Genomic DNA, 922,746 nt, shown 5'->3' on the forward strand with positions numbered 1-922,746 from the left:
CCTCCTAAGATCTATTGAAAAGTGTTTGTTAAGTGACTTTTCTCCACTACTAATCATACAAGAATATACTTGATAAGTAAATTAGATTAAAATTATTATAAGTCATAACTATTATTAATGACCTTTTATTTTTTCAATAGTCTTTTCTAATTGCTTTGCATGTCTTTTTTCATGTAAACCCGTAAATTCAAACCATTGTATGAGTGGAACTTGTCCAAAAATAGGGTGTTTTAATGATTTTTCTTCTAATACAGTAGAATTGTTCGATTTATAGAGAGTTAGTAGTTCCATTCTCACTTGATGTAGATGCGATTTCATTTCTTCTGTCCTTTTATAGTCACTGGACGGAACTGTATAGGATGGAGCCTTCACTTTTACTATTCTTAATGTAGATAGCTTTATTGGTTTTTTCTTTGCTTTAGGGCTTGTCGGGTTTCCAAGCTCTTGTTGTATGCCTTTAATGATGGTTTGTTCCATTTTCACTAAATGATCGACGATTTCTTTAGGAGACCATGAGTCTTTATCCGGTTTTTCGTTAAATTGCTCGTTTGTTAGTGAATCGATTTGTTTGAATAAGTTCTTTCTAATTTCATTAATTTTTTCTATAAACATATAATTCCTCCACTCCCTGCGTTGTACTTTCTTTATACCCATTATAAGTGACAAACAAGCAACAATCGTCCGTTATTTTCTTTTTCCTTAAAATATGCGACAATACACTATTGAAAGGAAGTTTAAATAATGATTGAAATGAAAACCAAGAAAACAATGAATCCAATGAATGATCCATGGGAAGCATATCGAGACATGGAGCAGTTTGGAAAGCTAACTTTAAGTAATATTGAATTTACGTCAACTACTTTATGTAATATGCGCTGTGCCCATTGCGCAGTAGGATATACATTACAAACGAAAGATCCCGAAGCAATTCCAATAGAACTAATCCTTCAACGTTTAGAAGAAATCCCCCACTTAAAAACGATAAGCATCACTGGTGGAGAACCTATGCTGTCTAAAAAGTCCATTAATAATTATGTCCTTCCTCTATTAAAGTATGCTCATAGTAGAGGCGTTCGAACGCAGATGAATTCAAATCTTACGCTGGAGCCTGAACGATACTTAATGATTGCGCCTTTCTTAGATGTATTACATATTTCTCATAACTGGGGAACCGTAGATGAATTTGTCGAAACGGGATTTGCCATGATGGAGAGAAAACCTTCCTATGAACAGCGAGCTAAACTTTTTCAACGAATGATTGACAATAGTCGTATGCTTTCAGAAGCGGGAGTGATGGTTTCAGCAGAAACGATGTTGAACAAAAAAACTCTTCCCTATCTAGAGCATATACATAAACAAGTAGTAGAAGAGATGAAATGTGCACGGCACGAAATACATCCTATGTACCCATCCGACTTCGCCAGTGCGTTAACTACCTTAACTTTAGAAGAAACGCATGAAGCAATTGAACAGATTTTAGATTTCCGTGATGACAATGTGTGGATGTTATTTGGAACCTTACCATTTTATCCATGTAGCCAAAATGATAAAAGTATTCAGCTTTTAGAGAGACTGCGTCATTCAAAAAATGTTTCCACTAGAAATGATCCTGATGGTCGTTCCCGGTTGAATGTAAGCATATTTACTGGCGAGGTGATAGTCACTGATTTTGGAGACGCACCAGCTTTAGGGAATATTCAAACGGATACGCTTCCTGATATTTTTGAGAAATGGCTTGCTTCACCTCTTTCTAAATCACTTAATTGCCATTGTCCAGCTGTAAAATGCTTAGGGCCAAATATTTTAGTGAAGAATATGTATTATAAAGATGAACAGTTTATGAGTGGATCTGTTAAATAAGAAAATGCCTTGCATGTTTTTCAACATGCAAGGCATTTTTTGATAAATTTAGTTCATACTACTATAGAGTACATTGTAAAGGGCAGCTGCAAACTGCCCTTTACATAAGTTTAATGGATGAAGAAAAAGTCAATTGTTAAGTTTAAAATTATGATTGTATGGAGAATTGCAATGACTACCCCTTGCTTGTTTAATCTTTTGTTTAATCGAATATCCATGATCTCCACTCCTTTTTTACATTATAATGCAAAATCCTTTAGAACGCAAAACATTTTGAAAATTTGAATTACTTTTTTAAAGGACTTAATTTGTAAAAATGTTGAATTTGTAAAAGCGTTACATTCATCTGGATATCTTGATATCACTGACTTTTAAGGCACTTCTAACATCCATATGCAGTATTATAAATAAAAATAATAAACTTAGGTTTATTAGTTGTGTAGGATGGATATATAAAGAGTGTGAAGCAATAATACATTCATAAGGAGATGGAAAAGATGGGATTCATTTTATACTTAATAATCGGTGGTATCATCGGTTGGTTAGCAGGACTTATTTTAGGTAAAGATATACCAGGAGGAATTATTGGTAACATCATCGCAGGTATCATTGGTGCATGGATCGGTGGATTAATATTCCCTGACATGGGTCCAGTTATCTGGGATATGGCAATTATTCCAGCATTAATCGGTGCAATTATTTTAGTACTGATCTTAAGCTTTATTTTAAAAGCTATGCGTAAAGCGTAATAATTCAAAAAAGGAAGTACTCAATTGAGTACTTCCTTTTTTACTGCGAAGAATATGCTGCCGCTTGTAGATCTTTTACTTGACTCTCGTACAAATGATAGAAGTGAAGTACGTCTTCCACATATTTCTCGCTGTGATTATAGTTGAAAACGGCTTTTTCTATCTCCCCATCCGCCGCCCCACTTGCTGCGAGATAATTGGCAGCACTAAATATAGCATCCTCTAGATCATATGGATCTGCTTTCCCATCGTTATTAGCATCTACCCCGTACCCACCGTATTGTTCGATAATCGCTGGACTGATTTTATCTTTTTCCGGGATATCCCCCTTGCCTAGTCCCCCACAGCTTGGATGTGACCAACCAACAAATGTACATGGCATAAATTGCAAATGCCCTTCAGCGCCGGCTGGAGAAAGTAACGGATCCATTGTAGAAAATCTAGTTTCAATCCGATGATGAGCGGCTAATAAAGTCCATGGCACCCCATAATTGTCTTCTGCTTTTTTATACAACTCAATATATTCGGTAGGCACATCCAATTTTGCAGTGCTACTATTAATAATTTCCGCCCATTCTTGTACGACAGGTATTTTCACCAATTGTTGCCATCCTATAATTGCTAGTATATAGATAGTTATCGTAATAGGCAGAAGTAATACGATCATCCAACCCTTTGTTTTATAAGATATTCCTTTTTGTTTCTTCATCTATTTATTCACCTATTCTACTTATATTGCTGTAAAAGACTACTCTAACCATTTTGAAATCAACATTACTTAAAGAGCACATTCATCCAGTATTCCCAACTAACTGATTATTATATAGATTATAACAATAGCACAATATCCCTACAAACAATAGTAAAAATGCGAAGTTTGTCGATATATACAAATAAGAGATTCTTTTGTAGTATGACAATACGGAGGTGAAAAATATGTGGAAAGACTTCAAAGAGTTTGCTTTTAAAGGAAATGTACTAGATTTAGCAATTGCTGTTGTTATTGGAGCAGCATTTGGTAAGATCGTAACATCATTAGTAGAACATATAATTATGCCTACTATTGGTTTATTACTTCCTAGTGGTAAGTTTTCTTCTTTACATTATAAAGAAATTTTATACGGGAATTTCATACAATCCGTTTTTGATTTTATAGTTATTGCTTTTGCTATTTTCATGTTTATTCGATTAATATCTAAATTTAAACGTAAAGAAGATGCTGTAGCTATTACAGAAGAAGCTCCTCCCGTTGACTCGAAAGAGGTATTGTTGGAAGAGATTAGAGATTTGTTAAAAAAGCAAAATAATGCCTAAATAAAAATCAGCCTCTCCATTTGGAAAGGCTGATTTTTATTTTCCATCTTCAATTAATGTTTCCACATCAATGACAATTTCTTCTTTTGGTACATCTGTATTGCCACTATAATTTTTTACGACTATCCCGTTTTGGTCGACTAAATAGAAAGAAGTTCCATGAATAACTTGGTTTGTATTCGGATCATCTCGAACTAAGGTCTTAAAAGAATCTGCTGCAAAGCCACTAATATGCTCTTGCGTATAGCCAGTTAAAAGTTCCCATTTACTTTCATCTATTACATCATAATTTGCGATATATTCTTGGAGCTTTTCGGGTGTATCCACTTCTGGGTCCACACTAAATGCTACAATTTTGTAATCCTCAATACCCTTTTCACTCAACATCGCTTGAATATCGCTCATATTGTATGTCATTGGAGGACATACAGTTTCACAATCTGTGAAAATAAATGTGGATAACCAGACTGTGCCTTTTAAATCCTCTAAAGAAACAGTTTCCCCACGCTGATTATCATAATCGAACTCGGAAACTTCCCAGTTAGTCTGTGCTTCAAAATTGCCGCTGCTACCGCAACCAACAAGAACAATTGCCGAAATACATAATAATATAAATAACTTCTTCATTCCTGAGACCTCGCTTTTCTCTTCATACCCTCATCTTAACGAAACAATTTTATACCTTCAACTACATTGTCTTATTTATTCCAACATTTCTGTGAATAAATGCATTAATTTAACGATAACAGGACGTTTTTAATCTCCTCTAGCTTTGTTTCCACTCTATGCATCAAATAAAATGATACAAAGATGGGAAAGCCAACATCTTGAATTACACTTAGCCACTGCTCCATATTATTCACACCCATCCATTTTATTCTTTTAAAAAGACTCTCCATTTCTGGAGAGTCTTCAAAAGTTAAATAATTTCGGTTACTGTTCGGTCCACTATCTTGGCACTTTTAATAACCGCCAAAGGAGAACCATCCGATTGAAAAGCATTACTTGAAATAATTGTTTCCATACCTGTTTGCATTTCTGCTTCTGTTAGATTACTTCTCGGTTCATCTACTGTTAATGTAACATTTTTTCCACGCGCTGTTTCGAACTGTAGTTGTAGTGTTTTACTCATTTTCTCCAGTCTCCTCTCTTATTATTAGATTACCTGCATAGTTTCTACTTTCTCAGCTCCGATGTATGGTCTTTCGGAAAAGGAACTAAGTGTTAATGCAACAGTATCAAGTTGGTCTGCTGTTACATTTGCTCGAACATTACGATAGGTTTTTGACTTTAAAATCATCTTACCTTCTTCAGTTATTCCTCCTTCAAAAATGAGTCTTAATACTGCATGTTTATACTCTAGGTTTGCCATGTCTATCCCCTCCTTTCAATTAGTAGATAGAACTTTTTTAACAGAAAGGATACATGGAGGATGAAATATTTTACGGAACAACTTATACTGAGTATTAGAGAATGAGGTGAATAGTTTGCTAGAAGGTTGGTTTTTATGGTTTATTCTTTTTTGGGTTGTCCTATTAGTGGTACTTATGGGAATTGGCGGCTTCTTTATGTTCCGCAAGTTTGGTAAGTCACTGCCTAAGCAAGACGGGAAATCAGATTTGGATTGGGAAGAATATTATGTAGATCAAACAATCCATCTTTGGAATAATGAGCAAAAGCATCTGCTCAACGAATTAGTTACACCAGTTCCAGATCTATTCAGACCTGTTGCGAAACAAAAAATAGCAGGGAAAATAGGACAGTTGGCTTTAGAAGAAAAAGCTAAATCCATTACGCAAGAGTTATTAATACGCGGATATATCATTGCAACTCCAAAGAGAGATCATAAATTTCTACGTAAAAAGCTTGCCGAGATGGATATTGATGTAACTCCTTATAACAAGTACTTTGAATTGTCTGCAGACAAGCCTACACAATCAATTAAGAGATAACAAACCTGTAAGTGTCCTTATTGTATAGACATTACTCATATCATTAAATTAGTAGAGAAGAATACGCTCCCAATTAAGGTAGTAATAACCTAGTAAAGTTAGAGCACAAGAAAAGAAACTATTTTGAACAGTATCGTTCAAGATAGTTTCTTTTTATTAACAATAGGTTTAGGACCATTTCTTTGAGCGCTATTTCCCCACCTTCTCCTGGAGGTTCAGTACGTGTTGTAGATTCAAGGAATTTTCCTGTGTCTGAATTGATTTCAGCAGCACTTGTAGAAATTTTGCCAGGAGCTATAAGGGAAATGCATTGGCACCCAAACTCTGACACAGTGGACGGATGGCATTAACTCCTAAAAACATCATGGAAAGTAATTTAAACATAGGGGAAGAGGTTATGAACTCTCTTCGAAAACAAAAGTGGGAAGTAGTAAGGTTTTCAGGCTATGAGTATAAAGATGATTAAGTAGTTCTTAACATCGAATCCTTCTTTGATATAGAGGGGAAACTAGCTTTATATTCTATATACTCAAAAAAGCGAGCATTCCTAAATTACAGGGTGCTCACTTTTTCGGTTTGATTTTGTATTTTTTTAAATTGCAGGTACATGGCAAGTCTCCATGGAACAATCATACCAAAAGCTAATATCCAAAACATACCACTAAGAGCACCAATTTCAATAGTTGAGCTTAATAATACTTTACTAATGATGCGTACGATCAACAAACCAAACAAAATGAATATAAATGCTTTGGATTGTTTTAAATATATTTCTCCGTCTCTTCTTTCAAATTTCGATGTCCAAATTAGAAAAATGGAGAAAAGTAATCCTGCCGCAATTGCTTCCAAAAACTCCATTAAGTTAACACGGAAATAAGGAAACACGAACATCAATGCACCAGTGGACATGAACATTGGCGGTAATAATATCTTTTTCACGCTTGCTGGTTGTTTAGCAGATTTTGCACGAACTGTTGTAACAAGAATTCCCATGCCAATGGCTACTACGGTGGAAGCAATAAGCATCATATTTGGAGATATTTTATCTAACATTTGTAATTCCCCATATCTTTTAGTTGTTTAAAGTGATTCACCCATCAGGGGTACTTCGCTTTACAAGGACGGATGTGTAGACCATAAGGGTTTACACAGGCAGTTCTCCCCTGACTCTCGATATATGTTCTCTTTTTGTCGGTGTATTACAGCCTGTTAAACCGGCATGATGTTACTATATATCCGAAGTAACATTATGTAACACATTCACAATTCGATCTGGATCGAAAGGTTTCGTAATGAAGTCTTTTGCTCCAAGTTCCAAAGCATCAACGATTAGTTTTTGTTGTCCTAACGCGGTTACCATTACTATTTTGGCTGTAGGAAATTCCGCAATAATTTCTTTTACAGCTTCTATACCATTCATACCAGGCATTGTGACATCCATCGTTACGACATCTGGCAGAAGCTGCTTATACAGATTTACAGCTTCCTCTCCATTAGCTGCTTCGCCAACAACCTCAAACTGATGATTTTCTAGCATTCTCTTAATCGTTGTGCGCATAAATACCGCATCATCTACTACTAATACTGTTGGCATTGCATAATTCCTCCTGTTAAAATCCAGTGAAGTCTCCAAAAATTGGACTTAATATACGAATAATATACGTTAATCCATCAAAAAATAAAATCAATCCAAGGGCAATCATAATATAACCGCCAACTTTAACGATTAAATTACTATTTTTACGTATCCAGTTAAGTCGCGTTACAAAGAATGACAATACGAAAAATGGAATTGCGAACCCAAATACATAAGCAAGCATATACCACATACCAGCATCAGGATTGGATCCTGCCATTACGATAACGGCAGCTAATATGGGGCCAGTACATGGTGTCCATCCTGCAGCAAATGCCATTCCGATTAAAATAGTACCTATATAACCAGCCGGACGATTTTTAAAATGAACTTTTTTTTCTTTCATTAAAAACTCTGGCTTAAATACGCCTACAATGATTAATCCGAAGATAACAATGAATATTGCTCCAATTTGACGAAGTAAATCATCATATTGGATGAAAAATGTACCTACCAGAGATGTTGCGAACCCTATCGCAACAAAGATGATAGAAAAACCTAGTAAGAAGAATAACGTATGAAGCATTCCTCTTTTTTGCATTAATTTTTTATCTGTTTTTATTTCTTCTAATGACATTCCTGTAATGTATGATAAAAATGCAGGATACAATGGTAGCGTACAAGGAGATATGAAGCTTAAAAACCCTGCACCAAATGCCAATAGAAGGTTTACGTCTGTACTCACGGCAGTCAACCTTTCCGATTTACTGTACCTATCGTATCAAATTTCCTCCTATTTGACCTCATAATTGCTTGTGACAGCTTTTTGACTCTTTTAAACAGAGAAGCTACAATTCCTCCATAGTGATGAAAATCCATATTTAATATATGCTTTTAAAGATTAGATTATAAGACTTTTTAAGTTTAGCAAATATTCCACCTTTTCGAAAGGCAGGAAAAGTAAAAAATTCATAATAAGGAAAAATGAGAAAAAAACTCAGTCATTAAAAGCCACCTCATTTCAATTTTTAATGAGGTGGCTAATTTTTATATTTAAATGATGTATTCTATAGAGTTATTGTAATTGAATAATATGGTCATTAACAAATGCTTTTATGAAAAATAATTCATTATTATGAAGTGACCCCTAAAAGTTAGACACAGTTATTTCATTAAGCAATTTGGTAAAAATGGGTTCGGTATTGCACCGGACTCATTTTTAATTTTGCCTTCATCCGTTTCGTGTTGTAATAAATAATATACTTTTCTAATTCGATTTTAAAATGCTCCACACTTTCAAAATCCTTTAAGTAGAGGAATTCCGATTTCATAATGCCAAAGAAATTCTCCATCACAGAGTTGTCGTAACAGTTTCCTTTACGGGACATACTTTGTACAATACCCCTACATTCTAACGCGTGACGATATTGCTTCATTTGATAATGCCAACCTTGGTCTGAATGTATCAGTAGTTGGTGGTCATCAGATAAGTGTTCTAAAGCTTTCTCTAACATTTCTGAAACAAGCGAATACGTTGGTCTAGTGTCTATTGTATACGTAATAATTTCTCCGTTAAATAAATCTAAAACAGGAGATAAGTAAAGCTTTTCACCAAGTAACTTAAACTCCGTAATATCGGTTACCCATTTCTGATTGGGGGCATTTGCAATAAAATTACGATCTAAAATATTTGGTGCGATCTTACCAACAGTACCTTTATAAGATCTATATTTTTTCATACGTACAACACACTTTAAACCTAACTCTTTCATAATGCGTTGAACCTTCTTGTGATTTACTTTTTGCCCACGGTTCGCTAACTCATCGCGAATACGACGGTAACCGTAACGACCTTCATGCTCTTCATAAATCACTTTAATCTCAGCTTTTAACTCTGCATCTGAATCTGGACGATTCATTCGCTTCACTAAATCATAATAGGTACTTCGTGGAATACCAGCGAGCTCAACGAGCTCCTTCACCAGATATTTATGCCTTAATTCAAAGACTATTTGTGTTTTGTCTTGTTTGGTGATTTTTCCTTGCTTTGAACTAAGGCATTCAACTTTTTTAAATACTCGTTTTCCATTTCAAGTTGCTTAATACGTGCTTCAAGAGCTTCGAATGATCCTTCAACTTGAATTCGTTTTGACTGTTTATTTGACTCTTTTTTCATGGTTGGACGCCCCTTTTTCATTGATTTCAGAGCGTCAATACCAGTTGAGTTATACAATTTAACCCATTTATGTACCGTTGATGGAGACGGGATGTTAAAAATCGCAGCTGCTTCATTAGGAGTTACTCCAAAATCATTTATATAGTTTAGTACGTCCATTTTAAAGTTCAAATCATAATTTGTATAGGTAGAATTAAAAGCATCTACTCCATTTACTTTATACTGGACTACCCAAACCTTTAATGGGCTTATGCTAATATGAAACTGATCAGCTATTGTTTTAAAGGAAGCTGTTCCTTTTAGATACGTTAAAACTGCCTGTAATTTTAATTCAGAACTATATTTTGTCATAGAAAAACTGCACCTCCAATTGTTAGATTGTGTCTAACAATTGGGGTGCAGTTCATTATTAGGGTCCCTTTTATTTTCTGCCTTAAAACACTCTAAAGCATCTTCTAGTGAGGACGATTTTACAACTTGACTTGATCTTGTTAACTCTCTCCAATATATATCCATTTCAGTAGAATCACAGATTGATTCATGACCAAGTAGAAACATTTCAGCATTATATTTTTGAATATCTTTAATCATTGGTAATAACAATGATTGCTTGAAATGAAATAAAGAATTTGTAGTTGTACCATATGCACAATCACCTAAAAAAACAACTTTTTCATCAGGGATATAAATGACTGTAGAGTCCTCCGAATGAGTACTTTTAATTTTTTCAAGTATGCAAACTTTATTACCCAAATCAATAGTTAATGTTTTTTCAAAGATTACATCTGGAGATTTTAGCTTAAAACTATTCCTGTTTGGCATATCAGTTTGTATAATATTCATACACATAGCACTCATTTGATTAGTATTCACATAGCTCTTGAGAGAACGATCGTCATAAGAAAAACTTTGCCATTCTTTTATGATTTCATTTGTTTGATTATTAACAATAACAGTTGCATCAAATTCATTCATTCCTAAAAAGTGATCCCAATGTGCATGGGTAATAACAACATATTTAACTGGTGGTACATTTAGCTTCTCGATTTCTAGTAAAAAATCTTTAGCATGCTGAGGTGAATTACCTGAATCGATGATTAAACTATAACTATCACCACATACCAATCCTAATGTTGGTCTTTCGTTATTATCTTGATTAGATAAATAATAAATAGTATTACTTAATTTATTTAACATGTTATGTCTCCTCTATTCTAGATATTAATTCCATGAAAGAGAAAATCTACACGTTTATACTAAGGTTAATAAAACATTTTAAGATTTTCTCATTTTATTTTTTTACCATTGGACCTGTACCTCCTTTTACACTACGGAAAATTATAACACAATAAAAACTGTTCTTTATGAAAATTCTGATATTATGAATGTAAATTTTTTTTGTAGTTCTCAGTTCGAACGTAATTTACAATAAAAGAGAAGGTGTTTTACTCCAAGAAAAGCCTTTTTCTCAATGAACTGAAGACACAGATTTAGTTGAAGAAACATAGAAAAGAAAGAGGCATAAAAATGAAATATTTATTATATGAATTGCATGTAGCTCAAAATATGGATGGCACTAATGATGAAGAATTGGTTAAATTAGATTCTCAATGGATAGAAAATGCCAAAAAATACAAAGAGATATTCAATACATTATCTGATAGATTGCCTCAAGATATTTTTAATCGTTTTAACTCTTGGGGTTTTCACGATTATAGACTTATCAAAATAGAAATTGAACATAAAAGTCTCCTTCACTCAAACATACACTTCACTGTTTTAAGTGACGATGATTGGATATTGAGTTTTAACAATGTCTCTTTCTTTCAATTTCAGCATTTGAATTATGAAAATGATAAACCTATTTACAATCGTGAAATAGATGACTGGTTGTATGAAGAGTTTCTATCAATTAACGAATCAACATTATCATTTGAAGTCGTTTTGTCCTCAGGAGGAAATATACTTTTACACTTTCCAGAGAAGTCGGTATCGATGAAAAAGTTAAAAAAAGCCTCTCAAATATCAAGAGGCTATCTATTTAGTTAAGATTATTCAATGCTGTTACAATTGAATGTTCCCCGTTTACTACATTAAAGGAACGATGATATGTTTGTTTATTCTCTAAGGCTGCAATAAGTGTATGTGCTACGTCTTCCCGAGTAATGGTGCTCGGCTTGGCTTCCGCCCCTACCGTAATTTTGCAAATTGCAGGTTCATTCACAAGTCCACCTGGTCGAACTATCGTGTAATTTAAACCGCTCGCTTCGAGCATTCGGTCAGCATAGTGTTTCGCTACATAATAAGGACGCATTCCTTCGTTCCAATTTTGACGTTTATCAGCATCATATGCACTTACCATAATATAACGCTCCACTCCTGCTTGTTTAGCAGCCTCCATCGTTTTTACTGCACCATCTAAATCGATTAATAATGTTTTATCTGGTCCTGTATGTCCACCCGAACCTGCAGTAAAGATGATGGCATCTGCTCCAGTAATTACTTTTTCAAGATCTTCCACAGAGCCTTCTAAGTCCGCTACTATTGCTTGGATATTGCGATCCATAAGCTTTTCCGCTTGCTCTTTTTTTCGGACCACTGCGGTCACCGTATGAGTGTTACTTTGATGCAATTCATTTACTACATGTTGCCCAATTTGTCCGTTTGCTCCAATAACTATTACGTTCATTAGAAACGTCTCCCTTCAAAATTGTTCTCCCTCTATCCTTTCACAAGTTAAAAGTCATTACAATTAATCAGCTTTTTCCCAAACAAGAAATAAACCAGCCAAGAGTTATTACTCTAGCTGGTTTATGTTGGGTAAGAATCAGGCGATATCCTCCACTACATTATTTTGTAGTAGATACATCTTATGATACAAACCTTTTTGGTTTAGGAGCTCCTGATGAGTCCCTCGTTCAACTATTTCCCCATGATGCAGTACAAGAATTAGTTCTGCATCCTGTATAGTACTTAAACGATGGGCAATCGCAATAGTCGTCCGTCCTTTTCTCATTTTTTCTAAACTACTTTGAATTGCAACTTCCGTTTCTGTATCAATGTTCGCAGTTGCTTCATCTAGCACTAAAATCTTAGGATTAGTAGCTATCGTACGAGCAAATGCTACGAGTTGTCTTTGTCCGCTTGAAAAAGTAGAGCCTCGTTCCGTTACTTTTTGTTTATAAGCATTCGGTAGTTTCTCTATAAAATTATTTGCCTGTACAAACTCCGCCGCTTCTTGTACTGCCGAATCCGTCATATCGGATGCATGAAGGCGAATATTACTTTCGATATCCCCATAAAACAGGAACGGATCCTGCAGAACGAGCCCAACCTTATCACGCATCTCTGCTGATTTGAAGTCTTTCACAGAATGTCCATCTATTTTAATATCACCTTGCTCGAATTCATAAAAACGCATCAGCAAGTTAATAATCGAACTTTTCCCACTACCGGTATGTCCGACTAAAGCAACTGTTTGACCAGGTTCAGCCGTAAACGAAATATCCTTTAGCACATCTGTTTTTCCATCATAGGAAAAAGTAATATTTTGGAATTCAATTTTCCCTTGTTCGATTTTCGCCGTTTCTACGTTTTGTTGTTTAGGTGCTAAGTCTGTCTCATCCAATAACTTGAAAACCCTGGATGCTGCGACAATTGCCTGTTGAAAAATAGAAAGCCGCTGCATTACTTGATTGATTGGCTCGAAGAACCGATCGATATAGGTAACAAAAGCATATATAACACCGACTTCTACGATATTACTCATAGAGGTAATCCCGAAGTAGCTAAGTACCATAATAATCGCTAAGGCATAGACCAAATCAATGGCTGGACGAAGTAATAAGCTATCCAGTTTAATATTTCGTCTACCAGCTTTCCAGTGTGAATCATTGATTTCGTTAAATTCATCCTGTAGACGATCTTCCTGTCTAAATGCTTGAATCATCGTCATTCCTTGTAAGGACTCAGCTAGCTTGGCATTTAACTGGCTTAATCGTTCTCTAAGATCTTGATAAACTACCGAACTATATTTTCGATAAGTTAGGATAATTATAGCTAATATTGGCAATAGAATCGTCGTAACTAGTGCTAGTTTCACATTTAATATAAACATGGCGATATATACACCAATTACTAAAAAACCACTTTGTACAAATCCAACCAACACACTAACGAACATATCTTTAATAGCTTCAGTATCATTAGTAACGCGGGATACAATACTACCCGCTGGTGTTTTGTCAAAATAGCGCATTCCTAATTTGTGAACTTTTGAAAATACATCAATTCGCATCTGCTGAATAATTTTCAGCGCTAGCTTTTGGAAAGTTAGTAGCTGAAAATAGCTGACAATTACGTTCCCAACTTGTATAAAAATATATCCAAGTGCAAGGCCTACGAGGGGTCCAGTTGGGAAATATCTAGGGGTCAAAAAGTCATCCATATACGTCTTGATCAAATAAGGCCCAAGAATATCACCTGTCACGGTTAGTATTAGTAATAGTAATGCGATGGCTATTACTTTTTTATGTGGTTTCAAGTAGCCCAGCAAACGTTTGAAAACTACCCACTGGTCTTTACCTGTTAGCTGTGGTTGTTTGTCATTCATTATGCTTCACCCCCCTGTTCCACTAATGACTCTAACTGCTGTAGTTGGTACATTTCATAATAGATTCCTTGCAGTTCCATTAACTCTTCATGCGATCCTTTTTCTACAATTGTCCCATCATTCATCACAATGATCTGATGTGCGTGTTGAATTGCACTCAGTCGATGAGAAGTAATAATAGTAGTTTCATCGCTGCGTTTAGCTTTTAATGCTTCTAGAATCGCTTCCTCGGTTTTAGCATCGACTGCCGATAAAGAGTCATCTAAAATGAGTAACTCAGGTTCCATCATCAGTGCGCGCGCAATAGATATACGTTGTTTTTGCCCGCCAGATAATGATACTCCGCGTTCACCAACAATTGTATTATAGCCATTTGTAAAATGTAAAATATCCTCATGAATATAAGCTAATCTTGCAGCTTCCTGCACTTCTTCTATCGTGGCATTTGCATTGGCAAAAGCTATATTACCAGCAACTGTAGTAGAGAATAAGAAATGATCCTGTGGCACATAACCAATCGCTTCACGTAAACTGCGTTTTTTGTATGTATCAATTGAAAAGTCCCCATACAAAATATTCCCTGTATATCCTTCAAATTCTCGCATTAATAGCTTTAATATAGCTGTTTTCCCCGATCCCGTTTTACCGACAATACCGAGTGTCTCGCCTCGTTTAAGTGTAAAGTCTACATTATGTAATGCGCTGCGATCGTCACCTGGAAATTTGAAGTCCTCAATATGGAAATGTATATCTCCTTCGGGCTTTACATTCACTGCATCTGGAATATCATCTATTTCAATCTTTTCGTCCATTAGATTTTTAATACGGTCATAAGATGCGCGTCCTCGCTCCACAATATTGAACAGCCAACCGAACGCAAGCATTGGCCAAACGAGCAAACCAAGATAAGAAGTAAAAGCAAATAAATCCCCAATCGACATTTCATCGGCAAGTATGTATCTAGTACCAAATACTATAGATAAGAAGAAACACATCCCTACGACTAAAGAAATCGTCGGATCAAATAATGCGTCTACTTTTGCGACCCGTATATTTTTGTCTACTACTTCTTCTGATAATCGAACAAAATCCTTCGTATCTTCTTTCTCCTGCCCAAATGTTTTAATGACTTTTACACCAGAAATACTTTCCTGTGATTTGTCATTTAAGTTGGAAAAAGCTTCTTGTGCGTATCGAAACCGTTGATGTAATAGTTTACCATAATAGCTTGTTAGAATAGCCATTAGAGGTAGTGGTAACAATGCTATCAATGTTAGCTTCCAGTTTATCGTAATCGCCATTGCTGCTATTACGAACCCCCCTGTTGCTAGCGAATCTACAAGTGTCAGCACGCCTGCTCCAGCTGTCTGTTGAACTGCTGATAAGTCATTTGTAGCATGGGCCATTAAATCTCCAACACGCTTTTTCTGATAAAAGGATGGAGACATTTTCGTAAAATGACGAAACAAATTTTCTCTTAGCTGTCTTGCTAAATATATGGACGAACCGAAAATCATAATTCGCCAATAATATCGCAAAACATACATCCCAATCGACGCAAGTGCTAAAACAACTAACCATTTCACCAAAAACTCCGTAGTTAGTGTTTTTTGACTGATTTCATCTACTACATACCCTATTATTTTCGGTGGCAGCAGCTGTAGAAATGCAACGAATAGTAACATTAGAATCCCAATCAAATACTGCTTTTTTCTCTGTTTAAAAAACCATCCTAAATCTAAGAATACTTTCACTTTTCTTCCCCCACTATATGTATTAAGACTTTACCATTTTAGCAAATATTAGAACATTCCGATAGATGAATTAAAGAAATAATTCGGTTTCTGAAATATTCTTATTCGGTAACAAAAATTGAACGTTAACAATTTATTCACTTTTCGAAATTTATCGCAAAATATTTAATGTTTTCATTTAAAAACCGTATATAATAGATAAATATATTGAATTCACTAGAATAGGAGAGTTTATATTGAGCCAATCAAACCAACGTGCGTATAATTTCAATGCAGGTCCATCTGCACTTCCAGTAGAAGTGTTAGAAAAGGCACAACAAGAATTAGTCAATTTCCATGGGACAGGCATGTCTATTATGGAAATGAGTCACCGTAGTTCCACGTTTGAAGAAGTACATAATGAAGCAATTTCTCGTTTACGTAAACTTTTTGATATTCCTGACGATTATGAAGTTCTATTCCTCCAAGGTGGAGCAAGTCTTCAATTTACTATGATTCCGATGAACTTCCTACAGCTTGGAAAAAAGGCAAACTATGTAATGACAGGAGTTTGGTCTGAAAAAGCTTATAAAGAAGCTACACTTTTTGGTGAACCTGTTCAAACTGCTAGTACTAAAGAAAATAAATACCGGAATATCCCTTCTTTAGAAGAAATCGATTTCGGGTCAGATGACGCATATGTTCATCTAACATCCAATAATACAATCTATGGTACACAATGGTCGGAGTTCCCTGATACAGGCGAGGTTCCTTTAATCGCAGATATGTCTAGTGATATCATGTCAAAACCTATAGATATTAGTAGATTTGATCTGATTTATGCAGGAGCACAAAAGAACTTAGGCCCGTCTGGAGTAACTGTTGTTATTGCGCGTAGGGATTTTCTTGCAAAAGCCAATAAAGAAATACCAACAATTCTAAAGTACAGCACACATGTAGAAAGTAATTCCTTATATAACACACCACCAACTTTCGGCATTTATATGCTTGGCGAAGTATTAAAATGGATAGAAAAACAAGGCGGATTAGCTGCTATTGCTAAACAAAATGAGGAAAAAGCAAAACTGATTTATGATGTAATTGATAACAGTAATGGCTTCTATACAGGACATGCTTCAAAAGAAAGCCGTTCTCTCATGAACATTACATTCCGCGTAGCAGACGAGGAATTAGAAAAACAATTTTTAACTGAAGCAAAAGATGCAGGATTTGTGGGCTTAAATGGCCATCGTTCTGTAGGTGGTTGCCGTGCTTCCACTTATAACTCGGTTCCACTTGAAACATGTAAAGCTTTACAAGATTTCATGATTGCATTTCAAAATAAACATAAATAACTTTTTAAAACCCAAGGTTAATTTACCTTGGGTTTTATATGAATTACTCTTCTTTTCATTGATGACATTTAAGAGGGATATTTTTAACATAACTACTGAGGTTCTTCGGACGAATCTATAGACTTAAGAACGATAATTTCATTTATATCCTTTATTTCACTTTGTTTACCGCTTAGGGTGTATTAATAATTTCTATTTGAGTAAATCCAGTTTGATGTAACAGACTCGGCTAATGTAAAAAAGAGCTGTATAAACAGCTCACAGTTTGACGACAAAGGTATTTTTATAAACGGTTATGAATAATAATAAATGGGTTTATTCATCCTATTAAAAGTAAGATATTGAATACTCTATTGGAACTGTTTATAAGGCAAGGTCCACCACGAAGACTCCAGTGGGAAAAGCTTGAGCTGAAGACCCCGCAGGAACGTAGTGACGAGGAGGCTGAAGCCAAGCCCACGGAAAGCGAAGTGGTGGGCCTTGCCGAGTTTAATATTCAACTCTATACACCTAAAATTGAGTTTGTCTACAGTCTGAGAGCTGTATAAACAGCTCATTATGTAAAGCACTATATTATTTTCATTTTTCGATCGCCATCCTCAAGTTCGAGATGACTCCTAGTAACAATATTAATGAACAAATCATTTTCTCAAAAGGTGTTCCTAGCAATTGTTGTACAAAACCAACTGACCAGAGTACTACAAAAAGCCAACATATAACGGTAATTCCTCTTTGGTACTTCTTTAATACATTTTTACTTATAAAAAGCGTAAATCCTATTCCAATAATAGAAATAAAAATATTGATTATAGATACTGGTAACTGAGTAGTGAAGGATTCAGAACGTCCGCCATTAATCCATGTTAACGGAATAATTCCGCTCAGAATAAGAAGATGTAGTAAGATAGTCAAAGAGTAAAAAACAATCCCTAGTATTACAGCAGTTTTCAGATTAATTTCCCTCAGTTTTTCTAACGTATAATCATCTCATTTCTTCCCATTTTATAATAGGTTCTAGTTATGTACTTATTCCTATCCTTTTTGAAGTATGACACTTAACGGCTAAAATATTTTCTTGTTAACTTTCCTGCTAAGTAGTGCATTGCTCTTCAAGTTAAACATCTTCGTACACTTCTCCCACTTTAATCAGTAACTTTAAAATATGTTCTAAACAGCTCTTGTCCCTAAAATAGTATATAAAAAAGGAAAGTATCCTGTATAAGACAGAACACTTTCCTAAGATAGCTTACTTTATTTAATTATTAAAGTTAGTGCTCTATCATTTCGTGTGCAATATCATGTCCGTCCAATTCTGACGAGTAGTAAGTTGGCCAATTTGTTACTTCTTCTAGTAGAGCCGTACGGTCGTCACCCCAATATAAATGGAAGTGGTCAGATTCATTCGGACTAATGCTATGATCACTAAATTGAATAAATTGAGGCAGTCCATCACTCTCTCCTACTAATTTAAATATGTATCGGACCCCTCTGTTTCCAGCTTCATATGTTAGTATTTCATATCCATCATTGATATATTGCCCGGAATACTCTGTTTCTCCTTTGTAGAAAGTAACTTTCTCCCCTTGAATTATAATTCGCTCCACATTCGTCTTATAACCTTTGTCATAATATCCCTTAATCTCTTCGGTTGTCTTAGAATCGTCCAGCTCAGCTTTATATTCGAATACTTCGTCAAGTGTACCGTCTTGAAGATAGGGATAAACGGACTGCCAATCGCCTTCCCAATCCGAAAGGGAACGATTACTTACCTGGCTATCATCGAAAAACCCATCGTAAATTTCTGTCTTTTCATCATGTCCATGACTATGTTCATGATCATGGTCATGGTCATGCTCTTGCTCTTGCTCACTAAAATCTGTTTGACTTTCTGCACTGTTTACTTCTTTTTCAGTGGAGGCCCCATCTGGTTCTGAATTCTGACAACCTACCAATATTGAACTTATGACTACTACACTTAACCCTGTTGCTAATGAAATCTTCATCTTTAAATCTCCTTTTCTTAAATCGTAATGATTACTATTTAGAAGTATATACATGTCTTTATTATACGTCAAGTAAAAATTAACATATGGAGAATAGGACAAATGGGTTGGGAGATTAATGTTATCTAACTAAAGCTCAAGTGGTTAAACAATATGTCATTATGTATAATTAGTTCATCAAGAAATGTCGAGAATTCATAAGGTATTTTCAACTGCTATTAATAACAGTTGAAGAGTCTGCGAAATACGAACACTTTCACCGATTTGGAGGAGCAAACGATGAAATCTAAAATTCAGTTCTTATTATCAATGATAATCTTTGGCACAATCGGTGTGTTTGTTCGATACATTGATTTGTCTTCTAGTGAAATTGCTTTACTACGTGGTTTAATCGGCAGTTTGTTTTTAACAACTGTGATGTTCCTGATGAAAAAGAAAATTTCGTGGGCAATAGTTAAAGTAAATGCGCTTATTTTATTACTATCTAGTATTGCTTTGGGTGGAAATTGGATTTTCCTGTTCCAAGCATTCAAGCATACGACTCTTTCTAATGCGACTTTAAGTTATTATTTTGCACCAGTTATTGTTCTAATTGTTTCGCCACTTGTACTCAAGGAAAAATTATCCGTGAAGAAAATAATTTGTATTGCTGTAGCTATGCTCGGTATGTTGTTCATTGTTGGTAATGGTGGTGTGAATACATCTGGATTGAATGACTTAATTGGCATTGGTTATGGTTTAATGGCAGCTGTGTTATATGCTTCTTTAATGTTGCTAAATAAGTTTATTAAAAACATGGATGGGTTAGAAACTACTGTCCTTCAACTGGGAACAGCCACAATACTTCTCATGCCACATGTTTTCTTTACGGAGGGATTTGGAATTTTAGAAGTATCTAGTTCTTCCATTCCTTTTATATTAATCTTAGGGGTTATACACACGGGTATTGGATTCTTGTTATTCTTCTCGGGTATGCAAAAACTAAAAGGACAAAGCATCGCTGCACTAAGCTATGCAGATCCAATCACCTCATTAGTAATATCTGCGCTTATCTTGCAAGAGCAAATGACTTTTGTGCAAATACTTGGTGGTGCATTACTTTTAGGTGCAACATTTGTTAGTGAAAATAATTCTATTAATCTCCTAAACAGATTAAAAACAACAACTAAATGATTTAACAAAACAGTAGGAATATGAGATTTCTACTGTTTTATCATTTAAAACTAAGATACTACGTATATAAATTGTATTTCTATTCGTATCTTAGCCATACTAATGTATCCTTACTAAAATGGAGAATAGATGTATGAATAAGTTACAATATGTTTTAGCCGTTTGTGCTTTCGTTGTATTTTGTGTTTTATGGATAACTTATGAAACACCATTCATCCAAGCTTTTGATGAGGTTGCTTTTAATACGTTATATGGCAACAGTTTTATTGCAATATTTCATTATTTAGGTGAAACCAAGTTTATTTTTGCGATTATGATACTTGTTCTAATTCTCCTTTGGATTCGAAAACAAGACTACAGGTTAATGGTTTTTGTCCTACTATCCATCGGGGTGGGATATGGTTTATATCAATTTTTAAAACGAATTATTGAACGTCCTCGACCTGAAATTGTAGATCAGTTTTCTACTTTTAGTTTTCCATCTGGACATGCTTTTCATGGGTTAGTTTATTTATTCACAATCTCTTATCTAATTACGCTACATTTTAATTCGAAGAAAATATCGCTAATCCTTTGGATTTCAGCCATTATATTAGCAGTGCTCATTGGATTTTCTCGAATAACAGAAGGACGTCACTTTGCTTCGGATATTGTAGCCGGGTGGCTGCTTGGCTATAGTTGGTTCATCCTTTGCGTATGGTGGTTAAACAGAGAACATCGGAATTTAAGCGATCAAACAAAAAGACTTAAGTCCACTAGAACTTAAGTCTTTTTGGTATTCCTATAAAATGTTCATTAGCTAGTCTTCTTCGGCGTAAACCAAGTAATGATAAACCCTATTATAGAAATTACAAACATATAGAAATACGTGTTACTTGCCGCATTAATATAAGCAGTATTAGACTCTAACGAGACATTCACTAATTGAATCGTATAGATTGTCATTATAACAGCTGTCCCTATTGCTCCCGCGAGCTGGCGAACCGTATTATTAATAGCTGATCCGTGAGAAGCTAATTCTTTTGGTAAGGCATTTAAAGCAGCGGTATTTAACGGCATTGTGATAAATGCTAAACCAATACGCAATAAAATTGTACGAACTAAAATATATATTGTGGTTGTTTCGGGTGATAAATCAATAACCACAAGCATCGATATCGCGATTAATCCTGTTCCTAAGATAAACAAAGGTTTTGCCCCAAATTTATCGAATAACTTCCCAGTTACTGGAGAAAGTATGGCATTAATAATTGCCCCAGGTAATAATAACAATCCTGCAGCGAGTGCAGTAAACCCCCGTCCGTCCTGCAAATAAATCGGCAGCAATATTAAATCAGCATACATTAAAATGGTAATAACAATATTCACAACTGTCGTCATCGTAAACACTTTAAATTTAAAAACACTTAGATTCAATAGAGGCTCCGCAGACTTTATCTGTCGGTAACAGAACAAGATTGTTACGAGCAAACCTCCAACAATGGAAGTAAGGACGACTAAATCATCCCATCCTCGGCTACCAGCACTACTAAAGCCAAAAAGAACAAATCCAAACCCTAAAGTGGAATATATCACACTTACTATGTCGAGTTTTGCTTTGGACGTTTCCACAACATTCACTAAATATTTACTTGCTAGAATGATGATTACTGCTACAAATGGAATCATCATGATAAATAACCATCGCCATGATAAATATTCTAAAATAACCCCTGCTAAAGTTGGTGCAATTGCTGGTGCAAAAATAATGGCAAAACCAATCTTGCCCATAACCGCGCCACGTTTTTCCGCTGGGTATAAGTATACAATTACAGTCATCATTAATGGAATGATAATTCCTGCACCTACTGCTTGAATCATTCTACCTGTTAATAGTACGCCGAAATTATTGGCACATGCTGCAACAATAGAGCCAATCAGTAAGAATAACAAAGAACTAATAAATAACTGACGAGTTGAAAATCGTTTCATTAAGTATGCTGTAATGGGCACTAACATCCCGTTTACAAGCATAAAGCCAGTTGCTAGCCATTGAATCGTCGAGGTATTTACATTAAAAACAATCATTAAATCACTAAGTGCAACATTTAATAGTGTTTGATTTAAGGTAGAAAAGAATGTTCCTGTAATCATAATGATAAGTAGTATTTTTTTGGTAGTACTTGAGATTTCGTTTGGCATATAAAATTCCTTCCCATATAATAAATATTATCGACAAAGTGTCTATGAAATATATTAGCAAAAACAAATTAACATCCGTATACATTCAGATCATTTCTGTCGATTAGTAGATAATTTTATACGAAAAAGGACCGATTCATATGACTTATAAAGAAGATCCTCGTGCTATACGTACACAGGAAATGCTCAAAGAAGCCCTCTTAACACTATTACAAGAAGGTCATTCTCTACACCAAATTTCGATTCAAAAATTGACACAGCGGGCAAACTTGAACCGGACCACCTTCTATTTACATTATCAGAATATTAATGAGCTAAAAGAACATTTAACAAACGACATTTTCCAAGTACTAACAGACAAAATTGAGTATTTAACTTCCACCTTTGACCGAAATCGACAACAGCATTTACTTCAGTTATTAGATTATCTTCTGGAACAAAGAAATCATATATTGGCTTTAGTACAGTTTGAACAAATAGAGAAACACTTACTTTTACTGATGAAAGATTTAATAGTTGTTAGAAGGAGTAATTCTAAGAGTATAGGTAGAAAAGTCTTTGTAGATCCAGATGTCAAAACTGCTTCTATTGTAGGTATCATTATGTGGTGGTTAAAAGATGGCCTACATTTAGATTCAACCTATATTGCCGAGCAAATTAATCTTATGTATCGCTCCTAGTTCACTACAAAAATATGCCAACACATCAATTATTCAATGTGTTGGCATTAATTATTTTTCAATTATTGAACTGTCATATTATCAAATGGAATTGATTCTCCATTTACTAGAACATCTATCATTTCGTGTTCTGGACCTGTTGTTACATAATACGTATTTTGCTTTATGACTTCATCTTTTAGATTGGTTTCATTAAACATAATATTTAACTTATCTCCTTGTGTTTCTAAATATGCTTCTACCTCTCCAGTTGAATGAAATATAATATAATAACCTTTTTCCCCATCATTAATTGATTGAAGCCTTAAACTGGAATTCACATATTCTTGTAAATCTTTAGGAACATTTTCAATTTCTTTAATACTCATTGTGGAAGAATTACATGCTGATAAAATGAAAAGCATTAAAATTCCTAAAACAACTATTTTCTTTAACATTACTACCTCTCCCTATTAATTGGTTCCTATTTAATGTAGTCAATTAAAGTCCAGTGATATGTATGGATAAACCCTTTGTCTTTTTATTTTTTACTGACATCTCTAACCGGATCTATATTTTAATACTTGATGCAATATAAAATTTCCTCTTTTTCCTCTTCCCATTAATCATCCGTGTTATTTATATTTGCATAACTACATAGTTCGATCAAAGTCCCATCAGTTGATGCTGGATTTATATATATGAGTCTTCTTCCACGGATGTTCGTACGTAGTGTGTCCTCTAAAAAACGGACTCCCTTTTTTCTAGCGTCGAGTATGGCTTTGTCCAAATCGTTCACTCGATAAGCGATATGATGTACACCTTTTCCTCGTTGCTTTATAAATCGAGCCATTGGCGAGTTCTTGTTGGTCGGCGCAAGTAATTCAATCATTTTATCACTAGTTCTGACAACTGCGACATGGACTTCTACTCCAGGGGCATCACTCGTATATTGGTCCTCCAGTGTTCCATTTAACACATTCAGGTAAAAGGGAAGTGCATCATCAATACTTCTAACTGCAATTCCGACATGGTCTAAAACATGTTCCAATTTAGTTCCTCCTTGATTTTAGTTTTTAATGGCACGATAAATCCTTTTGATCGTTTCCATATGCAGGGCCTCATGATAGAAACTGAATAGAAAAGTTTCTCCAAGCGTATGAAATGTAATTCCAGCTTTGTTAGTGAAAGGCTCAGGCAATCTATTCTGTAGTTTTCCGGGTAAGTAATCTTCTATTCGTTGTTTTTGTGCAATTAGTTCCTCCGAAATATGTGCTAGAGATGGTGGAGTTCCAATCCAATCAGCGGGTTTCGTACCCGCACTAAAAAATACTTCATATGCTTCCGGAAGATTCATCTTTTCGCTAGAAACACCAAATACAAGCTTTTCCTGTATGTATGCAATATGACCAAAGTTCCAACGAATATTATTCGTAAATCCTGGTGCAATAATATCTGCCAGTTCCTCGGGTATTTGTAGGATAGATTTTTCTGTTATTCCCCTTACTACTTGCATATGCTGAAAAATTGTTTGTTCCAATATTAATCCCCCTCTTTTCTTTTAACACTCCTGCTCTTAAATGTATTCTCTTTGACCACACTAAATCCCTTCCCTTTCTCCTATTAAAAGAGATTCCTCAAGTTTTTTAGAACTCTTTATTGTATTATGTATTCTTTTTTCCTGTTTTCTTCTATGTAATGGTTGTGAAGCGTTTGGCTAATCGCTAACTTACATCATTCTAGGGGGAAAATAAAATGACGATTTATCTAAAGGAATATCAAACTTTTGAAAGTGTTACTGAAATGGATGGACATATTAGATCGCATCTAACGGAGCATTATTACAAGTTGAATGATACGGATCGTACAGTGTTATCCTTCCTTGCACAATATGCTTGTAAGTATCCTGGTGCTGCTCATTTAAAAGTAAAAACAGTTACACAAGTGATTAATAAATCGGATTCAACGGTTCGAAGATCGTTACGTAAGTTAGAAAGTCTTCGTATTATTGAAAGAATCTCTACCATTCGACGTGTAGCAAAAGGTTATGGCGCTAATATTTTAGTCATTTTGCCTTACGTTGACCAATCGGAAATGATCAGTCGTGAGGTATCTCAAACTCTATTAATATCAAGCACTGAAGGGCATTTTACGGAGAAAGAAACCGATTATTCTTTAAGCCCTAAAAAAGAATTATTACATAATACGTATTCTAAAGATACTGCGGATAATTCTTTACATAAAAACTCAAATACATTCTACCAACAGTTTAAATCAACTATTTTCTCGATGCTTGGAAAAGACCAAAGGACAGTAAGTCAATTGTATGGTGTCTACAGAAGCTTAACTCACCGTGTCATTAATTGCTTCCCTCAGTACAAAGATTTCTATGAAAACGTTGGATACCAGGCACTATCAATCTCCTTACATGCTACTAAAAAGAAGAAAATTCATAATCTTGCAGGTTATTACGCAGGTATTTTTGAAAAGATTTGCCAACGAGACTTATTTGAATTCTATGAGGAATTGGAGGAATGATCTCTTGTGAAGCAAATGAAGTTACTGTTTACCACTTTAACATTGGTTTTTAATAGACATTGTTTATTACCTGTCTTATTTCTGTTTTTTTCCTTTAGGAAGGGTTGAATTTGAAATTAAAAACAGCGAGTTTGCAAACGATTTATCGTTCACTTACTCGCTGTGAAATAGCTCTGAGGACTTTACAGTGCTTTTAAAATTACTCAAACAGATTCTATTCTATTTAAGAGGGCATTCCCATAATTGCTTTAGGCTCCAGGAATTCTTCAATTCCATAATCTCCCCATTCGCGACCAATGCCGGATTGCTTAAAGCCACCAAATGGCGCCGATATGTCTGATTTACTATTATTGATTCTTATTTGTCCTGCTCGAATATTTAAAGCCACTTTTTTCAGTTCTTCTTTATCATTTCCGAATACGTAACCAGCAAGGCCATATACGGTATCGTTGGCGATTTTAATAGCTTCGTCAATATTCTTATACGTAATAACGGACATAACGGGGCCAAAAATTTCATCCTGCGCAATTGTCATATCATTTTGCACATTCGTGAAAACAGTTATTTTGGAAAAGAAACCTCTCTCCATTCCATCGGGTTTGCCAGGTCCCCCGATAGCGATAGTGGCTCCCTCTTCCTGTCCTTTTTGGATATAGGATTGAACGGTTTCCCATTGTTCTTTGGAAACCTGCGGCCCCATAAATGTACTTTCTTCCTGTGGATCGCCAACAGGAAACTCCGTTACTAATTCCTTCATTGCTTCTATAAAATCGTCATGCATTTCATCTTGTACTATCACTCGTGTTGCTGCGGAGCATACCTGTCCCGTATTTGTAGCAATTTGAGTTAATGCGGTTTTTGCTGCTTCTTTTACATCAGCATCCTTTAAAATGACTAATGGAGATTTCCCTCCAAGTTCCAATGATACATTTTTAATACCATCTGCAGCATTTTTCATCAAACTACTTCCGACTTCTCCCGAGCCAGTAAAAGATACCAAATCGACATCCGGATGAGAGGAAATTGCCTCCCCTACTATTGAACCGGAACCATTCACTAGGTTAAATACTCCTTTAGGAACACCAACTTTATCAAAAATCTCCGCTAGAATAATAGATGCAAAGGGAGCTTTAGATGCAGGCTTCACTACTAAGGTGCTCCCTGCTGCCAATGCACTAGCGAGTTTTGTAGAAATTTGATTGGTTGGGAAATTCCATGGGGTGATCAGTCCAGCTACACCAATCGCTTCCTTTTGAATATAAGAATTTTCTCTTTCCTCTATGAATTCGAAGGTTTTCAACTCTTCTGCAGCCTGCCTAAAATGTTGAAGGCCCATTTGATAATGGATTTTCTCTGATTTGGTGATTGGAGCACCAAGTTCTTCGGTTATTATTTTTATCAAATCATCTTTCCGATTTTCGTATTCGTTTGCAATATCCTCTAAAAGTTTTATCCGGTCATCCACTGATGTTTTTGAAAAGGTTGGAAACGCGTCTTTTGCAGCCTCCACAGCTCGATCTACGTCATCTTTCGTGCCGCTGCTAATCTTACCAATTACTTTCTCTGTCGCAGGGTTTACTACTTCAATTGTTTCTGAACCAGTAGAGTCCACCCATTCCCCATTGATGTATTGTTTTGTATGATTAAGCATAATAAAACTCCTTTATAAAATTGACTTATTTTATTTGTTCCCTTTTTGGCTGTTCGTAAACAAGTGGATAACAAGGATGGGGGTTACTTCTTTGGTGGAGCAGTAATTCCTATAATAAAAAATGACTCCCGAGTTGAAGTCGGAAGTCATTTTAAAGGTTTACTTATTGTGCGGTATATCCGCCATCCACTGTTAGAACATTTCCAGTCATAAAGGAAGAATCATCTGAAGCCAAGAATAGTACTGCTTTAGCCATTTCTTCTGACTGCCCTAGACGCTGCATTGGGGTCATCGTTTTTAAGACTTCTTTGCTTTCTTCCGGAATAATCGGTGTATCGATGAAACCAGGTGCCAGTGCATTTACACGAATATTTTTGGTTGCATATTCTAATGCCAGTGAGCGAGTTAAGTTAATAACTCCGCCTTTTGCCGCATTATAAGCAGCAGATCCAGGAGAACCTACCCACCCATACATAGATGCAGTGTTGACAATTGTGCCACCACCAGATTTAAGCATTTCACGAATTGCTTCACGCGCAACTAAGAATACGCCGTCTAAATCGACATTCACTGTATTCCGCCATTCTGCATACTCTAACTCTTCTGTAGGAGTAACGCGACCAATTCCAGCATTATTGAAAACTATATCTACTTTACCAAAAGCGGCGATGGTTTCTTTATATATATTTTGAACTTCTTCTTCACTTGTAATATTTGCTTTAACAAATAGTGCATCGGCATTTTGAGCTTTTAGCTCTGCTTCAAACGCTTTGCCTTTTTCTACATTTAAATCTACTAACACAACTTTTGCGCCTTCTTCAACAAAAAGTCTTGCTGTTGCAGCACCAATTCCCGATGCACCACCTGTGATAATAGCTACTTTTCCTTGTAATTTCATTAGAAAATCTCTCCCTATCTAAATAAAATTTAAATATCTAAACTTTATATCTTGAATTGAAGATATTTATATTCTAAATATAGTCTTCTTACTTCCTAAAGTCAAAGTATTAAACTACCTAAGTTTCACTTTTTATGTCCACCGAGTAATCCTGCACGTTTTCTTGCAGTTCCTGCTTCTGTATATGAAACTGCACGTAAAACGGAAGTAGAACCGTATTTACTACGTAAGGCATCCATTGTTTTTCCAAGCTTCCGTTCCTTCCATTTACTTTCTTCGAACAAGCTTAGTTGCATGGAGTATTCTGGTTCTAAATTGGTAATCGAGATGGATAATTTTCGAACAGGACGGCGATCATAAAATTCATCAAAAATTTGCTCACATACTTTATAAATCGTCATGGTGGCATTTGTCGGTTCATCAATAGAACGGGAACGATTAAATCCACCGCCAAATTCCTCTTTACTATACCCAACAGATAGATGTATGGTTCTCCCAACCATTTCCGCTTCACGTGCTCGTCTAGCTACGTCCTCACACATTTCCAAAACGACTGCCATCACTTCTTTTTTACTACGATAATCTCTAAATAATATTTGTCCCTTACCATAACTAATCTGCCCTTCAGCAAGAGGTGCTCCGAGCTCGGATAGATCTACTCCCCAAGCATGATAATACAGTTGGTTGCCCATTACACCAAACTTTTCCTCGAGTAAGGATAATGGGGTATTCGCCAATTGACCCACTTTAAAAATCCCCATATTGTTTAATGTTTTTTGAAGACGTGATCCTATCCCCCACATTTCAGTTAAAGGTGTTACTGGCCACAACTTTTCCTGAATATCTTCATATGCCCATTTAGCAAAGCCACTTTTTTTCGCCTCCAGGTCGAGTGCCAACTTAGCCATAAGCATGTTTGGTCCCATACCCACTGCACATGGCAACTGAAATTGAGCATATAATTCGTCTTGTATACGTTTTATCGTGTTTTCAATAGGTCCCCAAAGCTTTTCTGTTCCGCCAAGATCTACAAAACACTCATCGACACTATACACATGAATGGACTCATGTGGGACAAACTGATGTAAATAGCGTGTAATTTCCATCGATACTCGAACGAAAAACTCCATTTTAGGTTCAATAAGATGTATGGAAGGGTGATCTGGTATTTCAAACAAGCGAGTTCCAGTCTTCACACCAAACTGTTTTTTCATAGGTGGAGATGCAGCAAGCACGATACTTCCTTTTTGCTCCAAATTTCCGATGACTGCAATCGGTGTAGTCGTAACATCCAGGCCAGCATCTGCTGCTGCACAGCTCGCAAAAAAACTTCGTATATCAATACATATAATTTTCCGGTTTTTTAGTCCTTCATACATAATATTCACCACTCTCTTTCGGAACGTATGTTCTTTATAGTATATTACAAACAAACGTTCTTATTCAATGGTAAAAAATTGGGTAGATAGGCAAAAAAACGTTGTATTATTCGCATTCTCCTTTTATTTCTCCTCGTTTAGCTCATTGATTTTTTGAATGGCATCACTGACAGTCTGAACTCCGATAACTTCTATTGGAAGATTTAATGATTCCACTACTTCATTGGCTTCTTCCAAATTTCCAAGAGGGAGAATTATATACGGGAGATTTATTTTATTTGCACTTAGAACTTTTTCTTTTACTTGACCAATTTCTATTACTTCCCCAGTTTTACTGATAGCACCTGTCACACCAATTGTTTTTGCATTTTTAACTTCCTCTTGTTCTATTAGACTGGATAATACGAGAGCCAAACCCGCACTGTTCCCATTTACATTATTTCTAGATAAAAATTCATCAATTGCTATATTACCTGTACTTAAATACGCATTTACATTCATGGACATCTGATGAACATAATCTACTTCTAAATTGATACCAATCAATTGAATAAGTGCTATAGTTTTATTCGCATAGCGATGGATATTAGTAACTTGGTTTATATCAAAAATCATGGAGTGACTGTTAAGCTCTAAAAAATCTTGTTCTTCTAAGCCTTCCTCCAGTAGTACCTCGATCGTATTTACACCCAACACGTAGATTCCAGAGCTTTTTACTAGTTCTTCTGGTGGATGATAAGATGATACGACATACCGGTTCCCTTCCATTGAAATCAGTGGTACTTCATATATCAATAAAAGAAACGAAGCGATAAAGGAAAATAGGAAGATATGTTTTAACATGTTTGTTTTCCTAATTCCTAATAAATAAAATGGCCACAATATAACGAGCAATGCCAGGATGTTGCAAAAGAAAAAACTAGAAATATAATCGAGGAGAAACAAATAGAGCTCCGCATAGTAAACAAAAATTGTCATTACAAACGGAAGTATTTGATGCTTGTTTGTTGATTCAATTATCTTGATCACCGATCCTTCCGATACATACTCTTATACTTATTCGATTAGCTACTAAAAAAAACCTCCCTATTGAATCCACAATTTCTAGGAGTCTTACCAAAGTTAAGTGCGGTGCTTGCGAAACAATCGAAATTTGAAAAATATTGCTGATTCGTTCATCGGAAATTTACATCAAATATCCAGATAACAAAGAAAAGCAAACGCCTATTTAGCTCGTTTGCTTCTTTTTCGATCAAATGGAGTTTTCCATGCCTTCCCTTAAAAGCAGAAACTATCGTTCTATTGTTCGTGCTTGTCTTTGTAGAGTACTGTATACAGTTGCAGAATATTATAACCGTACTTATTCCAACCTGGCATTACATCTTTTCAGGAGCTGGCATACCTAATAAACGTAGGCCTTCCTTTAAAACTATAGATACCGAAAACGCTAATGTTAACTTAGAAGAAGTGGTTTCATCCTTAGCTAAAATTTTGGTATTCGCATAATATTTATTGAACTGGCGCGATAGTAGTAAACAATACTTTGCTATTTGAGATGGATCAGCATGAGCAAACGCTTTTTCTACAACTCGAGGAAAATCCTCGAGTAGTTGGATAATTGGCCATGTTTCATCTCCAAGTGGTGAAAAGTTGAATTCTTCAGCCTTAAAGTTGCCTTTTTGGAGCAACGAACAGATTCTAGCATTAGTATATTGTACATAAGGTCCAGTTTCGCCTTCAAAGTTAAGCATCTGTTCTAACGAAAAATCAATATCATTCATGCGATCATTTTTTAAATCATTGAAAATAACTGCTCCTATACCAACTTGCTTGGCAATTTCCTCTTTATCCTCTAAGGTTGGATTTTTCTCATTAATATTTTGCTTTGCTGTGTGAATGGCATCCTCTATTACGTCAGCCAGCAAGATTATTTTACCTTTACGGGTAGACATTTTTTTGCCGTCTTTCAGCATCATTCCAAATGGAACATGCTCTAGCTGTTTAGCCCATTCATAGCCCATTTTCTCAAGTACCGAAAATAGTTGCTTAAAGTGAAGTGTTTGTTCATTTCCTACAACATAAAACGTCTTAGTCGCTTGATATGTTTGTTGACGATAGATAGCTGCTGCTAGATCACGGGTTGCATAAAGGGTAGCCCCATCTTTCTTTGTAATCAGACTAGGGGGCATATCTTCGAGTTCTACTACAAACGCCCCGTTAGATTCCATTAACAATCCCTTTTCTTTTAAACCGTCTACTACACTAGTCATCTTATCGTTATAAAAAGCTTCTCCAGCATACGAATCAAAGCGAACACCCAAAAGTTCATAGATTTGTTGGAACTCCTTTAAAGATGCATCTTTGAACCAATTCCATAAGTTTAGAGCTTCTTCATCCCCTTCTTCGAGCGATTTAAAGGCTGCACGAGCTTGACCGTTTAACGAGTCATCTTTTTCTGCCATGTCATGAAAATGCACGTAAATCTTTAATAGCTCTGCAATTGGTGCTGCAAGAATTTTGTCTTGGTTTCCCCATAATTTATAAGCGACAATAAGCTTGCCAAACTGCGTGCCCCAATCTCCTAGGTGGTTAATACGAACAGCTTCGTACCCATTTTTCTCTGTAATGTTCGCTAACGAGTTGCCTATTACAGTTGAACGCAAGTGCCCCATTGAAAAAGGCTTTGCTATATTTGGTGAGGAAAAATCAATGATAATTTTTTCATGCTCTTTCTTTTTACTTCCGTACTGCTGTAAATCGGTCGTAATAGCTTGTAAAACTTGGTTAGTAACCAGTTCTTGATGGAGGAAAAGATTCACGTATCCTCCAGCTACTTGTACGTTAGTGATTAAATAATCCTCTAACTTCTTACTTAACTCTAACGCTATTTGCTGCGGAGCTTTACGCATTTTAGGAGCTAATGTAAAACAAGGAAATGCCATATCCCCGTGTTTTGTTTGCTTTGGTTTTTCTAATAATTGTTCCACTTGCTCTACAGTCCATTCATTTTCTAAAGCATTCGAAATGATAGTTGCAATTTGATATGTCAGGCTCATATTTTCTCCTCCAATATAAAAAGCCCTCGTCTCTATATAAGAGACGAGAGCTATATTCCCGTGGTACCACTCTAGTTGCCACAAATGTGACCGCTTTTACGTTTGTAACGAGGTGTCTTCCCCGATTTTCCCTACTCCATTTCAGGACATTTCTCCGAAGTGCGCTTCATCGATCTTCTGTATTAGGCTCCCACCGTCCCTAACTCGCTTCCGCAGTTGTGCATCGATTACTCTCTTCATCAACGAATTTAACTTTATGATTTTACATATAGTACAGTATTTTCAAAATTGCGTCAACACCATCGTTCAAATTTTATAAATACTTATCATGGTCCCGTTGATTGAATCATTGCACAACTTATCCAACTAATACAAGTAATCCAAAATTCCTCAGAAGCAACTAAAAAATTTTCACCAAAAACCACACTATGAATATAATGAGCACAAAAGGTAAGTGTAAATTATTGGAGGTTAACGACTTGGATAAAAATAAAAACTTTTTATTCCATGAAAATCAAAATGGTCAAAACCACCAAACAGATAGCCAAAGCGCTAAACTCGCTGTCATCGCAGGGGCAATCACTACACTTGGCGATGTTCTTGCTACGATGGCATCCGTATTAGCTATAGAAGAGGCACGGCAGGAACAAAGTGAAAATGGCAACAATGGAAATAGTAAAAATATGCAGAAACAGCTTGATTATTTAACATCTGAAATGGAAAAAATAAAAAAACAAATAAATTCCCCGAGGAGATAGTACACTAATTTGCGCTTATTCTTCACAGAAAGGGCTAATATTTAAGTGGAGTTGTCATGATTGTATTAATTAGCTTTATCAAAACAAACAAATGCCACTTAATCCCATGTATAGTTTAATGGATAAAGTGGCATTCAAATTTTCATAACTAGTTGACTCATATTCTACTCGATTGACTTTATATAAAGAGATTTCTTAATTACTTCCGGGTAGTTTGGACAATCTAATTACATCGACGACTAGCTTTAGTTATTTTGCAAGTAATGCTAACTTTCTTTTAGATGGTGTTTCATACTTTACTTTAGCGGACTTTTGAACATAACTTCCATTACCTACACCGTATAAACCACCATGATTGCTCTTATAGCTATAAACTCGGTATTCCTCTCCTTTTTTCATAGGACGTACCGTAGTCAATGATCCGTTATTTTCCATTTTGACCAAGTTTGTATTAGATAAAATAGTAATTTTACCTATTTGCCCCAATTTGAGTTCTGTTTTTCCCCACATCACTCTTACAGCGGATACATCTAATTTCTTTGTAATATACGCAGAGGAGATATAACCTGCTAACTTTTTATCTTCTGTTTTAACTGGGTACCATACAAATTGGTTTAAACTTGTCAAAGATTGATCAAAAATGAAATCACCTTCAATTGTTAAGGTAGAATTCTTTGCTAATTGCTTTTGAATGGATGAAGATCCGGGCTTTAACCTTAACTTTACCTTATCTTCTGTTACTAAAACCTTGTCTCCTTTTTGAAAATGATATGCAGAGGAATGTATTTGATCGTTTAAGGAATACTCCATCTTTTTGAATCTTATATTTTCTAAGCTATTAGGGTCATATTCAAAATCAGCTGCATTAAAAGGAAACTGCCCTAATTTCGTGCCGTATAAGTAACTATCTTTTTCAAGAAGCGAAAAGACTTTTTCTTGATAGGCGGCTTGGTTCTTTAATCCATTTGACTGAATAAGTGGACTGTTAACAGGCTTCGTCCCATTATAGGCCATAATAGGAAAGTACCAGTTTTCGATTATATCTCTTCCTGTCTCTTTTATTTTTGGAAGATCTGTTCGTTTATACATATTGCTAAGAATTTCGACGCCTGCCTGAATATTGTAATTGATATCGTATTTCAATTTTTCTTGATTATAGTCCGATTGATTGGTGATTTGCATAAGACCAATTCCATTGTCTGTTGAGATTATAGGTTGACCTTTCTCATCAAATTGTCTCCAATTACCATTTTCTGTGGAAGCCACTGCTTTCACCACTTCGGGTGGAATCTCTGCTTCCAAAGCAGCATTCGTAAGTAAGCAATTTATGTGCTGAAAAGAGGGATTTTGATTTGGTTTAATTTCTCCATAAGTTGTACATTTAGATGCCCATGTTGACTCAGCTAATGCTTCATCATAGGAAAAACATAGAAGGATTAAACAAGCTAAGAGACCTGCCCATATTTTGATTGATTTCATTTATTCAATCTCCATTCATTTAAATTTTATACTTATCTAGTATATTTTACCATAAAGGATTAATGTTTAATAGCGACTTCTAGGCTATGAAACTGCTGGGAAAGGAAAAGAGCTTTCTAACATAGTTTCTACCTAAGTATAAGTGAATTAAATTTAATATGAATATTGCATACTTAAAGATTATGGCTAAGTCTCATTAAATTACTTCCATTTACATCTGTGGAAAAACCAAATTTTTCGTAGTACGAAACCAATCTATCAGGACAATAAAGTTCAACTCTTTCGACATCTTTAACATGAGAGTGGTTTAGAATACTTTTCATCAAAATAGTACCGATACCATCATTTCTGTAATTCTCTTTCACAATAACATCAAATATGAAAGCTCTATATATACTATCTGAAATCACCCTTGCAAACCCAATTAGTTCTCCTGATTTCTCATGAATCAAACCAATTACAACACTACTGTTTTCTAACAGCTTCCTAGTTTCGGTTATTTGACGCTTCTGCGTCCACCATTCGTTTTTAAATAAGCTATGTAACTCCTCTATTCGTTTCTCATCAAACTTCTCAATAATCTTGAAATTATCCATTACCACACTCTCCTTCAACACCTTTTTCAATATCAACTTGATTATTCGTGACTCACAACCATTTATCCTTCATTAAGAGTACAAATAAAAATAACCATAATGTAATTACAATAAATAATTCTTTTTCTTAAAAATCCCCTTATATTATTACATTATCACTTTCTTTTTTTCATATTCTATATACATGGATGTCCTGGGGAGAGATGCATTTGATAAAAAAAGGCTTGGTTATATTAGTTGGAAGTGTTTTTATAGCATTGGGTATTAATCTTTTTTTAATCCCATATAAAGTGCTAGATGGTGGAATTATCGGGATCGCACTCATTTTAAATTATCTCTGGGGTTTAAAGCCTGGATTAATGATTATATTATTTAGTATTCCGGTTTTTATTATTGCGTGGTTTAATTATCGGGAATATTTCTATAATAGTTTGCATGGGATGATTATCTCTTCTTTTTTGATAGATATTCTACAACCATTGGTAGGGTTTATACATATCGATGCAATTTATAGCTCCATATTAGGTGGAGTTTTTGTTGGAGCAGGAATAGGTTTAATGCTACGCTTTAAGACCAGCACGGGGGGCACCGATTTAGTAGCTCAACTACTCAGTGTGAAAACGGGTGTTAATGTAGGTATACTGATTTTTATTATCGATTCGATTGTGGTGTTATGCGGTGGGCTATTATTATCTGTTGATACATTGCTTCTATCGATAATTACGATATTTTTTGTTGGTGTAACAACGAGTTTTATTACGAGGAAAGTAACGATTTCATAATAAGAGCCGCTAAGGATATAATTCCTTTAGCGGCTTAATGTTATTTTATACGTAGTTCTGTTTCTTTATCAAAGAAATGTGCTTTACTCAGGTCAAATGCTAAGTCGATTGTGTCCCCTGCTGTAATATTGAAACGAGAGTCAATACGAGCGACAAAGCTTTGATTGTTCACTTGTGAATATAGAATGATTTCCGCACCCATTAGTTCCGCAACCTCCACAGATGCATTCACTTTTGTTTCCGGAGAGAAGTCTAGGAATACTTGCTCATCATTAATATCCTCTGGGCGAATACCAAGAATGATATCTTTACCGTCATACCCACGCTCTTTAAGGATCTTCAGTCTGCCGTCAGGAACTAATAACTTTACATCATCCATGATGAAATAATTACCGATCAATTTACCATTCAAGAAGTTCATCGCTGGAGAACCGATAAATCCACCGACAAATACATTGTCTGGCTCATCATACACTTCTTTTGGCGCTCCCACTTGTTGAATGATCCCGTCCTTCATAACTACTAATCTTGTAGCCATTGTCATTGCTTCTGTTTGGTCATGGGTTACATAGATCGTAGTCGTTTGTAGACGGCTATGTAGTTTTTGAATTTCTGCACGCATTTGCACACGAAGTTTTGCATCTAAGTTAGATAACGGCTCATCCATTAAGAAAACTTCTGCATCACGAACGATTGCTCTACCAAGTGCTACACGCTGACGCTGACCACCAGAAAGAGCTTTTGGCTTACGATTCAATAGATTTTCTAATCCTAAAATCTTTGCAGCATTATCCACACGTTTTTTAATCTCATCTTTTTTAAATTTGCGAAGCTTCAACCCAAAAGCCATATTATTGTATACATCCATATGAGGGTAAAGTGCGTAGTTTTGGAATACCATCGCAATATTACGATCTTTCGGTGGCACATCATTTACGCGTTTGTCTCCAATATATAAATCACCAGAAGAAATTTCCTCTAATCCAGCAATCATACGTAATGTTGTTGATTTCCCACAACCAGATGGGCCAACTAGTACTAAGAATTCTTTATCTCTTATTTCTAAGTTGAAGTCTTCTACAGAAACTACTTTATTGTCGTATACCTTTTTAACATTTACTAATTTAAGTTCAGCCATTCTATTTCCCCCTTGAAATTGTAAGTGCTTTCATTAGTAATAGAATACTATATTTCTAATTTTCAAGAAATGGGAATAGTGCACAAAGATGAACCAGATCTTTGTGTATATTTACTAACTATCATTTTCTTGCTAGCAATGCCAAGGATACAGTCATTGCATTATGAAATTGACGAATATCGATTCCCGTCTTATCAACGAAGCGATCTAATCGATATTGCAGGCTATTTCGGTGTAAATGGAGTACTTTTGCTGTTTCGGAAAGGTTCAAGTTACATTCGAAAAAAGTCTCGATCATTTTAATCGTTTCTTCATCGTATATGTACTCATGTAATATAGTTTTAGAAATATCCAGTCTTAATCCTTCATCGGTCTGCTTTGTTAAGATAAAAGGTATAGCATCGACATAAGTCACTACCGATTTGTTCGTATACTGGAATACTTGGTTGGCCACGTTGGTCAAGGATTTATAGTGAAGGGAAAGATCATTAACATCCTTTTTATATGGTCCCACAAAGAAGTTAATTTTCACATAAAGGTCACTCATTAAAATATCGATTATCTGATCGTATGAAATGCTATCCTCATCCACCATTTGCTGCTCGATGATAAAACCTTCGTGTTCATTGTGCCAAAGAATGGACACTTGCTTGTCAAAGAGCGCATCTATGGCATCTTTAAACAAGATAGGTTCTACCTGATCTTTATTAAACGAAAAATATACGAAACGAAAAGGATTACTAGGTTTCCATTCCTTCTCTCCCTCTATTGGTTCGGTAGAGAAAATAAGTTTCCTCCACTTTCCCTCTACATCCGTTGGATTAGGGAATTTCACATTATAGGGGGATAGAAAAGCAGTTAATAATGAGATATCTTTGGAGGTTAGTTCGTCGTTACGGATACCAATTACTTCATGGTTGTCTGTTGTAAACCATTTGTAATCTATGCCTAATTCGTCGGAACTGTCCTTATATACTTGTAGTGTAGAGTAAATTTTTCTTAATTGATCGATCATTATATAAACCTTCTTTCGAAAGAATTACCTTTTTGGCAATCTACAGAAAAGTTTTGACTATTCTACTATTATTGTAGCTTATCATAAACCAACACGCTTTTAATTTTTTGGAAATACAATAAAACCTGTAGGCAACTCATTTTTAGAGTGTCTACAGGTTTTGTTTTTGTTATGCTAGTCGTTTCTTTGCCTCTTCAATTTGTACTTTCACTTGCTCGAAACCAGTACCACCTAAAGAATTTCTTCTTCTAACAGCTGCTAGTGGTGATAGTACATCATAAATATCTGACTCTATCAAGCTACTTGCCTGCTGAAGATCTTCTAGTGGTAAATCGAGTAAGAAGTATCCACGTTGAATACATAGGAAAACTAGTTTTCCAGTTATTTCATGTGCTTCGCGGAATGGAAGTCCTTTTGCAGCTAAATAATCCGCTAGTTCCGTTGCATTGGAGAAATCCTTGTGAACAGTATCATGCAGTCGTTCTGTGTGAACTACCATTGTACGTACCATGCCTTCAAAAATTTTCAATGATCCAACGATTGTATGTACAGTATCGAACATGCCCTCTTTGTCTTCTTGCATATCTTTGTTGTAGGCAAGTGGAAGACCCTTAATGACAGTTAATAAGCCCATAAGATTGCCGTAAACTCTACCAGTTTTCCCACGGATTAACTCGGCCATATCTGGATTTTTCTTTTGAGGCATAATACTAGAGCCAGTTGAAAAAGAATCATCTAATTCGATAAAATTGAATTCAGCACTAGACCATAATATAATTTCTTCCGCAAAACGAGACAAATGGGCCATTAACATAGAAGAATTACTTAGAAATTCTAGGATAAAATCACGGTCACTCACAGCATCCATACTATTTTCATAAACATTTGCAAAACCAAGATATTCAGCAGCTACCTTACGATCAATTGGAAAAGTCGTCCCCGCAAGTGCACCTGCTCCAAGTGGTGAAATATCGATGCGCTTCACAGAATCTTTGAAACGATCCTTATCGCGTTCTAGCATCCAAAAATAAGCCATCAAATGGTGAGCAAATGAAATTGGTTGCGCACGCTGTAAATGCGTATATCCTGGTGCAAGGGTTTCTACATGTGTTTCTGCTTGTGTAACAAGTGTTTGTTGGAAAGTCTCGATTAACTCGATTATTTCAATTACTCTATTCTTCAAGAATAAATGCATATCTGTTGCCACTTGATCGTTACGGCTACGCCCAGTATGCAGCTTTCCACCTACTGGCCCGATTAAATCGATTAGCATTTTTTCTAAATTCAAGTGAATATCTTCATTGGCAACAGAAAACTCTAATTTGTTTTCAACTGCCAGTTTTTTGAGTTGGACGAGACCTCCTAAAATACTTTGGACATCATCACATGGTAGTATATTGCAGTCTCCTAACATTTGAACGTGTGCAATACTGCCATCTAAATCTTCATTCACTAATGTTTGATCGAATCCGATTGATGCTCCAAATTCATCGACCCATTGTTCGGCAGATTTTTGAAATCTGCCGCCCCATAGTTTAGTCATGCCTTCACCTTCTCTGCTCCCTTGTTCACCATAGCGTGAACTTTTGTTGGTAGTCCCCATAGCTCGATAAATCCTACAGCTGATGCATGATTAAACTCATCATCTTTTGTATATGTTGCTAACTTCTCATTGTATAGAGAATTTGGAGATTTACGTCCTTCTACAATTGCATGCCCTTTAAATAATTTAACACGCACTGTTCCGTTTACATATTGTTGCGTTTCTTTTAAGAATGCCTCTAAAGCGGTTCTAAGTGGTGAGAACCAAAGTCCTTCATAAATAAGTTCCGTCAACTTTTTCTCCATTACTGGTTTAAAATGAGCTAATTCTTTTACTAGAGTAATATCTTCTAATTCTTTATGCGCTAGAAGTAAGGTATGTGCGCCAGGAATTTCATACACTTCACGTGATTTTATACCAACTAAACGGTTTTCTACATGATCGATACGACCGACACCATGTTTTCCAGCAATGTCATTTAGTTTTAAGATGAGTTCGTGTAATGGATATGCTTTTCCATCTATGGAAGTAGGAACTCCTTGTAAAAATTCAATTTCAATGACATCCGCAGTATCCGGTGCATTTTCTAGAGAAACAGTTAAATCATAGGCCTCTTCTGGTGGAGCAGCCCACGGATCTTCCAAAATGCCACATTCGTTTGCGCGACCCCATAGGTTTTGATCGATAGAAAATGGGCTGTCTAGGTTAATAGGAATTGGAATATTCTTTTCTTTTGCGTATGCAATTTCTTCTTCACGGCTCCAGCTCCACTCACGTACTGGCGCAATTACTTCTAAATCTGGATTCAATGCTTTAATAGAAACCTCGAAACGCACTTGGTCGTTTCCTTTACCTGTGCAACCATGTGCCACTGCTGTTGCTCCCGTTTGTTCTGCAATTTCTACTAATTTTTTAGAAATCAGTGGACGTGATAAAGCGGAAACTAATGGATATTTGTTTTCATACCATGTATGTGCTTGTAATGAAATTAATGCATATTCATTAGCAAATTCTTCTTTTGCATCGATCATATAACTCTCAATTGCTCCAACTTCTAATGCTTTATTTTTCACGAATGTCAGGTCTTTCCCTTCGCCAACATCCAAACAAACCGCTATAACGTCGTATCCTTCATCTTTTAACCATGTAATTGCGACTGATGTATCTAACCCGCCTGAATATGCTAAAACCACTTTTTTGTTCATTTTTATATTCCTCCATTGCATTTATATACATTGTTTTAGTATTAATATACATAATGTAACATGGAATTTGTATGAATACAACTAATAATTAATAAATATAAGTAATTATTCTTATTTTTGTATATTTATCGATTCTTCCTTTTTTTGTTTTTCTAGTTCAGAAATGAGCGTATATTCAATCCCTCTTATAGCAAACTGGTTCTCTATCTCTCGAATAATATTATGTAGTACGGTTAAGCGAGCATATAATTTGTCATCACCATGGACTATAAACCAAGGTGCATCTGTACGATTCGACTTATCAAACATATCTTCAGCTGCTTCTATATACTGGTCAGATTTTTCCCGATTACGCCAGTCCTCGTCTGTTAGCTTCCAGATTTTATAAGGATCGGTCTTGCGTTCTGTAAAACGTTTCAATTGCTCTTCCTCAGAGACATGTATCCAATGCTTAATAATAATGTAGTTATCATCCGTTAAGGTTTTTTCAAAATGATTTATTTCTTTATAAGCACGTTTCCATTCTTCTTTAGTTGCCAGTTCTTCTACTCGTTCAACTAATACTCTCCCATACCAGGAGCGATCGAAAATCCCTATTTGTCCATACTGTGGAAGTTTTCTCCAAAATTGTTGCAAATAGTGATAACGGAGTTCATGTGGTTGGGGGGCGGAAATAGGATGAACGATGTATCCTCTAGGATCAAGACGCTGTGTTAAACGCTTAATAGCTCCCCCTTTCCCAGCAGCATCCATTCCTTCAAAAACAAGTATGAGACCAATCTTTTTCTCGAGAAGTGTCTTCTGTAAACTTAGTAAATGATATTGTAGCTTCTTTAGTTTCTTTTTGTAGTCCTTTTTAGAATGCTCAAATTGTGTTGCTTCTAAATTACTTAATGATTTTGGCAATGATATCCCTCCTTATTTACTTTTTGTATACCCAACTTTCTATTACAACCCTAAAAACAGTAATTGAATGAATGTTTTGTTTAATAAAAGTAGGCTATGTTAAAATTAATGGTTGATTTTGTCTAGAAAAAATTAGCTTGGAAAACCAATTCCAAGCTCACCTTTTTCTGTCTTATTTTAACTAAAGCACCCGCTAGCTTAATAAGAACTTTTTATATTTTACCTTCTTTTATCCATGTCCAAATTCGGTAACTTCCGTAAACTGATACTAAGAAAAGTAAAAGCATAAATATAACGTAAAGTGATAATCTATTGATTTCTTCTAACCCTTCGCTGTTAGCTACTGTCCAAATGGATAATCCTAATAGCATCAAGTAACAAAATACATTAGGAATAATCCATGCTATTCTTAACTTTGTGTTTTTCAAAAATATTCCCCCTCGGTCTATATACGAAAGTCAGCATGAATAGATTCCACATAAGTATTTCCTTCTTAAAGGTAAAGCGCCCGTAGTTGAAGAAGAAAAGTGGCACTTCTTCAACAATAGCGTCCGATTGTTGTATAAAGGGTTTAAATTTTGTTAATAAGCTGTAGCTATAAACAAAAATTTAATGAAAATTATCGGATAGACGATAATAGTGATTAAAGCCAACCCCTTCCAACACCACTCTAGAGTATTTAGTAACTAATATACGAATTGAATTCCTTATTTGTTTCAATATTTATCCAATTACTATTCTCTGACTCGCGATTATTGAATAAGAGTTAAAGACGATTCTTCTACTAACCTGCCGCTTTAGTTCAATAAGAAAAATGAGCACCTAAGCAGCTCGATGCTCTTCAAGTAAAGCACCCGTAGTTGAACAAGATGAAAAAGCCCTTGGGCTGATTGGTCACATAGCAAAATAAACAAAACAATGCTATGAATCTTAAACAGCCCAAAAGCTTTTATTATTCGTCACCGTATAATCAATCCATTGTAATGAAGAGCCCTATTCGGGGTTCAATTCACTTAATAATAAATCGGTATTTTTTATTTGTCTTTAAATTTCAGCGTATACAAAATAGAAACTTTATTCTACGATAAAATTCTAGGTAATTTTATTTGAGAAATATTATTTCCTTTGTGTATGGATTAAAAACTAACTGGGTTTTTTTTGAATCTTTCATTGCAGTCATACGGTAGATTTCTTTACCAGTTTCTACTTGAGTAGAAGTTGTAGAATGACTGTCTATAACATCTACTTCCTCGTATCTTTGCTCTACTATTGCTTTTGCTTCTGCATAAGTATAACTCGGTTTGACAAATTCATATAACAAAGTGGTACTCCCGATTCCAATAATGAACCAAATGATCATTTTAAAGAGTATCTCTTTATCTTTTTTTTCACCAAAAGCTAAAAACAATATATAGCCACACGTTACTAAAAATAATGTTAGTATCGTTGGTAAAAAGTAGGAAAGGGAATTAATACGTTCGTATTCTTTCGTATCATAAAAAAAGTAGAACAGGCAGATACATGTCACTATGAAATAAATGATAAATGCGATTAAGCTTTTCTTCTCGATTACATTTTCCCCTTTCCTTATTTTATCTTACTGTCATGGTTTCGGAACCATGGATTACCTCTTAATCCTTCAATATATCGATATTGTCGATAAGCCATATCCGCTACTGGAGAAACTCTACGACCATTATACAAATAAGCGTTTTGACAATAGAACTTAAATAACCTTTCCTTATTCAACTAAACTGTCGCGTTAGTTCAAAAAAAGCTTTACTCCTTCTTGAAGTAAAGCAACCGTAAGTTTAATTGTTCAGATGTGCAGTGCCATATTCTACTAACCACTTATCGATAGCATCTTTTGAATAATAAACTTTATCAACAATTTTTATATAGGGAAGTACACTCGTGCTAGTAGGTGGTCCCCCAACAGGACCTAATTTTTTACTTTCCTCAACACTTAAACCTAAATACGATGCTAATTCTTCTTGTGTTAGTAATTTCTTTACCTCTTCTTTAACTTCATTTTCTTCCTGAACAGTTTGACTTGGATAGACATTTTTGTTGGCATTAGCTACTAACCAACTGCCTATTACAATAGATATTGCTAAACTAAAAATAGAAATTGATATTAAATTATTTTTCACTTATATCCCCTCATACTTCCTTGAACATTCTGAATTCTATTTACACAAACCTACCACATTAGTTATAAAAAAGTACCACCTGAAAACTTGAAGTAAAGCACCCCTTGTGTTGAATAATTACAGATATTAACTTATTCAACACAAGCGCAAAAAAAACTTTTTATTGAACTAACCTATGTACGTTACTTCAATCAGAAAACAGCTTTACTCCTTCCTGAAGTAAAGCACCCGTTAGTTGAATAAGGAACTCAATTCAAAGCACTCCGTTAATTTTACTCTCGCGGGTGAAACTACCATCTTTCCGATATATATAGAAAAATAGGAATAAAGTTAAAATAGTGCTAATAACCGTTATAAATGACCAAATTGAATCATGGACCATTATTTCTGTGAACGTATAGGTTAATATAACAGTAATTAGAAGAATTGTGGCTGAGCCTAAGATTGAGTTAATTTTTAATTTCTGAATAAGAAATTTTGAAATAAACCAACTAATACTGAAACAAACTAAAGGTATTATTGAGAAAGAAATAGGTAAAATTGAAGAATACCAAAACGATGAAAAGTTATCATCTTCCATACCAAATCTGTAAATATACTGTAAGTTTAAGATTGATAAGAATATTACGTTAAAAGTTATAATAAAAAAAACAAACTTCTTGAGTGTTTTCATTTTTCCTCCTCCATTTCGGCGAATCCTATGTATTATTCAACTAACCTGCGGCTTTAGTTCAATAAGAAAAAGCTGCCCTCAAAGCAGCCACTGTTTACTAAAGCACCCGTTAGTTTAAGAAAAACAGCGAAGTTTATAAAGTATTTTTAAGACGATGAAAAGATTTTGTTTGAGCAAATGCTTCAAATCCAATAGACTTGTAAAATTCATGTGTTTTAGGGGAAGTACAAACAACAACTGCCGTTTTTGCCCCCTTATCACGCAACGCATTGAGAGCAAGCTTACAGACTGAACTGGCTAACCCCATTCTCCTAAATCTCGGATCCGTTCCAACAGGTTCCAGTAACCCCACCTTGTTATCTTCATCAAACCAAATTAAACAAGATGCTACGAACTCACCATTTGGGGATTCTATTACCCAATCAAGAGAAGAATCATAAGGATAGGTATTCATAACGTTCAAGTAACTTTCTTCTGTGACTCTGGACCCATGAAATGCAGCCTTATGTACTGCCACACGATTTGTTAAATCCTCAGAACCCTTGATATGGCGACCTTTAAACTTATCTGGTAATTGAACAGGGAATGAACAACTATCCAATGAAATTTTTGTGAGGACTTCTGGATTTTCTGCTAATGGGTTGAATAAAGAATCTTCTAAGGCTGAAATAAAATGCGACTCCGTTTCTAGGACAGTCACTTTTTGCTCATTGGTTTTAGTTATTTTATCAAACCAGTCAATGACATCCTTGGCCATCTCAGGAAAATCAGGATCAACTTGACATATTAACTCACCAGGTTTTTGAATCCATCCCCAAGCAACGGGCTTCCCATCTATTTCCCAAATTGCAGTATCCCAATCAACCTCGCGTCCAGCGTGTCGGTGGCGTTGCCAAGCTAGATCGCCTATATGGTAATTAGGTTCCAGTGTCCATATAGCTTGTGTAAGTTTCTGCATTCGTTTTAAATCACTTGAATCTTTATAAGTTCGAATTACAGGTTTACTCATTTATTTAATTTCCTCGATTCTTCTTTGTATTTGTAACCATCTTTTCGATATTATTCCTAAGGCCTACCCCTTATATTTAATCATCTTAAACTAACCGCTATGACTATTCTTTTCCACTAAACTCTAAAATATTTAAACCCTCGGATGCTTCTGGTGCTTCAAAAAATTTAGCAACATGAATAAACGTCTCTTCCGTGTCAAAAGTTGCTCTTTCGGGTTGTTCGTTACGCCTTTGTGCAATTTGACGTAAGCATTGCTCATTATTTAAATTAAGGAAAATTAGTTGATGGTTTGCATTGACCTCTGACGCTATATCCAAAAACCATTTTCGCTGTTTTTGAGTGTTACCTGGAAAATCCATCACTACATTTGTACCAACACTTAATATGTTTTGGACATGCTTTTTCACCATCGGCTTGAGTTGTGCTGAGAATTTTAGGTAGTCCTCAAATGATGTAATCTGATTGGGATAAAGAGATGCAAGCCATTCATCCTCAGATAACAGTACTGCATGTTTTTCTATAGCCAATTGTTTTGATTTAGTTGATTTTCCTGCTCCCATTTTTCCACAGAAAAAGTATAGAGTCCCTATTTTTTTCATATTTTTATCCCCCGAGCTTATTTTATTGGTTATTGCCCCACCTTGTAAAATTATAATTTACAACCTAGATTATTAGTAATAGTAACTATCTTCTTTAAGTATGATTATTCAATATCTAAATTGGGGCTTTTCATTTAATTTATTTTTTTATTTTAGGATATAAAGAACCCCTATGACCTAGCTTATTTTAATCTTTATTCAAGAATATGGCTTGATTGTTGATTAATGAAAGTGCACCCAAAGCGTCGTTTGGTAACATTTCTTTACTTAGCGTTGTAAATCTTACTATAGTCCTTGTTGCACTAAACTGCTGCGTTAGTTCAATAAGAAAAAGCTACCCTTAAAGGCAGCCTCTTGTTCAACTAAAGCACCCGTTAGTTGAACAAAGAGGTCTATACTATCCCTCATTGGTAAAACTTACCCACCGTTCGACTGGTCCATCTATACTGATTACAAATAAACTACCATCTTTCTTATTGAGATAAATATCTTGATTATGTTGTACACCATCGCCTAATTTTGTTTGAGAACCTGTCAATTCAACCATTGACATACCAATCTCATGAATTTCTTGTCGTTGTACTATCCTCGCATTCACTAAACACATTTTTTCCTCCATAAAAAAATAGCCCAGCTTAAAACTGGACTACATTGTATAATATCTATCCTTCCTTCTATTTCTTTTAATCTATTGAATTATTACTTTTAAGTAATGCTAACTTAGCCTTAGAAGGTGTTTCGTACTCCAAAGGACCGTACATATGGACAAACAATCCGCCGCCTAAGCCGTATTCTCCTCCGAAAATATCTTTACGGAATGAATAGACACGGTACTCACCACCCGCTGGTAACACTTTTCCTCTAGAGCCATCTACCTTAAATGTTCCCATATCTCCGTAAAGTGTTACTTTACCAATCTGCCCTGCTTTAAGTTCCGTTTTACCCCACATTACTTTTGTGGATGAAGCTTCTGAAGTGATGCTGAACGTAAACATCGCTACTAAAGTAAATGCAATCGCTATTAACATATTTTTTTTCATTTTCTTACCTCTTTTCCCAATTAATAAATTAATTATAATATAAAAAAACTCTCTTTTATTAACTATTTCGATTCATTTCATATATACCTTCTTTTTAAACTAAACTGCTGCGTTAGTTTAAGTGAACACTTTCACAAGCCCTTAGTTTTAACATAAATATCCAATAAAAATTTATATAGGGAAACCTCTCCTTCGCAGTCATTAACGATTATCAACCTCTTTCTTTAACAGAGCCTAAAAATAAAGGGATCGCAACTGCAATCCCTTTCTCACTATTCACTATTCTTATTGAAGTAAAATATTTAAGGTATTTGTACGTGCTCAAAGTGTTCGACTATAGGAAATGGTTCATAGTAAGGATGAAGTAATTTTCGCCACACTTGATATTCGGTTGATCCTCTAAAGTCTACAGTATGACTTTCTAAGGTTTCCCACCTTACTAGCAACAGATATTTCCCTTTCACCTCCATACAACGCTGTAATTCGTGATTTATATAACCCTGCATAGTAGATATAATTTGAGATGCTTTGCGAAAGTCATCCTCATAGTTTTCTTCTTGTCCTGGTTTAACGTGAATCATTACAGCTTCTAATATCATGTGATCCCACCTTTTTTAATCTTATATAATGCGTTCTAATTTCTTTAATAAACTACTTAAAGAAATTTGTGACATCGATTCTATTCGCTCATCAAAGTCCTCAAATTTCAAATTTTTCGTAACTGCATTTGGAACAATGATACAACGAATTCCTGCTTGCTTAGCCGCACTTAATCCATTTAAGGAATCTTCAAATACAACTGTTTCCTTTGAAGTTAAATCTAAATCTCTAAGTGTTTTGATGTATAATTCTGGATCTGGTTTAATATTTTTTACATCATCTTTAGTATTGATCACTTCAAAGTAATCTATTATGTTAAGTTGTTCCAAGTAGCTTTGAACCCACTGCTTTGAGGAGCTTGAAGCTAATGCTATCTTCAAGTTATATTGTTTGGCCTCCTCTAAATATTCTTTTACACCTTCTCTGAGCACTGGAGCTCTCATCATGCTTGTGTATCTTGCTGCTGCAAGCTCTTCTAACAATTCACATTCAACTGCATCACCTGCAATTTTTCGAAAGTAACTGTATAAAACATCATTTCCAGTGCCTATACATTCGGAATATCCTGCTAAATCTAAGTCTACTTGATAGCGCTCATAAAAAACCTCTCTGAATGCTTCATACCATATAGTTTCCGTATCCACTAGTAACCCATCAAAATCAAATATAACTGCTTTAATCATTCCCAATACTCCTATTCAATCAATTATTTTTTTAAAAAAACTCGTAAAGTCCCCCATCAAAATAATCAAATTCTTCTTTCGATAATCTCAATAATGTATAACCTTTATAGAATGCATTTAAAAATGACTTATCATATATAAAGGAGCGAATGGCAAGTGCCACATCATATCTTGGGTCGCCATAAGCTACTCCGGACAAATCTATAAACGTTTCGACAGAATTGTCTGCGACTAAAACATTATCTATTGTACAATCTCCATGAATAAGCGTTTGAGGTATAGCTCTAGGTTTGTGTTCTAGGAGACTATCTAATAATTGCGGGTTTCCATCCACCTCATAGTGTTGTAAATTGTATGCAGCCTTTTTCAGTTGTATATCTAACCAACTTATCTGATGGTCCCATTCAGGTGGTAGGGAAGTTTCATGCAATTTCTTTAACTTTTCACCAAAGCTTTGAATGAGTTTCACTTGTTCCTCATTTGTTTTAACAGCTAACAATGCCTCTCTTAAAGGAACCCCTTCTTCCATACTCATGAGCAGGTAACTATTACCCACGTCTTCCATATAATCGTAAAAAGTTGGTATAGGTAGGGAAGTATTAGTATTCAGTTCTTTCATAACTTTCGCTTCCTCTAATAGCCATGTCTTATACTGTGGTAAAGAGGAGCGTTTACAAACATATTTCCCTTGATCGGTATGAAGAAAAACTACTTCAGAAGTTGCTCCCTGCCTTGCTGGATAAGAAACTTTTTGAATATTGCCGATGATTGTCTCAAATTGCTTGGGCAATGCTTTATGTATATACTCTTTCAATTTTTGCACCTCCTTTAAACTGTTTCTTTTATATGGATATTCTTCATCCGCACCACAGAATCCTTTTATATACAAATATTATGTAATAATTAGTTGTACATAAAACTTGAAATGTCTACCCAAAAAGTTGAATTGCGACAATAATCATGTCAAAAGTTATATAAATTGTGACATTATTGTGAAATGTATGTTACATTCCGTGTTCCGACAATATTTGCAAATTCTATATTATACAATAAGCAGGTTGCTACATTACCTACTAGATATACACTCATGAAATGAAGCTAAATATACATTACGGAGGAAGAATTATTGTGAACAGTCATTTGCAACAAAAATTATTATTGCTACGAATTGAACAAAAGAAACAGGATATGTATAGAAAGGCAAAGAGTCTTGGATTTACTCATCCTATTGTTGTTACTTGCAGTCAAGAACTTGATGAACTACTAAATAGATATCAACGTAAAGTTTCTTGAATTGTATAAGTTAGGTACCTAACTTAGTTATTTTTGCTGCGATGAAACACACCGCAGCACGAAATGAAAAACCGATTTCTCCATTTTAAGTGGGAAATCGGTTTTTTTTGTTATTTTTTGGTGAAATATTTTTTCCCTACTGTTTCGACAATGGACGGTGCTAAAGCGTACAGTTTACTGGTGAAACTCATGTAAGAGGGAAGATCCACCTCTCTCACAGGTTTTTCAATTACTCGTTCAATAGAAGATACTACCTTGTCCGGAGCTAAAAGGTGTTTTCTCACGCTATTTCTATAATTACCCGTTTTATCTGCCAAATCGAGAAAGGGCGTATCTATAGGTCCAGGATTAATAGTCGTAACTACCACGCCAAATCCCTTCAGTTCCATGCGTACAGCATTTGCAAATCCGATTATAGCATGTTTAGATGCCGCATACACAGATGCTTTAGGAGTTGCTACTTTACCTGCTTGAGATGCAACAAATATAAAGTGTCCACTCCCTCGAAGTTTCATCTTTTCTGCAAAGTATTTTGTTAACTTCATAGGAGCCAATACATTTACCTGCAACATTTTTTCCATTTCTCGTTCATCCATATCCAATAAATATGAAAAAGTACCAATACCAGCACAGTGAATTATGGTGTCGGGGGTCCCCACATCTTGAAAGAGAGAGTCAAATGATTGGTCGACCGTTAAGTCCGCTTCAATTGTATGAATTCCATTTTCAGCTAGATTTTTTAACACGTTGGCATTTCTTCCAGTAGCCCATACTTCATGTCCAGCTTCGTGTAGATTATTAGCTAGCATTAGTCCAACTCCACTTGTAGCTCCAGTTATTAAGATTTTTTTAGCTTTGTTCATATAGCAAAATTCCTTTATCGTTTCGGTTAACAGTTATAAGTTTTTCCTCGATTAAATAATCTATTTGTCCAATCGTCTCGGAAAGCGTTAAACCCAGTTCTTTTTCATATACCTTAGGAAAGAGTTGTTTCGTCAATTCAAAAATGGTTTTTTCACCAGCACTCATCATATCTAGTACTTTAAGTGCTCGTTCTTTTTGTTTTTCGAGTCTATATGCTACAAGCTCCTGAATATTATATACTTCGTTGCCATGACCGCTATATACTTTTTCGATTGGTAGCTGTTGAATTTTTTTCAGCGAGGCATTATATTGTAACATCGATTTTGGACGCTCATCATTTGCATTTAATGGTGGCTCAATTAAAGGATTAGACGAAATTTTCTCGAGAATAAGATCTCCACCTATAAGCACTTTTGTACGTTCAGACCAAAATGCTAAATGACTCTGAGCATGGCCTAACGTTTCCAGCACTTCAATATCTGGATGTCCGGGCAAAATATCTCCCTCATACAAATATGTATCAATTGAACGGCTTCCTAAGAGATTTAATGGTCTCCTCATCTTCTCGACCCATTTAAAATATTCCTCTGGAACTCCTTCTTCTTTTAAGCATTGTAGATAAAAATGATCATGATATTGTAAAAATTCTTCATCTCTTGTCATCCATACTTGGTTGTATTCATGACCTAAAATAGTTGCTTTTTCAAAAGCATCTGTCCATCCCGCATGATCCGGGTGATGATGTGTTAAAACAACCTGTTCAATATCGACCAGTTCATAGCCTGCCTCTTTAATCCCATGTGTTAATGCTATTAATGCTTCTTCTGTTTTTGGTCCAGCGTCAATTAGGGTTAAAACATCCCCTTTAACTAAATATGCGTTTACATCCCCTACCGCAAAAGGTGTAGGAATTATTATTTTATGTATCATCAGAATTCTCCTTAATGAATAGTCATTCATTACATTGTACCTTTATTTGTACAAGTCGTCACGAAAATATGGTTGACTTTATAAGAGAAGATGCATATAATTTCATTAATTCAGAATATAAAAGCTAAGATGAAGATTAGTACATATATGATGGAGTTAAGAGAGTGAAATGTCTGCTGAAAATTTCACCTCCCGCTCGTATATAGAACCTACTTCGGAGCTACTATGTAAACATGGTCGTACCTTCTCGATACGAAGGATTAAGTTGTGCTGAGTATTTACAGCAAATTTAGGTGGTACCGCGGAAAACAAGTGTTTTCGTCCTTATTATATATGGGACGAGAGCGCTTTTTTATTTTGCCTATTGCGTAACATTCAAAGGAAACAGATTTTACAAAAGGGAGGAAATTATATGACGAAGATTGTATTTGTTGGTGCGGGGGCAATGGCAGAAGCCATTATAAATGGTTTAACAAAAAGTAATAAAATTTCACCGACATCCATTCACGTCACGAATAAATCAGATGTAAACCAACTTAACTATTTAAAACAGACGTACAATGTACAGATCTTATGTGAACAGAAAGAAGCGTTAACTAAAGCTAATATTGTTTTTTTAGCGATGAAACCAAAGGATGCACAGGAGGCATTAACTAGTCTGGCACCATATCTCAACAAAGATGCAACGATTATTTCAGTTATTGCTGGGATTAATATTCAAACCATTATAAATGCTTTAGGTAATAGACCAGTTGCACGAGTTATGCCTAATACTTCAGCAGCAGTTGGAATGAGTGCATCTGCTTTATGCTGGAACGAGCTTATAACGGATGAATCTAAATTACTAATAATCGATTTGTTAGAGTCAATTGGTTCGGTAAAAGTCGTAGAAGAGGACGATTTACATGTTGTCACTGCACTTTCTGGTAGTGGTCCAGCTTACTTCTATTACTTTGCTGAACAGTTTGAGTCTGCTGCTGTTCAGCATGGCTTAGATTCAGGCGATGCTCGTCAATTATTTATACAAACAATGGAAGGTGCTGCACAAATGCTCAAAAAAGGTGATGTAGAACCAAGTGAACTACGCAGAAGAGTGACAAGTCCAGGTGGAACGACAGAAGCTGGTCTGGAACAGCTAATGGAGCACAAAGTGAGTGAAGCTATATTTGCTTGTATCCATGCTGCAGAAAACAGATCTCGAGAGATCGGGAAAATATTCGAAACGTAATATACAGGTATAAAGGATGTCGATAACATGGATAATTCATATTTTGTTGGTTGGGGTACTTTAGCTTTTATCAATGCAGGTATTGCCCAAGGTAAAAATAGAAGTGGACTAAACTGGTTCATCTTGTCCTTAATAATTGGACCTATCGCTACAGTAAGTTTAGTTATAATAGAGAAAAAAAGAGATCCTAGTGAATAATTCACATTCGGATTCTCTTTTTTTATTTGCATTTAGTTAATAAACCATTTACGAAACTATATTCAGCAAGGTCTTCAGAAATATAGATTGGAAAAGGATAATGTTTCACTTGAGTAAGCATATTGCTTAAGTCAGAGGACAGGAATCTTGCACTAATATGATTTACGACTAAATTTTTAGCGTCCGCATTCTGACAAACCTCTGCAGCATCAACTATCGTGGAATGACCATAAAGCCTTGCAAGCTCAGCGGTTTCAATGTCGAAAGTTCCTTCATGAACGACAATGTCTGCTTTCTCACTTAACTGTATCGAGTTTTCACAATACTTTGTGTCTCCTAATATTGTGACTTTAAAACCTTCTCTTACTTCTCCTGTTACTTCCTCACTTTTGACTATAGTCCCATTGGAAAGTACTACATCATTTCCCTCTTTTAATTGTCTTAATAATGGACCTCTTGGAACTCCCAAAGCATCTGTTTTCTCTATATAAAGCTCTGGAGCAAGCGCTTTTTGTTTAACAGAATACCCGTAGCAAGGCATTACATGTTCGAGTAGTTTAGCTTCGACAATAAATTGCTCGTCTTCGAAAACGATACCCTCTTCTATTTCAATTATGGTAAGCGGATACTTTACATGCGTTTTAGATACAGCAAGCGTTACGTCAATCCAATTCTTTAACCCTGTAGGTCCATAGATTGTAAGTGGCTCGTCCCCACCCAAAAAAGAACGAGATCCAAGCAAACCAGGAAGCCCATATATATGATCTCCATGTAAATGTGTAATAAATAATTTTTCGAGTTTACGAGGTTTTAGTGTCGTATGCAAAATTTGGTGCTGAGTGGCTTCTCCACAATCGAACATCCAAAAAGTACCTCTCTCCTCTAGTAATTTCAAAACAGTAGATGTCGTATTACGCTGTTTTGACGGCATTCCTGCTCCAGTTCCTAAAAATAACAATTGCATATTTGCTCACTTCCTTAACTATTTTGGACATATTCTAAATTATAGATTCTATATTTATTTTGTTGTGAAAACATCTTAAAATTGACCATTTTTAAGTTTTACTTGTCTACTATAAATGATTAGATTTACTTACGACTAATATTAGACATTAAGTAATTTATATAGTTAGTCTACCTCTAAATTGCATGTATGTAAAAAGCAAAACTGCAAACAATAACTAAACAACTAAAAGGGGCGTCCAAAGCTTATGAAATTAGAGACATTGATAAAGCCATTAGGCATTCACATAAGTCAAGAAGACGAGTCCGTTGAAATACAAGGCTTGGCTTTTAATTCTTCTGAAGTAGAGAAAAATTTTATATTTGTTGCGATACCGGGAACTCAGACAGATGGACATATGTATATCGAAGATGCAATTTTAAATGGGGCATGTGTAGTCATTGGCGAAGAAAATCTTACCTCTGTTGGAGTTCCCTATATTCGAGTGCCCAATGCACGGAAAACACTCGGATTAGTAGCTCAAATCTTTTATGGTAATCCAACTCAACATAAAATTATGATTGGAATTACTGGTACAAATGGAAAAACAACTACATCCTTTATGCTTAAACATATTTTGGAATCAGTAGGAATATCATGTGCATTATTCGGTAGTGTTTCGACAATTATAAATGGAGTTGAGCAGGAGTCCTACCACACAACTACGGATGCAGTTACCCTAAACAAGCTATTAGCTACTTGTCATGACAGTGTTGTCATTATGGAAGTTTCCTCCCACGGTTTGGTCCAATCTCGCGTCGAGGGTCTTCGATTTGATGTTTGTATTTTTACGAATTTAGAACATGAGCATTTAGACTATCATAAAACAATGGAATCCTATTTCGAAGCGAAGCAATCTCTATTTGAATATTTAAAACCAAACGGAATTGCTGTTATTAATTCTAATACTTCCTGGGGTGAACGTCTTTGTTCTTTTGTAAACACTTTAAACAAAGAAGTTATCAAAATAAATGGGACAAATCCCACATACATGGTGAATGAAGAAGAACTGATATCCCTTGACGCTCCAATACAGTCATATTCGCTTAGGAGTCGCATGAAAGGTAAACATAACTTAGAAAATGCTTCGCTTGCTTTTTCAACTGCAATCTCCCTAAATATAGACCCGTTAAATATTGAGCGTGCGTTAGAAAGTTTTGGTGGAGTACCAGGTAGATTTGAGCTATTTGAACATCCAGCTGGGGCAACATGCATTGTAGATTATGCCCACACAACAAATGCCTTTTCTCATATCTTAGAAGCTGCTCGTTTATATAACCCCCAAAGAATTATACATATTTTTGGGTTTAGGGGAGATAGAGACGTACAAAAAAGAAAAAGTATGGTAGAAGTCTCTTTGGAGAAATGTGAAACATGTATTTTAACTTTTGATGATTTGAATGGAGTACCATCAGAACAGATGATTCGAGATTTGAACGCATTAGATCCGATGAATAGATGTATTATTATTCCTGATCGAACTTTAGCAATACAGTATGCTTGGGAAAAAGCTCAAAATAATGACCTTATCGTAATTACCGGGAAAGGCATTGAAAATTATCAGAATAGCTTCAGCTTACCTACTGCTTCAGACATTCACACCTTGCATTATTTGAACGATTCATTGGCTATTCAAAATGAGCATTATCAATCATTATGATCATCTAAGAAGTCTTTGCTGAAACTTGTTTTAGATTCCAGTGAAGGCTTCTTTTTTACTTTCATTCCACGCTTAATACTATCTTCCCCAAACTTACCTTGCAGTTGCTCCACAAGTTTTAAAATTGGCTCTTCTTTAGCATGTTCTTCAAAGTTAAAAATAGAAAGCTGCTCTACAGATTCTCCCTTATCGTATACATTGTTTACAGTTACTCCTAGTAGACGAATAGGATCTCCATTCCAAGAAGCATTGAATAGTTCTAATGCCAATTGGTATATTTCTTGTTCCTTGTATAAGCGACTAGTTAATGTCTTACTTTTAGTTTTGTTTTTCCAATTAGCATCCCGTATATGTATTGTAATAGAACGTCCAGCTAGATTTTTGGCATCAAGCCTCGCAGCCACTTTTTTCGATAATCGTACAAATACCTTTTCCAGTTCTTCTATATTCGATTCATCATAAGGTAATGTTGTTGAATTCCCTACACTCTTCGTGTCATATATAGATTCAGGATCTACTGCCCTGTTATCAATACCATTTGCACGATTTAGTAGTCGAACACCATTTTTTCCGAGTTTTTCTTTTAGTAAATTAGGATTTGCATTAGCTAAATCTCCGATCGATTTAATACCAATCGATTCTAATTTTCTAGCAGTACTCTCCCCTATTCCATGCATATCTATTACCGGTAGGGGCCATAGGATTTCATTTACCTGTCTTTTTCGCAAAACAGTTATACCCATCGGTTTTTTGATATTGGATGCAGTTTTAGCAAGAAATTTGTTAGGAGCAATTCCGATTGAACTAGGTAAATCCAGTTCACGTAATATGCGATCCTGAATAGATTTGGCAAAGCCGATTGCATCATTGTTCATATCCAATTCTGTTACATCCATATACCCTTCATCGATTGATACTGGTTCTACTAAGTGTGTGTAGGATCTTAATATCTCGAACATGGCTTTTGAAGCGATTCGGTAAATTTCAAAATTAGGAGGTAACAAAATTAGTTCTGGACATTTTCGTTTTGCCTCCCAAACGGACATTGTAGTATATACACCTTTTGCCCTTGCCTCATAGGAGCATGTAACAAGTATGCCACGTCTTTCTTTAGGATTACCGGCTATAGCAATAGCCTTTCCTTTTAAAGAGGGGTTATGTGCTTGCTCAACAGAAGCATAAAAGCTATTCATATCTAGGTGAAAGATAATTCTATGTTTTCCGGACAAGTTAGCCCCCCTCCTTCCTTTTTTCTTGTATTAAAGAATAAATTTCATTGCTCTACACACCAGATTTAAGTATAGAAACTAATATACTCTTTAAGGAATGAAGTGTAGAGCGCCGACTTCGGCGGGAAAGCGTCCGTCCGAAACGAAAATTAGAAGTTAGAGGATTCTTCAATCCTCAAAACCCTTAAAACACTGGATTAAATTTTACACTTATACTCTCAAAAAAGGTAGCTATATAAGCTACCTCCCTGAATACAGCATGAAATTATTTAGTAACTGTTACCTCTTTTTTTACTTCTTCTACATACGTTTGAATATCATTAAAACCTTCTAAGGAGCTTACCAAAATAGAAGCATCCACGATTGTAATCATTCGATTCTCTAAGTTAGCAACTGCTGTGAAATAACGTGTTTTCGTATAATTCACCAAACCAATTTGCTTTAGATTTTCTTGCTCAATATCTAAAATCTCTTTCGCTTCTTTCACAAGAAGTCCAACCGTCATATTTTCAGTATGCATCGTAACTACTCTTGCTAGTTCCTGATCGACACCACTGCGATTATACAAAATTTGTTCAAAATCAATAATCGGCACTAGCTCTCCACGAATCTTCATCAAACCTATTAAATAATTTGGTAAGTGTGGAATCGGGTTTACCTGTTCTAACTTTTCAATGGAAACTACATGTTCTATGGATACTGCATAATCTTCATTTCCACATTGAAATACTACTACCTTTTCATTGCTCAACGAAGTCACCTCCTATTTCATTCTGCCGCTACTAGAACGATCTCTACTATTAAATCGGCTAATTTCTCTAATTCTTCAATAGGCATGCGTTCATTTGTTGTATGAATTTCTTCATAACCCACAGACAAGATAACTGTAGGAATCCCAAATCCAGCAATTACATTGGCATCACTACCGCCACCACTAGTTTTAATCTCTGCAGTTCTTCCAATTCGTTCTACTGCACGTTTAGCAACCTGTACAACTGCATGTTCTTCTTCAAAATGAAATCCTGGATACATTAATTGCGTTTCTGTCACTGCTTTACCACCAAACTTTTCAGCAGTTTCAACGAATGTTGCTACCATATGTGCAACTTGGGCATCTAGTTTTTCTTTATTGATCGAGCGAGCCTCAGAAAGTATATGCACTTCATCACAGACGATATTAGTTGCTTGTCCACCTTCAAATCGACCAATATTAGCCGTAGTTTCGGCATCTAATCTACCTAATTTCATCGCAGAAATCGCCTTAGCAGCTAAAGTAATCGCAGAAATACCTTTTTCGGGAGCGACTCCTGCATGCGCAGTTTTTCCAGTAATGGTTGTCCATAGCTTAGATTGGAATGGAGCAGCCGTTACAATTCCACCAACCGTTCCATCGCTATCTATCGCATAGCCATATTTTGCAGTTAGTAAGGAAGCATCTAATTCTTTGGCTCCTACTAATCCACTTTCTTCTCCAGCCGTAATAACGACTTGAATATCGCCGTGTTTAATAGATTGTTCTTTCAAGCGGCGAATAGCTTCAAAAAGAGCAGCGATTCCAGCTTTGTCATCAGCACCTAAAATTGTTGTGCCATCAGAATATATATAACCATCTTCTTTAATAATGGGTTTAATGCCTTTTCCAGGTACAACAGTATCCATATGGACTGTAAAGTATATTGGATCTACATTTGCATTTGAACCCTTTAATGTTGCGATTAAATTGCCAGCTCCGTGTCCTGTTTTAGAAGCAGAATCGTCTTCCACAACAGTAAATCCAAGCTGCTCTAATTTGTCTTTTAAAATTGGTGCAATTACTTCTTCATGCTTTGTTTCTGAATCTATTTGAACTAATTCTAAAAATTCCTCAACTAATCGACTCATTGAAAAGTCTCCTTTTTATAATGGAATATTACCATGTTTTTTGTTTGGTCTAGTTTCTTTTTTATTACGCATCATCTCTAAAGATTGAATAAGTTTAATACGAGTTTCTCTTGGATCAATTACGTCATCTACCATTCCCATTGAAGCGGCTACGTATGGATTCGCAAACTTCTCACGGTACTCTTCAATTTTTTCTGCACGAACTGCTTCTGGATCTTCACTTTGGGCAATTTCACGGGCGAAAATGATATTAGCAGCGCCGTTTGGTCCCATTACAGCTATCTCTGCATTTGGCCATGCGAATACCACATCTGCTCCAATTGACTTGGAATTCAACGCAACATAAGCGCCGCCGTATGCTTTTCGTAAAATAACGGTTATTTTAGGAACGGTTGCTTCAGAATAAGCAAATAGGATTTTGGCACCGTGGCGAATAATTCCACCATGTTCTTGTTTAATACCTGGGAAGAATCCAGTAACATCTTCAAATGTAATGATTGGAATGTTGAAGGCATCACAAAAACGTATAAATCGAGCTGCTTTGTCCGAAGAATCTATATCTAAACCTCCAGCCATTACTTTTGGTTGGTTACAAACTAAACCAACTACTTCTCCTTTAATACGTGCAAGACCAATCACGATATTTTTAGCGAATTCTTTTTGTACTTCTAAGAAAGAACCTGTATCCACTACTTGATCAATAACTTTTCGGATATCGTATGGGCGAATAGCTTCATAAGGTACGACATCTGCTAAGTCAGGACGATTATCATCCTCTTCTGGTACATCAGCGATAGTAGGTTTTTCTTCAAAGCTTTGTGGTAAATAACTTAAAAGTAATCGAACGCTTTCTAATACTTCCTCTTCAGTTTTCCCACGGAAATGTGCATTTCCACTAATTGTGTTATGTACTTTTGAACCACCAAGATCTTCTGCAGAAATCTTCTCCCCGGTAACAGTTTCAATTACCTTCGGACCTGTGATAAACATTTGGCTCGTTTCATCCGTCATAAACACAAAGTCAGTTATAGCTGGCGAATACACTGCGCCACCAGCACATGGTCCTAAAATGACAGAGATTTGAGGAATAACTCCCGAGTAAATAGCATTACGATAAAAAATTTGACCATATCCATCCAGTGATACAACACCTTCTTGAATACGAGCACCACCAGAGTCATTTAACCCTATGAAAGGTGCTCCGTTTTTAGCTGCTAAATCCATGACGTTTGCAATTTTGAGTGCATGCATTTCTCCTAAAGCTCCGCCAAAGACAGTGAAATCTTGTGAAAACAGATAAATGGGACGACCATTTACTTTCCCATACCCAGTAACTACTCCATCACCTGGGCCCTCTTGCTTATCCATACCAAAGTCTACTGTACGATGTTTGATAAAAGGACTTAACTCTACAAATGAATCTTTATCTACTAATAATTCAATTCGTTCCCGGGCAGTCAGCTTCCCTTTTTCATGCTGTTTCTCAATACGTTCATCTCCGCCACCAAGTTCGATTTTACGTTTGCGATCATATAAGTCATTGATTTTTTCATAAATATCCATATTATTTCTCTCCCCCGGTTTTATCGACTAATTCGTAAAGCACTCCACGAGATGCTTTTGGATGTATAAATGCTACCTGAGCACCATGAGCACCTGCTTTTGGAGTTTCCTGTATAAGTCGGACGCCCTTTTCTTTCAGCTCGTCCAAACGCTGTTGTATACTAGTAACTCCAAAAGCTATATGATGAATACCTTCACCCTTTTTTTCAATATACGAATGAATCGTACTTGTTTCATCGATTGGTTGAAGTAATTCTAAATGGACATTCCCGCTATCGATAAACGCTACACGAACTTTTTCTGATGGAACATCTTCAATATGTAATAGTTTTAATCCCAATGTATCTATGTAATAAGGAAGAGAGTCTTCAATACTTTTAACAGCAATCCCGATATGATCAATTTTCTCCATTTTTACACCCCTCTATTAAATAACTATAAAATAATACTATTGGATATTCGTTGCAGTCCGAAGTCGAGCCCGTGTCATTATGACCCTTTTCTCGAATTGACTGCATACGGCAGAAAGCATTCCTACTTTTTAAGTATACTCCTTTGGGGTCCCGACTTTCTCACTAGACTCACCGAAGTTGCCAGCTTTCACTTCTATCAAAAAATGTGTAGTAATAAACTGATAGATTTTGCAAAATTATATTGTCACAATCCGCATGCAGATAATAACAACATTAGAACGTATCTCTATGCAAAGATTCAATCTATGAAAAAGGCTATCTACAATGTCCCTAAGATTCCAATATCAAGTGATTACAGAAAATTTAAAATAACCCTTTTTCTATTGTACCTATTTCAAAAAAAAATCTCTACCTCTTGTGCATTTTTATGTTTTTGTTAAAATAAAGGTACAAGCTAAAGGAGAGAAATTATGCGCAACCAAACTTTTCGTAAAATTATTGTGTATTTAATGATTTTTGTAATGGTAATGTCTACATTACTATTCGGTCTAAGCTTCATCCTTTAATGTCAAAACCTGTTTCTATCGTGTCCAAAGGACTTTGAACAGGCGTTTGCCATTCTATTACCAAGTGAATTTTAGGGATGCTGGTTGGTTGTGACGATGTCATAACCAACCAGCATCTCTTTTTCTTGCAAAATCTTATGATGTTTACCTGTTCATCGCCATAATATATTAAAAAAGTTCAATTTATGGATCTTTGAGAAATGATAAAAACCAGCGAATGCATTTAGATGCTTCCGCTGGTTTTTATTATTTAAACTTCTTCGCAGTATTCTTCAAATAATTCTTGAAGATGTGTAATGACAGATGTAGGTGCATGACCTTCTATTTCGTGACGACCGATTTCTGCTACAGGTTGTCCGTCTTTTAACAGAACAAATGATGGAGAAGAAGGCAAGTGATCATCTCCGAATAGATTACGCGCTTGTTGAGTAGCCAATTTGTCTTGACCAGCAAAAACAGTTACTAAATGGTCTGGACGTTTATCATAATGTACAGAGTTTGCCGCAGCAGGGCGTGCAATTCCTCCAGCACATCCACATACAGAGTTTACCATTACTAAAGTTGTTCCTTGACGAGCAAATGCTGCATCTACTGCCTCAGGTGTTTCAAGTTGCTCATAACCTGCTGCGTCCATTTCTCCACGAGCTTGTACTAGTATATCGTTCATATATAAATTGAAATCCATATTCATTTATGCCACTCTCCTTTTTTTACTATGTTAATCTTATCAGATTATCCGTTTGGATTCGAGGAAAATAGATCGTCCACCGCTTGGGAAACTGTTATTTTTTCATCTCGCACTAAATGTTCTAAAGTTGCCATAGCTTGCTTTTTAATAGTGGATGAAAAAAAGTCATCGTATAATCGATCCACAATCATCGTTTTAAACCATTCAATTGTTTGTTCTCTTCTTCTATGTTGCCAAACCGACTTTTCTTTCATCACTTGCTGGAAGTGTAGTATATTTTCCCATACTACATCTAATCCAATTTTATATAGCGAAGATACTGCAAGTGCTGGAGTTTGCCAATTAGGTGAAGACGGTGCTAAAAAATGGAGGATTTGTTTGTACTCCGCAACCGTTTTTTTAGCTAGCTTTTCATTGGATCCATCTGCTTTATGGACAATAATAGCATCCGCAAGCTCCATGATTCCTTTTTTCATCCCCTGCAATTCATCTCCGGCACCTGTAAGCGCTAATAACAAAAAGAAATCAACCATACCCCTTACTATTGTCTCACTTTGACCGACTCCAACCGTTTCCACTAAAATGACATCGTATCCAGCAGCCTCGCAGAGAAGCATTGTCTCTCGAGATTTTTTATGCACGCCACCAAGTGTCCCAGCAGTAGGCGAAGGTCTGATAAACGCATTCGGGTGCTTAGCAAGCTCTTCCATTCTCGTTTTATCTCCGAGAATACTGCCTCCAGTCAAAGATGAACTAGGATCGATGGCTAATACCGCAACTTTATATCCTTGATCACAAAGCATTTTACCAAATGCCTCGATAAATGTACTTTTTCCTACTCCAGGCACCCCTGTTATTCCAATACGTATACTATTGCCAGTACACGGAAGTAAGTTTTTTAGTAATTGCTGTCCAATTTGCTGTTGATCATTTACTGTACTCTCAATATACGTTATAGCTTTAGCTAAATGCAGCCTGGAGCCACTTTGAATTTGTCGGATATATTCCTCTTCATTAATTTGAAGAGGCTTTCTTTTAGAAAACTTTTTAATAGAAGCTTTCCCCACCCCATCATGTTGCGATTTAATGCCATTCATCACATGCATAGAAGATTCGTTATTATTATCCGTTTTTGACATTAACCTTCTACTTCCTCGTAGCCAAGACGCTTGTATATCTCTTCGATCACTTTTTGTGCAGCAACCGGAATAACTGTTCCTGGTCCGAAAATAGCGGAGGCACCATTTTCACGTAGAAAAGCATAATCCTGAGCTGGAATTACACCACCAACAACAATTAGTATATCCTCTCTACCAAGCTTAGCCAATTCCTCTTTCAATGAAGGAACTAATGTCATATGACCAGCTGCTAAAGAACTTACACCAACAACGTGGACATCATTTTCGACTGCTTGCAGTGCAGTTTCTGCAGGTGTTTGGAATAGCGGGCTAATATCTACGTCAAATCCTAAATCAGCAAATGCAGTTGCAATAACCTTAGCTCCACGGTCATGTCCGTCTTGACCCATTTTGGCGATTAAAATACGTGGACGACGGCCTTCATTTTCACGGAAGTCTTCTGCCATTTGTTTTACTGCATTAATCTCTTCTGCATCATTAAAGTTAGCACTATATATACCACTCACTGAACGGATCACCGCCTTATGTCTTCCAGCCACTACTTCAATAGCATCGGAGATTTCTCCAATAGTAGCACGTTCTCTAGCCGCTATAACAGCAGCTTCTAACAAATTGGTTTCCCCATTTTTTGCGGTTTCTGTTAAATCTGCTAATGCTTTTTGAACTGCTTTTTCATTACGGTTTGCTTTGACTTTGTCTAAGCGCTCCATTTGTTTTTGACGAACGACTGTATTATCTATGTTTAAAATATCTATTGCATCTTCTTGTTCCAAACGATATTTGTTAACCCCAATGATTATTTCTTTCGAAGAGTCGATTTGCGCTTGTTTTTTTGCAGCTGCTTCTTCTATTTTCATCTTAGGCAAGCCCGTTTCAATCGCTTTTGCCATACCGCCTAACTCTTCAATTTCTTCTATCAAAGTCCAAGCTTTTTCCATTAATTCATTTGTTAATGTTTCAACATAATAGGACCCGCCCCATGGATCGATTACTTTCGTCATATTCGTTTCTTCCTGGAGGAATAATTGAGTATTTCGAGCAATTCGGGCAGAGAAATCCGTTGGCAATGCTATCGCTTCATCTAAAGCATTTGTATGAAGTGACTGCGTGTGACCCATTGCAGCAGCATTAGCTTCTACTAAAGTTCTTGTCACATTATTGAATGGATCTTGTTCTGTTAAGCTCCAACCAGATGTTTGTGAGTGCGTACGAAGAGCAAGAGATTTAGGGTTTTTTGGATCAAAGCTTTGCATCATTTGTGCCCATATTCTACGAGCTGCACGCATTTTCGCTATTTCCATGAAATAATTCATGCCGATTGCCCAGAAGAACGAAAGTCTAGGTGCAAAGGCATCAATATCTATTCCAGCTTCTAGACCTGTTCGTACATATTCTAAGCCATCGGCCAACGTATAGGCTAATTCTATATCCGCAGTAGCCCCAGCTTCTTGCATATGGTAGCCAGATATAGAGATAGAGTTAAACTTAGGCATTTTTTTAGCTGTATAAGCAAATATGTCCGCAATAATTTTCATCGACATTTCTGGAGTATATATATACGTATTACGCACCATATATTCTTTTAATATGTCATTTTGTATCGTCCCGGCTAACTGATCCGGAGTTACTCCTTGTTCTTCTGCAGTCACAATATAGAAAGCTAAAATTGGGAGAACTGCTCCGTTCATCGTCATCGACACAGACATTTTATCCAACGGAATCCCATCAAATAAAATCTTCATATCTTCCACCGAATCTATGGCTACTCCTGCTTTCCCAACATCCCCTGTAACACGTTCATGATCGGAGTCATAGCCGCGATGCGTTGCTAAATCGAATGCAACGGACAGGCCTTTTTGACCCATAGCCAAGTTTCTTCTATAGAAAGCGTTACTTTCTTCTGCTGTTGAAAATCCAGCATATTGGCGGACCGTCCAAGGCTTTGCCACATACATCGTCGGATAAGGTCCTCTAGTGTTTGGAGCAATCCCAGGTAAGTCATTTACATGCGGTAAGGTAGATGAATCTTCTCGATTGTATAAGGACTTTAAATGAATTCCTTCATTCGTTAAAAAGGATTCAGTTGCACTAGGTGTTGCGTTACTTTCTTTTTGTAACACCTGTTCAATAGATACTTTATCGTAATTAGGCATGGTCATTTGAATCCTCCTTTTTTGCAAGTGCTAACAGTTCAAAGCCTTTTTCAAAAAGAGATTGCCCTGCAAAAATTCTACCGTTTAATCCAGCTTCTAGCCAATCAGCATACTCTTCAAACTGACCTGCAACATCTAGTGGAATCGATATATTTTCATTTAGGATAGCTGGAACTAATCCAGCTGACTGCTCATCGTTTCCAACAAAGACCCCGTAGTCTATTTCATTTTCGTCAATCCATTTTTGCATCTCAAACGGCTTTAAGTTTTCGGGTGCAACTATTGATTTCAAACCAATAGAACTTAAATACCCACTTACGAAATCCATACGAGCTTTGTACTCTTTTAAAAGGCCATATGGAAAAATAGCAGTTATTAAAGGATTGCTCAAAAATGCTTGTCTCAATTGTTCAAATGGTTCTGCTAATCGTTTATAGCCTGTATCATTCAGCTTGAATATTAAAGAATCATCTGGGTTAGCGTACACATTAGTCCCGATTAAAGATTTTTTGCGAGTAGCAAGTGTTTCCAACTGTTCTACCCATTTGGACTCTGCTCTTTCTTGCAGTTTAACCGTTGCTAATTCGAATGACTTTTCTTTTATCAACTCCAAGAATAATGCCCATGCTTTTTCAACTAATTGTTTCGTCAGTGTCTCAATGTAATAAGAGCCACCTGAAGCGTCCATCACTCGTTGAATATGTGTCTCTTCCTTTAATACTAACTGCATATTCCGTGCAATTCTCTTAGATGTTGGATTTGCACTTGTTAATATGTCATGTGGAAAGCTTGTTACACTGTCCGCACCTCCAAGTACTGCCGCAAGCGTACTATTTGCTGCTCGTAAAATATTCACAGTTGCATCAAGTGCTGAGAATGATCTCAAGGAAGTTTCAGCATGGACAGGAATAGCATTGATATTCTCCTGTCCATGTGCTTCTCCAAATGCTTTCCAAAGTACCCGAAATGCACGGATTTTCGCAATTTCCATAAAGAAATTAGTGTCCACAGAAAATTGAGCGAATGCTTTTTCTGCGATTCTCTCTATACTGCTTTTTTGAGTCATGTAATCTGCCTGTAGTAAGACACTCACTAACTCACTAACAGCGTCGCCTCCTGCTTGGTGAATAGCTGTCCCATCCAAGTAAACAGTTCTTGTATGAGGCATATCCGTATCACTAGATCCTTTAACAGCACCTTTGATTGTTTTGAAACTATGTATGAATGTTGGATCATGAGATATATCAAGCAGTACTGGATGTAGCTCAACCAAAGCAGATAATTCTTCCAATTGGGATTTAGTCCACTGATGATGAGCTTCTAGCTTGTAATGTATTATGTTATTTCCTTTTGCTAAGGAATCTTGTAAATCTATTAATATATCTTCACTGGTATTCCCCGTCGCCTGCTGTGCAATGAGCCAATCAGCAGTTTGTTTAGCGCTTCGTATAGAATTTGTTTGTTGTATAGACATATTTTCCAAATCGGCTAATGAATAAAGCGGTTTCAAAATAATTTCCTCTAAAGTCTTGGTAGAAAGAGATTCTAATGATTTACCCTTAAGTGATTTAACGGCAACTTGCTCCCACTCGGAAAGTGTTGCTTCTTTAAATTCCGTTTGTTTCATATCTTGTATAGTCATAAAATCGCTTTCGCTTCCCCCTCTGGTGTTACTTTAACCTAATGATATTTTACATCAGAAGAGTGTTGGATGAAAGAGCTATTGTATATCAACATTAAATACATTGTTTAAAATGCGCTAATGCTTAAATTTTTTAGAATATATTCATTATTTTGTGAATTTCAATTTAAATCACTATTTTATATGGTAAAATGGAAAAATCTTAATAGAATTGGGGAATGAGAATGGTCACATTTGATAAGCCAGAAGTAGAACAATTTTTTCAGACTTTAACGGTGGAAAACTTCACTGTCAGTCCTGATGAAAAGCAATTAGTAATTAGTTCAAATCTGAATGGTCACTTTAATATTTGGGGAATGGATTTACCAAGCCAATTCCCGTATCCACTAACATTTAATAATCAAAGTGTAGATTTCTTAACATACGCTAAAACTGGTGAATTTATGGTGGCTGGTTTTGATACAGATGGAGATGAGAATACACAAATTTACGCCCTTTCGCCTCAAGGTGGAAAACTTATTTCACTTCGTAGTAATGAAGGCGAACGACATTTCTTCAACTACTTGACGACAGATGGAAAACGTCTTTATTATTCAACAACAACAGGAAATGCTTCCTTCCTTAATAGTCATCTATACGATATAGAAACCGGAGAAGATAAAGTTTTATTGGAAGGAACAATTGCTCCTACTTCTATAGAGGCTGTTTCTCCAGCTGAAAAAACTTTTGTTTCAAGTAAACAATTTGGAAATACATACTCTCTAGCCTATGTTCATATTGGTAATGAGACTTTCCTTATGACGCCTGAGACGAAAGAGCAGCACACAGTATCAGAAGCACTTTACACTTCAGAAACAGAAATCTACTTTTTAACAAATTATAATTCTGATTTAACCTATTTAGCGAAGTTCGACTTAGAAGCGAAGGAATTCAAGAAAGTCTTAGAAATAGAGAAAGAGGATTTTTCTAGTATCCATTTTTCTAAGAAAACAGCGAGCCTCTATCTAGTTGGATCTTATGGAGTAGAAGACCGGCTTTATGAATTCCATTTAACAAGTGAGACACTTAAAGAAGTCAAAGCACCGACTAGTGTCGTAGAAAAAGTAGTCATTATGCCATCAGGTAATCTATATATCCAAGGAAGAACTTCTACAAGACCAAACAATGTCTTTGTATCGAAAGATAACAGCGAATCATGGGAAGAGTTAACTCGTTTTCGAATTCCAGGGGTTCCAGAGGAGATACTAGTAGAACCTACTATTTTAACTTACCCTTCTTTTGATGGTCTAGAAATCGAGGCCCTACTTTTCCAAGCAAAAGAAGAGTATTCCAATGGCCATGTTATTCTGTGGCCACATGGTGGTCCTCAATCCCTGGAGAGAAAATGGTTTCGTTCCATGTTCCAATTCCTTCTAAACAGAGGGTATTCCATTTTCGCACCAAACTTCCGCGGCTCTTCTAACTACGGCTTGAAGTTCATGAAAATGGTAGAAGGTGATTGGGGACATGGACCCCGCCTGGATAATTTGGAAGGATTAGAATGGTTAATAAAAGAAGGATATGTGGAAAGAGATAAGATTCTCCTACTTGGTGGAAGTTATGGTGGTTATATGTCTCTTTTACTACACGGACGCCATGCCGAGTATTTCAAGGCAGTTGTAGATATATTCGGTCCTAGTAATCTATTCTCATTTGTAGATTCCGTACCTGAGTTTTGGAAATCATTTATGATTCAATGGGTAGGTGACCCAGTAAAAGACAAGGAGAAGTTCATAGAGGATTCTCCAATTACTTATTTAGATGGGATGACAAAACCTATGCTAGTTATCCAAGGAGCTAATGATCCTCGTGTTGTCCAAAAAGAATCCGACCAGATTGTCGCTGCATTGAAGGAAAAAGGCAGAGATGTGGAATATATTGTTCTACCGGATGAAGGTCATGGTTTCTCCAAAAAACAAAATGAAATTTTTGTGTATAGTAAAATGTTGGAATTCTTAGATCGGTTTATTTAATCTAAATCTTCCTAAACTACGTAATACTAAAAAGCAGGATAACCATAATAATGGTTAGTCTGCTTTTCTTTTATATTCATTAACCTCGTTGTTGTTCTTTCGTTGGTCCCATAACACCCGGTACAGGAAGTCCTGCTTGACGTAGAAGGACCGTCATTTGACCACGATGATGTGTTTGATGATCAAGAAGTTTGTGTAGCAAAACTCCTCTAGTTGTTTCTCCTGCAAAGCTTTGAATCTTCTCGATCAATCTGTCATCTGTAAGATTAGTTTTCGCTTCCGTTTTAACTGCCTCGACGATTTTTTTATATGTTTCGACAATGTCTTTAACCGTTACTGCTTCTTTGTTTTTATCAACGGCTGCCTCCACATTTAATCCTACTAATCCTGCGAAAAATACGGGACTTGTCGCAAGATGCCACCCTAACCAACCAAGAGTACTATGTCCTTCAACAATCGCTTGATCTAATTTTTCATCAGTTAATGACTGGAGCACGCTTAATGTCCCCTCTGCTGCATCAGACCAATCCGTTATAAAATCATTTACCGTTCTATACAATTATATCGACTCCTATTCGTTCATACTTTCTTTTCCATTGTAAGTAGTCTTCAAGGTTAATTCAACTATAGTAATCCGCGACTATAGAAGTTATAGACATAACTTAGTTTCTAGTATGCATATGATACTTGACGGGTTCCTCTAGCGAAAGGAGTTTTACTTTGGCCGATACTACAAAAAAACATTTATACTGGTGGTTTATATTGATAATCTTCCTCTTAGGAATAGTAACTTTTGCAAATATAATAGACCATACAGAAAAGGAACAAACAGTTAAAGAAGATATTTCTGCCTTGCCATTTTATAAAAAAATGGCAAAAGAAGAGCTAAAAGAAAAAATGGTACAAAGTCATAAAACACCAGAAGTAATTGCAGCAGCATTAATTATGCAAGATTTCGGAATAACCCCGCAAGAAAAAGAAGATGCCGTACTTTCTTCTAGATTTGAAAGTGGTGTAGTCGAAACGATTGCATTAGAGCAAAACTTTAAATCTGCTGAATCCTTAAAGTTGTCCATATTAAACCGTACAGTAGACTTTATGAAGGCGATGAACGCACTTGATGATGTTAGCCAAGCCACATTAATAGTACAAGCGCCCCTAACAGATCGTTATGGCAATGTGGAAAATGGAGATGTAATGGTAGTTCTAATGAGCAAAGAAACGTTAAATAAAATTAACTTTGAAAACTTTAATCCAGAGAATCTCTCTTTCGTGGCAGATAGCTACTGGGAACACCCCGCTTTATCATTACCATAATAAAAATGCCAATACTCTGACTCAAAAAACCCCATTTCAAATAGAAATGGGGTTTTTTGAGTCATATAGAGTTACCGGTCACTTTTCATCAATCGTATAGCCTGTATCGATAGTCTAACGAGTAATACCGCACATAAGAACAGTCCCACATATGCTGCTGTATTCAAGTAGACTGCAAATTCTGCCTCTATAAACTGACCAATTGCAAGGAGGGCAACGGATATAATACCGAAAGTAATGCCTACCATAAGCAAGATGAAGCGAGAAAATAATTGCGTAACAAACATAGAATTACTTTTATCTGAAAAGATATCATGATGTAACGTAATTTTGCCACTTTCCACTCGCTGAATGAGATGATCTACTCTTCTTGGTATTTTACGTAAGGTAGGTAATAGTAATGCGAATTCCTCTTCCAACCGCTCTATTGTCTGCTTTGGTTGTTTAAATGGCTTTTTCCATAACGAAGCCATATATTCAGTAGAATATTCTTTCGCTTCATTAAAAATGTCAAAGTCCCTTTTTATCATGTGTAATGTTCCGTCAAGTGTGATCAGTGCTCTAAGTGCAATTCCTACCGATGGGTAGAAAGATAATCCGAATTTATGGACTACTTCAAAGAAGGCTTGTATCAATTCCTCTGTTGGAATATGAGAAATATAGGAAATCCGCAACAATAATTGCGCCATTGCATGTTCTAACTTCTCTCGCTCAACATGATCTACATCTTCCACTAGTAGTGACAGTGCATCAAAGAGAATATCCGCATCATTGTGTTGAATGCCTAATAAGAATAACTTCATACCTTCCTGCTGAGGTTGTGCCAATCGACCCACAGCTCCAAAGTCTAAGAAAATAGGAGTTCCGTCTACATCATCTATAAAGATATTGCCTGGATGTGGATCTGCATGAAAGATTCCAGAATACAGTAATTGATCAAAAAATGAATATAAGACAGTCCTTGCAAACTGTTCTCTGTCCGCTCCAAGTGATCTAAATAACGTATCTCCATTTGCTACACTCTGTCCATGAATGTATTCAAAAACAATTAAATGATTATTGCTTAGTTCCGTGTATATATGAGGTATTCTCACTTTATACGAACTATCTTGCAAGGCAGTAGTGACTTGGATAGCATTTCGCATTTCAATCTCAAAATTAACTTCTTCTCTTAAATTTTCTGCAAATCCAATTGCAAGCTCGCGAAACCCAAGTTTTTCAGCCCATGTAGATTTGTCAGAGAACCATGAAGCAAAGTCTACTAATATATTTAAATCATCACGCATCATATCTTTTATATCAGGCCGTAAAATTTTCACTACTACTTCTTTATTGTTTTCACGAAGAATAGCTTTATGTACTTGCCCTATAGATGCTGATGCAAGAGGTGTCAAATCGAATTCAATAAACATATCCTCCATATTATATGGTAGATGAGCTGCTAAAATGGAATTGACCTGTTCATTGGTTAAAGGTTTTACATGCTGCTGAAGTAATTCGAGTTCCTTTATGAAAGCAACAGGCAATATATCTCCTCTTGTAGAAAGTACTTGCCCAAACTTCACAAAAATTCCACCAGATTGCTCCAATGTTTGTCTAAAAGCTTTTGCTAGTTCACGTTCGCTTTCTTTAAACTTCGAATATTTTATTGTCCGTGAAATACCATTTTTCATAGCAATTTGGACAACTTGTCTCATTCGCCTCTGACCACGCCACTGTTTTCGTAAACGAATCCAAATGGATTTATTGCCCGATACTCTTTGCCCTTTTTCTCCAATGGCCATTGGATCAAATAATTCAAAGAAAAGATACAGTAACATAGAGATGAGCAACATACTTCCAATCCATATGATTGTGCTGACATCCATGTATGTATAAACAAAACTCTCAGACATGAAATCTGTTCCGCGCAAATAAGCATACCAATATACAAAGGAAGTAAAGAAAACGCTTATTACTACTGCCAAAATACGTTTGATGAAATTAATCTGTGAGCCCATTAAACGCCCACTAACAAAAAAGATGAAGCTTGAGATTACTAAAACTTGAAATAATATCTTCACATAAATCACGAAAAGCACATCCTTTCATTCACTTATTATCTGTTCCCTTTCTTTCATTCTATTAATCTTCAATCGCTTTCACAAATAAATTCCATATTAAATTTAGTGTATAAAGACATTAATGTTACTAATACTACATGAATAACACTGAAATGAGGATGAGGTATGTATTATTACAAAGAAGAATTGATAAGCCAAATTGTTCCAGACCAGCCAGATCCAGCTGCCGCAAAGGTTTTACAAGAAATATTAGGCGGTCATTATGGTGAAATGCGAACGATGATGCAGTACTTTTTCCAAAGTTCCAACTTTAGAGGAAAAGATACGCAATTCCGCGATTTATTGCGTGGTGTATTTCTAGAGGAAATTGCACATGTAGAACTTGTACAAAATACGATCAACCAATTATTAAATGATTCCGGTGAATCTGCTGTTCCTGGCAATGCAGGTGTAGATGGGGCACCACTAAATGATGCCGTCAAACACGCCAATCCACACCACTTTATCATTGGTGCTCAAGCTTCATTGCCAGTAGATGCAGCAGGGAATCCTTGGAATGGATCATGGGTTTACAGTCACGGTAATTTAATCGGAGATTTACTCAACAATCTTGTGCTAGAATCTACGGGTGTGCTACAAAAAACGAGGATATATGAAATGAGCTCTAACAAGGCATTCCGAGAAACGCTTGCGTTCCTTATTGTACGGGATAATTCCCATCAGAATGCATTTGCAAAAGCATTAGAAACGTTAGGAGTACAATGGGGCAAACTCTTCCCTGTCCCGAATTATGATATTAACAAATACCCAGAATGCCGAAAGTATATAGATATGGGTTATCACAATTCCGCATTTAACTTCCGACTAGATCCAAATAGATTGGCTGAAATAATTCAGGGAACTACTCCTAGTCGTAATGGGGGTACTATGATGGTTACTGATCCACCCGCTGGTTTTCCAGTACCATTAATGCCCGAAATGCCAAATGAACATAGTCCAGGTCTAAGTGATATGCAAAATTAACGACGAAAAACTCAAGTAGAATTTTTACTTGAGTTTTTCGCCGTTTATAAATGACTGTTACTCCTCTTGTATGAACTTTACAACATTATATTCACAAGTTGGACAGACCATTAAATGTGGACATATTTGGTCTTTGGCTGTGTTTGGATAGCCATCCCCCATTTTTACCGTCTCCTCGTCATTATAATGACCATACGGATCTAAAAAATCAGATACTTTTCCTGAGTTCTCTAGCGGGGAATTACATGTTGGGCAATCGATATTTAATACTTTTAATGAGTTACATAGAGGACAAACAGCCATTGTATCTCTCCTTTTTGTTTTCTTACTTAGTATCAATCTGTACAAAGAGTTTATACAGATTCATCGAGTAATAATCGAAAGGCAGAAAAGTTTAGTACTGCAGTAATTATGTTAAAAGATTTAATACCGGTGGTAATAACAGTAAAAATATTGCACTTAAAATAAGGTATTTTGATAGTTTCTTCGGGAGTTTTTGTCTCCCTTTCCCTTTATACCAACCACTAAATTGCCACTTATTTCTATAAAGAACAAAAAATAAAACAAAAGCGGCAATAAAACCGAAACCAGCATATTTTTCTGCAGTAATTCCTATTTTCAAGTAAATTGAATTTATTACAAAGGTGATTATGCCAACTACAATAAAAAACAGAAAAATAATTCGGATTAACTCCAGTAATGTTCTCATTTTTATCTCCTGTCGTTGTTGATGATACTTATTACACGTTAAATCTCATATCCTATTTTTTTCGTCCAATTGGTAAAACCAATTTTCAATAACTTCTCAGCCGCTTCAGCTGGACTCATTTGAAAAGAATTTTTTACCCAAATTGTTAAATATCCAATCGTTCCATAACTGGCAAATATGGCATAATCCTGATCTTCGAATACAAGTAGTAAATGAGCCGCCAATCTATTGGACAGTTTTTGAATAGCGTTCGTATCAGAGAATTCTAATTCATAAAACGAACGATATTCAAAAATATGTTCGCATAAGTGAAGAGTCATTGGTTTACCCCATTGGTTGAATTCCATTTCATAAAACGATAGAAAATGGCCATTCAAGGTGCGTCTTACATCCTCCATCAGCTCATATTTATCTGCAAAATGCAGATAAAAAGTAGAGCGAGAAAACCCAGCCTTTTGAATAATTTCTTTTACTGACAACTCTTCAAAGCTTTTTTTGTGTAACAACTGTAAAAATGCTTCAATGATCGTTTCTTTGCCTATTTTCAATTGTGACACCCCTCTGGACATTCTGAGTGAAACTGTCTTGTTACTTCATGGACGAATGCGTTTACAATAATGGTATAACAAGCATAGGAGGAAGTAAACATGACAAAAAACGTTTATGTAATTACAGGTGGTTCAGGTGGAATGGGTAAAGCAACTGCTGAACTAGTGGGTAATAAAGGAACTCTATTATTAGCAGATGTTTCGGAAGAACGATTGATCCTAACGAAAGAAGAACTGGCAGCTAAAGGTATTACTGATGTACACTATCAAACAGTTGATATCACCTCAAAAGAAAATGTTGCTCTCTTAGCCAAAAAAACTTCCCAGTTAGGTACATTGAAAGGTCTTGTTCACACTGCTGGTCTATCACCTACAATGGCAGATTCTAAACGCATTACAGAGGTGAATTTAGTAGGTACAGGAATTATACTAGATGCATTTCTTCCACTAGCAACTTTAGGTACTTCAGTTGTTTGTATCTCCTCTATGAGTGGACACATGGCTCCTCGACAAGGACCTTATACAGAAATCTTAAAAAATCCGTTAGCTGATAATGTAATTGAAACAATGGAACAGTTTTCCCAAGGCGACTCAGGTGCATCATATAGTCTTTCTAAATTAGGAGTGCTTCTAATTGTAGAAGACCAAGCCTGGGCTTGGGGGGAGAAAGGTGCTCGAATTACATCCATTTCACCTGGTACGATAAATACGCCTATGGGTCGCCAAGAAGCTTCCCAACAAGAGCAGATGAAAATGATGCTGGAGATTACGCCTTTACGACGTGAAGGTGAAGCATCTGAAATTGCTACAGCTGTTGAGTTCTTACTTAGCGATGCCGCTTCATACATTACGGGTATTGACTTACGCGTTGATGGTGGCACTATCGCTAATTTAAATCGCGTTCAAGGGTTAAAAAACCAAGAATAATCACAAAAATTATATTTGAAAGTAGATAGAGACTGATTTATTCTATCTACTTTTTTTTGTTGTTAGAAAACTCATAAGTTTAAATCTAGTAAATAGAGGTACATATAAACTAAGCCTACAAATCTTAAATATATACTGGAGGAAGAAAACATGAAAAGAAAAATGATTGCTTTACCATTAGCTTTATCATCTTTATTAATACTTGGTGCTTGTGGAGATGACGAGGATACGGAAATAAAGGATATTGAAGTAAATGACCCAATGTTAGAGGATGATGGAGAAAATGATACAGGCATTGAAAACGAAGCAAATAATGAGGAAGAAAAAATAGAGGACGTAGAAGAAAATGAAGAGCCAGAAACGCAGGATGAAGGTTCTGTAAACGATTCAGTTGATGATGCGAACGACTAAACATTAGCTCAAACGCCTGATGTTGTCACCAATAAAAGCACTATTCACTTTTAGTGAATAGTGCTTTTATTAATGCTTGCAGTACCCGCCATAGACAAAAAAAGAAACGTTTGAGCAACGTTCCCCTTCTTATTTTTTAAATAAAGCTCATAGGAAAACTACGTAAAATCTCTTAAACTTTTAATGTATTCCCATATGGTTCAAAAATCCATGTTTACATACTTTCTAATTCATTGTTCCTTTTTTAGGAATCCAAATATTCTTCTTTTAAGATAGAATAATGTACACTATCTACTAGTTGTCCTTTGATCATTTGGTTTTTACGAAGGATACCCTCACATTTCATACCTAAACGATCCAATACTTTTCCAGAAGCACTATTCTTAACCTCATGTGCTGAAAATACACGCTCTAGCCCCATTACATTAAAAGCTAAACTTAGTATTAGTTTCCCCGCTTCTGTCATGTAGCCTTTACCCCAGTAATGCCTATTTAATGTAAAGCCTAGGTCTCCACTTTTGTTCCAATCATCCACCCTAAACTCGATAGCGCCTACCATTTTGTTGCTTTCTCTCAGTACAATAGCATATTTACCGATAGGCTCTTTCACAAAATAATTTGCAATTAAATTTTTAGTTTGCTCCAAATCTTTATGTTGTTTATAAATAAAACGTGTAGTTTCTTCATCAGATGTATATTCAAACATATCTTCAGCATCATTGAGCGTAATTGGACGTAATAAGAGACGTTCACTTTCCATCTGATTGTGCTTAACTAGTAATAGGTTTAAATTATTCATGTGCTCTCTCCACTTCATTTCTCTGTTTTTCTGCTGTTATATCTACTGGCATTTTTAATTACTTACTTCCGATTAGTCCTCATAAAAATGACTCCCTCGTTTTATAAAGTACGGATATAGTAATCAAAAGTTTCGTTATTGATAGGGACTTTTCACGTTACCTTTTCAGTTCCTAAATTTCTTTATCGCAGTTACTAAAATGGCAATAAGAAAAACAATAATACTGTTTACTATTAGATATTGTCCTAGTTGGAAACCATAAAATATTGCAAAAGCATCACGAATAATAAATACTGCTAATGCCCCACCCATTGTCCCAAATAAAACTGCTAATAACAATATTATAAAGGCAGCAAAATATAGACTTTTCTTTTTTCTGTAATATATAAACCCAATAACATTTGAAATAATGATAAAAAAATACATAAGTATTATAAGAAAGATATCCATAGAATGCCCCTTTGACAAACATATTTTACCGATAAAACTAGAAACCTCTATGAGTAAAGCACTCGTAAGACAAAGAAATTTCAGTTAATTAATCTATTGTATAGTACATGAGTACATTCAAAAATGATAGCAGTTAATAATTTACTCTTTAAAATCAATTATGATGCCATTCTCACTTGTTATATGATCTTGAAATGCCTCTGCATTATAATATTCATCTAACTCGTGTAGAATCATATGCAAGTCATCTAAAATCGGATCTCCTTTTTCTACCTCATTGTCAATAGCTTGCTCAGCTAATTGAACAGCCATTTGAAATTCCTCTATTTTTTCTTCGCCAGGCACAATTTCATTTAAATAAAATAATATACTATCTAGATATCTCTTATAGGTAGAATAATCCATACGACCTGGTAGAAATATAGCATTATCTGTAATAAGTGCAGCTCTTAGGTGAGCGACATAGAGATTGTAGTTTGAGTCCGCATAATCATAATCCTCATGCGTATTAAGTTTCTCAGGATACCAAAAATAATCAAAGTATGCACCAACTTCTAATTCTTCTTTTTCCTTCTCGTCATCTTCAGTTGCTATAACCTCCGTTGGTTCTTCTCCATTTTGATTCAAAATTAATTCACTTTCTGTATTAGAATCAGCAGCATTTTCTTTGGTACCTTCTATATTATTAGAGACAAAATTAAATCCGAAGATTAATAGTCCAACCGAAAATGCTAATGTAAGACCGTTCGCAAAATAGCTGTTTTTCTTTTTGCGTTTCTTTTCTATTTCATCGATTTTTCCTAATACTCTTTTTTTATTTTCTTCTGTAAATGTAGTGTTTATTTTTTCTTCAAAATTAAATTCTTTTAAATGTTTATCCAAGAATGATACCCCCTTCATTTATTAATTCTCTTAATTTACTTCTTGATCGAGACAAACGTGATTGTAATGTCGGTTCCTTCTCGTTTAATATGTAGCTAATCTCTTTGATAGATAATTCTTTGAAGTAATAAAGAATAACGACTTCTCTATATTTAATAGGCAATTCCATTACTTTCTCAAAGAGACCTTCCTTGATAGTGCTTTGTAGGTACTCTTCTGGTACTTCATTTAATTTTGAGGATATTGAATACCTACTAATTCTCTCGATTAATTTACTTTGACGTAAACGATGACCTCTCAAATGATCTTTACACTTATTCGCAGCAATTGCGTAAATCCAGCTTTTAAGTGATGATTTACCTTTATATGTACTTAGTTTCAAATATACAGTCACAAAGACTTCTTGCGTTACATCATCTGTATCCGCTTCATTATGTAAGTAGGTATAAACAAATTTTTTAACATCGTTACCGTATGTATTCATGATAATTTCTACAGCCTTAATCGGATTAGCTTTTAGCACATCTAGGCCATTTAGTCCGTAAGAATTGAAATGAATCGGTAATATTTCCTTACTATCCAACAAAATCTCCCCTTTCCATCTCTCTATATATAAGACGATAGTAATCATGAATATATTGCGTTTTTTCAATAATTAATTAAATTCAGGAAACTAAAATATATATTCGATTAAGCGGAAGGTTGGGGAAACGAATAACCAGAAATACTTTAAAATGTAAGGCTATGCTAAAGATAAAGGTTGATTTTAATATAAATAAAAAAAAGAGCTAGGTATGGGCACCCATTAGTTATATAAAGACTGCATCCTGAGTTCTATAATTATAAATCGAAGAAATGAAAAGAACCTATTAAACAGACAAAAGCTATTATCCATAAAGTCAAATACGTAGGTTTTTTTAGTTCTCTATCTAATGTTGGTATGGATTGAATAGCTTTGACAACAACCCCTGAAAAAATAGCTACCATAAATGCTCCTAACAACGTAGTAATGTCGATTACATATTCATCAATTAGTCTAAACAGAATAACCGCAAACGCTACTGAAGCACCAGAAAGAAAATGCTTTAAATTCATTTGAATCCCCTTTTCTCATTACAATTTACTCTTATTAATCTTCTTAAATAATTCCCCTTACAATAACTGCTTCTACAACCTTCTAAAAATACCTGCTTATTCAATTAACCTGCCGCGTTAGTTCAATAAGAAAAAGGCTTTACCCTTTCTTGAAGTAAAGCACCTGGTAGTTGTCTAATAACCCGTTCAGTTCAATGGTACAAACATTCAAAATAACATTAGAATTAGCAGTATATTTATATGTAAATTATCATCGAAATTAACATATCAATTAGCTTTATTTTTGACGCATAAAATGGCTTAGTTCTCCTTGAGTGAGAACTAAGCCATAACTATTTCGATATCCGAATTTTCCATTAATGCACCCGTTAGCCATCCATGCAGCACAAAAAAATGCTGCACCACAGAGGATGAAAATTGTATCAGAGTGGGTATAGATTAGTATGGCTGGCGAAGAAGGTCGATGAACTATGGTGCCTTAGAGCCCTTCCGTTAGTCTGACTCCAACGACCACGGTGCATCACAGACTGTCGCACTCTATACGAGTAGCACTCATGGGAGATTAATCCTACTCTGGTTATTGCACCAGCCTGCCCTTATTCTAAGATGAATGGAGTTGGTTCCTGATTTACTATTTAACTCCATATAAACATCCTGAAGGCTCAGCCTTTTTTTAAAAAAGCATTTTCTGAGTCTCTTTTGTTATGCAATTTTATAGATTTTAAGCATTTTTTAATTTTCATGGGAGTTGAAGAAGCAAGTTACAAATCGCAACTGTCATCCGTATTATTCCTCTTCTTTTTATCACCAAAATACTTCCAAAGATGGTATGTCGACCAGAATAAAACTATAAATATAAGCATTGAAAATGGTACAAAGTTAGTTTTTTCAAGAATATAATCAGGGGTAAAAACAGCGAACAAGACCAAGATAATTATAGCTGTAATCAAAAGTATCCAGTAACGTTTGTCTTTATAAGTGCTAAAACTCCACATACAATCCTCCCTGTACCAACATGTGATTTTCAAACTAAAGATATCCATTTATTATACAACACACTTAAACTAACCTGCCGCTTTAGTTCAATAAGAAAAAAAGCTCTACACCTTCTTGAAGTAAAGCACCCGTTAGTTTAAGATGAAATATTGGCTTCATGTGTAAAGTTCACACTAGCCCACTCACCCTCGATCTTAAACAATTCATATACAGCTTCGCGGTCCGTAGGTGGTTCATCTATCCAATTTAGCAGGGTTCGAATAATAGATTCTTTATCCGGGAAGTGGTGGATAAAGACTTCAGATTGCTCGTGAAGTCGTGTCGACCAAATCTGAGAACGCACCATCACCATTGAATAGTATGTTCGAATGAGTTTGCGAGCGAAACCTTGTGAAAACTTTTTAAAATCTTCGTCAGAAGCTGTTTCTAACCTTTTTAACGTCCGAGTAAGAGCCTCACAAATATCACCATTGAAGCGAATGGCTATCTCGGATGTAAGTTTATACGGACCAAATCGGTCTCTTAAATCCTCTCCGTAGACACAAACACAGAGTTCTTTAAGAAAGGCATTTTCGTAATAATTTGAGGGGGAAACCGTATAGTCGTAATATGCAACAACTATTCCAACTTCACGAACCAGAGATCGATACTTTTGAGACAGTTCTCCAGCAAGTTTCTTTAAATTCGCTAACTTAACGGAACTCAGTTTGCCATCAAACATAGCAATGAGGTCTAAATCTGATTTTAAAACAACCGCTTCACCTCTGGCTACGCTGCCGTACAAATAAACACTGTGCAATTGATCTTGAAATGAATTTCTAAGACTTTCGACAGAATCTCGAATGCAAGGCACGTAATCATTATCAATATTATCTATGCTTACATCGCTTTCAATAAATCCAGTATGGTCTAGACCATACCCAGCTCTTAAAATCGCCGTATTAATCTCCTACCTTTCCTGCATTCCTCTAATTATATAACTATGATAATGTGGACAAACAATATCTTATTGAACTAACCTGCCGCGTTAATTTAATAAGAAAAGGCTACCGTTACAGGCAGCCTCTTGTTTAACTAAAGCACCCGTTAGCCATCCATGCAGCACAAAAAAATGCTGCACCACAGAGGATGAAAATTGTATCAGAGTGGGTATAGATTAGTATGGCTGGCGAAGAAGGTCGATGAACTATGGTGCCTTAGAGCCCTTCCGTTAGTCTGACTCCAACGACCACGGTGCATCACAGACTGTCGCACTCTATACGAGTAGCACTCATGGGAGATTAATCCTACTCTGGTTATTGCACCAGCCTGCCCTTATTCTAAGATGAATGGAGTTGGTTCCTGATTTACTATTTAACTCCATATAAACATCCTGAAGGCTCAGCCTTTTTTTAAAAAAGCATTTTCTGAGTCTCTTTTGTTATGCAATTTTATAGATTTTAAGCATTTTTTAATTTTCATGGGAGTTGAAGAAGAAAAGGGACTCTATGTGATTAACAGCACTTGAAACTGCTTCGTACCTAATTTCATACGATTAGAGACAAAATTATAAACTTAAAGTAATTCAAAAAAGAATATTCCGAAAGAAAACCCTAATATTAATATAAAAGAATATAACAATTTCATTTTCATTGTTTGGTCATCGAAAACCATTCCTGAATAACGATATACCCAATAAAATATTGGTAAAACTACTATAATACAAAGAATATTTTCAAAGGAAAAACTTAATTGAAAATCTTTATTTATTTCAGTAAGAAAAAAAACCAGACTTCCTAATACAAAACCAATTGTATAACCGCCCATTAAAAAATGTTTTAATTCAACTTTTCCTTCCAGTATTTTCACCTTCTTTAAACTGTTTATTTAAGAATTTCTCTTATTCAATTTAGCATATTTTCTTTAAAATTCGTTCAACAATCTGACACGATTATTGAACGAATTTTACACAACACTATTCAACTAAACTGCTTCGTTAGTTGATTAAGCACCTTTTCTTCTACTTCACACGCTTTAAACCTCTCTTAATCCTTCATCATCACCAATGATTTCGAGTACAGGTTGCTTCAAAGCCTCCTGTATCCCAATTAAAGCATCTTCTAAATCTTCTAGTGATTCTTGTCTTAGAATGTTTTCATCCCATACCCAACCACTTGGTTTATTATCTTTGTAGTAAACCTCGCAAATATCAAATATAACTTCTTCATCACTTACTTTCTTTTTTACAACTCTGTAATTCCAAAGCATTAATAACACCCTTTCTAATACGCATTTTGTGTCAAATACGATTTAAAATTTCTCCTTCTCATATTGAACTAACCTGCTTCTTTAGTTTTAGTGTAACATTTCACATTCTACATAAAAATAGACCATCGAATGATGTCCTTTTTTTACTAAAGCATCCGTTAGTTGAATAACGAGATTCCCAACACACATCAAACAGGTACTTTGGGAATTATTGTATGTAGAATAATAAAGAAATACGTGCCAATATGATATATATATATATATATATAGGAAATTGGAGGTATAAAGATGCTTTGGAAAATTTATTTTTGGGTAATGTTAGTTGGGTTGATAGTATCAATGTTTTTAGAAAATGAATATGGTTGGGGGGAAACTGTATTAAGAATTGTGAGTACGATTATTGCCATTATTAACACAGTTGGATTTTATGGTTATGTATATAAGAAACAATTCTATTCGCAATCTTTTTGGAAAATCATATTCATAGTTACTGTAATTGATGTAATTGTATCTCTACTTTATTACGGATTTCAGGATGCTGAATTAGGAACAGAAGGAAATATTTTTGTCGCTGTTTTTACATTTATTATCATGTTTCCTCTTTTGCTAGGTTTATATAGATATGGATTCCAAAAGCAAAAAATAGCAGAAAAGGGATTGTAATTAACAACCTTAAAAAAGCCGATTTCCAGTATTAAGGAATCGACTTTTTTTATTTATTCATCTACAACTAAAGCACCCGTTAGTGAAAAATCATGGTCTATATAAAAGATTGTCTAAGTATGGATACCATTCCTCATTAACAAATTTAGCTTTTACTGCATCTTCAAGAATAACTGGCGAAACAGACGTAAGAGTAGATAAACATTTCACATCATTTTCTGTCGCAAGTCTTATTATTTTTCCTCCTGCATCTAAAACAACGAACCCATCTAACGTTTCAGCAATATAAATCGGAAGAATTAGAGCTTCAGGAATTTTATTATTCCCGACTACTTTCCATTCAGAATCCTCCAGCTTCGTACCGACTGTATTGACTATTAACAATATTGGACTATTTGTAACATCACTTATTGATTCACCTTGTTTATATACGCAATCATAAATAATGTAAACATCAGAAGTAGTACCTTTATATACGACTTGCCCGATAGTCATCAGTTCCTTGTTAACAGGTATTGTAAATAAATCGCCAATGGACACTTTTATTTTCTTTCTTCGAGCCATAAACATTTCCTCCTTGCAGATACAAGCCATTCTTATTTCCTTCTTAAACTAACCTGCCGCTTTAGTTCAATTAGAAAATTACGATTTTATTTCTTTATCAAGAAGGTACAATAGCTTTCTTCGTGCTTCTTTACTACGAATAAATTTTCTAACACGAATTGTGCTTTGTAAATAACTTCTGACGTGTTTATTCACAAAAAACAAACGGTGATATTCTTCATCCTCGTAAATCTTTTTAAACCAATCGTATTGATTTAACCGTTCAATATTTTGGTCAATTTTTTTCGTATTTAAAGTGTCACTATATCCAACACTGCCGAATAATCCTGCAATTAATTCAAATAAAAAACTGAACATAGTTTACTCCTATCTACTTTTCCTTTTGAGAATTCTCTCCTGATTGTGGCTAATCCTTATTAAACTAACCTGCCCCGTTAGTTGAATATTCGACAACCGAAATTTATTTATCACGTTATATAATCATACTTTTATTTTTTAAAAATTCGAGTATACAAAAATTTAGGAATGTATTTATTGGAATGAAAAACATCAATACACCTATACCTAAACTACTAAATAATCCTTCTGTCTGTTTATGAAATGTTTGAACGTCTAACTTGTAAAGTAGGATTGTTGCTATTGACAGAATAAGTGTATTTATACTAAATGCAACTAACCTTGCTTGCCATTTCTTGTTCTTTATTTTCAATAACCAAATAGAAGTTAGCATTGAAGCGAGTAAAGAAAACACTAAAATAATGATAAACACTATATTCAAAACCATCCCCCTAATTTAAGTAATTGCGTACGTTAAAAGGGTATTTAATTCAGTGAAAATCGCTATATATCAATGAAAAATGGACTGTTAATTATATGTCAATTAACAGCCCACTTATGTGTTTAATCTGAGTTTTGTACCACTCAACTGAACGGGTTAGTTTTCTAAGCACCGTCTCTTTTATTACACATTATCTGCGTGATATAATTTTATAGGTAAGTTCCTACATACAGAAAGGAAGGTTAGATGTCCAAAAATAATAATGTATATATACGACCTCTTATACTCTCAGATGCTGTCGAATTACTAAGTTTAGAAAAGAGAAATCAAGCATTTTTTGAAAACTATTCTATAAATCACCCAGAAAATTACTGGACTTTAGCAACTCAGAAAGAATTAATCGAAAAATGGGAACAAAATACAAAAAAAGAAATAGAATATAGGTTCGGAATTTTTAAAATTAATGATGATATTCTTATAGGTACTATTGGTTTGTTTCAAGTTCTCCGTGGACCTCGTGAAAGTGCACTTTTAGGCTATTCTTTAGACCAAGAACATAATGGCAAAGGTTATACTACGGAAGCTACTAATTTAGTTGTTAATTATGCTTTCGAAATTCTAAAATTACATCGAATTGAAGCTGGAGTTATGCCAGTTAACATTGGTTCCATTCGAGTATTAGAAAAGGCTGGTTTCCATAAAGAAGGAATAGCTAAGAAAAATGTTAAGATTAATGGTTCTTGGGAAGATCATCAAATGCTAGCTATATTAAATCCGAATGACTAACCTTGTAATTCATTCTAATTATTAGACAATCTCTATCTCCACTCATTTAAATTATGAGTGGAAGTGTTATTATTTATTACGTGAAGTCCTGCTTCAACACAGAATGTGGAAGAAAATTACGTTCTACCATGGAAGCCTGCTGTGTTACTTCAATAAGAAAAAAGGCTTCACTCCTTCTTGAAGTAAAGCATCCGCTAGTTTAAGTACATTTGAAACCGACAGTTATCCAAAATAATTATTAAACCACCAAACAACAAGAAATATACCCCCTACTCCCCAAGCAGTGGTACTCCTTATCCACCAAATTACGGATTTAGCTTTTGAGGAATTTTCCTCCTTGTCCATATTTGCTTTTATAAAAGCGACCTTACTTTCCATACCTTTTTTCATAGTAACGAGAACAACTAATCCGATTAGCATGAAACCAGTAGTTATCCAGAGTAATAAGTCCACCTTCTACCCCCCCTTTTTTATGAATTACTTTCCTTTCAATCTTCTTTATTCAACTAACTTGCTGCTTTACTTTAATACGTTTGAAACCAATAGATGTTCCAATTTTATATAAATTTTCCATTTATAATCAGAAAAAAGCTTTATCCCTTGTTGAAGTAAAGCACTCGTTAGTTGAAGAAGCATTTTTTATCCTTCAAGTAAGACTATGTAAACAATTTCTTCCTCTTCCAATTCAATAATCAAATTATAGGTATCATCATCATTGGACTCATATATTTTTGTCCCTACTGGTAATTCAATAGCTGCGCCATCTTTAAATAACCACTTATTACTGGTTTGTCTAGTGATTTCGCCGAGTTCTTGGCCTTTTATAAGTTCTAATTCTTGAACCCTCTCTATGTTGGAAGCATTCAAATAAACTAAACCATTCCATTGAAAGATATCTGCATCTTCATTTTCATTTATTATATCGCTTGCTGTTGGATTACCCACACTTTGTGAACATCCAGTAAGAAAAAATAAGAATATTAGACTAATAGTGATAGTTCTCATAACTAACCCCTATCTGTTGTTCCGTCCTTTGATTTAACTAAACTACTACTTTAGTTCATTAATTTACTCCTTCTTGAAATAAAGCACCAGTTAGCCCTCTATACAGTAAACAACGCAGAGATACAGAGGTTGAAAAGCGTTTTAGCAATTATGAGCTGATACATCTGTAATTAAAGCCTATTATAAACACGACTAAAATCCTGCGGCAAAGTTGCTTTTTCAGTCAAATTTTCTGACTTTTCATTGACCATTAATGACTTTCTTTTTTGTTTTTTTTTAAAATTTTTTTCGAATCTTTGGTAGCGATCCCTTCTGCTAACTTATTAAAACAATAAATTAATAACATAAATACTAAAATAGGAGGAATAATCATCCAATATTGCTTTGTCGTAAATACTTCTCTTGAAATAGAAATCATTCCGGATAGCTCATATATTTCGGGAACTAAACGCCCAGGAGAGTCCGGATAACTTCTTGCACCCCCAACAAAAAGAGATAATATACCTAAATGAACAAACATTTGTAGAACTTGAACCACATGCTGCGTCCAGTACAATAAAAGCTTATTCCATAATTGAGGGTTCAAATGCTTGTTGATAATCCAAATTAGGGAGCCCCCCATCACCACCGAGCTTTGTACATATTCTTTTTTCAGTGCATCATTCATTTCATTTCCAATGAGACTAGTTGTTACCGGTAATACAATAAGGGACATGATCATTATTTGAATAAACAATCTCTCCCCAAGAGTTGTATCCCAAGCTCCTGTAGAAGTGGTCATGACTGGTACAAGTAAAATAAACACTAATAATGTCAAAGGTAAAAAGTGCATACCATCAGCTATAGAGTTGATTATTTTTCTGCCTTTTCTGTTTAAAAAGAAAACATAAATAACCCCAAAGATATATCCAATTACTACACGAATGGTGGCAATAATCAATGTTACGAGAATTGTATACTTAATACCAACTAGTAGCTGTTGGAATATAGAATAGCCATATGGATCTGTACCGAATATCATGCTTGAAGATGGTGGGTGTGGAGCTCTACTCACAATTTTTCCGGCTTCATTATAGACAAAATTAATCTGTTCAATATGATCATCATAAAAAAAGAAATAGCCAAAGCTAATTGCTAACAAGGATAGTAAAATGAACAGCGGAATCTTAAAGATAAAATTATTAAAAGGATTAAGCTTTACCTTGAAACTCTTTATACTTTTCATCAGGAAGATAGATTTCCATTGTTCTTTATCAAATAAAGGCATATGCATTTTTTCAAAAAGAACATTTCGCTCCGTTTCTCCCTTATTTACCATTCTTTCTCCTATTTGATAAAAAATATAAAATGGCGTGAAAATGGAAATTAATATAAAGGTTATGCCCTGTGGACTAAAATCATTGCGTAAATAGTAGAGAATCCTATGAATACCAAAAAGATATTCAATGATTAACAAGGAAGACAATGTAAGCCAGACAATTGATTTTGATTGATGGAAGATACTTTTTAAGACATTCGACGTACAATGTTTAATCAAAATTTGCATTTTCGATAACCCTTTAGATTTTGCAAGATTTACATAGGGATGCTCCATCTCTTCCGCGAACAGGACTACGAAAAGTTTAAAAAATAAAATAGTCGGCACGACAGCTAAGCAGAGAATAGGTGCTGTGTAAACCTTCTCCCCACCTAAACTATAAAAAGATAAAAAACGATAGCCAGTAATTAAATAAACTTGTACAACTGCAATTTGAAAAATATATATGTATGTGATATCAGGAATGGCCGTTAAAAGTTCAGAAACACGTGACATAAGCTTTTTAAAATTTCCTTTGCTACTTGCTGTCATTACAGCAAATAGAAAGGATACGAATAGAGAAAATAATAATGCAAGAACAAGTATTGTCATAGAATAAAGATATGGCCCCTCAAAGTAACTACTTAGAGAAAATGGAATCGTTTCTATTGTTGTTAATGATAAGTTGAATGATTTGTAATTGAGATGCCATTCAGATGGGGTTATCAAAGCTGTACATACACTAATAAACTCTTTAAAAAACAGTTTAAAATTGAAAAGACTTCCTTGAGTAAAGAGAATAGGTACACAACTTAATAAAATAATCCCAACGACACCCAGGATATACTTTTGTATGGACAAACTTAAATTTTTCATAATTCCCCCCTTAATTCTTTATGTAAATTTCTCTGTTTATTTTTTTACGTTAGATTTAGAGAGAAGTTTCATTTTAAATTGAATATTGTGTATAAGTTAATGAAAAGAAGAAATAGAAGTCATTCAGTTGTCAGTCCCCATATCTAATTATAGAACAGATCTATTCACGCATTGATGAAGCCTCATTAACTCGATGTAAACAAACTAAATGAATTAGGAATGGAAGGATGTGAACTTGTTAGGGTTGTTAGTGGAGAATGTATTTTTAAAAAGCTAGTAAAAGAAGAAGTGTTAATAATTTGTAGTAAGTCACCGCTCAAAGATACCGTCGAACCTTACTTAGTATAACTAGAAGAAAAGCATGATGAAAAAGAAAATAGCCACCTAATGGTGACTACTTCTTCATTAGTAAGGCTAATTTTGCTTTAGATGGAGTTTCATATTTATGACCTGCTTCTGGATTCAAGTAGCTCTTCTGTATCACATATAATCCACCACCTAAACCATAGATAGGCGCTTGTCCTTGCTTGTGCTTGGCTGTATAAACTCGATACTCTCCACCTTTAGGCAAAACATACAGTGCAATAAGTTCTTGCCACGTGCCTGATCCTAGTTTGAATACCGTAACATCGTTTGTCGTAGTTGTAATCTTACCAATCTGACCTACCTTTAATTCTGTCTTGCCCCACATAACTTTCGGCGATGCAGCATCAGCAGTAGTGTTGAATGTAAACATTGCTAACAGAGTGAACATAATTGTTATTAACTTAATCATTTTCATTTTATTTCCTCCTCACCTAATTATTGTAAACTATATCATGTGACTAAGAAAAAAACAAAGAAACTATGAATACAAATTTTTTCAACTATGTAAATATTTGAATTTATAGTGTAACATTCAAAGCAGACCAATAATCTTTAACTAAAGAACCCGTTAGTTGAATAAACACCTTCTCATTTATTACACATTATGGTCGGACAGCGACTCGATTATTAATCAAATATTTGAATCTTATGAATTTCAAGTACATATATTAGATAATTAATATTTATCAAGTTGGTGTACTACCGTGTTTAAATAAGAAGTAACTAACAGAGTTATACATATTTTCATCGTGCTAGTAAAAATCTTTGTACTTCTAATCAACCCTTACGGTATATTGATTAAAGTGGTAGGAATCTCTATTTGGTCAGTAATTATTTTATTTGATATATACAAAATTAATAAAATCAAGAAAACGAGAGCTGATTAAATTTGAACGTTTTTTTATTATGCTTTATGTGTCATTTGCAACATAAAAACTCCCATTTTCCTTCTTCAACTAACCTGCCGCGTTAGTTAAAGTATATTCTTTCACAAACTTTTAAAGTAGGTAAAATTCATAATGCTTTTACTAAAAATCAACTTTTACCTTTAACATAGCCAAATGTAAAAAGCATGTTTGTAACATACAGATTATCCAACATTTTTAGGAATCTCCCCATTAGAAATAATAAAGACAAAAAAGAAGATAAACAGGATCGATTACCAATACCTCCTATTCTTATCTTCAATTCCTGAAATACATGTACTTTTAAGTTTCAATTTCCTCTCTCATTTTATCCAATCCTTAATTTAATTAGGAACGAGTAATTTAAATTCAAAAACAACTATTACTGCTATTAAAATTAGAAACATTTCCGATATAGTCAAAATAGATTGTTTCGGATGTTCTGTATATTTCCATTCAAAAAACGCTCTTACTATATAATCCAGTACCATAAAAACAATTAAGGGAATTAATAAAAGGGATATTAATTCTTCATAATAAAACAACAGCACATAAGAGAGAGTGATTAAAGTAACTGCAGAAAAAATTCTTAAACCTTTATCAATTTTTCGATGTGACTTGTTTATGTAATTAAATGAAAAAAACTCCTTTTTCACTTTCTCAATTTGGAGTAGGTTCCTCAGAAAAAGCTTAACTATTGAAATAAGGACAAAAACAATTATTAAAATTAAACATAATTTTATCCAGGACACTAAAATCCTCCTATTCTATTTATCTGAGGCTTTTTAGAGGAGAGAAAGTCTTTACTCCTGCTTGAAGAAAAGGCTCCCGTAGAAAAACACGACTCACTTAATATAGGAATGCTCGTCTCTCGAGGTTAACAAGGAATAGGTAGTACAATTCCAATTTTTTACACCAGTTGTTCTTGTGCCTTTCCAACCCATTTTCCGCAATTCCTTTGCGATTAACATATTAAAAAAACCATGACCAACTAAAACTATTGATTCATGTTCATTGGCGTAATTTATTAGTTGTTGTGAAGCCATGGTTGCTCTCAATTTCGCCTTACTATAAGATTCGCATTCCTTAGAATAGCCACAAAACCATAATATCCTTAAAATTACCGCCCAGTTATTTGGCTTTAATTTCAGATTAAATAATATTGTTGGATGAGGAGGTAATTCTGTTTCTCGAAATAAAGGATCCGAAATTGTTTTGGATACTGGATTTAATAAGCATGCCGAGTCAATAGACCTTTTTAAATCACTGGTAACTACAACCTTTGCAACTGCTACTTTTTCAATAGTGATTTGAGGGAATGTTGATTCTTCAATTACACCGTTAAAGTCATACTTTTCAACCCAATTCTTAAATTCTGCAAAAGTGATTCTATCATTTTCAGTCCATTGTGATTTACCATGCCTAATTAATGAAATCTCCATAGCAAACTCCTTTAATTAAACTCGTTTTCTAAACCATAACTTTTTAAAATTCTGTTCGAATTTGGCTTTAAATATATTATGCAATCTCCATATATTCATTTGCTAAAAATTATTGAATAGAACTAATCCGCTACTATTTCTTCTTCAATCAATTCCACTTCATACGTCCTCAATCTACTATAGAACCTCGATTGCGCTCTTGTATCTAGCACGCCATTTTCAGCTAAACTCCATTTATCTCCATTTTTCGCGGTAAAATAATAAGTTCCATTAACCCCATATACATATACATACTCTACTTTCTCCATGTCTTCCCACGGATAGATACGTGTCTTGTTAAACTTCTGGAGCACCATTTGATCTTCTTGGATAGCTGTGTAACTGAGCGAAGAAGCATATAAAGAAATAAGAGATGCAACCAATAAGGACCCGAAAACCGCGTACATAATCTTGTTTCGTTTCCATGCGAGCAACAATAGACCCGTTAGGAGTAGTGCCAATCCAAATGCAGTGATCCAAAAATTTACCGCTGGAATGAATAAGGCAATGTTTTGCTCTTGCTCATACAAAACGGTAGATATCACTAGTGGCAAGAAAAATACCACAAACGGGGTACAAAGTCCCACAAGCATTGCCCAAATAATAAAGATGGTGCGTAGGGATTGTTTTTCTGTCATACTATCGCCTCCTTCCGTCTTTATATCTATATTATTCGGTAGAAGGATGAAAAAACTAAGGGTGTTATTATTTGTCCCACGTCTCCCGACCACCCTATACAAGTAAACAATTAAACATATCAGTCAAAAGATGATTCCTTCATATCAAAGCCTTTTTGACTGCAAGGAAATGCGACATTAAAGGAATGCCCCTTCTATGAAAAAAACACCTTGATTATCCACTTACCCAACAAAACAAATGGATAAAATAGTATATCTGTTAAGTCAGCAAAGAAATCAACTCTATCCGCCTTCTTATGTCTCATTTCGTATCGGGTTGCTTCATCCTCATTTGTGAATTTCTTATCCCCTACAATAAATACTTCATTCGCTTTCTGCTCATTTTCCATTTGATTATCCCCTTATGAATGTATATTAACTAATCTACAATAAAAGTAACTAATCTTGTTTTTGCTACATTAATTTATTCATCCCAAGTACATCCAATGTTTTCTGTTGCTGAATGTCTTTGATCAATACAGATAGCACAAATAGCATCCCAATAATTACCGAAAAAAAGACGCTGTTAACAATGAATAATTTGGTATCGAACGTTGTTTGGGCAATGGATTTTAAATTCATATAAAAATGGCTTCCTAAATAACAGATGAAACCAATAAATAGAGCTAAACAAAAAATAATACGTAGAGCGTTTCATCCCATTTACTCCTTACATCCGTTACGTTTTATACGAATCAGAAAATTTAAAGTTTCAATTTTCTGATTATTTTTCGTATTCTTTATTGAAGTTAAGTACCGGTTTTGTTGAATTACAAATTCAACCCTTCATTATTTCGTTTTATAAAGTTCCACTAATTTTTTCCCATCGCTTGTTCCGATGATTGTAGTAAGAGGAACGAGATTAATAACCACGTTAAAATAAGAAACAAAAATAAAACTATCTAAGTAGTTTCGAAAAACCCCAAATTCATATCCCATAAACAAATCTAATACAAATGCAGATAGAAAATTAAAGATTACCCCACCCAAGAAAAAGAGTGCTTTCTGTGTTTTACTAAATTCCTCCATATTCTTAGCAACAACTCTTCCACCTACGAAATAAGCTTTCTTAATAACAAAGAACTTCTTCTTCCATAATACTTCTCCATTTCCAATCGTAAATTCACTAATTTCTCCACCAAATAACTTAACAAAAAAAGCGTGCCCTGATTCGTATATTAGTGCAATAAAAGGAAAAATAAACAAAGCAATAATTACGAAATTTATTAAAAAGCCCATCTTTCATCCCCCTTAATAATATCTACGAAAATGGGGGTAGAACGTTTCATATTTATAACTAGCTTTCGTGAAATCATAGTTTAGCCTTACAATTCAGTAGCATTCTTTAAAATCTCAAAGAATTCACTATCATTTTCGATTGTATAGTATTCGTATCCATCAATTAGATTTACTAATTTTTTATCCGTATCCACCCACATTGCATATCCTGTATTAAATGTAATATTTACTCTGTAATCTATATCTAGTGAAACATCTGTTACTCTTTTAAATTTTGCATTTTTAAAAGACTCTATTAGTTCCAGTTGCGTTTCTTCTGGAATTTCAATTGGTGTAAATAGATCCTCTTTTTCTAAATCGTAACTTTGAATATCTACAAATGGTTTTTCTGCATTTAAATCTGCATAATCTCCTAATACGTCTGATGCAGAATAAGTCCTATTAGCGTTAGCAAAGACGGTAACCCACACCATCACGAGCAATAAAACTACAATTCCAATTCCAATGCTTTTGATATTGTGCGATATTAACTCCACATTGCTACCGTCCTATTTTTATTCTTGGACCCAAATTAACTTAGTCATCCAAACACAAAAATCCTTCTATTTTTTTACCTAACGAAAATCCAGAAGATAGGATATTAAGGGGTAAACGCTGGTTTACACGCTAAAGTTTATTAGAAGGAATTACAACAGCGTTACATGCTTTTTCATAAAACTCAATCGGACCTGCCTGTCCAATAATTGCATACTCATAACCAATATCACTCATGTCTTTTAAGCAGTGATGTAGTAAAGAATATCCTATCCCCTTAACTCTGTTTGATAATGCCACGCCCATCGGACCGAAATAACATTTTTTATTCTTATATATATCATAAGCAGCAAACCCTATAATATCTCCGTTATCATCGAAAGCAACATATACCGGTGGCTTATTTAACGAGAATGCTTCTCTTATAGTTTGAGACCACTCATTCGAAAAATTTTTTCCAATAAAATGAACAAGTTCGTTAATATCCTTTTTATTCACTTTACGGATAAGATGTGTGTTAATGATTGGGACTGTATAATTTCCAATATGAGTAATCATATCTCTTGAGGTAGTACCGAGGGATAATATTGTTTTTCGGTTATCATCTGATAAAAAATAGTCTACTACATTAGTTTTTATTAACGCTTTAAGCAAATGACCTTCATTTACATAGATTTGGTTATACTTCTTCATATAAATAATAGCAACTTCCAATACATTTTTTACTTCTTCCGTAACTTGGACGTTGAGAAAAACACTAAATGTCTGATGCTGAATAGAAGTATCCTCCATCACATCTTTCAATAAGCTCTTGTCTAAAGTGATTTTTAGAGATATCTCTCCAAGTACTCCTGTTTTCTCATCTAAACAAGCAGTAAGGAGATGAACAGGTTGTAACACCTTTACTCTTGATGATTGAGCATGGTTTTCTGCTTTCTTCCATATCCTTAGCATTCTATTCGTAAAATTTATATTAGAATTGCTCAGAAACACCCCTCCTATAAAAATTTTTGATAATAAAACCCTTAATGATAAGTACTTCTACCACTTTGTAAAAAAACCTGCTGCATTACAACAAACCGAAAAATAAAATAAAATCTATTCTATTACAACTCTACTTTCACATGTATTCAAAGAAACTGGAACAAGTCAGCAGCAACTTGCTAGTGTGAACTATAGAAATGTAAATTCCAATCCTAAAGTTCTGTTTCTGATAGTTGTGATTCAGCAAATTTATCTATTTCCTTATTGCTTCTGCTAAAATAGTAACTTTTCCATCAGATCTTAAGCTATTCTATATTCTAAAACAGGAGATACAGCAAATACATAAGCTGGATCCCCTGTTTCTTTTTATATTTTCAACACCAAAGTTTTCACAACGGTAAGGTTAATCCCTAAAATTGTTATTGTATTATATCCACCCAAATTTTAATCGCAGTCCCAGCAATCAGTAATGCTAGTAACCATTGTAATATCTTAACATTCATCTTTTGACCAATTTTTGCGCCAAGTGGTGCAGCTATGATACTAGCAATAATCATAATAAATGCTGGCCAATAATCAATTTGACCCGTGATGATTTTGCCGACACTACCACCAATCGCCGAGATAAAAGTGATTGCTAAACTAGTTGCGATTGTCATTCGAGTTGGTATTTTTAAAACGGTTAACATAATCGGTACAAGTAAAAATCCACCGGCTGCACCAACAATACCTGAGCCAATACCGACAATAAGCGCCAGACTACTAGCCACTACCTTGTTAAACGAAATGACCGTTGTATCTTCAACTGTTTTACGCGGGATAAACATCATCACTGCTGCAATCACAGCAAGTATGCCATAAACGACATTGACGGCTTCTTCTGATAAAAACCCTGATCCATAACTACCAATAAAACTTCCGAGTAAAATTGCTCCACCCATGTAAATTATTATTTCTTTATGGAGCAACCCACTTTTTCGGTATGCCCAAACACCGGCAAGTGAAGCAAATAATACTTGAATAGCACTAATACCTGATACCTCATGTGCGGTGAATGCGGCAAGTCCAAATAGTGGGGGGATGTAAAGTAGCAAGGGGTATTTAATAATCGATCCCCCAACCCCTAACATTCCTGATATAAATGATCCTACAAATCCGAGTGCAAAAATAACGACGATAAATGTAATGGATAAATCCATAATGACCCTCCTTTTGGAAAATGAAAACGAGTAGAAATAGCTCTACTCGTTCTATATGCTCTTATGCTTTTTGAATGTAGAAGAAAAATACCCCATTTTCTTCTTTTTGTTCAACAATTTTATGTCCACCCGCTGCAGCCCATGCTGTAAAGTCATTTAAAGCGCCTTTATCTGTTACAAGTACTTCTAGCACTTCACCTGAGTTAATCGTATCTATTGTTTTTTTAGTTCGAACAATTGGCATTGGACAAGCTAAGCCTTTTGCATCTAAAGTTTTTGTAATATTCATGAGTATTTCCTCTTCTCGTAGTTTGTATTTTATAAGAATTTTTTTAACTTAGCGTACTGCACAACGGTTAGGGCCAATTTCCATTTCTGTTTGTTCTTCGTTACTTGGCGTTACTTTCCCCATATTAACGTGGCGAATTTCTTCGTACGAATTTGGCTGAGGCGGTAAGTTATCTGTCACCATTGAGCGGAATACTTCCTCATCTTCTACATTTAAGCCATGATTTTCTACGAATAGATCTCCTAAACGCTTGCCCACTGTCCCGTCTTCATTTAGCTCTTCAATAATCATGAAGTGAGCAGGTAGTACGATTAAATCCTCTGCTAATGAGCGGTAACGACTATATAACGTCTGACGTAAATCTCTTACCCAGTCATCTGCAAGACCAGCTAAGTCAGGACGACCGATGGAATCAATGAATAAAATATCGCCTGTTAATAGGTACTTTTTGTCGATTACAAAAGAAGTGGATCCAATGGTATGACCTGGAGAGTAAAGCGCACCTACTTCAATTTCCGAATTGCCAAGTTTTACTGTTAAGCCATCAGTTAAAGGTGTGAAATCGAATACCACCTCTTCTGCATCCTTTGACGGTAAGTAATACGCGGCACCCGTTTGACTAGCAATATGACGACCTCCTGAAATGTGGTCAGCGTGTAAATGCGTGTCAAATACGTGCTTAATTTGGACACCCTTTTCTTCTGCGAATTTTATAAAAACATCGGTAAAACGTACAGCATCAATAATTGCTGCTTCACCTTCGTTAACTGCCATGTAGGAAAGACAGCCTTTTCCTAAACGGACGAATTGATAAAGCTCACCGCCACCAGAAAGTTCGCCTACTTTAACTGGCTCTATATACATCGACCAAGACTTCATCCCGCCTTCTAAATAGGCCACTTCAAGACCAGCTTCTGCTAGCAGTTCTGCTACCATGATAGATGAGCCTTCCTTTGCACAAACAACCAATATCTCTTTGTCTGTTGGAATTTGTGGTAAGATTTCTTCTACCCCATCTAAAAGTTCGAAATATGGAATGTTTAAGTAATTAAATTTGTGGCCTTCAATTTTCCAATCAGCAAATGCATCTGCATTTCGCACATCTAAAATAAATAATTCTTTGTTATCAATGACTTTGCGTGCTACATCAGCCGCTGTCCAAATGTTTACTGTCATTATTTTACCCCCATAGGTATATTTTCGTTATTTTTTTTGGTTCTGGAAGCGAAGAGCTACCGGAACCAATAGTTAAGAATTAGATATATGGATAGCAGCAGCAACCCGTTAAAACGTTAATGTTGGTGCTGCATCTTTCGCAAATTCCAAGAAAGTAACTGCGCCACCCACTTCGATATCTTCTACTAAATCTGCTTTTGTTAAGCCCATCACGTCCATCGTCATTTGACAAGCGATGAATTTCACGCCCAACTCCTGCGCCATTTCTACTAATTGTGGGATTGAGGGAACTCCAGAATTAGCGAATCCTACTGCAAAGTGTTCCTTGCCTGCTGGCATTTCAAGTCCGTGCATACCTTGCTTATGAATAAGGTTTAACCCTTCAAATGTGAAGAAGATCGCTACCTCTTTTTCAGAAGCTGCTGCCGCTGTTGCAATATTAAATACTTTATAGGCATCAAATAATCCACCATTTGATGCAATAATTGCTACTTTATTGGACATATTATTCTACCTCTTTCTGTAATTCGCCTTCGTACCCTGTCATCCCAGGTAAGACGTTATAAATATTGTTAAAACCTTCTTCAGCTAATTGCTTCGCTGCTAAATCGGAGCGAGTACCTGTCCGGCAAATCACATAGATTGTTTCATCTTTGTTCAATTCAGTTAAGCGTTCAGCTAATTCGCCCATTGGGATTGACTTTGCACCTGGAATATGACCAAATGTATATTCCGCAGCCTCGCGAACATCTAAGATTAAACCTTTACCATTTAAAGCCTCTTCATTTGAAATTGTATGTTCAAATGTTTTTTCAACTGCTTCGCTTACTTCAGGATTGCATTTACGAATATAGTGATAGAACACTCCATTCTCTTCATGTGAACCAATATATTGATGACCAACTGTTTTTGACCAAGCCGCTAAGTCAGCCACTGAGCCTTTATCTGTCGCTTGAATTTCTAATACTTGGCCTTCAGCTACTTCGTTCATTGCCTTTTTAGTTTTTACTATTGGCATTGGACAAGCTAAGCCTTTTGCATCTAACTGTACATCCGATTTAACCATATGAACTCTCCATCCATACCTACTAGGGTATTAATATTTTTAAAAAAATTTATCTTTACTTTACTTCGCCATTCCAAGCGAGCATTCCGCCATCCATGTTCGTTACATCAAAACCATGCGATTGTAAAAGAGCTGTTGCCTTACCACTACGTCCACCCGAACGACATACCATAATATAACCTTCTGATTTATCAAGCTCGTTCATTTTAAACTCCAACAATCCTAGCGGAATATGAATGACACCTGGAATATGTCCTGTTTCCACTTCATCCACTTCACGCACATCTATTAACTTCACCGCTTCTCCAGCCTCTATTTTCGCTTGTACTTCTTCTGGTTGAATTGTTTTCATATTTTTCTCCTCCTAATATGCACTCATGCCACCACGGATATTTGTTACTTTTGTATAGTCTAATTTTTTTAACTGTTTACAAGCCTGATTTGAACGCATACCACTTTGACAAATGACAAGAATTTCTTTATCCTTTGGTAGTTTCGAAAAGTCTGATCCAAGGGGGATATTTTTAAATTGGCGAATGTTGCGTGCTTTATATTCACCGGGTGTTCGTACATCAACAAATACTTTATCATTATCATTAATAATTGTTTTAAGCTCTGCAGTCGATATAGAGTTTACCCCTTTTGTTGGCATTATACGCCAAACAAAAAATGCGACCACAATTGCAATTAAAATAGCTATCTTCATATATGTCACCTCTTATATAAATAAATTCACGGTACCATCTTCTGCATCTGCTAAATATGCTGCAACACCTGCGTACTGAATACCATCTAATAACTCTTCTTTTTGAAGACCCAGTAAATCCATCGTCATTGTGCATGTCACAAGTTTAATATCTTGTTCTTGTGCCAATTCAACAAGCTGTGTAAGCGTTAGAGCATTATGTTTTTTCATTACATGCTTAATCACTTTTGGTCCCATGCCTAGCATCTGCATGGTTGATAAGCCTAACTTTTCCGCACCTCTTGGCATCATTTTCGCAAACATTTTTTCTAAAAATCCTTTTTGCACCGCTACAGATTCTTGTTTACGTAGTGCATTTATACCCCAGAATGTATGGAAGATTGTCACTTCATGATCATACGCAGCTGCTCCATTTGCAATAATGTACGCTGCCATTGCCTTGTCATAATCTCCACTAAATAAAACGATAGTTGTTCTTTTCTTTTCCATATTATCCCCTTACCTGTATAGGTATTTTTTATTTGAAAAATAAAAAGTCTTATCGACTTTTTACTAGTAGATCCACCGCTTGCTTAACTATTGCATTTTTGTCTAAAGTATCTGCATTCTCTTTTGATAAACATTCCACTAAATTATCCGTGACAATAACACCTATTGTACGATCCACTGCAGAACGGACTGCACTTAGTTGTGTAATCACATCTTTACAATCTTTCTCTTCTTCCATCATACGTAATATCCCTCTAAGCTGACCTTCCATCTTTTTCATTCTTGCTGTAACCTTTGCATCGTATTCCAATATCTCACCTCATTTTAATTTATTTCTTCATCTATCTCGCATTTTACTACCCCTTAGGGTATTTGTAAATATTTTAACTTAAGTGCTTTCAAACAATACTTTTAGTTACGAGCGAAATAGATGATTGATAGCAACTGAAATCAATACTACTACCCCTATGGGTATATGTCAACGTATAAGTTTTTTCAAATATTCTCTTTCAACTTCATCTTCCCTTACCATTTTATTTCTCAGGCAATAAATGGAGTTCCGGAAACTGCAACCAAATTTCATAAGAAAAGCTACCCATAAAGGTAGCCAATTGTTTCACTAAAGAACCCCCGTTACCAAGTTATTCTAAGTATAACTTATAGGAGATAGGGACCGTTTTTTAATTTTTTTAAAGGTGAACAAAATACCTCAATAAGTAAGTTTCTTTGACAGATAATACTGTTGATTATCTTTATTAGGATGTTCATCTATTACGCCAACTACTTCATAACCATATCTTTGATAGAAATTTGGGGCCTGAAAGCTAAATGTATCTAGTTGAATGAGGTTGCATCTGTTCTCTCTAGCGATTTCCTCTATATTATGTAATAACTGTCTACCATATCCTTTACCTCTAAGCGATTCATCTACCCATAAAAAATCAATATGTAAGTGATACCAAAAAATCGTTCCTGTAATGCCTCCCAAAATTTTCTCTCTTTCATCTCTAAGGATAAAGCTAATGTTTTTAACTGGGTGTTTTACTTCATCTGGCAGCTTAGAAAGATTGTGTTCAATTACCTTTTTACGAATATAATCACTGTCTTCCTGATTCCACTGCTGAGTTATTTTCATAATTTTTCCTCCATATAAGTTTGTGAATCATTATTTTACAAAAACAAATATTTTGTTTGTATCATTTCATTATAATTCTTTTTGAATTGTTGTAAACGTTGACGGACTAACGATTATTGTTTACTTGCCTACAAAGTAAATAATAAAAATAAACCCATTTATTACTAATGCTGATAAAGGAATTATGACAAAAATTGCGGAGATAACTAATTCTCTTCTGATTCTATTTGAATTAGCTTTAACAATACTAAATAACGAAAATAGTATTAAAACGAATATAGTTAAAGTGCTAACTAACAAGATGCTTTGATTCATTTCCCCAGTTAGCTTTGCTATATCCTCCACCAAAAAAACTGCCAATAACGCAACAATCCCCAATATAAAGGATGCCATGAACCATTTAAGGAATGTATTTATATTGCCCACCTCTTCAATAATTTACATAGATTATCTTATTCAACACAATTGCAAAAATCTGCTGCATAAGTTGAATTAATATAAAGGCACATCAATAGTCATACTCGATTACAATAGGCGTTGAAGAAGTGAATTCAGTTAAACCTAATCATTCAGTACAACTAGAGTGTCTCATCCAATTTCTGAATCTTTGAATCTGAAATTAAATAAACATTGCCTAAAACGTCTATTTTGTCTTCCTTTACACGAACTGCGCAATCTTTGTTCGACGCATAAATGTTAAGTTCTTCCGAAAGGAGAGATAGTTCTTTTTGAACCAGTGCAATGTTATTTTCAAGATCAAAATGAGACAGTATGGAGAAATTGACAAGACCGATCCCATCGTAAACAGAGCTTGCTTCCACTTTATATCCAAAGTTTTTCGAGCATAACCATTTAGCGGACATGTTTATTGCACCAGCGCTTGCCCCCATCACAACGGCGCTGCTTTTTTTAATCGAATCCGATAAATCATATTCCATCAAAAAACCATTCTGTTTAAGAGTATCCCCACCTAACAAAAAGATGACCGATGCATTTTTAATTATCGTTTTGGCCTCTTCCTTCTGTACCCGATAATTAATTAAATGATATTCATCAAACATAATGCCAGCCTGCTCAAGCCACGAGCGTTCCGTAGAACCATCATCTTCATAAATAGATGGATTCGAGCTAATCATAGCCAATGATTTTCTATCAGTTATATCCTCCAGTAGCACCCTACTCAGATTCTCTGGAAAGAAATTGTTAAACCACCCTAAATAATAGTGAGTTTTCATAAGTACCTCCGTAGCAAGTGTAAATAATGCATATTCATTGTGTCACTTACTGTATTTTCTTATTGATTCAAATCCCCTGATTATAAGAAGAAAAATTACTGGTAATTAGGTATGTCGTATCCCATAACTTAATAAGTTTCACTTATACTCCATTTTACTTTAAAGTTGCCTTTTACATCATCGCCTGTTACAACCATTCTATAAACTCCAGCTTTTTGAACCTCCAATTTCAACACTTCCTCACTAACCTCAGTCAATCCTACTAACTTATTTTTTCCGTTTAGCATATAAAACCCATGCCCTCCATCGTTAGTTGGGTTGAAATCATAGGACAAGGTAATAGTTTGATCTGTCTTTGCTAGAATAGGTATTTCATGTTTCCCATTAAAGTGGTCAAAAGTTGCTGTATATGAAGTTTCACTTTTCACTTCAATCCATTGTTCCTTTTCCGTAAAGTCCACATCCATTAGAATGATAATAATTAATGGCACAACGATAGAAAACACATATTTAAAGGACTGGAAACGGAAAGATAATAATATTCCAACATAAAATATTAAAGAACATAACGCTCCGATTGTACCAGCAAATATCATAAAAGAAACATCCAGCGTTATGATAAAAAAACCATAACCTGCTAGAATATATAGTAGGATTTTCACTGTTAAACTGGTGTTTGGAACTTTAAATACCCACAAGTCAATCAATAGCGAACACAAAATGCCATAACCAAAAACGATTATCCAAAGGAACCCGCTAGAAATTCCTTCTACAAATTCGTACATATCTATTCCAAACGAAAGTAAAAGATAAATAGATATAACAAACAATAGGAACCCTGCACCAGCTAATTTTGTAATTATATAAGGAATTGCTTTAATTAAGTTTATTTTTAGCGTCATCCCAATATACTCCTCTAAAAACACAAGTTAAAATGACCATGAGCCCTTTAAATTAACCTGCCACGTTCGTTTAAGTGTAACTTCCCAAATTAACATAAAATAAATCACGTTACCTTCCCTTAAATGCGGACAGAATTGCCCCTATCCATTTTCTATTTTAACAACGTAACAATTACGTTAGATGTTAACTTTTTTTAGTTTTGAAAAATCTAACTATTATTAAGACTATCCCAGTTATGAAGAAAACTAAAGCATTAGCCAAAAGGACCATTGCGATAAATGCAGCTGCGAATGCAGAACCTTCGTGTGTATCAGTGGGATCAACCACTCTGGAAATTTTTAAAAATATTGCCCCTACTGTAAACCCAATAATTGGAACAAGTAAGACCATAATGATCCCAGAAATCCATAAAGACAATTTATTGTTCTTGTGTAAATGGATAGCTGTTCCATCAAAAAGTAATATCAATAACAAAAGAATTAACCAAACTAAACCATCTCCACTCAACTTACCCCACCACTCTCCATACTACTTCAATAAAAGACTAAATTTACAACCCTTTTTGTTTTATGAATCTACCGGACTTGTTCTCCTAAACCACCATCGTCTCGTATTTCAAACTTCCCAATTTTTCCTGGTTCAGCTAGAATTGCGGTACCTTTTACTTCGTGTTTGGAAACTGCTCCAGTATTATTCGTATATTCTACCTTAGCGGTAAAGTCATAAAACTTAGGAGTGTTAATGTTCTCACTTTTTGTTACTTGTATATTACTAACTTTCATCTTATATCTAAGATTTTCGTCAAAGCCTAAATATCCATAATGATATTTAAAAGCTATAACATTCGAAATAAGGGAATCATAAGCATTATCCGTAAAATAAGGTCCATAAGTTTTTTTCACTAAGTCCTCGTATGCACGCCATTCGTCTGATACCCCCGACTCTTCTACTCCATTTACTTCATTTGCTTCAGGTGTGTTGCTACCTATTTCGGTCATTTTTTTATCGATATTTTTGACAATAACCAAATATTCTTCGTTCGGAACTGTAAATTCCGATTCAAGAACAGCTTGGACTGCTATTATATTTTTGTCTTCTGAGGAAACAACCGCTTCTACTTGGGGTTCAGTATTTTCTTTCAGACAGCCCGCAAACAGAAAACACATGCTTATCAAGAATAAGATGCCTCCAATTTTTTTTATTTGTTTAATAGACATATAACTCCCACCACGATTCTTCCAAAGTTAAATTTATATTCTGATGTTAAATGAAATACGTTATAGAATTAGAAAAGTTCCATTTTTCTGTCTTATTATATTTAGATAATACAGAGGCTTAAAACTAGCATTGGTATCTCAACCAATGATATGAAATATAAAAACACCTCTTATTTCAAATCTATGCCAGATTTTCAATAAAGAGGTGCTTAAGTTGTACATTTAATTAGTATTTCCCATTTTTATACTTCATTACAGATCCCATTATCAATTAATTTCCTTTTGAGTGTCGTTAAACGCTATAAAAAAACAAGAAAAAATGCTTACTCCTACTCGAAGTAAAGCACTCATCAATGAAAATGTATTATAAAAATAACTTCACATTTTGAATAAACTCATAAATAAAATATCCTGCAAAACAAATTAATAAAGTCCCTGATACTATTGTTAACCATTTAATCATGTTTCGATTTAGTGCTTTTCGAGTGATGGATATAATGCTGAGTAATCCAATATCATGTAGCAAAATTCCACTTAAAATCCCTAACGCAACAATGAAAAAGTGACTTTCATCGGTTGCATAATTTTTTGCAAGTACTACTCCAAATACATTCACCCAAAAAACTAGATTACCTGGGGAAATAGCCACAAGAAGACCATTCTTGTATGAGCTAAAAAAAGATTTTGTTACTCTCTCACCCGATAAAGTGATATCTTTATCTGCGTTTTTTATTGAATCATAACCCAAGTATAACAAAAACACAGCTCCAATAAGCCACATGGGAATTTGAATGATAGGTAGCGCCAAGATAGAAGCAAGACCTGTTGATAGCAAAATGATTAGTGTAATATCAATTGTCATACCGCCTAATCCAACTGCCCATCCGTGTATAAATCCATTTTTCAACCCTTGTTTTGTCATTTCGACAGTGATTGCACCTACAGGCATTGCGATGGCAAGCCCTACCATTACATAAGCAAAATACAAGCTCAAATAACCACAACTCTCATAAGTAAATATAGCCTCTTCTGTCCGTTTATAAGAATTATTATACAGATGAATATATATTTAATTCAAGCCCTTATTCAACTAAACTGTAACGTTAGTTCATTATAAAAATTCTAAGTAAGCTATTCATATACATTTAAAATTATACTTTGAGAGATAATGCTTACAATTTCAGATATCGATAAAGTCCCGTCAACAATAATGTCGGAATTCGGTTTTATGGTATTAAGCATCTCAAGATAACCCTGTCTGCCTTGTGAAATATAACTATTCATATCCAATAAAATATTCTCAACTGAACTATTCTTAAAATCTCTTGTTACTCTACGTGCCATAGCAATATCCAAAGGAGTATCAATAAACACCATAAAATCAATTAATTTACTTGTTTTAAAGTGTTTATAGGCAAACGGAAAGTCCATTATTATATAATCTAAGGGTTCGGTAAGCAATGACTCTAAATCTGTAATTAGAGGAGCCAAGTTCCAATCATCATAATTAGATCCATTGGCCACCCATTCTAAAATGCTATTAGGGCCTTCGAAATTGTAATCATCAAAATAAAGCGTTTTAGAGTTTTGCAAGATTTCGTTTAAATGTGTTGTTATTGTTGTTTTTCCACCACCAGAAACTGCAGCAACAGCAATAACAAGTGGATGCTTTGCTTTCTTCATAAACTCCCCCATTTTCTAAATTTTACTATTAAACTACCTTGCCGCTTTGAATAAGAAGAAAAAATACTTTACTCCTTTTGGAAATAAAGCACCAGTTTGAGCAACAAGAAATCCTACTAATCTAAACATCCGCAACCCCATGTAGTCCACAACTCTCTAGTTTTGTTATCTGTTAGAATGGACTATATAATCCTTTTGAATTTAAAAATAACTTCTGTAATGAAAAAGCAATGCTGCGGTTGTTATAATGGTGTAGGTCACAGACGTAAGGAAAACAATATTCGGAGAAAACTCAAACTTTTTCTCTTCCATTCTTATACCTGTGGAACCTTGTATACTCATATCCAAACCTCTAGTACTAAAACCATCACCTTTAGAAGTAAAAAACCAAATTACGGCGGTAGCGGCTAAACCAATAAAACATGAATAGTCAATGAATTTTGTATGCGTAAAATATGTAATACCAAAACTCAAACCTATTAAAAATAGAATAGTAATAACACTAGTTAGTAGTTTTCGGATCAAAACGAATTATCCCCTCTCATAAAATTTTATATATCTAAATATTCTTATAATATATACGATTAAGTAATTACTTGGTTTCGTAAATTTTTAAAACTAGTTTTTCTATTAACCTCCATATTTTATTAAAAAAAGCTTTACTCCTTCTTGAAGTAAAGCACTCGTTCATTCATTTAAAGCGTTCCACTATGATTGTCATACCGTCCCACTTCTCGAAGAGCTTCTGCTTCAGCTGAACTCTGGTTTAAAGTCTTTTCCTGTTTATTTAAGTTATATTTCCTTCGAGTCAAAACATCCACTAGATAACTAACTAAAATTAAAGCCACTGCGGAGCCGTAAATAATCCACATCACCCAATGCATACAATTTCCACCTTTCATTCAGTGATCGCTTCCATCGTTCCTCAAAATATTAATATACGTTTTATAGCTATAAATAGTTTAAATTATCGGTATTTTATAATTAATCGTTTCCAATCTATTCCTAGTCAGACTCACTGTGAAAATACTTATGTTATGTTGAACTAAGCTGCTGCGTTAGGTGAATAAGAAAGCTATCATTACAGGCAGCTACTTGTTTAACTAAAGCACATCATTAGGTGAACAATTCAATTAGGATAGCATCAACTCTTATCGTTATCATTTCTTCTTTTATAACTTTCAAGCACATCTTCAACCGTTAATCTTTCTTTTATTCTTTCCCCTTGTTCTTTTTCAAGTAATTTGCCAATAGCTGAATTGTTAATTCCTTTTGTTACTGCTGCTTGAATCACATAATATAATATAAGAAATGCAATAATCATAAAACCAATACTTAAGTATCCTTCCATAATAACTATATCCTCTCAAATAAATATTTTTAGGACGACTCCAACTAATTTGCAGCTTTACTTGAATCCTTTTCAAAGGAATTGAGGTTCCATTTTTAAATGAATTTCACAATTAAATTATCAAAAACCCATTTTGCCTTTATTTAATGATAAAAGTATATCTTCACATACTGGAGAATAAACAATAATTCCCACTTCACCTGACTCTTATTCCATTATTTTTCAAGAACTTTCTCCACTCTCGAACCTATTTTACAATTTTTTCATTTTATTATTCGCTCTGTAAACTTATTGTTCTACTAAACCGCACCTTTAGTTTAAAATGAAAAAAAGGTTTTACCCCTTCTTGAAGTATAGCTCCACTTTAATTCAAGAAGAACATAGGGTTAACGCATGGTCTAAGATTAATTTCGAAAGTTCATGGTCATTAATTACAAATGGTACTTCAGAGGGTTCAACCCAAATTCGAGCAGACGATTCATGTTCTCGGAGAAAAGGTAAACATTCGATAACATCCATTCTAAAAAAAGCTTGATAAGCAATCAAGGGATACTTTCCTCTTGAATCAAAGGATAGGTTTTCTTTATGGCTCACTTCAATTGAACCTATGTACTTAATTGTTCCCTTCACATATCCCTCTTCATATGTTTCGCGTAGTATGGCTTCTTCTATTTTCTCACCAGTCTCCACGTGTCCACCCGGATAATTAAACCCTCGATCTTTTATATGAGCTAGTAGTACTTTCCCATCTTTAATGCATACTGCATGAACACTTGTCACTTTTAAAGACTCAGTTAATTTCTTTTGGGGCATCCAGGTAAGTTTCACATTATTTCCACCCCAATCAACAAAAATAGTCTGCATTAACTATCTCAACTCCCTGTCTTATGTATTAACTAAATTATTCATTAAATCACTCTATATTAACCTGAATAAGAACCTTTTCTTCTAATGTACATTTTGTTCGCAATATACATATGCTGCATTTTATCAAAGGATTCTAGAAATTTTCACCTTTAAATGTTAATCTTAAAAATGAAAAGAGGGAGGCTATAATATGTCACCATTTTTATTTGTCATTATTCTAATCTTGATTGGTATTTTTTTAATTATTCATTCCAATAAGTTACCTCACCCATTAACAACATTTATATGCGTATTTGCTATTATGTGTGTCATTTACGCAATACAATATATCCCAATGTTGATTTCAATTTTCTGATAAAAACCAAATTAAAATTTTCCTTACTAATCTTATTCACCTAAACTCTAAGGTAGTTCAATAAGAAAAAAGCTCTACCCCTTCTTGAAGTAGGTAGCCTTTATTTGAAACAAAAAATAATTAAAGTTTAAAACCGAATTACAAACTTTTCCTAAAGGAATAACACCATTTGTCATAGTTTAGTTTATCTTCATAAAATCGGTGTGCATCAATTCTTTGTAAACCTGACTCTAAAGCTACATACTCTGCCCCATTTTCATTAGCCCAATCGTGTATGTACTGTAACAATTTCTCTCCATAACCAAATGACCGTTGAGACACATCAGTTACTAAATCATAAATAAAAATATGACGCTTATTATAAAAGTTAATTCTCCAACTTAATCCAGCTAATGATACTATTTCATTTTCTACGTACATTGCGTATAGTTTATATCCATCTTTACTCATATCTAGAAGTAATTCTATGTATGTTTCTTCTGTTAAATCAGTTCGCAATTGTTTCATAATAGGAAAAGCTTCTAACCACTGGTTGGTATTTGTTAATTCAGATATAGTTTCTAATATAGAATTCGCCATACTTCAATTCCTCCAATTTTAAAAAATCTCTCAAGTTATACCATCTATTACTGCAGAATTTACTCTTCAACTAAACTGCTGCGTTTGTCAAAATACATCCTAGTCTATAATTCTATTAAATTGGCAATAATCCTTTTAATATTACTATTTTTGTATCGCAGCATAAATTTTTCGAGAAAATTTTTCTACATCATTTGGGAAAGCAACATAATCAATGATCACTTCTTCTATTAAACTGTTTCGTTAGTATTATCGCCTTAAACTAAACTGCGACTTTGGTTTAGTTAGGAAATAGGCTCTACCCAGTGAAGCAGCCGTTAGATAAAGAAAGAATATTACTTGCCTGTTTTAATTGCAGTTTCACTGATAATTAAACTAAGCTGCAATCGACCTAACCATTTTTCAGAATCACTAATAATCCTTGTAATTCCATTCGTTTCTTCGTGGTATTCTAAGCCTTCTACGGAGCGATAGTTTACATCTAATTTCGCGATTCTAAGTGCAATCATTGCCCATTCAGCATCCGTCATTTTTTCTTTTGAATTTCTGTCTATGTATTCAGCACTTTCCCTTGAAAAAGAACAAGAACCAGCTGTGATATCAACTTCTTTACCTAGTTCTAAAGAAAAGATCTTATTTGTAATCTTCTCTGTTTCAATCCATTCTACAGGGTGTGTTTTCATTGCTCTTTCGGTACGACCTAAAATTTGATAATCATGATTTGGTATGTCTAATACTATATTTTTTAATTCATCTAAATGGTTCTTTCCCCAAGTTAATATTCGATCAAAGTCACAATAATGATAAAATTGACTTTTACCAGTGAGACTAAAGTTTAATGCTTTTCTACGTGCCTGTGCTGCACCTTCTTTAGGAATTACTTTAACATTTAACATGCTTCTTTCCATTTCCTTTATTAATTCAATTGACGATTCCTCACTAATTGCAATGAAAATCTCTGAATAAATACCTTCAAATTCCTTTTGTAATTCAGTAAATAGCTTTATATTTTTTCCTTTGGGATCGTGAGTAACTGTCAATAGATCTATTTCGGACACGCTTTACACCTCCAATACCTTCCGAGAATAATTCTCCATTACAGCTTTATTTCCTTTATTCTTCTTGAAGTAAAGCACCCATAGTTGAAGAAGGATTAAAGTTCGTAATTCAATGATCTCTCTTTTTCATTTCCTTATTATTTGTTTATTAATTCGATTTTTGTTCCATGACCAGACCTGGGTAAACTTGCATCCATGGCGTCGTACCAAACTTTTACTTTGTCTCCTACTTCAATACCAGAAATTTCTGTATCAAAGCCAAAGTATGATGCTTGTAACGATTTTGAAATGACCTCTTCTTCAGATAGAATCATTGCATCTTCCTCTAGTTCTTCATAAATAAAGACTTCACGATCGTCTACCTTAGCCACAATGCCTTCCATGACCAGTTCATTATCCTTGCTATCTTCTTCACAACCAAAAATAGTAACAACTCCGAAAACTATCAAAAGGAATAGATATAGTCTTTTCACATTTAGCCCCTCCCACTTTAGTTTGTAAGAAAAAAGGCTTTACTCCTTCTTGAAGTAAAGCCTCCCTTAGGTTAACAACACAATAATCGGCATATAAATGAAGTGACAATAAGTAATTATTTCTTACCTTTTCCTTCTAAAAGTATAGGTGCTATATTTAGTAAGATAGAAACAATTGTCAAAAACCATAATGCCCTTTCCATACCAGGTACTACATCCAATAAAGCTGCCCAATCTTCCACCTTTACTCACTGGGATACAAGACTGTATTCTGAACAAAGTGTTAAGGCTGTAAATGATAAGCCTATCGCCATAGCAAGCTTATAATCCTTTCCTACTGTATACATATAAAGATTTATAAGAGTTGCTACTACTGCAATAGCCCCAAATATTATCCACATAGCTATGCTTCCCCCTTTAATTCTTTTATTTTCTACGATAAGTATTCCATCTTTAACTAAACTGCTTCGTTGGTTTAATAAGAAAAAGCTCTCCAACAGACCGCCACTCGTTCAACTAATATACTTTATAGTTGAACAAATGCTTACTTCATAGAAATTCTTACTTTTCACGATTCATCACTACGCCAGTTTATGAATTTACAGGTTTAAAGGTAGTCACAGCTACGCAACTTATTTCATGAATAACTATATTTCATGTTCTTCTCGATACATCCACCTTTACCAATAACACCTTACTTTTGGTTAGGAATAATTAAAATAAAAGCTATAATTCTATCTCCCATTTTTACCGTCCCCATCAATAGACGGTTAAATTTTCTAATGGTTTCAGAACATTCCATTATTACTTAAAAATATTCCTACATAGCCCCTGCGGTATTCACTTGCTTATTCAACTAATCTGCCACTTTGATTCAATAAGAAGTTACGTAAAATACTATATAAATAACACCGTTCTAGTTATGAACGGTGTTATTTTTTACACTAATCAAGTTTTGATTTAAATTAGCTGAGAACTCTATTACTTGATACTTCTATACCTTTAAAACATTAGTACCCGCTTCTCTAACCATTTTTGGTAGCAATTAAAATAATCTTTAGCTAAATTAGCACCGTTATTTACAGTCACTTAAATTCACCTCTAACAATTGGATACCTCAGTTCCACAACATGATTGTGCAGAATTTTGTGGTACCAAACTAACACTACATACACCAGTTTCCGGTAAATCTAGTTCTACCTTTTTAGCCGATTCAAAATCTCCAGTCAAATGGGCCACAATAGATCTAACTTGTTCATAACCAGTTGCCATCAAGAATGTTGGAGCTCGACCATAACTTTTCATTCCTACTATATAGAAGTCTTTTTCGGGTTGTCTTAATATCTCTTCCCCATGAGGTCGAACAGTACCGCAACTGTGAAGGTTTGGATCAATTAATGGAGCAAGTGCTTCGACGCTTTCTGTAGCAGTATCTATGTTTAGTCTGATTTCTCTTTCAAATGAGAAGTCTGGGCGGCTGCCTGTGTTTGCAATGATTTCATCAAAGGTAGAAAGTGTTTGTTCAACACCTTCTAATTCTCCAGTGATTGCGATTCCATCTTTTGTTTTATTTAATTGATGAATAAAAAATGAGGTATAGATCTTTACTTGACCAGCATCAACTAATTGGTGAATACGACTTCCCAACTCCCCTCTTGCTTCCAGAGCATCTTTGTCTTCTCCACCGTAAGCATCTTCTACTGTTTTCTTTCGCATAATCCACGAAATTTCTACATCATCATCTAACTGTGATAATTCTAAAATCGTGTTTATGGCTGAATGACCTCCACCAACAACAGCAACTCTTTTACCTTTATATTTTCCCTTTTGCTCCCCTTTAATATCTGGAATACCATAATATATATGTTGTTTTAGTTCTTTCTCTTCTTTAGTCCAAACATTATCAGCATTTATCGGATTTGGATGTGACCAAGTTCCCGTAGCATCTATAACTGCCCTTGCTTCCATTCTTTTTGATACTCCATTTTGTTCCAGGTATAAAACAAAGGACGATTTTTCACGATTAGCAGATTTCATTTTATCTAACCCTTTTTTACTGATGAAATCAACTTTTGTATTTAGTAATAGAAAAGGTTTTATTTCAGGTAAATTTGCTAAAGGCATCAAATAATCGTTAACTAATTCACTTCCCAAAGGAAGGTTATCTAAAACAGGTGCTTTCCAAGCATGATCTTCTAGAACTTTTTTAGCTATCTTATCAATATTGTATTGCCATGGCGAGAATAACCGTACATGTCCCCAGTTCAGGATATTACTCCCAACACTATCACCTGACTCGATTAATATAAAACGTTCACCGATGTTAGCTAAATGAGCAGCCGCTGCTAAACCTACAGGACCAGCACCTATAATCGCTATTGGTAATTCCTTGTTTAAAGTTGATGCTACATCTAAATAATTTTTTGTAGCAGGTCCGCAGCATCCACCAGAGGTTACTTGGTTCAGTTCAATGTTTTTCATTCTCCATACCTCCATTAAGTTTTATTAACATGTTCTCATTAATTGTATTTTGCAAGTAATATATATTTTTTAAAGCAATACTTAAATTGCTTATATTAAAGGTGTACAACAAACACTTGATTTGGACATGGCTTGATTAAGTAATTTAATTGAACGAATAACTGTATCCTTCTCAAATTCATTCATATGCGAGAATACTTCCTCTAAGTATTCATTCATTGATACATCAATGGTAGTAGCGACAAATTTACCTTGTACTGTAAGGGATAAAAGATATACCCTTTTGTCTGCAGCAGATGGTGTTTTCTTTACTAAATCCATTTTAATAAGTGTCTGAATTTGCCTACTAAAAGTAGTTATATCCATTGCTATCGTTTCTGCAATTTGTTGCATCGATGGTGTAGTTTGCTTATCTATTTCATAAAGAATGTGACTTTGTACCAGTGATATATCCACGGTTCCAACTGAACAACAATTTTTATTAAGAAGTCCAAATCTGCGAGTAAGTACTTGAAATAGTTCACGTTTGTTTTCCATGTTTTCACCTCTATATAATATATACACCGTTTACTTGCAAAGTGCAAGAATTGACTTTAAGATTTATTAAATACTCAGCTGCTTCATCTTCTCTTGCATGGTTGGCTAGAACCTACCTAGCCAAAAAGAAAAAATGATTCCCATCATCAGTATGATCGGAACCATTTTTATTCGGATTAATTCTACTGTCTATTAGTGAATTCCGTTCCCTCAACGAAGCAGAATGACCAGAAGGAAAACTTTTGCTTCTCGATTTAGCTGGTAAGAAATAGTATATTTCACTCGCCATATTCTTTTATCATGTGGCAATCACCGGATTCTGTTGTTTGATCTCTTTTATGGATAAATGTACAGTATAATTCCCATACTCGAGAATTGTATCCAGAAAAAGATTTAATTGCTCTTGTGAGTTAACTTTTATCTTTACATGATAACAGGCTTCTCCAGATACGCGGTGAACTTCAACTACCTCATTGCGATCATTCATTAATTGTATAAACGAATCATGGTTTGCTGTTTTCATATAAATAATGACAAACGCAGTATAAGTAAGTCCTAATTTCATCTCATCAACTATTAAAGAGTAAGCCTTAATTACACCACTTTCCTCTAGTTTTTTTATACGGTTCCCTACTGCTTGGCCCGTCATATGAATTTGTTCACCTAGGTCTTTCCATTGAATACGTGAATTTTCGGATAATACCCGAAGAATCCGAAAATCAATATTATCAAGTTCCATATTAAATTCCTTTCACCATGAAAATTTTTAAGATAAAAGCATTTCGCCAACATATCGATAATAATCAATATACGTTCTATGATTATAGTGTAACAAAATACTTTAAATGAGGTGTAGAATTATGAGCATAGCTCTAATTATTGTAGATATTCAAAATGACTATTTTCCAAATGGGAATATGGAATTAAGCAACCCTGAAAAAGCAGCCACTAATGCGGCGAAAGTGCTTGAATGGTTTAGACAGAATCACAAAGATAACATTTTCCATGTTCAACATATCGCAGGTGATCCAGCATTAGGATTCTTCCTCCCGGGTACTGTGGGAGCTGAAATACATGAAACTGTTCAACCATTAGAAACTGAAAGCATCATCACCAAACATTTCCCTAATAGCTTTTTAAAGACCGAATTAGAAAGTAAATTAAGAGAAAGTGGCGTAACCAAGGTAGTAGTATTAGGCATGATGACTCATATGTGTATTGATGCAACTGTCCGAGCGGCTGTGGATCTAGGCTTTGAGACGACACTTATTGAAGATGCGTGTGCAACACTAGAATTGTCTTATAATGGTAAGGTTGTTCCAGCTGAACAAGTTCATCATGCGTTTGTCGGTGCGCTTAACGGTATGTATTGCGCTGTAGAATCGACCGAAGATTTCCTGCAAAAAAACTTACAAATCATAAAGAACATTTAAATGTAAAACGCTGTCCAGATGCTATTTTTTTCTGGACAGTTTTTAAACTTGAAAGATAAAATAGATGGATAGTAAGGAATGGATATGAATTTATATATGAAAGGCAAAAGGAAATGATGCTCAAGTAGGTTCCATATCTAAGTTTCTAGCTCTCTGAGAAATAGCATAGTCAATAGTTTCAAGTTTTTTCTTTACCGAAATAAAAAATTGTATATGAAAGATTAGAGTCGATTATCTCGTAATAAGCTTGCCAATTCTCCCCTTCTCCTTGATAGGTCAACACTTTTCCCTTCTCACTAAACGCTACTCAAGATATCAGCCCAAGTGAAATTAAAATTTTATCTATTACTTTCCTTAATGATATTGAACCAAATGTTTGTTCAACTAAATTGCATCATTAGTTAACAAGAAAAAAACTTTACCCATTCTTGAAGTAAAGCTCCCGTGATTTTTAGACGGATAAAAAATCATTTATACACTTTCCATTCTTGATAACACTCAGCATAATAATTAATAATAAGAATGATAGAACATCTATGCAGCTTTTATATCTCTTTAACTAAAGCACTCCGTTTTCCTAATATGTGTTGTATAATAGTGGTAAATATACACCCGGAGGTTTTTATTTGAAAAAGTTATTAGTGTTATTATTATTTTTCGCAACAGTATTTATACTAGCTGGATGTGGTGACGTAAATCATGAACCTACCGCTATTGAATCTACTATTGGATCAATTATCAAAGATGAATATAAAGTATATGAAGATAAAGGTATCTTCTTAGTTAAAATATACGACAAAGATATTAATGAGGGTTCAAAAAATGCTTTGTTAAAGAATACTAAGGAAATGTTAGCAGGCTTATCGAAATTAGATCAAGTGAAAACTGTGGAAATTAAATGGTACTCACCACCATTTACTGACCAATCCGATAAGGAACCTTTTGAAGAAATATTAGCAGTAAGGTTTGAAGCTGATACGTTTGCAAAGGTGAATTGGGGAAATTATACGAAGTTAGATTTAGAATCAATTGCAAACAAATATAAACAGAATGATACATTAAAAGATTAATAAAAAGGCATTGGTAAAGATAAAGTTTGGTTTAAAAATGTTCATAAAAAATGAGCTGGGAATTGTCTTACAACCATAAATGAGAACCAAGATTTAAACTCTCCAACAATTACTAATTGGTGAAGTTCTACTGTTTCCCCTTCATTTAAAGTTGCAAGCTTTTTACCATTATCTAGCGCCTTTGATTTTCCGTCGTTTTTGCGTTAATCCTTCTTTGGATCAATGCCTCGATAGATATAAAGAGTTCTTTCTAATTAATCAAACTAAATTGTTATTCCTAACTAACTTCCCAGCCATTTATTTAATATCTATAATTGTACAACCACTCTTAATCAAAGAAATTGACGATAATTAATGCTACCTTTTCAATCTTAAATTTCTAATTAAGTCTTGAATATTCTCAGCAATATACTCAAAAGTACCTCTTTCAAAATCTTCTAATTGAACTATTCCACTATCGTTCTCGACAACGACTAGTAACCCATTTCCCTCAATTCCAATAGGTATCTTCACTAAACTATCCCCGTGATTATTTTTATATCCTCTCAAAGACTCTCTAAAAGAACTTATTTTTTCATTCGGAAGGACCGGTTCTAATTTTATATAGTGCTCTTTAAAAAAACCATCTAAGTCAGCAAACCAATATGAGTTAAAATAATCAATTATTGATTTATTCAAATTTACTTCAAATTCATCTTCTAATCTTTTATAATCTTGTGAAACATTCATTTCTATAGGTTTCCATGAGATATATTCTTCCTCATCAACTTCACCTTCATAAATTATTAGATTTCCATCATCATTATTTACTGGTGTTTTAAATAAAAAATCTAAACCTTCAGATGCTAACTCTTTCCTCTTCTGAAAATATATATTCATTGCTTCTTTTGTTGACAAATTTATCATCCTTTACTTATTTATAAATTTTTCAAGTAATTCAACGTATTTACTATCATTCCCCCATACACCAGCAGTTTTTTTAACATTATGAATTCCACCTGTTACTGGGTTAGGATCTTAAAAATTGAGGGCTTTTTTACTTCGCAATATGTATCAAATGCGACATAAAAACTCCTATTTTCTTCTTAAAGGGACACCCTACTAATAACTATTTCTCTGTTTACTCTGTGTACTTCTTATGTTCTTCCCTAACAAAGTTAATAGCCTTTTCAACAGTTAATATATTTTCCTTATGCCAATTTTCACCCATTTCTCTTACCAACGGGTGAACCATCCCAATGCTACTAAAAATTGCAACATAATCAAGTAATATATTTATTACGCCATCTTTTAATCCAAAAAACTGCAAATCCTTAACAAGCTTTATATCATCCTCTGTAACAGTACCGTAGCGTTCATTAATAATATCAAAAGGGGTTGTAGTTTTAACCTGTTTTACATACCACTCATCTGGTGTCATTCCTGTTTTGTCTTTAAATTTCACCTCAAGTTTTGCATTCCATTCCTCTATTGTTATTCCGTGTATTTCTTTAAATCGTTCTTCTGGTGTCGTCCCATGTATTACTTTACCTAGTACTTTCCCCATTCGTTTTTTATCTTTCATCTTCCCTGTTTTAGCCTTATTTTTTTCTTCCAGTTTCGCATTCCATTCCTCTGTTGTCATTTCCTTTACTTCTTTATATCGTTCTTCGTCTGCTATTCGATGTATTTTTTTATCTCTTTTTTTATCTTTTTTCATTCCTTTACTCCTCAATCCAGTAGTTTTAAGTTGTATTTTTGCACGTATTTCCTTTCCCGATCTAATCTTCTTACTTTAGTTCAATAAGAAAAAGAGCTTTACTCCTAGTATCTTTAAGTGACACATTACTCATTTCTAGTCCTCCCTAAAACAAATCTTGAATTTTTTACGTTTGGCTCAGTGGAATGTGACTCTCGCCCACCTCCAAATACTCTTAACGTAAAAACTTTCTTATAAGGCTCTTCTAAGCGAAGTAACAATTAGGAAAATGGAAAGTCTCGCCCATTAGAATGAGTAAATCTAATAAAAATATATTTCCAAAGAAGGATGATTGTTAAGGAGTATAGAATATATATAATAATACCAAAAATGGGGGAACTAATTTGAAAAGTGAAGTTTGTGTTATAAGCATTTATGTGCCCAATTTAAACAAAGCAATCGACTTTTATACCAATATTTTAGGTTTTGAATTAAGCAAACAATATAACCCTAAGCTTGCGTCACTTGTTCACGGAGAGTTACCAATTATTTTAGAAGAGAACGATAATGCAACCTATACTCAAGATATATCAGGAGTTGTATTAGGATTGCTAACTGAAGATATTTATGAAAAAGTTAAATTCTTAAAAGAGAGAGAAGTGAATTTTGTTATAGACGAACCAACTAATTGTCCTCCAGGAAAATATATTAGTTTTAGAGACCCTTTCGGAAATGTTTTAGAATATCTTCAATTTGAAAATTTGTAACAAGTATGAAAGTGTTACGGTTGACGGGGATTTTGTGAAATTAATTTCCCCGTTACTTATTTGTGCATTATAAGAGAATTCTATAGTTTATATTGAAAATAACTCTTCTAAAAAACCTTTATATTTTTAATTGGAGGTAACTAATATACCAAGTTTAGATAGTTACAAAAAGGAGGCTATCCTAATGAGTAAAAAAGAAATCTTGCAAAATGGAGTCAACCAAGTTTTTTACGAAGAAGAATGGTACCCACCAATATCAGAAGCGTTAAAGAATCTTACCGCTGTACAAGCATGTTGGAAACCTGTTGGAATGGCCACTAATACAATTTGGGAAAATGTAAACCATTTACTAATCTTTAAAGAGCGTTTACTTTCCCGCTTACTTCAAGATGACACATTTGTTGTTCCACAAAATAATGATGACACATTTGTCCAAGGTGGACCTAATGAGGAAGAGGCTTGGCAAGAGACAGTGAGTCGAACGCTTCACGTCCATGATGCCTTACAATCTTCATTAACATCCCTTCAGGAAGCACAATTAGATCAACAATGTCCTTCTCTGCCAGTTTGGCAACAATATCTAAATATCCTTTTGCATGATGCCTATCATACAGGACAAATTGTACAACTTCGTAAACTACAAGGTTCATGGCCAGCTAGGCGCTCACATTTATAAAAGATACTGCTAGAATTGCTTGAGTTCGTACACAACAAAACGATTGTACATCAAATAAAACCCTGATTTCTCAGTATTAAATTGAGAAATTGGGCTTTTTATTAATCCATAATACCGTCCTTTTATTCATTTCAGTCATTGCTTCCATCGTTCCTTAAAAGATTATTTATGTTTTATAGCTATCATTAGTTTCGCTCGTCAGTATTATTGACTAACCAGCGACTTTCATTCAATAAGAAAAGATATCTTATTCCCTTTCGATAACGTTCGTTAAACAAGATGATACTACCTCTCTAAATTCTCAAGTTCCCAATCTTTTTACATAACTCTTTAGCTCTTTCAGACAAAAAAACCTTCTGATACAAGTATTTGGCTAATTTTGACCTAAGAAATTCATCACTACAGTAGAACAGAAAAGAAGATAAAAGAGAAATAATGAAGTAAAAGTTGAATATTTCGCTACCAGAAAGTAAAGCTGGAGTTACAACAAACAAAGCAGCTAGGAATAAGTGCATAAATAATGCCAAAATTACTCTAGGAAAAGATTTTAGTTTTTTTGTAACGAAATCAGAGAAAACAGATGCTGGTACTCCATAAATTAAAAGAATTGGAAATAGATAAATACCAACTATGATTGCAAGACCTGTCTGTCCTGAGAATGAAAAGTTTACCATAACCAAGACACAAGCCATTACCGCGGAGATAAGCTTTCGAATAATTATGTTACTCACCCCAATCAAAATAATTACCTTTTGAATATACTGATTGGTTATTTCACCAATCGTCCTCAGAATTCCTTCTTAAACTAAACTGCTTACGTTAGCCCATTAAAAAACGGCTTTACCTCTTCTTGAAGTAAAGCCTTTTCGTTTAATAAGAAAAATTATTAGAGTATTTTGGTCATGATCAAGTCCACTTGCTCATCATCGCCCATATAAAAAGAGTGAGCACCCGTTTGCAAAAACCCTTTTTTCTTATAGAACGCAATGGCATTTTCATTTTCTTCCCATACGCCAAGCCAAATTTTCTCTTTCTTCTGTACTTTCGCGATTTCCACTGCTTTATTGAGTAGATGCTTTCCTAACCCATGTTTTTGGAATTTCTTCTTCACATAGATACGCTCGACTTCAAGTGAGTCATCACCCATTGCTTCCGATTGGGCATCACCAGTATTAGTTTTGAGGTATCCAGCGACTTCCTGATTATAATAAACAAAAAAGAATTGTGAAGACTGATTAGTTAATTCTTGTTTTAGTTGGTTCACGTTGTATGCCCTTTCCAAATAGGCATTTAGGTGTTCAGGGGAATTATGGTCCTTAAAAGTCTCAGTAAAGGTTTCCACACTGATGGCTTGGAGGTTAAGTGAATCTTCAAGAGTACATTTCTTTATCGTCATTAAACAAGGCAACTCCTTTAGTATATTAATAGTTTCTTTTGTTTCCCTTTTTAACTAATTCCCAGTCTTTTTCGATATTTTTTCTGATTTGGTGCAAAAAATCGAATGTGGTTTCTGCATCTTTTTCAGAAAATCCTTCTAATGCAACATGGTTGGAGTATTCATTTTCTCTTTTAATGAATGGGTAGACCGTATTCCCTTTCTCCGTTGAATATAGTTTTTTGATCTTTTTATTGTTCGCGGCACCTTTTTTCTCAATAAAGCCGTTCAACTCTAGTTTTTGGATAGCACGAGTTGCCGTAGACCGGTCCACTTTAATCATCTCTACTAACTGTTCCTGGATAATTCCCGGGTTCTCACAAATCCTCACCAGGTACAAGTACTGACCTTTTGTTAGTTCAAACTCTTTGAATTCTATGTTGCTGATGGAATCCAATGCCCTAGCAATCATGCCAATTTCACGCAAAATTTCTTTCATAAATAGCTCCTCCGTAAATATCTTTGTTGTAAATGCAATAATAAGATCTACATTCATCTTAAACTAAAATTATTGCATTTGCAATAAAAATAATGATGTAGAGGTTGATTAATGTGAAGTATATTTATTATATAATAGGAATTTTAATGTTAACTTCCAATCTCATTAACGATACATTAGAATTTTGGAACCTCGCCATTTGAGGCACTTCTAGTAGACTAACTCTAAATACGGAACTTATACTAATACACCAACTAGATGCCATACATCAACAAAAGATACACTACGTTTGCTTCATGAAAAAACCACTTTCCAATAACTTATGGAAAGTGGTTTTTAGCATCTTTGTAGCTTTGAAATAAAGTGTGATTTGTAGGGAACCATTTAGGATTGAGGCAAAATCTCTTAATTTGCACATCAATAGACTAACACTATTATCTTTTTGTGCTTGGATTTTTAACGTATCACTTATGGCATCTCACCTGAATAGAAAGAACTAACTAGTTGCTCTTGACCCTCAATTTAACGGTAGAACATCCTATAGAAAGTATAAAAAGCAATACTTCGATATTAGGATTTATTGAGGAAGATACTTGGTTCTCCATTCTCTATCCTATTGACTTATTTATTCATATAAAGGAACTCGCCATTTGTTATCTGCCTCATAATAGCTAGTTGCAGTAAGAAGGTGTAAAGACATTTCTTCCGGGATGTAATCTAAACCAGTCGTTTTGAAGTAGAGCGTATGGTTGTAATCTTCCATCTCTCCTGTCGTAGTTTCACTATCAAGTCTAAAATACCTTCCAGTATTTTCTTTCAACACCCACTTACCAAATTCCATTTCATTACTTTCTTGATTCACTGCCATTTCAATTTCAAATATACCTGGATCACTTGTATTGGCACTACTTTGTAATTCAGCCTTTTTTATTGTTACTTCTTTTCCCATATATTTAAACGTTACAGGATTCTCTTTTACTTCTTTAGGATTAAACTTAACGGAAAAATTAGTGGGAATTACTTTATAAACACCATCCAATACAAATGTGAGATTGCTGTCATTTTTATCAGGTACAAATACTTCTTTCCAGGCAGCATGCCCTATTTTACCTTTTTCGTTTGCAGAACTAATGATTATTTTATCATCCATAGGTTCGTCCTGAATATATGGAGAAAATTTCATTATGACATTGTTTTCCTTATTTTCTATATGATATTTAATAGATGTTCCATAGGAAGCAAGTTCCCTGGTATCCAATCCGTACTGTTCATTTAAAGCTTTAAAATCATTCTCGATTACTAATTGTTCTGATGCTTCGTATGAAGTTTCATACAGCAAACTATTCGATGTGGGTGCGAATTTTATTTCTTTTAAATTAATTGTTACGCCATTTATCGTCTGTTTTTCTTTATTAAGATTCACACTTTTTTTGATATCTTTGTTCCCTGTTATTTCCACTGGTATTTCTAAGTCCCAGTTTCCCTGTTTGCCATTTAATTCGACCAGATGAAAGTTGATTGTTACTTTCTCTAATCCAGGTTCATCAATAAATACTTGAAAAGAATTATAATCTAATCCTCCATCCAATCTGTAACCCATTGTATAATTGTACTCACCATTAAAACCAGAAACGGAGATTTGGTTACCTTTTATTGAATGATCTATATTTGGCCTTACTACAATACCTTTTTCATCTATGACTTGTAAAGACAATGCTATTCGCGATGAATCTACAATTACGTCCTCCACTTTCAATGTAAGTTGTTGATCTGACACTTCCAAATCAACCCTTTCACCTAGCCCATCAACTGATGCCATATTTAATCCTTCATCGACCTGCTTGGTACTAAACATGCCACTTATTATCTGGGCAAAGGTAGGACTTAATGTTGCAGTTAAAACTACAGCTAACATAATACTTGCAGCCAGTAGAACGATACGTTTCCAAATCATTCTTTTTCTTCGAACATCCTTCTGTTCATAAGGTTCCAGTTGTTCCAATACAAGTGATGCAAAATGATCTGGTAATGTTGGTGATTGTAAATTAATCTTTAAAAATTCCTGTTCCTCTTTAAAAAGTTGAACAATACTCGAACAAGTAACACAAGTGTTTAGATGTATATGTATTTGAGAGTGTTCTTGCTGTGTTAGTAGGTTATCCGCGTACTGGGAAAGTTTATCGGCCTTCGGACAGTTCATAAAAATATCCTCCTTCACGATTTATTGTTTCTCTCATTTTTTTCTTTGCTCGGTGAAGTTTATTTCGAACTCCTGAAAGTGGAACTTCAACCAGTTCACTTATTTCCTCATAACTTAATTCATTCACATATCGTAATAGAATAATCAGTCTTTCATCTTCAGGAAGCGTCGAGATCAATCGTTCTAACTGTCTACTTTTTTCCTTTTTCAATAAAATTATCTCTGGATGATTAGAATCTTCAACTCTTTCTTCGTTTATTTGTACTTGTTTCAATTGGTAGCTTTTCTTTCTAAACTCATCCATACAATGGTTTATAGTCACCCGATAAATCCAACTAGAAAACGATCCCTTATGATCGAACTTTCCTAGTTGGTGATATACCTTTATGAATGCCTCTTGAACTAAGTCTTGAGCAATTTGCGGATTTTTCGTCATCCGTAAAACAGTCGCATATAGCAGGTTTTTGTATTTATCAATAATGTGAGAATACGCCTGCTTATTGCCAGTTAATACCTCTTGAATCCACTTCAACTCTTCTTCCATATGAACCTCCTTCTAAAACAATTTTAGAGATGCCTTGTTTTTCCCCTCTCCTCTTATAACGAGTTATATAGTTAAATAATTTCATTTACTGCCAATTAAATTTTATTCGACATATTGAATAGCTCGAAAAATCGTACATTTTATGTGACCGATTTTATCCTGTTATAGAACGAAACTCTATTAGTTCAATAAAAAAACTTTACCTCTTCTTGAAGTAAAGCTCTCGTTAGTACTTAGAATTTTATTATGTACCTTAAAAGATTATTGTGCTGGCTTCATATAAACTACTTCACCCTCGCTATTGTAAGCAATATACTCAGCATCAAATAATTCATCACTTTTCGTTCTAAACAATGCAAATTTCTTACCTGAATCCTTAGTAAGAAGTTTAAAATTATGAATTGTATCGTCACCTTTGACAATTTGTACGCTATCAATCTCTTTATCGAATACCCTTAGTAAAACAGCATTAAATTCTTCTTCATTGCTAAAAGGAGAACTAAAAAATGAAAGATGGATTGGTTCAGTTATTCCTTCTGGGTTAAAGGAATAGTCACTTTTTTTCTCCCAAGAAAACAACGATTTTTCTAGATACACTTCCATCTCATTACCATCAACAGTTTGGGAAAAAGCAACTGATTTATTGTCATCAATTACTTCAATATGATTTATGTTTGCAACGTTCCAATGATTATTAATTTCACCTGCTATTTGTTCCTTGTCATCTCCTCGTGGCAAGAGCCAAATCATAACGAGAACAATAGCAATGAAAGCCCAAATAACGGCTTGTATATTTTTTTTAAACACCCAAATATACCCCCTATACGTTTTATACCTTCTTATCCTTTATTAACAAACTCATAAATTTTTTGGACTGAATTACTAGATAACGTATAAACCGTATGCGTGTCTTTTGAGTTCATTATTGTCCCAGAATCTTCAGTAATCCAAAGAGAATATGATTCTTCACCGATACTAAAATGATATTGTGGATCTGTCATGTTGACAATACCAGGCTTTTTCATTGAATCACTTACCGCTGTTGTGAAAATTTCTATTTCATCTGTTTCGTTTAGTTCCAAGGAAGTCGCTTTAGTGCTAGTGACTGTTTCAGCACTGCCTTTATTAAGAACTTCAGTTAAATTATTTTCTTGTTTTTGGGAGCAACCAATTAACATAAGTCCAGATGTGATAAATAAAACAAATAGTTTTTTCATCCATATTCCCCCTCTGAAATTATACTATTATTTGGAAATAAGTTACAAGTCCTTGTTGAACTAAGTACGCGTAACCTCAATATGAAGTAGTAGGATAATTTCCCGCTTTTCACCAGTCACAAATGCTCCTTTACCTTCTCTGTTAGTTGATATTAACTACTTCGATATCCCTCCAAATTTACCTGCTTTTTAACTAACCTGAGACTTTACTTGAATAAAGAGAAAGCGATGTTCTTTGGAGAATTACTTCTAATATTATGTAAGTATGAAAATAATAAAAGCTAAGGTCATTCCAATAACAGTGATTAAAGACGCAACCTTTATATAACGAATTGCACCAGCCGATATTTCAGGATCTTCTTGATACATCCACCTTTTTCCCCACAACAAACTTTCTTTCGGGTAGAAAAAACTCCAAATTAATACCCCATATAGGGGAATAATAAATATAAAACCTAAGATATCTCCCACCTTCCCCATCTCCCTAAAAAAATATTAATAATATACGATTTAATTTTTTATCGGTTTCAGAACAGCTTTGGAATAACCTGCCATTTTACCAAAGAAAAAAGCCTTATTCCTTAACTTCAGAAGTAAGATTAATGGATCTCTGGTCATTCTTTGAAAGGTATTTGTTGCTGCCAGGTAGCATTTTAATCCTATTCCATGCTTTAATTGCATCCTCTCGATTTTTCTCCTTGTTTTCTGAATCCGCGAAATAGTCTCTGGTGAACTGATTGTATTCAAATTGTGAACCTATTTGTTTTTTGTAAGAAGGGTCTTTCTTGCGTTCCTCTTCTTCATACCAAGCATTTACAACATCATTATATGTCTTTCCAATATTGTTCTTAATATAGTTTTGAATATAAGTTGAAAAGTGAAACTTAGGATTAATCGCCGTTTTGAAAAAGGCTCTTACTTCTTGACTGCAACGATGATTTTCAGTAATGACAGTATCAAGACTTAAATCTGTTGCTGTTGTTTCTTTCGAAGAGCACTTTACTTTCCTCAGTGGCTTTTGTATTTTCCCTGTTTGAAGAAAAATTGCAATTCTGTCCGATATCTCAATCTTAGAACCAGAAGCACTCATCCCATTCTCTCTGCAAAATGTTTGCAACTCTTCTTTCAACCAATAGAAATTACGAAACTCTTGTACATTTATTTCTTTATCTAATAAAGGTCTCAATTACCTCATCCCCAGTTATGTTTTATATAATATTATATAATACCATCATTTGGATTTCTGTTTTTTAAAGTATCTCTAGATATTCGTAATATATCATGAGATAACCAGAGCAAAAGGAGCCAGAACTCTTGCATTACCGTATGACGGTAGTAAATTAGAAAAAAGAGCTACCTCTGCACCGGCAGGCAACCACTTGTTTAAATAAGCACGTTAGTTTAAGTGTAGACTTTCACAATATTGCAGAACACTAATCATCATATGTCCTTTTTTTGAACAGTCAATAATGTCGGAGCTGGAGAAAAGGGAAAGAATTTTAACATTTCTACTGAAAAATAGTCAGTAGTATCTACTTCAGCTTCAATATATTTTACTCCTTTTTCAAAGGCATAATTTATTTGGGATGCTGTTAAAATTAACATATTTCGAACATCCGTTTTCTTCCTACATCCTCTCCATCCAAATTCAAATTGATTGGGGGTATTCGAATAATGTAACAAGGAATAAGCCTGTATCTCATTATTCTTTAAAATAACAAAACTTCCACTTTTAATTGTATCCTCATTAAAAATTAGCTCTTCCCATTTCTGAAAGCTGTGAACTCCAACAGGATTAACTGAATGAGCTATTTCATAGTTTTCTCTTACAAGGTTTATCAATTTGAATTTTAGTTCTTTGTGATTATCTATCCTATCAAAGTCTTGTATGCACATATCTTGTTCATTAACATCAGGGAAGACTTGTTGGAAATCCATCTTTGAGGTTCTTAACAAAGGCATATATGTCCTTCTAACTTCTAAGAAACCAACTTCTTCATAGAATGTTTTTAGTCCATACGAAGATTCCCAAATAGAAGTTTGTAGTGGTAATTGAATATTTTTAAAGTTGTATAAAGCTTTGATTAAAACAGCTTCAATTTCATTTCCAGTATGTTGTTTTGTAACCATTGAAAAGTATGTACAAGATGGATGAAATTCAGATTTCCAAGCAGTTATTAAACCTACCAACTTTTTATCCTCGTAAGCTTCATATGTACAAATATTATTCTTGATGTGTACACCTCGTAAAAAATAGCGATAAGTGAAATCATCATCCCACGCCCAATTTGATAATATATCTTTGATAACCTCGATATTCGGAGAATTATTACGTTTTATAGCATAGTCACTTCTCAACATTTCCATCACCTCCAATATAGTAATTCTACATTGTTCTTCCACTAACCTGCCCCTCTAGTGGAATAAGGGAAAAAGCTTAACTCCCTCTTGAGGTATAGTACCCCTTAGTGTAAGAAGATAGATTTTCATTCTAATATTGTGTATAATACAAGTTAATTGCATACATTAAATGTTTTCTAGGGTTCCGCAACTATCTATGTTGGTCTGGTCCGAGAGAAAACTCACAGCTATGCTGTGTCACGGAAGGATAAAAGCCTGGGAGAAACTGTTTTCATACAGTTAGCTCTTGGGCTTTTTTTGTTTTTATAGAATATAAAAGGAGGGGTTATTTAAATGAATACAAACTGGGTTAAAGTAGTACTCGCTGCTTTCTTCGAAGTTTTTTGGGTTATTGGATTAAAACATGCAGATGACTTTTGGACTTGGACTGGAACTGTTATTGCTATTATCGTTAGTTTTTATTTAATGATTATGGCTGGCAAAAAACTGCCTGTTGGGACTGTCTATGCGGTTTTTGTAGGACTAGGTACAGCCGGAACAGTTTTTTCGGACATCGTATTTTTTGGTGAACCATTTAAAATAGCAAAAGTTATTTTAATTTTAGTTTTATTGGGAGGGGTAATTGGTTTGAAATTAGTTACTAAAGACATCGATAAAGAAGGAGTTGAATCTTAATGGCGTGGGTTTCTTTGGTTGTTGCAGGCTTATTTGAAATGTTTGGTGTTGGTATGATAAATAAATTGCACAATGACCGTAATTGGCAATCATTAGTTCTATTAATTCTCGCGTTTGGGGCTAGTTTTATATTTCTTGCTTATTCAATGAAAACACTTCCTATGGGAACAGCTTATGCAATTTGGACAGGAATTGGTGCTTCTGGTGGGGCAATTTTAGGTATGCTATTATATGGGGAATCAAAAGATTGGAGAAGACTTGTTTTTATAGGGATGGTCTTAGGTGCTGCAATTGGTCTAAAACTCGTCTCATAAATGAGCTTATAGATTGTCATATGAAGAAGATAATTTGTTTTAAAACAAGCAAATTATCTTCTTTATTTTTATTGAACTAAACTACTGCTTTAGAATTGCTTTTTTAACAATTCTGCTTCTTTAGTTCAATAAGAAAATGCTACTCTTGCTGGCAACCACTTGTTGAAGTAGAGCACCCGTTAGTATAATAATCAAAGCAAATTTGATATCCTAAATAAGCCATATAGCATTAGTAGAAGTCCTAAGTAAAACAAAGCTGTTAATCCTGTAAAAGGGTCTAAAACAAAATCAAAAAACTCACTCCACTTTTCCTTAGTAGAATCAGCTTTCTTTATACTGGGTATGAAAATAAACAACGAAATAACTATACAAATAAATCCTGCAATTAAGGACAAAACACCCATCAGTAAACCACCTTATTTATGTATTTATATCTTTACATTTGGAACTCAATCCAATATAGTTACCAATCGCTTCTTCAACTAAACTGCTGCTTTAGTTCAATAAGAAAAAAGGCTTTACTCCTTCTTGAAGTAAAGCACCTCGTTAGTTTAATTCATTGGTATAAGTTATGCTATTCGATTAACTTCTCTTTTTAAATAATAACAAAATGACATTCCATATCACACCAGTAACAATGCATGTTATTGAAATGAAAAATGTAAGCCAATAAAAGCCTCCTGCAGGAACGGTGAATTCTGCCAAAATAAATAATATGATTCCAAAAAACAAATACATGTGTGGCAATACAAATCTATTCATTGTTCTTGCCCCTTCCTGATTAACTAATCTGAGCAGGTTCTTTATGTTGTCCAATTATAACAGTGTTTTATCATGAAACTAGGTACTAAAACTTATTTAAGTTTTAATGTTATTTGTCTGATTTTGAAAAAACCAAATTGATTATTTCGGAAAGCGAATATTTTACTAACTCACTCGTTTGTTGAATAGTGAAGTTCTATTCAAACAATGGAGTTTTTGGGTCTATCCCATAACAATGAACAAGCATAGAGTGTAATTGCCCTCTGTGATGATAAATATGAGCTACAATCTCTAACAACCATTCATATCGTGAATATGTAACGCCCCAATAAGAACTAATTTCCTCTTGAAGTTCGACCTCTGTAAAATTCATAAATTTATCTTCTAAAAATTGATGATTGTTTATCAATGCTTCTTTTATCTCATTTAGACTTTTATAAGAAATACTTGAATAAAATTTATTCATCTTGTCTTGGGATGCGCCGTCCGATATAAGTGAATCAGCTACACAAATAATAGCTATGTGTTCTAACAGTTCTCCTATGGAATGCTTACTGGGTGTAGGTCTTTTTTGCAAGTCATTTTCTTCTAACTTTTCTATCATCTCAACAATTGTAGTTACAGCGACTTTAATTTGATGTAATGCACTCTTACAATATTTATTCATCTAATCCTCCTCTACATCCTTCTATTAAAATAACCTGTGGCTTTAATTCAATAAGAATAAATCATTACTCCTTCTTGAGGTAAAGCAACCATTTGAAAAAAAATGTAGAAACTGGTTAGCTATTTAATTTACCGATTTCCGATTACGCTTAAATTTATTCCTGTACCAGTTGTAATACCATCTGCACGAAAAGAACCATTAGCATATATAGAAACGATAATGATGACAAATCCAATCCATTCAAAAATCTTATTTTTCGCCATTTCAAATCTCCCTTTATATTCAAATTGTAAAATCATTCAAATTTTTCAAATAGTTATATTTATTAAACCCTTATTCAACTAACCAGCCACGTTAGTTCTAATCGAATTTGATACTTTTACTTTTTTACTTTGTACGTATATCTCATAAATACTAATAAGAATAACAACCCATAGGACTGGATTATTTAAAGAAATTCCGACTTGTGAAATACCACCGAGAACTGTAAATGTAACAACTAACAAAAACAAATACAACATTGAAACCAATTGCCAAAGTAGAATTAATCTCGAGTTACCTTTTTGAAACTTGTTAGATAAAATACTGAAAATAACTATGATTATCAAGAGTGCAACAACAAGTGATTGTGGCAAGTAAATGAAGTCAATTAAATCCGGAAAGAAATCATAAGCTAATAAACAGGTCATTGAAAGTAGCATAAGAACAATAATAAATACATTAACTTTCTTCATTTGGTCACACTTCCTTTAGTCTTTATACGTATGAATAGCTTGAGTAGTTTCGCATTATTCTGTTTTTTCTTATTAAACTAACCTGCGGCGTTACTTCAATATTAAAAATGCTTTACCTCTTCTTGAAGTAAAGCACCTGTGAGCCATCCATGTTGCACAAAACTTGCACAACACCACAGAGAATTAAAATGAGAAAAATGAGTATAGGATACTACGGTTGGCGAAGAAGTTCGATCAACTATATGTCATCGAGCCCATCCGTTAGTCTGACGCACTCTATATGAGTAGGCACCCAATAAATTTTTTAGAGGTAACTAATTATTATGTCGTTTGTTAAATTCAATCGTAATGAACTCCGGCAAATAGCTGGGAGTACATCCTTTTGCTACTATTTCATCTTTGTAAAGACCCGTTCTCTCACCAAGTTTAATACAACGTGCACGATTCTTTTCATCATAAACGCCTATCCAGCCTGCGGTAAAATTCATAGCCCATTGAACTTCCGGTTCTTCCTGCGTAATATTGGCTTCTAATGCAGATAGCAAGTCTGCGGTGTTATCAGGAGGTGTTTGTCCAGTCCATCGTAATCGCCCTTGATAATACCAGAAAGCTCGCCTTTGAAGAGCAGAAGGACTATTTTCCCATGACTCCATCAATACAATATTCTTCTTGTCTTTGGTGAGCTGATTAGCCATTAACCAATCCATTAAGTTATTTCGCTCAACAAAACTGTGAGTCTGCATATCCTTATCAAGCTTATTTAGCACATCTTGTGAAAGAAGTTTTTTGTCCATAATTAAGATTGCTAATAATCTAGGCAAAAACTCTTCGGTTGACCAAAGTTCCATAGCTAGTTCGTGATCTTTTTTAATGTCCTTCGCGATTTTTCGTAAGTCTCCTAGCTTAGTTTTACTATTAATCTGAGGTAAAATGTTTTCTGCTTTTGAAGAGCGTTTTATTTCTGTATCTTTTTTTTCATCCATTTTATATACCTCCTTTATTTAAACACTATTTCCTAATATGATATCAAGAACTTAATTTCGTTAGTTGAACAATGCTTATTTGACTGTCATAGCAATATACATAATATATTCTGCTAAACTCAGCATATCTAAATATCAATTGCCACTATCAAAATCAATAGTATTGTTTTCCAAAAATAAATGTCTTTTTATGTTTTTTCATATACTACCCCTATATAACTAGCTTCGTTAATTCAATAAGAAAAAAAAGCTTTACTCCTTATTGAAGTAAAGCACCCGCTAGTTAAGAAGGGAATATTACTTTATTCTGCCAATTTACTAATATTCTGTAGTTCTAGATTTATCTTCCGTATTTGCTTGTCAATTTCATCAATTTGAAGGTCGTTGGTAACTTGTTTTCTTTTTTCCACTAGCTCAACTCGTAATCTTTGCAAAAAAACCACTCTCCCTAACAACCCCATCTCTTACCCACCTTGACATAGAATTTGTCCATATCTTTGTATTCTAGAAGTCGAGAGGATACTCCTTCTTGAAGTAAAGCATCCGTTAGTTGATAAAGAGTTAATTCACTTCTAAATGAAGGCATAGAATCATCACCATAATCTCAGCTGTTAGCCTTATCGTGGAATTTTGACTGTAATTTGAGCTTCATGATTTAGCGTCATTTTTGGAATATTAATTGTTTTAATAAAGCTATACTCCTTCTTGAAGTAAAGCACCTCGTTAGTGGAAGAAGTTACTTTAGAATATTCCACTTTTCTTTGTATTCATCATAAGCCCCTGTCCAATGGTAAGGTTGAACTTCTGCTAATGATTTAAAAGTTAGTTCTTGACCAGGCAGTGTAACTGCAACTCTTACATTTGGCCCCCAATAAAACAACCTTTCTTGACATATACCACAGGGAGAAAGGACTTTGAATTTAGATTTCTCGTCGTCGCGGACTACACAAAGTGAGTGTGTCACCTTTTTATTCAATTTATGAGCTTCTAAGATAGCACCAGTTTCCATACATACTACAGTTGAATCATTTATAACATTGGGAGCTACACTGGTATGTATAGACCCATCTTCTAAAGCAATCGCCGCAGCTCCACCCCAACCAACGGGGTATCTCTTTTCTATAAGTTCAATAACTGATTCATATAATTTTTGTTCGATTTTCAATCAAATTCCTCCCAATAGTCTAAATAAAATTTATTTATTAAAAACACCACAATGTCTGATTCAACATATAATTCTTTATTACTGCTTCTTAGCTCGATTAGAAAGTGCAACTCATTCATAAAGTAAATCACCCATTAGTTGAGATTTTTTTCTAACTCAAATTATAACATTTGAGCACTAAAATTAGATTAACTTTTTGAAAAAATCAGTTTTTTACTTCAATAAGAAAAGTGCTTCACTTCTTAATGAAGTAAGCACCTCGTTAGTTGAATAATCCTTACATTGTTTGTGTATCGCTTTTACCAAGCTAAATCGTCAGCATGACCTACCTGAATTTTAAAGTAAAGCACCTGTTAGGTGAATAAGAATAGAGTCATTTATTAAACAATAACGCCCGTTTGCATGGTATTAAAGCGAATAGAGCTCTATTATTTTGTCTATGGGTAATTTAATCTGATCACTCATATCTACAAAATAAGGCAACTGCCATTTTTGAGTTTTCAACGCTTGCTCACTAGTCGGGTTATCCCAACTAGAATAAACTCTTATTGCCATTTTCCCCTTTGTTGAACTGGACCTAAGAATATTATGTTTGAAAAGTATTTCTTTTGGAAAAATAAATTGTCCAAACTTACTATCATCTTGAAAAGTAGTTATAACTAATAAATCAGGTGTTTCCTCATATGTAAATGGTTGGTTTTTATTATTTTCGTCTTTTTCCCAAAATGCCACAAACTGTCCTACTTTTGTGGGGGTTATATTTGCAACTCTGAAACGAACTGTTTTCGAAGATAACCGAAATGTACTAGCACCATACTTAGAATTTTGCTTTTCTTCCTGAACAGATTTTACAGTTAAGTCATTTGGCTCGTAAATCATTTTATTTACATAACTTAATGCTGTATAAAAATCATTCATTATTCCACCCCTCCAATTTCTAATAATCGAACCCGATTGTTGAATACAGGTTAAACAACACTCTTAAACTAACCTGCCGCTTAGTTCAATAAAAAAAAGGCTCTACTCCCTTGAACTAAATCACCCGTTAGTAGAAGAAGGTATGCCAATATTAACTAATTTAATTCTTTCCCTTTGGCATTCAATATTTTAATTTCATAAGAATCAATATTAGATATAGAATTTAGTTCCTTAGAATGTAGGATTTCATTCACTGTAGCTTCAATATTCAAGTAGTTCTCCGATGTACTGATGCACCTCATTGTAGGCAATTTGGAGAACCTCAGGATTTAATGAATAGATACGATACTTCCCATCCCAGCTCTCTGAAATAATTTTTTCCTCCAATAAAATATTCAAATGCTTCTTTATTGCTGGTTGAGAAATATCAAATGCTTCGACTAACTCTTTTTGGGTTTTGTTTCCATGTTTAAGCATACTTAATATAACTCGCCGAGTTGAATCACCTAATGCTCGATAAACATCTGCATTATCATCCCCTCACCTTTCACATATAACCAATTAGTTATATGAATTCTAGAAAAAAGGGCAGCTTAAGCTACCCGATGATCTTTAATTGAAGCACCTGTTATTTGATTAAAAAATAATGGTTTTCTTGAGATTATTTATTAGCCTCTTTTAGCAATGCTAATTTAGACTTTGAGGGTGTTTCATAATTAACGGTCTTTTGAAGATAAACATTACTACCATCACTTCTATGGCTGCTAAGATATGCCCATAAATTGTTGCCCAAATCTAAATGAGTTGCGTAAGTTTCTACTTTTATTCCGTAAACTCTAAATACTTCACCTTTTTTAACAACTCTAGCTGGACGAAATTCACCATTTTCATATTTAGATATGGTAAATCCTGATTTTAACATCGTCACCCTACCTATTTGTCCTGTTTTAAGCTCCATGTTATCCCACATAATTTTTGTAGGCGTAGGCATTGCAGCTTCTGTTTTTATAAAAAAAATAGGAAACGCTAAGACTAGCAATAAGACTGAAAGAATTATCTTTTTCATAAGTCCACTCCTTTTTTTTCCAATTATACCATAACATTATTATTAAATCATTTATCTACTTGTATCGTACCCCAATACTGCCTAATACTAATATTTGTTTTTTCGTTCCAAGTGTTTTCAAAAGGCTTTAGTTCAATAGGAGTAATGGTTTTAATTTAATGGTCCATATAAATTTATAAATTCTCCAGTGTATGCGTCCATCACTATAGTTAATTCTTGACCAGTGTATTTAATTGTGACTTCCCACTTCATGTTATTCGTTATTTCATTCCAATACCCTTGCTTTTGTGCGAGATTCACACTAATATTTTCAGGTGGGATTTCCTCTAAATCATTGAAAGATATTGAGTTTTTCCACTCTTCTGGGGGATTTAGAAAATATTTTTCTGCTTTGTTTATAACTTCGCCTGTACTAAGAATTGGCGACTGATAAAAGTATAAAAAAAACATTATCAGAGTAACTACTAAACCTATTATTATTTTCTTCAAATGAGTACCTCCTTAGACTAAATCACCGCTTTATTTACTCTGTGGTCTTTGTTTCATGAGTTGTTAAAGCAATCCACGTTCCGCTAAAGCACCCTTTAGTTAAGTAAAAATTTTCACAAAGATATTTGTAAGCGCACTACTAAAAGAAGTTCATTTGTCGTATGTTTTCTCATTTAAATAAACCTAAATAATGTGACTGTATTTGTTGAGCAACCGCACATATCAAATACAAGTAGGAGTTATCGAATCAACAACTCCTTATTCAATATCATCTGATGAAGTTAATTTTAAAAATTCCTCCACATCTTTCACACACATTTCCATTCCTTTTTCCCAAAATTCCTCCAAAGTAATATCTTCTCCTAAATGTTTCATAACTAAATCTTCTACGGTCATACTTCCTGAATCACGAAGTAAGTTCAGATAATCTTTTTCAAACTCTTTTCCTTTTTCCTTTGCCTTTTCAAAGATACCTAAAGCAAATAAATACCCAAAAGTGTATGGAAAATTATAAAAAGGAGATTTCGTAATATAATAATGTGGTGTCCATACCCAAGAGTAAGTGGAAGGCTGTTCTAAGGATCCGTCATACGCTTCATGTATTGCTTCTTCCATTAACTGAGTTAAACGCTTTGATGAAACAATCCCTTCTTTACGCTCTTCATAAAATCTCTGTTCGAATAAAAATCTCGAATGGATATTCATAAAGTTCATGACACTACGTTTTAATTTTTCATCTAATATAATCAATTTATCTTCTTTTGATTTTGCCTTTTTCATTGCGGCATCAAAAATAATCATTTCTGAAAAGGTTGAAGCTGTTTCTGCGATGCTCATAGGATAACGTTTATTCACCCCATTAACAGACTTCATAGCATAATTATGAAATGCATGACCCAATTCATGAACAAGAGTTAACACATTTAAAAAAGTACCCCCAAAGGTCATAAAAACTCTTGATTCACTAGTAAGCGGAAAACCAGCACAAAATGGGATAGCTGACTTATTGTCGCGGTCTTCAGCTTCTATCCAACCCTCATTAAAAGCATGTTTAACAAAATTTTCTAATTCGGTTCCAAACTGACTAAAATGTTCCGTAATTAGTTCAGCCGCCACGTCGTATTGTATCGTTTGATTACTCTTGGTAAAGGGAGCCCAAAAGTTATAAGCTTTCATGCTAGAATCGCCCATCAGTTCAGCTTTTCGATTCAAGTAATCCGAGAAAGGTTTTTTATATTTACTAATCACTGACCACATGACATTCATTGTTTCTTCCTTCATTCTGTTATCTTTCAAAGGTACTTCTAATACACTTTTTACTCCAGACTTTTTTTGTACTTGTAAACGGAAGCCCGCAATGTGATTTAATATTTTTGCAAATAGCTCTTCTTTTTCTTCCCATATAGATTCTAAAGCATTATGAGATTCCTTTCGCACTTCCTCATTAGGATGAGATCGTAAGTTAATAGCTTGCCCTACTGATAAATACTTTTCTTCTCCATCAACTTGAATATTTAGGTTAATACTACTTACTAATGCATTATAAAAATGACCCCATGAATGATATCCATCAGCCATTAAATCAGATATTAAATTTTGCTCATCATCTGATAAATGCGTATTTGTATTTTCCCTCCATTCATTGAGAACAAATCTATAATCTTCTAATTCTTTAGTTTCAATTAAAAATTCCCATACATCCTGCTCTGTATTTGCTAATATTATTTTCACCTTTGATAATTCTTTTTCAAAAGTGGATTCTATATGACCTACTTTTCCTCGCAAAGTTGCTGCATCTTGATCCTTTGTGTTTTGTGAAAGAAGACAGGTGATAAATGAATTAGCTTGTGACAGGTTGATGCAAATTTCTCCAATATATACCACTAAATTTCCCAAGTTAGCTACTTCATTTCTTGATATTGGAGGATTAAAGGATTTAACACATCTTTCTAAATCGCATACAAGAACTTCCAATTGCTTTACATAATCTAAAAATTGATTTGAATTGCTTCCACCTAGAAAAATCTTATCCAAGTTCCAATTTTTGATATAACTCATTTTCTCCATCGTATTCCTCCTAGAATTATCTATGTTAACTCCAATACGAACATATGTTTTATTCTAGCATATTTTGGAGTATTAGAGGGCAGAAAAGTGAAGTAAATAGTTGTAAGACCCAATAATTAATAGAATGGCACACATTATATAGGTTAAAAAGAAAGGATAGATCAACAGGAGAGTACACCTGTATAGATCTATCCTTTTATACAACATATGATCTCATTTACTTTAACAAAATATTAAGACAGCAATTTCTCCGTATGTTTATTCAACTAAACTGCTTCGTAGTGAAATAAGAAAAAAGAGCTTGTTCAACCTAATAGAAATAATGTGGACGAAAAGAACACCATCGGTTAATAGATATCATTCTTTTCTTATTCAACTAGATAACGAATAGCAAAATATTATTTCTACACCCCTATTCTTCAAAAAGTGATAGCCTTTGTTTAACTAAGCACAGCACCATTTGGTTATATAAGCACTTGTTGACCATCATTTAAACATTCATTCTCTTGTGGAAGTCAGATCATATTCAAATTGACCTCCAACATCTTCATACCCTTTTGCCCTGAATAATAATTTACCATTATTATCAGTCCCAGTTATTTCTATAATTACTACTACCTTACTTGGTTTATTAGATGCTACATAAGCTAGGCTATCAACTTGTTTCTCAAATTTATTAATATGATATTGAAAATATAAACTTCGGTCATTTCCAGTCCCATTTATATGGGGACTATATATACTAGTAGTTTCTCCCGGTTCTAATTTGTCAATATTCCCCAAGTCCTGAAGAACATCATAATTGCTATAAAATGAAAAAAAGAAGTTTAAATCTTTTATTTCTTGTTTACTAGAATTGTAAAGCTCAATTGTCACACCATTATCGTACTGAAAAAACTCACCTTGCCCGACCCTTATTATTAAGTAGTAAAATCCGAGCAAAATCAGAAAAAAAGTAGTAATGCCGATAATTGTGTATTTAAATATTTTTTTCACCAAGACTCCTTTATTCTTATTTTTATTCCACTTATTAAGTATGGAAATAAATACTCCTAAAGTAAGGAAAACGAAACCAATTAATTTTAGTATACTTAGGGTGAGTATAAGTCCCAAGTGTATAAAAAGAGCACCAAGTACAATAAAACCTGTTGTAAAAATAAAATGGTGTGATCTTAACTCATTTATTGCTATTTTTTTATCATTAGTATTCATTTTCAGATACTTTCTAACAATCATGAAAGTAGGTATACCCCACAAAATTATAAAAGAGATAAGAGAATAAGTATCCACTTTCAATATCCATACCTCCTGTCTACAGCTTTTATTCATATTATCCTTATTCAAAACTAATCTGCCGCGTTAGTTCAAGTGTAACATTTACGGGGCAGTTCAAAATGATGGTCTTGCTTAACTAAGCACCAGTTAATTGAATAAGGAAGTATTAATAAAGTGTTCCATTAGTTTGGTTTCTTCATTTAGTAATCGTGAAAGAAATAATAATTGAGGAAATGGTTGTAAGATTAAATTCATATCTAACTCTGTTTTTAGTATAGAAACTCCATCCAGATTATGATAATCACTTAAAGATATTTTATTTTGGCAGATAAGTCGTACATTCTCTGGGGAAAGCAATAATAATCCTTTGGATTCAGAGGATGGAGTTGGCAGAGTTAATGTATTAGATAGATACATTATTGTATAAGAAGATTCTTCATTGCCCTTAATTAGAATAGGTACAATGGGTTCATTTATATTAACTTTAGTCGGTTCCTCGTTCCACTCACTAAGGTAAAATGTTTTATTGGGATTAATGGGAGCAATTTCTACTTGAGCTTCTTCAAAAACCTCACGTTTCGCTGTTTCCAAAGCTGTTTCATTACCTTCTCTATGCCCTCCTAATCTAACCACTCCAAGTTTGTCACCTTCTTTTGTTGGACCAACTTGAAATATAAATAATCCTTTATATAAAACATATGCACCAGAAGTTCGTGCATTATTAGGAATTATCATATTTAACCTCCTTGTTCCTTATTTTCTACTTCAACTAAAGCACCCGTTGTTGAATTATATTTCTTCAAAATATTATTTACTATCTAATTCTTCATGGTTAGTTTCTTCAATAATTTCTTCAGTACCACCTGTTTTAACTATCTTAACTTTCACGTCTTTAATTGGACTAATAGCAAACCAATATCGTTTTTCATCTTCAACGTCAATTATTGTTGCTCTTTCATCCCCCGCATATACTTCAGCAATTGAATAATCATTGATTGCACCAGAGTAAATATAAGGTTCATCATTCATAGAAGACCATTTGACAGGTGAATCCCATTTGGAGCCTCTTGTTTGTTTCCATTCCCATTGATTATCTTCTTTCTCGAAGTATGCTATAAATATCTTTTCCTCTTGATCCTTATGCTCTTTGAACACAGCGATTGCATCGTCTTCATGAACGATATTAAACTGTTTCTCAACAAGTGAATACGAATAATTTTCTTCATCTAAATGCATTTCTAACATTTTTTGTTGAAAATAATCTTCAAATGTTTGTTCGTCTGAACACCCGACTAAATAAACTATGAAAAATAAAAATCCTATACATATATTTCTTTTCAGGTGTATCTCCCCCCTAGTAGTTAATTTCCCGAACTCCTTCTTAAACTAAACTGCGGCTTTAGTTCAATAAGTTTGATAGCACTTGAACATTTTTATTAATATAATTTTTTAGATTAAAAAGTTCCTTTTTCTCAAATTCATAGAGTTCTTTCCCATCCACATAACTATTAATTACTTTTTGAATTGTATATCCCAACTCTTTCGGAAAAGATGATAGCCCCCAGTTACCAGCTTCATGCTTTGATGAAATAACTCCTTCTTTAAGATACCAATACACTCTTATTAAGTTTAATGCACAATAAACGGGGTCTTCTTCAATATTCTCAATACATTCTTGGTAGTCACCCATTATGGAAGATATATAATGCGAACGTGGAACAGAGGGAAATACTTCATCGATAGTAGGTCCTTCTAATCTAACCCCCCGATGATTTAATATAGTAATATGTGCAGCTAAATCCGCGTCATCTCTTACGTCTCCGTTTAAATGATGATATGTATCTTTTGATAAATCATTTTGATACTTACCTCTCCAAAATTCACTATAATGAAAATCGAAAGGGCATGGATGCGTCCAATTTTTTATTTGTTCCATATTCAAGAAACTTATTTCCACGGGGAATGGCTTTTTGGAGAAACTTAATAATAACTCAGCTAACTTTCTTTTAATTCCAACAGTCATTGTTTTATTCGTTATTATCAAAACATCAATATCACTACTTTTAGAATTAAATCCCCCCATCGCCAAAGAACCGTGTAAATAAAAACCAATAAAATCCTCTTTTAAAATTTCTTTAGTTTTATATAAGAGATTATTAACAAAATCTTTTATTTCTAATGAACTTGTTTCCCAACTGCTATCCATATATAAAAATCCTCCATTATTTTTTTGATTTCCTACTTGAGCTAATCAGTCGCTTTAGTTCAATAAGAAAAAAAGGCTTTACTCCTTCTTGAAGTAAAGCACCCGTTAGTGTATGTACAACCCTTTACAATCTCATTCTTACATAAACTCCTTTAACCGTTTATTTATCGAATGAGCCTTCATCTTTAGAAAGAAATAAGCCTTCCCTTAAATCTTGTGCTAATTGATTCAAATATCTACCTGTGTACCGTTTTCAAAAGCTCTTCTGGGTAGTGCTTACTCAAAAAGAGAATAATTAAGTAACAGAAATACTATTGCTACCCCAGTAAAAGCATAATAGGCTATTTTCGTTTTACTCATTTTTGTTCTTTCCGCTTTCATTTCACTAACACCTCATTTTCAATAGTTCTCCCATTTTTGTAATTATATTTTTCACACCCTGGATAATTATGTTAACACAATTATCCAGTAACCCCCTCTTGAAGTAAAGCCCACTGTTAGTGAAAAAGGTATTACTTCTCTATTCGCACCAAAGATTTTTCAAGATAACTATCCGTAATTTCACATAATGCAATTAGCTTCTTTTTTGATTCAGCACATGTTGTTTGATTCATATCTTCTGAAATCTCAATTCCCCAATCACTCGACTTCATATACAATAGGTGTGGTAAATTGATATTTTTGTACATCTTGTTTGTTGTACTTATTTGAAAAACAATCTCCAATGTAAATAAAATTATTTTCTTTATCTTTAGTGAGTGGGACTTCTACGTTACAACCAATATAGCTTGCTAAACTCATATTTAATCACCTACTTTTCTCTATTCCTTATTGAACTAAACTGCTTCTTTACTTGAATGAGAAAAGCTTAAATCCTTGCCAGTAAAGAAACCCATTAGTTGAATAAGGAATTGTTAACTTTGATGAAAACTTGTTTCATCGGGAATTACACTCATGATAAATGCAACATCCCTTTTTAATACATTAGGTACAAAGAATTCCGTCCCCCAGTGTCCCGAATGAAAGACAGACACCATATCCTTGACTAAATTAACGGTGAACCACTTGAATTCTCCTATTTTATTTAAATAGTTATTCAATAAATAATCTGAAAGGGTAGAGTGTATTTGCCCACTAAATATAGTGAGATTTCCCTCTTCAACAATTTCTAATTCATTTTTATAGAGAGATTTAATCTCTGAAATAGTTTCAATCTCTTCGTTCCAACAATGAATTTCAATTGTATTTGAACTTGTTAAAAAATGTTCCAATAATGCAGTCCAATAATCGTAGTTTCCGATATCAGGCTTTGGAAAGGTTGAGTCATCATCTGTATAGGTTGGTATATTGAAAGCTAAATTATTGCACACTATTCCTTCCTCCTTTGCCGTTTTGTAACTAACCACCAATGCTAATTCAATAAGAAAAGAGAATTTCCTAAGCACCATCCATTTTTAACTAAAGCACTCGTTAGTTGAATAAGAAAAGTTACTAAATTTCGAATAATACACCTTTAGACAATAAGTATTCTTCAGCTTCATTTATTCTCTTTCCGTTGTGTCTTACAAAAAGTTCATAACGTCTCTTTAACCACTCAAATGATCTGTCTCGAATATGTGAATCATCAGCCCCTTGTATTAAGGGAACCGTTTTAGTAAATGAGTCAAAACTTAATAAAGCTTCAAAGCACTCCAAATGTTCAATTTTCTTGTTTGTGAGGTTCTGATAAGCATCTAACAAAGGTTCTTTGAAGTCGGGTCCCGAACCACGAATACCCTAAGACAAGTGTATTCGCTATATCATAACGAGGGTCTCCTATAAAAGCTTTTTCCCAATCCAAGATATACAGTGTATTTTCATTAGTTAATATTGTATTACAAAAATGATAATCTCCGTGATTTAAAACTTCAGTAAATGAAACAGTCTTGAACATTTCAGAAATATTTAGAAGGCAATTTATATATACAGAGTCTTCATACTTCGCAACCCTCTTTTTTAAACGCTCTATGTAGAAGTTGATATACTCTTTTTGTCGTAAATCGTTATCAGTAAAAAATTCACGAACCGTATCAGTGCAAATTGAATGAACTTGTGCGAGCGTGTCACCAAAATTTCTAAATGCTGACTGTATATCCTCTGGGTTTGCTAAGTAATATTTGTCCAGAGTAACTCCCTTTACTAGGTCCATCAACATTATTCTCTTTTCTTTATCTTCAAAATAAACAGTCGGAATATTAATGCACGAATGTACATCCTTACTCCTTAGAATATTTAATTCTTTATTAAACTTCACATTTTCACTAAATTCTTTTAAGACAACTTCGATGGAGAATATATCCTCACCTTGAGAGTAAGTAAGATGAAACATTGAAATGTCGTTACTAAATCCATCTTTATTTTTCTGTAAGTTATTTATCGCAATTACAGTCTCTTTTCTTTCTTTTTTCATTAACAGTTGCTCTACAATTTTATAAATTTTTTCGCTCAATATAGTGCCGCCCCAAGCTTTTGCATCCATTTTGTTAACCCATACCTTTTCAAAGATATTCTACAATTTGAAATAAAACCCCTTCTTCAAATAACGTGCTGGGTTAGTTTAGTGTAACATTTCAACAGGGCATACCCGAGATCAACTAAATATTTTGGACATAAACTGTTATTGTTATCTAAATTTTCGATTAATAACGACATATCTTCATGTATATAAGTTGGGTTCGCTAAGGTTATCTGCATATGTCTCCCCCTTATTTTAAGACAAAACTGACTTATATATTTCTCCTATAATACCTTCGAGTTGATGAACACCTAATTCTGTATTTGTCATAATGACCGCACCTCTCTCTAAATAGGGAAACGCCCCCATCATACATTGAAAACCCACTCCCCAACCAAGTGATGTAATTTCTAGTTCTTTTTCAGAGCCTTCAAGAAACATACCTAATCCAGTCAAACTTTTATAACTTTGTGGGGTTATCATTTCTTTTGCTAAACTTTTCGAAATGCCATCCTTGCTTTCACCTTTTACAGCATTCATTAACTCAAGAACTAATTCACCATTTTTTGTTGTGATCACAAGAAAAATTATGTCTATCCACTTCCATTATTGTTGTATTGAAATGGCTATTTGTCATTCCTATTGGTTCAAATATTTGCTCATTCATAACTCTTGATTATACCTTCATAATCTCTTCTCTTTACCGATAAAAATTAAGAATAAGAAGTAAATTATGTTGGGTCATTAGGGGGTCACAATGAAAGAGCGAGATATAAAAGGATTAAGCCAGACAGAGTTGACGTTGATTGAATACTCATATGGTTTGGATTCTTCAATAGATGGAATTGGCATTACAGATGAAGATGGTAAATTTGTATTTGCAAATGAAGCTCATGCCACCATGTATGGATTTACTAAAGAACATCTGTTGAATAACACCTGGCATATTTGTTACGATGAAGAAGCTTTGCAAGGGATTTTGAATTCTTCTGTTATTTCCATCTTAAATGAAAGAGGGCTTTGGAGAGGCGAGACAGTTGGAACCAGAGTAGACGGAACGAAATTTCCTCAAGAGCTTACGCTTTCCAAAGTCGAAGAAACAAACAAGATTGTTTGCGTTGTAAGGGATTTAACCGACATTAAAATTAAGGAACAACATATCGATTTCCTAGCAAATCATAATGAATTAACCAATCTTCCTAACAGAAGAAGTCTTGAAAGAAAACTTGCCGAAATAAAGCATTTAAATACAGTTTCAGTTCTGTTTATGGACATCGACAGGTTGAAGCTGATAAATGATAAGTTTGGACATAGAGTGGGTGATGCGTTGCTAGAAGGAATAGCTGAAACATTAAGATCAATCCAAAATGAATCCATCTCTGTGTTCCATTTAAGCGGCGATGAATTTATCGTATTAATCACCAATAAAAGCCAAGATGTTTCTATTATGATTGCTGAACAGATTATTGAACAAATCAAGATTCCTTATTTCATTGAAGGAAATGAAATATATGTTACTACTAGTATTGGAGTAAGCTATTTCCCTTCTGACAGTACCGAATTAACTGAACTGATAAATCTAGCGGACATGGCTATGTACTCTGCAAAACAAGCAGGCAAAAATAATTTCAAGATGTTTAATAAACGCCTAAAGGAAAAGCAAGACCAAAAAATTAAGATCGAAACAGAACTGCGGAAAGCAATTGAAAATAATGAGTTTCTTCTTCATTATCAGCCTAAGATAGATTTGACCACTTTAGAACTCAATGGGCTGGAAGCACTTATTCGATGGAGAAACCCCGTGCTTGGTAATGTACCTCCTATGGATTTTATTCCAATTGCTGAAGAAACAGGCTTAATAGATGAAATCGGGAAATGGGTTATCAAAGAGGCTTTAAATCAGATCTCCAGATGGGAGGCAAAAGGCTATTCACTTGTTAAAATGTCAGTGAACGTTTCTCCTCATCAGTTTCGATATACCAAATTAACTGAGTATATAGAAATGTGTATGATCGCCACAAAGGTGGAACCTAAATATTTTGAGGTTGAAGTGACAGAAAGTGTTTTTGAAGATTTTGAAATAGTACATCCTATCCTTTCACAATTAAAAAAAATGGGTATTGGCATTTCGATAGACGACTTTGGAACGGGTTACTCTTCTCTAAGTCTATTAACGAAACTACCCGTAGACACGTTGAAAATCGATCAGTCATTTATACGTGGCGGAATGCACGACTCCAAGGATTTGGCTCTTGTTAAATCGATAATTGATATAGGAATAAATTTAAACTTAAATGTCGTTGCTGAAGGAATTGAAACAGACAAGCATGTAAATCTCCTTAGGAAGTTTGGATGTCCTAGTGGCCAAGGATATCTGTTCAACCCTCCTTTAACTGCGGATGAAATTGAAGAAACCTATCTAATTCCATCAGTCCAATAAGAAAAAATTCTATGGCTAACAAAAAAACATCTCAAAACAACCACCTACCAAATTAAAGGTTGGTGGTTTCTCTTTCATCTAGCATGCGACAATTTTCTGCCAGTCTCATCAAAGTATTCATTTCATACAAAAACATCCACATTCACCCAAATGTATTAAATACGATTTAGTCTCAAATTGTTCTTCTTTTTAGATCAATCCAGGTTATTCTTCCACTTCGGAAAAGAACTTCCATTTTTCCCCTATCTTGACTTCGATAGCTACATTTCGTTTAATGACAATTTAAATATATTCTTGTATTTATATCAAAGTCCCAATCATCCAACTTGGGTTTAAGTATTTTCTTTTGATTATCAACATATTTAAGAATAAGGTTCAAATGTTTCAGCAGTATCATAGCTACCCATTGAAACTTTTTTAGACTGCCTCGCTTGCTTATTCAACTAAACTGATGCTTGAGTTCAATAATAAAAAAGGCTTTACTCCTTCTTGAAGTAATGCACCCGTTAGCCATCCATGCAACACAAAAAAATAGCTGCACCAAAGAGAATGAAAATGGTTAGGAAGTGTCAATACTGATACTGATCTTAATCCAGTCAACCGTAATCCATAGACTTATTTACGCTCTCCTCTTTTTTTAACGATTAAGTAGGGTCTTCTTAAGTATTGGCATTTTTCATTTCTTGAAGAAATAATTTTCATGGGAGTTGGACAAGAACATGGCTTTTTATTACACATTATGGTGGCACAGATACCTGATTTTTATTTTAACTGACAAAAAAGGCAGCTCCCTGATGATGGATAGCTACCCTCGTTTAAGATTATTATGAAAAGGTAGGTGCAGGTAATTCATCAATTCTAATACGAAGTAAACTGTATGGTTTTTCCCGCAAGTCTCTTCCATAATGAAATCTCGCCTGCCGATGTAATTGATTCACTATGACATATAAGTATTGATCGGGGCCAATCGAAAAAGTATCTGGCCATAAAATTCTCGGGTCATGTGCGATGGTTTCCATTACGCCATTCGGGAATATCTTCCGGATACTATTGTTTTCATAGTCTCCCGCATAAATGGTTCCTTTTGAACCGGTGATCATTCCATCAGACGCGCCTTTTTCCCCCCAATACTGAACATATTGGGATAAATTAATGTCCTGTATTCTTCTGTCTCTTAGGGTTTCTGTGGAGATCGAGAACAGCTGACGACTGGTTAGGGGAGCATAAAATAAAACCTTTCCATCAGGAGAAATTGCTAAACTATCGGAAGCCAATCTAAACGGGAAAGTCGAGCCGTCCTCGTTTCGATTCATCAAAATTTCACCTTCTACTTTTGGTAAAAAATAGAGGTCAGGTGAAGTTGATATTGCCCCATTTAATCGTCTAAACGCGTTCCCATTTTCTAAGTCTACGACGATAATCCCCCCTGGCCCTCTGGAAGAAGAATCCGTTATATATGCATAACCTGCGCTTCCCACCCGAAAGTCCACACGGACATCATTCAAATAAGTTGTTGGCAAGACAACATCATCTGTAAAGGTATATACTCTCCTTATTGTATTCGTGCTTAAATCAACAGCAACTAGTTTTGCTCCCCCTTGAATAGGTTCAGAAAAATTTGGTGCCCCTGTGTCTAGTACCCAAAGTGTTCCTCTTCCATCAGCAACGATACTTTGAACACTGACGAAAGACATTGTAATATTTCTAGGATTAACCAAATTAGCTTCTAAACTGGGATAAGGCTGCAATTCACCCTCAACAATTTCCACCACAGTAAATTGAACGTTATCTCCCCATTTCGGAAAGCAAACAAAAATACGACCAGTTTCGGAGACGCTGACTCCTGTAGGCATAGCCCCATAAAAAGCGTGCACCAGTTCAAACTGCCCAAAATACTTTTCCATAGGTAATTTAGGTTGCATGTTATCCTCCTCATCAAAATCGAACCCAATATCACCTATATATGTTGAAAATTTTTTTTATTGCCTGGTACTTGATAATTTTTTCTACCGTGATTGGATGGGACAATCCATGTATGTGCATTTTTCTATATAAAGAATACAATTATTAGTCTCTCCAAAATTTAAAAAAGCACCTCATAAGAGATGCTCGAAAACTAACCCGGTATTTACGGTTTTAGTACAACTTTTATACAGTCTTCCATTTTGGTGTCAAATATTTCATAGCCATGCTTAGCTTGATCTAAAGGAAGTACATGAGTGACAATATCACTTGGATCAATCTTACCTTCCGCGATTAAATTATATATATGCGGCATATAGTGAATAACTGGAGCTTGACCTGTCCTAATATTCACATTTCGTTGAAAGATGTCACCTAATGGGAATGCATTATAACGTGCCCCGTATACTCCTGTAATTTGAATTGTTCCACCTTTACGAACTGCTTGACTTGCAATTACTAGAGCTCCCATTGCTCCTCCTTGTAATTTCAGGCCAGATGCAAGAAATTCCAGTGGAGTCATTTTTCCACTCATTCCTACGCAGTCAATGACTACATCTGCTCCACCCTTTGTTATTTCTTTTAAATATTCACCACAATTTTCGTGATCTTCAAAGTTAACAATCTCCACTTTATTCGTACGTTTTGCATGTTTTAAACGATAACCAACGTAATCCACTGCAATAACTCTTTTTGCACCTTTTAACCACGCAAATTTTTGTGCTAACAGACCAACCGGACCGCATCCTAAAATTACGACCGTATCCCCTGCTTTCACTCCCGCATTGTCTACACTCCAAAATGCTGTGGATGCAGCATCTGCAAGTAACACTAAACTTTCATCCGCAACTTCACTGTTTTCTGGAATCTTAAAAGGCGTAAAATTAGCATATGGAACTCGCATAAATTCTGCTTGGCCACCTGGGAACCCTCCCGTCGTGTCTGAGTAGCCAAAATATGCGCCCATTTCTCCATTTTCATTCGCATTGTCGCACTGACTTTCTAATTCATGATTACAGAACCAACATTGACCACACGCTATATTAAATGGGATGATAACGCGATCTCCTTTTTTAACTTTCGTTACATCCTTACCGACTTCTTCTACAATTCCCATAGGTTCATGCCCAATAACATAATCCTCTCCAAGGTTTGGGATCATCCCATGAATTAAGTGTAAGTCTGATCCGCAAATGGCAGTGGTAGTCAGTTTAACTATGATATCATCCGCTTTTTGAATGCTTGGGTCTTTCACATTTTTTACTTGAACATTCTTAACACCTTGAAAAGTCACAGCTTTCATTAGTTAAATCTCCTCTATATTCATTATTTCTTCGGTGGGCTTGGAAACATTCCTTTCCGATTTGTAACGCCCGGAAAGAGATTTAAATTAGCTATATCTACTGCATTTTGAGCGGATTTTATATCCAATTGTTTTTGAAGTTCCAAATCATATGGGTTTAACCATTGTTTTTTCATCATGAGATCTGCTATTTCGAAATATAAGGCAATGGTTACATCAAGTTGTTCCTGTAATAACTTTCTAATTGTAGGTGTTGCTGTTTCTGTCAATGCAATTGAAAGATTTCTAACCCCAGTTTTTGTTGATAACAAAAATTCAAGGGCAATACCTGAATCAGTAAGTTCAGGCATTCCAACAGAATTTATAGGATCTAAATAATCATTCATACAAACCGACCTCCGATTATTTTAACTCAGCATTTGAATATAGTTTTATCATTGCTGTTAAAGCTGGTATAGATTGTTTTACGTCCTTCTCCATTAATGCTTTTAGATCTTGGTCAAAAACGATACCTTGCATCATTTTAGATTTAAGTAAACATACTGTCTTAAAATTTATTACTTCATGAAATTCCAAAGTTTCATGAAGTGCTAATTTCTTTTCAAACATTTCTGCACCTCCAAATCTTTTCATCCAATGAAGATTACCCCAAAAACGAAGTTTATATTCAGAATAACTGAGACCATTTAGTGGTGTTTATGGATAAAAAGGTTATTAATCTTCATGAGAAATCTCCCATTTGATTTTACTATCATGAACAAAATGGGTTGAAAAAGAAAGGTATTTGACCTATGTTTTCATTTTTAAAACGAAAGAGATCTTTAGTAGAGAAAGGTTCTAGTTCATCCTTATTTTCAACGGCAGTATCAACTTTCGAATGCTTATTTAACAGGCTAAATGATACTATTCCCACTAGAAGTATTCCACTAATGATCAATATCCTTTTTAACATATAATCCTTCCAGTTAAGAAGGTAAGGGTGTGCCTCTGCATTTATATTTAGTTTCGTATATTTTGAACTTAAAAAGCTAACAATGAAATTAATACGTAATTTTACTGTTCTTCCAAAAATGCTTTTTTTATAGAGGTGAGGGATGTACATGTTTTGGAAAATACAATCAAATGAAAATAAGCCTGTTTCTCAATCAAACACAGACTCAGAAATATCAATAGAGACACTAAAAAAAGCCCTCGTTCAAATGGATGATGCGGAATTTGTGGAGATCAACATTTCTGAAAATCAAAATGTTGATCTTATCTACATAAGAACCCTGATTGACCAAGAAAGATTAAATGAAAGCATTGTAAAACCTTTATCTAACTGTTCCAAACAATCCATTCAGGAATGTTATGTTCAGTCAACAATAAACTCCATTTCCACTTTTAATGAGGCAAAAAAGCAGCTGTTTAATGGGTCCGTCTTGTTATTTGACTCTTCGTCAGACCTTTGGTTCGCTATCCCTTTAAAAAATCCACTTGGACGTGCAATTGAACCATCCGATACTGAAACCATCCTTTTAGGAGCAAAAGATAGCTTCAGTGAACAGCTAGAACAAAATATTACGCTCATTCGTCGACGTCTTCCAACACATGATCTGAAAACAGAGAAGTTCACCGTTGGTTCTTTAAGTAAAACAAATGTGGTCTTATTGTACATAGAAGGGCTGACCAATCCAGAATTTGTTTCAACCGCCAAAAAGAAAATTACGGAAATTAATTATGATCTCTTCTTTGAGTCTTCTCAAGTAGCTGCATTCATGGAGGAAAATCCAGACAGTATTTTTCCTCAGTTTCAGCAAACTGACCGACCTGATGTTGTTGCTTATTCTCTGGGGTTAGGAAAAATTACCATTCTGGTAGATAATACACCTTTTGCTCTAGTTGCCCCAATTACTATTTTTCATTTGTTCCAATCACCAGAGGATTATATTAATCGATGGGTAGTTGCCAGTTTTTTGCGCATCATCCGATATGTAAGCTTTATTCTATCTATCACATTGATCCCATTCTACGTGGCATTAACAACTCATCACTATCAAATGATTCCTTTACAAACACTTTTCGTCTTGGTGGAGTCAAGGAGCAAGCTTCCGTTCACTCCTTTTTGGGAAGCGTTTATCATGTTGATTTTTATTGAAATTATAAAAGAAGCAAGTTTAAGGATGCCAACAAAGACTGGTCAAACGCTTGGGGTTATTGGGGGCATTGTAATTGGTCAAGCAGCAGTTGAGGCTGGTTTGGCAAGTAAGGTGTTAATTGTTATGGTAGGGATTTCAACTATCGGATCCTTTCTTGTTCCTAATTACCTTGTGACAAAAGCGAATTCATTGATTCAATTCATTCTTCTTGTATTTTCTTCGTTTCTTGGGATAGTAGGGATTGTTCTGGCAATGATTATCATTTTAGCCCACCTTAATGGCTTGTCTTCACTCAAGCAGCCATATTTATCCCCTGTTACCCCTTTCTATGGAAAAGATTGGCTCGACCTATTCATTCGAGGTCCTTTAGTCAAAATGAAGGAGCGTCCAGAACATCTTAAACCACTGAAGAAGAAGAGATATCAAACTAGGAGATGAACTGATGAAAGCCCTTCAATTATTTAATAAGAATGAAACCTATAACGGGTTCTATGTCATGTTGATGGTAAATCGCCTCCAAATGCTTTACTTTTTTTTGATTATGCCAAGATTTTTAATCCATCCATATATGATTTGGGTGATTATAGTGGTCGGCATATTGTCTCAACTAAACATTCTTCTTTTATCCAAATGGTTTATAACCCGGTTTTCTAGCGAGGGTTACAACGGATTTGTCCAATTATTCGGTAAAAAACTTGTACGTCTCCTCTCATTCATCGGTTTATTCTTTATCCTGCTTAAACTTTTCGTGATTATGTTAGGATTCTCGGAAATGATACAAATATTTATGTTTCCAGCTACAGATTCAAATTGGCTTATCTTTTTTATACTGTTGTCTTGTTTGTATGTGGCATGGAAGGGTGTTGAAAAAACTATACGTTTTGTTGTAATTTCATTTTTGTGTACATTTTGGATGTTCTTATTCTTTGCCTATTTCTTCTTTCCTCCAATAGCTCAACTCAGTGATTTGTATCCGATTATTCCAATGGAATTAAGTGGGGATTCCTGGAAAGGAATATTATTAATTTTATCTTCATTTTCAGGGCCTGAATTTCTGGTATTTTTGGGACCGTGGTTTAAAACAAATAATAAAACATTTCGTTATTTGTCTTATGGTAATGCTCTAACCGTTATAGAGTATGTATCCTTATATACGGCGTCCTTATTCTATTTCGGTTCCAGTTATTTAAGCAAAAATCCATTTCCAATTGTCACTATGGCCCGTTATTTTCAAAATCCAGTAATTGAACGTATTGATATGGTCATGCTTTCTTTGGAATTATTTAACATCGTCTTTGCAGGTTCAATTTTTCTTCTGTTGTTTTATGGAGCATCTAAAATAGCTAATGGGAAAGTGGATAAACCATCAAGTCGAATAGGCTTTTTATTCAGTGTATTCATTATTTTAATTGGAATGATTCTTGTGAATGAATGGATTTGGAAGTCAGATGAAAAGCAGGTTATTTTACTTAATCTTCAAATTTTAGCAGGAAGCTTAAGTTATTTAATGGTTCCAATTATTATTATCGTAGCGATGAAGATAAAGGGGGTTAATAAACATGCGACTACGAAAGAAAATGGCTAAAAGTTCTTCAATTATATTTATTGCATTATGGTTAACTGGATGTGCCCCTTTTACTGAAAACAATATTATTGAAGAGCTTGCTCCAGTCACATTTTTATCACTTAGTAAAGGGGATGAAGGTAAAATAAAAATCAGTACGATATTGCCTCCTCTAAGCAAAGAAAAAAAGAGTGTAATGACGCAAGAAGTAAGCTTAATAAAGGAGGGATTAATGGATTTTAATTTAAACTTCTACCAGGAAATGAAATCTGGGCAAATGCGAATGCTGATAATTAATGAAGACCTCGGAAAAGAGGGAATTATGTCCGTTATTAATGTGTTATTGAATGATCCGGATATTTCTTTGAGGATTTATTTAGTTATCGTAAAAGGAAATTTTGAAGAATACTTGGAAAATCAATTGGACAAACAAGAAAATCTTGATTACTCCTTTTATCGAATGCTAAAGCATTATGAGGAAAAAAATCAAGGCGAAATTAGTATTGTTAATCTACATGAATTTAAAAATTTATTCTATACTTCTTATTCAGATCCTTTCTTACCTGTATTCAAAATAGAAAATGACGCTATCAGCTATGAAGGTACAGCCCTGTTTCAAAATGATAAACTAGTTGAAATAATAACAACTTTTGATGATCGCATCTTCCAGCTGTTAAACAACGGTCACTACTTATCAGTTTTACCGATCCCAGAATTAAAAGTTGTTCTAGGTCATGTTAGGTCTAAAACGAAAGTGGATATTAATAAAAGCTTGTCTACAATGACCTATACCGTGAATATAGACTCAAGAATTGAAGAATACCGGGGAGAAAAGCAAATATTTGAACCAAAGGATTTAGAAGACTTGAAAAAAGAAATCCAATCCAATCTTGAAAAACAAACACAAGAACTAGTAAAAAAGATGCAAGAATTGACTGTGGATCCATTACAGCTAGGCATTCATACATTAAAACCATTTTCAAAACCAATGGATGAAAAAAAATGGATTGAACTATTCAAGAAGATGGACATTAAAATTGATTATCAGTTTAATATTGAGCCCTTGACGGATTCAAACGCAAAAAGTTAATTATAATAACAGAAAAAAACGCACTCAGTTGAATGGTAAAGTCTTTTTAAAAAACTACAGATTGCTTATTAGAGAATAAAATTTAAATCCCACAGTAAAATCCAATGAAAATACTATAAGTGAAAAATCATTCTAGGTAAAGATTTGAGAAGGACTTCAACAATAAGATTCCCTTTTACTGCACGTATTTTAAATTCGGCGGAGTTATAAAAGAAATAACGATCAAATAAGTCGCGTCAAATACCTATGTATACATCATAGCTGCTAGTTGTCCTGTCGAGCAAGCTAAGCGCAGTAGGAAAGAAGAACAATATGTAATCTAGGAAAGAGCAATATACGACAACTATCTTGACAAACACCGCGCTATAGTTCCACTATCTCGATTATCTCCGTATAAGTAACAGTGGTATAATTATTTAGTAGCTCACTTTATTCCTCTCCAAGATTTCTTTAAGAATGCAAAATTTCTCTTCTAAACTTTCATAATGAGGTTCTTCACTTTTACTATTTTCTACCGCCAAAATAATCTCCATATTTCCTCGATATAATTCTATTCTATTTCTGAGTATGAACTTCAACTTTTTCAAGCATTATCGTCAATCCATTTAAATAGGTTTGAATACCCATTTCCTCTACATGCTCTGAAAACCAATCTTGCCCTCCACTTTCAAGCTCACAAAAATAATTAAACAAAATTAAAAAATTTTTCCTTTTCTCATCGTCTGTCATAAAAATGTATTCTCCATTGGCTGATAAAACAGCTTTCCAAATGTCATCGTTAGTTTGCAATTCACTGCGATTTACTTTTTCTCTTAAACTAAACTCCATCTTTAGTTGAATAAGAAAAAAGAGCTGTATTATCAGCTCTTTATTTCACTAAAGTACCCGTTACTTTAAGTACAATATTTCACAACCTAATTCGGTCTCTATTTCAATAAACGGTCAAAAGTTACTTTTACAGAGTTTATGAAATAATTACTTTAAATCCTCCCAATAATCCTCCATCAATGAGATTGACCAATCGGGTTGACTCACTTCATTTTTTGGTAGAAATTCTTTCATTACTGGCTTAATGTCAATAATCGGAGTTCCGTCTAATGCATCTAATCCCTTAACTATTAATATACGCTGTTTTTGTTCAACAAGTTCAACAATAGTTACACCTAATTTATTTGGTCTATTTTTTCCTCTTTGAGTAAATATTCCAACCTCGGGATAATCTTTATTGTTTCTTGGATGTCTTGCTTCATACTGAATTTTGTCATCTGATACCTTATCAAAGAAAAAAATGATTTCTAAGTGTGAGAATTCATTAATACCTTTCAATGAAGAATCATTTATATTTTCCGCAAGTTCAATTGTTGATACGATTGAACCCCAATTATCATCCAAAATATCTTTTCTAGTATTATTTACAAAGGCAATTGGTTTGATAGAATACTGCATTTGTTCCATCCCCTCCTACACATACTTCTCTAAGAAATAAGGTTTCGTTTTCATCTTTATCATAACAATCACAATTCTCAAAAGAAAATATATATTAATTATACATATCCATAATTTTATCTTATTGAAATCTCCTACATCGTTAGTTCAATAAGAAAAAGCTGCCGTTGCAGGCAGCCACTTGTTTAACTAAAGCACCCATTAGTTTAAGTACATTGATTTAGGTCGCCAATGGTATGGGACCTTCGTATTATGAGTAATAGTCCATTCTAAAAAATCATTTACGTTATTAACACCAAACTCTAATACTGCTTGATAAATGAAAACAGAAGAGAAATCTTGTTTTTTTTTCATTAACGCTTCTTTGATATCCAAAATAATTTCCCTTGTTTCCATTGTTAAGGTCTCTTTCATAAAAGGAACTATATCTCTTGAAAGTGCACCTTCTCTGGTGTTTGAAAACAGCCACATATCAATAGTCCAATGTACTTCCTGTACCTGATAAACTAACTTAAAATAATGACCGTTAAAATCTGATTTTGAATAATCATAATATTTTAATTCAAGCACATTTGGATTCCCTAGGAGAACAGCTAATTCTTTCATAATTCTTGCAGGGTTTATTTCTTCACAAAATGTTTCTAAATCAATATCAGGTGTAACAATTAAGTCATATGCCGTAGCTCCGACAACAAAACAGTCACCAATTTCATTCCACTTTTCTATTAATTGTAATTCTCTTAATATTTTCTCTGCTTGTTGTTTTTTATGAAAAGCCCTTTTTAAACTATTCATATATTTCCTTCTTTCTAAAATTTGGTGACATTACAGAATACTAAAAATCAAGAAAGAATGCAAATTCGTATTACTAAGATAAACAGAAACGGTGATTATATTAAATAAAAAAGACTAAACTTCATCTCAAGGTATATCTAATTACAGTTCGAGGATCAATTTCTTCTTAAACTAAACTGTAGCGCTAGTTCAATAAGAAAAATGCTTTACCCTTCTTTAAGTAGTCGAGTAGAAGGGAACCTTTCTACCTTTCGGTAGATTGTGTTCCTCCCCCCTCACAGAACCGTGCTTGCGCTATTTACGCACACGACTCTTCCAAATCATCTCAACCATTTGGCTTTCGGCCCGCCACCTAACTGTCTACGCTTAAAGGCTAATTTTACCATTAGCCCTCCAAGACTCGCTACGAGTGAATGGCTAGTCCTTTCTCGACGGGAATCCCATCCGCTATATGATACGACCTAGGCTCGGCCGCACAAGCACCCGTTAGTTTAAGTACATTATTTCACAATCTTACTTGCTAAAATTTATGCAAATTATAATATAGAAAGAAATGGAATAAAAGGAACCTCCAAATTTGCTAGTTGTTCCCTTCTTATACGTTTGATTCCCTAATTATCAATATGTATTTATTTAGGGATTACAGCAACCCAAAGTTCGTTTCTAGGTTTATGCTTTGGTGGATAAAAACATTCTATACAAGGTATATCAGCAAGTTCATATCCAGACGTTGGAACCCACTCTGTGTATAATCGATTCCAAGTATTTTCTATACCTGGAAAAACAGCCCAGGTACTGTGGTTAATAGAGAGCGTTTCCAGTCAGCAGACTCATAACCATATTACGTCTATAATTCGGATGTCACTTTTTTGAATATCAAATGCAGCAAGTGTTAAGCGTCTCCGTCTGATATATTCAGAAAGAGATATTCCCGAAATAGATGAAAACATTCTTGGAAAGTGATACTCGGAACTATGAGCTACTTGTGCAATTTTTTTATAATTTATATCGTCCTCTAGATTGTTTTCAATGTAATCCAAAGCACTATTCATTCTATCTATCCAATCCATTTTTCCTCTCCTTCCACTTATCTAATCTATAGGAAAATGTATTTATTTGTCCGACATTTCAGGCACAAATATGTCGGATTATTCCCTACCACCTGACTTAATTCTATTACCTTTGAGAAATTTCCTTCTTATACTAAACTGCGGCGTTAGTTCTATAAGAAATAAACTAGCCTTACAGGCAGCCACTGTTTACTAAAGCACCCGTTACTTGGAGTCCTTCTGTTTCCATGTCGAAACATTCATAACCTAAATTCCCTTCGATAATTAGTTTTTTATTAAACAATATTGCTCGATTGTTGAACACAAGTTCAACAACACTGAATACGTTTGAAACGAATAAAAGTTCCAACTTTAAATAAATTTCCCATATATAATTATCAAAAGTCCATTTTTTCTTATTGAACTAAACTGCTGCTTTAGTTCAATAAGAAAAAAGGCTTTACTCCTTCTGGAAGTAAAGCACCCGTTAGTTGAATATGATACTCTTTCATACTTTTTTTAGAGCAAGTTTGACCGAAGTATTTATTTGTTCTTTAAACACACCATTTTTATCAATAGCTAATAATTCGTCTTTTAAATGTTTTTCAAATAAATCAACGTTTTTTCCTAGAAACCGTTTAGCACCAAAAGAACTAGAATAGTGATTTCCGATTATAGAGTCCAGTGTCCATATCTGCTCATATGAAGTTAATTGATGAATTTCTAGGTCGAACTTTGATCCTGATATAATTTCCTCATGGCTAACCGTTGGATGACTGTATGTAATATTTCCTGCTCTTCTTTCATTCCCATACCAATGTTTTACAACTTCTTGAACTGTCTGCTGCCAAGGTAGAAGCACTTCATTAGGAGAGTAATTATCTATAATAGCTACCCCGCCACCAACAACTATCATTTCGTATAAACTTTCAAGGACTCGCGGTCTATCCATCCAGTGAAAAGCCTTTGCAATAGTTACAAGTCTAAAGGTCGTATTGTTATTACGTTTATATTTCTCTAAATCGCCAATTAGCCACTCTGTATTTTCAGCTCTAATTTCCTTACTGATTCTTTCAGCCTCTTGAATCATCTCAGGCTCTGTATCCAATCCTACCACTTTTTCAAACCAATCAGAGAACCTTAGTGATAATCGACCATCGCCACAGCCTAAATCCAGCATGTTGCTATTCCCATCTAAAGAAAACTTATTTCTTAAATATCTGATTAAAGAAGAAGAATATAATGGTCTATATTGTGAATAATACCAAGCTGTGCCTTTAAATAAATCGTCCCCATAATCTTTCATTGAATAATCCTCCTTAATTAAGCACTTCAAATCTTATTAAACTAACCTGCTGCTTTAATTTTAATATACTGAAAAAGGCTTTACTCCTTCTGGAAGTAAAGCACCCGTTAGTTTAAGTACAACCCTTCACAATCAATTGAATTTAATCTCATTACTTGGATAAATATCTGCAAACCAATTTAAGGCACTATTATGATGATTTATAATTTGTTGTGCGGTTAACTTATTAGAATCCCAGGTACTATGTGTATCTTCAACTAAAGTCACCTTATATCCCATACTAAATGCCCTTCTACACGTTGTATCTACACAAAGTTCCGTTTGAATCCCAGTAATGTATATATGTTCAATCCCCTTTTTTTTCAACTCTTCATCTAAAGATGTATTAAAAAATGAATCTGGAGTTGCTTTTTGTATTATTATATCTTCATGTTCGGGGGCAATAACAGAATGAATTTTCCACCCCTCTGTTCCCGATTCTAATGGTTTTCCAGCAGGTGCATTATGCTGGATATAAAAAACTGGTGTCTTTGTTAATCGTGCTTCTTTTAATAAATCATTTACTTTTTTTAATAATCTATCACCATTAAAGACAACATTTCCTTCTTGAAACATTCCATTTTGAACATCAATAATAAGTAACGCTTTTTTTGTCATATTCCTCCCCCTAATACAGAATATACGTTTAGGTTTTACTCCTTCTTGAAGTAAACACCCGTTAGTGCAAGAAGACTTTTTGATAAATCCACTACTCAAGTTTAAAATTCATTATGCTTCTTCCCTCAACCACTTCTCCATCTTTCCATATGAATTCGAAAGCATATTGATTTCCAATCATTTCTTCATCAACTGTAATTGTTAACGGTGTATTTTCAGGAGACTTTTGTTTTCTACTCACTTCTTTTGAATCATATTCACCGCTATTATCTACGTGTATAAAATGAATTCCTGTTGGTTGCGGTTTTAACGAACTCCAATCAATTTGAAGTCGATTACCAACTTCAACATCTCCGCTATGGATACTAGGGTAAATGTAATGAATGAATTCATCACAGTTATTCCAACATACTTCTCCATACGAGGAATCAAACAGATATTTCACGTTCCCCTCAGAAGAAAAAAGGGTAATTTCAGGGATGACAAGAGCCTTAAAAGCTGGAAGGAATTTTTCTTCATTTCCAACAGTATTTATTTCAGTCTGTATTTTTTTAGTATTCTCTTTAGATACTTGACTTGTCTCTTCCTTCTTTTGAGACTCTTGGCTATCATTGTTACACGCGATTAAAACTACTGATAATAACAGAAAAATTAATAGTAATAGTGTTTTTTTCATTTCGCACCCCTTCTTGAAGTAAAGCACCCGTTAGTTGAAGAATAAATCAATATTTGAATGAAGGATTTTCACTAATATTTAGAAAGATTTCATTTAAATCCGATGGCTGTAAGTTGGTTGTATTATAGAAAAAGCGTTTATCTATTACTTTAATTTCAAATTCATTCACTAATTCTAAACATCTTACTCCCATTTGATGTTCTTTAATCCTTAAAGCGTCCTTGGGGACAAGTGAATCGAACAGTCCTCCTTTTAGGGGTCACTTCAGCTTCGATTTGGGAACGTTATTTAGATTTATATTGCATAATGTATAAATTTTTATTAAGTATAAACAAAAATTAAAATAAAAATTATCGGATAGACAATAATAGCGATTAAAGCTTTCACTTTTGTATCCCTAATAGCGCTTTCAGTTATTTCAGGTTCTTCTTTGTATATCCCTTGTCTTCCCAATAATAAACTTTTTTTCGGCTCGAAATAAGTCCAAATTATAACCCCATACACTATAAGCAATAACAATATTAAAGCTACCATATCCAACTTCCAACACCACCTAAAGTTTTTAGTAACTAATATACGAATTGAATTTCTTATTTGTTTCAAAATTTATCTAATCACTACTATCTGGTCCGATTATGAAATAACCAAAATGCCCCCAAAGCGTCGTTTGGTAACATTTCTTTATTTATCGTTGTAAATCTGACTATAATCCTTCTTCAACTAACCTGCCGTGTTAGTTTAATAAGAAAAAAGACTTTACTCCTTTGGAAGTAAAGCACCCTTTCTTTTTAGGAGAGTTATTCTTTTGTTTCTTCTTCATCTATTTTAGCATTTGTAAATGCTGGTTTTATAAGTTGAGTTGAGGTTGAATCATTTACTAATGTCGCACCATTTTTTTGTTTAATCTCAAAATATTTATCGACAAGTCTTCGTGCTAATGGCGTAGAAAAATTTGTTTTGTATGATGATTCCAACGAAGCATGCGGGATAACGAGTGCGTATGCTATTTCCGGGTTGTCATATGGTGCAAAACCGACATGGGTTAAGTTTACAGTATTAAATCTTCGCCACAATTTTTCATCATAGTAACTAGATTGAGCAGTGCCTGTTTTTCCTCCCCCAGTAAATGGTGCATTTCCAAAAGCTTTATTCGCCGTTCCTCCTCCACTAAAATATACAAGTCTCATACCCTGACGAACACGTTCGATTTCTTCACGTGTATTATCTACTGTATTTAATATAGTTGGAGTCATTTCTTTTACGATTGTACCTAGCTGAACTCCATCCACAGAAGGCTCTCTAATTTCTTTAACTACATGGGGCTGAATTCTACTCCCTCCATTAGCAAGAGTAGAAGCAAACTGAGCTAGTTGCAATGTGGTGTACGTATCAAATTGGCCAATACTTAAGTCTAGTAGTTTACCATCCTCAAATCCACCAGGGCTTCTGTTCACTTCTCCAGGAAGATCAATTCCTGTTAATGCTCCTAGTCCAAGTTGAGCATAGCCACTTCTCATTTTCAGAAAAGCATCATCGCCAAAGTTAATTGATTGGTTTGGTCTATATGTACTACCGGCGACCCCATATGCTGTTTTAAACATATATACGTTAGAAGAGCGCTCTAGTGCTTGTAGGTCTGTCATTCGTATACTTCCGAATCGGTTAAAAACAGAGCTTTTGGGCTGCGAATCTTTTATACGAATTGGCTCATCTACTAAGGATGTTCCTACCTGTAATACGCCCTCGCGATAACCAGTAAGTATTGTACCTGGCTTTACAGTAGATCCCACTTCATATGCATTAGTAAATGCACCAAATGCGTAGTCTTTGATTTCTTTTACACCTGTCTCTTCATTTTTTCCAATTCGTTTACCAACTAGTGAAAGTACTTCACCCGTATAAGGATCCATCATGGTAAAATAAGCGTTTTGCAAATATTGACCACCACTGTTTTTACTAAACTTAAGTAGTTCTTCTGCTATAATTTCTTCATGCGTTAATTGAATTTCACTGTCCATTGTTAACACTAAATCTTTCCCAGGTTTCCCTTCATAAACTGGCTGAATATCGATAACTCTTCCTTTTCCATCAGTTATATTTTTGACCACACTTTTTTGACCTTGGAGCACTTCCTCATATTGTTGTTCAATATAACTTGTACCTACACGGTCATTTCGAGAATAGTCTCGAGAAAGAAAATAATCTAATCGCTCCTTTGGAATACCTACTTTTGGCAATGTAGTTGAGCCTAATATAGCTAGTGAAGAAGTTTTTACTCTTCTCCAATCTGTAGTCGTATTAACTCCCTCAAATTCACCCAGTCTTTCTGAGACCCGTGCAAATTCTTCAACTGTAACCTCTTCTTTTATGTCATCTCCTTTAATAATTTGTGGAGATAATGCATATCCTGAAGCCATTTCTTTATAAATCGCAATTACTTCCAATTCGTCCTCGGTAAAGGAATTTAATTGTTCTTCTGTTATCCTGCTTCTAGTCAAACGGTCGATTGCTCTATTTCTCTCTGTTTTTTCTATTTCTTCTTCAATTTCTTTACGCTCTTTATCCGTCACCAACTCAAGTGCTTCTTCTGGATATTTTTTTAACCAGAAATCTTGCAAATCACTCTTGGTAATATTGTTTGGCTTCTTTTCAATTAAAACACTTAGTTTTTCTGCAATTATATACATATCATTTGACTTCGTTGTTTGCATTTTTGTATAGGTTATAGCTCGTTGTGGAAGATTATCAACCATTATCCGTCCTTCACTATCGAAAATTCGACCACGGGGTACACTAGTATTTACTGGAACTTCTTCAGCTTGGGCTAATTTGCCCGTATATTCTTCTCCTTTTACGATTTGTAAATAGCCTAATCTTAATATTAACATTGTAAAAAGTATAAATATCGAAAAAAACAATACGTTCATACGAAAAGTAATAGTTGAGCGTTGTTTAACTTTCATACTTTGTACACGTTTATCGGTAATTTTCCGGATGGGAGTACCTCCTATATAAAATAATTTTCTTATGTACAGTGCTGGAGCAATGTTGGACCAATATTACCTCCAAATAAATCCTATTACAGTAAAGCACCCGTTAGCCATCCATGCAGCACAAAAAAATGCTGCACCACAGAGGATGAAAATTGTATCAGAGTGGGTATAGATTAGTATGGCTGGCGAAGAAGGTCGATGAACTATGGTGCCTTAGAGCCCTTCCGTTAGTCTGACTCCAACGACCACGGTGCATCACAGACTGTCGCACTCTATACGAGTAGCACTCATGGGAGATTAATCCTACTCTGGTTATTGCACCAGCCTGCCCTTATTCTAAGATGAATGGAGTTGGTTCCTGATTTACTATTTAACTCCATATAAACATCCTGAAGGCTCAGCCTTTTTTTAAAAAAGCATTTTCTGAGTCTCTTTTGTTATGCAATTTTATAGATTTTAAGCATTTTTTAATTTTCATGGGAGTTGAAGAAGAAAATTGTATGAAGTCAATCATGTTTTATTATAAAGTTGTTTCCTATCTCAAGTTGTTTAGTTGATTTCTCTTCATTTTCACTGTCCAAAATTACTTCAACCGAATATTTTTTAGATTCTACAAAAGAAATGATTTGTCTTCCAAGGGAAACAGTGATTGTACTTTCATTGATTTTATGATTTTGAAATAGTGCTTTTATTATATTTTTGTCTTGTTCTGTCAATGTGCCATAAATCTTTACTTCTAATATTCCATTGATGTTCTTTTCCCTACTATTCGGTACCATATACTTTTGCATAAATGCTTTACTTTTTTCATCATTAAGCTGTTGTAAGAAAAATTGAAAAGGCATTCCTTCAAATTTAGGTAAATATGAATTTTTCCAAGGCATTGTCTTACTTAGTAGTTTAAAGAACCATTTGAATTTTAAAGGTTCTGGCAATGATACTTGAATGTTCTGTCTAATGAGATTCTGATATGTTGCTTCAATATCATCTACTTCTAATGCAAAACCAATAAGTCCTCTATGCCCACTAAGGTAATCTTCAGTCCAACTTTCTATCCAACCCCCACCATCTTTTGATTTGATTTTAATCAATTCAAAATATTCATTTCCAATCCATATGTTCGATACCTTAAATCCTTTTGTACCCTTTCCCCATTTCGGTTCATATGGAAGACCTATAGAGTGAACTTTCTTAATAAAATTTTCATCTTCTTGAGCATAACTATCAACATTTACAACTAAATGGTCAATCTTCAAATAATTCTCCCCCAATAAGAGTTTAGATTTTCATTAACTAATCTTACCTTTACTTGTAATACGTGTGAACCGAATAGAGGTTCCGAATTTTGGGAAATCTTCCATATGAAATTAATAAAAATCCACTTCTGCTTATTGAACTAACCTGCTGCTTTAGTTCAATAAGAAAAAAGCTTTACTCCTTCTTGAAGTAAAGCACCCGTTAGTTCAACAAGAAAAGTAGCTACTTTTAATTGCTTTTACTGAAATTCGCCCATTGTTCAGTAGGTCCTGTGTTATCTATTATGAATAAACTACCGTCTTTCTTATAAAGAAAAATTTCATTCCCAGATTCAGCACCATCTCCTAATGCTGTTAATGTGTTTGTTGAGACAATTTGACTCATATCCACTCCATCTTTTGGAATAATCCTGTTAAAAACATACTTTTCACCACCATAATTTATCCATTGCAGTGGAAGAGGTTCACCGATTATGGGTTCTTCAGTGGTTTCTTTCGCTGATGAATTGTTACTAACAGCTGATGAATCGTTGGTGCAACCAGATAAGAAGGCAATAACTATTAATGAATAGAAAAAGTATTTTATTCTAATACGCTTTCCTCCCTTTTCATAATAAGTCGTTAATTTTCAATTAAAGTTTCATTTACGGTTATTAAACTAACCTGCCGCGTTAGTTCAATAAGAAAAAAGGCTTTAATCCCTTCTTGAAGTAAAGCACCCGTTTAGTGGAATAAGCAAAGAGAACGCTACTTCTTATGTTAAGAAGTAGCGTCTTAGAATACTTTTGCAATGTATCAAATAAATATGAAAAGTTTATGGATTTCAATAAATAATTCCGGAACAGATTTATTTTTAAAGATAAAAATGAAACCGTTATATGGCGAAAATAAGAAGTAATGAGAATATAAAAGGAAAAAAACAGGTTATTTCGTGAGAAATTGAATTATTATCTTTACAATAGAATTATAGCTAAAAGTGGAGGTGACGTGAATTTGAATCTTAAAGACAAATCAAAAAAAATTATATCCACAGCTAGCGACCTGCTGAAAGATGAAAAAAACAAGGAAAAGGCGAAAAGTTTTGTTTCTTCCGCCTTGAATCAAGCAAAAAAATTGAAAAAGAAATAGGAACGATCTAAATAAAGCATGATTCTATAACAGAATCATGCTTTATTTTGTTATGACCCGGATACTACAGAAGCTGCTGCTTTATTTTAACAAGAAAAAATAGTTGCCTAAATAGAGCTTGTTCACCTATTTTTTATACAGAAGTTTTAAAATAGTTTTTGTAAACTCTTCATATGAAGAAGAATTTTTCCCGCGCTGGTTATACCACTTTCGAACCGTTTCTACTAACCAAAACGGAACAGAATTTCCATCTATTAAATGATAGTATTGCTCATATCCTTTTTTTAGATGTTCCCATCGAAAATCATTACCTGGTAGTGTGTATTCAGAGACATCAATTATTTTTGCTCTTCCATTTTGTAGTAAAATATTTTTCAAATGGATATCACGTGGGTTAAGGCCCTTTTTACGAACATATTCTCTTGCATCCTCCACTTCATTTACAACCTGTTCTGGAATGTGAACACCTTGTAGAATACAGTCAAAGAGAGTTTTTCCTTCTTCGTAACTTAAAACGAGGTATTTGTCGTATGAAGCAAAACATGTTGAAAAGAAGGGTGAATCTCCTAATATATGATAAACATTTGCTTCAATTTTTACTTTGCTTACTTTGTCCTTAGCATATAATTTAAATGCATAAGCTGGGGCGGAAAGTGACTGAAAAACGGCCGCATCTGTCCCTACACCTATACACTTCAAATCATCAGCGTGACCACTTATAGATACTGGCTCATTATTTGGATTTGAAAAAACTTTGATTTTGGAAAGAGTGTCAATAGCTTTGTCCCAATCGTTTTCCATATATTCTCTCCCTTTTTTAACGTTTAGGAAAACTACATTATCGCCATTCTCTTCGAAGCACATACACTCCTTATTTTATTTTAATTGTTGTCGAGATATCACCACTAGTATCCACATTTGCATTTCTTCTTATTCAACTAAACTGCTGCGTTAGTTCAATAAGAAAAAGGCTTTACTCCTTCCTGAAGTAAAGCACCCGTGTTAGTGAAAAAACTTAATCCGAAAAATTTTCCCCTTTATCCAAGTTCAAAGTGTGATTGTTAATTATAATAATATGGTTATTTTTCCATTCCACATCAACCTTGTGCATAGGTTCTTCGTAATAAATCCTCTTTTTAAACCAAAGGGGACCATTTACAGTTCCTTCTACACTAATGGAGGTAGCCGCCCCACCGTTTATTGTGTAAAAGTCGATGATGATTTTGGAGTTAGGTGATTGTGCTGATTCAATGGGTTCTCTCGCAAATGCATTTACCGCTACCCCTAAAATAAAAATTGCCGAAAGGGGGAGTGCAATTAGTACCGTAAGCCAACTTCTCCATCTCGCTCGCCTACTACTTTTGTCTTTAAATCCAATAATACCCGTAACAAAAGCAATAACAGTGAGTAACCATAAAGTTAAAGCAGGTGGTGCCACTTGCCAAGTTCGGTAATATGACGCATATAACGATTGTAATGAAAGTACTAATAATAACAAACATAAAATGAATGACCACAAATTATATTTTCTTCCCACTAAATTACCTCCCTAAAAGAAGTTCTGGTGTTCCCCCCAAAAAAATTCTTATTGAACTAAACTGCCACTTTAGTCCAATAAGAAAAAATGCTTTACTCCTTCTTGAAGTAAAGCACGACGTTAGTGAAAGAATGAAATTCATAACTTCATCAATTCTTATATAGTTCTACTAATTGTTTACCATCAGTAGCACCTATGATTGTATTAAGAGGAATTAGATTGATTACAACGAATAAATACGATACAAAAATAAAACTATCCAAATAGTTTCGGAAAACTAGGAATTCATAACCAGTTAATAAGTGAAGTACTAATGCAGAAAGAAAATTAAAGAAAACACCACCTAAGTAAACAAAGATTCTTTGGTTTTTACTTAAAATCTCATGGTTTTCAGAGACAACTCTACCCCCAAAGAAATAGGCTTTCTTTATGAAAAAATTATTCTTACTCCAAAGTATATCACCGTTACCAATAGAAAACTCACTTACTTTCGCACCAAATATTTTCAGAAAAAATGCATGTCCAGATTCGTGAATAAATGCAATAATAGGACAAATAAATAAAGTAATTATTACGAAGTTTATTAAAAAATCCATCTTTTCATCCCCTTTCTACTATCTACGGAAAAGAAAAAAAATGGTTTCAAAACTCTTGTGAATTATGACTAGTAGTGCAATAAAAATTCGTTTTTATACCGTTAAAACTACTTATTTCTTCAAGATACCATGTACATAGTTATTGAACTAACCTGCCGCGTTAGTTTACGTGAAACACTTCACAAACTTTCCTAACGAATGATTTCTGATAGTTCGTTCAACAATCAATTTCGTTGTATTTTGCTCCATTAGTATAATAAATAAGTTCAACAAAAAGAACGTTAATCCCTTCATTCCAGAATAAACGTTCCTGTTTATTGTCCATTCACTCCAAACTCTTTATAGTTCCACTCGTTCAAAAAACAGCTTTCTCTTCCTTTATCCCTTCTTTTTGCTCGAATTTCCGTCTTTTTTGCGTTAATCCTTCTTGTAGCAACCCCACGTAGTTTAAACACCTCATTATATCTACTTAAATAAAATTACACTGACCAAATGGGACAATGCAACAATATCACTCACTTAACCCATGATTCAAATGAAACCAAAATGCAAATTGACATCAATACCTTCAATTGGCTACATTATAGGGGTGCTTATTCCTGTCTCAAAACGATAGTAAGTGTTTATATCCATTCAAGTTCATCTCCTAATATAATCAACACAGTCTATCTATATATCATCTCCACCTTCAGTTAATTTCCAGATCAGAATAACCTGAAGCTATGTATAAAACCTTTTTCTTATTTTCAACATCAACAACTGTTGCAAAAAACTCAATGAATTTATCCATATCTTTTGAAGGGGTAATCACAGGATTAAATTCCATAATATATTGCGAATATCTCCTAAAAAAGTCGTTTTAAAAGTATATTTCAAAAATACCCCTTATGCGAATGCGAAACCATAGGGTTATTAATCATTTATACGAATAGGTTCTATCCTTTGCTTCAACTTGTCCGTTCCCTTAGTTCCATCTACGACATTATCTACCGCTTTTCTCGCATCCCGGAGCTTCCTCTAGTGCGTTACTTCCTTTTACGGCAAGTTTACCACCTATACTAGCAATACCTACAACCCGAATATAGCAGTAATAGAAAGTCCCGCATTTAACATATTCCCTCTTGCCATTTAGATTAGGCCATTTGCTTTGTCTGCTACTTCCCAACAAAGGGTAATGTTTAGGAGAGCCCTTTATACTGCTCAATATCTCGGACTATATTTTGCACGGCTCGTTGCCAAAATTCTGGTTGAGAAAGATCGATTTGGAAATGGTTTTTTACCAACTGTTCCAGTGGCAGTCTTCCCGTTTCACTCAAGAAGCTCTTAAAGTTCCGGTTGAAATGTTCATCTTCTTTCGCTCGTTCCAAAAGACCGATACTAAATAAAAACCCGAACGAATAAGGATAATTGTAAAAAGGAATCGTTGCCTGGTAGAATTGCACGTATTTCGTCCATACATAAGGCTCATATTCACGTAAACTGCTTCCATACGCTTTTTCCTGACATATAAGTGAAAGTTCTTCTATCTGTCGAACATCCAAAGGGCTTTCTTTTCGATATTGATAAAACTCATTTTCAAATAAGTAGGCTCCTCTGATTGACATCAGGTAATTCAGGCTGCGTTCAATCTTCGGTCCCAGAATCGCTTTTTTGACCGAGGCATCATTTGCCTTTTGAAGCATATGATTCGTGAAAACTGTCTCAAAAAAGATGGAAGAAGTTTCCGCCATTGTCATTTCCAATAGATCATCTGTGAATTGTAGCGAAGGGGTATCGTGCATCTGTTTAAAGTGCCAAGCATGACCCAATTCATGTGCAAGCCTTCTGGCACTATCTATGGTGTTGTCATAACTTAATGAAATCCGTGATTCCCCTTCCTGAATAAAAGGTGCACAAAATCCACCGGATGATTTTGTTTTGCGTGGCTCTGCATCTATCCATCCTTTTGTAAGAGCTTCTTTCACGAACTCGCTCATATCGCTGTCAATAGTAGCAAGTGAATTGATGATTTCATCAGCAGCCTGTGAGTACGTTACCGAAAAAGAAACATTTTGAGATGAAGTCATCAACTCATGCCATGACATTTTTTCAGTTCCGACTTCCTTCCTATTAAAATAACTTGAAAGCCCTTTCATATTGTCATCTACTGCATACCACATGGCATCAAGTGTTTGACTTGTTATGCCATTGAATTTGAGGGATTCATCAAGGTAATCTATCTTCTTGAGTTTGTTTTCATGAAGTCTAATCCCGACCATTTGGTTATAAATTGAAGCAAAGATATTCGATTGTGCTTCCAAGGTTCTATTCAGTTCAGTAAACACATGTAGCCGTTCATTCTGCTCTGGATGTACCAAAGCTTGTTCCATCGCTTCGGCAAAAGAGATTTCTTTCTTTACCTGTGCATGACCAATTTCTACTTTTAGGTTGTTCCGGACTTGACTATAAAGGTCTTCAAGACCGCTTAGGGTTTCCCTAGAAAAGTTTGAAATCATCTTTTCCTGCCTACTATTCTTTTTACGATTGTTTACTAATTCTGCAAGTAAACTTATCTGTTTGGTATTGTTTATCCACTGTGTAAGTTGTGTTTCATTCATTTCGTTGACTCGTTCTTCTAAGTTAGTAACAATAGAATAAACTTGTGATTTTAAGGTTGAGATAATTCCGATGACAGAGGTTAATTGGGAAGGCTCAATATCTTCAGTAGTCAAGCAGTAATAAAAAGATTCGGCTGATTCAATATGACTGATTAATTGCGAAAGTTTTAGGACTTCACTATCCCTTAAAACAGCTAAATTTGACTCCTTCTCGATTTCAAGTAACTTTTCCTTAACCATGCCCATCTGATCTTTAAATTTTTTTACGTCAGTTTCATATTGAAGCGAACTTAAATTCCAGCGAGTGATTAAACTAGAAGTCTCCATATCCCTTCCACCCCATGTCTATATTATAAGAAAACTATTGTTTTATCAGATTACCATAAAATTCCGAAAGTTATTATTTAACTATTGACAATTTTAGCACTCTATTACGTGTGTATGAATAAAACGAATTACATTTAAAAACTTTGGATTAAATAGAGCTTTATCTCGTCTCCAAAATGTGGCAAGAGACTATCTAGCTCCCAATCTTCATCTACGAATGATTTGTATTTATCGGCGTTCGCTACTCCAATAAAATTTGTATCACCAAAACTCATACAAAACCTCATTTTCACTTCCCCTCAATAATTTTTAAAAAACCATTTTTTGAATAGAGCTCTTTTGTAGGGTGGGTAATAAGAATAAAAGCAGTTAAAACCTGTTGCTACGAGTTTTCTGAAGGGCATTTAACTTTCTTTATGTATTACAATCCTCTCAATTGTATACTTTAAAAACTTCTGCGTTAGTATTTCTCAATTTTTATTGTTATATCTTCTTCGTTAATTGTTACGTTTTCTGTTTCAGAAACTTTCTTTATAGAATCTTCAACTATTTGTTGAATCAACGTATCATCAACTTTTACATCCTTTAGGAAACCTACTGATACAGAAAGTTCTTTAAGATTTCCTTCTAACATCATTGAATCCGCCTCAATTGCTGTTTGTTCTGTAATAGCTATGGTTATTTCATCTTTTAATTCTGAAAAAAATATATTTTCTGGTGATAAAATTTCCTCATTTTCCATATTTTTTGAATCATCTAAAACTTCCACTTCCGTCTCTCCATTACACCCAACTAATAAAATTGAACTAAATACAACTCCTGAAATTATAGCTTGTTTAATCATTCTAAATTCCCCTTTCAAAAACAAAATGCATATTCCACAACAATTCTCCATACGTCAGTTTGACGGTATATACTGGGGAAAGTTTAAAATTTATTCTACTAATAATTCTGTTATTTTCCCATCTAGATTTTTAATTGCCAACATTGAATTATCCTGAATGATGCCTGTATCTACAAAACCAAATGAATCGTATAATCTTTTAGCTATGACATTACTTGTATGATAAAAGAGGTTTACATATTCTGCTTCCCCATATGGCATAGTTTCAATATCCATCAACATTTTTTCAAAAGCAAGCTTGCCATATCCTTTTCCTTGGTAACTTTTATCAATCATATTATGCCAAATAAAATAACTCTTCTTGCCATAAAAAACTTCATTTTCAAATGATTCATGATCCATCGTATCGTAAATATACATCAAGAATCCAACTATAGTTTCATCAGCATAAATGGCTAGTGGAGTCGCTGGTATACCATCTGCGTTCAACATATGAGCGTCTGCAAAGCATCTGAGGTTGGTAGTTTCTAATACAAATTCTTTCTGTTTTTCTCCAACTTCAAGTGCTATCACATCATCTATGTTATCCCCAGTTATCTTTCGTAATTCAATCATTTTTTTATCACCTCTCCTAAGACAAGCCACTTCCACAATTCTTTTAGCTTTACGCGTTTAAGACCTCTTTCTCTTCCAAATTACTTATTTAATTATTCATTCGGCATCCTACTTAGGAATACCTGCTAGTTAAACTAATCTGCCCCTTTAATTCAATCAGAAAAAAGGCTTTACTCCTTCTTGAAGTAAAGCACCAGTTAGTTTAATATGAATTCCTGTTTAATGCCTTTAATTTGTCTTTTTAACCATCGTCATATATTCTGCAAAATCAGTGCTAAATTCGTCTTTCTTAACAAAACCAAGCTTTTCATATAGATGAATAGCTCTTTGATTGAACTTTGCCACAGTTAATCGAATTGGACTACCTTTATAGTTTTTTTCAATATAACAAAGAATAAAAGAGCAAAATTTACCCGCAAAATAGGATTCATACCTAGACCCATATCAATTGAGTCATCTGAATAAACACCATATTATCATGGGGAAATATGATTACATGACTTCGTCTAATGTAGCGAAAAAATATTTCGATATGATAGAAGCAAATAAAAAGGGATTTATTGCTTTTGAGGAATCAGCTAACTCATTAACTTCAAGTATCCCACCCAATGCATGGAAAGATGGAAATGACAACTATACAACTTAATCGACCTTTTTAGTAAAAGTCCAAATAAGACTAATTATTACTGAGCTAAGTATAGTTGCCATTAATAAGGAAAATAATATTACAAATAAAAAGGAACCATAATCCTCTAATTCTTCGAACGGATTATTTGTAATGTAAGAGTCACTGAAAAGAGATACTAGTAAAGTTGGGATAAAAATAAAGGGAAATAATTTCTTAAAATAGTTGTTGAAATTTGGATATATAGAGTCTTTTGTTTTGCTTATCATATAACCCTCCCATTAAAATCTTTCTTTGATAAACCTGGACATTGGTTCAGAAAAAAGTGCTACCCCAGACTTGAAGTAAAGCACTTGTTAGTTAAAACCGCATATACACATTAAACGAATTTGACTGATTCTGGATCTACTGCCACGAAATGCGACATCCAACAATCAGAACGTTCTGTACCGATTTCATGTTTACTTAAGCAAACCCTATTCATGCCATCACTGCCATCATAACCACAACAACCGTTTAACCTACTTTTATCTGAATGGTAGTTTGAATTGATTAAATCCTTAATGTTTATGATGATAAAACCTTTATGTTGTGGAGTGAAATAATCATCATCATCCGCAACTATATAAAAACCTTCAGGTATTAAATCTTGACCATCAGTTTTGTTCAACAAACTCAAGTCTTTTAACTCTATTACTTGTTTAGAAACATCTAAATTGCATAATTTACAAATTAGTTTCACTTTAAAGTTCCTCCTTGTATGATTTACTAAACTGCTGCGTAAGTTCAGTAAGCAAAAGCTCCCCTTACAAGAAGCCACTTGTTTAACTCAAGCACCCGTTAGCCATCCATGTAGCGCAAAATCAGCGCTACACCACAGAGAATGAAAATGTGAAAACCTGGGTATAGGATACTACGGCTGGGAGAGGAAGGTCGATGAACTATGGTGCCATAGAGCCCATCCGTTAGTCTGACTCCAACGACCACGGTGCATCACAGACTGTCGCTCCCTTACGGGAAGCACTCATGGGAGATTAATCCTACTCTGGTTATTGCACCAGCCTCCAATACTATTTGCCGCAGAAAGGATGATTACAATGGAAGTAATCATTGAACGTGCTTGTGGGATGGATGTCCATAAGGATTCCATTACTGCTTGTATTATTACCCCAAAAGGAAAGGAGATTCAAACGTTTTCCACTAAAACTGTATTTCTATTACAGTTAATTGACTGGATTAAGGGGCATGGTTGTACTCACGTAGCAATGGAGAGTACAGGTGTATTTTGGAAGCCTATTGTTAACTTGCTAGAAGCCGAGAGCATTGAATTTTTAGTAGTGAACGCTCAACATATGAAAGCAGTACCAGGTCGCAAGACCGATGTAAAGGATGCCGAATGGATTGCCAAACTTCTTCGTCATGGTCTACTTAAAGCAAGTTTTATTCCAGACCGAAATCAGCGGGAATTGCGAGAGTTAGTTCGATACCGTCGAAGTATTATTGAAGAGCGTGCGAGACAACATAATCGGATTCAAAAGGTTTTAGAAGGAGCGAATATCAAACTCGGTTCCGTTGTCTCCGACATCATGGGTGTTTCATCGCTTGATATGCTTCGTGCTATCGCCGATGGCGAAAATGATCCTGAGAAATTAGCTAGCTTTGCCCGCCGATCAATGAAGAAGAAAAAGAGTGAACTAGAACTAGCTCTTCGAGGGTATATCAATCCACATCAACGTCTCATGTTGAAAACCATTCTGGTCCATATAGAATTTCTAACTGAGCAGATTGAGCTATTAAACGAAGAGGTGGCTACTAGGTTATCCTCCCATCAAGAAGATATAGAACGATTGGATTCCATTCCTGGCATCGCCACTCGAATGGCTGAACAAATTTTAGCCGAAGTCGGTACAGATGTGGAGAAGCAATTCCCCAGTTCGGCGCACTTATGTTCCTGGGCAGGATTAGTACCTGGACATAATGAAAGTGCGGGCAAGAGGAAATCAACCAACATGAAAAAAGGAAACAAGTACTTGAAATCGGCATTAATTGAAGCAGCTCATTCTGTTAGAGGATCCAAAACCTACTTGGGATCCTTGTATAGGCGTACTGCATCAAGAAAGGGTAAAAAGCGGGCAGGGATATCGGTGGCTCATGCCATTTTAAGAATCAGCTATTATCTCTTAACACGCAAAGAAATGTACGTAGACTTAGGGGAAGATTACTTTGACAAACAAAAAGAACAATCAATTGTACGATATTCTGTTCGAAGACTTGAAAACTTAGGTTACAACGTGACAATCACTGAACCAAACGCCTCCTAGTCCAACCCACAATTTAATTCTCTTTTAGGCGCTGCACTTTTTTTAAAAATTATTGGGCTGCGTCAGATTTCGTATTGCCTTTTTCTCTAAATCGAAGATTTTAATTTTCATGGGAGTTTAAAATGAAAAACGTAATTAAAGCACCCAAAGATTTGCCACGAATGTCCAAGTTAATTCTTCAGGTTTTTATACATCAATACATCATCTATATATTCATTATCATTCAGCTTAGCCTCACCAATTTTTCTTCCTTCTTCGATAAAGCCCATTTTTTTATAAAGAGATATAGCATTAATATTAGTAGAGAATACACCTAAGCTTACTTTCTCAATGTACCGATTTTGTTCTGCCCAATTTAGTAATTCTTGCAATAAAGCTTTCCCAATTCCTTTTCCCCGAAAGGTACTATCAATCATCATGCCAAAGGAACCTGTATGACTCAACCTTTTGCGGTTTGATGATTGAAAGACAAGCCATCCAACAACAACATTTTCTATCTTCGATTGAATCCATGCCTTTTAACCCTCTACGGACTGGTTAAATTCTTCTATGGTCGACAGTAAATATTGTTCTTCTGATAAAACTGCACGCTGAATTTCAAGCATATTCACAGCATCTTTCTGTTCCGCTAGTCTAATTTGTACTTTTTCCATTCTTTTTCACTTCTCCTTCGATACAGTTACTTGAAAAATTTTCATTATTATATTATCTACTTCAATATGCATCCAAATTCTACCTGCTTCTTCAACTAAACTGCTGCTTTAGTTCAATAAGAAAAAGGCTTTACTCCTTCTTGAAGTAAAGCCCCGTTAGTTGAAGAAGAAGGGGTTAATACACCACTTAAACCGAATAAGTACCTCCTGGTAACGTAAATAAATAAAACCCGTTCTCCCCGCTTAACTGCCATCCCTCAAAGTAATTACTGTCGTGAAACAATTCAAGATAAATACTTCCTTCAAACTCCACAACTAAATCAGATATTCCTTCAAAATGTAGGATATTCAATATTCTCTTTCCCAATAGAATACTTTCAACACTTTTATGTGAGTATCTATCCGATGCTTGGATACAGTCTGTATAACCAATTACAACTTCATTAGAAACTTGTAACCTCCATGGGCATTCAATGATTAAACCAGCCGTATCAAAAGTCATCCCTAAAGGCAAGTTCTTTTCTGTGTTTACCTCAGTAACCTTCTGACCAATAAAATATTTAAAATCTAAATTACTTAATTTTTTATACATGCACATTCCTACCTTTATCGAAATTCATCTATTTATAGTGTAATGCAACCCACTTTGTTTAAATACTTTCTTATTCAACTAAACTGCTGCGTTAGTTCAATAAGAAAAAAGTCTTTACTCCTTCTTAAAGTAAAGCACCCGTTAGCCATCCATGTAGCGTAAAATCAGCGCTACACCACAGAGAATGAAAATGTGAAAACCTGGGTATAGGATACTACGGCTGGGAGAGGAAGGTCGATGAACTATGGTGCCATAGAGCCCATCCGTTAGTCTGACTCCAACGACCACGGTGCATCACAGACTGTCGCTCCCTTACGGGAAGCACTCATGGGAGATTAATCCTACTCTGGTTATTGCACCAGCCTCCAATACTATTTGCCGTAGAAAGGATGATTACAATAGAAGTAATCATTGAACGTGCTTGTGGGATGGATGTCCATAAGGATTCCATTACTGCTTGTATTATTACGCCAAAAGGAAAGGAGATTGAAACGTTTTCCACTAAAACTGTATTTCTATTACAGTTAATTGACTGGATTAAGGAGCATGGTTGTACTCATGTAGCAATGGAAAGTACAGGTGTATTTTGGAAGCCTATTGTTAACTTGCTAGAAGCCGAGAGCATTGAATTTTTAGTAGTGAACGCTCAACATATGAAAGCAGTACCAGGTCGCAAGACCGATGTAAAGGATGCCGAATGGATTGCCAAACTTCTTCGTCATGGTCTACTTAAAGCAAGTTTTATTCCAGACCGAAATCAGCGGGAATTGCGAGAGTTAGTTCGATACCGTCGAAGTATTATTGAAGAGCGTGCGAGACAACATAATCGGATTCAAAAGGTTTTAGAAGGAGCGAATATCAAACTCGGTTCCGTTGTCTCCGACATCATGGGTGTTTCATCGCTTGATATGCTTCGTGCTATCGCCGATGGCGAAAATGATCCTGAGAAATTAGCTAGCTTTGCCCGCCGATCAATGAAGAAGAAAAAGAGTGAACTAGAACTAGCTCTTCGAGGGTATATCAATCCACATCAACGTCTCATGTTGAAAACCATTCTGGTCCATATAGAATTTCTAACTGAGCAGATTGAGCTATTAAACGAAGAGGTGGCTACTAGGTTATCCTCCCATCAAGAAGATATAGAACGATTGGATTCCATTCCTGGCATCGCCACTCGAATGGCTGAACAAATTTTAGCCGAAGTCGGTACAGATGTGGAGAAGCAATTCCCCAGTTCGGCGCACTTATGTTCCTGGGCAGGATTAGTACCTGGACATAATGAAAGTGCGGGCAAGAGGAAATCAACCAACATGAAAAAAGGAAACAAGTACTTGAAATCGGCATTAATTGAAGCAGCTCATTCTGTTAGAGGATCCAAGACCTACTTGGGGGCCTTGTATAGGCGTACTGCATCAAGAAAGGGTAAAAAGCGTGCAGGTATATCAGTGGCCCATGCCATTTTAAGAATCAGCTATTATCTCCTAACTCGCAAAGAAATGTACGTAGACTTAGGGGAAGATTACTTTGACAAACAAAAAGAACAATCGATTGTACGATATTCTGTTCGAAGACTTGAAAACTTAGGTTACAACGTGACAATCACTGAACCAAATGCCTCCTAGTTCAACCCACAATTTAATTCACATTTAGGCGCCGCACTTTTTTAAAAAATTATTGAGCTGCGTCAGATTTCGTATTGCCTTTTTCTCTAAATCGAAGATTTTAATTTTCATGGGAGTTCAACAAAAAGACTTTATTCGGAGGTCATGTATTTGAAACAGCTGATACCTTTTTTGTTTCTTTGACTTTTTGGGTACTAAGGACAAAACTAAGAACTGCTGCAATGCTACAAACATACGGAAGGAAAGGGTATCCCCATTTAGTTATGACATAACCACCAATCATTGAACCAATAGTAATACCAATATACAAAGCCGTATTATTCCACGCCATAACAATTCCTCGTTCGTTTGAATATTCGACCGCTAATCTTGCTTGGAATGATGTAAATCCTGCATACCCAACCAAAGCCCATAGGAACAAGAATAAATAAATCCAATCACCAGATGAGAAGAATATACCTAAACAAACAAATATTAGAGTCAAGAACATGAGCGTAACTTTCGATATATTCCTTTCTCCAAATCTATCTGTTAATTGTCCACTTATAAGACTTCCTAAAACAGCTCCGATACCATAAAAAGTTATAGCTAATGCGATTTCTGTTGATGAGAATCTATTTTCAGAATAAAGAGAAGCTCCTAAGTAAACATAAAGAGCATACATTGAAATCGCCCAAAAGGTTGTAACACTTACCGAACCAAGTATTCTTAGCAAATTTCCTTCTAATAGATTCCTTGTTAAATAGATTTTAGAAACATATTTCCAGGTGTTGAAATTTACTACTGCCAATATAGCTCCTATAACAGCCATTATAACAAATACTGAACGCCAACCGAGAAAATGCTCTAATAACATACCGAATGGAGCTCCTGCCCAAAGAGCTGTTAAGTGTCCTGAAACAACAATCGAAAGCCATGTCCCTGTCCGATTTGGTGGTGCAGTATCTCCAATGATTGCGTAAATCAAAGGAGTAATTGAAGCAACGGATAAACCAGCTAAAATACGACTAACAATTAACCAAAAAAATGAAGGAGCAAAAGCAGTTAGTATGTTAGAAATGACGAACAACAATAAGCCAAATGTAATTAATGGTCTCCGTCCATTTTTATCTGAAAGCCATCCAAAGAAAGGAGCGAAAAAAGCATATGTGACTGCAAAAACTGTTACCATCCATCCAGTCATCGCTGAACTAACATTATAGGCTTCCGAAATGAACGGTAGTAAAGGAGATACTACAAATAAGTCAATACCCATTAAAAACAATGTTACCCAACCAACACTTAAACCTACCTTCCCACTAAACTCCATTACATCCCCCATTTATAATTATTGTTACATGTATATTCTTTAAAGCTATAAAAAGGACCTCTTGTTCAACTAAACTGCGGCGTTAGTTCAATAAGAAAAAAAGCTTTACTCCTTCTTGAAGTAAAGCACCCGCTAGTTGAAGAAGGAAAGTGAAGCTAGTTCCACAATCTCGTCCGATTGTTGATTTTTCATTTATTGACAAACAGCTCATCTATTGTAGTGTCCAATACAGAAGCTATACTAAAAGCTAATTGTAAAGTAGGATCATATTTATCATTTTCAATTGCATTTATCGTTTGTCTAGATACCTTACAAAACTTTGCTAGTTCCTCTTGGGATAATTTAGCTGATTTTCTTAATTCTTTAATATGATTTTTCATTTAACCACCATATTTCTTCCTAAAAAACAGTAATGAACTTAAATATATAATGGAAGTTGTTATGAGAAAGATAACTGGATTTATACCCTCATACGAACCATTTTTCCAAATATTTATATATATTTTTTTGAAAAGTTGAATTAAGACGTATCCGATTACTATTGCAAAGGTGAAGGACTGGGCTTTCATTTTAATAAAATTTTTTCTTTCATCACCCAATTGTGGTAAAGATATAAGAGTAACGATAATTAAAATAGCACTAATCCCTAAGATACTAAATAAAACAGCCCAAATAATCCAGTCCATATTTTATTTCCTCCTCGTAATAAATGTAAAAAGAATTTGACATTTTTATTGTATCACTGATTGGTCAAATGTCTTATACTTTTTACATTTCGTCATAAATAGGGAAGAATTCTCTATAAGAAAAAATGCTTTACCCTTCTTGAAGTAAAGCACCCGTTAGTGGAAAAGTAGGAACTCTATTCTTGATTAAAGTGCCACAGTTTTTCTAAAGGAATATCGGAGTCTTTGAAACCGTATTTAGTTAACATAATTCGGTCTATCGCTTTTTCAGGGTTTTCTTGATACATCTTTATAATAACTTCACAATGTGCCAATGCTAAATGTTCTGTAAGCATTCGTGCAAATTCACCGAGTTTTTCTCTATGTTCATCTTTAACAGGTTCATCAGAGAAATATGTAGCTGATACAAAGTTTGCACGTTGTTCATTATCTTCATAAATTAGCTCTGGCATTTCAAAATCTTCAAATGTTGCAGGTCGAAATTCATCTAATATGACTAAAGCATATTGTTGGTCCCTAATTCGAACATCCCAAACTTCAAAGTCTCTTAATCTAATTTTACGTTCAAAATAATCAATCAAACTTATACGTCCCCTTTCAATTCAAATTATTCGACTGCTGATAATCTTTCAAAATTCATTTTCTTAGGGAAGTAAAGCACCCGTTAGTTCAACAAGCTCTACTTAATCAACAACATTGGAGAGTACCTCACAATCACAGAATCCTCCTTGATTATGCATTGCTTTTACGATTTTAGATATTTTACTCTTAGGCATGTTTTCTTCCAGCCATCTCTTTGTAAATTTAAGAGAGTGGTCACAATTATCGGCATTTAACTTTTCATCCAAAAACAAACCGAGAGACTCCAACTGTTCTGCGGATAAGTTTAGCTCATTCCACTTTCCACCATAGTCTTTTAATAGTGCAAGTCTTTTAAGGTGCTTTTGGTTCTTTTTATCCAACTCGATAGCCCTTTCCAGACAATAAATAGCATTGTTATAATTGAGTAAGCATTCTTCGGCTTGCGACAACAAACGCCAAGCAAGAGGATTTGTTCCGTTTTCTATTACATAATCCTTTAACCCTTCCCTTGCTTCTAAAAGAAAAGGAACCGCTTTTTTTGCTGGGGCTCTCCTATCCAACGAACCTTGCATTGATAATTTTTGACCTTCGATTAGAGTTTCTTTTAATAATTCGAGCTTTTCCATAAAAACCTCACCTTTAATTCCCTTTATATTTCGTTTTCTATCATTCATTTTCCTTCTTCAACTAACCTGCAGCTTTAGTTCAATTAGAAAAAGGCTTTACTCCTTCTTGAAGTAAAGCACCCGTAGTTTAAGTGCATTGTTTAAAGAATCTTGTCATAAAGATTGTTGTACAGGAAATGCTTTTCTATCAATTAAAGTATTAAATTGATGTATACAAGCATGATACCTAAGTCTGCAATTACATGGCTAATAATTGGAGCAATAATTGATTTTAATTTATATCTAAAAAAACCCCACATCAACCCTGCTAAAAAGACAGGAAGAACTGCTAAAAGATTAAAAGGAAAACTAAAAATAAAATAAACGGACAGTAAGTGATACAAACTGTAGAAAAATGCAGTAATGGTAATTGAAGTTGTAGCTCCTAATTTACTTTCGAGCTCGCCGTACATAACTTCTCGCCAATATATTTCTTCTAGTATTGGGTTTACGAATATAAGAATGAGAACAAGCCAAAAGACATTAGCACCAGTGAAATTCCACTCAATCAGAAGTTCTCTAAGTTCGGGAAGATTGAAAACAGAGCTTTTTAAGAAATAGACTGTTCCATAAATTGCTGATAAACAAATAAGTCCGCTAATGAATCCAACTAAAATGGACTTGGTATTAACTATGAGTTTCCGCTGATGCCTTTTTCTAAGATTAAATATAGAAAACAATAATAGCCATCCATAGAAAAGTATAAACGTAATTGGAACACTCTTGAAAGTTACTAAGCCCAAAAAAATCATAATTGTTGGACCAAGTAATAGTAGTAGCAGTTTAGACATAACTCCTCCTATGTTTGTATTTTCAAAAAATTATAAATCCATTATAACATTATAGTTATTAACAAATTTGAAAAAGCAGTTTTGAACTTATAATCGATTCAAAACTGCTTTAGATTATCGAATAATAGAGAATTAACTAACCATTAAAAACCATAAGCCTTCTTAAACTAACCTGCCCCTTTAGTTTAACAAGAAAAAGGCTTTACTCCTTCTTGAAGTAAAGCACCCGTTAGTAGAAGAAAAACTAAATGTCACTACTCTTGATTAAAATGCAATAACTTATCTAAGGGTATATCTGATTCTTTGAAACCATATTTCGTTAACATTATTAGTTCTATCGCTTTTTCAGGGTCCTCTTGATAAAACTTTATAATTACTTCACAATGTGCCAATGCTAAGTGTTCTGTAAGCATTCGTGCAAATTCACCCAGTATTTCTCTTAATTTGATTCAAATGATACCCACCTTTTAGTAATCTCAGAAAATTTCTTAGTCGCGGGTGAGGTTGGTTTTCTTATAGCTAATCCAATAGTTCGATAGCTATCACTTTTAAGTGGAATGGCTGTAAAAGAAATTTTTGACTTCGGTATAATCATTTCTGGCAATATACTAATTCCTAGATTATTCTCCACCATGGAGATCACCGAGTATTCATTCATATTTTCGAATCGAATATTTGGGCTAACTTTATTCTCCTTAAATATTTTTTGAATATCATCATAACACTGATATGTTGGCATAATAAAAGGTACATTTTCTATTTGTTGCATTGATACTTGGTTTTCCTTACATAATGGGGATTGGTTAGATACAACACATAAAAGTCGATCCCTCTTCAATTGTACGATTTCAAAGGATTTTTCAAATGATTCAAAGTAAGTATCATTATTAATAAATCCACAATCTAATCTCCCGTTTTGTAACCAGTTCTCAACCTCAGCATAGTTTCCTTCCAGTAATTCGATTTCAATATTTGGAAACTTTTCCTCCATTTTTTTAAGAATACCAGGAATCCAGTTTTTAGAAATACTCGAAAAAACCCCCACTCTTACTATTCCTTTTTGGAACCCATTGATAGCGGCTACTTCCTGCTTCAACAAGTTGTTATAGTATAAAATTTGCCGAACGGTAATTAAAAGCTCCTCTGCATTTTTGGTCAATGTCAAAGTAGAGTGATTGCGATTAAATAAAGGAAAGGAAAACTCTTTTTCCAAACTGCTAATTGCATGACTTACAGCGGATTGGGTGAAACCTAACACTTCTGCAGCTTTTGTAAAACTATTGAGTTCTGCCACTTTGTTAAATATTTCATATTTTGTTAAAGTCACTATGGTCCCCCTTATGAATTTTATTCATGCTTCCATTATATTTCTTCGTTTTATTTAATGCCATAACAAACTTATAATTAGTGCATGCTTTATTATATGACCCTTAATAAGGGATGTATTTTTCATGGAAGGATGAAGTGAAATGCAAAAAATTTTAGTTACAGGTGCTGCAGGTAAGATTGGCCAAGATGTTACAAGGTTCCTAGATAAGCAAGGTAATTACCTGTTACGGCTAGCAGATATTAACTTATCTGCTTTAGAAACTTTTAAAGATACAAATCATGAAATCATATACTTAGATGTTTCTGATTTAGCTGCTTGTCAAGAATTTACGAAAGGTATAGATATAGTTATACACTTGGCAGGTAATCCTTCACCTAATGCTGATTTTTATGGCTCCTTATTAGAAAATCATATAAAGGGAACCTATAATATTTTTAGAGCTGCTAGTGATAATAACGTATCCAAAGTAATAGTTGCTTCAAGTGCTCAAACAATTGAAGGCTATCCTTTGGATTATCAACCACATGCTTATTCCCCCACGAGACCCAAAAATATGTACGGGGTAAGTAAGTGTTTTGTAGAGGCTGTTGCTTCTTATTTTGCTTATGAAGAAGGGTTACAAAGTCTTGCTATTCGTATAGGTGCATATGGTGATTATAATTCATATGGTAAACCACTAACGGCTAGAGATATGAGTGCATACTTAAGCCCAGAAGATTTTATGGACCTTCTCTTAAAGTCGATGACGGCAAAGAACTTACCTCCATTTTCAATTTTACATGGCGTTTCTAACAACAGGTTTAAACGAATTGATATTGAAGGAACAAGAAAGTTAGTTGGTTATAGCCCAAGTTCTGATGCTTTTGTACTAAGTGGTATTAAGTTCTTTGATTCTTGATTATTGATAATGCATATCTAGAAAAGAGATTATATTATTGTTTTTTAGCTTTTGTGTGTTCCATTTTCAATAGCTACAGTTTCTATAATCAATAAATATTCCAATTTCCCCAATAAAGCACACTATTCTTCATTCTCATTTGTGGAACAACTCTATGTTCCACAGATGTTCTTTTCCTTTTCAACATAATAGACACCCCTTTAGACAATCATATCTAAAGGGGTAAAACCAAGCCCTGTTCTGCTAAAGCACTCGTAAGTTGAGTAAGCACTCCTTGATACCCATTAAACAGTTACTCTCTACCGTAGATTTCTGTTCAAATTTATGTTGATTTTTATAAGCTTGTGCACCAATGACTGTCGCTCCCTTACGGGAAGCACACTTAAACCTACACTGATTGTTGCACCCAGCCTCCTATAATAGTAAGAGCCATAGAAAGGTCATTTTCAATGAATGTAGTCATTAAAAGAGCATGTGGTATGATTAAAGGAGCAATTTATCATTATTTTAAAAGTAAAGAAGAAGTATACAATCATACGCTACAGCAACGGAAGATGAGATGATTCAAAAGCTGAAAAATAAATTTTCTACGCTTTACTCTACTACAGAGAAAGTGAATGTGCTTTTTGATATGTATACTTCAGATGAGTGGTTAAAAGAGCCAAAATTAAACAATGTAAGAAATCAACTAGCATTGGACTTCTGGTAGCAGAGCAGAGAATCGAAAAAAATATGAGATTCATAGTGGGCTATTTTACCATTCTTTAAATACCTTTTTACAAGATGGTCAAGAGTGTGGAGAGATCTCAAAAGAATTAAATACTTCCCATGCTGCAAATTTTTTTGGGGGTATGATTGATTGAATTCTTTTTCATGCTTCTATTATGCAACCAGCATTTCCTTTTTCGGAAATAGTGAAGTCATCTAAAGAAATGTATACTACTTTAACAAGGGGTGTTATGAAATGATAACATTTAAGACAATGGAGCATTTAACCTTTAAGGAAGCACACGAACTTTTTACAAGTGGGTTTGAAGGATATTTTACTCCGATGAAGATGCCATTGGATTCTTTTATAGCTCGTTTTGGAAATGATAATTTATCAATAGCAATGTCTGTTGTTATGTTTGATGAGGATAGACCAATAGGATTTGTATTACAAGGCATTCGGGAAGTAAATGGTGAGAAAATTGCTTGGAATGGTGGTACTGGAATTATTCCAGAATACAGAGGAAAGAAACTAGGAACAATCCTAATTGAAAAGGCTCTTGACCTGTTAAATCAGCAAAAAGTAAATATTGCTACATTAGAGGCTCTGTCAATTAATCAACCAGCTATAAAACTATATGAGAAGGTTGGGTATAAAGTAATTGATACGCTGCATTTTTTAGAGGCAGAAGGTGTATTAAGCTATGATGAAAAAATTGCTAGTGAATTTGAATTGAAAAGAATACCTGCACTGCAAGCAGTAAACTCAAGTATTTTCCCAGCTTTAGTACCATGGCAAGTAGACCCTTCTATTACACCAAAGGCCGGTGGAGAGGCAATTATTGCAATGAAGGATAGTGAAGTTCTTGCTGCTTGTTTAGTAAGAGCAAAACAACAATTTGGTAATGAAGCTGAAGGTGTCACATTATTTCAAGCTTTTACTAACAATGAACATACGGATGGAATACGTGCTATTCAAGCTGCACTACAGGAAGGGCTTCATTTTAATCGTTCTATTAAAAGAAATACTTATAATTTGCAAGACAAAATGAAAAATGTCCTCCCGTTTTTAAAAAATAATGGATTTAAAAATACTGATATTTCACAAGTATTTATGACAAAACAATTTATGGATTAACTTGTTGTCTTCCTGTAAAAGATGAGTTAATGCTACTCGGAAACTATATATGTTTCTATTTCTACATGAATACTAGCATGAACATTCTCGCGAATAAATCTTGGATGAAGCCTCCCTAAATTGGACGAACACCCATTAATCGTAAAGAACTATTTAGTCGAGTAGAGATAGCAAGCTCATTATAATCAAATGCTTCTATATCTCTACCTCTCGATGTTCTCCAATATCATTGTTGGTACACAATTTGCAATCAAAAAAGGAAGTATCTTTGTTCGGAACCTATTAATTGACTAATCTGGTCCTTTTCTTTTTTATGTCGCTTTTTGTGTCTAATGCGACATAAAAATGAATGGATTTTTCATTTCTCTTGTTGAACTAAACTGCCGCTTTAGTTCAACAAGAAAAAGCTACCCTTACAGGCAGCCGCTTGTATAATTAAAGCACCCGTTACTTTAATAAGAATGGACTGTTTTTAACTCTCTTCCAATAAAGTTAGCAGGTACAGGGCTTAGTTCTAATTCTCTTGCCCAAACAGAAAGTTGACCAATGTGGTGAATTTCGTGAGTAATTATATGGTGTAATATTTCATCAAAAGTGTATTTATCTTCATCCCAAGAAACACTGACTAATATTTCTTTTAAACCTCCTAAATTTGTTTTTAAAAATTCAGCTATTTCATGTCGTGATTTATCTGAAAGTGATTTAACTTTTTCAAGTGTATTATAATCAGCAAACTGAAATACTACATCTTCTTTGCCTTGAATACCACGAATCCAACTATATTCCACATCAATTATGTGAAAAAGTGTATATAATATATTTTCTACTCCACCCCTACGGTCTTTTAACAAATCTTTAATTGTCAGTTGATTACACCAGTCAAACCATTCATCTCTTACCTGCCAGTTATATTCAAAGAATTTAATCATTGTAAACACTCCAATCTAGCTTATTACATTATATTTCGATGTAAATGCAACTATTTCCTTCTAAACTAATCTGCTTCTTTAGTTCAATAAAAAAAGGCTTTACTCCTTCTTGAAGTAAAGCACCCGTTAGTTGAAGAAGAAAGTTCTAACTTCTGTTTGTATCATCAATTTCAGAGTTTAAAGTACTCTCCCACCAAATATCCTTATTACCGTTTAAATAATTTTTTATCAGATTCCTAAATGGGTAAGGTTGTAAGGTTATAGTATCCAAGTCATCTGCATAGCACCAAAAAAAATTAAGATGAGATTCACTTGATTTTGGGTTAAAACTTGTTGTTAATTCATCGCTTGTAACCTTAAATACTTGATTTATTTCGCAATTTAAAATGCCTTTTTTCTCCCACTTGTGTTCTACTAACCCAAGTAAACTAACCACTGTGCATGATATCCCTAATTCTTCTTCTATCTCTCTTATCAGTGCATCTTTTGCACTTTCGCCAAATTCAATGTGACCACCCGGTAAAAATGTATTTGGATATCCGTTTGCTTGTGCAAGTAAAACCTTATTATCTTTTATAAAGATTCCCCTTGCTAAATGATGAAATGGATTAGGCAAGAAATTCTCCCCCTTACAATATTTTTAGAATTGCATTCGGTACTTATTCTGTATCTCAGTTTAAAAACCTTTAAATTTTGCATGGTTCTTCTTCAACTAACTTGCCGCTTTAGTTCAATAAGAAAAAAGGCTATACTCCTTCTTGAAGTAAAGCACCCGTTAATTGAAGAAGAATAACTCAGTAGCTTGTTAAAAATACCTTCCCTTTGGTTATCTTAGAAGATTCAACAATACCAATAGCCTTTTTTATATCCGACAAGTCATACTTAGAATCTACCATCATCAAGCGTATTTTTTGCTCGTCTATTAGTCTTATTAAATGATTAAAGGTTTCTGACCATTTATTTGCCGAAACACTTTTATTCCAATTCCGCAAATGAAATATATTAGCATTCACTTTTGCTTTATTTACAATATCTGCCCAGTTTACTTGTATCCCTGATAAAAGACCGATGGTTAAAAAGTTCCCATTTGGGTGGACACAAAAAGCCAAGTCATTTCCAGATGAACCTCCAACGGAATCAATAGCAGCATCTGCACCCATTCCATTTGTTAATTCCATAACTGTTTCATAAAGCGAGTCTTTAGAAGTATCTATCACATAAGAAGCACCTAGATGGAGTAAATCTTCTGTATATTTATTATTCCTAGTCACTGCAATCAATCGAAAACCTAAAACCTTCGATAATTGAACAAAAATATGCCCAATAGAAGAACCGCACGCATTAACCAATAAAACATCATTCGGTCTTAATTTTAAAACTTCCGTACAAGTCACCCAGGCTGTAATGGGATTGATATACATCTGTGATGCCGTAAAATCATCAATAGAATCAGGTATAGAAACTGTAAATTCTACTGATGTCTTAACAAATTCTTGCCAAGTGCCTTCCCCACGTAAAGGTAAAACACGTTTACCAATAAGATTAGGGGTAACTAAAGAACCAACATCTTCTACAATTCCAACTCCTTCATAACCGGGGATATTTGGTAATGAAATCCGATGAGAATAAGCCCCTCTAATCGGTATTAAGTCAGAAGGATTGATAGGACATGCTAACATTCGAACAAGGACTTCATTATCTTTTGGCTCCTCAATGCTTTTATCTTCAACTTTTAGAACGTCTTTAGGACTACCGAATTCATAGAATTTAATACATTTCGCATCCAACACTATTAGTCTCCTTAATATAAATCAGATTTATTTAATTATGTCATCTTCAACTAAACTGCACCTTTAGTTGAATAACGTATTACCCACTATGAATTTCAAAGCAAAAACATCCAAATGGTAAATGTTCTTCTTTTAACTCCATTTCTAATTTTGCTATTTTCATCATCCTAGGTAAAATCTCCCTTAAAGAGTCCTTATATTCTTCAAGTGCCTTTTGATATGAAACAATATCGTTATCTTTACATAATGGATATAGTATGGCACCTAGCCTCACATCATTAAGTGCTCTAGGGGTATCTATTGGTTCAAGACAATCTAAGATATGCATCTCTTGGTCTTTCTCATCAAACCAATCTCTACATTCTATATAAAACATGAATTCCTCGAATTCAATTTGCATATCTACTTCCTCATTTTTATAGAATGGTGTAATCCTAATGTATTCGGTAGTTAAATCAGAACTAATAATCTCATCTAATATTCCTTTTAACTCAGTAATGGTTGGGTAAAGTCTATATTTTCCATTGTAGTAAACAGTGTTATTGTAAACTATTTCGTTAATTTCCCCTTCGTCTTTCCCTATCATTTTCATCGCCTCCTTTATTGCATATTTAAGCCCACTTCTTATTGAACTCAACTGCCTCTTTAGTTCAATAAGAAAAATGCTTTACTCCTTCTTGAAGTAAAGCACCTCGTTACTTGAAAAAGCTATTTTGCATTTTCTGCAATCCTTTTTAGTTCTTTTGCACGAGAATTTATAAACCTTGTCATATAATTTTCTAAAAATAATTTGTCAGTAACCCTACCAATAAGACGAAAAGGTGATTTATACTCAAATGTATCAATCATTTGAGTGCCACCTTTTTCTTCTATGAATTGATGTGTATGCGTAAAAGAACTAAATGCCCCTTTTACCATAATATCAACAAACACAGTAGACTTTTTCATATGAGTTACTTTTGCCGTTAGCCTTTGTTTAATACCAAAATGAATAGCTTCCCAAGTAACAGTATCTCCCTCTTCTAATAACCCCTGCGTAACCCCATCCACAGCTTTTTCCATAGTTTTAGCAGTAGTTATAGTGTGTATATCTACGTTTCTTGCAAGGTCAAAGCATACAACCACAGGTGCTTGTATAAATTGCTTGTTCTTAATAATAGGCATTTGCATTCTCCTTTGTAAGAACGTATTTTCATGTTCCTTATTCAACTGCTTTAGTTTAAGTGTAACATTTCACATTGCATATCTGAGATCAATTTAATATTTTGGACATAAAAATAGACCATCAAAATGATGGCCATATTTTGCTAAAGCACCCGTTAGTGCAATAAATTATTCAACTTCGTTTGATTTTCGTTTTAGTAAAACCTCGTTTTCATACGCTTCGCCCCAGTCCCTCATTGAAAAGATAATTGGCTTTAATGTTTCACCAAAATTGGTTAGCGAATATTCCACTTTAGGTGGTATTTCACGGTAAACTTCACGATGAATAATGCCATCTTTTTCTAGTTCTCGAAGCTGTAACGTTAGCATACGTTGCGTTGTTTTCGGTAATAGTCTACCTAATTCATTAAATCGTTTGTGGCCAGAAGTTAAGTGATATAAAATTAGCCCCTTCCATTTTCCTCCTATGACATCGACGGTTACCTCCACTGGGCAAGGGTACGTATCCTCATTGATTTCTTTCTGTATATTGCTCATATCGTCACTCCTATTTTGGTTAGTATAAAAAATGTACTAAGGCACAAAATGTATAGTACCAAACAAAAATGTGCGTACTTTTCAACTTATCATATATAAAGTACCATAGATTTTGCAAGTATTAAAAGTTAATCGAAGAACAACAGAGTAACCAATCGAGGAGCCGAGACATGAGATTGTATCTTATTTCCCTTCGATATCTCTTCAAAATAGAAAGGAAATGATCAAATGAAAGCATGGCAAAAACAAGGTGTCGGATTAGAAAATTTAAAATTAGTTGATATGGAAAAACCAACACCAGGACCAAAACAAATTTTAATTAAGGTAAAGGCAGTATCACTAAATTTTCGTGATAAATCAATTATAGACGGCGATTATTTACCAGATTTAATGAGCAAACCATTTATTCCTGTATCGGATGCAGTTGGTGTTGTCGAGAGCATTGGTGCAGAAGTAACACAGTTTAATGTAGGGGATCGTGTTGTTTCACATCTTTATACGAAATGGGTAGATGGGGCACCAAGTGAAGATTATGCACCAACAGCAGTAGGGGGACCAAATGATGGTGGGCTTTCAGAATATATGCTATTAGAAGAATATGCAGCGGTCATGGCTCCAGCGAATTTAACAGATGAAGAAGCCTCAACACTACCAATTGCTCCATTAACAGTATGGTTTTCATTAGTCGAATACGGCAAAATCAAAGCTGGTGATACAGTACTTGTTTTAGGTACTGGGGGCGTGTCGGTTTTTGCGATTCAAATGGCTTCTGCGTTAGGTGCACGAGTAATTGTGACAACAAGCAGTGATGAAAAAGGTGACCGAGTAAAAAAATTAGGTGCAAAAGAAGTCATCAACTATGTGAAGACACCTGATTGGGAACAAGAAGTATTAAAACTAACAAATGGCAAAGGTGCACAGCATATTTTAGAGGTTGTCGGTGGAGATAGTATTAATCGCTCAATCGAGGCGCTTGCACTTCAAGGACATATTTATATCATTGGGTTCCTGAAAAGCATGATGGCAGAAGTGAATCTATTTAAATTATTAGCCAAACAAGCACAGATTCATGGCATCTATGTAGGTCACCGCAAAGCTTTTAATGACATGAACAAAGCCTTTAATGAACTAAATATTCATCCAGTGATCGATACAGTGTACTCATTCGATGAGGCTATCAAAGCGTACGAGCATCTAGGTCATGGGGCTTTTGGAAAAATTGTCATTAAAGTTTCTGAATAAGTCAAAGGAAAGATAATAACAATCTTTCCTGAGTTGTCATGAAACTCTGATTCATTAACGAAGAATGCTTCCCTTATGATTAAAGATTGGAATTTCGAACTATCTATTGAAATAAAGCAACGATAAAAGTGAAAATGCACTTTTACCGTTGCTTTTTCATTTGTTTAATTTTAGATTGTACACTCGCTTTCTCTGTTCCCAAACGCGTTATATCCTGAACGGTAAGAATAAAGTTGTTTAAGTAAATACTCGACTCTTAAAGTAAACTGCAGCTTTTGAAAGGGTTGCCAAAGCAACCCGGATATTCAACTAAAGCACCCGTTAGTGGAAGAAGAAACAGAAAGGTAATCTTCCATAATCGTGCCCGATTGTGGAATAACTTTATCTACTATACGATGTCCAAATTCTATATATATCTTTACCTTCTACCCCAATCTTATCTCTATGCATTGTAACATTTACTTTCGTGTATCTGGCCCATTGTGGTATTAGTTCCTTTAAACAATCAATTACCTTTACATCAGGAGTTGCATAACCGATATTTTCTTTTCTCAAAAAGCCATTTGAGAAATCTTGATATAATGAGTCCGTCCATTCATAAACTTCAAACTGAGAATCAAAAATCCGTTCATCTTCTTGATATTGTCCGTTAACCCAGTATATTTCCATAACAATGCCTCCTCCTAATGAATGTAGCGTTCCATAACACCATGTCCTATAAAGACAAAGACACTTTCCTAGTTTTCCGGGAAAGCCCGGATTGTGGTTGACTAAAGCACCCGTTAGCTGAAATTATTTATATATTTCTTCTTCTAATTTTTCAATTCTATCTCTCAACTTTTTATTCTCTTTTTTTACTTCATAAGAGTTATAAAACGCCCCCGCGGCAAGGGAAAAAGCAAACCATGCCCATAACCAATCCATTAAAAATCCCCCTCTATATTTTCTGAAAAGTCCATTATCTTATTGTGCTAACCTGCTTCGTTGAAAGAAAAGAGAGGTGTAATAATAGCTCTACATTTCACTAAAGCACCCGTTAGTGAAATAAGCACTTTATCTTTTGTTAAACTTTATGGTCGAATTGAGAAGAAACTCACCCTGTTCACTAGAAGTTATCGATATGAAACTTTTATAACTCTCTTTCGTAAATAAATAGTTAACAACTTCGATGGAGGTAACCTACATGAGAGATATTTTTAAAGGAATACTAGCAGTAATCATAGCCTTAGCTTTATGGGATGGAATTAAATACATATGGAATCTTCTTTTTTAAACACCGAAAAAACAACCTATCTTTGGTTGTTTTTTTTCTGTTTATATAAATGTTATAAGAAAGATCTTTACTCCTTCTTGAAGTAAAGCACCCGTTTGTTGAGTAAGCCGTTTAATCTTAAAATCCAAACTTACCTTACTAACCATTCATAATTTCCATTTATTTTATTTCTAATACGACTTTTTCTGTTTTACCATCCCAGGAAAATTCCGCCACAATAATTTCATCTTCTTGCACCCTTGCTCCGAGTTGAATATTGGTTTCTTCGAGAATTCCTCTATCTTTGAAACTCGCCCCTGTCCCTGTATGTTCACTCCTAGATATGCTAGTAGATACTACGTAGTCGAATGAATTCGGGCTCTCCCCTTCACCGATATAGTCTATAATATAGCACTTGACCAGAATCCCCGTTGTCAACCACTGAATACTTCACTAGCCAATTGTCACTTTCACCTTCAAAATGCAAGGTCCCACCGCCGAAAACGGCACAACCAGCAAGTAGCAAGAACAAGAACAAGAATCCCATCGCAATCTTTTTACTAATATAAATCGCTTTCATAATTCTACCCCCTTTTTTTCTTATAGAACTAATCTGCTGTTTACTTTAATACGAATGAAACAAATAGAGGTTCCAATTTTAAATAAATTTTCCATTTATAATAAGCATAAATCCATTTTTCTTGTTCAACTAACCTGCCGCTTTAGTTCAATAAGAAAAAGACTTTACCCCATCTTGAAGTAAAGCACCCGTTAGCCATCCATGCAGCACAAAAAAATGCTGCACCACAGAAAATGAAAATGGTTAGGAAGTGTTATATACTGATACTAACCTTAATCCAGTCAACCGTATCCATAGACTTATTTACGCTCTCCTCTTTTTTTTAACGATTAAGTAGGGGTCTTCTTAATATTGTCATTTTTCATTTCTTAAAGAACTAATTTTCATGGGAGTTGAATAAGAGCAGAGACGTTTCTTCACCATTCGCGTCCGTTTGAACAAGTACACCTTATAGTTGTGTCAAACTAATTCCTTCTCCATTGTCCAGTAACTCTCATACCAGCCAACATGAACATATCCGAATTGTTCGTAAAAGCGACAAGCTGGATTTCTTGGGTCTACACTTAAACATAATTTCTGATACCCAAATTTTTTTGCTTCCGTTTCGAGCACGCTCAATAAAGCATTTCCAATTCCTTTACCCCGAAATTCTTTAAGGATAGCAATTACGATTTCTGGCGTTTCATCATCACCATAGCCCTTGCGTTCTTTATTAAATAGACGCAACCAAATGGCACCAATCGATTGTTCATCTTTTTCCGCAATCAATCCAATATCACCGCTCTGTTCCCCCCATCCATCCACATATTTTGAGACAGATGGTTCGTCTAATATGGTTCGTGGGAAAGGATTTTGTCCTTCTGGTACAAACGCGGACTCATACACCATATCTCGCAAGAAGGGGATATCGTGACTTTCAAGACTTCTTATTTCGAAATTCATAGGATTTATCACCTGACCTTTGTAGTTTGCCCTCCATTGAAATTTTCTACATCCCTCCTACCAAGATAATTATAAATCAAAATCTGGACTCGATTAAACCAACCTGACCCCGTTAATTTAACAAAAAAATGCTCTACTCCTTCTTAAAGTAAAGCACCCGTTAGTTGAAGAAGAAAAAGTATTAAAAAAAAATTTTCTAACTGTTCAAAACTATTTCCCGCAAAAATAATCAATGTTTGAGTGAACATAATATCCAGACACAAGGGCTTTCCCACCGCTAAAAAAATGGAAAGATTCTGACTCACCATCACTGTTTTCAAATGTACCTCGATGTTCAATTGAGAACTCCATTTCTTGTGTACCTTCTCTTCTTGATTGGTTGATTTCCTTAAGTACCTTATTAATGGTTTTTTGTTCCTCAATCTCAATCGTCTCACCACTTATACATTCAATTGTGAGTTTAACCATTTCACCATCTATTAAGGGTTCGCTGTAATTGTTACAAGCACCCAAGAAAATAATACAAAAACAATATAGTAACCTTCTTTTCATTAATTCACCTCCCATGGTTTACCAGCTTATTGAACTAAACTGCGTTTTAGTTCAATAAGAAAAAAGCTCTACTCCTTCTTGAAGTAAAGCACCCGTTAGCCATCCATGCAGCACAAAAAATGCTGCACCACAGAGAATGAAAATGGTTAACCTTAATCCAGTCAGCCGTAATCCATAGACTTATTTACGCTCTCCTCTTTTTTTAACGATTAAGTGGGGGTGTTCTTAGTATTGTCATTTTTCATTTCTTGAAGAACTAATTTTCATGGGAGTTGAAGAAGGAAATAGTTAATTCCCTAGCTTCACATAGTAGCTTGATTTAGTTTATGTTCTTCTATCAAGTCAATGTTTCTACCGTTATTCGTGTAATCCTGTAAATAAGAACCGATATTAGCATACATTTCAACATTTTGTAACTCTGATATTGGTAGCCATGTAACATCTATTTGATTCGTATCTGGATTTTTTGGAAATTTTGGAGTGGTGTGGTTTTTTATTTTGCATTCAAACATCATAACTAATGTATGAATTTTTCCAAATTTTTCAAGATTTAGATGTGGTGTATATTCATAAACAAAAGCTAAAGGACCTACTTCTACATCTATACAGGCTTCTTCTTTGGCTTCTCTTATAACTGCATCAGTAATAGATTCATTTGGTTCTGTACCACCAGCAGGTAAATCATAGACGATGCCTCTTATCGGGTCATTATATACCGTTAATAATATTTTATTATTTTCTATGATAATTGCACCTGCTCGTACTCTGATATGAAACTGCATTCAATATCACCTCATATAAAAAATTTCAATTTGATAGATTATATCGATGAAAATGCACTCGATTAATTTATTTAATTCTACGTTAAATACTGAAATCCTTTATTTGTTCTTATTCAACTAAACTGCCGCGTTAGTTTAAGTGAAAACCTTCACAATCTTATTCAAATATTAACATAATCATCCAATTTGGTTCCATCTATTTTTAAATAAATTAATAATTACAAGATCGGATCTCCTGATATCCTTTTCTCCAACTCGGTTGAAAACTACCTTTTTTTCCTTTAATTCATCCTATTTGCTCGATATTCCGTCGTTTTTGCGTTAATCCTTCTTGTAGCAACCCCACCGTAGTTTATAAACTCATTATTTCTACATAAATAAAATTGCACTGACCGAATGGGGCAGTGCAACAATATCACTCACGTAATCCATGATTCAAATGAAACCAAAGGAGCCAATCACTGGTTCAATACCGTAAAATGGCTAAATATAGGGGTTTTTATTCCTGTCTCAAAAAGGGTAGTCAGTGCCGCCCGATAACGAAAGGTGTTTTACTTATTTCTTTATATTAGGTTAGTGTTTTTCTTCCTTATTCATCTATTACTTTTTATAAACTGAGATTCCTTTAACATATGTCTCTTCTACATTAATATGTTCAATTTCAACTGGTGAGATTTCCAAAATGTCATTATTGAGAATTATAAAATCTGCTTGATAACCTGATTTTAATTGGCCAATATTTGGAATGCGAGTGATTTGTTGTGCACCACGCGTATATAATTCAATAGCTGTTTCTACATCTATCTTTTCTGATTGGCCTGTATCAGTGCCATCATAGGCAACTCTTGTTACAGCAGATTTAATACCAATAAAAGGATTCACTGGGTCTGCCCATGCAGTAGCTGGTGCATCAGAAGAAAATGCAACTGGTATACCTGCTTCTAGCATTTTATTAATAGGATAGGTTGTTTTTGTACGCTCGATTCCTAAATTCTTCAAATAACTTTCAATTTCTGCATATAGGAATATAGGTTGTGGAACAAAAGCAATTCCCATTTCAGCAGCTCGTTCTATTGCTTGAGCGGTAGGCATGGCTGCATGTTCAATTCGAATGGATGGACCATCTTGTATCCAACTTTCCATTCCATAAAACGTATTTACGATTAAATCTATCGCCTGTTCGCCCATTGCATGCACTACCAATTGAACACCATGTTGTTTAGCATATTCCATAGCTTCCAATAGCTCATCTTCGGAAGTGGTTGCGATTCCGTAGTTATCTTCATCACCTAGAAATGACGGATTGATCCAAGCAGTTCTTCCTGATACACTTCCATCTGCAAATAGTTTCACACCTCCGATATGAATAGGTTGTTCGCGATTAGTGTTTTCCTCATTCAATATAGGATTCACCTTTAAATCATGCCACATATAGTAAAGAACCACGTTATGGCTTAAACCTTTTTCTCTAGCTAGAGTATAGATATCTACATAGTCCATAGGTTTGTTGCTAGCCATCAGATCCGTGATTGCTGTAATACCATGTGCATATAAAGACTTTGTCAGTTCAGCAAGTCTAGTAGCGTTCTCTTCCATAGAAAGCTGAGGCATTTTATCTAGCACTAATAATCTAGCACTCTCTCGTAACACACCCGTTGGTTCGCCGTTCATGTCTCGATCGATTTTACCTCCTGCAGGATCAGATGTATGCTTATTTATTCCTGCGATTGCAAGTGCTTTACTATTCACAGAAATGATATGACCACATGTACGTGTAATAACAATTGGCTTGTCTATAGAAACCTGATCTAAATCATGTCGATTCGGTGTACGTCCCTCTTCCAATTTCCCTTCATCGTAACCCCAACCTTCAATCCATTCTTCGTCAATCATTTTTGCTAATTCTTTTATCATATCCCCTATGGAGTATACTAATGGAGGAGTACATGCAATTTGTTTAGAAGAATTCGCTAGTAAAAGAGGATGCATATGTGCATCGATAATTCCCGGTATAACTCGACGATTTTGTAAATCAATTATCTCCCCTTGAAAATCTACGATTTCATCTTGATCACCACCTATCCACTCAATTATTCCATTATCAATAATCATTGCATTCGCATATTTTTGATTCGTATCAGATGTGAAAATTTTACCATTCTTAAACATTACTTTTGTCATTTCCAAGGTGTAAGTCTCCTTTTTCATGTTAATATATATTATTTTGCCTCTACAGAATGAATCGGATTAGAGGTTTTGCTTTTGTGAACATATTTATATAGAACGCTTCCAAATATAAATCCAAAAATGGCTGGTATTAACCAACTAAAACCATTTGCACTCAACGGAAGTTTTGCGATCATGTTAGTTAAAAATGGAATAGTTAACCCTAAAGAGTTGACCGTTTCAAAAAGACTTACGATGAACGTTAATAAAATGGCTCCTTGATATGATCCTGGGTTTGGAACAAATTTGCGGAAAGTTCCTAAAAATACTAATACAATTGCTACCGGATAGAGTGCAGTAAAGATCGGCATTGTATAAGTGACAATAGCACCAACGCCAGTTGAACCTATTACAATACCAACAATACAAACTATCGCAACCCATAGACGATATCCAAGTTTCTTTTTGGTTAAATCATTCAAAAAATCAGCGATTACAACAATCACTCCTATGGCAGAAGTTAAGCAAGCTAGTGCAATTGCTACCGCCAGAGCAATGGAACCAAAACTACCAAGTGAAATATCTATTAAACTGGATACTAATGCAGTGTCTTCAATACCTGGTTGAAAAAAGCCACTTCCTGAAGCTCCAAGAAATAATAATCCCCCATACACAACTAATAATCCTAAACCAGCGATTAGCGTTCCAGTTAAAGCCATCGAACGGGCTTGCTTTCCTTTATAACCAAAAGCCGCTATTGCTGCTATAAAAATAGGTGCACAAAAAATTCCAGTTACTACATCGCCTGTTTGATAAGCACTAATAAACGCATTAGAGAAAGCATTTTGTATTTCTGTTTTCACCGGTACACCAATTGGATCCAAAATACCTTTTCCAACAATAAACAATAGTATAATTACTAGCAAAGGTGTGAGTATTTTGCCTATTTTATCAATAACATTCGATTTATCCATAGCAAAATAAAAGCTAATAGCAAAAAACACAATAATCGTCAATAAGGAAGGAACCTTTGGAAATAACTGATGAACCCCAAGCTCATGTGTTGTTGCAGACATTCGTGGAATAGTCACGAGCATTCCAATGCCAACCATCAATAACAAGTTAAAGACTTTATAAAACCATGGACTAATGGGTCTCGTTAAATCCTCAAATTTCCCACCTGCATTTAATATGGCAACCACCGCTAAAAGAGGAAAAACAATACCAGTAATACAAAAACCTATTAATGCTAATACCCATTCAGTTCCCGAAACATTTCCAATGGAAGGTGGGAATATTAAATTTCCAGCACCAAAGAAAATGGCAAATAATGCAAACCCTACTATTAGACTGTGTTGAGTAGATTTTTTCATTTCTTTTCCCCTCTTTCTATCTACTATTTATCTTCTTTCGATTTGAAAGCCCTTACAAAAATACTTTCCAATCATTTAGACAAAACATAAATAATATAATATTTTGTTTCTTTTATATTAATTAATATTTCTAAATAAAAAAAGGAGGTAAATTTTTCACCCCCTCGTAAAAATATTTTTACCTCAACTCGTATTTTTCCATTTTATATTTTAATAGTTGTTTCGAGAGACCTAACCTTCTAGCTGTTTCTGCAAGTTTATCTCCAGTATTTTTTAGTTCTCTCACGATTAAACTTTTTTCATATTCTTCTACTTTATCTTTTAGATTGATTTTATGATCCGAAAGAGTTATTTTCTCCATTACACCTAAATAATTCCTTATTTTCACTGGTATATCATCCAATTTAATATCTTTTGAACTTGCATTATTGTACGCAGTTTCTATCGCATTTTTAAGTTCTCTCACATTCCCTGGCCAATTATATTGTTGAAAAGCATGTAGGACCTCATCATCTACCTTGTCAATTTTAATTTGCATGTGACGATTATAAAATTCGATATAATAATAAATAAGTGCCTCGATATCCTCTTTCCGTTCAGACAATGGTGGTAAATCAAATTGAAAAACACTTAACCGATAATACAAGTCTTCACGTAATAATTTGTCTTTCATTAATTTATCTGTATTTTCATTTGTGGCCGCGATTACACGAATATTCAAATGAATATCCTGTTTACCGCCAACTCTTCGAATGAGTTTGTCTTCGATTACTCTCAATAATTTAGCTTGAAGTTTAATATCTAACGCACTAATTTCATCTAAAAAGATAGTTCCACCGTTTGCTTGCTCTAACATTCCAGTAATATTAGGCGTAGTAGATAGATGATCTTTTTCTGTTCCGAATAATATATGTTCCAAAAAAGTTGATGGAATTTCACTAGCATTTATAGAGATAAACGGTTGTGCATAGCGATTACTTAAATTGTGAATAGACTGCGCAACAATTTCCTTACCAGTCCCCGTATCCCCAGTTATCAATATCGTGGAATCAGTACTAGCAACTTTATTAATTTTTCTCTTTATTTCATCCATTACATTGCTTTGCGAAATAAGGTTATCGATTGTATATATGGTGTTGTTTTTTCGATATATTTTATGACTAGCAAATTGCTCAAGTAATTGTATATTTTCTTTCTGATAGTAGTGCTTCGAAAACTCTATAGCTCCTACGATCGAGACTCCATTATGAATAGGGAAGGTAGAACTTCTAGATGTATATGTAAATCCATTATTGGATGTTAGTTCTTGTTCGGTATTCCATATAGGTTCGCCCGTTTTTAAAACAGACATTAAAGTACTTTTTTCAATTGGTAAGTTTTTATAAAAGGACGTTACGCTTTTTCTTAAAAACTCTTCTGGTTTAAGCCCAAGTTGCTTCAAAATATGTAAATCTGCTAAATCGTAGAAAATTGTTATCCCATGTTCATCAACCACTAACACATTATCATACTCAGATAAATGTTCGAGTTCTTTGAATTTCATGTATTCATCGACCCTTTCTTTCTAAAGCAACAAAATTTTAAAATCTAATCCTGAGTTCCATTTTTACTTTTTTCGTTTATAACCATTAAAAACCCCTATTCAAATAGTTTATAATTGCTCAAATATATTGTTCCATTTCTTCTTGTTACTTGAAAATCCAATTTCCAACTTCTTCATATACCGTATCTTTAGAAGTCTATGGAGTAAATGTATATATAACATCCTATTCAGAAAGAGTAGCATCTAATAAATAACGAAATTTACTTATCGCTATTATCTTTAAACAGAAATGCTGCCCTTTTATATTAGTTAATGTTACTTTTCAATTATCATGTATTCTTTAATCCCAACAGTTGAAGATTACTTCACCGATTGAACGGGGTTGCCAATAAGCTGCCTGTCTCAACTCAACTTCTTCTAAATCATGTTTCTTTTTGAAGAATGGTAAATTTAATTCTTTTTTTGTAAGGACAGTATAATATTCATTGAAGCCTTTCGTGAATGCTGGCAAATCCGTAAATTCAATAACAATATGTTCACATTTATTAGCGAAGGCAAGATAGGGGTAGTACTCATTTAAAAGGATATAAAATAACTCTCCCTTTAAACGAATATGAACTTTAAAGTAATTAAGTGGATAGAGAGGAACCTCAAATTTAAGAACTTCTCCTTTATCATCTCTCAATACTTCATAACAAATTTTTTTAAATTGTTGTCCGTCTATCATTTCCTCCGTATTATCGATAAATCCTGTAATGCCTTTCGGGAGTATCAATAAAATCACCTCTTTAGCTATTTTTCCTTCCTCAATTATTGCCTAAGCTTATTAAACAATCACGCCCATTTGTGGAATATCAAGGTATAAAAAAATCTTAACTAAATGTCATCATATCTCGTTCAACCAAGAAAGAAGGTCTTTATGTTTAAATGTATTATCCGCGTCTGAAATAGTCTGAGGAAGAAGAATATCAATGGAATCCGTTAATGAGTTTAGAGCCTGTTGTACAGCACCATTCTCAAAATGATCTAATGGCTCAGGTAACTCATCCTCGTCTAATATAAAGTAGTCCCCATTAGGAAGAACCATAATATCAATAACCAAATCCTCAAAGGATACCGACTTATCTGTTTTATATGTATTTTTCACGATATTAAAATAGGAGCCTAAATAGTTACCTTCATTATCTCTCCATATATATAAATTATATGGACGATCTTCCCAGTAATATGCGATTGTATAACTCCCTTTAGGAATAGTTAATTTTGTTTGGTTTGCTATCATAGTAAAGGTATCTATTATTTTGTGAAAAAGCACGAAATATTGATTTTGTGCTTTTAACAGTGTACAGCTATGTTCTACAACTGTAGTGTCATAACATATTTTTCTTTCTATTATTTTATCCCGTCTTTGAATCATTGATTTACTTAAATTGTCCATCTTTTTATTTTCTCCTTTCTTTCAAACGTTTTCCACATTTAATAAGTGTAACATCTATAAAAGCATAAAATGTTTCTTTATTATTGATCTTAGGGAATCTAAGTTTCCAGAATATAAACCGATTGTTAAAAAAGTTAAAAGATACTTTTCAACTAACCTGCTTCTTTAATTGAAGAAGAAAAAGGCTTTACTCCTTCTTGAAGTAAAGCACCAGTTAGTGCAACAAGAACTCAAATTTATGAAAAGTTATACCAGCCGGAAATTTTCCGACTCAAGTATGTTTAACCAGTTATGAACTAATGCGTTAAATACATCGTTTTGTTCGATTTGTAGGTTGTGACCAGCCATATCAAGCACTGCAAAAGTTGCCCTTGGGTAATCTTCAATCAGTTTCCACGCATCGTGATATCCGACTACATTGTCTTGACGTCCTGTGATAATTAGCGTGGGATACTCAAGTTTAGATGAAATATCGAAGGTTAAGCCATATCCATTTTGACGTATTTGTTTTAAGAATTCATTATTTGCTCGTTTAGAAGGAAGTAAAATTTCATTTCGAAACCTCTCCCATTCAGTTTGACCTTGCACTACCCCCATGGAGCAAAACTCATCAGCATCTTCTGGTGACAAATGCGATATCAAGTTGCTGTCTCTTTTTAGAACGGTCTGCTGTGGTACGATTCTTTCATCGAATTCAGGTATTGTCATTGGTGCCATCAGTAGTAATCCACGAACTGTGTCCTGCCGTGAACGGACTATGCCTCTGGCAATGTACCCGCCATATGAAATACCACAAATAATAAACCGTTGACCAGGGATAATCTCGTCCAAAAGACGCAATATCACTTCTAAAATATCATCAGAGTTCTGAATAGATTGTTGTGACTCGGAATGCCCCATACCTGGTAAGTCTATGTATATTCTCTTCCAACTGCTTCGTTTTTCGAATAACGGTTCCATTGCATGTAACATCACTTGATGGTCAAGTGTCCAACCATGCAACATAATAATGGGATATCCTTCTCCAATTACTTTATGGTAAATAGACATGTATTTGTTTCCCCTTTCCCTTAACAAATCTAAAATATTATTACTAACCCACTACGTTAATCGAACATGAGATGCCCTTTTCCTATTTAAGTAAAGCCCAGTTAGCTTAATAAAAAAACATCTCAAGTTATTTAAAATTACTTGGAATTTTAACGAGAACATAATCTTTAGTCCACATTTGAGTAGTGGCAATTAATCTTTTTCCATCTTTTTCAAAGAACAGACCAGCACCATCTTTTTCTTTATATTCCCAACCATTTGAACCAATCATTTGTTTTATATTTTCATCTGACATCCTACTACTGTATAACATTATTCAATAGTTTATTTTATCTGGTCCATACTGATCCCAACCATTATAACCTCTATATTCATACTTTAAAAACCCATGGGGATTTACTTCATGGATATTTAAAACAATGACAGCTTTTGTAGGTTCTGCAGTATAGAAATAAGCTAAACTATCGACTGCTTTTCCACCATTATCAATGTAATAATGCAAATATAAGCTTGTATCACTCGATTTTATCTCGTTGCTGCTACCAGTTATTTGGATTGTTTCTCCAGCTTTTAGACTTTTTATCGTTCCTACCTCTATAAAATCCGACTGATTGACGCTATATGAAAATATAAGATCAGGTAGACTTTGATTACTCAAATTATTTACCTCAATAGTAACTCCTTTATCATATTTTCTATACTCTCCTTGAGCTTTCATTTCCCAAAAGTAAAAAAACAAATATACACATATTACATTCATAACTATAGCCAATATAATAAGAAGAGCTATATATCTTTTTTTCAAAATAACACCTCTTCCTTATTTAGATTACAACCAAAAACAGCCTAAGCCATTAAATTCAATTTGTTCTTATAAGTAATGCTTAAAATTCATTTGTAAAGTGTATTGCTAAGTCTTTATGCCCCATTATTTCCCAGTCTCTGAACGTCTTTATAATAATAGCTTCTTCAATCAACTCATGATAGTAGCCATATTCATTATATTTAAGGAAATTATTTACCTAGATTTGTTACTTCATCGTTAATTATTTCCTTTATTTCATCGTTCCCAATTGCTCCAATATGAAATGTATTGAAATCACCCCAGTAAAGTAGCCTAAATGAAACACCGTTATTAAGTTCAATCTCTAAAAATAGACGAGTACCTTCTAGCTTTCCTTCATCTATTAATGACTGTACATCCTCTAATTTCAAATCATCAAATGTGGCAAGGAACTTATCCTTAGAAGACTGTGAGAATGTATGCATTCTCTTGCCATCTTCGGTGCTTTGAATATAGATATTCTTCACCAACTTATCCAGAGGGTAAAGTTCTCCTGCCGTTTTCGCCTTTTTATTTGTGTTGGCTACATATACAACATCATTTGCAGCAACTACCAAGGAAGTTGGATATCCTTTTATTTCATAAATGATTGTTCCTTCTTTTAAAAACGCCGCATCACCATTTTGCATCTTGTGATTACTACATGCACTATCAGCCATCTCATATGTCACCTTACCAATTTCTCCGCCTTTTTCAATCGTTATAGGAAGATTTTCATTCGCTGGTTCTGGAAAATGATGCTCGTATTTTATATCATCAATCATCAGCATATCCACCCATTCAATTTCTGCATCAGGACAGCCTTTAAGAGATATGGAGTTACTACAAGCAGATAGCAACATAGCAAATAACTGAAATAAATATCATTTTTTTAAAAATTTTCATCATAACACCTCCTAATTATTAGACCCTTATCTTTAATATAAGTTGCAAAAATTTTTAAATATTTGAATTATACCTTCTTTAACCAACCTGCAGCGATTATAGAGAATTTCAGTTATTCTATAGTTTTCAATAGCTTCATCACCAGTTAGAAAGTGAGTCATATCTTGATAAATACCAATGGAAATAATTTTAGAAAATACTAAAAAACTAAAATACTCAGCAGCCTGGTTCATTAAGAATATAAATAAAAAGTGTTCCAACGTTAGCAATAGTTGGGACACTTTTATTTAGTATATTACTATTCAGTTGCCTCTTCATGAGAGCGTTTATTTCCTTTATAGATAAAATATAAGCTAATAATCATAAACAGTAAAGCTAACAAACGTTTCATATCAAGTGTAATGATTAAACTGTTAAACCAACCAAAATGGTCAATTACAACCCCAATCATTAGTTGTCCTGTGATAACAGTAATACTGGTTGCAATAACTCCTATTTTTTGAACTGCAAAGACATTAAACAAAAGAAATAATACTCCTAAAAATACCGCACTTAATTGCCAAACAGGTGCTTTGAAGATGGCAAATATATCTCCTTGTCCAAAGAAGAGAATAAGGATAGCTAAAAACATAGAACCAGTTAAAAAGGTTAGGAAAGTTGTTTCAATTGTTCCTGCTTTCCGGCTAAATGTACCATTTATAGCTGATTGTGCACTCAATGTGATCCCACCAAGTAAAGTAAAAAGAATCATAAATATACTCAATTTTTAAACCTCCTAGTTAACTAAAATAAGCGCGATAACCATTGATATCACAGCAAATATTTTTTCCTTATTAATTTTGGCTTTCTTACTTCCGAGCCAACCATAATGCTCAATAATCATACTCATTAATAATTGACCTAGAATAACAGCAACCATCGTTATTCCAACACCAACAAACGGAACACTAATGACAATAGCTGTTAAATATACGACTCCTAATGCACCACCAAGTAGAGTCCATTTTGGCGCTTCAACTACATGTGATATTTTACCTTTACCAAAAAATATCCATAGTAGACCAAGAATAATCGAACCCATAAAAAAATTATAAAAACTGGTTTCTAGCTTCCCTATGTTTTTACCTAGCTCAGCATAAATAGCACCTTCAAAGCTAAGGGCTACTCCTGCAAATAACGCAAATATATATGCAATATAACGCATATTTTAACTCCTCCGAACGTTTCGTTGTATTTAGATATCTAGAATTATCGATATTAAAAAGAAAAAAATAACGAAAATCAGATTAACTTAGATTTCCGTTCTAAAATATTCAGCTAACTGACGAATGCCTTCTTCGTCTCTTCTATAATAAGTCCACTGACCATAACGAACAGATTCCAGCAAACCTACTTTCTGCATTAAGTTTAAGTAGTGAGATACCGTAGATTGAGAAACTTTGGCTTTTTCTTGTATGTCCCCTACACATACTCCACCTTTAAAGCTAACCTCCTTTGGTATGTGAGCGCCTTGTTTAGGGAAATGCTTCTCTGGTTCTTTTAACCACTGTAAAATATTAAGACGTGTTTCGTTAGATAATGCTTTAAATACATCAATATAATCCATAAGAAATAGTATATCGATTTTTCTCGATATGTCAAATCACTATGCAAAAATAAAACCGGGAAAATATAGCATGGAAATACTTATCCAAGCTTATTTTCCTATATAATAACTCTTATTAACTTTAACGTACTGTTTGTATTTCTAAGTTATTATAAATCTGTTTTTTCTACATTTCTAATGGATAGCCAACCTATAATTATTCCTAACAAAGCTAGTGAAATGGAAACTGTCATGACTGAAGAGAATGTGAAGTTATTACTTACCGAACTTGTCAATGTCACTAAAAATATGGAAGAGACTATTGTGGCTGATGAAGATTTTCGCAACATCCCAATTAGTAATGGGATAAGACTTAAGCCTGCAGCAGCGAAAGCTATGAAAAAGCTTTTCCACACGCTATTAATGAGCTCTTGTATACTAATATCTCCTGGCAAAATATCAAAAGTGACATCCATTATATAGACAAGTCCATTCAAAAATAGTGTCGAAAACAATACGGTCATAAAAGTAAACACCATTACAATTATTAGTTTTGCGGACAAAATTTTCTTTCTACTGATAGGATACGTAAACATTAAGTCGATTGATTTATTTTTGTATTCATCAATTACTAACTTTGCAAGGATCACCGATGCGAAAATGATGAAAATTGCACTTACAACTGCAGAAATAATAGTTGAAGCCATTTCAAAATTATCAAAAGGTATTTCTTCTTCGACCTTATTCAAAAAATAAACCATACCGATAAATATAATGAACCCCAGATTAGCTACGAGCACACCTTTCCAATATTTCATCAATTTGAACTTCTTTATCTCCAAGTTAATAAGTTTAATCATGGGTTACGCCTCCATTGATCAGCTTTAAAAAATAGTCTTCTAACGTATTGTCATTTTTGTTAATAGATTCTACTAATACACCACTTAACACGAGTTTTTTGGCTATTTCACCTGGGTGTATTTCTAAGTTGTAAATACGTATTGTGGAATCATCTAGTACTTTGAAGTTAGAAATACTCAGATTTTCATTGATTACAAATGCAGCCTTTTTAACATCATTAGTTTTTAGCTCAATATACTCGGTATTTTGAAGTCTAATCTGATCCATTGATACTTCCTCTATAAGCTTTCCATTTTTAATCACCCCTATTGTATTCGCAATCTGCTCAATCTCCCCTAGGATGTGACTGGATATTAACAATGTCATTCCATAATCCTTACTTAACATTTGAAAAAGGTTTCGAAATTCCTTAATACCTTCCGGATCTAGTCCATTTATAGGCTCATCTAAAATTAGAATTTCAGGTTTCGTTACAATAGCTCTAGCTACTCCAAGTCGCTGCTTCATACCTAACGAAAAATCCTTTACGGCCTTTCCTTCATACTCTTTCAGCTTCACTAAATCTAAAGCCGACTTAATGGCATTTTTGTTATAGTAGCCCATATATTCACAGTGTAGCTCTAAATTTTCAACGGCTGTTAACTGATCATAAAAAATAGGATACTCAATAATACTTCCCATTCGTTTTAGTATCTCATAAGATGATGATGTCAATTTTTCATCAAAAATGACTACCTCGCCACTAGTTGGTTTGATCAAATTCATAATCATTCGCATGATGGTCGTTTTACCAGCACCGTTGGGACCTAAGAAGCCATAAATTTCTCCCTTTTTTACATGCAGATTCACATTGGAAACGACTGCTTTGCCTTGAAAATCTTTTGTTAGATGATTTGTTTGAATAATATAGGTCATGTTTCCCCTCCTTCTCTTATTTTCTATTGTAAACATGGAAAATCTCTTTTTTCTTAATCGTTTCTTACAAAAATCTTAAGTTGCTATGTACGGATTCAAACAACCTATTAAAAAGACAATCGTTTTAATTGGATAGTAAAGGTTGTCTGTTGAAATGGGATACTTTTTACAGATATAGTTCCGTTCATTTGTTCCACTAATCTTTTTGTAATCGTCAATCCTATTCCACTACCCTGATAGAGTTTATTTCTAGAATCCTCCATTGTATAAAGTCTTTCAAATACACGATCTTTATCGTGCTCGCTAATCCCTTTACCTTTATCAGAGACTTCTATGTATGCACAATCATCTAAACTTGTAAGTTTAAGACCTATCATCTTACCTTCTGCTCCGTAATTAATCGAATTTGAAATTAAGTTATTAAGTATACGTTCAATTGCCTCTATATTTCCCCAGACATACGTTGACTCTTCAGGGATTTCAACAGACACTTCGAATTCTTTTGTGGTAAGTATTTCATAGTATTCTAGTATTACTTTCCGACAAACCTCATTTAAATCAATTTTGGAGTTTTCATAGTTACTGTCCTCAGATTCAATTTTAACAAGTTCAAAAAATCGAGAAATTAAATCGAGTACTTCCACTGTTTTCAAATTAATTGTTTGGATTAAGGAATTCATTTTTACAGGACTAATTGTTTTATCATTTAATATAATTTCTATATATCCAAGAATAACTGTTAGAGGCGTTTTTAAATCATGAGAAACGTTTGAGAGCATCTTTCTCATCGATCTTTCTACCCCATGAAAATCCGCGACTGTTTTCTGATTATGTTCTAATAGGCTATTTATTTGTATTAATAGAGATTGAATCTGTTTATCACTCGTGTATAGTCTCAGTTTTTCATCGGTTTTGTCAGAAGTAATTTTTTGTAGCTTCTTTTCCATGTAAATGATGTCATTCTTCTTTTTTGAGCGACTTCGCAGGAAGTATATATTAAAAAATATAGAAATTGCTAATAATATTAGTGTTAAATAAGTCATGTTACCTCCCCTAATTTATAACCAATCCCCCATAATGTCTTGATATATTTGGGCTTAGAAGGTTCATCTTCAATTTTTTCTCGAAGGCGTCTTATATGTACATTGATAATATTTTCATCACCGTAATAGTCATCTTGCCAAACTAGGCTATAAACTTGAGCTTTAGTAAAAACTTGGTTAGGTTTGCTTATAAACAGTTTTAAAATACTAAACTCTTTTAAAGTTAGCTTTAAATCGACATTATTTTTTTTTACAGAAAAGTTATTCATATCAACAGTCAAATCGCCAATTGTAATTATTTCATTGCTAGGTTCATTATTTAGATCAGAAACTTTCGTATAGTGAGCTTGTCTTCTAATAATCGCATTGACCCTTGCAACTAACTCAATGATGGAAAACGGTTTTGATATATAATCATCTGCACCAAATCCAAGTCCGAGTGCTTTGTCTACATCCTCGCCCTTTGCAGACATAATTAGAATGGGAACCATACTCTTCGTTCTAATGATTTTCAAACATTCCATTCCATCTATTTTAGGGAGCATCAGATCAAGTATAATTAGAACAAAGTTGTGCGAATCTGATACTTTTAATGCTTCTTCTCCATCAAAAACTGCAGTTACGTTGTAGCCTTGTTTTGTTAAAGTCTCATTAATCATATTGCTGATATAATGATCGTCCTCTACTATCAAAATATTATTATTCAAAAAATACCATCCCCATCGTATATATTTTTTACTATTTACAGAATACCAAATATCGAGTAAATTACTTCCCTTATAGAACAAGAACTACATTAATTATTACATAAAATGCTGTTGCACTTAATAGTACAAATACTAGCTGCAAACGACAGAATGCTTTTATGGTACTTTCATTTTTCATCTCCCCAACTAAATGAGCAACTTTTAAATGGAATGGAATAAAATATAAGGAAAAAAATAAACCTACTGAAATCGTTATACAAACAATATGAATGAAAACAGGAATATTAAACTTAGAAAGTATATTCCCAATTACAAAAACAGGAATTCCTACCCAAAATCCCAATGTGACCACCAACAAGGCAATAGATATGATTAGTAGCATAAAGTTTTTCTTTATAATAAGTCTGAATGCTTTATTATACGTTGTCATTATTAATCCCTCCCACCGTATACTTTCAAAGTCCAAAACTTAAGGGGAACTCATCCTAAATAAATAAGCGTATTAGAGTTGTCTTCTCTAATACGCGCGCGATTCATTTTTTAATCATTATAGATAATATTCTATAGATGATTTCAAAATCCTTTTTGTTTTTATATTCAGTTTTAATGATCTCAATTTAACCTAATTTCTATATGGGACAATTGACACCTTTAAAGTAGATATTGACTGTGGTCATTCCTGTTTTTATTTATCCATATACCTTCATGAGATTTAAGATATGGAAGAGTTTATGAATGATGATTGTTCTTTATCAATTCAAATCTACTCAGATTTTCATAAGTAATGTTTTTATTTTCATCTTCTACTATTGTAACTCGCTCCTCTATAAATAAGACCTGTTGTAGTCCTTCTAAAATACATTTAGCAGCTAATATTAAAATAGTTAATAGAATAATAGGGATTAACGATATCCAAGGATATGAAGTCCATAGAAAACTCCACCACATTCCTAGAGTTCCAGCCCATTCACTTGATGGAGAAACTGGTCGAGATGATCCAAAAAGATCTTCTCTAAACGTAATTCCCCCTATAAATACATTTAATACTCCTAAGTGAGCCATGAGAATAAGTGACTGCATAAACTCCTTTATAAAAATAAGATATAACTTTGGAACTAAAAATGTTTTAATATGCCTAGTTATAATATGCCATGTGTTTGCTCCTAAAGTTAGAGAGCATTCAATAAATTCCATTTTGCTTATAAGTTTGACTTCGTTTGCAATTAATACAGAATTAAAAGGAATAAAAAAAACAGATAGTACTAAAATATAAATACCTATTAATTCCCATAGTGAATAAGTACTCTCTTGCATTAATATCCCTTCAAAACTTATCCAATTCAATATTAAAAATGCAAAAAGTGTCACAGGAAAATAATTAATAGAATCAGCGATATATTTAATCGGTTTCTTGAATCTCCCTAAATAAAAATGAATAAGAAAACCAAATAATATAGAAGGGACAACTCTTATAAGGGTAATAACTATCGCCGCAAATATAGTATACTTCGCACCAATGAACATCACTATGGCAATGTTTCTACCAAAGTTATCTGTACCAAGAGGTGGATAAAGTATTCCACTATAAGGTGCAGGTATTGGTCTCCCATTATTATCAAACAATAATGAAGCGGTAGGAATTCGATCATGAAAGGCAATGAAATATAAAATGCTTGCTAGCAACAAACCACTTATGGTGATAAATCCCAATAGGAATAATTTATTTTGAAAAGTTCTCTTTATCATACTCATTTACTCACCATTCCAATCTTTGCCCTGTTTTTCTATAAATAGATTCAATGAGAAACGTATAGACGATAAAAATCGGCAAATAAATCATAATAAGTGAAAATGCAATGATTTCAGGTTCTGGATAAGAAATGATGAATGTAAATATTCCATTAATATTAAATAGTTTTTCGAATATTACCATGGAAGATAACAAAATTATGATGACAGATTTACTTTGCAAAACAATACTTGGAGTTATATTTCTTAATACATAAGTGAAGAATAATTGTGTTTTATCAAATCCTATACCCCTTGCTAATTGAATATATGATTTTTCCATTTCTTCATTCACCAGGAATAGAACCACTTTATAAATCATTAAAGCAGGAATTAATGTTAAGGCGACAACTGGTAGTAAATAGGACCTATTCTGCGCCGTGGCAATAGTCGAAAACAATTGAATCCCAGTTTGTTTAAAATAGAATAATACTGAAAACTGAATAACGATAATTATGAATAGGTCGGGTAATGATTCTAAGAGCGACGCCATTTTTATAGTAAACAAGTTAATTTTTTTAGGTAATAAAGTAGTTAAATAGGCAACAACGATACCTATCATCATTGAAAAAAACAATGCAGCTAGAAAGATATAGGCAGAATACAAATAAAAATTCCAGAAGTTTGTAAATATAGAATACTCAAATCCAGTTGGCCCTGTAAACTCTAGAAGCTGTGGAAATATCAAAGATTTAATGATGAGAAGAACTATATCTATATAAGATGTTAAGTTCAGTGGTAGTCCATTCGTGAATAGTCCTACAAAGGCACTCAAAAGAATTAAACCAATAACAACACATATAAAACGACAAACATTATCCCATATCACACCGATAGAATCCCCTCAATCTCTAACAAAACCATTATATATAATTTCGATTATAAACTAAAAGACAGTATTTTCAAATAACTAATCCACTTTATTAATTGTCTGTTTATTTTCACACACTAATTCTATTGTTTTATAAAAAGCAGTTAAAAGTTAAGAAGAATAGATTAGTTTTTGAAGACATGCTTTCAGATCAATAGTAATTAAGTATGAAAATTTATTTCTTTTGTTTAATTGAATATGAAATGGGCATATAGATTGTGAGCTCATTTATATGATGCTCAAAAAAATCTTAAGGAGGAATACACAATGGCAAATAACCAAAACAATCGCAACAACAATGGAAATGGAAACATGTCTTACGAAGAAGCGGGACGTAAAGGTGGTCAAGCAACCTCCAATAATCATGATCAAGAATTCTATGAGGAAATTGGCCGTAAAGGCGGAGAAGCTTCAAGTAACCAAGGAAACGGCAATAACGACAATACAAACAATAACAAGATGAGTCGTGAAGAGGCGGGACGCAAGGGCGGAGAAGCTAGCAGCCGTAGTTCCAACAATAATTGACTACTATAAAAAGACTTAATTAGACTACTCAACCATCTGGAAATCACTTTTCGATTTCCAGATGGTTGAGTCATTTATAAAGATTTTTCTCTAATCTTTTGAAAGTGGAAAAAGAAAATGTCTCTCTTAAAACATTTCCTATTCCTTCAATTTCTTTCTGCTTTATTGTTACTTTTTTCACCATTAATAATTCTTACACTGGAAATATATTAAAACCATCTGTTTGAAAAATTCATTCATTTTAATGAATTTTTTATAAAACAGACGGTTTTTTTAATGCCATTAAATTGATTAATACATAATATAAATCTTATATACATGTCTAAATATATTTTATATCATTCTTTTTGACGTATATACATTGCATAATGCTAGTAATTAATGTATGATTATTTTAAATATAAAAGGAGGATAACATCATGGGTCTTTTTAAAAAACCAACTATAGAGGACGAACGTATTAACAATATCAAAAATAAGATCTACGCTGAAATTTATATTTTAGTTATAGTGATAAGCATGATTTCAATTGTTGTAAAGTATTTCATTTATGATTTCGGTATTGAAGGAATAGCTACGGAATTACTTATCTTGTTTTTAAGTGCAGTTTATTATATGTATCGATCAACCAGATTGGGTGTTGTTTCTGCTGAGATTGAAATGCATGATCGCAAAAGTAAATGGTCCCAGCAAAAGAAAAACTTATTCTATGGTATAACCCTAGGTATCGGTATCGCTCTGTTCTTTGGTATCAACAGTGCGGTGCAATATGCGGAGGGTGTTCCTCAGAGTATCAATTACTTTTTTGTGACTGCTCTTGGCTCTTTGATGATCTATATGCCATTTTTTCTTATTATTCTTGTAGTAGGTAATGATGTTCTCAAAAAGAAAAGTGATAAAGCCGTGAACAAAATGCTTGAAGACGATTTTGGTGATTATGATGAAAAATATTAAATTGAAAATGGCTAGGGTAGAACATGACTTATCCCAAGCAGAACTAGCAGACCAAGTAGGCGTCTCTCGTCAAACAATCGGGCTCATTGAATTGGGCAAATATAACCCCACCCTAAATCTGTGCCTAGCAATCTGTCACACACTAGGCAGAACCCTGGATGAATTATTTTGGGAAAAACCAGAATAAACAAAATATTTTTTTGCACTAGCGTGTTAACCACTAAGTAAATATTTCTTTGTGATTTAGGCAAGATACTTATTCCCTCCAAATGCATTAAAGTATACTTCTAGCTAAAATAAAAAGACTCACCCCCAAAATCTTTCTTTTGGGGGTGAGTCTTTTCACAGTAATTTCTATGAAACTGGTAAAATCAATTCGTAAATTCCATAAAAGTAAATCAACGAAAAAACCAATAGATTACAAGGGTCTTAAAGATTCAAGCGAAACTAATCATTGTTTATCCTTATTCCAATTATAAGGTTTTTTAGACCACTCATAAATCATTAAAATCAGAAAGATAATAATACAAATCATAATATTATCTATCCATCTAATTTTACCGTTTACAACTAATTGCCAAAGAGTAGATACTACAAAATACATTAAAGAGTATTCAATACTTTTCTTAAACATAAAGCCACCGCCTACTAGTCTTTTCTTGAATCTCCATCTTGAGTTGAAATATCAACAGCCCTTTTTAATTTGCCCTCACTGTTCTTTGCTAGCCCTTCTATATATCTACTTAGATTATCGATAATGAAAAAGATTGTTGCGTAAACAAATGAGATAAGTATAGCAATAAACAATACTCCTGTAGCTGTTAATGAAAAAAGGAATGCACAAAGTACGGCACATCCTAAATGTATTAAATAAGACAAACCAATATTTTTACTAAAGTTAAATGATTCATATGCTAACGAAGAAAGTATACCCACCACGAAAAGTATCGGTACTGTAACAATGCTCACAGACAATCCTATAACAAAATAAGATTCAGAAGAATAATCGAAAAAGAGCGGCACAATGAAATAGCAAATTACCGAAGTAAAAAATGCAGCAAATAATTTTCTGTCAAGCATATTCACACCACTCACTTTCTACTCTTTTCCTTTAAGAAAGATAATCCAAAGGGTTTTCGATCTTAAAAGCTTCACTTTCTTCCAGGAACTTTGTAATGATAGAGCTATGAGAACTACCAACAATCAATAGTATCCTATCGTCTTCTGAACTTACTAATCTAGTTAAATTAGAATAGATAATTAAATTTCGTTTGTACCACCAACTCAACCATTCCATACCAATATAATTATCGAAGTCTCCTATACGTGACATATTTAAATATACCTTATGTAATTGATTTAACCAGGAAGGTTCATTGAGTTCTCTATAATAATCCAAGACACTTTTATTAGTCGTAAATTCCGGAAAATATAACCCTTCAAATATTTCCTTGTAAAGTTCGGGTTGGTTTTCTTTTAACCACTTCTCCATTTCAACATAACTCAGATCAGCTTTACCCATCCAATCTACTGCATAGAGCTGTTCATGCGCAAATCTTGTAGCTATGCGAAAGCCCACTTGGTATATCTCGTTCATCTCTAGGTTATAATTCCCAAATCTGTACTGTTTATATTTAATATTTAAACTATCGTTCATATCGGCTACCATTTCAACTGCTATTTTAGTTGGTTTGAACTTCACTACTTGATTGATTAGTTCTTCCATTTCCTCTTGTCGTTTATGTGAATGTAGTTCTTCGTATTCACTCATATGAAAAGTTCCAAGCACTAAAACACTTGGCTTATTCTCTTTCACTAATACTACTCCTTTTTGGTTAGGATATTACTTATTAATGTATGTAAAGCAAACTAATCGTTTTTGGGTAAGTTATAAGGTACTGCCATCTCTATAATTTTTTTTATATGGTCTTCATTTTCTTCGATATTAACTTGATTACTTAGATATTTATTTAGTCGAAGGATTTCTGGAACCATACTAACCATTGTTTTCATAATTTGATCCGGATAACGCCCACAATCCCAGTTTTCTAAAAGAGCTAACTGTTTTTCATTTAATTTACTTCTTTTCCCCTCTATTTTTGACCAAACACCGTATGCACTATCTAAATGTTCCTCCGTCTCCAAATACCATCCATAAACAACTAGCCATCGTACTCTATCAAAATTAGATAAAGCGTAATATATTTCTCCCCTCATTACCGATCTGTATATTTCATGTATGAAAGCAAGAAGTTTTCCTCTCCAAAAAATAACTTCGTCAGATGACGGTTTATATACCTCGTATGATGATTCCTTGATGGTTTTGTTAATAATATTATTTGGATCATAGAGAACTTTATACCCTTTTAACCAGATGGAAGCTACAACTTCTGCAGGCGAATGATACCAGCTATCTACTTTTATAAAGGAATCATAATGAGTAACTACTACCGGCGAAGAAGGATTAAAGTCTTCATAAAACAGCACTTCCCCCCATTTTTTTGCTCTATGACGTTTATCCTTTATATAATCGGCTTTCCTCTCAGGGGAAACTATTATATGTATATCAATATCGGAATAATTATCATAGTTTCCCCTAGCCAAAGAACCCGCTAGATAAATAGCCAGCACATTAGAGTCAGATGTTAAATCTTTTAAAGCATTTGCCAGGAGGCTATCACGATGTCTTGGCAATGATAAATCTCTAGCTAAATGTCTACTTATAAATTCCATCCCTAATAAACAGCTCCTATTCCCCTATAAAATATTCAATATATTTAATATTATAAAAATTCGTAAAAACAAAAAAATATTAATCAAATAAGCAGCTACTTTGGTTGAACAGGGCCTAGAAATGTATTAATAGCTCAATATGTAGACTATAAATCATTGCCTTTTAGGTTTTCACAACAACTCTAAATTTATTATGTATTATTCTCATATTTAGCGAAATATGGTATTAATAATGAGCATGCAAAACTAATGCAAATACCTATTAAAACATTTATATATTCATTTTCAGAGGGCGACAAAATTAGACCGAAAATTGGTATTGGAAGTACCATAAAAGATGCTAGAAATCTTGAGGAAAAAGATATCGTATGAGCAGTCCCACATTGTTCACATTGAATTGGCTTGTAAAACCACATGATAGAATTGTAAATTTTGCCCCATTTAAACGGAAAGTTGCAGTTATTACACTTTTGCATAATATAATTCCTTTCTATTATTAACCTATTTTACTCTAGAGTTCCTTAATCAACTTCTTTCCTTTGGTTATCACGGTAAAATCACGCCTTATCCATCAAAAAATCAGAATTCAATTACATATTACTTATTTCAACACACTTTCAATAATCCCTCTTTTAAATGAGCTAATTCATTAGTCCCTTAAGAGTTAGCCATATTCAAACAATATGGGTGTTATACAGTAAAATCATCTATGATTTCAACCACTTCTATTTCTCCGTCTATTAAGAGTTCTGGTAACTCATTGTTCATATTTCCCCTCCAATATTCTCTTGCTTGTTCTATTTTTCGTGAAAAAGGAACTCCATCTTCCTTTGGTAGGAGATTTCCATCACCTTCAAAAGAATTCCCCATAACTCGAAGCTTAACTATCTGCAAAACCTTTCGATCAAAGGAAATAAATAATTCTTTCCATTTCAATACGTCTTCATATTTTTTTGTAGCATATAAACAAGACATTCTAGAAGGGTATTCTGGATATTCTTGAAGTCTTACCATTTCTACTATCACTTCTCTAATAGCTCTTATCGTCTGACCGGCATACTTAATAGCAACATTGGCATCTTCGGTATTCAAAGACATTCCTTCACTTGAATAATGTTCATGTAAGATATGAAAAAAGTCCTCTCCTTTAGAATTTAATTGCTCCTTTTCAAAAAAGAAACTATATAAGGTATTCTTTTGGTTCTTATCAAAGTTAATAATTTGTCCTATACTCATTTTTTTCCTAGTGACAATGTGATAAACATACAGTTCATTCTCTATCATAATCGCACTCCTATCTCTCATCTAAATCAATAAGTATTTTAAGTACCTATCCCTCAATCTATAAAAAAAGAGATGACTTAGAAAACTACTTTGTATTATTAATGAAATATGTATCATACGATTCTTTCAATATGTACCCTAGCTTTTCTGCTAATTTAACTGACTCAGGGTTGGCTCCATCCCAACTAGCATACTTTCCTTTATCTAGGCAATCCAATATCAAGGCGGACGCTACAATAGTCGCTAAACCTTTCTTTCGATAATAAGAATTTGTAGCTATTTCAATCTCTATACCTTCGTCATATATACTAAAAGAAGTTGCTGCCGAAACAATTTTTCCATCATGTAAAATAGCATATCCGATCCCTCTGTCTATAAAATCATCAATAGATTCAAACTGACTCACAAAGTCCTCGGAAACTTCGTGGAAAGTAGGCGCATTTACTATTTTTTTGTCCACTTTCTTTATTTCGTAGCCTTCTGGTAATGTAGACAATAGATTCTGTAAATGTGTCCTATCTAAATGCACTGGGTTCTTTTCAAATCTATACCGATCAAACTTTTCAATTTTTCCTATGTGAACAGTTTCTATACGACTTTTCCACTCTTCCATATCGACAATTACAAGACTGAAATCAGATAGATTATTTAGTAATTCTTCTGCTGCTTCTGTATTAGGGTCTCCTGCAAAGTATACAAAAATACCGACAGTTATCTGCGCAACCGTTGGATTCTCAAGGTCATCAACCCAAGCAGTTCCCATATGTCCTTGGAGATATGAAAGAACAATAGTGCTATCCATATTATTAAACATAGGTAATAACTTTTCCCTTACATAACATCGGCTTCATAAATCATTCAATTTCCCACTTTCTCATATTATATTACTAAAATTTGTGTGACTATATTATGGTGATGTCAGTTTAAGAATAGAGATGCTTAAATTGCTCGATTGTGTATAGTGATTGAATCATATGAGATTACCAATTTTCACAGATTTTCAAATTCCACACAAAATGGATGTTTGCTACTATCAAGACAGTATTCTATTCTTTGTCTAAAATTTTCAATAGTTATCATTTTCAAAGCCTGCTCGATAGGGAAAAACCCCACTTCTAAACTCTCCGGAGAAGTAGTTAAGATGCCACCAGTTGGCTTGGCTAAAAAAAGAGTATTGCAAATGGACTTATTCACATTTTGAAAAACTCCGCAGAATTTTACAACTTCAATATCAATTCCTGACTCCTCTTTAGTTTCCCTTATTGCAGCATCTGTCAGAGACTCACCTTCCTCAACTATTCCACCGGGCATTTCCCAACCCCTTATAGGACCTTTAATAAGCAGAATTTCCTTTTGTTCGTTGAGCACAATAGTTGCTGCTGAAAGAAAATGTTTAGGTGGTGTGTAAACAGACGACGTGTTTTGTTCCAAAGTCATTGCCTCCTATTCTTTGTAAATCCTACATATCATATGAGTGTCGAACATAAGTTAAACACTACTCTTCAACATCCATTTAAGGCACTGATTCAATAAATTTAACCGAGGGAATTCACTTTTACACATCCATTAACCATTTTCGTAATTTCCCTTTCGGATAGTATACTTGGCTATTTATAACAATATGTGGAATATCCGAATGCTCTTGGATTAATGACTTAGCATCTTCTTTCGATATACCCATAAAATAATGCACATCATTTTCTTTAATCAATTCATGTTCATCATCTTCATCTAAGGAATCAATAAAGTTTTTCGCAGGATTTTTAAAGTTCTTTAACCCATCTCCAATAAAATATCCCGCAACAGCAATTCCTGCGGCTAACCAAATAAAAGACCAAGTCATCGTTTCTCCTCCTAAATATAGGTCTAACTTTTAGCTACCTAAATCTATTAATAATGCTTCTGTTTTTCTTACTCTTTTCCACACGTTATGTTCTAAGAACGCAGACTTGCTTTAAATATTGAACCTATATTTTTATGTAGTTTTAGTTATTTTCATAAAAATCTGTGAACATTACAATTGAAAATTTTGTTTTATTAATTGAGCAACTTTTTCCGGACTCAAATCTGTATTATCTATTCTGATATAATTTTCATTTTTGATTTCATCTTTTTTTGAATTCAGTCTACTACTTTCCATAGTCTCTAATAAATGTTGTTCGGATTGTTTAATATTTCTTTTAGTTGGCTTATGTTCAAGCCTATGAGTAGACTGATTTCGTATTAACCTTTCCTCTACTTTAGCTTCTAATTCTACAAAATAAATATAGCTCCCTCTGATGCTACGATTTGACAAATATTTTCTATTTCATCCCAATCTTCTTTTTTATCAAAATACCATATCTTAGTAAAAATCATTCCATAACTATCACTTTTTGAGAATGACTTAAATATTTCCCGCCTAAATAGATGTGTTAATTTCCACATTTCCGGACTAAATCCAAAGAGTGGCTCCAATAAGTCAATTGTCATATGGTTATGAAATAGCTTTAAACCTGTTTCCTTAGCTAATTCTTGACCTACTGACATTTTTCCAACTGCTTGGGGTCCAAATATAAAAACAAACTTTTTCATTTTAATTTCCTCCAAAAGTATTTATCCTTTTCGAATTTTAATCTCTATCGTTATATAAAAGTCATTTTCAATGCATACAAGGAACTGCCAATACTTAATTTTTGGTTAGTTATTATATAGTTGGCACTACACTTAATGTATTCAATAGATTTTTTATTAGTTTGCCTTTAAGTTTTCCTGGTCTGCTTCTTTTAATATCCTTATATATTATTGAAATAAAATAAGATGCTAGCTATTAAACAAAAAACTCCTGTTCCTAAAACAATAGTTCCAGTTGCCAAATTATATCTATTTTTCTTTCTAAGCTTGACCATCATAAGTAGTCCTATGGTTGATGAGATAAGAAAGAGTATAAAAAAACCGATAATCACAATATACATTCACTACCTCCTTTTTTAGAGACTTTTGTTCAACTTAACTGCTCTGCTAGGATAAACAATTCGGTTTACTCCTCCTAAAAGTAAAGTTCATTGTTAATTGCACAAGTAATGAAATTTTTATAAAGACTCAACTCTCTTAAGTACACCTTCATTTTCAAGAAAAATTTGAAAGTTGCGTTCTGTATTCAGATTTTCAAGTTCCTCCTCTGAGTAATCTCTATACATTGTTTCAAAAACAAGAGTATATAAGTAACCATCTCGTGTGTCTGTTATCATTAAGGGTTGTATCGGTCCCAAAGATTCCTTTAGAATAGATGAATCAGTTACGATCTCAAAGTCAAAAGAAATTCTCTCTTCATTTGAAAGTTCTTTTTCAGACATTAATGTTACTTCATACCTTACTCCACTAAGGGGCTTATCAAACGCACTATCATTCAAGTTAACAAAAACACTATTTATTTCATTTATCTTAAATGGTACATTAAAAATTTCCTTTTCCTTCACTTTTTCATGGTCCCTTACCACTTCTACCTCAGTCTTTACTGATTGCTCCTCTTCATTGATTACTTGATCATTGATGCATCCCGATAAAAATAGTAGTCCAAGCAAAGTAAATGAACTAATATAAATCATTTTCATAGTTCTCCTCCTTTCTTTAGCAATATATTTACCCAGATATTAGTCACTTCATATACCTTTCCATTCCAAACAACAAAGGCATAAGCCCAACTTAATACGTGAACTGGGAATGTTCCTAAAAAAATAATTGAGAGAAAAGCAAATGTTATTTTCTTCAAAAATCCCCCACCTATTTTGTTATTTGTAACTCTCTAAAGTACAAGTAACTATTAAAATATTTTAGAATTGAGTTTAGAATTAGGAATTCTATTTACTTAACACAAGAAAAAGCAAGTACAATGGGAATTCGATGCCTTCTCAAAAATTCATCTTCACTACTAAAATCTTCACGCTTAGGTGTACCTTCACGTAAATCTAGAACTGAAAAGCCCGCTTGTTTAAGTGCCATAAAATAATGTTCGATTGTTCGATGATACTTAACTACTATTTGGTCGATCCACGGCTCTTTTCTTTCTCCCTCATGGAAGTAGTCATCGACAACCCAGTTACCGCGTTTATCACCAGATTCCTTACTTGCAAAAGATGACGTTGTAAGTGGATGCTGGATACTAAAAACAAATTTCCCGTTTTCTTTAAGTGTTTTGTGAACTTCTTGGAAAAGCCTATTTATGTCTGAAACGTAATGAATGGCAAATCGAGATGTTACAAGGTCGAATGCCTCTTGTGGATAATTATAAGATTCCATTGTTTCCAAGTGTATGGTCCCGTTTTGTTTCAGTATGTTAGAGCGTGCCACTTCCACCATTTGTTTCGAACCTTCTATTCCTGTGTAGTTTTTTGCTCCTAACTGTAAAAGTTCTTTACCAAAAGATGCATCACCACACCCTAAGTCTAAGATGCTACTATCTTGAAAACTCCCGATTAACTCATACATAATTGGTCCTTCAATAGCATTATTTGGGCTATCGCTTCTGTTTCTTCTAGTCATGTAATTTTTAAAAAAATCTGTTTGATCATATACGCTAGATCCTTTATACTCCATAAAACCTCACCCCTTCTTTTCCAACTTCCCAATAAAATTAACCTTTAGTTGAATTAGCTTTTGAATAAAAATTATATATACTCATCAGATTATTCTTTATACCATTTACACCTTTCCACTCGGTCCATTCTTTTGGTGTAATAAAGCCTGAAACATATGTATCAATTGTATGATTATTTTCTAACGCACTTAGTGAGCTGTTAATTAAAAATAAAATATAACGTTCTAAGGATATCAATTGTTCTCTATTCCCTATATTTCCGTGTCCCGGAACGAAAGTTATGATATCTATTTCTTTCACCTGGTTTAGGATAGATATGTATACATCCGGATTAAAAATCGGTAAGTGTAGATTCTCGGTAACTAAATCTCCCATAAATACAATCTTCTCTTCTGGCAAATACATAAACGTATCGCTTGGGGTATGACCTCCACCTAAACAATGCAATTCGACCTTCCTCTTAGAACCTTCAACAATGAGTCTTTCTTCAAAAATAACGGTAGGTAAAACTAATTTCAATCGAGGTAAGTCAACTAGTACCATTGACATTTCGTTAAACTGATTGGTCGAACTATCTTGTATTATTTGTTCTTTACTATTTTCTATTTGGAATTTAAGATTATTCAGATATTTTTTCGTCTCGTCAATCTCATTTTCTAAATTACCGATCACATTTTTTTCCATAAACAGCTTCTTGGTAAGTGAAGTAGAAATGATAGTAGTGTCTTCAAATGCTTGATTGCCAAAAACATGATCACCATGATAATGACAATTAATTAAATATTTTACCCTTTTTCCTGTAATATTTTCAGCATATCTTCTTAATTCAAATCCAGCTGATGGGGTTGAAAAAGAATCAAAAACTAACACTTCTTCTCCTAAATCAACAAAACCAGCATTACTCTATGCCCCTTTTCCAGGTTTTGCGATAGCTGCATAAACTCCTTCGTTTAAACAATTCAATATAAAAAAATCGGTTTCTGCTACTTTAGTCAAATACTGTTTCCTCCTTAATCTATATTATTCATCTCCATTTGTTTACTGTTGGTTAAAGACCAATGCAGATTATGTATAATTATTGAGTTGTTTCCTATCTCAAGTTATTTAGCTGACATAATTGATTTTCCAATACGTCTTCTATTTCCACTATACTTTCACCCACCACTCCCTTCATTATTTTTCGTTTTGATAAATTGATCATACATAATCTCTTTATAATATTGCTCATAACCTACCATTCCTAGTTCTCTTGCAGCCATAAGCTCTGCTTCTCTGTCATAAGGAACTCGTACAAAATTAATCGAATTAGTTCCATGCGAACCATCAACAATAACATAAGTAGCATCAACTAAATCTAAACCCACACTTCCTACATTACAAAGGGTACCGATTTCATAACTTCTTAATAAAGTTAGATGAATATCTCCATAAAACACAATATCTGGAGTACGCTTCGAATGATGTGAGTTGGTTTCTTCACTATTTTCAAAAAGAGACAAACACTCTGCTAATGAATGATATTCGGGTGCAATTCGTTCAAAAACACTTCTTGGTGATGCATGAAAACAACGTATCATCTTGCCATTTAGCTCAAATTCAAGATGGAAAGGTAAGGAGGCCAAGTAGTTAAAATCCTCTTCTGTTAGCTGACTTTGTGACCATTTAATAATTTCATTATCTGTCTCTTCTCGGATAAACACATCCCAATTCCCATAAATGACTTCATCACAATGCTTTCTAACAAGTTCAATACATTCCGAACCACGCGGACCTTTACCGACCAAGTCTCCTAAACAAAATATTTGATTCACACCACGGTTTTCAATATCCTTTAGCACCGATTCTAACGCAGTTAAATTACCATGAATATCTGAAATAATAGCTATTTTAGACAAACTAATTCCCCCCCTCCATTACAGTCTTATACCGCTGATTAATTTCCAGGTTGATACACAATCTTTTAGATTATTTATATTAACTGCCCTGTACATTTTATATTTTTCTACATATATAAATCATTTCATTACTCTCTCTAATTAGGGGGGAGCCTTCCCAATTTCCATAGGCATGCAATATATCTAATCCGTTTTCGATAAGCAGTCGTTCCATTTCCTTTGGATATGTATACCTCAAGCTAATATTTGTTTTTCTCTCTTCTGCCACATGGTTATCATCCATAAACTTTCTTATGGTTGTATAGTGCTGAATTTGTTCTAGCGGGTCATAATTACTAATTGTATACACATTGACTTTTTTATTTGTCAGGGTATCGGTGTAAGTTTTCCAATACTCTTCTGTAGTTGGTTGCAGTAATTCTTCCGCATTTGGAAATCTCGTTCCAAATATAAAAATGCCTTCTTGTTCTAAAAGATTATGTATAGATTTTAGGACAAGGTTTTGTTGTGCATTTGTATGGAAATGTTGAAATGAGTTCCCCACCATATATATTAATGGACTTTTTTGATCTAATTGAAGCATTGTACAATCTTGCTCCAACCATTCAATTTGTATATTTGCTTGATCTGCTTTTTTCTTCGCAAGTTCAAGCATTCCTGCATGTATGTCTACACCAATCATGTTATGTCCCTTTTGCGCTAAAGGAATCGTTATTCTTCCCGTCCCGCATGCCAAATCTAGTACTGGTCCCCCCTGTTTGATGGCCCATTCCTCAAGCATTTTCAGTTCTCCCGTATAGGTGTCATTTTCTATATCATATGAAATAGGGTCATTGTATTCTTCTAGATTATTCGACATATATATCTTCTCCCTCTTGAGACAGCCACTGTGCTATATTCACTTCAAATCCCGGATCCTTCCAAGCAGTAATAGTAGCTATTTCTCCATGTTTTCCCTTGTATTTTCGAACGAAAAGATCACCTAAAAAATAGGCCAATCTATTATATCCAAATTTTCGACCACCATTAATAGAGAACCATTCATGAAATATTTCTTCTGTAGTCAATACTTTGTAATCTTCGTTAAATGCTTGTTTAATCTTTGTAGTGTTTGCTTGAGCAAAATCATACCAGTCTTTGCCTTCATCATTATAAGAAAAATAGATAGAAGGATGCATAATATCTACTACCTGCCTTGATAAATCCGTTGCAATTCCCTCTCTGTAAAGCCAATTAAGCGGATTTGTCCATTGTACCTTGGACCAATCCATTCCCCGATTATCCGATATAATATTTTGAGCAAGATGCCCAAATTCATGAGCAACAATTACGCGTAAATGCTCTGGGTTGGGGGAAAGTTTTTCTAATGCAAACGTAATATTTGGTATTATCTGTTGATAGGTGTACGCATTCGACCCAAATCCTCCAACGATCAAATTAATATCAACGGGGAATGATATATTATATTTTTTGTTATACGCTTCTGCAATTTCTTGAATAATTGTTTGAATACTTTCATGTACTTCTTTGATCGCATTGAAATGCTGTGGATACTTTTCAATTGATTGCACATGTCTTTCCTCGGTATTTTTACAATGTCTAGTGAAATACTCCTCAAAGATTTCTGGAAATGCGGCAAAGTACTCACGTAAAGATTGGGTTGTAGCTTCATAGTTTGTGAAAAAATAAGGGACAGTATCTATTATTTTCAAACTACGTATCCTCCTCATTTATTAGCTAATAGTTGACTCAAATAATTCCATAAATGATTCTAAATTTTTCAAAACAGTTTCTCCATCTGGAACTTCTTCGAATAGCTCATTTTGTGTATATATTTTCCCTCCTTTTATCACTCTATTAATCTTTTGGGTATACTTTATATTTACTAATGGGTTTTCATCTAATATGACAATGTCTGCAATTGCTCCTTCTTTAATCACCCCGAGTTCTGGACGTTTTAAAGCTTTAGCTGCATTTATAGTTGCCGCACGAAGAGCATCTATTTCGCTCATACCAATCTCTACAAACAGTTCTAATTCACGGTGGAGCGCCATTCCGGGTATCGTGAATATTCCCGCAGGGGTATCAGTTCCAGCAACAATCTGTCCACCTAAGTCAAAGTACACTTTTGCAATCGCTTTATTCATCGTTGCTTGTCTCCCCAGACTTTCCAATGAAGCTGTATGGCTTAAAAAGTATTTCCACTGATTAACCAGTCCATCATTTTCTTCTAGCTTCGTCGTTACTTCATTTTTGGGATACCAGTAGTTCTCTAGAAGTTTCGCTTGATCCAATAACACCATTGTTGGGCAAATAATAACCTTGTTTTCGATAAGTACTTTACATACCTGTTCTATTTTTTCCAGATCGGGTTGTTCCCATTTGATAGAATTCCACACATTGGCATCGGCTTGCATTGTCCATTCTGGATACATATCTTGTAAGATTCCAGAAGCATGTTCATTCCATTGGATGCCCATTTTTGCGGCATCTATTGCCGTAACATCCTTTGAATAGACTAAATCACAGCTCACTTCTTTGTTGTATATTTTGGCTTCCTCAACAACTGCTTCCATCACCTCTTTAGGTAACCAACCATATACTTTGATGAAATCTGCTCCTGCTTCCACTTGTCTTCTTACTTCTTTTTTTGCAGCTTCAGGGCTTTCCGCATTCATACTCCAAGGACTTGTTTCACCCCATAAACCAGGTGGCCCATCAATAATACGATCAGCTGAAATAACTCGGGGGACAGGCGCTTCCATTGAGGCATGAATCATATCCTTTAACTCATGAACATTACCTCCAGTATTCCGCACAGTTGTTACACCAGAAGCAGTGAACAGCGGTGCATACCCTTCTTTTATATGTACATGCATGTCTATAAGTCCTGGTATAACCCATTTCCCTTGGAGATCTAGCACAACAACGTCCGTGTTTAACTTTTCTTCCTGTGCTTTTGTATTTTCTACACTTGCAATTCGGCCATTTTTAATCATGATGTTTTTCAACGTTATATGTCCAGTTTCCACGTCTATTACATTGGCATTTCTCAAAACCATAGTCGTATTAGTCATTCTTCTATTTCTCCCTTTTTGTATTCTTACTAATTACTATACTAATAAAGAGATAGAAAAGTTTCGTTATTCAGTTAATTTTATAGCCAATTAAATTTATACTCTTCACCGTTGTTATTCAATCCACAGTAGTTTTCTCATCTACTAAGTATTTATTAAAGGACATTACAAAAAAACTAATACCAGTTAAAACTAATATAATACTTATAAATATCGGAAAATAGCCTATAGCTGACATAGCTGCTGAAAAGTTCTCATATCCCCCTAATCTAGTGGAATAAATAGCCACTGCAATCCATGTCATCCCAAATAATATGATTCCTGAGAGTAACGTCGTTGCTCCCATTATTAAATATTTCAACATGACTCCCCCTTCCGGTTACACCATATTTATATATTCGCCTTGGCGAAGAGGTTTCCCTCTCTCATCAAAAAAGATGCCGTTCTGTATTTCCAAAACGGCATCTTTCATAAGTTATTTTAATTTTCCTACGTAGATAGATTGTGGTCGAAAAATTGTGTTGTCTTCCAGTTGTTCTATAGCATGTGCAGTCCATCCAACTATTCTTGCAACACTAAATGTTGGAGTGAACAATTCTGAAGGCATATTAATGGATCGCATGATGGCTGCTGCATAATATTCTACATTTGTGTATAATTTTCTACCCGGTTTATATTCGGCAAGTAACTCAATAATTTCTTTTTCGGCGATTGTTGCTATATCTAACCATGGATCTTTACCTTGAAGCTCGCTACATTTCTCTCGCAGTAAAATGGAACGAGGATCCTCTGTTTTATATATTCGATGTCCGAAGCCCATGATCTTTTCGCCATTTTCTATTTTATTTTTTACGATAGTACGGATTTGCGTGGGATCTTTGAATTCGTTTAGCATAGTAATAACTCCGGACGGTGCTCCTCCATGGAGAGGTCCTTTCATCGTCCCAAGTGCTGAAGTTATGGCGGCTGTTAAATCTGACTCAGTTGAAATTGTTACACGAGCCGCAAAGGTCGATGCGTTTAAACCATGCTCCATCGTAAGTTTTAAGTACGTTTCTAACGCTTCCACTTGAACCTCACTTGGTACTTCTCCAGTTAACATCCATAAATAATTTGCTGTGTGTGAAAGATCGTTGTTTGCTTCAATAATCGGTAGCCCTAGTTGGTTTCGGTAATGTCTAGCTACTATCATCGGAAGTCCGGCTGTTAATATAACCGCCTGCTCCTCTATTGGCATTGCTTTAAATGATGGATGTGCAAATGCAGATATAGCTGTTCTCATCGCATCCATTAAAGAAACTTCTTTAGGAAGCACGTCTATTACCGCTTTTATGTGGGAAGGTAGCTCTCTATAATGATTCATCTTAGAGTCTTTCGCAGCATCTATTTCTCCCGTCCATATAAAAGTTGCCAACTCTTCAAATGATTTAGTTGCTACTAATTTGTCTACTAGTATTCCTCTATATCTTAGCTCCCCTATGTCCCCATCCACTGAAGCAATTTTCGTATGAACTGCTACTACATCTTTTAATCCCTTTTGATACATTTATAACTCCTCCTTTTCTTTAGTATATGAGAAAAACTTGATAATAAAAATTAAATATATATAATCGTATTAATTACTATTATTAATCAAAGAAGGTGTTTAGATGGAATACCAGTGGTTAAAAACATTCTGTACCGCTGCAGAAACACTGAACTTTCGAAAAGCCTCTGAGAGGTTATTGATGTCTCAACCAAGTGTGACTGTTCATATCAAGTTACTGGAGGAGCATTTAGGATCCGCTCTTTTTGATAGACAAAATAATCGAGTAACTCTCTCTGAGGCAGGAAAATATTTTCTACCTGAAGCACAAAAGTTAGTAAATAGTACGGAAAATACGATTCACAAGATGCACGCCTTTAAACAAGGTTATCGTCAGACTTGGACGATTGCGATTTCACCTCTCATGGCCGAAACCATCCTTCCCTATTTTTTACGGTCATTTATGAAGCTACAACCTAACTTAGAAATACATATTCGGGTGGAGGAATCCTATCTGATTGAAGAGCTTGTAGATGCTGGCGAAGTCAACATTGGCATTTCGGCACTCGATGCACAAAGAAAAGGAGTAGAATCCATCTCCATCTATGAGGATCCTATATTATTTGTTATGCCAGTAGATACGTATGATGAGGAAAGCGGTCCACCGATTGATATTAAGGAAGTTTTACAGAAAAACTATTTGTTTACACATCATCATCCTGTTTTCTGGGACGATCTTCTTGTGAAGTTACATAAACACATTAGTGGAGTCCGAACGATGAAAGTAACGCAGGCACATATTGCCAAACGTTTTGTACAAGATGATCTAGGTGTCTCCTTTTTACCTCACTCGATTGTTCGACGTGAGCTATTAGAAGGGAAAGTAATGCAGCCCCATTTTGATTTATTTGAATTACCTACTGTTTCCACTTTCATCATTGTTAAAAAGAAAGGAGACCTGGAAAAGTTATTTATTGACCAAATATCGAAATATTATTTTGGTGGAACATCTTAAGAAAAACACGATGGAATTCTTTACCTCGTCCCATTCAGTAGTACAAAATTCAATAGAACACTCTAATTAGGAATGGCTTAGTTCTTTCCCAAGGAGAACTAAGCCATAACTATTTCGATATTCGACTATTTAATAATAGTCCCCTTTACCTTCATTATATTTTTGTCCATTCAGTTCTTAACAATGAAAAAATGTAAGCATCGTGTGATTGATTATTCTGATAGAGGTATCCCCTCAACAAGCCTTCCTTAGTAAAACCTAAACGCTTTAATAATTGTATAGATGGCTCATTTTGCGGATAAGTCACTGCACCAATCCTGATCAGCTCCAAATATTCAAACGAGTATCTTAAAACTTCTTTTACTGCTTCGGAGGTAATTCCATTATTCCAATGAGAAGGGTGCAATTCAAACCCAATCTCAGCTTTCTTACTATAAGTGCTCAGGTTGTTTAAACCTAATGTGCCTACAAAATCACCTGTATCTTTTAATACAATGCCCCACCTGATACCACTTTTACATTCATATGTGCTTTGGAAGGACTCTACTATTTTTCTAGCATCTTCTATACTTTTCAAGCTATCCATACCGTAATATTTAGTCACTTCATCTTTTGACATAATTTCGAAAAAGCTTTCTGTATGTTCCTCTCTTACTTGAACTAAATTCAGTCGATTCGTTTCTAACTCAGGAAATCCCATAAAATCATCCCCTCGATTTATCGTCATTTATTTTAATTACTTTGAAACATAGCAAGCTAAGGTGAGAGAATAGCATTTGAATAACAAAATTTCCCTTTAAGAAAACATTAGTGTCTGTAGCTACAGCTTGTGTGATTCGTTAAAACAGAAAATCATCGCCGTTTTTGTCTTGGATAATTAACTCAAATTTATGATTCTCTGTCTTTGTTTTTACTTCTTCGCTATTTAGGAAATCAGTAATTTCTTTACTTATTTTGATGGTCGTCTGATTATCCTCTGTATCCGATGATTTCATGTTAGTCATGATGGTAATAGATACTTTTTCAGGGTTGTAAGAATATCTAATGTCAGCTACCTCATATTCTTTTTTTAGAAAAAGTTCTTCTTCTATGCTTCTCATAACGGGCATCCATCGACTCTCGATTTCCTCTTCTGAAAGGTCTCGAGTTATAACTTGTACCTGTTTTGGTGTTTCGTTTGCTTTTAATAGTTCAATCGCCGCCTTGTAGATTTCTACTTTCTTAGCTTCATCAGCTATTGGAATGTACACACTGACTACAGGGCCGTATGTGTTAACATTCATAATCGGATATCCTGCTCCCTCCAAGTCTGACATCAACTTCTCACCAAGTTCCTCCCTTTGTTTGTCTATCTCTTTTTGAACGGATGACACCTCATTCTCATTCTTGGCAGAAACCATTAACTCGTAGTTGTCATATCCCCTTTTATCCAAAATTTCATTCAAAAGATTTATAACTTTGCCCTCTTCTTGCTTGACGTATTCTTCCGTTCCATTCAGCTCTATGTCAAAGTATGGCTTCTGTTCCCATTTCCCCATGCCAATAGCTGATAGTTGATACCCTTCTTTCGCCAAATCTTCCCAGATTACTTCATGAATAGGTTTATAAAATATTTGCCCTAAATACGGAATTTTCGATACTACTTCCGCCATGGTTGGACTAAGCAATGCGGAACCTGTTAGGACTACAAAACTGATAACCGCAGCTACTACAAAATGCAGTTTTCTCCTTCCTCTTTTTCTTCCTGTTGACTTTTCAAAGTCTGTTCTATTTTTCGACTCTTTGCTAATATTTTTAGCAAATTCGTATAAGGAAGGTGGTGTCTGGATTTTATCCATCTCTTCTTGAATTTCTTTCTTCACGGATTCATCGATTTTCATTGTGTATTCACCCCTATAAACTGATTTTCGATCAACCTTTTTTTCAGAGCATTCCTTGCCCGGCGAAGATGGGATTTGACCGTAGAGCTTTTCAGTCCCAGCATTTCTGCTATTTCTTGGATTGCTTGCTCTTGGTAATAGTAAAGGATGAGTACGATTTTGTAGTCACTGTTATCGAGGGATGATATGCCCTTTTTAATCTCGTTTTCGGTTTCCTCTTTTAGTAGACATTCCATCACGCTATACTTGTCCGTTACCACATCAACTTCAAGCGGGGATTCTTTCAAGCGTTCATTCTTTCTCCAAGCGTCGATGGATCGGTGAGAAACCAGTTTATAAAACCAAGTGTTGAAATAAGTAATTTCTTTGCCACTCATGATATTTCGATATGCCTCAACCAAAGCATTTTGGACAACTTCTTCTGCCTGTTCCTTCGACTTCAGGATACCGAAACTGGTCCTGTAACCCTTCTCAATCAATGGAGTGACTAGTTCAGCAAATGCTTCGTCCTCCCCTTTCTGAATCCGTGATATCAGTGTTTTCTGTTCCAAGCGTAAACCCCCTTTAATTGTTCCTACCTTTTAGGCGACGGTGAGGCTACTTAGGACGCACAAATATTTTAAAAAAGGAAAAGAAATTGAATTTCTCCTGCTTCTCCTGTATTTTGTTCGCTAATAGTACGTTGATATTAAATAAATAACCAAGTTCAATGAACTTGGTTATTTATGTACAATTTTTGTTTATATCATTCTAATTTATGATTTTTATAGTAAATCAAAAAGTCAGTCCACTGATCATTCTCTAGCGAAAACTCCTTTCTTTCACATTCAAAGATAAATCCAGCTTTTTCAGCGAGACGTATCGAGGGATAATTATCGATATTAATATGTAATTCAATTCGGTGAAAATTCAAAGTGGAAAAGAAAGCTTCAGTAGCTGCTAATACACTTTCCAAACCATACCCATTGTTCCAATACTGATTGTGAATGGAGTAACCCATCATGGCCCACTGGTAATCCATTCGTAAAATAGTTATAAGTTCAACTTTTCCAACGTTTACTCCATCTTCTTTACGGAATATCCCAAGAATGTACATTTCATCTTTTTTAGCTAATTCATTAAAGCCTTCAATCCATTCAACAAACCATTCTTCAGTAGAAGTAGGCATATTTAAAGGGCGACCATCATCATATGTATATTGTGAGGGCATTCTGTTGTCAAACTGCTCGTACCAATTACTATAATCCTCTTTTTGAAAAGGACGTATGATGAACCTTTCCGTTTCTATAACTAACTTTGAAAACTCCATTTCTTCACCTACTCTTGTATTTCTATGTAATTCTTAATATCACTTTTCCTTGTGAAGAATCTTCAAGTAGTTCAACATTAATATCATGAGTTATGTGATTAATATCATGTATCTATCTTTGCAGTCCCTTTCCAGCTAATGGCTTATCATTATACATCTCGGTATTATATGTAGATGACAATTCCACCTGGCAGATGCAAATCATCAAGGTACTCTTTTGCCATTAAAAGCAGTTCATATGTATCGTTCCATTATTTCCTCAGTTCAAATACATTGTTATGATGTGTTATCGGAACTATGACACCACAGCCCATTAATATATCTGGCTCGTTTTTCCACTGAAAAAATAGCTAGTTTCATTTCCAAATACAATATTCTGTTTTAACCTTTGTAAGGATTACAAAACGGACAATTTTCCGTTTTTACCTCCCACCAACTCATCGATTATAGTTGGGATTTCCATTAGATTATCTACAACATACTCTGCTTGAACATCCACATCCTTCCATTGCATATCTTTCTTCCAAATACCCTTCATCCCTACATGTTTAGCCGCTCGCATATCATTATCTGGATGGTCACCGATAAATACGCATTCGTTTGGTTGGAGCCCAAGTTTGTCGGCAGCCCGTAAAAATATTTGGGGATCTGGCTTTTTAACATCCTCCCATTCAGAAATTAAAATTGTTTGGAAATAATCTTCTATTCCTAAAGCCATTATATTGTCCATTTGAAACTGACCGAATCCATTCGTAATCATCCCTATTAACATCTTTCTCTCCTTCAATTTCTCTAGCATTAATAAAAGGTTATCAAAGGGTACACAGCAATACTTAAATTCACTCAAATAATCTTCCAGTAGTTCTTGCCAAGTAATTTTGGTAATTCCAAATTCCTCTGCTAATTGGCTATATACTTTGTCCTTCCAAACATATCCTCGACTGTCTAATTGTATAAGCCTTGCTGTGTACACATCTTTTGTAATAGGACCTATGAGGTGACTAAATCTATCGTATTGCTTATCTGCAAACAACTTTAATGACTCATCTCTATTGAGTAAAGTACCATCTAAATCGAACAGAACTGCTTTTATCATTTTATTCTCCTTTCACTTACTTTAAGTCTTTTGGATTACCTTCTACATCTCCTGGTTCAAATCCTTCTTTTATTTATTCATAAATAAAACATCATCCATGTATAAAGGATGATGCCATTCGTAATTACTATTCCGATAAGGTGACGTCTACGATTTCGTCGATTGATAGTTCAAACGAGCGAAAAGGATCCTCTATTTCAATTGTTCGCTTTCTCAAATCAATCCATTGGATCGTACCGCGGTTATAGATAAACTCTCCCTCTTTCCACCGTTTTATTTTGATTTCGACGTTTCGTTGCATTGCGAGTGCGATTTGATCATGAATAACTTCATAGTCAAACTCATTTAAATCTGGGCGAGGCTCTTTTTTTATCTCTTCTCCATATTCTCGAAGCATCTTCACATGCTCTGGCAACATCATTGCTACCCACTTTTTCGACCCACGATCCTGCAATCGAGATAAATCCAATTGGTTCCAATCTTCTTCAAAGTTAGCCATGTTATCACATCTCTCTTTTTTACTTATCATATCGAACATTTGTTCTTATTTCAAGTGGGAATTAAAGGCCGCTGAAAAAATGATCTTCAAAAGTGTACATAACAATGATGGAGCGATTATGGAAAGTGATTGATCGGTTATTGGTTTCTATTAATCGATTATCGGTATTCGTCGATCGATTATTTGATTCTATCAATCGATTATCACAGATTTCCTAATAAAAAGACACGCTCATAATGAACGTGTCTAATCTTTATTATCTACATCAATTCTTTTGCAAGTAAACGATAGACATTTAAACGTTTTTCTTGCGAATGCGGAATACTACAAATCATGACTTCATCGAAACCATAATTACCTTGTTCTTCCTGTAAAGTCTCTGCTACCTCTTTTGCAGAACCGACTAGATGAATTTTACGATTTTCTTGAATCATCATGCGATCCATTTCCGTCAGCGGATAATCTTGCGCTGCCTCTGGTGTCATTAATGAACGAATTTGCCCTTTCATAAGAGACAAACGTGCAATGTCCTGAGGTAATGCTTCAAATTCAGCCTCTTCTTTGGTTTCTGCAGCCGTTACAAGGTATGTAACATTAATCTCTGGCTTCTCCATTAAAGCAGACGGCGTGAAGTTATTACGATATGTGTCTAATATCGCTGGAGTCATACCACCTTGGAAAAATTGTGCAAACGAATAGCCAAGACCCATTCTTCCAGCCTGTACAGCACTATTACCAGTGGAGCCAAGTAACCAAGCTTCAGGTAATACTATTTTAGAAGGACTGGCAATCGTTCTGTTGTATAAGCTATCCTCTGGAACTTCATCATTGATCAGTTGCAAGGCAATTGCTAACTTTTCATACATATTGTTGACCAATGGAGGGCGACCTTCCGAAAGAGCATACATCGCATGATTATCTCCACCTGGAGCTCTTCCTACACCAAAGTCAATACGACCTGGAGAAAGTGCACTTAAGGTTTTAAAAACCTCCGCTAACTTCAATGGTGAGTAGTGCATCATCATCACGCCACCTGTACCGATACGTAATTTCTTGGTTTTCGCAGCTAAGTGAGCCGCAATTACTTCCGGTGCAGAACTTGAAAATGCATCGGTTCCATGATGCTCGGCCATCCACATACGATGATAGCCTAGTTCATCTGCTAAAATAGCCAATTCTTCTGCTTTTTTTAATGCTCCTGCTGCCGTATTGCCAGATGTGACTGGCGCTTGATCTAATACACTTAGTTTCATCTATATATCTCCCCTTCAACAAATGCTCGTTTAATACGTTTCTTTTCAAATGCTATCGAATTAAAATTAAAAAGTAAACGAAAGGGACTTGATAATAGAAATATTATTGAAGTAAATAGCTAACCTCCTTGGCACTTTAAAATTTCTACTTCTTTTAAATTCTATGAAGACATAAAATCTTAACAGTTCAGTCTAAACGTGAGGAGATGATTTTTTGGTTAGCCTGTTGGAAAATATATTTCAAATCTCGGCAATAATACTACTGCTATGTTCTCTCTATTACTATAGACATTTTAAAAAAACGAAAAGAGAAAGAAAGCTTACTTCCCTTGAATTTTCGATGTTTTTGTTAACAGAAGCAGCAATTTTTCTCTGTGCAGGTAGTTATCTACTTCTTCTCTTGGATAAAGGTTGGATTTAGCTATATAAGCCTAAGGAAATATAGAACCTTGAGGAACTGGTTGTAGTAGTCGTCACAACTAGCTCCTCTTTTTCAGTAATCATATGGCATTTTCGTGTTACAAACTAAATGGATATTTATGTTAAAATACAAATAAGTAAGACGTCAATATTGTGGGTCGTTAAGTTAAGGACGAAACTTCTAGTCGCTGCACAACTAATATTTTGCTTTATTACATATGGAAGTAAAGCCTTTTTTATTGAAATAAGTAATACAAGAATGGATGTGCTTTATGGAAGAAATGATATCACCATTTATTCAACCAAACTTGAGAAAACTTTTATCCTTCGCAACCTCGGAAAGGAATATCGATCGAGAATACGAAATATATATCCACTCACCAGTTAGAGAGTTATATGGATATATCTTTGAAGATGAAGTCGTTGGTTGTATAGGAATAGAAATTTTAGATTTAAAGCGCTGTGAAATTAAACATATTGCAGTATTTCCCAACCATAGAGGAAAAGGTCTAGGAAGTAAAATGATTAGTTTTATTAAAGTTAAACATCCAGTACCTTTTGTTATTGCTGAAACCGATAAAGAAGCTGTAATTTTTTATGAAAATTACGGATTTAAAATAACGAGTTTGGGAGAAAAGTATCCAGGTGTGGAACGCTACCAATGTATCCTGAAAAATAAGTAGACTATTATATTAAGCTAACATCATCGGTTTTATTTCTATCAGAATTAAAGTATTTCTTATTGAACTATAGTAAATAAAGTTGAGTTGCAAAAGGTAGTATATGTCCAAGTATATTAGTATATTTTGCTTAACATTAGTGGCTAGTGTAATTTTATTTTTTCTATTTGCTGGAGTGTTTGATGGTGGTGATTATGCCGAAACAGCCATTTATACAATAGGAACAATAATCATTGTACTTCTATCATTTTTGATATCTCTTATGTACTATTTAATAAATTTATTGCAAAGGAAGATTTAGATCTACTTTTCAATAACGTTGTGCTTTAGTAAAAAGAGGAAATAATAAGATCTAAAGCAGTGCTAAAAAGCTAACGAGTTCGGATGATGGGGAGAAATTATTAAATAGCGTTCAAATTGGAGAAAAAATTCACATATGAGTTGGTGTCTCCTTTTTTGTTGTTACATCAATCTTTAACGGGGTTAACAAATGAAATAGCACATCAATTCACAAGCGAATTGAAATTAAATAAATTATGTGATGTTCGCTAAAAATAGTGGAGTTTTTATGTTAATCTAAATAGAAATTGTGAGAGATTTCACTTAAACTAACGCCGCAAGTTAGCTAAATAAGGGTGTAACATAAATCACTAAAAATACATTTTGAAAGAGGGATATTATGAACCACTACCAAATTGTAAAAGGAGTAATTAATGATTGGGACCCGATGAATTTTTTAAGTTTCTCATCTGAGGATGAATATGATCCAGAAATAAGTCGCATTGTATCGCGATTACCAACTGCATCTGTTGAAAAATTAGCTGTAGTGATACATGAGGTCTTTGATGAAATGTTTTCGAGGAGTAGAAGTAGAATACCTTCAATTAATAATTGTTATCCAAGTGCCTTAAAAATTTGGGACAAAATTTATAATAATAAATTTCCAAACTTAAAAAAACGATATTAATCAAAAGCAATATTATTAAACTAACGGATGCTTTACTTCAAGAAGGAGTAAAGCCTTTAGGGGGTGAAGAGATATGCCAATGGAACAAGAAACAATGGGTATGCTAATAGGTGGATTTTCAATCATAATGAGTATAGCGTTTCTTGTTGTAATACTGCTAATGTTTTCAAAAAAACGAAAGTCATTTAGAGTAGCTTATGGATTAATTATTGGTTTTTTTGTATTTTTTAGTTGGGCAATTAGCCAGGCTTTAAATGCAATTAGTTTTGATGTTAACCATCCAATGGCATCTGAAGAAATTTCTCTACGTCTTGGAATTGCAGGAGTTTTATGGGCAGTTAGTATGTTATTTTTACTATTTGGCTTAATAAATTTTTCATCTATCAGGAAGAATACAGTAGAAACTTAATAAAGATGTAATCCTTCTTCAACTAACGAGGTGATTTAGCTCACAAGTGGCTGCCTATAAGGGTAGCTTTTTCTTATTGAACTAACGGTGCAGTCTAGTTGTGTATTTATCAAAATATAAAGCGTGCAACAAAAATAAGCCACACAAATTTAGATATAAACTTTATGTTAAAATTCTTTAGACCATGTTTCAGCATCATTATCATACATAATATTTACAGATGCATGTTCAATATTCAATTCATGCTGTAGAAAATCAATTAAAGATAGAAACATTTCTTCGTTTATTTCTTCTTTTTTGTTATATAAACTGACATTAAGTGAATGTATGCCTCCTATATCATCCGTGGGTGTAAATTCTATACCTTGTGTTTCTCCGAATTTTTTATTTATATAACTTTTAACCTTCGGTGTTACCTCTTCAATGAATTCTGTTGCTTCTTGAATGGATATATCATCTTCTACTTTTTTGGTAAATCTGTTTTCATAAACCATGAATGACTTTTGTGTTTCTGTATTTAATATTACTGCAGCATAATCGAAATTACCGTAGTTCTCCCCAATATCATAGAGGACATATGAAATTTCGTATTCCATTTTTGGATATTTTGTTACTAGGTATTGTTCTGCTTGATCAATTATCTTTTCTTCTTCTTTTTCATCGGGGATTAATGATTCCTTAAATTCACCGAAAGTCCAGAAAGCTCCAACTACTAATCCAACTACTAGAAACAAAGATATTCCAGTAACTATCACAAAGGTTTTGGGCCAAGTTTTATTTCTTATATTCACCATTTTATCTCCTTATTTTATTTATAAATTCTATAGCTGAATGCTTATTCATTGGAAAGTACCACTTCATTTGTAATAGTTTTTTGTGAAAACTTTCACTTAAATTAAGCTGCTTTACTTTACTAAAAGTAGGAAGTAAAACGCTAATTGATTTATGTAAATTAAAGTTGTTTATAAATATTGAACTAAGAAAGAATAATAATTACAGTTCCACATATCAAATGGAGATAAAATGATGTTTTACAATTTACTTCGGTATTTGAAGATAGAATAAATGATATCCCCAAGAAGATGAAACCTATATCAAAAATGAAAGGAAACAATTCTAAAGAAGATATGAAATGAGAAAGCATCAAACCAACAGCAATGACACTTAACATTAGAGAATAAGAGGCATATTCACTATTTGGTCTTAACAAATTATTTCCTCCAAATTCCAATATCACAAAATTAGCATAAAACAAAGTAAAAATGATTTGCCAATACAGTTATATATTTACTCACTATAGGTATATTTGTAATACGTTCAACAAACCGAAGAGTTTCATTTTTCGTGAGAGAGTTTTGTTTGTGAAATGTTACACTTACATTAACGGGTGCTTTAGTAATATGAGGATAGTAAATATACGTCAAAAAACGCTCAGATTTTTTTCTGAGCGTTTGTACTTGTCATTTATTCGTTAATAGCATTTTTCTCCCCATTAACTGAACCCGTTATTAAAAAGCACTACCTTTTTTAATTATTTATTAATAAACCGATGTATTTTCTTTAGTGATATTTTCTAGAATTTCTTTCACACGTGCTAGGAAACGACCAGCAACTAAACCATCTAGTACACGGTGGTCTAATGAAAGACATAAGTTTACCATATCACGCGCAGCAATCATGCCACCATCCATAATAACTGGACGTTTCACGATAGATTCTACTTGTAAAATCGCTGCTTGTGGGAAGTTGATGATTCCCATTGACTGAACAGAACCGAATGATCCAGTATTGTTTACAGTGAATGTACCACCTTGCATTTCATCTGATTTTAACTTTCCTGAACGGACTTTTGCAGCAAGTTCGTTTACTTCACGACCAATACCTTTAATCGTTTTTTCGTCCGCATTTTTAATAACTGGAACGTATAGCGCGTCTTCTGTTGCTACTGCTATAGAAATATTGATGTCTTTTTTCTGAACGATTTTATCCCCAGCCCACATAGAATTCATCATTGGGAATTCTTTTAATGCTTGCGATACAGCTTTCACGAAGAAAGCAAAGTATGTAACATTAAATCCTTCTTTTTGTTTAAATTCATGCTTGATCGAGTCACGGTATTGAACCATGTTCGTAACGTCTACTTCAATCATTGTCCATGCATGAGGAGCTTCGTGTTTGCTACGTAGCATATTTGCCGCGATTGCTTTCCGAACACCTGTTACAGGAATTTCGATATCTCCCACTGCCACTGGAACATTAGGAACTGCTGTTTTCGGTGATGGAGCTGAAGTAGGTGCAGCTGCTGGTGATGGCGTAGAAACAGCTTGTTGCTCTACTTTTGCTACTGGAATTTCTCCACTTTCAACAATTTTCAGTAGATCCTTACGAGTGATTCGTCCTTCGTTACCTGTACCAGTAACTAAAGAAAGATCGATTCCATGTTCTTGTGAAATTTTCAGCACTGCAGGCGAGTAGCGTGCTTTGGCACCTTTTTCACGTTCTACAGGAGCAGCATGCTTTTGTACTTCCGCAGGTTTTACAGTTTCAGCAGTTGGCTCTTCAGGTGCAGCCTCTTTTACCTCTACTGTTTCTTCAGAAGCTCCACCTTCTGTTTCTATCGTACAAACGATTTCTCCGACAGCTAATGTGTCTCCTTCGTTTGCGATCAACTCTTTAATAATTCCTGTAAAAGAGGACGGTACTTCAGCTGTTACTTTATCTGTATTTACCTCCGCTAGTGCATCATATTTATTTACGTGATCGCCTGGTTTAACTAACCATTTCTCGATTGTTCCTTCTGTTACACTTTCGCCTAGTTGGGGCATTTTGATTTGTTCGATTGCCATTCGAGTTCCTCCTTATCAAATTCGCCTTGGCGTATTTGTGTCCAGATTTTTATCGAGCTTGCTCGATAGATTCCTTAAAAAAATCTGTGACATCCGCCGGAGGCAGTAACTTCATTCGGCAAAGTCTTTTCTTGCTTAATGAAGTTAGTATTCCGCTAGCTCACGCATCGCTTTTTCGACTTTATCTGGATTGATCATGAAGAATTTTTCCATTGTTGGTGCATAAGGCATAGCTGGAATATCAGGACCAGCAAGACGCATAATCGGTGCATCTAGGTCGAATAAGCAGTTTTCTGCAATTATAGCCGCAACTTCCCCGATAATACTACCTTCTTTGTTATCTTCTGTTACTAGCAAAACTTTCCCTGTTTTAGAAGCGGCTTCTATAATTCCTTCTTTGTCTAAAGGATAAATAGTACGTAGATCTAAAACATGTGCAGAAATACCGTCTTTTTCTAAACGTTCGGCAGCTTGTAATGCAAAATGAACAGCAAGACCATACGTTATAACCGTAATATCTTCCCCTTCACGCTTCACATCTGCTTTCCCAATTTCAATAGTGTAATCTTCTTCGGGAACTTCCCCTTTGATAAGGCGATACGCACGTTTATGCTCAAAGAACATGACAGGATCTTCATCGCGAATAGCTGCTTTTAACAAACCTTTAGCATCGTATGGAGTAGATGGAATAACAATTTTCAAGCCTGGTTGGTTAGCAAAAATTGCTTCTACCGATTGAGAATGATAAAGTGCTCCGTGAATTCCCCCACCAAATGGTGCACGGAAAACGATTGGACAAGTCCAGTCATTGTTAGAACGGTAACGAATACGTGACGCTTCGGAAATAATTTGGTTAACAGCAGGCATGATAAAGTCAGCGAACTGCATTTCTGCAATTGGACGTAGTCCGTACATTGCCGCTCCTATACCAACTCCAGCTATCGCAGATTCTGCAAGAGGCGTATCTAATACTCGGTATTCTCCAAACTCATCATAGAGACCGTTTGTCGCTTTGAATACTCCACCCTTACGACCAACGTCTTCCCCTAGAACGAAAACGCGTTCATCACGAGTCATCTCTTCTTTCATTGCAAGTGTGATTGCATCAATATAAGACATGATTGCCATTATGCGTTCCCCCCGTCTTTTTCAGCGTACACATGTAATAGCGCACTTTCTGGTGAAGCATATGGAGCACTTTCTGCGTAATCCGTTGCTTCATTTACTTCTTTCATAATGCGATCATTAATCTCTTTTTCTAATTCTGTTGGTAATATATCTAAATCACGCAAATATTTTGCGAATGTAATAAGTGGATCCAACGCTTTACCTTCTGCAATGTCTTCTGCAGTACGATATTGTCTGTCATCGTCATCTGAAGAGTGAGCTGTTAAGCGATAAGTTACTGCTTCTATTAAGCTCGGGCCACCGCCATTACGCGCACGATCTGCAGCTTCCTTCACCACTCGGTAAACTTCGATTGGATCTTTGCCGTCGACCGTCACACCAGGCATTCCATAACTAGATGCTCGCTCTGCAACCGTTTTACTCGCAACTTGACGCTCAAATGGTACAGAAATAGCATAGTTATTGTTTTCAACCATTGTAATACATGGTAATTGATGAACTCCTGCAAAATTTAGACCTTCATGGAAATCCCCTTGGTTAGAAGAACCTTCTCCTAGTGTTACAAATGTAATGAAGTCTTTTTTCTCAATTTTCGCAGCTAATGCGACTCCCACAGCATGTGGTAATTGAGTAGTAACAGGTGAAGAACCAGTTAGAATTCTATTTTTCTTTTGACCAAAATGTCCTGGCATTTGACGACCACCCGAATTTGGATCTTCCGCTTTTGCAAAAGCGGAAAGCATTAGATCTTGGGCAGTCATTCCAAAGTGTAAAACAACTCCCATATCACGGTAGTAAGGTGCAATATAATCCTTTGTGTTATCTAGCGCAAAAGCAGCTCCTACTTGCGCTGCCTCTTGACCTTGACAAGAAATTACAAAAGGAATTTTTCCAGCACGGTTTAATAACCACATACGCTCATCAATACGGCGTGCCATTAGCATCGTTTCAAACATTGTTAACACATCTTCATTTGTTAAACCTAATTCAGCATGACGATTTGTCATTAGTACTCCCCCTTTATTAATAGACAAGCAGTTTTGTATTTACTTTAATCCTTGTATTATCTAATATTGGACATCTTAAGCGCTTTTCGCTGCTAAACGGCGTCTGCCGCTTTCTAGTTATGAATGGCTTTTCCATCTACTGCTAGTGCTGCTTCTCCCATTACCTCACTTAGAGTTGGGTGTGGGTGAATGGTGTGGGCAATTTCCCATGGTGTTGCGTCAAGAACCATTGCTAAGCCAGCTTCTGAAATAAGGTCAGTAACGTGTGGACCGATCATATGAACGCCTAGAATGTCATTTGTCGCTTTGTCTGCAACGATTTTAACAAAGCCATCTGATTCGCCGTATACTAGTGCTTTTCCAATCGCTTTAAATGAGAATTTACCAACCTTCACATCAAATCCTTGTTCCTTAGCTTGTAGTTCCGTAATACCTACGCTGGAAGCTTCCGGATTTGAATAGATACAACGTGAAACTAATGCATAGTCAATTGGAGTGATCTCTTTACCAGCAATATGTTCCATCGCCGTAATTCCTTCATGACTAGCTACATGTGCCAGTTGAAGTCCACCAATTACATCCCCAATTGCATATATATGAGATTCTTTTGTTTGGAATGTTTCTGATACTTGGATAAATCCTTTTTCTACAACGATATCTGTATTTTCAATGCCAATACCTTCTACATTAGCTTGTCTGCCAACAGAAACTAACATTTTTTGTGCTACAAAGGTTTTTGTTTCACCGTTTATTTCAGCAGAAATTTGCACTTCTTTTTCTTTTGTTTCTAATGTTTCTGGAAGTACTTTTGCGGACGTTACAAATGTTATCCCTTTTTTAGCAAGTAGCTTTTGCATTTCTTTCGAGACATCTTTATCCTCTGTCGGTATGATACGATCTGCATATTCAACGACTGTGACCTCTACCCCAAAATCATTAAGCATCGATGCCCATTCAATTCCAATTACGCCGCCACCTACTATTAGTATAGATTTCGGTAACTCTGTCATAGCAAGTGCTTCATCAGAACTCATCACAAATTCTCCGTCAATCGTTAATCCCGGTAAAGTTCGTGGTCTAGAGCCAGTAGCAATTACTACATTTTTAGGTATAAGCATTTCATTTTCGTCGCCACTGTTCATCTCTACCGATATAGTTCCACCTGGTGAAGGGGAGAAGATTGATGGCCCTAACATTCTTCCAGTACCTTCGTAGACATCTATTTTTCCTTTTTTCATCAAGCCTTGTACGCCTTGATGTAATTGGTTGACGATAGACTCCTTACGCGCCTGTACTCTACTAAAGTCGAGTGTTACCTCTCCCGTATTTACACCAAAATCTGCTGCATGATTTTTAGTAGTTGCATACACTTCGGCACTACGAAGTAATGCTTTACTCGGAATACACCCTTTATGTAAGCAAGTACCACCTAAATTTCCTTTTTCAATGATTGCTGTTGTTAATCCAAGTTGAGCTGAACGTATAGCAGCAACATATCCGCCCGTACCGCCACCGATAATTACTACATCATAATCTTTTGCCAACTGACCCATCTCCTTAAATTTTCATCTAAGAAGGCCGCTTACTTTAAAAGAAAGACGGCCTACTTTAGTTCATTAGATGAAATTAGTTGTTTTCTTAACGTCCGTTTAAGATATGTTTGCCATTTTGAAGGAATTGGCTACGTGATTTACTTACACGTGCAATTCTTTCTTCTGCTAAACGGTCAGCAGCGACATATGATGGCACACCATCGCGTTTGGAAATTTCAAAAATACGCTCAATTTTATCGTAAATAGTAGCAACACGTTTCATCGCACGATCTGCGTTGTATCCATTTAATTCATCTGCTACATTAATAACGCCACCTGAGTTAATAACATAATCTGGTGCATAAACAATGCCCATTTCATGGATTAGATCTCCGTGTGTAGTATCACGTAACTGGTTGTTTGCTGAACCAGCAATTACTTTTGCTTTTAGTTGTGGGATTGTATTGTCATTAATAATTGCACCTAAAGCACATGGAGCAAAGATATCTGCTTCTACTGAGTAAATATCGTTTACATCTACTTGAACTGCACCGAACGCATTTACTGCACGGTCAACTGAAGTTTGGTTAATATCTGCAACGATTAGTTTCGCGCCTTCTTTGTGTAGGTATTCGCAAAGAGTATATGCAACGTTTCCTACACCTTGTACTGCAATCGTTTTACCTTCTAAAGAATCTGAACCGAATGCTTCTTTAGCCGCAGCCTTCATCCCTACATAAACTCCGTAAGCTGTTACTGGTGATGGGTTACCCGATGAACCGAATGCTTCTGAAATACCTGTTACATAATTCGTTTCTTCATGGATTAAGTCCATATCTGCTACAGTTGTTCCAACATCTTCTGCTGTAATATAACGACCATTTAACCCTTGGATGAAGCGACCGAAAGCACGGAACATTTCTTCATTTTTGTCTTTTAATGGATCTCCGATTATTACGGTTTTACCGCCACCGAGATTTAAACCAGCAGCTGCATTTTTATAAGTCATCCCTTTTGCAAGACGCAATGCATCCTCAATAGCTTCTTCTTCCGTAGCATAGTTCCACATACGTGTCCCACCAAGTGCAGGCCCTAAAGTAGTATCGTGAATGGCAATAATTGCTTTTAACCCTGAAGTTTTGTCTTGGCAAAATACCAATTGTTCGTAATCGTAAGTTTCCATATATTTAAAGATTTCCATGTGTAGTTCCTCCTAGTAGTTAAATGGGTCTAACTTATATATTCAATACCCCTATTGTTTGAAGTGATCCCATTTATGCTAAATGATATTTTTCTAACTTGTAATATAATGTACGGAGTGAAATATTAAGTTGTTTGGCAGTTTGTGACTTGTTTCCTCCACAAACTTTTAATGTTTGTGCCAATACTTTCTTTTCCATTTCATCCATTTGCTCCGCTAGCGTACCAAGTGAAGTCTCTCCCTTGTCCTCATTTGGTAAGACTAGCATTGATTTTGGTAAGTGATACTCTTCCACTATTCGATCGTTCGGCTGTAAAAAGATCATCGAACGACTTATAACATTTTCTAGCTCTCGTACATTCCCCGGCCAATCATATAATAGTAAACTTTCCATTGCTTCTTCTGAAAAGCCTTCTATATTGCGACCAAATTCTTGATTTAAACGGACAAGTAAATGTTCCGCGATTGCCGGAATATCCTGCTTACGATTGCGCAAGGAAGGAATATGAATGGGCATTCGATTCAATTGATAATAGAAATCTTCTCTAAAAGTACCTTCTAGCATGGCTTTTTCGAGATTCAAACTACTAGATGCTATAATTCTCACATCCACTGGTATCGATGTCGCACCGTCCACTCGAATGATTGCATTTTCTCTAAGAACACGGAGCAGTTTGGCTTGTGTCTTTTTCGTAAGTTCCCCAACTTCATCCAAGAAAATGGTTCCATTTGTTGCTTGTTCAAAAAAACCATGTTGTATATATCCATCTTTTTCCGAACCAAATAGCTCAGTTTCTAACAAATACTCTTCCAAAGAGCTGCAATTAACACGAAGGAACGGATGATTTGCACGTTCACTTTCACTGTGTATCGAAAGCGCAAATAAATCTTTCCCAGACCCGACCTCTCCCCTTAAGAGAACGGTTATCGGAACATTTGCCGCTAGCTTAGCCTGCTCAATTGTAAAGTTTATCTCGTTTGATGTACCGACGATATCTTCAAAACTATAAGTTGCGCCTAACGTTCTGATGAGTGTCCGTGCATGGTCTAGTTCTTTCATTAAGCCACGCATTTCCGTCATATCGTGAATAACACCTACACTACCTTTTAGTTGTTGGTTAACAATAATAGGTGCGACATTGACGATTACATCTTTTTTCTGTTTTCCTACTCGTAGATTTACACCACGGATAGGTTTACGAGTTTGTAGCACTTTCAAGTGGATACTTTCCCCTTCAGAAATATCTGCCGTTGCGGGTTGCCCAATTACTTCAGCTTCACTAAAGCCAGTTATTCTAGTATAGGCTGGGTTAATAAGAATCCCTTTACCTTCCTCATCCACAACAGAAATAGCGTCATCACTTGAATAAATAATTGCTTCTAGCATTTTTTGAATTTCTGTTAAGTTAGTAATCTCTTCGGCTAGTCGAACTACTTCCGAAATATCCTTAAAAACTGCAATTGCACCAACCTGTTTTCCTGCTTCATCTATCATCGGATAACGCGAGGTAACAATTTTGGTACCGCTTTCAAGAATAAGTTCTTTGTTTAGCTCAACCCTACCTGAATCGAACACTCTTGGTAATTCACTTAATGAGATTACCTCATGCACATGTTTTCCAATGGCATTACCGACTGATATATGCGTCATTTTTTCAGCACTTTTGTTGAATAAATTCACGATACCTTGATCATCAATACCAATCATACCTTCTTCAATTGAATTGAAGATTAACTCTTGCATCATCTTTTTTTGATCAATAATGTTTATATATTTATTTTTTTCTTCTAAAAGTGAAACAATTAAGTTGGCGATTTCGCCTGGTATTAATACCGCAGTGGCAGGTCTATTTGCAAGAAGCTCATGAAATACCTCTTTGTTTCCAGTGACATCAATGATGATCTGAATATCTCCATTTAGGAGAGGTTTCCAATCTGTATATGTAGGAATATTATTCTCTTTTGCAAGTTTTAACCCGGGAGCATTTTCATCAATGTCTACAATAGCTTTTACTTGAAGGTACTCAGCTTGTTGTATTAATTTCAAAAGTGCATATCCTCCATTACCAGCGCCTACTATTATTATGTTTTGCAAGAATATGCACACCCCCATTAATCATCTGCAACTTATTGCACTTCTCATTTATCATAACGCAAGTTTCTTTCGTTGACAATCATATTGTTGATAGTAAAATTAAATTAGTAGGAACAGGAGTGAAAAAAATGGCTCGTTTAGCGGCTTTAATCGTGTTATTAATTCCTGGAATTTTAGCAGCATTTGGGATTAAATTAATGAGAGATACGTTTTTCGGATTACAAATCCTCCCTATTGGTGGCTTGGCCATTCAATTTATAAGCGGATTAATATTTACAGTTCTTGGATTAGGCTTCTTTGCAGGCTTCCTATTGAACCGTGATCGTAAAAATGGGAAAGTAGCTCCACGATTTCAAAAGAAAAAGACGTAGACTATAATAGTCAGCGTCTTTTTTGTTGTTGCAACACTTTTTCAGGATAATCAGTAATCCATCCAATGACAGACTCATGGGGATGTTGAATATACTTCTCGTTCCCCTTAATGTTATAAAAGCGCATCGGATAACCAGCATCCCACACTCTTCTCATCAAATCAGTATCATAAAATTTTTTATTGAAGTGAATAGCATCTATTTCTTTAATGGACAACACATAATCCCAATCAGAATTTTTTTTGCCTATAAAAGCTGTTTGGACATCACTTTTCATCGCATGTATGGTTTGTAGTACACTAAATTCAAAAGAAGAAAAGTGAACATCTGCAATTGGTGATGCCATTTCTACAACTTCTCTAATCTTTTCATTTTTCCCTAGAAAGGATTCTTTCAATTCAACATTTAACTTAATTCCTAAGGGTGTCACAAAACGAATGAATTCATCAAATGTTACAACTCGGGAATAAAGAAATTTACGGTAAAACACTCGACCAAGCTTTAGTTGCAAAATTTCTTCTGCTAGCATATCCGTAATTCTTCGCTTGTTTCCGGCAAGTCGAAAAAAGTCGATATCATGCGTGACAAAGGGTACGCCATCTGCTGAAAGCTGTAAATCTAGTTCAATCCCATCTACCCCAAGTTTCACAGCTCTTTTAAAAGCTTTCATAGAATTTTCTACTGTTTTGACTGCAGCTCCACGGTGAGCATACACAGGTATATTAGACATTTAACTCCCCATTTTCCAATTTGAATTTTCCTTTAGTTTGCTTCGTTAAATAGGAAGACTTGTTTCCAATTTGAATAACAGTTCCAGGATTTGCTTCTCTTTTAATATCGATGAAATAATCCGATGTTTGTCTTAACATTTTCAAGATCCGCTGTATCTCTTCATCTAACTCTTTTACTTTACGCTTGGTTTCATTGTATTTTTGCTTAGTTTGCTCGTATAAGGCTACTTGTTGAACAGACATAGAGCTTTTAAATTGGTTCAATTGACTTAAACTAAAGTTGAGCTTTGTTGTCTCTTCCTGTAGCTTCATCATTTCTTGTGCTTTAGTTTTAGCATTTTCCGTTAAAATTTTACGGTCAATTCCCTGTACAACTAACTCTGTTTTTCTTTCTGAGTTGTTACCAGAATATGCAGTACTAATTGAATTGATAGCAATCGCTTTACCACCAATAATTTTCCCTTTGCGTTCATCTACAACAAGTTTATCACAAAAAATTGTAGCTCCTAGAGAATAAGCTCCTATTTGTATAGTATCTTTTGCCTCTAATGTACATTCATTTGCATGCTTAACAAAAATATTTTGATGGGCTTCGATCGTTGTAATCCCTTTCCCGAAAATCCCACCTTTAATGAACACATCTCCCTCAGTCGATTTTATCAGTTCGGCTGCATGTACACCTTCATTGGAATCAATGGAGATATCCCCTGAAGCTATTATGGAATAACCAGCCATTACCGTTCCTCTAACTTGGATAGATCCATCAAATTTTAAATTTCCTGTTTCCAATCCAACATCGCCATCTATAACTAGATGCTTTTGTACCGTAAGCACTCCGTTAAGTTCTCCTATTACACCTTTTGTTTTAGAACGAAGGACTGTCTTCCCTTCTTCTTCTACTTCATAAGCTGATTTAGTATCATATTTCAACAGCGAATCATCACCCATTATAGGAGGAACTATCTCTCCGAAAATATTCTTACCTGGCACACCTTGCTGAGCAGGGATTTTTTCGCCAAGCCAAGATCCTTCACTAATCTCTACGAGGAAGTTCATATCAAAGTAATCTGCTTTCCCGTCATCATTGATCACTGGTGTTTTTTCGGCTTGTTGTAAATAAGTAATTTTGGCATTGGCACCTTTTTCAGGTGGAAGTCCCTCTGCAATTATGTAGGATTTACCTGTTTTAATCGACATTAAATCTAAAGACCGTTGTCCGAATATAATGCGATTGTCTTGTAGAAGTTTATGTATATTCATTTGAAGATTCTCTAGATTATCTTGTATAAATTTTGGAGATTCATATATAGTGAGAAACGCTTGCATTTTATCACTGCTTATTTCTAATTCCATACTATCTATCCAAGCGCCCAATTCTATTGGCTCATGAGAACCGCTCTCAACTGCTTTTTTTACAGCCATAAAATCTAATATTTTAAGTCTTGGATGATTTCTAGTTAATTCATCCACCTTTTTTAAATTATAGCGTTCCTTTTTTATAGTCATAAATACTCGTCCATTATCTGTAGAAAGTATTATTTCATCATTTTCTATAATTATCATAACTTGCAACACTTCCTCTCAATATTATTATACTCAGTATCGAAAGAGGTGGAATAAATATTTTGATTAAACTAAATATATCGCTATTAATACCTAACAGCTTTTGCTAAAAAAATTGGAACTATAAACTGATACAGATAAATAGTCACACAAATTTCTCGTATAAAGGGTATAAAGTCTTTAACAGTAGATATTTCTTCAACGTAAAAAGTACTTGTACGCACAGTAGGTTTGGACTTCAAAATTTAATATATTAAAAAGCCAGCGAATAAAGAATCCGTTGGCTTTAGAAGGAGTATTTTTGAAGTTAACAATTAAGCATCCAAAACAGTAAAATTTAACTAGCCATATTCTCCATACGAATCTTATCTGCGATCATCGCGATGAACTCGGAATTAGTAGGTTTGGATTTTAGGTGGTGGACGGTGTATCCAAATAATTTAGAAATAGTTTCATAGTTTCCACGGTTCCACGCAACCTCGATTGCATGTCTAATTGCTCGTTCTACACGGGATGGTGTCGTTTGAAACTTTTTAGCTATTTCTGGATATAAGACTTTCGTGATGGAACCTAATAATTCGATATCACTGTAGACCATTTGTATAGCCTCCCGCAGATAGGAATATCCTTTAATATGCGCAGGTACGCCAATTTCTTTAATAACATTGGTAATGATATTGTCAATCATTCGCTTATTTTGTAGAGCTTCTTTTTCAGGGCTATTTTTAACAGGTGTTTCTTGAACAAAGCCTTTTTTGCCTGCTACTTGTTTAATCTGTGTTACTAAGCGTTCGAACTCAAATGGCTTAAGCATAAAATAAGATGCACCCAGGTCAACTGCTTGTTTCATAACATCCTCTTGCCCAAAAGCTGTAAGCATAATTACATGGATATCTTTAAGTTTATTGTCTCTTTGTAGATTATCTAAAACGGCGATTCCGTCTAAATGAGGCATAATAATGTCGAGTAATAACACATCTGGTTGAGTAGACTCCAAAAGCTCTAAACAAAGTTTCCCATTAACAGCTGTCCCAATAATTTCAATTTCCGGATGTTGATCGAAATAAGATTCCATCGTACGAATTAAGTCTTTGTTGTCATCCACAATTGCAATTTTTATCTTTTCCATTTTCTCATCCACCTTTTGTAATTTTTCACTCAGGTATTATTCTCTTTAATACGCCCAAATCCTTTATTGTTGTTAAAAATAAGGCTTTTATAATACAGTTTCGTTACGTTGCGACAAAGTTTTGAATATTATAACATTGATGTCGAATTATCTTTATATCCATATTATACCTAAATGTGTAAAAAGGGTAGACCTAAATTTCGGTCTACCCCTTTATTTATTCATGGACTCTTTTTCATCATTTCCGTAATCGCTAACGCAGCACCATTTTCTGGTCTATCCACATACATATGAGTAATAACACCAATTAGTTTATCTTTTTGCATAATCGGACTCCCACTCATACCTTGTAAGATTCCACCTGTCTTTTCTATGAGCTTTTTGTCCGTTACAGTAAACTGAAATATATGACCTTCTACAGAAGAAATTTCTATTGCGAAATCCTGAACTTTTTTACCATCGATGGAGGTACGCATAACTGCTTTACCTGTCACTATTTCTTCTGGATCTACAATTTCTACCTCTTGCATAGATATATTTTCTAATGCACTATTGTCCAATTTTCCGAAAACACCGTATACATTATTTTCATTTACTCCACCTATCGGTAGCGTATTTGAAGTGTGGGAGGTTATTTTATAGCCAGGATTTCCTGGAGTACTTTTCTTTATCTGCTCTATTGATGATAAATATATTGAACCTTCCGAGAAATTCGGAGTAATTCCAGACTGTTGGTCCACTATTTGATGACCTAAGGCACCAAATTCTTTTGTATTTGGATCAAAATAAGTTAAAGTACCAATGCCTTCTGTTGCATCTCTCAAAAATGGAAGTAATTTCACCATTTGATTTGGAGTAATGCTTTTCGTATACTTTTCTTTTTTATGCTCATACTGGATAATAATTTGTGTACTATCTTTTAAATGACTTTTTACGTCAATTAGATTTGTCACTGGCTTGTTGTTGATCAGATGAATCGAGTCACCCGTGCGCAGCCATTCATCATCTGAAATTAAAACATCATTATTTACAAAAACGGTACCATAATGTAAATCAATTTGAATGGACTGTCCGAGTGGTACTACTGAAGTCTGTTCTGCAAAAGCTGAATTGTTTGCGAAGAATAAAGTAAAGAAGAGTAGTGGCATTAGCGACCATTTTCGATAGTTTTTCTGCATATTTCACCTCCCTATATTGATACTATGTCCTAGAAAATGTCCGCTATGAGAGGTAAATAATTGATAAAAAAAAGACCTTAGTTAAATAAGGTCTTTAGACGTTTCTAATAATTTTTTTTCGATCTTTTGCTAAAGTTAATAGTTCTTTCGAATGCTGTAATGTTGTGTTTGTGATTTCTGCCCCAGACATCATGCGACTAAGTTCTTCCGCTCGTTTATCGTTTTGCACTTCTTCTAAAACAGTAAACGTGCGATTTCCACTTACTTCTTTTTTAATCATTAAATGCTGATCTGCCATTGCAGCAACCTGTGGTAAATGAGATATACAAAGTACTTGAGAATTCGAAGCAATTCCTGCAATTTTTTCTGCAATCGATTGAGCAACTCGTCCACTTACTCCCGTATCAACCTCATCAAAAATGATGGATGTGATACCTTGATGTTTGGAAAAGATACTTTTGAGTGCCAACATCATTCGAGAAAGTTCTCCGCCTGAAGCAATTTTAGTTAATGCTTTCAAAGGTTCCCCTACGTTAGTTGAAATGTAAAATGATAAATCGTCTAATCCATTTTCATTGTAAACTGCCTTCACAGTCTCATGAAACATAACCGAAAAAGTGGCCTTTTCCATATACAATTCTTGTAACTGCTCCATAATAGCAACGCTTAATCGTTTTGCTGCGCTTTTACGTTTATCTGTTAAATCCGTTGCTTCTAGTTCCAAGTCAATTTCAATTTGATGTATTTTTTCAGTCATTTTTTGAATTTGCTCATCACGATTCACTAATTGGTCTAAACTATATTGAATCTGATCTTTGTATGTAAGTATCTCTTCAATAGAGGGACCATATTTTCGTTTTAACGTTTGGATAGTAGCTAAACGTTCATCTACAATTTGTAGCTGGTTATTATCAAATTCCATCTCATCCAACTCATTTTTCAGTTGATAAGCTGCATCCTGTAAAATGTAAAATGCTGACGATACATTTTCACTTAGCTCTTGCATATTCTTATCCATATCTGCGATATCTTGAAGATCTGCCATAGCAGTTCCTATATAATCCAACCCTTTAGATTCATCTAGTATGGCATCATAGGCGCTACTCATCTTATCAAATACTTTATGAAAATTTTGTAATTTCTTTTTCTGTTCCTGTAACTGTTCCTCTTCACCAATAACTAAGTTTGAGTCAGCAATTTCCTCAACCTGAAATGTATACAGATCGATTTTGTGTGCAATCTGTTGTTCATTCTCTGATAGTTTGTCTAGCTCTTTTTTCCATTTTTTATATTGCTTATAAAGTTCTTGATAAGAATCTTTTACTTCTTTTAAGCTTTCTCCTGCAAATTGATCCAATAGATGAATATGTGCCTTATCATCCATCAATTCTTGGCTCTCATGTTGGCCGTGGATATCTATTAAAGAAGCACCAATTTCTCTTAAAATACCGATAGTTACAAGTTTCCCGTTTATTCGACAAACGCTTTTTCCTGAAAGATTGATATCTCTTCGTAAAATAATAGACTCGTCTTCAAAATCTATCCCAATATCCTCTAGTTTTTTAATCACTCCATGGCTAGGATTAGCTATTAAAAACAAACCCTCTAATTCTGCTTTTTTAGCGCCATGTCTGATAAATTCATGTGAGCCTCTACCACCGCATAACAAATGTACCGCATCAATAATTATAGACTTCCCTGCTCCAGTTTCTCCTGTAAGAACAGTAAGCCCTTCTTCAAAACTAACTGTCAATTCATCAATAATGGCAAAGTTTTTTATCGTTAGTTCTTTCAACAATAGTTTTCACCTCATTTTAGAGCATTTCGAGTAAGCGCTCTTTAATAACTAGACTGTCTTGTTCTTCTCTACATAGGATTAAACAAGTGTCATCTCCACAAATAGTTCCCAGAATTTCTGGCCAGTCTAAGTAATCTATTAAGGAGCCTATTGCATGAGCATTACCAGGTAACGTTTTCATCACTAAAAAATGACTTGCACCATCGATACTAACAAATGCATCAGACAGGGCTCTTCTCAATTTTTGAATAGGATTAAAGCGTTGGTCTGCAGGTAAACTATACTTATAATTACCGTTTGGCAACGGTACTTTTACTAAATGAAGTTCTTTAATATCTCTCGAAACAGTAGCTTGCGTGACATTATATCCCGCATTTTTTAGAGAGTCTACTAAATCATCCTGTGTTTCGATTTCGTGTTTTGCAATAATATCTCTTATGCGAATATGTCGTTGTCCCTTGTTCATATGGGGTTCACCTCATTGTATATTTATACTATTTAATTTATACAATAGCATTGGTTTAGAAAAGTAACAAGAAAAAAGCGACTCTTTTACAAGAGCCGCAAGATTATTTAAGGAGTTGATGTGCTTCGCCTACTAGTTTATCGAAATCGATCTGATGCGGAGAGAACTCCTCATCGACAATGTTCGTAAGATGAAATAAAAATTCGATATTTCCTTCTCCACCCGTAATAGGAGAGAAAGAAGCACTTTTTAGCTGAAAGTGCTGACTTTCTGCAAAATTAGCTATATCATTCAAAACATCGATATGCACTGCTTTGTCTCGAATTACACCTTTTTTCCCCACTCGATCTTTGCCTGCCTCAAACTGAGGTTTTACAAGGGCAATAACATCACCATTAGGTACTAAAATTGTTTTTAAAGTTGGAAAAATAAGCTTTAACGAAATAAATGATACATCAATCGATGCAAAGGATGGTAAGCCCTCTAAAAAATCTGCAGGTGTTGAATATCTAAAATTCGTTTTTTCCATAACAGTTACACGATCATCTTGTCTAATTTTCCAAGCTAACTGGTTGCTTCCTACATCTAAAGCATAAGCATGCTTGACTCCATTTTGTAAGCCACAATCTGTAAATCCACCTGTGGAAGAACCGATATCAAGCATGATTTTGTTTTCAATATTCAAGTCAAATTGTTCTAACGCTTTTTCTAGCTTTAATCCACCGCGGCTAACATACTTTAATACCTGACCCTTTATAGTTAAAACAGAGGTGTTTTCCACCTTTTCTCCAGGTTTGTCTATACGCTCTTCGTTTTTATAAATAAGCCCTGCCATAATCGCACGTTTAGCCTTTTCTCTCGTATCAAATAATCCTTGTTCTACTAATAGTACGTCCACGCGCTCTTTCGGAATTTTAGTCATGACGGAATATACCTAGATGGTTCATTCACTTTTTTAGTCACTACTTTGACAATTTCATCCGTAGTCACATGAATTTCTTCCAGTAATTGATTTACTTCGCCATGTTCGATAAAGATATCAGGAATTCCTATACGATGTACATTTACTTGTAGGTTGTTCTCATTATAAACTTCTAGCACCGCACTACCGAAACCACCTTGAAGCGCACTCTCTTCCACTGTAATAATTGGAATATTACGCGCTTGAAGGTCTAGTAGCATTTTTGTATCTAGTGGTTTTATAAAACGAGCATTGATCACTTCAACGGAAATATTATGTTCGGCAAGTACTTCTGCTGCTTTCATAGCCATAGGAATTGTTGTTCCAAATGTTAGGATAGCTGCCTGTGTACCTTCTTTTAGTACTTCCCAAGTACCAATTGGTATTGTTTTCAATTCTTCATCCATTGGTACACCAAGACCATTTCCTCTTGGGTAACGAAGTGCTATTGGTCCATCAGAATATTCGAAGGCAGTTTTAACCATATGCTGTCCTTCATTTTCATCTTTAGGCATCATAATAACCATATTAGGCATATGACGTAAGAAAGAAATATCAAATACCCCTTGATGAGTTTCTCCATCTGCTCCAACCAAACCAGCTCGGTCAATTGCGACTACAACATTTAAGTTTTGACGACAAATATCATGTAGCATCTGATCATAAGCACGTTGAAGGAATGTTGAATAAATAACAAGCATTGGCTTCATACCATCTGCAGCCATCCCAGCAGCCATTGTAGTAGCATGCTGCTCTGCAATACCTACATCGAACATACGAGTTGGAAATTCAGATGCAAATCCTTCTAGTTTAGATCCGACTGGCATTGCTGGAGTAATCGCTACAATACGTTTATCTGTTCTTGCAAGCTTCCTTGCTGTTTCTGCAACAAGTGCACTCCATGAAGGACCTTTGGATGCGGATTTGATCAAATCCCCAGTCTCCATTTTATAAGGTCCTGTTCCATGCCATGTGCCGATTTTATCCAACTCCGCTGGTTTAAAGCCTTTACCTTTTTTCGTAATAACGTGTAAAAGTACCGGTCCTTTCATCTTCTTCGCATATTGTAAGTTTTCTTCTAATGCTTCAAAGTCGTGGCCATCGATTGGTCCAAGGTACGTAAATCCAAGTTCCTCAAAAAACACACCAGAAACTAGTAAATACTTCAGACTATCTTTTACTCGTTCTGCAGTTCCTGCAAGCTTTCCGCCTACCGCTGGAATTTTTTTCAGCAATGATTCTAGTTCATCTTTTGCTTTGTTATAAGTTCCATGAGTACGCAGTCTTCCTAATACATTGTGTAGAGCACCTACATTTGGAGCAATAGACATTTCGTTATCATTTAATATAACGGTAATATCCGTTTGCTCATGCCCGATATGATTTAATGCTTCTAGCGCCATACCACCTGTTAGTGCACCATCACCTATAATTGGCACCACATAGTTTTTCTTGTTTTGTAAATCTCTCGCTTTTGCCATACCCATTGCAGCTGAAAGGGACGTTGAGCTATGTCCTGCTTCCCAAACATCATGTTCACTTTCAATACGCTTTGGAAATCCACATAATCCTTTAAACTGACGTAACGTATCGAATTGATCCGCTCGGCCGGTTAAAATTTTATGGACATATGCTTGATGTCCTACATCCCAAAGAAATTTGTCTTCTGGGCTATTAAATGCTTTATGCAAAGCTATAGTAAGTTCTACAACACCTAAGTTTGGCCCAATATGCCCACCAGTTACGGATAAATTTCCTATTAAAAACGATCGAATATCTTCACTAAGTTCCTTTAATTGTTCATTATCTAAACTTTTTAAAAAGGATGGGCTAGAAATTGAAGTTAAATCCATTGCCATCACACACCTTCTATTAGATTTCCTTCTTTACAACTAGTTAATATCATAGCAATAAACGGCTAAAAAACAAAATTATTAGCTACTATTTGGTTCTTTTCGTAATATAATTGGCGAATTCTACTAGTAAACCATTTTGCATTTGTATACTTTCTAATGCTTGAAAAGCAAGATTATACCGATTTTGAAGCTCTTTTTTTGCACCTTCCATTGTCAAAATTGAAGGATATGTATTTTTTTCGCTTATTAAGTCTTTCCCCGCAGTTTTACCCAATTGCTCTGATGTACCTTCTACGTCAAGAATATCATCTTGAATTTGGAATGCCAGCCCAATATGAAAGGCGTATTCTTCTAATGCACTCATTACTTCCTCGGACACATTGGCAATAATAGCTCCAGCCAAAATACTGTAAGACAATAATGCACCTGTTTTGTTCAAGTGAATCTCTTCCAGTTGTTCTAAAGTTAAAGTTTGACCTTCCCCAAGCATATCTAATACTTGGCCTCCAACCATGCCTTCAGCACCAGCAGCGAAGCTAAACTTATCTATTAAAGCTATTTTTAGTTCAGGTGATATATTTGGAAGTCTCGCAATTATACCGAAAACAAGTGTAATAAGAGCATCTCCCGCTAAAATAGCCAGTGCTTCTCCAAATACAATGTGATTGGTAGGCTTTCCGCGACGTAAATCATCATTGTCCATCGCAGGTAAATCATCATGGATTAACGAGTATGTGTGAATCATTTCAATCGTACTTGCCACAATAATGGCATCCTCATTTTGAACATCCAATTCTTTTAAAACTGCAAGCGTATACAGTGGTCGCACTCTTTTTCCACCTGCTTGAAGTGAATAGAGCATAGCATCTTTTAAAGGCTGAGGTGCCTTTAAATCTTTTATAAGGTCATGTAATGTTTTATCAATAAGGGGCTGATTGGTTTCAATAAATGAAGTTAATAAATTACTCATGGACTCCACCAGCATCTTCTTTGTTTTCATCCATAAATGTCACTAATTGTTTCTCTGCCTTTTGTAATTTGTCACTACAAACTTTAGAAAGCTCCATACCTTTTTGATACAACTCTATAGCACTTTCTAAAGGTACGTCGCCTTGTTCTAACTGACGAACGATATTTTCTAATTGCAGCATTGCTTCGTCGAATAGAATATCCTTTTTAGTCATAAATATTAATCCTCACTTTCTTTCACTTCAACTCGCCTAACGATTGCTTCTAATTGACCATCTTGTAATGTAACAAATATAGAATCATCTTTTTTTACATTTTCCACGGATTTAACTAGTTGACCTTCTTTGTATATAATACTGTATCCACGATCCATAATCTTTAATGGATTTAACGCTTCTAATGTTCGAATAGAACTAACAAATTGCTGACGATGTTTTTCAAATGTGGATAGTGAAGCTTGGTTCAATTGGTTCGTTACAGATTGTACAGATTTATGATGTTGATCGATTACTTTTTTTGGAGATAATTGAGAAAATCTATTTTTAACTTGTAAAAAATCACGTTGTTTGTCTTTAAAGAGAAAACTAGTTTCTCTTTGTAGCTGCTGTTCCGTACGAACGAACCTTTCTATAAAAGGACGATATAATTTCTCTGGGGTTGCCAGTACAGGTGATTCCATAGCCCGGTTATATCTATTTTTTTCATCTGTTATACGTTTCGTAATGAAGTGTAAGCTAGCCGATTGGAATGATAAAATATTTTGCATTAGATTTTCTTTGCTAGGTACTGCCATTTCAGCTGCAGCTGTTGGGGTTGGAGCTCTTAAATCAGAAACGAAATCAGCAATAGTTGTATCTGTTTCATGACCGATTGCGCTGATGATTGGAACCTCGCTGTTAGCAATAGCTCTAGCTACAACTTCCTCGTTAAAAGCCCAGAGATCCTCAATAGAACCTCCCCCTCGTCCTACGATTAAAACGTCTATATCGCCTGTTCGATTGGCTTTTTCAATAGACTTCACAATAGAAGGCGCAGCTTGAGGTCCTTGAACGATACTAGGATATACGATTACTTCAGAAATAGGATAACGGCGTTCCAATGTAGTGAGGATATCTCGTATAGCTGCTCCGGTTTTAGAAGTGACCACACCAATTTTTTTCGGAAATGTTGGTATGGCTTTTTTGCGACTTGGATGGAAGAGTCCTTCTTGTTGCAATTTCTTTTTTAATTGTTCAAAAGCTAAAAAAAGCTCCCCTATACCGTCCGGCTGTATAGTAGCAGCATATAACTGGTATTGTCCAGCTACCTCGAATACATTTATATCTCCTGTTACGAGTACATTCATGCCACTTTCAGGAACAAACTTTAACGTTTTGGCATTCATGGCAAACATAACTGAAGTAATTCGAGCAGCATCGTCTTTAAGCGTAAAATAGATATGTCCGCTAGAATGAACTTTCACATTAGAAAGCTCCCCTTTAACATACACATCTCGCAAATGTGTATCCGCATCAAATTTCCGCTTTATGTATTTCGTTAAGGCTTTAACAGTTAAGTACTTACTCGGCTCTGTAGTCACAAAAACAACTCCATTAGTATAAAAATAAATTTACTTGAGTCAATCTCATAAGACATATGAAACAGTGAAATCCGAACAATGTTGATTATCGCTTCAGGCGACGCTTTCCGTGGGCACGGCTTCAATCACGAAATCCACTTTGTATAAAAGGATAATTAAATAAAATATCACATAAAAACTCGTATTTTATATTAAAATAAGTAATTACGAAACTTACTCACTTACTGAATCATTTATAAAATAACAGATAAAAATAGAGCATTCTCAAATTCAACAGTGATTACAAGACGATTTATCTAGACCTAAATCTTAATCTAATTCTTCTTAGCATAGGCTTTGCAAAATCTTATTGATAGGTACTACTCCCTTAATTGATTGAAGTGAAATGTGGCGACTCCAGCGGGATGAGTGAGACAGATGAGATATCACAACGACGCGTAGCGACGGTGATAGCTCATCGCTCACCCCGCGGAAAGCGTCCACATGTAACGGAAATCAGTAGCATTAACAGATTAGCAGCTCACTGTATTTGTCATTCAATTTAAAAGCTGTCTTTCATAGAAAAACAGCTCCACAATTATTTATTAGTTAATGTATTTTCAGCCGCTAAACAAGTATTTTCCATTAGCATTGCGATTGTCATCGGACCTACCCCACCAGGAACTGGAGTAATTTTAGAAGCTACTTTTTGAGCAGATTCGAAATCCACATCACCACAAAGCTTGTTGTTCTCGTCGCGGTTAATGCCTACGTCAATGACTACAGCACCTTCTTTTATGTAACTTGCATCTATCATTTTAGTTCTACCAGTTGCTACAACTAAAATATCCGCTTGTTTCGTAAAAGAATGTAAATCCTTTGTTCTAGAATGACAGTATGTAACGGTAGCATCCTTTTGTAGCAATAATTGTCCCATTGGTTTACCAACAATGTTACTGCGACCAATAATAACAGCATGTTTACCTGCAATTTCTACATCACTATATTCAAGTAATTTCATTACGCCAAAAGGTGTACATGGAAGGAACGATTGTTGACCAATCATCATTTTTCCCACATTTTCCGGATGGAAACCATCTACATCTTTTTGTGGTGAGATAGCTGCGATTACTCTGTCCTCATTAATTTGAGGAGGCAAAGGCAATTGAACTAAAATACCATGAATTTTGTCATCAACGTTTAGTGCCTCTACATTTTTAAGAAGCTCCACTTCAGAAATATTTTCGTCCAACTCTATTTGTACGGAATACATACCTAAACGTTCACACGTTTTTGCTTTGTTGTTTACATATGTTTGTGAGGCCGGATTATTACCTACTAAAACTACTGCTAATCCTGGAACGACACCTTTAGATTTTAGGTTCTCCACACGTTCTTTCACTTTTTCTGTAACTAAACCTGCAATTTGTTTTCCATCAATTTTTGTAGTAGACACTTCATAAGCTCCTTAAGGCAATGTAGATTATTGCTCAGTATATTTAGATAAAACACCATTTACAAAACGACTTGACTTTTCGTCACCAAATATCTTAGAAATTTCTAATGCTTCATTAATGACAACTTTAGCTGGAGTTTCTTTGTTATAAAGTAATTCAAATACTGCTATTCTTAGCACTGTACGTTCAATCTTCGGAAGTCTGGAAAGCGACCAGTTTTCCAATTTATCTGTTAATGTTGCATCTATTTCCTCTTTGTAATTCACGACTCCAGTTACTACTTGAGTTAGGAAAGGATCTGTCTCTTCCGTCACATGCCCAATAGCTTCTTCTATGGAAATTTCATGATTATCTAATTGAAATAGTGCTTGTAATGCTAATTCTCGAGCTTGTCTTCGTTTCATAATTTAGTTCTCCTTTAAATGTAACTATCTAGACAATCATAGCATATTTTTTTGTAGTATGCGCACTAGAAAGGCAAAAAAAGAAAGAGCTATCTAACTAATAGCTCTTTCTCTTTTATTCTACTGTATCGAATTGTACACCTGTAATATGTACATTCACTTCTTTAGGAGTTAAACTCGTCATATTTTCAATTGCTTGACGAATTTGAGATTGTACTTCTCTAGCAACTTTAGGAACGGAAGAGCCATATTTTACTAGGCAATATACGTCTATAAACAAGCCATCATTGTTTATCTCCGTTTTGATCCCTTTACCATGTACTTTTTTCCCTAGACGTTCCACTACACCTGCAGCAAAGTTGCCTCGTGTACCAGCAATTCCCTCTACTTCGGTTGTAGCAATACCAGCAATTACAGTAATTACTTCGGGAGCTATTTCAATTGTCCCTAGATCTTCTTTTCCTTCAGGAGTCATTTGAACAAACTTTTGTTCAGTAGTTTCTGTCATATCATTCACTCCTTATTATGAATTCATTACATCATATTTTTCTAAGAATTTCGTATCAAAATCTCCTGACTTAAATACTTCATGATTCATGAGCTTCGAATGGAATCCAATAGTAGTTTCGACTCCCTCAATCGCAAATTCACTTAGTGCACGTTTCATTTTAGCAATTGCTTCTTCTCTAGTTGCTGCATGAACAATAAGCTTTGCAACCATTGAATCATAAAACGGGGGAATCGTATAACCTGGGTATACAGCTGAATCTACCCGAACTCCTAATCCACCTGGAGGCAAGTAAAATTCAACTAATCCTGGTGAAGGCATAAAGTTTTTAGAAGGGTTTTCTGCATTGATACGACATTCAATTGCCCATCCATTAAGTTTAATATCTTTTTGTTCGAATGGCAACTTTTCGCCAGATGCCACTAAGAGCATTTGTTTGATAAGATCCACGCCTGTAATCATTTCTGTAACAGGATGCTCCACTTGAATACGTGTGTTCATCTCCATAAAGTAGAATTTTTGAGCTATATGGTCAAAGATAAACTCTACAGTGCCTGCACTTTCATATCCAACAGCAAGTGCGGCTTTTACAGCTGCTTCACCCATCTCTGCACGAAGCGCTTCTGACAACGCAGGAGAAGGGGCTTCTTCCACTAGCTTTTGCATACGACGCTGCACGGTACAATCTCGCTCACCTAAGTGAACTGCATTTCCATGGCCATCTGCTAACACTTGTATTTCTACATGACGGAATATTTCAATGTATTTCTCTAAGTAAACACCAGGATTACCAAATGCCGCGGCTGCTTCTTTTTGAGTTATTTTAATGCCATTTAGAAGATCTTCCTCATCTTTTGCAACACGGATACCTTTACCGCCGCCTCCAGCTGTTGCTTTGATAATTACAGGAAAGCCTATTTCATTTGCAACTTTCAATGCATCTTCATCCGTTTCTACAATACCTTTAGATCCAGGCACTGTTGGAACTCCTGCTTTTTGCATTGTTTCTTTTGCAACGTCTTTAATCCCCATGCTTTTAATGGCAGAGGAAGTTGGTCCGATAAATTTAATATCACATTCTTCACAAAGCTCAGCAAACTCCGCATTTTCTGCTAGGAATCCATAACCAGGATGAATTCCATCACAACCGGTAAGTTTTGCTACAGTAATAATATTAGAGAAATTCAAATAAGAATCCTTCGAGAGTCTTGGTCCTATACAGTAAGCCTCATCAGCAATCTGAACATGAAGCGCTTCCCGATCCGCTTCTGAATATACAGCGACTGTTTCAATATCTAATTCTTTACATGCACGTATTATACGGACAGCTATTTCTCCGCGATTGGCAATTAGTACTTTTTTCATCATCCTAGCTCCCTTCTTAGTTTCCTTTAACGAGGAACAGAGGTTGACCATATTCAACTAATTGTCCATCTTTCACAAGAATTTCTACTACTTGCCCGTCAATTTCAGCTTCAATTTCATTAAACAGCTTCATTGCTTCCACGATACAAACAATCGAATCAGCAGATACTTTCGTACCAACCTCTACGTATGCTGCTGTATCAGGAGATGAAGATTGGTAGAATGTTCCTACCATTGGTGAAATAATCGTATGTAATGAACTATCCACAACACTTTCAGTAGTAGCTTCTTCTACAACTTGTTGCTTTGGTGCTTCTTGAGCGACTGGTGCTTTTACTTCTACTTGTTTTGGTTGTTCGATTATAGATGAGCTCTCAAACGTTTCACTCGTAGAATTTACAAAACCTTTTTCATTCTTTTTCAATTTAATCTTAGTGCCTTCTGATTCGTATAAAAATTCATCTAAAGAAGACTGATCTACTAGTTTAATAATTTCTCTAATTTCTTGTATCTTCATTTTGTTTAATCCCCTTTAATCTACATTATTTATAGCTCCATATTCTATTTTAGACTTTTTTACGCAAATTTGAAATAGATAGAGCTAATTATTCTGAAATAATAAATAAATGATGCCTTATCAATATATTGAAAGTCCTTTGTTAGAGGGTTTCAAAAACATTTTAGTCTTTGCTTATTTTATCAATAACAATAACTTCAAAAGCATATTTATACTATTTTTTCTTCCTTTTGGTTTATATCAAAAAAAAAGCGCCTATTCAGGCACTCTTCAAAATTACTATTTAGATTACTCGCCATCAAAGTTTACTTCAACATTATATGCTTTTGGCCACTCACGTTTCACTGCATAAATAATCTCAGATGCTTTTTTAGTTGATTGTTCGTTAGAAACAACGTCTATTAAAACATCACTCTCTTCGATTCGTACTAATGCATCATCGTAACCTAATGATTTGATGATTAACTCCAGCATCGCTTCTGTAGAATCTATTTTAACTAGCTCTTCAATTTTGTTATATGCCTCGTCTTTTTGTTCTGCTGTGAATTCATTGGAACCTACTTTTGTAGTTAGCTGATCGCGTAATTGACTACGTTTTTCTGTAACTTCCATTCTCATTTCTTCAAATGCATTGCTCTGTGAAACGAATGATTCCTCATTTGTTGATGACGTTTCTACTAGTCCTACCTCATCTATCGTGTCATCGGAAAATAAAGCAATTCCATCGAATGGTGATGGTTGATCCGATACATAAAAAACTGTTACTACTGCAACTAGACTAAATAATGTTAAAAACCATACAGATCTCTTTTTATTCATATTTTTTATCCTCCAATTCCATTTCTTCTATCACAATTCGATGTGGAGATATTTGCAATACAGATGATAGTGTTTTTATCAAACTATTTTGTATACGTTTGTCGTTCGCCCCTTCCGCAACTACTAGTATTCCAATCAAATTCTCCTTGTCCTTTTTAGTCTCACTTGTCCACTGGAAAAATGATAAATCACTTTCCGCATTCTTTTCAGAGCTCTCTTCGTAATGGAAATACACTGCAACTTTGCCCACTCCGTTTATCTTCTCTAAAATCGAAGTTAGGTTTTCTGTAGTTTGGTTGACAGTTTCTTCGGGTTTAACAACTTTCCCCTCATCACGAGTGAGTAAATCAGAAAAAAGAAGACTTATGAAAAGGACAGCTATACAAATAACAACAAAACGAAAAGTGGGTTTTTGTTTTAATGAAATTTGATTCACCCTTCTTTTCATGCTGGATACAATACTTTATGCAAGACAACCTGTTTATATGAAGAGAAAGCTCAGAATCCAATAGATAATTGCAATTTTTACAAGAAATCCATTTCGTTCCGTATCTGTATGCTCCAATAAGATAGAAAGAAACTCACCGACTAGAACAATTATTAAAATACCAAAGAGAAGTGTCGTAACGATGGTTACTATCCTTTCCCGCTTATTAATAGTTTTGCAAATAGCATGGTTAATATAATTGTGAAAAAAAATGTAAACGCGATTAATACCGAAATAATAGATAGTACAAATAGCGTTTTTCCAATGTCATCTAACAATCCACTTATATTACCTTCTACAAACGGTTCCAAAATAGCACTAAGTAAACGATATAGAAAAGCAATGAGAATTGTTTGGATCGTTGGAATAGACACTAACATTAGCACTGATAGAATTACTGCATTTCCGGTTATAACCGAAGCAGATGAGGAGAAATTTTTCATCGTACTAATACTTTCTGTTAGTAAAGATCCAACAAAAGGAATATTATTTTGTATAAGTCTTTTCACAGTCTCATTGACAGTTCCACTTACGGACCATGTTATGACACCATTGACGGACATGAAAATACTATATAACAGTAGAATAATAGAAGTAGATCCAATTAAAGTTAGCCGGATGAGATCAGCCATTTTGGCAAAAGAAGTTGGAGGATGAATTCTACTGATCAAATCAAATATAAACGCAGCCATTATAGCAGGTATTAATATTTTCCCAGCTAACACGGTAGTAAATGAGGCAAATAGCATAACTGCTGGATTCCAAGAGGTTATTAAAAATGCTCCACCAGAAGCTGCAATCCCTAGCGTTAAAATTGGATAAATCCCTAAGAAGAGAGTCACTAATTCTTTTGTCATCGCTTGAATCATCTCTAAAGAGCGGATAGCTGGCTCTAAACAATAGATACATATTATTAACATAAATAACAATTTCAATAATTTCTTGCTGGACGGGATAAACCATTCCAGACAAATAAAGATAAATCCAAATAATAGCATGTACGAAAAAGTTTGTGCTACCTCTTTAACCGGTTGCACTAAAGACATAAGCATCTCTTCCATAGCTGTTCATTCCTTCAAGAGAGTAGTCCCAAAATTGATATAAACTTGTCGTAAAATTGTTGCATATGATTCAACCAGACAATGAGTAAAATAGCTTTGGTCGTAAAAGTAAATAACGATGCCAGGCTTGTATATTCATAGTCCAAAAGCAGGTCTTCAATTATTTGCGAAAGGAACAATAGTACGACTGAGAATGTCAGTAGTTTGAAGACCGGTAATAGATTAGTTGGTAATACGTTGATATACTGGGAGACCAAAGGAATGATAAATACGGTTAAAATATAAGTTAAAAAGAGAAAAATGTAGATTGTATACACAATTGTATGAATGCGAGGGTAAATTTCTTTTATAAGCTGCAATAGCACAAATGCTAGAATGATTGTTATGTAAATGATCATAGGCTAACTCGTCATCATAAGCCATTCTAAAAATGTAGATATTTCGTAAAAGAAAAGTTTTAACAGTCGCAATAATTCAATTGTCATATAGATATAACCAACGAAAAATAAAAAAAACGCAAATTCCTTTTTGCCAGTAGATTCAAAAAACAAGTGAAGAATAGCTATTAAAATACCAATTCCCGCAACTCGAAGTACATCGTGAAGTTCCACAATGCCTCCCCCTTCCATACAAACAACATATGATAGCGTAGAGCGTAATATGAAAGAAAAGTGCATATGAGGATGAATACTTAGATCTATATTCTAGTAAAGAAAGGGTTTTTATTTTCTTAGTCGAATTATTTAAGAGTTATTGATGTTAACTTAAACAAACAAATTCTTAAATTTGGTATGAAGGGGAGAATATATTAGTTGATCATTCGTGCATATAAAGATTCTGATGAAATAGGTTGGATTCGATATAGAGTGCTATCATTTTTGCATACAGCTTATTTTGATAATGTTTTAAACAAAAAGGAAAGCTATGAAAATCCTGCAATCGAATTAGTTGCAGAATTAAACGGACAAATTGTTGGACTCATTGACGTTGAGTATGAAAAAGAAGAAAAGACCGTTTGTTCAAGAGGAGAAGGTTTAGGAGGAATGATTTGGCATATTGCTGTTCATCCAGATTATTATCGACAAGGAATTGGCGAGAAACTACTTCATGCAGCGGAAAAGCAAGCAATTAATATCGGTCTAAATCGTTTTGAAGCTTGGACTAGAGATGACCCTTGGGTACGGAACTGGTATGAAAAAATGTTGTTCCATAAAGTGCATTCATACTACCATATTTACTTGGAAGGAAAAGAAATGAAAAATAAAATTCAAAGTAGCATCCCTAAACTCCATTTAGTCAATGCATTTGCACACTATGTAGGAGACGAAATGGAACAGTTTAAAACATCTAGCCAACGAATTCATGAATGTGTTTGTTATGAAAAATATCTTAAAATTCAATAGTTCCTTGTGCAACTACCGTCCGTGCTTTACTTCAATAAGAAGTAAAGCCTTTTTCTTAGCTCATTTTTATCTATCTTTATTACTATTTTTTTGTAAAAAAAGAGCCTCACAAATGTGAGACCCTTCATCGAATATAGTTTTAAATTATTGTGCTCTTGATACGTATGAACCTTCATCTGTATTGATGATTAGCTTATCGCCAACATTGATAAACAATGGAACCGTTACTACTAAACCAGTTTCAAGACTAGCAGTTTTAGAACCGCCGCCTGACGTATCTCCTTTGATACCTGGCTCTGTTTCCGTTACTTCAAGAACAACTGATTTTGGTAATTCTACTCCTAGTGTTTCCCCTTGGAATTGAATTACATGTATTTCCATGTTTTCGCGTAAGAATTTTAATTCATACTCGATTTGGTTTTCATTTAACTCAATTTGTTCGTAAGACTCAGTATCCATAAATACATGCTGATCACCATTTGCATATAGATATTGCATTTTAAAGTTATCAATTTGTGCTTTTTCCACTTTTTCTCCAGCGCGGAAAGTTTTTTCGTTTACTGCACCGTTACGTAAATTTCTCAACTTAGAACGTACAAATGCTGCGCCTTTACCAGGTTTTACATGTTGGAAATCTAGCACTCGATATAATACACCATCCACTAAAATTGTTAAGCCTGTTTTAAAATCATTTACTGAAATCATTATTTTTCCTCCAAATTAAGATAAGATTAGTAATTCTTTTGTTGAATGCGTTAGCTTCTCTAAACCATTCTCTGTCACAAGAGCGTCATCTTCGATTCTAACTCCACCAATATTCGGCAGATAAATACCAGGTTCAATCGTGATAACCATACCTGGCTCCAAAACGATATCGGAACGGAATGACAATCCAGGACCCTCATGCACTTCTAAACCAATCCCATGACCCAACGAATGACCAAATGCTTCCCCGTAACCTTTTGAAGCAATATAATCTCGAGCGATAGCGTCAGCTTCTTTACCAGTCATTCCTGGTTTAACTTTTTCTAAAGCTAATAGTTGAGAATCAAGGACTACTTGATAGATTTCTTTTAATTGATCACTTGGTTCCCCAACTGCCAACGTACGTGTCGTATCCGAAATATACCCATTGTATAATGCACCGAAGTCTAATGTGACAAAATCTCCATTTTCAATGACTTTATCCGTAGCAACACCGTGCGGAAGTGCTGAACGTGTTCCAGAAGCTACTATTGTATCAAAGGAAGAAGAAGTTGCTCCTTTTTTGCGCATGAAAAATTCTAATTCATTCGATACTTCAAGCTCAGTCATACCTGGTTTTATGTAAGTAACGATATGCTCATATGCTTCATCAGCAATACGACAAGCTGCCTTTATTATACTAATCTCTTCGTCCGTCTTAATCAAGCGAATTTTTTCAACAAGGCCTGAAAGTGGCACTAAATCGACTTGTACAGCTTGCTTGTATAGTTCATAATCGCTATACGTCACATCATTTTTTTCAAATCCTAATGAGTTGATCCCCATATCTGTTACTTGTGTAGCAATTTCTTCCATCATTGTTTTCTTATGTTGTACTATACGAAAATCTTTAATCTGACTCGCGGCTTGCTCTGTGTAACGAAAATCTGTTATAAACACTGCATCTGTTTTAGAAATTATTGTGACACCAGCTGTTCCAGTGAATCCTGTCATGTAGCGGATGCTATGACCATTCGTAATTAACAGAGCGTCTACTCCATTTTCTTCAAGTGCTGCACGTAATTTACTAAGTTTCATTTTTAGCCCTCATCTCATTTTCTATATTACTTCTTTGTATATTTTATCATAGTAAGTGAGGGCGGTAAATTTTTCATTTTTCTAGAGGATTATCTTTGTAGTGAAATATCGCCGATTCCATGATGAAACGAACAGCTACTATAACAATACAGATAAAAGGGATCGATATTTTTTTTATCGTTTTCTCTATTGAATCTGCATCTAAAATAATCCATTCAAGTACAATCGCAATGATGAGGCCTATGGTAAAACTAGTGATGGAAACCGGAATTTTAATAAATAATAATCCTAAATAGTATAGAAGAAAACAAATTCCCCAGATGACTAAAAATAAAATAATCCATTTCAAATATACATTGGTCCCTTTTAAAAAGAGGAAAGTTTTCGTATATCCGATAGGATTCCACTTGATGAATTGAAAATAATCCAACATTTTAAATAGAATGGTCGTTCCCATTGCAGCGACCATACTAGTAATAATCGATAATCCTTTCATGTAAATCTCCTTTGTTTTTCCTATAGTTTAAGCGAAAGAACTAGTAATTAAACATTACAACAAAATAAAAGCACAAGTGATAAGAGAACTTATCAGCTTGTGCTTTAGAATTATTATAGAAAAATATGAGATCCATGGAACGATCATATCTTAGTACACGTGAAATTTGTTAAGGCTTTTGTACTTTACAGCCCACATTTTAGTTGAGCATTGCAATTGGTGCATGTGTTACATCCACCCATTTCTTCCACAGTACCTTTACGACAGACAGGACATGTATTTCCAACTTCTGAACCAATCGTTACATTGGTTGAGCGTAAATCTTGAATCGTATCTATTAAAACTACATGTCTTTTTTCTACTCTTTCTTCTTTTGGATGATCTTCTAATGTGTTTTCCTCTGCTTTTAACGTCAGAACTTGTGAGTCGCGACTTCCATCGACATACACAGTACCACCCTTAGCTCCACCACGATATAAACGCTCGTACACTCCTTCAACCTGTTCAACCGTATATCCACGTGGTGCGTTAACCGTTTTAGAAATAGAACTGTCAATCCAACGTTGAATGATACATTGCACATCTGCATGAGCTTCAGGAGCAAGTTCCATCGCAGTAACAAACCATTCTGGGAGATTTTCTTCTTCAGCAGATTCATTTTGACCTAAATATTCTTGCACAATGTCTGCTTTCACTTCTATAAATTTACCTAAACGACCACTTCTATAGTAAGTGAATGAATAATACGGCTCAAGTCCAGTAGAAACACCAACCATTGTTCCAGTTGAACCTGTAGGTGCGACTGTTAACAAATGAGAATTTCGAACACCATTCTCTAAAATAGAATTTCGAATGTCTTCTGGCATTGAACTCATAAATCCTGTTTCCGTAAATGCCTTACGCAAGCGATTAGTTTCCTCTTCTGTCTCACCAGTTAAGAATGGGAAGCTTCCGCGTTCTACAGCAAGTTCTGCTGATGTTTCATATGCTGCGATCGCAATTGTTTTAAAGATTTCATCTACTAAAACATTACCTTCATCTGAACCATACTCTTTTTCACAATAGATTAACAAGTCGGCAAGACCCATTACACCTAAGCCTATACGTCTTTCACCAAGTGCTTGTACTTTGTTTTCTTCTAAGAAGTATGGAGTTGCATCGATAACGTTATCTTGCATACGTACACCAACACTTACTGTTTCTTTTAACGCTTCATAGTCCACAGTCTTAGTTTCTTTGTTTGCAAATTGTGCTAAATTCACAGCAGCCAAGTTACACACAGAATATGGTGCAAGTGGTTGCTCTCCACAAGGATTAGTAGCGACAACTTTTTGTCCATATGCTGTAGCATTCGTTTTTTCATTTGCATTATCGATGAAGAAAACACCAGGTTCTGCAGAATAAGTAGCACAAATATTGATCAAATTCCAAAGATCTTTCGCTTTTACTGTGCGATAAGTTCGAACCTCATAGCCCATTCTTTCCCACTCACGAACATCGCCAATTTTATGCCAATTTTCGTTGTAGAAATCCATTTCTTCTGGAGAATAAGCTTCAGTTGCCGGGAAACGCAAGTCAAAGTCGCTGTCTTCTTCTACTGCTTTCATAAAGTCATCCGTCAGCGTCACGGAGATATTTGCACCAGTTAAAAACTCAGAATTATGAACGGAATAAGTTCCGCCATCACGTAATTTTGTTTCAGCATCACGAATGATTTCTGCATTAAATCCACCTAGACCTGGAATAGCTTTGTAATTGATAATCCCTTGATACATCGCTTCTTCCTGAACAGTAAGTGGTTTGAATTTAAGCTTGTCCTTCGCGAGTTGTTTGATCGTTTCATCATTTGTGTTTTCAATCAAAAAACGTAAAATACGAGGGTTTTGCATTTTAGAGATTATAAATTCCGCAATATCAGGGTGCCAATCTGCTAGCATGATCATTTGTGCACCTCTACGAGAACCACCTTGTTCGACAAGATGAGTTAGTTTAGCGATATCGTCTAACCATGAAACAGAACCAGATGATTTTCCGTTTACTCCTCGAGCTAACGTATTTCTTGGTCTTAGAGTAGAACCGTTTGTACCAACTCCACCACCACGGCTCATAATTTCCATAACTTGTTTGCGGTGGTCACTAATCCCTTCACGCGAATCTGCAACGAATGGCATCACATAACAGTTAAAATAAGTAACATCCGTTCCCGTTCCTGCACCATATAATACTCGTCCAGCTGGGATGAATTTTAAAGAAACTAGTTGTTGGTAGAATTTCTCAAACCATTCTTCCCGTTTTTCTTCTGTTTTTTCTACAGACGCAAGTCCTGTCGCGTTTCTTTTGGCAATTTGCTCGTAATATACTTCAAGAGGTTTTTCAATCACGCTTAAAGGACGAGTAATAATTCCAGATTCGATCTTGGCAGCATCGTCAATCGCACTTCGGTAATCTTCCTCGATTTGCACTTCAGCTGTTTTCGCTTGTTCGTTAATCGAAACGATATACCCTAGACCACGCGCTGGAAATTTAGGATCTTCTTTAACTGTTAGAACAACAAAGTCTCCTGCTTTTAACGTTTTCTTTTCCGTATCCTTAAAGGAATAACGATCGATCATGACAAGTCTCGACACACCTTTATGTGTAAGTGTCATATCTTCTGTGATCGAATGTACTTGTGGAAATAATTGGATATCTTTGTTTAATGCTTCAACATTTAAAGTAAGGTTCGTTTCATTTTTAGTTGTTACCATTTACTCTTCCTCCATTCTACAAATTGCAATTGACACAACATGTAGTAGTTTCATTTATAATACGACACAATATATTGAAGAGTAAAGCGAAACTAGTCAGGATTAATTAATATAATCCCTAACTCCTAGTTTTCGAATTTACTATAAGACATTGTTACTTTTATTTTTTATAATTCCATTTATCATTAGCATATCTTGTCACTTCTAGTTGTTTTACGTAATTCTTCTGTTCTTGCGTTAAGTTATATTCGACCAATTCTATCTCCAAGGCATCTGCAAATCCTTTTTTAAAAGCAGTTTTACATTCTTCCATTGTTACCGGTTTTGATATTATTTTGTTAATGGAGACAGCTTTTTGAGATAGGCCTTTTCTCACTTTCTCTCTTACCTCTTCTGAAGCGAATTTAAACGTTTGAATTAATTTATCTTCATCAAGATCAAGTAATATTGCACCATGTTGTAGAATAACACCTTTTTGTCTTGTTTGTGCACTACCAGCAACTTTCTTTCCTTCGACGACTAATTCGTACCAGCTCGGTGCATCAAAACAAACTGCTGATTTTGGGTTTTTTAAATTTTCTTTCTGTTCGTCTGTATTCGGAACAGAAAAATAAGCGTTTAAACCAAGATTTTGAAATCCTAGCAGTAAACCCTCACTGATAACACGATAAGCTTCGGTTACAGTTGCTGGCATACTTGGATAACTCTCTGTAACGATTACACTGTATGTAAGTTCATGTTCGTGAAGTACCCCTCTTCCCCCTGTAGGTCTACGCACAAAACCAAGTCCTAATCTTTTCACTGCTTCTATATCAATCTCTTTTTCCACAGTTTGAAAATAACCAATTGATAATGTTGCTGGATTCCATTCGTAAAATCTAATAACCGGGGGAATAAGACCCTCACTATGCCAATCCAGTAAGGCTTCGTCCAACGCCATATTGTATGATGGACTGCAGGGGCCAGAATTTATGAAGTACCATTTTGTCTTTTCCACCTTAATCTCTCCCTTCACAACGTGTATCATTTTATCAAATAGATTGAATTGTATCTAGCACTTCTTTTATAATGAATAGGAAACATAGAGAGGGGAAAGACCGTGTTAGAATTATTGTACTTCGTTATCGCTATACTTGTTGCCTTTTTAGTCTATGCTGGAATCTCGGCATATCGTTTAAAGAAAACTGTAACCAATCTCACGCAAGAACAATTTATTGAGGGTTACCGTAAAGCACAGCTTATTGATGTGCGTGAACCAAAAGAATTTGATGGTGGACATATTTTAGGAGCAAGAAATGTTCCTTCTACTCAATTTCGTCAGCGTTATAAAGAAATTCGTCCAGACAAGCCCGTGTACTTGTATGATCAAAGTGGTGCAAGAAGTGCGCGTGCAGCAATGTTTTTAAAGAAAAAAGGATATACACAGTTATTCCAGCTCCAAGGTGGGTTCAAAGCTTGGACAGGTAAAGTTAAATCTAAGTAATACATAAGGTTCTTCTAAACAGAGGAACCTTTTTTCTTTCATCCACACAATCTGGAGGGTTTAGATGCAAAAACACATTTTGTTTTCTCATTTAGAAGATTTTAGAATCACTCACCCAAATTATGATGATTTTGCTATTGTTTCAAGACGAATTATTGCTACGTTGAATGAACGGGCAACAGGAGATTGGCAAGTAATTGATATTGGCGACTCTATTCTTCAACTGGAGGGAAATTTGTTAGATATGATGGAAAAAGGCTTACTTCCATACGAAGTGCTATGTTCTATTTTCGAAGCAAAGGCTCAGCGTAAGATTTCTAGTAAGTCTCCATTAAGCTTTGAGAATAAATTAGAAGTTGTAGAAACATTTGAAAACAATCTTATTTTCTTTCCACAATATAATGTGGCCTTAACTCTTGCATTTAACTATTCTGGAGGAAATACCTGGCCAGAATATCAGTTTTTTTCAACTTCGGTAGATCAAGCCTTGAGTTTCTTACAAGAAATTAACGAAAAGCTAAGACAATTGTTAATGCAGTCTGTAACTTATCTGGTGGATACAGAAAATGGTGTCCAACGGAGAAATTATGGAGAGCAGGCAGCTGTGAGTAGAGACGATGTCCTTTTAGCAGAAAGTATTAAACAAGATATTTTTCGTTCCATTGATGAATTTTTTAAACAAGATGGGTATTTCTTTAAAGAATATGGACTTCCCTATAAGCGAGGTATTCTTCTTTATGGTTCCCCTGGTAATGGTAAAACAACTTTAGTAAAGTCAATTACTGGATCAACGAAAGCTCCGGTTGTCTATTGGCAGATTACAGAGTTTACGGGTAGTCATTCCATCCAAGAAGTATTTGGTATTGTGACAAGGCTAGCACCTGCTATTTTAGTAATTGAAGATATAGATTCCATGCCAGAATATACCCGTTCAGTCTTTTTAAACACCCTAGACGGTGCCCAATCCAGAGAAGGACTATTTATCATAGGGACAACCAATTACCCTCAAAAAATTGATCCTGCGCTTATTAACCGTGCTGGCCGTTTTGACCGAGCGTATGAAATTCCTTCTCCAACAGCAAAAGTACGACAAGATTATTTACGCAAACTAGATATCAAAGGAATACTCTCTGACGACCAAGTGAACGAGATGGCCAAGCTTTCTAAAGGGCTGTCTATGTCCCAGTTAAACGAACTATATATGTCCGTTGCGCTAAACTGGCACTATGATGGGAACTTGGATTACGAGAAGAGAATAGAAGAACTAACAAAGCAAAATAATCGATCAAATAAAAACAACTGGGAAAATGATGAAAACTCTATTGGATTTAACTACTAATGAAGAACTGAGTGATAAATTTGCATTTTACCAATGAACCGAAAAGGATTTTTTACGTAATTGCGGTTATACTCACTATTGCCCTTGGGTTGAGTAGTAGATATTTTAATACGTTGCCTCCTTTCATCCAAAGTCATGCCGGTGATACAGTATGGGCAATGATGGTGTATTTTCTTTTTCGGTTTTTCTTTGTACACAGAAGTAAGTATGTAGCATTATATCTAAGTGTTATTTTTTGTTTTATAGTTGAATTTAGTCAGCTGTATCAAGCAAATTGGATTAATACAATACGTGATACTTTGCTGGGTGCTCTAATACTCGGTAAAGGTTTTCTTGAAAAAGATCTACTACGGTATTGTATTGGTATTGTTATAGCTTTTGTAGTGGATAAAAGGATTTATCCTATTATTGCTCAAAAACACTAGGTATACCCCGATTAAAGGTGCTGAAAAGTTTTTATGATAACCTAAAAAAAGCTTGCCAATTATTAATTGACAAGCCTTTTTATGATAAATAATATTACCCCTCCAATATAAGTTTGCTTTCGCTTTCTATTAATCCCCCCACGTCGTCTTGTTCTTTGCTCATTTTTATCCAATTTACATATCCGTATATTGAGTTAACTAGAAATGCGGTCCACATCACTAACATCGACCAATCGTTTCCACCTGATTGCAATAATGTAATAGCCCATAATACAATGGATAATCCGTTGACGACAATCCATAGCACCCACTGTTCCGCATATCGTTTAATCATCAAAATTTGAGCAATAATGGATAACACGACAGCAACTGAATCAATTCTTACCTGTTGACCTCCAATTAAATGCAGGAAGTATGCATAAAGAACCGAAGTAATAATAGCAATTACAATTAACTGAATCCACTGTATTTTGGTTAAAGTCTTTACTTTAACATCCTCTCCAGTTGCTGACTGATCAACTTTATTTTTATTCCACAAGTAAATTCCAACAAACTGCAACGGAAAGTAAAACAATCCATTTAACATCGCTTCTCCATATAATCCGTATGTATAGGATATGTATGCATATGTTCCAGTTTGGACAATCCCAAAGTAATAATTACTGATTTTCCCTTTCGCTACTAGAACAACGCACAGCATCCCTGTCAGAGAGCTAATCAAACCCAGCAACGAGTCACCCCATGCAAAAAATAAGTAAATATTTACTAAAGTAAAGACTCCTAGCCAAGCTAGCTCAAATTTCGTCCAGTTTTTCATCGTACCCTCCAAAAAGTTTAAATTTGCCTCTGATACCTACTTGAAAAGTCGTAGAATACTCGGAAGCGAAACTAATCCTTTATAGGATAAAAAGCAAGCATACTCTTCTTTCTCTAGCATTAATCCAATACTAGAACGTAAATAAAAAATAAGAGATACCAACGTCGATTAGGACCAACATGAATATAAACTGAACCCAACTACCCTCAGAAGTTGAGTCTTTTGTTTTTTCTTTCATTATTAATCTAACTCAGTTGTCTTTACACCTGTAAAGTTTTTAGTTTACAGTAATAGTATACGTATATGGATATAAAGTTACAATAAGAATTTTATATTTTAATAGAGTAGTATGTCCTTCAAAGGAATATGTTTACATGCTCGAAAAGAAAAGCCGGACTCAATATAGGTTGGGTGTGATAGTTAGAAACATATTAAGTGTTTTATTAGCAATTGAAAGTACTAATAGATACAACTAAAAGGGTGTGATCCCAGAAGAATCACACCCTTTTTCTTTTATGCTTTTATATATCTTAATACCGGCTTACGCGCAGCTTTTGTTTCATCTAAACGGTTAATAACTGTAGTATGAGGAGCATTTTGCACGATTTCTGGATTTTCTTCTACTTCTTTTGCAATTTGAATCATTGCATCGCAGAATGCATCCAAAGTTTCTTTTGACTCGGTTTCTGTTGGCTCGATCATCATACCCTCTTCTACATTCAATGGGAAGTAGATTGTTGGTGGATGATAACCAAAGTCAAGCAAACGTTTGGCCATATCTAGCGTACGAACGCCCAGTTTCTTTTGGCGACGACCACTTAGTACGAATTCATGCTTACAATGGCGGTTATAAGGAAGATCGAAATGTCCCTCTAATCGTCTCATCATATAGTTTGCATTCAATACAGCGTACTCTGTTACAGCTTTAAGACCATCAGGACCCATTGAACGAATATACGTATAGGCACGAACATTTATACCGAAGTTTCCGTAGAATGGTTTAACTCTTCCAATTGTTTGTGGACGGTTATAGTCAAATGTATATTTGTCATCCTCTTTTACGAGTACCGGGCTTGGTAAGAACGGTATTAAATCAGCCTTAACTCCAACTGGACCTGAACCAGGACCTCCGCCGCCATGTGGACCTGTGAAAGTTTTATGCAAGTTTAAGTGAACACAGTCAAAGCCCATATCTCCAGGACGTGCTTTTGACATAACGGCATTTAAGTTTGCACCGTCATAATACAATTTACCACCCACACCGTGGATAATCTCTGCTAATTCTAATATTGTTTCTTCGAATAAACCTAATGTATTAGGATTAGTTAACATCAACGCAGCAGTATCTGGACCTACTACACGACGTAAATCTTCCAAATCTACTAAGCCTTCCTCATTTGATTTGACGGTAATCGTTTCGAAACCTGCAACTGTTGCGGAAGCAGGATTCGTTCCATGCGCTGAGTCAGGTACAATTACTTTTGTACGCTGGGTATCCCCATTTGCTTCATGGAATGCACGAATCATCATGAGCGCAGTCCATTCTCCATGTGCACCTGCAGCTGGTTGAAGTGTCACTTCATCCATCCCAGTGATTTCGATCAAATGTTCCTGAAGATCGTACATTAACTCCATTGCGCCTTGAACAGAAGCCTCATCTTGTAATGGATGAATATTCGCAAACCCAGGGAAACGTGCAACTGATTCGTTAATTTTTGGATTATACTTCATCGTACAAGAACCAAGCGGATAGAATCCTGTATCCACCCCATGATTTCGGTTAGATAAAGCCGTATAATGACGCATAATATCTAGTTCGGATACTTCCGGCAATTCAGCTTCTTCCACGCGCTGCATACCTTCTGGTAATAGAGTTGATAAATCTACTTCAGGTACATCTAGTTCAGGTAGGTTATAACCTACACGACCCTCTTTCGTAATTTCAAAAATTAGTGGTTGATTATCTTTATGCATGAAGAGCCCCCATTTCTTGCACGAGTGCATCTATTTCTTCTTTCGTACGCTGCTCTGTAACAGCAATTAATACATGGTTTTTAAGATCTGCGTTCACTCGCCCTAGATCAAATCCACCGATCATTCCCTTTTCAAGAAGTACTTTATTTGCATCTGCCACGGAACCATTTACTTTTACAACAATTTCGTTAAAATGTGCACCTTGATACGGCACTTCGAATCCTGCATTTTCAAAGGATTGTTTTGCATAATGTGTTTTTACAATATTTTGAGTTGCCATTTCTTTAACACCTTTTTTACCAAGTGCTGTCATCGCAACGGAAGCTGCAAGTGCGTTTAATGCCTGATTTGAACAAATATTGGATGTAGCTTTATCGCGGCGGATATGCTGTTCGCGGGCCTGTAAAGTTAGTACATAACCACGACGGCCTTCCTCATCTGTTGTTTCACCTACTAAACGACCTGGAACTTTACGCATAAGCTTAGTGCTTACTGCAAAGAACCCACAGTGTGGACCACCAAAAGCTTCGGAAATCCCGAATACTTGCGCATCTCCAACTGTAATATCTGCTCCAAATTTACCCGGGGGTGTTAAGACACCAAGTGCTAACGGATTGGCCGAAACAATGAACAAGGCATTTTGCGCATGGGTTAATTGCTCTACTTTTGCTAAATCCTCTATTTGTCCAAAGAAATTAGGATATTGAACCATTACTCCAGCAGTATCCTCATCTACTAATTCTTCTAATTTCATCAAATCAGTTACTCCATCTTTCATTGGCACTGTAACTACTTCGATATTTTGTCCTTTTGCATATACCTTCACCACATCTATATATTCTGGGTGTGTTGCTTCTGATACGAGTAGCTTTTTGCGACGCGTATGAGCTGCAGCAAGGTTGCCCGCTTCTGCTAGTGCAGTACCACCGTCATACATAGAAGAATTCGCAAGGTCCATTCCTGTTAGTTCACAAATCATCGTTTGAAATTCAAAAATTGCTTGAAGTTCACCTTGAGAGATTTCAGGTTGATACGGAGTATAGGCAGTATAAAACTCTGATCTAGAAATAACATGATCTACAATAATTGGCTTGAAATGATCATAAACACCAGCACCTAAAAAGGAAGCATATTGTTTACTGTCAGCATTTTTTGCAGCAAGCTGGCTCAATTCTTTCAATAGAGCAGATTCTGCTTTTGCAGGTTTAATATTGTACTCACCTTTAAAACGAACTTTTTCAGGAATGTCTGCAAACAATTCATCAATTGCGGAAATGCCAATTACATCTAACATTTCTTTTTGATCTTGCTCAGTCATTGGTAAATAACGATGCTTCATCAATGTACAACCTCTTTCTAAGTCTTATTTTTCTCTTTTATAAAACGGAGTTGCTATTGTAATTGCTTTTAATCGTTTATTTCTTATCTCAATTTCGACCTCTTGCCCAAGTTCAGCAAATGTTGCGTTAATTAAAGCTAAACCAATATTTTTCTTCAATGTAGGTGATTGTGTACCAGATGTTACATGACCAATTTGCTTATTATCTACAAATACTGGATATCCCGTACGAGGAATTCCTTTATCTATCATTTCGATTCCAATACTCTTCCTTTGTACACCGTTCTCTTTTTGCTCAAGCAATATAGATTTACCATTGAAGTCTTGTTCTTTTTTAAGTTTCACAACAAAACCGATATTAGCTTCAAGTGGTGAAATATCTTTTGTCAGTTCTTGACCGTACAGTGGTAAACAGGCTTCAAAACGTAAAGTATCACGCGCACCTAAACCACAGGGTAATATACCTTCTTCGGTTCCAGCATCTAAAATACTACTCCATAGGTCTGTTAAATCTTTTGCAGATGCATATAGTTCAAATCCATCTTCGCCTGTATAGCCAGTTCGAGACACAATTACATCTTTACCCGCGACATCGACATTATTTGCAAAACGGAAGAATCCTATTTCGTCTAAATTTTGAGTAGTCAGCTTTTGTAAAATGCCTTGCGCTGACGGACCTTGTAAAGCAAGTAAACCATAATCTTCTGATTTATTTACTAATGTTACATCACCTGAAGCATTTTCCTGCATCCAGTTAAAATCTTTTTCAATATTGCCAGCATTTACAACTAGAAGATAATGATTGTCATCCATTTTGTAAATTAACAAATCGTCGACTATTCCGCCGTCCTTATAACACATAGCTGTGTATTGAGCCTGGCCTTTAACTAATTTGGAGACATCATTCGTCATAATCTTTTGAAGATATTCTTCACTATCTGTGCCCGTTAAGATGATTTCACCCATATGAGAAACATCAAACAATCCCGCTTTCGTTCTCACTGCCTCGTGCTCCGCCTTAATGCTAGAGAATTGTACTGGTAACTCCCAACCTCCAAAGTCAATCGTCTTTCCTCCGTAATTTGCATATACATCAAATAAAGGTGTTCGTTTCAACTGTTCTGCCAAAATAATCTCCTCCTTCACATTTCCATACAAAAAAGGACAGAAAAACCCCTTTGGAAAAACAAGGGTTCTCTGTCCTGGGACCTGAAAGTTTACCAAAAATGGCTTTCCTCTTTGGTGGCTTTACGTAGGATAAACGAAAGCGCTCTCCAGAGTTGCGTCCTATACGAGTTCTTTTGCCTGAGAGATTCATAATTTTCATTACTTGCTCCTTCGGCGACGCAGCTAGTACGTTCTCTCCCCATATAATCATCCGCGATATCTGTATAACTCACTCTTTGTCTATATCCTAACATTCAAGTAATTCAGAAGCAATACTTTTTGATAAAATTAGTAAAACACGAACATTACAAGGATATTATTACGTTTTCATTCGCCTTTAAGCCTATTCACTTGATATCCTGCATACTCTGTAATTTGTCTAAGAGGTCTATGTTCTGTTCGAATTGAAATATGTGCAGCCTTTTTATAGAACCATCTCCTCGTTCTATACAATCTTTCTAATTCTTCCTTTGTACTGTTTTGCACAATCGGTCTATTTTTGTCGTTTTTAATTCTCATCCAAATATCTTCAAAAGTGGCATCTAAATATAATACAAGCCCAGTTCTTCGCATCACTTCAATATTTTTTTCGCTCATGGCAACGCCACCACCTGTCGAAATGATACAAGATTCGTTTCGGAAATTCTCAAGAAAATCTGTCTCTACTTTTCGAAAGTACGCTTCGCCTTCTTGTTCAAAAATCTCAGGGATTGTTCTATTTTGTAATCTAACAATTTCCTTATCCATATCGTAATAAGGCATTTTTAAGAAAAAGCTCAATCTTCTACCGATTGCACTTTTACCACTTCCCATAAATCCTACTAAATATACCTTATACATGATTCACCAACTCACTAAATTCCAATTTTCTCGGCGCCGCAACACCATCAAGTTATTCTTTATTATAGTGAGTGGCTTTTTTTATTACAACTATAAAAATAGCCCTATGAACAACTAGTGCGAATTTTGTCGATGGAACAGCTCTATTTTTTCGATGGCTGCACCTGTATAAAACATTTCTAAAGCAGTATACGTCTGATATTTGGATTGATAAGCAGCAGTAATAGACAGCAAGAAGATTGTCACAACCATTAAAAGAATAACTACAGCCGGAAAAAATACTCCTCTTTCATTACCTAGCATATGTGACATAAAAAACATGCTCCTTTTCTACATCATTTAAAAAAACCACTCGCATTCGTAGTGAGTTTCCTATCACTTCAACAAAAAAAGATTCTATATTAACTAACATATGCTCGTGACCGTCCATATTTTTTGTTTTGCGAATAACATTTTGATAGGATTCCAATTTGTATTTCATTTCATTTTTTTCAATCGTAATTCCTTTCGAATTATCATGAACAGCGATGGAGTCTACTTCGGTTAAATACGAATCTGCATATTGGATGAACAAAGCCCATTCTGTTTCTGTCGTATCTGTCACATTTGCTTCGGCGTTCGTCATCCACCACATAGTGCCAGCCACTACCTGAGCGAATAGCATAAATACTGCTAAATGGAGAATCCCCTCCAGTAAAGTGTATCCTGACTGATCTCGAATTTTCATTTGATAAGGGAAACACATTTATGTTTCTTTTCCTGCATCCCATCATAATCTATACAAATTGATTCGCTACTAATTTCATATGAATACATAATCTTATTCACTTGCATACCTCCAGTTTTCATATTTTCTACGGTATACATCTTTGAAACTTCATACATAACTAGCGATGAATGATAATCTCTTTTTTTATCTTCTAAATGCACAACCATATAATTTAGAAACGGTAAAATTGTCGTAGTAATGATAAATATGATACTCAAAGATAAAACTGTTTCTGGCCAAGAAAAGCCTTCACTATTTTTCATAATTTATAACACCTCTACCTATATATAGAGTTATTCGCTTCTCCCCTCTTTCTGTTTCAAATAATAAATTTCCAAAATTGTTAAGATTACCATTTGGATGAAAGGAAATCGTTTTGATCGTACTCTCATCTGCTAAATGCATATTCCTCGGTAATTCTTTTTCAAACAATATGACATTAGCCGATCTTGCTTGGTAACTCCTTCGATTGTTAATAAAATAAATATAGGTATATTTGTTTTCTCCTATAGAGATTGCTTGAATTCTCTGGATATCTAAATGCAGTTGCTTATAAAATCTCTCTTCCTCCATTTCCTCCAGCTTAGATGCCGACAATAAAATGACTGATGAAGAAACAACCATAACGATTGATAAAACAAGCAACATCTCGATTATTGTGAATCCCTTCTCGTCAGACTTAAACTTATACTGTACGAAGTTAGCCACTAGTCACTTTCCCTGTTGTGGAATTGATCGTAATGTTGTCCCCATTAGGACATTTTGTGTTTTTGTCTGGTAAATAATCTCCTTCTTCAAGTTCCACTAGTGTAGGTATTTTCTTATGATCCATTTTATATGCCGCAATTTGGCCCTCCAACATTTTGACAAAGGCTTGACAACTTTTTTCATCGATACTTGCAGAGTGCTTTGTTACATTTGGAATAGAAATAAGAATTAATACAGAAATAATCAGCAAAACTATCATCATTTCAACTAAAGTGAAGCCTCTGTTATTTTCCAGTAATTTTCTCATAATATCTCCTTTATACAATATTAATCATGTTATAAATAGGCAATAATATAGCCAAGTAAGCACCAATGATGAATATGGCTAATATTAAAAATAACGTTGGTTGAACTATACTTATATAGCGAGATAGCTTACTTTCTATTTCTTGACTAAGAAACTCACTATAGAGAGATAGTTCTCTTCCTAAATAACCACTATTTTCACCATGTACAACAAAATAAAATAATTCGGTTGTGAATGAATCTAAAAGGAACACGGCCTGTGAGAATGATTCACCATGTACTACCTTGTCTTTCATCTGTTCCCCGATATAGCGAAGAACTTGATGCTCCTTTTGGTAGTTAAGTGCTTCAAATGATTGTTGTAACGACATGCCACTCTCCAATAGTCCACCCATTTCTCTTGCAAATACTCTTGTAAGAAGCAATCGATACCAACTTTTCACTATTGGTAATTTCAAATAAATTTGGAGTTGCTTCTCTAATGAAAGTCTTTGTATGGCAAGATAGGATAAAACAATCAAACTGAATCCAATTATTGCTGCGAAGATAAATATATTTGGCATTTGCAAAAGATAACCTGTCCAAGCTAAAGAATTATCCGAAGACTCATTTCCCCTTGAACCAATCAACGATTCCATATTAGGCATGAAGTAAATTCTAAACATCGTAAACAATAAAAATAGGATCGAAAACAAAAAGATAGGATACATCAATAAGTTATTTAGACGTTTCTTGGCACCTTCAAAAAAGGCAGTATTTATGCTTAATACAGTAATCGTCTGTTGTAATTGTCCATGTACAGAAGCGAGGTTCAATGGCAACAATAATCTATTTGGAAAACCTAATAATTTAAATACATCGACCACATTTAATCCATTTCGTTGTACATCCGTAATTCTTTTACTAACAGTATCTGAGTCTTTCACATGAAAGGGCAACAACATAGTAATGGATTCATGAAAGGTATAACCTTCCTTTAAGAGATCACTTAATCTACTCAAAAAAGAGGAATGCATTTTTGGAGGAATTGTTTGTTGCTTCCTTTCCAAATAAGCTTTAACCTTTTTCAATAACACCTTCTCTAACCCCTCTCTCTATTTGGTAGGATAAAGAAAATTGATAGGGAATATGATAAGTTTTACCAATATACATAGATTGAAATGCTTCCTCTAACAAATCATCAGATAGAATCTCAAAAACTGCGGATAATTCAGATTCACTGCTTTTTGATGCAACGACTAATCTTTGCGTAACAATACCGGTAATTGTTTGCTTTAGCTCTTCTGAGGTTGTTGTCTTCCAACTATGTTGGCACAAAGAACACCGATAACCCTTATGAAACCTGGAATGCATTCCAAGGTCTCTGGCACGAGAAAAATCAAAGTTTGGCACTACACCTAAAATTGAGCAACATGCGCGGCGAGGAAAATTTTATTCCAACTTCATTGGCGATACCCAAATCAAAGTTTGGCACTAAACACGTATTTTCCAACTTCATCAGAGCCACCAGTGTGCACGTTAACTCATTACAATTAGTTTTTGTAGTTAAGTTACTAATACAATAGAAGAAAGGGTATACAATTGATAATTATTGTATTCCCACTCCCAATTACAAATGACATCATTAAAAGTTAGTTATTCTCTTGTCGCCAATAACTAAAAATGAAGTCTGCTCCAATCATCTATGGATTTCGCCAATTACATTTCTTTACCCCGCCATTTTTATATTTCTTTCATTTAGCTTCGGTCGAGGAAGCAGCTTTCATTCTTCAACATAATCCCCATTGAGCTTTACATTTTCTAGGTACGCCATTGCAACCCACCACCCTGTATTTCAAAGCAGATTTCCACCCGTGGAATTTACGGTCAATTAACTTCATATGTTTATTGTACATATGAAGGAGGCAGTAATTTGTTCATTTTTAAAAATAAACATGCCAAAGCCAACAAACAGCACTCAACTAATATAGAAATTAAAAACGACTTCGATAGTATAATGGCATTTTCAAAATCAGTTTTAGACGAGGCATCAGATTTTCAAGGTGAAGCTAGTTCATACGTAGAGGCAGAACATCCTTTGATTGATGTTGTTCGATTAATCGGAAGGCAACTTCAAACGAAGTATCTAACTAGTCTTTTATACCAAAGAGATCAAACACTAATACCTAATTTGCATGCCCAAGAAGTACTCTTCGACCCATTATCAAGCATTTCTAGGGATGGGATTAATTTAGAGGATGTAATGAGAGAGGTAAAAACGGATAAAGTAATTGCATTAAATCGTGACCTAGTTTTACCTTGGTCATGGAAAAAATCGAGATTAATTACTTGCATTGCTCAAATTGGGGAAGGAAGAAAACGGGGGAAATGGAGTCAAGATAACCGTAATCACTTTGTTGATTTATGGTTACCTATGGGAATAGCATGGGTAAATAGTGGAAATCATTCCATATCGACAGGAATCATTCAGGGCAAAGGCAATATTATTCCTGAGAATGTGTATGATATTAGTGATGTGTATGACTATGTGTATTGTGACGGTGTTAATTATTATCGGAAAGAAGATGGCAGTATTATTTCTCCAGTAGTGAATGCTGAATTTGCAGCGATCTTTGAGATAGGTCGTTTAATGACTGACCATTCCATAAGTTATTAGGAGCAAGACTCCACAATTCTAGTTAAATGACTTGCCATTCTTCACCTGTGAAATAATCTAAGATCCTATCATTTAATTCTTAGAATGATAGATTAAATATTAAACTATCGGCTCAAAAAAAAATTCAATTCTCTTTAAACGCCTCTCAATTTCTGGCTCGGTCATACCTTTATATTTTTTCAAATACTCTATGATTTGTTGCTTTTTTATATATTTTACAGGAGTACGTTTACCATAAGTTTCGGTAAAATCTACCCTTAGCACTTCTTCTTCAAAGAATCTATTAATTGTTTTCTGATCTGCTCTGCAAGCTCTTTGAATTTGTTTACCGAAATAACCGATTTCGGCAATTCTTTTATAATACAACTCTTTTACAAGTTTTATAACGTCTTTTTCCAGGATTTTTATCTTATCTATTGGTCTAGCATCCTTATCGTGAAACACTCGTAATCTCCCATCCATGATCAATTGATATACACCTTCAATATTAACCTGACCTAACCTTAGTTTAAAGCACGCTTCTTTAATAGTAATCCCCTCTTCTTCTTTTACGGATGATAGAGGCAGGAATTTACTATTAAGTAATTTCTCAAATCGTAGAATCTCTTTCTTGGAGATATACCAGAGTTCGTAACCATCAACACTTGGACCATGAAGCGGTTTAATTAACTTCACCTCAATTAACGCATGGATATGTCTAAAAGATAACCCCAAGTATTTGATTGCTTGTTCTAAAGAAATGCAACTTTCCTTCATTTTAATGTACTCTTCTACGCTCGCCCGTTCAATCAACATTATTTTTCTCCCATCTTTATGTGTTTCATGAAGCTTAAGTAAGCCGTGGTGACATAAATTCATTATTGTAATAAATTGTGACTTTAATAGTTTAGTAGCTTCATGAATCGGCAAATACTTCCTCCCCGACTCTAGCGGGCGTAAGCCAAATCGTCGATTAATATATTCATCCTTTTTATTATTTAGATAGTCAGTATAAATTTCGTGATAATATGTCCCCTTAGGTTGGTTAAAGAGATTATATAGAATCTTATTTTTCAGATATTTTTCATAAGATATGTAACTTAAACCACTACCTAATTCTGATACTACATCGATGAGACTTATAAAATCCTTGGAAGGATTGAGAGTAAGAAAATGGACCGTATGGACGATTAGATTAGATTTATCTGTATTAATTTTTTTTATAAATGGAGCTTTCATGTTAAACTTTTTCTCAAATTGGAACAGACTTGAAAAGAAGAATTTGTTAGAATCTATTCCATGTACCAACAAACTAAAAGAGTAGAAAAGTTCGAAATAATCTTCTTTCGATATGAATTTTTGGTCACTTCTTGCTATTTTTTTTCGGTCTCCTAAAAGAAAGTCTTGGAAAACACTTTGAACTTCTAATGTTATAGAATTAGTTTCTTTAGCTTTCATTGTAGTAAACCTCTCACCACAGCTACAAGAATCTCTCATTAATTGAGACATTAGAATAAACTTACCACATTTAGTGCAATCGGAAATAAGGTCTATATTGTGTTTTACACAAGTCGTAACATAGCTTACATCCCAGTAAATGCGGTGAAAAAAGTCTTCTTTTAAGCATTCAGGACAAAACTTGGTTGAATATCGATGATAGTATTTTCTGTAACTTGAACGTCGTTTAGACATTCCTTTATCTTCGCGTACAAGAAGGTCATCATATTGGTTTACGATTAAGTGTTGGATATCTATCTTCATTTTGTTTAATAGGTCAGTTATAAAATCGACCCAATATAAGTCGGGATGTATTTCGTTATTATTTTCACCATATGCTGCCCCTCCAAACTCAGTAAACATGGACCCCATGTGATCGTAATGGTTCACAATAGCCAATCGATGTAAAAACGAATAAAGACTTTCCTGTTCTTTCGGCTTTGTTCTATTTAACGGTAACTGTTGATTCATATGTTATACCTCTTTTCTAGGATTCAATAATATAAAATTCGCCTTCTCAAATACATTCAAAAAAAATAGCCCAATATACTTTATTATTGGGCAAAGGCACTTACTTGAATGGATTAGTACCATTCATAATACTGGAGTGTAGTTCAAATGCTCTTGAGAAATGTTCCATCTCTATTTTTTCCTGATCTGCTTTCACAGCATCTGACGCGGCTGTACGAATTATTTTCATGAGTGAATTCATATTTCCATTAGTAGCACCATTGAACTTCTCCCACATTCCATGATCCTTCAAGCCTGCCAAATTTTCAAATGGAAGTCTTTTATCAAGACTATTTAGTAATAATCTAAAATAATCTGTTCTTTCAGCGTTTACACAATTAAAACCACTTAGATGATGTCTAAATGAAAAACGTCTTTTTAATTGTCCATTTGCGCTTAAGACTTTTTCAGAGTCATCCATTCCCAACAATACAACAGGTACCTTGGTAGAATTTATTATTGATTTTAAACAATCTGCTACACTATGATTAATCTTCTCATTTCCCTCTCTGTTAACAAAATGCTGAAATTCATCTAACATTATTAATTCTACTTCTGAATCACTAATAAACTTGATAAGACGATGTTGTTTATTGCCGATAGTTCCTTTAGTAGGGTGTGAATCACCTAGATGATGTAACATGAATTCCAAAAAGGTATTGATGGTGGTGGGGCTAGGGATCTTCCCAGCCAAAATTGCTACTTTGGTTGTTTTCTCTAACACGACAATTTTTTGATGTTTTTTAAGATACATCTCCACAATAGATGATTTTCCTGTGCCATAGTTTCCTGTAATCAATAAGCACTGGGGCTCACTATAATTTAAATGGGTTTCATGACACATGCCGATTAAATCTAGCGCTTTTTTGAATTCAGGGTGAGAAATACGTAATATATCTATTTTTCTCAACTTTTCTTCCTTTGTTAATAGAGAAATGCCATCTTTAGAAATCAACTTCAATCTCCTCCCAATCTATATCAAAATCCAACTCTTTTCTTTCATAATTTTCCGTTTTATCTGGTAACGAGCTGGTATTTTCAGTAATTAAAGCAACAAGTTTCTCTTCAGTTTTTGCTTTTTCTATCTCTTTAGCAACTACCTTTTCTTTCAACAATTCGTTCGAACCTTCGTTAGCCATGCGCGCTTTTTGTTGTCTTTCCTTCTTTTTTAGGACTGAATTTTTTACCTTTTCGTCGGATCTTGCTCTAGCCGCTGCAATCTCACTTATATTGGTACTGCCTTTCACCTCTAGACGAGCATCGGCAATAAACATCCTCTGGGAGTATTCAGTTAGATTAAGTGAGTACTCTTGATCTGTGCACAGTGCCTCAACGTATTCCATTTTCAATTCATCATAAACGTAAATCTTTGAAAGATCGCTAGGATCGTATTTGTATTTAATTTTGTTACCTTTCCCCTTCTTGTACAATCGAATTTTAAGCTCTTTCAAGTCTTCGGATTGGTAAAACAAATAACCCTTTCGAACACCATTCTTTTGAATAGACCCAGTTTCTAATTTCATTAAAGCTACTTTCCAATCTAATTTGGAAGAAGGAATAGAGGGTGTAAACCCGTTCTCTATTGCTTTTTCCCACATCCTTGCAGGAGAAAGTTTTATTCCTCTAGGTTCTTTTGCATATACATCTACTAGAAATATATGGAGATTTTCAAGGAATTCATCAAGAGTTAGTGCCGCTTGCTTTTCTGGATCATAATCTCCCTTTTTAACTACATTTGAAAATGTTGTGCCTGGTAATTGATGGACAAGACCCTCGTTCCAAGTTCTAAAGTGACGTTCTATACTCCCCTTATACCATGGTTTCCTTGGAGGATTGTGATCAAGTTGAATATCTAGTTGGAAACAAGCATCATATAGATGTTTGCTTTTAAATTCTTTTCCTCGATCAGTAACCAATAATTCAGGCAAACCATAAGCAAGCCATTCATTGTGAACACTAGGATAGCGTTCTTTCAGATATGTCTTAGGTGCAAATGCATGTAACAAGCAATACATAACCGCTGTGTATGACGGCGGTTCAAATCCCACATAAAGACCGAGTGGATATCCCGTAAATTTATCTAGTGCACTTGTAACGGTAGGTCTTCCAATAATGTCACCATTTTTATCCAACAAGATTAAATCAAGGTTCGTATGATCTATTTCCACTCTTTGCAGAGGGTGCTTCGGTTTTTCCAACATTTGAACACTTCCATACTTATTTCTAGCTTCTGCATGTCCTAACCTCTCTTTGTCCCTATCATAAGAATCCGATTCCTTAATTCTCCTTCTTATAGTTGAAATGGAAGGATACTTTAGTTTCTCCTCCCCCTCTTTACGTTTAAGATTTTCGAGATCAATTTTGTGTATAACACCATAATGTACTTTCTTTGGATTAGAATGTTCTCTTCTCTTGTAATGCGTGTTCATTACATCATCAATAATGAAATCAACTTCACCTTGAATTAATTTATCTTTTGGACCAGAGTCTTGCGTATAACTTACAAGTGATTCAATACTATCTTCCGATTTCGTATAATTTGATATCCACCGATAAATGGACCTTTCCGAAACCACCTTATAGCCCAGGTCCTTTAGCTTTTTTGAGCGTTCCTCAATATAAGGTTTTAATTTTTCTCCCCTAAACTCTAACAGTGGTTCAATTACGAAATGTCTAAATTTCGCTTCTTCTTGTAGTTTTACGGGCAACATAGAAAAGTCTTGAAAATCAAGTTTATTTTTTTCACCCTTATCATCAAATTGAAATTCCAAAGTCCCTGCTTCAAGGTACTTATATAGTTCAGTTAAAGAAAATTTCTTTGTTTGAGTAAGGAAATCCAAATCCTTAGCTAAGTAAGTATTTTTTTCCGTTTCTTCTACCACTTCAAAAAATCTTTCATTCAATTTGAACTTAGTTCCTATCCCTATATACATCCTCATTATGTTACGACCTCCCTTATATTGACTCACGCTGGTGAAAGTTTCATACATCATCCTCACTCAAGAAAAGACTAGCTTAGTTGCAACTTTTCTGTTTTAGGTAGAAATTGGTTTTAGTGTTTCAATTTCTGTATCTCCTTCTTCTTTTCTAAGCTGCTCCCCACTGAAGCAATTCTATAATCTGCTCCCTTGTAAATATTTTTTCGACCGCAAGAAACTATATCAAAAGAAGACTATCTAGTAGAAATCGAGTTCCAGTCCCGAAAAAAATTTGTTTCATACTATCTCCACCTTCATTCATCTGATATGTTTTGCTAGCCTGCGAGCTTGCTAGCTTGCTAGCTTCTCATAATACTTATGCGCGCAAATGCAACTTTTTAAACATCTTATATGCGCTAATGTAATATTTTTACATACTCGACGCTTAATTAGCCTCTAGTATAAATTGAACAACTCAAATAAATATATAGGTAATTAGATTCATCTATATATTATCATATTGACATTATTAAATTGATAATATAAAATTATTTATCAAAAAAATAATAAAAAGACCATTAATTCAATGGTCTTTTCCGCGTCTGTAAATATACTTTTCAAATTCCCATTTACTAACAATTGTTTTTCTGCAAAAACCAGCTAAATAGTTTTTGAGTGTTCCTCTATAAATAGCATTACCCACAAGTGTTGCAGAAACACCAAATTGTTCCTGGAGTTGTTTGACCGAACAATACGTCATTTTAAACATCTCAATTTGTTGAATTTCGAATCGATAAGCGAATGCCCGACTATTTAAATGTTCAATAGTTGGATTCCCTAACAAACCTGCTTCTACATATTTTAGTACTGTCTTTTCATTACATCTTAATTCATTTGCTACTTGTTTCAAGTTATAACCTCTTGTTACAATACGATCTTCTTTTATTATTTTTGCTAATTCAACAGGATCTAAATACAAATCACTTAATGTGTATGAGACTGTTTGCGTATAAGCTTTCAAACCATTGATTCGAATGAAGAAAATCATTTTGGATAAAGAGAGACCTGACTTTGAATACTTTTCAAAACAACGTGCAAGTGAAATTTTTTCTTCGACCCCCGATATTTTTATTGGGTTTAATGATTGCAACAAGCTTAGTATTTGAGTCTTTGAAAAAAACTTTTCTTTGTATAAATAGGAAGTGTATTCTAAAATATCATTCTTTATTAATTCCATAACGCTACCAACATAAACCCCTAATATCTTTGCAGTTTCTAATGCAGTAACCCGATCGGATTTATACATCAAAAATGGCTGAATTTGCTCCAAGGTTTTTTTCTTTAGGAAATAGGTTGCCTCACCCTTTTTTATATAGCATTCCGCAAAGTAATCTAGTTTCATCAAATAAGCCCATTCACTATCTGTAATGCCAAATTGTATTTTTATTTGTCCTTTCGTAAGGTAGTTTTCTTCAATATACGCTGATAAGTACCCGTTATAACTTTTTGAATTCTTTGGTGCATTCATATCTTGTTCATATAGAGAAATTTTGTAAGTTTGGTAAACATCAGCGATAAAACACAGATTCATAGATGAATTAATTATTTTCTCGAAATTACTTTTTCGGCGTCTATTACCTCTTGTTCCTTCAAGTTGAAAAGAGAGTTGGAGAAGATCTGTAAATCGAATATTGAAATGTTGAAATATCCAATATACATCAGCAAGTAAACAAACTAACCCTTGTTTATTCAAAGGTATTTTGTTCGTAGATTCTATCTTATAAGGGGGCATATCGGATTGAGTGAAACTATCTAACCCATGAAACAATTGCGCAAACCCCAAAAGTACTAGCATAATATCTTCTATATTACTTAATCCTAAATACAGATCCTGTTTTCCTAATAAAAATTCAGTAAGTTCTTTTTGGGATTCGAGTATGAAATCTTCTATCACTTTCTCCGTTTTTAATTTTGAAAGTATTCGACCGCAGCCACCACACTCATTTTTGAATAAGGAATATATTGTCCAAGTGCTGTTACATCCAGGACATTTGTCTAACAAGTAAACACGATGCTCCATACAAACATTTATAAGATTCATTCCCCAAGTAAAATTTTGATGAATTTTATCTTCAAGACATAAAGGACAACATTTCGTCCTTGTTTTTAGAAAGAAAGTGTTCTCCGTACCGCTCCGAACATTCAAACTCTTATATGAATGCTTATAAAGAGTATCTTTACTTACCAATGATAGGAGTTGTCTACAAACATCTTTATTTATTTGATTCGAGATTAACTCATTAGCGGTAATCAGCTCATTAATCAAAGGAAATGGTGTATCATGGTAGTTCCTATTGAAGGTTCGAAAAAGATAACTACTTAGTGTTTCCGACTCCATAATAGGCAATTTATTTAAGAATGGCTTCATCGAAAAAGCCCCCTTTTATCCTAATTATTGCCAGACTTATAAAAATAAATACCAACTTATTGTAAAGAAGCTCTTTTTTACTCAACCGACATTGTTCGGTACAGCGTTTTTCATAATGTCAGATCCCCCTCACCCATCGTTATATACTATGTACTACGTATCTATTAGTTCAATAATTTTTGACCCTTACAATCGGAAGTTTGCGGTTCTTTCACAAGCCATTCTTACCTTATCTGGTTTTAAGCCGCATGAAATATCCTTTGTTATTAAACGACTATGTTAAAGTTGATTTAAAAATACGCATAAAAATTGAGCTGGGAAATGTATCTCCAAGCCCATTATATTTTGATGTCTTTTTTAATAGTCGAGTAGAAGGGAACCTCTCTACCTTACGGTAGATTGTGTTCCTCCCCCTTAAATTCTTTTATTATCTACGATAGGCAATAATTCCTTCTTCCACTAAACACTCCCTTTACTATAAAACGTTTGATACGAATTGATGTTTCAATTTGAAATAAACTTCCCCCTTAAAAATGTCAAAAATCCATTTTTTCTTGTTCAACTAAACTGCCCAGTTAGTTCAATAAGAAAAAGCTTCCCCAAGGTAGCCATTTGTTTAACTACACCCGTTAGTTTAATAAGAATGAATGGATTTAAACTTTCTGCCAATAAAGTTAGCAGGTACAGGGGTGAGTTCTAATTCTCTTGACCAAACAGAGAGTTGACCAATGTGGTGAATCTCATGAGCAATTATATGATGTAATATTTCCTCAACAGTATATTTATCTTCATCCCAAGAGACACATACAACTTTCTCATTTAATTCATCTAAATTTATTTTTAGAAATGCAGCAATTTCATTTCGGAATCTAACTGAAAGAGATTTAACCTTCTCAGACGTATCATAATCAGCAAATTCAACTACTACGTCTTCTTTGCCTTGAATACCACGAAGCCAACTATATTCAACATCAATAATGTGAAAAAGGGTGTATAAAATACTTCCTACTCCTCCAGTTCGGTCTTTTATCAACTCTTCATTTGATAGTTGATTACACCATTCAAACCATTCGTCTCTTACTTTCCAGTTATATTCAAAAAATTTTATCAATGTAAACACTCCCATATGCAATTGTTTATAACAATAAGAATATTTCGTCAATAAAATCCCTATTTTATTGACGTAACCTGTCCCCTTTAGTTGAACAAGAAAAAAGAGCCGTCTAAGCAGCTAAACGATCTTCAAGTAAAGCACCCGTTAGTTGAAGAAGCTCGAGTAGAATTATCATCTTCGTAATTTTAATTAAGCTTTAATGAAATAGAATTTAATTCTTGAGTTACAACAATATCTTGCTGTTCAGAGTTTCCATTTGTATATTTTACAGTTGCGTCGATTATTACGTCATCAACTACTACACCATTACCATCATGAGGAATTGCAAGTGTATATTTATATTTATCCTGTTCATTATACTTAGCTGTATAGGTATTCCCGATTTCCTTTATACCTTGGTATGTATCTGAAACAGGGTTACCATGAATAATATATATCTTTTCTTGCAATAACCAGTCGTTGTCTTGATGCTCTTTATCTGTTAGTGTAACATCTTCTATAAAATTTCCTTTGTTTATTGTATAAGTTATTGTGTCGATATGTTCTCCAGTTATATTTAACATAACATCTGTAAAAATTAAATTAGCCCCATCACCACTTACACTATTTAAACCTCCATCTATTCTATCTTCAGTTGATAGTTCAAAAGTGGATTTTTCTGATGAAAGATTTACTTTAAGCTGATTACCATCATCACTTAATGCATAAGCTGTGATTGCAAAAGGAACACTGAGCTCTCCATTCTTATTAAAAAATGGAATGCTTATCATAATTGACAATAGGATTCCAAATGCACATGCTACTGAAATCCACATTCTATAATGTACTTGTGCCGACTTTTTCTTTTCTAGAATATTGCCATTCTTTTTTACGCGGTTTTTCATAGTTTCTGACATTTCAATAGAATTAACAGCATCTCTAATCTTCTCAAAGTCCATCATTCATTCTCCTTTCGATATCTTTCTCGAATAAGCTCTCTTCCCCGTTGTAATCGCTTTTTTACTGCTGATGTTGTAATGGTAAGTATTTTTGCTATTTCATCTACTTTATAGCCCTCTACATAATAAAGTAATAATAAAATCTTATGTTTATTTGGTAATTTCATAAGATGGTCGAGCAAACCATAGTTTTCTTCTTCCTTACAATATATTTGCAAATCACTGATATCCATATGTTTACGAATAATATTGTACCTTCTCATATTCTTGCAGCGATTAGTGGCAATAGTAATTAACCATGCTTTCTCATGTTCGGAATCGTAAAAAGTCGGAGATTTAGTTAAATATTTAAAACAAGTGTCTTGTACAACATCCTCTGCATCATGTTCGTTGCATAAAATAACAAGACATATTCTAAATAGCATATCGCCATATGTATCAACAATTCGTTCTATATCTAGTTCAGTTGACCAAACTAATTGTTGCAACATTCAACAACTCCTTTCACTTATAACACACTTGAAGATACCTTTTGGTGACTTTCTGTATAAAATAATTTTATGAATTAACCTTTGTACAGTGGGTAATAAGAAAAAAAGCAGTTAAAACTTGTCGCTACGAGGTTTCTGAGGGGCATTTAACTTTCTTTATGCATAACAACCCTAGTCTATTTACCTCTCGACAATAGGAGAAGGGAGGCTAGGGATATAATATTAATATGTATTTCTAAAGGATATGGGAGGTTCAAATGTACATAAAAACTCCCGTTCTCTTCTTCAACTAACCTTCGGCTTTAGTTCAATAAGAAAAAAGGCTTTACTTTTTCTTGAAGTAAAGCACTCGTTAGTTGAACTGGAAAAATTTTTAATTTATTAGATGTAATAAAATTATTACCTTTAAACACTGATTCTAAGTATTCATCAGAGGGTTCTTTCCCATTTAATAACTCCATCTTCATCGAGAGCATGTATTTTTATCGTATTTTCATCCATTGTCGAAGTTTTCTTAAAAATACTGTACCATCCATACATATTATCATCTACTTTAAAAATGTTTGCTTCATAAACTTCTCCATTAAATGATACATGTACATCTTTAATCTCATTATTTGTAATTACACCACCAAAGGAGTGATTCATTATTCCACTATTATCGAACGGATCCTCTCCTATTCCTTTATAATCCAAGGTAATTCCATCAATTGGATCTAATGTAGGTACGCTTAAAAAACTCTCATACCTCGCTTCTTTCGATGCTACATTAAGATGATTACCCTGCACATCCCTAAAAAGGATAACGTACTTTGTATCTTCAATTCCTTTATAAAGTATTTCTGTCTCTGGGAAGTAATCCTTCGCTAGGTTTGAATCAAAGATAAATTTCTTTGATTCAAACAAAGAATCTTCTAACCCTTCAATATCTTGTTTCAATTGATCGATCTCTTTTTCTAAATCAGATACAACATCAAGATCTTTTGAACTGACATCCCCGTTATCAACAGGATCTATAAAAGATAAAACTGCAATCACGAGTACAATTATTGTAACCCCAAAAATTACTTCTTTTCTTTTTTTCACCTTTGTTCCCCCAATTAAATCCAACTTTTCCTACAACCTAAGTAACGCAAAGTCCTTCAAATAAAGTGCCTTCTTATTGAGCTAAACTGCACCTTTAGTTCAAAAAAGGCTTTACTCCTTCTTGAAGTAAAGCACCCGTTAGTGAAACAAGTATCTTGTCATTTACCTAAAAAACCACCATCAGATCTAATGAATTGACCTGTAATCCATTCGGAATCATCGCTAGCTAGAAATCTAATTAGTTTTGCAGCATCAGTAGGAACTCCAATACGTCCCATGGGAAAAAGATTAATAAAATGGTCTTTTAAGTCTTGACCCATCCAACCAGTATCTGTTGGTCCTGGATTCACTGAATTTACTGTTATACCAACAGGGGCGAGTCCAACTGACAATGGTTCAGTAATTGCAATAATAGCACCTTTAGTAGCAATATAAGCTAAATTATTTGGATCTGGACCACCTGAAACTAGATTTATGATTCTTCCACCTTTTCTTTCCGAAAAAGTTCTCTCAAATCTTTTAGCAAATTCTGTACTTAATAAAATCGTTCCACTATTATTAACCTGATAATGTTTAGTAAGAATATCTGTATTTATACTTCGATAATTTGAGGGTGCCTCAAATGTTGCATTGTTAACTAGGATACACGGGCTACCAAGAGCTTTTTCAACTTCATTTAAGAGGTTCGTTGGTGATTCAGGATCTGATAAATCAACCTCGATATGATGGCATCTCACTCCCATATTATTTATCACATCACATAAGATACTTGGAAAATCTCTTTCTGCACCATTACCCTCGTTTTCATCAAAATCACTCCAATGTGTAAAGAAAATATCTGCACCCGCGTCCGCAAGTGCTAAACACACCGATGCTCCAATGCCACTTGCTCGACTAGCTCCAGTTACAATAGCTATTTTACCTTTTTAATAATCTTTCAAAATGTTACCCTCCAATAAGCAGATTTAAAATAAAATAATGAATATTTTCAAACCCTTAGAGAGTTTCCATAAGTAAATTCCCCTTTCTTTTTTAACTCAACTAACCTGCTTCATTGTTTAGTTATACTATTTCACAATCTCAGAGTTTTTCCTCTTTAGAACATTAATAAATAGCGTCAAACCTGCTAGGCTTAACTCTACTATTTATATCTATACTACTTTAAATCCACTCTTTTCCATGTTCACGAATGAATTCAAGTTCCTTTTGATAATGTTCATAATGTCCTTCATCGAACATCTTTTGAAATGCCATATCTCCTTCTTTAGCTTTCCGTTGTATGGTTTTACATAAGCCTTCAACTCGTAGCAATACCATTTCTAAAAAGCCTTTTTCCATTCCCTCAATACCATATGACTCAAAAAACAATTTAACCCTTTGTTTTGTATGTTCAGCATCTTTTGATGGATCATAATAAACAGTCTCATATGTTTCAGTATGCCAATGTCTGCTTAATGGAACGCAAGTATAAAGAGCATAAGCTATATCCCAAAGTCTTGGACCAGGTGCAACTAGATCAAAATCAATAATCCCTACTGGCTTTTCGTGATTAAAAATAATGTTATAGACGGCAAAATCATTGTGACATAGCACCTCAAATGGCTGAGGTGTGTTATCGATTGGTTGCCAATTTTCTTCGATTGGAAAATCACTCACAGCATCATGAAATAAACGAAGCATTTTCGCTATCTCTTTTAAAGCATCATCAGACCACATGTATTGTTTTAAAGGATAGTTACCAGCTTCTCCTTCAATAAATGATAATATCTCTCTATTTTTTTCATCAATACCTAAAAACTTCGGTGCGCAACTGAAATCTTTTTTCTCCAAATGTTTTAATACTTGGCTATGTTAAAGTTATTGGTTGATTTTGAATAAATCGTCCTCTTTTGTAGTATCCTGACTGTATACAATACAAAAGGGGCAATTCAAATGACTTTAACGAACATAATAGCTAATATTTCTTCCTTGAATGATAAGGACAAAGAATACATTTTAGATTATCTAACTCGCCATTTCTCGCCGTCAGCCTCACAACAAGGAGCTTTAATCGGTGAATTGAGAGAGAGAAAGTTTTCTCATGGTTTTCATTGTCGGCATTGTGGAAGTACATCAGTGGTTCGTTACGGGAAACGAGATGGTCGCCAACGTTATAAGTGCAAAGACTGTTATAAATTAAGCAGTGATTTGACAAATTCCCCTATGTATCGCTCGAAAAAGGCAGATAGATGGATTCCATTTATAGAGTGTATGTTGAATGGTCTATCACTTCGTGAAACAGCTTCACAAATTGGCATCACTCACGTAACTGCTTTTTACTGGAGGCATAAAGTGCTGTCTGCTCTCGCAAAAGAAAGTATCGGTATATTTGAAGGACTAGTGGAAGTAGATGAAACATACTTCTTAGAAAGCCATAAAGGACGAAGAGGTATTCCGAATCGCAAACCAAGAAAACGTGGTGGTTCCGCTACCAAAAGAGGTATTTCCAATGAACAAGTCTGTGTATTAGTAGCTAGAGACCGAAACAAAACGACCCTTTCAAAGCGAGTCGGTTCAGGTAGAATTCTAATGGAACAAATTGATAACACCCTTACATCGCATTTTAAGAATGATACGGTGCTTATTTCCGATGCTCACAATTCTTACAAATCTTACACATCTACTAACGATGTGGAGCACATCATCATAAACGGCAGTAAGAAAGAATATGTAAAGAAAGGCATCTACCACCTCAATAATATTAATAACTACCATTCCCGTTTAAAGAAATGGATAAGTCGGTTTAATGGTGTTTCTACGAAGTATTTACAACTTTATTTAGTGTGGTTTCAATTCCTCGACAATAGGAAAATGGAAAGCGATTTGAGCAAGAAAAAGCAAATGCTTATCTTGGCGAGTGTTCACGGGACTTGGGAAACCGCAGATAAGTTAAGGTTGAGAAACCTTGCATTCTGAGGACAAGATTATATATGTTATTTCATAGTAAATAAGAATATACATAAAAATGAGCTGGGGGAAATGTATCTCCAAGCTCATTTAATACCTATCCTATTAGAAGTTCATTGTTATAAAAATCTTTTTAAACACTGAATTATAATATCAGGTCTGTCTAAGTGAACGTCATGGTCACTTCCTTCAGCAATAACTATCTCGCCTTTTTTAGACGAATGAGATAATTCTATCTGCAACTCACGCCAAGTATCTTCATATAAAATTGCTTCTTCCACAGGTATGTCATGTTCAACAAAAGCCTTTACTGATACTGCTTTATCTCTTGCGATTACTATTAGTGGAATGTTAGGAAAATCACCCATTTCTAATATATTTTCGCTACTAATTCCCCAGTTTTCAAATTCTTTGGCAATTGTCTTGAAGAAGAGAGGATTTGTTATCAATTCCTCATAATCTTTTGCTTCGCTGTAAGGTAAAGTATTTTCGTACTCAACAATCATATTCTTGAATTTAATATTCAGTTCCTCTTTTGATTTGTTAGAGTTCTCCATATTGTTTTCTACCATCTTATCTATTGAAATTAAGGAATTCATTACAGGTATATCAAGATTGTATAACTTGTTAAAATTATATGAAGTAGAATCTATAAGGATTACTCCCTTTATTTTGTTAGGGTACATTTTTGAGAACTGCTGTACACATAAGCCTCCAAAAGAATGACCAATTAGAACAAATTTTTCAGTGATACCTATTCTTTCAATAAGTTCATAAAGTTCCTCAGCAATATTTTTAGTTGTTCGAAGTTCTTTTGAAACTGGACTATTTCCATATCCAGCCCTATGGTACATAACAATCGTAAAGTCTTCTTGGATTTCTTGAATAAAAGGATACCAATTATAAAAAGAACCACCTATCCCTGTTTCTAGGATAAGAATAGACTTCCCACTGCCAACTACCTTATATTCCAACTCTATATCTTTCAAAAAATCCCTCCTTTTTAACGAATGCTGATTTACCGCTTCTTCAGCTAATCCCTTCATAAACCTATCCTTATTTTAACATAAATATCCAGTTTAGGTGAAAATCATTAAACCAAATGTAGGGTATAGCATTTTACGATAAATCAACCTTTTCCTTTAACATAGCCTAATACTTTATGAATTTTAGCACTATCTTCCTTTAAGTCTCGACGCACAGTATCTCCCGATCGATATACGTTTGAGACATTCCCACCTGATAGCACTTCTTCGTTTTCATACTGACTTTTCATTAAAATTCCCCCAATATAGGGACTCTATGATTGTGTCAATAGAGATGTATTATTACCCATAAATAAAAGCAGATACAAAGGTATCTGCTTGGCATTGGGAATTAATATTGTCCACACCATGTAGCCCTTGAATGATTTCAGACCAACAAATAAACGTATCCTTAAGACTCAAGGAACGCAATTGTCTGTATCCATTTAACTTATCATTTCAAGTTATTCCACATGTGTAGTATAGATTCCCCTTTATTTACATCTCTATTTTAGATAATACTAAAGATACTGAAATTGTAAAGAGAATTTAATTTATTTGTTAAAGTTTTCTGTCTACTCGCAATACCTCCAAAGTGTCCAACATTTATAATTTAACAACCCCACCAAAAGCTTCTTATTCAACTAAACTGCCACTTTAGTTCAATAAGAAAAAAGGCTTTACTCCTTCTTGAAGTAAAGCACCCGTTAGTTAAATATTCGATTACCGAAATTTATAACGATTAGAAATTACAGATAAGAGCCCCTATAAAAGTATAGACTACTTATTAACTTTTATAGGGCTCTAGTTATTACTTTTTTAAGTCAATGACAATTGGTTCAAGTTTTATTTCGGTTTTAACTTCTCCAAGGGGAGGACCTGCTATTTCTATCGGCTGAATAATCAATTGACTTGCACCTTCTTCGATAGAATCAAACGTGGAGGTTCCTTTAAATGTTTTGTAATCATCTGGTGACATGCCACTTCCACCTCTTCTGAGTTCATACACATTGCCTAGGTCATCTGTAATAATAAAAGATGGCGACACACTTACCGATTCTTTTAGTAGTTCATCTGACACTACTTGTTCATAAGCAATTACTGTTGATACATCAGTGAACTCAACTGAACGTAGTGTGAAGTTAACATCTTTGTGCTGCACTGTTTCATTTATAAGCTGTAAATCCCCGTCTAACCGTTCTAATGCAAATTCAAATGACCAATCTCCTTTAACCTCTAACTCATTTTCCCTATTATAAAATGCTTGTGGTGTCCAAGTAACTTGCAACGATTCTGGATATATATCATCTTTGAATCTTGGGGTAAATGTTGATAAGCCAACATAACGTGTATCACTTATTTTCGTAATATTATGACCACCCCCACTCCCACGTGCACCAACAACATCAAACCAATTTGGTGCACGCATTCGCATCTCTTGTCCAAAATCATAATCCGTTTCTATTGCAAATGAAACTGTTATGTTTGTTCCATCATAAACTGCATTGTCAATCATTACCGTCATGCCATTACTTGTCTGTACAAGACCGATATCAGTAGAGAATGCCTCAAAACTTTTGTGGCGTTGCTCTTCATCATTAAAGTAACTAATGACATTGTCCATAAATGGTATTTGTGATGCAATAGAAGGGAAAGTAAAACCAGTTGCTATCGTAGCACCGACAAGAACTACCGCAGCGACTGCAATATGACGCCAAAACGGTACTTTATTACGCTTCTTAAGTATATGTTGTTTGACGTGTTTTTTTTCTAAATCTGTTACTTCTAGTAATTCAAGGTTATCAATATCGATATTCATCCATTCCTTCATACCCATATAAATCGCTCCCTTAACTTTGTGTTTGCTGCTAATATTTTCTTACCTCGATATAGTCGATTATCAACTGAAGCTTTTGTCAGCCCTAATGTATCGGAAATTTCACCATTCGTTAGGTCCATATAATATTTCATCATAAAAATATCGCGGTCGATTTCTCCTAACTGACTAATAGCCATCAATAATTCATTTTTTTCTTCTCGTTGTAAGATAGATATATCTGGTTGTAAGGTACTTGCCTTTAGTTCAAGTGGTGCATCCGATTGCTCATGTGTAATTTGTTTTTGAGCTTGACGATATCGGTCAATTGCTTTGTATTTCGTGATCATGCCTATCCATTTTTTAAAGTCTTGGGTCTCACCTTGAAACTGATGAGCATTTTGCCAAACAGTTAGAAAAACATCATTGATACATTCATCAATATCTTGCCGTTTCATATTGTTTAAAATTTTTGTGGTAATCGTTTTTACAAGTGGCATATAGGAATCAATGATGTAATCGAGAGCATCTTCTTTTTGTCTTTTTAATCTCACGATAAAGTTAGTCGATGAACTTTTCATTTATTACGCTCCTTATCTTATTGAAAAAGCTTTTTCATAAAGTACAACGAACGGTCTTCCAGTTTATTCTCAAGAAACTTCTGCATTTCTTATAATTTAATTATAAGATTATATCTAAAGGCAATTAATTGTCCAAAAAAAGGGGCATTCCTGTCTTTTGCAGAAATGCCCCTTATATTGAACGCTATGTTAAATAATACTTTTGTTATTTTCAATAATAAAAGTTTCAAAGGTCCTTCTTTACAATTCAATAAGAAAAAAGGCTTTACTCCTTCTTGGAGTAAAGCACCCGTTACTTAAAAAACATCATTCTCTCCATTTAATCTTTTGACCTCTTTTTCTAAATAATTAAGACGTTTATGGATTCTATAAAAAATTAACAGATATGCAATTACGAGTTTAATAAGAATAAAGTTTCTATACCCATTACTACTGAATGAATAAATAATATAGCCATAACAATCCATAAAGTATATTTAGAAAAATACTTAAGTCTATTATTTTCAAATGTTTTATTTAGCAAGTAAAAAAAGCCGATTACCCAAATACCATTTTGAAAAAAAGTAGAAATTATGATTTCTGACGTCGTAAAGAACCTTAAAATATAAAATGAGTCCAATGAAATCCCTCCCATATCTGATAATAAATTACCACAATTAACCAATTTTTTCTTCAACTAACCTGCACCGTTAGCCATCCATGCAGCACAAAAAAATGCTGCACCACAGAGAATGAAAATGGTTAGGAAGTGTCAATACTGATACTGACCTTAATCCAGTCAACCGTAATCCATAGACTTATTTACGCTCTCCTCTTTTTTTTAACGATTAAGTAGGGTCTTTTTAAGTATTGTCATTTTTCATTTCTTGGAGAACTAATTTTCATGGGAGTTCAACAGAGTTACTTACTATTATTATGCAGTTTCAATGTCTCTTCTAAGTCATCCCATTTAACATTCACCAGTATAACTTCATCTTCACCTACTTTTGCTCCGCCTTTTGAACCACCCGAAGACGAAAATGTTAATGTTGATGGGGGTTCCATGAACTCTTCAGTGCTTTTCCCACTACTACTAATAGTTTCATAAGTGTATTCAATTTTTTGTAATGAAGACAACTCTTCCAAGGAACCTTTGTATTTCAATACAAACCGATGTCTATCTTCGTTCGTATAAGTTTTTATTCCATTTTTCTCTTTCCATATTTCTGTTCCATTATAGGTAAATTCAGCTTCCCAGCTTTCACTTTCTCCACTAAATATATAATCATTGTTCGTAATTTCTGAACAACCTGCTAAAAGCACTATGGTAAATAATAAAGTAATTATTTTCTTCAACTTAACTCCCCCCAAAATTTGAATTGAATTATTAATTATTATTCGACACACTTCTAAAAATACCTCGTTCTTAAACTAAACTGCCGCTTTAGTTCAATAAGAAAAGCTACCCTTGAAGGCAGCCACTTGTGAGCTAAAGCACCTAGTTAGCTTAATAACAAGCTAACAATGAATGTATTCCTAAATTAAATGTTATTCAAAAAAGTAAGCACCAATTATAGCTACGCCTGATGAAAATAAATTCCATAGGACATGAAGAGTAATTGGAACTAATAATCTGTTAGTTTGATAATAACTGTAAGTATAAACGATTGATAACCAGAATAATAAAGGAAAACTTGGTAAATCCATATGCCACCCAGCGAAGATTACTGAGGTAAAAAGAATACTTAATAGAATAGTGAATTTCTTTGAAAATGAGGTAAATAAAATTCTTCTGAATATTAATTCCTCTAATATTGGTCCTATAAAAACAAATGGAATAACTATTAAAGGGATAGCTTGTGTCATTTTAGAAGAATTAGATACTTCAGACGTGTAAAATAAAGGTGTTATTGTAACAATAACTATAAAACCAACTATGGCAATAAAAAACCATTTGATAATAGCATATAATGATTGTTTAACCGTTGATTTTCTTTTTTCAAATACCATTAGTTTTATATCGTCTCTCAATAAATATAAAGTTATTAACAATAACAATGGGGAAAGCGTAAAATTAAGTATAATAACTAAACTTCTCGAATTATTAAATATCAAAGTGATGACATCACCTAAAAGTAATACTCCAAAGTAAATTATCAATGCATATACATGATTTTTTTTCATTTATACCTCCACTCAACCATAATAGATATGCTTATAAAAAAAACTCCTGCTTCGTTTAATTCAAGAAAAAAGTGCCACCCTCAGACTTGAAGTAAAGCACCCCTTTTGTTCTATAATTTACATATATTAACTTATTCAACGTAAAGGCAAAAATACCTTCTTATTGAACTAACCTGCCGCGTTAGTTCAAAAAGAAAAAGCTCCCCTTACAGGCAGCCACTTGTTTAACTAAAGCACCCGTTAGCCATCCATGTAGCGCAAAATCAGCGCTACACCACAGAGAATGAAAATGTGAAAACCTGGGTATAGGATACTACGGCTGGGAGAGGAAGGTCGATGAACTATGGTGCCATAGAGCCCATCCGTTAGTCTGACTCCAACGACCACGGTGCATCACAGACTGTCGCTCCCTTACGGGAAGCACTCATGGGAGATTAATCCTACTCTGGTTATTGCACCAGCCTCCAATACTATTTGCCGTAGAAAGGATGATTACCATGGAAGTAATCATTGAACGTGCTTGTGGGATGGATGTCCATAAGGATTCCATTACTGCTTGTATTATTACGCCAAAAGGAAAGGAGATTCAAACGTTTTCCACTAAAACTGTATTTCTATTACAGTTAATTGACTGGATTAAGGAGCATGGTTGTACTCACGTAGCAATGGAGAGTACAGGTGTATTTTGGAAGCCTATTGTTAACTTGCTAGAAGCCGAGAGCATTGAATTTTTAGTAGTGAACGCTCAACATATGAAAGCAGTGCCAGGTCGCAAGACCGATGTAAAGGATGCCGAATGGATTGCCAAACTTCTTCGTCATGGTCTACTTAAAGCAAGTTTTATTCCAGACCGAAATCAGCGGGAATTACGAGAGTTGGTTCGATACCGTCGAAGTATTATTGAAGAGCGTGCGAGACAACATAATCGGATTCAAAAGGTTTTAGAAGGAGCCAATATCAAACTCGGTTCCGTTGTCTCCGACATCATGGGTGTTTCGTCGCTTGATATGCTTCGGGCTATCGCCGATGGCGAAAATGATCCTGAGAAATTAGCAAGCTTTGCCCGCAGATCAATGAAGAAGAAAAAGAGTGAACTAGAACTAGCTCTTCGAGGGTATATCAATCCACATCAACGTCTCATGTTAAAAACCATTCTGGTCCATATAGAATTTCTAACTGAGCAGATTGAGCTATTAAACGAAGAGGTGGCTACTAGGTTATCCTCCCATCAAGAAGATATAGAACGATTGGATTCCATTCCTGGCATCGCCACTCGAATGGCTGAACAAATTTTAGCCGAAGTCGGTACAGATGTGGAGAAGCAATTCCCCAGTTCGGCGCACTTATGTTCCTGGGCAGGATTAGTACCTGGACATAATGAAAGTGCGGGCAAGAGGAAATCAACCAACATGAAAAAAGGAAACAAGTACTTGAAATCGGCGTTAATTGAAGCAGCTCATTCTGTTCGAGGATCCAAGACCTACTTGGGAGCCTTGTATAGGCGCACTGCATCAAGAAAGGGTAAAAAGCGTGCAGGGATATCAGTGGCTCATGCCATTTTAAGAATCAGCTATTATCTCCTAACTCGCAAAGAAATGTACGTAGACTTAGGGGAAGATTACTTTGACAAACAAAAAGAACAATCGATTGTACGATATTCTGTTCGAAGACTTGAAAACTTAGGTTACAACGTGACAATCACTGAACCAAATGCCTCCTAGTCCAACCCACAAATTAATTCACATTTAGGCGCTGCACTTTTTTAAAAAATTATTGAGCTGCGGCAGATTTCGTATTGCCTTTTTCTCTAAATCGAAGATTTTAATTTTCATGGGAGTTCAATAAGAAAAAATGCTTTACCCCTTCTTGAAGTAAAGCACCCGTTAGTTGAACAAGAGAATTACCTTATTCACCTAAATGTTGCGTACAATTGTAAAGCGTACAATCCCACTTACTCTCGTTATTTATAAGAATAGTTAATGATGTATTTTCAATATGTGTATTCGAGAATTTATCTGGTAGTAATCTTTGTAAAGTTAAACCTATTAATGCCCCATGACTTACTACCAATACTCGTTTATCAATATATTTAGTAGGTAATTCTGTTAAAAATTCATAACCTCTTTTAGAGACGTCTTCAAATTTTTCCATCCCAAGTTTCAATTCTCTCCAATTACTACCCCACTTATTTATCCTATCCTCTTCAGTTGTCCCTTCTATTTCTCCACAGTTAATTTCACGTATTCTTTCGTCAAACAAACTGACAGGCAAATTTAATTTAGAAGCAATTATTTGTCCTGTTTCTTTGGCACGTAATAAATCACTTGTCACAATAATATCCCACTTTTCCTCTAAAGAGAGTCTATTGGCTAAAGCAACCGCCTGTTGTTTCCCGAATTCATTTAAAGGGATATCTGATATTCCCTGTGACCTACCAAGTTCATTCCACTCAGTAATTCCATGCCTTATAAGTCCTATTGTAGCCAATTATATTTACCTCCTCGTGTTAAACAAAAGTACCATATTCTACAATGAAAATCTTAAGTGATTAGTTTCTTATTGAACTAAACTGCTGCTTTAGTTCAATAAGAAAAAAGGCTTTACTCCTTCTTGAAGTAAAGCACCCGTTAGCTTAATAAGCTGTTTTGTGTTTTAACAGACCTTTTTATAAAAAATAAGGGTTGTGTTATCGTTTAATTTCTTGCTAATTCCTGTTTTGCTATAACCCATTTTTTCGTATAAATAACAATTTCGTTCTTCCTCTAATATTGTAGCTAATTCCCACGTGGTTGCTTGAGGGAACATACACTCAATTAAATTTATAACCTTCTGAGCTATCCCTTTTCCTTGGTGAGTAGGCAAAATAAACATCGGACTAATCCAAAATTGTACTTCTTCTCTCCAAAAAATACAGATAGCTCCCACAAGGGTATTGTCAGCTAATATCTTATAAAAACTACCATTGTGTTGATTTATTCTCGATATTACTCTTTCGATAGTTTCATTTGCTGGGTTTGTTTCGTAATCCTCATACATATTCAACAAAGGCATAAAGGCTTTAACCTGAATATCAAAAATAGCTTGTGCATCGTTTTCAATTGCTTTTTCCAATCTAAGTTCCATTAATTTCACCCTCTTTATATTTATATTCTGTACTATTCAACAAGAATTAATTTTTTCCTTCTTAAACTAAACTGCTTCGTTAGTTCAATAAGAAAAAGCTACCATTACTGGCAGTGCTTGTTTATTTCAAAAATATATATAATATTGAAAAATAAATTACTTTTTGGGTGATTTGGATGATTGCAAACTATTTGCTAACCAAAAAATAATTGTGAAAACTAGAATTGTAAATATTTTTTATACATCTATCTCTATACCAATCCACAAGGTGTAAAGCAAAACAATTCCATAAAAAATAATTACGCTACTAATGTTATATTCTTCGAAAAACCTAGTATTTTTTTTCATTTCCAACCTCCTCATTTGATATGCTTTAGAACTCTTCTAAAGCACCTCGTTAGTTGAATAAGACAGTTACGTTTTCATAACTTTTTTTAATAAAGTTATATATATCGCCATCATCAAATCCTGTTGACAATACTAGATCTTGTGGAAATTTTGAAGGATTTGCTATTAAATATGTATTTGAAAAATAATTGTTGATGAAATAGTCAAAAATAATCCTAATTCAAGGTTATCTTCCCAAACATTGTACAAGTCATTATAAAGAGTAATATCAGGGTATCTACCTTCAGGGTAATAATCATTGTTACTTGCCCAATCTTCATCATCAAAATCCCACTCTGTGGAACCCGAAATATATAGCTGAATGCCACCTTCACTTTCGTAAAGTCCAAAGTTGAAGGCGATAATGTTGTCTTGTACTTTCTCTTTTTCAAACAACACGTTAAGCCAATTTTCGAATTGCTTATAGCTATTAGCTAAGTTATTCTCTAAACCACTGAGACCAAAGTTGTTATCAAAATTAGTTACATTTTTATTTATTAATTTTTTACTAGTTTCTAAGGTTGGACATTCCTTAATGAATACTTGTAACAATTCATCTACTTTTTCAATATTACTCATAACATTCAAACCTCTATTCTGTATCGTTTCATACTGATTATTCTACATCGTTATTCAACTAACCTGCTGCGTTAGTTGAAGTGTAACATTTCACATTCTACATAAAAATAGACCATCAATTTTTTGATGGTCTTGTTTAACTAAGCACCCGTTAGTTGAAGATGAAAAATGTAATTAAAGCACTCAAAGATTTGCCACTAATGTCCAAGTTAATTCTTTACGTTTTTATACATCAATACATCATCTATATATTCATTATCATTCAGCTTAACCTCACCAATTTTTCTTCCTTCTTCGATAAAGCCCATTTTTTTATAAAGAGATATAGCATTAATATTTGTAGAGAAAACACCTAAGCTTACTTTCTCAATGTACCGATTTTGTTCTGCCCAATTTAGTAATTCTTGCATTAAAGCTTTCCCAATTCCTTTTCCCCGAAAGGTACTATCAATCATCATGCCAAAGGAACCTGTATGACTCAACCTTTTACGGCTTGATGATTGAAAGACAAGCCATCCAACAACAACATTTTCTATCTCTGCTACTAAAATTGTTTCACGTTCATTGTCTATCTTCGATTGAATCCACGCTTTTTGACCCTCTACGGACTGGTTAAATTCTTCTAAGGTCGATAATAAATATTGTTCTTCTGATAAAACTGCACGTTGAATTTCAAGCATATTCACAGCATCTTTCTGTTCCGCTAATCTAATTTGTACTTTTTCCATACTTTTTCTCTTCTCCTTTGATACAGTTACTTGAAAAATTATAATTTTATATTATCTACTTCGATATGCATCCAAATTCTACCTGCTTATTCAACTAAACTGCCGCTTTAGTTAAATAAGAAAAAGGCTTTACTCCTTCTTGAAGTAAAGCACCCGTTAGTTGAATAAGAAAACTCGAACTGTATAAGTCCCCCATGCTGTTTTTTTGTGGGGGTGCCTTTTTTGAACGAAATTTCAGTTTATTTTTTCTTGGTCAATATTATAGACATTAATCTCTACTGTTTGGTTTTCAGTTGTTGATGTTGGAATAATTTCTACTAAAGACTCCCTGGTTACTTTTTCAATTTCTTTTCCTAAATCGATATCAGTTAAATTGTCTTTTTGTATAGATGTATTTATTTCTATAATTAGTTTTTTGGATTGTTTTTTTGTGAGTATATTTACAACCGTTGTATATCCTTTAATTTCGATATTTTTTTGGACTGTTGTGTTTATTTTATTTAATAATTGGTTAATTTCTAATGTTGATTTATTGGAATCGGTTGGAACAATGATTTCCTTATAAACTCCAATTGAATAATCTTTAAAAATTGTTTTTTGTGCTAGTTCATAAACAATTTTTTCAATATCTTTTTCAATGCTTTTTAGATACTGTTGGGTGCCATTTACTCGAATATTGATTTCTTCGTTTTGAAGATGTATTCCAATAAACGTTATAGTAAAGTTTTGTTTTTCTAGTTCATTTTTTATTTTTTTAGTTAGATTATTAGTATTTTCGATTAGTACTTCATTTGAGTATTCTTTTTGGGATTCTATTGCGAATACAATCTCATTATTTGGATAATGAGAGTAGGTCCAAATTCCACTGAGTATTAAAAGAACGAGTGCACTCATTATATTTTTTTTAAGATTAATGATTCTATCTCCTTTCCTAAAAAAAAATATTATTAAGAATTAGTTGTTAGTATTTAAAATTTTTTCAATTCCATACATACATAGTATGTTATTTTGAAGTGTTTAATATGCGAGGTCCTCTAAAAATAGCCTACTACGTGTTAGGAAATATTGTTTTAGTAGAACTTGAAAGGAATACTAGGGAAGTGTTAACGGTAAATCGTAAGACCGTAACGAGAAAAGGAATTGATACGTAAGGGGATTTTCCACCCTTTTGCATATTTCTTCGTACATTCTAATGGTAACCCCTTATTGAACTAAACTGGCAGTTTAGTTCAATAAGAAAAAGAGCTGTTTGAACAGCTCAACGATTTTCACTAAAGCACCCGTTAGTGAAATAAGAACTTCATTACCAATCTGGTCCATCATTACTATCACCGACTTTAAGATTAAATGCATTAGAATCTAGATTATTCTCTTTAACTATCTCAAAGAAAATTGATTTTACCTCTTCTTGTACGGATTCAGTAGCTTCTTTATCGTTTAAGACATATTTCACATGAACATCATCCACAGAATATGCCATAACCATCGTCTGAATTATATAACCTCGTTTTACTAATTCATCACCTACTAGTTTAAGTATTCCACTATCTCCGTAGAGGAAATTTTCAATCTCAGCCGTTTTTTCTGCTTGTTCCTCGGGACTTAACATAGGTGGCACTTCAGATGTATCTCCTTTTGACAAGGTATTATTGATAAATAAAAAGGTAACAAATAAAATTACAATAGTCCCAATTAAAGTGATTTTACTCTTTTTCAGTTAGACACTTCCTTTTTAATTTAAGTATATGCCTGTATAAGTGGTCGAAAACCACTTAATACGAGTTATTGAGTAAAGCACCCGTTAGCTTAATAAAAATAACCCTGTAATTTGGGAACCAACTTTTTATAATCGACAATAAAATCTCTTATTGCAAGCACAGCAAAATAAGATGAGACTTCTGTTTTTGCTAACTGACATTCTTCATAAACCAAGCTAATATTCAATGTTTTTTGAGGTTCTATCTCACTTTTCATTAGGGATATCGCCAATTGATTATATATTTCTTGTACATTATTATCGATAGACCTTTCTACCGATAACTGCCCTGCAATGCTTTCCCACCACACTTGAAAAGACTTGTAGATTTCAGCATATTTCTTTAAGTTTTCTAAATCAATCACGAATAATCTTTGATAAAATAAATCTTTTTCTTCATAAAATATTCTCATGTCGTTACTTTGGGGTTTTGATATGCTTATGCTTTCTGCAATTTCATCCCATAAATCCTTATAATTTAATTCAAAATCTTCATTAAAAGCTATTTTTGATGGGAAAAACGGGTATTTGCATTCTTTTTTACTCTGATTTTGATTAAGATAAATATTTTGTATGTATATCAAAAAATTCAAATTATAAGATGCACTTATTGTTATTAATAGTGAATTTCCCAATTCTTTTCCTCCATTCTTAAAATAATAATAATCGGTCTTCTTAAACTAACCTGCGGCGTTAGTCCACCTTCCGAAAAATCAACCCTTACCTTTAACATAGCATAAATAAAAGAGAGCCAAATTACCTTACCATAATCACCGATTACTTTTTTGATAACTCCCTATACTTTCTTATTATTCTCAACATCTAAGATTTGAAATACGTTTGCTTCCACAACTAAATTAAACTTTGCACCACACTTTTTACAAACTGCTTTAACGTAACCTGTCGCTTCCATTTCTCTTTGCTCTTCTATTCTAGTTCTATTATGGTGTTCAGAGTTACATATCGGACATTTGTATTGTATTTCAGGAAATAAAAGAAAGGATTTATAATTGTAAAAGTACAAAGCAACAAATCCAAAAAATGCTCCAATCATAACCAACAACCCCAAAAGAAAATTAAAGAGAGCAATAAAAGCAACGACAATACCAAATATTATTGAGAAAACTTTCAACGAAACATTTGGATACAGCACATCTTTATCGCTTACGTATACAACCTCTTTTTCCTTATATTCATTATAAATTTGTTGTTTCTGCTCATCAGTTATTTCCTGCAACCTTTGTTTTTCTTTCTGTTCATTTTTTTCCTTTTCTCCTAAGTAAATTTTGTATTTTTCTTCTTTCGTCAATTCCAAGTTAGCACCCCTTTTGTTCAATAATTTACATATCTTAAGCTATTCAACACAATAGCAAAAAAACCTTCTTCTTCAACTAAACTGCCACGTTAGTTTAAGTGTAACATTTCACAATGTATCGCCGAAATCTTCTTGATGTTTTGGACATAAAAATAAACTATAAAAGGTGGTCTTGTTTAACTAAAGCTCCTGTTTGTTGAATAACTATTCGTACCCACCTTTGGACTCTGGGAGTGATTTATATTCACCCTTGCTTTTAATTATATTAAAGACATAATTTCTCAACGCAATTAGTTGTTTTGCATCGTTCGTTGGTTCACAGTATTCCCCTGAAATTAATTTTGTTATCGTTTCACCGTTGATAATAATTACCCACTCATCTTCTCCGTACGATTGTTGCATACAAACCGTTCCGTTTATAGGTTCAGCTGTAAATTCCTTCGTTTCAGTTATATTAATTTCTTTCATTTTCTCATAAATATCTTTCATATCATCTTCTGTTAAGATTAACTCAGTGGTTGCAGTACCATCTGCTATTAAATCCTTAGTCACCGTTCCTTCGAAAGTATTAATCTCATTCTTTTTTTGAACACCAAACTGAATAGAAAAATCAAAATCACTAGGCATATCTATTGGCATATTTTGTGTAGTGGAGTTGGTTACATTTTTAGAAATCTCTTTGTTGAGCCCCTCCTCTTCACCACTTTGTTGACAGCCCAATAACCCTATTGATAAAAATATTAAAGACAAAATTAAGCTAAGTTTTTTCAATATAATCACTCCTTTTATAATTAGACAGAATTTTGTGGTATTCGTTTCAATTAATCTTGTGGTAATTTGTTCAACTAACTTGCTGAGTTAGTTGAAGTGTAACATTTCACATTGTATATCGCCGAAATCTTCTTGATGTTTTGACATAAAAATAGACCATCGAAATGATGGTCCTGTTTAACTTAATCATCCGTTATTAAAAAATTGCTTTAACTAGGAGTACGTTTACAGGAAACTATTCCTCCCCTCGCTCCAATCTTTAATTTCCTATTGATTATGTGGGTAAGTACTAGCCGACTCTTTAAAGTTTTCTTTATAGAGTACTATTTTATTGAATAACACATCACAGTTTTTTATTTATTATTTTTTTGGACATAATACACTTAACATATATAAAAAGGATGTTGTTAATGAGCAAGAAACATAGAGCAAAAGCAACTAAAAGCACTAATAAATCCAATGCATCGTCAATGACCTTACAGACTATGGTCTTATTTTTCATCGGTATGACCGTAGCTGATGAAATCTATGAGATTCAAGAGGATGTGCAATCCTCATTTTTATTATTAGGTATACTCTTCTTCATCAACGTTGGGTTGTTTCGAACTATGGGTCTACATCTAGCATTTAATCGTTCACATCGTGTCCAATATTGGAAATTAAATCAGAAAACCATTTTTGGATTATATCTATTTTTAACTGTATCAATGATCGGAGCAACCTTTCCTTATGGAGAACTTTTGATTTTGTTATTCTTTCTCGTATTAATCTATCTCGGTATAAATTTTGTATGGCAAAGTTTCAAGAAATTAAGTTTTGTACTTCCTCATCAGCGGAATACAAAACTTAACACGACTCGTAATTTTGCTATTGAGGAAATTGATCAAATGGAAGGCAAAGAGTTTGAGGTGTTTCTATCCAAATTATATGACGGCATGGGCTATTATGTGGAGCTTACTCCTCATAAAGACTATGGAATCGATGTAATTACAATCAAAGATAAGATAAAAACAGGAATTCAAGCCAAGTGCTATGGAGAAGGACGAACCATTGGAGTTGAAGCTGTAAATGAAGTCTGTGGTGGAGCGGGAGTTTGGAAAGTTCAAAAGAAGATGGTTATCACGAATCGTTATTTCAGTAAAGAGGCATTGATTTCGGCTAAATCGAATAACATTGAAATGATTGATCGTGATGGCTTACAGCTTTTGATCAATGAGTACAAAGTAATCAAGGAAAAGAGAACTCTTTTCAGTTTCTTTACCATGTTGAATAGAAGTAAAGTATAACGCATCTATTTATAAAATTAACCTACCCATTATTTCACAAGTATAAAAAAGGCAAGGGTGTGTCCCTTGCCCAAAGTAATAAATAATAAATCACCTTGATATCTTTCTTCTGTTAAAGCTTATCAGCTGCTATTCAGAAAGTGTAAAATCAATTTGGTTTTTTAAATCCTTCAAATGCATTTCTTTTGGATTTCACAACAAATACAACTTGTAGAAAGATTGGTATTTTCACTGATACTAATATAGCTTTTCAACGTTATTCCCCCTGTTGTCATTAGTCACATCAAAATCCGCGGACAAAACAAATAATCTCTTTACTTTTTTCATTTCTTTGCCCCCGACTAATTCCCATTATCGACAACCATTCTATACTTTAGTTGAACAAGAACATAAGTACCGCCTAAGTAAATCAACGTTCGCTTTCTCTTACTGTGAATATTACATTTATCTAGGTGAAATAATTGTAGTTGATATAAACTTAGCATCCTATTATCTAGCCACTAGCTTACTCACAGTAAGAGAATGTTTAATTATTTTTTCGTATGGACATATAGTTGAAGTATTTGCGTTATTTCTCTTAGTTCGATTGGTGATATCGCTACTTTCTCCCAACTTATCTGTGTTAGTAGTAATATACACTCTTCTCTATCTAAGTTTTGATCTATTAATAAATTCGCCAACCTTATCGCGGTTGTTCTAGTGAACCCTAAACTGATTAATGATATCGGAGTTTTTTCTGATGCTCCCAATTCTAACCATAAATTTATATCGGTTAAGCTATCCTCCGCAATTAATTGTTGAGATTCCAAAAAATAATTTAATATATCTCGATAGCATGCGAAGTATTTTATGAATTTAAAACGTGCAAATTCTTCAATATCTTTCATTGTTTCTCTAATAATACTTTGTGTAGACTTGTTATTATCACGTTTCTTCCAAAATGTAATATTACGATCAATTATCCTAGATAAGGGATATCCTCTCATCCATTCAAGAATTAAAAGTGAAAAGTGATAATTTTTACCTGGATGTTCACCTGATAATATTTCTTGGATCGTATCTATAATAGTCTTGTAGTATTGTAGAGCATCTCTTTTAGATGGGTGAACAGGAGTATACCAATCTATCACTAATTGTTGGCTTTTAAAGAATTCCAACAATTTTTGTTGAGCAATTGGACTGACACCTGTATGCTTTATCATAATGCTGTGAGGCACTTCTATATCCTTGATGGCAACTTCTATGGACTTCTCTAACTTATTAATTGAATCCGTATTGTACTTTGCTAATGATCTAGAGCCTGTTAATCCATTGTTTCGAATATACTCTCCTGTTAAGTAAGTAAAGCCATATTCTAGTTCTGGTTGTTTTATACTTTGGCTCCTTGGTGCCCCTTCATCAATGTATTTACCTAGGTTATGAGCATCTTCTTCCTTTAACAGAAGATTATCCACAGCTTTTTCAATTACATACTTTTTTCGTATCTCTGGTGGGGAGTTGTTCCAAATTTCTTCTTTACTTGTATCAATACAAATAACGTTACCTTGAAATTCTTTACCTTGTCGACCTGCTCTTCCTGCTAAATTCCAAAAATCCATTTCCCCCATCGGTACTCCACGACCTTTTTGAGGACCTCTAATGAATATATTTTTTGCTGGTAGATTAATTCCTTCAATAAGAGTGGAAGTACAAACAAGAAATTGGATTATTCCCTCTGAAAATAATCTTTCTATCTCGTTTTTTATTATCAAAGGCATATTCCCATAGTGATAACCAATGCCCCTTGACAGAACATTTGCTAGTGTATAATTTGGATTCACTGACTCTTTAATAAGGTCAATGAGCTCCAAGATTTCAGGATGGCTCGAATCATTCTCTGCTTCTTGCAGTTCCCATAATTTTTGAGCACAGTTTTCTGCACTAGAAGGGATATTCGTATATATTAAATTCCCACCGAAAGGGTCAGCTAATATATGGGAAACAAACGCTAATCTTTCTGTATTATTATTAGGTTTTTGATTTAGCGTAATCCCCCCCAGATTAACTTTATTTTCTTCTGTACATAAATACATTTCCCACTCTTTCGGCTTTCTGAATATTTGATTGACCCACAATAAGTTCTGATTAACAGTTACTTGTTCTCTTTCAATAGTTTCTTTACGAGTTTCATGTGTAGATTGCTCTAATAGTATTTCAGGGTTAGAAGTCATTGGACTAGAGAAAATCATCTCTACTTGTGTTGATCTCCGTGACACTTCTTCTATTGTTTGTTGAAGAATGATCCCTCTTGCACCATCACCAATTTTTTGAGCTTCATCAATGATTAATATATCAGGTGAAAATGTCTGATTATCATTTAGAAGCCACTGTAATCTTTCCTGAGTTAAGACAAAAACAATCTTCTGAAAGTTATTAGTTAGGTTATCAATAAATGGGACATTAGTTACTAAAGTGTCTGCAATCCTGTTATCTATACATAGCTTTTTTATATCGCGCTCCACTTGGTGTATAAGTGCCCTTGTCGGAACAACATAGACGATAGTCCCCTTATCGACATTTTCAAAATACATCTTAATTCGCTGCAACAGAATGAATGACTTACCAGCCGATGTTGGAGCAGATATACTAACCCAATCATTTTTTCTAATACCTTCCAATACTTCATATTGAAACATATTGATTGGTATTAGATTCTCATTTTTATCAAAAATAGAATATTTCATTAGTCTATTCATAGAATCTAACTGAAATTCAAATGGGACATCCTCCTTATAATTCCTAGGAATGCGTTCCCTTTCAATTGCAAGTTCGATTGCCCCTTGATTGGTCATTTTATCAAGAATATAAGTTGCAGATACTTTTTGGTTTTCATCTGTCTCGTTATTTTGAATAATGTACTGAGAAATACGAAATGCAGTATCCAGATGTTTAGCATCTGTTGAGTTAGCAAAAATACTGGCACACATAAGTAAATACTTAATATCTATATTAATGCTGGACTCCTGATTTTTCAGTTTGAATTGTTCTTTTACTGATTTATATAACAATGGTTTGTATTTATCCTTGAAACCCGTGAGATTGTAAATGTTTGCAGGTAAATTTGAGTTTATCATTAGGAGATAGCCTCTAAGAACTTATCCCTAAAGTCTTGAACGGATGGGAATGGTATGAGGAAAACCTCTAACGTAAATTTATTTAAATGTTGATGTTTATTAATACCCGTGTTGATTTTCCCCAACCAGCTAGTTAACAATTGCGTAACCTCTTCCATCACAATTTCCTGAGTTTTTTCGAAAGGAACAGAACAGTAATTACCGCTATCAAAACCAATTAAACATGCGCCTCTATATTCTAATGAATTAAAAGAAGGGTGGTTAGGATCTAGATAATTAAGCAATGCCTTTTCAAGATCTGGATTAGCTAAATCCAAATTAGTCATTAATAATTGCATGTCTCGTTCCCTAGGATCATCTATTCCACCTTGACCAATCATATATGGAGCAAGACTTGTAAAGCAGCTTGTAATTGCCTGATCTAATGATTGATATAATTTTGATTCACCCCAATATAATTGTAATTTTTGTGTCTCAGAATCGTAACCCATATGGATAGCATCTGCTCCTTGATAATGAAGTTGACCACTAGTTTTTAAAGACATTTTCGATATTACTTGCGGTAATCTTAAAACGCTTTGTATTAATAAGTAAAGTAACATCTCGCCACCTTCACCAGTTTTCTTTAATTGGGTAAATAGTTTACGAGATTTTCTAACTAAAGCTGATATATGTATAGTTGAATTATCCTCACGATCTAATTCTTTAGCTTTTTCTATTTCAGTTCTTGGAATTGCATAATCTACCATAAAATTTGCTATTCTCAAAGCTAAGTCTTCTACACGTGGCATAGCTTGTCCATTAGATGCCAACATATAGCATCTTGTTGTTGCATTAGTACCAACCACTATTTGAGTTGATTCAACTTGAGTTAAAAATGAATCTAATTCACGACCATTCCCTCTTAAAAGAGAATCTATATAGCGTTCAATAATGTCCTCGTATATCGAAGCTTCCTTAGACAATGACAAATGACCCACCCCTAATTTCAGTGTAAATTTACTAAATTTTATAAATTCTATTATAACAAAATACTTATATTTCCATAAGAGAACTTGAGTTCGATATTATGGCATATCCAACTTTCTTCATTTCTATTATTAAAGTTAGTTCTATAAAAAGCCCTCTAAAATAGTTTCTTGTCCTTAAATTACCAGATCTCAACTGACTATCACCTTTCTTCTAGAGGAATAGATATAGATCCCTCAAAATTTTAAAATTCTTATTGAACTAAACTGCTTTGTTTCTTCAATTAAAAAAAGGCTTTACTCCTTCTTGAAGTAAAGCCCCGTTAGTTAACAAGGAAGGATAACGAATAATCTATCATAGAGTTCGGAATCGGTCAGGTTCCTTCGTATGTTATATTTGATTTCCATAAGTTACCTGGAAAATATTCAGCATATGTTTTATAGGTTTTATCAATTTTTTCAGTAGACCATAGTTCTCCATAATGACTGAACTCTAAAATAATCCCTATATTTTTTATAATTGTGACCCTACCTATTACAATACCTGCCGAAAGAGGGGATTTACCAGTACTCTTATTCTGTTGGTTTTTTTCGATCAATCTTCTTCCCAAGTATTAATATAGCAAGTTAATTCAAGGTTAAATTTTGTTCCCATATTTCTTTTGTGTGAAAGTTAAACTTAAAGTACAACATCCAAGCTAAGGTAATACCCTCTCAATCACCTTTTTGTGTTTACTAAGCATCTCGCAATCTTTTATTCTTTCACTTTATTTATCTATAAAATTATAAATCAATACCATTTCCAGTTAAATCCGAAATTTGTTCAGTTGTTAAAGTAATATTATTATTTTTTATTTGCCAAATTAAACTTTGATACAAGTATTCTAAAGCTTCCATACAGTTACTCCACTGTGAGGTGAAGTCTGCTAAATTAACTTCTAAAGTGTATGGAACTCCACTTAAATCAGATGGATAGCGTAATGCTTGGAATCATCATCCCAGCCAGTCTGACTCTTAATAAACTCTCCAATATTATATAATCCATCTTGTGTTTTAGTATCGAATAAATTATTATTTTTAAGCACTTGCTCGATTAATAATACAAAACCATTCCACAGACTTTCAAGATTATGTCCTTCCACATTTTTTGCTTTTCCACCATTTAGAACCTTTGATATTTTTCGTATCATTTTAAGACGTAATTCAACATAATGTCTTGCAACGTAGATAATGGGAAGAATCTCACTATTATCCAACTTCTTCTCTTTCAACAATTTACTTTCTGCTAACTTTAAGTATTGCATTGCATAATCATTCCACTTATTTGGTAGTAACATCATGAACCTCCAATTTTTGGGTTGTCTGGTAGGAATTTAAAAGATATCAATCAATTTAAATATATCATCAAATAAAAATTGTGTGGAGGTAACTATGTCAAATAGTAAAAAAACAATCAGTAATCTGAAAGTAGGATGTAAAATATATTCCATTAAGAAAGATGAAGTAATTGAAAAAGAAGTAGTTCTGGGTGAAAATAACGACCCAGGATTAGCGTTAAAGGGGTTTATATCAAAAGATGAATTAGACTCAAGTTGGGATTGGGGTAGTAATAATTTTTTAACTAGACGCGAAGCGGAACTTGCACGAGAGAAGCAATTAGAAGAGTGGTCAAGTCAATTTGTATCAAAAAGTTCGATTATTCAATTCTTATTCGATAATACAGCATACTCCCCAATCACCCAAAAGAAAAGGGGAAAATTAGTTGAAGCCATAAAAAAAGAACTAAAAGTAACGATTGACCTTGATAAATTTCACTAGAGCAGGTCTTTTCGGTCAACGATGCTGGTGCTAAAGAGAACACCAATTAATTAAGTGTCAGTAGCGAAAAGTAACGACATGGTTTACTGAATACATAAAGAAAACTTTAAAAGGACCTACCGTTTTCGGCATACATCAATATCCTTGAATATTAGATCAATACATACCTTGGTCAAAAATAAATCAAGTTGAAGTAAATAAATGAAATAAACGTACACTGCCGCGAAAATCAAATGATACGGTTATTCGTCATCCGTATCGGATGTCTTTTTTATTTTGGGCTTACGGTATTCAATTAACGAAATGTTACAAAACCCCATCCATATTTGTAACTTGGATGGGGAAACAGTTATAACCATTTGGATTTTAATCCATATACATTAACTACTACTTGCTTAGGGGTCGAAGTTGGATTTTCAACCATATATAAATCAGAATTAAAAGTCTTTTTGTATTTTTCATTAAAACGTTTGCGACGTTCTTCTTGAATCGAAGGATTTACTGGCACATTGATTGTTTTTTCAACATTAAAAATTGAATGGCGCATTTAAAACACCTCCTAATGATATGATATCATATTTTATGAAATAAAATGAATTTCCGCATCAACTATATCGAGGAATTTTTCCGTGTCTTCTTCAATCTTTTGAATTACTTTTTCTTGAGTCCAGTTTTCATCCGTTTGATGGGCTATCACATATATGAAGTTTTCTCCAAGTTTATTTGTTAATTGTAAGTTAGAATACATTCTTGCTTTTTTTGAATCCGAAGTACCTTTGTAATTGAAAAGATCAAGATTTGCTTTTATTGACATATAATCTTTAAGCAAAAACATTGCTATGTCGATACCCGATTTACGCCCATTTAGTTTTTTTATTTTATCTGAAGGTAATTCGATATTAAAGTTTACATTCATGCTTTTTTCTAATAATGGGTGTAGCAGCTTAACTAATTCAAATTTATATGTATAGTAATTATCAATTTGTTCGGTTGATAGTTTATCCAATTCTTCAAGAAGCTTTAAATAGATATCTTGCAATTCTTCAATGTCATCGTCCCGTTCATTATAAGTTTTAAAACTAACAGTCGCTTTCAAATACGCACTTATAATCGTATTAATTTCATCTAAATCAAATTCAAAATATGCTTGTGAAACGAGGTTTAAATCGTCACCTTCTCTAACAGTAGTATGATCACCATTAATTATTATTTTTAATTTTTTATGATTTTTTAGTACTCGATATCTATATCTTTGTACAGATACCACTGTTGGTGTTGAATTTGTAAAAATTTCAATAGCACTAATTAATGATTTTTGTCTGTAAAATTCATTTAACTCAGCATAGTTTTCCCATAATTTTTTTGTGTCAGAATCTAATTGTTTTTCAAGATACTGAATTCTATCTACCTTTACGTTCATAGCATAGAATGTGATGGCTAAAATAATCAGAAATATGATTAAATATGTTTGTCCATTGTTAGTAATATGAGTATTAATTATACTGACTAGTGATGCATTAATTGTAAATGCTACTGATAAAACTGCCAATAAAACACTTATTATATTTAATAAGGAGTTAGGGCTTATTCCAATAGGTATTTTTTTTAGTTTAATAGAAAGGACCCAACTATGTAATAAGTTTCTAAAGAATAAAAAAACGGAAATTCCAATCAAAATTATTGCTGCTATTTTCCACATATATCCTCCTGGACAAAACTCTTTTTATTTACATTTTAGCAACAAATCCCATTAATAGATATATATATTTTAACTCCCAAAGTAGTTTTCCGATGGTCTAAAACACATTAATGTTGATATAAAAATTGTAATACTTCACAGTGTTTGAATTAGTTCCTTCCTGAACCCGTTGAAGACCAATAATCTTCCAATTATATAAAATGAGACAGAAAACTATTAATTTATCGTAGGGTCTTCTCTGGATGTTCTTGAAATTTGTAAAACATAGCTAACAGCAAAATGAAAAAAATAATTCCAATCAAAAAATTATTTCTCACTTAATCCCCCTTATCTTTATTAATTCTTTGTACTAACAAGCTAACCCGACGCATCAGATGCTCTTGCTTAACTAAAGCACCAGTTAGTTGAAGAAGAATTACTTAAGCTTTTCCCTTTTATTTTCAGGTTGTTTTAACCAATAACGAACTCCTTTACCAGCTAAAGGTTCATCATTATACCTTGGAATAACGTGTAAATGGCTATGAAGAATAGATTGATTTGAAACTTCCCCTACGTTCCAACCAAGTGTGTAACCATCTGGTGAATACTTATCATCGAGATATTTCTTAGCATTTTGTAAAAGTTCATATGTATCATTCCATTCATCTTTTGTTAATTCAAAAGCATTAGCGTGATGTTTTTTTGGAACGATTAAACCACAACCTTCTAATACTTCTTGTTGATTGTTGTGTTGTAAAAAAAAGCATGTTTCATTTTCAAATATTATGTTCTGTTCAACATCTTTTTGTGGATTACAAAATGGACAATTAGCATCGTAAGACATAAATACCTTACCTCCTTATACTTCAACACTTTTTCTTATGATAACAAATCTATAAATTCCCTTATTGAACTAAACTGCTGCGTTAGTTTAAGTAGGAATATTAACAAAATATAGTTTTATTATAATGGACAGAAATCATTAACTATCTTAATAAGACGTTCATTTTTTTCTGATGATACATTTTCAGATAATCTTGCTCCTGCAATGATTGGAGCCCATTGAAAAATGTCATCTTTAGATAAACCACTTTTTTGACAATAAAGACGCAAATACATATCTGCTAATTCAATTGAGAACTGTTCATACAATAGGTACGTTCGATAGACGTCTGCACGTAAATCCCCTGCACTGGAATCCACCCAATCAATAATTGTCACTTGGTTATTATCTGACAGAATTAAATTAAACATATGAAAATCTCCATGACATAACCTTTTCTTATATGTAATCGTATCCATTTTTTGTAGTAAAGCGGACTTATGTCTTTTATCTAACTGTTGTGCTGATTCAATTTGACGGCTTAACTTTAAAGACATTGGTTCAAGAGAATCAGCTACTATCATATGAATTTTTTGTTGTATATCTATGGAGATATTCATGTAATATTCTGCTTGTTCCATGTTTTCGGATAAAGTATCACCTATTGTTTTCCCTTTAACAAACTCCATTATTATGGCTTGTTTCCCATCTATTGTCGTGACATCGAATATTTTTGGTACAGAAAGTCCACATGAATGTGCAAACTTTTGTTTATTTGCTTCATATGAAGATTCCGTATCGGGCAAGAAATCATTGAAAACTTTGACAATCTTGTTTTCGTAGAGATAGATTTGTGCTGTATTTCCAATTGCTATTGGAACTCCTAAATCCATGGGTTTCACTCTCCCCTTTTTTTATTTAATAAGTATTATTAAACATTATTTCAAATGATTTTTCACTGGCTTATTGAACTAACCTGCTGCGTTAGTTCAATAAGAAAAAGCTACCCTTAAAGACTGCTACTTGTACTTGTTTATTAAAGCACCCATTAGTTGGAGAAGTGCGTTTTATCTCTTTCACTTAAACTAATTTAATGATTTTTTCAATAACTGTTTGAACATCAGTTTCATTACTAATAGTGAATAGGCGGTCCACTTCATCTTTATTAGGAGAAATAAATCCCTCATTTTCTGTTTGCTTCAGCTGTATTTCTAATACTTCGTTATAGTTTGAAACATTTCTAAGGGTTGTTATATCACGATGACTATTTATAATACGGTCTTTTAATATATCTATCGGTAAATCGAAATTTACAAGAAGGGTTTGAAAACCTTCTTTTTTAAATTTTTCTATCAAATTTAATCGAGGTTGTTTTTGTCGGTTAGAATTACATAAAATAATATGGTTATCGGTTTTGTGAATAGCAAATTCTACAATTGTTTGCGAAAGAGCAAATTTTAAAATTTTCGGTCCTTTTTCTGGTAATAAGGACGGATAATGTTTCTCTAAAAATTCTCCTTGTACATCTTGGTCAATAACAATTGAATTAATTAATCTTTTTTCTAAAAGCTTAGCGAAAGTAGTTTTTCCACTATGTGTTGTCCCTACTGTCATTATTAGAAATCTCACCCCATGAACCCCTTTGAAGTTTATTTTTTTGTTTAGGTAAACAAACACTTACACCTTCAATGTATTTGAACAATTATGTAATTCTTCATTCTTCTGTAAAAACCCTTCTTCAACTAAACTGCCACTTTAGTTTAATAAGAAAAAAAGCTTTACTCCTTCTTGAAGTAAAGCACCTGTTAGTTTACCAAGTGACTATTATTATTTGTATTTATTTTTCAAGCGACTCGTTATACTTTCTATGTTCTTCCCTCATAAATTCAATAGCTTTTTCAACAGTTAGTATATCGTTCTTCAACCAATTCTTCCCGATTTTCAAAACTAATGACTGAACAAAACCTATACCATTAAAAATCAAAACATATTCCAACAGGACATTTATTACATCATTTTTAAGCCCCAAGGCATGCAAATCCTCCACAAGTGTTTCATCAGCTTTAGATGCAACGTCATATTCATTAATCAAGTCAATTGGTTTTATAGTTTTATATCTATTAAGAACCCATTCATCTGGTGTCATTCCTGTTTTGTCTTTAAATTTCACCTCATGTTTTGCATTCCATTCCTCTATTGTCATTCCATGTATTTCTTCAAATCGTTCTTTAGTTGTAGTCCCATGTATTACTTTACCTTGGATTTTTTTATCTCTTTTTTTATTTGTAGTCATTCCATTCCTCCTTCATCCAGTAGTTTTAAGTTGTATTTTTGCACATCATATTTCATTTCCACATCTAATCTTCTTTTTAAACTAAACTGCCGCGTTAGTTCAATAAGAAAAAAACTTTACTCCTTCTTGAAGTAAAGCACCCGTTAGCCATCCATGTAGCGCAAAATCAGCGCTACACCACAGAGAATGAAAATGTGAAAACCTGGGTATAGGATACTACGGCTGGGAGAGGAAGGTCGATGAACTATGGTGCCATAGAGCCCATCCGTTAGTCTGACTCCAACGACCACGGTGCATCACAGACTGTCGCTCCCTTACGGGAAGCACTCATGGGAGATTAATCCTACTCTGGTTATTGCACCAGCCTCCAATACTATTTGCCGCAGAAAGGATGATTACAATGGAAGTAATCATTGAACGTGCTTGTGGGATGGATGTCCATAAGGATTCCATTACTGCTTGTATTATTACCCCAAAAGGAAAGGAGATTCAAACGTTTTCCACTAAAACTGTATTTCTATTACAGTTAATTGACTGGATTAAGGGGCATGGTTGTACTCACGTAGCAATGGAGAGTACAGGTGTATTTTGGAAGCCTATTGTTAACTTGCTAGAAGCCGAGAGCATTGAATTTTTAGTAGTGAACGCTCAACATATGAAAGCAGTACCAGGTCGCAAGACCGATGTAAAGGATGCCGAATGGATTGCCAAACTTCTTCGTCATGGTCTACTTAAAGCAAGTTTTATTCCAGACCGAAATCAGCGGGAATTGCGAGAGTTAGTTCGATACCGTCGAAGTATTATTGAAGAGCGTGCGAGACAACATAATCGGATTCAAAAGGTTTTAGAAGGAGCGAATATCAAACTCGGTTCCGTTGTCTCCGACATCATGGGTGTTTCATCGCTTGATATGCTTCGTGCTATCGCCGATGGCGAAAATGATCCTGAGAAATTAGCTAGCTTTGCCCGCCGATCAATGAAGAAGAAAAAGAGTGAACTAGAACTAGCTCTTCGAGGGTATATCAATCCACATCAACGTCTCATGTTGAAAACCATTCTGGTCCATATAGAATTTCTAACTGAGCAGATTGAGCTATTAAACGAAGAGGTGGCTACTAGGTTATCCTCCCATCAAGAAGATATAGAACGATTGGATTCCATTCCTGGCATCGCCACTCGAATGGCTGAACAAATTTTAGCCGAAGTCGGTACAGATGTGGAGAAGCAATTCCCCAGTTCGGCGCACTTATGTTCCTGGGCAGGATTAGTACCTGGACATAATGAAAGTGCGGGCAAGAGGAAATCAACCAACATGAAAAAAGGAAACAAGTACTTGAAATCGGCATTAATTGAAGCAGCTCATTCTGTTAGAGGATCCAAAACCTACTTGGGATCCTTGTATAGGCGTACTGCATCAAGAAAGGGTAAAAAGCGGGCAGGGATATCGGTGGCTCATGCCATTTTAAGAATCAGCTATTATCTCTTAACACGCAAAGAAATGTACGTAGACTTAGGGGAAGATTACTTTGACAAACAAAAAGAACAATCAATTGTACGATATTCTGTTCGAAGACTTGAAAACTTAGGTTACAACGTGACAATCACTGAACCAAACGCCTCCTAGTCCAACCCACAATTTAATTCTCTTTTAGGCGCTGCACTTTTTTTAAAAATTATTGGGCTGCGTCAGATTTCGTATTGCCTTTTTCTCTAAATCGAAGATTTTAATTTTCATGGGAGTTGAATATTCCATTTCAATTCTCCTCAGAATATTCTTGTGTGTAATACTCGACACCTTCTGGGTCCTCGATAATTCTTAATCCTACCTTTTCAAACTCTAACTTAATATTTTCGTCAAGAGTTATATAGTATTTAGAACCATCTGTCTTAATCGTGGCGTCTTTATAAACTTTATTAAATTGTTGGGTAAGTGGAATATTTTCTTTTTCAAGAACTTTATCAATACTGCTTTTTCTGTGACTCTTTCCCCACTGAACATGACTACTAATCCTTATTCCCTCTTCTGATAAAACAATGATTTGATTAGACTTATTTATAAACCCTGAGTTTTCAAAATCTGAGACATATGCTTTTAATTCATCATTCTTGGAACTATCAGTACAAGCAACTAAAAGAAAAGCTGAGAAAAACATTAACATTATCTTTTTCATCACAATTCCTCCCTCTAAAATATATACAGATTAAAAAACGGAAAGGTTTCAAAAAATTATGAATTATATGAAATATGTTCTCCAACTAAGAATTATTGTTAAATTTGAAAACTTTCAGAAATACCGCTTATTCAACTAAACTGCTGCTTTAGTTCAATAAGAAAAAAAGGCTTTACTCCTTCTTGAAGTAAAGCACCCGTTAGTTTAAGTACACCACCTTCACATACTCTGTAAATTAAGGGAGTCATTCACCATTTGTATATCTATTATCTCCCATCATATGGTTAGAACTTTCTCCTGGTTTTGCATTTGAATTAATTGGGTTCTGATTATTGTTATTAATTTTCTTATTTCTCCTGTCAACTAGGAAAGCAAAGGCGATAATAATAAAAAGTATAATAAGAATTATTAACCAAATCATATTTACCACTCCTTTATTTACACATTTTCATCAATAAGAACAATATTGGGAAGCTATTCGAACTACTGAATTAAGTAAAATATATTTTCAACAGATGCATCCAATAACGCTTCTTTTAAATCATAAAGTTTAATGACTGTAATATATTTTTCATTATTTACTTCAACAACATATAATCTTATATCCTGAAAGTAGGAACCGAAATAAGAAATAATATGTTTTTCTATATTCTCCGTCCATTTAATAAAAGGAGTAAATATGGAATTAGCTGGTGTACCGTATTTATTCCACAAAAGAGAAGATTTAATTATTAACTGTGAAATGTACAAATCAGGAATCTTCATCTCGTCACTTTCAAAGACAAGCTTTTTCTCCTGAGCAAGTCCGAAAGCAGGACTTCTTTTTACTAGTATTTCTTGGTGGTTAACAAAATGGATAATATGAGTATATGCATCATCCAAAAGATTGTTTTGGTAATAAAAATCAAATTGAACTAAGACTGATTCTTTCAAGTTAAATAACTCTAATGAGAAGTTTTCATCTTCTTGTTTTGTTAAATGTACTTCCTCAAAAATCCCATTGAAATAATTAATATCAACATCATTTACAAGATCTTTTCCGATAAAGTAGTTTATACAAAAATGTTTGTTTTCATCGTAATTATATTTCTGTTGTATAAATAATTCGATTAAATCATTTAGCAATAAAGGCTTATATTTTTTGGATATCATTTATCTACCTCTTTACCAAAAACATAATTAATATCTTTATGCACCATAAAATTTCCCATTACATCGAAATGAAAATACCATAATAATCTCTCCCGAATACTGGTTTTCTAAAGTAATATTCTCTATCCAATCAAAAAGTCCTTCTTAAACTAAACTGCTTCGTTAGTTCAACAAGAAAAATTGCTTTACTCCTTCTTGAAGTAAAGCACCCGTTAGCCATCCATGCAGACCCAAAAAGCTGCACCACAGAGGATGAAAATTGTTGCAGAGTGGGTATAGATTAGTATGGCTGGCGAAGAAGGTCGATGAACTATGGTGCCATAGAGCCCATCCGTTAGTCTGACTCCAACGACCACGGTGCATCACAGACTGTCGCACTCTATACGAGTAGCACTCATGGGAGATTAATCCTACTCTGGTTATTGCACCAGCCTGCCTTTATTCTTACCAGAATGGAGCTGATTCTTGATTTACCTTTTAATTTAATATAAACATTCTGAAGGCTCAGCATTTTTTTAAAAAAGCAATTTCTGGGTTTCTTTTGTTATGCAATTTTATAGATTTTGTACATTTTTTAATTTTCATGGGAGTTTAAGTGAGACGATTCACAAACTTGCTCATTATAAATATTAATTGTGTACAGGTTCTTTTTTAATAAATTTTTAATTATTTGCTTTAATACCTCTGGTTCCCGTAAGTCCTCATTCTCAAATTTTACAAGGTCATTCACCTTAATCCACTTACTGTCTGAAATTTCATCTTCTTCGAGGTTTATAGTACCTCCAGTAATTTCACCAATAAAATGAAATAGAATAACTTGATTATTTGTACTACTGATAAAATTATATACACCAGTGGTCCCAATCAGTTTTATGTCCAAGCCTGTTTCTTCTTTTACTTCCCTCCGAGCGGAACAGAGAATGTCCTCACCATATTCAATACGTCCACTCGGAAAATTCCACTTTTCAACAGCGGAAGGTTTATTCTCTTTTATAATCAAGACTTCAGCTTCATTAAAGATTGTTACGCTTGCTACTAAAATGATTCCATCTTGCGACATCCATTTTTCCTCCTATTTAATAAACCTATTTATTGTGATTGTCCCAGTTTTGCAATCGCACATTTTAAATAAAAATAGGAGTTATCGAATCGACATCTCCTTATTCAATATCATCCGAAGAAGTTAATTTTAGAAATTCCTCCGAATCTTTCACACATATTTCCATTCCTTTTTCCCAGAATTCCTCCAAAGTAATATCTTCTCCTAAATGTTTCATAACCAAATCTTCTGCGGTCGTACTTCCTGAATCACGAAGTAAGTTCAGATAGTCCTTTTCAAACTCTTTTCCTTTCTCCTTTGCCTTTGCATAGATACCTAAAGCAAATAAATAACCAAAAGTATATGGGAAATTATAAAAAGGAGATTGCGTAATATAATAATGTGGTGTCCATACCCAAGAGTATGTGGAAGGCTGTTCTAGTGAACCATCATACGCTTCATGTATTGCATCTCCCATTAACTGAGTTAGACGATCTGATGAAACAATCCCTTCTTTACGTTCTTCATAAAATCTCTGCTCGAATAAAAATCTTGAATGAATATTCATAAAGTTCATGACACTACGTTTTAATTTTTCATCCAATATAATCAACTTATCTTCTTTTGACTTTGCCTTTTTCATAGCAGCATCAAAAACAATCATTTCTGAAAAGGTTGAAGCAGTTTCCGCAATGCTCATTGGATAACGTTTATTCACCCCATTAACAGACTTCATAGCATAATTATGGAAAGCATGACCCAATTCATGAACAAGAGTTAACACATTCAAAAAAGTACCTCCAAATGTCATGAAAACTCTTGATTCACCAGTAAGCGGAAAACCAGCACAAAACGGAACAGCGGACTTATTGGCACGGTCTTCGGCTTCTATCCATGCTTCATGAAAAGCTTGTTTAACAAAACTTTCTAATTCGGTTCCAAACTGACTAAAATGTTCCGTAATTAATTCAGCCGCTTCGTCGTATTGTATCTTTTGATTACTATTGGTAAATGGAGCCCAAAAGTTATAAGCTTTCATGCTAGAATCACCCATAATTTCAGCTTTTCGATTCAAGTAATCCGAGAAAGGTTTTTTATATTTACTAATCACTGACCACATAGCATTCATTGTTTCTTCCTTCATTCTGTTCTCTTTCAAAGGTATTTCTAATACACTTTTTACTCCAGACTTTTTATGTACTTGTAAACGGAATCCAGCAATGTGATTTAATATTTTTGCAAATAGTTCTTCTTTTTCTTCCCATATAGATTCTAAAGCATTATGAGACTCCTTACGCACTACCTCATTAGGATGAGCTCGTAAGTTAATTGCTTGTCCTACTGATAGATTCTTTTCTTCTCCATCAACTTGTACATTTACGTTAATGTTACTTATTAGTGCATTATAAAAATGACCCCATGCATGATAGCCATCAGCCTTTAAGTCAGATATTAAATTTTGCTCTTCATCTGATAGATGCTTATCTGTATTTTCACGCCACTCGTTTAAAATAAATCTATAATCTTCTAATTCTTTAGTTTCAACAAGACTTTCCCATATATCCTGCTTTATATTTGCTAACCCTATTTTCACCTTTGATAATTCTTTTTCAAAATGGGATTCTAATTGAGCTACTTTTCCTCGCAAAGTTGCTGCATCTTGATCCTTTGTGTTTTGTGCAAGAAGACAAGTGATAAACGAATTAGCTTGTGACAAGTTCACACGAATTTCCCCAATAAATTCGACTAATTTTACCAAGTTCGTTACTTCATTTGTTTTTACTGGATCATTAAATGATTTATCACATCTTTCAAAATCATATATCAGAGATTCCAATCGCTTAACATAATCTAGAAATTGAACTGAGTTGCTTCCACCTAAAAAAATCTTATCTAGATTCCATACTTTTTGATAAACCATTTTCTCCATAACTTTCCTCCAAGAATAATGTATTTTGCTCACTATCGAACACATATTCTTATTATAGCAAATTTTCCGAATGTTAGAGGTAAATAATTTCTTCTTACTACAAATACTAATAGATTAGTATCTATGGCAGCTACATACCCTTTTTACTTTCTTTTTTAGTTATCTCTTTAAATGAATACGTTATATTTCTTGTTCAACTAAACTGCACCTTTAGTTCAAGATGAAAGAACGCTTTACTCCTTCCTGAAGTAAAGCACCCGTTTAGTGGAAGAAGTTACTTTAGAATACTCCCCTTTTCTTTGTATTCATCATAAGCCCCTGTCCAATGGTAAGGTTGAACTTCTGATAATGATTTAAAAGTTAGTTCTTGAACAGGCAATGTAACTGCAACTTTTACATTAGGACCCCAATAAAACAACCTTTCTTGACATATCCCACAGGGAGAAAGGACTTTGAATTTAGATTTCTCGTCGTCGCGGACTACACAAAGTGAGTGTGTCACTTTTTTATTCAATTTATGAGCTTCTAAGATAGCACCTGTTTCCATACATACGACAGTTGAATCGTTTATAACATCGGGAGCTACACTGGTATGTATAGACCCATCTTCTAAAGCAATCGCCGCAGCTCCACCCCAACCAACGGGATATCTCTTTTTTATAAGTTCAATAACTGATTCGTATAACTTTTGTTCTATTTTCAACCAAATTCCTCCCAATAGTCTAAACAGGTTATTCGTACCTCTTACCGTTGATAAAAAGTTCATCGTTTTCATAAGCGATTCGGTCAATACCAATAATACGTTTGATATAATTAGCACCTTCTTTTGCTTCAAATACAATCACATTAATTCTTCACATTGCATAGAATAATAAGTGCTTCCAATTAAGGAGGTGAACAATTATTTTAGAAAACAAAGAAATAAAAAAATTCGTAATAAAAGCATTTACATTGATCTTTGAAACAATTCTTCGCTTCATTATTTCTTAAGTAGAAATAGCCAATTCCTGATTGATAGGGTTGGTTATGAGTTAACAAAAGTAAACTATTAATATATCCAATATTAAATACCCTTTTTAATAGTTTAGTAATAACCACTCAATCGGTTGTATTGATTGGCAAAGGACATTTTATAATTAAATTGATAATAATACATAAGCTACACCAATCATGTATTTTACTAAAATCGTTCAATAAAAGTTGGACTGGATTAAAAATATCAATAACGTCCCAATTCACAGTAAGTAGACAAATACTTAATTTTCATTGGAATTATAGCAACTGCTTCTCTTGTTTCCATGTATCTCTTCCTTTACTTGATCCTCCGATGAGATTCAAACGCCATTTATGATGCTTTACAAGGTGGTTAAGCTTATCAGGGTCAACTATTTACACATCAAGCAACATACCTTTAGACGTAAGGTTTGCTTTGAATGCTTATTCATTTTGAATACCAATTATAGCGCAGATATACCATGAAGGATTGAGTCATTTTTCTATTAGATACTAAATTCAAAAAAACGCTAACCTAAAAAAACATCCAAAAGGATGTTTTTTACTCATGATTATTTTGCACATTTCTCACATTACAACAATAGCATTGGACGGTTTACGATGCTCATTGCCTTTGAAGCAATCTTTTTTGTTACTATGGGCTGGTCAGTGTTCAAGCACTAATCAGTCTTTTTTTAATATATCCTTCTTTTGATTCCATTATACATCTAATGGACTTTTTTAAGCGGAGAGCATCGTCAAAAGTGGAATGTCTACTTCACTTACACAATGGGTAATGCATGGAAGCCAATTTCATTCACTTATTTATATTTTACGGTATTCTTATCAACCACTTGAAATTGAGTACCATAGATCGCAATAAGGGAGCTTTTTTCATTCTAAAAGGACATTCTTTGCATAGTAATTTTTAAAAAGTTGTCTCACGCTAAGTGACGGAATCTCACACTACGGGAAAAATCCCGAACTGTTGTTTCAAGAACTTTTCGGGTCCCACGTCATATATATCGTTTTTTAGATCGATAGCAACTGCTTCTCTTGTTTCTTGGTCTCGATGTATCTTTTCCTTTACTGATCCCCTGGTGAGGTTTAAACACCTGGTAAATGTCCATTGGAATAAGCTAACCCGAATAAGAGAGACAATAAAAAACACCTTCCAACTAGCACACTTGCTAAGTACTTAAATCGGTGGGTGTATTTATTAGGTATTCTAGTGAAACTAAAAGGTCTGTTGTGAAAACTTTTTAAATCACACACAAAGTGTTTGGGAACATGTTTGCCTGTGTTGGTTTAAATATATGTCTAAAATCAATGGTTCAGCGATACCACTTTTTGAATTACTTCGGGTCAAATTTATCTTTAGGTAGATCTTCACCACTAATATTTTTATGTTAAAAATTAATTACTGTATATCCTGGAATTCTAAAAGTGATAGTCTCAAAACCATAAGGAGGTAAAATAGCTCTTTCATAAGATACTACTTGGACCGTCATATCGAAATTATCTTCAGCTTCATTTTTTGTAACCTTTGTTATTCTTGGTAAAAAAAATGATCTTGATTCTCCATAATTGTCTTTAATAGCCATATTTATTTCTTTCGACATGGTTCTTAGAAAGGCTTCCTCAATAGTAATTCCTGACTTTTCCCATTTTCCTCATTTAATGTCGCATAACCATTTAAATTAAGAGAAGTACTAAAGCATAATGTCAACAAGAAGAAAAGTATAATTTTTTTCAACATCTAAATAAACCCCTTTTTTATAAGCTTATTTTGACCTAAGTTATATTTTTTATGTACGTGCGATTCTGTCGACTATATACATAGATATTTACTTTGAATTCATATTCATCTTGTATATCAAGTTTAGTGCAATATGTATTTCCTATCTCTTCTCTTCATCAAGCTTTGAATATTTGAATAATTATTGTCTACGATGATATACCAAGACACTATAATCATTCTTCTGTTTGTTATTTGTCATGGTAAAAATATTCTTTACATATTCACTACAAATATCATCCGTAATGTGTTTTAAGGGTTTATAATCGAATTGAATATTTTTAAATATCATAGCGATATTTGTTCGTTTAATCTCACTGTCGCCAAGCATGTTGCTCAATTTTACTTGTAGTGCCAAACTTTGATTCGTGTGGCGCCTAACATGTTGACCGAAACACCCTCCATTGCCAAACATTGAAATGGTGTTTCTTCTTCTACTTTTAGAAAATTATGTCTCGCCAAACTACTTGAAACAGACCCTAGATATACCAAGGGTTTTAAGCTTCGGTCGTGCCAAGCAGTTGAACAAAATGCCAAGCATGTTGACGAAATGCCAAGCATGGTGAAAAACAACAGAGGTTACCCCTAGATCGATAAGACGATAAAGAGATCCCACACCGTCCTTTGCATGAATAGTTGAAACAACAAGATGGCCTGTGAGCGCTGCTTGAATTGCTGCTTTAGCTGTGGACTCGTCTCTAATTTCTCCTATCATAATAACGTCTGGTGAGTGGCGTAATATAGCCTTTAGACCAGTCGAATAAGTCACTCCAGACCGTTCATTCACTTGAATTTGAAGTAAATGGGACTGGCTATTCTCGACTGGGTCTTCTAACGAAATGACATGTCGATTTAAATTTTCTGAACAATATTTGGTGAGTGAATACATAGTGGTGGATTTTCCAGAGCCTGTAGGACCTACAAATAAGATCAAACCTTGACGATTATTGGCAAGTTCTACAATTTTTTCTGTTGCATCTCTAAACAGAGAGAGGGAATGAATAATTTTAGCGTTGTCATGTTGTTGGAGACGAATTACCATACTTTCCTTGCTAAAAATGGAGGGAAGTGTAGACACACGAAATGAGAATTTATGAGAGTTAAATACTTGTTGAAAGGAACCGCTTTGTGGCTTTCTTTTTTCGCTGATATCAAGAGAGGAGAGAAACTTGAAGAATGAGATGATGCGTTCTCCAATGTTCAATGGTAGCTTACCCGCTTCAAACATTTGAGAATTCTTTTTAAAAAAATAAGTATAACTATCTTCGTTAGGAATCATGTGTAAATCGGAAGCACCGAATTTATGAGCTTTTCTAAGTAGTCGAAAGCATTTTTCTTCAATAACATTTTCTACTTGTTGCATAATTTTCCTTTCCCCAGATACAAGTTGTGACCGCAAAACAGCTTGTACCGATTATTATACTGGCTTACATCTAAAATTGGAAGTAGTTTTTTAAATTTTCTGTTATATTATAATTATTTTATTATTCTTATGTGATTGATTATAATAATAACTAATAGAAGAAAGAAGGTAATTGTGTGCCAAATACTTTACAGCTAACTAATGCTTTAGCGGACGAAACTAGGTATTCAATTTATTTGTATATTGTTAAGCAAGTACAATCAGTAAATGTGCAGCAAATTGCAGATCGATTCGGCATACACCCTAATGTTGCAAGATTACATTTAACCAAGCTAAATGAAACTAAATTAATTACCTCGGAGTTACTGTACAACAAAAAAGGCGGTAGACCTGCGCGTATATATACCGTTGCAGATCAACCTATTCAATTAAGTTTTCCAAAACAAGAAAATCAGTTGTTACTAGGCTGGTTATTAGAGTTAGTGGAAACAGTGGGTACAGAAGCGCTCGAAAAAGCCAAAAATATTAGTTATACTTCGGGATACGATTCTATGCAACCGGCCAAAATAAACGATCAAAGCTTCGACCAAAAAATAGAACTACTATCTGCTGCTGCTCTCGCTGTAGGATATATCCCAAACATCGAAAAAAAAGACGATAAACAAATTATTACATTCTCTATTTTTAATTGCCCTTTTAAAGGTCAACTAACTAATCATCCCCATATAATTTGCAGTATTCACGAATCATTTTTAAAAGGCCAGTTTAATGCTTTGTTCCCAAATAACGAATTTATTCAGCTTGAAAGTAAACAAAAACAATGTAGCAATTGCGTATATCAAATAGAAGTCCTATAATGAAAGCATAGATAATACATATTTGTGACAATAGAGAGTATAATGTGTAAAGAAAACTAATAATCAGTTTACATGTACGATCACTTTCATTTATAATAAATATGAGAATTATTTGTATGGTTGTAAAAGGAGGGACTACAAATGGGCAATATGTATAAAGTAATGGCTTTCTGGACAGGGATTTTTGCAGTTATGTTTTATTTAGGTGATATGACAGAAGCTTCTTTACTATTTTTAGCAAATACGGGATTATTCCTTCTTTTAGGGTTTTTAAACCTTTCGGAACGTATGTATATGTACATCTTCGGAGCTTACTTAATGTTCTTCTTCGCAGGTTTTACATATTACACGACATTCATGCACGTACCAGGTGCGGGACATTAATAATTGTTCACCAAAAAGCAGCTCACTTCAATGAGCTGCTTTTTGTGTATTTTCTCCAATTAAAAGGGTAAAACTATGTGAACCTTTTAAAAACCATTTAAGAACGGATTCGATTCCATTTCTGTTTCAATAGTAGTGGATGAACCGTGTCCTGGATAAACTAGAGTGGTTTCAGGTAATGTAAGCAGTTTTGTATGAATAGCCTTCAAAAGTTCGGATTCATTACCCCCTGGAAGGTCTGTCCGACCGATACTATTTTGAAAAAGCGTATCCCCCACAATTGCAAAGTCATCTTCTTTAAAATAATACGTTAAACTACCTGGCGAATGCCCGGGAGTATGTATTAACTTCATATGAAAATCACCAATTTTTAACTCTGACTCCTTATTCAACAATACATCTGCCTCTTTACAAATAATAGATGGGATTTCTGCATATTTGGCTGAACCATTTTTAACAGGATCCACTAACCACTTTTTCTCAGAAGTATGGATATACACCGGGATGTTAAAACTATCTCTCACTTGGTCTACGGCTCCAATATGATCAAAATGTGCATGGGTTAATATAATCGCCAACGGGTTCATCTTTAATCGATGAAGCTCACTAATTAACTTGTCTCCTTCTCCCCCCGGATCAAAAATTAAGCATTGTTTCGTAGCATTTGAAACAATATAACAATTTGTTTGAATATAACCTAACGGATAAGTTCTGATATTACAAGTAGCCATTCTATCACTCTTTTCATTGTTTTATTATATTGTACAGATATTTTTCTTTAAAGACCACTCTATAAATGTGTGGTCTTTCTTCCTATTATATAGTGTTATTTTTGATAACACATATTCCCTACCACAACAACCAATTCTCCAAATTAAAATAATGGCCACTATTATTATCCTGTGGACGTCCCTCTACCTCTTCTAACCAATTATATAACTTAACAGGTTTACTCACACGTGGTTGTTCCTCCACAGTTGAAGAAGTGGATGTCTTCTTATCGGAACGTTCCACCGACTTACTATAAGCTCCTACGAATGCACTTCTTAATGTATTAGTAATCGTTAATGTTCCATCTGCAATATCACTAATTAGCTTGAAAATAACATTCTTCGCTTTAATGAAATCAGATACATCATTTAGATCAGTTGCTAATACTGCTTTATGCAGCTGATCTTTTAATTCATCTTTCATTGGCAAGCTATTCATGAAATCAAATAACATCACCTGGTACTCATTCATATACGCTTTTTTGTTTTCAGCTTGCAATGCTATTTCTTTTGAAATGCTATATATATTTTTTGCTTGTTTAGAACTTAAAAGATTAAAAGATTTAATGCTTAGCTCTTCAAATAGTGGAGGGCAAGCCACGTCGTTACTAGATTCAACTACCTCTACCCGTTGTGTCAAATTCGATGTGTCATCATAAGGTAAAATTTTATAAATGCTTGCTCCTTTGATTCCGTTTAACTTAGTTTGAGTTACTTTTTCGATAATCTTCAACGAGATCAACTTCTTAATTCCTCTCATTACTGTGCTACGAGAAGTATTAGTTTTATCGGCAATTGTTTCTGCTTTTAAATGTGAAGCGCCAGGATACATTAATGAACGTCCAGCAATCATGAAAACAATGGCACGTTCAGATGTAGTTAAATCTAATCTGTATTTATCAATATGCTTTTTTACATTTGAATCCATAACCTCCACAGATTTGAATGTAGAATGTTCTTGTAAATATTCGAATGCCATTGTTTTCACCACACCTTCATTATTTATTCCTTAAATTCATATTATATGATTTAAATTAATAATACAACTATTTTATGAATTTAATTCATATTTTATTTGAATTTGTGATATAATATCTTTAATAAGAATAATTAAGGAGTGAGAGGATGGAATTAACAAAGGAAATAAAGAAGTTATTAGTGGACAAGGAAATTAACGCTACACAACTAGCAGAAAAAATTGGTATGACTCAATCAAACCTATCTAAGAAAATGGCTAGTGGTACATACTCCGTTGCTGATTTAGAAAAGATAGCTGAAGCATTGGATATGCAAATAGAAATTCTATTTAAAAAAACAGATAACTAATTAAAGTTGTCTGTTTTTTGTTATGTACTTTCAATTACAAATCTACTAAGATGAGTAATGAAGGGAGAGAATAAGTATATGAAAAATAAAATAATTTTTAGTGCCGCTGTCATTAGTATGTTGCTACTTGGCGCATGTGGTGATGATGAAAAAACAACCAAAGAAACAGAAGAAGCCACTCCAGTTAATACAAGTGTAGAGGAAAAAGAAACTACTGAAAAAACCACTAGTGATGTTTATTTTAAGGATAATGAAGCTAAATTAGTCGACTTAAAAATAAATATTACTGAAACAAAAGTAATTCAACCAGGTGAGCCAGGAAATGAATATAGTGAAAAACCGGTATTCGCTATTTGGTACGATACAACAAATTTAAGTGACAAAGATATTGACCCAATGACTGCATGGTTCGCTGTATTCACAGTTATCCAAGATAATAATCCTAATTCTATAAACGAATTAGAAGTAGGTTCGCTTCCAGATGAAGCTTTTTTAGACTCTCAAATGGAATCTATAAAAAAGGATGGTACTGTTAAGAATGCAATGGCATATGAATTAGATGACTTAGAAACACCTGTCACATTAGTTGCTAATCAAGATATTGGCGGCGACGAATTAGGCAGACAAGATTTCAATATAAAATAAAAACAACCACCTTCCATTAATCTGGTTGGTGGTTTTATACTAATATTAAGTTCGTTCAATTACCTTCATGTCTTTAATATGAATAATATTAATTGCAACTTCTTCTTCTGTCATAATCATACGTGCGCCATTTATATCAATGGGCTTTAAACTCCGTACATCTGAATTAGTTTCAAAATCATACCTTTGTCCGTTATAAAAAGTAATTTTGACTTCATATTTTTTCACTTAACTCCCCCCTTTGAGTATCTATTCGATAGGGGTAAGGAAAGTCCTTCTATTTAATCCATTATAGTTACATCTACTATTTCATCTAGTTTCAATTGTAGTAAATAAAATGGGTCTTCTAGTTCAATTACTCTTCTTTGTAAGTCTACGCTTTCTACAATCCCTCTCTTGTAAAAAAATGCACCATCTCTCCACAATTTCACCTTAGTATCAGCTTTACTTTTAATGGCCATATCTAAAGTATGTTGTATGGCATCATAATCCCACTCGTCTAATTCTGGTTTAGGTTCTTTTTTAATTTCCTGGTTATATTCTTTCAACATCGTTACATGCTCCGTTAACATCATGCCTTGCCATTTCATCATACCGCGATCTCTAATCAAATTTAACCCTCCTATTCTTTATGGCCACCAACCATTTTCGACCGTTTAACTGCAGTACCGGCAGGAGTGTAAGAAACTGCTCTTAATAGTGCAGCAGATCCATATCGATTTCGAATGTTATCCATTGCTGTAGCTAATTTTCGTATTTTCCAATTCTCCTTTTCGAAAAAGTTAAGCTGCATCGAGTGTTCATCTTCCAACTTTGTTATGGAAATGGATATTTGTCTCACAGGATTTCTATTATAATTTTCTTTTAGTAAATCTAAGCAAACGTTATAGATTTTCATGGTATCGTTCGTAGCTTCATGTACTGTTCTAGACCGTTGAAATCCTCCACCAAAAGCATCTTTGCTATAGCCAATTCCTAATGAAATAGTTCTAGCTGCTTGGAATGTATCTCTTGCTCTTTTTGTTACATCCTCACACATCTCTAAAATGACTGCTTTTACATCTTCGATTTTTGTATAGTCTCTCATGAGGATTTGGCTTTTGCCGAAGCTGATTTGACGGTCCTCTATAGGTGAACCCATATCAGACAAATCAATTCCGTGTGCATGATGAAATAATTGATTACCCATAACACCGAATTTTTCTTCTAATATTTCCAAAGGTGTCCTAGCTATCTGACCGATACTAAAAATCCCCATATTATTTAATGTTTTTTCAGTACCTCTACCAATTCCCCACATTTCTGTTAACGGAGTTACTGGCCATAGTTTTGTTTGAACATCTTCATATGTCCATTTAGCAAAACCTGTTTTCTTTGCATCTAGGTCTAGTGCTAATTTTGCCATTAACATATTTGGACCCATTCCTGCAGTTGAATGCAATTGTAAGGTTTCTAATATTTCTTTTTGTATTTCTTTAATAGTGCGTTCTGGAGGACCCCAAAGTTTTTCAGTACCTGTAAGGTCAATAAATGATTCATCCACGCTGTATACATGAACAGCTTCTGGAGGAACATATTTGTGGAGGATATTAGTAACTGCCATCGACATATCAAGAAAGTATTGCATCTTAGGTTCGAAAATTTTTATATCAGGATGGTTTGGTATTTCATACAAGCGAGTACCAGTCTTAACTCGAAAACGTTTTTTCATTGCAGGAGATGCAGCTAATACTACAGAACCCTTTTGTTCTAGATTCCCCACAACAGCAATTGGAACAGTTCGAACATCTAGGTCGTGTAATACTGCAATACAGGACGCATAAAAACTCATCATATCGATACAAGCAATTGAACGGTTAGGTAGTACGCTGTAATCAATCATCGGATTATTTGTATCGTTCTTGGTCGCATATCAATGAAATCAATATAACCTTTTCTTCTTAACCTATCCAAATGACCATGGACGGTGGATGTGGAAGTTAGACCAACAGCATAAGCAATCTCTCTTATGGTTGGGGAATAACTGTGTTCGGCTAAATAGTATTTTATATACTCATAAATTTCTGTTTGACGATTACCCATTAGACAACATCCCTTTCTTTTTGTATTACTGGAACAAATGCGAGTATATTCTCTATTTTAAAGGTTCTTTTTGTATTTCTTAAGAAGCAATAAGCTTTAAAGGTATTGCCCTCCACACTTAATACTTTTACCTTTCGCTTGCTGATTTCACCATTGTTATTCATGTAAATCATTTCGACTATTTGATTAAGCTGCATGGACTTCAAAATATTTATACGCACATCTGTTCCCTCCTTCTTTTGTTTAGTATACGAACAATCGTTCTATTTTACAACAAGTAAATTTTTCTAATTTCATTCACATCACCTATGTATTGTAATTTTTCTAATTGGAAATAATATATGTTGAGGTGGATGAAGCATTATGAAAACCGTGAAACCAATGCTTTTAAAGTATCAAGATAAGGTTAGTTCAGAAGAAGGTTGGATTTATGAACCTAAATACGATGGAATAAGGCTCTTAGTAGGTAATAACTTCTCGTATACACGTCATGGCACAATTACAACAAATCGATTCCCGGAACTTAAATTTTCAGGTCCTGATGTGTTATTCGATGGTGAGCTAATAGCACCTGGCACTGTAGCACCTGATGATTTCGAAGGGGTTATGTCGCGTTTTAGTGGAAATAAAGAACAAGAAGTAATGTTCATGGCATTTGATATTATTACCTATAAAAATGAATCGGTTACAAGGTATCCTCTCGAAGAAAGAAAGGGAATTCTAACAGAGGCTATATCAAATATTGATGTACCACATATTAATTTAGTACCTTACATATACACCGAAGGCGAATCGGTATTTAATTTAATGAAAGAAAATAAAATGGAGGGCATCGTCGCTAAACGTTTAAAAACACCGTATCTAACAGGTAAACGTTCAGAAAATTGGAGGAAAATTATTAATTGGAGTTATCATGATTGTATTGTTTCGAAGGTTACTTTTAGTCCATTAAATGTTCAGCTAAGAAGTGTGGAAGGAAATTATGTTGGGAGTGTTTCAATCGGATTTACTAAGGAAGTTAGAGAAGAGTTATATACAAGAACTCCTCCTTATAACTGTAAAGTTAAAGCAAGAGGATGGACTAGTAAGGGTATGTTACGAATACCTCTAATAATTTCTATAGAATAAAAAAGCCCCACTCAAATTAATGAGCAGGGCTGTATCATTATTTACTATTTAATTTTGCAAGCATGGCTTTAGATGGTGTTTCATATTTAACGAATCCATCTATCTTAGTAACCCACAGACCGCCACCAACGTTATATTGACCTCTATGATCTTCACGGTAACGATATACACGATATTCTTCATCTGGATTTAGAACGCGAACCATTTGAAGTTTACCATTCGGACCATCTTGCCATAAGTTAATTCGTTTCAGAATAGTAACTTTGCCTATTTGACCTGGCTTTAATTCTGTTTTACCCCACATGATTTTATCATTGGAAACTCCTTCAACTGCTTTAAGTGGAAGAAATACAGGTCTATGTCCAGCCTTTAACTGAGCAATTGTTAAACCTTTGTTGTACTGCAAATGAGGATAGTCCTTAAAACTAGTCCAATCTCCACCCCATTCAAAACCCATTGTTTTAGCAATAGCTGCAACACGTTTCCATTTATCGTTGACCGTCCACAATGATTTATTGCCATCATCACTTACTAAAAAATAATCGATAGCTAGTCCATAATTGTGGATGGACGTTCCTGGAGGTGCATTAGACACGATACTACCTTTTGAACCGTATACTTTACCATTCCAAATATAATTCGGTCTACCTTGTCCATATATATAGGCTTGGTCCTCATTCGAACGGAATCCAGATGATATTTGTACGAAAATACCCTCATTGTAACAACGCTTAATTAACTCAATTGTATATTCCTTCAATGAAGGATGAACAGTACCAAGGCGATTGACTGAACGTCTGATTAGTTCATCAAGTGATACCGTCATCTACTTCAACCCATTTCTTTTTAACACGTTTTCTTGTGCTTTTGCTTTTTTTGTTACAAGGTATTGATTCTTATATATCCCATAAAAAACTAGAACCAGGGGGATAAATGCAATTAGCACACCGATAAACGCTTCAATAGTCACTTCATTAAACCAAGCTATTTCACGATCTACTGAACGGAAAAATAAAAGTAGTGCTCCAAGGACACCACCAACCATTGCTACATATTGTTTTAATTTATCTGTTGTCATTATAAATTCCTCCTATTTTAATAAAAATTCTGTTACAAAGTAATAAAGCAGTCCACCAGATGAAAGTAGCCCCAACAAAGCACCGCTTATCTTCATAGTGATTGTAGCTACAGTGTTCCATTTAAGCATTTTAAATTCATGATTTTGAGTGGATCTAGTGCTTTGAATCCCCATAGCTTTTTCTAAAAGAACATACAATTTTTCTGTTTGTTTTTCCGTTTGTTCCCTCATTACATTTCGTGTCTCTGTTGCTGTTGTGTGAATTGTGTTCTCAAAAATAATGAACTGTTCTTCTAACTTTGTTATTCGTTTTCCGTCAATTTCTCTGGCCGTTTCTAAAACAAATATTCTGTCATCATGGTTATTTAATTGTTCACCTTGTTTTTTTACGGTTTCAAACATAGACGAGTTGCCTCCTTCTGGCATCCTCTCACCCCTTTTTACTAAATAAAAAGAGCACCCTTATGGATGCCCTAAATTAATTGTTCTTTTTTTGTTTATTATAACTAAGATACATCTGCCTTATTTGTTCCATCTCATTTAGTAATGAATTCAAATCTTGATTTGTGGCTTTTTCAATTTCTAGATATTCATTTATTTTAGTGTAAGTCGCAAGATACATATCAAATGGATACAAGTTGGCAGGAGAACCAGTTTCATCCGAAAGCTTTATAGCTGTGTTTGTTCTAAATTCGTATTCCTTATAAGAGGTGTCCAATACAAAGCGTCTAAACTCTTCTTTCTGGTTTAGCTTCAACATATCTATAGAATGTTTGTTGTTTTGTTTATTTGACCATATCGTTCCTATTAGACCGAGAATAGAACCACTTAAACCAATTATTAAACCGATTATTAAATCCCAATTCAAAATTAACCCCTCCCTCTTTCATCCACTATTCGACAAAAGATAAAGGGATTCCTTCCCCACTCTCATTTTTAGTTTTTACATTGCTGGTGCTGTTGCTAATCTAATTCTTTTAATATTTGCCCTTTGAATTATAATATCGCCAATAATGATAAACGAACCGTTAGCAGTATTGGTTTTAGTGGAGATTTCGTTAGCATCGAAGTTTTCTATATCCGTTAGATAGATATCTCCATCTTTTGTATGGACTTCGTAATCTCCAGTTAACTCACCTTCCGGAATGACTATTTTAAATAAATCCTTTGATAAGACTTCTCCACCTAAAGGCAATGTTAATAATGCGTTATTATTCAATTGTTTACAAAAGTCCTCTAAATCAGGGCCACCTTCTATGTTAATTACAGAACCGTCATAAGTGAGTATGTTGAAATTCATATATTTAAATTCCTCCTATTATTTAGTTGCGAAATTTGCAGCTACCCACGCTTGTGTAGCTACTGGTGAACCTTGTATTTGTAAATATGAAGCATTTAATGTTGCGTTTACAGTTACATTCGTATTGAACTGACTAATTCCACCTTCTACACGGAATCCCGCTTGCGCCACAAGTTGTGAGTTAGGTACATACACACCATAATTGCTATTTGTACGAAGACTCATTGAACCGTTCGAAACAATTCCTAATCCAGCTGCATCAATTGACTGAATCATATGGGAACCAGCAACAGCTGTCATAGTGAGTGTTGAACCTGTTCCGCGCCCTACAACAAAAGCTGAACTATAAACATTACTACCATCAATTATGGTAGAACCGGGTGTGCTTAAATTCGATACAGTCACCAAGCCTTGTAGAATTAAATTCTGTGCCATTTGGCTAATTGCAGATGGTGTTTGTACAATTTTAGATGTAATGGTTTGTCCATTAAAATCATATTGACTGACCTTAGATTCTATTTGACCAGCTTGAATGCTTATAGATGATTCAGCACCTTGCATACGAGAATCTAAGTTGGTTACTTTTAAACTAATTTCACTAGCCTTAACATTAATAGCAGCCACTTCATTTGTAATACGATTATTTACTGAAATACTTATGTTGTCCGCTTTAAGTTCTAATGCTGCAATCGATACATCCACTTGTTCGGCATTCAGTTGAATCAATTCATTTGTCTGTAAAAACTTAGTTCGATATTCTTTCCGATTCTCATCAATTTCAACTTTTTGATTAACCAATAAATCAGCATTTTTACGAGGTAATGTTGTACCTAATACGACAGATGAAGTTACAAATTTATTACCTCTTAGAATAGTCTTTTTGGATAACACTCGAGTTTGATATTCAATCCCCATTACGTCATCGATTAACCATACTCGCTCTCCAAGTTCTTTATTAGTAAGCTCTACAGCATCTAATTCGAAATAGGCTTCTGGATAATCAACAAGCTCGCTTTTCAATCTCTCTAGCATTGTGGAGTACTCGGTAATATCCTCATCAGTGATTGGATCAGCAACAATTACTCCGTACTTTTCAGCATTTGGAGAAGTATAAGTTACAACCAATCCATTTGCACCATGACCGGTTATTTGTGTACGCATCTTACTCCAGTCAACACTTTCAACCAACGATTTAATGTTATGCCCTCTTCGATATTGAGCATCGTTATCAGGTCCAATTTTCGGAGCAAAGTGAACATGTTTATTCGGCATGATTTTCATTTCACATTCAAACGCATATAAGAGAGCATCTTTTAAAACAATGACGTTATTCTCACCAAAGTTTGGAATTAATCGATAACCAGGTACACTACTTGAAAATGTCCATCCAGTACCTTGAAAAATAAAAGAAGCAAACTCATTAAGTGTATGAGTACCACCGTATATCGTTTCTTGTCGGTGTCCAACTAAATCATAGAATGTTGAAATAGCAGTAACATCTTTCTTATTGCTGTTTTTCTTTAACTGAGCTAATCGAAATTCGTAGCCTTCCACAGTGAAAATAGGTCTTTCATCAATAAGACTATGACCTCGGTTATTCTCCACAGAAAAAGAAGTAAACTTCACCACTAGGGATCCGTTCACTTCTTCGTCCATTTCAAAGCCTTGTATTTGATTGAGCATTTCTGTTTGATTATTTTCTGTGACGGTTAACACATAACATCACCTACTTTCATAATAAAAAAGAGTTGGCACTCTTTTATGACACATTAGGTTCCAACAAATAGAGAATACCTATTAAGATATCCTCTAATGTTATTTATTTATTTTTGAATTAGTTTTTTTAATTCTTCTATTTCATTTTCCAATGAATCTAATCGATCTTCTTGATCAAGTAAATCATTAAGTTTTTTTCCATTTACATACACGTCGCCATTTAGATATATTCCGCCGTGGTTATCAATAGATACTAATTCTTTAGTATTATCCTGAGAAACGACTCTTAATCCACCTTCTCCAGCACGAAGGGACAACCAATTTTGTTTATCTTCTAATCCATCCCAACGTAAACCACCATAAATTTCTCCTGATTTGCCCTCGTTATACACTATTCCAGTTCCAACTTGTTCTGATTTTAATTGCATTGCACCTTCAGTAAATAAAGATTTTCTAAAGTCTAAGCCTATTTTCGCTTTATCGAAATCAGCTACTATCAATCTTCCGTATTCAGCCATACTATTTTTAAAATACATACCACTTTCAAATAACCCTCTTCTATCTTCTGTGTCTCTTTCAGTATCTTCTGAGGCTACCCAAATTGCGTGTGAGTTAGGATTTCCAAATCCAACAACTTGCAGCCCAGTTTTAGCTTTATTTGGGTAAACGCCAGGTTTCCCTCCATTTAAAACATCTATTTCAAGTCCTACTAACTGCGCATCATAATCTTCTGGATTGTAGTTTAAATTTACACCTTCAGGTATATATTTTTGGAATTCAGGAGTCAAATATCCTAGATAGCCTGAGCGAGCACTTAAAAATCCTCCCCAAGCGTTCGACCCATTTACAACAGCACTCGCATCTCCCCAAAAAGAAATAGCATTAGTGCCTTCAGAAAAGTTAGTTACTTCACTTAAAACATTTTGATAATGGTTGTGAGTACCGTCATAATTCTCGGGTGTCTGTTGAGTTAGATTATGTTGATTAACAATATCACCTTTATAATTAGTAAATTCAGCATCAGGAGTTATTACGTCAGAAAAAACAATATTCTTTCTTAAAGCCGTATTTAGTCCTCCGTATTGATGCCAAATACCATCTGCTCTAGGACTTTCTCCTCTAATATATTCTAGCCCATCTTTATCTACGTCTATTGTTTGTGCCTCGGCACTTGTAGATAAAAGTACTAAAAATGATAGTGATATACCTAGTAAAAACGTTTTAGTTTTTCTCAAAATTAATCCATCCCTTCGTTGAATGTGCTACAAATGTTATTTTAAACATAATAGTGATATATATCTATATTATTATTAATAATTCTAAAAGTAATCTTGTTTCAATACTATTAATTCAATTTGTTCTATGAGATTTACTTATTATTAACTATTGATATAATAAACTATAGTTTAAAAAGGAGGTTATTCTAATTAAAAGTAAAAACATTACATATTTACCTGCACTTGATCACATTCGCGCATATGCTGCGTTATTAATTATTTTATATCATACGCTCAACAACATTTCCTACCAAATACTTTATGAAAAGCCATTCGATTTCGATCATTGGATTTACACGGAAAATCCTATCCATGCATTCATTATCGAAGGGCATACAGCAGTCGCGCTTTTCATGGTATTAAGTGGCTTCATCTTTACTTATGGTGCGATGGGACGACAAATAAACTATTTGGGTTTTGTTAGAAATCGTTTCTTACGAATTTATCCCTTATTTATCTTTCTAATAATTGTAGGAATAAGCGTCTATCCTCAAAACTTTTCATTTAGTTCATTACTTCAAACAGTTTTAGGGTTTTCTAATGTACAAGGTGCTCTTAACTTAGGACCCTTTTCGGCAATGTTTTGGGCAATTTCTGTTGAATTCCAATTTTATTTGATATTTCCATTTCTATTGAAACTAATGGAAACGGATTATAAAAAGATTTTTTATCTTTTAGGTCTAGCAATCATATTCCGAATTTCAGGTTATTTACTAGATGGTAATATACGAGAGATATCATATTGGACTATTTTAGGTCGTATCGACCAATTCATTCTTGGTATGCTTGCAGCTAAATGGTTTAAAGAACTAAATGAAAAAAGAGATAAACTATTTAAATTTATCTTTATCCCAAACATATTATTAATTGTCATTGCGATGTTCGTCTTTAACAAACTTGGTGGATGGGTAGCCGTAGAACCTTGGAAAATCATTTGGCCAACAATTGAAGGTCTACTCTGGTCAGTGTTTATTGTTTCTTATGTGTTGATTTTCAATAAATACACTAATCTTCTTTCAAAATTCATTGCGAAAATAGGAGAATTGTCGTTTTCGATGTACCTAATACACTTTGTTATCATTCAAATAATAATAAATAAAGGTTTATTCATCGTGCTAGATATTAGCCCTTTTAAAAATGCTATTCTGAACTCAGTCGTTATTGTAGTACCTATTACAATTTTAATATCATTGATAACATACAATTTGATTGAAAAGCCATTTTTAAAACTACGAGTGAAATACTTAAAATAAACTTCAAGAGACTCCTAATAGAGTCTCTTTTCTATTACTGTTTACGCTGTAATAGACTAATTGTTCTATTCGTCATTTCTGAGTTATATCTAGACATATCTTTAATGTAGAACTGTTTAACTTTTAATGGACTAGAATCATTATAAGTAATATCCCCATCTTCCAGTACTTCGATACCAATCTCTTTAAAGCTATATAGATTATCCCCATCTCTTAAGTAGTTGTTAAGATACATAAATATAGCTGCGCAGAATAGGTTCCGTTCCTTTCCGTATAATGACTCTAGTGCTGGTACATCTAACGGTGCTTCGATATATGCAATTTCGTCCGTTATGTTAGCCGTTAAAGAAAAAGTTATGAATTTTTTCATATTATCGCTTAAATTTTCGTAAAGTATACGTTGATCTTCTATTCTCCAATAAGTAGCTCTACCATAATCATTGTGCCAAAGACCACCATCGAAGCAAGGTAGCCAATATATATCTAAACCACTTTGCATCACTCGCACAAATGCGTGCCTGTCTAATTCTACGTTGTATTCTGTGAAGTCAGGGTTACTAGCTTCACCTGCGAATACAAAAATTCGACCTGCTTTTTCGTGCATTAGTTGAGGGTTTCTGTTGTACGCTGCGGCTACATCTCGTAAACTGCCTACACATACAATATCAACTTTTTCATCTGATTCAGCTAAATTATTTAATATAGCACGAACTCCTTCTTGATACTGTTCCGGTTGGTTAATACCATCATCATTTATATTCGTTAAAGCATCAGCCAATCCTATCGAAGTAGAGATGTGAGAACCTGTAATGTGCTGCATTTGATTTATTACTTTTTGTCCATCTGAAATAACTTGCCTGTCTCCATCGTCAAGAATAATGTGTTTTATATCTATTTCATCATTAATATGCAAGGAAAAAATAGCCGCTAAGTCAATAGTATCGTCGGGGTCTTGCGGTGCATGGAATAAGTCCGTCAAATAAATAACAGACCTCTTACCCTTTCAAGTCGGGTGAGAGTCACCAAGGAAATTAATTTCTAGGAACGTTTTTGATAAATTACCATCGACTTCGACAATTCCTCCACTATCTTGAAATAAAGCAATACCGATAGTATCATTTACATTTACTTTTACTATTTTAGTAAGAGATAAATAAGTTTGTACCGTAATTGCAGCGTCCCTAGCTTCTTCAAAAATGATACTACCGTTGTAAACTACGCCAAAGAACCTATGACCTGTGCCGTTTTGAGCGAATGCTACTCGAACATTCATCATATATGTTCCCGCTCTTTTGAATTTAACGTTTCCATTAATGTCAATTTCGCTGAAGTCTGCGCCTGTGCTTGCGATTTCGCGATAGGTGAATGGAAGGGTTGTACCTGAACCGTTAGCTATAGGTAGGCTTAATCCTTCACGGTGATACAATTCAAACTGTGAACCTTCGGCAATGTGCGCTGTAACTTCATCGTCTAATGCTTGCAACTCTAATGTTGTCGCTATGCCCTCGACTGGACCAGTTTGACCGTTGACGCTTGATACAGGGCCGTTAGCGATTATACTTGCAACTTCGTCACCTTTAGCTTTTGCATAGTCCCCTTGTGTTGTAGCATATGTTGCTGCAGAATTGGCTAGGTCGGCATTTTCGTCCGCTAAAGTTGCTTTTTCGTTTGCATTAATTGCAGCGGTATTTGCTAAGTTTGCTTTAGTATTTGCGTTTGTAGCCGCAGTATTGGCTAGAGATGCTTTATCGTTAGCATTAGTTGTGGCAGTATTAGCATCTATTGTAGCTTGTTTAGTTGCATCTAATATCGCAGGACCTTCACCTAGCACTAATTCAATTAGTGTTTGCTCATTTGTGGAAGGAATATAACCAGTACCAGGATCTTTCAATACTTTATAAGTAAACGGCATTGTTGTTACTCGACCATCCACATCATAAATTTGAATTGTTGCGTCTACCTTCCCTACCTTTGATATTTCAGTAGAACCTAATGCAAATGTAATTTGATTAGTTCCAGTTACAGTTCCTAAAGTCATAACCGATTGTTTATCTGGTCGCTCGCTTACTAATGTTGAAGTAGAAACTCCTGATAAATCAAATTCCAGTCCATCATCGTATACATTTAGAATGAATGTAACTTCATCATTTTGAGTAACTGTAGGTTCATTAATAATACTTTTATGTTTAAAATCCACATCAAGTGTGAACGTATTTTGTAATGGCATTCAAACAACTCCTTTCTACAAAAAATAAAAGCGTGTGCTAATCGTGAGCTCAAATTCCCCACTTGCACCGCTTACTGTAAATTCATTATTCCCTACTGCGAATGACAGTAGTTTTTTGTTTGTTTGACCAAATATACTAGAACCATTTTTAAAGGCTTGTACACCCTTTAATTTGATAATGTCAGATGCAGTTGTAAAACCGTTATACTTCCACACATCACTAGTAGTGTTATTTGTAATAGTTAAGTTTGTGGAAGCACCTTTAAATGTGATTTCAGTTACCACTTGTTTTGTCATATCAATTAAATGATTGCCACCATTTTTATAATCAAATGATGTGGATGAATATTTCTTTTTGTTTAAATTAATTGATTCAGCTAAACCACTTGTGCAAAACAATGGAATTTCAATTTTTGTTACTCTTCTATTTATTCGCTCTGGATCCCAATCTTCTAATTCAACCTTCCACCACTTACCTGGAACGTTAACCTCACCGATATACAAATCTGAACCATGGCCAAGTAATCCGAATAACTCGTCTCGCAGCTTTAAAGAATCCTTATAGTCATTTGCTTTAGTGATAAACTCAGCAACTAATTGACGTGGATTCAACTGCTTATCTAAAATAATGATTCTACCATTGTCTAATGTTTCTTTTACTAACGTATATGATGGTCCTGGAATACGGAGTTTAAGACCAAATAAGCCGATGGACTCCATATTGATTTTGTTGCATTTTGCATCATAAAGATTTAATCGGCTTATCATAGACTCACTCCTTTTAGTAATGCTGAAATTGATGTGGAATCATATTGCATACCATTGATATATCCAACTTGATTACGCGCTACTTCTTGACCGTCTAAATGGCTAATTACATTGATAACGATTGGTCTATCATTCTGTGGAAGAACACCGGATCTATTACTTCTATTAACTGAAGCGCCATAACTTTGGTCGTCCACAGATGGAGTAGCAAACTGTGCTAATTTACTTGCAGTATTCTCTACCATTGCATTCATTTGCTCCATACCAATGATTAATCCCTCACCGATATGTTTACCAATTCCCATTGTGACACGAGAAGGTGACTTAACTTGTAAAGCGGCTTTCATTGCTGCTTGAATACTATTAGCAATAGATTTAGATTTTGCAATAAGTGCAGGTTCCATAGATGCTAATCCATCAAGTAATCCCTTACCTGCATTAACACCAATTTGTTTAAGTGATAACAATTCACCGTCAGATGCTTTTGTGATTGATTTGATTTTATTAACCCATTCAACACGTAGCTTTTCTAATTCTGTATTAGCTGTTTTTCTCAATTCAGTGATAGTAGCTTCTGTATCCTTTTTCATACCTGACAATTCTTTCTCAGCTTGTGTACGAGCAAGAGCAGTCTTGTCTTTATACAGATTAGAATAAATAGTTAAATGCTCATCTGTTAATGAATTGAGCGCTAATAGTTCTGGTAATGCTTTAGGCCCCATCTCACGAAGTTCTTCAATTAATCCAGAATCAACTCTTTTACTTGCGAACTTGTCCATTTCTGTTTGCCATGTTCTAAATCCTTCAACTTGGCTGCTTAGGTTCATAAGTAATTCAGAACCTGATTTCTCCATGTTGTATGTGAACTCGTCAAACAATCCGGAAAACGATCTAAGAGAACTGATGCGACTATTTAGAGTGGAATTGTACTTGTCCGTTAAATCTTGTTCTGATTTTTGTAAATCATTGTTAATGGCTACCATTTTGTCGCTGTATTCTTTGTTTGTGGATGTGATTTCATCATTAACAGCTATTAATGCTTTCTGATAAGCTTTTTGCGCCTCTACTTTTTCTTTTGTACCATTCTTAAAAGCAGAAACAGACGATTCCCAAATCTTCACTTCATCCACTAATGATAGTTGTTCCATTTGTTTCTTTTCTTCCACAAACAATTTAAGTGCATCTAGTCTTTCTTTGCCTGTTTTCGAATTAATTTTAGCAACATCAGATGCAGCCTTTTCATTAATCTTTTTAACTTTTGCTGATGAATCTTGTTCTAAGCGTTGTATTTTTAAAAGTTCTGCAGAAGTGAGCTTTCGTTTTTTCTCCTTAGCAGTTTTCTTTATTTGATGAATATCTTCATTCGCACGCTTTTCAATTTTCTTAGCTTCTTCGTTTGCTTTTTTATTGATTACTGATATTTCTGCATTGGTTTCTTTAGTCCCTTTAGAAAGTACATTCTTAGCAGATGCAATTAAAGATTTACTAACTTGAGAAGCCCTAGCAATTACTTCGTTTTCCTTATCCTTAATACCAACCGCTAATCCTTCACTTACATTTCTACCTATTGCCATCATGACACGCGAAGGTGATTTAATCTGTAATTCTTTTTTGAATGTTTTAGTTACCCATCCTGCTGTAGTTTTTGCGGATTTAATAATAGAGGCACCCATTGAATCAATACCACTTTTTAAACCGCTCATGAGATCTACACCGATTTGCTTCATATTAGTACCAGTTAAATAAGAAGTGTAACTATTCCATCCTTTTTTCAAATCACCCCATAAAACGCCCCACTTAGACTTGATTTGACCAGTTTCCCAGTCAACTTCTTTAACATGTCCTTGTGCTTGTTTTTTCGCTTCGGACACAACTTCAGCATGCATGCCACTAGCGTGAGCAACTGTAGAATCTCTTGACTTGCCTGCTTCAGCAATCATTTTGTTTGCTTGATCTTTGGATATATCATGTGATTCATCTCTTAAACGTATTATTTGAGCTAAAGTTTGATTGTATTGCTCTTCCGCTGCCTTAACTGTTTTGTCGCGTTGTTCTGCAGAATTTTTTGTAACTTCTGCTGCTTGCCTAGCAGATAAGTCTCCAGCAGTTAATGCCATACGTTCAAGAATAATTTTTTGTTCAATTTCACTGTCGGATAGATTTTTAACTGCAGCGCGGTTCATTTCTTCTTTAATACCGTTAATCGCTGCCTCTTCAACCATAGTCAATTCACGTTTTTCTTTATAAGCAGTTTCAATAATTTCTTTTATTCTATTTTCTCTTTCTTGTTGTTCAGTCTTTTGTTGCTCAGAAGAATTCACTTGGCGTTCTAAAATTCTAGCTTCCATTTCATCAGTAAGTACACTCGAATTAGCAAAGAAATTTCTTGTTGATTCAATTTGTTCAGCATGCCGTTGTTCCATACCAGCTAATATTTGTGTATTCATTTCCTCAAATTGAGCAATCATCGAATTTTTAAGTTCTTCAGTAACGGTTCCTGAAGTTATAGATAGGTTAGCCATTGACTGCGATACACCATCAGATAATTCGAAGTATGATCCTAATGCTTTTTGAGTAGATTCGGAAACACTTTCTCCAAATCTATCAACTTCTGGAATTGCATCTTCTCTTAAGTCTTTAGCTACTAAAGCAACTGCAACACCGAGGCCTGCAACTGCTGCAACTGTTAATCCAATCGGACCTGTGATAACTGCCAATGCACCGCCAAAAGTGGCAGTAGCGCCTCCTGCTACACCTATTGCTCCAGCCATCGCGCCTGCTGCAGTTATAATTGAACCGATCGAACTTACTAATGTCCCCCCTATAACTAACACAGGACCAATTGCCGCCGCTACTCCTGCCATTACAAGAATATTCTTTTGTGCTTCAGGGGAAAGAGCGTTGAACTTATCTACCATTCCTTGAATATATTCTGCGCCTTTTCTTAAGGATGGAATTAATTTGTTTCCTATCGTAATAGCTGCAGTTTCAATAGTTCCGCCTAATTCTTCAAGAGCTCCATTTAAGTTGTCTTTCATTTTAGCTGCAGTTTCAGCAGAAGCTCCACCACTATTTTCGAGTGCTGTAGTCATTTTATCTATTTCTGTTGGACCTGCTTTAATCAGAGCGAGGAATCCACTAACCGCTTCTGTTCCGACTAATTTAGCAAGAGTCGCAACCTTTTGTGCTTCCGTTTCACCTTCAAGTGATTTAGCTAAATCTCCAACTATTCCAGAAAGACTTTTAGCCTCTCCACTACTGTCGGTTAAGGAAAATCCTAGTTGTTTCATTATTTTCTCTTGTGCTTTAGCTGGATTATTTAATGCTAATAAAGATGCACGTAAAGCAGTACCTGCGTTAGAGCCATCTAAACCGGAATCCGTCATAATTCCAATAGCAGCTGCTACTTCTTCAAGTTGAATACCTAAAGCCGCCGCTGGTGCCCCCGCGTATTTAAACGCTAATTGCATATCGTCAATTCCTGCAGCTGAAGTATTAGCTGCCATTGCCAAAACATCCGCAACTCTACTTGCTTCTGATGCCTCAAGTCCCCATACATTTAAAGCGGCCGCCACTGTTTGTGCAGCTAAAGCTAAAGATTCACCTGAAGCTTCAGACGCTGAAATTACACCAGGCATTGCACCCATAATTTCTACTGCATTGAATCCCATAGCCGCCATATCTTCCATAGCAACGGCTACTTCACTTGCAGATTTAGAAGTATCAGCACCTAACCTCAATGCGGATTCATTCAATGCATCCATTTCTCCCGCAGTAGCACCTGCTATTGCTCCAACTCTATCCATTTGTGCTTCAAAATCAGCCGCCATTTTAACCGATGCAGTACCTGCAGCAACAATTGGTGCTGTTATAGCCATGGACATTTTCTTACCAACATTAGTCATACCGTCGCCAATAGCTTTCATTTTGTTGCCGGCTGCTTCCATACGTTCTCCAGCTTGAGTCCATGCAGATGATTGAATTCGTAATTCTTCCGTAACTTCATTTAATTCTGTAGTTAGCCGGTTATATTGGGTTTGTGCTTCATTTACACGTCTAGCTTGACGTTCTAATGTTGCTTCATTTGCTGTACCGCTCGCTACCAGTTCATCATATTTTCGACGTTCTTCGGTTAATTTAACTGAGGAAGTAGCAACTGATCTAGTTAATATTTCTTTTTTAGATGTTAATCCTTCCACAGACTTTCCATAATCTGCACCTAACGCTTTTGCCGCTCTTAATTCAGAACCCATTGAACTGAGGTGTCTATTCATCTGATTGATTGAGCCGTTGAAACTTGAAGCATCCATGGAAAGGGAAACTGCTAAACTACCAATTTCTGTTGTCATATTCTCACCGTCTTTCAGTCACTGTCTTATTTTTGAACACAAAAAATTACAGCCATGGCAATTCATCAGCTGTGACATATTCCATTTCAATCATTCGTAATTCAAAGAAAAATCTAATATCCATTTGATCTATTTCATGTAGTTTATATCCTTCTTGCATTCGCTCACGATACCAACCTTTTATCCATTCATAGGAATCGAAATCTGTTACTTCCCCGTTTCGTTTCCCTCTTCATCACCTGGTTGAGTAACTAATCCACCTAAACCTAATACTTCGTTGAATATACGAGTTGGCTCTGTTTGAATCTGTGTAACACTCAATCCATCCCAAGCTTCTTCTGCAGTGAATTGATTACCAAATGCGAACGCTAGAAAATCAACGAATTCATCATAAAATTCAGCTTCACCAACGTTAGTTGCTTCACGAACTTTTTTGTTCAATTCCAAAGCTTTTCGAAAGACGATTCCTTTTACAAAATCCTCTGTATATGTTCTTTCTTTGCCATCCACACGCAATACTATCTTCATGTATAATTCCTCATTTCATATTTTGATAAATAAAAAAGAGAGGTACTAGACCCCTCTCAAATTATGGTGTTGGTGTTACTACTGGTTTTTTAACAGTTGCAAAGAATGTAGTTGGTGTTTCTGTAACAAGTGGATCAGTAGTTCGTATTGTGTGTTTAAGCGTTCCATCTGCTAACGGAATAACTTCTCCACTGAATCCACTTTGTTTATATGCGATTTCACCTTTTTTCTTCGTAGCATTTGATTCTTCAGTTGGACGAATCTTAGCTTTAAACAACCAAACTAACTTAGATCCTGATTCAAAACCAATTGCTAAGTAATTAGGCGTGTCATTAGTGTTCATAATTACACCTTTATCATCTGATAATTGATGACCATACCAGTCGGCTTGTACTTCTGAAGGTAAATCAGCAACTTGTCCAGCAAGTGTAATCGTATCCAATTGAACTTCATTCGCTACTACTTGATCTCCTGCATCAAATGTACCTTCTGAAAAGTTAGGAGTAAGAGTTAATTCAATAGGCATGTTCATTGTTTTAACTTCTCCGTGCTCCTCTGTTGTTTCATCTGTCATCACCGCGTAATGTAATTTTTTAAGACTAATTTTTTCTACTTTTTCTTGAATAGGCATATTTGTAATTCCTCCTAGTGTTTTTTAATATTCATCAAAAAAAGCGAATCGCAACACTTTGTTATAGTGCGAATCGCCGTCTGTATAAGGTGCATCAAATTCTGATGTTCGTTGAAATCCTGTTTGTTCTAGTACCTTGCGTATGTCCTCCACAAGCTGATAGTAGTTGCCCTTTGACCAAACATTTACTTGTATTAGTCTCTCGGTTTCTATTTCCTTGTCAGCGGCTTCTAATGAAGGATTAGACGTATATTCTAAAAAAGTTACATATTCAGAAGGTAAACCATTTGGACCTGATGGATATGATTGAAAAGCAGATTTAACTCCAATGCTAGTAAGTGTGGAAGACACCAAATCAACTATATCTCTCATAGTCCTAGCGCTACCTGAATTTCTTCGATTATTGCATTCATAGATTCTGATTTACTTTGTTCGTATCCTCGAGAGAAAAATGGATTTGGATTAATTTTACCCCACGTTACTTTTTTTCCGCCTTTGGTTATGGTAGACCCTGCGCTTCGTCCAAACTCAAGTATATGAGAATGATAAGCTCGTCCAGTGTGGATGACAACCTCGCCATTTTTTGGACGCTTTAGTTTGATATTCTCCTTGATTACTCCATCAGAACGATCGCCAAAGTTTGCTTCCGCAATAATTGCAGCTTGTGTAATTTTACCGGCTTTGTTTAATGCTTTGTTTTCTAGTTGCTCCGATATATTTAAGCTACTTAAGTTTTGAAGTGTTTCTTCCAAACCTGTTAGTTGTAATTCCAATCAAAGCACCTCCCGAATAAGAATGGTGAAATATTCATCCTTCTCATCGTCATTTGTCATAGAGGTTATATCGTAATCTTGTCCTTTATGACGGATCCTCATATTGTCACTCACATCATCACGGTATCGAATCCCGAAAGTTTTCATATCTTGCATTTGAACAGCTGCTGCTTCAAATAATCGAGCGCCTTTTAATGTTTTAATTTCAGCCCACACAGTCACATGCTCCGACCATTCTTTGGATGGCCAACCGTTTACTATTTCACCTGGTGGTTTTAGAAAGGTGATTCGATGCCTCATATTCCCTGCATTTGGTTTAGGTTTATATTTAAATTTCTGCATTTACATCACCTTCTAACACAATTTCATCCAAGGCTTTAGAGATTCCTAAACTATTAATCAAGCTTAGAAAATTATCGTTGAAATATTCTAATGAATCGTTAAAAGCATAGCGAGAACGTTCAAAAACAAGCTCTTTAAACGTTTCGTCTGTTTGAATATCATAATCCCCACAAACTCTAATTAAAGCTTGTAGGGACGATAAAAGGATACGTTTTAGGTTGTTATCTTCATCATCGCCTAAACGCATCCTCTCTTTAAATTCTATTAAAATTTCAGGTGTAATACTTGCCTTTGTGATGTTCATTTACATCAATCCTTTGCAGATTGTGTTTTCTTTTTATCTTTTGGTGATTCCTTTTCTTCAAGAAAAGCCACCTTGTATTTCGGATGAACTTTGGATAATTCGTCAATACGTTTTTTGGTAGGCTTATGGTCTCCTTTCGGAAACTCATCACCTACTTTGTAAAGAGTGTTGTTATCCTCTGAATCAATGAATTTATTAATTACTTTGTATGCCATTTTCATCTACTCCTTTCGATTTTATACTTCTGGTGTAGGGTTGAAATTAATATCTAAGTCATAAACTAATGCAGCTTTATTATCTTTTGGTTTACCATTAGCAAACTGTTTGATTGTATAAAGTGTTGCATCTTCAATAGCAAGTGTTTGATCGAATTTTTTCAATTTGTAACCACCTGCGATAGCTGCTAAATAACGACCTTTTACAAAGAACACTGCTTTTCCTACTGGAATTTCTTCGGATTCAACAACTTGAATGTTGTAAGGAAGAGCCATAATCCATTGTCCATTTGCAGTTTGAATAGTATTACGTGCTTGAACTCCAATTGCATCAATTGGATTTACTACCATAACAACTTTATTTAATACTTTAAGAGATTTACCATCAGCATCAGTTGATAGAGCTTTAACAACTCCGTAAAGTTCTCCCGCTACAATTGTTCCTTTGTCTGAAGGTTCGAAAGTTAATGTACCAGAAGATACTTTGTCAGTGACAGCACTTGTTGTAGGGTCAACATTTTTAAGTAAACCTACTGGTTCGTTTACCCCAGGACCTCTACCGTTTACATAACCAAATTCCAATCCTACAGAATAAGATTCAACTAGAAGAGTACGTACAAAACGTTCAATCCAAACTGGACCTAGTTCTAACATATCGTTTGGAATAACCGCAAATGCAGTAAGTTTGAATTGGCTGATTGTTTCTTCACCAAATGCTGCATTAACTTGTCCTTTTATGTCACCGAATAATTTACCCCACGCATATGTTTTTGTAACATCTGCTGTAATGAATCGTGTAACGGCTCCTAGATCTTGTAATCCCAACGCATCAAGTAAAGGATGCTCTTGTACTAAATCCTCAAAAACACGTTCTTGAGTAGTTACAGGAAGGATTGATTCATCAGTAAATCCTCCTTCTAAAACTGCCGCATTAAAGAATTTTGTTTCTTCAGAAGTCAATACATTTTGACCTCGTTGTTGAAGAATTGAACGATCAAGCATTTCATTGTTTACTTCTTTCGTGATTGCAGAAGCTACCTCTGTTTGAAGTGCATCAAAATAATTCTCGTAGGCTTCAGTTGTTTCTTTTTCTGTTACATTTTCCTTTGCTAATACCGCTGTTAGTGCAATTTTAGCATTTTGAAACTTTTCTGATTTATTGAATTTAATTGTCATTATATATTTCCTCCATTTTTTGTGTAATTAAAAAAGCCTTACTGCTCTGTTTTGTTTAACAGGAGTCGGCTTTTCTGGTTCCGTATTTTTTAGTTGTTCTAATTCATTTTGCATAGCTAACATTTGTGCTTTTATTTGAATTAATTCCTCGTTGTCTTCCACAGTTGATGCAGAGGCTGAGATTTTGTTTATTTGGTTGTTGAATTCTTTTGCTTTATTTATAAACAGTTCCGATTCAACTTCTTCAATATCGACCGCATCAATTATTTCGTCGATGAGACCTAATTCTTTTGCTTTTGCTGCAGAAAGATACGTTTCATCATCGAGTAATTTTGTTATTACACTAGCATCAACTCTATGTGTATAAGACGCTAAAACTGATTCGCCGATTGAATCTAAATCATTTGCAGATTTGCGTAATTCTTTAGCATTTCCAGCAACTATAGTCCATGCATTATGAACCATCACTTGTGAATTCGAATAAGCTTTGATTGTATCAGCACCCATACATCCGATAGATGCGGCACTTGCTGCAATACCTGGGATAATAACCGTTACATGTCCTTTATGTGCACGCAGAGTATTACATAGATCAATTCCTAAGAACACGTCGCCACCGTATGAATTGATTTCTAACTCGATGTCTTCATCTTCTTTGATTGTTCTCATTTTGTAATTAAAGTCGTAGATACTTGAATTCCAACTTGTAAAATCGCCTTTGATTTTATGCTTCATTATTCCTTCTCACCCCCTTTAAGTGCTTCTGAACTTTCTTGATAGTTTTTAGTGACAAAGTAAGCGTCCATAATTGGATCATCTACCCTTTCCCATCCTGCTACATCTCTTAATTCATTACTACTAGCAAAACCTGAAGATTTCAATTTATCAATAGAAGTAGCCAAGTCGAAAATATCACGATATGAAGCTTTTCGAATCTCAATACTCTGTCCGGCAAGGTATTCTTTTTGAGTAAAAAACTTTACATTAGCTTCATCTTTTATCTTTTTCAGCAAAGGAGCAATGGTAAAAAACATATAGTTCTTCGTCTGTTTTTCTACATCCGCCATATCTCCTCGCAAAAGACTAATAGGAATACCAAGAGCAAATGCAATTTGATCTAAAAATCCATTTGTCACTTTATTAATTTCATCTACGCTTTGACCAGCTAATCCATTGGATGATACTTCTTCGTATTTAACGCCTTTTTGTTGAGGAACAATTGCAATGTCCTTCTTTTCAAATGCATCGTAAAGCTTATTGATATAGCCTTTTAGTTTTTCACGTTCTTCTTCAGTTTTGGCAGTAGTCATATCCATATCTACGGTTCCGCGAATCTGGTTCTTTCTTTTTTGAGCTTTTAAAACGCTGCCGAACAAATCCCCGTAATCTGTGAATAGACTATCAATTAGTGGAGTTAATTTTTCATTTCCATATCTTAGATGAATAACTTCACTTTGCTTGAAAGTCCTTTTGAATTCGAAATCTTTCACAACAACATTTGAAAATATATCATCAAATACCGCATATTCTTTATGAGTAAAGCTATCCGCTATTAATAGATCACCATCATCTGCTTGAATAATTAAACACTCATTCTCGAAGATATATTTATAAATAAAAGTTTGCCAAAATGTACTAGCCGTTACATTTTTACTGGGACGTACATTTAAACGGTAATACAGTTCATCTTTTATATAGGTATCACCATTTTTCACTCTAAATTCAGATTGACTGATAGTCCTACCGATAAACGATATACACGTTTCTATAGCAAGTTTTTTCATGTGCACTCTCTTAGCTTTATCTTCGAATATTTCCATATCAAACAAAAATTCTAACTCGCTATTTCTTTTAAAAATCGCATCTAAGAATCCCAAATTTTATCACCCCCTTTAGAAATCGATATCACCTATGAAGAAACTGCTGTCTTCCACAATCTCGTCTGCTCTGTATAAGCCATGTACGAATGCTTGGAAACCATCTGTTTTGCGTCGTATCGGCTCTTTTTTCGCATATTCTTTATTTCCTCTTTTGTCTATTAAGACCAAAACGTTATTTGTATACCAACGCATTAAAGGATTGTCACCAAATATAATTTGTTTATTAGCAAATGCCGTTTCAATCCGTGGTGCCAATAAACTGTGGATGGCACGAGGATTTCGAATAATTTCAATTTCAAATCCTTCAGTCTCAAATAATGGTCTCAAAATCTCCATTCGGAAATTATCGGCAATAATTTTTTTAATTGTATAGAATTCACGCATCTGGACGAACCATTGGACAATTGCATTAGGATCTATCGTTTCCCCATCTACAACAGTTAATAGTTGCTGCTCCTCCCATTCCCTAATAGGAGCAAACTTTTTCTTCCCAGCCATTTCAGCATCATGCTTTTTCGAGTAACTATAAAATTTATCAACAAATTCTTTACGAGCAAATGAATGTGATTTAAAAATGTAATCGCCATTCTCTCTAAATAAAAGTCCACAAGCTGCAAAGTCACGAATTGAGGCATAGTCCAAACAACCAATACATTCTTTATAATCAAGGTCTGGGAATGGTCTGTTAGTTGCTTCAATCTCTTCCCATTTAGCTACAGATTTTTCTAAATCGGTAACAGGTAAGTTCATACGTTTAGTCATGAACTCTTCTCGATTGGAAGGATCGTCCTCTAAATCTTCGTACTCTTCAAATATGGTGTCGAATAAACCTTGTGCGTAACCACTACGAGGTTCACATAACATTGGATTAGATTTCTCCCAATTTGAAGCGTCATCGATTTCGTTTTCATCATCCAATTTGCAGATGAAGGGGAACAAGGCATTTGCTCTTGCTTCTCCACGTAATACCTTCAAAGCCTTTTCTTTCAACTTATCTAAGAATCCATCACGCACATATCCATCTGTACCAATATAAAATTCACGTGGATTTGCTTTTTTACCAAGACCACTAACATGAACCCTTACATCTTTGTTTGACTCATATTGATGAATTTCATCAAACACAACCATACCGTCACGTAAACCATCTTTTGTTTCACCATTGGATGTACGGTATTTTAAAACAGATTCTGTTTTCTTATTTGTAATTTTTTCTTTCGTTCGTGCGAACATCGCTTTTAAGGTGCTATTTCGTCCGATTACACCGTATGTTTCATCAAAGGATGTCTTCGCCTGTTCTTCACTGTTCGCGACGATAGAGACGTTATATTCACGTATTCCGTGAAGGGGAGTTGTTAAGAAATGAGTGATTACTGAAATCAAACCATTCTTACCAGCACCACGACCAATCATCCATAAGTGCTTACGGTAAAATACGCGATCGTTCTTAGTGAAAAATAAAAAGACGAATGCTATCAAGAACTTTTGGAATGGCTGCAGTGGAAAATACCACTTCTCACCAAACTTAATACAGTTCTCAATCATTTCGTCATTGAAATACAAATCATTCCGATTCAATACATGCTCTAGCAAATATTCAATCAGTTGGATCCGTTCTTTATTTAGTTTTATCTTCCCAGATTCATAGAGCTGAATATATTCATCTACATACTTATTACTAATCAACTAAATCAGCATCCGTAAATTCTTCTTTTCCTTCCACAGTTGGTGCAGTAGAGGAAGGGGTATCTCCTTCACTTGTAAAGTTGAACGTTTTTTCCAATGCAATCAACTGTGTATTAATTTTCATTTTTTCGGTCATGGCCGGATGCGTCTTAATAAATCGCTGGGTGCCGTTTTCTATAGTAATAGTCGCTCCATCTTTTTTTATTGCAGCATCACAAGCTATGTCCAATTTAATTAACTGGATATAGCGCTTAATCTTTTTTACTTCAATCAAATCATCTTGATCTATTCGACTCATTAATTGGAGTTCTAATTTTTTAATTGTCAAATTACCCCTCCCCCCTCTCGCGTGAATCGTGTTTTACTCTAAAAATCTGGACAGAACAGGCTCCAACCGGTGTAGGGCCAAAAGTTTTTTCTCAAAATATTTTGAGGGGGGGTAATATATTTATTTTTTTTATTTTTAATTTCATGATTCTTACCACCTCTCGTCTGATTCCCATTTGTTTATCTTCTTTTCAAATGAACGATCGTGTTCTTTGTTGTGACAATCAACGCATACTACTTCGAGATTGTTTTCATCGAGTGCAAGCTTAGGATGATTCTCTAGCTCTTTAATGTGATGGACAACGAGTTTTATTTTCTTTCGCTTTGCTTTCTCGCTGTACTCGTTTGTATCAATGGAAACTTTACCATTACGTTTACATTCTTGGCATTCGTTATTGTCACGTTGTTTTATGTGTTTAGATAACTTTCTCCATGCATAACTGTTATAGAACTTTGCTTTTTGTTCTATTGATTTGTATTCAGACAACGTTAGTCACTACCTTTAAGACATAATAAAAAGCACTCACGATATATGAGCACCTTCACTTTCTGCTATCCTTCTATCATTATCCATACTCTGTTTAACTTTAGCTTTAAGTTCATCTACTTCTTCCCAATGTTCATCTAATGCAATCTCATACGCTCTATTAGAAGACTCGTTATTATCATCTGGCAATTTGGGTAGTGACTTCTGCAACTTACGTATTTCACTTTGCAACTTTGCAGTAGCTGGACTTACATAACTTACGATGTATTCTTCTTTACAATGAGGACATCTAAAGTAAGTCTTATCAATACCATTCTTTACTTTTATCTTTCTGGTCTTGGTTATTGTGAATTCCTTTTGACATCCTCTATCACATCTTGTTTGAATTGGTTTAGCTATTGTCATATGTTTGTCCTCCACAATCATATTCACTATTTAACCGATAGCTCGAAGATAGTAGATCACCTAACCTTTCTCGAATTTGACTTAGAGTATTGCAAGAATGACCACCACCTTTTATGTATAATAAAAAGCCACACCTGGTTTAGTGTGACTTAAAACATTTTTTTACTTATCTTCTTCAACACCCACGATTTGATTAGTAAAAATCATTATCTTTGGCTGACTTTACATATTCCTCTTCATGAATTTTCGATAAATTCATTGTAACTCTGAGTTATATATTTTCTTTCATTATCAATTACCTCTAAACACCGGAATATTTCTTCTTGTAAATCTGAATACAACTCGTGATGCTCTGTCACATCTTTTCTGAATACCTCTGACCTTGATTTTACTGTTAATTCCCCAATTATATTTAAAGCATTCGTAACATTTCGACCTAATATAAGGACTTCCAAAGAGGATATTTCTAAGATTAGAGTATGGTGCAACTCTCCCCAAAAAGTTATATTAAACTTAAAGTCTTGATCTTCATAAGGAATTTTTTCAAGTACACTGTATAAATAATCCCTAATTTTATTTATAGCATTTAATTTAGAGGCCAATGATTTTAAATCATCTTTTCTTCTATTTTCGCTTATTGTTTTATTAACTCCAATTAGAGTAATAAAGCCTCCGAAAATAGCTCCAACAAATGCTATTAATCCGGCCGTTATAGTTTCACTGTCAATAAACAACATGTTAATCAACCATGTGTAAAGCAAAGCATTCATTCCGATAATAGATACGATAATCAAAAGTGTAATCTCTTTTTCGTATTTCACTTTCACTCCCCCTCATTTTTTTATTACATTGAGAGAAGAATATTAATAATATTTTTTTAAAAGTGCACCCAAAAGGATGCTTTCTTTTAAGCTATTATTCTATTAATAATTTCTGAAATGATATCATGGCATCTCTCTTTATCTTCTCCTGATCCCGATAAAGATGTTGCGATTTCCATCAATATGTTTTTCGAGTCTTCTTCAGAAAGGTTGCTAACCGCATCTTCCAATACACCTTGAAAACTAGTACTCATTTCAACACCTCCCTCCAAAGCTAATCATAATGTTAAGGGAAAGAATTGTCTGTAGTACAATTTTGATACAATAAAAAGCCGCACCCGAATGGATGTGACCTTTTGTAATATTATTTTTTAGGTAATGATATATATAATTTTTCGACCCATTCATCGAATTTGTTTCTTTTTTCAAAATTCATAACATCATACATTTCAGGGTTTACTATCTGAAACTTCTTTTTAAATAATTCTAAATCGAATTCTTCCATCTTACTCTCTCTTTTTATTCTACTAAAAGTTTTTGTAAAGTCGGAATTTTTATATCCGATATCTTTTTTTCCTAGCCTAATTACTTTTCCGTTCTTAGTAATATTTAGTTTGTTTGCAATTCGACATGCTTCCTCTTTTACAGCAAACACTTTGTCATGAATAGCTAACCTAGTTACTACATCTTTTCTCTGATGGCAATCTATTTCACTGATTCCCTTTAATGCAGCTAGTCTATTTTCCCAAGAGTTTTTGTCGTTTGCCTGTTTAACTAAAGCATCAATATTTGTCGTCAAGTCAATTCCCCTCCCATATACCTAAATCATAGTTCATATGAATTAGGTTTACAATATAAAAAGCACCCGAACAATTAAGTCCAGATGCTTTTTCGAAGGGAGAAAACTTATGAGCCGCTTATCAAAGTAACTCATGCTATTACTTTACGACATTTATTTGTGAACTTCGCTAGTGTTGAGAAGTTCAGTTTATTCTAACGAAATAACTTACATCTGTTTTGTCGAACATTGCAATTACGTCTGAACCGTTTAAGTATTGGTTACATATTTAGATACAATATTTATCGCTTTTCCATTTCTTAAATGAACTTCATATAGATTTCCTGACATTATACCCACCCAATCCTTTCAGCTGTCTTATCTATTAATATATTTCTCTTACGTAAAACCTTGTGTCGAGACATATAAAGTTTATCTGCGATATCTTCCCATTCGTAACATCCATCTGTATCCCAATAACGCATGTCCACAATTGTTTTCATATCGCTATCTAACTTTGCGTACATAGATTCTATGGTATTCACGATATGTTGTAAGTTTTGATAAAGTTTATCTGAAGCAAGTAAGACTGCTTTATTCTCTGTAGGCATGGATATTTTTCCGCTACGTCCACCACCAGTGTTCATTTCCATATCGTTATGAGGATTTAATAATTCCCATTCACGATATTTTAACTGTCTTTTGTTGTCATTATGATTTATCCAGTAGTATTCGATTTTTTGAATATCTAATCGGGAAAGCTTATTCATCTGTTCACACCTACCCTTGTGTAATACCGTCTCTTAAAACCTGTTCAGCAAATGCACTAGCAACAGCAGCAACATGTATTAATTCTTCATATAGGTTATTCGCATCCGTTTCTTTACTTGCGATACTACCTTGTTGCATTGCTTCACATACTTCTCCGAATTCTTCACCAAGAATTGCTAACCATCTACCATTGCTATGATTTTGTTTACCCCATTTAACATTTTGTCTAAAACGTTCCTGGAGTATATGTGTATTTACAGTTACCATTGTTGTTTCGTAAGTCATTGTTTCCCCTCCACAGATAGAGCCTTTTCCATCTGGTTTATTAGTATTGTTGTGTATACAAGAGAATCTAATAATTCCTCTCGATGATGCTTATGCCATTGGAGAACAGAAAGCGAACCTGGTTCAACAGTATGACCATATTTAGCTATTCCTTTAACAGTCTGTAATTCTAGTAAATTACTTACTTCACGCAAGATATCATTTGCTATTATTTCTTCATCTATAGTCACTTCAATGCCTCCAGTCGTTTACGTAATTGCTTTGCTTCTTTTTCCTTTTCTTGTCCCCATTTGACTGCATTCTCAAGACTTTGTGCTTGTTCAGTTAGGAATCGAATATCACTGACTATTGCTTTTTGCGTATCGAGTTCTATTCCTAATGTGTGAATGTTAGGGATTAAATTGTGTTTAATAGAAGCTAATCGTTGTTTGTCAGACATCTACCTTCCTCCTACCTTTGCTATAATTTAATTTTTCTGTAATGGCTCGTTGCTTAGTCCACTTTTGAAAATGAAACCTGTTGTACGCCACTGTCTCAGGCACATTATGTTGTCTCATGATTTTAAGTTCTTCGGTTGTAAATGGAGTTTTCATGGTTTCCCTCCCTCACCGAATGGTCGTACTGTGCATTCATCCATAGATGCCGTTTTAAATACTGGACTAATAATATAATTACTTTTCATAATTACATGATTGTTAAAATTTATAGTCTATTGCCGATATAATCCTCATAAAGCAATAGGAGGAAATTTAGTTGAAAAAATTGTTTGAATACTTTTCTGAGGATAGACCATATCTTATATTGGTAGTAACAACATTTATCGTTAGTGTCCTTGGCTACATTTACGTTCAAAAGTTACCAAAACCAGAAACATTAATTGAACTTGGTAAATACTATTTTGAAAGTCCTGGTGACTACATATTATCAATCATCTTATTTCTCATAATTAGTTTGGCATATGCATTTGCTGCAGCTAGTGGAATTTATAATACATATTTAAATTGGGATGATTTAAGTGCAATTGGAAAGACTTTTTCAATAATGCTTACGGTTATTTTCTTTGTCCTTGCATTTTATTTTGCAGGATATTTCTTATTAACTGTGTTTGTTTTTATTGCGCTAGGTGTTATTGCAATATTTATCATCAAAGCTTTGAATGATTAATAAAACTGATGTCCTAGCTAATAAACTGGCTAGGATTTTTTATTGTTTTCCTCCTAGAAAATCATTTAAGATGGATATTAAATTTTTTCAATTCCCGTTCGTTTGCAAATGAAAAGCCATTCCCATTCACACATTTCTTGATATGTTAGTCTTTTCAAAACTTCACCTACTTCACATTTTTTGTCTACTAGGTAAGTTCTTCTATGATTAAAATTTGTTTCAGTAAGCCATAATAAGATTAAGTAAAATAAAGGAGCGCTACTTATTCTAGTTAATTTTGTCCTAGCTGTTTTATTTGTTATAACTCAAATCTATATTGTTTACAGGATTATTCAGAGTTCTGGCAGTGGCCTCCCTTGGGCTTTCCTTGCCAATGGATCATGGGTTTTGTTTCTCCTCACATTGTTGTATTTAGATCAGTGGACTTAATAGTTTGTGTCAACAGTGCATTTATTTCTCCAATCGTTTCACACGCTTCACTAAATTTATAATTGCAATACTATTAACACTTACTGCAAGTGCTATTACTAGAATGATAATGTTGGTAATCATTTTGATCTCTCCCGCACGATTCGTCTCATAACCGCCCTACACTTTGAAAAACTAACATCGTCACCTTTATATTTATATCTACTTCCACGACCATCGTTATAGTTGAAATTCTTCCCATACGTAACCGATGCAGTATCATCACGTTTAACCACTTCATATCCACGTTCTTCTAAATCAGCAATAGCAGCGTTTAGTTCTTGGATAGATCCACGATTGATTGTTATTTGGTTGTTTTGCATATATCCATATGGTTTAGTTGTCATGTGAACGCTCCTTTAATATTAAAAAGCTCCTGATTTTAAATAATGCTTAGCTTGGTAATAAAAGTGGTGATATATCCAATTTCCACTGAATTTCTTATCCATATAGACAATTTCAAAATTGTATTTAGCTTTGAAAGAATTGAGTCTTCCTAGTAACGCCAAGGGAGAATATTTTGAACGATAATCACCTTTTAACATTTTTTCATATCCGTTCAGGTCCTCCACAATTAAAGTAAAGGGAATGTCTTTCGAACGAATCAATTCATTTTCAAATGCTGTTTGTGTATCTTTTTGTAAGTTGCCTGTGATTTCATCTATATGAGCTTTACGTTCTACTCGACTACTTAGATAGATATCTCGTGTTATTCCTAACTCTTCATTTTTAGAAATCATGCAACCATAATCACCAGTATCTAATTTTTGAATTTTTACTGGTATTTGCTTTTGATTTAAATAATCAAGGATATGGCCATTAACATTTTCACGAGTATCAACAACGATTGTGAGTGTTTTTAATATTTTATTTAATTCGGTGTCTGTGTAATGGTAGGAAATCATTTTGAATCACCTTGATCATAAATATTACTGATAATTTCCATGCGAGCTGTTACGTTCGGTAACATCTGCCCTCTACATTCGCCACCACATAAATTACCGTAAAAGTGCATGCGATTCATTTGGAATCCTACGTGTCTATCAGCGGAATCATTGTCGTGATAAAAGACTTCATAGCCGATAAAATTTTTTTCTTCACTACAATCTTTAGCTGGGAATCTTAAAATATCCCCTTCATAAATTTCCACACCATTTTTATCTTTTAGACCTGTGTATTGTAATAATTCAATTTCTTCAAATGTTCGCCAAGCAGATTCTGTGTTAATCATTTTCTTTTCAAAATCAATATTGTGTACTGGAATTATTTCTTTTAGATTTTTTTCCCACGCACGATACTTAGTTTCTCTCATTGTCATGCCCCTTTCTTCGCATACATCACCGCACGCTTATACAATTCTTGTCCCATTTTTATAGATTCATCATTTGCAAATTGTCGAAAGTCAGCGTAAATATCAATCCAACCATTTTGAGCGAGCGCAATCATCCACTCATTGAACAATTCGAGTGAATCATCTTCAGCAAGTAACCATTCATTCAATTTGGAATTATGCTGCCATCCACAGATTTGATGGACCATTTTCATGAGTGTGATATTTTCAGCAGATTCATTTTTATATGAATGAAACCATTTTTCGATTTTGGGAAAAACACCTTCAGCAGCCTTCATCGTTTCAGCTGGAACTAATTGATGTTTTTTCAATTCGATTTTTCCATCTGTATCTAATTTCATATCAGCACCACTTTTCCAAATGTCTGATAAAACTTTTAAAACTTGCAAACTATCACCACTTTTCCGTTTTTACAATTTGAGTTACTTTTAAATAACTAAATTTATTGGAAAGTTACTTTTTAAAACACGCTTCAGCCTTACTCTCACAAGGGTTTGAAAATAAAGTTACTTAAAGTTACTCATTTTGGGGTATTACAGCCCCTAATAGTACTTATATATATTTTTTATTTTTTTATTAATATACAAAACAAGTAACTAAAGTAACTAAAGTAACTAATAAACTAACTCAAAGTATTGGTATCATTGAATTTCTAAGTGATTTTAAAATAGTTACTTTTTGAAGAAATGTCCTCATTTTGGTCTGAATCTAGTAACTTTTCTTGATAATGGCTAACTTTTCTCTCTTGTAAAGTAACCCCATGGACGAAATACTTGTTACCAGCGCCTCTTTCCTTCTTAAAACCTTGCGTTTCGAGTACTCGATAAAAAGCGCGATTCTTTAAAGCGAACTCTCCATTTTGATAACACCAATTGGAATACACTTCATATAATTCTTTTGCTGATATTTTTTGAGCTTCCTCGACATAGCAACGTTCGAATAAAAATGGACCAATAATATCCATTTCTTCTTTATAGTCGCCGGTTGCTTTCGATACCTTATTAGGTTCGTTCAACCCCATCTTCTGCCACTTCATACATCCTTCAATTGCCCAATTTAATATGCCGGGCATTTCGAGAGATAGTTTTTCGGATAACTTTAAATCTCGTTTTTGTTTTGGTAGTTGTAGATTAAATGGAACTAATTTAATGCGTCTCCATATTCCTTCGTCTGTACCTTTAATAACTGGTTTATGATTAGTTGTGAAGAATACTTTAAACTCCGGTATAAACTCGAAATATTCTTGCCGTAAAAATCTTGCAAGTACCGGTTCCCCACCAGTGATTTGTTTTACAAATGCCTCAGATAACACTTCACCATCTTCACTTTCAATTGCAGAAACAAAACGAGAACCAACTAATCTAGCAATATCGTTATTTGCTCCTGTTTCTTTCTTCTTGATGAAAGTATCTGATTTTGCTTGTTTTCCGTATTCACCCATGAGGTCCTTGATTATATTGATAAATGTAGATTTCCCATTGGATCCACCGCCTATTAAGAAAACCATTATTTGCTCTGTGATTTCACCAGTTAATGAATAACCGATTAAACGTTGCATATATTCGATTAGCTCTTTATCGCCCAAGAATATTTGATCTAGAAAACTTAACCATTCCGGGCATTTAGCTTTTTCATCAAATTCAACATTTGTAATTTTAGTTAGATTCAAGTTACGGTCATGTGCCTGCAGCTTACCTGTTTTCAAATTCACAATTCCGTTTGTAACATTGAACAAATACTTATATTTATCAAATTCTTCTCGTTCTCCTGGAACAAGTGGCATTAAATCTTTTATGCTATTCATTCGTATATTTCTGCGCTCACACATACGAGCCCATTTTGTTTCCATTTCTTCATCTGATTTATATAAACCACGAAGCACTTTATTAGTAATTCGTTCAATTTCTTTTTTCGTATCGATTCTCCATCGCTTGCCGTCCCATATCAGCCACCCCATATCAGAAACATATTTGATTACATGTCCGTATTCATGAGCGATTCGTTCAGCGTTACCAAGCTCCGTCAATCTGAATTTCTTTTTCGGTTTGTCCTCCACAACTTCAGCATCACCATTGTGGAAGTCAAAAGAGAATTCATCGTACTGTTGCTTGTCATCTAATATTGTGGATGTAGTAGAAGAAATAGCTTCGGCTATTGTTCGTTCACCATATGTTTCGTTTGTATCTCTAAAATGGATAACATCCCATTTATCACGCATAAGACCTGTTTCTCTAAACATTGAATCCATTCGAGTTGCACTCTTACCTGTCCAGAATGCAAGATGATTAGATAAGGCTAAATCACTTCCTGAATGATCGTCCTTGAGTAAATTTCCGTTATACAAGCTACGGATTTCATCACCATTTTTACTACGGAACATTTTTTCCCACAATGATTCATTGGAAAGTTTAATTTCATCTTTTTCAAATTCAGCTAAATTCACTCGACCTTCAATGTCGCTATCATCAAAATACTTTTCAAATACTTCAGCAAGTTCATCTGTTCGCTCAATTACCTCATTAGCATTTTCCGTATTTCCTGTAAAGGTAAAGTAACGGCCATGAGCGTAGATTTCTAAACCATGCTGCGTATTTTTTCTGCCCGTTCCAATAACATTTTGCGGAAGATTCCCCTTAATGATTATGTGAATACCTTCACCACTTGGAGAAAACTCTGTATATGAATCAATCATTTCGATTATTTCATTAGCAAAAGTATTGATCTTGCCATCTACAACACACTTGTCTATATCAATTCCGATGTAATTATCTTGACGACTGAATACGAAACCTATTCCGTCATAATCACCATCCAGATAGAATTTAACTGCCGTTGCAAAAGTGGACCAGGTGCTACGATTATTCGCTTGTGCCATAACTCCATCTGTTTGATATGGAACTTTTGTGTATCTTTCACCCTTTTTTTCAGACTTCCACAAAATCCATTGAGGGAGAGCTTTTAATTCAGCTGGGATCTCATTAAAGTTGTATGGATTTTCTTTCATTTATATCCACCATTTTTCTTTTGTAATAGTATCTAGTGCCTGTAAGCAACGCTCACGCTGAAACATTCCGAAATGACACTCATTTTGTGGAATAGCCATCTTTTTCGCTAACAACAAATACAATTTCCCACGACTTTTAACTTTCTCGTATTTCCACAATTTATCGAATATGTCATGACACGCTTTTCGTAGAATCTGAACATCTTTGGTTGCTAATGTGCCTAATGGTTTCCCACTATCATGTGTACCAACATTAGCTTTGCAATCGTGACAGTAATAACATTTTCCATTTCCATATTCACGACCATATATAATAGAATTACTTTCTTTTTTTACATTATGAGAGCCACAATTATGGCAATTTTGAATAGAATTCATGGTTTTTCACCTCATTTTGGGTATAAAAAAGAGAAGTCAGCTAAAAACCGACCTCTCTATTAAGTTTTATTTAGAATGGTAGATCGTCATCACCGACAACTATTGGACCTGCTGATGAAACAGGTGGATTAATAGTCGATACATCATAATATTTCGCTTTAGCAGCAGTACGTTTCTCTTTCTTACCATCTACCTCTTTGTCGTATTCTTCGTGCTTTATAGTGATTTGTAGATTCTTACCGATTAATTGCTTAGCCATATCATCTGCACCCTTGAAATCGTGGCCATGTGAGAACCCACAGGATTTTAATAAAGAGTTTACTATCTTCACCGCTACTTCGTGACTAAATGTGAAGGTGTTATATAAAACCTTTGCACCTTGATGATTTTGAGGAACATCACTACGAATCTCAAAATCTACAGTAATTTTTGGATCTTTGTTTCCTGTTAATCCAGCAACTGCATTAACGATTGTTGCTTCGTATTTTCCTTCTGCTACTAATTCAAACCCCGAGCTTGCGTTTTCTTCATCAAATTTAAAAAATGACATTATTTTTTCTCTCCTTCTGTGATCACTTCATCATTGGATGTTGATAGAAAAATGTCTTCTTGCTTACATCCTTTGCGAGTGTCTAATTGGTTTTTTGCATAAATACTATTTGTGCCCTCTAATATAAATCCTCTTACACCTTCATCTTTAATCATTAATCGACCAACTACATCGCATAAACCTAATACGTTGTTAAGAATTTTCCCGTTAATTTGAGGGTAGCTCCGGTTATATTGTTGGCCATCTGCTGACGTATATAAATCCGTTGTTTCCCAAGCGGTGAATACAATGCGATCCGCTAAGTTTTTCATCCATCTGAAACTATTAACTACTCTGAATTGCATTTTTTGATAATCACCTTGTGCCGGAACTCCTTGATTTTTTCCGATGTATCCGAGGTTTGAAAGTAAGCAGCGTTCCAATTCGGAAACGTTATCAATAGCAATGTTGTCATATTTCCCTTTGATTGATTCAAGGTGAAGTAACAACGCTTGCCAAAAATCCCAAGTGTTCTGATTATCAACATATATGATGTCGATATTTGGATTACCTTTTAGCACATGGCTAGTCCTATCTACATCGAGCACCAATGTTTTACCAGGAAGAAAATTCAACGTGTGAGTTTTTCCTAATCCAGGTGGGCAATATGTTAAATATGTTTTACCAGGTTTATCCGTAATCTTTTCTGCATTGTGAGTGCTGAAATCAAATTGTTGAGTCAATACTTCCACACTCCTTTATTAAAATGGCAATTCATCATCATTTACTGGACCTATGGGTGTTTCTGATTCCTCTTGATCTTCCACAAATTCAATTGCATCGATTTCTTCATCAGACACTTGACCTTCAGGAACATTAATACTGCCATCTTTTTCTTGAATATATTCAACACCTTCATCAATGGTCATTTGTCCTTCTGGTGCATCATCCTGTGGACGACTCTCCATTACTTCTTTAGGAGTTTGATAAGCAAAAGTTAAATCGATTAAGAAATACTGACCAAACTTGTTAAACTTCTCAGAGATTTTGTGCATTTGAAGATTTTCATTTTCTTTAGCAGCTGAAACGATTTCCTCTGCTTGCTCACGAGTACCTGCGTAATGTTGTTCTTTTTGGTTAAGTTGAACTTTTGTCATATTATTTTCCCTCCGTTTGTTCTACAGTATTTTGTAAGTTAATTAGTAACTCTGGGATATTTAAACGCTTCAACATATCCGCATGTAACTGTTGTTGTAAGTTTGCTTCCAGGCTACTAACCAAAGATTTTTCTGCCTTATCTTTTGCTTCACGAATCATACCGGCAACTTTTTCGTTTAGTTCTTTAGCGATATAGTCTTTTGTAAGATAAGTTACAATCGAATGCTTTGCATCGTTTCTGTAATCAGCTTTACCACCAAGTTCAGAAAGTGTTTTTTCAGTAATTGCTTTTTCAAATTCTTTTCCCATGAACTCAGTTAAAGTCACATATTCAACACTAGAACCCCACGAACTAGATTTGACCGGAATTTGAATATCACCAATTTCTTCATTAATTAATTTTGCAATGAATTCTTCAGCAATCGATTCAACTTTTTCGGTAATTTGAACTTCGATTTTACTTTCAAAACGTTTTTCTAACTTTTGCAACAAACGGTCCTGCAACCCTCTAACAACTTGTTCATGAATAGCTTCATCAACAGTTGATTCTTCGCCCAACCAATCTAATTCAACCTCTACAGTGAACTTTGCCATTTGTATAATCTCCTATTCTATTTCTACTTTGAAAGTAGTAGTTTGTGGTTTAACTGTTGCACCTGGAACTGCTTGACCATTTTCATTGATTACAATTTGTACACCGTCTTTTTCAACGACTTGTAACGTTTTCTTCAAGTCACCCCAGGCCAATTCTTTTTTAACCTTCACGAAAGGCAATTCATTTTCTTCCACAAATGCAAGTAGTTTATCAATATCTTCTTTATCAGGTTGAGCCTTACTAGTTGTTGATTTCACTTTTCCATAAGGGGTACTGATTGTTTTAGACTTAGGATCTTCTGCAAGTTGTTTCATGTGATATTGAGCTGCCATCGTTTCGAAAAACTCAATGCTACTTCTCACATGTGATAGTTCGCTTTGTTCCCAAGATGTAATACGAATGCGCTCCTTATCTGCAAGTTGCTTTGTTTCTTTTTCTTTAGACTTTAATGCTGACAATTTACGAAATGCCCAATTTAGGCTATCAATATCAGTTATTTCGAATTTCTGAAATTCCGATTCTGCTGAATCCATATCTTCCAACTCAACTTCTTGAAGTTTGTTCATGTATATTTCCCTCCAATTTGTGTATAATATAAGCAGATGTATCAAGTAAGCGACTGTTCTCAGCAGTCGTTTTTAATTTTGTTCCATTACATTAACCTTTTGTTCTAATTCCTCCACAAATGAACTCATTCTTTCTGCAAGTTCTTCGGATTCCAACTTATCTTCTTTTAAATCGTTGTAACTAGCTTCATCCACAACTACATGAGCATCAGGAACGACCTTTAATGTCACATATGAATTTGATAAATAATTATTTTCTGCGATTTCGAAATCATTTGTATCGAATGAATCTTCTTTTGATTCGACAAGAATTTCTACAATTGCGTCCTTATCATAAGTTTGCAAACTAGCAATTAATTCATGTACTTTCATCTATTTCACCTCCCTTAAAGCTTCAATAATCAATCCTTTAGAAAGCTGAATCTGATTTAAATAGCTTTTTAAGTCATAGACAGCGTTTCTATCAATCAATAAGTCTTTCTTTATAGCGAACTCTAAAGCGTTAGAAATGGTAGGAAAATAGCCTTTAAATCTCCACTTAGTAGATGTTTCTCTACTAATTGGGTTTAACACTTCTTCAAAACATTCAAGAGTGACATTTTGACTGTCGTATTCTTTGACTCGAATGTTTTCGACTGTGACTAAAATCAATTTTTCTTTAACCTCTGCCACTTTCAATCCCCCTTCAATACCTCACACTCAACTCAATAGCATGTCCTTCATTGACCAAATGTTCACCAATACAATGTGTTCCACAAAATAATTGACCGTTATATTCATAACCTTCACCAGAATAGATATCTTCATTACATTTTGCGTTTGTGCAATTGCCTAGAATAATTGACTGGTAAGTATCATTCTGTGGATGACCACCGCTTAATATTGGATTTTCAATATCAGGCATCTAGCTCACCATACTCTGCAAAATACTTAACCTCATACAATATTTCTTGGTATCCATGCACTCTACGAAATTCCGAGATACCTTCTTCAATATTTGGACCTTCTGATATAACTCGCCATTTCTTACCATTGGATGAAGTGATTTCCCATACATATCCGCTTAGTCGATTCATAGTTTTCTCCCCTCGAATTTATTTGAAAACTTTAGATGACTTAATCGCATTGCTAATCAGCACAAGTCGTTGTTCTAATGGAATGGATAACCATTTGTTAAGTCTCAATCGTTACAGCTCCTTCCACATCTTCCGCATGCTCCAATATGCTAATAGACCAAGTGAAACGAAGATTATTAAGTTTGCAATTGGGGTCATTTATTTCTCTCTTTTCTTCTACTCTCTAAAACTCTTTGTATAATCCCTCGTTTAATGAAGAATTCAAGCATTGCTTGTTTAGTTTCTGGTGTCAGATTTTTCACTCCAGTTACATTGCTTATGATAATAATCTCCTCAATTCGTTTGAGTACTATATACTTCACCTTTCGAACTACAGAAATTCTGTAGTTGACCAGCAAAAAAAATTATACTATTAAACGGGACGTTCACATGTTTCATGAATAAGTAAGCTTGATCCATACGAAGAATGCGACGATACTTTTCGTACTGGATATACGTTTTCTCGGACATTTTCATTTTTTTAGACATTTCGAGTTGCGTTAACCCAGCTAATATTCGCGCTTGTTCTAAAGTATAATTCATATCTTTTCACCTCCTGTTATTACAATACTACAGAATTTCTGTAGTTTCAACAAAAAACAACACACTTTCTGTACTTATATATAAAAATGATATAAAAGTTTCAGTTTTACTGTACTTTATTACAGTTGCGATATATAATTAAATATATAATTTAAATTCGGGGTGAATTAACGTGAGTGTTGGAACAAAAATTAAAACTTTAAGGAAAGAACATAAATATACACAAGAAGGTCTTGCTAAAAAATTAGGCGTAGCTCCTACTGCAGTTTCTGCTTGGGAACGTGATGCTAATAAACCTTTAATGGATAAAATTATGTTAATGTCGGAGCTTTTTAATGTTCCATTTACACACTTTTTCGATGTTGAAGAATATAACAATTCAGAAGAAGTACATCTCCCACTTTACGGAAATGTATCTTGTGGAGAAGGTTTAGTTATATACGAAACACCTTTGGAGTATATTGCTACACCTGAAGAATGGTTAAAAAGCGGAGATTATTTTTATGTTCGCGCATGTGGGGATTCAATGACAGGTGCTCGAATATTTGATGGAGATATATTATTCATGAGAAAGCAAGACGAAGTTGAAAACGGAGAGATAGCAGCTGTTTGTATAGAGGATGAAATTGTTTTAAAAAGAATCTTTAGAAGTAATGGTAACTTTATTCTTCAGAGTGAAAATCAAAAATATCCTCCTCGTATTTTCAATCCTAATACGGATAGAAACATAAGAATTATTGGTCGACTAGAAAAATTAATCGTGAATTTTTAATATAGTAGACAAACATATAAAAAATTAAGAGCGGGCAAATTTGTCTGGCTCTTTTCATTTACTCAAGAAGGGATGGTTTCTATGATTGTAGGTATGTATATTCGCGTATCGACGGCTGAACAGGCTGAAGAGGGTTATTCTATATCCGCACAAGAGGAAAAGTTAGAAGCATACTGTAAGGCACAAGGATGGACTAATTATAAAACTTATATTGATGATGGCATCTCAGGTAAGAGTACACAAAGGCCCAAATTACAACTTTTAATGAACGATATTAAACAAGGTAAAATAAATATGATACTTGTTTATCGACTAGATAGATTCACTAGATCAGTTCGAGATCTCCATAATTTATTAGACTATCTAGAAACATATAATTGTAAGTTTAGATCAGCAACCGAAATGTACGATACCTCTACTGCTATGGGAAGGATGTTTATCGGCCTTGTTGCACTCATGGCAGAATGGGAAACGGCAAACATGTCCGAGAGAATTAAATTAGCTCTTGATAAACGTGTGGCTGGTGGTGAACGTGGTGGTGGTAACATCCCCTTCGGTTTTGATGTTATGGAAGGTGTACTTGTTAAAAATGACCAAGGAAAAATACTGATGGGTATATTAGATAAAATAGAAAAAGGTTGGTCAGCTTCAAAAGTTGCAGATTATATTCAAAGTATTGATACTACAAGATCTTGGACTCATCATGCTATTATCCGTATTGTTAGAAATCCAAATTTATATGGCGCTACACGTTGGAAAGAAAAACTATTTGAAAATACACACGAAAGCTATATTACGAAAGAACATTTTGATAAATTACAAAAAATATTGAATGACCATGCGAAATCACCAAGAAAAAATGTAGATAGTATATATTTATTTCAAGGAGTATTAATTTGCCCATCGTGTGGGAATCCTATGTCTGTAAATAGATTTTTTTACAAAGCTAAGAGTGAGGGTATTGTGAAGGAAGGTGTCACTTACCGTTGCAAACCATGTGAAAAAGTTGGTAATGATGTCCCTGGGTTGAATGAATTAAAGTATACAGATGCTCTTATTGACTACATGAAAAAACTGAATTTTGATGAGATTACTCCTCCAGCGGTTGAGGAAGATAATGAATTAATAGTATTGGAAAAGGAATTGGATAAAATACAACGACAACGTAATAAATATCAGAGAGCATGGTCTACTGATTTGATGACTGATGATGAATTTGAATTACGTATGAATGAAACAAAGACAACTTACGAAGATTTACTCCGAAGAATAAGTGAAAGGAAACAAACTGATTCTTTGGATATTGAAGATTTAAAAGATATAGTGGTTTCTTTTAGAGAACTTTTCGAACATCGATTATCACAAGATGAACGTCGTGATTTTATACAACAATTCATAAGAAAAATCGAGTTTGATTTCGTTAAACATGAACCTTCCAAGTTATCGATAAAGCCTAAAAAAGGCCGGTCTACTGTAGTTATCAAAAACATAGAATTTTACTGATTACCGCAATTCGTCTTATCGGTATGTATGGGAACGGATAAGTTCGAACGTTTAACATAAAATCACCTCTTTCTAATCTTATACGATAATTCACCACTTTTCTACTCGACAAAACTTCAAATTAGAATTACAATAGAAGAGAAATATGCAAATGCGACATTCATTTTCTGATGTCGAAAGGAGTGTCTTTTATGAACTTATTAATGGTTATTTTTGGACTAGTTACAATTTTAGCTGTAGTTGGTACTTATCAAGCATTTAAAGAAAAAAATGTTTTAGGTGTTCTATTTAACTTTGGTACATTGGCTGTATTTGGCTTCTTTACTGTCATGACAATTGTGCAACAAGGTTTCCCACCAAGCTTACACTAAAACGTAATTAAAAAAGCTGCTGTACATTTTTTATATGTACAGCAGCTTTTTTCTATTCATTTAAATAAATCCACTTCTCAACTTTTAGCGGCTCTATTTGAATCCAATTATCTTTTGTATAACCACCCAAACAAATATTAGCATTAGGTGAGCACGTAATAGATTGTTCCTCTACTTCACCTAATATATTTTGACCCCCTAAAGAAATCTTCGATAGTATACTTTTTTGACTTGGATCATCCTGATTACGAGATTCTTTAGCGTTTAATAACAGTAATTCTTGTGGAGAAACGATTGAAAAAGAAGGAATAACCCACTCAGAGTAATTAGAGACTGCTGGCGTTGCCCATTTAAATTCTCTTTTACCATTATTCTCTTCCAAACGATATTCAAATTGTTTGTTCTCTTCGTTTATTTGAACATATAGCAGAGCTTCCCCTATATTCGTCACATCCAATATCTTTTCTTCACCAGTACTTTTCAGAGTCCCATCTATGTTCGAGTAAAGGAAAAGTTCACTTCCATCTAAGGCAGAATCCGACCATCTAAATACCATTAAATTCTCTTCATCATACCATTTTACAAACGGATTTTCTATTTCGATAGATGTTAAATCTTGAGTAGCGCCGTCATATACAAACGTATTATAAGTCCAGTCCTCATAAAATGTAGAGAACACAACTAAATTTGGATTAGTGGGATGCCAATCCATATAAATTTCTGCCGATTCAAACGAAAGGCTCTGAATAATATAACCATTTTTATGTAAAAATTGAATTTCTGCAGAGGATGAATCTTTAGAAGTATGTAATAAAATCATTTCTTTTGAAGGATGAATGGTAGCTTGAATAATAGGAGTAGTTGTAGAATAAATCGTTCTCCAACTAGCCGTTGATACAGTATAAGTTCTAATCATCCATTGTCCTTTTTCAACAATAACAAAAACTATTTCATCATTGGACATCCACCCTACCACACTATGGAAGGCATTATTATCCAACAAAATGGAAGGTTTAACTGGATTCGCTAATTTCCCTACTTCATCACTATCTGCTCGTATTTCACTATCAACATCTTGTTTTACTGTATCAATGCCAGATTCCTTCTCACTACAACCTTGCAGGAATCCTATACAAAGTAATAACATCAAAGCTTTTTTCAACCTACTCCCCCCTTCACAACGTATTAGACGAATTTAAATTCATTTTGTTTCAAAGAAAAAGCACAGACAAAAATATGTCTGTGCTTTAGCTTATTTGTCTTCTTTTATTGCTTCATCTAACAATAAGTTTCCAGTTTTCAAATCATAAAAGCGTAATAGATCACCATTAATAATTTGATCGGAATAGCCAAGTTCTTGCGTTGCTCTATCTATATATGGCTGACAGTTATCTATTTCAATCTGTAGCCCTGTCGCATTATCATAGCAAGCATTACCAGCATAAACAAACTTATCTGTTACAAATCCACCATCACGGAACACAACAAATTCTTCATGTTCTTCAGAGAACATATCTGCACCAAGTTGCATATCTTTTGAAGTTTCTACACCTAAAGCATGTAATATCGTAGGTCGTAAATCAATTTGACCAGACGTTTCGGTCATTTCTTTACCCTCGCCACTATTTGGAATGTGAACGAATAGTGGAACACGTTGAAGTTTCGCTGATTCGTATGGTGTAATTTCTTTTTCTAAATATTGCTCCATTGCTTTGTTATGATTTTCAGAAATACCATAATGATCCCCATACATAACAATAATAGAATTATCATATAAACCTTTTTCTTTTAGATCTTCAAAGAACACTTTCAAAGCTTCGTCCATATAACGAACCGATTGGAAATATCTATTAAGTGTATTTGAGTTGGAATCATATTCAGGTATCAACTTATCCTCTTCATCCAGTGTAAATGGATGATGATTTGTTAAGGTGATTAAACGAGAATAAAACGGCTGAGGCATATCTGCCATCAAGTCAACTGATTGTTCTACGAAAGGTATATCCTTCATACCCCAGTTAACTGCATCCTCTTCATTCACAACATAACTTTGTTCATCATAATACTTTTGAATATCCAATGCTCTGTACATTATATCGCGATTCCAGAAACTTTTGTTATTAGGATGTAATACATTTGTATAATATCCTTCTTCGCCTAAGCTTTCCGCCATCGAATGGAATGTATTCCCACTATGAGTAAAGAATACTGCTCCTCCACCAAGTGGATATAGTGAATTTTCTAGTAAGAACTCAGAGTCAGACGTTTTCCCTAAGCCCGTTTGATGATAAAAGTTAGAGAAGTAATATGTGTCTTTATCTTGCGTTAATGAATTTAAGAACGGTGTTACTTCATGACCATTCATATCATTATTAATAACGAAAGATTGTAAGGACTCCATCGAAACAACGATTAAATTACGATCTTTAGCTACTCCGTACATTTTTTCATTTGCATCTACTTGGTTAGAACGAACATAGTTATTTACTTCTACTAATTCACTACCATCAGCGAGCGCTCTTTGCGCATGTGATTTAGATTGGATATAAATATCATATAAATGATAATTATATGGACCAATATTCTTCACAAGCATTTCACGATCAAAACTTCTTGTTAATAATTGTGGTCGTTCAATTTCAGATAAACCTAAGTTTAAAAATAAAATTGCTGCAGTTATAACAAAATATGCTCTTCTAACAGCTGGTTTAACTAGCTTAACCTCTGCTCCGATTTTCAACCACTTCAATGCAATAATGATGATTGCAACATCTGTGAAATAGAAGATATCAGTCAAAAAGATACTTTCAGCTGCAGATGAACCTAAGTCACCAAAATTACTTGTTTGAAATAGTACCGGTATTGTAATGAAGTCCGTGAAAAAACGGTAAAACACCGCATTGGCATATACAATAGCGGAAAGTATTATGCTTGTAATTACTATATATCTATTTCTAGCTTTAGGACTCTTAAAGAACAATGAAATCCCATAGATAAATAGTAAAAAACTAAGCGGGTTTAAAAAGAGTATCACTTGTTGCATCGTATTTTCAATATCCATGTCAAAGCTGGTGTGGTAAACAATATATGTTTTTATCCAAGTTGCCACAATAGCAAGAATTAGAATAGAATGTGTTGGCCAATTTTTTTTCATCATGCCTACACCCTCCCCTTTTTCAATCTATATTTTATAATTATTTCAAAGTAACAGAACTTATCTTAATCCTTTCTTAACAATAAATCAATAAAAAAGAACAATGATTATGATAGAATTGTACAAGTCTTTTATACCATACCCTATATAAGACGGATTCAACCCGTAAAAAGTTTCACTTATTTATAAAAACATAAAACATCAGAGCTTAATCGCCTCTGATGTCCTTTAAATCTTGCTCCTACTTTGCTCTTGTTTCAATAATAATATAGCTATTTGAAAGTCTTTCGACTCAATCATTTGCATTTTATATAGTTCTCTTATTTCATCTTCCATCATTTCTAAATCGGCTAAACGATCTTTCGTGTATACATATATTCCAAATCGTTTTAAAAGTTGCATAACGTCGTATACTGAATTCATACTATTTCATCCTTCTCACGAATCTGTTTGCATTGAAAAATATTCGTTGGTGTAATTATCTTATTAACGGGTAGATCAAATACATCATATTCAACATCATTAACAACTTGTATATCAAATGCCAATGATAGAGTATCTCCCTCAAATTTCGTTAAGAAACGATCATAATAGCCTCCACCATATCCAATGCGGTAGCCTTGTTGACTATAAACTATTCCAGGTACGACGAGTAAATCGATGTTTTGGGATGCAACTGCTTTGGTTTTCAGCGGATTTGGTTCAAGTAAATGCATATAAACTCGTTCTAATTGGTCAAAACTTTGTATTTCATAAAATATCATGGATCTATCTATGGGTGTACATTTAGGTACTACTACTTTTTTTCCTATACTCCATAACTCTTTTATTATACTCCATGTATCCACTTCAGGGAAGCTGGATATTGTTAATCCGATTGTAGTAGTATCTGAATCTGCTATTTGTTGTAAAAACTTTTCTTCAATTTGTTTGGACTGATTATTATATGCTACTTGATCCAAAGAGGTTAATTTTTTTTTCATCGCATTTCTCATAATCTTCTTAGTCATCAATATTCCTCCAAGAAATAGAAAAAAACCAAAACCATAATCGGTTTTGGTTTAGGTTATTATTTAGTTTCTCTATGAGTAGTCATTTTTTTATCACGAGAGCAATATTTTTTAAGTTCAAGACGTTCTGGATTGTTACGCTTGTTTTTCTTAGAAATATAGTTGCGCTCTCCGCAATCTGTACAAGCTAGTGTAATATTAACGCGCATGGTTGTCCCTCCCACTCTTTGTCAGGATTAAATATAAAACTTGAGCATGATTTATACGACTAACCAATTATAGCATACATCAAAATAAAATCTACTATTAATCCAAGAATTTATTCAAAGTTTTTTCGAATATGTTAGTATAAGTGTAGAAATATAACAATAAGAGGTGAGTATTATGGACTTTTCCATCATTATAATGATTATAGGTATTGTACTAATCGCAGTTTCTTTTTTCTTCAAGGATCCCTCCAAAAAAGTGGAGTCGGAGTTAGAGGAATTATCATTCACAGTTTATCAGGAAACAAGTACTATTAAACGTAGACTTAAAGTAATAGAAGAAGAATTACTGATCGAATCTACAAAAGTCTCTACACCAATAAAAAAACAAACTAAGCCCGCTATCCATGATATTATAAAAAACCAAGTCTTAGAGCTACATAAACAAGGTTTTTCGTTAAATGAAATTAGCGTGCGCTCTTCATTAACCATTGATGAAGTTAAATATGTAATTGGTGGTGGTAAGTAATGAATAAAACCATTCGAAATATAGGAATTGGATTATTTCTTGCTGGTGCTGCATTTCAAATAGAAGAACTTGTCGAAAAAGAGAGTATTAGTTCCACTGCTACAACTACAGACGAAGCTTATAAGCAGGCACAACAGGAACTTACTGAAGTAAAAAAACAGTTAGCAGAGCTACAGCTTGATTTAAATGCGGCACAACAAGTACAAACAGTTGCTCCCAATGAAACTGCTGAAACTGAAACACCAGAGGAACAAGCCCCTACAGCTGCATCGATGACTCTTTCTATCGAAGTAGGAATGACATCTTCTGAAATTAGTGAAAAACTAGCAGATGCTGGCATCATTTTAAATAAAGTCGATATGGATAATTATTTGTCTGATCAAGGATTAGCAGGACGCGTCCAAGTTGGAAACTACGAGCTTAATTCCTCCATGTCTTTAAAACAAATTGCTGAAACTATTACACGCTAAAAGGTCAAAACGTGTTTTTATTCGTTTCGAAGGATTTTGGACAGAAGTTTTGCTATACGATTACCGAGAAATTTTTAGGGATGCTGTTTTTTGTGATGGATGTCACAACAAAGTAGCATTCCTTTTTTTCGGTAATCTTAAGGCGTTTGCCTGGCAGTCCTCCTCCTATAACCCTTAGAAATTGGAGAGTGCATTTTGGGTAACTAGAGAAATGATACTAGGAGGCTGAAGCCAAGCCTCCGGAGGCCAACAGGATGTTGGTTACAAAGGTGTTGCCACTGGCCGTGGTGCTCTTAAGCTTTCTTCTCCACCTGAAACGGAAATCAGTAATATCTATTTTATAGATCTTTTTTTAATACCTGGATATCTGAGTCAAATGCTCAAAATTTATTTTATACGTTAAATCTTTAGGCTATGTTAAAGATAAAGGTTGATTTAAAATGCACATAAAAAAGAGCTGGAAAATGTATCTCCCACGCTTATTTTACTTTGGTGTCCGTTTTTTACTAAAGCACCTCGTTAGTTGAATAAGAAAACTCTAACTGTATGAGTCCCCCATGCTGTTTTTTTGTGGGGTGCCTTTTTTGGACGAAATTTCAGTTTATTTTTTCTTGGTAAATATTATAGACATTAATCTCTACTGTTTGGTTTTCAGTTGTTGATGTTGGGATAATTTCTACTAAAGACTCCCTGGTTACTTTTTCAATTTCTTTTCCTAAATCGATATCAGTTAAATTGTCTTTTTGTATAGATGTATTTATTTCTATAATTAGTTTTTTGGATTGTTTTTTTGTGAGTATATTTACAACCGTTGTATATCCTTTAATTTCGAGATTTTTTTGGACTGTTGTGTTTATTTTATTTAATAATTGGTTAATTTCTAATGTTGATTTATTGGAATCGTTTGGAACAGTTATTTCCTTATAAACTCCAATTGAATAATCTTTAAAAATTGTTTTTTGTGCTAGTTCATAAACAATTTCTTCAATATCTTTTTCAATGCTTTTTAGATACTGTTGGGTGCCATTTACTCGAATATTGATTTCTTCGTTTTGAAGATGTATTCCAATAAACGTTATAGTAAAGTTTTGTTTTTCTAGTTCATTTTTTATTTTTTTAGTTAGATTATTAGTATTTTCGATTAGTACTTCATTTGAGTATTCTTTTTGGGATTCTATTGCGAATACACTCTCATTATTTGCATAATGAGAGTAGGTCCAAATTCCAATAAGTATTAAAAGAACGAGTGCACTCATTATATTTTTTTTAAGATTAATGATTCTATCTCCTTTCCTAAAAAAATATTATTAAGAATTAATTGTTAGTATTTAAAGTTTTTTCAATTCCATACATAGTATGTTATTTTGAAGTGTTTAATATGTGAGGTCCTCCAAAAAAAAGCCAACTACGTGTTAGGAGGTATTGTTTTAGTAGAACTTAAAGGAATACTAGGGAAGTGCTAACGGTAAATCGTAAGACTGTAACGAGAATTTAAGGAATTGATACGTAAGGGGATTTTTCACCCTTTGGTATATTTCTTCGTACATTCTAATGGTAACCTCTTGTTCAACTAACCTGCTGCGTTAGTTTAAGTGTAACACTTCACAAACTACGAAAAACCAACCCGCATCTTTAACATAGCCAATCTTTAAAAAACGGTAGACACCATTTAGGTATCTACCGTTTTTTAACAATCACTTATTTAATTATTTAACTCGTAATGTTTCCCTTTTAATAAATATAAAAGGCGTTCTGCAATATTAGTTGCATGGTCTGCTGATCGTTCTAAATAACGACATACAAATGATAATTGAGTAACTTGGCTTAGTTGAGCAGGATTATTAACTCCTGTGTTGAGCAAGGTTCTAATAATATGCCCATACATTTCATCTACTTCATCATCTAGTTTGGCTATAGTTTTAGCTTCTTCCATGTTCTCGTTTGTAAAGGCATCCAGAACTTGTTTAAGCATTTTAATCGTTTTATTGCGCATTTCATCAAGCAAAACAATCGGCTCAATATGCTCGTCTTTTCCTATACGAATTGTTTCCTTCGCAATATTACAAGCATAATCACCTATCCGCTCCATATCAGCTGCAATTTTGACAAGTACCATTAGTCTACGTAAATCAGTAGCTACCGGTTGTTGTTTTGCTATTAATAAAATTACTCGATCATTTATTTCTTCTTCCATACGGTTAATATGCTCATCATTTTCGAGTATAGCTAGAGCACCTTCAATATTTTTCTGAAAAAGAAAATTCATTGAGCTGTCTAAATTATCAATAGCTGCATTACTTAAATCTAGTAACAAAGATTGAACAAAGTTTAAATCTGCATCAAACTTCTCTCTTCCAACCATTTTAAATTACCCCTTTCATCATCCAAAACGCCCAGATATATAATCTTCTGTACGGTTATCTTCAGGCGTTGAAAAAATAACATCTGTCTTATCGAATTCAACCACTTCCCCATTTAAGAAAAATGCTGTTTTATCCGATATACGTGCTGCTTGTTGCATATTATGCGTCACTATAATGATGGAATAGTCTTGCTTCAATTCTTGTATGAGTTCTTCTACTTTAAGTGTAGAAATTGGATCTAGTGCAGATGTTGGTTCATCCATTAGTATAACATCTGGCTCTATTGCAAGACATCTAGCGATACATATGCGTTGCTGCTGACCACCTGATAGGCTATAGGCATTTGTAGTTAATCGGTCTTTAACTTCCTCCCATATGGCAGCACCGCGTAAACTTTTCTCTACAATTTCATCCAAAACCTTTTTGTTTTTTATACCATGAATTCTAGGTCCATACGCAATGTTGTCATAAATGGACTTAGGAAAAGGATTAGGCTTTTGAAATACCATTCCTACTTTTGTACGTAACTCTTCAACTCCATAATTTGCATCAAAGATATTTCGTTCACGATATAGGATTGCTCCGGATGTTTTAACCGTTGGCACTAATTCTACCATACGATTCAACGTTTTAATATATGTTGACTTACCACAACCCGATGGCCCTATTATAGCAGTAACTTCATTTTCCTTAATTTGTAAATCTATATTTTTTAGCGCGTGATGATTCCCGTACCATAAGTTTAACTTTTGCGTATCGTAAACAATGCTAGAAGCTACCATTTGTTTTGCGGACCCTTTTTCCAACGTTTGTACCATCATTTAGTCCCTCCTAATATTCATCGTATTTAATAGCGTTTTTGGAATTTATTTCGAATAAATATAGCAACCGAGTTCATCAGAAGCAAGAATATCATAAGTACGAGAATACCTGCAGATGAAACGTATTGGAAAGCCTCTTGCGGCCTTTTTGCCCAATCATAAATTTGCATTGGCAAAGCTGTAAATTGGCTAAGTAAATTATCGGGTAGAAAGTGAACAATTACCGGGATACCAATTACTACCAAAGGAGCTGTTTCTCCAACAGCACGTGAAAGCGCTAAAATTGCCCCAGTTATTATTCCCGGTATAGCTGAAGGCAATACAATATTAATGATTGTTTGCCATTTTGTAGCTCCCATACCATAGGAAGCTTCACGCACATCTTGTGGAACTGCTCGAATTGCTTCTTGCGACCCCACAATTATTACTGGCAGTATTAATAAGCTCATTGTAAAGCCCGCAGCTAATACACTGTTTCCCAGTGCTAATGCTCGAACAAAAATTGTTAACCCTAGTAAACCGAATACAACAGAAGGAACTCCTGCTAAGTTTGAGATATTCATTCGTATAAAATTATTCAACTTATTTTTTGTAGCGTATTCTTCCAGATAAATAGCTGTCCCAACTCCCAAAATAATAGATACTGGAGCAACTACACACATTAACCATATTGAGCCAACTAGCGCTGCTTTAATACCCGCTTTTTCGGGTACACGAGAGCCAAAGTTTTGGAAGAATTCAGGAGTTAAATAACTTACCCCTTGGGAGATGATGCGGTAGAACAGTACTCCCAAAACTAATAATGCAAATAACGTTGCTGCTAAAAAGATAGCTTTGAATATACCATTTACTATTAATCGTTTATTCATTTTCTTTACTACTGCTTCATGATTCACATATCTCATATTAATATTCCTCCCGATACTTTTTGGAAATAACATGAGCAAGATAGTTCATTAACAAAGTAAAGAGGAATAGCGTAAATCCAACTGCATAGATCGAATAATAAATAGTTGTACCGTAACCTGCGTCACCTGAAGAAACTTGGACAATATACGCTGTCATTGTTTGAATTGATTCTGTAATATTTAAATCGAATTTTGGTGTAGAGCCACCAGCTAAAGAAACAATCATTGTTTCACCTATTGCCCTTGAAACTGCTAAAACTACCGATGCTGTGATGCCTGAAAGTGCAGCTGGTAGAACTACCTTTAATGCTACTTCTAATTTAGTAGAACCTATGGCTAAAGCGCCTTCTCGTATCGAATTCGGTACAGAGGACATTGCATCTTCTGATAAGGATGCGATCATTGGTAAAATCATAACCCCTACAACTATACCGGGGCTTAGCGCATTAAAGATTTTTAAATCCGGTATAAATTGTTGAAGTAAAGGTGTAACAAATGTTAAAGCAAAGAATCCATATACAATAGTTGGAACTCCTGCTAACACTTCTAAAACAGGTTTAATAATTCTTCTACTTTTATCAGTTGCATACTCACTCAAAAATATTGCTGAAGCAATACCAAAGGGTACAGCAACTACAACCGCAATAGCAGTAACTTTTAAAGTTCCCACTATCAGTGGTAGTATTCCAAATAATTGTTCAGTATTTGCAAATGGATACCATTCGGTACCAAATAAGAAGTCAGATATATTTACTTCTTTAAAAAATATGACCGTTTCAACAATTAGTGTTCCAACAATACCAAATGTCGTTAGTACAGATACAGAAGCGATCAATAAAAGGATGATTGGAATCATCTTTTCTATTATTTTTCTCTGCTTTTTACCACTTGAATTTTGAATAAGCTCTTGTACTGAAAGCTTGTCAGCCCTGTGCTTTTGACCCACTGTGAATCCCCCTTTTACCAAAACGCAAGAAATGAGTAGCAGAAGCTACCCATTCCACACCTTTTCCGTTTACCAATTTTCCCGGTATAACAGGCTGTAATAGCACATGCTTCAACCCTTATTAGTAAAGTACATCTCTCACAAATTGAAGTTACAATTTTTACTCGCTTATTTTAAAGCTTCTAGAGTAGATAGACCCTTTTCGTATTCAGTATCTGGAAGACGAACATAGCCAACCGCTTCAGCCATATCTCCAGCATTTTCAAGAGAATATTCCATAAAATCATATAACGCAGCATTTTCAGCTAATGCTTTGTTACTTACATACGTAAATAATGGGCGAGATAATGGAGAATATTCTCCAGATTCAATTGTTTCGTTATTTGGCTCAACACCCTCAATTTTCACTGCTTTTAATGTATCTTGGTTTGCTAGGTAGTAAGCGTAACCGAAGAAGCCGATTGCATTTTTATCCGCTTGAACACCTTGTACTAGAACATTATCATCTTCTGAAAGTGTTGCTGCTTTTACAAGGTCAGCTTCATCCAAAATTACTTCATCAAAATAGTCATATGTGCCTGAATCTGTTCCAGGGGAGTAGAAAATAATTTCTTCATCTGGCCATTCAGCATTAATATCCGACCACTTTTTTGTTGTTCCATCTTCAATCCACATTTTCTTTAAATCTTCCACTGTTACATCTTCAACCCAATCATTATCTTTACTTACAACAACTGTTAAACCGTCGTTTGCAAGTTTAAATTCTGTATACTCAATTCCTGCTGCTTCTAATTCTGCTTTCTCTTCATCTTTAATCGGACGAGATGCATTAGAGAAATCTGTTGTGCCTGCGATGAATTTTTCAAAACCTCCACCAGTTCCCGATACACCCACAGTTACTTTAACTTTTTCTTGTACTGCTGCGTATTCTTCAACAAGTGCTTCCATTATTGGTGCTACAGTACTTGATCCATCACCGGATACTTGTCCTTCTAAAGTTGCTTCATCTTGAGTTTCACCTGTTGCTGCTTCTTCTGTACCAGTTTCATTTTCAACTTCATCTGCAGTTGAATCATCTCCACAAGCTCCTAGTGCCAGTGCCGAACCAACCATTGTTGTCATCATTAAATACTTCCAGCTTTTCATCAGGTAAATCCCCCTATGTGTTGTTTTGTTTTCTTTTACTTACAAGATTTACTTTATAGGTTCTATATTTAGACCGTATGAATGGAGTGTAAAGCTTTTGTAAATAGGGGTGAGAGTAAATTTGAGAGTTCAAAGCAAATGCTTAAGGTAAAAAACTTTTATATAGAAGATAAAAAGATGCTAGACATAAAAAAGCGCCAGAAGATAAATTTCCACCTTCTAGCGCCTAACTTTGTTGGGTTAACAGTTATTTTTTTCTAACAATCACAAATCTTTTATGCTATAAAAAAACCGAGCAAAAAGATGCCCGGTTTTAAATAACAGTAATGTAGATATGCCATTGATTTCCCACTTCAAGAAGAACGCTTTGCTTTTATATACTTTCTTATTCTTATTAAAAAAAGGAAGTGATCTCGTCACTTCCTTTTTTTGTTAAGTAAATTATATTAATCGTTTTCTTCTTCATCAATTTTAGCATTTGTAAATGCCGGCTTTATAAGAGAAGTAGAAGTTGAATCGATTTCGGTTGTCTCTTTATTTTTTTTCTTAATTTCAAAATATTTATCCACAAGCTCTTTTGCTATTGCTGTAGAAAAATTGGTTTTGTATGATGATTCTAAGGAAGCATCTGGGATAACAAGTGCGTATGCAATTTCAGGATTATCATATGGTGCGAAACCAACATGCGTTAAATTTACAGTATTAAATGAATGCCCTGCATCTCGATCATACTCGCTAGCTTGAGCAGTTCCTGTTTTTCCCCCACCTGTAAATGGAGCGTTTGCAAATGCACCTCTAGCGGTTCCTTTGTCACCAAAATAGACACGTTGCATACCTTTACGAACTTGTTCTATTTCTGCACGTGAGTTATCTACAGTATTTAAAATGGTTGGAGTCATTTCTTTTACTACTGACCCTAATTGAACACCATCTTCAGAAGGTTCTCTAATCTCTTTGACTACATGAGGTTGAATTCTGTTTCCTCCGTTTGCTATGGTAGAAACAAATTGCGCAAGCTGCAATGTAGTGTACGTATCATACTGACCAATACTCAGATCAAGTAGCTTACCATCTGCAAATCCACCTGTCTCCCCGTTTACCTCTCCAGGCAGATCAATACCAGTTAATGAACCAAGTCCAAGCTGAGCATAACCACTTCTCATTTTAAGAAAGGCTTCCGTTCCAAAATTGATAGACTGATTAGGCACATAGTTTTTACCAGCTACTCCAAATGCAGTTTTAAACATAAACACATTGGAAGAACGTTCCAACGCTTGTAAATCACTCACTCGAATGCTACCAGATCTATTAAATACGGAACTCTTAGGTGCTGAACCTTTAATCCGGATAGGTTCATCAACTAACGTGGCATTGATGGAATATATACCCTCGCGATAACCTGTAAGTACAGTAGCAGGCTTTACAGTAGATCCCATTTCATATGCATTAGTAAATGCACCAAATGCGTAGTCTTGAATTTCTTTTGCTCCCGTTTTTTCGTTACTCCCGACTTGTTTTCCAACAAGGGAAAGCACCTCACCCGTGTAAGGATCCATCATTATAAAATAAGCATGCTTTAAATACTTACCACCATAGCTATTGCTATATTTAAGTAGTTCTTTTGCAAGAATTTCTTCATGTGCTAATTGAACTTCACTATCCATTGTTAACACTAAATCTTTGCCTGGCTCTCCTTCAAAAACAGTTTGAATATCAATTACTCTTCCTTTTCCATCCGTAATATTTTTTACAACACTTTTTTGACCTTGAAGAACTTCTTCATACTGTTGTTCAATATAACTTGTACCAACCCGATCATTTCGAGAATAATCACGAGCTAGAAAATAATCTAAGCGGTCTTTAGGAATACCTATTTTCGGTAGTGTTGTGGTGCCTAGGATAGCCAGTGATGAATTTTTCACTCGGCGCCAATCTGTCGTGGTGTTTACTCCTTCTAAGTCTCCAAGTCTTTCAGAAACCCGCGCAAATTCTTCCACTGAAACTTCTTCCTTAACGTCATCTCCTTTAATAATTTGAGGAGATAATGCATAACCAGAAGCCATCACTCGATAAATAGCAATGATTTCTAATTGTTCGGGGGTAAATGAATTCAGTTGTTCTTCCGTAATTCTGCTTCTAGTTAAACGATTGATTTCTTTACTTTTCTCTTTTTTGTCTAAGTCTTCATTTGCTTCTATTTTTTTTCTCTCTTTATCACTCACTAACTCGAGAGCTTCCTCTGGATTTTCTTTTAACCAGAAGTCCTGCAAATCACTCTTTGTAATTCCTGCTGGTATTTTTTCTATTAATAGACTTAGTTCTTCTGCAATTTCATACATATCTTCGGATTTTGTTGTTTGCATTTTGGTATATGTAATAGCTCGCTGTGGAAGATTATCAACCATTATACGTCCTTCACTATCGAAAATACGACCACGGGGAACACTAGTGTTTACTGGTACTTCCTCGGTACGGGCTAATTCTCGGGTGTAATCTTCACCTTTAACAATTTGGAGATAGCCTAATCGGAGTATTAGCATAGTAAAGAGGATAAATATCGAGAAAAATAGTATGTTCATACGAAATGTAATATTTGCTCGTTGTTTAGCCTTCATATTTTGTGCACGTTTATTTGGAATTTTTCGCATGAGTTCACCTTCTTTATTAAATAATTTACATATGAACAGTGTAACATAAAAAGCACACACTTTTAGACGAAAAAGTGTGTGCAAAGTTTCAATTATTATAGATGTTACGTTACTTTAGCAAAATTCTTGTATTTCTGTTTTTAAGTTCTTCCCTCCCCCCATTTCCTCACCATTCCTTCTCCACATGCCTTTCACCCTCTTTTCCCCCTTTTTCCTTACCTTTATACTGATATTAAGTTCTTCCCTGTTTAGATCCTTTCAGGCTCATTCCCAGGCTTTTAAACAAGCTTAAAACGTAATGAAGTTGGTACGTAATAGGGATAAGGTTTCAAGGGAAAGGGATGGCTCTCAAGCGTTTTCCCAGGCTTTTCTTCCCTCTTTTTTCTCAGGCTTGAAAGACGACAAAACCTTGTTGCATCAACCTTTTGGGCATAAAAAAAGAACCAGAGTGGCGTACCAACGGTACGCTTCTCTGATTCCATTTCGAACTATTTTTTTATTCTGCTCCTGCTTTTCTTCCTACTCTGCGTACCAACTTAATATCAGCAGGTACGAACTTTGTTACAGAAGGAAGAACTTAAAAACGGGAAGACAATTCTTATTTAGCAGCAGTGAAACGTTTAGATACTTCATCCCAGTTTACTACATTCCAGAAAGAACCGATGTAGTCTGGACGACGGTTTTGATAGTTTAAGTAGTAAGCATGTTCCCAAACATCTAAACCTAATAATGGAGTTTTACCTTCCATAATCGGTGAATCTTGGTTTGCTGTAGAAGAAACTTCTAATTCTCCGTTAGCTACTGATAACCAAGCCCAACCTGAACCAAAACGTGTTGTAGCAGCTTTAGCGAATTCTTCTTTGAATGCGTCGAAGCTACCGAATTTAGCGTCGATTGCTGAAGCTAATTCTCCTGTTGGATTTCCTCCACCGTTTGGAGATAATATTTGCCAGAATAATGAGTGGTTAGCATGTCCGCCACCATTATTGCGAACTGCAGTACGGATTGCTTCTGGAACAGCGTCTAAATTAGCGATTAACTCTTCCACTGATTTGCCTTGTAGATCCGAATGATCTGCAAGTGCGTTATTTACGTTAGTCACGTAAGTATTGTGGTGTTTAGTGTGATGAATATTCATCGTTTCTTTGTCGATATGTGGTTCTAGTGCATCATATGCGTAAGGTAATTCTGGTAATTCATATGCCATTATTGTTTCCTCCTAAAGAATATTTTAGAAAATTCTTTCCATGTATTAGCGTATCAAACTATGAACAATCGTTCAATTAAAATCGACTAAAATAATTATAATCATACTTTTGACTGAAATTACACAAAGAATATAAACACAATAAGCATTATCACTAAAACAATAATCTTTACTAATGAAGAAGTTAAAAATCCTATTAAAGAACCTACTCCCGATTTAATCGCTTGTTTTAAACCGAGCCGTGTCACAATCAGTTCTGCCAAGACAGCACCAATAAAGGGTCCTATTAAAATACCCGCTACAGGAATAACAAATGGGCCAAAAAGGAGCCCAATAGTACTTCCCCACACTCCTGCTTTGGTCCCTCCGAACTTTTTCACTCCAAAAGCATTTGCCACCATATCCGCTCCGAATAGTAATACAACAAAAAGAATTTGAATTACCCAAAACAACCAGGTCAGCTCTGCAAAGGAGAAAAATAATCCATATACAACATATCCCAGTAGCATAAACACAACCGATGGGATTATAGGATAAAACGTGCCGATAAAAGCAACGATAAAACATAAAATGATTAATATCCAACCAATTATATCTATCATATTCTTTTACCTAATACAGTTTCCGCAATATTGGAAGCGTGATCGCCTATACGTTCTAAATTACTTAAAATATCAACAAAAACAATTCCTGCTTGTCCAGAGCAAGTTCCTTGGTTCACACGTAGAATATGATTTTTTCTAAACTGACGTTCCATTTTGTCAATTACATTTTCTTGTTCTGACACTTTTTTCGCCAATTCGACATTGCTCGTATCTAATGCTTCCAATGATATAGAAACAGTTTCTATTGTAAGCTCGAACATTTCCGAAACATCTTTTATAGCATCTTCCGTAAGGAATAAACGATTCACTTCTTTATAATCGACTAATTCTATGATATTTTCAAAATGATCTCCAATTCTTTCTACATCCCGAACTGTGTCCATTAATATATTATGTCTATTAGAATCTTGTACTGATAAAGGTTGTGATGAGATTTTCACTAAATAATCTGTAATTTTTTGATCTAAGTTATTTAATGCATCTTCTATTTGATAACCTAAATCTGCATCTTTTTTAAGGTTTGTTTTTAAATAAGCGTATGTCGTTTCTAGTCCTTGCACACTTAATGCACCCATTCGCAATATTTCTTCTTTTGCTTGACCAATAGCGATAGATGGTGATTGTTCAATAAAGTGAACATCTAAGTGTTTTGGTTTATATTCGATTGAAACATCCTCACCAGGGATAAATTTAGTAACGAGATAAGCCCATGCTCCAATAAGCGGGAATTGAATAATTGTATTGGCTACATTAAATGATCCATGTGCGAATGCTATTTGCATTTTATTTTCCAGATCAAGTACACCGGAAATCCACTCAATGTACATTGTAAAAGGTGTCAACAATATTAAAAATATAATACTACCTACTACATTAAATAATACATGTGTAGCCGCAGCACGCTTAGCTGCAACTGATGCACCTAAAGAAGCAAGTATCGCTGTAATAGTTGTACCAATATTATCTCCAAATAAAACTGGAAGTGATCCTTGTAAAGAAAGAAGGTTTTCCGCATAAAGTCCTTGAAGAATCGCCACAGTTGCACTTGAGCTCTGTACGACCAACGTGAAAATAGTCCCACTTAATACTCCGAGAATAGGGCTATCACTCATGCTAAGTGTAAAATCAGTAAAAGTGCTCAGTTCTCTCAGTGGTTTCATCCCATCGCTCATTAGTTCAAGACCAAGGAACAACCCACCAAATCCAAAAATAACTTCGCCTAGATTCTGCACTTTGTTTTTCTTAAAGAAAAACAATAGAAATGCTCCTACAGCCATTATAGGTAAAGCATAGCCGCCTACATCGAAACCTATGATAAAGGCAGTAATAGTTGTTCCGATATTTGCACCCATGATTACACCGATTGCTTGTCGGAGCTTCATGAATCCAGCACTAACTAAACCAACAGTAATAACTGTTGTACCAGAACTAGATTGAATAAGCACAGTAACAATTATACCTACTAATACACCCATAAACGGGTTAGTCGTATACTTATCTAAAATATCACGAAGTTTATCACCTGCAGCTTTTTGAAGACCATCACCCATAAATTTAATTGCGAACAAGAAAATACCCAGCCCACCAAAAAATTGAAAGAGTATTTCCTGCCAATTTAATTCCACTCTATACTCAACTCCCGTTTTCGACAATTTTCACATACTTCTCTATTATTCAGTAGTCAGTAAGGTATTGTAAATAGATTAAAACATTCTTTACAATTTCTTAACAATGCAAATGCTACTTTATGTTTTTATTTGCTTAATGTTAGAATGAGATTGAAAGGGTGACAACATTTGAGTTTATTTCAATTATTTCAATCTAGCTTACATAGTCCTAAAAAAATGGCCGCTTTTCGACTTATACCGATTGGCAAAGTGATGCAATATATATTTAGTTATATATTTATCATGTCCATTATCTCTTTTATTTATTTCATCAACGGAATTTCTGACCAACAACAATCGATGGAAGGTTTACTAGAATATTTTTCCCAGATTCAATGGCTTTTATATCCATTCTCCTTTATATTTTTATTTGTATTAAACACTTTGTTAATTTTTGTTCGCATAAGTATATTTGCATATATAGGTAGTATTATTCTTCTGCTTAGAAAGAGAAAAGGTGAATTTCGTCATATTTGGAGAACTACTCTCTTTGCAAGTACAATTCCAATGATAATCTCTATTATTTTGGCTATTTTACAAGTTTCAAACAACTATCTTCAATTAGTAATCTATACACTAACTTTGATAATTATCTTTTTAACGACTAAATACTATCCAGTGAAAAGATAATACATAGTACCCCCTTACCTCGCATAGATTAGAGTAAGGGGGTTTTCTTATGAAAATATTTGTAGCAACTATTCTATTACTAGTTTCTTTCTATATTATTAAAGTAGATTTGATCGAAGGAACTATCCCACTAGCCTACTCCTCTCAACCAGTAACATGTGAGAAAGAGTTAGATTATATAACTGTGGAAGTTATGGCTGGAGATACACTACATTCATTATTTGCCCTATATCCTTCTAGTGAAACAATCACCTATACGGAGAGATTTACTGACTTCTACACGCTTAATCCACATTTTATAAATCAGGCGTTTAAAGCAGGCGAAAATGTTCTTTTACCTACCTATACTTCGTCAACTGAATGTAAATAATGTAAAATAGAGCGTTCTTTCTTGTCATTTCATTGGAAAGACTGATAAAATGGTGAATAGTGATGGCATATGCCTCAAGAAGGAGAGAATTTCATGAGCGGATTAATACATCGTTCCAAAACTCGTCCAGTACGAGTTGGAAACTTAACAATAGGTGGAAGCAACGAGCTATTTATACAAAGTATGACAACAACAAAAACACATGATGTAGAAGCAACAGTTGCTGAAATCTTACGTTTAGAAGAAGCAGGCTGTCAAATCGTACGTGTCGCATGTCCAGATGAACGTGCAGCTTACTCGATTGGCGAGATAAAAAAACGCATTAATATTCCTTTAGTAGTAGATATTCACTTTGACTATAAGTTAGCACTTATCGCAATAGAGCAGGGTGCTGATAAAATACGTATAAACCCAGGTAATATTGGCCGTAAAGAAAAAGTGGAAGCAGTTGTAAATGCTGCTAAAGCAAAAGGTATTCCAATTCGTATAGGAGTAAATGCTGGTTCCCTTGAAAGAAAAATTTTAGAAAAGTATGGTTATCCAACTGCAGATGGAATGGTAGAAAGTGCGTTACATCATATTAAAATACTAGAAGATTTAGACTTTCATGATATCATCGTCTCCATGAAAGCATCCGATGTTACATTGGCTGTAGAGGCTTATCGTAAAGCATCCGAAGCATTTGACTACCCTCTTCACTTAGGAATTACAGAATCTGGTACTCTTTTCTCAGGATCAATCAAAAGTGCCGCTGGATTGGGTACACTTTTAAGCATGGGAATCGGTAACACAATGCGTGTTTCCTTAAGTGCAGACCCAGTAGAAGAAATAAAAGTAGCGCGCGAATTACTAAAAGTTTTCGGACTATCTTCTAATTCAGCTACGCTAATTTCTTGTCCTACTTGTGGACGCATTGAAATCGACTTAATAAAAATTGCAAATGAAGTAGAAGAATATATCTCGCACATTAAAGCACCTCTTAAAGTTGCAGTACTTGGCTGCGCAGTTAATGGCCCAGGAGAAGCTCGTGAAGCAGATATAGGGATCGCAGGCGCACGTGGTGAAGGTCTGTTATTCATGAAAGGCAAAACAGTGCGTAAAGTACCTGAAGAAACAATGGTCGAAGAACTTAAAGTAGAAATAGACAAACTTGCAGCAGAATATTTTGCAAACAAAGAGCTAGAAGAGCAGCAAAAGCAAGAAAAAACACAAGTGTAAGGAATGGTGTAATTGACGAATATACGATTTGGTATCGATATAGACGGGACAGTAACATCCCCTACTTCTTTGCTTCCTCATATTAACGAAGCATTTAAATGTAATTTACAGTTAGAAGATATTAAAGAATATGATTTAACGAAGGCATTTCCAGTAAGTCAAAAAGAATTTTACGAATGGTTTAAAAAAGCTGAAGCTACTATTTATGCCACATCCCCTATTCAACCAGATGCACACGCTGTATTATCTGCTTGGAAAGAAAAATACGAGTTATATTTTATCTCTGCTCGTGGTGACAATGTCATGGACATTACACTAGATTGGTTTAAACAACAAGAGTTGTTATACGATCATATTGAACTGATTGGCACACATAACAAAATAGAGACGGCTCGAAGACATGGTGTTCATGCATTTTTTGAAGACAAACACGATAATGCCGTTGAAATTAGTGAGGAACTTGATATTCCCGTAATATTATTTAATACACCTTATAATCAGTTGCCAGTTCCATCTCGTGTTATCCGAGTGAATAATTGGATTGAAGCGAATAACTGGATTGAAAAAGAATTTTCAATGGCTATAAAGTAAAACTTCAGAGTTTCATGTGAATAGTTAGGCTAGCTAAAATAGATAATAGAGTATAAAATCGCTGAGGTTTTATACTCTATTTTTATTAGCTAGAACTTGTTTACTTTTAACATTAAAATAACTAGAGCAATGCTATCTTAAATATGAAGGAGAATAGAGTATGAATATTATTGTATTTGGGGCAAATGGTGGTGTCGGAAAGCATTTTACTAAACTAGCTTTAGATAAAGGACATGAAGTTACCGCTTTTGTGAGGTCTCCTTCGAAATTAGAATTGGTGCATGAACGTTTAACTATTATCCAAGGTGATGCTTTTGATAAAGCGGCCGTTAAAGAAGCTATTGCAGGTAAGGAAGCTGTTATTTCTTGTCTAGGCTCTACAACCGGTATGAAAAAATCTACGCAGTTAGAAGAGATGACAAAGAATGTTGTTGACGGAATGGTCGCTAATAATGTCCAACGCATTGTCTATGTTGCTTCGGCAGGAATAGAAAATGAGATACCAGGTTTAATGGGTAAATTAATGATAAAAATGCTTAAAAATGTGCTAACTGATCATTCAAATGCAGTTAGTTATATAAGAAATAATCATTTAACCTATACAATAGTACGCCCTATGGGTTTGAACGATAAAGAATTTACAGGTGTTTATAAAGAGGCTTTAACGGGTGTGCCTAGCACAGGTAGAACTATTACTAGAGCAAATGTAGCAGATTTTATATATAAGGCTCTTATGAACAAGGAATATGAAAATACATCCGTTGGATTGAGTGATTAAGCAATATACAAAAAAAGTAGCGTAGACCTTATACTGGTCTACGCTACTTTTTATTAATGACAGGATGGGCAATTGCCATAGATTTCGAATTTGTGGTTTTCTATTTCGTAGCCTGGTATAGCATTTTGCAATACTTCCATTGGACAAAATGGAATTTCTTTAATATTGCCACAGGACATACAGATGAAATGATGGTGATGATGATCAGCCTCACATTGCATTCTAAAATGTTTTTCTCCTGTTAACTCGGTTTCTTCTAATATTCCCAGATTTACAAAGGTACTTAAATTTCTATAAATTGTATCATAGCTCATCCCGGGATGTTCTTTTTTCATCACATTCAAAATATCTTTAGCAGTTATATACTTTTCCGTTTCGGTAAAAATGCTTAGTATTTGCTCGCGTTTATCTGTTTTTTTAAATCCTTCATTTTTTAAAATATCCCATGCTTTTTCTATATTCACCCTGAAACAGCTCCCTTGCTCCCTATCTTTTTAGAAAAAATAGTTAGAAGTAAAATGATAATTGAAGTAACAACAATTGTTCCACCTGGCGCTAAATCCAAATAAAATGCACTAACCAATCCAACAATAACAGATAACTCACCGAATATAACGGATAGCAAGATTGCTTGTTTAAAGCTTTTAGATATACGCATAGCAGCAGCAACCGGCAGTGTCATAAGTGAGGAAACAAGTAAGATACCTACAATTCGCATCGACCCTGCAATAACTAATGCCGTCACAATCATAAATAATACATGAATCCATTTAGCAGGAAGTCCTGATGCTTTCGCATATTCCTCATCGAAAGAAAGTACAAATAATTCTTTAAAAAATAAACTTAAAAATACTATGACAATTAATGCAATGCCTATAATAATCCACAAGTCCTGACGACTTACTGCAGATACGGAACCAAATAAATAGCTAAATAGGTCCGAACTAAATCCTTCTGCTAATGAGATGAAAATTGCTCCAAAACCGAGGCCAGCAGACATGATAATAGGTATAGCAAGTTCCTCATAGTGTTTATATAATCTTCTTAATCTCTCGATAAACAACGACCCAGTCACAGATGCGACTATTCCTAAATATAATGGGTTTAATAGGGCCAATGCCCCGACAGACTGACTCAAATATAAGCTACCAGCAATACCAGCCAATGTTACATGACTCAAAGCATCAGCTATCAACGAAAGTCTACGAACAACTATAAAAACCCCTAATAGTGGAGCGATAAAACCGATGATTAGACCTGAGGCAAAAGCATTTTGTAAAAATTCATAGTGAAAAATAGAGTCAATCATGATTTTACCTCACTTTGATGATCGACTTTACGAACTGCGTGTCCATACCAAGCCTCTAATTGTTCATCACTCATCTGGTCCATCTCATTTTTAAAACCATGAAAATGAATTCGCTGGTTCAAACAAGCAACGTGACTTATACTTTTGGATACTGCATCGACATCATGGGTAACTAACACAATGGTAATATTATGTTCCCGATTTAAATGACTTAACATATTATAAAAAGATTTTACATTTTTGCTATCTACTCCAACAGTTGGCTCGTCAAGTATCAATACATTTGGATTACTGATTAACGCTCTAGCGATAAAAACACGCTGTTGCTGTCCTCCAGAAAGATCGCCAATATTTTTCATAGAATATTCATCCATACCGACTGATTTTAACGCTTGTCTTACCTGTTTGTTAACATTTGCAGGATACCGATGAAATAACCCTGTCTTCTTTACTAAACCACTTCTAACTACCTCAGTCACCGTTGCCGGGAATCCCGTATTAAACGAATTGGACTTTTGTGAAACATACCCAATGCGTTCTTTCTCTTTAAACAGATTAACTGGCTTCCCAAAAAGAAGTACTTCACCGCTCGTTGGTTTTAATAATCCTAGTATTATTTTCAATAACGTAGACTTACCAGAACCATTAGGTCCAATAATCGCAAGAAAGTCACCTTCTGCAATAGTAAGATTAATATCGATTAATGCCTTAGTTTGTTCGTATTGGTACGAAATATTATGTAAGTTGATCAATGGGCTTCCCATTATTTTTCCTCGATTCTAATTAAGAATGATTACGATTTACAAAGTATTAGTATAGTCCATATTGCACCATGTGTAAATAAAAATTACTTGGAAGGATGTTATTCTGGATATCCATAAATTTGTTCAACAGTTACAAACATGCTCTATTAAGGAGTTTAAAACAATTGTAAAAGGCTTTGATATAGAAATTTCCGACAAAGAATTAAAAAGTGTCTATCCATTACTAAAAGAAATTTCCCTTTCCTGGCTTTTATTTGGCGTTCCGCTTGCTATCCAACAAAAACTAATTCAAATACTTGGGGAACAACGTGCTATGGAACTTTATAAAGAAATTAAAGAAAAAGCACCTACTTCTTTTGGATGAAAGAAGTTAATACCTGAAAATTTCTTTCTAAAATAGGTAATTGCAATACAATAATACTTACTGATTTCCGATACAAACCAACGCTGTACCGTCCTCGCCTCTTGTGGACCGAAGTTAGTGGGCGACGTATAGAAAAACACCATACACAGATTATAGAAAAAAGAGATGTTGGTTGGTTGTAACATCTCGTTACAACCAACCAACACCCCTATAAATAAGCTCGGTAATCATCTAGAAAACAGCGTTTAATTTGAAAAGAACGTGCTCTTGCATGTTAGCGCAACGCATCTATTGCTTCTGCATTAAACTGTTTTGAGCGAAGCATTTCAATCTCATGCTTGTATGGAGCTTCCTTCGATTTAGCATCTACACCAACAAAAGGCGTTTCTAAAATTTTAGGGATTTCCATCAATTGAGGATGGTGCACAATGTACTGCAAAGCATCAAATCCAATTTCACCAAAACCGATGTTCTCATGTCGATCCTTTGCTGCTCCACATACATTTTTACTATCATTGATATGAAGTACTTTTAAACGATCAATACCGATTATTTTATCGAATTCATTTAAGACTCCATCAAAATCTTCCACGATATTATAACCAGCATCATGAATATGACAAGTATCCATGCAAATGGACAATCGATGATTATTTACAACACCGTCGATAATTTGTGCAAGTTCATCAAAAGTGCGACCACATTCTGAGCCTTTTCCAGCCATCGTCTCTAAAGCTATTTGAACAGGCCAATCGGTTGTCAGCACTTCATTTAAACCTTCAACAATTCTAGCAATACCTGCTTCTACTCCTGCTCCTACGTGAGCTCCTGGATGCAATACAATTTGAGTAGCACCTATATGAGCAGTTCTTTCAATTTCCTTTTGTAAAAACTCTACACCAAGAGCAAAAGTCTCAGGTTTTGTTGTATTACCTAAATTGATGATATAAGGAGCATGCACGACGATATTGGACATCCCATTTTCTTTCATATGAGCGATACCAGCGTCAATATTCAATTCTTCAATTGGTTTTCTTCTAGTATTTTGTGGTGCTCCTGTATATATCATAAAAGTATTTGCACCATATGATGCAGCCTCTTTACTTGAACCCAGTAGCATCTCTTTTCCACTCATCGAAACATGTGAACCTAATAACATGATGACAACTCCTTATTTCTTGCGGTTTTTAATACGTCTTTCTCTTTTCTTCACAATATCCATTTCCCATTTCATATTACGTTTGTAGCCTGGTTTAACCTTTTTAGGCTTACGAACTTGGGCTTTAGCGATTGCATCTATTTCATTTTCATTTTTTGTACGATTTTTACGTGCATGGCGTTCTTTAAGTTCAGACCATTCACCATTAACGACATCCTTATGCTCTAGTGGAATCCCCATTTTTTCAAGGCGCACTAAAGCATCTTCGTCTGATGGTTCATATAATGAAATTGCAATCCCAGTCATGCCAGCACGAGCTGTTCTGCCTACGCGGTGAACGAAGAACTCTAAATCATCTGGAAGTTCATAGTTAATCACATGGCTTACTCCAGGAATATCAATACCACGAGCAGCTAAATCGGTTGCCACGATATATTGGAATTCTAGTTCATGTATTTGTTTCATCACACGTTTACGATCACGAGGTGAAATATCGCCATGAACAACACCAACTTTGACACCATTTCCTTCTAAATAATGCGCTACTTCGTCTGCATGTTGTTTCGTATTTGTAAATATAATGGCTAAGTATGGATTAATACCTTCCATTACATCCAACAAGCGTTTCTTTCTAGATTTGCTTCGAACCGGAGTTACAATAAATTCAATACCCTCTGCTACTCGACGTTTCTCGCCTATTTTTATATGGACTGGTGAATCCATATATTTTTTTAAGAAAGGTTGTAATTTTTCTGGAATTGTAGCAGAAAATACATACATTTCTAATTTATCAGGCATACGAGATGCAAATTGATCAATTTCATTGATAAAGCCAAGATCGAAAGCTAAGTCAGCTTCATCTACAACTAAAACTTTTGCTGTATGAACAAGTAGTGCTTGCTCTACAGTAAGATCACGAAGTCTACCTGGCGTTCCAACTACGATTTGTGGTTGAGTTTTTAATTTTTCGATTGAACGAGCTTTATCCGTTCCACCAATAAATAATTTTGTTTGAATATCTGTGCCTTCTACTAGCTTGTTCAACTCTTTATAAATTTGCGTTGCAAGCTCTCTTGTTGGTGATGTAATAACTGCTTGTACTTCTCTTTTACTAGCATCTATTTTTTCAACAATTGGGATTAAAAAACTATGTGTTTTTCCTGTTCCAGTATGTGCTTGACCAATCGCACTTTTCCCCTTTAATACAAGTGGAATCATTTCTTTTTGAATTGGCGTTGGTTCTTGGAAGCCTAATTTTTCTATTGCATCTAATAAAAAAGGCTGAAAACTATAATCTGTATATTTTGACATTGTACGTCACTCCCTCACATTTCTTTATTGTACCACGATTGTACATAAAACGTACAATTTGCATAGAATATAATAGTCTTTGCTGTTCGAAAGGAGATGAAAAAATGCGTTACCAATCTTTTTATCCGTTTGCCCAAAATCAGGGAAATGACTTTTTTGGCATGTCTAATTCAAGTCCTCAGAATGTTCCAAATAATTCTTTTGATTTTTGGGGAGGGAATCAGGCTGCTCCCCCTCCACCACCACCAACTGCACCTGCAGGTCCGGCTACTAACTTTTTTAGTCAATTTCAGTCTGCTGCTCCCACAGGAGGCTTTCAACAGGGTCAACCAGTATCGAAAACTATGGGTTACCTACAAACAGCCGACAAATTCTTAAATACTGCCCAGCAGCTTACACCAATGGTTAGACAATTTGCTCCTATGATACAAAATGTACCAGCACTGTTAAAGTTATACCGTGGTTTTCAATCTGTACCAGCTGCTACTACTGCCGTTACTGGTAATTTAGGTGCTGCTGCAGCTGCTTCAACAGCTGCGAGAGCAACTAGTACTGCTGCTTCTCTAACAAACGGAGCATCAATACCTAGAATTTTCCAGCCTCCAATTTAAAGTTTTGTAATCGTCTAGCCGCTCCGTTATAATATGAGTATGCTCGTATTGAAGGGAGTTACGTAAATGTTAGTTCAAAAAATTTCGCCTAGAGGATACTGCTATGGTGTAGTGGATGCAATGGTAATTGCTCGAAATGCTGCATTAGATACTTCTCTGCCAAGGCCAATATATATTTTGGGAATGATCGTCCACAACAAACATGTAACAGATGCATTTGAGATGGATGGCATAATTACGTTAGACGGAGAAAATCGCTTAGATATATTATCAAAAGTCGATACAGGTACGGTTATTTTTACCGCACATGGTGTTTCACCAGAAGTGAAAGAGTTAGCTCGTAAAAAGGGCCTTGTTTCAATAGACGCTACATGTCCAGATGTTACAGTTACGCATGATCTCATAAGAGAAAAAACAGCTGAAGGCTATGACATTATTTATATTGGTAAAAAAGGTCATCCAGAGCCAGAAGGTGCAATAGGTGTAGCTCCAGACAAGGTACATCTAGTTCAATCGTTAGAGGACATTGAGAATTTAACTATTAAGACCGATAAATTACTCGTTACCAATCAAACTACAATGTCTCAATGGGATGTTGTGGATTTAATGAAGAAATTAGAAGAGAAGTTCTCTCATATTGAAGTCCATAAAGAAATTTGTTTAGCTACTCAGGTTCGTCAAGAAGCGGTTGCTGAACAAGCTGGAGATGCGGAACTTTTAATAGTAGTTGGAGATCCTATGAGTAACAATTCTAATAGATTGACACAAGTTTCAGAGGAAATCGCTGGAACACCTTCTTACCGAATTGGCGACATTTCCGAACTACAATTGGAATGGTTGGATAATATTTCTCATGTTGCAGTGACAGCAGGTGCTTCCACACCTACTCCAATAGTAAAAGAAGTTATTCAATTCTTAGAAAAGTATGATCCAAACGACCCGGAAACTCACGATACAACGAAAAAAACAATACCATCCAAAATTTTACCTAAAATTAAAGTACCAAAACCAGTAGATCGAATTGAACCTTATCCAGTTAAATAAAAAAAGCTGCTCACTAGAGAGCAGCTTTTTTGTTTATATTCTATTAAATCAATTGAAAGGGTTCCGTTGAAATGTTGGATGGGATGAATTCAACAGCAAGTTTGTGTTGCATACAAACCTTAGTCATATACTCCGCAACACCAATTTTCATAATTTGTTCCACATGATGACCCGGATCTATAACAGCTAAACCTATAGCTTCTGCATCTTGTGCCACATGGAAATATAAATCACCTGTTACAAACACATCCGCTCCAGCTCTTTTAGCGGTCTGTATATATTTATTGCCATCTCCACCAAGAACAGCAACTTTCTTAACTTCCTTCGTCAAATTTCCTACCACTCGAACAAAAGGTACATTCAGTTGTTTTTTAACTACTTCTGCGTAGTCAGCTAATGTTTGGCTTTGCGGCAGTGTTCCAATTCTCCCAAGACCTTTTTCATTGACTTCTATATCTAGCAATATTAAGTCATAAGCAGGTTCTTCATATGGATGACTTGTCAGTAATGCTTTTAACACCTTACTTTTCATAGAAATAGGAAAAACAACCTCTATTTTATCTTCTTCTACTACTGCTAATTCATTCACTTGTCCAATAAAAGGAGTTGCTAAGCTAGACGGTTTGAACCTTCCTTCTCCTTCTGAAGTAAAACTACAATCCGTGTAATCTCCAATTTGACCAGCACCCGCAATTGCTAATGCTGTTCTAACTAGCTCTGTTGATTCCTTAGGAGTAAAGACCGCCAGCTTCATTAGTTGTTCAGAGCTAGTCTGCTCTAGAATATTTATGTTTTCTAGTTGCAAAGCAGTAGCAAGTAAATCATTTACCCCACCTGCAGCAATATCTAAATTGGTATGAGCAGCATATACAGCAATATCATGCTTTATCAATTTCTCTATTAACATGCCCTGAGGTAAATCTGTTCGCATATTTTTCAATCCGCGAAAAATAGGAGGATGATGAGCAATAATCAGCTCACAACCATTTACAATAGCTTCTTCTACTGTTTTTAAATTTACATCTAAAGTAACCAACACTTTAGTTATAGTTTTGTTAAGAGTCCCAATTTGAAGACCTACTGGATCTCCTTCAACTGCCAAAGACTTTGGTGCCCATTGTTCGAAAAGGGAAATAATATATTGCCCATTTGTTTCCTTCATCGCTTATAAAGTCTCCTTTACTAAGGCAATTTTGTTTTCGAGTAATTGTTTCTTTTGCTGTACTTCAGTTCCTTGTAATTTGTTAAGCTCATCTACAATCCGTTGCCATTCATTTACTTCATTGGTCCATTTCTTTAGATATACAGGCGATTTGTCTTTACTCAAAATTGGTCCAACTAATAATTCCTTTTCCGAAAGTTTCATTTGCCCTTTGACTAATACAAGAATTTCATAAATTTTATCGTGTTCTTCTAAAATTACTTCCTGCTCTATCTTCCATTGTTCTTGAATAGCCCACTCTCGTATAGCTTTGGCATGAACATTTGGTTGTAAGATTAATGTATCCACAGTGGTAAGTTTTTCTTTTCCGGTTTCTAGGATAGAAGCTATAAGCGGACCACCCATTCCAGCTATAGTAACCGTTTGGACATTGTCGTTAGCCGTGATGACCTCTAAACCATTCCCGAAACGAACATCAATATTACTTTGAAGTCCTTCACTTATTACTTGTTTTTGAGCAGATTCAAATGGACCTTTGACTACTTCTCCGGCAATAGCTTTAGAAATGACACCTTCATGTACCAAAAAACATGGTAAATAAGCATGATCACTACCGATATCCGCCAAAGTAGTATTTTCTTTTACAAAGGTAGCGACTGTTCTCAGTCTAGTCGACAAATTTTTTGCATTCATTGTTTCAACACCTCTTCATTAACTATTATAGCAAAAAAGAAAAAAGACCTCGATTCTTTTACAGAATCAAAGGTCTTTTAGTTACATACTATTCTAAAGATTTAACCCATGCCGCCATAGCGTCAATGTTTTCTTCAGGTACTAATCCAGCTGGCATTGCACCTTTACCATTTGCTAAAACGTCTTTTACTTCGTCTTCAGACAATGCAGTTCCAACTAAAGCTGGACCCATGCCACCTTCATAACTATTACCATGACAACCGATACATTTCCCTTGAGCTAAAGCTTCTGGATCAAATTCTCCAGCTGAAGCTTCTCCGCCTTCAGTTCCTTCTGCATGCTCTTCAGTTGCAGCAATTTCTTCTTTGTTTCCTACACCATCCATAGACAAGAAGAAAATTAAACCAATACCAAAAGCCATAATTAAGATAAATGGAATTATTGGATTTTTTTGCATAATTAACCCTCCCTTTTAATACAATCTTTTCTAATATAGAATTAGTCAACATTAATATTGTACTGCATTCTTAAGAAAACTAAAAGTCTTAGGAGAGAAGTTTTCTTAGATTGTGACATTTTAGACATAATCTTAGCTCATTTTCTACTATCAACACCCAATATGTCGAGCAATTACCATTCTTTGTACTTCAGAAGTTCCTTCACCAATTTCTAGTAATTTAGCATCTCGCATATAGCGCTCTACTTCGTACTCTTTCATATAGCCATATCCACCATGTATTTGAATAGCTTGATCCGCTACTTCCATTGCTATTTCGGATGCATATAGTTTACACATAGAAGCTTCTTTCCCAAAAGCACGTCCTTGATCTTTCAACCATGCCGCTTTATGGACCATTGTACGTGCTAGCTCAATTTTCATCGCCATATCTGCCAATTTAAATTGCGTTACCTGAAACTCGGAAAGTGTTTTTCCAAATTGCTTACGCTCTTTAGAATAACGTAGCGCTCTGTCGAAAGCTGCTTGTGCAATTCCAACTGCCATTGCTCCAATACCAATTCGGCCACCATCAAGAGTTACAAGGAATTGCTTGAATCCTTGCCCTTTCTCCCCTAGTAGGTTTTCCTTTGGTACTCTTACATTTTCCAATACTAGCTCAGTTGTATTAGATGCATTTAGACCCATCTTCTCGTAATTATCAATTACAGAGAAGCCTTCTGCATCCGTAGGCACAATTATTGCAGAAATTTCTTTTTTACCATCTTTGATATCAGTAATTGCTGTTAATGCTAGGTGTTTTGCATAGCTAGCATTCGTTATAAAAGCTTTGTTTCCATTAATAACATAATCATCGCCATCTTCTTTAGCCGTTGTCTGTGTACCGCCTGCATCTGATCCTGCATTAGGTTCCGTTAAACCAAAAGCCCCGAAGGATTCGCCTGTACATACTGGAACCAAATATTTTTGTTTTTGTTCTTCTGTACCAAATAGATTAAGTGGAGCTCCACCAAGCGATATATGTGCAGAATAAGTGATTCCTGTAGAAGCACATGCTCTACTCAACTCTTCTGTCACGATTGCAAAACTAACTGTATCTGCACCTGCTCCGCCATACTCTTCTGAAAACGGTAAGCCCATCATCCCCATGTCGGCTAACTGTTTAAAGATTTCTTTTGGAAAAGCTTTCGTCTTATCGCGCTCAATCGCTCCTGGCGCTACAACCTCATCCGAAAACTCACGAATAGTTTTGCGGATCATTTTATGCTCCTGTGTTAAATCAAAATTCATTTCTTTCATCCCCTTTGTAAATAAAAACGCTTACATTTCTATTATACTAAAAAAATAAGAAATTCAAAGATATATTATTATAAGGGGACGACAGCTATTTTTGATCAACACTTTTTTCTTAATAATTCCATGGTGTTTGCAGTCCAACCCATATGGCATACAGGTTAGGATTATTTTATAAAAAAAGCGAGAGTCTATTTTTTAGGAGGAACACTTACTAGAAATTATAATTTCTTTACTCTCTATTTTCACTTTTGAGTAAATCTATTAGTTAAACTCTCAGAAAAATTATATAAGTTCTACTTTAGTTCATCAATGTAGAAAACAAAAGCATCTTCCTACACATTTGGATGTGTAGAAAGATGCTCTCTTATTTATACTGAACTGGTTACTGAACGAATTGATAAACCAAAGTCCATATCAGCTGACACATCTGGTAGGTTATAATAACTGCGTAACTTTTCTAAAACTTCAGCAGGTGGTTTTTCATTGAAAAACCCTGTACGGGCCATGGACATTCCACTGATTTTATATAGATCTACCATCGTTTCACACATTTTAATACCTGCCCCAAAGGAATCTATTATCGGCACATTGTCCACATGATGAATACCAAAGTTTGCCAAGAAAATATTCATCGGCCCCTCACCAGGAATAATTACATCCGCACCTTGCGCTATAGCTTGTTGAGCAGCTATTGTAAACTTTTCGATAATCGGTTGTGGATTGTCAAAGCCCTCTAAAATATCATAGAAGCCAATATCCGCCTGGATGATCGGACCTACCTTTTCCCCCAAGCCGTATTGTTGAGCATTGAAACGTAACTGGTCAACAAGTGGAGCAAGAAAATTCACAATACCAATCTTTGTTCCAAGCATCGACGCAATATGCATCGATGCTTGCCCGTAACCTATCACAGGAATATCAACAATTGATCGTGCTTCGATTAACCCTACGTCAGGAATCGTACCAATAAAAACGGCATCATAGCCAGCTTTTTCAGCTATCATTGCATTTCTAATGAATTGTTCCTTATGCAAACTTTGTAAATAATTGTACGTTATAAAATGTCCCGGATATTGCTGGGGATAAGTCTCTTTCGACATACCATGTAACACAACATCTACATCTGGACGTGCGATTTTAGATAAATGATTTACAACGGCATCTCGATAAACTGGAATGTCTTCAATGGATGTTAAACTTTGGTGCCAAATTTTCACACCAACGCCTCCTCTACATTCGATTGTTGGATTGCTTGTTTAGCAGCTATGCGACCAAATATTGCTGCCTTTCCGAGTGAACTACCCGTCATATATCCTGCACCATGGAAGCCCCCTACAACTTCACCTGCCGCAAAAAGACCTGGAATACTTTCATTAAAGGGATTTAACACTTCTGCCTTTTCATTCACTGTTACACCCGCATATGTAGCTAGCATGGCCGTTGAGGTATTCATCGCATAAAAAGGAGCTGTTATAACTTTTGTTGGTTTTCCAAATGTATGCGTAAGTGTTGTTCTACCCAATACGTCATTTCCTGTATCGACCGCTTCGTTATAACTGCTGATCGTTTGTTGTAACGATGAGGGTGGAACTCCAATTATTGTTGCTAATGCTTCGATAGATTCAGAACGTTCCATTAAACCTAGTTCTTCAAGTGATGCAAAATCATACAATGCATCTCCTTTTACACCTTTATCCATTACTGTTTGATCCCAAATTTGAAAAGTACTTTGATCCGACTGTTGTAATGCTGCATCTCCTAGTAATTTATAGGAGATAGATTCATTTACAAAACGGTCGCCCTGCTCATTCACAATAATGCCTCCTTTATAAAAAGTATGAGCTTGGCGTTTATTGTCATTCGTAGAGCTAGGATGGAATCCGTATGTGCCTTTTAAATATGGAGTATCTCGTAACCATGCACCTTGTTCACATGCAAGCCTGATGCCGTCCCCTGTGTTTCCTACTCCACCCAAACGTATTGTATTAGTTAGCCCGGGAGCAAAGTGTTCAAGTAAGTCTTCACTACGGGAAAAACCACCTGAGGCGATAATAATACCTTTACGTGCTTCCACAACATATGAATGACCTCTATATGTTACATGGACTTGCTCAACACGCTCATTTCTTTTTTCTAGACGAGTAACTACAGCATCCGTATATATTTTTGCGCCATGTTCGATTGCTCTACTTTTTAACATATCAATTGCCTGATTGGGGACAATCGTATGCCCACGTGGGTTTGTATGGCCACTCACTGCTTGACAATCTATAAATTGTACACCTTGATTAACAAGCCAATTGTATGTTTCTAACTGGTGCTGTCCATATGTTTCAACGAGAGTACGATCATTTTTATACTGCCCAACTTGCAACATATCTTCTATTAAACTGTCTGCTGAATCAGTAATTCCATGTTGTTTTTGAAATTCTGTTCCTGCAAATGCCATAAAACAACCACTTAATAATGAACTACCACCAATTTGAGGTTGTTTTTCTAAAACTATCACACTCGCTCCCGCAGCAGCGGCTTCCACTGATGCGCAAAGACCGGCCATACCAGCGCCGATAATTACAATATCTACAACTGCTTTCATAGGCTTAAGCTTCCTTTGTTAATACCGCTAGAATCTCTAAGCCTGCTTCGCATACTTGCATGTCATGTGAATAGTGTCCACCACTTACTCCAATTCCACCGACACATTCACCGTTAATTAGAATTGGAAAACCTCCACCAAATATAACTAGACGATTTGTATGCACGAGACCTGTTAATAAAGGTGGATCATCTTTTAAGCGGTCATACCATTCATGTGTTGCACGATTGTATGCTGCGGCTGAGAATGCTTTATTTTGAGCAATTTCTAACGCTAAGACAGGTGCTCCATCCATTGCGTAAAATGCTTTTAAATTCCCTGCTTTATCTACAATCGAAATGGCAAATTTCATACCAAGTTCAATTCCTTTTTTCTCTGCAGCTTCTAGCATTTGTTTTGCCAAATTTAAAGTAATTGTTTGTTGTGTGAAAGTATATGTTTGTTCCATAATTCTCTATCCCCTTTAATTTATTATTTTGTAAGACCTACTGGCATTCCAGTTCCGAACGCTTCAATTGAAGCAGCTGTTATAGCTTTACTATGTGGTAATGCGATATTGACAATAACATTCGCCATATCAATTGGCTGTAACCATCCTGTTTTATCTAAATCCGGTCCTAAATCATCGGTCATTTTCGTATCTACTGGGCCCGGACATACTGCATTAACGCGGATCCCATATGGTTTTAATTCTTCTCCTATTGCCTTTGAAAAACCAATAACTGCGTGTTTTGATGAAATATAAGCACTACGATTTGGTCCACCTTTTGTTCCCCAAATAGATGAAATATTAATAATGGTTCCTTCTTGTTTAGCAATCATATCTGGCACAATTTGAGAACAGAAGTAATAAGGACCATTCACGTTAATATCATGGACACGCAACCATTCCTCTGTCGTTGTATCTACAAAAGGTAACATGCTCATTGTGCCAGCATTATTTATTAATATATCTACTGGGCCAAGTTCTTCTTTTACGAAGGCGCATGCTTTTTTTACTTGGGCTTCGTTCGTTACATCGCAGGGTACTGCAATTGCTCGGACTTTGTATTGCTTATTAATGACATCGACAACCTCTTGACACTCTTCTTCAAAAAGAGAACAGACCGCAATATGTGCTCCATGAGAAGCAAGTAACAAACATGTTTCTCGTCCAATACCTCGACCACCACCTGTAACAAGGGCCACTCTTCCATTCAATAGCATATTAATTCCCCCATTATAAATACGCTTTTTGTTGTGAAGTGATCAGGTTGACGGCATGTTCTCCTGCACGTTTTCCAAATACTAAACAACGTAATACTGATGTGCCTCCTGGATATTTCCCATAATAAAGCCCAGATGTTTCTCCTGCTGCATATAACCCCGGAATTGGATGATTGTCTCCTGATAAGACGCGACCATTTGTATCCGTTGCTAGCCCTCCATTTGTAAATACATTGCAACAAATAATCGGATATGCAATAAATGGACCTTTATTTATAGGAATGGACCAGTTCGATTTTGGCGGTGAGATCTCTGTCGCTGCTAATCCATCTTTTTGGTTAAATAAAAATTCCCCTGTTGGGCAAGCTTCATTAAATCCCTCTACCGTTTTAGATAATTTTTCTATTGGAATGTCTAACGCTTTTGCTAGTTCCTCAATTGTGTCTGCCACAATTGGAGGGACTTCTGTTTGCAATGCTTCTTCATGGCCAGGTATATCGTACATTTTTTGATCCGAAATCATATAAGCAATGTGACCCTCACATTCGTAGAAAATCTTACGAGCAACGGCTTCATATTGTTCATCAATCGTCGTTTCTCCTTCATCGACAAAACGCTCGCCTTGTTGGTTTACTAAAATACCATATGGGTACATCATGACCCCTGCTTCTTCCCTTTTACTACGAGGATCAACAGTTTCCGCATGGAAAGCATCAAATTGTCCTTGCCCTTTTGCACCAATTCGTAATGCCATACGAATGGCCTCACCTTTATTAAATAATCCACCTTCAGCAACGGTAGGAATTTTATGTGCATGACGGCCAATATATTGTGCCATCATCTCATGACTTCCTTGAAAGCCTCCTGCTGCTAATATCACTGCATTAGTCGATATGGTGAGAGTTTCTCCTTCTGCAATACGTACTTTAAGACCTTTTACATTGCCTGAATCGTCGAGTACTAAATCCCATGCAGTCGTTTCATAGATAATTTCTACACCGAGGGCACGAGCACGAAGGCTAAGTGTATCAACAATCGCACGACCACCACCAACAGGTAACAAACGTGGTTTAGAAGCCGTTAAAAACATTGTAGGTAAGAAATCGAAATCTACACCTTTCGACTCTACCCAGCGCAATGTCGAACCTGCATTTTCATGTAATATTCGTATGTACTGCTCATCTGCGTAATAATCCGAAAACTTCAACATATCTTCTATGAAGTTTGGTGCAGGATTATCGATATTTTCCATTCGCATATAAGCAGCAGTCCAACGTGTATTCCCTCCACGTTCCTCAAAAGATGCTCGTTCTAAAATTGCAATTTTAATATCTAGATTTTGTGCTTTTGCTTCTTCTGCGGCTGCTAATGCAGCGGATGTCCCTGCAGCACCGCAACCTACAACAATAATATCGTAATCTACTTTTGTCATACGCTTCCTCACTTTCTACTTACCAGAATATTGAACCTCTAATTGTTGAATTTCCTTTAACTTAAATAGTTGTTGACGTTGTTCCCATGAGCAGATTAAATCATTCATATTTTTTTGGGACTCTTCTTGGTGTAATAATTTCATAGCTTCCACCGCTCCTTTTATTGCCCCACGTAAAGCTGTATTAGCACATAACATAATTTGGAAGCCCATTTCTTGTGCCTCTAGACGAGAAACAAGTGGCGTTTTACCACCCTCGACCAAATTAATAATATGTGGAATACCAGGGACTTCTTTTGGAATCCGTAAAAGTTGTTCCATGTCTGTCGGCGCTTCTACAAAAATTGCATGAGCTCCAGCTTCTTTGTAGGCATTCGCTCGCTCTAATGCTTCTTCAATTCCATATACTCCTACCGCATCGGTTCTGGCGATAATCGCTAATTTATCATCTATTCGTGCATCTAAAGCTGCTTTAATCTTGCCAACCATTTCTTCTTTAGAAATAACCGATTTCCCATTAAAGTGTCCGCATTTTTTGGGCATCACTTGATCCTCAATTTGAATAGCTGCCGCTCCGGCCCGTTCCAACATTTTTACTGTGCGTTGCATATTAATCGCATTACCAAAACCTGTATCTGCATCTACAACAATTGGAATATTCGTCACATCTGCCATCCAGGAAACTACTTGGGCGATTTCCGTTGCAGTAGTCAAACCAACATCCGCCCAACCAAGTTGCGCATTAGAAATGCCTGCACCTGTTGCATAGATTGCTGGAAATCCCGTTTCTTCGATAATACGTGCCGTCATGCCGTCAAAAGCTCCTGGTAATATAAACGTACTTGGATTTTTCAATAATTGTTGAAATTGCTCTGTCTTTTTCAATTGCTTCCCACCCTTTAATTTACTAATTCCTTCATGTAATAAGGATCAGCTTCATAAAATACTATTTTGACTTTGTCACTACTTTGAATATTGACCCCTCTAATGAAATGCTCATCCATCACTTCAATAACGTTTGAATATATATGTTGTGCAGTATGAATCTCTACATTGTAATGTCCTCGTTTTGGTAGTGTAAAATAAGGCTCAATGCCCTCTTGTAAGTCGTATTGAATTGAATATGGTCGGCCACATAGTGCATAAATTTTTTCAACATGACCAGCTTTTAATAAGTTACGACAAAGAGTCGAACTAATTTTTTCACCAGCCATTTCGACTTTTGGAGCAATCACTACTTGGATTTGTTGCTGACTTTGTTCAGCAATCATATGCACTTGTCCTTCACCTTTAAAACCGTATTTATAATCAAAACCAGCGACAGCAACTTTAACACCAAGCTTCATAAGATATTGTTCAACAAATGTCTGAGGGGCTAAAGAGGCAAATTCTTTTGTAAAATGAACGATATAAAGTAAGTCGACGCCCAACTTCTTTAATTGATGGGTTTTTTCTTCTATGGGCATTAAATAATCCACATTGCTATTCGTTATAACCGTTTTTGGGTGAGGAAAAAAACTCATCACAGCCAGTGGCAACTGTTTTTTACATGCGTGTTGTTTGGCAATTTGAATAACGGTTTGATGGCCTTTATGGAGTCCATCAAAAAAACCGAGTGCCATCACGCTCTGTTCACTTTTCCGTTGTACAGCCTCTAAATTTTCTGCATCAATTAAAATGACTTTCATGATGAATCCCCTCCTATTTTCATGTGGTACACACAAAATTGATAGCGTTTACATTTTCATGTTACTAATGGATCTTTTCCGGCTTCTTAATGCAATTCGTAAATGATGGTTTAAGCATATAAAATAAAGTAATGTTCAACTAGAATAGTTTTTTACGATAATCAATTTATTTTCCGTTATATTTTAACGGATTTTAGGTTTAGTGGGTTAGAGGTAGGGGGTTTTAAGTATGTATTTATAACTAATTGTGCCACCTTTTAACTTCATAAGAAAAACCGAGCAAAAAAACGCCCAGTCCTTTAAAAACAAACACGTTGGTATGCCGTTGATTTCCGCTCCGAGCGGCAAGCGTCCGACTGAAACCAAAATCAGTAGTATTATTCATTCTTTAAAGTTTTGTAAAACCAATGTTCATGGCACATTTTTATATACTTCTTATCTATTAAAAAGCTGTACAGATGAGTGTTCCTCTGCACAGCTTCTTGGTTTGTTATTTTGTAGCTCTTATGGATTGTGCAACTTCATAAATCATATCCTCTTGCCCGCCTACCGTTTTTCGGCGACCAAGCTCTACTAAAATGTCTCGCTCATCCACTCCAAACTGCTTTGCGGCTTTTTCAGTATGAAGTAAGAAACTTGAATACACACCAGCATATCCCATCATTAAACTAGACCCACTAATTTCTTGAGGACGTAGCATCATAGGTGCCATGACATCATTAGCAACATCTATAATGTCATATAAATGAACGCCAGTGGCAATATTTAAACGATCTAATACAGCAATGATAGCTTCCGTTTGCGTGTTTCCACTCCCTGCTCCTAGTGCACGTAAAGAACCGTCAATATATGTAGCACCAGCTTCTATCGCCGCTAATGTATTAGCCATCGCAAGCGACAGATTATTATGGGCATGAAAACCAATCTCACAACTAACATGCTCTTTTAAAGCCCGAATCCGCTCTGTTACTTCATGAGGCAATAAATAGCCTGCTGAATCAGTTACATATACGATTTCAGCGCCGTAACTTTCAAATAATTTCGCTTGTTCTACAATCACTTTAGTATCTGCCATATGTGCCATCATTAAAAAGCCTGCTGTTTTCAGACCAAGCTCTCGACTTAGATTAATATGTTGAGCAGCTACATCAGCTTCTGTTACATGTGTCGCCACACGTGCCATTTTAGCACCTACACTTACAGCATTTTGCAAATCACCTTTAACACCAATACCTGGGATTAATAAAACAGCAACTTTTGAAACACTACATTCATCCACTGCTGCCTCAATTAGTTTTAATTCATCCACTGCTGATAGACCGTATTGTAAGCTGGAACCCCCTAAACCATCTCCATGAGAAACTTCAAAGTATTCTATACCCGCCTTATTCAAACCACGAGCAACTGATCGAACTTGCGCTTCTGTATACGAATGTTGCATCGAATGACTACCATCACGCAAAGTAACGTCTAATACATGCACATCTCTCATACACGAATCCCTCCATTTACATGGTTTTTAGCTATCTCATTTGCAACCCGCGCAGCCGCTGCAGTCATAATATCTAAGTTACCAGAGTACTTTGGAAAGAAGTCACCCGCTCCTTCAACTTCTACAAAAATGGATACTTTTTTTCCATCAAAAATGGGTTCGCCTCTTAAACGATAACCCGGAACATATGATTGGACCTCTTTAACCATTTCTTTAACGGACTCAATAATTTCTTGTTCCTTACCTTCTTCGGCTAATAACGCATGCACCGTATCACGCATAATAATAGGTGGTTCCGCTGGATTTAAAATAATGATGGCTTTCCCTTTTTTCGCTCCACCAACTACCTCGATTGCCCGTGCAGTTGTATGGGTAAACTCATCAATATTTGCACGTGTTCCAGGACCTGCACTTTTACTCGCGACAGTTGCTATAATTTCTGCATAGTCAACTTGGGTAATACGATTAATGGCATAAACCATCGGTATTGTAGCTTGTCCACCACATGTCACCATGTTGACATTATCTGCTTCAATATGTTGCGTTAAATTTACTGATGGCACAGTAAATGGACCAATCGCAGCAGGGGTTAAATCAATCATCCTTTTTCCAGCTGCTTTGACTACTGCATAGTTTGCCTCATGTGCATATGCACTTGTTGCGTCAAATACAATATCAACTAATTCCATTTGATCACGCAAGCCTTCAATACCATTTACAATAGTTGTATATCCGCGCTCTTTTGCTCTGCGCAACCCTTCAGAAGCTGAATCGATACCAATCATCACTGACATTTGTAAATAATCACAGCGCTCAACCTTATACATTAAATCCGTCCCAATATTACCTGAACCGATAATTCCTACTTTTAATTTTGACATAATGTCACCTCTTTTATGAAAATGCGACACGGACAGTGCCGTACGTTCCGAAATCTGCTTCAAAAGTATCACCTGATTCAAACGTTACCGCTGCCGTAATGGCTCCCGCTAAAATGAATTGTCCTGCTTTTAATGTAATATCATAATCGCTTAACATATTCGCAAGCCACGCAACAGCTTTTGCTGGATTCCCCATTACTGCACTACTTATACCTTTGTCAAATACTTCACCGTTACGCTTTGCAACCAATTCAATTGTCTCCAACCCTTGTAAATCCACTGCTGTACGCATTTTACCAATAACTGCTCCTGCAGAAGATCCATTATCAGCGACAGTATCTTGAAATTGAAATTGCCAATTTTCTATTCGACTATCAATAATCTCAATTGCGGGTGCAATAGCCTCTGTCGCAGCTATAACATCTTGTTCTGACACATTTGGTCCTTTTAAATCTGCTTTTAAGAAAAAGGCTAGTTCGAATTCAACTTTAGGTTGCAAAAATTGTTGAATATTAATCGGTTCTTCTTCGGTGTACACCATCGTATTTAAAATATGACCAAAATCAGGCGTCGTCACCTTAAACATATCTTGCATTACTTTACTTGTTAACCCAATCTTCATGCCCACAACTTCGGCTCCTGCTTCTGTTTTATATTGAATTTGAAGAAGCTGAATACGATAAGCATCGTCAACTGAAATATCAGTTGACGATGTAAATGGGGCAATCGGTTGCTTATTCATTTCAGCTAATCTTAATAATTGTGCTCCTTGCTGAATATCCACCGATGTTTCCCCTCCTTATACTGGCACTGTCTCTAGTGAGCGATATTTCCCTGCATAGAACAATAATGGCTCTCCATCTTGTACACGAATATCGCGAACTTTACCAATAAATAAGGTATGGTCCCCTTCGATATATTCAGTAACTACATCACAACTTACTTGCGCTAGAGCATTTGGTATTACTGGAATATCTGCTAATGTTTCAAAAGTTACTTCACGATCTTCTTTTATTTGTCCTGCAAAAATCATCGACTGTTCCTGCTGATTTGCAGCTAAAATATTGACGGCGAAAATGCCACTTTCTTTGATCCTCGACAGACAACGTGCGTTTCCTCCGATTGAAATTACCACTAATTTCGGATCAAGCGATACGGACATAAATGCATTCGCTGTCATTCCATGTGGCTGTCCTTCATGTAGCGTTGTAATAACTGTCACACCTGTTGCAAATTTCCCCATCGCATCACGGAATAAACGATCTTCCATTTTCCATTCCTCCTAAGCTTTAATTGTTGGATTATTTTCCGTTTTGGAATCCATTTGGTCGCCCCAATAAGTAAACCCAATATCCATTTCATCTAATGTCCAGCGAATCGGCTCCCAATCTGGTTCGAATATTAAGTAACCATTTGTAAAGATTTCAAGACGAACGCCACTACCTGGGTCAATGGCATAAATATACATAGCTTGAGAAATCCCATGTTTTCCAGGTCCTTTAAAGTAAATGCCGTTTTCTTTTAAAATATCTGCTGCGCGCAACAAATCTTGCGCATTATCTAACCAATATGCAATATGATGCACTTCATGTGTAGATGGTGCGTTCGGGTCAAAGCTGACGGCAATATCATGTACAAGTGGAGTTACACTCATCCATGCTCCTAAGTAGCTACCATCTGGAGCTTCAATATATTCACGTAAATTAAAGCCCATTTGTTCTTGTAAAAAGTCGGCAAACTCTTTAGTAGGTAAGGAAGATAATAAATTTACGTGGTCAATACGTCTTGGTGATACCCCACGATTCCATGAGCGATGCGTTTGGTTTTTTAGTACCGACCGCGTTTCAGCTGATGCTAATGTTTTTTCCATTTCAAAGTAAATTTCGAACGTATGCTGACTCGGTGTTTTGAAGCGGAATGCTTTTCCTTGCCCAGCTTCTGTACCTGGTTCAACCCATTCAATTTCCGTACCGTTAGCTTTTAAAGATTCCGCAAATGCATCAACGTCTTCTTTACGCTTTGTACGCCAGGCAATATGATCTAAGCAAGATTCCTCTCCCACACGAATTGATAATGTATGATGTTCAAAATCTCCCCATGCACGTAGGTAGTGAACCCCGTTTACTACTTCTGTTTCTTCTAAACCAATTACTTCTTTAAAGAACCATAATGATTTTACTAGGTCTGTACTCACTAATCCAAAATGTCCTAGTTTTGAAATTTCTGGTTTCATATGCTATACCTCTCCTTTTAACGTTAGTTATCTTGCTTCGATTGTAATATTATTTAACTCTTTATCTTGCACACTATCGCCCCAATATGTGTTTCCTACAGTTAACTGTTCGTCGCGTGTCCACTCAATTGGCTCCCAATCCGGTTCGAATATTAAATAGCCACCTGTGAACAGTTCTACACGACAACCACTTCCTGGATCCATTACATATAAATAAATTGCTTGCGATATCCCATGTTTACCTGGACCAATAAATGGAATACCTTGCTCTCTTAAAATGTCTGCTGCTCGTAAAATATCTTGTGAATTGTCTAACCAATAAGAAAGATGATGTAGACGTGCTTTTGATGGTAAAGCTGACTTTTGTACTAGTGCAACATCATGCACAAGAGATGTTACACTCATCCAGCCAGCTAAAATGCCTTCATCCCCTTTTACATATTCACGCAAGTTAAAGCCTAGTGTATCTAGTAAAAAATCAAATGTATGATTAGCATTTGTCGATGTATGAATGTTCACATGGTCAATACGACGTGGCGATATACCTTTTCTATGTGCTTGATATACTTGGTTTTTTAAAATAGATTTGTATTCTGATGCAGCTTCAGGTTTATCTACATCATAATAAAACTCAAATGTATGACCGCTTGGCAATTGAAAACGAATCGTATTTCCAATACCAGGTGTTGAACCCATTGGAAATTCTTCCACTACTACGTTTGCTTCTTGCAGAAGTTTCTTAAATCCTAAAACACAATCTTTAGTTTTCGTCCTCCACCCAATCCATTTTACATATGAGTCCTCACCTTGTTCGATGCTTAACGTATGGTGCTGGAAGTCACCCCATGCCCGCAAATAATGTACTCCGTCGATTTCTGTTGTTTCTTCTAAACCAATGACTTCTTTAAAAAACTTTAAGGACTGATCCAAGTCTGTACTAACTAATGCTACATGCCCTAATTTTGCAATTTCCGGTTTCCCCATTCTCAACCCTCCGCTAACTAGCTAATGTCTAACTCTCTGAACTTATATTTATCATATAAAAAGAAAGCGGTTTCAGTTAGAGCTCTTTTTATCTATAAATCCATTTTTTTTAAACAATTTTTATTGAATTTCTTTGCATGACAGGCACTACAAATTGTTCAATACCTACACTATGTATAGGAACTTCTAATAAATAGCCTGCCATAGGCTCATTAGTTGTAGCAGCCTGTGATATTGGATCCCTAGCTGTTGTAATATAAAGCATATCTAAATTCTCCCCACCGATGACGCAAGATGTAACATGCGTAACGGGCAATAGAATTTCATCTAAAATTTGCATCGTTGTTGGATTTAAACAAATTATGCGCGTTGGATTTTTACTTTTTTTAGCGATAAGCCCTCCCTGATACAATGCTATCCATAAGTTACCTTGGGCATCAATCGTCATTCCACCTGGAAACCCTTCTAACATTTCAGATGTGTAGACTACGCGTTGAAATTCTAATATACCTTCCTCCAAAAACTTATATTCAAAAATAGATTGTTTAGCTGAATCGATATGAAAGAATGTATTTGTTTCTGTTTGCCAAGCTAAACCATTTGATGATGCAATATTTTCAAGCAATATTTGTATTTCCCCATTTGGGCTAATACGATATAACTTTGAATTATGAAAGGGATAATCGGACATCGCAGTCGGTGCTGTTTCTCTAAACTTTTTAAAAAATCCATCTGATGAACCAACCCATATGTAACCGTCAGGACCACATTTCGCATCATTTAAATAATGCATTGTACTTAATCCAGTAGGGAAGGTGAAAGGCTTTTTGGTCCCCATTTTAAAGTTAATTTTGTATAAACCATCTTTATACACACCGATAAATTCTCCGTCTTCTATTGGCACGATTGCTGCAATAGGACCCATAGCATCATAAACATGTTCTTCTTCGGATGTAGGATAGTATGTAATAATTTTTTGTGCTCTAATATCTAACCATATGACACCGAACTGCTTATGCCAGATAGGATTAACTGCAAAATCAGCTTCATAATGACCACATCTTTTCATCTTTTTACCTCCTAAAAATGTTGATAAGAAAAACCGGGCAATAAACGCCCGGTCCTTCAATAAAAAAGGCGTAGATTGGCCATTGATTTCCGCTCCAAGCGGATGCTTTCTTATCTTTTTAAAAAAAGAGAAAAGTCTTAAACCTTTTCTCTTCACGTTTAGCTATATTTAATTTTTATGCAAAATACGTATTCGGCTCCAGATCGCAAAGAATTCGTCCATGTGTTTCTAGGAGTGAACTCGGTGTTATAAATGCGTGTAAGTGCATCGTTATGAAGTCTCGGTAGAATGCTTGGAATACATTGTTGTTGTATGCAAACACTGAACCCGCTCCAGCAAGCATCAAATCAAAGGATTCTTTACATAATTGATTGGCAAAACCGAATTCAGCTTTCATACGAATACTTTCTTTTTGACTGAATACTTTTCCTTCACGAGAATATCCGTCGAGTTTATTAAGCACATCGATAAACATTAAACGGGCTGCCTCAATTTTCATTTCCGCTTCTGCAATTTGTAAATGCGTAATTGGTGCCTCGCTCATTTTCTGATAGAAGGTATTGCCAATACCCGCCTTCATGACGCGCTCCATATGTAAATCGAACCCACCTAGAGCAAGCCCTAAAGTTGGTGCTACAATGGATAATGTTAGCGATGGAACAAATGGTGTCCGGTATAGCGGCTCATCTTTTAGTTCATCTATAATATAATGACCTTGGACCGCTAAACGATCTAGTGATACCCGATGGTCTGGGATAAATACATTTTCCATCACAATACTATTACTACCTGAACCTTTTAACCCCACTACATCCCAGTCATCTAAAACAGTGACATCTTGACGTGGAACGATGAAAATAGCCATTTCTTGTCCACCTTTACCATCATCAACAGGTGCACCCGAATAAAACCAGTCTGCGTAAGGAGATCCAGATACGAAGGGCCACTGTGCTTTTTTGACTAAGTAGCCTCCCTCGACACGCTCTAAATCGATATGAACTGGTTTGAAGTTTCCAGCTAGAATCACATCTTTATCGCGATTTTCTCCAAAGATTTCAGTTAAGGCTTTTCGACCGAAAGCGTAAGAAACCATATAGTCTCGAATGTTACTTAAAGATACAAACCACCCAGCTGAACCATTCCCACGTGAAATTTCTGTTACCACTTCAAAATAAGTACGCATATCTGTTTGAAAACCACCGAACATTTTTGGTCGTAATACTTTTAATAATCCTTTATCACGAATCATTTGAACAATTTCATCAGGTATTTTACTCGTTTGATCGATTTCTAAAGTCGCATCTCGTAAAACTTTTTGCATTGATCGTGCATTTTCAATCAGCATTTCGCGTACTTCAGTTTGTTGAACTGTTGTTTGTGTCATAAGTGCCACACTCCTTTTTATTGTGCATCATAGAAGATCAAGTAATCAGCCAAATATTTTTAACATGAATATATTAACTTACGCTTTCACAGGTTCTGATTTTAAGGGAACACTTTTTTGAAAGAAATGTTTTGTTGCATGTAAAAACTCTTCACGTTGTTCAATCATTGCCCAGTGACCACATTTTTTAAATACATGCAATTCACAATTTGGTAAGTGATCTAATGCATACAAACTACTTTGTAACGGAACAAAACGATCAAAATACCCATGAATTAAACAAAATTCATTTTGCATACGTTCGAAGGCTGTTTGAGGAATTAACATATCAGTTAAGCTAGATTTAGTGAAATTTTCCCGATATGAACGATAAATTTCTGGGCGTTGGAACATTTCAAAACGCTCTTCTACCACATCATCAACAAAGTCTTTCATACTCTCAATGTCATACACAAACCACGATAATAAGTTGCGTAAGTTTTCTTTTGTAGGATCTAAATGGAAGTTAGCTAACTTCATTAGCTCAACTGTTGGCTCTTTTAATAACACACCGGCACCCATTAATACATTTTTCGGGAATCGCTCTGGGGCTGCCATATTTAAATACATTGCAATTACGCCACCTAGAGAGTTTCCTACTAAATGAGCTTTTTCAATTTTTAATGTATCCATTAAGTCTAAAACTTGTTTTACACGTTTTGACATCCATTGGACGCCATTTTCTGGATATTCAGTTGGATGATCAGTATCTCCAAACCCTAGTAAATCTGGTGCTACAACATGATAATCTTTCGCGTAATCTTCAATCACATGTTGCCAATTCGCTTTTGCTCCAGCTCCTGGCCCTGACCCATGCAATAAAATCACCGTTTCTTTATTTCCTTTACCAGATTCATAGATAAATGTTCCAAAATCCCCTGTTTGTACTTTATGTGCTTCTATAGCCATACAAATTCCCCCTTATTTCACTTGATATTCTGCTTGAACATATTTCGCTGCTTGGCTGCCGGCAATTTTACCGAATACAGAACCTGATGTAAGGCCAGCACCCCCTGGATAATTGTCATAATATATACCACCTACAATTTCACCAGCTGCATATAAGCCTTCGATTGGAGTTGTATCTTCATGTAATACTTGTGCTTTTTTCGTAATGTGTAGACCCCCGTAGGTAAACGTAATGCCGCAACCAATGGCGTATGCTACAAATGGTCCTTCATTAATCGGGAGGGCCCAGTTTGATTTTGGTACTCTTAAGCCTTCTGTACCTTTACCATCTAACATATTCGGATCAAATGGGACATCCATTACCGCTTTGTTGAAGTTTTCTACTTCTGTCAAAAAGCCCTCGTGGTCTACATCACCCATCAGTTCCACAAGTTCTTCTAATGTGTTGGCTACTACCTTTGAGACAGAGCGACCTTCATATTCTTCTCTTAAAAAGCTTTTGCCTTTTGTATCAAACACTTGCCATGCATATTGCCCAGGTTGCTTTAAAATTTCTTTTCCGGTTTTGGCATACGTATAATTCCGGAAATCCTCACCTTCATCGATAAAGCGTTTACCTTCTTTATTTATAAGAATGCCAAAGGGGTAGCTTAATTTTTGAAAGCCTTCTTTGAAATTCGGCAAATACCGATCGCCACCAACTGCATGTGCACCAGACCAATTGCCAATCGTTCTTGCTCCCACATCGATGGCCATTTTTAAACCTGCTCCTGTATTAAACTTGCACCCGCGCGTATGAACGCTGTCCCAACCAGGTCCTAAGTACTTTGTACGCATTTCTACATTCGCATGAAAGCCACCACTTGCAAGTACAACCGATTTACATTGAATATATGCATCTTGTTTTTGCTCACGAATATAAATTCCCTGAATTCGTTTATTCGCTATATCCAACTTAACGCCAGAGGTATTATATAAAATTCGAACACCCAATCGAATTGCCTCCTGATGAAGGGCATCTACTAGCCCTTTTCCTCCACCAACTGCTTCTAATACCATGCCGCCCCAAAATTTGAATATTCCATCTATTTTAAAGGCTTGACGTCCATAAATAGGAATCCATTTCACTTGGTGAGAGGTTAACCACTGCATTACTTTGTAGCTTTCTTTTGCCAAGATATTAGCTAAATCATAGTCTGTTCGATAATTGGAGAGGCGACTCACATCTTCAAAAAATTGCTCTTTTGTATAATCTCCAAAGTCTGTCATTGAAAATTCCTCATCGGTCATCTCTGGCAAAAGTGCTCTAACTTCTTCACCATTGTTATAAGCAAAACGCATTGAACCATGAGTGTATGTGGTGTTGCCACCTTTTTCCGCCTCTGAGGAAATTTCTAAAACTATGACCTCACTCCCTTGTTCCGCAGCAGCAATGGCTGCGCACATGGCTGCATTGCCTGCACCTACTACGACTACATCTGCTGCCCATGCTTGTGACATCAGGACATCTCCTTTTTGAAAGCGCTTTAAGTTTTAAAGTCTTTATATTAACCTATTGAAAAATTGTTGAATTAAATAATTAAATTCATCTTTTTTCTCAATTTGAGTCCAGTGACCACATCGGCTAAAAACATGTAGCTGTGCATTTCCCAAATGTTCTAATAAATAGTAACTGGATTCAATCGAACATACTTTGTCATCTCGACCATGTACCAGTAAAATTGGATGTTGCAGTCTATTTAATGCGACTGTTGGAATCGGTACCGCTGCCGTAGCAAAAATAGAATTATTCGAACGTTTCACTTCTTCTCTCATTGCATTTTCAAATCTTGGCTTCGTCACTTCATCAATGACTCGTTGCATTGCCTCTTTATCATATACAAACCATCCCATAATCTGCTGGAGGCGTTTTTCAGATGGGCTATCATAAAAGTTTTTAGCACGTGCCAGCTCTAAACTTAACTTTGTATTCGGCGTTCCTCCTGGTCCCATTAGTACAATGCGATCAAAGCGCTCTGGATATTCAACAGCTAATTCTAAAGCGATTGAGCACCCTAATGAGTTGCCAACAATATGAACTTTTTCTAATTTGTAATAATCCATAATTTCTATCACTTGTTCCATCCAACAGTCCATCCATGCTTGACGGTTTTTTAACGGTACGTCTGGATGATCGCTTTGGGCAAAACCATATAGGTCTGGAGCTAAACAATGAAACTGTGACCCACAATCATTTAACGCATATTTCCAGTTTGCAATGGAGGTTACTCCTGGTCCTGATCCATGTAAAAATAAAATTGTTTCTGGATGTTGTTGACCTGATTCATTCATCCATGTGGTGTATTTGCCTGTTGTTATTCTTTGTGATTTAACAGTTACTTCTGTCGTTACTTGCATATATATACCTCCCCTTTATGCTTCAATTGTTGGAAGAATGAGCTCATTCCCTGTAATGCTATCTCCCCAAAATGTATTGCCAAGTTTACGCTCTTCTGGTCTCCATACAACTGTTTCCCAGTCCGGCTCAAAGATTAAATAGCCACCTGTAAAGAGTTCTACACGACATCCACTGCCTGGATCAATGACATATAAATAAGTAGCTTGTGAAATACTATGTTTACCTGGCCCGATAAATTGTAGTTTAGATTCTTTTAGAATATCTGCTGCTCGGAAAATATCTCCTACATCATCTAACCAGTATGAAATATGGTGGAATCTTGCGGTGGTTTCTAACTTTTTATGTGTTACCAAAGCGATATCATGAACAAGTTCCGTTACACTCATCCATCCTGCTAGTAATGCACCATCTTCTTCTTGAATGCATTCATTAATGCGGAATCCTAGTTCATCTACAAAAAATGCATACACGCTTTTTGCATCAGCACTTGTATGAATATTGATGTGATCCAAACGTCTAGGTGAAATTCCCTTGGCCCAAGATTTATATGTTTGATTTTTAAGAACCGATTTGCGGGAATCCTCTACTTGAGGACGCTGGATATCATAATATAATTCTATACGATGACCAGATGGTGCAGTAAATCGAATTGCTTCTCCAATACCAGCTGTTGTCCAAGCAGGTACATTTTCTATTTCATAGCCTTTTGCAGATAACTGCTGTTCGAATAATTCCACGTCTTCTTTTCTTTTTGTGCGTAAACCAAAATGTGTCACCTTTCCAGTCTCACCAGGGCTAAGAACTAAACTGTGATGCTCAAAGTCACCCCAAGCGCGAAAATAATAACTATCGCCGATTTTGTTAGTACATTCCAGTCCTATTACTTCTTGAAAAAAGTTAACGGATGTCTCCATATCTGAGGTTTGCAATGACACATAACCTAACTTCGCAATTTTGGGATTCATTCACTAACTAACTCCTTTCTTTCTTTAATGCTATTTTAATAGAAGTAGATTCTTCAAAAGTATGGAAAAAACAGTTGAAAAACAAATCATTCTTCATTGGTTTTTACTTAATAGCGAATTGCATTTGGCTCTAGCCCTACTAATAGTCGACCATAATTTTCACGTGTTATAACAGGAGATAATGAACGATGAGAATGCATCGTCATAAAATCACGAATTAACCGTTGCATTGGACTTTGGTCGTATACAAAACCTGAACCACTAGCAGCAAGTAACTCATCCATCGCTTCTTTTAATAATTCGTTCGCATAACCGATATCTGTTAGCGCTTTCAAACGAAGCTCTTTTGGCATAATTTCTTGCTTATCTGCCCACTCATCCATACTTTTAGCTAAATTCATTAAGTACATTTCAGCTGTTTCCACTTTTATTGTTGCTGTTGCAAATAACGTATGTGTGCTAGCTGCATCTTTAATCATCTTCACGCCCATATGCACAGCTGTACGATAAGGCAATCCCTTTTTAAAGTTCTCAAGCATTTCTTGCACAACCCCTAATGCCGGTAAGCCTAGCGAAAGAATTAATGCTGGGAATAAAGCGGTACTATATAAAGGAATATCGCGTAAATGTGATGATTTGAAATCTCCGTTTAATACATCGAGATAAGACGTCACACGATTTTCTGGTACAAAGACATTTTTCATACGAACAGCATTACTCCCGGTGCCTCTTAAGCCAAGTGTGTACCAATCATCTTCAATTTCGAGTTCGCTAAATGGGACGGTCATTAACAGTTGCTCCAAAATTTCTCCGTTTTCATCTTTTATATACATGCCAAAGTAACCCCATGTAGCATGCAATGATCCTGAACAAAACATCCAGTGACCTTCTTCGATTAAATAGCCCCCATCTACCTTTTGTACTTTGCATTCTCGAGGCTCGTATACCCCTGCAAAGAGAACATCTTCTGGGTCTTGACCGAAGATTTCTTCATGCGCTTGTTCATTAAATGATTCAGCTACCATTAATTCACGAATGGCACATAATGAAGCAATCCATCCCGTAGAAGCACATGCCTTTGAAATCTCAACAATTACCCTTGCATATGTTTCTACACTTAACTGCAAACCACCATATCGTTTGGGACGTAAGATTTTTATGATACCTGTATCTTTCAATTCTTGAATAGTTTCTTCTGGAATACGTCGTAACTCCTCCGTTATTTTTGCACGCCCACGTATTTTTTCTGCTAGTACTTTTGCTTCATCAATAATCGCAAGCTCATTTTTTGTCAGTACATCTGGCATCGTATTCACTCCTATCTTGTAAGATACGTTAAATGTAACGAAACAAAATTTGGAATTGTACAATGAAAATCGTTGAATTTTAAACTTCAATACCAACAAAAAATACTCAAAATACAGAAATAGTTAATTTTCACTCAATTCGCGCTACCCTTTTCTAAATTTTCTGATAAAATACCCTTAATAACACATTTTTCCCTGTAAAGAATTTACGAAAAGAGGCGAACAAATGACTTTACCAACGTTTGACAAAGAGCTGTATACAACATCAAATTCATTTGGCTTATTACGTAAAGAACTTATCGAGCATTTAGGATATGATCATGCAAAAACCTTTTTATTAAGGTATGGATGGAATTTGGGTGTAGCCCATGCAAAAGAAGTAGACCGCATGCAACTTGGGTTACGTGAAAAGTTAGATTCTGCTTCCTCTTATCACCTAAATACCGGACAAATTACGGATTTAGTAACCGAAAGAGTACTACACTTAGATGACCACGATAATATTAAAGAGATTTATGCAAAAGGAGTTTGGATTAATTCATATGAATCTTCAGAACATTTACAGCATTTCGGAGTGAGTGAACAGGTTGCTTGTCACACATTGGCTGGATATGCAAGCGGTTTCACTTCTTATTTAACAAAAAAAGAGATATATATTATTGAAGTAACGTGTCGAGCACGGGGAGATGCGGAATGTGCGTTTGAAATGAAGGCACTAGAGGATTGGGATAAAGAAACACAATCATATGTAATTAAAATGAATCACTCTCGTATGATTGATGAATTAAATACAACTTATGAACAGCTTTATCAAGAAAAGCGCTTAACGGAACTAGTGTCCATATTTCATAACAATTTAACAAAAGGACTTACACAAGGGATGAAATTAGAGCAATTATTAGAAACGATTTACGAAACGCTCGATACGCCTGTTGTTTTGCAAGACTTAAACTTAAAGCCATATCTTACCGCTGGTATTACTTTAGAAGACCTAGATGGCTTATACGAAGATTTTGCTAAGCAAGTTGGGCAAACCCGATCAGGCAAGCTATTGTTGAAGCCGATAGAACCCGAACATCCATTACAAATAGATGGTCAAAAACATACGAGGCTAGTTTGTCCAATTACAGTCCATCATCAAGTCATTGGTTATATATCATTTATTTATCCCACGCAGACAAAGCAATTAGAATTTGAGCGAGACTTCATCCAACGGGCAGCAACCGTTTGCTCCCTTCATTATTTAAATGAGAAATCGAGTTTAGAGGCTATCGAGAATATGAAAGCTTACTTCTTTGAACAGCTATTGCAAAAACAATATACATCAAAATCGAGTATGAATTATCGTAGCTACTTAATGGAAATAGATTTAAGCCAAGAATTTTTTATAGGAAACGTTAAAATCCTCAAAAATAACATGCAGATTAAAGAGCAACAAATTCTTTCAAAAGTCATTCAAACATTTACGATTTATTTGGAAATGCATAAAATACCTATTTTCATTACCTCATTTCAAGATGAAATTATTTTTTTAATGCAAAAACAGCCAAATACAATGGAAATTGCTGAAAGTATAATAAAGCACTTACAGCGTTCCTTCAAAATTTATGATTTTCGGATTGGTATTAGTCGTACCATCCAAGATATTGAAGATATTCCCGAAGCACATCAGCAATCGATTATTGCTTTAAATATAGATAAAAAGCAATCAATTGTCTTATTTGAAAATACTAGTATCATTAGCTCGATTATCAATTCACATAACAAAGCTTCGATTGTTCAATTAGCAAAGCATGAGTTAAAGGCAATTTTAGAGTTAAAAGAAGCAAAAAAAGTTGAGTTTTTAAAAACACTCTATATATTTTTAAAGAATAATGGTAATTTACAGCAGACGATGTTTGATTTAAGTTTATCTATGAGTGGCTTAGTATATCGCATTCAAAAGCTCGAAGATTTATTAAACAAAAATTTACGGAATTCTAAGGATTCTTTCGAATTAATGTTCTGTATTGAAGCATTAGAAATACTAGGCGAGGTTGAAATCGAATAATTTTTTACAACTTACGCTTTTTAAAGGCGTAGGTTTTTTTTGAGAAAATAATGGTATCTCAATAAATTCTTATGAAAGCAAACGTTGTTTTTAAACAAAGTTTATCTATTTATATCAAAATCAAAAATGCTACGATTTTACTAACTTGAAAGAAAGGGGAATGAAATGAAAACGCTTTCTTAACTAGAGATTTTAGAGATATGTACCACTCTCTAAAGTAAGAAGTGTCCATAAAAATAAGTAATCATTGTTCCATTCTATCCATTTCTGATGCTAGACAGTTTTTCGGAAATTACTACTAATAAGAGGAGGTAACATTATTTTTCCAACAAAGAGCAAAGGCTTTTTAAAGTTTCTGATTGTCATTATCGCATTCCAAGATGTAGCAGCAGGTGTAGCAGGATCTATTATGGCGGATTTAATTGAAGCTTTCCCTGAGTATGCACCATCAACTGTTATGTTAATTGCAACTATTCCTGGACTATTTATGATTTTCCCTTCCTTATTTTACGGTAAACTCTCGACTAAGTTCACATCTCGTAGTTTACTATTTGCTGGTTTAATATTCTTTATGATTGGTGGTATTATGCCATTCTTCCTTGATAATTTATTTTTAATTATTCTTTTCCGAGGATTATTAGGACTTGGTGTAGGGATTACATTACCATTATCGATTGATATTATTACTAGGTTCTTCGAGGATCGTGAGCGCGACTTCTTAATTGGATTCGGTACATCCACGATCGCTTGTGTCGGAGCTATTTTCTTCCAACTTGGTGGTGGTATGTTAGCAGACAACTTTGGTTGGCAATATGGTTTCTTAGTTTATTTATTCCCTATTTGGATTTTAGCAATTACGTTTCTTTATTTACCAGAACCAGCAAAGAAAGTTGCAGTTCATGCTTCTTTGAAAGAGACATTATTCACTGCACCTAAAACGGTATATGGTTTTACTATTGGTCAAGTCTTTTTCTCCATGCTAGTTTTTGGATATGTGACAAACATATCTATTCTTATCCAATCAGAAGGATTAGGAAGTGCCACGGAAGCAGGCCTAGCAATATCCTTATTCACTTTTGGGACATTAATTATTGGTATGTTCTTCTCTAGAATTCGTGCACTCATGCCTACCCAAAACGTACCTCTAGCTATTTTATTAACTGCCGGCGGAATACTTGGGTGTTATTTATCAAATAGCTTAACAATGATATTTGTTGCTAGTTTTATTGGTGGAATCGGCCTAGGATTAGCACTTCCAGGAGTTTTTGCACGAATATCCGAATTATCCAATGAGAAAAAAGGCATTTCATTTGTTGGTTTCATAGTAGCTGCACAAGGTCTTGGCGGTTTATTAAGCCCCCTTTTTTACCAGACCATTTTAAATATTACAGGCTTTGAAGGTGGGCGCACTACATTATTGTTTGCTTCACTCGGTTTGACAGGTTTAGCGATTGTATGGTCAATTATTTTAATAATGAGCAATTCAAAGTCACATGCAAAAGATCCCCATGCTCCTGCCCTATAAAAAAACAATACAACTAAAGGGTGTACAAAAAACTAGGAGTTTTATGCTTCTAGTTTTTTTATTACCTTTTATTATTTACATCGTCTCTAAGATATCTCTTTTTAATTTTCAATGACTTTTAGCAGTTTTCCTTGGAAAATTCAGCAGGCTTTTATTGTATTTTTAGAGTCCACTTTCTTCCTATAATGAAACATACTAAATAAAAGGAGGATTCAAAATGGGGACACGTTTATTACGTTTTGAATATGATCGACAAGAACGTTGGGGAATTTATGAAGAAGATTTACGCCTTATAGAGGGAACGTTTCCAACGCTTCGGAGCATATTAACAGATGGACATTCGCAAATTACAAGGGCTAAAACAGAAGGTATTATTATCTCTATGGAAGAAATCACTCTTTTATCACCTATTACACATGACGGGAATATCTATTGCCAGGGAACAAACTATGCTGAACATCGTGAAGAAGCTGGATTTACTCAACAAAAGCCTGCATATAATTTACTATTTATGAAGTCCCCAAGTACATTAAGTGCAGCTAATACAAATATAATATGTCCGCAAGATGTCCAATTGCTTGATTATGAGATTGAATTAGGACTTGTCCTCAAACAAGATATCACAGAAGAAACCAACATTACCACCCAAAATATTGGTGATTATATCGGTGGATTAGTAATTGCAAACGACGTTTCGGCACGCGATATACAAATTGTAGAACAACAATGGTTTAAAGGGAAAAGTTATCGTACATTTTGTCCTACTGGCCCCTACCTGTATTTATTAGAACAAGATGAAATTCACTATCTGAATGATTTAGAGCTAATATTAAGAGTAAATGACGAAGTTCGGCAACATTCCTTTAGCGATCATTTGTTGTTTAAGCCATCTGATACATTAACGGAAATGTCGACTATTTTTGATTTACGTATTGGCGATTTAATATTAACCGGGACACCCGGTGGAGTCTGTTTACGATTAAATAAAGATATACTTGAAAAAATGATTGATATAAATACAACGTACGAAGAAAAAATTAACTACTTTGTAGAAACCCAAAAAGAAAATGGTTATTTACTACCAGGAGATATAATCGAACTTGAAATTAGAAGCCGTGATCATTATATTGACCTCGGTAAACAAAGATCAACAGTTGTTCAAAGTATATCTGTAAATTCCTAAAAAGAATTACTCGATTATGCCTATTTAGGAAATGGAAGTATCGGTTTACATATAAAAAATGCCTTGCTATACTACTAAAACAGTAGCATCGCAAAGCATTTTTACATGAATTATATAAACAAGCTAAGTAATAATACGACTCCTAATCCTACAATAGAGTTGGTGAATAGAAGAAGTCCCCAAGTTCTGAACGTGTCTTTAATAGATAAATTGAAATACTCCTTAAACAACCAGAAGGATGCATCATTTACATGTGTAATAGTGTTACTTCCAGCTGCAGTTGCTAATACCATTAGAACAGGATTAACATCAAAAGTATGAATAAGCGGTCCTACTATACCTGCTGCAGTAATGGCTGAAACAACGCCTGTCCCAGTCGCAATACGCAGAATAGCTGTAATTAACCATGCCATGATTAGTGGCGATACACTAGTATTTTGCATCATTCCAGCGATAAAGTCACCAATACCAGTATCTAGAATGATCTGTTTGAAGGCCCCACCTGCTCCTACTATAAAGACAATCATTGCAATTCCTTCAATAGCTCCAGAGAAGGAACCCATGACTTCTTTCATCGATCTCCCTCTACTTGTACCGAAGACATAAATCGCTACGAGAACAGCTAGAATCATACTAATCTCAGCACTACCAAAGAAATTAATAATTTGAGAGAAAGTGGTCTCTCTATCTACAAAAATATTGATGATGGTTGCGGCAGTAATAATAATTGCTGGTAGTAAAGGCACTAATAAGCTAACAGCAAATCCAGGCATTTCTTCTTCTGAGAATTGTTTTGATTTCTTCAAAAGAGGTGGAACAGGTAAGTCTAAATTACGTAACATTCTTGGTAAAATAATACCAGCACAAATAACGGATGGAACTACAACAACAATTCCTAAAATATAAACCATACCCATATCTGCACCATAAGCATCTACCAGTGCAGTTGGTCCTGGTTGTGGCGGAAAAATACTATGTGCCATCGTTGCTGCAGCTACCATTGTAATCCCTAGTCTTAAATAAGGAATTTTCGCTTCAATAGCAATACTAATTACAAGAGGTGCAAGAATGATAAATGCTACTTCATAAAAAACAGAAATCCCAAATATTGTCCCGACAATTAGTATTGCCCATTCAATATTCTTTACACCGAATTTATTCAGTAAGGTGGAAGCTACACGTTGAGCAGCTCCAGAGTCTACCATTAATTTCCCTAGTACAGCACCCATACCAATTATGATTGCTAAACTTCCAAGTGTACTACCAAATCCAGTTTTTATAGAGATAACAACTGCATCTAATGTTAAACCATTTAAAATACCTACTAATGTAGCTACAATTAATAGAGCCAATACACTATTAAGTTTCACAACTATATTTAGAAATAATAAAAGTGCTACCCCTAATGCTACCCAAATTATTGGAGCGTATTCGATAAACCAATCCATATTCATTTCCCCTAACCCTTTTCAATTTTCATTGAGATGATTTTATAACATGTTTAGAATATCCTTACCTATAATTCTGTTTAACTTAATAGGATTCTCGTGAATTTAAAGTTGCTTTCAAACGATAAACTCCCGTCTCCCCCAAATCTACCTCATGGTTAATTTGATTTAATAATAGTTTCACTGCTTGATTTGCCATTTCTACGGTAGGTTGAGAAATGGTCGAAATAGTAGGAGTGAAAAAGCCTGCGAATGAAACTTCATCAATTCCAATAACTGCTATGTCATCTGGAATCTTCAAATCATGTTCTTTAATATAATTCAATACACCGATTAACACCCGATCATTCCCTGCAATAATCGCATCAGGCGGTGCATTTAATTGGAACAGTTCACCGATTGCTAAATTTAAATTTTTTACATCCGGAGATTTTATATAATCTGGTACTACTGGCATTTGGAAATCCTCTAATGCCTTCTTATAACCTTGTATCCTTTCCACACGAGGACTTATGTTTCGAATGATTGAAGTAGTAATAATAGAAATACGTTTATAGCCCTTATCCACAAGACTTTGTACTGCTAGCTTTGAAGCATCCATATTATCGAGCATTACAGTTGGTATATCCATTTCATCAATCGTTCTATCCATAAATACTAATGGGATATTTTGGTTAATCATTTCTTTGTATAAATCTACGTTACCGCCTGTTGGAAAGATGATAAAACCGTCGACTTGCTTAGCCATTAGCATTTCAATATAATTTCTTTCCTTTTCTGGTTCATCATCTGCGTTACAAACAATAATATGAAAACCCTTTTGGTGAAAATTATTTTCGATTGCGCGTATAATTTGAGTCGAAAATGTATGTAGAATGTTAGCCACAATGACTCCCACCGTAAAAGTCGACTTTTGCTTTAAGCTTCTAGCAACAACATTAGGTCTATAATTTAGCTCTTTAATTGTTTTCTCAATTTTCTTTCGTGTTGTCTCACTCATATACTCATATCGTTTGTTTAAATATTGGGAAACTGTACTTTTAGAAACTTCTGCATGTCTTGCTACATCGGCAATTGTAATGTTTTTCATCTCTTATACTCCTGAGTAAGCCATAAAACCACCATCAACAGCCATCGTTGTGCCAGTGACAAATGACGAATATGATTCATCTACTAAAAATAACAGCGCTCCTAATAGTTCTTCAGGCTTTCCAAATTTTTTCATCGGAGTGGCTGCCATTATTTTTTGTGAGCGAGCTGTATAGTTGCCATTTTCGTCCAGTAATAAATCTTTATTTTGTTCTGTTACAAAAAATCCAGGTGCAATGGAGTTTACACGTAATCCAGCTTCTGCAAAATGAACAGCCATCCACATTGTAAAATTATTTATAGATGCTTTTGCTGCACTATATGCTGGAATTTTCGTTAATGGTGCATATGCGCTCATCGATGAGATATTAATAATGGTCGGAGATTCCGCTTTTAGTAAATCTTTGCCGAAAACTTGGCTAGGTAGAAAAGTACCTGTGAAATTCAAAGAAAAAACATCTGAGAATCCACTTTCATCCAAATCAAAAAAGGATTTACTCGTCGCATCTTCTTCGTATTTTTCAGGGCCAGTAATCGCATCTGAATGGTTACCACCGGCTCCATTTATCAAAATATCAACTCGACCAAATTGCTCCAAGATAGCTTTTTTTGCACGAACAAGAGACTCACGATCTAAGACATCCGTTTCTATGGCAATTGCTACTCCACCTTTGGAAGTAATCTCGTCTACCACCTTTTGACCTTTTGCGGCAGTTCGATTCAAGATGGCAACTTTTACCCCATGACGTACAAGTTCCACTGCCATTCGGGAGCATAACACACCGCCACCACCTGTAATTACAGCAACCCGACCATCTATATTTTCATGAATAGGAATCATTGCGAAACCTCCTTATTTGTTTCAAAAGCATCCCATAACCCTAGTAAATACATGATGCCTAAAGCTCGGTCATATAAGCCATATCCAGGGCGACAGACCTCTCCCCAAATATGTCGACCGTGATCTGGTCTCACATACCCATCATAATTTTGTTTATTTAACTCTTCTACCACACCTTTTATATCGATAGATCCATCGCTCGTATAATGCGAAGTTTCAGTAAAGTTACCGCTTTCATAAATTTTTATATTTCTAATATGTGAAAATGGAGAGCGTGTTGCATATTTTCTAGCCACTTGGACCATATCGTTTTCAGGATTTGCACCCATTGAGCCAGTACACATGGTAAATCCGTTGGAAGATGAATTCGAAATTGCAATTAGTTTCTCATAGCTTGCTTCGCCAGTAATAATACGTGGCAGACCAAAGATTGAATACGGCGGATCATCAGGATGAATAGCCATTTTAATGCCAGCTTCCTCAGCTACTGGTAAAACTTCATTTAAGAAATAAGCAAGATTAGCCCAAAGCTTAGCTTCATCAACTTCCTTGTATGCTTCGAATAATTCCGCAATATGAGCCATTCTTTCTGGTTCCCATCCTGGTAAGGACAAGTCAGAGGATTCACTTACTGTTTTAACTAATTCTTGTGGATCTATATTATCTACTTTTGACTTTTCGAAAAACAATGCAGTTGATCCATCTTCTAGTGGATGGAACATTTCCGTACGAGTCCAGTCGAATATTGGCATGAAATTATAACAAATTACTTTTACACCGTATTCTCCAAGATTTCGAATTGATTGCTTGTAGTTTTCAATATATTGGTCACGCTCTTCGTTCCCTAATTTAATAGATTCATGGACATTCACACTTTCCACTACATCGGTATGAAAACCGTATGAATGTATATAATCGATTTCCTCTTTAATCTCTTCTTTTCCCCATATTTCCCCTGCAGGCTTTTGATGGAGGGCCCATACGATTCCTTTAACACCTGGTATTTGTTTTATATTTTCGAGTGTTACTGTATCATTGCCTCTTCCGTACCAACGAAAAGTCATATTCATGATATACTCTCTCCTCTCAGTTTTTACTAGCATCTATATACTTTTTACTTGCTTCCACAACTGCGTCATATCCACCAACTTTATACGCTTTGTTCAAATCACTTCCAACACCTACTGCAACTGCGCCAGCTGCTAGCCATTCTTGCATATTATTCGCATTAATGCCACCTGTCGGCATTATTTGAACATGTGGAAGAGGACCTTTAACAGATTTAATAAAAGAAGGATCAAAATTGTTAGCCGGGAATAGTTTCAATATATCGCATCCTGACTCTAACGCTTTTACCATCTCACGAATTGTCATACAGCCTGGTAAATATGGAATTGCATATCTATTACAAACGGTTGCCACTTCCTCACTAAAATGTGGACTAACGACAAACTTTGCACCATTTAGGATTGCATGCCGAGCAGTTTCCGCATCAAGTACTGTACCTGCACCTAAAACTGCATCTATTTCTTGAAGTTCTTCAAATGCTTTCTGGACTTGAGGAGTTGTATAAGTTAACTCAATAATTCGAATTCCACCTTCAACTGCTGCCTTTGTTAATTGAACAGCTTCCTCAGCACTATTTCCTCTAATTACTGCAACGACCTTTGACTCTGTAACTTGTGTCAATGTAGAATACTTTGTCATTTTATATTTCCTCCTTATCGCTCAATAACTTTATCGTTTCGTATAAAAGCTAGTACTTCCGATAGTTCCGGAAGCCCTTCATTATCCCCGGAAACCGTAGTCACAAGTGCACCAACTCCATTAGCAAACTTCAGTCGCTCGTTTGGTTCATATTCATGAAGATATGAATAAATATAGCCGGCATCGAAGCCATCTCCCGCTCCAACTGTATCTATTGGCGTCACTTGAAATGCCTCATGTTTATACCAATTATTATTGGTATAAACTCTTGCACCATTCCCACCATCTTTTATGACTAACTCTGAAATCTTGAAGCGCTTTGCACATTCAACTAAGGCCTGTTCTGTTGAATCACCTAAAATCATCTCGATTTCATCTAACCCAGTAAGCAGTATATCTACATAGGGGAAAATATTCATATATGCTGCGGTTGCTTCTTCAATTGTCCATAACTTCAAACGAATATTTGGATCAAATGATACTGGTATATTTTTTTGATTAGCAAGTATCAATAGTTTTTTAGTTATTTCTATATTTTTTTTATCTATTGCCATAAAAACACCAGTTAGATGAACTAAGTCAATCCCATCTAACATTTGTTCTGTAATATCACTAGGTTCCATCGTTAATATTGGGGACTGGTAACGATAATAAAACGTTTTTCCTGATCCATCTTCTCGAATTTCCTTGAAATTCAAGGATGTAGGATAGCCCTCGACCAGCTTAACCTCAGAAACATCAATACCCTCACCACGTGCAAAGTTATATATTACTCGTCCAAATTCGTCCCCACCTAATCGACTCACCCATTTAGAGTTGAGTCCTAAACGGGCACAACCAATCGCAAAGTTTAACTCTGCTCCCCCTACTTTTCTTGAAAATGTCGGTACATATCTCATTGGTCCAGTTACAGATGGATTAAATGTTATTAAAGCATCTCCTAATGTTAGTACACCAAAATCCGTATCCATTGAACCTAACCCCCTATAACAATATATTCTTTTTCATAAATCGGTTTAGTAAATCGGTTTATAATGATTATATATTGAAAGGGTTTTCAATATCAAGTACTATTTACAATTGTTCGTCAATTAATGCTAGGAAATGCTTCAATAATACACGACTCCCTCGTCTATCTATTCGGTTTAGATACTCACTTTTCCAAATGAATATCATAATTTATCATCTAATAAAAAAATACCAACAATCATTCACATTTCTGAATGTTTGTTGGCATTTGTATTTTTTATTGATGCAAGTGATAAATTTACATGAATATATAATATCCAATTATTAATAAAACTCCTAAAACTCCGGAAATACTAAAATATACTAACTTCATCATTAAGCCGGAAAACAGCCATAATAGACAATTTCCGAAGATTAATCCGATTAACACTAAAGGTTCCTCAACAAAATATATGTCCCATACTTTAAAAGATAAACCTAACAGCAAAAGCGCGGAAAATACGAACAGCAGGGGTGCCATTAGAGATTTATTTTTTACTAGTTTAATAGCTATGTATAAAAAAGAAAGAATTGCAACTGCCACAAGAATAATAGGTATAAAAACAGCAGTCGTCATCACAAATAAGCTCGCTAACAAGATTGCAGTCAACAAACCAACTACTACATACAATATAACTTTATAATTTTGGTTTTTTGCTAATACTGCTTTCGACGCATTCTCCGTTTGCTCTTCTTCCTGATTTTCACCTTGAGCGTATAAAGTGAGAAGGAAATCACAATAATGCTCCGGCAGCAGCTTGTTTTTTTTCCAAAATGAAATTTCATTCATTATTATTTGTTTACGCTGAAGTGACATGTTAGTCCTCTTTTCATCTGGTAAACCAGTATTATCAGATTCATAGAATGTTGAAAAAGACATCCGCAGTGGATGTCTTCATTCTATTCTAAAAAGTCTTTCAGACGCTTGCTTCTAGAAGGGTGACGTAGTTTGCGTAATGCTTTTGCCTCAATTTGACGAATACGCTCACGAGTAACTCCAAAAACTTTACCAACTTCTTCAAGTGTTCTCGTACGTCCGTCATCAAGACCAAAACGTAAACGTAATACATTTTCTTCTCTGTCAGTCAACGTATCTAAAACGTCTTCCAATTGCTCTTTAAGCAGTTCATAAGCTGCATGATCAGATGGTGATTGTGCATCTGCATCTTCTATGAAGTCTCCTAAGTGAGAATCATCCTCTTCCCCAATCGGTGTTTCTAAGGAAACTGGTTCTTGGGCAATCTTCAGAATTTCACGAACTTTTTCTGCTGGTAAGTCCATTTCTTCCCCGATCTCTTCTGGAGATGGTTCACGACCTAAATCTTGCAATAATTGACGTTGAACACGTATTAATTTATTAATTGTTTCTACCATATGCACTGGAATACGAATTGTTCTTGCTTGGTCTGCAATTGCACGTGTGATCGCTTGACGAATCCACCAAGTTGCATACGTACTAAATTTGAATCCTTTACGATGGTCAAACTTTTCAACAGCTTTAATAAGTCCCATATTACCTTCTTGAATAAGGTCTAGGAATAGCATGCCACGTCCAACATAACGTTTCGCGATACTTACTACTAGACGAAGGTTAGCTTCTGCTAAACGTTTTCTTGCTTCTTCATCACCTTGTTCGATACGCTCAGCTAAAGCGATCTCTTCCGAAGCTTTTAGTAGGTCTACTCGTCCAATTTCCTTCAGGTACATACGAACGGGGTCATTGATTTTGACACCTGGTGGAACACTTAAATCATTTAAGTCGAAAGTCTCTTCTTTCCCTTTCATTAAACGATCCAAATCTTCCTCATCGCCATCTTTACGGCTAAGTTCGATATTTCTACCTTCAAGATTATCGATAAATTCTTCAATTTGATCAGATTCAAGCTCAAAATGAGCTAATTTTTCTGCAATATCATGGTACGTTAGTTCACCATTTTTTTTACCTAATTCGATTAATTGTTTTTTTGCCTCTTCTAAAGATAATTCAATTTCTGTTTCTTTTGTGCGTTCGGACTTGTCCGCCATAAGAAATTCCTCCTTTTGCTACCGGATAGTTACTCTAAAGTTTTCAAAGACTTTTTCAACCGTATTGCTTCTTGAGCGAGTTCTAAAGCCTTTGAAATATCACTCATTTTTTCTGCTTCTTTCGCTTCATGTAACTTACGTTTAATACGCAGTTCAATCCGGTATTTTCGTATATGGCGCAAACAGTCCATGACTTCCTCTGTTTCATGCTCTGGATCACGTTCTGAGAGCGCTGCTTCCATTACTATTTTTCTTAACTCAGCATCGTTTAATACTTCTAAAAAACGTTGATAATCTCCATCTGGATACTCTTCATAAAACCCAGTTAAACGAACAAATACTACTTCATAGGCATCTCTGATAAAACATTGATCTTCCAAGTCTCTTCTTGCTATATCAATTACACTAGGATTATGAAGCATATGGGATAATAATATCCGCTCAGCTCTTTCATCTGCGGATATTGCTTTCTTTATCTTCGTCATTTCTGGTTTAATTGTTATAGGGATAGAAGATTCCTGTTTAGATTGTTTTGCTTTTTTTCCTTGAATTTTGCGTAGGTGTTGATAAATTGCTTCTTCTGATACATTCGTTTCTTGTGAAAGCTGACGTATATACAAATCACGTTCAACTGAAGAACTTCTATCACTCAGTATTTCCAATATCTCTTGGATATACTGTAAAGTATCATTTTCATTATTAAAATTTTTGTCCCTTTTTGAAACAATCATCATAAATGATAAATAAGAATGTGGTTTTTCAATAATCTTTGTTCTAAATGCTTCTTCCCCATAGTTTTTAATGTAATCATCCGGATCCATTGCATCCGGAATAATTGCAATCTCCGTTTGTATTTGTTGGGCCTGTAAAGCAGTAGAAGCTTTTTTAGCAGCTTCCATACCTGCTCGGTCCCCATCAAAACACAACGTAACATGAGAAGTGAGTCTATTTAGTTTTGTTATATGAGATGACGTCAAAGCGGTACCCATAGTTGCAATACCGTTCTCAATACCTGCTTTAGAGGCAGCAATTACATCGAGAAAACCTTCAAAAACAATTACATTACGTTGTTTTCGAATATCTAATCTTGCTTTGTCCAAGTTATAAAGCACATGGCTTTTTTGGAATATTGGAGATTCAGGACTATTCATATATTTAGCTTCATTCTCATGCTTTTCGAGTATTCTACCGGAAAAAGCGATAACATGCCCAGTTTCATCAAAAACTGGGAACATAATTCTTCCACGAAATCGATCGAAATACTTTAATTCATTTTCTTTTCGGATAATGAGCCCAGTTTTCTCAATTTCTTGTAAATCCATACCTTTACGTTCAAGTAACGTAGTTAAAGCATCCCATTTCGGTAGGGACCACCCTATTTTATACTTTTCGATAATCTCTTTAGAAAACCCTCTTTCCTCCAGGTAAAGTAATGCATTTTCTCCTTCCTCTGTATGAAGTAGTAAATGATGATAATAATCACTTGCAAACTCATGTGCTTTTTTCATCAGAGTAACCTCTTTAGAAACAGGCGCTTTTGACTCTGTATCACCAGAAGAACGTTCTTCAATAGTCATACCGATTCGACTACCAAGTTTACTAACCGCATCGTGAAAGGAAAGATTTTCAATATCCATTAAAAATGTAATTACATTTCCACCAGCACCACAACCAAAGCAGTGAAAAATTTGCTTTTCCTGTGTTACTGAAAAAGATGGTGTCTGTTCACCATGAAAAGGGCATAAACCGAAATAATTTCGACCTCTTTTTGTAAGTTGAACATATTCACTTATGACGTCGACAATATCATTGTTATTCCTAACTTGTTCGATTACCTCTTCTTCTATACGACCCGACACTTTTTCACCATCTTTACTTGCTCCTTTAATAATTCGTGAAAGGAAAGAAAAATCCTGCAAGAATCGACAAAAAAATCATATAAAATATCTCTTAATAGCTATTTTTCCACAAACTACTATTATAAAACATTTTAGATTATTAATCTATTCTTTATTTATTCGATAAACAATAGAAAAAACCTTTTCACAAACGTGAATCGGTTTAAAAATTCCTAAATTATTTTTGTTGAATATGATTTATTACTAAATTAGCAGTCTCTTCAACAGCTCTATTCGTCACATCAATAACTTTACAGCCTATTTTTTTAGCTATTTTCTCGAAGTGAAGAATTTCCTCGTTGATTCTCTCTATTTTAGCATAACTTGCATCATCATTTAAACCAATTGCTTTCAGTCTTTCTTTTCTAATAGAATTTAATTTTTCTGGTGTGATTACCAAACCCACACATTTAGCTGGATCTACTTGGAAAAGTTGCTCTGGTGGCTCTACTTCTGGGACGAGTGGAACATTCGCCACTTTGAATCTTTTGTTTGCGAGGTATTGCGATAATGGTGTTTTAGAAGTTCTCGAAACCCCTATTAGAATGATATCAGCTTGGAGTAAGCCACGGGGATCTCTTCCATCATCATACTTAACTGCAAATTCAATGGCTTCAATTTTTTTGAAATAGTCTTCATCTAACTTTCTTACTAAACCAGGCTCTTCAAATGGTTTTTCATTTAATTCTTTTTCAAATAGATTAATAACCGGTCCTATTAAATCTACAGATTCCAAATTGTATAAGTTACAGTATTCTACTAATGCTTGACGCATTTTAGTTTGTACCAGTGTATACAAGATTATAGCACCTTGCTCTTTAGCAAGTTCTGTAATTTCTTTAATATGGTCTAAAGAATCAATATGAGTAAATCGCTTAAATTTAGTGTGTTGTAGACCAGGTCTAAACTGACTTACTGCCGCTTTTGCTACTAGTTCGCCCGTTTCTCCAATTGAATCCGAGACTATAAACAGGTTTAGCATTTTCATCGTTTCACTCCTTATAGATCATGGTCATCGGCTAATGATAAAAAGGCACGAGTAATATTAGTTTTTGTAATTCTACCAATTACTTCTAACCCTTCTTTTCCTTCTTTTACAACAGGTAAAGAATCAATTTGACGATTCATTAACTTCTTGGCCACTTCAAAAAGTGTATCCTCTTTCAAACAATATGTTATATTAGGCATTCTTGTCATAATCATATGTACTGGGATTTTGTTCAAATCATGGTTACCAATACTTGTTCGTAAAAAGTCTTTTCTGGAAAGAACTCCTGAAAGCATTGAATTTTTATCTAGTACAAATAATGACCCTACATCCTCTAAAAACATATGGCATATAGCATCATACACCGTCATACTTTCATCAACAACTGCAGGAATTGATTGAAAATCTTTCACCATCATTTGAGCTATATTGTCTGAAATTGCTTGGCTCGTTTTTTTGCCAGAATAAAAGTATCCCACACGTGGTCGAGCATCTAGAAAGCCTGCCATCGTTAATATAGCTAAATCAGGACGTAAAGTGGATCTAGTTAAGCTAAGTCGCTCCGCTATTTGTTCGCCAGTGATAGGACCGTTTCCTTTTACTATGTCCAAAATCTCATTTTGCCGTTTGTTGAGTTCGATTGGATTCACCGCCTCAAAGTGTTATACTTAATACTAAAGTATTGTAGCATATTGAAACCCTACAATCAAAATTAAGAATCCTGGATATACCAATGTTTCAAGGAATTAAGTCATATTTGTGCTTTTCCTTTAACCCAACTAATATTAGTTATTTTTGAGAATTTTTTGGGGAACAAAAAACATAATCTTGACAGGCGTAAGTACAAAAATGGACCATCCTTTCATATTTAAAATAAACCACCTTCCATTACCCTGGTTGGTGGTTTTCAGCTTTTATATTTCTAGTTTTCTACTACTAAGTCACATTTTCAGACCTGTAAAAATACGAAACTATTTACTCAAAGTTTAAGTATAAAGACTAATAAACTTAAAAAGGATGGTTTCAATGGTAATTAATATAGCGTTACGGTTTATTTTAGAAGTATGTGCCCTTGCTTTTTTGGCGTACTGGGGATTTCAAAGTAGTCAAGACCTTCTTATAAGGTTGCTATTGGGCATAGGATTACCGCTGTTTATTGCAATTTTATGGGGTGTTTTTGGATCCCCTGCAGCTCCAATACCTTTCAAAGGATTTCATCGGCTATTGCTAGAACTATTAATATTTGGATTAGCTGCATTAGCATTATTCTTTTCAGGTAAACCAACTTTAGCAATTGTTTACGCAACGACCGTGTTAGTAAATCGTTTTCTAATATACTTATGGGATCAATGAAACTATTTTGTCACCCTGGAGACAAGCCCAACAAATCCTTATCACTTTGTTGTTTGTCTATTCTTTCTAAGTGATTGCGAAGTAAAGTAGCTCGTGATACAATAGCTACAAATAATAAAGCGTTGAAGAGCATTAATAAGTACTACACTAAAGCGAGTGGAGATAGTGAAAGACCACATTGTAGGAAAACGGCAGCTCGGAGCTTATGCTTTTAAAGTGGATTGTTTTTTAGCAATCAATCGGGGTGGAACCGCGGGTTATAAACTCGTCCCCGGGCATTTTTGCCCGGGGACGAGTTTTTTTGTATTCCGGGTTAAAAGAAAAAATTAATGGAGGTTTTTAAATGACAATTACAATGGAAAACGTAGTTAGTTTAGCAAAACAAAGAGGTTTTGTATTTCCTGGATCTGAAATTTATGGCGGTCTAGCAAATACATGGGATTACGGCCCCCTTGGAGTGGAACTAAAAAATAACATCAAAAAAGCTTGGTGGAAAAAATTTGTTCAAGAATCACCTTATAACGTAGGTTTAGACGCAGCAATTTTGATGAATCCAAAAACTTGGGTAGCATCTGGTCATATTGGTAACTTCAATGATCCTATGATTGATTGCAAAAAGTGTAAGTCACGTCACCGCGTTGATAAAATTATTGAAGATGCTTTAGACAAAAAAGGTATTGAGATGGTAATTGACGGACTTTCATTCGAGAAAATGGAAGAAATCATGAAAGAGCACAATGTAGTTTGTCCATCTTGTGGTGCTTTTGATTACACAGAAATCCGCCAATTTAACTTGATGTTCAAAACGTTCCAAGGTGTAACAGAAGCTTCTACTAATGAAATCTTCTTACGTCCTGAAACAGCACAAGGTATATTTGTAAATTATAAAAACGTGCAACGCTCTATGCGTAAAAAAATGCCTTTCGGTATTGCACAAGTAGGTAAAAGTTTCCGTAACGAAATTACACCAGGTAACTTCACGTTCCGCACAAGAGAATTCGAACAAATGGAATTAGAATTCTTCTGTAAACCAGGCGAAGATATGGAATGGTTTGAATTTTGGCGTACCTATTGTAAGGACTGGTTGTTAAACCTTGGAGTGTCTGAGGATAGCATCCGTTTACGTGATCATTCAGAGGATGAACTTTCTCATTACTCAAACGCAACAACAGATATCGAGTATAAATTCCCATTCGGTTGGGGTGAACTATGGGGTATTGCAGATCGTACTGACTTTGATCTAAAACAACATATGGAGCATTCTGGGGAAGATTTCAATTATATTGACCCAATTACGAACGAACGCTATGTACCTTATTGCATCGAACCATCTTTAGGAGCTGACCGTGTAACATTGGCATTCCTATGTGAAGCATTTGATGAGGAAGAATTAGAAGGTGGAGATATTCGTACAGTATTACGCTTCCACCCTGCTTTAGCACCGATCAAAGCAGCAATTTTACCACTGTCTAAAAAACTGTCTGAAGGTGCAACTGCTCTATTCTCAGACTTAAGTAAACATTTCATGGTAGATTTTGATGAATCCCAATCTATCGGTAAACGTTACCGCCGTCAAGATGAAATTGGAACACCTTTCTGTATCACATATGACTTCGATTCAGAAACAGATGGCCAAGTAACTGTCCGCCACCGCGATTCGATGGAACAAACAAGAATGCCAATCGCCGATGTAAAAGCATATATCGAAGATCACTTACAGTTCTAAGTGAAACTTTATTAAAATTAATAACGCAAGAATGATGGTTATCAAGTTAAACCATTATTCTTGCGTTTTTATTAGCAGAGAGATAAGAGCATGCTTCATGAATTTTTGAGAAAGTTCTATTTGTTCTTTGTTAATAGCAAATGGGCCAATAACTGTAGATTCAGAGGATAAATTTAAAATTCTCTGATACTCATTTGATTATTTTTATTCAATTGATTGTAAGCATCAATAAGCTCTTCTACTGGAACATTATCTATTTTCATACCAGACAAATCACTATTTTGTATTTCTACATTTCTTAGATTACTGTTACTAAATTTACTTCCTTCAAGATCACATCTTTCAAATGTGATTGGCATACTTTCATCTCCAAGGTTTGTATCAATAAAATTAACTCCACCTAAAGTGACGAATATCATTTCACTGTTAGAAAGATTTAAATCGGCATAGAGTGAATTTCTAAGATTTAAATTTTGGAACTTTGAGTTGCTGAGATTACAATTGCTTATATGACTATTCATTACATTGCTGTTACTGAATGAACTTCCTTCTAAATTTACACCATAAAACTCCGTTGTTGCCATATCGCAATTCTCGTATTGGGTACTTGAAATGTTTTTATTTTTAACTAAGTTTTCTATTTCCGATGAAGTTTCTATTTGCTTTAGATAACCATATTCCTCTTCGGTTTCAAAGCTTGTTCTATAGCCCATTTTTTCATAAAAGTAATGGTTGTTAATTTGTCTACCTGACGTTTCAAGGTCCCAAGTTCTAACATTAGGAAACTCATCCTCTATTAAATTTATTGCCCTTGAACCAATTCCATTACCTTGGTAGTTAGGGTCAATGAAAATACGGTCAATTCTTCCGTAACTCGCACCAGAAATAGTTATTATTATTCCACCTACAATTTCTATATCCCGCAAGATTTTAAAATACTCCAATTCTCTAATCATATACTTAGTCATCTCAATAGAAGTATATCCTGGTGGCTGAATATTGTAATCAACTACATTTTCTTGATTTGGAAGCCACTTTTTCAATTCTTCATCAAAAGTCCTTTTCTTAATTTCTGTTAGTTTTTCAGCATCCGTAATGGTAGCTTTTGCAATGGTTATAAGTGACATTTAAGTATTCCCCCTTTGTATTTATCCTTATATTACCATGAGGTAGTGGCATTTTTTTCTTCAACTAAACTGCCTCGTTGGTTCAATAAGAAAAAGCACCCCTTACAGGCAGCCACTTGAAGAATATTTTTATTATATTACACTTTTTAAAACTTCTTTAAATTCGAATTCTTCTTCTAAAAATGGATAGTGGTTACTTTGTTCAAAGATATGGAGTGAAGCATTTGGAATTAGTTCACTCATTTCAATTGAAAAATCCACAGGACATTGAACATCATGTCTACCACAAAGAATGATAGTTTTTGCTCTAACTGCTGATAATTGACGAGTAACATCAAAAATCAGTTGTTCTCTACTAAAAAAGTTCAATCTATTTGCAGACAGTTTTTTAGAGATATTTTTCGAGAAGTATTGTTCGAAATTTTCTGGTTCAAACAAAGATAGTTGAGTTCTTTCTTTAGACAATCTATTTCGTTCATCTCCCGTAAGTCTTTGCGGTTTTAGTAGTTCCATCAATTCTTGCATCCGTTTAAATTTAGGATGTCCTTCATTGTAAATACACCTACTTGATGTTGAACTATATTCTCTTGCAGAGGAGCCTACAATAATAAGGGATTTTAAAGAAGATGAAAAATGAATTCCATAAAGAACACCAATCATTCCACCAGTTGAATGTCCAGCAAATGTCCAGGATAGGTATCCATATACTTTTCGAATCTCTTCAAGGTCAAGTACTGCGTCCACCATGCTTAATTCATGTGCATTTCCTGCTTTATCGGAGTTCCCTGCGTCTTTTAAATTAACTAAAAAGACTTTATTATTTTCTATAAATGTTTCCGCAAAGTAGTCTCCAGACTCATTAAATTCCGAATAATGATGAGTTATACAAACAGGTTCACCCTCTCCCTTTACAAACACCTCAAAGCGTCCACGATTAGTTTCAATCAACTCTTTTTTCCACTCCGACATAACAAACTACCTCCTTTAAAATCATCTCTATATTTCTTCTTCAACTGAACTGCGGCGTAGGTTCAATTAGAAAAAAGGCTTTACTCCTCTTAGTAGAACAAGTCGCAGACTTATCTTACTTATTATTTAAACTAATTATGTTTTAACTGGAGCAACACTCCAGTTAATCTTATTAACACCTTTTACATTAATGTTTCCTAAACTCAAAATATGAGGAATATATGCGAACATCCCAAAGTTAACACCTTTTTTATGTTCAACAGTGAAGTAAGCTAATGTGTCCGATGGCAAAGACGAACATTCTTGATATGAAATTATATCAATGATTTGAACTTCCTCATCAGGTATATCTTTAGCTGGACCGTTATAATTTTCTTTATTATAGAAATATATAGCATTTTTATTTTCTATCAATTTATTCGTTGGTATTTCATAAAACACCAAATCTTTTTTAATACTTACTCCAAGAGAATGTAAAGCTTCATAGACATAGTAAGGATGAAGCGGTAGTAAAAAAAATTACATCATTCCATAAACAATTTAATTTGGGAATGCTTTTCAGTAATAAGCTCGCCCTTTCTGGATGGTTAAAATACTTTTTTGAGTAGGTTTCATAAAGCTCGGGATGCAACAATTTTATCTCATTAAGAGAAATAAGAAGTTCCCTCTTCATTTCTTTTGGCACCATATGATAAACATAATCCATCAAAATACCTCCCCAAATAATTTTTATTCCTAAAATGACAATTCCCTATATATTCTTTAATTCCCTTTTCTTCACTCATACTACCTAGGAAACTTGAAGATAAACAGACTGATAATTTATGGAATAATATGCTATAATTGAATTAACTTAAAGACAGGAAACCGCTAGAGAAGAAGTACATTCTCTAGCGGTTTTATATTGTTCTGCCAACTCCCACCTAAAATAACCTACGGCTTTTATATCAATAAGAAAAAAAGCTGCCTTTGGCAACCCATGATTTTTAACTAAAGTACCTCATTAGTTCAAGAACTTGAACTTTCTTTTAAAGTTTCCAGTGAATCGGTCACTGACTTCCATGCCGATGATGACGGATCGATAACCATAAAATGTTCTACTTCTGGAAGTACTACCAAACGAACTTTATCTCCCTGTTCAATAGCCCTACGATGATACTCAATACTCAAATCAACTGGCACATGGAGGTCTAATTCACCATGAATCAAAATTTGCTCGACATTCAAAGGCAACAATTCTATTGGTGAAGCTAACCTATAACGTTCAGATACTTCTTGGGGTGATCCTCCAATAAAAGACGCTACGGGACTATTCATCCCTTTTTCCTCATGGATTTCCCACATCTTCCTCAAATCCAAGACCCCTGCCAAACTTATTACGCTCCGTATAGGTATCAGCAACGTTTTACCGATCTCGTTCGTTTGAAATTTGTTAAATCGGGATGCCAACCAGAGAGCCAAATGTCCCCCTGCTGAATGCCCAAGGATAACTACCCGAGAGAGATCGAGCTGAAAGCGTTCCTTAAGTTGGGTGAGGTGATTTACAGCATCTATAACATCAAAAAATGTTCCCGGCCAACCTCCACCATCTTCTCCGACTCGACGATACTCAATATTCCAAGTAGCATAACCACGACGAGTCAAATCTTCATCAATTGGTGAATTTTCTTCAAGTCCGTATTTCGATTGCCAAAAACCACCATGAATCGTAATAACTACTGGACTTAGTCCAGATAAATCCGGCATACGCAATACACCGAATTGGGACGGGTGATCTCCATATGATATATGAAAAGTTTCTGTCAATATAAAAACCCCTTTCACTATAATAAGTAACTATCTATTTTCTAAACTACGCTACCTCTTTAATTCAACAAGAAAACCCATATCTCCTGTTTTATTGAACTAACCTGCACCTTTAGTTCAATAAAAAAGGCTTTACTCTTCTTAAAGTAAAACACCCGTTAGCTTAACAATATTTAATGTCGTTTTTATTTGTTATGTCGTTTTTTTACATTTGGAAATTCACTGCTGTTAATTTTGTTCCAAATTTTTAATGCACTTGGATAACAATTATTAATCGAATGTTTTTCACTCACCAAAAATATTTTATCGAAGACCTCATGTATCACTATAGCTAATTTTTCAAAAGAGAATTTAATCCTTCTTGAACTAAAACATCCATAAGTTGAATAAGACCTTCTCTTTTATTACCTTATGGCCGTACTGCTTATTAACCAACTTGCTAAGTGTTTTCAGTCATTCTGTGGTACTATCATTTAGTACATATTGAAAGGAATTTTGCCATGAATATTTTAAACAAGTTGATCAGCATACCGAGCTTGTAGGGAGTACCGCTACATTCCTTGATGCTCCTTGCAAGCTCGGGTTTCTCAAGGGAGCTGATTCACATGAAAAACCGTACCAAAGCCTATACTCGTCACCAGCGAGAGCGAATCATTCAAAAAAAGTTGTCGATTTTACACACTGTCTTTCAATTGGAAGACGAGTACTTGCCTATACGCGGTACATTAAGCAAAGGAAAAGTTCACTGTTCTTGTAAGCTGTGCCGATTTGAGCAATATTACGCAATTCCTAAAGCTAAACATAAAGCAAAATTGAAAGCGATGCTAAAAGAAATAGACGATTAAGTCTATTTCCTTTTTTATGTCGTATTATAAGTAAAATGCGACATAGAACTCCCTTTCTCATCTTCAACTAAACAGCGGCGTTACATTGAAGGTATTCAGTTACAATCTTTGCTACTATTTGATTATTTTAAGGATATAATTAGTTTTTTCGTTTCTTATAGAACTTCCCAATAATTTTTATTATTTAAATTTCTAACACACCATTGATAATGACCGTCTTCGCAATTAGGAGAATAAAAATTGGCAGATATATAGCTATATATTAGAACATAGAAATATAATCTCTTTCTAACATCTTCACCTAGTGTTGAGATAATTATGTTTAGATATCTCTCATATATATTTGCATTCAACTCATTATACATATCAAAACATACCCATCCTATTGCTATATCAAATAAGTTGTCCCCGTACATTGTCATTAATCCAAAATCAATTAATCCTGTAACCTTCCCACTCACATTAATCATTACATTCCCAGGAAAAAAATCTCCGTGAATTAAAGAATATTCACCTTCATACCCTAATGACAATATTTCTACTAATTGTTTAACTTTAGCATCATAATTCACAACATCTCTTTTTAAATAAGACTCCAGTTCCTTTTGTTTTCGAAAAATTTCTTCTTTCAATAAATCAAACCAACTATTTATATTTAATGATGAAATCTGCTGATCATTGAATAGGATGTATCCTTCGAGATTAGGTTTTATTTTCACAGATTTCAATTCAATATTTGCATTAAGATAAGTTTCCATCATATTATTTTGTTCTATATAATTCATCTTTGAGAACATACTTTGTAAATTATTACCTTCAATTCGTTTTTCAATAGTTACTAATATGCCGTTTTCCTCAAAGGTATCGTAAATAAAGGGAAGCTCATAGCTCAAAGAACTTGAATCAATCTTGGAGTAAAAACCTTTTAGAATTCTTTGCTTATTTGAATCGGACATATCATTATACAATTTCACAACTTTATTATCGTCATAAGCATAAACCTCGGATTCCATGCCTGAACCTAAAAAATTTGATTTAGAAATACCGAATTTATCCAATATTATTGATTTAGCATTAAATTTTGTCATCTAACACCTCTATATTTTCTTTTAAAAATGATTTTGCTTCCTCTTGAAGTAAAACACTCGTTAGTTTAAGTACATCGTTTCACATTCTTAATTAAATTTCTTCTTTTGTATATGCATTAACTCCACAACTCAATATAACTCCACAACTCTCTGTGTGAAGCATAGCATTAAAATAGCCAATAAAAAAACCAAGTCCAAAGAATTACTCTTCTTCGGGACTTGGTTTTTCTTTTTTAGGTGTGAAAAACTCTGGGGTTTTCTCCATTTGATCCAAGAAGTGTTGGGACTTTAATCGAATTCCGACCTGTTCACTATAAATAGTGCGCACAATCTTTTTGATAAAGCCCTTCGTTTCTTTTTTTAGTGTTAACTTCCCTACTTGATCGATAGGAACTGTATAGAAAGTTCGGATAAGCTTCACTTGGGATGGAGAAAGTCTAATTATATATGGATCAATGGAAAAACAACGATGACAAAGAAATCCGATTTGAGAAAAAGAAAAAGCAAACTCCCCATCTGTTGCACCACAATTGGTACATTGATGAAGCGTTGGATAAATACCAGCTGTCGGGAGAAGCTTCCATTCCACAAACAAACTTATCGCCTCTGGATCATACTCTTCTGAAATTGCATGTAACGCTTGCTGCAAAATATCAAATAGCTGTGGCTTTGGTGCCTCATCATCGATTAATTTATCTACTAACTCCATGATAAAACTTGCATACGCTGTAGTAAAAATATCTTCTCGAATAGACCGCATCGAGTCAATAATTTCACCTTGCTGCAAAGTCCCCATTCCTTTTCCTTGCTGAATCAAAAAATAGCCGTACGTAAAAGGCTGTGAGATCGAAGCTAAACGACTCGTTGGTTTTTTTGCCCCTCGAGCCATCGCTGCTCTCTTCCCTAATTCACGTGAAAAAATGGTAACGATTTTATTCGATTCGCCATAAGGAGAAGTTCGTAAGACAATACCCTCTACTTTTTGTAGCAATTGCCTTCCCTTCTTTCTTAGTACTCATCGTCTCTAAAACCATAATCTTTCAAATGCGCTGATTTATTGCGCCAATCTTTTTGTACTTTAACCCATAATTCTAAGTAAACATTTGTTCCTAACAACATTTCGATATCCTTACGTGCTCTTGTTCCAACTTCTTTCAGTAAAGCACCTTTTTTACCGATGACAATTCCTTTTTGGGAATCTCGTTCTACTATAATTGTTGCAGAAACACGAATCATATCTTTTTCGGTATCTTCTTCTTTTTTGATTTTATCAATTACAACCGCAATTGAATGTGGAATTTCTTCTCTCGTCAAATGCAAAACTTTTTCACGGATTAGTTCAGAAATAATAAACCTTTCTGGGTGATCTGTTACTTGGTCAGCCGGGTAGTATTGTGGTCCTTGTGGTAAATAGGATTGAATCGTTTCTAGTAATTTCTCCACATTATTACCTTGAAGAGCAGAAATTGGTAGAACCTCCGCGAAATTATATTTCTTTGTATAGGACTCAATTATATCTACTAATTTTTCAGGATGAACCTGGTCTATTTTATTGATCACAAGGAATACAGGGGTTTCGTTATTTTCTAACATTTCCATTATATACTCATCAATTTTGCCTCTTGGTTCTACTGCGTTAACCATGAATATAATTACATCTACTTCACGAAGAGTATTTTTGGCAACTTTAAGCATAAAATCGCCAAGTTTGTGTTTCGGAATATGAATTCCTGGTGTGTCGATGAAAATCATTTGACTGTTTTCTAAGGTAAGCACACCTTGTACTTTGTTTCTAGTTGTTTGGGGTTTGTCACTCATTATCGCTATTTTTTGCCCAATTACTCGATTTAAAAATGTAGATTTCCCTACATTTGGTCTACCTATTATTGATATAAATCCTGATTTATAATTCTCATTATTTTGCAGCATAATCCATGTCCTCCGTTTTAAAGGCTCCAGGTAATAATTCTGCTACCGTCGTTTCCGATACATTTCCTTTTAAATTTGTTAAGTAAACAGGCATATCTGGATCACAAAATTCAGCTATAACTTGTCTGCATGCTCCACAAGGAGAAATAGGTCCTTCTGTATCGCCTGAAATAGCAATTGCAGAAAATTCTTTTTTTCCTTCTGACACGGCCTTAAAGATGGCAGTACGCTCTGCGCAATTTGTTAATCCAAACGATGCATTTTCAATATTACAGCCAAGGAATACTTCTCCATCTCTTGTTAAAAGTGCTGCCCCTACTTGAAATTTTGAGTATGGAACATACGCTGTTTCTCTTGCTGTTATGGACGCTTTTAATAACATTTCTTTATTCAAAATAATTCACCTCTATAATATGATTCCCGACCATTTCGGGATAAATATGATTAAACCAACAATTACAGTACAAATAGCATATATTAAGCAGGCTCCAGCAGCTAAGTCTTTTGCTTGTTTAGCTAGTGGGTGTAATTCCGGCGTCACCAAATCGACGACACGTTCTATGGACGCATTTACTAATTCTATCATGAACATGCCAAAAATCGAAATCACAATGATTATCCACTCAAATGCAGATAGACCAGTTGCCGCTGCTGCTATTACAACAACTATTGCTGCTAGTAAATGAAAACGAAAGTTTTGTTCACTTTTAACTACGTGATAAATTCCATTAGCAGCATAGATAAACGACCGAAAAAATTTACGAGGGTTCATGGCCTTCACGTTTTAACCCAAAAGCTTGTAATATAGATTCCTGTAGTCCAAACATCTCTTTTTCTTGCTGTTCAGTCCCATGATCATAACCTAACAAATGTAAGAAGCCATGAACGGCCAAGAAACACAGCTCTCGCTCAAATGAGTGTTGATAAGTTTCTGCTTGTTCCGTTGCACGTTGGACAGATATGATAATGTCCCCTAAAAGGGTTGGAATATCTGCATTTATAATTTCAACTTCCCCTTCTCCCATCTCTTCCATTGCAAAGGAGATTACATCTGTTGCCATATCTTTGTTGCGATATGTTTTATTAATTTCTTGAATTGCCTCATTCGTTACGAAGGTTACACTAACCTCACTGCCCTCTTTTACAGAAAGTTGTTCTCCAGCAGATTGTAATACTTTCCCTACAAGAGCTAATGTTTCTTCGGGTATAGAATTTGTTTCATCCATTAAATCTAGTTCTAGCATATTTTTGGCTCCTCATAAATTATTTTGGATATTCAATCCGAGAGTGAAATGTTCCATTCATCGTAGTACAAAAACTTTCTTCCATTTTCTTTATTTCCTTTAATGATAGATCACATTCATCGAATTGCCCGTCTAGTATTTTTTCTTTAATAATAGACTGTATCAATTTTTTAATTTTATCAGCATTTGGCTCTTTCATCGAGCGAACAGCTGCTTCTACGCTATCTGCAACCGATATGATGGCAATTTCTTTTGTTTGCGGTTTTGGACCTGGATAACGGTATTCGTCTTCTTCCACTTTATCATTAATCTCTTTCTCTTTAAAATAAAAGAATTTCAATAGGCTTGTACCATGATGTTGCGCCGCTACATCTACAATTTCTTTCGGTAATTTATGTTTCCTCAAAATCTTCGCACCATCCACTGCATGTGCAATAATAATATCTCTACTCGCTTCTGGAGATAAAGAATCATGAGGATTATAACCATTGACTTGATTTTCGATGAAAAATCCTGGCCTGTTTGTTTTACCAATATCATGATAGTAACAGCCAACGCGTGCCAATAAACCGTTTGCCCCAACTACTTCACAAGCAGCTTCTGCTAAATTTGCCACCATTAAACTATGATGATATGTACCAGGTGTCTCGGTTAAAATTTTCTTTAACAAAGGATGGTTGGGATTTGATAATTCTATGAGTCTTATGGAAGATAAAATACCAAAGAAAGATTCAAAAAAAGGTAATATCCCAATAGTCATTGCCCCAGATAATATCCCTGAAGCAAGAGCTGCTCCGATGTAAAATAATATATCCGTAATTTCATATGAAGCCTTCGTCATTAACAAATAGAATATAATAAAGACAATATTCACAGAAGATACGATTAGACTAGAGCGCAATATTTGAGAATTAGTTTGCATCCTTTGCATGGCGAAAATTCCTGCAACGCCCCCAAATAATATGTATAAAGAAGCTTCCATTTGAAATACGAGTGTATAGCCTTCTTGAAAGATAATACCTGCATATGCAGCTGATACAAAATTGGAAATATACGCTGCACGTTCATCGACCAATAAATAAACTAGCATTGCAACCATTGCAGTAGGTATTAAAAACGCAATAATTACATCAAAATTAGATGCAACAGATTGAATTACCTTCATCATTAGTACAGATAAAATAACACTGAAGGCAACAACAATTAAATTTTTTGAATTGTTTATCGTTTTTTTCCTTTTACTGATTGTTTGTCCCAATAATACCCACATGGTGAGTGCAACAAATATAGCTACTCCAAGATATGGCTTATAGGATGCCTTATTCGTAAGCATGCCAAGCAATTCCAACTGTCGATAAACATCTCGATCAATAATTTCACCCTTTTGAACGAGAATTTGTCCTTGAAGTATACGAGTAGGTTCAACACTTGCTTTCGCCTGTTCTATTCGTTCTTGTGTTAAAATCTCATTTTCTACTTCCGTTGGCACAATAGAGGTTTTTGCAATATTAATGAGCACATTTCTATAATCCTGTGAATATAAAAAAATGTTATTTACTTGCTGACCAATTTTTTCTCTGGAAATAGATATATTCTCCAGTCTAATTGGTTCACTTAAGTTCTTCTCTACTAGTTCCGATAATTTTGTTTTTGAATCTTCTAAAATACTATTATTTTGGTTAATTAATGTAGCTAACATTTCATCGTTAAGTGGAACATAACTCGCATTCTCTGCCAGCTCTTCCATATCTTTTTTCAGTTTTCCTACTAAAGTTGCTGGGGTATCTTCTTCGGGCTTTGCATTTTCTTTTACGTGTAAAACACTATCAAAAATAGATTTAACTATAGCAGCCTGGTTAGCAGCCGTTTCATCTTGAAATTGATAAACAGCTGGGACTTCTAGCTCTGTTCTTTTACGTTCTTGCTCTGTTTTTTCCGAGTCTTCCATAGTTTTAACTGCTCTGATTGTATCAGGTGAAAGCTGGAATAATTCAAAATCATATTTACTTTCCTTTACATTTCCAATGAGTAAAAAGAACAAACAAATCGCTGTTATAAAAGTAACGATGAAAGGGAGATACCTACTATTTTTCCATTCTCTCCACTTTATAAGGATTTTTTTCATTTCTTCTCATCCCCCCACCAACTAGTTATTCCATTATACCTTATTTTTTTCACAATTCACTAATGTTTCCCAAATAACAAAGAAGCAACCGTCTAAACATAGACAATTGCTTCTTTTAAGAATTGGATATTATAGTTCTTCATATGCTTGTATAATTTTAGCAACTAACGGATGGCGTACTACATCCCCTTGCTCCAAATATTGGAAATGAATTCCCGCCACATTTTTCAATATTTTTTCTGTAACGATTAAACCAGATTCTGCACCTTTTGGTAAGTCAATTTGTGTTTTATCACCAGTGATTACCATTTTAGAACCAAATCCCAGACGTGTTAAGAACATCTTCATTTGAGCTTTTGTTGTATTCTGTGCTTCATCTAAAATAACAAATGCGTCATCTAATGTACGACCTCGCATATAGGCTAAAGGTGCAATTTCAATTGTACCCCGCTCCATAAGTCGATCCGTTTGTTCTGTTCCTAATACATCATGGAGCGCATCGTATAACGGCCGTAAATAAGGGTCTACCTTCTCTTTTAAGTCTCCGGGTAGGAATCCTAGGCTTTCTCCTGCTTCGACTGCTGGGCGTGTTAAAATGATTTTTTTCACATGAGCATTTTTAAGTGCTTGTGTAGCCATTACTACCGCTAAATACGTTTTACCAGTACCTGCAGGCCCAATTCCGAAAGTAAGATCTGTATGTCTAATTCCTTGGATATATTCCCGTTGCCCTATTGTTTTTGCTCTAATCGCTTTACCTTTTGTATTTCGTGCTATTTCTTCGTCATATAAACTTGAAAAATACTCAATTGTACCGTTCAAGCTCATTTCTATTGCGGAAGAGACATCACGCAAATTGATATTGATCCCTTTTCGAATGACTGCTAATAGTTGAATCATAAGCTGTCTAGCATCTTCTACATTCTTTTCTTCACCAATAATCTGAATTTGTTCACCTCTAGTAATAAGTTGAACTTTTAGCTCCGCTTCAATAAGTTTTACATTTTTATCCGAGATGCCAAGCAGCATTACCGCTTCTGCTGGATCTTGCAAATTAATATCTAATTGTTTAGTTTCGCTCATGATTCGTCTCCTTGGGGTATAACATGTGGTATTGCAATATTTTCATTTATCAGTAAAAGTATCTTCCCTTTTACTTTATCATCTTGTATTGATACCTGTAAAACTTTATCTTCTAATAATTGAGTTCCTGTAGGTAATTCTTTCATAATTTTTTGAAAAAGTAATGGTCTTATGAGATGTTCTATGGACTGTTCCGTTAGTGAATAAGTTATATGGTGATTCTTTTGTACATAACCTGCCTGAACGTATTTTTGGATGAAAGCGGGTAACTGTATTTCTTTCCAAAACTTCTGTTTATTATCCACCTTTTTCTGGATGATCAATTCTTTTGAATTCGGATTAGTAACAGCAACTTGCGTTGGCAGTTCAAATGATAGCTCTATCCAATAGCTAGCGTATACCTTTCCTTCTGCACTTGTTAAAATCCTCTTGTTTCCTTGGGTGACAAAACCATTAACTAAGACATCTCCTTTTTTTACAGAGATGTTCTTTTCAACAGCTCTCACCCCTTTTGTTAAGATAAAATCTGTAATGACTCCACTTCTCTTGGCTACAAGATTTACAGCAGGTGCATCCTTTAGCTCTTTTGCCGTTTGAGGTGGCGCCAACATTGGAGCTACTGTAAATATAGACCCGGATTTTGAAAAGTGAACCCATGAATATTCTTTATGCTTTAATAAAATATTTTGGCGTATCTCTTGCTCTGACGGCAACTTTGAGGCAAACATTCTCTCTTTAATACCCATCTCTTTTAACTGCTCAGTTAGTAGAATATTACTTTCCGGTGAATCCGACTCAATATGAACGGTCCATATAAATTGGGCAAATATAATTGGAATTACGATAAAGAAGAAAACTCCCATTATGGACCATGAATAAAAAGAGATGGTACTTTCTTTTAGTTCATCTTCTAATTTAATCGGCATCTTCAGTTTTTTTCTTAATTTCCGAAACGCATTCAAATCTTTTGCTTGAATAGAAAAGTTTATATGAGTATCGTTTGTATGAAGCCGATAAACTTCAATATTTTGTTCCTTTAAAGCCTTATAAAGCGTAAACTGATCTGTAGAAATTGGTGCTTGAATTTTGATAAGACGCTTCATACCGTTTTTTCCTTCCTAGTTATATTAAAGAACTGAAGATTATGCACATGTAGATGTAACTTATCACTGGACATCGATTTTATGTGCAACTTTTCGGCATGAATTTCTAAAAGAAAATGGTCATAGGAACAGACTAAACTATTTTCTTTTAACCGTATTAAGGAAAATTCATAATCCAATACAATATCATCAAAATTATCTAACATAATACTCGCATGGAGTGGAAATAACTGCTTCACAAAAAACACCCCTTTACATGAATTTATGCATGTAAGGGGGTGTTCATGAGTTATCTTTTAGATTTTGGTGGAGCAAGTATTTCGGAAAAAATAATTGCTCTGATCAATTCGTCCTCACTGCTAGGCAGCATAGAGTTTACCGGAGTAGTTTCTGGACGTAGAGGGACAGTTTCCTGATGAGTGCTCAATCTACCAGAAGTTCTTGCCACTCCTTGATTTCGCTTAACCTCTCGCTCCATTTTCTCCACTACAGGCACTTCTCTTACGACAGGAGGTTTTGTTTTTTTCTCCTGCTGTCGTTCATTCGTAAACTGTTTAGCAAAATCACCTAATTCTTTAAAAGGATTTTCTGAAACAGTTTTACGTGAAGGAGTGCTATTTACAGGTTTTTCAACCGTCTTTTTGTCTGGTTCTTTCTTTTTATTAAAGAAAACACTAAAAAGTAATGCGATGATTATAGGAATAAAGGCTTCCAAGGAGATTGCCTCCTTTCTGCTATATTATTTTAGCTCGTCAGTAGAAGGTTTTTCTCCGCCAACTTTACTAATAGAATCTCTCATACCAGTATCAGCTTTAATATTATTGTAATTCATGTAATCCATCACACCAATATTTCCTTCACGTAGCGCTTCAGCCATTGCTAATGGAACAGCAGCTTCCGCTTCTACTACTTTCGAACGCATCTCTACAACTTTTGCTTTCATCTCTTGTTCAGATGCTACAGCCATTGCACGACGTTCCTCAGCTTTTGCTTGGGCAATTTTCTTATCTGCCTCTGCTTGCTCTGTTTGTAGTTCTGCACCAATGTTCTTACCTATATCAACGTCCGCAATATCAATCGATAGAATTTCGAAGGCAGTACCAGAATCTAATCCTTTTGCTAAAACAGTTTGAGAGATTAAATCTGGATTTTCAAGTACGCGTTCATGACTTACACTAGAACCAATTGTTGAAATAATCCCTTCACCAACACGAGCTACGATTGTTTCTTCACCAGCACCACCGACTAGACGGTCAATATTGGCACGAACCGTAATACGCGCTTTTGCTTTAACTTCGATACCGTTCATTGCCACACCTGCGATAAATGGTGTTTCAATAACTTTTGGATTTACGGACATTTGCACCGCTTCCAATACGTCACGACCAGCTAAATCGATCGCTGCAGCTCTTTCAAATGTTAGTTCAATGTTTGCACGATGTGCCGCTATTAAAGCGTTAACCACACGGTCTACGTTACCTCCAGCAAGGTAATGACTTTCCAGCTGATTGATAGAAACTTCAAGACCCGCTTTATGAGCTTTGATCAATGGGTTAACAATACGTGAAGGAATAACACGACGTAACCTCATCCCTACTAATGTAAAGATACTAATTTTTACTCCTGCTGCTAGTGCAGAAATCCATAACGTAATTGGGAAAAATGTGAAAAATACTGATAGTACTACAAATGCTAATACTATAACGATGATTAAAGTAACTGTTGAGCCTGTAATCATTCTGTTACCTCCCCTTCTACTGCTTCTCGAACGACGATACGAGAGCCTTCCACTTTAATAATTTTAACATATTTATCTTTTCCGATAAAACTACCATCTGAAACTGCGTCAATTCTTTCATTATCGATACGTATAGTTCCCGAAGGTCTAAGTGGTGTCATTGTCACTGCAAATTTTCCGACAAGTTCCACTCGATTTTTATTGGAAACATATCCTTTTTCAGTTGTAGTCGCATCCGACAAGATTACTTTATTTAACACTTTTAATTCCCTACCAAAGAATTTCATAATAATCACCATTCCCACTATAGCTACTGTTAATGCAATTATAACGGCGATAATCATTTGCTCAATATCGCCACCAGCTAATACTATACTTATAATAATAGCTGCCGCCCCTAATATACCACTAATTCCTCCGGGCAGGAAGAACTCCGCGACAATAAGTAAAACACCAATCACAAAAATAATGATTGTTTCATAGCCAGCAAGACCTGCAACTAAATGTCCGAAAAAGAACAGAACTAACGAAATTAACCCCATTGTACCAGCGACACCAAAACCTGGAGAATACAATTCGACGATTAAACCTAAACTTGCAATTGATAACAGGATTGGAACGATAATTGGATTGGTTATAAAACGTGCAAGCGATTCCATAAAGGTCTCTTCTGTTTCAATTATTTTCGCTCCTGAAAGCTTAGTAACTTCAAGTAATTCATCAAATGAACTAACGGTTGCTTCTGAATAGCCTACTTCTAATGCTTCCGCTGAAGAAAGTGTCAATAACTTACCGACAGGGGCTCTATATTCAGGTAAGTCTACGGTATCATCTGCCATAGCTTGAGCATATATAGGTTCTTTACCCGTTAACTCAGCAGCGTTTTTCATCTTCGCTTTCCATGCACTATTTGCTTTTTCACCTGCAGTGTTTCCACTACTTTCAATGACTGCTGCTGCACCGATTGTTCCGCTAGGGGACATATAAATTTCATCTGTATGAAGTGCTAAATAAGCACCTGCTGATAATGCTTCAGAGTTAATATACGCAATTTTACGAATCGATGTGGAATCCAATAAATTAGCAATATCTTCTGCCGAATCTACAAAACCTCCAGGTGTATTAATCTCAAAAATAATTGCCTCTGCTCCAGCCTCTTCTGCTTCATGGATTGAACGTTTCAGAAAAGCATATAATCCTTTTTCCACTTCATCGTAAACTGGGACTTTATAAACTTCTGTAGTTTGTGCTGTTATAATAGGAATCATCATTCCAAATGATAAGACTAATAAACAAAGAGAAACGACATAGCGAGTCAATTTCACCACTTAACCTCCTTTCTTCTATATGTATACTCCTATTTACGGATGAACTTTCAAAAAGTTTCATAAAATAAAAATAAACCGAGAAAATAAATTTTCTCGGTTTACATAATTGTAAATTTTAATCATAAAGTACGTGTTTTGAACGTAGGGATGGTTGGGAATAAATACCACTTACGTTAACGTGCAGCTTCTGATTTCTTTTTACGTTTCCGCTCAGGTTTTAGAAACCATAGCTTCGAAGCTTAGTAAATAAAGTAAATTAGAATTTACGTTTACGGGCAGCTTCAGATTTCTTTTTACGCTTTACGCTTGGTTTTTCATAAAACTCGCGCTTTCTAACCTCTTGAATTGTACCACTTTTAGATACAGTACGTTTGAAGCGGCGAAGAGCATCTTCAAGCGATTCGTTTTTACGAACGACAGTTTTTGACATCTCTTTTTCCCTCCCTCCGAACACACGTCAAGCACATAACCTAGTGCTATGTACTAAAAAATTATACCGTATTGTAAAGACTTGGTCAATACTTTGAGATATAATTTTTACTTTATTTAGTTAGAAATTTAATCTAACAACTAATTTAGAGCAATTATGCCAAGTAAAAATTAATAATCAGATTTACTTTCTAATCCTTTTACAATTTCTACTCCAGAACTTGCACCAATTCTTGTTGCTCCAACTTCAACCATTGCTTCAACGTCTGCTAAGTTTCTAACACCACCAGAAGCTTTCACGCCTAAGTCAGGTCCTACAGTTTCGCGCATTAGTTTTACAGCTTCGATTGTTGCTCCTCCAGTAGAAAAACCGGTAGAAGTTTTCACGAAGTCAGCACCTGCCGCTTTAGATAATTCACTTGCTTTCGCAATTTCTTCATTTGTTAATAAACAAGTTTCTAAAATAACTTTTACAATCGCTTTATCTTTTGCAGCATTTACTACAGCTTCGATATCTTTTTGTACTAAGTTATAATCTTGGTCTTTTAACGCACCAACATTTAGTACCATATCAATTTCATCTGCACCATTTTCAATAGCATTAGTAGTTTCGAATGCTTTCACTGCTGAAGTACTTGCGCCTAAAGGGAATCCGATAACAGTACAAACTTTTACTGGACTTTCTTTTAGAAGAGATGCACTTAAATTTACCCATGTAGGATTAACACATACGGATGCAAAATTATATGTTTTAGCTTCCTCACATAATTTTTCAATTTGATTTTTAGTTGCGTCTTGTTTTAGTAAAGTATGATCTATTAATGCTGCAATATTTTCAGTCATTAGTTATTCCCCTTTCAAGATGTACGTACCTCTTAATAATACTCTTAATTGCCGGTAAAGTGCAAGTATAGTGGTTACTTTGCGGGTCAATAGTATTTTTCTCTCTATATGGCTATTTATTCTGGAATTTTTACTTTCTCATGAATTTGTTTTAGTAGCTTTGTTTGGGCCTTGAGTTGCCCTACAATTGTAACCATAAACCAAATAACAAAAATTACGGGAACGAAATAAAATATAAATAGCAAACCTGGTAGTAAAGCGGTCACTTCCAATACAGCACCTCCTAATTTCATATAAAAAAGCCGGTGAAATATTAATCACCGGCTTTATATTTATACTAACTCTGCAACTTCATCTAGAACACGAACGAATTGTCCTTCATTGTAGGGATAACCAGCTTTTGTGATTTTCACACGAACTAATTTCCCTATTAAATCCTCAGATCCAGGAATGACAACCTTTAGGTAGTTATCTGTATAGCCTTCAACCATATTAGCAGCTGAATCTAGTTTATAAGCTTCCTCCGGTATAATTTCAAGTACTTCCCCTTCAAATCTAGAAGCATATTCTACCGCCAATTGATCATTTAATGTGATTAATCGGTGTACTCGTTCATTTTTCACATCTTCATCCACTTGGTTTTCCATTCTTGCGGCAGGCGTTCCTGTACGTTTTGAGTATGGGAAAACATGCAGTTCAGAGAATTTTTGGTCACGTATAAAGTTAAATGTCTCCATGAATTCTTCCTCTGTTTCACCTGGAAAACCAACAATAACATCCGATGTTATCGCAAGATCTGGTAAAGCAACTCTTAAACGATCTAAGCGATTCGCAAAAAATTCCATTGTATATTTTCTACGCATTCTTTTCAATACAGTATCCGAACCAGATTGAATAGGGATATGCAAATGTCTTACCACAATCTTAGAATCTCTTAAAACATCAATTACTTCGTCTGACAATTGACTTGCTTCAATTGAGCTAATACGCAGTCGTTTTAAGCCTTTTACATTGTTTTCAATATCTCTTAAAAGTTGTGCTAAATTATAATCTTTTAGATCTTCCCCGTATCCACCTGTATGAATACCTGTCAGAACTATTTCCATATAACCAGCATCTACTAGTTGTTGCGCTTGTCTCACTACTTCTTGTGGATCTCTTGAACGCATAAGTCCACGAGCCCAAGGGATGATACAAAAAGTACAGAAGTTATTGCAGCCTTCTTGAATTTTCAAGGATGCTCGAGTTCTGTCTGTGAATGATGGCACATCCAATTCTTCATATACTCGATTTTTCATAATGTTCCCTACAGCATTGATAGGTTTACGTTCTGTTTTATATTGTTGAATATAATCCAACATTTTGGTTCTTTCCTGTGTACCTACAACTATATCTACTCCTGGTATTGCCATAATTTCTGCAGGAGAAGTTTGAGCATAACAACCAGTTACACAAATAACAGCATCTGGGTTTTGACGAACAGCACGACGAATAACTTGACGACTTTTTTTGTCTCCCGTATTCGTGACAGTACAGGTATTAATAACATATACATCTGACTGTTTTTCAAACTCAGTCCGGCTATACCCATTTTCCTTAAATAATTGCCAAATGGCTTCAGTTTCATAGTGATTTACTTTACAACCTAACGTATGGAATGCAACGGATGACACGTTCTCACACCTCTTTCATTCAAATTCATAAGAAATTGCTGACAGCGCATATAACGGTGCAGTTTCAGTTCGAAGAATCCTAGGTCCTAGCGCAATTGTCTGAAAATCATTATCTAATAATAGCTTTATTTCTGCTCGATCGAGCCCACCTTCTGGACCAAATACGATGAGTATCGATTGTTTATCATACACGTTTTTTAATTGTTCAGCAAACTTTTGTCGTTCATTAGTTTTGGCGTCTTCCTCATCCGCTACATACTTTACATCGTATGCTTTGGACAATTCAACTAACTCTTTTATAGAGACTGGATTATGTATTTGTGGAATGGTAGAACGATGAGATTGCTCAGCTGCTTCCTTAGCAATTTTTTGCAATCGAGCTACTTTCTTTTCGTTTTTAGACTTATCCCATTTCACGATAGATCTTTTTGCTTCAAATGGATAGAGTTCGTACATTCCCAGTTCTGTTGCTTTTTGCGTGATCAATTCCAGCTTGTCTCCTTTTGGTAGACCGCAAACAATTGACACTTTCTTTGGCATTTCATTGGTGTTGAGTAGAACCTCTTTAACCTTTAAATGGACAGCTTTTGAAGACCCATCTAAAATTTCCATCGTATATGTTTGGTTATTAGCCACAACAAAAACTAGATCACCTGGTGACATGCGCATCACTTGAATCATATGATGCGCATCATCTCCGGTAATTGTCACTGTATTATTCTCACTTATAGGTTCATTTGTAAAATAACGTTGCATGACAATCTCCTTTATTTAACAGGTTTTCTCGAAATAATTGTTACCCAATCTTCCATCATCATGACTTCCTCAATTTCAAATCCTGCATGTTGTAATGATTCTCTTACATCATCTTTTTTCGTAGCAATGATTCCGGAAGTGATGAATAATCCGCCCTCTTTTACAATAGTGAATGCATCATCCGTAAATGTCATGATGATTTCTGCTAATATATTCGCTACGACTATATCTGCTTGTTCGTCCACATTATCTAGAAGATTACCGTGTGTTACACGAACAATATGGTCTACTTTGTTTAAAGCAATATTTTCTATTGCAGATCTAACAGCTACTTCATCCAAATCTAGCGCATGAATTTTAGAAGCTCCTAGTTTTGCTGCTCCGATAGAAAGTACTCCAGATCCAGTTCCTACATCGATTACACTTGAATCTGTTTGAACCGTTTTCTCCAACGCTTGGAGACACATAACTGTTGTCGGATGCGTACCTGTTCCAAAAGCCATTCCAGGATCAAGCTCGATGATTAGTTCATCCGTGTTCACTCGTTCATAGTCTTCCCAAGTCGGTACGATAGTAAATCGATTAGATATTTTCACAGGATGGTAATACTTTTTCCATGCCGTAGCCCAATCCTCTTCGTCTACTTCCTGAACAGAAACAACATTATGTCCTAGATCTATGTCGAAGTTTGTTAAATTGTTGATAGCAAGTTTGATCTCTTCCACTGTTTCTAATAAGAAACTTGTTTCAGCTAAATAAGCCTTCACACGTACACCATCTACCGGAAAGTCATCTGGGTTTAAGCTATAAATTTCACCAAATAAATCTTCTCTTTCTCTTCCTAATTCATCTGAGTCTTCGATAACTACACCACTTGCACCAGCTTCATGCAAAATATTACTTACCGCTTCAACCGCTTCATTTGTAGTATGGATGGATAGTTCAGACCATTTCACTTGCGCCAACTCCTTTATTCGCCTTTTAATGTCTTCTTGATCTTATCAAATAATGAACTGCCTTGCTCTTCTGGAATATCTCCACTGATTTCTGCAAATTCACGTAATAATTGTTTTTGTTTTTCTGTTAACTTTTTCGGCGTAATTACTTTTACTATTACATGTTGATCCCCAACACCGTAGCCATGAACGTTTTTAACACCTTTTCCTTTTAAACGGAAATTGGCTTGTGATTGAGTTCCAGCTGGAATTTTAAGTTTTACTTTTCCTTGGACTGTCGGAACTTCAATTTCATCACCAAGAGCTGCTTGTGCATATGTCAAAGGTAGCTCGTAATAAATATCGTCGCCATCGCGTTCAAAACGTGGATCTGCTTTAACACGGAAAACGATATATAAATCGCCCGCTGGTCCACCATTTGCTCCAGGTTCACCTTGACCACTTACACGAAGCTGCTGCCCATCATCCACACCTGCTGGGATGGTAACTTTAATTTTTTTGCGTTTGTTAACTGCGCCTTTACCATGACATGTAGCACATTTATCTTTAATAATATTCCCTGTTCCTTGACAGTGATTACATGCGCGTTTAGTTTGAACGCGGCCAAATGGCGTATCTTGCGTTACATTTACTTGACCATGACCATTACAGTGTGAACATTTTTCTGGTTTTGTACCAGGTTTTGCACCTGAGCCAGAACATGTTTCACAGTTTTCTTCTTTAGATACTTCTATTTCTCTTTCTTTACCAAATACCGCTTCTTCAAACTCAATAGTCATGGAATATTGAAGATCATTCCCTTTTCTTGGAGCATTGGGATCACGTCTTCTTGAACCTCCGCCACCACCGAAGAATGAACTAAAAATATCTTCAAAACCAAATCCATCAGCACTACCGCCACCAAATCCACCAAATCCTTGGTTTGGACCTGCGTGACCAAATTGGTCGTAAGATGACCGTTTTTGTTCATCACTTAATACTTCGTATGCTTCGGAAATTTCTTTAAATTGGTCTTCCGCTCCAGCATCTTTGTTAATATCTGGGTGGAATTGTTTTGAAAGTTTACGATAAGCTTTTTTTATCTCGTCTTGAGTTGCGCTCTTAGATACACCAAGAACCTCATAATAATCACGTTTATTCATCTTTCACTCTCCTGCTCTGTTAACTTGCACATAGGAATAATTGTACCATGTACAAAATCCTAATAGCAAAACTTTGAAAATTTAATCATTCGGATCATGCCTGTTTCAACCTAAGAATATGACTTTAAAATCATATATGCTTGAATATAAACCAAATGAGAAATAAGACATTCCAGTTTTGCCTATACAGTAAGAAAAGCCAAAGCCGGAACCGGTCTTTGACTTTTTGCTTACCGACACTTCAACAATCTTACTTGTCTTTATCGTCGTTTACTTCTTCAAATTCAGCATCTACAACACCGTCATCAGTTGGACCAGCTTGTTCACCATTAGCTGCAGCATCTGCTTGTGCTTGTTCATACAATTTCATCGTAAGTTGTTGTACAATTTCATTTAATTTATCTTTTTTCGTTTTGATGTCTTCTAAGTTTCCAGCTTCTAAAGCAGCTTTTAACTCTTCTTTAGCATCTTCAGCAGATTTTTTCTCTTCTTCTGACACTTTATCTTCTAAATCTTTCAATGTTTTTTCAGTCATGAACACTAATTGATCCGCTTCGTTTTTCACTTCAGCTTCTTCTTTACGTACTTTATCAGCATCTGCATTTGCTTCAGCTTCTTTTACCATACGCTCGATTTCTTCGTCAGAAAGGGAAGAATTCGATTGAATTGTAATATTTTGTTCTTTTTGAGTACCTAAGTCTTTTGCTTTAACATTTACAATACCATTTTTGTCGATATCGAAAGTTACTTCGATTTGTGGAACTCCACGTGGTGCTGGTGGAATATCTGCTAATTGGAAACGTCCAAGTGTTTTATTATCTGCAGACATTGGGCGTTCACCTTGAAGTACATGAATATCAACGGCAGGTTGGTTATCTGCTGCAGTCGAGAATGTTTGTGATTTTGAAGTAGGGATTGTTGTATTACGTTCGATTAACTTAGTAAATACCCCACCCATTGTTTCAATACCTAAAGAAAGTGGTGTTACGTCAAGTAGTACTACGTCTTTTACATCACCAGTTAAAACTCCACCTTGTACAGCAGCACCCATTGCTACTACTTCATCAGGATTTACGCCTTTATGCGGCTCTTTTCCAGTTTCTTTTTTAATAGCGTCTTGTACAGCAGGAATACGAGTAGATCCACCAACAAGAATAATTTTATCGATTTGAGAAGCAGATAATCCAGCATCTTTCATCGCTTGACGAGTTGGTACCATTGTACGTTCAACTAAATGAGCAGTTAAATCGTCAAATTTCGCACGTGTCATCGTTACTTCTAAGTGAAGCGGTCCAGCTTCTCCTGCAGTGATGAAAGGAAGAGAGATTTGAGTTGATGTTACACCCGATAAATCTTTTTTCGCTTTTTCAGCAGCATCTTTTAGACGTTGTACAGCCATTTTGTCTTTAGACAAGTCGATACCATTATCTTTTTTGAATTCTTGTACTAGGTAATCCATTAATACTTGGTCAAAGTCATCTCCACCAAGACGGTTATCCCCTGCAGTAGCAAGTACTTCGAATACACCATCGCCAAGCTCAAGGATAGATACGTCAAATGTACCGCCACCTAGATCGTATACTAGAATTTTTTCGTCATGATCCATTTTATCTAAACCGTATGCAAGTGCAGCAGCAGTTGGTTCGTTAATAATACGTTCTACTTCCAGTCCAGCAATACGACCAGCGTCTTTAGTTGCTTGGCGCTCTGCATCATTAAAGTAAGCAGGAACTGTAATTACAGCTTTCGTTACTTTTTCACCTAAGTATTCTTCTGCAAATCCTTTTAAATATTGAAGAATCATTGCTGATACTTCTTGTGGAGTGTAATCTTTTCCTTCAGCTGAAACTTTTTCGTTCGTACCCATTAAACGCTTAACTGAAGCGATTGTATTAGGGTTAGTGATAGATTGGCGTTTTGCAACTTCCCCAACTTGTTTTTCACCATTTTTAAAAGCAACAACAGATGGAGTCGTACGGTTACCTTCTGGATTCGGAATTACTTTTGGTTCTCCACCTTCTAATACAGATACACATGAGTTTGTAGTTCCTAAGTCAATACCAATAATTTTAGACATTTAATTTTCCTCCTAATATATAACTAGCTATTCTTTTTTGGGTATTCCAATCAATTTCATAAAAATAAGTAATGATGAAAATGATTTATTCGTTTACTTTGACCATGGAAGGTCTTAATACTCGGTCTTTTAACTTGTACCCTTTTTGCAGCTCTTGAAGCACTACTCCGGATTCTTTTGAATCATCTTGCTCTTGCATAACAGCTTGGTGGAAGTTCGGATCGAATGCTACACCTTCTGCTTCGATTGCTTCCAAACCTTCTTTTTTAACTGCTTCTAGAAGAGTACGGTAAACCATATCTACTCCTTTAACTAAAGAAGCTGCTTCTTCAGAAGTCGTTTCAACTGCAAGTGCACGTTCAAAATTATCAAGCACAGGTAGAATATCCGTTAAAACGGATTGAGCACGGTATTTATAATCCGCTGCTTTGTCTAATTGTACCCGACGCTTGTAATTCTCAAAGTCCGCTCTAAGACGAATAAGCTTATCTTGTTCTTCTTCGATTTGCTGTTTAGCCAGAGTTAGTTCATCTACTTCTTCCACAACTTCTCTCGGCTGTTCAGACTCTTCTTGAATAGTTTCTTTTACTTCTTGCTCTTCTAAGTTTTCATCTTTGATTTCTGACATTGTTCGGAACTCTCCTTATCCTTGATGTCCATGTAATATTTTCGATAATTCTCTAGATAAATCACTACTCATGACATCTAGTAATGACACGACTCTCCTATAATCCATTCGAGTCGGACCAATAATCGCTATCGAACCCACTTGCTCTTCACCAATACCATATGAGGCAGTAATAACACTACATCCCTCCATGGCAAGATCATTGTTTTCTGATCCAATGCGAATTTGAATTCCCTTTTTATCCAAATGGAAAATACCTGGAATTTGGTTTACATGATCCATCCAATTCATAATACTCCGTGCTTTTTCTACATCATTAAATTCTGGTTGGTTCAATATTTGTAACTTCCCACCATAATACACCTTGTCTTCATGCTCAATAGTCATCGCTTGGTTAAGCGATCCAAAAAGATGGTTCAGACGACCGTTATTTTGTTGCAACACATTTAGCGTTACCGCCTCTAGCATTGCAGGGAGTTCATGCAAATATACCCCTACTAGACGTTCGTTGATCAGATTGATCATACGTTCGATATCAGATGCCTGAAAATTTTCAGGGATAGAAAATAGTCGATTCTCTACATGACCACTGTCTGTAACAATTATCGCTACAGCAGAATCACTGGAAAGTGGTACAATCGAAAATCGTTTAACACGATGTTTTCTCACATCTAAGCCTAACATAATAGAGGTATAATTCGTTAGTTCCGATATAATTTCAGCGGATTTGCGAATTATTTGCTCCGTCTCCACCTTTCGTTCCTCAAAGATAGAACGAATTTGTTTTATCTCGCTTTGCGAAATTCTTTGTGGAGTTAACATATTATCGACATAATAACGGTATCCCTTTTGTGAAGGCACACGACCAGACGAAGTATGTGTTTTTTCTAAAAAGCCCATTTCTTCTAAATCTGCCATTTCATTTCGAATAGTAGCAGGACTAAATGGTACTTCCTCCTTTTTCGAAAGCTGACGAGATCCAACTGGTTGAGCGGTATCGATAAAATCATCTACCGTTACTTGCAATATTAATAATTGCCTGTTTGTTAGCATGATTATCACCTCTGTTAGCACTCGTTCAAAGAGAGTGCTAATACTCATATAAAACTTATCAAATCTACAGAAAACTGTCAACGATTTAGCTTTAATTATTTCAAGAAATATTGAAACACTTCATTTCCCATAAATCTTCCACGGGAAGTCAGTCTTACAAAATTATTTTCCAGAACTAATAATTCCCTCTGAAGTAACTCATCTAGTTCTTTTCCGTAAACATCACGAAGGGTTAGACCATATCTTTCCTCAAATTTTGCAAGTGATACACCCTCATTCTTACGTAAACCAAGAAACATTTCTTCTTCCATTTTTTCCACGTTTGTCACTTCTTTTTGCATCATAAGAGGTTGTTCCCCTGTATCGATTGTCTGCATGTATTTTTTTATTGGTCCATGATTGGAGTATCTCTTACCATTCACATATCCATGAGCACCAGCACCTAATCCGATATATTCATCATTATTCCAGTAAAGTAAATTATGTTTTGATTCTTTTCCTACATATGCGAAATTACTTATCTCATATTGAATATAACCATGACTTTTCATTTCCTCTAATAGATAACCATACATCTCCGCTTCTAAGTCTTCTCCTGGAAGAGAGAGTTTCCCTTTGGATAGTAGATTATAAAAGATTGTTTTTGGCTCAACTAACAAGGAATAAGCCGAAATATGTGGAATTTTTAAGCGAAATGCTTCCTGCAAGGATGCTTTCCATTGATCCATCGTTTGGTTTGGAAGTCCATACATCAAATCTATACTTATCGAAGGGAAATCAGTTTGTTTGGCATGATTAATCACTTCATAGACATGATCATTCGAATGGGTTCTTCCTAATACTTTTAGAAGGTCTTGATCAAAGGTTTGGACTCCCATACTTAACCGGTTCACACCGAATTCGCGCATCTTTTGCATTTTATCAAGTGTCAGCTCATCTGGATTAGCTTCCGATGAGAATTCTGTGACATGCTCCATTGGTATATATGTGGTAATCAGCTCTAATAATCGATCTAATTGTTCTACTGATAAAGAAGTTGGAGTACCACCCCCAATAAATATCGTTTCAATTTCTGCTTTTTGTAAATCATTTGCCCACAATGCCATTTCTTTTCCAAGTGATTCAATATATTCATCTACCGGTTGGTTATGAAAGAAAAATTTATTGAAATCACAGTAATTACAAATTTGATGACAGAAAGGAATATGTATATATACGCCTCGTACCATAACTATCCCTACTTTCTTCTTCCATATAGGAAAAAGGAGGCTGCTAGTGCCTCCCCCTTCGTTTTATTATTTATTTGGCTCGTCCATTTTCAGAACAGCCATGAAAGCTTCTTGTGGAACTTCCACAGAACCTACTTGTTTCATCCGTTTTTTACCTTGTTTTTGTTTATCTAGAAGTTTTCGTTTACGAGAGATATCGCCACCGTAACATTTAGCTAAAACGTTTTTACCAATTGACTTAATAGTGGAACGAGCAACAATTTTTTGCCCAACAGCTGCTTGTACTGGAACTTCAAACTGTTGTCTCGGTATTAATGCCTTAAGTTTTTCGACTATTAGCTTACCGCGTTCATAAGAGAAGTCACTATGAACGATAAAACTAAGTGCATCCACTTTTTCGCTGTTTAGTAAAATGTCCATTTTAACTAATTTGGATTCTTTATAGCCTATTAAATCATAGTCAAAAGAAGCATATCCTTTTGTACTTGATTTTAATGCATCAAAGAAGTCATACACAATTTCTGATAGTGGAATTTCATAAATAATATTCACACGAGCTTTAGATAAAAAGTCCATAGTTACAAAGTTCCCACGTTTGCGTTGACACAGTTCCATAACGGAACCAACATATTCTTCTGGGACCATAATAGATGCTTTAACATATGGCTCTTCAATTTTATCTACTTTTTGTGATTCTGGCATCATGGAAGGATTGTCCACTTTTAGGATTTCTCCATTCGTAAGTTTCACATCATAGATAACACTTGGAGCAGTAGTTATTAGATCAATATTGAATTCACGTTCAATACGTTCTTGAATGATTTCCATATGTAGGAGACCTAAGAAACCACAGCGATATCCAAAACCTAATGCTTGGGAAGTCTCTGGCTCAAATTCAAGTGCGGAGTCATTCAATTGTAATTTTTCTAAAGCATCACGTAAGTCAACATATTTTGTATTATCGATTGGATACAACCCACAGAATACCATTGGATTCATCTTTTTATATCCAGCCAAAGCTTCAGTAGCAGGGTTGTCAGCTAATGTAATCGTATCCCCAACACTTGAGTCCCCTACATTTTTCATAGAAGCTGTTAAGAAACCAACATCTCCAACAGTCAGTTCAGAACGTTGTGTTGTTTTAGGTGTAAATACACCCGTTTCTACAACATCAAATTCTTTACCTGATGACATCATTTTAATCTTGTCACCTGGTTTTACTGTTCCATCAATGATACGGATATACACGATAACTCCACGATAAGGATCGAATAAGGAGTCAAATATTAATGCTTTTAATGGTGCATTTGGATCTCCAGTTGGAGCAGGCACTTTTTCTACAATTTGTTCCAGAATTTCTTCAATACCAATTCCTGCTTTTGCGGAAGCTAATACCGCTTCGGAAGCATCCAGACCAATAACATCCTCCACTTCGCCTCTAACACGTTCGGGGTCAGCTGCTGGAAGGTCGATTTTGTTAATAACAGGAAGGATTTCCAGGTCGTTATCTAAAGCCAAATAAACATTTGCAAGTGTTTGCGCTTCAATCCCTTGTGCTGCATCTACAACTAAAATAGCTCCTTCACATGCTGCTAAGCTACGAGACACCTCATAAGTGAAATCGACATGTCCAGGGGTATCAATAAGATGGAAGATATACTCTTCGCCGTCTTTTGCATTATAAGTCAATTGAATAGCATTCAATTTAATGGTAATCCCGCGTTCTCGTTCTAGATCCATTGAATCGAGTAATTGATTTTGCATTTCTCGGGATGTTACAGTTTGTGTTTTTTCTAATATACGATCCGCAAGGGTAGATTTCCCATGATCGATATGCGCTATAATCGAAAAGTTACGTATTTTTTTCTGTCGTGCCAGTCTCTCATCATTATTCATGCTTGTTCACTCCTAATTAAACTATAATGAATTATAGCAGTGAACAAGCGATTCATCAATGTTAGGATGTAATTTGTTGATGAAAAAGATTTGAAACAGCTTTTGCCAAAATAGCAATCGTTCTATTTACTTCCACTTCTGTACTATCGATTCCGCCTAATTCTATTAAAATAGCATTCTTCGATAAATCCTGGTTATATACACCATTTACACCTTTTCCAGATTTCACTACTACACCTCTAGAAATCCCTGGGACTAATTTATTTAATTGGATAGAAAGATTATTAGCTAGCTGTTCATTCCATTTGTGGTTGGCATGTTCTCCACCAACTACAATATATATCTTGGCATAACTCTCATCCCCAACTTGAAGAGTAGCTATGTCTGCCTTAACTGCATCTCTATGAAGGTCTAAGACAATATCATACTCATCATGCGCCAATGCTTCCTGAACAAAAGGCCGTATCGAATTATACTGCCTCGCATCTCCTGTAGTCTCAGGCCCCAATATGTCCGTTTCTAATTGATGAAATGCAAATTGAGAAGTTATCTGCTCTTGAAAAGAAGTAATATTGTTTTCCGGATGATAAGTTGCAATTTTGTCACCTTTAGCAGCTAGCATGGGCTTAAAGGCTTCTTGAGAATGGGTAAAATAGACAAAAGCTTTTTTGGGTTCCAAAATTTCGGAAACAGCAGCAGTTTTTGTATCTAACTGTGCAGCATATACAACCGCTGTCTTACTTTCTTCTTTCGGGGGTGCTTCTTGTTCTGTAGCTGTCTGAAGCTTTTGTTGCGGAAAAAGAGGCGTTTGGACGGTTGCAATAATAATAGGTGCTAAAAATAAAAGTAATAAAATGCTAACTACATTCTTTAAGGACTTAGCCATAATTTCCACTCTCCTCACACAATCGTATGAAGAGAGCAGTAATTTTAGAACAGTTTATCTTGTTGTTATCCAACTTTCTATGCCATTTGAAAGTAAATATGCATAGTGTTCCACCCATGCATCCGTCTCTTTAGGGGTTACGAACAATGATGGATTCTTACCAACAAATACTTCCTCAAATAATTGTCTTTTTTCGTCTGTAGACCACGTAACCCATTCTCCAAAAATCGGCTGTAGTACAGATTTATCTATGGTTGGTTTTTTGCTAGACACCATTGGAGTAACTGCTAATGCAGCAGAGGGACTCCCTTTTTCCTCCACCTTTGAGGCAATATAGTGAATTACCTGCTCCATTGCATCTGCATATAAAACCGGTCCATCTACAACCATTGGAATCCCAATAGCTGTGACAGGAACACCATATACCTCTTCTGAAATCTCTTTTCGTTGGTTACCAACACCTGATCCTGGATGTATCCCTGTATTCGTCAGCTGAATCGTTTTGCATAAGCGTTCGCTATTCCTAGCTGCTAAAGCATCTAATACAATGATTAAATCTGGTTTATATGCTTTACTAATCGCTTCGACAAAATCACTCGTTTCAAATCCGGTTTGTCCTGTTACTCCTGGTGCATACATTACCACCTTTATCTTCTCTGTATTTTGAGTCAAAGAAGAACCTTGCAAATACTCTATTGCCTTCGGACCAATTGCGTCAGGCGTAATAGTTGCATTACCTAGTCCTATGATTAATATCTTGGAATCCTTCGAAAGATTTAAATCTTGATGTATTTCTTTAAGCTTTTGAATAAATATTTTTTCTATTGGCTTGAAGCTATCTTCCTCATCTGGACTCACCGTCAAATCTGTTAAAGTAATGTACTTACCCTTCTTCTTTCCTAGTTTCTTTTCTCCCTCTTCATTTACCTCAATGGATGTAATAAGTACTGCTCCCTCTCGATTTTCGTCGAATGAAATGCCCTCGGAGTTTTTTAATGTGTTTTTTTCGCCACCAGTTCGATGCTTTACCATTTCATCCGATTCGTCTAATAAATCAGTTCTTCCCCACATATAATCACCTCTTTTTTAGTGTGGTCGAAGTGTCAAGTAAATATTCTTTGCATTTATATATTGCAATTTGTTTTTGTGTTTGTTAAAATAATGCTTGTTGTATTAGAAAGAAATGTATCATCTCAGACCTATTTAGGAGGTGAAAGGTATGCCGAACATTAAATCCGCTATTAAACGTGTTAAGACAAATGAGAGATTAAACACTCAAAACGCAAAAGCAAAATCAGCAATGCGTACTGCTGTAAAAAAAGCTGATACTGCTGCTCTTAATAACGAAGAAAACGCACAAGATCTTATTAAAACTGCAATTCAACAACTTGAAAAAGCAGCTTCTAAAGGATTAATTCATAAAAACGTAGCTTCTCGTAAGAAGTCTCAATTAATGAAAAAAGCGTAATAAAAAAAAGACTATCCGATTTTTTTGGATAGTCTTTATTTTTTATTCCAAAGATTTTAATAGAATAAGATCTGATATTGAGAAGTGGGCGATGTTATTCTCCTCCACCGCCACCACAATCCCCTCCACTACCGCTATCTCCGTGAAAACTAGCGCTACTGCCGCTACTAATACCTACATTTCCACAATCCCCATTTCCTCCACCATAGTAACTCCATGCATAGGTGCTTGCTGATACGGTAACAGGTCTCTTATCTCCATAATGAGATTTTGGCTTCATCTTTGTAATTTCAAATAATGAGGGTAAAATACCGCCACCAATTAGTGACGAAATAAGGAAACTTGCTGTACTAAAATCTGTTGCTACTAATATAAATACTGCAAAGGTAGCCATGAGTCCAATGATGAGTATGAATTTAATCACTTCTAAGCTAAAACCGAGTTTAAATACTAAATAGATGAGATGGGCTATTTTATATACAACGGTAATAGCAATACCTGCAAAAATCACCATAAATACAATATTCATCTTTATCCCTCCCAATCGTAAATTTATAAATAATTGTACTAATTTACGTTAGAATATTCAAAAAGTTTCACAATTCCTTTACTATTATAAGTATTTTGCGGATGCTCGTTCTTTTTCATGCTAGAAGGGTGTGTGCTTCATTAATTTTTGACGTAAAAAAAGAAACCATTTTCAAATCCAAATGGTTTCTCATTCTCAAATACAGCTAAACCTACAAATTCATAAGAGGTAGCTTCACTAAAGTATACATATTTTATAGTTTACTTTAGCAACGGTTTGCTTAACAAAGACTTTTTCCAAATAATTGTTGCCATTAGAAGCAAAATACCAACCATTGCTCCAATAAGTTGATCTAATAAAAGTTCTCCAGCTCTAAAATAACAAATTGTAAAAGTGCCTCCAAAAATAACAATAATCGTGCTAGCTAATTGAATAAAATAAGTATTAATTTTCATATTTATTCCTCTTTGAATCCATAACAGGTTTTCTACTTAAACCAAATACGGTGGCAGAAAAGATAAAAATAGCAGTACATAACCACATTGTAATTCCATTCAGTTGTCCATCAAAAAGAGTGATATTCGTCAAAATTATTATTTGCATCAAACATACTGAAATGAATAATACTAAGGTATATTGCATTTATATCCCCTCCTTAACTTTTATACGATTGAAAAGAGAATAAGTTACATTTTTATCTAATTCATCCATTACTTAAATAATTTCCAAACGTCTTCCATACTGTAACAAACTCTCATATGGGTCTCCATCTAAGTCAAAAATTTTACAAAAAGCAGGCTCTGTTTTCATACCTTCTTTTTTTAATCGTATTACTTCAGCTCTTATGTAGGGGAATTGTTGCAATAAAGCATTTTCAATAATCATATGTAGAAAAGCGTACTGTTTTTTTACGGGCTGCGATTGAGCAAATAATTCAAATTCAAACCCGCCAAATACAAATTTTGCTTTAACTACTGGGACCCCTCTGATTATTGGCCTTTTTAAAATGAATTTTTCTTTACCTCCATACAATGTTTCAATCCTTTTCTCATACAGCGATAAATCAGAGACATCCATTATAATATCTAAATCAGAACCTACTATATCAATTCCAATGGGAAATGTACCACAAAGTGTTGGGTTATATTCCCTTAAGTCAGCCATTATTTCTAAATTACTAATAGCATTATAAGCATTAATTTGTTTATCATTTCCTAATTGTAAGTAATCTATTGTATCGAACAATTTAGGTCCCCCAAAAATAATTTTAGAGTCTTTTTTTCCATTAATTCAATAAAAACCCCTGTATGGAAACAAAGAAAATAAATATAGAAACCGCCATGAACATGTACCCTTCAAATCTTTTTCTGTCTTTCTGAAATTCAGATAAACCTGAGAGCAGCATAAACGCACCTAAGAAGAACATCATAAAAGGCAGTGACTCGAAATTTTTACTTAAAAGACTGTAACTTGAAAAAATAATAATAATTAATGCTAATATAAATTTAGTTATTTTCATCAATTACTCCCCCTATTAACAGTTATCGAATCTCTTTCATCTACAAATTTCTCTATTTCAACAAAAACATCTCTAAGATGCGATCACGGTTTATATTGAGTGTCTTTAATTGCAAATCGACTGTTGCTAGATCATTCAGTGTTTGCAATAGTTTTTGTTCATTGTGAAGCATAGGGTGATCTATTAATAACTTAACTCGATATGGATGTACTTTCAACTGATTGGCAATCTGCTGTGCATGATAGCCTTTTTTCTTTAAATGACTAACTTGCACCATTAATCTAACTTGCGTTGCTATTAATGCATTTAGTTTCAATGGGTCTTCTTTTCGCTTTAATAAATCGTGATAAATTTCAATCGCAACACTCTTATTGCCCGAAAGATATGCATTTCCTAGTGTAAAAACATCCTGCTCTAATGTCCGAACTAAAAGCTTCTTGATAGTATCCACATCAATTTCTGGCTCTTCACCAACATATGTAGCTATTTTTGTTAGCTCCGTTTGCAGATGTACAAGATCGGTTCCTCCAAGTTCAATTAGGCAATCTATCGCCCCATCAGACATCGTTTTCCCATGGGAGGAAAGTTCATGTAAAATCCACCCTTTTAAGTCATGAACCTGTAAACTAGCTGACTCTATTACATTTGCCGCTTGCTTCATTGCCTTGGTGATTTTCTTGCGTTCATCTAGTTTCTCATATGGTGCTATAAAAACGGTTATTGCCGATGGTGAAGGTGATTTAAGCCACTCTTCTAGACTCAATGTGTCATGAGCTATTTTTTCTTTTCCTTTTTCCGTTGCTTTTAAGAAGAAAGCATTTTTGGCAATTACAAGTTTCTTATCTGAAAAGAAAGGAATAGTATCCGCCTCATACATCACCTCGTCTACTTTGCTTTCCTCCATATCAAAAGTGATCACTTCTAATTCGCCTTGGTCACTTAATTGTCTTTTAATTCTTTTTAAAGTTTCTTCGATAAAATACGCTTCTATCCCGTATAATAAATACACAGAAGAAATGTTATTATTGGATATTTGCATCCACTTTTCTGAAATCATATTAAGTGCTCCCTGCTATGTATAGTTAAATTTCATTATATCGTAAATACATGGATAAATTGTGACATTATGTGCCTAACTAGAAAAAGAAAAGTTTGTTTATAGATTTTTCATAGGCAATCCTTTATAATAAGGTGGAAATAGGAGGGGTAACAATGAATGAATTTGAACAAAATGTCCAGTCGAAACGTAACGACGCGATCGATTCTGGTGTAGGTTTTGTAGTCTCCTTTGGTTTTTTTGCAATCATGTTTGTTATTGCAACAGTTATTGAGTTCGTAGCTCGATAAAGTAAACTTCAATTAGTGAGATATTCTTCAATCATCCTGATTGAAAATGAAAAGGGTTTTGCCTTGTGAAGGTAAAACCCTTTTTTCGTTTACTTTATGGAATCATAACAGACATGTCTCCACTTTTATTAATTTTGACTTCGATTGTACCGTTCGTTCCCGTCTGTAAATAGGGAATATCTAATTTTCTTAATCGCTCCACTACTTCCGGATGAGGGTGACCATATCGATTCTCAAATCCAGCTTGGATAATCGCTACATCTGGTTGTACTAATGTCAAAAACTGTTCAATACTAGATGTTTTACTGCCGTGATGCCCCACTTTTAAGACATCCATTTGGTGTAATACATTTGAATAATACTCCACCAAATCCAACTCACCTTGTTCCTCTAAATCACCAATGAATAATCCATGAAAGTAATTATTTCTCATAGAAAGCACAAGGGAGTCATTATTTCCTTCATATATTTCATCCATTGGATATAAATATTGAAAGTGAAAATATTCTGAAACGATAATATCTCCTGCTTTCTTTTCGTATACCGGGATTCCTCGTTTCTCAATTTCCATCCACAAATCATTCATCACTTCCTTCTCCCCAGATCCCGGTGTAATATGAATTTCTTTAACTACTACTCCCCTCAATACTTCTTCTGCACCTTCCATATGGTCAGCATCTGCATGCGTAATAATTAACGTATCGATAGTATTGATCCCTTTTCCTTTTAAAAAAGGTAATACAACCTGCCGACCAATTTCATATGGTTCATTTGTTTGCTTCCAACTTTCTAGATCAAACCTTAATAATCCCCCAGTATCAATCATAATTATTTGTTTTCGAAAAGGCATTTCAATGAGTATACAGTCACCTTGTCCGACATTTACAAAAGAGATTCTTGTAGAGGAATCGAAATAAGGTGAAATCTGAATGAATCCTATAACGAATAAGAATAAGATGAAGCTTATAAACCTTCTCTTTTTTCTTTCTAAAGAAACAAGTAAAAAACATACGCTTAAATATGCTATTAATACTATTTCAACAGCAGGTTTAGCCGGATTCCACATCTGGTATGGTAAAGTACCTAACTTCAAAATGAAGATATCTAGCAACCCTCTAACAGGTTCATAGAAAAGAAATAATACTTCTGAGATAGACGGTAAAGTAAAGGTTAGCAATAGAATCATAAGATTGAGGGGTAAAATGACAAAAGAAAATAACGGAACAAAAACTAAATTTGCGAGAAAAGAAGAAATAGAAATTTCATAAAAGTGATAAAGAAGAATGGGATATACGATGAGTTGGCAAACTGCAGTAATTATAAAGGATTGAAATAAATAATAATGACTTGATTTCAATAATATAGAGGAGAAAATAAGGGAAAAAGCGGCTAAATAGGAGAGTTGAAAACCAATTTGGAATATAATCCAAGGTGTTAAAAAAACAAATCCGATAATACTTAGTGAAAAAGCATCTTCAATGGCTATTTTTCTTTGTAAAAGAATTGAAATCAGTACGATTTCTGTCACCGAAACGGATCTCCAAACGGAAGGAGCTCCACCTGCCAGCAAAGCATATAAAGGTAAAGTAATTATAAGCAACCAGTTCGCCGTTTCTCTCCTTACACCCAAACGAATCATCATTTCATAGATTAACCAAACGATTAACGCAACATGGAGACCTGAAATAGCGAATAAATGGGTTATACCGAGCGTCTCATATGCTGTTTGCATATCAGTGGACATCTGCTCCCTACTTCCTATTAGAAGCGCTTCAGCCTCTGCTTGGAGGGATATTGGGAAGTGTTCCTGGATATGTTGCTTCATTTTAAAACGTTGCCCTGCCATAAACGTTATAAAACCCGATTTCTGTTCAAGTAGTTCGTATTGAGATATCTGAAGTTGTCCAACAGAACCATTACTTTTTAAATAACTTTCCATATCAAATGCATATATATGTGCCTTAGGCCTATTAGGAGTTTCTTCTGTCACAACATTCATAGTCAAACCGGCAAGCGAATGTCTTTGGAAGGCTTCCTTATGTTGCTCACTTTCAAGTTTTAATTGAACATACCACTTATCCTTGTTCTCCGATATAGCAAAACCCCTCATAGTGCTCCCATTGATGCGATAAGTATCAGTCCATGTAATTTCAGTGACTCTTTGCTCAGATGGAAGAACAGGCATCCTATCCTCCGTCCAAAAAAAGCAACCGACTCCAACGCTTAAAGCAATGACTATTAGAGATATCGGAAACTGTTTATATAAAAGCAGAAGTAGAATTATAATCAGGAATAAAAGGATAAGGGTAGATTCATATGCAGCTATTACACCGATTATAGCTGTTATTGCAATATATATTAAATTCCCACGGAAGTTGTTAATCCAAATAGGTCAGCCACCTTCTTTTCATATGGTTCCATTTCTTCACTACTGGCTCCTTTTTCTCTTAGCTTTGAAATCAGCTCTGCGTAAAGCGCAACTTTTTCATCACTTAGAAAGTCTATCTTTCTTTCATCAAAAGGCACATAAATAACCTCGACTCCAGCTTTGTTTAATAATTCAATGGCATAGGTGTTGTTTTTATAATCTTGAGCATAGTAGAGACGACTAATACCAGATTGAATAATCGATTTTGTGCATGGAAGACATGGGAAATGAGTGACATATAAGTCTGCGCCACTTACTGTAATCCCATACTTAGCGCATTGTAAAAGAGCATTCATCTCTGCATGTATCGTTCGAACACAATGGTTATCTACAACATAACATCCATGATCAATACAATGGTCGCCACCAGAAATAGATCCATTGTATCCTCCAGCCATAATACGGCGGTCACGAACAATCGTTGCACCAACAGCAAGACGTGTACATGTGCTTCTTAGTGCAAGTAAATGGCTCTGAGCCATGAAAAATTGATCCCAAGTAATTCTCTCCATATAACTACCCCCAAAATAATATTTCTTTAAGTGTAGTAGTTTGTGTAAGAAACATCAATAATGCATTTATTATTTTACCGTTATTAATGGTTCGAGTTTCTCAAATGTCTTTTGTCCAATACCTGTCACTTTCGTCAAATCTTGTTTTTCCTTGAAGGCTCCAGACTGCTCCCGATGAGCAATAATAGCCTCCGCCTTAGCAACGCCAATACCAGGTAAAGTAGTCAGAACTGTGGCATCTGCATTATTTATGTTCACTAATGATGACTGTGAACTGCCGTTAGTAGCTAAAGGTGATTCTTCTACTTCTTCGCCTTCTTTTGGAATATAAATAACCATTTCATCTTTTACACGCTCTGCATGATTGATATGTTTGGAATTACTAGACTCTATGTAACCTCCAGCCATTTCAATCGCCTTTAACACACGGTCTCCTTCAGAAAGCTCATAGACTCCTGGCTTCATCACAGCACCTTTTACTTCTACGAATACTATGGGGTCTTCTACATATTCAATTGTTTCTTCTACAGTAAGATTTTCTTTTAAAGGGATAGTTGGAATGGAATCGGCTTGGGGGGTTGCCGATTTTAAAAAGGATTGAATACTGATAAACAGTATTATTCCTATAACTACTACTGGGAGTAATAGCTTTTTCTTATATTTTTGGATGAATAGTTGGAGCAGATTTATCAGCCTCTTTCATAAGAGGTAATTATATGGAGTTAAGAAGACTATACTAAATTTACTTCTAGTTGAAAAGAGTTATTTTTATGGAAAAAAATAATCGAAATAAAACAATAAAAATAAATAGATATCGAGCGGGTAATCTAGTTGTCCATCAATAATCCACCGCTTATTTCCGTTACATTACACTCTCATGCTTTGGAGGTAGAGCAACGACGCAAAAACAGGTGAATAAAAAAACTGGATAAAAAGACAACCGAACTTCTAAAAATAGAAACGTAGATATGCCGTTGATTTCCTCTCCGAGTGGACGCTTTCCGTGGGCACGGGAGTCGCCGCTCTGCGCTCTAATCAACTAGATCCACTTTATATATATGGATAATTGGATATAAAACCACGTAAATGTAGGTGCATTATATTAAAATAATTAATGATCCGTAGTGACGAGGAGGCTGAAGCCAAGCCCGTGGAAAGTGACCATCTGAGGCCGAAATCAGTAGTATTTCTCTTTCTTTCAAGCTCTATAAAACCAGTGTTTACAAGACGCTTTTATTTATTTCCTTTAAAAAAAGAGCCTGATAAAGGGCTCTTTTTCTTATTTCACAGCGTGGATAAACCATCTATCCACTTCTTCTGAAGGCTTTCCAAAAATATCATCACGCACATTCACGGAAGAAAATCCTACTTTTGCAAGAAGATTAGTAAAAGTTTCTATGGAATACGTTCGTTGATAATGGGATTCTTCAAAGCGTTCATAATAACCTGATTCATCACGAACAAAAAAAGTAATATCATGATAAATAGAATGCTCCTCTACCCCAGGTTCCGTATGCCAAAGATAAGCAACTTCCTCATCTTCGTACGTAAAAGGACCATTTGGGTAAACTACATCCATTTTATAAAGTGAATGGACATCAAAAAACAATTGTCCATTTGGATTTAAAGAAGCAAACAAACGTTTAAATGTCTGTTCCACTTCTTCTAATGTCTCTAAATAATTTAGAGAATCTATAGCAATAACCGCTACATCTACCTCATCTACACCTTCAAGATCAGCCATTGACTGACAGATAAAAGTGATGTCCGTTCCATTTTCAAAGCTTCGATTTTGAGCAACTGTAAGCATAGAATCTGATAAATCTACACCTATAACCTCATATCCTGCTTTAGCAAATTGGATACTAAGAACCCCTGTTCCACAGCCAATATCGACTAATCTTTTGGGTGTATTCAGCGGAGCATTCGATTGTACCCATTCCGCATATTTATTGTACGGAATGTCGGACATTAATGAATCATAAATATAAGCAAATTGTTCATAGGTAGACATTAAGCATCTTGCCCAACTTCGATCATTGGTGCATCTCCCCAAAGTCTTTCTAAATTATAATAAGCACGTTCATCTTTGTGGAATACATGTGCTACAACGTCACCCATATCGACTAAAATCCATCTTGCTTCATCAAAACCTTCTAATCGTTTCACTCTAAATCCTGCTTTGAAAGCTTGGTCCTCTAGTTCTTTTGCTATAGCTTGAACTTGACGATCTGAGTTTGCATGACAGATTAAAAAGTAATCAGCAAGTAAAGAAACTCCTTGCATATTTAATACGACAATATCCTCTGCTCTTTTATCGTCCGCTGCTTTAAAAGCGATTTCTACTAATGAATTTGAAGATGTCATTCTTTCACTTTTCCTCTCTGTTGTATCAAATCATTGTAACAATGAAATGAATCCGGAAATACCGGTTGTTTTTTTTCTATTAAAAATGAAATACTATGCTTTATACAACTGGTCATCGCTTCTTCTAAATCGATCTTTGCTTTTTCCCGTAAAGGTTCGACTCCAGAAAATTTCCGACTAGGCTCTATCATATCTGAAACATAAATTATTTTTTCTAACTTGGACATACCAGCTCGACCTGTTGTGTGGAACTCAATAGCTTTCAATATATCCTCGTCCGCAATTTGAAATTCTGTTTTAGCAACATAACTTCCAACAGGAGCATGCCATAATTCATGATTAAAATCCAATAATACCGGATTCATATTTTGTGAAACAATGATAGACCTCAGCCATTCTTGTTCGGCGTACTTTACACTATCATGTAAAATTCCCGCAATCTCTGCTTTTTCAGGATCTTCCCCATACAACTCGGCTAATTGAATAGCTGTTTCAGCTACACCCCTTGTATGTATAAAACGCTTTTCAGGCATTCGACTTTTCATCTGCTCCAGTAAATATTCATGCTTCATATAACTTCTCCTCTCGGATGTATTCTCGAACAGCATCACTTATAAGAAACTTGGTAGTTTCGCCGTGTGTTATTCGATTTCGTACGGTCGTAGAAGATATATCGATTTGAGGTATCTCTATAGTTACTATAGGATATGCAGTTTCGAGCGATTTATTTGGTCTTGGCACTCCTACTAAATGCACATTTTGAATAAGATCTTCGATTCGATACCACTTAGGTAAATCCTCCACTTGATCTCCACCGATAATAAAATAGAATTCAGTTTCTGGTTCACGTCTTCTAAGAAGTTCCATCGTATCAAAAGTGTAAGATGTACCACCTTGATCGATTTCAATCGTTTCTATTTTTAACTTCGGCACGTCTTGTATTGATAATTCCACCATAGTTCGACGTTGCTCAGCTGTGACTCTATTTTGAATTTCTTTATGAGGAGGGTTAGCATTTGGCATTAAGCACACTTCATCTAGGTTCAACGCGTGGAGTACTTCATTTGCAATGATTAAATGTCCAATATGCGGCGGGTTAAAAGTCCCACCTAAAATCCCTACTTTTTTTCTCATGCACGACTCGCTTTTGGAAGCTCGATTCGTTTGTTATTTTTAGATGGTTTATAAAGCACTACCATTAAACCAATCAGTTGCACTAGCTCTGCTCTAGTACCCTTTGCAAGTGCTTCTGCCACTTCCTGCTTATCTTCTTCACAGTTTTGTAAAATACTAATTTTAACTAATTCACGAACTTCTAGTGCTTCTCCGATTTGTTTAATCATCGCATCGTTCACTCCACCTTTGCCGACTTGGAAAATCGGGGATAGATTGTGTGCTTGACTACGTAAAAATCTTTTTTGTTTACCTGTTAACATAATTTCCTCCTATTTGCTCTATCAATTGTTGGATCATCCCGTCAGTATCAGGCTTGGTTCCATTCCAATATGAGAAGGCCAGTGCTCCTTGATGTACAAGCATTCCTAGACCATTAATTGTTCGAACATTGTTTTTCTTCGCTTCCTCTAGAAAAGGGGTAACTAAAGGATTATATACGATATCTGCAACAATTGCATTCTCTTTTAACCGATTTAGTTGAATTGGTAAGGATGCTTCACTAGTTTTCATGCCTAATGACGTAGTTTGAACAACGATATCAAACGTGTCTAATGTGTTTTCAGCTTCTTCCAGAGTCAACGCCTGTCCGGTCTGTAGTTCTTCCACAAGTACTTTGGCCTTTTCTAACGTTCTATTCGCTATTGTCAGCTGTGTATATCCAAGACTATTGAAAGCATGAGCTATTCCGCGTGCAGCTCCTCCAGCCCCAATCAACAATATATTTTGCTCAGGTAAAATGGATCCGAGGGATTCAACAAAACCTAATCCATCGGTATTAAACCCAACATATTTATTGTCTAATGTTTTCACAACTGTATTTACTGCTCCTATTCCTCTTGCAGAATCATCTATTTCATCCAGAAACGGAATAATTTCTTCTTTAAAAGGAACAGTTACATTCCAACCACTACATCCTAAAAGCTTTAAAGACTTAACTGCTTGCTCTAAATTATTTTGTTCAACATGTATTGGAATATAACTTGCATCTATATCTAGCTGTTTTAACCATGTTTCGTGCATTGTAGGTGAAAAGGAATGTGATATCGGATTTCCTATTACAGCAAACCATCTTTTCAAATCTATCCCTCCTATATTAATGATGGACGAATAGACACTTCAACACCTGCTGGGGCATGTGCAGCTACAATTACTCCACCCCGTTGTACGGTAATCCACCCTAACCCTGAAAATACAATATCAGTTTTGTCGTCTTTAATCTTAAATTCATGACGAACTAATGGAGGTAATAGATCTGCAAACTCCTCACTCGGTGGAGATAATAATTTACCTTTATGCTCTTTATATAAATTATCGGCATTTTCTAATTTAGTACGGTGAATTGGAATATCATTCGCTATATGACAAGTAAATGCTGCACGTTCACCTTTGATAAAGTCAAAACGAGAAAGTCCGCCTAAATATAAGGTTTGTTCGCTATTTAGTTGGAATACTTTTGGTTTGATTTCTTTTTTAGGTGTTATATATTTTAACTCCGATGAGTCTAGGTAATGCGCCATTTGATGGTGATTAATAATACCAGGAGTGTCAAATAATGATTTTTTATCATCTAATGGAATTTCAATCATGTCTAATGTAGTTCCCGGGAAATGCGATGTCGTAATAATCGCATCCTCTCCAGTAGCTTGTTTTATAATGCGGTTAATAAAAGTCGACTTTCCAACATTTGTACAACCAACAACATAAACGTTTTCGCCTTTTCGATAGTGCTCGATAGCTTCCATAGCTTCTGGCATGCCTGTTCCTTTATGCGCACTCACAAATAAAACATCTATTGGAGACAAACCTAATTTTTTAGCTTCGTGTTTCATCCAATTGATGACTTTATTCTTTTTCACTGATTTAGGTAATAGGTCGGCCTTATTAGCGATTAGCAAAATAGGGTTATTTCCAACAAAACGATGCAATCCAGGTAACCAACTACCATTAAAATCAAAAATATCTACAATTTTAACGATTAACCCTTTTTGCGTTCCTAAACTGTTTAAAATTCGAAGAAAATCATCATCTGTTAAAGAAACTGGTTGTAATTCATTGTAATTCTTCAATCGGAAACAACGCTGACATATAATATCTTCTTTTTCTAAAGAAGATATTGGTGCATAACCAGGTTCTCCTAGTTTTTCTGTTTGAATAGTTGTACCGCAACCGATACATTTTGGTGCTTCTGTCACGCTTCTTCCTCCCATGTAACTTGTCCTTTTTTGTCCAAGTAACTAAAAATTCTTCGTTCTACTATGCGGTTAAACTTAGTCACAAATCCATCTGATTTCGCAACCGGAATGACTAATATCGTATGAAGCTTTAATCTGTTGCCACCAAATACATCGGTTAATAACTGATCTCCAATGACTACCACTTCTTCTCGTTTAACTGACATAATACTTAATGCTTTAAGAAATGCTTTTCCAAGTGGTTTACGTGCCTTAAATATGAATGGAATTCCAAGTGGGTCAGCAAAGGATTTAACTCGTAACTCATTGTTATTAGAAACAATCGTTACTTGAATTCCTGCAGCTTTAATACTTGCGAACCATTCGATTAATTTAGGGGTAGCATCAGGTCGATCCCATTCAACTAATGTGTTATCTAGATCTGTAATAATTGCCTTAATCCCTTTTTCTACTAACAATTCAGGGGTAATATGAAAGACACTTCTTACAAATTCACTAGGTATAAGATATGAATACAAAGACGAACACTCCAATTCGAGGCTTTTTCTATTATTTATTATAGCATATTTGCTACATTCTCACCCATCCGGACAAATTTACCTGGATGAACAGCACTTGAGAACTCCACACTACCTTCTTCAAACAGCATAACAACGGTCGATCCAAAGGAAAAGTATCCAATTTCTTCTCCTTTTTTCCATGCATTTGATTTGTTTGTAAGCTCTATAGAATTGACAAACATGGCTCCTACCTTTATATGTATACATTTCTTTTCGTTAGGCATTTCTAACTCCGTTAACATTCGATAGTTACCACTTATCGTTTGTTTCCCAAACTGAAGCCCCCATTTATTGACCGGATACGATTTTTTACCAAGAATATATTGGTTAAGTATTTTACCATCTACTGGAGAATGTATACGGTGATATTCTGCTGGACTTAAATACAAAACAATATATTTTCCATTTTGAAAGGACGAAGCTATTTTTTCCGAACCTAGCATATCCTGTAAGGTGTAAGTTTTCTGTTTTACATAAAAGAGCCCTTTTTCTGTAATATCCCCAAATGTTTCAATAGTGGCATCGACTGGACTAATGATGCTATTCGGCGTTAAATCGATTGGACGACTTTCCTCTTTAACTTTACGAATAAAAAAGTCATGTAAAGTGGTGAAATCTTCCCTCTTTTGTATTGTATCTTGTATGGATATATTAAAAAATTTAATATATGAGGGAATTATACGTTTGCTTGCTTTCGATTGGGTAAACCCTCTGATTAGTGACGAGGACCATTTCCCATTTGTTAATTCAATCATGGTTTGATATAATTTTTCTCTCATTTTTTAACTCCCTTGAAAAAATTAAACTTACTATTTTTACTTAATCGAAGTATAATGAACAAATACGTTACTTGTAAAGGAGTGATTTGCAATGTTTTTACAAAACGCAATGTATCAAACAGTAAAAAAATTGAAATCACATGCGGCGAATATGGTCACCATTGGCAATCTTGCATTTGGTGGAGCAGCCATCATGGCAACGATGAATGAAAATTACACATTCAGTGTATTATTTATATTTATAGCTGGCCTTTTAGACAGATTTGATGGAATAGTAGCAAGAAGATTTCATCTTGAATCCGAATTAGGCAAACAACTAGATTCCATGAGCGATATTATTTCATTCGGGGTAGCTCCTGCATTACTGATTTATTCATTGGTTTTGCAAGAGTTTAGTGTGACCGGCATGATAATAACCGTAATCTATATAGCATGTGGTGCTTTCAGACTTGCACGATTTAATATTTCTGAACCAAATGGTTTTTTCACTGGATTACCAATTACTGTTGCGGGTGTAATTTTAACACTTTCTTATTTTGCGATAGAATATATACCATCTGTATCGTACATGTTCTTATTCATTATTCTCGCATTATTGATGATCAGTACATTTACGCTAAGAAAAGTTTAACGAGAAAAACAGTCCTTTAAGATTCTAACCCGAACAGACTTTTTCAATATATTATTATTGGTTGTTTTTTGAGCTGCTAGCCGTGACTGATGTCACGCTAGGAGCTCTTTTTCTAGATACATATAATTTTCCCTATCCTTCGACCTTCTACTATAACTAGAGAAGATGTTTTGCATCGTAGAGTGCTTACGAAGATGCTATATGAACTTTGACTCCTATGGTCATTAATACGATAACTATTTTAAATCGACATGTGTCTAGTGTTCACTTATTGTTTATACGCCTTTTATTTAAGAAAAGAATCTGTGATTGCGGTCGCTATTTTCATATTTTGTCAGCTTTCGACATATACTGGTCTAACAACTAGATGGAGGTGAACCTCATTACAGGTTTAATGACTGCCTTTATAAGCATCTTTGTAGAATTCCCTCTCGTTCTTGGTTATTTGAAAGGCCAGGCTTTTCATCAACCCTTTACTCCCGAAGAAGAAAAAGTCATGCTTGATCGTTTTTTAGGTGGCGATTTATCTGCTCGTGACGAACTTATCGAAAGGAATATGCGATTGGTTGCCCATGTTGTAAAAAAATTCCACCCAAAACACGAACTACTGGATGACTATATCTCAATAGGGACAATCGGTCTGATGAAGGCTGTTAATAGCTATACTCCTACAAAGAAAACGAAGTTAGCAACATATGCTGCTAGATGTATCGAAAATGAAATATTAATGTATTTGCGATCACTAAAGAAAGTACAAAAGGATGTTTCTCTTCATGAGCCAATTGGTATGGATAAAGATGGACACTCCTTAGAAATTACAGACTTACTCCCAGGTATCGATAAAAGCACCGATGAACAGTTGGTAGAAGAGGAGGATACGAATAGCTTATATCGACATCTGTCTCAACTAGAGAGCAGAGAACTTGAAATTATCATTCGAAGATATGGATTGTTAGGTCATGAACCAATGACTCAAAAAGATATATCGAAACAGCTTAAAATATCGAGAAGTTACGTTTCACGTATTGAAAAACGCGCGCTAGTCAAACTGTATCAATCCTATATACATGAAAAAAACTCCTTTGATGTATCAAACACCAAAAGAGTTTAGTTAAGTTCAATCTTCACTTGTCTCTGCGATAATGATAAATGCTAAAACTGCGGTTATTAAAATTGCCGTCGCCATAAGAAACAACATTCGATTTCCCCCTATAATATTGAAAGCGTTTGATACTGTTATAATAGCACAAAACAGGGGTATTATTAATATGCTTTAAACTACTCTGTATGGCGATTTAATGACAAAGTTATAATTTCCCAATTACTTGCAATACTATTTGTGTCGAATGTTTTGCCGCAACTGGCAAAAATTCATCGAAACTCATGGAAGACTCTTTTCCGGCAATATCAGAAAGTGCACGAATTACAACAAAAGGCACTTCAAACTGATAGCAAACTTGTGCAACAGCAGCAGCTTCCATCTCACAAGCCTTCATTTGTGGAAAATGGATACGAACTTGTTCTACTTTTGCAGGATCATGCATAAAAATATCACCTGTAGCTATTAAGCCCGTTGCAACTTGGTGTTTACCAATTTCATATACAGCTTCTTCAGCTAATTTCATTAATCTTTCATCTGCTTTGAATGCTGCTGGTAGTTGAGGAACTTGCCCAATTTCATAGCCAAAAGCTGTGACATCCACGTCATGATGCCTTACCTCATCCGAAATTACAATAGCCCCTACCTCAAGAGTTGGATCATATCCACCTGCGGAACCTGTATTTATCACATAATCTGGTTTGTATTCATTTAATAAAATGGTGGTAGACATAGCTGCGTTCACTTTTCCAATTCCACTCTTCAATAAAACAACTTCATGATTTTTATATGTACCAAGTGTAAATTCACTGTTTGCTATACTCTTTGTTTCAGGATTTTCAATTTCATTTCTCAGAAGCTCTACTTCTTCTTCCATTGCACCAATTACTGCTATCTTCAACTTAACTGCCCCTCTCTAAAATGCACTTCTTTAAAAATAAGGAAAAAAGCTTCTTAAGTCAAGAAGCTTTTCTTTTTATTCATATAAGACTCTATTTTTTTAATGCTTTAAGTATTTCTTTTTTAGTTGGTTTCCATCCTTCACCATCTACCCATTCGAGAGATATACGATAGATTTCGCTGCCATCCTTAGAAGTAACCGTTCCTATAGATTTTTGGGGGCTTCCACCGTTACCAAGATATTTAACATACATATTGGAAGGATCTAGATTAGCACCGTAGGCCAATGCTTTCACTTTTTCATCCCAGTCCACAGAAGAGCTATTGTAACTAGAAACATGTTCACCTGATTGCTCTGTCCCTATGGGCTGCCATCCTGAATCTATAACAACTGATTCGACATTTGAATCGTTAGAAGGTTCCGTAGTCACAGTACTATCCTCATTACCTTCTGTTTCAGTGTTTTCGTTCTCTTCTGTTTCTGTAGTTGTCTCTTCAGTTGACGAAGAAGAATCAGCAGATTCTGTACTACTTCCCACTACTTCTTCAGATTCCTTTTCTTTTTCTTCATTTTCCGATTCATTCTCCGTACTTTCTTCTACTTGTTCACTTTTTGTTTTAGATGTATTAGCACTATCTTCGTCGTTATCACCTGTAACAATGTTTACAGTTACGATGATAATGAGGAGAATTACTATTCCAATAAGAATATTTAAAATATTATTCTTTTTTCTCTTATGATTTCGTTGATCTAATCGCGAATCAAATTTCGTATTCTTTTCAGGCATGTTGTTTTTCCTCCTTCAATATAAGAGAATATACTACAAATAGACGATAATGATAGAGTTTTGTTTCACTAAGCTCAAAAATAGTCCGATTGATAGTCAGGACGAAATGTAACTAGACCTTTTTTACACAACTGCTAGACATGTTATTTAGGTAAAAGATTCTACTTAGGAAAGTACCTTCTTTTAAGATTAAAAGATGTTTCTATCGTTTTCGAAGGCCTTTGGACAAAGTTTTCCTGTATGATTACCGAGTGATTTTTTAGAGATGCTGGTTGTGACGGTAGTCACAACCAGCATCTCTTTTTTCTGTAATCTTATGGCGTTTGTCTTTCCGTCACCCTCCTGTAACTCTTAGAAACAGGTAAGGTCGTTTGTGGATAACTTGAGAAAAAATTCTTATTCTGGGAGAAAGCTCATGAAGATACAATTTCATGAGCTATTTTGCTTCTTTATTTAAAACTGAGTACTACTTCTCTTTATTTCCACTAGTAATATATAAAATCCATTTTCTTTATACTTACTAATCGAATAGCCTTCTTAATACTACAGATGGTTTTATCCTATTTTTACTTTGTACTACTCTTATAATTTAAGCGAAAAGCTATGCTATATCTTAGAGTTAAGTACTACTCACTTAATTGATTGTAGTGTAAGGTTGCGACTCCAGCGGGAAAGTCGAGACCCCACAGGGAGCGCAGCGAACGAGGAGGCTCGACCTCGACCGCGGAAAGCGTCCACCTGAAATGTAAATCAGTATCATTTATTTATTCTTTCATCCATGAACTCAGTGTACAGGGAGCATCTTCAATATTTTTTTATCAAAAAAGAGGTAAACGATTTCGTTTACCTCTTCATTTTAAGATATAGTTTTTATTTCTACGTCCATTTCTCCACCTGGAGTTAGGATTTTCACTCGATCTCCCGTAGTCTTACCAATTAAACCTTTAGCAATTGGAGAGTCATTGGAAATTAGACCTTCGATTGGATCAGCTTCTGCAGAACCTACGATTGTGTAAGTCTCTTCATCACCATCAGGAATTTCCACAAATGTTACTGTTTTACCAAGCGTAACGATGTCGTTATTTCCTTCTCCTTCGATCATGACCGCATTACGGATCATTGACTCTAGAGTTGAAATTCTACCCTCTACAAAGGCTTGGTCTTCTTTAGCTGAATCATACTCAGAGTTCTCTGATAGATCCCCAAAGCTTCTAGCAATTTTAATACGTTCTACTACCTCTTTACGTTTTACCGTTATTAAATGCGTTAATTCATCTTGTAATTTTTGTTTACCAGCAACGGTCATTGGATACTGTTTCTCTGTTGACACTCCCATACACTCCTTTAAATACACACTCAAAACTTTACCATGTATCATTCATATGCATCTAATCACAATGATATGAATTACATGAAATTATTGTCAATCTCATCATCATATTATACAATAACATTCGTTTCAAGAATAGTTTTAATTTTTGTTACCATTAAATCGATCGCCACTTCATTTTGGCCACCTTCTGGAATAATTACATCTGCATATCTTTTAGTTGGCTCGATGAATTGGTTATGCATCGGACGAACTACATTTAAGTATTGATCTACCACAGAATCTACCGTACGTCCTCTTTCGTTAATATCACGTAAAATACGACGAATAATACGTAAGTCTGCATCTGTATCCACAAATAATTTGATATTCATCATATTCCGAAGTCGTTCATCTTCCAATACTAGAATACCTTCTAAAATAATTACGTCTTTAGGCTCTATTTTAATCGTTTCCGAAGAGCGAGTATGTTTTGCATAATCGTATACTGGCTTTTCAATTGCTTTATTGTCTAACAAATTGTGAATATGTTCAAGCAATAAGTCATTATCAAAAGCTAGAGGATGATCATAATTTGTATTAAGTCTCTCCTCAAACTTCAAGTGACTTTGATCTTTATAATAATAGTCTTGCTGTATTACTACAACTGAATGGTTCTTAAATACTTCACTTATAGCGTTTGTTACACTCGTTTTACCTGATCCTGATCCACCTGTGATCCCAATGATAAGAGGAGTTTTCTTCGTCATTATTTCATCCCTTTTCTCATCATATTATTTGGATATAATTTCTTTGTACATTTAAATCGAACAATCTGTAATGGATGTCTTGCTGCATCTAATAATTGTCCTTTTTCATCTGTAATTTCTTTTATAACCATTTCAACATTATCTATTTCTGGACCAAAAAACTCTACTTTGTCCCCAGGTTTAAAATAATTTCGTTGTTGCAATGTAACTATTTGTGTTTCTTCGTTATACTCTAACACAAGTCCCACAAAATCATAGCCTAATTTTTTGTCGTGTACCCCGTACATTTGTTGTTCAACTCCAGGTTCCGCCTCAAAAAACGCCGTATCAGCTTCCCGATTGGCACATTTTTCTAGTTCTGCGACCCAGCTAGATTCCATTTGGAAGTTTTCAGGATCAGCACAATATGCATCAATTACTTTGCGATAAACACTAACAACAGTAGCAATATAATGAATTGACTTCATACGGCCTTCAACTTTCAAAGAATCGATTCCTAATTCAATTAACCGAGGTATTGATTCCAATAGCTTTAAATCTTTTGGACTCATCGCAAACGGGACTTCATCCTCCGTAAATAACGCTTGCTCTGCTCCGTCAGTTTGCTCATATAAATCATAATCCCAACGGCAGGATTGGCAACATCCGCCTCTATTTGAGTCACGGGCAGTCATATGATTGGAAAGTGTACACCTACCGCTGTATGCAATACACATTGCACCATGGACAAACGTTTCAATTTCGATATCTACTTTCTCTTTCATCAACTGAATTTCGTCTCCACTAGTTTCACGAGCGAGGACAACTCGATCAAGCCCTTCCTCTTTCCAATATTGCACAGCTTTCCAATTGGATAAGGATTGTTGCGTGCTTAAGTGAAGCTCTAGTTTGGGTGCTACATTTCTGCATGTCTCAATTATTAAAGGATCAGCAACAATAATACCTGTTACACCAGTCGATTCCACAGCTTGTAGATATTCTTCTAATCCATCCATATTTTCATTATGAGCAAAGATATTAGTAGTCACATACACTTTGGCATTATAGCGACTAGCAAATTCTACTCCTTCACGCATTTCTTCTATGGAAAAGTTCCCTGCATTTGAGCGAAGTCCAAATTCGCGCCCGCCTATAAACACAGCATCAGCACCATAGTGAACAGCAATTTTCAACTTTTCTAAGCTTCCCGCTGGTGCTAACAATTCAGGTTTTTTCGTAATGACACGTTTACCGTCAATTAGCTCACTTATTTTATCTAATTTTGTATTAAGCAAAGTAAAACCTACCCTTTCCTAACGGATTAATACACAGTTTCTTTAAAGAAAAAGCCAGTATCCAACGGTCTTAATGCTGGTTGGATTTCTTCTATTTTGTTATACAACTCTTTTTTACAAGCTTTATAGGCTGCTTTCGACTCATAATAGGCATCGATTGCTTGCCTGTAATAGCTCGTAACAGCCGTTACATAGGAAGGGTCTTGTAACACTCCATCAATTTTTAAGCTATCTATTTCAGCATCTAATAGCTCATCTAGTTCATCAATCATACACATATCGTTTGGACTGAAAATATGCGTCCCGTTGCTATCTTCATAAATCGGATATTTATTGGAACGTTCTTTGTCATGTAAGAACATATTTTTGTTTTTTGAGCGATTCTCTACTTCCAATGCTTTTTCTTGGAATAAGAAATAATTCCCTAAAAGTGAACGCTTCGATTGAAAAATACAAGTCATTCCATGTACTTGAACTTCTACTTGAACCGTCGCATTTTCTTTTACTTCCACTACCTCATCAAGACTTAGTTCTCTTGCAAGGACGGCTCTAGTAGAACCACGTTTTCCCCAGTAATTCGCTGTAAAATAGTTGGTTGCAGTTTGTTCCGTATTCCAATGTAGGGGAATAGTTACCTCTGCTTCACGTCTAGCGATAATGACAGCCGGATCTCCAAACACAATGCCGTCTACACCAATCTCTTGAAGTCTTTTCATGTAAGGAGCCAGTGCTTCCAGTTTGTCGTTATGGAACAGAGCGTTCATCGCAACATATAACTTTTTGTTTTGTTTGGATGTAAGAACTCTTGCTGTTGCAATTTCTTCTAATGTGAATTCTCCTGGAAGTCTAAGACCAAAAAACTGTTCACCAACTAAGAAAGCATCAGCTCCAGCTACCATTAATTCTTCTATATGACTAATACTTGCAGGTGTAACCAATAATTCTGTTTTGTTCATGTCTTTCACCTCTTAATACTTACTAACATACCATCTCCAACAGGTAGGAATGCTGTATCATAATCTGGATGATTCATTAGCCACTCCATAAATTGATGTTGGTTTCTGACCATTGTTCTTTTTCTTCTAGGCACTTCACTCATTGGTAACTCGGACAAGCCATTTAACAATAAATTATCACAATAAATAACGCCACCATCATTCAAAAATGGGGCATACTTTTCGAAGAAATTTTTGTATTGACCTTTCGCTGCATCAATAAAGATAGCATCAAAAGTTAAATCTCCCAGCTCTGTTGCTGAAATCTCTAACGCATCTCCTATAATTACTTGAATACGATGTTGTAAATCTGCCCGTTGCATATAATCTTTTGCTAGTTCTGCCTTAGCTTCATCTCGCTCAATAGTCACAATTGATGCTTCTTCAAGTTTAGTTGCCATTCGCATGGAAGAATAACCGATAGCAGTTCCAAGTTCTAAAATAGACTTTGGCTGTTGTAAAGAAAGGAGCTGCAATAACGATTCCATACCCATTAGTTGCATGATAGGCACATGATTATCTTTTGCATATTGTTCCATTTCCAAAAAAATAGCGGATCGAGGTTTTATCAGATCCTTTAAAAAATCATCACTAATATTCATCTAGACTAACCCCTTTAGGTCAATAAAATAGTAATCCCTATTATGTAAAAAAACAACTCTTATAATAACATAGCAGGAGAAGGAATGAGACACACTCCCTCTCCTGCACAATTTTTATTTTAAAAATTCGTCGATTTTTTGAAGATGTTCATCGTAGGTTTTAGAAAAGTGATTAGTTCCTTCTTTGTCTGCCAAGAAGTAAAAATAATCAGTATCGCTTGGATCAAGTGTAGCTTCTATAGATGATTTACCGGCATTTGCGATGGGTCCGGGCGGTAATCCTTGGTTTTGATACGTGTTATAAGGATTATCAAACTCTAAGTCTTCAAAAAGCACTCGATCTTTATGTGTCCCTTTAGCGTATAGGACAGTTGGATCTGTTTGTAAAGGCATCCCATCTTCTATACGGTTATAAAAGACACTCGCAATTGTTGCTCGATCTGTTTGGGCTGTAGCCTCTTCCTCTAATAAAGACGCAAAAGTTAATAACCAGTGAACAGATTTTTCCTCTGCTTGTAATATATCTACGTAAGATGTTACTACTTTATCGGTATTAGAGAGCATCATATCTACTATTGTCTCAATAGAAGGGTTTTCCTCAAAAAACGGGTAGGTCGCAGGGAAAAGATATCCTTCTAATGCATAGCGTACATTTTCTCCTTTAATCTCTGGTCCTAGAACGTTTGGATATTTAACCATCATTCGATCCACAAATTCCTCACTTGTTACAAGTGAAAAGAAATCATCTGCAGAATGCTTAGTTTTCTTTTCAATAACTTGTCCAATTTGTTCAAGTGTCAATCCTTCTGGAATTGTCAACGCGAATATTGGTTCTCTGTATACTTTACCAGTTTTTAAGCTTTCAATAATTTCGTCTAAAGTCATTGCTTTTGTTAAACTATACTCCCCAGCCTGAAACTGAGATTCATTGTTAAACTTTGCATAATACTTAAAGATCTTTGCATCTTTTATAATTCCGCTTTTTTCTAATGCACTGGAAATATTATCTAAGCCCGATCCAATTGGAATATCTACGGTTATAGTCTCTTCGGAATTAGGGTCTAAAGGTTGGAGCGCTGATTCTACATAATTATAGATAACTAGACCAGCTATCCCTCCGATGATAATTACAAGGAAAGTTATAATTAGAACAATCTTTCTCACAAGTTTCACTTCTTTTTTCTTACTTTTCATTTTCTTAAACATAATATCTTTTTTTGTTTCATTTTCCACGGGTTCTCCCCCTTTATCCTATCTCATTATACAAGAAAATATATAAAAGAACAAAAGCGCACAAATCATCTACTATAATCTACCGTGTGTAATGAGCTTGACGCTTTTAGAGAATCTTGACATATAGTAGATTTTTTTCTCTTTTATGATAATGGTTACCACTATTCACCACAGGCTAGAATGTGTAAATAGCTAATTATGTACAGAACAATTAAACAAAGAAAAAGGTGAATGAGGCTTCCCTCATCCACCTGAATAGATAGTCTTATTCTTCGTCTTCTTCTTCGTCTTCTTGTTCATCTAAAAATGTACTTAACATTTCTTCGATCATATCCCATTCAGCATCGGACTCGACTGGAAGTAATTCTCCGTCTTCTCCATCTTCATTTGGAGTAAATGATGATGCATGAATTTCGATTTCTTCATTTTCATCTTCTTCTGCACCGATTGGATAATAAAGTACATATGATTTTTCAAATTCATCAGATTCAAATGTAAATAGCACGTTACAAAGTTGTTCATTTCCATTTTCATCTACAATTGTAATATTTTCTTGACCGTGGTCCATTTGTAGTCACCTCATCTATTTTTTCTATCAAGAAAGCCTTGTAAAATCATTACAGCGGCCATCTTGTCGATCACTAACTTACGCTTCTTACGGCTCACATCAGCATCTATTAACATACGTTCTGCAGCCATCGTTGTCAATCGTTCATCCCATAAAGTTACTGGGAAATGATATTTCTCGGTTAATAGCTTAGCATATTGTTCGGATGCCTCAGCACGTGGACCAATAGAATTATTCATGTTTTTTGGAAATCCAACAACAAATTCTGTTACATTATGCTCTTTTACGAGTTCATCAATTCGTTCCAGACCAAACTCTAAGCTTTCTTCATGTATTTTTATTGTTTCTATACCTTGTGCAGTCCAACCAAATGCATCACTGATTGCTACTCCCACAGTACGAGAACCAACATCTAACCCCATAATTCGCATCATTAAGCCTCATTATTTTTCTTAATATAGAACTTTACCAGTTCTTCTAATATTTCATCTCGTTCAAGTTTTCGAATCATATTTCGTGCATCTTGATGGCGAGGAATATAAGCTGGATCACCTGACAATAAATAGCCTACAATTTGATTGATAGAATTATACCCTTTTTCTTCTAGTGCAGAGTGAACTTGTACCATCACATGTTTTACTTCTTGTTCCATCGATTCTTCAGGGAAATTAAATTTCATCGTTTTATCAAATGAGCTCATGATCAGCACCTCGCTTTCTTTTTTAAGTGAGTAAACTAATGTACCTATTGTATTAGTATACCCTATTTTGGAAAAAGTTTAAACAGATTTAATATATTCTACTACAGAACTTAAAGCTGCTTCTAATTTACTTGTATCTTTAGCACCAGCCATTGCGAAGTCCGGACGACCTCCACCTTTACCTCCACATTGCTCTGCCACTAGTTTGACGATATTCCCTGCATGATAGTTACCACCAACTATATCTTTTGTTACGCCTGCTGTAATCATGACTTTATCCCCATCGATTGCACCTAAAACAATTACCGCTTTTTCTAGCTTTTGTTTTAAATCATCCATCATTTGGCGTAATTGATTGTTATCTTTAGCGTCTACTTTTACGGATAATACAGTTATATCATTTACTTTTTGTGCCGAGGACAGAACGGATGAAGCTTGGCTATTGGCAATTTTCGCTGAAAGAGACTCGTTGTCTTTTTGAACATTTTTTAGCTCTTGAAGTGTTTGAGTAACTTTATTCACTAAATCTTTAGGTTGTGCTTTTAGTAAATTTGCTGCTTCATTTAATATTTGCTCTTCTTCTTTTAATATTTCGAAAGCACCTTTACCAGTTACCGCTTCTATACGTCTAGTTCCTGCTCCAATCCCACTTTCAGAAAGGATTTTAAAAATTCCTATTTCAGAGGTGTTCTGGACGTGAATACCACCACATAGTTCTAATGAGAAATCTCCCATTTTCACCACTCTTACTATATCACCATATTTTTCACCGAATAATGCCATTGCACCCATTTGTTTTGCTTCATCAATATTATGGAATCCTGTAACTACCGGGATATTATCCCACACTTTTTCATTTACTATACGTTCTATTTGTTCAATTTCTTCTTTTGTAACTTGTCCAAAATGAGAGAAGTCAAAACGTAAACGATCTGGACCAACATATGAACCTGCTTGGTTTACATGCGTTCCTAATACGTCTTTTAGCGCCTGATGTAAAATATGTGTAGCAGAATGATTTTTAATCGTATGTCCACGAAGTGAATTATCTACAGTTGCCATTACTTCTGCATCTGTAATAATTTCTCCTGATTCAATAACTACTGTGTGGAGATTTTGACCATTAGGAGCTTTTTGCACATCTTTTACGTATCCTTTAAATGTATCATTTTGAATAACTCCATGATCGGCAATTTGCCCGCCACTTTCAGCGTAGAAAGGTGTTTGCGTTAATACTACTTTAACTTCTTCGCCTTCATGAGCTGATTTGACTAATACTTGATCACGAACAATCGAAGTAACTTTAGTAGCAACACTCATCGTATCGTATCCAACAAATTCACTTTCATCACGTAAATTGCTAAACACTTCCGACTGTACCTGCATAGAATCTACATTTTGACGTGCTGCACGAGCTCGAGAACGTTGTGCTTCCATTTCTGATTTGAAGCCTTCGTGGTCGACGGTCATATTCGCCTCTTCTGCATATTCTTCCGTTAATTCAATTGGGAAACCGTACGTGTCGTATAGAGTGAAAGTAGTCGTTCCTGGGATATAAGATTCCCCTTTTGATTGCTGTTCCTCGATAACCTTTTCCAATATAGCTAGGCCGTCATGAAGTGTTTCATGGAATCTTTCTTCTTCATTTTTCATAACACGCATGATGAAATCTTGTTTTTCTGTTACTTCTGGGTAGAAGTCTTGCATAATTTCTCCAACTACTGGAACGAGCTCATGTAGGAATGGTTTTTCAATCCCTAATTGTTTCGCGAAACGAACTGCTCTACGAAGTAATCTTCTAAGGACATAACCTCTACCTTCATTGGATGGTAATGCACCGTCACCAATAGCAAAAGCTACTGTACGAACATGGTCAGCAATTACTTTGAATGCCGTATCATCCACATCATTTGCACGATATGACTTCCCAGAAATCTGTTCAGTTTGACGGATAATTGGCATAAACAAATCAGTATCAAAATTTGTTGGCACATCTTGTACTACGCTTGTAATACGTTCTAGGCCCATACCAGTATCAATATTTTGTTTTGGTAAAGGAGTATACGTATTATCTGGATTGTGATTGAATTCAGAGAACACTAAATTCCAAATCTCTAAATACCGGTCGTTCTCTCCACCTGGATATAATTCAGGATCGTTTAGGTCATTACCATAGCTTTCTCCACGATCATAGAAAATCTCTGAGTTCGGACCACTTGGACCTTCCCCAATATCCCAGAAGTTCCCTTCCAAACGAATAAGTCTCTCTTCCGGAATTCCAATTTCATCCTTCCAAATATTATATGCTTCTTCGTCCTCGGGATGAATCGTAATAGATAATTTTTCTGGTTCAAATGCCATCCACTTTGCATCCGTTAAAAACTCCCATGCATACTGGATCGCTTCTTTTTTAAAGTAGTCTCCAATAGAAAAGTTGCCTAGCATTTCAAAGAAAGTATGATGTCTTGCTGTCTTCCCAACGTTTTCAATATCATTTGTACGAATAGACTTTTGCGCATTTGTAATACGTGGATTTTCAGGTACTACACGTCCATCAAAATACTTTTTAAGTGTTGCTACACCACTATTTATCCATAGTAATGACGGGTCATTGATTGGTACAAGTGGAGCTGATGGTTCCTGGGAATGTCCTTTTTCGATAAAAAAGTCTAAATACATTTGTCTAATTTGAGCACCTGTTAATTGTTTCATGTTTAGTTCCTCCTAATAATTTGTATTAGTAAACTTTAAAGATTTAATTTAATGCTGACATTAAGAGACGGCTACTCTAGAAGGTAGTTTTCGCTCGAGACGAAAAACTGAAAGCATTAAATTTTTTTATAAATCCCTTTTCGCCAGCAAACTATCTTCGACCGCGAGTAATCCCAATCACTTCACAAGTGATATCTAAAAACCAAAACAATAAAAAAAGCCCTCATCCCTAAAAAAGGGACGAAAGCTATTGTTTCGCGGTACCACCCTAGTTACACAGTAGATAATTCTACTTATGTCTCTCAAGAAGCCTTAACGCGGCCATACGACAGGTTTTAACTGCACTCAGGAGTAGCTTTCCTATTTGTTAGGTCAGTGAATTCTTTCAGCCAAGGAATCCATTTCTAGTCAGATAACAATTAGTACTTTCTCCGTCAACATTTTACTATATGCAATTGATTATAAAAAACAAATGGGCTTGTGTCAATTGTCTGTGTCCATAAATTGATACGGAGTAACACCATTCATCCCTATTAGAGGGTCAACTACATGATAATTCTCTGCAGTTAAATAAGTCAAATCTGTTTGATTCGCTCTAGTTTCAGTATCACTTTTTAACCCTTTCTCTTCTGCGGGTTCTGCTTCTTCTGTATGCGTTAAACGATCTTTTAATGTAGTCAATCGCTGAAGATCATCCGTTCGCTCTACTCCAAACTTAAATACTTCTGGGTCTCCACAAAGAATAAGGAAGTTTTTAGCGCGCGTAATTCCTGTATACAGTAAATTTCGTCTTAACATTTTCATATAGCTTCTCGTGATAGGCATAATAACCGTTTGAAATTCACTACCTTGTGACTTATGAACGGAGCAGCAATAAGCAAGTGTCAGCTGATTTAAATCATTTTTTTCATAGGTTACTTCATTACCATCAAATGACACAATTAGCATCTCTTTTTTCTCGACTGTTTCTGCAGCTTTAAAAATACTAATAACTTCTCCCATATCGCCATTAAATACATGACTTTCTGGTTGATTGACGAGTTGAAGTACCTTATCCCCAATACGATAAATAGTTTCCCCAAAAATCATTTCTTTTCGTTTTCCATCCGTATTTGGGTTGACCATTTCTTGAATCATTTTATTAAGCGCATCAATACCTGCAGGACCTCTATACATAGGAGCTAATACTTGCATATCTCGAATGGAAAGTCCTTTGGATAATGCACTTTTCAGTACTTGCTCTACTACTTTTGGGATTTGCTCTGTAGAAGCCTTGATGAACGAACGATCCTTTGTTTTGTCTAATAAGGATGCGGGAACCGTTCCTTGTTTCATCTCATGAGCAAGTTCTATAATCGATGATCCTTCAGCCTGGCGATAAATATCCTTTAGTTCTACAGTAGGGATTCGATTGGAGGCAAGTAAATCCTTTAATACCTGACCTGGTCCTACTGGCGGAAGTTGATCTTGGTCTCCTACAAAAATAACTTGAGCATCTTTTGGAATTGCTTTTAAGAGCTGATGCCCTAACCATGTATCTAACATAGAAGTTTCATCAATAATAATTAGTTTGCCTTCGATTTCTTTTCCTTCCACATCCGAATCCTCTTGACCAGTAAAGCCTAATAGTCGGTGAATAGTCATGGCTGGCAAGTCTGTCGATTCACTTAGACGCTTGGCTGCTCTACCCGTAGGAGCGGCTAATACTACCGGAAATGGTTTCTTGTCTTTCAACCATTCTTTTGGATCCAGAGACAGTCCATGTAGTTCTGCATATAGTTCCACGATTCCTCGAACTACCGTAGTTTTACCCGTACCAGGACCTCCAGTAAGTAAGGTCATACTTGCATTTAATGCCGTTTCAATCGCATTGATCTGTGTTGGAGCATATTGGACACCTAGACGTTCTTCGATACCTCCAAGATGCTTTTTCATCTCTGCTAAAGGAAACTGATGATGTGTATCATTTTCGGCTAGTAGGGTTTCAATTTTGGATCCAATGCCAACTTCTGAATAATATAAAGACGGAATATAAAAACGATTCACTTCTCCGACAATCCGATTTTCTTCTGCAAGTTCAATGCAACATTTAGTAATTGCATCATAAGGAATTTCTTCATGTTGAGCATTTTCTAGTAGTTTTTTAACAGATTCCAATAATTGCTCTGCATAAAGAAATACATGACCTTCCCCTAAGGAAGCTGTTTGAAGCAAATGGTAGATTGCTGCTTTAATACGATCTGGATGGTTTCCTTTAATCCCTAATTTATAGCCGAGCTCATCTGCTCGAACAAAACCTACTCCCTCTACCTCTTCAATTAGACGGAATGGATTCTTCGTAAGCACAGCAAGTGTTTCTTCTCGATACGCTTGATATATTTTCATAGCAATCTGAGGACCAAATCCCCATTCATTGAGTTGAATCATTACTTTTTCCAAGCCTAAATTTTGTTCCAGAACTGCACGTAGCGTCACTTTTTTATCTTCTGAAAGGCGAGGCACTACATCTAAGGCCTGTGGGTCCTCTAATATTTTGTTAATGGCATTTGTGCCTAGCTTTTTCACAATTAGTTCAGCAGTTTTGCGTCCAATCCCTGTGAACATATCACTGGAAAGATAATGAATAATTCCTTGTTCTGTCGCTGGTACTTCTTTTTGGAATGTTTCCACTTGAAATTGCACGCCATATTTCGGATGATTTTTAATATAACCAATGAATTTGTATGGTTCTTCAAGTACTAACGGAGGGAAATAACCAGATACAATTACTTCTTTTTCTGTGTATGTAGTGTTAGTGGATTTTATTTTCAATTTGATGATAGAGAATAAGTTTTGAGGGTTATGAAAAATCGAAACGATAGGACGACCCGTAATAAATTGCTTTTCATTATTTATTTCGTTGGTCATACTACCGCCTCCAGAGTTTCATTAATTTCGTAGGGAAATCATGTCGTACACATAGCGTGCTTGATCATAATTGGGTTGTAAAGTAAAAGCTTCTTTTAAATGAGATAGAGCAGCTTCAGTGTCAGAAGTTGAAACTGCATATAATACACCCAGATTATAGTGAGCATCTGCGTTTTCGGCATCTAACTGCACTATTTCTTTAAAGACAGGTTCCGCTTGTTCGAACATCTCTAAACTAGCAAGGGCAATACCATAAGATAATTTAATTTGTATATCTTTAGGAGCTAGCTCCGAAGCTCTTTGTAAATATGGTAGCGAAAGCTTTGTTAGCCCTTCTTTTTCAAGACTTTTCCCAAGCATATAGTAGGCATCCGGTCCTTCAATTCCAGTCGCAATAGCTTTTTCATATAGCTTTGCAGCTTCCGCAAATCGCTCGGCATTGTAGTAAAGATTTGCAAGACTATAATAGGCTGTTGCTGCACCTTCATCTAAAGTAATTGCTTTTTGGAAAAACTTCTCTGCTCGTTCATCTTCGTTCATAGACGATAAAAGATTTCCAAAGTTAATATAACCAATTGCCTCATTTGGATTTTCTTCAATTGCTTTCGTAAAAAGCTCTACTGCTTTTTCATAATTTTCTTCTTGTATAGCTTGAATTCCTAATTCATTGTAATCCATAATATTACCTCCAGTTATCCGACATAATCCAGTTTAAGACCATCTTTGAATACTTCATCAATTGTAGCTCCACCTAGACATTCATCGCCTTGATAGAACACAACCGCTTGTCCTGGTGTTATTGCACGAACTGGCTCATCAAATATAACGCTCACTCTGTTATTATCTATCAATTCTACAAACACACCTATATCCTCTTGACGATAACGGAATTTCGCAGTTGCTTTAAAAGATTGTGGCTTTTCTAATGTAGTCGTAAAAGATAAATCAGTTGCAGTTAGGCTAGTAGAAAACAATGCGTCATTGTTAATGTTTTGTCCAACTAACAGGACATTTCTGTCCAAATCTTTTCCAATTACAAACCAGGGATCACCCGAACCACCGATTCCAAGACCATGACGTTGTCCAATTGTGTAATACATTAAACCATCATGTTGTCCCATTACTTTTCCATCCATCGTTTCCATAGCACCTTGTTGAGCGGGAAGGTATTGGCTCAAAAATTCTTTGAAATTTCTTTCCCCGATAAAACAAATACCAGTGGAATCTTTTTTAGTCGCAGTAGCAAGGCCTTGCTCTAATGCGATTTCACGGACTTTTTTCTTTTCTAAGTGACCAATTGGGAACATCACTTTTTCTAATTGTTCTTGATTTAATTGATTTAAGAAATAAGTTTGATCTTTATTGTTATCTCTTCCACGTAGCATACGAGTTTGTCCATCACGTACTTCTACTTGTGCATAGTGACCTGTTGCTAAATAATCTGCTCCTAGAGCTAATGCATGCTCTAAGAACGCTTTAAATTTAATTTCTTTATTACACATTACATCTGGGTTGGGAGTTCGACCTGCTTTATATTCTTCTAAGAAGTAAGTGAAAACTTTATCCCAATATTGTTTTTCAAAATTTACTGCATAATAAGGAATACCTATTTGATTGCAAACTTTTATCACGTCTTCATAATCTTCGGTTGCTGTACACATCCCGAATTCGTCGGTGTCATCCCAGTTTTTCATGAAAATGCCGATTACATCATAGCCTTGTTCTTTCAGTAAGTATGCTGCAACAGACGAGTCTACCCCGCCAGACATTCCAACTACTACTCGTGTATCTTCTATTTTTTTCATTGTATTCACTCATTTCGCTAAAATCTTTAACATCATGTAGTAATAGACAAACTCAAACTAAATGAAGTTAAACTTTTAGTTGGGTTTGTTCTATAATACTATCTTGCTTATTTTGTTTGCCGCTTCCAACACTTGTTCTTCCGTATTATTCAATCCAAAGCTAAAACGAACCGAATTTCGTAACTCGGGTGTACTTTCCCCATACATCGCAACTAGTACATGGGATGGATCGATAGAACCTGCTGTACAAGCCGATCCACTTGAAGCATCAATACCAGCTATATCTAATTGCACTAAAAAGGTTTCCACATCTGTATTAGGGATACTAATATTTACCACATGAGGAAGCACTGATTGCTGAGAACCATTAACCTGAAAAGGAACTTTAAGTCTTTCCAATTCAGATAGAAAAACTTGTTTTAACTGATTATATTCTACGTTGCCATCTGTAAAAGTTGTTTGTTTCAATTGAACTGCCTTTGCAAATGCAACAATAGCCGGTACATTTTCGGTACCCGCCCGTTTTTTTCGTTCCTGCTGTCCTCCATAAAAAATAGGTTTTAACAAGATACCTTTTCTTTGATATAGGAAACCTATTCCTTTTGGTCCATTTATCTTATGGCTGGAAACACTCAATAAATCTATATGGGATGTAATCACGTCAATAGATAAACTACCAAATGCTTGAACAGCATCTGTATGGAAATAGGCAGGATGATCTTTCAATAATTCACCAATTTCCACGATTGGTTGAATAACCCCTACCTCATTATTTGCATACATAACGGAAACTAAAATAGTATCTTCTCTTAGTGAATTTTTCAAGTCATTGATACTGATCAATCCATTTTTATCGACTGGAAGATAAGTTACTTCAAAACCATCTTTTTCAAGCTGTTCACAAGCGTGAAGAACCGCATGATGCTCAATTTGAGTTGTAATTATATGCTTACCTTCGTTTTTTCTAGCGTAAGCAGTTCCAAAAACAGCGTAATTATCTGCTTCTGTGCCTCCACTAGTTATGGTAATTTCTGTTTCATGGGCTCCAATACTTTTAGCTAAAATTGTTCTTGCATCATCGACTTTTTTTCTGGCTTTTCTTCCAGTTTGATGAATACTAGAGGGATTACCAAACACTTCTTTCATTTCAGCTGTATAGACTTCGATTACTTCCTCGGCCATTGGTGATGTGGCTGCATGATCCAAATATATTCTAGTCATTATAAACTCCTTATATATAAAACATATATCCAGGGTTCTCTGGATTTTCTTCCGTATATTTTGCTAAATCTTCTATTGTAGTTGTATCTAGTACATTTTTTACAGCGTCTCGAATACGCATCCACAACTCACGCTGTGGCGGGGCTTCCTCTTCAATTCCCTCAACGATTTGAATTGGTCCTTCCAATACGCGAATAACATCTCCTGCAGTTATTTCACTAGGTGTTTTTGAAAGCATATAACCACCGTATGCCCCTCTTACACTCTTCACGATTCCTGCGTTTCTAAGAGGTGATACAATCTGCTCTAAATACGCTTCAGATAAATTATATTCAGCAGCAATTTGTCTAAGTGCAATCGGACCTTCTCCGTACTGCTTTCCTAGAGCTACTATAATTGTTAAACCGTATCTTCCTTTTGTTGAAAATTTCAATATAATTCACCTCATAAGATTAAAAAATTCTTTCCCTAGTATAGCATAATTACACACTATATCGACTTCAAAATGACTTTTTAGACAATCTTCTATATAATAAAAGAACAAACGTACGAAAAAGGAGAGATCATTTTGCAAAATGAACCTTTAGCATATCGGATGAGACCTCAAACTATTGATGAACTAGCTGGACAACAACATGTTATTGGAGAAAACACAGCTTTATATAAAATGATAAAAAACGGACATGTTCCCTCTATGCTTTTATACGGCGATCCTGGAGTTGGCAAAACATCTCTTGCATTTGCTATTGCAGGTACGACAAAATTGCCCTTTGTTGCGTTGAATGCCACTAAAGCTGGAAAAAAAGACGTGGAAGATGTAGTGGCTGATGCACGTATAAGCGGTAAAGTTATTTTGTTCTTAGACGAAATTCATCGTTTTAACAAGTTACAACAGGATACATTGCTTCCCCACGTGGAAAACGGATCGATTATTTTAATCGGTGCAACAACAGAAAATCCCTATCATGATGTAAACCCAGCGATCAGGTCACGTTGTGGAGAGATCAAACAACTCAAAAGACTAACAACCGATGATATAGATTTACTTTTAATGAGAGCTTTGGAAGATAACATAAAAGGACTTGGTCAACAGAACATTCAAATAACAGAACAACAAAGAAAACTAATAGCCGATTCAGCAAACGGAGATGCCAGAAAAGCTTTAACTCTTTTAGAATCTACTATTTTTGCAAGTTTTGAAGAAAATGGTGTAACCATTGTGGAGGATTCCACATTGAAGAGTCTTGTTGATCGTGTAGGAGTTTTTGGGGACAAAAAAGGTTCTCATTTTTACAACCTACTATCAGCTTTACAGAAATCTGTCCGTGGTAGTGATACTGATGCGGCACTATACTACTTAGCCCATCTATTGGAAAATGGTGATTTAGTAGCTGTATCCAGACGTTTACTCGTGATGAGTTATGAAGACATCGGCCTAGCTAATCCATCAGTAGGACCACAAGTATTAGCCGCTATTCAATCCGCTGAACGTTTAGGGTTACCAGAAGCAAGAATACCTTTAGCTAACGCAATAGTACTCATGTGTCTGTCGGAGAAATCCAATTCTGCATATTCTGCTTTAGATGCTGCAATAGCAAGCATTCATCAGGGGAAAACAGGTGATATTCCAAGTCATTTGAAAGATACACATTATGCAGGCGCTGCAGATTTAGGACATGGTGGATATATTTATCCGCATAATTATAAAATCGGGACGTTTGGGGGTTGGGTCAATCAAACCTATTTGCCAGACAATTTAGTAGGAAGTTCTTTCTATAAACCGATCGAGGCTGGTGAAGAAAAACGATTGGCTGCTATTTACAAGCGATTAGAGAATTTTAAAACAGAAAAAAAATGAGATAATCGGGCATAAAGGCGCCCAGTCCTTAAAAAATAAAAGCGTAGATAGGCCATTGATTGGAGCGAAGAGCGGACGCTTTCCGTGGGCACGGCTTCAGCCGCTTCCCTCGCTACGCTCAGTCCAGGGTCTTCAGCTCGCGCTGTTCCCACTGGAGTCGCCACACTGCGCTCCAATCAATTAGATCCACTCAATCTGATCGGATAATTGGATATAAAACCGCCTAAATATATATGTTTCATCTTAAAATAAGTAAGGCTGAAAGGGACTCATATCAAAGGAAATCCATTTTCTACATTCTACGTTACGGAATAATAGCCCAATACTACGCAGACTGTTTAATCCCTAGATTAACTTTTGACTACTCTTTTTATCCAAACGATAAGCTATGCTCTATCTTGTTGTTGAGTACTACCTGCATAATTGATTGAAGTGAAAGGTGGCGACTTCTGCGGGATGAGTGAGACAGATGAGCTATCACAGCGACGCGCTGGCGACGGTGATAGCTCATCGCTCACCCCGCGAAACGCGCCCACCTGTAACGGAAATCACAGCATTCCCAATCTTTTAAGTCCAATTTTATATTCTTTCTTAATCTCTAAAAAATCCAGTCCCCTTAAGAAGGGACTGGATTTTTTATGGATTAAACACCCATTTTGCGTCTTGTATTACTTACCTTTTTAGTTTGTTGGCTTTTCATTTTCTGATTTCCTGTAGAACCGTTAAGGGAAGTTTTACCACCTGCAGCTTGATTCTTTTTGTCTTCAAGTTTTTGCTTTACAGCTTCTTGAAGGGTCATTTTCTTTTTAGGTGTTTCTTGGTTATTTGTTTCAGTCATCGTATTTCCCTCCTTTATATACATTAAGTATAAGTCATCAGGAAAAAACTTCAAGCAATTACTGTACGCGTGTAATATGAATATCTTTTGTAATGTCATTTATAACCCAGCTTGCACATATTAAACCTACTGTAGAAGGAACAAATGCATTGGAAGACGGTGGCATTTTTGCTTTTCTAATAGTAGCTTCTGGCTTACCAACCGTTTCTACTACGTCTTCTCTCACAACAATAGGACTCTCATCCGAAAACACAACTGGTATACCTTTTGTAATGCGGTCTTCTTTGCGTAACTTGGTACGTATCACTTTTGCAAGAGGGTCTGTATGAGTTTTAGAAATATCGACAATTTTAAAACGAGTAGGATCTGTTTTGTTAGCAGCACCCATACTTGAAATAATTTTGATATTACGCTTTAAACATTCTTTCATTAAATGAATTTTATATATAATTGTATCTGACGCATCAATAACATAATCTATATTCATCGCAAAAAATTGTTCAAACGTTTCTTCCGTATAAAACATATGCATATCGATTACTTCACATTCTGGATTAATGTCAGCAATACGCTCTTTCATCACTTCAGATTTTGATCGACCTATTGTCGATATGTAAGCTACTAATTGCCGGTTAATATTAGTAATGTCTACATTATCTTTATCTACTAAAATAATACGACCAACACCACTTCTGGCGCATGCTTCTGCCGCGAAGGATCCAACTCCCCCTACACCTAAGATGGCTACTGTTGTTTCTTTCAGTAATTCCACACCTTGCTTCCCTACCGCAAGTTCATTTCTAGAAAATTGATGTAACATAAAAAACACTCCATATAAATCAGATTAGTAGGATTAAATCCCAAGAAAAAACCTCCAGCAGATGCGCCAGAGGATATTGAAAAAATGATACGAATCCCAATTGTGCCGACAAATAGAGCGTATCGTTTTGAACCCGCAAGATGCAGGTGGGTGTCCTCTTTATTAATCTTGGCGTCCCGATTAAGGGCATGTCATTCATAATAAAAGTTAGACTCCCAACGATAAAATTGTTCGGTCAAAACTGATTGGCAAATTGCGAACACATCAGGATTCGTGTTATTTAGATAATAGCATATGAATTATAAAACTTCAATCATTTTATCACCCTCTTTTCGGACTATTCTGAATAATAGGTAAATAGAATTATTAGTCTATACTTCTCCTCAAATTAAATTTTGCACCTTCAGTCGTAAGGTTAGTCCATCTCGAATATGATGCTTCATATAACAAAAATGGAGGAACATGAATGAATTCCTTAAGTACATATTTCTTATTAGGGATATCCCTGGCAGCACCAATAGGACCTGTTAAAGCTACACTCTTAAATACTGGTATCAAAAACGGCTTTTTTCATGCATGGTTTTTTGGAATTGGTGCCATCATAACCGACATAATTTATATGTTCATGGTTTATTTTGGTATAGGCCAATTTATTGATTCCCCGTATATGCGAATATTTTTATGGAGTTTTGGTTTCTTTGTACTTATGTACACGGGCATCGAAAATTTACTGACTATAAATAATATTTCTATGGATCCTAAATTCCGTAAAATTGTTCGTTTACGCCACTCACTTCTGGCAGGTATACTAATGGCTTTTTTAAATCCGTTGACTATTTTATTTTGGTTAGGTATTTATGGATCTATTTTAGTTAGTGGCGGTGGTGAAATTTCTGGAATCGAAACGATTATTATTAGTATTGCTATCTTGCTTGGTATCGCGCTAGTCGATTTCTTGATGGCCTTCTTTTCAAGTAGTTCACGAAACCTACTTTCCACTTCAGTATTAAAAGCTGTTTCATTCATTTCTTCTTTGTGTATGATAGGCTTCGGTATCTATTTTGGAATCCAAGCATTTCATGCACTATTTTAAAAAACTTTTGACGTATATTGTAACACGCAAAGGAAATCATACCTTAAAGATTATTAGTTGAGGTGTGGTGTGCAAATGATAAAGAATAACAATCAAACTGACAATGTAAGTATATGGTGTGTTATCAGTATGGCCTCTATTCCACTCGTCATGACTCTGGGTAATTCTATGCTCATACCGATTTTGCCTGTTTTAGAAAAGAAAGTAGGTATCAGTTCTTTTCAGTCAAGCATGATTATTACTAGTTATTCCATTGCAGCTATTTTTCTTATACCTGTAGCAGGTTATCTTTCCGATCGTTTTGGAAGAAAAATTGTCATCTTACCTAGCCTTATACTAGCTTTAATCGGGGGGCTTATCGCTGGTTTTGCTTCTTGGAAAATAGATGACCCGTTTTTTTGGATTATTATTGGAAGAATTCTTCAAGGTATAGGTGCGGCAGGTGCAATGCCAATCGTATTGCCACTCGTCGGAGATTTATATAAAGATGATGATGAAAAAACCAGTTCCTGTCTCGGCCTTATTGAAACCTCTAATACTTTCGGCAAAGTTTTAAGCCCAATTCTTGGATCTGTTTTAGCAGCAGTATTATGGTTTTTACCTTTCTTCTCCATTTCGGTCTTTAGTTTAATTTCTATTGTCATGATATTTTTCTTTGTAAAAGTACCAAAGGAAAAAGATGAGCCAGTAAAGTTTAAAGACTTTCTAAGTAATACTAAAAAGACATTCAAGAAGGAAAGTAAATGGCTTTTTACTGTATTTATAAATGGTGCTTTTGTTATGCTTCTATTATTCGCCGTTTTGTTTTTCTTATCCGAAATGCTTGAAAAAACACATGATATAAAAGGAATAAAAAAAGGTTTTGTAATAGCTATTCCACTTCTGATGCTTTGTATTGCATCATATATAACTGGCAGGAACATTAAGGGTAATGTTTCTACTATGAAAAAAATGACAATGATTTGTTTAGTGGTTATGTCAATAAGTGTAGCATTTATAGGATTTACTAAAGACAAACTAATTCTATTATTGATCATTACGAGTATAATGGGTATTGCGATTGGCGCTTTGCTACCAGTGTTAGATGCACTCATAACGGAAAATATAAAAAAAGAAGAGCGTGGTACCATCTCTTCCTTCTATAGCTCAGCAAGATTCATCGGAGTTGCAGCTGGTCCACCAATCATGTCACTAGTTATGAAAAATTATCTCAATATTAGTTATATTATTGCTGGCGCAATAGGAATTGTTCTTTTTTTCATAGCGCTGAAAATGATAAAAGTAGATGAAATTGAAGGAAAAAATCATAAGGCATAAATATAATGGACTGGGAAGCATTAAGCTAACCAGTCCATTTTTTAAATTCAATTTGATTTTAAACTATATAGAATAAGTAATATCCCCGCAAATAAGCAGACCATTCTAGTTAAGGAAATTTTTTCAGATAAGCCTGTTAAACCAATTCCAGTTGTTACGATTAAAACGATCGGTCCTACTAAAGCTAGTAAGGAGTTAATATAAAACGCTTTTTCTAAATCATTAAATTTAATCATAAGCATTGCTGCAGATAACTCAATACTCCCAGAAAGTAACCTAAGTATAATAATAAATAATAATGCCTTCTCAATAATCAGTATCTTCTACTCCTCTTTACTAAAAGAATATGTACTATTGAGATTATATGTATACTGCTTAAATATTATATATATCAACTAAAATATATTCACAAGAAAATCCCAAGAACGCATTAATTTTAAACTTTTCCAGATCTATGATCACCCTCTCTTTTCTCGATACCTAATGGTGTTTGGCTGTGCATCACTAGCCCACAAATTTTAGATGCAGGTTTTAAATGCTCTGTTAAAGGAAAAGTAATTACTCGCTAATAAGTATGTAGAACTTCTCCCCTCTATAAAGGTGCAAGTCATTACTTAGACGAACGAGGCAATTTAGTTACATAATGAAAAGTTGGAAACATCGATGTAAAGATATCTTTACATATATGTTTTTTTATTTTATACTAAAGGTAAAGATATCTTTACATCATTCCAGAGAGGAAGTTAGTTGGATTTGAAAGTAAAAAACAGAATTAAAGAGATACGTCTAGCAAAAGGGATTAGCCAAATTCAAATGGCAGAAGATTTACAAATTACTAGACAAACGATAAACGCGGTAGAGAATCATAAGTATAATCCAAGCTTGGAGCTGGCACTCAAGTTGATAAAATATTTTGATATAACCTTAGATGAAATATTTACTTTAGAGGAGGAATAACATGAAAAAATTGCAAATCATCATAGTCTGTACACTGATTTTTTCAATGAGTATCGGTTTTTACTTGGGTAGTTTGATGGTCCCAGATTTACCTGTTGGAACGATGAGTGCAGGGATTATTGGTTCGGTTGTAGGTGTAGGTATTGTTCTTGGAACGATCAAATTTCGTGAAAGCCGAAAGAAACATAACATACCTGATATTGATGAAAGAACATGGATAAATATTAAAAATTTCTATGCAATATCATTGTATATAGTTCTATTTGGAAGCATGTTAATTGTTTGTTTACTAATTGCTCTTGGAACAGAAACAATTGAATTGGGTGCTTTAAGTATATATTTATTAATCCTATTTTTTTTATTAGTCATTGGAACACTAGTTGTTAGAAGACAATAAATGAGACAAGACCTATACTATGCAGTTTGAGTTTGCTATAGTAAAGAAAATTTGATTTGTGTTGGTTGTGAGTAGAACTGATCTAGTAACTATATTAACGGGTGCCTTACTTCACAAAGGAGTACGCCTTTTTTTCTTATAGAAGTAACGAGCATTTTAGTAATAACAAGAAATGGGTGTTAAACATGAAAATAAAAACTTTGCCATTAAAAGTGGGACTCTTACTCTTGAGTATCTTTCAAGTCTATACAATTTTGACTAGATGGGGCGAGGACATCCAACAAATATTTTTTGCCAGCATGATTTTGGTAGGGTGTATATTATTGCTGATGACAGACAGGTTTTTTAAAAGAGACAATCGAAATAACCATACAAAATAAAAGAATTTTTTTGAATGTATTTAAAATCAACTTTAACGTTAAGTAAATTACTAAAATACAATTAGCTGTAAATAGACTTAAAGAATTTAATTTTCCCAATGAAAAAGGTGAATATTAAATCGAAGTAAATCTCATTTCAAGTATTGGGACGGCTCAATATGTTGGAAATATTCTAGTAGACTAATGGGGTTTCAACAATTGAAGTAATTTTAAAAGGGTGCTTAGTTAAAAAAGGCAAGGAAAAATGAACTTGGAGATAGATTTTCCAGTTCATTTTTTTATGAGCATCTTTAAACAATCCTAAATTTTAACATAGCCAAAATAAAAAAGGATTCCTCATGACTAGTGTCACGAGAAATCCTTTTAAAATTTACTTATTTTTTAATTTTAAGCTCAAGCTTAACTCATCTAACTGAGCCGTTGCTACTGCGCTAGGTGCTGAAGTTAATAAATCACTTGCACTTGCTGTTTTCGGGAATGCAATTGTATCACGTAGATTTGTACTACCAGAAAGAAGCATTACCAATCTATCTAATCCAAATGCAACTCCGCCGTGTGGAGGTGTTCCATATTCGAAAGCATCCATTAGGAAGCCAAATTGAGCTCTAGCTTCTTCTTCTGAAAATCCAAGTATTTCGAACATTTTTTCTTGAACTTCTCTCGAATAAATACGTAGAGATCCTCCGCCCAATTCATAACCATTTAACACTAAGTCATAAGCTTGCGCACGTACCTTACTTGGATCTGTATCCATTAATGCAAGGTCTTCATCAAAAGGTCTTGTGAAAGGATGATGTGCTGCATAGTAACGACCTTCTTTTTCGTCATATTCAAATAATGGCCAGTTCACAACCCATAAGAATTCATAGCGTGACTCATCGATTAAATCAAGTTCTTTTCCGAGTTTTAAACGTAAAGCCCCTAATGCATCTGCCACCACAGATGTTTGGTCTGCGACAAATACTAATAAATCTCCAGTTGTTGCCTCTAATGCTTGGATAAGGCTCGTTGCTGCTTCTCCTTCGAAAAACTTAGCAATAGGACCTTTCAATCCTTCTTCGTCCACTTTCAACCAAGCAAGACCTTTGGCACCGTAAACACCAACAAATTCTCCTAGAGCATCTATATCTTTACGAGAATAATTTGCTGCAGCACCTTTAACATTTATCGCTTTTACTTGTCCTCCTGTTTCCACGGCGGATGAGAACACTTTGAACGAACTATCTTTCACTATTTCCGAAAGATCTACTAGTTCTAGCCCAAAACGAACATCGGGTTTGTCTGATCCAAAGCGATTCATCGCCTCATCATAATTCATCCGATTGAACGGGATAGTAACATCAACCTTTTTAACGTCCTTCATAATTTTTTTCATCATACGTTCGTTCATTTCCAATATTTCATCCATTGATAGGAAACTCATCTCCATATCAATTTGTGTGAATTCTGGTTGACGATCCGCACGTAAATCCTCATCACGGAAACAGCGAGCAATTTGATAGTATTTTTCAAATCCACCAACCATTAATAGCTGTTTAAATAGCTGTGGTGATTGAGGAAGTGCGTAAAATTCTCCATCATGGACACGACTTGGCACTAAATAGTCACGTGCTCCTTCAGGGGTAGATTTAGTTAAAATTGGTGTTTCTACTTCTAAAAATCCTTCTTCGTCTAAGAAGCGTCTTACTGTTTTAGTAATATCTGAGCGCATTTTGAATGTATCGTACATTACTGGTCTTCTTAAGTCTAAGTAGCGATATTTTAAACGGATATCTTCACCGACGTCCGTTTGGTTCTCTATCGCAAAAGGAGGGTTTTTTGATTCATTAATGATGCGAGCTTCCGTTGCATGTACTTCAATTGCCCCGGAAGAAATATTTTTGTTTACTTGATTGGCTGCTCTAGCAACTACTGCACCTGTAATTTCAACGATAAATTCATTACGCAATTTATCTGCAATTTGAATAGCTGATTCGGAAATCTCAGGATTGAAGACCACTTGTACTAGCCCTGTACGATCACGTAGATCCACAAATATTAATCCACCTAAATCTCTTCGTTTTTGTACCCACCCGATTAGTTGGACTGTTTCACCAATTTGTTGTTCGTTTAATTGCCCACTTGTATGTGTTCTTTTCATTATTCCTCTGCCTCCAACTGTATTGAACTAGTTTTGATTTGATCTATTAATGCACTCAAAGGAACTAAGTTTTGAGTGCCAGTTGCCAGATCCTTTAACATAACACTTTCTTTTTCTAATTCATCATCACCAATTACAATTACATATTTTGCTCCTAAGCGATCAGCAGACTTCATTTGTGTTTTCATTTTACGATCTAAATAATCCATCTCAGCTGTGATTTTTTGCTGTCTTAGCTGATAAGTCAATTCGACTGCTTTTTTCTTAGCAGCTTCCCCTAATCCAATCACATATACGTCTAGAGTCGATTGTTCAGACCACTCATTGTTTTCTGCCTCAATAGCTAACAACAGTCTCTCAATACTCATAGCAAATCCGATGCCAGGAGCATTTGGTCCACCTAACTCTTCTACAAGTCCGTTGTATCTTCCGCCACCTGCTAGTGTAGTGATTGCCCCAAATCCTTCGGCCGCGCTCATAATTTCAAATGCCGTGTGGTTATAATAATCCAAACCACGTACCAAGTTAGGATCTATTTCAAATGGGATATTTAAGATTGATAAGTATTCCTTCACTTTATCGAAGTATGCAGCAGATTCTTCATTTAGAAAATCTGCCAAAGAAGGGGCTGTTTCCATTAACGGATGATTTCGATCTACTTTACAATCCAATATTCGAAGTGGATTTTTTTGTAATCTATTTTGACAATCTGAACAAAACTCTGCTATATGTGGCTCGAAGTGACTAACTAGTGCAGTTTTATGTGACACTCTGCTATCTGTATCTCCAAGTGAATTAATCACTAACTTAAGCTTTTTTAAACCTGCCTTTTGATAGACAGACATTGCCAATGAAATAACTTCCGCATCAATTGCAGGATCTGCACTTCCTATTGCTTCTATTCCAAACTGTACAAATTGGCGATATCTTCCTGCCTGTTGTCGTTCATAACGGAACATTGGTCCCATATAGTAAAGTTTCACTGGCTGATCTGCGTAACCAAACATTTTATGTTCTACAAATGCTCTTACCGCAGACGCTGTACCTTCTGGTCGCAATGTAAGTGATCGATTCCCTCTGTCTTGGAATGTATACATTTCTTTTTGAACGATATCCGTTGTATCTCCAACACTTCTAGTAAATAATTCAGTATGTTCAAAAACAGGGGTTCTAATCTCTTTATACTGATACATTCTACATTGTTCTCTAATTAGTTCTTCAACTGCTTGCCACTTGCCTGTTTCTGATGGCAAGATGTCTTGTGTTCCTCTTGGTACTTTAATATCCATGGTAACTGCCCCTTTCAATAACATATAAAAAAGCCCTCATCCCCTGCTAAAAATAGCAAGGGACGAGAGCTTATATAAGCTTCCGCGGTTCCACCCTAGTTGGTCAAAAATATTGACCCTCTCAATTCTGGATAACGACCAGTTCCGTTTCTGCCTACTAAAGAAAAATCTCTTTCGACAAAAATCCTCTCGAATGTTGTTCACTGAATGCGTATGTAGGAAAGATTTCAGCCACGTCTTTCCTTCTCTTGTCATCCGTTTTAGACAGCTACTTTTTCGGTCATCGGTTTGTTTTAGTTTTTGATTATACTTTATCTTAATGACGTACGACAAATAAGTCAACCCTTTTGAAGAAAAGGTAGAATTTTTAGCTAAGACTATTTACAATGGGTATAGAGGTGATCCAATGAACACTAAAATAATACATAGAATAACTGTTATTTTTTTATCTACATTACTACTTCTACCATACGTACAAGCTGATGCACAGGAGAATGAAGTGACTGTTAATGTCGCATCTTTAAAAGTACGAACAGGTCCAGGTCTTACATATGACACTATTGGTACTGTTACAAAAAACGACAAGTTAGACATAATAGGGAAAGAAAATGATTGGCTTCAAATTAATTTTGGAGGCACTACTGGATGGGTTGCTAGTTGGTACACAACGAAAGAATCGCTTAAATTAAGTAATAAGCAGATTGTGTCTAAAGTAAATCAATTGAATGTCCGTACCGAACCTACTACTTCTTCTGCAGTTATTGGTCAATTAAAAGAAGGTGATACTTCAAATGCATATCAATCTCAAGAGGATTGGGTAGAAATAGACTATCAGGGTCAAAAAGGCTGGGTCAATCAATCCTATATTACTGTTACGGAGCAAACGATAAAAGAAGATACGCCCTTGCCTTCTGGCAAAAACATATTTGAGGTTTCAGTCAATACCTTAAACGTTCGTTCAAAAGCAGATTTAACATCAAAAACAATTGGCCAGGTTAATAAAGGAGACCAATTTACAGTTATTAATTCTGATCATAACTGGGTGCAAGTAGAACTGAAAAATGGCGATAAAGGTTGGTTGTATAGTTTTTATGGGACTTTCTCTAGTTCAGCAACAACTGGAACCGAGAAAGAAAATGGCACTATTACTATTCTCTATAACGGGACAAACCTTCGTTCTGATAGTACTACTAGTAGTGAGGTAGTCACCAGGGCCGATGCTGGTACGACATTTCCAGTAGCTGAAAAAACCAATGATTGGTATAAAGTTATGGTAGGTGATCAAACTGCGTATGTTGCAAGCTGGGTAGTTTCAGCGTCATCCACCACATCTAATGTGAAGCAGGATTCCGAAAACAAAGTCAAAACGGATAAAAAGAAAGCTGATCGTAAAAAAGGTACATTAAAAGGTCTGACTATTGTAGTCGATGCTGGCCATGGCGGGAATGATCGCGGGACAACCGGGGCACTTGGAACGGATGAAAAAGATATTACGTTGATGACTTCAGAGTTATTATCATCCAAATTACAAGCAGCTGGCGCTAATGTAATTTTAACAAGAGAATCAGACGAATATGTAGATCTTCGAAAACGAGTATCAATTGGTCATCAAGTAGATGCAGATGCATTTATTAGCTTACACTATGATGCTATCGATAATAGTTCCATTAGGGGCTTCACGACTTATTATATGCATAGTTATCAGAAAGAATTGGCTACGTATGTCCATAATGGACTTGGTAATATGATTTCCTTAAAGGATAGAGGGACCCAGCCGGGTGACTATTTAGTATTACGTGAAAACAAGCAAAAAGCTATATTAATAGAATTAGGTTATTTGAGTAACGCTTCTGAAGAACGGAATGTCACTACACAAAACTATAGAGAACAAGCGACACACGGCATTTATAATGGCATCATTAACTACTTTAATGCTCAGTTGGATTAACTCTTAGGTCATAAACTGTTTCTATCGTTTTAGATGAGCTTTGGACAGACGTTTTGCTATATGATTACCGAGTGATTTTAAAGTGCTATTGGTTGTGACGTTCGTTTGCCACAACCAATAGTACTTTTGTACTGTAATCAGTTGAGCTATCACAACGACGAGTTAGTGACGGCGATAGCTCATCGCTCACCCCAGGAAAGCGTCAACCTTTAACAGTAATCACAATGTTATTCATTATATACTTTCTAATTCTTAAAAAAAGTTGTACAAATTACTCCTAGTTAGAGTAATTTATACAACTTTTTTGTTTTTAAGCTTCTAACATAATCGTTACTGGACCATCATTCGTAAACGTGACGTCCATCATTGCGCCAAATACGCCCGTTTCTACTTTTAGCCCTTTTGCTATTAGTTTGTTATTGAAAAGTTCCCATAATGGTTTTGCAATTTCAGGTCGAGCTGCATCGGTAAAGCTTGGTCTTCTGCCTTTTCTTGTGTCCGCATATAAAGTGAACTGGGAAACTGACAAAATACTTCCTTGTACTTCTTCTATAGAGTGATTCATTTTACCTTCGGCATCCTCAAATAAACGGAGACCTACCACTTTCTCCACTAAATAATTTATTTCTTTTTCAGTGTCTGTTGTAGTAATACCAACTAACAATAAATAACCGTTTTCTATCTTTCCAGTAACTTGTCCATCTACAGTCACACTTGCATTTTTGCAACGCTGCAACAATACCTTCATGAAAATAAACTCCCTTTAATTGATAATTCTTTGCACCGAATATATATCAGGCAATTGTTTTATACGATCGGCTACCCTATTTAAGTGGGCCGTATTGGAAATTAGGATGGTTAAATGAATAATTGCAATATCATTTTCTGATTTACCGTTCACTGCTGCAATATTCGTTTTAGATTCATTTACCACTTGTAATACCTCATTCAACAAGCCTGAGCGGTCGTATGCCGACACTTCTATGTCCACTTGATACTCTTTTTTCATTGGAGAGTCAGATTTTACCCATTCTACTTCAATGATACGGGAAACTGTGTCATCGTTGTGTACATTTGGACAATCCGCACGATGGACCGAAACCCCACGACCTTTCGTGATAAATCCGACGATATCATCACCTGGAACTGGGCTACAGCATCTGGATAAGCGAATGAGCATATTCTCAATTCCCTTAACAATCACACCTGATTCTGTTGTTTTGTTAACCGTTGGTGTTTGCATTTCAGTTGTTATTTTCTCTAAAGCTTCTTCTTGATCACGAATTTTCCGCATTTTTTCTGCTAGACGATTCACCACTTGCTGTGCAGTAATACCATTAAAGCCAACAGCTGCATATAAATCTTCTTCGCCAGCAAATGCGTATTTATCACATACACGCTTTATGTTTTCAGCTGTTAGTACTTCTTTTAGATCAAATTCTTGTGATTTAATCTCTTTCTCTACTTGTTCTTTTCCTTTAATAACATTCTCATCACGCAATTGTTTCTTAAAGAACTGCTTGATCTTATTTTTCGCTTGCGATGATTGAGCAATTTTAATCCAGTCTCTACTTGGACCAAAAGACTGTTTGGAAGTTAGAACTTCGATGATATCGCCTGTTTTTAGTTTCGTGTCTAGTGGCACCATTTTACCATTCACTTTTGCACCAATAGTTTTGTTTCCAACTTCTGAATGCACTCGATAAGCAAAATCTATTGGAACCGAACTAGCCGGAAGCTCTACTACGTCACCTTTTGGTGTGAAAACATAGACCATATCAGAGAATAGGTCAAACTTTAAAGATTCCATAAATTCTTCTGCGTTCGAAGATTCATGTTGATATTCTAAAATTTCTCTAAACCATGTTAATTGTGAATCAATTGTCTTTTTATCAGCTTCTACTTTTTTACCTTCTTTATAAGCCCAGTGAGCAGCCACACCGAATTCTGCAATATTATGCATTTCTTCTGTGCGGATTTGAACTTCTAAAGGCTCTCCGTTCGGGCCAATGACAGTCGTATGTAATGATTGATATAAATTTTGTTTAGGCATAGCAATATAGTCTTTAAAACGACCAGGCATTGGTTTCCACAGCGTATGAATTACTCCTAGAACAGCATAACAATCTTTAATACTATCTACGATAATACGCATAGCAAGTAAATCATATATTTCATTGAATTGTTTGTTTTGAACGACCATTTTCCGATAAATACTATAAATATGCTTTGGACGACCAGAAATATCAGCTTCCACTTCCATTTCAGCTAACTGTTTACTAATATCTTCCATGACATTACTTAAATAGGATTCCCGCTCCGTACGTTTTTTCTTCATAAAATTAACAATACGATAATATTGTTGAGGATTTAAATACCGTAAAGAAGTATCTTCTAGCTCCCATTTCACAGCGGAAATTCCCAATCTGTGCGCTAAAGGTGCAAAAATTTCTAAAGTTTCGTTGGAGATTCTACGTTGTTTTTCTTCTGGGAGATGTTTCAAAGTACGCATATTATGTAAACGATCCGCAAGCTTAATAAGAATAATACGAATGTCCTGTGCCATCGCTATGAACATTTTTCGATGATTTTCAGCTTGTTGTTCTTCTTTGGACATGTACTTAATCTTACCTAATTTAGTAACGCCCTCTACTAACAAAGCGACTTCTTCGTTAAATTGCTCCACAATATCATCACGTGTATATTCTGTATCTTCTACGACATCATGTAAAAAACCAGCAGCAACGGTTTCTGGATCCATTTGAAGATCAGCAAGAATACCAGCTACTTGAATAGGATGCAGAATATATGGTTCACCCGAATTTCGGAATTGTTCTCTATGGGCATGCTCTGCTAATTCGTAAGCTTTCTTTACAAAGTTCACATGCTCTTCATTCATATAAGTAAAGAGTGTTTCAAACACATCTTCTGCTGTCTTCACTTGATCTTTTGCCATGCCAATTCACCTGATTTCGTTTTATATTTCTAAAATAGTTTATAAGCTATATTGTATAAAAAAAAAGAGGGACTTGTAAAGTCCACCCTAAATAAGCTTGCCTGATGCAAACATATATTCACAAAATGATCAATATTGCATCAATGTGCAAATATCATAATTCTCTAATTTGTTGCGACCTTCTAAGTATGTAAGTTCTATTAAAAATGCACAACCTACAACTAAACCGCCTAATTCTTCTACTAATCGAATTGTAGCATCTATTGTACCGCCTGTCGCTAATAAATCATCAACGATTAACACACGTTGTCCTGGTTTTACAGCGTCCTTATGCATAGTTAGAACATCTTTTCCATACTCTAAGCCATATTCTGCACGGATTACTTCACGAGGAAGCTTCCCCTCTTTACGAACAGGTGCAAACCCAACGCCAAGTGCATAAGCAACTGGACAGCCAGTGATAAATCCACGTGCTTCAGGTCCTACGATAACTTCAGCATTCACTTTTTTTGCATATTCAACAATTTGATCCGTTGCGTATTTATATGCCTCTCCATTATCCATAATTGAAGTAATATCTTTAAAACTAATACCTGGCTTCGGCCAATCTTCAACTGTTGTTACATACTGCTTCAAATCCATACTTGCTCCTCCTCAGGAACGGTTTGTACTGCTATTCGCTCTTCAAACCATTGTTTCAGCTCCACATATGGCGCATATAATAATTTTTGTTCTAGATCCATCTGTTTCTCACGCTGTTTGTATGAAGGCGCCTCTGATAAATCCTTTTTCACTGGACTTTCATTGAGCACTATCATCCCATTGTCTATTCTAACAAAACTAAGTTCAAAAAACACCCTCGACATAAAATTAAATGTATTTTGACTCCATCCAGTATGTTTAGACAATTCATGAATATGCTGTTTCAATGCAAATGTTTTTCTTTTTGTAAGGAAAGAAAAATACCATTTAAATTGATCTCTCGTCGGTAAGCCTTCAAAGTAAGAAGACTCGTTCGTAAAGAAGTGTGCATATATTCTTTTCCACGAATGAGATTGGATTAGTTTGACCAGTGATTCTTCCTCTTCCGGTAAATCTAAGAGCACTACATATTTCGCTTGTACCGGCTGCTCCAGTAGTTCACTCATCAGATATAATCTATGATCAATGATTGTACTAAAGTGCTTAATCGTATCCTCATTAAAAGCAACATATACGGTATCCTCTAAAGGAATAAGGGGTTGCCATCGAGTCACCTGGCGAATACCTCTAATATCAAAAAGCTGCCACTCATCTGTTTTTATATCCTGTATCATCAATTGCGCTTTTTTACGTCCATTCCATTCATTGATCTGTAAATCCCCAATAAAAGAAAGTTTAGTCGTTGGAGCTATTTCGTCCGCTAATTGCCCTTTTCCAAATCCAATTGCATCTAAAAGGATAGCCCCTTGTTTTAATTCCATTTTCAAATGATTTTGTGCTGAGCCTATTTTCCGCACAGTTGAAACTTCTACATTTTCTATGCAGTAGACTGGTTTTGCAAAACCCATTCCAAATGGAGCTAGTTTTTTTAGAGACTCAATGGATTCTGTCGATATTTCATCCATTTCTAATGGAACATCAATGGATATAGTTGGTATTAATTGTTCTTCCGATAAACTTACTTTCGCTTGTTCGTTTAATCTTAAACGAAACTCTTCCACATTTTCTAAAGGTAATGTCATACCAGCTGCCATTGGATGTCCACCAAAATGAGAAACAATATCTTGGTTTTTAGCAAGCTCTTTATACATATGGAATCCTTCAATACTGCGTGCTGACCCTTTAGCAATCTTTTTATCTTCATCAAATCCTAGAACTATAGCAGGTCTATAATACTTCTCCACTAATTTGGAAGCAACAATACCTAAGACACCAGGATTCCATCCTATTTTCCCTACTACTATGACACTTGCCCCATCCAGAGGGGGAAATAGTTCAAGTTGCTCCATTGCTTCATCTGTAATTTGCTTGACGATTGCTTGACGTTCTTTATTTTTTTCATTGAGCATATTAGCCATCGCTAGTGCATGATTAGGATTTTCAGTTAAAAACATATCTACACCAGGCGCTGCTTCACCAAGTCGTCCTACTGCATTAATACGTGGCCCAAACATAAATCCTACTGTTTCTTCATCTATTGAACGAAGATCTACTCCACTTACATTTGCCAAAGCTTCAATGGCTACAGAGTCTGTATGTTGCATCTGTTTTAAGCCTTGTTGAACTAAATAACGATTTTCTCCTGTCAATGAAACAAGGTCGGCTATTGTGCCAATGGCTACTAGATAATAGAATTCCTTAGGAATTTCCCCTAGTAAAGCATGAGCTACTTTAAAGGCTACACCTACTCCTGCTAAATGTGGGAAAGGATAGGTTGTCTCCTTTAAACTCGGATGTATTATAATATCTGCTATTGGCAAAATCTCACCAGGTTCATGGTGGTCAGTAACAATAACATCCATCCCTATTCCTTTTGCAAACTCAATAGGTTGTATACCTGAAATACCATTATCGACAGTAATGATTAGTTTTACACCTTCATCATAAGCTTCTTGGAACAAACGCTCACTTGGTCCATAGCCATCTATAAATCTATTTGGAATCTTATAGATGACATCAGCACCTAGTGACTCTAGCGCTTTAACCATGATCGTTGTGCTAGTAATACCGTCCGCATCATAATCACCATAGACCATTATACGTTCTTCTGATTCCACTGATTGATGAACACGTGCTACTAACGCTTCCATGCCTGGAAACAAAAATGGATTGTGTAATTGGTTTTCCGATACTTGTAAAAATGATTTTGCATCTTCTATATTTTCAAACCCTCTAGAGGCTAATACTTTTGCACAAACACTCGGTATAGAAAGCTCTTTTTCTAACATTTCTACTAATTCTATATTAGGCCTTGAAACTTGCCATATTTTCTGAGATTCGATCATATTATTCACTTCCTTATAATCTATTATACCTCATCTGAGGTAGATACGTTGTGAAAAAGGTGTTTGCAAGGATCTAAAGAAAAACCTTCTGACAGATGTCAAAAGGTTTTAGAGTTATATAGTCGAATTTTCATCTTTCACTGTCACTGGCTCTTCAAAAAACTCAACAGGCTTTTCTTTGTAAGCTACTACCTCATTTTGTAAAACACCGATGGTAGCATCTTTCTTTTCAATATCCTTCTCCAAGTGCTTCACTTTCCGCGATAATATGAACGACCGGTAAATGGCAACGGACCCACTGAGTAACGCTCCTAATAATGCTGAGCCTAAAATCACTAGGATAAGTGGCCATTGTGCTGTTCCAAAAACATAGTTGACTGGAACAGTGTCGACATTGTATATAGCAAATAAGGCAATAATAATAGCGAATATTAAACCGAATAATAATGACCATTGAAATTTCATATTGACCCTCCTTTTTTTACTCATTTATAAAAAAATGGAACAGAGTATAGTAAAGTTATACCCTGCTCCATATTATACTAAAACATTAAACGACAGGCTCATCAGAACCCCATTTTTTCTCTTCTTTTTTCACTTCTATGCCGCCATTTTTACGCATTTCTTTCACTTTCAAATCAAACCAAATTTGCGCTGCAATGTAGATAGAAGAATACGTTCCAGCTAGTAAGCCGATTAATAGAGCGATGGAGAAATTACGAATTCCTTCCGCCCCGAATATCAATAGAGCTACTACAACTAAAATTACAGTAAGCACTGTATTTACAGAACGTCCAAGAGTTTGTCGTAGTGATTTATTTACAATCGTTGCAAGTTCGTCTTCTGAAGTAATCGTTTTACTACGATGCAAGTTTTCTCGAATACGGTCAAATGTAACAATCGTATCATTTATTGAATAACCAACAATCGTTAATACCGCTGCGATAAATGTAATATCTACCTCTAATCGAAGGATACTAAATACAGCAACCATTAAGAATGCATCATGGAGCAACGAAACGATTGATGCTAGTCCCATTCTCCATTCGAAGCGGAAAGCAACATAAATAACTATTCCAAGAGCAGCAAACATTAATGCTTTTAATGCATTTTTGACAAGTTCTTGACCAACAGTAGGTGAAACCGTACTCACTGATGGGTCCTTACCAAACTGTTCATTCATCTCTACTTTTAGTGTTTTAATTTCTTCTTGTGTAAAGTCTTCTTTGTATCTTACTACTGCACTATCCCCTTTTTCCCCGGAGATGACAATATCATCTGATGGTAAACCAATGCTTTCAATTTTTTCTTCTACTAGCTCTTGAGTTAAAGGCTGAGTTGACTCAATTTGAACACGAGTACCAGAAGAAAAATCTATACCAAGATTTAACTTGAACACACTCAAAATGATAATACCAGCAATAGTCAATGTTATAGAAGCAATATAGAAGATTTTACGACTATGAACAAAATCAAAACGATCAAATTTTGTTGTTAAGTCAAGTGTATCCACTTCTTCTTCTGGAGCATGCATTCTTCTCTTCGGAATACCAAACCAACCTGGTTTATTATCGAAGTAACCACTATGAACTAATAATCCAAGTAGAATACGGGAAGCCCATACTGCTGTGATGAAAATAACTAAAATACTAATTATTAACAGTGTAGCAAATCCTTTTACAGAACTTGTACCAAAGAAGAATAATACCGCCGCTGCTAATAATGTAGTAATATTGGCATCGAAAATGGCGGTAAAGGATTCTTTTGCTCCCGCATCAAATGCTTTCTTCACTGATTTACCAATACGCAGTTCTTCTCTTACCCGCTCATAGGTTAAGATATTGGCATCTACCGCCATACCTACCCCTAGTACAATTGCCGCGATTCCAGGAAGTGTTAATACACCATTAATCCAGTCAAAAATAACCAGGATTAAGAAAATGTATACTACTAAAGATATAACCGCAACAACACCAGGTAAACGATAATACCCAATCATGAAAATGAAAATTGCCGCAATACCAATAATACTAGCTAATATGGTACTTTTTAATGCTTCTTCCCCGAATTGCGCACCTACTGAAGTAGAGAATATTTCTTCTAATTCAACCGGAAGAGCACCAGCATTTAAAATTCCCGATAAATGTTTTGTTTCATCAACTGTAAAAGCACCTGAAATTTCTACGCTATCTGAGCTGATACGTTGGGATACTCGTGGAGCTGAAGTGAATTTTTGTTCTTCTTCGGGCTTCAATGCTTCCGCTTTGTACGAGTCCACACCTTCTTCAAAGTCTAACCAAATAACTAATACATTATCTGGTGCTGGCTTAGCAGCAATTTCTGAAGTAATTTCTGCAAATTTGTTTGCATCTTTTAATTCTAGTGTAACAATAGGTTGTCCTTGCTGATCAAAAGCTGCCTTTGCTCCGCTTTCTTTCAAGTCCATCCCGTCTAGCATTATATTATCATCTGAATCTCGGAACGTTAAATTCGCTTGTGTAGAAAGTAAATCTCTGGCTGAGTTTTGATCTTCCACCCCAGCAAGCTGGACACGAATTCTGTTGCCATCTTCAATTTGAATACTAGGTTCACTTACACCTAATACATCAATACGACTTGTAAGTGCTGAAGCTGTATCCGCTACAACATCTTCCGTTATTTCTGTCCCGTCTTTTAATTCGTTTACTTGATAAAGAACTTCAAAACCACCCTGAAGATCTAAACCGAGTTTAATATTGTTCAAGACCCCTGTAACTGTTGGACTGATTGTACCTGCAAAAATAACAAGTAGTAATAAAAACGCAACTATGCGTCCTCTAGTTTTCATATGTAAATTTCCTCCTCAAAAAAAAGCAACAACTTTATTATGAAACACGTTGCGCTTACTGTCAAATACCCGTCCATTTACTTTTCTTCAAAATCTGAATTTAATAACATTCGTAATTCATCTTGATTAATCTCAGCAAACCAATTAGAAGTACGTTGATTATCAATTTGTTCAAATGTCATAAACTCTGCCGGAGAAATAGTTAGAATATCATTGATGATCTGATATAAAGGCAATAAAGATATATCCTTCTTCCTCCACTTCTTCGTCACACAATATTTCCAAATATCTTTTTCCGAAACTGTTTCGTATTGATACACGAAAAACTCATTTCTTTTACTTTCTATAGCTGGTAGTACGTGCGCAAATATTTCTTCATAATTATTTTCCATAATATCGCACCTCTTTTATAGAATAATGTACTAAGCAATAAGCATATTGTTATTGTATACGAAGTTCCTGTATTTGAGAAGGAAGTGTTTAATTGTCTACATTTTTAAAAGGTTCAATTTTGCTGATGATTTCCATTTTTTTGTCCAAGTTTTTAGGTTTTATTTATCGTATGCAGTTTGTTCGCTTAACTGGTGAAGAAACAGTTGGTATTTATATGACTGCATATCCAGCTTTTATTTTTTTCCTTTCTTTGGTACAACTTGGTATTCCGATTGCTATGGCTAAAATTATTGCAGAGCTCCGCGCAAGAAATGCCACAAAAGATTATTTCGCCGTTATGCGAACATCTGTTATTGTCACAGTAATTTCCATCTTAATATTCACACCATTATTTATTTTTGTCACTCCTTATATATCGGGTAACTTATTAAAAAATGATGCAATTACTATGACATTATTCGTATCCATCGCAATAGTTCCGATTGCTGCCGCTGGCGGAATATTAAAAGGTTTTTTCCAAGGGATTGCTCGATTAGAAGAAACAGCTGTGGCCCAATTGATGGAGCAAATCGTTCGAATTATTTTAATCAGTTTTGCGCTTCCCTTCTTTTTAACTGCTGCTTCACCACAAGAAGCTTCTGCTTATGCAATGCTCTTAGCTCTAATCGCAGAACTTATCGCACTGCTCTATTTGAAATGGAAATATGACAGATGGAAATCTAAACAAAATACTACGAAATCTTCTAAAACCTATCCATTGTCTCCACTCTTTGCAATTGCCTTACCGTCTTCTGGTAGTCGACTATTCGGATCTTTCACATGGTTTTTAGAGCCAATTATTTTTATCAAAGCTTTAGCTATTACTGGAGTTACAGCAGTAGCCGCCACTACTCTTTACGGTGTCATTTCAGGTGTTTTAGTCCCTTTGCTATTGTTTCCTTCTTTCATCCCGTACGCACTATCTATTGTTCTTATACCAGCTGTTAGTGATGCATTTGCTCGGGGTAATTTTAAACTATTAAAAGAAAGAATTCATCTGTCCTTAAAGTTTTCTACTTTAACTGGCTGTTATGCAGCTACACTATTTTATCTACATGGTGGCGAGCTAGTAGAGGCCCTATTTCATGTTGAAAATGCTACTGTTTATATGAAAATTCTATCTCCAATTTTTTTCTTTTATTATATTCAAAGTCCTTTGTTTTCAATTTTGCAGGCATTAGACAATTCAAAGGCCGCATTTCTCAATTCTCTATATGGTGGTGTAGGGAAACTACTACTACTATTTTTTCTCGCTTCTCAAGTTGCTATTCAAGAAAAAGGCGCGATTGTTGCGATTGGATTTGGAGTATTAATTACTTCCTTTTTACATATCGCTTCTTTAAAAGAAAAAAAAGAAGCACAAATTGGCTTCTCATTTTTTGTCATTCCTTACGCTGTGTTTTTGTTAACGATCATTACCAGACCGTTAATATATTCTATTGGAAGTCGTCCTTTACTTATCGATTGCCTATTTACTATGCTATATTTAACAATCGCTTTAGTACTGTTTAGACAGATAAAACGCAAAGAGTTAAGTGTTATTTTCAAGATTGCCAAAAGTTCTAAAAATAGATTTTGATAAATCGCTATTTAAATGAAGTTTTAAGCTGAATATAGAGCTCTTCGTTTTCATAACTGCAGTAAAATATTTTTTTATAACTCATAATTTGCTTTTGTTCTAGTTGTTGGATTAGCCATTTTTCATTTTTCCCAATATGCTCTAAATGTCTCTGTTGTATTTCGCCATCGATGATGAGAGGAAATACATATTGTTCCCCTTCTTTTTTAAAGACGGATAAGTTCCCTGATGACTCCAGAAATGCATAGGAGACAGACTGAATAGATCCAATTTGTTGTTCTCGTAATTGTTGAAGGAGATCATCCAAATTATAGCGTTGTTTTCTCATTTCTTTTTCAACAATTATTCCCTCTCGTATAAGTATGGAAGGTTCACCTTCCATGACATCACGAAATTTTTTACTTTTTAATGAAAAGTAGGAAACGCCCATCTGGATAAAAAATAGCATAAGCACTGGGACAATTGCATTGATAAAACTACTTTGAGGATCATCCAATGAAAAGCCTGCAACCTCAGCTATTAAAAGAAAAACAACCAAGTCAAAAATACTTAACTCACCCACTTCTCGTTTTCCCATTAAACGAAAAATCAGTAAAATAAACCAGTACAAAACAAATGTCCGAATTATTATTATGAGTATGTCATGCACATAATCACCTCATTATTACCTTGCCCAAAGAAAAAGAACTTACTCATAAAATGAGCAAGTTCTTTTTTTATGTATTTTAGTAAAGATAAGCAATTAAGTATCTAAGCCTAGAATACTGCGAATTTATGTGGTCTGTCCAGGCATTTGAAGCATTTGTTTAGTGCTTCAGGATTTTGAGTAAACATGGTACTCTTTTACTCAAAATCCTTCCAGTGCCTAACATAGACCCGTTCACTTTTTATTATACTTTCGACTCTGAAACTACTCGTCCTACTGCTACGCGCTCAAATTGTAAACGTGTTCCGTCTGCAACTGTAACGAAGATCGTTTGATCATCTACTGCATCAACTTTTGCGTGTAACCCACCTACTGTGATGATATCGTCTCCACGTTTAAGATTGTTTTGCATTTGTGAAGTTGTTTTTTGGCGCTTTTGTGCTGGACGAATGATGAAGAACCACATTACTGCGAACATAGCAATAATTGGCAACAAACCTACTAATGTATCCATGTATTTATTTCCCCCCTTTTAACTCTATCTTCTAGTATACAAGAATCAGAAGTTTTTTGCATTTGGTTTGTTATACCCATATTCTTCAAAAAATTCTTCTTTAAAATCTAGTAGACGATCCTCTCGTATTGCCTGTCTTACATTCTCCATTAATTTCATTAGGAAATGCAGGTTATGATACGATGCTAGACGCAATCCGAATGTTTCATCGGCTTTAAATAAGTGGCGAATATAAGCACGCGAATAATTTTTACATGTGTAGCAATCGCATTTTTCATCAATCGGTCCAAAGTCGCGAGCGAACTTAGCACCTTTAATAACTAAACGACCTTGATGAGTAAAGAATGTACCGTTACGCGCAATACGTGTTGGCAGTACACAATCAAACATATCGACACCACGTATTGCTCCATCTATTAATGAGTCAGGCGAACCAACTCCCATTAAATAACGAGGTTTATTTTCAGGCATCATCGGTGTCGTAAAATCAAGGACACGGTTCATCACATCTTTTGGTTCTCCAACTGATAATCCACCAATTGCATATCCAGGGAAATCAAGAGAAACTAAGTCTTTTGCGGATTGACGACGTAATTCTTCAAATTCTCCACCTTGAATAATTCCAAATAGCCCTTGCTTATCTGTGTTCGTATGCGCAGTTAAACAACGTTCTGCCCAACGTGATGTACGCTCCACAGATGCTTTCATGTATTCAAACGATGCAGGATACGGTGGACATTCATCAAAAGCCATCATAATATCAGAACCTAAATCATTTTGAATTTCCATGGATTTTTCAGGACTCAAGAACAATTTGTCGCCGTTCAGGTGATTGCGGAAATGAACACCTTCCTCTTCAATTTTACGCATATCACTTAAACTAAATACCTGGAATCCACCGGAATCTGTAAGAATTGCACGGTCCCAGTTCATAAATTTGTGAAGTCCGCCTGCCTCACGAATAATTTCGTTTCCTGGACGCAGCCATAGGTGATAGGTGTTACTTAGAATAATTCCAGCATTCATCTCTTTAATCTCTTCTGGAGCCATTGTTTTTACTGTTGCTTGTGTACCCACCGGCATAAATGCAGGAGTCTCAAATGATCCGTGAGGTGTGTGTACGACGCCTAATCTAGCACCTGTTTGTTTGTCTTTTTTTATGAGTTCATACGTAACTGCTGTCATTTAATAATTCCTTCCTTTTATAAACATTGCATCTCCAAAACTGAAAAAGCGATACTTTAAGTCAACGGCTTCTTTATAGGCACTTAACATAAACTCTCTAGAAGTAAGTGCACTAACAAGCATGACTAAAGTAGATTTAGGTAAGTGGAAATTCGTAATCATCCCATCTATACATTTGAAGTCATAACCAGGATAAATGAAAATCGACGTCCAGCCACTATCAGCTTGAAGTTGTCCATCAAATTTAGTTGCTACTGTTTCCAATGTTCTCGTCGAGGTAGTTCCGACTGCTACAATCTTTCCACCTGCGGCTTTTACTTGGTTAATAGTATCTGCTGTTTCTTGAGTAATTCGGTAAAACTCCGAATGCATTTCATGATCATCGATTGAATCTACGCTAACTGGTCGGAAAGTTCCGAGACCAACATGTAATGTCACAAAGGCTATTTTAACACCTTTTGAGCGAATGTCATCCAATAATGCATCGGTAAAATGTAAGCCTGCAGTTGGAGCTGCAGCAGAACCTTGCTCTTTTGCATAGACCGTTTGATATCGATCCTTGTTTTCCAACTTTTCATGAATATACGGGGGAAGCGGCATTTCTCCTAATTGATCTAATACCTCAAAAAACACACCTGTATATTCAAAACGGAAAATTCGGCCACCATGATCTTTTATATCTGTACAAATCGCTTTTAACAATCCGTCACCGAAAGTGATTTCTGTTCCGACTTTTACCCGTTTAGCAGGTTTCACAAGTGTTTCCCAGTGATCGCCTTCTATTTGTGTTAATAATAGTACTTCTATATTGGCACCTGTTTCTTTTTTCATCCCCATCAGACGAGCAGGCATTACCTTCGTGTCATTTAACACTAGGCAATCGCCTTCCTGTAATTCGTCTAATATGTCTTTAAAATGTGTATGTGTATATGACTGTTTTACAAAGTCTGCTATCAATAGCTTGCTACTTGTTCTGTCCAAAAGTGGTGTTTGGGCAATTAATTCTTCGGGCAATTCAAAATCAAAATCTTCTACTCTCATAATTAGGACATCCTTTTTTAGTCTTTTCTTTCTACTGGAAATGGAATTCCAAAATGTTCATAAGCAAGGGCTGTAACAATCCTTCCTCTTGGAGATCGTTGGATAAAGCCAATTTGCAGTAGATATGGTTCATAGACATCTTCAATTGTCGTTGACTCTTCCCCAACACTTGCTGCAATAGTATCTAATCCAACAGGACCACCTCTAAAACGTTCGATCATGGACATAATTAGTTTATGGTCAATATGATCTAATCCACGAGGATCGACTTGTAAAAGCTCTAGAGCTTCTCTAGCTATTTCAAGTGAAATATAGCCATTCCCACGAACCTGTGCATAATCCCGTACTCTTTTTAACAATCGGTTCGCTATTCGCGGAGTTCCTCGAGATCTTCTAGCTATTTCTCCAGCAGACTCATGGTCAATAGAAGCATTAAATAAATCTGCACTGCGAACCACAATAGAGGTCAATGCATCTTCCTCATAATAATCCAGTCGCAGTAATACTCCAAAACGATCGCGTAATGGGGCCGATAATGCACCGGCTCTAGTAGTGGCGCCTATTAATGTAAATGGGGGCAAGTCTAGGCGCACACTTCTTGCAGCTGGTCCTTTTCCTACTACGATATCCAAGCAAAAGTCTTCCATTGCAGGATAAAGGACTTCCTCAATTGAACGATTCAACCGATGAATTTCATCTATAAATAATACATCTCCAGGTTCAAGTGAACTAACAATTGCCGCTAAATCTCCCGGACGCTCGATAGCTGGTCCACTTGTCATTCGAATTTGTACATCCATTTCATTTGCAATTACAGCAGCAAGTGTTGTTTTACCAAGTCCAGGAGGTCCATATAATAGACAGTGATCTAAACTTTCACTTCTCATTTTGGCTGCTTCTATAAATATTTCTAAATTATGCTTAATCTTATCTTGCCCAATATATTGTTTAAGAAACTGAGGACGAAGTGATTGCTCGAAAGGTTCATCAAAATTTGAAATTTCGCTGGAAATAACACGTTCATCCATAGCAAGAACCTCCTTTCTTTTGTTTATTTACCTGAAAATAATAGCTGTAAGGCTTTTTTCATAAATTGATCGGTTGTTTGTAGTTCCGCTTCCGCTTTAAGGAGTGGGCGAATTTTAGCTAACTCTCTTTCGGAATATCCTAATGCTGTTAATGCTAGCATCGCTTCTTCTAGTTCGTGAGCAGCTTCTCCATTATCGAATAAGTTTGGCCCTTCATCCTCGTATTCTAGCTGTTCAAAATCTATTAAATCGTTTAGTTTTCCTTTTAAATCTAATATCATTTGACGAGCAGTTTTCTTTCCTACACCAGGAAATTTCACTAAGAAGGTTTCATCTTCTCGCTCGATTGCTTGAATAACATGAGTTGGCTCCCCACTAGCTAATATAGCCAAGGCACCCTTTGGTCCAATGCCCGAAACTAAAATAAGCTTACGAAATAATTCCCTCTGCGCTAGGCTAGGAAATCCCATTAGCTGTTGTGCATCTTCCCGAACATGAAAATGCGTATATACTTGGACCATTTCCTCACTTTTTCTGAAGGCAAACGGATTGGGAGTAAAGAGTTGGTAACCTATTCCCTGCTGTTCCACTACTACGTATTCTGGAGTAACTCGAGTTACTTGTCCTTTTATGTAATCATACATCCTTAAATCCCTCACAATTCATACTGTCCATTATAGCATAAGATCAAAAGCGTAAGCGCCTATGTCAGCCCTGAAAAGCGCTGGAAGAATTGTAATCAAGGCGCACTTTGCCTTTATTACAATTCTGAAGCGACTCGAAGGGCTAGGCGCTGGAGTCTGGATGGAGAATCACTTGTAAGTAGTTATCAACCTGCCATACAATTTATAATTTCCAAAGGCACAAACAAAGATGGCCGCTCAAATCTCGAGCGACCAACTCCTAAAAAGAACGATTAAAGTTTACTTAAAGTATAGCATAAATTGGGCCATTCTGTTAACGCTTTGTTCGTATAAGGTATTAACTGCTCGATAAATTTCTGTTTTCGCTCTTTCGGCAATGAGTACGCATATAACCACTCACGGTATAGTTCATTTGGATACATCATTGCTTCTTTATAGCGTCGAACTACTTTTTCAAGATGCGGAAATTCATGGATGAGCAACCGAATATCATAATTTATCTCTGGGAGGACCCGGTGCATCCATAGTATGTTTTCCATTTCCCTTGGACCAATCACTGCGAGATCAAAATCAATTATTTTGTAATCTGAGCTGTCTGATAAAAAATTATGATGAACAACATCCCCGTGTAACAAGGTGCGCTTTTCCATATTAAATGGTTTCATATTACGTAAAGCGATATCACCACAAAGCAAAAGAAATTTTGTCTGCTCCCAACCTATATGTGACTCGATGAAAAAGGAGATTTCGTTCATCTTCCATTTCCGATTCTGCCATTTAGAAATAAGGTTAAAAGAATAAAATAGATTACTATCTTCCCAGTCAACCATTTTATTTGTCTCATGAATTTGACTTAGGAGTAAATGGACTGCTTTTCTGTCTTCCTTGAACCGATAGGAAACCGTATGATCCCCTTTATACCAGGGTTGAATAATAAAGTCTTCTTGGGTCGATTCTATAATAGGAAGTATAAAAGGTTTTTCCATGTATTCTAGTTCTTTATGAATTAGGCGAATTTTTTCTGCCTGCTCAACAGTCGGATATTTTTTTACAGAGAATATGCCGTTTTCATTTTTCCATTTCCATACATTTTTCTTGATTTGCCGTATATACGTACTCACGTTTTAATAATGTGGGTAGGGATATGGAGGACATGGATATACAGGAACGTAACATATCTGTACACAAGGATGCCCTCCGTACTCTGCTTGGTGGTGCATGTATGGATATGGCTGTACTGGTGGGCATGGATACATTACCGGGTATGATGGTGATGGTTCGAATGTTGGTGAAGCTTCTTGTGCTATTGGGCTTGTTAGCTGCGGTGTTGGTTGAATAGGTATTGGCTGGACAGGCTGCGGTGTATGTTCTGCTTTTGGTTGTGCTTGCGGTGCTGTTTCCATCTCTATATCAAAATTTTGAATATGGTTGTGTATATGAATAGATGTAGACTCCATTAATCTCCAACCTTGTGGAGACGGTGTCATATCAATATCTGGGACAGGCATCATATGGAATGGGAATGTATAAGCAGGTGGTTGCTGTGGCTGTTGTGGAAGCGGTTGTGGCATTTGTTGCTGCTTTGGTTGTTGTTTGGGTTGCTGCGGCATCTGATACGTAGGTGCAACAGGTTGAGTAGGCATTCTCGGTGGTGCAGGTTGCATTTTCGTTTTGTCCATAGGTTGCTGGATTTTCACTTCCTCCTTTTTCATCATTTCTTTATTCACCATTTCTTGCTTTACTGGTCGATTATCACTGTACGGATGAGTAGTCGATTCCATTTTTTTCGTGTTTGGTATAAATATTTTCATGCCAGGCACTATATATTCGGGATTGGCCAAATGCGCATTTACTTTCTTTAATTCCTCAAAAGAAACACCATAATTTCTGGAGATTTTCCATAGAGTGTCCCCTTTTACAACAATATGAGTTTGCACAGTCTTCCTCCTTCCTTCTCCTTTAAATTATGTCTACCATCTTAAAATGGTCACAGATTTTAAACAAACAACCACCCCTTCATGATAAACTTATGAATAGCAACCAAGTCATTATGCAAGTTTGGAGGAGTTAATCGTGAAAAAGTTAAAAGGCGAGGAACGTAGGAATTGGATTTTCTCCTATTTAAAGGAACAACATGTACCCGTGACTGGCAATCAGTTAGCAAAGCTCGCTAATGTCAGCAGACAGGTTATTGTGAATGATATAACCTTATTAAAGGCAACGAATGCTGCTATTGTCTCTACTAGTCAAGGCTATATAGCTCTTCCGGATAAAGAAAGTACCCCTTATGTTCAGCAACGAGTTGCTTGCAATCATCAATCTAATCATTCCGAGGATGAGCTCTTAGCTTTAGTAGATGCAGGAGTCACTGTAGAGAATGTTACGATTGAACATCCTGTATACGGAGAAATAACGTCATCCATTATGGTTTCCAATCGTCACGACGTTGAAATGTTTTTGAAGAAAGTGCGAGATACAGACGCTCCGTTTTTACTGGAGCTCACTGCGGGAATTCATTTGCATTTGTTATCCGCTCCAACCGAAGAAATTTTAAATAGAGGTATTCATGCAATTAGGGAAAAAGGTTATTTATTAGAAGGATAATTTCAAATATGGGGTTGGGGAAATGATGACATTCCGGTGATTTATCATTACTTTCTGGTGATTCCGGAGCTCATTCAGGTGATCCTTTGAAACATTCGGGTGTTTCTACACTTTTAAACAGTAGACATCAAAAAAACGAAGCGAATCCATTTATGAACGGATCGCTTCGTTTTTTGTTTCGTATGTATAATACGAGCCTAATGATTTTACACCACAGCCTAGTGACTTTAACTCTTCTATAGCACCAATCATCATTGGCTTCTTTTCATTCTCAAGCACATCTATGATAAAGAAATATTGCCCTAAACCTGTTTTTAATGGTCGTGACTCAATTTTACTTAAATTGAGTTGTCTCCATGCAAAGACCGATAACACTTGATGCAATGCACCAGAGCGATCATCTTTAGGTAATGTAATCATAACAGTAGTTTTCACTTGATCGGTATGACCATCTCGGACAATACAATCATTCTTTTTAGAAATCACAAAAAATCTAGTGTGATTAAAATGAAAATCATGTATATTGTGTTCCACAATCTTTAATCCATATTCCGTTGCAGCTGAAGTATTTCCAATCGCAGCAATACATAAATCTTCGTTTTCCGAAACGTATTTAGCTGCTGCTGCAGTTGATGAAGATTGTTCTAATGGAACTTTCCCAAATCGATAATACAAATATTTATGACATTGTGCTAAAGCATGTGGATGGGAGTACACAGTTATCATTTCTTCCCATCGTTCCACATTACTTGGGTGAACCATTAAATGTTGCTCAATCGGAGATATTAGCTCAGCAGTCACGAACAGCTCTGCTTCATGGAACAAATAGTCGATCGTTAACGGAACTGTTCCCTCTAGTGCATTTTCTAGTGGAACGACCGCTATATCCACTTCTCCATTTGCAACTGCTTCAATACACTCGGGTATAGTCCGTATCGGTACTAATACATCCTCTTGAAATAATGATTTAGTTGCTAAATGTGTAAAAGAAGCTTCTGGTCCTAAAAAAGCAATTTGTTTGGTTGTCATTAGAAAAACCTCCTTATAGAGCACCAGAGCTAATCACTTCTGCAGATTCTACAAAATCAAGTCGTTTCATTTCATTCAAAAAGTCTTCTAATTCCTTGTTCATCGCTGTTACATCAAGTGATAATGTTACACTTGCTCTTCCTTGAATCGGTATTGTTTGATGGATGGTCAACACATTACATGCGTAATTAGCCACCAATTGCAATAACCTAGCAAGTGTACCTTCTCTATCTTCTAATTGAAGAAAGACCGTTAAAATCCGTTCTTGAACAATCGAATGGAATGGAAAAACCGCATCACGATATTTATAAAAAGCACTGCGAGATAAATCTACTTCTTTTACGGCATCCCAAATCGAAGATGCCTTTCCAGATTGAAGGAGATGTTTTGCATCCAAGGTTTTTTGCATTGCCTCTGTTAGCACATCCTCCCGTACTAAAAAAAATCTCTGGCTTGTTACATCTTTCATGCGGTTCCCTACTTTCCTCTATTCGATAAATTCAAACTCAAATCTTAGTAATCGTACTATGTCGCCATCTTTAGCTCCGCGCTGACGTAGTGCATCATCAATACCCATCCCACGAAGTTGTCTAGAGAATCTACGAATAGAGTCTTCTCTACTGAAATCAGTCATTTTAAATAATCTTTCCACTGATCCGCCAGCAAGTACAAACGCTCCATCATCATCTCTAGTAACAGTAAAGTCGTCTTCTTTGGCTTGATATTTGTACATTACAGACGTTTCTGTTTCTTCTTCCACCAATTCTTCTAATGGGAATTCTGGTGCAACCTCTAACATGTCTGCTACTGCAAATAATAATTCTTGTAATCCTTGACGAGAAATAGCAGAAACAGGGAATACTTTCATATCTGCTCCAACTTTTTCTTTAAAGACTTTTAAATTATCTTCCGAGTCTGGCATGTCCATTTTATTGGCTACAATAATTTGTGGTCTTTCTGTTAAACGAAGATTGTATTGTTTTAATTCATCATTAATAGTCAAATAATCTTCGTAAGGATCGCGACCTTCCATTCCAGACATATCGATTACATGTACAATTACACGCGTACGTTCGATATGACGTAGGAACTGATGCCCTAGACCTATTCCTTCATGAGCACCTTCAATTAGGCCCGGTAAATCGGCCATTGCAAAGCTGCGGTGATCTTCTGTTTCTACCATTCCTAGGTTCGGTACAATTGTTGTAAAGTGGTATGGAGCAATTTTAGGTTTAGCTGCTGATACAACCGATAATAGTGTAGATTTCCCGACACTTGGGAACCCAACTAAACCAACGTCTGCTAAAACTTTCAACTCTAACTCTACATTTAACTCAAAACCTGGCTCTCCTTTTTCAGAAAGCTCTGGAGCTGGATTTGCAGGTGTTGCAAAGCGAGAGTTACCTCTACCACCACGTCCACCTCTTGCAATTACAGCTTGTTGACCATGCTCTACTAAATCAGCAATTACTTCGCCAGTTTCTTCGTTTTTAACAACAGTACCAGGTGGTACTTTAATGATTAAATCATCTGCATTGGCACCATGCATATTCTTACTACCACCATGAACTCCTCTAGTCGCTTTAAAAATGCGCTTATAGCGGAAATCCATTAATGTACGAAGACCCTCTTCTACTTCGAAGATAACGTCTCCACCATTTCCTCCGTCCCCACCTGCAGGACCTCCTAAAGGAACATACTTCTCACGACGGAATCCAACCATACCATCTCCGCCGTCACCACCCTTGACATAAACTTTCACGTGATCTACAAACATTTACTTCACTCCAATCTTCCACTTGCAATTAGTTTTACTGTTATCGAATTGTTGGTTGCTTCTAATATTTCCAGCTGAAATAAATCTTCAATTAGTTCATCTCGCCATTTATTATTAGACCAATCTCCCCGAATATCTATTAGTATTTCCAAAAATTCATCTGAAATGATATGAAGTTTCAGGAACTGCTCTTGATATCCTCTAAAATGTGGGTATATAGCTTGTACGAATCTACTTAAATAATCTTTTAAGGCTTCATCGTACATACTTGCTTTTCTATTTAGAAGAGATGTTTGAACATCTAAAGTTAATTGATTATATTTAATACTAAATGTTTGTAGCCATTCATTTGTTTTATATAAACCAATATTATTTATATCAAAAAATTGGTTGCATTTTTGGGAATATTTTTTTATTAAAGCCTTAGCTTCCTCTGTTTTACCCATATCTAAGTTCATTTGCAAAAGATGCATATTATTTAAATAATCATGCATTGTATGACGAAGTATTTCATTTAAAGTAATCTCATTATGATCCATGTAAGTTACACATCCCAACATTTGCTATCCTCTACTAGTATAACAGGAATAGTTCTATTATGCTCCCGGAGTATAGCTTACTTACACGAAATTTTTGAAATCAAAAAGGACTGCATAAATGCAGTCCTTTTATTATTCATTAAGCTTCTTGAGCTACAGGATATACACTTACTTTTTTCTTGTCGCGGCCGAAACGCTCAAAGCGCACTACACCGTCAACTTTCGCAAAAAGTGTGTCATCTCCACCACGTCCAACGTTTTCACCTGGATGAATTTTAGTCCCGCGTTGACGGTATAAAATTGATCCACCTGATACGAATTGTCCGTCAGCACGTTTAGCGCCTAGACGTTTCGATTGAGAGTCACGACCGTTACGAGTCGAACCTACTCCCTTTTTGGATGCGAAAAACTGAAGATTTAATTTTAACATATGTTCCACCTCCTACTTTTTGAAGGTTATTTTTATATACTTGGCATAATCTTGCTCAATCGTTTGTAAAGAGACAATCATCGCTTCCAAAATAAGCTGTATTTGAGCAGCTTTTTCTAGATTAGATATGCTTGGAACCTCGACGTATAAATAGCCTCCGTCCCCTTTTTGCGTAATTATAGGTGTGATTCCTGTAAGTGCGATCACCGCATTCACTGCACCAAATGATACAGCAGAAGCTCCTGCACACACTAAATCTTTTCCATGTTCCGCAAAATCAGCATGGCCTTTCATCTCGAAAGAATGTATATGACCGGATTGATCTTTTGTTATAATCACTTTAATCATCTTATAAACTAATAGATTCTACTACTAATTTAGTGTATGGCTGTCTGTGACCTTGTTTTTTGTGATAGTTCTTTTTCGCTTTGTATTTGAAGACTGTAATTTTTTTAGCTTTGCCATTTTTTACAACTTTCGCTGTAACTGTAGCACCTTCCACGAATGGAGCACCAACTTTTACATCTTCTCCACCTACGAATAAAACTTTTTCAAAAGTTACAACTTCATCAGCATTAGCATCTAATTTTTCAATGTAGATTTCTTGCCCTTGTTCAACTTTGATTTGTTTACCACCAGTTTCAATAATTGCGTACATACTTGCACCTCCTCTTAGACTAAGACTCGCCTTCCAAAAGGTGATTCAAAACTCGAATACTTATAACCTTTTCAGAGCGGTTGTAGCAACGGGTGCTGCTACAAATCATAACATTAAAATATTATCACATATATTATTCTTAGTCAAGCGCTTTTCGTTATCCAATCAAATGCAAGCTTATACTTACGAAATCTCCAATAAGAAAGATTTTGAAAAGTAAGAAATAAAAATATAATGGAGATAACCAAAGCCACAGGAAAATAAAACAAACTAACCACAAAAATAATAACACAAATACATCCCGAAAAGCCGATCTGCTCCTCATACAACTTCGGAAAAATAGAATGTATGATTCGCCCACCGTCTAACGGGAATATTGGTAATAGATTTAAGCCGAAAATTGATAATTGAATCATTATAAATATATTCGCTTGAGGAAAGTCTATAAGCATGCCAAATAAGAGCAAGAGAAGCGTACATAATGGTCCACCTAAGATTATACACACCTGTATCCTCTTAGGTTGCTTCGAGAATTGTTCCATCTTTATCTCTCCACCATAGGGCAAAATAGTACAAGATTGAACTTTAGCACCCATCCATATTGCAACTATTAGATGACCTAACTCATGAACCAATAGCGATCCAAACACAAGTGCATACATAGCTATTTCTCCTGATAAATAAAAGAATAGAAAAAAAGGAATCATTATGGGGTGTACACGAAACAGTCGTTTATTCATAGAAGACGGCAAGCCACTCAATGAGCTCTTCGGTATCTAACATCTCTCCATCTTTTTCCACCTGGACATATAGCATGTCATTTTCAACAGAGGCAAATATATCTCCCGCGTTTACAGTCGTATATGGCAATTGATGAAAATCATCTACAAAACCGTATGTAGCAGTTTCTCCCGTATCATATAAAATAGATAACGTTTTACCAGTTTTCTTTCGATGACCAGTATAAATAATAAGACCATCTTCAGATGCATACAGGTCTTGGGATTTATTAATGGACAAAATTGCACCATCTTCTAAAGGCTGAATCGATTTATATTCGATTAAAGGAGGACTAGATACAGGCGCACTTACACTGATTAAGTCATCTGTTCGAGTAATCCAAGCAACTACATCCTCATAAATTTCTGTTGGTTTTTGTGGTTCTAATAGTAGACTGGCATAATTGGTTGAGAGAGTACTATTACCCTCTAACTTTGCTAATAAAATAAATGAAAGTACAAATAGAAATGAAAGAACCCATTTTCTTTTTGAAAGCATAACATTCCCCCTAAGAAGAATATATGAAGGGTGAGGTTATTTAATGAATTAGTTTTTGAATTGTTGTAAGGAGTATAGCTTGCTATCACGGAACCTATTAAGCCTTTTTTAAGTGAAATAAAAATAAACCGACTACCTCAAATCTGGGCAGTCGGTCTTCATTCTTATTTAGAAAAAATAGATTTGATTTTAGAAAAAACGCCAACTTTAGGAAGGTCCATGGACATTAATGGTACCGATTCTCCTAAAATACGTCTCGCAATGTTACGGTATCCAAGGGCCGCTCTGTTAGAAGGATTCATAACAACCGGTTCACCTTTATTAGATGAAGTTATAACACTTTCATCATCCGCGATAATTCCCAACAGATCAATAGATAAGTGAGTGGTAATCTCATTTATATCCAGTGCATCACCTTGGTTCATCAGATGCTGACGAATTCGGTTGATGATTAACTTAGGAGGATCTATTGTGCCTTCTTGCTCTAATAAGCCAATAATACGATCCGCATCTCGTACAGCGGAAATTTCCGGTGTAGTGACTACGATTGCTTTATCTGCACCTGCAATGGCATTTTTATAGCCTTGTTCAATTCCAGCAGGGCAATCAATTAAGACATAATCATATTCGCGTTTTAACTCTAAAACAAGTTCTTTCATTTGTTCAGGATTAACAGCATTTTTGTCTACAGTTTGAGCTGCAGGAAGTAAATACAGTCTATCCTCGAAGCGTTTATCTTTCACAAGCGCTTGATGTATTTTACAACGTCCTTCGATAACATCTACTAAATCGTAGATAATTCTATTTTCCAGACCTAGCACTACATCCAAGTTACGTAAACCAATATCCGTATCCATTAAACAAACTTTTTTCCCTTGCAGGGCCAATGCAGTTCCAAGGTTAGCTGTTGTAGTCGTTTTACCGACCCCACCTTTACCTGAAGTTATAACGATTGCTTCTCCCACATTAGCTTCCTCCTTTAAATGTTGATAAATTTGGTCTTAACAGACGAAGATCTTGTAAACGATCAATTGCGATAGAACCATTTGTATGTAAATAAGCACATTCCATTTCAGGTTGCTCAGAAAGAACGGTCAACTCATCTGTCATCGTTTCAACCACACTATCGATGATTAAATGCGTTGCCTCTAGCCAAGATGCCGCTATAACTGCATCCTTGTTTCCAGATGAACCTGCATGAGCAATACCTTTAAGTCTTCCAAGGACAAAAATATTCCCACCTGCAACTACTCTACCATTGGGATTCACATCGCCAACAACTACTAAATCTCCCAAAGCAGTAATAACTTGTCCTGACCGAACAATACCTACATAAGTCTCTGACTGGTTTTCTAGTAATCTTCTATTACAATCTTCCACCGTCATAACTTCACTTTGAATTTTAGTCACACGCAGATGTTCTGTTTGCTGAACGCAAGAAATAATCTCTTTCGTCTGCTCATCGTTACAGTAACGATAACCTAAATGTAATAATACCTCCGCTTGACCTTCAAAACCTTCATCAGAAACCTTCTTCGCTAATTCATCTAAAAGCTCTGTATATGAACACTGATCGTCTAGGCGTAATACAAGGCCCTCTTTCGTTCCTTTGATAAATATTAACTGCTTCTTTGTCAATCAAGTCACCTCAGATTTACTGTTAAATCAACAAGCTATTTTTGAAGCAATAAAGCTTTTTGATTAAACCGATTTAGAAGAATATATTTAAATGCCCATCCGAACATCAATAAAAATACAGCATTTGCAATCATTGTAGGAATGAGATTATGTTGATAAAAATAAGTAAATGTCATCGTTTTAATACCGATGGACGTATAAAATAAGAATAATAACAACTCTACCCCTGCTACTAGAAGCAAGGTAAGAATAGTAGAAACCAACAGATGTTGGTGAATGTATTTAACTGTAAAGCTTGCGACTAAACACATGAGAGGATAAATAAAAGAATATAATCCAATAATATCAATGAAAAAGACATCATACAAGAGCCCAAAAAACAAACCATAAAGCATCGCTCGTTTTCTGTCATAATAAACGGCTACAAAAATCAGATATATAATGAGAAAACGTGGTACTAGTACATAAAAATCACTATTTAATTCAATTGGCGAAAAAAGACCAAAAATCGGTTCTAAATAGAATAATAGAACCGAAATGGCAATCACTAGAATACGAGTCATGAGCCGTCCCCTGCACCTTCTGTAAGATCAGCATCCGTATTTCCTCCGTCTGTACCATCTACATTAGTAATGGTGCGCTTAGAAACAATTACGTGATCTAAAATAGAGAAACTTGCAGCAGGTTTAACATACGCCAACTTAGTTAAGCCGTAATCATCCGTTGTGACTTCCGTAACTTCACCGATTAATATACCTTTCGGGAAAATTCCGCCTAAACCAGAAGTTGTTACTTTTTGACCTTTTTTCACTTCATACTCAGAATCAATTCTTTTTAGTATTAGTTCTTTACGTTTTTCATCATATCCTTCAATTAATCCAAAAACTTCTTTCCCTTCAGCAATTACAGCCGAAACTCGATAATTTGGATTTTGAGTAGACAAAAGTTCCACAGTAGATGTATAAGGTGTGGTCAAGGTTACTTTTCCAATTAACCCTTGAGCAGTCATCACAGCCATATTTACCTCTATCCCGTGAATCTCCCCTTTATCAATAATAATTTTTTCTTCCCATTGGTCGGGATTTCTAGCAATAACGGTTGCTTGGATAGGATTATACGCGCGAAGATCCTCTTCCTTATCAACAATTTTGCGTAGCTCATCATTTTCAAGACGTAGATCATTTACAGAAGCTTGAAGTGCTACATAATCTTCTAATCTTACTTTTAGTCGTTTATTTTCATCATATGTATTAAGTAAGGATTCTACATTATCAAATACACCCGTTATATATTGGGTCGGTTTGGAAAATATAGATTGTCCAAACCCGACCACATCTTTAATAACCTGTTCAGGTAAGGATGCATGATTTCGATCTCGCAAAGAAAAGCTGATGAGCGCCACAAGAAAAATCATCCCTACAAGCAGCAATATTAATCGCTTATTCGAAAAAAATTGTGGCATATCACACTTCTCCTTAGTGTTTTGTTTGTTGGCGTTTCAGTACATTCATATGATCTAACGCTTTCCCAGTACCAATTGCAACACAATCCAGTGGATTTTCTGCAATAAATACAGGTATATTCGTTTGATCGCTAATAACTTTGTCTAGATTTTTCAATAATGCTCCACCGCCAGTTAACATGATTCCGCGCTCCATTACGTCTGCAGATAATTCAGGTGGAGTTTGTTCTAATGTCTTCTTCACACCATCAATAATAGCGGAAATCGACTCACGTAATGCATTTGAAATTTCTTTAGAAGTAATTTCAATCGTTTTTGGCAGTCCAGTTACTAAATCACGTCCGCGAATATCCATTTTTTCTTCTTCATCGGATACTCTTGCAGAGCCAATTTCAATTTTAATTGCTTCTGCCGTACGTTCACCAATCGTTAAGTTATACGTTTTACGGATATATGCAGTAATGGCATGATCCATAGAATCTCCAGCAACGCGCACTGATTCACTTGTTACAATTCCACCAAGTGATATAACGGCAACCTCTGTCGTACCCCCACCTATATCAACGACCATACTACCAGTAGGTTCCCACACAGGTAAATTTGCTCCAATTGCAGCTGCAAAAGGCTCTTCTATTGTTAAAGCTTCTCGTGCACCAGCCTGCTTCGCAGCATCAATTACAGCACGTTGCTCTACAGAAGTAATACCAAATGGGACACAAATCATGACATTTGGTTTGCTCCATGACATTCCAGAAGCTTTCATCGCATTTTTCAAATAATACTCTATCATTGCAGAAGTTGTATCAAAATCCGCGATAACTCCATCCTTCATAGGACGAATTGCAACGATTGAACCAGGCGTACGACCGATCATATTTTTTGCATCGTTTCCTACTGCCACAATAGCTCCATTTTGTACATTTTTCGCTACAACCGATGGCTCTCTAAGTACAATACCTTTTCCTTTGATGAAAACTAGCGTATTCGCTGTCCCTAAATCTATTCCCAAATCTCTTGATCCAAATCCAAACACTATTATTTACTCCCTTTCTATCTCAAACAAGTTTTACTTCGTTGTCATAAAGTCATAACTCTCATTATAACTGATAGAACGGAAATTGCACAGTGTCACATATACCCTTTTTCTTTTAAGCTTATAAACTGGTGATCACCAATGATCACATGATCCAGGAGTTCAATGCCCATAAGTTGGCCTGCCTCAAATAGTCTTTTCGTCACATCAATATCTTCTGTGGACGGTGCTGTCAAATATCAATAGTAAAGTGGGAGAAATATTATGAAAGCAATCTCTTGGCTTTGACTACATGTCTTCAGAGTTAGCATAACTAAATTATAAAATTACCTTTTTTATGAAAGAATTAGTCAAAAAAGATAAGAAAAACTGTTTAACTTTATGGGGGCACTTCAAATGAGTGGTCGCCTTTTTATTTCGTTTACCCCTGTAAATTTAGTTTTCGGTGGGGATCATGTCGTTTTGCCTTTATTAGAACAGGAACTTGTACCAACTGGATGGATAAACGAAGTCTGGTCGTTCGCTGTAAAGATACTTCGCACTAGGAATTGTTGATTAACTAATTAATTTAGGTATTAACGATAGAAAACTACATTTCTGTATTTTTAACTTAAAATGATTTGTAAATCAAAAGAACTGGAGGTATAATTCGATTATACATATTCAAACATTTGAATATGTATAATCGAATTTGTCAAAGGAGGAAAATTGATTGTGGACAGATATACAACAATTTAAAGCTGATTTTTTTAAAGCCTTGGCACATCCACTAAGAATACGGATTCTTGAATTACTGTCAGAAGGAGAAAAGAGCGTTACAGAAATTCAAAGCACTCTTAATAGTGAAGGTTCCGCAGTTTCCCAACAACTAAGTGTATTACGCTCTAAAAATATTGTAGTTGGTATCAAAAATGGTAAACGAGTTGTTTATTCACTTCGCGACCCATCCATTATAAAACTTTTAATAGTTACACGAGAAATCTTCAATAATCATTTAATTGATACCCTTTCTATGTTAGAAGAATTAGATGAAGAAGATACACTTTCTAAATCATAGAATCGGAGTAATCAATGGAAATTTAAATAGATATAACTCCCTAAACAATCAATAATATACAATCAATTTACTATTTTAATCATTCATAGAAAAAGAAGGGGTATAATGAAAAGCTTTTTTACAGGAAGATTTGATGACTATTCAATACGGCATTTCCAAAAAGATCTTCTTTCAGGCGTTATTGTAGGGGTAATTGCTATACCATTAGCTATGGCATTTGCTATTGCATCAGGTGTGAAACCAGAATACGGGATTTACACAGCATGTATTGCTGGTATCTTAATTTCTTTATTTGGTGGATCGAAATATCAAATTGGAGGACCTACTGGTGCTTTCGTACCTATTCTTTTTGGGATTGTCATAGCTTATGGATATACAGATTTATTACTTGCTGGTTTTTTAGCCGGTATTATCTTGTGTTTAATGGCGATTTTTAAAATAGGTTCTTTGATTAAATTCATCCCTCGTCCTGTCACAATTGGTTTTACTTCAGGGATTGCCATTATTATTTTCACAGGGCAAATTGAAAATTTCTTTGGACTGACAGGGCTTGAAAAACATGAGAAGTTCATTGACAACATGAAGGAAATTATCTTTCATATTGATACAATGAATTTTTATAGTATAGGAATTGCCATATTGTGTCTTTTCGTCATTTTACTCACACCGAAATTATTGCCGAAAGTTCCTGGATCACTAATTGGTTTAATCGTAACAACAATAATAGCAACAGTATTCTTTTCAGGCAATATTTCAACTATAGGCTCCACCTTTGGAGAAATTCCAAGCCAACTCCCTCATTTTCGCTTTCCCGATATAACATGGGAAAGAATACAGCGTTTAATAGTACCTGCATTTGTAATTGCTATATTGGGAGGAATTGAATCTCTCTTATCCGCTGTAGTAGCAGATGGGATGACGAATAGTAAACACAATAGTAATCGTGAATTAATGGGCCAAGGAATTGCAAATATCATTACTCCTTTATTTGGAGGAATTCCAGCTACAGGTGCAATTGCACGAACAGCGACAAATATTAAATCTGGTGCTACTTCTCCTATGTCAGGGATTATTCATGGGATTTTTGTTTTATTAACCCTCTTAATATTAGCACCCTATGCTTCACTTATTCCGTTAGCTAGTATGGCGCCTGTTTTAATGATAGTGGCTTGGAATATGAGTGAAAGAAAACAGTTTCTTCATGTGTTGAAAATGAAAAGTGGCGATTCTCTTATTTTATTGGTTACATTTCTTTTAACTGTCTTCACCAGTATTACGATAGCAGTTATGGTTGGTCTCATCTTAGCTGTCGTTTTATTCGCAAAACGCATGAGTAATATGTTGGTTGTTTCCAAAGTGTTACCAGACCACACTCATAAGAATGAAATTGTTCAATCCCATGTAGTTAACGAAGCTCATAACTGCCCACAAATTAGCATTTATACAATTGAAGGGCCACTTTTTTTTGGTGCTGCACAAGTGTTTGAACAACGCATAATGGATACAATTCATTATGAACCTACTGTCTTGATTTTACGTATGGGGAAAGTACCGTTCATCGATTCGACAGGTGAAGCGAATTTGAAGAATATTGTCAATTATTATAAAAAACAAGGTGGAATTCTTGTGCTTTCAGGTATAGTTGATGATTTGAAAAAGTCATTGAAAAAGTCTGGTCTTTATGATGAAATTGGTGAAAAGTATATATTTAGTCGTACAGGCGAAGCCATTGACTATTCCATCTCAGAAATTAACCATAATAAATGTTTAGGATGTAAGCATTTCGCTTTTCATGAATGCAATCAACTTTCACATACAGGAAATCTCGATAAAAAGGAGTCTAAATTACTAGAAATATAAAAAATAAAAGATAACTAAAAAGGATGGATATAAAATGGGACTAAACAACGCACTCAAATTACATTTTAATATAACACCTAGTCAACTAATAAAAATCGCTATCAAGCGTAAAGAGGTTCAACTTTCTTCTGGTGGCGCGATAGTAGCGAAAACAGGTAAATATACAGGCCGTTCACCTAAAGATAAATTTATTGTTAAAGAACTTGCCTCTGAACTTGCAATTGATTGGAAAACAAATCAACAAATGACGTCAGCAAATTTTGATCTTCTTTTAAAGGATGTTTCTAATTATCTAGAAGAAAAAGAACTATTTGTATTTGATGGGTTCGCTGGAGCCGATCAAGCATATCGTCTACCTATTCGAATCATTAACGAGTATGCTTGGCATAATTTATTTGCTCATCAATTATTTATTCGTCCAACAAAAGAAGAGTTAGCTGTACACAAAGAAGATTTCACTGTAATCTGCGTTCCTAATTTTGAAGCTACACCTTCCATTCATGGAACAAATTCCGAAACTTTTATTGTGATTAATTTCGATAAAAAAATCGTATTGATTGGAGGAACACAGTACGCAGGAGAGATTAAAAAATCGATTTTTACTATAATGAATTATCTTTTACCAATTAATGATGTTCTTTCTATGCATTGTTCTGCAAATAAAGGATTAAATGAAGATGTTGCTTTATTTTTTGGTTTATCAGGTACGGGAAAGACCACTCTCTCAGCAGATGCTAATCGTATGTTAATTGGTGATGATGAACATGGTTGGTCAGACAAAGGTGTATTTAATATTGAAGGTGGTTGTTACGCAAAATGCATCAACTTATCAGAGGAAAAAGAACCAGAAATATTTCGCGCGATTACTTATGGATCTGTTTTAGAAAATGTCATAATCGATCCTCATACACATTTGGCAGATTATAATGATTGTAGTTTAACAGAAAACACACGAGCAGCTTATCCGATCCATAACATTCCGCATGCTCTTAATCCGAGTACGGCAGGACATCCAAATGTTATTTTCTTTTTAACAGCAGATGCGTTCGGTGTTTTACCACCCATTTCTAAATTATCAAAAGAACATGCCATGTATTATTTTCTTTCAGGTTATACCAGTAAATTAGCTGGAACTGAAAGGGGCATAACAGAACCAGAAGCAACATTTTCAACCTGTTTTGGTGCACCATTCTTGCCATTATCACCTAGAGTTTATGCTGAAATGCTTCGAGAGAAAATTCGGAAACATGACGTGGATGTTTATTTAATTAATACAGGTTGGTCAGGAGGCCCTTATGGAATAGGCGAACGTATTTCCCTTTCCCATACTCGAGCGATGGTTACAGCAGCTATTGAAGGTCAATTAGCACATACAGAATTTGAAATGGAACGGAGTTTTGGTCTTAACATACCTAAAAGTTGTCCTAATGTACCATCTGAAATTCTTAACCCCCGCAATACATGGAAAGATAAAGAGGCTTATGATATCCAAGCAACAAAATTAACAAATCTATTTCGGGAAAATTTCGAGAAGTTTTTATAAAAATCATAAAATAAAGGGTAAGTGGAGAAAAACGAGTCGTTTTTCTCCACTTACTTTTGTATATTTTGATTTTTCCCCAAGGGAATGTTATCTATCCAGTAACATTAGCTGTAGTCTAACCATAGAAGATCTTCGGGAATGCCTTGCTCCATATTTAACAGAGTGCTTTTCTTGTTTTAATTTGCAATGTACTATTTTATCTTATTCAACAAGACCTCTAAAACAACTTGCCATGTAATTTTTGAACTTGATCCCTTAATTGTTTGTTTTCTTCTTCTAGTGCCTTTATTCGGATTTTTAATGTCTTAATTAAACTATCTTCTGAACGAAGGTTTTTACTCTGTTTACGGGGAACTAATTCACTTATTTGCATCCCTCTTAATGTCTCTATTCTAGTTCTAATGTCTTTTTGTTTGTACAGCCATGACTTTGAAACACTTGCTTTTTGTGCAACGGAATTAAAATTAATCTTCTCTTTTTTCAGTGCCATCTCTGAAATTGTCTTTTCAACCCTAATTCTTGTCTTCTCCGACTTTTCTTTGGATAGTTGAATTATGGCAGTTGTGTTACTCTTTCTAGTCATCTTAATTCGTCTCCTTTAACGAATGAATAATTTGCTCTAATCTATTTTTAACACGTTCGTTAGTTTCAACCTGACGCTGCCATTGGTTCTGTTTAGCCCTATTTAATATTTCTTTAGTTCGGTCTAAGTGCTCTTCATGTTCATTTAGAAATTGTTTACTTGTACAGAAGTTCGTACAATCTAAACAAGCATTTGCGTGAGGACACGGTCCCGCAATTACTGGTAAACGACAATAGCCATTAGGAAGTGCTTGTGCATTGATATTTTTTTTAAACCATTGAAGATCTGTATTGTCAGCTTCAGTATTTTCTTCGGTTAAATCCAGAATGCTACCGCTATTCGTCACCAAAGTTTCCTTAAACTTTATGAACTCTTTCTTTAGAGTTTCATCAAAAATATGGGCATATCTTGCAGTCATTTCTGGTGATTCATGCCCTAAGAATTTTTGAACAATATGCTGTGGCACTCCGTTGTTTATCATTCTAGTGCCAACTGTATGCCGAAAGGCATGAGCATGAAATCGGAAAATCTCTCCTTTATTATCCTTTATCTTTTCTTCATAAGCTAATTTATTTAATTTAACTCTAAAGGTATCTTGCTTCAATGGAGAACCATCTTTCCGTGGAAATACATATACACATCCATCGTCAAGTTCATAAGCCACTCTTTGCTCTTGAACCAATATCAATGCAGCAATTTCTTTAGAAATAGGAATGGTATGTTCTTTCTTCATTTTCCACTGATAATACTTTAAAAAGCAATCCCCTTCTTTATCTGTTATGACACTCCCTTTTTTCAATGTACAAAGTTCACCGATACGCATTCCGCATTCTTGAAGTACCATAACCATTGCAGCCATATAAGGTTCCAATTTATCCAATTTAACATTTAATTGTTCAAGGACATGTTCATCTATATAACGTGGTTGTGCCTTCGGCACTTTAGGATAATCTTCTCGAAAGATAAGGATTTGGGAAGGCGAATCCTTCCAATCAAACCTTTGAAGTGTAGAGAAAAAAACTTCTAAAGTAGATATTCGTCCAGTCGCAGTACTAGGTTTTAAACCTTTTAAATTAATTTCATTTAAATATTGCTCAACTTCATTCCTAGTTAATTGATGAATCCTTCGTATGCCTTCACAATTTGTATTTATAAAATTAAAAAACTCTCTTAATTTTGACGCCATATCAACTACATGGGAAAAGCTACGTGTATTTAACATTAACTTACAATATCGCTTGACGATTTCTTTAAAATAATCATTTTCAAAACCCTTGAAATTGATTGTATATTCGTAGGACGTTGGATTTATCTTATCTTCCGGCAATGAAAGTTTTCTTAGATCCCAAACATCTTTATCCCATTCTTCACCATCAAAATAGAAATCCTCATAGAACTCCATAAACTGTTTTAAATTAGTAACGTAGTAGGAGTTCGCTTGCACAGAAATTTTATTTTGATTTATATCAAGCTTGTAATTTTTAGTCGTAGATTTTATTCCTTGTTCTACTAAGTAAGTTCGGTATTCCGTCAAAGCTTTTACTATAGGTACTTCAGTTATAGAGGTAATATCGGGATATTTTAAATTTAAAAACCCCAACATTCGACTTATCACTGTTCCTTTTCTAATCCAAACAGTTTTTGCACTCCAAGTTCCATTATTTAAGAGAACATAATAAAAGTATTTTAATTCTGTTTTTAACCAGATGTTTTCTACTTTATCAAAATTTACCCAACGATTTCTTAACGAAGGATTCTTACTTAACTCTATCGCACTAGGATGTGGGCAAATTCTTATATCCCATCTATCTGCTGCCCAAAACCCTTGTAAGACACTAGTCATATCCGCTATTTTTTTATTAATCTCTGTGTTAGTGACGAGCTTTCGATTTGTTGCAACGCTTGGAAATTTCATTTTTTATGTTTCTCTCCCTTGGAGATACGCTTTATATTCATTTTTCATATCTTGATCAGAAAGATGAACGTATGTATCAAGTGTTGTTTGTACATGTGCATGACCTAACCTTTTTTGTACGTAAGCAGCATCCCATCCACTTCTAATGAGTTCTGTGGCATGCGTATGACGCAACATATGGGCAGTGAAGGTAATCCCTGTCCGTTTCACCAATCGCCTTATAAGATCTAATACACTTTGATATTTTAGAGGTTTCCCAAAATAAGATTCTTTGAGATTTATAAATATATAATCATGCTCCAAATCTTCCCCATATTCATGAACTAAATAATCGGTGTATAAAGCCATTAATTCCTTGCTAACATCGATTGTTCGTTCTTTTCTAAGCTTAATATAAGCCCCATTTTCGTTGTGATCTCTTGGCATGATATTAATCTGATTATCCCAAGTAGAAATATCTTCGATACGAAGGGATAATACCTCTCCTACCCGAAGTCCTCCTTCATACATAAGCATAATAAGTAACTTATCCCTTTTTGTATGACACGCATCGATTATTGCTTTAACTTGTTCGTGTTCTAATACTTGTACAAGTTTCTTTTTGACCCTAAGCTTTAAAATATTTTTTTGATAAGATTTACCTTTAGAAATATGGTGAAGAAACCCCTTGAAATTTCTTCCCCTCGCTTCTTTAGTCATATCTATAGCTTTAAAATCTCCTGTACGATTTAAATACTCTAAGAAACTAGTTACAGCATTAAGTATGGCATTAACAGATGTTTCTTCTCTTTTAGCCTTCTTTGGTTGTAAATCTATTACCTTTACCTCCCCCGTTGGATTTCTTAACCATCCCACAAAGTTTGACATTTCCTCGAATTTCAAATCTTCTAATCTAATTCCTCTTTGGCTCATAAATTCATAAAACAGCTTGAGATGATAACAATATGTTTTAATCGTATTTGGCGCTTTCCCCGTATTATCCAAGTACTTTATATATCTCTTAACCGGTTCTACCACTTCAAAATTTTTGTCTAATAGTATGTATAATGGATATGATTTTTCCTCAACAACTACTTTTTGAACTTTCATTTCTCCACCACCTTTAAATACCTTAACTCCTATAAATAATACCTATATTTATTCATTAGTTAAAGTATTGAATTAAAAAAATCCTAAACTTTAAGTACTTAGAGTACTCTAGTTTAGGATACTATGTTTATGGGATTACCAGAGGGATGATTATGTGCGCAAATTATCGAGGCAGCTGAACGTTTTACAGCTTCGCGGAAGATTTCCCTCGGGTGCACAATAGAGGCATTAAGTGAGCCGATAAATATTGTTTGTTTATGAAGGATTTGATTTTTGACATTAAGGAAAAGTGCTACGAAATGCTCTTGGTTCAATGAGGTCATATCTGCCATTAAGTAGGTAGCAGCGTCTTTCGGGGATCGTATAGTAAACTTGTCGTCTGTCTTTTGTTGAGATAGACGTTTACCAAGTTCGACTGCCGCAAGTAGTTGGACAGCTTTAGCTTGGCCAATACCTTTAACAGCAGTTATTTCTTCGATGGAAGCATTTTTTAATTCTTGGATTTGTTCAAAATAATTGAGGACACGATTGGCGAGGTGAAGAACCGATTCCTGCTTCGTTCCGGTACGAAGCAGGATTGCGATCAATTCTTGGTTAGACAAACTGGAAGCGCCTTGTCTAACTAGTCTTTCTCTAGGACGATCAGATACATGAACATCACGTATCATCAAAGAAGGTGGTAATTTAGTATTCATGTATTCACCACACGCTCCACTTCTATCAAGCGTAGTGACAATAACGCTCTAAACAAGCGACTGATCGGAAGTCCAATGACATTATTATAATCTCCCTGGATACTTTCAACGAACAATCCACCCATCGTTTGAATTCCATACCCCCCTGCTTTATCTAAAGAATCTCCCGTTGCCACATAAGCATCTATTTGATCTTCAGAGAGTTCAAAAAACTTTACAGAAGTAGTTTCAGCAAAGCTTACAGAAATATTTCCCCCATAAATAGCAACCCCTGTTGTCACTTGATGGGTATTTCCAGATAGTTTTTGAAGAAAGGTTTTTGCTTCCGCATTATCTTTCGGTTTCATCAAAAACTCATTTTCAAAGCTTACAATTGTATCCGCAGCTATGACAATTGCGCTGGGATTCTCCTTTAGGATTGCAGTTGTTTTGCTAATGGCGATATTCCTAGCCACTTCTTCTACCGAAAGATTTTTTTCCACTATTTCCACCGCTCCTGAAGCTATCACTTCAAATGGAATGCCGAATTTAGCAAAAAGCTCCTTTCTCCTAGGTGACTCACTAGCTAAAATAAAATGGTGATCAGATGTTAGTTTCATTTTATATTCCCCCTTTTCAATAGCATACAAAACTATTGAAAAAATGGAAATTGTGTATAAAAAACAGCAATTCAATTCTTCCCCTAAAAAGGCATTAAAAATTCAATTTTATGCAATTGTTCGTCGAAGCATAATGGGAAAAAACATGCATTCTCAGAATAGATGGAGAGTCCGAAAACGCTGATATAGCTTGCACTATCTCCATTAAATCAGCTGGATAATCTTCTTTTTTAGCAATAGACTCAAAGAAATTTTTAGTCAAATTCTCTTGTTGTATTAAATCTATCACTTTTTTCACTTTAGGATCATCACACGTATTCGTTGAAACATACAAACTTTTCACAAAGGTAGGCAGCACCTCTGCTTCTTGCGTCGGTATCGTCGTAACATACAAATCACTCCACACAAAAAACTCATTCCCTACCTGAAAAACACTTGCTTTAGCAAGAGAGGGCTGAGAACCGATGAAGGACATCGCGCTATCTTTGGAAGTGAACATGCCATATTGTTTCGCTTGAAACGGAAGAGATTTCCCCTCTACTTCACTTGTGGCCTCCACCTTATCTTTCTCATCGGTTGGAGTCGTAATTTTGACTTCTTCACTTTTTACTTTCTTATCATTCGCTAAGTTTAATATTAATCCGAACAATAGTACTCCAACAACGCCAATGATCAACCCTTGCACCCCTGCTAGTATTACTTTTTTTCGCGTATTACTGCGTCTACCAATTGGCATAGAATCACCTCTTTTTCATAACCTTATCACGAAGATTATAAAAAAAGACGAGACCCATGTCGGCTCGTCCAAAAAAGTTATCGAGTTAAAAAAACAAATTCACATACCAATCGACAAGCGACTCACCATAAAAATAAGCAATAATAGCGGCTATCGCTATCGATGGTCCAAATGGAATCGGTGTTTTTCTACCTTGTTTCGTTCGTCTCAAAGAAATAACACCAATAACCGTACCGATAATAGAAGCAAGGAATAGAGTTAGTAAAGTCGGAACCCACCCTAACACCAAACCAATAACAAAGAATAACTTAATATCTCCTCCGCCCATGCCACCTTTAGACACAATCGCAATGAGTAATAAAACCCCAAACCCAACAACCGCACCAACAATACTATCCCACCAAGGACTAAGTGGTTCAAATACTCGCAACACGATTAAAGGAATTAAAAAGAATAATAGAATTTTATCCGGAATAAGCATATACGCAATATCTGACACTGTAATAATAACTAAAAGAGAAATAAATAATAGCGCAACTACTAACTCCAATGTGAAGCCTAGCTGATAATAAGCAAAAGCAAATAATAGTCCAGTGGCTAGTTCCATTACTGGATACACCCAATGTATCTTCGTCCCACACCCGCGGCACTTTCCTTTTAAAAATACATAGGAAAAGACAGGCACCAAGTCTTTAACCGTCAAATTACGATCACAAACCGTACAATGGGAAGGTGGCCGAACAATCGATTCTCCTTTTGGAACGCGTAATCCTACTACGTTAAAGAAAGAACCGAAAACTAGTCCGTATATGAAAAATAAAAAAATATAGATAATTGTCATTGTAATTCCCCATCATTCCAGTTCTTCATGATAAAACGTAGTAAGCTGTATTATAGCTTCCAGGTCATCGGATGCTTCCTTTTCCAATAGTTGATCCTCTCCAGGAGCAGACAAAGTAATCTGATCAACCCGGTATATACGTTGTAAATTTTCGATTTCTTCTACAAATAAAACTAGTTGATCATAGTTTTTAGCCAATATAGATATATTGAATGTTATTAATTTTAAATTTTCCGGTAGACCTACTTCTGAGACAGGAGAAACAGGCGGTTCTTCCGACATTCCATTAGTATCTTCTTCAGTCGTTCTACCTGTTGTTTCTTCAGTTGACTCACCTGTTGTTTCACTACCGCTTTGCGTTTCAGTATCTCCATCTCCTTCAGGAGTTTCAGGTAATAACTGAGCATCTTCAAGTGTCCCATCATAATTATTAAACTCAACAGAAACTATTTTAGAATCACTAATCAATTCTATTTCTTCCATTGAACGAATGAGTTCATTTAATTCCCGAGTCAATGGAACTTGCGTTTTTAAATAGAATGTATTCTCCGTTGCATTATCGTTTAATTGAGTAGAGGAATACTCTTCCTTCAAAGAAGCAACCTCTCCATGTAAAACTTCTACACTTAATTCTTTTGAAACTTTTTCACTTTTTAATGGCTGTAGGATAAAATAGTAAACTGCCCCTAACAGAACTATCACTAGAGTGGTTATTAATATATATGCCGTTTTTTTATCATTAACTAAATCATTCATGGAGTAACACCTCCATTTTCTAAATAAGATTGATCAATATTCAAATTTATGATTGCTGAATAGCGAGGTATAATCTCAAACTTTTTTTCTTCACTCTCCGAAGAATTAGACAAATCAAAATTAGTGACACTTTCCACTTTTACATCTGAAAAATAATTACTTACTAATAATTTATCAACGAATTTAGACAAACTTGTCATTGTTTCAACATCTACTGAAATAAGTATAGTTTGGTTCACAAATTCAAATTGACGTAAGTAAGTATGTTTTTCCAATAACGTATTCACTTCAATCAGTAAAGGACTCACTGGTTTAGATACACTTTCAGCGAAAGTGACAGAAGTCTGCAAATCACCTTGCCCAGACATATTTATCTCATTGACAAGTTGCGTTAAATCTTCTTTCTCTGCAACAGTATAGGTTTCTTCGGCTGTAAGAGTTTCTATATCTCCTTTAACAGAAAAATACTGTATAAATAGCAATAGTATTACTGTAATAAGTAAAACTAAACTAATAGCTAAAATTAAAATAAAATTGGACTTTTGGCGTTCCCTTTTAGGCAATAAATTTATTTCTGGAACCATCATTATGCCTCCCTATATACTAGTCCAATAAGTGGAATATGCTTAGATTTCAAATTAGGATGATATATTTGAACTTGAGAATCATCTATATATCTTACCGGGGTATCAAAATTCGCTTTCATTTCATAAGCGATATAATTCATTTCTGGCGAATCACCCAAAGTAATGATTTCGTCTACCGCTCTTTCACCTTTATATAAAGAGAAACGATAAAAATTCAGAATTCGATCAATCTCAGCAATTTGATCAATCAATTGGGCATGGTACTCTTCCAAGTCCCCATCATACCTAAAAGTAATTTCATCACTGTCATTTTTGCTCTGCCATTTTTCATTAAATGTATCGATAGATTGATAACGAAGAAATTCTACTTTTCCTCCTGTATAAATACTAATAGATACACCAGAAATGGTCCATTCTGAAATTAAATAACTCATTTTTTCTTCTAGACCGATGGTGTTCTCTAAAAAACGAATCGTAGCTAATGATCGAACATCTGCAGTAGTTGGTTCCAAATGCAAATCATCTAATAAACCAGCAATTTTATTTACTTCTTCAGATGGTGCAGCAAAAAGAATCGCTTCTCCGTCATTTGGATTACTATCAAATACATCTATAAGGGGCTGAGAGAAAGGTAAATGAATAGTTTGACCTAACTCCATCTCCACAAACCCTTTTAACTTAGCAGAATTTACATCAGAAGGATGCTCAAATGTTTTCAGCATAACTGTACTGTCTGGAACAAAAAACCGCACATTATAACGCTTAATATCCCATTCTTGTATACATGTCTTCATCATTTCATATAAAGCCATTTCATCTATTAATATATCATTTTCAAAAATACCTTTATTTAAAGGGTACTCGTAAACATCAGCTTGTTCAATATCTGGGCTAGCCATTACTAGTGCTCTTACTATGTATTCATTTAAATCTAAGGCTACGTAGCGCTTTGCTTTCTTTTTAAACATTTCTTCTCCCCCAGCTGTAATTAGTTTTATGGTTCAGGAAATGAAGTACTCATTTACTCAAAGATAAAACTAAGAGACTACAGCAGCGTTGTGCTGCTGTAGTGACTGTAAATATTCTTTTCTAATTTAAGGTTTCGGTATAGTTTTATTACCAGTTTCACTACCCTTTTGTTTATCATCATTAACCATTTTAAGAGTTGAACTACTAAAAGTGACAGTTTTACCATTAGAATAATTAATCGGGGATGTAGTTATAGTACTCGGACTAGCTTTTGCAACTGTAGCAGTCGTCGGTATACTACCAGGTGATTCTAAATAGTTATACTCGACTAGTTTTGCTACAGTGATTGGATTTGGGTCTCCATCTTTAGGTCCGTCGGTATAATATAACTGAGCAGCACTTAAAACATTAGTAGCATCTGCTTTCACTGCATTATATTTGCTGTTTTCAATAATATTCCCAATCGCTGGTACAGCAATAGCAGCTACAATAGCTAAGATTACGATTACAGCTAATAGCTCGATTAGTGTTAGACCTTTTTGATTTTTTAATAATTGCTTCATTTTTTTCATATAATTAGCTCCTTTATTTGTCATTTCATTTAGTTCATTCATTTCGTTCAGCATGAATTTTTTCACCTCCTTCAAGTGGAAATTTATTAAAAACCTATTAAATTTGTTCGTACATACTAAACATTGGTATCATTATCGCCATTACTATCGTTCCTACAATTCCAGCTAAGAACACAATCATCAGCGGCTCGATTAATGATTTGAGCGTATCAACAGTACGATCTACGTCATCCTCGTAAAAGTCAGCTATTTTTTCAAGCATATAGTCAAGTGACCCAGTAGATTCGCCAATTGAAGTCATTTGCGTAACCAAAGGTGGAAAGATCCAACTCTTTGCAAGTGGTGCCGATAATGTGCTCCCTTGTTCAAGACTAGCCCTCGATTCTCTTACTACTTTACCCACGACTGGATTACCAATAACTTTTTCAACAATAGTTAATGCTTGCAAGATAGGTACTGAACTACTGAAAAGAGAGGAAAGAGTTCTGGTCATTCGCGCGATCGCTGACTTTTGAAGCAACTTTCCAAATACGGGTAGCTTCAGCAACAATAAATGGATAGAATAGTTGAATTTCTCATTTCTTTTAAATAAAAAGTTAAAGATAATAGCAACAATTAAGAAGAATGCCAAAAATATATACCAGGATGATTGTAATGATTCACTAATCGCCATTACCATTTTAGTAATAAGAGGTAATTCTGCTCCCATATCATCGAACATGGAAACAAACTGGGGAACAATTGTTAGCATTAAAAATATCGAGACGACCATAGTTAAAAAAAGCAAAACTAATGGATATGCCATAGTAGACTGAACTTTTTTCTGCAAATTAAATTGTTTTTCATAAGAGAATGCTAATCGTTCTAGCGATTCATCTAGATTACCAGTAGCCTCACCAGCACGAATCATATTCACAAATAAAGCAGGGAAAACTTTTGGATTCTTAGATGCTGCATCTGAAAAGGAGACACCTGAACGTACATCCTCCTCTACAGACTGCAGTCCCTTTTTTAAAGGCTTACTAGAAGTCTGCTCAGCTAATATTTTAGTAGATTCTAAAATAGAAACGCCAGCTCTTATAAGAGTAGCAAATTGTCTACTATATATAACAAAATCTTGGTTTCGTACTTTCCCACCAATAGATAACTCTTTGTGAAGAATACTCTTAGACTCTTCTATTTCCCTCGGATTTATGCCTTGTGTACGCAGCCTAGTAATAGCCATCTGTTTGTTCGTAGCATCAACAATACCCTTTTTAACAGTTCCTCTTGATGTTCTACCTATATATTTATAAACCACCATTAGTAGTCACCTACATTCATATATGGTTTAGCAACTTCTAAAGAAATTTTGCCTGTTGTTATTAATTGTTGGATAGATGAATCTAGTGTATGCATACCGAGAGAACGACTAGTTTGCATAACATTTTGGATTTGATGTACCTTTTCATTACGAATAAGATTCGCGACAGATGGTGTTTGCAGAAGAATTTCGGTTGCAGCTACACGACCTGTTTCGTCTTTACTAATGAATAATCGTTGCGAAATGATTCCTTGCAGTACGTTCGCTAGCTGTATCCTTATTTGACCTTGTTGATGTGGGGGAAACACATCAATTATTCTATCTATAGTAGTAGGTGCACTGCTAGTATGGAGAGTTGCCATCACTAAATGCCCTGTCTCTGCAGCAGTAATTGCAGTAGAAATTGTTTCTAAATCCCGCATTTCACCTACTAAAATAACATCAGGGTCTTGTCTTAAAGCAGCTCTTAATCCATTCGAAAAACTTTTGGTATCAGAACCTACTTCCCTCTGATTAACAATTGATTTTTTATGTGTATGTACATATTCAATCGGATCTTCTAACGTAATAATATGCCTAGAAGTAGTTGAATTAATATAATCTATCATTGAAGCTAGCGTAGTAGATTTACCAGAACCAGTCGGGCCTGTTACTAATATAAGCCCTTGGGGTTTGTCCGCAAGTGCATAAAGTACATTAGGCATTCCCAATGCCTCTAAAGATGGAATTCTATATTCGATCATTCTTATAGCAATGGCTACATTGTTTTGTTGCCGGTATGCATTAATGCGGAATCGACATAGTTCAGGTAAAGCATAACTAAAATCAATTTCTCCCTTTAATTCAAACTCTTCCATCTCTTTAGGAGTTAGTAACTCTCCCAACATTCTAATCGTATCCTTTTCTGTTAATATATTAGCTCCATAGGATTTTAGACTTCCATTTATACGAAAAACTGGCGTTATTCCTACTGTTAAATGAAGATCTGAAGCCTTATCATGTAAGGTCTTTTCTAGTAATTGAATGATACTGAATTCCATCTAACTCACCTCATTTAACTGTAGCTACACGAAGGACTTCTTCTGTTGTTGTAAACCCTTGTTTCACCTTCAACAGACCATCTTCTAGTAAACTTAAATACCCCGTATCTTTCATATGATCTTGTAATAGTGAAGGACTTTTTCCAGTAAGGATTATATCTTTAACAAATTCATCAACTTTTAGTACTTCATGGATTGCAAGTCTTCCACGGTATCCTGTATTGTTACAGGCTGGACAACCTCTTCCGCGCCGGACTTTTTCCACTGTCATACCATGTTGAGAAAAGATCTCTATTTCCCGCTCGTTTGGTTTAACATATTCTCCGCAATCCCTACAAACGTTTCTTACTAATCGTTGCGCCACTATGCCTACCAATGATGATGAAAGTAAAAATGGTTCAATCCCCATATCCCTCAATCTAGATACCGACTCCACAGCACTATTAGTATGAAGAGTACTTAATACTAAATGCCCCGTCAAAGAAGCTCTTACAGCAATTTGAGCGGTTTCTAAATCTCGTATTTCTCCTACCATTACTATATCTGGATCTTGCCGCAATATTGAACGAAGCCCTACTGCGAAAGTTAGATCAACCTCTTCTCGTACTTGGATTTGGTTGATGCCTTCCAATTGGTACTCAACAGGATCTTCCACAGTGATGATATTAACATTTTCGTTATTCAGCTTATTTAAAGCTGCATAGAGAGTGGAGGATTTCCCAGATCCCGTCGGTCCTGTTAGTAAGACAATTCCGTTGGGATGTTCAATCATATTAGTAAATGCAGTTAAATTTTTATCATTAAAACCTAATTTACTTAAATCATTTAAAGCATTGCCTATATCAAGAATACGCATAACAACTTTCTCACCATAAATAGTTGGTAAAGTAGAAAGTCTAATATCTATGGCTCTCATATTTACTGTTATTTTAATTCGTCCATCTTGTGGTATTCTACTTTCTGTAATGTTTAGATTACCCATAATTTTAATACGAGCCAATATTACATTTTGCATATATTTGGGAAGAGCCCTCTCCGTTTTTAACATACCGTCTACACGATATCTAACTTTCAACTCAGTCTCTTGCGGATCAAAATGAATATCACTTGAACGTTGTGCCACGCCATTTACAATTATTTGATTTACTAAGCGAACTATCGGTGAATCTTCATCTGTAATTTGATTATCATTTTCTATTTCAGTCGGCGTCATATCTATTAGTGCTTGATCCATTGATTCTTGTAAATCATAGTATTTTGTGATAGTTCGATATAAATCATCTTTTGCAGCGATACTTGTCTCTATTTGACATCCTGTAGCCATACGCACTTCTTCAATAGCAAAATAGTCCATAGGATCTGCCATTGCAATTAATAATCTATTCTTATTTTTTTTCAAAGGCATGATGTTAGTGCGTTTAGCTAACTCTTTAGGGACAAGTTGTATTAACTCTGGATCAATCGAGTGCTGATTGAGATTTACATGGGGAATTCCTAATTGGAATTCCAGGACTTCGATTAATTGTTGCTCAGTTAGTAAATTTTCACTTATTAAATAATCACCCAGTTTTTCACCTCTATTTTTACTATCTAGCGCATGGGTCAGCTGTTCTGTAGAAATAACATTAGATTCTACTAATAAGTCTCCTAATAATTTCCGAGTTTTGTTTCTCATATTCCCACCTCAAAACTTTCACCCTTTTTATTCTGGTACAATTATATTTCCAGCCTTATCATAATAACTTCCAGGAGGAAAACTATCTAAATCCTCGACCTCAGATTTCACCTCATTTGGACTTCCTGATTCAGTATTAACAGAAGGGTCAAGATTATCTTGCTCTGTCTTGTTCATATCAACCAACCCGTCACCATTTAAATCTGTTCCTTCCACTAAATCTGTATCAGATACTTTCGAATACGATTCGAGTGATTTCATCACAATTCTGTGTGTGGGAGGATAATAATCACGGCTAATCTCTTCTCGCTCTTCAAATGGTCCTTTTTTTTCAGAGATAGTTCTAATGACTGTAACTCTCAGGCCAGGCTTACCTTCTTGTATTAGTTCTTCTTGTCCAACTTTCATATCCGCAGAATATCGATATATTGTTCTTGGATTTATAATTTCCTTTTCTACCACTTCATATATTGCTTTTACTTCTGAAGGAATTGAATATAACTCAACTAAAAGATCAGGTCCCTTCATATTCAATTTCATTATTACTGGAGAAACATTGTTATTTAGAAATATAAAATCTTTCGATCCGTCTAATTCTACATTCACCTCAACCCCTGGTTCTAGATAGGTAGGTATAATACCTTGTGAATGCCTTTCAATGATTTGAAAGTTTGTGCTCAACACCGTGCTATATAATGCTGAAGCAATAAAATCAACCGTTTTGTCATTATAGGCTATATTACTGTCGTTCAAAAAATTGTTGAAAGATATCTCTCCTCCAGAATAAAGAACTGTTTCATCCAAAACCTCAATTATTTGAGGCAAACCTATTAAATCTGCTGACGCGGGTACTAAACTAAAAGCCAACCGCTCAGATTCAAGTATTGAAGCATCTAAAATTACAGATTCGATAGGCTCCTTTGATAAGTTCTCAGCAGCTATCTTAATATTATTCAGCGTTTCTTCTAAATTTAAATGAGAACTCTTTTGAAGCTCATGTTTTAAATCTTCCTGTAAATTCACAATCAAAGACATCTGAACTAATGGTTCTGATTCCCAAAAAGCAAACCATGGTTTATTTGTCCGATAAAGATACTCTTCTACCGTGCCTTTCACATCAAACTCAAACCATTCTGATGATAAAATTATATCCGTTCCATTCCCAATAATATGTATTGAATCTTGTTGCCAATTCTCGATTTCTGAATTCAATAAATCTATAATTTCTTCCTTCTTTAAGTCTTCCACTATAATTCCAGCAATACTGGAATTTACATTTTCACTATTGGCGCTCACTTGTTGAAGTGATTGTGTAAGTTGATAAGTCCCTAAATATACTAATACTAGCATTAAAACAACTAGCACAAAAGTCTTATAAATAAATTTCAAATTTTCACTTCCTTAAAATCAATAAATATAATACGTTTCAATTAATTCTAATAATAGTCCTAAATCTCCAAATTTACCTCACAAAAATTATGATAACTTAAAAATAAATATAATGCACAAGACTAAAGTATCATCTTTTAAAATTCAGTTAATATAAAAGTATTATTTGAAAATTTTCTATTGTTTCTATATGATGAATCTAATACTAATCTCATTATAATAAGAGGAGGTAAAAATTTGGAAGATGAGAAAGGATTCTCCTTAGTGGAAGTTCTAGGATCACTTGTTATTATCGCTATAATATTAATATCCTTTTCCCAATTTTTTATAAATTCAAACAAAATCACTAGTAGTAACAATGAAAAATTAGTATTAGTTTATTTAGCTGATGCAGAATTAGAGCGAATAAAACTAAATCCCTTTGAACGCCTGAGTAAAGTAGACTCAAAGTCTTTAGCGTTATATAAAGAAACGAAAAATCATATAGCCCGTATAAATGATAAGGACTACAAGGTAACAATAGATGCATCACAAACAAATAAGGAAAAGGAATTAAAGATGATTAGCGTGATTGTTACAGTTACTTCAAGTACAAATAAGACAAATAGCTCAGTAGAAGGGTACATAACATATGAATAATAACATTCTAAATCAAAAAGGTCTTACGCTTATTGAATTACTTGCCTCTCTTATTATTACAATAACATTGTCTTTCTTTGCTTTCAATCTATTATCGAAAGGTTTAGACCATTATGAAAATATTAAATCTACAAACTCTTTAAGAGACGAAGGCGATTATTTAATGGCTGTGCTAGTAAAAGAAATATACACTACAAAAGAAACTGAAATATCCACCTTCCCAGATAAATACTCGAACCGAAACTATTTCATCGTTACAAATTCCGGTTCAACGTATAAAACTGGATTTGAAAATGGCAGGTTACTTATCCACGGCGATTTATTTAATACGAGCAATAAGAATATAAGTATTTCTAACAATTCAACACTAGAAAAAGTAGATAACGGCCTCTATAAGATTAATTTAATCTTAATAAATAAAAAAAGGAATAATGAAATACAATTTGAAAATGAAATAAGAACAATTAATGACAAGGAGGACAGTTAGATGCCTATTTTAAGTAAACAGCATGGCAACACTTTACTAATCACACTTGTTATCTTAATATTGTTCAGTATTTTAGGTCTTAGTCTGTTATCAATAAGTATTAGCGGTATGTCTAAAAATGAAATAAGAGAAGATAATATACAATCTCAAGATCTTTCTGAAAAAGGAATTGATCGAATTACTCATGAAATTAATTCGGAGCTCACCAAAAAAATAGAAGAAAATAATGGTCTCACTCGCACAAACTTTATTAACTTGTTAAATACTACAGTTAATAAATATAAGTGCACTTCGGGTGGATCTATAGCAGACCCTAACGGGAAGACAGGCAGCTATAACGCTTGTATAAAAGAAATTAAACCTACTTTCGAAAAGAACAAACCCACAATTGAAAATGAACTTAGAAAATCTATTGTATTTGAAAGTAAAGGAAAATCTGGTGATTCTACTAAAATACTTTTGACTGAAATTGAAATTGGTGCAGAATCCGCTCCTGAAACATTGAAATACGCAGTTGGGACAAATATCAATAAAAAAGATGGGATACAAAATGGAGAAGGTAATTTATATTTACATGGCGGTGTCACTGTAAAGGGTGATTTTAAAGTAGATGGGAATATTATTACTAGAAATTATGGTTACGCTTATTTAAATGGAGAACAGTGGATTCCAAGTCTATTACCAGAATCAATCCCTTCTGATGGATCCGTAAATTCAAAAATAGTGTTAGGTAAGGATAGTTATAAGCAGACTTCAAATACCGGCTACAATAACCATATAAATAGGAATGACTTTTCTGGTACAACTTATAATAAAACTTCTGATATGAAAAATTTATTTTCAGGAGAAAAAGTCCCTAAAATTGTACAAAGGGATCCTGTGGTAAGTCCTATTGGAATAACTGATCAAAAAGAAATATTTTATTTAAAATCCGGTGAATATTATTCTACTGGGATAAATAAAGATCCAATTATAAATGTTAACAAAAGTAATTCCAAAATAATTCCTACTTATACTGAAAAGACAAAAGGAGATTGCATACGTTGGTTCCTTGGATGTATTGAATATAAATACAATTATACCGAAAAAGAAAATGGTTCTTTTGAAATGAGTGGTAACAACATTTTTAATCAGTTTTCAACGATTGGAAATCTTGCTATATACAATTCCAACTCTACCTTTACTAAAGGTTTGTATGTAGGCGGCGACCTCCAAATAGGAAATAATAGTACCTCCAATAATCCAAATGCTTACTCAAATATTACATTAGATGGTCCTATATACGTAGAAGGCAACGTAAATATCCAGGGAGCAAATTTAAGAAGCAATGTACTTTTATACGTAGAAGGTGAAGTAAATATAGAGTACTCAACTATTAACGGAAAACCACTAGCAAATGGAAAACAAGGTTCTTTGATAATCTTTTCACAAAAGCAAATTAAAATTTCTAATAACTCGGTCAACCAAGATACACCTAGTCAAATTAAAGGATTTTTCTATTCAGAACAAGACTTAGAGATTTTTGGCGTAGGCTCAAATATAAGAATTGAAGGTGGAATTTCTGCGAGAAGAATCGTTTTAAATGCAATTAGAGGAAGAGCAAGCAGTCAAAATTTCCCAGGCGCAAATTATATTACTACCAGCCGTTATTTCGAAGGTGAAGCCGGTCAAAAAACTAGAGAATCCCGATTACAAATTATTTACGATCAAGAAATAATAGAAACATTCTCAAATCTCAAACAACCAGAACCTATAATCTACAAAGTTGAACCACCACTTGTAAAAGAAAGAAAAATATAAAAATAACCTCACAGTTCAAATTGAACTGTGAGGTTTATTTATTTCACATACTCCGCAACCCGATTCCTACCCGCCTGCTTCGCTCCAATATACAACGCCCTATCGGCATTACGAAGTAGAGACATTCCTTCGTCGCTGTCTTCTGGTGCTGTAGAGACCCCAATACTTGCAGTAATGAATATTATTTCATCTCTTGTTATTTCACCTAAATCGAGTGGTACGATAAATGGCGTTTGTTCGATTTTCCGACGTAGTTGCTCGGCAACATTCATCGCCTGTAATTTCGAATAATTTGGTAAGAGAACTACGAATTCTTCTCCTCCATACCTTCCTACCGTTCCGTTTGAACCTATTTCCTGTTTAATAATATTTGCAAATTCCTGTAGGATAATATTTCCGCTATGATGACCATATGTATCATTAACACCTTTAAACTTATCAATATCCATCATGATTAACGACACGGTCCTATATGCTCCACTATTTAACTTCGATATATCCGATTTTAGTTGTTTATCTAAGTATCTATAATTATAAATCTTCGTTAATTCACAGATTTCACTTTTTTCAACTGCTTCTCTTACATATCTGGCTTTCTCTAAGGAAACGGCAAAATATGAGCACAGCAGGTGAATAATTTTAAGTTGATATGGCTCAAATGCAAACTTGTCCCTAGCAGCTAATATTAGAACTCCCTCAATTTTCTGATTTCTGTAGATAGGTACACACATTACGCTCTCCATATCATCAGCTAAAAAAGGAGGTCGCATATGATTCCACTCAGTCTGTTTGTTATAAAGAATTGGTTCACCCTTTTCATATACTTTACCAGCTAAGCTATATTTTATATCTTCATGCCCATATTCCAATTCTTTGTTTTGTCCATCTTCTCTAGCTCGTAGTATAAAAAAGTTATCTTCTATATTATCTACAATATATCCAGCGTTTAAAGGGAACATATTAGATAATCTTTTCAAGAACATATCTAAAATTTCATTCGTCGTCATGCGATCCGCAAGTTGATGGCCAAACTCACTTGCCTCATTTAAATCGGCATTTACTTTTTCGGAATCACTATACATCCTTATCAACAATGTAATCGATAACAAAGGTAATCCTAATAACCACAAGGCAGTTGTGCCTGTTGTGTTTTCAAACAGATATAAACCTAAACCAAAAGGTAATGTTATAAACAGACATGCAAATTCCCAGTATAAATCCTTCGAGAAAAATACAGGATTCATATCACATAAATATTCTCTCATAAAGAGGAAAAGATGATTAATAATTAAATAAGAGATAGCAAAAATAGATCCATATACAATTACATCTTTTAACATAATACTACCAGTTTCATAGCCTAAATAAATAACTAAAGAACCACTTAAAATAGAAAGAGAAAAGAACATAAACGAATTATAAAAATACTTAAATAAGGTATCTCTAGATATTTTCAAATGATAAACTAATGGAATCATACATATCTGCATAGAAATTAGCTCTGCTAAAATCCCATATTTTAAAAAGATGGCTATTTGAACCCATATTACTAAAATAAATGTAGTTCCTGCTATGAAAAACGGAAAAATACTCGACAATAACGCTAACAGTAAAAAAGCCCCGTAACCTTCCCAATCACCAGGCTTAGTGGGGGAATATAAATACACTAAGAGAGTTCCAGCTGGAACAAATAATAGCCACAAAGCAAACATAATTCTTTGTGCTTTTTTCGAAAAATTCATCTGACTATTAATCTCCTTTCCTACTAAATAACCACTACTAAGTTCTCATTATACTTAAATTATTATATCACTAATTACTCTGAATGTTTCAATTACTAAATTCCTGTTTTTTCTTTTAACTCCGCGATAAAATAAAAAGAACCAGTGACAATTGTAATAGAATCTTCAGAATTCTCATTAAAGTCCACTTCGTACGCATCTTTCTTTATAACTTTTGAACTACTATTACATAAGTTATATAAAACAATTGCATCTAAAGCCCTCTCATGTTGGAAGTTAACGAATTCAAAAGAACTACCAATTTCCTCTAACTTCCTTAACATAACACTATATTCCTTATCTTTCAATATACCTACGATAAAATGGATTTGCATATCTGGAAATCTCTCTTTTAACGTTTCTACTAGAGCATCCACACTTGCCCTATTATGAGCCCCATCCATATAAAGATTATCTCTAATTTTCTCCATTCTGCCTGCCAATCTTGCATTTTTCACAGCTACTTGGACTTGTGATTCTTCTAGATCAAAACCACTTATAAGCAATGATGTTATAGCCAATGCCATATTTGATTGTTGGTGCTCCCCTATCATTTGGGGATTTAAATTTGCAAATGAATATTCTTTATATGTATACCGTTCTTTCACCACTCGAAAATCTTTGTCGTACTCTATTACAGTCGCATTTTTCTCTTCTGCTTCTTTGTACATGATTTTTTTCGCTGGTTCTAATAAGGACCCTATTACTAATTGGCTATCGGCCTTTAATATCCCTGCTTTATGCCAACTAATTTTTTCAATTGTATCTCCCAAGAAATTTGTATGGTCAATGGAAATGCTAGGTATAACAGCTACTGAATTTTTCATGACGTTCGTACTATCCAAACGTCCTCCCATGCCTGCTTCAATGAATAAAACATCTAATTCCATCGTCTCAAATATTAAAAAGGCTGCCACTGTTAGTAATTCAAAATCCGTTAACATACCACTTATCCCTCTTTTTTGCATAAGGGCAAAAGCGTTATCCATTTGTTTTTCTGTAACAGGTATACTGTTTATCTGAATTTGATCATGTACATCGATTATACTTGGGCTTGTAAAGGATCCATAACTCAAGCCATGTTCACTTGCTAAAGCTGTCAAGAAAGCGATCGTAGAGCCTTTTCCATTTGTCCCAGCTACATGAATAACTTTATGCTTATCCTGGGGATTGCCCAGTTTCTGCAGTGCTGACTGAATCATCTCAAGTCCTGGTTTAATAATTGTTTCACTCTCTATATGCCATTTTATTTTATATTTATTAAAATTTTTTATTTCCACGTAGTTCACCCTATTCCGTCTGATTAAATTTCGTGCTAAACTTCTTGTGAACACATTATAACACGTACTAGTGGAGGTCATTCATTATGCAAACATGTTGGATCGTATACAACGGTAGTCTTACACATGATAAATTTATCGATCAAGCTCTTCTGTTAAAGGAAGCGGCGGATAGACATGATATTCATGCCATTTTAGTGAAAAATTATGAAGTGCTGATGAATGTCCAGCAAAGGTTACATGCTAAACCAGATTTTGTCGTGTTTTTAGACAAAGATATTTTGCTTGCCCAGTATTTAAAAAATGAGGGTATTCCAGTATTTAATGATCCAAATGTTATTGAAATTTGTGATAATAAAGCGAGACAATACATGATGTTGGCAAATGCCGGGGTGCCAATGCCAATTACCATCGTAGCACCTAAAGTATATCCAGGATTTTCTATACAAGAATCAGGTTACTTCGAACAGGTGCTACAAGTAATTCCATTACCTATGATTATTAAAGAAGCACATGGCTCATTTGGTATGAAGGTGTATTTAATAGAAACGAGAGAACAATTCTTTGCAAAAATAGAGGAACTTGCAGGAATCGAATATGTCTTTCAACAATTTATCGCAAATAGTAGAGGTAGAGACATCCGTGTAAATGTAGTAGGCGGCCAAGTCGTTGCCTGTATGTTTCGCGAATCTCAAACAGATTTCCGTGCCAATATAACAAACGGCGGCTCCGCCTCCCCTATTATTCTCACGTCCCGACAAATGGAAGTGGCAATCCAAGCTGCAGAAGCTTTAGGTGCAGAGTTCGCAGGGGTAGATTTGTTGTTTGGGGATAATGAAGAACCACTCGTTTGCGAAGTAAATGGCGTTGCACATATTCGTAATATCTTTAATGTGACTGGCATAAATGTTGGGGATGCTATGATCGAATATATTCAATCTAAAATAGGAGCTGCTGTTGTATGAATGGATTGCTCATTTACGAAAAAGCCGAAATAGAACGTAACCGAAGCTTCATTGATCGATTAATAAATGCTTCGAGTCAATATTCATTAACCTTAACAGTAGTAGATGATCAAAGTCCCATCCCAGAAGCAGACTTTATATTCTATCGTTCCAGAAACCCACAACTTGCAAAACAATTAGAACAACGCAATATACCTATGTTTAATCGGGCAGAGGTAAATGTTATTGCCAATGACAAATTAAAAGCAATACAGCTTGTACAGCTTCTTGGTATTGCAACTGTTCCAACTAAAAAAATAGTAACTGATACTGGGATAAATGAATACCCAATTATACTAAAAACAATCGACGGGCACGGCGGGAAGCAAGTGGAATTAGTTAAAACCCAAAAAGATGCCACTTCCTTCCTAAATACGTTTTCCGAAAACACGATTATCTCCCAGCAGTATATTGAAACAAATGCTACTGATATACGCGTTTTCATGCTCGGTGAAGAAGTATTGGGTGCAGTAAAACGTACTGGACCAAAAGATAGTTTTAAATCTAATTTCACACTAGGTGGTACAGTTGAAAAATACATGCTAGACTCACAACAACGTGCAGAAGTAGAGAAAATCGCTAAAGCGCTTAAAAGTGATTATATTGGTATTGATTTTCTTCTGTTACCGGATGGAACGTGGATTTTCAATGAAATCGAAGATCCCGTTGGCGCAAGATCCTATTACGAAACAACTAAAGAAGATATTGCAGAGCCTATAATGGAATACATTCATAAGAAACTCACAACAAAGGAGAGCGACGAGATTTAATCGTCCTCTCTCTTTTTTTGGCGTTTGAATGGAAACACCAGAAAGTAGCGGAGAATCACCTGAATATGATGAAAAATCATTAGAATATTCCCGAGAATCACCCGAATGTCACGAAAAATCACTGGAATCTGGAGAACTCTTCCCCGTAAAAAAGCGTGCACCCAAATCATTGGGTGCACGCTCAAATTTTTATAGATTATTTAATTCTTCCATACGCTTCAATACAGATGCGTGCTTCTCTAGATAGTCAGCTTCTTTTGCACGTTCTTCTGCAACTACTGCCTCTGGTGCTTTGGAAACAAAGCGTTCATTAGATAGTTTCCCTTGAACTAACTTCACTTCTTTAGCCCATTTTTCTAGCTCTTTTGTTAAACGAGCTTTCTCGGCATCAATATCGATTAACCCTTGTAGCGGAAGATATAAAACCGCTCCCGTAACTACAGCAGACATTGATTGACTAGGTGCTTCTAATTCTAATCCTATTACAAGTGGTTCTGGATTACAGAAACGCTCCAAATACTTAGCATTTGCTTCTAGTACGGCTAATGTATTTGCATCCTTCGCGGAAACATATAAAGGAACTTTTTTGCTCATTGGCGTTTGTACTTCTGAACGAATATTACGAACCGAGCGGATAATTTCAGAAAGTAACTTCATATTGTCCGCTTCTTCTTTGTTTGAAAGTGCTTCGTTTACAGTCGGCCAAGCAGCAACTGTAATCGACTCTCCTTCATGCGGAAGGTTTTGCCAAATTTCTTCTGTAATGAATGGCATAAATGGATGTAATAGACGCATAGTATTGTCTAAAACATAAGCTAGTACGGAACGTGTCATTTTTTTCGCTTCTTCATCTTCCCCGTTAAGTGGAAGTTTTGCCATTTCAATATACCAGTCACAGAAATCATCCCAGATGAAGTTATATAGCGCACGACCAACTTCACCAAATTCATAACGATCTGAAAGTCTTGTTACTTGCTCAATCGTTTCATTTAAACGTGTAAGAATCCATGCATCCGCAACCGATTTTTTACCATCTAAATTAATCTCTTCAAATTTCAAGCCATCCATATTCATTAATGCAAAACGAGATGCATTCCAAATTTTGTTGGCAAAGTTCCAAACAGCCTCTACTTTTTCTGTTGAGAAACGTAAATCTTGCCCAGGTGATGATCCAGTACTTAGGAAGTAACGTAGCGAATCTGCTCCGTATTGATCAATAATTTCCATTGGATCAATACCATTTCCTAGCGATTTAGACATCTTACGACCGTCTTCCGCACGTACCAGACCGTGTATTAGAACATCATCAAATGGACGAGTACCAGTAAATTCTATCCCTTGGAAAATCATACGAGAAACCCAGAAGAATATAATATCATAACCAGTTACGAGCGCATTTGTAGGATAATATTTTTTGAACTCTTCGTTTTCTGCATCTGGCCAACCTAATGTAGAAAACGGCCATAATGCCGAGGAGAACCAAGTATCTAAAACATCGTTATCCTGATTCCAGTTTTCTGGATCAGTTGGTGCTTCGTTACCAACATACACTTCTCCAGTTTCTTTATGGTACCAAGCTGGAATACGATGTCCCCACCATAATTGGCGTGATATACACCAGTCATGAATATTTTCCATCCATCGTAAGTACGTTTTTTCAAAACGATCTGGTACAAAATTTACTTTTCCTTCTGCTTCTTGAAGTTTAATAGCTTCTTTCGCAAGTGGTTGCATTTTAACAAACCATTGAGTCGATAGATATGGTTCTACTACTGCTCCACTTCGTTCAGAATGCCCTACTGAATGCGCATGTTCTTCGATTTTGAATAGAATTCCTGCATCTTGTAAATCTTTAACGATTTGTTTACGACATTCAAAACGGTCCATTCCATTATAAGTAGCTGCATTCCCATTCATCGTACCGTCTTCATTCATTACTAAAATACGTTGTAAGTTGTGACGGTTCCCGATTTCAAAATCATTTGGGTCATGTGCAGGTGTAATTTTCACTGCGCCACTTCCAAACTCCATATCAACGTAATCATCTCCAACAATCGGTATTTCGCGACCAATAATCGGAAGTTTTACTGTTTTTCCGATTAAATGCTTATAACGATCATCTTCTGGATGTACTGCTACTGCGGTATCCCCAAGCATTGTTTCTGGTCTAGTAGTAGCAACATCGATTGATCCAGTACCATCTGCAAGTGGGTAATGCATATGATAGAATGCACCCTGTACATCTTTGTGGATTACTTCAATATCGGAAAGTGCCGTTTTAGTTGCTGGATCCCAGTTGATAATGTATTCGCCGCGGTAGATTAAGCCTTTGTTATACAGCTTTACGAATACTTCTTTCACTGCATTTGATAATCCTTCGTCTAAAGTAAAGCGCTCACGAGAATAATCTAAACCAAGTCCAAGTTTCGACCATTGTGCACGGATATGGCCAGCGTATTCTTCTTTCCACTTCCATGTTTCTTCGACAAACTTTTCGCGGCCCAAATCATATCTTGTAATATTATCAGCACGCAGTTTTTCTTCTACTTTCGCTTGTGTTGCGATACCTGCATGGTCCATACCCGGAAGCCATAAAGCATCATATCCTTGCATACGTTTCATACGAACAATAATATCTTGTAATGTAGTATCCCATGCGTGACCTAAATGTAGTTTACCGGTAACATTCGGTGGTGGAATTACGATAGTATAAGGTTCTTTATCGCTTTCTGGATGAGCTTCGAAGTATTTTCCTTCTAACCACCATTCATAGCGCCCTTTTTCAATCGACTGCGGATCATACTTTGTGGACATCGTTGTTTCGTTTGTCATTGTCTGTTCCTCCTAAAAAAGAATATCAATTACGCCTCGGAGTAATTGCGTCCAGATTTTGAATCGAGCTTACTCGATTGACTCCTCTCAAAATCTGCGACATCCGCCGGAGGCTTTATTTTCGTTCAACATTTGAACGAATATAAAAAAACTCCTATCGTCATTAAAGGACGAAGGAGTTTGTTCGCGGTACCACCTTTATTCGCGAATGCTAAAAAACGCATCACGCTCTCAATTCGATAACGGCTTCAAACCGGCATTTGCTACTTACGTTCACAAATACTGCTCGTGGGCTACCTTCAAATGGCGGTTAACAGAAACATTTCAGCAAATTGTTTCCTTTCTTTTGAGAACCAAATCATTCTACTCTTCCCATTCATTGCATCTCTATTCATTTGTTCCATTGTAAAGGATATTATTATATGCCGTCAAGTCTAGTATGGTGAAAGGAGAATTACAATGAGAAAAGGATATAACCCATATTTATTGCCCGATTGGTTACGTAAAACACGTTTCTATTGTAAGCATGTAAGTATTCCCATTTGTACTTTCCAATTAATACGAGTACTAATCGTGCCTACCACATGGGATTTCCTCTTATTGGTACTATTACTACTCATCTGTTTTTTGTTTTACAAGAACATTATTTGATGGGAATGTCAGCTTTGAATATCCATCATCCAAATCTAAAATGAATTGAAGCTCGAACTCCTCGCCTTGCGGTATTTTCACTTCCACTGGTTCAGCAGGGTTTGGTGCTTCTACTTCTGCAACTGGTTTAACTGGAACAGGTACAGGAGCTTCCTCGTATTCACAGTGTACAGTCCACCCAACTTCAATTGCCGCTTGCTCTGTTGGTTTCGAGTTAATATGGTTCACTTGAACTGTTGGCTTGGAACCTTCTTTTAATTTGTCTTTACCGAACTCAATACTCATTGGCACTGCATATTCAAAATAGCCGACCTCACCTTGCAGATCTAAGTCTTCAATCTCGGTGAATTCGCTCGTAGCATGATGCTCCTCTTCACCTTCCTCAAACTTAACGTGGCAGGTGATGTGGTATATACCTACTATTTGAATAATATTCTCCTTCTCAGTGACTTCGCATTGAGGAGTTACTGCAACATTTTTAATTTCTTTCGGAACCCCAAAGCTTGGTGGAAAACGAAATTGTTCTTTTACATCCCAGGTTTTTGTCGTCATAAGTCATCCTCCTTCTATAGGACAACTTATGAATAGAACAAAAGGGATAGAACATATTTCACTTAGAATTACTTTTTGTCGTTGTTTTTATCCACAATCTGCTTTAGTTCTAACCAATTTGTTAACCTTGGAATTGTAAGATGTTGGTTATACGATTGCGTTTTCACATAAACTTGTAATGTATCATCTGTTAATGTGTTTAATACGTCTGGCTTATCGTCGAAATAATAATCCAACTGTAAGTCCCGAATAATATTTACCTTTGCTTGGTCCTTCATGCCACAAAAGAATTTTTCTTCTGTAACTGGAAATCCTTGTTCCATTAACCAATTCATCGTTCTTTCACGATGTTCTGCTGGTCTAGCCGTAATATAGTATACTTCATGTCCCTGTTGTTGTAGATTTACTAACGTTTCTACAGCATCTGGGTATGCCGGACAATTAGTATAATATATTTCTTCCAATGTATCATTCCACATTTTAGAGCCCGCTTCATCGGACATTCCGAATAATTCATGTATTTCAACTCTATCTAACGCATGAAATTTATCTAACTCCACTTGTTGTCCTAACTTTTCGTTATAAATATGAAAAGCATGTTCTCTTAAATTGATCAATGTATCATCAATATCAAATCCAAATTTCATTTAATATGCCACATCCATTACATCTTATTTGTAAGTTGGATAACCAACAAACTTAAAGTCTTTCCCTATTTTTTGAATTTCCGTATCGATTAGCTCAACTGCATCACTCATTAAGTCAATACCGCTACCCTCCATAAAGGTCGGAGCATTTTTACCACCTATTAACTTAGGTGCAATATAAATAACTGCTTTATCAATTAATTTATTTTCCAAAAAAGCTGCATTGATCGTCCCTCCACCTTCAATTAACAAAGAGGAGATAGACTTTTCACCTAATATTTGAACGACTTCTTGTACATCTACATGGGTAGTTCCAGTTGTATGGAACACTTGAACGCCTTGATTGATTAGCTTCTCTTTTTTATCATGGTCATAATTTACACTTGTAAAAATCCACGTCTGCGCTAATTGATCGGTTACTAGCTTGGCATCTAAAGGAATTTTCAATGTTGAGTCTAAAACGATACGAATCGGATTACGACCATTTTCAATTCGAGTAGTTAGTTCGGGATTATCTTCCATAACAGTATTAACCCCGACTAAAATGGCCAAATGCTCATTCCTAAGATGATGAACATCCTCTCGTGCATCTGCAGACGTAATCCATTTACTATGAGCAGAGTGTGTGGCAATTTTACCGTCTAACGTTATCCCCGATTTTAATGTCACAAAAGGCTTCTCTGTTACGATAAACTTGTTGAATACTTCATTCATCTTTTTCGAGGCTTCCTCTTGAATACCGGTAATCACATTTATCCCAGCATCCTCTAGAATTTTGACTCCTCGCCCTGATACGATTGGATTTGGGTCGAGCGTTGCAATGACAACAGTTTTAATACCAGCTGCAACAATTGCTTCAGCACAAGGGCCGGTTCTTCCGTGATGGGAACATGGTTCCAGTGTGACATAAATCGTAGCACCTTTTGCATGCTCTCCTGCCATTCTAATAGCATGAATTTCTGCATGAGGCTCTCCAGGTTTCATATGCGCACCAATACCAACGATACGATTATTATTTACAATCACTGCTCCTACTAATGGATTTGGATCTGTTTGTCCTTTCATTGCTCTCGCATTTTGCAGGGCAAGATCCATATAAAATGCGTGATTAGTCATTTTGAAAAGTACCTTCTTCCTCCATATGACCTGAACGATTTATTTTCGTGTGTAAGTATTTTTCATTGTATTCCGAAACGTCCCCCCATAATGGAGTACGCCCCGCTACAGCCAAACCTGCATCCTTTAATGCTTTTACTTTCTTTGGATTGTTCGTTATCAACGTAACAGGTTTTGAACGCAATACTTTTAAGACTTCGATCGCATCTCCATAATTTCTAGAATCGTCTACAAAGCCTAGTTTTTCATTAGCCTCTACTGTATCCGAACCATTTTCTTGTAGAATATAGGCCATTGCTTTACTAAATAGACCAATGCCTCTACCTTCATGATTAGCTAAATAAAATAAAGCACCAGCTCCGTTGTTAACGATCATTTGCATAGACTGTTTTAATTGGAAACCACAATCACAACGCTTACTCCCAAAAATATCCCCCGTATGGCAGATGGAGTGCATGCGGATTAGTGACTCCTCGGTCTCTTTAAAGTCTCCGTATACTAACACGCTGGACTGTTGGTATTCAGCTAAGTTAGAGGAGGATAAATTACTTATTATTTGATTGATATCTTCTGTGTATTCATCACTATTTAACCAGCTATACCACTGGAATATAACTGTATTACCATTTAAATTTACCGGCAGTCGAATAGGTCCAACTAGATAAATCGAACTTTCATCAGTCTTAATAACTTTAATTTTATCTTTTAATACATTTACTACATCATTAGATATTTCTTTCACATTTGGCATTCTATATCCTCATTTCTCCAAAACATAATAGTATCTCTATAGTATTCTTAGTAGATTACTTTTCGTAAGTAATTATATTTTAGTAATCAATATTTGTCAATTACATTAGACTAAAAGAGCCTTGCAACTAATGCAAGGCTCCAATTGCTATTTAGTTCATCGAAAGTTTTTCAAATACTGTATGGAATGCTTGAATTGTTTTTTCTATATGCTCTACAGTATGTGCACTCGAGAGGAATAATCCTTCAAACTGAGAAGGTGGTAAATAAATTCCTTCTTCTGCCATAAGACGGAAATACTTAGCGAATAATTCTAAATCAGACGTTTTCGCTGTATCAAAGTTTACCACATCTTGATTTGTTAAGAAGAAACCGATCATTGAACCTGCACGATTCACTGTATGCGGAATATTATATTTTGTCGCTGCTTCTCGGAACCCTTTTTCAAGTATATCCCCTAGCTCGATAAAATAATCATATGTTTGTTCATTTAAACGTGTTAATGTCTCGTAACCAGCTGTCATAGCTAAAGGATTACCTGATAATGTACCTGCTTGATAAACTGGCCCAGCTGGTGCAATCATTTCCATGATTTCACGTTTACCGCCAAATGCCCCTACAGGAAGTCCTCCACCTATTACCTTGCCTAAACAAGTTAAATCAGGTGTAATACCATAATAGCCTTGTGCGCAGTTATATCCTACACGGAAACCGGTCATCACTTCATCAAAGATTAATACCGTTCCGTTTTTCTCCGTTAGTTCGCGTAATCCTTCTAAGAATCCTTCTACTGGAGGAACAACACCCATATTACCTGCTACAGGCTCTACGATTACAGCTGCCAAGTCGTCTCCAAAGTTTTCAAAGACATGACGAACGCTTTCTAAATCGTTAAAAGGTACGGCTATTGTATTTTTAGCCACTGACTCCGGAACACCAGGACTATCAGGTAAACCTAGTGTTGCAACACCAGATCCCGCTTTTATCAGTAAGCTATCTCCATGACCATGATAACTACCTTCAAATTTCAAAATTTTGTTACGACCAGTAAAACCTCGTGCTAATCGAAGTGCACTCATCGTTGCTTCCGTACCAGAAGAAACCATTCGAACCATCTCGATGGATGGAACACGATCCATTACTAGTTTAGCTAATTTATTTTCGATTAAGGTAGAAGCACCAAAGCTTGTTCCCGTTTCTGCAACCTGTTGAATTGCTTTCACAACATTTGGTTCCGTATGCCCTAAAATAAGTGGTCCCCATGATAAAACATAGTCTATATATTCATTGCCATCGATATCTTTAATAATTGCACCTTTTCCACTCTCCATGAAAATAGGATCCATATCGACGGATTTAAACGCACGTACGGGGCTATTTACGCCACCGGGCATTAGTTCTTTTGCTTCTGTAAATGCCTGTTTAGACTGCTCATATGATTTTGTCATTATTTCCCCTCCAACCAACGGGCAACATCTTTAGCATGATAGGTTAAGATCATATCTGCTCCTGCACGTTTCATTCCTGTTAGTGTTTCAAGCACTGTTTCTTTTTCGTTGATCCAGCCATTAATTGCCGCTGCTTTTACCATTGCATATTCTCCGGATACATTATAAGCAACAATCGGTGTAGCAAATGTATTTTTTACATCACGAATAATATCTAAGTATGCTAATGCTGGTTTTACAATTAGGAAATCTGCTCCCTCTTGTACGTCGGATGAAGCTTCACGTATTGCTTCCATACGATTAGAATAATCCATTTGATACGTTTTGCGGTCACCGAATCTTGGTGCTCCGTCTGCTGCTTCACGGAAGGGTCCGTAATATGCCGATGCATATTTTACCGCATAAGACATGATTGGTATATCCTTATACCCTGCTTCATCTAAACCAAGGCGAATTGCAGCTACAAAGCCGTCCATCATATTGGATGGAGCAATAATATCTGCACCAGCTTCTGCTTGGCTTATAGCAGTTTTTGCTAACAAATCAAGCGAAGGATCATTTAAAATACGTTCGTTTTCATCTACTACTCCACAATGTCCGTGGTCTGTAAATTCACATAGGCAAGTATCTGCTATTACTATTAATTGCGGATGACGCGCTTTAATTTGACGAATTGCTTCTTGTACAATTCCGTGATTATGATAAGCCCCAGATCCAACTGCATCTTTTTCCGCAGGTAGCCCAAATAAAATAACAGATGGAATTCCTAAGTCTACTACTTCATCTACTTCCTCATTTAAACGGTCAAGAGAGAATTGGAAAACGCCTGGCATTGAAGATACTTCGTTTTTAATATTCTCGCCTTCCATTACGAATATAGGATAGATTAAATCTTCCTTATGTAAATAAGTTTCCTTAACCATTGCTCGAATTCCAGCTGATTGTCTTAAACGACGATGACGTTGAAAAAATAATTCAGTCATTGCACTCTTCCTTTCCATTCCGCTAATTTAACTATTACATCTTTTAAGGTATAAGTTTCTGGCATAACCTGCACAGTTACATTCATAGATTCTAAATAATTCTTGGTAATATGGCCAATTGCACATACAGTTGTATGATTATACCCAAAGGAAGCCCCAATACTGCGATGATACACTTCGGCGGTAGAAGGACTTGTGAAGATAATAGAACATTTTTCGCTGTTCTTTAATAGATTCTCCACTTTTTCTTTGTTTTCCTCTAACTCAACTGTTTCATAAATAGTCCATTCCTGTACATGATTGGACAGACCATTTTTTATTGTATCTTTCGCAAGATTTCCTTTAACAAATAAGCATCGCGCAGTGGAGGATACAACTTCCGGAAACTCCTGCACAAAAACATCTGCACTAAATATAGTAGGAGTAAAATTGACTGAAAGACCTAAGTCTTCAATGGCACTTGCAGTTTTTGTACCAACTACTGCAATTTTAGCTGTAAAAAAACTGGCATCTAGTTGGTATTTTACCATTTTCGAATGAAATGCCTTTACACTACTTTGACTAGTAAAGATAAGCCAATCATATAAGTTACAACTCTGTAAAAGGCTCAAATCATGAGAACTAACTATTTCCTTTGTAGCAATCATCGGAGCAATAACTGCATTCCCACCAAATCTTTTCACAAGATCTGATGCTTCCGTTGATCTAAGAATGCCCGTAAAAATGACATTCTCGCCTATCAAAGGAGTTTTATTAGACATTCAAATCGGCCTTCACTTGTTGGATTAAATCGTATGCTCCTTGTTCGGTCATAATACTTGCAAGTTCTTTCCCAAGTCTAGCTGCATCCATTCCAGTTAATACTTCTTTGAATACAACGGATGCATCCGGCGCTGCAATTAGTCCAGTCATCGTAATTTTACCATCACTAATTGTTGCATGGCCTGCGATTGGCACTTGACATCCACCGTCCATTGCAGATAAAAATGCACGCTCTGCTTCTATTGCAACCCATGTGTCACGGTCAGATAGTTTGCCAAGCTCATCGATTAATTCTTGATCATCTGCGCGACATTCAATACCTAGAGCCCCTTGTCCAACTGCTGGGATGCAATCCTCCGTAGTTAAGTATTCTGTAACGACCTCATCGCTCCAGCCTAAACGTTTTAAACCTGCTGCAGCTAAAATAATCGCATCATACTCGCCATCTTGCAATTTTTTCAAACGTGTCTCTACATTACCACGAATCCATTTAATCTCGATATCTGGTCTTAACAACAATAGCTGAGCACTTCTTCTCAAACTACTTGTTCCTACTACCGCTCCTGTTGGAAGGTCAGCGAATTTCACATGTCCTGTAGATATAAATGCATCCCGTTCATCCACACGTTTTGGAATACATCCCATTACTAAACCTTCAGGTAATTCAGATGGCATATCTTTCATACTATGCACTGCAAAATCGATCTCTTTGTCGTAAAGAGCTTGTTCTATTTCTTTTACAAAAAGTCCCTTACCTCCAACTTTAGAAAGCGTAACATTTAAAATTTGGTCACCCTTTGTCACAATCTCTTTCACTTCAAACTCAAAAGGTGCCCCCATATCTTTCATCTGTTGAATAAACCAATTTGTTTGAGTTAATGCTAACTTACTTCGTCTAGATCCTACAATAATTTTACGCAAAAATGCCGCTTCCCTTCTTTAATACCAAATATGGAATTGTGATAATCGACTACCTAATAAGAAATTTATCAAAACAAATAGAAAGGCATAAATATGTATCCAAGCATAATTTGTCCCTACAATCTTTGCTGACTTTCTTATCAATAAAACAAGAATATAAATCACTAACACTATAAAAGAATTGACTATCTTTATATCATAAAGTGGAAAACCCTCTAATGATATATATGCCCATTCTAACCCAAGAACTAAACTTACAAACAATAATGGAATTCCTGTTAAAATGGACAGACTCATTCCGTTTGCAGCTTGTTGCAGTGAAGGCAATCGTGTGAATTGTTTTGTCCATTTCTTCTGTTTTAGCACTTTATATAAGATTAAGTATAATGTCGAAAAAACAAATGATAAAGCAAAAGCTGTATAAGCTAATAATCCAAACATAATATGGATGAATAATAATTCCGATTTAAGGTTATCTCCTACTAACGATTGAGACATCGGATTTGGTGCAAACGTATGTATCGTCATAAAAATAAACCCAATCAAATTCATAAAGAATGCTGGAAGGTCCAATCTAAATACTAACTGTAAAACAAGCGAAAGCATAATGATGAGCCAAGCATAAAAGTATATCCCTTCAAACAACGAAAGAATTGGAAAACGCTTCATCTCCACCATATACATAACTAAAAATATTGTTTGTAATGTACCAACCGCAAAAAGCAACCATACAGCTAACCGATGTGCTCGTTGATCCTTTTGTAAGTAATCTATAAAGTAAAAGACAAGGCTTATAGCTTGAAGAATGACCATAATCTCATGAAGCCTTGTCATCGTCAGATCAGTCATGTTATTCTCCTTTTACATAGTAAAAAGGCGTTTGTAATATCTATTTGTCTCCATACAGATATTAAAACGCCTCCTTTACTTAGTTATATAATAAATTCTCTTTTAAATTTTGCGAATCCATTAAAGTTTGCTTTAAATTGATTTTCGCTTTTTCTGCTTGCATAGCAACTTCCTTTTGTACATCTTCTTCTATACCAAAGATTTGTTGGAATAGTTGAAGCTGTGCAGCAGGGTCTTTTGCTACTGATAATTCTTTTACTTGTAAAATTGGTTCTTTTAATAACTGATTGACAATTGATTTAGTATGCTTATTTAATATTTTACGTTCACGATCCGTTAAATTAGGCATTTTGTTTTCAATTGACGCCATAGTTTCAGACTGAATCGTATTCGCTTTTTGACGTAAAGCCGAAATAATAGGTACTACTCCAAGCGTCGTTACCCAGTCATTAAACTGTTCAATTTCCGTTTCGATCATGAGATTAATCTGCTGAGCAGCACGTTCTCTTTCAGCTAAGTTAGCTTCCACGATTCCTTGTAAATCATCAATATCATACAAGAACACATTAGCAAGGTCGCCAATACGTGGATCTAAATCACGTGGTACAGCTATATCCACCATGAACAAAGGCTTCCCTTTACGAAGACGCTCTACAAATTGCATTAGTTCAAGATCAATTACAAATTCAGTTGAACCAGTTGAACTGATAAGGATATCAGCTTCTAATAATGCACATTGAAGCTCGTCCATCGGTTTAGCATTGCCGTCAAACTTAGAAGCAAGCTCCTTCGCTTTCTCAAAAGTACGATTAATCACCGTTACCTTTTCAGCTCCGCTACCATGAAGATTTTGGATCGCAAGCTCGCCCATTTTCCCAGCACCTAAAATTACGACGTGCTTATGATTTAGTGAACCAAATATTTTCTTCCCTAGTTCTACTGCTGCATAAGAAACGGAAACAGCGTTTTCTCCAATTGCAGTCTCTGCATGTGCACGTTTGGCAAACGTGACTGCCTGTTTAAATAATTGGTTGAAAACAGTTCCTGTAGTTCCGTTTTCTTGTCCATTTAGGAAGCTTTTCTTCACTTGTCCTAATATTTGTGTTTCCCCAAGTACCATCGAATCGATGCCCGCTGTAACGCGGAACAAATGATTATTCGCTTGGTCATCCTCGTGAACAAATAAATAGGTAGATAAACTTTCTAACGGAATATCAAACCAATTCGCTAAAAATTGCTTTACATAGTATTTACCCGTATGAAGTTGATCTACAGTAGCGTAGATTTCCGTACGGTTACAAGTAGATACGATGACATTTTCTAATATACTTTTTTGGTCTTGTAGTGCCTGCATCGCATTAGGTAACTCCGCTTCTACAAACGACAGTTTCTCCCGAATTTCGACAGGAGCAGTACGATAATTGACACCAACCACGATTGTATGCATGGAATAGGTCTCCCCTTCACGTTCAATTCATTAATCCAATTATATCATAGCTTCACGCTAGTTCCTTGCTTATTTGTGAACAACGTATGAAATCTTATTTAGAATTATTATAAATTAATAATAACAAACAATATTCGTCAATTCAAACATTCTGATTCAAATAATAAAAGTAGGACAATTCAAACAATATAAACGAATGTAAGCTTGGTATTCCCTGAATGGATAGTTTTTAATCTTTCATCTATGTACTTTCATAAAGAACTTAATAAGGTAGAAATTCCAATTAGGTAGATCTATGCCATTTAAGTTCTCTATATTAATGTTAGGTGAAACAACCAAGGTATCTTTTGGTGGCTTTTAATGCCCTTAAAAAAGCAAGTCCTTGATCGACATATATCGCTCAAGAACTCACTCACTAAAATTCAATACTATTATTTATAAAGATAGTTACTATACTATCCATTAACCGGAAGTAGTCTTAGTCTAAAATTCTACTTTCAATCTCAGCCCAAGCTGCATCGAAACCTAAACCAGTGTCAGAAGAAAAAACAATTAATGGATCTGTTTTATCCATTTGCAGTTCATCTTTCACTATCTTTTTATGCTTATCCCATTTCCCTTTAGGAATTTTGTCAGCCTTTGTAGCAATAACAATACAAGGAATATTATAGTGCTTTAGGAAATCATACATCATACAGTCATCACCTGTAGGTGGATGTCTTAAATCCACTATTAAAACAACTGCTTTTAAAATGTTGCGAGAGGTAAAATAAGTTTCAATCATTTTACCCCAAGCAGCACGTTCTGTTTTCGATACTTTAGCATAACCGTAACCAGGTACATCGACAAATATTAAAGACTCTTCCAATTTGTAAAAGTTCAATGTTTGTGTTTTACCTGGTTTAGATGAAATTCGGGCCATACTTTTTCGACCAATCATCTTATTGATAAAAGATGATTTTCCTACATTCGACCGTCCAGCTAAAGCTATTTCAGGTAAATCACCCTCTGGATATTGCGCTGGTCTTACTGCACTGATTAATAATTCTACATTATGAATTTTCATAATTATGCCTCCTCTAGAGCCAGTTGAAGCACCTCTTCAGCATCGGAAACAAAATGGAACGTCAATACTTCGCGAACACTTTCTGGTATATCTTCAATATCGCGCTCGTTGTCTGCCGGACAAATAATAGTCGTCAAACCTGCACGATGTGCACTTAGTGTCTTTTCTTTTAAACCGCCAATCGGTAATACTCTACCTCTAAGCGTTACTTCTCCTGTCATACCTACTTCACGTTTAATAGGTCGCTTAGACAATGCAGAAACAAGAGCTGTTACTATAGTAATTCCAGCTGAAGGTCCATCCTTCGGAACAGCACCCTCCGGAACGTGAATATGGATATCCTTGTTTTTATAAAATGTTGGATCAATTCCAAACTCTTCTGCTTTTGAACGTACATAAGATAACGCAGTCTGCGCAGATTCCTTCATCACATCACCTAGCTTACCAGTCAATTGGAGCTTGCCAGTTCCCGCAGATAACGAAACCTCAATTTGAAGAGTATCACCACCAACAGTAGTGTAAGCTAGCCCTGTTGCTACCCCTATTTGGTTCTCTGTTTCCGCTTGACCATATCTAAATTTGCGTTTACCGATAATGTTTTCAAGATTTTTCGTTGTAATGGAAACTCTCTTTTTATCACCCGAAACAATTTGAAGAGCAGCTTTACGACAGAGATTTGCAAGTACTCGCTCTAAACTACGGACTCCCGCTTCTCTTGTATAATGTCGGACTACATCTAGTAAAGCATCGTCTTTCAGTTGTAGTTGACCTTTTGTTAGACCATGCTCTTTTAACTGTTTAGGCAATAAATGATTCTTTGCGATAGAGAGCTTTTCTAACTCCGTGTAACCAGCAATGGAGATAATCTCCATACGATCACGTAAAGGGCCAGGAATAGTACTTAAATCATTTGCAGTAGCGATGAAAAGAACATTTGAAAGATCGTATGTCTCTTCGATATAATGATCACTAAATGAATTATTTTGTTCAGGATCTAATACTTCTAGCATCGCAGCGGAAGGATCTCCTCGGAAGTCATTCGACATTTTATCGATTTCATCCAGTAAAAACAGCGGGTTAATCGTTCCTGCTTTTTTCATCCCTTGAATAATGCGACCTGGCATTGAGCCTACATAGGTTCTTCGATGTCCACGAATTTCCGATTCATCTCGAACACCACCAAGTGAGATACGCACAAAGTTACGCCCTAAAGACTCCGCAATAGATTTTGCCAAGGAAGTTTTACCAACACCTGGAGGACCTGCTAAACAAAGAATTGGACCTCTTAAAGATTTAGTTAACTGTCTAACAGCCAAATACTCTAACACGCGCTCTTTGACAGATTCTAATCCATCGTGATCTCTATCCAATATTTTTTCAGAACGCTTTATATCTAACTGATCTTCCGTTGATTTAGACCAAGGAATAGAAACGATCCAATCGATATAGTTACGTATAACTCCACTTTCTGGAGCCTGCGTAGGAAGTTTTTCATAGCGATCTAATTCTTTTAACACATTTCTTTTCGTATCATCAGGCAAACCTGCTGCTTCAATACGCTTTTTGAGTTCCGCTACTTCCCCGGTTTTACCTTCTTTATCGCCAAGTTCGGTTTGAATCGCTTTCATCTGTTCACGAAGATAGAACTCTTTTTGTGTTCTTTCCATCGCATTTTTGACTCGTGTATTAATCTTCTTTTCCAAGTCTAATATTTCTTGTTCATTGTATAAACGACTTATTAACCATTCTAAACGTTCTTTTACATCCATTATTTCTAATATTTCTTGTTTACCAGAAATTTTCAATGGCAGATGTGAAGCTACCATATCCGCCAAACGACCTGGTTCTTCAATATCAGTTACTGAATTGAACGTTTCTTCGGAGACACTCTTAGATGATTTTGAATACTTTTCAAAATTATGTACTAGCGTACGCATAAGTGCCTCGTCTTCTTGATCCACTTTTTCTGGCTCAATAAATGCAGTAACTGCAACTTCGTCGAATGTATCAAGATGATTAAAATCATCCCAAATACCACGTTGTAATCCTTCTACTAAAACCCGCATTGTACCGTTTGGCAATTTCACCATTTGTTTTACTTTTGCAATGATACCTACATCATACAGATCTTCCATATCAGGTTTTTCGATGGTCATATCTCTTTGAACAGATAGAAATAACTTTTCCTCTCGAATCATCGCCTCGTTGAGTGCAGCTATAGAACGTTCACGTCCTACGTCTATATGTAAAATCATCGTAGGATAAACAAGTAAGCCTCTAAGAGGCAACACTGGATAAAATACTTTATTTTCTTTAGTCATTTGGGTAGTCACCTCCAACTTATTCTGTCCGTAGTTTCATCAATAATGCTTGTTATAAAAAAAGTTCCTTTGAAGTTGAAAAAGCTGACATCCTTGCATGCGCTAAGCACGCGCAGATGGAAGCCAGCTTTTTCAATGGCTAATTAAGCCGATGTTTTTTCATTATCTTTATCTAATTCTGTACCATCCTCTAATAATAACTTAGGTTTGGCCTTATCTGTAATAGATTCTTTCGTTATGATACATTCGACAATGTCATCTCTAGATGGCAATTCAAACATTACATCTAGCATGATGTTTTCAATGATTGAACGTAGACCACGAGCACCAGTTTTACGTTCAATTGCCTCTTTAGCAATAGCTATTAATGCATCATCTTCAAATGTTAACTTCACATTATCCAACTCAATCATTTTTTGATATTGCTTAGCAAGAGCATTTTTTGGCTCTGTTAGAATTTGAACTAATGCACTCACGTCTAACTGCTCTAAGCTTGCAAGTACTGGCAGACGTCCGATGAATTCTGGTATTAAACCAAATTTCAATAGATCCTCTGGTATTAATTGCGAAAGTACTGAACCTTCAGCAACTTCTACTTTGTTCGGATCAGCTCCGAAACCAATAACTTTTTCACCTAAACGACGTTTGATGATTTGTTCGATGCCGTCAAATGCTCCACCCACAACGAAAAGAATATTCGTTGTATCAATTTGTAAGAACTCTTGGTGCGGATGCTTACGGCCGCCTTGTGGTGGTACACTTGCAACAGTACCCTCTAATATTTTTAGAAGTGCTTGTTGTACACCTTCACCAGAAACGTCTCGTGTAATAGAAGGATTCTCTGATTTACGAGCTACTTTATCAATTTCATCTATATATATAATTCCTTTTTCAGCACGTTCGATATCATAATCAGCTGATTGAATTAGTTTTAAAAGGATATTCTCAACATCTTCCCCTACATATCCTGCTTCTGTTAACGAAGTTGCATCTGCAATTGCAAATGGTACGTTAAGAATTCTAGCAAGTGTTTGGGCTAGCAATGTTTTACCACTACCAGTTGGACCTATTAATACTATATTTGATTTAGCTAATTCTACTTCGTCAATGACACTATTGGAATTAATGCGTTTGTAATGGTTATAAACTGCAACTGCAAGTGATTTTTTTGCTCGTTCTTGTCCAATTACATATTCATCTAATATAGCTAAAATTTCTTTTGGTTTTGGAACTTCTTTAAACTCTACTTCTTCTTCAATTCCTAGCTCTTCTTCTACAATTTCAGAACAAAGGTCGATACATTCATCACAAATATATACGCCTGGTCCTGCTACTAGCTTACGAACTTGTTCTTGTGGTTTACCACAAAAAGAACATTTTAAGTTCCCTTTTTCATCATTGAATTTGAACAAAATATTCACCCCTATTCAAGCAATTATGTTACAAGATTCTCATCAAGTAATCAAATAATACGTTTAAGTATGTTTTTAATATTGAAAAATCTATGTATATGATAGAACAAGGCACAGTTCTGAATGCTGTACCTTGTTCTATTAGTATTAACAACGTATGAATTTAAAATTAAGAAATTTTAGCGTTTTCCACTAAGAATTCAACTGTTTTTTGGAAACGTAAGTCATTTGCAAGAACGTCTGTACCACCAAGTGCACGTTTAATATCTTCAAGCTTCATATTGAACTGTGCGCTCATTTTTTCTAGTTCTGCATCGATATCTTCTTCAGTTGCTTCAATTTTCTCTTCTTTAGCAATTGCTTCAAGTGTTAATGAAACTTTTACGCGACTTTTAGCATCTTCTGTCATTTGAGTACGTAATGCTTCTTCGTCTTGACCAGAGAATTGATAGTAAAGATCTAAGTTCATACCTTGTTGCTCTAAACGTTGACCAAATTCTTGTAACATGCGGTCCGTTTCAGATTTGATCATTGCTTCAGGAATATCAATTGTTGCATTTTCTGCAGCAGCTTCTACTAATGTATCACGTAGTGTTTGAGCAGCTAATTGTTTTTTCTCTTCAGCAGTTGCTTCTTTTAGTTTAGTACGTAAAGCGTCGATACCTTCTACTTCAGCATCTACTTCTTTAGCAAAGTCATCATTAAGTTCAGGTAATTCTTTACCTTTAACTTCTTTAACAGTTACTTTAAATGTAGCAGATTTCCCTGCTAACTCAGCAGCATGGTATTCTTCTGGGAATGTTACTTCAACATCTTTTGCATCTCCAGTTTTAGCACCAACTAATTGTTCTTCGAAACCAGGAATGAAAGAATTAGAACCGATTTCTAGTGGATAATCTGTTCCTGCTCCACCTTCAAAAGCTTCTCCATCAACGAATCCTTCGAAGTCGATTACTGCAGTATCGCCATCAACGATTGCATCTTCTTTTACTACTAATTCAGCTAAACGAGTTTGATTACTTTTTAATTGCTCGTCGATTTCTTCATCAGTAACAGTTTCTTCTAGTTTAGTTACTTCAAGACCTTTATAGTCTCCTAGAGTTACTTCTGGTTTTACAACAACTTTAGCAGTGAATACTAAAGGTTGTCCTTTTTCCATTGTTACGATATCGATTTCTGGTTGGTCTACTGGATCAATTCCAGCATCTTCAACAGCATGGCCATATGCATGTGGCAAGATAATATCTAAAGCTTCTTGGAATAATGATTCCACACCATACATTTTTTCGAACATTTGACGAGGCATTTTCCCTTTACGGAAACCTGGTACGTTAATTTGTTTAACTACTTTTTTAAAGGCTTGATCCAATCCTTTTGATACTTCTTGTGCAGTAACTTCTACAGTTAATAAACCATTATTACCTTCTTGTTTTTCCCATTTTACAGTCTGATCCATTGACATATATTCTACCTCCAAATAATAATTTACAATAATTTAGCACCCTGCATATACTTATACAGCGCAGTTTTTCACTAATTATATTGACAACTTGTATATTATAGCATAGATGAATAGAGTTTCAACATTATTCCTAACTCAAAACTTCTACTGATTTTTCCAGTTCAATGAGTAACTGAAAGAACTCATCAGGCTCCAATTCACTATTCCCAAATAATGCATCTACATATTCCATGTATTTGTTAGCTACTGTTTCATTAGTATATCCTACCCAGTCAAACGGAAACAAGGTATATGCATGGCGATGAACCATTTCCAAGGTCATTTCAAGCTTAGTAGGATCTTTGGATAAGGAGTTCTCTATATATTGTTTGATAGATTCTACTCGATCAACCGCTGTGCTTTCTGGAGGTGCTGTCGGAATTACCGTTTCCTTAAACCCGAACTTTTCTACGGTAACCTCATTTTGTACTCCCGCTGCTCCAAGAAGTAAAAGAGCTAGTGATTTAATAGTAGGAATGATATCAGAGCTTTCGATGATTGTAATGATATCCTTCGATATGACCATTACATCTGTTTGGAATGCCATTTGTAATAATTGTTCTTGTTGTCCATAAGGTAGTTTTTTAAAGTTCACTAATTTAAACTGGTCCTTGTCCATTTGAGTGTGGACCTCTTCATCTACTGAGAAGGATGTGTCTGATAACATCTTGATGCTTAGTTCTTTAAGCTGTTTAAAATTTTTCTTCTGTTGAAAAGTATAGGTAGAATCCTTCATTAATCCATCTAATACTTCGTTTAACTGATTGTATTCTTTTAGGTCAAGTAATATTGTCAAATATAATTCTATAACCTGTTCAAAAAAAGGAGACTTTTTTTCGTAAAGAGTTTCACATATTTTCTTTGCGTCTGTAGCTCTCCCTGTTTCTAGCAAAGATAAAATGTAGACACTTTGGACCATGTCACTCAGTTCCTTATATTTGTTAGCCTCGTCAAAACAAGAGACCGCTTCCATAAAGTTATTCTCTTCCGCAAATTTAAGTCCCTTTTCAACATAGTTTTCGATCATTCCAGGGAATAAAATGACGTTTTCATCCTTCATAATGGGATGATTCTTTTTTTTCATTATAATTCGCCACCTTCACTAGCTTATGTATGTACTCAATTATATACACTATATCATTTATTCTAGATACACCGATACAATCTTATAGAAATTTTGAATAGAACAAAGAAATGCGCCTAATCGGCAAGTGATCAGGAGCATCTCTTTTTAACACCTATATTATCGATGTAAATTACTATCTTCTTGTGTACTAATTGTGTCTTCTTTGTAGTTTCCATCTTCTTGCTTTTCATGTTTTTTTTCTTTTCTTTTATCTATTTCTTCAATTTTGCTTGGCTGTTCTTGAGTAGTGTTTGGATCTTCATCGTTTCGTATTTTACGGTCTTGGTTAGTCATTTTTTATTCTCTCCTTTTTACAAAATTATTAAATGATTATATTTAGTAGATTCCCTGTATTTTGAGTTATAAACTTTTATTTAAATAATTGGCTTGCTAGTCTTTCACAGCTTCTTTGATCAAAATAATCTAAAAACCGTGTCCCCTCTTTGAAGTAGGGATTTGTTGAATGTCCATCTATTAGAATCAGATCCATATATTTTTTAACTTCCTCAGTCGTGTCGGCTTTATAGCCAAATAAGTCCTTGTCTAGATCGATATAAGAACCACGCATGTTCAAATACTCTTTTTGATCAAAAGTAAAAAAGATAATGGGTTTGTTCATATATAAAAAATCCCATGCAATACTAGAATAGTCAGTGAGAAGCATATCGGCTTCTTTCATTTCATTTCCAATGGAAATTTCATCGAAACTATAAAACTTAATATTTGTTGCAGTTGTTTGCATTTTAGTGAAATATTGTTCAAACTTTTTCATAAACGGGTGAAGGACTACTTTCACTTTAACTTGTCGATTTTCGAACAGAGTTAATAAATGATTATCAGAAAGAACTTCCACCGTTTTTTTAAAATAATCACTATTTAAAAAGTCTTCTTCTGAAAGATCGAATAACCATTCCCTCCATGTAAACATGATGAGAACATTTTCCACACGACTCGCTGGGCTATTATATTCATAATTATCAAATCGAGCCATTCCCGTTACTAAGAGTTTCTCCTCTGGTATCCCCCACTCCTTTAACTTAATGCCTTTCTCATACTCTGATACACAATTGAAATAATTGCATCGGGATAGTAAAGGTATATCTTCCTCTTGAATTAGTATTTTCTTAAACCCTTCAATACCATGACTAATATGAGTCATGATTGTTTTTCTGTTGAAAAATATGTATTTATCGATAGATGGGGCAATATCAAATGAAAGTGAATGTCCATGTATCGTATGGTCTGCTCTAAAAAATAGTAAGTAATTTTTTAGAGTTCCTAATTTAACAGCATTGGGTATATTTAGTTTGCGAACGTATGTAGTAGAAGAATCATACATCCAATAAATATCCAACTCCTTTTGATAGTTTTCTACTAGATATCGGTGAAAGACAGAAGCATTGTCTTCATATTTTTCTCCTAAATTTCCTCCTACAAGGACAATTTTTCTGTTAGACTTTTTCCTTATGAATTTAGATAGACCAAATGCAAATACTACTTTTAGAAAAGTAGAGATATTTTCAAATCTTTCTCTCTTCTTAAGCTCCATCAATTATCTCCCCTTATTGTCATCTTTCTTTCTAAATCCCCAAAATATTTCTTTATTAAACAATTTAGATGTTTAAGTTATCTGAAAAAAAGGAATAGTAATCCACTAATCTATTAATTATTTAGTACTAGAAAGAAAGGGGAAATTCTAATGTTAAAAAAAATACTATTTATTTCTGATCACGGAGATCCATTAGCTCCTCTAGGCAGTGAACAAGCGGGAGGACAAAATAATTATGTTAAACAACTAGCATGGGCTCTTGAAAAACTTGGTAACCAAGTAGACGTTATAACACACTGGTCAAATCCAAAAAGTCCTCAAGTAGAGAAGTTTGGCCATTCTAGCAGAGTTATTCGTATTGCGGCAGGTTATCGTAGGTATGTACCTAAAAATGAAATGTTCCAAATACTTCCTTCTTTTTATGAAGAAATAAAAGAGACTATCTCGATTTCTTCTTATGATATTTTACACACCCATTATTGGTTATCAGGTCTCCTAGGTTCTTATATTAAAGCAGAATATAATATCCCTTGGATTCATACAAATCATTCGTTAGGCATTGCTAAACAGCAAGCAACCGGAATTTTAGATACTATTCGAATCTCTACAGAGAAAATGATCTTAACTTCGGCAGATGCTATAGTAGCTACTACCAAAAATGAAGAACAACTTATATCAAATTTCGTTAATAATCCTTCTCCTATTTCTATAATTTCAATAGGAGTCCATCCTGCTTTTCACCCTAAAAAGTCGCAACTTCAAGGAACAGCAGCACCATACTTCGCTTTTGCAGGCAGATTACAAACTACGAAAGGTATTTATACACTGATTAATTCGTTCAGAACACTAGTAGAGTCTAACGATATAAATCCTTTAACGAAGCTAGTAATTGCGGGAGGAGATTCTTCCAGTATTAGTACCTCAACCAAACTTCCGAAGGATTTAAAACTACGCACTGCAATTCAAGGGTTAGAAAACAAAATTGAATTTATTGGATCTAAAACACAAAACCAGCTTGCTACGCTTTTTCAGCATGCATCAGCAGTCGTAGTTCCATCTTTTTATGAGTCCTTCGGTATGGTAGCAGCCGAAGCACAAGCGTGTGGGCGTCCAGTCATTGCTTCAAATGTAGGTGGTCTTTCTAACATAGTAAAAGATCGCGTTACCGGTCTTCATATTCAAAAAGCCAACGAAACTGATTTGACTAAAGCAATGACAACAATATTAACGAATAATTTATACACTGAAAAACTAGGTAAACAAGCAGCAATTTTTGCAAACAAAGAATTTAGTTGGGGATCAATTGTAAATAAGATGGAAAGATTATACGAGGTATTATTAGATGAAAAGAAAATTATATATGTTAGCAACAGATCTCGACGGTACACTAGTTGGGGATAAGGCAGCCCTGCAAAGACTTTTGCATTACTATAACGAGTCATTTCAAGACATATCCTTAGTTTATATTACAGGTAGACATTTAAACTCTGCCCTTTCGCTAATTGCCTCGGAAGAGTTACCAACACCAGATATATTAATTACTGACTTAGGGACAGCTATTTATAGATCCCCAATGCTTAAAAGAGATAAAGATTGGCAGCAACAAATGCGTATTAATTGGCAACCAGATGAAATCCTTAAACTATCGGGGACTTTCCCCTCTCTAAAAAAGCAGGCACTGCCAAATACTGACCGAATTTCTTTTACGGTAAATAACGATTATGAAGTTGTTCAGAAATTCGAAGCAAGATTAAATGCGAAAAACATTCCACACAAGCTAGTCTATAGCTCGAACCGAGATGTAGATATCCTTCCTGAGAATAGCGGAAAAGGAAATGCCCTCATATATGTACTTAACAATTTCGCCTGCAAAGAAGTTCAAGTATTAGTCGCAGGTGATTCCGGTAATGATCTTGAGATGCTTTCCTTAGGTTATCCGTCAGTGGTAGTCGGCAACGCTCAACCAGAACTAGCAAATATAAAAAATCACAGCAAGCTATTTAAGGCAACCCAAAACTACGCGGCTGGCATCCAGGAAGCATGGGCACACTTTTATGAAACTAACGAAACAGAAAGTATTCTATAGCTAGCCGAGCAATTATTAAAATATATGAAAAAAGGCAATCCCAAAACGATACTTAGGATTGCCTTTTAACTATGCAGTTTTTACGTCTGGGTTTTCTGACAGAATCTCGTATCGTTTTAAATCCGCTAAATATAACCTTTGATAAGTTGTTAAACTATGTTTTCTTACTTTACTTAAAGTAGAATGATCTACAAAATTAAAATCTGTGTTAAGCCGTTCAGCATTCATCCAAGCTGTCTCTTCAAATATAATATTCATCTCATGTTCTTCCATTAAGATACTAAGTAATTCTTTATCGTTATAGATTTCACTCACTAAATTACTATTTTTAGTTCGAAAGATTTCAATTGTCCGCTCCAATGATTCAAGCAATGCTGCTCGATCCACTGCATGACCTAATTCATGAATTGTTAATGTTTTTATATATGAATCCAAGGAAAGAGGCGCCTCTATTTCTTCCCAAGCACTTATTAAGCGAGTAAAATCGACACCTATATAGTGTCCAATGAAATTGTAACTCATATTTATACCAGATTCGTCCGGTCTAATTTCCAGATCAATATTAGCCGTTGTCATAATGTATTGGATAATCTCTTTTATATAATCATTAGTGTATCTGTTTAACATATATCTTTTTAACTGCCCCTTGCTTTGTTTGGTTTTACTCTTTCAACAAGATACACTATAGAACAATAGGATTCTAATTTCAATTGAAAAGTTTAAGAAAATATAAAAAAGCACAAAGCCAAATGGACTTTGTGCATAGCCTAAATTGTATTTTCAATTTCAGTAATTATGATTATTAAAGGTTATATTTGTCTGCATCTCTTTGTTTGTTTTCTCTTTCAGCTTCTTCAAAAACACTATCATCAATCTCCATTGGTCTTTTCCGAGCTTCTCCGCCCTTACGACCTAATTGTTCATAAAACTTATAGTCTTGATTATTGGAGGTTGCTTCCCCGCCGTTATGTCCCGCATCATTAACTGACCAATTTGGATTACTGTTTTTGTTGCGATTGTCCTGGTTGTTTGGCATTTTTATAATTCCTCCTTTAATATATTTTCGAGTTTTTTAGGCTCACTCTTTACATTCCCATATAGAAATGAATTAAACCTAAAATCCTTATTTTATTGTACATATCTATGAAAGTTAAGGTTCTATCAATAGAGGTCTTTTTTCGGAGGCATTGTAGTCCCATTTTTTCCTCCACCCAATAATAATGAGGTAATGGACTACTTTTTTAAAAAATTACTTCCCTCAAATTGGTTTTGGTGATAAGATACGAAGGTAGGTAATTTCGGTGCGTAAATTAGTATGATCGAATCTTAAATACATAAGTACAATAATCATGCACCCTATTTGGGTAATACAGGTCTCAGTAGCTCAGCTGGATAGAGCAACGCCCTTCTAAGGCGTCGGTCGGGGGTTCGAATCCCTCCTGGGACATACAATAACAAAAAAGAAGTCCAAAATTGGACTTCTTTTTTTCTAACTAAATATATTCTTTAGATGCCACTTGAAATATGGCTTGTTCTCTTCATATCGAGCAATTTTCTTTTTAGGTGAGATATTGTATATTAAATAATCTTCTTCTGGAATGGAGGAGGATATATGTAATCTGCCTTGTCCATCGAACGCAATATATCCTTTACTATATAAAGCATCATGATTACAACAAAGGAGTATACCATTAAAAGGATTTATCCTTTCAATATGAGTACTATCTTTCCATGGTTTAGAGTGACTTGCTTGAAGTAAAATAGGTAATTCAATATCGCACAAAGCACATTTATTCGCCCATAATGGTAATAATTCTTTCCTAAATTTTTCATGACCTTTACGAATCATTAATTTAACTTCAGATTCCATTTCCGCAATCATAGGAATAAAGTTGTTATGCTCGGTTCGACGTACGGTTCCAATGGCTAATTCCAGCTGCTCTTCATCTACACGGTATATGTTCAGATCACTAATAAGTTCTAGTAATTTTATTACAAGTTGCTCGTTACATGGATATAAATAGCCTGGGTTTCCATTACCATCTTGTTGAAAAGGTGAATACTTAATCGGAAGAAGTGGTGATATCTCACGGAAGTTTGATAGTACATTTAGAGGCTCTTCTAATTCATAGTACTCCAACTCTACTAGATAGTCGTTATCAGAAGTGTTCTTCTTTTGACTTTCTATATCTAACGTTTTAGATATTACATAACAATCCGTTTTAGCCACACTAATTGCCACAATATAACCTTTGACATAATGAAAGATTCTGTCCCCGACGTTTATCTCCTTCATCCTTAGCCAAGAATGAGGTTCTTGGCCTCCACTATCTTTTTGTGGAGATGTGATAATACCTAGTTCTCTTTCCACTTGATATGTTTCTCCTTGCATGACAACAAAGCTTTGCATTTATTCTACACTCCCTATAATACAGTCCGATTCAAATCTCACAGTAAAACCCGTTATTATTCTTAATGTACATCATATCATTTCATTTCAATAGATTCTTAATCCAATTATAGCATTTCGACTATGATTGAGTTACTTTTTATAAAATCTTAGAAATAAAAAAAGGGTTCAAGTCGCTTGGACCGAAGCCCTGACATAATCCCTTCCTAATTACAAACCCCTATTTTCACCTATTTACTATATGTCCCATGTATACTTATAAGTATTCGCTGAAAGTTGATTTTACTAGGGTTTATAGGTTTAATTCTATATTTAGATTTGAATATTAAAGCTACAGAGCTTATTGAGTAAAATCTGATATCTTCCTAATCTCATTCAGCTCTTCTAGTCGTGTGGAATCTTCTTCGAAATATTGAACAAGATTTTCAATTTTTATTATAGAACTCTTACTCATATGATGCTCGATTCCTTCAACATCCTTATATATATTTTCTTCATTAACCCCAATAATCCTTAAAAATCTTTCTAACAATTCGTGTAAGTGTACTAGACGTTTCCCCATATCGGTTCCTTTTAGAGTTAATATTAAGGGTTTATATTTTTCGTAGACTAAATATCCCCCTTTATCGAGTCTTTGAACCATTTTTGTGACTGATGAAGGATTAACCGACATAGCTTCGGCTATATCTGAAACTCGCGCGTAGCCCTTACTTTCGATGAGCAAATAAATTTCTTCAAGATAATCCTCCATGCTAGGTGTCGGCAATACAGGCCCTCCTTTACAATTGCACCATCAAAATTTCACTCTATTGTATGATTTCTTTTTGAAACTATAAATTAATTGTCCCTTGTACGGAAATCATATTAATATATTTTCATATACTTATTTCTTATTTTTCTATTAATCCACTTAAAATAATATCAATATTCCATTCCATCATTTTTATATAGGTGTCTCCGTCCTCCCCTGGTTTACCAATGGAGTCAGTAAAAATCTTCCCAAAAATCGGTACTCCGGTTTCATTAGAAACCATTTCCATGCTACGAGGGTCTAAACTTGTTTCAACAAATAAGACAGGGTTTGTTTTCGAACGGATAAAATCAACAACAGCCTTTACTTGCTCAGGTGACCCTTGGTTTTCTGCGTTAATTTCCCAAATGTAGGCAGCTTCAAAACCATATGCTTCAGAGAAATATTTAAATGCCCCTTCGCTTGTAATCAATAGTCGTTGCTCTTGGGGAATTTTACTAAAACGTTTAACAGCCTCCTGATGTAGTTTCTCCAGCTTCAAGATATATTCTTTCGCATTTTTTTCATAAACATCTGCATGTTCTGGGTCGACTTTTATCAACCCATTTTTCACATTCTGGGCATACTTAATACCATTACGAACGTCTAACCATGCATGCGGATCTTCTTCTGATTCTTTTCCCTTGGATGTCAAATGTTTCGGCTCTACTCCTTCACTTAAACGAAATACCGGTGCCTCAATTCCCGTTTTACCTGCAGTAAGCAACAACTTTTCAAACCAGGAGTTCCCTCCTTCCAAATTTAGACCATTGTAAAAGACCGCATCTGCATCCGTTGTTAGTTGTACATCCTTTGGAAGTGGATCATATTCGTGTGGATTCGAACCAACTGGAGCCAAGGTATGAACTTCTACACGATTCCCACCAACATTCTTCACGATATCGTAGATAATTGAGTAAGTGGCAATAACGTGAATTTTATCATTTTTATCTTTCACTGAATTCACGGATTCTTTTCCACAGGCTGCAAGAAAGAACACCAAGGCAAGACTCATAATAAAAGGTAAAAGTTTAAAAAATTTCATCTATATCCTCCATTTTATATTATTAACGAGATAGCATTTCTCTTTTTCTAATGTTCTTAATAGCACGCCACACCAAGCCTTTTTTTGGTGAAAATACAAATGCAAGAATAAATAGTACTGTGGCTGCAAGCACTATTGCGGCACCTGATGCTAAATTATAGGTATAGCTGAAATACAATCCTAAAATGGACGATAACACTCCGATACCAGCCGAGAGGTAGAGCATAACCCAAAGACGATTTGTCAACAAGTATGCAGCCGCAGCTGGAGTGATGAGCATTGCTACAACAAGCACAATCCCGACTGTTTGGAGGGAAGCAACTGTCACCAATGTCAAAAGTGTCATTAAGAAATAATGAATAACTCTTGTTGGTAACCCATATGCCGCTGCCATAGTTGAATCGAACGAACTGACAAGCAGTTCTTTGTAAAAGGCATACACGCATACTATAACAAAAATTCCGATAAGCAATGTTGACCACATTTCCGATGGTCGAACCGCAAGGACGTTTCCGAATAAAATATGATACAAATCCGTACTACTTTTCATAAGTGTAATCATAATAATCCCAGACGCAAATGCAGCAGTGAACATAATCCCAATAGAAACATCATTTTTAATCCGACTGTTCTGACTTATAAAACCAATACCAAGTGAGGTCAACACCCCGGTAAATACAGCTCCAAAAAAGAAGTTAATACCAAGCATATAGGACAACGCAACACCTGGTAGTACGGCATGAGAAATCGCATCTCCCATCAGAGCCATCCCTCTCAAAATAATAAAACAACCGATCACCCCGCAAATAACACCTACCATAATGGAGGTAGTAAGTGCTTTTTGTAAAAAGCCATAATACATAAGTGCATCAATAAAATTTATCATGCTTTCGCCTCCAGATTTGTCAAAGGGGAAAATTGAATGTTATAAGCCTTTTCTAGTACTTCTGGTCGAATAACTTTCTCAACCACTCCGAAGTCAATGAGTTCTTTGTTCAAAAGGATTAGTTCATTGAAATATTCCTTGGCTTTTCTTAAATCATGATGAACGACAACAACGGTTTTTCCAAGATCACGAAGTTGCTTCAATATCAATATAATCGTTTCTTCACTCGTAACATCGACACCAACAAATGGTTCATCAAGTAAATAGATTTCAGGCTCTTGTGCCAATGCTCTTGCAAGAAACACTCTTTGTTGTTGACCACCAGAGAGTTCTCCAATTTGCCGTTTGCTAAATTCTGTCATTCCTACTTTTTCCAAACATTCATATGCAAACGCTTTGTCTATTTTCTTCGGGCGTTTAAATACACCTAATTTTGGATATGTGCCGAGTAGCACGGTATCAAAAACAGTAATAGGAAAATCCCAGTCAATGCTGCTTCGTTGTGGAACATAAGCTACTTTTGTCCTCATTTCCTTAATCGTCTTACCTAGAATAGCAACCTCACCTTTTTCCTTTTGAATAAGGTTTAATAACGCTTTTAATAATGTCGACTTTCCTGCACCATTTGGTCCAATAATACCTACTAACTTTCCTTCTTCAACTGTGAAACTGACATTTTTCAAAGCCTCGCTACCGAAGTAAGACACATATAATTCTTTTACAGCAATGGCTGTCTTCACAAATAACCCCTCCTACGCTAATGTTTAATACTCGAAATTTGCACAAAGGCAATTTTCTTTACGCAATATTCTTTCCCGAAGGAAACTTTTAAACTAAAAAAAAGCAAACTATTTGTTAATGATGTTTGGAAAGTACATTTTTGTCTTTTAAGTATATGAAGCTCAACTCATATTAGTTCCTCCAATACTAATATTAAAAAAATAAACACACTATTTTAAGAAAATGATCGTCCTCCCATTTATTAAGCGTACGAATTTTTGTTTCCATAAAGAACTATTCCAGCTTAAATATTGTTACCAGTTACCAATTTTTTTACTAATTTTGACTACCGATGCTTTATCAATTATTCTTGAATTAACCCTCTGTTTACCGTTTGATCGGGAATAACATAATACTAGCTAAACCAAAATTCACATCAAACGATCTTAATTTTTGACATAACAAAAAAATCTCCATTCAATTGAATTGGAAGATAATATCATATTTTACTTAGCATAAAATAAGTGAGATAAAAAAAGGGATCAAGTCTCTTGGACCGTAGTCCAGACTTAATCCCAAATTCTATTTACTATGTATTTCTACTCTAAACTATTATGTCCCAGGAGGGATTCGAACCCCCGACCGACGCCTTAGAAGGGCGTTGCTCTATCCAGCTGAGCTACTGAGACAAGTACTCCCCCACCTAAACTGATAGGAAAGACAAGATTTATTATATAATGATAATGAAGTTAAGTCAATACTATTTCAAAAAAATTATAAAATAACTTTTTCAAGCAATTTATGTTCATCCGAATAAAACAAAACGGTCCAAATTTCCTCATTTCTCTCAGCAATTGCGTAGCTCTTTTCTTTCCGTCCACGGGGTTGCTGAAGACTGCCTGGATTGATAAATAGAATACCTTGCTGCATTTCTGCTCCTAATAAATGCGAATGTCCAAAGCACACGACCGATGCTTGTACCTCTTGCGCTCTATAAAATAGTGGCATTAAAGTAGATTTCACATTGTATTTATGACCATGAACGACTAATACTTTAGCATCCTCAACCGGAAATAATTCCTCTAAAGGAAAACGATCGTCTATATCACAATTACCACGAACAATATGCACTGGGTTATCAGTAAAATAATTCGCATTTAACTCGCTATCTCCACAGTGGATAATTGCATCTACCTCGCCTTGATGGCGCTCAATTAACTGTTCCATTATTTTGGTAGCACTATGGGTATCGCTCATAATCAACAATTTCATTTTACTCACCTATCCTTCAGAAATTATATCTTCCAAAACGAAAGAAAGTTTTTTTATTGCATTGCCGCGATGAGAAATAGCTCCTTTTTGTTCTGCTGTAAGTTCCGCCATCATTTTTTGTTCAGAAGGCACATAAAAAATTGGGTCATACCCAAATCCATTTGTTCCTTTTCTTTCAGTCCCTATAAATCCTTCACACGTCCCTCTGACAGTGAAAGGTTCTTTGTTTGGGGAAGCAACAGCGATTGCACATACAAATCGGGCTGTTCTTTCTGATTCTTTGGTGCCTTCTAGCTCTTTTAGCGCTTTATCTATATTTGCTTCATCACTTTTCTCTTCACCAGCATAGCGAGCCGAATAGATCCCTGGGCGTCCATCTAGTGCATCAATTTCTAATCCACTATCATCTGCGATAACCATTGACTGCAAATGGTTTGCTAGCGAAGTAGCTTTTAATAGTGCATTTTCTTCAAAAGTCGTACCTGTTTCTTCTATATCCATTTCCTCCGCCACATCATGAAGTGTTTTAACTTCGTATCCAAGCGGGTTAAACAATGCTTCAAAGTCTTTGGCTTTTCCTTTGTTTTTTGTAGCTATAATAATCTGTTTCATTTGATATCTCGTCCTTTTTTATAAATTTGTAAGCAGCTTCCATTCTTGTAGCACGATATTAGCTTCTTTTGTATAACGCCCAATAAGCAAAAGAAGACCCCGCTATTCGAGGATTCTCAAGCTAACAGGGTCATTTAAATGAAATTGTTCGAATATCTACATTCGGTATTTCTAACCATTTTTCTACAATCGTCTTAAAAATAGGTACAGAACCAGTTGTGTAGAAAATGGGTGTTTCCTTTTGTTGATCCGGATTATTCAATTTATGATATTGTAAATACTCTTGAACATCATGCGCAGTTTCTTCTGCAGATGAAAGTACCTTCACATGTTCTCCAACTGCCTCTTCAATATGCTTTTGCAACAACGGATAATGTGTACAACCTAAAATGACAGTATCAAACTGCTCTTTTTTTAATGGTGATAATGTTTCCATCACCATATTCCGAGCAAAATCACCTTCGTATTCATTACTTTCCACAAGCGGGACAAAAGTGGGACATGCGAGTGGAATCACTCTACTAGAGGAATTTAAATGCGCAATTGCCTCCTCATATGCACCACTTTTAATCGTACCGCTTGTACCTAGCACTACTATTTCATTACTTTTTGATGCTTTAATCGCCGCTCTAGCTCCTGGGAAAATTACACCTATTACAGGAAAAGGCATCTTCTTACTTAACGAATTAAGAGCGACTGCAGTTGCGGTATTGCATGCAATTACAAGCATTTTAATATTCATCTTCGCAAGAGCATTTGCCAATTGCCACGTAAATTTACGAACTTCTTCACTTGTTCTAGGTCCATACGGGCATCTAGCAGTATCACCAATATAAATTATTTTTTCATTTGGTAGTAGTTGCATAATTTCTTTTGCAACCGTTAATCCACCAACTCCAGAGTCTATAACACCAATTGGGGCTTTCACGTTAATTCCTCAGTTCTTCATCTCTTGATGTAATTTTTCTAATAATATTGCTAAATTTGCAACTTCAGCCTGATCGAAATGTTGAAGTACATCCTCTAAATACTGTTGTCGTTTATCTATAACCTCTTCTATGATTCGAGCGCCCTCTTCTAATAAATGTATACGAACAACACGACGGTCTTGTTCATCTCTTATACGCTTTACAAGTTCACTTTTTTCCATACGATCGATTAAATCCGTTGTTGTACTAAAAGCTAAATACATTTTATTGGATAAATCACCGATAGTCATATCACCCAACTCTAGTAACCATTGAAGCGCTACAAACTGTGGAGGCGTAATAGTATAAGTACTTAGTATTTCTCTACCCTTTTGTTTAATGATTCCAGATATATGTCGAAGCTCTTTTTCTAAAAAAGCAACTTGATCCTGGTCTAACATTGTCTTATTTATATCTTCTGCCATCTATTCCTTCACTCCTCAAAACAATAACCCTATTTCTATTATTGTGACGTGTTATGAGGAAAATGGCAAGGAATCATATCAATTTAACGATAGTTCACCTAATCGTAATAATTCTACAATCGCCTGTGACCTACCTGAAACGCCCAGTTTTTGTATTGTATTTGAAATATGGTTCCTTACTGTTTTTTCGCTTATCGTTAACAAAGTTGAAATTTCTTTCGTAGAATTATCTTCTACTAATAATTGAAAAATTTGACGTTCTCTACTTGTTAAAATCGAACGATGCTGTTTATTGTCGTACAATGCCATAGCCCCCTATCCACTCTCCTACTAACGTATGTAGCATGGGGATGGTAGGTGACGGCTAGTTAATACTCTTTTGAAAAACTTCTCGTTCCTCTTCAGACCACTTTGCTGCACGACCAGTTTTCTTCTCAATTTGAACAATAGAACCACGTCCAGTAAAGACAATTTCATCCTTATCGTTCTTGGCCATATAATGGATATCCACAGAAGAAGAGCCTATAGAATTTGCCTTCACATAAATGCGGAGCTTTTCGTCAAAGAATACTTGTTTTACATAATCACATTGCAAGTCAGCGACGACTGGTATTTTTTCTCCCTTTGGATTTAACCAATCATTCATAAGCTGTATATGCTTGAAGTATTCAATACGAGCATATTCAAAATAAGCAAAAGTCACCGTATTATTTAAATGACCATACATATCTGTTTCCGAAAAACGCACACTTACTTCCGAATGAAAATGGAAATCAGATTCCCATAACTCCATATCTTCTAGGTATTTAGCTCTCATATAAATTACCTCTCCTTCAAAATGAATGAATATTCATTTATTGTAACAGAGATAGAAAAAATCTGCATAGAATAAAAATATTCTACACAGATTTCCTTATTTTATCTATTGTCTAGCTTCAGAGCCTTTCCCCTCGAGGTTAAATGGGAATCTTTTCCGTCCAAACAAGTTGGACTGCAATCTTCCCATTTACTTGTCGGAGGCCTGCAGGAAGCGGGTCATGCAGTCGTTGCGACAGGATGTCGAGTACTTAGACTGTATACCTCTCAAAGGCGCTTACGCATTTCTATTAATCAACCATACGGTCGCTTCCGAAGAAGTCTTTGAACATTTGAACAGTTGTATCACGGTTCAAAGCAGCGATGGAAGTTGTTAGTGGAATTCCTTTTGGACAAGCAACTACACAGTTTTGTGCGTTACCACAGTTTGCAAGACCACCGTCTCCCATAATTGTATTTAGACGTTCATCCTTGTTCATAGAACCAGTTGGATGTGCGTTAAATAAACGTACTTGTGAAAGTGGTGCTGGTCCCATAAAGTTAGAACCACTGTTTACGTTCGGACAAGCTTCTAGACATACACCACAAGTCATACATTTAGACAGTTCATATGCCCATTGACGTTTGCGTTCTGGCATACGAGGTCCTTCTCCAAGATCGTATGAACCATCTATTGGAACCCATGCTTTTACTTTTTTCAAAGAATCAAACATGCGCGAACGGTCTACTTGTAAATCACGTATTACTGGGAATGTTTTCATTGGTGCCAATTGAATCGGTTGTGTCAGTTGATCGATTAAAGCCGAACAAGATTGACGTGGACGACCGTTTATAACCATTGAACATGCTCCACATACTTCTTCTAAACAGTTCATATCCCAAGTTACAGGACTAGTAGCTTTCCCATCTACATTTACCGGATTTTGACGTATTTCCATTAAGGCAGAAATAACATTCATATTTGGACGGTAATTTACTTCAAATTTTTCAAAGTAAGGTGTAGATTCAGGTGTATCTTGACGTAAAATTTCAAATTTTACTTTTTTTGTTTCCGTTGCTGTAACCATTATTAATTATCCCCTTTCGCAGAATAATCGCGTTTACGAGGTGTAATAAGTGATACATCTACTTCTTCATAATGGAATACTGGAGCTCCTGTAGCTGGATCAAATTTAGCCATTGTTGTTTTCAAGAACTCTTCATCATTACGTTCCGGAAAATCAGGTTTGTAATGTGCTCCACGGCTTTCATTACGATTAAGCGCACCTAATGTAATAACGCGTGCTAAATATAACATATTTTTTAACTGACGTGTAAATGATGCGCCTTGGTTAGACCATTGTTGTGTATCATCCATATTAATATTTTCAAAACGTTCAAGAAGTTCTTGGATTTTCTTGTCTGTTGCTTCAAGTTTGTCGTTATAACGAACAACAGTTACGTTATCTGTCATCCACTCACCAAGCTCTTTATGAAGTAAGTACGCATTTTCCGTACCTTTCATAGACATAACCTTGTCCCACTTCTCTTGTTCCAATTTAAGTTCAGCTTCAAAGATAGAATCATCCATGTCAATAGCATGAGTTTTTAAATGACTCATATAACTAACTGCATTCGGTCCTGCAACACTTCCGCCGAATACTGCAGAAAGTAAAGAATTAGCTCCTAAACGATTAGCTCCATGCTGTGAAAAATCACATTCACCTGCAGCAAATAATCCAGGAATATTAGTCATTTGATTATCATCTACCCACAGTCCGCCCATAGAATAATGAACTGCTGGGAAGATTTTCATAGGTACTTTACGAGGGTCATCACCTGTGAATTTCTCGTAAATTTCAATGATACCACCAAGTTTAACATCTAGTTCATGTGGATCTTTATGTGAAAGATCTAGATAAACCATGTTTTCTCCGTTGATACCAAGTTTTTGGTTAACGCATACATCAAAGATTTCACGTGTTGCAATATCACGAGGAACCAAGTTACCGTATGCAGGGTATTTTTCTTCTAAGAAGTACCAAGGTTTGCCGTCTTTATAAGTCCAAATACGACCACCTTCACCACGAGCAGATTCAGACATTAATCGTAATTTATCGTCACCAGGAATGGCAGTTGGATGAATTTGAATAAATTCTCCGTTCGCATAATATGCTCCTTGTTGATATACGATTGATGCAGCAGAACCAGTGTTGATAATAGAGTTAGTAGTTTTCCCGAAAATAATCCCAGGGCCACCAGTAGCCATAATTACAGCATCACCACGGAATGCTCGAATCTCCATTGTTAGAAGGTTTTGCGCTTTAATACCACGACATACGCCTTCGCTGTCTTTAATTATTCCAAGGAATTCCCATCCTTCGAATTTAGTTACTAAACCATCCACTTCAAAACGACGAACTTGTTCGTCCAGCGCATAAAGAAGTTGTTGACCAGTTGTTGCACCAGCAAATGCTGTACGGTGCATCATTGTCCCACCAAAACGGCGGAAATCTAATAATCCTTCAGGTGTACGGTTAAACATAACACCCATTCTATCAAACAAACTTATAATTCCAGGTGCTGCATCTGTCATCGCTTTAACTGGTTTTTGATTTGCTAAGAAATCTCCACCATATATAGTATCATCTAAATGTACTGCAGGAGAATCGCCTTCACCTTTAGTATTTACAGCTCCGTTAATACCGCCTTGTGCACAAACAGAGTGTGAACGTTTTACTGGAACGATAGAAAATAGGTCTACGTGCGTGCCATCTTCGGCAGCTTTCATTGTTGCCATTAAGCCAGCTAATCCACCGCCGACAACAATCAGTTTACTTTTTGCCATGCTATTCTCACTCCTCAATTTAATAGTAGTTGAACGACTTTAAAGTTTCTTAAACGAATGCTAGAAGAGCTTGTACGCCAACTACAGATAACGCTAAGAAGATAATTAAAGTTACATAAGTAACAATTTGTTGTGATCTTGCAGATTGTGTAATACCCCAGCTAACTAAGAATGACCAAATACCATTAGCTAAATGGAAAGTGGCTGAAACAACACCTACAATATAGAAACCTAACATCCATGGGTTAGATAAAATCTCTGCCATCATGTTAAAATTAACTTCTTTTGCTCCAATAGCAGCTTGGAAACGTGTTTCAAAAACATGCCAAGCGATAAATACAACTAAGAAAATGCCAGTAAATCTTTGTAATATAAATAAATAGTTTCTCAACGTTCCAAATTGCTTCGGATTATTTTTTGCAGTAAATGCAATGTAAATTCCGTAAAATGCATGGAACATTAATGGAATATAAATTACGAAGATTTCTAACATTAATCGAAATGGTAGACTCTCCATGAAGTGAGATGCACTATTAAATGCTTCTGCTCCTCTTGTAGCAAAGTGATTTACTACTAAATGCTGCGCTAAAAACAGACCTACCGGTATAATACCAAGTAAGGAATGCAGTCGACGCCAATAAAATTCGCGATCGTTCGACAAAACAATTACCCCCTCAAATTTCTGACTGAAAAGAATGAAAACTATCTCAAAAAAGCAAAAGTTCTCAAAAATTTCACATCATCAAGTTACGTATTTATGACATATCCATTGTACTCTCATCATTTTGGAGCGTCAAGGTATCTTTCCGTATTTTAAAATGGATTCCTTTACCTTTTTCGGATAATAAATTGTTAAATTAATCACAATCTAATCAAGTCCCCATTTGTAATTTTTTTATGATAAAATAAATAGGCAATATTGATTTTTGGAAAGAAGGGTTGCTACTTGAATGAAAAGGAACATTCACATGTAACTTCCTTTGGATATGAGTTACTAAGAGACCATGTGCTTACTTCTATTCTCGGAAAACATGAAAAAGATATATTATATTGGGCAGGGAAAGATTTAGCCCGCAAATTTCCCCTATATTCATTGGACGAAGCTATCACTTTTTTCAACGAAGCTGGCTGGGGCACTTTACATTTAGAAAAAACTACAAAAGACTCCGCTTTCTATACGCTAAGTACATATAATCTACCTCAGAGTGGTCAAAGTAGAAGTCATCGATTAGAAGCAGGCTTTTTAGCTGAACAACAACAAAAGATTACTGGTTTTTTAACCGAATGTTATGACGAAGAAGTAAAAAAGAATGGCCTTGTCTCTTTGCAAATAAAATGGGATTCTAAAACAAAAGGGTAACGGGATAGTCGCATACGACTTTTCCTGTTCCCCCTCTTTAATAGTGAAACTATTGTGAAAACCTTTTAACAGATTCAAATAGATAATAGAAAATGAATTTTAACATAAAAATATTATACGGATTGATGAGTTAGTGCAAGTTCAAATTCATCATGTAAAGCATTTGCTGCTTCGATCATATTTTGTTGGGGTACAACGACTGACACTTTTATCTCTGAAGTACTTACCATTTTCACAGGAATATTTTCTTTTCTTAATCGATCAAACATTTGAGCTGCTACCCCGGGATTCGATACCATTCCCGAACCGACAATAGAAACCTTTGAAAGACCAACTTCAAAATCCGCGAAAGTAAAGCCTAGTGCTTGTTTGTGTGTCTCTAAAACTGTTATCGCTTCAGACAAGGATTCCTTTTTAATAGAAAAGGATACTGCAGGTTTCACTCCTTCTACTATCGACTGCACAATAATATCTACGTTTATATGATTTGCTGCTAAAGTCGTAAAAATAGAAGCGAGGGAACCGTTAAAAGGTACTTCGTATTCTATAGTCAATCGGACGATATCTGATTCAAATGCCACTCCACGAACTACTAAATTATTTTCCACATCTACTTCCTCCTTCAAAATCGTTCCTTCTCCATCTTTAAAGCTCGAGCGCACTCTTAATGGAACCTTATAATTTTTAGCAAATTCAACAGCACGTGGATGTAATACTCCTGCACCTAAATTAGCGAGTTCTAACATTTCGTCATATTCAAGCTGTTCCAGTTTACGCGCACTTTCAATATAGCGAGGATCAGACGTGTAAATCCCGTCTACATCTGTATAAATATCGCAAATTTCCGCTTCAATAGAAGCAGCAATAGCAACAGCAGTTGTATCAGATCCTCCTCTGCCAAGTGTAGTAATCTCTCCTGCTTCAGATATCCCTTGGAAACCAGCTACAATAACTACTTTATTCGCTACAAGTAATCCATCAATTTTTGAAGGATCCATTTTCATTACTTTTGCATTTCTATGTACACTATCTGTTATCAGACCTGCCTGGGCACCTGTGAGAGAAATGGCTTCTACTCCAATTGCGTTTAACTTGAGAGAAAGCAATGCCATTGTAACTTGCTCCCCAGAAGATAAGAGCACGTCCATTTCACGTTTGGACGGCGAATCTGCTAATTCGAAAGCCAATTTTGATAATTCATCTGTCGCTTTACCCATTGCGGATACAACAACCACAATATCATGACCATTTTCTTTTTCACCTTTTACCCGATTAGCAACATCTGTAATCTTTTCAGTTGATTCAACCGAAGTACCGCCAAATTTCATTACAATTTTAGTCATGATCATCCGCTCCCTTATTAACTGAAAGGATTAAAAAATGCTTTTCACATATTGTGAAAAGCATTGTCTCATACACGGTCCAAAAAATCTGTCCATGTGAGATAGCCCTCCAGAATATCAAATTCTGACAATCCTACATCTATTAAATGCAGAACCAACAACAGAATAGGAAAAGCTATTCTATGTTTCGGCGAAAAACCCTTTCTTCAGCTATTCTAGGAACTTTCCTTCCTCCTGCTGAGTACTGATGTCTAATCGCACCTCTATCTTCACTTATAATAGTGAATATTAAATTGTTACAACCATAACATATGATTATTCAGAAGACAATACATTTTTCTGATAATGGTCAATCACTAAATCTGCTTGCTTACTCGGTAATCCTGCAGCCATTAACTCTTCTTTGCTAGCAGCTTGTATTTTCTTTAAAGAACCAAATTGTTTTAGTAATAACTTTTTCCGTTGAGGACCAATCCCTTCAATACCATCTAGAGAAGATGCAATTGTGTGCTTTCCACGCTGTTGTCTATGGAATGTTATAGCAAAACGATGGACTTCATCCTGAATTCGTTGGAGCAAATAAAAACCTTCGCTAGTCCGCTTCATCGGTATTATCTCCAAAGGATCACCATAAATAAGTTGAGAAGTCTGATGCTTGCCGTCCTTTGCAAGCCCAGCAATCGGTATATCAAGACCTAGTTCATCCTCAATAATTTCGCGCGCTGCCTCAATTTGCCCTTTTCCGCCATCAATGATTACTAAATCGGGTAGTGGTAAATTCTCTTTCAAGACTCTTGTATATCTTCGCCGAACAACTTCACGCATAGCACCATAATCATCATGTTTGGCAGCCGTTTTTGTCTTGTATTTACGATAATCTTTTTTGCTTGATCTTCCATCAATAAATACAACCATTGCAGATACAGCATCTGTACCATGAATATGCGAGTTATCGAAAGCTTCTATTCGCATTGGAGGTGCAATCCCCATGGAATCACCAAGCTGTTCAACTGCCCCAATAGTTCGCTCTTCTTGTCTTTCGATTAAATGAAATTTCTCCGTAAGAGCTATTTTTGCATTTTTTTCTGCTAACTCGACTAGATTTTTCTTTGTGCCTCGTTGTGGAACGAAAACTTTCATTTCTAGAAGATTTGAAGCTAAGTCAAGATCCGTAGTTAATGGAACATAAATTTCTTTTGGTTTAATATGCTCTGGCTTCGCATAGAACTGACCTAAAAATGTGATGAATTCCTCTTCTGGATCCCGGAAGATCGGAAATAATGACACATCTCTTTCGATAAGCTTTCCTTGTCGGATAAAAAATACTTGAACACACATCCAACCTTTATCAACATGGAAACCAAATATGTCTCTGCTCGTGAAATCATTCATCGTCATTTTTTGTTTTTCCATCACTTGTTCGATATGTGAAATCTGATCACGATACTCTTTTGCTCGTTCGAATTCAAGAGTCTCAGCAGCTGAATTCATCTTTTGAACCAATTCTTTTTTCACTTGCGTATGCCCACCATTTAAAAAGCTGGCTATTTCTTGAATAATTGTCTCATAAGTATTCTCTTCTACTTTTTTCACACAGGGCGCTAAACATTGTCCCATATGGTAGTATAGACAAACTCTATTCGGCATTTTTTGACATTTTCGAAGTGGATATAGACGATCTAGAAGTTTTTTTGTTTCATGTGCCGCATGAGAGTTGGGATATGGACCAAAGTATTTACCCTTATCTTTTTTCACCTGTCTTGTAATAATCAGACGAGGATCTTTTTCAGCAGTAATTTTAATGTATGGATACGTTTTATCATCTTTTAACATAATATTGTATTTTGGATCATGCTTTTTAATAAGGTGGAGCTCCAGTATTAAAGCTTCCAACTCAGATGATGTGACGATATATTCGAAGTCAACAATTTCTTGCACTAATCGGAGTGTTTTACCATCGTGTGCTCCTTTAAAATATGAGCGTACACGATTTTTTAATATTTTAGCTTTGCCGACGTATATAATAGTTCCTTGTCGGTCTTTCATCAAGTAACATCCTGGTTCATCCGGTAGGATGGAACATTTTTGTTCGATCAAATTATTCATATTATCACCTGTTTAAAAAAACCGGGTACTATGTAGCACCCGGTTTTAGATTATGCGTTTTTTTCTACAAGTTGTACTAATGCTTCTTTTGGTTGGAAACCTACTGCTTTATCAACAGGTTTTCCATCTTTAAATAATACTAATGTTGGAATTGACATAATACCGAATTGACTAGCAGTAGCTTGGTTTTCATCCACATCTACTTTTACGATTTTAACTTTATCGCTCATTTCAGCATCCATTTCTTCTAGTACAGGAGCAATCATTTTACAAGGTCCGCACCATGTTGCCCAAAAATCTACTAATACTAAACCTTCTTCTATATCTGTGTTAAATGTTTGATCTGTTCCATGAACAATTGCCATATTAAAATTCCTCCTTTATCTACTATGTAATGATTATAACAGACAGAAATACCAACATCTACATATTAGCTTGAAAGTAAATCTTAGCATACCTGAAACATTCAAAGCATTGGAACAAAATTGAAACGACTATAGCTCCAACGAATTGTGGAAGAGTTTTTATACAAGAGAAAACAAAATAAATATATAAACAATTTATAAAAAATTTCAACTTTGATCAATTACATGAACAAGCACAATATTTTAATCAGTTTTACACAAAAAGGCTGCCCAAAAGTTTTTCTTTTGGACAGCCTCATCTATTATTATGCGTTTACTTTAAGTTTTTTGAACTCTTCAGTAAGCATTGGAATAACTTCGAATAAATCTCCTACGATCCCGTAGTCTGCAACTTTGAAAATGTTTGCTTCTGGATCTTTGTTGATCGCTACAATAATTTTCGAGTTAGACATACCAGCTAAATGCTGTATCGCTCCAGAAATACCTGCTGCAATATAAAGGTCCGGAGTAACTACTTTTCCAGTTTGACCGATTTGTAATGAATAATCACAATAATCCGCGTCACAAGCTCCACGAGAAGCTCCAACTGCTCCACCTAATACATCTGCAAGCTCTTTTAAAGGTGCAAAACCTTCTTCACTCTTTACACCACGACCACCAGCAATTACAACTTTTGCCTCAGATAAATCTACACCTTCAGTAGATTTACGAACTACTTCTTTAATAATCGTACGTAAGTTTGTAATGTCTACAGACATAGATGAAACGTCTGCTGACTTACTGTCATCTTTTGCAAGTGGAGCAATATTGTTAGGACGGATAGTGATAAATTCAATACCATCCTTCACTTTAACTTTTTCAAAGGCTTTACCAGAATAGATCGGGCGGATATATACAGCAGCATCGCCTTCACCCTCGATAGAAGTTACGTCTGATACCAAACCAATTTGAAGCTTGCTTGCAATTTTAGGAGATAAATCTTTCCCAAGTGCTGTATGACCAAAAACAATTGCTTCTGGATTTTCTTGCTCAATCACCGCTAACAATGCTTGACCATAGCCATCTGAAGTATATTGTTTTAAATGTGGATGTTCCACAGTAATTACACGATCAGCGCCATATTTACCAAGCTCAGTAGCTAGTTCTCCCACTGAATCTCCTAATAGAACACTAACAACTTCTCCGCCGCTTGAAATTTGTTTAGCAGCAGCGATTGCTTCATATGATACATTACGAAGAGCACCTTCACGTGCTTCTCCTAATACTAATACTTTTTTAGACATGCTATTTTCCTCCTAATATTAAAATTAATTCGATTCAAATATGCCTTGGCATATCTTTTGTGTACAAAATAATCTCTTCTGAATAAGTTAAACGACTTTCGCTTCCGAGTGTAGTAAATGAACTAACTCTTTTACTTGATCAGCTAGCTCGCCTTCTAATACTTTTCCAGCTTCCTTTTTAGGAGGTAGGTAAATTTCAATTGTTTCTGTTTTTGCTTCTACATCATCTTCATCTATATCTAAGTCATCTAATTCCACTTCTTCTAAAGGCTTTTTCTTTGCCTTCATAATTCCTGGAAGAGATGGGTAACGAGGTTCATTTAGACCTTGTTGCGCAGTAACTAATAATGGTAAAGAAGTTTCTAATACTTCTGTATCTCCTTCAACATCACGTTTAATCGTAACAGTAGTACCATTAATCTCTAAGTTTGTGATAGTAGTTACATAGTTAATACCTAAACTTTCAGCAACACGTGGTCCTACTTGTCCAGACCCTCCATCAATCGCTACATTACCTGCTAATATTAAATCTGCATTTTTATCTTTTAAGTATTCCGAGATAATATGTGCAGCTGTAAATTGATCTAACTCTTCTACATCATCTTCAATATTTATAAGAACCGCTTTATCTGCGCCCATTGCTAATGCTGTACGAAGTTGCTTCTCAGCGTCCTCTCCACCCATCGTAATAACTGTTACTTCTCCACCTTGAGCGTCACGAACTTGAATTGCTTCTTCAATTGCATACTCATCGTACGGATTAATGATGAACTCGGCACCATCTTCTTGAATTTTTCCCCCGCTAACAACGATTTTCTCCTCAGTATCAAACGTACGCTTTACTAATACATAAATGTTCATTTAGATATCCTCCCAATGTAAAATATTATTTACCTTTAAATACAGGTTCTCTTTTTTCAATAAATGCAGAAATACCTTCTTTCGCATCTTCTGAAACAAATACAGTTCCAAAAGCATTTGCTTCTGCTTTCACGCCTTCATAATAAGATGCTGGTTTAGCAAACTGAAGCATTTCTAATGCGTTTTTGACAGCAATAGGGCTCTTCTTCGCAATTTTCACTGCAAGCTTGTTTGCCTGCTCGAATAATTCTTCTTCTGGGTAAGCATGATTAGCAAGCCCTAACTGAGCTGCCTCTTTACCACTAATCGGATCACTTGTTAGCAACATTTCTGCTGCTTTCGCAAACCCAACATAGCGAGGTAGTCGTTGCGTTCCTGCAAAGCCTGGTATTAAGCCTAACTGTAACTCAGGTAATCCTAGCTTCGCATTATCAGCTACAAGTCGAATATGACAACTCATCGCAAGTTCCAGTCCTCCACCAAGTGCAGCACCATGAATTGCTGCGATTACAGGTTTCGAGAAAGTTTCCACTCTTTCGAAAATTGTTTGCCCACTTGCAGCAAGCTCAGAGAATGCAGCTCCTGATGTAATAGAAGTGAATTCTTTAATATCAGCACCTGCAGAGAAAAATCTGCCTTCCCCTTTGAGCAAGATTGCTCGAACGGCATCATCATTTTCTACTGCATCTAGCAGCTCATTTACTTCTAAAATAACCTCTCTTGCTAAAGCGTTTGCTGGCGGACGATTCAGAATGACGGTAGCTACGCCGTCTTCTATAGTCCATGATAGAAATTCCATCTTCCCACTCCCCTTCGTTAACCTTTCACACCATTTAACAATAGACGATGTACTTTACCGGTCAGATCAACTAAGTTGTATTTATGCTCGTTCATGACCCAAGTAGTAGTCGTCTCATCAATTGTACCAAAAACCATTTGTCTTGCTAAGCGAATATCAATCGTACGATCAAATTCGCCTTGCTCTATTCCTTCTTTTAAAATGGTATCTAACAATACTAAGTAATTTCTTAAAACTGCATTTATTCGTAATCTCAACGCTAAATTGGCTTGTCTCAATTCCAACTGGGTGACCGTCGCTAAATGATGATCACTTGATAACACTACGAAATGATTTTCAATCATTTTATATAGCTTTTCGGAGGAACTAATTTCCTGTTGAATAATTTCTTTTAAATTGTGTGCAAATATCTCCATTTTTTCTTCAAAAACCGAGACTAAAATTTCTTCTTTGTTTTTAAAATACAAGTAAATTGTCCCATCAGCTACTCCAGCTTGTTTAGCTATTTTAGAAACCTGTGACTGGTGATATCCATTTTCAGCGATAACAATAATTGCCGCGTCAATAATTTGCTTATACTTTGGTTTGTCCTTCTTCATTATGAATTCACCACCAATTGTTCAATTACCTCAAAGAATTATTCGTCTAGATTTTGAAATGTATAAGGTCTGCATATACAGTTAAATAGCTGTTGTCGTATGAATACGGTTCTCGTCCTTTTCCAATGACTCCAAAATCTCTGACATTCTTCAGAGGCTTTTACTTTATTTAGATAGTTTAAACCTTTATTTAAATAAAATAAAAATATGAATGATGATTCATTCATATTTTTATATTATATTCAATTTTGTCGATTGTCAATAATCAATTAACTTTGTACCGTTACTTTTTGTTTCGCTTTCTCTTCTTCTATTAAAGTTCTTCTCAAAATCTTACCTACTGCAGTTTTCGGAAGTTCCGCTCTGAACTCGTAAATTCTTGGTACTTTAAACGCTGCCAAGTTTTCACGACAAAAAGTATTTAACTCTTCTTCTGTCACAGAAGCTCCCTCTTTAAGTACGATAAATGCTTTTACCGTTTCCCCTCTATATGGATCTGGCACTCCAGCAACAACACATTCTTGAATTGCAGAATGTTCATATAGAACTTCTTCAACATCCCTCGGATAGATATTATAACCACCCGCAATGATTAAATCTTTCTTGCGATCAACTACATAAAAGTAACCGCTTTCATCCATATACCCCAAATCACCAGTTAAGAACCAACCATCACGCAGAGTCATTGCAGTATCTTCTGGACGATTCCAGTATCCCTTCATCACTTGAGGCCCTTTAACTGCTATTTCTCCAATTTCCCCAAATGGTAATGGTGTTGTTGAATCGACTGCGAAAATCGCTGCTTCTGTATCTGGCCAAGGAATTCCTACTGAGCCTTTAATACGATCTTCTGCATAAATTAGGTTCGCATGTGTCACTGGAGAGGTTTCTGTTAAGCCATATCCCTCTACCAATCTACCACCAGTAACTTTTTCAAACTTTTCTTGTACCTCTAATGGTAAAGGAGCAGAGCCACTTAAACAAGCTACAATTGAAGATAAATCATATTTTTGTATTTCTGGATGATTCAATAATCCAATATAAATCGTTGGAGCTCCTGGGAATATCGTTGGTTTTTGCTTATCAATTGTTTTTAGTGCAGTTTCTACATCAAATTTAGGTAACAATACCATTCTATTACCTAGCATAACAGAAAAGATTAATACAGTAGTCATTCCATATACATGGAAGAATGGAAGAACTCCTAATATACTTTCTTCGCCTTCTATTGCCTTGTAATTCCACGCCGTACACATAGTAGTATTTGTTACTAAGTTTTTATGCGTAAGCATAACTCCTTTTGGAAACCCTGTGGTACCACCAGTATATTGTAAAAGTGCTATATCCTCGTCAAAATCAAAAGACATACTAATTGGTTCAGCTTTTCCAACTTTCATAATTTCAGTGAATAGATGATTGATGCCTCGATGCTCTACCTTTACACTAAACCCATATTGTTTCTTCTGGATAAAAGGATAAACAAGATTTTTAGGAAATGGTAGGTAATCTTTAATACCAGTAACAATAATATTCTCTAGGCTCGTATCTTTTAAAACTTTTGTAACCCGTGGATATAATATATCCATAGCTAAAATAACTTTTGCACCAGAGTCCTTCATTTGATAAGCTATTTCTCTTTCCGTATAAAGAGGATTTGTTTGAACAACTATTGCCCCCGCATATAGTGCTCCGTAATATCCGATTACCCCTTGTGGACAGTTCGGTAGCATAATTGCTACTCTATCTCCTTTTTGAATACCAATGGATTGTAAATAGTTAGCAAATTTTAAAGAAGACTCATATAGCTCTTTGTACGATAAATCTCTCCCCATGAAATGTATCGCAATTTTTGTCGGAAATTTCTTATACGCTCTCGTCAGATATTCTTGAACAGGAATGTGTTCATAGTCAAGCGTATGTGGAATTTCTGGTGGATATTGTGCTAACCACGGCTTTTCAGTCATATTAATGCCCCCTTTGTTTTTAATAGCGTGAATATTCCTATTTTTAATTATAGAGAAAAATGAATGACAATTCAATTCTTTATTGAAAAGAGTTTTCAAAGTTTTCTAGTCTAATAGTTTTATCTGCTTTTTAAAAAACTAATCCTTCCTTACTACAATATAAATACCTTACCTAAACGCACTTTTGACCGTCTTTTTCTCGTTTAAACCAGATATTTCTTTCTCACGCTTAACATAAAATATAAAAAGACTGCAAAGTTCACTTCTTTATCAATAAGATGAAAAGTGTTACATCACAGTCTTTAAATACGTTATTAAGTTATTATATTAATTTGTTACGACATATATTATACCTACTAAGACAAAAAGTAAGCCAACAGCCAATAAAATTTTCGACAATTTTTCCATTTCAACCGCTCCTAAGAAATACTTGCACCAATAACAAATGATAGCCCAACAGAAATAACTAGTGAAATAAATCCAATTGAACGATTATCGTTTTCGATTTCCTTATCAACATTAAAGGTTGGCGTTAAAAATTCAAACAATAAGTAAGCAATTATTAATAGTGTAAAACCAAATAAACCCCAACCAACCATTTCGAATAATGAGTTATGTTGTTCAATGGAATACCTAAATATATTACATACACCAAAAATTTTCCCACCAGTAGCAAGTGCAACTGCTACATTACCTTTTCTTATTTCTTCCCAATTTTTATACTTCGTGACTATTTCAAAAATAACCATCGAAACGAGTAAGCATAAAATTACCACACTAAAATAACCTGCAGACTCTACGAGTGGGTTTGACCAAAAACTGGATAGAAGCATGTTTAAAACCCCTTTTACACTTTTCCTTCTATACGGAGAGCCCGCAAAAAAGTTTCATTTTTTCTACTTTATTTTAGTTCAACAACCGTTACACCATGCCCACCTTCACCAGCTTCACCGAAACGATAACTTTTCACGCGAGAATGGTTTTTCAAAAACTGTTGTATTGCTTGTCTTAACACACCTGTGCCTTTTCCATGAATAATAGAGATTCTTGGGTAGTTTGAAAGAAGTGCATCGTCTAAATATTTTTCTGTACGCATGATGGCATCCTCATAGCGTTCTCCTCGAAGATCTAACTCTAATTTTACATTAGTGTCTCTTCCACGGATTGAATTCACTGAGACAGTTTGCTTTTGTTTTTCAGGTTTTACAAACTCAAGGTCAGATTCGTCTAATTTCATTTTTAGCATACCAATCTGAACAGACCACTCTGTCTTAGACAATTTCTCAAGTAGAGTCCCTTTTTGTCCGAAGCTCAATACTTTCACTTCATCTCCAGATTTCAACTCTTTTGCCATTTCGTTTAATTTCTTTTGCTTCTTCAATACTGGATTATCTGGTAAAGCAGCATCTAAACGCTTTTTAGCATCGATTAGTTCATGCTCTTTAACGAAGTTATGTGTATTGGACTGCATTTTCCGCAGTTCACTTATGATATCTTCTGCTTCTCGTCTAGCTTCATCTACGATTTTCTTCGCTTTATCTTTTGCTTTTTGTTCTAGTTTCTCTTTGCTCTGTTCTAGTTCTGCTAATCTCAGTTCAACATCCGCTTTAACTTTACGTGCTTCTGCTAAGTGAGCTTCCGTTTCTTCTGCATCTTTTTCTGCTTGTCGACGACTGTTCTCCAGAGATGCAATCATAGAGTTCACTTCACCACGATCTGTCCCTGTAAAAGTTTGTGCTTGGTTAATAATATATGCTGGTAACCCAAGTCGCTCGGAAATTTCAAAAGCATTACTTCTACCAGGCACTCCTATTAACAGTTTATAAGTTGGACTTAACGTTTCAATATCGAACTCAACGCTTGCATTGGCAACGCCAGGTCTATTGTATCCATAAGCCTTTAGTTCAGGATAATGTGTTGTAGCCATTACTCGAGCTCCGGTCCCATGTACTGCATCCAATATAGAAATAGCAAGCGCAGCACCTTCTTGAGGATCGGTTCCTGCTCCAAGTTCATCAAATATGATTAATGATTTATCGTCATACTTTTTTAAAATATCCACAATATTAACCATATGAGAAGAAAAAGTACTTAAACTTTGTTCAATAGATTGCTCATCTCCGATATCTGCAAAGACCGATTCAAATAATGCCACTTCTGAGCCATCCAATGCAGGAATAGGAAGTCCACTTTGCGCCATTAATGTACAAAGTCCAACTGTTTTCAGTGTAACTGTTTTACCACCAGTATTCGGCCCAGTGATGACAATAGTGGTAATGTCTTTGCCGAATTCAATCGTATTTGGCACCGCTGTTTCCAGTGGAATAAGTGGGTGTCTAGCCTTTACTAAACGAATATATCCCTCATTATTAATGATTGGCATCGTACATTTTTGGGCTTGACCATATTTTGCTTTAGCTAAAATAACATCAATTTCTCCTAGTACACTTACTAATACAAAAATATCATGACCAACTATTTCTACTTCAGCTGTCAATTTGATAAGGATACGATTAATCTCTTCCTGTTCTTTCACTCTTAAACTTCTGATATCATTATTTATTTGCACTACTGCTGAAGGTTCCACAAACAATGTTTGTCCAGAAGAGGATTGGTCATGGATAATTCCACCGTAATGACTACGATACTCGGATTTTACAGGAATCACATATCGATCATTTCGGATAGTAATAATCGAATCTGATAACATTTTCGCAGCATTTGCCCCTCTAGTATAACTTTCTAGCTTTTCACGCACACGACTTACTTGAATGCGTAATTGTTGGCGAATAGAACGCAAAGTACTACTTGCGCTATCTAACACTGCGCCGTTTTCATCAATACAATCATTAATCTCATGTTCAAGGGCTGTTAAAATCGGAATAGCCTCTTTTTTCTCTATAAAGTGGGGGATCTTCACATCTTCGGATTCCGCTACATTTTCTAAAAATTGACGTAAGATTTTACTAGCTCTAATAGTACTTGCGATCTCCATTAGTTCTGTTGGACTAAGCATACCCCCAATTTGGGCACGTTTAGCATGAGGTCGAATATCTGTCATCCCACCCATTGGAACATTGCCACGTAACCGAAGTATTGTCATTCCTTCATCCATTTCCTCTAACAACTTTTTCACTACTGTAAACTCAACGGAAGGAATTAGATTATCTATATGGCTTCTCCCAATAGATGAAGTACAATAATTGGAAACTTCATCTCTAATTTTAAAATACTCTAATGTCCTTAATGCTCTTTCAGCTATCAACTGAGTCACCTCCTAATTATTTCTGTATATATTCTTTAAACTTCTCCAACGACCAAGTGTTCACTATATTTTCTTTGTGCAACCAAGCTTTTTGTGCATAACGTACACCAATATCCATATATTTTAGCTGATCGATATGATGTGCATCTGTGTTTATCGCTATTGGTACGCCTTTTTCTTGGGCTAACTTTAAGTATTCCGTATTCAAATCGAGACGATAAGGACTAGCATTTAACTCTAAAATCTTACCGTTTTCCTTAGCCCATTTTATCAGAGTAGGAACATCTGGATTATAACCATCTCTTTGTTCGATTATTCTTCCCGTTGGATGTGCAATCATGTGTACATATGGGTTTTTCAACGCATTTAAGAGTCTTTCCATAATCTTTTCTTGCGGCTGGCTAAAACTTGAATGGATAGAAGCTATAACAAAATCTAGTTGTGAAAGCACATCATCTTCAAAATCTAGTGAACCATCTGGTAGTATGTCCATTTCGGTCCCCGTAAATATTTCAATATCAGTGTACTTTTCGTTTAGAGAGTGAATAATATCTATTTGGTTTAATAATCTTTCCTTCGAAAGTCCGTTAGCAACTTTGAGATAATTAGAGTGATCAGTAATCACCATATGTGAGTAGCCTTTTACTCGGCAAGCTTCCACCATTTCTTCTATAGAATGAGCCCCGTCTGACCAAGTGCTATGCATATGAAAATCGCCTTTTATATCATTTAACTTCACTAATGAAGGCAGCTGATCTAATTTGGAAAATTCCGATCCATCTTCTCGAACTGTTGGAGGTATGAAAGGCAAATCAAAGTAAGCATAAAAGTCTTCTTCCGATTCAAAATGCTCTACACTTCCATCCGCTAATTCCACACCATATTCACTAATTTTCTTTCCTTGGTCTTTAGCAATTTGACGCATTTTTATATTATGGTCCTTTGAGCCAGTGAAATGATTTAATGCAGAAGCAAATTGTTTTAGTTCCACTAGTCGGAAATCGACATCTATTTCGACTTCTACATCTAGCGTGACAGAAACTTTAGTATCTCCAGCTGCAATTATTTTCTGTACAGGAAGTATTTTTAACAATTCTTCTCTAACTTCTTGAGGAGAACTTGTAGCGATGATAAAGTCAATGTCCTTACTGGCTTCTTTAACTCTTCTATAAGACCCGGCAACAGAAAACTTATCAATTAAAGCTATAGAAGCCAATTTGTGTTCGATAAGATCTACGATAGGTTCAATTTGCCATACAGCAGTTCTTTCTGGTTTAGACTGAAGGTTCACTATTTCTAGTAATATTTTTTCTTCTGTCTTCTTCGCAAATCCAGGAAGACTTTGGACTTTACCTTCTTCACATGCAAGCTTTAACGCATCAATGGAATCGATATGTAATTCCTTGTATAGCTTGGCAATTTTTTTACCACCAAGTCCAGGTATTTTAAGCATCGGAAGTAATCCACTAGGAACTGTTTGTTGTAATTCTACAAGCAAAGAAGATTCTCCTTTAGTGATTAAATCCTCTATTACAGCTCCTGTTGCTGCTCCAATCCCTTTTAAGGAGGAGATATTATCCATTTCAGAAAGGCTTCGGTCATCTAATTCCAACACCTGTGCAGCCTTTCGAAAGGCAGATACTTTAAAAGGATTTTCACCTTGCAATTCCATATATAAAGCTATTCTTTCTAATGTTTTAATAATCGTCTTCTTATCCAACGAAAACACCTCTTTCTTCTCAATTAACCAATATAGCTAACTTCAAAAAAACTTCCCTCTATTGAGAGAAGTTACTTTTCAATATAAATATACCACCAATTTTTAACCATCTCCGATAGGATAGGCGTGTGTTCTAACATCCATCCAGTTAAAACTGAACCTGATATTAAATTTTGAATCATATCGATTGGTAAAAGAGCAAGTACATACAATAAGACAAACATAATAAAATAAAATTCAATAAGTCCTAAAACTGCACCCACCATATTGCTTATAAACCCTAAAACCGGTAAATACTTCAAAAAATCAAACATAGATGCAATCATTTGCAAGGCGAACTTCACCACGATAAAAATGAGTGCAAAAGCAATAATCCGATAAAAAGTTTGTGCTAAATCTAAACTCTCCACGGCGATTGTCAATTTAGCACCAGCCGTTACAGCAGGAAACGGAATCCATAAAACAAATTTATCTGCAAGTGGTTTATAATAAGAATAAGCCACTACTAATGCAATGATAAAGCCAGTCATGTGGATTAGTTGAACGATTAACCCTCGTTTTGCGCCAGTGATTAAACCACCGACAAGTAATATTAATATAATTATATCTAACATGTTTTCAGTCCTTTAATCTTTTCAATTCTTCTTCTAAGAGTTCTAATTGTTCTTTTACTTTTATGTAATCATTTACAGCATTCACAGCTGTGAGTACAGCAAGTTTTGCAATATCTAGTTGACTGTTATGTGAATTTATTTCTCTCATTTTATCATCAACCATTGATGCTACTAGTCTCATATGGCCCGACGATTCAGAACCTACCATTTTATAATTCTGTCCATATATATCAACCGAAATTCGTGTTTTTTCTTGTTCTGACAAAGCCATAACCCTCCTCAGAAAATCCTAATACTAATAATAACACGAAATAGATTGCTATGTGAAGAAAGGAACGAACGAATGTCAAATACAGTCTTATTATTGAAACCAAACGAAATCGAAAAAGTTAAATCGCATTATATGAAATTTAAGGTAGAGAGGTCTGCTCCTGGGGTTATTTTTGCAGCAAAGCTTGCAGATACAGCCATTACTATTTATAAATCTGGCAAGGTGATGTTTCAAGGAAACGGTTCTACGCGCGAAGCTTCCCTTTGGGGTACAAGTTCGACTAAAACTACAACAACTAGTGCGAAGGGAGATCTTTTACCTCCTAACTTTGCAACCTTATCGGTTCTAGGTTCAGATGAAACTGGTACTGGAGATTATTTTGGTCCCATTACAGTTGCAGCATGTTTTGTCAGTTCAGAACAAGTCGAGCTAGTTAAAGCTTTAGGAGTGAAGGATTCCAAAATGCTTACAGATGACATAATGCGTAAAATGGCACCTGACTTAATGGCGACTTTAACACATAGTATCCTCGTATTGAAAAACGAAAAATACAATGACATACAGTCTCGTGGGTCGTCTCAAGGTAAGATAAAAGCACTTATGCATAACCAAGCATTAAAGCATGTACTGAAAAAAATGGACTCAGAAAAACCAGCATATATATTAATCGATCAGTTTGCGGAGCGCGGTATTTACTATAATCATATTAAAACGGAGAAAGAAATCGTCCGAGAAAATGTTTTGTTTTCTACAAAAGCAGAGCAACTTCACGTATCTGTTGCAGCAGCATCAATCATAGCGAGATATGCTTTCTTGAAGGAAATGGATCGTCTGACCGAAATAGCGGGTACGACGATACCTAAAGGAGCAAGTGCTAAGGTTGATGAAATAGCAGCGAAAATTTATTTGAAGCATGGAGAAGAGTTTCTCAAGTCTATTACAAAGTGGCATTTTGCCAATACTGGGAAAGCGATTAATATTGTGAACAAGAAACGATTTTAGCTTGGGAGTTGTACAACATGAAAGTTATTGGTGAAACAGAGCGATTATTTTTATGTGTATTTGAACAATCACATGTGGAAGCCGCTCAGCAATTTTGGGGGGACGAAGAAGTCATGTCACTATGTGATGGGCCTTCTGCACATGAATTACTTCCCAAAGTTATAGCGGGATATCGTAAATTACATGAAGATAGAGGTCTATCCGTTTATGCAGTAATAGAAAAAGAATCGGATCTAGTAATAGGAGCAGCTGGTTTTAATCCAACTGATTCTACGGGAGTAATAGAGTTAATTTATCATTTTAGTAAGAAATCTTGGGGAAAAGGTTTTGCATCTGAAGCAGCTGCGGCTTGTCTTAAGCTAGCTAAAAACAAAGGAAATATTAGAATAATCACTGCATCAGCAGATCCACAAAACATAGGTTCATTAAAGATTTTAGAAAAAATCGGGTTCACCTATGTGAGTATGAAGTGGTTTGAGGATACAAAACAAGAAGAGCCTTATTATGAATATTTAATGTAATCTACAATTTATACAAAGTAAATTTGGGTAATTCTAAATAATAAATTTAGATAACACAAAACCATTCAAATGCATAACATGTATAAGTGCGTGTTTAAATAGCGATGGAGGTTTGAGTATGGTCAATTTTCAAGCTTTTCAGGGTACCGTTACCAGAATTAGTGATTTTATGATAGGGGCTAATGGTGAAGGCGAAGGTTGTTATACATTAATGTCGGTTGATAATGGCAACGGAAATTCAGTAAATTTCGTGGTGTCCCCCACTACTTATTTTGTAGACCATGCAGTGGTAGCAGTGGGCGATAGGGTAACTGGATACTATGATGGAGATGCCCCTGTCCCTCTGATTTACCCACCACAGTACCAGGCACTTATTATAGTAGAAGAAAATACAAATCGAAATGTTAAAGTGGACTTCTTTAATAGCCAATTGGAAAGCAGTGATGGGCAGTTAAGACTAAATGTAACACCATATACTCCAATATTATTGACTAATGGTCAGCCTTTTACGAAAAGTCCTGCGAATCGAAATTTAATTGTTATTTATGGTCCCACTACAAGAAGTATACCTGCCCAGACCACACCATATGAAATTATCGTTTGGTGTTAACTTCCTAAGGGAAATATGATTCCAAATTTTTCGCACGAAATGTCAATTACATTTCGTGCATTTCCTTTTCACAAAGACACTTTAGGAATACTTTTATACCAGTGGAGTGCTTGTTTTTCAATCTCTTTGGCTAATTTATCTTTCCCATTAATATAAGCGTCAATGTCATATGGAAATTGCTCTGCTAGTGCTTCTTTTAAATCTCCGTACTGCCTTGCATCAATAGAATGTACTCTTAAAAAGTCCCGAAACGCAAGATGTCTTTCAATTTCAGGATTACCCAATTCATACATATGGACATGATGCGTTCGATTATCTCCACCTTTTTGGAAGTATCTACGACCAGGAAGTCCATTTTCACCCTTAGGTTCATAACCAATCGCAATCATTGCGCTGTTATAAGCGTCAATTTTTCTTATATCTCGGACTATAGGCATCATATCGATAATTGGTTTTGAACTCAATCTTTCTACAGACGTGCTTCCAATATGATGGATAATTTGAATCTCCAAGCCGAAAATATGTTGAAGAAGAATTGCTTCCTCATCAAACTTTTTCTTCCAATCCTCTGAATATGCCACTACCTCCACTTTACGCATTTAAATCTCTCCCTTTTAAAGAAGTTTCGTTAATAGTTCCTTGTGAACTGAGGAATAATTAAGTAAGCGAAAATTATTTCTTACAACACTAGTAGTAATTTCATTTGCTTGATGCCATGCCAAGTTGTACATGCTTTGATCAACCCAACCGTTTATTAATGCCTCTTCCAGTTCATCTGCATCCTGTTGAATAATCTCTCCCGTAGGAAATACGATAATATCTAAAAACAAGTCATCCCACCATGGAATATTATTCTCTATTCCTATTTCGTTGCAAATATCGATATACCACTGAATCACTTTCCCATTAGCATCAAACATAGTAGTTACAGAATAATGTTTTCCTTTAGGAAAGTGTTGTAACCACATAAATCCATCATCTACAATGCACACACTTTTTTCACCATACTTTACCCATAAGGGCTCCACCACCTGAACCATGTTAAGAAGTGTTATATATCCAGTGAATTCTTCTTTATCCACATAAGATTGCGCATACTCTCTCTTCTTAATCCGCTGCCAATCTGAACGATCCCCATATCTTCTTTTTAACATGCCTACCCCCTTATCAATTCAGACAAATTAAGTACTTAACTTCTCTTTTAATAGAAATTATAGCAGATTTAGTATTCTAACTTATTGGTTAATTTAAATTCCATTGTTTATTCTATTAAAAACGGTTATTTACCATTTAAATCAGTTACAATAATTAAGTTAATAATTGAAATCATATTTTATTTGTTTTTAGAAAAGGAGAATTCTTCTTGAAGGTACATGTTTTATTAAAGGGATATAATTTTTTGTTTTTTGGTTTGCTTGCGGTTTTTATACCGTTCTTGCCTGTGTATTTAGGGGAACAAGGATTATCTACAAGTGAAATAGGGATTATCGTAGGTACTGGGGGTTTTGTAACTTTAATAGCCCAACCGTTGTGGGGGTTCATCAGCGATAAAACAAAAACAATTCGCAAAGTGATGTTACTACTTGTTGGATTGACTGCTATTTCGGGTTATTTTTTATTTAACTTCGATAACTTTGTGTTACTAATCATTTTCGCGTTGTTAGTTTATTTTTTCCTTATGCCACTCGATCCATTAACGGAGAGTTTAAATTTTACTGTTTCAGAGATGGCCCGTATTAGCTATGGATCTATCCGTACATATGGTGCACTTGGCTATGCCATTTTGTCTTTAATTGCTGGGTTTACAATGGATTATTTTGGAGTGAGTAGTCTATCTATTTTATTTGTTCTCTTGGGGCTTCTCTCATTTGGAATAGTATGGTTTATGCCGGATGTGCAAGCTTCCCCAAAACCTGTGACGATAAAAGGATTGAAACAAGTATTACGTAACAAAGAGATGCTTCTATTCTTAGCATTAGTATTCATAAGCTCTGTCCCTGCACGTATGAACGATACATTTCTAGGAATACATATCAAAGCACTGGGAGGAGACACATCCTTAGTAGGGATTGCTTTTTTCTTAGCAGGTGGTAGTGAAATCATTATTTTTGCACTCAGCTTTTGGTGGCTTCGAAAAGGTAAAGAGTTGGAGATTATTACGATTGCTACTTTCTTTTACTTCTTACGTTTTTTTATATCAGGCTATGTCACAAACCCTGTTACTCTAACTGTCTTACAAGTATTACAAATGTTAACATTCCCTATTTTCTACACCGCCGCTATTCAATATTTATATAATATTATGCCTAAGGAATGGCGAGCTACTGGACAAACTGTTTTAGCATTATTATTCTTTGGCTTATCTAGTATTATTGCGTCATATGCAGGTGGTTTCCTCTATAAAGAATTTGGGGGGCAGACTTTTTACTTTATCATTTCAGCAATGTCCTTCATCGGAGTCTTATTTGGAATACTACTGACTATACGGAAACATAAAATAAACGGATGATTATTTTATGTGAAAATGGGTATTAAACATATATAGAGTTGAAATTAGTACCTTTTACTAAACTTTCTTTATGGAAAGAGATTTTGGTGGGAGGTGATTAATTGAGAAGAGCCTATGGAGTTAAAAAGCTATCTTTATATTTAGATACCGTAGGATATCCACTTACTGAAGAGGAAATCGACATACTAATTATAAAAAGAGAGATTCCTCATTTAAAACCAATGGCAAATATGATCGTTTTCAATTTAGATCATGTGGATTGGTGGATTAGTCATAATCTACCTCCATCCAAATGATAAGCCCTGCGAAAGCAGGGTTTTTCATTTGGATGGAGGTTTTTTCCACCTAACTAATCATTGTTTCTTTCGAAGGTAAAAATTTCGAGAAAACTATTGTCATAATAACTGATGCAAGGACACCCCATAATATTCCTATTGTTAACGAAACAACTGCTCCAGCCAAAATACCAGTACGTGCTCCCCAAACAGAAACACGACTATTTCTTGTTCCCATCTCAAAGGCGGAGGTTTTCTTATTCTTCCATATTAACCCTACTATTAATACCGGAACAACTCCACCACCGGCCATCGAATATGCAAGAGAAAATAAGTCAATAATAGAATCTGCCCAAATAGCAGTAACTATCGTGAACATACCAAACACAACCACACTAACTCTTGTTAACTTAAGATAAAATGCATCTTCTTTTTCTTTCATATTTGGAATAACCAAATCATTGATGATTACAACAGCAGCAGAATGCAGAAGAGATGAAGCGCTAGAAATGGCAGCCATGAAAATCATGATAAAGAAAGCCAACGCTGCAAATTGCGTCATTTCTTCTAATATCAACCACGATATAGCATTTTTGGCATCGAGCGTGGGATTTTGAATCTTAACTATCAACCCACTAATAGTTGCTAGAATCGTAAAGATAATTGCAACAACCCCACTGATAAGCATGGCACGACTTGCTGACTTAGAACTTTTAGAAGCAAAGCAACGCTGCCAATACACTTGTGCAGCTAAGACACCCAACGTTCCTGTCACAAACAGCGTTAACACTTCCATTACAGATAAATTCATTTGAATTAGTTCACCCGATCCAACATCTGCTAAACCCGATTTAAGAGTTGAATAGCTAAAATCAATTCGATTAAATACTTGAAAGTAAAACCACACTGCTATTGCGATAAGAATTGCTCCTTGAATAAGGTCTGTCCATACCACTGAATACATACCACCTACAGCTGTGTAAATGATAAACACTGCCGAGAATACTAATATCATTAGAATAGGATCAGCCCCTGTAAAAGTCGAGAACAAGGCACCCATACCCATAGCCTGGCCACTGACCCAAGCAATCATAATAGATGAAGTCAAAATGGCAACTAGACTTCGAGTGATACGATCGCGTACGATTAAATCATTCATCATTTCTGCTAATGTTTTGTATGTAAATTTTGCAGCAAATCCCGCAAATACGAGAGCAAATATGATTTTGGCTCCTTGCTCACCAATAACAAAAGGTATATTAGCTATCCCAATCTCATATCCCTTAGATGAATGACCAACAAAATTTCCAACGCCCATAATAGTAGCAATATCAGTAAATAATAATAAGAAAAAAGGCAGTGTCCCTCCAGCTATCGCATAATGAGCAAAACTTGCGTCCGCCTTCTTTTTAAAGAAAAACGACATACCAATAAAGAACAAAGATAATATAATGGTTATCGTCCATGTCCAAAAACCTAATCCCATAAAACCCCTCCCCTTTTTTTCTATTCCCTATGCACCGCACAATTCAAACACTATTCTGAATTATTTTTAATTGATAAAAAATGCATAAAAAAAGAGCAGCACCATTTGGCACTGCTCTAAATGTATTCATTATCCTCTTAACTCTGCTCCTGCTTTTTCAGCAAGTGCTTTTAATACTTTGTTATGAGCATTTACTACTTCTTCATCTGTAAGTGTACGCTCTGGATCGAAATATGTTAGGGAGAATGCAACCGACTTCTTGCCTGGTTCCATTTTTTCTCCTTCATATAAATCGAATAGATGTACATTTTTAAGTAATCTACCACCAGATAAATGGATAATTGCTTGCAGTTCTCCAGTAGCTTTTTCACTATCTACGACTAATGCAATATCACGTGAAATGGACGGGAATTTAGAAACTGGTGCATAATACAATGCTTCAACTTCTTTGTTTAACACTTTGGCTAAGTTCAATTCCAATACATAGGTTTCTTTTAAATCACGAGTTTTTTGCTCTGATGGATGTAATTGAGCGATTAACCCAAATTCCTCTCCAGCTAATTTGATAGAAGCAGTACGTCCAGGATGTAACCCGTCTACTTCAGTACGTTCAAATACAACTTCTTTTGAAAGACCAAGAAGTTCCATTAATCCTTCTACAATTCCTTTTAACACAAAGAAATCAACTGCTTTTTTCTCACCCTGCCAGCTATGATCTAACCATTTACCAGAAATTACTGCTGCTAGATGCTCTTGCTCATGAGGTAAACCTGATTCTGTTTCGCCTAAGAAAACAGATCCTACTTCATAAAGCGCAACTGTATCTGCTTGGCGCGCTGTATTATATGTTACTGCCTCTAGTAAATGTGGTATCAAGCTTTGACGAAGGATACTACGATCTTCACTCATTGGCATTAATAACTCGGTTACAGGAGCAGTTTCTAAAGCAAATTTTTGAGACATTTCTTTAGAAGTTAATGAATACGTAATCGCCTGGTAAAGACCTGCACCTTCTAGATATGCACGTACTTGACGACGTTTTGCTTGGTAAGATGATAATCCGCCTGGTTTAGATTCCTCAACTGGTAAAGTCATTGGGATTTCATCATAGCCATACATACGAGCAATTTCTTCTATTATATCTTCTTCAATTTTAATATCTTGACGACGAGTTGGCGCTTTAATGTACAAAAGACCATTCGCTGCTTGGTAGTCAAATTTCAATCTAGTTAAAATTGATGTCATATCCTCTAAGGATATTTTCATCCCTAAACGGTTATTGATGAAGTCCGGAGATACAACCACTTCAGCTGGAGTTTTGTCTAGCTCATCAACCATTACTGAACCAGCTAACACTTCTCCTCCTGCTAACTCTGCAAGAAGACTTGCTGCACGTTCTGCCGCAAGAATTACACGGTTAGGATCGACACCTTTTTCAAAACGCGCACTCGCATCACTGCGTAGGTTGTGATCTTTTGAAGTTTGACGAACTGATCCGCTAGCAAAGTATGCTGCCTCGATAACTACCGTTGTCGTACCATTATGAACTTCCGAATTAGCCCCACCCATTACACCGGCAATGGCAATTGGCTCTTTACCGTTTGTAATAACTAAATGATTCGATTTTAATGTACGTTCTTGATCATCAAGGGTAACAATTTTTTCCCCTTCACTTGCAAGACGAACAACAATTTCTTTCGTTTCTAGACGATCATAGTCAAATGCATGTAGAGGCTGACCGTATTCCATCAATACATAGTTCGTAATATCTACTACATTATTATGTGGACGAACACCTGCAGCCATTAAACGATGTTGTAACCAAAGTGGTGATTCTTTCACTTGAATATTCTTCACAACTTTTGCAATATACATTGGATTTTCTTCCATTGCCTCTACTTTTAAGTTCAAATAATCAGAGGCTTTTTCATTGCTTTCCGAATAAGATGCTTCAGGATACTGCATATCCTCAGATAAAATTGCACCAACTTCATAAGCAACTCCGAGCATACTTAATGCGTCCGAACGGTTAGGCGTTAACCCAAGTTCTAAAACTACATCATCTAAGCCTAGTAATGGGAGTACACTTTCCCCTGGAACTGCTGTTTCCGGAAGAACATAAATTCCATCCGCATACGCTTTAGAAACAAGGCGTCCTTCAATCCCTAATTCTTGAAGCGAACAAATCATACCGTTTGATTCTTCTCCGCGAAGCTTGGCTTTTTTAATCTTCATGCCGCCTGGAAGTACTGCTCCTGGACGAGCAACGATTACTTTTTGTCCTGCTTCTACATTAGGTGCTCCACAGATAATTTGAGTAGTCTCTTCGCCAACATCTACCTGACAAATATTCAGCTTATCCGCTTCCGGATGTTTCACTTTTTCTTTTACATACCCAACGACAACATTTGTCATTCCATGAGAACGATCAATCACAGCATCCACTTCAATACCTGCACGTGTGATTTTCTCTCCTAAATCTTTTGGATCTAACCCTTGTGTATTTACATATTCTGATAACCATTTCGTCGAAACTAACATGTCAAATTCCTCCTTACACTTCTGTTCGGTGGAATTGCGATAAGAAACGCACATCATTCGTATAGAAATGACGAATATCTTCCACTCCATATTTCAACATTGCAATACGTTCTGGACCCATACCAAATGCAAATCCAGAAAGTTTTTTAGAATCATATCCAGCCATCTCTAAGACGTTTGGATGAACCATACCTGCACCTAAAATTTCAATCCACCCTGTTTTCTTACAAACGTTACAACCATCGCCGCCACATTTAAAACAGGAAATATCCATTTCAACCGAAGGCTCTGTGAATGGGAAAAAGCTTGGGCGCAGACGAATTTCACGATCGTCCCCGAACATTTTCTTCGCAAATATAGAAAGAGTACCTTTCAGGTCGCTCATTCGAATATTTTCACCGATTACAAGCCCTTCAATTTGTGTGAATTGATGTGAGTGCGTTGCATCATCATTATCACGACGATACACTTTACCAGGGCATATAATTTTGATCGGTTGCCCTTCTTTTGCTTCCATCGTTCTTGCTTGAACTGGAGAAGTATGTGTACGTAAAAGAATATCCTCTGAAATATAGAAAGAATCCTGCATATCACGAGCTGGATGACCTTTTGGTAGGTTCAACGCTTCGAAATTATAATAGTCTTTCTCTACTTCTGGACCTTCCGCAATTTCATACCCCATGCTGATAAATAAATCTTCAATCTCTTCTACTACACGAGTAAGTGGATGATGATTTCCAGTCTTAATAGGGCGACCTGGTAATGTTACATCAATAGATTCTTTTTCTAGCTGTTCATTAATGGCTTGTTCTTGTAGTAAAGTCATACGAGCTTCTAATACAGTAGTTACTTCTTCACGTACTACATTTACTAGTGCCCCCATTTTTGGACGCTCTTCTGCTGGAAGTTTACCCATTCCTTTTAGAAGGTCCGTAATCGGTCCTTTTTTCCCTAAGTAGGCAACACGCACGTCATTTAGTTCTTTGACGCTCGCTGAAGCTTCAATTTTTTGTAGTACTTCTTCTTTTAACTGTTGAAGTTGTGCTTCCATGTTATTGATCTCTCCTTAATCAAATTCGCCTTGTCTGATTGGACAACAAATTTTGCACCTTATCTCGCTAAGAAGTATCCCTTCTCAAAATATGTACAAAATAAAAAATCCCCGCCCCTATAAAAGGGACGAGGACTAATTTCGCGGTACCACCCTGATTATTGCACAAAAACAGTGTGCAATCACTCAATTCGACTAACGGCTCTACACCGGCACACCTTTACAGCAATTGCTGGTCCCGGTGGCAGCTAACGGGGTGAACTTCTATATGCATTCTCTAGTTACACTTTCAGTCAAGGTGTAAAATCCCTTATGTCGAATTGGCATATATACTTTTCCCGATGACAGCTTTTATATATCATATTACATCTATTATACGGACTTTAGTATTTTTGTTCAAGTCTGATTTATTTTAAAGTAAGGCCATATAACAGAATTCCAGTAGCTACTGCAACGTTTAGTGATTCTGCTTGTCCCAATAGAGGAACGATAATATTTTGATCGGTTTGCTCGAGAAGCTCTTTGTTCATACCACTACCTTCATTTCCAACGATTAACGCAAACGCATCCACTTTTTTCACTTCATGATAAGGAGTAGAATTTTCAAAAGCTGTGCCAAATACGGTTACTTTTCGTTCTTTCAACTTCTCAACCCAGTCAGGAAGATTTCCTTTAATAATTGGCACATGAAAATGTGATCCTTGTGCTGACCGTAACGTTTTTGAATTGTAGGCATCTGCAGATCCTTTTCCAAGAATAACAGCATCAATCCCAGCAGCATCTGCAGTCCGAATCATTGTACCGATGTTCCCTGGATCCTGCACAGCATCTATTAACAATAGACGACTCCAGTTATCATGCTCTTCTTCCTTCACAGTTTGTTGTTTACAATGTGCAAATATACCTTGTGTATGCTCTGTTTCCGCAAGTTCTTTCTTAATCACATCATTTATTTCGACAATTTCTAAATTGTCTACATCCCAACTGTTAGGAATTTCACTATTATCACTGATCATGATTGTTAACACATTTTCTTTTTGTTTTATCGCTTCTTCAATTAGGTGATAACCTTCTATTAGAAATTCGCCACTTTTATCTCGCTCTTTGCGTACGCTTAATAATTTTTTCCAATGCTTTACTAGCGTATTTTGGGGTGATTCAATTCGTTTCATCTATATGTAACCGCCTTTTTTATATAAGTGTAACAAAATCATGTATAACTGGCGAGAGTTTGGGGAAGATAATTGCGAGGAGTGATGAAAATGGATTTTCAAATTAGAGAAGCGATAACTGCTAATATGAAAGGTCACACTGCATCAGACATTCGCGGTGTAGTAGAAGATGCTATCCAAAAAGGCGAAGAACATTTACTACCTGGACTTGGTGTATTTTTTGAGAAATGGTGGAACATGACAGACGAATCTAACAAACAATCTGTATTAAACGAATTGGCAACTGCATTTGCAAAATGAATGAAATTCCGTGGAGATAAAAAATCTTCGCGGAATTTTTGTTTAGTCAAAATATTTTTAAAATTAAATAAAACGCTTACAACACTATTACACTAGTTTTTAAAGCCAATATGCAATATATTAATTTACTTTTATATCCATATAATACAATTTCCTTAGTTTACCTTTTCATTATTAATGATTATAATCATTTTATTGGAATCCTTCTAAATATTCTAATAAATATATCATTCTATTAAAGAGGCGAATAAAGTGAGTACATCTATTGAAAATATTTTACCTGAACTAAAAAAAGTTTTAAAAGAAGACCAGGTTTCAATCAATCTAACCGTAAGAGAATTACATAGCAAAGATGAGTCGTATCATGAGATATGTCTTCCTGACATAGTTGTATTTCCGAAAAACACGAATGAGGTTAGTGAAATTATGAAACTAGCCAATCATTATCAGATTCCCGTCGTCCCTTTTGGACGTGGTTCCAGTTTAGAAGGTCATATAATTCCGTATGATAACGGAATTACAATTGACTTCTCTTTAATGGATAAAATATTGGAGGTGCGAGAAAATGATTTACTAGTAAAGGTACAACCTGGGGTGACACGTTCACAATTAAACAAAGAACTAAAAAAGTATGGACTGTTCTTCTCCGTAGACCCTGGAGCAGATGCAACACTCGGTGGAATGGCTGCTACTAATGCAAGTGGGACTACAACTGTTAAATATGGTGTCATGCGTGATCAAGTTCGTGATTTAGAAGTTGTCCTTGCAGATGGAACTGTTATACACACGGGAAGTTTAGCGGCAAAATCAGCATCTGGGTTCCACTTAAACGGACTATTTGTTGGCTCGGAAGGGACACTAGGTTGTTTTACTGAGTTAACACTAAGAGTATATGGTATACCTGAATTTACTACTGCAGCTCGAGCAGTATTCCCTTCTGTTCAAAGCGCGGTAGAAGCCGTCACTTCTATTTTACAGACTGGAATTCCAATAGCACGCGTAGAATTAGTCGACGAAGAATCGGTTCGCCAAGTAAATCGTTTTAGCGAAACGAATTATGTAGAAAGCCCAACCTTATTTTTAGAATTTGACGGAAATGAAGCAGGACTAAAACAAGATGTCGAGTTTACAAAAGAAATAATGGAAGACCATGGCTGCGTGGATATTCAATTCGAAACCGATAATACAGCACGGACAAAGCTTTGGGATGCTAGACATAACCTAGCCTATGCTTATATTCACGGAAATGTCGGCAAAAAGATGATGGTTACCGATGTATGTGTTCCTATTTCGGAACTAGCTGATGCAGTCGTATATGCACGTAATGAATTAAGCTCGATTGGACTCATAGGCGGACTTACTGGGCATGTCGGAGATGGAAATTTCCACGCGATTCTGATGATTGACATGACTGATGCATTGGAAGTTGCGAAGGCAGAATCTTTCAATGAAAAAATTGTTCATTATGCTTTGGAGCGTAACGGCACTTGTACAGGAGAACACGGGGTTGGTATTGGCAAACAAAAATACCAAGCTTTAGAGCACGGAGCAGCCTTACAGGTGATGGAAAAAATTAAAATAGCTCTCGATCCAAACAATATATTAAATCCAAAAAAAATCGTAAATATAGAAAGTTAGGTGTATAACATGAAATTGTTAGAGTCCATTAGTAATTTTGCAGGTAAGTATTTTGCTTTTCTCGTAATTATTGTTGCAGTTGTAGCATTTTTAATACCGGAAACATTTTTACCATTTGGAAAGTATATTACGATTTTACTAGGTATTGTTATGTTTGGGATGGGTTTGACTTTAAAGGCTGTCGATTTCAAGTTAATCGCAACACACCCTAAACCAGTAATATTCGGCGTAGTTGCACAGTTTCTAATAATGCCAATTACCGCTTTTGGCATTGCATATTTGTTGAATTTGCCTAGTGAATTAGCAGCCGGACTAGTATTACTTGGTTCTGTACCCGGAGGGACTGCATCTAATGTAATGGTTTATTTGGCTAAAGGTAATGTTCCACTTTCTATAACGATGACATCCTTCTCTACACTGCTAGCTCCTTTACTAACACCAGCATTATTGCTTTTATTTGCAGGACAGTGGATGCCAGTAAATGCAGTTGATATGTTTAGGTCCATAATACAAGTAATTATTGTTCCAATCATCCTTGGATTATTAGTGAAGAAGTTGTTCCCTACTGTTGTAGAGAAGAGTATAAACGTAGTACCCTTAATTTCAGTATTAGCAATTATCACGATTGTTTCTGCTGTTGTTGCAGGAAATGTAGATAATATTGCTTCTGCTGGGTTACTAGTATTTTTAGGAGTGTTCTTGCATAATGGAGCAGGCTTACTGCTAGGATATTATGCCGCAAAAATCATGGGATTATCGGAGTTAGATCGACGAGCAATTTCTATTGAGGTAGGCATGCAAAACTCTGGATTAGGAGTAGCACTTGCAACCGCTCATCTAGGACCACTTGCAGCATTACCAAGTGCATTAGGTGCTGTATGGCATAATATTTCTGGACCGATCTTAGCCACTTACTGGTCTAAACGTCCTGTGAAGGAAGAAGCAAAAGAGAACACTGTAAATTCTAGTGACAGCACAACAACAAAAGCCCAATTTGAATAAACTTCATTATTTTGAGTAGAGTGCAGGCCACTCTACTTTTTTATTGGACTGGCCGACTTGTATTGCCTAAAAAAGCTAACTCGATAGTGAAATGAAGCATAAAAAAATTGTCTTAATCGTCGACATAATCGACAACTAAGACATTTTTTATGTAATAAAGAGTGATTCAGCGTCTCCCGAATCACTCTTCCTATGTAGTGATGAAGCTATCCATCTTGATAAGCAGCATCACGGAAATATTTATACTTACAAATGAATAGACAAACCCTGCCTTCTCCATTTGGTGAAACCTTTTTAAGCCATAACCGATGCAAGTACTGCTTTTTGTGCATGCAAGCGATTTTCTGCTTGTTGGAAAATATAAGAATTAGGACCATCAATTACAGAGCTCGCAACCTCTTCCTCACGATGAGCAGGTAAGCAATGCAAAAACATATAATCGTCTTTTGCATTTGACACTAATGCATCATTAATCTGGAAGTCTTTAAAATCAGCCAGTCTTTTTACCGTTTCATCTTCTTGACCCATCGAAGTCCAGACATCTGTATATACGACATCCGCATTAACTGCTGCTTCAATTGGATCATTCGATACGAACAGCGACCCACCATTTTCTAAAGCAATTGCCTTAGCTTTTTCTAGTATTTGCTCATTAGCTTCATAGCCAACTGGTGTTGCTACCGCAATATGCATTCCCATATTGGCAGCTGCTATCACTAGTGAATGTGCGACATTGTTTCCATCCCCTATATATGCAAGCTTCAAGCCAGCGGTATATCCTTTCACTTCATGAATCGTTAAGATATCTGCAAGTGCCTGGCACGGGTGAAAAATATCTGTTAATCCATTAATTACAGGAATACTAGCATGCTCGGCAAGTTCTTTAACCATCGCATGTGAATTTGCACGGATCATGATTCCATCTAAATAACCAGATAATACGTGCCCTGTATCATATACAGATTCGCCACGCCCAATCTGTAAATCACGTGCATTCATGAACATACCATTACCACCTAGCTGCTTCATGCCTACTTCAAAGGAGATTCTTGTACGGGTTGAATGTTTCTCAAAAATCATCCCTAAAGTTTTACCTTCCAATAAAGGAGGACATTTACCAGCCTTCGTCAACATCTTCAAGTCAACTGCTAACTGGATTAGGTCCGTTATTTCCTCCTTAGAGTAATCTAAAAGTGTTAATAGGTCTTTCCCCTTTAAACTATCCACTACTTTTAAATTCACCCACTCAAGTAACTTCATTTATAAAAACTCCTTTTTCCGTATATTTATGTAATTTTTATTATATGTCTGAATAAATATAAAGTCAAGTGCATTTATATACATTAATAAAATTTAAATTCCTTCCTATTCTTTTCGCCTCTTTATGCTTCCCACTTCATGGTTTTACTTCATTTTCTGTTTTTGGAAAATCTAATGAACACCTAAAAATATGTGGCAAGAGAAGAAGCGCATAACAATAAAAATAAAATAAAAAGGCTAAGTTAAAGGCTAGGGTTGTTTTTTTTGTGAAGCGACGTAGTTTGTGAGATGTTACACTTAAACTACGAAGCGGGGCAGTTTAATGAGATAACTAAAGGAGTGTTTTTTGTGGAAAATCAATATACATGTAATTTTGATATAGATAAATACAGAGACGTTAGAATTAAATCAAATGGTGATGGTCAAGAACTCGAATTCACATTTATGGTTCCATTCGTTTCAATTCCTCATTTCTTCGAGGTGCTTTTACAGCTATGGACTGGAAAAGTGAACAAAACTAAAATAGACGGTTACGGTTTTGCAGTGACATATTATTTAACGGTGGAGGAGAAAAACCTATGTGTTGAACGCCTTACTTCTAGCGAAGATGGTCGTAAACCTATTTTTCGTAATTATAAATTTGATTTTGAGAGATTTGCTAAAGAATTAGATAAAGGATTCTCTGAATATCTCCAAGAACAAAGGAATAAAGGATTATTTCCCCTTGAAGTTGAAGAATACTCTCACCACTTATCGAAGGAAGTAATTGAAAGCTATGAAGAATTCTCGACCATCATCAACGAGAGTGAATTGAGCATGATTAGGCCAGTGGAAGCGGAGAAAGGTAATACTTTGTTAGATGAATCCCTTGCGTTTTTCCTTTTAAACTCCGAAAAGGAAGGTATAGAATTTCTCCTAAAAAACGATTACAAAAAAGTAAATGGTTTAGGTTATTTTGTTGTATCATTCCACGGAGAAGGATTAGAAGAAACAGTGTTACAAACTGTATTTGAAGATGTGGAAGATGCCGTAAATTGTATGGAGTTACTGGTGCAAAGCTTAGATAATGGTTATGGTAGAGATATATTAGGTATTTAAAAGAGGATTTTAAATCAACCTTTACCTTTAACATAGCCAATAAAAAAGGGAATCGCGTGAGCGGTTTCCCTTTTTTATTTAAACCCATAGTTAATAAAAACCCTAAAATATTTCACTACAAAATAGAATGGAATTTTATTATTTCTATTCTTTCACACTTGTCGGTGTAGCTTCTTTTACAATAATGATACCATCATATGCCTCATTCGGCGTCATTTCTATTGTGTAAAACATCTTTAAAAATTTATACCACATGCGGAAATCATCGCCGATGTTTGCCATCTTTTGCTCCTTCGAAACTATCTCCTCTAAATCACCGGACTCACTCGCCTTTTCAAAATCCACGTAAAAAATATTGGATTCCACCTCTTTGAAAGCATCTACTAAATCATTGTGATTTTTCACTTTATAATTTTTACGATCTCCAGAGCTGCTATTTTTTGACTGAAAATTGCTCTCTATAAAATCCGTACCAATTGCAAAATACTCATCCCCGTATAACTCATCTAAATAATTGCCCATCGATTTGTAGCCAGCTAATGACGCTGACGTTTTTTCTATATGTCCATTATGACCGTTAAAAAATACTTTCTCGTTACCTCTGGTTGCTTCAAATTGCATAATCCATTGCATATTGTCCGTCAAATACTCATCTCGCAGCTGCATATAATCTTTATCATTTAAGAACAATTGTGTACGCTGCATCATGATTTGTGCGTATTGTAGGGCAAAAGTGTACATTTCCTTTGTTGATTTTCCCACATAAGCTGCTTCATTCGATTGTAAATCTAGAATTATCTCATCTATTGTTTGCTTGGTCTCGTTTAACTGTTCCGTAGTTAACTCACGCATTTTCTCATTCGAGACATGTTCAAGTTTTAATTCATAATTTTTAAATGCATCTTGGTTTACTGTTTTGTAGTATTTAAGCACTCCTTCTTTACTGTAGTTATAGCGCTGCATGTCATTTCCATAAAAGTAAACCTTCTCTTGCTCGTTAACTGAAGTGTTATAATCATGCAGCCATTGAACAAGTTCGACCATTTGCTCTGTTTGATAAATACCATAGTCTAGCGTATTTACTGCCTCTTCGGCGGTACCATTTCCATGTAAAATGAATTCGTTTATTTGCTGCCCACCTCCAAAGTCGCCTTCTATAACAAATACGCGGACGTTCTCATGTTTAATTAGCGTTTTAAAAACTTCTTTTTTCAGTTCTTGAAATTCCACATTCCCATGTGTTGCCTCTCCTAAACCGATCAGCTTAACATGATCCGGGATATCCATAGCATCCACTGTTGAAATATATGATTCTGCATTATCAACCGCTTTGCCACTGCTACATCCTGCCAAAAAAACAGAAAGCAAGATAGCAGCACATACTATATAGCTCTTATTCAACATTATTATCATCCCCTTAAACTGCTTTCCTTTGAAAATATAAATACCCTCCGACAAAAAATAAGATAAAACTTCCGCCTACAACGGTTAATAGTTGTACCCAAGGAACGAAAAAGGTATCGCCCGTGTCTCCCCCGATATACATCATTAAAAATGGCTGTGCCCACGGATAGAAAGAACTAAAACGCTCAGAGTTTACGACAAGTATAGTAGGCAATGTAAGAATCACATTAATGGCAAATGGCGCTGCAAAGCTCTTGAACAGTATGGACATCCATAACTGTAAAGCAATTAATGGTAAAGTCGCTACCCATCCTCCAACTAAGCTTTTCCAAACAATCACCATTGGGAAAGGATCAGTGAATCCCTTTATCATTCCGACTATGTATACAGCGACAAAAAATAATACTTGCATAACTAGGACTAGCACTATTAACAATACATACTTCGCGATGAATACCCTTCCTCTTGTCACAGGTAATGCCAGTAGCTGTTTCCACCCACCTGCCTGATGTTCGTATCTACAAATAGCACTTGCTAAAACTCCTGTTATCAAAGGTAAAAATAGTAAAGCATAGGTTAAATTCATAGATAGCAAAGACAAATACCACTCATTGATTTCAAAATCCTCATTAGAAAATCTGCTTGTGAATCCAAGGAATATACCTATAATCGGTACAGTCAAGATGATGAACATAATCTTTGAATGTCGAAACTTAAACCATTCCGATTGTAAAATCGATACCATTTATTTCACATCCCTTCTCGTAAAGTCGAGCATTCCAACAATATACAATAGTGTGCCTACTCCGATTCCAAGCATGACATTGATCAATGGTTCATCCCACTCATTCATTAAAGAAGGCCACTTCCAAATCATCCAATCAGGTAATATAAAAGCAGAGTACGCAAATATGACACCTAATACCCCTGTCGTAATCGGAATTCCCTGATTTTGGCTCACAGAGGAAATCCAGAGCTGTAATGCAAGTACAGGCAACGCTGCTAAGTATGGATAGGAGCTATACTTTAATAACTCCAAGTAAGGTATTTGATCTCCTAAGTTTAATAGAATGCCATAGCCTAAAGAAAATACCCCTAACAGAAGCGAAGATACAAATAACAAGCTACCAAGTACCATGAATTTCGATAAATACACACTCATTTTGGAAACAGGCAATGAAATCAGCTGCTTCCATGCGTTCGTTTCATTTTCTATACTTGCCATAAATGAAGTTAAAATCGCAATTCCCAAAACCAGTGCTAATGGGGTAAAGGAATGTACATATTCTAAAAAATATTCCCAATCATCGTCACTTTGGTTTAGCAAATAATCCTTTCGAATTCCGTAGTTGACCATCTGCAGCGCAATAACTCCGAAGGGACCTAAAAATGCTAGAAACCATAGTCCTTTTCGTTTAATTTTCAAAAAATCTGCCCGTAAGAGGTTACCGATCATATGACCTTCTCCCTTGTGGTCATTTGGAGGAAGGTATCTTCCAATGATCTTTTTTCCTCTTCTACACGGTAAATAGAGTAGCCTTCATGTACAAGAGTATGGATCGCCTTAGCAACTTTTCCATCGGAATGCTCAGACAATAAAATAATACCGTCCTCCCAATCTGCTTTTATACCATTGCCTAATAGTGAACGCCACGCTTGCTCGCTGTCACTAACCTTTAATAAAACCTTTTGCTGGGCATACATGCGCAAACTTTCGATGGAATCCTGATAAATCATTTTCCCTTTCGTAACGATTCCAACTGTCGTCGCCATTTGGTCGATTTCTGATAATAAATGACTGGAGATTAAAATGGTCATTCCAGTTTCCGCAGGCAGCTGTTTAATTAGATTACGAATTTCTATAATGCCTGATGGATCTAGTCCGTTAGTTGGCTCATCTAGGATTAGTAACTCTGGACTGTTTAATAGGGAAGCGGCAATCCCTAATCGCTGCTTCATTCCTAGGGAAAATCCTTTTACCTTTTTATTTGCAACCTCAGTCAATCGAACTATTTCTAATACCTCATGGATTCTCGTTTTAGGAACGCCTAGTATTTTTCTTAATGCCTCTAAATTTTCATACGCAGTTAAATGCGGATAATAGGACGGGTTCTCTACTAGGGAGCCCACTCTTTTTAAAATATTTATTTTTTCTTTATTTAAATCCTTTTCAAAGATTTGAATCGTTCCAGACGAAGCTTTCATCAGGCCTAAAAGCATACGAATGGTTGTTGTCTTCCCCGCTCCATTAGGTCCTAAAAATCCGTATATTTCTCCTTTACGTATTTTCATATCCAGCCCTATCACGGCACTTTCCTTCCCAAAACGTTTGGATAGATTGGTTGTCTGTACTACATATTCCATTTCCCTCACCTCATTATCTATGTTAGAGATAGAATGTTAAAACTAGGTAAGGGGTAAGGTTAAATTTTGTTTAAAAAAACCGGGTAAAAAAACGCCCGGCCATAAAAAAGGTGTACTTGAAAGGCCCCCCTTTCAAATACACCTTCACTTGTATTTCTTTATTTTGATAGTTGTTCCCTTTTCACCGGATTCAATATCCCAATCCAGCTTCATGCCCTTGACCATCATATCAACAATGGACAAGCCGATACCTGCTCCCGCTTCGTTGGATGCATTTTTCATTCCATTTCCTCTGTCTAAAATGACAATCGCATCATAGAGATTGGTAGATTCTGTTGTGACACAAATATATCCTCCTTTTTTTGCATGGCGAAGCACATTTTGCAATAAGTTATCCACTATGCTTCCTAACCAAATCGGGTCAACCTCCCATTTGTTTTGCTCAAATGGAACCAGATGGACTTCCACTTCAAATCCTTCCTTTTCGAAGACGGGGTACCATAAAGCTAAACTTTCTCGGATGTAGCGAATAACGTCCATTTCCTGTGATTCAAATTTATATTTACTAGCCATGAGCAATGTATACGACATCAAGTTTTCCATTAGCCTGTCAATATTCACAACAGAAGCTTCCAAAGACTTAATCGCTTTTTGACCATCCTCTGATAAACTCTCTTTAGCAATAGAATAGGTTTGCGCCCTCACCTTTGTTAAAGGGGTACGCAAATCATGAGAAAGATTAGCAATCAGCTCTCGACGTAGCTGTTCCTCCTGCTGTTCTCGCTGTTTACTTTCCCTCAGCTCACATACCATTTGATTGAACGTTTTTTCAAGCTGTCCAATTTCGTCCTTCTTTTTCACTGCAATCTCGATCGGTAGCCCATCCACGTCCCGTATTTCCATGGCCTCCTGCAAGTGTAATAAACGCTTTCTAATACTACGAAAGAATAAAAAGGAAACGAATATAAATAGGAAAATGATAAAAACAATACCAAACACGAAAATGATTCCATATCGATCATAAATATGTGCTAGCGGCGGATCAAACTCGGACCTCGGCATCTCCAGTACAACGAAACCATTGCTTTCCTCTTGCCCGACAAACGCAATAACCGTAAATGGGTCTCCCCCATAATGCTCTTTTATAAATTTAGCTGTATATGCAGACGACCACTTGGCCGGCAGCTGCTCCATCACGTCTTCTTGGTTAGCGAGCGTCCCTTGACCGTCCACCCAGAACATCGATGCTTTTGGATGCTGCTGTTTCCAATTGTCAAAATGCTGTTGAATAGACTCACTTGTAACGTTTTGCAAAGCGTTTGCTTCCTGATGCCATTTCCCCTCAATTTCACTTTCAACTAGCATATCTTGCATTTGGATTGGATCCTCTCCATTTTTGGAAATACCAAACACAAATAACGCGATAATTAAGTAGGAAATTTGAACAATGAAAAGAGCTAATAAAATAAGGAACATATACTTTGCTAATAATGATTGAAAAAAACGCTTCATATTTTTACCCTATACCCGATTCCACGAATCGTTTCAATGATAGTTGGTTTTGCTGGGTTCCTTTCAATTCTCTCTCGTAAATAACGAATATGCACCATCAATGTCTTATCTCCCTCGATATAACGCTCTCCCCATACTCCCTCATACAACTGCTCTTTCGTTAGTATTTGATTTAAATGACGAACGAAAAACTGCAAAAGTTGATACTGCTTACCCGTTAATTGAATTTCCTCATTCGTCTCTTGATCAGCAATTCTCATATCTTTTGTATAAACCATCAAATGTTGAAGCTTTAATACATCATCATTCTTTTGGTATCTCCGTAACAATACTTCTACACGTGCTGCAAGCTCATCCGGATGAAACGGTTTAGTTAAATAATCATCTGCAAAATTTAGACCCTCTATTTTATCTTCCACCGCAGTTCGCGCAGAAAGCATTAAAATAGGCAGGTCTCCCTTTTCTTTTTTCATACGTCTACCAATAGAAAAACCATCTAACCCAGGAATCATCACATCTAAAATAGCCATATCCACTTGTGAAATATACTTTTCCGCATCCTCCCCAGATTTCAGCCATGTCACCTCATACCCTCTCTCCGTTAAATCCTTTCTCACCCAGCTCCCTATATCAATTTCGTCTTCTATGTAAAGAATATGTACCATTTTCATCCTCCTTAGTTTTTGACTGTGATTGGCTCGTCGGTTATTTATCACCATAGTGGTGCGCAAAATTTATAAAATTGGACTTACGATACACTCAATTAAAAGGCATTCTCAAATTAGAGAATGCCTCTTATAAAATATAGTCATAATTCTCTAACCCCTATTCTAGGATTAATATCATTTACTATAATAGCTATATCCCACTCCTCCTCGCTAGATATGTAGGTTATCTCTTTTAAACGCGCTCCAGTATTGGTTTAAATTACCATAACTATAACATATATTTTATTTGAATTGAAAGTTTATTTTCATTACTATTTCCTTTATACACTTCAATTACGTGTCAATCGATATACTCCAAGATTTTCTGTAATAATTCACTAGTTTAACAGTTGAATAAATGTCTTATTTTAATTCACATCTAATAATTCAGTTCTTTTAGACACGCAAAAAACCTTCCGACATTGTCAGAAGGTTTTTTGCATTTTGTCCTAAAATTTTGCGAATCAGCCTTACCCTATAAACACCTATATTTAATCGAAAGTTATTTTGTTTACTGCATCGCGATCTAATTTTTTTATAACTTCAACGATTAGTTTTACTGTATTTTCATAATCATCTCTATGCAAGATTCCTGCATGAGAGTGTATATAGCGAGTAGCAACTCCAATCGCTAGAGAAGGAACACCATTTACAGAAATATGCATAGAACCTGCATCAGTTCCTCCACCTGGTATCGTTTCAAATTGATAAGGTATATTATGCTCATCTGCAGTATCCGTTACGAAATCACGTAACCCTTTGTGGGAAACCATGGATGCATCAAACAATACGATTTGAGGACCCTCTCCCATTTTGCTTGTCGATTCTTTTGCCGTAATTCCAGGAGTGTCTCCAGCTACACCTACATCTACTGCAAAGCCGATATCTGGTTTAATTTTGTTTGTAGTTGTTTTCGCTCCTCGAAGGCCAACCTCTTCTTGGACATTTCCTACTCCATAAACGATGTTTGGATGTTTTTCATCTTTCAGTGCTTTTAATACATCGATTGCAATTGCACAGCCAATACGATTATCCCAAGCTTTTGCTAAAAGAAGTTTTTCGTTGTTCATGACTGAAAACTCAAAATAAGGAACTACCATATCTCCTGGTAATACGCCCCATTCCATTGCTTCTTCTTTAGAAGATGCACCTATATCAATGAACATATCTTTTACGTCAGCTGCTTTTTTACGAGCTTCTGGAGATAGTATATGAGGAGGTTTTGAGCCAATAATACCAGTAATTGTATCCCCTTTACGCGTCACAATTGTTACTCGTTGTGCTAGCATAACTTGAGACCACCAACCACCAACTGTTTGGAAACTCAAGAATCCTTTGTCATCAATCTTGGAGATCATAAATCCTACTTCATCTAAATGTCCTGCTACCATTATCTTAGGACCATTCGGATCTCCAACTTTTTCTGCAATAAGACTGCCTAAATTATCGTATTCAATTTTATCTGCGAAAGGCGCGATATATTTTTCCATCACTTCTCTTGGTTCACGCTCATTACCAGGAATTCCTTTTGCATCTGTTAAATCTTTTAACATCGTTAATGTTTCATCTAGCTTCGGCATTATTTCGACCTCCTAAATATATGTACCATTTAATTATATTCTAAATTAATGGCATTTTCAAAATTTAAAACACCTCAGTCAGCTCCTGCTCCACCACCGCCACCACTATCTCCTCCCCCTCCGGACGAATCTCCTCCAGAAAATCCGCCATCAGAAGAGGACGTCGAATCTTTGGTCCACCACCAAGACTTTCTAACATAGTCTATAGGATCTGTACTTGCGAGTAACACTGTAGCAAGGGGAATAGTGAGTTTCTCAACTGGAATAGCAATATTCTTTCTGCCTAGTAAATAAGCTCTAACTAGCCATTTTTCTTGTTCGATTTCATTCAAATTAGTTGGTATGCCATTCTTTAACTCTTTTCTATAGGATCGTACTGCATCCTTTGCTCGCACAGCATTCATCGAAAGAATATACTTTGGTAATACCAGGTATAACATGGTAAACAATAGCAGTAACCCAATGATTGAATTGACTGCATCTTCATTGCCAATGGATAGGGAAAAGAAAAACAACAGTACAGTATATATACTGAAAAATAATGTGGAACGTTTTTTTATCCATAGTATGACTAAGAAAATAATCGTAAATACTCCAATACAAGCAATGGCTAAATTGCTTTGTACATTAGCGTAATATGCCAACATAGTAATCATTGAAACTATTAGTGTAGCTAAAGTGATAATTAGCAATGGAATTCTACTATTAATAGCTCCCGCCTCTTCTAGCTCTTTTTCTACTAAATGATGCCACTCTGCTTGTTTCTTTTTAAAGTTCTTTACTTTAGTATGAAAGTATTTTGAGTTCTTATTATCCCTCGCGGCCCCTGCAGCATCATGTAAATGAAATGCCCACTTCCTAGATCCACTTCTAGTGACAAAAAGCCAACTAATCATTTGTTTTTCAAATATAGCAGTTGCTGTTTCCCCTTTTGTAAGCCTGAAATCTAGCGTTTCTTCAGGAGCTTTTGGATCATCTTTAAAACGAAGAGCAGACTTTGCTAGTTTTACCTTAACTGCCCCTTTTTCTACTAATGAAAAAAGACCTGCAAGGAAAGCTTTTGGGTGGGTTTTCCCGCATTTTTCTATAAAAAATAAATATAATACATCTGTACTTAAAACTTCATCGCTACTTCCTTTTCTCCAGAAATGTCTTTGTGGTAAGAATAAGAGAAAGCTCACAATAATGATTAGAATTGCAAACGCCACTTTCGGTATGAAGGAGAAAAGTTTATCCATGTAGGAGATTCTTTTATTCCACTTTTTTTGTTCATCTATTTCATATGTCAATGCGTCTTTGTAAGATATCGATGCTTTAGATTTTTCGGTTAGCGAAATCAGGTCAGCTGGAAATATTAAACTAGTTTTCGTTTCAGTATAGGCTCTTGACATATGACTATAAAACCGAATCCCAAAAGTATTTTTTTCCGTTAACCCTTTTACTTTATTATACAAAACACCTTCAAACTTATTCGTTTCAACTGTTTCCGGTAAAATATAATCAATCGTTACATTAAAGTAATCCTGATCATGTGCCTCTCCATCTTCAAAGTAAACAATATCCAGCTCATTATAATTGTCGTAAGCAGTGACAGCATTTTTAAGTGTATAGGCATACAAAAATGATACTTGTTGATCACGAAGATCTATTCCCGAATAGAATGTTCCCTTTTCTTGAGTCACTTCCAAGGGTGTCATCAAAGACTGTTCTATAAACCCAGGTTCCAAGTTTACTTGACCAAGCTTATACGCATAAAATTCCTCTACGTTTTTTCCGTGATCTTCAGGGAAAGAACGACGTAAATTAAAAAATGCCCCTTTAAAATTGTATGTAAACACTTCATTTACTAAAAGATCTCCGTTTGGTTGAATCCAAGATTTTATATGTACTCTTTCAATGGCATAGGACTTTGCTTCCGCTACTAATCCAAAAGAGAGCGAGATTAATACTAATATAATTGAAACAAGAAACCTTTTCATCAATTACACCACCATTCCATGACATGTTGCTATTTTACGGTTTGTCTGTGAAAAGGTTTCAACTAATATTAATAACCGTTTTTTTGTCGTTCATAATTCATTTCATTTTTTGCAATATAAGCCTGTAATACATCCGCACTACTAAAACCTAATTTTCCAGCAATTGCTCCGTACATGATCCACACTTTTTCGTAGTGAATTTTCGTTGGTTCTTCCAAAAATGTCAAAATAGATTTATTGGTACCTATGAAAAGGGCAGTTAAATCACCCTCTATATCCTCAAGTGGCCACTCCTCTAAATCTTCTAGCTCTTTCTCTATACCAAGAGATAATATAAAGTGAATCGAATCGACATATTCCTCTAATATAACACTACGTTCGGAAGGTCCTTTTTCACTCCAAAATTTAAAACATCTCGTTTCATTTGCTAATTCGGCAAGTTCCACAATTAGTGCCAGACCTTTTTTTATAAAAACATCCTCTTTCACTTGCTTGTTCGATTGAATATATTGGTCTAAAGCACGCTGCATCGTAAAAAGTTTATGTAAATTCATCATTTCCTCCAAATATTTTAATTTATTTTGAAACCAAACTACCTCTTCTATCGTATAGCAAGTACAATGTATTTTACAAGGAGGACATTTGAGATGTTCTATATCTTAAGATTGTTTATATTGGCACTGATTATATACGTTTTTTATAAAATCCTTCGCTATCTATTTGACCCTATGCGTAAACTAGATGAAGCATATGAGAAGGAACAATATTATTTTTATGATGAGGTAAAAAATGTTCGTAAAAACTTCTTTATCACATACAAAGGTGCCCTATTTGAAGGCGAAAAATATTTAGGTACGACTGACCAAGCATTCGAAGTCGTTTCTATTTTCATATGGACAAAGGATCCTGCTAAACTCCAAGGTTTGACGAAAGATGACTTACGTTTTTTACAAAATGAAATTAAGATGAATTATCCAGATGCCAAAATCAACTGGAAAAGCCCTATCGAGCAATTAATGCAAGATGAATAGAAATATAAAAAAGTCGGTTGAGAAATTTCAACTGACTTTTTTTGTTTAAGCGATAATCGGTAGATTTATAATAATTTTTCCTACACGGATGTGTGCTTGCCCCTACGCAAGAGCCTTCAGGGTATGACTTGTCTGACTTACCTCTGTAGAAACTCTATAACTCCTTTGCAGAATCATCAGTCCCCTCTTTATATAACTGACAATTCCAAAAACTAATTGACGTATGTTTCCATGAATATTACTATAAAGAGGAACCTAGTGTTCATTCCTGATTTCTAAGGAGGATTAAAAGATAATGATACTGTTTTTACAAAATTACTTTCAAAATTAATAAATTCCCCGAGAGTATTGTGTTTACAATGTTACTTTGCCATTTGCAATACTACATTTGAGGGAGTTTTAAAAATGAATGATAAAATAATAAATAATACGGATAAAACAAATCTGCAATTGCTTTTAGACAATGCAATTGAATTGCGTGAAGAAGGACGCGCTAAGCAAGACCAAGACATTCTGAAAGAAGCACGTACTCTACTTTTAGAATTGGTCGCTACCTATCCAGATCACGCTGAAGTCAACTATCAGACGGGCATTGTTCATGACAACTCTGGATATTCGAAGGAAGCTATCCCCTATTATGTAAGGGCTCTCGAGCTAGGTCTCACAAAACAAGATCTTCAAAGATGTTTACTAGGTCTCGGCAGTACCTACCGAGCTTTGGGGTACTATCCAGAAGCAATTGAAACTTTAGGACGAGGTGTGACAGAGTTTCCCGAACATCGCGGACTACAAATTTTTTACTCAATGGCTCTATACAATTCCAAAAACTATAAACAAGCAATGGAAATTGCTTTGACTAACTTGATGGAAACAACGTCTGATGAAAATCTTCAGTACTTCAAAAGAGGAATTTCCTACTATGCTCAACACCTTGACGAGACCTGGTGATAATTGAAAATTATTAAGCCAGAGATTCTAATTTGATTCGTATTCGTTCTCTTTTAAGATTGTTAAATAACCTATTTTAATGCAATTAAATTAAAACGCAGTAATTCGCGAATGAATTCCTACTGCGTTTTTTTATTTATATAAAGTTTTTTATAAGGGGTGTTTTCGATTTAGTAATAGTCAATGCTCGTGGTCCTCTACTTGTTCCTTCATGACGCTTAAGATTGTGAAGCTTTCAACGGGGGGATCTTGCTGACACCCTTCCAGTGTATAGGTGAATAATTGCTGTCCCTCCTCTGATACTAGCTCCGCACAGGTTATGTTCACTTTAGCAGGGTTGTCTCCCCGATCCTTATTTTTTGAACGATCAATTTCCAAATCGAATAAAGATCCGTCGAAAGTTAAATTGTACAATGTTGGGTCTCCTTCTAGCGTATAATTGGTAATCCTTACGGAGGCCCCTTCTTTCGCTTCGATGTTGTCCAAGAATCGTTCAAAGCGCGGGAAATTGTAAACAGGTCCATGCATATTAATGACATCGCCGTTTTTAACCGCTGTTTCGCTATCATAGGAACAAGCGGATAGTATACATGTTCCGAGAAACAGTAGTAGATACAAAAGTTTTCGCATTTTAATCCTCCCATGGTATCCATGATATATCACCTTCAATGTATGCGCTAAACCATGAATCTATCCCGTAGCAATGCATAAAAAACATTTCAGAAGACGGTTTTTATGTTACCTTCCGCAAAATGTCATATACTGTTCACAGACAAAATAGCATCATTCTATGCTTCTTTGGTACTATTGGCATCATTGTCTGCTTATTCACGCCATAAAAAACCGCCATGAACCCTGGCCATCTTTCATTTTCAATAAGCTCTTAAAGGTCATTTAATTAGTGGCGTTCAACACAGTTCTGTCTGCTCTGCGGAAACCAGTGCAAAAAAAAGACAGCCTCTATGCAATGATAGAGCTGTCTGTTGTGAATATGTAAAATATCAAAAATGCATATAAAATCAGTAGCATCAAAAAGCCTACTCGAAAATTTGTATGCTTCGTTTTATGGCGAAATAATTGCATTCCAACATACGCACCGATTCCTCCACCCATAATTGCAAGTATCCAAAGGGTTTTTTCTGATATACGTTGGCCATGTTTTTTTGCCTGTGATTTGTCGTAACCCATTACAAAAAAAGCAATAATGGACATGATTAATATGAAAACAAGAATAACATTAGTCATATTTTCTGCTCCCTGTACAAAAAAAGCTGATAGAATCTCTATCAGCTTTTTTAACTTAAATTATTTTGCGATTGCTTTTTTAGCTAAATCTGCAAGTTGTGTGAATGCTTGAGTATCAGTTACTGCAAGATCCGCTAACATTTTACGGTTAACTTCGATTTCAGCTAACTTCAATCCGTGCATTAAACGGCTATAAGAAAGACCGTTCATACGTGCTGCCGCATTGATACGTGTAATCCATAATCTACGGAAATCACGTTTTTTGTTACGACGATCACGGTATGCATACATGAATGATTTCATTACTGCTTGGTTAGCAACTTTGTATAATGTATGTTTAGAACCGTAATAACCTTTTGCTAATTTTATAATTTTTTTACGACGATTTTTAGTTACTGGTGTGCTTTTTACGCGTGGCATGATTCATTACCTCCTGCTATCTGTTATTATTTCATGTAAGTTAATAAAGTTTTGATACGTTTGTAATCGCCTGAAGATGCTACTTTAGATTTACGTAGTTTACGTTTAGCTTTAGTAGACTTGTTAGCGAATAAGTGGCTTCCAAAAGCACGGTCATGTACTAATTTTCCAGTTCCGGTTTTTTTGAAACGCTTTGCAGCTCCACGGTGAGTTTTCATTTTCGGCATGTCGAATTCCTCCTAAACAATTGTACTCTTTATTGTTTCTCGTTTTTTGGTGCAAGCACTAAAAACATACTACGGCCATCCATTTTCGGTTTTGACTCGACAGTGGATACTTCCGTACAAGCTTCTGCAAATCTATCTAAAACTCGTTGTCCAATCTCTTTATGAGTGATGGCACGGCCTTTAAAGCGGATAGAAGCTTTCACTTTATCTCCTTTTTCAAGGAACTTTATCGCGTTTTTCAATTTCGTTTGGAAATCATGTTCATCTATTGTTGGGCTCAAACGAACCTCTTTCATTATGATGATTTTTTGATTTTTACGAACTTCACGATCTTTCTTTTGCTGCTCAAATTTGAATTTACCATAGTCCATGATACGAGCGACCGGCGGCTTGGCTTGAGGAGCCACAAGGACAAGATCCAAATTTACACGACCTGCAATTTCAAGTGCTTCGTTACGTGTTTTTAATCCTAATTGATCGCCGTTCTGATCAATAACTCGTATTTCGCGTGCTCGAATGCCATCGTTTACATACATGTCTTTGCTAATAATGATCCACCTCCAAATAGTGTCGCGAATACATGGTTTGGGCATAAAGTTCGTAAAAACGAACTAGTTACACCGTTTTGATCCATAAAAAAAGCAGACAGACATATGTTGTATGTCTGCCCGCCGATATGAGTACATGTAGAAAACTACATGTTACAGTCGATCACATGCTTACCAGTCAACAACACTTGTAGGTGTCAAACAGGTGAGAAGCGGGCAGCCTCTTCTTATACCGCAAACTTGTATTCAATAACCTTAATAACTATAGCATGTTGATACATTCATGTCAACACTAAATCTATTAATGTGCTACTTCTTCTTTCAAACGTTCTAAGAACTCCGCAAATGGAATACTTTCTGACTGTTGTTCTCCGTATTTACGAACGTTAACATTACCAGCTTCTAGCTCTTTATCCCCTAGTACAAGCATATACGGTATTTTTTGCATTTGAGCCTCGCGAATCTTGTAGCCTAGCTTTTCTTCACGGTCATCCATCTCAACACGGAGACCCGCAGCTACTAGTTGCTCTTCGATTTGTTTTGCAAATTCAAAATGCACTTCATTGGAAACAGGTATGATTTCAACTTGAACAGGAGCCAACCAAGTTGGGAATGCACCTTTATACTCTTCAATTAGGAATGCCACAAAGCGTTCCATTGTCGAAACTACTCCGCGGTGAATAACAACTGGACGGTGATGCTTGCCATCTTCTCCAATGTAATTTAAGTCAAAGCGCTCTGGTAATAAGAAATCTAGTTGAACAGTTGATAAAGTTTCCTCTTTACCAATAGCAGTTTTTACTTGAACATCTAATTTGGGACCGTAGAATGCTGCTTCATCTTCCGCTTCAAAATAATCTAAACCAAGCTCGTCCATTGCTTCTTTTAACATATTTTGTGCTTTTTCCCACATCTCATCATTATCAAAGTATTTCTCTTTGTTTTGAGGATCACGATAAGAAAGGCGGAAGGAATAGTCTTCTAAGTTAAAGTCTTTATAAACTGAAATAATTAATTCCACGACTTTTTGGAATTCTGATTTAATTTGGTCTGGACGTACAAATAAATGTGCATCATTCAAAGTCATACCACGAACACGTTGTAGGCCTGATACGGCACCTGACATTTCATAACGATGCATAGTTCCTAATTCGGCAATACGCAACGGAAGGTTTCTGTAAGAATGCATTCCGCTTTTGAACACCATCATATGATGTGGACAGTTCATCGGACGTAGCACTAATGTTTCATTATCCATTTCCATCGGTGGGAACATAGAATCTTGGTAATGATCCCAGTGACCAGAAGTTTCATAAAGCTCTTTCGAACCTAATACCGGTGTATATACATGTTTATAGCCAAGTTTTAACTCTTTGTCTACAATATAACGCTCAATAACACGACGGATAGTAGCTCCGTTTGGTAACCAAAGAGGAAGACCTTGACCAACTTTTTGTGAAGTTGTAAATAATTCTAGTTCTTTCCCAATTTTACGGTGATCACGTTCTTTTGCTTCTTCTAGCATATTTAAATGATGTGTAAGCTCTTCTTTTTTAAAGAATGCTGTACCATAAATTCGTTGAAGCATTTTGTTATCACTATTTCCACGCCAGTATGCACCAGCAATACTTAATAGCTTGAACTCCTTAAGCTTACCTGTTGACGGCACGTGAACGCCACGGCAAAGGTCAAAGAAATCTCCTTGCTCATAAATAGAAACTTGTTCTCCCTCGGGGATTGCTTCTAAAAGTTCTACTTTGTATTCATCTTCTTTAAATTTGTCAAAAGCAACCTGACGAGATACATCATGACGAATAATTTCAATATTTTCATTAATAATTTTTTTCATTTCTTTTTCGATTAACGGTAGGTCTTCTGCAGTAATCGGTACTGGTGAATCAATATCATAGTAAAAACCATTTTCAATAACTGGCCCAATACCTAGTTTAACATCTTTGAAAAGGCGTTTAACTGCTTGTGCAAGTAAATGTGCCGAGCTATGGCGTAAGATTTCTAGCGCTTCGTCAGATTCAGGAGTAATGATTGAGATATCTCCATCCTCCATTATTGGTGATTTAAGATCGATTAGTACTCCACTAAGTTTTCCGGCAAGTGCTTTTTTACGTAATCCAGGACTGATCGATTGTGCTATTTCTTCTGTAGTTGTCGAAACAGGAAATTCCTTCACCGCTCCATCTGGAAACTTCAATTTAATAATTTCTGCCATTTTGAACACTCCTTTTATAATTAGAAAAGCGCAAGCGCCCGTTTTTAGCCCCGACAAGCACTGGAGCTAGACATTGTGAAAACAACAAAAAAACCCCATCCCTAGAAAGGGACGAGGTTAAAGTCGTGGTTCCACCCTTCTTCTGTCTATCCATTACTTAAGAAGTAATGATGAATGAAATAGACGAAGCTCTGCATCGGCTAACGGGCCGGTGACCGGTAATTGCTATATAAATTCACAATCACTGCTCGGAGGTGGTAAATCGATTGCCGATACTTAAGAAGCTTACAGCCAAGGCTTCTCTCTCTTAAAAGTCGTACAAACTGATTGTTGTCCTCTTCTTTGCATTTTAACTATTCTTATGAAAATAATTATACGCCACAGAAAAACCAATTGCAAGATAGAATCAATTTTCGCCCTGCCGTCTCCCTCTTTTTCATTAACTTTCTCTCCAATTTTTACCTTGAAGTGAGATTGGTGTCGTAAGTGCTTTAATCCGTTCCATAATTCGACCAGCTTTTACTACTTCCTTTTCCCCACGCTGCGTGAAAGATAAATGATGTTGTAATTCATCATAATTGAAGTTAGAAGACATAAAAGTTGGCAGTTGTTCCGACATTCGGTAATGCAGGATTGTCCCTAGTATTTCATCACGGGTCCAACTCGACATAATCTCCGCTCCAATGTCATCTAACATTAAAACAGGAGCACGTTTCACAAATTCAATCTTCTCAGCAAGAGAATGATCTTGAATCGCTTGTTTCATTTCTCTTAGAAATTCAGGTACATATACAACAACCGAATGAATATGTCTAGCGGCTAACTCATTTGCCAAAGCACCAAGTAAATAAGATTTCCCTACACCAAACTTCCCGTAAATATATAAACCTTTAGTTGGAAGTACGTTTGTACGCTCCCATTCATTCAAAAAGTCTTTAGCTGCACGAACAGCAACTACCCTACTGCCATCCTCTAAATCTACTCCGGCAAGCGTTGCTTCCATAACCTCTTTAGGCATATGAATACTGTCAATCATGGAAATAACTTTCTTACGCTCGTCTTCAATAATGCCTCGTTTACAACGAACAAAATTATTATCTATCAAATTTCGGTCAAGGACTAGTTTAGGTTCATACCCCTTCATGTAATTCTGACACTGATCTAGCGATGGACAAGAACCACAATCATGGGATTGAGAAATAAATTCATATAACTTACTCAAACTACGATCGACTATCTCTTTATTAATATCTGAGGCGTTCTCCTCTAGAAACTTTTGCACTCTCGTGTCTTCCAAAACTTCTTTTTTCATATCGTTAAGTCGTGTAGTAAATTCAGGAGATATAACTCTTTTTAAGGTTTCATTTATACGTTCCACTTTTGCCACCTACCTTTTCAGCATGCCTAGCTCTGCTAATAATTTTTGCCGTTCTTCATCAATATTTTGTATTCCATTTGTATTTTTACCAGTTGATTTTTTCGTTTCCCCATCTTTTTTATAAAACCAATCAGGCACTTTTTCCTCGCGAGTCGGTTTTTTAGTATATGTTTTTTGTGGAGAACCTTCATTTTTCCATTTTACATATTGTTCATGTTCGTTTCGAGCAAGCTCCATTGCTTCTTTGGCTGTTTTGACATTCTTCCTCATCCAATGAGAAGCAATTTTCTCTGCATAATTTTTCGTGAGTTTCATATCTGTACGTAGTAATACATATTGCAACAATACATTTACAACTCCAACTGGCATTTTAAAATGAGTAACAAAATGATTCGCCAACTGAACGTCTGCAAGAATTGGTTCTTTCCCATTCGCAATATCTTTTAATACAGATATCGGAGGTGTTGTTTCTAAATAATGTATTAACTCACCTTCTTTTGTTAAAGGCCCCGTAGGTTCAGAAGGTACAGTTTTTTTCTGAATCTTTTCAATAATAGGCGCTACTTTCGAAACAGTCAGCTTGTAATAATCTGCACACGCTTTCTTTAATCTCGCTTCGGATAAATGCAGATCATCATCTAACGCTAGTATAACAACTTTTTGCATTTCCACAGGACTTAAATTATATAAAAAAGAGAGTTTTGCAATTACTTCTTTCGCTTCTATTGTCATCGCTGATTTAGGCACTAATTGTTCTGAAAGACCTTCTTGAAGTAACGAAAAGTCAAAGTCATTATAATAAAAAGGAACAGAAGACTTTCTTTCCTTCGATTCGAAATCTTCATCGTAAGATACAGTATTATTCATTTTAGTAGACGGTTTAAATACATCAACAAAAGTTCTAGAGACGTCCGTGAAACCGTCATTCCAATTAGAACTTAGTATAAATCGATTACGTAGTTGTTTAAAGGCATTTTCTCCTACTTTATTGAGCAAAAACATAGAAAGTAATGGATCCTTTAAAAATGACTCAGCATCTAATGGTGCTGCAAGTTCATAATGGAATACACTTCCATCCTCCATTGTTTTTTTCCAAGTACGGAGAAGACCAATTGCTTCCAGAGCAAGACGGGCCTGAAAAATTTTCCCTATTGGCATTCCAAGGACATTCATCAGTTGATAATGTGACCATCGCTCTTTATCATTATGTTCTCCGTCTGCCCAAAGTGTTAAATACAAACTTATGCTTTCTGCTCCAACTAACGGTTGATAAAACAAAGTTAACAATTGCCGATCATAATCTGATAAAGAATATGGTAAGCGAATCATATACAAATCTGCTGGCTGTAGTTCTTTATATAACATCGACAATTGTATCTACTCCTTTATATTGATAAGTATTAAAATAATTCTATTTATAAGGAAGGGTTTTTCTTTAAAATTTCCTTTAATTCATCGATAAATACATTTATATCTTTAAATTGGCGATAGACGGAAGCAAAACGAACATAAGCTACTTCATCTACTTCTGCTAGCTGGTCCATGACAATCTCTCCGACGTCCTCTGACCTAACTTCTGCATTACCCATTCTTCGCAATTCTTTTTCTATAGAGAAAACAATATTTTCTAGTCGTTCTAACTCCACTGGTCTCTTTTCACATGCACGAATTAGCCCACGCAATACTTTTTCTCGACTGAACTCTTCTCGAGAACCATCTTTTTTAATAACGATTAATGGTGTCTCTTCTACTTTTTCGAATGTGGTAAAACGAAATCCACATTCTTCGCACTCTCTTCTTCTTCGGATTGCCTTATTGTCATCCACAGGACGAGAATCGACAACTTTTGTGCCATTGTATTGACAAGTTGGGCATCTCATATAGATCTCTCCTAATTCTTCACGGTATTTTTATGTATGTATCTATTATAACAATATTCTTCTATAAAATCGAAAAAGCAGAGGAATCACTCCTCTGCTCACTCAGTCAAGTATAAATTTATTACGCTTGAACTGTCAAACGTGATGCAGGCTTTTTAACTGGTCCCATACCACGTGGCATTTCTAACGTTTCGCGAATTCCAGCATTAAGAGCATCTGCAATATAGTTAGCTGCGATTGATGGATCCAAATCACCACATGTATACACATCAATGCTCGCATAACCATGCTCTGGAAAGCTGTGAATCGTTAAATGCGATTCGGAAATAATAACGACTCCACTTACACCTTGTGGCGCAAATTTGTGAAATGCAACTTCTCTAACTTCTGCACCAGATTTTAGTGCAGCATCAACAAATGTTTGTTCGATAAATTGCATATCGTTAAGTTTGTCGAAATCGCACTCCCATAGTTCTGCAATAATGTGACGTCCCATTGTTTCCAATGTCCGTTTCCCCCTTTGATAAGTTTATTTTTAACCTCAAAGTTGACTACCACGGGGGAAAGTTAGTCCAAAGAGGTCCTAACCCTTTAAGTAGTCGGTGTTCTAATAAAGTAACACGATTCTCATTATATGTTGTTTTACAGAATTATGCAAGAACTAATAAATCCTCTTTCTATCATCTAGAAAGAGGATAAGATAATTACAGTGATAAAGCTACTTTTTTAGTAAGGTCCACTACTCTAGCAGAGTAACCCCACTCGTTATCATACCATGCAAGAACCTTCACTTTACGGTTACCAATTACCATAGTAGTTAACCCATCTACTGTAGTAGATAATGTAGAAGTATTAAAGTCGATTGATACTAGCGGCTCCATCGTAATTCCTAAAATCCCTTGCATTGCCCCTTCAGATGCTTTTACAAAAGCATCATTTACTTCTTCAACAGTAACATCCTTCTGTAAATCTACTACTAAATCTACTAAAGAGACATTCGGAGTCGGCACACGTAACGCCATACCATGAATTTTCCCTTGAAGCTCAGGCAACACAAGTGAAAGTGCTTTCGCAGCGCCAGTGGAAGTTGGAATGATTGATTGGCCACAAGCACGTGCACGTCTTAAATCTTTATGAGGATTATCGAGATTGTTCTGATCGTTTGTATATGCATGAACAGTCGTCATTAACCCATTTTCAATACCAAATGTATCATTTAATACTTTAACAACAGGTGCTAAGCAATTTGTAGTACAGCTAGCGTTTGAAATAATATGGTGAATCGATGAATCTAATTTATCATCGTTAACTCCCATAACAATTGTGGCATCTTCGTTTTTTGCAGGAGCTGTGATTATTACCTTTTTCGCACCAGCTTCGATATGTGCTTTAGCTTTTTCTCCATCATTAAATTTTCCAGTAGATTCAATTACAATATCCACGTTTAACTCTTTCCAAGGTAAATTTGCTGGATCTCGATCATCCACAATTTGAACACGCTGACCATCAATGATTAGTGCGTTTTCTGCTAATGAAATATCTCCAGTGAAAGTACCATGTGTAGAATCGTATTTAATAAGATGTGCCAACGTCTCTAATGGGTATCTCGCATTTATCGCTACCACATTTAAATCCTCTTGTGCTATTGCTTGACGAAAAACCATACGTCCGATACGTCCAAAACCATTAATCGCTACTGAAACTGTCATGTGAAAAGTCCTCCTGTAACTGTGTGATACTTAATTGTTTATAACCTTGAATTAGTATAACACATTTTCTTTATTGTGTAGCCCCTAAAGTATACATTATAAATGTTAGTATTTTCAAATAACTTTGCAGTTGGTTACAGAACAGCTGAAGTTAGGAAAGTGAAAACCTGTTACTATAGTTTTTTGTTGGCTATGAATCGAATTATTTCTCTACTATTACCGAGTATTTTTAAAAGGCTGTTTATGACTAACGTCACAAACAACCTTTCTTTTTTCGAAAATATGATGGCATTTATCTGTACGCAAATCCTCTTCAACAATACTATTTAGGAATAATAGAAGGAAATTTTTCCTTCTACATAGAAAAAGCATCTGAAGATACAAATTCAGACGCTTCTCTTCTTCTTTATTTACACTTGCGAAAAAATAGTATCACTTTTCTAATTCTAATGCTTAAAATGTTATTAACTAACCTTTAGTTTGTTTGCTCCCAAATCGCCAATATTTTTAGCAATTGTTGTTTTGTTTCCTCGATGGTTTCATTATTATAAATAACCGCATCCGCACCTTCTTCTTTAACAGACAAAGGTAATTGTGATTGAATACGTAATCTGGCTTCTTCATGTGTAAAACCATTTCGAGCCATCAATCTTTCTAATTGTTTTTGTTCAGTTACAGTCACAACAAGGATTTTATCGACAAAAGATTGTAATCTACTTTCAAAAAGCAATGGTATATCCATAATAATTACTGGATTCCCTTGTTGCACAAGCTGTTGCCTTTGCACTAACATTTCTTCCCGGATAGCGGGATGCATAATATCATTTAACTGCTTACGTTTGGAAGGATCTGAAAAAATTAATGCCCCTAATTCTTCCCTATTTAACGTTCCATCCTCATGGATAACTTGTGTACCAAAAACTTCTTTAATTGTCTCTAGAGTCGCAGTTCCTTTTTCAACTACTATACGCGCGACAAGATCTGCATCAATAATGGGAAAGCCCATTTCCGATAACATATTCGCAACGGTGCTTTTCCCACTAGCAATACTTCCCGTTAATCCAATAATCATCTGGTTGCTCCCTTATTTTTGACATGCTGGGCAATAGGTAGATGTCCGACCACCGATTGTCTTCTGTTTCGTTTTCGTGCCACAGAATCCACATTCCTTTTTGCCATACATTTGAAGTCTATTTTGCATATTTCCTGCTCCGCCATTAATAGTACGATAATCAGAGATCGTACTACCCCCATTTTCTATACTATCAAGTAAGACAATTACAATTTCTTGAAACAAATGAATTTTCCGCTCTCTACTAATTCGTTTTACTGCCCGAGCCGGATGTATTTTCATACGAAATAATGCTTCTGTTGCATAAATATTGCCACAACCAGACACAACATGACCATCCATGATAAATTCTTTTATTGCTTTATTTTCGTATTTTGGCAATGCACTCATATGCAGAAAATGATCTAATGCATGCTGATCAAAAGGCTCAGGTGCCATTAATAATAGAGGTGGGTAGTCCGCTTCTGTTTCTAAGAATCGCAGTTCGCCAAACCGTCGGATATCCGAATAGACTAACAGATCCCCTTCTTCAAAATAGATAGTAACATGCGCATGCTTTCTAAACTTAGCTTCTGTAATTTCATGCAAGTTTTTCACAGAAAACCATGCCCCTGACATGCCCAAATGCGATACAAGCATATAAGGGAGTCCATCCTTTAGAAGATGAAAATAAATATATTTGGATCTTCTTTCTAGATGGTCAATCTTTGTGCCAGGTAAAACTAGACAAAACTGCTCTACATCTAACCCTTTAATAATTGCTTCTTTACCAATTGCTTTGGAATTATAAATGGTTTCAGAAACTTCTACTGACTTAATAGTCTTTCCAGTTACAATTGGTTGAAGGGCGCGTAATACGCCCTCTACTTCTGGTAATTCCGGCATACAAGTTACCCCCTACTTCGTGTCATACCAAGATGAACCAAAGGCATAATCCACTTTCAAAGGTACAATCAGTTTAATAGCGTTTTCCATAACCTCTGGCACTATTTTTTCTAGCATTGCAATTTCCTCTGGTGGAGCCTCAAAAATTAATTCATCATGTACTTGTAGTAGCATTTTGGTCTGCATATTTTCTGATATTAATCTTTCCGCCATATCGATCATTGCTTTTTTAATAATATCGGCTGCACTCCCTTGAATTGGTGTATTCATAGCAGTACGTTCTGCAAAACTGCGGAGATTAAAGTTAGAACTTGTTATTTCAGGCAAATATCTTCGTCTATTCAAAATTGTTGTAACGTAGCCTGTTTGTTTCGCATCTTGAACGATATCATCCATATATCCTTTTACACCTGGGAAGCTATTTAAATAATTCTCGATAAATGTCGCCGCTTCTTTTCTAGTAATATCTAGGTTTTGTGATAAACCATAATCACTAATACCATACACAATCCCAAAGTTAACTGCCTTAGCAGCACGGCGCATATCGGACGTTACTGCTTCCTGCTCCACATGGAATACATCCATAGCCGTTTTAGTATGAATATCCAGATCATTATTAAAAGCTTCTACCAGGTTTTCATCCTTAGACATATGGGCAAGAACACGCAATTCAATTTGAGAGTAATCCGCCGCAAACATTACCCATCCCGGTTGTGAAGGAACAAAGGCTTTACGTATTTTTCTACCTTCTTCTAAACGAACTGGTATATTTTGAAGGTTTGGATTGATCGAACTCAAACGCCCAGTTGAAGTTAAGGCTTGTTGATATCGGGTATGGATCTTCCCATCATCTTCATGAATCTCTTTTAATAATCCTTCGATATATGTGGAATTGAGTTTACCTAATTGACGATATAGTAGAATTTGCTCAATTATTTCATGTTCACTTGCTAGTTTTTCCAAAACATCTGCTGCAGTTGAATAGCCCGTTTTTGTCTTTTTAATAGGGGTAAGACCAATTTTTTCAAATAGTATTACACCTAATTGTTTAGGTGAATTAATATTAAACGTTTCACCAGCTAACGCATAAATGTCTTGTTCAATCGCTCGTAACTTAATATTAAGCTCATGACCCATTTCTACAAGAATTTGTTTATCCACCAGCACCCCATCTGATTCCATCGTACCAAGGATAGATGCAAGCGGTAGCTCTATTTCTTTATACAACGCATATTGTTCATTTTCTTCCAGTTTTACTTCTAACTTTTCTTTTAAGTCCCAAATAGCCCTTGCTTTTCTTACGGCATGTTCTGCAATTTTCTCAATTTCGGGTGCGGTTTTTTTGGCACCTTTTCCATAAACACTATCGTTTGTCAGCAAGTTAAAATATCCAAATTCTTTTGCAATAGCCGCAACATCCTCTGAAGAAATAGCAGGATTTACTATATACGCTGCTAAAAGAAGGTCGAATTCCACTCCATGTACATTCACATTATGTTTTCTACTCACTGCTTGTGTTGCTTTGGAGTCTGCTAAATACTTTTTATTCGTAGCATTTTCTAACCAAGAACAAAAATCCTTCGATTGAAAAGCTATATCAGCAGGAGCAAAATAACCCTTTTCTCCATCTGATAAAGCAATACCTAATAATTCACTTGTATGATATTGCCCATCATACATTTCTAAATGGACTGACATTACTTTATCTAATATTGTAGAGTCAATTTCTTCAACAATCTCGAATGCTACTTCTGTAGTTTCGGATTCCTCTGAAATATAGTCAGATTTCTCGAGAAGAGTTTTAAAAGCTAGTTCCTTCCAAACTTCAATTACTTCTTCCATATTAGGACCAGTATATGAAAGATCGTCTATAGAAATCTGTATTGGTGCAGCTGTTTCAATCGTAGCTAATGCCTTACTCATAATTGCCTGCTCTTCGTTTGCGATGAGTTTTTCCTTTAGTTTAACGCCACTAACTGTATCAAGTGCTTTATATAAATCCTCTACCGAACCATGTTCTTTTAAAAGCTTAATAGCTGTTTTTTCTCCGACACCAGGAACTCCTGGAATATTATCAGAAGCATCTCCCATTAAACCTTTCATGTCTATAATCTGTAATGGAGTTAAGCCATACTTTTCATGTACATGTTCAGGTGTATATTTTTCAATATCGGTAATGCCTTTTCTTGTGATATACACAGTTGTTTTATCGGTAGCTAGTTGTGTTAAATCTTTATCACCTGAAACAATTACAACTTGCTGCCCTTTTTCGTCTGCACGCTTGCTCAAAGTACCGATAATATCATCTGCTTCGTACATTTCCAGTTCGTACCGCTTAATACCATAAGCGTCGATTAACTTGCGTATATAAGGGAATTGTTCCGATAGTTCTGGTGGTGTTTTTTGTCTTCCACCTTTATAATCCCCAAAAGTAGAGTGACGGAAGGTCGTTTTCCCGGCATCAAATGCCACGAGCATATGAGTAGGATTTTCTTCATCCATAATTTTTTGTAGCATCATTGTAAAGCCATATACTGCGTTTGTATGTATTCCATGTTCATTTGTTAATAAAGGTAGGGCAAAAAAAGCTCGGTATGCCAAACTATTGCCGTCTAATAATAGGATTTTCTCGGTTGACAAATACATTCACTCCTTAATAATAAAAACCGTCATTCCCTATATCTTACCATGACAGTAAGGAGAATGACGATTCATATACTATTCTAGATAACCTGATAGGATGTTTGCATATGGTGAATCAGAAGGGATAATGATCATCGTTTCACTTCCAATTGTTTTCTTATAAGATTCTAAAGTTCTGTACAGCGAATAGAACTCGGGATCCTTTGAAAAACTTTGGTTATAGATTTTTGCTGCCTCTGCATCCCCTTCAGCGGCTATGACAGATGCTTCTTTATTGGCAGATGCCAACATTTCACGAACCTCGCGATCAGTTTCCGCTTCAATTCTACGTTTATCTGCATCTCCGGTAGAAAGGAATTTTTGAGCAATACTTTGTCTTTCTGAAATCATTTCATTGTATACAGATTGCTCATTTTCCAGAGGAAGATCTGTTCGTTTAATACGAACATCTATTACTTCAATTCCATAGTTATCTTTTTTCAATAACTCATTAACATGGTTTGTTATTTGATCATTCAAACTACCACGAGATGAATTTTCATCATTAATAATTTCACTATATTCTAATTGACCTAGCTCCGAGCGAACAACTGAGTAGATGAATTCCTCCATACGGGAGCCAGCTCCAACTAATGTACCCGCACTAGAGATCATCTCTTTTGGATTTACCACTCTCCACACTGCGTAATTATCAATAATGATTCGACGTTTGTCTTTCGTATTTATTTCTGCCTCAGATATATTATAATTCATTTGATATTTAGGTACTGTAGTGACAGATTGAACGAATGGTATTTTCATATGAATTCCGGGATTTTGTTTAATGTCTTTGATCTCCCCAAACTGACGAATAACTTTAAATTCTCCCTCTTTGACCACATAGATATTCGCAAGGGCGATAATGAACAAGACAAAAACTAAGAAGATGGCGATAAATGACTTCGTATATTTTTTGTAATCTATCGGTTTTTTCTCTTTAGGAGCTTTACTTGCTTTGTTATCTACGGTCTTAAACTTTGCTTCTAGATTGGAGAATGGATTTTTGTTTTCAGTCATTACTTTCCGCTCCCTTCTTCTGTTTCTGTCTCTGTTTCAGTTGTAGTGCTAGCTGGTGGAGTTGCTTGTTTAGTAGCTTCTAGTGATTGAAGAGGAAGATATTTCATCGTCCCACCATCATCATTCATAATATACAAATTAGCATTAGGTAGTACTGCATCTAATGTCTCCATAACTAAACGCTGTTTTGTAATCTCTTTGTTATTTTGATATTCTACATAGAGTTTATCAAATAGTGCTATATCCCCTTTTGCTTGTTCTATACGAGCGGTTTTATACCCATTCGCATTAGATATAATCGCATCTTTTTCACCTATTGCTTCACTTAACTTTTGGTTCTTGTATTTATCGGCCTGATTTACTTTTGTATTTTTCGTTTCTTCAGCGTCCGTTACTGCTGTAAATGCTGAACGAACTTCTGCATTGGGAAGCTCCACATCTTGTAGCTTCACTGTTAATACAGAGATACCAATATCGTACTTTTCTATTAACGAGCGCAGCAAATCATTTGTATCACTCTCAATTTGAGCTTTCCCAGATGTTAAAGCATCATCAATTTTAGAGTTCCCAATAATGGAACGTATCGAAGCTGAAGTTGCATCATGAAGTAGTTCTCTTGGATTTTCCGCGTTAAATAAATATGATTTAGGATCTGTTATTTTCCATTGAACGACTAAATCCGTTAATACAATATTGTCATCCCCTGTAATCATTTTTGTATCCTTATCAAATGATTCGATTTCTCCATCTGCAGATTGACTATAACCAAATTTCAGACTAAACGTTTCTTTAGACAGTTTTTCTACTGTTTGAATTGGCCATGGCATTTTAAACTTCAATCCCGGATCTACTATTGGCTCACTCGCTTCACCAAATGTGATGACGATTGCTTGTTCCGACTCATCTACCGTATACCATGAAGTAAAAACTGCAGAAATTAACATAATGCCAATTAAGCTCAAAGCGATAATAGTTAATAATCTTTTAGTACTCATATTATTTCCTCCTTTTTATGTATACTTCCTTTTACGGTTTAAGTTGGTAATTAGTTTCAAAATTAATAGAATACTTGTTTCCTTTACTTTTCTTGGGTTTTGTTTTTTAGTTGGAATAGGTTATTTGAGCCAAATAAAAAAAGCTAGCAAAAATGCTAGCTTTTTAGGTACATCGTTTGGAAAAGGGGTCTTTTTAAATATAGCAAACAATTGTAAACCCCTTGTGAATAAATTGTAAATATTTCCTTACCAATTATTATTTTTATACTTCTTATAATAATTGAACTGACGAGCAACTAAAAATAATTTACGCGTAAAATGCTTGTCCTTCTTGTAGAAAAGTGGATTTCCCCATTTACCAGACCTCAATAGCATTCTAACCTCTTGTTGAATCTCTTCATTTTCAACAAATTTCTTTAATACTATTTTAGGTACTACCGTAAACAAATAATGCTCATTCAACAAAGTAAGGGCTTTTTCCTTTTGATAAATAACATCATCTACAAAATATCTAGCCATATTATGTCCAAGAGCAGTTGTATAATAACTAGAACGACCTTGTCTAATATTTACTTCAAATACTTTGAACTTGCCATCTCGCTCATCAAATTTTAAATCGAAATTAGCAAAACCTACATAACCGACTGCTTCTAAAAAGTGCTGTAGCTTTTTCATTAGTTCCTCATTATATCGAGTAATAAGCGCTGTATAGTTACCAATAGCAGTTACAGTATGCTCTTGTAGCACCACTTGTGCAAGAGTGCTAAGTTCAGCTTTACCTTTAGAATTCATATAAAATACGGAATCCCACATATATGTATCATCGCCTGGGATGTAATCTTGAATGATCAAGTCTTCCGTATAACCACTTGCATTTACTTTTTCTAAAATATCATCTAGTTCCGCTTTAGACTCTACTCGATAAACTTTTTGCTGGCCAGGGAACTTGTTTTTATAATACATCACACCATTACTTGGTTTTATAATTAGCGGATAGAGTACTTCCTCTGTAAATGCCGCTTTTTTTGCACATGAATAATAATAAGTTTTCGGTGCATCAATTCCATGCTCTTCACAAAGCTTATAGAAATTTGATTTCACCAGTAGATTGTTCATTAATTCTTCCGACATATAGTTAAAAACATACATTTTCTTTAAAGCATCGGCATTTTCAATTATTAATCGCACATAAAAATCATTTGTTCCTATTAATAGCAATTGCTTATCGTTTGTTTTATATTTTTGTGCGACTTCAGAAAGTACTTGAACAAATGCAGATTTATCCCATAAGTTTGGCTGAATCTCAATATGTTCAATCACACTGCTCCATTTAGTAAAAGACATTTCTTCTTTACCTACTAATATTGGCTTAATATTGTATTCCTCATGAAAAGAAATTGCCATATTATAAGCATTCATATCTGTCCCAATAATTATTGGGATAAAGGGTTGGTTATTCATAAATACCTCCGTTATCTTTTAACAAGTGGAATAGATACCGTAAAGACAGTACCTTTTCCTACTTCACTATCTACTTCTAGTAAGCCATGATGCGCTTCCACTAGATGCTTAACAATTGCTAAGCCTAGCCCAGTTCCTCCCGAGTTTCTGCTCCTAGCTCTATCTACGCGATAAAAACGCTCGAATACTCGGTTAATCTCTTCTTTTGCAATTCCAATTCCTTCATCCTGAATACGTATTACTCCACACTTTTTAGTCTGACTAATGGTTATAGTAACAGTTTTATCTTCAGGGGAATAAGTCAGTGCATTCATCAATAAATTCATCGTTATTTGTATTAAACGATTTAAATCACCTAATACAAAGACTGGCTCTTCAGATATTATCTCCAGGCGCATATTCTTTTCCTCAACAATATGACTAGTCATTTCTTTACTTCGCGCAACGACATCCAATAAGTTGACCTTTTGTAAGTCTACTTCATATCCTACTTGTTCCACTTTGGAAAGATCTAATAAATCATTAATGAGCATTTGAAGTCTATTGCTCTCTTTGTGGATTATCTCTAGGAAAGAAAGTAAAGTTTCTTCATTTTTATACGCTCCATACAATAATGTTTCGGAAAAACCTTTAATACTAGTAACAGGTGTCTTCAATTCATGCGAAACATTTGCTACAAAGTCTTTTCTAACTTGCTCCAGTTTCACAAGCTCTGTCACTTCATGCATGACTATCACTATCCCAAGCCATTTTCCATGTTCACCGATGACAGGAGCTCCGTAAGCATCCATATAATAAGTATGTATGTTTTTCTTAATGGATATTTGTTCCCGGCTAGAAGCCTCAGTTAAAAATAGTTGATCAATGAAATCTTCAATTTTTTTAGGTAGACCGATTTTATTAAATAGCTTTCCATCCACATCTTTAAACGAAATATCAAGCTGCTTAAGAAACGAACGATTTACGATCGTAATATAACCATTCCGATCAATCATTATAAGCGCACTACCCATATTCTCGATTAACGTTTTTAACCTCTCTTTTTCCGTTTCCCTCATGACCGATATATCATGTAGACTGCGTGCGAGTATATTAATAGAGTTGCTTAGCTTCGACATTCCAGAAAATTCATCTTCAAATGCACGAATTCGATAATTACCTCTAGCTAATTCCATAGCGGTTTCTGTCAGATGCTCGATTGGCTGAGCATACTTTTTGAAAATACTAGAACCTAAAAAGAGTGCAATGAGAAATGTAATAGCTAAAATGATAAACAAAAAAATCCATAAGGAATGAGGTTCAAGCATCTCCGCTTGGTAAAAAGAATTAGCTATCGTCTCACTAATATCTCTCTGTTCATCACCTGTTAGTCCTGTAGTTGCTAAGTCTTTAGATAATTCTTCTAATTTAATATTAATGACCTTTTCGGAAGCGTTTTTTGCATAAATAGGAAAAAGCTGCCCAAGTACTAGTCCTAGACAAGCTAATATTAACCCTATCATAATAGAATAAGTTCTAAAAAGTTTGGAATGAAATGATTTCATTAGCTCTTAGGCTCCTCAAACTTGTATCCTAATCCTCTAATTGTTTTAATGAAATGAGGTTTTCTACTATTAACTTCAATTTTGTCTCGTAAATGGCTAATATGTACATCTACTATGCGAGTGTCGCCTGCAAAATCATAATTCCAAACGGCACTTAGTAGCTGATCTCTTGTTAAAACTCGATTTTTGTTTTCGATTAAATAGACAAGTAATTCGAATTCTTTTGGCGTAAATTCAATGACCTCATTGTTTAAAAGTACTTCGAAACGTTCTGGAAATACTTGTAGTGGACCGAAAGTATACATTTCTTCTTTTGTTTTCTCTTGTTTTTTCTCAGTAGAAATGCCAGAACGACGAATCATAGCTTTAACTCGTGCTGTTACTTCTCTAGGACTGAATGGCTTGGTCATATAATCATCTGCACCTAGTTCAAGACCTAATACTTTATCGAATTCTTCATCTTTAGCTGTTAACATGATTATTGGAATTTGCACCTTCTTAATACGAAGCTCTTTACAGACCTCCATGCCATCCATATGGGGCAACATCCAATCCAGTAAAATCACATCGGGCTTTTCTTCCAAGGCTTTATTAAGCCCCTCTAAGCCATCATTTGCTGTTATGACTTCAAAGCCTGCTTCTTCAAGATTATATTTTAAAAGAGTTACGATTGAACTTTCATCATCCACAACTAATACTTTTCTCATTTTATCGGCCTCCAAGGTTGATTTGAAACCCCCATTCCAAATCGATGTTAGCTACAATATCTGTTACTTTTCTATAATCGGATGCAGTACAGGAAATTCGCCATCCATAACACTTTCATTTAGAGCTAGCATTGTACCTTATACTAATTCTATATTAACAATAAACCAACGCAAAGCGCAAGGTGATGATAGGACCTGTTAAGTGTTGGAGAACTTATGGCTAAAGACACTTTATCAAGCAGTAAGCTATTCTTTTTTCCTCAATAAAAAATCGAGTAGGTTTCCCACTCGATTCATAACAATTATTATTATGCTAAGACTTTCATAACCGCCTGAACGGCTTCTGCTGATTTGTTTAATAATGCTTTTTCTTCTTCTGTTAACTCAAGTTCGATAATTTTCTCGATACCACCAGCACCCAATACTGTTGGAACACCAAGGTAAATTCCATCCATACCATATTCACCTTCTAAATATGCAATAGATGGTAGTACTCGTTTTTGGTCTTTCAGAATTGCTTCAGCCATTTCTACTAAAGATGCTGCTGGTGCATAATAAGCAGAACCATTACCAAGAAGATTTACAATCTCTGCTCCACCCTTACGAGTACGATCTACAATTTCCTCTAAGCGAGTAGCATCAATTAAAGTTTCTAATGGAATTCCACCAGCGAATGAATATCTAACTAACGGTACCATATCGTCCCCATGCCCACCAAGTACAAACCCAGTTACATCCTTTACCGAGAGGTTTAATTCTTTCGCAACGAATGTTCGGAAACGAGCAGTGTCAAGTACTCCCGATTGGCCAATTACACGTTCTTTTGGAAGGCCAGATTCCTTATAAACTGTATAGGTCATTGCATCCACAGGGTTCGTTAAAACTAAGATTGTCGTATTAGGAGAATATTTTACGATTTCAGATGTAACAGATTTCATCACTTTTTGATTTGTCTGCACTAAATCATCGCGGCTCATTCCTGGTTTACGAGCGATGCCAGCCGTAATAATTACTAAATCCGAGTCTTTCGTATCTTCATAACTAGAAGTGCCTATGATATCGGCATCAAAGCCTTGGACGGGTCCCGCTTGTGCCATATCCAAAGCTTTACCTTTAGTAGCATTTTCGGATTGTGGAATATCTACTAAAACAATATCACCAAGTTCCTTTTGAGCAAGTAGAAAAGCAGTTGTTGCACCTGTAAATCCGCCACCAATTACTGAGATTTTACTTCTTTTCAAAGTCATTAGAAAACACTCCTTTAGTTCATTATTAGTAGAATCCGGCAATAAGATGCCTGTTCTATATGGTCAAATCCTAATTCGACATATGATTTTACCATTATATTTACTATGTCTACTCTTACCATCTAAGCGGTAAGCTATGACCTCTCTTATATGCCTACGTGACCAACATCCTGTTGGCCTGAGGAGGCTCGGCCTCGCCCCCGGAAAGCGGCCACCTGAAGCGAAGATCTGCATTATTATTTATTCTGAAACATCTTGAACCCAGTGTTCAATGCACATTTTTAAATATTTTCTTGTCTATTAAAGAAAAGGAAGGGAATATTCCCTTCCTTTAAACCAAGATTCAATTGAGATTACATGTTTTTAATAAGTTCATCAGCGAACTCAGAACATTTAACTTCTTTAGCGCCATCCATTAAACGAGCAAAATCATAAGTTACCACTTTAGCAGCAATAGATTTCTCCATTGAATCCATGATAAGTTTAGCAGCTTCGTTCCATCCTAAATGCTCAAGCATTAAGACACCCGAAAGAATAACAGAAGATGGGTTAACTTTGTCTAAACCAGCATATTTAGGAGCTGTACCATGAGTAGCTTCAAAAATAGCATGTCCAGTTACATAGTTAATGTTCGCTCCAGGAGCAATACCGATACCACCAACTTGTGCAGCAAGTGCATCAGAAATATAATCTCCATTTAAGTTCATTGTAGCAACTACATCAAACTCTTTTGGACGAGTTAAAATTTGTTGTAAGAAGATATCAGCAATAGAATCTTTCACTAAGATTTTACCAGACGCAAGTGCATCAGCTTGTGCTTTATCAGCAGCTTCAGTTCCTTGCTCTTCTTTAATCTGATCATATTGGTTCCATGTAAATACTTTATCACCAAATTCTTGTTCTGCTACTTCGTAACCCCAAGTTTTGAAAGCACCTTCAGTGAACTTCATGATATTCCCTTTATGAACTAAAGTTAAAGAAGTACGACCTTCTTTAATAATATAGTTAAGAGCAGCACGAACTAAACGTTTTGTACCCTCTTCAGAAATAGGTTTGATACCAAGACCTGAAGTTTCTGGGAAACGAATATTTTTAACTCCAAACTCAGTTTGTAAGAAGTTGATAAGTTTTTTTGCTTCGTCTGTACCTTGTGCATACTCAATACCAGCGTAGATATCTTCAGTGTTTTCACGGAAAATAACCATATCAGTATCTTCAGGACGTTTAACCGGAGATGGAACACCAGTGAAATAACGAACTGGACGTAGGCAAGTGTATAGATCAAGTTCTTGACGTAATGCTACGTTTAATGAACGAATTCCTCCACCGATTGGTGTAGTTAAAGGTCCTTTAATAGCGATTAAATATTCATTAATAACATCTAAAGTTTCTTGAGGAAGCCATTCGCCAGTTTTATCGAATGCTTTTTGACCAGCAAGAACCTCTTTCCATTCAATTTTCTTTTCGCCATTATAAGCTTTTTCTACTGAAGCTTCTAATACACGTGACGCTGCAGCCCAGATATCTGGACCCGTTCCGTCTCCTTCTATAAAAGGAATTACCGCTGTGTTTGGTACGTTAAGTACACCGTTTTCTACTGTAATTTTACCTGTTGTCATTTGTTATTTCCTCCTACCATCATAATCATAGGGCAGTAAACACAAAAGTGTTTAAGCCCTATCTTACTAAGATAATACTACTATTATCTTTCTTCAATTGGAATATACTTTTGCATTCCAGGTCCAACATATTCTGCACGTGGACGGATTAAACGATTGTTTGCATATTGCTCAAGAATATGGGCACTCCAACCAGATACACGTGATACTGCAAAAATAGGTGTAAATAGATCATGATCAATTTTCAACGAATGATAAACAGATGCAGAATAGAAATCTACGTTTGGTGGTAAATTCTTTTGTCCTGTAACTATTTCTTCGATACGAATAGACATATCATAAAGTTTAGACTCACCATTTAGTGTAGTTAGTTTCTGAGACATTTCACGTAAATGTTTTGCACGTGGGTCTCCTTTTCTATATACACGGTGACCGAATCCCATAATCTTAACTTTGTTATCTAATTTATCTTTGATATAAGCGTCCACATTATCAAGTGTACCAATTTCTGTTAACATTTTCATTACTTGTTCGTTTGCTCCACCATGCAATGGTCCTTTTAAAGCTCCAATAGCTGCTACTACACCAGAATAGATATCTGAAAGTGTAGCTACACATACGCGAGCTGTGAATGTAGAAGCATTTAACTCATGATCTGCGTGTAAAACAAGTGCTTTATCAAACGCTTCAACTTCTATATCCTGTGGTAATTCTCCGTGTAACATGTATAAGAAGTTAGCTGCATATCCCAAATCTGCTTTAGGTGCTACAGGCTCTAAACCTTGACGAACACGTGAGAAAGCTGTCACTAATGTCGGCATTTTTGCTTGTAATTTAATAGCTTTTAAGTAATTTGCTTCGTCGGACATATCTTCTGCTGCATCATCATATAATGCAAGCATAGAAACTGTTGTTCTAAGAGCTGTCATTGGGTGTACGTCATTGATAGGGAATGTTTTGAAATGATTCAAAACTTCTTGTGGTACAGCCATATTGTCAGCTAATTGCTGTTTCAATTCAGCTAATTCTGTCGCATTTGGAAGACGTTTATGCCAAAGCAAGTAAACTACCTCTTCAAAGCCCGCATTATTTGCTAAATCATCAATATCGTATCCAACATATGTAAGTGTATCATCGATGATTGAACTGATTGACGTCTCTGCCGCTACAATTCCTTCTAAACCTTTAGTTGTTGTCATATCATAGTCTCCCCTTTACAACATAAATCTACTGATCAAATCTTTATAAATCAGAAGAATTATATGTATATATTAATGTTCCTAGCATTGCTTACTTAATCAGTATAATCAATTTTGGCGTTTTTGTGAATGAAAACGCTTAAGTTTGTTGAAATTTATCTTTAAATCTCCTAATTAATTGAAAAGATTGGATGAAAATGATTACTCTACAAGAAAATAAAAAAGATTTCTTATTACAATGGCTACCATTTGGAATAATTATACTAATATCATTTGTTGCTTACCCTCTCACTTTGGCAATTATTGGAGGTTATTTTCTTTTTCCCTTAACTAATTTATTACATAAAAAATTTAAACTCCCAGTTTTCTTAAGTGTTTTACTCACAGTTATTTTAATATTAGGTAGTTTTTTAGTCGTATTATTTTTTCTCATTCAGACATTTATTGATTTAATACCATTTTTACACGAGCATGTTGTTTTGTTGCCAGTGATGGAATTACAAAGTCATCCTGTATTTACGATGTTTGAAGGTAAATTTCAAACAATACTAAATAAGCTATTGAATGATTTATTATTAAACGTAACCCATTTACCATCTTATTTTTTTGAAATCTTTTTGTTTAGTATTGGATTGTTTTTTTCCTTGTTCGAATCTATAAAAGACCGCGAATGGTTTCTAGTTTACTTTCCCAAAAAAATGAGAACTCTTTGCCACAGAGCCTTGCTTAAATCTTCCACTGTAGTAAATCAGTTCATTCACGTGGAGCTTAAACTATTTGTTTTAACGTTCATTTTAATTGCTATTGGATTCTCGGTACTAGGATTGCATAACCCAATTAAATATGCTTTTCTAATCTCTTTAGTCGATAGTATTCCTTTTTTAGGTACAGGCTTGATATTGATTCCGTTAAGTATTTACTTCTTTTTAATGGAGATGCAAATGGTAGGCACAATTGTCTTGCTTTTATACCTTTTTGTTCAGTTAACCAGACATATCGTCGAATCAGTACTCTGGTCCTCCACCACACAAATAAAGGCTGTCCACGTCTTTTATTTGAGCGCAGCAGCCATTTTAATCTTTGGTTTTATAGGAATTTTGTTTAGTCCATTTATTTATCTATTCGCCCACAAATGGGAGAACTTTACGAAGACTTCATCACAATAACTTGACCGTTTTTCATCTTCTTGCGAATCCATCTATAAACAAGCGGTTTAAATAAATTACGGGTTGGAGCAAACAAAAGCATGAACCCAATAATATCGGATATAAACCCTGGAAGTACAACTAAAATAGCTCCGATAAATATACTTATACCATTTATGGCAGCTTCACCGGGCGCTTGATAGTTTTTAACGCTTTCCGATACTTCACGAAATGCTTTTAGGCCCTGTCTTTTTGCAAAATATCCGCCAATTACACCACTTGCAATGATCAATAAAAATGTGTATCCCGCTCCAATAGTTTTCCCTGATAACATGAGGAGATACAATTCAATCGCCGGGATTAAGATAAACAAACCAATAATCCATTTCATCATTTCACCTTCCTTTAATAAATGCGCAGGGCATCTTCTATGTTCATAACCTGTTTCCAGCGTTTCCGAAATACTCTGTACAGATTGGTTGCTATAATATTATCGGTTAATTTTTGAAAGGCTGGTCGTGACTGATGTCACAACCAGCCTTTCTTTGCTCGGTAATCTTATGCCATCTATCTGTCCGTCACCATTCAAAAACTTTGGCAAACAGGTAAGAGCGCTGTAACGAAAATCAGCAGTATTCTTGGATAAATTCCTAATATACTAAAACCTATTTTTCATTCAATAAAAGCCCCACCTTTTATGGTGAGGCATCTTCTTAAATTATGCTTGCACGACCATGATAGATAAAACCACTTTCGGCATCTATCGTTAACTCTTGGCCATTTCTAATAAGTGTCGTAGCATCTTTCACTCCAACGATTACTGGTACCCCTAAGCTAAGTCCAACGACTGCGGCATGGCTAGTTAAACCACCCTCTTCAGTGATTAAACCTCTGCACTTTTCGATACTCGGAACCATATCACGATCAGATCCTAATGTCACAATAATGCTATCTGTTGTATCTTGTCCTGCTAATTCTTCTGCACTATTCACAACTATTGCTTTTCCGAATGCAGTATTCTTACCAATACCTTGTCCTCTTGCAACTAAGTCTCCAATAACATGAACCTTCATCAAGTTAGTTGTGCCTGCTTCTCCTACAGGTACTCCGGCAGTTATCACTACTAGATCGCCATGAGTAACATATTGATGTAAAATACTTTCCTCCACAGCATCCTCTAAAACCTCATCTGTAGAGTGAGCTTTTTTCCCTACAATCGGATATACTCCCCAAACTAATGTAAGTTTTCTAGAAGGAGTTTCTGATGAAGTTACCGCGATTATTGGAACTCCCGGTCTAAATTTAGCAATCATTTTAGCAGTATATCCACTTTCAGTTGGTGCAATAACTGCTTTTACTTTCAAGTTAATCGCTGTGTGCGCAACCGCTTGACCAATAGCATCAGTTAAGTTTACATCGCGTGCTTTACTAATCTTTGTAACATTTTCACGATAATCTACTGCATTTTCAGTACGACGAGCAATTTTATCCATTGTTTGCACAGACTCTACTGGATAAAGTCCGGCAGCTGTTTCTCCAGAAAGCATAATTGCATCCGTTCCATCAAAAATAGCATTTGCGACGTCACTTGCTTCTGCACGAGTAGGTCTCGGATTACGTTGCATAGAATCGAGCATTTGAGTAGCTGTGATAACAGGTTTTCCAGCCTCATTACATTTTGCAATTAGTTTCTTTTGTACTAAAGGAACTTCTTCTGCTGGAATTTCTACTCCTAGGTCTCCCCTTGCAACCATTAAACCATCAGATACCTGAATAATTTCATCAATATTATCCACGCCTTCTTGGTTTTCGATCTTCGGAATAATTTGAATATGCGCTCCATTATTTCCTTCTAGCAGTTTGCGAATTTCTAACACATCTTTTGCACGGCGAACGAAAGAGGCAGCAACAAAATCTACATCCTGCTCAATACCAAAAAGGATATCCTGCGCATCTTTTTCTGTCATGCCAGGTAATTGTACGGATACACCAGGTACATTTACACCTTTGTTGTTCTTTAACGTTCCTGCATTTTGAATAAAAGTGGAGATAATTCCATTCTCTTTATCAATTTTTTGAACGATTAATTCAATAAGGCCATCATCTAAAAGAATGACCGAGCCTTCGTTAACATCCTCGATTAATTTATCATAAGAAATTGAGAAACGTTCAAGTGTACCTAACACTTCTGTCATCGAAATCTCAATGGTTTCTCCAGACTGAAGCTCAAGCGCACCATTTTCCATTTTATGTGTACGGATTTCTGGTCCTTTTGTATCCAATAATATCCCAACAACTTTACCTATTCTTTTAGAAACTTTACGAATCGTTTCAATTCTTGCTGCATGTTCTTCATGATTACCATGCGAGAAATTTAATCTGGCAACGTTCATTCCAGCATTTATTAATTTCTCTAACATTTCTTCTGATTCACTTGCGGGTCCAATTGTACATACAATTTTAGTTTTTCTCATAGTACATTCCTTTCTTTAAGGGCAATATATTTCCTAATTAAATGGATAATTCTTTAGATAATTGATACATAGACATATCAAATTCTTCATGATTATCAAAAGCTTCATTCATATCATAGTCTACCACTTGATGATTCTGGATGCCAATCGCACGCCCACCATTTCCTGCTATTAAAACCTCAACCGCTTTAGCGCCAAATAAACTTGCTAACACTCGGTCACGCCCCGTTGGGGAACCTCCGCGCTGGATATGTCCAAGCACGGAAACTCGTGTTTCAATATCTGCTAGGTCTTTAAGCTTACTAGCAAATTCTGCACCACTCATCACACCTTCAGCGACAATAATTATACTATGCTTTTTCCCACGTTCCGAACCGCTTTTTAAACGTTCGACAATCTCATCCATATTTATCTCTACTTCAGGAATAATAATAGTTTCAGCTCCACCAGCAAGGCCAGCCCATAATGCCAAGTCACCAGCGTCTCTTCCCATTACCTCTACGATAAATGTTCGTTCATGCGATGTAGCAGTATCTCTAATTTTATCAATACTCTCAATCACTGTGTTTAAAGCTGTATCAAAACCTAAAGTATAATCCGTACCTGGAATATCATTATCGATTGTTCCAGGAATTCCTACGCACGGAAAACCACTTTCTGTAAGCTTCATAGAACCTCTATAAGAACCGTCCCCGCCGATAACTACTAATCCTTCAATACCATGTGCCTTTAACTGTTCTATTGCTTTTTGTTGCCCCTCCTCCGTACGGAATTCCGGACATCTAGCAGAAAACAGTTTTGTTCCACCTCTTTGAATAATATCCCCTACAGAACCTAAGTCTAAAACTTCCATCTTACCATCGATCAGTCCTTGGTAACCATGGAATATACCGACTACTTCAAGCCCTTCATAAATAGCTTTCCTTACAACCGCTCGAACAGCAGCATTCATACCGGGAGCGTCTCCTCCACTTGTTAACACACCAATTCTCTTCATCTTTTTTCCCTCCAAACAACGAATTTCATATTATAAGCTTATCACGAAATGAATTAAAAAAAAATGCGTCGTTCTTGACGCATTTTATTCATTAAATTCTCCAATATTTTTGAACTTAATATATCTATTTTCGATTAGCTCATCGGGAGTTAATTTCTCTAATTCTTTCAATGAGTTAATAAGGGTTTCCTTCATATATTCCGCTTGTGCTTCTATATTTTTATGAGCTCCCCCATGGACTTCTTGGATGACAGTATCAATAATCTCCATCTTCTTTAAGTCTGGAGCTGTAATTTTCATCGCTTCTGCAGCTTGTTTCGCCAAAGATGCATCCTTCCAAAGAATAGATGCTGCTCCTTCAGGAGAAATAACCGAATACGTTGAGTTTTCTAGCATATGAATATGATTAGCCACACCTAATGCTAAAGCTCCTCCACTACCACCTTCTCCAATAACAATACTTATTACTGGTACTTTTAAACCAGCCATCTCCACTAAGTTTCTAGCTATTGCTTCACTTTGTCCACGTTCTTCCGCAGCTTTCCCAGGATAAGCACCTTTCGTATCAATCATACATATAATGGGGCGCTTAAACTTTTCTGCTTGTTTCATTAATCGTAATGCTTTACGATACCCCTCTGGATGTGGCATACCAAAATTACGTTTAATGTTCTCTTTTGTATCTATCCCTCTTTGATGTCCAATAATTGTTATTGGTCTTCCTTCAAATAAGGCAATTCCCCCAATAATCGCTGCATCGTCTCCGTAAAGTCGATCTCCATGGAGTTCCATAAAGTCTGTACATAATAATTGAATATAATCTCTTGTAGTAGGACGACTCGGATGACGAGCGACCTGAACACGGTCCCAAGGCTCCATATTTTCATAGATTTCATGTTCTAACTTCTTAAGTCTAGCTTCTAGATGAATGATTTCAGCTGACATATCTACATCAGCACTAGCTGTATATTCTTTTAACTCTTCTATTTTTGTTTTTAATTGGACTATTGGTTCTTCAAAAGGTAGTACTTTTATCATTTTGTGACCTCCTTAGTCGTATGAAGATGGACGATGGAAGCTACTTTTTCTCGCATCTCTTTACGATGAATAATGGCATCTAGCTGACCATGATTCATTAAAAACTCAGCTGTTTGAAAATCCTCTGGCAGTTTTTCTCGAACTGTTTGTTCAATCACCCGTCTACCAGCAAACCCGATTAAAGCTTTAGGTTCAGCGATGTTAATATCACCTACCGAAGCAAAGCTCGCAGAAACTCCACCCGTTGTAGGATGGGTAAGAATAGAAATATAAAGTAGTCCATGATCACTGTGTCTTCTCAAGGCAACAGAAGTTTTCGCCATTTGCATTAAGGACAGAACGCCTTCTTGCATTCTCGCTCCTCCACTTGCAGTGTAAATAATAAAAGGAATTCCTAGCTCTGTCGCTTTCTCCACAGCTCTTGTAATTTTTTCTCCTACTACTGAGCCCATTGATCCCATTCGGAAATGTGAATCCATAATCGCTACGGCGACCTGTTGACCATCTAACTTTCCAATTCCAGTAAGAACAGCCTCATTTAATCCCGTCTTTTGTCCATCTGCTTTTATCTTTTCCGTATAACTTGGGAAATTCAATGGATTAACTGTTTCTAAATGATCATCCATTGATACAAATGAATCTTCATCTAAAAATATGTCTACTCTCTCCCATGCAGTCATTTTCATATGGTGATCACAAGTAGGACAAACCTTTAAATTCTTCATCAAGTCTTTTGTAAATACATTTTTTCTACACTCAGGGCATTTCATCATTATGCCTTCTGGTACATCGTTTTTTGCTTTTTCAGTCGGTATAGTTGCATATCTTTTCTTTTGATTTTTTCTAAATATATCTCGAATACTCATTTATACATCTCCCCTATTAAGCAACAAGAGCCATTCATTATAAAGAGATAACGCTTGTTGTTGTTCTCCATTTTGCAAAGCCATCAAAAGCTGAATCCAAATAGTTTTCTCTTCTAAACTCATATTTTCTTGGTAAGGCTCTCCTGCAAACTGTTTTAATAAAAACCATATTTTTAAACCTAATCGATTATCGGAAATGATAATAATCTCTCGAATAATATCTTCACGAACTACGTCTTCTTCTATCAGTTTTTCTTTAAAGGCATCCCATATATGTAGCGCGTAAAGCCTCTTGGACATACAAATTGTATGAATTGCATCCTTCTCTAATGCTTCTCGCGTTGTATGCACATCTTCCTTCGATTTAGATTCTTGAAGGATAAATGTAGATAACAGCTCGACTAGCCGATGCTTTCGATAATCCGATAAAAAGGTACCTTCTCCTCGGCGTGTTTCTATTAAACCGAGTAATTCTAAGCTCCTCAGCGCTTCCCTAACGGTTGACCTACCTACTTGAAGTCGCTCAGCTAGTTCCCTTTCAGATGGCAATTTACCACCAACGGAAACATTTTCATCTGCAATGAGCTGTCTCAACTGCTTTACAATTTCTAAAAACATTTTTTTAGGATTATTCGTTTGGTCCATTACGCCTCACTCTTCCATAAATTACAAAGTGGTCAGACCACTCATAATTATTAGCATACAAAAGATTTGTTCAAACGTAAAGAAAAAACTGCATAATAATCTATGCAGCTTAGTTCTCTATATATTTAGTAATGATTTGTGAACGACCATTTCTACGTTCTGACTTCCCTGAAATAACGAGCATCTCTTGCTCTTTTAATAATGCGTTGAACTTTGCATATTCCTCTGGAAATAACGTTACCGATAGACTACCCGTATCATCCTGTACTGTTAGAAAAGCCATTGCTTCTCCTTTTTTTGTCCGAATACGTTTTATGTCTTGAATAATTCCAACTATTTTCACTTGGATATCTTTTGTTGCCTGCAAAACATCCCAAATATCAACGAGTTTATCATTTAACATTTTCTTTTTAGATACAGTAGGATGCTCCGAAAAGTATTGACCCAAAACTTCTTTCTCAAATTGCAATTTCTCCATTATTGGAAGTGGTTCGGATTTAATATGTTTAGACTTTCCAAAATGAGAAGCATCTCCACCAAACAAATCAGATTCTTCTGTAGGACTTATCAATTCAGCATATTTAACAGCTGCATCTAAAGTCGATAATAGAGTGGCTCTATCGTAACCAAATTCATCTAAAGCCCCAGCTTTGATCAATGGTTCTACATTTTTTCTAGTAAAATAGACTGCAGATAAATCGGAGGCAAGTTCAAAAATATCTTCCCACTGTGATTCTCTTTCTCTGCGTTGTTGTAATAATTTTTGAATAAAATTATGGGAAACGCCTTTTATAGCTTGTAAACCGAAACGAATACCTCCGCTTTCCACTGTGAAAAAGCGTTGACTACTAAATATAGATGGAGCGAGAATAACCATGTCTTTTTGTCTCATTTCCATCATTAGTTCATTAATTTTCACTTGGTTTCCTGTAGCAATGCTTAATAGTGCACTATAAAATGCTACAGGGAAATGGGCTTTTAAATACGCCATTTGAAAAGAAATTACACTATAGGCGACAGCATGACTTTTTGGAAAACCATAGTCAGCAAATCGGACGATTAAATCATAAACTGCTGTCGCAGACTGATCTGAATGCCCTTCTTGAATTGCTTTTTGAACAAAGTGTACACGTTCACTTTGTAAGACTTCTCGATTTTTTTTGCTCACAGCTCTGCGTAACAAATCAGCTTCCCCGAATGTAAAGCCAGCCATTTTGGAAGCAATTTGCATTATTTGCTCCTGGTAAACAATAATGCCATATGTTTCTTTTAAGATTGGCTCTAATATGGGATGTTCATACGTTACTGGTGCTTGACCAGCTTTTCGCTTGGCGTATAAAGGAATGCTATCCATTGGCCCTGGTCGGAATAGTGCATTCACTGCAACAACATCTTCAAACTTAGTTGGATTGATTTGTTTAAGGGCTTGACGCATTCCTGCCGATTCTAATTGAAATACCCCCGTAGTATCCCCTTGCTGCAATAACTGAAAGGTCAGTTCATCATGGAGCGGTATTTCCGCTAACTTGAATGGGTCAGTTTGTCCATAATTAATGATCTTTAAAATTCTTTCAATAATCGTCAAATTTCGCAACCCTAAAAAATCCATTTTAAGTAAGCCGACTTGTTCTACTTCTTTCATTGGCCATTGGGTCAAATAGATATCCTCATGCCCACTTTGAATAGGGATAACATCTACTAGAGACACTGGTGATAATACTATACCCGCTGCGTGTGTGGAGGCATTTCTAGGTAACCCCTCTAAAGCTAGTGCCACCTGAAACCATTTTTTTCGGATATCCTCTGTTTGTATAAATTCACGTAATTTCTCAGACATATCAAATGCTTCTTTTAACGTGATCCCAGGCTTTGCGGGTATGAAAGAAGAAATAGCTTCTAAAGTGGTAGATTCAAATCCAAACACTCTAGCAACCTCTCTTGCTGCTGCTTTTGCAGACAATGTACCAAATGTAATTATTTGAGAAACATAGTTCTGGCCATATTTCTTTACGACATATTGAATAACTTCCATCCTTCTAGAATCTGCAAAATCGATGTCAATATCCGGCATTGTGATACGTTCAGGATTTAAGAATCGTTCAAATAGTAAACCATATCGCAGGGGATCTATATCTGTTATATTCAAAGAAAATGCTACTAGTGAACTGGCAGAAGACCCACGGCCAGGTCCAGTTAATATATTTTGTTGTTTTGAAAATTTCATGAAGTCCTGAACGATTAAAAAATAATCCTCATAATGCATTTGGTTAATAATGGACAGTTCGTAATTTAAACGTTCAACATATGGCTTCGTAATTTCTTTTATCCGTTTATTCAATCCCTCTTCACAAAGTTCTCTTAAGTAATCCTTAGAATTTTTCGTTTCGGGTAATGGGTACTTAGGCATAATAGAAGCAGACTTTTCAATAGAGACATTACAACTATTTAGCATTCGCTCCGTGTTTTCAATCCATGATGGGGAATCAAAAAACCATTCACTCCATTCCTCACTAGAAAGTATGTGAAGGGAGTCTGTAGATGGTTTTAAGCGAGTGTGATCATTCATTTTAAGTGATTGATCCATTGCATTTAACACTTCATATGCAAAAGCATCTTCTTTTTCTATGTATCGACTCATATGGAAAGCAGTAATAGGTATAGTTAACTGTTCACTGTACTGGATGATGGTTTCTTCATGCTCCATTTTTTTCCCATTTGGGCGTTCTATTGCTAGATAAAATTGACCATTCCCAAAAATCATCTGTAATTCGCTAAGCAGCTCAAGCTCTGTGGAAGACTCTCCTTTGTAGACAGCGATTAATCCATTCTTATATGCTTCTAACCATCTTTTGGGGAGCACTGTAATTTCTCTTGTCTCGATACTGCTCGATATTTTCAGCAAATTTTCATATCCATTATTATCTTTTGCATAGAGCACCAAACTTACAATACCAGTTTCAAGTTGTACATTAACAGTGAGACCAAGTACGGCTTTAATCTGTTGTGCATGTAATGCATGCCAAAAAGGCAGTAAACCATACAATCTACTATTTGTAATGGCTGCTGCCCCTGCATTATTTTGTTTTAACTTTTGTATAAGTTGTTCCAACTGAATTGTGCTTTTCAGCATATCCGCCGATGTCACAATTTGTGGATATACTGTTTTCATATTAACACCTCAATTTACAGCTTTTTTAAATCTTCTATTACTAATGCAGCTTCTTCCCATGTCTTTACAGCAGCTCCCGAGGCAAGTGGATGTCCTCCGCCACCATACTTTTTGGCTATTCCATTAATAACCGGACCTTTTGAACGCAGTCGAACTCGAATTTCTGAAGAATCTTCTATAAAGAAAACCCAGCATTTCATGCCCTTTACATCAGCTAATGCACTAACCAGTAAGGATGCTTCTGATTGGTCGACTTGATACTTTTGTAGAATTTCTCTCGTAAGTTTAATATGACCTACACCAGTTTCATCCATTTCAAAATTAGCATATACATAGCCTTTTAGCTGAAGAAGATTCCGTTCGACTTCATACATGCCATTAAATAACTTCGTACTATCAAAACCATATGTAAGTAATTCTCCTGCAAAATCCATTGTCTGTTTAGTTGTACTTTGGAACATGAATCTACCTGTGTCTCCTACTATTCCTGCAAATAATAATCGTGCAATGGACGCATCCATTTTCCACTGTTTATAGTTTTTTGCTTCTTCGAATAGTTCACAGATCATTTCACTTACCGAACTCGCCTCTGTATTTACCCATAGTAAATCGCCATAAGCATCATCATTAGGATGATGATCTATCTTCACAATATAACTTCCTAATTTATATCGGTCATCATCAATTCTTTCGGTATTTGCTGTATCTGTGACAATGATTAAAGCATCCTGAAAGTCCTCATCAGAAACCTCGTCAGGGTGAGCTAGGAAATTTAGCGTTTCATCATGGGTTCCAGTGGCAAAGACTTTTTTCGATGGATAATTTAGCTGAATGAGTTCTTTTAATCCTATTTGGGAACCATAGGCATCTGGATCGGGCCTAACATGCCGATGCAATATAATTTTTTCGTACTTCTCGATTGTGTCTATGATTTGTCTTTTCATCCCATATAACCTCGCTTGTCTGTTTTTTCTATTCGCATTTTTCCACTTTTCCCTTTACAATAGATAACAGCTTAACTTTTAGATGGAGGGTCATTATGCTTAATATACTATTAGTAGCAGTTATAGTAGTTACATTTGTTTGGTATTTTTATTTTAAAACGAAGCAATTCCGTACACCACTGCCAATACGCAAAAAATGGCTTGGCGCAAAAGCTTCCGTATGTCTAGGAGCATTTTTATTGTTTTTTGGTATTAACTTTCTAATCGTTTATCAATCTTCTATAACATATGTCGTTGCCGGTCTGTTTATTTTACTTGGAGCTTATTTCACATATCACAATGTAAAAGTAGCCAAACACTACGGGCAATTTGTAAAAGAAGAATTATCTATAAATCAATGATGCAGCTAAATTAGCTGCATCATTTTTTTGTCCTATGACTAGAACCAATTACAAAAAAAGTTTGAAATGCTTATCTTTCTAATAACTGATAAGTGACCATAGCTTTTCCTACTAGTAATTTATCATTAAAGATTTCGATATCCATCTTCGCAACTTTTCTGCTCAGTTCTAATACTTTCGCTTGAATGCGTAGAATACTTTCAAGCTGAATTGGTTTCGTATAGAAGATGGTCATATTCTCAACGACACTTTCCCCACGTTTACGAATTTTCAATGTTTGTGCCCCTGTTTCCGTTACTAATATCGTAAAAGCTCCATTGGACATAGCACCGTAATGATCCGTCATTTGAGGTGTAACGACAAATTCAAATATAAAATCCTCTGTAGAAATAATTTTTATTTGCTGTTTAACAATATCATCTATCGTTTCGCCATTTTGTGGTTGTCGAGCTGCAGCCTGTAATGCTTTTAAGACATCTTGTCTACTGATGACACCCTCCAAATAATTGGTATCTCGCACAACAGGTAAAAGGTCTACACCTTCCCAAATCATTCGATGACTTGCTGACGATACACTTGTTTTCATCGTGACGGAAATAGGATTTTTCGTCATAACTTTTTCAATCGGTTCATTGTTAGATTTACCAATGACATCTCTAGCTGTTATTATTCCTACTAATTTCTTCGACGCATCCACTACTGGGAAAACACCGTGCGTTGTACTATTATTTAGTACTCGGTATTGTTTCACTTGATCAGTAGCGTATAAATACGACGTTTCTTGTAGCGGAACATATATATCTTCGATTAATAACACATCTTTTTTTATGAGTTGATCATCAATTGCACGATTGATCATTGTCGCCACAGTGAATGTATCATAACTGGTAGAAATAACGGGAAGCTCTAGTTCGTCCGCTAATCTTTTTGTGTTCTCAGTTACATCAAATCCACCTGTAACAAGAACTGCAGCACCGGCTTGTAACGCAGTCTCATGAACCTTTAATCGATTCCCTGCTATTAACAGATTGCTCGGCTCTACATACCGCATCATGTCTTCTAGTTGCATTGCCCCAATCACAAACTTGTTTAACGTTTTGTGCAATCCGGTTTTTCCACCCAATACTTGACCATCCACAATATTTACTACTTCTGCATAGGTTAAACGCTCGAAATTTTCTTTTTTCTTTAGCTCGATGCGAATTGTCCCTACTCGTTCAATAGTGCTGACTATTCTTCTCGTTTCTGCCTCTTTAATCGCACGATAGGCTGTCCCTTCACTGACAGTTAAATCCTTTGCAATTTGTCTAACGGATATTTTATCGCCTACTGGAAGTTTTTCTATATATGCTAGTATCTGTTCATGTTTTGTTGTCATGTAGTCACATCCAAACGATTATTATACGTTTATTGTACCACATAAGCCTTATTTTCTAGTCACGAATCCATTGAACGTAATCACCAGCACTCAACACTTGTACTTCTGCAGTTTCTACAAGGTTCTTAAATATTTGAGGATCCTGTTTTATAGGTGGAAACGTATTATAATGTACCGGTACAACAATTTGAGGTTTTAGTAGCTGTACCGCGTATGCTGCATCCTCTGGACCCATTGTAAAATTATCTCCAATTGGAAGGAATGCAACATCTATATTATTGCGTTCACCGATTAGTTTCATATCTCCAAACAAAGCCGTATCGCCTGCGTGATAGATAGTTTTGCCCTCCGATGTGAAAAGTACTCCAGCAGGCATTCCGCCGTAAATAATTTCTCCATCTTCTGTTGTAAACGAGCTACTATGAAATGCTTGCGTGAATTTTACTGTTCCAAATTCAAAATCATAAGATCCACCTATTCCCATGGCATGCACATTAATGCCGAATGATTCTACATAATTGGCAAGTTCAAATGTTGCGATTACCGTGGCATTATTTCTTTTTGCCAGGTCTACTGTATCTCCTAAATGATCATTGTGACCATGCGTCACTAAAATTACATCTACTTTCTCTTTGGCCGCGTCTAAATCAGTTTGTCCATTTCCGGTGATAAAAGGATCTATTAAGATTGTGTGTGTATCGGTCATAATTTTAACTACCGAATGTCCGTGATAGCTGATTTCCATATTGTGTTCTCTCCTTTTGAATCATTATTTAAAAGTAGTACTCCTTATAATTCATTCAACGTAGATGTCAGAAATCCTTTATTCTGATATGCTTATAGTATTAAATTTAAAAGAGGTGCCCATATGAATCAAACAGAAAAAATACAATCCTATCTACAAACACATCAAATTGATGCAGCATTTATCACTACTCCAGATAACGTTTTTTATTTTACTGGATTTAAAAGCAATCCCCATGAGCGTCTTTTAGGTGTAGCCGTCTTCAAGGAAGCTGCACCGTTTATCATTTGTCCTAAAATGGAAATTCCAGATGCAAAAGCAGCAGGTTGGAATGGAGAAATAATTGGACATCAAGACACGGACAACGCATGGGATATCTTAGTACAAAAAATGAATGAAACGGCTAGTAATATTCAAAGCCTAGCGGTTGAGAAATCACATATGACAGTTGAAAGATTAGAAGCACTAGAAGAACGACTTTCAAATCTGCAAGTTTCTAGAATCGACGAAAAAATCAATGACCTACGTGTTATTAAGTCTGAAGCAGAATTAGTCAATATGCGTAAAGCGGCCGAGCTTGCGGACTATGCAATTGAAGTTGGTTGCAAGGAAATTGCAGAAGGTAAAACGGAGATTGAAATTTTAAATGCTATTGAATTGGCCGTAAAAGAAAAAGGAGCTGCACAGATGTCATTTGACACAATGGTGTTGAGTGGTCCTAAAACAGCTTCACCTCACGGAACTCCTGGTGACCGTAAAATCCAAAAAGGAGATTTCATTCTTTTTGACTTAGGCGTAGTGTATAACGGCTATTGCTCAGATATTACGCGTACAGTAGCATTTGGAGAACCTTCTCCAGACAAACGCGAAATTTATGAAACAGTACGTCGTGCAGAAGAAGCTGCGGTGGCGGCAGTAAAACCAGGCGTTACTGCTATGGCGCTTGATAAAACTGCAAGAGATATTATTACAGAAGCTGGTTACGGAGAATACTTTACCCATCGTCTAGGACATGGACTTGGAATTTCTGTCCATGAATTCCCTTCGATAACTGGTGTGAATGACATGAAGCTAGAAAAAGGAATGGTATTTACAATCGAACCTGGAATATATCATCCTGATATTACAGGCGTTCGTATTGAAGATGATGTAGTAGTGACAGAAAGTGGCGTTGAAGTGTTAACGAAGTTTCCGAAAGAATTACAAATTTTATAAGATATCTATCAAAGCACTGCGAACATGCAGTGCTTTGTTTTTTTAAAATGCTTTAACAAGCGGCCACATTCTTACCTCGATCTGTTTTGAATAATGCAGGACTACACTGTCATTCTCTACAACAATACCTCGACTACTAAGCATTGTATTTTCTTTAATATTTGCTTCTGCCTGTTGAAGTTCCCATGGGTGATGTAAAATGTCACATCGCAATGGAACTCCTTTGGGGTTTAATGTATATAAGCAGTAACGTTCCACGAGCCACTCTTCGAAAGAACCTTTTTCTGCAAAATATTTCTCAGCTACTGGACGATAATCTGCTACAAACCGAGCATCCTCAGATTTTCTTACACTCTCATATTCAATCATATCCCCTTGCTTTTCGACCTTCATATTTGCACGAACATATGGTAAGTGATAAAAAGTTCTAGCAACTTTTATCGCAAGTAGATTAGTGGCGTCCAAACTAAAAAAATATACTCCTGGTTTACCATCGATTGTTACATATGTTCGAACATTCAACTCTGGAAATTTATCAGTTCCTGGAATAGGAGGTAATCCACGTAATCGAATATCTGTCATATGGAATGGTACTACTCCGACCCAACACACGCCATCATAAGTGTCCAATGGGAATATGTTAGGAACTAGTTTTCGTAAGACATTAAAATTAACTGGAAAATGAGCAAAAAGCAAATCATTCCAAGTTTGTTTCATTGTCCAAGGCATATTTGGCAATGGCCATAATCTGTGTCCATCATCCCAGCTCGTTTCTTTGGATTGTTTATAATCTGTCATTATTAATAGCTCCTATTCCGAAATGATATCTTCACAAAAATAGTAAGTATCCAACATATGCAAAAACTAAGCCCCCTACATAAGTAATAAGAAAATACATAAGCCAAATTTTAGGATATTTTTGCAAGGAATATAGTTCTTTATTTAATGTAGAGAAAGTCGTCAGAGAACCTAGTAATCCTGATCCAATAAAAACCATATAAGTTTCTCCCGCTTGACTACCTACCAATAAACCAAGCAAAAATGCCCCTACTAAATTAACTAATAGTGTACCAAATGGGAAAGAACCACTTGCGCTTTTGTTTAGTTTTTTGGAAAGGATATATCGTAGATTAGCACCGATAAATCCCGCAATACCAACTAAGATGAAACTCATGGTCCCACCTCTTTTTTCCACCCAAGATTGCTCATCATAATTCCACCTACAATACTTACTGTCATATAAAGAATGGCAATACCAATTTGGTTAGCTTCTATCATCGTGATCGTTTCCACACTGAATGCTGAAAAAGTTGTAAAAGATCCGAGAAAACCTGTACTGATGGCAGACTTTAGCTTACTCGAAAATCGGAGCCTTCTAGACATTAGATATGCCAATGCATAACATCCAATCAAGTTTACCAGTAAAGTTGAAAATGGAAAACCTGAATCATGTACTATAATAATACTAATGGCATACCTTGCAACCGCCCCTAACGAACCTGCAAGTCCTATGTATAAATATATCAATAATATCGCCCCATTAACTAGAAATCACTCAAAGCATAATTGCTTTGAGTGATGATTTTATCATATTATTTTAAAAGTGTAGCTACATCTACATAAGGTAAATCTTGTGCTTCTGCAACCGCTTTAAAAGTAACATGTCCCGCTAAAGTGTTAAGTCCTTTTTGAAGCGACAGGTTGTCTAGACATGCTTGTTTATAGCCTTTGTTGGCAATTTGTAACGCATACGGAATTGTAGCATTTAAAAGCGCCATTGTAGAAGTTCTTGGAACCGCTCCAGGCATATTTGCTACAGCATAATGTACTACCCCATGTTTTTCATATGTTGGATTATCATGTGTTGTGATGCGATCAGAAGTTTCGAAAATTCCACCTTGATCGATAGCAATATCAATTACGACAGAACCAGGAGACATCGTTTTAATCATTTCTTCTGTTACTAATTTCGGAGCTTTTGCACCGGGAATTAATACACACCCAATTACTAAATCTGCTTCCTTAACTGCCTCTGCAATATTATATGGACTAGAAATTAATGTTTGGATGCTTGACCCAAAGATATCCTCTAATTGACGAAGACGATCCGGATTTAAATCGATGATCGTTACTTGTGCTCCCATCCCAATAGCTACACGCGCTGCGTTGGCCCCAGCAATCCCTCCACCGATGATTGCTACTTTTGCGCGAGGAACTCCTGGAACTCCACCAAGTAATATTCCTTTTCCACCATGTATTTGCTCTAAGTACTGTGCACCAATTTGAGTTGCCATACGGCCAGCAACCTCACTCATCGGAGACAACAACGGTAATGTATTATTAGGTAATTGTACTGTTTCATATGCTATAGCTGTAACTTTTTTATCTATTAGTACTCTTGTTAAATCCGCTTCAGGAGCTAGATGTAAATAGGTGAAAAGAATTGACTCTTCACGGATTAACTCATATTCAGCATGAGTAGGTTCTTTTACTTTCATGACCATCTCCTGATCCCATGCTTCTTTTGCAGTGGATACAATTTTAGCACCTGCAGTAATATAGTCCTCATCTGTAAAGCTTGACCCAAGCCCAGCTCCGGTTTCGATAAAAACTTCATGTTGGTAATGAGTAAGACTCACTACTCCAGCTGGTGTCATTGCTACGCGATTTTCATTGTTTTTTGTTTCCTTTGGAATCCCAATACGCATTTCTTGCATCCTCCTATGTAAATCATGTTGGTATGAAGATGACACAATATTTCATACAAATTCATTTTATCATTTATATATTTAAAATACTGCAACTATTTAATTTTCAATTTTAAGTATTCACAAATATGACTTAATATACAGAATTAAAATGAATAAAAAGAAGGAATATGTCTAACAATCTCGAATACTATATATATAACCAACAAGGAGGTTTTTAAAATGACATTAAAATATAATCAAATTTTAGTTGCAGTCGATGGTTCCAAAGAAGCGGAATATGCATTCAAAAAATCTGTTTCTATTGCAGCACGTAACAATGCAACATTAAATCTTATTAATATTATCGATACTCGTTCATTCGCTGCAATTGAAGCTTATGACCGCTCTATCGCTGAAAGAGCTCAAACATTTGCAGAAGATTTACTAGGTGGATATAAAAAAGAAGCGCTTGCTGCTGGAGTACAAAATGTAAATGTTGTTGTGGATTACGGTTCACCAAAAACAATGATTTCTAAAGACATTGCTAAAAAAGTAGAAGCAGATCTTATCATCTGTGGAGCGACTGGTTTAAATGCAATGGAAAGATTCTTGATCGGTAGTGTATCCGAATATATCGTACGTTCCGCTACATGCGACGTATTAGTAGTACGTACAGAAGAACGTCCAGAAGTATAAACTCATAGATTAACAAAATGGCTAGACGTGAAACTTCTCACGTTTAGTCATTTTTTATTTAAACTTTGTTTTTCTTCTACCATGCTATGATCTAATTCTTCTTTAACTCACACATACATTAATACCCAAACAGTTTAGCTTCTCCCACTATGCGCAGCTACTCGCCATCAAAATAAGAAAAGTCTATCTCTTTCAAAACTATTTTTTTCTTTATACTTACTCCTATATCATTCTCTATCATTAGTCTTGCAAGTTTTCTTCCACCAATTAATATAATTTTTTTAGATTCAAGACGCTCAACATATTCTTCTGCTCCTTTAGAAAAAGATGATGTTGTTATAAAAATGCCTTTTCTAGCTGCTTTCGCATCCAATGCTCCAGAAAAACTCATAACTTCCGGTCTACCAACCGTATTTTCCCATCTTTTTGCTTGAACATAGATATTATCTAAACCTAGTTTGTCTTCTTTGATTATTCCATCTAATCCACCATCATTAGTTCTTTGTGTAACCTGTCCATCTCCGTAGCCCATCGCCGTGAGTAATTCAACAACAATTGTTTCCAGTCTTCTCCAGTGAGCTTTTTTCAGTTCATTCACTAACTTATTTACAAGTTCTTCTTCAATCTCCTCGACATTTTCTTGAATGACTTCAATAGGATCAATAACCTTTTCTAACTCTTCTATTTCTTCGTTTATATCCACGTTGTTATTATTTAATAGTTCTATTCCTTCGTTGGTAATTTGATAAGTATGAGTACTTACTTCTTCAATATAACTTTGTTTTTGCAAAGAAAACCTCGATGCCCTCATCCTAGACGTAAAAATAGTTTCCTTACTTTCAGGGTAAGCAATACTTAATTGATCATCAGTTAGTGAAAGATACTCAGCAACACCTTTATTTAACATTGATGCTATGAAGGGTTTTCTATCCCTCATGACATTCAATAAAGGAATAATAAGATCTTTTAATGAAGGGATTGAATCAACTAGAGCTTGTCCTAGTTCGTCTAAAACTGAATATTCTTTAATTATTTTTTCTACCTCATCTACAGTTTCAGGAACGCCTTCTTCCTTAAAAATCTCTAATATTTTTCCTCTAGTGAATTTTTTATCAGAAAGTTGCTTTATGGTAACTAAAACTTTATACGCATTATCATCATACATTTTACTTTTGCCGACCATTTTAGGCGGAACAAATTCTTGAAACTCAGTAATCCATTTCCTGCCGGTAGCCTCTGACCACCCTAATTTAGAAGATAATGTACTCTGATTAATATAAGTTTTACTCACTATTACATCTCCATTTATTTGCATATTTTAATAAAATTATAACATGTCTATCACCTGACCTTTCATATAGCCTAATAATCTTTTGCTAATTTATATTCAAGGTTATGTTTTCAAGATTCCATTTTTCAACTAGTTCATTTTTATTTATTACAAAGTCAATTCGTTTGATTGGAGCGGAAGGCGGCGACTCCAGCGGGACAGCGCGAGCTGAAAGCCCCGCAGGAAAGACATTGGGCAAACTTTATTTTGACCAATGTCTTTGCGACGAGTAACCGCAGGAGCATATGTTTTCGCAGTGACGAGGAGATTGAAGCCGTGCCCGCGGAAAGCAACCGCCTGAAGAGGAAATCAATATTAGGAAGATTACACTTTTTTACATTGACTTATATAGATTATTTTCTATAAATGTCTATTAAATTAATCAAATATTACTTAGGGATAAAACAAATATAAAAAGGAGTAGTTCATCAAATATAGTTGATGAGGCCTACTCTCATTTTTAAAAGTTCACTTTTGTATATTGCATAACTACTAGAACTATTACCTTCTATATCCTTTATTTATCCGGATTTAAACTTTACACAATTTGAAATCACTCATTCTAGCTACAATCCCGCTATTCTCACCGTATCTCTAGCAATCATAATCTCTTCGTTTGTCGGGATAACTATCACTTTAACCGGTGAATGCGGGTAGTTGATGAAATTTTCTTTTCCGTTTATTTTATTTAGATCGGGATCCATATACACGCCCATAAACTGCAGTCCTTTTAAGACTTTTTCACGAATAACCTCACTATTTTCACCGATTCCTGCAGTGAAAATAATGGCATCCACACCATTCATACGTGCAGCATAGGAGCCGATGTACTTATGAATTCTATTAGCAAATACATCTAAAGCTAACTGTGCCCGGTCGTTCCCTTTTGTAGCTTCCGTAACGATATCACGCAAATCACTAGAGAATCCGGAAACACCTAGCATTCCTGATTTCTTATTTAAAATATCTAAAATACCTTCTGCATCTTTCCCTGTTTTCTCCATCAAATAAGGGATTAGAGCAGGATCTATATTACCTGACCTGGTTCCCATTGTTACCCCTGCAAGCGGAGTAAACCCCATAGATGTGTCGATAGATTTACCATGGTGAATAGCCGCAATACTTGCCCCATTGCCAAGATGACAGGATATAAATCGAGTTGTTTCCAAAGGTCTGTTTAATAAAATTGCAGCTCTCTCTGAAACATACTTATGGGAAGTCCCATGAAAACCATATTTTCGAATACCATACTTTTCATAATAATTATATGGGATGGAATATAGATAAGAACTTTCTGGCATCGTTTGATGAAAAGCAGTATCAAAAACAGCAACCGCTGGCACATTAGGAAGTTCTTTTTTAAATACTTTTATACCAGTAACGTTCGCTGGATTATGAAGCGGCGCTAACTCCGATAGTTCTTCTAGCTTCTCTAATACTTCAGTTGTTATTAAAACAGAGTCACTGTAAACCTCTCCTCCATGTACAACTCGGTGTCCAATTCCATCAATATCATCTAACGATTCTATTACATTCTTTTCAATTAACATATACATCAATAGTTTTACCGCTTGTTCGTGATTGTCCACCTGTTCAATAATATTTATACGTTCCTCATTTGTCGTCATTGTAAAAATTGGATTTCCTAGACCAATTCTTTCTATTAATCCTTTAGCAATTACTTGTTCGTCTACCATTTCAAAAACTTGGAATTTTAATGAAGAGCTTCCTGCATTTATAGCTAATATTATTGGCATAAAAAACGCTCCTTCGTTGAACTAGTACTTTAATTGTACCGTTCAACGAAGGAGCTAGCAACTCACTTAGTATTCTCTTCTTGCCAAATTTCGACCTTTTTCAAAAACAGTTCCATAGATTCTTTGTTCATCATGTTTGGAACTTTTGCTAAAAGAACCTCTCTTGGCGCTTTTAAGTCACTGCTTTTCTTTTGTAATATTAGCAAGCTTTTTTCTTGTCCCTTTGTTTTAAAAATAGAAGTTGGAAATTGAATGACTGCTTGAATCCAACCATTTTCCTTGATGAATTCATGAAGCTTCGGTGCTTGTTTCGATTCAAATATAGTATCTGGTACTAGGAAGAAAAGATAGCCACCTGGTTTAACGTGTTTCATCGACTGCTCCATAAACAAGTGATGGGCATACGACATTTCCTCCGTACTATGAAGGAAATAATCTTGCGAAGTTTCCGAATCTGGATAATATCCAACCGGTAAATCACTTACTACAATATCCACAGGATCAATTAAAAGAGGCTTTAATGCATCTTGTCTAAATAACTGTACGTCGTGTGTAAGGAGCTCACCAGTTTGCGCAGCCAATTGAATTAACAACTCATCAATTTCTACACCAAATGCGTAGTTTTCCGTTGGTAGTGCATTCATAATCGTAAATAACAAATTCCCTGTTCCTAGGGCAGGATCTAAAATCGATAGTTCTTTTCTATCCTTAGTCATTTCTTTCACAAAGTAACTTACTAATAATCCTATCGCATCCGGAGTCATTTGATGATTAACCTGAACGGACTTCTTCATTCCTTTTAGTATTGCTAATTGAATTGCTTTGCGTACTTCTTCTTTATCTGCGTCCCGAACAGATGGCACTTTTTTTTCATTAAGCCATAGCTCTAACGCATAAACGACACCTTCTAAATAAGTAGCAGAAGCTTCATTTTCAATATAATTACTCTCTTGATCAATAAACGTAAAAATTTGTTCTACATGTGTATGCATAGTATCCCTCATAGTAAAACCCACTCCTTCTTCAGAGTGGGTTTGCATTTTTTTAAAGATAAGAAAGTATATACTTTTTTACCCTTTATCTGTCTAGCTCCTGCGCCTAACCCTTCAAGTCGCTTCAGACTTGCAACGCTAGGCGCTTGCGCTTTTCTTAGTTAGTTAGTGCTTTTACTGCTTCTAATGCTTTTTCATAATTTGGATGATCTGTACCTTCTCCAACATATTCAACATAAGTTACAACATCGTTTTTATCTACTACAAATACAGAACGAGCTAATAAGCGTAATTCCTGCATAAGTACCCCGTAAGCTTCTCCGAAAGCTGCATCACGGTGATCTGATAAAGTTTGAATTGCATCAGCAGCATTAGCCCCGCACCAACGTTTTTGAGCGAAAGGTAAATCCATCGATACTGTTAAAATTGCTACATCTTCACCTAAACTAGCAGCCTCTTCGTTAAATTTGTTTGTTTGTGTAGAACAAACTCCTGTATCTAGGGAAGGAACTACACTGATTAAACGAATTTTACCAGCAGAATCTTGTAGAGTCACAGGTGATAAATCATTTGCTAGCACAGAAAAGTCAGGTGCCTTACTACCAACTACCACTTCTTTTCCAACTAATGTGACCGGACTATTTTTAAATGTTACTTTTGCCATAATATGTAGCCTCCTTTTTCATTATCTTTATCTTACTAGAATACGTTCGGCTCATGCAACTCTTTTGCAGGAGCGTTCTCATATGTGACTTTCTCTTTTAGATCAAATACGGTCTCATGGACAACAAGCGTATCAGCGATAAAATCATGTACCCCTTGTTTTTTAGGAGTAAAAGCTACCACTAAATAAGGTATATTCAATGGAACAATAGAGATTAAGCGACCAATCCATTCTCTAAATATAACAGTACTCCATTTTAGTTTTCCACCGTCTTTGGATATAACTTTAATACCAAAAATCATCTTTCCTACTGTCTGGCTACAAAGCTTTGTCATCAACACGAAGTATGCGTAAAAGATAGCTGCTGTGATTAATGTAAAAGGCGCATACCATACAGGATTATTTAAGTCTAATGAAAACAACCGAAATATAGGTTTGATCAATAACATACCAACAGATGCCAAAATGAGAATATCTACTGTATATGCCCAAAAACGAATCCAAAAGCCCGCAGCCTTCTGTTCATATTGTGCCGTTCGATGAACAATTACTTGCTGGGTTGCAGAGGTGTTCGCTTGCACATGCTGCTCTTCTGATTGTACAAATTCACTCATCTTAAACCCTCCTTATTCATTCCCGTATAAATACATCATTTTTGGTGAGCTATTTTCTGTGATTAACTTCGCAATAAGCTTGGATTCCAAATCTAAACCTAAGAATGACTGTGCTTTCACAGCAAATAGGGAAGCAAAACTTTGTGAATAGCCATATTCAAATACTTCTGCATCTTGTAAGTCATAATCTGTTTTAATAGATTGAATTACATCCTCTACAAAGCCATATTCATCAGCTAAGCCAGCTTCAATTGCTTGTCGACCATTTAAAATTCGTCCATCCGCAACTTTTTTCACTTCTGCTTCGGTCATATTTCTACCTTTTTCGATAATATCAACGAAGTCCTCATACGAGTCATTTAACATTTCTTGAAGCATTGTTCTTTCAGCTTCTGTCATTTCTCTAGTAGGGCTCATAATATCTTTGTATGGACCAGATTTAATTGTTACAAATTCTACGCCATATTTTTCTGCTAGTTTACCATAGTTAACACTTTGCATAATGACACCAATAGAACCTGTCATCGTCTCTTTGTTCACAAATATTTTATCAGCAGGTGCAGATATATAGTATCCACCTGAAGCAGCCATACTTCCCATAGAAACATAGATCGGTTTCTCAGTTTCTTCTTGAAGTTCAATAATTTCTTTATAAATTTGTGCCGATTCGACAACTCCGCCACCTGGTGAATTTACTTGTAACACAATCCCTTTTACAGTGTCATCGACTTTTGCTTGTTCTAATTGTTGCATGAAGAATTGATGATTATATCCTTCCGCTGCAAAAAGCGAGCTTGCACTTCCAGTATCTTGAATAGTCCCATCTACCGTAAGTACTACGATTCGTTCGTTCATACTACCTTCTTCCAAAACAGTTTCAAAAAACTCTGAGCTAGAAGCAGATGCAAAGTCCTCTAAATACGATGTCCAATCTGTTGAAAAAGCAGTGGAAACAGTATTGACGAAAATAGAAATAAGCAGTAACAGTGATGCTCCTAAAATAGCAAACCAGCGTTTCATATTCATATATACAATTCCTCCTTTAATACTCCTCTTTACATACGTAAAGAATATCTAAATGTTTCACAAAATGTTAAAATAAATATATACAATAGTAAAGGAGAATGTTTATGCCCTCCAAAAACGCAATATATTTATATACTAAGAATGACACAAAATCTTTGCAAAGAAAAGAAAGTATCGCTGAAGCCATACATACTCATGGTTTTACAGTCGTGGAAGACCCTCAGCTTGCTTCCATAATTGTTAGCATCGGGACGGATGGTTCTTTTTTACAAGCAGTCCGTAAAACAGGATTTAGGCAGGATTGCTTATATGCTGGAATTTCTACAACAGATACGCTAAGCATGTACTGTGATTTTTTAGCGGATGATATAGAAGCAATGGCTGAAGCAGTCCTCACAAAAAATATCCAAGTTCGGAAATATCCTTTACTAGAAATCTCGGTAAATAATGACCCTAAATTTTTATGTTTAAATGAATTTACGATTCGTTCAAATATTATCAAAGCATTTGTACTAGATATAATTATTGACCACAAGCATTTTGAGTCCTTTAGAGGAGATGGTATGGTGATTTCCACTCCGACTGGAAGTTCAGGTTATAACAAGTCACTAAATGGGGCAGTGGTTGATCCTCTTCTACCTTGTATTCAAGTTGCGGAAATAGCTTCTGTGAATAGCAATGATTATAGAACGCTAGGTTCCTCTTTTATATTAAGTGGAGAAAGAACACTTGAACTTCGACTGCATAAAGACTGGAATGATTACCCTTCGATGAGCACAGACAACGAAGCTCTTAGTATTCAGCATGTTGAAAATGTATCTATTTGTTTGAGTGATAAAATCATTAAAACGGTTAAAATGAAAGATAATAGTTACTGGGAAAAAGTGAAAAGATCGTTTTTATAATTTGAGCTAGATAGTCCATTTGCTAATTACTTATTTCATAATTTTATAGCGGATGCTGGTTGGATGTGACGGGCGTCACATCCAACCAGCATCCCTTTTTTATAAAGTTTGTCATTCCGTCACCTGAAATGTAAATAAATGTTGTCGGTATTTCACTTATGAACTTGTACTTTTCTCACTTGCATTATTTTGGAAACCGTAAATAGTATTAATGCAAGCCAGATACATGAAAATGATAAAAACTCTATTTTACTAAATGCCTCGTCGTATAAAAATATTCCAACTAGCAGCATTAACGTTGGTGCAATATATTGAAAAAATCCTGACATATACAGTGGCATTGTCTTAGTTCCCTTAGCAAACAAGATCAAAGGCACGGCAGTTGCAACACCCGTGAAAATGAGTAGGATGGCAGTAGGAGCATCGGTATTAAAAAATACCGCCTTGTCTGATACTACTAAATAAATAAAGTATACGAGAGCAACAGGTAAAACAAAAAAAGTTTCAATCGTTAATCCTCTTAATGCATCGATTTTAATACTTTTCTTAATCAGACCATATAAAGCAAACGTTATGGCAAGCGTAAAAGCTATCCACGGAATTCCACCGTAAGAAACAGTAAGAATAATCACTCCTACAGCAGCTAGTAGTACAGAAAACTGTTGTGCTCTGGAAAGTCTTTCTTTTAAAAATACAATCCCCAATAATATAGAAAGAAGTGGGTTTATATAATACCCCAAACTTGTTTGTACGATATAACCTGCGTTTACTGCATATATGTATGTAAACCAATTTCCTGATACAAGATAAGAAGCTAGAAATAGCCCCCAAAAAGATTTTTGATTAGCCCATAAATCCTTCAAATCTAATCTCAGCTGATTTAAATTTCTACCTACAATTACTAACATGAAGGTAAAAATGAATGACCAAATTACTCTACCTGAAAGTATTTCATCACTAGAAACATGCTCTAATAACTTCCAATAAATTGGCATGAAACCCCAAAATACATATGCCAGTACTACAAATATGATTCCTTGTTTTTCTTCTGAACCCAATAAAAGCACCTCTTTACTTTGTAACTCGAAATATTAAATCATTATATTGCTTTAGAGCATTAAAGTAAATAAGAAAACACGAAGAAGTATGATCTCTTCGTGTTTTATAAACCATTTTAATTAATTTTTATGACCGGCTTTTACTCTGTTCTTTTTGTCGTAAGTCTAATCTTCTAATTTTCCCAGATGTTGTTTTTGGTAATTCGTCGATAAATTCAATTTCTCTTGGGTATTTATAGGGTGCGGTTATTTGTTTCACATGATTTTGTAGTTCTTTTATTAAATCCTCAGATCCTGCTAAGGATGCATCACGTAACACAACAAATGCTTTAACAATGCTGCCTCTTTCCGGATGCGGCGCCCCAATTACTGCACATTCTTGAACAGCTGGGTGTTTTGTCAATGCGTCTTCTACTTCAAAAGGTCCAATTGTATAGCCTGAGCTAATAATAATATCGTCTCCGCGCCCTTCAAACCAGAAGTATCCATCTTCATCTTTTTTCGCTCGGTCACCTGTAATATAATAATCTCCTCTAAATTGCATAGAGGTTCTTTCAGGATCTTTTAAGTACTCTTTAAATAATGCTGGCGTTTCAATATGAACAGCTATATCTCCAACTTCTCCAGTAGCACAAATCTTCCCTAAATCATTGATAATTTCCACTGTATTACCCGGTGTTGGTTTGCCCATGGAACCAGGTCTTGCCTCCATGCCCTTCATCGTTCCAACAAGCAATGTATTTTCAGTTTGGCCATAGCCATCTCGGACCTCTAGACCAAAAACTTTTTCAAACGTTTCAATTACTTCTCTGTTCAATGGTTCTCCTGCAGAAACAGCACTCTGAAGCGACGAAAGATTATACTCGTTTAATGTATCTACTTTAGCCATAATCCGGTACTCAGTAGGTGTACAACAAAGAATATTTACTTTTTGCTCTTGAATAATTGTTAAGTATTTTTTGGGTTCAAATTTACCGTTATATACATAACCAATTGCTCCGCTACCCAGTGTCGCTAAGAATGGACTCCAAATCCATTTTTGCCAGCCCGGACTTGCTGTAGCCCACACTACATCTCCTTCTTGTATTGCCAACCAGTTCGGCCCAGAAGTGCGTAAATGTGCAAACGCCCATCCATGGGTATGGACTACACCTTTAGGATTTCCGGTAGTACCACTCGTATACGATAGGAATGCCATGTCATCCCTTAGCGTATCAATTGTTTGAAATTCATCTGATTCGGCTTGTATTTCCTCCGTTAAAGATATCCAATTGTCTTTCTTATTACCGATTACTAATAATAATTGTTCGTCTAAATTCCGAACATCTTCAAATTGATCTAAAAATGGTTCGTATGCAATAATTGCCTTCGCTTCACTATGTGTCAAGCGATATTCAATATCCTTTGCGCGAAGCATTTCAGAACTTGGGATAACAACTAGCCCGGCTTTTAGTGCACCTATATAAATTTCATAAGCCTCGATTAACCGTGGTACCATTATTAATACCACATCTCCTTTTTGGAGACCTTTACGGGTAAAAAGATTAGCTATCTTATTAGCTCTCTGTATTAAATTTTTATATGTACTTTTTTTCTGCTGACCATCTTCAGATTCCCATATTATAGCTAACTTTTCATCGTCTACTGCATACTTTTCGAACTCAGTAATGAGATTATAATGTTCTGGAGCAATTAAATTTTGATTATTCATTTGATTTCCTCCTTTGTACTATTTTAATTATAGAGGAAAATTAGCCACATTGGTTAATAAAATTTAAATTTTCAGATAGTATACAGCTATTATTGATGACTTTGGTAGAGGTAGGTTGGAATACGCCTATCAATAAAAAAACCGGCAGCTTAGGCTACCGGTTTTCTTAATTCACTTATTTTTGGAATCCGTTCATTTGTTGTTGGGCTTGTGCAACTAATCGCTTAGTAATTTCTCCGCCTACGGATCCGTTGGCACGCGATGATGCTTCACCACCAAGTTGTACTCCAAACTCTTGAGCGATCTCATATTTCATTTGATCAAGTGCTTGTTTTACTCCAGGTACTAGAAGTTGATTTGAGTTGTTGTTGTTTGGCATGTTCCTCACCTCCTTGTGAAATTAGATTGTTCATTTTCATCTAATTCATACATGGAGGATAAAAGGTATATTTTGTCATTTACTAAAGGAGGTTTGAAAAATCATTAGCCTTCTTCATAGGGAATGAAAGAACTTCTCTATTTTGCACTGCTTCTGTTATTAATTCATCAAAATCCTTAAAGCTCTCGTAGTATTCCACTTTCTCGAGTTTAGGTTTAGTTTTTGGACAAGATGGTGTAAAGATAGTACAACAATCCTCGTAAGGCAAGATGGAAGTTTCGTAAGTCCCTATTTCCCGGGCAATATCAATAATATCAAGCTTATCCATAGAGATTAGTGGTCTGAAAATTGGCGTAGACGTAACTGCATTTATTGCAGTTAAGCTTTCCAAAGTTTGACTTGCTACCTGACCTAAGCTTTCCCCAGTAACAATTCCTAATGCTCCTATTTCTTCTCGAACAAGATCAGCAATTTTCATCATTAACCGTCTAGTCGTAGTCATCGATACATTTTCAGGTATTTGAGCTTGTATACTTTGTTGTATATCTGTAAAAGGTATGACATGTAGTCTTACAGTTGCACCAAAATGACTTAACTGATTGGCTAGATCCATTACTTTTTCCTTCGATCTTTCACTTGTGAACGGTGGACTATGAAAATGTATTGCATCGAGCCGAACGCCACGTTTTAATAACATGTATCCAGCTACAGGACTATCAATCCCTCCTGATAACATAAGTAACGAACGACCATTTGAACCTAAAGGCATACCACCTGCTCCAGGAATAACCTGTGCCATCATATATACTGCATCATTTAATATTTCAATACGTAAATCTATTTCTGGTTTCTTCATTTGAACTTTTAAACTTGGGTATTGTCTTAATACATTACTTGCTACGACACTTTGTAACTCGTATGTATCCAGTGGAAAAAACTTATCTGAACGTTTTACAGTAACACGAAACGTTTTATCTTGACTGTCTAAACTATCCATAATTTGAAGTGCAGTTGCTTGAATATCATCCATTTCTTTAGAACAAGAAGCTACTGGACTAAACGATTGAATCCCAAAGATTTTAGGTAATCGTGTTATTAGTGCCTCAATTTCCGAATCATCAGTTGATGTTAAAAACATGCGATCTCTTTCCGCTTGTATTTTAATATTTGGCAAATCAACAAATGAAAACCTAATATTATTTCGTAAATGTGAAATAAACTGCTTTCTATTTTTCCCTTTCGTTGATAGTTCACCATAACGTACTAATATTTTTTCCCATTTCATCCTATTTTAATCTCCTTTAATTACATTCATGACACGCTTGAATACAATTTTAAATTGGTCTATTTCTTGTTGGTTATTAAGGGTACTAAGGCTTACTCTTAATACGCCTTTTATATAATCATCCGAAATATGCATAGCCTTTAGTACATGACTTGTTTTTGTTTGTCTGGAGGAGCATGCACTACTAGTGGATACAATGATATCCTGTTCCTGCAATGCATTAATCATTACTTCACCTTTAACTTTTTGCACCGAAAATGTAACAATATGTGGTGCTTTTTTTGCTGGAGATATTACTTTAACAGAAGGAAAAGTATTTAAATATACCATCAAATCGTCCGAGAGTGTTTGTAATTTTAAAATGTTGTTTTGTAAGTCTGTTACGCCTAATCTTATCGCTTTCGCTGTAGCAACTGCCAAAGGTACGGAGGTTGTACCACTGCGAATACCCGATTCCTGTCCTCCACCGTATAATATCGGTTCTATTTCGATGAATTTTTTTAATGCAAGTAATCCCGAGCCTTTTAATCCGTGTATTTTATGAGAAGAGATCGTAATAGCATCAATATCCAAGATTTTAAAGTCAACTGGAATTTTCCCGAAGCTCTGAACAGCGTCCATGTGAATAAGCGCTCTGCTTTGTGCTCTAACAATTTTAGAAAGTTCTTCTATTGGTTGTATAGCACCTGTTTCATTGTTCACGTGCATAACACTAACCAATATAGTATCTTTTCGAACCAGTTTTTCTAGTGTATCCAATATAATGATGCCCTCTGAGTTGACGGGAATCCACTCAACGTCAAACCCTATTTTGCTCAATTTTTTAGCTGTTTCTATAATAGAAGGATGTTCAATCTCAGAAATTAATACATGTTTCCCTCGTTGCTTATATTTATGAGCTAAACCGAATATCGCTAAGTTATTGGACTCTGTTCCCCCAGATGTAAAAAATATTTTTTCATTTGACGTTTTCAATATGTCTGCAATTTGTTCTCTAGCAGATTGTAACAATTCATTTGTCTGATGTCCAAATGTATGAATTGATGCAGGATTTGCCCAAAATTTTTCGTTCACAGCGACGAACGTATTTAATACCTCTGGATGTACTTTGGTCGTCGCACTATTATCTAAATAAATCATTTCAATAACTCTCCTTTTCGGAAAAAAACCACCGTCACATAGTGAGGTGGTTCACGTTTGTATACAAAATATGATTTTCAAACATCTCAATTTCATACTGTTCTTTAAATCGTATGATTATGTACGCCAAGCGTCTTCCTTCACTAATGTATCAATTTTCTTTAAAGCTCCCGGTTCTACCTCTTCGACAGCTGTCGCTGCATCTTCAAGAGCCTTAGAATATCGCAGTTGCCTAAACGCTTCCTCTGCTTCTAACAGTTTTGCATGAACTTGCGGGTGACTTGCACGATAGCGATTACCATATTGAATAATTTTTTCTGTTAGTAAAACATTTTCAAGCATTTCTTTTGCTCTGCTATGTACTTCTTCCATACAAGCCTCTGCTTTTTCTAAGTAATTATCTACTAGAGACATATTTAAAGGTACTTCTTGCAGACTTTGCATTGCTACATAAATGTGCTCTTCTGCTTCTTCTAAACGAACGTCCATATCTTCTGGGATTCCAGGTATATTGGCTTTTTGTAACATACGATCGGTATCATGTAATAAATCCTTTAGTTCATCCAGCTTTTCACGTGCATTATTTTCATCTATTCGAAGATTTTTCAATCGATTTGCAAATCGGTCTTGTTCTTCATATAGTCGATCAATTTCTTCAGCAATTTCATTTAACTCTTCTTGTAGGCTTGAGTACGCAGATTGCTCTTCTTCTACGCGACTGGAAAGCAATTCATACTTTTTCTCTAATTCCTCTAGCTCTTTTAAACAACTTTGGGGAATTTCCGCCTCTTTTTCTGGCAGACGATAGCTCTGTTGAACATACGCAGCTTCTTCACTAACAGCTCGTGTAACAGTAGTAACTTCTCGTAAGCGAGAGCCTGTTTGCTCTTTATATTGATCCACATATTTTTTCGCAAGCACTTCTTTTTCCAGTAAATCATAAAATGTATCTAATTCATCTTTTAACTCTTCCACTCTGCTCATTGTTTTCCCGACATGCAATTCAATAATTGCTTGTTTTAATTCCACAAGTTCGGCTTCTATGGAGTCTAATTTTTGATTCATTTCGAGATGCTGTAAGTAGTAAGAACTCTCTTCCATCTCTTTTTGTCCATTACGCAACTCATGAATAATGGCTGGTATTTTATGTTGTATATCAGATAATACTGTAGGAATATCATGTAATTTAGGGAAGAATTTTTGACCATCTTCTTGGACAGTAATAACTAGTTCACGGGCACTTAAATAGTTACCTGTATCCGTTAGTCGATCGAACTCATCAAACAGTGGAATGAAAGACTCCAGCTTTTGTTCCAACGCCTTCACTGCTTCTCCAAATGAGTACTGATGTGCAAGAAGTGTTTTTCTAGCTGCACGATGTTGATCTTTTAATTGTTCCATCTCGATACGGTTTTTTTCTTCACTACCTATTAAATCTTCAAGTTCGATTAAAATTTCGGACATTTTCTTATCACAAAGTGTTATCAATATTTGAATTTCTTTTTCAATTTTAGTCGCTTTCGGAAATATAAATCTATCTATACTTTCTTCTGCGTCAAATAATAGAACATCGATTTTTGGCATATGCACATCCATTACTTCTGTCCATGCATTTCTCCATCTTTCAAACATTTCCTCGGTTTGCCCATTCATATTCAGCTGTTTTACTTTTGTCATTTCTTCTAAAATCGGTTTATTTTGAATTTGATGTTTCTCATGTTCTAATCTTTCTATTTCTACGTTATGTTTTCGTCTTATGATAAATGCAAAAATTGCAATTCCTAAAAGTATAATAACTGCTGGGATGATATACTTCATCGTAAGCCCCCTGTTCCAAATTCAAAAAGTTCTATTTCCAATACTACTCTATATCTTACCATGCTTTTTATGTTATTGTTTCATAAACAAGAGAAAAACTGTTAATTCTTTTTAAAAATTATATTTCTATAGTTTGGAGGCTGATTTTTATTGAAAAAGGATGGGCATATCCACACACCTTATTGTCCACATGGAACAGAAGATTCCTTTCATCTGTATATTGAAAAAGCCATACAAAGTGGTTTTGACACCATCACATTTACAGAACATGCTCCTCTACCTTTAGGTTTTATAGATCCCACCCCTGATAAGGATAGTGGAATGAGCATGACCCATTTAGAGTCTTATATTACCAAGTTACAAAAGTTGAAAAAAGAATACAAGAAAGATATTGTTATTTCTACAGGCTTAGAAGTCGATTTTATATCTGGGTTTGAACAAAATATTACTTCTTTTTTAAATACATATGGAAAATATTTAGATGACTCTATTTTATCTGTTCATTTTTTAAAATTTGAAAATGACTATACTTGTATTGACTTCTCTAAATCTACGTTCACAGAATTTGTCGAACGGCTTGGAAGCCCAATGGCTGTGTATAAATTGTATTATAAAACATTGATAGATTCAATAACGAGTAATCTAGGCGACTATAAACCACGGAGAATAGGTCATATTACGTTAGTGCATAAATTTCAACATACACTTACGGAAGTAGTACAAGACCATGAAGATATAGTAAATATTTTAAAAGAAATCAAACATCAACAGCTAGAACTGGATGTTAATACCGCCGGATTAGCTAAGCCATATTGTTTAGAAGTGTATCCTCCGCTTCCTTATATAAAGCTTGCGAAGGAACTAGAAATTCCTCTTGTTTTTGGGTCTGACGCACATCAAGCAAAAGATCTACATCAGTTTTACAATAATATAAGTAACTTACTATAGAATGGAGAATGAAAATATGTTCACGAAATCAGCATACTCTGAAGATGTAACTGCAAATTATAATATGCTTTCTAAACAACTGGACGCTCTTTTAACGGGAGAAACTAATGCAATTGCTAATTTTAGTAATGCTTCGGCATTATTAAATCAATTTTTTGATCAGATTAATTGGGTTGGTTTTTATCTAATGGAAGATGGAGAGCTTGTCTTAGGTCCATTCCAAGGATTACCGGCTTGTGTTAGAATTCCACTGAGTAGAGGTGTTTGTGGAGCTGCCGCTACAAAACAAGAGACAGTTATTGTACCAGACGTACACGCTTATCCAGGTCATATCGCCTGCGATGTTGCATCACAATCCGAGATTGTGGTTCCGATCACTAAAGAAGGTAAGCTAGTAGGTGTTTTGGATATCGACAGTCCTATTAAGGATCGATTCTCGGAGCAGGATGCAGAAGGACTGGAACAGTTTATCGATGTATTAGTGAAGCACATTTAAAATTGAAATTGTTATACGATTAATAATAAGGCACTTTCTGTTCATGTTGAATAGAGGGCGCCTTATTTTTTTCGTAAAGCTCTAACATGTCGCCTGGACGGCTTTTCACTCATAAGCTGTGTAAATATTTTACTTTTGGAAAAAAAAGGTGTATAATAGGACTTGTATACTAAATGCTTTGAAGCGAATGCTTGATAATTGTCATAATAAAACTAAATCTATTTCTTATTGAACATCTATTTCCCCTTTTATTAGGGTGTACCAGATGTTCTTTTTTTATCTAGAAAACAGATTTACTTGGAGGTAAGGTCAATGAAGAAAAATGCAATTATTTATTGTGAGGGCCAATTTAGTTCGATGGATGGAAAGACGGCCAATGGATTAATACGTGAACCTGGCAATTATTCTATAACTGCCGTTATCGATAGCACAAAAAACGGCCTAGACTCAGGACAATTTTTAGATAACAAAAAGAATGGCATTCCATTGTGTAAAAACTTAGAAGATGCTATCGAATGCTCACCTCAAAAACCTACTTATTTCATATTTGGAATCGCCCCCTCAGATGCTTTCTTAAAAGACAATGAACGAGAAGTTATTATATCCGCAATGCAAGCTGGTCTTCATATTATCAATCCACTTCAAGAATTTCTTACAGAAGATGAAGAAATGCTGAGCATTGCTACTCGTTATGGGGTAGAAATCCAAGATATTCGAAAGCCTAAACCAAAAGATTCATGGAAGTTATTTACCGGTGATATCCTTAAAGTAACCACTCCTATTATTACAGTTTTAGGAACTGATGGGGCTTGTGGGAAGCGAACATCTGCAGTGATTATTGAAAAAGCATTGAAGGCAAGAGGATATAAAACTGCTTTTATAGCAACCGGACAAACTGGGCTTATACAAGGGGCTGCTTATGGTTTTGCAATGGATGCTTTTCCATTACAATACGTTATTGGTGAACTTGAAAGTGAAGTAGTACGTGCAAATAATACAGATAATCCTGATATTATTATTGTTGAAGGACAAGGCGCTCTAAGTCATCCTGCTTATGCAAGTTCATGTGGTATTTTAAGAGGATCTAGACCAAAAGCTGTTATTCTACAACATCCCCCAAAAAGAAAAGTGTTAGGAGATTTCCCTTTTGTGAACATGCCAAGTGTCCAAAGTGAGATAGACCTTATTGAGCATTTCAGTGAGACAAAAGTAATCGGTATTACCCTTAATCATGAAGGTATGGACCATCAGGAAGTTAATACTACTATTCGTGAATATGAGCAAACCTTCCAATTACCAGTAACAGATTTATTAACTACAGGTTCTGATAATATAATTGACTCTATTATTGAATTTTTCCCATCTCTACAAAACAGCGCGAAACTGGTTGTATCTTAAATGGTATCTAACCCTAGAATTGAAATTAACTTAGATAAAATTAAGCATAATGCGACAACATTAAGAGAGTTGTATGAAGCAAAAGGCGTTCATATTACAGGAGTCGTCAAAGGGGTATTTGCCAAACTAGAAGTAGTAAAAGTGCTGATAGATAGCGGGATTAAGAGTATTGCAGATTCCAAAATTTCTAATATAGAAAAAATGAAGATGGCAAATTTACAAGCAACATTCATATTATTACGTACTCCTGCAATGAGTGAAATTCAAAAAGTTATAGAGTTTGCAGATATTAGTATGAATACAGAAATCGAAGTTGTTCGTGCCCTCTCAGCTGAAGCGAAGAAACAGAAGAAAATACATCAAATTATTATAATGGTTGAAATGGGAGATTTACGAGAAGGCATATTGCTAAATGATGTTGCTGCCTTTATTGAAGAAGTGATTATATTCCCTAATATTCAAATTGCGGGTATTGGTGCAAACTTTGCTTGCTTTGGTGGGGTCATCCCTACAGAGCACAAAATGCAATTGTTTTCTTCACTCGTAAAAAGAATGAAACGAAAGTTCAATTTACCCTTCCCTTATGTATCAGGGGGGAACTCCGCAAACCATAATTGGCTTATGAATACGACGGATGTAAGAGAAGTCAATAATATGCGTCTTGGTGAATCTATATTTTTAGGCTGTGAGACGGTAAAAGGCGAACCTATTCCCAATTTATTCACAGATGCATTTTCCTTTTTTGCGGAAGTAATTGAGTCGAAACTAAAACCTTCTGTACCGACCGGCATGAGGGGTAGAAATGCTTTTGGAGAATTTATATCATTTCCGGACAACGGAATAATTAGAAGAATAATTGTGGGTGTTGGGCGACAAGATGTCCTCGTCTCTGGATTAACACCCCTCCTCCCACTTGAGATAATTGGTTCGAGTAGTGATCATATTATTTTGGATGCTAATAATAATTATTTAAAATCGGGTGATGAAGTTGCATTCTCCCTTAATTACGGAGCTCTGCTAACTGCTATGACTTCGCCTTCGATATATAAACACACCACCTATAGTGCTTTAGTTAGCAGAGGGTCTGCGAGAAAATAAGAAGCTAAGATCTCTTTGCAAATGGTTACCGGGAGTATTCTTACTTCCGACACCGTTTTCTTTTTCCACAATGGTTGAGTATGTTTCATTCGGATTATTCAAAATTAAAATTACCATTTACCTCCATAATTATTCAGACGCGCATATCCCTTCCCTTAGACACATAGATATGTTCCCTCATAAAAGTTCCACGTCTTTAAAAAAGACTCTTATTATGCAGCAAAAAGTGGAAGGAGATATCTCCTTCCACTTTTTACATATTAGATAAAGCTTGCTGTAAATCTTCTATAATATCACTAGAGTTCTCAAGCCCTACAGAAAGTCTTAACAGGCCGCCTGTTATCCCCATCTCTAATCTTTCTTTTTCCGGTACAACAGAATGAGTCATTGTGTAAGGATGCTGGATCAAAGTCTCAGCATCTCCTAAACTGACTGCAATTTTTATCAGTTTTAGTTCATTCATCAATTTTTGTGCCTCTTTCACTCCTCCTTTTATAGTGAAAGAAATAAGACCACCCCCGGCTTTCATCTGTTTCTTCGCTACATGATATTGTGGATTATCTACATCAAACGGATAATAGATATGTTCAACAGATGGATGTGCCTTTAAAAAGTCGAATACTTTACTAGCATTTTCCGAATGTCTGTCCATGCGAACATGCAACGTTTTTAATCCGCGTATTAATAGCCAAGCATCGAATGGCGAAATAATGCCGCCAAAGTCTTTTTGTACAGTACCGCGAATTGTCTCCATTTCCCCTTTATCTCTTCCCACTAGAATTCCAGCAATAACATCACCGTGCCCATTAATGTATTTTGTCGCACTATGCAGTACGAAATCTGCTCCTAGTTCTATCGGATTTTGTAAGTACGGGGAGGAAAATGTATTATCTACAACTACCGGAATACCATGTTTCTTAGCAACTTTTGTTATTTGCTCGATATCCACGATTTCCATCGTTGGATTAATTGGTGTTTCTATATATATACAAGTTGTATTTGGTTTAATAGCATTTTCTATCTCTTCTTCAGTCATTAAAGTCTTTAAGTCATGTGAAATATCATATTTTTCTTTCAAAATTTTCAGCAATCCAAATGTACAACCATAAATCCCTCTCGTACATAGGATATGATCACCTGATTTAGTAAGGTGAACTAATATAGTACTCACCGCTGCCATTCCCGAACCAAAAGCTAGTGCACCTTCCCCTAGCTCCATTGCGGCAATCCGTTCCTCTAATACTTGTACTGTCGGGTTCCCTAACCTTGAATAGATTCCCCCTGGTTCTTCCCCTGCGAACCTTCTTTCACCCTGTTCCGCAGTGTCAAATGCAAATGTCGACGTCTGATAAAGTGGAACAGCTAGGCTATCTTGATGATCTCCCGTTTTATACCCTTTATGGATATACATTGTCTCTTTTGAAAAATTTGAATTACTCATAAAAACACCCCTTATTGTAAACGCTTACATCTAGTGTACATGGAATTCTATAAAAAGAAAAGACACCTCATCAAGAAGAGTGAGATGCCTTATAAATACATAGCTGATTTTTCCCATTATTTTTTGCTTCGTACAATACTGTATCCGCATTGTGAAAGAGATTATTAAAACTCAAATTATCACTTCGAGACCAGTGCGATATACCAATAGACACTGTTACAGAAGGGTTGGTCTTTTGAGGAATGGCCGCCAGTAATTGTCTGCTCATTTCCACTCCTTGCTCTAGGGACATATGAGATAAATAGAGGGCTAACTCTTCTCCACCCCATCTCGCACTAACTCCTTTGTTTTTAATCTTTCCTTGTATGACTCTTGCTATTTGTTTTAGAATCTCATCCCCAATTTGATGCCCATGTGTATCATTAATACGTTTAAAGTTATCGATATCAATAAGTACGAAGACACCTTGGTCATCTGATTCCATCGCATCTTCAACGAACCTATCTAAATAATTTCGTGCAAAAAGATTCGTTAAATGATCTCGATCCACCATTTTTTGTAGCTTGTATCTTAATGTAGAATTACTTATAGCTAAAGATGAATGTTGTATCAAAGACTGCATTAATTTGTAGTTGTCAAAAGAGAAAAAATAGGGTTCCTTATGCAAGATTATACTAAACCCGGTTATATTATTTTGTTCTTTTAAAGGAATTGCCACTAATGAGCGGTACTCATATTTTGACTCTATTAGACGATTGAAATCGGCGATAAATAAAGAATCCTTCTCACTTTTAAAGTGATTTGTGACATATTGAATATAAAGATGCCCTTCCATCGAATGAAATACATCCGTACTTGCTGGTGATATTTTATATTCGTCATTTTCTATAAACACAAAACCTACATGCTCTGGGTGGAAAAACTTCATTAATTGATTGCGTAAAAAAACAACCATCTCATCTAATGATAAATTCATATTCAATTTATGCGAAGTTTCGTTGATTAATTGTAAATCGGAAACTAACCGATGTGATTGGATGTATAGTTTAGCATTTTCTAATGCATTCCCGGCTGCTCTAGCAAGTAAAACTGCAAATTCTTTTTGTCTAATTGAAAATAAATAGTCTAAAGGTGTGGACATTTGTAAAATACCATAGATACCTTGCTTTCCGACAATAGGAATATTCAGTAATCTCACACCTAAATCTTGCGCTAATTCTGTCGTTATTTCACCAGATACATATGCCTCCACGGTAGTATTTCTTTCTGTTGTATAATCGAATAATTTATATGGAGCAGACGTTTTACGATCCTGATCATTCGATAAAATAAGTATAGATTTAAATTTTGGAAATGCATTTTCAATAGAGTTTAATGTACCCTCTAATATTTGACCGATATCTAATGTCGAATTAAACATTTTCGTTACATTGAACAAATTTCTAAACTGGCTCTCCTGCTGTGTTAAATAAACAGATTTTCTAATCGTTTTAACTAATTTAGTAATAGTAGTCAAGAATATATCTAGTTGAGTTGTTTTTGAAAATTCTATCCACTTTTCTGAGGATTCCATTATGATTAATCCTAATGGATGCAATTCTTTATCTCTTAACAATAAAGCTACATCATTTTCAGTACAGTCTTTTAGTTGTAGTTTGTGAGCATCTATTATGTCTTTATCATAGAACAATGGCTCTATCTCTACCCATTTAATAGCATTGAGCTTTTTCGCAAAAGAGTGATTCCATGAAAGTTGTAAAAAAGTTTCCGCATCATATATGTAATACTTCGCTTCTTTTATATCAAAAAATTCAAATAAGATATTTTTCAAGTCATCAAACCATTTAATACTGGATTCATGAGTGAATACATTTTCATTCCAAATGTCAAGTATTCTACTTTTAAGACCAATAATTGTATTTTCGCTTTCCATTAGTTCACCTCTCAGCTTTCCAAGAGTAAATTATGATACTTTTAGCACAGTTACTAATAATTCAATATAACTATATTTTATCCTATTTATCCTTTCTATGTCTACGCTATTTTTGTAATTATTTTTGAATTTGATTATCGTTTGACTTTCGATAGATATAGAGATACAATGAAATTTGTGTAAAATAAATGCAGCAGTTGTATGGCCTAGATTGCTCATTTTGTTCCTCTATACTATAGATGGTGTATCCCGTAACCCTCGGCTGCTAGGGCGATGATACATGAAAACAAAATGTCTGCTAGTCTGAATACATCTGGTCTTATTTTACAACAAAATAAAACCAACATAGAGGAGGAGACATATATGTCTCGTTATACAGGTCCATCATGGAAATTATCACGTCGTCTTGGTATTTCACTAAGCGGTACTGGTAAAGAATTAGAAAAACGCCCTTACGCACCAGGACAACACGGTCCTAACCAACGCAAAAAATTAACTGAGTACGGTATGCAATTACAAGAAAAACAAAAACTTCGTCACACTTATGGTGTAAACGAACGTCAATTCCGTACATTATTTGATAGAGCTGGTAAAATGCCAGGTAAACATGGTGAAAACTTCATGATTCTTCTTGAAACTCGCCTTGATAACATTGTTTACCGTTTAGGTCTTGCTCGTACACGTCGTGGAGCACGTCAATTAGTAAACCACGGTCACGTTATGGTTGATGGTAAACGCGTTGATATTCCTTCATTCCGTTTAAAAGCAGGTCAAGAAATTTCTCTTCGTGAAAAATCTCAAAACCTTGATGTTGTAAACGAATCAATGGAAATTAACAACTTCGTACCAGAATACTTAACTTTTGATGCAGACAACAAAGTTGGTACTTTCGTTCGTAACCCAGAACGCGGAGAATTAGCTGCTGAAATCAACGAAGCTCTTATCGTTGAGTACTACTCTCGTTAATATTATTGCTCTATTAAAAGCCTTCGAAACCTTGTTAATACAGGGTTTCGAAGGCTTTTTATTTATTGATATAGTATCTGTATATAAAAAAACACCTCTAGGATGAAGAGGAACTTTCTCCTCTTTCCAACAGAAAGGTGTATAGACTGAATGAGATTAGTTTTAAAATCGGGAGTTATTTCTTTTTCATACTCTCAATTAAGTCTAATAATCTTTTTTTCGTATTATCTGTTTCTTCTTCTAGCATTTTAAAATTATAACCTGATTTATCTTGATTTATCTCTACCTCTAATAAATCTCCCTCTTTTGCATTCACTGTAAATTTGTCTTTTAAGATAACTAATTTATTTGCTTTGTTATCCTTTTCGAATAGAACAACAAAAAAGTCATCGAAATGATGTAACAGGTATCTCTTTGCACTCACTAATAACGTCCCCTCAATCTAATAATAAAAAAATGTGTTTATATTTCCAAACCTTTATCCTATTTATCATTTTATACTATTTCATGTACTTTTTTAACTAGTAATGCTTTCTTTTTGAATCTTCTTGTTAAATTTGTGACTAATTACACAAAAGTGGTCAATACTAACGAAGAACTTTTAAGAAACAGGAGGATTTTCTATGAAAACAGGTAAATCGGTTAATACATCTAATAAGAAGGAAAAAGACAATGTTATAGGCGAAAGTTATTTGGAATACCAAAAGTTAAACGAGCACGAAAAGAAACAGTTACAAGTTAAAGATGGACAAAATAATCATCACGTAGATGAACGTGGTGGTTTTTAACTAATCATCTAGCTCTATAAAAAGCTACTTCCCTTATAGTATTGGGAAGTAGCTTTTATCTTATACAAACTTAATCATTTTATAGTTCTTTTTACCACGACGAATAATCATAAACTCATCTTCTAACCGGTCTGCCCCACTTACTACATATGCAACATCCGTAACTTTTTCTCCATTAATAGAAATAGCACCATTTGTTACATCTTCTCGTCCCTGGCGCTTAGATGGTGACACCGTAGCCTCTACTATGAAGTCAACAATAGATTTTTCATCTTTTGTCATCTCGACAGAAGGTACATCTTTAAATGCATCTTTCATTTCTGATGCAGTTAAGGCTTTCAAATTGCCACTAAATAATGCTTGTGAAATTCGAATTGCTTGATCCAATGCTTCTTGTCCGTGGATCAGACGAGTCATTTCCTCTGCTAAAGTTGCTTGTGCTTTTCTTAAATGGGCTTCGTTTTCAACGGTAACTTCTAAAGCTTCAATTTCTTCACGTTCCAAGAAGGTGAAGATTTTCAAGTATTTAATAACATCTGAATCTGCTGTATTAATCCAGAACTGATAAAACTCGTATGGGGATGTTTTCTTTGCATCCAACCAAACAGAACCTGATGCAGACTTACCAAATTTGGTCCCATCAGCTTTCGTTACTAATGGTATAGTAATACCGAAAGCCTTTGTATTGTCATCATGTGTTTTACGAATTACCTCTAAACCAGTAGTAATATTTCCCCATTGGTCAGAACCCCCTACTTGAACTCGGCACCCAAAATGATCGTATAGATGATTAAAATCAATTCCCTGAATTAGCGTATAGGCAAACTCAGTAAAAGAAAGTCCTGTGTCTAAACGTGAAGAGATAGAGTCTTTTCCCAGCATATAGTTAATGTTAATTAGTTTTCCAAAATCTCTCAGGAATTCAATAACATCCATAGAGCCGATCCAATCTCTGTTATTCACCATTTGTGCACCATTATCGGTATTGAAATCAAAAATTTGCTCCATTTGTTTTTTAATACCTTGAACATTCAAATCAATCTGCTCTGTTGTTTGTAATTGGCGTTCTTCTGAACGACCAGAGGGATCCCCTATCATTCCAGTTGCACCACCAACTAAAAGAATTGGTCTATGTCCATGCATTTGGAAACGTCTTAAAGTAAGAAGCGGCACAATATGTCCTATATGCATGCTATCTGCTGTAGGATCTACTCCACAGTATAATGATACTTTTTCCTTACTAAGAAGCTGTTCCATGCCCTCAGCATCGGTTTGTTGGTATAGAAGACCTCTCCAAGCTAAATCATCCAATAAATTCGTCATTAATATTGCCTCCTTAAAATAAAAAAGTCCCCACATGATAAAAAATCATGCAGGGACGCTTAATCAATTAGCGCGGTACCACCCAGCTTGAAGGAATTATTCCCTCCGCTTCAATCACCGTATCGTTGTGAGTACGTTTAACTCCAAGCCTGTAATTCGCATAATACACTGACTAGCTCTCACCAACCGCTAGCTCTCTTCACAGTATGTATAATTACTACTTCGGACTTTTCTTCGTTAAAATATATATCTATTTTACCTAATCTACATTGTATGTCAATAACTATCGTCTAACAATTAGGCTTATGGTATAATAATTCAAGATTTAGGGGGCGAGAACTGAATGAAGAAATGGCAAGAAAATATACAGAGATACAAAGAAAAAATTGATATGTGGGAGTCTACTAAATGGGCTAAGGGATTAAGAGTTTCTTCTAGTGTCATCTGGAATTTAAGTTTACTTCTTATGGTGGGTATTCTGACACTCGGAGTATTCGGTTTATCTGTAGGCGCAGGATATTTTGCTTCATTGGTAAAAGAAGAACCACTTCGTGGTAAAGATGAAATGCGCAGTGCTGTCTTTAACTATGAAGAGACATCGGAAGTTTACTTTGCCGGAGACGTGTATTTAGGTAAACTACGCACTGATTTAGAAAGAACGGAAACAAATCTATCAGAGGTTTCTCCTTATGTAATAGATGCAGTTTTAGCGACGGAAGATGAATACTTTGAAGTACATAAGGGAATTGTTCCTAAAGCAATTTTCCGCGGATTGCTTCAAGATGTATCCAACTCTGATACACAAACTGGTGGTTCTACATTAACTCAACAATTAATCAAAAACCAAATTTTAACCAATGAGGTTTCTTATGAACGTAAAGCAAAAGAAATACTATTAGCTATGCGCTTAGAACACTTCATGAACAAAGAAGAAATATTAGAAGCATATTTGAATATAATCCCCTACGGCCGAAATTCAAATGGACGAAACATCGCTGGAATTGAAACAGCGGCGAATGGAATATTCAATGTAAAAGCAAAAGATCTGAATTTACCACAAGCAGCCTACATAGCTGGTATTCCCCAAGCTCCATTTGCTTATACTCCTTTTAGACAAGGTGGAGAGATAAAAGAAGGAGAAGCTCTCCAACTTGGGATTGAACGGATGAAAATTGTTTTATTCCGAATGAATGAAACTGGTTATATTACGGATGAGGAATATAAGAATGCTGTTAGCTACGATATTACGAAAGATTTTAGAGAGCCAGAAACACTTCCTGAAGACAAGTATCCTTGGTTAACAGCTGAAGTGGAAAATAGAGTGAAAGAAATTTTAAGAGATCAGTTTGCAGAAGCCGATTCAATTGATCCTGCTCGATTAGATAATGAAAAAAAGCTTTATCAAAAGTATGATATTTTAGCACAACGTTCCATTAGTACAGATGGTTACCGTATTCATACCACTATTAATAAAGACATGTATGAAGCTATGTTAAAAGTAAGAGATGAATTTGAATTTTACGGACATACCTTCCAGAAGGAAGTAAAGGATGAAGATTCAGGAGAGATAGTGGTAAAAGACTTCCCTGTTCAAGTTGGTGGGATGATGATTGAAAATGGTACGGGTAAAATACTTTCCTTTTTAGGTGGACGAGATCATAAAATTGAAGCCCAAAATAGTGCTACACAAGGTATCCGGCCAATCGGTTCTACCATCAAACCACTGCTCGTCTATGCTCCTGCGATTGAATATGGTGTAATTGGAGCTGGTAGTCCCGTAGTCGATTTGAAGCTAGAAAAATTAGGTAGTACTACGTGGTCAAAATCACCATCAAACTATACAACTGAACAAGAGCTAGGTATTATCTCTGCTCGAGATGCTTTGACAACCTCACAAAACTTGTCAACGATACGATTATACGATTTAATCATGGATCGCAAGCCAACTCAATTCCTAACAAAAATGGGATTTGAGCATATAGATGAAGCAGAGTATGCTAATCATGCTCTCTCTATTGGTGGAATGACAAATGGTGCAACACTCGAGGAAAATACAAATGCCTTTGGAACATTTGCAAATAACGGACAGTTTATTGATGCTTATATGATCGAAAAAATTGAAGATGTTGACGGTAATGTTATTTATCAACACGAAGTGGAACCTGTGCCAGTATTCAGTGCTGCTACTTCCTATATTATTACCGATATGTTAAGAGATGTTATGTCTGATGGGACTGCAAAACTAGCAAAAGCTAGGTTGAAATTCCAATCAGATTTTGGTGCAAAAACAGGTACAACACAGAATCATAATGATTCATGGCTAGTTGGCTATAACCCTAATATTTCTTTAGGAGTTTGGTTAGGTTACGGTGATGATACCCAAACCTTATATTATATGAATAATCGTTACAATCATCCGAGCGTGCGTATCAATATGCTCTGGTCTAATATGATGAACGCAATGTATGATGTAAATTCTGAATTAGTAGATGCACCAAATAACTTTACTGCTCCTGAAGGTGTCGTTACTAGATCCTTCTGTGGAATTTCAGGATTAGCAGTGTCAGATGCATGTTCACAAGCTGGTTTAGTGAAGTCAGATTTATTTAATGCAGCTGTTTTATTACCAACTGCAAAGGATGATAGTTTAATCTCTTCTTCCTATGTACAAATAAACGGAAACAGATATCGCGCACTCGATTCCACTCCTGGGGAATTTGTAGTAAGTGGTGGGTATGGAGTAAACCAAGATTTTATCAATCGGATGCTTGGTAAATTTGGAGGCAATGCTTCTAAGTTATTCCCTGCCAAATCAGCCTTTGGAGGAAATGTAGTGTCTGAGGAAGTATTTAATGCTGACGGCAGTGCACCAGCCGCAGTGTCTGCTGCAATGTCTAATGGGACGATTACTTGGTCTAAGTCGACTTCTGGAGATGTTGTAGGGTATCGAGTTTATGAAGTTATAAACGGGCAAAGAACTCTACTCTCATCCACTAAAGAAGCTGCCGGAAACAGTCTATCTATTAATAGAGCTGGCCAATTTATCGCTGTTGCAGTCGATATCACAGGATTAGAATCTGCCGCATCTAATATAGTATCTATAGAAGCTGTAGTACCTACAGAACCAATAGTGCCTCCAACAGCACCGGAAGAGAATGAAGAGCCTACAACGCCTCCTATTGTTGTAGAACCCGTTACTCCCCCACCTGTTGTAGAACCTGTAACTCCTCCTGTAGAGGAAGAACCACCGCCGACTAGTGGTGGCGAAGAATAATAGAACAAATACCGTATCGAAAGAGCCCAAGTTTCATAATTGGGCTCTTTTTTGTTTGTTAAATTGACCATCTTTCGCTCATATAATTTCGAAATACACATAAAACAGAGCATAATGTGCAAATTAATGTTACAGTTAGATAGAATATTTAATAGTGAGAAGGAGAACAAACATGATTGAGGTAAAAGTATCTCCACTAAGTGATGGAGAGTTTAATAGAGGGGTATTTGCTAAATGTGATATCAAAAAAGGACAGCTTTTTCATGAAGCACCTGTCATTTCATACCCAAACGACCAGCATGAACATATTGAAAAAACCTTACTAGCTGATTACGCTTTTGAGTACGGGATAAATCACACTGCCATCCTGCTTGGATATGGTATGTTATTTAATCATTCATATGAACCTAATGCAGACTATGAGATTAATTTTGATAATCACACATTCGATTTCTTTGCTTACGTCGATATTAAAGCTGGCGATGAAATTCTGATTAATTATAATGGTGAAATTGATAACAAAGATGAGCTTTGGTTCAATAAGGAATAGAAAAAACTTGTAACTTACACATTCGTTTATATCATAAAAGAGTTATTCAAAAGTAAATTTTGAATGACTCTTTTTGTTTTATTCTTGCATGCTACAAACAACTTGTCCGACAGCTTTTGCTGCCACTAACAGTGCATCTTCGTCGATGTCAAATTTAGGGTTATGGTTGAAATATGGTTCTTCAACGCCCTTTGGAGTACACCCGATATAAAAGAAACAAGCTGGAAACCTTTCCGCATAATACGCAAAATCTTCAGAAGGAGCCATTGGTGGGACCTCTATTACTTCTGTAATTTCCTTCACATTCGCATTTAATAATGTTACCGCTACTTTCTCTGTAAGTTCAGGATTATTGTATAAAGGTGGATAGTCGAGTGTATAGGTAAGTTCACAACTTACATCAAACTCCTCCTGAAGTCCTCTGACAAGACGTTTTACTTCCCGTTCTATCGTTTCTTTCGTTGCATCTGTCATGTATCGAATATCACCCTCTAGTACTACGCTATCTTTAATAACATTAAAGGTACCAGCCCCATCAAACGACCCAATGGTGATCACACCAATATCAAATGGACTTAATCTTCGGCTTATAATAGTTTGAACAGCAGTTACAAAATGTGCCCCTGCCACAATTGCATCATTTGCTATGTGAGGCGATGAACCATGCCCGCCTCGCCCTTGTATTTTCAATTTCATGTATGCCCTACCATTGAAAGCATAGCCCTTATTGTACCCAACCATTCCAACAGGAGCAATTGGAAGTAAGTGAATCCCATATACTTCATCTAAATCATCCAACAGACCAGATTCTACAATACTTCTCGCACCACCTGGTGGTACTTCTTCCGCATGCTGATGAATTATTTTTATCGTTCCAGCTAGCTCTGACTTCAGTTGTATTAAACAATCTGCCAGAACTAGCAAATAAGCTGTATGGCCATCATGCCCACATGCGTGCATGACACCCTCATTTTTCGATTTGAAAGGTACAGGTGTTTCTTCCACAATCGGAAGCGCATCAAAATCTGCGCGTAACCCTATTGTCTTTCCTCGTTTTGCCCCCACTATTGTTACAATAATTCCATAACCATTTCCAATGTTTGTTTGTATTTCCACGCCTTTTCCTTTGTAAAATTCTGCAATATATCGAGAGGTCTTTTCTTCTTTGAATGATAATTCAGGATGTTCATGTAAATAGCGACGAATCTGAATCATTTCATCTTTACGTGCATCTAGCATTTCCATAAGTTTTTCTCTCATATACCATAAGCTCCTTTGTGAGAAATTACTGTTCCTGCATTGATTGGAATTGAATAAATTCAACTTAGAAATAAGCATACACCTTTATGGACTTATTAGTAATTTTACTGATTCATTCACAGCCCTATCAAAAAAAATTCTCATCATTTATCGTTCACTCTGTAATATCGATTTTAAAATAACAAAATTTTCATCAAAAAACTGCTGATGCTTTTCGATTCCACGGCGTTTACACCATCCAAGTGAATTAAATGCATCTGTAAAACGATAAAACGGCAAGATAACCTCTAAATCTATTAATGGACGAATAGATTGATACCCCTTTTTGTACGCTTCTAATGTTCCGGAGTTTTTAGTAAAAATATCACGATTGATTTTGGTGAAATCCATTTCCGTGGAACCAAAGCGAGCACTTTCAAAATCTATAATTCCAGAAACTTGGTTGTCCTGAATAATAATATTTGCCGGACGGAAATCCATATGTATAAAGCTCGGTCCATCTGAATGAGGCAGACATTTACGTTGCTCTTCAAAAAGCTCAATAGATTTTTTTAACAAGTCCTCTGGTATCACCTCTTTTACATCTTCTGCAAATCCATAAAAATGCGATTTCATAAAAGTCGACCATTTTTCATACACATTTGAAATCCCTTTAAATGAATTACCTTCTTGTGGAGTCACATTATGCATTTTTGCATGATGGACCCCAATATCATAGGCTAATACTTCACTTACATTTCCTGTGATTGGCTGCCCTTTCATCTCTGACAGCAACATAGCACCTGGAATATTATCGTCCCCTTCCCAATATTCCAATAATTTAGGAACAGGTAGCGCTTCACTTAAGATTTCTATCGCTTCATATTCACGTATTAGTTTCAAATTGGAATAGGGAATTTTCAAATATACTATTTCTTTATTAATCTGTTCCACTCTATATACAGTCGAGCTAAATGAATTAGGCACATCTTCTATGGAAAGAACATTTATTTTTAGCTTTTTAATAATTTGACCTAATTGTTCCAATTAATTTCACCCATCTCTGTTTAAACTTTACACCATGTACTATTCCAACAAATCCCCTAGGATATTGTGTTTAAATCAATCCCCAAAAATTAGTCTGAATCACTGTTAGTATTAATAGAACTCCAAATATTAACTGGCTAATTGTAAATATATAATCTTTTTTGTTTACTGCATACTTCCACTCCATCACAGCTCTAACGGTTTCAGACACAACTATAAAAACAATCAATAAAAACCATGTTTCGAAAAACCAAAACCACTCCATTGGCTCCGTCGTAACATTTATGAAATTCCCTAGCAGCAGTACCACTAGAAAAACGACCCTTATAGTCCAATCCATTTTTTTGTGTTTCTCATTAATATGATTATATGAAAACAGTTTCTTCTTCTCGACTTGTAGCCATTTTCTCATAACAGCATTAAACAATAGGAATAGTAACATAACAATTGCTAGTAGGAGAAGTAAGGTAAGCCAATCAGTTCCATACATAATTTTCACCTCCTCAGCATCCTTTTGTTAGCTAATATAAATACAAAAAGCACCGCTATGTGCAGTGCCATTTTGTATTTATATATTCTAGTAATAGATTGACTTAGATTACTAGTCTTCCATAGTAGACAAATCGCCGGTTGGCAGTTTTAACTCCCAAGCTTTTAATACACGGCGCATAATTTTACCACTTCTTGTTTTTGGTAGCTTATCTTTGAATTCAATCTCTCTAGGTGCTGCATGTGCAGCAAGTCCTTTTTTCACAAATTGTTGAATATCTGTTATTAGTTCTTCCGATGGTTCGTACCCTTCGTTTAACGCAACAAACGCTTTAATAATTTCGCCACGGACAGGATCCGGTTTTCCAATAACACCAGCTTCTAAAATAGCTGGGTGCTCTAATAATTTACTTTCTACTTCGAATGGCCCAACGCGTTCGCCAGAAGTCATAATAACATCATCTACTCGACCTTGGAACCAAAAGTATCCATCATCATCCATATAAGCCGAGTCCCCAGAGAAATACCACTCATCGTTAATGAAGTATGACTCATACTTTTCTTTATTGTTCCACACCTGACGCATCATGGCTGGCCAACCCTTTTTAAGAGCCAGATTCCCCATTGTATAAGGCGGGACAATATTCCCCTGATTATCTATAATAGCTGCTTCAGTCCCAGGAAGTGGTTTCCCCATTGAACCTGGTTTAATAGGCATGCAACCATAATTACAGATCATCAGTGCACCAGTCTCTGTCATCCACCAAGTATCATGGATTCGTTTATTGAAAACTTGCATACCCCATTTGATAACCTCCGGATTTAACGGTTCGCCAACTGACAACACATGACGTAATGAAGATAAATCATGCTTTTTAACGATGGCATCTCCTGCTCCCATCAGCATGCGAAACGCTGTAGGTGCACTGTACCATACCGTTACTCCATAATCATCTATCGCTTTATACCAAGCATCTGGTGAAAATCTGCCACCAAGAATAAGGGAGGTAGTTCCCGTGAGCCATGGACCAAAGATGCCATATGCCGTTCCCGTCACCCAACCTGGATCTGCAGTACACCAATAGATATCGTCATCTCTTATATCCATCACCCATTTCATCGATTGGTATTGCTGTACCATCGCATTATGGGCATGTAAAATCCCTTTTGGTTTTCCTGTGGAGCCAGATGTATAGTGTAAAATCAGGCCATCTTCTCTATCGACCCATCTAATTTCAAAGTCTTCTGATGCATTATGTAATGCTTTTTTGAAATCGATGAACTTATCGGATTCCTCTATATTTTCACCAACTATAAATACCGTCTCTAATTTAGGTAATTTATCCATTGGAATTCTATCTAATAATTCCGGTGTTGTAACAATTGCTTTTGCTTCACTATCTTGTAAACGATCATAAACAGCGCCTTCCATAAACGCTTCAAAAAGTGGACCAACAATTAACCCCATTTTTGTAGCACCAAGAAGTGCAAAATACAATTCTGGTGATCTCGGCATGAATATAAACAGACGATCCCCTTTTGACAAATTCGAATGGGTTACGTATACATTTGCAGCTTTATCCGTCCATTTTTTCATATCGCCAAATGTATAAGATTCCTTACGATCTACATCTTGATAATGAAGTGCGACTTTATCCTTTTTATCGGATTCTGCATGACGATCAATTGCTTCATACGCCATATTCACTTTGCCAGTCTTATACCATGAGAACTCTTTTTCTGCATCTTCCCATTTAAAGTTTTTTGCAGTTTCCTCATAATTTTTTAACTGAAAGTCCCCTTGAACTACTTGTAATGTTTCCATCTTCATCCTAATCACCCTTTCTATAACTATACTATTTCATTCTACAACACTTTTTATCCTTTTTGCTAATCTTTCTACTTTTTAGAATCTTTTATCAAATAATTATGGTAATCGCTTTCTCTGTTTAAAATCATGTATAATAAATACAATTACAATACTATTAATGGGTGGTGAATCCTTGATACATACCAAAACGTATAACTCCATGCAGAAAGAGACGGTACATGGCACTGTCATTATAGAGGGTCCTGTTCCTTCTGAGGAAATTGCCAGGCTTCAGTTCCATGAGGATTTGGTAGCTTTTCGTGCACCTAAACAACAGCATCAAGCAATTATTGAAATAGCCAAGTTACCTGAAGGAAGAATAATTATTGTGCGTGATCAAGAAACTATTGTAGGTTATTGCACATATTTACATCCAGACCCCTTAGAAAGGTGGTCACAAGGTAATATGGAAAATTTGATAGAATTAGGAGCAATCGAGGTAATTCCAAAATTCCGTGGCACCGGAGTTGGGAAAACACTCCTTCGTGTCTCCATGATGGATGATGCGATGGAAGATTATATTACGATTACGACAGAGTATTATTGGCACTGGGATTTGAAAGGCACTGGTTTAAATGTTTGGGAGTATAGAAAAGTAATGGAGAAAATGATGCAAGCGGGTGGACTTGAATATTTTGCAACGGATGATCCTGAGATCAGTTCCCATCCAGCTAATTGTCTAATGGCGAAGATTGGTAACAGGGTGGACAATGAATCTATCCAACAATTTGACCAATTACGATTTATGAATAGATTTATGTATTAATCTTTGAATACTATCTGACAAAAGGAGTTCATGCCAATGCTAGTTGAACAAATCATGAATACTTCCGTACCGAGTCTAACTCCGGATCACACGATAAATGATGCATTAAAACTACTGAAAGAGAAGAAAATACGTCATTTACCAATTATTAATGACAAGCGTCAAGTATTAGGAGTTGTGACCGATCGAGATTTAAAAGATGCAACTCCGTCCACCTTACAAAATGTATCAGACCCTTCAATATATAATCGTACATTAGAAGAAATTATGACTAAAAATCCAATCACAGGCCATCCTCTAGATTTCGTAGAGGAAACTGCAAGTATATTTTATGATAATCGAATTGGTTGTTTACCAATCGTATCGCACGGAAAACTGGTAGGAATGATCACCGAGTCCGACTTACTTTACAAATTTATTGAACTTACAGGTGTACATCAACCAGGTTCCCAAATTGAAATTCGGGTTCCAAATAAGCCTGGTGTTCTGTTCGACGTTTCAAAAGTTTTCCACGACCAAAAAGTCAATGTATTAAGTGTATTAGTTTATCCCGATAAGGATCACAGCGACTATAAAATCTTAGTGCTTCGCGTAAAAACGATCAATCCACTAGAACTTATCAAATCTATTCGTGCTGAAGGCTATGAGGTATTATGGCCGAATCATCCAGGACTGGGACTATGAAAAATGCTGTATTCGTCTTTTCCGAAAACCAATTAGGCTATAAGTTTTCGGATACTCATCCATTTAACCAAAAACGCCTAACATTGACGGTGGATCTATTAAAAGAAGTAAATGCTTTATCCTTATCAGAAATTGTTTCTCCTAGAATAGCAACGGACGAGGAATTACTTCTCGTCCATGATGCAAACTATATTGAAATGGTAAAAGAAGCTAGCAAGATAGATGCCGATAGCACTAAATATGAGAGTTACGGCATCGGTACGGAAGATACCCCTATCTTCCCAGATATGCATGAAGCAAGCGCAAGCCTTGTAGGTGGAACGTTGACTGCTGTGGACTATGTAATGGAAGGTAAATCTACTCATGCAGTAAATTTAGGTGGAGGTCTTCATCACGGTTTTAAAGGTCGTGCATCTGGTTTTTGTATTTATAATGATAGCTCTGTTGCTATTAAATATATGCAAGAAAAGTATAATGCTCGTGTTCTTTACATAGATACAGATGCTCACCACGGAGATGGTGTCCAATGGAGCTTTTATGATGATCCAAATGTATGCACAATTTCAATTCATGAAACAGGAAGATATCTATTCCCCGGCACAGGGAATATTACCGAGCGAGGGACAGGAGAAGGGTACGGAACGTCTTTTAATTTCCCTATTGATGCATTTACAGAGGACGAGTCCTTTTTAGATATTTACCGGACAAGTTTTCGTGAAATTGTAGAAGCATTCAAACCGGATGTCATTCTAAGCCAAAATGGTGCAGATGCTCATTATTTTGATCCACTTACACATTTATATGGAACAATGAATATCTATCGAGAGATTCCTAAGTTGGCGCATGCGCTCGCACATGAATTTTGTGATGGCAAATGGATTGCAGTTGGTGGTGGTGGCTACGATATTTGGAGAGTAGTACCTCGTGCATGGTCCTACGTATGGATGGAGATGAATGATATTCCATTGCCAGAAGGCGAATTACCAAAAAGTTGGTTGGATCGATGGTCGAAAGAAGCACCAGTCCCACTCATCCCTACTTGGCAAGATCCAAATCCGCTATACGAACCTATTCCACGTAAAGAAGAAATTACCGAAAAAAATAAACATATGCTCGATAAAGCACTTTACCAGTTGCGAAATCAGCAAGCATTTAAAAAACACCAGTAACTGTTTAGTTTACTGGTGTTTTTTTTATTTAACTGATTTTCGTTCCTCAATCCAATACGGAAGAATTACGTTATTCTCTTCAATATTTTCTTTGTTCATATGCTTCGTCAGCAATCGCATTGAGACTGCCCCAATATCATACAATGGTAATACGACACTCGTTAGTTGAGGTCTAACCATTCTTGTTAGTTTCGAGTTTTCAAAACTCATTACTTCTATATCCTCGGGTACGCGTAATCCGTTATCTTGTGCACCATGGATTAGACCAATAGCAATTTCATCGTTACCAGCAAAAAATGCTGTTGGCGGATCCTTTAACTCTCGTAACTGATCCCATGCAACAAGACCATCGTCGTATGTATTATTGACACCTACTATAAGATCTGTGTCAATTTCAATACTAGCCTCATTTAATGCTCTTTCATAACCTGATACCTTGTATAGTTTAGTAATGGTGCTATCAATAGATCCAGATACAAAAGCAATGCGTTTATGTCCATTTTTAATCAGACGATTCACTGCGTCCACTGCTGCATCATGGTATTCAATATTTACAGATGGAAACGAGTTTGATGTTTCCACTGTTCCTGCTAAAACAATTGGAACGGTTGCTCTGTTCATTTCATGCAACATTTCAGGGGAAATTTCATCACTCATCATAACTACCCCATCTACTTGCTTACTAAGTAGTGTAGATAGTAATTGAACTTCTTTATCTTCTTGCTGATCGGAGTTTGTTAAGATGATGTTATAACGGTACATCGTTGCAATATCCTCAATACCACGTACTAGCTCTGCATAAAATACATTTGAAATATCGGGAATGATAACGCCGACCGTTTTTGTTTTTTTACTCGCTAGTCCTCGTGCAACAGCATTTGGTCGATAATCCAGTCGTTCAATTACTGCCAATACTTTTTGACGGGTAGCTGGCTTCACATTCTGATTTCCATTAACAACGCGTGAAACAGTTGCCATTGATACATTTGCCTCTCTGGCAACATCGTAAATTGTAATAGTCAACATATATCCCTCCTTCACCTTTTTTACATACAAAAATTTATATATATATTAATAATACTTGATAACCTTCCTAACTTTCAATCAAATAGTAAAACCGACTCTAAAATTAGAGTCGGTTTTGTGAATTTTTTCACTATCTATGCGTGGATCTCATGATTTTTCAAGAATTTCTGTACAGAATCATAAAACTCATCAAATTGTTGTAAGTTCATTTGTTGAGCCGCGTCCGATAAAGCAACAGCTGGATCTGGATGAACTTCTGCCATTACCCCGTCAGCACCAATAGCAATAGCGGCTTTAGCAGCAGGTAGAAGTATATCACGACGACCCGTTGAATGTGTTACATCTACAAATACTGGTAAATGTGTTTCCTGTTTCAATATTGGCACCGCAGAGATATCTAACGTGTTTCTTGTCGCACGTTCATACGTTCGGATACCACGTTCACATAAAATAATCTGGTCATTACCTTGAGACATTATATATTCAGCTGCATGGATGAATTCATCCAATGTAGCAGCCATTCCTCGTTTTAATAGGACTGGTTTATTGATAGAGCCTACTGCTTTTAATAATTCAAAGTTTTGCATATTACGAGCACCGATTTGAACTACATCAATATAGTCTAATGCTTCGTCTAAATGACTTGGCGTTACAATCTCAGAAACTGTAGACAAGCCAAATTCTTTTGAAATTTGTTTTAAGATTTTTAGTCCTTCTAATCCTAGACCTTGGAAATCATATGGAGAAGTACGTGGCTTATATGCTCCACCACGGATTAGCTTCAATCCTTTAGATTGGATAGCTGCTGCTACCTCTGCCACTTGTGTATAGGACTCAACTGAACATGGTCCAAATACAAACGATGGTGTACCTGTTCCAATAAGTTCTCCATTAATATTAACGATCGTACTCTCAGGTTTTCTTTTACGAGACACAAGAAGTGCTTTCTTTTGATCATCTACTTGTATTTCCAATGCAGTTTTGAAAATTTCTTTGAAAATATGCTCAACAGTTGATTGTGGAAGTGGTCCAGCGTTATTTTCTTTCAAGTGATCTAGCATATGTCTTTCACGAAGAGGATCATATCTATTAACACCTTGTTTTTCTTTTACTTTACCAATCTCTTGAATAACACCAGTTCTTTCGTTTATTAACTGTAAGATCTCTACGTTAATCTCATCAACACGTGCGCGTAAAGCGTCTAAATCTACATGACTCATAGATAATTCTCCTCTCTTCTCTCCATCGGTACTTTATAACGACTGAAAATTGTGATACATTTTTAGATATAAGACATATTATAATCAATGCATGAGAAAATGTCACGCATTTTATTTTAGCGATTCAACTCGTTAAAGTATTTGTCTAAAAAAGGACGTGGGAATTTGGCATCTAAATTATTTGCATTAGATATTGGGACAAGGTCAGTAGTGGGAATCATTTTAGAAGAGCATGGGGAGTTTTTCCATGTTGTTGATATATTAGTAGAAGAACATAAGGAAAGAGCAATGGTTGACGGTCAAATACATAATGTCTTAAAAGTGGCTGAGATAATTCAGTCTGTCAAAGAAAAGTTAGAAAAAAAGCATGGCAAGCTAGAAAAGGTTAGTGTAGCTGCTGCTGGTAGAGCACTAAAAACAGAGCAAGCTGAAGTCATAATGGATATTAAAAATAGACCTATCTTCTCAGAAGACGATATGAGTCGACTTGAGTTATCAGCAGTACAAAAAGCACAAAGTAACCTACTTCAAAATAGTACGGACAAAAATACCAATCATTATTATTGTGTAGGCTACAGTGTTGTCTATTATCGATTAGATGGAGAAGAAATAGGCAGTCTAGTTGATCAACAAGGAAACGAAGCATCTATAGAGGTTATTGCTACATTTCTACCTCGGGTTGTTGTAGAATCTCTTATTTCTGCATTAAAACGAGCTAACTTAGAAATGGAGGCATTGACCCTGGAACCAATTGCCGCGATTAATGTGTTGATCCCTCCTTCTATGAGAAGATTAAATGTAGCATTAGTCGATATTGGAGCAGGAACATCCGATATTGCTATAACAGATTTGGGAACTGTAGTTGCCTACGGAATGGTTGCAACGGCTGGTGATGAAATTACTGAGGCTTTAAGTGACATTTACCTATTAGACTTCCCATTAGCCGAAGAAGCAAAAAGAACCCTCAATACCGAAGAATTCATTCAAATACAGGATATTTTAGGCTTCGAACAAGACATTCCAAAAGAAGAAGTTGTCGACTCACTAAAGCCAGCTATAGAGGTTTTAGCTAGTTCCATTTCAAACGAAATCCTTCGACTGAATAATAACAAACCTACGAAAGCGGTAATGCTTGTTGGTGGAGGAAGTTTGACTCCAACGTTGCCTCGTATTTTAGCTGAAAAACTAAATTTACCTGCCAATCGAGTAGCTGTTCGTGGCATTGATGCCATTCAGAACTTAACGAAAGCAGATCATATCCCAATTACACCTGAATTGGTGACTCCTATTGGTATTGCTATCGCTGCAAAGCGTGCACCAATCCAATATATGTCTGTACAAGTAAACAATCAAATTGTTCGGTTATTTGAACTCAAAGAAATGACTATAGCCGATGCCTTACTAGCCGCTAATATCTCTGCACGTAAACTCTATGGAAGGCCTGGTGAGGCCCTATCAGTACATGTGAATGGACAAGTTATTCATATTCCCGGAGAGCATGGAAAACCTGCCGTTATTCAACTGAATGGTATAGAAGCCAACACAAAATCATCTATTCAAAATAACGATAAGATTGAACTATTGGAGGGCATCGATGGAAAAGAAGGAATGGCCACAGTTCGAGATCTTTTAGATGATGCTACTATTAAATCTATAACATTCCAAGGAGTTATGTATATAGTAGAACCTTCCGTACAAATAAATGGCAAGAAAGTATCTTTAGACACTATGTTGCAAGAAAATGACAAAATTACTGTGGAGACTCCACAAACTGTTGAACAAGTTTTGTATGCAATACATAAAGAAAATTATTTGACTCAGCTCCATCCATACACCGTCACGATAAATAATAAAAATCATTTTATCCCGCCATTTTCAACCAAATTATCACTAAATGGCAGTCCAGTAAAACTTTCCTATTCTGTACAAGAGAATGATATTATACAAATGGAAACACATAATTCACCTACACTGGAACAACTGGCAAATCAACTCGATAAAAAACTGGTAGATCAGATAAAAATTACGTTCCAAAATAACACGCTAGAGCTTTCCAGAGATTGCGCCATTGTTCATAAAAATAACGTCCAATTGTCCTCAACAGATATTATTGCGAACGAATCGAAAATTCAGTGGCAAGATATAAATAGTTCCCCTTGGATTTTTCAAGACGTTTTTCGCTTTACAGAATGGACTATGCCTGAACAAGCTGGCTCCTTCCAAATCTTAAAAAATGGAAATCCTTCCCGTTTTGATGAAGAAATATTCGGTGGGGATCAACTGGAGATTGTCTTTGAATAAGAGCTCCCTTCGATATTGGCTACAATTTTAAATTGCATAAAAGCATGAAAAAACGAGCATCTGACATAGTCAGTCCTCGTTTTTATTTTGTATAAAATTACCTATTCCAACTTGAGCCTCAAGAATTCCAACTACAGTCCCGTTTATTCCAACTAAACCCTTCAATATTCCAACTAAAATAATCACCACTTTAAAAGTTCATCAAAATTACCCTTTTCTAGAAAATAATCCTCATTGGAATTTTTTAAAACGACATCAAAATTCCGATGATAAGGATGCATGAATAATTCATATTGAATTCTACGCATTTCATGAGATTTTCTTAAATAATTTATATCTGTTCCTCTTTCAGAAGTATCACGGATACCCCTTCTCGTTAACTCAGTTTCTCCATCAGTATACAAATACACTTTTAGGTCATATAGAGCAGGATCTGTAAATGCAACACTCATCCCTTCGACTATATTAATATTATTTTGCGAAGAAAGTAACTTGCTCGTTGAATAATTCGTACCTATTGTATAAAAATCTAAACCATCTCTCATCATATGAATATCTCTCTCTAAAGCCAATATATTATGAGCAAAAGGGTGACAGGCTGTCATTTTATCATGATGAGTTTCGTTATGATATTCATAATCTATCAACGCATATTTTCTAAGTTGTGATCCAATAATATAAGGGTCCGTATTAATATAATTTACACAGTCCTGTCCTAAAACCTTTATAAGATTATTTGCAAGTGTTGTCTTTCCAGATGCACCATGTCCTGAAATTCCAATAGTAATTCTTTTATCCGTCGCGCTTATCCAATTGGCTATTTTATGTATTACATTCTCCATGCGTCACCTCTTCTGCTCTGAAATATTAATATCAATCCAGCTTTACCTTAATCTAATATCGTTTCTTTTTGTGGATTCCTCAGAAACTCGAAGAGCGTTTTAATCTGTGACTCCGTATTTCTATTCGTAGAAAGCTCCGGTAAATTATGTTCCGAAAAAAAGTTAATACTATTCGTTTCAATTCCTAAAGTAGGTTTTCCCCCAATAATTTCACACAATATAAATATCTTATAATAATGATAAGCTTCAGGAGGATGTGGATGTTTATTTTTATCCATTAAAGCAATTAGTCTTATTGGTAGTACATCAAAGCCTGATTCCTCTTTTATTTCCTTCATCACATTCTCAGATGGGGATAGTCCTATATCACAAAAGCCTCCTGGTAAAGCCCATTTATCATCTATATTTTCTCTTACCATTAAAATTTGATTGTTTTTAAAAACCACACCACGTACATCTACTTTAGGAGTTTGATAGCCAGTTTCATTTGTAAATAAATCTCTAATTTTATCCATTTCTAATTCTGTATGTTCTCTCATAATTTCTATACTAATCTCACGTAATTCTTCATAACGTTCGATATCATATATATCTTCAGAAAATGCCAGCCCTGACTGAGACAAAGCTTGTATTCTTTTTGCCCACTCTAACCATTGTTTGCTCATAAGATACCTAACTTAAAGGAACTTTTAAATTCTTTTATACTTTTAATTATCAAGTTGGGTTGTTCGGTAAATATAGATGTTTGATACTCTGACAACCACTGTACCCCAATGGTGTACACATTAGCTTGTACCCCAGCAACTATATCAGCATCACTGTCACCTATGTAAATTGTATCCAAATTATTTACTTCTAATATAGATAATGCTTTTATCAGCCCCTCTGAATCTGGCTTCGGACTTATCACATCATCCCCCGTTATGATAACATCGAATAATTCATTCATATTCAATTCTTTTAAAGAAATATCTAAACTTCTTTTTGCTTTTCCAGTAAAAATCCCTATTTTAATATCTAGCTTTTTCAAGTAATTCAGCAATTCTAGAATTTCAAGATTAGTCTCTACTAATCTACTATGATGTTCAGAATACGTTTCGTAGTAATATTCAATAGCCTCTTCCTTATTTGCATTAGACAAATTTTTTCTTATAATACCTGTTTCAGAAGGACCAAACATACCCTTTATACCATCGGAAGAAATATCCTTATTATCAAACTTTTTAAACACATTTTGAAAAGCATAAAAACAAATAGGTAAAGTGTTCGCCAATGTTCCATCAAAATCAAATATAATTGCCTTCATAATAGTCCTCCTCATTTCTACAAAAACCACAAAATATTTCTCGCTTTTTTCTATATGCAATCAATGACGTTTTTAAAGCAGCGTAATTTCCTATCTCTTACTTAAATTCTATAGGAACAGGAAATTCCCTCTTATTTTTTTAAAAACAAAAGAAGCACTGCTAGATGCAGTGCTTCCTTTGATATTTATTTTATTCGATTACTTTTTATCTGATTCGGCAACAGCTTCTTTAATAGCCTCTGCTACTGCAGTTGCATTTTCTTCTTGTTCTGTTAACTCCTCAGTTGTATGAGAGATCGTTTCCATAAATTCCATTGGCTCTTCTCCCTCAGAAGAAGCAGTACCATCATCAAGAGGTGAAGAAGCACTTGGTTTAATAGCTTTTACTTTATCAACCAATTGTCCAGATTGTTCTTGAATTTGCTTAGAAAGTTGTGTTGTTTTTTCTTTTGCAGTTGATGAAAGATCGATTGTTTTATCTTTAAGCTGATTAGCTTGAGTGGAAAGATTTCCACGAAGCTCTGTTCCCGTTTTAGGTGCTAATAATAATGCAGTTGTTGCACCGATAATACCACCGATTAAAACACCGATGATAAAGTCCTTACCATTTACTTCTTCGTCACGATAAATATCATCGCTATTATAGTAAGGTACTGGCGGATAATTTGAATTTCCTTGCTGATTATAAGAAGGTTGGTTTGCATAGTATTCATGATTATAAGTTGCTTCATTGTAGTTAGGTTTAGTCTGTTTTTGATTTGTCATGTAAATTCCTCCGATTATTGTGGTTTATTTTGATCGTTTTCATAGGTATAATACCCAGCACGTTCTAATGCTTTGCGTTCTTTCCATTTGTCGCGAACACCTAAGAAAACGTTACTCCATTGCACTACTTGCGCTATCTTTTCTTCATTCTTCTCCACTTCAGTTGTTACGGAAGTTGTTAAGCGTTGGATAGAATGATTAAATCCATTAACTGAACTACCTACATTTTTTACTGCATCTACTACTGTGTTCAGCTTCTCAGATTTAACTTGAATGTCTTCTGCTAAGTTATTTGTTTTATGAAGTAGTTCCGCTGTTTCTTTCGTCATATTCTGCAGATTTGTTTCTAATCCATCTAACGTGTCTGCTACATTATTTAGCGTCTTTTTAACTGAAAATAATGTCATTGCCAAACTAATACATAAGATTAGAAATGCAACAGCGGCTATAATAGCTGCTATGTATAAAAGATTTTCCATTGTCCATCCTCCTAGAAACTTGTATGTCTTAATACATTTTTACCCTATTCAAATCAAATTAAACTTCCTACCTATACTATACTACGTTTCTTTTAAATATCCTTCAAAAAAAAGCTTAATCCTCATCGGATTAAGCTTTTTCTTATTTATTTAACTTTTTTTCAAAAGCTTGTTGATACTTCTGTACGTCGCCTGCTCCCATAAATAAGAAAACAGAATGTTCATTTGTCTTTAATTCTTCTACATTTTCTTCTCTAAGGATATGACTTCCTTCAATAATATCTCCAAGCGTTTCGATGGTTAAATTCCCTGCGTTCTCTCTTGCAGAACCAAAAATATCACATAGATAAACCCGATCTGCCAAGCTCAAACTCTCACTGAATTCTTGTAAAAACTTTTGTGTTCTTGTGAAAGTATGTGGTTGGAAAATCGCAATAACTTGATGATTTGGATACTTTTGTCTAGCAGATTGAATTGTTGCTCTTATTTCTGTCGGGTGATGAGCATAATCATCAATGATAATATCATTACCTACGACTGTCTCCGTAAACCTTCTTTTAACCCCTTCAAACGACTCTAAGCCTTTTTGTATAGTATCTGCAGGGACACCTTCATATTGGCAGAGAGAGATAACTGCAAGGGCATTTAGAATAGTATGATCTCCAAACAAGGGAATTGTGAAGCGATCATAATATTCGTTACGAACAAATACATCAAAAGATGTACCTTCCGGCGTTATTTCAATATTGCGAGCTGCAAAATCATTATGTTCTCCAAAACCGTAGTAGACTACAGGAACTTCTGATTTTATTTGTTGCAAGTATTTATCATCTCCACATGCAAAGATGCCTTTTTTCACTTGCATCGCCATAGATTGAAATGCCTGGAATACATCATCAATATCTTGGAAATAATCAGGATGATCAAAATCAACATTTGTCATTATTGCATAATCCGGATTATAGGCTAAAAAATGACGTCGATATTCACATGCTTCAAACACAAAGTTAGATGCATTTAGCATACCTTTTCCTGTACCATCACCTATTAAATAAGATGTCGGTTCGTGTCCGCTCAATACATGCGATAACAATCCTGTAGTCGACGTTTTTCCATGAGCGCCGGTAATTGCTATAGATGTAAACTGACTCATATAATTGCCTAAGAAGTCATGGTAACGAATGATTTCCAAGCCAAGTTCTCTAGCTTTGACTAACTCTGGATGACTGTCAGGAAATGCATTTCCTGCAATAACAGTCATGCCCTCCTGAATATTGGATTCATCAAACAATAAAATCTCTATATTCCGCTCGTGTAATGGTTTTTCAGTAAAGAAGTATTTTTCAATATCAGAACCTTGAACTTCATAGCCAGTATCATGCAAAATTTGCGCTAATGGACTCATTCCAGACCCTTTAATGCCTGTAAAATGGTACTTTGTCATACGTATAAACCTCCTGGGATTAGCCCCACTCATATACATTATATAATTCATGCGTCTTTTTAGACGTATTTATAATTATATCACTATTTCTTATAATACTTAAAAAATAAATTTAACCAAATATTCCCTCTAATGTTTCACTTGTTAATAATACGTCTCTTGCTTTACTTCCTTTTTGTTCTGTAATATATCCATTTTCATACATTGCATCTATTAATCGGGCTGCACGGTTATATCCTAGATGAAACTTACGTTGTAGCAACGACGTAGATGCTGTGCCCTGTTCTACGATAAAACGGCAAGCCTCTTCAAATAATTCATCCTGCTCAGAAGTAATTTCTTTTTGTAGAAGTTCCTCTTGCTCAAACAAATAATCAGGATTCCCTTGACTCCTCGCATATTCAATAACACTTTCAATCTCATCATCAGAGACATACGTACCTTGGATTCGTACAGGGCTAGACATACCATTTCCTTGATAAAGCATATCTCCCTTACCTAGTAAACGTTCTGCCCCTTGCTGATCCAAAATAGTACGAGAATCGATTTGTGATGAAACAGAAAACGCAATTCGTGTAGGGATATTAGCTTTAATCAGGCCAGTAATAACGTCAACAGAAGGACGCTGTGTTGCTAATACTAAGTGTATTCCACATGCCCTTGCTTTTTGTGCAATTCGACAAATAGCATCCTCTACTTCCGTTGGCGCCATCATCATTAAATCTGCAAGCTCATCGATTACAATAACAATATAAGGAAGTTTTTGTGCAAACTGTCTCTTCTCCGTAGCCAGCGTATTATACCTAGATATATCGCGAACGCCGATATGAGCAAACAGCTGATAACGTCTTTCCATTTCCTCCACTGCCCATTTCAATGCAGCTGTTGCAGCTTTTACATCCGTAATAACTGGGCTTACAAGATGAGGTATATGATTGAAAGGTGCAAGTTCTACCATTTTAGGATCGATTAATAGTAATTTTACTTCATCAGGCGTCGCTTTATACAATAGACTTACTAATAATGAATTAATAAATACAGATTTCCCAGATCCGGTTGCTCCAGCTATGAGTCCATGGGGCATTTTCCGAAGATCCAATGTCACTGGCTTACCTGTTAGATCCAATCCCAATGCCGCTTCTAGAGGTGAATCCGATTTTAAAAATGTATCTGTATTTATCACTTCCGATAAGCGCACTGCTCGAGACTTTCTATTTGGGATTTCTATTCCTATGGAACTCTTTCCTGGAATGGGTGCTTGAATACGAATATCTTTCGCTGCTAACGCAAGTTTTAGATCATCTGCTAGATTGCGTATTTTACTTACCTTTGTTCCTTGACCAACCGTTATTTCAAATTGAGTAACCGCTGGTCCCTGTACCATTTGAACAATCTCACCTGTTACTTGGAAATGGGACAAAGCATCTATTAATGTAAAAGCTTGCTCCTCCATCCATTCTCTATCCTCTACATTCATTTCGGGAGGTAGTAAATGACTAATAGATGGTCTCACATAATTTGATTGTTTCGCTTTTTGCTCCTGTTCCGTTAAGGTTTCAACTTCTTGTTCACCTATTGGAACATTTTCTTTTATTTCTTTTTGCTCCTGCTGAATAATTGGCTTTGTTACAGGAACCGCTTTCTGTGCTATCGGAGATAATTTGTTCATAGTATCTATTCTATTCATTTTACTTTTATCTGATTTCAGCATTAATACATTAAATGGTCTAATCTTTTCTTTGACAGGTTTTTCTGTTGCTAAAATATCCGTAGTTTGCATTGGAGCATGTGTTATTTCAGGTATTTCAGTCACTGCTACCTCTGCTTGTACAGCTTCAACAAGCTCATTCACTTGCTCCAACTCGTCTACTACTTCAGCTATTTGTATATCTTCGTTTACTACCTCTATTATTTGCAAATCCTGTTCTAAAACATCCACTTGGGGGTTTTCGCCCAGTTCTGTAACAGGCGATAATTCTTCAAATGGTTTCACTGCTGCTTCTTCAATAATATTTTCTACTAACTCTATTACTTGTATATCCTCGTTTACTGCCTTAGTTACTTGCATATTTTGTCTGTTTACATCTGCTACAAGGACTTGCTCTTTTACTTCGCTCAGTTCTGGACCAGGCGTAATAGCTTGAGCATTATTTAATACGTTCGGATTTATCGTTTCCGTTCTTTGTTCTTTTTCTTCCACTTTTTTATTTAGGTTTGTTCTTGAAAATCCATAAACTGGTGATGGTACTTCTGTAGGCGTGAATGCTCTTTTCTTTCGAATTACAGGAGGAGTATCAGCTACTACTTTTTCCTCCACTATCTTCTTCTCTGCTCGGTGAACGATAGTAGGTTTCTGTGCTCGTTGTTTCCAAAGATCTTGTGTATATAGAGGTTTATATATTTGCTCTTCAACTGGAGCCTCTTCTTTATAAATTTCACCTATTTGCTCTTCCTTTGGATATCCATATACAGTTTCATTTTTTTCTTCGTCTGATATCAATGGGAAACGAAAAGGAGTTTTTTTCTTTGTAGGATCTAACGTTTGTTGCTTCTCTTTGTATTCCTCTTCATATTCTTTCTCATCTGAGGCAAATAATTTTTTTAACCAATTCAAATTCATCACTCTTTCTAAAAGATACCTCTTATTCTACCAATAATAATAGGTTTCGTCTGTATTTATAAGGTAGAATGGTAAAAAAATCATGTGTTTTAGGATTTTATCCGAGGGGAATATGCCACTTATGTATCGGAATAGCAAAATTTATGGTTTAATATTCCACTCACTTTGTTTCTTTTTAGGAACAAAAGCGTAAGTACTATATCCTCCTGGACGACACTGGAGTCTGGAAAAGATTTAATTACAGATAGTTTCGGGTCCAGATTTTTATAATTTTCTTTTCATCAAAAAAAGCACACCTTAAAGGCATGCTTGTCATTTCTTTATACTATAAATTCGCTTCCAACTTCTTTTTGCTCATCTAGGATTAAAATCCCTTTTACTTCAGGTGCATTCGGAATAGCCAATTCTCTTGCAGAACATAGCATTCCACTTGAAGCTACACCTCTAAGTTCAGCATCCTTGATAACCATACCTGAAGGCATAATTGCTCCAACTTTAGCTACTACTACTTTTTGACCTGCTTCTACATTCGGAGCACCACATACAATTTGTAAAGTCGATTCACCAACATTTACTTGGCATACTTTTAACTTGTCCGCATTTGGATGTTGTTCCAATGAATCTACAAGGCCTACCACAAACTTAGGAGATAGATCTGCTTCTAATGTATAAGAAACACCGTTTTTCTCTAATGTTTTTTGCACGGTTTCGATTAATTCAGCAGTTAAAGATATATTACCTTGAACATCTAGCTCTTTGTATTTGCTAAATTCAAAAATGTTTATAGCCAGTACTTCGTTTGTTGTTGCATCTTTTACTTGTGTAACATCACCATTAGTTTCCGTAATAACTTTTTCTGTTTTTTCAGGTGTTAGTTGGATTAATAGTACATCTCCAACTCCAGGTTTGTTGTAAAAAATATTCATTTTTCCTCGTTCTCCTTTGATACTCGATTTTTCGCCATGATGAATATAGGTTCTAAATCTCCGTTTTCGTAGATGAAAGATAATGAAGTAATAGGCACTGTTCCAACCGTGAAGAAATGCATCGTCATTTGCGCTAGAACATCGTAACCTGTTTCATTTCTTATATCACCAATTATCATAACATCTTGATGGGGTACAGAAATAGTCATATCTCCAGTAATTTGTTTTTTCATATCTTTTAATAGCGATTCGTTCAATATACGACTTGCATCATATCCATCGTTATTATTAAAGAAATAAAAAGTATTACCTGCTACCTCATCTATTTTATAATGATTTTCTAATTTTCTCACTTGGAAGAGTGCTCGTTCCCTTACTTCCGTTTCTCTGACTTTCCACTCCAACAACATTTTTTCATCTAGTAAACGGTAAGTCTTACCAAGATCGACTGCATAGTATACGCGTGTTTCTGCTGTATGATCTTTCGTTATAAAACGGTTACCTTCATTCGATTTAAGTGGAAAAGAAGTGGAGCGGATAACGGGATACACGGACAATGATGGATCTATTTCACCGGCCATCTCTTTTTCCATCGCTTGGAATGTTTCGTTTATTGTATATACAACCTCGTTAATCGCCACTTCTTTTTTCATTTCATATTTAGCTAAAATCGGAGGGATTGAAATCTCAATTCCCTTTCCTATTTCTTTATGAGTCAAGCGTAGCTTGTTTGTTTCTCTATTATAATCATACGTGTATATATCTTCGGAAAGCTTTGTTTTTAAATGCCTTACAAGTTCAAGTGCTTTCATTTATTATCTAGTCCTTTCAAAGTGAAAATTCAAGCCGTCGGGCTACTTATCCTGTTGAAAAACGGAACCATACAGGTTTCCCCCAGAAGTTGAACTGCCACTAGGGCATGTTTGGCTATCCTTTGGGGTGGCAGTCCTACTACTTCAGAATAAACAAAACGGTCCACTAGGTGAACCGTTGGATGGGGTTAAATCGATTGAAGAAATGATTCAATTTCTTCTCTAGTTTTACGGTCTTTACTAACAAACCGACCTTTTTCTTCGCCATTTTCATATGCTAGAAAACTAGGGATACCAAATATATCTAGCTCGATACATAAGTCAATGAACTGATCACGATCTACAGAAATAAATGTAATATCTGCAAATTTTTCTTCTATCTCTCCCATAAATGGATCGATGAAATGACAATCTGGACACCAATCAGCTGTGAATTTAAATACAACTTTTCCTTGCTGTTTTATCTCTTTGAATTGTTCTACTGAAGCTAGGTTTTCCATATGTACCACTCCTCTAGTTTGTTGAAATGGAACGAACGATAAGCATCATTTTTTCTAAATTTTTCGCAACATCTTGTTGGTCAGAAATAGTTGTTAGTTTGATGCCACCAATGCTCGTTATAAGTTCATACTTTTCTTCACTATTTTCAATAATTGCAGCAAATCCAAATCGTCCATTTTGCTCAAATGTTTTTTCTTCTAATACTTTTAAATTTTTATCAGATGTCATCAAATCATAGTATAGTTGACTACTAGGTAATTCATTTGGATTAATAAAGAGTATAAATGATTCTTTTCCTTTAGAAAGAATAATATTTGTTTCATTAGATTCTTCTTCTATCGAAAAACCACTAGGTATAAAAATATTAATATCATTTACTTTTTCATTTGGTTTTTCTGCGTCGCCTTGAAAAGCTACTTTTGCGTTCTCAAGTCCATCTGAAGTTTGTTCTTCCAAAGAAGAGCATCCTGCTAATAAAATGACAGCTAATGACGCGATCAATAATCGCATCCAAATTCGGGTCATTCTCTTTCCTCCATTCAGTGATAACTGCTATATATTTTATCGATGATTCCCTACAGTTGCAACTACTTGGGCTTATTAGCAAATTCAAATTGCCCAATCAATAATAACATTATATGCTCGAACATTGCACTTCTATTAACAAGTCCATTGGAGAAGATACCAATGGCACCTTCATCGTGACGTATACCTTTCTTATTAGTATAGACGTCCATTACAGGTCCAAGTTCGGCACCGCCTCGTAATTGTTCAGCTATTTCCCCTGGTAGGGGTACACCAGCTCCTGTAGCAGTAAATACGTCACCGGCAGGCGTCGCCAATGCCCCCCAATTACAAATATACAATTGACCATCTATTTCTTGTACGCCGCCTTCTAAACCTATCCCAAATAGTGTGTCTGAATCTTCCATTAGCTCATCTATTAACTGCTTTGCTCGGTTAATAGCACCTTGCCTAGTCTCTTCCTGACCCATCGGTTGATCGGACACTAGTGATGGAACTTCTTTGTTTTCATAATTTGCCTCTGGATAATATATACTAGAAATAGTTTGAACTGCTTTTGTTTTAGCTCTATTATGCGTACCTATTAATATTCTCATGCAATAATATTCCTTTCTAGTTAAAAAGATGCCCCGGAAGGCATCTTTTTAAAAGTATAGAGTAACATAGTCACTCCACTACTTATACATTCGATTTAATTGTCTCTAAAGTAGTACGGTCACATGATTTAACTAGTTTCACAATAAGCTCTTTGGCTGCAGCATAGTCATCTGTGTGGATGATAGATGCAGAGGTATGAATATATCGTGAACAAATACCAATTACTGCACTAGGAATACCTTCATTCGAAGTATGAACGCGTCCCGCATCAGTACCCCCTTGTGAGATGAAATATTGATATGGAATATTATGTGTTTCTGCAGTATCTAATACGAACTCTCGCATTCCACGGTGTGTCACCATTGTACGATCGAAAATTCGTAAAAGTGTTCCTTTTCCTAGTTGTCCAAACTCATTTTTGTTTCCAGATGCATCATTTGCAGGACTCGCATCCAAAGCAAAAAATAAATCTGGATTAATCATATTCGCAGATGCTTGTGCACCACGAAGACCTACTTCTTCCATTACATTTGCACCGGAATATAGCATGTTCGGAAGTTTCTCGTTTTGCACTTCTTTCAAAAGTTCAATAGCCAATCCACAACCATAACGATTGTCCCAGGCTTTAGCCATTATTTTTTTATCATTCGCCATAGGTGTAAACGAACAAACAGGTAAGATTTGATCACCAGGTTTTATACCCATTCGTAGAGCATCCTCTTTATCGTCTGCTCCAACATCTATTAGCATATTTTTTATATCCATCGGTTTGCTACGAAGTTCATCACTTAACAAATGCGGAGGAATAGAACCGATTACTCCTGGAACTGTTTGAGTCTTAGTAACAACTTCCACTCGTTGTGCAAGTAAAACCTGGCTCCACCAACCACCTAGAGGTTGAAAACGAATCATTCCATTATCTGTGATCCCAGATACCATAAATCCTACTTCATCCATATGGCCCGCAACTAAAATTTTCGGTCCATTTTCATCACCTTTTTTAAGACCAAATATACCGCCTAAATTATCTTGAACAATTTCATCTGAATATTTAGTCAGTTCATTTCGCATAAAGGCACGTACAGCATATTCATTCCCAGGTGCTCCTGGTAGTTCTGTCAATGTTTTAAAGAGCGAGCGCGTTTCTGCATTCATTAAAAAAGCCTCCTAAAGCTGTGTAGAAAATTATCTTCCCCTCTATTGTAATAAAAGTTGGGTTCGTTTACTACAATAAAACTTCGTAAACCGAAAAATTTAATCGGAACGAGGATGTATGATACACTAAAAAAAATACGATGAGGAGGAATACTGATGAAATTAAAGGATTACATGATGGGACTTGGAACTGGAATTGTAATTGGTGTTATAGCCAGCCAAGCCACGAAACAAATGGATTTCAATCGTTCAGCAGAATTAGTATTAAATGAAATTAAAAGCTCATTCAAAAAAGAGGGTCCAATCGATGGATCCTGGATATATATGACCCCTGAGAAGTTTCAAAAAGAAGCAATAAGTATGAATGTATATAAAGGCGGAATTTCTCGAGTGAAAGAAGGGGAAATTGAGCAATTTGAGTTCGCAGCAGATGCAAAAACAGGATCCGTCGTGGAATTGGTGAAAATTTAAATTTAAAAGTGGATGGTTGGTCATGATTTTCTCATGATCAGCCATTTTTTTGTCATCTAATATAGTTTAGTTGGAAAAGAGTAAATTTTCCACAAAAATAACGAGGGTTGACATCGTCACTGCCCTCGCTTTTTATCTGTCCAACGCTAGAACTGTGTCTGAGTCACTCAAGATTTCAGCAAAGTCAAAGGACGCCTTAACTTAAAATCTATCAAGTGCTTATCGGGGCTGAAATAGGTAATTGAACTTTTCTTTTTATCTACTTCTCTCAACTAAATCTACTATTTCTTTTCCATCTTCGGACCATTTGATCATTCGATAGAATGCATCGTGATAAAAGCTGAACCAATAATTTTGTTGAAGTGCTTGTTTGACCCATTTTTCTTTTGCAAACACTGAAGTCATCGGATAATCATCATATGCAAGCACCCACAGTGGGTTTTGGTGAGCATGGGTAGGCATTAGATCTGCCATATGTATGACAGTATCCTCCTGCTGCTTGAATACAACAATACTATGGCCGTCACTATGGCCTCCCGTGTGAATCATCTCAATTCCCTCTACTATTTTAAGAGAATTTGTAAATGGTATCACTTGGTCTTCTATTGGCTCCCAATTTTCTTTCCAATATGTGTTTTTAGAGCGAATGTTAGGATTTTTCATTTCATTCCATTCTACATCGGATACATAAATTTTAGCATTTGGAAAAGTGGAAACAATTCGGTTTTCATCCCATTTCGTTAAACCACAGGCGTGATCGAAGTGAAGATGAGTCATCATAACAATATGGATGTCTTCTGGCAATAATCCTAATTCTACAAGATTATCTTCCACTTGAGATTGATCGGTAACACCGTAGTTTCGCAATTGCTTCTCCGTCATTTTCCGGTAGCCAAGACCTGATTCCATTAAAATGTTTTGCCCCTTATATTGGATGAGTAATGGATCCGATGGCAGTTCAATTTGATTTTTCTCATTGACAGGATATTTCTTTTCCCATAATGGTTTTGGAACAACTCCAAACATGGCACCCCCGTCCATAAAAGTTGTTCCTCCCTTTAACCATGTAAATGACATTTCGTGAAATTGAAACTTGTCCATTCTCCCACGCCCCTTTTCAAATATTCCTCGGTGTATACATTTATCGAGCTAACTAGCATTTCCACTCACTAAAGTTACACGTATTTTGCTTCAACTCGGTATATTGGTTGACCTTTTGCAGAAAACTTTTCTTCATATTCCGTCATAATATTATCTTCCGGCATACTAACATGCAAATCGAGAGAGACCTCTTTGATAAGCATTCCAAAAGCTGACATACTCGTTAATGAATACTCAAATAAACCTCTATTATCCGTTTTGAAATGGATTTCAGCATGATCTACTAGAATCGATTTGTATAGTTCTAAAAACTCTGCATGTGTTAAACGTCGTTTCGCATGCCTAGTTTTTGGCCATGGATCTGAGAAATTTAGGTATACACGGTCTACGTCATTTTTTTCAAAATACTTTGCAAGATCAGATCCGTTTACTTTCAATAATCGTAGATTAGGTAATGGCTGAGCGGCAATCGCATTTTCTAGCGCTGACACTATCACACTGTCATATAACTCTATGCCAATATAATTGATATCTGGATTTTGCTTTGCCATTCCTGTTACAAACTGCCCTTTTCCTGAACCTACTTCAATATGCAATGGATTGTCATTCTTAAATACTTCTTCCCATTTTCCTTTAACTTCTTCTGGATTTGGGATAACTATTTCCGGATGAGCATTGATAAAATCCTCTGCCCATGGTTTATGTCTTAACCTCATTATTCAAACTCCTCTTTCTTTAACGGTTTGCTAAATTCCATGCATGTGCTTCTATTGAACATGAATAAGCTATATCTTTTTCTGTTATACATGAAAACTCACCATCCACATGGCCATACACTTCATCATGAATAACCATATTAAAATCTGATGATTGATACTGTTTTACCTCTTTAAATTTAGTATGTTTTCCAAAGAATACTGTACCAAAAATAAATAACAATTTCCATCTTGATAATTTGTTTACTACTGTCATCTCAAGTAATTGATCATTAGGAATGGAATCAGGAGAGATTTTCATTCCACCTCCAAAAAAAGGCTGATTACAAATTACAAAAAACCAAACATCATCATATCGAGTGACTTCATCTTTATTATGTAAGGTAAAAGAAAACGTTTTAAACGTTAGTAACTCTTTTATAAGAAATAATATGTATGCAAGTTTGCCTAGCCTAAAAAGGTTCAGCCTGCTTTTCCAAACAGAATAATTTGCAAGGTAAACAACTTTTGCATCAAAACCAAATCCGGCATTATTAACAAATTTGTATTCCGAATTTGGAGTGTTTACTGTTCCAATATCCATCTTGGTGTGGGAACTACTGTGTGCGACTTCCTTAAGGTCTTTCAATGTATGAAAAACATAAAAGGTTCGTCCAAAGTCGTTTCCACTCCCAGCCGAGATTATTCCAACTCGAACATGCTCAAAACCAACTATACCCAAAATAATTTCGTGAATAGTACCATCACCACCAACTCCAACTAAAAGCAAATCATCCATTGTTTCGGCGCATTTTTTGGCTATTTCGGTGGCATGATCTTCTCTTTCCGTCATATAAACTGTGTGAGGAAAATCGATTGTTTCTCTCCATTTCCTCCACACCTTCTTACCTAAACCATTCCCTGCGTGCTCATTTACGATAAAGACAATATTATTCATTGGTTTCCTCATTACCAATATCCCAACTAGACCTAGAATAAGAAGTGGTTTGTACTAGATCTAATATCGCCTGGGCTGCTTTAAATTGCATATGCTTCATCGGAGAATGTGAAGATTTCAATGAAAGAAACCATTCAGGAAACTTTCTCGTATCGACAAATTCTGTATTGAACGAATTTCCCGGATAATCAATATAACCATTTCTTGAAAGAATTACTTTTTTTATCGGCAATTCTACGTCCTGCTGTTGGAAAATTTGTCCTAATATCGATTCCATTCGATTTAGATTAATCGTAGGATTTAATATTTTCTTTTCATCTTTCCCACTTTTCTTAAGCCAGAATCGTTCCCCACTCCCTATAAAAGCATCGGAATTTTTGCCCTCAAGTACTACAATACAAACAACTTCAGTAGGAAGTACAAGTATAATATCTAGCTCTATTGGAGCCTTTTTTAGCTTTAAGATTGGATAATAAAAGACAAAATAATTATCTGGTAGTTTCAGTGTAAAATCCCTCAGTAGTGTGTCACGCATATATTTTGGATCTACATATGACTTTTCACGTAAAGTGGAACTTGCCCATTTTAATTGAAAGTGAAACAGCTGATCTAGATACATACGTTTTAACTCTTCTTTTGTTTGAGGTTTATAAACTAGTTTAGGTTCAAAAAGCAACGTAGTAGATTCTTCTGATACTGGAATCTCTTCCGTCAACTCTTTATTTTCCCAGTCTAAGTCTTCTACTATTTCTTTCTTGCTTTTTGGAAACAGAATGGAGAAAAGTGATTTTTTCTTATATTCTACAACTACTTCATCTTCCTTTTCAATCCACTCAGAAGTAAAGGAACCTCTTTCCCACTCTTCCTTTGTCCGATCCCACTGTTGTTTTTTTAAACGTACAAACTGCGTTGGGTATCTTTTTAAATCTACTTGATAACGGGAAACATAATCTTGTAATTTAACTAGTTGGGCCATTATTTTCACCCCTCCTCCACTTAACTGTGCATATTTCTTCATAACGCGGAGACCGATTCACATTAACGGTAAAAATGGAGAAACTTAATACGTCAAAGACTACATCAGATAAGTTGAACGCTTTTAAATTTAGCAACTCCAAAGAAGCCCATTTTTTTGCCATTGTAATATGAGCAGTGAAATCGTTTGTTTTCTGTACCTCTATAAAGTTACTTAACAGTTGCACAATTTTTTGCTGCAATAATTGTAAAGAATCGCTTTTTTCTAATGATGTATATACAACACGCGGGGTAGCTTCATTGCCAAAATGAGCTACTCCACTTGTTTTCAATTCGAACGATTCCCACTCTAAACGGTTTAGCGAATGAATTATTTGCTGTAATATACCATCTGCTACATGCCCTAAATAATAGAGCGTGATATGAAGATCTTCTGCAACTGGTAAGATTTTATGAGTCCTGTGTAAATTGGTTTTATCACGTTCCTTAATAATTGCAGCAGCTAACTCCTTAGGAATTTTTATAGCGATAAAATAATGCTTGTTCATGCTTCAACGGATGTAGGAATTCTTTTTTCAAAAGCTAATTGTAGCTTTTCAGCCCATTCGCCACGTTTTCCAGTACCAATTATTTTATCGTCAATCGAAATTATTGGCATTACTTCCGCATTCGTAGAAGACATAATCATTTCATCCATTTCTAATGCTTGCGCTTTTGTAAATGCTTCTTCCACTACCGGCAGTCCTACTTCTTCACAACAATTCAAAATAACTTGGCGTGTAATTCCGTTAAGTATTAAATTACTAACAGGATGTGTATACAAAACTCCATCTTTAATACCATACATATTAGAAGATGAACCTTCTGTAATTGTTTCTCCACGATGTAGTACAGCCTCATAGCAATCTTTACTAATAGCTTCTTGTTTTGCTAGAACATTTCCTAACAAATTTAACGATTTGATATCACATCTAAGCCAACGAACGTCCTCTACAAAGCAAGCTTTTACTCCATTTTCTAACTGTGTATGTGGGCGTGTTGTTTCTTTAGTATAGGCTGTTAAAACAGATTCCACTGCTGGAACTGGAAAATTATGCTGACGCATGCTTATTCCTCGGGTAACTTGAAGATACACTTGACCATCTTGAAGTTCATTCATTTCAATAAGTTCGTGTAACATTTTATGCATCACGTCTTTTGTATATGGAATAACTAGTTGAATCTTGTCTGCACTCGCATATAGTCGATCAATATGCTCTTTAGCTGTGAACATATCGCCGTTGTATATTTTGATCACTTCATAAATTCCATCTCCAAATTGATAACCACGATCTTCGAATCCAATTTTCACGTCTTCTTCTTGTACAAATTGATCATTCCATAATACTTTTACCATGTTCATTCTCCCTCCGAATTTGAGCTTCCAGCAAGTTCTACTATTGCATCTGCATAAATAGCAGTTGCTTTTATTAGATCTTCGATATCTACATATTCATCCACTTGATGTGCTACATCTTTTCTGCCAGGGAACACCATACCAAATGCTACCCCTTTTTCTAATACTCTTGCATACGTGCCGCCACCGATAGATAATAACTCTGCTTTTTCACCGGTATGTCTTTCATATACTTTTTGTAAAGATTTAATAAGTATATCTTCTTTATCGACATAATGAGGCTTAGAATTAGTACTTAAATCCAAAGTAATGCCTGAACCACTAAGTACTTCTCTGCAGGCACTTAACTGTTCGTCAAAAGGATAGCTTACAGAATAACGCAAACTTACTTGCGTACAAGATCCTTGTGCAGGGGCATAGTGAATAACACCAGGATTTAAGGTCGTATCTCCAGAAAGCTCATCTGTGAAATTGAGTGCCAGGGCATGCCCTCTGCTATCTTCTCCAAATGCATTTACTAAAAAGTTAACGAACGCTTTGGAATGTGGAGTAAGATTAATGTTTTGTAAAAATTTAGCCAATAGTATACCTGCATTAATCCCATCATCTGGCTCCATTGCATGTGCAGATTTACCAAAAACAAGCACTTTAACCATAGGGCCTTCTTGTGTGACTTCTCCCTCAGCATTAAATTCAGCTGCAAATGTTTGGAACTTTTCTTTAATCATATGGAGACCACCGAAGATAACTGCGAATGCTTCATCTGGCACCATATTTGTACGGTTACCTGCTTGGAAAAACTGAATCGTTTCTGTATCAGCAGAACCAGTTTGTGTAAAGATCAAACTCGCGATTCCTTTTTCTGCATTAATAATTGGGAAATCAGCATCCGGTGCAAATCCCATCTGAGGCATTGCTTCCTTTGCAAAGTATCTATCCATACAACGGAATCCACTTTCTTCGTCTGTCCCAATAATAAGACGGACTTTTTTGGATAACTTAATCCCTGCTTCTTTTACTAATTTCATGGCCATCCATGCAGCAATAGTTGGACCTTTATCATCTATAGCACCACGGCCATACACTCTATCGTCAGCTACAACACCTTCAAACGGTGGATACGTCCAATTTTTACCTTCTGGCACGACGTCAACATGACAAAGGATTCCTAATATATCTTCGCCTTCACCCATTTCAATATGTCCAGCCATATTATCTACATTTTTTGTTATAAATCCTTCTTGCTCACCTTCGTTCAACATGTGGAGAAGAGCCTCCAACGGTTTAGGTCCAAAAGGCATTTCATCATTACCTGCTTTTTCATCCATCACACTTGGAATTTGTATTAATCTTTGCAATTCTGCTATGATATCTGCCTTTTTGGATTCTGCTAGTTCTAACCAATTCATATTAATATCCTCCTAAGTAATGCTTATATTCCATTTTACACTTTTTATAGTAAAAGACACAAAAAAAGAAGGCATTTTATAACCTTCAGACAGTGTTTTGCCAACAAAATAACATTCTTTTCTGACTTGGTATTCATTGGAAAGAATTGTGAATGTTTTGTAAATATGATTATATCTATAGAAATTTTAATAGAAATCTATTATAATGGAATTGTCAGAAAGTAAATACTTTGACTATCATTTTGTAAAGGGGCTGTAAATTGCAATTACTCAGTTGCTTTTCACCCAAGTCGTCCGCTAGTCTAGCCAAGGGATATCATGATGAAGGAGTGGTTACTTATGAAACCAACTACTGATCGGATGCTAACTCGAATAAAAGACATGTATATGTTCATCCGTGATCACGGGACAGTTACAACACAAGATTTAGTCGATGAATTTGGCATCACTCCTCGCACAATTCAACGAGATTTGAATGTGCTTGCTTTTAATGACTTAATCATTAGCCCAACAAGAGGTAAATGGACCACGACGAACAAACGCGTTAAAATGACATCTTAGATATGAACAATATGAAAAGAATGACCAAGCTAAAACTTAAGCCTGGTCATTCTTTTGCTGTATTTGTGTTAGCTCTTCTTCTGTTAGTTCTCGATATGTACCTTCTGCTAATGTAGCATCCAACTCAAGTAACCCCATCGAAAGCCTTTTTAAGTAAACTACGTTTTTTCCAACTGCTTCAAACATTCTTTTCACTTGATGAAATTTACCTTCTGTAATGGCCAATTCGATTTCAGAAATAGAATCACTTTTTAAAACTTTTAGTATGCCTGGCTTTGTATGATAGCCATCATCTAATATTACTCCATTGGAAAAGGCTGTAATATCCGATTCATCTACTACACCTTCTACTTTCGCGTAATACACTTTGGGTACGTCTTTGTTGGGTGATAGAAGTCGGTGTGTCAAAGCCCCGTCATTCGTTAATAGAAGAAGACCTACAGTATCCTTATCTAATCTTCCTACTGGATATGGTTCAAAATGACGTACGTCTTCATCTAATAGATCTATGACTGTTTGCTCCCTAGAGTCCTCTGTCGCAGAAATTACTCCAGGTGGTTTGTTCATCATTAAATAGATGAACTCTTTATATACTACTTCGTCTCCGTAAACGGTCACTTTATCCTTCAGCTCGTTCACGTGCATGGAGCTGTCTTTTACAACAGCTTCATTTACTTCAATAACTTTGGATTTGACCAATATTTTTACTTCTTTTCTTGTACCATATCCCATATGAGATAGAAATTTATCTAATCGCATTTTATTCTCCTAAAAACCAATTTTTTTGGTAAAGCGTGTAAGTCTCTCTCCGAAGAGTTTTTGAGCAAGACCCAAGCGTAATGTAACAAAAGCATAAAATACAGCTCCAATACCAGCACAAACGATAATCGTAAGTAATCCTTCTAGTTTAGTATCAATCGTCATGAATTGTCCAAATCCTAATTTGACTAGGAACACAAGCACTAACATGATTACATTGACGATAATAATAAGCATTACTCTTCGAACGACCATATTCGATTTATAATGTAATGTCTTGCGAATAGCAAATAAGTTTAACCCGATTGCCACTAGATAACCACATGCTGTAGCGATAATAGCACCATCAGTTTCAAAAGCTTTAATAAGCGGCGTATTTAGGATTAGCTTCGTTAGTATCCCAAGCAATAAGTTTAAAATTATTAACTTTTGACGATCAATTCCTTGTAATATCGCAGTCGTTACTGGATATAAAGCAAACAATATAGCAACTGGAGCGTAATGGGCAAGTACGGTTGCCCCTGTTTCACTAGCTTCATAAAACACTAAGTAAAATTCATCTGCTAAAACAGAAATCCCCATTGCTGCAGGTACAGTTAAAAACAATAAAATTTGGAATGATTGGTCCAACGCTTTACGAACCTGTACAAAATCTTGTTTTGCATAATAACTAGTGATCAACGGGATTAGCGTCATACTAAAACCAGTTGCAAGCATGACAGGAATCATTACAAGCTTGTGGGTAGTGTAGTTTAACATGCCTAATAATGTGTTAGATATATCCCCACCTATTCCAATGACAGACATCGCATTATTAAACGTAATCATATCGATAAATTGGAATAAAGGATTAATAACTCCTACAAGTGCAAAAGGAACAGTATAAATTAACATTTCTTTATAAATATTTGTTAATGATACATCTGAACTAATCTTCCCTGATGTAGTTAACAAATTGTTAAACTCCGGCTTCAATTTTTTCCAATACCATACGAGAACGACTAATCCTGCAATTGCACCTAAAAACGCGGCAAATACAGCAAAGGATACTGCAGTCTTTTCTGTACCATTGAATACATAAACAACAAAGAAACCACCAACTAACACAAATAGGATTCGAACAATTTGTTCCCATAATTGAGAAATTGCTGTAGGTGTCATATGTTGATACCCTTGGAAAAATCCTCTTACTAAGCTCATAACCGGAACTACAATAACTGCAAAACTGACAAATCTAATCACAGAAGCTACATCATTTACGGAAAATACTGCTTCATCATCTTTAATAATAAGATGAGCTATTGGATCTGCAAGGAAGTAGAGGATTAAAAACCCTAAAAACCCGGTCACTCCCATAAGCAACATGCTCGACTTCACGAGCTTTCTTCCAGTAGCATAATCTCCTTGGGAATTATATTTAGATACGAACTTTGATACAGCAATTGGTACTCCAGATACTGCAATTGCTAGCATGATGGAATATGGAGTATAAGCGTATTGATAAAGTGCAATATACTCCTCCCCCACTATTTGATAGAAAGGTATTACATATAGAACACCTAGTATTCTCGATAATAAGAGACCAATTGTTAAAATCATTGTCCCTTTCAGTAAATTTGATGCCATCTAACCCTTCCATTCTTATCAAATTCGCCTCGGCGAATGTGCTCCTGCGTAAGCTCGTCGCAGAAAACAGTGCGCCCAGATTTTTCTCAAGCTCGCCTGAGAAATTCATCTAAAAATCTGTGGCATCCGCCGGAGGCTTTAACTTTATTAAGCAGAGGTTTGTGGATACCATTTAGTTGAATACATATTTTGCATTCACCACATCACTTATAGAAGTGGGATACTTCTGCTCCTGAGCAAGCTCGTCGCAAAAAATATTTGATTAATAAAGTTAAAATGTCTATCTTACAGTTTACAACTGTCTAAACAAAACCACAATCATGTATAATAAAGAAAAAACCGAAAGTGTGAATATATTATGTATGACGTTATTGTAATTGGTGGGGGTCCCTCAGGACTGATGGCTGCGGCGGCGGCTGGGGCAGAAAACAAAAAGGTACTACTAATCGAAAAAGGAAATAAGCTTGGGAAAAAGCTTGCTATATCTGGTGGTGGTCGTTGTAACGTTACAAATAGACTACCTCAAGAAGAGATTGTAAAAAATATCCCTGGAAATGGCCGCTTTTTATTTAGCCCTTTTTCTGTATTTAATAATGAGGATATCATCGAGTTTTTTGAAAATCTAGGAGTTGCTTTAAAAGAAGAAGATCACGGAAGAATGTTCCCAGTTTCTAACAAGGCGATGGATGTTGTAAATGCTCTATTAGATGAATTGAAAAGACTACAAGTAGAAATCAAGTTAAATTCAGTAGTTTCCAAGTTGTTAATGAATGATGAAAAAGTAATTGGTGTAAGACTATCTTCAGGTGAAGAAATCACTTCCGGTGCTATTGTCGTAGCGGTTGGGGGCAAAGCAGTTCCTCAAACCGGATCTACTGGAGACGGATATCCTTGGGCAGAAAAAGCGGGTCATACTGTCACGGATTTATATCCGACAGAGGTACCTCTTTTATCCAATGAGACATTCATCAAATCGAAAGAACTTCAAGGCCTTGCACTTCGAGGCGCTGGTGTTTCTGTGTTAAATAAAAAAGGAAAACCAATAATTACGCATGAGATGGATATGTTGTTTACTCACTTCGGCTTAAGTGGACCAGCCATCTTAAGATGCAGTCAATTTGTTGTAAAAGAACAAAAGAAAAATGGCGGACAACCTGTCTCTGTTCGAATTGATAGCCTTCCAGAACAGAATGAAGAACAAACTTTTCAAATGCTTCTATCTGCTTTGAAAGAGGATCCCAAAAAAGCAGTAAAAAATGTGTGGAAAGGTATTGTTCCTGAAAGATGGCTATTGTTTTTACTTCAACGTACTGCTATTCAAGAAAGTGAAGATGGCCAAAATCTTCCGCATGAAAAGATTCGTGCACTCGCACATGAGTTAAAACAATTCAATGTCTTTGTTTATGGGACACAACCATTAGAAAAAGCCTTTGTTACTGGTGGAGGTGTATCCATCAAGGAGATAGAACCAAAAACAATGGCGTCGAAGAAGAAGCCTGGACTCTATTTTTGTGGGGAAATATTAGATATCCACGGATACACAGGCGGCTACAATATCACCTCTGCTCTTGTTACAGGTAAAATTGCTGGAATGAGTGCCGCAAAATCGATTGAATTATAAGATAATTTATATTACAATATACGTTAATAAGCGATTAGGAAGAATAGTAACTTTATGAAATGCTCTAGAGAGCTGACGGTAGCTGCGAGTCAGTGCAAGCAATAAAGTGAATGGGCTTCTTAGCTCCAAAGCTGAACGTATATAATCAGTAGGTTTTGGCGTTCGTCTACGTTATAGGACTCGCAACTGTCAGGTTGCAATAAGTGGATTACAATAGTAATCAATAAAGGTGGCACCACGGCTCTCCGTCCTTTGCGATGGAGGGCCTTTTTGTGTTTAGTTGAGTTGAGCTTAGATTAGTTAAGAATAGGAGAGCTGAGAAATGACAGTTGAGACAAAAAGTTATCAAATGAAAGAAATCCAAGGAGATATGATGACTCCTATATCCATTTACCATTCTTTGCACGGAAGGAAAAAAGTGTTATTTGAATCCTCCGCTAAGCATGAGGAAAGTGGAAGATACTCCTTTATTGCAGTTGACCCTATCGGGGAACTAACCGGAGACCAGCATGGATATTCACTATCCGTCGAAAATCGTGCAACCGAAAGTGAACACAGGTCAGTGATAGAAAAGCTTAAACAGATGATGCCAATTCATCAAGACTGCTATCCATTTTCTTTTTTTGGTGGTGCTATTGGCTACTTCGGATATGAAACTGCTTTTTATAATGAAAAAATAGGAGATTTATTAAACGACGAATTAGATATGCCAGATGTACATGTTATGTTTTACGATACGTTTATTATTTTTGATCATCTAAAACAGACGGTTTCCATAGCTGCGATCGATTTATTCCAAAATGGGCGTTCTTCAGATTCGATGACTGATGCTATTGATAAGATATTGTCTGAACTAGAGCAGGGACCGATAAATCCTGAACGAACGGAACCCTCTCTCTCTTTTAAACCACAGATTCAGGAGAAAGATTTTACGAATATGGTGGAAACAGCAAAGGAACATATTTTAAAAGGCGACATATTCCAGGTTGTCCTATCTCAACGTTTTACCTCTCCATTTGACGGAGACCCTTTTTCGTTGTATCGACAGCTTCGTACTTCCAATCCATCTCCTTATATGTTCTATATGGACTTTGAAACTTACACTATCTTGGGGACATCTCCCGAAAGCTTAGTAAAAGTAAAAAATGGAATAGTAACAACGAACCCTATAGCAGGGACAAAGCCTCGCGGGAAAACTCCTGAGGAAGATGCTCGCATTGCTCATAATTTATTGCATGATGAAAAAGAAGTTGCAGAACATCGAATGCTCGTAGATCTAGGACGTAATGATATTGGTAAAATAGCTGAAATAGGAACTGTTCAAATTGAGAAATATATGAAAGTTGAATACTATAAATACGTCATGCATATTGTGTCTGAGGTGACTGGACAACTAATTGAAAATGCACATATTTTAGATGTGTTAACTACCTGCTTACCTGCTGGAACTGTTTCAGGTGCACCGAAAATTAGAGCTATGCAGATTATAAATAATTTAGAACCAATGAAACGTGGGATCTACGCGGGGGCTGTCGGCTATGTATCTGTTACAGGTAATATGGATTTGGCACTTGCCATTCGTACAATGGTTGTAAAAGATCATTATGCCCATGTTCAAGCTGGAGCTGGTATTGTCCACGATTCTATTCCAAAGAGCGAGTATGAAGAAACGATTAATAAAGCTAAAGCTCTCTTGGAGGTGCAACGATGATTTTGTTAATCGATAACTATGATTCTTTTACGTATAATTTATATCAACAAGTCAGTATGTTAGGCAAAGACGTTAAAGTCGTTCGGAATGATGCTATTACTATTGAAGAACTAGAAGAACTGAACCCTGAGGCTATTATTATCTCTCCTGGCCCTGGTACTCCTGTAAATGCAGGTGTTTCAATCGACATTATTCAGAAGCTATATAAAAAGTATCCCATTTTAGGTATCTGTCTTGGCCATCAATCGATTGGCGCAGCTTTTGGAGCAAAAATTGTGCAGGCAAAAACCATTAGACATGGTAAAATGTCCACCATATCTTATAGTCCTCAAGCTTTGTTCAAAACTTTCGAGGAGCCAATTTCAGTCATGCGATATCATTCACTTGTGATAGACGGAGAGTCATTAGTAGACGAACTAGAAATTCTAGCAAGGTCAGAAGACGACAATGAAATAATGGCCATCAAACATGTCGACTACCCTTTATACGGCCTTCAATTCCACCCGGAATCTATTGGGACAGAACAAGGAAGCCGAATAATGCAGTCATTCATCGAAAGCTTCGGAGAAAATATATAAAAGGGAGCTCCTAGGATCGTTCTAGGAGCTTTTTTGATCCGAAAAATCTCTTACAGGTGTTTTAGTTGGAATTTTGGAGGGTTTAGTTGTAAAAATGAGAGGTTTAGTTGGAATTTTGAGCACGCTAGTTGGATTAACCAAAAAATAGAAAAAAGCTGCTTATCCCTATTAAGGACAAGCAGCTCTATAGGATATTAACATCTAACATGCTTGCGCTTAAAACCAATTCTTCCTTTATCTACTGCTGTTTGAATACTGTCGTAAGCATTTAAGAAACTGCTTTTTTTGTTGTCTCTTTTGACTTCAACTATGCCTATTTCCTTTGCAGTCTCCAGTGCTTTTTCATGCAGAGGTACATAAGAAGTTCCCACAGTTAATATAAAGTTATTCATCGAAGATTTTGTTCGTTCAGGTGATTCATGAATCTTATTTTTCACCATATCAAGCATATTAGACATTTTACTTTCTGAAAACTCAACGTCTTTTCGATTCCCCAAAAGCCAGCAGTAGCAACTCCACCCTGCTGACATTTTCAACTCCTCGTCACTTATAATCCATTTGTCCGCAACTTCTTGAGCGATATCGGACTCTGACAAAGTTACAGCTACTACAAAATCAGAAAGCATATAAAAATATGCTGAATCCATCCAGCGATTATAATCCGCTTCAGTCATGCCGTTTGGATCTGCAATAATACCGGCAAAATACATGGCATCATAGTTCCCTGTTGCGTATAGCTCATCCGCTAACTGTTGATTTATTTTTATTTTCTTTGAAATTGGTTTCATCACACCAGTAGCCACGCCGAAAAGTGGCTCATGTGCTCCATTGGATATGTATATTTTTTTAGTTCTTTCTTTACCAAGAGCTTCGAGTTCCTGCATAACTTCTTCAAAATTCATCTATTCGCACTTCCTTTATTTTTGATTTTCACAGATATAACGCTCGTTCAAATATCACTAAATCATTTTAATCCAATCTATCCTTGAAAGTAGGACTCAATTCACTCCATACATCAAACATATTCCCGTCTAAATCATAGAATACAAAATTGGTGCCGGGATGCCCCCGATTTTCAATTTTCCCAACACGTACTCCCTTTTCCTGAAGAAAGCTGTTAAATTCTATTAATCGATCTATTCCATTCACTTCAAAAGTCATTGTAAAATGTTCCTGTTCATAAATATCCAAAAAACAAGACCGTTCTCCTTTTTTGGCCTTAACAAGAAAAAAACTTTGATCTGCAAATTCTAAAATCGCTTTGTCCATATTTCTAAAATTTTCAACAGCTCCTAGCATTTCTTGATACCATAATGATGATTTCTCTGGATTAACAACTGGTATGTATGTAGTTCCCACTCTTTTAATAAATGAACTCATTGCACACATCCCTCCCATATTCTTATAACCTTCATCATATCATTTTTCAGAACTTTCAAGGCATATCAGTAAAATAATTCAGAAAAATACAAACTTTAAAACTCTAGGAATCGTTTATATATGGAAAGGAGTTGTGGTTTTGATAAATATTAATGACCTAAAAACGTTAATGCTGCAATTTACAGAACCCCTAATACGTTTGGCTTATTACTACGTAAAGGATCTCCAAACGGCAGAGGATATTGTACAAGAAGTATTCATAAAATTTTATCATAATCAGAACAGTTATGAAGAGCGCGGTGAGTTAAAGGCATTTCTGACAACAATGACTGTTAATAAAAGCAAAGATTATTTAAAAAGCTGGACCTATAGAAAAGTACAACTGCAAAACAAACTCTCCACGCCAACTAGCAAACGAAATACAGATGAACTGGTTAGAAAAGACGAGCAAGCAATTATTGGAGTAGCTATCCTTGAATTGCCTTTAAAACACCGAGAAGTTCTTATTTATTTCTATTTTAACGAGATGACCATTGGTGAGGTTGCCCATATTCTTTCTATTCCAGAAGGCACTGTAAAAACTCGATTGAGGCGTAGCAAGGAATTATTAAGAAATCAACTGAAGGGAATAGAATGGCAGGCGCTTTTAAATGAATAACTATATACCTTCTAAAGTAAAAGATTTAACAGCGAGTAGACAACGAGTTATGCGAAACGTATTGAAAGAAATAGAACTAAACGAGGAAAGACCAAAATATAAATGGCGATATGTCGTGATTAGCACACTACTAACAATGAGTGCTGTGCTTTTTGTCTTAAACGAATCTATTATGGAAAATGAACAACAGTCTGCAACTGAATTACCATTAGATTTAACCAAACCCACATTTTCAGAAGAACAAGGTTTACTTTATCTTAATGGGGTTACATTAGGTGACTCACAATCGAAAGTAAAAGAAAGCTTTGGTGAAAATTACTCCGTAGAATATCAGGAGGATGGCAGTATTGCTGACTTAATATTAGATTATGATGGTAAAGCGAGATTTTATTTTTATAATGATAAATTAGATTTAATAATATTCCAAAAGACAGATGAAAAAAACTTTGATAAACTTTTTAATAATTTTGATGGGATTAAAGTTATTTCTTCAACCGATGCTGATCGCTTTATTTACTCTAAAGAGACTTCTCATATTTTAAAGGCTACATTCATTCCAAACGGGAACCTTTACTTGTATCTATCATATGCCGGCCCGGATCTCTTAGAAAATCCTGATTTTTTAAATTTAGAGCAAGATGAGATTCTTGAATCACACGATAGTTATGATTTAAATATCGATAGTCCTAATTATTATCCTCTTGAAGAATTAGTTAAGATGACACCAGAGGAATTAATAGAAATAGGTTATCCTAACCCTTATGAATTCCAATAGTTATTGCAAATAAAAAAGTTGCTTATTTCTACTAACCATTCAACAAAAAAATCATCTCAACTCTAAGAAAAGCATAGAGTTGAGATGATTTTAAATACTCTTATTTATAGTCACAGCTTCATTAAATTACGATATTGACCATTTTACCTGGAATTGCAATAATTTTCTTCACTTCTTGACCATCCAACCATTGTTGAACTTGTTCTGAAGCAAGAGCTAATGCTTCCAACTCTTCTTTTGTTGCATCTTTAGCAACGTTCAATTTTGCACGTACTTTCCCTTTAATTTGAACTGGGATTTCTACTTCATTGTCTACTAGTTTCGATTCATCAAATGTTGGCCAAGATTCGTAAACGATTGTATCGTCATGTCCAAGAATACGCCATAATTCTTCTGCAATATGTGGAACGATTGGAGAAATAAGCTTCACAAATCCTTCAACATATTCTTTTGAAATTTGCTCCGCTTTATATCCTTCATTGATAAATACCATCATTTGTGAAATAGCGGTATTGTAATGCATTGCTTCAAAGTCTTCCGTTACTTTTTTAACTGTTTGATGATATGCTTTTTCCATATTATCAGAAGAAGTATCCGTAACTTTAGCACTCAACTTACCTTCTTCATCGACCAATAGACGCCATATACGATCTAGGAATCTTCTTGATCCATCTAAACCATTTGTAGACCATGGTTTCGAGGAGTCTAGTGGCCCCATGAACATTTCATAAAGACGAAGTGAATCGGCTCCATGACTTTTCACGATATCATCAGGGTTAACTACATTCCCTTTCGATTTAGACATTTTCTCGTTACCTTCTCCAAGAATCATCCCTTGGTTAAATAACTTTTGGAATGGCTCTTTCGTAGTAACTACACCAATATCATAAAGGAATTTATGCCAGAAACGTGCGTACAATAAATGAAGTACTGCATGCTCTGCTCCACCTACATAAATGTCCACTGGAAGCCAGCGTTTCACTAGTTCTGGATCGACAAGTGCCTCGTCATTGTTTGGATCGATATAACGTAGGTAATACCAGCAGCTACCTGCCCACTGAGGCATAGTATTCGTTTCACGACGGCCTTTTTTACCGGTTACTGGATCCACAACATTAACCCATTCCGTAATATTAGCTAGTGGCGACTCACCTGTACCACTTGGTTTAATATCTGTAGTAACTGGAAGCATTAACGGTAATTCAGACTCTTCTACTGGTGTAGAAGTGCCATCTTCCCAATGAATAATTGGAATCGGCTCGCCCCAATAACGTTGACGACTGAATAACCAATCACGTAGACGATACGTAATTTTCTTCTCACCTTTACCATTTGTTTCAAACCATTCAATCGCTTTGGCAATTGCTTCTTGTTTGTTTAAGCCATTTAAAAACTCAGAATTAATAAGTGTGCCATCAGCAGTGTAAGCTTCTTGTGAGATGTCTCCACCAGCAACTACTTCCACGATTGGCAAATCAAATTGTTTTGCGAACTCGTAGTCACGCTCATCATGTGCAGGAACTGCCATAATAGCACCAGTGCCGTATGTCGCTAATACATAATCAGCAATCCATATTGGCATCTTCTCTCCACTTACTGGGTTAACGGCATAAGCACCTGTAAATACACCTGTTTTATGTTTTGCAAGATCTGTACGTTCAAGGTCACTTTTTAATTTCACTTGATCTTTATAAGCTAGCACTGCTTCTGCTTGTTCCTCAGTAGTTATAGCATCCACAAGCTTATGCTCAGGCGCTAATACTGCATAGGTTGCACCAAAAATTGTATCCGGACGTGTTGTAAATGCACGGAAGGATTCTTTCGTGCCTGCCACTTCAAAAGTAAGCTCCGCACCCTCTGAACGTCCTATCCAATTACGTTGCATTTCTTTTAAGCTGTCTGGCCAGTCAAGATCATCTAAATCTTCTAAAAGTCTGTCTGCATAAGCAGTTATACGAAGTACCCATTGTCGCATCGGACGACGTTCTACTGGATGCCCTCCACGCTCTGACACACCGTCAATTACTTCTTCATTAGCTAAAACAGTTCCTAATGCTGGACACCAGTTTACCGGCACTTCATCTACATATGCTAGGCCTTTTTTGTACAGCTGGATGAAAATCCATTGAGTCCATTTGTAATAAGAAGGATCGGTCGTATTTACCTCTCTGTCCCAGTCAAAAGAAAATCCTAAATCCGTCATTTGACGTTTAAAAGTAGCAATATTTTTTGCCGTGAACTCTGCAGGATCGTTCCCAGTATCAATTGCATATTGCTCCGCTGGAAGTCCAAAAGCATCCCACCCCATTGGATGAAGAACGTTATAACCTTGTTTACGTTTAAACGAACTTAGAATATCCGTTGCGATATATCCAAGTGGATGACCTACATGTAGACCTACTCCTGAAGGATAAGGGAACATATCCAATGCATAGAATTTTGGTTTAGACGGATCATCTGTCATCTTATACGTTTTGTTTTCTTGCCAATACTTTTGCCATTTTTTTTCGATTGCTTCATGATTAAAGCTCATAAATTTTCCTCCTCCAATGTATGAAAAGCGGAAGCGCCTATTTCTGCCTCGACAGGCAAATGTGTTTAGGATAGATCTGTAAAGTGCACCACATCCTGTGGCATAGCAGACATAACCCGCATCGTGCGGACCTAGGAAGAAGCACCTCAGCCACATCAGCTATTTCACATTTGCCCCGAGAGGTTAGACTCTAAAGCTAGACATAAAAAAACTCGCCCCTTAAAAAACTAAGGGACGAGAGATATACTCACGCGGTACCACCCAAATTAGTGAAAACTTCACTCAACTTGATTCCTTAACGCGGAAAACGGTACAAGCTACTATCAGTTCACTTATACAGACTCAAAGGCGAGTTCAATAATTCGTAACGCTAACTTACACCATCCGTTAGCTCTCTAAAGATACGAGATTTATTTACTAATCCTTTTCACAGTCGACTTCTATTAGTTTTAATAATAATGGATTCCACTTTAAAATACAAGCTGATGTTAAATAGAGACATTTTCTATTACGTTATTAATTATAAGTTCCGCTTCTGTAGCATCTATAATATCCTGAATAGAGTAACCCTCGAATACCTCTTTCAATTCAAGTCCATTTTCTGTTACTTCTATCATTGCCCGTTCTGTTATTATTTTATTCACAACTGCCTTGCCTGTTAAAGGTAATTCACATTGTTTTTTAATTTTTGCAGAACCGTCTTTAGCACAATGATCCATAATGACGATAATTTTCTTTGCACCGTGCACGAGATCCATTGCCCCTCCCATGCCTTTAATCATCTTGCCTGGGATCATCCAGTTAGCGAGGTCACCTTTTTCGGATACTTCCATCGCACCTAAAATAGCCACGTCGACATGTCCTCCGCGAATCATCGCGAATGACTCTGCACTATTGAAAAAAGCCGAGCCTGGAATAGTCGTTACTGTTTCCTTACCTGCGTTGATAAGGTCAGGGTTAACTTCTTGCTCGGTTGGGTACGGTCCAATACCAAGTAAGCCATTTTCCGATTGTAAAACGACCGTTTTATCGGGAGAGATGAAATTCGCAACTAAAGTCGGAATTCCAATTCCTAAGTTTACGTAGTTTCCATTTTCAATTTCTTTTTCTGCTCTTCTTGCAATTTTTTCACGTGAATTCAATCGAAACTCCTCCTTAAGAACGTGTCGTTAAACGTTCGATTCTTTTTTCTTGTTCCGCTTGGAATAGACCTTGAACATAAATGCTTGGTGTATGTATTTGAGCAGGATTTAAATCTCCTGTTTCTACAATTTCTTCTACCTCTGCAATGGTAATTTTACCAGCAGCAGCCATCATTGGATTAAAGTTTTGCGCTGTCATATTATAGATAAGATTTCCGAATTTATCTGCTTGAGCTGCACGTATGAAAGAATAATCCGCTCGAAGTGCCTCTTCTAGTACATATTCTTTTCCATCATAAACTCGCACTTCTTTACCTTCCGCCACTGTAGTACCTACACCAGCAGGAGTAAAGAAAGCGGGAATTCCAGCCCCACCAGCACGGATTTTCTCCGCTAGAGTTCCTTGTGGAGTCAATTCCACCTCTATTTCACCCGAGATTACTTGTCTTTCAAACTCTTTGTTTTCTCCAACATATGAACCTATCATTTTCTTTATTTGCTTATTTTTAAGTAGCAGACCTAGACCCCAGTCATCCACGCCACAATTGTTCGAAATAACCGTTAAGTCCTTCACACCTTTATCGACTAAAGCCAGTATTAGCTGTTCTGGAATTCCAACTAGTCCAAAACCTCCAACCATCAGCGTCATTCCATCTTGCACCCCTGCAACAGCCTCTTTAGCTGAATTGTAAATAGGTTTCATGCTCCAATCCCCTTTCATCTAAGCTTGATACATTATTATTTTCTCAAATATTCGACAACTTAGCAAACTATATTCTTATACCTAGATTCTAAGCATTATTATTCTGAATCGCACCTAGAATTGAATCCAAAGTTTTTATATAAATAGAATACCTATTGACTAGTATAGCCACCATCCAAAACAACTGCTTGCCCGGTCATTCCTTTAGCGGAATCGCTAGCTAAAAAAAGAGTTAGATCTGCAACTTCCTTCACTTCTAACAGTCTTTTTTGTGGAACTAGAGGATATAACACTTCTTCCAATACAGATTCCACTGCAACATTTCGTACTTTTGCTAAATCTTTGAATTGGTTTCGAACGAGTGGGGTATCCACGTAGCCTGGGCAAACTGCATTGACAGTTATTCCATCCGCTGCTGTTTCCAGAGCTGCAACTTTCGTAAGTCCAATTAAACCATGTTTAGCTGAGTTATACGCTGCTTTCCCAGCAAAACCGACTAAACCATTTATAGATGCCATATTGATAATTCTCCCGAATCCGTTCTTCCGCATATGCGGAAGAACGTGTTTAGTTGCTATAAACGGAGCAGTCAGCATTATTTTTATCAATAATTCAAAGCGTTCTGTTGGAAAATCTTCCAACATTGCAACGTGCTGCATACCGGCGTTATTAATAAGAATATCCACACTTCCATACTTCTCTATAGTGACATTAATTGAGTCAATAATATCTTCTTCCTTTGTCACATCGCATTTAAGACCTAATACATCATCCCCTAAAAGTTTTGCGGCTTCTTTTACTTTTTCTTCATTTAGATCTGTTAGTACTACAATCGCCCCAGCCTTATAAAATTCATGAGCAATCTCCAACCCAATGCCCCCTGCTGCTCCTGTAATAAGGAGCACTCTATCTTTTACCATTTTATAACCTCCAGAAATATGTCGTATAGTAATTTTCAGTAATTTTAAATCCCTAATCCAAACGAGAAGAGAATAATCGCAATTATTACACCAAGTGTTGGTACGACTACAGTGGTCGCAGCAACTGGCCAATAAGCTGCACTATGTTTTTCACCACAGATTGATTGAATAGTAGTGACGACATAGCCATTATGCGGCAATGAATCAAGGGCACCCGAAGAAATGGCTACGACCCTGTGTAATGCCTCAGCATTTACTCCCATATCTAGATAATGCGGGGCTAACAATGGCAATGCAATTGTCTGACCACCCGATGAAGAACCCGTCATACCAGCAATTACCGATACCGCAATTGCAGCACCAATTAGAGGTGAACCAGGAATATTTGTCATTGCCTCTACTGCCGTTGTAAATGCAGGTACGTTTTTAGCAACTCCTCCGAAACCCACTACTGCGGCAGTATTTCCGATTGCTATAATCGCACCGACTGTACCTGCTGAAAATGCTTCCCAGAAATTTTTAGAATATTTTCGTCCAACAATATAAGTGGCAATTACACCACCAAGTAATGCAATTATTAAAGCCGACTGCGCAAGTTTATCATGGAAAATATATGAGATTATTAGTACTACTAGTAATGGAATCATTGCTAAAAACGGATTTGGCAGATTTCTATTAGTATCAAATGTTGGATCTGTTTCACGATCTATAAAACGTTCCCCTTTATTGACAGCCTTTTGAATAATACGTTTCAACCACCAGTATCCAAAAGTGGCCATAAACAAAGCGACAATTATACTTACTTCCCAACCCGCATATGCATCAGTTCCTAAATATTGAATTGGGATCCAGTTTTGAATTTCAGGTGAACCCGCAGATGTCATCGTAAACGTGACAGATCCTAAGGCTAATGTCGCTGGTATAAAACGACGCGGTAAATCCGCTTGTTTAAACAAAGAAATAGCCATTGGATAGACAGAAAAAGCAACTACGAAAAGACTTACTCCTCCAAATGTTAATACTGCACAAGCTAGGACAATAGCTAGTACTGCATACTTCATCCCCAACTTACCAACAATCCACTTGGATACGGAATCTGCCGCACCACTATCCTCCATGACCTTTCCGAAAACCGCTCCAAGTAAGAACATCAAATACCACGAAGCGATAAAACCAGTAAAACCTGACATATAACTCGTAACATAATCAGCCTCATCTTTACCAGCAAGCTGGGAAAATAAAGGCATTCCACTTGTCACAGCTACCAATAATGCTGAAATAGGACCAGCTATTAAAATATTAACGCCTTTCATAGTCAACACTATTAGTAAGGCTAAACCTGCTATAAGACCGACCATACTCAATATTTCCATTTACATTTCCCCCAATTATTTAAGAGTAATAAGTTGTATTTGTAGCATCCGTGTATAAAAGTGATTGAAATAAATAACAAAATCAAGTAAGAAAAAATTAAGTGCGCGATCATCCTAATCGTAAATTCATTTACAACCAATTTTCTTTGCTAGTATCCAAAATCTAAACTCTGCAGTGAATAGATTTCTTCCTTGGTTAACTTTTGAATACAAAATTTTAAAAGCGCTTTCATAAGTCATTAAAGCACAACCATAATTTTCTATCAATATAAAATGTGACAGAAATGTTAACTGTAAATATCCTTAAAATCCGAATTTTCGGATATAAATTTAATCAAACTTGTTATCAAGAGGTATTTAGAAATAAAATAAAAATCCGTTTTTCTGGATACGTGTCCAGAAAAACGGATTTAGGTCATAAGTTGTGTTTTTTTATCTTCTCGTAAAGTGTTGATCTACTGAGTCCAAGTTGTTTGGCAATTTGTCTTTTATCAGACTCTTCCTCTAAGTAAGATTGAAGTACTTTCTTTTCTACTTCTGCTAATATATCCTCAAGCGTCCCCGTAGTTTGAAAAGAAGGTACATTACTTAACTTAATCTGGGAAGGCAGAGCGGAAGGCATAATAGTATCTTTTTCTGCTAAGTAAACAGCAGCCTGTAAAATATTTTGTAATTCCCTTACATTACCTGGCCAATGATAGGATTGAAGTAATTCCCGAGTTTTTGTTGCGAGTGTGATATGTCTTCGCCCCGCGTGAAGCATGAACTTTTGTAAAAAGAAATTCAGTAAATCAACAAAATCTTCCATTCTTTCTCTTAAAGGTGGAATTTTCAATGTAATTGCTTGCAAACGATAATATAAATCCTCCCTAAATTTCTTTTCCTCAATTAGTTGAGAAAGGGAAATGTTGGACGAAGCAACTATTCGAATATTTACTTTTTCCCTCTGTTCCGAATTCAGTGGAGTAATTTCCTCTTCTTGCATTGCTCTTAATAACTTTGCTTGAAGTGTCAGCGGAAGTGCACTAATTTCATCTATATATAGAGTCCCTTTATCTGCTTGTTTAACTCTTCCATTTTGGACAGTTTCAGTAAGTGGATTATATACACCAAATAGTTCCCTTTCCAATAACTCAACCGGAACTTCTGCACAATTCACTTTAACAAAAGGAAAGTCCGAGCGTTCAGAAAGCTGATGTATGCTATGTGCAAACATATCTTTTCCAGTTCCACCCTCCCCTTCAATTAAGACTGGAAGATCACTAGGTGCTATTATTCCAGTCGTTTCTTTAATCTTCCGGATAGCTGGTGAACTTCCTTTTATGTCTTCCAATCTGTACTCGGTATAACTATTGTCTTCTATATTTAACTGCATTCTTTCCATTGTGGTACGAACATGAGAACTTAGTCTTTTCCAATCGGACATATCTCTGAAAATTACACTTCCAAAAGCCCCAACAATCTTTCCATCTACAAAAAGAGGAACTCGATTCGCTAGCATATACGTTCCTTTAATATAATGTGGAGATGCATTGTCTGGAACACCAGACTTTATAACTTCATGCATTTTCGTATTTTCAATAATATCAGCTACTGGTTTACCTATCGCTTCCTCTCTCGTTACTTCAAGAAAGCGGCAATAATCTTCGTTGATATATAGAATTTTCGAATCTGCATCTACTACAACAAACCATTGAAATGCATTTTCTAAAATTTCGGCAAGTACAGAAGTTGGTAAATGTTGTTGAAAATTATCCAAACTAAATCACTTCCTTCTCCAGCTCTGCTTTCTTCAGTGGTCGATCATATAAAAGCGTAGGAATTATTGCTAACCCTATTAGCAAAGTGAAAACAAAGAACATGGCTTGAATACCATATACATCTACTAAAATACCTCCAGCTAACGGACCAATCATTCTTCCAATAGTAGCCATGCTATTCACTATACCTTGATAAAATCCTTCTCTCCCTTTTGGAGCTAACTGTCCAGCCAATGTTGGTACTGCTGGCCAGATAAATACCTCCCCGAGTGTCAGGATTACCATTGCAACGATAAACATTGTATAATCTTCCGCATAAGAAACAACAACAAATGACGCCATAAATATAGCTATGCCAAGAATCATTTGTGTTTTTATCTTATGCTCCAATCTATTTATAATTGGCTTTATAAGTGGCTGAGCTGCCAATATGAGTCCACCATTTATAGTCCATAGTAAACTATATTGTTTTAATGTTATACCTAAATCCAACACATGAGTAGAAATGGTAGAAGTCCATTGTACATAAGCTACCCATGTAAACATATAACCGATAGTGACAATTAACAACGCATAAAACGGTGCTTTTTGTTTGATTTTTTTAGAACTTTTCAGTACAGAAGCATTAATATTTGGTGCAAGTCCCATTTTGCGGTAATAGACGCCTGCAACCACTAAAAATAATACATAAGTCAATAAATTTGCTAGAAAAATATTATTAATATTATGATCTGCAACCAATCCTGCCACGGCCGGACCAAGAGCCACTCCTAAATTTTGGGACAAGTATATAGCATTAAACGCCTTACGACCACCTTCGGGCCAGACACTACCTACTAACGCATACATGCTAGGGAAAATAATACCACCACTAAAACCTAAAATTGCCACAAACCATATATATTCTGGCCATCCATGCCAAAAAGTTAAAAGCATAAGTGAAATCATTGACAATATAATTCCGAACATAATAGATTTATATCCACCTATTCTGTCAAATAAGTAACCACCAAGTAAGTTACCAATAACTCCAGTTCCAGCATTAATCATTAGCACGATTCCTGCCATCGTTAGTGTTTGTCCTAAATGCTCATGCATATATATTGTATGTAATGGCCATAAAAAAGAATTTCCCATTGTATTGATAAACATTCCAATTATTAAAAACCATACTGCTTTTGGCAATTGTAACACCCCATTTCTATTGCACTCAGAATATTGTATTCCTTTTCAAATAGCACTTCAAGAAGATTAGAACAAACTTCTCAAAGTCATGTTAAAATAATCCTGTTAAGGAGTGAAGAATATGAATGAAAATAACTTTCCATTCCCTTCAGATGGGAAACGATATTATACATGGAATCGACATTTAAGAGATAGATTTGGCATGAAGATTTTCAAAATAGCTTTAGATGCGGGGTTTGATTGTCCAAATAGAGATGGTACTGTCGCTTTTGGCGGCTGTACTTTTTGTAGTGTCGCAGGTAGTGGAGATTTCGCTGGCGATAAAGTAGATTCTATACCAGTGCAATTCGAAAAGATTAAAACAAACATGCATGAGAAATGGAAAAACGGAAAATATATAGCTTATTTCCAAGCTTATACGAATACACATGCCCCCCTCCCTGTTTTAAAAGAAAAATTTGAAGCTGCATTGGCCTTAGAAGGTGTGATAGGGATTTCTATTGCGACAAGACCTGATTGTCTACCCGATGATGTAGTTGAATACCTAGCTGAGCTCAACAAACGAACATTTTTATGGATAGAGCTTGGACTACAGACAGTTCACGAGCGAACTGCTAATTTAGTAAACCGTGCCCACGACTTCCCTACTTATATAGAAGGAGTCAATAAATTAAGAAAACATGGAATTTCTATATGTACGCATATTATAAACGGGCTACCCTTAGAAAACCGAGACATGATGATGGAAACCGCTAGAGAAGTTGCCAAACTCGATGTTCAAGGGATAAAAATACATTTACTTCATCTGTTAAAAGGAACACCAATGGTTAAACAGTATGAAAAAGGAATGTTAGAGTTCATGGAGCGTGACCCCTATATTCAGCTAGTAGCTGATCAGCTAGAAGTTTTGCCTCCTGAGATGGTCGTACAGCGTATAACTGGAGATGGTCCCATTGACTTAATGATTGGACCAATGTGGAGTGTAAATAAATGGGATGTATTAAACGGGATAGATGCGGAACTTGCTTCACGAGAAAGTTATCAAGGAAAACATTATGAAAAAAGTGGTGTAGTAAAATGAAACTAAAAAGAGTACTACCTTTTGCGAAACAATTGCTCATGTCTACGGTTGAACCAGGAGATACTGTAGTAGATGCAACTGCAGGGAATGGACACGACACCTTGTTTTTAACCGAGCTTGTTGGTGAAAATGGACATGTTTATGCTTTTGATGTCCAGGCCGAAGCTATTCAAGCAACTAGCGACAGATTAGAAGAAGCAAATAAATTAGAGCTAGCGACATTAATTCAAGATGGGCATGAAAACCTACACCTTTATATCCAGCAAGAAGTTTCAGCAGCCATATTCAATCTAGGTTATTTACCTGGAAGTGACCATGAAATTATTACTACGGGTAATTCTACATTACAGGCAATTGAATCGTTACTTCAACTTCTCAAAGTTGGTGGAATGATCGTACTAGTCGTTTATCACGGTCACCCCGGAGGTAAAGAAGAAAAAGAGGCTTTACTGAGCTATGTTCAACAATTACCTCAATCATTTGCTCATGTATTAAGCTATCAATTCTTAAACCAACAAAACAATCCACCATTTATCATTGCAATTGAAAAGATGAAAAAGTCTATATAGACTAATACAACCATAAAAAGAGCTCAAATTCAGTTATGAAATGAGCTCTTTTTATCATTAGTGCCATGTATAGTTTTTGAGTAATTTTCCACACAACACATAAAATACACGGTTTGGATAGTAAGAATTTTTCTTATTCAATAGTTCAGTAGCATTTTCCACAGCTTCCTCGAGTGTGCTAAAACTAATTAGTTTTTCAAATGAAGAATAAAGAATAAACGGTGAATCTGCATCCATCTTTAAAAATAAAAATGTATAATAATTATGCTTTTCTTCTTGATTATGCCCGGGGTTTTCAATTACTTCTAAGTCATTTTCAGGAAAGTAAGTCCATTTTTGTTCTTTTAAAATACCGATACGTTTCATCACCCAAAGATTTGTGTAACCCATATCAATTTCTTCGTACATCCGATTCTCTATATTCTTTAACTGCTCCTCGAACATTGGAAAATGTGGACTTCGATTTGTCATATATACAAAATACTTACGATTGTCTTTTTCATCGAGCAATTCTTTTTCTAACATGTATCATGCCCTCCGTTTTCAAAAATGCTGATTTTAAGCTATGCCCTTTTCTTCCCAACTGCTAAAAGAGATGCCAGATGAACCGCATACTACCCCTTATGAATATATATTCTTTTTTCCCATGTAATAATCCTTTTTAAAAAAACTATATGTAAAACTAAATCCTAATCTTGTTCCTACATAAGATATTACAGTTTATTATTAGAATATTTAGGGAAACATAATGATATTAATAATATGAGAGCTTACATAATCCTTTCCAAGCGATTCAAAATATACTTTTCTTTAGCGACCCTCTATAGCACATAGTTGCATATATAGAAGTAACAAGGGCAAGTTATTAAGAAAAGAAAATGTAATATGACATAGCTTGTGAAGTCCCTAAAGCTTAATGAGAATAAATTTAAAGGAGACACTTCATGCCGAAAATTGCTTCGATTAGTACATATAACCCTCCATATTCCTTGGAACAATCAAACATAGAGAATCTAACAAAAGAACTATTTCATGATAAGATACCCCAATTGAACAGACTATTAAAGGTGTTTGAAAATGGAGATATTCAAACTCGCCATTTTTGCGTGCCCTTAGAATGGCACCAAAGTGAACATAGCTTTGAAGAACGTAATAATTTGTATATTGAGTTAGCCACACAATATAGTGTGGAAGTAATACAGCGTTGTTTAAATAGTAATGAGTTTTTAGAAACTCCCTTGCATCCTAGTGAAATTGATGCCATATTTTTTGTTAGTAGTACTGGTATATCTACCCCGAGTATCGATGCCAGAGTCATGAATCATCTTCCCTTTTCAGATCGTATGAAACGGATTCCACTATGGGGATTAGGCTGTGCCGGTGGTGCCTCAGGGATAAGTAGAGCATTCGATTATTGTAAGGCGCATCCCACCTCAAAAGTATTAGTAGTTTGCATAGAACTTTGTAGTTTAACCTTTCAACCAAATGACTTTTCAAAGAGTAACCTAATTGGAGCTTCGCTGTTTGCAGATGGAGCCGCTTGTGCATTAGTTTGTGGAGATGAGGCAAAGCTGGCAACAACAAAATCAGTTCCTCATATTACCGCAACTGCTTCTAAATGGATGCCAGATTCTGAAGATGTAATGGGTTGGGATATCAAAAATAATGGATTGCATGTTGTATTTTCTAAAAGTATCCCTTCTATCATTTCTACATGGTTAGGACCCTTTATAGATGAATTTTTAAGTGAGCAACATATTAAGAAGGAGCAACTAGCGAACTTTGTGGCCCATCCAGGTGGAAAAAAAGTATTACAAGCATATGAGCAAACATTACAATTAACAGAAGAACATACGAATATTTCACGTGATGTATTAAAGAAGCATGGGAATATGTCGTCTCCTACGGTTCTTTATGTGCTAGAGCAGTTTATGAAGAAACAACGCTCAAATGATGAATTAGGTTTACTAGTAGCATTAGGACCTGGTTTTTGTGGGGAAGCTATTTTATTAAATTGGAGGGATTAGTTTGTTATTCTTCATCCTTATCTCACTAGTGATTATTCAGAGACTTATTGAAGTGGCTGTTGCAAAACGCAATGAAAAAAGAATGCTTGCACAAGGGGCTTATGAAGTGGGAGCATCTCATTATCCATTTATGGTTGCAATGCATGTTTGTTTTTTTATAAGTTTGATAGCAGAAGTTTTAGTATTTGAACGAGGTCTTTCTCCTTTGTTCCCAGTATTTCTGCTACTCTTTATATTTGTTCAATTGCTCCGTGTATGGTGTTTGACCTCTTTAGGATCTTTTTGGAATACAAAAATAATCATCTTACCAGATGCAAATGTTGTTAAAAGTGGTCCTTATACATTCATGCGACATCCAAACTATGTAGTTGTTTGTGTGGAGATTGTTTTATTGCCACTCATGTTCCAAGCATATTTTACGGCTATAGCTTTTACCCTTTTAAATCTGGCGATGCTCTCTGTCCGGATTCCTACAGAAGAAAAAGCTTTGCGGGAAGTCACTAACTATGAAGACAAATTTAAAAAGAAGATTTCGGCATCATAGCCGAAATCTTCTTTTCTTATTTAGTCATTTCTTTATTGGCAGCTTCTTCTACTGCTCTGGCAACTAAATGATGCAATGTTGGATCCAACGGGTTTGGAATCAGTTCACCTGGTTTAGTATGCTTAACAATTGCTAATGACGCAGCGATTAACATTGGATAAGTAATCTCTTTTGCGCCAGCATCTAAAGCTCCCTTGAAGATACCTGGGAATCCGATAACATTATTTACCGAGCGTCCGTCCGCAGCAAATGCTGCTCCTGCCGCAATTGCATCAGATGGTAAAATCTCTGGATTTGGGTTTGATAATGCTAGTATTATTTGCCCTTCTCGAACCATCTCAGCTTTAATAAGGCCAGAAACTCCAGTTGTAGCAACAATAATATCACATTTTTCCATTATCGCTTCTAATGATTCTGAAGTTTTTCCGCCGTAATTAGTTAAACGCTCTTGTGCAGCTTCTTGTCTATCTAAACCGTAAACTTCCTCTACTCCATATGCCATTAACATACGACAAATTGCTAAGCCTGCGGCACCAAGTCCAATTTGTCCGATTTTTGCATGTTTAATATCCACGTTAGTAGCTTTACAAGCAGACAATATTGCAGCAAGTGCTACTACGGCTGTACCATGTTGGTCATCATGCATAACCGGTATGGATAGTTCTGCTTTTAATCTTTCTTCAATCTCGAAGCAATGTGGAGAGCCAATATCCTCCAGTAAAATTGCTCCAAAACCTTTGTGAATATGTTTGACTGTTTCCACAATCTCATCTGGATCGCTAGTATTTAATAATATTGGTATTCCACTTAGTCCAACAAATTGGTCTAACAGTACCGCTTTTCCTTCCATAACTGGCATCCCTGCAACAGGTCCTATATTCCCTAGACCTAAAATAGCAGTTCCATCCGTTACAATAGCAACAGAGCTACCAATGGAAGTAAAATAGTTCGCTTTTTCTGGATTGTGTAAAATCTCCATACAAACCGATGCAACACCCGGTGTGTAAATACGTTGAAGATCGCGTAGAGAACGAACATCTAGTCTGCTCTTCATCGCAATTTTACCGCCTTCATGCGCCTTTAGTACATCATCAGTTACAGCATGAATTTTCACGCCGTTATCAATCGATTCTATATTGGAAATCACTTGATCTAATTGGGTTTTTGATTTACAAGTAATAGTAATATCTCGAATAGTTGTTAACGCACCACTTTTAAGAGTAGTAATGTCCCCGATATCTCCCTCTGCCAGACCGATTGCAGTTGCGACTTTAGCAAAATTACCAGGTTTTGAAGGTGTTTCTACAATAATGTTACGAATAATATGTTGGCTTTGCATGTTAAATCTCCTAACTCTATTCTCTTTTTCAACCAACAAATTATAACATAAATAACATACCTATGCCTTGACATCTCTTTTAATAAATGTCATGAAGCTTAATGCTATAAATATTATTGCGTAAACTCCAAGGACAGCTAGTGACATAAAGAGAGTAGTTTCTTCTATAAAAAATTCTTTTCTCAGATGTTGTGTTAAGTCTGAATGTGTTAACCAGATATATTCCACTGGTATATACTTTTGCAAAAGCATAATAATCATAGGTCCCATCATTAAAAATAACATAGACAAAGCTATTGCAATAGAAGGTGAACTAAATACCGTTCCGATAAAGAATGCAAAAAGGATAGACATAGTGAAATCCCCTAGAGAATACACGTACGTTAAGAATATATCTTTCATCGTATTTGTCTGTTGCACTACCCCATCAACAATAGTCAAATCAACCCCAGTAGCTGTTCCAAATAAGATAAATCCAATTACAGTTGTAAGAACAATTGTCACTAATATTAAAGTAAATCCAAATAAGAATATCGTTATTAGTTTAGATGTTAATACTTTAAAACGACTAACCGGTCTTGTTAAAAGCATCTTAATCGTACCATCTGTAAATTCCTGCGATACAATCGACGCGCCTGGAATCACAGTCAATAATGTTATTAGCACCATTATAGATGCCCCAAATGCCATATTCCCCTCCATACTTTGGTTCACTTGAGGTGCTGCGTTGTTGTCTAAGCGATACTGCGCCATTTCTTTTTGTTCCTCATACATTTGAATGGACCATTCATCTAAATCTGGAGTTTGAAGCTGTGTATTAGCGTCTGTAATCATAGCTTGTTGTTCCTGTTTCCAATCTGAGTCATTCACTTCTTCCATAAATACCTTATCTAACACACCAACACCGATAATAACTAATAGTAAAATAACTAAAATTGCCCATGTGCCTTTTTTATGCCATAACTTCATCCATTCATTCTGTATCAAATTAAACAATTTGACCGCCTCCTGTCATTTGAAGAAACTGCTCTTCAAGTGTTTCATGCACGGCTGAAACAGCAAATATTTGAACCTGTTGTGCAACTAATTCATTGATAAGATCAGGTACCTTATCCTCTTTTAACTCAAGTAAAAATACCCCTTCTTGCGTTGTAAATACATAGTCATTTGAACTTAGATAGTTTTCTACCAGTTCGAATGGCTCAGCCTTAAGCTTCATACGTGCCTTTTCATCGCTTTGAATCATCCGTTCATCTATCAGCTTACCATTTTGAATAACAGCAACCCTATCACACATTAACTCTATTTCTGATAAAAGATGACTAGAGACAAATATAGAAACGTTATTTTCCACGGCTATTTTTCGAAGATACGTCCGGAACTCTCGAATTCCTGCAGGATCTAAACCGTTTGTTGGCTCGTCTAGTATTAAGAATTTAGGATCATGCAGTAGTGCTTGGGCTAATCCTAATCGCTGCCGCATCCCCAATGAATACGTCGATACTTTCTCATTAATACGCTTTGTTAAACCTACTTGTTTAACTACTTCATCAATTCGTTCTTTTGAGACATCTTTGTGCATTCGAGAGAAATGAATTAGGTTCTTGTATCCCGACATATATTTGTACATTTCCGGATTTTCTACAATTACCCCTACATTCGAAATTGCCTTTTCGTAATCATCTGCTATAGATGCACCCTCAATTGTAATTGTTCCACTAGTTAGACGCATAAGACCTGTCATTAAACGAACAGTTGTTGTTTTACCAGCCCCATTCGGTCCTAAAAACCCAGTAATTTGTCCTGGAAATAACTCTAGTGACAGATTATCAATAAGTGTTTTTCCTTTAATAATCTTCGTAACATTTTTTAATTCAACAATTGGTTTTGACACTTCAATTCACCTTCTCTTTCGTTACATATTTCATCCAGCTCACTGCATCCTGATTGGTTTCAAAACGGATTGTTTCTAAATCATCCTGGGCAATTACTTTTCCTTGCTTTAAGACGATTAGTTGATCGAGTATAGGCTCGACTTCATGTAATTCATGCGTTGATAAAATGATGGATTGCTCCTCCATATTTGTATAGCGAATGAGTCCCTTTATCAATGATTCCCGTACAATTGGATCCAACCCAGAAAATGGTTCATCCATTACGTAGTAGGCAGTATTTCTACCAAGTGTGGCTGCCATTTTTGCCCTACCACGATTTCCTTTTGACAGCTTTTTCAATTTCACATCTACATCTACTTCTAAAAAATTGGCTACTTCTAATGCCTTATGAATAGAAAAATCCGAAAACTGAGATGCATAGAATGTGAAAAGCTCCTTAGTTGTATAAAAGCTATAAAACAAATCCATATCAGGTAAATATGCTATGTCAGCTGCATGTCTCCTAGATAAGGACTCATCGTAAAGAGAAATAGTTCCTTTTCTTGGTCTTTGTATACCAGCAATTATTTTCAGTAGAGTAGATTTCCCACTGCCATTCTCCCCAGCTATACCTATTATCTGCCCGATTGGAAAAGAAAGTGATATATCCTTTAGTACTTCCTGTCTTTGGTAGTTATACGAGACATGTTGAAGTTGAATCATTTACTCTCTTCCTTTCTTTGCAAAATTTGAATGATTTCTTCTTTTGAAAAACCAAACGCTGCAATAGACTGAATAAATTGAGTGACCAATTCAACTTTCATATCCTCTCGCAAATGCTGAATTCGCCCTTCCTCTGTTGTAATGAAGGTACCTTGACCGCGCTTAGTATCTGTTAGCCCCATCATCTCAAGCTCCTTATATACACGTTGTACAGTGTTGACATTAACACCAACCTCCAATGAGTATTCTCGAACAGATAGCATTTTGTCACCAGGCTGTAAATTTCCTTTTAAAATATCCCCACAGATTATATCTACGAGTTGGCTATAAATAGGTTTGTCACGAGTGAAATTCTGTGTCATCTCGTTACCACCTTCTCCAACCATTTACAAATGAACCAAAATAACAGAATAAAGATAATCCACATAAAAATTTCTTCTACTATATAAATTGAACCTATATCCAGGGTAAAATCACTTGTAGCAGACTCTGGTAAGTAAGTACCTAAAAATTTTAAAGATACTTCACCTTGCATTAATAACTTATCAATAGAAAGAAAACTAAGTACTTTTGGTAAAAAAATAACAACTAACAAGAAAACCACTAAAGACAGAATTACAGAAAATTTACCAATCCAGTATTTACCTTCTACATACAATGTCCAAAATAATAGCCAAATAATAGTTAAAATAATACCCGCTATTAGCAATACAACTAGCAATAAAATTTGAAGATAAAGCATCTGAGCAAAGCTACCAATTATCATATCGGACAAGAAATAGATGCCAGCTGTCGTAATGAATATATTTCCAATAAAATATATTCCTAGGCTAAACAAAATTTTCGCACCAATCAACGTGTGCATTGAATTTGGATTATGTAACCACGTATCTTTTTTTCCATTGTCCGTATTTAGCGAGTTATTAAACTGGACTAGGAGATTTACAATACTAAAACCAAGCATTATAAACATTAATCCCATTCTAATTTCCTGTACGCTTGGAACAGATGCTAGATATTTCTCCAATAATATTGGAAGAATGAAAACAACACCCAAACTCATTACAGCTGAACCAAGTAGCCACGACTTGTACAGAGCCAATTCCTTTAATAATAATCCCTTCAATTTTCCAACTCCTTTATTAACAGTATATTAGTGTATTAGTTATATAGTACACTAATACTATATAATGGAATATTCTTATTTTCAAGTGTTTTAATTAAATTATCAGAAAGAGCACAAAAAGTATGTTGCTTATATACAATGAAACCCCGTCAGTATAATTGACGGGGTTGTTTTTTCTGTTATTTATCTTCGTCTTCATTTTCAACTAAGAACTTTAATTTAGAAAGTTTGTTATGCCAGAATTGTTCATAGTAGTCCAACCACTGCTTCACTTCCGTCAATGGCTCCAGCTTTAAATGATACACTTTTTCTCTGCCTAACTTTTGACCTGTGACTAGACCGGCTTCCGTTAGAACTTTTAGATGTTTAACAATTGCTGTTCTGCTCATATCATAATTAGAAGTAATTTCAGCAATGGATCTCTCTTTACTTGCTAATAGTCGAAGGACGTCTCTCCTCGTTGGATCAGCAATAGCTTGAAAAACATCTACTTTTTTGAGCGATTCACTCATTAAGATTCAACTACTTGTTTAAATTTATTTTGTACAATTCCATTCCAACCTTGCGCCATTGTATCACGAACATCAGCATTCGACTTTTTAGCTTTCGGTACAATAGAGTCTGCTTCCTTCCATCCACCATGAATCAATGTGAATTCAGTTTGAGAACCAATTTCTTTCAAAAGAAAAGTTATAAACCAACCATCTGTATCCCATTGAAAAGAAAGTTTATGTGGTTCGTCTATTTCAACTACCTTACAAGGAGATGGGCCAAATGGTGATTGGATAGTAAATTCAAATCCAACTCGAGCTTGAAAATCATTGGACATAAACCAAGCTGAAATTCCTTCCGCAGTGGAGACATAGTTCCATACTTTTTGAATTGGCGCTTCTACTAAAACTGTTTGCGTTATATCAGGTAAATTTTTTTTCACTTTTAAATTTCTCCTTTACTACATAAATGCGAAACCCTTAGGTGTCATATTATATAGAACCAAAAGGTGTTATGTCAATCCGCACAAAACTCCCCTCTACAATTTAGTAGAAGAGAGTTTTAGTTTTAAACAATATAGCCTATATCCGTTAACACATTATTAATAAATGACTGAGAGTAAGTAAAGATTTCTTCTCGCTCTGGTTCGTGATAGAGGTCGTGAAAACAATTTTTCCATTCTTTATATTGATATTCAGAAAGTTCCTGCCTCTTCAACCATCTTGCTACAGCATTTGTCTCGGTAATCTTATCTCGTTCACCAGTCATAACGAGAATTGGTTTATTTGGAATAGAGATTTCCGATTGATTTACTGTTTTTAGGAGTGTTTGAAGCTCCTTGTACCATTCTGTTGAAATAAAGGTACTATAAGTAGGATCAGATACAAATTGTTGAATTACCTCATAATTTCTCGTTAACTCATTTAATTGAATATCATGATTGATTTTCTGCGGTATGGACAACTTGGCTAGTGTATTGGTCCATTTGGATGGGAGTTTTTGAAGTTGGAGCCATGGAGATGTCAATATTACTCCCGCATATTCAATATCTAGTTTTCGTAAAACTTTAATAAGTAAGGTTGCTCCAAGGCCATGCCCCATTAAAAATATAGGTAGGTCGTATGTAACTGCCACTTGCATCGCTTGTTTTATGTAGTTCTTATATAGTTCGAAGGATTCGTCATGAATATTTTTTGATTTTTTTAATTCTCCATGACCGGGCAAGTCACCCATAACGATATGATAATTGGAGCTTCTCAACTTTTCGATTAACCAAGCATATCTTCTATGATGTTCATATGCACTATGAACAATAACTATTACGGCTTTAGGCTTTCCTTCTGTTTCCCATTTCCACATATAAACAAACCTCTTTTCTTCCTTGCATTTCCACGGTATTTATTTTCATTCAAACTGTATCTCTGTTACCATTAATTATAATCTATTTTCAAAAGGAGCGTATGTTAAATGATTTATCCATATAAAGGGAAAACACCAATTATAGACGACTCTGCTTTTATAGCTGATTATGTCACAATAACAGGTGATGTGACAATCGGTCCAGAGACTACAATTTGGTTTAATACGGTAATTAGAGGGGATGTTGCTCCTACTATTATTGGAAGTAAAGTTAGTATACAAGATTTAAGTTGTCTGCATCAAAGTCCAAATAATCCACTCATCATAGAAGATGAAGTAACTATTGGACATCAAGTCACTTTACATAGTTGCACAATACGTAAAGGTGCATTAATAGGGATGGGATCCATTATTTTAGATGGAGCTGAAATTGGAGAAGGTGCATTCATCGGAGCAGGTAGTCTAGTACCTCCTGGCAAGAAGATACCTCCCAATTCTTTGGCACTAGGAAGCCCTGCAAAAGTCGTTCGTGAGCTAAACGATGAAGATAAGGCCGATGTCCAAAGAATTATCCGAGAATATGTAGAAAAAGGACAATACTATAAATCCCTTCAAAAATAACATTTGTTAGTGATTATTTGTCTTGATTGATCGATTAATAACTTTCATCGATCGATTTTATGACTCAATCGATCGATTATCAGCACCCATTGATCGATTCTTATTATATTCCCCATGAAAAAAGGCTTTCCCTTATAGGAAAGCCTTTTTTGAAAGATAAGCGTATATAAAATTTTACTGTGGACACTGTGTTTTTGGGTGAAAGAATGAATAGTACTACTGATTTGCGTTTCAGGTGGACGCGTTCGGTGGGGTGAGCGATGAGCTATCACCGCCGCTACGCGTCGTTGTGATATCTCATCTGTCTCACTCATCCCACCCGAGTCGCCACCTTGCACTCCAATCTATTAAGCAAGTAGTTACTCAACAAGAAACAACACAGCCTATCGCTTACATGATAAGAGTAGTACAAAGTTAATATAGTGATAAAACAGTCTGTTGAATGAAGGATTCTATCCTGTCATGAAGGATGAAGATAGTAGATTTTGTAACAGTGGAAATAAATGAAAATAGCGAGTTTTTACTAAATAAAGAAGCGAAATAGCGAACGAAATTGCATCTTCGTGAGCTTCCTCTTTTCAGTAGGAAAGAATTTTATCTCTAGTTAGCCAAAAATGCACTAACCTGTTTCTTAGAGTTATAGAAGGGCGACGGACAGACAAACGCCATAAGATTACCGAAAAAAGGTGTGCTGGTTGGTTGTGACTTCCGTCACAACCAACCAGCACACCTAAAAATTCAATCGGTAATAATATAGCAAAACATCTGTTCAAAGCCATTCAAAAACGATAGAAACGGGTTTTGAACTTAATGAACTGGGCATGTACCTAGCCTTTTTTGTTCATACTATTATAATCCAGCCATTTGTTTTAATTGTGCAGCTTTATCTGTTTTTTCCCATGGCACATCAATATCTGTACGACCAAAGTGACCATAAGCAGCAGTTTGTTTGTATATTGGACGGCGTAGATCTAGCATTTTAATAATTCCTGCTGGACGAAGGTCGAATAGTTCACGAATATATGAAACTAATTTCACTTCTTCTACTTTTCCAGTACCAAAAGTTTCTACAGCAATGGAAACAGGTTTAGCTACACCAATTGCATAAGCAAGTTGTACTTCACAACGATCAGCAAGACCAGCGGCAACAATATTTTTAGCAACATAGCGTGCAGCGTATGCAGCAGAACGGTCTACTTTTGTTGGATCTTTACCAGAGAATGCTCCCCCACCATGACGAGCGTATCCACCGTAAGTATCTACGATAATTTTACGTCCTGTTAAACCAGCATCTCCTTGTGGTCCACCAATTACAAAGCGTCCAGTTGGATTGATAAAGTATTTTGTATTTTCATCTATTAAATTTGTAGGAACAATCGGATTGATCACTACTTCTTTAATATCTTTTTGAATTTGTTCTAACGTAATTTCCGGATGGTGTTGAGTAGATATAACTATTGTATCGATATGAACCGGATTATTGTTCTCATCATACTCTACAGTTACTTGTGTTTTCCCATCTGGACGAAGATAATCTAAAGTTTCATCTTTACGGACTTGTGCCAATCGGTGAGCTAGTTTATGCGCTAAACTAATTGGTAACGGCATAAGCTCTGGAGTTTCATTACAAGCATAACCAAACATTAAGCCTTGGTCTCCTGCTCCAATTGCATCTATATCAGAATCGCTCATAGATCCTTCTCTTGCTTCTAACGCTTGATCTACACCCTGCGCAATGTCAGGTGATTGTTCATCAATAGAAGTTAGCACAGCAGAAGTTTCTGAGTCAAAACCATACTTCGCACGTGTATAACCAATTTCTTTAATAGTAGAACGAACTACTTTTGGAATATCTACATAAGTAGATGTAGTAATTTCTCCAGCAACTAATACTAACCCTGTTGTTACACTCGTTTCACAAGCTACACGAGCATTTGGGTCTTCTGCTAGAATTGCATCTAGAATTGCATCAGAGATTTGATCACAAATTTTATCTGGATGTCCCTCTGTCACTGATTCTGACGTAAATAATCGACGTTGTGTCATAGATTGTTCCTCCTATATCCCGCGAGATTTCTCTCAAGAATTGATACGGTACTCATTCCCATGTCAAGCCATTCAAAATGTTTCATGCATTTTCTTCACATAATAGTACATGTAAGTTAAATGCATTGAAGTTAACTTGAAGCCGTTTCGGACTTGGCACACAAGGATAAAGGGCGATGTTCAATAAAAAAACCTCTCACTCACGTAAATATACATGAGGAAAGGTATTAGTATCATAAGCACCTTTCACTCTTATCAATCAAGGAATTTCACCTTGTCTCAGGTTTGGCACCTTTGTAATAATGAAAATACTACAGGTTGCCGGGTTTCATAGGGCCTGACCCCTCCACCAGCTCGGGATAAGAGTATCCGTTCAATTTATCATCATACGTAAGTATGTATAAGATGTCAACTATTTTTGTTTGTATTTTATACACAAAAGAAAAAATTAAAAGTGAATAGTATAGACTAATGAAGCTAATGTGTTATACTAATTCACATATCTAGAAAACTTCCTCTTTTGAAGAGGAAATATAAAAAAAGGATGGTATATTCAAAATGAATTCAATCGAAACAGTGAGTGAACTGAAAGCATTGTTAGCAGGAAATAACGTTAGCAGCCAATTGTCAGTGCCACAACTTGTGGAAAAAGCTACAACAAGAGGAGAAGCAGTACTAACTTCTACTGGTGCAGTTAAAGCTGAAACAGGAAAATATACTGGCCGTTCTCCCCAAGATAAGTATATAGTAGATGAAGCTATTTCTAAAGACAAAATCGATTGGGGCTCAGTAAACCAACCAATTTCTTCTGACATTTTCGAAGCATTATATAAAAAAATGATTAACTTCTTAAACAAACAAGATGAAATATTCGAGTTTAAAGGATATGCAGGAGCAGACAAAGAATCACGTTTAGGTATTCAAATTATTAACGAATACGCTTGGCATAACCTTTTCGCTCATCAGCTATTCATACGACCAACACAAGAAGAACTTGCTACTCATACGACTGATTTCACTATTCTATCTGCTCCTAACTTTAAAGCAGATCCAGCGGTAGACGGTACTCACTCAGAGACTTTTATCATCGTATCTATGGAAAAACGCACAGTTCTAATCGGTGGAACTGAGTATGCTGGCGAGATGAAGAAATCTATTTTCTCTATTATGAACTACTTACTACCAGAACAGGACATTTTACCAATGCACTGCTCTGCAAACGTTGGGGATGATGGAGACGTTACATTATTCTTCGGATTATCAGGAACAGGGAAAACTACCCTTTCAGCAGATGCTGGTCGCAAATTAATCGGAGACGATGAGCACGGTTGGTCGGATAACGGTGTGTTCAATATCGAAGGTGGCTGTTACGCAAAATGTATCGACCTAACTCGTGAAAACGAACCACAAATTTGGGACGCGATCTCATTCGGCACGGTCCTAGAAAACGTAGTAGTAGATGCAGAAACTCGCGTAGCTAACTATGCAGATAACTCATTAACCGAAAATACACGTGCTGCATACCCAATTCAATATATCGATAATATTGTAGACCCTTCAGTAGCAGGTCACCCAAATACAATTATTTTCTTAACTGCGGACGCTTTTGGCGTATTGCCTCCGATTAGTAAACTAACGAAAGAACAAGCAATGTACCATTTCTTAAGTGGCTTTACTTCTAAACTTGCTGGTACTGAACGTGGAGTTACATCGCCACAACCGGTATTCTCGACTTGCTTCGGTTCGCCCTTCCTACCATTACATGCAACAGTGTATGCAGAAATGCTAGGCAAGAAGATTGACGAGCACGGTGCACAAGTATTCTTAGTAAACACTGGTTGGACTGGCGGAGAATACGGCGTAGGTAACCGTATGAAGCTTTCATACACACGTACAATGGTTCGTGCTGCAATTGATGGCAAACTAAACAATACCCAAACAGCAACAGATGCAGTATTTGGTTTAGCTATTCCTACAGAAGTAGAAGGAGTACCTTCTGAAGTACTTATCCCTCGTAATGCATGGGCAGACAAAGCAGCATATGACCAAAAAGCTGCTGAGCTAGCTCAGTCATTCCGTGAAAACTTTAAAAAGTTTGGTACAGTTTCTGAAGACATTTCCTTTAAAGGCGGACCATTAGCTTAATAGAGTAAACATCAAAAAGAGTCCAAATTCGAATGAATTTGGACTCTTTTTTTATATTTGTGCTTTTATTTGCTAAAAAGAATAATAAGTATATTTTATTGCAAAGGATGATTAAGTCAAATTAGCATTATTCTAGTCACCATTAGTCTCATGATATTCACTATCCGTTATTTTAGGAAATATTTCTACAAACTTTTCGGCTTCCTCTTCATTAACTTTATATAGAATAATTTCAGAACCATAATGACCTATTTCCATCTGTTCAACCCCATCTTCTTGAAAGAACATTGTATACCACTTTAAACCACCTTTTGGATCAACAGAATAATTTCTAAAATAGAGTCTATTTTCATCCGTTAGATTAATAGTAATCACTTTCATCAATCCTTCTGTCTGAACGGAAACAGCTCGAGAGTTTAACTCTTCTAACACTTCTAGTTCTTCCAACCAACAATGGATCACTACTTCTTGGAACTCGTTTGTATATTGATCCCACAAATCCTCCCAAAAACTCGTATCTATGGGAAACGAAGATTTCCCCTCTACACTCATTGCCTCAGTTGTTACTACAACATTACCCACTATAAAACCCCTCTCTGATATTTTTCATCCAATGACATGCATCTTTTACTACACGTCTATTTATTTTGCTCGGAAAAAAATGTGTGAATTCTGGATAGTACCAGGTTTCAACTGGTATACTATTCCCTACTAATGCATGCTCTAAAACCTTTGCATGCTCAAAAGAGACATTTTTATCTTGTTCACCGTGAATTATAAGCGTGGATGTCTTCATTTCCTTTATAAGAGGTAATACATCTCGCTCTTCGTATCCCACTGGGTATTTGCTAGGAGTACCACCAATGACTCGTTTCATCATCTTTCTCATATCTAATCTTTCTTCATATGTTAGATATATATCGGACACACCCGCCCACGTAACTAAAGAGGTAATATCATTACGTAGAATAGCAATCCATAATGCCATGATTCCACCACGAGAAAATGCAAATAGGTGAATCCGTTCTGCAAGGCAATATTGCTTAAGTATATCTACTCCGTAGATAGCATCCCAACGATCTTCTCCAGCGAATTCATCTTTTCCTTCACCACCACGATTGCCACGATAATATGGCGCAAATACGATAAAACCTTCAGAAGCAATTTGTGCGATTCGGGCGGGTCGAACCATACCAATACTTTGCATACCACCACGACAATATAAAATACCTTCATAGTCTCCTACTTCTTTTGGTGACGCTAGCATCCCTTTGACACGTAGTCCACAGGACCAATATGTAATTTCTCTTAATACAATATGAGGATTGGGCGATGGATAAACTCGAACTTTTTCAATCGTTCCATTTGCTTTCAATTTCTTTCACCTTCTTTAAAATGGCTTTCATTCCATCATCTTTCATATGGAAGCTCAAATAATTACTTTGTGTAAGTTCTTCTGAAGATAACCAAAAGGCTCCTTCTGTTTCAAAGTTTGTCTTCTCTTTATTAATATACCCAACTTCCGCTACATAAACAGTTTTACAAAAAGGGATATTATCTATTACCATATATTCTGCAAGCCATGCTAACTCCACTATATCCACATTTGTTTCTTCTTTTGTTTCTCTAATTGCTGCTTCAACTAAAGTCTCTCCCTGCTCTAACTTACCACCTGGAAACTCTAAACCCCTTTTAGGATGCTTCGTCACCAACCATTTGCCTTTATATTTTGCTACGACTAGTACATGTTCAGATGGGATTGCAAAGCTACCTTGCTCAAAAGATAACAATACATCATAGCCATTTAAATCTTGGAAAGAAATCATATCCTGACTCCCTTTGTTTTCTTTCAATTTTAGCATATGTATATAAAAAACTTAGCCCATGGAGAGCTAAGTCTAAAAGTAACTATTATTTTGGGGGTCCCATTTTATAATCTTCATTTCCTTCTTCTCTATTTTGTGCAATATTCTGCTTGGATTTGTCTTGAGGGGATAGGTTGAGTAAGGAACTAACATTTCGATAAGTTACTGGATTTTCATTACCTTTTCTATTTAAATTTTTACTCATAATTGAATCTCCTTTCTTCTTTGAAAATAAGGTAGCTGTTCGATAAATCGTTTAGAGTCATCTGAAGAGAATTCATGAATCCATGCATACACTTTCTTGAGCCTTCTATCATATTGGTCATTTTCCCCATCCACATGATATGGCTTTACCAATTGTGGTTCATGAGCCCGTAGAAAGTTTCTGCTTTGCACTGACTTCAGCTGATAGAAAAGTTTTTCAAATACTTTTATTTCATTTCTGGTAGCTGTTACTTCGTATTCCCACTGAGATTCTTCAGGATAAGCATATACTTGCTGACTTTTAACGGAGATATACACTTTGTATAAGGTCATTTTCACACATCCTTTTATAGAAGTTTGTGCAAAAAGCAAAAAAACATGCACCACTAGGGCACATGTTTTTTAAGCTTGAGGATATACTTTTTAATCATCATCTGTCTAGGCTACAGCGCCTAGCCCCTCGAGTCGTTTCAGAATGTCAGGTAAAGGCAAAAAACGCCTTTAATGTCATTCCTCCAACACTTTTCGAGGCTAACATAGGCGCTTTCGCTTTTCTTATTAAGCTTGAATATCTACAACGGTTCCTTTATGAGGATGTGTTGCAGCTGATTGAGACATGCCTTCCAACATTCCTATTGCTGCTACAGTTTCCATGTTCATAGCATTTCGCAAAACACTCATTTGCACGGTCTGTTGCAATTGTAGTAAGTTAGATGACATTATGGAGTTTATATCCAAAGAAATCCCTCCCTAACAAGCTTTATATCGGTAAATTCAAATTATTATTAAATGTATATTATTTTTTAGCAGTGTTAGCGTTAGTATCTCCTAAAAATGCATTTAACATCCACTGATGTTTTTCAGTTTTTTGGTAAATTGCATTTAATACATCTTCTGTCATATCATCTTCATCTTTGGCTGCTTCTTCCATCCCTTTTTTAAGAGATTTCATAATTTTATCAAAATCATCTACAACCGTTTGTACCATATCGTCAGCCGACTCTTTACTCGAAGCTTCTTTTACTTCTGAAAGCTCCAAATGTTCTTTTAAAGTTGCTGTAGGTTTACCACCAAGTGTTAATAAACGTTCAGCAATTTCATCCATATTAAGTGTAGCTTCGTTATATAATTCTTCAAATTTAGCATGTAAAGTAAAAAATGACGGACCCTTTACATACCAATGAAAATTATGTAATTTAGTGTACATAACTGACCATGTTGCTACTTGTTTGTTTAGTTCTTTGTTTAATGCTGCTGACATAAAATTGTCACTCTCCCTTTAATAATAGTTGCTTTCTCTTTTAATATACCTCTAACTCTCATACAATAAACATAACGATAAGTTTAATTGGAGTGAATAAAAATGGTATTTTGGATATTAGGTGCAGCAATAATATTAAGTATTTTCGGCTTTACCTTTTTGTACAAATTAGCTATGAATGAGAAACCATCGAAAATTGATCCTCAACCAAGGGATGCTGATTAATACATGAAGCATATTATAATATCTATTTTTCGTTTTTATCAAAAGTTTATTTCCCCACTGTCTCCACCTAGTTGTCGCTTTTATCCAACCTGCTCTCATTATGGAGTTGAAGCACTTCAAAAACACGGAGCAATTAAAGGGAGTATTTTAACTGTAAAGAGAATATCGAAGTGCCATCCTTTTCATGAAGGTGGCATTGATCCCGTTCCTGATGAATGGCCTTTGAAGAAAAAATAAACAAAGGCTATTTTTTCTTGCATTTTTTCCGAAAGTCCTGTAATCTAATGAAGTTATCATTTTTCAAAACGTAATCATTACTATTTAGGGAGTGAATTTATTGAAACGAATTTTAATATGGAGTAGTCTTTGTCTTGTATTATTCCTTGCAGCTTGTGGAAAAAGTGAAGAGAAAGCTCAAAATACGGATGAGAAAGTTCAAATATATACAACCGTGTACCCATTACAATACTTTGCTGAACGTATCGGTGGAGAATCTGTACATGTCTCTTCTATCTACCCTGCTGGCGCAAATGAACATACTTTTGAGCCTACACAAAAAGATATGATGGCACTTGCAGATGCTGATTTGTTTTTTTACATAGGACTTGGCTTAGAGGGTTTTGTAGAAAATGCTAAAAAGACATTGGCAGATGAAGAAGTGAATATGATAGCCACTGTGGATGCAATTTCAGACGAGCAATTAGAGGAAGAAGCGACTTCAACGGATTCTCACGATCATGAACACGAAAGTGAATCATCAGAAGATCACAGCCATGAGGGACATGATCACGGGGATATCGATCCGCATGTTTGGATGTCACCTAAAATCAGTCAAAGTCTTGCGCTTTCTATTAAAGACTCTTTAGTAGAGATCTCACCTGGCCAACAAGAGACTTTTGAAAAAAATTATGATGAATTAGTTAGTGATCTTCAACAACTAGATGCAGACTTTGAAGAAATGGCGCATAATGCACCTAACAAAACATTTTTTGTTTCTCACTCAGCATTTGGTTATATTGCTAACACATACGGGTTAGAACAACTGGCAGTAGCTGGACTAAATTCACAAGATGAACCTTCTCAAAAAGAACTGACTAAATTAATCGATTTGGCAGAAGAAAAAAATATTGAATATATTTTATTTGAGCAAAATGTATCTTCTAAATTGACTGAAGTGATTCAAAAAGAAATTGGTGCAGAAAGCTTGGTTTTGCATAATTTAGGTGTGCTATCGAAAGAAGATATCCAAAACAAAGAAACTTATTTTACATTGATGAATAAAAACCTCGAGACATTAAGAACGGTTTTGAAATAAAATTGTAAAGCTTCAAAATTCATAATAAAAATCGGGAAAAGACGGCTAACTCTTTACGTTCAAACCTGTCCCTATCGTTTTCAAAGGACTATGGACAGATATTACTATAATGATTACCGAATTAACTTTTTAGGGATAATCTTATGGCAATTGTCTTATCCATAGACCTCTTCAACTCTCAGAAACAGGTAAGTGCACTTTTGGATAATTAGAGATTAGATAATTTCCTATTGATAGAGCAGAGATGATGACAGTCTAAGTACGCGACATCGTGTAGCAACGACTGCCTGAACCGCATCGTGCGGGGCCGAAGATACAATTTCGTTCCCTATTTCACTTCATTATGGGGCAACCACTTACTACTTCTATTATTTCTACTAGTATAAAAGGTAATTTATTTTCTTCGTCCTGACAGAATAGTACCCCTTCATTTAGCAGAAAGTGATATGCTCTGCAATATCCTATTATTAAGTACCACACATTAAATAGATTGTAGTGAAAGCTGGCACCTCGCCCGCGGAAAGCGTCCACCAGAAACGGAAATTAGTAGCATTATTCATTCATTGATAGTTTATACTTTCTTATCTTTTAAAGCTATTCATATCAAATTTAATAACTCTCTTCTCACTAACTTATTTGCCCCGTTACGAGGTAATTCTTCTATAAAGTAATATTCTTTTGGCAATTTATAAGAGGCAATCTGTGTCTTCATGAAAGCCGCTAACTCTTCAATAGAAACTAATTCTTTTACTACAACAAAAGCTATTGGAATTTGTCCCCATTTATCATCTTGTCGACCTGTAACTCCTGCTTCAACAACTGCTGGGTGTTTAACTAATGCTTGCTCTAACTCTGCAGGATAAATATTCTCCCCGCCCGAAATGATTAGATCTGAGCGACGATCTACAACAAACAAATAACCTTCCTCATCTAAATAACCTATATCTCCAGTATGTAACCAACCATTCAATAATGGTTTCTTAGACTCGGCTGCTCCAATATATCCTTTCGTCACATGTGGCCCTTTAATACATATTTCTCCCATTTTTTCTTCCCCATCTATCCGAACATCTGCAAAGAAAAGAGGTTTCCCAGAAGATCCAAGCTTACGGATAGCATCCTCACTTGATAAGGTAGTGGTCTGAGAAGCTGTTTCTGTCATGCCATACGTTTGTAATACTGGTATATTCCGTTCGATTGCCCTCTCTAAATAAGACAAAGGAACAGGACCGCCACCAACTAAAATCGATTGAAACGAATCAGGGAAATACTGATTTCTATTTTCTAAAACGGATACGATGCGTTGAAGCATCACCGCTACTAATGACATTCTTGTGGCAGCACCTTCTAATATTTCAGCAACTACTTTTTCTGGATCAAATTTAGTATGAAGGCTAACAGTCATTCCATATAATACAGAACGCATTAGAATAGAAAATCCACTTATATGAAACAAGGGTACTACACATAGCCAGCAATCATCGGGATGAATACCTAGATGTAGTGCGGAACCAGTTGCGTTCATCACATGATTTTCTAATGATTGCCGTACTCCTTTAGGACTTCCCGTAGTTCCAGAAGTATACATAATAGAAATAGTACGACTTTTTGGCCAATCTCTTTCCATAGCATATACTTTTCTTTTGTTGTTATGAATATCATGAAAAGAAAATCTTTGGTTATAATATATTTCTCTTTCATAGTTATCTACAAGTAAAATATTTGGCTTACTATCATGAAGCTGATAGTTTAGCTCTACTTCCTTTAAACGTTCGTTTAACATAACTAATTCACAACCAAGTTGAAGACAACCATGTATGGCAATTACTAGCTCTGCATTGGAGCTTGATAAAATAGCAATCCTCATACCGGGCTGAATTCCTTTAGCGTGTAATTTCTCTGCAAATTCATTGGCTTCGTTATAAAGTTGTTGAAATGTCCATGCCTCTTCCCCAAACCGTAAAGCAGTGCGTTCTGGAGTCAAATAGGCACGTTTTAATAGTAAATTAGGAAACATGTTAAACTCCTTTCTTTAAACTAATACTTAATATACCTCGATATTCTATGTAAAAAAACCAGGCAAAAAGAAGCCCGGTATTTTAAAAACAAAACATAGATATGTGTTGATTTCCGCTCCGAGCGGACGCTTTCCGTGGGCACGGCTTCAGCCGCTTCCCTCGCTTTCGCTCAGTCCAGGGTCTTCAGCTCATACTATTCCCACTGGAGTCGCCGCTCTGCGCTCCAATCAAAGAAAATCCATTTTCATCTTTCCTAATAAAATAGTATTCCTTAGCAAGCGAACGATTTTATCCATTCTCTTCACTTGGACAACTCTTATCATCTAAGCGAAAGACTATGGTCAATATTATCGTGGAGTACTACTCACTTAATTGATTGTAGTGAAATGTGGCGACTCCAGCGGGATAAGCGAGAAAGTTGAGACCCCGCAGGGAAGAAGCGGAGCGCCTGACTGAGGAGGCTCGACTCGCCCGCGGAAAGCGTCCACATATAACGGAAATCAGTAGTATTACTCTTTCTTAATAGTTCTGTAAAAAAATTGTTTATGCTGTATTTTTATATACTTGCTTATCTAGTAAAAAAGCTATCCCATAAAGGATAGCTTTTTTGTACTCGTCATTCACTAATCACGGGAAACGTGGGAATTGCCCGAAATCTGGTTTGCGTTTTTCTTTAAATGCATCTCGGCCTTCTTTGGCTTCATCCGTTGTATAGTAAAGCAATGTTGCGTCACCTGCTAATTGTTGAAGCCCTGCTAAACCATCCGTATCTGCATTCATCGCAGCTTTTAAGAAGCGAAGTGCTGTTGGACTCATTTCTAGCATTTCTGAACACCACTGAACAGTTTCATCCTCTAACTGTTTATATGGAACTACTGTATTGACTAAGCCCATATCAAGAGCTTGCTGTGCATCGTATTGACGACATAAATACCAAATTTCACGCGCTTTTTTATGTCCAATAATACGTGCCAAATAGCCAGAACCATAACCAGCATCAAATGATCCAACCTTAGGACCAGTTTGTCCAAATCTAGCATTGTCCGCTGCAATTGTTAAATCACAAACAACATGTAAAACATGTCCGCCACCAATTGCATAACCAGCTACCATTGCGACAACCGGTTTAGGTATTACACGGATTAGGCGTTGTAAGTCTAGTACGTTTAAGCGTGGAATCTCGTCTTCTCCAACGTATCCACCATGTCCACGTACTTTTTGGTCTCCGCCTGAACAGAATGCATGCTCACCTTCACCTGTTAAAATAATGACACCTACATTTTTATCGTCACGAGCACGAGAAAATGCGTCAATCATTTCCATTACTGTTTTAGGGCGAAATGCATTACGCACCTCAGGACGGTTAATAGTTACTTTAGCAATTCCGTTAAAAAACTCATACTTAATATCTTCATATGTATGTAATGTTGTCCATTCACGAGTCATCTTACATCCTCCTTTAAAATAATATCCTTTACTATTGTAGCAAACAATTCAGGATTTTCCACATGAATTGCATGGCCTACATTCCTAACTTCTGTATGGGCCGCGTTTGGAAAGTAGTTTTTCATCTTTTTCGCAAGATTACTAAATTTTTCATCTAACTCGCCTGTTATTAAAAATGTAGGTGTAACAACCTCATCAAGCTTTTCCCAATAAGAAGGTTGCACTCCAGTGCCAAATCCACGTAAACTATTTGCCAACCCAATTTCAGTCCCTGCTAGTCGCTCTTGTCGTATAACCTGCTGTTTCTCCAAGGATAACTTTCTTTGGGATTGAAACAAAGGTATTCTTTCCCAAAAATCTACAAAAGATACAAGCCCTTCTTCCAATATTCGATTAGCAAGCTGCTCATCGGATTGTTTTCTATTGGTGCGTTCTTCTATATCTATAAGTCCGGGAGAACTACTTTCTAGAATTAGTCTTTTTACAGTGTACTGACTTGCATAGGCTAGAGCTAACCTACCACCCATTGAATAACCAACAAGCGTAAAATTATTCCACTGAAGCTGTTGAAATAGTGCATGAAAATCTTTTATCTGCTCCTCTGCTGAATAACGACCTGAATCCATAGGTTTAGAAGTCCCCCCATGTCCTATAAGATCAATTGCAAGGAGATCAAATGTACTGGGTAGATGTGAAATTACTTCATCCCAACTATGTGTAGACCCCGTAAATCCATGCAAAAAAACAATTTTTTCTTTTGCACCCTTATTATATCTGTTGCTATGAATATCAATTCCTCGGATATTGACTGTTATACTTTCCAAACCGAATCCAGCTCCTTCGAAATCGCAGCCCATAATTTTCGATGTGTCTCTGTATTTACTTGTCTATTCGTGAATACTTCGATAATACGAATATCCTTCGTCTTTTCCTCGGCTAAAGCTTCTTTAAAATCTTCCTTCGAGTGAACTGCATTGTACTGAGCATTATACATAGTGGCTATATTGGAAAACTCTAAACCTGTCGGAGTACCAAATAAATGCTCAAAATAATTGGTTTCTGTAGATTGAGGGAGATAAGAGAAAATTCCTCCGCCGTCATTATTCATAACAATAATTGTCATATCAGAATGGTGGAACCGACTAACTATCAAACCATTCAGATCATGTAAAAACGCTAAATCTCCAATCAATAAATAACCAGGACGATTTAGTGCTGCTTGAACTCCAAATGCGGAAGAAACTACCCCGTCTATTCCATTCGTTCCTCTGTTTGCGTAGAGTTGAATATCCTTTGTGGTTTTATTGAAAAAGGTATCAAGGTCTCGTATTGGCATACTACTACTAGCAAATAAATATGACTTATCTGGTAGTGCTTCAAACAACAAACCTGCTAATGCACCTTCATCTGTTTCATGCTCCATATAGCTGTTCACATGAGCAGTCGCTATATTATTTGCTTGAGTCCAGCAATCCGTGTATGTAGAAGAAGACTTTGTATCTGTTTTTAGCCATAGTGATTCAGCATCCACTTGTACATGATGCGTAGCAATATGAAGTGAATCACGGAAAAGTGGACTTTCGTCGACAACCATAAATACCGTAGGCTTACACTCTTTTAAATAAAGCATAAGTGGTTTAGAAACTGGTTGTGCTCCAAAACGAATTACGACATTTGGAACAGCCATCTCTTGAAAGGACTTGTTTTTCAGAATGGCATCGTATTGATCAATACATAAATCCATGCAATCCGCAGGTATAGATGTGCGTAAATTCGATAACGGATCAACAAGAACTGGCCATTGTACCATTTTTGCAAATTCCCAAAAACCATCAGTAGTTTGAATAGAATCTCCTACGATAAATATGCCTCTTACTTCATTTTGAAGCAAATCTTTATACCACATTAAAAATTCTTCACTTGGTGCCAACTTTCCAATCTCGGGTACATGTATGTTCATTGTTGGTAAAGGCTGTTCCATATCAAGTAATAACGGCTCACGGAATGGTACGTTAATATGAACAGGTCCCATCGGAGCAGTTTTGGAAGTAGACACTGCACGCTGAATATGACGCTCTACAAACGCTAAATTTGCTTCTGATTCCGGTAGAGGAAAGTCTACTGCCCATTTAACATGCTTTCCATATAGATGAAGCTGGTCTATTGCTTGAGGTGCTCCCACTTCTCTAAGTTCATGTGGACGATCAGCTGTAACAACTAATAGCGGTATACGAGCATAATACGCTTCTACAATAGCTGGAAAAAAGTTTGCAGCAGCGGTTCCAGAAGTACATAAAAGCACAACTGGAATTTTCTTAGCTTTCGCAATGCCAAGAGCAAAGTAACCGGCGGAACGTTCATCTATTTGTCTATAAAATTGAAAACCCTCACTTTTGGCAAATGCATATGCCAGAGGAGTAGACCGTGAACCAGGACACATCACTATGTCCTGAACACCTGCCTGTCTAATTGTTTCTACAAAGTGATTTACATAAGATGTTAAATACTCGATGTTAGTCATTCATATTTCCTCCAAGTGTTCGAAGCATTGGACGGAACTTCACTCGTGTTTCTTCAAATTCCTCTATGGAGGATGATTCGGCAACGATTCCGCCACCTGCATATAAATAGGCGTGTTCATTTTCTACTAAAGCAGAACGTATTCCAACAGCGAACTCCCCGTCTCCTTCAGCGTTTATCCAGCCAATTGGAGCAGCATAATACCCACGATTCATCTGTTCCGATTCGCGAATAATCTTAATCGCATCCTGGCGTGGCTCCCCACCTAGTGCTGGAGTAGGATGTAAAGCCTGTACTAGCTCAAAAAGCGATGAATTCTTTTTCAGACTTCCTTCAATCGGAGAATATAAATGCTGAATATCTCTAATTTTCATAAGCTTTGGTCTAGTGGGTACTTTGACGTCTTCACAATATTGCATGAATACTTTTTTAATCATTTCCACTACATATTTATGCTCACCTAAATTTTTGGGATCTGATAATAATGCCTCTCCAAGCTCTTTATCCTCAAGAGAATGCTTTCCTCTTCTCGTAGAACCGGCAAGTCCAGCAGATTGGGCTTTGTCATTTTCTACTTTAACAAGTCGCTCTGGTGTTGCACCAAAAAAGATTTTCTCTCCATTTTCTAATCCAAATAGATAACTTTCAGGTTGCTCCATGGAAGCATTATATATTGCTGTTGCTGGTGAGAAAGTATCAGCAAATGTCAGTTTAAGTGATCTAGCTATAACTACTTTTTGGACTTCATCTTTTCGAATTCTCTTCGTTACATCCTCTACAGCATGTAAATACTCGTTCTTCAACCGGTCTTCTCGTTTGATCAAGGACGGTTTTTCATGTACCCTTAACTCTTTTACTTGAGCAGTGTGTATTAACGCATCTCTTTCTATACGTAACAGTTCAAACGTTTCCGTACTCTTTGCTTCGTCCGTAATATAGTGAATGTTCACGAATGCCTGATCATGTTGGATAACTAGCTGAAACGTAGACACGACAAAGAATGCAGAAGGAAATGTATCCCATTCCGAAGAAATCTTGTTTTTTGGATCGAAAGCAAACCCGCCAAATAGGATAGGAGATACATCCGCTTTTTCCTTTAATGATGACTGGCAAAGTTCCTTCCATTTTGTATCAATATCCTTATATCTATTATCTTCTAAGTTATTTGTAATAGTATGAGCATGTCCCAATCCTACTAAGGTCAATGTCTTCTCTTTGTTTTGCCAAAAATAACGTTTCCCTTTATATAATTCATCCCCTGCTTCAAAAAAAGCTTGTGCAGATAATCTTGATACTTCTATTGTTTCCGTATAAAAACGGTATTTTGTATTAATGGTACCGGTGGTTTTCGGCATAAATATGACCTCCGTTTAGTAACTACTCTTTTATCTAGGTTAACTAATTTACTCTACCTTTAATCATACATCTTTCTACACATTTCAGCACACATTTAGCTATAAATTTATGTTAAAATTGATATTGGATTCTTTTAAAGGAGAGAAAAAATATGTCACACGAATTTCAAGCTGACAAGGGCTGGCGCGTATGGTGGAAACTGACAAGACCACATACCCTAACTGCCTCATTTGCACCAGTTTTTCTTGGTACAATGATTGCCCTATACGAGGCAAATATTGATTGGCTATTGTTTATTGCTATGTTATTAGCTTGTCTACTGATACAAGCTGCTACAAATATGTTTAATGAGTATTATGATTTTGTACGAGGTCTCGATAGCGAGGAATCGGTCGGTATTGGTGGGGCAATTGTTAGGAATGGTGTAAAACCCAAAACGGTAATGCAACTAGCTCTATTGCTATATGTAATAGCTGCTATATTAGGTATCTATATTTGTTATGAAAGTTCTTGGCTATTATTAATAGTCGGTGCAATTTCTATGGCAGTGGGATATTTCTATACTGGGGGACCTTACCCTATTTCTAGTACTCCCTTTGGTGAGCTTTTCAGTGGGTTATTTATGGGGATGCTTATTGTTTTAATTGCAGTTTATATTCAAGTAGGTTCAGTGCCTTTATTCGCTGTATTTTTATCTGTACCAAGTGCTCTGCTAGTAGCAGCAATCATGCTATCTAATAATATTCGCGATTTAGTAGAAGACACAATAGGCGGACGAAAAACGATGGCTATATTAGTTGGTCGGAAAACAGCAATTACAATTCTAGCTTCCTATTTTGTTTTGTCTTACCTATGGATTATAGGTTTAGTAGTTTTGCAAATAATAACTCCATGGAGTTTATTAGTTTTATTGAGTTTAAAAAAACCTATACATGCGATAAAATTATTTAAACAAACAGAAAATCCAGTTAAAGTTGCGCCTGCTATGAAAGACACCGCTCTTACGAATACGATTTTTGTATTCCTTTTAGGCTTAGGTCTATTGATTGGCTATTATTTATAATATTTTAAAAAACCAGAATGCTAGTAAAAAGCTAGCACTCTGGTTTTTTTCTTATTTATAGGATAATAACTCTGCTTTAAGTACACCTTTTTTATCGACAAGCTTGATAATTCCGATTCCAGGTGCGATATAGAACGTGTAGCCATAGTTTGTGCGAACAACTACCACGTTTTGGAATGTTCCGGCTTTTACTTTAACCGTACTAGTAGTACTTTCCACATTTACATTATAAAAAGCTTGACTGTTGTCCTCTGTTAAATAATATTCTTTCGTTGTTTTTCCTTCAATCAATGGAAAAGCAATATCAAGTATGGCCCAATCTGTATGACCTACCCCAAATATTAAACGATCTTTATGTTCAATATAAGTAAAACTATTTAGGGAATTACCTTTCTTCATTAAAAAAGCTTCCGTCACATCGTATTCAGAATTATAGGAATCACTAACAGTAAATTCATTTTGTGTATTTTCAGTAAAGCTTGGAGAATAAACAAGCTTCATCCCTGCTTTTGGAGTTAGCCCACCAATTACTTCTTTATTAAGCAAAGCTAGCTTACTTTTAGATGGAGTTTCATATTTCACTTTAGAACCTTTTTGTACGAAACTACTTGCCCCTACTCCATATAAGCCACCATTTGTTCCCTTATACGTATAGACTCTATATTCATCACCTTTTTTTAGTGTGCGTACTTTATTAAGTGATCCATTGGAGCCAACTTTAACTAAATTCGTGTCTGCAAGAATTGTTACTTTACCTATTTGCCCTTGTTTTAACTCTGTTTTTCCCCACATAACTTTGTTTGTAGCTGCGTCTGCTTGCATGTTACCTAAGCTTGTGAAGCCTACCGCTAGTACAAGTATGAGCATAACTTTACTAAATTTTTGAAACAACTATAACCTCTCCCTTCATTGGAAATTATATCATATTTTAAAACCACTATAAATATAACCTTAGGTTCATTATTCATGCGGTATCACTGGTCATTATGTTGTATACATTCTATTGACTGACCTTTCCATACATAGAAAAAGGGAAAGGAATAAAATAAAAGTTAAACATAAAAAAAGGTAACCAATGATTGGTTACCTTTTTTTGAGTATGACCCCTACGGGATTCGAACCCGTGTTACCGCCGTGAAAGGGCGGTGTCTTAACCGCTTGACCAAGGGGCCAATATATGGCGGAGAAGGAGGGATTTGAACCCTCGCGCCGGTTGCCCGACCTACACCCTTAGCAGGGGCGCCTCTTCAGCCACTTGAGTACTTCCCCATATATGGCTCCGAAGGTAGGACTCGAACCTACGACCAATCGATTAACAGTCGATTGCTCTACCACTGAGCTACTTCGGAATAATGGTGGGCCTAAATGGACTCGAACCATCGACCTCACGCTTATCAGGCGTGCGCTCTAACCAGCTGAGCTATAGGCCCATTATTTTGGAGCGGGTGAAGAGAATCGAACTCTCATCATCAGCTTGGAAGGCTGAGGTTTTACCACTAAACTACACCCGCATTAAATGGTGGCTCAGGACGGAATCGAACCGCCGACACAAGGATTTTCAGTCCTTTGCTCTACCGACTGAGCTACTGAGCCTCTTCAATCTTAAAATAAAAGCTAATTGTTTAGGCTATATTTACAATTGATATGTATTAATATTATTAAATAAATGGCGGTCCCGACCGGGATCGAACCGGCGATCTCCTGCGTGACAGGCAGGCATGTTAACCGCTACACCACGGGACCATTTGGTTGCGGGGACAGGATTTGAACCTGCGACCTTCGGGTTATGAGCCCGACGAGCTACCACTGCTCCACCCCGCGACAATAAAATACTTAAGGATTATTATTACTTCCACAAACAATAAGATAAAAATGGAGGAGGAAGAGGGATTCGAACCCCCGCGCGGTATGACCCGCCTGTCGGTTTTCAAGACCGATCCCTTCAGCCGAACTTGGGTATTCCTCCAAGACATTGTTGGTGGACCTTGCAGGACTCGAACCTGCGACCGGACGGTTATGAGCCGTCTGCTCTAACCAACTGAGCTAAAGGTCCTTAAGATGGCGGCAGAGGGAGTCGAACCCACGACCTTTCGGGTATGAACCGAGTGCTCTAGCCAACTGAGCTACACCGCCATGATTTTCAAACTAATTTTATAAATGGTGGAGCCTAGCGGGATCGAACCGCTGACCTCCTGCGTGCAAGGCAGGCGCTCTCCCAGCTGAGCTAAGGCCCCATAAATAATAACTGGTCGGGAAGACAGGATTCGAACCTGCGACCCCTTGGTCCCAAACCAAGTGCTCTACCAAGCTGAGCTACTTCCCGTTATATGGTGCGCTCGGCAGGACTCGAACCTGCAACCTCTTGATTCGTAGTCAAGTGCTCTATCCAATTGAGCTACGAGCGCAATGTTTCAAAAAAGTGGTGCCGAGGACCGGAATCGAACCGGTACGGTAGTCACCTACCGCAGGATTTTAAGTCCTGTGCGTCTGCCAGTTCCGCCACCCCGGCACTTTAGTGAATCTTTGGAGCGGAAGACGAGGTTCGAACTCGCGACCCCCACCTTGGCAAGGTGGTGTTCTACCACTGAACTACTTCCGCTCGGTTATTAAATTAAATGGTGCGGGTGAAGGGAGTCGAACCCCCACGCCTTGCGGCGCTAGATCCTAAGTCTAGTGCGTCTGCCAGTTCCGCCACACCCGCATACATAATTCACTGAAAAAGTGATGAGCCATGTAGGATTCGAACCTACGACCCTCTGATTAAAAGTCAGATGCTCTACCAACTGAGCTAATGGCTCGGAAAATGGTGCCGGAGAAAGGACTTGAACCCTCAACCTACTGATTACAAGTCAGTTGCTCTACCAGTTGAGCTACTCCGGCAGGAGTAAATATATGGTGGAGGATGACGGGCTCGAACCGCCGACCCTCTGCTTGTAAGGCAGATGCTCTCCCAGCTGAGCTAATCCTCCTGGGTAAGTTATGTATTTATTGCAAGCCCAGCGACGTCCTACTCTCACAGGGGGAACCCCCCAACTACCATCGGCGCTGAAGAGCTTAACTTCCGTGTTCGGTATGGGAACGGGTGTGACCTCTTCGCCATCATCACTAGACTTGAATAATTATTGAAAGACAAGTTTTATTATACCAACTCTGTAGAATATTACAAGAGTTATTTTAAAAAAATTTTATTCTTTCAAAACTGGATAAACGACATTGTTACGTTAAACAAATTTGGTTAAGTCCTCGATCGATTAGTATTCGTCAGCTGCACGTGTCGCCACGCTTCCACCCCGAACCTATCTACCTCATCGTCTTTGAGGGATCTTACTTACTTGCGTAATGGGAAATCTCATCTTGAGGGGGGCTTCGTGCTTAGATGCTTTCAGCACTTATCCCGTCCACACATAGCTACCCAGCGATGCTCTTGGCAGAACAACTGGTACACCAGCGGTGTGTCCATCCCGGTCCTCTCGTACTAAGGACAGCTCCTCTCAAATTTCCTACGCCCACGACGGATAGGGACCGAACTGTCTCACGACGTTCTGAACCCAGCTCGCGTACCGCTTTAATGGGCGAACAGCCCAACCCTTGGGACCGACTACAGCCCCAGGATGCGATGAGCCGACATCGAGGTGCCAAACCTCCCCGTCGATGTGGACTCTTGGGGGAGATAAGCCTGTTATCCCCGGGGTAGCTTTTATCCGTTGAGCGATGGCCCTTCCATGCGGAACCACCGGATCACTAAGCCCGTCTTTCGACCCTGCTCGACTTGTAGGTCTCGCAGTCAAGCTCCCTTCTGCCTTTACACTCTTCGAATGATTTCCAACCATTCTGAGGGAACCTTTGGGCGCCTCCGTTACACTTTAGGAGGCGACCGCCCCAGTCAAACTACCCGCCTGACACTGTCTCCTACCCGGGTTACGGGTATGGGTTAGAATTTCAATACAACCAGGGCAGTATCCCACCGACGCCTCCTCCGAAGCTGGCGCTCCGGGCTCTAAGGCTCCTGCCTATCCTGTACAAGTTGCACCAAAATTCAATATCAAGCTATAGTAAAGCTCCACGGGGTCTTTCCGTCCTGTCGCGGGTAACCTGCATCTTCACAGGTACTATAATTTCACCGAGTCTCTCGTTGAGACAGTGCCCAGATCGTTACGCCTTTCGTGCGGGTCGGAACTTACCCGACAAGGAATTTCGCTACCTTAGGACCGTTATAGTTACGGCCGCCGTTTACTGGGGCTTCAATTCGCACCTTCGCTTGCGCTAAGCACTCCTCTTAACCTTCCAGCACCGGGCAGGCGTCAGCCCATATACTTCACCTTACGGTTTTGCATAGACCTGTGTTTTTGCTAAACAGTCGCCTGGGCCTATTCACTGCGGCTCTTCTAGGCTATGAACCCAAAAGAGCACCCCTTCTCCCGAAGTTACGGGGTCATTTTGCCGAGTTCCTTAACGAGAGTTCTCTCGCTCACCTTAGGATTCTCTCCTCGACTACCTGTGTCGGTTTGCGGTACGGGCACCTTTCACCTCGCTAGAGGCTTTTCTTGGCAGTGTGAAATCAGGAACTCTAGACATACGTCCTCGCCATCACAGCTCAATGTTAAAGAATGCGGATTTGCCTACATTCACACCTTACTGCTTGGACATGCATAACCAACAGCATGCTTACCCTATCCTTCTGCGTCCCCCCATTACTCAAACGGTGGTTTGGTGGTACAGGAATATCAACCTGTTATCCATCGCCTACGCCTATCGGCCTCGGCTTAGGTCCCGACTAACCCTGAGCGGACGAGCCTTCCTCAGGAAACCTTAGTCATACGGTGGACGGGATTCTCACCCGTCTTTCGCTACTCATACCGGCATTCTCACTTCTAAGCGCTCCACCAGTCCTTCCGGTCTGACTTCAACGCCCTTAGAACGCTCTCCTACCACTGATACCAAAGGTATCAATCCACAGCTTCGGTGATTTGTTTAGCCCCGATACATTTTCGGCGCAGCGTCACTCGACCAGTGAGCTATTACGCACTCTTTAAATGATGGCTGCTTCTAAGCCAACATCCTGGTTGTCTAAGCAACGCCACATCCTTTTCCACTTAACAAATACTTTGGGACCTTAGCTGGTGGTCTGGGCTGTTTCCCTCTTGACTACGGATCTTATCACTCGCAGTCTGACTCCCAAACATAAATCATTGGCATTCGGAGTTTGTCTGAATTCGGTAACCCGGGATGGGCCCCTAGTCCAAACAGTGCTCTACCTCCAAGATTCTAACGTTTGAGGCTAGCCCTAAAGCTATTTCGGAGAGAACCAGCTATCTCCAGGTTCGATTGGAATTTCTCCGCTACCCACACCTCATCCCCGCACTTTTCAACGTGCGTGGGTTCGGACCTCCAGTAAGTGTTACCTTACCTTCATCCTGGACATGGGTAGATCACCTGGTTTCGGGTCTACGACCACATACTCATTCGCCCTATTCAGACTCGCTTTCGCTGCGGCTCCGTCTTCTCGACTTAACCTTGCATGGGATCGTAACTCGCCGGTTCATTCTACAAAAGGCACGCTATCACCCATTAACGGGCTCTAACTACTTGTAGGCACACGGTTTCAGGATCTATTTCACTCCCCTTCCGGGGTGCTTTTCACCTTTCCCTCACGGTACTGGTTCACTATCGGTCACTAGGTAGTATTTAGCCTTGGGAGATGGTCCTCCCAGATTCCGACGGAATTTCACGTGTTCCGCCGTACTCAGGATACACTCAAGAGAGAATGAATTTTAGACTACGGGGCTTTTACCCTATCCTGCGGACCTTTCCAGATCGCTTCGTCTAACTCATTCCTTTGTAACTCTATGTAGAGTGTCCTACAACCCCAAAAGGCAAGCCTTTTGGTTTGGGCTATTCCCGTTTCGCTCGCCGCTACTCAGGGAATCGAATTTTCTTTCTCTTCCTCCAGGTACTTAGATGTTTCAGTTCCCTGGGTGTGTCTCAGATGCGCTATGTATTCACGCAAATGTACTGCTCCATTACGAACAGTGGGTTTCCCCATTCGGAAATCTCCGGATCAAAGCTCACTTACAGCTCCCCGAAGCATATCGGTGTTAGTGCCGTCCTTCGTCGACTCCTAGTGCCAAGGCATTCACCGTGCGCCCTTATTAACTTAACCTAAAAGTTAAAAAGTCTTACACGTCGTGATTACGTAAATAATCACAACAGAATTTCTTGTTGTTTATTGTTTCAATGTCGTTTTATCCAGTTTTCAAAGAACAAGAGTTGAATCTTCATATAAAATGAACATTCAAAACTGAACTGCAAAACGTTAAGATACGAATAAAGATTCGTATTCCGATATTATCCTTAGAAAGGAGGTGATCCAGCCGCACCTTCCGATACGGCTACCTTGTTACGACTTCACCCCAATCATCTGTCCCACCTTCGGCGGCTGGCTCCCGTAAGGGTTACCCCACCGACTTCGGGTGTTACAAACTCTCGTGGTGTGACGGGCGGTGTGTACAAGGCCCGGGAACGTATTCACCGTGGCATGCTGATCCACGATTACTAGCGATTCCGGCTTCATGTAGGCGAGTTGCAGCCTACAATCCGAACTGAGAACGGTTTTATGGGATTTGCTCACCCTCGCGGGGTTGCGACCCTCTGTACCGTCCATTGTAGCACGTGTGTAGCCCAGGTCATAAGGGGCATGATGATTTGACGTCATCCCCACCTTCCTCCGGTTTATCACCGGCAGTCACCTTAGAGTGCCCAACTAAATGCTGGCAACTAAGATCAAGGGTTGCGCTCGTTGCGGGACTTAACCCAACATCTCACGACACGAGCTGACGACAACCATGCACCACCTGTCACCGCTGTCCCCGAAGGGAAAAGCCTATCTCTAGGCCGGTCAGCGGGATGTCAAGACCTGGTAAGGTTCTTCGCGTTGCTTCGAATTAAACCACATGCTCCACCGCTTGTGCGGGCCCCCGTCAATTCCTTTGAGTTTCAGTCTTGCGACCGTACTCCCCAGGCGGAGTGCTTAATGCGTTAGCTGCAGCACTAAGGGGCGGAAACCCCCTAACACTTAGCACTCATCGTTTACGGCGTGGACTACCAGGGTATCTAATCCTGTTTGCTCCCCACGCTTTCGCGCCTCAGCGTCAGTTACAGACCAGAAAGCCGCCTTCGCCACTGGTGTTCCTCCAAATCTCTACGCATTTCACCGCTACACTTGGAATTCCGCTTTCCTCTTCTGTACTCAAGTCCCCCAGTTTCCAATGACCTTCCACGGTTGAGCCGTGGGATTTCACATCAGACTTAAAGGACCGCCTGCGCGCGCTTTACGCCCAATAATTCCGGACAACGCTTGCCACCTACGTATTACCGCGGCTGCTGGCACGTAGTTAGCCGTGGCTTTCTAATGAGGTACCGTCAAGGTACGAGCAGTTACTCTCATACTTGTTCTTCCCTCACAACAGAGTTTTACGATCCGAAAACCTTCTTCACTCACGCGGCATTGCTCCATCAGACTTTCGTCCATTGTGGAAGATTCCCTACTGCTGCCTCCCGTAGGAGTCTGGGCCGTGTCTCAGTCCCAGTGTGGCCGATCACCCTCTCAGGTCGGCTACGCATCGTCGCCTTGGTGAGCCGTTACCTCACCAACTAGCTAATGCGCCGCGGGCCCATCCTGTAGTGACAGCCGAAACCGTCTTTTAACATCTCCCCATGTGAGGAAATGGATTATTCGGTATTAGCCCCGGTTTCCCGGAGTTATCCCAATCTACAGGGCAGGTTGCCCACGTGTTACTCACCCGTCCGCCGCTAAATCAGAAGAAGCAAGCTTCTTCGTCATTCGCTCGACTTGCATGTATTAGGCATGCCGCCAGCGTTCGTCCTGAGCCAGGATCAAACTCTCCATAATAGTTCAGTTCCAGTATGCAGAGCACATTGAAAGCGAACAAATTAGAACTAGTTTAAAAGCTCATTTTGTTTTGCTGGCATCATCATTAAATGATGTCCAAAATTGTTTTGCTATCACCCTAACAAGTTAGTTGAAAGCTATGTTCCTTAACGTTTTGCATGTTCAGTTTTCAATGTTCATGTTGTTCGCGTCGTTTTGACGACTTTATTAGTATAACTTATTTCAGATTTGATGTCAAACACTTTTTTTAAACTTTTTTAAGTTGTTTGTATCTCGTTCCGAAGGACAAGTATTAATATACATCGTCTAGAACGAAAAAGCAACCCTTTATGTGAAAAAAACTTTAATATCTATTAAACTCTTGAATTGTTGCGCTCTTACAATCACTTAATAAGTTCTTCCAGAATAACTCATGAGAAATCTAGCCTTCTTATTTCGGTTATAAAAGACTTCCAAACCTATATAGCAAATTCAATCAGCGTGATTTCAAATATTAGTTTGACTAATAGAGATCACTCTAAAGCAATAATGAAATAAGTTAGAAATTGATACATACGTCAGAACTTTATTTTAACATCTTCTATACTTATAATAGAAGATAACAAGAAATCTCCCAATCTACTACTATGCTTTTAGTTTCAAGTGCATCCACCTTAAGTATAAATTATCACTCTACAGATCTCCATATTTAATGTCCTTCTTAGATTAAATCGATTTGTAAAATATCTTCAACCCCTAAAGAATAAAGGAGGAGTTATCGATGGAATGGGTAAACTACTTGGATGATTATACTGAAATTACATTTAAATTAATCTTTGCTGCATTATTAAGTTTAATAATAGGTATAGAAAGGGAACTAAAAAAGAAACCTATTGGATTAAAGACAAGTATAGTGATTGCAACATTTAGTTGTCTCCTTACTTATATATCAATAGAAGCAGCTTACACCGCCATTCCGAATGATGCTATTAATATTACAATGGATCCTTTGCGTTTAGCAGCACAAATAGTAAGCGGTATAGGTTTTCTCGGTGCAGGAGTTATACTCCGTAAAGGTAATGATACTATAACTGGTTTAACAACCGCAGCTATGATTTGGGGAGCTGGCGGAATTGGTATAGCTGTAGGTGCTGGATTTTATATGGAATCCGCTCTTAGTGTAATTATTGTAATAATAGGAATTGAGTTAATCCCTCCCCTTCTCACAAAAGTAGGTCCAAAACGGCTGAGATCCAAGGAGCTATCTCTAACAGTTGTGGTAAGAAATCCAGAAAGCATTCCCAAAGTATATGACTATTTACAAGGAAGCGGTGTTTATATAGAAAGTATTCGCATTAAAGACGTCACTTTAGACAATAATACAATTAAACATGAAATGAATATGAGGTTATCAATAATCACTAAGAAAAATACTGCAGAATTTTACGCTACCATTAAAAAACAAAAATTTATCGAATCGGTAGATGTAGAATCTATTTAAAAAGGAGTAATCATATGGGAGAATTATTTAGATTGTTAAAAGGTGGTAATAAGCCTTCATTATTAGCAGCAGTTGTAAATACTATTATTGCAATTTTAAAAGGTGGTGCGTTTTTCTTTACAGGAAATGTAGCTATGTTTGCAGAGATGATGCACTCCATTGGCGATGCAGCAAACCAATTCTTTGTTTATATTGGGTCATCCTTATCTAAGAAAGCCCCTACGCCAAGATTTCCAAATGGTTTTGGACGCTTAGTAAACCTCGTTTGCTTAGGCGCTGTAATTATTGTCGGAATTTTATCTTATGAAACAATTATAGAAGGTTGGCACCATATTCAACACCCGACTGAATCTACAGGTGTTGCCATTACCCTAAGCGTACTTGCTATTGCCATAATTTTGGAATTTGCCGTCTTATATAAAGCTGGAAAAGAGATTTTGCATGAAGTCGGGATTAAAGGAACCGCCTTTTCTCCATTAACAACAAGCTTTACTCACTTAAAGAGAGCTAAACCTGCAACAAAGCTTGTTTTTATGGAGGACTTAGTAGCAACAGCAGGAGGAATATTAGCGTTTGTGGCAGTTTTAATTTCCCACTTTACTGGTTTTTTACAAGCGGAAGGTATAGCTTCTATTATGATCGGTATTATGATGTTCTATGTAGTAGGGAAAGTATTCTTAGATAACGCTCGAGGCGCACTAGGGGAAACAGATGAACAAATGCTCACTCATATTGCTCATATTGTTTCTGAGAATCCGCATGTAAAGGATATTCAAAAGCTTGAAGTTATAAAAGAAGGTGAATATCTCCATGTGGAAATAATTATTGAGATAGATCCTCAATATTCTTTCGCCGAGGTGGACGATATTCAGGATAAAATTAAAGAACTTATTTTAAATCAACAAGGAGTAACAGATATTACAATCTCCTTTGATGAAGATGACGGAATCAGAACGTGGACTGAACATCGAGATCAACGTACCGTTTTAAAAACACGTGATTAGTGTTATCGAAAACAATATTAATAAGAAAACCACATGACGAATTCTGCCATGTGGTTTTCTTATTTCTTACTATTATAGACAAGCTGTTAAAATTGTTTTTGTATCTTCTGCATTTAACTTATGGAAATTACCATATTCTCCATAAACCATTGCTTTTTCTACCATCAAATCGATCTTGCTTTCATCTATATTGTAATCACCTAATGTAGAAGGTGCATTCAATGACTTCCAAAACGCTTCTAAGCGATCAATTCCTTCATACGCTACTTCTTCTACTGATTTACCTTCAGAATTCACGTTAAAGACATTAATTGCAAGCTTAGCAAAACGCTGAGGATTTACTTTTACATTATGACGCATCCATCTAGGGAAAACGATAGCTAGTCCTCCACCGTGTGGAATGTCATAAACTGCTGAAATCGCATGTTCTAAATTATGACTTGCCCAGTCCCCGTTGTACCCCATTTGTAGGAAGCCATTTAACCCTAATGTACCTGCAAATAGAATAGTTTCACGGTGCTCATAGTTTGTAAGGTCTTCTATGAGTTTTGGTCCTACTTCTATTACTGTACGAAGAGTACCTTCTATCATTTCATCTTGAACTGGTGTATTTGTCGCATTATTATAATATTGTTCGAACATATGAGACATCATATCCACTATTCCATAAACCGTTTGATCAAGAGGAACAGTGAACGTGTTTACTGGATCCAAAATAGAGAATTTAGGATAAACTAAAGGACTTCCCCATCCATACTTCTCTAGAGTTTCTTCATTAGTAATAACAGATCCAGAATTCATCTCTGACCCGGTTGCTGCAAGAGTTAAAATAGTTCCAAAAGGTAAAGCTTCTTGTGGAACCGCTTTACGTGAAACAAAGTCCCAAGCATCTCCGTCGTATTTAGCTGCAACTGCGATAAGTTTCGTACAATCAATTACGGAACCTCCACCAACTGCTAGCAAAACATCAATGCCTTCTTTTTTACAGATCTCTGCTCCCTTTCTAGCTGTGGATAGTCTAGGGTTTGGTTCCACCCCTGCAAGTTCAAAAACTTCCATTCCTGTTTCTTTTAATTCAATCATAACGCTATCATATAAACCATTTTTCTTGATACTACCCCCGCCGTAAACAACAAGGACTTTCTTTCCGTATAATGATAATTCCCCTTTTAACTTTGATAGTTGATCTTTACCAAATATCAATTTTACAGGGTTATAAAATGAAAAAGCATTCATTTGACATCCTCCTCTTTCCATACTTTCTTAATAATAAAAAAACCGCTTGTAAAAAACAAGCGGTTCACCTTACTAGTACTTCAATTATATTATACCCATCCACGGAAACGTGACGCTTCCGCAGTTTTACGTACACCTACCATGTAAGCAGCTAAACGCATATCGATATTACGAGTGGATGCCACTTCATAGATATTTGCGAATGCATCTACCATTTTCTTCACTAGTTTCTCATCTACTTCTTCTTCAGTCCAGTAATAACCTTGGTTATTTTGAACCCATTCAAAGTAAGAAACTGTTACACCACCAGCACTTGCTAAAACATCAGGAACTAATAGAATTCCTCTGTCATAAAGAATTTTTGTACCTTCTGTTGTAGTTGGTCCATTGGCAGCCTCTACTACGATCTTCGCTTTAATATTATGAGCGTTTTCAGCAGTAATTTGGTTCTCAATAGCAGCTGGAACTAAAATATCACAATCTAATTCTAATAACTCTTGGTTAGAAATCGTATTTTCAAATAGAGTTGTTACAGTACCAAAGCTATCACGACGATCCAATAGATAGTCAATATCTAAACCATTAGGATCATGTAAAGCTCCGTAAGCATCGGAAATAGCAATAACTTTTGCACCTTGATCACTCAAAAACTTAGCTAAGAAGCTTCCTGCATTACCAAAACCTTGGATAACAACGCGCGCTCCTTGCATATCAATATCACGTTTTTTTGCAGCTTCATTGATAATAATAGTAACACCTTGAGCAGTCGCACGGTCGCGTCCTTGTGAACCACCAAGTACAAGTGGTTTACCAGTGATGAAGCCTGGTGAATTGAATTGGTCCATACGACTATATTCATCCATCATCCATGCCATGATTTGAGCATTTGTAAATACGTCTGGAGCAGGAATGTCTTTTGTCGGTCCAACGATTTGTCCTACCGCACGTACATATCCACGGCTTAGACGTTCAATTTCTCCCATTGACATTTCGCGCGGATCACAAATAACTCCACCTTTACCTCCACCATAAGGAAGGTCCACAATACCAGCTTTTAATGTCATCCACATAGATAAAGCTTTCATTTCATCTGGTGTTACACCTGGATGAAAACGTACTCCACCTTTTGTAGGTCCAACAGCATCATTATGCTGTGAACGGTATCCAGTGAATACCTTTACTGTATTGTCATCCATGCGTACTGGAATTCGAACTTCTAGCATCCTTAGTGGTTCTTTCAAAAGGTCATACATTGCTTCGTCATAACCAAGTTTGTTCAGAGCCTCTTTAATTACAGCCTGAGTTGATGTAAACAGGTTTAAATTTTCAGCCATTTTATATTTTCGCCTCTTTAATATTTAATAATTTCTTCGGAACCATTGTAACATAGAATTGTTGATATTTGTCTAAAAATTATTATTTATTGAATACTTTCTGGATTCTTTCAATTGCCCAATCTAACTCTTCTTTTGAAATGATTAGAGGTGGAGCAAAACGAATTACTGTATCATGTGTTTCCTTACATAATAAGCCTAATTCTTTAAGCTCTTCACAGAATGGACGTGCGTCTTCTGTTAATTCCATTCCAATAAACAATCCACGACCGCGTACTTCTTTAATAGAAGAATGTTTAATTTCTTTCAATGCATCCATAAAGTAATTTCCTAGTTCTAGGGAGCGAGCCGCTAATTTTTCATCTATCAACACGTCTAACGCTGCGATTGAAACCGCACATGCCATAGGGTTACCACCAAATGTAGACCCATGAGATCCCGGATTAAATACACTTAGAATTTCTTTGTTTGCAACGATACATGAGATTGGGAAAACTCCACCGCCTAATGCTTTTCCTAGTATATACATATCTGGATCTATATCTTCCCATTCAGATGCGAACATTTTACCAGTACGGCAAAGACCAGCTTGGATTTCATCCGCGATAAATAAAACATTATTCTCGCGACATAATTCAAGCGCCGCCTTCATGAATCCAGCAGGTGGAATGATAATTCCAGCTTCCCCTTGAATTGGTTCAATTATAAATGCTGCCGTGTTAGGAGTAATTGCAGCTTTCAACGCTTCTAAATCACCATAAGGTATTAACTTAATACCTGGAAGCATTGGGCCAAATCCTCTTTTGTATTCAGGATCAGATGAAAGTGAAACCGCTCCCATAGTACGACCGTGGAAGTTTCCATTACAAGCAATTACCTCTGCTTGGTCAGCTGCTACACCTTTTACATCATATGCCCATCTACGAGCTGCTTTAAATGCTGTTTCAACTGCTTCTGCTCCAGTATTCATTGGTAAGACCATGTCTTTACCTGTTAACTCACTAACTTTTTCATACCATGGACCTAATTGGTCATTGTGGAAAGCACGAGAAGTTAGAGTTACACGATCCGCTTGATCTTTTAACGCTTGAATAATCTTCGGATGACGATGTCCTTGGTTTACTGCCGAATAAGCAGAAAGCATATCCATATATTTGTTACCTTCAGGATCTTTTACCCAAACACCCTCTGCTTCAGATACTACTATTGGAAGTGGGTTATAGTTGTTTGCACCAAATTTGTTCGTTTGTTCAATCATTTGCGATGAAATAGTCATGCTTTCATTACCCCTTTTTTTTAAAATGAAGGCAGACTTCAAACAAAGTCTGCCTTGGAAATTTTAAAGCATTTCAGATGTTGTTTTCGCTTGCATATGAAGTTGGACATAATCTGGTCCACCAGCTTTTGAATCTGTACCAGACATGTTAAATCCACCAAATGGTTGGTAACCAACAATAGCACCTGTACATCCACGGTTGAAGTATAGGTTCCCTACATGGAACTCTTCACGCGCTTTTTCTTGATTCAAACGATTATTTGTAATTACAGCACCTGTTAAACCGTACTCTGTATTGTTTGCAATTTCTAATGCCTCATCGAAATCTTTTGCTTTAGAAATACCAACAACTGGTCCAAAGATCTCTTCTTGCATAATACGTGCAGTTGGAGATAGGTCAGCAATGACAGTTGGTTGGATAAAGAATCCTTTAGAATCATCTCCTGTACCACCAGTAACCAAACGACCTTCTTCTTTACCAATTTCGATATAACTCATAATTTTTTTGAATGAAGCACCATCGATAACTGGACCAACAAAGTGCTCATCACCGTCAGGAATACCAACCGTTAAAGCGTTTGTTAATTCTTCTACTCTGTTCAACACTGTGTCGTAAACGTCTTCTACGATTACTGCACGTGAACATGCAGAACATTTTTGACCACTGAAACCGAATGCAGACTTCACAATAGATTGAGCTGCTAATTCTAAATCAGCCTCTTTATCCACTACGATTGTGTCTTTCCCACCCATTTCAAGAATAGAACGTTTAATCCAAATTTGCCCTGGAGCTAATTTAGAAGATTTTTCTACTATTCCTAATCCAACATCACGAGAACCTGTGAAGCTGATTAGACGAGTACGTGGATGTTCTACCATGAAATCACCAATTTCAGCACCAGAACCTGGGATGAAGTTTACTACTCCAGGAAGCATACCCGCTTCTTCTAATACTTCTACAAATTTATAAGAAACGACTGGAGTTGTGGAAGCTGGTTTTAATAGTACAGTATTACCTGCTACCATTGCCGCAACAGTAGTACCAGCCATGATTGCAAATGGGAAGTTCCAAGGTGAGATTACAACCGCAACACCTAGTGGAATATAGTTATATTGGTTATATTCACCTGGACGACTTTCAACTGGTGCACCATTTTTTAAACGTAACATTTCACGTCCGTAGTATTCTAAGAAGTCAATTCCTTCGGCAACTTCTACATCAGCTTCAACCCAAGTTTTACCCGCTTCTCTTGATAATAGAGCAGAGAACTCAAATTTACGACGACGAATGATAGCTGCTGCTTTGAAAAGAACGTCTGCACGTATTTCAGGCTTAACTTTTTTCCAAGTTTGGAATGTTTCATCAGCAATATCCATAGCCTTAGAAGCAATTTCTTGTGTAGCTTTAGAAACAGCACCAACTAATTCTTCTTTTTTTGCTGGATTATAAGATTTAATTTTTGCTTCTGTAGTAATACGTTCTCCACCAACGATTAATGGGAAATCATTTCCTAGGTATGCATCAACTACTTTGTATCCTTCTTGCATCGCTTTTTTATTTTCTTCTTTTGAAAAATCCGTGAATGGTTCGTGTTTGTAAGGTATCAATTTAATATCCTCCTTCGATTTGGGTGCAAAAAAAATTTGCAGTTCTAATTAGTTTACATATATAATAATGCAAAAGATTGTTGCGTAATTCAAGTAAAAAATTCTAAAATGTGAAATATTTTTTTGAGGTGAGCCTTTTGGACGAACAAATAAAAGATTTTCTACCGTTTTATAAATTTGCTACCGAACAGGTAGCAGTTGGTATTCATGCCATTGACTTAACAGGCAAAACCATTATTTACAATGAAAAAATGAAAGAGATTGAAGGGCTAAATTTAACTGATGTTGTAGACCGTTCCATCTTCGAACTTTTCCAATTTGAACAACAAGAAAGTACATTGTTAAAAGTTTTGCATAGTGGCGAACCAGTATTACGAGCTAAACAGACATACTGGAATCGTAATGGCCAAGAAATAACCACTATTAATGATACATACCCTATATGTCTTGAGGAAAAACTTATAGGAGCAGTGGAGTTTTCTCGCGATATTACCGCTCTAGAGAGACTAATTTATCAGCCTTTAAAGAGGTACAATGAATCGATTACCCTTTCTAGCATTACAGCAGTTTCATCAGAAATGCAAGATATATTAGAACGTTCTATTAAGGCGGCACATGTACGAATGCCTGTCCTTTTAGTTGGAGAAGCTGGAACGGGCAAGGAATTGATCGCTGAAGGAATTCACAACCAACTCTCCCCAGTAAACAAACAGTTTATCTCTCTATACTGTCATAGTTCAGATAGTTTTTTAATAAAAAAATTTCAAAAAGAGCTTTCTGATATGTCACACTGTACAATATTTTGTGAAAGAATTGATTTATTATCCCTCGAATTACAAAATGAACTTTTGCAAATTCTATCTGCAAATGAAGCAGGACAAAACCTTTATATTGCAAGTATTGGCGAGGACCCAGTAGATCTTATTTCTTCGAATAAGTTAAGCAAGGAACTATATTATTATTTTGCCCAGGTAACAATCAGTATTCCACCTTTGCGTAAACGTACAGAAGATATCCTTCCTTTTATGTATGATTATTTTAATCGCTATTTAAACCGTTATGGTTCCACTATAAAGGATATTGAAGAAGAAGTTGTTCAAGCTTTTTTAAAGTATGAATGGCCGGGTAATTTGAAGGAATTGGAACTGCTCCTAGATGAAATAAGTTCAATGGTAACTACAGAACAAGTGTTAAAATTTGATATGTTACCTCTACACTTTAAGTTAAAGGTCCAGGATTTTAATGTGACTTCAGGAAAAGCAGAGGATTTTGTGATAACTTCGGATAAAGAATTGGTTCCTTTAGATGAATATTTAAGATCCGCAGAAATGTATTACTTACAAAAAGCTTTAGATAAATTTGATGGCAATATAACTAAAGCTGCGGAAGCATTAGGCATGAGCCGTCAAAATTTACAATATCGAATACGGAAGATGAAGCGATAAGAGATTCCGCTTATACAAAATATAAAAAAAAACAAGAATGAGTTCATATTGTTGAACAACATTCTTGCTTTTTTTATACATAAGGATAATCTCTGCGAGACCTAACCCTTTTTACAGTGCTGATTTTTTGATCCAGTCCCCTAATTTTTCCTTTAACGAATTAAACCCTTCTTCATCATGTTCATCTATACGATCTTGAAGTGATTTCCGAGGTCTATCGTCACGTTTTGGTAGTGTCGGTTTTTCCTGGAGTTCTCTCATGGACAAGCTTATTTTACCAGCCTCATCGTCAATCTCTAGAATTTTCACCTCTACGCCTTGCCCTACAGTTAAAAATTCTTCCACTTCTTTTACATACCCGTATGTTATTTCTGAAATATGCACTAGACCCTGTGTTTGCTCATCTAAGCTTACAAAAGCTCCGTATGGTTGAATCCCTGTAACTTTACCCGTGACAACATCTCCTACCTTATAATTTTGAGTCATAATCCGTTCCTACTTTCTTATATACGATATAGTCATGTTAAATTATAACATAGTAGGAAGTATGACGGCAAAAATCACTGTGTCGGCATAAAAGGTGGTCTCCATCCATTGTCTGTTTGTATTAGTTGAAAGCCAATAACGTTCTCCTGTTCATCAGGGTATTTCGTTAATGTAACAACTCCCTCCCCATTCAATTTTTTTTCAAATTCCATTTGTTTAAATTCCAGTCTAATATCTTCTATATGTTGATGTTCTGCGTTCATGTATTCATCTTTGGGTATTTGAAGGTGCCGATCATCCTTAATATATAACTCATACTGTGTTTCGAAATCCTTTAGCTGAGCTGAATAATAGTACAAGCCTACAATTTCTACAGGAGTGGCCCCTTTTAAAACTGTTTGATCATAAGTTCTTACAAAGGATTTATATAAATCATGAACGCGCTGAAGTAGTTTATCATCCACTGGTTCTACTTTACTTATTAAGTAATCCTCTTCTCCTTGAATTCTCCATATATCATCATTTTCCAGACGGAGAAGTATATCGTAGCTGACTTGACTTCCTTTTTCCTGTCCAATATAGGTTTTCAAATTATTATTGTCCGGGATTAAATACTCTTTGTTAAAGTATAGATTTTTTGCACTATCTCCAATGATATTTTGAAAAGTTGGGTTCTCTAAAAATGCTTCTTTTTTATATTCATTTTTAAAATCACTAGTCATCAATTCCCACATCATTTCATGGTTATCTTGCCCATCAGCATAATGATACAAGAGCGTGATATCCATAGGTCCAGTTCCATGTAATACTAGTGGATTAAAGTTCTCATTGAACTTTTTATACAATTCATGAATTCCATACATTGTATAAGGAGTCTCTAAACTATTCTCCACTCCATCAGGCAGTATAGAAATCCAGTCTAATTTGTTCGTTTCTAGTTTGTTATCCAAGGCTAAGAGATAATAATCTCTTAGCTGCTCTATGTCCAATAGTTTATAGGTCTCATTGTATGTCCAATCACTTGATTTCATTGAACCAACGATAGGCTTCATCATTGTAGCTAATGGTGACACACCCGGAATATTTACTAGTGACTCCCATGCCATCTGGGTTTCAATATTTATTTTATTGTCATCATTTAATATTTCACCAATGTCTGATGGAAAAATAATTTTTTCTGCTAACTCAAAGTAATAATTTTCCCAGCGAGAATGTATTGCCGAACCTTCGCTTGAATTTAGTAATGTAAATTCTATGCTGGCTAAATAATATCCTAATTGAGATAGTTCTTGTTCCTCTAACAAAGTGGCTATCCCGTGACCTGGAATTAACTCATACATTCCTAAATAGCGCGCCTCATTTTCATCTAAAATGGAGAAAAGGTCTCTTGTGAATAAGGCCCAATCAGGTATAATTCGAAATTCCGTTCCTTCCAAATTTACACCTAATTTCAACCCTTCTTTAGGCAAGACTTCGATCATGCTTTGTATTTCTTTTGAGAGATTATATCGATTGGCAATGAGTACATGCTCACTTAGTCTTCCCTCATGTTTGGCAACTTTAAGAGCATCTTCATTATCTCGTAGAATTTGCTCATAGTAGAAAATTAAATTCTCCGTTTTAGTAACAAAATCATCTACAAAATAGGAGCTTTCTTTACTATTTATTTTACCTCTTTGTTTAGCAACTTCTATCATTTCAGAAGGAAGATTTAATCCTTCAATAGCCAAATCATATGCCTCTTGAATAGAAATATCATCATTTTTCCCCTCTAGAGTCCCTGGGGCAATTTGGGAGGAAAAAATATTATCAGCGTACTGAACAAAATCTAATGTAGTAAATTCCGCATCATTCATCTGAAGAATTTTTTGACGTTTTAATCGTTCGTCTTTATAACGGCTTTTAAATTTTTCTATATCTTCATCGCTGTAGTTTTCATCACTAGTTGTTGTATTATCTGAGTCGGTTAGATATGTTGTTCCTAAAAGTCCAATCACTAACACACTTGCTACGCTCACTGCCCATACGGTAATTCGTTGCCGCTTTGATCCTCTAATTTTCTTTTCTATCGGAGGAACATTATTCTCATTTTCTATTTTTTTAAAAATTTCACCGGGATCAATAGATGAAGGCAATCGATCATAGGATGATTTTAAAAGATTTAAGCGTTCTTCTAATTGTTTATCGTCCATGCTTGACTCCTCCATTCACTTGTATAGCAGATTTTAATAATGCTTTTGCTCGCATTAACCGTATTTTTATCGTAGATAAGGGTACATTTAATACTTCTGCAATTTGTTCATATGATAATTCATGAAAGTAAAACATAATAATAGGATGACGATATTTTTCATCCAGTGCTTGGATAGCATTATGGAGATGCCGGTCTTCCTCAAACACTAAAACTCGTTCCTCCGCTGATTTCGTTGTATAATTTAATCCGACTTCTACGTGCAATTTCTGTTCCTTTTCCTTTTCTTTTGTTTCTTTTCTGTAGTAATCCCTTGCAGTATTTAAGGTGATTTTATATAACCACGTCGTAAACCGATCACGCTGAAATTGATGTAAGAACCTATATAGCTTCACAAATACCTCTTGAGTAACATCTGGAATGTCATGAACTTGAACACCACACTGAAATGCAAATTTTTCAACGGTTCTATGATGTATATGTATGAGTTCTGTATATGCGGTTTTGTCCCCTTTTTGCGCTCTTTCTATTAACTCGACCTCTAACATATTCCTCCCTCTCTCTCTAGTGCTCTAATGATGATACGAAAGATTATTGCAGTTTGTTTCGTAAAATAAATTAACATTTTCTATAAATCCTCATGTACAATAAAACAGTCCTATTAAAGGAGGAATTTTCGTGACAAATCGGGATCATTTTGGATCTAAAATAGGATTTATATTAGCGGCAGCCGGAAGTGCAATTGGACTAGGTGCTATTTGGAAATTTCCTTATATGGCAGGGACAAACGGGGGTAGTGTGTTTGTTATCTTGTTTATCTTATGTACTTTACTAATAGGTCTTCCTATCTTGCTTGCTGAATTTGTAATTGGGAGAAAAGGTCAAGCAGATGCTGTCACAGGCTTCAAAAAACTTGCTCCGGGCAAACCTTGGTTTCTAATCGGGTGGGCAGGTTTTGCCTTTTCATTTATCATATTATCATTCTATAGTGTTGTTGGTGGGTGGATTATATCTTATTTGTTCCGCGCCATTACATTTAGCTTAAATGGTAGTAGTGAATCATTCTTTAATGATCTGTTCGATACCGTGATTTCAAATCCATGGGAGGTATTAATTGCTCAGGCAACTTTTATCCTGTTAACAATTTGGATTGTATCTGGGGGTATTAAAGGAGGAATTGAGAAAGCTAGTAAATGGATGATGCCCATCTTGCTAATTTTCTTTGTAGTACTAGCTATTCGATCCCTCACACTAGACGGTGCTATCGAAGGGATTAGGTTTTTATTTGTACCGGATTGGTCCTACTTTACATGGGAGACTGCATTACTTGCATTAGGCCAAGCGTTCTTCTCTTTAAGTGTTGGTATTTCTGGAATGATTACTTATGCATCTTATTTACCGAAGGAGACTAATATTAGCTCATCTGCACTTAGCGTCTCTCTTTTGAACATCGGTATATCCATTATGGCAGGTCTTGTTATTTTCCCAGCAGTCTTTGCATTAGGCTTCTCACCGGACGCAGGACCAGGGTTAGCGTTCATCATTATTCCAGCAGTATTTGATCAAATTATTTTCGGTCAATTTTTCCTAATTTTATTCTTTGTTCTCCTATTGTTTGCAACACTTACTTCTTCCATCAGCATGTTAGAAATAGTTGTATCAATTGGCATTAAGTCTAAATATGATAGAAGGAAACGGGCTGCTTGGAGTTATGGCTTCCTCATTTTCTTATTAGGTATTCCAAGTGCCTTATCTTTTGGTATATTAGCAGATGTTCGCATCTTAGGTATGTCGATTTTCGACTTCGCCGACTTCTTAACGAGTAGTATCGGATTACCGCTGGGAGCATTGTTTATATCATTATTTGCTGGTTTCCATTTTTCTAAGTCCACACTAATCCAAGAACTTAGATTGAATGATTTTCTACTGAATTCTTGGCATATTATTGTGCGTTTTGCAGCTCCAATCGCTATACTTGTGGTATTCATCCAAGGTGCTATGAAATTATTAATGTAAAAATTGTACTTTTTCTGACATTAATATCAAAAGTTTTAAGAGGAATTATGTTATAATATAATCATTAAGATAGGGGTGGGTTTAACATGAAAAAAGGTTTACATGAGCAATTACGTCAACTTAGAGAAGAGCGTAATATTACGCTAGAAACTCTTGCATTAAAAACAAGAATTGGTACTGGTAAGCTAGAAGCCTACGAATCAGGCGTTGAACAACCATCAGTTCAAACAATTCTAAGATTGTCCAATGCACTTGAAGTTCCAGCTTCTAACTTATTAGACGGTATTAAAGAAGCTTAATCAATAAAAAAAGCTTTCGGTTTAATAAAACCGAAAGCTTTTTGTTTTTAAATAATACATTTCATTTCATACTTTAAAGCGATTAGCTTATAAGATATCTCTACGCATTTTTCTAATGGAATCCATTCTTCAAAAGAATGTTCATAAATTTCTTGAATTCGTTTCGCTAAATCAGATGGATGGTCAATATTTTGTAAATAGGCGACAACATCTGCCGTTTCTGTTTCATATGCATTCTCTCCAATGTGGAAAGGATCCCATTTTTGTAATGTCCATACCGCTCTTCTATTCATTTCAATTGTGTCCATTTAGTTTCACCTTACTAGTTTTATTAGATAGGGTTATAATAACATAATAAATATAAATTGAAAGGGGAAATCACTTTGTCCATTTTTTCTACTGTTTTTAATCGTCGGAACACATATTCTGCAAAATGGGATATGTTAGAGGAAGTATATTCTATCAATAACGCTTCGGAAGTACTCCCTATGTGGGTTGCGGATATGGATTTCGCCATCCCTTCTGTTATCATTGAGGCATTACAAACACGTATGGAGCACCCAGTATTTGGTTACTCAATGGCACCTGAAGAAACAAAATCATCGCTTACTAAATGGGTTGCAGATAAGCATCAAGTAACTATACAAAATGAGTGGATTATGTTTCGCCAAGGAGTAATACCAGGAATAGCGGAAGTAATTGAAGCCTTCACGGAAGTTGGCGATAAGGTGCTTATTCATACTCCAGTCTATCCACCATTTACGACCATCCCTACAAATTTAGGGAGAGAAGTGGTTACAAGTCAGTTAATAGAAATGGATAATTCCTATGAGATGGACTGGCATTCATTTGAAAACTGTTTAAAGAATGATGTAAAAGCTTTTATATTATGTAATCCACATAATCCGGGTGGAAAAGTTTGGAGCAAAGGCGATCTAACGAAAATGGCTGCACTTTGTCAGCAATATAATGTATTAGTATTATCTGATGAAATTCATTCGGATCTCATTTTTGAACCAAATAAGCACACTCCATTACTTAATGTAGCGGAAGATCCAAATAATATTATTACTTTTTTTGCTCCAACTAAAACGTTTAATCTTGCAGGTATTCAAGCAGCTGCTATGGTGGTTCCTGATGAACAAAAACGTAAAGTATTAGAGAACCTTGCAATGAGTCGTGGATATATGGGCTTAAATATATTTTCACTTACTGCCCTTCAAACTGCATACGAACAAGGTGGTCCATGGTTGGAAGAACTATTAGAGGTATTAACTGTAAACATGGATTACGTGATAGAACATCTTTCCAAATTAGAGGGCATTAAAGTTTCTAAGCCTGAAGGCACCTATTTGGTTTGGATTGATTACCGTGGGACAGGCCTTTCTGAAAAAGAAATGATGGATCGTCTATTAACTGTTGGTAAGCTTGCTCTAGAACCAGGATCCAAGTATGGAAAAGCGGGAGAGGGATTCTTGCGAATGAATCTAGCTTGTCCTCTATCCACCGTTCAAGATGGCGTCGAACGTTTTAAAAAATCACTTGAATAGAAGTATTTTAAAGCACAATCATTTCATAGTACTAAAAGACTTTTATGAATAAAAAAACAAGGCACTTTCTGTCCGTTTTGGTCAGCTAGTGCCTTATTTCATTTTCTATTTCTTACCCTTAGTCATCTAATATCTTCACTTTTCGCTTGAAATTCACAGTGCATATTATTGTGGCACCCTGAAGTGAAGTTCTATGCGAAAATTGACCAAGCTTATTGTCTTTCGGAACGACGATATCGTAAATCACATGTATGGACTTAGTTAAGAGTTTCTTTGTTTGAAATCATGGGACGTATCAACTGAGTATACAGGAAGAGAAAAATTCTTTAGATAGAAGAATAATTTCTTCCTAATAAGCAGATGATACTAGTTAATTTGCGTGGAAGGTAGCGACTTCAACTGGAATGCAAATCAACGACTCCCCAATTTAAAATAGCGAGCAAGAGAACATAAAATGTTCCCTTACTCGCTATAAAATACCTTTTAGGACTTTTTCAGAGCCCTCTGTAAATGGAGGGTCTCTTTGTATATGCACCTATAGTAATTGTCATACTATTTTAGAGACTATTTGTGAAGTTCATCTTTTTTTGCTTGCATAATTTTTTCTTCTAAAACTCTTGCTTTCTCAGCGTCTTTTCTAGATTTTTTCAATAACCATCTAAAAACAATTACACAAAGCGCTACTAAAACAACTAATTCGATTACAACAGGTATATATTCCGATTTATCTTCTGGGAAATACAAAAAAGCTAGATGTAAAAACGAAAACATATAGACACTCCTCTAATTATTTCTGCGTGATTTCGATTGAATCTATTGTGATATCGACTAGTGGCTTGTCCTGAGCGCCTTTCTTAACTGCTGCCATTTGGTCCACTATTTCCATACCTTCAATGACCTGACCAAATACAGTGTGTTTTTGGTCAAGATGCGGAGTTCCGCCCATTTCTTCGTAAGCTTCAGCTATTTCCTTTGGCCATCCACCATCGATCATTTGCTTAGCTGTTGCAGGTGGTTCAGAAGCTTGAACGATGAAAAATTGACTACCATTTGTATTTGGTCCTGCATTTGCCATCGAAAGAGCTCCCCTTAGGTTGAAGAGATTCATCGAAAACTCATCTTCAAATTCTGCTCCGTAAATACTTTCTCCCCCCATGCCAGTACCAGTTGGATCTCCACCTTGGATCATGAAATCTTGAATAACACGGTGGAATATTAAGCCATCATAATAACCGTTTTCTGCATGTGTTAAGAAATTCTCCACTGTTTTTGGAGCTAGTTCCGGGAATAATTTAATCTTAATCGATCCCATTGATGTATTCATAGTTACTAATGCTTCATTTGAAGCAACCTCTTTAGATAGTTGTGGATACATGATTATCTCTCCTTCTTGTTGGGTATCAGAATTAATAGTAGAATCTTCTTTTTTTAACTCTACTTTCGATGCTTTGGAATCATCTGTTCCACAAGCACTTAAAAAGCAAATAGTTGTTGCTATCCCTATAATTACTAATAGTTTTTTCATGAATCATTCACCCCAAATTAGTTTACCATAACAATACACCAAAATTCAGTGACAAAGTATCTAACTTTCTTCGACACACTAAATGTTCTATACTAGTAATAGTACAAGCTAAGAAAACAATAGAGGGAAGGGATTTCAGTGAGCGTACAAAAGCGCAATTTTACGATCATGTGGTTTTCAATCTTTCTAGTTTCTGCCACGATGACAATGATTATGCCGTTCTTATCCTTATATATAAATACAATGGGTGATTTCTCGGAAGCGTATGTACAAAAATGGTCGGGACTCGTATTCGGCGCTACATTTGTTTCTGCATTTTTAATGTCACCTATCTGGGGAAGAATAGCTGATAAATATGGCTATAAACCAATCTTAATCATTAATGGATTTGGGATTGCAATTAGTGTTTTGTTAATGGGGTTTGTTAATTCTGTAGAAGCCTTCTTTGTCCTACGTTTGTTTATGGGGATTGTCACTGGATTCATCCCTACCTCTTTAGCCTTTATAAGCTCTCAAACTCCAAAGAAAATTGCCGGAAAAACAATGGGTACTTTACAGATGGGTAGTGTTTCTGGTACATTATTCGGTCCCATTATTGGTGGGTTACTAGCAGATACATTCGGTTTTCAATATACATTTATGATTACTGCAACAGCTGTCTCTATTGCGGCTTTAATCGTTCTTTTTGGAATACATGAAATTCGCAAAGAGAAAAAAGAAGGAGATCATGAATATTCCAGAAAAACTGTTATCTCCAGTATATTTCACCACCGTCTCGTGTTAAATGTTCTAATGATAACTTCCTTAATACAAATTGGACTTTTTAGTATTCAACCACTTTTATCTTTATATGTTTCTCAATTAACGAACTCGAAAGAAGTTGCCCTTCTTGCAGGTATTACCTTTAGTGCTACCGGAGTAGGAAGTCTACTGTTTGCTAGAACTTGGGGAAAACTAGGAGATTCTATTGGATATGAAAAGATATTATCCTTTCTTCTAATTATAGCCTTTGTTTTTATCGTGCCTCAGGCATTCGTCACCGAATTATGGCAACTGATAATACTGCGTTTCTTGTTCGGTATTGCATCTGGTGGATTAATACCAATTACTACCGCTTTAATACGAAGAGAAGCCCCTATCGAGGTTCAAGGTGAACTAATGGGATATAATACAAGTTTCCGTTTTTTAGGTAATATAATTGGACCAATGTTTGGAGGATTTATCAGTGGTTACATCGGTATTTCATCAGTCTTTTTTGTTACTGGTGCGTTGTTCTTAATAGCATTCGTTATTATATACTACGCTAGAAAAAAACCTCGAATAGATTTTGAGGATGTGTTAATAGAGGAAGAAATGCATGCAAAATTAACTTAAAGATAGCACACTTTCCATATCGAAAGTGTGCTATTCTTTTTATTAGAAAAGAGAATATATGTGACATATTATCTGTCCAGATCCAGCGCCTTACCCATCGAGTCGTTACAAAATGTTTTTTATTTTGCGATGCCCTTCTCGCAGAAGAACCACGATGTCGTAAATTTAAATTGACATACCTTAGCTCTTTCCATGGGAGACATGGGTGTTTGCGCTTTAGTTATTAGATTATTAGAATTGGAGTGCAAGTTTATGCGACAAGCATTTGGATATATTATTGTTCTTCTTTGCTTTCCTCTCATTTGGATTTTATACTCGTTTATCCATAGCGAAATTTTAACTGCATCAGAGTTTAAAGAAAGTTTAAAAGAGGCAATTCCACTGAATACACCCGTTATTACATCTCCTATAGTACTGTTGGATAAAGATAAGGAAATTTTCTCAGAAGATTATGTTGAGTGGCGAGATCCCCTGCCATTAGAATCTATTCCTCTCTTCGTACAAGAGGTGCTTATACAAAGTGAGGATGCAGAGTTTTATAATCATATTGGCTTTAATTTCAGTGCGATTTTCCGTGCAGTTTTTGCCAATGCTGCCGCAAATTCCAGCGACCAGGGGGCAAGTACGATTACTCAGCAATTAGTGAGGCTACGTTACTTATCTACAGAAAAAACGTATGAACGAAAAGTTACGGAACTCGTCTATGCCTATGAGATGGAAAAACAAACAGAAAAAGATGAGATACTTGAGAATTATCTAAACGAAATATACTTTAGTAACCAAGTGTATGGAATTGGGGCAGCTGCAACCTACTACTTTGGTAAACCGTTAAATGAATTAACGGAAGCACAACAAGTATTCATAACCGCTATACCTAACAACCCGTCTCTATATAATCCTTTGGAAAACTTCGAAGCTACAAAGAAACGACAAGAGTTGTTGATAGAGGTATTAGTGAAAAACAACAAAATTTCTGCAGAGCATGGAAATAGCTTAAAAAACGAACCTATTGTTCTTCAGACTAAGACAAAAAAACAATTGTATCCAGTTTATAGCACCTATGTGTTAGACGAGCTAAAGTCCCTGATCAGTAGTAACGAGGGGTTTCAACAGAAAATAGAGTCTGCCTCCAATGAGCAGCAGGCGGTGTTTCTAAAAAACGAATTACAAACTCGCGTAAACGAAGTAATCTCGCAAGGACTAATCGTGCATACCGCATTAGATCCTCATAAGCAAAAAGAAGATGTAACATATATCGATAAACTCTTAGACAGAACAAATGATTTACAAGCAGCTTCTATCGTTATTAATAATGAGACAAGAGAAATAGTCAGTATGTTCGGCGGAAAAGATTATAAAAAGTTTGATTTTAACCGGGCCAATCAAGCAGTACGACAACCCGGTTCAGCTTTAAAACCTTTACTCGTATATGGTCCCGTTTTTGAAATGACTTCATTAACTCCAAACAATGAGATTAGTGGGGGGAAACTATGTATTATGAGTTATTGTCCGCAAAATTATGGTGGGGCCATATACGGCAATGTATCGCTAAAACAAGCATTTCGATTTAGTCACAATACACCCGCTGTGCGTCTATTACAAACTGTAGGGATTGAAGAGGCATTTGCGAAATTAGAGCAATTTCAATTTAATCACTTAGTTCCGGGAGATCATACCTACCCTGCTGCTCTAGGGGGGTTAACGAATGGGGTTACAGTCCTGGAGATGGCTGATGCTTACACAGGCTTTATCAATGGAATGTATAAACCGGCTCACGCTATTCAAAAAGTAACGAACAAGAATGGCGATTCTCTATATGAATGGCAAGAAGAAAAGATCGAAGTCTGGTCTCCTACAACTGTGCATACAATGAGAGATTTACTAGCAGACGTGGTCGCTAATGGGACCGGCAAGGGCATAAGTGTGCAGTCCTCTTATATTGGGGCTAAAACAGGAACAACCAATGATTTTTATGATTACTGGATTACAGGGCTTACAGATACTTATACAGCTGCAGTGTGGATTGGTTATGATATGCCGAAAAATATGAAACCGATAGAATCGAAAAAGATTCACCATAAAATTTTTAATCAAATAATGAATTGAGAAAGTCTGTTTCTATCGTTTTCGAACGGCTCTGATTAGTTACTATGCTAATTGATTATTACCGAGTCATATTTAAGGGATGCTAGTTTGTTGTGACGTCCTTCACAACCTACCAGCATCCCTTTTTCTCGTTTTATAATTGTGTCTGTCTTCTTTGTACCACTCGGAGACACGTTAGCTTGGATTACTAGAGAAAGGATACCTTCCTATTCAGTAAGCAAGCTCTCTCTCGAAGATGAAATTTTGTTCGCTATTTTGCTTCTTTATATAATAATTTTTTCTAATCTCTACATACCTCAAAAAGCAGTATCTACAATTTTTCGAATGACGGACTCAACATCCTCCTGCTTTTTAATAACAAATAAATGCTCGGCTTCATCTCCAGTGGGAGCTAGTATATCGCCTTTTTTTGTTTCTGCCTGTTGGCGAAGAAGTACTTCATCAAAAGTGGCAGCCACTCTTAAGATCGATGTACTACGCTCACTTTTTGTAATTCTCTCTTTTAAAACATGATCAGGTATTTCAAAGTTTACGAGGATACAAGTAAACCCTTTGTTTTGATAATAATCGATTAGTTTCAAACGACCATTCCGATTGCGATTTGAGTTACAAAGAATCATATGACAATTTGTCTCATGAACAGCATGATGAACAATAGCTTGTGTAATTGCATACTTTATCGTATTACTACCCTGCTTGGGCAATAAGGATTGATAATGCGCATGAAGAAACTCCGCATGATTATCTTGATCTATCACAACTGAGTTGAGAAGCTCTTTTTCTAAAGCTTTGGCAAATGTAGTTTTGCCACTGTGCGTTTTTCCAACTGTCATAATTACTAACCTTTTCATTAGACAACTCCATCGTCATATTTTAGAAATAGAATTAGATAGAAGGAAGGTATACTCGCCATTCCTTCCATGCTTCAAGGTAGGCAACCAAATCTTGAGGATGCACTTTTTTACAAATACCAATACGTGTATACATTTGAAATAGAACCTCTTCCAAAAGTTCCACCTTAGTAATGCGCTGTTCTTGATGCAACAATGAAAACGAAGAATATAAGGTTTCTAGATTTAAATCGTCAGGAGAGGAACAAAATGCATATGTAAAATCATAAATCTTAGGACCAATTAATGGTGATGGGTCGATAATTCCATTTAATTTGTGGCTGTTAAATACGAAATTATGCACACCTGCATCTCCGTGAAGGTAATATTTCTCTTGTTGGTATTCATAAGTATTTAGTTTATTTACTAAAAGCCTTACTCTCCTGTGTTCTTCATTCGAAAATAAATCCCCGATATTAGCTTTAGCATATTCCAAGCTTTCCAGATTAAAGTCAGCCCATAAGCTTCTATTTATACCTGTTATTCTCCCACGGCTAAAATTCTCCTCTGCTTTTTCATAATGATTTATCATTTCTTCAACTATAATCTTCATCCATTCTAATTTAGATCCGCGATTTATATGAGTGTCTCCTGAAATATACGAGTAAACAATAAACTCATTAAATTCATCCGTGTAAAGTACATTTGGCAATAACTTAATGTTTTTATAAGTTTCAAGAAATTCATTAGTCGCGGCAACAACTTTAGGTTCATCTTTTTTTAACACATATAACGGCTTCTTTTCAGAAGATAATCTATATATAGTTCCATCAGTTGTGCCACTTTTTATTTCTGTCCATTCTATAACCTGTTCTTGAATGATATGTTTGTTCTTTAGAGTGTTTATGATTTTGTCTATAGTTTCCATATCTCTACCCCACTATGTCATAATTCATTTTAGCCTTATACTGCATACTCCTTTAAATGTCCGTTCTATAGTAAATCTTAAAGAAACGGTAGACTGGCAATTATCCCATTGTATAGTTTGATAATTATATATATGACCAGAGCCATAAATAGACTCCAGATAATAATTTCAAACATAACTAAACCAAGTGTACCGACAAGACTCATTGAACCACTCAATTTATATACTACATACACAAAATATATAAAAGTAGTTAACAAGAATATAATTAGTAGTAACTGAATGGATTGAAATCCTACTAGAGAAATTATTGCCCCTATAAAAAAGATTACAAAGCCACCACGGGCCTGCGCCATTGTTTTTCCTTCATAGTCCTTCGAGAAAAATAACATACCTATTTCATGAATGGTTTCAGCAATAAGTTTTAATGCAGAAAAAACCATAAAATAGATTAATGCCAATATAATCAGTAGAAATAGTTTTAGTTCTATATCAGAAAGAAATTCTCTCATCCCACTGTACACTCCGATTACCTTAAAAAGGTCTATAACTTTATTCATCGAGAATGTTGCAAAGGATAAACTGAATAATACGATTGTAATTAATGGTAAAAAGCCAAACACATAAGGGTTCTTCATAAGTACTCCTTTAATTGATAAATGCTATTTTTGCGTAGATTATTGAAACAAGTGAATACTTTATGACATTTCCAAAACGTAGTTCTACTTATTTAACTAATCCTAATTATCATATCGAATGAAATAGACTATACGCAATAGTCCATGCAAATAATAATTTTTTACGTTATAATTTGAGGTGCATATAAATACATACTTATCTGAAAGGAGGATTCCCCTTGTCCCTTATTTTTGCTATTTTCTTACCTATAATAGTGGCCTTCGTGATTCCTTTTCTGTTCAAGAAAGTTTCTAATATTCATACCGGCTGGTTTGTACTACTTGTTCCACTTGGATTGGTTGCCTTTTATGGCACCTATATCCCTGACATCATGGCCGGTAATACTTACATGGAGGAGTTTGCATGGATTCCATCCTTGGATATTTCCTTAGTTTCTTATCTGGACGGGTTAAGTTTACTATTTTCTTTACTAATTACTGGAATCGGTATGTTAGTCGTTCTCTATTCTATTTTTTACTTGGATAAAGAAAAAGAAAAACTAGGAAACTTCTACGTTTATCTATTGCTATTCATGAGTGCAATGTTAGGCGTTGTCCAATCGGATCATCTCATTAGTTTATATTTCTTCTGGGAGTTAACCTCTATTTCGTCTTTCTTACTCATTGGATATTGGTATACAAAGGATCGCTCTCGCTTTGGCGCTCTAAAATCGATGATGATTACTGTATTCGGTGGGTTGATGATGCTTGGAGGCTTCGTAATACTAGGTATAATGGGAGACACGTTCTCTATTCGTGAACTAATCGACCAAGCTTCTTCACTCGTCAATCATGATTTATTTGTTTGGGCACTTGTCCTAGTACTAATTGGAGCTTTTACAAAGTCAGCTCAGTTTCCTTTTTACATATGGTTACCGGATGCGATGGAAGCCCCAACTCCGGTAAGTGCTTACTTACATTCAGCTACAATGGTTAAAGCAGGCTTATATTTAGTTGCCAGATTCACTCCAATATTCGCTTTATCTGAAGTTTGGGTTTGGCTTGTGACTGGAGTAGGATTGTTAACATTATTCTGGGGTTCTATCTTTGCTGTGAAACAAACAGATTTAAAGGCTATACTTGCTTTCTCTACAGTGAGCCAACTCGGGCTGATCATGTCCTTACTTGGAATTGGGTCAATCTCCTATCATGTTACAGGAGACTTAGTAACCACCTTTACATTCGCTTCTTTTGCAGCAATATTCCACTTAATGAATCATGCTACATTTAAAGGTAGCTTGTTCATGATTGCAGGTATTGTTGATCATGAGACAGGTACACGAGATATTCGTAAACTTGGCGGCCTAATGAGCTTGATGCCTATTAGTTTTACAATCGCTATGATCGGTAGTTTCTCCATGGCTGGTATTCCATTATTTAATGGTTTCTTAAGTAAAGAAATGTTTTTAGATGCTACGCTTTCCTTGCAGCAATTTAATGTACACTCTTTAGATTCCTGGTGGATTTTGTTTCCAGTAATTGCTTGGGTTGCTAGTGTTTTCACCTTTGTGTACAGTTTGTATTTCGTATTCCATACATTCCGTGGAAAATATAAACCTGAACTATTGCCAAAAAAAGCACATGAAGCTCCTCTAGGAATGCTAGTGTCTCCTGCAATTTTAGCAATACTTGTAGTAGTAATATTCTTTGTTCCCAACTTTTTTGGTAATACGTTTATAAAACCTGCAGTAGCTGCCATTCAGCCGCTTGCATATCAAGTACCAGCAGATGTTGGATTTAAGATTAAAGCATGGCATGGTTTTGAATCTACAGCATTGTATATGACATTAGGCATCTTTTTAATAGGGTTCCTCTTATATAAAACAATTGCTAAATGGGTTCCACTATACGAAAATATGCCTGCTAAGATTTCACTGAATAGATTTTATGATGGGCTGATGAATCTCTCAGACAAAGGTGCAAACCGATTATCTTCTAGTTATATGACTGGATCTATTCGTTCCTATTTAATCTATATGTTTGCAGCATTGATAATTCTGTTAGCTTTTACAATGTGGATAAAAGATGCATTTGTTATGGACCTCACTAATCTAGCTCCAATTCAATTTTTTGAGGTATTGATTTCAGTTGTGTTAATCATCAGTACAATCACTATTTTAGTTACCAAATCTAGACTAACAGCTATCATTGCTCTTGGTGCTGTTGGATATACTGTAGCGTTATTTTATATCATCTTTAAAGCTCCAGATTTAGCATTAACACAGTTAGTCATTGAAACTGTATCGGTTGCACTTTTCTTAGGTGCCTTCTATCATCTTCCGAAATTGAACAAGTATGAGAAAGGGAAAGAAGATCGTCGTTTCCGATTGAATAACTTTCTAATTGCTTTAGGTGTTGGTGTCATGGTGACGTTGATTGCTATAGCTTCACACTCTCAAAAGCTCGTTTCCTCCATCTCTGAGTATTATAAGGAAACTGTTTACTCAGAAGCAGGTGGAGGTAATATCGTAAACGTTATTTTAGTCGATTATCGTGGCTTTGATACATTATTTGAAATTAGTGTACTTACTATTGCTTCACTTGGAATAATAGGTATGATTACTGTTCGCCTAGCAAAAAAGAAAGGAGATAGAAAAGTTGAAAACAAATGATTTAATAATCCAGACTACTACGAAATTAGTATTTTTCATCATCTTTCTATTTTCCATTCATATCTTTTTTGCAGGTCACTATACACCTGGTGGAGGATTTGTAGGCGGATTAGTCATGTCTAGTGGAATTGTTTTGCTGATGTTAGCCTTTGATTTGAAAACTGTACAAGACATGCTACCTATTAATTACACCTTAATTACTGCTATAGGATTATTAATAGCCCTATTTACTGCAGCAGGATCCATTTTCTTTAATGTTCCTTTCTTCACTCATGTCTATGATTACTTTAACTTACCATTACTTGGTGAAACCTCTATTCATACAGCTATGTTTTTTGATACAGGCGTATACTTAGTAGTGGTAGGCGTTACGATGAACATCATTCAAATGATAGGAGGAGATGAATAATGGAGATCCTCATGTCCATTTTAATCGGCTTTCTATTTATGGCTGCCGTCTATTTAATACTTTCTAGAAGCTTGTTACGTATAATAATTGGCACAGGTTTACTAAGTCACGGAACTCATTTACTGTTGCTGACTATGGGTGGATTAGGTGGGAAATCTGCTCCAGTATTAGCAGATGGCATCACTGATTATGCCGATCCTTTGCCACAGGCGCTTATCTTAACCGCGATTGTGATTAGCTTTGGAGTGACTGCGTTTTCTCTCGTTTTAGCTTATCGTGCATATAAAGTTGTTGGTACCGACAATATGGATTTGATGAAAGGAAATGAAGACAATGATTAACTTATTATTATTTCCTATCCTAATTCCTTTCCTGTTTGCTGCTGTTCTATTACTATTCCCGAAAAAAGTGAAAGCGCAACGAATTGTAACGATGATTGGTTTGCTATTTGCTTTAGCTTCTTCCTTTGTCCTACTTTACAAAGTAAAAGTAGATGGTGTACAAGCACTTACTTTAGGCAGTTGGGCACCACCATTCGGAATTACAATGGTCTCGGATATGTTCTCTGCAATGTTGGTTACATCTTCTCTGCTTATTGCGTTCTTTGTAGTGTGGTATAGCTTTAGCTCTATAGGAGAGGAACGAGAAAAGGCATTCTACTACCCCGCCATACTATTCATGCTCACAGGTGTAAACGGTGCATTTACAACAGGCGATATTTTCAATCTGTTTGTATTCTTTGAAGTGTTGTTAATGTCCTCATATGTTCTAATTGTTTTAGGAGGAGAAAAGGTTCAATTAAAAGAATCTATCAAATACATAATCGTAAATATTGTATCTTCCTCGTTGTTTGTTATTACTGTAGGTTATTTGTATTCCGTAGTCGGCACACTGAATATGGCAGACATCTCTGTCAAACTTGCAGAAATAGGTCCGTCAGGAATTGTGACAGTGATAGCTGTATTGTTCCTCATCGTATTTGGGATTAAAGGTGGTATATTCCCATTATTTTTCTGGCTACCAGGATCATATGCAGCGCCACCTATCCCAGTGATTGCACTGTTCGGTGCATTGCTCACTAAAGTAGGAGTATACGCAATTATGCGAACTTATACTCTGTTTTTCACCACCGATGTTGGGTATACACATACTTTGTTAATGATACTGTCCATCCTTACTATTGTTGTAGGTTGCATTGGGGCATTAGCCTATTTCGATGTCAAACAGATTATTATATACAATATCGTGATAGCAGTAGGTGTTATATTGTTTGGAGCCTCCGTGATGAATGAAAGTGGAATGATGGGATCTGTGTTTTATTTGATCCATGATATTCTCATAAAAGGCGCTCTGTTCTTATTAATAGGAATTATTATTAAGATAACTGGAACGTCAGATTTACGGAAAATGGGCGGACTTATGAAGCGTTACCCGATGTTAGGCTGGGTTTACTTAGTTGTTGCATTCGGACTGGCTGGTATCCCCCCTCTCAGTGGTTTTATAGGGAAACTTTTAATCGTACAAGGTGGTTTTGAAGGAGATCTATTATGGCAAAGTATTTTCATACTAGCTTCCAGTCTTATAGTTCTACTTTCAGTTATTCGTATTTTCATTTACGCATTCTGGGGGGAAGAAAAAGGAGAACATCTTATTAGTGATAAAAAGTACCATCATTTATTAGCTCCTGCTATAACATTAGCTACTATTACTGTTCTATATGGTGTTGGTGCAGAATACTTGGTACCATTTATGGGAGATGCCACAAATGTGCTCCTTGATCCTTCTCTATATATTGACGCTGTATTTGAAGGGGTGAAATAATATGGCTTTTCAAATTTTATTGAATGTATTAATAGCACTTACTTGGATGTTCCTATCCGTGTCATTTAAGCCTACGACATTTATAGTCGGTTATATATTAGGATTACTAATGCTGTTCATGCTTCGTAAATCCTTTAGCTCTCGATTTTATATGGATCGTCTGTGGGCTGTTGTGAAGTTAAGCAGCCTTTTCCTAAAGGAACTTGTCATGTCTAATTTCTCTGTTTTAAAGTTAATCATCCAACCAACTATGCCTATTCGTCCGGCGATCTTTGCTATGCCGACAGTACTCGAACAGGATTGGGAGATTACCCTTTTGTCTAGTTTGATCACATTAACACCAGGCACCGTAGTTATCGACATTTCAGATGACAATAAAACACTATACATCCACTCGCTAGACTTTGAAGATATTGATGAAGCTATAGATTCAATTCGAAATACGTTTGAAAAAGCCATTTTGGAGGTGAGCAGATCATGATAACCTTTCTCTGGGTAATAGTAGTGTTAATCAGTTTGTCTATCCTAGCCTTTGTTTATCGTCTAGTAAAAGGTCCGTCTACACCTGACCGTGTTATTGCGTTAGATGCAATAGGAGTAGGACTTATAACGCTGATCGGGCTTATATCCATACTCTTTGATACTGTCTTTTTCTTAGAAGTTATATTATTACTAGCTGTTCTATCCTTTATAGGAACAGTGGCATTTTCTAAATTCACGGAGAAGGGAGAAATCATTCAACGTGACCGTAATAGCTAATATACTTATCATTGCTACAATTTCCTTTGGAACCATCTTCATCTTAGTAACTGCAATTGGTTTAATACGTCTACCCGATGCATTCTCCAGAGCTCATGCCGCGTCAAAAAGCGCCACTTTAGGGGTTATGAGTATTCTGCTAGGGGTCTTCCTTCATTTTTGGCTAATCGAAGGTCATTTCAATTCTAGAATATTATTAGGGATTGCCTTTCTCTTCATCACCGGACCAGTAGGAGGTCATATGATGGGTCGTGCAGCTTATCTATCAGGTGTAAAACTTTCAGATCAAACAGTCAGAGATGATCTAGCTGATGTGATTAAAAAGAAAAGAGAAAAGCTTCAATAAGAGCTGTTTAATATTAAATCTAACGAGCATGTTTTGAAAAAATTCAAAACATGCTTTTTTTTATGAATTAATAGTTTGAAAGCGCGCTCTCTCGTGCTTTATTCGTAATATTTATCATAAAGAAATATAAATTTCCTAGAAATTATTATTTTAGCAAACTTTTTTACCTGATCACCCGTCTAAATAGTAGTATATTAATTTATAATGTGAAGTTGAAAAATAATAAAGGAGAATACCACCTATGAACAAATTCCCTAACAAAAAACGGCGCCTTTGGATTGAGGTTGCTTGTATTGGTTTAATTGCACTTCTGAGCATGAGCTTTATCCTACTCAGTTCCTCAACAAAGGGCAATGCAAACCAAACTAGCAGCAATGGAAAAAATACAAAAATAACAAAAGAAGATTCTACTAAAGAATCAGCTTTTCCTGGAATACTTATTAAAACGGAGGTGTCAAATGACGAGTATTCGCCTTATTCAATACAATACCCACATAGCAAAGTAGAAGCATTCAATGTACATATCAAAAAATACATAGATGAACAACTTGACACTTATTTAAGTACCATGCAAGAAAATAAACGAATCGGTAGTAAGATCCCTGGTGAATTGAACATCGCATTTGAAATATTTCCACATACCTCAGGCTCTTTTTCATTTGTTATAATTACCGGAATGTATACTGGAGGAGCAAATGGATATACAGAATTTAATACGGTTAATTTTCACCCCGAATCAGAAAAAATTATAGGAATAAATGATCTATTTGGAGATGATGAATCTAATCTGGTAAAGCTTTCATCACTTGTACGAGATAATATTAAGAAAGACCCCAGCCTGAAAGATCAGGTGCAAGAAGAGGAGATGTTGCTAGCTACCGAACCTAGGTGGGGTAACTTTGAACAGTTTGCAATAATAGACGATACACTTGTTATCTATTTTGATGAGTATGAGATTGCTAGCGGGGTTGCAGGTGCACCGATTATCGCTGTCCCCCTTTCCGAGTTAAACGAACAACTGCTTGCACCTTATAAGCTTGATAATTCAGTGGATACATTGCCGAAACCTCCTGTAGAAGATAGTTCTATGGATGTTCAAGTGGAAAAAAACAGTAAAGATGAGACTTCAACTCAAGTTGACCAACAAATTGATGATACTAAAACGAAGCGAGTTGCTTTAACTTTTGATGATGGACCAGATCCAAAAGTTACACCTAGTATTCTTACAACTTTAGCAAAGTATGATGCAAAAGCGACATTCTTTATGCTTGGGAGCAGAGTAGAATTCTACCCGGAGATTGCAAGCGATGTGTTGAAAGCCGGACATGAGCTTGGCAATCACACATGGACTCATGCAAAATTAACTAATATGACCACAGATGCAATCTTGGAAGAGGTGTCCAAAACAAATAACATCATCGAACAATCCACTGGACAGGAACCAACCGTTTTTCGTCCTCCCTACGGTGCTTTCAATGATGATTTGGTGAACATTTTGAACTTACCGGTTGTATTATGGGACGTAGATACACTTGATTGGAAACACCGTGATGCTTCTCAGCTATTAGTATCTGTGAAGAGCAGTGTTCATGATGGAAGCACCATTTTAATGCATGATATACATTTATCCACTGCTCAAGGACTAGAAGATGTACTTGTATATTTGATCAGCGAAGGATATACATTTGTAACTGTATCGGAACTTGAATGATTGATAGAATGAATTACTGGAAAATTAGTATTTGCTTTTTAAATAGGACTAGCTCATAAATAAATTCAAACGAACCTCTCACCTCTCCTTTTTTGGTCCGATTCGACATATCCCCCTTCATTGGGAGAAATAATCGATTCTAGATCTCTTATTTTTACTAAAGCTCAATCTACACTATAAATAAAATAAAGCTTCTGTACCCAAGGACTAACCGAGGATACAGAAGCTTTTTTACCAGTATTAATTTTATTAGTAATAACCACCATAAAAAGGATATGGTGAATATGGATAGTAATTAGGATATGGATAATATGGATATGGTTGCCTATATCCACCAACACCTCCGTATAATGCAGAACCTACAAAACTTCCGAGTAAGCCACCTACAAATGGGCCACCAAAGCCTCCGAAGCCTCCTATGCCTCCAAATCCTGGACCTCTGTAACCACCAAAGCCGGGTCCTCTATAACCTCCGCGCAATCTTACCATGTTACTCCTCCTTTCCCCTCAGTGTATGCCACTAGGGAAAGCGAGGCTGTGTGTTTGCCCTACGCCCTACTCTTCTTCTGCCATTCTTTCTACTAATGTTGCTAGTGTACGTACCATTACCCCGGTACCACCTTTTGGTCCAAAGTCATGAGCTGATTTTGTATCAGATGTACCCGCAATATCCAAATGAATCCACGGAGTTTCCTCCACAAATTCCCCAACAAATCCACCACCGAATATCATATGGCCATCTCCACCAGGTGAATTATTTAGATCTGCAACATCACTTTTACGAATACGTTTTTTATCGTTTTCAGTTAGAGGCAGTCTCCAAACGAATTCTCCTGTTTCTAATGAAGATTCCATAAATGTCTCGAAGAATTCTTCATTGTTCGTTAATGCACCGGTTTTATCGTATCCTAATGCTGTTATAACGCCACCAGTTAATGTCGCAACATCTACAATATAGTTTGCACCTTGTTGCTTAGCATATGTAACAGCATCTGCTAGAACTAAACGACCTTCTGCATCTGTATTTAAAATTTCAATCGTTTTACCACTCATGGATGTAATAACATCATCTGGTTTGAAGGCATTGCCTGAAATCATATTGTCTGTAGAAGCAATAATAGCAATAACATTTTTGTTTGGACGAAGCTCACCAATGATTTGCATTGCACCTAAAACAGCCGCAGCTCCTCCCATATCTCCTTTCATCCCAACGATGCCAGTTTTCGTTTTAATAGAGTATCCACCTGTATCAAAAGTGATACCTTTCCCTACTAATCCTACAACATCTGTCCAGTCGTCTGTTGCTTGATATTTTAATGCGATAAGTCTTGGTTCTTCAACTGAGCCTTGGTTTACAGCAAGAAGTGCGCCCATTCCAAGCTCCTCAATTTCTTTCTTGCCCAGTATTTCAGTTTCGAATCCGTATGTTTCGCCCAATTCTCTTGCATATTCACCCAACTGAGTAGAAGTCAGCACATTACCAGGCGTGTTCACAAGAATTCTTGCCTCATTTACCGCATCTGCATAAATAGTTCCCACTTCAAAATACGAGACGATCTCTTCATCCTCTTCGTCCATCAAAAGTTCAATAGATGGCAGATAGTAGTCCGGAATATTAGAAGATGTTTTATACCCTTCATATGTAAATGAACCCATGCCAATACCTTCAGCTGCTAAATAAGCTACATCTGCTACAGTTATAGCATCTGTTGTAAATGAAGGAAGCCAGATTCCTAGTGATTCAGGTTTACTAACTAGTAATTCTTTCCCAACAAGTCCAAATGCTTCGCGAAGTCGTTCTTGTGTTAATTGTTTACGATCACCTATACCTACAAACAGTACTCTTTTTACGGATTCATGGTTAGAAACAGGTATTTTAACGATTTTCTTTAAATCGGTGGAGATATCCCCACTTTTTACCCAATCTCCAATATGCTCGCCAAAGCTCTTTAAGAAAGTATCCCATTTTGGTGTGTTTTCTACATGCTTTGAAACTGCCACTACAAGAGTTTCAGATTGTACTTCTTCAAACAAGACTTCATTTGTATGGATGATCATTATTTTTCCCCCTACTATTTTCGGATATAATCTTATTATATAGGAACCTTACTTATTTTTCGACTAGTAGGAGTGTGTTATACTATCAATAATATAAGTTCAAAATGAAAGGCGGTGTCTACTTTGGCAATCCTCCAAAACACTCCACTACTAGCTGCACTTTTTTCTATTTTCTTTGCACAATTCGTCAAAATTCCAATTCACTTTTTAATGACGAGAAAATTAGATTGGTCGTTATTCACTTCTACCGGTGGGATGCCTAGTTCTCACTCAGCTGCTGTTACATCTTTATGTACGGCAATAGCTTTTGAAACAGGACTCGATTCAACATTATTTGCAGTTGCTACGGTATTTGCAGTAATTGTTATGTTCGATGCAACGGGTGTCCGTTTTCAAGCAGGTCAACAAGCAATTATGATCAATCAAATGCGTCTTGACTTTCAACTATTCGTTGAACAAACCAAAGAATGGTCACATAAAAAAAATGATGAAAAGTTAGAAGAGCTTAAAACGTTACTTGGTCATAAACCAATTGAAGTTTTTATGGGTGCTATAACTGGAATACTAATTTCCGTAATCATTTATAACTTTCTACTATAGGAAAAACCAAACAAAGAAAAGGATGGCTCCATTATGGAGCCATCCTTTTCTATTAAAACATCTGATATCCATTTTTTCTTAAAAACTTTATGACAAAGCCTGCTGCAATAGTACCAACGAGTCCGCCAGCTAATATTATAATATCAGCCGCATGAAGAGAAACAATTTTTTCCCCTAGAGCGGAGAAAGCTGAACCTGGTTTTGTAAAGTAATCAAAAAATCTAACTTCATCGATGATTAATACCACAACAATCGGATAAAGAATGGCCATGAACCATGTCATACGAAGTAACATATTCAATAAGAAAGCGATCCCAAAAAACATGACAAAAAATATAACAACTGAAAGTATCATTTGAACTAACATAAACTCCATATTATATAACCTCCGTAACATCTGTAAATAGTTTACCTTAACGGAGGTTAGTATTCAATGAACATATTTGTTTTCACTTTTTTGTCATACTTTCTTCACTTTCTTCCAGATCCATTACAGCAATTACAAGTCTCAGATCCACCTAAGCGAAGTTGGAAATATCCCTCCCCTTTGCAATATGGGCAATGCGTATTCTTTGTCTCTTTTTTTATCAATGTAATCGACTCCTCTCTATATTTCTTAATATTCAGATAATATATCACATACAAAATAATTTGTAAAGGAGTAATATAATTAGGAACAAAATACAGTTTTCTACTTAGTAAATGGCTAAAACTAGCTCCAACACTAGAGGAACCCTTAATAAAATACTTTTTTTCTATTTATGGATGATCAAAAAAGAAGCTCCCACTAAATTTAAGTGGGAGCTTCTATAGTTAACGGAAATTATAAGCTGAATTTACCTTTTTTCACTACTAGTGGAAGTCCACCGATCATGTAAAGGGCACGATTATCGATTACTTTTTTCATAATTGATGCTTTTGTACCTGTCAGTTTTCTTCCCATTACATCCCCAATTGCGTCATGCTCTCCAAGAGAACATACAGCTCCTTTTAGGTTGGGTACAAATTCTTCTGTTGGGTTACCATTAATAAGAGCTACAATATTTTTAGCAACAGTTACTGCTTGTTGCATCGCAATTTGAGCAGTTGGTGGATATGGGCGATTAATAGCTTCATTAATTAGTAAAGCACAGTCACCAACGATGAATACGTCTGGGAACCCAGGAGCTCTCATATCTTTTTCAACTTTAACGCGCGCACGCATATTTTCAATACCGGATGTTTCGATTAAGCGACTTCCGCGAACTCCCGCAGCCCATACAACTGTACCAGCTTTGATAAATTCGAATTCTTCTTCGCCTTTTTTAATTTTTACGCCTTCTGGAGTTGCTTCAACTACTGGAGTTCCAATAGAGAATTCAATTCCTTTAGACTCTAATTGTCTTACTGCATATTCAACTAGCTCTGGATCAAATCCTGGTAAAACCATTGGAGCAGCTTCTACGCAAACTACACGTACTTTTTCTTTCGGTACATCATATTCTTTACAAAGTTTTGGAATACGATTTCCTAATTCACCTAAAAATTCAATACCTGAGAACCCTGCTCCACCTACTACGATAGTTAAGCGAGTATCATCATGTACTTCCTCAGTAGACCAAGTAGCAAATTGATATTCAATATGATCACGAATTTGACGAGCAGCATTTACATTAGCAATTGAAAGTGCATATTTATCTAAGCCAGGAATACCAAATGTTTCTCCTTCAAAGCCTAAACCAATAACTAAGTAGTCATATGTATACTCACCAGCACTCGTTGTAACTTTCTTAGTATTAACGTCAATAGCATCAACTGTAGCTTTTACAAAGTTAACTTTACTAGATTGGATTACGCTTTTCACATCATAGCGAACTTGATCGGGACTTAATGTACCAGCAGAAGCTTCATGTAACCAAGTGGATTCATAATGATAATCATTTTTATTGATCAATGTAATATCTGCTTCATTTGCACCTACTAATTTTTGAAGGTTTACTACTGTAGATAGTCCACCGTATCCTGCACCTAATACTAGAATTGTTGGTCTTTTCACGAAGATCGCAACCACCTTTTTATATTTTTTAAGAAAAGTTATTACACAAAAATAACTTCTAAACGCTTCATCTTTGTCTATTTTCCGACAAAAACTCTTACTTCCTATATTAGACCTTTTCTCACATGATTTCAATACATTGTTATTTAATTGTAAAGGTCTGAAAATACTGAGATTGAGGCTCCTATCTTTCCAAAAAGCGCCTTAGGCTAAAGCTGAAAAATCTACTACAAAAAAAGAACATTTCCTTCTACAGAAAATGTTCTTTCCTCTATTAGCAGCTTTCCGGAGTTCCTTCTTTTTTAGCTGTTCTAAATGACGTTCCACAACCACAAGAAGCAATGGCATTAGGGTTTTCTATCGTAAAACCGCCCCCCATTAATGATTCTTTATAGTCAATGGTTGTTCCAGTTAGGATAGAAGCATCTTCTGTCGACACTACTATATCTATTCCATGCTGATGAAGTTCTATATCTTCTTGCTGTTTTTCTTTTTCAAATCCCATTCCGTAAGTAAGACCGCTGCATCCACCACCATTAACTGAAACACGAAGAGCAGAGCCTTCTTCTCCATTATGTGTCATCATTTCTTTTACACGGTAAGCTGCCGCTTCAGATAAAATAACTATTTGTGACATCTGAATCACCTTCCTTTTCTTATTTATATCATATCAATGTTATTACTATGTAGACAAGGAAAACCACTTGAATATTTACTTAGCTTTCATCACACACATTAGGTATAATGGAACTATATAACGTCACGTGAAAAGAGGACTAAAGATGGAACTTACACCCTATTATCAAAAAGACATTGAATGTTTACATTGTAAACAAAAATTCAAAACAACAAAGGTCCGCTCCAAATTTATCAAAGTTGAATCACACCATACAGATTTTCAACCAATATATGAAAATAAAGAAATAAATCCTTTGCTATATAACATATTCGTATGTGAACATTGTGGATTTTCATTTACAGATGACTTCACAAAGTATTTTGCACCAGGAGTGAAAGAAATAATCCAAGAACAAATTTCCAGTAAATGGGCACCTCGAACATACGGTAATGAAAGGTCGATTGAAGAGGGAATTATGACCTATAAACTCGGAATTCTATCCGGCACTCTTAAGAAAGAAAAATTTGTAAATATGGCCGGTTTAGCGTTACGTACTGCATGGTTATACCGTTTACAAGACAAACAAGAAGAGGAAATCCGGTTCTTAGAAATGGCACGTAATCGGTATGCCGAGTCCTATTCAAACGATGACTACAATGGCACACAAATGTCTGAGTCCCGTATGCTCTACTTAATAGCGGAACTATCGAGAAAAATCGGTGATATTGAATATGCTACGCGATACTTTTCTAAAGTAATTGAAAAACAAAATAGTTCTCTAGAACCGACTATTGTTGAAATGGCAAAAGATCGTTGGCAGGAAATTCGTGCGAAAAAAGAAAAAGAAGCCATAGGTTAGGCTCCTTTTTCTACTTTAAGATAAAATCTATTTTGCAGGAACTCTTTCTACAAGAGATTCTCTGCAAAGACTCCAGTGCCATACCTGTCGAGGCAGACATAGGTGCTTGCTTATAATTATTATTAGAATACTTGTTCTACTTCTACTACTCCCGGAACTTCTTCTAGAAGTGCACGTTCAATACCAGCTTTAAGTGTAATCGTTGAACTTGGGCAGCTGCCACAAGCTCCTAGAAGACGTAGTTTTACAATACCATCTTCAATGTCTACAAGCTCACAGTCTCCTCCATCTCGAAGTAAAAATGGACGCAATTTATCTAAAACCTCTTGAACTTGTTCATTCATTGTATCAGTCATTTCTATCGACTCCTTTCGCTATAATCATTATAATGTGAAGGAAGGAAAAAATCCAATAAAGAATTCCAAGGAGGTCATTATTATGACGTTTCAATCTATACATATAGAAATTTATGGGGCTGATGTTGTTTGCGCAAGTTGTGTAAACGCACCATCTTCTAAGGATACATACGAATGGTTACAAGCTGCAATCGACCGCAAATTTCCAAATCACAAAGTTATTTTCAACTATATCGATATTGAAAAGCCAATTGAGAATGAAAAACAACAGAGTATCGCCGACCGAATTGCGGAAGATGAATTCTTTTATCCACTTGTAATGATTAATGATGAGATGATTGGAGAAGGGTATATCCAATTAAAACCAATCTATGCTGCCCTTGAGAAATATGGCTACACAGATTGATCAAAAAAAGCTTCCAAGTGCTCTCTAAGGAGCCTTCGAAGCTTTTTCTATTACCCATTATGACGTTTATACATCCACAGCAGACCAGACTTCATCAAACGTGCAATACGTCCAGTGACTGAGATATCCGCTAAATAGGCAAATCCTTGTTTTTTCCCAAGAGAGCCCATGAATCCTTTAAGCTTAATTTCTGGCATCTTTTCAGGAAGTGGTGCATCTTTCCAACGCGCTTGAAGCACTTTAACAATTTGCTCAGCTTGCTCTTCTGCTAACTGGGCACTTGGTGCTAATGGCAGTGATGCTGCGTCACCAACAACATATACATTTGGATAGCTTGGTAAGTCATGATACTGTGTTAATATAACACGACCGGTTTTATCTTTTTCACCAGGTAATGCTCTTACTGGTGCTGCTGGTTGTATACCTGCTGTCCATACAACTACATCTACAGGAATTACTTCTTCGTGATTGTATAATTTGTTTGGCTCTACTTTTGTAATATTTGAATTACTAACTACATCTACATTGTTATTATCAAACCACTTTTGTACATAATTACTTAATCGTTCTGGAAAATCTCTCAGAACACGCGGACTGCGGTCAAATAATTTAATTGATAAATCTGGGCGACTTTCACGAAGTTCACTCGCAAGTTCTATTCCGCTAAGTCCCGCTCCAACAATACCTACAACAGAACCTGATGGTAGACCACCAATTTTATTGTACGTATCTCTTGAACTACCAATCGTTTGAATGCTATAAGTAAATTCATCAGCACCAGGTACATTATGGTATTTATCCTCACAACCTAGTCCAATTACTAATTCATCATAAGAAACTGCTTGCCCATCAGCTAATAACACTTGCTTGCTATCTACATCTATTTCTAAAATTTCTCCGTATGTTACCTTTAATTTTTCGTTTTCTGGGAAAGCTACTCTAATACCGCTATCTGGAGATGTTCCAGCAGCTAGTGCATAAAATTCTGTTTTTAAACTATGAAACGGTGTTCTGTCTATTAAAGTAATTTCTACATCATCAGGAATATTATTTGGCAATAAGCGAAGTAATATTCGCATATTTCCATATCCCCCACCTAACAATACTAATTTTCGCATAATATTCTCCCTTAAATTTAATGTCATCTCAAATTATAATAGATTGTGATACATTTCACAATAGAACTTCTTAATTGACGTTTTCTTTAAAAAAGAGTAGCATGACCATGTAGTGAGGTGAACAGCTGTGAATCCTATGGTTGAATTTTGTATAAGCAACCTTGCAAACGGGTCCCAAGAAGCATTTGAAATATTAGAACAAGACTCCAATTTAGACGTTTTAGAGTACGGTTGCCTGAGTTATTGCTCCCTCTGTTCTGAAACTTTATTTGCTATTGTGAATGGTGAAGTTGTAGAAGCAAATACCCCAAGCGAACTTGTCGCAAACATATATCAATTTATAGAGGACAACCCTCTATTTTAAAAGACTGTACTTTGAGCACAGTCTTTTTATTTTGTCCATTCGCTTAAAGATTCTAGAAAATAGGTAGGTTGCTCTGCCTGAAGCTTAACTTCTGCAGTAGAATTTACCCCACTGTTCACATGTACTGTGTCAATCCCCATATGAATTCCGGTCAAGATGTCTGTTTGATAATTATCGCCAATCATGACCATCTCTTCTTTACTAAATCCATATTTTTTTTGTATAAACTCTAACATAAAAGGTTGAGGTTTCCCCATATAGATTGGTTCTACTCCAGTAGAATGTTCCACTAACTTTGTAAAGGCTCCATTTCCAGGTAAAAATCCAATTTCAGAAGGAAAAGCATGATCACTATTAGTAGAAAGGAATGTAGCGCCCGCTCTTACGGAAAGACAGGCAGTTGCCAGCTTCTCATAATTAATATGACGATCAATTCCAAGTACGACAACATCTGCCATGCCAGTTGTAATCGAAATATCTCGTGATTTAAGTGCATCTTCCAAGCCCAGTTCACCAATCATAAATACTTCTTTACCTGGCATAAACTCATTAATATAATTTGCAGCTGCAATAGACGATGAAATAATATGTTCCTTATCTACTTGAATATCCATTATGGCCAGTTTTTCCTGTAGTTGTTGTTGAGTCATAGAAGAATTATTCGTCACAAAAAATGGTTGGTTACCATTGCTTTGTAAATAATGAATGAATTTCACAGCCTCAGGAATTGGTGTTTTACCTCTATAGACAGTGCCATCTAAATCGATAAAGTATGCTTTATAATTTAACATTAGAATCCTCAGGTAAAAAGGCAGAAACTGGCCCTAATTCATTTACTAAATAAGTTTCTACAGCTGCCGGGAATGCCTTTAAGAATGGTAAATTATTCGTCAGAACTTCCTCTAATTTTTTATGGTCCACCGCATAAAATTGGCGAACAAGCACTTTTCTAAACTCAATAACTTCTTTTAATGGTCCATCCATCTCAGCAGAAATAACTTTCTCATCCGTTAAAATATCGATAATATCATCGTATCCACCAGGATCACGCATGATAAACCCATCGATCATTGAATTGCCTACGTCGATAATAGATTCAATAATATTATGACCAATTCGCTCAAACGCTAAGTTAGATAATTCATCTACTTGCCAATCTTGTTTTGTTTCAATAAGGTTCAACAATTGGTTCATATGAGCCAATGTTAAAGCAATTTTTTTTCTATCTACAAAATACATGGAAAGGCCTCCTAATTGTTGTTCAGTTGATATATACTCCTATTCTATAGTACCATAATTCTAAGGTAGGAAGGAGTGTCACACAGTGGAGCGATTTTATTTGTACGATGATGTAGAGGATACTAAAACGAGATTTGTTGGCTTTACAGGAGAATCCCAAAGATATGATTTAGCTATTTCTCAAAGCTCTCGCTTTTTTGGAAAAGTACTTGTAATGGATATACAATATGGACGAGCTGCCATTATAGGAGCTGATGATGTGGAAGAACCAGGCTATCTCGAACATGTATTTAATAGATCAGAAGAAGAAGCAGTAGAATTACGAGATTATCTTCGAGAATTGTTGAGTTAATATAATATAAATAGCTAGTTGTGGTTTCATATCACGACTAGTTTTTTTATTGCAGTAGAGTTAGAAATAATATCAGTTTACACAAATAGTTAATCCTTAAACCAGACTAGTGTGGAGAATTTTTGAGGGATAGCCCATATCTGGTTGCAAAAGAAAAAACCTAGAGCAGATCATAGTTGATCTTGCTCCAGATTTTCATTTACTTCTATTATAGCTTCGTCAGGAACAATTTTTGGAGCAACCCCTATTTTTTTTATAACAAAGTAGGCGCATCCAAAATTACAATATTCATATAAATAGTCTTTCATCGTTCCTATTTTCGTATCAAATGTAGCTTTATGACTACGATCCTCAAAAAAACCTTTAAGACGCAGCTGACCGTAACCCCAGTCACCCATAATATAATCGTATTTAGTTAAAATTTCACTATAACGATCTAAAAACGCTTCTTCTTTAAACGCCTCGCGATAATCCTCTATAATTTCATATGTAAAGCCTTCTGCAATTATCATTCAATCACCATCCATTAACTATTTGGAGTAGCTAGAAGTTGTTCACCTTGCAGTTGTCTTTGCTTAGCCGCAGCGTTTACCTGTTCATCTGCATGGTAGCTACTTCTAACTAGTGGACCAGCTTCACAATGGGAGAATCCTTTGCTCATCGCAATTTTTCGTAATTCTCCAAATTCTGCTGGGGAGTAATATTTTAGTACCGGTAAATGTTTTTTCGAAGGTTGCAAGTATTGACCAATCGTCATGATATCTACATTGTTCGCACGAAGGTCGTCCATTACTTCCAGAATCTCTTCATGAGTTTCCCCTAAACCTAACATTAGTGATGATTTCGTTGGAATACTTGGTTGCATTTCTTTTGCACGACGCAATAATTCGAGTGAACGATCGTATTTAGCTCTCGCTCTAACTCTTGGAGTGAGTCGACGAACCGTTTCAATATTGTGATTTAGAATATCCGGTTTTGCATCCATAATATTACGGATATTTTGTTCAATACCGCCCATATCAGAAGGTAAAACTTCTATTGATGTAAAAGGATTTTTCCGTCGAATCGCACGAATGGTTTCAGCAAAAACTTCAGAACCACCATCTTTTAAATCATCCCGAGCAACTGCTGTTACGACAGCATGTTTTAAATTCATAACTACAACCGAATCTGCAACTCTTTCTGGTTCTGCCAAATCTAACTCATTAGGTAAGCCAGTTTTTACAGCACAAAAACGGCAAGCACGTGTGCAAATAGCTCCTAAAATCATAAATGTAGCTGTTCTACGTGAACCCCAGCACTCATGTATATTTGGACATTTTGCTTCCTCACATACTGTATTTAAATTATTTTCACGCATCAGCTTTTTAAGACCCTTGTATTCATCATTCGTATTTAACTTTATTTTTAGCCATTCTGGTTTTCTTTGGTACTCTGTTTTCGTTGGTTTACACGATGTCATTTCATCCCGACCCCATTCTAAATAAACTAACTACACTGTTGTCAATGTAACATATTATTTAATTGCAAACAACCATACAAATACCAAAGACAACCAATTTTAAAACAACTAAGCTACCCTCTTACTCTTAAAATTCCAAATCGTGAAAAATAGAATAAGGATGACCACTACTGTTATAAAGCCAAACATAACAGAACCTGTAAGACCTAATACTAAATAGCCAATTGCAGCAATGACTGCACTAATAATGGCATATGGTAATTGAGTCATTACGTGATCGATTACATTAACTCCTGCACCAGTCGCTGACATAATTGTAGTGTCTGAAATAGGCGAACAATGGTCTCCAAAAACAGCTCCCGCTAAAACGGCCGCTAAAACAGGGAGTAATAACTCAGGCTCTACTACCATGATGATACTTGCACCAATTGGTAATAGTATCCCAAATGATCCCCATGAAGATCCAGTTGCGAAAGCCATAAAAGCTGTTAAAACAAACAGTAAGACTGGAATAACCCCTGCCGGAATATTATTATCTGTAACGAGATGAGCTAAATACTCACCAGTTCCTAAAGCTGTTATTAAAAATGAAAGGGACCAAGCAAATATTAAAATGCAAATAGCAGGTAACATTGAATTTATACCAGAAATAATTCCTTTCCCCAGTAAGCCCAAATTAGCATCTTTGTTTTTCTTGAATTGACGCGTATACAATAGTACAGCTAAAATACTCGATACCATCCCACCTATAAATAGAGAGAGCGGAACATCTGTATTTTCAAAAATAACAAATATGTCCATTACTTTTCCTGAAGCCTGATAGCCTGTCCAAAACATTGCAAAAAGAGTTACTACTATTAATGATACAATCGGAAGGATTAGATCCTTTACTTTACCAAAATTATTTTCCGGGAAATTACCTTGTAAATCACCTGGATTTGATTTATTTGGATCAAAAAGGACACCAGTTTCTCTTGCAAGTGTTTCATGTTTTTTCATCTCACCTAAATCATTGTCTGTCCATGCGGTAAAAAATACCATTGCAAGCGCAGCAATGACATAGAAATTCATCGGTGCCATTAACATAAACGCTTGCAGTGGAGTATAGTCTGTTACCGCATGGGTAGCAAAGATAACACCCAACTGACTTATTAGAAACGCACCCCAGCTAGAAACAGGAGAAACTACACAAACAGGTGCAGATGTAGAATCGATAAAATAAGCTAGCTTTGCACGAGAAACACGATGAGTGTCAGTAATTGGACGAGCAATCTGTCCTACAGCAAGTGCATTAAAATAATCGTCTACGAAAATAATAATACCTAAAAAAGCTGTAAGGAGTTTAGATCCGCGATTTGTTTTAATACGTTTAACTGCCCATGCAGCAAATGCAGTACTTCCTCCTGACAGACTAACAATCGCAGTAACCACCCCAAGCAACAATATAAACAATAATATATAAATATTATACATATTCAATCCATTATCCCAAAATGACGTGATAAAGGAATCCCAAAGAATGATCAATGAATCAATCGGCGAAAAGCTTTCTACTAACAAAGCCGCTGAAACAATCCCGACTCCTAGTGATAGTAAAACTCTTTTCGTAACAAGTACCATTACAATCGCTAGTAATGGCGGTAAAATTGAAAAAATCGTATTTTCCATCATAATTTCCTCCTAATATGAAATGCATAAGCGCCTACTCCAGCCCCGACTAGCGTTGGAAGCCTGACGGTAAAGGCGTACTTTGCCTTAACCATCAGTCTGAAACGACTCGAGGGGCTAGGCGCTGAAGCTAGACAATATGAAATGCATAAGCGCCTACTCCAATGTAGGCAGTATGAATTCGCGACATCCTATCGCAACGACTGCATGGCCTACACCTTATATACCCCAAGACTCGATGAGATATGAGCTGACACTAACGAAAATGAACAAGTGCATTATGCCTTAGAATATAAAAAAGCCAACCTAATATAAATATAGGTTGGCTTTTAGATAAAATTTCAAGCAAAAATTTTATACTTTGTAGCTCTCCATTTATACATATGTATAAATGACAGTGTTATTTTTGTTCAAAATAACCCCAACAAGATTTGACTTGACGGTCAACATCTAATTTCGGCATAACTTCCTTTCGTATACAATCACAGTTGTCATTCTCCTGTAAACTACTCTTTTGTTATGCGGCCTCTACCTATTCTTATTCATTTCCACTAGTATAGCAGTAAAAACAATATTCTTAAGGATTTTTATTTTTCAGGTAATGGCAATGGTACTTCTATTGATGGAGCAGCGTCCCCGTCTCCTCCTGTGTAAATGTAAGGAACCTGGCCTTGCACGATTCCCATTGCCACAGGTATACTCTGTTCCACCGTACTCATCTTACTTGCCAGAGGAACTATTATTTGTACATTTACCGTAATGTGGATATTAACCTCCACATAAGCATTGTTTATTCCAAACTTAGTAATAGAAGGAACTACATTCGATTGAACATTTCCGATAACGTGAAAGCGTATAGGAATTTTAGGGCCTAAGTTACCTATGATGGGGATATTCGTCGCTTGCCCAATCGGAACGAAGAATACAACTCCCCCCTGATCCTCCATCGTTTGTTTATCGTACTCGATGTCATCTAAATACGGTAGGCTAGAAAAGTTCCCCTGCTCAGCCTGCTCCAAATGAGACTGAACTAACTGATTTGTATCAGATAGTATACGATTTATAATTTCTGTATTAAATCGAGTTGTTACCATTGTAGTACTGTCTGATGGCACCTCCTCGATTATGTCATTTACATCGAGCGTATTTGAAATTCTTGAGTTAATTGCTTTATTTATTACCATGGATGCTATTTTTGTTGTTTGTACTTCTGCATATTCCAAATAGGTAGCTGTCAATTGTTTATTAATATAATAGATGAGGCCTCCCACTGACAACATAAAACAAACTAAAAAAATGGCTAATTTCCGCTGATTAGTAAAGAAAGTCAATCGTTTTTTCTTCTTTCTATAGAACAAAAACAATCCCCCTAATTACTACTTATGTAAGAAAGAGGATTTTCATGACTCATATTCACTTTTTTCAAGCTGTCCATACCATTTCACAATATCTCGAATCATTTCTGGCATAAAATACTGTTTGGGAGCAAATTTTAAAGACGGATAAAAGTAACCAAATGTAAACATATCTAAAGTTGCCAATGTATATACTTTTTCTAGTTCAATAGGAGATTCATTTACTAGAACTATACCACTTTCTAACTCTATTAGCTGTTCATATAATATGACCCCAAGGTATTTACCTCTGAACCCTAACCCTTTTACTTCAAGCGTTGGCCATTTTTCATTTTTCCCTGTTCGGATAACTTCTAGTAGTTCTGCACCGGTTAATGTAATAACACAAGGATTTATCGGATGAGGCAAACATTGATGTAGATCTCTTGCAGTAATCGGCCCCTGTTGAAGATCCTTTAAGAATATCCCCGCTGGAAACATGGCACAATCCGCTTTTGTAAAAGCTAGAAGTGCTTTTCCGAAAAAGCGGGATAGATCCGATTCCTTAAACCAATCCTTCTTCAATAAAAAAGAATTATAAAAAGCAATATTAGACATCTCCGCTATTCCTTCATTTTCCCAAGCAGTCTGTAAATCGTTTGAATATAGTGGAACTGGTAGTGCTTCCGTAGGAAATAAAACTGCCTTCTTCGATTGGATAACTTTTGCTACATGATCAAATTCCAACGTGACAAGTCCGACATTCATACCGAATTTACCGGTAGCAGCTTGCAACGTGTTCCCAATTACTTTACCTTTTTCAAACGTGTGATGTGTATGTGAACCCAATATCACATCAATTTGTGGTATTTCCAAAGATAGTATTTCATCAAGTGATTTCCCTAAATGTGACATACAAATAAGAACATCTACTTGCGGACGAAGTGTATTACATACCTCTTTCAGTCGGGTAATCGGCTCTTGAATTTGCCATCCCAATTTTTCATAGTAAATACCATAGTCAGCAGTTGCCGCAACAATGCCAATCCGTATACCAGTTGGTGTTACATGTATTTTGTGGGGTAATACCCAAGAAGGAATATTTCCTCCTAACTCCGTGAAATTGGAGACAATCACTTCAAAATTAGCATCTATGTACAACGTTTCTAATTCTTCATGACTTAGGGTAATGCCTTCGTTATTTCCTATCGTTACATAATCATACTTGGCATCATTTAGAAGATGCACATTTCCCTTTCCAAGTGTACCCTCTGTATATATATTCGAACGATCTAGATGATCTCCAATATCTAATGTTAAATAGGAAGCCTTGTCACCAAGGTTCTTCCGAGTATCTGAGAGAAATTGCTGAATAGCGGGCCAGTTTTCTAGATGACTATGCAAATCATTTGTGTGGAATATATAAATCGTCTCTCTCATTCTTTGCCCACCCTATCCATTACATATTTTACGTTAAAATAGTCCTTCTATAATCGATCGTACACCTAGTAATAAAAGTACAATTCGTAAAGCCAAAACTAGTGTATCTGAGTTCAACTTTTTATTTAACTTTGCTCCTATCTTAGCTCCGATATAGGCAGCAGGTATAACCGGAATCGTATACAACCACGGTACATTTCCTAATGAAATATGTGTGACAGAGTTCACTATAGACGACAGAAATACCATGAACATAGACGTACCGACAGCCACATGAGGCGGAAACAGGAATAGTAATATCATCGCTGGTACGAGTATAGATCCTCCACCAATACCAAATAGACCCGATGCGAATCCAACACCAAAAGTTAATAATAATGCGAACCAAATTGGATATCCATATACAAATGTTTTATCGCCATCATTAAAGGTTTTCTTTTTCCCATTTTCCACAAACCATCGAACAGGACTTAAACGATCTCTTACCAACAATAAAGTAGATAAAATAACAAGTAAGATACCAAAGTATAAATTAAAAGAAGGTAAGTCCAGTCCTTTGTTTACAAATGCTCCGAGTATAGTACCAGGAATACTACCAATGAAAAAAATAAATCCACTTTTAAAGTCGACCGTTTTGGTTTTCATATAGGATAGAGTAGAAGAAAGTCCTGTGAATATCATCATAACCACAGAAAGACCAACAACGCTTTGCGGAGTAATATTTGGTATTAAACTAAGAGAAGCTCCAAAAAACAAAATAGCCGGTACTAAAATAACGCCTCCACCGAGGCCAACCAATGCTCCTACAATTCCAGAGAAAAGCCCACTAATTGCTAGTATAATCCATTCCATTTAAAAATCTCCTTCAAAAAAATCTAATTGTTTTGGAGCAAGTCCTTCAAAATCTATTCCTAACATACTTTGAAATGTTTTGGCATTACTGGCTGCATGACCTCCAGAGTTATTATTAAACAACACAACAACCTCTTTTGCCTGCTTCTCTAAATACTCACAAATACCTTTAATAGAAGAAAGCTCTTCTTTATTATAATCGTATAGGTATCTTACTTCTCTCCACTTCACATTATTGCCCGGATTAACCCACCCATAAGTATTTCTACCATGTAACCTTACGAGTACCTTGTTCGTAGTTGCAATTGGAACTAAAGGAATACTACCATCCCCAGCCTGCGGTTCATCACAAACACTATGATGAAGACCATTCTCTTTTAAAAAATGAAGTGTAGAATCTTTATATTCAGAAGAATACCAAGATTGGTGACGAAACTCAATAACCACTTCAAAGTCCTTTAGTTCTTCTCTCACTTTACGTATATATTGTACATTTTCTTTTGTGCATTGGAACCAAGGAGGAAATTGTGCAAGTATCATTGATAGCTTTCCCGAATTTTTAAATGGCATAACCGATTGTCGATATAATTCAAACATTTCTTCGATCGAATCAAAAGGAAAATCACCACGTAAATGACCCGTGATACCTTGATAAGCTTTTACAACAAATTGAAAATTATCTGGCGTTTCTTTAATCCACTTTAAGCTATTTTTTATTGGTTGAATTGCATAGAATGCTGCATCTAATTCGACCACTGGAAAATGTGCACTGTAATCTTGTAACCTTTCTCTTGCCGAGGATACATACAAGTCAGGATGATCCCCCCACCCTGTTAGGCCAATTTGAATCATTTACAACACCTCACTATTATTACTATAATAGCATAATCACTCAGTTGGGTGTATTCAGCTGTATGCACTACACGTATTAGCGTATTGACCCCCAAAGGATGAAAAGATGGATAATAATTTTTTATTTAGCTAAAATATATAAGTGTCGTCGTTACATATAGCCCATTACGCTTTTTTGAAGCAAAGGGAGGAAATAACATGATGAAAGTAGATGTATGTATAGTCGGTGCAGGTCCTGGTGGTGCCCTTCTAGCGTATTTATTGGCAAAGAAAAATATATCTGTTGTATTAATAGAGCGAACAAATCAAATCGGAAAAACGTTTCGTGGAGAACATTTAAATGAAGAAGGCGAAGCGATTCTAAAAAAATATAACTTATTTGACGAAATAGAAAAGCTCGGGCTTTTACGAATGAAAAAACTTGAATATTGGCAGCATGGGGAAGTATTTAAAACTATTTTACCTCATCCCGAGATCGGACATCTTGGTATTCATGTTCCTCAAGCACATTTACTACAAGTATTGATAGACGCTGCAAAGAAATATACAAACTTCCATTTAATGCTGAATACAAAAGTTGATGAACTTTTACAAGATGAACATGGCTCCTACACTGGAGTAAAAGCATCCGAAAATGGAGAAGAAATTATTATTGAAAGTGAATTGGTTATTGGTGCAGATGGTCGTTATTCGACCGTACGTAAGAAAGCTGATCTGGATGTAACCATTCGAAAACACGGATATGATTTACTCTGGGCTAGAATACCAGCACCTGTAAATTGGGAACCGTCTATTAGGATGACTTTAATTGGAGGGAAGCAAATTTCCCTATTTACACAGGCAAAGGGTTATATACAAATTGGTTGGAATATCGAAGAGGGTTCTTTTGCAACACTTAGAAAACAGCCTTTTACTCCATTTATCGAGCAACTCATAATGGCTTTTCCAGAACTTGAACAAACCGTTCGAGAAAACATTCAATCTTGGAAGGATTTTGTTCTATTAGATGTGTATAGTAGCTCTAGTGAGACTTGGGGGAAAAAAGGGTTGGCTTTAATCGGAGATGCAGTTCACACGATGACTCCTACTGGAGCATTTGGATTAAACAGTGCTCTAAAAGATGCGGATTACTTCTCTTCTTTAATCGACAAAAATACAATTACCTCTCTTAATACTGCTGATTGTGCTTCAGTAAGAAAAAAAGAAGTTGCTAAAATTCAAGCTATCCAAATAGAGAAAGAACAATCTTTTGCTTCTCAGTTTGTTGTGATGGTTTAAAAAGAGACAGAACCAGTCAAATTACTTTGACTGGTTTTTGCATACTATTATTTAAACGTAACTTTTCTATGCGCAACTGGAGTATCCTTAAATGCCTGCAATAGTCCATCTTTCTCAATCTGTTCTTTCCATACTTCTTTATACGTAAGCTTTACATTTAGTTCGCTCTTCAAGGGGGAGAAGGATAAAGTAACGACTTCATCGCTTTCCCAACTAGCTATAATTGGCTCCTGCTTGACGAATAGGAATAATTGTGGAAATCCATTTTTAAAAAATGGATGCAATTTATCATTGTTTCCTGGCTCGTGTAAACAAATAAACAAAGATAGAAAATCTGAAAACTTCAGCAGGTCTAAATGATACATTAACGTTTCTTTCTTTTTCTCATTGCCGACAATACCTAATTCATCATAAAGTCGATTCTGTCTTTGCTTTTCTATATCCCAAAATTTTTGAACTGCAGTTTCATCAGCATCTTGGACAAAAGAGGAGTAATGTAAACTACACAATAAACAAGCATACTTACTCATTTCCTCCACTTCGTCTAATCCTTTTTCATAAAAAGAAATCTTAAGATCTGTAGGATAATCTATAAACGAGAAAGGCTGTTCTAATTGATCATTCCATACTGGGGACTTATCCGGATCTATCCAACCACGGTCATGCTCTTGAATGGCGAGAACGACTTCCTGCACATCTTTAGAATCGTAATAAAAATCATCTTTACAATGTTCTGCTATTTGCTTGGAAACTTGGGCATGATCATCTTGAGTAACCATGACATAGCTTTTTTCTCTTTCAAATACAATCATTGTCGATACCTCTCTTCACAAAATACTTCTACTACTTTTTGAGTACCACTTAATAGTTATAACCAAACCTAACAGTTTTTAGCAATTTGCCTATTTAGAGTATAAAAAAATGCAACAAGGTGAAGTAACACCCTGCTGCATTTATATAATTGGATTAACCGATAGAGCCTTCCATCTCGAACTTGATAAGACGGTTCATTTCTACAGCATATTCCATTGGAAGTTCTTTTGTAAATGGTTCGATGAAGCCCATTACGATCATTTCAGTTGCTTCTTCTTCACTAAGTCCACGACTCATCAAGTAGAATAATTGTTCTTCAGATACTTTTGAAACTTTTGCTTCATGCTCTAAAGAAATATTATCATTCAAGATTTCGTTGTAGGGAATTGTATCAGAAGTAGACTGATTATCCATGATTAATGTATCACATTCGATATTCGCACGTGCACCAGTAGCTTTACGGCCAAAATGAACGATACCACGGTATGTTACTTTACCACCTTGTTTAGAAATTGATTTCGAAACAATAGTAGAAGAAGTATTTGGAGCTAAATGCATCATTTTCGCACCAGCATCTTGGTGTTGACCTTTACCAGCAATTGCAATAGAAAGAGTCATACCACGAGCGCCTTCACCTTTTAAGATAACGGCTGGATATTTCATCGTTAATTTAGATCCAATATTTCCGTCAATCCATTCCATTGTTGCATTTGCATCACAAACTGCACGTTTTGTAACTAAGTTATAAACGTTGTTTGCCCAGTTTTGGATTGTTGTATAACGGCAATAAGCATCTTTTTTAATAATGATCTCAACAACTGCACTATGAAGTGAATTTGTTGTGTAAACAGGAGCTGTACATCCTTCTACATAATGTACAGAAGCACCTTCGTCTACAATAATTAGCGTACGTTCGAATTGACCCATGTTTTCAGAGTTAATACGGAAGTATGCTTGTAATGGTGTTTCCACTTTAATGCCTGGTGGTACATAGATAAACGATCCACCCGACCATACTGCAGAGTTAAGTGCAGAGAACTTATTATCGGAAGAAGGAATTACTGTACCCCAATGCTTTTTGAAAATATCTTCATTTTCACGAAGAGCAGAATCAGTATCCTTAAATATAATACCCAAGTCTTGAAGCTCTTGCTTCATGTTATGATATACAACTTCTGATTCGTATTGTGCAGAAACACCTGCAAGGTATTTTTGTTCTGCTTCTGGAATACCTAATTTATCAAAAGTAGCTTTGATTTCTTCTGGTACTTCATCCCATGAAGTTTCTGTTTGTTCAGAAGGCTTCACGTAATACGTAATTTCATCGAAGTTTAATGACCCTAAATCTCCACCCCATTGAGGCATTGGTTTTGAGTAAAAAATTTCTAACGCTTTTAAGCGATAATCTAACATCCATTGTGGTTCTGATTTCATACGTGATATTTCTTCTACGATTTCTTTCGTTAATCCACGTTTAGAACGGAAAATGGATACGTCTTTATCGTGGAAACCATATTTGTAATCACCAATTTCAGGCATTTTTTTAGCCATCGTATTTCCTCCGTTCGTCTGTTATTCTTTTTCTTCTGAAACGCCTTTTTCCATTGCCTTCCAAGCTAAAGTTGCACACTTGATACGTGCTGGAAACTGAGAAACACCACTTAATGATTCTATATCTTCAAGATCTAAAGAGTCATCATAATCTTTCCCAAGCATCATTTCAGAAAAAGTACTAGAAAGTTGTAAAGCTTCCTCTACAGACTTTCCTTTAACTGCTTGTGTCATCATAGAGGCAGATGCCATAGAAATCGAGCATCCTTCTCCATCAAATTTCGCATTTTGAATTTTACCATCTTCCACTTGAAGTGTTAAATGGATGCGATCTCCACAAGTAGGGTTATTCATATCAATTGTCAAAGCGCCATCCTCGATACTACCTTTGTTACGAGGATTTTTATAATGATCCATAATGACACGGCGATAAAGTTGATCTAAATTAGAAGACATCGTTAAAATACTCCTTTGCTGAAAGCAATCCAGTAACTAGACGATCTAAATCCTCTTCTGAATTGTATATATAGAAACTAGCACGAGCAGTTGCCACACATTGCAACCATTTCATCAATGGTTGTGCACAGTGATGTCCTGCACGAACTGCAATTCCACTCATATCTAAAACTGTTGCAACATCATGTGGATGTACATCATCTAAATTGAATGTAACAATTCCTGCACGTTTCGCAGGATCGACAGGTCCATAAATGGTTAACCCTTCAATTGTAGACATTCTTTCCATGGCGTAAGCAGCTAACTCATGTTCATGCTTTTCAATTTCATCTAAGCCAATTTCCTCTAAGAAATCAATTGCAGCTCCAAGACCAATGGCACCAGCAATTATTGGTGTTCCCCCTTCGAATTTCCAAGGAAGTTCTTTCCACGTAGAATCATACAAACCTACGAAGTCAATCATTTCCCCACCAAACTCGACTGGCTCCATTTTATCCAATAAAGCTTCTTTTCCGTATAGTACCCCTATTCCAGTAGGCCCACACATTTTGTGCCCAGAGAATGCAAGGAAGTCACAATCAAGTGCTTGAACATCTAATTTTAGATGTGGTGCAGCTTGAGCACCATCAACTACCATTACAGCTCCATGTTCATGTGCAATTTGCGTAATTTCTTTAATCGGATTCATGGTTCCTAAGACGTTCGATACATAAACGATTGACACAATTTTAGTTCGGTTAGTAATAGTTTCTCTAACCTTCTCTAAAGAAAGTGTACCATCAGCTTCTAAATCGATATATTTTAATACGGCACCTGTTCTCTTAGCTAGTTGTTGCCAAGGAATAATATTGGAATGGTGCTCCATATGCGTAATAACAATTTCATCGCCCTCTTTTAGGTTAGCTTGGCCGTAGCTCTGTGCCACCATATTGATAGCGGTTGTTGTACCACGAGTAAAAATAACTTCTTTAGTAGACTTAGCATTAATAAATTTTCGAACCTTTTCACGTGCTCCTTCGTAACTATCCGTAGCTCGGTTACCCAGCGTATGAACACCACGATGCACATTTGCGTTTTCAAATTCATAATACTTTTTGATCGCTTCTATTACTTGAATTGGTTTTTGAGAAGTAGCCCCATTGTCTAAATAGACTAATGGATGACCGTTAATCTCTTGGTTTAAAATCGGAAAATAGCTTCGAATCTCTTTAGTATTGAGCATTAGCGAACTTTCCTTTCAATAACCTCCGTCAGTTGCTTCTTCACGCCTTCTATCGGTAATTCGTTTACGACAGGAGCAAGGAATCCATGAATTACTAGACGCTCTGCTTCATGTTGAGAAATACCACGGCTCATTAAATAGTACAACTGAAGTGGATCTACTCGGCCAACTGATGCTGCGTGACCTGCTGTTACATCATCTTCATCGATTAAAAGAATAGGATTTGCATCTCCACGTGCTTTTTCGCTAAGCATTAAAACACGAGATTCTTGCTCTGCGTTAGATTTAGTAGCACCGTACTCAATTTTACCAATACCATTGAATATAGATGATGCTTCATCTTTCATAACGCCGTGCTTAAGAATTTGACCTTCTGTATGTTTGCCCCAGTGGATTACTTTTGTTGTAAAGTTTTGCTTTTGTTTCCCGCGACCTACAACAACCATTTTCACATGACCTTCTGAATTATCTCCAACTAAATGTGTTGTATTTTCAGAAATAGTATCCCCATCATTCATCATACCAAGTGCCCATTCAAGAACTGCATCACGACTTGTTACACCACGACGATTAACGTATGTTGTAAATCCTTCTGCTAGAACATCAACTGTTCCAAATGTAACTCTTGAATTGTCTTTGGCAATGACTTCCGTCACGATATTAGCTAATCCTTCTGCATGATCCACAGTAGATAAGTAGTTCTCTACATATGTTACAGAACTATTTTCATCAGCTACTAGTAAAGTGTGATTGAAAAGAGAAGCTGTTTTATCATCATGTAAGTAAATAACTTGAATTGGTTCTTCGATTACTACATTTTTAGGTACGTATAAGAATACACCACCGTTTAATAATGCAGCATGAAGTGCAGTTAGTTTATGTTCTGTTACTTTGACACCATCGGTCATGAAGTATTGTTGAACAAGTGCTGAATGCTCACGAATTGCAGTGTATATATCTGTTAAAATAACACCTTTTGCTTTTAGCTCTTCTGATAATGAAAGAAAAGCAGGTGTATTATTATGTTGAATGTAAATGTTTTGTTGCTCTGCATTTACGACAGCCTTCACTTCTTCAGGTAATTCTGCTAAAGATGTAAATTTGCTGCTCTCTACAGTATGAACTGGAAATTCAGTGAAATTCCAATTAGTAATTTTTGTTTTATCTGGTGTTGGCATCGGAAGTGTTTCAAGTTGACCAAATGCTTTTAGACGAAGTTCTGTCATCCAGCTTGGTTCTTGCTTACCTTCTGAAAAGGAGCGGATATCTTGCTCGGTTAATGCCAATTTTGTTTCAACCGTCATGCTTATTCGACTCCTTTCTTATGCTTCTTGTCCAACTGTTTCGTCTTCAATTCCTAATTCTTCTTTAATCCATTCATAGCCTTCTGCTTCTAGTCTTTGAGCAAGCTCAGGTCCACCAGATTTAACTACGCGACCTTGCATCATTACATGAACATGATCAGGTGTGATGTAGTTAAGAAGACGTTGATAGTGAGTGATTACTAAGCTTCCGAATCCTTCTCCGCGCATTTGGTTGATCCCTTTAGAAACAACTTTTAAAGCATCGATATCAAGACCAGAGTCAATTTCATCTAAAATAGCGAATTTTGGTTGTAACATCATTAATTGAAGAATTTCGTTACGTTTTTTCTCTCCGCCTGAGAATCCTTCATTTAAATAACGTTGTGCCATATCTAAATCCATTTCTAAAAATTCCATTTTGCTATCAAGCTCACGGATGAATTTCATTAGTGAGATTTCATCGCCTTCTTCGCGGCGTGAATTGATCGCTGAACGTAAGAAATCTGCATTTGTTACTCCAGTAATTTCACTTGGATATTGCATTGCTAGGAATAGACCTGCTTGCGCACGTTCGTCTACTTCCATTGCTAATACATCTTCGCCGTCCAATTCAATTGAACCAGATGTAACTTCATATTTTGGATGACCCATAATAGCAGAAGCTAAAGTAGATTTACCTGTACCATTGGGCCCCATTACTGCGTGAATTTCGTTCGTATTAATTGTTAAATTAACACCTTTTAAAATTTCTTTACCGTCTATTGCAACGTGTAAATCTTTAATAGCTAAAGTCGACATTTAATAACCTCCATTAAGTAAATACGAATGTATAATCATTCTAATTTATTATCATTCTAATCTTAACCCAAACGAAGGTACCTTGCAAATCTTTTGAAGCATATTCTATTTAATATTGTAGAATATACAGATTTACTGTTTTCTATTGACTTTTCACTAAACTATTAGGTAAATAGTAATCTTCCTTTATTTTCATTAAGAACTTTCTAATTGAGAATGGATTTCACTATGAAGCTAGTGTAAACAAAAAAGAATCCACGGAGAAATTCTCCATGGATTCTTGTATATTATCCCCTAAATGCTTGGGCATCAAGTTTAGCCGCTAATTGCATACATTTTTCATGATCCTGCTGTCGCTTGTTTTCGACCTGCAATCGTAATTCCTGACTTTGTCTCAATTCATCGTATCCAAAACCATGTACTCCTCTAAATGCGTGGTCCATCTGTTCTGTATAAGGTAAATCTTCCGAACTGATAATGAATCATCCTCTCTATTTTTGAGTTCATGATTTATATACCCAACTAATTCGGACTTAAACATTTATTTATAAAAAAACTTAATTTGTCTTAGAAAACTTATCTACGATAATCGCAAGTGCTCCGTCACCAGTTACATTTGTCGCTGTTCCAAAGCTATCCTGTGCAATATAAAGAGCAATCATTAAGCCTATCATAGCCCCGTTGAAGCCGAGCATTGTTTCCAGTAAACCTAATGCTGCCATAACGGCTCCACCTGGAACTCCAGGAGCTGCGATCATTGTTACACCAAGCATGAATATAAATGGTATAAACGTAGATAACAGAATATCTTGCCCATTTATAAGCAATACGCCAATGGAACATGAGACAAGCGTAATTGTACTCCCTGATAAGTGAATAGTTGCAAAAAGAGGAATCGTAAAGTTTGTTACTTTATCGGAAGCACCCGTTTTCTGCGCCTGTTTTAACGTCACCGGAATAGTTGCCGCTGAAGACTGTGTACCTAAAGCTGTAAAGTAAGCTGGCGACATTGTTTTTAACATCTTCAAAGGATTTTTTCCAGTTACAGTACCAGCAGCAGTATATTGTAATAGAAGCATTACAATATGCAGTGCGATAATCATGACAAACACAACTCCGAAAACAGATAATACTTTTGCCACTTGACCACCGTACGCCATATTCATAAATATCCCAAATATATGTATCGGTAACAACGGAATAATAACAAACGAAATTACCTTTTCAATAATCTCACTAAACTCTTCAAATGCATTTTGTAACGTATTTCCTTTTAATTTAGAAATTCCAATTCCCATAATAAAGGAGAAAACCAATGCTGTCATAATATCCATCATTGGAGGAATGGGCATTTCAAACAAGCCACCAATTAAAAACTCCTCTGGATTTTCTAACTTCACGCTCTCTTTCCCACCTATAAGCTTCGGCAGTAAATTTGAAGCAATAAAGAATGCAATAAAACCTGCTACTAGAGTAGATAAATAAGCAATACCCGTAGAAATCCCTAGTAATCTACCTGAACCTTTTCCGAGTTTAGCTATCCCCGGAACGATAAAACCAATAATGATGAAAGGAACAATAAATCCTAAAAATGAACTAAAAATACTATTAAAAGTAGCCATAATCTCCACTACTATTTTAGGGACAACTAATCCCAATAAAACACCAGCTACTATCGCTACCACTATTCGGGGCAATAACCCAAACCTTTTCATGAAGTGTCCTCCTCAAATGTACAAATGTGTTATTTACAACTTTCATACACTTTAGCACACTCATTTATTAAAGTGAATAGGATGAGTAATATACGTAATATTCTATTAATATAACCTTTGTTTATAGTACGTAGCAGAGCTTTTTCCACATTCCATATGCCAGAGTTTGAAAGTATTCTTTTTGCCTCATTTCTATTGTTTAGTAAAAGAAAATCTCTGCATTCTTTATTAGTGATCGTTTCTTTGCAAAGTGAAAAATAAGTAGAAATTGCTTTATAATGTGCATAGGAATTGGTCTTGCTACATTTAGGGCAATACCACGTACGTATTATTTTTTGCATCCCAATAAAACTACAACTTTCACATTTTACTCCTAGTTTTAAATCTTCAAATGGAATAGAGAAATGATTAATAAGAGGAATAGTAGAAGGGGATGGGCACTTTAGGAGAATTCCTTTTATTTGCTCCATGTCACCCTCACTAAGGGTTGAATTAATTGTGGAAAAATTTTGTAGATAAGACGGTAAGACGGTTTCATTCTTATAAATCACTGTAACGGCATTGGTAGATTTTCTAATCTAGCTCGGGCGCATGGCTACTTCTCGGGCGTTCCCCGGATACTCGGGCGGATACCTCTCTAGTTCGGGCGCATGGCTCTGGTGCTCGGACCGATACGACTACTTCTCGGGCGTTTGCCAAATCCTCGTGTGCAAATCGCAACCACAAAAAAACAGACATCCCAGGATGCCTGTTTTCTCTACAATATTATTATTTTACCGGTACTACTGATCCGCCCCACTCGCTCAGGATGAAGTCTTGGATTTCTTTAGATTTTAATGCTTCTACTAAAGCTTTAATCTCTTTATTGTCTTCATCACCAGAGTTTACTGCGATGATATTTACGTATGGAGATTCATCTGATTCTTCAATAGCGATTGAGTCTTCTAATGGATTAAGGTCAGCGTCAATTGCATAGTTAGAGTTGATCAGTACTGCGTCGCCTTCTTCATTTTCATATAACTGAACCATTAAAGCAGATTCATAGTTAGCATCAAATTCAAGGTTTTTCTCATTTTCCACAATATCTTTTACTTCCGCTTTTGTTTTATCAATGCCGTCTGCTAATTTAATAAGGCCTTTCGCTTCTAACATTGCAAGGATACGTCCATGATCTGCAACAGAGTTACTCATTAAAATAGTTGCCCCCTCTGGAAGCTCTTCAATAGAACCGTATTTTTTAGAGTATAAACCGATTGGCTCGATGTGAATACCGCCTGCGTTGGCGAAGTCATATCCAAAATCAGCTTTTTGCGATTCAAAGTAAGGAATGTGTTGGAAAAAGTTTGCGTCCAAGTCTCCTGAATCTAAATCTTTGTTTGGTAATACATAATCTTGATATGATTCTACAACAAGTTCAATTCCTTGTTCTTCTAGAATTGGTTTAACTTCTTCTAATATAACTGCATGAGGTACGTTGGATGCACCTACTACTAGTTGACTACTTTTTTCATCTCCACATGCTGCAAGGGTTAATGCACTTACTGATAGTAATGCTCCAGCTAAAAATTTCTTCATTCAATATCTCTCCCTTTTTATCCTATTATTTCTATGTGATCGAGTACTCTCGTTAACACCTATTATCGTTTGTCTATCTTCGTAGTAATTACATCGCCTATCCACTGGATGATAAATACCATAATTAATATTAATACCGTGGCAACAAGCGTTACGTCTGTCCTACCTCTTTGGAAACCATCTAAAAAGGCTAATGTTCCTAGTCCCCCAGCTCCGATAATACCAGCCATCGCTGTATATCCAACTAGTGAAATCGCTGTAACCGTTATGCCTGATACTAAAGCAGGCATAGATTCTGGCATTAATACTTTCCATATAATAGTAGAAGTTTTAGCACCCATCGATTTTGCAGCTTCTAGCACACCTTTATCAATTTCTCGTAGAGCTATTAACACCATACGGGCGTAGAATGGAGCAGCTCCGATTACTAAAGCCGGGAAGGCCGCATTTGGACCACGCATTGTTCCGACCAAAAACTTCGTTAAAGGTATTAGCAAAATGATCAAAATAATAAATGGAATGGAGCGGAATATATTGACGAAAGCTCCTGTTAACCAGTTTGCTAATTTGTTCGCCCACGCTTGATGAGGGCTAGTTAAGAAAAGTAGAAGACCAAGAACTAGTCCAATAATAGCTGTTAAAATTGTTGATACTGCAGTCATATATAATGTTTCAACTGTGGCTTCCCACATTTTTGGCCAATCAACATTAGGAAACAAATTATTAATCATTGTTGATCACCTCTGTATTTACTTTTTGTTCGTGTATATATCGAATTGCATCATCTATTAGTAGTGCTTCTCCTTCTAACTGAAGGATGAGCGTACCAAATGCACCAGTTTGTGTATGCGAAATATTTCCTTGAACAATATTTACTTCCAAATCAAACTGTTTGATAAGTCTAGACAGTATTGGTTGTACTGTCTGCTCCCCAACAAATACGAGCTTAATCAGCTTGCCATTTGGATAAAGTTCTTTTAATTGCTGTATTGTTTGCAACGCCTTATTGGAATCACTGACCTGCGAAACAAAACGCTTCGTAATCGTTTGTTGCGGATTTTGAAATACATCTAGCACATTTCCTTCTTCTACTACATGACCTTTTTCCATAACTGCAACGCGACCACATATCTTCTGAATAACCTGCATCTCATGGGTTATTAATACAATTGTCAGACCTAGTTTTGCATTGATACTAACTAATAAATCTAAAATAGAATCTGTAGTTTCTGGGTCTAATGCAGAAGTTGCTTCATCACAAAGAAGTACTTCTGGACGGTTGGCTAATGCGCGAGCAATCCCAACCCGTTGCTTTTGTCCACCTGATAGTTGTGAAGGATAATAATGCCCTCGCCCTTCCAGACCAACCAAATCAATAAGTTCCTTTACTCTTTGAGAACGTTGAGCTGGTGGTATACCGGCGATCTCCAATGGGAAAGCAATATTCTCTTCAACCGTTCTTGACCATAACAAATTAAAATGTTGAAAAATCATACTTACCTTTTGTCTTACTTGGCGAAGCTTCACTTCATTTATCTTTGTGATGTCTTCATTATTTACGATGATTTCACCTGAAGTTGGTTTTTCTAATCCATTTAATAAGCGAATGAGTGTACTTTTGCCAGCACCACTATAACCAATAATGCCAAAGATCTCACCCTTTTTTATGTCAAGATTCACCTCTTCCACTGCAACAATCGTACCTTGTTTCGTACTAAATTTTTTGGAAATATTTTTTAAACTAATCATGGGAACCTTGCCCCCTTTCTTTAAACTATTCTATACCTATCTATTATTAACAGGTTGTTGAAATTTACTTTGTATTAAAACCTTATTCTTCCCATTTTCAACTAAAAAAACCCTCCTGCAAAAGAGCAGAAGGGTTTAAAGTTATCCAATTTAATAACATTTATCCATTCTCTCATTTCCCAAAGCATTTGCTTTGCGTGACTTGGCACCATTTCATTTACATGACGGTTGCCGGGCTTCAAAGGGCACTTCCCTCCACCTCTCTTAATAAGAGTAAAACTATTAATTTGTCGGTATATCGAATGTTATCATACGACAACTTGGTCGTCAATACTTTTTATCGCATCCAAGATAAATGGAACTGACTGAAAGGCATATATTTTTTTATATACCGTTCCACCTTTAGCGATTAGCAGACATGGCACACTTTCAATTTGATAATCCATAGCAAAATCTCCAAGATAGTTAATATTTGCTTGACCAATTAAAAAAGGCTTTATCTCTTTTATAACTTGCATCATTTTACTAGCAACTTGGCAGGTTCCACACATAGGTGTATAAATATAAAATATGGTAAGCTGCCCACTGTTCTTATGGCTGTTCCATTGTTCTAAGGTCCATTCATTCATATTACATCATCCTAAAGTAAATATTGTCTTTTCACTTTTATATTAACACTTTTTAATATAGAAGCCAAAACTTTGAATGGTGTGGTCGCTACTTCGCAGAACATCGGATTGGTATATAGATGAATCGCTTCAGGGTATTCTTTTCTCACGACAGAGCGAATTTGCTCACCAGACTTATCTGCATCCAGAAACGCATAAATAGGAATGCCTTCATAAGGACTTAAAATTTCTTCTAGCCTGACATTCGATATCGTTCCATTGGTGCAAATAATTTCTGTTGATTCATCCAGCAGTTTTAAAAGCTTTAATTTATCGGATCTACCCTCAACAAGAATTATCTTTTCACTAAAGACAATAGCCATTCAGCCTCTCTCCCAACTATGCCCTTTCCAATATTATATGAAAAAAACGCCGATATTAAGCGGCGTTTTCGAAATTATTCTGAAATTAATTCTTCGTATTTTTCTGGAGAAAGTAAACCATCCACTTCTGCTGCATCAGATGGTTCAATAACAATCATCCATGCATTTTCATAAGGGGATTCGTTAACATACTCAGGGCTATCTTCTAGTTCTGTATTTACCTCTACTACTTTACCGCTAATTGGTGCATACAGTTCAGAAACAGTTTTAACCGATTCAACACTTCCAAACGGATCTCCTGCTTTGATCTCATCTCCAACTTGTGGAAGTTCGACAAAAACGATATCTCCAAGTTCAGATTGTGCAAATTCAGTAATACCGATACGGACATTTCCGCCTTCAGTTTTTACCCATTCATGCTCTGCTGAGTATTTTAAATCTTTAGGTGCGTTCATATATATACCCCTCTCCATTAATAATACATTCATCTACTATATTCACATATTTTAATAGTAAAAACAAGTGACTTTAAGAAGTCTTCCATACATCCTCAAACTGTTGGTCCTTGAAGCCTAGCGTTAATTTATTCCCGTCAAAAACAATTGGTCGTTTAATAAGCATTCCATCCGAAGCAAGTAAGGTTAATTGTTCGTCTTCTGACATTGTTGGAAGCTTGTCTTTTAGTCCAAGCTCGCGATATTTCATACCGGAAGTGTTAAAGAATTTTTTTAGTTCTAGTTCACTTACCTCAAACATTTTTTGAAGAGTTTCTTTCGTTGGGGGACTTTCAGCTATATGATTGTCTATGTATTCTATTCCGTTATCTTTTAACCATTTACTTGCTTTTCTGCACGTTGTACATTTTGGATAGCCATAATATTGAATAGACATGTTGTACCACCTTTTTCTTTTAATCATACATAAAAGTGGAAAGGATAGGCAATTATTTTGAATAAATTAATATATGATTGAGCCTCCAATCAAGAAAAACCGAGCAAAGTGCGCCCAGTCCTTTAAAAATAAGAATATAGAAATGCCATTAAATTCCGCTTCAAGCGGACGCTTTCCGTGGGCCCGGCTCCAAACAACTAGATCCGCTTTAAATGATCGGATAATTAATTATAAAACCACCTTAATATACAAATTTCTTTTTAAAATAAGTAAGGCTGAAATGGAATCCTATCAAAGATAATGTTCCTAACCAAGCAGACGGTTTTATCCCTATATTAACTTTGACTACTCTTAATATCTAAGTGAGAAGCTATGCAATATTTTAAAGTCGAGTACTACTAACTTAATTGATTGAAGTGAAAGGTGGCGACTTCTGCGGGATGAGTGAGACAGATGAGATATCACAGCGACGCGCTAGCGACGGTGATAGCTCATCGCTCATCCCGCGAAACGCGTCTACCTGAAACGCAAATCAGTATTAGTAATTATTCATTCTTTCACCCTTAAAACACAGTGTTCACGGTACAATTTTATATAGTCCTAATCTTCAAAAAAGCCGATCCACAAGGAATCGGCTTTTTCATGAATTGATTAAAGAACGTATTTTTCTGCTTCGATAAGTTTAACCGATGCTTCACGTTTTTTCTCAATTACGTTGTATGGAGTGTAGCGAGTCAATTTGCGTAAAGCAGAAATCATCATACGTTGGTTATCTCCATCTACAGCTGCAATAAGAGTTTCTTTTGCCGCTTGTTCGATTTCGATAAACGCTTCTTGTGTAAAGATTTGTGTATAAAGAAGTTTTTGTGCTGCTTTTTCTTCTCCATCACGACCGATAGCTTTTTCTGTACGAAGGACTGCGGATTCCATAGCAAATAGGTTATTAGCGATATTCGCAATGTTCACTAGTACTTCTTGCTCTGCCTCTAGTTTTGTACCAAAACGTTGAGCAGCAAGCCCAGCTACTAAAATACCAATTTTCTTCGCATTAGCTACTAATACTTTTTCTTGTGCAAGTGCTTCTGTTCCAACCTCTTCAGGCATCATCATTAATAGCTCTTCTTGTAAGCCCGCAGCTTTTTGAAGAAGTGGCAATTCACCCTTCATTGCTTTTTTCAGGAATGTTCCTGGAACGATTAAGCGGTTGATTTCGTTTGTTCCTTCGAAGATGCGGTTAATACGAGAGTCACGGTAAAGGCGCTCTACTTCATACTCTTGCATGAAGCCATATCCACCATGTAATTGAACAGCTTCGTCAACAATGTAATCTAGAACCTCAGATCCTACTACTTTGTTAATAGAACATTCAATTGCATATTCAGCGATAGAAGCAGCGATTGCTTTTCCGTCTTTTTGCTCTTCTGGGCTTAACTGACTCATACGCTCTTCAAAGTATCCTACAGTACGGTAGATTAAGCTTTCTGTCGCATATAATTTTGAAGCCATTGTAGCTAGTTTGTTCTTCGTTAAATTAAAGGAAGAGATTGGTGTTTTAAATTGTTGACGTTGGTTTGTATAAGCGATTGCTAATTCTAACGCACGTTTAGATCCACCGATTGTACCTACCCCTAATTTATAACGACCAATATTTAATATGTTGAAAGCGATAACGTGACCGCGTCCGATTTCACCTAAAAGATTATCAACAGGAACTTGAGCATCTTGTAAGATTAATGTACGAGTTGAAGATGATTTGATACCCATTTTCTTCTCTTCTGCTCCTACAGACACGCCTGGGAATGTTTTTTCTACGATAAATGCAGAGAATTTGTCTCCATCCACTTTAGCGTAAACAACGAATACATCTGCAAATCCAGCATTAGTAATCCATTGTTTTTCCCCATTTAATACATAATGTGTACCTTCAGCATTTAACTTCGCCGTAGTTTTTGCGCCTAGTGCATCAGATCCTGAACCTGGTTCTGTAAGTGCATAAGCAAATATCTTCTCACCTGATGCAGATGACGGAAGGTATTTTTGTTTTTGTTCTTCATTACCAAATAGAACGATTGGCAGTGTACCAATTCCAACATGTGCTCCGTGAGTAATGGAATATCCACCGGCTACAGACATTTTTTCTGAAATTAGTGCAGAAGAAATTTTGTCTAAGCCAATTCCACCATATTCTTCTGGAATATCAGCTGCAAGTAGACCTAGGTCACCCGCTTCTTTTAATAAACGAACAGAGTGTTCAAATTCATGATGCTCCAAGTTTTCTACCACTGGAAGTACTGAGTTTTTAACATACTCCTCTGTCGTTTTCGCAATCATCTTTTGCTCGTCGTTAAAATCCTCTGGTGTAAATATACGACTAGCGTCCAAATCTTCTACTAAAAACGCTCCGCCTTTGATTGCCTCTTTTAATTCGTTCATATATATTCCTCCTATTTGTTTAAAAGATTCTTATAGTAATTCGAAAACTCCAGCAGCTCCCATACCGCCACCGATACACATTGTAACAACTCCGAATTGCTTCCCTTGACGTCTTAACTCACTCATCATTTTCAATGTTAAGATTGTTCCCGTCGCTCCAAGTGGATGACCAAGTGCAATTGCTCCACCATTTACATTCACCTTATCCATATCTAAGCCTAAATGACGAACAACTTGAATTGATTGAGAAGCAAATGCTTCGTTGATTTCCCAAAGATCGATGTCCTCAATGGATAAACCAGCAAGTTTTAATGCTTTTGGTACTGCTACAATCGGTCCAATCCCCATTACTTCAGGAGGTACTCCACCAACTGCAAAAGAACGGAATTTTGCAAGTGGTTTTAATCCTTGTGCTTCAGCAACTTCACGATCCATGATTAGAACAGCGCCTGCTCCATCAGAAGTTTGTGAAGCATTTCCTGCCGTTACGGATCCACGAACATTGAATGCAGGACGTAATTTTGCAAGTGTTTCCAGTGAAGTTCCGACACGTACGCCTTCGTCCATTTCGAACATGAATTTTTTCTGTTGTGCTTTATTGTTTTCGTCTACAAAATGCTTGATAACTTCAACAGGTACAATATCATCATTGAACTTTCCTGCAGCAATTGCAGCTGCTGCTAGTTCATGTGATCTTACTGCAAATGCATCTTGGTCCTCACGACTAATACCATATTTCGTGGCCACTTGTTCTGCTGTGTGCCCCATTCCCATATAGTATTGCGGAGCTGTTTGTGCTAGATGTGCGTTCGGGCGAATGGTATTACCCATCATTGGAACCATACTCATAGACTCTACGCCACCAGCGATAATCGCCTCCGCGTGACCTAACATAATACGCTCTGCACCATATGCAATGGACTGTAAACCAGATGAACAGAAACGATTCACTGTAATTGCTGGAGTTGTATCCGGCAGTCCTGCTAATGCTCCGATATTACGAGCAACGTTCATCCCTTGCTCTGCTTCTGGCATTGCACAACCTAATATAAAATCATCTATCGGGCCATCGTATCCACCCGCTCTTAGTAATGTTTCTTTAACTACTAGCGCTCCAAAATCATCTGGACGAACCGTCGCTAAAGAACCTTTTTTCGCTTTGCCTACTGGTGTTCTTGCCCCAGCTACTAATACTGCTTCACGCATGAGCTCTCCTCCTTTACCTTTATACAACTCTAGTTGCGTAGTGGTTTACCCTTCACTAGCATGTGTTGCATTCTTGCTTGAGATTTTGGATCTGCAACTAAACTTAAGAAAGCTTCTCGCTCTAAGTTAAGTAAATATTGCTCATCTACAAATGTACCGTATGGAACTTCTCCACCTGCAACAACATATGCAAGCTTTTTCGCAATTTTAAGATCATGCTCACTGATAAATCCTGAAAGGAACATTCCTTCAGCACCTAAAACAAGTGCCGCAAATCCTGGAGATCCTGATACAGGAACTTTTTCACGAATTGGTGCTTTATATCCTGCTTCTGCAAGAGATAGTACTGCTTGCTTCGCATCATAAATTAAGTGGTCTGGGTTAACACTAATTCCATCTGCAAAATTCAAGAAGTTGTTTTCACGAGCTTCTTCAGCTGATGTAGAAACTTTTGCCATTGCTATCGTTTCAAATACTTTGCTTGCCACCGATAGATAATCTATCTCGACACCGTTTGGAAGTCCTTTTAAGTGCTTAATATAAAGCTCTTTGTTACCTCCACCACCAGGGATAAGGCCAACTCCAGCTTCTACTAAGCCCATATAAGTCTCAGAAGATGCTTGGATATGAGCAGCCGGCAAGCATGTTTCTGCTCCCCCACCTAAAGTCATTCCAAATGGAGCTACTACAACTGGTTTAGCCGAGTATTTAATTTTCATCATTGCATTTTGGAATTGACGAACAACAAAATCTAATTCGAAGATATTATCATCCTGTGCTTCCATTAAAATCATTCCAAGATTTGCTCCAACACTGAAGTTTTTCCCTTGGTTACCTATAACAAGACCTTTGAAGTTCTTCTCAACTTCCTCCACCGCAAAGCTAATCATTTGAAGGATATCTAGACCAATCGAGTTCGATTTAGAATGGAACTCAAGCAAAGCAACTCCATCTCCTAAATCTATTAAACTAGCACCCGAATTAGATTTAATCACGCCATGTTTTTTCTTATATCTTTTTAGGTCAATTACTTTATCACTTACGGCAACTAATGAATAATCAGTTCCGTTAAAATAGTATTGATCTCCATCTTCTTCCTTATAGAAGGATTCGAATCCTTTATCAAGTAAAGACTGAGCGAATACTGGAATTTCAAGTCCTTCAGCAGACATTTTTTCAACGGATTCCTTTACTCCGATGGCATCCCATATTTCAAATGGACCTTGCTGCCAACCGAAGCCCCACTTCATGCCTTGGTCAATTGCAACGATATTATCCGCAATTTCTCCATGTAATTTAGCCGAATAGATTAGTGTAGGACTTAAAATGCTCCAAAGTAATTCACCAGTTCTATCTTTTGCATAAGTTAATGTTTTCACTTTTGCAGCAAGACCTTTTTGTTGCTTAGCCATTTCCATTGAAGGCGTTTTCAATTTCTTCATTGTTTCATATTCAAGAGTTTCAGGATTTAGTTCTTTAATTTCTTTTCCTTCTTTTAAGAAGAACCCTTGCCCCGTTTTAGCACCAAGCCATTTGTTGTCCAACATCTTTTGCATAAATGCAGGTACTTCAAATACTTTTTGTTCCTCACCAGTTGTTTGGTCAAATACGTTTTTCGCAACATGTGCAAATGTATCTAAACCAACTACGTCTAATGTACGGAATGTCGCAGACTTAGGACGACCAATTAGTGGTCCTGTCACCGAATCTACCTCTCCAACTGAATATCCTCTAGCTTGCATTTCACGAAGTGTTACAAGCAAGCCATAAGTACCAATGCGGTTGGCAATGAAGTTTGGTGTATCCTTTGCAAGTACTACGCCTTTTCCTAATACATCTTCACCAAATTGCTTCATGAAATCCACAACTTCAGGAGCTGTTGTATTAGCCGGAATAACTTCTAAAAGTTTCAAATAACGAGGAGGGTTAAAGAAATGTGTTCCTAAGAAATGCTTTCCAAAATCTTCTGAACGACCCTCCACCATAGCATTAATACTAATGCCTGATGTATTTGAACTAATGATTGTGCCTGGCTTACGAATTGCATCTATTCTTTCATATAAACTCTTTTTAATTTCTAAGTTTTCAACTACTACTTCAATAATCCAGTCGACGTCTTTTAGTTTTTCAAGATCGTCCTCTAAGTTGCCTGCCGTTATTAACTGTAAGTTTTTCTTAGCACTTAGTGGTGCAGGTTTTTGCTTCAACAACTTTTGAATAGCTGTCCCCGCGAATTTATTTCTTACTGTTGGATGCTCTATAGTTAGTCCCTTTGCTTCCTCATCTTTGCTTAACTCTTTTGGTACGATATCTAATAGTAATGTAGGAATGCCGATATTCGCTAAGTGAGCAGCAATTCCTGACCCCATAACTCCTGAACCTAATACAGCGGCCTTTTTAATTTGATATGTCATATGCAAAGCCTCCCCTTCATCTTGAATGAACGCTCATTCATTTTATTCACAAAAAAAATAGAAGCAATCTCTATGTCTATTAGTTTAGACCAAAATTTAAATTTTCGCAATAATAAAATGAATAAATAATTCTTTTTTCTTTCTCCAACATAAGAAACAGTGTACACTGTAAACAAAGTCATAGGAGGTAAATAAACATGCAAAAAATTACAACTACTGAACAATTCAATGAGATCATTTCTGGTGATAAAGAGGTATTAGTAAAATTTGAAGCTGGTTGGTGCCCTGATTGCCGTCGTATGGAAATGTTCATCGATCCGATCGTTGAAAAATACAACCAATACACATGGTACGAGGTAAATCGCGATGAACTTCCGGACGTAGCTGAAAAATATGAAGTAATGGGAATTCCAAGCCTTCTTATTTACCAAAATGGCGAGAAAAAAGCACATCTTCATAGCGCAAATGCAAAATCCCCTGAGCAGGTTACAGAATTTTTAGATGCACAAAGTAAGTAAGAAAGTATCTATAGTAAAATACATCTAACCTTTATACTCGACGAGCTTTCTGCAAGAGCATGGTAACAGAATCATAGCTACCAAGAAGTATATGGATAGAAAGGCTGTTTCTATTAGAAGCAGCCTTTTCTTTTAGAATCGGTTAAAAGATCACTAATCGGAAGAACAGAAAATAATAGAGGTGCTTACTTATATGTCTCACGAACAAGAAATAATGGAACTTAAAGAAAAAATCACTTACTACGAAAAAATTATCAAAACAATCTCTACACCTATTATTCCATCAATCGTTCCCAAGACTATTTTAATCCCTATCGCTGGCTATATGTTTAGAGAACGCTTTGAAAATATTCAAACTAAAACGCTTCAATATATTGGAGAACATAAAGAAATTGAACAAGCAGTATTTGATTTTACTGGTGTTAATGTAGAAGATGTGGAGGCCTTTGACTATAACGAACTTGCACTGGCTATTTCCAGTTTGAATAGCTCACTTCGTTTAATGGGTATTCGTCCTATTTATGTTGGTTTCAATCCTCGTTTTATCCGTGAAATTGTGCATGCTAGTATCCAAGTTGATATTGAAACGTATAAAAGTTTCCGTGAAGCATTGAAAAAACTTTTAGGTGAATCCGATAATACCATTAACATTAAAAAATAATGATCAGGAGAATTGCTTATTGTATAGCGATTCTCCTTTTGTTTTACTTTCGCTCTAGTAATTTAAAAAGCCGTAAAACAAATGGGCCCATTTTTTGGTTTAAACCATTCATCTAGTATTTTAGGATCTATCTGATGTATCGCTGCTTCTCCGATATTATATAGTGATTCTACCGTTACACAGCCCATCCACCACGAACTTAAATCATGGATTCCAATAGTAATATTCGCTTGTATATTATCTTCAACTTTCTGAATCGCCCATCGCCCACTACTATAAGATAATTCATATAATCCATGTTGATCTGTAATAAATGTATCCTCAATTGCCAATAAAACTTTTGTCTTATCTTGAGGTTTTCCTAGACCATGAAAATTAGTGCCATTAACAAATGACTCTATACTTGTAATTCGATACATAATACCAGAACCTGTAGTAGCCACCTCATGATATACACTTGGAATTACATGATTGGAATCGTTCGATGGATTAGAAAGACTATATACAAATGATTGATCATTCGTGCGGAAAACAACTCGATCTACTTGATCCTGTTGTGAACTTACCCATGAAGCGAGTTGCTTATAGGCATTTGGGTTACTCCAGATCCATTCATGAATAATCATATGATGATGTAGAAAATGACTATCTTTTACTGGTTCCAACGTGAAACCTAGAGCCCCGACTAAACGATTTTCCTCCTCTACACCAACATAATATGTTTTTCTCGCTTTAATATACTCTCTTTCCTTCCAAGTTCTTTTCAACATACCATGGTTGTTTTGTGCGTATTCATTGTAGAGAGTTACAATCGCCTCTTCATCCGAAGCTGTTAAAAATTTCACTCGGCCTTTATTTCCATCAGCTAACATTTCTCCGGGTTTAAATTTAAATTCATATCGTAGTGGGCCATAACCATAACCCATTTTCCTATAAAAACTTGGATTAAAAGGATAAAGTGATACAAGAGCGACCTTTTCCTGTCTAGCATAGTTATGAAAATAAGATAGAAGTTGATAAGCTACTTTTTCTTTTTTATGTAATAAATGCACTGCGACCATACCAATACCAAATATACGTTGAAACTTTCCATTTATATTGCACTCAAAATCATTCACACGAAAAATCCCTAGAAGGTCATCTTGTTCATCAAAACAACCAAAGAATTGAATTCCATTAGCTTCCCTTTGTTCTGTTTCCAATCGCTCTATTAATTCTTTTTTCTTTTCATCGGTTTGAATTAGCATTCCAGGATAAGCTAATGAAGCTATATCGGCAGCCTTTTTTAAATCCTTGCTTTGCAGTAATCTAATCATTCTATTTCCTCCAGTATTATCGATTGTGTTAAATTGTATTATAGAATAGACGAACAATTTAGAGAATAATAATTTGCTTCAGATATAAAAAAAGAGTTTTCCCATGAAAAAGGAAAACTCTATTATTAGGAGGGCGAACATGAAGATACAATTACCGGTTCAAGGTTACTCCCAATATGATACTACAATTCAAGCTAACTACCGCGCTTCTGCGTGTGGTCCAGTCACTGCTTACGTGTTATTAAATTATTTGTTCCCAAATACTAGTTACCATCAGCCAAATGATTTGTATGAAAAATTGGGAGGTACACGTATTGGGTTATTTACCTATCGATTTATACGAAATATGCGTAAGTTGCTCGGGCCGAATTGGATAGTAGACAAATGTACGTTACGAGATGCACTGGTCGAACTAAAAAGTGGCAGAGCAGTTGCCTTAAAATTTGATAAGTACTTTTCACTAAAGTGGAATAAAAAATTTACGTTTTCCTATCACTGGGTTCCACTTATTGGCTATGAAATAGTTGATAGTGAAGTAGTATTAATAATCCACGACAATGGAGGTAGAAATCGTCCAAGTCAAATTAGAAGAGTTCGCTATTCAGATAATGCACCGATTTTGACATTTGTCCAAATTACTCCAATAGGAAAATAACTATTTTTGAAGCTGTCTCGCCAAAATAGTATAACCATGCTCATATAAGAAATCGTGTTTCGCTGAAGGGATTTCTTTTAATACTAAATGTTCCAGCTCCGCTCCAATCGGGACATCTCTTCGAATAGTAGCTAACTCTTTAGAAAGCTTTAGCATTTCCAAATCCGTTTCAATTTTAGTTCGTTGACCAGCTTTCAAAAGCGGTAAAGCCTCTAACACCTTATCAACTGTTCCATAGGTTTGAACAAGTTGTAAAGCTGTTTTCGGACCAATTCCCTTTACACCCGCATAGCCATCACTAGAATCTCCCATAAATGCCTTCACATCAGGGAAAAGCAATGGAGAAATGCCGTATTCTTCATAGAAGCGAGATTCATTATATATATCATAAATAGAAAAACCTTTTTTCGTGAACGCAATTTCTGTAGATGGCTCCAGTAATTGAAGCAGATCCTTATCTCCACTCACTATCGTAAACCTTGCGTCATCCTTCCATTTATGTGTAATTGAAGCAATGGTATCATCCGCTTCCATTCCAGCTATTCCAAAGTTCATCCATCCTAAATGCTCAGACAACTCCTGAGCCATATCAAACTGTGGAATAAGCTCTTCAGCTGGCTTTGGACGATTTGCTTTATAGCCGTCATATAACTCATTCCTAAATGTAAGCATCCCTTTGTCCCAACAAACAGCCATATGAGTAGGTTGCATCAAATTTTGTGCTGCTAATACATGCCGAGCAAAACCTTGCACCGCATTTGTCGGAATTCCTTTATCATTCTTGAAATAGTTACCAGACATCGCTGTGGCAAAAAACGATCTAAATAATAATGCCATTCCATCTATTACTAATACATGTGGTTTTTCCTGAATCATTTCAAACACCCTTTTTTTGAAGTTTACTTATTATAACATGGGGAGGTTCATTCTATTAAACAATGGGTATATACTAGGAAACTAATAGAATGGAGTATGAAAGATGAAAATACATAATGGATCTCTTTATTGGCCTACTACTACAACACCATTTACACCAAAAACTACTTATGAAAAACTAGACATATATGATGTAGTCATAGTTGGTTCTGGAATGTCAGGTGCACTTACAGCACTTGCTTTAGCTGAAAGTGGTCTCAAAATAGCGATACTAGATAAACGTGAAATGGCTACAGGCAGTTCTAGTGCAAATACCGGCCTGTTACAGTACTCCAATGATATTATGCTACACGAACTAATTGGACAAATCGGAGAAAAAGATGCTGTTCGTTTTTACCAACTTTGTTATGAGGCAATGGATGATCTTGAACGGGTTGCGAAAAAACTTCCAAACGAAGTAGACTTCATACGCAGACCAAGTATATGCTATGCGAGCGATGAAAACGATGTAGAAAAGATAAAAGCAGAATATGACACATTAACAAAATACGGGTTCCCATGTGACTACTGGGGAAGAAATGAAATGGCCGAAAAAATGCCTTTTACCAAACATGGTGCCTTAGTTACTCATGGGGATGCAGAGATTAACCCACTTAAGTTTGTTCATGGAGTTCTTACAAGAATTGAGGAACTGGGTGGACATTTATTCCCTTATACGGAGGTAATGGATGTATTTGAGGACAACGATTATTTAGATATCCGAACATCTAATAACACCTTTAAAGCTAAACAAATCATCTATACAACTGGCTATGAAACTCCCCCAGTTGGCAAAAGAATTGGGGCAGATATTAACCGCTCTTTTGCTTTCGTTAGTAACCCGATCTCGAAACAAAGTGATTGGTATGAACAAGCGTTAATTTGGGAAACACAGCGACCTTATTTATATATTCGCTCAACAGTTGATGGAAGATTAATAGTTGGGGGATTAGATGAGGATAAAGCTGAGGCACCAGACTCTGAGGAAGTTATTCAACAACGAGCAGAAAATTTGTTACAACAAGCAAGAGAGCTCTTCCCCGACTATGATATTCAAATAGAATACGCATATGCAGCAAGCTTTGGAGAATCTATTGATAATATTCCATTTATAGGGGAACACCCAACGAAGTCCAATCACTATTATCTACTTGGATATGGTGGAAATGGTACTGTCTATAGCATGCTAGGCTCTTATATTTTAAGAGACTTAATAATAGGAAATAGAAACGAAGATGCCGATCTATTTCATCTTGAGCGGAGATATGGTGTGAGATAATTATACGAAGGGTCCTAATTCTCCCTTCGTATTTTTCATGTTATAATAACTTATACTATATCTGTGATAATTTCTATTGAGCATTTTACTCAAGATCAATAACTCTAATCATTACTAGATAATCACTATCATCCTCAATAATCTTAAAACCAAGTTTAGTATATAGTTTTATTGCAGCCTCATTCTCTGAAAAAACTTTCAAAATTATTATTGAATAAAAATTATCTATTGCATAATCAACACACATATTCATTAATGTTTTTGCAATTCCTAGCCCTTTGTATTCTGAATGTACACTAACATGGTTAATAAATCCGTAAGATCCATTATTATAATAACAACTTATAAGTCCAACTAATTTATGACTGTCGTGTGCACAAAAAGTTATTGCATTATTAATAATCTTTTCAGCAAAATAACTTAATTTAATCCGCTTATTAAGAGGAGGATAAAAATCCTCATTACACTCTTGTAAAAGAAGATAAATACTCTCATAATCACTTTTTCTCGAAAAATTTATAGTCATCTTTACTGCTCCAATTCGGCTAAGCCAAATCCATACTTTCCAAATTCATTTCCGTTATATAACATATAAACCTTATTATCAACTTCAAAAATATGCGGATAACAAATCATTTCAGAATCCCAATCATCCTTACTTGGATCTATTCTTCCTACTTCATCATTTCGAGTCCAAGTGAGACCATCTTTTGAAAAGGCGTAACCCATTCTATAACTATTTTCAGAATTCACCCTAAAATCATATGATTTTCTGAAACAAAAAAACAAATGGTAGCCATGACTATTTATTAGAACTGTTGGCAAAGCCTGACTCTCGTCCTCTAATACATCTATAATTATTGGTATACCGTCTCTTACCCAATTCATCCCATCATTTGATACAGCATGTGCTATTTTATAAATTCGATCTGGTTCCTCTTCATCGCGATACTTTTTCCATTCAGTTCCAAAAATATACCACATATGATATTGATCATTTATCTTTCTCACAAAAGGATCTGCCACAAGAAATGGTTCATTTAAATTTGCTGTTAAGATTGGTCCACTTCCAATTTTCTCAAAAGTTTCTCCACCATCACTTGATTTAGCAAGACCAATACCTGTGTTTACTGATACGGACACTCTCCTAGACCAGCCTGAAGTAAAAGCCCATATCTCCCCATCTACCTTTAAAGGATTAATAGGAAAAATACCATGTTCATCGAAGCATCCTCTATTTCCTAAAGGGATGACTTCATCTTTACTCAATTTAATGATTTCTGTCATATCTTTTTTCATATCGATGAATGCTACTTTACTTAAGAATTTTCCTGATAAATCTGACGTTCTAGTTGAAAAATAGATTCTAATAAAATTTTCAAATACAACAACTTGAGGTGACTGTGCATAATTCAAAGAATATTCTACAGGATTAAAAATTCTGCCTATCTTTCTCCACTTCATTACAATTCTCCTCATAAATTAGTATTAAATCTCTGTGGAATAAAGTTTCGTCTTTACTTATTAAGAGGATCTTAGAAAATCTAGGTTTAAATCTACTAATTCTGCCATTCCGAATCCATATCTGCCAACATCATTTCCTAAGTAGAACATATATATTTTATGTTCTACTTCGAAAACATGTGGATAAGCAACCATTTCGGTATCAAAACCTTCCATAGAGACATCAATCCCAGCTAGATCATCTCTTCTCGTCCAGCTCAATAAATCTTTGGAATAAGCGTATCCAATTCTGTAAGCATTTGAACTATTAGTTCTATAATCATGAGAATCACGATAACAAAAGAACATATGGTAGTATCCCTCTTTATAAAAGACATCTGGACTTGCTTGAGCTTCATCCTTATGTAGTTTATCTACTATTAAATTTTCGTTATATTTTTCCCATTTAACCCCGTCTTCTGATACAGCCATTCTAATTTTATACACTGGTTCCGTCTTAGAATCTTTCTCCACCCAAGCACTTCCTGCAATATAAAAGAGATAGAATTTCCCATTAAATTTTCTTATCTTAGGACCACTAATGATGAATGGCTCATATGGTGTGGTAGAAAGTATAGGTCCATTACCACATTTCACAAAAGTATTACCACCGTCATTGCTAATAGCCATTCCAATCGAAACATCGAACGGAACTGATTCGCATCTATTCCACCCACCATAGTATGCAATAACTTTATTGTTTTCTGTGTCATCATAAATACTGAAAGGGTAAGTCCCAAATTCATCAAATGTTCCTAAATCCCCCAATTGTAAAAGCGGTGATTTGCTCACGTTTTTAATAATTGTTAGATCTTTTTTATCTACATCAATAAAAGCAACAAAACTTTTATATTGCCCATTTTCATCAATCTTTTCCCTTGTATTAAAATAGACCCTTATAAAATCCTCTTTTACTAAAATACAAGGAGCTTGAGCAAATTCATACATCCACTCCTGCTTCGATTGAGTTAAAGGATTGAAAATAATACCCTTTTTTTCCCATTTAAACATAAAAGTACCCCACCTTCTTACCATCACATTTTAATATTTTTTCTATGTTTTTAGTCTCCCAATTACTTTTGAATTTATCGTTTCTTTTACCCATAAGTAATTCCGGTACGTTTTAGCGCCAAATGTATTTGTAGAAAAGATAATTTTTCTTGTACTTGGGTTAGCAAGGTTTTGCAAATCAATATTGATAGGTAAAATTCGAGTAGATTGCTCCTTCATATTTCTTGACTTCAAATAGTTGGAAAGTTTAACAGGACTATCCCCACTCTCAACTAATCCATCTAAATAAAAAACAGCACTCTTCTTCTGTTTAATTAGCGCATCAAGAGCGAACATAATTACCCTATCCACATCTCTTCTCTTTGCAATGATATCTATAGAATTAAGTACTCTAAGAGGCAAAAACTGAACTTTATAGACAAACCATTTCTTATTCAACTGAAATGGAAAGAATGCAATAATTCTATTATTTTCCTTCACCGCATGTATTTCTATATTTATTTCGTCAACGAATGACATCCACCAATTATAAACATACTCATACTCTATAAATGGATTTTTATTTTCATTTTCTTCTAAAATAGCCTTCCATTCTTTCTCGTATATACTCAAATGTTTATACGATTTAATTAGAATGAGCTCCAAATGATCCTCCGTTTTTGTTAGGTTTGTTCTACAAGATATAAACTTAAGATAACTAATTTATGATCAGGACAACTCCTGTTTCCCTCACTTATATAAGCTCCCAATCGGTTAACATTAAAATTATTTGCTCTGTTGAATTAAACATCATGACATCCAATATTGATATATTAGATACTCAATAATTTTATTCCAGTCTTGTTTTAAACTTCTAAATAACTATAAGAGTATCATTCCTTATTATTGATATATCCCATGTTTACATCATTATTTATTCCATAGCTACCAAATAATTCTTTCATTTTTAAGAATTTTTTCAAGATACTGAAGTAAATCTCTGCAACGCCATCTCAATAGTAGTCTGTATGAAACCTAACTTCTCTCCGACATCATACCGTTTACCTTCGAAATTATAAGCATATACTTTCTGTAACTCATTTAACTTTTGAATCGCATCAGTAAGTTGAATCTCTCCGCCAGCACCTGTTTCTTGCTTATCAAGAAATTCAAAAATCTCTGGTGTTAATATATACCGTCCCATGATTGCAAGATTAGAAGGCGCGGTACCTTGTACGGGTTTTTCCACAAAGTTACTAACCTGATAAAGTCTCCCCTCCTCTGAACTTGGATTAATAATTCCATATCGATGCGTTTCCTCATCAGAAACTTTTTGTACACCTACTACGGATGACCCAATTTTATTATATTGCTCGATCAATTGTTTGAGACAAGGTTTTTCAGCTTGTACGATATCATCCCCTAGTAAAACAGCGATTGGCTCATCCCCGATAAAATTACGTGCACACCATACCGCATGCCCTAATCCTTTAGGTTCTTTTTGTCGTATATAGTGGATTTCAACCTTAGAGGATTGATTAATTTTATCTAGAGATTTTCTTCAAGCTCAAAATTTCTATCAAAATGATCTTCTATCGCACGTTTTCCTTTACCGGTAACAATGATTATATCTTCTATACCAGATTCTATTGCTTCCTCCACAATATATTCGATTGTAGGTCTATAACAATAGGTAACATCTCTTTTGGCATTGCCTTAGTAGCTGATAAAAAATGCGTTCCCAAGCCTGCTGCTGGAATAATTGCCTTTCTCACTTTTTTCATTCGTAATCACCTATTTCATTTATTTTGTAATTTCAATATTTTTCACATGTTGTTCAAACATAATCAATCTATTGAACTGCCAAACTGCCCATCTTTTATCAAAACAAATTCATTAATGGATTACTTGAGAATACAAAATTACGCTTTCTGTGTTAGAACGCCAGTTTTAAAATCATCAAGAAACAGGTTCACCTTATGCAGACTTGGATAAATAAATATAATATATTAGTGAATGGACAAGTCAAAGTTAATAAATACCCGAATGAATACAGCAGTTAATTGCCAGTAACTATAAAGTAACTATATATGGGGAAAAATAAGGCTGCATTATGGCTATCCTCAATTTTTCACTCCCATTTTATTAGGAGATACATTTTTTTGATGTTTAATAATGTTTGATAATGTTTGATAAAATTTAGGAAAGTAGTAATTAAGATTAAGAATTATTTTTTCTTTAAGACTTAATTTAAGATAATAATCTTTGTATATTTTTGAGTGTTTTAATACTTTTATTTTTCGTTCCAGTAGAAGTATTTTTATTTCTCTTACTTTCTTAGCCTTTTCTAATTCTCGTTTAAATTGATAATTAGAGTAATCGTTAAAATCATTTAATATTTGTATACATTCTTTGTTAATTTCTATATCATTGCGAATTGCTTCTTTACCAACTAATGTTCTATTTGTCCAAGATCCCTCTACTCCGGTCCTATATGCTGACATAACCTCATCCATATAGAAAAAATACCCATAATTCGCAATTATTAATGCTGAAGGAAAATCTCCTATACTAGTTTTTCGATACCACCCTGGCAAATTATCTGTTAAATGTTTTCTATACAATCTTGACCCTGTTGGAATAAAGCTTGGAGTTGCTTTTAAACAAATTTCGTCCATTTTAACGATTCTACTTTCTTTATCTATTCTTGCAATAGTACCAATCGATTCTTTAGAAACATTAACGAATTCCGTTGCATGAAAAACTAAGCTACATTCTGGATTTTTTTCTAAATAATCAACTTGTTTTTGTAATTTTTTTGAATCAGTCCAATAATCATCGCCTTCACACAATGCCAAATACTTACCTTGTGCTTTTTCCAAGAGTCTATTTTCATTTTCTTCCGGGCCTACATTTGTATTAGAAGTAATTATTTTAATTTTGTTTGGATTTTTCCTCACATATTCTTCTACTATTTGCCTAGTATTATCAGTACTGCAATCTTCACCAATCAGAATTTCAAAATCAAAGTTTGTTTGTTGCATTAAAAAACTTTCTATAGCATCAGAGATATATTTTTCATGGTTATAGGTAGTACAAACAACACTTACTAATATACTCATAGAATTTCTCCTCTGTTCTTCGAACTACTATGACTTTACCCTGCAACTTTTTATTTTTTTTATTATCTTGTCAAGTATTTCTAAGAAACCATATTCTTTTATAACAAACACCAGGTTTATCAAGAAACCTCCAATTTTTTTTCCAAATAGACTTCTATACAAAACTCCCTTTTCATGTATCTCCTTTTGTTGTTCTGTATGCCAAGAGGCGTTAAAATGATGTATTGAAAAGGTTTTTTCAGTAACAATAATTTTGCCAGATTCAAAATCTTTAGGACTTAGGTATATCGTAGGTAGAAAAACGACATCCTCTATAATTTGACGAGTATTGTTTAATTTTAGACCTTTTCTAGCTAATATTTTTGTATTTCTTTGTGGACAAGGCGTTAAATCAAACCTTCCATCCTCTTTAATAAATGGAATTTTCTTGTAGTCATTCATAATTTCATAAATTATATTATTATTTTTTACTGCACCAAACCCTAATCCTGTATTAATATTTCTTTCATTTTCAAATCCCATGAATCCTGAATAACCCAATAGATCATCAAATGATTTCAATAATTCTACATCCGTGTCCAGATATATGCCTCCATTATTATAGACGACATGTAAACGAATATAATCTGTTACGAAAGCCCATCTTTTAGCTTCATACGCTTCCTTAACATATTGATTGCAGCTGATATCAAAATTACTCTCATCCCATCGAATAATTTCATATTCCGGACAATATTTCGTCCAACTTGCAATGCACTTCTCTCCAAAATTCGGTAATGGATTTCCACCAAACCAGCAGTAATGTATTATTTTAGGTATTTTGTTCAAATAATAATCTCCATCCGCGAATTTTTTCGAAAACCATATTGAATAAAATGAAGCAAGCTGCTTTTACTATCGTTAACTAAATTTAAGTTTTAAATATCTATATAGGGAAATGCTTACTGCGTAAACTATTGATTCTATTCTTGTTTTAAGAAAATAAGCATTTCTTAATGGAAATTTTTTATCAATAACTTTGGTGTAAAAATTTTTTTCATACTTCCCGTATGTCGAAGTATTTATATAAAGCCTTGCTAAATAATCTTTCAATATTTTTTTATTTAATTCAGAAATATGTTGTATATTATATTCAACAATCAACTCATTACAAGTACTCAATACATCCTCTACATGTTTTTTTCTATTTTCTATTTGTGTAATGGAATTTTTTCGAATTAGGTAATGATAAAAAGTCATGTTTATATACACCACTCTTTTCGCAGCTAGTAATACTCTTGGCGTCCAGTTTTCATCTTCATGTAAAAGGTCCTTTTTAAAATACAAATTATTTTCTTTTATTAGATCAGTACGATACATTCTTGTACAAACAGTAACGGAAAATTTTTTTTTAGATATACAATCGACTACGTATTCTTCACCTGTAAATACTTTATTTTCTATAGTTCCACCGAACATTTTAGTTCTGTTAACTATTGAATTTGATTCATTGACAATAGTTCTATAAGAATCCCCACAGATAATATCTAAATGATTTTCTTTCGCAAATAAAATCATTTTTTCTATTGCATCTAATTCAATAAAATCATCACTGTCAACAAAAAGTATATATTCCCCTTGCGCAACAACTAAACCATAATTTCTCGCATCCGATAACCCCCCATTTTCTTTATGAATTACGCGAATTCTATTATATTTCAAAGAATAATCATCACAAATTGCTCCACAATTGTCTGGAGAACCATCATCAACTAAAATAATCTCTATGTTTTTGTATGTTTGATTGACTAAACTTTCTATACATCTTTTAAGATAATCTTCCACTTTATAAATTGGCACAATAACCGACACATCAATCTGATTTTTAATAGCACATCACCTTCTTAAAAAGCTTTCAATATATCGTTTATAAAAAATCCCTAAATACGTGAATAGCTTCAAGAATAAAATGGATACATGTATATTATTTGCAAGGGTTTTATACTGTTGGTTGTTTAATCTTCCTCGGTATCCATATGCCATAACAGCACGCCATTTTACCTTTAGCGTTATTTTATACTCAAGTAGTTCTTTAACAAAAAGAGTATACCCCCTAAAATTACTGCAAATGAGCTCCTCTCTTCTTTTAGTTAAACCATCTTCTCTATATTCGCAAATATAATTTATTTGATTAAAATACCTTATGAGATAACCAGAACTTGCCAATCGATTCCAAACAATATCTTCTGTAATAAAGTTTTCTCCCTCTATTTCTGGGAATTTAAACTCTTTAAAAATACTCGTTTTTATAACTTCTGATTTATCACCAAATATATTATGTTTTTGTCTGTCTAAAGCTGAGCAATCTAAAGAGTATCCTCTAAAAGTTTTTCCTACCACGTCATTTTGGTTGAATCCTTTTAGACCCGATACACCTACAAAATTTTTAGTGGAAAATGAAATCGAATTAATCCAACTACAAATTAATTCAACACTATCCCTAGTTATATAATCATCAGAATCTACTATAAAGAAATATTCTCCAGCAGCCATGTCTAGACCCAAATTTATTGCACGGTGTTTTCCACCATTCAAAACTTTTTTATATTTAATATTAAAACGCTTTTCATTTTTTGCTATTCCTTCTATATAATCCTGTGTATCATCAGATGATCCATCGTCCACAACTATCCATTCGAAGAAGTAACATGATTGATTTACTAACGACTCGTACAATCTTACTAAAGTAAGTCTCCTATTATATGTAGGCGTAAAAATAGTCACCTTTATCATCTTTAAACTCCTTAAAAATACCCATATATTAATCCATAAACTTGATTTAGATACATTCCTGTTGACAGAATCAAAATCAAAACTACGTATATTATTTTGATTTTTGGGGAAATAATCTTACTATTAAAAAATGTAAAGAATAATGGCATACAAATTAATACAACAAAAAATATATTTCTCTGAAAAAAAACACTGTGGAAAAGTGAACCTATTGTAAAATAAAAAATCAATTCTAAAAAGTTATAGTATTTCTGGTTATTTAAGAACATTTCTCTATCTCTATTCTTTAACAACCAAAACATAGTAATTATCAACACAAGTATTGAAAGTCTTGCGATTGTAAGCCTTAAACTTATTACTCTTTCTTCTTCAATATAAAGTATTAGCAAGTTGGCTAGAGTATTAGTAAAACCCAGACCAATATTTTGTATTATTTTTGCAATTTCCAAATAATAAAACGTCCATGTTAGTAACAACATCTTAATAAACAAATGAAATTTCCTTATATTCACTAATCTAATAAACAAAAACATACTGGAAGATACGTGGATTAATATTGGAACAAATGATAATATTTTATTTCGTAAATTTTTTTTAAAGTAATATTCACTTACCACTGCATAAGCTAAAATTGTAATTGAAAAATAATACCTTATACCAGATATTGATTCAATTAAAGGAAAGAAGGCAAAATGAAAATAAATAAACAATTTAGTTGAGTAACTATCGATTTTAAATGTGTTGATGTATTTATATAACAGATAAAAAAACAAACTATAGCGAATTATTGTAATCAGAAAAGGCAACAATTCATTGTAATTTGTTTTAGAGACTATACTAAATAAAAATGACGTAATTATTTCATGTGAGTAATAAAAAGAAGCACCATAATATCTCATTAAATCGAGTACTTCATAATGTCTATATAAATCTGTGTATTTTGTTGGTTCATAATTAAATGCAAGGATAGAGAAAGATATAATTGTTATACAAATGCATAGCTTGAAGTTACTTCTATGATTTTTTACGCGGAAGAATAAGCTTACAAATAACCAAGTAAACGAGAGAAATATCCAACTGATTGCAAAATAGTTAGTCATATACATGATATCTTTGAACATTTAATTCCTCGTTTTATATTATTCTTTAAACGTTTTATAAGCTGTTTCCAAATAGACCTATAATTAACACTTTAATTTTACCTCTTAAAGTTAGCCATGATCCATTGTAGTGGTGAATACAATAAGAGTTATCTGTAATTTTATGTTGCTTTTGTTTCACACTATCTCCATAATCACTAGGACTGAAAAAGTCTTTAGGGTATAAGTGTAAATCTTCTTTTAATTCTTGGTATCTATTAGTTAAATTTAAACCAAACTTATCTATTGTCGTGCTTGTTATATGAATTACATTGGGAGTTAGATCTAAACTGCCATCATCTTTATAAAAGGATCTATTCTCATAATATTTTAGAAGCTCTTTCGTCCATGGATGACCTTTCTGAGCACCAATTATTCCCGTACCAATATGCTTTGTGCTTTCAAAACCACTAAAAGCACTATGTTTCAAAAATTTATCGATTGGCTTTATAATCTCCATGTCCGTATCTAGGTAAACACCACCATGATTGTATAAGGCATATAATCTTACATAATCAGATACGAAAGCCCATTTTTTATTTTCATATGCCTCTTTAACATATGAATTAGATTTAATATCAAAATTCTCTTCATTCCATTCAATTATTTCATAATCTCTTAAATTTTCTTGCCAACTATTGATACAATTTATTATTAGTTCTGATTTAATCCCTTTACCCATCCAGACGTAATGAAGTTTTTTTTCAATCATTGTTTACTCCTTAATATTCTTAAATATACAAATTTCCTCATATTGTTTGTCATCAAAACTCGAGTCCCAAAGGAAATTATATTGTTAAATAAATATTCGAATTCATTAATTAAATTATTCTTGAGCATATAACCGAACAAACCCCTTTGGTTAATAAAATAGTTCCAACCTCCTCTTCTTAAATAAGTTTCATTATTTACTCTCATTTTTACTAAAGGCTCATTAATATTTTTAAAAGTAAAACCATGCTGAACCATTCTTAACCATAAATAATAATCCTCATTAAAATGCCAAGGTTTATAATTACCTGCTGTTATTACATCGTTTTTTTTAAACATCACACTAGGATGAGCTATTGGATTTCTATATTTTATCTGTTTCCTAATTTCATCATTTTCAGTTTTCACACGCTTATAACTAATGGGGGAATCTGGATCATCTATAAACTCTTCTATTGCCGTTCCAACTACACTTAAATTTTTATCTTTTATAAATAAATTTAATTGTTTTTCACATCTCTCTTTATCCGCAATATCATCTGTATCCATACGAGCTATCATTTCGTTTCTACAGTTAGATAATCCAATATTCAAAGCTTTTCCTAACCCAACATTTTCATTTATCAATATAATCTTTATAATATGATTATCTTTAAACTCTTCCAATACTTTCTCTAGTTCATCAGTCAGTTGGCCGTCCTGAATTATTACAATTTCATCAGGTATAATACTTTGATGTAACATACTTAGGATACTTTCTCTTAGATAATCAGGTTTTTCTTTGTAGTAAACGGACATTAAGACAGAGTATTTTAAACTATCCATAAAGAACCTCTACTCTCCTATCCATTAATTCTGCATTAAGATTGCGAATTATCGCTCAAGTTTTTCTTTTTTCTTCAGACAGTGGGATACTGTGCCCTCCCTTTTAGCATTGAAACTACTTTTTCAAAAGGGTTCATTGTAATCTATATGCTTGAAGAAAATGAATTATTCAATATAAGAGGTTTATTAAAGAGACTATAGTGGGAATACAAAAGATCCTACAGATAAATAGACCAGACCAATAGACCCTTCAAAGTAAAAGCTAATTTACAGGGTCTATTTTCTGTTAATATCACTGTTGCTTCTACTTTATTATTTGGGGGTTATCTATCCTTATAATTATTCTCAAATCTCCATGAATCTCGGCACATTGTTGTAATATCACGTTTCGCAGTCCATCCAAGATCTTTCTTTGCCTTCGCTACATCTGCATAGCATAATGCGATATCGCCAGGTCTTCGTTCTACGACTTCATATAATATTTTTATACCAGACGCTTGTTCGAAAGCATTAACTAACTCTAGTACACTAGTACCTTGACCGGTACCCAGATTATAGAAATGAATACCTGTTGTGAGATTTTCTAGTGCCGCTACATGGCCTTCAGCCAGATCCATCACATGAATATAGTCCCTAACACCTGTTCCATCAACTGTAGGATAGTCGCTCCCAAAAATACGAAGTTTTTTTAATTTACCTTTAGCAACTTGAGTTAGATAGGGCATCAAATTATTTGGAATACCATTAGGTAGCTCACCAATTATTCCACTTTCATGAGCTCCTATCGGATTAAAATACCTAAGCACCGAGACCGAGAAAGCAGGATTCACTTTTGCTATATCAAACAAAATTCGCTCACTCATGACTTTCGTTTCTCCATAAGGGTTAGTAGTTGGTAGTAGATCCATTGTTTCTACAAATGGAACTTGATTCTCACCATACACAACCGCTGATGAGCTAAACACGAATCGCATTACCTTATATTTTTGACAAGCTTTAGCAAGAACCATCGTACTAACTAAATTGTTATAGTAATATTCTAATGGTTTTTCAACAGATTCCCCTACCGCCTTAAGACCAGCAAAATGAATAACACCTTCGATAGGATGGTTTGAAAAGATGTTTTCCACAGCTTCCTCATCAGTCACATCTATATTATAGAAAGTAATTCTTTTACTCATTATTTGTGTAACTTTCTTTATTGTCCATTCTTTACTGTTAGAAAGATTATCTGCAATAACCACAGTATGACCTGCTTCGAGTAGAGCAACAGCAGTGTGGGAACCGATGTATCCTGCTCCACCTGTAATAAGGATTTTCATTGATTGAGAACCTCCTGTATGTTTAATTACTATACATAAACATTACTATTGAAAAATAATCTAATGTCTCTCTCTTCCTAACTATTTTATATTGGCTCTCTACTTTAGCTATATTGGAGCTCCCTCTTTAATGAAAGGAGGATTAAGGACTTTTGTGCATTCACCTATATTATGGAAAATTATAAATTCTCCAACTTTAGGGATTTCTCCATATTGGTCAATTATCAGATAATCTTTTTCCATGCATGTATAACCAATAACATTAAATTCTTTTCGAGCAGATTCTAAATGTTGGTACCATTCAAAGGCACTGCATAAAGGATAGAAATACTTTCGTGTAAATACGTTATACTCTTTTAGTTTCTCCTGTAGCCAATCTCTTGATTTACCATATAACTCTTGGTCTATTTGAATTACAAAATACTGATAACTGCTGCATTCGTCTTCTAATTTCGTCAATACGTTAATACCGGATACGTCTTCAAGTACGATTCATATGCTCTTTTTTATTTTATGCCTCTTCTTGCGTTCGGTTTCCACAAGCCTTAATACTTCAAGTCCAATTACCGCCCGAAACTATTGACTCTAAAAGTCAATGCTCCGCCTTCGACAGTATTAAATAGTTTTGTTGCATGAAAACTGAACATCGTCATATCCCCATACTCGCTAAAGGCTTATTATTATAATTTGTCCCAAAAGTATGGGCTCCATCATAGATTACTTTCAATTTATATTTGTTTGCGATTAATTGAATTTGTTCGACATCACATGGATTTCCAAATGTGTGAACACCAAGGATAGCAGAAGTTTTTCCGTAATGAGGGGTTCGATTTTTGCAGCGTCTAGGGTAAGTGTTGTGGGATCTATATCACAAAAAACAGGCGTTAAATTATTTCAATCTAATGCTTGAACTGTTGCGGGAAAAGTAAATGGAGTAGTAAACTTCTCCGGTTAGGTTTAAAGCTCTTAAACCTAAGAGTAATGCGGATGTGCCATTATTAAATAAAGACAGATTTTCTGCAAGCAAATAATCTTTTAATACTTTTTCCAAGTTAATCTGCTGAGGACCATTATTAGTAAGCCATTTGCTTTCCCACACTTCATTTAATTTACCATAGGGAAGAAGTGGTCTAGTGATATATATAGGTTCCTTAAACATTATTTCGTTATTAACAACCTCCTAAGTTATTTAATAGTGGTTCTCGTAATATTTATATATTTCCTTTAAATGATATTTTATCTATTGTCCATTTTTTTGAGCTTAAAATAAACGGGTGTATTAATTGATACACCTCACTTAATTGTTTAACTCTAAAGATTTTACTAAATATGATATAAACTATAATCCCGATGAAAATTTGACATATTAACTTGATAAAAGGTAAGTTTGGTAGGATATAACCAGCTAAAAAAACTAAGGCCCCCATTAGGATGGAAATGAAAAACATCGGTGCTAAATCTTTAAATTGATTTTTAGTAGAATAATCTATTAATCTCGCAGAAAAATACGTATTTATAAATAAAGAGATAAAAGAATCAATAATGGCCGTCCAAATTAATCCCAAGATGCCAAGGTTCAAATACAGTGCTAAAGAAATTAATATAGTTATCATTACTTTTTTTAAGATTTCTAGAAGTAAAAACAAGTCTGATCTTCCTTTGACTTGAAGAATATTAAGATTTAAAACGTGAATAGGATATAACATTCCTGCTATGCACAACAGTTGAAAATAGAGTACTGAAGGTAGCCACTTTTCACCAAATAGCAGTTGAAATAGCGGAGTTGCGATAACAGCTACACCTACCATTAGTGGAAAATTAACAAAACTACTTATCTTAATCATCTTACTAAATATGGCCTTCAATCTTTCACGTTCATCTTGAGCACTACTTAATACTGGATAAGTTACACGTTCTATCGTAACTACAATAGATTGGGAAGCCATATCTCTAACTTTTACTGCGTTTGTATAATATCCAAGTTGAGAAGCAGTGTAAAACTTTCCAATAATTAAAAAAAATAGATTCGTATAAATGGAATCTATAATTCCAGAAAGCAGTAGTTTAGATCCAAATTTAAAAAACTTGTTAAATGATCTTATGTTAAACGTTAATGAAGGAATCCATCGATTAATGTACCATAATAATAAAGTTTGCATAGTTTGAACAACCATCATATTAATAACTAAACTCCAAACTCCAAAACCTAGGAATGCCATCGAAATGGATATACTACCAGCCGTAAAGAATGCTATGATATTTATCTTAGTTAATGTTTTGAAGTTAAGGGCTTTAGTAAGCTTTACTCTTTGAATTATTGCCAATGAACTTATAATCAAAGTTATTGATATTACACGTATAACTTCTAATAATTGGGGAGTTTTAAAAAATATACTGATTGAAGGAGCACTAATAAATAAAATAAAATAAATTAATATAGAAATGAAAAAGTTAAAATGAAACACTGTAGAATAATCCTTCTGACTTGTATTCTGATCTCTAATTAGAGCTTGAGAAAAACCACAGTCAATTAAAGAGTTTGAAATAGCAATTAATACTACGATCATACCGATAACTCCAAAGTGCTCTGGTAATAAGAGTCTAGCGAGTACAATTTGAATAACAATCTGAATTCCATTATTTGCGAATAAATCTGTGACACTCCAAAACAATCCTCTTAGTGTCCTCTTCTTTAAAGAGCTATCTTGTTGCATAACTATGTTCGATACCTTTATTTTTAAAATAGATTAATCTGAAATATACAGATTTCATCTTCCAGAACTTAATATTGCTATTTATGCCTATTACAATTACTAATCTCCCTTTTTTTTCTACACGTATTAACATATTGTCATCTCCCCACCATTACATGTACTATTTGTCCATCACTTCACCCATAATACTGCTGAAAATAATGATCTTTCCCGGTTAATAATCGATTCATAATACTAGTGATGACTCCTCCATTTTGCTTTGGACCAAAAACATTAGAAAAACGAAGTATACAACTTTTTAAACCAAATAGATTTTCATATAACTTTACATACTTTTCCGCTGAAAGTTTAGATAAAGCATAAAATGAAAGAGTAGAAAGTTTACTATCCTCTACAACTGGTAATATAGTAGGATTTCCATAGACTGCTGCTGTGGAGGAAAAAATACATTTCTTCACCTCATATTGCTTAGCAAACCTTAGAATATTAAGAGTCCCAACTAAATTTGATTGACAATCTTCCATTGGATCAGTTATCGAGTTTAAGACAGAAGATTGCGCCTCTAAATGAATTACATAGTCTGGTTGTTCGATTCGAAATACATCTTCTAACCCATCGTTTGTAATATCCATCTTATAAAACGGGACATCAACTACTAAATTATTTGCTTTACCTGTCGATAAATTATCTAATGCAATCACTGAAGTTTTTTCCTTAACTAATGCTTATACAACATATGAACCGATAAAACCTGCTGCTCCTGTAACTAATACTTTCTAACGTTCTCCCACGATATAATAATGTTACGATTCCTAGAAATTAACTTTTGTATACAACTTCAAATTTAAACAAGGATTAATATATATAGATATTACTATTTATAAAATCATCTAACTTTTCTCTCTTTCTAACAATACTAATTTGGCTTCCTGTCCTAGCGATGATTGGTGGTCTCTCCTTAATGAAAGGGGGATTCAAAACTATTGAATAGGCACCTACATTGTTGAAAATTAGGAAGTCACCAGGTTTAGGAATATCATCAATATAATCAGTCATCAAGTAATCTCTTTCCATACATGTATAACCAACAACATTGAAATTTCCTATCTGGTAATCTCCTTGGTTTGTTTTGACAAAATCCATAGATGTATTTTTTTTGCTTAATTCTGACTTTATATTATGAACACTTCCATTAACTAGCACAAAATATTCATCACCATTTTTCTTCACGTCAACTACTTGACAATAAAATTTAAAAGTATCTACTACTAAAGCTAATCCTGGCTCTACTATTAAACATGGTTCTTTTATAAAATGTATTTTCTCTTTATTCATAATAGAACAGATCGTAATAGCATAGTCATCAAAGGTTGGGACATTTTTTAGATTCATTATTTTTGGTACATTCCCAAAGAAACCTCCACCAACATCAATGTATTCAAGTGTACTTGCTATATACTTTTTTGAAAGATCGCATAATGTTTGTGTAACTTTCTCATAAACTTTTAAGCTCCTTGTCTGGGTAGATATATGTCCGTGAAGACCAACGATATCAAGGTTATCTATACCAACTAACTCACTTAAAGCTTTCTCAAAATTTCCATTTTCCACACAAAAACCAAATCTGCTTTTTACAAATCCATCTTGAATTGGATTCATTCCATCAATAGTAATTTCAAAGTTTGCCCTTAATCCGACCTTATAATTTCTTTTATTATTCTGGAGAACATAATCTTTTACAATATCGATTTCATAAAACGAATCAAGATTAATAATACTTTCATTTTCTAATGCTAACGCTATATCATCTTTTGACTTAAGAGGACCATTAAAAATAATCTTCTGTGGATTTACTCCTATTTTCAGGGCTAGGTCATATTCCAATCTGGAGACAACTTCAGCAAAGCCGCCTAAATGAGATATTTCTTTTAAAACTGTAGGCAAATAATTTGTTTTATAGGAATATCCAATAATGAAATTGTTATATCTACTGCTAAACGCTGAAAACATATTCAAATAATTCCTTCTCAATTTTTCTACGTCAAACAAATAAAATGATTCACCATACTTTTCCTTTAGTAGCTTAAGATTTTCTAAGCTATCATTTTGAATACTTTGCATATATAACCCCTTTTTAACTGAAATAATAATATATCATATCAATTGAATACTTATATATTGCTTCATATTTTTCATATAAAATTTTAGCTCTTCAGAAGAATTAAATTTAAGAATAACCTACTATTTTAATCGAACACCATATCTACATTTAAGACACCACTAATAATAACAAATCTCTAAACATACTTTATTTGATAAGATTAATACTGATTAATATGAATTCGATGGTAAGTTTAGCTTGTCGCCTACATAAACTGCCGTTTCTGTTGCATGCTCTGATGAATAAGAAACAAGTTCTATCTAGGTTCTTTTACATACAAGCTCTAATATGGCTTTTTTATCCGTGTACTTACCCGATAGTATTCATTGCAATAATCTACTCTGCTGATCCTCATAGAAACATTATCTAATGCAATTTCTACACTCCATTTTTAAATTAAATCGTACTGCTTCAACATTTTTTTTACTTCTTCTTTGGAATTAAACATCAACACATCGATAATTGAAAGATTAGAGATAAATTCATTCTCAAACTGTTTATAATCTAATGATCTCATTTTGATGAAGTGCAAATTAATTCCATTTTCAAGAAAATATGTTTTATCATATAGCTCTACTCCACCTACAGGATTAATATAAGTATCCTCTGACAGTGCAATACAATTAGCAATGACTCTATCTTTATTTTTTAACGAATGATCCATTTCAATATTGGAAGAAATAATAATTGATGTTTCAATTTCTAAATAAGTTGCTACAGTAACAATTGAGTGGTGAATATATTGAAAAAGATTCTTGCTTTCATATCTAAAACATTCCTCAATAATTGGAAAGACATTGTGATATTGCGGAGCTCTTTTGTACGCATCTTTAATTTTTTTTAAAATTTTCTCTCGTTCTACATCGAATGAATCGAACAATACCCTTTCTCTTATATCAAGTGAATCTGAATCGTGTTTTACAGGTAAAGTAAATAACGAATCCACACCATTTAATAGTATTCTATTTCGACGAATCCAACTTTTTTTTGTGAATTTTATATTGTCGTAGAGAATAAACCGATCTACTGCATTTATTAACTGCCAGTACCCTAAATAAGGGAAAAAATAAGGTTGCATGATTGCCACACTCATCAATGCTCCCCTCCTTTACTATGATCTGCTAACGTTTTGATTTGACTACGGTATATAAGATCCATCCTTTCTTTATTCTCCACATACCATTGAATTGTCATTTCAATTCCATGATTAATGGAGTATGATGGAGCCCAGCCCAAATCTCTCGTAATCTTGGTGTTATCGATTGCATATCTTCTGTCATGCCCAAGACGGTCTTGTATATATTTGATTAAGTCCTCGCTTTTGTTTAAGTAGCTCAAAATTGTTCTGACCATCTCTATATTTTCTTTCTCATTGTCTCCGCCTATGTTGTACACTTCTCCAATCTTGCCTTTATGAAGGACAGTGTCTATTGCAGAGCAGTGATCTTCCACATGCAACCAATCTCTTATCTGTTTACCATCACCGTATACCGGCAAAGGCATTTCATGTAATGCATGATGGATCATAAGTGGAATTAATTTTTCAGGATACTGGTATGGGCCATAATTGTTCGAGCATCTTGTAGTAACTACCGGTAGTTTGAATGTTTCATAGTAAGCACGTACCATCATGTCCGCGGATGCTTTAGATGCTGAATAGGGACTATTCGGCGAGAGACTTGTCTCTTCTGTAAAATATCCTTCTTTTCCTAAAGTACCGTATACTTCATCCGTAGAAATTTGAATAAATTTAACGTTTTCTTTGTAGTCGATGCAGTATTTGTCTGATTTATTGACCTTCCAATATTGTTTTGCTGTATCCAACAAAGCTTGTGTGCCTACCACATTCGTATTTAAAAAGATTTCTGGATCATCAATACTTTTATCCACATGAGATTCTGCTGCAAAATGGACAACGGCTTGAATATCAAATTGATGAAAGAGTTTAGTTAGTAGTTCCCGGTTTCGAATATCTCCTTTCACAAAGTGATATCTTTCTGTGTTTTCGATATCTTCTAAATTCCGGAGATTTCCGGCGTACGTTAATAAATCCAGATTAACTATGATGTAATTATATTTTGTGAGCATATGTCTAATAAAATTGGATCCGATGAATCCTGCTCCGCCTGTAACTAAAATATTCATCATAATCCCCTTTATGATCTATTGGAATTCGCGACATCAACCAAATAATTTCCGTAATTTGTCTTCATTAATGGTTCGGCAAGTTGTAGCAATTGTTGCTTCGATATATACTTCCTTCGAAATGCAATTTCCTCAATACAAGAAACGTATAATCCTTGACGGTTTTGAATGGCTTCTACAAAATTGGACGCTTCTAGGAGTGACTCATGGGTACCAGTATCGAGCCACGCTAAGCCCCTACCCATAATTTTCACTTTTAAATCTCCTTTACGAAGATATTCATCAATTACAGAAGTTATTTCAACTTCTCCTCGTTCAGAAGGTTTTACTTTTTTTGCTATTTCCGTAACTTTATTATCAAAAAAGTATAAACCAGGTATTGCATAGGAGGACTTCGGATTATCTGGCTTTTCTTCAATGGAAACTGCATTGTTTTTTTCGTCCACTTCTACAACACCATACGCTCTTGGGTCTTTCACGAAACAACCAAAAATTATAGCACCTTCTAATAAGTTCGCTGCTTCTTGCACAGTATTTCCAAAATCAGAACCATAAAAGATATTGTCTCCCAAAACTAAAGCTATAGATGATTTATCAATAAATTCCTCTCCAATAATAAAAGCTTCAGCAAGACCACTTGGATTTTCCTGGATAGCATATAACAATTTCATGCCAATCTTACTTCCATCACCTAATAATTCTTTAAATCCTTCTATATCTCTATGAGTTGAGATGACTAATATTTCTCTTATTCCTGCAAGCATTAATACGGAGAGAGGATAATAAATCATTGGTTTATCGTAAACTGGCAGCATTTGCTTTGAAATTACTTTTGTGAGTGGATAAAGTCTTGTACCAGATCCACCAGCTAAAATTATTCCTTTCATACGCAATCACGAATCACTTTACAGATTTTCT

General features: G+C 35.5%; 969 protein-coding genes, 22 tRNA genes, 3 rRNA genes, 1 other RNA gene, 15 pseudogenes, 6 riboswitches and 10 other annotated features (1 of these 1026 running past the window's edge). Of the genes and pseudogenes, 184 read left to right on the forward strand and 826 right to left on the reverse strand.

The window, feature by feature from the left end; translation table 11 throughout:
* Positions 1 to 114: 114 nt before the first annotated feature.
* On the reverse strand, positions 115 to 612 hold the full coding sequence (locus MHI40_RS08735; RefSeq protein WP_340762308.1) for a DinB family protein: 498 nt from the start codon (positions 610 to 612) through the stop codon (positions 115 to 117).
* Positions 613 to 741: 129 nt separating this feature from the next.
* On the opposite strand from MHI40_RS08735, the gene yfkAB reads away from it, so the two are divergent.
* Both yfkAB and MHI40_RS08745 read left to right on the forward strand, forming a co-directional pair.
* Positions 742 to 1,860, forward strand: coding sequence for a radical SAM/CxCxxxxC motif protein YfkAB (gene yfkAB / locus MHI40_RS08740; protein ID WP_445678321.1), 1,119 nt, complete (start codon positions 742 to 744; stop codon positions 1,858 to 1,860).
* 497 nt (positions 1,861 to 2,357) lie between these two features.
* Positions 2,358 to 2,609, forward strand: coding sequence for a GlsB/YeaQ/YmgE family stress response membrane protein (locus MHI40_RS08745; RefSeq protein WP_093534178.1), 252 nt, complete (start codon positions 2,358 to 2,360; stop codon positions 2,607 to 2,609).
* A gap of 40 nt (positions 2,610 to 2,649) precedes the next feature.
* On the opposite strand, the gene MHI40_RS08750 is transcribed toward MHI40_RS08745, so the two are convergent.
* Positions 2,650 to 3,318, reverse strand: a complete 669-nt coding sequence (locus tag MHI40_RS08750) for a lytic transglycosylase domain-containing protein (RefSeq protein WP_340762309.1) — start codon at positions 3,316 to 3,318, stop codon at positions 2,650 to 2,652.
* Positions 3,319 to 3,545: 227 nt separating this feature from the next.
* Between MHI40_RS08750 and mscL the strand changes: the two genes are divergently transcribed.
* Positions 3,546 to 3,923: a large conductance mechanosensitive channel protein MscL gene (gene mscL / locus MHI40_RS08755; RefSeq protein WP_093534174.1), complete on the forward strand. Its 378-nt coding sequence runs from the start codon at positions 3,546 to 3,548 to the stop codon at positions 3,921 to 3,923.
* 36 nt (positions 3,924 to 3,959) lie between these two features.
* Here mscL and MHI40_RS08760 read toward each other — a convergent pair whose 3' ends face one another.
* From MHI40_RS08760 to MHI40_RS08775, 4 genes are all read right to left on the reverse strand, one after another.
* Entirely contained in the window at positions 3,960 to 4,550 is a 591-nt protein-coding gene (locus MHI40_RS08760) for an SCO family protein (RefSeq protein ID WP_093534172.1), read from the reverse strand.
* Between the two features lie 104 nt (positions 4,551 to 4,654).
* Positions 4,655 to 4,777 (reverse strand): YvrJ family protein, encoded by a 123-nt coding sequence (locus MHI40_RS08765; protein ID WP_093535645.1) that lies wholly within the window; start codon positions 4,775 to 4,777, stop codon positions 4,655 to 4,657.
* A 65-nt stretch (positions 4,778 to 4,842) separates the two neighbouring features.
* Positions 4,843 to 5,055, reverse strand: coding sequence for a DUF2922 domain-containing protein (locus MHI40_RS08770; protein ID WP_093534170.1), 213 nt, complete (start codon positions 5,053 to 5,055; stop codon positions 4,843 to 4,845).
* A gap of 24 nt (positions 5,056 to 5,079) precedes the next feature.
* Positions 5,080 to 5,295: a DUF1659 domain-containing protein gene (locus MHI40_RS08775; protein WP_093534168.1), complete on the reverse strand. Its 216-nt coding sequence runs from the start codon at positions 5,293 to 5,295 to the stop codon at positions 5,080 to 5,082.
* A gap of 115 nt (positions 5,296 to 5,410) precedes the next feature.
* Here MHI40_RS08775 and MHI40_RS08780 point away from each other — a divergent pair, with 115 nt between their 5' ends.
* A complete protein-coding gene (locus tag MHI40_RS08780) occupies positions 5,411 to 5,875 on the forward strand; it encodes a DUF2621 family protein (RefSeq protein ID WP_340762310.1) in 465 nt (154 codons plus the stop codon).
* 203 nt (positions 5,876 to 6,078) lie between these two features.
* Positions 6,079 to 6,341, forward strand: a pseudogene (locus MHI40_RS08785) (cupin domain-containing protein); the annotation flags it as partial.
* Between the two features lie 86 nt (positions 6,342 to 6,427).
* Here the strand turns inward: MHI40_RS08785 and MHI40_RS08790 are convergent.
* From MHI40_RS08790 to MHI40_RS08810, 5 genes are all read right to left on the reverse strand, one after another.
* On the reverse strand, positions 6,428 to 6,928 hold the full coding sequence (locus tag MHI40_RS08790; protein WP_093534164.1) for a CcdC family protein: 501 nt from the start codon (positions 6,926 to 6,928) through the stop codon (positions 6,428 to 6,430).
* A gap of 175 nt (positions 6,929 to 7,103) precedes the next feature.
* Positions 7,104 to 7,469 (reverse strand): response regulator, encoded by a 366-nt coding sequence (locus MHI40_RS08795; protein ID WP_340762311.1) that lies wholly within the window; start codon positions 7,467 to 7,469, stop codon positions 7,104 to 7,106.
* 16 nt (positions 7,470 to 7,485) lie between these two features.
* Entirely contained in the window at positions 7,486 to 8,196 is a 711-nt protein-coding gene (locus MHI40_RS08800) for a cytochrome c biogenesis CcdA family protein (protein WP_093534160.1), read from the reverse strand.
* A 427-nt stretch (positions 8,197 to 8,623) separates the two neighbouring features.
* Positions 8,624 to 9,978, reverse strand: a protein-coding gene (locus MHI40_RS08805) for an IS3 family transposase (RefSeq protein ID WP_340761762.1) whose coding sequence is annotated in 2 segments (ribosomal slippage) — positions 8,624 to 9,525 and positions 9,525 to 9,978 — 1,356 coding nt in all. Because the reading frame shifts where the segments join, the coding sequence is not laid out codon by codon here.
* A 33-nt stretch (positions 9,979 to 10,011) separates the two neighbouring features.
* Positions 10,012 to 10,824, reverse strand: coding sequence for an MBL fold metallo-hydrolase (locus tag MHI40_RS08810; RefSeq protein ID WP_340762312.1), 813 nt, complete (start codon positions 10,822 to 10,824; stop codon positions 10,012 to 10,014).
* Between the two features lie 330 nt (positions 10,825 to 11,154).
* Between MHI40_RS08810 and MHI40_RS08815 the strand changes: the two genes are divergently transcribed.
* Positions 11,155 to 11,676 carry a hypothetical protein gene (locus tag MHI40_RS08815; protein ID WP_340762313.1) on the forward strand — a complete coding sequence of 174 codons (522 nt, stop codon included), beginning with the start codon at positions 11,155 to 11,157 and terminating at the stop codon, positions 11,674 to 11,676.
* Here the strand turns inward: MHI40_RS08815 and MHI40_RS08820 are convergent.
* The 3 genes from MHI40_RS08820 to MHI40_RS08830 all read right to left on the reverse strand — a co-directional run bounded on the left by MHI40_RS08820 (position 11,669) and on the right by MHI40_RS08830 (position 15,993).
* Complete coding sequence (locus MHI40_RS08820; RefSeq protein WP_340762314.1) at positions 11,669 to 12,316, reverse strand: SDR family oxidoreductase; 648 nt, start codon at positions 12,314 to 12,316, stop codon at positions 11,669 to 11,671. The genes MHI40_RS08815 and MHI40_RS08820 overlap by 8 nt on opposite strands.
* A gap of 138 nt (positions 12,317 to 12,454) precedes the next feature.
* Positions 12,455 to 14,239, reverse strand: a complete 1,785-nt coding sequence (locus MHI40_RS08825; protein ID WP_340762315.1) for an ABC transporter ATP-binding protein — start codon at positions 14,237 to 14,239, stop codon at positions 12,455 to 12,457.
* Positions 14,239 to 15,993 (reverse strand): ABC transporter ATP-binding protein, encoded by a 1,755-nt coding sequence (locus MHI40_RS08830; RefSeq protein ID WP_340762316.1) that lies wholly within the window; start codon positions 15,991 to 15,993, stop codon positions 14,239 to 14,241. The genes MHI40_RS08825 and MHI40_RS08830 overlap by 1 nt, the downstream gene beginning before the upstream one ends.
* Positions 15,994 to 16,229: 236 nt before the next feature.
* Between MHI40_RS08830 and serC the strand changes: the two genes are divergently transcribed.
* Entirely contained in the window at positions 16,230 to 17,327 is a 1,098-nt protein-coding gene (serC, locus tag MHI40_RS08835) for a 3-phosphoserine/phosphohydroxythreonine transaminase (RefSeq protein ID WP_340762317.1), read from the forward strand.
* A gap of 579 nt (positions 17,328 to 17,906) precedes the next feature.
* Here the strand turns inward: serC and MHI40_RS08840 are convergent.
* Complete coding sequence (locus MHI40_RS08840) at positions 17,907 to 18,239, reverse strand: hypothetical protein (RefSeq protein WP_093534131.1); 333 nt, start codon at positions 18,237 to 18,239, stop codon at positions 17,907 to 17,909.
* A 356-nt stretch (positions 18,240 to 18,595) separates the two neighbouring features.
* Complete coding sequence (locus MHI40_RS08845) at positions 18,596 to 19,330, reverse strand: ZinT family metal-binding protein (protein ID WP_340762318.1); 735 nt, start codon at positions 19,328 to 19,330, stop codon at positions 18,596 to 18,598.
* A gap of 279 nt (positions 19,331 to 19,609) precedes the next feature.
* Here MHI40_RS08845 and MHI40_RS08850 point away from each other — a divergent pair, with 279 nt between their 5' ends.
* Together MHI40_RS08850 and MHI40_RS08855 are read left to right on the forward strand one after the other, a co-directional pair.
* Positions 19,610 to 20,503 carry a DMT family transporter gene (locus MHI40_RS08850; RefSeq protein ID WP_340762319.1) on the forward strand — a complete coding sequence of 298 codons (894 nt, stop codon included), beginning with the start codon at positions 19,610 to 19,612 and terminating at the stop codon, positions 20,501 to 20,503.
* A 133-nt stretch (positions 20,504 to 20,636) separates the two neighbouring features.
* Positions 20,637 to 21,269, forward strand: coding sequence for a phosphatase PAP2 family protein (locus MHI40_RS08855; RefSeq protein ID WP_340762320.1), 633 nt, complete (start codon positions 20,637 to 20,639; stop codon positions 21,267 to 21,269).
* Between the two features lie 29 nt (positions 21,270 to 21,298).
* Here MHI40_RS08855 and MHI40_RS08860 read toward each other — a convergent pair whose 3' ends face one another.
* Positions 21,299 to 22,684 carry a DHA2 family efflux MFS transporter permease subunit gene (locus tag MHI40_RS08860; protein WP_340762321.1) on the reverse strand — a complete coding sequence of 462 codons (1,386 nt, stop codon included), beginning with the start codon at positions 22,682 to 22,684 and terminating at the stop codon, positions 21,299 to 21,301.
* 140 nt (positions 22,685 to 22,824) lie between these two features.
* On the opposite strand from MHI40_RS08860, the gene MHI40_RS08865 reads away from it, so the two are divergent.
* Positions 22,825 to 23,364 (forward strand): TetR/AcrR family transcriptional regulator C-terminal domain-containing protein, encoded by a 540-nt coding sequence (locus MHI40_RS08865; RefSeq protein ID WP_340762322.1) that lies wholly within the window; start codon positions 22,825 to 22,827, stop codon positions 23,362 to 23,364.
* 62 nt (positions 23,365 to 23,426) lie between these two features.
* Here MHI40_RS08865 and MHI40_RS08870 read toward each other — a convergent pair whose 3' ends face one another.
* The 3 genes from MHI40_RS08870 to MHI40_RS08880 form a co-directional block, all read right to left on the reverse strand.
* Positions 23,427 to 23,801: a hypothetical protein gene (locus MHI40_RS08870; protein WP_093534117.1), complete on the reverse strand. Its 375-nt coding sequence runs from the start codon at positions 23,799 to 23,801 to the stop codon at positions 23,427 to 23,429.
* 164 nt (positions 23,802 to 23,965) lie between these two features.
* Positions 23,966 to 24,394, reverse strand: a complete 429-nt coding sequence (locus MHI40_RS08875; protein WP_340762323.1) for a VOC family protein — start codon at positions 24,392 to 24,394, stop codon at positions 23,966 to 23,968.
* Between the two features lie 18 nt (positions 24,395 to 24,412).
* Positions 24,413 to 24,883, reverse strand: a complete 471-nt coding sequence (locus MHI40_RS08880) for a DinB family protein (RefSeq protein WP_340762324.1) — start codon at positions 24,881 to 24,883, stop codon at positions 24,413 to 24,415.
* A 215-nt stretch (positions 24,884 to 25,098) separates the two neighbouring features.
* On the opposite strand from MHI40_RS08880, the gene MHI40_RS08885 reads away from it, so the two are divergent.
* On the forward strand, positions 25,099 to 25,881 hold the full coding sequence (locus tag MHI40_RS08885; RefSeq protein WP_340762325.1) for a helix-turn-helix domain-containing protein: 783 nt from the start codon (positions 25,099 to 25,101) through the stop codon (positions 25,879 to 25,881).
* 223 nt (positions 25,882 to 26,104) lie between these two features.
* Here MHI40_RS08885 and MHI40_RS08890 read toward each other — a convergent pair whose 3' ends face one another.
* From MHI40_RS08890 to argS, 5 genes are all read right to left on the reverse strand, one after another.
* Positions 26,105 to 27,532: an aldehyde dehydrogenase family protein gene (locus MHI40_RS08890; protein WP_340762326.1), complete on the reverse strand. Its 1,428-nt coding sequence runs from the start codon at positions 27,530 to 27,532 to the stop codon at positions 26,105 to 26,107.
* A gap of 163 nt (positions 27,533 to 27,695) precedes the next feature.
* Positions 27,696 to 28,430, reverse strand: a complete 735-nt coding sequence (locus tag MHI40_RS08895) for an SDR family NAD(P)-dependent oxidoreductase (RefSeq protein ID WP_340762327.1) — start codon at positions 28,428 to 28,430, stop codon at positions 27,696 to 27,698.
* 125 nt (positions 28,431 to 28,555) lie between these two features.
* Positions 28,556 to 29,809 (reverse strand): Y-family DNA polymerase, encoded by a 1,254-nt coding sequence (locus MHI40_RS08900; protein WP_340762328.1) that lies wholly within the window; start codon positions 29,807 to 29,809, stop codon positions 28,556 to 28,558.
* 123 nt (positions 29,810 to 29,932) lie between these two features.
* Positions 29,933 to 30,652 carry a S16 family serine protease gene (locus tag MHI40_RS08905; RefSeq protein ID WP_340762329.1) on the reverse strand — a complete coding sequence of 240 codons (720 nt, stop codon included), beginning with the start codon at positions 30,650 to 30,652 and terminating at the stop codon, positions 29,933 to 29,935.
* A 533-nt stretch (positions 30,653 to 31,185) separates the two neighbouring features.
* Positions 31,186 to 32,865: an arginine--tRNA ligase gene (gene argS, locus MHI40_RS08910; protein WP_340762330.1), complete on the reverse strand. Its 1,680-nt coding sequence runs from the start codon at positions 32,863 to 32,865 to the stop codon at positions 31,186 to 31,188.
* A gap of 36 nt (positions 32,866 to 32,901) precedes the next feature.
* Positions 32,902 to 33,117 (reverse strand) — a binding site (T-box leader).
* A gap of 227 nt (positions 33,118 to 33,344) precedes the next feature.
* Here argS and MHI40_RS08915 point away from each other — a divergent pair.
* Complete coding sequence (locus tag MHI40_RS08915) at positions 33,345 to 33,623, forward strand: hypothetical protein (RefSeq protein WP_340762331.1); 279 nt, start codon at positions 33,345 to 33,347, stop codon at positions 33,621 to 33,623.
* A 249-nt stretch (positions 33,624 to 33,872) separates the two neighbouring features.
* Here the strand turns inward: MHI40_RS08915 and MHI40_RS08920 are convergent, their stop codons facing one another.
* Both MHI40_RS08920 and MHI40_RS08925 read right to left on the reverse strand, forming a co-directional pair.
* On the reverse strand, positions 33,873 to 35,102 hold the full coding sequence (locus tag MHI40_RS08920) for a transglycosylase SLT domain-containing protein (RefSeq protein WP_340762332.1): 1,230 nt from the start codon (positions 35,100 to 35,102) through the stop codon (positions 33,873 to 33,875).
* A 173-nt stretch (positions 35,103 to 35,275) separates the two neighbouring features.
* Entirely contained in the window at positions 35,276 to 35,698 is a 423-nt protein-coding gene (locus tag MHI40_RS08925; protein ID WP_340762333.1) for a GNAT family N-acetyltransferase, read from the reverse strand.
* A gap of 203 nt (positions 35,699 to 35,901) precedes the next feature.
* Here MHI40_RS08925 and MHI40_RS08930 point away from each other — a divergent pair, with 203 nt between their 5' ends.
* The gene (locus MHI40_RS08930; RefSeq protein WP_340762334.1) at positions 35,902 to 36,480 is read left to right on the forward strand and encodes a YitT family protein; all 579 of its coding nucleotides are present in this window, start codon (positions 35,902 to 35,904) and stop codon (positions 36,478 to 36,480) included.
* Between the two features lie 40 nt (positions 36,481 to 36,520).
* Here the strand turns inward: MHI40_RS08930 and MHI40_RS08935 are convergent, their stop codons facing one another.
* From MHI40_RS08935 to MHI40_RS09005, 15 genes are all read right to left on the reverse strand, one after another.
* A complete protein-coding gene (locus MHI40_RS08935) occupies positions 36,521 to 37,618 on the reverse strand; it encodes an ABC transporter ATP-binding protein (protein ID WP_093534089.1) in 1,098 nt (365 codons plus the stop codon).
* 121 nt (positions 37,619 to 37,739) lie between these two features.
* Positions 37,740 to 38,633 (reverse strand): PucR family transcriptional regulator, encoded by an 894-nt coding sequence (locus tag MHI40_RS08940; protein WP_340762335.1) that lies wholly within the window; start codon positions 38,631 to 38,633, stop codon positions 37,740 to 37,742.
* Positions 38,634 to 38,802: 169 nt separating this feature from the next.
* A complete protein-coding gene (gene argH, locus MHI40_RS08945) occupies positions 38,803 to 40,176 on the reverse strand; it encodes an argininosuccinate lyase (RefSeq protein WP_093534085.1) in 1,374 nt (457 codons plus the stop codon).
* Entirely contained in the window at positions 40,173 to 41,381 is a 1,209-nt protein-coding gene (locus tag MHI40_RS08950; protein ID WP_093534083.1) for an argininosuccinate synthase, read from the reverse strand. The genes argH and MHI40_RS08950 overlap by 4 nt, the downstream gene beginning before the upstream one ends.
* Before the next feature lie 111 nt (positions 41,382 to 41,492).
* Positions 41,493 to 42,287: a polyphosphate kinase 2 family protein gene (locus MHI40_RS08955; RefSeq protein WP_340762336.1), complete on the reverse strand. Its 795-nt coding sequence runs from the start codon at positions 42,285 to 42,287 to the stop codon at positions 41,493 to 41,495.
* Between the two features lie 212 nt (positions 42,288 to 42,499).
* Positions 42,500 to 42,715 carry a hypothetical protein gene (locus MHI40_RS08960; RefSeq protein WP_340762337.1) on the reverse strand — a complete coding sequence of 72 codons (216 nt, stop codon included), beginning with the start codon at positions 42,713 to 42,715 and terminating at the stop codon, positions 42,500 to 42,502.
* A 674-nt stretch (positions 42,716 to 43,389) separates the two neighbouring features.
* Positions 43,390 to 43,815, reverse strand: a complete 426-nt coding sequence (locus MHI40_RS08965; RefSeq protein WP_340762338.1) for a hypothetical protein — start codon at positions 43,813 to 43,815, stop codon at positions 43,390 to 43,392.
* A 283-nt stretch (positions 43,816 to 44,098) separates the two neighbouring features.
* Positions 44,099 to 44,440, reverse strand: coding sequence for a DNA-binding protein (locus MHI40_RS08970; RefSeq protein WP_340762339.1), 342 nt, complete (start codon positions 44,438 to 44,440; stop codon positions 44,099 to 44,101).
* An 806-nt stretch (positions 44,441 to 45,246) separates the two neighbouring features.
* Entirely contained in the window at positions 45,247 to 46,122 is an 876-nt protein-coding gene (locus tag MHI40_RS08975; protein ID WP_340762340.1) for a GNAT family N-acetyltransferase, read from the reverse strand.
* A 103-nt stretch (positions 46,123 to 46,225) separates the two neighbouring features.
* On the reverse strand, positions 46,226 to 46,723 hold the full coding sequence (locus MHI40_RS08980; protein WP_340762342.1) for an AAA family ATPase: 498 nt from the start codon (positions 46,721 to 46,723) through the stop codon (positions 46,226 to 46,228).
* A 397-nt stretch (positions 46,724 to 47,120) separates the two neighbouring features.
* Positions 47,121 to 47,330, reverse strand: coding sequence for a hypothetical protein (locus tag MHI40_RS08985; protein WP_340762343.1), 210 nt, complete (start codon positions 47,328 to 47,330; stop codon positions 47,121 to 47,123).
* Positions 47,331 to 47,406: 76 nt separating this feature from the next.
* Positions 47,407 to 47,763, reverse strand: a complete 357-nt coding sequence (locus tag MHI40_RS08990; RefSeq protein ID WP_340762344.1) for a hypothetical protein — start codon at positions 47,761 to 47,763, stop codon at positions 47,407 to 47,409.
* Positions 47,764 to 48,065: 302 nt separating this feature from the next.
* On the reverse strand, positions 48,066 to 48,362 hold the full coding sequence (locus tag MHI40_RS08995; RefSeq protein WP_093534071.1) for an antibiotic biosynthesis monooxygenase family protein: 297 nt from the start codon (positions 48,360 to 48,362) through the stop codon (positions 48,066 to 48,068).
* A 21-nt stretch (positions 48,363 to 48,383) separates the two neighbouring features.
* A complete protein-coding gene (locus tag MHI40_RS09000) occupies positions 48,384 to 49,046 on the reverse strand; it encodes an HAD family hydrolase (protein WP_340762345.1) in 663 nt (220 codons plus the stop codon).
* Positions 49,047 to 49,077: 31 nt separating this feature from the next.
* Positions 49,078 to 49,860, reverse strand: coding sequence for an aminoglycoside phosphotransferase family protein (locus MHI40_RS09005; protein WP_340762346.1), 783 nt, complete (start codon positions 49,858 to 49,860; stop codon positions 49,078 to 49,080).
* Between the two features lie 278 nt (positions 49,861 to 50,138).
* On the opposite strand from MHI40_RS09005, the gene MHI40_RS09010 reads away from it, so the two are divergent.
* The gene (locus tag MHI40_RS09010; RefSeq protein ID WP_175496146.1) at positions 50,139 to 50,339 is read left to right on the forward strand and encodes an aspartyl-phosphate phosphatase Spo0E family protein; all 201 of its coding nucleotides are present in this window, start codon (positions 50,139 to 50,141) and stop codon (positions 50,337 to 50,339) included.
* A gap of 110 nt (positions 50,340 to 50,449) precedes the next feature.
* On the opposite strand, the gene MHI40_RS09015 is transcribed toward MHI40_RS09010, so the two are convergent.
* Together MHI40_RS09015 and MHI40_RS09020 are read right to left on the reverse strand one after the other, a co-directional pair.
* Complete coding sequence (locus tag MHI40_RS09015; RefSeq protein ID WP_340762347.1) at positions 50,450 to 51,202, reverse strand: SDR family NAD(P)-dependent oxidoreductase; 753 nt, start codon at positions 51,200 to 51,202, stop codon at positions 50,450 to 50,452.
* Complete coding sequence (locus MHI40_RS09020) at positions 51,189 to 52,133, reverse strand: MBL fold metallo-hydrolase (protein WP_340762348.1); 945 nt, start codon at positions 52,131 to 52,133, stop codon at positions 51,189 to 51,191. The genes MHI40_RS09015 and MHI40_RS09020 overlap by 14 nt, the downstream gene beginning before the upstream one ends.
* Positions 52,134 to 52,250: 117 nt before the next feature.
* Positions 52,251 to 52,462: a binding site (T-box leader), on the forward strand.
* An 83-nt stretch (positions 52,463 to 52,545) separates the two neighbouring features.
* Between MHI40_RS09020 and proC the strand changes: the two genes are divergently transcribed.
* Positions 52,546 to 53,361, forward strand: a complete 816-nt coding sequence (gene proC / locus MHI40_RS09025; RefSeq protein ID WP_093534063.1) for a pyrroline-5-carboxylate reductase — start codon at positions 52,546 to 52,548, stop codon at positions 53,359 to 53,361.
* 27 nt (positions 53,362 to 53,388) lie between these two features.
* Positions 53,389 to 53,559, forward strand: a complete 171-nt coding sequence (locus MHI40_RS09030) for a hypothetical protein (RefSeq protein WP_175496144.1) — start codon at positions 53,389 to 53,391, stop codon at positions 53,557 to 53,559.
* Positions 53,560 to 53,581: 22 nt separating this feature from the next.
* Here MHI40_RS09030 and rnz read toward each other — a convergent pair whose 3' ends face one another.
* Positions 53,582 to 54,523 (reverse strand): ribonuclease Z, encoded by a 942-nt coding sequence (gene rnz, locus MHI40_RS09035; RefSeq protein ID WP_340762349.1) that lies wholly within the window; start codon positions 54,521 to 54,523, stop codon positions 53,582 to 53,584.
* A 247-nt stretch (positions 54,524 to 54,770) separates the two neighbouring features.
* On the opposite strand from rnz, the gene MHI40_RS09040 reads away from it, so the two are divergent.
* Positions 54,771 to 56,222: a UDP-N-acetylmuramoyl-L-alanyl-D-glutamate--2,6-diaminopimelate ligase gene (locus MHI40_RS09040; RefSeq protein ID WP_340762350.1), complete on the forward strand. Its 1,452-nt coding sequence runs from the start codon at positions 54,771 to 54,773 to the stop codon at positions 56,220 to 56,222.
* Here MHI40_RS09040 and MHI40_RS09045 read toward each other — a convergent pair.
* The 5 genes from MHI40_RS09045 to mce form a co-directional block, all read right to left on the reverse strand.
* Positions 56,210 to 57,451, reverse strand: coding sequence for a DNA polymerase IV (locus tag MHI40_RS09045; protein ID WP_340762351.1), 1,242 nt, complete (start codon positions 57,449 to 57,451; stop codon positions 56,210 to 56,212). The genes MHI40_RS09040 and MHI40_RS09045 overlap by 13 nt on opposite strands.
* Positions 57,452 to 57,716: 265 nt before the next feature.
* Positions 57,717 to 58,202, reverse strand: coding sequence for a chemotaxis protein CheW (locus tag MHI40_RS09050; RefSeq protein ID WP_093534055.1), 486 nt, complete (start codon positions 58,200 to 58,202; stop codon positions 57,717 to 57,719).
* Positions 58,203 to 58,219: 17 nt separating this feature from the next.
* The gene (locus tag MHI40_RS09055; RefSeq protein ID WP_093534053.1) at positions 58,220 to 59,332 is read right to left on the reverse strand and encodes a M20/M25/M40 family metallo-hydrolase; all 1,113 of its coding nucleotides are present in this window, start codon (positions 59,330 to 59,332) and stop codon (positions 58,220 to 58,222) included.
* Positions 59,333 to 59,347: 15 nt separating this feature from the next.
* On the reverse strand, positions 59,348 to 60,895 hold the full coding sequence (locus MHI40_RS09060) for an acyl-CoA carboxylase subunit beta (RefSeq protein ID WP_093534051.1): 1,548 nt from the start codon (positions 60,893 to 60,895) through the stop codon (positions 59,348 to 59,350).
* 1 nt (position 60,896) lies between these two features.
* Positions 60,897 to 61,307: a methylmalonyl-CoA epimerase gene (gene mce, locus MHI40_RS09065; protein ID WP_093534049.1), complete on the reverse strand. Its 411-nt coding sequence runs from the start codon at positions 61,305 to 61,307 to the stop codon at positions 60,897 to 60,899.
* A gap of 471 nt (positions 61,308 to 61,778) precedes the next feature.
* Between mce and prli42 the strand changes: the two genes are divergently transcribed.
* Positions 61,779 to 61,874, forward strand: a complete 96-nt coding sequence (gene prli42 / locus MHI40_RS09070; RefSeq protein ID WP_175496143.1) for a stressosome-associated protein Prli42 — start codon at positions 61,779 to 61,781, stop codon at positions 61,872 to 61,874.
* A 250-nt stretch (positions 61,875 to 62,124) separates the two neighbouring features.
* Here prli42 and MHI40_RS09075 read toward each other — a convergent pair whose 3' ends face one another.
* The 4 genes from MHI40_RS09075 to MHI40_RS09090 are packed head-to-tail and all read right to left on the reverse strand — an operon-like array spanning position 62,125 to position 67,496.
* A complete protein-coding gene (locus MHI40_RS09075; RefSeq protein WP_093534047.1) occupies positions 62,125 to 62,565 on the reverse strand; it encodes a BrxA/BrxB family bacilliredoxin in 441 nt (146 codons plus the stop codon).
* 41 nt (positions 62,566 to 62,606) lie between these two features.
* Positions 62,607 to 63,701 carry a methylmalonyl Co-A mutase-associated GTPase MeaB gene (gene meaB, locus MHI40_RS09080; protein ID WP_340762352.1) on the reverse strand — a complete coding sequence of 365 codons (1,095 nt, stop codon included), beginning with the start codon at positions 63,699 to 63,701 and terminating at the stop codon, positions 62,607 to 62,609.
* Positions 63,701 to 65,854 carry a methylmalonyl-CoA mutase gene (gene scpA, locus MHI40_RS09085; protein WP_445678281.1) on the reverse strand — a complete coding sequence of 718 codons (2,154 nt, stop codon included), beginning with the start codon at positions 65,852 to 65,854 and terminating at the stop codon, positions 63,701 to 63,703. Before scpA ends, meaB begins: the two co-directional genes overlap by 1 nt.
* Positions 65,847 to 67,496, reverse strand: coding sequence for a methylmalonyl-CoA mutase family protein (locus MHI40_RS09090; protein WP_340762354.1), 1,650 nt, complete (start codon positions 67,494 to 67,496; stop codon positions 65,847 to 65,849). Before MHI40_RS09090 ends, scpA begins: the two co-directional genes overlap by 8 nt.
* A gap of 224 nt (positions 67,497 to 67,720) precedes the next feature.
* Between MHI40_RS09090 and MHI40_RS09095 the strand changes: the two genes are divergently transcribed.
* Complete coding sequence (locus MHI40_RS09095) at positions 67,721 to 69,508, forward strand: S9 family peptidase (RefSeq protein WP_340762355.1); 1,788 nt, start codon at positions 67,721 to 67,723, stop codon at positions 69,506 to 69,508.
* Positions 69,509 to 69,587: 79 nt separating this feature from the next.
* Here MHI40_RS09095 and MHI40_RS09100 read toward each other — a convergent pair whose 3' ends face one another.
* Positions 69,588 to 70,067: a DinB family protein gene (locus MHI40_RS09100; RefSeq protein ID WP_340762356.1), complete on the reverse strand. Its 480-nt coding sequence runs from the start codon at positions 70,065 to 70,067 to the stop codon at positions 69,588 to 69,590.
* Positions 70,068 to 70,228: 161 nt separating this feature from the next.
* On the opposite strand from MHI40_RS09100, the gene MHI40_RS09105 reads away from it, so the two are divergent.
* A complete protein-coding gene (locus MHI40_RS09105; RefSeq protein WP_340762357.1) occupies positions 70,229 to 70,825 on the forward strand; it encodes a hypothetical protein in 597 nt (198 codons plus the stop codon).
* A gap of 71 nt (positions 70,826 to 70,896) precedes the next feature.
* On the opposite strand, the gene MHI40_RS09110 is transcribed toward MHI40_RS09105, so the two are convergent.
* The gene (locus tag MHI40_RS09110) at positions 70,897 to 72,897 is read right to left on the reverse strand and encodes an ABC1 kinase family protein (protein ID WP_340762358.1); all 2,001 of its coding nucleotides are present in this window, start codon (positions 72,895 to 72,897) and stop codon (positions 70,897 to 70,899) included.
* Positions 72,898 to 73,053: 156 nt separating this feature from the next.
* On the opposite strand from MHI40_RS09110, the gene MHI40_RS09115 reads away from it, so the two are divergent.
* Positions 73,054 to 73,911: a manganese catalase family protein gene (locus MHI40_RS09115; protein ID WP_340762359.1), complete on the forward strand. Its 858-nt coding sequence runs from the start codon at positions 73,054 to 73,056 to the stop codon at positions 73,909 to 73,911.
* A gap of 57 nt (positions 73,912 to 73,968) precedes the next feature.
* Here the strand turns inward: MHI40_RS09115 and MHI40_RS09120 are convergent, their stop codons facing one another.
* From MHI40_RS09120 to MHI40_RS09130, 3 genes are all read right to left on the reverse strand, one after another.
* The gene (locus MHI40_RS09120) at positions 73,969 to 74,214 is read right to left on the reverse strand and encodes a hypothetical protein (RefSeq protein ID WP_093534031.1); all 246 of its coding nucleotides are present in this window, start codon (positions 74,212 to 74,214) and stop codon (positions 73,969 to 73,971) included.
* A 106-nt stretch (positions 74,215 to 74,320) separates the two neighbouring features.
* A complete protein-coding gene (locus MHI40_RS09125; RefSeq protein ID WP_340762360.1) occupies positions 74,321 to 74,620 on the reverse strand; it encodes a hypothetical protein in 300 nt (99 codons plus the stop codon).
* Between the two features lie 38 nt (positions 74,621 to 74,658).
* On the reverse strand, positions 74,659 to 75,168 hold the full coding sequence (locus tag MHI40_RS09130) for a TetR family transcriptional regulator (protein WP_340762361.1): 510 nt from the start codon (positions 75,166 to 75,168) through the stop codon (positions 74,659 to 74,661).
* A 99-nt stretch (positions 75,169 to 75,267) separates the two neighbouring features.
* On the opposite strand from MHI40_RS09130, the gene MHI40_RS09135 reads away from it, so the two are divergent.
* Both MHI40_RS09135 and MHI40_RS09140 read left to right on the forward strand, forming a co-directional pair.
* Complete coding sequence (locus MHI40_RS09135) at positions 75,268 to 76,095, forward strand: SDR family oxidoreductase (RefSeq protein ID WP_340762362.1); 828 nt, start codon at positions 75,268 to 75,270, stop codon at positions 76,093 to 76,095.
* Positions 76,096 to 76,245: 150 nt separating this feature from the next.
* Entirely contained in the window at positions 76,246 to 76,506 is a 261-nt protein-coding gene (locus tag MHI40_RS09140; protein WP_093534023.1) for a hypothetical protein, read from the forward strand.
* 244 nt (positions 76,507 to 76,750) lie between these two features.
* On the opposite strand, the gene MHI40_RS09145 is transcribed toward MHI40_RS09140, so the two are convergent.
* The 8 genes from MHI40_RS09145 to MHI40_RS09180 form a co-directional block, all read right to left on the reverse strand.
* Complete coding sequence (locus MHI40_RS09145) at positions 76,751 to 77,305, reverse strand: GNAT family N-acetyltransferase (RefSeq protein WP_340762363.1); 555 nt, start codon at positions 77,303 to 77,305, stop codon at positions 76,751 to 76,753.
* A gap of 165 nt (positions 77,306 to 77,470) precedes the next feature.
* Positions 77,471 to 77,755 (reverse strand): 3-isopropylmalate dehydrogenase, encoded by a 285-nt coding sequence (locus MHI40_RS09150; protein WP_340762364.1) that lies wholly within the window; start codon positions 77,753 to 77,755, stop codon positions 77,471 to 77,473.
* A gap of 141 nt (positions 77,756 to 77,896) precedes the next feature.
* Complete coding sequence (locus tag MHI40_RS09155) at positions 77,897 to 78,637, reverse strand: polyphosphate kinase (protein WP_340762365.1); 741 nt, start codon at positions 78,635 to 78,637, stop codon at positions 77,897 to 77,899.
* Positions 78,630 to 79,220, reverse strand: coding sequence for a sigma-70 family RNA polymerase sigma factor (locus MHI40_RS09160; RefSeq protein ID WP_340762366.1), 591 nt, complete (start codon positions 79,218 to 79,220; stop codon positions 78,630 to 78,632). The genes MHI40_RS09155 and MHI40_RS09160 overlap by 8 nt, the downstream gene beginning before the upstream one ends.
* 257 nt (positions 79,221 to 79,477) lie before the next feature.
* Positions 79,478 to 79,732 carry a hypothetical protein gene (locus MHI40_RS09165; RefSeq protein WP_340762367.1) on the reverse strand — a complete coding sequence of 85 codons (255 nt, stop codon included), beginning with the start codon at positions 79,730 to 79,732 and terminating at the stop codon, positions 79,478 to 79,480.
* Positions 79,733 to 80,864: 1,132 nt separating this feature from the next.
* On the reverse strand, positions 80,865 to 81,581 hold the full coding sequence (locus tag MHI40_RS09170; RefSeq protein WP_340762368.1) for a nucleotidyltransferase domain-containing protein: 717 nt from the start codon (positions 81,579 to 81,581) through the stop codon (positions 80,865 to 80,867).
* 701 nt (positions 81,582 to 82,282) lie between these two features.
* Complete coding sequence (locus tag MHI40_RS09175; protein ID WP_340762369.1) at positions 82,283 to 82,576, reverse strand: hypothetical protein; 294 nt, start codon at positions 82,574 to 82,576, stop codon at positions 82,283 to 82,285.
* A 165-nt stretch (positions 82,577 to 82,741) separates the two neighbouring features.
* Positions 82,742 to 82,975 carry a hypothetical protein gene (locus tag MHI40_RS09180; protein WP_340762370.1) on the reverse strand — a complete coding sequence of 78 codons (234 nt, stop codon included), beginning with the start codon at positions 82,973 to 82,975 and terminating at the stop codon, positions 82,742 to 82,744.
* Between the two features lie 288 nt (positions 82,976 to 83,263).
* Between MHI40_RS09180 and MHI40_RS09185 the strand changes: the two genes are divergently transcribed.
* The gene (locus tag MHI40_RS09185; protein ID WP_340762371.1) at positions 83,264 to 83,638 is read left to right on the forward strand and encodes a hypothetical protein; all 375 of its coding nucleotides are present in this window, start codon (positions 83,264 to 83,266) and stop codon (positions 83,636 to 83,638) included.
* A gap of 90 nt (positions 83,639 to 83,728) precedes the next feature.
* Here the strand turns inward: MHI40_RS09185 and MHI40_RS09190 are convergent, their stop codons facing one another.
* The 3 genes from MHI40_RS09190 to MHI40_RS09200 all read right to left on the reverse strand — a co-directional run bounded on the left by MHI40_RS09190 (position 83,729) and on the right by MHI40_RS09200 (position 84,980).
* A complete protein-coding gene (locus tag MHI40_RS09190; RefSeq protein ID WP_340762372.1) occupies positions 83,729 to 84,202 on the reverse strand; it encodes an Imm26 family immunity protein in 474 nt (157 codons plus the stop codon).
* A 78-nt stretch (positions 84,203 to 84,280) separates the two neighbouring features.
* Positions 84,281 to 84,559 (reverse strand): hypothetical protein, encoded by a 279-nt coding sequence (locus MHI40_RS09195; RefSeq protein WP_340762373.1) that lies wholly within the window; start codon positions 84,557 to 84,559, stop codon positions 84,281 to 84,283.
* Between the two features lie 115 nt (positions 84,560 to 84,674).
* A complete protein-coding gene (locus tag MHI40_RS09200) occupies positions 84,675 to 84,980 on the reverse strand; it encodes a hypothetical protein (protein ID WP_340762374.1) in 306 nt (101 codons plus the stop codon).
* Positions 84,981 to 85,226: 246 nt separating this feature from the next.
* Between MHI40_RS09200 and MHI40_RS09205 the strand changes: the two genes are divergently transcribed.
* Positions 85,227 to 85,766, forward strand: a complete 540-nt coding sequence (locus MHI40_RS09205; protein ID WP_340762375.1) for a GNAT family N-acetyltransferase — start codon at positions 85,227 to 85,229, stop codon at positions 85,764 to 85,766.
* A gap of 222 nt (positions 85,767 to 85,988) precedes the next feature.
* Here the strand turns inward: MHI40_RS09205 and MHI40_RS09210 are convergent, their stop codons facing one another.
* From MHI40_RS09210 to MHI40_RS09405, 40 genes and pseudogenes are all read right to left on the reverse strand, one after another.
* The gene (locus MHI40_RS09210) at positions 85,989 to 86,219 is read right to left on the reverse strand and encodes a hypothetical protein (RefSeq protein WP_093534000.1); all 231 of its coding nucleotides are present in this window, start codon (positions 86,217 to 86,219) and stop codon (positions 85,989 to 85,991) included.
* Between the two features lie 186 nt (positions 86,220 to 86,405).
* Complete coding sequence (locus MHI40_RS09215; RefSeq protein ID WP_340762376.1) at positions 86,406 to 86,711, reverse strand: hypothetical protein; 306 nt, start codon at positions 86,709 to 86,711, stop codon at positions 86,406 to 86,408.
* 310 nt (positions 86,712 to 87,021) lie between these two features.
* Positions 87,022 to 88,944, reverse strand: a complete 1,923-nt coding sequence (locus tag MHI40_RS09220; RefSeq protein ID WP_340762377.1) for an ABC transporter permease subunit — start codon at positions 88,942 to 88,944, stop codon at positions 87,022 to 87,024.
* A gap of 394 nt (positions 88,945 to 89,338) precedes the next feature.
* On the reverse strand, positions 89,339 to 89,725 hold the full coding sequence (locus MHI40_RS09225; protein WP_340762378.1) for a hypothetical protein: 387 nt from the start codon (positions 89,723 to 89,725) through the stop codon (positions 89,339 to 89,341).
* An 834-nt stretch (positions 89,726 to 90,559) separates the two neighbouring features.
* Positions 90,560 to 90,967 carry a DUF4181 domain-containing protein gene (locus MHI40_RS09230; protein WP_340762379.1) on the reverse strand — a complete coding sequence of 136 codons (408 nt, stop codon included), beginning with the start codon at positions 90,965 to 90,967 and terminating at the stop codon, positions 90,560 to 90,562.
* Between the two features lie 93 nt (positions 90,968 to 91,060).
* Positions 91,061 to 91,657 (reverse strand): histidine phosphatase family protein, encoded by a 597-nt coding sequence (locus tag MHI40_RS09235; protein ID WP_340762380.1) that lies wholly within the window; start codon positions 91,655 to 91,657, stop codon positions 91,061 to 91,063.
* Between the two features lie 122 nt (positions 91,658 to 91,779).
* A complete protein-coding gene (locus MHI40_RS09240; RefSeq protein WP_340762381.1) occupies positions 91,780 to 92,334 on the reverse strand; it encodes a hypothetical protein in 555 nt (184 codons plus the stop codon).
* Between the two features lie 194 nt (positions 92,335 to 92,528).
* Complete coding sequence (locus MHI40_RS09245; protein WP_340762382.1) at positions 92,529 to 92,723, reverse strand: hypothetical protein; 195 nt, start codon at positions 92,721 to 92,723, stop codon at positions 92,529 to 92,531.
* 64 nt (positions 92,724 to 92,787) lie between these two features.
* On the reverse strand, positions 92,788 to 92,955 hold the full coding sequence (locus tag MHI40_RS09250; protein ID WP_340762383.1) for a hypothetical protein: 168 nt from the start codon (positions 92,953 to 92,955) through the stop codon (positions 92,788 to 92,790).
* Positions 92,956 to 93,162: 207 nt separating this feature from the next.
* A complete protein-coding gene (locus tag MHI40_RS09255; RefSeq protein ID WP_340762384.1) occupies positions 93,163 to 93,612 on the reverse strand; it encodes a hypothetical protein in 450 nt (149 codons plus the stop codon).
* An 86-nt stretch (positions 93,613 to 93,698) separates the two neighbouring features.
* Positions 93,699 to 94,148: a hypothetical protein gene (locus MHI40_RS09260; protein ID WP_093533956.1), complete on the reverse strand. Its 450-nt coding sequence runs from the start codon at positions 94,146 to 94,148 to the stop codon at positions 93,699 to 93,701.
* A gap of 130 nt (positions 94,149 to 94,278) precedes the next feature.
* A complete protein-coding gene (locus MHI40_RS09265) occupies positions 94,279 to 95,100 on the reverse strand; it encodes a GNAT family N-acetyltransferase (protein ID WP_340762386.1) in 822 nt (273 codons plus the stop codon).
* Positions 95,101 to 95,549: 449 nt separating this feature from the next.
* Complete coding sequence (locus tag MHI40_RS09270; RefSeq protein ID WP_340762387.1) at positions 95,550 to 96,329, reverse strand: sulfite exporter TauE/SafE family protein; 780 nt, start codon at positions 96,327 to 96,329, stop codon at positions 95,550 to 95,552.
* Positions 96,330 to 96,390: 61 nt separating this feature from the next.
* On the reverse strand, positions 96,391 to 96,618 hold the full coding sequence (locus MHI40_RS09275) for a sulfurtransferase TusA family protein (protein ID WP_340762388.1): 228 nt from the start codon (positions 96,616 to 96,618) through the stop codon (positions 96,391 to 96,393).
* 48 nt (positions 96,619 to 96,666) lie between these two features.
* Entirely contained in the window at positions 96,667 to 97,794 is a 1,128-nt protein-coding gene (locus MHI40_RS09280) for an MBL fold metallo-hydrolase (RefSeq protein WP_340762389.1), read from the reverse strand.
* A 108-nt stretch (positions 97,795 to 97,902) separates the two neighbouring features.
* Positions 97,903 to 98,298: a DsrE/DsrF/DrsH-like family protein gene (locus MHI40_RS09285; RefSeq protein WP_340762390.1), complete on the reverse strand. Its 396-nt coding sequence runs from the start codon at positions 98,296 to 98,298 to the stop codon at positions 97,903 to 97,905.
* Position 98,299: 1 nt separating this feature from the next.
* Complete coding sequence (locus MHI40_RS09290) at positions 98,300 to 98,860, reverse strand: sulfurtransferase TusA family protein (protein ID WP_340762391.1); 561 nt, start codon at positions 98,858 to 98,860, stop codon at positions 98,300 to 98,302.
* Between the two features lie 55 nt (positions 98,861 to 98,915).
* Positions 98,916 to 99,212 (reverse strand): rhodanese-like domain-containing protein, encoded by a 297-nt coding sequence (locus MHI40_RS09295; protein WP_093533940.1) that lies wholly within the window; start codon positions 99,210 to 99,212, stop codon positions 98,916 to 98,918.
* A 12-nt stretch (positions 99,213 to 99,224) separates the two neighbouring features.
* Complete coding sequence (locus tag MHI40_RS09300) at positions 99,225 to 99,566, reverse strand: rhodanese-like domain-containing protein (protein WP_340762392.1); 342 nt, start codon at positions 99,564 to 99,566, stop codon at positions 99,225 to 99,227.
* Positions 99,567 to 99,578: 12 nt separating this feature from the next.
* On the reverse strand, positions 99,579 to 100,055 hold the full coding sequence (locus MHI40_RS09305; RefSeq protein ID WP_340762393.1) for a DsrE/DsrF/DrsH-like family protein: 477 nt from the start codon (positions 100,053 to 100,055) through the stop codon (positions 99,579 to 99,581).
* Positions 100,056 to 100,104: 49 nt separating this feature from the next.
* Positions 100,105 to 100,365: a metal-sensitive transcriptional regulator gene (locus MHI40_RS09310; RefSeq protein ID WP_093533934.1), complete on the reverse strand. Its 261-nt coding sequence runs from the start codon at positions 100,363 to 100,365 to the stop codon at positions 100,105 to 100,107.
* 399 nt (positions 100,366 to 100,764) lie between these two features.
* The gene (locus MHI40_RS09315) at positions 100,765 to 101,190 is read right to left on the reverse strand and encodes a GNAT family N-acetyltransferase (protein WP_340762394.1); all 426 of its coding nucleotides are present in this window, start codon (positions 101,188 to 101,190) and stop codon (positions 100,765 to 100,767) included.
* A gap of 120 nt (positions 101,191 to 101,310) precedes the next feature.
* On the reverse strand, positions 101,311 to 101,583 hold the full coding sequence (locus tag MHI40_RS09320; RefSeq protein WP_340762395.1) for a hypothetical protein: 273 nt from the start codon (positions 101,581 to 101,583) through the stop codon (positions 101,311 to 101,313).
* A gap of 185 nt (positions 101,584 to 101,768) precedes the next feature.
* Positions 101,769 to 102,425, reverse strand: a complete 657-nt coding sequence (locus MHI40_RS09325; RefSeq protein ID WP_340762396.1) for a Type 1 glutamine amidotransferase-like domain-containing protein — start codon at positions 102,423 to 102,425, stop codon at positions 101,769 to 101,771.
* A gap of 128 nt (positions 102,426 to 102,553) precedes the next feature.
* Positions 102,554 to 103,327: a hypothetical protein gene (locus tag MHI40_RS09330; protein WP_340762397.1), complete on the reverse strand. Its 774-nt coding sequence runs from the start codon at positions 103,325 to 103,327 to the stop codon at positions 102,554 to 102,556.
* A gap of 184 nt (positions 103,328 to 103,511) precedes the next feature.
* The gene (locus tag MHI40_RS09335) at positions 103,512 to 103,835 is read right to left on the reverse strand and encodes an ABC transporter permease (RefSeq protein ID WP_340762398.1); all 324 of its coding nucleotides are present in this window, start codon (positions 103,833 to 103,835) and stop codon (positions 103,512 to 103,514) included.
* Between the two features lie 68 nt (positions 103,836 to 103,903).
* Positions 103,904 to 104,545, reverse strand: coding sequence for a hypothetical protein (locus MHI40_RS09340; protein WP_340762399.1), 642 nt, complete (start codon positions 104,543 to 104,545; stop codon positions 103,904 to 103,906).
* A 364-nt stretch (positions 104,546 to 104,909) separates the two neighbouring features.
* On the reverse strand, positions 104,910 to 105,539 hold the full coding sequence (locus tag MHI40_RS09345; protein WP_340762400.1) for a LysE family transporter: 630 nt from the start codon (positions 105,537 to 105,539) through the stop codon (positions 104,910 to 104,912).
* 137 nt (positions 105,540 to 105,676) lie between these two features.
* Entirely contained in the window at positions 105,677 to 106,228 is a 552-nt protein-coding gene (locus MHI40_RS09350; protein WP_340762402.1) for a hypothetical protein, read from the reverse strand.
* A 201-nt stretch (positions 106,229 to 106,429) separates the two neighbouring features.
* Positions 106,430 to 106,753, reverse strand: coding sequence for a hypothetical protein (locus MHI40_RS09355; RefSeq protein ID WP_340762403.1), 324 nt, complete (start codon positions 106,751 to 106,753; stop codon positions 106,430 to 106,432).
* Positions 106,754 to 106,923: 170 nt separating this feature from the next.
* Positions 106,924 to 107,112 carry a hypothetical protein gene (locus MHI40_RS09360; protein ID WP_340762404.1) on the reverse strand — a complete coding sequence of 63 codons (189 nt, stop codon included), beginning with the start codon at positions 107,110 to 107,112 and terminating at the stop codon, positions 106,924 to 106,926.
* A gap of 260 nt (positions 107,113 to 107,372) precedes the next feature.
* On the reverse strand, positions 107,373 to 107,579 hold the full coding sequence (locus MHI40_RS09365; RefSeq protein WP_340762405.1) for a DUF6019 family protein: 207 nt from the start codon (positions 107,577 to 107,579) through the stop codon (positions 107,373 to 107,375).
* A gap of 369 nt (positions 107,580 to 107,948) precedes the next feature.
* The gene (locus MHI40_RS09370) at positions 107,949 to 108,407 is read right to left on the reverse strand and encodes an NUDIX hydrolase (protein ID WP_340762406.1); all 459 of its coding nucleotides are present in this window, start codon (positions 108,405 to 108,407) and stop codon (positions 107,949 to 107,951) included.
* 532 nt (positions 108,408 to 108,939) lie between these two features.
* A complete protein-coding gene (locus MHI40_RS09375; RefSeq protein ID WP_340762407.1) occupies positions 108,940 to 109,380 on the reverse strand; it encodes a GNAT family N-acetyltransferase in 441 nt (146 codons plus the stop codon).
* A 335-nt stretch (positions 109,381 to 109,715) separates the two neighbouring features.
* On the reverse strand, positions 109,716 to 110,438 hold the full coding sequence (locus tag MHI40_RS09380) for a hypothetical protein (protein WP_340762408.1): 723 nt from the start codon (positions 110,436 to 110,438) through the stop codon (positions 109,716 to 109,718).
* Between the two features lie 137 nt (positions 110,439 to 110,575).
* Positions 110,576 to 110,911: a DUF3221 domain-containing protein gene (locus MHI40_RS09385; protein ID WP_340762409.1), complete on the reverse strand. Its 336-nt coding sequence runs from the start codon at positions 110,909 to 110,911 to the stop codon at positions 110,576 to 110,578.
* Positions 110,912 to 111,027: 116 nt separating this feature from the next.
* Positions 111,028 to 111,312, reverse strand: a pseudogene (locus MHI40_RS09390) (hypothetical protein).
* Positions 111,313 to 112,012: 700 nt separating this feature from the next.
* Positions 112,013 to 113,392 carry an NAD(P)-binding domain-containing protein gene (locus MHI40_RS09395; protein WP_340762410.1) on the reverse strand — a complete coding sequence of 460 codons (1,380 nt, stop codon included), beginning with the start codon at positions 113,390 to 113,392 and terminating at the stop codon, positions 112,013 to 112,015.
* A 90-nt stretch (positions 113,393 to 113,482) separates the two neighbouring features.
* Complete coding sequence (locus MHI40_RS09400; RefSeq protein WP_340762411.1) at positions 113,483 to 113,929, reverse strand: MarR family winged helix-turn-helix transcriptional regulator; 447 nt, start codon at positions 113,927 to 113,929, stop codon at positions 113,483 to 113,485.
* 298 nt (positions 113,930 to 114,227) lie between these two features.
* Positions 114,228 to 114,668, reverse strand: a complete 441-nt coding sequence (locus tag MHI40_RS09405; protein WP_340762412.1) for an Lrp/AsnC family transcriptional regulator — start codon at positions 114,666 to 114,668, stop codon at positions 114,228 to 114,230.
* Between the two features lie 121 nt (positions 114,669 to 114,789).
* On the opposite strand from MHI40_RS09405, the gene MHI40_RS09410 reads away from it, so the two are divergent.
* On the forward strand, positions 114,790 to 115,362 hold the full coding sequence (locus MHI40_RS09410) for a cysteine hydrolase family protein (protein ID WP_340762413.1): 573 nt from the start codon (positions 114,790 to 114,792) through the stop codon (positions 115,360 to 115,362).
* A 626-nt stretch (positions 115,363 to 115,988) separates the two neighbouring features.
* Positions 115,989 to 116,432, forward strand: coding sequence for a hypothetical protein (locus tag MHI40_RS09415; protein ID WP_340762414.1), 444 nt, complete (start codon positions 115,989 to 115,991; stop codon positions 116,430 to 116,432).
* A 357-nt stretch (positions 116,433 to 116,789) separates the two neighbouring features.
* Here MHI40_RS09415 and MHI40_RS09420 read toward each other — a convergent pair whose 3' ends face one another.
* Positions 116,790 to 117,311: a SecY-interacting protein Syd gene (locus MHI40_RS09420; RefSeq protein WP_340764453.1), complete on the reverse strand. Its 522-nt coding sequence runs from the start codon at positions 117,309 to 117,311 to the stop codon at positions 116,790 to 116,792.
* Between the two features lie 241 nt (positions 117,312 to 117,552).
* Positions 117,553 to 118,131: a DnaD domain protein gene (locus tag MHI40_RS09425; RefSeq protein WP_340762415.1), complete on the reverse strand. Its 579-nt coding sequence runs from the start codon at positions 118,129 to 118,131 to the stop codon at positions 117,553 to 117,555.
* A gap of 383 nt (positions 118,132 to 118,514) precedes the next feature.
* Between MHI40_RS09425 and MHI40_RS09430 the strand changes: the two genes are divergently transcribed.
* From MHI40_RS09430 to MHI40_RS09440, 3 genes are all read left to right on the forward strand, one after another.
* Positions 118,515 to 118,877: a VOC family protein gene (locus MHI40_RS09430; protein ID WP_340762416.1), complete on the forward strand. Its 363-nt coding sequence runs from the start codon at positions 118,515 to 118,517 to the stop codon at positions 118,875 to 118,877.
* 184 nt (positions 118,878 to 119,061) lie between these two features.
* Positions 119,062 to 119,553: a DinB family protein gene (locus tag MHI40_RS09435; protein ID WP_340762417.1), complete on the forward strand. Its 492-nt coding sequence runs from the start codon at positions 119,062 to 119,064 to the stop codon at positions 119,551 to 119,553.
* 447 nt (positions 119,554 to 120,000) lie between these two features.
* A complete protein-coding gene (locus tag MHI40_RS09440) occupies positions 120,001 to 120,150 on the forward strand; it encodes a hypothetical protein (RefSeq protein ID WP_340762418.1) in 150 nt (49 codons plus the stop codon).
* A gap of 289 nt (positions 120,151 to 120,439) precedes the next feature.
* On the opposite strand, the gene MHI40_RS09445 is transcribed toward MHI40_RS09440, so the two are convergent.
* From MHI40_RS09445 to MHI40_RS09485, 9 genes are all read right to left on the reverse strand, one after another.
* Positions 120,440 to 120,949: a GNAT family N-acetyltransferase gene (locus MHI40_RS09445; protein WP_093533896.1), complete on the reverse strand. Its 510-nt coding sequence runs from the start codon at positions 120,947 to 120,949 to the stop codon at positions 120,440 to 120,442.
* A gap of 25 nt (positions 120,950 to 120,974) precedes the next feature.
* Positions 120,975 to 121,427, reverse strand: coding sequence for a MarR family winged helix-turn-helix transcriptional regulator (locus MHI40_RS09450; RefSeq protein ID WP_340762419.1), 453 nt, complete (start codon positions 121,425 to 121,427; stop codon positions 120,975 to 120,977).
* A gap of 625 nt (positions 121,428 to 122,052) precedes the next feature.
* A complete protein-coding gene (locus tag MHI40_RS09455; protein WP_340762420.1) occupies positions 122,053 to 123,627 on the reverse strand; it encodes a DUF4179 domain-containing protein in 1,575 nt (524 codons plus the stop codon).
* Positions 123,605 to 124,171 carry an RNA polymerase sigma factor gene (locus MHI40_RS09460; RefSeq protein WP_093533890.1) on the reverse strand — a complete coding sequence of 189 codons (567 nt, stop codon included), beginning with the start codon at positions 124,169 to 124,171 and terminating at the stop codon, positions 123,605 to 123,607. Before MHI40_RS09460 ends, MHI40_RS09455 begins: the two co-directional genes overlap by 23 nt.
* A gap of 261 nt (positions 124,172 to 124,432) precedes the next feature.
* Entirely contained in the window at positions 124,433 to 124,978 is a 546-nt protein-coding gene (locus tag MHI40_RS09465; protein ID WP_340762421.1) for a hypothetical protein, read from the reverse strand.
* A 32-nt stretch (positions 124,979 to 125,010) separates the two neighbouring features.
* The gene (locus MHI40_RS09470) at positions 125,011 to 125,388 is read right to left on the reverse strand and encodes a hypothetical protein (RefSeq protein WP_340762422.1); all 378 of its coding nucleotides are present in this window, start codon (positions 125,386 to 125,388) and stop codon (positions 125,011 to 125,013) included.
* A 255-nt stretch (positions 125,389 to 125,643) separates the two neighbouring features.
* On the reverse strand, positions 125,644 to 125,859 hold the full coding sequence (locus MHI40_RS09475) for a hypothetical protein (RefSeq protein ID WP_407691692.1): 216 nt from the start codon (positions 125,857 to 125,859) through the stop codon (positions 125,644 to 125,646).
* A gap of 103 nt (positions 125,860 to 125,962) precedes the next feature.
* Positions 125,963 to 126,574: a DUF6434 domain-containing protein gene (locus tag MHI40_RS09480; protein WP_340762423.1), complete on the reverse strand. Its 612-nt coding sequence runs from the start codon at positions 126,572 to 126,574 to the stop codon at positions 125,963 to 125,965.
* A gap of 254 nt (positions 126,575 to 126,828) precedes the next feature.
* Complete coding sequence (locus MHI40_RS09485) at positions 126,829 to 127,749, reverse strand: GNAT family acetyltransferase (RefSeq protein WP_340762424.1); 921 nt, start codon at positions 127,747 to 127,749, stop codon at positions 126,829 to 126,831.
* Positions 127,750 to 127,914: 165 nt separating this feature from the next.
* Positions 127,915 to 128,013, forward strand: a riboswitch (guanidine-I (ykkC/yxkD leader).
* Between the two features lie 69 nt (positions 128,014 to 128,082).
* Between MHI40_RS09485 and MHI40_RS09490 the strand changes: the two genes are divergently transcribed.
* Both MHI40_RS09490 and MHI40_RS09495 read left to right on the forward strand, forming a co-directional pair.
* Positions 128,083 to 128,424 (forward strand): DMT family transporter, encoded by a 342-nt coding sequence (locus MHI40_RS09490; protein WP_093533878.1) that lies wholly within the window; start codon positions 128,083 to 128,085, stop codon positions 128,422 to 128,424.
* The gene (locus tag MHI40_RS09495; RefSeq protein ID WP_340762425.1) at positions 128,424 to 128,738 is read left to right on the forward strand and encodes a DMT family transporter; all 315 of its coding nucleotides are present in this window, start codon (positions 128,424 to 128,426) and stop codon (positions 128,736 to 128,738) included. Before MHI40_RS09490 ends, MHI40_RS09495 begins: the two co-directional genes overlap by 1 nt.
* A gap of 958 nt (positions 128,739 to 129,696) precedes the next feature.
* Here the strand turns inward: MHI40_RS09495 and MHI40_RS09500 are convergent.
* The 18 genes and pseudogenes from MHI40_RS09500 to MHI40_RS09585 all read right to left on the reverse strand — a co-directional run bounded on the left by MHI40_RS09500 (position 129,697) and on the right by MHI40_RS09585 (position 144,143).
* A complete protein-coding gene (locus MHI40_RS09500) occupies positions 129,697 to 130,167 on the reverse strand; it encodes a DinB family protein (protein ID WP_340762426.1) in 471 nt (156 codons plus the stop codon).
* A gap of 128 nt (positions 130,168 to 130,295) precedes the next feature.
* Positions 130,296 to 130,430, reverse strand: a complete 135-nt coding sequence (locus MHI40_RS09505) for a hypothetical protein (protein ID WP_340762427.1) — start codon at positions 130,428 to 130,430, stop codon at positions 130,296 to 130,298.
* Between the two features lie 78 nt (positions 130,431 to 130,508).
* The gene (locus MHI40_RS09510) at positions 130,509 to 130,901 is read right to left on the reverse strand and encodes a hypothetical protein (protein WP_340762428.1); all 393 of its coding nucleotides are present in this window, start codon (positions 130,899 to 130,901) and stop codon (positions 130,509 to 130,511) included.
* A 314-nt stretch (positions 130,902 to 131,215) separates the two neighbouring features.
* Entirely contained in the window at positions 131,216 to 131,884 is a 669-nt protein-coding gene (locus tag MHI40_RS09515) for a DNA alkylation repair protein (protein WP_340762429.1), read from the reverse strand.
* Between the two features lie 302 nt (positions 131,885 to 132,186).
* Positions 132,187 to 132,318 carry a hypothetical protein gene (locus MHI40_RS09520; RefSeq protein ID WP_340762430.1) on the reverse strand — a complete coding sequence of 44 codons (132 nt, stop codon included), beginning with the start codon at positions 132,316 to 132,318 and terminating at the stop codon, positions 132,187 to 132,189.
* Positions 132,319 to 132,620: 302 nt separating this feature from the next.
* Positions 132,621 to 133,049 (reverse strand): cytidine deaminase, encoded by a 429-nt coding sequence (locus MHI40_RS09525; RefSeq protein WP_340762431.1) that lies wholly within the window; start codon positions 133,047 to 133,049, stop codon positions 132,621 to 132,623.
* Positions 133,050 to 133,457: 408 nt separating this feature from the next.
* Positions 133,458 to 133,967, reverse strand: coding sequence for a MepB family protein (locus MHI40_RS09530; protein ID WP_340762432.1), 510 nt, complete (start codon positions 133,965 to 133,967; stop codon positions 133,458 to 133,460).
* Positions 133,968 to 134,228: 261 nt separating this feature from the next.
* Positions 134,229 to 134,483, reverse strand: a pseudogene (locus tag MHI40_RS09535) (ArsR/SmtB family transcription factor); the annotation flags it as partial.
* Positions 134,484 to 134,628: 145 nt separating this feature from the next.
* Positions 134,629 to 135,033: a hypothetical protein gene (locus MHI40_RS09540; protein ID WP_340762433.1), complete on the reverse strand. Its 405-nt coding sequence runs from the start codon at positions 135,031 to 135,033 to the stop codon at positions 134,629 to 134,631.
* Between the two features lie 150 nt (positions 135,034 to 135,183).
* Entirely contained in the window at positions 135,184 to 135,522 is a 339-nt protein-coding gene (locus MHI40_RS09545) for a hypothetical protein (protein WP_340762434.1), read from the reverse strand.
* A 258-nt stretch (positions 135,523 to 135,780) separates the two neighbouring features.
* Entirely contained in the window at positions 135,781 to 137,589 is a 1,809-nt protein-coding gene (locus MHI40_RS09550; protein ID WP_340762435.1) for a M3 family oligoendopeptidase, read from the reverse strand.
* Positions 137,590 to 138,087: 498 nt separating this feature from the next.
* Positions 138,088 to 138,885 carry a hypothetical protein gene (locus MHI40_RS09555; protein ID WP_340762436.1) on the reverse strand — a complete coding sequence of 266 codons (798 nt, stop codon included), beginning with the start codon at positions 138,883 to 138,885 and terminating at the stop codon, positions 138,088 to 138,090.
* A 126-nt stretch (positions 138,886 to 139,011) separates the two neighbouring features.
* Positions 139,012 to 139,599: an NUDIX hydrolase gene (locus MHI40_RS09560; protein ID WP_340762437.1), complete on the reverse strand. Its 588-nt coding sequence runs from the start codon at positions 139,597 to 139,599 to the stop codon at positions 139,012 to 139,014.
* Between the two features lie 72 nt (positions 139,600 to 139,671).
* Positions 139,672 to 140,109, reverse strand: a complete 438-nt coding sequence (locus MHI40_RS09565; RefSeq protein ID WP_340762438.1) for a hypothetical protein — start codon at positions 140,107 to 140,109, stop codon at positions 139,672 to 139,674.
* A 154-nt stretch (positions 140,110 to 140,263) separates the two neighbouring features.
* Positions 140,264 to 141,070, reverse strand: a complete 807-nt coding sequence (locus MHI40_RS09570; protein WP_340762439.1) for an aminoglycoside adenylyltransferase domain-containing protein — start codon at positions 141,068 to 141,070, stop codon at positions 140,264 to 140,266.
* Between the two features lie 914 nt (positions 141,071 to 141,984).
* The gene (locus tag MHI40_RS09575; RefSeq protein WP_340762440.1) at positions 141,985 to 142,440 is read right to left on the reverse strand and encodes a hypothetical protein; all 456 of its coding nucleotides are present in this window, start codon (positions 142,438 to 142,440) and stop codon (positions 141,985 to 141,987) included.
* A 329-nt stretch (positions 142,441 to 142,769) separates the two neighbouring features.
* On the reverse strand, positions 142,770 to 143,558 hold the full coding sequence (locus MHI40_RS09580) for an aminoglycoside phosphotransferase family protein (RefSeq protein WP_340762441.1): 789 nt from the start codon (positions 143,556 to 143,558) through the stop codon (positions 142,770 to 142,772).
* 261 nt (positions 143,559 to 143,819) lie between these two features.
* A complete protein-coding gene (locus MHI40_RS09585) occupies positions 143,820 to 144,143 on the reverse strand; it encodes a hypothetical protein (protein WP_340762442.1) in 324 nt (107 codons plus the stop codon).
* A 178-nt stretch (positions 144,144 to 144,321) separates the two neighbouring features.
* Between MHI40_RS09585 and MHI40_RS09590 the strand changes: the two genes are divergently transcribed.
* Positions 144,322 to 146,004 carry a sensor domain-containing protein gene (locus tag MHI40_RS09590; protein ID WP_340762443.1) on the forward strand — a complete coding sequence of 561 codons (1,683 nt, stop codon included), beginning with the start codon at positions 144,322 to 144,324 and terminating at the stop codon, positions 146,002 to 146,004.
* 824 nt (positions 146,005 to 146,828) lie between these two features.
* Here the strand turns inward: MHI40_RS09590 and MHI40_RS09595 are convergent.
* From MHI40_RS09595 to MHI40_RS09610, 4 genes are all read right to left on the reverse strand, one after another.
* Positions 146,829 to 147,926, reverse strand: coding sequence for an L-dopachrome tautomerase-related protein (locus MHI40_RS09595; RefSeq protein WP_340762444.1), 1,098 nt, complete (start codon positions 147,924 to 147,926; stop codon positions 146,829 to 146,831).
* Between the two features lie 206 nt (positions 147,927 to 148,132).
* Positions 148,133 to 149,269 (reverse strand): zinc-dependent alcohol dehydrogenase, encoded by a 1,137-nt coding sequence (locus MHI40_RS09600; RefSeq protein WP_340762445.1) that lies wholly within the window; start codon positions 149,267 to 149,269, stop codon positions 148,133 to 148,135.
* A 23-nt stretch (positions 149,270 to 149,292) separates the two neighbouring features.
* Positions 149,293 to 149,655 (reverse strand): spore coat protein, encoded by a 363-nt coding sequence (locus tag MHI40_RS09605; protein ID WP_211894093.1) that lies wholly within the window; start codon positions 149,653 to 149,655, stop codon positions 149,293 to 149,295.
* A gap of 16 nt (positions 149,656 to 149,671) precedes the next feature.
* Positions 149,672 to 149,878 carry a spore coat protein gene (locus MHI40_RS09610; RefSeq protein ID WP_090570990.1) on the reverse strand — a complete coding sequence of 69 codons (207 nt, stop codon included), beginning with the start codon at positions 149,876 to 149,878 and terminating at the stop codon, positions 149,672 to 149,674.
* 491 nt (positions 149,879 to 150,369) lie between these two features.
* On the opposite strand from MHI40_RS09610, the gene MHI40_RS09615 reads away from it, so the two are divergent.
* From MHI40_RS09615 to MHI40_RS09625, 3 genes are read left to right on the forward strand one after another with little or no spacing between them, the layout of a single operon-like run.
* Positions 150,370 to 151,845 carry a spore germination protein gene (locus MHI40_RS09615; RefSeq protein WP_340762446.1) on the forward strand — a complete coding sequence of 492 codons (1,476 nt, stop codon included), beginning with the start codon at positions 150,370 to 150,372 and terminating at the stop codon, positions 151,843 to 151,845.
* A gap of 4 nt (positions 151,846 to 151,849) precedes the next feature.
* Positions 151,850 to 152,992 carry a GerAB/ArcD/ProY family transporter gene (locus tag MHI40_RS09620; RefSeq protein WP_340762447.1) on the forward strand — a complete coding sequence of 381 codons (1,143 nt, stop codon included), beginning with the start codon at positions 151,850 to 151,852 and terminating at the stop codon, positions 152,990 to 152,992.
* Complete coding sequence (locus tag MHI40_RS09625; protein ID WP_340762448.1) at positions 152,967 to 154,061, forward strand: Ger(x)C family spore germination protein; 1,095 nt, start codon at positions 152,967 to 152,969, stop codon at positions 154,059 to 154,061. Before MHI40_RS09620 ends, MHI40_RS09625 begins: the two co-directional genes overlap by 26 nt.
* A 555-nt stretch (positions 154,062 to 154,616) precedes the next feature.
* Here MHI40_RS09625 and MHI40_RS09630 read toward each other — a convergent pair.
* From MHI40_RS09630 to MHI40_RS09680, 11 genes and pseudogenes are all read right to left on the reverse strand, one after another.
* Entirely contained in the window at positions 154,617 to 154,889 is a 273-nt protein-coding gene (locus tag MHI40_RS09630) for a hypothetical protein (RefSeq protein ID WP_340762449.1), read from the reverse strand.
* Between the two features lie 147 nt (positions 154,890 to 155,036).
* Complete coding sequence (locus tag MHI40_RS09635) at positions 155,037 to 155,507, reverse strand: SAM-dependent methyltransferase (protein ID WP_340764458.1); 471 nt, start codon at positions 155,505 to 155,507, stop codon at positions 155,037 to 155,039.
* 201 nt (positions 155,508 to 155,708) lie between these two features.
* The gene (locus MHI40_RS09640) at positions 155,709 to 156,302 is read right to left on the reverse strand and encodes a hypothetical protein (protein ID WP_340762450.1); all 594 of its coding nucleotides are present in this window, start codon (positions 156,300 to 156,302) and stop codon (positions 155,709 to 155,711) included.
* 629 nt (positions 156,303 to 156,931) lie between these two features.
* Positions 156,932 to 157,372: pseudogene (locus MHI40_RS09645) on the reverse strand (GyrI-like domain-containing protein).
* A gap of 487 nt (positions 157,373 to 157,859) precedes the next feature.
* Positions 157,860 to 158,657 carry a class I SAM-dependent methyltransferase gene (locus MHI40_RS09650; RefSeq protein ID WP_340762451.1) on the reverse strand — a complete coding sequence of 266 codons (798 nt, stop codon included), beginning with the start codon at positions 158,655 to 158,657 and terminating at the stop codon, positions 157,860 to 157,862.
* A 132-nt stretch (positions 158,658 to 158,789) separates the two neighbouring features.
* Positions 158,790 to 159,314: a cysteine hydrolase family protein gene (locus tag MHI40_RS09655; RefSeq protein ID WP_340762452.1), complete on the reverse strand. Its 525-nt coding sequence runs from the start codon at positions 159,312 to 159,314 to the stop codon at positions 158,790 to 158,792.
* Between the two features lie 91 nt (positions 159,315 to 159,405).
* The gene (locus MHI40_RS09660; protein WP_340762453.1) at positions 159,406 to 159,990 is read right to left on the reverse strand and encodes a hypothetical protein; all 585 of its coding nucleotides are present in this window, start codon (positions 159,988 to 159,990) and stop codon (positions 159,406 to 159,408) included.
* 321 nt (positions 159,991 to 160,311) lie between these two features.
* On the reverse strand, positions 160,312 to 160,524 hold the full coding sequence (locus MHI40_RS09665) for a hypothetical protein (RefSeq protein ID WP_340764460.1): 213 nt from the start codon (positions 160,522 to 160,524) through the stop codon (positions 160,312 to 160,314).
* Between the two features lie 263 nt (positions 160,525 to 160,787).
* Positions 160,788 to 162,986: a peptidoglycan D,D-transpeptidase FtsI family protein gene (locus MHI40_RS09670; protein ID WP_445678339.1), complete on the reverse strand. Its 2,199-nt coding sequence runs from the start codon at positions 162,984 to 162,986 to the stop codon at positions 160,788 to 160,790.
* Positions 162,987 to 163,489: 503 nt separating this feature from the next.
* A complete protein-coding gene (locus tag MHI40_RS09675) occupies positions 163,490 to 164,239 on the reverse strand; it encodes a VOC family protein (protein WP_340762455.1) in 750 nt (249 codons plus the stop codon).
* Between the two features lie 229 nt (positions 164,240 to 164,468).
* The gene (locus MHI40_RS09680; RefSeq protein ID WP_340762456.1) at positions 164,469 to 164,624 is read right to left on the reverse strand and encodes a hypothetical protein; all 156 of its coding nucleotides are present in this window, start codon (positions 164,622 to 164,624) and stop codon (positions 164,469 to 164,471) included.
* 608 nt (positions 164,625 to 165,232) lie between these two features.
* Here MHI40_RS09680 and MHI40_RS09685 point away from each other — a divergent pair.
* The gene (locus MHI40_RS09685) at positions 165,233 to 165,367 is read left to right on the forward strand and encodes a hypothetical protein (protein ID WP_340762457.1); all 135 of its coding nucleotides are present in this window, start codon (positions 165,233 to 165,235) and stop codon (positions 165,365 to 165,367) included.
* Between the two features lie 126 nt (positions 165,368 to 165,493).
* Here the strand turns inward: MHI40_RS09685 and MHI40_RS09690 are convergent, their stop codons facing one another.
* From MHI40_RS09690 to MHI40_RS09725, 8 genes are all read right to left on the reverse strand, one after another.
* The gene (locus MHI40_RS09690) at positions 165,494 to 166,168 is read right to left on the reverse strand and encodes a serine/threonine protein kinase (RefSeq protein WP_340762458.1); all 675 of its coding nucleotides are present in this window, start codon (positions 166,166 to 166,168) and stop codon (positions 165,494 to 165,496) included.
* Positions 166,169 to 166,382: 214 nt separating this feature from the next.
* Entirely contained in the window at positions 166,383 to 166,904 is a 522-nt protein-coding gene (locus MHI40_RS09695; protein ID WP_340762460.1) for a DUF5412 family protein, read from the reverse strand.
* 149 nt (positions 166,905 to 167,053) lie between these two features.
* Complete coding sequence (locus MHI40_RS09700) at positions 167,054 to 167,500, reverse strand: site-2 protease family protein (protein ID WP_340762461.1); 447 nt, start codon at positions 167,498 to 167,500, stop codon at positions 167,054 to 167,056.
* 688 nt (positions 167,501 to 168,188) lie between these two features.
* Positions 168,189 to 168,326, reverse strand: coding sequence for a hypothetical protein (locus MHI40_RS09705; protein WP_340762462.1), 138 nt, complete (start codon positions 168,324 to 168,326; stop codon positions 168,189 to 168,191).
* Positions 168,327 to 168,678: 352 nt separating this feature from the next.
* Positions 168,679 to 170,424 (reverse strand): M3 family metallopeptidase, encoded by a 1,746-nt coding sequence (locus MHI40_RS09710; protein WP_340762463.1) that lies wholly within the window; start codon positions 170,422 to 170,424, stop codon positions 168,679 to 168,681.
* A 134-nt stretch (positions 170,425 to 170,558) separates the two neighbouring features.
* Positions 170,559 to 170,699 carry a hypothetical protein gene (locus tag MHI40_RS09715; RefSeq protein WP_175496128.1) on the reverse strand — a complete coding sequence of 47 codons (141 nt, stop codon included), beginning with the start codon at positions 170,697 to 170,699 and terminating at the stop codon, positions 170,559 to 170,561.
* A gap of 185 nt (positions 170,700 to 170,884) precedes the next feature.
* Entirely contained in the window at positions 170,885 to 171,268 is a 384-nt protein-coding gene (locus MHI40_RS09720) for a topoisomerase (protein WP_340762464.1), read from the reverse strand.
* Positions 171,269 to 171,358: 90 nt separating this feature from the next.
* Positions 171,359 to 171,883 (reverse strand): GNAT family N-acetyltransferase, encoded by a 525-nt coding sequence (locus tag MHI40_RS09725; protein ID WP_340762465.1) that lies wholly within the window; start codon positions 171,881 to 171,883, stop codon positions 171,359 to 171,361.
* A gap of 496 nt (positions 171,884 to 172,379) precedes the next feature.
* On the opposite strand from MHI40_RS09725, the gene MHI40_RS09730 reads away from it, so the two are divergent.
* Positions 172,380 to 172,529, forward strand: coding sequence for a hypothetical protein (locus MHI40_RS09730; RefSeq protein ID WP_340764611.1), 150 nt, complete (start codon positions 172,380 to 172,382; stop codon positions 172,527 to 172,529).
* On the opposite strand, the gene MHI40_RS09735 is transcribed toward MHI40_RS09730, so the two are convergent.
* Both MHI40_RS09735 and MHI40_RS09740 read right to left on the reverse strand, forming a co-directional pair.
* Positions 172,526 to 172,777 (reverse strand): hypothetical protein, encoded by a 252-nt coding sequence (locus MHI40_RS09735; protein WP_340762466.1) that lies wholly within the window; start codon positions 172,775 to 172,777, stop codon positions 172,526 to 172,528. The two genes, MHI40_RS09730 and MHI40_RS09735, sit on opposite strands and share 4 nt — an antisense overlap.
* Positions 172,778 to 172,887: 110 nt before the next feature.
* Positions 172,888 to 173,250: a hypothetical protein gene (locus MHI40_RS09740; RefSeq protein WP_340762467.1), complete on the reverse strand. Its 363-nt coding sequence runs from the start codon at positions 173,248 to 173,250 to the stop codon at positions 172,888 to 172,890.
* Between the two features lie 355 nt (positions 173,251 to 173,605).
* Here MHI40_RS09740 and MHI40_RS09745 point away from each other — a divergent pair, with 355 nt between their 5' ends.
* A complete protein-coding gene (locus MHI40_RS09745) occupies positions 173,606 to 174,829 on the forward strand; it encodes an IS110 family transposase (RefSeq protein WP_340762468.1) in 1,224 nt (407 codons plus the stop codon).
* A gap of 170 nt (positions 174,830 to 174,999) precedes the next feature.
* On the opposite strand, the pseudogene MHI40_RS09750 reads toward MHI40_RS09745, so the two are convergent.
* Together MHI40_RS09750 and MHI40_RS09755 are read right to left on the reverse strand one after the other, a co-directional pair.
* Positions 175,000 to 175,482, reverse strand: a pseudogene (locus MHI40_RS09750) (GNAT family N-acetyltransferase).
* Between the two features lie 187 nt (positions 175,483 to 175,669).
* Positions 175,670 to 176,074, reverse strand: a complete 405-nt coding sequence (locus MHI40_RS09755) for a DUF6188 family protein (RefSeq protein WP_340762469.1) — start codon at positions 176,072 to 176,074, stop codon at positions 175,670 to 175,672.
* A 398-nt stretch (positions 176,075 to 176,472) separates the two neighbouring features.
* Between MHI40_RS09755 and MHI40_RS09760 the strand changes: the two genes are divergently transcribed.
* Positions 176,473 to 177,696 (forward strand): IS110 family transposase, encoded by a 1,224-nt coding sequence (locus MHI40_RS09760; protein ID WP_340764462.1) that lies wholly within the window; start codon positions 176,473 to 176,475, stop codon positions 177,694 to 177,696.
* A 142-nt stretch (positions 177,697 to 177,838) separates the two neighbouring features.
* Here the strand turns inward: MHI40_RS09760 and MHI40_RS09765 are convergent, their stop codons facing one another.
* From MHI40_RS09765 to MHI40_RS09800, 8 genes are all read right to left on the reverse strand, one after another.
* Positions 177,839 to 179,005, reverse strand: coding sequence for an MFS transporter (locus MHI40_RS09765; protein ID WP_340762470.1), 1,167 nt, complete (start codon positions 179,003 to 179,005; stop codon positions 177,839 to 177,841).
* 188 nt (positions 179,006 to 179,193) lie between these two features.
* Positions 179,194 to 179,385, reverse strand: coding sequence for a helix-turn-helix transcriptional regulator (locus tag MHI40_RS09770; RefSeq protein WP_340762471.1), 192 nt, complete (start codon positions 179,383 to 179,385; stop codon positions 179,194 to 179,196).
* Complete coding sequence (locus MHI40_RS09775) at positions 179,386 to 179,691, reverse strand: hypothetical protein (RefSeq protein ID WP_340762472.1); 306 nt, start codon at positions 179,689 to 179,691, stop codon at positions 179,386 to 179,388. It abuts the gene before it with no gap.
* A gap of 176 nt (positions 179,692 to 179,867) precedes the next feature.
* Complete coding sequence (locus tag MHI40_RS09780; protein ID WP_340762473.1) at positions 179,868 to 180,272, reverse strand: hypothetical protein; 405 nt, start codon at positions 180,270 to 180,272, stop codon at positions 179,868 to 179,870.
* A 102-nt stretch (positions 180,273 to 180,374) separates the two neighbouring features.
* Positions 180,375 to 180,947 carry a DUF2695 domain-containing protein gene (locus MHI40_RS09785; RefSeq protein ID WP_340762474.1) on the reverse strand — a complete coding sequence of 191 codons (573 nt, stop codon included), beginning with the start codon at positions 180,945 to 180,947 and terminating at the stop codon, positions 180,375 to 180,377.
* A gap of 143 nt (positions 180,948 to 181,090) precedes the next feature.
* Positions 181,091 to 181,729 (reverse strand): CPBP family intramembrane glutamic endopeptidase, encoded by a 639-nt coding sequence (locus tag MHI40_RS09790; RefSeq protein ID WP_340762475.1) that lies wholly within the window; start codon positions 181,727 to 181,729, stop codon positions 181,091 to 181,093.
* 254 nt (positions 181,730 to 181,983) lie between these two features.
* On the reverse strand, positions 181,984 to 182,142 hold the full coding sequence (locus MHI40_RS09795) for a hypothetical protein (protein ID WP_340762476.1): 159 nt from the start codon (positions 182,140 to 182,142) through the stop codon (positions 181,984 to 181,986).
* 26 nt (positions 182,143 to 182,168) lie between these two features.
* Entirely contained in the window at positions 182,169 to 183,056 is an 888-nt protein-coding gene (locus tag MHI40_RS09800; RefSeq protein WP_340762477.1) for a LysR family transcriptional regulator, read from the reverse strand.
* Between the two features lie 142 nt (positions 183,057 to 183,198).
* Here MHI40_RS09800 and MHI40_RS09805 point away from each other — a divergent pair, with 142 nt between their 5' ends.
* From MHI40_RS09805 to MHI40_RS09810, 3 genes are all read left to right on the forward strand, one after another.
* Positions 183,199 to 183,957 (forward strand): NAD-dependent epimerase/dehydratase family protein, encoded by a 759-nt coding sequence (locus MHI40_RS09805; protein ID WP_340762478.1) that lies wholly within the window; start codon positions 183,199 to 183,201, stop codon positions 183,955 to 183,957.
* Between the two features lie 449 nt (positions 183,958 to 184,406).
* Positions 184,407 to 184,520: a TetR family transcriptional regulator gene (locus tag MHI40_RS23415; RefSeq protein ID WP_445678322.1), complete on the forward strand. Its 114-nt coding sequence runs from the start codon at positions 184,407 to 184,409 to the stop codon at positions 184,518 to 184,520.
* Between the two features lie 401 nt (positions 184,521 to 184,921).
* A complete protein-coding gene (locus tag MHI40_RS09810; protein ID WP_340762479.1) occupies positions 184,922 to 185,803 on the forward strand; it encodes a GNAT family N-acetyltransferase in 882 nt (293 codons plus the stop codon).
* 452 nt (positions 185,804 to 186,255) lie between these two features.
* Here the strand turns inward: MHI40_RS09810 and MHI40_RS09815 are convergent, their stop codons facing one another.
* The 6 genes from MHI40_RS09815 to MHI40_RS09840 all read right to left on the reverse strand — a co-directional run bounded on the left by MHI40_RS09815 (position 186,256) and on the right by MHI40_RS09840 (position 190,223).
* Entirely contained in the window at positions 186,256 to 186,732 is a 477-nt protein-coding gene (locus MHI40_RS09815; protein ID WP_340762480.1) for a DinB family protein, read from the reverse strand.
* A gap of 145 nt (positions 186,733 to 186,877) precedes the next feature.
* Positions 186,878 to 187,348, reverse strand: a complete 471-nt coding sequence (locus MHI40_RS09820) for an NUDIX domain-containing protein (protein ID WP_340762481.1) — start codon at positions 187,346 to 187,348, stop codon at positions 186,878 to 186,880.
* Between the two features lie 178 nt (positions 187,349 to 187,526).
* A complete protein-coding gene (locus MHI40_RS09825; RefSeq protein WP_340764464.1) occupies positions 187,527 to 188,519 on the reverse strand; it encodes a zinc-dependent alcohol dehydrogenase family protein in 993 nt (330 codons plus the stop codon).
* 82 nt (positions 188,520 to 188,601) lie between these two features.
* A complete protein-coding gene (locus MHI40_RS09830; protein WP_340762482.1) occupies positions 188,602 to 189,108 on the reverse strand; it encodes a hypothetical protein in 507 nt (168 codons plus the stop codon).
* A gap of 122 nt (positions 189,109 to 189,230) precedes the next feature.
* Positions 189,231 to 189,686, reverse strand: coding sequence for an SRPBCC family protein (locus tag MHI40_RS09835; RefSeq protein WP_340762483.1), 456 nt, complete (start codon positions 189,684 to 189,686; stop codon positions 189,231 to 189,233).
* A 168-nt stretch (positions 189,687 to 189,854) separates the two neighbouring features.
* Complete coding sequence (locus MHI40_RS09840; RefSeq protein WP_340762484.1) at positions 189,855 to 190,223, reverse strand: winged helix-turn-helix transcriptional regulator; 369 nt, start codon at positions 190,221 to 190,223, stop codon at positions 189,855 to 189,857.
* Between the two features lie 228 nt (positions 190,224 to 190,451).
* Here MHI40_RS09840 and MHI40_RS09845 point away from each other — a divergent pair, with 228 nt between their 5' ends.
* Positions 190,452 to 191,465: a zinc-dependent alcohol dehydrogenase family protein gene (locus MHI40_RS09845; protein ID WP_340762485.1), complete on the forward strand. Its 1,014-nt coding sequence runs from the start codon at positions 190,452 to 190,454 to the stop codon at positions 191,463 to 191,465.
* Between the two features lie 381 nt (positions 191,466 to 191,846).
* Here MHI40_RS09845 and MHI40_RS09850 read toward each other — a convergent pair whose 3' ends face one another.
* The 25 genes from MHI40_RS09850 to MHI40_RS09970 form a co-directional block, all read right to left on the reverse strand.
* Positions 191,847 to 192,134: a hypothetical protein gene (locus MHI40_RS09850; protein ID WP_340762486.1), complete on the reverse strand. Its 288-nt coding sequence runs from the start codon at positions 192,132 to 192,134 to the stop codon at positions 191,847 to 191,849.
* A gap of 123 nt (positions 192,135 to 192,257) precedes the next feature.
* Positions 192,258 to 192,389, reverse strand: a complete 132-nt coding sequence (locus MHI40_RS09855) for a hypothetical protein (protein WP_340762487.1) — start codon at positions 192,387 to 192,389, stop codon at positions 192,258 to 192,260.
* A gap of 716 nt (positions 192,390 to 193,105) precedes the next feature.
* Complete coding sequence (locus MHI40_RS09860) at positions 193,106 to 193,297, reverse strand: hypothetical protein (RefSeq protein ID WP_340762488.1); 192 nt, start codon at positions 193,295 to 193,297, stop codon at positions 193,106 to 193,108.
* Between the two features lie 459 nt (positions 193,298 to 193,756).
* Positions 193,757 to 194,239, reverse strand: a complete 483-nt coding sequence (locus tag MHI40_RS09865; RefSeq protein WP_340762489.1) for a GNAT family N-acetyltransferase — start codon at positions 194,237 to 194,239, stop codon at positions 193,757 to 193,759.
* A 210-nt stretch (positions 194,240 to 194,449) separates the two neighbouring features.
* Positions 194,450 to 194,791 carry a hypothetical protein gene (locus MHI40_RS09870; RefSeq protein ID WP_340762490.1) on the reverse strand — a complete coding sequence of 114 codons (342 nt, stop codon included), beginning with the start codon at positions 194,789 to 194,791 and terminating at the stop codon, positions 194,450 to 194,452.
* 302 nt (positions 194,792 to 195,093) lie between these two features.
* Positions 195,094 to 195,573, reverse strand: a complete 480-nt coding sequence (locus MHI40_RS09875) for an NUDIX domain-containing protein (protein WP_340762491.1) — start codon at positions 195,571 to 195,573, stop codon at positions 195,094 to 195,096.
* A gap of 600 nt (positions 195,574 to 196,173) precedes the next feature.
* A complete protein-coding gene (locus MHI40_RS09880) occupies positions 196,174 to 197,754 on the reverse strand; it encodes an amidohydrolase (RefSeq protein ID WP_340764466.1) in 1,581 nt (526 codons plus the stop codon).
* A 38-nt stretch (positions 197,755 to 197,792) separates the two neighbouring features.
* Complete coding sequence (gene brnQ / locus MHI40_RS09885; protein WP_340762492.1) at positions 197,793 to 199,112, reverse strand: branched-chain amino acid transport system II carrier protein; 1,320 nt, start codon at positions 199,110 to 199,112, stop codon at positions 197,793 to 197,795.
* Between the two features lie 178 nt (positions 199,113 to 199,290).
* Positions 199,291 to 200,655 (reverse strand): sigma-54 interaction domain-containing protein, encoded by a 1,365-nt coding sequence (locus MHI40_RS09890; protein ID WP_340762493.1) that lies wholly within the window; start codon positions 200,653 to 200,655, stop codon positions 199,291 to 199,293.
* A 340-nt stretch (positions 200,656 to 200,995) separates the two neighbouring features.
* Positions 200,996 to 201,430, reverse strand: coding sequence for a hypothetical protein (locus tag MHI40_RS09895; protein ID WP_340762494.1), 435 nt, complete (start codon positions 201,428 to 201,430; stop codon positions 200,996 to 200,998).
* A 111-nt stretch (positions 201,431 to 201,541) separates the two neighbouring features.
* The gene (locus MHI40_RS09900; protein ID WP_340762495.1) at positions 201,542 to 202,093 is read right to left on the reverse strand and encodes a DUF402 domain-containing protein; all 552 of its coding nucleotides are present in this window, start codon (positions 202,091 to 202,093) and stop codon (positions 201,542 to 201,544) included.
* A gap of 246 nt (positions 202,094 to 202,339) precedes the next feature.
* On the reverse strand, positions 202,340 to 203,143 hold the full coding sequence (locus tag MHI40_RS09905) for an alpha/beta fold hydrolase (protein WP_340762496.1): 804 nt from the start codon (positions 203,141 to 203,143) through the stop codon (positions 202,340 to 202,342).
* A 127-nt stretch (positions 203,144 to 203,270) separates the two neighbouring features.
* Positions 203,271 to 203,438, reverse strand: coding sequence for a hypothetical protein (locus MHI40_RS09910; RefSeq protein WP_340762497.1), 168 nt, complete (start codon positions 203,436 to 203,438; stop codon positions 203,271 to 203,273).
* A gap of 21 nt (positions 203,439 to 203,459) precedes the next feature.
* Positions 203,460 to 203,948 (reverse strand): hypothetical protein, encoded by a 489-nt coding sequence (locus tag MHI40_RS09915; protein WP_340762498.1) that lies wholly within the window; start codon positions 203,946 to 203,948, stop codon positions 203,460 to 203,462.
* Between the two features lie 209 nt (positions 203,949 to 204,157).
* Entirely contained in the window at positions 204,158 to 204,751 is a 594-nt protein-coding gene (locus tag MHI40_RS09920) for a hypothetical protein (RefSeq protein ID WP_340762499.1), read from the reverse strand.
* 419 nt (positions 204,752 to 205,170) lie between these two features.
* The gene (locus MHI40_RS09925) at positions 205,171 to 205,635 is read right to left on the reverse strand and encodes a DMT family transporter (protein ID WP_340762500.1); all 465 of its coding nucleotides are present in this window, start codon (positions 205,633 to 205,635) and stop codon (positions 205,171 to 205,173) included.
* A 12-nt stretch (positions 205,636 to 205,647) separates the two neighbouring features.
* Positions 205,648 to 206,076, reverse strand: coding sequence for a DMT family transporter (locus MHI40_RS09930; RefSeq protein WP_340762501.1), 429 nt, complete (start codon positions 206,074 to 206,076; stop codon positions 205,648 to 205,650).
* Between the two features lie 87 nt (positions 206,077 to 206,163).
* Positions 206,164 to 206,478 carry an ArsR/SmtB family transcription factor gene (locus MHI40_RS09935; RefSeq protein WP_093533782.1) on the reverse strand — a complete coding sequence of 105 codons (315 nt, stop codon included), beginning with the start codon at positions 206,476 to 206,478 and terminating at the stop codon, positions 206,164 to 206,166.
* Between the two features lie 149 nt (positions 206,479 to 206,627).
* Complete coding sequence (locus tag MHI40_RS09940) at positions 206,628 to 207,317, reverse strand: ABC transporter permease (RefSeq protein WP_340762502.1); 690 nt, start codon at positions 207,315 to 207,317, stop codon at positions 206,628 to 206,630.
* Entirely contained in the window at positions 207,310 to 208,233 is a 924-nt protein-coding gene (locus MHI40_RS09945) for an ABC transporter ATP-binding protein (RefSeq protein WP_340762503.1), read from the reverse strand. Before MHI40_RS09945 ends, MHI40_RS09940 begins: the two co-directional genes overlap by 8 nt.
* A 107-nt stretch (positions 208,234 to 208,340) precedes the next feature.
* Complete coding sequence (locus MHI40_RS09950) at positions 208,341 to 209,276, reverse strand: sensor histidine kinase (protein WP_340762504.1); 936 nt, start codon at positions 209,274 to 209,276, stop codon at positions 208,341 to 208,343.
* A complete protein-coding gene (locus MHI40_RS09955; protein WP_340762505.1) occupies positions 209,273 to 209,983 on the reverse strand; it encodes a response regulator transcription factor in 711 nt (236 codons plus the stop codon). Before MHI40_RS09955 ends, MHI40_RS09950 begins: the two co-directional genes overlap by 4 nt.
* Positions 209,984 to 210,053: 70 nt before the next feature.
* Complete coding sequence (locus tag MHI40_RS09960) at positions 210,054 to 210,413, reverse strand: hypothetical protein (protein ID WP_340762506.1); 360 nt, start codon at positions 210,411 to 210,413, stop codon at positions 210,054 to 210,056.
* Positions 210,414 to 210,712: 299 nt separating this feature from the next.
* The gene (locus tag MHI40_RS09965; RefSeq protein ID WP_340762507.1) at positions 210,713 to 211,729 is read right to left on the reverse strand and encodes a peptide ABC transporter permease; all 1,017 of its coding nucleotides are present in this window, start codon (positions 211,727 to 211,729) and stop codon (positions 210,713 to 210,715) included.
* Positions 211,730 to 211,739: 10 nt separating this feature from the next.
* Positions 211,740 to 212,600: an ABC transporter permease subunit gene (locus MHI40_RS09970; RefSeq protein WP_340762508.1), complete on the reverse strand. Its 861-nt coding sequence runs from the start codon at positions 212,598 to 212,600 to the stop codon at positions 211,740 to 211,742.
* Positions 212,601 to 212,909: 309 nt separating this feature from the next.
* Here MHI40_RS09970 and MHI40_RS09975 point away from each other — a divergent pair, with 309 nt between their 5' ends.
* The 3 genes from MHI40_RS09975 (at position 212,910) to MHI40_RS09985 (ending at position 214,307) form a co-directional block, all read left to right on the forward strand.
* Positions 212,910 to 213,167 (forward strand): KGG domain-containing protein, encoded by a 258-nt coding sequence (locus tag MHI40_RS09975; RefSeq protein ID WP_340762509.1) that lies wholly within the window; start codon positions 212,910 to 212,912, stop codon positions 213,165 to 213,167.
* Between the two features lie 419 nt (positions 213,168 to 213,586).
* Positions 213,587 to 214,120 carry a DUF6773 family protein gene (locus MHI40_RS09980; RefSeq protein WP_340762510.1) on the forward strand — a complete coding sequence of 178 codons (534 nt, stop codon included), beginning with the start codon at positions 213,587 to 213,589 and terminating at the stop codon, positions 214,118 to 214,120.
* The gene (locus MHI40_RS09985; RefSeq protein WP_340764468.1) at positions 214,107 to 214,307 is read left to right on the forward strand and encodes a helix-turn-helix transcriptional regulator; all 201 of its coding nucleotides are present in this window, start codon (positions 214,107 to 214,109) and stop codon (positions 214,305 to 214,307) included. The genes MHI40_RS09980 and MHI40_RS09985 overlap by 14 nt, the downstream gene beginning before the upstream one ends.
* A gap of 461 nt (positions 214,308 to 214,768) precedes the next feature.
* Here MHI40_RS09985 and MHI40_RS09990 read toward each other — a convergent pair whose 3' ends face one another.
* The 20 genes and pseudogenes from MHI40_RS09990 to MHI40_RS10080 all read right to left on the reverse strand — a co-directional run bounded on the left by MHI40_RS09990 (position 214,769) and on the right by MHI40_RS10080 (position 229,231).
* Positions 214,769 to 215,215 (reverse strand): hypothetical protein, encoded by a 447-nt coding sequence (locus tag MHI40_RS09990; protein ID WP_340762511.1) that lies wholly within the window; start codon positions 215,213 to 215,215, stop codon positions 214,769 to 214,771.
* 16 nt (positions 215,216 to 215,231) lie between these two features.
* Entirely contained in the window at positions 215,232 to 215,936 is a 705-nt protein-coding gene (locus MHI40_RS09995) for a DUF5694 domain-containing protein (protein ID WP_340762512.1), read from the reverse strand.
* Between the two features lie 53 nt (positions 215,937 to 215,989).
* On the reverse strand, positions 215,990 to 216,853 hold the full coding sequence (locus MHI40_RS10000) for a nucleotidyltransferase domain-containing protein (RefSeq protein ID WP_340762513.1): 864 nt from the start codon (positions 216,851 to 216,853) through the stop codon (positions 215,990 to 215,992).
* Positions 216,854 to 217,044: 191 nt separating this feature from the next.
* Entirely contained in the window at positions 217,045 to 217,329 is a 285-nt protein-coding gene (locus MHI40_RS23420) for a TIGR04104 family putative zinc finger protein (RefSeq protein WP_411747473.1), read from the reverse strand.
* 214 nt (positions 217,330 to 217,543) lie between these two features.
* A complete protein-coding gene (locus tag MHI40_RS10005) occupies positions 217,544 to 218,137 on the reverse strand; it encodes a DUF2441 domain-containing protein (RefSeq protein ID WP_340762514.1) in 594 nt (197 codons plus the stop codon).
* Positions 218,138 to 218,222: 85 nt separating this feature from the next.
* Positions 218,223 to 218,995: pseudogene (locus tag MHI40_RS10010) on the reverse strand (GNAT family N-acetyltransferase).
* A 132-nt stretch (positions 218,996 to 219,127) separates the two neighbouring features.
* Positions 219,128 to 219,568, reverse strand: coding sequence for an NUDIX hydrolase (locus MHI40_RS10015; RefSeq protein WP_340762515.1), 441 nt, complete (start codon positions 219,566 to 219,568; stop codon positions 219,128 to 219,130).
* A gap of 124 nt (positions 219,569 to 219,692) precedes the next feature.
* On the reverse strand, positions 219,693 to 219,980 hold the full coding sequence (locus MHI40_RS10020; RefSeq protein ID WP_340762516.1) for a DNA-binding protein: 288 nt from the start codon (positions 219,978 to 219,980) through the stop codon (positions 219,693 to 219,695).
* Positions 219,981 to 220,151: 171 nt separating this feature from the next.
* Positions 220,152 to 220,711, reverse strand: a pseudogene (locus MHI40_RS10025) (shikimate kinase).
* Between the two features lie 200 nt (positions 220,712 to 220,911).
* Positions 220,912 to 221,091, reverse strand: coding sequence for a hypothetical protein (locus MHI40_RS10030; protein WP_340762517.1), 180 nt, complete (start codon positions 221,089 to 221,091; stop codon positions 220,912 to 220,914).
* 117 nt (positions 221,092 to 221,208) lie between these two features.
* Positions 221,209 to 221,730: a hypothetical protein gene (locus MHI40_RS10035; RefSeq protein ID WP_340762518.1), complete on the reverse strand. Its 522-nt coding sequence runs from the start codon at positions 221,728 to 221,730 to the stop codon at positions 221,209 to 221,211.
* Positions 221,727 to 221,888, reverse strand: coding sequence for a hypothetical protein (locus MHI40_RS10040; RefSeq protein WP_340762519.1), 162 nt, complete (start codon positions 221,886 to 221,888; stop codon positions 221,727 to 221,729). Before MHI40_RS10040 ends, MHI40_RS10035 begins: the two co-directional genes overlap by 4 nt.
* Before the next feature lie 92 nt (positions 221,889 to 221,980).
* A complete protein-coding gene (locus MHI40_RS10045) occupies positions 221,981 to 222,712 on the reverse strand; it encodes a class I SAM-dependent methyltransferase (protein WP_340762520.1) in 732 nt (243 codons plus the stop codon).
* A 37-nt stretch (positions 222,713 to 222,749) separates the two neighbouring features.
* Positions 222,750 to 223,604, reverse strand: a pseudogene (locus MHI40_RS10050) (MBL fold metallo-hydrolase); the annotation flags it as partial.
* A 263-nt stretch (positions 223,605 to 223,867) separates the two neighbouring features.
* The gene (locus MHI40_RS10055; RefSeq protein WP_340762521.1) at positions 223,868 to 224,608 is read right to left on the reverse strand and encodes a metallophosphoesterase family protein; all 741 of its coding nucleotides are present in this window, start codon (positions 224,606 to 224,608) and stop codon (positions 223,868 to 223,870) included.
* Positions 224,609 to 224,705: 97 nt separating this feature from the next.
* Positions 224,706 to 225,467, reverse strand: coding sequence for a class I SAM-dependent methyltransferase (locus tag MHI40_RS10060; RefSeq protein WP_340762522.1), 762 nt, complete (start codon positions 225,465 to 225,467; stop codon positions 224,706 to 224,708).
* Positions 225,457 to 226,320, reverse strand: coding sequence for a hypothetical protein (locus MHI40_RS10065; protein ID WP_340762523.1), 864 nt, complete (start codon positions 226,318 to 226,320; stop codon positions 225,457 to 225,459). Before MHI40_RS10065 ends, MHI40_RS10060 begins: the two co-directional genes overlap by 11 nt.
* A gap of 21 nt (positions 226,321 to 226,341) precedes the next feature.
* Positions 226,342 to 227,685, reverse strand: a complete 1,344-nt coding sequence (locus MHI40_RS10070; protein WP_340762524.1) for an amidohydrolase family protein — start codon at positions 227,683 to 227,685, stop codon at positions 226,342 to 226,344.
* 118 nt (positions 227,686 to 227,803) lie between these two features.
* Positions 227,804 to 228,049, reverse strand: coding sequence for a hypothetical protein (locus MHI40_RS10075; protein ID WP_340762525.1), 246 nt, complete (start codon positions 228,047 to 228,049; stop codon positions 227,804 to 227,806).
* A 111-nt stretch (positions 228,050 to 228,160) separates the two neighbouring features.
* Positions 228,161 to 229,231, reverse strand: a complete 1,071-nt coding sequence (locus tag MHI40_RS10080; protein ID WP_340762526.1) for a citrate/2-methylcitrate synthase — start codon at positions 229,229 to 229,231, stop codon at positions 228,161 to 228,163.
* Positions 229,232 to 229,334: 103 nt separating this feature from the next.
* Between MHI40_RS10080 and MHI40_RS10085 the strand changes: the two genes are divergently transcribed.
* The gene (locus tag MHI40_RS10085; protein WP_093538461.1) at positions 229,335 to 230,225 is read left to right on the forward strand and encodes a LysR family transcriptional regulator; all 891 of its coding nucleotides are present in this window, start codon (positions 229,335 to 229,337) and stop codon (positions 230,223 to 230,225) included.
* 154 nt (positions 230,226 to 230,379) lie between these two features.
* On the opposite strand, the gene MHI40_RS10090 is transcribed toward MHI40_RS10085, so the two are convergent.
* The 6 genes from MHI40_RS10090 to MHI40_RS10115 form a co-directional block, all read right to left on the reverse strand.
* Positions 230,380 to 230,925: a GNAT family N-acetyltransferase gene (locus MHI40_RS10090; RefSeq protein ID WP_340762527.1), complete on the reverse strand. Its 546-nt coding sequence runs from the start codon at positions 230,923 to 230,925 to the stop codon at positions 230,380 to 230,382.
* Positions 230,926 to 231,064: 139 nt separating this feature from the next.
* Positions 231,065 to 232,105 carry a DUF4030 domain-containing protein gene (locus tag MHI40_RS10095; RefSeq protein WP_340762528.1) on the reverse strand — a complete coding sequence of 347 codons (1,041 nt, stop codon included), beginning with the start codon at positions 232,103 to 232,105 and terminating at the stop codon, positions 231,065 to 231,067.
* Positions 232,102 to 232,656, reverse strand: a complete 555-nt coding sequence (locus MHI40_RS10100; RefSeq protein WP_340762529.1) for an RNA polymerase sigma factor — start codon at positions 232,654 to 232,656, stop codon at positions 232,102 to 232,104. Before MHI40_RS10100 ends, MHI40_RS10095 begins: the two co-directional genes overlap by 4 nt.
* 194 nt (positions 232,657 to 232,850) lie before the next feature.
* Positions 232,851 to 233,414: a GNAT family N-acetyltransferase gene (locus MHI40_RS10105; protein WP_340762530.1), complete on the reverse strand. Its 564-nt coding sequence runs from the start codon at positions 233,412 to 233,414 to the stop codon at positions 232,851 to 232,853.
* Positions 233,415 to 233,811: 397 nt separating this feature from the next.
* Positions 233,812 to 234,510, reverse strand: a complete 699-nt coding sequence (locus tag MHI40_RS10110) for an HAD family hydrolase (protein WP_340762531.1) — start codon at positions 234,508 to 234,510, stop codon at positions 233,812 to 233,814.
* 127 nt (positions 234,511 to 234,637) lie between these two features.
* Complete coding sequence (locus tag MHI40_RS10115; protein WP_175496332.1) at positions 234,638 to 235,009, reverse strand: YolD-like family protein; 372 nt, start codon at positions 235,007 to 235,009, stop codon at positions 234,638 to 234,640.
* A gap of 92 nt (positions 235,010 to 235,101) precedes the next feature.
* Between MHI40_RS10115 and MHI40_RS10120 the strand changes: the two genes are divergently transcribed.
* Complete coding sequence (locus MHI40_RS10120; protein ID WP_340762532.1) at positions 235,102 to 235,227, forward strand: hypothetical protein; 126 nt, start codon at positions 235,102 to 235,104, stop codon at positions 235,225 to 235,227.
* A gap of 42 nt (positions 235,228 to 235,269) precedes the next feature.
* Here MHI40_RS10120 and MHI40_RS10125 read toward each other — a convergent pair whose 3' ends face one another.
* Positions 235,270 to 236,262, reverse strand: coding sequence for an LLM class flavin-dependent oxidoreductase (locus MHI40_RS10125; protein WP_093538453.1), 993 nt, complete (start codon positions 236,260 to 236,262; stop codon positions 235,270 to 235,272).
* A gap of 692 nt (positions 236,263 to 236,954) precedes the next feature.
* Between MHI40_RS10125 and MHI40_RS10135 the strand changes: the two genes are divergently transcribed.
* From MHI40_RS10135 to MHI40_RS10145, 3 genes are all read left to right on the forward strand, one after another.
* A complete protein-coding gene (locus MHI40_RS10135) occupies positions 236,955 to 237,365 on the forward strand; it encodes a GNAT family N-acetyltransferase (protein WP_340762534.1) in 411 nt (136 codons plus the stop codon).
* Between the two features lie 676 nt (positions 237,366 to 238,041).
* Complete coding sequence (locus MHI40_RS10140) at positions 238,042 to 238,329, forward strand: hypothetical protein (protein ID WP_340762535.1); 288 nt, start codon at positions 238,042 to 238,044, stop codon at positions 238,327 to 238,329.
* 73 nt (positions 238,330 to 238,402) lie between these two features.
* The gene (locus MHI40_RS10145) at positions 238,403 to 238,738 is read left to right on the forward strand and encodes a hypothetical protein (RefSeq protein ID WP_340762536.1); all 336 of its coding nucleotides are present in this window, start codon (positions 238,403 to 238,405) and stop codon (positions 238,736 to 238,738) included.
* Between the two features lie 167 nt (positions 238,739 to 238,905).
* Here MHI40_RS10145 and MHI40_RS10150 read toward each other — a convergent pair whose 3' ends face one another.
* The 8 genes from MHI40_RS10150 to MHI40_RS10185 form a co-directional block, all read right to left on the reverse strand.
* Positions 238,906 to 239,532 (reverse strand): hypothetical protein, encoded by a 627-nt coding sequence (locus tag MHI40_RS10150; protein ID WP_340762537.1) that lies wholly within the window; start codon positions 239,530 to 239,532, stop codon positions 238,906 to 238,908.
* Positions 239,533 to 239,714: 182 nt separating this feature from the next.
* Positions 239,715 to 239,948, reverse strand: a complete 234-nt coding sequence (locus MHI40_RS10155; RefSeq protein ID WP_340762538.1) for a hypothetical protein — start codon at positions 239,946 to 239,948, stop codon at positions 239,715 to 239,717.
* Between the two features lie 328 nt (positions 239,949 to 240,276).
* The gene (locus tag MHI40_RS10160) at positions 240,277 to 241,584 is read right to left on the reverse strand and encodes a dihydrolipoamide acetyltransferase family protein (protein ID WP_093538447.1); all 1,308 of its coding nucleotides are present in this window, start codon (positions 241,582 to 241,584) and stop codon (positions 240,277 to 240,279) included.
* A gap of 144 nt (positions 241,585 to 241,728) precedes the next feature.
* Positions 241,729 to 242,712 carry an alpha-ketoacid dehydrogenase subunit beta gene (locus tag MHI40_RS10165; protein WP_093060707.1) on the reverse strand — a complete coding sequence of 328 codons (984 nt, stop codon included), beginning with the start codon at positions 242,710 to 242,712 and terminating at the stop codon, positions 241,729 to 241,731.
* Positions 242,712 to 243,719 (reverse strand): thiamine pyrophosphate-dependent dehydrogenase E1 component subunit alpha, encoded by a 1,008-nt coding sequence (locus MHI40_RS10170; RefSeq protein ID WP_093538445.1) that lies wholly within the window; start codon positions 243,717 to 243,719, stop codon positions 242,712 to 242,714. Before MHI40_RS10170 ends, MHI40_RS10165 begins: the two co-directional genes overlap by 1 nt.
* A 113-nt stretch (positions 243,720 to 243,832) precedes the next feature.
* A complete protein-coding gene (gene lpdA, locus MHI40_RS10175) occupies positions 243,833 to 245,263 on the reverse strand; it encodes a dihydrolipoyl dehydrogenase (RefSeq protein ID WP_340762539.1) in 1,431 nt (476 codons plus the stop codon).
* A gap of 94 nt (positions 245,264 to 245,357) precedes the next feature.
* Positions 245,358 to 246,452 (reverse strand): branched-chain amino acid dehydrogenase, encoded by a 1,095-nt coding sequence (bcd, locus tag MHI40_RS10180; RefSeq protein WP_093538443.1) that lies wholly within the window; start codon positions 246,450 to 246,452, stop codon positions 245,358 to 245,360.
* Between the two features lie 73 nt (positions 246,453 to 246,525).
* Entirely contained in the window at positions 246,526 to 248,547 is a 2,022-nt protein-coding gene (locus tag MHI40_RS10185; RefSeq protein ID WP_340762540.1) for a sigma 54-interacting transcriptional regulator, read from the reverse strand.
* 128 nt (positions 248,548 to 248,675) lie between these two features.
* On the opposite strand from MHI40_RS10185, the gene MHI40_RS10190 reads away from it, so the two are divergent.
* Entirely contained in the window at positions 248,676 to 248,918 is a 243-nt protein-coding gene (locus tag MHI40_RS10190) for a DUF2627 domain-containing protein (RefSeq protein ID WP_093538441.1), read from the forward strand.
* Positions 248,919 to 248,928: 10 nt separating this feature from the next.
* On the opposite strand, the gene MHI40_RS10195 is transcribed toward MHI40_RS10190, so the two are convergent.
* The 20 genes from MHI40_RS10195 to MHI40_RS10290 form a co-directional block, all read right to left on the reverse strand.
* Positions 248,929 to 249,648, reverse strand: coding sequence for a glycerophosphodiester phosphodiesterase (locus MHI40_RS10195; protein WP_340762541.1), 720 nt, complete (start codon positions 249,646 to 249,648; stop codon positions 248,929 to 248,931).
* Positions 249,641 to 251,212: a DUF342 domain-containing protein gene (locus tag MHI40_RS10200; RefSeq protein WP_340762542.1), complete on the reverse strand. Its 1,572-nt coding sequence runs from the start codon at positions 251,210 to 251,212 to the stop codon at positions 249,641 to 249,643. Before MHI40_RS10200 ends, MHI40_RS10195 begins: the two co-directional genes overlap by 8 nt.
* Before the next feature lie 337 nt (positions 251,213 to 251,549).
* Positions 251,550 to 252,341, reverse strand: a complete 792-nt coding sequence (gene spo0A, locus MHI40_RS10205) for a sporulation transcription factor Spo0A (RefSeq protein WP_340762543.1) — start codon at positions 252,339 to 252,341, stop codon at positions 251,550 to 251,552.
* A gap of 221 nt (positions 252,342 to 252,562) precedes the next feature.
* Positions 252,563 to 253,519 carry a SpoIVB peptidase S55 domain-containing protein gene (locus tag MHI40_RS10210; protein WP_093538437.1) on the reverse strand — a complete coding sequence of 319 codons (957 nt, stop codon included), beginning with the start codon at positions 253,517 to 253,519 and terminating at the stop codon, positions 252,563 to 252,565.
* A 94-nt stretch (positions 253,520 to 253,613) separates the two neighbouring features.
* On the reverse strand, positions 253,614 to 255,317 hold the full coding sequence (gene recN / locus MHI40_RS10215; RefSeq protein ID WP_340762544.1) for a DNA repair protein RecN: 1,704 nt from the start codon (positions 255,315 to 255,317) through the stop codon (positions 253,614 to 253,616).
* A 16-nt stretch (positions 255,318 to 255,333) separates the two neighbouring features.
* The gene (gene ahrC, locus MHI40_RS10220) at positions 255,334 to 255,783 is read right to left on the reverse strand and encodes a transcriptional regulator AhrC/ArgR (RefSeq protein ID WP_093538435.1); all 450 of its coding nucleotides are present in this window, start codon (positions 255,781 to 255,783) and stop codon (positions 255,334 to 255,336) included.
* A 103-nt stretch (positions 255,784 to 255,886) separates the two neighbouring features.
* Positions 255,887 to 256,705 carry a TlyA family RNA methyltransferase gene (locus MHI40_RS10225; RefSeq protein ID WP_340762545.1) on the reverse strand — a complete coding sequence of 273 codons (819 nt, stop codon included), beginning with the start codon at positions 256,703 to 256,705 and terminating at the stop codon, positions 255,887 to 255,889.
* The gene (gene dxs / locus MHI40_RS10230) at positions 256,702 to 258,597 is read right to left on the reverse strand and encodes a 1-deoxy-D-xylulose-5-phosphate synthase (RefSeq protein ID WP_093538479.1); all 1,896 of its coding nucleotides are present in this window, start codon (positions 258,595 to 258,597) and stop codon (positions 256,702 to 256,704) included. Before dxs ends, MHI40_RS10225 begins: the two co-directional genes overlap by 4 nt.
* Before the next feature lie 88 nt (positions 258,598 to 258,685).
* A complete protein-coding gene (locus MHI40_RS10235) occupies positions 258,686 to 259,570 on the reverse strand; it encodes a polyprenyl synthetase family protein (protein ID WP_340762546.1) in 885 nt (294 codons plus the stop codon).
* A complete protein-coding gene (gene xseB / locus MHI40_RS10240) occupies positions 259,563 to 259,784 on the reverse strand; it encodes an exodeoxyribonuclease VII small subunit (protein WP_340762547.1) in 222 nt (73 codons plus the stop codon). Before xseB ends, MHI40_RS10235 begins: the two co-directional genes overlap by 8 nt.
* Before the next feature lie 5 nt (positions 259,785 to 259,789).
* A complete protein-coding gene (xseA, locus tag MHI40_RS10245) occupies positions 259,790 to 261,148 on the reverse strand; it encodes an exodeoxyribonuclease VII large subunit (protein ID WP_340762548.1) in 1,359 nt (452 codons plus the stop codon).
* Between the two features lie 577 nt (positions 261,149 to 261,725).
* On the reverse strand, positions 261,726 to 262,583 hold the full coding sequence (gene folD / locus MHI40_RS10250) for a bifunctional methylenetetrahydrofolate dehydrogenase/methenyltetrahydrofolate cyclohydrolase FolD (protein ID WP_340762549.1): 858 nt from the start codon (positions 262,581 to 262,583) through the stop codon (positions 261,726 to 261,728).
* A gap of 27 nt (positions 262,584 to 262,610) precedes the next feature.
* Positions 262,611 to 262,988: a transcription antitermination factor NusB gene (nusB, locus tag MHI40_RS10255; RefSeq protein ID WP_093538429.1), complete on the reverse strand. Its 378-nt coding sequence runs from the start codon at positions 262,986 to 262,988 to the stop codon at positions 262,611 to 262,613.
* A 115-nt stretch (positions 262,989 to 263,103) separates the two neighbouring features.
* On the reverse strand, positions 263,104 to 263,496 hold the full coding sequence (locus MHI40_RS10260; protein WP_093538428.1) for an Asp23/Gls24 family envelope stress response protein: 393 nt from the start codon (positions 263,494 to 263,496) through the stop codon (positions 263,104 to 263,106).
* A 15-nt stretch (positions 263,497 to 263,511) separates the two neighbouring features.
* On the reverse strand, positions 263,512 to 264,864 hold the full coding sequence (accC, locus tag MHI40_RS10265) for an acetyl-CoA carboxylase biotin carboxylase subunit (RefSeq protein ID WP_340762550.1): 1,353 nt from the start codon (positions 264,862 to 264,864) through the stop codon (positions 263,512 to 263,514).
* A gap of 13 nt (positions 264,865 to 264,877) precedes the next feature.
* A complete protein-coding gene (gene accB / locus MHI40_RS10270; RefSeq protein ID WP_340762551.1) occupies positions 264,878 to 265,378 on the reverse strand; it encodes an acetyl-CoA carboxylase biotin carboxyl carrier protein in 501 nt (166 codons plus the stop codon).
* A gap of 288 nt (positions 265,379 to 265,666) precedes the next feature.
* Positions 265,667 to 266,197 (reverse strand): SpoIIIAH-like family protein, encoded by a 531-nt coding sequence (locus MHI40_RS10275; RefSeq protein WP_093538425.1) that lies wholly within the window; start codon positions 266,195 to 266,197, stop codon positions 265,667 to 265,669.
* The gene (locus MHI40_RS10280) at positions 266,190 to 266,645 is read right to left on the reverse strand and encodes a hypothetical protein (RefSeq protein WP_093538424.1); all 456 of its coding nucleotides are present in this window, start codon (positions 266,643 to 266,645) and stop codon (positions 266,190 to 266,192) included. The genes MHI40_RS10275 and MHI40_RS10280 overlap by 8 nt, the downstream gene beginning before the upstream one ends.
* Before the next feature lie 188 nt (positions 266,646 to 266,833).
* Positions 266,834 to 267,745 (reverse strand): stage III sporulation protein AE, encoded by a 912-nt coding sequence (locus MHI40_RS10285; protein ID WP_093538423.1) that lies wholly within the window; start codon positions 267,743 to 267,745, stop codon positions 266,834 to 266,836.
* 401 nt (positions 267,746 to 268,146) lie between these two features.
* Entirely contained in the window at positions 268,147 to 268,356 is a 210-nt protein-coding gene (locus tag MHI40_RS10290) for a SpoIIIAC/SpoIIIAD family protein (RefSeq protein WP_093538422.1), read from the reverse strand.
* Positions 268,357 to 268,557: 201 nt separating this feature from the next.
* On the opposite strand from MHI40_RS10290, the gene MHI40_RS10295 reads away from it, so the two are divergent.
* Positions 268,558 to 269,148: a GNAT family N-acetyltransferase gene (locus tag MHI40_RS10295; RefSeq protein ID WP_340762552.1), complete on the forward strand. Its 591-nt coding sequence runs from the start codon at positions 268,558 to 268,560 to the stop codon at positions 269,146 to 269,148.
* Positions 269,149 to 269,292: 144 nt separating this feature from the next.
* On the opposite strand, the gene efp is transcribed toward MHI40_RS10295, so the two are convergent.
* From efp to MHI40_RS10320, 5 genes are all read right to left on the reverse strand, one after another.
* A complete protein-coding gene (efp, locus tag MHI40_RS10300) occupies positions 269,293 to 269,853 on the reverse strand; it encodes an elongation factor P (protein ID WP_093538420.1) in 561 nt (186 codons plus the stop codon).
* A gap of 15 nt (positions 269,854 to 269,868) precedes the next feature.
* The gene (locus MHI40_RS10305; protein ID WP_093538419.1) at positions 269,869 to 270,930 is read right to left on the reverse strand and encodes a M24 family metallopeptidase; all 1,062 of its coding nucleotides are present in this window, start codon (positions 270,928 to 270,930) and stop codon (positions 269,869 to 269,871) included.
* A 73-nt stretch (positions 270,931 to 271,003) separates the two neighbouring features.
* Positions 271,004 to 271,426 (reverse strand): hypothetical protein, encoded by a 423-nt coding sequence (locus MHI40_RS10310; RefSeq protein ID WP_093538418.1) that lies wholly within the window; start codon positions 271,424 to 271,426, stop codon positions 271,004 to 271,006.
* Positions 271,427 to 271,611: 185 nt separating this feature from the next.
* Positions 271,612 to 274,173 (reverse strand): vitamin B12-dependent ribonucleotide reductase, encoded by a 2,562-nt coding sequence (locus MHI40_RS10315; RefSeq protein ID WP_340762553.1) that lies wholly within the window; start codon positions 274,171 to 274,173, stop codon positions 271,612 to 271,614.
* 160 nt (positions 274,174 to 274,333) lie between these two features.
* A complete protein-coding gene (locus tag MHI40_RS10320; RefSeq protein ID WP_093538416.1) occupies positions 274,334 to 275,170 on the reverse strand; it encodes a lipoate--protein ligase family protein in 837 nt (278 codons plus the stop codon).
* 102 nt (positions 275,171 to 275,272) lie between these two features.
* Here MHI40_RS10320 and MHI40_RS10325 point away from each other — a divergent pair, with 102 nt between their 5' ends.
* From MHI40_RS10325 to MHI40_RS10335, 3 genes are all read left to right on the forward strand, one after another.
* Positions 275,273 to 275,656 (forward strand): rhodanese-like domain-containing protein, encoded by a 384-nt coding sequence (locus MHI40_RS10325; RefSeq protein WP_093538415.1) that lies wholly within the window; start codon positions 275,273 to 275,275, stop codon positions 275,654 to 275,656.
* A gap of 64 nt (positions 275,657 to 275,720) precedes the next feature.
* Positions 275,721 to 276,995, forward strand: coding sequence for an ATP-binding protein (locus MHI40_RS10330; RefSeq protein WP_340762554.1), 1,275 nt, complete (start codon positions 275,721 to 275,723; stop codon positions 276,993 to 276,995).
* A gap of 11 nt (positions 276,996 to 277,006) precedes the next feature.
* Positions 277,007 to 277,420, forward strand: coding sequence for a ribosomal maturation YjgA family protein (locus tag MHI40_RS10335; RefSeq protein WP_340762555.1), 414 nt, complete (start codon positions 277,007 to 277,009; stop codon positions 277,418 to 277,420).
* A 94-nt stretch (positions 277,421 to 277,514) separates the two neighbouring features.
* On the opposite strand, the gene pnuC is transcribed toward MHI40_RS10335, so the two are convergent.
* From pnuC to MHI40_RS10395, 12 genes are all read right to left on the reverse strand, one after another.
* Positions 277,515 to 278,237: a nicotinamide riboside transporter PnuC gene (pnuC, locus tag MHI40_RS10340; RefSeq protein ID WP_340762556.1), complete on the reverse strand. Its 723-nt coding sequence runs from the start codon at positions 278,235 to 278,237 to the stop codon at positions 277,515 to 277,517.
* 513 nt (positions 278,238 to 278,750) lie between these two features.
* Complete coding sequence (gene gcvPB / locus MHI40_RS10345; RefSeq protein WP_093538412.1) at positions 278,751 to 280,211, reverse strand: aminomethyl-transferring glycine dehydrogenase subunit GcvPB; 1,461 nt, start codon at positions 280,209 to 280,211, stop codon at positions 278,751 to 278,753.
* Positions 280,204 to 281,550, reverse strand: coding sequence for an aminomethyl-transferring glycine dehydrogenase subunit GcvPA (gene gcvPA, locus MHI40_RS10350; protein ID WP_340762557.1), 1,347 nt, complete (start codon positions 281,548 to 281,550; stop codon positions 280,204 to 280,206). The genes gcvPB and gcvPA overlap by 8 nt, the downstream gene beginning before the upstream one ends.
* Before the next feature lie 24 nt (positions 281,551 to 281,574).
* Positions 281,575 to 282,678 carry a glycine cleavage system aminomethyltransferase GcvT gene (gene gcvT, locus MHI40_RS10355; RefSeq protein ID WP_093538410.1) on the reverse strand — a complete coding sequence of 368 codons (1,104 nt, stop codon included), beginning with the start codon at positions 282,676 to 282,678 and terminating at the stop codon, positions 281,575 to 281,577.
* Between the two features lie 155 nt (positions 282,679 to 282,833).
* Positions 282,834 to 282,928, reverse strand: a riboswitch (glycine riboswitch).
* A 116-nt stretch (positions 282,929 to 283,044) separates the two neighbouring features.
* The gene (locus MHI40_RS10360) at positions 283,045 to 283,557 is read right to left on the reverse strand and encodes a shikimate kinase (RefSeq protein ID WP_093538409.1); all 513 of its coding nucleotides are present in this window, start codon (positions 283,555 to 283,557) and stop codon (positions 283,045 to 283,047) included.
* 114 nt (positions 283,558 to 283,671) lie between these two features.
* Entirely contained in the window at positions 283,672 to 283,869 is a 198-nt protein-coding gene (locus MHI40_RS10365; RefSeq protein WP_340762558.1) for a hypothetical protein, read from the reverse strand.
* Positions 283,850 to 284,284, reverse strand: a complete 435-nt coding sequence (comGF, locus tag MHI40_RS10370) for a competence type IV pilus minor pilin ComGF (RefSeq protein WP_175496327.1) — start codon at positions 284,282 to 284,284, stop codon at positions 283,850 to 283,852. Before comGF ends, MHI40_RS10365 begins: the two co-directional genes overlap by 20 nt.
* Positions 284,281 to 284,589: a hypothetical protein gene (locus tag MHI40_RS10375; protein ID WP_340762559.1), complete on the reverse strand. Its 309-nt coding sequence runs from the start codon at positions 284,587 to 284,589 to the stop codon at positions 284,281 to 284,283. The genes comGF and MHI40_RS10375 overlap by 4 nt, the downstream gene beginning before the upstream one ends.
* The gene (gene comGD, locus MHI40_RS10380) at positions 284,579 to 285,034 is read right to left on the reverse strand and encodes a competence type IV pilus minor pilin ComGD (protein ID WP_340762560.1); all 456 of its coding nucleotides are present in this window, start codon (positions 285,032 to 285,034) and stop codon (positions 284,579 to 284,581) included. The genes MHI40_RS10375 and comGD overlap by 11 nt, the downstream gene beginning before the upstream one ends.
* Positions 285,027 to 285,341, reverse strand: a complete 315-nt coding sequence (gene comGC, locus MHI40_RS10385) for a competence type IV pilus major pilin ComGC (RefSeq protein WP_340762561.1) — start codon at positions 285,339 to 285,341, stop codon at positions 285,027 to 285,029. The genes comGD and comGC overlap by 8 nt, the downstream gene beginning before the upstream one ends.
* Before the next feature lie 10 nt (positions 285,342 to 285,351).
* The gene (comGB, locus tag MHI40_RS10390) at positions 285,352 to 286,416 is read right to left on the reverse strand and encodes a competence type IV pilus assembly protein ComGB (RefSeq protein ID WP_340762562.1); all 1,065 of its coding nucleotides are present in this window, start codon (positions 286,414 to 286,416) and stop codon (positions 285,352 to 285,354) included.
* The gene (locus MHI40_RS10395; RefSeq protein WP_340762563.1) at positions 286,397 to 286,657 is read right to left on the reverse strand and encodes a hypothetical protein; all 261 of its coding nucleotides are present in this window, start codon (positions 286,655 to 286,657) and stop codon (positions 286,397 to 286,399) included. The genes comGB and MHI40_RS10395 overlap by 20 nt, the downstream gene beginning before the upstream one ends.
* Before the next feature lie 595 nt (positions 286,658 to 287,252).
* Here MHI40_RS10395 and MHI40_RS10400 point away from each other — a divergent pair.
* A complete protein-coding gene (locus MHI40_RS10400; RefSeq protein WP_340762564.1) occupies positions 287,253 to 287,996 on the forward strand; it encodes a DUF6710 family protein in 744 nt (247 codons plus the stop codon).
* Positions 287,997 to 288,095: 99 nt separating this feature from the next.
* Here the strand turns inward: MHI40_RS10400 and MHI40_RS10405 are convergent, their stop codons facing one another.
* The 10 genes and pseudogenes from MHI40_RS10405 to MHI40_RS10450 form a co-directional block, all read right to left on the reverse strand.
* On the reverse strand, positions 288,096 to 289,943 hold the full coding sequence (locus MHI40_RS10405; RefSeq protein ID WP_340762565.1) for a TniQ family protein: 1,848 nt from the start codon (positions 289,941 to 289,943) through the stop codon (positions 288,096 to 288,098).
* A 100-nt stretch (positions 289,944 to 290,043) separates the two neighbouring features.
* Complete coding sequence (locus MHI40_RS10410) at positions 290,044 to 290,937, reverse strand: TniB family NTP-binding protein (RefSeq protein ID WP_340762566.1); 894 nt, start codon at positions 290,935 to 290,937, stop codon at positions 290,044 to 290,046.
* The gene (locus MHI40_RS10415; protein ID WP_340762567.1) at positions 290,927 to 292,921 is read right to left on the reverse strand and encodes a Mu transposase C-terminal domain-containing protein; all 1,995 of its coding nucleotides are present in this window, start codon (positions 292,919 to 292,921) and stop codon (positions 290,927 to 290,929) included. The genes MHI40_RS10410 and MHI40_RS10415 overlap by 11 nt, the downstream gene beginning before the upstream one ends.
* Positions 292,922 to 293,483: 562 nt before the next feature.
* Positions 293,484 to 295,328: a TniQ family protein gene (locus MHI40_RS10420; protein ID WP_340762568.1), complete on the reverse strand. Its 1,845-nt coding sequence runs from the start codon at positions 295,326 to 295,328 to the stop codon at positions 293,484 to 293,486.
* Between the two features lie 634 nt (positions 295,329 to 295,962).
* Positions 295,963 to 296,439, reverse strand: coding sequence for a DinB family protein (locus tag MHI40_RS10425; protein WP_445678323.1), 477 nt, complete (start codon positions 296,437 to 296,439; stop codon positions 295,963 to 295,965).
* Positions 296,440 to 296,627: 188 nt separating this feature from the next.
* Entirely contained in the window at positions 296,628 to 297,338 is a 711-nt protein-coding gene (locus MHI40_RS10430; RefSeq protein WP_340762569.1) for a hypothetical protein, read from the reverse strand.
* Between the two features lie 41 nt (positions 297,339 to 297,379).
* Positions 297,380 to 297,871, reverse strand: a complete 492-nt coding sequence (locus MHI40_RS10435; RefSeq protein ID WP_340762570.1) for an RNA polymerase sigma factor — start codon at positions 297,869 to 297,871, stop codon at positions 297,380 to 297,382.
* 429 nt (positions 297,872 to 298,300) lie between these two features.
* Positions 298,301 to 298,957 carry a hypothetical protein gene (locus MHI40_RS10440; protein ID WP_340762571.1) on the reverse strand — a complete coding sequence of 219 codons (657 nt, stop codon included), beginning with the start codon at positions 298,955 to 298,957 and terminating at the stop codon, positions 298,301 to 298,303.
* Positions 298,958 to 299,115: 158 nt separating this feature from the next.
* Positions 299,116 to 299,874, reverse strand: a complete 759-nt coding sequence (locus MHI40_RS10445) for an SDR family oxidoreductase (RefSeq protein WP_340764473.1) — start codon at positions 299,872 to 299,874, stop codon at positions 299,116 to 299,118.
* 244 nt (positions 299,875 to 300,118) lie between these two features.
* A pseudogene (locus MHI40_RS10450) lies at positions 300,119 to 300,799 on the reverse strand (phosphotransferase); the annotation flags it as partial.
* Between the two features lie 90 nt (positions 300,800 to 300,889).
* On the opposite strand from MHI40_RS10450, the gene MHI40_RS10455 reads away from it, so the two are divergent.
* Positions 300,890 to 301,912 carry an IS1595 family transposase gene (locus tag MHI40_RS10455; protein ID WP_340762572.1) on the forward strand — a complete coding sequence of 341 codons (1,023 nt, stop codon included), beginning with the start codon at positions 300,890 to 300,892 and terminating at the stop codon, positions 301,910 to 301,912.
* Positions 301,913 to 302,022: 110 nt separating this feature from the next.
* On the opposite strand, the gene MHI40_RS10460 is transcribed toward MHI40_RS10455, so the two are convergent.
* The 7 genes and pseudogenes from MHI40_RS10460 to MHI40_RS10490 all read right to left on the reverse strand — a co-directional run bounded on the left by MHI40_RS10460 (position 302,023) and on the right by MHI40_RS10490 (position 307,488).
* Positions 302,023 to 302,892 (reverse strand): alpha/beta fold hydrolase, encoded by an 870-nt coding sequence (locus MHI40_RS10460; RefSeq protein WP_340762573.1) that lies wholly within the window; start codon positions 302,890 to 302,892, stop codon positions 302,023 to 302,025.
* Positions 302,893 to 303,035: 143 nt separating this feature from the next.
* Positions 303,036 to 303,179 (reverse strand): annotated as a pseudogene (locus MHI40_RS10465) (aminoglycoside phosphotransferase); the annotation flags it as partial.
* Between the two features lie 560 nt (positions 303,180 to 303,739).
* The gene (locus tag MHI40_RS10470) at positions 303,740 to 304,765 is read right to left on the reverse strand and encodes a DUF4179 domain-containing protein (RefSeq protein ID WP_340762574.1); all 1,026 of its coding nucleotides are present in this window, start codon (positions 304,763 to 304,765) and stop codon (positions 303,740 to 303,742) included.
* Entirely contained in the window at positions 304,756 to 305,325 is a 570-nt protein-coding gene (locus MHI40_RS10475) for a sigma-70 family RNA polymerase sigma factor (protein WP_340762575.1), read from the reverse strand. Before MHI40_RS10475 ends, MHI40_RS10470 begins: the two co-directional genes overlap by 10 nt.
* A gap of 391 nt (positions 305,326 to 305,716) precedes the next feature.
* Positions 305,717 to 305,944, reverse strand: coding sequence for a hypothetical protein (locus MHI40_RS10480; protein WP_340762576.1), 228 nt, complete (start codon positions 305,942 to 305,944; stop codon positions 305,717 to 305,719).
* A gap of 281 nt (positions 305,945 to 306,225) precedes the next feature.
* Positions 306,226 to 306,660 (reverse strand): membrane lipoprotein lipid attachment site-containing protein, encoded by a 435-nt coding sequence (locus tag MHI40_RS10485; RefSeq protein WP_340762577.1) that lies wholly within the window; start codon positions 306,658 to 306,660, stop codon positions 306,226 to 306,228.
* A gap of 192 nt (positions 306,661 to 306,852) precedes the next feature.
* Entirely contained in the window at positions 306,853 to 307,488 is a 636-nt protein-coding gene (locus MHI40_RS10490) for a CPBP family intramembrane glutamic endopeptidase (RefSeq protein ID WP_340762578.1), read from the reverse strand.
* 497 nt (positions 307,489 to 307,985) lie between these two features.
* Here MHI40_RS10490 and MHI40_RS10495 point away from each other — a divergent pair, with 497 nt between their 5' ends.
* Positions 307,986 to 309,209, forward strand: coding sequence for an IS110 family transposase (locus tag MHI40_RS10495; RefSeq protein ID WP_277587610.1), 1,224 nt, complete (start codon positions 307,986 to 307,988; stop codon positions 309,207 to 309,209).
* A 184-nt stretch (positions 309,210 to 309,393) separates the two neighbouring features.
* Here the strand turns inward: MHI40_RS10495 and MHI40_RS10500 are convergent, their stop codons facing one another.
* The 9 genes from MHI40_RS10500 to MHI40_RS10540 all read right to left on the reverse strand — a co-directional run bounded on the left by MHI40_RS10500 (position 309,394) and on the right by MHI40_RS10540 (position 316,147).
* Positions 309,394 to 309,975, reverse strand: coding sequence for a histidine phosphatase family protein (locus MHI40_RS10500; RefSeq protein WP_340762579.1), 582 nt, complete (start codon positions 309,973 to 309,975; stop codon positions 309,394 to 309,396).
* Positions 309,976 to 310,140: 165 nt separating this feature from the next.
* Positions 310,141 to 310,611, reverse strand: coding sequence for a GNAT family N-acetyltransferase (locus MHI40_RS10505; RefSeq protein ID WP_340762580.1), 471 nt, complete (start codon positions 310,609 to 310,611; stop codon positions 310,141 to 310,143).
* A gap of 513 nt (positions 310,612 to 311,124) precedes the next feature.
* Positions 311,125 to 311,577, reverse strand: a complete 453-nt coding sequence (locus tag MHI40_RS10510) for a hypothetical protein (protein ID WP_340762581.1) — start codon at positions 311,575 to 311,577, stop codon at positions 311,125 to 311,127.
* 209 nt (positions 311,578 to 311,786) lie between these two features.
* Complete coding sequence (locus tag MHI40_RS10515; RefSeq protein ID WP_340762582.1) at positions 311,787 to 312,305, reverse strand: GNAT family N-acetyltransferase; 519 nt, start codon at positions 312,303 to 312,305, stop codon at positions 311,787 to 311,789.
* Positions 312,306 to 312,539: 234 nt separating this feature from the next.
* Positions 312,540 to 313,199 (reverse strand): hypothetical protein, encoded by a 660-nt coding sequence (locus MHI40_RS10520; protein ID WP_340762583.1) that lies wholly within the window; start codon positions 313,197 to 313,199, stop codon positions 312,540 to 312,542.
* 409 nt (positions 313,200 to 313,608) lie between these two features.
* Positions 313,609 to 313,923, reverse strand: a complete 315-nt coding sequence (locus MHI40_RS10525) for a hypothetical protein (RefSeq protein WP_340762584.1) — start codon at positions 313,921 to 313,923, stop codon at positions 313,609 to 313,611.
* 188 nt (positions 313,924 to 314,111) lie between these two features.
* Complete coding sequence (locus MHI40_RS10530) at positions 314,112 to 314,696, reverse strand: hypothetical protein (RefSeq protein ID WP_340762585.1); 585 nt, start codon at positions 314,694 to 314,696, stop codon at positions 314,112 to 314,114.
* 161 nt (positions 314,697 to 314,857) lie between these two features.
* Positions 314,858 to 315,376, reverse strand: coding sequence for a hypothetical protein (locus MHI40_RS10535; protein ID WP_340762586.1), 519 nt, complete (start codon positions 315,374 to 315,376; stop codon positions 314,858 to 314,860).
* Between the two features lie 204 nt (positions 315,377 to 315,580).
* Positions 315,581 to 316,147 carry a hypothetical protein gene (locus MHI40_RS10540; RefSeq protein WP_340762587.1) on the reverse strand — a complete coding sequence of 189 codons (567 nt, stop codon included), beginning with the start codon at positions 316,145 to 316,147 and terminating at the stop codon, positions 315,581 to 315,583.
* 410 nt (positions 316,148 to 316,557) lie between these two features.
* On the opposite strand from MHI40_RS10540, the gene MHI40_RS10545 reads away from it, so the two are divergent.
* Entirely contained in the window at positions 316,558 to 317,433 is an 876-nt protein-coding gene (locus tag MHI40_RS10545) for a restriction endonuclease (protein WP_340762588.1), read from the forward strand.
* A 530-nt stretch (positions 317,434 to 317,963) separates the two neighbouring features.
* On the opposite strand, the gene MHI40_RS10550 is transcribed toward MHI40_RS10545, so the two are convergent.
* From MHI40_RS10550 to MHI40_RS10565, 4 genes are all read right to left on the reverse strand, one after another.
* Complete coding sequence (locus MHI40_RS10550; protein ID WP_340762589.1) at positions 317,964 to 320,546, reverse strand: DEAD/DEAH box helicase; 2,583 nt, start codon at positions 320,544 to 320,546, stop codon at positions 317,964 to 317,966.
* The gene (locus MHI40_RS10555; protein WP_340762590.1) at positions 320,546 to 321,517 is read right to left on the reverse strand and encodes a HamA C-terminal domain-containing protein; all 972 of its coding nucleotides are present in this window, start codon (positions 321,515 to 321,517) and stop codon (positions 320,546 to 320,548) included. The genes MHI40_RS10550 and MHI40_RS10555 overlap by 1 nt, the downstream gene beginning before the upstream one ends.
* 371 nt (positions 321,518 to 321,888) lie before the next feature.
* Positions 321,889 to 322,125 carry a hypothetical protein gene (locus MHI40_RS10560; protein WP_340762591.1) on the reverse strand — a complete coding sequence of 79 codons (237 nt, stop codon included), beginning with the start codon at positions 322,123 to 322,125 and terminating at the stop codon, positions 321,889 to 321,891.
* 348 nt (positions 322,126 to 322,473) lie between these two features.
* Complete coding sequence (locus MHI40_RS10565) at positions 322,474 to 322,854, reverse strand: hypothetical protein (RefSeq protein WP_340762592.1); 381 nt, start codon at positions 322,852 to 322,854, stop codon at positions 322,474 to 322,476.
* 91 nt (positions 322,855 to 322,945) lie between these two features.
* On the opposite strand from MHI40_RS10565, the gene MHI40_RS10570 reads away from it, so the two are divergent.
* Positions 322,946 to 323,332: a hypothetical protein gene (locus MHI40_RS10570; RefSeq protein WP_340762593.1), complete on the forward strand. Its 387-nt coding sequence runs from the start codon at positions 322,946 to 322,948 to the stop codon at positions 323,330 to 323,332.
* A gap of 349 nt (positions 323,333 to 323,681) precedes the next feature.
* On the opposite strand, the gene MHI40_RS10575 is transcribed toward MHI40_RS10570, so the two are convergent.
* From MHI40_RS10575 to MHI40_RS10600, 6 genes are all read right to left on the reverse strand, one after another.
* Positions 323,682 to 323,879 carry a hypothetical protein gene (locus tag MHI40_RS10575; RefSeq protein WP_340762594.1) on the reverse strand — a complete coding sequence of 66 codons (198 nt, stop codon included), beginning with the start codon at positions 323,877 to 323,879 and terminating at the stop codon, positions 323,682 to 323,684.
* Positions 323,880 to 323,912: 33 nt separating this feature from the next.
* Positions 323,913 to 325,031: a hypothetical protein gene (locus MHI40_RS10580; protein ID WP_340762595.1), complete on the reverse strand. Its 1,119-nt coding sequence runs from the start codon at positions 325,029 to 325,031 to the stop codon at positions 323,913 to 323,915.
* 415 nt (positions 325,032 to 325,446) lie between these two features.
* Entirely contained in the window at positions 325,447 to 325,854 is a 408-nt protein-coding gene (locus tag MHI40_RS10585) for an HIT family protein (protein WP_340762596.1), read from the reverse strand.
* A gap of 119 nt (positions 325,855 to 325,973) precedes the next feature.
* Complete coding sequence (locus tag MHI40_RS10590) at positions 325,974 to 326,726, reverse strand: aminoglycoside phosphotransferase family protein (protein ID WP_340762597.1); 753 nt, start codon at positions 326,724 to 326,726, stop codon at positions 325,974 to 325,976.
* A gap of 187 nt (positions 326,727 to 326,913) precedes the next feature.
* Positions 326,914 to 327,447: an AAA family ATPase gene (locus tag MHI40_RS10595; RefSeq protein WP_340762598.1), complete on the reverse strand. Its 534-nt coding sequence runs from the start codon at positions 327,445 to 327,447 to the stop codon at positions 326,914 to 326,916.
* Positions 327,448 to 327,670: 223 nt separating this feature from the next.
* Positions 327,671 to 328,126, reverse strand: coding sequence for a DnaD domain protein (locus tag MHI40_RS10600; RefSeq protein WP_340762599.1), 456 nt, complete (start codon positions 328,124 to 328,126; stop codon positions 327,671 to 327,673).
* 400 nt (positions 328,127 to 328,526) lie between these two features.
* Between MHI40_RS10600 and MHI40_RS10605 the strand changes: the two genes are divergently transcribed.
* Positions 328,527 to 329,750 carry an IS110 family transposase gene (locus tag MHI40_RS10605; RefSeq protein WP_340762468.1) on the forward strand — a complete coding sequence of 408 codons (1,224 nt, stop codon included), beginning with the start codon at positions 328,527 to 328,529 and terminating at the stop codon, positions 329,748 to 329,750.
* A 130-nt stretch (positions 329,751 to 329,880) separates the two neighbouring features.
* On the opposite strand, the gene MHI40_RS10610 is transcribed toward MHI40_RS10605, so the two are convergent.
* From MHI40_RS10610 to comGA, 10 genes are all read right to left on the reverse strand, one after another.
* Positions 329,881 to 330,297 carry a hypothetical protein gene (locus MHI40_RS10610; protein WP_340762600.1) on the reverse strand — a complete coding sequence of 139 codons (417 nt, stop codon included), beginning with the start codon at positions 330,295 to 330,297 and terminating at the stop codon, positions 329,881 to 329,883.
* Between the two features lie 244 nt (positions 330,298 to 330,541).
* Positions 330,542 to 330,718: a hypothetical protein gene (locus MHI40_RS10615; RefSeq protein ID WP_340762601.1), complete on the reverse strand. Its 177-nt coding sequence runs from the start codon at positions 330,716 to 330,718 to the stop codon at positions 330,542 to 330,544.
* A 62-nt stretch (positions 330,719 to 330,780) separates the two neighbouring features.
* Positions 330,781 to 331,449: a hypothetical protein gene (locus tag MHI40_RS10620; protein WP_340762602.1), complete on the reverse strand. Its 669-nt coding sequence runs from the start codon at positions 331,447 to 331,449 to the stop codon at positions 330,781 to 330,783.
* A 574-nt stretch (positions 331,450 to 332,023) separates the two neighbouring features.
* Positions 332,024 to 332,509: an NUDIX hydrolase gene (locus tag MHI40_RS10625; protein WP_340762603.1), complete on the reverse strand. Its 486-nt coding sequence runs from the start codon at positions 332,507 to 332,509 to the stop codon at positions 332,024 to 332,026.
* 100 nt (positions 332,510 to 332,609) lie between these two features.
* Positions 332,610 to 334,418, reverse strand: a complete 1,809-nt coding sequence (locus MHI40_RS10630) for a M3 family oligoendopeptidase (RefSeq protein ID WP_340762604.1) — start codon at positions 334,416 to 334,418, stop codon at positions 332,610 to 332,612.
* Positions 334,419 to 334,692: 274 nt separating this feature from the next.
* A complete protein-coding gene (locus tag MHI40_RS10635) occupies positions 334,693 to 335,121 on the reverse strand; it encodes a cytidine deaminase (protein WP_340762605.1) in 429 nt (142 codons plus the stop codon).
* Between the two features lie 28 nt (positions 335,122 to 335,149).
* A complete protein-coding gene (locus tag MHI40_RS10640; RefSeq protein WP_340762606.1) occupies positions 335,150 to 335,263 on the reverse strand; it encodes a S26 family signal peptidase in 114 nt (37 codons plus the stop codon).
* Positions 335,264 to 336,820: 1,557 nt separating this feature from the next.
* On the reverse strand, positions 336,821 to 337,033 hold the full coding sequence (locus MHI40_RS10645; protein WP_340762607.1) for a DUF3888 domain-containing protein: 213 nt from the start codon (positions 337,031 to 337,033) through the stop codon (positions 336,821 to 336,823).
* Positions 337,034 to 337,038: 5 nt separating this feature from the next.
* A complete protein-coding gene (locus MHI40_RS10650; protein WP_340762608.1) occupies positions 337,039 to 337,170 on the reverse strand; it encodes a hypothetical protein in 132 nt (43 codons plus the stop codon).
* Between the two features lie 502 nt (positions 337,171 to 337,672).
* The gene (comGA, locus tag MHI40_RS10655) at positions 337,673 to 338,572 is read right to left on the reverse strand and encodes a competence type IV pilus ATPase ComGA (RefSeq protein WP_340762609.1); all 900 of its coding nucleotides are present in this window, start codon (positions 338,570 to 338,572) and stop codon (positions 337,673 to 337,675) included.
* Between the two features lie 176 nt (positions 338,573 to 338,748).
* Here comGA and MHI40_RS10660 point away from each other — a divergent pair, with 176 nt between their 5' ends.
* Both MHI40_RS10660 and MHI40_RS10665 read left to right on the forward strand, forming a co-directional pair.
* Entirely contained in the window at positions 338,749 to 339,429 is a 681-nt protein-coding gene (locus MHI40_RS10660) for a helix-turn-helix transcriptional regulator (RefSeq protein WP_340762610.1), read from the forward strand.
* Positions 339,430 to 339,570: 141 nt separating this feature from the next.
* On the forward strand, positions 339,571 to 339,813 hold the full coding sequence (locus MHI40_RS10665) for a DUF2626 family protein (RefSeq protein WP_090563733.1): 243 nt from the start codon (positions 339,571 to 339,573) through the stop codon (positions 339,811 to 339,813).
* An 86-nt stretch (positions 339,814 to 339,899) separates the two neighbouring features.
* Here the strand turns inward: MHI40_RS10665 and MHI40_RS10670 are convergent, their stop codons facing one another.
* Together MHI40_RS10670 and MHI40_RS10675 are read right to left on the reverse strand one after the other, a co-directional pair.
* Positions 339,900 to 340,544, reverse strand: coding sequence for an MBL fold metallo-hydrolase (locus MHI40_RS10670; protein WP_340762611.1), 645 nt, complete (start codon positions 340,542 to 340,544; stop codon positions 339,900 to 339,902).
* Positions 340,545 to 340,662: 118 nt separating this feature from the next.
* Positions 340,663 to 341,562: a helix-turn-helix domain-containing protein gene (locus tag MHI40_RS10675; protein WP_340762612.1), complete on the reverse strand. Its 900-nt coding sequence runs from the start codon at positions 341,560 to 341,562 to the stop codon at positions 340,663 to 340,665.
* A 146-nt stretch (positions 341,563 to 341,708) separates the two neighbouring features.
* Between MHI40_RS10675 and MHI40_RS10680 the strand changes: the two genes are divergently transcribed.
* Together MHI40_RS10680 and MHI40_RS10685 are read left to right on the forward strand one after the other, a co-directional pair.
* A complete protein-coding gene (locus MHI40_RS10680; protein ID WP_340762613.1) occupies positions 341,709 to 341,909 on the forward strand; it encodes a helix-turn-helix domain-containing protein in 201 nt (66 codons plus the stop codon).
* 78 nt (positions 341,910 to 341,987) lie between these two features.
* Complete coding sequence (locus MHI40_RS10685) at positions 341,988 to 342,554, forward strand: DUF5067 domain-containing protein (protein ID WP_340762614.1); 567 nt, start codon at positions 341,988 to 341,990, stop codon at positions 342,552 to 342,554.
* A 45-nt stretch (positions 342,555 to 342,599) separates the two neighbouring features.
* On the opposite strand, the gene MHI40_RS10690 is transcribed toward MHI40_RS10685, so the two are convergent.
* From MHI40_RS10690 to MHI40_RS10710, 5 genes are read right to left on the reverse strand one after another with little or no spacing between them, the layout of a single operon-like run.
* Positions 342,600 to 342,782, reverse strand: a complete 183-nt coding sequence (locus MHI40_RS10690; RefSeq protein WP_340762615.1) for a hypothetical protein — start codon at positions 342,780 to 342,782, stop codon at positions 342,600 to 342,602.
* Positions 342,783 to 342,835: 53 nt separating this feature from the next.
* Positions 342,836 to 343,165 carry a YolD-like family protein gene (locus tag MHI40_RS10695; protein WP_340762616.1) on the reverse strand — a complete coding sequence of 110 codons (330 nt, stop codon included), beginning with the start codon at positions 343,163 to 343,165 and terminating at the stop codon, positions 342,836 to 342,838.
* 11 nt (positions 343,166 to 343,176) lie between these two features.
* Positions 343,177 to 344,436: a Y-family DNA polymerase gene (locus tag MHI40_RS10700; protein WP_340762617.1), complete on the reverse strand. Its 1,260-nt coding sequence runs from the start codon at positions 344,434 to 344,436 to the stop codon at positions 343,177 to 343,179.
* Complete coding sequence (locus MHI40_RS10705; RefSeq protein ID WP_340762618.1) at positions 344,433 to 344,636, reverse strand: LexA family protein; 204 nt, start codon at positions 344,634 to 344,636, stop codon at positions 344,433 to 344,435. The genes MHI40_RS10700 and MHI40_RS10705 overlap by 4 nt, the downstream gene beginning before the upstream one ends.
* Positions 344,636 to 344,857, reverse strand: coding sequence for a transcriptional regulator (locus MHI40_RS10710; RefSeq protein ID WP_340762619.1), 222 nt, complete (start codon positions 344,855 to 344,857; stop codon positions 344,636 to 344,638). The genes MHI40_RS10705 and MHI40_RS10710 overlap by 1 nt, the downstream gene beginning before the upstream one ends.
* 142 nt (positions 344,858 to 344,999) lie before the next feature.
* Here MHI40_RS10710 and MHI40_RS10715 point away from each other — a divergent pair, with 142 nt between their 5' ends.
* A complete protein-coding gene (locus tag MHI40_RS10715) occupies positions 345,000 to 345,764 on the forward strand; it encodes an ATP-dependent DNA ligase (RefSeq protein WP_340762620.1) in 765 nt (254 codons plus the stop codon).
* A gap of 37 nt (positions 345,765 to 345,801) precedes the next feature.
* On the opposite strand, the gene MHI40_RS10720 is transcribed toward MHI40_RS10715, so the two are convergent.
* The 7 genes from MHI40_RS10720 to MHI40_RS10750 form a co-directional block, all read right to left on the reverse strand.
* Positions 345,802 to 346,590 carry a M15 family metallopeptidase gene (locus tag MHI40_RS10720; protein ID WP_340762621.1) on the reverse strand — a complete coding sequence of 263 codons (789 nt, stop codon included), beginning with the start codon at positions 346,588 to 346,590 and terminating at the stop codon, positions 345,802 to 345,804.
* Positions 346,591 to 346,842: a phage holin gene (locus MHI40_RS10725; RefSeq protein ID WP_340762622.1), complete on the reverse strand. Its 252-nt coding sequence runs from the start codon at positions 346,840 to 346,842 to the stop codon at positions 346,591 to 346,593.
* 12 nt (positions 346,843 to 346,854) lie between these two features.
* Entirely contained in the window at positions 346,855 to 347,244 is a 390-nt protein-coding gene (locus MHI40_RS10730) for a hypothetical protein (protein ID WP_340762623.1), read from the reverse strand.
* A 76-nt stretch (positions 347,245 to 347,320) separates the two neighbouring features.
* Complete coding sequence (locus tag MHI40_RS10735) at positions 347,321 to 347,710, reverse strand: hypothetical protein (RefSeq protein WP_340762624.1); 390 nt, start codon at positions 347,708 to 347,710, stop codon at positions 347,321 to 347,323.
* A gap of 75 nt (positions 347,711 to 347,785) precedes the next feature.
* Complete coding sequence (locus MHI40_RS10740) at positions 347,786 to 348,142, reverse strand: hypothetical protein (RefSeq protein ID WP_340762625.1); 357 nt, start codon at positions 348,140 to 348,142, stop codon at positions 347,786 to 347,788.
* 18 nt (positions 348,143 to 348,160) lie between these two features.
* Positions 348,161 to 349,858, reverse strand: coding sequence for a phage tail protein (locus tag MHI40_RS10745; protein WP_340762626.1), 1,698 nt, complete (start codon positions 349,856 to 349,858; stop codon positions 348,161 to 348,163).
* 107 nt (positions 349,859 to 349,965) lie between these two features.
* Complete coding sequence (locus MHI40_RS10750) at positions 349,966 to 351,093, reverse strand: hypothetical protein (protein ID WP_340762627.1); 1,128 nt, start codon at positions 351,091 to 351,093, stop codon at positions 349,966 to 349,968.
* A 206-nt stretch (positions 351,094 to 351,299) separates the two neighbouring features.
* Between MHI40_RS10750 and MHI40_RS10755 the strand changes: the two genes are divergently transcribed.
* Positions 351,300 to 352,388: an acyltransferase family protein gene (locus MHI40_RS10755; RefSeq protein WP_340764475.1), complete on the forward strand. Its 1,089-nt coding sequence runs from the start codon at positions 351,300 to 351,302 to the stop codon at positions 352,386 to 352,388.
* A 34-nt stretch (positions 352,389 to 352,422) separates the two neighbouring features.
* Here MHI40_RS10755 and MHI40_RS10760 read toward each other — a convergent pair whose 3' ends face one another.
* From MHI40_RS10760 to MHI40_RS10880, 25 genes are all read right to left on the reverse strand, one after another.
* Entirely contained in the window at positions 352,423 to 353,367 is a 945-nt protein-coding gene (locus tag MHI40_RS10760) for a nucleoside hydrolase (protein WP_340762628.1), read from the reverse strand.
* Positions 353,368 to 353,391: 24 nt separating this feature from the next.
* Complete coding sequence (locus MHI40_RS10765; RefSeq protein WP_340762629.1) at positions 353,392 to 354,615, reverse strand: hypothetical protein; 1,224 nt, start codon at positions 354,613 to 354,615, stop codon at positions 353,392 to 353,394.
* Positions 354,616 to 354,630: 15 nt separating this feature from the next.
* Positions 354,631 to 355,383: a phage tail domain-containing protein gene (locus tag MHI40_RS10770; protein ID WP_340762630.1), complete on the reverse strand. Its 753-nt coding sequence runs from the start codon at positions 355,381 to 355,383 to the stop codon at positions 354,631 to 354,633.
* Positions 355,380 to 359,732 carry a phage tail tape measure protein gene (locus MHI40_RS10775; RefSeq protein ID WP_340762631.1) on the reverse strand — a complete coding sequence of 1,451 codons (4,353 nt, stop codon included), beginning with the start codon at positions 359,730 to 359,732 and terminating at the stop codon, positions 355,380 to 355,382. Before MHI40_RS10775 ends, MHI40_RS10770 begins: the two co-directional genes overlap by 4 nt.
* A 207-nt stretch (positions 359,733 to 359,939) precedes the next feature.
* On the reverse strand, positions 359,940 to 360,260 hold the full coding sequence (gene gpG / locus MHI40_RS10780; protein WP_340762632.1) for a phage tail assembly chaperone G: 321 nt from the start codon (positions 360,258 to 360,260) through the stop codon (positions 359,940 to 359,942).
* Positions 360,261 to 360,321: 61 nt separating this feature from the next.
* Positions 360,322 to 360,891, reverse strand: a complete 570-nt coding sequence (locus tag MHI40_RS10785) for a major tail protein (protein ID WP_340762633.1) — start codon at positions 360,889 to 360,891, stop codon at positions 360,322 to 360,324.
* 24 nt (positions 360,892 to 360,915) lie between these two features.
* On the reverse strand, positions 360,916 to 361,263 hold the full coding sequence (locus MHI40_RS10790) for a hypothetical protein (RefSeq protein ID WP_340762634.1): 348 nt from the start codon (positions 361,261 to 361,263) through the stop codon (positions 360,916 to 360,918).
* Positions 361,260 to 361,664, reverse strand: a complete 405-nt coding sequence (locus MHI40_RS10795; RefSeq protein WP_340762635.1) for an HK97-gp10 family putative phage morphogenesis protein — start codon at positions 361,662 to 361,664, stop codon at positions 361,260 to 361,262. Before MHI40_RS10795 ends, MHI40_RS10790 begins: the two co-directional genes overlap by 4 nt.
* Positions 361,665 to 362,006, reverse strand: a complete 342-nt coding sequence (locus MHI40_RS10800; protein WP_340762636.1) for a phage head closure protein — start codon at positions 362,004 to 362,006, stop codon at positions 361,665 to 361,667.
* Complete coding sequence (locus tag MHI40_RS10805; protein WP_445678324.1) at positions 361,993 to 362,310, reverse strand: hypothetical protein; 318 nt, start codon at positions 362,308 to 362,310, stop codon at positions 361,993 to 361,995. The genes MHI40_RS10800 and MHI40_RS10805 overlap by 14 nt, the downstream gene beginning before the upstream one ends.
* 5 nt (positions 362,311 to 362,315) lie before the next feature.
* Positions 362,316 to 362,525 carry a hypothetical protein gene (locus MHI40_RS10810; RefSeq protein ID WP_340762637.1) on the reverse strand — a complete coding sequence of 70 codons (210 nt, stop codon included), beginning with the start codon at positions 362,523 to 362,525 and terminating at the stop codon, positions 362,316 to 362,318.
* Between the two features lie 21 nt (positions 362,526 to 362,546).
* Positions 362,547 to 363,701, reverse strand: coding sequence for a phage major capsid protein (locus MHI40_RS10815; protein WP_340762638.1), 1,155 nt, complete (start codon positions 363,699 to 363,701; stop codon positions 362,547 to 362,549).
* 27 nt (positions 363,702 to 363,728) lie between these two features.
* Positions 363,729 to 364,436 carry a head maturation protease, ClpP-related gene (locus MHI40_RS10820; protein ID WP_340762639.1) on the reverse strand — a complete coding sequence of 236 codons (708 nt, stop codon included), beginning with the start codon at positions 364,434 to 364,436 and terminating at the stop codon, positions 363,729 to 363,731.
* On the reverse strand, positions 364,436 to 365,521 hold the full coding sequence (locus MHI40_RS10825; RefSeq protein WP_340764479.1) for a phage portal protein: 1,086 nt from the start codon (positions 365,519 to 365,521) through the stop codon (positions 364,436 to 364,438). Before MHI40_RS10825 ends, MHI40_RS10820 begins: the two co-directional genes overlap by 1 nt.
* A gap of 72 nt (positions 365,522 to 365,593) precedes the next feature.
* Entirely contained in the window at positions 365,594 to 367,267 is a 1,674-nt protein-coding gene (locus tag MHI40_RS10830) for a terminase TerL endonuclease subunit (protein WP_340762640.1), read from the reverse strand.
* Positions 367,260 to 367,595, reverse strand: coding sequence for a P27 family phage terminase small subunit (locus tag MHI40_RS10835; RefSeq protein WP_340762641.1), 336 nt, complete (start codon positions 367,593 to 367,595; stop codon positions 367,260 to 367,262). Before MHI40_RS10835 ends, MHI40_RS10830 begins: the two co-directional genes overlap by 8 nt.
* A gap of 150 nt (positions 367,596 to 367,745) precedes the next feature.
* A complete protein-coding gene (locus MHI40_RS10840) occupies positions 367,746 to 368,081 on the reverse strand; it encodes an HNH endonuclease (protein WP_340762642.1) in 336 nt (111 codons plus the stop codon).
* Positions 368,082 to 368,117: 36 nt separating this feature from the next.
* Positions 368,118 to 368,486: a hypothetical protein gene (locus tag MHI40_RS10845; RefSeq protein ID WP_340762643.1), complete on the reverse strand. Its 369-nt coding sequence runs from the start codon at positions 368,484 to 368,486 to the stop codon at positions 368,118 to 368,120.
* A 236-nt stretch (positions 368,487 to 368,722) separates the two neighbouring features.
* Positions 368,723 to 369,307 carry a hypothetical protein gene (locus MHI40_RS10850; RefSeq protein ID WP_340762644.1) on the reverse strand — a complete coding sequence of 195 codons (585 nt, stop codon included), beginning with the start codon at positions 369,305 to 369,307 and terminating at the stop codon, positions 368,723 to 368,725.
* Between the two features lie 86 nt (positions 369,308 to 369,393).
* Positions 369,394 to 369,561: a hypothetical protein gene (locus MHI40_RS10855; RefSeq protein WP_340762645.1), complete on the reverse strand. Its 168-nt coding sequence runs from the start codon at positions 369,559 to 369,561 to the stop codon at positions 369,394 to 369,396.
* Positions 369,562 to 369,671: 110 nt separating this feature from the next.
* Positions 369,672 to 370,106: a HEAT repeat domain-containing protein gene (locus tag MHI40_RS10860; protein WP_340762646.1), complete on the reverse strand. Its 435-nt coding sequence runs from the start codon at positions 370,104 to 370,106 to the stop codon at positions 369,672 to 369,674.
* A 329-nt stretch (positions 370,107 to 370,435) separates the two neighbouring features.
* Positions 370,436 to 370,855 carry a transcriptional regulator gene (locus tag MHI40_RS10865; RefSeq protein ID WP_340762647.1) on the reverse strand — a complete coding sequence of 140 codons (420 nt, stop codon included), beginning with the start codon at positions 370,853 to 370,855 and terminating at the stop codon, positions 370,436 to 370,438.
* Between the two features lie 10 nt (positions 370,856 to 370,865).
* Positions 370,866 to 371,141 (reverse strand): MazG-like family protein, encoded by a 276-nt coding sequence (locus MHI40_RS10870; RefSeq protein ID WP_340762648.1) that lies wholly within the window; start codon positions 371,139 to 371,141, stop codon positions 370,866 to 370,868.
* On the reverse strand, positions 371,138 to 371,371 hold the full coding sequence (locus MHI40_RS10875) for a hypothetical protein (RefSeq protein ID WP_340762649.1): 234 nt from the start codon (positions 371,369 to 371,371) through the stop codon (positions 371,138 to 371,140). Before MHI40_RS10875 ends, MHI40_RS10870 begins: the two co-directional genes overlap by 4 nt.
* Positions 371,368 to 371,580, reverse strand: a complete 213-nt coding sequence (locus MHI40_RS10880; RefSeq protein WP_340762650.1) for a hypothetical protein — start codon at positions 371,578 to 371,580, stop codon at positions 371,368 to 371,370. Before MHI40_RS10880 ends, MHI40_RS10875 begins: the two co-directional genes overlap by 4 nt.
* A 314-nt stretch (positions 371,581 to 371,894) precedes the next feature.
* Here MHI40_RS10880 and MHI40_RS10885 point away from each other — a divergent pair, with 314 nt between their 5' ends.
* A complete protein-coding gene (locus MHI40_RS10885; RefSeq protein ID WP_340762651.1) occupies positions 371,895 to 372,305 on the forward strand; it encodes a hypothetical protein in 411 nt (136 codons plus the stop codon).
* A gap of 548 nt (positions 372,306 to 372,853) precedes the next feature.
* Here the strand turns inward: MHI40_RS10885 and MHI40_RS10890 are convergent.
* The 16 genes from MHI40_RS10890 to MHI40_RS10965 all read right to left on the reverse strand — a co-directional run bounded on the left by MHI40_RS10890 (position 372,854) and on the right by MHI40_RS10965 (position 382,012).
* Positions 372,854 to 373,120, reverse strand: a complete 267-nt coding sequence (locus MHI40_RS10890; RefSeq protein WP_340762652.1) for a hypothetical protein — start codon at positions 373,118 to 373,120, stop codon at positions 372,854 to 372,856.
* A gap of 18 nt (positions 373,121 to 373,138) precedes the next feature.
* Entirely contained in the window at positions 373,139 to 373,678 is a 540-nt protein-coding gene (locus MHI40_RS10895; RefSeq protein WP_340762653.1) for an ERCC4 domain-containing protein, read from the reverse strand.
* On the reverse strand, positions 373,675 to 374,085 hold the full coding sequence (locus MHI40_RS10900) for a YopX family protein (RefSeq protein WP_340762654.1): 411 nt from the start codon (positions 374,083 to 374,085) through the stop codon (positions 373,675 to 373,677). The genes MHI40_RS10895 and MHI40_RS10900 overlap by 4 nt, the downstream gene beginning before the upstream one ends.
* A gap of 2 nt (positions 374,086 to 374,087) precedes the next feature.
* A complete protein-coding gene (locus MHI40_RS10905) occupies positions 374,088 to 374,513 on the reverse strand; it encodes a hypothetical protein (RefSeq protein WP_340762655.1) in 426 nt (141 codons plus the stop codon).
* A gap of 263 nt (positions 374,514 to 374,776) precedes the next feature.
* Entirely contained in the window at positions 374,777 to 377,128 is a 2,352-nt protein-coding gene (locus MHI40_RS10910) for a phage/plasmid primase, P4 family (RefSeq protein ID WP_340762656.1), read from the reverse strand.
* Complete coding sequence (locus MHI40_RS10915; RefSeq protein ID WP_340762657.1) at positions 377,129 to 377,506, reverse strand: zinc-finger-containing protein; 378 nt, start codon at positions 377,504 to 377,506, stop codon at positions 377,129 to 377,131.
* Between the two features lie 70 nt (positions 377,507 to 377,576).
* Positions 377,577 to 378,056 (reverse strand): DUF669 domain-containing protein, encoded by a 480-nt coding sequence (locus tag MHI40_RS10920; RefSeq protein WP_340762658.1) that lies wholly within the window; start codon positions 378,054 to 378,056, stop codon positions 377,577 to 377,579.
* Positions 378,056 to 378,778 (reverse strand): AAA family ATPase, encoded by a 723-nt coding sequence (locus MHI40_RS10925; protein WP_340762659.1) that lies wholly within the window; start codon positions 378,776 to 378,778, stop codon positions 378,056 to 378,058. The genes MHI40_RS10920 and MHI40_RS10925 overlap by 1 nt, the downstream gene beginning before the upstream one ends.
* An 18-nt stretch (positions 378,779 to 378,796) precedes the next feature.
* Complete coding sequence (locus tag MHI40_RS10930) at positions 378,797 to 379,192, reverse strand: organic solvent tolerance protein OstA (RefSeq protein ID WP_340762661.1); 396 nt, start codon at positions 379,190 to 379,192, stop codon at positions 378,797 to 378,799.
* Between the two features lies 1 nt (position 379,193).
* A complete protein-coding gene (locus tag MHI40_RS10935) occupies positions 379,194 to 379,787 on the reverse strand; it encodes a hypothetical protein (RefSeq protein WP_340762662.1) in 594 nt (197 codons plus the stop codon).
* A 12-nt stretch (positions 379,788 to 379,799) separates the two neighbouring features.
* Entirely contained in the window at positions 379,800 to 380,354 is a 555-nt protein-coding gene (locus MHI40_RS10940; RefSeq protein ID WP_340762663.1) for a host-nuclease inhibitor Gam family protein, read from the reverse strand.
* Positions 380,355 to 380,426: 72 nt separating this feature from the next.
* Complete coding sequence (locus tag MHI40_RS10945; protein ID WP_340762664.1) at positions 380,427 to 380,726, reverse strand: hypothetical protein; 300 nt, start codon at positions 380,724 to 380,726, stop codon at positions 380,427 to 380,429.
* Complete coding sequence (locus MHI40_RS10950) at positions 380,727 to 381,026, reverse strand: hypothetical protein (protein ID WP_340762665.1); 300 nt, start codon at positions 381,024 to 381,026, stop codon at positions 380,727 to 380,729.
* A 13-nt stretch (positions 381,027 to 381,039) separates the two neighbouring features.
* Positions 381,040 to 381,258 carry a hypothetical protein gene (locus MHI40_RS10955; RefSeq protein WP_340762666.1) on the reverse strand — a complete coding sequence of 73 codons (219 nt, stop codon included), beginning with the start codon at positions 381,256 to 381,258 and terminating at the stop codon, positions 381,040 to 381,042.
* Entirely contained in the window at positions 381,251 to 381,430 is a 180-nt protein-coding gene (locus MHI40_RS10960; protein ID WP_340762667.1) for a hypothetical protein, read from the reverse strand. The genes MHI40_RS10955 and MHI40_RS10960 overlap by 8 nt, the downstream gene beginning before the upstream one ends.
* 333 nt (positions 381,431 to 381,763) lie before the next feature.
* Positions 381,764 to 382,012 (reverse strand): helix-turn-helix transcriptional regulator, encoded by a 249-nt coding sequence (locus tag MHI40_RS10965; RefSeq protein WP_340762668.1) that lies wholly within the window; start codon positions 382,010 to 382,012, stop codon positions 381,764 to 381,766.
* A gap of 172 nt (positions 382,013 to 382,184) precedes the next feature.
* On the opposite strand from MHI40_RS10965, the gene MHI40_RS10970 reads away from it, so the two are divergent.
* From MHI40_RS10970 to MHI40_RS10980, 3 genes are all read left to right on the forward strand, one after another.
* Positions 382,185 to 382,784 (forward strand): LexA family protein, encoded by a 600-nt coding sequence (locus MHI40_RS10970; RefSeq protein WP_340762669.1) that lies wholly within the window; start codon positions 382,185 to 382,187, stop codon positions 382,782 to 382,784.
* Positions 382,785 to 382,856: 72 nt separating this feature from the next.
* Positions 382,857 to 384,287 carry a recombinase family protein gene (locus MHI40_RS10975; protein WP_340762670.1) on the forward strand — a complete coding sequence of 477 codons (1,431 nt, stop codon included), beginning with the start codon at positions 382,857 to 382,859 and terminating at the stop codon, positions 384,285 to 384,287.
* 191 nt (positions 384,288 to 384,478) lie between these two features.
* Positions 384,479 to 384,658: a DUF2759 domain-containing protein gene (locus MHI40_RS10980; RefSeq protein WP_340762671.1), complete on the forward strand. Its 180-nt coding sequence runs from the start codon at positions 384,479 to 384,481 to the stop codon at positions 384,656 to 384,658.
* A 52-nt stretch (positions 384,659 to 384,710) separates the two neighbouring features.
* Here the strand turns inward: MHI40_RS10980 and MHI40_RS10985 are convergent, their stop codons facing one another.
* The 5 genes from MHI40_RS10985 to rpmG all read right to left on the reverse strand — a co-directional run bounded on the left by MHI40_RS10985 (position 384,711) and on the right by rpmG (position 389,031).
* On the reverse strand, positions 384,711 to 385,820 hold the full coding sequence (locus MHI40_RS10985; RefSeq protein WP_340762673.1) for a YqgU-like beta propeller domain-containing protein: 1,110 nt from the start codon (positions 385,818 to 385,820) through the stop codon (positions 384,711 to 384,713).
* Positions 385,821 to 385,910: 90 nt separating this feature from the next.
* On the reverse strand, positions 385,911 to 387,815 hold the full coding sequence (locus tag MHI40_RS10990; RefSeq protein ID WP_340762674.1) for an LTA synthase family protein: 1,905 nt from the start codon (positions 387,813 to 387,815) through the stop codon (positions 385,911 to 385,913).
* A 225-nt stretch (positions 387,816 to 388,040) separates the two neighbouring features.
* On the reverse strand, positions 388,041 to 388,235 hold the full coding sequence (locus tag MHI40_RS10995) for a YqgQ family protein (protein WP_093538396.1): 195 nt from the start codon (positions 388,233 to 388,235) through the stop codon (positions 388,041 to 388,043).
* Positions 388,232 to 388,822 carry a 5-formyltetrahydrofolate cyclo-ligase gene (locus MHI40_RS11000; protein ID WP_340762675.1) on the reverse strand — a complete coding sequence of 197 codons (591 nt, stop codon included), beginning with the start codon at positions 388,820 to 388,822 and terminating at the stop codon, positions 388,232 to 388,234. Before MHI40_RS11000 ends, MHI40_RS10995 begins: the two co-directional genes overlap by 4 nt.
* Before the next feature lie 59 nt (positions 388,823 to 388,881).
* Positions 388,882 to 389,031, reverse strand: coding sequence for a 50S ribosomal protein L33 (rpmG, locus tag MHI40_RS11005; RefSeq protein WP_093538394.1), 150 nt, complete (start codon positions 389,029 to 389,031; stop codon positions 388,882 to 388,884).
* Between the two features lie 175 nt (positions 389,032 to 389,206).
* On the opposite strand from rpmG, the gene MHI40_RS11010 reads away from it, so the two are divergent.
* Positions 389,207 to 389,557, forward strand: a complete 351-nt coding sequence (locus MHI40_RS11010; protein ID WP_340762676.1) for a hypothetical protein — start codon at positions 389,207 to 389,209, stop codon at positions 389,555 to 389,557.
* A complete protein-coding gene (locus MHI40_RS11015) occupies positions 389,557 to 390,027 on the forward strand; it encodes a hypothetical protein (RefSeq protein ID WP_340762677.1) in 471 nt (156 codons plus the stop codon). The genes MHI40_RS11010 and MHI40_RS11015 overlap by 1 nt, the downstream gene beginning before the upstream one ends.
* A 596-nt stretch (positions 390,028 to 390,623) precedes the next feature.
* Here MHI40_RS11015 and MHI40_RS11020 read toward each other — a convergent pair.
* From MHI40_RS11020 to MHI40_RS11070, 11 genes are all read right to left on the reverse strand, one after another.
* A complete protein-coding gene (locus tag MHI40_RS11020) occupies positions 390,624 to 391,283 on the reverse strand; it encodes a hypothetical protein (protein WP_340762678.1) in 660 nt (219 codons plus the stop codon).
* A 446-nt stretch (positions 391,284 to 391,729) separates the two neighbouring features.
* The gene (gene phoU, locus MHI40_RS11025; protein ID WP_093538391.1) at positions 391,730 to 392,389 is read right to left on the reverse strand and encodes a phosphate signaling complex protein PhoU; all 660 of its coding nucleotides are present in this window, start codon (positions 392,387 to 392,389) and stop codon (positions 391,730 to 391,732) included.
* 18 nt (positions 392,390 to 392,407) lie between these two features.
* Positions 392,408 to 393,211, reverse strand: a complete 804-nt coding sequence (gene pstB / locus MHI40_RS11030; protein WP_419958589.1) for a phosphate ABC transporter ATP-binding protein PstB — start codon at positions 393,209 to 393,211, stop codon at positions 392,408 to 392,410.
* 26 nt (positions 393,212 to 393,237) lie between these two features.
* Entirely contained in the window at positions 393,238 to 394,116 is an 879-nt protein-coding gene (gene pstA / locus MHI40_RS11035; protein ID WP_340762679.1) for a phosphate ABC transporter permease PstA, read from the reverse strand.
* A 1-nt stretch (position 394,117) separates the two neighbouring features.
* Positions 394,118 to 394,975, reverse strand: coding sequence for a phosphate ABC transporter permease subunit PstC (pstC, locus tag MHI40_RS11040; RefSeq protein WP_445678311.1), 858 nt, complete (start codon positions 394,973 to 394,975; stop codon positions 394,118 to 394,120).
* A 258-nt stretch (positions 394,976 to 395,233) separates the two neighbouring features.
* Positions 395,234 to 396,211 (reverse strand): PstS family phosphate ABC transporter substrate-binding protein, encoded by a 978-nt coding sequence (locus MHI40_RS11045; RefSeq protein ID WP_340762681.1) that lies wholly within the window; start codon positions 396,209 to 396,211, stop codon positions 395,234 to 395,236.
* A 446-nt stretch (positions 396,212 to 396,657) separates the two neighbouring features.
* Positions 396,658 to 398,859 (reverse strand): peptidoglycan D,D-transpeptidase FtsI family protein, encoded by a 2,202-nt coding sequence (locus MHI40_RS11050; protein ID WP_093538386.1) that lies wholly within the window; start codon positions 398,857 to 398,859, stop codon positions 396,658 to 396,660.
* A 278-nt stretch (positions 398,860 to 399,137) separates the two neighbouring features.
* Positions 399,138 to 399,341 carry a hypothetical protein gene (locus MHI40_RS11055; RefSeq protein WP_340762682.1) on the reverse strand — a complete coding sequence of 68 codons (204 nt, stop codon included), beginning with the start codon at positions 399,339 to 399,341 and terminating at the stop codon, positions 399,138 to 399,140.
* Between the two features lie 116 nt (positions 399,342 to 399,457).
* Positions 399,458 to 400,066 (reverse strand): superoxide dismutase, encoded by a 609-nt coding sequence (locus tag MHI40_RS11060; protein ID WP_093538385.1) that lies wholly within the window; start codon positions 400,064 to 400,066, stop codon positions 399,458 to 399,460.
* 119 nt (positions 400,067 to 400,185) lie between these two features.
* Entirely contained in the window at positions 400,186 to 400,665 is a 480-nt protein-coding gene (locus tag MHI40_RS11065) for a DUF456 domain-containing protein (RefSeq protein WP_340764482.1), read from the reverse strand.
* A complete protein-coding gene (locus tag MHI40_RS11070) occupies positions 400,665 to 402,296 on the reverse strand; it encodes a Na/Pi cotransporter family protein (RefSeq protein ID WP_340762683.1) in 1,632 nt (543 codons plus the stop codon). The genes MHI40_RS11065 and MHI40_RS11070 overlap by 1 nt, the downstream gene beginning before the upstream one ends.
* 171 nt (positions 402,297 to 402,467) lie before the next feature.
* On the opposite strand from MHI40_RS11070, the gene MHI40_RS11075 reads away from it, so the two are divergent.
* From MHI40_RS11075 to MHI40_RS11095, 5 genes are all read left to right on the forward strand, one after another.
* Positions 402,468 to 402,968 (forward strand): DUF1189 family protein, encoded by a 501-nt coding sequence (locus tag MHI40_RS11075; RefSeq protein ID WP_093538384.1) that lies wholly within the window; start codon positions 402,468 to 402,470, stop codon positions 402,966 to 402,968.
* A 49-nt stretch (positions 402,969 to 403,017) separates the two neighbouring features.
* Positions 403,018 to 403,338: a hypothetical protein gene (locus MHI40_RS11080; protein WP_093538383.1), complete on the forward strand. Its 321-nt coding sequence runs from the start codon at positions 403,018 to 403,020 to the stop codon at positions 403,336 to 403,338.
* A 93-nt stretch (positions 403,339 to 403,431) separates the two neighbouring features.
* Entirely contained in the window at positions 403,432 to 404,556 is a 1,125-nt protein-coding gene (gene ispG / locus MHI40_RS11085) for a flavodoxin-dependent (E)-4-hydroxy-3-methylbut-2-enyl-diphosphate synthase (RefSeq protein WP_093538382.1), read from the forward strand.
* A gap of 12 nt (positions 404,557 to 404,568) precedes the next feature.
* Complete coding sequence (locus MHI40_RS11090; RefSeq protein ID WP_093538381.1) at positions 404,569 to 405,147, forward strand: hypothetical protein; 579 nt, start codon at positions 404,569 to 404,571, stop codon at positions 405,145 to 405,147.
* A 160-nt stretch (positions 405,148 to 405,307) separates the two neighbouring features.
* Positions 405,308 to 405,925, forward strand: coding sequence for an NAD(P)-dependent oxidoreductase (locus MHI40_RS11095; RefSeq protein ID WP_340762686.1), 618 nt, complete (start codon positions 405,308 to 405,310; stop codon positions 405,923 to 405,925).
* A 53-nt stretch (positions 405,926 to 405,978) separates the two neighbouring features.
* Here the strand turns inward: MHI40_RS11095 and MHI40_RS11100 are convergent, their stop codons facing one another.
* The 5 genes from MHI40_RS11100 to MHI40_RS11120 form a co-directional block, all read right to left on the reverse strand.
* Positions 405,979 to 406,389, reverse strand: coding sequence for a Fur family transcriptional regulator (locus tag MHI40_RS11100; protein ID WP_340762687.1), 411 nt, complete (start codon positions 406,387 to 406,389; stop codon positions 405,979 to 405,981).
* Positions 406,386 to 407,234 carry a metal ABC transporter permease gene (locus MHI40_RS11105; protein WP_093538378.1) on the reverse strand — a complete coding sequence of 283 codons (849 nt, stop codon included), beginning with the start codon at positions 407,232 to 407,234 and terminating at the stop codon, positions 406,386 to 406,388. The genes MHI40_RS11100 and MHI40_RS11105 overlap by 4 nt, the downstream gene beginning before the upstream one ends.
* Complete coding sequence (locus MHI40_RS11110; RefSeq protein ID WP_340762689.1) at positions 407,231 to 407,998, reverse strand: metal ABC transporter ATP-binding protein; 768 nt, start codon at positions 407,996 to 407,998, stop codon at positions 407,231 to 407,233. Before MHI40_RS11110 ends, MHI40_RS11105 begins: the two co-directional genes overlap by 4 nt.
* A gap of 638 nt (positions 407,999 to 408,636) precedes the next feature.
* Positions 408,637 to 409,521 carry a deoxyribonuclease IV gene (locus MHI40_RS11115; RefSeq protein ID WP_340762690.1) on the reverse strand — a complete coding sequence of 295 codons (885 nt, stop codon included), beginning with the start codon at positions 409,519 to 409,521 and terminating at the stop codon, positions 408,637 to 408,639.
* Positions 409,522 to 409,533: 12 nt separating this feature from the next.
* Positions 409,534 to 410,832 (reverse strand): DEAD/DEAH box helicase, encoded by a 1,299-nt coding sequence (locus MHI40_RS11120; RefSeq protein ID WP_093538375.1) that lies wholly within the window; start codon positions 410,830 to 410,832, stop codon positions 409,534 to 409,536.
* Between the two features lie 104 nt (positions 410,833 to 410,936).
* On the opposite strand from MHI40_RS11120, the gene vrrA reads away from it, so the two are divergent.
* Positions 410,937 to 411,443, forward strand: a complete 507-nt coding sequence (gene vrrA / locus MHI40_RS11125) for a VrrA/YqfQ family protein (RefSeq protein WP_340762691.1) — start codon at positions 410,937 to 410,939, stop codon at positions 411,441 to 411,443.
* A 66-nt stretch (positions 411,444 to 411,509) separates the two neighbouring features.
* Positions 411,510 to 412,487 (forward strand): 4-hydroxy-3-methylbut-2-enyl diphosphate reductase, encoded by a 978-nt coding sequence (locus MHI40_RS11130; protein WP_093538373.1) that lies wholly within the window; start codon positions 411,510 to 411,512, stop codon positions 412,485 to 412,487.
* A gap of 43 nt (positions 412,488 to 412,530) precedes the next feature.
* Here MHI40_RS11130 and MHI40_RS11135 read toward each other — a convergent pair whose 3' ends face one another.
* The 24 genes from MHI40_RS11135 to MHI40_RS11250 form a co-directional block, all read right to left on the reverse strand.
* Complete coding sequence (locus MHI40_RS11135) at positions 412,531 to 413,649, reverse strand: Nif3-like dinuclear metal center hexameric protein (RefSeq protein ID WP_340762693.1); 1,119 nt, start codon at positions 413,647 to 413,649, stop codon at positions 412,531 to 412,533.
* Between the two features lie 3 nt (positions 413,650 to 413,652).
* Complete coding sequence (locus MHI40_RS11140) at positions 413,653 to 414,342, reverse strand: tRNA (adenine(22)-N(1))-methyltransferase (protein ID WP_340762694.1); 690 nt, start codon at positions 414,340 to 414,342, stop codon at positions 413,653 to 413,655.
* 88 nt (positions 414,343 to 414,430) lie between these two features.
* Positions 414,431 to 414,799, reverse strand: a complete 369-nt coding sequence (cccA, locus tag MHI40_RS11145; RefSeq protein WP_093538370.1) for a cytochrome c550 — start codon at positions 414,797 to 414,799, stop codon at positions 414,431 to 414,433.
* 150 nt (positions 414,800 to 414,949) lie between these two features.
* Positions 414,950 to 416,089: an acyl-CoA dehydrogenase gene (locus MHI40_RS11150; RefSeq protein ID WP_340762696.1), complete on the reverse strand. Its 1,140-nt coding sequence runs from the start codon at positions 416,087 to 416,089 to the stop codon at positions 414,950 to 414,952.
* Positions 416,090 to 416,463: 374 nt separating this feature from the next.
* Positions 416,464 to 417,312, reverse strand: a complete 849-nt coding sequence (locus tag MHI40_RS11155; protein WP_340762697.1) for an aspartate/glutamate racemase family protein — start codon at positions 417,310 to 417,312, stop codon at positions 416,464 to 416,466.
* Positions 417,309 to 418,691 carry an FAD-dependent oxidoreductase gene (locus MHI40_RS11160; RefSeq protein ID WP_340762699.1) on the reverse strand — a complete coding sequence of 461 codons (1,383 nt, stop codon included), beginning with the start codon at positions 418,689 to 418,691 and terminating at the stop codon, positions 417,309 to 417,311. Before MHI40_RS11160 ends, MHI40_RS11155 begins: the two co-directional genes overlap by 4 nt.
* A 4-nt stretch (positions 418,692 to 418,695) precedes the next feature.
* Positions 418,696 to 419,139, reverse strand: a complete 444-nt coding sequence (locus MHI40_RS11165) for a GlcG/HbpS family heme-binding protein (RefSeq protein WP_340762700.1) — start codon at positions 419,137 to 419,139, stop codon at positions 418,696 to 418,698.
* 23 nt (positions 419,140 to 419,162) lie between these two features.
* Positions 419,163 to 419,897: an SDR family NAD(P)-dependent oxidoreductase gene (locus MHI40_RS11170; RefSeq protein WP_340762701.1), complete on the reverse strand. Its 735-nt coding sequence runs from the start codon at positions 419,895 to 419,897 to the stop codon at positions 419,163 to 419,165.
* A 13-nt stretch (positions 419,898 to 419,910) separates the two neighbouring features.
* Positions 419,911 to 421,329, reverse strand: a complete 1,419-nt coding sequence (locus tag MHI40_RS11175) for an FAD-dependent oxidoreductase (RefSeq protein WP_340762703.1) — start codon at positions 421,327 to 421,329, stop codon at positions 419,911 to 419,913.
* 15 nt (positions 421,330 to 421,344) lie between these two features.
* Entirely contained in the window at positions 421,345 to 422,214 is an 870-nt protein-coding gene (locus MHI40_RS11180) for an isocitrate lyase/PEP mutase family protein (RefSeq protein WP_340762704.1), read from the reverse strand.
* A gap of 14 nt (positions 422,215 to 422,228) precedes the next feature.
* Positions 422,229 to 423,017, reverse strand: a complete 789-nt coding sequence (locus MHI40_RS11185) for an FAD synthetase family protein (protein WP_340762705.1) — start codon at positions 423,015 to 423,017, stop codon at positions 422,229 to 422,231.
* Between the two features lie 490 nt (positions 423,018 to 423,507).
* Positions 423,508 to 424,509 carry a 4-hydroxy-2-oxovalerate aldolase gene (gene dmpG, locus MHI40_RS11190; RefSeq protein ID WP_340762706.1) on the reverse strand — a complete coding sequence of 334 codons (1,002 nt, stop codon included), beginning with the start codon at positions 424,507 to 424,509 and terminating at the stop codon, positions 423,508 to 423,510.
* A complete protein-coding gene (locus MHI40_RS11195) occupies positions 424,506 to 425,390 on the reverse strand; it encodes an acetaldehyde dehydrogenase (acetylating) (protein WP_340762707.1) in 885 nt (294 codons plus the stop codon). Before MHI40_RS11195 ends, dmpG begins: the two co-directional genes overlap by 4 nt.
* 13 nt (positions 425,391 to 425,403) lie before the next feature.
* On the reverse strand, positions 425,404 to 426,174 hold the full coding sequence (locus MHI40_RS11200) for a 2-keto-4-pentenoate hydratase (RefSeq protein ID WP_340762708.1): 771 nt from the start codon (positions 426,172 to 426,174) through the stop codon (positions 425,404 to 425,406).
* Between the two features lie 15 nt (positions 426,175 to 426,189).
* Complete coding sequence (locus MHI40_RS11205; protein WP_093538539.1) at positions 426,190 to 426,660, reverse strand: flavin reductase family protein; 471 nt, start codon at positions 426,658 to 426,660, stop codon at positions 426,190 to 426,192.
* 12 nt (positions 426,661 to 426,672) lie between these two features.
* Positions 426,673 to 427,623 carry a VOC family protein gene (locus tag MHI40_RS11210; protein ID WP_340762710.1) on the reverse strand — a complete coding sequence of 317 codons (951 nt, stop codon included), beginning with the start codon at positions 427,621 to 427,623 and terminating at the stop codon, positions 426,673 to 426,675.
* A gap of 27 nt (positions 427,624 to 427,650) precedes the next feature.
* On the reverse strand, positions 427,651 to 428,607 hold the full coding sequence (locus tag MHI40_RS11215; protein WP_093538537.1) for a VOC family protein: 957 nt from the start codon (positions 428,605 to 428,607) through the stop codon (positions 427,651 to 427,653).
* Positions 428,608 to 428,716: 109 nt separating this feature from the next.
* On the reverse strand, positions 428,717 to 429,676 hold the full coding sequence (locus MHI40_RS11220) for an SMP-30/gluconolactonase/LRE family protein (RefSeq protein ID WP_340762712.1): 960 nt from the start codon (positions 429,674 to 429,676) through the stop codon (positions 428,717 to 428,719).
* A gap of 175 nt (positions 429,677 to 429,851) precedes the next feature.
* Complete coding sequence (locus tag MHI40_RS11225; RefSeq protein WP_340762713.1) at positions 429,852 to 431,060, reverse strand: acyl-CoA dehydrogenase family protein; 1,209 nt, start codon at positions 431,058 to 431,060, stop codon at positions 429,852 to 429,854.
* Between the two features lie 78 nt (positions 431,061 to 431,138).
* Positions 431,139 to 432,008 (reverse strand): alpha/beta fold hydrolase, encoded by an 870-nt coding sequence (locus MHI40_RS11230; protein ID WP_340762714.1) that lies wholly within the window; start codon positions 432,006 to 432,008, stop codon positions 431,139 to 431,141.
* 12 nt (positions 432,009 to 432,020) lie between these two features.
* Positions 432,021 to 433,508, reverse strand: a complete 1,488-nt coding sequence (gene tcuA / locus MHI40_RS11235) for an FAD-dependent tricarballylate dehydrogenase TcuA (RefSeq protein WP_340762715.1) — start codon at positions 433,506 to 433,508, stop codon at positions 432,021 to 432,023.
* Between the two features lie 42 nt (positions 433,509 to 433,550).
* Entirely contained in the window at positions 433,551 to 434,405 is an 855-nt protein-coding gene (locus MHI40_RS11240; protein ID WP_340762717.1) for an alpha/beta fold hydrolase, read from the reverse strand.
* A 15-nt stretch (positions 434,406 to 434,420) separates the two neighbouring features.
* Positions 434,421 to 435,371, reverse strand: coding sequence for a VOC family protein (locus MHI40_RS11245; RefSeq protein ID WP_340762719.1), 951 nt, complete (start codon positions 435,369 to 435,371; stop codon positions 434,421 to 434,423).
* 107 nt (positions 435,372 to 435,478) lie between these two features.
* Positions 435,479 to 436,678: an acyl-CoA dehydrogenase family protein gene (locus MHI40_RS11250; RefSeq protein WP_340762720.1), complete on the reverse strand. Its 1,200-nt coding sequence runs from the start codon at positions 436,676 to 436,678 to the stop codon at positions 435,479 to 435,481.
* Positions 436,679 to 436,904: 226 nt separating this feature from the next.
* Here MHI40_RS11250 and MHI40_RS11255 point away from each other — a divergent pair, with 226 nt between their 5' ends.
* The 3 genes from MHI40_RS11255 (at position 436,905) to MHI40_RS11265 (ending at position 441,436) form a co-directional block, all read left to right on the forward strand.
* The gene (locus MHI40_RS11255) at positions 436,905 to 438,728 is read left to right on the forward strand and encodes a V4R domain-containing protein (RefSeq protein WP_340762722.1); all 1,824 of its coding nucleotides are present in this window, start codon (positions 436,905 to 436,907) and stop codon (positions 438,726 to 438,728) included.
* A 367-nt stretch (positions 438,729 to 439,095) separates the two neighbouring features.
* Positions 439,096 to 440,253: an MFS transporter gene (locus MHI40_RS11260; RefSeq protein ID WP_340764484.1), complete on the forward strand. Its 1,158-nt coding sequence runs from the start codon at positions 439,096 to 439,098 to the stop codon at positions 440,251 to 440,253.
* A 217-nt stretch (positions 440,254 to 440,470) separates the two neighbouring features.
* The gene (locus tag MHI40_RS11265; protein WP_340762723.1) at positions 440,471 to 441,436 is read left to right on the forward strand and encodes a fumarylacetoacetate hydrolase family protein; all 966 of its coding nucleotides are present in this window, start codon (positions 440,471 to 440,473) and stop codon (positions 441,434 to 441,436) included.
* Positions 441,437 to 441,546: 110 nt separating this feature from the next.
* Here MHI40_RS11265 and MHI40_RS11270 read toward each other — a convergent pair whose 3' ends face one another.
* The 11 genes from MHI40_RS11270 to MHI40_RS11320 all read right to left on the reverse strand — a co-directional run bounded on the left by MHI40_RS11270 (position 441,547) and on the right by MHI40_RS11320 (position 453,090).
* Positions 441,547 to 442,884, reverse strand: coding sequence for a gluconate:H+ symporter (locus tag MHI40_RS11270; protein ID WP_093538526.1), 1,338 nt, complete (start codon positions 442,882 to 442,884; stop codon positions 441,547 to 441,549).
* Positions 442,885 to 442,969: 85 nt separating this feature from the next.
* Positions 442,970 to 443,974 (reverse strand): LacI family DNA-binding transcriptional regulator, encoded by a 1,005-nt coding sequence (locus MHI40_RS11275; protein ID WP_340762724.1) that lies wholly within the window; start codon positions 443,972 to 443,974, stop codon positions 442,970 to 442,972.
* 3 nt (positions 443,975 to 443,977) lie between these two features.
* Complete coding sequence (locus MHI40_RS11280) at positions 443,978 to 444,814, reverse strand: SDR family oxidoreductase (protein WP_340762726.1); 837 nt, start codon at positions 444,812 to 444,814, stop codon at positions 443,978 to 443,980.
* On the reverse strand, positions 444,811 to 445,884 hold the full coding sequence (uxuA, locus tag MHI40_RS11285) for a mannonate dehydratase (protein WP_340762728.1): 1,074 nt from the start codon (positions 445,882 to 445,884) through the stop codon (positions 444,811 to 444,813). The genes MHI40_RS11280 and uxuA overlap by 4 nt, the downstream gene beginning before the upstream one ends.
* Positions 445,885 to 445,900: 16 nt before the next feature.
* Complete coding sequence (locus MHI40_RS11290) at positions 445,901 to 446,521, reverse strand: bifunctional 2-keto-4-hydroxyglutarate aldolase/2-keto-3-deoxy-6-phosphogluconate aldolase (RefSeq protein ID WP_093538522.1); 621 nt, start codon at positions 446,519 to 446,521, stop codon at positions 445,901 to 445,903.
* A 14-nt stretch (positions 446,522 to 446,535) separates the two neighbouring features.
* Positions 446,536 to 447,492, reverse strand: a complete 957-nt coding sequence (locus MHI40_RS11295) for a sugar kinase (RefSeq protein ID WP_340762729.1) — start codon at positions 447,490 to 447,492, stop codon at positions 446,536 to 446,538.
* A 296-nt stretch (positions 447,493 to 447,788) separates the two neighbouring features.
* Positions 447,789 to 448,409, reverse strand: coding sequence for a hypothetical protein (locus MHI40_RS11300; RefSeq protein ID WP_340762731.1), 621 nt, complete (start codon positions 448,407 to 448,409; stop codon positions 447,789 to 447,791).
* Between the two features lie 20 nt (positions 448,410 to 448,429).
* Positions 448,430 to 449,554: an RNA polymerase sigma factor RpoD gene (gene rpoD / locus MHI40_RS11305; RefSeq protein ID WP_093538519.1), complete on the reverse strand. Its 1,125-nt coding sequence runs from the start codon at positions 449,552 to 449,554 to the stop codon at positions 448,430 to 448,432.
* Between the two features lie 29 nt (positions 449,555 to 449,583).
* Entirely contained in the window at positions 449,584 to 451,413 is a 1,830-nt protein-coding gene (dnaG, locus tag MHI40_RS11310) for a DNA primase (RefSeq protein ID WP_340764486.1), read from the reverse strand.
* Positions 451,414 to 451,630: 217 nt separating this feature from the next.
* Positions 451,631 to 452,440 (reverse strand): pyruvate, water dikinase regulatory protein, encoded by an 810-nt coding sequence (locus MHI40_RS11315; protein WP_093538518.1) that lies wholly within the window; start codon positions 452,438 to 452,440, stop codon positions 451,631 to 451,633.
* 11 nt (positions 452,441 to 452,451) lie between these two features.
* Positions 452,452 to 453,090, reverse strand: coding sequence for a helix-turn-helix transcriptional regulator (locus MHI40_RS11320; protein ID WP_175496337.1), 639 nt, complete (start codon positions 453,088 to 453,090; stop codon positions 452,452 to 452,454).
* 376 nt (positions 453,091 to 453,466) lie between these two features.
* Here MHI40_RS11320 and MHI40_RS11325 point away from each other — a divergent pair, with 376 nt between their 5' ends.
* Both MHI40_RS11325 and MHI40_RS11330 read left to right on the forward strand, forming a co-directional pair.
* A complete protein-coding gene (locus tag MHI40_RS11325; RefSeq protein WP_340762732.1) occupies positions 453,467 to 453,793 on the forward strand; it encodes a YrdB family protein in 327 nt (108 codons plus the stop codon).
* A gap of 343 nt (positions 453,794 to 454,136) precedes the next feature.
* On the forward strand, positions 454,137 to 455,519 hold the full coding sequence (locus tag MHI40_RS11330) for a glycine--tRNA ligase (RefSeq protein WP_093538517.1): 1,383 nt from the start codon (positions 454,137 to 454,139) through the stop codon (positions 455,517 to 455,519).
* 173 nt (positions 455,520 to 455,692) lie between these two features.
* Here MHI40_RS11330 and MHI40_RS11335 read toward each other — a convergent pair whose 3' ends face one another.
* The 4 genes from MHI40_RS11335 to MHI40_RS11350 all read right to left on the reverse strand — a co-directional run bounded on the left by MHI40_RS11335 (position 455,693) and on the right by MHI40_RS11350 (position 459,421).
* Complete coding sequence (locus MHI40_RS11335) at positions 455,693 to 456,646, reverse strand: GNAT family N-acetyltransferase (protein ID WP_340762733.1); 954 nt, start codon at positions 456,644 to 456,646, stop codon at positions 455,693 to 455,695.
* A 132-nt stretch (positions 456,647 to 456,778) separates the two neighbouring features.
* Positions 456,779 to 457,615 carry an alpha/beta fold hydrolase gene (locus tag MHI40_RS11340; protein ID WP_340762734.1) on the reverse strand — a complete coding sequence of 279 codons (837 nt, stop codon included), beginning with the start codon at positions 457,613 to 457,615 and terminating at the stop codon, positions 456,779 to 456,781.
* A 135-nt stretch (positions 457,616 to 457,750) separates the two neighbouring features.
* Entirely contained in the window at positions 457,751 to 458,029 is a 279-nt protein-coding gene (locus MHI40_RS11345) for a hypothetical protein (RefSeq protein WP_340762735.1), read from the reverse strand.
* A 594-nt stretch (positions 458,030 to 458,623) separates the two neighbouring features.
* Entirely contained in the window at positions 458,624 to 459,421 is a 798-nt protein-coding gene (locus tag MHI40_RS11350) for an alpha/beta hydrolase family protein (protein ID WP_340762736.1), read from the reverse strand.
* Positions 459,422 to 460,026: 605 nt separating this feature from the next.
* Here MHI40_RS11350 and MHI40_RS11355 point away from each other — a divergent pair.
* Entirely contained in the window at positions 460,027 to 460,266 is a 240-nt protein-coding gene (locus tag MHI40_RS11355) for a hypothetical protein (protein ID WP_093538513.1), read from the forward strand.
* 155 nt (positions 460,267 to 460,421) lie between these two features.
* On the opposite strand, the gene MHI40_RS11360 is transcribed toward MHI40_RS11355, so the two are convergent.
* The 27 genes from MHI40_RS11360 to gpr all read right to left on the reverse strand — a co-directional run bounded on the left by MHI40_RS11360 (position 460,422) and on the right by gpr (position 486,543).
* Positions 460,422 to 461,354 (reverse strand): aminoglycoside phosphotransferase family protein, encoded by a 933-nt coding sequence (locus MHI40_RS11360; RefSeq protein ID WP_340762737.1) that lies wholly within the window; start codon positions 461,352 to 461,354, stop codon positions 460,422 to 460,424.
* Between the two features lie 202 nt (positions 461,355 to 461,556).
* The gene (recO, locus tag MHI40_RS11365; protein WP_093538511.1) at positions 461,557 to 462,345 is read right to left on the reverse strand and encodes a DNA repair protein RecO; all 789 of its coding nucleotides are present in this window, start codon (positions 462,343 to 462,345) and stop codon (positions 461,557 to 461,559) included.
* Positions 462,346 to 462,362: 17 nt separating this feature from the next.
* Positions 462,363 to 463,283, reverse strand: coding sequence for a GTPase Era (gene era / locus MHI40_RS11370; RefSeq protein ID WP_093538510.1), 921 nt, complete (start codon positions 463,281 to 463,283; stop codon positions 462,363 to 462,365).
* Complete coding sequence (locus MHI40_RS11375; RefSeq protein ID WP_093538509.1) at positions 463,270 to 463,677, reverse strand: cytidine deaminase; 408 nt, start codon at positions 463,675 to 463,677, stop codon at positions 463,270 to 463,272. The genes era and MHI40_RS11375 overlap by 14 nt, the downstream gene beginning before the upstream one ends.
* 12 nt (positions 463,678 to 463,689) lie before the next feature.
* Positions 463,690 to 464,055: a diacylglycerol kinase family protein gene (locus tag MHI40_RS11380; RefSeq protein WP_093538508.1), complete on the reverse strand. Its 366-nt coding sequence runs from the start codon at positions 464,053 to 464,055 to the stop codon at positions 463,690 to 463,692.
* Positions 464,042 to 464,527, reverse strand: coding sequence for an rRNA maturation RNase YbeY (ybeY, locus tag MHI40_RS11385; protein ID WP_340762738.1), 486 nt, complete (start codon positions 464,525 to 464,527; stop codon positions 464,042 to 464,044). The genes MHI40_RS11380 and ybeY overlap by 14 nt, the downstream gene beginning before the upstream one ends.
* 19 nt (positions 464,528 to 464,546) lie before the next feature.
* Complete coding sequence (locus tag MHI40_RS11390) at positions 464,547 to 466,652, reverse strand: HD family phosphohydrolase (RefSeq protein ID WP_340762739.1); 2,106 nt, start codon at positions 466,650 to 466,652, stop codon at positions 464,547 to 464,549.
* Between the two features lie 129 nt (positions 466,653 to 466,781).
* A complete protein-coding gene (locus MHI40_RS11395) occupies positions 466,782 to 467,735 on the reverse strand; it encodes a PhoH family protein (protein WP_093538505.1) in 954 nt (317 codons plus the stop codon).
* A complete protein-coding gene (locus MHI40_RS11400; RefSeq protein WP_340762740.1) occupies positions 467,732 to 468,838 on the reverse strand; it encodes a sporulation protein YqfD in 1,107 nt (368 codons plus the stop codon). The genes MHI40_RS11395 and MHI40_RS11400 overlap by 4 nt, the downstream gene beginning before the upstream one ends.
* Positions 468,835 to 469,077 (reverse strand): hypothetical protein, encoded by a 243-nt coding sequence (locus MHI40_RS11405; RefSeq protein ID WP_093538503.1) that lies wholly within the window; start codon positions 469,075 to 469,077, stop codon positions 468,835 to 468,837. Before MHI40_RS11405 ends, MHI40_RS11400 begins: the two co-directional genes overlap by 4 nt.
* Positions 469,078 to 469,127: 50 nt before the next feature.
* Positions 469,128 to 469,553, reverse strand: a complete 426-nt coding sequence (locus MHI40_RS11410; RefSeq protein WP_340762742.1) for a hypothetical protein — start codon at positions 469,551 to 469,553, stop codon at positions 469,128 to 469,130.
* Positions 469,554 to 469,577: 24 nt separating this feature from the next.
* A complete protein-coding gene (gene floA, locus MHI40_RS11415) occupies positions 469,578 to 470,576 on the reverse strand; it encodes a flotillin-like protein FloA (protein WP_093538501.1) in 999 nt (332 codons plus the stop codon).
* Complete coding sequence (locus MHI40_RS11420) at positions 470,573 to 471,901, reverse strand: NfeD family protein (protein ID WP_445678023.1); 1,329 nt, start codon at positions 471,899 to 471,901, stop codon at positions 470,573 to 470,575. The genes floA and MHI40_RS11420 overlap by 4 nt, the downstream gene beginning before the upstream one ends.
* A 259-nt stretch (positions 471,902 to 472,160) precedes the next feature.
* A complete protein-coding gene (gene rpsU, locus MHI40_RS11425; RefSeq protein WP_016426884.1) occupies positions 472,161 to 472,334 on the reverse strand; it encodes a 30S ribosomal protein S21 in 174 nt (57 codons plus the stop codon).
* A 170-nt stretch (positions 472,335 to 472,504) separates the two neighbouring features.
* Positions 472,505 to 473,176: a deoxyribose-phosphate aldolase gene (gene deoC / locus MHI40_RS11430; RefSeq protein WP_093538500.1), complete on the reverse strand. Its 672-nt coding sequence runs from the start codon at positions 473,174 to 473,176 to the stop codon at positions 472,505 to 472,507.
* 116 nt (positions 473,177 to 473,292) lie between these two features.
* Positions 473,293 to 473,448, reverse strand: coding sequence for a hypothetical protein (locus MHI40_RS11435; RefSeq protein WP_340764614.1), 156 nt, complete (start codon positions 473,446 to 473,448; stop codon positions 473,293 to 473,295).
* A 60-nt stretch (positions 473,449 to 473,508) separates the two neighbouring features.
* The gene (gene mtaB, locus MHI40_RS11440; protein WP_340762743.1) at positions 473,509 to 474,849 is read right to left on the reverse strand and encodes a tRNA (N(6)-L-threonylcarbamoyladenosine(37)-C(2))-methylthiotransferase MtaB; all 1,341 of its coding nucleotides are present in this window, start codon (positions 474,847 to 474,849) and stop codon (positions 473,509 to 473,511) included.
* A 15-nt stretch (positions 474,850 to 474,864) separates the two neighbouring features.
* Positions 474,865 to 475,605 (reverse strand): 16S rRNA (uracil(1498)-N(3))-methyltransferase, encoded by a 741-nt coding sequence (locus MHI40_RS11445; RefSeq protein WP_340762744.1) that lies wholly within the window; start codon positions 475,603 to 475,605, stop codon positions 474,865 to 474,867.
* Between the two features lie 11 nt (positions 475,606 to 475,616).
* On the reverse strand, positions 475,617 to 476,561 hold the full coding sequence (gene prmA / locus MHI40_RS11450; protein WP_340762746.1) for a 50S ribosomal protein L11 methyltransferase: 945 nt from the start codon (positions 476,559 to 476,561) through the stop codon (positions 475,617 to 475,619).
* Positions 476,562 to 476,575: 14 nt separating this feature from the next.
* On the reverse strand, positions 476,576 to 477,703 hold the full coding sequence (gene dnaJ, locus MHI40_RS11455) for a molecular chaperone DnaJ (RefSeq protein ID WP_093538496.1): 1,128 nt from the start codon (positions 477,701 to 477,703) through the stop codon (positions 476,576 to 476,578).
* Positions 477,704 to 477,953: 250 nt separating this feature from the next.
* The gene (gene dnaK / locus MHI40_RS11460) at positions 477,954 to 479,780 is read right to left on the reverse strand and encodes a molecular chaperone DnaK (RefSeq protein WP_093538495.1); all 1,827 of its coding nucleotides are present in this window, start codon (positions 479,778 to 479,780) and stop codon (positions 477,954 to 477,956) included.
* An 85-nt stretch (positions 479,781 to 479,865) separates the two neighbouring features.
* Positions 479,866 to 480,408, reverse strand: coding sequence for a nucleotide exchange factor GrpE (gene grpE / locus MHI40_RS11465; RefSeq protein ID WP_340762747.1), 543 nt, complete (start codon positions 480,406 to 480,408; stop codon positions 479,866 to 479,868).
* Positions 480,409 to 480,423: 15 nt separating this feature from the next.
* Entirely contained in the window at positions 480,424 to 481,461 is a 1,038-nt protein-coding gene (hrcA, locus tag MHI40_RS11470; protein ID WP_340762748.1) for a heat-inducible transcriptional repressor HrcA, read from the reverse strand.
* 95 nt (positions 481,462 to 481,556) lie between these two features.
* Positions 481,557 to 482,690 carry a radical SAM family heme chaperone HemW gene (gene hemW, locus MHI40_RS11475; protein WP_340762749.1) on the reverse strand — a complete coding sequence of 378 codons (1,134 nt, stop codon included), beginning with the start codon at positions 482,688 to 482,690 and terminating at the stop codon, positions 481,557 to 481,559.
* Positions 482,691 to 482,756: 66 nt separating this feature from the next.
* Entirely contained in the window at positions 482,757 to 484,586 is a 1,830-nt protein-coding gene (gene lepA, locus MHI40_RS11480; RefSeq protein ID WP_093538491.1) for a translation elongation factor 4, read from the reverse strand.
* A 61-nt stretch (positions 484,587 to 484,647) separates the two neighbouring features.
* A complete protein-coding gene (spoIIP, locus tag MHI40_RS11485; RefSeq protein ID WP_093538490.1) occupies positions 484,648 to 485,472 on the reverse strand; it encodes a stage II sporulation protein P in 825 nt (274 codons plus the stop codon).
* Between the two features lie 54 nt (positions 485,473 to 485,526).
* Entirely contained in the window at positions 485,527 to 486,543 is a 1,017-nt protein-coding gene (gene gpr / locus MHI40_RS11490; RefSeq protein ID WP_340762751.1) for a GPR endopeptidase, read from the reverse strand.
* Positions 486,544 to 486,691: 148 nt separating this feature from the next.
* On the opposite strand from gpr, the gene rpsT reads away from it, so the two are divergent.
* Entirely contained in the window at positions 486,692 to 486,940 is a 249-nt protein-coding gene (rpsT, locus tag MHI40_RS11495; RefSeq protein ID WP_093538488.1) for a 30S ribosomal protein S20, read from the forward strand.
* Between the two features lie 94 nt (positions 486,941 to 487,034).
* On the opposite strand, the gene MHI40_RS11500 is transcribed toward rpsT, so the two are convergent.
* The 6 genes from MHI40_RS11500 to holA all read right to left on the reverse strand — a co-directional run bounded on the left by MHI40_RS11500 (position 487,035) and on the right by holA (position 490,045).
* The gene (locus tag MHI40_RS11500) at positions 487,035 to 487,469 is read right to left on the reverse strand and encodes a hypothetical protein (RefSeq protein ID WP_340762753.1); all 435 of its coding nucleotides are present in this window, start codon (positions 487,467 to 487,469) and stop codon (positions 487,035 to 487,037) included.
* A 260-nt stretch (positions 487,470 to 487,729) separates the two neighbouring features.
* Positions 487,730 to 487,924, reverse strand: coding sequence for a hypothetical protein (locus tag MHI40_RS11505; RefSeq protein WP_340762754.1), 195 nt, complete (start codon positions 487,922 to 487,924; stop codon positions 487,730 to 487,732).
* Complete coding sequence (locus MHI40_RS11510; RefSeq protein WP_340762755.1) at positions 487,914 to 488,111, reverse strand: hypothetical protein; 198 nt, start codon at positions 488,109 to 488,111, stop codon at positions 487,914 to 487,916. The genes MHI40_RS11505 and MHI40_RS11510 overlap by 11 nt, the downstream gene beginning before the upstream one ends.
* Positions 488,112 to 488,183: 72 nt before the next feature.
* Positions 488,184 to 488,714, reverse strand: a complete 531-nt coding sequence (locus MHI40_RS11515) for a DUF4269 domain-containing protein (protein WP_340762757.1) — start codon at positions 488,712 to 488,714, stop codon at positions 488,184 to 488,186.
* 40 nt (positions 488,715 to 488,754) lie between these two features.
* Positions 488,755 to 488,988, reverse strand: a complete 234-nt coding sequence (locus MHI40_RS11520; RefSeq protein WP_340762758.1) for a DUF3953 domain-containing protein — start codon at positions 488,986 to 488,988, stop codon at positions 488,755 to 488,757.
* Positions 488,989 to 489,040: 52 nt separating this feature from the next.
* Entirely contained in the window at positions 489,041 to 490,045 is a 1,005-nt protein-coding gene (holA, locus tag MHI40_RS11525) for a DNA polymerase III subunit delta (protein WP_093538482.1), read from the reverse strand.
* Positions 490,046 to 490,200: 155 nt separating this feature from the next.
* On the opposite strand from holA, the gene MHI40_RS11530 reads away from it, so the two are divergent.
* Positions 490,201 to 490,335: a YqzM family protein gene (locus MHI40_RS11530; RefSeq protein ID WP_090563866.1), complete on the forward strand. Its 135-nt coding sequence runs from the start codon at positions 490,201 to 490,203 to the stop codon at positions 490,333 to 490,335.
* A 94-nt stretch (positions 490,336 to 490,429) separates the two neighbouring features.
* Here MHI40_RS11530 and MHI40_RS11535 read toward each other — a convergent pair whose 3' ends face one another.
* The 12 genes from MHI40_RS11535 to MHI40_RS11590 all read right to left on the reverse strand — a co-directional run bounded on the left by MHI40_RS11535 (position 490,430) and on the right by MHI40_RS11590 (position 500,349).
* Positions 490,430 to 492,520: a DNA internalization-related competence protein ComEC/Rec2 gene (locus MHI40_RS11535; protein ID WP_340762759.1), complete on the reverse strand. Its 2,091-nt coding sequence runs from the start codon at positions 492,518 to 492,520 to the stop codon at positions 490,430 to 490,432.
* 173 nt (positions 492,521 to 492,693) lie between these two features.
* The gene (locus tag MHI40_RS11540) at positions 492,694 to 493,275 is read right to left on the reverse strand and encodes a ComE operon protein 2 (RefSeq protein WP_093538481.1); all 582 of its coding nucleotides are present in this window, start codon (positions 493,273 to 493,275) and stop codon (positions 492,694 to 492,696) included.
* Positions 493,276 to 493,344: 69 nt separating this feature from the next.
* Positions 493,345 to 493,968, reverse strand: a complete 624-nt coding sequence (locus MHI40_RS11545) for a helix-hairpin-helix domain-containing protein (RefSeq protein ID WP_340764490.1) — start codon at positions 493,966 to 493,968, stop codon at positions 493,345 to 493,347.
* 586 nt (positions 493,969 to 494,554) lie between these two features.
* The gene (locus MHI40_RS11550) at positions 494,555 to 495,289 is read right to left on the reverse strand and encodes a class I SAM-dependent DNA methyltransferase (RefSeq protein WP_340762760.1); all 735 of its coding nucleotides are present in this window, start codon (positions 495,287 to 495,289) and stop codon (positions 494,555 to 494,557) included.
* Positions 495,289 to 495,642: a ribosome silencing factor gene (rsfS, locus tag MHI40_RS11555; RefSeq protein WP_093537072.1), complete on the reverse strand. Its 354-nt coding sequence runs from the start codon at positions 495,640 to 495,642 to the stop codon at positions 495,289 to 495,291. Before rsfS ends, MHI40_RS11550 begins: the two co-directional genes overlap by 1 nt.
* Positions 495,639 to 496,214 carry a bis(5'-nucleosyl)-tetraphosphatase (symmetrical) YqeK gene (gene yqeK, locus MHI40_RS11560; RefSeq protein ID WP_340762761.1) on the reverse strand — a complete coding sequence of 192 codons (576 nt, stop codon included), beginning with the start codon at positions 496,212 to 496,214 and terminating at the stop codon, positions 495,639 to 495,641. The genes rsfS and yqeK overlap by 4 nt, the downstream gene beginning before the upstream one ends.
* Complete coding sequence (locus tag MHI40_RS11565) at positions 496,204 to 496,776, reverse strand: nicotinate-nucleotide adenylyltransferase (RefSeq protein WP_340762762.1); 573 nt, start codon at positions 496,774 to 496,776, stop codon at positions 496,204 to 496,206. Before MHI40_RS11565 ends, yqeK begins: the two co-directional genes overlap by 11 nt.
* Positions 496,773 to 497,078, reverse strand: a complete 306-nt coding sequence (yhbY, locus tag MHI40_RS11570) for a ribosome assembly RNA-binding protein YhbY (protein ID WP_093537069.1) — start codon at positions 497,076 to 497,078, stop codon at positions 496,773 to 496,775. Before yhbY ends, MHI40_RS11565 begins: the two co-directional genes overlap by 4 nt.
* On the reverse strand, positions 497,065 to 497,895 hold the full coding sequence (gene aroE / locus MHI40_RS11575; protein WP_340762763.1) for a shikimate dehydrogenase: 831 nt from the start codon (positions 497,893 to 497,895) through the stop codon (positions 497,065 to 497,067). The genes yhbY and aroE overlap by 14 nt, the downstream gene beginning before the upstream one ends.
* A gap of 11 nt (positions 497,896 to 497,906) precedes the next feature.
* Positions 497,907 to 499,010, reverse strand: coding sequence for a ribosome biogenesis GTPase YqeH (yqeH, locus tag MHI40_RS11580; protein ID WP_340762764.1), 1,104 nt, complete (start codon positions 499,008 to 499,010; stop codon positions 497,907 to 497,909).
* Positions 499,007 to 499,528, reverse strand: a complete 522-nt coding sequence (locus MHI40_RS11585) for a YqeG family HAD IIIA-type phosphatase (protein WP_093537066.1) — start codon at positions 499,526 to 499,528, stop codon at positions 499,007 to 499,009. Before MHI40_RS11585 ends, yqeH begins: the two co-directional genes overlap by 4 nt.
* Positions 499,529 to 499,566: 38 nt before the next feature.
* Complete coding sequence (locus MHI40_RS11590; protein ID WP_340762765.1) at positions 499,567 to 500,349, reverse strand: phosphatidylserine decarboxylase; 783 nt, start codon at positions 500,347 to 500,349, stop codon at positions 499,567 to 499,569.
* Between the two features lie 91 nt (positions 500,350 to 500,440).
* On the opposite strand from MHI40_RS11590, the gene pssA reads away from it, so the two are divergent.
* Both pssA and sigK read left to right on the forward strand, forming a co-directional pair.
* Positions 500,441 to 500,980, forward strand: a complete 540-nt coding sequence (gene pssA, locus MHI40_RS11595) for a CDP-diacylglycerol--serine O-phosphatidyltransferase (protein WP_093537064.1) — start codon at positions 500,441 to 500,443, stop codon at positions 500,978 to 500,980.
* A gap of 382 nt (positions 500,981 to 501,362) precedes the next feature.
* Positions 501,363 to 502,091 carry an RNA polymerase sporulation sigma factor SigK gene (gene sigK / locus MHI40_RS11600; RefSeq protein WP_093537086.1) on the forward strand — a complete coding sequence of 243 codons (729 nt, stop codon included), beginning with the start codon at positions 501,363 to 501,365 and terminating at the stop codon, positions 502,089 to 502,091.
* Positions 502,092 to 502,287: 196 nt separating this feature from the next.
* On the opposite strand, the gene mtnN is transcribed toward sigK, so the two are convergent.
* The 17 genes from mtnN to cymR form a co-directional block, all read right to left on the reverse strand.
* A complete protein-coding gene (gene mtnN, locus MHI40_RS11605; RefSeq protein ID WP_340762766.1) occupies positions 502,288 to 502,980 on the reverse strand; it encodes a 5'-methylthioadenosine/S-adenosylhomocysteine nucleosidase in 693 nt (230 codons plus the stop codon).
* A gap of 91 nt (positions 502,981 to 503,071) precedes the next feature.
* Positions 503,072 to 503,767 (reverse strand): YrrS family protein, encoded by a 696-nt coding sequence (locus tag MHI40_RS11610; protein ID WP_340762768.1) that lies wholly within the window; start codon positions 503,765 to 503,767, stop codon positions 503,072 to 503,074.
* Positions 503,768 to 504,623: 856 nt separating this feature from the next.
* Positions 504,624 to 505,097 carry a transcription elongation factor GreA gene (greA, locus tag MHI40_RS11615; RefSeq protein WP_340762769.1) on the reverse strand — a complete coding sequence of 158 codons (474 nt, stop codon included), beginning with the start codon at positions 505,095 to 505,097 and terminating at the stop codon, positions 504,624 to 504,626.
* Positions 505,098 to 505,207: 110 nt separating this feature from the next.
* The gene (gene udk, locus MHI40_RS11620; protein WP_093537060.1) at positions 505,208 to 505,846 is read right to left on the reverse strand and encodes a uridine kinase; all 639 of its coding nucleotides are present in this window, start codon (positions 505,844 to 505,846) and stop codon (positions 505,208 to 505,210) included.
* Positions 505,846 to 507,120, reverse strand: a complete 1,275-nt coding sequence (locus MHI40_RS11625; RefSeq protein ID WP_340762770.1) for a peptidase U32 family protein — start codon at positions 507,118 to 507,120, stop codon at positions 505,846 to 505,848. The genes udk and MHI40_RS11625 overlap by 1 nt, the downstream gene beginning before the upstream one ends.
* Before the next feature lie 26 nt (positions 507,121 to 507,146).
* On the reverse strand, positions 507,147 to 508,076 hold the full coding sequence (locus MHI40_RS11630) for a peptidase U32 family protein (RefSeq protein ID WP_340762771.1): 930 nt from the start codon (positions 508,074 to 508,076) through the stop codon (positions 507,147 to 507,149).
* A 5-nt stretch (positions 508,077 to 508,081) separates the two neighbouring features.
* Complete coding sequence (locus MHI40_RS11635) at positions 508,082 to 508,717, reverse strand: O-methyltransferase (protein WP_340762772.1); 636 nt, start codon at positions 508,715 to 508,717, stop codon at positions 508,082 to 508,084.
* Positions 508,718 to 508,831: 114 nt separating this feature from the next.
* On the reverse strand, positions 508,832 to 509,950 hold the full coding sequence (gene mltG, locus MHI40_RS11640; protein WP_340762773.1) for an endolytic transglycosylase MltG: 1,119 nt from the start codon (positions 509,948 to 509,950) through the stop codon (positions 508,832 to 508,834).
* Positions 509,951 to 510,215: 265 nt separating this feature from the next.
* Positions 510,216 to 510,518 carry a DUF1292 domain-containing protein gene (locus MHI40_RS11645; RefSeq protein ID WP_093537055.1) on the reverse strand — a complete coding sequence of 101 codons (303 nt, stop codon included), beginning with the start codon at positions 510,516 to 510,518 and terminating at the stop codon, positions 510,216 to 510,218.
* A gap of 11 nt (positions 510,519 to 510,529) precedes the next feature.
* Complete coding sequence (gene ruvX, locus MHI40_RS11650; RefSeq protein WP_093537054.1) at positions 510,530 to 510,949, reverse strand: Holliday junction resolvase RuvX; 420 nt, start codon at positions 510,947 to 510,949, stop codon at positions 510,530 to 510,532.
* A gap of 2 nt (positions 510,950 to 510,951) precedes the next feature.
* Positions 510,952 to 511,218, reverse strand: coding sequence for an IreB family regulatory phosphoprotein (locus tag MHI40_RS11655; protein WP_093537053.1), 267 nt, complete (start codon positions 511,216 to 511,218; stop codon positions 510,952 to 510,954).
* 78 nt (positions 511,219 to 511,296) lie between these two features.
* The gene (gene alaS, locus MHI40_RS11660; RefSeq protein ID WP_340762775.1) at positions 511,297 to 513,930 is read right to left on the reverse strand and encodes an alanine--tRNA ligase; all 2,634 of its coding nucleotides are present in this window, start codon (positions 513,928 to 513,930) and stop codon (positions 511,297 to 511,299) included.
* Positions 513,931 to 514,163: 233 nt separating this feature from the next.
* Positions 514,164 to 514,377, reverse strand: a binding site (T-box leader).
* Between the two features lie 36 nt (positions 514,378 to 514,413).
* Positions 514,414 to 516,837, reverse strand: a complete 2,424-nt coding sequence (recD2, locus tag MHI40_RS11665) for an SF1B family DNA helicase RecD2 (RefSeq protein WP_340762776.1) — start codon at positions 516,835 to 516,837, stop codon at positions 514,414 to 514,416.
* A gap of 21 nt (positions 516,838 to 516,858) precedes the next feature.
* Positions 516,859 to 517,515 (reverse strand): tetratricopeptide repeat protein, encoded by a 657-nt coding sequence (locus tag MHI40_RS11670; protein ID WP_340762777.1) that lies wholly within the window; start codon positions 517,513 to 517,515, stop codon positions 516,859 to 516,861.
* A gap of 14 nt (positions 517,516 to 517,529) precedes the next feature.
* Positions 517,530 to 518,642, reverse strand: a complete 1,113-nt coding sequence (gene mnmA, locus MHI40_RS11675) for a tRNA 2-thiouridine(34) synthase MnmA (RefSeq protein WP_340762778.1) — start codon at positions 518,640 to 518,642, stop codon at positions 517,530 to 517,532.
* 90 nt (positions 518,643 to 518,732) lie between these two features.
* Positions 518,733 to 519,863 carry a cysteine desulfurase family protein gene (locus tag MHI40_RS11680; RefSeq protein WP_340762780.1) on the reverse strand — a complete coding sequence of 377 codons (1,131 nt, stop codon included), beginning with the start codon at positions 519,861 to 519,863 and terminating at the stop codon, positions 518,733 to 518,735.
* 10 nt (positions 519,864 to 519,873) lie between these two features.
* Entirely contained in the window at positions 519,874 to 520,296 is a 423-nt protein-coding gene (cymR, locus tag MHI40_RS11685) for a cysteine metabolism transcriptional regulator CymR (RefSeq protein WP_093537047.1), read from the reverse strand.
* 135 nt (positions 520,297 to 520,431) lie between these two features.
* Between cymR and MHI40_RS11690 the strand changes: the two genes are divergently transcribed.
* The gene (locus tag MHI40_RS11690; RefSeq protein ID WP_340762781.1) at positions 520,432 to 521,721 is read left to right on the forward strand and encodes a replication-associated recombination protein A; all 1,290 of its coding nucleotides are present in this window, start codon (positions 520,432 to 520,434) and stop codon (positions 521,719 to 521,721) included.
* A gap of 643 nt (positions 521,722 to 522,364) precedes the next feature.
* Here MHI40_RS11690 and MHI40_RS11695 read toward each other — a convergent pair.
* The 3 genes from MHI40_RS11695 to ssrS all read right to left on the reverse strand — a co-directional run bounded on the left by MHI40_RS11695 (position 522,365) and on the right by ssrS (position 523,653).
* Complete coding sequence (locus tag MHI40_RS11695) at positions 522,365 to 522,559, reverse strand: hypothetical protein (RefSeq protein WP_093537044.1); 195 nt, start codon at positions 522,557 to 522,559, stop codon at positions 522,365 to 522,367.
* 58 nt (positions 522,560 to 522,617) lie between these two features.
* A complete protein-coding gene (locus MHI40_RS11700; RefSeq protein WP_340762782.1) occupies positions 522,618 to 523,379 on the reverse strand; it encodes a tRNA threonylcarbamoyladenosine dehydratase in 762 nt (253 codons plus the stop codon).
* Between the two features lie 89 nt (positions 523,380 to 523,468).
* Positions 523,469 to 523,653: non-coding RNA, 6S RNA (ssrS, locus tag MHI40_RS11705), on the reverse strand.
* Between the two features lie 192 nt (positions 523,654 to 523,845).
* Between ssrS and MHI40_RS11710 the strand changes: the two genes are divergently transcribed.
* Both MHI40_RS11710 and MHI40_RS11715 read left to right on the forward strand, forming a co-directional pair.
* Positions 523,846 to 524,472 (forward strand): LysE family transporter, encoded by a 627-nt coding sequence (locus MHI40_RS11710; RefSeq protein ID WP_340762783.1) that lies wholly within the window; start codon positions 523,846 to 523,848, stop codon positions 524,470 to 524,472.
* Positions 524,473 to 524,547: 75 nt separating this feature from the next.
* Positions 524,548 to 525,789 (forward strand): MFS transporter, encoded by a 1,242-nt coding sequence (locus MHI40_RS11715; protein WP_340762784.1) that lies wholly within the window; start codon positions 524,548 to 524,550, stop codon positions 525,787 to 525,789.
* A gap of 47 nt (positions 525,790 to 525,836) precedes the next feature.
* On the opposite strand, the gene MHI40_RS11720 is transcribed toward MHI40_RS11715, so the two are convergent.
* Positions 525,837 to 526,109, reverse strand: a complete 273-nt coding sequence (locus MHI40_RS11720; protein WP_340764494.1) for a YqhV family protein — start codon at positions 526,107 to 526,109, stop codon at positions 525,837 to 525,839.
* A 433-nt stretch (positions 526,110 to 526,542) separates the two neighbouring features.
* Here MHI40_RS11720 and MHI40_RS11725 point away from each other — a divergent pair, with 433 nt between their 5' ends.
* On the forward strand, positions 526,543 to 526,746 hold the full coding sequence (locus MHI40_RS11725) for a helix-turn-helix transcriptional regulator (RefSeq protein ID WP_093537085.1): 204 nt from the start codon (positions 526,543 to 526,545) through the stop codon (positions 526,744 to 526,746).
* Between the two features lies 1 nt (position 526,747).
* Positions 526,748 to 527,143: a hypothetical protein gene (locus MHI40_RS11730; protein ID WP_340762785.1), complete on the forward strand. Its 396-nt coding sequence runs from the start codon at positions 526,748 to 526,750 to the stop codon at positions 527,141 to 527,143.
* A 750-nt stretch (positions 527,144 to 527,893) separates the two neighbouring features.
* On the opposite strand, the gene aspS is transcribed toward MHI40_RS11730, so the two are convergent.
* Positions 527,894 to 529,666: an aspartate--tRNA ligase gene (aspS, locus tag MHI40_RS11735; protein ID WP_340764496.1), complete on the reverse strand. Its 1,773-nt coding sequence runs from the start codon at positions 529,664 to 529,666 to the stop codon at positions 527,894 to 527,896.
* Positions 529,663 to 530,952, reverse strand: a complete 1,290-nt coding sequence (gene hisS, locus MHI40_RS11740; RefSeq protein WP_340762787.1) for a histidine--tRNA ligase — start codon at positions 530,950 to 530,952, stop codon at positions 529,663 to 529,665. The genes aspS and hisS overlap by 4 nt, the downstream gene beginning before the upstream one ends.
* A 55-nt stretch (positions 530,953 to 531,007) precedes the next feature.
* Positions 531,008 to 531,245 (reverse strand) — a binding site (T-box leader).
* Between the two features lie 113 nt (positions 531,246 to 531,358).
* Here hisS and MHI40_RS11745 point away from each other — a divergent pair.
* The gene (locus MHI40_RS11745; protein ID WP_340762788.1) at positions 531,359 to 532,900 is read left to right on the forward strand and encodes an SH3 domain-containing protein; all 1,542 of its coding nucleotides are present in this window, start codon (positions 531,359 to 531,361) and stop codon (positions 532,898 to 532,900) included.
* 310 nt (positions 532,901 to 533,210) lie between these two features.
* Here the strand turns inward: MHI40_RS11745 and dtd are convergent, their stop codons facing one another.
* The 7 genes from dtd to MHI40_RS11780 form a co-directional block, all read right to left on the reverse strand.
* Positions 533,211 to 533,648, reverse strand: coding sequence for a D-aminoacyl-tRNA deacylase (gene dtd / locus MHI40_RS11750; RefSeq protein ID WP_340762790.1), 438 nt, complete (start codon positions 533,646 to 533,648; stop codon positions 533,211 to 533,213).
* 15 nt (positions 533,649 to 533,663) lie between these two features.
* The gene (locus tag MHI40_RS11755) at positions 533,664 to 535,856 is read right to left on the reverse strand and encodes a RelA/SpoT family protein (protein WP_093537035.1); all 2,193 of its coding nucleotides are present in this window, start codon (positions 535,854 to 535,856) and stop codon (positions 533,664 to 533,666) included.
* 129 nt (positions 535,857 to 535,985) lie between these two features.
* On the reverse strand, positions 535,986 to 536,498 hold the full coding sequence (locus MHI40_RS11760; RefSeq protein ID WP_093537034.1) for an adenine phosphoribosyltransferase: 513 nt from the start codon (positions 536,496 to 536,498) through the stop codon (positions 535,986 to 535,988).
* Entirely contained in the window at positions 536,489 to 538,843 is a 2,355-nt protein-coding gene (gene recJ, locus MHI40_RS11765) for a single-stranded-DNA-specific exonuclease RecJ (RefSeq protein ID WP_340762791.1), read from the reverse strand. Before recJ ends, MHI40_RS11760 begins: the two co-directional genes overlap by 10 nt.
* 114 nt (positions 538,844 to 538,957) lie before the next feature.
* On the reverse strand, positions 538,958 to 539,308 hold the full coding sequence (locus MHI40_RS11770; protein WP_340762792.1) for a LapA family protein: 351 nt from the start codon (positions 539,306 to 539,308) through the stop codon (positions 538,958 to 538,960).
* Between the two features lie 85 nt (positions 539,309 to 539,393).
* Positions 539,394 to 541,670, reverse strand: coding sequence for a protein translocase subunit SecDF (gene secDF / locus MHI40_RS11775; RefSeq protein ID WP_340762793.1), 2,277 nt, complete (start codon positions 541,668 to 541,670; stop codon positions 539,394 to 539,396).
* A gap of 77 nt (positions 541,671 to 541,747) precedes the next feature.
* Entirely contained in the window at positions 541,748 to 542,062 is a 315-nt protein-coding gene (locus MHI40_RS11780) for a post-transcriptional regulator (RefSeq protein ID WP_093537030.1), read from the reverse strand.
* A gap of 92 nt (positions 542,063 to 542,154) precedes the next feature.
* On the opposite strand from MHI40_RS11780, the gene MHI40_RS11785 reads away from it, so the two are divergent.
* Positions 542,155 to 543,681, forward strand: coding sequence for a putative polysaccharide biosynthesis protein (locus MHI40_RS11785; protein WP_340762795.1), 1,527 nt, complete (start codon positions 542,155 to 542,157; stop codon positions 543,679 to 543,681).
* 7 nt (positions 543,682 to 543,688) lie between these two features.
* On the opposite strand, the gene MHI40_RS11790 is transcribed toward MHI40_RS11785, so the two are convergent.
* The 8 genes from MHI40_RS11790 to safA all read right to left on the reverse strand — a co-directional run bounded on the left by MHI40_RS11790 (position 543,689) and on the right by safA (position 550,676).
* Positions 543,689 to 544,330, reverse strand: a complete 642-nt coding sequence (locus MHI40_RS11790; protein ID WP_340762796.1) for a DUF421 domain-containing protein — start codon at positions 544,328 to 544,330, stop codon at positions 543,689 to 543,691.
* Positions 544,331 to 544,571: 241 nt separating this feature from the next.
* Positions 544,572 to 544,841 (reverse strand): preprotein translocase subunit YajC, encoded by a 270-nt coding sequence (gene yajC / locus MHI40_RS11795; RefSeq protein WP_093537027.1) that lies wholly within the window; start codon positions 544,839 to 544,841, stop codon positions 544,572 to 544,574.
* A gap of 45 nt (positions 544,842 to 544,886) precedes the next feature.
* Positions 544,887 to 546,026 (reverse strand): tRNA guanosine(34) transglycosylase Tgt, encoded by a 1,140-nt coding sequence (tgt, locus tag MHI40_RS11800; RefSeq protein WP_340762797.1) that lies wholly within the window; start codon positions 546,024 to 546,026, stop codon positions 544,887 to 544,889.
* Positions 546,027 to 547,067 carry a tRNA preQ1(34) S-adenosylmethionine ribosyltransferase-isomerase QueA gene (gene queA, locus MHI40_RS11805; RefSeq protein ID WP_340762798.1) on the reverse strand — a complete coding sequence of 347 codons (1,041 nt, stop codon included), beginning with the start codon at positions 547,065 to 547,067 and terminating at the stop codon, positions 546,027 to 546,029.
* Between the two features lie 17 nt (positions 547,068 to 547,084).
* On the reverse strand, positions 547,085 to 548,095 hold the full coding sequence (ruvB, locus tag MHI40_RS11810) for a Holliday junction branch migration DNA helicase RuvB (RefSeq protein WP_340762800.1): 1,011 nt from the start codon (positions 548,093 to 548,095) through the stop codon (positions 547,085 to 547,087).
* A gap of 23 nt (positions 548,096 to 548,118) precedes the next feature.
* Positions 548,119 to 548,739 carry a Holliday junction branch migration protein RuvA gene (gene ruvA / locus MHI40_RS11815; RefSeq protein ID WP_093537023.1) on the reverse strand — a complete coding sequence of 207 codons (621 nt, stop codon included), beginning with the start codon at positions 548,737 to 548,739 and terminating at the stop codon, positions 548,119 to 548,121.
* A gap of 272 nt (positions 548,740 to 549,011) precedes the next feature.
* Positions 549,012 to 549,860 carry a phosphotransferase gene (locus tag MHI40_RS11820; protein ID WP_340762803.1) on the reverse strand — a complete coding sequence of 283 codons (849 nt, stop codon included), beginning with the start codon at positions 549,858 to 549,860 and terminating at the stop codon, positions 549,012 to 549,014.
* Between the two features lie 3 nt (positions 549,861 to 549,863).
* Positions 549,864 to 550,676, reverse strand: coding sequence for a SafA/ExsA family spore coat assembly protein (gene safA, locus MHI40_RS11825; RefSeq protein ID WP_340762804.1), 813 nt, complete (start codon positions 550,674 to 550,676; stop codon positions 549,864 to 549,866).
* A 136-nt stretch (positions 550,677 to 550,812) separates the two neighbouring features.
* Between safA and MHI40_RS11830 the strand changes: the two genes are divergently transcribed.
* Positions 550,813 to 551,343 carry a transcription repressor NadR gene (locus tag MHI40_RS11830; RefSeq protein ID WP_340762805.1) on the forward strand — a complete coding sequence of 177 codons (531 nt, stop codon included), beginning with the start codon at positions 550,813 to 550,815 and terminating at the stop codon, positions 551,341 to 551,343.
* 150 nt (positions 551,344 to 551,493) lie between these two features.
* Here MHI40_RS11830 and pheA read toward each other — a convergent pair whose 3' ends face one another.
* The 15 genes and pseudogenes from pheA to MHI40_RS11905 all read right to left on the reverse strand — a co-directional run.
* Positions 551,494 to 552,372: a prephenate dehydratase gene (gene pheA, locus MHI40_RS11835; protein WP_340762807.1), complete on the reverse strand. Its 879-nt coding sequence runs from the start codon at positions 552,370 to 552,372 to the stop codon at positions 551,494 to 551,496.
* Between the two features lie 13 nt (positions 552,373 to 552,385).
* The gene (locus tag MHI40_RS11840) at positions 552,386 to 552,841 is read right to left on the reverse strand and encodes an ACT domain-containing protein (protein WP_093537018.1); all 456 of its coding nucleotides are present in this window, start codon (positions 552,839 to 552,841) and stop codon (positions 552,386 to 552,388) included.
* A gap of 18 nt (positions 552,842 to 552,859) precedes the next feature.
* Positions 552,860 to 554,149, reverse strand: coding sequence for a GTPase ObgE (obgE, locus tag MHI40_RS11845; RefSeq protein ID WP_340762808.1), 1,290 nt, complete (start codon positions 554,147 to 554,149; stop codon positions 552,860 to 552,862).
* Between the two features lie 5 nt (positions 554,150 to 554,154).
* Entirely contained in the window at positions 554,155 to 554,688 is a 534-nt protein-coding gene (locus MHI40_RS11850; protein ID WP_340762809.1) for a Spo0B domain-containing protein, read from the reverse strand.
* Between the two features lie 139 nt (positions 554,689 to 554,827).
* Positions 554,828 to 555,118: a 50S ribosomal protein L27 gene (gene rpmA, locus MHI40_RS11855; RefSeq protein ID WP_090564003.1), complete on the reverse strand. Its 291-nt coding sequence runs from the start codon at positions 555,116 to 555,118 to the stop codon at positions 554,828 to 554,830.
* 12 nt (positions 555,119 to 555,130) lie between these two features.
* The gene (locus MHI40_RS11860) at positions 555,131 to 555,466 is read right to left on the reverse strand and encodes a ribosomal-processing cysteine protease Prp (protein ID WP_093537015.1); all 336 of its coding nucleotides are present in this window, start codon (positions 555,464 to 555,466) and stop codon (positions 555,131 to 555,133) included.
* Position 555,467: 1 nt separating this feature from the next.
* Positions 555,468 to 555,776: a 50S ribosomal protein L21 gene (gene rplU / locus MHI40_RS11865; protein WP_093060533.1), complete on the reverse strand. Its 309-nt coding sequence runs from the start codon at positions 555,774 to 555,776 to the stop codon at positions 555,468 to 555,470.
* Between the two features lie 12 nt (positions 555,777 to 555,788).
* Positions 555,789 to 555,868: a sequence feature (ribosomal protein L21 leader region), on the reverse strand.
* Positions 555,869 to 555,919: 51 nt separating this feature from the next.
* Positions 555,920 to 556,438 carry a metalloprotease gene (locus tag MHI40_RS11870; RefSeq protein WP_340762812.1) on the reverse strand — a complete coding sequence of 173 codons (519 nt, stop codon included), beginning with the start codon at positions 556,436 to 556,438 and terminating at the stop codon, positions 555,920 to 555,922.
* Between the two features lie 70 nt (positions 556,439 to 556,508).
* Positions 556,509 to 557,054, reverse strand: a complete 546-nt coding sequence (locus tag MHI40_RS11875; RefSeq protein WP_340762814.1) for a hypothetical protein — start codon at positions 557,052 to 557,054, stop codon at positions 556,509 to 556,511.
* 164 nt (positions 557,055 to 557,218) lie between these two features.
* Positions 557,219 to 558,019: a septum site-determining protein MinD gene (minD, locus tag MHI40_RS11880; RefSeq protein WP_340762815.1), complete on the reverse strand. Its 801-nt coding sequence runs from the start codon at positions 558,017 to 558,019 to the stop codon at positions 557,219 to 557,221.
* A 1-nt stretch (position 558,020) separates the two neighbouring features.
* A complete protein-coding gene (minC, locus tag MHI40_RS11885) occupies positions 558,021 to 558,692 on the reverse strand; it encodes a septum site-determining protein MinC (RefSeq protein WP_093537011.1) in 672 nt (223 codons plus the stop codon).
* A 35-nt stretch (positions 558,693 to 558,727) separates the two neighbouring features.
* The gene (gene mreD / locus MHI40_RS11890) at positions 558,728 to 559,255 is read right to left on the reverse strand and encodes a rod shape-determining protein MreD (RefSeq protein WP_340762817.1); all 528 of its coding nucleotides are present in this window, start codon (positions 559,253 to 559,255) and stop codon (positions 558,728 to 558,730) included.
* On the reverse strand, positions 559,252 to 560,154 hold the full coding sequence (mreC, locus tag MHI40_RS11895; protein WP_093537009.1) for a rod shape-determining protein MreC: 903 nt from the start codon (positions 560,152 to 560,154) through the stop codon (positions 559,252 to 559,254). Before mreC ends, mreD begins: the two co-directional genes overlap by 4 nt.
* Positions 560,155 to 560,167: 13 nt before the next feature.
* Positions 560,168 to 561,187, reverse strand: coding sequence for a rod shape-determining protein (locus MHI40_RS11900; RefSeq protein WP_093537008.1), 1,020 nt, complete (start codon positions 561,185 to 561,187; stop codon positions 560,168 to 560,170).
* Positions 561,188 to 561,282: 95 nt separating this feature from the next.
* Positions 561,283 to 561,417: pseudogene (locus tag MHI40_RS11905) on the reverse strand (JAB domain-containing protein); the annotation flags it as partial.
* Between the two features lie 166 nt (positions 561,418 to 561,583).
* Here MHI40_RS11905 and MHI40_RS11910 point away from each other — a divergent pair.
* The 4 genes from MHI40_RS11910 (at position 561,584) to pckA (MHI40_RS11925) (ending at position 565,647) form a co-directional block, all read left to right on the forward strand.
* Positions 561,584 to 561,742: a hypothetical protein gene (locus tag MHI40_RS11910; RefSeq protein WP_340764609.1), complete on the forward strand. Its 159-nt coding sequence runs from the start codon at positions 561,584 to 561,586 to the stop codon at positions 561,740 to 561,742.
* A gap of 157 nt (positions 561,743 to 561,899) precedes the next feature.
* Positions 561,900 to 562,244, forward strand: coding sequence for an ArsR/SmtB family transcription factor (locus MHI40_RS11915; RefSeq protein ID WP_340758911.1), 345 nt, complete (start codon positions 561,900 to 561,902; stop codon positions 562,242 to 562,244).
* A 105-nt stretch (positions 562,245 to 562,349) separates the two neighbouring features.
* Positions 562,350 to 564,104 (forward strand): SulP family inorganic anion transporter, encoded by a 1,755-nt coding sequence (locus tag MHI40_RS11920; RefSeq protein WP_340758912.1) that lies wholly within the window; start codon positions 562,350 to 562,352, stop codon positions 564,102 to 564,104.
* Positions 564,105 to 564,138: 34 nt separating this feature from the next.
* The gene (gene pckA, locus MHI40_RS11925; RefSeq protein ID WP_340758913.1) at positions 564,139 to 565,647 is read left to right on the forward strand and encodes a phosphoenolpyruvate carboxykinase (ATP); all 1,509 of its coding nucleotides are present in this window, start codon (positions 564,139 to 564,141) and stop codon (positions 565,645 to 565,647) included.
* 217 nt (positions 565,648 to 565,864) lie between these two features.
* Here the strand turns inward: pckA (MHI40_RS11925) and MHI40_RS11930 are convergent, their stop codons facing one another.
* From MHI40_RS11930 to MHI40_RS12000, 15 genes and pseudogenes are all read right to left on the reverse strand, one after another.
* Positions 565,865 to 566,230, reverse strand: a complete 366-nt coding sequence (locus tag MHI40_RS11930) for a DUF6262 family protein (RefSeq protein ID WP_340758914.1) — start codon at positions 566,228 to 566,230, stop codon at positions 565,865 to 565,867.
* A gap of 1 nt (position 566,231) precedes the next feature.
* Positions 566,232 to 568,145 (reverse strand): tyrosine-type recombinase/integrase, encoded by a 1,914-nt coding sequence (locus MHI40_RS11935; RefSeq protein ID WP_340761468.1) that lies wholly within the window; start codon positions 568,143 to 568,145, stop codon positions 566,232 to 566,234.
* A gap of 3 nt (positions 568,146 to 568,148) precedes the next feature.
* Positions 568,149 to 569,234 (reverse strand): tyrosine-type recombinase/integrase, encoded by a 1,086-nt coding sequence (locus tag MHI40_RS11940; protein WP_340758916.1) that lies wholly within the window; start codon positions 569,232 to 569,234, stop codon positions 568,149 to 568,151.
* Positions 569,235 to 569,365: 131 nt separating this feature from the next.
* Positions 569,366 to 569,902, reverse strand: a pseudogene (gene radC, locus MHI40_RS11945) (RadC family protein); the annotation flags it as partial.
* Positions 569,903 to 569,925: 23 nt separating this feature from the next.
* Positions 569,926 to 570,528, reverse strand: a complete 603-nt coding sequence (locus tag MHI40_RS11950) for a Maf family protein (protein ID WP_093537006.1) — start codon at positions 570,526 to 570,528, stop codon at positions 569,926 to 569,928.
* 94 nt (positions 570,529 to 570,622) lie between these two features.
* Positions 570,623 to 571,264, reverse strand: a complete 642-nt coding sequence (locus tag MHI40_RS11955; RefSeq protein ID WP_340762820.1) for a hypothetical protein — start codon at positions 571,262 to 571,264, stop codon at positions 570,623 to 570,625.
* A gap of 85 nt (positions 571,265 to 571,349) precedes the next feature.
* Positions 571,350 to 572,105, reverse strand: a complete 756-nt coding sequence (locus MHI40_RS11960; protein WP_340762821.1) for a prepilin peptidase — start codon at positions 572,103 to 572,105, stop codon at positions 571,350 to 571,352.
* A gap of 12 nt (positions 572,106 to 572,117) precedes the next feature.
* Positions 572,118 to 572,861: a hypothetical protein gene (locus MHI40_RS11965; RefSeq protein ID WP_340762823.1), complete on the reverse strand. Its 744-nt coding sequence runs from the start codon at positions 572,859 to 572,861 to the stop codon at positions 572,118 to 572,120.
* Entirely contained in the window at positions 572,858 to 573,448 is a 591-nt protein-coding gene (locus tag MHI40_RS11970) for a hypothetical protein (RefSeq protein WP_340762824.1), read from the reverse strand. Before MHI40_RS11970 ends, MHI40_RS11965 begins: the two co-directional genes overlap by 4 nt.
* Complete coding sequence (pilM, locus tag MHI40_RS11975; protein ID WP_340762825.1) at positions 573,448 to 574,416, reverse strand: type IV pilus biogenesis protein PilM; 969 nt, start codon at positions 574,414 to 574,416, stop codon at positions 573,448 to 573,450. Before pilM (MHI40_RS11975) ends, MHI40_RS11970 begins: the two co-directional genes overlap by 1 nt.
* Positions 574,417 to 574,542: 126 nt before the next feature.
* Complete coding sequence (locus MHI40_RS11980) at positions 574,543 to 575,043, reverse strand: prepilin-type N-terminal cleavage/methylation domain-containing protein (RefSeq protein ID WP_340762826.1); 501 nt, start codon at positions 575,041 to 575,043, stop codon at positions 574,543 to 574,545.
* Between the two features lie 43 nt (positions 575,044 to 575,086).
* Positions 575,087 to 576,292 carry a type II secretion system F family protein gene (locus tag MHI40_RS11985; protein WP_340762827.1) on the reverse strand — a complete coding sequence of 402 codons (1,206 nt, stop codon included), beginning with the start codon at positions 576,290 to 576,292 and terminating at the stop codon, positions 575,087 to 575,089.
* Positions 576,292 to 577,332 (reverse strand): type IV pilus twitching motility protein PilT, encoded by a 1,041-nt coding sequence (locus MHI40_RS11990; protein WP_340762828.1) that lies wholly within the window; start codon positions 577,330 to 577,332, stop codon positions 576,292 to 576,294. The genes MHI40_RS11985 and MHI40_RS11990 overlap by 1 nt, the downstream gene beginning before the upstream one ends.
* A 10-nt stretch (positions 577,333 to 577,342) precedes the next feature.
* Positions 577,343 to 579,007 carry a GspE/PulE family protein gene (locus MHI40_RS11995; RefSeq protein WP_340762829.1) on the reverse strand — a complete coding sequence of 555 codons (1,665 nt, stop codon included), beginning with the start codon at positions 579,005 to 579,007 and terminating at the stop codon, positions 577,343 to 577,345.
* Between the two features lie 27 nt (positions 579,008 to 579,034).
* Positions 579,035 to 580,396, reverse strand: a complete 1,362-nt coding sequence (locus MHI40_RS12000; protein ID WP_340762830.1) for a G5 domain-containing protein — start codon at positions 580,394 to 580,396, stop codon at positions 579,035 to 579,037.
* Between the two features lie 237 nt (positions 580,397 to 580,633).
* Between MHI40_RS12000 and MHI40_RS12005 the strand changes: the two genes are divergently transcribed.
* Genes MHI40_RS12005 through MHI40_RS12015 form a run of 3 tightly spaced genes read left to right on the forward strand, consistent with a single transcriptional unit; the run spans position 580,634 to position 583,322 of the window.
* Positions 580,634 to 581,035 (forward strand): type IV pilus modification PilV family protein, encoded by a 402-nt coding sequence (locus MHI40_RS12005; RefSeq protein WP_340762831.1) that lies wholly within the window; start codon positions 580,634 to 580,636, stop codon positions 581,033 to 581,035.
* On the forward strand, positions 581,028 to 581,522 hold the full coding sequence (locus MHI40_RS12010) for a hypothetical protein (RefSeq protein WP_340762832.1): 495 nt from the start codon (positions 581,028 to 581,030) through the stop codon (positions 581,520 to 581,522). The genes MHI40_RS12005 and MHI40_RS12010 overlap by 8 nt, the downstream gene beginning before the upstream one ends.
* The gene (locus MHI40_RS12015) at positions 581,523 to 583,322 is read left to right on the forward strand and encodes a hypothetical protein (RefSeq protein WP_340762833.1); all 1,800 of its coding nucleotides are present in this window, start codon (positions 581,523 to 581,525) and stop codon (positions 583,320 to 583,322) included.
* A 38-nt stretch (positions 583,323 to 583,360) separates the two neighbouring features.
* On the opposite strand, the gene MHI40_RS12020 is transcribed toward MHI40_RS12015, so the two are convergent.
* Complete coding sequence (locus tag MHI40_RS12020; RefSeq protein ID WP_340762834.1) at positions 583,361 to 585,064, reverse strand: sensor domain-containing diguanylate cyclase; 1,704 nt, start codon at positions 585,062 to 585,064, stop codon at positions 583,361 to 583,363.
* Between the two features lie 95 nt (positions 585,065 to 585,159).
* Positions 585,160 to 586,383, reverse strand: coding sequence for a bifunctional folylpolyglutamate synthase/dihydrofolate synthase (locus MHI40_RS12025; RefSeq protein ID WP_340762835.1), 1,224 nt, complete (start codon positions 586,381 to 586,383; stop codon positions 585,160 to 585,162).
* 86 nt (positions 586,384 to 586,469) lie between these two features.
* On the opposite strand from MHI40_RS12025, the gene MHI40_RS12030 reads away from it, so the two are divergent.
* Together MHI40_RS12030 and MHI40_RS12035 are read left to right on the forward strand one after the other, a co-directional pair.
* Positions 586,470 to 587,348, forward strand: a complete 879-nt coding sequence (locus tag MHI40_RS12030; RefSeq protein ID WP_093536991.1) for an ATP-grasp domain-containing protein — start codon at positions 586,470 to 586,472, stop codon at positions 587,346 to 587,348.
* The gene (locus MHI40_RS12035; RefSeq protein ID WP_340762837.1) at positions 587,345 to 588,157 is read left to right on the forward strand and encodes an ATP-grasp domain-containing protein; all 813 of its coding nucleotides are present in this window, start codon (positions 587,345 to 587,347) and stop codon (positions 588,155 to 588,157) included. The genes MHI40_RS12030 and MHI40_RS12035 overlap by 4 nt, the downstream gene beginning before the upstream one ends.
* Positions 588,158 to 588,346: 189 nt before the next feature.
* On the opposite strand, the gene MHI40_RS12040 is transcribed toward MHI40_RS12035, so the two are convergent.
* The 18 genes from MHI40_RS12040 to MHI40_RS12125 all read right to left on the reverse strand — a co-directional run bounded on the left by MHI40_RS12040 (position 588,347) and on the right by MHI40_RS12125 (position 610,090).
* Complete coding sequence (locus MHI40_RS12040; protein ID WP_340762839.1) at positions 588,347 to 590,989, reverse strand: valine--tRNA ligase; 2,643 nt, start codon at positions 590,987 to 590,989, stop codon at positions 588,347 to 588,349.
* A gap of 163 nt (positions 590,990 to 591,152) precedes the next feature.
* Positions 591,153 to 591,378, reverse strand: a binding site (T-box leader).
* A 223-nt stretch (positions 591,379 to 591,601) separates the two neighbouring features.
* The gene (locus MHI40_RS12045) at positions 591,602 to 592,192 is read right to left on the reverse strand and encodes a hypothetical protein (RefSeq protein WP_093536987.1); all 591 of its coding nucleotides are present in this window, start codon (positions 592,190 to 592,192) and stop codon (positions 591,602 to 591,604) included.
* 68 nt (positions 592,193 to 592,260) lie between these two features.
* Complete coding sequence (locus tag MHI40_RS12050; protein WP_340762840.1) at positions 592,261 to 592,839, reverse strand: 5' nucleotidase, NT5C type; 579 nt, start codon at positions 592,837 to 592,839, stop codon at positions 592,261 to 592,263.
* Between the two features lie 24 nt (positions 592,840 to 592,863).
* Positions 592,864 to 593,955 carry a bifunctional diaminohydroxyphosphoribosylaminopyrimidine deaminase/5-amino-6-(5-phosphoribosylamino)uracil reductase RibD gene (gene ribD, locus MHI40_RS12055; RefSeq protein ID WP_340762841.1) on the reverse strand — a complete coding sequence of 364 codons (1,092 nt, stop codon included), beginning with the start codon at positions 593,953 to 593,955 and terminating at the stop codon, positions 592,864 to 592,866.
* Positions 593,948 to 594,706 (reverse strand): GTP cyclohydrolase II, encoded by a 759-nt coding sequence (locus MHI40_RS12060; protein ID WP_093536984.1) that lies wholly within the window; start codon positions 594,704 to 594,706, stop codon positions 593,948 to 593,950. Before MHI40_RS12060 ends, ribD begins: the two co-directional genes overlap by 8 nt.
* Positions 594,707 to 594,857: 151 nt before the next feature.
* Positions 594,858 to 596,153, reverse strand: a complete 1,296-nt coding sequence (gene hemL, locus MHI40_RS12065; protein ID WP_340762843.1) for a glutamate-1-semialdehyde 2,1-aminomutase — start codon at positions 596,151 to 596,153, stop codon at positions 594,858 to 594,860.
* Positions 596,153 to 597,136: a porphobilinogen synthase gene (hemB, locus tag MHI40_RS12070; RefSeq protein WP_340762844.1), complete on the reverse strand. Its 984-nt coding sequence runs from the start codon at positions 597,134 to 597,136 to the stop codon at positions 596,153 to 596,155. The genes hemL and hemB overlap by 1 nt, the downstream gene beginning before the upstream one ends.
* A complete protein-coding gene (locus MHI40_RS12075) occupies positions 597,133 to 597,897 on the reverse strand; it encodes a uroporphyrinogen-III synthase (RefSeq protein ID WP_340762845.1) in 765 nt (254 codons plus the stop codon). The genes hemB and MHI40_RS12075 overlap by 4 nt, the downstream gene beginning before the upstream one ends.
* Positions 597,890 to 598,819 carry a hydroxymethylbilane synthase gene (hemC, locus tag MHI40_RS12080; protein ID WP_340762846.1) on the reverse strand — a complete coding sequence of 310 codons (930 nt, stop codon included), beginning with the start codon at positions 598,817 to 598,819 and terminating at the stop codon, positions 597,890 to 597,892. Before hemC ends, MHI40_RS12075 begins: the two co-directional genes overlap by 8 nt.
* Before the next feature lie 18 nt (positions 598,820 to 598,837).
* Positions 598,838 to 599,668: a cytochrome c biogenesis protein CcsA gene (gene ccsA, locus MHI40_RS12085; protein WP_340762847.1), complete on the reverse strand. Its 831-nt coding sequence runs from the start codon at positions 599,666 to 599,668 to the stop codon at positions 598,838 to 598,840.
* Positions 599,669 to 599,747: 79 nt separating this feature from the next.
* A complete protein-coding gene (gene hemA / locus MHI40_RS12090) occupies positions 599,748 to 601,115 on the reverse strand; it encodes a glutamyl-tRNA reductase (RefSeq protein ID WP_093536978.1) in 1,368 nt (455 codons plus the stop codon).
* A 478-nt stretch (positions 601,116 to 601,593) separates the two neighbouring features.
* The gene (gene yihA / locus MHI40_RS12095) at positions 601,594 to 602,181 is read right to left on the reverse strand and encodes a ribosome biogenesis GTP-binding protein YihA/YsxC (protein WP_093536977.1); all 588 of its coding nucleotides are present in this window, start codon (positions 602,179 to 602,181) and stop codon (positions 601,594 to 601,596) included.
* Between the two features lie 2 nt (positions 602,182 to 602,183).
* Positions 602,184 to 604,502 carry an endopeptidase La gene (lon, locus tag MHI40_RS12100; RefSeq protein ID WP_340762848.1) on the reverse strand — a complete coding sequence of 773 codons (2,319 nt, stop codon included), beginning with the start codon at positions 604,500 to 604,502 and terminating at the stop codon, positions 602,184 to 602,186.
* A gap of 143 nt (positions 604,503 to 604,645) precedes the next feature.
* Positions 604,646 to 605,914, reverse strand: a complete 1,269-nt coding sequence (gene clpX, locus MHI40_RS12105) for an ATP-dependent protease ATP-binding subunit ClpX (RefSeq protein WP_093536975.1) — start codon at positions 605,912 to 605,914, stop codon at positions 604,646 to 604,648.
* A gap of 169 nt (positions 605,915 to 606,083) precedes the next feature.
* Positions 606,084 to 607,370 (reverse strand): trigger factor, encoded by a 1,287-nt coding sequence (gene tig / locus MHI40_RS12110; protein WP_340764498.1) that lies wholly within the window; start codon positions 607,368 to 607,370, stop codon positions 606,084 to 606,086.
* Between the two features lie 136 nt (positions 607,371 to 607,506).
* On the reverse strand, positions 607,507 to 608,499 hold the full coding sequence (locus MHI40_RS12115; RefSeq protein ID WP_340762849.1) for a hypothetical protein: 993 nt from the start codon (positions 608,497 to 608,499) through the stop codon (positions 607,507 to 607,509).
* 159 nt (positions 608,500 to 608,658) lie between these two features.
* On the reverse strand, positions 608,659 to 608,835 hold the full coding sequence (locus tag MHI40_RS12120; RefSeq protein WP_340762850.1) for a hypothetical protein: 177 nt from the start codon (positions 608,833 to 608,835) through the stop codon (positions 608,659 to 608,661).
* Positions 608,836 to 608,911: 76 nt separating this feature from the next.
* Complete coding sequence (locus tag MHI40_RS12125; RefSeq protein WP_340762851.1) at positions 608,912 to 610,090, reverse strand: CDP-glycerol glycerophosphotransferase family protein; 1,179 nt, start codon at positions 610,088 to 610,090, stop codon at positions 608,912 to 608,914.
* A gap of 150 nt (positions 610,091 to 610,240) precedes the next feature.
* Between MHI40_RS12125 and MHI40_RS12130 the strand changes: the two genes are divergently transcribed.
* Together MHI40_RS12130 and MHI40_RS12135 are read left to right on the forward strand one after the other, a co-directional pair.
* Complete coding sequence (locus MHI40_RS12130) at positions 610,241 to 611,491, forward strand: glycosyltransferase (RefSeq protein ID WP_340762852.1); 1,251 nt, start codon at positions 610,241 to 610,243, stop codon at positions 611,489 to 611,491.
* Positions 611,433 to 612,176 (forward strand): HAD-IIB family hydrolase, encoded by a 744-nt coding sequence (locus tag MHI40_RS12135; RefSeq protein ID WP_340762853.1) that lies wholly within the window; start codon positions 611,433 to 611,435, stop codon positions 612,174 to 612,176. The genes MHI40_RS12130 and MHI40_RS12135 overlap by 59 nt, the downstream gene beginning before the upstream one ends.
* Positions 612,177 to 612,245: 69 nt before the next feature.
* On the opposite strand, the gene MHI40_RS12140 is transcribed toward MHI40_RS12135, so the two are convergent.
* A complete protein-coding gene (locus MHI40_RS12140) occupies positions 612,246 to 612,803 on the reverse strand; it encodes an integrase (RefSeq protein WP_340762855.1) in 558 nt (185 codons plus the stop codon).
* A gap of 175 nt (positions 612,804 to 612,978) precedes the next feature.
* Complete coding sequence (locus MHI40_RS12145; protein WP_340762856.1) at positions 612,979 to 613,212, reverse strand: stress-induced protein, KGG, repeat-containing protein; 234 nt, start codon at positions 613,210 to 613,212, stop codon at positions 612,979 to 612,981.
* A 337-nt stretch (positions 613,213 to 613,549) separates the two neighbouring features.
* Here MHI40_RS12145 and MHI40_RS12150 point away from each other — a divergent pair.
* A tRNA-Arg gene (locus tag MHI40_RS12150) sits at positions 613,550 to 613,623 on the forward strand.
* 42 nt (positions 613,624 to 613,665) lie between these two features.
* Here the strand turns inward: MHI40_RS12150 and MHI40_RS12155 are convergent.
* The 15 genes from MHI40_RS12155 to MHI40_RS12225 form a co-directional block, all read right to left on the reverse strand.
* Positions 613,666 to 614,586, reverse strand: coding sequence for an HNH endonuclease (locus MHI40_RS12155; RefSeq protein WP_340762858.1), 921 nt, complete (start codon positions 614,584 to 614,586; stop codon positions 613,666 to 613,668).
* A gap of 340 nt (positions 614,587 to 614,926) precedes the next feature.
* Positions 614,927 to 615,352 carry a transcriptional regulator MntR gene (mntR, locus tag MHI40_RS12160; protein ID WP_093536968.1) on the reverse strand — a complete coding sequence of 142 codons (426 nt, stop codon included), beginning with the start codon at positions 615,350 to 615,352 and terminating at the stop codon, positions 614,927 to 614,929.
* A 124-nt stretch (positions 615,353 to 615,476) separates the two neighbouring features.
* Complete coding sequence (locus MHI40_RS12165; protein ID WP_340762859.1) at positions 615,477 to 616,421, reverse strand: metal ABC transporter substrate-binding protein; 945 nt, start codon at positions 616,419 to 616,421, stop codon at positions 615,477 to 615,479.
* A gap of 22 nt (positions 616,422 to 616,443) precedes the next feature.
* Positions 616,444 to 617,304 (reverse strand): metal ABC transporter permease, encoded by an 861-nt coding sequence (locus MHI40_RS12170; RefSeq protein ID WP_093537081.1) that lies wholly within the window; start codon positions 617,302 to 617,304, stop codon positions 616,444 to 616,446.
* Positions 617,304 to 618,047 (reverse strand): metal ABC transporter ATP-binding protein, encoded by a 744-nt coding sequence (locus MHI40_RS12175; RefSeq protein ID WP_340762860.1) that lies wholly within the window; start codon positions 618,045 to 618,047, stop codon positions 617,304 to 617,306. Before MHI40_RS12175 ends, MHI40_RS12170 begins: the two co-directional genes overlap by 1 nt.
* 595 nt (positions 618,048 to 618,642) lie before the next feature.
* Positions 618,643 to 618,716, reverse strand: a tRNA-Arg gene (locus tag MHI40_RS12180).
* A gap of 85 nt (positions 618,717 to 618,801) precedes the next feature.
* Positions 618,802 to 619,299 carry a metallophosphoesterase family protein gene (locus MHI40_RS12185; RefSeq protein WP_340762861.1) on the reverse strand — a complete coding sequence of 166 codons (498 nt, stop codon included), beginning with the start codon at positions 619,297 to 619,299 and terminating at the stop codon, positions 618,802 to 618,804.
* A 9-nt stretch (positions 619,300 to 619,308) separates the two neighbouring features.
* Complete coding sequence (locus tag MHI40_RS12190; protein WP_093536964.1) at positions 619,309 to 619,911, reverse strand: XTP/dITP diphosphatase; 603 nt, start codon at positions 619,909 to 619,911, stop codon at positions 619,309 to 619,311.
* Between the two features lie 130 nt (positions 619,912 to 620,041).
* A complete protein-coding gene (racE, locus tag MHI40_RS12195; RefSeq protein WP_093536963.1) occupies positions 620,042 to 620,839 on the reverse strand; it encodes a glutamate racemase in 798 nt (265 codons plus the stop codon).
* Between the two features lie 9 nt (positions 620,840 to 620,848).
* Positions 620,849 to 621,304, reverse strand: a complete 456-nt coding sequence (locus MHI40_RS12200; protein WP_093536962.1) for a MarR family winged helix-turn-helix transcriptional regulator — start codon at positions 621,302 to 621,304, stop codon at positions 620,849 to 620,851.
* Between the two features lie 78 nt (positions 621,305 to 621,382).
* Positions 621,383 to 621,607 (reverse strand): helix-turn-helix domain-containing protein, encoded by a 225-nt coding sequence (locus MHI40_RS12205; RefSeq protein WP_245762675.1) that lies wholly within the window; start codon positions 621,605 to 621,607, stop codon positions 621,383 to 621,385.
* 61 nt (positions 621,608 to 621,668) lie between these two features.
* Positions 621,669 to 622,121, reverse strand: coding sequence for an acyl-CoA thioesterase (locus tag MHI40_RS12210; protein WP_340762862.1), 453 nt, complete (start codon positions 622,119 to 622,121; stop codon positions 621,669 to 621,671).
* A gap of 289 nt (positions 622,122 to 622,410) precedes the next feature.
* Entirely contained in the window at positions 622,411 to 623,187 is a 777-nt protein-coding gene (sdhB, locus tag MHI40_RS12215; protein ID WP_093536959.1) for a succinate dehydrogenase iron-sulfur subunit, read from the reverse strand.
* Positions 623,188 to 623,189: 2 nt separating this feature from the next.
* Positions 623,190 to 624,947: a succinate dehydrogenase flavoprotein subunit gene (sdhA, locus tag MHI40_RS12220; protein ID WP_340762865.1), complete on the reverse strand. Its 1,758-nt coding sequence runs from the start codon at positions 624,945 to 624,947 to the stop codon at positions 623,190 to 623,192.
* A 49-nt stretch (positions 624,948 to 624,996) separates the two neighbouring features.
* Positions 624,997 to 625,608: a succinate dehydrogenase cytochrome b558 subunit gene (locus MHI40_RS12225; RefSeq protein ID WP_093536957.1), complete on the reverse strand. Its 612-nt coding sequence runs from the start codon at positions 625,606 to 625,608 to the stop codon at positions 624,997 to 624,999.
* A 285-nt stretch (positions 625,609 to 625,893) separates the two neighbouring features.
* Here MHI40_RS12225 and MHI40_RS12230 point away from each other — a divergent pair, with 285 nt between their 5' ends.
* The gene (locus tag MHI40_RS12230; protein ID WP_093536956.1) at positions 625,894 to 626,307 is read left to right on the forward strand and encodes a YslB family protein; all 414 of its coding nucleotides are present in this window, start codon (positions 625,894 to 625,896) and stop codon (positions 626,305 to 626,307) included.
* Positions 626,308 to 626,420: 113 nt separating this feature from the next.
* On the opposite strand, the gene MHI40_RS12235 is transcribed toward MHI40_RS12230, so the two are convergent.
* The 13 genes from MHI40_RS12235 to zapA form a co-directional block, all read right to left on the reverse strand.
* Positions 626,421 to 627,650, reverse strand: a complete 1,230-nt coding sequence (locus MHI40_RS12235) for an aspartate kinase (RefSeq protein WP_340762867.1) — start codon at positions 627,648 to 627,650, stop codon at positions 626,421 to 626,423.
* 94 nt (positions 627,651 to 627,744) lie between these two features.
* Positions 627,745 to 627,924, reverse strand: a riboswitch (Lysine riboswitch).
* 41 nt (positions 627,925 to 627,965) lie between these two features.
* Entirely contained in the window at positions 627,966 to 629,756 is a 1,791-nt protein-coding gene (uvrC, locus tag MHI40_RS12240; protein WP_093536954.1) for an excinuclease ABC subunit UvrC, read from the reverse strand.
* A 50-nt stretch (positions 629,757 to 629,806) separates the two neighbouring features.
* Positions 629,807 to 630,121 (reverse strand): thioredoxin, encoded by a 315-nt coding sequence (gene trxA / locus MHI40_RS12245; protein ID WP_093536953.1) that lies wholly within the window; start codon positions 630,119 to 630,121, stop codon positions 629,807 to 629,809.
* Between the two features lie 305 nt (positions 630,122 to 630,426).
* Complete coding sequence (locus MHI40_RS12250; protein WP_093536952.1) at positions 630,427 to 631,404, reverse strand: electron transfer flavoprotein subunit alpha/FixB family protein; 978 nt, start codon at positions 631,402 to 631,404, stop codon at positions 630,427 to 630,429.
* Positions 631,405 to 631,491: 87 nt separating this feature from the next.
* Positions 631,492 to 632,265, reverse strand: a complete 774-nt coding sequence (locus tag MHI40_RS12255) for an electron transfer flavoprotein subunit beta/FixA family protein (protein WP_340762870.1) — start codon at positions 632,263 to 632,265, stop codon at positions 631,492 to 631,494.
* Positions 632,266 to 632,290: 25 nt separating this feature from the next.
* Positions 632,291 to 633,064: an enoyl-CoA hydratase gene (locus tag MHI40_RS12260; protein ID WP_340762872.1), complete on the reverse strand. Its 774-nt coding sequence runs from the start codon at positions 633,062 to 633,064 to the stop codon at positions 632,291 to 632,293.
* Between the two features lie 17 nt (positions 633,065 to 633,081).
* Complete coding sequence (locus MHI40_RS12265) at positions 633,082 to 633,663, reverse strand: TetR/AcrR family transcriptional regulator (RefSeq protein WP_093536949.1); 582 nt, start codon at positions 633,661 to 633,663, stop codon at positions 633,082 to 633,084.
* A 269-nt stretch (positions 633,664 to 633,932) separates the two neighbouring features.
* Positions 633,933 to 635,627: a long-chain-fatty-acid--CoA ligase gene (locus MHI40_RS12270; protein ID WP_340762875.1), complete on the reverse strand. Its 1,695-nt coding sequence runs from the start codon at positions 635,625 to 635,627 to the stop codon at positions 633,933 to 633,935.
* 419 nt (positions 635,628 to 636,046) lie between these two features.
* A complete protein-coding gene (locus MHI40_RS12275) occupies positions 636,047 to 636,460 on the reverse strand; it encodes a DUF350 domain-containing protein (protein ID WP_340762876.1) in 414 nt (137 codons plus the stop codon).
* Positions 636,461 to 636,528: 68 nt separating this feature from the next.
* Complete coding sequence (locus MHI40_RS12280) at positions 636,529 to 638,892, reverse strand: endonuclease MutS2 (protein WP_340762877.1); 2,364 nt, start codon at positions 638,890 to 638,892, stop codon at positions 636,529 to 636,531.
* A 16-nt stretch (positions 638,893 to 638,908) separates the two neighbouring features.
* Positions 638,909 to 640,612, reverse strand: coding sequence for a DNA polymerase/3'-5' exonuclease PolX (gene polX, locus MHI40_RS12285; protein WP_093536945.1), 1,704 nt, complete (start codon positions 640,610 to 640,612; stop codon positions 638,909 to 638,911).
* Positions 640,613 to 640,683: 71 nt separating this feature from the next.
* A complete protein-coding gene (locus tag MHI40_RS12290; protein ID WP_340762879.1) occupies positions 640,684 to 641,226 on the reverse strand; it encodes a CvpA family protein in 543 nt (180 codons plus the stop codon).
* Between the two features lie 4 nt (positions 641,227 to 641,230).
* Positions 641,231 to 641,491, reverse strand: a complete 261-nt coding sequence (gene zapA / locus MHI40_RS12295) for a cell division protein ZapA (protein WP_093536943.1) — start codon at positions 641,489 to 641,491, stop codon at positions 641,231 to 641,233.
* Between the two features lie 78 nt (positions 641,492 to 641,569).
* On the opposite strand from zapA, the gene rnhC reads away from it, so the two are divergent.
* The 3 genes from rnhC to MHI40_RS12310 all read left to right on the forward strand — a co-directional run bounded on the left by rnhC (position 641,570) and on the right by MHI40_RS12310 (position 643,630).
* A complete protein-coding gene (gene rnhC / locus MHI40_RS12300; protein ID WP_340762880.1) occupies positions 641,570 to 642,499 on the forward strand; it encodes a ribonuclease HIII in 930 nt (309 codons plus the stop codon).
* A gap of 17 nt (positions 642,500 to 642,516) precedes the next feature.
* Complete coding sequence (locus MHI40_RS12305) at positions 642,517 to 643,020, forward strand: GNAT family N-acetyltransferase (RefSeq protein WP_340762881.1); 504 nt, start codon at positions 642,517 to 642,519, stop codon at positions 643,018 to 643,020.
* A gap of 118 nt (positions 643,021 to 643,138) precedes the next feature.
* Positions 643,139 to 643,630, forward strand: a complete 492-nt coding sequence (locus MHI40_RS12310; protein WP_340762882.1) for a hypothetical protein — start codon at positions 643,139 to 643,141, stop codon at positions 643,628 to 643,630.
* 68 nt (positions 643,631 to 643,698) lie between these two features.
* Here the strand turns inward: MHI40_RS12310 and MHI40_RS12315 are convergent, their stop codons facing one another.
* Positions 643,699 to 644,229, reverse strand: a complete 531-nt coding sequence (locus MHI40_RS12315; protein WP_340762883.1) for a GrpB family protein — start codon at positions 644,227 to 644,229, stop codon at positions 643,699 to 643,701.
* A gap of 15 nt (positions 644,230 to 644,244) precedes the next feature.
* The gene (locus MHI40_RS12320) at positions 644,245 to 644,784 is read right to left on the reverse strand and encodes a DUF402 domain-containing protein (RefSeq protein WP_340762884.1); all 540 of its coding nucleotides are present in this window, start codon (positions 644,782 to 644,784) and stop codon (positions 644,245 to 644,247) included.
* A 209-nt stretch (positions 644,785 to 644,993) separates the two neighbouring features.
* Here MHI40_RS12320 and MHI40_RS12325 point away from each other — a divergent pair, with 209 nt between their 5' ends.
* Both MHI40_RS12325 and MHI40_RS12330 read left to right on the forward strand, forming a co-directional pair.
* Positions 644,994 to 646,139, forward strand: coding sequence for an MFS transporter (locus MHI40_RS12325; protein ID WP_340762885.1), 1,146 nt, complete (start codon positions 644,994 to 644,996; stop codon positions 646,137 to 646,139).
* 101 nt (positions 646,140 to 646,240) lie between these two features.
* Complete coding sequence (locus MHI40_RS12330; RefSeq protein ID WP_093536936.1) at positions 646,241 to 646,435, forward strand: hypothetical protein; 195 nt, start codon at positions 646,241 to 646,243, stop codon at positions 646,433 to 646,435.
* Positions 646,436 to 646,484: 49 nt separating this feature from the next.
* On the opposite strand, the gene MHI40_RS12335 is transcribed toward MHI40_RS12330, so the two are convergent.
* The 4 genes from MHI40_RS12335 to MHI40_RS12350 all read right to left on the reverse strand — a co-directional run bounded on the left by MHI40_RS12335 (position 646,485) and on the right by MHI40_RS12350 (position 652,664).
* Entirely contained in the window at positions 646,485 to 647,900 is a 1,416-nt protein-coding gene (locus MHI40_RS12335; protein WP_340762887.1) for a sodium:solute symporter family protein, read from the reverse strand.
* A gap of 129 nt (positions 647,901 to 648,029) precedes the next feature.
* On the reverse strand, positions 648,030 to 650,441 hold the full coding sequence (gene pheT, locus MHI40_RS12340) for a phenylalanine--tRNA ligase subunit beta (RefSeq protein WP_340762888.1): 2,412 nt from the start codon (positions 650,439 to 650,441) through the stop codon (positions 648,030 to 648,032).
* Positions 650,442 to 650,454: 13 nt separating this feature from the next.
* A complete protein-coding gene (pheS, locus tag MHI40_RS12345) occupies positions 650,455 to 651,492 on the reverse strand; it encodes a phenylalanine--tRNA ligase subunit alpha (protein WP_093536933.1) in 1,038 nt (345 codons plus the stop codon).
* 121 nt (positions 651,493 to 651,613) lie between these two features.
* Positions 651,614 to 651,847: a binding site (T-box leader), on the reverse strand.
* Between the two features lie 52 nt (positions 651,848 to 651,899).
* Complete coding sequence (locus tag MHI40_RS12350; RefSeq protein WP_340762889.1) at positions 651,900 to 652,664, reverse strand: TrmH family RNA methyltransferase; 765 nt, start codon at positions 652,662 to 652,664, stop codon at positions 651,900 to 651,902.
* A 90-nt stretch (positions 652,665 to 652,754) separates the two neighbouring features.
* Here MHI40_RS12350 and sspI point away from each other — a divergent pair, with 90 nt between their 5' ends.
* The 3 genes from sspI to MHI40_RS12365 all read left to right on the forward strand — a co-directional run bounded on the left by sspI (position 652,755) and on the right by MHI40_RS12365 (position 655,604).
* Positions 652,755 to 652,964 carry a small acid-soluble spore protein SspI gene (gene sspI, locus MHI40_RS12355; RefSeq protein WP_093536931.1) on the forward strand — a complete coding sequence of 70 codons (210 nt, stop codon included), beginning with the start codon at positions 652,755 to 652,757 and terminating at the stop codon, positions 652,962 to 652,964.
* Between the two features lie 252 nt (positions 652,965 to 653,216).
* On the forward strand, positions 653,217 to 654,602 hold the full coding sequence (locus tag MHI40_RS12360) for an FAD-binding oxidoreductase (RefSeq protein WP_340762890.1): 1,386 nt from the start codon (positions 653,217 to 653,219) through the stop codon (positions 654,600 to 654,602).
* A gap of 9 nt (positions 654,603 to 654,611) precedes the next feature.
* Positions 654,612 to 655,604 carry a bile acid:sodium symporter family protein gene (locus MHI40_RS12365; protein ID WP_340762891.1) on the forward strand — a complete coding sequence of 331 codons (993 nt, stop codon included), beginning with the start codon at positions 654,612 to 654,614 and terminating at the stop codon, positions 655,602 to 655,604.
* A 294-nt stretch (positions 655,605 to 655,898) separates the two neighbouring features.
* Here the strand turns inward: MHI40_RS12365 and argF are convergent, their stop codons facing one another.
* On the reverse strand, positions 655,899 to 656,864 hold the full coding sequence (argF, locus tag MHI40_RS12370; RefSeq protein WP_093536928.1) for an ornithine carbamoyltransferase: 966 nt from the start codon (positions 656,862 to 656,864) through the stop codon (positions 655,899 to 655,901).
* Positions 656,865 to 657,212: 348 nt separating this feature from the next.
* Here argF and MHI40_RS12375 point away from each other — a divergent pair, with 348 nt between their 5' ends.
* A complete protein-coding gene (locus MHI40_RS12375) occupies positions 657,213 to 657,962 on the forward strand; it encodes a hypothetical protein (RefSeq protein WP_340762892.1) in 750 nt (249 codons plus the stop codon).
* A gap of 144 nt (positions 657,963 to 658,106) precedes the next feature.
* Here MHI40_RS12375 and MHI40_RS12380 read toward each other — a convergent pair whose 3' ends face one another.
* The 9 genes from MHI40_RS12380 to MHI40_RS12420 all read right to left on the reverse strand — a co-directional run bounded on the left by MHI40_RS12380 (position 658,107) and on the right by MHI40_RS12420 (position 668,062).
* Entirely contained in the window at positions 658,107 to 659,366 is a 1,260-nt protein-coding gene (locus MHI40_RS12380) for an erythromycin esterase family protein (RefSeq protein ID WP_340762893.1), read from the reverse strand.
* Between the two features lie 13 nt (positions 659,367 to 659,379).
* Positions 659,380 to 660,111 carry an ABC transporter permease gene (locus MHI40_RS12385; RefSeq protein WP_340762894.1) on the reverse strand — a complete coding sequence of 244 codons (732 nt, stop codon included), beginning with the start codon at positions 660,109 to 660,111 and terminating at the stop codon, positions 659,380 to 659,382.
* Positions 660,112 to 660,822, reverse strand: coding sequence for an ABC transporter permease (locus MHI40_RS12390; RefSeq protein WP_340762895.1), 711 nt, complete (start codon positions 660,820 to 660,822; stop codon positions 660,112 to 660,114).
* Positions 660,819 to 661,730: an ABC transporter ATP-binding protein gene (locus tag MHI40_RS12395; RefSeq protein WP_340762897.1), complete on the reverse strand. Its 912-nt coding sequence runs from the start codon at positions 661,728 to 661,730 to the stop codon at positions 660,819 to 660,821. Before MHI40_RS12395 ends, MHI40_RS12390 begins: the two co-directional genes overlap by 4 nt.
* A 144-nt stretch (positions 661,731 to 661,874) precedes the next feature.
* On the reverse strand, positions 661,875 to 663,242 hold the full coding sequence (locus MHI40_RS12400; protein WP_340762899.1) for a sensor histidine kinase: 1,368 nt from the start codon (positions 663,240 to 663,242) through the stop codon (positions 661,875 to 661,877).
* On the reverse strand, positions 663,239 to 663,907 hold the full coding sequence (locus tag MHI40_RS12405) for a response regulator transcription factor (RefSeq protein WP_340762901.1): 669 nt from the start codon (positions 663,905 to 663,907) through the stop codon (positions 663,239 to 663,241). The genes MHI40_RS12400 and MHI40_RS12405 overlap by 4 nt, the downstream gene beginning before the upstream one ends.
* 533 nt (positions 663,908 to 664,440) lie before the next feature.
* Entirely contained in the window at positions 664,441 to 665,529 is a 1,089-nt protein-coding gene (locus MHI40_RS12410) for a M42 family metallopeptidase (protein WP_340762902.1), read from the reverse strand.
* Positions 665,530 to 665,603: 74 nt separating this feature from the next.
* Complete coding sequence (locus MHI40_RS12415) at positions 665,604 to 667,508, reverse strand: DUF2207 domain-containing protein (protein ID WP_340762903.1); 1,905 nt, start codon at positions 667,506 to 667,508, stop codon at positions 665,604 to 665,606.
* 68 nt (positions 667,509 to 667,576) lie between these two features.
* Positions 667,577 to 668,062: a dUTP diphosphatase gene (locus MHI40_RS12420; RefSeq protein ID WP_093536919.1), complete on the reverse strand. Its 486-nt coding sequence runs from the start codon at positions 668,060 to 668,062 to the stop codon at positions 667,577 to 667,579.
* Between the two features lie 93 nt (positions 668,063 to 668,155).
* Here MHI40_RS12420 and MHI40_RS12425 point away from each other — a divergent pair, with 93 nt between their 5' ends.
* Positions 668,156 to 668,539, forward strand: a complete 384-nt coding sequence (locus MHI40_RS12425; RefSeq protein ID WP_093536918.1) for a sigma-w pathway protein ysdB — start codon at positions 668,156 to 668,158, stop codon at positions 668,537 to 668,539.
* A gap of 405 nt (positions 668,540 to 668,944) precedes the next feature.
* Positions 668,945 to 669,487, forward strand: a complete 543-nt coding sequence (locus MHI40_RS12430) for a tetratricopeptide repeat protein (RefSeq protein WP_340762904.1) — start codon at positions 668,945 to 668,947, stop codon at positions 669,485 to 669,487.
* A 180-nt stretch (positions 669,488 to 669,667) separates the two neighbouring features.
* On the opposite strand, the gene MHI40_RS12435 is transcribed toward MHI40_RS12430, so the two are convergent.
* The 22 genes from MHI40_RS12435 to citZ form a co-directional block, all read right to left on the reverse strand.
* Positions 669,668 to 670,117, reverse strand: coding sequence for a DUF4362 domain-containing protein (locus MHI40_RS12435; protein ID WP_093536917.1), 450 nt, complete (start codon positions 670,115 to 670,117; stop codon positions 669,668 to 669,670).
* 330 nt (positions 670,118 to 670,447) lie between these two features.
* Positions 670,448 to 670,732, reverse strand: coding sequence for a DUF1294 domain-containing protein (locus MHI40_RS12440; protein ID WP_340762906.1), 285 nt, complete (start codon positions 670,730 to 670,732; stop codon positions 670,448 to 670,450).
* 60 nt (positions 670,733 to 670,792) lie between these two features.
* Entirely contained in the window at positions 670,793 to 671,152 is a 360-nt protein-coding gene (gene rplT / locus MHI40_RS12445) for a 50S ribosomal protein L20 (RefSeq protein WP_093536915.1), read from the reverse strand.
* A gap of 26 nt (positions 671,153 to 671,178) precedes the next feature.
* The gene (gene rpmI, locus MHI40_RS12450) at positions 671,179 to 671,379 is read right to left on the reverse strand and encodes a 50S ribosomal protein L35 (protein ID WP_093536914.1); all 201 of its coding nucleotides are present in this window, start codon (positions 671,377 to 671,379) and stop codon (positions 671,179 to 671,181) included.
* Positions 671,380 to 671,408: 29 nt separating this feature from the next.
* Positions 671,409 to 671,930, reverse strand: coding sequence for a translation initiation factor IF-3 (infC, locus tag MHI40_RS12455; RefSeq protein WP_217646099.1), 522 nt, complete (start codon positions 671,928 to 671,930; stop codon positions 671,409 to 671,411).
* A 298-nt stretch (positions 671,931 to 672,228) separates the two neighbouring features.
* On the reverse strand, positions 672,229 to 674,154 hold the full coding sequence (gene thrS / locus MHI40_RS12460; RefSeq protein ID WP_093536913.1) for a threonine--tRNA ligase: 1,926 nt from the start codon (positions 674,152 to 674,154) through the stop codon (positions 672,229 to 672,231).
* A gap of 439 nt (positions 674,155 to 674,593) precedes the next feature.
* The gene (gene dnaI / locus MHI40_RS12465) at positions 674,594 to 675,532 is read right to left on the reverse strand and encodes a primosomal protein DnaI (RefSeq protein WP_340762908.1); all 939 of its coding nucleotides are present in this window, start codon (positions 675,530 to 675,532) and stop codon (positions 674,594 to 674,596) included.
* A gap of 9 nt (positions 675,533 to 675,541) precedes the next feature.
* On the reverse strand, positions 675,542 to 676,897 hold the full coding sequence (locus MHI40_RS12470) for a replication initiation and membrane attachment family protein (RefSeq protein WP_340764503.1): 1,356 nt from the start codon (positions 676,895 to 676,897) through the stop codon (positions 675,542 to 675,544).
* Positions 676,898 to 676,947: 50 nt separating this feature from the next.
* The gene (gene nrdR / locus MHI40_RS12475; RefSeq protein ID WP_093536910.1) at positions 676,948 to 677,412 is read right to left on the reverse strand and encodes a transcriptional regulator NrdR; all 465 of its coding nucleotides are present in this window, start codon (positions 677,410 to 677,412) and stop codon (positions 676,948 to 676,950) included.
* A 121-nt stretch (positions 677,413 to 677,533) separates the two neighbouring features.
* Positions 677,534 to 677,917 carry an adenosylmethionine decarboxylase gene (speD, locus tag MHI40_RS12480; RefSeq protein ID WP_093536909.1) on the reverse strand — a complete coding sequence of 128 codons (384 nt, stop codon included), beginning with the start codon at positions 677,915 to 677,917 and terminating at the stop codon, positions 677,534 to 677,536.
* Positions 677,918 to 678,116: 199 nt separating this feature from the next.
* A complete protein-coding gene (locus MHI40_RS12485; protein ID WP_093536908.1) occupies positions 678,117 to 679,121 on the reverse strand; it encodes a glyceraldehyde-3-phosphate dehydrogenase in 1,005 nt (334 codons plus the stop codon).
* A 475-nt stretch (positions 679,122 to 679,596) separates the two neighbouring features.
* Positions 679,597 to 680,193, reverse strand: a complete 597-nt coding sequence (coaE, locus tag MHI40_RS12490) for a dephospho-CoA kinase (RefSeq protein ID WP_340762910.1) — start codon at positions 680,191 to 680,193, stop codon at positions 679,597 to 679,599.
* Between the two features lie 12 nt (positions 680,194 to 680,205).
* Positions 680,206 to 681,078: a bifunctional DNA-formamidopyrimidine glycosylase/DNA-(apurinic or apyrimidinic site) lyase gene (gene mutM, locus MHI40_RS12495; RefSeq protein WP_340762911.1), complete on the reverse strand. Its 873-nt coding sequence runs from the start codon at positions 681,076 to 681,078 to the stop codon at positions 680,206 to 680,208.
* A 12-nt stretch (positions 681,079 to 681,090) separates the two neighbouring features.
* On the reverse strand, positions 681,091 to 683,718 hold the full coding sequence (gene polA / locus MHI40_RS12500) for a DNA polymerase I (protein WP_340762913.1): 2,628 nt from the start codon (positions 683,716 to 683,718) through the stop codon (positions 681,091 to 681,093).
* A 78-nt stretch (positions 683,719 to 683,796) separates the two neighbouring features.
* The gene (gene hflC / locus MHI40_RS12505) at positions 683,797 to 684,777 is read right to left on the reverse strand and encodes a protease modulator HflC (RefSeq protein WP_093536904.1); all 981 of its coding nucleotides are present in this window, start codon (positions 684,775 to 684,777) and stop codon (positions 683,797 to 683,799) included.
* Positions 684,777 to 685,772 carry an FtsH protease activity modulator HflK gene (hflK, locus tag MHI40_RS12510; RefSeq protein ID WP_340762915.1) on the reverse strand — a complete coding sequence of 332 codons (996 nt, stop codon included), beginning with the start codon at positions 685,770 to 685,772 and terminating at the stop codon, positions 684,777 to 684,779. Before hflK ends, hflC begins: the two co-directional genes overlap by 1 nt.
* Before the next feature lie 246 nt (positions 685,773 to 686,018).
* Positions 686,019 to 687,233 (reverse strand): carboxylate--amine ligase, encoded by a 1,215-nt coding sequence (locus MHI40_RS12515; RefSeq protein ID WP_093536902.1) that lies wholly within the window; start codon positions 687,231 to 687,233, stop codon positions 686,019 to 686,021.
* Between the two features lie 11 nt (positions 687,234 to 687,244).
* Positions 687,245 to 688,777 (reverse strand): two-component system histidine kinase PnpS, encoded by a 1,533-nt coding sequence (gene pnpS, locus MHI40_RS12520; RefSeq protein ID WP_340762916.1) that lies wholly within the window; start codon positions 688,775 to 688,777, stop codon positions 687,245 to 687,247.
* A complete protein-coding gene (locus MHI40_RS12525; protein ID WP_093536900.1) occupies positions 688,777 to 689,484 on the reverse strand; it encodes a response regulator transcription factor in 708 nt (235 codons plus the stop codon). Before MHI40_RS12525 ends, pnpS begins: the two co-directional genes overlap by 1 nt.
* A 308-nt stretch (positions 689,485 to 689,792) precedes the next feature.
* On the reverse strand, positions 689,793 to 690,731 hold the full coding sequence (gene mdh / locus MHI40_RS12530) for a malate dehydrogenase (RefSeq protein ID WP_093536899.1): 939 nt from the start codon (positions 690,729 to 690,731) through the stop codon (positions 689,793 to 689,795).
* Positions 690,732 to 691,084: 353 nt separating this feature from the next.
* Entirely contained in the window at positions 691,085 to 692,350 is a 1,266-nt protein-coding gene (gene icd, locus MHI40_RS12535) for an NADP-dependent isocitrate dehydrogenase (RefSeq protein ID WP_093536898.1), read from the reverse strand.
* An 83-nt stretch (positions 692,351 to 692,433) separates the two neighbouring features.
* Positions 692,434 to 693,549: a citrate synthase gene (gene citZ, locus MHI40_RS12540; protein ID WP_093536897.1), complete on the reverse strand. Its 1,116-nt coding sequence runs from the start codon at positions 693,547 to 693,549 to the stop codon at positions 692,434 to 692,436.
* Positions 693,550 to 693,746: 197 nt separating this feature from the next.
* Here citZ and MHI40_RS12545 point away from each other — a divergent pair, with 197 nt between their 5' ends.
* A complete protein-coding gene (locus tag MHI40_RS12545; RefSeq protein WP_175496239.1) occupies positions 693,747 to 694,715 on the forward strand; it encodes an AI-2E family transporter in 969 nt (322 codons plus the stop codon).
* On the opposite strand, the gene MHI40_RS12550 is transcribed toward MHI40_RS12545, so the two are convergent.
* From MHI40_RS12550 to MHI40_RS12585, 8 genes are all read right to left on the reverse strand, one after another.
* On the reverse strand, positions 694,693 to 695,088 hold the full coding sequence (locus MHI40_RS12550; RefSeq protein ID WP_245762673.1) for an FxsA family protein: 396 nt from the start codon (positions 695,086 to 695,088) through the stop codon (positions 694,693 to 694,695). The two genes, MHI40_RS12545 and MHI40_RS12550, sit on opposite strands and share 23 nt — an antisense overlap.
* 319 nt (positions 695,089 to 695,407) lie before the next feature.
* On the reverse strand, positions 695,408 to 697,168 hold the full coding sequence (pyk, locus tag MHI40_RS12555) for a pyruvate kinase (protein ID WP_340762918.1): 1,761 nt from the start codon (positions 697,166 to 697,168) through the stop codon (positions 695,408 to 695,410).
* Between the two features lie 37 nt (positions 697,169 to 697,205).
* Positions 697,206 to 698,165 (reverse strand): 6-phosphofructokinase, encoded by a 960-nt coding sequence (pfkA, locus tag MHI40_RS12560; protein WP_340762919.1) that lies wholly within the window; start codon positions 698,163 to 698,165, stop codon positions 697,206 to 697,208.
* Between the two features lie 84 nt (positions 698,166 to 698,249).
* Positions 698,250 to 699,203, reverse strand: coding sequence for an acetyl-CoA carboxylase carboxyl transferase subunit alpha (gene accA / locus MHI40_RS12565; protein WP_340762921.1), 954 nt, complete (start codon positions 699,201 to 699,203; stop codon positions 698,250 to 698,252).
* Positions 699,200 to 700,069 (reverse strand): acetyl-CoA carboxylase, carboxyltransferase subunit beta, encoded by an 870-nt coding sequence (gene accD, locus MHI40_RS12570; protein ID WP_340762923.1) that lies wholly within the window; start codon positions 700,067 to 700,069, stop codon positions 699,200 to 699,202. Before accD ends, accA begins: the two co-directional genes overlap by 4 nt.
* Complete coding sequence (locus tag MHI40_RS12575; RefSeq protein ID WP_093536890.1) at positions 700,070 to 700,714, reverse strand: FadR/GntR family transcriptional regulator; 645 nt, start codon at positions 700,712 to 700,714, stop codon at positions 700,070 to 700,072. It lies immediately after the preceding gene.
* Positions 700,715 to 700,823: 109 nt separating this feature from the next.
* The gene (gene dnaE / locus MHI40_RS12580; protein WP_340762924.1) at positions 700,824 to 703,883 is read right to left on the reverse strand and encodes a DNA polymerase III subunit alpha; all 3,060 of its coding nucleotides are present in this window, start codon (positions 703,881 to 703,883) and stop codon (positions 700,824 to 700,826) included.
* Positions 703,884 to 703,897: 14 nt separating this feature from the next.
* A complete protein-coding gene (locus MHI40_RS12585) occupies positions 703,898 to 704,827 on the reverse strand; it encodes a DHH family phosphoesterase (protein ID WP_340762925.1) in 930 nt (309 codons plus the stop codon).
* A gap of 95 nt (positions 704,828 to 704,922) precedes the next feature.
* On the opposite strand from MHI40_RS12585, the gene MHI40_RS12590 reads away from it, so the two are divergent.
* On the forward strand, positions 704,923 to 705,228 hold the full coding sequence (locus MHI40_RS12590; RefSeq protein ID WP_093536887.1) for a YtpI family protein: 306 nt from the start codon (positions 704,923 to 704,925) through the stop codon (positions 705,226 to 705,228).
* 70 nt (positions 705,229 to 705,298) lie between these two features.
* Here MHI40_RS12590 and MHI40_RS12595 read toward each other — a convergent pair whose 3' ends face one another.
* Together MHI40_RS12595 and MHI40_RS12600 are read right to left on the reverse strand one after the other, a co-directional pair.
* On the reverse strand, positions 705,299 to 706,606 hold the full coding sequence (locus tag MHI40_RS12595; protein WP_093536886.1) for a DRTGG domain-containing protein: 1,308 nt from the start codon (positions 706,604 to 706,606) through the stop codon (positions 705,299 to 705,301).
* A 55-nt stretch (positions 706,607 to 706,661) separates the two neighbouring features.
* The gene (locus tag MHI40_RS12600; protein ID WP_093536885.1) at positions 706,662 to 707,351 is read right to left on the reverse strand and encodes a metal-dependent hydrolase; all 690 of its coding nucleotides are present in this window, start codon (positions 707,349 to 707,351) and stop codon (positions 706,662 to 706,664) included.
* Between the two features lie 123 nt (positions 707,352 to 707,474).
* Here MHI40_RS12600 and MHI40_RS12605 point away from each other — a divergent pair, with 123 nt between their 5' ends.
* Entirely contained in the window at positions 707,475 to 708,566 is a 1,092-nt protein-coding gene (locus MHI40_RS12605; RefSeq protein WP_340762927.1) for a M24 family metallopeptidase, read from the forward strand.
* A gap of 42 nt (positions 708,567 to 708,608) precedes the next feature.
* On the opposite strand, the gene MHI40_RS12610 is transcribed toward MHI40_RS12605, so the two are convergent.
* The 4 genes from MHI40_RS12610 to ald all read right to left on the reverse strand — a co-directional run bounded on the left by MHI40_RS12610 (position 708,609) and on the right by ald (position 711,274).
* Positions 708,609 to 709,364, reverse strand: a complete 756-nt coding sequence (locus MHI40_RS12610; protein ID WP_445678325.1) for a YqjF family protein — start codon at positions 709,362 to 709,364, stop codon at positions 708,609 to 708,611.
* Positions 709,365 to 709,395: 31 nt separating this feature from the next.
* Positions 709,396 to 709,740, reverse strand: a complete 345-nt coding sequence (locus tag MHI40_RS12615) for a fluoride efflux transporter FluC (protein ID WP_340762928.1) — start codon at positions 709,738 to 709,740, stop codon at positions 709,396 to 709,398.
* Positions 709,737 to 710,093, reverse strand: a complete 357-nt coding sequence (crcB, locus tag MHI40_RS12620; protein ID WP_340762929.1) for a fluoride efflux transporter CrcB — start codon at positions 710,091 to 710,093, stop codon at positions 709,737 to 709,739. Before crcB ends, MHI40_RS12615 begins: the two co-directional genes overlap by 4 nt.
* 65 nt (positions 710,094 to 710,158) lie before the next feature.
* On the reverse strand, positions 710,159 to 711,274 hold the full coding sequence (ald, locus tag MHI40_RS12625; protein ID WP_093536880.1) for an alanine dehydrogenase: 1,116 nt from the start codon (positions 711,272 to 711,274) through the stop codon (positions 710,159 to 710,161).
* A 222-nt stretch (positions 711,275 to 711,496) separates the two neighbouring features.
* Between ald and MHI40_RS12630 the strand changes: the two genes are divergently transcribed.
* Positions 711,497 to 711,952 carry a universal stress protein gene (locus MHI40_RS12630; RefSeq protein WP_093536879.1) on the forward strand — a complete coding sequence of 152 codons (456 nt, stop codon included), beginning with the start codon at positions 711,497 to 711,499 and terminating at the stop codon, positions 711,950 to 711,952.
* A 157-nt stretch (positions 711,953 to 712,109) separates the two neighbouring features.
* On the opposite strand, the gene MHI40_RS12635 is transcribed toward MHI40_RS12630, so the two are convergent.
* From MHI40_RS12635 to sppA, 6 genes are all read right to left on the reverse strand, one after another.
* Positions 712,110 to 713,243 (reverse strand): restriction endonuclease, encoded by a 1,134-nt coding sequence (locus MHI40_RS12635; RefSeq protein ID WP_340762930.1) that lies wholly within the window; start codon positions 713,241 to 713,243, stop codon positions 712,110 to 712,112.
* A 605-nt stretch (positions 713,244 to 713,848) separates the two neighbouring features.
* On the reverse strand, positions 713,849 to 715,039 hold the full coding sequence (locus tag MHI40_RS12640) for an acetate kinase (RefSeq protein WP_340762931.1): 1,191 nt from the start codon (positions 715,037 to 715,039) through the stop codon (positions 713,849 to 713,851).
* A 62-nt stretch (positions 715,040 to 715,101) separates the two neighbouring features.
* Positions 715,102 to 716,043, reverse strand: coding sequence for a class I SAM-dependent methyltransferase (locus MHI40_RS12645; protein WP_245762672.1), 942 nt, complete (start codon positions 716,041 to 716,043; stop codon positions 715,102 to 715,104).
* 145 nt (positions 716,044 to 716,188) lie between these two features.
* Complete coding sequence (tpx, locus tag MHI40_RS12650; protein WP_093536877.1) at positions 716,189 to 716,695, reverse strand: thiol peroxidase; 507 nt, start codon at positions 716,693 to 716,695, stop codon at positions 716,189 to 716,191.
* A 35-nt stretch (positions 716,696 to 716,730) separates the two neighbouring features.
* The gene (locus MHI40_RS12655) at positions 716,731 to 717,309 is read right to left on the reverse strand and encodes an RDD family protein (protein ID WP_340762932.1); all 579 of its coding nucleotides are present in this window, start codon (positions 717,307 to 717,309) and stop codon (positions 716,731 to 716,733) included.
* A 12-nt stretch (positions 717,310 to 717,321) separates the two neighbouring features.
* Positions 717,322 to 718,335, reverse strand: a complete 1,014-nt coding sequence (gene sppA / locus MHI40_RS12660; protein ID WP_340762933.1) for a signal peptide peptidase SppA — start codon at positions 718,333 to 718,335, stop codon at positions 717,322 to 717,324.
* Positions 718,336 to 718,439: 104 nt separating this feature from the next.
* On the opposite strand from sppA, the gene MHI40_RS12665 reads away from it, so the two are divergent.
* Positions 718,440 to 719,240 (forward strand): NAD kinase, encoded by an 801-nt coding sequence (locus MHI40_RS12665; protein ID WP_340762934.1) that lies wholly within the window; start codon positions 718,440 to 718,442, stop codon positions 719,238 to 719,240.
* Positions 719,241 to 719,392: 152 nt separating this feature from the next.
* Here the strand turns inward: MHI40_RS12665 and rarD are convergent, their stop codons facing one another.
* The 6 genes from rarD to ezrA all read right to left on the reverse strand — a co-directional run bounded on the left by rarD (position 719,393) and on the right by ezrA (position 726,631).
* Positions 719,393 to 720,298, reverse strand: coding sequence for an EamA family transporter RarD (gene rarD / locus MHI40_RS12670; RefSeq protein WP_093536873.1), 906 nt, complete (start codon positions 720,296 to 720,298; stop codon positions 719,393 to 719,395).
* 127 nt (positions 720,299 to 720,425) lie between these two features.
* Positions 720,426 to 722,009: an acyl-CoA synthetase MbcS gene (mbcS, locus tag MHI40_RS12675; RefSeq protein ID WP_340762936.1), complete on the reverse strand. Its 1,584-nt coding sequence runs from the start codon at positions 722,007 to 722,009 to the stop codon at positions 720,426 to 720,428.
* A 175-nt stretch (positions 722,010 to 722,184) separates the two neighbouring features.
* A complete protein-coding gene (locus MHI40_RS12680) occupies positions 722,185 to 722,388 on the reverse strand; it encodes an alpha/beta-type small acid-soluble spore protein (protein WP_093536871.1) in 204 nt (67 codons plus the stop codon).
* An 82-nt stretch (positions 722,389 to 722,470) separates the two neighbouring features.
* Positions 722,471 to 723,673 carry a tRNA uracil 4-sulfurtransferase ThiI gene (thiI, locus tag MHI40_RS12685; protein WP_340762937.1) on the reverse strand — a complete coding sequence of 401 codons (1,203 nt, stop codon included), beginning with the start codon at positions 723,671 to 723,673 and terminating at the stop codon, positions 722,471 to 722,473.
* Between the two features lie 6 nt (positions 723,674 to 723,679).
* Positions 723,680 to 724,813, reverse strand: coding sequence for a cysteine desulfurase family protein (locus tag MHI40_RS12690; RefSeq protein WP_340762939.1), 1,134 nt, complete (start codon positions 724,811 to 724,813; stop codon positions 723,680 to 723,682).
* Positions 724,814 to 724,930: 117 nt separating this feature from the next.
* Positions 724,931 to 726,631: a septation ring formation regulator EzrA gene (gene ezrA / locus MHI40_RS12695; protein ID WP_340762940.1), complete on the reverse strand. Its 1,701-nt coding sequence runs from the start codon at positions 726,629 to 726,631 to the stop codon at positions 724,931 to 724,933.
* 150 nt (positions 726,632 to 726,781) lie between these two features.
* Here ezrA and hisJ point away from each other — a divergent pair, with 150 nt between their 5' ends.
* The 4 genes from hisJ to MHI40_RS12715 all read left to right on the forward strand — a co-directional run bounded on the left by hisJ (position 726,782) and on the right by MHI40_RS12715 (position 730,571).
* A complete protein-coding gene (gene hisJ, locus MHI40_RS12700) occupies positions 726,782 to 727,579 on the forward strand; it encodes a histidinol-phosphatase HisJ (protein ID WP_093536867.1) in 798 nt (265 codons plus the stop codon).
* 16 nt (positions 727,580 to 727,595) lie between these two features.
* Entirely contained in the window at positions 727,596 to 728,075 is a 480-nt protein-coding gene (locus MHI40_RS12705) for a GAF domain-containing protein (RefSeq protein ID WP_340762942.1), read from the forward strand.
* Positions 728,076 to 728,387: 312 nt separating this feature from the next.
* Complete coding sequence (locus MHI40_RS12710; protein WP_340762943.1) at positions 728,388 to 729,473, forward strand: DUF1611 domain-containing protein; 1,086 nt, start codon at positions 728,388 to 728,390, stop codon at positions 729,471 to 729,473.
* A complete protein-coding gene (locus tag MHI40_RS12715; RefSeq protein WP_340762944.1) occupies positions 729,474 to 730,571 on the forward strand; it encodes an alanine/ornithine racemase family PLP-dependent enzyme in 1,098 nt (365 codons plus the stop codon).
* Between the two features lie 253 nt (positions 730,572 to 730,824).
* Here the strand turns inward: MHI40_RS12715 and megL are convergent, their stop codons facing one another.
* Positions 730,825 to 732,012: a methionine gamma-lyase gene (gene megL, locus MHI40_RS12720; RefSeq protein WP_340762945.1), complete on the reverse strand. Its 1,188-nt coding sequence runs from the start codon at positions 732,010 to 732,012 to the stop codon at positions 730,825 to 730,827.
* 70 nt (positions 732,013 to 732,082) lie between these two features.
* Positions 732,083 to 733,945 carry a sensor domain-containing diguanylate cyclase gene (locus MHI40_RS12725; protein WP_340762947.1) on the reverse strand — a complete coding sequence of 621 codons (1,863 nt, stop codon included), beginning with the start codon at positions 733,943 to 733,945 and terminating at the stop codon, positions 732,083 to 732,085.
* Between the two features lie 363 nt (positions 733,946 to 734,308).
* On the opposite strand from MHI40_RS12725, the gene rpsD reads away from it, so the two are divergent.
* A complete protein-coding gene (gene rpsD, locus MHI40_RS12730) occupies positions 734,309 to 734,911 on the forward strand; it encodes a 30S ribosomal protein S4 (protein ID WP_093536861.1) in 603 nt (200 codons plus the stop codon).
* Positions 734,912 to 735,086: 175 nt separating this feature from the next.
* Here the strand turns inward: rpsD and MHI40_RS12735 are convergent, their stop codons facing one another.
* The gene (locus MHI40_RS12735; protein WP_175496237.1) at positions 735,087 to 735,335 is read right to left on the reverse strand and encodes a DUF3006 family protein; all 249 of its coding nucleotides are present in this window, start codon (positions 735,333 to 735,335) and stop codon (positions 735,087 to 735,089) included.
* A gap of 199 nt (positions 735,336 to 735,534) precedes the next feature.
* On the opposite strand from MHI40_RS12735, the gene MHI40_RS12740 reads away from it, so the two are divergent.
* On the forward strand, positions 735,535 to 735,699 hold the full coding sequence (locus MHI40_RS12740; protein ID WP_340762949.1) for a hypothetical protein: 165 nt from the start codon (positions 735,535 to 735,537) through the stop codon (positions 735,697 to 735,699).
* Between the two features lie 60 nt (positions 735,700 to 735,759).
* Here the strand turns inward: MHI40_RS12740 and tyrS are convergent, their stop codons facing one another.
* Entirely contained in the window at positions 735,760 to 737,022 is a 1,263-nt protein-coding gene (gene tyrS / locus MHI40_RS12745) for a tyrosine--tRNA ligase (RefSeq protein ID WP_340762950.1), read from the reverse strand.
* A gap of 48 nt (positions 737,023 to 737,070) precedes the next feature.
* Positions 737,071 to 737,266, reverse strand: a binding site (T-box leader).
* Positions 737,267 to 737,365: 99 nt separating this feature from the next.
* Here tyrS and MHI40_RS12750 point away from each other — a divergent pair.
* Both MHI40_RS12750 and MHI40_RS12755 read left to right on the forward strand, forming a co-directional pair.
* On the forward strand, positions 737,366 to 740,296 hold the full coding sequence (locus tag MHI40_RS12750) for a transglycosylase domain-containing protein (protein ID WP_340762951.1): 2,931 nt from the start codon (positions 737,366 to 737,368) through the stop codon (positions 740,294 to 740,296).
* A gap of 172 nt (positions 740,297 to 740,468) precedes the next feature.
* Entirely contained in the window at positions 740,469 to 740,846 is a 378-nt protein-coding gene (locus tag MHI40_RS12755) for an SET domain-containing protein (protein WP_340762952.1), read from the forward strand.
* 78 nt (positions 740,847 to 740,924) lie between these two features.
* On the opposite strand, the gene MHI40_RS12760 is transcribed toward MHI40_RS12755, so the two are convergent.
* From MHI40_RS12760 to acsA, 4 genes are all read right to left on the reverse strand, one after another.
* Complete coding sequence (locus MHI40_RS12760) at positions 740,925 to 742,106, reverse strand: amidohydrolase (RefSeq protein WP_340762953.1); 1,182 nt, start codon at positions 742,104 to 742,106, stop codon at positions 740,925 to 740,927.
* Positions 742,107 to 742,253: 147 nt separating this feature from the next.
* Positions 742,254 to 743,132: a phosphotransferase family protein gene (locus MHI40_RS12765; protein ID WP_340762954.1), complete on the reverse strand. Its 879-nt coding sequence runs from the start codon at positions 743,130 to 743,132 to the stop codon at positions 742,254 to 742,256.
* Between the two features lie 70 nt (positions 743,133 to 743,202).
* Positions 743,203 to 743,622 carry a DUF4181 domain-containing protein gene (locus MHI40_RS12770; protein WP_340762956.1) on the reverse strand — a complete coding sequence of 140 codons (420 nt, stop codon included), beginning with the start codon at positions 743,620 to 743,622 and terminating at the stop codon, positions 743,203 to 743,205.
* 111 nt (positions 743,623 to 743,733) lie between these two features.
* The gene (gene acsA, locus MHI40_RS12775) at positions 743,734 to 745,452 is read right to left on the reverse strand and encodes an acetate--CoA ligase (protein WP_340762957.1); all 1,719 of its coding nucleotides are present in this window, start codon (positions 745,450 to 745,452) and stop codon (positions 743,734 to 743,736) included.
* 172 nt (positions 745,453 to 745,624) lie between these two features.
* On the opposite strand from acsA, the gene MHI40_RS12780 reads away from it, so the two are divergent.
* The 3 genes from MHI40_RS12780 to MHI40_RS12790 are packed head-to-tail and all read left to right on the forward strand — an operon-like array spanning position 745,625 to position 748,110.
* On the forward strand, positions 745,625 to 746,257 hold the full coding sequence (locus tag MHI40_RS12780; protein WP_093536851.1) for a GNAT family N-acetyltransferase: 633 nt from the start codon (positions 745,625 to 745,627) through the stop codon (positions 746,255 to 746,257).
* A gap of 36 nt (positions 746,258 to 746,293) precedes the next feature.
* Positions 746,294 to 746,941, forward strand: a complete 648-nt coding sequence (locus MHI40_RS12785) for an acetoin utilization AcuB family protein (RefSeq protein ID WP_340762958.1) — start codon at positions 746,294 to 746,296, stop codon at positions 746,939 to 746,941.
* On the forward strand, positions 746,938 to 748,110 hold the full coding sequence (locus tag MHI40_RS12790; RefSeq protein ID WP_340762960.1) for an acetoin utilization protein AcuC: 1,173 nt from the start codon (positions 746,938 to 746,940) through the stop codon (positions 748,108 to 748,110). Before MHI40_RS12785 ends, MHI40_RS12790 begins: the two co-directional genes overlap by 4 nt.
* Before the next feature lie 24 nt (positions 748,111 to 748,134).
* On the opposite strand, the gene ccpA is transcribed toward MHI40_RS12790, so the two are convergent.
* Together ccpA and MHI40_RS12800 are read right to left on the reverse strand one after the other, a co-directional pair.
* Positions 748,135 to 749,133: a catabolite control protein A gene (ccpA, locus tag MHI40_RS12795; protein WP_340764507.1), complete on the reverse strand. Its 999-nt coding sequence runs from the start codon at positions 749,131 to 749,133 to the stop codon at positions 748,135 to 748,137.
* A gap of 137 nt (positions 749,134 to 749,270) precedes the next feature.
* On the reverse strand, positions 749,271 to 750,356 hold the full coding sequence (locus MHI40_RS12800) for a bifunctional 3-deoxy-7-phosphoheptulonate synthase/chorismate mutase (RefSeq protein WP_093536848.1): 1,086 nt from the start codon (positions 750,354 to 750,356) through the stop codon (positions 749,271 to 749,273).
* Between the two features lie 165 nt (positions 750,357 to 750,521).
* Here MHI40_RS12800 and pilM (MHI40_RS12805) point away from each other — a divergent pair, with 165 nt between their 5' ends.
* The gene (gene pilM / locus MHI40_RS12805) at positions 750,522 to 752,657 is read left to right on the forward strand and encodes a pilus assembly protein PilM (RefSeq protein WP_340762961.1); all 2,136 of its coding nucleotides are present in this window, start codon (positions 750,522 to 750,524) and stop codon (positions 752,655 to 752,657) included.
* A gap of 182 nt (positions 752,658 to 752,839) precedes the next feature.
* Here the strand turns inward: pilM (MHI40_RS12805) and MHI40_RS12810 are convergent, their stop codons facing one another.
* The 13 genes from MHI40_RS12810 to MHI40_RS12870 form a co-directional block, all read right to left on the reverse strand.
* Positions 752,840 to 753,499 carry a uridine kinase family protein gene (locus MHI40_RS12810; RefSeq protein ID WP_340762963.1) on the reverse strand — a complete coding sequence of 220 codons (660 nt, stop codon included), beginning with the start codon at positions 753,497 to 753,499 and terminating at the stop codon, positions 752,840 to 752,842.
* A gap of 47 nt (positions 753,500 to 753,546) precedes the next feature.
* Positions 753,547 to 754,164 (reverse strand): NUDIX hydrolase, encoded by a 618-nt coding sequence (locus MHI40_RS12815; protein ID WP_340762964.1) that lies wholly within the window; start codon positions 754,162 to 754,164, stop codon positions 753,547 to 753,549.
* A complete protein-coding gene (locus tag MHI40_RS12820) occupies positions 754,161 to 754,808 on the reverse strand; it encodes an HAD family hydrolase (RefSeq protein WP_340764510.1) in 648 nt (215 codons plus the stop codon). The genes MHI40_RS12815 and MHI40_RS12820 overlap by 4 nt, the downstream gene beginning before the upstream one ends.
* Before the next feature lie 195 nt (positions 754,809 to 755,003).
* Positions 755,004 to 755,570: a YtxH domain-containing protein gene (locus tag MHI40_RS12825; protein ID WP_340762965.1), complete on the reverse strand. Its 567-nt coding sequence runs from the start codon at positions 755,568 to 755,570 to the stop codon at positions 755,004 to 755,006.
* Positions 755,571 to 755,584: 14 nt separating this feature from the next.
* Positions 755,585 to 756,049 (reverse strand): DUF948 domain-containing protein, encoded by a 465-nt coding sequence (locus MHI40_RS12830; protein ID WP_093536837.1) that lies wholly within the window; start codon positions 756,047 to 756,049, stop codon positions 755,585 to 755,587.
* 142 nt (positions 756,050 to 756,191) lie between these two features.
* Positions 756,192 to 757,493, reverse strand: coding sequence for a UDP-N-acetylmuramate--L-alanine ligase (gene murC / locus MHI40_RS12835; protein ID WP_093536836.1), 1,302 nt, complete (start codon positions 757,491 to 757,493; stop codon positions 756,192 to 756,194).
* A 112-nt stretch (positions 757,494 to 757,605) separates the two neighbouring features.
* Entirely contained in the window at positions 757,606 to 760,107 is a 2,502-nt protein-coding gene (locus MHI40_RS12840; protein WP_340762966.1) for a DNA translocase FtsK, read from the reverse strand.
* A 326-nt stretch (positions 760,108 to 760,433) separates the two neighbouring features.
* Positions 760,434 to 761,039: a YtpR family tRNA-binding protein gene (gene ytpR / locus MHI40_RS12845; RefSeq protein ID WP_340762967.1), complete on the reverse strand. Its 606-nt coding sequence runs from the start codon at positions 761,037 to 761,039 to the stop codon at positions 760,434 to 760,436.
* Positions 761,036 to 761,851, reverse strand: a complete 816-nt coding sequence (locus tag MHI40_RS12850; protein ID WP_093536833.1) for a DUF1444 family protein — start codon at positions 761,849 to 761,851, stop codon at positions 761,036 to 761,038. The genes ytpR and MHI40_RS12850 overlap by 4 nt, the downstream gene beginning before the upstream one ends.
* 188 nt (positions 761,852 to 762,039) lie before the next feature.
* Positions 762,040 to 762,351 (reverse strand): thioredoxin family protein, encoded by a 312-nt coding sequence (locus MHI40_RS12855; RefSeq protein ID WP_093536832.1) that lies wholly within the window; start codon positions 762,349 to 762,351, stop codon positions 762,040 to 762,042.
* A 13-nt stretch (positions 762,352 to 762,364) separates the two neighbouring features.
* Positions 762,365 to 762,877, reverse strand: coding sequence for a hypothetical protein (locus tag MHI40_RS12860; protein WP_093536831.1), 513 nt, complete (start codon positions 762,875 to 762,877; stop codon positions 762,365 to 762,367).
* Between the two features lie 62 nt (positions 762,878 to 762,939).
* Positions 762,940 to 763,473 carry a DUF84 family protein gene (locus MHI40_RS12865; protein ID WP_340762970.1) on the reverse strand — a complete coding sequence of 178 codons (534 nt, stop codon included), beginning with the start codon at positions 763,471 to 763,473 and terminating at the stop codon, positions 762,940 to 762,942.
* Between the two features lie 82 nt (positions 763,474 to 763,555).
* Positions 763,556 to 764,629 carry a M42 family metallopeptidase gene (locus MHI40_RS12870; RefSeq protein ID WP_093536829.1) on the reverse strand — a complete coding sequence of 358 codons (1,074 nt, stop codon included), beginning with the start codon at positions 764,627 to 764,629 and terminating at the stop codon, positions 763,556 to 763,558.
* A gap of 156 nt (positions 764,630 to 764,785) precedes the next feature.
* Between MHI40_RS12870 and MHI40_RS12875 the strand changes: the two genes are divergently transcribed.
* Positions 764,786 to 765,100 carry a hypothetical protein gene (locus tag MHI40_RS12875; protein WP_093536828.1) on the forward strand — a complete coding sequence of 105 codons (315 nt, stop codon included), beginning with the start codon at positions 764,786 to 764,788 and terminating at the stop codon, positions 765,098 to 765,100.
* Positions 765,101 to 765,355: 255 nt separating this feature from the next.
* Here MHI40_RS12875 and MHI40_RS12880 read toward each other — a convergent pair whose 3' ends face one another.
* The 7 genes from MHI40_RS12880 to pepV form a co-directional block, all read right to left on the reverse strand.
* The gene (locus MHI40_RS12880) at positions 765,356 to 766,201 is read right to left on the reverse strand and encodes a YtnP family quorum-quenching lactonase (RefSeq protein ID WP_340762971.1); all 846 of its coding nucleotides are present in this window, start codon (positions 766,199 to 766,201) and stop codon (positions 765,356 to 765,358) included.
* A 74-nt stretch (positions 766,202 to 766,275) separates the two neighbouring features.
* Positions 766,276 to 766,917: a tRNA (guanosine(46)-N7)-methyltransferase TrmB gene (trmB, locus tag MHI40_RS12885; protein WP_340762972.1), complete on the reverse strand. Its 642-nt coding sequence runs from the start codon at positions 766,915 to 766,917 to the stop codon at positions 766,276 to 766,278.
* Between the two features lie 19 nt (positions 766,918 to 766,936).
* On the reverse strand, positions 766,937 to 767,866 hold the full coding sequence (locus MHI40_RS12890) for a diacylglycerol/lipid kinase family protein (RefSeq protein WP_340762973.1): 930 nt from the start codon (positions 767,864 to 767,866) through the stop codon (positions 766,937 to 766,939).
* Positions 767,847 to 768,830, reverse strand: coding sequence for a nuclease-related domain-containing protein (locus MHI40_RS12895; protein ID WP_340762974.1), 984 nt, complete (start codon positions 768,828 to 768,830; stop codon positions 767,847 to 767,849). The genes MHI40_RS12890 and MHI40_RS12895 overlap by 20 nt, the downstream gene beginning before the upstream one ends.
* The gene (thpR, locus tag MHI40_RS12900) at positions 768,814 to 769,377 is read right to left on the reverse strand and encodes an RNA 2',3'-cyclic phosphodiesterase (RefSeq protein ID WP_340762975.1); all 564 of its coding nucleotides are present in this window, start codon (positions 769,375 to 769,377) and stop codon (positions 768,814 to 768,816) included. The genes MHI40_RS12895 and thpR overlap by 17 nt, the downstream gene beginning before the upstream one ends.
* Positions 769,374 to 770,225 carry a D-amino-acid transaminase gene (gene dat / locus MHI40_RS12905; RefSeq protein WP_340762976.1) on the reverse strand — a complete coding sequence of 284 codons (852 nt, stop codon included), beginning with the start codon at positions 770,223 to 770,225 and terminating at the stop codon, positions 769,374 to 769,376. Before dat ends, thpR begins: the two co-directional genes overlap by 4 nt.
* Positions 770,226 to 770,227: 2 nt before the next feature.
* Positions 770,228 to 771,634 (reverse strand): dipeptidase PepV, encoded by a 1,407-nt coding sequence (gene pepV / locus MHI40_RS12910; RefSeq protein WP_340762978.1) that lies wholly within the window; start codon positions 771,632 to 771,634, stop codon positions 770,228 to 770,230.
* 339 nt (positions 771,635 to 771,973) lie between these two features.
* On the opposite strand from pepV, the gene MHI40_RS12915 reads away from it, so the two are divergent.
* Positions 771,974 to 772,195, forward strand: coding sequence for a DeoR family transcriptional regulator (locus MHI40_RS12915; RefSeq protein WP_093536820.1), 222 nt, complete (start codon positions 771,974 to 771,976; stop codon positions 772,193 to 772,195).
* Positions 772,196 to 772,231: 36 nt separating this feature from the next.
* Here the strand turns inward: MHI40_RS12915 and MHI40_RS12920 are convergent, their stop codons facing one another.
* Both MHI40_RS12920 and MHI40_RS12925 read right to left on the reverse strand, forming a co-directional pair.
* On the reverse strand, positions 772,232 to 772,954 hold the full coding sequence (locus tag MHI40_RS12920; RefSeq protein ID WP_340762979.1) for a pseudouridine synthase: 723 nt from the start codon (positions 772,952 to 772,954) through the stop codon (positions 772,232 to 772,234).
* 9 nt (positions 772,955 to 772,963) lie between these two features.
* On the reverse strand, positions 772,964 to 774,580 hold the full coding sequence (locus MHI40_RS12925; RefSeq protein ID WP_340762981.1) for a putative polysaccharide biosynthesis protein: 1,617 nt from the start codon (positions 774,578 to 774,580) through the stop codon (positions 772,964 to 772,966).
* Positions 774,581 to 774,938: 358 nt separating this feature from the next.
* Between MHI40_RS12925 and MHI40_RS12930 the strand changes: the two genes are divergently transcribed.
* The 3 genes from MHI40_RS12930 to MHI40_RS12940 all read left to right on the forward strand — a co-directional run bounded on the left by MHI40_RS12930 (position 774,939) and on the right by MHI40_RS12940 (position 778,490).
* Entirely contained in the window at positions 774,939 to 776,201 is a 1,263-nt protein-coding gene (locus tag MHI40_RS12930) for a BaiN/RdsA family NAD(P)/FAD-dependent oxidoreductase (RefSeq protein WP_340762982.1), read from the forward strand.
* A 24-nt stretch (positions 776,202 to 776,225) separates the two neighbouring features.
* Positions 776,226 to 776,457: a binding site (T-box leader), on the forward strand.
* Between the two features lie 66 nt (positions 776,458 to 776,523).
* Complete coding sequence (gene trpE, locus MHI40_RS12935; protein WP_340762983.1) at positions 776,524 to 777,912, forward strand: anthranilate synthase component I; 1,389 nt, start codon at positions 776,524 to 776,526, stop codon at positions 777,910 to 777,912.
* Positions 777,909 to 778,490 carry an anthranilate synthase component II gene (locus MHI40_RS12940; protein WP_340762984.1) on the forward strand — a complete coding sequence of 194 codons (582 nt, stop codon included), beginning with the start codon at positions 777,909 to 777,911 and terminating at the stop codon, positions 778,488 to 778,490. Before trpE ends, MHI40_RS12940 begins: the two co-directional genes overlap by 4 nt.
* Positions 778,491 to 778,684: 194 nt before the next feature.
* Here MHI40_RS12940 and MHI40_RS12945 read toward each other — a convergent pair whose 3' ends face one another.
* Positions 778,685 to 779,392: a DNA alkylation repair protein gene (locus MHI40_RS12945; RefSeq protein WP_340762985.1), complete on the reverse strand. Its 708-nt coding sequence runs from the start codon at positions 779,390 to 779,392 to the stop codon at positions 778,685 to 778,687.
* Between the two features lie 67 nt (positions 779,393 to 779,459).
* Positions 779,460 to 779,870 (reverse strand): VOC family protein, encoded by a 411-nt coding sequence (locus MHI40_RS12950; protein ID WP_340762987.1) that lies wholly within the window; start codon positions 779,868 to 779,870, stop codon positions 779,460 to 779,462.
* A gap of 133 nt (positions 779,871 to 780,003) precedes the next feature.
* Between MHI40_RS12950 and MHI40_RS12955 the strand changes: the two genes are divergently transcribed.
* Complete coding sequence (locus MHI40_RS12955) at positions 780,004 to 780,528, forward strand: sigma-70 family RNA polymerase sigma factor (RefSeq protein ID WP_340762989.1); 525 nt, start codon at positions 780,004 to 780,006, stop codon at positions 780,526 to 780,528.
* Positions 780,521 to 781,303, forward strand: a complete 783-nt coding sequence (locus MHI40_RS12960) for a hypothetical protein (protein WP_340762991.1) — start codon at positions 780,521 to 780,523, stop codon at positions 781,301 to 781,303. The genes MHI40_RS12955 and MHI40_RS12960 overlap by 8 nt, the downstream gene beginning before the upstream one ends.
* A 121-nt stretch (positions 781,304 to 781,424) precedes the next feature.
* On the opposite strand, the gene leuS is transcribed toward MHI40_RS12960, so the two are convergent.
* The 7 genes from leuS to MHI40_RS12995 all read right to left on the reverse strand — a co-directional run bounded on the left by leuS (position 781,425) and on the right by MHI40_RS12995 (position 790,919).
* Positions 781,425 to 783,836 (reverse strand): leucine--tRNA ligase, encoded by a 2,412-nt coding sequence (gene leuS / locus MHI40_RS12965; protein ID WP_340762992.1) that lies wholly within the window; start codon positions 783,834 to 783,836, stop codon positions 781,425 to 781,427.
* Between the two features lie 227 nt (positions 783,837 to 784,063).
* Positions 784,064 to 784,276 (reverse strand) — a binding site (T-box leader).
* Between the two features lie 48 nt (positions 784,277 to 784,324).
* The gene (locus MHI40_RS12970) at positions 784,325 to 784,978 is read right to left on the reverse strand and encodes a 3-oxoacid CoA-transferase subunit B (protein WP_340762993.1); all 654 of its coding nucleotides are present in this window, start codon (positions 784,976 to 784,978) and stop codon (positions 784,325 to 784,327) included.
* A 13-nt stretch (positions 784,979 to 784,991) separates the two neighbouring features.
* Positions 784,992 to 785,681, reverse strand: a complete 690-nt coding sequence (locus MHI40_RS12975) for a CoA transferase subunit A (RefSeq protein ID WP_093536810.1) — start codon at positions 785,679 to 785,681, stop codon at positions 784,992 to 784,994.
* A gap of 152 nt (positions 785,682 to 785,833) precedes the next feature.
* A complete protein-coding gene (locus tag MHI40_RS12980; RefSeq protein ID WP_340762994.1) occupies positions 785,834 to 786,601 on the reverse strand; it encodes a 3-hydroxybutyrate dehydrogenase in 768 nt (255 codons plus the stop codon).
* A gap of 44 nt (positions 786,602 to 786,645) precedes the next feature.
* Complete coding sequence (locus tag MHI40_RS12985; RefSeq protein WP_340764512.1) at positions 786,646 to 787,968, reverse strand: GntP family permease; 1,323 nt, start codon at positions 787,966 to 787,968, stop codon at positions 786,646 to 786,648.
* Between the two features lie 421 nt (positions 787,969 to 788,389).
* The gene (locus MHI40_RS12990) at positions 788,390 to 789,733 is read right to left on the reverse strand and encodes a sigma-54 interaction domain-containing protein (RefSeq protein ID WP_340762995.1); all 1,344 of its coding nucleotides are present in this window, start codon (positions 789,731 to 789,733) and stop codon (positions 788,390 to 788,392) included.
* A 1-nt stretch (position 789,734) separates the two neighbouring features.
* Complete coding sequence (locus MHI40_RS12995; RefSeq protein WP_340762996.1) at positions 789,735 to 790,919, reverse strand: MDR family MFS transporter; 1,185 nt, start codon at positions 790,917 to 790,919, stop codon at positions 789,735 to 789,737.
* 121 nt (positions 790,920 to 791,040) lie between these two features.
* Between MHI40_RS12995 and MHI40_RS13000 the strand changes: the two genes are divergently transcribed.
* A complete protein-coding gene (locus tag MHI40_RS13000) occupies positions 791,041 to 792,000 on the forward strand; it encodes a TIGR01212 family radical SAM protein (protein WP_340762998.1) in 960 nt (319 codons plus the stop codon).
* On the forward strand, positions 791,997 to 792,569 hold the full coding sequence (locus MHI40_RS13005) for a class I SAM-dependent methyltransferase (RefSeq protein WP_093536804.1): 573 nt from the start codon (positions 791,997 to 791,999) through the stop codon (positions 792,567 to 792,569). Before MHI40_RS13000 ends, MHI40_RS13005 begins: the two co-directional genes overlap by 4 nt.
* Before the next feature lie 57 nt (positions 792,570 to 792,626).
* Here MHI40_RS13005 and MHI40_RS13010 read toward each other — a convergent pair whose 3' ends face one another.
* Positions 792,627 to 793,094 carry a hypothetical protein gene (locus tag MHI40_RS13010; RefSeq protein WP_340762999.1) on the reverse strand — a complete coding sequence of 156 codons (468 nt, stop codon included), beginning with the start codon at positions 793,092 to 793,094 and terminating at the stop codon, positions 792,627 to 792,629.
* Positions 793,095 to 793,513: 419 nt separating this feature from the next.
* On the opposite strand from MHI40_RS13010, the gene MHI40_RS13015 reads away from it, so the two are divergent.
* Positions 793,514 to 794,596 carry a type III polyketide synthase gene (locus MHI40_RS13015; RefSeq protein WP_340763001.1) on the forward strand — a complete coding sequence of 361 codons (1,083 nt, stop codon included), beginning with the start codon at positions 793,514 to 793,516 and terminating at the stop codon, positions 794,594 to 794,596.
* 82 nt (positions 794,597 to 794,678) lie between these two features.
* Entirely contained in the window at positions 794,679 to 795,140 is a 462-nt protein-coding gene (locus MHI40_RS13020; protein WP_445678340.1) for an isoprenylcysteine carboxyl methyltransferase family protein, read from the forward strand.
* A gap of 16 nt (positions 795,141 to 795,156) precedes the next feature.
* Here the strand turns inward: MHI40_RS13020 and MHI40_RS13025 are convergent, their stop codons facing one another.
* The 9 genes from MHI40_RS13025 to MHI40_RS13065 all read right to left on the reverse strand — a co-directional run bounded on the left by MHI40_RS13025 (position 795,157) and on the right by MHI40_RS13065 (position 802,053).
* A complete protein-coding gene (locus MHI40_RS13025) occupies positions 795,157 to 796,479 on the reverse strand; it encodes an NAD-dependent malic enzyme (RefSeq protein WP_340763003.1) in 1,323 nt (440 codons plus the stop codon).
* 60 nt (positions 796,480 to 796,539) lie between these two features.
* On the reverse strand, positions 796,540 to 797,475 hold the full coding sequence (locus MHI40_RS13030) for an ABC transporter permease (RefSeq protein ID WP_093536799.1): 936 nt from the start codon (positions 797,473 to 797,475) through the stop codon (positions 796,540 to 796,542).
* Positions 797,468 to 798,373 (reverse strand): ABC transporter ATP-binding protein, encoded by a 906-nt coding sequence (locus MHI40_RS13035; protein WP_340763004.1) that lies wholly within the window; start codon positions 798,371 to 798,373, stop codon positions 797,468 to 797,470. Before MHI40_RS13035 ends, MHI40_RS13030 begins: the two co-directional genes overlap by 8 nt.
* 1 nt (position 798,374) lies before the next feature.
* The gene (locus tag MHI40_RS13040; RefSeq protein WP_093536797.1) at positions 798,375 to 799,076 is read right to left on the reverse strand and encodes an ATP-binding cassette domain-containing protein; all 702 of its coding nucleotides are present in this window, start codon (positions 799,074 to 799,076) and stop codon (positions 798,375 to 798,377) included.
* Positions 799,073 to 799,438, reverse strand: coding sequence for a GntR family transcriptional regulator (locus MHI40_RS13045; protein WP_340763006.1), 366 nt, complete (start codon positions 799,436 to 799,438; stop codon positions 799,073 to 799,075). The genes MHI40_RS13040 and MHI40_RS13045 overlap by 4 nt, the downstream gene beginning before the upstream one ends.
* Complete coding sequence (locus MHI40_RS13050; RefSeq protein WP_340763007.1) at positions 799,435 to 800,202, reverse strand: hypothetical protein; 768 nt, start codon at positions 800,200 to 800,202, stop codon at positions 799,435 to 799,437. The genes MHI40_RS13045 and MHI40_RS13050 overlap by 4 nt, the downstream gene beginning before the upstream one ends.
* Before the next feature lie 179 nt (positions 800,203 to 800,381).
* On the reverse strand, positions 800,382 to 800,714 hold the full coding sequence (locus MHI40_RS13055) for an ArsR/SmtB family transcription factor (RefSeq protein WP_340763008.1): 333 nt from the start codon (positions 800,712 to 800,714) through the stop codon (positions 800,382 to 800,384).
* Positions 800,714 to 801,136, reverse strand: a complete 423-nt coding sequence (locus MHI40_RS13060) for an SRPBCC family protein (protein WP_340763010.1) — start codon at positions 801,134 to 801,136, stop codon at positions 800,714 to 800,716. Before MHI40_RS13060 ends, MHI40_RS13055 begins: the two co-directional genes overlap by 1 nt.
* A gap of 125 nt (positions 801,137 to 801,261) precedes the next feature.
* The gene (locus MHI40_RS13065) at positions 801,262 to 802,053 is read right to left on the reverse strand and encodes an alpha/beta hydrolase (RefSeq protein WP_093536792.1); all 792 of its coding nucleotides are present in this window, start codon (positions 802,051 to 802,053) and stop codon (positions 801,262 to 801,264) included.
* Positions 802,054 to 802,161: 108 nt separating this feature from the next.
* Between MHI40_RS13065 and MHI40_RS13070 the strand changes: the two genes are divergently transcribed.
* Positions 802,162 to 802,674 (forward strand): gamma carbonic anhydrase, encoded by a 513-nt coding sequence (locus MHI40_RS13070; protein WP_093536791.1) that lies wholly within the window; start codon positions 802,162 to 802,164, stop codon positions 802,672 to 802,674.
* Positions 802,675 to 803,523: 849 nt separating this feature from the next.
* On the opposite strand, the gene metK is transcribed toward MHI40_RS13070, so the two are convergent.
* Positions 803,524 to 804,720 carry a methionine adenosyltransferase gene (gene metK / locus MHI40_RS13075; RefSeq protein ID WP_093536790.1) on the reverse strand — a complete coding sequence of 399 codons (1,197 nt, stop codon included), beginning with the start codon at positions 804,718 to 804,720 and terminating at the stop codon, positions 803,524 to 803,526.
* Between the two features lie 249 nt (positions 804,721 to 804,969).
* Positions 804,970 to 805,086, reverse strand: a riboswitch (SAM riboswitch).
* 192 nt (positions 805,087 to 805,278) lie between these two features.
* Between metK and pckA (MHI40_RS13080) the strand changes: the two genes are divergently transcribed.
* A complete protein-coding gene (pckA, locus tag MHI40_RS13080) occupies positions 805,279 to 806,865 on the forward strand; it encodes a phosphoenolpyruvate carboxykinase (ATP) (RefSeq protein WP_340763011.1) in 1,587 nt (528 codons plus the stop codon).
* Between the two features lie 132 nt (positions 806,866 to 806,997).
* Here the strand turns inward: pckA (MHI40_RS13080) and MHI40_RS13085 are convergent, their stop codons facing one another.
* From MHI40_RS13085 to MHI40_RS13115, 7 genes are all read right to left on the reverse strand, one after another.
* Positions 806,998 to 807,447, reverse strand: a complete 450-nt coding sequence (locus MHI40_RS13085) for a hypothetical protein (RefSeq protein ID WP_245762670.1) — start codon at positions 807,445 to 807,447, stop codon at positions 806,998 to 807,000.
* Positions 807,440 to 808,240: an alpha/beta hydrolase family protein gene (locus tag MHI40_RS13090; protein WP_340763012.1), complete on the reverse strand. Its 801-nt coding sequence runs from the start codon at positions 808,238 to 808,240 to the stop codon at positions 807,440 to 807,442. The genes MHI40_RS13085 and MHI40_RS13090 overlap by 8 nt, the downstream gene beginning before the upstream one ends.
* The gene (locus tag MHI40_RS13095) at positions 808,218 to 808,691 is read right to left on the reverse strand and encodes an NUDIX domain-containing protein (protein ID WP_093536787.1); all 474 of its coding nucleotides are present in this window, start codon (positions 808,689 to 808,691) and stop codon (positions 808,218 to 808,220) included. Before MHI40_RS13095 ends, MHI40_RS13090 begins: the two co-directional genes overlap by 23 nt.
* Positions 808,692 to 808,776: 85 nt before the next feature.
* On the reverse strand, positions 808,777 to 808,935 hold the full coding sequence (locus MHI40_RS13100; protein WP_340763013.1) for a hypothetical protein: 159 nt from the start codon (positions 808,933 to 808,935) through the stop codon (positions 808,777 to 808,779).
* Positions 808,932 to 809,267, reverse strand: a complete 336-nt coding sequence (locus MHI40_RS13105; RefSeq protein ID WP_093536786.1) for a hypothetical protein — start codon at positions 809,265 to 809,267, stop codon at positions 808,932 to 808,934. The genes MHI40_RS13100 and MHI40_RS13105 overlap by 4 nt, the downstream gene beginning before the upstream one ends.
* Before the next feature lie 225 nt (positions 809,268 to 809,492).
* Positions 809,493 to 809,654 (reverse strand): YjfB family protein, encoded by a 162-nt coding sequence (locus MHI40_RS13110; protein WP_340763015.1) that lies wholly within the window; start codon positions 809,652 to 809,654, stop codon positions 809,493 to 809,495.
* 76 nt (positions 809,655 to 809,730) lie between these two features.
* Complete coding sequence (locus tag MHI40_RS13115; RefSeq protein ID WP_093536784.1) at positions 809,731 to 810,195, reverse strand: Dps family protein; 465 nt, start codon at positions 810,193 to 810,195, stop codon at positions 809,731 to 809,733.
* A gap of 102 nt (positions 810,196 to 810,297) precedes the next feature.
* Here MHI40_RS13115 and MHI40_RS13120 point away from each other — a divergent pair, with 102 nt between their 5' ends.
* From MHI40_RS13120 to MHI40_RS13130, 3 genes are all read left to right on the forward strand, one after another.
* A complete protein-coding gene (locus tag MHI40_RS13120) occupies positions 810,298 to 810,420 on the forward strand; it encodes a hypothetical protein (RefSeq protein WP_340763016.1) in 123 nt (40 codons plus the stop codon).
* A gap of 3 nt (positions 810,421 to 810,423) precedes the next feature.
* Positions 810,424 to 810,657, forward strand: a complete 234-nt coding sequence (gene yidD, locus MHI40_RS13125; protein ID WP_093536783.1) for a membrane protein insertion efficiency factor YidD — start codon at positions 810,424 to 810,426, stop codon at positions 810,655 to 810,657.
* Positions 810,658 to 810,757: 100 nt separating this feature from the next.
* On the forward strand, positions 810,758 to 811,735 hold the full coding sequence (locus MHI40_RS13130; RefSeq protein ID WP_340763017.1) for a metal ABC transporter solute-binding protein, Zn/Mn family: 978 nt from the start codon (positions 810,758 to 810,760) through the stop codon (positions 811,733 to 811,735).
* Between the two features lie 598 nt (positions 811,736 to 812,333).
* Here the strand turns inward: MHI40_RS13130 and MHI40_RS13135 are convergent.
* The 5 genes from MHI40_RS13135 to MHI40_RS13155 all read right to left on the reverse strand — a co-directional run bounded on the left by MHI40_RS13135 (position 812,334) and on the right by MHI40_RS13155 (position 819,074).
* Positions 812,334 to 813,752 (reverse strand): o-succinylbenzoate--CoA ligase, encoded by a 1,419-nt coding sequence (locus tag MHI40_RS13135; protein ID WP_340763018.1) that lies wholly within the window; start codon positions 813,750 to 813,752, stop codon positions 812,334 to 812,336.
* Between the two features lie 628 nt (positions 813,753 to 814,380).
* Positions 814,381 to 815,199 carry a 1,4-dihydroxy-2-naphthoyl-CoA synthase gene (gene menB / locus MHI40_RS13140; RefSeq protein WP_340763019.1) on the reverse strand — a complete coding sequence of 273 codons (819 nt, stop codon included), beginning with the start codon at positions 815,197 to 815,199 and terminating at the stop codon, positions 814,381 to 814,383.
* Positions 815,196 to 816,023 carry a 2-succinyl-6-hydroxy-2,4-cyclohexadiene-1-carboxylate synthase gene (menH, locus tag MHI40_RS13145; protein WP_340763020.1) on the reverse strand — a complete coding sequence of 276 codons (828 nt, stop codon included), beginning with the start codon at positions 816,021 to 816,023 and terminating at the stop codon, positions 815,196 to 815,198. The genes menB and menH overlap by 4 nt, the downstream gene beginning before the upstream one ends.
* Positions 816,011 to 817,720, reverse strand: coding sequence for a 2-succinyl-5-enolpyruvyl-6-hydroxy-3-cyclohexene-1-carboxylic-acid synthase (gene menD / locus MHI40_RS13150; protein ID WP_340763021.1), 1,710 nt, complete (start codon positions 817,718 to 817,720; stop codon positions 816,011 to 816,013). Before menD ends, menH begins: the two co-directional genes overlap by 13 nt.
* On the reverse strand, positions 817,713 to 819,074 hold the full coding sequence (locus MHI40_RS13155) for an isochorismate synthase (RefSeq protein ID WP_340763023.1): 1,362 nt from the start codon (positions 819,072 to 819,074) through the stop codon (positions 817,713 to 817,715). Before MHI40_RS13155 ends, menD begins: the two co-directional genes overlap by 8 nt.
* A gap of 152 nt (positions 819,075 to 819,226) precedes the next feature.
* Between MHI40_RS13155 and MHI40_RS13160 the strand changes: the two genes are divergently transcribed.
* Positions 819,227 to 820,138, forward strand: a complete 912-nt coding sequence (locus tag MHI40_RS13160; RefSeq protein WP_340763024.1) for a 1,4-dihydroxy-2-naphthoate polyprenyltransferase — start codon at positions 819,227 to 819,229, stop codon at positions 820,136 to 820,138.
* A gap of 51 nt (positions 820,139 to 820,189) precedes the next feature.
* Here the strand turns inward: MHI40_RS13160 and MHI40_RS13165 are convergent, their stop codons facing one another.
* From MHI40_RS13165 to MHI40_RS13280, 24 genes are all read right to left on the reverse strand, one after another.
* On the reverse strand, positions 820,190 to 821,029 hold the full coding sequence (locus MHI40_RS13165) for a hypothetical protein (RefSeq protein ID WP_340763026.1): 840 nt from the start codon (positions 821,027 to 821,029) through the stop codon (positions 820,190 to 820,192).
* Positions 821,030 to 821,238: 209 nt separating this feature from the next.
* Positions 821,239 to 821,310 (reverse strand) — tRNA-Glu (locus MHI40_RS13170).
* A 6-nt stretch (positions 821,311 to 821,316) separates the two neighbouring features.
* Positions 821,317 to 821,407, reverse strand: a tRNA-Ser gene (locus MHI40_RS13175).
* A 5-nt stretch (positions 821,408 to 821,412) separates the two neighbouring features.
* Positions 821,413 to 821,487: transfer RNA gene (locus MHI40_RS13180), tRNA-Asn, on the reverse strand.
* A gap of 4 nt (positions 821,488 to 821,491) precedes the next feature.
* Positions 821,492 to 821,568, reverse strand: a tRNA-Ile gene (locus MHI40_RS13185).
* Positions 821,569 to 821,575: 7 nt separating this feature from the next.
* A tRNA-Gly gene (locus MHI40_RS13190) sits at positions 821,576 to 821,649 on the reverse strand.
* A gap of 6 nt (positions 821,650 to 821,655) precedes the next feature.
* Positions 821,656 to 821,731, reverse strand: a tRNA-Phe gene (locus MHI40_RS13195).
* Between the two features lie 74 nt (positions 821,732 to 821,805).
* A tRNA-Asp gene (locus tag MHI40_RS13200) sits at positions 821,806 to 821,881 on the reverse strand.
* 3 nt (positions 821,882 to 821,884) lie between these two features.
* Positions 821,885 to 821,959 (reverse strand) — tRNA-Met (locus tag MHI40_RS13205).
* Between the two features lie 52 nt (positions 821,960 to 822,011).
* Positions 822,012 to 822,104, reverse strand: a tRNA-Ser gene (locus MHI40_RS13210).
* Between the two features lie 10 nt (positions 822,105 to 822,114).
* Positions 822,115 to 822,191, reverse strand: a tRNA-Ile gene (locus MHI40_RS13215).
* A 6-nt stretch (positions 822,192 to 822,197) separates the two neighbouring features.
* Positions 822,198 to 822,271, reverse strand: a tRNA-Met gene (locus tag MHI40_RS13220).
* 25 nt (positions 822,272 to 822,296) lie between these two features.
* Positions 822,297 to 822,372: transfer RNA gene (locus MHI40_RS13225), tRNA-Ala, on the reverse strand.
* A gap of 12 nt (positions 822,373 to 822,384) precedes the next feature.
* A tRNA-Pro gene (locus tag MHI40_RS13230) sits at positions 822,385 to 822,461 on the reverse strand.
* A gap of 5 nt (positions 822,462 to 822,466) precedes the next feature.
* Positions 822,467 to 822,543: transfer RNA gene (locus MHI40_RS13235), tRNA-Arg, on the reverse strand.
* A 15-nt stretch (positions 822,544 to 822,558) separates the two neighbouring features.
* A tRNA-Leu gene (locus MHI40_RS13240) sits at positions 822,559 to 822,647 on the reverse strand.
* Positions 822,648 to 822,662: 15 nt separating this feature from the next.
* Positions 822,663 to 822,737, reverse strand: a tRNA-Gly gene (locus MHI40_RS13245).
* A gap of 17 nt (positions 822,738 to 822,754) precedes the next feature.
* Positions 822,755 to 822,839 (reverse strand) — tRNA-Leu (locus MHI40_RS13250).
* 24 nt (positions 822,840 to 822,863) lie between these two features.
* Positions 822,864 to 822,936, reverse strand: a tRNA-Lys gene (locus MHI40_RS13255).
* 6 nt (positions 822,937 to 822,942) lie between these two features.
* A tRNA-Thr gene (locus MHI40_RS13260) sits at positions 822,943 to 823,018 on the reverse strand.
* A 13-nt stretch (positions 823,019 to 823,031) separates the two neighbouring features.
* Positions 823,032 to 823,107, reverse strand: a tRNA-Val gene (locus tag MHI40_RS13265).
* A gap of 25 nt (positions 823,108 to 823,132) precedes the next feature.
* Positions 823,133 to 823,248 (reverse strand): 5S ribosomal RNA (gene rrf, locus MHI40_RS13270).
* A gap of 121 nt (positions 823,249 to 823,369) precedes the next feature.
* Positions 823,370 to 826,298 (reverse strand): 23S ribosomal RNA (locus MHI40_RS13275).
* 195 nt (positions 826,299 to 826,493) lie between these two features.
* Positions 826,494 to 828,047, reverse strand: a 16S ribosomal RNA gene (locus MHI40_RS13280).
* The 16S, 23S and 5S rRNA genes sit together here with 20 tRNA genes alongside, the layout of an rRNA operon.
* Positions 828,048 to 828,807: 760 nt before the next feature.
* Here MHI40_RS13280 and MHI40_RS13285 point away from each other — a divergent pair.
* Positions 828,808 to 829,527 (forward strand): MgtC/SapB family protein, encoded by a 720-nt coding sequence (locus MHI40_RS13285; RefSeq protein ID WP_093537815.1) that lies wholly within the window; start codon positions 828,808 to 828,810, stop codon positions 829,525 to 829,527.
* 14 nt (positions 829,528 to 829,541) lie between these two features.
* A complete protein-coding gene (locus MHI40_RS13290; RefSeq protein ID WP_093537814.1) occupies positions 829,542 to 830,531 on the forward strand; it encodes a cation diffusion facilitator family transporter in 990 nt (329 codons plus the stop codon).
* A 72-nt stretch (positions 830,532 to 830,603) separates the two neighbouring features.
* Here MHI40_RS13290 and MHI40_RS13295 read toward each other — a convergent pair whose 3' ends face one another.
* The 4 genes from MHI40_RS13295 to pruA form a co-directional block, all read right to left on the reverse strand.
* On the reverse strand, positions 830,604 to 831,767 hold the full coding sequence (locus MHI40_RS13295) for an iron-containing alcohol dehydrogenase (protein ID WP_340763027.1): 1,164 nt from the start codon (positions 831,765 to 831,767) through the stop codon (positions 830,604 to 830,606).
* Positions 831,768 to 831,856: 89 nt separating this feature from the next.
* Positions 831,857 to 833,101 (reverse strand): Glu/Leu/Phe/Val family dehydrogenase, encoded by a 1,245-nt coding sequence (locus MHI40_RS13300; protein WP_093537812.1) that lies wholly within the window; start codon positions 833,099 to 833,101, stop codon positions 831,857 to 831,859.
* Positions 833,102 to 833,183: 82 nt separating this feature from the next.
* A complete protein-coding gene (locus MHI40_RS13305) occupies positions 833,184 to 834,377 on the reverse strand; it encodes an ornithine--oxo-acid transaminase (protein WP_093537811.1) in 1,194 nt (397 codons plus the stop codon).
* Between the two features lie 63 nt (positions 834,378 to 834,440).
* On the reverse strand, positions 834,441 to 835,985 hold the full coding sequence (pruA, locus tag MHI40_RS13310; protein ID WP_093537810.1) for an L-glutamate gamma-semialdehyde dehydrogenase: 1,545 nt from the start codon (positions 835,983 to 835,985) through the stop codon (positions 834,441 to 834,443).
* 128 nt (positions 835,986 to 836,113) lie between these two features.
* Here pruA and MHI40_RS13315 point away from each other — a divergent pair, with 128 nt between their 5' ends.
* Positions 836,114 to 837,430, forward strand: a complete 1,317-nt coding sequence (locus MHI40_RS13315; protein ID WP_322788093.1) for a sigma 54-interacting transcriptional regulator — start codon at positions 836,114 to 836,116, stop codon at positions 837,428 to 837,430.
* 111 nt (positions 837,431 to 837,541) lie between these two features.
* On the opposite strand, the gene yugI is transcribed toward MHI40_RS13315, so the two are convergent.
* From yugI to MHI40_RS13330, 3 genes are all read right to left on the reverse strand, one after another.
* Entirely contained in the window at positions 837,542 to 837,916 is a 375-nt protein-coding gene (yugI, locus tag MHI40_RS13320) for a S1 domain-containing post-transcriptional regulator GSP13 (protein ID WP_340763029.1), read from the reverse strand.
* A 74-nt stretch (positions 837,917 to 837,990) separates the two neighbouring features.
* Positions 837,991 to 840,108, reverse strand: coding sequence for a hypothetical protein (locus tag MHI40_RS13325; RefSeq protein ID WP_340763031.1), 2,118 nt, complete (start codon positions 840,106 to 840,108; stop codon positions 837,991 to 837,993).
* Positions 840,098 to 840,655, reverse strand: coding sequence for an RNA polymerase sigma factor (locus tag MHI40_RS13330; protein WP_093537806.1), 558 nt, complete (start codon positions 840,653 to 840,655; stop codon positions 840,098 to 840,100). Before MHI40_RS13330 ends, MHI40_RS13325 begins: the two co-directional genes overlap by 11 nt.
* Positions 840,656 to 840,785: 130 nt before the next feature.
* Between MHI40_RS13330 and MHI40_RS13335 the strand changes: the two genes are divergently transcribed.
* Both MHI40_RS13335 and MHI40_RS13340 read left to right on the forward strand, forming a co-directional pair.
* Positions 840,786 to 842,123: a sodium-dependent transporter gene (locus tag MHI40_RS13335; protein WP_340763032.1), complete on the forward strand. Its 1,338-nt coding sequence runs from the start codon at positions 840,786 to 840,788 to the stop codon at positions 842,121 to 842,123.
* 86 nt (positions 842,124 to 842,209) lie between these two features.
* Positions 842,210 to 842,422, forward strand: coding sequence for a helix-turn-helix domain-containing protein (locus tag MHI40_RS13340; protein WP_093537804.1), 213 nt, complete (start codon positions 842,210 to 842,212; stop codon positions 842,420 to 842,422).
* 47 nt (positions 842,423 to 842,469) lie between these two features.
* Here MHI40_RS13340 and MHI40_RS13345 read toward each other — a convergent pair whose 3' ends face one another.
* Complete coding sequence (locus MHI40_RS13345; RefSeq protein WP_093537803.1) at positions 842,470 to 842,730, reverse strand: DUF1871 family protein; 261 nt, start codon at positions 842,728 to 842,730, stop codon at positions 842,470 to 842,472.
* A gap of 75 nt (positions 842,731 to 842,805) precedes the next feature.
* Between MHI40_RS13345 and MHI40_RS13350 the strand changes: the two genes are divergently transcribed.
* Positions 842,806 to 843,972: a MalY/PatB family protein gene (locus MHI40_RS13350; protein ID WP_340763034.1), complete on the forward strand. Its 1,167-nt coding sequence runs from the start codon at positions 842,806 to 842,808 to the stop codon at positions 843,970 to 843,972.
* A 564-nt stretch (positions 843,973 to 844,536) separates the two neighbouring features.
* On the opposite strand, the gene MHI40_RS13355 is transcribed toward MHI40_RS13350, so the two are convergent.
* Together MHI40_RS13355 and MHI40_RS13360 are read right to left on the reverse strand one after the other, a co-directional pair.
* Positions 844,537 to 844,743, reverse strand: a complete 207-nt coding sequence (locus tag MHI40_RS13355) for a hypothetical protein (protein ID WP_093537801.1) — start codon at positions 844,741 to 844,743, stop codon at positions 844,537 to 844,539.
* 16 nt (positions 844,744 to 844,759) lie between these two features.
* On the reverse strand, positions 844,760 to 845,497 hold the full coding sequence (locus MHI40_RS13360) for a peptidylprolyl isomerase (protein WP_422193102.1): 738 nt from the start codon (positions 845,495 to 845,497) through the stop codon (positions 844,760 to 844,762).
* Positions 845,498 to 845,635: 138 nt separating this feature from the next.
* Here MHI40_RS13360 and MHI40_RS13365 point away from each other — a divergent pair, with 138 nt between their 5' ends.
* A complete protein-coding gene (locus tag MHI40_RS13365) occupies positions 845,636 to 846,871 on the forward strand; it encodes an MFS transporter (protein WP_093537800.1) in 1,236 nt (411 codons plus the stop codon).
* A gap of 252 nt (positions 846,872 to 847,123) precedes the next feature.
* On the forward strand, positions 847,124 to 848,977 hold the full coding sequence (locus MHI40_RS13370) for a transglycosylase domain-containing protein (RefSeq protein ID WP_340763035.1): 1,854 nt from the start codon (positions 847,124 to 847,126) through the stop codon (positions 848,975 to 848,977).
* Between the two features lie 296 nt (positions 848,978 to 849,273).
* Here MHI40_RS13370 and MHI40_RS13375 read toward each other — a convergent pair whose 3' ends face one another.
* The 3 genes from MHI40_RS13375 to MHI40_RS13385 all read right to left on the reverse strand — a co-directional run bounded on the left by MHI40_RS13375 (position 849,274) and on the right by MHI40_RS13385 (position 851,373).
* Entirely contained in the window at positions 849,274 to 849,828 is a 555-nt protein-coding gene (locus tag MHI40_RS13375; RefSeq protein ID WP_340763037.1) for an AAA family ATPase, read from the reverse strand.
* Positions 849,829 to 849,862: 34 nt separating this feature from the next.
* Positions 849,863 to 850,735, reverse strand: coding sequence for a hypothetical protein (locus tag MHI40_RS13380; RefSeq protein WP_340763038.1), 873 nt, complete (start codon positions 850,733 to 850,735; stop codon positions 849,863 to 849,865).
* A 77-nt stretch (positions 850,736 to 850,812) separates the two neighbouring features.
* Entirely contained in the window at positions 850,813 to 851,373 is a 561-nt protein-coding gene (locus MHI40_RS13385; protein ID WP_340763039.1) for a DUF5366 family protein, read from the reverse strand.
* Between the two features lie 218 nt (positions 851,374 to 851,591).
* Between MHI40_RS13385 and MHI40_RS13390 the strand changes: the two genes are divergently transcribed.
* The 8 genes from MHI40_RS13390 (at position 851,592) to MHI40_RS13425 (ending at position 859,070) form a co-directional block, all read left to right on the forward strand.
* Positions 851,592 to 854,024: a Na+/H+ antiporter subunit A gene (locus MHI40_RS13390; protein WP_340763040.1), complete on the forward strand. Its 2,433-nt coding sequence runs from the start codon at positions 851,592 to 851,594 to the stop codon at positions 854,022 to 854,024.
* The gene (locus MHI40_RS13395; RefSeq protein WP_093537794.1) at positions 854,011 to 854,433 is read left to right on the forward strand and encodes a Na(+)/H(+) antiporter subunit B; all 423 of its coding nucleotides are present in this window, start codon (positions 854,011 to 854,013) and stop codon (positions 854,431 to 854,433) included. Before MHI40_RS13390 ends, MHI40_RS13395 begins: the two co-directional genes overlap by 14 nt.
* A complete protein-coding gene (locus MHI40_RS13400; RefSeq protein WP_093537793.1) occupies positions 854,433 to 854,774 on the forward strand; it encodes a Na(+)/H(+) antiporter subunit C in 342 nt (113 codons plus the stop codon). The genes MHI40_RS13395 and MHI40_RS13400 overlap by 1 nt, the downstream gene beginning before the upstream one ends.
* Positions 854,767 to 856,254 (forward strand): Na+/H+ antiporter subunit D, encoded by a 1,488-nt coding sequence (locus MHI40_RS13405; protein ID WP_340764516.1) that lies wholly within the window; start codon positions 854,767 to 854,769, stop codon positions 856,252 to 856,254. Before MHI40_RS13400 ends, MHI40_RS13405 begins: the two co-directional genes overlap by 8 nt.
* A 1-nt stretch (position 856,255) precedes the next feature.
* The gene (locus tag MHI40_RS13410; RefSeq protein ID WP_340763041.1) at positions 856,256 to 856,735 is read left to right on the forward strand and encodes a Na+/H+ antiporter subunit E; all 480 of its coding nucleotides are present in this window, start codon (positions 856,256 to 856,258) and stop codon (positions 856,733 to 856,735) included.
* Positions 856,732 to 857,013 carry a Na(+)/H(+) antiporter subunit F1 gene (locus tag MHI40_RS13415; protein ID WP_093537790.1) on the forward strand — a complete coding sequence of 94 codons (282 nt, stop codon included), beginning with the start codon at positions 856,732 to 856,734 and terminating at the stop codon, positions 857,011 to 857,013. The genes MHI40_RS13410 and MHI40_RS13415 overlap by 4 nt, the downstream gene beginning before the upstream one ends.
* Positions 856,997 to 857,359 (forward strand): monovalent cation/H(+) antiporter subunit G, encoded by a 363-nt coding sequence (gene mnhG, locus MHI40_RS13420; protein ID WP_093537789.1) that lies wholly within the window; start codon positions 856,997 to 856,999, stop codon positions 857,357 to 857,359. The genes MHI40_RS13415 and mnhG overlap by 17 nt, the downstream gene beginning before the upstream one ends.
* A gap of 241 nt (positions 857,360 to 857,600) precedes the next feature.
* Positions 857,601 to 859,070 (forward strand): polysaccharide deacetylase family protein, encoded by a 1,470-nt coding sequence (locus tag MHI40_RS13425; protein ID WP_340763044.1) that lies wholly within the window; start codon positions 857,601 to 857,603, stop codon positions 859,068 to 859,070.
* A 249-nt stretch (positions 859,071 to 859,319) separates the two neighbouring features.
* On the opposite strand, the gene MHI40_RS13430 is transcribed toward MHI40_RS13425, so the two are convergent.
* Together MHI40_RS13430 and MHI40_RS13435 are read right to left on the reverse strand one after the other, a co-directional pair.
* Positions 859,320 to 859,559 carry a hypothetical protein gene (locus MHI40_RS13430; protein WP_340763045.1) on the reverse strand — a complete coding sequence of 80 codons (240 nt, stop codon included), beginning with the start codon at positions 859,557 to 859,559 and terminating at the stop codon, positions 859,320 to 859,322.
* 66 nt (positions 859,560 to 859,625) lie between these two features.
* Positions 859,626 to 861,128 (reverse strand): leucyl aminopeptidase, encoded by a 1,503-nt coding sequence (locus MHI40_RS13435; RefSeq protein WP_340763046.1) that lies wholly within the window; start codon positions 861,126 to 861,128, stop codon positions 859,626 to 859,628.
* Between the two features lie 123 nt (positions 861,129 to 861,251).
* On the opposite strand from MHI40_RS13435, the gene MHI40_RS13440 reads away from it, so the two are divergent.
* Positions 861,252 to 861,728 carry a divergent PAP2 family protein gene (locus MHI40_RS13440; RefSeq protein ID WP_093537785.1) on the forward strand — a complete coding sequence of 159 codons (477 nt, stop codon included), beginning with the start codon at positions 861,252 to 861,254 and terminating at the stop codon, positions 861,726 to 861,728.
* 52 nt (positions 861,729 to 861,780) lie between these two features.
* On the opposite strand, the gene MHI40_RS13445 is transcribed toward MHI40_RS13440, so the two are convergent.
* The 4 genes from MHI40_RS13445 to MHI40_RS13460 all read right to left on the reverse strand — a co-directional run bounded on the left by MHI40_RS13445 (position 861,781) and on the right by MHI40_RS13460 (position 864,400).
* The gene (locus MHI40_RS13445; RefSeq protein WP_093537784.1) at positions 861,781 to 862,104 is read right to left on the reverse strand and encodes a YuiB family protein; all 324 of its coding nucleotides are present in this window, start codon (positions 862,102 to 862,104) and stop codon (positions 861,781 to 861,783) included.
* Positions 862,105 to 862,199: 95 nt separating this feature from the next.
* Positions 862,200 to 862,367 carry a YuiA family protein gene (locus tag MHI40_RS13450; RefSeq protein WP_322788090.1) on the reverse strand — a complete coding sequence of 56 codons (168 nt, stop codon included), beginning with the start codon at positions 862,365 to 862,367 and terminating at the stop codon, positions 862,200 to 862,202.
* Between the two features lie 184 nt (positions 862,368 to 862,551).
* A complete protein-coding gene (locus MHI40_RS13455; RefSeq protein ID WP_340763047.1) occupies positions 862,552 to 863,763 on the reverse strand; it encodes an NAD(P)/FAD-dependent oxidoreductase in 1,212 nt (403 codons plus the stop codon).
* A gap of 274 nt (positions 863,764 to 864,037) precedes the next feature.
* A complete protein-coding gene (locus MHI40_RS13460) occupies positions 864,038 to 864,400 on the reverse strand; it encodes a HesB/IscA family protein (RefSeq protein WP_093537782.1) in 363 nt (120 codons plus the stop codon).
* A gap of 145 nt (positions 864,401 to 864,545) precedes the next feature.
* Between MHI40_RS13460 and MHI40_RS13465 the strand changes: the two genes are divergently transcribed.
* Entirely contained in the window at positions 864,546 to 865,241 is a 696-nt protein-coding gene (locus MHI40_RS13465; RefSeq protein WP_340763048.1) for a DUF2225 domain-containing protein, read from the forward strand.
* A gap of 122 nt (positions 865,242 to 865,363) precedes the next feature.
* On the opposite strand, the gene MHI40_RS13470 is transcribed toward MHI40_RS13465, so the two are convergent.
* The gene (locus tag MHI40_RS13470) at positions 865,364 to 865,597 is read right to left on the reverse strand and encodes a NifU family protein (RefSeq protein ID WP_090567122.1); all 234 of its coding nucleotides are present in this window, start codon (positions 865,595 to 865,597) and stop codon (positions 865,364 to 865,366) included.
* Positions 865,598 to 865,679: 82 nt separating this feature from the next.
* On the opposite strand from MHI40_RS13470, the gene MHI40_RS13475 reads away from it, so the two are divergent.
* On the forward strand, positions 865,680 to 866,003 hold the full coding sequence (locus MHI40_RS13475; protein WP_340763051.1) for a YuzD family protein: 324 nt from the start codon (positions 865,680 to 865,682) through the stop codon (positions 866,001 to 866,003).
* A gap of 50 nt (positions 866,004 to 866,053) precedes the next feature.
* Here the strand turns inward: MHI40_RS13475 and MHI40_RS13480 are convergent, their stop codons facing one another.
* Complete coding sequence (locus MHI40_RS13480) at positions 866,054 to 867,121, reverse strand: NAD(P)/FAD-dependent oxidoreductase (protein WP_093537779.1); 1,068 nt, start codon at positions 867,119 to 867,121, stop codon at positions 866,054 to 866,056.
* Between the two features lie 127 nt (positions 867,122 to 867,248).
* Between MHI40_RS13480 and MHI40_RS13485 the strand changes: the two genes are divergently transcribed.
* Positions 867,249 to 867,485: a YuzB family protein gene (locus MHI40_RS13485; protein WP_093537778.1), complete on the forward strand. Its 237-nt coding sequence runs from the start codon at positions 867,249 to 867,251 to the stop codon at positions 867,483 to 867,485.
* Between the two features lie 26 nt (positions 867,486 to 867,511).
* On the opposite strand, the gene MHI40_RS13490 is transcribed toward MHI40_RS13485, so the two are convergent.
* Together MHI40_RS13490 and MHI40_RS13495 are read right to left on the reverse strand one after the other, a co-directional pair.
* Positions 867,512 to 868,276 (reverse strand): TIGR01457 family HAD-type hydrolase, encoded by a 765-nt coding sequence (locus MHI40_RS13490; RefSeq protein ID WP_340763053.1) that lies wholly within the window; start codon positions 868,274 to 868,276, stop codon positions 867,512 to 867,514.
* Positions 868,263 to 868,724 carry a DUF86 domain-containing protein gene (locus tag MHI40_RS13495; RefSeq protein ID WP_340763054.1) on the reverse strand — a complete coding sequence of 154 codons (462 nt, stop codon included), beginning with the start codon at positions 868,722 to 868,724 and terminating at the stop codon, positions 868,263 to 868,265. Before MHI40_RS13495 ends, MHI40_RS13490 begins: the two co-directional genes overlap by 14 nt.
* An 85-nt stretch (positions 868,725 to 868,809) precedes the next feature.
* On the opposite strand from MHI40_RS13495, the gene MHI40_RS13500 reads away from it, so the two are divergent.
* The gene (locus MHI40_RS13500) at positions 868,810 to 869,076 is read left to right on the forward strand and encodes a DUF3055 domain-containing protein (RefSeq protein WP_093537775.1); all 267 of its coding nucleotides are present in this window, start codon (positions 868,810 to 868,812) and stop codon (positions 869,074 to 869,076) included.
* A 170-nt stretch (positions 869,077 to 869,246) separates the two neighbouring features.
* Here the strand turns inward: MHI40_RS13500 and MHI40_RS13505 are convergent, their stop codons facing one another.
* The 7 genes from MHI40_RS13505 to MHI40_RS13535 form a co-directional block, all read right to left on the reverse strand.
* Positions 869,247 to 869,588, reverse strand: coding sequence for a YutD family protein (locus tag MHI40_RS13505; protein ID WP_340763055.1), 342 nt, complete (start codon positions 869,586 to 869,588; stop codon positions 869,247 to 869,249).
* A 14-nt stretch (positions 869,589 to 869,602) separates the two neighbouring features.
* The gene (gene lipA, locus MHI40_RS13510; RefSeq protein ID WP_093537773.1) at positions 869,603 to 870,538 is read right to left on the reverse strand and encodes a lipoyl synthase; all 936 of its coding nucleotides are present in this window, start codon (positions 870,536 to 870,538) and stop codon (positions 869,603 to 869,605) included.
* Between the two features lie 108 nt (positions 870,539 to 870,646).
* Positions 870,647 to 872,206 (reverse strand): Na+/H+ antiporter NhaC family protein, encoded by a 1,560-nt coding sequence (locus MHI40_RS13515; RefSeq protein ID WP_340763059.1) that lies wholly within the window; start codon positions 872,204 to 872,206, stop codon positions 870,647 to 870,649.
* A gap of 356 nt (positions 872,207 to 872,562) precedes the next feature.
* A riboswitch (Lysine riboswitch) is annotated at positions 872,563 to 872,745 on the reverse strand.
* A 48-nt stretch (positions 872,746 to 872,793) separates the two neighbouring features.
* On the reverse strand, positions 872,794 to 873,564 hold the full coding sequence (gene yunB, locus MHI40_RS13520; RefSeq protein ID WP_093537771.1) for a sporulation protein YunB: 771 nt from the start codon (positions 873,562 to 873,564) through the stop codon (positions 872,794 to 872,796).
* Positions 873,565 to 873,606: 42 nt separating this feature from the next.
* Entirely contained in the window at positions 873,607 to 874,980 is a 1,374-nt protein-coding gene (locus MHI40_RS13525) for a bifunctional metallophosphatase/5'-nucleotidase (RefSeq protein WP_093537770.1), read from the reverse strand.
* 33 nt (positions 874,981 to 875,013) lie between these two features.
* Positions 875,014 to 875,832, reverse strand: a complete 819-nt coding sequence (locus MHI40_RS13530) for a sulfite exporter TauE/SafE family protein (RefSeq protein WP_340763060.1) — start codon at positions 875,830 to 875,832, stop codon at positions 875,014 to 875,016.
* On the reverse strand, positions 875,833 to 876,684 hold the full coding sequence (locus tag MHI40_RS13535) for a DUF72 domain-containing protein (protein WP_340763062.1): 852 nt from the start codon (positions 876,682 to 876,684) through the stop codon (positions 875,833 to 875,835). It abuts the gene before it with no gap.
* A 198-nt stretch (positions 876,685 to 876,882) separates the two neighbouring features.
* On the opposite strand from MHI40_RS13535, the gene MHI40_RS13540 reads away from it, so the two are divergent.
* Complete coding sequence (locus MHI40_RS13540; protein WP_093537767.1) at positions 876,883 to 877,962, forward strand: FAD-dependent monooxygenase; 1,080 nt, start codon at positions 876,883 to 876,885, stop codon at positions 877,960 to 877,962.
* A 47-nt stretch (positions 877,963 to 878,009) separates the two neighbouring features.
* Here the strand turns inward: MHI40_RS13540 and MHI40_RS13545 are convergent, their stop codons facing one another.
* The 18 genes from MHI40_RS13545 to MHI40_RS13630 all read right to left on the reverse strand — a co-directional run bounded on the left by MHI40_RS13545 (position 878,010) and on the right by MHI40_RS13630 (position 897,080).
* The gene (locus MHI40_RS13545) at positions 878,010 to 878,774 is read right to left on the reverse strand and encodes a DUF3891 family protein (protein WP_340763063.1); all 765 of its coding nucleotides are present in this window, start codon (positions 878,772 to 878,774) and stop codon (positions 878,010 to 878,012) included.
* Between the two features lie 154 nt (positions 878,775 to 878,928).
* Positions 878,929 to 880,326 carry a Fe-S cluster assembly protein SufB gene (gene sufB, locus MHI40_RS13550; RefSeq protein ID WP_093537765.1) on the reverse strand — a complete coding sequence of 466 codons (1,398 nt, stop codon included), beginning with the start codon at positions 880,324 to 880,326 and terminating at the stop codon, positions 878,929 to 878,931.
* 21 nt (positions 880,327 to 880,347) lie between these two features.
* Positions 880,348 to 880,782: a Fe-S cluster assembly sulfur transfer protein SufU gene (gene sufU, locus MHI40_RS13555; RefSeq protein ID WP_093537764.1), complete on the reverse strand. Its 435-nt coding sequence runs from the start codon at positions 880,780 to 880,782 to the stop codon at positions 880,348 to 880,350.
* Positions 880,772 to 882,004 carry a cysteine desulfurase gene (locus MHI40_RS13560; RefSeq protein ID WP_340763065.1) on the reverse strand — a complete coding sequence of 411 codons (1,233 nt, stop codon included), beginning with the start codon at positions 882,002 to 882,004 and terminating at the stop codon, positions 880,772 to 880,774. The genes sufU and MHI40_RS13560 overlap by 11 nt, the downstream gene beginning before the upstream one ends.
* On the reverse strand, positions 882,004 to 883,308 hold the full coding sequence (sufD, locus tag MHI40_RS13565; RefSeq protein WP_340763066.1) for a Fe-S cluster assembly protein SufD: 1,305 nt from the start codon (positions 883,306 to 883,308) through the stop codon (positions 882,004 to 882,006). Before sufD ends, MHI40_RS13560 begins: the two co-directional genes overlap by 1 nt.
* Positions 883,309 to 883,326: 18 nt before the next feature.
* Entirely contained in the window at positions 883,327 to 884,106 is a 780-nt protein-coding gene (gene sufC, locus MHI40_RS13570; protein WP_093537761.1) for a Fe-S cluster assembly ATPase SufC, read from the reverse strand.
* A gap of 287 nt (positions 884,107 to 884,393) precedes the next feature.
* On the reverse strand, positions 884,394 to 884,549 hold the full coding sequence (locus MHI40_RS13575; RefSeq protein ID WP_175496298.1) for a hypothetical protein: 156 nt from the start codon (positions 884,547 to 884,549) through the stop codon (positions 884,394 to 884,396).
* A gap of 114 nt (positions 884,550 to 884,663) precedes the next feature.
* Entirely contained in the window at positions 884,664 to 885,821 is a 1,158-nt protein-coding gene (locus MHI40_RS13580; protein ID WP_340763068.1) for a dicarboxylate/amino acid:cation symporter, read from the reverse strand.
* Positions 885,822 to 886,589: 768 nt separating this feature from the next.
* A complete protein-coding gene (locus MHI40_RS13585; RefSeq protein WP_093537758.1) occupies positions 886,590 to 887,396 on the reverse strand; it encodes a MetQ/NlpA family ABC transporter substrate-binding protein in 807 nt (268 codons plus the stop codon).
* Positions 887,397 to 887,458: 62 nt separating this feature from the next.
* The gene (locus MHI40_RS13590; protein WP_093537757.1) at positions 887,459 to 888,127 is read right to left on the reverse strand and encodes a methionine ABC transporter permease; all 669 of its coding nucleotides are present in this window, start codon (positions 888,125 to 888,127) and stop codon (positions 887,459 to 887,461) included.
* Positions 888,120 to 889,145, reverse strand: a complete 1,026-nt coding sequence (locus MHI40_RS13595; RefSeq protein WP_340763069.1) for a methionine ABC transporter ATP-binding protein — start codon at positions 889,143 to 889,145, stop codon at positions 888,120 to 888,122. The genes MHI40_RS13590 and MHI40_RS13595 overlap by 8 nt, the downstream gene beginning before the upstream one ends.
* 169 nt (positions 889,146 to 889,314) lie before the next feature.
* Positions 889,315 to 889,419, reverse strand: a riboswitch (SAM riboswitch).
* A gap of 34 nt (positions 889,420 to 889,453) precedes the next feature.
* The gene (locus tag MHI40_RS13600) at positions 889,454 to 889,774 is read right to left on the reverse strand and encodes a thioredoxin family protein (protein WP_093537755.1); all 321 of its coding nucleotides are present in this window, start codon (positions 889,772 to 889,774) and stop codon (positions 889,454 to 889,456) included.
* Positions 889,775 to 889,785: 11 nt separating this feature from the next.
* Positions 889,786 to 890,136, reverse strand: coding sequence for a toprim domain-containing protein (locus MHI40_RS13605; protein WP_093537754.1), 351 nt, complete (start codon positions 890,134 to 890,136; stop codon positions 889,786 to 889,788).
* A 74-nt stretch (positions 890,137 to 890,210) separates the two neighbouring features.
* Entirely contained in the window at positions 890,211 to 890,591 is a 381-nt protein-coding gene (gcvH, locus tag MHI40_RS13610) for a glycine cleavage system protein GcvH (protein ID WP_093537753.1), read from the reverse strand.
* Positions 890,592 to 890,664: 73 nt separating this feature from the next.
* Positions 890,665 to 891,027 (reverse strand): arsenate reductase family protein, encoded by a 363-nt coding sequence (locus tag MHI40_RS13615; protein WP_340763070.1) that lies wholly within the window; start codon positions 891,025 to 891,027, stop codon positions 890,665 to 890,667.
* Between the two features lie 651 nt (positions 891,028 to 891,678).
* Entirely contained in the window at positions 891,679 to 893,460 is a 1,782-nt protein-coding gene (locus tag MHI40_RS13620) for an acyl-CoA dehydrogenase family protein (protein ID WP_093537751.1), read from the reverse strand.
* Positions 893,461 to 893,490: 30 nt separating this feature from the next.
* Positions 893,491 to 894,666, reverse strand: a complete 1,176-nt coding sequence (locus MHI40_RS13625; protein ID WP_093537750.1) for an acetyl-CoA C-acetyltransferase — start codon at positions 894,664 to 894,666, stop codon at positions 893,491 to 893,493.
* 29 nt (positions 894,667 to 894,695) lie between these two features.
* The gene (locus MHI40_RS13630) at positions 894,696 to 897,080 is read right to left on the reverse strand and encodes a 3-hydroxyacyl-CoA dehydrogenase/enoyl-CoA hydratase family protein (RefSeq protein WP_340763072.1); all 2,385 of its coding nucleotides are present in this window, start codon (positions 897,078 to 897,080) and stop codon (positions 894,696 to 894,698) included.
* A gap of 197 nt (positions 897,081 to 897,277) precedes the next feature.
* Here MHI40_RS13630 and MHI40_RS13635 point away from each other — a divergent pair, with 197 nt between their 5' ends.
* Both MHI40_RS13635 and MHI40_RS13640 read left to right on the forward strand, forming a co-directional pair.
* A complete protein-coding gene (locus tag MHI40_RS13635) occupies positions 897,278 to 897,598 on the forward strand; it encodes a thioredoxin family protein (protein WP_093537748.1) in 321 nt (106 codons plus the stop codon).
* A gap of 193 nt (positions 897,599 to 897,791) precedes the next feature.
* Positions 897,792 to 898,259 (forward strand): STAS domain-containing protein, encoded by a 468-nt coding sequence (locus MHI40_RS13640; protein ID WP_093537747.1) that lies wholly within the window; start codon positions 897,792 to 897,794, stop codon positions 898,257 to 898,259.
* Between the two features lie 62 nt (positions 898,260 to 898,321).
* On the opposite strand, the gene MHI40_RS13645 is transcribed toward MHI40_RS13640, so the two are convergent.
* Positions 898,322 to 899,575, reverse strand: coding sequence for a GNAT family N-acetyltransferase (locus MHI40_RS13645; RefSeq protein WP_340763074.1), 1,254 nt, complete (start codon positions 899,573 to 899,575; stop codon positions 898,322 to 898,324).
* A 139-nt stretch (positions 899,576 to 899,714) separates the two neighbouring features.
* Between MHI40_RS13645 and MHI40_RS13650 the strand changes: the two genes are divergently transcribed.
* Positions 899,715 to 900,230, forward strand: coding sequence for a C39 family peptidase (locus MHI40_RS13650; RefSeq protein WP_340763075.1), 516 nt, complete (start codon positions 899,715 to 899,717; stop codon positions 900,228 to 900,230).
* On the opposite strand, the gene MHI40_RS13655 is transcribed toward MHI40_RS13650, so the two are convergent.
* Positions 900,231 to 901,106 (reverse strand): 5'-3' exonuclease, encoded by an 876-nt coding sequence (locus MHI40_RS13655; protein WP_340763076.1) that lies wholly within the window; start codon positions 901,104 to 901,106, stop codon positions 900,231 to 900,233.
* Between the two features lie 103 nt (positions 901,107 to 901,209).
* On the opposite strand from MHI40_RS13655, the gene MHI40_RS13660 reads away from it, so the two are divergent.
* The gene (locus MHI40_RS13660) at positions 901,210 to 902,424 is read left to right on the forward strand and encodes an NAD(P)/FAD-dependent oxidoreductase (RefSeq protein WP_340763078.1); all 1,215 of its coding nucleotides are present in this window, start codon (positions 901,210 to 901,212) and stop codon (positions 902,422 to 902,424) included.
* Positions 902,425 to 902,509: 85 nt separating this feature from the next.
* On the opposite strand, the gene MHI40_RS13665 is transcribed toward MHI40_RS13660, so the two are convergent.
* The 23 genes and pseudogenes from MHI40_RS13665 to MHI40_RS13775 form a co-directional block, all read right to left on the reverse strand.
* Entirely contained in the window at positions 902,510 to 902,950 is a 441-nt protein-coding gene (locus MHI40_RS13665) for a GNAT family N-acetyltransferase (protein ID WP_340763079.1), read from the reverse strand.
* Positions 902,951 to 902,952: 2 nt separating this feature from the next.
* The gene (locus MHI40_RS13670) at positions 902,953 to 903,888 is read right to left on the reverse strand and encodes a hypothetical protein (RefSeq protein ID WP_340763081.1); all 936 of its coding nucleotides are present in this window, start codon (positions 903,886 to 903,888) and stop codon (positions 902,953 to 902,955) included.
* 60 nt (positions 903,889 to 903,948) lie between these two features.
* On the reverse strand, positions 903,949 to 904,938 hold the full coding sequence (locus MHI40_RS13675) for a glycosylase (RefSeq protein ID WP_340763082.1): 990 nt from the start codon (positions 904,936 to 904,938) through the stop codon (positions 903,949 to 903,951).
* A gap of 42 nt (positions 904,939 to 904,980) precedes the next feature.
* Positions 904,981 to 905,550: a hypothetical protein gene (locus MHI40_RS13680; RefSeq protein ID WP_340763084.1), complete on the reverse strand. Its 570-nt coding sequence runs from the start codon at positions 905,548 to 905,550 to the stop codon at positions 904,981 to 904,983.
* 346 nt (positions 905,551 to 905,896) lie between these two features.
* Positions 905,897 to 906,701 (reverse strand): annotated as a pseudogene (gene galU, locus MHI40_RS13685) (UTP--glucose-1-phosphate uridylyltransferase GalU).
* 339 nt (positions 906,702 to 907,040) lie between these two features.
* Complete coding sequence (locus MHI40_RS13690) at positions 907,041 to 908,039, reverse strand: glycosyltransferase family 2 protein (protein WP_340763086.1); 999 nt, start codon at positions 908,037 to 908,039, stop codon at positions 907,041 to 907,043.
* Between the two features lie 27 nt (positions 908,040 to 908,066).
* Positions 908,067 to 908,906: a glycosyltransferase family 32 protein gene (locus MHI40_RS13695; protein ID WP_340764518.1), complete on the reverse strand. Its 840-nt coding sequence runs from the start codon at positions 908,904 to 908,906 to the stop codon at positions 908,067 to 908,069.
* Between the two features lie 33 nt (positions 908,907 to 908,939).
* Positions 908,940 to 909,890: a glycosyltransferase gene (locus MHI40_RS13700; RefSeq protein ID WP_340763087.1), complete on the reverse strand. Its 951-nt coding sequence runs from the start codon at positions 909,888 to 909,890 to the stop codon at positions 908,940 to 908,942.
* Between the two features lie 24 nt (positions 909,891 to 909,914).
* Positions 909,915 to 910,811 (reverse strand): glycosyltransferase family 2 protein, encoded by an 897-nt coding sequence (locus tag MHI40_RS13705; protein WP_340763088.1) that lies wholly within the window; start codon positions 910,809 to 910,811, stop codon positions 909,915 to 909,917.
* A 1,155-nt stretch (positions 910,812 to 911,966) separates the two neighbouring features.
* On the reverse strand, positions 911,967 to 912,662 hold the full coding sequence (locus MHI40_RS13710; protein WP_340763089.1) for a glycosyltransferase family 32 protein: 696 nt from the start codon (positions 912,660 to 912,662) through the stop codon (positions 911,967 to 911,969).
* The gene (locus tag MHI40_RS13715; protein WP_340763090.1) at positions 912,659 to 913,486 is read right to left on the reverse strand and encodes a glycosyltransferase; all 828 of its coding nucleotides are present in this window, start codon (positions 913,484 to 913,486) and stop codon (positions 912,659 to 912,661) included. The genes MHI40_RS13710 and MHI40_RS13715 overlap by 4 nt, the downstream gene beginning before the upstream one ends.
* Positions 913,487 to 913,809: 323 nt before the next feature.
* Complete coding sequence (gene galE / locus MHI40_RS13720) at positions 913,810 to 914,808, reverse strand: UDP-glucose 4-epimerase GalE (RefSeq protein ID WP_340763091.1); 999 nt, start codon at positions 914,806 to 914,808, stop codon at positions 913,810 to 913,812.
* A 108-nt stretch (positions 914,809 to 914,916) separates the two neighbouring features.
* Positions 914,917 to 915,267 carry a DegT/DnrJ/EryC1/StrS family aminotransferase gene (locus MHI40_RS13725; protein ID WP_340763093.1) on the reverse strand — a complete coding sequence of 117 codons (351 nt, stop codon included), beginning with the start codon at positions 915,265 to 915,267 and terminating at the stop codon, positions 914,917 to 914,919.
* A 104-nt stretch (positions 915,268 to 915,371) separates the two neighbouring features.
* A pseudogene (locus tag MHI40_RS23425) lies at positions 915,372 to 915,675 on the reverse strand (DegT/DnrJ/EryC1/StrS family aminotransferase).
* 22 nt (positions 915,676 to 915,697) lie between these two features.
* A complete protein-coding gene (locus MHI40_RS13735) occupies positions 915,698 to 915,967 on the reverse strand; it encodes a DegT/DnrJ/EryC1/StrS family aminotransferase (protein WP_340763094.1) in 270 nt (89 codons plus the stop codon).
* A 52-nt stretch (positions 915,968 to 916,019) separates the two neighbouring features.
* Positions 916,020 to 917,522 carry a lipopolysaccharide biosynthesis protein gene (locus MHI40_RS13740; protein WP_340763095.1) on the reverse strand — a complete coding sequence of 501 codons (1,503 nt, stop codon included), beginning with the start codon at positions 917,520 to 917,522 and terminating at the stop codon, positions 916,020 to 916,022.
* Complete coding sequence (locus tag MHI40_RS13745; RefSeq protein WP_340763096.1) at positions 917,509 to 917,655, reverse strand: hypothetical protein; 147 nt, start codon at positions 917,653 to 917,655, stop codon at positions 917,509 to 917,511. Before MHI40_RS13745 ends, MHI40_RS13740 begins: the two co-directional genes overlap by 14 nt.
* A 43-nt stretch (positions 917,656 to 917,698) precedes the next feature.
* Positions 917,699 to 918,232, reverse strand: a pseudogene (locus MHI40_RS13750) (NAD-dependent epimerase/dehydratase family protein); the annotation flags it as partial.
* Between the two features lie 145 nt (positions 918,233 to 918,377).
* Positions 918,378 to 919,643: a diaminopimelate decarboxylase gene (locus tag MHI40_RS13755; protein WP_340763097.1), complete on the reverse strand. Its 1,266-nt coding sequence runs from the start codon at positions 919,641 to 919,643 to the stop codon at positions 918,378 to 918,380.
* A gap of 431 nt (positions 919,644 to 920,074) precedes the next feature.
* Positions 920,075 to 920,776, reverse strand: coding sequence for a WbqC family protein (locus MHI40_RS13760; protein WP_340763098.1), 702 nt, complete (start codon positions 920,774 to 920,776; stop codon positions 920,075 to 920,077).
* Complete coding sequence (gene rfbB / locus MHI40_RS13765) at positions 920,776 to 921,828, reverse strand: dTDP-glucose 4,6-dehydratase (protein WP_340764522.1); 1,053 nt, start codon at positions 921,826 to 921,828, stop codon at positions 920,776 to 920,778. Before rfbB ends, MHI40_RS13760 begins: the two co-directional genes overlap by 1 nt.
* Positions 921,829 to 921,839: 11 nt before the next feature.
* Entirely contained in the window at positions 921,840 to 922,715 is an 876-nt protein-coding gene (gene rfbA / locus MHI40_RS13770; protein ID WP_340763099.1) for a glucose-1-phosphate thymidylyltransferase RfbA, read from the reverse strand.
* Positions 922,712 to 922,746 carry the end of a DegT/DnrJ/EryC1/StrS family aminotransferase gene (locus MHI40_RS13775; protein WP_340763101.1) on the reverse strand. Its footprint extends 1,015 nt past the window's final position, so 35 of the gene's 1,050 nt are visible here — the last part of the coding sequence; its start codon lies off the right edge, out of view — the gene reads right to left on this strand; it ends in the stop codon at positions 922,712 to 922,714. Before MHI40_RS13775 ends, rfbA begins: the two co-directional genes overlap by 4 nt.

Source organism: Psychrobacillus sp. FSL H8-0510 (assembly GCF_038008345.1).
In the GTDB taxonomy this organism is placed as follows: Bacteria; Bacillota; Bacilli; order Bacillales_A; family Planococcaceae; genus Psychrobacillus; species Psychrobacillus psychrotolerans.

Coding starts and splice junctions, on each gene's coding strand:
- MHI40_RS08735 (WP_340762308.1), bottom strand. CDS start 612: ATGTTTATAGAAAAAATTAATGAAATTAGAAAGAACTTATTCAAACAA.
- yfkAB (WP_445678321.1), top strand. CDS start 742: ATGATTGAAATGAAAACCAAGAAAACAATGAATCCAATGAATGATCCA.
- MHI40_RS08745 (WP_093534178.1), top strand. CDS start 2,358: ATGGGATTCATTTTATACTTAATAATCGGTGGTATCATCGGTTGGTTA.
- MHI40_RS08750 (WP_340762309.1), bottom strand. CDS start 3,318: ATGAAGAAACAAAAAGGAATATCTTATAAAACAAAGGGTTGGATGATC.
- mscL (WP_093534174.1), top strand. CDS start 3,546: ATGTGGAAAGACTTCAAAGAGTTTGCTTTTAAAGGAAATGTACTAGAT.
- MHI40_RS08760 (WP_093534172.1), bottom strand. CDS start 4,550: ATGAAGAAGTTATTTATATTATTATGTATTTCGGCAATTGTTCTTGTT.
- MHI40_RS08765 (WP_093535645.1), bottom strand. CDS start 4,777: ATGGAGCAGTGGCTAAGTGTAATTCAAGATGTTGGCTTTCCCATCTTT.
- MHI40_RS08770 (WP_093534170.1), bottom strand. CDS start 5,055: ATGAGTAAAACACTACAACTACAGTTCGAAACAGCGCGTGGAAAAAAT.
- MHI40_RS08775 (WP_093534168.1), bottom strand. CDS start 5,295: ATGGCAAACCTAGAGTATAAACATGCAGTATTAAGACTCATTTTTGAA.
- MHI40_RS08790 (WP_093534164.1), bottom strand. CDS start 6,928: ATGTTAGATAAAATATCTCCAAATATGATGCTTATTGCTTCCACCGTA.
- MHI40_RS08795 (WP_340762311.1), bottom strand. CDS start 7,469: ATGCCAACAGTATTAGTAGTAGATGATGCGGTATTTATGCGCACAACG.
- MHI40_RS08810 (WP_340762312.1), bottom strand. CDS start 10,824: ATGTTAAATAAATTAAGTAATACTATTTATTATTTATCTAATCAAGAT.
- MHI40_RS08815 (WP_340762313.1), top strand. CDS start 11,155: ATGAAATATTTATTATATGAATTGCATGTAGCTCAAAATATGGATGGC.
- MHI40_RS08820 (WP_340762314.1), bottom strand. CDS start 12,316: ATGAACGTAATAGTTATTGGAGCAAACGGACAAATTGGGCAACATGTA.
- MHI40_RS08825 (WP_340762315.1), bottom strand. CDS start 14,239: ATGAATGACAAACAACCACAGCTAACAGGTAAAGACCAGTGGGTAGTT.
- MHI40_RS08845 (WP_340762318.1), bottom strand. CDS start 19,330: ATGAAGATTTCATTAGCAACAGGGTTAAGTGTAGTAGTCATAAGTTCA.
- MHI40_RS08850 (WP_340762319.1), top strand. CDS start 19,610: ATGAAATCTAAAATTCAGTTCTTATTATCAATGATAATCTTTGGCACA.
- MHI40_RS08855 (WP_340762320.1), top strand. CDS start 20,637: ATGAATAAGTTACAATATGTTTTAGCCGTTTGTGCTTTCGTTGTATTT.
- MHI40_RS08860 (WP_340762321.1), bottom strand. CDS start 22,684: ATGCCAAACGAAATCTCAAGTACTACCAAAAAAATACTACTTATCATT.
- MHI40_RS08865 (WP_340762322.1), top strand. CDS start 22,825: ATGACTTATAAAGAAGATCCTCGTGCTATACGTACACAGGAAATGCTC.
- MHI40_RS08870 (WP_093534117.1), bottom strand. CDS start 23,801: ATGTTAAAGAAAATAGTTGTTTTAGGAATTTTAATGCTTTTCATTTTA.
- MHI40_RS08885 (WP_340762325.1), top strand. CDS start 25,099: ATGACGATTTATCTAAAGGAATATCAAACTTTTGAAAGTGTTACTGAA.
- MHI40_RS08890 (WP_340762326.1), bottom strand. CDS start 27,532: ATGCTTAATCATACAAAACAATACATCAATGGGGAATGGGTGGACTCT.
- MHI40_RS08895 (WP_340762327.1), bottom strand. CDS start 28,430: ATGAAATTACAAGGAAAAGTAGCTATTATCACAGGTGGTGCATCGGGA.
- MHI40_RS08900 (WP_340762328.1), bottom strand. CDS start 29,809: ATGTATGAAGGACTAAAAAACCGGAAAATTATATGTATTGATATACGA.
- MHI40_RS08905 (WP_340762329.1), bottom strand. CDS start 30,652: ATGTTAAAACATATCTTCCTATTTTCCTTTATCGCTTCGTTTCTTTTA.
- argS (WP_340762330.1), bottom strand. CDS start 32,865: ATGAGCCTGACATATCAAATTGCAACTATCATTTCGAATGCTTTAGAA.
- MHI40_RS08920 (WP_340762332.1), bottom strand. CDS start 35,102: ATGAAATCAATCAAAATATGGGCAGGTCTCTTAGCTTGTTTAATCCTT.
- MHI40_RS08925 (WP_340762333.1), bottom strand. CDS start 35,698: ATGGATAATTTCAAGATTATTGAGAAGTTTGATGAGAAACGAATAGAG.
- MHI40_RS08930 (WP_340762334.1), top strand. CDS start 35,902: ATGCATTTGATAAAAAAAGGCTTGGTTATATTAGTTGGAAGTGTTTTT.
- MHI40_RS08935 (WP_093534089.1), bottom strand. CDS start 37,618: ATGGCTGAACTTAAATTAGTAAATGTTAAAAAGGTATACGACAATAAA.
- MHI40_RS08940 (WP_340762335.1), bottom strand. CDS start 38,633: ATGATCGATCAATTAAGAAAAATTTACTCTACACTACAAGTATATAAG.
- argH (WP_093534085.1), bottom strand. CDS start 40,176: ATGACTAAACTATGGGGCGGCAGATTTCAAAAATCTGCCGAACAATGG.
- MHI40_RS08950 (WP_093534083.1), bottom strand. CDS start 41,381: ATGAACAAAAAAGTGGTTTTAGCATATTCAGGCGGGTTAGATACATCA.
- MHI40_RS08975 (WP_340762340.1), bottom strand. CDS start 46,122: ATGAGTAAACCTGTAATTCGAACTTATAAAGATTCAAGTGATTTAAAA.
- MHI40_RS08980 (WP_340762342.1), bottom strand. CDS start 46,723: ATGAAAAAAATAGGGACTCTATACTTTTTCTGTGGAAAAATGGGAGCA.
- MHI40_RS08985 (WP_340762343.1), bottom strand. CDS start 47,330: ATGTGTTTAGTGAATGCGAGGATAGTACAACGACAAGAAATTCATGAG.
- MHI40_RS08990 (WP_340762344.1), bottom strand. CDS start 47,763: ATGAAAAAAAATATGTTAATAGCGATTGCATTTACTTTAGTAGCGATG.
- MHI40_RS08995 (WP_093534071.1), bottom strand. CDS start 48,362: ATGATATTAGAAGCTGTAATGATTCACGTTAAACCAGGACAAGAAGAA.
- MHI40_RS09000 (WP_340762345.1), bottom strand. CDS start 49,046: ATGATTAAAGCAGTTATATTTGATTTTGATGGGTTACTAGTGGATACG.
- MHI40_RS09010 (WP_175496146.1), top strand. CDS start 50,139: ATGAAGCTAAATATACATTACGGAGGAAGAATTATTGTGAACAGTCAT.
- MHI40_RS09015 (WP_340762347.1), bottom strand. CDS start 51,202: ATGAACAAAGCTAAAAAAATCTTAATAACTGGAGCTACAAGTGGAGTT.
- MHI40_RS09020 (WP_340762348.1), bottom strand. CDS start 52,133: ATGATACATAAAATAATAATTCCTACACCTTTTGCGGTAGGGGATGTA.
- proC (WP_093534063.1), top strand. CDS start 52,546: ATGACGAAGATTGTATTTGTTGGTGCGGGGGCAATGGCAGAAGCCATT.
- MHI40_RS09030 (WP_175496144.1), top strand. CDS start 53,389: ATGGATAATTCATATTTTGTTGGTTGGGGTACTTTAGCTTTTATCAAT.
- rnz (WP_340762349.1), bottom strand. CDS start 54,523: ATGCAATTGTTATTTTTAGGAACTGGAGCAGGAATGCCGTCAAAACAG.
- MHI40_RS09040 (WP_340762350.1), top strand. CDS start 54,771: ATGAAATTAGAGACATTGATAAAGCCATTAGGCATTCACATAAGTCAA.
- MHI40_RS09055 (WP_093534053.1), bottom strand. CDS start 59,332: ATGAGTCGATTAGTTGAGGAATTTTTAGAATTAGTTCAAATAGATTCA.
- MHI40_RS09060 (WP_093534051.1), bottom strand. CDS start 60,895: ATGGATATTTATGAAAAAATCAATGACTTATATGATCGCAAACGTAAA.
- mce (WP_093534049.1), bottom strand. CDS start 61,307: ATGGAGAAAATTGATCATATCGGGATTGCTGTTAAAAGTATTGAAGAC.
- prli42 (WP_175496143.1), top strand. CDS start 61,779: ATGCGCAACCAAACTTTTCGTAAAATTATTGTGTATTTAATGATTTTT.
- MHI40_RS09075 (WP_093534047.1), bottom strand. CDS start 62,565: ATGAATATGGATTTCAATTTATATATGAACGATATACTAGTACAAGCT.
- meaB (WP_340762352.1), bottom strand. CDS start 63,701: ATGTCAAAAACGGATAATAATAACGAATCTTCTATGCATGTGATGAAT.
- scpA (WP_445678281.1), bottom strand. CDS start 65,854: ATGCCTAATTACGATAAAGTATCTATTGAACAGGTGTTACAAAAAGAA.
- MHI40_RS09090 (WP_340762354.1), bottom strand. CDS start 67,496: ATGACTATACAAGATATGAAACAAACGGAATTTAAAGAAGCAACACTT.
- MHI40_RS09095 (WP_340762355.1), top strand. CDS start 67,721: ATGGTCACATTTGATAAGCCAGAAGTAGAACAATTTTTTCAGACTTTA.
- MHI40_RS09115 (WP_340762359.1), top strand. CDS start 73,054: ATGTATTATTACAAAGAAGAATTGATAAGCCAAATTGTTCCAGACCAG.
- MHI40_RS09120 (WP_093534031.1), bottom strand. CDS start 74,214: ATGGCTGTTTGTCCTCTATGTAACTCATTAAAAGTATTAAATATCGAT.
- MHI40_RS09125 (WP_340762360.1), bottom strand. CDS start 74,620: ATGAGAACATTACTGGAGTTAATCCGAATTATTTTTCTGTTTTTTATT.
- MHI40_RS09135 (WP_340762362.1), top strand. CDS start 75,268: ATGACAAAAAACGTTTATGTAATTACAGGTGGTTCAGGTGGAATGGGT.
- MHI40_RS09140 (WP_093534023.1), top strand. CDS start 76,246: ATGAAAAGAAAAATGATTGCTTTACCATTAGCTTTATCATCTTTATTA.
- MHI40_RS09145 (WP_340762363.1), bottom strand. CDS start 77,305: ATGAATAATTTAAACCTATTACTAGTTAAGCACAATCAGATGGAAAGT.
- MHI40_RS09150 (WP_340762364.1), bottom strand. CDS start 77,755: ATGGATATCTTTCTTATAATACTTATGTATTTTTTTATCATTATTTCA.
- MHI40_RS09165 (WP_340762367.1), bottom strand. CDS start 79,732: ATGAATTTAAAGCATTTTCTTTCTGGTGCTTCAGTAGCGTTTGCGGTT.
- MHI40_RS09180 (WP_340762370.1), bottom strand. CDS start 82,975: ATGCTTTGGAATTACAGAGTTGTAAAAAAGAAAGTAAGTGATGAAGAA.
- MHI40_RS09185 (WP_340762371.1), top strand. CDS start 83,264: ATGCTTTGGAAAATTTATTTTTGGGTAATGTTAGTTGGGTTGATAGTA.
- MHI40_RS09190 (WP_340762372.1), bottom strand. CDS start 84,202: ATGGCTCGAAGAAAGAAAATAAAAGTGTCCATTGGCGATTTATTTACA.
- MHI40_RS09195 (WP_340762373.1), bottom strand. CDS start 84,559: ATGTTCAGTTTTTTATTTGAATTAATTGCAGGATTATTCGGCAGTGTT.
- MHI40_RS09205 (WP_340762375.1), top strand. CDS start 85,227: ATGTCCAAAAATAATAATGTATATATACGACCTCTTATACTCTCAGAT.
- MHI40_RS09220 (WP_340762377.1), bottom strand. CDS start 88,944: ATGAAAAATTTAAGTTTGTCCATACAAAAGTATATCCTGGGTGTCGTT.
- MHI40_RS09225 (WP_340762378.1), bottom strand. CDS start 89,725: ATGAAAATGATTAAGTTAATAACAATTATGTTCACTCTGTTAGCAATG.
- MHI40_RS09235 (WP_340762380.1), bottom strand. CDS start 91,657: ATGGAGATTTCATTAATTAGGCATGGTAAATCACAATGGACTGAAAAT.
- MHI40_RS09240 (WP_340762381.1), bottom strand. CDS start 92,334: ATGACAGAAAAACAATCCCTACGCACCATCTTTATTATTTGGGCAATG.
- MHI40_RS09245 (WP_340762382.1), bottom strand. CDS start 92,723: ATGGAAAATGAGCAGAAAGCGAATGAAGTATTTATTGTAGGGGATAAG.
- MHI40_RS09250 (WP_340762383.1), bottom strand. CDS start 92,955: ATGAATTTAAAATCCATTGCCCAAACAACGTTCGATACCAAATTATTC.
- MHI40_RS09255 (WP_340762384.1), bottom strand. CDS start 93,612: ATGGGCTTTTTAATAAATTTCGTAATTATTGCTTTGTTTATTTTTCCT.
- MHI40_RS09265 (WP_340762386.1), bottom strand. CDS start 95,100: ATGCTAAGGATATGGAAGAAAGCAGAAAACCATGCTCAATCATCAAGA.
- MHI40_RS09270 (WP_340762387.1), bottom strand. CDS start 96,329: ATGGATTTATCCATTACATTTATCGTCGTTATTTTTGCACTCGGATTT.
- MHI40_RS09275 (WP_340762388.1), bottom strand. CDS start 96,618: ATGAATATTACAAAAACTTTAGATGCAAAAGGCTTAGCTTGTCCAATG.
- MHI40_RS09280 (WP_340762389.1), bottom strand. CDS start 97,794: ATGACAGTAAACATTTGGACAGCGGCTGATGTAGCACGCAAAGTCATT.
- MHI40_RS09285 (WP_340762390.1), bottom strand. CDS start 98,298: ATGTCCAATAAAGTAGCAATTATTGCATCAAATGGTGGATTATTTGAT.
- MHI40_RS09290 (WP_340762391.1), bottom strand. CDS start 98,860: ATGGTTAAATCGGATGTACAGTTAGATGCAAAAGGCTTAGCTTGTCCA.
- MHI40_RS09295 (WP_093533940.1), bottom strand. CDS start 99,212: ATGAAAACAATTCAACCAGAAGAAGTACAAGCGAAAATAGAGGCTGGA.
- MHI40_RS09300 (WP_340762392.1), bottom strand. CDS start 99,566: ATGAAGATAGCTATTTTAATTGCAATTGTGGTCGCATTTTTTGTTTGG.
- MHI40_RS09305 (WP_340762393.1), bottom strand. CDS start 100,055: ATGGAAAAGAAAAGAACAACTATCGTTTTATTTAGTGGAGATTATGAC.
- MHI40_RS09315 (WP_340762394.1), bottom strand. CDS start 101,190: ATGAAAATAACTCAGCAGTGGAATCAGGAAGACAGTGATTATATTCGT.
- MHI40_RS09320 (WP_340762395.1), bottom strand. CDS start 101,583: ATGGCATCCTTTATATTGGGGATTGTTGCGTTATTGGCAGTTTTTTTG.
- MHI40_RS09325 (WP_340762396.1), bottom strand. CDS start 102,425: ATGAAAACTCACTATTATTTAGGGTGGTTTAACAATTTCTTTCCAGAG.
- MHI40_RS09330 (WP_340762397.1), bottom strand. CDS start 103,327: ATGACGCTAAAAATAAACTTAATTAAAGCAATTCCTTATATAATTACA.
- MHI40_RS09340 (WP_340762399.1), bottom strand. CDS start 104,545: ATGTCTATTAAACAAATAAAAAAAATTGGAGGCATCTTATTCTTGATA.
- MHI40_RS09350 (WP_340762402.1), bottom strand. CDS start 106,228: ATGAAGAAAGCAAAGCATCCACTTGTTATTGCTGTTGCTGCAGTTTCT.
- MHI40_RS09360 (WP_340762404.1), bottom strand. CDS start 107,112: ATGCATTGGGTGATGTGGATTATTTACGGCTCCGCAGTGGCTTTAATT.
- MHI40_RS09365 (WP_340762405.1), bottom strand. CDS start 107,579: ATGGAAGGATACTTAAGTATTGGTTTTATGATTATTGCATTTCTTATA.
- MHI40_RS09375 (WP_340762407.1), bottom strand. CDS start 109,380: ATGGCGAATTCTATATTAGAAACTATATCTGAATTAACAAATACCAAC.
- MHI40_RS09395 (WP_340762410.1), bottom strand. CDS start 113,392: ATGAAAAACATTGAACTGAACCAAGTAACCTCTGGTGGATGCTGCGGA.
- MHI40_RS09400 (WP_340762411.1), bottom strand. CDS start 113,929: ATGGAAAACAAACGTGAACTATTTCAAGTACTTACTCGCAGATTTGGA.
- MHI40_RS09405 (WP_340762412.1), bottom strand. CDS start 114,668: ATGGAACTTGATAATATTGATTTTCGGATTCTTCGGGTATTATCCGAA.
- MHI40_RS09410 (WP_340762413.1), top strand. CDS start 114,790: ATGAGCATAGCTCTAATTATTGTAGATATTCAAAATGACTATTTTCCA.
- MHI40_RS09420 (WP_340764453.1), bottom strand. CDS start 117,311: ATGAATATATATTTTCAGAAGAGGAAAGAGTTAGCATCTGAAGGTTTA.
- MHI40_RS09425 (WP_340762415.1), bottom strand. CDS start 118,131: ATGAAAAAAGATAAAAAAAGAGATAAAAAAATACATCGAATAGCAGAC.
- MHI40_RS09435 (WP_340762417.1), top strand. CDS start 119,062: ATGAGTAAAAAAGAAATCTTGCAAAATGGAGTCAACCAAGTTTTTTAC.
- MHI40_RS09445 (WP_093533896.1), bottom strand. CDS start 120,949: ATGACGATAAAGAAATGTACTCTTGAAGATTCACTTAACCTCCAAGCC.
- MHI40_RS09450 (WP_340762419.1), bottom strand. CDS start 121,427: ATGAAAGAAATTTTGCGTGAAATTGGCATGATTGCTAGGGCATTGGAT.
- MHI40_RS09455 (WP_340762420.1), bottom strand. CDS start 123,627: ATGAACTGTCCGAAGGCCGATAAACTTTCCCAGTACGCGGATAACCTA.
- MHI40_RS09460 (WP_093533890.1), bottom strand. CDS start 124,171: ATGGAAGAAGAGTTGAAGTGGATTCAAGAGGTATTAACTGGCAATAAG.
- MHI40_RS09470 (WP_340762422.1), bottom strand. CDS start 125,388: ATGAAAAAACTATTTGTTTTATTTATCACATCTGGACTTATGTTAATT.
- MHI40_RS09485 (WP_340762424.1), bottom strand. CDS start 127,749: ATGTTGAGAAGTGACTATGCTATAAAACGTAATAATTCTCCGAATATC.
- MHI40_RS09490 (WP_093533878.1), top strand. CDS start 128,083: ATGAATACAAACTGGGTTAAAGTAGTACTCGCTGCTTTCTTCGAAGTT.
- MHI40_RS09495 (WP_340762425.1), top strand. CDS start 128,424: ATGGCGTGGGTTTCTTTGGTTGTTGCAGGCTTATTTGAAATGTTTGGT.
- MHI40_RS09500 (WP_340762426.1), bottom strand. CDS start 130,167: ATGAATAAATATTGTAAGAGTGCATTACATCAAATTAAAGTCGCTGTA.
- MHI40_RS09505 (WP_340762427.1), bottom strand. CDS start 130,430: ATGGCGAAAAATAAGATTTTTGAATGGATTGGATTTGTCATCATTATC.
- MHI40_RS09510 (WP_340762428.1), bottom strand. CDS start 130,901: ATGAAGAAAGTTAATGTATTTATTATTGTTCTTATGCTACTTTCAATG.
- MHI40_RS09515 (WP_340762429.1), bottom strand. CDS start 131,884: ATGGATGAAAAAAAAGATACAGAAATAAAACGCTCTTCAAAAGCAGAA.
- MHI40_RS09530 (WP_340762432.1), bottom strand. CDS start 133,967: ATGAATGATTTTTATACAGCATTAAGTTATGTAAATAAAATGATTTAC.
- MHI40_RS09540 (WP_340762433.1), bottom strand. CDS start 135,033: ATGAAAAAGATAATTCTTTCAGTCTTATTGCTAGTCTTAGCGTTTCCT.
- MHI40_RS09550 (WP_340762435.1), bottom strand. CDS start 137,589: ATGGAGAAAATGAGTTATATCAAAAATTGGAACTTGGATAAGATTTTT.
- MHI40_RS09560 (WP_340762437.1), bottom strand. CDS start 139,599: ATGATAATTCCTAATAATGCACGAACTTCTGGTGCATATGTTTTATAT.
- MHI40_RS09565 (WP_340762438.1), bottom strand. CDS start 140,109: ATGTTAGAAATGCATTTAGATGAAGAAAATTATTCGTATTCACTTGTT.
- MHI40_RS09570 (WP_340762439.1), bottom strand. CDS start 141,070: ATGGATAGCAGTTGGGAAACAAGTTCATTAGAAATAAAAGATTTTGTT.
- MHI40_RS09590 (WP_340762443.1), top strand. CDS start 144,322: ATGAAAGAGCGAGATATAAAAGGATTAAGCCAGACAGAGTTGACGTTG.
- MHI40_RS09595 (WP_340762444.1), bottom strand. CDS start 147,926: ATGCAACCTAAATTACCTATGGAAAAGTATTTTGGGCAGTTTGAACTG.
- MHI40_RS09600 (WP_340762445.1), bottom strand. CDS start 149,269: ATGAAAGCTGTGACTTTTCAAGGTGTTAAGAATGTTCAAGTAAAAAAT.
- MHI40_RS09605 (WP_211894093.1), bottom strand. CDS start 149,655: ATGAATGATTATTTAGATCCTATAAATTCTGTTGGAATGCCTGAACTT.
- MHI40_RS09610 (WP_090570990.1), bottom strand. CDS start 149,878: ATGTTTGAAAAGAAATTAGCACTTCATGAAACTTTGGAATTTCATGAA.
- MHI40_RS09615 (WP_340762446.1), top strand. CDS start 150,370: ATGTTTTGGAAAATACAATCAAATGAAAATAAGCCTGTTTCTCAATCA.
- MHI40_RS09620 (WP_340762447.1), top strand. CDS start 151,850: ATGAAAGCCCTTCAATTATTTAATAAGAATGAAACCTATAACGGGTTC.
- MHI40_RS09625 (WP_340762448.1), top strand. CDS start 152,967: ATGCGACTACGAAAGAAAATGGCTAAAAGTTCTTCAATTATATTTATT.
- MHI40_RS09630 (WP_340762449.1), bottom strand. CDS start 154,889: ATGGAGTTTAGTTTAAGAGAAAAAGTAAATCGCAGTGAATTGCAAACT.
- MHI40_RS09635 (WP_340764458.1), bottom strand. CDS start 155,507: ATGCAGTATTCTATCAAACCAATTGCCTTTGTAAATAATACTAGAAAA.
- MHI40_RS09640 (WP_340762450.1), bottom strand. CDS start 156,302: ATGAATAGTTTAAAAAGGGCTTTTCATAAAAAACAACAAGCAGAGAAA.
- MHI40_RS09650 (WP_340762451.1), bottom strand. CDS start 158,657: ATGAAAGATTATGGGGACGATTTATTTAAAGGCACAGCTTGGTATTAT.
- MHI40_RS09655 (WP_340762452.1), bottom strand. CDS start 159,314: ATGACAAAAAAAGCGTTACTTATTATTGATGTTCAAAATGGAATGTTT.
- MHI40_RS09660 (WP_340762453.1), bottom strand. CDS start 159,990: ATGAAAAAAACACTATTACTATTAATTTTTCTGTTATTATCAGTAGTT.
- MHI40_RS09665 (WP_340764460.1), bottom strand. CDS start 160,524: ATGGTAGCTTTAATATTGTTATTGCTTATAGTGTATGGGGTTATAATT.
- MHI40_RS09680 (WP_340762456.1), bottom strand. CDS start 164,624: ATGAGTCAAATTGTCTCAACAAACACATTAACAGCATTAGGAGATGGT.
- MHI40_RS09690 (WP_340762458.1), bottom strand. CDS start 166,168: ATGGAAAACGATTGGGACAAAGCTATTGACACTCTTTCCAAAATCAAA.
- MHI40_RS09700 (WP_340762461.1), bottom strand. CDS start 167,500: ATGGATTTTTTAATAAACTTCGTAATAATTACTTTATTTATTTGTCCT.
- MHI40_RS09705 (WP_340762462.1), bottom strand. CDS start 168,326: ATGGAATTTAATCCTGTGATTACCCCTTCAAAAGATATGGATAAATTC.
- MHI40_RS09710 (WP_340762463.1), bottom strand. CDS start 170,424: ATGGAGACTTCTAGTTTAATCACTCGCTGGAATTTAAGTTCGCTTCAA.
- MHI40_RS09715 (WP_175496128.1), bottom strand. CDS start 170,699: ATGAGTTTTGGTGATACAAATTTTATTGGAGTAGCGAACGCCGATAAA.
- MHI40_RS09720 (WP_340762464.1), bottom strand. CDS start 171,268: ATGATTAAACAAGCTATAATTTCAGGAGTTGTATTTAGTTCAATTTTA.
- MHI40_RS09725 (WP_340762465.1), bottom strand. CDS start 171,883: ATGATTGAATTACGAAAGATAACTGGGGATAACATAGATGATGTGATA.
- MHI40_RS09730 (WP_340764611.1), top strand. CDS start 172,380: ATGACTTCGTCTAATGTAGCGAAAAAATATTTCGATATGATAGAAGCA.
- MHI40_RS09735 (WP_340762466.1), bottom strand. CDS start 172,777: ATGATAAGCAAAACAAAAGACTCTATATATCCAAATTTCAACAACTAT.
- MHI40_RS09745 (WP_340762468.1), top strand. CDS start 173,606: ATGGAAGTAATCATTGAACGTGCTTGTGGGATGGATGTCCATAAGGAT.
- MHI40_RS09755 (WP_340762469.1), bottom strand. CDS start 176,074: ATGTATAAAAAATTAAGTAATTTAGATTTTAAATATTTTATTGGTCAG.
- MHI40_RS09765 (WP_340762470.1), bottom strand. CDS start 179,005: ATGGAGTTTAGTGGGAAGGTAGGTTTAAGTGTTGGTTGGGTAACATTG.
- MHI40_RS09770 (WP_340762471.1), bottom strand. CDS start 179,385: ATGAAAAATCATATTAAAGAATTAAGAAAATCAGCTAAATTATCCCAA.
- MHI40_RS09775 (WP_340762472.1), bottom strand. CDS start 179,691: ATGGACTGGATTATTTGGGCTGTTTTATTTAGTATCTTAGGGATTAGT.
- MHI40_RS09785 (WP_340762474.1), bottom strand. CDS start 180,947: ATGAATGATAGAAAACGAAATATAAAGGGAATTAAAGGTGAGGTTTTT.
- MHI40_RS09790 (WP_340762475.1), bottom strand. CDS start 181,729: ATGTCTAAACTGCTACTACTATTACTTGGTCCAACAATTATGATTTTT.
- MHI40_RS09795 (WP_340762476.1), bottom strand. CDS start 182,142: ATGCTTACAGAACACTTAGCATTGGCACATTGTGAAGTAATTATAAAG.
- MHI40_RS09805 (WP_340762478.1), top strand. CDS start 183,199: ATGCAAAAAATTTTAGTTACAGGTGCTGCAGGTAAGATTGGCCAAGAT.
- MHI40_RS23415 (WP_445678322.1), top strand. CDS start 184,407: ATGAATGTAGTCATTAAAAGAGCATGTGGTATGATTAAAGGAGCAATT.
- MHI40_RS09810 (WP_340762479.1), top strand. CDS start 184,922: ATGATAACATTTAAGACAATGGAGCATTTAACCTTTAAGGAAGCACAC.
- MHI40_RS09815 (WP_340762480.1), bottom strand. CDS start 186,732: ATGATTAAATTCTTTGAATATAACTGGCAGGTAAGAGATGAATGGTTT.
- MHI40_RS09830 (WP_340762482.1), bottom strand. CDS start 189,108: ATGATAGGGAAAGACGAAGGGGAAATTAACGAAATAGTTTACAATAAC.
- MHI40_RS09835 (WP_340762483.1), bottom strand. CDS start 189,686: ATGCCTATTATTAAGAACAAGCAATTTATACAAGCACCTGTGGTTGTA.
- MHI40_RS09840 (WP_340762484.1), bottom strand. CDS start 190,223: ATGAGCAATATACAGAAAGAAATCAATGAGGATACGTACCCTTGCCCA.
- MHI40_RS09845 (WP_340762485.1), top strand. CDS start 190,452: ATGAAAGCATGGCAAAAACAAGGTGTCGGATTAGAAAATTTAAAATTA.
- MHI40_RS09850 (WP_340762486.1), bottom strand. CDS start 192,134: ATGGAAATATACTGGGTTAACGGACAATATCAAGAAGATGAACGGATT.
- MHI40_RS09855 (WP_340762487.1), bottom strand. CDS start 192,389: ATGGATTGGTTATGGGCATGGTTTGCTTTTTCCCTTGCCGCGGGGGCG.
- MHI40_RS09860 (WP_340762488.1), bottom strand. CDS start 193,297: ATGAAAGCGATTTATATTAGTAAAAAGATTGCGATGGGATTCTTGTTC.
- MHI40_RS09865 (WP_340762489.1), bottom strand. CDS start 194,239: ATGAATTTCGAAATAAGAAGTCTTGAAAGTCACGATATCCCCTTCTTG.
- MHI40_RS09870 (WP_340762490.1), bottom strand. CDS start 194,791: ATGAAAAGAAGGTTACTATATTGTTTTTGTATTATTTTCTTGGGTGCT.
- MHI40_RS09875 (WP_340762491.1), bottom strand. CDS start 195,573: ATGCAGTTTCATATCAGAGTACGAGCAGGTGCAATTATCATAGAAAAT.
- MHI40_RS09880 (WP_340764466.1), bottom strand. CDS start 197,754: ATGACAAAAGTAATGTTTAAGAATGGTAAAATTTTCACATCTGATACG.
- brnQ (WP_340762492.1), bottom strand. CDS start 199,112: ATGAAAAAATCTACTCAACACAGTCTAATAGTAGGGTTTGCATTATTT.
- MHI40_RS09890 (WP_340762493.1), bottom strand. CDS start 200,655: ATGAAATTCAAAGAACTCGAACATTTATCTGAGTATGATAATGTGTTA.
- MHI40_RS09900 (WP_340762495.1), bottom strand. CDS start 202,093: ATGGACAATTTAAGTAAATCAATGATTCAAAGACGGGATAAAATAATA.
- MHI40_RS09905 (WP_340762496.1), bottom strand. CDS start 203,143: ATGTCTATTTACCATAAAGTAATTGGAGAAGGATATCCCATTATTATG.
- MHI40_RS09910 (WP_340762497.1), bottom strand. CDS start 203,438: ATGTCAGATGAAAATATAAAACAAATGATTGGTTCAAATGGTTGGGAA.
- MHI40_RS09920 (WP_340762499.1), bottom strand. CDS start 204,751: ATGATTGATGATATAAAATACGAGCATCATTTTCCAGAACCAGCGAAT.
- MHI40_RS09930 (WP_340762501.1), bottom strand. CDS start 206,076: ATGCGTTATATTGCATATATATTTGCGTTATTTGCAGGAGTAGCCCTT.
- MHI40_RS09935 (WP_093533782.1), bottom strand. CDS start 206,478: ATGGATTATATTGATGTATTTAAAGCATTATCTAACGAAACACGTCTT.
- MHI40_RS09940 (WP_340762502.1), bottom strand. CDS start 207,317: ATGATTAAACTTATTAACTTGGAGATAAAGAAGTTCAAATTGATGAAA.
- MHI40_RS09945 (WP_340762503.1), bottom strand. CDS start 208,233: ATGACCTATATTATTCAAACAAATCATCTAACAAAAGATTTTCAAGGC.
- MHI40_RS09950 (WP_340762504.1), bottom strand. CDS start 209,276: ATGACTTATTTAACACTAATATTATTAGCAATTTCTATATTTTTTAAT.
- MHI40_RS09960 (WP_340762506.1), bottom strand. CDS start 210,413: ATGACAACGTATAATAAAGCATTCAGACTTATTATAAAGAAAAACTTT.
- MHI40_RS09965 (WP_340762507.1), bottom strand. CDS start 211,729: ATGATAAAGAGAACTTTTCAAAATAAATTATTCCTATTGGGATTTATC.
- MHI40_RS09975 (WP_340762509.1), top strand. CDS start 212,910: ATGGCAAATAACCAAAACAATCGCAACAACAATGGAAATGGAAACATG.
- MHI40_RS09980 (WP_340762510.1), top strand. CDS start 213,587: ATGGGTCTTTTTAAAAAACCAACTATAGAGGACGAACGTATTAACAAT.
- MHI40_RS09985 (WP_340764468.1), top strand. CDS start 214,107: ATGAAAAATATTAAATTGAAAATGGCTAGGGTAGAACATGACTTATCC.
- MHI40_RS10000 (WP_340762513.1), bottom strand. CDS start 216,853: ATGGAATTTATAAGTAGACATTTAGCTAGAGATTTATCATTGCCAAGA.
- MHI40_RS23420 (WP_411747473.1), bottom strand. CDS start 217,329: ATGCAAAAGTGTAATAACTGCAACTTTCCGTTTAAATGGGGCAAAATT.
- MHI40_RS10005 (WP_340762514.1), bottom strand. CDS start 218,137: ATGATAGAGAATGAACTGTATGTTTATCACATTGTCACTAGGAAAAAA.
- MHI40_RS10020 (WP_340762516.1), bottom strand. CDS start 219,980: ATGACTTGGTCTTTTATTTGGTTAGCCGCAGGAATTGCTGTTGCGGGA.
- MHI40_RS10030 (WP_340762517.1), bottom strand. CDS start 221,091: ATGTATATTGTGATTATCGGTTTTTTTATACTCTTTCTTATCTCATCA.
- MHI40_RS10035 (WP_340762518.1), bottom strand. CDS start 221,730: ATGAAAATGATTTATATTAGTTCATTTACTTTGCTTGGACTACTATTT.
- MHI40_RS10045 (WP_340762520.1), bottom strand. CDS start 222,712: ATGGAGTATAAAGGATCTAGCGTATATGATCAAACAGATTTTTTTAAA.
- MHI40_RS10060 (WP_340762522.1), bottom strand. CDS start 225,467: ATGTCGAATAATCTAGAAGAATACAATGACCCTATTTCATATGATATA.
- MHI40_RS10070 (WP_340762524.1), bottom strand. CDS start 227,685: ATGACTAATACGACTATGGTTTTGAGAAATGCCAATGTAATAGACGTG.
- MHI40_RS10075 (WP_340762525.1), bottom strand. CDS start 228,049: ATGTTGAAATATTTAATAATGGGAGCAACGACGTTACTCTCAGGAATC.
- MHI40_RS10080 (WP_340762526.1), bottom strand. CDS start 229,231: ATGTATCAAAAGGGATTAAAAGATGTAGTAGCAGTTCATACGAAAATT.
- MHI40_RS10085 (WP_093538461.1), top strand. CDS start 229,335: ATGGAATACCAGTGGTTAAAAACATTCTGTACCGCTGCAGAAACACTG.
- MHI40_RS10090 (WP_340762527.1), bottom strand. CDS start 230,925: ATGGGATTTCCTGAGTTAGAAACGAATCGACTGAATTTAGTTCAAGTA.
- MHI40_RS10095 (WP_340762528.1), bottom strand. CDS start 232,105: ATGAAAATCGATGAATCCGTGAAGAAAGAAATTCAAGAAGAGATGGAT.
- MHI40_RS10105 (WP_340762530.1), bottom strand. CDS start 233,414: ATGGAGTTTTCAAAGTTAGTTATAGAAACGGAAAGGTTCATCATACGT.
- MHI40_RS10110 (WP_340762531.1), bottom strand. CDS start 234,510: ATGATAAAAGCAGTTCTGTTCGATTTAGATGGTACTTTACTCAATAGA.
- MHI40_RS10115 (WP_175496332.1), bottom strand. CDS start 235,009: ATGGCTAACTTTGAAGAAGATTGGAACCAATTGGATTTATCTCGATTG.
- MHI40_RS10125 (WP_093538453.1), bottom strand. CDS start 236,262: ATGAAACTAAGTGTATTAGATCAAGCGCCAGTCACATCTGGCAATACG.
- MHI40_RS10135 (WP_340762534.1), top strand. CDS start 236,955: ATGGAAGAAATGATATCACCATTTATTCAACCAAACTTGAGAAAACTT.
- MHI40_RS10140 (WP_340762535.1), top strand. CDS start 238,042: ATGAACCACTACCAAATTGTAAAAGGAGTAATTAATGATTGGGACCCG.
- MHI40_RS10145 (WP_340762536.1), top strand. CDS start 238,403: ATGCCAATGGAACAAGAAACAATGGGTATGCTAATAGGTGGATTTTCA.
- MHI40_RS10150 (WP_340762537.1), bottom strand. CDS start 239,532: ATGGTGAATATAAGAAATAAAACTTGGCCCAAAACCTTTGTGATAGTT.
- MHI40_RS10160 (WP_093538447.1), bottom strand. CDS start 241,584: ATGGCAATCGAACAAATCAAAATGCCCCAACTAGGCGAAAGTGTAACA.
- MHI40_RS10165 (WP_093060707.1), bottom strand. CDS start 242,712: ATGGCAATCATGTCTTATATTGATGCAATCACACTTGCAATGAAAGAA.
- MHI40_RS10170 (WP_093538445.1), bottom strand. CDS start 243,719: ATGACAAATCGTCATGCTGAATTAGGTTTAACAAATGAAGATGTGTTA.
- bcd (WP_093538443.1), bottom strand. CDS start 246,452: ATGGAAATCTTTAAATATATGGAAACTTACGATTACGAACAATTGGTA.
- MHI40_RS10190 (WP_093538441.1), top strand. CDS start 248,676: ATGGCTCGTTTAGCGGCTTTAATCGTGTTATTAATTCCTGGAATTTTA.
- MHI40_RS10195 (WP_340762541.1), bottom strand. CDS start 249,648: ATGTCTAATATACCTGTGTATGCTCACCGTGGAGCTGCAGTCAAAACA.
- MHI40_RS10200 (WP_340762542.1), bottom strand. CDS start 251,212: ATGATAATTATAGAAAATGATGAAATAATACTTTCTACAGATAATGGA.
- spo0A (WP_340762543.1), bottom strand. CDS start 252,341: ATGGAAAAGATAAAAATTGCAATTGTGGATGACAACAAAGACTTAATT.
- MHI40_RS10210 (WP_093538437.1), bottom strand. CDS start 253,519: ATGCAGAAAAACTATCGAAAATGGTCGCTAATGCCACTACTCTTCTTT.
- ahrC (WP_093538435.1), bottom strand. CDS start 255,783: ATGAACAAGGGACAACGACATATTCGCATAAGAGATATTATTGCAAAA.
- MHI40_RS10225 (WP_340762545.1), bottom strand. CDS start 256,705: ATGACTAAAATTCCGAAAGAGCGCGTGGACGTACTATTAGTAGAACAA.
- dxs (WP_093538479.1), bottom strand. CDS start 258,597: ATGGATTTAACTTCAATTTCTAGCCCATCCTTTTTAAAAAGTTTAGAT.
- MHI40_RS10235 (WP_340762546.1), bottom strand. CDS start 259,570: ATGAGTAATTTATTAACTTCATTTATTGAAACCAATCAGCCCCTTATT.
- xseB (WP_340762547.1), bottom strand. CDS start 259,784: ATGACTAAAAAGGATATTCTATTCGACGAAGCAATGCTGCAATTAGAA.
- nusB (WP_093538429.1), bottom strand. CDS start 262,988: ATGAAACGAAGACAAGCTCGAGAATTAGCATTACAAGCACTATTTCAA.
- MHI40_RS10260 (WP_093538428.1), bottom strand. CDS start 263,496: ATGACAGAAACTACTGAACAAAAGTTTGTTCAAATGACTCCTGAAGGA.
- accC (WP_340762550.1), bottom strand. CDS start 264,864: ATGATGAAAAAAGTACTAATTGCCAATCGCGGAGAAATAGCTGTCCGT.
- accB (WP_340762551.1), bottom strand. CDS start 265,378: ATGAAGATACAAGAAATTAGAGAAATTATTAAACTAGTAGATCAGTCT.
- MHI40_RS10275 (WP_093538425.1), bottom strand. CDS start 266,197: ATGAATAAAAAGAGATCTGTATGGTTTTTAACATTATTTAGTCTAGTT.
- MHI40_RS10280 (WP_093538424.1), bottom strand. CDS start 266,645: ATGAAAAGAAGGGTGAATCAAATTTCATTAAAACAAAAACCCACTTTT.
- MHI40_RS10285 (WP_093538423.1), bottom strand. CDS start 267,745: ATGGAAGAGATGCTTATGTCTTTAGTGCAACCGGTTAAAGAGGTAGCA.
- efp (WP_093538420.1), bottom strand. CDS start 269,853: ATGATTTCAGTAAATGATTTTAAAACAGGCTTAACAATTTTAGTGGAT.
- MHI40_RS10305 (WP_093538419.1), bottom strand. CDS start 270,930: ATGAAACTTAGTAAATTACGTGCAGCACTTGAAGAAAATGGAGTAGAC.
- MHI40_RS10310 (WP_093538418.1), bottom strand. CDS start 271,426: ATGAAAGGATTATCGATTATTACTAGTATGGTCGCTGCAATGGGAACG.
- MHI40_RS10315 (WP_340762553.1), bottom strand. CDS start 274,173: ATGGTAACAACTAAAAATGAAACGAACCTTACTTTAAATGTTGAAGCA.
- MHI40_RS10330 (WP_340762554.1), top strand. CDS start 275,721: ATGCAAAAACACATTTTGTTTTCTCATTTAGAAGATTTTAGAATCACT.
- pnuC (WP_340762556.1), bottom strand. CDS start 278,237: ATGAAAAACTGGACGAAATTTGAGCTAGCTTGGCTAGGAGTCTTTACT.
- gcvPB (WP_093538412.1), bottom strand. CDS start 280,211: ATGCATAAAGATAATCAACCACTAATTTTTGAAATTACGAAAGAGGGT.
- gcvPA (WP_340762557.1), bottom strand. CDS start 281,550: ATGAAGCATCGTTATTTACCAATGACTGAGCAAGATCAAAAAGAAATG.
- MHI40_RS10360 (WP_093538409.1), bottom strand. CDS start 283,557: ATGTATAAGGTATATTTAGTAGGATTTATGGGAAGTGGTAAAAGTGCA.
- MHI40_RS10365 (WP_340762558.1), bottom strand. CDS start 283,869: ATGTCACATATGCTAGGTAATGAAAGAGGAGTATTTTTTCCGGCTGTA.
- comGF (WP_175496327.1), bottom strand. CDS start 284,284: ATGAAAATTCGAGATCAGTCAGGATACACTTTACTGGAGGGGATTCTC.
- MHI40_RS10375 (WP_340762559.1), bottom strand. CDS start 284,589: ATGAAAAATAGTGAAGGCTTTTCTTGGCCAGAAACAGTTTTATCTTTG.
- comGC (WP_340762561.1), bottom strand. CDS start 285,341: ATGAGAAAATTACTGGAAAATAACAGAGGCTTCACTTTAGTTGAAATG.
- MHI40_RS10405 (WP_340762565.1), bottom strand. CDS start 289,943: ATGAATCAACAGTTACCGTTAAATAGAACAAAGCCGAAAGAACAGGAA.
- MHI40_RS10415 (WP_340762567.1), bottom strand. CDS start 292,921: ATGAGGATGTATATAGGGATAGGAACTAAGTTCAAATTGAATGAAAGA.
- MHI40_RS10420 (WP_340762568.1), bottom strand. CDS start 295,328: ATGAAGCCATTCTTAAATAAATTGCCTATTATGGAGTCGGAAACACTA.
- MHI40_RS10430 (WP_340762569.1), bottom strand. CDS start 297,338: ATGTCAGAAACTATGAAAAACCGCGTAAAAAAGAATGGCAATATTCTA.
- MHI40_RS10435 (WP_340762570.1), bottom strand. CDS start 297,871: ATGTTGCAACAATTAGTTTGGTCAACTGAACTAGATATAGAACGAATT.
- MHI40_RS10455 (WP_340762572.1), top strand. CDS start 300,890: ATGACTTTAACGAACATAATAGCTAATATTTCTTCCTTGAATGATAAG.
- MHI40_RS10470 (WP_340762574.1), bottom strand. CDS start 304,765: ATGGGTATGAAGGAATGGATGAATATCGATATTGATAACCTTGAATTA.
- MHI40_RS10475 (WP_340762575.1), bottom strand. CDS start 305,325: ATGAAAAGTTCATCGACTAACTTTATCGTGAGATTAAAAAGACAAAAA.
- MHI40_RS10490 (WP_340762578.1), bottom strand. CDS start 307,488: ATGAAAAAAAATCATGTATATGCATTGATAATTTACTTTGGAGTATTA.
- MHI40_RS10495 (WP_277587610.1), top strand. CDS start 307,986: ATGGAAGTAATCATTGAACGTGCTTGTGGGATGGATGTCCATAAGGAT.
- MHI40_RS10505 (WP_340762580.1), bottom strand. CDS start 310,611: ATGGAACTTAGATTGGAAAAAGCAATTGAAAACGATGCACAAGCTATT.
- MHI40_RS10510 (WP_340762581.1), bottom strand. CDS start 311,577: ATGAGTAATATTGAAAAAGTAGATGAATTGTTACAAGTATTCATTAAG.
- MHI40_RS10515 (WP_340762582.1), bottom strand. CDS start 312,305: ATGGAAAAAGTACAAATTAGATTAGCGGAACAGAAAGATGCTGTGAAT.
- MHI40_RS10520 (WP_340762583.1), bottom strand. CDS start 313,199: ATGAGTGCACTCGTTCTTTTAATACTCAGTGGAATTTGGACCTACTCT.
- MHI40_RS10545 (WP_340762588.1), top strand. CDS start 316,558: ATGAGCAAGAAACATAGAGCAAAAGCAACTAAAAGCACTAATAAATCC.
- MHI40_RS10550 (WP_340762589.1), bottom strand. CDS start 320,546: ATGATAAACTCAAATTTACCTGCAAACATTTACAATCTCACGGGTTTC.
- MHI40_RS10565 (WP_340762592.1), bottom strand. CDS start 322,854: ATGATGTTACTACCAAATAAGTGGAATGATTATGCAATGCAATACTTA.
- MHI40_RS10570 (WP_340762593.1), top strand. CDS start 322,946: ATGTCAAATAGTAAAAAAACAATCAGTAATCTGAAAGTAGGATGTAAA.
- MHI40_RS10575 (WP_340762594.1), bottom strand. CDS start 323,879: ATGCGCCATTCAATTTTTAATGTTGAAAAAACAATCAATGTGCCAGTA.
- MHI40_RS10580 (WP_340762595.1), bottom strand. CDS start 325,031: ATGTGGAAAATAGCAGCAATAATTTTGATTGGAATTTCCGTTTTTTTA.
- MHI40_RS10585 (WP_340762596.1), bottom strand. CDS start 325,854: ATGTCTTACGATGCTAATTGTCCATTTTGTAATCCACAAAAAGATGTT.
- MHI40_RS10590 (WP_340762597.1), bottom strand. CDS start 326,726: ATGGATTTAGGAGTTCCAATAGCAATTGGAAATACAGCACAAATCTAT.
- MHI40_RS10595 (WP_340762598.1), bottom strand. CDS start 327,447: ATGACAGTAGGGACAACACATAGTGGAAAAACTACTTTCGCTAAGCTT.
- MHI40_RS10600 (WP_340762599.1), bottom strand. CDS start 328,126: ATGACTACAAATAAAAAAAGAGATAAAAAAATCCAAGGTAAAGTAATA.
- MHI40_RS10605 (WP_340762468.1), top strand. CDS start 328,527: ATGGAAGTAATCATTGAACGTGCTTGTGGGATGGATGTCCATAAGGAT.
- MHI40_RS10610 (WP_340762600.1), bottom strand. CDS start 330,297: ATGAAAAAGATAATGTTAATGTTTTTCTCAGCTTTTCTTTTAGTTGCT.
- MHI40_RS10615 (WP_340762601.1), bottom strand. CDS start 330,718: ATGATTTGGTTAATAATTCTTATTATACTTTTTATTATTATCGCCTTT.
- MHI40_RS10620 (WP_340762602.1), bottom strand. CDS start 331,449: ATGATATCCAAAAAATATAAGCCTTTATTGCTAAATGATTTAATCGAA.
- MHI40_RS10625 (WP_340762603.1), bottom strand. CDS start 332,509: ATGTCGCAAGATGGAATCATTTTAGTAGCAAGCGTAACAATCTTTAAT.
- MHI40_RS10630 (WP_340762604.1), bottom strand. CDS start 334,418: ATGGAGAAAATGGTTTATCAAAAAGTATGGAATCTAGATAAGATTTTT.
- MHI40_RS10645 (WP_340762607.1), bottom strand. CDS start 337,033: ATGTCGAAAGAAATAAATATGGCTATTAAAGACAATTATGGAGAATCA.
- MHI40_RS10650 (WP_340762608.1), bottom strand. CDS start 337,170: ATGTTGAAAAAAATTATACTTTTCTTCTTGTTGACATTATGCTTTAGT.
- comGA (WP_340762609.1), bottom strand. CDS start 338,572: ATGCAACAAGTAGAAAATGTTATTGAAGAAAAATGCTTTCGACTACTT.
- MHI40_RS10665 (WP_090563733.1), top strand. CDS start 339,571: ATGGGCAATATGTATAAAGTAATGGCTTTCTGGACAGGGATTTTTGCA.
- MHI40_RS10670 (WP_340762611.1), bottom strand. CDS start 340,544: ATGGCTACTTGTAATATCAGAACTTATCCGTTAGGTTATATTCAAACA.
- MHI40_RS10675 (WP_340762612.1), bottom strand. CDS start 341,562: ATGGCATTCGAATATTTACAAGAACATTCTACATTCAAATCTGTGGAG.
- MHI40_RS10680 (WP_340762613.1), top strand. CDS start 341,709: ATGGAATTAACAAAGGAAATAAAGAAGTTATTAGTGGACAAGGAAATT.
- MHI40_RS10685 (WP_340762614.1), top strand. CDS start 341,988: ATGAAAAATAAAATAATTTTTAGTGCCGCTGTCATTAGTATGTTGCTA.
- MHI40_RS10700 (WP_340762617.1), bottom strand. CDS start 344,436: ATGATTGATTACAGCGTACTACCTAACCGTTCAATTGCTTGTATCGAT.
- MHI40_RS10705 (WP_340762618.1), bottom strand. CDS start 344,636: ATGGGTAATCGTCAAACAGAAATTTATGAGTATATAAAATACTATTTA.
- MHI40_RS10715 (WP_340762620.1), top strand. CDS start 345,000: ATGAAAACCGTGAAACCAATGCTTTTAAAGTATCAAGATAAGGTTAGT.
- MHI40_RS10720 (WP_340762621.1), bottom strand. CDS start 346,590: ATGACGGTATCACTTGATGAACTAATCAGACGTTCAGTCAATCGCCTT.
- MHI40_RS10725 (WP_340762622.1), bottom strand. CDS start 346,842: ATGACAACAGATAAATTAAAACAATATGTAGCAATGGTTGGTGGTGTC.
- MHI40_RS10730 (WP_340762623.1), bottom strand. CDS start 347,244: ATGTTTGAAACCGTAAAAAAACAAGGTGAACAATTAAATAACCATGAT.
- MHI40_RS10740 (WP_340762625.1), bottom strand. CDS start 348,142: ATGAATTTCAACATACTCACTTATGACGGTTCTGTAATTAACATAGAA.
- MHI40_RS10765 (WP_340762629.1), bottom strand. CDS start 354,615: ATGCCATTACAAAATACGTTCACACTTGATGTGGATTTTAAACATAAA.
- MHI40_RS10770 (WP_340762630.1), bottom strand. CDS start 355,383: ATGATAAGCCGATTAAATCTTTATGATGCAAAATGCAACAAAATCAAT.
- MHI40_RS10775 (WP_340762631.1), bottom strand. CDS start 359,732: ATGACAACAGAAATTGGTAGTTTAGCAGTTTCCCTTTCCATGGATGCT.
- gpG (WP_340762632.1), bottom strand. CDS start 360,260: ATGAAGATAGTATTGCGTGTGGATGGCAAAGAAAGAACATATACAGAG.
- MHI40_RS10785 (WP_340762633.1), bottom strand. CDS start 360,891: ATGCCTATTCAAGAAAAAGTAGAAAAAATTAGTCTTAAAAAATTACAT.
- MHI40_RS10790 (WP_340762634.1), bottom strand. CDS start 361,263: ATGAGAGATATAGTTGATTTGGTGTCTTCCACACTTACTAGCATTGGA.
- MHI40_RS10800 (WP_340762636.1), bottom strand. CDS start 362,006: ATGCAGAAATTTAAATATAAACCTAAACCAAATGCAGGGAATATGAGG.
- MHI40_RS10805 (WP_445678324.1), bottom strand. CDS start 362,310: ATGAACATCACAAAGGCAAGTATTACACCTGAAATTTTAATAGAATTT.
- MHI40_RS10810 (WP_340762637.1), bottom strand. CDS start 362,525: ATGGCATACAAAGTAATTAATAAATTCATTGATTCAGAGGATAACAAC.
- MHI40_RS10815 (WP_340762638.1), bottom strand. CDS start 363,701: ATGACAATTAAATTCAATAAATCAGAAAAGTTTCAAAATGCTAAAATT.
- MHI40_RS10820 (WP_340762639.1), bottom strand. CDS start 364,436: ATGAAGCATAAAATCAAAGGCGATTTTACAAGTTGGAATTCAAGTATC.
- MHI40_RS10825 (WP_340764479.1), bottom strand. CDS start 365,521: ATGGAAATATTCGAAGATAAAGCTAAGAGAGTGCACATGAAAAAACTT.
- MHI40_RS10845 (WP_340762643.1), bottom strand. CDS start 368,486: ATGACAATAGCTAAACCAATTCAAACAAGATGTGATAGAGGATGTCAA.
- MHI40_RS10855 (WP_340762645.1), bottom strand. CDS start 369,561: ATGAGTACTAGTTTTCAAGGTGTATTGGAAGATGCGGTTAGCAACCTT.
- MHI40_RS10865 (WP_340762647.1), bottom strand. CDS start 370,855: ATGAATAAGCTTTCCCGATTAGATATTCAAAAAATCGAATACTACTGG.
- MHI40_RS10870 (WP_340762648.1), bottom strand. CDS start 371,141: ATGACTTACGAAACAACAATGGTAACTGTAAATACACATATACTCCAG.
- MHI40_RS10880 (WP_340762650.1), bottom strand. CDS start 371,580: ATGTCTGACAAACAACGATTAGCTTCTATTAAACACAATTTAATCCCT.
- MHI40_RS10890 (WP_340762652.1), bottom strand. CDS start 373,120: ATGACAACTAAACCATATGGATATATGCAAAACAACCAAATAACAATC.
- MHI40_RS10895 (WP_340762653.1), bottom strand. CDS start 373,678: ATGATTTCCTACCATTACACAGACACCGAATTAAATAAAATATTAAAA.
- MHI40_RS10900 (WP_340762654.1), bottom strand. CDS start 374,085: ATGAGAGAAACTAAGTATCGTGCGTGGGAAAAAAATCTAAAAGAAATA.
- MHI40_RS10910 (WP_340762656.1), bottom strand. CDS start 377,128: ATGAAAGAAAATCCATACAACTTTAATGAGATCCCAGCTGAATTAAAA.
- MHI40_RS10915 (WP_340762657.1), bottom strand. CDS start 377,506: ATGAATTCTATTCAAAATTGCCATAATTGTGGCTCTCATAATGTAAAA.
- MHI40_RS10920 (WP_340762658.1), bottom strand. CDS start 378,056: ATGTCATTTTTTAAATTTGATGAAGAAAACGCAAGCTCGGGGTTTGAA.
- MHI40_RS10930 (WP_340762661.1), bottom strand. CDS start 379,192: ATGACAAAAGTTCAACTTAACCAAAAAGAACAACATTACGCAGGTACT.
- MHI40_RS10935 (WP_340762662.1), bottom strand. CDS start 379,787: ATGGCAAAGTTCACTGTAGAGGTTGAATTAGATTGGTTGGGCGAAGAA.
- MHI40_RS10940 (WP_340762663.1), bottom strand. CDS start 380,354: ATGAACAAACTTCAAGAAGTTGAGTTGGAAGATATGGATTCAGCAGAA.
- MHI40_RS10945 (WP_340762664.1), bottom strand. CDS start 380,726: ATGAAAGTACATGAATTAATTGCTAGTTTGCAAACTTATGATAAGGAC.
- MHI40_RS10955 (WP_340762666.1), bottom strand. CDS start 381,258: ATGCCTGATATTGAAAATCCAATATTAAGCGGTGGTCATCCACAGAAT.
- MHI40_RS10960 (WP_340762667.1), bottom strand. CDS start 381,430: ATGAATCGACTAAGCGGATATGTATGGGAAATCACTTCATCCAATGGT.
- MHI40_RS10965 (WP_340762668.1), bottom strand. CDS start 382,012: ATGAATTATACTTTAGAACAAGCGCGAATATTAGCTGGGTTAACGCAA.
- MHI40_RS10975 (WP_340762670.1), top strand. CDS start 382,857: ATGGTTTCTATGATTGTAGGTATGTATATTCGCGTATCGACGGCTGAA.
- MHI40_RS10980 (WP_340762671.1), top strand. CDS start 384,479: ATGAACTTATTAATGGTTATTTTTGGACTAGTTACAATTTTAGCTGTA.
- MHI40_RS10990 (WP_340762674.1), bottom strand. CDS start 387,815: ATGATGAAAAAAAATTGGCCAACACATTCTATTCTAATTCTTGCTATT.
- MHI40_RS10995 (WP_093538396.1), bottom strand. CDS start 388,235: ATGAATTCAGTATACGACGTTATGCAACTTTTAAAACGATTTGGAATA.
- MHI40_RS11000 (WP_340762675.1), bottom strand. CDS start 388,822: ATGACTAAGAAGATTATGAGAAATGCGATGAAAAAAAAATTAACCTCT.
- rpmG (WP_093538394.1), bottom strand. CDS start 389,031: ATGCGCGTTAATATTACACTAGCTTGTACAGATTGCGGAGAGCGCAAC.
- MHI40_RS11010 (WP_340762676.1), top strand. CDS start 389,207: ATGGACTTTTCCATCATTATAATGATTATAGGTATTGTACTAATCGCA.
- MHI40_RS11015 (WP_340762677.1), top strand. CDS start 389,557: ATGAATAAAACCATTCGAAATATAGGAATTGGATTATTTCTTGCTGGT.
- MHI40_RS11020 (WP_340762678.1), bottom strand. CDS start 391,283: ATGAGTGCACTCGTTCTTTTAATACTTATTGGAATTTGGACCTACTCT.
- phoU (WP_093538391.1), bottom strand. CDS start 392,389: ATGGTTGGAAGAGAGAAGTTTGATGCAGATTTAAACTTTGTTCAATCT.
- pstB (WP_419958589.1), bottom strand. CDS start 393,211: ATGATGGTACAAACGTTGGAAAAAGGGTCCGCAAAACAAATGGTAGCT.
- pstA (WP_340762679.1), bottom strand. CDS start 394,116: ATGAGATATGTGAATCATGAAGCAGTAGTAAAGAAAATGAATAAACGA.
- pstC (WP_445678311.1), bottom strand. CDS start 394,975: ATGATTCCAATCATCCTTTTATTGATCGCTTCTGTATCTGTACTAACG.
- MHI40_RS11045 (WP_340762681.1), bottom strand. CDS start 396,211: ATGAAAAGCTGGAAGTATTTAATGATGACAACAATGGTTGGTTCGGCA.
- MHI40_RS11050 (WP_093538386.1), bottom strand. CDS start 398,859: ATGCGAAAAATTCCAAATAAACGTGCACAAAATATGAAGGCTAAACAA.
- MHI40_RS11055 (WP_340762682.1), bottom strand. CDS start 399,341: ATGGAATCAGAGAAGCGTACCGTTGGTACGCCACTCTGGTTCTTTTTT.
- MHI40_RS11060 (WP_093538385.1), bottom strand. CDS start 400,066: ATGGCATATGAATTACCAGAATTACCTTACGCATATGATGCACTAGAA.
- MHI40_RS11080 (WP_093538383.1), top strand. CDS start 403,018: ATGAAAATATTTGTAGCAACTATTCTATTACTAGTTTCTTTCTATATT.
- ispG (WP_093538382.1), top strand. CDS start 403,432: ATGAGCGGATTAATACATCGTTCCAAAACTCGTCCAGTACGAGTTGGA.
- MHI40_RS11095 (WP_340762686.1), top strand. CDS start 405,308: ATGAATATTATTGTATTTGGGGCAAATGGTGGTGTCGGAAAGCATTTT.
- MHI40_RS11105 (WP_093538378.1), bottom strand. CDS start 407,234: ATGATTGACTCTATTTTTCACTATGAATTTTTACAAAATGCTTTTGCC.
- MHI40_RS11110 (WP_340762689.1), bottom strand. CDS start 407,998: ATGGGAAGCCCATTGATCAACTTACATAATATTTCGTACCAATACGAA.
- MHI40_RS11115 (WP_340762690.1), bottom strand. CDS start 409,521: ATGTTATTAGGTTCACATGTTTCGATGAGTGGAAAAGAGATGCTACTG.
- MHI40_RS11120 (WP_093538375.1), bottom strand. CDS start 410,832: ATGTCAAAATATACAGATTATAGTTTTCAGCCTTTTTTATTAGATGCA.
- vrrA (WP_340762691.1), top strand. CDS start 410,937: ATGCGTTACCAATCTTTTTATCCGTTTGCCCAAAATCAGGGAAATGAC.
- MHI40_RS11130 (WP_093538373.1), top strand. CDS start 411,510: ATGTTAGTTCAAAAAATTTCGCCTAGAGGATACTGCTATGGTGTAGTG.
- MHI40_RS11135 (WP_340762693.1), bottom strand. CDS start 413,649: ATGAAGGAAACAAATGGGCAATATATTATTTCCCTTTTCGAACAATGG.
- MHI40_RS11140 (WP_340762694.1), bottom strand. CDS start 414,342: ATGAATGCAAAAAATTTGTCGACTAGACTGAGAACAGTCGCTACCTTT.
- cccA (WP_093538370.1), bottom strand. CDS start 414,799: ATGCAAAAAAATCCAATAATTCCATTTATCTTAATTATGGCTTTTGGT.
- MHI40_RS11150 (WP_340762696.1), bottom strand. CDS start 416,089: ATGAATTTTGATTTAACACAGGAGCATAAAATGATCCGCAAAACTATT.
- MHI40_RS11160 (WP_340762699.1), bottom strand. CDS start 418,691: ATGAAAGCAGTTGTAGATATTGTAATTATCGGCGCTGGTATGGCCGGT.
- MHI40_RS11165 (WP_340762700.1), bottom strand. CDS start 419,139: ATGGAACAAACATATACTTTCACACAACAAACAATTACTTTAAATTTG.
- MHI40_RS11170 (WP_340762701.1), bottom strand. CDS start 419,897: ATGCTATTGAATGGAAGAGTGGCCCTTGTTACAGGTGGTGGTCGAGGT.
- MHI40_RS11175 (WP_340762703.1), bottom strand. CDS start 421,329: ATGACAAAAGTAGATTACGATATTATTGTTGTAGGTTGCGGTGCTGCA.
- MHI40_RS11185 (WP_340762705.1), bottom strand. CDS start 423,017: ATGAAAGTCATTTTAATTGATGCAGAAAATTTAGAGGCTGTACAACGG.
- dmpG (WP_340762706.1), bottom strand. CDS start 424,509: ATGAGAGATGTGCATGTATTAGACGTTACTTTGCGTGATGGTAGTCAT.
- MHI40_RS11195 (WP_340762707.1), bottom strand. CDS start 425,390: ATGTCAAAATTAAAAGTAGGAATTATCGGTTCAGGTAATATTGGGACG.
- MHI40_RS11205 (WP_093538539.1), bottom strand. CDS start 426,660: ATGGAAGATCGTTTATTCCGTGATGCGATGGGGAAATTTGCAACAGGT.
- MHI40_RS11210 (WP_340762710.1), bottom strand. CDS start 427,623: ATGAAACCAGAAATTTCAAAACTAGGACATTTTGGATTAGTGAGTACA.
- MHI40_RS11215 (WP_093538537.1), bottom strand. CDS start 428,607: ATGGGGAAACCGGAAATTGCAAAATTAGGGCATGTAGCATTAGTTAGT.
- MHI40_RS11220 (WP_340762712.1), bottom strand. CDS start 429,676: ATGAAAAGATGTGGTCATTATGAAGCTGATTTTGCAGTTAATCCTATC.
- MHI40_RS11225 (WP_340762713.1), bottom strand. CDS start 431,060: ATGACACAAACAACAGTTCAACAAACTGAAGTACGCGAAATGCTGATT.
- MHI40_RS11230 (WP_340762714.1), bottom strand. CDS start 432,008: ATGGCTATAGAAGCACATAAAGTACAAACAGGGGATTTTGGAACATTT.
- tcuA (WP_340762715.1), bottom strand. CDS start 433,508: ATGTCACAAGCATGGGCAGCAGATGTAGTCGTAGTAGGTGCAGGCAAT.
- MHI40_RS11240 (WP_340762717.1), bottom strand. CDS start 434,405: ATGCAAGTAACGACAGAAGTAACTGTTAAATCACAAAGAATAACAACA.
- MHI40_RS11245 (WP_340762719.1), bottom strand. CDS start 435,371: ATGAATCCCAAAATTGCGAAGTTAGGTTATGTGTCATTGCAAACCTCA.
- MHI40_RS11250 (WP_340762720.1), bottom strand. CDS start 436,678: ATGCCAGATGTACTGACAAAAAATGAGCTTGCGATTATTGATGAAGCA.
- MHI40_RS11255 (WP_340762722.1), top strand. CDS start 436,905: ATGACTTTACCAACGTTTGACAAAGAGCTGTATACAACATCAAATTCA.
- MHI40_RS11265 (WP_340762723.1), top strand. CDS start 440,471: ATGGGGACACGTTTATTACGTTTTGAATATGATCGACAAGAACGTTGG.
- MHI40_RS11270 (WP_093538526.1), bottom strand. CDS start 442,884: ATGGATTGGTTTATCGAATACGCTCCAATAATTTGGGTAGCATTAGGG.
- MHI40_RS11275 (WP_340762724.1), bottom strand. CDS start 443,974: ATGAAAAACATTACAATTGCCGATGTAGCAAGACATGCAGAAGTTTCT.
- MHI40_RS11280 (WP_340762726.1), bottom strand. CDS start 444,814: ATGATTCCTATTCATGAAAATATAGATGGTCGGGTTGCTGTAATTACA.
- uxuA (WP_340762728.1), bottom strand. CDS start 445,884: ATGAATATGACTTTTCGTTGGTACGGAAGAGGCAATGATACAGTAACA.
- MHI40_RS11290 (WP_093538522.1), bottom strand. CDS start 446,521: ATGACAAAGTATTCTACATTGACACAAGTTACAGAGTCAAAGGTCGTT.
- MHI40_RS11295 (WP_340762729.1), bottom strand. CDS start 447,492: ATGGATACGGATTTTGGTGTACTAACATTAGGAGATGCTTTAATAACA.
- MHI40_RS11300 (WP_340762731.1), bottom strand. CDS start 448,409: ATGTCTTTTTCAACATTCTATGAATCTGATAATACTGGTTTACCAGAT.
- rpoD (WP_093538519.1), bottom strand. CDS start 449,554: ATGGCGGACAAGTCCGAACGCACAAAAGAAACAGAAATTGAATTATCT.
- MHI40_RS11315 (WP_093538518.1), bottom strand. CDS start 452,440: ATGAAAATGCTAAACCTGTTTATAGTCTCGGATTCAATTGGAGAAACG.
- MHI40_RS11325 (WP_340762732.1), top strand. CDS start 453,467: ATGGTAATTAATATAGCGTTACGGTTTATTTTAGAAGTATGTGCCCTT.
- MHI40_RS11330 (WP_093538517.1), top strand. CDS start 454,137: ATGACAATTACAATGGAAAACGTAGTTAGTTTAGCAAAACAAAGAGGT.
- MHI40_RS11335 (WP_340762733.1), bottom strand. CDS start 456,646: ATGTCACTTATAACCATTGCAAAAGCTACCATTACGGATGCTGAAAAA.
- MHI40_RS11340 (WP_340762734.1), bottom strand. CDS start 457,615: ATGTCGGAGTGGAAAAAAGAGTTGATTGAAACTAATCGTGGACGCTTT.
- MHI40_RS11355 (WP_093538513.1), top strand. CDS start 460,027: ATGAAAAACCGTACCAAAGCCTATACTCGTCACCAGCGAGAGCGAATC.
- MHI40_RS11360 (WP_340762737.1), bottom strand. CDS start 461,354: ATGACAAAATTTAATGCTAAATCAATAATATTGGATAAATTCGGTATT.
- era (WP_093538510.1), bottom strand. CDS start 463,283: ATGCTGCAAAATAATGAGAATTATAAATCAGGATTTATATCAATAATA.
- MHI40_RS11380 (WP_093538508.1), bottom strand. CDS start 464,055: ATGAACCCTCGTAAATTTTTTCGGTCGTTTATCTATGCTGCTAATGGA.
- ybeY (WP_340762738.1), bottom strand. CDS start 464,527: ATGCTAGAACTAGATTTAATGGATGAAACAAATTCTATACCCGAAGAA.
- MHI40_RS11390 (WP_340762739.1), bottom strand. CDS start 466,652: ATGAAAAAAATCCTTATAAAGTGGAGAGAATGGAAAAATAGTAGGTAT.
- MHI40_RS11395 (WP_093538505.1), bottom strand. CDS start 467,735: ATGAGCGAAACTAAACAATTAGATATTAATTTGCAAGATCCAGCAGAA.
- MHI40_RS11400 (WP_340762740.1), bottom strand. CDS start 468,838: ATGAAGCGTCTTATCAAAATTCAAGCACCAATTTCTACAGATCAGTTT.
- floA (WP_093538501.1), bottom strand. CDS start 470,576: ATGATTACAGGCTCAACAGTTACTTTAATCATCGTTATAGTATTAGCA.
- rpsU (WP_016426884.1), bottom strand. CDS start 472,334: ATGTCAAAAACTGTCGTTCGTAAAAACGAATCGCTTGAAGATGCTCTT.
- deoC (WP_093538500.1), bottom strand. CDS start 473,176: ATGACTGAAAATATTGCAGCATTAATAGATCATACTTTACTAAAACAA.
- MHI40_RS11445 (WP_340762744.1), bottom strand. CDS start 475,605: ATGCAACGTTATTTTACAAATGAACCTATAAGTGAGAATAATACAGTG.
- dnaJ (WP_093538496.1), bottom strand. CDS start 477,703: ATGAATAAACGTGATTATTATGAGGTTCTTGGTGTATCTAAGAGCGCA.
- dnaK (WP_093538495.1), bottom strand. CDS start 479,780: ATGTCTAAAATTATTGGTATTGACTTAGGAACTACAAACTCATGTGTA.
- grpE (WP_340762747.1), bottom strand. CDS start 480,408: ATGTCAGAAATCAAAGATGAAAACTTAGAAGAGCAAGAAGTAAAAGAA.
- hrcA (WP_340762748.1), bottom strand. CDS start 481,461: ATGCTAACAAACAGGCAATTATTAATATTGCAAGTAACGGTAGATGAT.
- hemW (WP_340762749.1), bottom strand. CDS start 482,690: ATGGTACGAGGCGTATATATACATATTCCTTTCTGTCATCAAATTTGT.
- lepA (WP_093538491.1), bottom strand. CDS start 484,586: ATGAATAATGATGAGAGACTGGCACGACAGAAAAAAATACGTAACTTT.
- spoIIP (WP_093538490.1), bottom strand. CDS start 485,472: ATGGCTAAGTCCTTAAAGAATGTAGTTAGCATTTTATTACTTTTATTT.
- gpr (WP_340762751.1), bottom strand. CDS start 486,543: ATGTGGGGAAGAACTGATTTATTAGACGAATCGGATGAAATGGTAAAG.
- rpsT (WP_093538488.1), top strand. CDS start 486,692: ATGCCGAACATTAAATCCGCTATTAAACGTGTTAAGACAAATGAGAGA.
- MHI40_RS11500 (WP_340762753.1), bottom strand. CDS start 487,469: ATGAATATTGTATTTATGGTGATTTTTGCAGGTATTGCTATTACCGTT.
- MHI40_RS11505 (WP_340762754.1), bottom strand. CDS start 487,924: ATGAAAATTAATACTTATTTTATTCAATTAGCTAGCACGATTATTGTT.
- MHI40_RS11510 (WP_340762755.1), bottom strand. CDS start 488,111: ATGCAATATACCTTAGTATTATTCATTTCAGTATGTTTGATGCAAATA.
- MHI40_RS11520 (WP_340762758.1), bottom strand. CDS start 488,988: ATGAAAATAACTAAATTTATATTAGCATTAATTATTATTATTTTTTCA.
- holA (WP_093538482.1), bottom strand. CDS start 490,045: ATGATTTCAGAAAAGTGGATGCAAATATCCAATAATAACATTTCTTCT.
- MHI40_RS11530 (WP_090563866.1), top strand. CDS start 490,201: ATGAATGAATTTGAACAAAATGTCCAGTCGAAACGTAACGACGCGATC.
- MHI40_RS11535 (WP_340762759.1), bottom strand. CDS start 492,520: ATGCCTGTTCTTCCATCTGAGCAAAGAGTCACTGAAATTACATGGACT.
- MHI40_RS11540 (WP_093538481.1), bottom strand. CDS start 493,275: ATGGAGAGAATTACTTGGGATCAATTTTTCATGGCTCAGAGCCATTTA.
- MHI40_RS11550 (WP_340762760.1), bottom strand. CDS start 495,289: ATGTCTACCTATGAACAATTTGCTTATATTTATGATTCATTAATGTCC.
- rsfS (WP_093537072.1), bottom strand. CDS start 495,642: ATGACATCTTCAAATTCATTAGTAGAAATCGCTTTTAAAGCAGCGGAC.
- yqeK (WP_340762761.1), bottom strand. CDS start 496,214: ATGAAGCATGAATATTTACTGGAGCAGATGAAAAGTCGAATGCCTGAA.
- MHI40_RS11565 (WP_340762762.1), bottom strand. CDS start 496,776: ATGAGAAAAAAAGTAGGGATTTTAGGTGGGACTTTTAACCCGCCGCAT.
- yhbY (WP_093537069.1), bottom strand. CDS start 497,078: ATGTTAACAGGTAAACAAAAAAGATTTTTACGTAGTCAAGCACACAAT.
- MHI40_RS11590 (WP_340762765.1), bottom strand. CDS start 500,349: ATGAGAGAAAAATTATATCAAACCATGATTGAATTAACAAATGGGAAA.
- pssA (WP_093537064.1), top strand. CDS start 500,441: ATGTTTTTACAAAACGCAATGTATCAAACAGTAAAAAAATTGAAATCA.
- MHI40_RS11610 (WP_340762768.1), bottom strand. CDS start 503,767: ATGCCTGAAAAGAATACGAAATTTGATTCGCGATTAGATCAACGAAAT.
- udk (WP_093537060.1), bottom strand. CDS start 505,846: ATGACGAAGAAAACTCCTCTTATCATTGGGATCACAGGTGGATCAGGA.
- MHI40_RS11630 (WP_340762771.1), bottom strand. CDS start 508,076: ATGAACAAAACAGAATTATTGGTTACACCTGCAAGTATTAGTCATATA.
- MHI40_RS11635 (WP_340762772.1), bottom strand. CDS start 508,717: ATGAATATTAGTGATGATTTTTTAAAGGATCTGATAAAACCTCGATCC.
- MHI40_RS11645 (WP_093537055.1), bottom strand. CDS start 510,518: ATGGACCACGGTCAAGAAAATATTACAATTGTAGATGAAAATGGAAAT.
- ruvX (WP_093537054.1), bottom strand. CDS start 510,949: ATGCGAATTATGGGGTTAGATGTTGGTTCTCGTACTGTGGGAGTAGCA.
- MHI40_RS11655 (WP_093537053.1), bottom strand. CDS start 511,218: ATGAGCTCATTTGATAAAACGATGAAATTTAATTTCCCTGAAGAATCG.
- alaS (WP_340762775.1), bottom strand. CDS start 513,930: ATGAAACAATTAACAGGTGCTCAAATTAGACAAATGTATTTAGACTTT.
- recD2 (WP_340762776.1), bottom strand. CDS start 516,837: ATGACCAACGAAATAAATAATGAAAAGCAATTTATTACGGGTCGTCCT.
- MHI40_RS11670 (WP_340762777.1), bottom strand. CDS start 517,515: ATGGATTACAATGAATTAGGAATTCAAGCTATACAAGAAGAAAATTAT.
- mnmA (WP_340762778.1), bottom strand. CDS start 518,642: ATGAAAAAAATAGAAGATACACGAGTAGTAGTTGGAATGTCTGGCGGG.
- MHI40_RS11680 (WP_340762780.1), bottom strand. CDS start 519,863: ATGACTAGAATATATTTGGATCATGCAGCCACATCACCAATGGCCGAG.
- MHI40_RS11695 (WP_093537044.1), bottom strand. CDS start 522,559: ATGACTGAAACAAATAACCAAGAAACACCTAAAAAGAAAATGACCCTT.
- MHI40_RS11700 (WP_340762782.1), bottom strand. CDS start 523,379: ATGTTACATCAATTTTCTAGAAATGAACTTGCGGTAGGGAAGCAAGGT.
- MHI40_RS11710 (WP_340762783.1), top strand. CDS start 523,846: ATGAATTCCTTAAGTACATATTTCTTATTAGGGATATCCCTGGCAGCA.
- MHI40_RS11715 (WP_340762784.1), top strand. CDS start 524,548: ATGATAAAGAATAACAATCAAACTGACAATGTAAGTATATGGTGTGTT.
- MHI40_RS11730 (WP_340762785.1), top strand. CDS start 526,748: ATGAAAAAATTGCAAATCATCATAGTCTGTACACTGATTTTTTCAATG.
- hisS (WP_340762787.1), bottom strand. CDS start 530,952: ATGGATATTAAAGTACCAAGAGGAACACAAGACATCTTGCCATCAGAA.
- MHI40_RS11745 (WP_340762788.1), top strand. CDS start 531,359: ATGAACACTAAAATAATACATAGAATAACTGTTATTTTTTTATCTACA.
- dtd (WP_340762790.1), bottom strand. CDS start 533,648: ATGAAGGTATTGTTGCAGCGTTGCAAAAATGCAAGTGTGACTGTAGAT.
- MHI40_RS11755 (WP_093537035.1), bottom strand. CDS start 535,856: ATGGCAAAAGATCAAGTGAAGACAGCAGAAGATGTGTTTGAAACACTC.
- MHI40_RS11760 (WP_093537034.1), bottom strand. CDS start 536,498: ATGGATTTGAAGCAGTATGTAACAACAGTTGAAGATTGGCCGAAGCCA.
- recJ (WP_340762791.1), bottom strand. CDS start 538,843: ATGATCGAATCTCAGAAAATATGGCAAGTTTCAAGGCCTAATATAGAA.
- MHI40_RS11770 (WP_340762792.1), bottom strand. CDS start 539,308: ATGAAATTTCAATGGTCATTATTATTCGGTTTAATATTCGCTATTATT.
- secDF (WP_340762793.1), bottom strand. CDS start 541,670: ATGAAAACTAGAGGACGCATAGTTGCGTTTTTATTACTACTTGTTATT.
- MHI40_RS11780 (WP_093537030.1), bottom strand. CDS start 542,062: ATGGAAAATAATTATGAAGAAATATTTGCGCACGTACTACCAGCTATA.
- yajC (WP_093537027.1), bottom strand. CDS start 544,841: ATGGATACATTAGTAGGTTTGTTGCCAATTATTGCTATGTTCGCAGTA.
- tgt (WP_340762797.1), bottom strand. CDS start 546,026: ATGACAGCAGTTACGTATGAACTCATAAAAAAAGACAAACAAACAGGT.
- queA (WP_340762798.1), bottom strand. CDS start 547,067: ATGAGAGTAGAAGATTTTGATTTTGAATTGCCCGAAGAATTAATTGCC.
- ruvB (WP_340762800.1), bottom strand. CDS start 548,095: ATGGATGAACGTGTTATTTCCAGCGAAATTTCAAATTTTGATGAACCT.
- ruvA (WP_093537023.1), bottom strand. CDS start 548,739: ATGTATGATTACATAAAAGGACAAGTAACTCGAGTTACTCCAGAATAC.
- pheA (WP_340762807.1), bottom strand. CDS start 552,372: ATGACAACCAAACAAATTGCTTTTTTAGGACCAGAAGCTTCTTTTACA.
- MHI40_RS11840 (WP_093537018.1), bottom strand. CDS start 552,841: ATGAAAGATGTAACAAGCCAGAGATTTTTTTTAGTACGGGAGGATGTG.
- obgE (WP_340762808.1), bottom strand. CDS start 554,149: ATGTTTGTAGATCACGTGAAAGTTTATGTCAAGGGTGGTGACGGCGGA.
- MHI40_RS11850 (WP_340762809.1), bottom strand. CDS start 554,688: ATGGATCATAATGAGATTACTTTAAATGAAATACTTCGTCATACAATG.
- rpmA (WP_090564003.1), bottom strand. CDS start 555,118: ATGTTAAAATTAAATCTTCAGTTTTTCGCATCCAAAAAGGGAGTAGGT.
- MHI40_RS11860 (WP_093537015.1), bottom strand. CDS start 555,466: ATGATTAAAGTGATTATAACAAAAGATCAATCCGGTCATATACATTCT.
- rplU (WP_093060533.1), bottom strand. CDS start 555,776: ATGTACGCAATTATTGAAACTGGTGGTAAACAAATCAAAGTTGAACAA.
- MHI40_RS11870 (WP_340762812.1), bottom strand. CDS start 556,438: ATGTATGCACTTGTGTTTGGATCGCTATTGGTTCATGAGTTAGGTCAT.
- MHI40_RS11875 (WP_340762814.1), bottom strand. CDS start 557,054: ATGCTTTCAAAAAGAAAATGGGTTCTTTCATTTCTATTTGTACTTTCA.
- mreD (WP_340762817.1), bottom strand. CDS start 559,255: ATGACTCGTATTCTAGTGATTGCCATTTCGGTTCTATTATTCTATTTA.
- mreC (WP_093537009.1), bottom strand. CDS start 560,154: ATGCCACAATTTTTTTCGAATAAGCGATTAATATTGCTGCTTGTAGGG.
- MHI40_RS11910 (WP_340764609.1), top strand. CDS start 561,584: ATGAGTGGTCGCCTTTTTATTTCGTTTACCCCTGTAAATTTAGTTTTC.
- MHI40_RS11920 (WP_340758912.1), top strand. CDS start 562,350: ATGAAAAGCTTTTTTACAGGAAGATTTGATGACTATTCAATACGGCAT.
- pckA (WP_340758913.1), top strand. CDS start 564,139: ATGGGACTAAACAACGCACTCAAATTACATTTTAATATAACACCTAGT.
- MHI40_RS11930 (WP_340758914.1), bottom strand. CDS start 566,230: ATGACTAGAAAGAGTAACACAACTGCCATAATTCAACTATCCAAAGAA.
- MHI40_RS11935 (WP_340761468.1), bottom strand. CDS start 568,145: ATGAAATTTCCAAGCGTTGCAACAAATCGAAAGCTCGTCACTAACACA.
- MHI40_RS11940 (WP_340758916.1), bottom strand. CDS start 569,234: ATGAAAGTTCAAAAAGTAGTTGTTGAGGAAAAATCATATCCATTATAC.
- MHI40_RS11950 (WP_093537006.1), bottom strand. CDS start 570,528: ATGAAACTAACATCTGATCACCATTTTATTTTAGCTAGTGAGTCACCT.
- MHI40_RS11955 (WP_340762820.1), bottom strand. CDS start 571,264: ATGCCAATTGGTAGACGCAGTAATACGCGAAAAAAAGTAATACTAGCA.
- MHI40_RS11960 (WP_340762821.1), bottom strand. CDS start 572,105: ATGACAATTATCTATATTTTTTTATTTTTCATATACGGACTAGTTTTC.
- MHI40_RS11965 (WP_340762823.1), bottom strand. CDS start 572,861: ATGAATGATTTAGTTAATGATAAAAAAACGGCATATATATTAATAACC.
- MHI40_RS11970 (WP_340762824.1), bottom strand. CDS start 573,448: ATGATGGTTCCAGAAATAAATTTATTGCCTAAAAGGGAACGCCAAAAG.
- pilM (WP_340762825.1), bottom strand. CDS start 574,416: ATGTTTAAAAAGAAAGCAAAGCGCTACGTAGCCTTAGATTTAAATGAA.
- MHI40_RS11980 (WP_340762826.1), bottom strand. CDS start 575,043: ATGCTGAACGAAATGAATGAACTAAATGAAATGACAAATAAAGGAGCT.
- MHI40_RS11985 (WP_340762827.1), bottom strand. CDS start 576,292: ATGGTGGTTTATAAATATATAGGTAGAACATCAAGAGGAACTGTTAAA.
- MHI40_RS11990 (WP_340762828.1), bottom strand. CDS start 577,332: ATGGAATTCAGTATCATTCAATTACTAGAAAAGACCTTACATGATAAG.
- MHI40_RS11995 (WP_340762829.1), bottom strand. CDS start 579,007: ATGAGAAACAAAACTCGGAAATTATTAGGAGACTTATTAGTAGAATCT.
- MHI40_RS12010 (WP_340762832.1), top strand. CDS start 581,028: ATGAATAATAACATTCTAAATCAAAAAGGTCTTACGCTTATTGAATTA.
- MHI40_RS12015 (WP_340762833.1), top strand. CDS start 581,523: ATGCCTATTTTAAGTAAACAGCATGGCAACACTTTACTAATCACACTT.
- MHI40_RS12020 (WP_340762834.1), bottom strand. CDS start 585,064: ATGAATTTTTCGAAAAAAGCACAAAGAATTATGTTTGCTTTGTGGCTA.
- MHI40_RS12030 (WP_093536991.1), top strand. CDS start 586,470: ATGCAAACATGTTGGATCGTATACAACGGTAGTCTTACACATGATAAA.
- MHI40_RS12035 (WP_340762837.1), top strand. CDS start 587,345: ATGAATGGATTGCTCATTTACGAAAAAGCCGAAATAGAACGTAACCGA.
- MHI40_RS12040 (WP_340762839.1), bottom strand. CDS start 590,989: ATGACAAACGAAACAACGATGTCCACAAAGTATGATCCGCAGTCGATT.
- MHI40_RS12045 (WP_093536987.1), bottom strand. CDS start 592,192: ATGACGACAAAAACCTGGGATGTAAAAGAACAATTTCGTTTTCCACCA.
- MHI40_RS12050 (WP_340762840.1), bottom strand. CDS start 592,839: ATGAAATTTGGATTTGATATTGATGATACATTGATCAATTTAAGAGAA.
- ribD (WP_340762841.1), bottom strand. CDS start 593,955: ATGACTAATCACGCATTTTATATGGATCTTGCCCTGCAAAATGCGAGA.
- MHI40_RS12060 (WP_093536984.1), bottom strand. CDS start 594,706: ATGCCAAATGTGAAAGAAATATCTAATGATGTAGTAAATGTATTAAAA.
- hemL (WP_340762843.1), bottom strand. CDS start 596,153: ATGACAAAATCATATGAGCAGTCTAAACAGGCATTTACAGAAGCAAAA.
- hemB (WP_340762844.1), bottom strand. CDS start 597,136: ATGACTGAATTATTTTTTCAACGTCATCGTCGTTTAAGACAATCAGCT.
- MHI40_RS12075 (WP_340762845.1), bottom strand. CDS start 597,897: ATGTCTAATAAAACTCCTTTGATAGGCGAGAATGTCATTTTTACGGGC.
- ccsA (WP_340762847.1), bottom strand. CDS start 599,668: ATGACTGATCTGACGATGACAAGGCTTCATGAGATTATGGTCATTCTT.
- hemA (WP_093536978.1), bottom strand. CDS start 601,115: ATGCATACAATCGTGGTTGGTGTCAATTATCGTACTGCTCCTGTCGAA.
- yihA (WP_093536977.1), bottom strand. CDS start 602,181: ATGAAAATTCATAATGTAGAATTATTAATCAGTGCAGTAAGACCAGCG.
- lon (WP_340762848.1), bottom strand. CDS start 604,502: ATGACTAAAGAAAATAAAGTATTTTATCCAGTGTTGCCTCTTAGAGGC.
- tig (WP_340764498.1), bottom strand. CDS start 607,370: ATGGATCAGACTGTAAAATGGGAAAAACAAGAAGGTAATAATGGTTTA.
- MHI40_RS12115 (WP_340762849.1), bottom strand. CDS start 608,499: ATGAAAAAAAAGAATCATCCCATTATGAAGGATGAAAACGTCATTTTA.
- MHI40_RS12120 (WP_340762850.1), bottom strand. CDS start 608,835: ATGACTAACCAAGACCGTAAAATACGAAACGATGAAGATCCAAACACT.
- MHI40_RS12125 (WP_340762851.1), bottom strand. CDS start 610,090: ATGGAGCTTAAGAAGAGAGAAAGATTTGAAAATATCTCTACTTTTCTA.
- MHI40_RS12130 (WP_340762852.1), top strand. CDS start 610,241: ATGTTAAAAAAAATACTATTTATTTCTGATCACGGAGATCCATTAGCT.
- MHI40_RS12135 (WP_340762853.1), top strand. CDS start 611,433: ATGAAAAGAAAATTATATATGTTAGCAACAGATCTCGACGGTACACTA.
- MHI40_RS12140 (WP_340762855.1), bottom strand. CDS start 612,803: ATGTTAAACAGATACACTAATGATTATATAAAAGAGATTATCCAATAC.
- MHI40_RS12145 (WP_340762856.1), bottom strand. CDS start 613,212: ATGCCAAACAACCAGGACAATCGCAACAAAAACAGTAATCCAAATTGG.
- MHI40_RS12155 (WP_340762858.1), bottom strand. CDS start 614,586: ATGCAAAGCTTTGTTGTCATGCAAGGAGAAACATATCAAGTGGAAAGA.
- MHI40_RS12165 (WP_340762859.1), bottom strand. CDS start 616,421: ATGAAATTTTTTAAACTTTTACCTTTTATTATGAGTCTTGCCTTGGTG.
- MHI40_RS12185 (WP_340762861.1), bottom strand. CDS start 619,299: ATGAAATTGTTGATTATGAGCGATACCCATAGTGCTACCAAAATAATG.
- MHI40_RS12190 (WP_093536964.1), bottom strand. CDS start 619,911: ATGAAACAGATTATTATAGCTACAAAAAACAAAGGAAAAGCCAAAGAC.
- MHI40_RS12200 (WP_093536962.1), bottom strand. CDS start 621,304: ATGGCAGAAGATATAAATAAGACAATGTTAGACCAGGATCAAGTTGCT.
- MHI40_RS12210 (WP_340762862.1), bottom strand. CDS start 622,121: ATGAGAGCTAAATACCTAGAAGATATGGAGTTATGGGAATCTGATTTC.
- sdhB (WP_093536959.1), bottom strand. CDS start 623,187: ATGGTTACAGCAACGGAAACAAAAAAAGTAAAATTTGAAATTTTACGT.
- sdhA (WP_340762865.1), bottom strand. CDS start 624,947: ATGGCAAAAAGTAAACTGATTGTTGTCGGCGGTGGATTAGCTGGCTTA.
- MHI40_RS12235 (WP_340762867.1), bottom strand. CDS start 627,650: ATGACTAAAATTGTAATGAAATTTGGCGGTACTTCGGTTGAATCAACT.
- uvrC (WP_093536954.1), bottom strand. CDS start 629,756: ATGAATAATTTGATCGAACAAAAATGTTCCATCCTACCGGATGAACCA.
- trxA (WP_093536953.1), bottom strand. CDS start 630,121: ATGGCAATTGTTCATGGAACAGATCAAACATTTAACACAGATATAGAA.
- MHI40_RS12250 (WP_093536952.1), bottom strand. CDS start 631,404: ATGTCTAAAAAAGTATTAGTATTAGGAGAAGCACGTGAAGGTGCTCTT.
- MHI40_RS12255 (WP_340762870.1), bottom strand. CDS start 632,265: ATGAACATTTATGTATTAGTAAAGCGTACGTTTGATACTGAGGAGAAA.
- MHI40_RS12260 (WP_340762872.1), bottom strand. CDS start 633,064: ATGGAATTTCTATCATGGACTATAGAAGACGGCGTAGCTACCGTCATT.
- MHI40_RS12265 (WP_093536949.1), bottom strand. CDS start 633,663: ATGAAGAAGGACAAACCAAAGTATAAGCAAATTATTGACGCGGCAATT.
- MHI40_RS12270 (WP_340762875.1), bottom strand. CDS start 635,627: ATGACTGAAAAGCCGTGGTTAGCACAATATCCACCAGAAATTCCACAT.
- MHI40_RS12275 (WP_340762876.1), bottom strand. CDS start 636,460: ATGCTTCTATCCAGTTTTTGGTCAAACCCACTCGTAGAGTCTGCAGGT.
- MHI40_RS12290 (WP_340762879.1), bottom strand. CDS start 641,226: ATGTTAGATATAATTATATTAATATTACTTGTCGGTGGTTTAATCACT.
- rnhC (WP_340762880.1), top strand. CDS start 641,570: ATGTCAAATACAGTCTTATTATTGAAACCAAACGAAATCGAAAAAGTT.
- MHI40_RS12305 (WP_340762881.1), top strand. CDS start 642,517: ATGAAAGTTATTGGTGAAACAGAGCGATTATTTTTATGTGTATTTGAA.
- MHI40_RS12310 (WP_340762882.1), top strand. CDS start 643,139: ATGGTCAATTTTCAAGCTTTTCAGGGTACCGTTACCAGAATTAGTGAT.
- MHI40_RS12315 (WP_340762883.1), bottom strand. CDS start 644,229: ATGCGTAAAGTGGAGGTAGTGGCATATTCAGAGGATTGGAAGAAAAAG.
- MHI40_RS12320 (WP_340762884.1), bottom strand. CDS start 644,784: ATGTTAAAAAGAAGATATGGGGATCGTTCAGATTGGCAGCGGATTAAG.
- MHI40_RS12335 (WP_340762887.1), bottom strand. CDS start 647,900: ATGGGATTAGGTTTTTGGACATGGACGATAACCATTATATTATCTTTG.
- pheT (WP_340762888.1), bottom strand. CDS start 650,441: ATGTTAGTTTCGACGAAATGGTTATCAGAATATGTAAATACACAAGGG.
- pheS (WP_093536933.1), bottom strand. CDS start 651,492: ATGGAAGCACAACTTCAACAGTTAAAAGAAGAAGTACTACAAAAAATT.
- MHI40_RS12350 (WP_340762889.1), bottom strand. CDS start 652,664: ATGAAACGAATTGAATCACCCCAAAATACGCTAGTAAAGCATTGGAAA.
- sspI (WP_093536931.1), top strand. CDS start 652,755: ATGGATTTTCAAATTAGAGAAGCGATAACTGCTAATATGAAAGGTCAC.
- MHI40_RS12365 (WP_340762891.1), top strand. CDS start 654,612: ATGAAATTGTTAGAGTCCATTAGTAATTTTGCAGGTAAGTATTTTGCT.
- argF (WP_093536928.1), bottom strand. CDS start 656,864: ATGAAGTTACTTGAGTGGGTGAATTTAAAAGTAGTGGATAGTTTAAAG.
- MHI40_RS12380 (WP_340762893.1), bottom strand. CDS start 659,366: ATGTTGAATAAGAGCTATATAGTATGTGCTGCTATCTTGCTTTCTGTT.
- MHI40_RS12385 (WP_340762894.1), bottom strand. CDS start 660,111: ATGGTATCGATTTTACAATCGGAATGGTTTAAGTTTCGACATTCAAAG.
- MHI40_RS12390 (WP_340762895.1), bottom strand. CDS start 660,822: ATGATCGGTAACCTCTTACGGGCAGATTTTTTGAAAATTAAACGAAAA.
- MHI40_RS12395 (WP_340762897.1), bottom strand. CDS start 661,730: ATGGAATATGTAGTACAGACAACCAATCTATCCAAACGTTTTGGGAAG.
- MHI40_RS12400 (WP_340762899.1), bottom strand. CDS start 663,242: ATGAAGCGTTTTTTTCAATCATTATTAGCAAAGTATATGTTCCTTATT.
- MHI40_RS12405 (WP_340762901.1), bottom strand. CDS start 663,907: ATGGTACATATTCTTTACATAGAAGACGAAATTGATATAGGGAGCTGG.
- MHI40_RS12410 (WP_340762902.1), bottom strand. CDS start 665,529: ATGCCGAAGCTAGATGAAACATTAACGATGTTAAAAGATTTAACAGAT.
- MHI40_RS12415 (WP_340762903.1), bottom strand. CDS start 667,508: ATGAAAAGGTTTCTTGTTTCAATTATATTAGTATTAATCTCGCTCTCT.
- MHI40_RS12420 (WP_093536919.1), bottom strand. CDS start 668,062: ATGAATTTACATAAACTTTTTACGATGCAGCGTGCTTTAGACCAATAT.
- MHI40_RS12425 (WP_093536918.1), top strand. CDS start 668,156: ATGTTCTATATCTTAAGATTGTTTATATTGGCACTGATTATATACGTT.
- MHI40_RS12430 (WP_340762904.1), top strand. CDS start 668,945: ATGAATGATAAAATAATAAATAATACGGATAAAACAAATCTGCAATTG.
- MHI40_RS12435 (WP_093536917.1), bottom strand. CDS start 670,117: ATGCGAAAACTTTTGTATCTACTACTGTTTCTCGGAACATGTATACTA.
- MHI40_RS12440 (WP_340762906.1), bottom strand. CDS start 670,732: ATGACTAATGTTATTCTTGTTTTCATATTAATCATGTCCATTATTGCT.
- rplT (WP_093536915.1), bottom strand. CDS start 671,152: ATGCCACGCGTAAAAAGCACACCAGTAACTAAAAATCGTCGTAAAAAA.
- rpmI (WP_093536914.1), bottom strand. CDS start 671,379: ATGCCGAAAATGAAAACTCACCGTGGAGCTGCAAAGCGTTTCAAAAAA.
- thrS (WP_093536913.1), bottom strand. CDS start 674,154: ATGGCAGAAATTATTAAATTGAAGTTTCCAGATGGAGCGGTGAAGGAA.
- MHI40_RS12470 (WP_340764503.1), bottom strand. CDS start 676,897: ATGTTATATAAAGAACTACAGCCAGCAGATTTGTATATGATTCGCTTA.
- nrdR (WP_093536910.1), bottom strand. CDS start 677,412: ATGAGATGCCCAACTTGTCAATACAATGGCACAAAAGTTGTCGATTCT.
- MHI40_RS12485 (WP_093536908.1), bottom strand. CDS start 679,121: ATGACAGTTTCAGTAGCGATTAATGGTTTTGGACGTATCGGACGTATG.
- coaE (WP_340762910.1), bottom strand. CDS start 680,193: ATGATTATTGGATTAACGGGAAGTATTGCTAGTGGGAAAAGCACCGTT.
- mutM (WP_340762911.1), bottom strand. CDS start 681,078: ATGCCGGAATTACCAGAAGTAGAGGGCGTATTACGCGCCCTTCAACCA.
- hflC (WP_093536904.1), bottom strand. CDS start 684,777: ATGACTGAAAACAAAAATCCATTCTCCAATCTAGAAGCAAAGTTTAAG.
- hflK (WP_340762915.1), bottom strand. CDS start 685,772: ATGAGTACTAAAAGATTATTAACTATTATCGCTTTGAGCTTAATTGGC.
- MHI40_RS12515 (WP_093536902.1), bottom strand. CDS start 687,233: ATGAATAACCAACCCTTTATCCCAATAATTATTGGGACAGATATGAAT.
- pnpS (WP_340762916.1), bottom strand. CDS start 688,777: ATGAAATCATTTCATTCCAAACTTTTTAGAACTTATTCTATTATGATA.
- MHI40_RS12525 (WP_093536900.1), bottom strand. CDS start 689,484: ATGAGAAAAGTATTAGTTGTGGATGATGAAAGTTCAATCGTAACTCTT.
- mdh (WP_093536899.1), bottom strand. CDS start 690,731: ATGACTTTGAAAAGAAGTAAAATCTCAGTAATTGGTGGCGGATTTACA.
- icd (WP_093536898.1), bottom strand. CDS start 692,350: ATGACAACAGGTAAAATTACAGTAGAAAACGGTGTACTTAACGTACCA.
- citZ (WP_093536897.1), bottom strand. CDS start 693,549: ATGACAACAACTAAAGGTTTAGAAGGAATTGTAGCGGCAGAGACGTCA.
- MHI40_RS12545 (WP_175496239.1), top strand. CDS start 693,747: ATGATTACTCTACAAGAAAATAAAAAAGATTTCTTATTACAATGGCTA.
- MHI40_RS12550 (WP_245762673.1), bottom strand. CDS start 695,088: ATGATGAAATGGATTATTGGTTTGTTTATCTTAATCCCGGCGATTGAA.
- pyk (WP_340762918.1), bottom strand. CDS start 697,168: ATGAGAAAAACTAAAATTGTATGTACAATTGGACCCGCAAGTGAATCA.
- pfkA (WP_340762919.1), bottom strand. CDS start 698,165: ATGAAGAGAATTGGTGTGTTAACAAGTGGAGGAGACGCTCCCGGTATG.
- accA (WP_340762921.1), bottom strand. CDS start 699,203: ATGATAAAAGTACTACCTTTTGAAGAACCAATAGTCCAATTAAAAACA.
- accD (WP_340762923.1), bottom strand. CDS start 700,069: ATGAGTATTCGAGATATATTTAGAAAAAATCAAAAGAAAAGATATGCA.
- MHI40_RS12575 (WP_093536890.1), bottom strand. CDS start 700,714: ATGGACCAAACGAATAATCCTAAAAAAATGTTTTTAGAAATTGTAAAG.
- dnaE (WP_340762924.1), bottom strand. CDS start 703,883: ATGAAAACAGTATATCCACAAATTGTGACATCGGCGGATATGCTGAAA.
- MHI40_RS12585 (WP_340762925.1), bottom strand. CDS start 704,827: ATGAAAAGACAAATCATAGACACAATCGAGAAGTACGAAAAAATTATA.
- MHI40_RS12590 (WP_093536887.1), top strand. CDS start 704,923: ATGCTTAATATACTATTAGTAGCAGTTATAGTAGTTACATTTGTTTGG.
- MHI40_RS12595 (WP_093536886.1), bottom strand. CDS start 706,606: ATGACAACAAAACATGAACAGATACTAGCATATATAGAAAAACTTCCA.
- MHI40_RS12600 (WP_093536885.1), bottom strand. CDS start 707,351: ATGGAAATCAGCTATCACGGACATTCGGTAGTTAAAATTATGACCGAT.
- MHI40_RS12605 (WP_340762927.1), top strand. CDS start 707,475: ATGAATCAAACAGAAAAAATACAATCCTATCTACAAACACATCAAATT.
- MHI40_RS12610 (WP_445678325.1), bottom strand. CDS start 709,364: ATGACAGATTATAAACAATCCAAAGAAACGAGCTGGGATGATGGACAC.
- MHI40_RS12615 (WP_340762928.1), bottom strand. CDS start 709,740: ATGAGTTTCATCTTAGTTGGTATTGCGGGATTTATCGGTGCTAATCTA.
- ald (WP_093536880.1), bottom strand. CDS start 711,274: ATGCGTATTGGGATTCCAAAGGAAACAAAAAACAATGAAAATCGCGTA.
- MHI40_RS12630 (WP_093536879.1), top strand. CDS start 711,497: ATGACATTAAAATATAATCAAATTTTAGTTGCAGTCGATGGTTCCAAA.
- MHI40_RS12640 (WP_340762931.1), bottom strand. CDS start 715,039: ATGCCAATAATATTAGCTATAAATGCAGGAAGCTCTTCATTAAAATTC.
- MHI40_RS12645 (WP_245762672.1), bottom strand. CDS start 716,043: ATGAGGGATACTATGCATACACATGTAGAACAAATTTTTACGTTTATT.
- tpx (WP_093536877.1), bottom strand. CDS start 716,695: ATGGCAAAAGTAACATTTAAAAATAGTCCGGTCACATTAGTTGGAAAA.
- MHI40_RS12655 (WP_340762932.1), bottom strand. CDS start 717,309: ATGAGTGAATTTGTACAATCAGAAGAGCAGCATGTGCAAGCGAACACC.
- sppA (WP_340762933.1), bottom strand. CDS start 718,335: ATGAATATGAAACGCTGGTTTGCTATTTTAGGAGCATCACTGTTACTG.
- MHI40_RS12665 (WP_340762934.1), top strand. CDS start 718,440: ATGCCCTCCAAAAACGCAATATATTTATATACTAAGAATGACACAAAA.
- mbcS (WP_340762936.1), bottom strand. CDS start 722,009: ATGAATAATCAAAATTTAATTGCTCCAGAACATTATAATCTCATTACT.
- MHI40_RS12680 (WP_093536871.1), bottom strand. CDS start 722,388: ATGCCAAACAACAACAACTCAAATCAACTTCTAGTACCTGGAGTAAAA.
- thiI (WP_340762937.1), bottom strand. CDS start 723,673: ATGAAATGGGAAAAAATATTAGTACGTTATGGTGAACTATCAACGAAA.
- MHI40_RS12690 (WP_340762939.1), bottom strand. CDS start 724,813: ATGATTTATTTAGATAATAGTGCGACGACCAAAGTACATCCAGAGGTA.
- ezrA (WP_340762940.1), bottom strand. CDS start 726,631: ATGAAGTATATCATCCCAGCAGTTATTATACTTTTAGGAATTGCAATT.
- MHI40_RS12705 (WP_340762942.1), top strand. CDS start 727,596: ATGTTCACGAAATCAGCATACTCTGAAGATGTAACTGCAAATTATAAT.
- MHI40_RS12710 (WP_340762943.1), top strand. CDS start 728,388: ATGAAGAAAAATGCAATTATTTATTGTGAGGGCCAATTTAGTTCGATG.
- MHI40_RS12715 (WP_340762944.1), top strand. CDS start 729,474: ATGGTATCTAACCCTAGAATTGAAATTAACTTAGATAAAATTAAGCAT.
- megL (WP_340762945.1), bottom strand. CDS start 732,012: ATGAGTAATTCAAATTTTTCAAAAGAGACAATGTATATCCATAAAGGG.
- MHI40_RS12725 (WP_340762947.1), bottom strand. CDS start 733,945: ATGGAAAGCGAAAATACAATTATTGGTCTTAAAAGTAGAATACTTGAC.
- rpsD (WP_093536861.1), top strand. CDS start 734,309: ATGTCTCGTTATACAGGTCCATCATGGAAATTATCACGTCGTCTTGGT.
- MHI40_RS12740 (WP_340762949.1), top strand. CDS start 735,535: ATGAAAACAGGTAAATCGGTTAATACATCTAATAAGAAGGAAAAAGAC.
- tyrS (WP_340762950.1), bottom strand. CDS start 737,022: ATGACGAATTTATTGGATGATTTAGCTTGGAGAGGTCTTCTATACCAA.
- MHI40_RS12750 (WP_340762951.1), top strand. CDS start 737,366: ATGAAGAAATGGCAAGAAAATATACAGAGATACAAAGAAAAAATTGAT.
- MHI40_RS12755 (WP_340762952.1), top strand. CDS start 740,469: ATGATTGAGGTAAAAGTATCTCCACTAAGTGATGGAGAGTTTAATAGA.
- MHI40_RS12760 (WP_340762953.1), bottom strand. CDS start 742,106: ATGAGAGAAAAACTTATGGAAATGCTAGATGCACGTAAAGATGAAATG.
- MHI40_RS12770 (WP_340762956.1), bottom strand. CDS start 743,622: ATGTATGGAACTGATTGGCTTACCTTACTTCTCCTACTAGCAATTGTT.
- acsA (WP_340762957.1), bottom strand. CDS start 745,452: ATGAAGATGGAAACATTACAAGTAGTTCAAGGGGACTTTCAGTTAAAA.
- MHI40_RS12785 (WP_340762958.1), top strand. CDS start 746,294: ATGCTAGTTGAACAAATCATGAATACTTCCGTACCGAGTCTAACTCCG.
- MHI40_RS12790 (WP_340762960.1), top strand. CDS start 746,938: ATGAAAAATGCTGTATTCGTCTTTTCCGAAAACCAATTAGGCTATAAG.
- MHI40_RS12800 (WP_093536848.1), bottom strand. CDS start 750,356: ATGAGTCATGTAGATTTAGACGCTTTACGCGCACGTGTTGATGAGATT.
- MHI40_RS12810 (WP_340762963.1), bottom strand. CDS start 753,499: ATGGAGAATGTAATACATAAAATAGCCAATTGGATAAGCGCGACGGAT.
- MHI40_RS12815 (WP_340762964.1), bottom strand. CDS start 754,164: ATGAGCAAACAATGGTTAGAGTGGGCAAAAAGAATACAAGCTTTGTCT.
- MHI40_RS12825 (WP_340762965.1), bottom strand. CDS start 755,570: ATGACAAATCAAAAACAGACTAAACCTAACTACAATGAAGCAACTTAT.
- MHI40_RS12830 (WP_093536837.1), bottom strand. CDS start 756,049: ATGGAAAATCTTTTATACATAGCAGCTATTATAGCCGCTGTTGCATTT.
- murC (WP_093536836.1), bottom strand. CDS start 757,493: ATGACAAAGTACCATTTTACAGGCATTAAAGGGTCTGGAATGAGTCCA.
- ytpR (WP_340762967.1), bottom strand. CDS start 761,039: ATGAATATTTTTTACAACAAACCTGGAGTTGGAGATGTACTATTAATC.
- MHI40_RS12850 (WP_093536833.1), bottom strand. CDS start 761,851: ATGAAAGCACTTGAACTTGTAAGGCATTTAAAAACAAAGCTTTCCGAA.
- MHI40_RS12855 (WP_093536832.1), bottom strand. CDS start 762,351: ATGGAAAACCTAGCTTCAGTAGAACAATTCAAAGAGATAAAACAGCAA.
- MHI40_RS12860 (WP_093536831.1), bottom strand. CDS start 762,877: ATGACCCGAATTTGGATGCGATTATTGATCGCGTCATTAGCTGTCATT.
- MHI40_RS12865 (WP_340762970.1), bottom strand. CDS start 763,473: ATGAGAATATTAATAGGTACGCATAATAGAGCTAAAACAAAAGCAGTT.
- MHI40_RS12870 (WP_093536829.1), bottom strand. CDS start 764,629: ATGAATGCAGAAACGCGCTCGCTCTTTAAAACATTGACAGAACTACCA.
- MHI40_RS12875 (WP_093536828.1), top strand. CDS start 764,786: ATGAAATTAAAGGATTACATGATGGGACTTGGAACTGGAATTGTAATT.
- MHI40_RS12880 (WP_340762971.1), bottom strand. CDS start 766,201: ATGGACAAGTTTCAATTTCACGAAATGTCATTTACATGGTTAAAGGGA.
- trmB (WP_340762972.1), bottom strand. CDS start 766,917: ATGAGGTTAAGACATAAACCATGGGCAGAGGATTTTATCAATGCTCAT.
- MHI40_RS12890 (WP_340762973.1), bottom strand. CDS start 767,866: ATGAGGAAACCAATGAATAATATTGTCTTTATCGTAAATGAGCACGCA.
- MHI40_RS12895 (WP_340762974.1), bottom strand. CDS start 768,830: ATGGCCCAACTAGTTAAATTACAAGATTATGTTTCCCGTTATCAAGTA.
- thpR (WP_340762975.1), bottom strand. CDS start 769,377: ATGAACAAGCATTATTTTATCGCTATAAAAATTCCTAAGGAGTTAGCT.
- dat (WP_340762976.1), bottom strand. CDS start 770,225: ATGGTAAAAGTATTATGGAATGATCAATTTGTACAAGAAGAAGACGTG.
- pepV (WP_340762978.1), bottom strand. CDS start 771,634: ATGAATTGGTTAGAACTAGCAGAATCCAAAAAGGCAGATATCATAGCA.
- MHI40_RS12915 (WP_093536820.1), top strand. CDS start 771,974: ATGAAACCAACTACTGATCGGATGCTAACTCGAATAAAAGACATGTAT.
- MHI40_RS12920 (WP_340762979.1), bottom strand. CDS start 772,954: ATGCGATTAGATAAATTTCTATCTCATATGGGATATGGTACAAGAAAA.
- MHI40_RS12925 (WP_340762981.1), bottom strand. CDS start 774,580: ATGGCATCAAATTTACTGAAAGGGACAATGATTTTAACAATTGGTCTC.
- MHI40_RS12930 (WP_340762982.1), top strand. CDS start 774,939: ATGTATGACGTTATTGTAATTGGTGGGGGTCCCTCAGGACTGATGGCT.
- trpE (WP_340762983.1), top strand. CDS start 776,524: ATGACAGTTGAGACAAAAAGTTATCAAATGAAAGAAATCCAAGGAGAT.
- MHI40_RS12940 (WP_340762984.1), top strand. CDS start 777,909: ATGATTTTGTTAATCGATAACTATGATTCTTTTACGTATAATTTATAT.
- MHI40_RS12945 (WP_340762985.1), bottom strand. CDS start 779,392: ATGAATTTTGAAGAAGTTATGCAGGAACTCGAAGCTCTTGGTAAAGAA.
- MHI40_RS12950 (WP_340762987.1), bottom strand. CDS start 779,870: ATGAGTTCATTTATTAAAAGAGTGGGAACTACATACATACCAGTTGTT.
- MHI40_RS12960 (WP_340762991.1), top strand. CDS start 780,521: ATGAATAACTATATACCTTCTAAAGTAAAAGATTTAACAGCGAGTAGA.
- leuS (WP_340762992.1), bottom strand. CDS start 783,836: ATGAGCTTTAATCATGAAGCAATCGAAAAAAAATGGCAAAAGTATTGG.
- MHI40_RS12975 (WP_093536810.1), bottom strand. CDS start 785,681: ATGAAACCTATTTACAATTCAGCTAAAGAGGCTGTTGCAGGGGTGCAA.
- MHI40_RS12980 (WP_340762994.1), bottom strand. CDS start 786,601: ATGGTAAAAGATAGAGTGCTCCTTATTACAGGAGCAGCAGGGGGCATT.
- MHI40_RS13000 (WP_340762998.1), top strand. CDS start 791,041: ATGAATGAAAATAACTTTCCATTCCCTTCAGATGGGAAACGATATTAT.
- MHI40_RS13005 (WP_093536804.1), top strand. CDS start 791,997: ATGAAACTAAAAAGAGTACTACCTTTTGCGAAACAATTGCTCATGTCT.
- MHI40_RS13010 (WP_340762999.1), bottom strand. CDS start 793,094: ATGTTAGAAAAAGAATTGCTCGATGAAAAAGACAATCGTAAGTATTTT.
- MHI40_RS13015 (WP_340763001.1), top strand. CDS start 793,514: ATGCCGAAAATTGCTTCGATTAGTACATATAACCCTCCATATTCCTTG.
- MHI40_RS13020 (WP_445678340.1), top strand. CDS start 794,679: ATGCTTGCACAAGGGGCTTATGAAGTGGGAGCATCTCATTATCCATTT.
- MHI40_RS13025 (WP_340763003.1), bottom strand. CDS start 796,479: ATGCAAAGCCAACATATTATTCGTAACATTATTGTAGAAACACCTTCA.
- MHI40_RS13040 (WP_093536797.1), bottom strand. CDS start 799,076: ATGATTCAACTTCAACATGTCTCGTATAACTACCAAAGACAGGAAGTA.
- MHI40_RS13045 (WP_340763006.1), bottom strand. CDS start 799,438: ATGACACAGAATTTCACTCGTGACAAACCTATTTATAGCCAACTCGTA.
- MHI40_RS13055 (WP_340763008.1), bottom strand. CDS start 800,714: ATGAGTGAATCGCTCAAAAAAGTAGATGTTTTTCAAGCTATTGCTGAT.
- MHI40_RS13065 (WP_093536792.1), bottom strand. CDS start 802,053: ATGTGGAAATGGGAAACAGAAGGAAAGCCTAAAGCCGTAATAGTTATT.
- MHI40_RS13070 (WP_093536791.1), top strand. CDS start 802,162: ATGATTTATCCATATAAAGGGAAAACACCAATTATAGACGACTCTGCT.
- metK (WP_093536790.1), bottom strand. CDS start 804,720: ATGACACAACGTCGATTATTTACGTCAGAATCAGTGACAGAGGGACAT.
- pckA (WP_340763011.1), top strand. CDS start 805,279: ATGAATTCAATCGAAACAGTGAGTGAACTGAAAGCATTGTTAGCAGGA.
- MHI40_RS13095 (WP_093536787.1), bottom strand. CDS start 808,691: ATGATTTCTTTCCAAGATTTAAATGGCTATGATGTATTGTTATCTTTT.
- MHI40_RS13100 (WP_340763013.1), bottom strand. CDS start 808,935: ATGAGTAAAAATTTAAATAGAAAAGGTAATGAAAATCCAGTAACTTAT.
- MHI40_RS13105 (WP_093536786.1), bottom strand. CDS start 809,267: ATGACCTTATACAAAGTGTATATCTCCGTTAAAAGTCAGCAAGTATAT.
- MHI40_RS13110 (WP_340763015.1), bottom strand. CDS start 809,654: ATGTCATCTAACTTACTACAATTGCAACAGACCGTGCAAATGAGTGTT.
- MHI40_RS13115 (WP_093536784.1), bottom strand. CDS start 810,195: ATGTCAGCAGCATTAAACAAAGAACTAAACAAACAAGTAGCAACATGG.
- MHI40_RS13120 (WP_340763016.1), top strand. CDS start 810,298: ATGGTATTTTGGATATTAGGTGCAGCAATAATATTAAGTATTTTCGGC.
- yidD (WP_093536783.1), top strand. CDS start 810,424: ATGAAGCATATTATAATATCTATTTTTCGTTTTTATCAAAAGTTTATT.
- MHI40_RS13135 (WP_340763018.1), bottom strand. CDS start 813,752: ATGTTTCCTAATTTACTATTAAAACGTGCCTATTTGACTCCAGAACGC.
- menB (WP_340763019.1), bottom strand. CDS start 815,199: ATGACTCGTGAATGGACAACATTACATACATATGAAGATATTAAGTAT.
- menD (WP_340763021.1), bottom strand. CDS start 817,720: ATGACTAACATCGAGTATTTAACATCTTATGTAAATCACTTTGTAGAA.
- MHI40_RS13155 (WP_340763023.1), bottom strand. CDS start 819,074: ATGCCGAAAACCACCGGTACCATTAATACAAAATACCGTTTTTATACG.
- MHI40_RS13160 (WP_340763024.1), top strand. CDS start 819,227: ATGTCACACGAATTTCAAGCTGACAAGGGCTGGCGCGTATGGTGGAAA.
- MHI40_RS13285 (WP_093537815.1), top strand. CDS start 828,808: ATGGAATGGGTAAACTACTTGGATGATTATACTGAAATTACATTTAAA.
- MHI40_RS13290 (WP_093537814.1), top strand. CDS start 829,542: ATGGGAGAATTATTTAGATTGTTAAAAGGTGGTAATAAGCCTTCATTA.
- MHI40_RS13295 (WP_340763027.1), bottom strand. CDS start 831,767: ATGAATGCTTTTTCATTTTATAACCCTGTAAAATTGATATTTGGTAAA.
- MHI40_RS13300 (WP_093537812.1), bottom strand. CDS start 833,101: ATGGCTGAAAATTTAAACCTGTTTACATCAACTCAGGCTGTAATTAAA.
- MHI40_RS13305 (WP_093537811.1), bottom strand. CDS start 834,377: ATGACTATTTCATCGCAAATGATTGAACAAACGAACAAATTTGGTGCA.
- yugI (WP_340763029.1), bottom strand. CDS start 837,916: ATGACTCAAAATTATAAGGTAGGAGATGTTGTCACGGGTAAAGTTACA.
- MHI40_RS13325 (WP_340763031.1), bottom strand. CDS start 840,108: ATGGACGATAAACAATTAGAAGAACGCTTAAATCTTTTAAAATCATCC.
- MHI40_RS13330 (WP_093537806.1), bottom strand. CDS start 840,655: ATGTTAGAGGTCGAGTTAATAGAAAGAGCGCAAAAAGGGGACAAAACC.
- MHI40_RS13340 (WP_093537804.1), top strand. CDS start 842,210: ATGAAAAAAGGTTTACATGAGCAATTACGTCAACTTAGAGAAGAGCGT.
- MHI40_RS13345 (WP_093537803.1), bottom strand. CDS start 842,730: ATGGACACAATTGAAATGAATAGAAGAGCGGTATGGACATTACAAAAA.
- MHI40_RS13355 (WP_093537801.1), bottom strand. CDS start 844,743: ATGTTTTCGTTTTTACATCTAGCTTTTTTGTATTTCCCAGAAGATAAA.
- MHI40_RS13360 (WP_422193102.1), bottom strand. CDS start 845,497: ATGAAAAAACTATTAGTAATTATAGGGATAGCAACAACTATTTGCTTT.
- MHI40_RS13370 (WP_340763035.1), top strand. CDS start 847,124: ATGCGACAAGCATTTGGATATATTATTGTTCTTCTTTGCTTTCCTCTC.
- MHI40_RS13375 (WP_340763037.1), bottom strand. CDS start 849,828: ATGAAAAGGTTAGTAATTATGACAGTTGGAAAAACGCACAGTGGCAAA.
- MHI40_RS13380 (WP_340763038.1), bottom strand. CDS start 850,735: ATGGAAACTATAGACAAAATCATAAACACTCTAAAGAACAAACATATC.
- MHI40_RS13385 (WP_340763039.1), bottom strand. CDS start 851,373: ATGAAGAACCCTTATGTGTTTGGCTTTTTACCATTAATTACAATCGTA.
- MHI40_RS13400 (WP_093537793.1), top strand. CDS start 854,433: ATGGAGATCCTCATGTCCATTTTAATCGGCTTTCTATTTATGGCTGCC.
- MHI40_RS13405 (WP_340764516.1), top strand. CDS start 854,767: ATGATTAACTTATTATTATTTCCTATCCTAATTCCTTTCCTGTTTGCT.
- MHI40_RS13410 (WP_340763041.1), top strand. CDS start 856,256: ATGGCTTTTCAAATTTTATTGAATGTATTAATAGCACTTACTTGGATG.
- MHI40_RS13415 (WP_093537790.1), top strand. CDS start 856,732: ATGATAACCTTTCTCTGGGTAATAGTAGTGTTAATCAGTTTGTCTATC.
- MHI40_RS13425 (WP_340763044.1), top strand. CDS start 857,601: ATGAACAAATTCCCTAACAAAAAACGGCGCCTTTGGATTGAGGTTGCT.
- MHI40_RS13430 (WP_340763045.1), bottom strand. CDS start 859,559: ATGGTAAGATTGCGCGGAGGTTATAGAGGACCCGGCTTTGGTGGTTAC.
- MHI40_RS13435 (WP_340763046.1), bottom strand. CDS start 861,128: ATGATCATCCATACAAATGAAGTCTTGTTTGAAGAAGTACAATCTGAA.
- MHI40_RS13445 (WP_093537784.1), bottom strand. CDS start 862,104: ATGGAGTTTATGTTAGTTCAAATGATACTTTCAGTTGTTATATTTTTT.
- MHI40_RS13460 (WP_093537782.1), bottom strand. CDS start 864,400: ATGTCACAAATAGTTATTTTATCTGAAGCGGCAGCTTACCGTGTAAAA.
- MHI40_RS13465 (WP_340763048.1), top strand. CDS start 864,546: ATGGAACTTACACCCTATTATCAAAAAGACATTGAATGTTTACATTGT.
- MHI40_RS13470 (WP_090567122.1), bottom strand. CDS start 865,597: ATGACTGATACAATGAATGAACAAGTTCAAGAGGTTTTAGATAAATTG.
- MHI40_RS13475 (WP_340763051.1), top strand. CDS start 865,680: ATGACGTTTCAATCTATACATATAGAAATTTATGGGGCTGATGTTGTT.
- MHI40_RS13480 (WP_093537779.1), bottom strand. CDS start 867,121: ATGCGAAAATTAGTATTGTTAGGTGGGGGATATGGAAATATGCGAATA.
- MHI40_RS13490 (WP_340763053.1), bottom strand. CDS start 868,276: ATGTTAAATTATAAAGCATACTTTATCGATTTAGATGGCACTGTCTAT.
- MHI40_RS13495 (WP_340763054.1), bottom strand. CDS start 868,724: ATGTATTTTGTAGATAGAAAAAAAATTGCTTTAACATTGGCTCATATG.
- MHI40_RS13505 (WP_340763055.1), bottom strand. CDS start 869,588: ATGATAATTGCAGAAGGCTTTACATATGAAATTATAGAGGATTATCGC.
- lipA (WP_093537773.1), bottom strand. CDS start 870,538: ATGACATCGTGTAAACCAACGAAAACAGAGTACCAAAGAAAACCAGAA.
- MHI40_RS13515 (WP_340763059.1), bottom strand. CDS start 872,206: ATGGAAAATACGATTTTTTCAATTTTACCGCCATTACTAGCGATTGTA.
- MHI40_RS13525 (WP_093537770.1), bottom strand. CDS start 874,980: ATGAGAGAGACGATTTATATATTCCACACAAATGATTTGCATAGTCAT.
- MHI40_RS13530 (WP_340763060.1), bottom strand. CDS start 875,832: ATGGAATGGATTATACTAGCAATTAGTGGGCTTTTCTCTGGAATTGTA.
- MHI40_RS13535 (WP_340763062.1), bottom strand. CDS start 876,684: ATGATTCAAATTGGCCTAACAGGGTGGGGGGATCATCCTGACTTGTAT.
- MHI40_RS13540 (WP_093537767.1), top strand. CDS start 876,883: ATGATGAAAGTAGATGTATGTATAGTCGGTGCAGGTCCTGGTGGTGCC.
- MHI40_RS13545 (WP_340763063.1), bottom strand. CDS start 878,774: ATGATTGTATTTGAAAGAGAAAAAAGCTATGTCATGGTTACTCAAGAT.
- sufB (WP_093537765.1), bottom strand. CDS start 880,326: ATGGCTAAAAAAATGCCTGAAATTGGTGATTACAAATATGGTTTCCAC.
- sufU (WP_093537764.1), bottom strand. CDS start 880,782: ATGTCTTCTAATTTAGATCAACTTTATCGCCGTGTCATTATGGATCAT.
- MHI40_RS13560 (WP_340763065.1), bottom strand. CDS start 882,004: ATGCTCAATACTAAAGAGATTCGAAGCTATTTTCCGATTTTAAACCAA.
- sufD (WP_340763066.1), bottom strand. CDS start 883,308: ATGACGGTTGAAACAAAATTGGCATTAACCGAGCAAGATATCCGCTCC.
- sufC (WP_093537761.1), bottom strand. CDS start 884,106: ATGTCGACTTTAGCTATTAAAGATTTACACGTTGCAATAGACGGTAAA.
- MHI40_RS13575 (WP_175496298.1), bottom strand. CDS start 884,549: ATGGACCACGCATTTAGAGGAGTACATGGTTTTGGATACGATGAATTG.
- MHI40_RS13580 (WP_340763068.1), bottom strand. CDS start 885,821: ATGAAAAGGTTTGGGTTATTGCCCCGAATAGTGGTAGCGATAGTAGCT.
- MHI40_RS13585 (WP_093537758.1), bottom strand. CDS start 887,396: ATGAAGAAATTTTTAGCTGGAGCATTACTATCAGTAAGTGCATTAACC.
- MHI40_RS13590 (WP_093537757.1), bottom strand. CDS start 888,127: ATGATTAATAATTTGTTTCCTAATGTTGATTGGCCAAAAATGTGGGAA.
- MHI40_RS13595 (WP_340763069.1), bottom strand. CDS start 889,145: ATGATTAGTTTAAAAAATATTTCCAAAAAATTTAGTACGAAACAAGGT.
- MHI40_RS13600 (WP_093537755.1), bottom strand. CDS start 889,774: ATGAATGAATGGACCTTAGAACAATGGAACAGCCATAAGAACAGTGGG.
- MHI40_RS13605 (WP_093537754.1), bottom strand. CDS start 890,136: ATGGCTATTGTCTTTAGTGAAAAGATAATTCTTGTTGAGGGTAGATCC.
- gcvH (WP_093537753.1), bottom strand. CDS start 890,591: ATGAACGCACCTAAAGATTTAAAATACTCAGCAGAGCATGAATGGGTA.
- MHI40_RS13615 (WP_340763070.1), bottom strand. CDS start 891,027: ATGTCTATTCAATATTATGGCTATCCAAAATGTACAACGTGCAGAAAA.
- MHI40_RS13620 (WP_093537751.1), bottom strand. CDS start 893,460: ATGAACGAATTAAAAGAGGCAATCAAAGGCGGAGCGTTTTTAGTAGAA.
- MHI40_RS13625 (WP_093537750.1), bottom strand. CDS start 894,666: ATGCGTGAAGCAGTATTAGTAGCTGGGGCAAGAACACCAGTAGGCAAA.
- MHI40_RS13630 (WP_340763072.1), bottom strand. CDS start 897,080: ATGACATATCAAATTAAAAAGGCCGCTGTATTAGGTTCAGGAGTTATG.
- MHI40_RS13635 (WP_093537748.1), top strand. CDS start 897,278: ATGCAAAAAATTACAACTACTGAACAATTCAATGAGATCATTTCTGGT.
- MHI40_RS13640 (WP_093537747.1), top strand. CDS start 897,792: ATGTCTCACGAACAAGAAATAATGGAACTTAAAGAAAAAATCACTTAC.
- MHI40_RS13645 (WP_340763074.1), bottom strand. CDS start 899,575: ATGATTAGATTACTGCAAAGCAAGGATTTAAAAAAGGCTGCCGATATA.
- MHI40_RS13650 (WP_340763075.1), top strand. CDS start 899,715: ATGAAGATACAATTACCGGTTCAAGGTTACTCCCAATATGATACTACA.
- MHI40_RS13655 (WP_340763076.1), bottom strand. CDS start 901,106: ATGATTCAGGAAAAACCACATGTATTAGTAATAGATGGAATGGCATTA.
- MHI40_RS13660 (WP_340763078.1), top strand. CDS start 901,210: ATGAAAATACATAATGGATCTCTTTATTGGCCTACTACTACAACACCA.
- MHI40_RS13665 (WP_340763079.1), bottom strand. CDS start 902,950: ATGACTATAAATTTTTCGAGAAAAAGTGATTATGAGAGTATTTATCTT.
- MHI40_RS13670 (WP_340763081.1), bottom strand. CDS start 903,888: ATGAAGTGGAGAAAGATAGGCAGAATTTTTAATCCTGTAGAATATTCT.
- MHI40_RS13675 (WP_340763082.1), bottom strand. CDS start 904,938: ATGTTTAAATGGGAAAAAAAGGGTATTATTTTCAATCCTTTAACTCAA.
- MHI40_RS13690 (WP_340763086.1), bottom strand. CDS start 908,039: ATGAGTATATTAGTAAGTGTTGTTTGTACTACCTATAACCATGAAAAA.
- MHI40_RS13705 (WP_340763088.1), bottom strand. CDS start 910,811: ATGATAAAGGTGACTATTTTTACGCCTACATATAATAGGAGACTTACT.
- MHI40_RS13710 (WP_340763089.1), bottom strand. CDS start 912,662: ATGATTGAAAAAAAACTTCATTACGTCTGGATGGGTAAAGGGATTAAA.
- MHI40_RS13715 (WP_340763090.1), bottom strand. CDS start 913,486: ATGGATAGTTTAAAATACTCTGTCTTAATGTCCGTTTACTACAAAGAA.
- galE (WP_340763091.1), bottom strand. CDS start 914,808: ATGAAAATCCTTATTACAGGTGGAGCAGGATACATCGGTTCCCACACT.
- MHI40_RS13735 (WP_340763094.1), bottom strand. CDS start 915,967: ATGTTTAAGGAACCTATATATATCACTAGACCACTTCTTCCCTATGGT.
- MHI40_RS13740 (WP_340763095.1), bottom strand. CDS start 917,522: ATGCAACAAGATAGCTCTTTAAAGAAGAGGACACTAAGAGGATTGTTT.
- MHI40_RS13745 (WP_340763096.1), bottom strand. CDS start 917,655: ATGTTAATACGTGTAGAAAAAAAAGGGAGATTAGTAATTGTAATAGGC.
- MHI40_RS13755 (WP_340763097.1), bottom strand. CDS start 919,643: ATGCAAAGTATTCAAAATGATAGCTTAGAAAATCTTAAGCTACTAAAG.
- MHI40_RS13760 (WP_340763098.1), bottom strand. CDS start 920,776: ATGAGTGTGGCAATCATGCAACCTTATTTTTTCCCTTATTTAGGGTAC.
- rfbB (WP_340764522.1), bottom strand. CDS start 921,828: ATGAATATTTTAGTTACAGGCGGAGCAGGATTCATCGGATCCAATTTT.
- rfbA (WP_340763099.1), bottom strand. CDS start 922,715: ATGAAAGGAATAATTTTAGCTGGTGGATCTGGTACAAGACTTTATCCA.